The sequence below is a fragment of the Streptomyces sp. NBC_00028 genome, from assembly GCF_045041065.1.
In the GTDB taxonomy this organism is placed as follows: domain Bacteria; phylum Actinomycetota; class Actinomycetes; order Streptomycetales; family Streptomycetaceae; genus Streptomyces.
Window position 1 is genome coordinate 1,374,771 of the sequence record NZ_CP108293.1, and the last position, 920,452, is coordinate 2,295,222.

Consider the following 920,452-nt stretch of genomic DNA (forward strand, 5'->3'; position numbering starts at 1 on the left):
CGCACATGCTCCCGCCCGGTCGGCCGTTGTCGGCTGACCGGGCGGTGACGCCTCTTTTGCGGGCACCTTTCTTGTGGGTGCCTTGCTTGCGGGTTGCCCTTCTTGTGGGTTGCCCTTCTTGTGGGTTGCCCTTCTTGTGGGTTGCCCTTCTTGTGGGTGCCTCTCTCGCGATGCGTGGTGATACGCCGGGGCCGCGCCCTCAGTCGGTGGCGATGGCCCGCAGGACGTTCAGGCGGGCCGCCCGCCTCGCCGGCCGCCGGCCGGCCAGGGCGCCCGCGGCGAGGCCCACCAGGGCGACCACGGCGAGCCGGCCCGGTGGGACGGCGAAGGCGAACGCGCTGTCGCTCGCGCCGTCGGAGGCCTTGACCAGGACCCATCCCAGGAAGGCGCCCAGGGCCAGGCCGCCCACCGTGCCGAAGGCCGCCACCAGGACCGACTCCCAGCGGACCATCGCCCGGAGTTGGGCCCGGGTCTGGCCCACCGCCCTCAGCAGGCCCAGTTCGCGGGTGCGCTCGTGGATCGCGAGGGTGAGGGTGTTGGCGATGCCGAGGAGTGCGATCAGCACCGCCAGGGCCAGCAGGGCGTAGACGAGGGTGAGCATCATGTCGATGCCTCCCGCCGAGGACCGCGCGTACTCGTCACGGGTCTGGACGCTCGGGTCGCCGTACCGGGCGGCCACCTTCGCCACCGCCGCCTTGCCGTCGGAGGTGCTCACGCCCTCCTTGAAGGCGACCGCCACCAGCGTGTCGGTGTCCTGGGTGCGATGCGGTTGCCAGGCGGCGCGGGTGATGACGTAGTCGCCCGCCAGTTCGGACCGGCCGTAGACGGCGCGGACCGTGAAGGTCTTCGACGTGCCGTCCGTGAAGGTGAGACGTGTCGTGTCGCCGGTCGTGAGGCCCTGCTTCTCGGCCTCCCCCGCGGTGACGGCGAGGCCGTCGGTGCCCAGGTCGCTCAGGGTGCCCTTGATGCTGCCCAGGTCGAAGGTGCGTCGCAGGGCGAGGGGGTCGGTGACGGTCAACGCCCGCCCCTTGCCGTCGACCTCGGCGACTCCGCGGCCGAGGCCGACCGCCGTGTCCACCTCGGGCAGCCGGGCCACGGCTCCCGCGAGGCGGGGACTCAGGCCGCTGCCGCCCGCGCCGTAACCGGGGGTGCTGATGGCCACGTCACCGGCGAAGGAACGGGAGACGGTCTGGTCCATCGTCGCCTTGAGGGAGGCCGCGAAGACCGTGAAGAGGGAGACGACGGCCACGCCGATCATCAGCGCGCTCGCCGTGGCCGCCGTGCGCTTGGGGCTGCGCAGGGCGTTGCGGCGCGCCAGGCCGCCCGTGACTCCGCGCAGCCGGTCGAGGGGGCTCCCCAGGACACGGACGGCTGTCGTGGCGGCGGTCGGGCCCAGGACGACGAACGCGGCGAGGGCGAGGACGGCGCCGGTGACCGCGAGCCAGAGCGAGGGGGTGAGCAGGACGCCGCTGATCGTCGTTCCCAGGGCCACGGCGGCCAGGCCCAGGCCGGTGACCGCCCGGGTGCGGGAGGCGCCGGAGGTGTCGACGGCCGTTTCGCGCAGGGCCGCCATCGGGGCGGTGCGGCCCGCCCGTACAGCGGGCATGAGCGCGGAGCCGAGACAGACCACGACACCCACGGCGAGCGGCAGCAGCATCGACAGTCCGCTCACCACCAAGTCGCCCTCGGGGAAGGGGAATCCGATCGCCGGGAACAGGGCCTGAAGGCCCGCGGCGACGCCCACCCCGCCCGCCAGGCCCGCCAGAGACGCGGTGACCGCGACGGCCGAGGCCTCCACCAGGGTCGACGCGGTGAGCTGGCGGCGGGACGCGCCCAGGGCACGCAACAGGGCGTTCTCGCGGGTGCGTTGGGCGACGACGATCGCGAAGGTGTTGTGGATGGAGAACGTGGCGACCAGGAGGGCCACGCCGGAGAAGACGAGCAGGAAGAGGGTGAAGACGGTCAGGAACTGGCTGGAGATCATCTCGGTGTTCTCCTCGGCCGACTCCTGGCCGGTGATGGCCTCGACTCCCTTGGGAAGCACGGAGGTCAGCCGGTCGACGAGCTGCTGCTGACCGACCCCGGGAGCGGCCCGGACCTGGAGGGTCGACGCCTCGCCCGGGCGGGCCGTCAGGTACTTCTCGGCGTCCGCCTGGGTCATGCCGGTGAAGGTCACCTGAGCCATGCCGTCCTCGCCGCCGAAGGTCGCGAGGCCGACGACGGTCACCTTCACGGGGTCGGGCGTGCGCAGGACGGTCGTGTCGCCGATGTGCAGGCCGCCCCGCTTGGCCGTGCCCCGGTCGATGACGACCTCGCCGGACCCGGCCGGGGCACGGCCCTCGGCGAGTCGGTAGGCGTTGAGCTCGGGGTCGGCGATCCAGTTGCCGGCGAGGGTGGGCGGGCCCTTGCCGCCGATGGGGTCGCCGTCGGCGCCGACGAGCTGCCCGGCGCCCTGGATGTTGGGAACCGCCGCGGCCACGCCGGGGACCTTCTCGACGGCGTTCACCAGGTCCACGGGGACCGGCTGCCGGACGCCCTGGCTCTCACCGGGGGTGGTGATGGCGTCGGCGCTGCGGATCACGGCGTCCGTGCCGCTCGCGGCGCGCCCGAACATCGTGTCGAAGCCGGCGCGCAGGGTGTCCCCCATGACGAGGGTTCCCGCCAGGAAGGCGACGCCGAGGAAGACGGCCAGGAAGGTTCCGGCGAAGCGCCGCTTGTGCGCACGCAGGGACGACACGCTCAGGCGTACGGCGGCGTTCATGACGGCACCTCCGAGACCGGCGAGGCGGTCCCCGTGTCGAAGGCCTTCATCCGGTCCAGGACCCGTTCCGCGGTCGGTGCGGTCATCCGGTCCACCAGGCGCCCGTCCGCGAGGAACACGACCTCGTCCGCGTGGGCGGCGGCCACGGGGTCGTGGGTGACCATGACGACCGTACGGGCCGTGTGGCGCACCGTGCGGCCGAGGAGGCCGAGGACCTCGCCGCCGGAGCGGGAGTCGAGGTTGCCGGTGGGCTCGTCGGCGAACACGACGTCCGGCCGCCCGGCGAACGCCCTTGCCACGGCGACGCGTTGCTGCTGGCCGCCGGAGAGCTCGGAGGGACGGTGGTGGAGCCGGTCACGGAGGCCGACGACGTCGATCAGGGCCTCGATCCACTCCTGGTCGCCGGTGCCGCCGGCCAGGTCGAGGGGAAGCGTGATGTTCTCCCGGACGGTCAGCGTCGGCACCAGGTTGAACGCCTGGAAGACGAAGCCGACCCGGTCGCGGCGCAGAAGGGTGAGCCGGCGGTCGTCCAGGGAACCCAGTTCGGTGTCACCGATGTACGCGGCGCCCGCGCTGAGCGTGTCGAGACCGGCCGCGCAGTGCATGAGGGTGGACTTGCCGGAGCCGGACGGCCCCATGATCGCGGTGAAGCGGCCGGCCGGGAAGGCGATGCTCACACCGTCCAGGGCGCGGACGGCGGTGTCGCCACCGCCGTACACCTTGACCGCGTCCACGACGCGTGCGGCGGTGCGCACCTCGGTCGTGACATTCATGCCGCACCGCCCTTGCCCGTCCGGCGGCCGAACTGCTCGTCCAGGACGGAGAGCCGGCGCCAGTACTCGTCCTCGTCGATCTCGCCGGAGGCGAAGCGGTGGCCGAGCACGGTGAGGGGCGAGTGGTCGTCGACGGCGAACCGGCGCGGACCGCCGCGGCCGCGCCACACCGTGCGGCGCAGGACGGTGACGGCGCCGACCACGACGGCGGCCCAGATCAGCGGGAAGAGAAGGATCCACGGGCCGGGCCCGCCGTCCCAGTGCGCCAGGGTCTGCATCTCGGGTCATCTCCCTTGTGAGGTGTTCCGGTGATGTCTCGAGAGTGGCTTCGGCCGGGGGTCCGAGTCGTCGTACAGCCAGCGGCAGTGCGGGTACCTCCCCGGGAGTACGCGAGGCGCGCGGGACTGCTTCCCCCGTTCCCGGACGCCTCTGGCCTTCTGTAACTACTAGTATGTACAGTAGGCTCATGAGCACCCCGGAGCGACTGATCGAGTCCACCCGCGAGCTGCTGTGGGAGCGTGGTTACGTCGGGACGAGCCCCAAGGCCATCCTGGAGCGCTCGGGCGCCGGGCAGGGCAGCATGTACCACCACTTCAAGGGCAAGCCCGATCTCGCGCTGGCCGCGATCCGGCGGACCGCCGAGGAGATGCGGGCCACCGCGGAGGAAGCACTGGGCGGGCCGGGGACACCGTACGAGCGCATCGAGGCGTATCTGCTGCGCGAGCGCGATGTGCTGCGCGGCTGCCCGATCGGCCGGCTGACCATGGATCCGGACGTCGTCGCGAGCGACGAGCTGCGCGCGCCGGTCGACGAGACCCTCGACTGGCTTCGGGAACGGATCGCCGGGATCGTCGAAGAGGGCAGGGAACAGGGGCAGTTCGGGCCCTCGCTGGACGGCGAGGCCATCGCGGCGACGGTCGTCGCCACCGTCCAGGGCGGTTACGTCCTGGCTCGCGCGTCCGGGTCGCCGGCCGCGTTCGACGCGGGCGTCAGAGGGCTGCTCTCGCTCCTCGCACCTCGATAGCCGGGAGGCATTTCCGCATGCACGCGATGCAGTACGAACTCACCCTGCCCGCCGCCTATGACATGGACGTCATCCGGGCTCGGGTCGCCGCCAAGGGACATCTGCTCGACCACTGGGACGGTCTTGGCCTGAAGGCCTATCTGATGCGGGAGCGCGGCGTGGACGCGTCCCCGGTGAACCAGTACGCGCCGTTCTACCTCTGGCACACCGTCGAGGGCATGAACTCCTTCCTCTGGGGCGGCGGTTTCCAGGGGGTGAGCGACGACTTCGGGCGGCCGTCGGTGCGGCAGTGGGCCGGTCTGGCGTACGAGGAGGGCGGCGCCGTCGGCTCCCCCGCGCGGGTTGCCGTGCGGCGGCGTCAACCCGTGCCGGAAGGCGTCGAGTTGGCGGAGGTCACCGTGGCCGCGGCGGACGAGGCGAAGCGGCTGGCGGACGGGGACGGGGCGCTGCTCGCGGCGGCCGTCGTCGACACCTCCCGTTGGGAGCTCGTCCACTTCTCACTGTGGGCGCACGACACGCCGAAGGCCGAGGGCGAGGTGTTCCAGGTGCTGCATCTGTCGGCGCCGGGCCTGGGTCTGCTGCCCCGGGGGCGGCAGTGGTGAGTACGGTCCGTACGGTGCTCGGTGATGTGGACCCCGGGGCGCTCGGGGTGTGGGACGCGCACGACCACCTGTTCTTCGGCAGTCCTCAACTCCCCGGCCAGGAACTGCGGGACGTGGCCGCGGCCCGCGCGGAGCTGGTCGCCTTTCGCGCCCAGGGTGGTGGCGCCGTGGTGCAGTGGACGCCGTACGGTCTGGGGCGGCGGGCCGCCGATCTGCCGCCGCTGGCGCGGGAGACGGGGGTGGCCGTCGTCGCCGCGACCGGACTGCATCAGGCCGTCCACTACGACGACCGTGTCCTCGCGGAGCTGCGCGGTGTCCGCCTCGCGCAGGTCTTCGTCGCCGAACTGACCGACGGCATCGGCACGTCGGGGGTGCGGGCCGGGCTGATCAAGGTCGCGGGCGGTTTCCACGCCCTCGACGCGCACGCGCGCTGGACGATGACGGCGGCGGCCGAGGCGCACCACGCGACGGGCGCGCCGATCGCGGTGCACCTGGAGTTGGGCACCGGTGCGCTGGACGTACTGGAGCTGCTGTGCGGCGAGTTGGGCGTGCCGCCGCACGGTGTGATCCTCGGGCACCTCAACCGCTCCCCCGACTCCGTGGCCCATCTCCAGGCGGCGGCCTCGGGGTGCTACCTCGCCTTCGACGGGCCGTCCCGGGCCCATCACGCCACGGACTGGCGGATGCCGGACGCGGTACGGGCCCTGGCGGAGGCGGGTCACGCCGACCGGCTGCTGCTGGGCGGCGACACCACGACGGCCGCGGCCCGCTCGGTGAACGGCGGCCCGGGGATGCCGTATCTGCTGCGGCGGGTGGGGCCCCGGCTGGCGGCGGCCGTCGGTGCGGAGGTGGTGGAGCGCATGCTCACGGTGAATCCGGCCCGCGCCTTCGCCGTCGACCGGCGGTGAGCGATCATGACGGTCGAGGAAATGATCACGACCGTCGACGATCCGCGAGGAGACGACCATGGCGCTGGAGATGCGCGACCGCTGTGAGCGCTGCGAGACGGCTGAGCTGCCGACCGATGCCGCCGCCCGCATCTGCACCTACGAGTGCACCTTCTGCGTGGCGTGCAGCGAGGCCATGCACGGCATCTGCCCGAACTGCGGCGGCGAACTCGTCCCGAGGCCCCGCCGCGCCCGAACGGAGGCCTAGCCAGGGACGGCGATGTCCACCGAGGGCCTCAGCTTCGCCGCCGCGGCCAGGGCCTCGTGGGCGGGGTGGGTGTCGAAGGCCCTCAACAGGGCGGTGTCCGCCGGGTGTTCGGCGGCCGGGTAGGCGATCTGTTCGTACGCGGCCTGGAAGCGTGGGCCCCAGCGGCGGGCGCCGAGGCGGGCCGTGCGGGAGCAGTTGTCGACCATGTGGGCCACGTCGCGGGCGTGCATGTAGGGCAGCAGGGAGTCGACCGCCTCGATGACGGACTCGTTGACGATCTCGGACCAGGGGTGGCCGCGGTCGACGAACTCGTCGATCTGGGCCGTCATCGTGGCGACGAACACCCCGGCCGTGAACGGGTCGACGGGGAGGTCGCGAGCACCGCGGCGGGCGTGCGCCGCGTCGGCGGACCGCCACATCGGTGAGCCGCCGATCTCGCTCATCGGGCGGGTGCCGAGGCGTCGTTCGGCGAGGATGACGCTGCGCAGTTCGGTGCCGTCGGCGACCTCGTCGTAGATCTCCGCGACGATCTCGCGGGCGGGGCCGTACGTCGCCGTGTACGCGCGGTCGAAGACGTCCCGGGCGGGGCCGTCGAGGCCCTCGCGGACCGCCCTCAGGCCGGCCCGGGAGATGGTGCGGGCGATCGGACCCGTCATGTTCTCGCAGGAGCGTTCGTACGCCGTCACCGCGTCGTCCCCGGCCAGGCGGTAGCGCGTGTACAGGCTCTCGACGATGCCGTGGACGGCGCCGAGGAGGATGGCGCGCTCGCCGACGATGTCCGAGCGGTACTCGCTGTCGAGGGTGGTGCGGAAGGTGTACGGCGAGCCGAGCGCGACCGACCAGCCGAGCGCGAGGTCGGCGGCCCGGCCGTCCGGGTCGGCGTGGACGGCGTAACTGCTGTTGATCCCGGCGCCGTTGATCTCCGCGCCCTGCTGGTACAGCCGGCGCACGGAGTCGCCCATGCCCTTGGGGCAGACGGCGATCACCGGGTGCCCGGGCGGGAAGTCGCCGCCCCTCTCGCGGAGGTGGCCGAGGAGGAAGCCGTGCGAGAGGCCGATGGCGGCGCCCGGCTTCAGGGCGGCGAAGATCTCGGTGTGGTGGACGGCCAGGGCCGCGTCCGCGATCAGCAGGATCGCCAGGTCGCTGTCGGCGGCGACGGCGAGCCAGTCGCCGAGGGTGCCGTCCTCCTCGGTGAAGCCGTGGGCGCGGGCATCGGCGGCCGAGGCCGATCCTGGACGCAGTCCGACGGCCACCGTGATGTCGGTGCCGGCGAGGGAGTCGCGCAGGTTGAGGGCCTGGGCGCGGCCCTGCGGGCCCCAGCCGAGGACGCCGATGCGGCGCACCCCGGCGAACGCCCGCGGCAGCAGCGGGAAGAGGTGGCGGCCGCCGCGCAGGATGGTCTCCGTGCCGCCGGGCACGTCCATCGTCTCCAGGGGGAAGACACGGGAGGTGGGGGTGGGGGGGTACGTGGTCGAGGTCATGGGTGAGTTGTAGGCTCGCGGCGAGCGTTGCGGCAAGCGCAACTTGCGCAGCGCACTGTTGCGGTAGATGAAAGATGCAGGTGAGCGGGTGCGGGACGATCATCGGGAGCTGCGTCTTTTTCTGCACCTGGCGCAGTCGCTGAACTTCGGGCGGACCAGCCTCGACTGCCATGTCAGTCCGGCGACGCTGACGCGGACCGTGCAGCGGCTGGAGGCGGACCTGGGGCACCGGCTGTTCGACCGGGGGCCGCGCGGGGTGTCGCTGACGGCCGAGGGACATCGGTTCCGTGAATACGCCGTCCAGGCACTGGAGTTGTGGCGCTCCTACCGCGAGGAGCATCCCGATCCGGCCGAACTCACCGGCCGGCTCGCCGTGTTCGCCACGGTGACGGCCTGCCAGGCGCTGCTGCCCGACCTGCTGGCCCCGTTCCGCGCCGCGCACCCCCAGGTCCGCCTCGATCTGCGGACCGGCGACGCGGCGGCGGCGCTGGCCCGGCTGGACGAGGGCGAGGTGGACGTGGCGGTGGCGGGCATCCCGGCGCGGCTGCCGGAGGCGTTGGTGGGGCGGACCGTCGCGGTGACCGAGCTGGTCCCGGTCACGGCCCGGGACCGCCCCGACCCCGGCCTCGAAGGCCCTTTCGTCCTCCCCCAGCGTGGCCTCGTGCGGGACGCCGCCGACCGCTGGTTCCGCGCCCGCGGCACCACGCCCGAGGTGGTCTGTGAACCGGATGGCCACGAAGGGCTGTTGACGCTGGTCGCCCTCGGCTGCGGTACGGGGGTGGTGCCACGGCTGGTGCTGGAGCACAGTGCGGTGCGCGAGCGGCTGGCGGTGGTCCCGGCCGATCCGCCGCCCGAGCCGTTCCCGATCGGGTTGTGCGTCCGCCGGGCCGACCTGCGCAGGCCGCTGGTGGCGGCGCTGTGGAGTCTCACGGCTCCCTGAAGGTCACCGGCCCTCGGTGTCCAGCCGCCCGACGCGCTCCACGTTCTGCCGGTCCTCCGCGTCCTCGCTGGCCTCGGCGGCGAACCAGGCGTCCAGGATCTCCTTCATCAGGGGCTCGGAGGTCAGGCGCAGGCTGAGGGCGAGGACGTTGGCGTCGTTCCAGCGGCGGGCGCCGTCCGCGGTGTAGGCGTCGGTGCACAGGGCGGCCCGGATGCCGGGGACCTTGTTCGCGGCGATGGAGGCGCCCGTGCCGGTCCAGCAGCACACGACCGCCTGCTCGGCCGCCCCGGCGGCGACGTCCCGGGCCGCCGCCTCCGAGCAGACGGCCCACTGGGGGTCCGCGCCGGGTTCGAGGGCCCCGTGGGCGGTCACCTCGTGACCGCGGGTGCGCAGCTCGGCGACGAGGGCGCGGGCGACGGGTTCGTCCATGTCGGAGGAGACGGAGATCCGCATGCCCGCGAGCCTACGCTCCGGTCGACGGCCGGGGTCCCGCCTACCAGGGAATCGGGCCGTTGACGTCGAAGTAGCCGCCGGTCGGCCCGTCCGGGGTCGTCTGCGCCATGCGGACGATGATCTCGGCACCCTCCCCGACCGTCTGGGTGCCGGTGCCGCCGTTGAGGTCGGTGTTGGTGAAGCCGGGCTCGACGGCGTTGACGCGCATCGCCGGGAACGCCTTCGCGTACTGCACGGTGATCATGTTGACCGTGGTCTTGGACGACGGGTAGGCGACGGCCGGGTAGAAGTGCGCCGGGGAGTCCGGGTCGGACAGCCGGGTCAGGGAGCCCAGGCCGCTGCTGACGTTCACGACGACGGGCGCGGCGGACTTCTGGAGCAGGGGCAGGAAGGCGTGCAGGACGCGGACGACACCGAAGACGTTCGTCTCGAACACCGTCCGCATCTCGTCGGCGGTGGTGTCGGCGGCGCTGGGGATGCTGTTGCCCGCGCCCCGCACCTCGATGCCCGCGTTGTTGATCAGGACGTCGAGACCGCCCTCGGCCTCGACGGTCTTGGCGGCCGCGGCGACGGACGCGTCGTCGGTGACGTCGACGCGGACGAACCGGGCGCCCAGTTGCTCGGCGGCACGGCGTCCGCGCTCCTCGTCGCGGGCGCCGACGTAGACGGTGTGACCTGCTGCGACGAGTCGGCGGGCGGTCTCGAAGCCCAGTCCCTTGTTCGCTCCGGTGATCAGTGTGGTGGTCATGGCTCCACGGTCCCGCCGGGCCGGGCGGACAGCCAGACGACTCTTCTTCCTGGGACTGGCAGTACCAGGCACCCGCCCGGCCGACGCGGTTGACTGGAGGCATGACGACGACGGATCTGGGGCAGGCGCTGCGCCGCTGGCGGGACCGGGTGGCTCCGCAGACCGCGGGGCTGCCCGTCGGGGGTCAGCGGCGCGCGGCGGGGCTGCGGCGCGAGGAGCTGGCGCTGTTGGCCGGGATCTCGGTCGACTATGTGACCCGGCTCGAACAGGGCCGGGCGGCCAATCCGTCGGGGCAGGTCGTGGAGGCGTTGGCGCGGGCGCTCAGGCTGTCGGGGGACGAGCGGGCGTATCTCTTCCGGCTGGCGGGGCTGGTGCCGCCGGGGCCGGAGACGGTGCCGGGGTATCTCACGCCGAGCGTGCAGCGGCTGCTGGACCGGCTGGTGGACACGCCGGTCGGGGTGTCCGACGCGGCGATGACGCTGCTGGTCGCCAATCCGATGTACGCGGCGCTGATGGGTGATCCGTCGGGCCTGCACGGCTTCGAGCGCAACGGGGTGTGGCGCAACTTCCTCGGTGCGCCGACCCGGGTGCGGCACACGCCTGAGGAGCGGAGCGCGTTCGAGGCGGGCATGGTGGCGGAGCTGCGGGCCACGGTCGGCCGTTATCCCGCCGACCGGCAACTGCGGCGGCTGGTCGCGGAGTTGCGGGCGGGCAGTGAGCGGTTCGCCGAGCTGTGGGACGCGGGGGTCGTGGGCCGGCTGGAGAGTTCACGCAAGACGATCGAGCACCCCCACGTGGGGCTGCTGACGCTGGACTGCGATCTGCTCCGGGTGGAGGGCAACGACCTGCACATCCTGGTGTATTCGGCGGAGCCCGGTACCGCGGAGGCCGAGAAGCTGGCGCTGCTCGCTGTCCTCGGTACGCAGTCACTCGTGGGCTGAGGCGTATCCCTCGGCGTATACCGCCGGATCACGCCGAGGCCAGCGCTCTCAGCGGGTCGTCCAGTACCGGCTGCCAGGCCAACTCGGCCGCTCCGACCAGGCTGTTGTGGTCGAGCGTGCAGGCGAGGATCGGGACGCCGCCGCTCTGTCCCCACAGGCTGCGGTCGGCGACGACGGCGCGCAGCCGGTCGGGGTCGGCGGCGAGCAGGGTGCGGTGCAGGCCGCCGAGGATGATCCGGTCGGGGTTGAGGATGTTCACCAGCCCCGCGAGGCCCAGGCCGAGGCGGTCGACGAGGGTCTCGGCGGCGGTGCGGACGGCCGGGTCGTCGTAGTGGTCGCGGATCAGTTCGTTGGCCTGCTGGAGCAGCGACACCACCGGGCCGGGCTCGCGGCCGGCGGCCGTGAGGAGGGCCAGCGGGTCGGCCTCGACGTCGAGGCAGCCGCGGCTGCCGCAGTGGCAGGGGCGGCCCTCGGGGTTGACGGTGAGGTGGCCGACTTCGAGGGCGAGGCCCGAACTGCCCGTGTGCAGACGGCCGTCGAGGACGAGCGCGCCACCGACTCCCCGGTGTCCGGTGGCGACGCAGAGCAGGTCGCGGGCGCCGCGGCCGGCGCCGTGGCGGTGCTCGGCGAGGGCGGCGAGGTTGACGTCGTTGCCGGCGAACGCGGGCCCGGTGATGCCGGCCGCGCGCACGCACTCGGTGAAGATCCGCCGGACGGGCGCGCCCACGGGCCAGGCCAGGTGGAGCGGGTTGAGGGCGGTGCCGTCGGGTTCGGCGACGGCGGAGGGCACGGCGAGACCGGCGCCGACGCAGCTAAGACCGGTGGTACGCAGCAGTTCGGCGCCGGCCTCGACGACCGAGCCGATGATCTTCGCCGGGTCGGCGTCGACGGTCTCGCGGGCGGGCGCGGTGGCGGCGATCCGGCCGCCGAGACCGACCAGTGCCGCCCGGAATCCGTCGGCGTGCACCTGGGCGGCGAGGACGACGGGGCCGTCCTCGGCGACCGCGAGCCGGTGCGAGGGCCGGCCCTGGGAGCCCGCGGCGGCGCCGGGCCGGGCGTCGACCCTGATCAGCCCGAGCGCCTCCAGTTCGGCGGCGACCGCTCCTGCGGTGGCGCGCGTCACGCCGAGTTCGGCGGTGAGCACGGCCCGGGTCGGGGCGCGGCCGGTGTGCACGAGCTCCAGTGCGGGCCCGAGCGCACCGCGCCCCCGGTCCAACCGCGTCCTCGAGGTGGTCCCTTCCCCGGCCGGCCGGGGGTCCGCGTTGCCGCTCATGAGGGCGAGTCTCCCATGATCCGCAGTGCCGGTCTCCTACGGGCGCGGTGCCTGATGCCCGCGCGCACAGGCGCCCTACAGCCCACTGACTCTGAGCGTGATGTTCAGCCTCCCCGTCAGCCCCAACTCCGGAGGCGCCGTGCCCGGGTACACCTTGGGCACACCGTGGTACGCGAGCCGCGAGGGCCCGCCGAACACGAACAGGTCGCCGCTGCGCAGCTCCACGTCCGTGTAGGGCCGGGTCCGGGTGTCGGGGTTGCCGAAGCGGAAGAGACAGCTGTCACCGAGGCTGAACGACACGACCGGCGCGTCCGACTTCTCGTCGCTGTCGCGGTGCATGCCCATGCGGGCGTCACCGTCGTAGAAGTTGATCAGTGCGATGTCGTACGGCGGGGGTGTCACCCCGAGGGCCCCTCGCACCGCACTCGCGCCCAGCTCCCCGAGCCACGCCGGGAACGGCTTCACCGGGGAACCGTCGCCGTCCACGACCGTGCGGGCATAGCCGTACGGGTACCAGTGCAGGCCCAGACACACCTGCCGTGCGGTCATCGTGCCGCCCCCGGGTGTGCGCACCGTCCGCAGCCCGGCGGGCGGACGGGCCCAGTCCCGGCAGGCCTCCAGCAGCTCGCGCTGCCGCCCGGCGCCCAGCCAGTCCGGCATGTGCACCGCGCCCGGCGCCACCTCGGTGCGATCCCTGGGGAACAGCTCGGCCTCCATGGACACCATCCTGCCAAGCGGCCGTGAGCTGCGGTTCCGCTAGCCTGGACCCACCATGAACGACCGTATGACGACGCCCTGGGGCGAGCTCGCGCTGGCCCGTTTCCCCGAGGACCCGCGTGACCGGCTGCGTGCCTGGGACGCCTCGGACGAGTATCTGCTGCGGCACCTCCAGGAGGTCGACCTGTCCGGGACTGTCGTGGTGCTGGGCGACCGGTGGGGTGCGCTGGTCACGGCGCTGGCGGCGCACGGGCCGACGCAGATCACGGACTCGTATCTGAGCCAGGAGGCGACCCGGGCCAATCTCGCCCGCAACGGCGTCGGGACCGGCACGGTGCGGTTGCTGACGACGCAGGACCCGCCGCCGGGGCGGATCGACGTGCTGCTGGTCCGGGTACCGAAGAGCCTGGCTCTGCTGGAGGACCAGCTGCTGCGTCTGGCGCCCGGGGTGCACGAGAGGACGGTCGTCGTCGGCACCGGCATGGTGAAGGAGATCCACACCTCCACGCTCCGGCTCTTCGAGCGGATCATCGGGCCGACCCGCACCTCGCTCGCCGAGAAGAAGGCGCGGCTGATCTTCAGCACCCCGCAGGCGCCCGGCAAGGTCGCCGCCACCCCTTGGCCGTACCGGTACGCGCTGCCCGAGGACATCGGGCCGGTCTCGGGGCGGACCGTCGTCAACCACGCGGGGGTCTTCTGCGCCGACCGCCTCGACATCGGCACGCGGTTCTTCCTCGGGCATCTGCCGGACACGCGCGGGGCGGCGCGCGTGGTCGACCTGGGGTGCGGCAACGGGGTCGTGGGGACGGCGGTCGCGCTGGCCGATCCCGCCGCCGAGGTGCTGTTCGTCGACGAGTCGTTCCAGGCGGTGGCCTCGGCCGAGGCGACGTACAAGGCGAACGGTGTGCCGGGGCACGCCGAGTTCCGGGTCGGGGACGGGCTGACCGGGGTGCCGGAGGGGAGTGTGGACCTCGTCCTCAACAACCCGCCGTTCCACTCCCATCAGGCGACGACCGACGCGACCGCGCAGCGTATGTTCGCCGACGCCCGGCGCGCGTTGCGGCCGGGCGGGGAGCTGTGGGTGGTGGGGAACCGTCATCTGGGGTACCACGTGACGCTGCGGCGGTTGTTCGGCAACAGCCGGCTTGTCGCGAGCGACCCGAAGTTCGTGGTGCTGAAGGCCGTCAAGCGGTAGTCGCGGGCGGCCGGTGTCCACCGCTCACCACGCGGATGATCCGGGTCACCTCCCGCGCCATCGCGTCCCGGCCCACGGCCAGGTACTTGCGTGAGTCGACGGCTTCGGGGTGGGCGGTGAGGAACTCCCGTACGGCGCCGGTCAGGGCGACGTTGAGGGCGGTGCCGACATTGACCTTGGCGATGCCGCCGGTGACGGCCGCGGCGAGTTCGTCGTCGGGCACGCCGGACGAGCCGTGCAGGACGAGGGGTGTGTCGAGGGCGGCGGCCAGGCGTTCGAGGAGGTCGTGGTCGAGGGTGGCGGTGCGGGTGGTCATGGCGTGCGAGCTGCCGACGGCGACGGCCAGGGCGTCCACGCCGGAGTCCGCCACGAAGGCACGGGCCTCGGCGGGGTCGGTGCGGGCGCCGGGGTCGTGGGCGTCCAGCGGCGGCTCACCGTTCTTGCCGCCGACCTGCCCCAACTCGGCCTCGATCCACAGGCCTTGGGCGTGGGCCCAGTCGGCGGCGGCGCGGGTGGCGGCGAGGTTCTCGGCGTAGGGCAGGCGGGCGGCGTCGTACATCACGGAGCTGAACCCGGCGTCCGCGGTCTGTCGCAGCAGGGTGTCGCTCTGGACGTGGTCGAGGTGCAACGCGACGGGTACGGCGGCCCGTTCGGCGGCGGCGACGGTGGCACGGGCGAGGGGTTGCAGCCGTCCCAGCCGGAACTTGACGGCGTTCTCGCTGACTTGGAGGACGACGGGGGTGTCCGCCGACTCGGCGCCGGCGATCACCGCCTCGACATGTTCGAGGGTGACGACGTTGAAGGCGGCCACGGCGGAGCGTGCGGCGGTGGCGGCGGCGACCAGTTCGCCGGTGGTGACGAGAGGCACGACCGCTCCTATGACTCGGCGAGGATGACGGAGCGGGTGAGGTGGCGCGGCCGGTCCGGGTCGAGACCCCGGGCCGCCGCGACGGCCACGGCGAGGCGCTGGGCGCGGACGAGTTCGGCGAGCGGGTCGAGGCCGCCGTCGACCCAGAGTGCGCCGGTGCCGCGGACCTGTTCGGCCAGGCCCTCGGGGGCCTCGCCGAGCATCCAGGTCGCGGTGGAGTGGGTGGAGACGCTGATGGGGCCGTGCCGGTACTCCATCGCCGGGTACGCCTCGGTCCAGGACAGGGAGGCCTCGCGCATCTTCAGCCCGGCCTCGTGGGCGAGGCCCACGGTCCAGCCGCGGCCGAGGAAGGTGAACTGCGTGCAGGCGACGAGGCCTTCGGGCAGCGGTTCGGTGAGCGCGGTGCGGGCGTCGGTGACGACGGCGTCCGTGTGCAGTCCGAGGTGGGCGCGGAGCAGGGTCAGCGCGGTCGTCGCGAACCGGGTCTGCACGACGGACCGTTCGTCGGCGTAGTCGAGGACGACGACGTCGTCGGCGGCCTCCATGACGGGCGTGCGCGGATCGGCGGTGATCGCCGTGGTGGGTATGTGCCCCTTCAACCGCCCGAGCAGGTCCAGGACTTCGGTGGTGGTGCCGGACCGGGTGAGGGCGACGACGCGGTCGTACGAGCGTCCCCGCGGGAACTCCGACGCGGCGAAGGCGTCGGTCTCGCCCTGACCCGCCCCTTCGCGGAGCGCGGCCACGGACTGGCCCATGAAGTACGACGTGCCGCACCCCACGATCGCGACCCGCTCCCCCGCCACCGGCAGCGCCCCGCCGTGTCCGCCCGCCTCGGCCGCCGCGCGGGTCCAGCACTCGGGCTGGCTCGTCAGCTCGCTCTCGACATGAGTCATGCCGTGCGTCATGCGTCACCCCTCCCCATCAGTGATTGTTCGTGCAAGATATAGCGACGTTTCGAGCAGAATCAAGCATCTGGACGAGCGCGGGGTGCGCTAGGGTCGCCGGGTGATCGAGGATGGGAGGGTGCGGATGTCCCGCGACGCCCGCTGGAAGTCGCTGCTGGAACTGCTCGTCGAGCGCGGCCGGCTGGAGGTCGAGGAGGCCGCCGCCGAGCTGGAGGTCTCGGCGGCGACGATCCGGCGCGACTTCGACCAGCTGGCCGAGCAGCAGATGCTCGTGCGCACGCGGGGCGGCGCGGTCGTGCACGGGGTGTCCTACGAGCTGCCGCTGCGCTACAAGACCGCCCGGCGCGCCTCCGAGAAGCAGCGCATCGCCAAGGCCGTCGCGGATCTGCTCGCCCCCGGTGAGGCGGTGGGGCTGACCGGCGGCACGACCACCACGGAGGTGGCCCGCGCCCTGGCCGTGCGCAGTGATCTCGCGTCCGGCTCGCCCGCGCTGACGGTCGTCACCAACGCGCTCAACATCGCCAACGAGCTGGCCGTCCGCCCCCAGTTCAAGATCGTGGTGACCGGCGGGGTCGCGCGGGCGCAGTCGTACGAGCTCATCGGGCCGCTCGCCGACGGGGTGCTGAGCCAGATCACCCTCGATGTGGCGGTGCTCGGCGTGGTCGCCTTCGACGTCACGCACGGGGCCGCCGCGGCCGACGAGGCGGAGGCGGCGATCAACCGGCTGCTGTGCGAGCGGGCCGAGCGGGTGGTCGTGGCAGCCGACTCCAGCAAGCTGGGGCAGCGGGCGTTCGCCCGGATCTGCGCGGCGGAGGCGGTGGACACGCTGGTCACCGACGCGGCCGTGGGCGCGGACATGGTGCGGCGCTTCGAGGAGGCGGGGATCCGGGTGGTCGCGGTCTGACGCGGTTCCCGCACCCGGCCGCCCGGATCGACCTACGCTGGGGGCAGGGAGGCTGCGATGAGCGGAACACCGACGTCGGCGCCGTATCTGCCGATCGCCGAGCACGGGCTGATCGGGGATCTGCGCAGCGTGGCCCTGGTGGGCACGGATGGCACCATCGACTGGTACTGCTGCCCGTCCTTCGACGCGCCCAGCGTCTTCGCGGCGATCCTGGACGCGGAGCGGGGCGGCGCCTTCGAGCTCGCGGCGTCGGTGCCGGCCCGGACCAAGCAGTTCTACTTCCCCGACACCAACGTCCTGATCACCCGGTTCTTCACCGAGGACGGCGTCGGCGAGGTGCAGGACTTCATGCCGGTCGACGGGGAGGCTGCCGAGGTCGAGCGGCACCGGCTGATCCGGCGGGTGGTGTGCGTACGGGGCTCGATCCCGTTCCGGACCCGGGTCGCCCCGCGCTTCGACTACGGCCGTCGGCCGCATCGGCTGCGGATGGTCGGCGACGTCGCGCTCTTCGAGTCCGAGAAGCTGTCGCTGGGCCTGACCGCGACCGTGCCGCTGGAGACGGACGGCCTGGACGCGCGCGCCGACTTCAAGCTCGCCGAGGGCGAGTCGGCGGTGTTCGCCCTCGACCAGGTCGGCGGCGAGGTGTCGCCGCGCCGGTGCGCGCGGACCGAGGCGGAGGAGCAGTTCGCGACCACAGTGGCGTACTGGCGGCGCTGGCTGTCGCACTCCAAGTACCGGGGCCGCTGGCGGGAGATGGTGCACCGCTCGGCCCTCACCCTCAAGCTGCTCACCTACGCGCCCACCGGCGCCATCGTCGCCGCGCCGACCACGAGTCTGCCCGAGCAGCTCGGTGGCGAACGCAACTGGGACTACCGGTACGTGTGGGTGCGCGACGCCGCCTTCTGTGTCTACGCGCTGCTGCGCCTCGGCTTCACCGAGGAGGCCGAGGCGTTCATGAACTTCGTGACCAAGCACGTCAGTCCGGGCGACGGCAAACCGTCCGGGCCGCTCCAGATCATGTACGGCATCGACGGCCGCACCGACCTCCCCGAGTCCGAACTCCCGCATCTGGAAGGACATCAGGGCTCCGCGCCGGTCCGGGTCGGCAACGCCGCCTCCGATCAGCTGCAACTCGACATCTACGGCGCCCTGATCGACTCCATCTACCTCTACGACAAGTGGGCCAAGCCCGTCTCCAGCGCCCAGTGGGACGATGTGTGCGCCCTGGTGGAGTGGGTGTGCGCGCACTGGGACCAGCCCGACGAGGGCATCTGGGAGACCCGCGGCGGCCGGAAGAACTTCCTGTACTCGCGCCTGATATGCTGGGTGGCGATCGAGCGGGCGATCCGCATGGCCAACCGCCGTGGTCTGCCCGCCGATCTGCCCCGCTGGCGGGAGTGCCGGGACACCATCTACCGGCGGATCATGAGCCGGGGCTGGTCGGATACCCGCCAGGCGTTCGTGCAGCACGAGGACGGCGATGTGCTGGACGCGGCGGTGCTGATGATGCCGCTGTCGAAGTTCATCGCGCCGACCGACCCCAAGTGGCTCTCCACCCTGGACGCGTTGACGCAGGAGCTGGTCTCCGACTCGCTGGTCTACCGCTACGACCCGCTGGCCAGTCCGGACGGACTGCGTGGCGACGAGGGCACGTTCTCGATCTGCTCGTTCTGGTACGTCGAGGCCATGGTGCACGCGGGCCGGGTCGACGAGGCGCGGCTCGCCTTCGAGAAGATGCTGACGTACGCCAACCATCTCGGCCTGTACGCCGAGGAGATCAGCCACACCGGTGAGCAACAGGGCAACTTCCCGCAGGCGTTCACCCATCTCGCGCTGATCAGCGCGGCGTTCAACTTGGACCGGGCGCTGGGCTGAACAGCGACCTGGGGCGCAGGTCCGTCCAGTTGGTCTCGACGTAGGCCAGGCAGGCGTCCCTGGTGTTCTCCTCGAAGGCGACCGTCCAGCCGCCGGGGATCCCGGCGAAGGCGGGCCACAGCGAGTGCTGGCCCTCGTCGTTCACCAGGACCAGGAAACGGCCTTCGGCGTCGTCGAAGGGGTTGGTGCTCATGTCGAGTACCTCCTACGGACGTCAACATTAGGTTAGGCTCGCCTAATTGGATCGAGCCTAGCTTTTCGTCTTCCCTCCCACAAGGAGTCGTTCATGGCCGAGAACGGCTTGGGATTCAGGGAGTTCGGGCTGTCCGGCACCCCAGGCTCCGACGACTTCTGGGCTGCCGCGACGGGGCCCGTCTCGGTGGCCTCCGGAGACGGCGGCTGGGTGACCCTGTTCCTGTGGCGTGGGCCCGAGGCGAGCATCGGCTTCGAGAGCTGGTCCGAGGACGTGCCCCTGCGCCGGTGGGACGACACCGACTGCTGGTACGCCCGGGTGCGGATGCCCCGACGGCTGCGGGTCACCTACCAGTTCCTCGCCGACGGCCAGGCGTACGCCGACCCGTTCAACCCGGCCGGGGCGGGCGGCGACCGGTCCATCGCCGCCACGCCGGACGCCCCGCCGCAGCCGCACTGGCCCCTGGTCGGCGCCGACGACGTGCTGCCGCTCCCCCGCACCCGGCTCCGCTGGGCCTCCGAGCGGCTCGGCGGGCGGCGTACCGTGCGCGTTCATCCGGTGGGCGGCGGTGGGCCGTTGGTGCTGCTCCTGGACGGGGACGACTGGCTGTATCTGCATCCGGCCATGGCCGCCTTCGACGCGGCGGTCGCCGCCGGTGACGTACCGCCCGTCACCCTGGTCTTCCTTCCGGCGAAGGACCGGCGGACCGAGTACGCGTGCCGGCCCGAGGTCTGGCGGGCGGTGCGGGACGAACTGCTGCCGCTCGTCGCGGAGTCGGGCATGCCGGGCGACCCGGACCGGCTGGTGGTCGCCGGACAGAGCCTCGGCGGGCTGAGCGCGCTGTACGCGGCGCTGGAGTTCCCCGAGCTGGTGTCGCGTGTCGCCTGTCAGTCGGGGTCGTTCTGGTGGACGCCGGAGGCGATGGGGTCGGCGGATCCGTTCGGGGGTCCGGTGGGTGGCGCCCTCGCCGAGCGCCTGCGCGGGCTGCCCGACCTGTCCGGGCTGCGGGTCGCCTTCGACGTGGGGGAACACGAGACGCCGATGCTGCCGCACTGCGGGCGGGTCGAGGCGCTGGCGGAGCGGTGCGGTGCCGCCGTTCGGGTGTCGCGGTCGGCGTCGGAGCACGACCGGGCGGGGTGGCGGCACGCCCTGCTCAGGGATGTGGCGTGGGTGCTGCGCTGACGTGCCGGGAACACCTGCTCATCGGGCCACCGCCGCGCCGTAGCCCGCGTCCGTGGCCAGCAGGTTGCGGTGGGTGTCCGCGGCCGTGACGGCGCCGTCGGCGAGGACGAGGACGCGGTCGGCGGCGTCCAGCAGGGCGGGGCTGCTGGTGAGGATCACCGTGGTGCGGCCTCGGCGGAGCTTCGCGAGGTTGCGGGCGATGAGCTGTTCGGTGACCGCGTCGACGGCGGTCGTCGGGTCGTGCAGGACCAGGATGTCGGTGTCGGCGGCCAACGCGCGGGCCAGGGACAGGCGTTGGCGCTGGCCGCCGGAGAGGTTCGCGCCCCGGTCGCGGACGGCGTGGTCCAGGCCCTCGCGGTGGAGGGCGACCACGTCGGTGAGCAGGGACGCCTCGACGGCCTCGGGGACGGTACGGCTGGTGCCCGAGGGGTCGATGTTGGTGCGCAGGGTGCCGGCGAAGATCTCGCCGTCGTACGGGTTCACCAGCATGAGCTCACGGACCGCCTCCACCGACAGCTCCGCCAGCCCCTGTCCGCCGAGCCGGACCGCCCCCGCGTACGCGTCGGGCGGGACGCGCAGCGCGAGGACCGCGGCGAGGTCGGCCGCGGCGCGCGGCTCGTAGGCGGCGATCGCCACGAACTCACCGGCGGCGACCCGGAACTTGAGCTCGCACAGGCTGCCGTACCGGACGCCGTCGATCTCCACGTCCGCCCCGGCGGCCGGGCGTTCGAGGCCGGGGGTGGTGACCGGTGGGGCCGTCAGCACCAGCGCCAGGCGTTCGGCGGAGGCGCGCGCGATCATCACGTACTTGGGCATCTCGGAGAAGAGCTTGAGGGGTTCGATGATGAACTGGGCGAGCCCCACCGCCATGACGAGCTCACCGATGGTGATGCGGCCCTTGAACGCCAGCCACCCCGCCGTGAGGGTCACGGCGGCGGCGAGGAGCGCGTTGAGGGCGAGTGCGGCGCCCGCGTAGGCGCCGTTGACCTTGGCGACGGTGACCGCCTGGTGCCTGGCCTCGGTGCTGACCTGGCGGTACGAGCGGAACGCCGCGTGGTTGCCGCCGAAGCCGTGCAGCGGGCGCAGGCCGGTGATCAGGTCGGCGACCTTCGCGCCGGCCCGCGCGACCCGGGCCTGCTGCTCCTGGGTGCTGTCGCCGATGCGCTTCGAGAGCACGCTCAGGATCGACAGGATCGCGACGGTGCCCACGATCACCAGCAGGCCGAGCCGGAGGTCGGCCAGGCCCAGCGCGACGGCGGCGACCAGGACCGCGACCAGCGAGCTGATCAGCAGCGGCACCACCTCGATGATGTCGGCGGTCTGGTCGGCGTCCTCGGTGGCGATGGTGAGCACCTCGCCGGACTTGAGGTCGACGTCCCGGGCCACCGGCTGGAGTCCGCACGCCGCGACCCGGACCCGCCACCGGTGGGCCTCGCTCGTGTTGGCCTTCTGCAGAACGCGCATCCCGTACCGCCACGACAGCGACACGGTCGTGACGATCACCGCCAGCGCGGCGATCGACAGGGCGAGCGCGCCGGGACTGCGATGCCGCAGGGCGTGCTCGACGATCAGGCCCAGCGCGATCGGGAACGCCGTCTCACCGGCCTGGTAAAGGCCCATGAGAACGGTGCCCCGGGTCATGGCGCCGACGTTGCGACGCAGGGCGATGCGGAGGATGTCGGCCCCGGAGCGGGGCGCCTGGGTGTCAGGACTGGTCATCGAGGTGGCGGGCAATCGCTTCCGGGGTGCGCAGGGTGAACAGGTCTCGGATGGTGATCACCGGGCCGAACTCCCGGCGGAGCAGTCCGATCAGCCGTACCGCCAGCATGGAGTGTCCGCCCAGGGACACGAAGTCTCCCACCGCGCTCACCTCGTCGTCGTCCAGGTCCAGTGCCTCGGCGAAGTACTCGCACACCACGCTCTCGGTCTCGGTCTGCGGGCCCCGCTCCCCCGCCGTGGTCAGCGCGCCCAGTGGCTTGGCCTCCGGGAGCGCCTTGGTGTCGGCCTTCCCGTTGACGGTGAGCGGGATGCTGTCGACCTGGGCGTAATGGGTCGGGCGCAGGAAGTCCGGCAGTCCCGCGCCCACTTCGGCGGCCACCGCCGCCAACTCGGCACCCTCCAGCACCAGATAGGCGGCGAGCCGGTGCGCGCCGTCCACCTGCGGGTCGGCCTGGGCGACGGCGGCGACGAAGCGCACCGCCGGGTGGGCCGCGAAGACGGCCTCCACCTCGCCCAGTTCGACGCGATGGCCGCGGATCTTGACCTGCTGGTCGGTGCGGCCGAGGTACGTCAGGTTTCCGTCGGGTCGCCGGACGACCAGGTCGCCGGTGCGGTACATGCGCTCGCCGGGGGCGCCGAACGGGCAGGCCACGAAGCGGTGCGCGGTCTGGGCCGGTTGGCCGAGGTAGCCGCGGGCGATGCCGATGCCCGCCACGTACAGCTCGCCGGGGACGCCGTCGGGCAGGGGCCGCAGCCAGGGGTCGAGGACGTGGACGTCGGTGTTGTCGATGGCGACCCCCACCACCGGGTCCTGGCACTCGAAGGTGCCGACGCCGAGGGTGTTGATGGTGTACTCGGTGGGCCCGTACAGGTTGTAGCCGACCGTGCCCTCGGTGTCGGCGAGCCGCTGCCACAGCGTCGGGGTGACGGCCTCGCCGCCCAGCAGCACCAGCGGGGGACGCCGCTCCGGGTCGTCCAACAGGCCCTCGGCGATCAGCTGTTGGGCGTAGGTCGGGGTCACGTTGATGACGTCGATGGCGTGCTCCAGGCAGTAGGCGACGAGCCGGGGCGCGTCGCGGCGCAACTCCTCGTCGCAGATGTGCACTTCATGCCCGTCGGCGAGCCACAGCAACTCCTCCCACGACATGTCGAACGCGAACGACACGGTGTGAGCGATGCGGAAGACGCGGTGGCCGTGCTCGGCCAGCACCGGTTCGAAGATGCGGCGCTGATGGTTGATCAGCATGTTGGTGAGCCCGGCGTACTCGGTCACCACGCCCTTGGGCTTCCCGGTGGAACCGGAGGTGTAGATCGTGTACGCGGGGTGCCGCAGCCGGTCGGGGTCGTCGGGGGTGAACGTCACGAACGGCTCGGCCTCGGGCAGCGGCCGGTCCAGCTCGACGAGGTCACCGGTCAGCCGGGGCGCCACCGCGCTCACGGTGAGGATGACGTCCGGGCGGGCGTCCTCGACGATCGCCGCGATCCGTTCGTCCGGGTGGTCCAGCTCCAGCGGCACATAGGCGGCGCCGACGCGCAGTACGGCGAACAGGGCCACGATCGAGTCCAGGGAGCGCGGGATCGCGAGGCCCACGGTCGTCTCCGGGCCGATCCCGCGCCCGGCGAGCACCCCGGCCACCTCACGGCTGCGGTCCCGCAGCTCGGCGAAGGTCATCCGCGCGCCGTGGGCGACGAGCGCCACCCGCTCAGGTGCCCGGTCCGCCGCCCGGTCGAACCGGTCGACCACGGTGTCCGTGCCGACGTCCGTCCGCTCCCCGGGCACGGGAACCGGCCCCAGCCCCGGCAACGCCCCGACCGGTCCGGTCGAGCGGGCCACGTCCGCCAGCACCCGCAGATACTCGTCGAGCAGCCGCCGCGCACCCGCGCCGTCCTCGTCACGGTGCTCCAGCTTGACCGTGAGCCGGTCGCCGGGTGTGACCACCCAGGTGAACGGATAGTGCGTGGAGTCGTCGGCCCGTACCGAGGTGATCCCGTGCCGGGCGTTCATCTCGGCGAAGGCGTCCAGGTCCAGGAAGTTCTGCAGCACGAACAGGTTGTCGAACAGGGTGTCGTGGCCGCTGGCCCGCTGGATCTCGCCCAACCCGAGGTGCTCGTGCTCCATCGCCGCGACCCGGGCCGCCTGCACACCGGCGAGGTACTCCCGGACCGTGTCGTCGGGCCGCGCCCGCGTCCACATCGGCACGGTGTTGAGGAGCACGCCGACGACGTCCTCCAGCCCCTCCCCCTCTCGCCCGGAGACGGTCACCCCGAACACGGCGTCGGCACGCCCCGTGCGCGCCCCCAGCAGCAGCCCGAACGCCCCGGTCAGCACCGAGTTCAGCGTGACGCCGTGGGTCCTCGCCGCGTCCCGCAACGCCTCTGACAGCTCGGCGGAGACCGTGTGCACGAGGGTGCCCGGCAGGTCGTCCGACAGCGCCGGCGCCGCCCCGGCGAGCAGCGTGGGACCGGACAGGCCCGCCAGGTGCTCGGCCCAGAAGCGTTCGGACACAGCGGTGTCCTTGGCGTCGAGCGCCCGCGCATGCTCCTCAAAACCGGGCACGGCCGGGACCGGAGCCGCCAACTCGCCCGCGACGGCGGCCTCGTACGCGTCGAAGAGGTCGCGCAGCACGATCTCGCGGGACCAGCCGTCCCACAGCAGCAGGTGATAGCTGAGGAGCAGTCCGTCCCGTCCGTCGGGCAGCCGCACCACGGTCAGTCGGATCAGCGGTGGCTCTCCGGGGTCGAATCCCGTGTCGCGGTCACGGGCCCGCAGGCCGTCCACCTCGGCGTCCGTGGCCAGTTCGACCGTCCGCACCGGGACCCGCCGTCCGGCCTTGAGCACCTGGACCGGGTTGCCGTCGTCGTCGGTGGTGAACCCGGCGCCCACGCCCGGATGGCGAGCGATGACGTGTGCCATCGCCTCGGCCAGCGCGTCGGTGTCCAGCCGCCGGTCGAAGGTGAACCAGCTCTGGGCGACGTAGTGCCCGGCAGGACCCGCAAGTTGGGCCTGGAAGAACAGGCCGCGTTGCAGCGGGGTGACCGGGGCCGTGCGCTCGGCTGTCACCGAGGCGTCGGCGATGGCCTCCAGGGCGTCCAGCCAGTGACCGGCGATGTCGTCGGGGACGCCCTCGGCGAGGGTGAACTCCGTGCGCAGACTGCCGGTGGCCTCGTCCAGCCAGGCGTTGACCTCGACGGCGTAGGGACTGCCTTGGCCACCGCCCGTGATGTGCAGTGCCTGTGACTCGCCAGCGCGGCCGAGGTAGTTGAACAGGACCTGCGGGCGGGCGGTCAGCAGCGGGGCCGACTGCGGGTTGAGATAGCGGAGTTGACCGTAGGAGATGTGCGCCCGCTCCTCCGGCCGGCGTGCGGTCACCTCGTGGGCCGCCGCGACCGGGTCGGTGTGGGCGGTGAGCCGTACGGGGGCGATGGCCGTGAACCAGCCGACCGTACGGGTGTAGTCGTGGTGTTCCAGGACGGGGACCCGGCCGTGCCGCTCCAGGTCGATCGCGAGGTCGGTCGGGGTCGGCTGGACGCGGGTGAGCGCGGCGCGCAGGGCGCCGCACAGCAACTCGGTGAGACCGACACCGAGGGTTGTGGGCGCGGTACGGGTCACGCGGTCGCTCACCTCGGGGGCGAGGACGACGGTGGTCTCGCGGAGGCCGCCGACCTCGGGCAGCAACGCGGGCGCCTGGAGTGTGGTGAGCCAGTGCCCAAGGCCGTCGACCGCGTGGGCGGACCCCAGCGCCAGGGCCTCGGCATACTCGGCGAACGAGGTGGTGGAGGGCGCCAGGGGCTCCCCGCGCAGGGCGGTCGCCAGGTCGTCCAGCAGGATCAGCCAGGACACGGCGTCGACGGCGAGGTGGTGCGCGGTGACGACCAGGGTGCGGACCGGCTCCAGCCACGCGAACGCGATGACCTCCCCGGACGCGGGGTCGAGACGGCCTGCGTCCTCGTTCGCCACGGTGGCCGCGTCGGCGGCGGTCGTGTCATGGCGTACGACGGTGATCTCGCGGTCGGGTTCGGTGCCGAGCGTCCAGACGCCGTGCTCGGCGCGGAGCCGCAACCGGAGCGTCGGATGGGCGGCCACGACGGTGTTCGCGGCGCGCTCGATCTCGGCGTGTCCGATGCCGTCGGGGACGACCAGGGTGCGGGCCTGCGCGAACCGGGCCAGGGAGCCGCCCAGTTCGCGCTGGCGCAGGATGATCGGCGTCGGCGGGAGGGGGCCGTCCTCCTGGCGGACGGGTGCGGGCCGCTCCGGTGCGGTGCGGGTACCGAGATGCTCGGCGAGGGCGCGTGGCGTCCGGAGCAGGAACACGTCCCGGGGTGCGATGGGCAGGCCCAGTGCCCGGGCCCGGTTGATCACGGTGATGGCGACGATGCTGTCCCCGCCGGCCCTGAAGAAGTCGGTGTCACCGTCGACCTGGGAGTCGGGCAGGGTGGCGGCGAAGATGTCGACCAGGGCGGCGAGCGCGGAGTCGCTCACGGGTGGGGAGGTGTCCTGTGCGGACTCGGTCAGGGCCTTTCGGTCCAGCTTCCCGTTGACGGTCAGCGGCAGCGCCCCAACCGGCAGCACCCGGCCCGGCACCATGTGCGCGGGCAGCTTCGCCGACAGCAGGGCGGTGAGGTCGCCGGGGATCCGCCCCACGAGGTGCGCGACCAGGTGATCGCCGGTGGGGGCCACGGTGACGGCCACGTCGGTCACGCCGTCGAGCTCCCGGATCGCCGTCTCCACCTCGCCCAACTCGACTCGGAAGCCCTTGAGTTGGACCTGATCGTCGGCGCGGCCGACGAACTCCAGCTCGCCGTCGAGGCTGCGGAGGGCGAGATCGCCGGTGTGGTACATGCGGGAGCCGTCGCCCGCGAACGGGTCCGCCACGAACCGCCCCGCCGTGAGCCCGGGCCTGCCCAGATAGCCGAGCGACACCTGGTCACCGGCGACGTAGATGGCGCCGACACGCCCCGGCGGTACCGGTCGGAGGTGTTCGTCGAGGAGGTAGGTGGTGAGGCCGGGGATCGGGCCGCCGATGGGGCTGGCCTCGGCGCCGGTCCTGAAGTCGTCGTCGGTCAGCACCCGGTGGGTGACGTGGACCGTGGTCTCGGTGATGCCGTACATGTTGACCAGCTCGGGCGAGCCGGTGCCGTGCCGGTCGACCCAGGCGCGCAGTCGGCCGAGGTCGAGTGCCTCGCCCCCGAAGACGATCCGGCGCAGCGCGGGGAGCGGTGCGCCCGCCTGCCGGTCGGCCTCGATGAACTGGTAGAAGGCCGAGGGGGTTTGGTTGAGCACGGTGACCCCGCGCTCGCGGACCAGCCGGTGGAAGTCGACCGGTGAGCGGGTCAGGCCGTACTCCGGCACGAGCAGCTCACCGCCGTGCGCCAGCGCGCCCCACAACTCCCAGACGGCGAAGTCGAAGGAGTAGGAGTGGAACTGGACCCACACGTCGTCCGGGCCGAAGCCCATGTCCGGCCGGGTGTTCGCGAGGAGGGTCACCACACTGGAGTGCGGGACGACGACGCCCTTGGGCCGGCCCGTCGATCCGGACGTGTAGATCACGTAGGCCGGATCCCGCCAACCCGCCTCGGACTCGACGGCGGCTTGCGGCAGTTCGTCGCCCTGGACCAGCACCCGGGTTCCCACTCCCGCCCGTTCCACCAGCTGTGTGAACCGCTCCCGCTGCCCCTTCTCCACCAGGACGATCTGCGGGGCGGCGTCGGCGAGGATGTACTCCAGGCGCTCGTCGGGATACGCCAGGTCCAGCGGCACGTAGGCGCCGCCCGCGCTGACGACGGCGACCAGGGCCACGACCTGCTCCAGTGAACGCGGCACGGCGACGGCGACCCGTTTGCCGGGGCCGACCCCGGCGGCGGCCAACACCGCCGCCAACTCGCTTTTCCGGAGGGCTAGTTCGCCGTAGGTCAGGGAGCGGGTGCCACCGTCGAGGGTGCACTGGGTGACGGCGGTGGCGGCCGGGTCACGCCGGGCGGCGGCGTCGAAAAGGGCTCCGAGTGTGGTGGGGGTGACGGAGTGAGAGGCGCTCTTCGGGGCCAGGTCGGCGATCCGTGCGTCCGGTCGGGTCAGCAGACCCGTGAGGGTCGTCTCGAAGGTACGCAGGATCGTCTGGGCGCCCGCCTCTTCGAGGAGATCGCCGTCGTAGATCACGTTGAAACGAGGGCGGCCGTCGAGGGTGCGCTCCACGACCAGGGTCAGCGGGTAGTGCGGAGCGCCCTCGTTGACGATGTCGGTGACGACGAACTCGTCGGCGGGGCCGCGCAGGGCGTCGAGGTCGGTCGCCACGTCGAAGACGACCAAGGTGTCGAACAGGGGGCCCGCGCCCGCCTCGCGGCCGATCCTCGCGAGCGAGACGTGCTGGTGCGGGAGCACGGCGCTCTGGTGTTCACGGACCGAGGCGAGCAGCTCGCGCGAGGTGGTCGCGGAGGTCCAACGGGCGCGGACCGGGATGGTGTTGATGAACAGACCGACCATGTTCTCGATGCCGGGCACGTCCACGTCGCGCCCGGACACGGTGGAGCCGAACACCACGTCCGTGCCGTGCAGGATGCCGCCGAGGGTCACCGCCCAGGCGCTGTGCACGGCCACGCTGAGCGGGACGCCGGCCGACCGGGCGGCGGTGTCGATGTCCTCGGCCGGTGTACGGGAGGTGTCGGCGAAGCGCTCGGAAGGGGTGTGGCCCTCGGCGACGAGGGAGGGACCGGGCAGCCCGGCGAGCTGGACGCGCCACACCCGGTCGCTCTCCTCCTCGTCCCGCTCGGCGAGCGTGCGCACGTAGTCGGGGAAGCCGCCGAGCGGGTATGTGCTCCCCGGCGCGTGGTACTCGGCGAGCAGGGCGCGGAGCATCGGCGGTACGGACCAGCCGTCGGCGATGATGTGGTGCACGGTCTGCACCAGGACACTGCGCCCGGCCCCCTGCCGGATGAGCGTGTACCGCATGAGCGGACCGCCGGCCAGGTCGAACCCGGCGCGCCGGTCGCGCTCGGCGTGGGCGTGAATCTCGTCGTCGGTGATGCCGGGGCGGTCCAGCGTGGTGAACGGCGCCTCGACGCCGCCCTCCAGTACGGAGACCACACGGCCGTCGGCGAGGGACACGAACCGTGCGGCCAGGTTGGGGTAGAGGGTGAGCAGCCGGGTGGCCGCCGTCGCGAGCCGGTCGGGGTCCACCTCGCCGTCCAGAGTGAGGAGTTGCTGCTCGACGTAGGCGCCCTGCGAGTCGTCGTCGAAGACCGAGTGGAAGTACAGGCCTTCCTGGAGCGGGGTGAGCGGCAGGATGTCCCGCAGTGCGGGGCCGTCGACGGCGTCGACGTCGGCCTGGGTGAGCGGCACCAGGTCGAAGTCGCTGGGTGAGTGGCCGCCCTGGTCGAGTGCCGCGAGTCCGGCGAGGGCCGTACGGAAGTACGCGCCGATCGTCGTGACGTCCTCGTCGGTGAACATGCCGTCGGGCCAGGAGATCGTGGTGACGAGCTCGTACGCGCCGCCGGTCGGGGCGGGTTCGGCGATCGCGTTGAACTCCAGGGCGCGCGGGAGACGCATGGCGGGGTCGCGCCGTTCGCCCAACTGTCCCGTGGAGGCGGCGAGTTGCCAGTCGCCCGCTGCGCCCGCGTCGAAGCGGCCCAGGTAGTTGAAGAGCACCTGGGGTGCGGGGGCGTCGAACTCGGTGTGGGTCAGATAGCGCAGGGCGCCGTAGGAGACGCCGTTGTCCGGCACCCGGGCGAGGTCTTCCTTGACCGCCTTGAGGGCGGTGGCCAGGTAGCCGGGCGCGGTGAAGTCGGTAGTGCCCCCGGGGTCGACGAGCACCGGGAACAGAGTGGTGAACCAGCCGACCGTGCGGGCCAGTTCGGGCTCGAACCCGGCCGTCTCCGCCACGAAGTGGCCTTCCCGGCCGTGCCCTTCCAGCTCGATGTGCGCGAACGTCTGGTCCTGGCCCCGGTCGCGGCGCCAGCGGGCGAGGGTGACCGCGAGGGCGGTCAGGAGTACGTCGTTGACTCCGGCGTGGAACCTGGCGGGGATCTCGCCGAGCAGGGCGGCGGTGATCTCCGGGCCGACGGAGACGGTGTGCAGCCGCTCGTCGGCGACCGTGTCGGTCGGCGACAGGGCGCGCCCGCCCAGCAGCTGGTCGTCCCCCGGCAGTGGTCGCCAGTAGTAGGAGCTGTCGGCGTCGAAGGCCGCGCGCTCCAGCAGCTGGGTCCAGCGCCGGAACGACGTGCCCGTCGGGGGCAGTTCGATCGGGGTGCCGGAGGCGAGCTGCCGCCATGCCGTGGCCAGGTCCTCCATGAGGACGCGCCAGGAGACGCCGTCGACCACGGTGTGGTGGGCGGCGAGGACCAACTGCCGTGCGGAGCGGCGCCATACGGCCCGCAGCATGACGCCGTTGTCGGGGTCGAGTCCCGCCGCGGCGAGCGCGACGCACTCCTCCAACGGGCGGTCGCTCTCCAGCGGGTCCACGCCGGACTGGTCCGGCTCGGGGATGTCGAAGCTCCAGCGGTCGCCGCGCACCAGCCGGGCGCGCAGCATGGGGTGGTGCCGTACGACGGCGGTGAGGAGTTCGTCGAGGGTGTCGGGGGTGAGGTCGGCCGGGGTGTTGAGGACCACCGACTGCACGAAGCCGTCGATCGCGTCCGTGGTCTCCCCGAGCCACTGCACGACGGGCGAGCCCACCACGGTGCCGGTGGGGATGTCGCGGTGGTCGACGGTGGAGACGGTGTCGCGGCTGGCCACCGCCGCCAGCGCCCTCACCGTGCTGTGGGTGAAGATCTGCCGGGCCGTGACATGGAGGCCCTCGGCGCGCAGCGCGCTCAGCAGGGAGATCGCCAGGATGCTGTCGCCGCCGAGCTGGAAGAAGTCCTGGTCGGCGCCGATGTCGTCGAGGCGCAGCACGGCGGTGACGGCCCGGGCGACCAGGCGTTCCTCGTCGGTGGCGGGCGGGACGAGCGGGCCGGTCGCGGTCTCCGGTTCCGGCAGGGCGTTGCGGTCGAGCTTGCCGTTGGCCGTCAGCGGGAACTCCCGCAGCACGACGACATGGGCGGGCACCATGTACTCGACCATGTGGGCGGCGGCCCAGGCCCTGACGTCGTCGGCGCGCAGCCCCTCGCTGCCGGCGGCCGGGATGACGTAGCCCACGAGATAGGTGCCGCCCGCGGAGTTCTTCTTGGCGACGACACAGGTGTGCCGTACGCCCGGGTGTTCCGCGAGGCCGATCTCGACGTCCTCGATCTCCAGGCGCATGCCGCGGATCTTGATCTGGTTGTCGGCGCGGCCGAGGAAGTCCAGTGATCCGTCGGGGGCGTAGCGGGCGAGGTCGCCGGTGCGGTAGAGGCGGGAGCCGTCGGTGGCGAAGGGGTTGGCGACGAAGCGGGAGGCGGTGAGGCCGGGCGCGTTCACGTAGCCGCGGCCCAGAAGGAAGCCGCCGACGTAGAGTTCGCCGCCCACCCCGACGGGGACGGGGCGCAGTTCGTCGTCGAGGACGTACAGCCGGGTGGTGGGATTGGCCTTGCCGATGGAGGTCGACAGGCGTTCGGCGGCGCCGCGGTAGATGACGTGGGAGACGCCGATGGTCGTCTCGGCGGGTCCGTAGCCGTGGTACATGGGGATGTCGAGCTGGGTGCGGAACCGTTCGTACAGCTCCGGGGTGAGCACCTCGCCGCCGCACCAGACATGGCGCAGGCTGTCCAACTGCCCGGAGTCGCCGGCGATGTCGAGGAGGACGTCCAGCATGGACGAGACCAGGTAGGTGAAGGTGACGCGGTGTTCGGCGATGACGCTGAGCAGGTGGTGGGGGTCGCGTTCGCCGCCGGGGCGCAGGATCACCAGCCGGGCGCCGGACACCAGCGGCAGGAAGATCTCGTTGATGGAGATGTCGAACGAGAGCGGTGCCTTGAACAGCGAGGCGTCGTCGTGGCCGAAGCCCAGGATCTGGTGGACCTGCCACAACAGGCGTTCGCTGATGGCCTCGTGGCGGATCATCGCGCCCTTGGGGCGGCCGGTGGAACCCGAGGTGAAGATCACGTAGGCCAGCGCGGTGCCGGGGACGGCGATCCCGGGGCCCTCGGTGGGGTGGTCGCCGTAGCGCCAGTCACCGAGGTCCACGGGCACGGCTTCCGGTTCGCCGGGGGCGTGTTCGCCGGTGGCGTTGAGCTGGAGGACGACGCCGGCGTCCTCGATGACGACGGCCCGGCGCGCGGCGGGCCACTGCGGGTCGAGCGGCACGAACGCGCATCCGGCCTGGAGCACGCCGAGGAGTCCGATCACCATGTCGGCGCAGCGGCCGAGAGAGATGCCGACGATCTGCTCGGCGGTCAGGTCGCGTTCGATCAGGTGGTGGGCCAACTGGCTGGAGAGCTCGGCGGTTTGACGGTAGGTGAGGGTGCGGTGCTCGTCGATGACGGCGACGGCGTCCGGCCTGGCGCGGGCCTGTTCGTGGAACATCTCCACCAGGGTCGGCCGATCCCGGTCGGCGTCGGTCGCGTTCCAGTCGGCCAGTGCCGCGAGCCGGGCCGCCACGCTGGAGGGGCCCACGGTGCCGAGCGGGCGGTCCGGGAAGTCGACCAGGTCGTCCAGGGCAAGCCGGGCGTCGGCGGCCTCGACGCCGTCCGGGACGGCGATGTCCCAGCTGCCGTCGGAGCCCCGCCAACTCCCCTGCTCGCTCACGCCGTTGTCGACCCAGCCGATGACGTCGGCGAACAGGGTGCCGTCGGTGAGGTCGATGCCGTCCGGGCTGCGGCCGGTCGCCCAGTACGCCAGCGCGATGGCGCAGGCCTCGGCGAGGGTCCGGTCGGAGTGGTCGCCGGTGCGTCGGCGCAGCTCGGTCAGTCGGTCGAAGGACAGCGGTACGAAACGAGCGCGCGGTTCCATCATCGAAGACACAGCACCCTTCCACAGCATGAAAGTTAGGCCAGCCTAAGCTAAGTTCATCAACTGCTTTCTCGCCAGGCCTGCCACAGCCGTGCGTACCGGCCGTCCAGCGCCACGAGCTCCTCGTGGGTCCCCTGCTCGACCACGCGCCCCGCGTCCAGCACGGCGATCCGGTCGGCCGCCATCGCCTGGGTCAGCCGGTGGGCCACGAACAGCGTGGTCCGGCCCGCGCACGCGGCCAGCACGGCCCGCTCCAGCTCGGCGGCACCCTCACTGCCGGCCTCGGCGGTCGACTCGTCCAGCACCACCACCGGCGCGCGGCCCAACACCAGCCGCGCCAGGGCGATCTGCGTGACCTTGGTGACGTCCAGCCGCTCGCCGCCCTCGCCGACCGGCGTGCTCAGCCCCTCGGGCAGCGCCTCGACCCACCCCGCCGCGCCGACCGTGCGCAGCGCGTCGGTCAACTCCGCGTCGCTCGCCCGCGGCGCGGCCAGCCGCAGATCCTCGGCGAGCGGACCGGAGAACACATGGGTCTCCTGGGTCAGCAGGCTCACCAGGGCGCGCGCCCCGGCCTCGTCGAGGCCCGCCAGGTCGGTCGGTCCGATGCGCACCGTCCCGGCCTGCGGGGTGCCGATGCCCGCGACGAGCGCGGCCAGCGTGGTCTTGCCCGCGCCGGTGGCGCCCACCAGCGCGAGCGAACTCCTCGCCGGAATGGACAGGTTGACGTCCCTGAGGACCGGCTCGTCGGTGCCGGGATAGGCGAAGGTCACGCCCTCCACGCTCACCGCGTACGACGCGGAACCGGCCGGCGCCACGGCCTCGTCGCCGACCAGCCGTTCCTCCGCCTCCTCCCCCAGCACCCCGACCAGCCGGGTCAGGCTCGCGCCCGACTTCTGCGCCTCGTCGAAGGTGAACATGATCATGCCGAGCGGGACGAACAGCCGGTGGAACAGCAGCGGGGCCGCCGACACCTCGCCCAGGGTGGCCGCGTCGGCCTCCAACAGGGCGTATCCGACACCGAGGATGAGGGTGAGCCCGATGAACTCGGCGCGGTTCTCCCGGCCGACGAACCGGCCGAAGAAGCGGAACACCTCGATGCCCAGGTCGCGCACCCGCCTCGACTCATGGGTGACCTTCTCGCGGAAGGCCTCTTCGAGGCGGTACGCGCGGACCGTGTCGATCCCGTTCAGACCGCTGATCAGTGCCTGGGCACGGTCCGCCTGGGCCGCGCGCTGCTTGCGGTAGAGCGGGGCGGAGCGCGGGAGGTACCAGCGCAGGGCCAGGGCGTACGCGGGCAGGGCGCCGGCCCCCGCCAGCCCGAGCCGCCAGTCCAGGCCGAACATGCCGGCCGTGGCGATGACGACCAGCACGCCCGCCGAGAACACCGTGGGCACGGCCATCCGGATGCCCCGGGAGAGCACGGCGACGTCGTCGCCGACCCGGGAGAGCACATCGCCCCGGCCGACCTGTTCGATCCGTGCGCTCGGCATCCCGAGCACCGCGCGCACGGCGGACTCCCGCAGCTTCGCGAGCAGGTCCGCGCCCAGCCGTCCGATCAGATACGTCGAGGCCGCGGCGGCCACCGCGCCGAGCAGGGCGGCGGCCACCATCACCGAACCGATCCTGACCAGCACCGAGCGGGACTCCCCCGCCACGACCCCGTCGACCACCTGGCCGAGCAGCAGCACCGGAAGCACCTGGAGCGCCGCCCCCGCCACCGAGGCGATCACGGTGGCGGCCGTCAGCCAGGGCAGCTCGCGGCAGTGGGCCACGACCCAGCGGGCGGCCTCACGGCCGGTGGTGGTCCGCAGCGCCGCCGGTGCGGCGCGCGGGTCGTCGGTGGCGGGTGTACCGGTGCCGTGCGTCTCGGGGCCGTGCGCCTCGGTGGTGCTCACACCTACCCGGCCGCCGACTTGACGAGTTCGTCGATGGCGTACGGCATCGACAGCAGGGTGCCCTGCGAGATGGCCGCGCCGACCGCCGGGCCCTCGCTGTCCAGCAGATAGGACACGTTGCCCTTCTTCACGGCGTCGAGGTTGGCGAAGAGCTTGAACTTCTTCAGCGCCTCGGTGTCGGCCTTGTCGTTGATGACGAAGATGTGGTCGACGTCGACGAGGTCGACGCGTTCCGGGGAGAGCTTGGTGTAGAAGCTGCCGCCCGCGACCTTGTCGATCTCCGTCTGGTACGTGAAGCCGATGCCGGACACGAGGCGGCCACGGACGTCGGTGGAGGTGAAGGGCGCGACCGAGTCCTCGTACCAGGACAGCGCGACGGCCTTCTGGTCGGCGAACTCGGGGTGTTCCTTCTTGGCGGTGTCGAGTTGGCCCTGGATGTCCCGGACCAGTTTCTCGCCCTCCTCGGCCTTGCCGAGCGCCTTGGCGATGTGCAGGGCGTTGTCCTGCCAGGGCGCGCTGAAGGGTTCCTTCTCGGCCTTGGTACGGCCGACCGTCGGCGCGATCCTGGAGAGCTTGTCGTAGGCGGCCTGGTCGATCTCGGAGTAGACCGCGATGATCAGGTCCGGGCGCAGGGCCGCGATCTTCTCGTAGTTGGGGCCGGAGTCACCGTTCGCCATGATGACCTCGGGCTTGGTGTCGCCCCACTTGTCCTTGACCCAGGGCCACTGGGTGTTGATGTCGGGGCTCTGCCCCGGCGGGTTGGGGTACTGGTCGACCATGCCGACGGGCTTGATGCCGAAGGCCAGGACGGTCTGGTCGTCGGTGTAGCCGACGGAGACGACCCGCTGGGGGGACTTGGTGATCGTGGTGGTGCCGAAGGCGTGCTCCACCGTGACCGGGAAGGCGCCCGCGGCGGCGGTGGCCGAGGCGTTGTCGTCGGTCGGCTCGTCGGAGGAGTCGGAGCCGCATCCCGCGAGAAGGCCGACGGTCAGGCCCAGGGCGGACACCGTGGTCGCCAGCCGCCGCCAGGGCCTGGTGAGCGTCGTTCTACGGAGGAGCATCAGCCATCCCTTGCCTTCGCACGGTTCTAAGGGCAGGCAAACCTTACCCACAAAAATGAGGTTAGCCTAGCCTAACTGCCGCTCTTTCCCCGGTAGTTGGGCTGAACCTGGGTGCGGCCGATCGGCACGATGAGCGGACGGTCCCCCACCGGGTCGTCGATGACCATGGCGCGCAGTCCGAACGCCTCGTGCAGCAGCTCGGTGGTGATGACGTCCCGCGGGTGCCCCTGCGCCAGGATGGCGCCCTCCTTCATCACCACGAGGTTGTCGCTGTAGCGGGTGGCCAGGTTGAGGTCGTGCAGCACCATGACCACGGTGCAGCCCGCCTCGTGCAGATCGTCGACCAGGTCGAGGACGTCGATCGCGTGCGCCAGGTCGAGGTACGTGGTCGGTTCGTCCAGCAGCAGCAGATCGGTGCCCTGGGCCAGGGTCATCGAGATCCACACGCGCTGCCGCTGTCCGCCGGACAGGGTGTCGACGGGGCGGTCGGCGAGGTCGGAGACGCCGGTCATGGCCAACGCCCGTGCCACCACGGCGTCGTCGTCCGAGGACCACTGCCGCAGCCAGCTCTGGTGCGGATGCCGGCCCCTGGCGACCAGGTCGGCCACGGTGAGCCCCTCGGGCGCGACCGGCGTCTGCGGGAGCAGGCCGAGCTTCTTCGCCACGTCCCGGGTCCTGAGCCGGACGATGTCGTCGCCGTCCAGCAGGACCGTGCCCCGGGTCGGCTTCAGCAGCCTCGACAGCGTCCTCAACAGGGTTGACTTGCCACAGCCGTTGGGGCCGATGATCGTCGTGATCACCCCGGGTGGGACCGTCACGTCGAGCCCGTCGATGACGGTCCGGCCGCCGTATCCGACCGTGACGTCCTCGGCCGTCAGCCGTGCGACCTGCGCGACGGCGGACTTGACCCGGGTGATGTCCTGAGCGACCACGAGGCCCCCTACGTTTAGGCTTACCTAACTCTCGCATCATCTACCGGACGTTGGCCCGCACCAGCAGATAGACGAGGAAGGGCCCGCCGATCGCGGCGGTGACCACGCCGACCGGCAGGCCGACCGGCAGCGCGGTGCGGGCGACCAGGTCGGCGCCGATCAGCAGCAACGCCCCGACCAGCCCCGAGGCCGCGAGCGGCGGCGTCGGGCAGCGGGTCAGGCGCAGCGCCACCTGCGGCGCGACCAGCGCGACGAACGGGACCGGGCCGGCCGCGCTCACCGCCGCGCCGGCCAGCAGGACCGCGCACAGCAGCATGACCGCCCGCACGCGCGCGTACCGGACGCCCAGACCCGCGGCGACCTCGTCGCCGAAGTGCAGCGGCTTGAACTGGAAGGCCACGCACGACACGACGGCGAGCAGGGCGAGCGTGCACCACAGGGCCGTCCGCACCTCGTCCCAGCCACGGTCGTCCAGCGAGCCCACCAGCCATGCCTGGGCCCGCGCCACGTCCCTGATGTCGGCCGTGGCCAGCAGCCACGTGGTGATCGCCTCCATCACGGCGGTCACGGAGATACCGATGAGGATGAGCCGGAAGCCGTCGAGGCCGCGCCGCCACGCCAGGAAGTACACCAGCAGCCCGGTGCCGAGGCCGCCGCCGAGCGCCGCCGCCGACAGCCCGACGGAGTCCACGATCGCCGTGGCGGTGCCGCCCGACACCGTCACCAGGAACACGGCGACCGCGCCGGCGCCCGAGGTGATCCCGAGGACGTCCGGGCTGGCCAGCGGATTGCGCGCGATGGACTGCGTGATCGCCCCGGACACCCCGAGGGCGACCCCGACGACCAGTCCGGCCAGGGCCCGCGGCAGCCGCAGGTCCATGATGACGAACTCGTCGACCGGCTCGCCGTGGCCGAAGATCGTGGCGATCACCTGGGGCAGCCCGATGGGGAAGTCACCGATGCCGATGGAGAGACAGAACAGCAGGAAGGTCGCCGCGGCCAGCAGCAGGGTGACGGCCACGAGCCAGGGCCGCCACACGAACGACACCCGGCCCAGCCGTACGCCCGGCAGCACCGCCGCCTTCGGCTCCGCGCTCATCAGCTCCGCCCCGTTCACGCGTTCTTGAACTTTCCGAGCCACACCAGCGCCGCGAAGAACGGGGCGCCGAGGAGGGCGACGACGACCCCCGCGTCCAGTTCGCCCGGCCGGACCACAAGGCGTCCCACGATGTCGCACACCAGCAGCACGATCGCGCCCAGCAGTCCGGCGTACGGCACCAGCCACCGATAGTCGGGGCCGGTCAGGTACCGGGCCACATGGGCGACCATCAGCCCGAGGAAGGCGATGGGGCCGCAGGCCGCCGTCGCCGCGCCCGCGAGGAGGGTGATGGCGAGGATGCCGACGGTCCGGCTCAGCGCGATGTTCACGCCGAGCCCCCGGGCCACGTCGTCACCGAGGTTGAGGAGATTGATCGCGGGCAGCGTGCTGAGCGCCAGGACCAGGCCGACGGCGATGAACGCGGTCACCGGCCAGATGACACCGAAGCCGACTCCCGCCACGGACCCGGCGTTCCAGAACCGCAGCGCGTTCAGCGCGGCCTGGTCGGTCAGCGCGATCGCCGTGGTCATGGCGGCGAGGAAGACCGCGACGCCCTGTCCGGCCAGGGCGAGCGTCAGCGGGTTGCCGGCGCCCCGGCCGAGGCTGGAGAGGCCGAAGACGACGACACCGGCGACCGCCGCGCCCAGGAAGGCGAACCAGACGTACTGGAAGGGGTTGGTGAGCCCGAACAGGGTGATCACCGAGACCACCGCGAAGGACGCGCCCGCGTTCACCCCCAACAGGCCCGTGTCGGCGATCGGGTTGCGGGTGTGGCCCTGGATCAGCGCCCCGCCGACGCCCAGGGCGATGCCCGCCACCACGGCGAGCACCGTCCGGGGCACCCGGACCGTACGGACGATGAGCCGGATCTCGGTGAGCCGCTGGTCGGTCTCCGGCGCCGCGAACAGCCCGTGCCACACCTCGGCGGGACTCAACGCGCGCGCTCCGACGGCCAGCGACACCGCTGCGGTGACGACGAGGATCGCCATCAGAGCACCCAGACCCACAACTCGCCGCCTACGGGCCGGTGTTGAGGCTCTGGGCGCGGCGCGCTCGACTGCGGTCATGCCCATGTGGACGTACGTTATCCCTTTGATCGAACCGGTTGAGCGGCTGTGGTCAGCGGGCGGCGGGGCTGCCGATCCCGTCAACGATCGGACGGGCCTCGTCGGTGGCGTTCTTGAGGACGGAGTCGAGGATCTCGCCGACCCTGATGGCGGTGTTGGAGAGCAGGGACGAGGTGATGCCGTGCGTGTGCTCGGTGCCGCCCTGGAGGTAGATGCCGCAGCGGAGTTCGGGGCGGGTGGCGATGCGGTAGTCGCGTTCGACGCGCAGCCGGCCCTCGTCGTCGCGCAGGCAGAGGTCGGCGACCTCCCCAAGGAGGCCCTGCGGGTCGGCGGGGCTGTAGCCGGTGGCGAAGACCACGATGTCGGCGTCGAGCAGGGTCTCCTCGCCGGTGACGAGGGACTTGACCGTGGCGCGCACCCCGTCGGGCTTCTCCTCGACGCCGACGAGACGGGAGACGTTGAGGAAGCGCAGCCGCTCGGTGCCGAGGACCTTCTCCTGGTACATCTGCCGGTACAGGTCGTCGATCAGATCGATGTCCACCACGGAGTAGTTGGTGTTGCCGTGGTAGTCCATGAGCTGCCGTTTGACGTCGTCGGGGGCGGCGAAGTACTCGTCGACCGCGTCGGGGTCGAAGATCCGGTTGGCGAAGCTGCTGTCGTCGGCGGGGCTGTAGCCGTAGCGGGAGAAGACGGCGCAGACCTCGGCCCCGGGGAAGCGGCGGTGCAGATAGGCGACGTTCTCGGCGGCGCTCTGTCCGGCGCCGACGACGATGAACCGGGAGGGGGCGGCGCCGTCCAATTCCTCGACCTTGGCGAGGAGTTCGGCGTTGTGCCAGACGCGTTCTGTGCGCTCGACGCCCTCCGGCATGAGCGGGCGCAGGCCGGTGCCGATGACGAGGTTGCGGGCCCGGTGCAGGGCGAGCCCCTCGGCCGAGCGGACCGTCACCTCCAGATGGTCGACGACGCCGTCGCGCACGACCGGGGAGACGGCGACGACCTCGTGGCCGTACGAGATCATGTCGTCGACCTGGGCGGCGGCCCACTCGAAGTAGTCGTGGAACTCCACCCGCAGCGGGAAGAGGTTCTTGTGGTTGATGAAGTCGATCAGCCGCCCCTTGCTCTTCAGATAGCAGAGGAAGCTGTACTCGCTGGCCGGGTTCCGGAGCGTCACCAGGTCCTTGAGGAAGGACACCTGCATGGTCGCGTCGTCGATCAGCATCCCGCGGTGCCAGCCGAAGCTCGGCTGCTGCTCGAAGAAGTGAGCGCTGATCCCCTCCTGCCGGTCGACGCGTGCGTTGTGCTCGCTCAGTGCGATCGCCAGGGCCACGTTGGAGGGGCCGAAGCCAACTCCTATGAGGTCGTGGATCAGTGATGCGTCGTCAGGAAGAGCCTGTGCCATGTCACTCCCATCCCGCGGGTGGATGGGCACGCCTACGGAGGGACGGCCCAAAACTTAGGTAAGGCTAAGCTCATCCTGTGGAACTGTCGATAGGCAGTGCACCGTTGTGCGCTTAGGTAAGCCTTGCTTTACTGACGGCGGTCAGTCCCTGCTCCGAGGAGGAACCGCATGCGGGTCGTCATGTTCGGCTATCAGACCTGGGGGCACCGGACCCTCCGCGCCCTGCTGGACTCCGAGCACGACGTGGTCCTGGTGGTGACCCACCCCAAGAGCGAGCACGCCTACGAGAAGATCTGGAGCGACTCGGTCGCCGACCTCGCCGAGGAGCACGGCGTGCCGGTGGTCATCCGCAACCGCCCTGACGACGACGAGCTGTTCGCGCGCCTCAAGGAGGCCGACCCGGACATCATCGTGGCCAACAACTGGCGTACATGGATCCCCCCGCGCATCTTCGACCTGCCCCGGTACGGCACGCTGAACGTGCACGACTCGCTGCTGCCGAAGTACGCCGGCTTCTCCCCGCTGATCTGGGCCCTGATCAACGGCGAGTCCGAAGTCGGCGTCACCGCGCACCTGATGAACGACGAGCTCGACGCCGGCGACATCGTGCGCCAGGAAGCCGTGCCGGTCGGGCCGAGGGACACCGCCACCGACCTCTTCCACCGCACGGTCGACCTCATCGCCCCGGTCACCATCGGCGCGCTCGCCCTCATCGCCGCCGGACAGACGGAGTTCACCCGGCAGGACCGCTCGCAGGCCAGCTTCTTCCACAAGCGCTCGATCGAGGACAGCCGCATCGACTGGACCTGGCCCGCGGAAGACCTCGAACGACTGGTCCGCGCCCAGTCGGAGCCGTACCCGAGCGCGTTCACCTTCCACAAGGGCAGGCGACTGGAGATCCTCGCCTCGGTCGTCTCCGAGGGCCGGTACGGCGGGACACCCGGCCGGATCTTCTACCGCGAGGGCGAGGGTGTCGTCATCGTCGCCGGGGCCGACGCGCGCACGGGCCGCAACCACGGGCTGGCCATCACCCGCGTGCGCACCGAGGACGGCCGGGAGCTGCCCGCCGCCGAGTACTTCACCAGCATGGGTGGCTATCTCACCAACCAGCCCTGACTCAGGGGCACTTGAACCCAACGGCCCGTCACCGCGAGCGCAGTGACGGGCCGACTCGTGTCCGGTTCAGTGGCCGTGGCCACCGTCGGCCCCCGCGTGCCCCGCACCGGTCGTCACCGTGAACGCCGCCGTGCGGACCTGGCCTTCGTGCTTGAAGTCCAGGAACAGACGGTACGTTCCACCGCTGGGGGCGGTGGCCGTGAAGGAGACGTCCGGGCCGGACCCGGTCCCGGCGTTGGGGTGGACGTGGAGGTACGCGAGGTCACCGGAGCGCAGGGCCACCAAGTGGCCGTAGGCGCCGAGGTAGGGCTGGAGATCGGTGACGGGGCGGCCGGCGCGGGTGACCTTGAGCTTGAGCTCGGTCGCGGTGTTCGGGGTGAGGCCGCCGGTGAGCTCGACCTTGTAGCCGTCGACGATGGCGGTGCCGCTCGGGGCCGGAAGCTTCTGGGGCGCGTAGGCGCCCGAGGCGGCGAGGTCCGCGCCGAGGACGAGGTTCTCGGCCCCCTTCTTCGCCGGGGTGAAGTCGGCGAAGACGCGGTAGCCGCCCGCGCGGGGCAGGGAAACGGGGATGCTCCAGGTGCCGTCGGCGGCGCGGGTGGGGTGCAGATGCCGGTAGGTGACGAGGTCGCGTGAGGCGACGATGAGGTGGAGTTCCTTGTCGTGCTCGCGTTGGTACGCGGTGACGGCACGGCCCGCCGCGTCGCGTATCGCGAACCTCAGCTGGGCGCGCTGTCCGGCCGTGACGCTCGGGGTCCTCAGGTCGAGGGTGTAGCCGCCCTCGGAGATCTGGAGCCCGCCGGCCGGGCTCTCCTCGTGCCCTGCTTCCTCACCCCCTCCTTCGTGACTGCCATGGGAAGCGGGAGCACTCTCCGTGACGACCGGGTCGATGCCCTTGCCCACGCCGTACGCGGTTCCGAAGGTCGCGGCGAGCGCGGCGGCGAACGCGGAGATCTTGAGTCCTGCATGCATGGCCAGCTCCTCGGTGATCACGGCCGCCGAACGTCGGTCACGGCGCCCCAATGCAGTCGACGATACCCCCCGGGGGTATAAAGTCAACCGCTGGAGCCGCTTGTGTTTGATACCCCCCATAGGTATACCTTGGGCCATGGCGGAGATACCCCCGCCCCCTATCCACCCCACGAGGAGCAGCAGCGATGACCACCACCGCGACCGGAGCCCCCTCCGAAGCCGCCTCTTCCGAGGTCGAGCTCGCCATCGGCGGCATGACCTGCGCCTCCTGCGCCGCCCGCATCGAGAAGAAGCTCAACCGCATGGACGGGGTGACGGCCACGGTCAACTACGCCACCGAGAAGGCGAAGGTCAGCTACGCCGGTGACGTCTCCGTGGGGGACCTGATAGCGACCGTCGAGAAGACCGGGTACACCGCACAGGAACCGTCACCTCCCGAGGAACCCGGCGACGACGAGCCCGTGGACGACGAACTGCGCACGCTGCGGCAGAGGTTGACCACCGCGGCCCTGCTCGCCCTTCCCGTCGTCGCGATGGCCATGATCCCTGCGCTCCAGTTCGAGTACTGGCAGTGGCTGTCGCTGACACTGGCGGCGCCGGTCGTCACATACGCCGCATGGCCCTTCCACAGGGCGGCGTTCACCAACGCGCGGCACGGCGCCGCGACCATGGACACGTTGATCTCGGTGGGCACCCTCGCCGCGTTCACCTGGTCGGTGTGGGCGCTGTTCTTCGGGACCGCCGGCACCCCGGGCATGAAGCACCCCTTCGAGCTGACGATCGCCCGCGGGGACGGCGCCGGCAACATCTATCTGGAGGCCGCCGCCGGAGTCACCGCCTTCATCCTGGCCGGTCGGTACTTCGAGGCACGCTCCAAGCGCAAGGCGGGCGCCGCCCTGCGGGCGCTGCTGGAGCTGGGCGCCAAGGACGTGACCGTGATCGGCGGCGACGGGCGTGAACGGACCCTTGCCGTAAGCGAGTTGAAGGTGGGCGACCGGTTCCTGGTGCGGCCCGGCGAGAAGATCGCCACCGACGGGACGGTGGTCGAGGGCTCATCCGCCGTGGACGCCTCGATGCTGACCGGCGAGTCGGTGCCGGTGGAGGTCGCCCAGGGGGACGCTGTCACCGGTGCCACGGTCAACGCCGGTGGACGTCTCGTCATCCAGGCCACGCGGGTCGGCGCCGACACCCAACTCGCCCGTATGGCACGGCTGGTGGAGGACGCGCAGAACGGGAAGGCGGCGGCGCAGCGGCTCGCGGACCGGATCTCCGCGGTGTTCGTCCCGATCGTGATCGCCCTCGCGCTCGGCACCCTCGGTTTCTGGCTGGGCAACGGCGCCGGACTGACGGCCGCGTTCACCGCCGCGGTCGCCGTGCTGATCATCGCCTGCCCGTGCGCCCTCGGGCTGGCCACGCCGACCGCGCTGCTGGTCGGCACCGGGCGCGGCGCGCAGCTCGGCATCCTTATCAAGGGTCCTGAGGTCCTGGAGTCCACGCGCAAGGTCGACACGATCGTCCTCGACAAGACCGGCACGGTCACCACGGGCCGGATGACGCTGCTGGCCGTGCACACCGCCGAGGGCACGGACGCGACCGAAGTCCTGCAGCTGGCGGGCGCGTTGGAGCACGCCTCCGAGCACCCGATCGCCCGCGCCGTGGCCGACGGGGCACTGGAGAAGCTCGGTTCGCTGCCGACGCCCGAGGACTTCGCGAACGTTCCGGGACTGGGCGTGCAGGGGATCGTCGACGGGCACGCGGTGCTGGTGGGCCGGGAGCGGCTGCTGAGCGAGTGGGCGATGGAACTCCCCGAGCGGCTCGCGCGGTGGAAGTCCGAGGCCGAGGCGTCCGGTCGTACGGCGATCGCGGTCGCCTGGGACGGCGAGACGCGGGCTGTGCTGGAGGTCGCGGACGCCGTCAAGGAGACCAGCGCCGAGGCGATCACCCGGCTGCGGGCCCTGGGCCTGACACCGATCCTGCTGACCGGCGACAACGAGGCGGTGGCGCAGGCCGTCGCCCGCGAGGTCGGTATCGCGCCCGAGGACGTGATCGCCGAGGTGCTGCCGCAGGACAAGGTCGACGTGGTCAAGCGCCTTCAGGGCGAGGGGCGTTCGGTGGCCATGGTCGGCGACGGCGTCAACGACGCGGCCGCCCTCGCCCAGGCCGACCTGGGACTCGCGATGGGCACGGGCACGGACGCCGCGATCGAGGCCGGTGACCTGACCCTCGTCCGCGGCGACCTGCGGGCGGCGGCGGACGCCATCCGGCTGGCCCGGCGCACCCTCGGCACCATCCGGTCCAACCTGTTCTGGGCCTTCGCCTACAACGTGGCCGCCCTGCCGCTCGCCGCGGCCGGACTGCTCAACCCGATGCTCGCCGGGGCGGCCATGGCCTTCTCGTCGGTGTTCGTGGTGGGGAACTCGCTGCGGCTGCGGTCGTTCAAGGCGGCGGTCTGAGGGACCGGAGTACCGAGCAACGACACTGCGCCCGCCGGGGACGGGACCACCGAGCAACGACGCAGCGCCCGCCGGATGACACCGGCGGGCGCTGCGATCTCTGTTCTCAGCCCAGCTTCTCAGCCCGACTTCTCAGCCCGACTTCTCAGCCCAGCTTCTCAGCCCGACTTCTCAGCCCAGCTTCTTCAGCAGCTCGTCCGCCAGCGGTGCGGAGGACGCCGGGTTCTGGCCGGTGACGAGGTTGCGGTCGACGACGACCTTCGGGGCCCACGGCCGGCCCACCTGGACCTGTACGCCCGCCTCGGTGAGCCGGTCCTGGAGCAGCCACTTGGCCTTGTCGGCGAGGCCGCCCTGGATCTCCTCGTCGTTGGTGAACGCGGCCACCTGGTAGCCGGCGAAGGAGTTGGTGCCGTCGTCCTTCACCGCGGCGAGCAGCGCGGCCGGGCCGTGGCAGACCACGCCGAGGGGCTTGCCGGACTCCAGGGCGAGGGTCAGCAGCTCGCCGGAGGCGGTGTCGACGGCCAGGTCCTCCATGGGGCCGTGGCCGCCGGGGTAGAAGACGGCGGCGTAGTCGTCGAGGTCGACGTCCGCCAGCTTGACCGGCTGCTGAAGCTCGGTCATCGCGGCGAGCGCGGCGGCGGTGCGGTCGGCGCCCTCCTGGCCGCCGTTGTACTCGGGCGCGAGACTGCCCTTGTCGACGGTGGGGACGACCCCGCCGGGGGTGGCGACGACGATCTCGTGTCCCGCGGCCTTGAAGGCCTGGTACGGGGCGACGGCCTCCTCGGCCCAGAAGCCGGTGGGGTGCAGGGTGCCGTCGGCGAGGGTCCAGTGGTCGGCGCCGGTCATGACGAAGAGGATCTTTGACATGGTTCGAACGTAGGCCAGCGCACCCATAGAAATCCAATAGGCTCACATATATGAGAGATAGGGAATCCAATGACCACCCGGCCGGAGGCCCCCTGGACCTGAACCTGCTGCGCACGTTCCTGACCGTGTACCGCACCGGCTCCTTCACCGCCGCCGCCCGTCTCCTCGGCCTCTCCCAGCCCACGGTGACCACTCAGATCCGCGCCCTGGAGCGACAGCTGGACCGTGAGCTGTTCGAGCGCCTCGCCCGCGGGGTGGCGCCCGCGCCCTACGCCGACGAACTGGCCGCGCGGGTCGTCGAACCGCTGGACGCGCTCGCCTCGGTGGCCCAGCCGGAGGACACCCCGGCCGAGCCTGTGCACCTGGCCGGCCCCGCCGAGTTCCTGACCCGCTCCGTCCTGCCGGGCATCGCACCGCTCGTGGAGAAGGGCGTACGGCTGCGCGTCACGCCCGGGCTGACCGAGCCGCTCCTCGACGATCTGCGCGCCGGCCGACACGACCTGGTGATCGCCACCTTCCGGCCCCGCGGCCGGACCCTGGCCTCGGTGCCGCTCAACGACGAGGAGTTCGTGCTGGTCACCGGGGTCGTCTGGGCGCGGCGGATCGGCGGCCCGGGCCGGATCGCGACGGAGGGAGCCGCCGCGTTGCACGGTGTCCCCCTGGTCGCGTACGCCGAGGACCTGCCGATCGTGCGCCGCTACTGGCGGCATGTGTTCGGCAAGCGCCTGGCCTGCCAGCCCGCGGTGACGATGCCCGATCTGAACGGCGTCAGGGCGGCGGTCGTGGGCGGCACGGGGTTCTCGGTGCTGCCCCGCTATCTCTGCGCCGACGAGCTGGCGTCCGGTGCGCTGGTCCTGCTGCACGATCCGGAGGACCCGCCCATCAACACCGGCTTCCTGGTGCAGCGCCCCGGGGTGTCGGGCAACCCGCACGTGGCCGTCGTACGCGACCATCTGCTGCGGGCCGCCCGGACGCCGTAGTCAGGGGGCGCGCCCATCCGGGCCGCCTGCCGCCCGCCGCCTGCCGCCACGCCTGTCCGAGGAAAGCCGTTTGCAGGACGGCCGGTTGGAGATCCTCTATGTCGACGACCGCATCCTCAGGGTGCGCACACCGGAAGGCGGGCCGCGTGTTCCGTAGAAGTGCCGTCGCGTTGGCGGCGGTCGGCGCGCTCGCGCTGGCCGGTTGCGGCGCCGAGGGGTCCGGGGGTACCGCTACCGAGCCCACGGAGGTGACGGCCGACGCCACGACGGACACCCCGTCCCCCGTCACCAGCTCCGGTCAGCAGCTCGTGGCCATGAACATCAGCGGCGGTTTCGCCGGTGTCTCCCAGCAGGTGGTCCTGGGCGGCGACGGCACCGTGCACGCCCGCGACAACGGCAAGTCCGCCGTGCGCCGCGCGAGCGGGGCCGAGTTCGAGGAACTGCGAACGCTGCTCGGCGACCCGGCCCTGGACGAGGTCCCCGACCGCACGGTCAACACGGGCGCCGCCGATCTGTTCCGGTACGAACTCCGTTTCGACGGCCGCACGGTCACGACCGACCGCTCCACGCGGCACCCCGCCCTCGACCGGCTCATCGACGCCCTGAGCGAGTTCCTGCCGAAGGGGTGACGGCGTACTCCCCCCTCAGTACACCGGCTTACTCCCCCGGTCAGACGCCCTCGCGGCACCCGCCCGGGCACCGTGGACCCATGAAACTCAGCCGCCCGGCCCGCAAGGGCTCCCTCGTGGTCCATGTCGTCGCCTCGGCCGGCTGGCTCGGGCTCACCTTCGGCCTGCTCGCCCTCGGGATCACCGCGGCGACCACCGGCGACCCGGCGACCGTGGAGTCCTCGGTCCGGGCCATGAAGGTGTTCGCCGACTGGCTTCTCCTCCCGCTCGCGCTCCTCACGTTCGTCAGCGGCCTGCTGCTGTCGCTGGGTACGCCGTGGGGTCTCGCGCGGCATCGCTGGGTCGTCACGAAGTTCTGGCTGACCCTCGCCACGCTCACCGCCACGGCGTTCGTCCTGCGCCCCGCCGTGAACTCCGCGGTCGCCGCCGTGGCCGCCGGGCATCCGCTGCCGGACACCGGTGACGTCCTGTTCGGGCCGATCGTCTCGTCGAGCGCGTACGTCTTCATGACGGTGATCTCGGTGCTCAAGCCGTGGGGCCGGACGCGGCGCGGGCGCGCACAGCGGGCGGCCTCAACTCCGCGCGCACGAGGCGGCATTGACGCCCCGGCCCGAGCCGCGTCACGGTGATGACCCGTCAGAGAATCCCGGAGGGCGTCCATGACAGCACCGTCGGCACCCCACTCCGACTTCGAACTCGTCCAACGGGTACGGGGCATCCGCCCGCTGATCGCCGAGCACGCGCTGCGGACCGAGCAGGAGAGGCGGGTGACGGGCGAGGTCGTCGCGGCGCTCACCGAGGCCGGGGTCTACCGGATGAACGTCCCCCGGCGGTATGGCGGTTATCAGTCGCGGCTGCGTACCCAGGTCGACGCCCTGGCCGAGGTCGCCGGGGCGTGCGGCTCGGCCGGGTTCATGGCCCTGATCCAGGCGGGCTGCGCGTTCATCGCGGCGCTCTTCCCCGACGAGGCGCAGGACGAGATCTTCACCGGCCCCGACGTCCGGGTCGGCGGCACACTCATCCCGGGTCCCACCGCGGTCGCGGTGGACGGCGGCTATCTCGTCAACGGCACCTCGGGCTTCGCCACCGGCTGCCAGGACGCCGACTGGCATCTGCTCACGGTCAGGGTCGAGTCCGGCGAGTCCGGTGACGGGCCGCCCGAGGTGCTGTGGGCGGCCGTGCCGATGGCCGAGCTGGAGATCCTGGACGACTGGCACGTCTCCGGCCTCGCCGGCTCCGGCAGCAACAGCGTGGTCGCCCATGACGTCCTCGTCCCCGCGCACCGCGTCCTGCCCGTCGGCCCGCTGCTGGCCGGCGAGTTCCCGTCGAAGGCCAACGCCGACGACCCCTTCTACCGGATGCCGGTCCTGCTGATGTTCTGCGTCTGGACGGCCCCGCACGCGCTCGGTCTGGCCCGGGCGTCCCTGGCGGAGTTCACCGAGCGCATCCACCGGCGGGGCATCACGTACACGTTCCACGAGCGGCAGCACGAGGCGACCGTGACACATCTCCAGGCAGCGGAGGCGGCGCTGAAGATCTCCTGCGCCGAGCTGCTGACGGACGACATCGTGGCCCGCGTCGAGGCCGGGGAGCCGTTCACCCGGGAGGAGCGCGCGAGGATCCGGGCGCAGAGCGGGTACGTGGCGCGGCTGTGCAAGGAGGCGGTCGATCTGATCGCCTCCGCGTCCGGCGCGTCCTCGCTGCACCGGGAGGTGCCCGTGCAGCGGGCGGTACGCGATCTGCACGCCCTCAACCTGCACTCCTTCGTCAATCCGGCGACCAATCTGGAGCTGTACGGGCGGGTCCTGGCCGGGCTCGATCCAGGGACGCTCTTTCTCTAGTCGAAGGGTGATCCAGACCACGAGGGAAACGATGTCGTTTCTCTGATGGCGGGGCTATGCTGAGGCTCAAGCGAACGAAACCGTTTCGTTCAGGAGGGTCGCCCCCCATGACCTCTGTACTCATCGTCAGTACCCAGTCGCTCCAGCGGCTCGGCCTGCGCATGCTCCTGACGGACCAGCCCGACCTGACCGTCGCCGGCGAGGCGACCACCGGCGCCGAAGCCGTGCGGATGAGCGCCGTGCTCCGCCCCGACGTCGTGCTGCTGGACGGCCGTGTCCAGGACAGCGACGGCATCGATGTCATCCGCCGGATCACCCACCCACCGGCCTTCGCCGCCTCCCCCGGCCTCTCCGAAGCAGCGGCCCGCCCGCCGCGTGTCCTCGTCCTCACCCCCGACACCCACGAGCAGTACGCCTCCGCCGCGCTGCGGGCCGGAGCCGGCGGGTTCGTCCTCGAGAACGCCGCCCCCGAGGAACTGATCGCGGCGATCCGGGTCGTGGCCGTCGGGGACGCCGTCATCACCCCCAATCTCACCCGCGCCCTCATCGACACCGTCCGGCAGCAGCAGCCGGTCCGCCCCGCCGCGAGCGGGGTCGGCCTGGACACGCTCACCGAGCGCGAACGCGACGTCCTCACCGCCATCGCCTCCGGCTGGTCCAACGCCGAGATCGCGGCCCGTCTGAGCATCGCCCCGACGACCGTGAAGTCCCACGTCAGCCACATCCTCGCCAAGATCGGGGCACGCGCCCGTGTCCACGCGGTGGTCTTCGCCTACGAGACGGGACTGGTACGCCCCGCGGCCTGAGGTGACCACTCGCCCGGCGAGGCGCTGCGAAGCGCCCCGCCCTGGACGTTTGAGGTGCCCCGAAATGGTCAGGCGCGGGGGATGGCCCAGCCTTCCGCCACCGCGGTCCCGTCGACCCCACCCCAGCCCGGCCGCCCCGCCGGGGAACGTGACGCGTTCTTCGACAACGCCAAATACCTGGCGATCCTCCTGGTGGCGACCGGACACGCGTGGGAGCCGCTGCGGGACGGCAGCCGCACGGTCAGCGCGCTCTACATGTTCGTGTACGCCTTCCACATGCCGGCGTTCGTCGTCGTCGCCGGCTATTTCTCCCGGTCCTTCGACGCGAGCCCGCGGCGGCTGAGACGGCTGGTGACGGGGGTCGCCCTCCCGTACGTCGTCTTCGAGACGGCGTACACCCTCTGGACGAGGTGGACCGACGACGCCCCGGACCGACCGGTCAGCCTCCTGGACCCGCTGTATCTCACCTGGTTCCTGGCCGCGTTGTTCATCTGGCGGCTGACGACCCCGGTGTGGCGGTCGGTGCGGTGGCCGCTGCCGCTCGCCCTCGGAGTCGCCGTGGCCGCGAGCATGACACCGTCGATCGGCGAGGGCCTCGATCTCCAGCGCACACTCCAGTTCCTGCCGTACTTCGTCCTGGGCCTCTGTCTGAAACCGGAGCACTTCCGGCTGGTGCGCCGCCGTTCGGCGCGGGTGCTGGCGGTGCCGGTGTTCGCGGGCGCGCTCGGCGTCGCGTACTGGGCGGTGCCGCGGATGAGCGGGGCCTGGTTCTACCACCGGGACAGCGTCCAGGAACTCGGCGCGCCGGGCTGGGCGGGCCTGGTGATGACACCCGTGGTCTTCGGCTGCTCGACGCTGCTGGTCGCCTGTTTCCTCGCCTGGGTGCCCGGGCGCCGGACATGGTTCACCACCCTGGGCGCGGGCACGCTGTACGGCTATCTGCTGCACGGGTTCGTCGCGCAGGGCTCGGAGCCCTGGGGCTGGTACGACCCCGCCTGGGTCCATGAACCCCTCGGGATCGTCGTCGTCACGGCCGTGGCCGCGACGGTCGTGACCGTGCTGTGCACCCCGCCGGTGCGCCGACTGTTCCGGTGCGTCATGGAGCCGGACCTGACGTGGGCCTTCCACGACCGAGGTGCAGCCCGCCGAACTCCCGTGTCACACGCGTTTGCTACGCTCCCGGAGCCTCCCGCGGGGGAAGTCCGGTGAGAGTCCGGCGCTGACCCGCAACGGTGTGCGCGACGGCCCGACCTCCGTCGCGTGAGCCCGATCGCCTGTGGGTGGTGCGACCCGTTGACTGCTCGCCGTGGACTGCGAGAGGGGACCGCACGGCAGGGCTGTCGTACGGGCTGCCTCTGACCGAGTTCCGCAGGCGGCCCCAGGCGAAGGACCGCCCCGACCGTGCGCCGAAGTCCCACCCCCAGCCGCATACCCCTGCCACCGCTCGTCATCGGGCTCGTGCTGCTCCTCGCCGCTTCCCTCGTCGGCGGCGTGGGTCTGGGCGCGGCCGGAATCGCCTGGGCGGACGTCCTCCGGTTCCTGTGGGCCGGGCTGACCGGCGGCACCGTGCACGCCGACGACGCCGCCGCGTACACCATCGTCTGGGAGATCCGGCTGCCGCGGGTGGTGCTCGGCGCGGTCGTCGGCGCGGGGCTGGCGGCCGTCGGAGTGGCCGTCCAGGCCATGGTGCGCAACGCGCTCGCCGACCCGTTCGTGCTCGGCATCTCCTCGGGCGCGGCGGTGGGCGCCAACGCGGTCATCCTGCTGGGGGCGTTCGCGGGGCTCGGCGTGTGGGCGCTGTCGGTGTCGGCGTTCCTGTCCGCGCTGGCGGCCATGGTGCTGGTGTACGCGGTGGCCCGCTCGCCGCACGGGTTGACGCCGCTCAGGCTGGTCCTGACCGGTACGGCGCTGGCGTACGGCTTCGAGGCGGTGACGACCGTCATGGTGTTCGGGGCGGCGCGCGGCGAGGCGGCGCGGTCGGCTCTGATGTGGCTGCTGGGCAGTCTGGGCGGGGCCACCTGGACCCAGGTGCCGCTGGTCGCGGTGACCGTGGCGGCGGGGTGGGCGTGGCTGCGTCGGCGGGCGGAGGCGCTGAACGCGCTGGCGATGGGTGACGAGACCTCGGCGGCGCTCGGGGTCCGACCGGGCCTGCTGCGGCGGGAGTTGTTCCTTGTCACCGCCGCCGTGACCGGGACCGTGGTCGCGGTGAGCGGGGCCATCGGGTTCGTCGGGCTCATGGTGCCGCACGTCGTACGGATGCTGGTCGGCGCCGATCACCGACGGGTGCTGGCCGTGGCGCCGCTCGCCGGTGCCGTCCTGCTGGTGTGGGCCGACGTGCTGTCCCGGCTGCTGCTCGCCCCCGCCGAACTGCCGGTCGGGGTGATCACCGCGGTGGTAGGGGTGCCCGCGTTCCTGTTGTTGATGCGGCGCGGCGGCTACGCGTTCGGAGGTCGCTGACATGCGGCTCGACATCGAGGACATGAGCGTCGCCGGGATTCTCGACGGGGTCCGACTCGCCGTGGACAGCGGGTCGTTCGTCGGGCTCGTCGGCCCCAACGGCAGCGGCAAGTCGACGCTGTTGCGCTGTGTGTACCGTGCGCTGCGCCCGGCCGCGGGCGTGGTGCGGCTGGCCGGGGACGACGTGCACGCGATGCCGTCGAGGGCCGCCGCGCGGGTGCTGGCCGCGCTGCCCCAGGAGTCGGCGGCGGAGTTCGACTTCACGGTCGCCGAGGTGGTCGCCATGGGACGGCTGCCGCACCGGGACCGTACGGCGACTTCGGACGCCGAGATCTGCGGGCGGGCCATGGCACGGACCGGCGTCGGCCATCTCGCCGACCGGGGGTTCCTGTCGCTGTCCGGCGGTGAGAAGCAGCGGGTGCTGATCGCCCGCGCGCTCGCCCAGCAGCCGCTGGTGCTGGTCCTGGACGAGCCGACCAACCACCTCGACATCGCCCACCAGTTGGAGGTGCTGCGGCTGGTCCGGGACAGCGGGGTGACCGCGCTCGCCGCCCTGCACGACCTCAACCTGGCCGCCGCGCACTGCGATCTTCTGTACGTGATCGCGGACGGCCGGATCGTCGCCTCCGGCCCCCCGCACGACGTGCTCCAACCCGGCCTGCTCGCCGAGGTGTTCGGCGTCAGCGCCCATTCGGTCCGGCATCCCGAGACCGGTGCCACGCAGCTCCTCTTCGACCTTCTGCCCGCCGACTAAGGACCCCCATGCGCAAGTTGCTCGCCGCCGCCCTCTGCCTCGCCGCCACCGCCACCGGATGCGGCGCCTCGGTCGAGCCGGCGAAGGAGGCGAAGGACGCCAGGTCCACCGCCGTCACCCTCACCAACTGCGGCCACAAGGTGACCTACGACAAGGTCCCCGAGCGGGTGGTCACCAACGACGTCGGCATCACCGAGCTGATGTTCGCGCTCGGCCTGGAGGACCGCATGGCCGGGTTCGCCATGCCCGACGACAAGGGCGATCTGACCGACGTGCCCTGGAAGGACGGCTACGACAAGGTGAAGTGGCTCTCCAAGGACCAGCTCACCAAGGAGAACGTCCTCGACGCCCGCGGTGACTTCGTCTTCGCCGGCTGGAACTACGGTTTCCGCGAGGACGCCGGCTTCACCCCGGACGCCCTGAAGAAGCTCGGCATCCCCTCGTACGTCCTCACCGAGTCCTGCCGCAACGGCCGTAGCGAGACCGCGCGCGGCATCATGCCGCCCCTGGACGCCCTGTACACCGATCTCACCAACCTCGGAAAGCTGTTCGGCGTCGAGAAGCGGGCGGCGACACTGATCGCCGGCTTCAAGAAGGAGGTCGCGGAGGTCCACGCGAAGGCCCCCGCCAAGAGCCCCAAGGTCTTCCTCTACGACAGCGGCCAGGACCAGCCCTTCACCTCGGGCCGCTACGCCGCCCCCGACCAGATCATCAGCGAGGCCGGCGGCGTCAACGTCATGCACGACGTCCAGGACTCCTGGACGACCGTCGGCTGGGAGAGCGTCGTGGAGCGCGACCCCGACACCATCGTCATCTGCGACTACGGGGACGTGAGCGCGGAACAGAAGAAGAAGTTCCTCCTGTCGTACGCCCCGCTGCGCCATGTCTCCGCCGTCAAGCACCGGCGGATCTTCGTCCTCGACTACGTGGACCTGGTCGAGAGCCCGCGCAACCCGTCGGCGATCGCCAGGCTGGGGGCATACCTGCGGTGAACCCGCGTCTCAGGGGCGCCAGTACAGCGAGGGATCGGGATGGTCTATGAACCCCAGGTCGCGGTAGAGGGGTTCACCCTCGGCCGAGGCGTAGAGGTCCACGCGGGCCACCTCGTGCTCCCGGAACCAGTCGAGCAGCTCAGCCATGATCGCGCGGCTGTGCCCGCGCCGCCGGTGCGCGGGGTCGGTGACGACGCCGATGACCTGGCCGATCCGGCCGTTGAGCAGGTGCGGGCCGGGCAGCCGTTGTTCGACGGCACCGATCCCGCAGGCGGCGAGGCGCCCGTCGTCGCCGTCCACGACGAGGACGCGCACGGTGTCCGCGGTCAGCTGCTCCCGCAGGACGACGGCGAGGGTGTCCAGCCACCCCTCGTCTCCGGAAGGGGAGTTGAAGAACGAGTCGGCGAGCCCGTCGAACAACAGGGCCCGCAGGCGCAGCAGTTCGACGAGGTCGTAGTCCCCCGCCTGACGGACTGCGGAGCGGATGGCGGTGCGTTGTCCCATGCCGACGAGCCTGCTGTAATGACCTTATGCACCTCAACCCTTACGGCGAGGATGCCGTGAACCTCGCCGCCGACCTGGCCAACCGCCGCCCGACCGACGCCGGGGAGCTCGCGCAGCGCTGCCGGGCCGCAGGGGTCGCGGTGGAGGGGCCGGTCACGCCGGAGGACCTCGACCGCGTCGGGGCGACCCTCGACGCGTGGGAGAAGGTCGTCGACGCGTCCGACGAGTCCGAACGCGCCGCGCTGGTCAACGAGATGCTGGCCGCGGCGGCGGCCCACCCCCGCATGACGAACCACGTCGGCAGCGGCTGGCATCTGCACTACCGCGACGACGGCCGGGCGCTCGGCGCGGTCCTCTCGTCACTCATCTCGGTCGGCACGGCACTGCACCTGACGGGCCGTGGCATGCACCGCCTCAGCCGCTGCGCGGTCGCCGAGTGCGCGACGGTCTTCGCCGACACCTCCCGCACCGGCCGACAGCGCTACTGCTCCCAGCGCTGCGCCAACCGCGACGCGGTCCGCCGCCACCGCGCCCGGGGCGTGCCGCCCGCCCGCTGACGGACGGCACCCGCGCGATCAGCTCACTCGCCGACCGGCTTGCCGCGCTGCCAGGCCCAGGCGAGCCGGTCCGCGCCGGACTGGTTGGTGGTCTTCAGCCAGGGCTTGGCCGGGTCACCGGTCAGCTGCTGTATCGAGTAAATGTCGTCGGTGCGCAGGCCCGGCCAGTACACCGAGCCCATCTTCAGCTCGCGGAAGGTGTCGGTGACGGCCTGGATGAAGTTGACGTAGTTGTCGTCCGGGGTCTTCACGTTGTAGTTCAGGCCGGTCGTCATCGGAGCGCCGAACTCGTCCGCCACGGTCCGGTTGGCGCAGTCGCCGATGCGCACCTTGAGGTCGGCGACCCACTCGTCGTAGGTGGCGTACGACTTCCAGAAGCCGTAGTGGTGCAGGGAGAGGTACGTGCCCTTCAGACGCGGGTCGGCGCAGACGGACGTGACGTGGTCGTTGTAGCCGGCGCCGCTGACGAACACGCGGTTGCGCGGCACGGACTTGTAGGTGTCGAGCCACTTCGCGGCGATGTCGGCCCACTCGGTGTCGGTGTAGCCGTGGGGCTCGTTCATCGGCTCGAAGTAGACCCGGGAGTTGCCCTTGTAGGCCTTGACGACGGTGTTCCACATCGGCCAATAGGAGGTCTCGTCGTCGATGTAGCCGTCCTTGCGGTCGCCGGTGCCCTCCCAGTAGGACACGATCACCTTGAAGCCGTGGGCCGTCGCGGCGTCGATGACCCCGCGGTAGGACTTCCAGTAGGAGCCGTTGACCGTGTACGGGTTGATCGGCAGCCGGACCGTGTTGGCGCCGAGGTTGGCGCGGAACGCGGAGATGACGCGGCTCGCCTTGGCGTAGGTCTGGGCGTAGGTGTCGCTGGTCGACAGGCCGGACAGCTGGAGCAGGTCGTCGGCGAAGTTGTCGCGCGGGTCGGCCCAGTTGACCCCCTTGAACTGGGTGGTGTCGATGCTCGGCGCGGCGGAGGCGGGGCTGCCCGCGAGGCCGGCGCCGGTGACGGCGGCGATCGCGACCGCGGCGAGGGCGGCCCGCGTACGGGGCTTGAGGCGGGTGCTGACAGGGGTCTTGCGCATCGACGTACCCTTCCGGAGCGACAGGATGTTTACGTAAACATCACGGCGCCGGAATCGTGGCATCCGCCCCGACGACCGTCAAGGTTTCCCACACGTAACATCCCTTGCGACAGGGACGGGGTCCGGGACGGACGAGGGAGGCACCAGTGGTGGAGCGAGGCGGTTCCGGGGTGCCCGGCGGGCGCCGCAGACAGCGGGTGTCCATGGCCGATGTGGCCCAGCGCGCGGGGGTGTCGTCGCAGACCGTGTCGCGGGTCTCCAACGGCCATCCCGGGGTGATCGAGTCCACGCGGGAGCAGGTCCTCGCGGCGATGCGGGAGCTCGGCTACCGGCCCAACAGCGCGGCCCGTGCCCTGCGTTACGGCCAGTTCAACACCATCGGCGTGATCCTCTTCGACCTGGCATCCACCGGCAACAGCCGCACCGTGGAGGCGATCGCCACGCACGCCGCGGCCGAGGGGTACGCGATCACCCTGATCCCGATCGACGTGCCGACCCAGGACAACGTGCTGGGCGCCTTCACCCGCATGGGAGAGCTGGCGGTCGACGCCGTCATCGTCATCATGGAGGTCCATCTGCTGGACACCGGCACGGTCCAGCTCCCGCCCGGGGCACATGTCGTCGTCGTGGACTCCGACGCCGGCGACCGCTACAGCGTGGTCGACACCGACCAGGCCGACGGCGCCCGAAAGGCCGTACGGCATCTGCTCGACCTGGGCCACCGCACCGTGTGGCATCTGACCGGCCCCGAGGCCTCCTTCGCCGGGCAGCGCCGGACGCAGGCGTGGCGTGCGGTGCTGGAGGAGGCGGGGTGTCCGGTGCCGGAGCCGCTGCACGGGGACTGGACGGCGGAGTCCGGGTACGCGGCCGGGCTGGCCCTCGCCGAGCAGCCCGACTGCACGGCGGTGTTCGCGGCCAACGACCAGATGGCACTGGGCCTGTTGCGGGCCTTCCACGAGCGCGGGGTCGCGGTGCCCGGCGAGGTCAGTGTCGTCGGCTTCGACGACATCCCGGACGCCGCCTACTTCGTGCCGCCGCTGACCACCGTCCACCAGGACTTCACCGAGGTCGGCCGCCGCTGTGTACAGACGGCACTCCAGCAGATCCGTACCCCGGGCGAAGTCCGGCCGGGCAACGACCTGGTCCCGACCCGGCTGGCACTGCGGGCGAGCACGGCACCGCCACGAGCGGGGACCGGCGAACACGCCGCCCACCCACGCAACTGACCTCCCGGCCACCACAGACGGGCCGCCCGCGAAGGAGCGCGCGGGGAGGCAACCCAACCGCGCGCCGCTGAACCACTGCTCCCCGAAAGCCCGCCCCGCGCCACGAAGAGCGCCGCCCCCGGCCTGAGCCTCCGCGCCGCCGCCCTCAGCACCCCCGCCCGTGAGAACGACGGGCCGCCCGGAACCGACGGCCGCCCGGGCCACGCACGGGCCTCCCGCCCAGGGGCACCGCCCCGCACAGGACGCGACGAGCGCGCCACACGCTCGCGCATCCGGCCTGCCGGCCACCGCAGACGGGACGCACGCCGAAGAAAGCACCGGAAGAAACCACACCCACGCACCCGAACCACCGAGCCGCCACGGCCAGCAACCCCCCGCCCGTGAGAACGACGCGCCGCGCGGAACCGACGGCCACGCACGGGCCTCCCGCCCTGGGGCACCGCCCCGGGCAGGACGCCACGAGCGCGCTACCCGCTCACGCATCCGGCCTGCCGGCCACCGCAGACGGGACGCACGCCGAAGAAAGCACCGGAAGAGAACACACCCACGCACCCGAACCACCAAGCCACCACCGCCGGCAACCCCCGCCCAGGAGAACGACGCGCCGCGCGGAGCTGACGGCGGCTCTGGCCTCCCTGGGGTCTCTCGTCCGACAAAACGCCGTCACTCGTCCGTGGGGCGAAAGCGCAGTTCCGGTGGGTGGGACGGGGCGGCGCCCCGAGAATCCGGGCCATGGGAACTGGTCGGCGGGCGCGACGCATCGGGCTGCTCTATCTCCTGCTGTCGGTCGCCGGCACGGCCGGGGCAGTGTGGGTGACGGTCCGTTTCGAGTTGCGGATGGCCGAGACGGTCGCGGCGCTGCTGCCGTCCGTCGGCGGTACGTATCTCTCCTGGGCGACGTTCCGCGCCGAACGGCACGAGGCCGCGCGGGAGGACGGCCCGGCCTCCGTCGCGGACCGGCTGGCGGTCGCCGTGCGGCGCCAGTGGGAGGCCGAGGCGATGGTGCGGCGGCTCGACGACCCGTATCCGCTGCCGGTCTCCTGGCAGCCCGCCGACCCGCGCTATGGCGAACCCTGGGCGCTGCTGCGGGAGATGGCCGGGAACTGGCCCGCCGCCCGGCCGGAGGCGCGCTCTGGCTGGGCCGGTGGGCCCGAGGAACTGGCCGGGACGGGCGGGGAGATCGCCGAGGTGTTCCTCGCGCGGGTGCCGACGCGCCGGCTCGTGGTGCTGGGCGGTCCGGGCAGCGGCAAGACGATGCTGCTCGTACGGCTGCTGCTGGCGCTCCTCGCCGACCGCCCGGCGGGCGGCCCGGTCCCGGTGCTGTTCTCGCCGGCCTCCTGGAATCCCGCCGTACAGCCGCTGGAGTCCTGGATGGCCGAGCAGCTCGCGCGTGACTACAGCGGGCTCGGCGACCCGGAGGCGGGCCCGGCCGACCGGGTGGGGCGGGCGCGGCTGCTCCTTGAGCACCGGCTGATCCTGCCGATCCTCGACGGCTTCGACGAGATCCCCGAGCCGTTCCGCGCCCGGGCACTGCACGCCGTCAACTCCGCGCTGCGGCCCGGCCAACCGTTCGTCCTGTCCAGCAGGGCGGAGGAGTACGCGGCGACGCTGGCCCCGGCCGACGGGGTGCCGGTGCGGCTCAGCGGGGCCGCGACCGTGGAGCTCCGGCCGCTCGACGTGGCGGACGTCGCCGCCTATCTGCGCCGGGACGCCGGTGGTCTGGAGCCGGCGGACGCCCGCTGGGAGCCGGTGGTGGGGCTGCTCGGCACCGACGCGTCCGTGGCCCGGGCGCTGACCACGCCGCTGACGCTGTTCCTGGCCCGGACCGTCTACAACCCCCGCCCGGGAGAGGGCGCGGCCGGCCTCCCCGACCCCGCGGACCTGTGCGACCGGGACCGCTTCCCCGACCCGGCGGCCGTCCGCACCCACCTCTTCGACGCCTACGTCCCCGCCGCCTACCGGCCGCATCCGGACCACCCCTGCCGCTGGACCCCCGAACAGGCCGAGCACACCCTGCGCCACCTCGCGCGGCAGCTGCACGGCGGCACCGACCTCGCCTGGTGGCATCTGCGCCGCACCCTGCCCGTCCGGGTCGCCCAAGTGGCGACCGGGGCCACCCTCGGCGCCATGGCGTGGCTCACCGCCACCGGAGCGGGCCGGCTCACCGCCCTCCTCGGCGGCCTGGACTCCGGGTGGCTGACGGGCCCGCCCGCGGCGATGGTCGCGGGTCTGGCCGGAGGCATCGCGGGCGGCATCGGCTGCGGTCTGGTCGCCGGGGTCACCGGGGGCGTCGCCGAAGGGCTGACCCATCTGCTCGCGACCGGTCAACTCGCCTGGCCCGCGACCACAACGGCCTATGGCCTCGCGTACGGCTTCGCGGGCGGCGTCGTCGGCGCGCTGTCCAGCAGAGTGGCGGCACCACGGCCCGACACGGCGACGCAGCCCAGCAGAGTGACGGCACCACAGCCCGACACGGCAGCGCAGCCCAGCAGAGTGACGGCACCACAGCCCGACACGGCAGCGCGCGCCTGGAGTTGGCGCAAGTGCGCCCTTGGTCTCCTCTGCGGCACCGCGCTCTGGTTCTCGTACCGTCTCACCTACGGCTCACGGGCCGCGCTGGTCGGCGCCCTGCTCACGGGCGCGGTGTACGCGGTGGCCGGCGGCGCTGTCGGCGGCCGGGCCAGCAGTCTGTCCGCGCACCGGGAGGGTGCGGTGCCGACCGTCAGGACCCGCTGGGCCTGGAACTGGCGGGGCTTCGGGACGGGGCTGGCCAGCGGCTCCGCCATCGGCGTGACCCACTGGGCGGTGCTGCGCGTGTTGGCGCTGCTGACCGGCAGGTCCGCCTATCCGCTGAGCACGATGGTCGCGTTCTCGTGCGCGTTCGGTCTGGCGGTCGGTGTCGCCCGCGGCCTCACCGGCAAGCCGGCCGACCTCACCGCGCCGGTCGCACCCGACCTGCTCCTCGATCAGGACCGCAGGATCGTCGGACGGCTGTGGGCCGTCGTCGGTCTGGCGGTCGGTGCCGGGTTCCTGGGCTGCTACGGCGCCGATCTCGTCGTCCAGGGCGGCTTCTCGTACGGCCTGGGCCGCGGGACCGCGGACGGCCACGCGATCGCGATGAGCCCGCTGCACATCCTCGACCGGGGGCTGGCCTACGGCGTCACCGTCGGCCTCGCCGCCGCGCTCAGCCACAACGCCTGGTGGTACCACACCCTGACCCGCCACCACTTGGCCGTGCGCCGAGGGCTGCCCCGCGATCTGACGGCGTTCCTCACCGACGCCCACGAGCGGCACGGCGTGCTGCGCCAGGTGGGCGCCGTGCACCAGTTCCGCCACCTCGACCTGCAACGCCGTCTGGCCGAGACGGACGCCGGTCCCCAACTGCCCTGTCCACGGCCGCCGTCGAGGCGGGAGGCGGGGACGGACCTGAGCGTGTGAGGTGTGGGCCCGGCCTGGGAGACGGCCGGACCCACGGGGGTTCAGGCGGTGTGGAGGGTCAGGCCGTACCGGTTGAGGATCTCGTTGACGGGCTGGAACCAGGTCTCGCCCCCGCTGGAGCAGTTGCCCCAGCCGCCGGAGGTGACGCCCTGGGCCTGGTCGCCGCTGATGAACGAGCCCCCGGAGTCGCCCGGTTCGGCGCAGACGCTGGTCTTGGTCATCTGACGCACCGCGCCCTGGCTGTAGTTGACGGTCTCGTTCATGGCGAGGACCGTGCCGCAGTGCCAGTGCGTGGTCGAGCCCGAGCGACAGACGGACGAGCCGACGGGCGCCACGTTGGAGCCGCGCACGAGCTGGTCGGAGACGGTGCCCCAGCCGAGCACGACCGGCACCGTCCACCAACCGCTGCCCACGTTGACCCAGGCGTAGTCGTTCTCCGGGAACGACGAGCCCTGGAAGTTGCCGACGTAGCTGCGGTCCCAGCCGTAGACGGCGCCGGTGTGCTGGTCGCAGTGTCCGGCGGTGATGAACCCGCCGTACACCGAGAAGCCTATGGAGCAGCGGACGTTGCCGGTGTAGAAGGGGTCGCCCCCGACGGTTCCTGCGGCGAAGGTCCGCGGTGCGGTGGCGAGGTGCCGGACGGTGACGGGGCCGGCGCGGTGAGCCTGCGCCACGAAGCGCCGGACATCGTTGTCGGCCCGCTTGTTCGTGACGACATTGACGACGACGGTGCTCGCCTGCGGATCGACATGCCAACTGGCCACGCCCGCGGGGGCGGTGAGCCGGTCGAGGCGGTCCTGGGTGGCGGCGAGTTCGCGGGCCGTGTGGGCGACGGTGCGGACGTCGGCGCCGGTGGCGCGTACCGCTCGGACGGTGGCCCGGGTCGCGTCCGGGGTGAGGCCCACGGTCAGGGTCGCGGCGTCGGCGTCGTACCAGGTGCCGCCGAGTGAACTCCCGGCGGCCCGGCGGACCTTGGGCTCGATGGCCGTGGCCCGCCGCTCGGCGGCGAGCCGCTGCTCGGCCTGGGTCCTGGTGAGGTGCAGGTCGCTCTGCATCGCCGTGAGGAGACCGGCGGACGCGGGCGCCTTCGCCGTGCGGGCCTCGTCGGCGGTGGCGGGTGTGCCGCCCGCGGCGACACCGGCGCCGAGGGTGAGCAGAACGGCCAGGACGGCGTGCGTAAGTCTGGTGCGTCTCATGGGGGTTGCCCTTCGTCGTTCCAGTGGAGTGGGGATGGAACAGCGGGGAACAGCAGGATGCTGAGAGCGCTCTCAGGGGTGTGGCCGGGCAGAGCCTAGCGGCTGATCATGGTCAGGTCCATACCAATTCCGTCGCTCTCTCGAACAGCTCGCACCCCGGCTCAACCGGTCCGGCCCCGGCGCGTCGTCGGAGCGGCGCGACATAGGCTGATCCAAGATCCGCAGCGAAGCGGAACTCCCTTCGACAGGAGGCCCGATGGGTGTGGCGGAGGCGGTCAGGGTCCGGCCGGTGCCGGAGCTGCTCGCGGAGAACGCCTTACGGTACGGCGAGAAGCTCGCGTTCGCCGACGACCGGCGCGGGGTGAGCTGGGCCGAACTGGAGCGCAGGACCGCCCGGTTGGCGGCCGGACTCGGGGTCGAGCGCGGTACCAGAGTGGCCTTCTGCCTGGACAACGGCGTCGAGCTGGTCGAGGGTCTACTGGCCACCGTCCGCGCCGCGGCCGTCGGGGTGCCGCTGCCGCCGCGGGCCACCCACTCCGAGCTCGTGCACCTGCTGGCCGACTGCGATCCCGCCGTGGTCGTCACCGACCAGCGGCGCCTGCCGCGGATCGCGGGAATGGTCGCGGGGCGGCCGGTGCGGCTGGTGGTGATCGGGGAAGGACCCGTGCCGGAGGGCGCCGCGCACTTCGAGGATCTCCTCGCGGAAGACCGGACCGCGCCCCGCGACGACCTCGGACTGGACGAACTCGCCTGGCTGCTCTACACCTCCGGTACCTCAGGCACCCCCACGGCGGCCGTGTCGAGCCAGCGTTCCGCGCTCTGGTCGTCGTTCGCCTGCTATCTGCCACGTCTGGGGCTCTCCGCCGCGGACCGGGTGCTCTGGCCCCTGCCGCTGGCCCACACCTACGCCCACTCGCTGTGCGTCCTGGGCACCACCGCGGCCGGGGCGAGCGCGCGCATCACCTCGGGTCCCGGCCCCGTCCATCTCGCCCGGCTGATGGGCGAGTTCGAGCCGACCGTGCTCGGCGGGGTGCCGCTCACCTTCCGGCAGCTGCTCGACACCGGCCTCGGCGCGGTGCCCTCGCTGCGCGTGTGTGTCACCGCGGGCGCGCCGAGCGACCCGGAGCTGCGGGCGGAGGTGGAGCGGCGGTTCGGGGCGCCGCTGCTCGACGGCTACGGGTCCACCGAGACCTGCGGCAAGATCGCCATGGAGTCGGTCGACGGGCCGCGGGTGCCGGGGAGCAGCGGTACGCCGGTACCCGGCATGGACGTCCGGCTGGTCGATCCGGACAGCGGCCTGGACGTCGTCGGCGCCGAGGGCGAGATCTGGGTGCGCGGCCCCGGTGTCATGCTCGGCTACCACAACCGGCCCGACGCGGACGCCGACGCCGTGCGGGAGGGCTGGTACCGCACGGGTGACCTGGGACGGCTCGGCGCGGGCGGCTGTCTGACCGTCGCCGGGCGGCTCGACGACCGGATCGTGCGCGGCGGCGAGAACGTCGACCCGGCCGAGGTCGAGCGGGTGCTGCGCGCGCTGCCCGGGGTACGCGACGCGGCCGTGGTGGCGCGGGCGCATCCACTGCTGGGCGAGGTCCCGGTGGCGTTCGTCGTCCCTGCCGAGCAGTCGCTGGACCCCGCCGGGCTGCTGCGGGGGTGCGCCGCGGTCCTGTCGGCGCACAAGGTGCCCGAGGAGGTCCTGTTCACCCCGGCCGTACCGCGCACGGCGGCGGGCAAGCCACGGCGGGCGGTGCTGCGCGAGACGCTCGCCGAGCGGCCCCCGGCACCCGATCTGACGGTGCTGGCCGGTCTGACGGCTGGCGAACGTCGGTCGGCGCTCACGGAGTTGGTGTGCCGGGAGGCCGAGGCGATCCGGGGCACGGTGGCCGATCCCGCCACCGCCTTCGCCGATCTCGGGCTGACCTCGATGGACGCCATGACCCTGTGGCACCGGCTCAGCCTGCGCACCGGACTGCGGCTGCCGGCGACCCTGGTCTGGGACCACCCGAACCCGGCCGCGGTCGCCGCCTTCCTGGACATCCTGATGAGCGGCGACGCGCCGGCGCCGGTCCCGCCGCCGCGCGGTCCGCGGGCCGAGCCGATCGCGATCGTGGCCGTCGGCTGCCGCTACCCGGGCGGGGTGAGCTCCTCGGAGGACCTGTGGCGGCTGGTGTCCGACGGTGTCGACGCCACCGGTGACTTCCCCGCCGACCGCGGCTGGGACATCGACGCCCTGCACGATCCTGACCCCGACCGGCTCGGGACGACGTACACCCGCCGCGGCGGCTTCCTCGACGGGGCGGCCGACTTCGACCCGCTGTTCTTCGGGATCTCCCCGCGCGAGGCGCTGGCGATGGACCCGCAGCACCGGCTGCTCCTCGAGGTCGCGTGGGAGACGCTGGAGCGCGCGGGCATCCCCGCGCCCTCGGTGCGCTCCAGCGCCACCGGGGTGTTCGTGGGCCTGATGCACGCCGGGTACGGCACCGGGCTCTCGCCCCACGAGCTGGAGTCGCACATCGGCATCGGCTCGTCGGGCAGTGTGGCCTCGGGGCGGATCTCGTACGTCCTCGGGCTGCGCGGCCCGACGATGACCGTGGACACGGCGTGTTCGTCGTCGCTGGTCGCGATGGACCTGGCCGCGAAGGCGCTGCGGGCGGGCGAGTGCACACTCGCGCTGGCGGGCGGGGTGACGGTGCTGTCCAGCCCGCAGCCGTTCATCGCGTTCAGCAGGCAGCGCGGTCTTGCGGCGGACGGCCGATGCCGGTCGTTCGCGGCGGGCGCGGAGGGCACCGCGTGGGCCGAGGGCGTCGGCCTGGTGCTGCTGGAGAAGCTGTCGGACGCCCGGCGCAACGGCCATCCGGTGCTGGCGGTGGTGCGCGGTTCCGCGGTGAACTCCGACGGCGCGTCGAACGGCCTGACCGCCCCCAACGGCGAGGCACAGCGCGAACTCATCCGCCTGGCCCTGGCCGACGCGGGCCTGGGCCCGGCCGACGTCGATGTGGTCGAGGGCCACGGCACGGGCACCGCGCTGGGCGACCCGATCGAGGCGGGCGCCCTGCTGGCCACCTACGGCCAGGATCGCGACCCGGCCGACCCGGTGTGGCTGGGCTCGGTCAAGTCCAACCTCGGTCATCCGCAGGCAGCCGCCGGGGTGGCCGGCGTCATCAAGATGATCGAGGCGATGCGCCACGGCGAACTGCCCCGCTCTCTCTACGCGGAACAGCCGTCGCCGCACGTGGACTGGTCCGAGGGGGCGGTACGACTCCTCGACCGCCCCCGACCGTGGCCGCACCGCGACCGGCCGCGCCGTGCGGCGGTCTCATCGTTCGGCATCGGCGGCACCAACGCCCATCTGATCATCGAGCAACCCCCGGCGCGGGAGGAGGCCGGCGGCAGCCGTCTGTCCGGTGCCCCCTGGCTGGTCAGCGGCGGCGACGAGGCCGGACTGCGGGCGCACGCCGGGAAGTTGGCCCAGGCGCTGGCGGACATCACGGACAAGGACGCGCCGGACGTGGCGTACGCGCTCGCCACCACCAGGACGCCGCTCCCCCACCGCGCGGCCGTACAGGGCGCCGACGCCTCCGAACTCCTCGCCGGCCTGCGCCGGTTGGCCACCGGCGAGGAGACTCCCGACCTGCTCAGGGGCACCGTGCGCGCCACCCCGAAGCTGGCGCTGCTCTGCGCAGGACAGGGCACCCAGCGCACCGGAATGGGCCGTGACCTCGCCGCCGCCTTCCCGGTGTTCGACGTCGCCTTCACCGAAGTGTGCGAGCTGTTCGGCCCGTTGCTTGACCACCCTCTGCGCGAGGTGATCGACGACCCCGACGGCGACCTGCTCGACCGCACGGACTACGCGCAGCCCGCGTTGTTCGCCTTCGAGGTCGCCCTGCACCGGCTGCTCGCCGCGTGGGGTGTGCGCCCGGACTACCTGGTCGGCCACTCGATCGGCGAACTGGCCGCCGCCCACCTGGCGGGCGTGTTCTCCCTCGCCGACGCGGTACGGCTGGTGGCCGCACGGGGCCGGCTCATGGCCGCGCTGCCCCCGGGCGGCGTGATGATCGCCGTGCAGGCTCCGGAGGCGGAGGTCGCGCGCAGGCTCGCCGAGACGCCAGGCCAGGTATCGATCGCGGCCGTCAACGGACCCGTGTCGGTCGTGGTGTCCGGCGAGGAGGACGCCGTGACCGCGCTGGCCGCCTCGGTCGGCGGGCGGAGCACCCCGCTGCGGGTGAGCCACGCCTTCCACTCGCCGCTGCTCGACCCGATGCTCGCCGAGTTCCGCGCGGTCGCCGGGACCGTGACGTACCGGCGGCCGTCCGTGCCGGTGGTCTCCACGCTGACCGGCCGCCCCGAGCGGGACGCGCTCACCACCGCCGACCACTGGGTACGGCAGGTCCGGGAGACGGTCCGGTTCGCCGACGCGGTGAACCGGCTGGCGGAGGCGGGAGTGACGGCGTTCGTCGAGGCCGGTCCCGCCGCCGCGCTGAGTGTGGCGGCCGAGGGGTGTGTCGCGCCGGACGCGGGCGCGGTGTTCACTCCGTGCGCCGACGCGCGGGGAGCGCTCGCGGCGCTGGCCGCCCTGCATGTGCACGGCGTGCCGGTGGACTGGCGGTCGGTGTACTCCGGCAGCGGCGCCCGTCCGCGCGCGCTGCCGACGTACCCCTTCCAACGGCAGCGGTACTGGCTGCACGCGGCCCGGCATCCGGTCGCGGCCGGGCATCCGCTGCTCGGCGAGCCCCAGCCGGACGCCGACGGGCCCGGCGTACGGCACACCGGGGAGCTCTCCGTCGTACGGCAGTCCTGGCTCGCCGACCACACGATCGGCGGCCGGGTCCTGCTGCCCGCTGCGGCCTTCGCCGAGCTGGCCTGCCATGCGGCCGGGGCCTCCGGGCCGGTACGGCTCGTGGACCTCACCTTCCGTGAGCCGCTGGTGCTCCCGGAGTCGGAGCCGGTGCGCGTCCAGGTCGTCACCGGTGGCCCGGACGAGACGGGGAACCGGCCCGTCGCCGTCTGGGCGCGGGCCGCTGAGACCTGGACGCGGCACGCCACGGCGACCATCGCCCCGGTCGGCGCGGCCCCCGTCGTACCGCTCCGGGTATGGCCGCCCTCGGGTGCCGAGCGGCTCCCGGTCGACTACGACCGCCTCGCCGCCCACGGCCACGCCTACGGGCCCGCCTTCCGCGCGGTCACCGCGTTGTGGCGCCGGGGGGACTCCCTGTACGCCGAGCTGGCCCTGCCCCCGAGGGAGGCGGCGACCGCCGGTTCCTACCTCCTGCACCCGGCGCTGCTCGACGCGGCCCTGCACGCCGCGCTCCTGGCCGAGGGGCCGGGCGAGGCACGCGTCCCGCTCACCTGTGCCGGGCTCACGGTGTACGCGACGGGCGCCACGGCCGCACGCGCCCATCTCGAACGGCTCGGTCCGGACGAGTTCCGGGTGACGCTCACCGATCCGGCCGGGCAGCCCCTGGCCGCGGTCGAGTCGATGGTCACGCGGGTGCTGCCCGTCCAACGGCCAGCGGTGCGAGGCGAGTTGTACCGGACGGCATGGCGACCGGCGACGACCGGCGGGAACGCCGATCCGCGACACGAGCTGTTCGACGTGACCGGTCTCGCTGTGGGCACGGACATGCCCGACCGGGTACGGGGTCTGCTCGACGCCACGCTGGAGCGGGTGCGGGAGTGGGTCGCCGACGGCCGCCCGGGGAGGCTGCTCATCCTCACCGGCAACGCCACCGGCGACGATCCCGACCCGGCCGAGGCGGCGGTGGCCGGGCTCGTGCGCAGTGCGCAGTCCGAGCACCCGGGCCGACTGGTGCTGTTCGACCGGCGCGGGGGCACGACGTCGCCGGCGGAGCTGGAAGCGGCGCTGCGCACGGGCGAACCGCAGGTCGCCCTGCACGAGGGTGCCGTTCTCGTGCCCCGGCTGACGGCCGCGCCGTCTTCCGCCGAGGCCGAGGCTCCCGTCCTCGATCCGGACGGCACCGTGCTGATCACCGGCGGCACCGGAGCGCTCGGGGCGAGCCTGGCCCGGTACCTGGTCACCGAACGCGGGGTACGTCGGCTGGTGTTGGCCGGGCGCGGCGGGCGTACACCGGCGTGGGTGGGTGAACTCGACGCGACCGTACGGGTGGTGGCCTGCGACGTGAGCGACCGCGCTGCCGTCGACGCCCTCGTGGCGTCCTGCGGGCCGTCGCTGACCGCGGTGTTCCATCTCTCCGGCGTCGTGGACGACGGTGTGGTGGGCGGTCTGACGCCGGAGCGGCTGGCGGCCGTCGTGGCGCCGAAGGCGGACGGGGCCTGGCATCTGCACGAGGCCACGAAGGAGCTGGGGCTGTCCGCGTTCGTGCTCTACTCCTCGGCCGCCGGGGTGCTGGGCCGCCCTGGACAGGCCAACTACGCCGCGGCCAACGGGTTCCTGGACGCGCTGGCCCGCCACCGGAGCGCCCGGGGCCTGCCCGCACAGTCTCTCGCCTGGGGACCGTGGACCACGGCCGACGAGGACGGCATGGCCGCCCAGGTCGCACCACGCCAACTCGCCGACGGCGGAGTGCTGCCGGTCGGCGAGGAGGAGAGCGTCGGTCTTCTCGACCGGGCTTTGCGCACCACCGAGCCGGTGCTCGTGCCGATCGCGCTGGATCTGACGGCACTGCACGGTGCGACCGCTCCGCCGGTCCTCGCGGACCTGCTGCCGCGCCGTCCGGCCGCCTCCGCCACCACGGCTACGGCGCAGGTGCCCGGCGCGTGGCGTGAGCGGCTCGCGTCCGTACCGGCGGCCGAACGTCGCGATGTGCTGGGCGAGTTGATCCGCGCCGAACTGGCCTTGGTGCTGGGCTTCCCGGACGCGGCAACGTTCCCCGCCGAGCGAGCCTTCACCGAGCTCGGGTTCGACTCGCTGACGGCGGTGCAGTTCCGCAACCGGCTCAGCGCGTTCACCCGGGTGCGGTTGGCGCCGTCGATCGTGTTCGACCATCCGACGCTGCCCGCGCTGACCGCGCATGTGCACGAGGCGCTGGCCCAGGTACTGCCGGATGCCTCTGACGCGCCCGCGAGCCCCGAGGCAGAGCCGTCGTCCTACCGCTTCGGCCCCCTGTACCACCAAGTCCTCCGCGAACGCGGCCCCTTCGAGGCGATGGGCCTGCGTTTCCTCGCCTCCCACGCGCTCCCCGCGTTCTCCGTCGCCGACCGTGCCCGGCACGCCGTGGCTCCGGTACGGCTGGCCCAGGGGGCGGGAACACCCCTGGTGTACATCCCGGACTACCTCACGCCCTACCACCGCGTGCCGACCGGTCTGGCGAAGCAGTTCGACGGTGAGCGCGACCTGTTCCTGCTGGAGCACCCGGGGTTCGGCTCCCGGCGGGCGGTGCCCGAGGGGATGGACGCGATCGTGCGCACGCATGTCGACACCGTCCGGGCGTTGCCGGTGCACGGTCCGGTGGTCCTCGTCGGCTACTGCGCGGGCGGCGCGATCGCGCACGCCGTGGCCGCGGAACTCACCGAGGCCGGTGCGGCACCGGCCGGGTTGGTGCTGCTCGACGTGCACGCGGGTGTGCTGCGCCGGGACGACGAGCGGGCGCTGGCGCTGATGGCGGCCGGTGCCGAGCTGCCGGACGACGTCGTCGCCGAGTTCGACGACTCGCTGCTCATCGCGGGCGGCGGCTATGCGCGCGTGCTGGAGCACTGGGAGCCGGAGCCCTCCCCCGTCCCGGCCCTGCTGGTGCGGGGCCGGCCGACCGCGCAGATGCTCCGCACCGACCCCGACGGCGACTGGCGGCCCCGCTGGCCGCTTCCCCACGAGGCCGTCGACGTCCCCGGCGACCACTACACCCTCGTCCACCACGACGCCGACACCACGGCCGTGGCGATGCGCGCCTGGCTGACGGCATGAGCGACCGTAACGGCCGTCGCACAGCAACTGACGGCATGAGCGACCGAAACGGCCACCGCACCAGAGGAGTTGACGTATGACCCAGGAGTACGACCTGATCGTCGTCGGCGGCGGACCGGCCGGCTCGACGGCCGCGACCGTCGTGGCCCTGCGCGGGCACCGGGTCCTGCTGCTGGAGCGCGAGACCTTCCCGCGCTACCAGATCGGCGAGTCGCTGCTGCCCGCGACCGTGCACGGTCTGTGCCGGATCCTCGGCGTCGACGAGGAGGTCCAGCAGGCCGGCTTCACCCTCAAGCGCGGCGGCACCCTGCGCTGGGGCCGTGATCCGAAGCCGTGGCAGTTCTCCTTCGCCATGACACCGCGGGTACCCGAACCCACCGCGACCGCCTTCCAGGTGGAGCGCTCACGCTTCGACGAGATCCTGCTGCGGGGCGCCCGGCGGGCCGGTGCCGACGTGCGCGAGGGCAACGCGGTGCGGCGCGTCGTCGCCGACGACGAGCGGGTGCGGGGCGTCGAGTTCACCGACGCGGACGGCAACTCCCGTACGGCGTACGCCAAGTACGTCATCGACGCGTCCGGCAACACCAGCCGGATCCACTCCGGTGTCGGCGGGAACCGCGTCTACTCCGACTTCTTCCGCAACCTCGCCGTGTTCGGCTACTTCGCGGGCGGGGCCCGGCTTCCCGAGCCGAACAGCGGCAACATCTTCTGCGCCGCGTTCGACGCGGGCTGGCTCTGGTACATCCCGCTGCGCGACGACCTGACGAGCGTCGGCGCGGTGATCTCGCCCGAGCACACGGCGGCCGTGCAGCGGGACGCGCGGGGCGCCTGGCGGGACATGATCGAGGCGTGCCCGGAGGTGAGCCGGCTGGTGGCGGGCGTGCCGGTCGCGACCGAGGCGCCGTACGACCAGGTGCGGGTGCGCCGGGACTGGTCGTACTGGAAGCGGTCCCTCTGGAAGCCGGGCATGGCGTTGGTCGGCGACGCCGCGTGCTTCGTGGACCCGGTGCTGTCCTCCGGCGTCCATCTGGCCACGTACGGGGCCCTGTTGGCGGCCCGCTCGGTGAACGCGGCCCTGGACGGCAGTGTGCCGGAGGAGCAGGGGTTCGCCGCGTTCGAGGCCCGCTACCGGCGCGAGTACCGCGTGTTCTACGAGTTCCTCATCGCCTTCTACGACATGGAGCGCAACGAGGACTCGTATTTCTGGTCGGCGAAGAAGATCACCAACGTGGACCTGGGTGAGGCGGCGGCGTTCGCCGAGCTGGCGGGCGGCCTTGTCTCCCGTGACTCCGCGGTGGTCCGCGCGGACTGGCACACGGCCGCCGAGCAACTGGACGGGGCGGTGGGCCGGTTGGCCACCTCCGACGACCGCGTGAACCCTCTCCTGGCGGCCCCGGTCGTCGGCGAGACCTTCCGCACCGGCAACGACCTTCAGGAGCAGGCCCTTTACGGCGGTCCGCTCGACGACCGGGGCCCGGCCTCCCCCGACGGCCTCGCGGTCACCCCGGACGGCCTGTCCTGGGCGAAGGGCTGACAGCGACGGCCCGAGAGGCCGTTGACCTTGCCCGAAGGGGAACCCGCAGCATCGGCGTACCGATGTCTGCGGGAGGGGCGAGGGTGCGCCGGGTACTGATCGACGTACGGCCGTTGCGGCGGGCCGCGTTCCGACGGCTGTGGGCGTGCGGCCTGGTGACCACGCTGGGCGCCCAGCTGACCGCGCTGGCCGTGCCGATGCAGCTGTACGACCTCACCGGCTCCTCGGCGTACGTCGGACTGGCGGGCTTCGTGGGGTTCGCTCCGATGGCGCTCGCGGCGCTGTGGGGTGGCACGCTGGCGGACGTACGGGACCGGCGGCGGGTGCTCCTCGCGACCACGGCCGGGATCGGTCTGACGTCCCTGCTGCTGTGGGCGCAGGCGTGGGCGCGGCTGGAGTCGGCGGGGGTGCTGCTGGCGCTCGTCGGGGTGCAGCAGGCTCTGTTCGGCGCCAACGCGGCGGTGAGCGGGGCGGTCGTGCCCCGGCTGGTGCCGCGCGGGCTGCTGCCCGCCGCGAACGCGCTCCAGTCGCTGGTCTCCTGGTCGGCCGGGATCGCCGGACCACTGCTGGGCGGCGGGCTGCTGCCGGTGGTCGGGGCGCAGGCGCTGTATCTCGCCGACGCGGGGGCGCTCGGTGTCACGCTGTGGGCGGTGTGGCGGCTGCCTCCCCTGCCGCCGACCACCGAACGGGGCGCGGGCCCACGGCAGTTCGCGGCGGGCTTCCGACTGCTGGCCACCCGGCAGGTCCTGCTGGTGGTCTACCTCGCCGACTTCGCGGCGCTCTTCCTGGGCATGCCCGCCGCGCTGTTCCCGCAGTTGGCGAGGGAGACGTACCCGGGTGCGAACGTCGGCGTGCTGTACGCGGCGCTCTCGGCCGGGGGTGTGCTCGCGGCGCTGTTCTCCGGCGGCCTCACCCGCACGTCCCGCCACGGTGTCGCGGTCGCGGTGTCGGTGTGCGTGTGGGGGTGTGCGCTGGCCGCGTTCGGGCTGGTGAACTCGCTCCCGGTGGCGGCGGGTTGGCTCGTGCTGGCGGGCGGGGCGCTGCTGACGCTCGGGGTGTTCCGCAAGTCCGTCCTCCAGTCCGCGGTGCCGGACGCAATGCGAGGCCGGCTCCAGGGAGTCGACACCGTGATCGCGGCGGGAGGCCCTCGGCTCGGAGACCTCGCGCACGGTGTCGCCGGGGCGTCCTTCGGGGCGACCTGGGCCGTCACCGGCGGCGGGGTGCTGACGGTGACGGCCGCGCTGGCGCTGCTGCTGTGCTTCCCGGAGTTCCGGCGGCACCGGGCCAGCTGAGGGGGGTTATTCCGGAGGGGTCGGTGTGTCGTGGGTGCGGTACATCGCCTGGACGTCCAACTCCAGCTGGACGGTGGGGCCGACGACCGCGATGCCGCGGGCCAGCATCGAACGCCAGTTGAGGGTGTAGTCCTCGCGGTGCAGCTCCGCCTTCGCGAGGGCCGCGCAGCGCAGCTCCTCGCCGTAGCCGCCGTTGACCATGCCCAGGTAGGTCGTGTCCAGCGACACCGAGCGGCTCACGCCGTGCATGGTCAGGGTGCCCAGCAGCGACCACTTGCTGCCGCCCCGGTAGGCGAAGCGGGTGCTCCGGAAGTCGATGTAGGGGAAGTGCTCGACGTCGAGGAAGTCCGCCGACCGCAGGTGGGCGTCGCGGGTGTTGTTGCCGGTGGTGATGCTGGAGGCGTCGATGCGGACATGGACGCGGGAGTCGGCGATCTCCTGGGTGACCTGGATACCGCCCTCGAAGCGTTCGAACCGGCCGTGCACATGGGCCATGCCGACGTGTTTGGCGATGAAGCGGATCGCGGTGTGCGGCGGGTCGAAGAGCCAGGTGCCGGGGACCGGGAGTTCGGCCTGCCGGGCGGGCTGGAGCCAGACCCGCTCCGAGGACAGGCCCGCGTCGGCGACGATCTCGACGGTCTCGCGGTGCGGCTCCAGCCCCTCCGCCACGATCATCAGGCTGTAGCTCGCGGGCGGCAGCACGGCCAGGAAGAGACCGTAGGGGTCCGTGGTGCCGCGTGCCACGACCTGGTGGCCGCGGAGTTCGGTCACCGTCACATCGGCGCCGCCCAGCGGCTGGTTCACCGGGTCGAGGACCTCACGGACGACGGCACCGGCACCGGCCGGAACGGGAAGCGTGTGGCCCGCGGCGCCTCCGGGGGCATTCCTGAAGCGCCGCCGGAGCAGTCCGAGGGGCATGGGTCTCACCTTTCAGTGGGGGTTCTCAAGGGGGTTGGGGGTTCATGCGGGCCGGTGGCCGCCAGAGACGGAGCGGGTCGCGTACGGGTCAGGGCCGGACGCCGTGGTACGCGGCTCTGAGCAGGTCGAGCACGCCCTCCGCGGTGACCTTCCGCGGATTGGGGTACGCCTGCTCGGCCGCCGCCCGGGCGGCCACCGTCAAGTCGGCTCTCGCCAGGCCGAGTTCGGCCAGCGTGCGGGGTGCGCCGAGGCCGACGGCGAGCTCGCGCAGGGCGAGCGGGGCGTCGTCGGTGTCCAGGGCCCGGCCGAGGGAGGTCATCGCCGCGGGCGCCGCGGGGGCGTTGTGGGCGAGGACGTACGGCAGGAGCACGGTGTGGGTCTCGGCGTGCGGCAGGCCGAAGGTGCCGCCGAGGACATGGCAGAGCTTGTGGTGCAGGCCCATGGTGGTCGCGCCGAGCGCGGCACCGCAGAGCCAGGCGCCGTACAGGGCACGGCCGCGTGCCGCCAAGTCCACGGGAGACGCGGCGAGTTCGGGCAGGGCGTCCACCATCGCCCGTACGCCCTCCTCGGCGGTGAGGGCCACCAGCGGCGAGGCGTCCGGTGCGTACAGGGCCTCGGCCGCGTGCGCCACCGCGTTGACGCCGCTGGTCACGGTGAGGGCGACCGGCAGGGAGCGGGTGAGCTCGGGGTCGTAGACGACACTGCGCGGCAGGACCGACGGGTCGCGTCCGGTGCGTTTGACGCCGTCCTCGGTGAGGCCCCAGACGGGCGTCATCTCGGAGCCGGAGTAGGTGGACGGGACCGCTGTCAGGGGCAGTCCGGTGCTCAGCGCGATCACCTTGCCGAGGCCGATCGCGGAACCTCCCCCGACGGCGACACAGCCGTCGGCGTCCGCCGCGTGGACCACCTCGACGGCCCGGTCCGCGACCTCGGCCGGCACATGCATCCGCGCCTCGGCGTGCACTCCGACGCAGGCGTCTCCCAGCGCGTCCGCCACCGTGCGCGCCGTGGCGGCGCCCCGTGGCCCGCTCACCACCAACACCCGGCGCAGGCCCAGCCGTTCGACCTCGTCCGGGACGGCGGTGACGGAGGCACCGGCGCGCAGGACGACGCGCATGGGCCGGGCCTCGTGGGTGAACTCCCTCATGACGGCTGGAGTACGAGGTCGAAGCGCGCGTGCCGGAAGGGGTTCGGGACACCGAACTCCCGGGCCAGGGACGGGTCGTCGGTCTCCGTGAACTCCTGGACGAGGCTCTCCTTGACCGCGAACACCGCGTCGGAGTCCAGGTACTTGTCGCCCGCGACGAAGATGTGCGTGGTGACCGGGGTGTGTCCGTCGGCCGAGGCGATGAAGTGGATGTGGGCGGGGCGGTAGGGGTGCCTGCCGGTGGCGTGCAGGAGTTCGCCCACCGGGCCGTCCGTGGGGATCGGGTACGGGCTCGGCACACAGGTGCGGAACCAGAACCGGCCCTGCGTGTCGGTCGTGAACAGCCCCCGCCCGTTGCCCGGCGGCTGCACGTCCGGCTGCTGGACGTCGTAGAACCCCTCGGCGTTCGCCTGCCACACGTCGAGCACGGCGCCGGGCAGGGGTGTGCCGCCGGTGGCCAGCACGCGCCCGCTGACCACGCACGGCTCGCCGCCGTCGACCAGGTCGAGGTCGGCACCGAGGGCACGGACCGGCGACTGCGTCATGTGGAAGGGGCCGAGCACGGTCGACTCGGTCGCGGGTCCGCCGGAGTCGCCGCCGATCGTCTCGACGAGCATCGAGAGGCCGAGCACATCCGAGAGGAGGACGAACTCCTGCCGGGTGTCGGTGCAGTGCTGCCCGGTTGCCGTGAGGAAGGCGATCGCCCGCTCCCACTCCGCCGTCGTGAGCCCCGTCTCGCGGGCGAAGGCGTGGAGGTGGCGGGTGAGGGCGGTGAGCAGCTCGCGCAGACGGGGGTCGGTCGTGGTGCCGAGGCTGTCGACGACGGCTTCCGTGAGGTTCCCGGTGGTGTCAGGCATGTCCGAGAATCCTCCGTACCGCCTCGGTGAGCCTGCGCTCGGCGTCCGCCGCGGAGTCCGGCGCCGTCGCGTGCCGGAACGCGACATGACCGTCGGGGCGTACGAGGAGCGCGCCGGCGTCGGCCACCTCGCTCAGCCGCGCCCAGTCGCCGTACGGGTCCTCGTACTCCTGCCCCGGACCGATGACGACGGTGGCGATCTCCAGCTCCTGGGCGCCGGCCGCGCGCACCCACGCTGTGCCGCCGATCCCGGTGAGGAGGGTGAAGCGGCCCTGTCCGACGGTGTCGAGGGTGGAGAGCGTGCGGGTGCCGCGGGTGATCCAGGCGTGCGGAAGCTTGGCGCCGGGGCGGGAGGAGGGCTGGTGGTACAGCTCGGGGTCGCGGTCGAAGCCGGGGTCGTCGGTGCCGTCGGGGACGATGGCGGCGGAGGTGTAGCGCTGGTTGAGGTCGACGCCGTGGGCGTTGAACTCGTAGGCCTTGAAGGCGATGGCCTCCCGGAGCCTGGCACGCTGCTTCTCCGCGGCCTCCCCCGTGTCCTTGCGGGCGGCGATGTTGGCCCACAGCTGCTCGGGGGTCTGCGGGGAGAGGCCGTCGAGCGCCTCGAAGATCGGGGCGGTCTCGCCGATGGACTTGTTGGCGCGGGTGACGATCTGGCGGCCGATCGGGGCGCGTTCGGCGGTGTAGGTGTCGAGCAGTGACGGCGCGGCGGTGTCGTCGAGGACGAGCTTGAGCTTCCAGGCCAGGTTGTAGGAGTCCTGGACGGAGGTGTTGGAGCCGAGGCCGTTGGACGGCGGGTGCCGGTGGGTGGCGTCGCCGGCGCAGAAGACACGGCCGTTGGAGTAGGTCTCGGCGTACATCTCGTTGACGGTCCAGGCCGAGGACGACTTGACGGTCACCGGGATGTCGTCGTCGCCGACGAGTTGGCGGACGATCGACTCGGCGTACTCGGTGGTCAGGTCGGGGGCGCCGGCGCTGACGTCGTACCCCCACACGATCAGCCACTCGTTCCAGGGCCGGACGCAGCGCACCAGGCCCGCGCCGATGCCGCCGACGGTGGCGCCGGGGGCGAGCACCCAGTAGAGGGTGGAGGGGCGGTGGGCGGTGTACTTGCTCAGGTCCGCGTCGAAGACGATGTTGATGCTGCCGGCCACGCCCATCTGGCCGCCCATGGGCAGCCCGGCGTCCTCGGCGACCTGGCTGCGGCCGCCGTCGGCGCCGATGAGGTACTTGGCGCGGATGGTGTACGTGTCGCCGCGCAGCCGGTCCTCGACGGTGACCGTCACGCCGTCGTCGTCCTGGACGAAGGACTGGTAGACGGTGGAGAAGCGCAGCCGCGTGCCGCGTGCGACGGCCGCGTCCATGAGCACCGGTTCCATGAGGTGCTGGGGCAGGTCGCACATGCGGGTGGGGCTGGCGAGTTCGTGGGCGGCCTGCACGAGGGGGTCGTTGCCCCAGGAGCGGATCCGGCCCAGCTCGTCGCCGGCCAGGCTGGTACAGAACGTCGTGTTGCCCATCAGGTGCTGCGGGGTCGCCTTCGCGACGACCTCGTCCTCGACGCCGAGGTCGCGCAGCACTTCCATGGTGCGCTGGTTGGTGATGTGCGCGCGGGGCGTGTCGGCGAGGCTCGCGTACCTGGTGACGACGATGTTGGGTACGCCGTAGGTGCTGAGGGCGAGCGCGGCGGAGGCGCCCGCGGGGCCGCTGCCGACGATGAGTACGTCGGTCACGACATCGGGCTCGGCGGTGGGGACGCGGGACACGGGGACGCTCCAGGGAATGAGAACAGGCACCGGCTCTTCAAGATCATGAAGGGAGCGGCCGGAACACGGGTGTCTCAATACGAGACAGACGGGTGGTTGTTTCGCGTTCAACCGTTCCCCGTAGGGTGGGTGCCGCCATGACCACCGCAGAGCGCCCCACCGCCCTCACGTCACTGCGCCGCGCCCGCGAGCTGTTCCTGCGCGGCCGGCAACCGCCGGACGGGGTGCCGGACGACGTCCTCGCCGCGTGGAAGCGTGCCCGGTTCCTCGGCGTACGACACGACGTACCTCCCCCCGCCCCGGACGCGCCCGAGCCCGCGGCCACCGAGTCCGCCCTGCTCGCCGCGGCCCGCCCGGTGCTCGACCGGATCACCGAGTCGCTCGTCACGGCGGAGGCGTCCCTGGTGCTCACCGACGCCCGGCTGCGGGTGCTGTGGGCGACCGGGTTCGCGCCGGACCACCTCTGCCGGGACCTCTCCGAGGAACGGGTCGGCCACAACAGCGCGGCCCTCGCCCTGCACACGCGCCGACGGGCCGAGGTGCACGGGCCCGAGCACTACCTCGACCGATGGCAGGACGTCTCTGCGGTCAGCGTGCCGGTGCGGGCACCGGAGACCGGACAGCCGCTCGGCACGGTGACGGTGACCTCGGGGCTGTGCGCCGGATGCGTCACCGGGGCCGCCGGGTGCGGGCCGCATCCCGCCGCTCCGCTCGCCGAGGCCGTGGCGACCGCCGTCGAGACCGAGCTCCTCGCCCGCTCCCGGACCGCCGAACGCGTGCTGCTGGACGCGTACTTGCGTACGGCGGGCGAGCAGGGGCGCCCGGTCGTCGCCCTCGACGGCCGCAACCGGCTCGTGAGCGAGGCGGCCGGGCGCCTGCTGTCGCCGGAGGGGCTGGAGGAACTGGAGCGGAGGGTGGTCGCGCTGATGCGGGGGGCTGCGCAGCCGAGGGGTGGGGCGGGCGGGGGTGGCGGAGGCGAAGTCGGCAGAGGTGGAGGCGAGGTCGGCGGCAGGGGCAAGGTCGGCGGGGTCGGCCGAGGCGGAGGCGAGATCGACGGCGGGGGCAAGGCCGGCGGGGTCGGCGGAGGCGAGATCGGCGGCGGAGGCAAGGCCGGCGGGGTCGGCGGGGTCGGCGGAGGCGAGATCGGCGGCGGGGGCGCGAGCGCGGGCGGCGGAACCGTCACCGGCCTGCCGGCCCTCACCCTCCCAGACGGCACAGGCGGGACCGCGCGTCTCACCCCCGTCATCCACATGGGTTCCGTCGTCGGCGCGGTCGCGGTGCTGGAGTCGTCGGGGCATCCGGTCGCAGAGGCCACGCCGAGAAGGCGTGACGTGGGCCTGGCCGGGAGTTCGGTGCCGTGGCGGCACGCGGTCAGCCGAGCCCTGGAGCTGGCCGCTTCCGGCGAACCCCTGCTGCTGATCGGCGAGCGCGGGACCGGCAAGAGCGCGCTGGCCCGGGAACTCACCGACAGGCCGCTGCTCATGGACGCGGCGGAGACACAACTCGGCACCCATACCGACGCGTTGCGCACCGGACGCCCCCTCATCGTCCGGCACGTCGAACGGCTCGCCGCGCCCGACACGGCCGCCCTCAACTCACTCCTGGCCACGCGCCCGGACGTCCCGCTCCTCGTCACCTACACCCCCGGAGCCCCACCGGGGCCATGCCTCCAACGCCTCCTGGACACCCTCGCGGCCCGCTCGGTCACCCTGCCCGCGCTCCGCGAACGCCCCGAGGACATCCGGGAGTTGCTCACCGCCGTGACCCCGGGCCCCACACTTGGACGCCCTCCGCTGACCTGGGCCCTGGACGCGCTGCGCGCCCTGGAACGGCACCCCTGGCCCGGCAACGTCACCGAACTCGCCCACCTCGTACGCACGTTGGCGGACCATCGACGCACGACCGGCCCGGTCCGCCGGTCCGAACTGCCCGACCTCGTACGCGAGGGCCCCGCGCCCCGGCCACTCACGCCCATGGAACGCGCCGAGCGGTCCGCCATCCTGGACGCCCTCCGCCTCCACGGCGGCAACAAGGCCCGCGCGGCGGCGTCCCTGGGCATCGCCCGCGCGACGCTGTACCGAAAGCTGCGGGGGTACCGGGGTTGACCGCCCGGCCGCCCGCTGCATCAGTGCGCGCCTTGGGCAGGTGGGTTGCGGCTAGGGCGAGAGGGGCGCGGCTTCGGCGGGTGGGGCGCGGCTTCGGCGGGCGGGGTGTGGCTTCGGCGGGCGGGGTGTGGCTTCGGCGGGCGGGGTGTGGCTACGTCGGGTCGGTTGCGACTACGGCGGACGGACCGCGGCTACATCGGGCGGGTTGCACCCTTCGGCGGGCGGGGCCACGGCTACGTCGAGAGGGCTGCGGCTTCCGCAGGTGAGCCGCGACTACAGCGGGCGGGCCGCGGCTTCTGCGGGCGGCCACGGCTTCCGCCGGCGGGCCGCGGCTTCGCGGGCGGGCCGCGGCTTCGCGGGTGGACCGCGGCTTTCACGGGCGGGCCGCGGCTTTCACGGGTGGGCCGCGGCGATGATCCGTACGGTCGAGCGAGATGATCACCCGATCGTGAGTTCTCCGGAACCGGCACCGGCGACGCGGCGATGCTCGGAGGGACGGCGCATGACCGGCGCCGCCTGACGTGCTGCGGGTGGGGACGAGATGACACGAGAAGTGGGCCGCCACGAAGGCCTGAACGAGCAGGCGTTACTGCTGGCGGCCGGGTTGGCCGACCTCGCGGTGAGCACACTGGGGTCGGCCGTGGGCACGGTGCGGGGGCTGTTGCGCCGCTCGGACGCCACGGAGCTCGCGACGCAGGCCGAGCAGGACCTCGTCGCACGGGGCCGCCTCGCCCTGGACCGGTATGCGGCCGTGCCACCCGCACACCTGGAGATCCTCGCCCGGCACGCCCTGGCGCGCAGGAGCGCCGTCGATGGCTGACCGGTGGGAACCGGCCGCGTTCAAGGTCCGCGTGGACGAGGTGCTCGGCCGGTTCGTCGCCGAGGAGGCCGACCGTTTCGCCGCGATCGATCCCTTGCTCTCCCCCGTCGCGGAACAGCTGGAGGAGTCGGTCGCGCAGGGCAAACGGCTGCGCGCGGCCTTCTGTTACTGGGGCTGGCGCGCGGTCGGGCAGCCGGACAACGACGCGCTGGTACGGGCGGCGGCGTCGATGGAGTTGGTGCACGCCGCCGCGGTCGTCCACGACGACCTCATCGACGACAGTCCGCTGCGGCACGGACGCCCCACGGCGCAGGTCGCCCTGTGCGAGGCCGTACGGCACCGCCCGGGCGGCACGGCGGCGGCGAGGTCTCTGGCGATGCTGGTCGGCGATCTGCTGATGGCGCTGGCCGGGGAGCTGTTCGCCACCAGCGGTCTGCCGGCCGCGTATCTGGCCCGGGCCCGCCCGCTGTGGTCGGTGATGGCCCGCGAGCTGATCGCGGGCGAGTGTCTGGAGATCCTCCGGACCGGGACCGGCCCGGACACCGCCGTGTCGTTGAAGGTGATCCGCTACAAGACCGCCAAGTACACGGTCGAACAGCCCCTGTTGATCGGCGGCGCCCTGGCCGGGGCCGGCTCCCGGCTGCGCGAGGGCTACTCGTCGTACGGGCTGCCGCTGGGCGAGGCGTTCCAGCTCCGGGACGATCTGCTCGGTCTGTTCGGGGACCCGTCGCACACCGGCAAGGCCAACGCCGACGACGTGGCGGGCCATCGGCCCACAGCCCTGCTCGCGGAGACCTGGCGGCTGGCCGGGGCCGACGACCGCGAGCGGCTGAGCGCCCTGCTGGGCCGGCCCGCCCTCGACGAGGACGCCCTGGACACCGTCCGCGGGGTGATGCGCGCCCTGAGGACACCCGACCGCATCGAGGACATGATCGGCGCCCGGGTCGAGGAGGCGCTCGGCGCGCTGGACGAGCTGACACTGCCCGCGCCCGCGGCGAACGCCCTGACCGCGCTGGCGCGTTCGGCGACGGACCGCCCGTCCTGAACCGACCCCCGCCCCCCCACGCGCGACCCCGCAAAAGACGAGGAGCCCCGCCATGACGTCCCCCACCGAGGCATCACTGGACCTCCTGCGGCAGGCCGGTGACGAACTCGCCGACGCCACCGTCGCCACGCTCTTCGAGCGCGGCCAGGTGGGCACGTTCAACTCCCTGATGCGCTACGTCTCCACGGCCGGCGCGCCCCTGCCGGACGGACTGCCCGAGGTGGCACGGGAGTACCTGGAGGCCACCCGCGTCCCGCCGGCCTGGGTGGACTGGGCGGAGATGGAGAAGGCCCGGCTGTTCTTCATCGACAACAACGTGCACATCTCCACCGCGCTCTCCTTCGCCTCCATGCCCGCCTGTTACGTCGTCCCGCACGTGGCGAAGCTGCTGTCGGCCACCCACGGACTGAAGTACCCGGCCAAACGGATGGCGGAGACCGGCCAGTTCACCGTCCACCTGATGCAGCCCGACGCCTTCGAGGCGGGCAGCCGTTTCATCCCGGCCGCCCAGAAGGTACGTCTGCTGCACGCCTCCATCCGCCATCACCTCACACGCGAGAACCGCTGGGACACCGGTGCGTTGGGGGTGCCGATCTGTCAGGAGGACATGATCGGCGGGCAGATGTTCTTCTCGCTGCTCGTCCTGGACAGCCTGCACCGCCTCGGCATCCACATGTCGCAGGAGGGCGCGGAGGCGTATTACTACGCCTGGCGGGTCGTGGGAGCCATGCTGGGCGTCGACCAGGACGCGGTCCCCAAGACCCTCGACGAGGCCCGCCAGTTCCTCGACCTGTACATGATCCGGCACATGGGGCCGTCCACCGAGGGCGCCCACCTGACCCGCCAACTCATCGATCTGTACGAGGAGATCGTGCCCGGCACCTTCTTCGACCCGATCGTCTCCGCCCTGATCCGCCACCTGGTCGGCGACACCTGCGCCGACTGGCTCGACGTGCCGCGCACCCCGTGGGACACCGTCGTCAAGGCCGTACCCCACCTGCTCGGCGTACTGGAGACCATCGAGGACCGCTCCCCGCTCGGAGCCTGGGCCCTGGACCGCCTGGGCCACCTCACCACCGTCCTCGAACTGTCGTCCCTCACCCGCGGACGCGTCATGCACTACGCCATCCCCGAACACCTGAAGAAGGACTACGGCGTCTCCGACACGATCCGCCGGACCCGCCGATGGACGCCACCGGCGGCCACGGTCTCGTGACCCCTGGGGCACGGCGTCATCTGTGACACCGCTGTGACCGGAGGTGTGGGTTCCGCCACAGCCCTTGAGCGCGGCCCCTGGTGAGGTGGGCGGATGCCGATCCCCCACCGCACCGCTCCCGCCGTCCTCGCGGCCACTCTGCTGCTCGCCGCCTGTGGCACCCAGGACGCCTCACCGGGCGGCGGCGACGGCCGGGTTCGGGCCGAGGCACTGTGCCCGTCGGACGAGATGCGGTACGGCAGCCGACCGTCCCAGGCACCCACCGCCCGCCCCTCCGGCAGGCCGACCGAACTACCCCTGCCCTCCCTCGGCGCCACGGACGAGGACGGTGTCAAAATCACCGCGCTGTACGCCTGGGGCCCCGAGAGCGGCTGCGCGGGGGTCGAGTACAGCGCGGACTTCGAGCTGACCAACCAGCAGAAGGAAACCGCCACTTACACCCTCACCCTCGGGTTCCTCGCGGCGTCCGGCGGCGCGGTCGACAACGGGGAGCGGACCGTCGCGGCGGTCGCGCCGGGTCGTACCGTCAAGGGCACCGTCGTCATGGGGCAGTCAGTCGGGAACGCACCCGAGGTGACGGGCGTTCAGGTGACGAAGCTGCGCAGCGTCCCCGCGGCCGAGGCATCGTCCACCGGAGGCACCTGCCCGAAGTCGGGCACGCACCTCTACGCGGACCAGGGCGACGCGGCGATGGGGCTGCGCGTCGTCGGCCTGCACCTGGTCAACTGCGGCACCCGTCCCTACAAGCTCGACGGCTACCCCAAGCTCGAAATCCAGGACGAGGACCACGACACCGTGAGCGGCATACGCATCCTCCAGGGCACCGATCAGATCGGCACCGGCATCGAGGAGGACGAGAGCCCGCGACCGGTCGTCCTCCAACCCAGTGAGGCCGCGGTGGCCGGTCTGGCCTGGCGCAACACCACCCAGGCGGGGGACCCGGTGAACGCGCCGTACCTCCGCGTCTGGGCGAGGCCCGGAGCCGCCCCCATGATGGTCGTCCCGGAACTCGACCTCGGCACGACCGGAAAGCTAGGCGTAGGCCACTGGCGCAAGGACGAAACGTACCGCCCATCGGCCGCCTCGACCGCCCGCCCGTAACGCCCCCGACCACCACCGCGCTCACATTCCCGCAGGCCGCACACCCCACCCGGCCGAGCCGCCGCAACTCCGGGAGGACGCATGGCCCCGACGACGAGCCCGCGCCACCGGCGGACCGCCGAGGCGTGGGCGACAGGGAAGCGGCTCCGCCGACGGACTCCCGACCCAAAGCCGGCAAGCCCCGGCCCACCAACAGCCCACCCGCCCAAGCCACCGAGACACCGAAGCCGGGCGTACGGGCAGACCTCCAAGCCACGGGCGATGGCGAAGCCAGCCAGCCGGCAGACGTCCGAGCCACGGGCCATGGCGAAGCCAGCCCTACCGGCACACCTCCAAGCCACCGGCCATGACGAAGCCACCCCTACCGGCACACCTCCAAGCCACCGGCCATGACGAAGCCACCCCTACCGGCACACCTCCAAGCCCCGATGACGGCGAAGCCGACGCTCTCGGCGGACCCGACACACGGCGGCCCTCGAAGCCCGCTCAACCCAACCGGCTACCCCGCCCGGCACACCGCGACCGTCACACCTCGCCCTACCGACGGACCGCCGCGATCAGTCCACCAGGCCCCTCATCCCGCCGCGGCGGGCTGCTGATCGGACGACCATAGGCGGCGGCGCGCTCGCGCAGGGTGTGGCTGTCGGCCTCCCAGCCGTGCCCGGCCAGCCAGGCCACCGGGTCGTCCGGCATCTCCGAGACCCACAGAGACGCCGCTGATCCCGGCGCGGCGTCCGCACCGAAGCGTTCGAGCACCCCTCGCGAGCCCAGGGTCAACCCCATCCGACTGCCCACCGCCGACCGCGCGCTGATCCGGGCCAGCAGCAAGTCCACCGCGTCCTCGGGCAGGTAGATCAGCAGCCCTTCGGCGATCCACACGGTCGGCGCCGCCGGGTCGTGCCCCGCGGCGGCCAGCGCACCCGGCCAGTCCTCCCGCAGATCCACCGCGACCGGGATCCGCTCGCAACGCGCGACGGCCCGCTCCTGGCGCAGCACCGCCGCCTTGAAATCCAGCGGGACGGCGGTGTCGACCTCGAACAGCCTCGTGCCCTGCGGCCATTCCATCCGGAAGGCCCGGCTGTCCATACCGGCGCCGAGCAGTACGACCTGCCGGACCCCGGACGCCGCGGCCTGCCGCAAAAGGTCATCGAGAAACCTCGTCCTGATGACGATGGAGAACGACACGGCCAGCCGACGGCGTCGCGCGGCCTCATCACCGGGCGGCGGAGAGGAGGGCCACAGGCCACCCGCGGCGGCGAACGCCCGCGCCAGCGGGTCACGGAACAACGCGTCCTCCCGCTCGGACTCCAACGCCCGCACCCGGGCCACCCCCACCGCAGTGGCCCACACCCCCGACGGCCGCACCCACTCCCGCGCATCAGTCACCGAGCCAGCCTAGATGGCCGATACAAGAAGCGGCCCGCCGGGCGTTCCTGCCATCCAGCGCCACCAAGCCGCCCGCCCCCGTACAGTGCTCACCCCGCTCACCCGAACACCCTTGCCCACAACCGAGCGCACCCCTACCCTGATTTTGTGCCGCAAATAAACAAACCCCGTCAGCACACCGCCGTGCCCGACACCCGTACCGACCTCACCCGTCTCCGCGTCGCCCTCACCGTCTTCTTCGCCCTCGACGGCTTCCTCTTCGCCGGCTGGGTCGTCCGCATCCCCGCGATCAAGGAACAGACGAACGCCTCCGCCACCACCCTCGGCCTCGCCCTCCTCGGCGTCTCCGCCGGCGCCGTCGTCACCATGACGCTCACCGGCCGACTCTGCCGCCGCTACGGCAACCACCAGGTCACCGTCGCCTGCGCCATCCTGCTCTGCCTCAGCGTCACCCTCCCCCCACTCACCCACTCGGCACTCACCCTGGGCGCCGTACTGCTGATCTTCGGCAGCGCGTACGGCGGCATCAACGTCGCCTTCAACAGCGCCGCCGTCGATCTGGTGCGCACCCTGCGACGCCCGATCATGCCCAGCTTCCACGCCGCCTTCAGCCTCGGCGGCATGACCGGTGCCGGCCTCGGCGCGCTGCTGGCCGGAGCGCTGTCCGCCACGCAACACCTGGTCGGCCTCGCCCTGTTCGGACTGCTCGTCACCCTGCCGACCGGCCGCACCCTCCTGCGCATCCCCCCACCGATACCGCCGGACACCGCGACACGGACGACGGCTCGACCCGACCAACCCGGTCAACCCGAGCGGCCCGGTCAACCCGAGCGGCCCGGACCACCTGGGCGACCCGGACGACCCGGACGACCCGGACGACCCAGAGAGCGCACCCTCGCCCTCGTCATCACCTTCGGCCTCATCGCCCTGTGCACCGCCTACGGCGAGGGCGCACTCGCCGACTGGAGCGCACTGCACCTCGAACAGGACCTGCACACCACGCCGGGCGTGGCCGCCGCCGGGTACTCCTGCTTCGCGCTCGCCATGACGGTCGGCCGGCTGACCGGCACGCGCCTGCTCGAACGGCTCGGCCAGACCCGCACCCTGGTGGCCGGCGGGACGACCGCCGCCCTCGGCATGCTTCTCGGCGCCCTCGCTCCCGCCCTGTGGGTCGCCCTGCTCGGCTTCGCGATCACCGGGCTCGGACTCGCCAACCTCTTCCCTGTCGCCATCGAACGCGCCGGCACCCTCGCCGGACCCGACGGAGTCGCCATCGCCTCCACCCTCGGCTATGGCGGCATGCTCCTCGGCCCGCCCGCGATCGGGTTCATGGCCGACTGGTTCTCCCTGCCCGCCGCCCTCACCAGCGTGGCCGCGCTGGCCGCGACGGCGGCCGCCATCGCGTTCGTCACCCGGGGCGCGGCAGAGCGCTGACCCCACCGCCCCAGCCACGGCCCGCACTCCAACCGCCAACCGCCAACCCACAACCCGCAGCCCGCAGCCCTCAGCCCGCAGCCCGCAGCCCGCAACCCGCAGCCCGCCACGATCCGCACCAGCTTGCTTAAGTCAAGCAATACAATTATGGTTGAGTAACTCAAGCAACACGCTCTTCGTGGAGGCCCCGCCATGTCCGACGCCGACGCCCTTGCCCCTCCCGCCTCGGCGGGGACGTCCTCCCCGGCCAGGCCGAGTGCCGGTGCCGTGGTGGCGGTACTGGCCATGGCCGGAATCGTCGTCTCGCTCATGCAGACGCTGATCATCCCGATCGTGCCCGAGCTGCCGACCTTCCTGGACGCCCCCGCGTCCGACGCCGCCTGGGCCGTCACCGCGACGCTCCTGGCCGCGGCCGTCGCCACCCCCACGGTCGGCAAGCTCGGCGACATGTTCGGCAAGCGGCGGATGCTGCTGACCAGCATCGGACTGCTGATCGCCGGTTCCCTGGTCTGCGCGCTCTCCGACTCCCTCGTACCGATGATCATCGGCCGGGTGCTCCAGGGGCTGTCCGCCGCGGTGGTGCCGCTCGGCATCAGCATCCTGCGGGACACGGTTCCCGCCGAGAAGCTCGCCGGTTCCACGGCCGTGATGAGCGCCTCGCTCGGTGTCGGCGGCGCGATCGGTCTGCCGGCCGCCGCGTTCATCGCGGACAACTGGGACTGGCACGTACTGTTCTGGATCGCCGCCGGTCTCGGCGTCGCCTCCCTGCTCCTCGTCCTGTTCTTCGTCCCGGAGGCCGGCAGCCGCGCCGGCGGGCGCTTCGACCTCGTCGGCTCACTCGGCCTGTCGGCCGGTCTGGTCACCCTGCTCCTCGCGGTGTCCAAGGGCGGCGACTGGGGCTGGACCTCCGCGACGACCCTGGGTCTCGCCACCGCCTCCGTGATCGTCCTGCTGAGCTGGGGCTGGTGGGAGCTGAGGTCCAAGGAGTCGCTGGTCGACCTGCGCACCACGGCCAAGGCCCAGGTCCTGTTCACCAACCTCGCCTCGATCGCCCTCGGCTTCTCGATGTTCGCCACGTCCCTGGTCCTGCCGCAGCTGATGCAGCTGCCGAAGGAGACCGGCTACGGACTCGGCGAGTCCATGCTCACCGTCGGCCTGGTGCTGGCCCCGCAGGGCTTCGTGATGATGATCATGTCGGCTCTGTCCGCGAAGCTCACCGCGGCCAAGGGCCCGAAGGTCACGCTGATGGTCGGCACACTGATCGTCGCCTCCGGCTACGGCCTGAACATCCTGCTCATGAGCGAGCTCTGGCACATGGTCCTGGTGTCCTGTGTCATCGGCGCCGGCATCGGCTTCACCTACGGCGCCCTGCCCGCCCTGATCATGGGTGCCGTCGCCCCCTCCCAGAGCGGTGCGGCCAACAGCCTCAACACCCTGATGCGCTCGCTCGGCACGTCCTTCGCCAGCGCCCTCACCGGTGTGCTCCTCGCCCAGCTGACCACCGACTTCGGCGGCCACGCCCTTCCGTCGGAGGGCGGCTTCAAGCTCGTCATGGCCATCGGCGCCGGAGCGGCGGTCCTCGCCTTCTTCCTCGCCTCCTTCATCCCGAAGAAGCGGCCCGCGACGACCGAGGGCGCGGACAGCCCGACCCAGCCCGCGGAGATCGCCGCCGCGAAGGCCTGACACGATCGAGTGAGCCCCCGGAGCCCGCCGCTCCGCGGGCTCGCTCGTGCCCTACGACGTCCACGCCTACTACTGCCTCGGCGGCCCGCCCTCGTACGCAGCCCGCAGCAGCACCAGCACCCCGTCCTCCGTGACCTCCCTGGGGTTGGGATACGCCTGCCCCGCCGCCTGGGCGGCCGCGACCGGCAAGTCGGTCTCCTTCAGACCGAGTTCGGCGAGGGAGCGGGGTGCGCCCAGGTCCCCGGCCAGCCGCCACAGGGCGGTCGGGGCCTCGGCCGCCCCCAGGGCGCGGGCGACGGCCGCCGCCGCCTCGGGGGCCGCGGGGGCGTTGTACGCGAGGGCGTACGGCAGGACCACGGTGTGCGTCTCGGCGTGGGGCAGACCGAAGGTGCCGCCGAGGACATGGCACAGCTTGTGGTGCAGGCCCATCGTGGTGGCGCCCAGACAGGAACCGCAGAGCCAGGCGCCGCACAGGGCACGGCCGCGGGCGTCCAGGTCCCGGGGGTCCGCGGCCAGCCGGGGCAACGCGCCCGCCATGGCCCGTACGCCCTCCTGCGCGGTCAGCGCGATCAGGGGCGAGGTGTCGGGGGCGTACAGGGCCTCGACGGCGTGGGCGATCGCGTTGACGCCGCTGGTGACGGAGAGCGGGACGGGCAGGGAGAGGGTGAGCTCGGGGTCGTAGACGATGCTGCGGGGCAGGACGGACGGGTCGCGGCCCGTGCGTTTGGCGCCGTGTTCGGTCAGGCCCCACACCGGGGTCGCCTCCGAACCGGAGTAGGTGGAGGGCACGGCGATCAGCGGCAGTCCGGTGCGCAGCGCGATCGCCTTGCCGAGCCCGATCGCCGAGCCGCCGCCGACCGCCACACAGCCGTCCGCACCCGCCGCCCGGGCCACCTCCACGGCCCGGTCGGCGACTTCGACGGGGACGTGCATCCTGGCCCCGGTGTGCAGGCCCGCGCAGGCCGGGCCGAGAGAGTCGGCGACCGCCTGTGCGACCTCGGCGCCATGCGTGCCGGAGACCACCAACAGCCGCCGCAGGCCCAGCCGTTCGGCCTCCCCCGCGGTCGCCGTCGTCGCGGCGCCGGGACGGAAGACGACCCGCATGGGCGGCGTTTCGTGGGTGAAGGCCGTCAAGTCGTTCACGCGCGCTCCAGTACGAGGTCGATGTGCGCGTGCCGGAAGGGGTTCGGGACACCGAACTCCCGGGCCAGGGACGGGTCGTCGGTCGGGGTGAAGTCGCGGACGAGGCTCTGCTTGACGGCGAACACCGCGTCGGAGTCCAGGTACTTGTCGCCCGCGACGAAGATGTGCGTGGTGACCGGGGTGTGTCCGTCGGCCGAGGCGATGAAGTGGATGTGGGCGGGGCGGTAGGGGTGCCTGCCGGTGGCGCGCAGGAGGTCGCCCACCGGGCCGTCCGTGGGGATCGGGTACGAACTCGGCACGCAGGTGCGGAACCAGAACCGGCCCTGCGCGTCGGTCGTGAACAGCCCCCGCCCGTTGCCCGCCGGCTGGACGTCCGGCTGCTGGACGTCGTAGAAGCCGTTGCCGTCGGCCTGCCAGACGTCGAGAATCGCGCCGGGCAGCGGGGTGCCGTCCGCGGCCAGGACACGGCCGCTGACCAGGCAGGGCTCGCCCGCCCCGACGAGGTCGATGTTCGCGCCAAGCGGGCGGGCCGGGGACTTCGTCATGTGGAAGGGGCCGAGGACGGTCGACTCGGTGGCGTCGGGGGTGTGTCGGCCGTGCAGTGTCTCCAGCAGCATCGACAGGCCGAGCACGTCCGACAGGAGGATGAACTCCTGCCGGGTGTCCGTGCAGGACTGTCCCGTCGCCGTGAGGAAGCGGATCGCCGCCTCCCACTCCTGTTGCGTCAGCCGGGTCTCGCGGGCGAAGTCGTGCAGATGCCGGACGAGGGCGGTGAGCAGGTCGCGCAGCCGGGGGTCGGCGGTGGCGTGCAGGCTCTGGATCGCCTCGTCGGTGACGTCGGTGGTCATATGGGCTCCCTTCCCCGGCCGGCCCCGACCCTACGCTCCGTCACTTCCGGCTCCCGGCATCGCCGTCACTTGATGACGGCGTTCGCCACCACGACACCCACGCCCAGCAGCGCGTCCACCCCGCCGGTCAGCAGGGCGGTGGCCCACGACCGGTGCGCCGAGCGTGCGGTGACCAGCCCGAGGCCGAACAGCAGGGTGATGTTCAGGGCGAACGCCGGGTACTCCACCCCCTTCGCCGGCCACCAGCCCCACCCCGCGCCCGCCAGCACCGCGACGGTGGGCAGGACGGCCGCGATCAGGGGCCACTCGTTGACCAGCGTGCGCACGGCGTCGCCGCGCCGGTGCGGGGTGCGTTCGGCGATGTAGTGGGCGTAGCCGTGCGCGAGGGCGGAGGCGAGGGCGGTGACCACGAGCCACAGGGCGTCGTAGCGGCGGCTGTCCTGGGAGGTGTGGCCGTACTGGGTGAGCGCGGCGACCATCGAGCAGGCCAGGACCGCGCCGTAGACGCCGCCGAACAGGACGGCCTCGCGCGTGTCGTGCGCCTGCGGTGCTTCGGCGGCCGGAGCCGCGGCCTGTGCCATGTCTCCCACGATCACGCGCATCACGTCGGCCCGCCAGTCGCGACGAAGTGTCCTCCCACCTGGGCCGATACCCCACACCCTGTCCACGGCGGAGGGGCGCGCGCGGTGGCTAGGGTCACCCCATGAGTTCCCTGAGTTCCCTGAGTTCCATGAGCCACGGTTTCGTGGTCCACATCCCCGACGCCGAGCTCGAACCCGAGCCCCTCGACCCCGGGCAGATCGTGTCCGGGACGCCCGAGGTGACCGGGAAGGTGGTCTGGGAGTCGGCGGACGGCAGGCAGATCCGGGGCATCTGGCAGATCACGCCGGGCGTCGTCACCGACACCGAGGCGGACGAGCTGTTCGTGGTGGTCAGCGGATCGGCCACCGTCGCCGTGGAAGGCGGGCCGACGCTGGAGGTCGGGCCCGGCGACATGGCGGTGCTGCGCGAGGGCGACCGTACGACGTGGACCGTCCACGAGACGCTGCGCAAGGCGTACGCGATCAATCTCGGCTGAGGCGTACGCCGTCAATCCCGGCTGGGCATGTTGTACGGGGTCACGACCTGGATCGCGGACGGCAGCGTCGGCCCCGCCGGGGGCAGCGCGCCGTGCGCCCGCATGACGAGGTGGCAGGCCTCCCGCAGGTCCTGGCGCAGATCGTGGTGGAGGACCGCGGAGAGGCGGTGCTCGCTCAGCAGCCGGGTGTTGTCGTGGTCCAGGTCGTGGGCGACGAAGACCGCGCAGGCGCGCCCCAGGTCCTCGAAGGCGCGCAGGGTCGCGATGTTGCCGCCACCGATGGAGTAGACGGCGCGGATGTCCGGGTCGCGGACGAGGGCGGCGCGGACGAGGTCGTACTGGGTGGCGTCCAGGCCCTGCCCCTCGGCGATCTCGACCAGCGTGCGATCCGGGTGGTGGGCCCGCATGGCACTGCGGAAGCCCATCTCGCGCTCCTCCTCGTTGCGGAAGAACCCGCTGCTGAGGCTGGTGAGGACGTTGCCGGGCCGGTCCCCCAGCCACTGGCCCATCAGATACGCGGCGGTCGCCCCGGCCGCCCGGTTGTCGATGCCGACGTAGCCGAGGCGGGCGCTGGTGGGCAGGTCGGTGACCAGGGTGACGACCGGGATGCCGGCGGCGACCAGGCGTCCGACGGCCGCCGTGACCTCGGGGACGTCCGGTGCCTTGAGGATCACGCCCTGGGAGCCGCGCCGGGCTATCCGGTCCAGGGTGCGGACCTGCTCCTCCACCGGGCCGGTCTCCCGGAAGTGGAACCGGGAGCGTACGACCGCCGGATGCAGGGCGGGCAGTTCCGCCTCCAGCGCGGCCCGGACGGCGGTGCTGAACCGCTCGGGCGTCTGCATCACTATGTCGATCATGAAGGTCCGGCCGACGAGCCGGACCTGGGTGCGCTGCCGGTCGAGGTCGGCGATGGCCTGCTGGACCTCACGCGCGGTGCTCTCCCGGACGCCACCCCTGCCGTTCAGCACCCGGTCCACGGTGGCCTCGCTGAGCCCTGCCTGACGTGCGATTTCCCGGATCGGGAAGGGGTGACCCATGCGCGGGCTCCTTGAGGGGTTTTTGATGGCTCCGTGCCGGTTGTTCGACGGGTTTGTACTGACAAGAATGACAGCGCTGCGTCGCCCCTGTCACCGAAGCGCTGTCGCCCTGCCACCGAGAGGACGTCGATGTCCTTCACCGCCGTACACCGCCGTGCCTGGCTCTCCGAGCAGGACTGTGACCTCGCCGCCCTGCGCCCGCTCGTGGAGCGGACCACCGACCCCGCCGACTACCCGTACGCCGCGTCCGTGGAACGGAACGTCCTGCTCTACGACAGTGAGCGCGTCCGCGGCGCCAAGGACCGCCGGGACGTCCAGGAGGAGCTCGTGCGGGCCCTCACCGACGGGCCCGGAGTCGTGGTCTTCCGCGGCGCGTTCCCCGACACCGCGATCGTCGACCGGGCCAGCGCGGTCTTCGAGGCGCTGATCCGCGAGCAGGACGCGGCGGGCGCCACCGCCGGCGACCACTTCGCGACGCCCGGAGCCAACGAACGGGTGTGGAACGCGCTGGAGAAGGCCGCCCTCTACGACCCGACGGCGTTCGCCGACTACTACGCCAACCCCGTCCTCGCCCTGGTCGCGGAGGCCTGGCTGGGCCCCGGCTACCAGGTCACCTCCCAGGTCAACGTGGTCAACCCCGGCGGCCTGGCCCAGACCGCGCACCGCGACTACCACCTCGGTTTCCTCTCCGACGAGGTGGCCGCCGCCTACCCGTCCCATGTGCACCGCCTCTCCCCCGTGCTCACGCTCCAGGGCGCGGTCGCGCACTGCGACATGCCAGTGGAGTCCGGGCCGACGCTGTACCTGCCGTACTCACAGACCTTCGAGCCGGGTTATCTGGCCTGGCGGCGGCCGGAGTTCCAGGCGTACTTCAAGGAGCACCACGTCCAGCTGCCGCTGGCCAAGGGCGACGCCGCCTTCTTCAACCCGGCGCTGTTCCACGCGGCCGGCACCAACCGCACCACGGATGTGCGGCGGGTCGCCAATCTGCTCCAGGTGTCCTCGGCATTCGGGCGGGCCATGGAGACCGTGGACCGGGAGACGATGGCGAACGCGGTCTACCCCGTGCTGCTGCGCCGCGCCACCGAGGGCGCGAGCGAGGAGTGGCTGGCGAACGTCATCGCCGCCAGCGCCGAGGGCTACCCCTTCCCCACCAACCTCGACAGTGACCCCCCGGTGGACGGTCTGGCCCCGCCCTCGCAGGCGGATCTGGTCCGCCGTGCGCTCAGCGAGCGGTGGACGCCGCGCACGCTGCGGGACGAGCTGCGGGCGCGCGCCGAGCGGCGCGAGAGCTGAAAGGAACACATCCCCATGGCACTTCAGGGATCTCAGGGGCTCCAGGGCCTCCTCGACGGCAAGGTCGTCCTCGTCAACGGGGGCAGCCAGGGCGTGGGCGCGGCGATCGCCCGGGCCGCCGTCCGCGAGGGCGCGACCGTGGCCGTGTCCGGGCGCCGTCCGGAGCCGGGCGAGGCACTGGTGGCCGAGCTGACGGCGGCGGGCGGCAAGGCGATGTTCGTGCGCGCCGACCTCGCGGACGCCGAGCAGGCGAAGGGGTCGGTGGCCGAGGTGGTCGCCGCGTACGGCCGGATCGACTGCCTGGTGAACTCGGCGGGTCTCACTTCCCGGGGCACGCTGCTCGACACCACGCCCGAGCTGTTCGACCAGCACATCGCGATCAACCTGAAGGCGCCGTTCTTCGCGATGCAGGCCGCGATCGCCGACATGGTGGGCCGGGGCGCGCCCGGCACGGTCGTCAACATCATCACGTCGTCCGCGCACGGCGGGCAGCCGTTCCTCGCGCCGTACGTCGCCGCGAAGGCCGGGCTGATCGGCCTGACCCGCAACGCGGCGCACGCGCACCGCTGGGACCGGGTGCGGATCAACGGCCTGAACATCGGCTGGACGGCGACCGAGGGCGAGGACGCCACCCAGAAGACCTTCCACGGCGCCGCGGACGGCTGGCGTGAGCAGGCCGCCGCGAAGCTGCCGATGGGCAAGCTCGGCCAGCCGGACGAGATCGCCGACTTCGTGGTCCTGCTGCTGTCCGACCGGTCGGGTGTGGTCACCGGATCGGTGATCGACTGGGACCAGAACGTGCTCGGCGGACTCGACTAGCACCACCGTTGTGTCGTAAGAACCCTCAAGGAGCTGCAACCCCCATGCGCATCGGAATCCTCGGCCTCGGCCGCATCGGCGCCTTCCACGCCGAGACCCTCTCCGGACTCGACGCGGTCGAGTCGCTCGTGCTCACCGACCCGTTCGCGGACGCTGCCAAGGCCGCCGCGGAGAAGTTCGGCGGCGAGGTCGTGGACTCGCCCGAGGCCCTGCTGGCCGCGGGCGTGGACGGCATCGTCGTGGCCGCCGCGACCGACGCCCACCCGGCGCTCATCCTGGCCGGTGTCGAGGCCGGAATCCCGGTGTTCTGCGAGAAGCCGGTCGCCAAGCACATGAGCGAGGGCGTCGAGGTCCTCAAGGCGATCCAGGGCAGTGCCGTGCCGATCCAGATCGGCTACAACCGGCGATTCGACACCGGGTTCATGGCCGCGCGGGCCGCCGTGCAGTCCGGCGAGCTCGGCAAGCTGCACACCGTGCGCTCGACGACCCTGGACCCGGCGCCGCCGCCGGCCGCGTACGTCGCCGCGTCCGGGGGCATCTTCCGCGACTGCTCGGTGCACGACTTCGACATCATCCGCTGGGTGACCGGCCGCGAGGTCGTCGAGGTGTACGCCGTCGGCGGCAACCGGGGCGCCGACTACATCAAGGCGGCCGGCGACGCCGACACCACCGGCGCGATCCTCACCCTGGACGACGGCACGATCGCGGTGATCTCCAACTCCCGCCACAACAAGCGGGGTTACGACGTCCGCATGGAGCTGCACGGCTTCGAGGACTCCATCGCGGTCGGCCTGGAGGACAAGCTGCCGCTGCGCTCGGTCGAGCCCGGGGTGACCTTCCCGGCCGGGACCCCGCACGACTTCTTCATGGACCGCTTCACCGCGGCCTACCGCGCCGAACTCACCGCGTTCACCGAGGTCGTGGCGGGCAAGCGCCCCTCGCCGTGCACGGTGGAGGACGCCCTGGAAGCGGGCTGGATCGCCGAGGCGTGCACACTGTCCCTGCACGAGCACCGCCCCGTCACCATCCAGGAGGTACGGCAGGCATGAGCGAGCCGGGCCGGGAACCACTGCGCATCGGAGTACTGGGAGCCGCGCGGATCACCGCGGGCTCTCTGATCGGCCCGGCCCGTTCGACCGGCCACCGTGTCGTCGCGGTGGCCGCCCGCGACCGGTCCCGCGCCGAGGAGTTCGCGCGCGAACACGGCGTGGAGCGGGTCGTGGACTCCTACGCCGACCTGATCGCGGACCCCGAGGTCGAGGTGGTGTACAACCCCCTGGCGAACGGTCTGCACGGGCCGTGGAACCTCGCCGCCCTCGCGGCCGGCAAGCACGTGCTCTCCGAGAAGCCGTCGGCGAGCAACGCCGAGGAGGCCGCCGAGGTGCGGGAGGCGGCGGCGAAGTCCGGGACCGTCTTCATGGAGGCCTTCCACTACCTCTTCCACCCGGTCACCCGCCGCCTGCACGAGCTGCTGGAGAGCGGTGAACTCGGCGAGCTCCAGCGGGTGGAGACGATGGTCGCGATCGCCGCGCCGCCGGACACCGACGCGCGCTGGTCGCTGCCGCTGGCCGGCGGCGCGGTGATGGACCTGGGCTGCTACGGCCTGCACGCCGTGCGCATGCTGGCCCCGTTCGGCGGCGGCGCGCCGCGGCTCGTCTCCGCGCGCGGTGGCGAGCGGGCGGGGGCGCCGGGCGTGGACGAATGGCTGGACGGGGAGCTGGAGTTCCCGAGCGGAGCCACCGCTTCGGCGCGCTGTCACATGGCGTACGACGGCCTGGACATGAGCTGCCGGATCGTCGGCAGCCTGGGTGAGGCGACCGCGACGAACTTCGTGCTGCCGCACCTCGACGACCGGGTCGTGGTGCGCACGGCGGACAGCGAGCGCACGGAACGCCTCGGCACCAGGTCGTCGTACACCTACCAGTTGGACGCGTTCGCGGCCCGGGTCCGCGAGGGCACGCCGCTGCCGCTCGACGCGGACGACGCGGTGGCGACGATGGAACTGATCGACGCGGGCTACCGCGCGGCGGGCTTCCAGCCACGGCCGCGGTCGGTCGTCGGCCGGTAGGGGCCCGCTCGCCGCTGGCATGATCGGGGCATGACCGCGCGCATCGTCCCCGCTCATGTCACCGACATCCAGCAGGTCCTCGCGGACCACCCCCGCTACTGGGGCGACCGGGACCTCCGGTCGCTCCATCTCCTGGCCCTTGTGCAGGAGTTCGGGTCGACGTGCCTGGTCGCCCGCGCCGAGGACGGCATCCACGGCTATCTGGTCGGGTTCGTCACGCCCGACGGCACCGGCTACGTCCATCTGATCGCCACCCGCGACGACACCCGCGGCACCGGTCTCGGGCGGCGGCTGTACGACGCCTTCACCGAGGCCGCCCGGAAGCAGGGCGCGGTCCGCCTCAAGGCCGTCACCTCCGTGACCAACACGGGATCGGTCGCCTTCCACCGCGGCCTGGGCTTTGACGCGCGCGTCGAGGACGACTACAACGGGCCGGGCCAGGCGATGGTGGTGTTCACACGAGCGCTCCCGCAAGCACGGTGACGGCGTCCCCGGTGAGGTGGACACGGTCGCCGTGCACGGCCGTGCGGACGGTCCCGGTGCGCTCGGACACCTGGAGCCCGACCAGCCGGTCCCGGCCCAGGCGGTCCGCCCAGTAGGGCGCGAGGGCGGTGTGGGCGCTGCCGGTGACCGGGTCCTCGGGGAGACCACGGGCGGGCGCGAAGAAGCGCGAGACGAAGTCGTACGACGTCCCCGCGCCGTCCGCCGTCGCCGTGACGATGACGCCGCGCAGCCCCTCGCGTTCCGTCAGCGCGGCCAGCGCGGTGAGGTCCGGGGCCAGGGCCCGCACGGCGGCCTCGTCGGGCAGGACGGTCAGAAGGTCGCCGAGCCCCTGGGTGCGGTAGGTCGCGCGGGGTGCCACGGTCAGGGCGTCGGCCAGTCCGGTCGGGACCGGGACCTCCGTGCCGGGTGCGGCGGGGAAGTCCAGGGTGATGCCGCCCGTGTCGTCGAGGTGCGCGACGAGGGTGCCGTACAGACGGCTGCGGAAGCGGACGCCGCCCCGCACACCGTGTTCGGTGCGCAGGACGTGGGCGGTGGCCAGGGTGGCGTGGCCGCACAGCTTGGACTCCACCTTGGGCGTGAACCAGCGGATCGCCCAGTCCGCCTCGGTACCGGCGGGCAGCGGCAGGGCGAACGCCGTTTCGGAGTGCCGCAGTTCGGCCGCGAGCTGTTGCATCCAGCCCTCGTCCGGCCAGTCCCCGGCGGGCAGGAGGCACACGGCCGCCGGGTTGCCGGCGAAGCGGCGGTCGGTGAAGGCGTCGACGAGGTGAATACGGAGCATGGGCCGACCGTAGACACCCGGATTCCTTACGGCCCGGTCCACTTGGGAGGAACTGGATCAGGTGTACGGCTCCGGCCGATCCACCAGCTCCACCTCCACCCGCCCGCCGTCCGTCAGCGACCGCACCCCCGCCTCGCACACGGCGGCCGCCGCGTAACCGTCCCAGACGCTCGGCCCGGTGACCTCGTCCCGGCGGGTGGCGTCGGCCCAGGCCTGGAGTTCGCGGTCGTAGGCGTCGGCGAAGCGGTCGGTGAAGTCCTGGGCGATGGTCCCGCCCCAGCGCCCCGCCATGTTGGTGACCATGGCGTGGCCGTCGCCGATGCGGGCGGTGCCGCGTTCGCAGACCACCTCGGCCTGGACCTGGTAGCCGAAGCCGCAGTTGACGAAGATCTCCACGTCGACGACCGCGCCGCCGTCCGTCTCGAACACCACGAACTGCGGGTCCTGAAGGGCGTCCGGCGCGTTGGCCGAGGGCCTGGGCCGCAGCACGGTGACGGCGGTGATCTCCTGGCCGAGCAGCCAGCGGGTCACGTCCGTCTCGTGCGCCACCGAGTCGCTGATGAGCATCTCGCTGGTGAAGAAGGGCGGGCTGGCCGCGTTGCGATGCCGGTTGTGCAGCATCAGCGGGCGGCCCAACTGCCCTGTGTTCAGCAGGCCCTTGAGGCGCGCGTACTCGGGGTCGTAGCGCCGCATGAAGCCGACCTGGATCCGCCGTCGGCCCCGTTCGCGCTCGGCCTCCAGGACGCGCAGGGCCGAGGCCGCGTCGGGGGTGAGCGGCTTCTCGCACAGCACCGGGAGGTCGCGTTCGAGGGCGGCCAGCAGCGCGGCCTCGTGCGCGGGACCCGGTGAGGCGATCAGCAGGGCGTCGACGTCGTCCGCGTCCATCGCGGAGAGCGGGTCGGTGTACGCGGTGCAGCCGTCGACGCGGGCCGCGACGGCCTTGGCCCGCTCCGCGTCGACGTCCACGACGGCGCTCACCCGCGCCCCGCTGATGACCTCCGTCAGGCGCCGCACATGGTCGGTGCCCATCTTTCCCGTGCCGATGACCGCGACTCGTAGCGTGTCGCTCCGCGTCATGGACGTCGCCCCCTTCAGGCGCCGCAGGACCTCAGGAACTTGCGGGTGCGCACCGCGATCGGCAGTGGCGTGTCCGGCTCGCAGGGGTACATGTCCTGCTCGACGATCGCGAACAGTTCCACGCCCAGTTTCTGCGCCGCCACCAGCACCGGCTCCAACTCCGGTACTCCGGAGGGCGGTTCGCACATCACTCCGCGCTGTACGGCCGGGCCGAACGGCACCTCGTTCGCCACCACGTCGGCGAGGATCGCCGGGTCGACCTGCTTGAGGTGCAGATAGCCGATGCGTTCGCCGTACGTCTCGATCAGCTTGACGCTGTCGCCGCCGCAGTAGGCGTAATGCCCCGTGTCCAGGCAGAGGTTGACGAGTTCGGAGTCGGTCGAGTCGAGGAAGTGCTCGACGTGGTCCTCGGTGTCGAGGTGGGTGTCGGCGTGCGGGTGGACGACGAGGTCGAGGCCGTACGTCTCCTTGACCTCGTGTCCGAGCCGCTCCATGCCCTTGGTGAGGTGGGCCCACTGCTCGTGGGTCAGCTCCGGGGGTTCGAGCAGCTCGGCGGTCTTGTCGTCCCGCCAGAAGGAGGGGATGACGACCAGGTGCCGGGCCCCCATGGCCTGGGTGAGGGCGGCGACCTGGCTGACGTGCTCCCAGGTCGACTCCCACACCGAGGGGCCGCGGTGCAGGCCGGTGAAGACCGTGCCGGCCGACACCTTGAGGCCCCGCTTGGCCACCTCGTCGGTGAGCCGGGCCGGGTCGGTCGGCAGATAGCCGTACGGACCCAGCTCGATCCACGCGTAGCCCGCCTCGGCGACCTCGTCCAGGAAGCGTTCCCAGGGCACCTGTCGGGGGTCGTCCGGGAACCAGACGCCCCAGGAGTCCGGGGCGGAACCGACCCGGATGCGGTCCAGGGCGGTCACGGCGTGTCGTCCTTGGCCGTCACCACCGGCGCCCTGAGGTCGCCGGCCTCGGGGAGTTCCTCGACGTCCACGCCCCGCACCTGCGACAACTCGTGCTTGAGCGCGGCGAGTTCGGAGCCACCCGCCATGTGGTTGGTCAGCTCTTCGAGACTGACCTCGTCACGGGAGGCGTTGAGCTCCATCGTGCCCAGGCGCAGGACGCTGAAGTGGTCGCCCACCATGTAGGCGTGGTGGGGGTTGTGGGTGATGAAGATGACGCCGAGGCCGCGGTCGCGGGCGGCGGCGATGTACTTCAGCACCACGCCGGACTGCTTGACGCCGAGGGCGGCGGTCGGCTCGTCCAGGATCAGTACCCGGGCGCCGAAGTAGACGGCGCGGGCGATGGCCACACACTGGCGCTGGCCGCCCGAGAGCGTGCCGATGGGCTGTTCCATGTCGTCCAGGACGATGCCCATGTTGCGCAGCTCCTCGTCGGCGGTCTTCTTCATCGTCTCGATGTCGAGGCGCCGCAGCGGCCAGGGGCCCTTGGTCATCTCGGAGCCGAGGAAGAAGTTGCGCCACACGGGCATGAGCGGGACCACGGCGAGGTCCTGGTAGACGGTGGCGATGCCCTTGTCGAGGGCCTCGCGCGGCGTCGAGAAGCGCACCGCGGCGCCGTCGACGAGGAAGTCGCCCTCGGTGTGCTGGTGCAGACCCGAGATGATTTTGATCAGGGTCGACTTGCCGGCGCCGTTGTCGCCGAGCACACAGGTGACCTGGCTGGGATGGACCTTGAGGTCGACTCCGTGCAGGGCGCGGATGTTGCCGTACGACTTGCCGGCGTTGCGGAGTTCGACGATCGCGCCGTCGCTCCCCTCGGGCTCGGTGTCGGCGAGGACGGCCCCGTGGGTTCCGTTGGTTGTCATCACGTCACCTCCGGGTCGCCGTACGGCTGACCCACAGATTGATCAGGACGGCGCCGAGCAGCATCACGCCCAGGAAGGCCTTGAACCAGTCCGGGTTCCAGCCGGCGTACACGATGCCCTGCTGCACCATGCCGAACATGAACGCCCCGAAGACCGGGCCGATCGCGGAGCCGGCACCACCGGTCAGCAGACAGCCGCCGATGACGGCCGCGGAGATGTAGATGAGCTCCTGGCCGACGCCTTCGCCGGACTGCACGGTGTTGAAGGAGAACAGGTTGTGCATGCCGACGAACCAGGCGCCGAACCCGACCAGCATGAACAGCGAGATCTTGGTGAAGGTGACAGGGACACCGACGGCCCGCGCGCTCTCCTTGTTGCCGCCGACGGCGAAGATCCAGTTGCCGTACCTGGTGCGCAGCAGCACCCAGGTGGCCAGCGCGGCGAAGACGAGCCAGTACACGATCGTGATCTTGATCTGTACGCCGCCGACCTCGAAGGAGGAGGCGAAGACCTTCTTGGCTCCGGCGAAGCCGTCCATGTTGCTGATGTCGTCGGTGGCGACGTTGCCGGTGACGAGCTTGGTGACGGCGAGGTTCACGCCCTGGAGGATCAGGAAGCTGCCCAGGGTGATGAGGAAGCTCGGCAGGCCGGTCTTGACGACGAGCCAGCCGTTGAGGAACCCGATGGCGAGCGACACGGCCAGGGCCGCGACCACGCCCACCCACACGTTCATGGTGAGCTGGTAGGCCAGCATGCTCGCGGTGAGCGCGGAGGTGATGACCGCGACGCCGGACGAGAGGTCGAACTCGCCGCCGATCATCAGCAGCGCCACCGGCAGGGCCATGATCCCGATGGTCGACGACTGGTAGAGGATGTTGGCCATCGCGCTGCCCTCGCGCACCGGCGGGGCCGCGATCAGGAAGAACACGTAGACGGCGACGGCGCCGAGGAAGACGCCCACCTCGGGGCGGGCCAACAGCCGCAGCGCCAAAGGACGTTGGGCGGTCCGGCCGTCGGTCTCCTTCGGGCCGGGGGCCGGCGGTGTGGTCACCGCCGGCTCGGCGTGCTGGGTCATACGGATCACCGAGTGCCCTTCGCGGCGTACTGCGCGACCGCGTCGACGTTGGTCTTGTCGACGAAGGCGGGACCGGTCAGCACCGGCTGCTCGCCACCGCCCATGTAGTTGCCGTTGTTCTTGTAGAGCCACAGCGAGTCGACCGCCAGGTAGCCCTGGAGGTAGGGCTGCTGGTCGACGGCGAAGGCGATGGTGCCCTTGCTGATGGCGCCGGTCAGGTCCTTGTTGAGGTCGAACGTGGCGACCTTGGCCTTGCTGCCGGCGTCGGACACCGACTGCGCGGCCGTCAGCGCGAAGGGGGCGCCGAGGGCGACGACGTAATCGATGGACTTGTCCTGGCTGAGCTTGGCGGTGATCGTCGACTTCACGGACGGCATGTCGGTGCCGTTGACGTTCAGCGTCTGGAGCTTGCCGTCGAAGGTCTTCTCGACGCCGTCACAGCGCTGGGTCAGACCGATGTTGCCCTGCTCCTGGATGACACAGACGGCGTTCTTCGCGCCCTCGTCGTTGAGGCGCTTGCCGAGGGCCTCACCGGCGACCGTCTCGTCCTGGCCGAAGAACTCCAGCAGACCGAGCTTCTGCCATTCACTGACACCGGAGTTGAGGCCGACGACGGGTATGTTCGCGGCCTTCGCCTTGGCGACGACGTCCTTCATGGCGTCCGGCTTGGCGAGGGTGACGGCGATCCCGTCGACCTTCTGGTCGATGGCGTTCTGCACCAGGTTGGCCTGGGCGCCCGCGCTCGGGTCGTTCGAGTAGATGAGCTTGACGTTGTCCTTGGCGGCGGCGGCCTCGGCGCCCTTGCGGACGATGTCCCAGAAGGTGTCACCGGCCGACTGGTGGGTGACCAGCGCGACCGTCATACGCGGCGTGCTGGCCTTGCCGGCGGAGGCGCCGTCCGCGCTCTCCTCCGACTTCTTGCCCCCGGAGCTGCTGGAGCAGCCGGCGAGGGTCAGGGCAGCCGCCGCGGCGAGCGCCACAACTGGGGCGAACCGGCGGGACTGGGAGCGAGAAGAGCGGTCCATCTTTCCTGCACCTCACTGTGCTCACGGGGGAAAGGAAGAGAGATCTCGGTGATCCGAGGCCCGGGATCTTGGCATGTCCGGGTCGCGAGCCGCAAATACGGCGGTTGTGCGTACTGCGGTTGTACTGGGACGGAATCCAATCCCTGGTCCCGCCCGCTGTCAATACTTTGTTAAGACATCATTTCACGAACAGGTCCGAATGTAAGTACAAACCATTGACAGCATCACCTCCTGCGGCCTACACCTGAGAGTCGCAGGCCCCCACGGGGCCCGCACGTCCAGCGGAGTCCGAGGAGCGTCGCGCATGACCGAGTCAGCCCAGCCCTTCGACTTGATCACGATCGGTCGCATAGGTGTCGATCTTTATCCATTGCAGTCGGGCGTGCCGTTGAGCGATGTGCAGACCTTCGGGAAGTTCCTGGGCGGTTCTGCGGCGAACGTGGCCGTCGCGGCCGCCCGGCTCGGCCGTTCCACCGCCGTCATCACCCGCACCGGTGACGATCCGTTCGGCACCTATCTGCATCAGGCGCTCAGGGAGTTCGGCGTCGACGACCGCTGGGTGACCCCGGTCGCCGGCCACCCCACGCCCCTGACCTTCTGCGAGATCTTCCCGCCGGACGACTTCCCGCTCTACTTCTACCGTCGGCCCAAGGCCCCCGACCTGGTGATCCACACCGACGAGCTGGACTACTTCGCCGTCCGCTCGGCCCGGATCTTCTGGATCACCGGCACCGGCCTGAGCGAGGAGCCGAGCCGCTCCGCGACCCTCGCCGCCCTCAAGGCCCGCGCGAAGGCGGACACCACCGTGTTCGACCTCGACTGGCGGCCGGCCTTTTGGACGGACACAGCCTGGGCGGACCCCGAAGAGGCGCGGCCCTACTACGCGGAAGCCCTCCGCCATGTGACCGTCGCCGTCGGCAACCTCGACGAGTGCGAGATCGCCACCGGAGTCCGCGAACCCCGCGCCTGCGCCGAGGCGTTGCTGGCGGCCGGCGTCGAACTCGCCGTGGTCAAGCAGGGCCCCAAGGGGGTCCTCGCGCTGCACCGCGACGGCCGCTTCGCCGAGGTCCCGCCGGTGAGCGTCGAGGTCGTCAACGGCCTCGGCGCCGGCGACGCGTTCGGCGGCGCGCTCTGCCACGGCCTGCTGTCCGGCTGGGACCTGGACCGCACGGTGCGGTACGCCAACGCGGCCGGCGCCCTCGTCGCCTCCCGGCTCGCCTGCTCCGCCGCGATGCCGACCCGGTCGGAGATCGAGGGCCTGCTGAGCGGAGCACCGTCGTGAGCGCCACGGCCACCCCATGAACCGTCCCGACCCCCGCCTCACCCGTCTCCCCCTCCACACACCCCTGGAGAAGTCCTGATGAGCACCCCCACCCGCCGCCTGACCGTCGCGCAGGCCCTGGTGCGTTTCCTGTCCGTCCAGTACACCGAGCGGGACGGCGTACGGCATCGCCTGATCGCCGGTACGTGGGGCATCTTCGGGCACGGCAACGTGGCGGGCGTGGGCCAGGCCCTTCTGGAGGCGGGCGAGGACGCGATGCCGTTCCACCAGGGCCGCAACGAGCAGGCCATGGTGCACGCGGCCGTCGGCTACGCCCGCCAGCTCGACCGGCTCTCCGCACAGGCCGTGACGACGTCCATCGGTCCCGGCGCCACCAACCTGGTCACCGGCGCCGCCCTCGCCACCATCAACCGCCTCCCGGTCCTCCTGCTGCCCGGCGACTACTTCGCCTCGCACGCCCCCGACCCGCTGCTCCAGCAGTTGGAGCACCCCACCGAGGCCGACGTGTCGGTCAACGACACCCTGCGCCCGGTCTCCCGCTACTTCGACCGCGTCACCCGCCCCGAGGCCCTGATCCCGTCGGCCCTGAACGCCATGCGGGTCCTCGCCGACCCCGCCGAGACCGGTGCCGTCACCCTGGCACTCCCCCAGGACGTGCAGGCGGAGGCGTACGACTGGCCGGAGGAGTTCTTCGCCGAGCGGGTGTGGCACGTACGGCGTCCCGCGCCCGACCCGTACGAGCTGGCGGAGGCGGTGGCGGCGATCCGGGCCGCCGAGCGTCCGCTGATTGTCGCGGGCGGCGGGGTGCACCACAGCGGGGCCGAGGCGGCGCTCAAGGCGTTCGTGGACGCCACCGGCGTGCCGGTCGCCTCCACGCAGGCGGGCAAGGGCTCCCTGCGCCACGACCACCCGGCCGATCTGGGCGGCATCGGCCACACCGGCACGGCCGTCAGCGACGACCTCGCCCGTACCGCGGACCTCGTGATCGGCGTCGGCACCCGGTACACGGACTTCACCACCGCCTCCGGCACCCTCTTCCTGAACCCGGACGTCCGGTTCGTCAACCTCAACATCACCGCCTTCGACGCCCACAAGCTGGCGGCCCGGTCCCTGGTGTGCGACGCCCGCGCGGGGCTGTCTGCGTTGACGGAGGCGTTGGACGGTCATCGTGTGAACTCGGCTTACGAGGACGAGTACCGCGCGGGCAAGGACCGCTGGAGCGCGGTCGTTGACGCCGCTTTCACCGCCGCCGACGAGAACGCCGTACCGACCCAGACCCAGGTGCTCGGCGCGCTGGACGCGGTCGTCGGCGACGACGACGTGATCATCAACGCGGCCGGCTCGCTCCCCGGCGACCTGCACAAGTTGTGGCGCGCCCGCAGCCCCCGCCAGTACCACCTGGAGTACGGCTACTCCTGCATGGGCTACGAGATCCCGGCCGCGATCGGCGTCCAGCACGCCACCCCCGACACCCCCGTGTGGGCGCTGGTGGGCGACGGCACCTATCTGATGATGCCGACCGAGATCGTCACGGCCGTCCAGGAGGGCCTGCCGATCAACCTCCTCCTCATCCAGAACCACGGCTACGCCTCCATCGGCGGCCTGTCCGAGGCGGTCGGCGGCGAGCGCTTCGGCACCGCCTACCGCTACCGCGCCGCCGACGGCACGTTCTCCGGCGCCCCGCTCCCCGTCGACCTGGCCGCCAACGCGGGCAGCCTCGGCATGGACGTGCTGCGCGCCAAGACGGTCCGTGAACTGCGGGACGCCCTCGCCGCGGCCCGCGCCTCCGACCGCCCGACCTGCGTCTACGTCGAGACGGACACCGCGAAGCCGACCGCTCCCCCGGCCGAGGCGTGGTGGGACGTGCCGGTGGCCGAGACCGCGTCCCGCGAGGCCGCCGTACGGGCGAGGGCGGAGTACGACCGCGAGGTCGCCACCCGCCGCCCCCACCTGTGACGCCCCGCACCCGCACCACCCAGGGAGGTACCCCCATGGCGAAGACCGGCGGTCGTCCGCGCACCGCTGCCGCTGCCGCTCCCGCGCTCGACTCCCTGGACTTCGCCCTGGACCGGGGCAGTCCGGTGCCGCTCTACTACCAGCTCGCCCAGCAGCTGGAGGCGGCGATCGAGCACGGAGCCCTCGCCCCGGGCAACCTCCTGGGCAACGAGATCGACCTCTCCGTACGCCTCGGCCTGTCCCGTCCGACCGTCCGCCAGGCCATCCAGACCCTGGTCGACAAAGGTCTGCTGGTGCGGCGGCGCGGCGTGGGCACGCAGGTGGTGCACAGCCAGGTCAAGCGCGGGCTCGAACTGAGCAGTCTCTACGACGACCTGGAGGCGGCCGGACAGGGGCCGACCACGACGGTGCTGCGCAACGAGCACGTCCCGGCGACCGCCGACGTCGCCGCCGCCCTCGGTATCGCGGAGGGCGCCGACGTCGTCGTACTGGAACGGCTACGCGCCACGCACGGCCAGCCGGTCGCGTTCCTGTGCAACTACCTGCCCGCGACGCTCCTCGAACTCGACACCGCCAGGCTGGAGTCGACGGGCCTGTACCGGATGATGCGCTCGGCGGGCATCACCCTGCACAGCGCCCGCCAGACCATCGGCGCCCGCTCGGCCACGGCCGAGGAGGGGGCCCGCCTCGACGAGCGGGAGGGCGCCGCGCTGCTGACGATGCAGCGCACGGCGTACGACGACACGGGCCGCCCCGTGGAGTACGGCACGCACATCTACCGGGCGTCCCGCTACGCCTTCGACTTCCAGCTGCTCATGAGGAGCTAGTGAGCCGCGTCCAGGCGGGCCCGCTGGTCCTCCGTCAGTTCCAGGTCCACGGCGGCCAGGTTCTCCTCCAGCTGGGACAGGGTGGAGACGCCGGCCAGCGGGAGGATCGGCAGGGGGCCGCCGATCTGCCAGGCGAGGACCACCTGGTTGACGGTCGCGCCGGTCTCCCGCGCCACCTCCCGCAAGGCCGTGAGCCGGGCGGGGGTGCCCGGGTGGTCGAAGTCGGCCGGGAGGCGGTCCGGGTGGGTGTAGGCGCCCTTGAGGAGAGGTGAGTAGGCGACCAGGGTGAGGGCCGGCTCCTCGCGCAGATAGGAGAGGAGCTCGGGGCCCGCGTGGCCGAGGCTGCCATCGGGCCAGAAGTCGTCCGGCACGTCGAGGCGGGGCCGCAGATGGCTGTGGGCGTACTGGAGCACCTCATAGCCCGGCAGTCCCGCCGCGGCGGCGATCGCTCGGGCCCGCTCCACCCGCCACATGGCGTGGTTGCTGACGCCGAGCAGTCCGACCGTGCCCTCGGCGACGAGTTCGGCGAAGCCCTCGACGGTCTCCCGCAGGGATACGTCGTAGTCCTCGATGTGCGCGTAGAGCAGGTCCAGCTTCGCCACGCCCAGCCGTTCCCGGCTGCGCTCGGCGGACTCCCGGATCACCTTCGCCGAGAGGCCCTCCGCGTTGTCGACGTAACTGGTGCCCGGTGCCAGGGGGCGGGCGCCGAGCTTGGTCGCGATGAAGATCTCCTCGCCGATGCCGCGGCTGCGCCGCCAGCGGCCGAGGAGTTCCTCGCTCTGGCCGCCCTGGCCGCCGTCGACCCAGAAGGCGTAGTTGTCGGACGTGTCAATGAAGTTGCCGCCCGCCTCGACATAGCGGTCCAGGAGAGCGAAGGACGTCTCCTCGTCCGTACGCGAGCCGAACAGCATGGCGCCGAGGGCGAGGACGCTGACCTCGCGGCGGTTCTTCGGATCGGTGCCGATGGTGCGGTACTTCATGGGGCTCCCCTCCCGTTCGCACCCGTCTTGTCGGGTACGGACGGGAGTCTTCACGCTGGAGCGCACTTCAAGTCAAGCGGCCTCGTCACGAGGTGGCGAACGGGCCTTCCAGCGCGGCCCATTGGAGCAGCATGATCGTCTTGGCGTCGGCGATCTCGCCGGTGCGGATCATCTTCAGGGCCCTGCGGAAGGGCAGTTCGAGGATCTCGATGTCCTCGCCCTCCTCGTCGAGGCCACCGCCCTCGTGGGTGCGGGTGGCGGCGCCGTAGGAGGCGGCGTAGAAGCTGACGCGCTCGGTGACGGAACCCGGGCTCATATAGACGTCGAAGACGTGCCGGACCTCCCCGATGGTGTGCCCGGTCTCCTCGACCACCTCACGCCGGACCGCGATCTCCGGATGCTCGTCCTCGTCGTCGAGCAGCCCGCCCGGGGTCTCGACGAGCATGCCGTCCGGGTGGCCGTTGACGTACACGGGGAACCGGAACTGCCGTGTGAGCAGGACGGTTTCGCGTTCGGTGTCGTAGAGGAGCATGGTGGCGCCGTTGCCGCGGTCGTGCGTCTCGCGCTGCTGGGTGCTCCAACTGCCGTCGCCGCGCTGGAAGTCGAAGGTGGTGGCCCGCTCGACGTACCAGTGACTGGACAGCAGCTTCACGTCACGGACCTTGACCCGGGGGTTGCCGGTCAGATCGAGGCCGGTGCGGTCGAGTCCGGTGCGGCCCCGGCCGTCGGGGGTGTCGGCACCCGCGGTCATCGGGCACCGCCCGGAGGGGAAAGGAGGAGCGAGTTGGTCATGAACGCCTTCTATCATCCCCCGGTGCCGGAGCGGCGGCGGTGATCCGCCGTACGGCGGCGGACACCGTCTCCGCGAGGACCCGCCGCCCCTCCTCGGCCGTCGCCCCGGTCGGATCGCCGAGCACACCGGACGGCGAGACGGCACGGACTCCCCGGGCCACCAGGTCCGGCATCAGGGCGACGATCGGCCGGGTGTCACCGGGCGCGGCCTCGGTGAGCCGTACGGACCCGGGTGCCAGGTGCAGCATCAGCGAGGTCCGTACGACCGGCGTGCGCGTCGAGGTCTCCGTACGACCGGCGTGCGCGTCCCCGCCGGGCACCGCCCACGGCACCCGGTCGACGGCGTGGCCCTCTTCCCGGAGCTGCCCGACGGCGCCGCGCAGGGTGGCGATGTTGCCGCCGTGGCCGTTGACGAAGACGACCCGTCCCGCCCACAGGGCGAGGGAGCGCGTCAGTTCCAGCAGCACCGCGTGCAGGGCCTCGTGGCCGATCGAGACGGTGCCGGGGAAGCGCGCGTGCTCGCCGCCGGCGCCGTAGGGCAGGGCGGCCGCCACCAAGGGGCGACGGGGGAGGGCGTCGGCCGCTTCGCGGGCCACGGCGCACGCGATCACCATGTCGGGCTCCAGCGGCAGATGCGGCCCGTGCTGCTCGGTGGATCCGACGGGAACGAGGACCAGAGGGCCGTGCCGTACGTCCGGCCAGGCATGGCCTGCCAGGTCGGCGTGTTTCCGCGTCATGGTCAGGCTGCCGCCGGGTCCGCGCCCAGCGTCAGTTCGAACCCCGGCGGTATCACCAGGTCGTCGCGCGACAGTTCGTGCACGGAGGCGTGCCCGAGGCCCAGGACGGCCGGGTCGAGGCCGCCGCGCATGATGTCCAGGACGTTCGCGACGCCGGCCTGTCCGTTGGCGGCGAGGCCCACCGGCGCCCTCCCGCAGCACGTTCAGCTGCTCGGCGCCCCCTTGGGGTGGACGCCGCCGGGGAGCCCGCGGGCGCCGACTGTCGGGCCGTACAAGATCGTCCTCGCCGATTCCCGGGTGACCGGCTGGAGCACGCCGCGCTGGTGCCCGCCGAGCTGCTGCCGCGCCTCGCCGCGGCGCCGCCGAGCGGCTCACCGGCCACCAGACTCTCGACGCCTGCCCACCTGACGCTGCTGGAGCGCGGCCCTCGGCCGGCCTGGTGACGGCGACCTGGATAGAGGGGGTCAAAGTGTGGGACGCGAACATCGGAATGTGACCCGGTCGCGAGCACGCAGGGTCGCGTTGTGTTACGCTCACAGAGTTGCAGTTGTGGTACCCATGAACCTATGTGCGCCTGACGGGAATGTTTCTCCTTCAGGCGCATTAGTTGTTTTACCGGCATTTCCGGATGGGGCCTCTGCTTACAGATTGCCTACTGAAGGAGATAGTCATGGCACAGGGAACCGTGAAGTGGTTCAACTCGGAAAAGGGCTTCGGCTTCATCGAGCAGGACGGCGGCGGCCCGGACGTCTTCGCCCACTACTCGAACATCGCCACCCAGGGCTTCCGTGAGCTCCAGGAGGGCCAGCGGGTCTCCTTCGACGTCACGCAGGGCCAGAAGGGCCCGCAGGCGGAGAACATCGTCCCCGCCTGATCGCCGGACGCGTATTCCGCTCACCGGGGTCCGCACCGTCTTGGTGCGGACCCCGGTTTGTGCTGTTTCCAGGAAGGCAGACCCCCGCATGTCCCGCAGGCCCCAGAAGTCGAATCGGCGCGCCTCGTCCCCCTCATCCTCCGTGTCGCCCTCGCAAGAGTTCCGGCTGCCGGAAAGCACGACACCCGCACTTCCCGCCGTCGAGGACTTCGCCGACCTGGACATGCCCGCGGGGCTGTTGAAGACGCTCACCGCGCAGGGTGTGACCACCCCGTTCCCCATCCAGGGCGCCACCCTGCCGAACTCGATCGCGGGCCGTGACCTGCTGGGGCGCGGACGCACCGGCTCCGGCAAGACCCTCGCGTTCGGCCTCGCGCTCCTGGCCCGTACGGCCGGACAGCGCGCGCAGCCCAAGGCGCCCCTGGCCCTCGTGCTGGTACCCACCCGGGAACTGGCCCAGCAGGTGACCGACGCGCTCTCGCCCTACGCGACGGCGGTCAACCTCCGGCTGGCCACCGTCGTCGGCGGACTCTCCCTCACCAAGCAGGCCGCCACGCTCCGGCGCGGCGCCGAGGTGCTGGTGGCGACCCCGGGGCGGCTCAACGACCTCGTGGAGCGCGGGGACTGCGTCCTCGGCCAGGTCGCCATCACGGTGCTGGACGAGGCCGACCAGATGACCGACATGGGCTTCCTGCCGCAGATCACCAAGCTGATCCAGCAGGTCAGGCCCGACGGACAGCGGATGCTGTTCTCGGCCACGCTGGACCGCAACATCGACCGTCTGGTGCAGCGGTTCCTGACCGACCCGGTGGTGCACTCGGTGGACCCGTCCGCGGGCGCGGTGACCACCATGGAGCACCACGTGCTCCATGTCCTGGACGAGACCGACAAGAAGGCCGTCACCACACGTATCGCGGCCCGTGACGGGCGCGTCATCCTCTTCCTCGACACCAAGAGGTCCGCGGACCGGCTCGCCAAGCGGCTCCTGTCCGTCGGCGTGCGCGCGGCGGCCCTGCACGGCGGGCGCTCCCAACCGCAGCGCAACCGCACCCTTGAGCAGTTCAAGAACGGCGAGGTCACCGCCCTGGTGGCGACCAACGTCGCGGCCCGCGGCATACACGTCGACGACCTCGACCTCGTCGTGAACGTCGATCCGCCGACCGACCACAAGGACTACCTCCACCGGGGCGGCCGCACGGCTCGCGCCGGCGGTTCCGGCAGTGTGGTCACGCTGGTCCTGCCCGACCAGAAGCGGGACGTCACCCAGCTCATGTCAAACGCGGGCATCCGGCCCCGGACGGCCCGCGTCACGTCGAGCGACGCCGCGCTGACCACGATCACCGGCGCCCGCGAGCCCTCCGGCGTGGCCGTCACCATCGAGGTCCCGCAGCCCACCGCGCCGTCGGCGTCCCGCCCGGCCCGGAAGCCCGCCAACAAGTCCGGCGCGAAGCCCGCCGCCAAGTCCGGCACCAGGTCCGGCGCCAAGCCGCCGGAGGGGCGCTCCCACCGCCGTCGCCGGACCGCCGGCGAGGCCCCGGCACCGTCGGGCGGCACCGGTCGGACGGGGAGCGAGGGCGCCGGGCGCCGCTCCGCACCCGCGGCGAAGACCTCCGGCCAGCCGGCCCGTACGTCGGGCGGTCGCCGCAGGGCACCTCGCCGGGCCGCGGGAGCCTGAGGACGGGAGAGGTAGCCGGAGCCTCGCGAAGTGCGCGAGGCTCTGCAACCCTTGAAGCAGCGGGTCGAACTCCTCGGGGCATGAGTGTCCACGCTCTGGAGGACCCATGTTGAGCAAGGACAAGAAGAAGGTCCAGACCACTCGCGCCTGGACCGGTCTGCTGGTCGTGGTCGTCGGCGACGTCGGTGTGGCACTGGCCGCCACACTCGTCGCACTGCATGTCACCGATGACGCTCAGGCGGTCGCCATTCTCACCAGCGCGTTCACCGCGATAACGGCGATATCCACCGCCTATTTCGGCATTCGGGCGGCTGCGAACGCGGCCCAGAGCGCGGTGGACGCAGCCGGCGACAGCCAGAAGGACGCGGCTTCCGCAGGTGCGGACGCGCCACAAACGATCAAGGGCCCCGGCTCACCCAAGTGATCCAAGGCCCTGATCTGCGACTACGGAGAAGACTCCGGTCGGGACGACAGGATTTGAACCTGCGACCCCTTGACCCCCAGTCAAGTGCGCTACCAAGCTGCGCCACGTCCCGGTGATATGCGCGGCGAAACCGCGTGATCACGCGTTGAGTACTTTACCCCACGCCGGGGACCGCTTCGAAGAGGGCCCGGTGAGCGGGGCTCGGGGCGCGCGGGAGAATCGGCTTATGGGCAGCACATCCTCAGGACGGCCGACCGGGGCACGGGACCGCGACGACGAGGGGCGGGCGCGCAACGCCCGGCCCCGGGACGGACTCGGGCGGCCCCTGCCGTACGGCGCGGACGGGGTGGCTCGGCAGCCCGAGGGGGTGGTGCGGACGCCGGAGCAGTCCGTCGTGGAGGCGCAGGAGCTGTTGGACGCGGGCAAGCCCTTCCATGCGCACGAGGTGTTCGAGGACGCCTGGAAGGCGGGGCCGGAGGAGGAACGGGAGTTGTGGCGGGGGCTCGCCCAGCTCGCGGTGGGGCTCACGCACGCGGCGCGCGGCAACGTCACGGGCGGGGCACGACTGCTGCGGCGCGGCGCGGGCGCGGTGGAGGCGTGGGGGTCGCCGGTGGGGGCGGGGAGGTCGCCGGTGGGGGCGGGGCGGGCGCAGCCCTACGGCATGGATCTCGCCGGTCTCGCCGCATGGGCACGGGAGCTGGCCGAGGACGTCGAGCGGGACGAGGGGAGCGTGGACGCACAGGCCCGGGCACCCCGGTTGCGGGCGTGACGAGGCCCGGGCACCCCCGTTGCGGGCGTGACCCGGGACGCGGTGCCGTCACTGTCAGTGGCGTACGGCAGACTCGGGGCGTGCGAAAGATTCATGTCATCGGTATCGGCGCGGGCGACCCCGACCAACTGACCCTCCAGGCCGTCAGGGCGCTGCGCGGCACGGACGTGTTCTTCGTCCTCGACAAGGGCGAGGTGAAGAGCGACCTCACGGACCTGCGCCGGGACATGCTGCACACGCACATACCGGAGGGGACGTACCGCGTCGTCGAGGCGCGCGACCCCGACCGCGACCGGACCGCGGGCGGCACCGCCTACTCCCCCGCCGTCGGGGACTGGCGCAGCGCCCGCGCCGCCATCTACGAGCGACTGATCGCCGAGGAGCTGGGCGAGGACGAGAGCGGCGCGTTCCTGGTGTGGGGCGACCCGGCGCTGTACGACAGCACGCTCGGCATCCTGGAGGAGATCCTGGAGCGCGGCGCGGTGGCGTTCGAGTACGACGTCGTCCCGGGCATCAGCAGCGTCTCGGCGCTCGTGGCCCGGCACCGTACCGGGCTGAACCGGGTCGCGCGCCCGGTGCAGATCACCACGGGCCGACGGCTCGCCGAGGGCTTCCCGGACGGGGTGGACGACGTGGTGGTGATGCTGGACGCGCACCAGACCTTCCGGCAGTACGCGGGCGAGGACATCGACATCTACTGGGGCGCCTACATCGGCACGCCGGACGAGATCCTCGCCTCGGGGCCGATCGCCGAGGCCGGGCCGCGGATCGAGCGGCTGCGGGCCGAGGCACGGGAGCGCAAGGGCTGGATCATGGACACGTATCTGCTGCGCCGCAACCCCGGGCAGGCATAGGGGCTTTCGGGGGCACCCGAGCGGCCCAGTCCCGCATGCGCGACTGGGCCACCGGTGTGATCGTGACCTCGTGACGATCACCGAGGAAACCGCGCCACCCGCCGCAGAGCCGCCGGTACTGGACAAGCGTCAGCGGAACGTCGTCTTCGTGACGATCATGCTCGGGATGCTGCTGGCGGCCCTGGACCAGACGATCGTGGGCACCGCGCTGCCGACCATCGTGTCGGACCTCGGTGGTGCCGCGCACATGTCCTGGGTGGTCACCGCCTATCTGCTCGCGGAGACCGTGTCGACCGTCCTGGTGGGCAAGTTCGGTGACCTGTTCGGCCGCAAGGTGGTCTTCCAGGTCTCGGCGATCGTGTTCATCACCGGCTCGTTCCTGTGCGGTCTCGCGGGGAACATGACGATGCTGATCGCCTGGCGGGCCGTACAGGGGATCGGCGCGGGCGGACTCATGGTGACGGCGATGGCGCTGATCGCCGACGTCATCCCGCTGCGCGAGCGCGGCAAGTACCAGGGCGCCATCGGTGCCGTGTTCGGGGTGGCCACCGTCATCGGGCCGCTGCTGGGCGGGCTGTTCACCGACCATCTGACCTGGCGCTGGGCGTTCTACGTCAACGTCCCGATCGCGATCGTCGTCGTGATCGCCGCGGCCCGCACGATCCCCGTGGTGAAGTCGGCGTCCCGGCCGGTCATCGACTACCTGGGCATCGCACTGGTCGCGGTGGGCGCCAGCGCCCTGATCCTGGCGACGAGCTGGGGCGGCAACGAGTACGCGTGGGGCTCCGGTGTCATCATCGGCCTGTTCGTCGGCGGCGTCATCGCGCTCGGCCTGTTCTGCTGGGCCGAGATGCGGGCGAAGGAACCGATGCTGCCGATGCGGCTGTTCACCAACCCGGTGTTCACGGTCTGCTCGATCCTCAGCTTCATCGTCGGCTTCGCCATGCTCGGCGCGATGACGTATCTGCCGAGCTATCTCCAGTACGTGGACGGCGACTCGGCGACGGTCTCCGGCGTCCGCACCCTGCCCATGGTCATCGGTCTGCTCATCGCGTCCGTCGTCAGCGGCAACGTGGTCAGCAAGACCGGTCAGTACCGGCTCTTCCCGATCGCCGGCTCGCTGGTGATGGGGCTCGGGCTGTATCTGATGTCGCTGATGGGGCCGGGCACCGGGGCGTGGCTGGAGTCGCTGTACATGTTCGTGCTGGGCACCGGCATCGGGCTGTGCATGCAGGTGCTGACGATCGCCGTGCAGAACACCGTCGAGTACGCCGACCTCGGCACCGCGACCTCCGGGGTCACCTTCTTCCGCACGCTGGGCAGTTCGTTCGGCACCGCCGTCTTCGGCACGATCTACGCCAACTCCCTCGCCCCGAACCTCAAGGACGCCGTCGCGGAGGCCGCGCGGGCGGGCAGCGGTGTCGCCCCGTCGGCCATCGCCAAGGCTGCCACCAGTCCCGAGGGCGTGCACCAACTCCCCTCGGCCGCCGCCTCCCCGATCATCGACGCCTACGCCGACACCATCCAGACCGTCTTCCTGTGGACCGTGCCGGTCGCGGCCCTCGGCTTCGTCGTCGCCCTGTTCCTCAAGCAGGTGCAGCTGCGCGACAGTGCCCGGGCAGGTTCCACCGACATGGGCGAGGGCTTCGGGCAGCCGTCCGGGGCGAACTCGCAGCGGGTGCTAGAAGCGGCCGTCGGAAAGATCATCGGCGGTACGGACCTGAACACCGCCCGCCGGATCATGGCCGACTCCGACACCCGCCTCGACATCGCGGGCGCCTGGGCCGTGATGCAGGTCGAGCTGTTCACGCGGCTGGTGGGCCACGCCAGCCTCGGGCTGATCGCCGCACGCCGTCATATGCCGCCCGAGGTGCTGCTGCCGGTCTTCGACCGGATGGTCGACGAGGGCTATCTGAGCCGTGCCGGCTCCCTGTTCTCGCACACCGAGGCGGGTGCCCGCGAGGCCCGGGTCATCGGGCGGGCCTGGGCGACCTGGCTGGAGGAGCGGGTGCAGCAGGACATCGGGCGTCCGGCGGGCACGGACCTGCGGGCCGCGGTGGACACGATCTCCAAGCGGCTGCTGGTGGAGGACCTCAGCACCGGACTGCCGCAGAGGCAGCCGGAGTTGGCCGCCGGCCACTGAAAACCACGTGCTGGGCTGCCCAGCCGGTCGGCATACTCGCGGCATGTCTCCCGTCCGCTTCCATGATCCCGGCCTGACCTACTACGACTTCGCCGACGCGGCGCTGGTCCGCTGTCCGCGCTGCGACCGGGTCGCCCACTGCGAGCGGCACGCCCGCCTCGAGGCACGGCTGGTCTGCCGGTCCTGCGGACTGTGCCGGGCCGGCAATTGCTGCTGCCGGCCGCCGCTGTGGCTGCGGTCCGACACCAGGCACGGCGAGATCTGGGCGTACAACCTCGAACACCTCGACCTGATCCGCCGGTTCGTGGCGGCGGACCTGCGGGAGCGGGATCCCTGGTACGAGCACGGCCGCAAGATGACCTGCGTCGGCCGGCTGCCCGCCTGGATCAAGAGCGCCAAGAACCGCACCGACGTGCTGCGCGCGATCGACCGGATGCGGGCCTCGGTCATCGCGGGCTGAGGCCGAGCCGCTCCAGGACCGCGGGCACATCGGGCACGGCCGTCACGTCCGAGGGCAGCGCGGGACGCCGTACGACGACGACCGGGAGCGCGAGTCGGCGGGCGGCCGTGAGTTTGGCGGCCGTCGCCTCTCCCCCGCTGTCCTTGGTCACCACGACGTCGATGCAGTGGGTGGAGAGGAGGGCGGTCTCGTCGTCGACGGTGAACGGGCCGCGGGCCAGCAGGACTTCGGTGTGCGGGGGCATCGGCGGATCGGGCAACTCCACGGAGCGCACGACGAAGTGAAGTTCCGTCAGATGCGCGAAGGCCGCCAGGCCCAGACGTCCTGTGGTGAGGAACACCCGGGGGCCGAGCAGGGGGAGCAGGCCGGCGGCCTCGGACAGGGAGCCGACCGGGTACCAGCGGTCCTGGGGGCCCGGCCGCCAGCCCGGGCGGCGCAGCACCACCGCCGGAACGCCGGTGGTCGCGGCGGCCCGGGCCGCGTGGGCGGTGATCGTCTCGGCGAAGGGGTGCGTGGCGTCGACGAGGGCGTCCACGCGCTGTTCCCGCAGCCAGACGGCGAGCCCGTCCGCGCCGCCGAAGCCGCCGATGCGTATGTCCCCGGTGACCGCGCCCGGCCGGGTCACGCGGCCCGCGAGCGAGGTGGTGACGCGGACGCCGGGCAGCGCGGTGAGCGCGGCGGCGAGTTCCCTGGCCTCGGTGGTGCCGCCGAGGATGAGCACGTGGGGGGACATGGGGCAGAGCCTACGGTGGCCGCTGGGCGCACGGTCGCTATGGTCCGGGCATGACGTCTGTGCGTGCTGTGCTCATCGACATCGACGGTGTGCTCACCGTCTCCTGGGAGCCGCTGCCCGGCGCGGTCGAGGCCCTGCGGGAGATCCGCGCGGCCGGGCTGGGTGTCGCGCTGGTGACCAACACGACCTCGCGGACCCGGGCGTCGATCGCCGGGACGCTCGCGGGGGCCGGGTTCCCGGTGGACGCGGAGGACATCCTGACGGCGCCGGCGGTGACGGCCGCCTATCTCGCCGAGCACTTTCCGCGGGCGCGGTGTGCGCTGCTCAACAGCGGGGAGGTGAGGGAGGATCTGGCGGGCGTCAGCCTGGTCGACGACGATCCGGACGTCGTGATTCTGGGTGGTGCCGGAGAGGAGTTCGGGTACGCGGAGCTCAACCGGGCGTTCGGGCATCTCCAGCGCGGGGCGCGGCTGGTGGCGATGCACCGGAACCTGTACTGGCGTACCGAGGACGGGTTGCAGTTGGACGCGGGGGCATTCCTGGCCGGTCTGGAACGGGCGGCCCATACCGAGGCCGTGGTGACGGGGAAGCCGTCGCGGGCGTTCTTCGCCGCCGCGCTCGGCCGGCTGGGGGTGGGTGCGGACGACGCGGTGATGGTCGGTGACGACGTCGAGTCGGACGTGCTGGCGGCGCAGGCCGCCGGGGTCACCGGGGTGCTGGTGCGGACGGGCAAGTTCCTGCCGGAGACACTGCGGGACGCGAGCGGGGTGCCCGACCACGTGGTGGACTCGTTCGCCGAGCTGCCGGCGCTGTTGCGGGCATGGGCCGCTCAGGGGTAGGGGTCAGCGCAGGAGCAGTTGCAGGCCGCCGACGATCGTCGCGGCGATGACGAGTTGTTCGAAGAGACGCTGGTTGATCCTGTTCACAGCCCATTTGCCGAGGAACGCGCCGGGCACGACGAAGGCCACGAGTGCGGCGTCGAGGAGCAGCGAGTTCCCGTCGATCAGCCCGAGCCCCACGCTGAAGGGCACCTTGGACGTGTTGACGATGAGGAAGAAGAAGGCGGAGGTGCCCAGGAAGCCGAGCTTCCGGAAGCCCGCCGACAACAGGTACAGGGACATGACCGGGCCGCCCGCGTTGGCGACCATGGTGGTGAAGCCGCCGAGGACGCCGTAGGAGCGGGCCTTGACGCGGCCCGCCCGGGTGGTGACGCCGTCCGGGTCGTCGTCCGCGTCGGCGGTGCGGCGGCGCCAGATCGTCACGGCCGCCATCAGCAGCAGGATCGCGCCGATCGAGGTCCGGACGATCGCGTCGTCCGCCCACATCAGGAACAGTGTGCCGACCACCACGCCCGCCGCGACGGCCGGAAACAGCCGCCACAGGGTGGGCCAGTGGGCGTGCCGGCGGTAGGTGAGGACGGCGAGCACGTCCCCGGCGATCAGGATCGGCAGCAGCACGCCGGTGGAGGCGCGGGCCGGCAGGACCGCCGCGAAAACGGCGAGGCTGACCGTGTTGGCCCCGCTCACGGCGGTCTTGGAGAAGCCGACGAGCAGCGCCGCGAAGGCGAGTGCGGCGAACCCCCAGCCGGAGATGTCCCAGAGCGTCATCGTGTTCATGCGGAGACCGATGCTATGCGCACCTATCCGGCCACCGTAAGCGGCGTCTCGCTGGCTGGTCCTACCAGGCGGCCGTGCCGGCCCCGGACTGTGAGCGACCGGTTCGCAACGCGGTCGGCTAGGGCCTGTCCGGCGGATCAGGTCGCAGGAAAGCTGCGGCGCCTCATCGACGAAGGTGAGCGGGGGCTGGCGCGTCGGGGGCGGCGACGCGGAGCGTCGGCAACCGACGACAACGCCGCAGGCCGGCGTGCCAGACCCCGCGTCTGCGGCATGATCCGCCGGACAGGCCCTAGTGCCGTTCCACCAGCACCGCGCTTCCCTGCCCCACCCCCACGCACATCGTCGCCAGTCCGCGCTCCGCCCCCGTGCGGCGCATCCGGTGGAGCAGGGTCGTCAGTATGCGGGCGCCGGAGCAGCCCAGCGGATGGCCGAGGGCGATCGCGCCGCCGCTCGGGTTGACCAGCTCGGGGTCGATGCCCAGCCGGTCCACGCACGCCAGCGCCTGGGCGGCGAACGCCTCGTTGAACTCGGCCTCCTGGAGGTCGCCGACGCTCCAGTCGGCGCGGGCCAGCACCTTCTGCGTGGCGGGGACCGGCCCGATGCCCATGACATCGGGGTGGACGCCCGCTGAGGCTCCGGCGACGTAGCGGCCGAGGGACTCCAGGCCCAGGTCGTTCAGGGCCTCCTCGCTGACCAGCAGCAGACCTGCGGCGCCGTCGTTCATGGGCGAGGCGTTGCCCGCGGTGACGGTGCCGTCCTGCCGGAACACCGGCTTGAGACGGCCGAGTTTCTCGACGGAGGTGTCCTCGCGGATGCATTCGTCGGCGTCGACGACGACGCCGTCCGGGCGTTCCACGGGCAGGAGTTCGTCGTCGAAGTGGCCGTTCTTGCGGGCCTGGGCGGCGAGTTGGTGGCTGCGCAGCGCGAACGCGTCCTGCCGGTCGCGGGAGACGCCGTAGCGGGAGGCGACCTCCTCGGCGGTCTCGCCCATGGAGAGCAGGCCGTGGAGTTCCCGCATCGCCGGGTTGACCAGCCGCCAGCCGAGGCGGGTGTCGACGGTCTCGATGCGGTGCGGGAGGGCCTCGTCGGGGCGGGGCAGTACGAAGGGGGCGCGGCTCATCGACTCGGAGCCGCCGGCGAGCACGATGTCGGCCTCGCCGGCGGCGATGGCGCGGGCGGCGGTCGTGACGGCTTCGAGGCCGGAGGCGCAGAGCCGGTTCACCGTGGCGCCCGGCACGGAGTCGGGCAGTCCGGCGAGGAGCGCGGCCATGCGGGCGACGTTGCGGTTGTCCTCGCCTGCCTGGTTGGCGGCGCCCCAGTAGACGTCGTCGATGCGCGCCGGGTCGAGGGCGGGCACGTCGGCGACGAGGCCGCGGATGACGAGGGCGGCGAGATCGTCGGGGCGAACGGAGGACAGGGCTCCGCGCAGTTTGCCGAGGGGGGTGCGGCGGGCTGCCGCGAAGTGGACGGGGCGCACGGCGGGACTCCCAGAAGGTTCGGCACTCAACAATTAATTAGCACTGCTAGTTTTCGACTATAGACCGCCCGCCGACCGCCTGGGAAGATCTCCCGGGACCTTCACCGACGCAGCTGGAGGAGACATGGCCGAGGCCCGCGAGCACACCCTTCCGGGAATCGTCGTACGGGAGTGGCCGCACCCGGCGCCCCGCTGCCTCGCGCTGGTGGTGCACGGCTACGGAGAGCACATCGGCCGGTACGAGGAGCTCGCCGACGTCCTGGTGGCGGCCGGCGCGGCCGTCTTCGGACCCGATCACCGGGGCCACGGGAAGTCCGCCGGCGAGCGGGTGCTGGTCGAGGACTTCGAGGACGTGGTCACCGAGGTGCACGCGGTGGCCGACCTGGCCCGCACCACTCGTCCGGGTGTACCGCTGGTCCTGATCGGCCACTCCATGGGGGGCCTGATCGCGGCCCGCTTCGCCCAGCGGTACGGCACCGAGCTGACCGCGCTCGTCCTGTCGGGGCCGGTCATCGGCGACTGGTATCTGCCCCGGCGGCTGCTCGCCCTCGACGAGATCCCGGACACGCCCATCAGTACGGCCTCGCTCTCCCGGGACCCGGCGGTGGGGGCGGCGTACGCGGCGGATCCGCTGGTGTGGCACGGGCCGATGAAGCGGCCGACGGTGGAGTCGTTCGTACGGACCCTGGAGACCGTGGCCAAGGCGGGTGACGTGGGGCGGCTGCCGCTGCTGTGGCTGCACGGCGAGGACGACCGGCTGGTGCCGCTGTCCGGCAGCCGGGCCGGGGTGGAGCGGCTCAGCGGGGGCGTGCTGACCGAACGGATCTATCCGGGCGCCCGGCACGAGGTCTTCAACGAGACGAACCGGGCCGAGGTCTTCGCGGACCTGACACGCTTCCTGAACAGCGTGCTTCCCGGCTGATCCGCGCCCCGCACCACCCGCTCCCACCGGATCACCGCCACGTTTGCGCCGGTACACCCTGGGCACCCGCGCCGCAGGGAGCGGACGCGGTGTGCGGCCCGCGCGGGAGAGGACTCCGAGCTGTGCTTTTCCGCGAGCACCCGAGGCCCGCGCCGCGCGCTGCTCCGTACCGGCACGAACCACGCCAGAAGGAGAAGCACCGTATGACTGTGGTGAAGAGCACCCTGCCCGACGCGGCCCGCGAGGTGGCCGGAGAGGCGTTGCAGAGCACGCTCGTGGATCTGCTCGGGATCTCACTGGTCGGCAAGCAGGCGCACTGGAACATCGTGGGCCCGCGGTTCCGGTCCATCCACCTCCAGCTGGACGAGGTGGTCGCGACGGCCCGCACGTACTCCGACACGGTGGCGGAGCGCGCCGCGGCGCTCGGTCTGCCGCCCGACGGCCGGCCCGAGACGATCGCCGCCGCCTACGCGCTGCCCGGCACGAAGGAGGGCTGGCTGCGCGACGACGAGGTGGTCCGGCTGCTGGTCGAGACGCTGGAGTCGGCGATCGTCCGGCTGCGCGAGCGCATCGACGCCACCGACAAGGCCGACCCGGTCACCCAGGATCTGCTGATCGGCATCACCGCCGAACTCGAGAAGCAGCGCTGGATGTTCGAGGCCGAGAACTGGCCTCGGGACTGACCGCGTCGTACGCGAGCGAAGCCGTACGCAAGCCAAGTCGTACGCAAGCCAAGTCGTACGCAAGCGAAGGAGGCCCGCGATGACGGACGCCCTCGAACTCGACGCACTGTGGGAGGACTTCCACCGTGCCGTCAACATGACCTCGCAGGAACTGGCCGCCTGGCTGCGGGTCAGCGACGCCGACGAGGCCGCCGAGCCCCTGCCGGAGCACGCCGGCAGCCCCACCGGGCAGCATGTCCTCGCGATCCTGCAGAAACGGCGTACGGACCTCACCGACGACGACATCGAGGTGATGTACGAGGTGGTGGACGCCGTCGGCGCCCAGGCGGACGTGGAGAACGAACCCGAGGCCGAGGAGACCCGGCGGCGGCACCAGCTGATGACGCTGGGGCATGACCCGCTCCGGCCGTAGCCGCAACCCCCTTGCCCGTCAGCCCTGTTGACCGGAAACAAGTGGCCGAGGACCGACTCCGTCCCGCACAGATGATCGTGAAACACTGCTCGCAGTCCTGCCGAGCGAGCAGAGGAGTCACATGTGACCGGGACCGAGCCGGCCGCCCCCCGGATCGACACGACCAAGCCCCACCCGGCCCGGGTCTACGACTGGTATCTCGGCGGCAAGGACAACTACCCGGTCGACGAGGAACTCGGCCGCCGGATCGCCTCGTTGAACGGCGACGCCCCGCGGGCCGCGCGGGCCAACCGCTGGTTCATGCACCGGGCCACACGTGAGGTGGCGCGCTCGGCGGGGATCCGCCAGTTCCTCGACATCGGCACCGGGATCCCCACCGAGCCCAATCTGCACCAGCTCGCCCAGCGGGTCGCCCCGGACGCCCGGGTCGTCTACGTCGACAACGACCCGATCGTCCTCGCGCACGCCGGTGCCCTGCTGCGCGGCACGGACGAGGGGGTGACGGAGTATGTGCAGGCCGACGCGCGCGACCCGGAGCAGATCCTCCGACAGGCGGGCAAGATCCTCGACTTCGAGCGGCCCGTCGCCCTCTCGCTGATCGCCCTCATGCACTTCATCGCCGACGAGGACGGCGCCCATGACGTCGTCGGCACCCTGGTCGACGCGTTGGCCCCCGGCAGCTGTCTGGTGCTGTCCTGCATGACCGCCGACTTCGAGCCGGAGCAGGTGCACGAGGGCATCGCCGCGTACAAGGCGTCCGGCGTCACCCTCGTCGCCCGCGACCAGGCCGAAGTGGGCCGCTTCTTCACGGGACTCGACCTCCTGGAGCCCGGCATCGTCTCCGTGCGCGACTGGCGCCCCGAACTCGCGGAGGGCGAGTCCGACATCGGCCCCGGGCCGGTGTCCCTGTACGGCGGAGTCGCCCTCAAGCCGTAGGCCGTCGGGTGCTCGACCTCAAGCCGTAGGCCGTCAGGTGCTCGACCTCAAGCGGTAGACCGTCAGGTGCCCGACCGCTCGGCCGTGAGCCGGCTCAGCGCGGCCGACACCAGCGTCCGCACGCCGGGGGCGAGGACGGACAGGTCGGGGGCGAAGAGCGGGCTGTGGTTGTCCGGCACGTTCCCGAACCGCTCCTCGTCCGTCTCCCCCGGCGCCGCCTGCCACACGGCGTCCGGTGTCGCCGTCACGTACCAGTAGTCGTACGGCACCCCCGGGGGCGCGAGCAGGGAGAAGTCCTCGCTGCCCATCTCCGGGCCGAAGTCGAACACCGAGGCGGCGCCGAAGAGTTCGCGGTGCACGGCCGCGATCTCCTGGTCGAGGGCGGCGTCGTTGACGGTGTTCGGATAGCCGGGGACGACGGTGATCCCGGGCGGCACCGGACAGCCGGCCGCCAGGCACTCGCCCTCCACGATCCGCCGCACCGCGCCGAGAATCCGCTCGCGCACCCGGTCGTCCTGGCTGCGCACGTTCAGCGCGAGCCGTGCCTCGGCGGGGATGATGTTGCTCTTCGTCCCGGCGTGGAACTGCCCCACCGTCACCACCGCGGAGTCCTTCGCGGCGACCTCCCGCGCGACCACGGTCTGGAGGCGGGTGACGATGTGCGCGGCGGTCACGACGGGGTCGACCGTCGACTCGGGGCGTGAACCGTGGCCGCCGACGCCGGTCACGACGACCTCGACGCCGTCGGAGGCGGACATGATCAGGCCCGGGGTGTGCGAGTAGCAGCCGGTGCGCCCGGGGACGACATGCTGGCCCAGGACCACGTCCGGGAACGGGAAGCGCTCGTGCACTCCGTCCGCGGCCATCACGCCCGCTCCCCCGCCGGCCTCCTCCGCTGGCTGGCCGACGACCACGACCGTCCCGGACCAGGCCGCGCGCCCTGCGGCGAGCGCTTCGGCTGCGCCCATGAGCCAGGTGACGTGGCAGTCGTGCCCGCACGCGTGCATCACACCCTCGACGGTCGAGGCATACGGCAGCCCGGTGGCCTCCCGCACCGGCAGCGCGTCCATGTCGCCGCGCAGCCAGACCACCGGCCCGTCCCCGTTGGCCAGCACGCCGACCACACCGGTGCGGCCGACTCCCTCGGTCACCGCGTAGCCCGCCGCGCGCAGCCGTGCCGCGAGGCGGGCGGCGGTGCGGTGCTCCTGGAAGGACAGCTCCGGGTGGCGGTGCAGATCGCGGTAGAAGTCCTCCAGGTCGCCGGTCTTCAGCCCGGCGGTCAGCTCCTCGGTGAGCCGGGCGACGGCGGCGGGATCGGTCATGGCGCTCCCTCTCTCCTCGAAAGCCGGCACCTGGCCCCAGCGGCTTCTCCTCGGCAGCCGGGACCTGGCCGTGTCGGCCCCTGCCCGATCAGAGTGCCCCTCAGCCCAGCAGCCATCCCCCGTCCACGGCCAGCCCCACCGCGTTGACGGACCGGTTGCGCAGCAGGAAGTCCACGGCGTCCACCACGTCCGCCACCGCCGCGAGCCGCCCGGTCGGGGTGCGCGAACGCAGCCCCGCCAGCACCTCCGCCGGCTTGTCCCGCCAGTAGGGGCTGTCCCCGACCACCCCCGGATGGATCGCGTTGACACGCACGGGCGCCAACTCCACGGCGAGGGTGTGCACCAGGCCGGTCACCCCCGCGTTGACGGTCGCCACGGTCGTCGCACCCGGGTACGGCCGCTCCTTGGCCTGCCCGCCGAAGAGCACGATCGCGCTGTCCTCGTGCAGGCCGGTCCGCAGGGCGTGGACGGTCTCGGTATAGCCGACGAGCTTGAGCGTGACGAGGTGGACGGCGGCGTCGATGTCGTAGTCGGCCACCCGGTTGTCGTCGCGGGAGACGCCGGCCAGCACCAGATGGTCGACGCGCCCCACGCCGGCCAGCGCGGCGCCGATCCCGCGGGGGTGGGAGAGGTCCAGGGCGAGGCCGCGGGCGCCGATCTCCTCGGCGGCGGTGTCGGTGCGGTGGGCGTCGCGCCCTGTGATCAGCACCTCGTCGCCGCGTCCGGCGCGCATCCGGGCGAACTCCCGGCCGATGCCGGAGGTGCCGCCGACGACCACGACACGGTTCATCGCACGCCCTTCAGGTGGTCCCAGTCCCGGGTGAAGCGATAGGAGTGCCGGGACGGCGGCTGCGGCGCCTGGGTCTCCAGCCAACGCACCTGCCCGGCACCGGCGTTGGTGAAGCCGTGCACACAACCGGCGCCCGCCCAGGCGAGATCGCCCGGCCCGAGGTGGTACCGGGCGTCGTCGAAGGTCGCCTCCACCACCCCTTCGAGGATCAAGTACGTCTCCTCGAAGGGGTGGTCGTGCGTGCCCGCGACGCCGTCGACGGCGTACTGGACCATGAACATGGTCGAGGCGACCGCGCCCAGGTCGGCGTCGACCATCATCTTGACCGTGATCCCGCTGTAGACGAGCAGCGCGGTCCGCATGCTCGCCGACACCGCGAGCAGGTCCTGGGACTGTTTGCCGGGGTCCATCTGCGCGGGCTCGAAGTGGCCGAAGGAGCGGGTGCGCGGGTCGCGGACGTCGATGCGGACGGGGTCGCGGACGGGCAGGTCGGGCACGGGCCAGGTGTCGTACCCGTAGCGGGCGCGTGGCACCGGCGCGAGCATGTCCGCCCACCGCGCGCCGGTGTCACCGACGCCCCGCCAGGCGTGCGGGACGCCTGTCGGCAGCAGGCCGTAGTCGCCTTCTTCGAGGAGGTACGACCCCTCGGGCACGTCGAGGATCACGGCACCGTCGAGGAGGTGGAAGCTCTCCTCGTACGAGTGGACGTGGGCGCCGACCCTGCCGTCCGGCCGCAGCTCGCAGACACCGAAGCCGGTGTGCGTGCTCCCGTCCGCCTCACCGACCAACTCCCGGCGTCGGTGGCCGTGTTCGTCGTACTCCGGCGCCGGGACGTCGGCGGCACGCCGGACCAGGTGCGCGGTCATCGGGCCGCCTTCCCCGCGAGGTGCGCGGTCATCGCGCCGCCTTCGCCGCCAGGAGCCGGTCGCGGGACTCCTCGACGAGGCGCCGGGCGCGGGCCACGTCGGCCGTCAGCCTGCCGTCCCGCTTGCGGATCACGCCGTCGACGATGACGGTGTCCACGTTGGAGACGTCGGCGGACAGGGTGACGGCGGCAGCGGCGTCGTGCACGGGCGCGACGTTCAGGGCGGTGGCGTCGAGGGCGACGACATCGGCGCGCTTGCCCGGGGTCAGCGAGCCGGTGCGGTCCTCCAGGCCCGCCACATGGGCGCCGTTGAGCGTGGCGAACTCCAGCATCTGACGTGCCGTCAACATGGTCTCCGGCACAGGCATGTTGGCCTGCCAGCAGTCCGCGTTGAGCCGGGCGCGTTCGGCGGCGAAGGCCGCGCGGATCTGGGTGAACATGTCGCCGGGGACGGTGGTGACGACGTCGATGCTGAGCGAGGGGCGCAGTCCGTGCTCGATCGCTTTCATCACCGGCGGCCAGCCGTGCCCCATCTGTGTCTCGACCTGCGGTGCGATGGACACCGTACCGCCGCTGTCGGCGACCATCCGCCACTCCTCCTCGCTGAGGTAGCAGCAGTGGATGTAGGTGGTGTCCGGGCCGAGGAGTCCCAGGTCGTGGAGTTGCTTCACCATGCCGTAGCGGCCCGCGAGGCGGCCCATGGCGACGTGCACGGTGATGGGGATGTCCAGTTCGCGGGCAAGGGCCCACTCGGCGGTGACGACGTCGTTCACACAGAAACCGGGGCCTCGGGTGGCGAGGGCCAGGGTGAGCAGGCCGGTGTCGGAGGGGAAGTACTCGGTGCGGACACGGCGTACGTCGTCGCCCGGTATCGCGATCTTGCTCTCGAACCAGTAGTCGGCCAGCGAGGTGTTGGCGCTGCCGTACGCGTACTGCGCCCGGATGCCGGACTCGGTGAGGGCCTGGATCGCGGCGTCGGGGTGGGCGGGCGTGTTGTTGATGTGGGACCAGTCGACGAGCGTGGTGATACCGGCGTTGAGGCACTCCAGGGCGCCGGCGAGATTGGCCGCGTACACGTCCTGCGGGGTGTAGAGCGGGGCGAAGGTGTCGAGGATGTCCACGAAGTAGTCGTCGAGGGTGGCGTCGGGGGCGACCCCGCGGATGGACGCCTCCCAGGTGTGCCGGTGGGTGTCGACGAAGCCGGGGATCACGATGTGCCCGCGCATGTCGAGGACTTCGGCGTCCGCGCTGATCTCCGGCCCGACGGCAGCGATCCTTCCGTCCTCGATGAGGACGTCTCCCTGGGGCAGGTCCCCGATGTCGGGGTCCATGGAGATCACCTGACCTGCGCGCAGGAGTGTCCGAACGGTCATCGCCCTGCCTCCTTCGGGGTGTTCAGTACGCGGTGAGGTCGCGGACGGCCGCCACGACCTTGTCGACGGTGGGGACGACCCGCTCCTCCAGCGCGTCGGCGAACGGCAGCGGCACGCACTCCCCCGCCACCCGGCGCACGGGCGCGTCCAGCAGACCGAACCCCTCGTCGGCGACGACCGAGACGAGCGTGGCGCCCCAGCCGCCCTGGTACGGGTTCTCCTCGACGGTGACGAGCCGCGAGGTCCGGGCGAGCGAGGCGAGGACGGTGCTCATGTCCAGCGGCACCAGACAGCGCAGGTCGACGACCTCGGCCTCGACGCCCTCCTCGGCGAGCAGCGCGGCGGCCCGTAGGGCCAGCGGGACCATCGCCGCGAGGGCCACCAGGGTCACGTCGGCGCCCTCGCGCACGACGGATGCCCGGCCCAGCTCGACCACATGGTCCAGCGGCGGAGGCGAACCCTTCGCCGCCAACAGCCCCTTGTGCTCGAAGAACACCACCGGGTCGTCGCTGCGGATCGCCGCCGCCATCATGCCGATCACGTCGGCGGGTGTGGCGGGCGCGGCGATCTTCAGCCCCGGAACGGTCAGCGCCCAGTTCTCGGTGGCCTGCGAGTGCTGGGCGCCGAAACCGAGCCCGCCGCCGTTGGCGGTGCGCACGACGAGGGGCACGGTGACCTGACCGCCCGTCATGTAACGCACCTTGGGTATCTCGTTGGCGAGGTAGTCCCAACAACAGGCCAAGAAGTCGGAGAACATGATCTCCGCGACGGGCCGCATCCCGGTCATCGCGGCGCCCATCGCCGCGCCGACGATGGCCTGTTCGGAGATCGGCGTGTCCCACACCCGCTCCGGCCCGAACTCCTCGAACAGCCCGGCCGTCGTCTTGAACACCCCACCCGCCGCACCGATGTCCTCGCCCAGACAGACCACGGCCGGGTCCCTGCGCATCTCCCGCGCGATGCCCTCGGCGACGGCCGCCCGGTAGGTGATCACGTCCGCCATGCGGCACCTCCGTCCGCCCACACGTCGGTCAGCGCCTCGCGCGGATCCGGCGCGGGCGCGTTCCGCGCCGCGTCGACCGCCTGCCGTACGACCTCCTGTGCGCGCTCGTCGGCCGCGGTGAGTGTCTCCTCGGACACGCCCAGCTCGGTCAGCCGACCGCGCGCGAGGTCCAACGGGTCGTGCTTCAGCCAGCGTTCGACCTCCTCGGCCGGGCGGTAGGTCGCCGGGTCGGATCTGCTGTGCCCGAAGTGCCGGTAGGTGGCGGCCTCCAGCAGAGCGGGCCCGTCTCCTGCCCGGGCCCGTTCCGCGAGCCGGGCCACGCTCTCCCGCACGGTCACGACGTCGTTGCCGTCGACGCTCTCGCCCGGGATGCCGTACGCGGGCGCCCGGTCGGCCGCCGGGCGGGCCACCGCGGTGACGTCGGCGATCGGCGTGTATTCCATGTAGAGGTTGTTCTCGCAGACGAACAGCACCGGCAGCTTCCATACGGCGGCCAGGTTCAGCGCCTCGTGGAAGGCACCGATGTTGGTCGCACCGTCCCCGAAGAAGGCCACCGCGATCTGACCGGTGCCGCGCAGCCGGGCCGACCACGCGGCACCGGCCGCCATCGGGAGGTGGGCGCCGACGATGGCGTAGGAGCCGAGCATGCCGGTGGCCGCCTTGGTGAGGTGCATGGAGCCGCCCTTGGCTCCGCACAAACCCGTTGCCTTGCTCATGAGTTCGGCGAGGCACTCCTCCGGGGTGGCGCCGCGCGCCATGGCGTGGTGGTGGCCGCGGTAGGTGGCGAAGACGTAGTCGTCGGCGCGCAGGGCGGCGCTCGCGCCGACGGCGATCGCCTCATGGCCGGCGGCGAGGTGGGTGGTGCCCTTGACGAGGCCCTGGAGGAACAGGTCGTGGGCGGCCTTCTCGGTGCGGCGGATGAGGGCCATCCGCTCGTACATCGCCAGGAGTTCACCGGTGTCCATCGGAAGTCCCCGTGTTGAGGTGGGACTGCGACTCCCGGCGGGTGTTCAGCTCGCCGCCCACCGTCCAGTACTTGCGGCCCGCGACGAGGAGTTCCTCGGCCGGGAACTTGGTGATGACCTCACAGCCGTCCGCGGTGACGACCAGCTCCTCCTCGATGCGGGCCGCGGACCAGCCGTCGGCGGCGGGCCAGTAGGTCTCCAGGGCGAACACCATGCCCTCTTCGAGGACTTCGGGGTGGTCGAGGGAGACGAGCCGGCTGAAGACGGGCTTCTCCCAGATGGACAGGCCCACCCCGTGGCCGTACTGGAGGGCGAAGGCGGCCGTCTCGTCGGCGAAGCCGAACTCCTCCGCGCGGGGCCACACTTGGACGATGTCGGCGGTGGTGGCGCCGGGCCGGACGAGGGCGATGGCCTGGTCCATGTACTCCCGGCAGCGGACGTAGGCGTCGCGCTGGGCTCGGGAGGCGCTGCCGACAGCGAAGGTGCGGTAGTAGCAGGTGCGGTAGCCGAGGTGGCTGTGGAGGATGTCGAAGAAGGCGGGGTCGCCGGGGCGGATCAGGCGGTCGCTGTAGACGTGCGGGTGGGGTGAACAGCGTTCCCCGGAGATGGCGTTGACGCCTTCGACGTACTCGCTGCCGAGGTCGTACAGCACCTTGCTGACCAGTCCGACGCACTCGTTCTCGCGCACGCCGGGCCGCAGATAGCCGTACAGCTCCTCGTAGGCCGCGTCGACCATCGCGCAGGCCTGGGTGAGCAGGGAGATCTCGTCGCGGGTCTTGGTGCGGCGGGCCTCCAGGAAGACCTGCTGGCCGTCGACGACGTCGATGCCCTCGGCGCGCAGCGCGGCCAGGACCGGCATCTCGGCGACGTCGATGCCCAACGGCTCGCCCGCGAGGCCGTGTTCACGCAGTTCGGCGGCGATCTTCGCGGCCACGTCCTCGGCGATCCCCGCGTCGGGGTGGAAGGCGCCGCGCAGGGTGGAGATGCCGGCGCGGGCGCCGGTGGGCGGGCCTTCCTTGCCGTCGCCGTAGTCCAGCCAGGGGTTGTACAGCTGGTGGTGGCGGGCCGCGGAGCCGAAGTCCCAGATGACCGGGTCGCCGCCGCGCACCAGCAGGGCGAAGCGGATCAGCTTGTCCATCGCCCAGGTGCCGATGTGCGTGGCGGTCATGTAGCGGATGTTGGCGAAGTCGAAGCTGAGGACCGCGCCGAGCGAGGAGCGGTTCAGACTCTCGTGGAGCCGGGCCAGCCGCTGCCCGCGCAGCCGGTCGAGGTCGATGCGCTCTTCCCAGTCGACGGCGTTGGGTCCGAACGTGCGGATCGCCATGGCGACCACCCCCACTGCGGAGTGAACGACTGCACGCGGCGAGTGTCAAGTGTCACTGAACACGAACCACACCCCGACGGCTGGTTCCTCTCCATCGTTGCAGTAGCGGTGCGGGGTCGTCGACTCGAAGCAGACCGCACCGCCGGGACGCAGTGTGTACGTTTCGAAACCGAGGGTGAGGACCAGCTCGCCGGAGATCAGATAGCCGTACTCGGTGCCCGCGTGGCGCATCAGGCCGCCCGAGGTGGAGGAGGAGCCGCCCGGGCGGTAGGTGACCAGCAGGAAGTCCACCTCCGTGCCCGGGACATGGCCGAGCCGCTCCCACATGACGCCCGAGTCGAGTTCCAGCACCTCGCGTTCCCCGGGCGTGACCAACGGTCCGATGCGACGGGCGGGATCGGCGGCGAACGCGGCCAGAGCGTGCGTCACCGCGGCGGCATCGCCGGTCGCGGCGACAGACTCCCGCTGCTCGAAGAGCGACTCGACGGAGATGCCCAGGGCGGTCGTGATGGCGTACAGCGTGCTCACCGACGGCTGGCTCTTGCCGGTCTCGATCTGGGAGACCAGGCTCGCGGAGACACCGACCTCGCGGGCCAGGGCGCGCAGGCTCACACCGCGCTCCTGGCGCGCCTGCCGGATCCGCGCGCCGACGGGCGGCACGTCGGCAGGGGGCACGGGCGGCTCCTCTCACGGACGGTCATGTGCAGTGTCATTGAACAGCCGCCGCGGGCCCTCGCACCAGAGATCGGCCGAAGGAAGGAGAGCGGGCCGCGCCGGTCATGGCCATCCGGCCGAGGTGCGCGCGGGTGCCCGCGGGCGAGGGTGGAGCCACTCACCCAGTCGGTCCCTCAGCAGGAGATCACGATGCAGCGCAGCAAGTTCCTGGTCGGAGTCGTCGGCGGCGCGACCGCCACCCTCGCCCTCGGCGGTCTCGGCACCCATCTGATCTCCGGCACCGAGTCGACGAGCGATCTCGACCGGTACAGCACCGCCACCGTCGACGGCCACAAGGCGCTCAAGAGCACCATCGTCGCGGGGCGCACCCAGAGCAAGTACCACCCGCTGCCCTGGGTCGGCGACAAGATCCACGACGTCACCTGCCCCAGCGGTCTGAAGGCCGTCGCCGGGGCCTCCCTCACCTGCACCGGCAAGAAGGGTGACGGCTCGGCTGTGGACATCCCCGTCACGGTGGTCAAGGCCACCGCGTCCTCGGTCACCTGGAAGTTCGAGCGCTGACCGACATGACGAACACCGTTCTGGCCGGTCTCGGCCTCGTGAAGAAGTACGGCTCCACCGTCGCCCTCGACGGCGTGGACGTCTCGGTCGGCGCACGCGACTCGCTGGCGATCATGGGCCCGTCCGGGTCCGGCAAGTCGACCCTGCTGCACACCCTGGCCGGGATCGTGCGCCCCGACAGCGGCACGGTGCTGCTGCGCGGGGAGGGCATCGACAAGCTGAGCGAGGAGAGGCTCAGCGCCCTGCGCCGCAAGCGGTTCGGGTTCGTGTTCCAGTTCGGCCAGTTGCTGCCCGAGCTGCCCGCCGAGGAGAACGTGGCGCTGCCGCTGATGCTGGAGGGCGTCCCCCGCCGGCGCGCGGTGGAGCGGGCCCGGCGCTGGTTCGCGCCGCTCGGTCTGGACGGCCTCGAACACCGCCGCCCGGGCCAGCTGTCCGGCGGGCAGGCCCAACGCGTGGCGATCGCCCGGGCCCTCGCCGTCGAGCCGGACGTCGTCTTCGCCGACGAACCGACCGGCGCCCTCGACCGGACGACCAGCACCGACGTCGTCCGCCTGCTGACCTCGGTCACCCGCGAGCAGGGCGCCGCGCTCGTCATGGTCACCCATGACGCCGACGTGGCCGCCCACTGCGACCGGGTTCTCCAGGTCCGCGACGGCCGGATCAGTCACCACACCCAGTTCACGGTCGCCTGAGGAGCCCCGACGTGCGTTCCCCTGTCCTGCCCCTGACCTGGCACCTCACCCGGGCGTCCGGCCGCCGCGGCCTGCAGAGCCAGCTGCTCGCGGCCGGTGCCGCCGCCGTCGGCGCGTTCGTGATGCTGGTGATGATCGCCGCGACCGTCGGCGCCGACGTCCGAGCCGACCGCACCGCCTGGCGCACCCCTGAGCCCGCGCGGCACGGCACGGCCGTCCAGGCCCTCGCCACCACCTACGTCCGCGGCGAGCACCTCACCGTCGTCTCCCTCGCCCAACTGCCCGGCCGCGCCGCGACCCCGGCCCCGCCCGGTCTCGACACGTTCCCGAAGCAGGGGGAGGTGGACGTCTCCCCCGCCTTGGCGGAACTGCTGCGCAAACTCCCCGCCGGCCAACTGGCTGACCGTTTCCCGGCGGTGACGTCCTACGGCAGGCTCGGCGAGGCCGGTCTCGCCTCCCCCGACGAACTCGTCGCCGTGGTGGGCAGGGCGCCGTCCGACCCCGCGCTGTCCGCAACGGCGGCGACCGGCGCGAGCTACTTCGACCAGGACCAGGCGGCGCGGGCCGTCGTGTCCGGGTACTCCGGCACGCGGCAGAGCCTGTTCACGTACGGCGACCAGGGGGCGGCGCTGCTCGGTGTGGTGCTGCTGGCGATGCCGGTGGTCGTGCTCTCCTCCGCCGCCGGGCGGCTCGGGGCGGCCCGGCGCGAGCAGCGTCTCGCGGCGCTGCGGCTTGCGGGTGCCACCCCCCGGCAGATCCTCGGGATGACGGCGCTGGAGGCGTCGGCGGTGGGCGGGGCCGGTGCCCTGACCGGCGCCGTCGCCTACGTGGCGGCGCTGCCGGCGCTGGCCGAGGTGCCGTACGGCATCGGCACCTGGTATCCGGAACAGCTCTGGGTGGGCCTGCCCTGGCTGGCCGCGGTCGTCCTCGCGGTGACGGCGCTCATCACGGTCAGCGCGGTGTCGACGCTGCGCCAGGTGGTCAGCTCTCCGCTGGGCGTCGCCCAGCAGGCGAATCCGCGCCGGACCACAATGCTCCGGCTGGTGCTGTTCCTCGCGGCGCTCACCTACATCATGCGGACCACCGGCGGCGGCGATCTGAAGGCCCGCGACTACGTCGTGCTGCTGCTGATGTTCTACGGCACCTTCTGGCTGGTCGGGCCTTGGGTCGTCGACCGGCTGGGGCGGATCGCGGCCCGCTTCGCCCGGCGCCCGGCGACCCTGCTCGCCGCGCGCCGGCTCAGCGACGACCCACGCGGTGCCTGGCGCACGGTCAGCGGACTGGTGCTGGCGGGGTTCGCGGCCGGGTTCTTCTCGGTGAGCATGCTGGGCACGGACGGCTCGCAGTACCGCGACCAGGTCGCCGTGATCACCGCGAACGCCTCCGACGCCCGGCACGCGGCGGCCGAGGCCCGCACACTGCTGGACCGCGCACACGTCGAGGCCCGGATCAGCGTCGTACCGGCGGACGACTACGACAGTCTGCTGGGCGGCAGCCCGGGCATCGTCGCCCGGGTCGCGGGCGGACCGGCGCGGCTGGACACCGCTGTCACCGCCCTCTCGTCCGTCGGTTCGGGCCATCCGCCCTACACCCAGGAGTACGCGACCGCGGGCGACCGCAGCATCGTCGCGCGCATCGCCGACGTGAGCACCGCGACCCTGGCGCTGAGCTTCGTGCTGGCGACGGCCTCCGCGGGGCTCACGGCGGCGGCGAACGTCCTGGACCGGCGGCGCGTCTACGGTCTGCTGCGGCTGGCGGGCACCCCGCTGAGGGTCCTGGACCGGGCCCGGACGCGCGAGACGGTGCTGCCGCTGGTCGTGCTGGCCGGTGGCACCCTCGCCACCGGCGTGTACGGCTCGTACAAGTTCAACAAGGCGTTGGGAGCCTCGCTCGACGTCTCCGGCGTGCTCGAACTGGGCGTGTGCGTGCTGGTCGGAGCCCTGGCCATGTTCGCGGCGATCAGCGGCAGCCGTCCGCTGCTGCGGAAGGTCACCGCGGACCCGGCCCAGGCACCGGACTGAGGGGCGAGCGAGCCTTCCGGGACGACCGATGAGCGATGATCGGGCCATGACGAGCCCCACCCCGCCCGGAGCCGCGCCGATCCGGGTCCTCATCGCCGACGACCAGGACATGGTCCGCACCGGATTCCGTTTCTTCCTGGACGCGCAGCCCGACATCACGGTGGTCGCCGAGGCCGCGGACGGCGAGGAGGCGGTGGCGCTGGCCCGGGAGGTGCGGCCGGACGTGTGCCTGCTCGACATCCGGATGCCGAAGCTGGACGGCCTGGCGGCCACCCGGCTGCTGGCCGGGCCGGAGGTCGCGGACCCGATGCGGGTCGTCGTGGTCACCACCTTCGACCTCGACGAGTACGTCTACGGGGCGCTGCGCGGAGGTGCCTGCGGGTTCCTGCTCAAGGACTCCGGGCCCACCCTGCTCGCGGAGGCGGTCCGGGCCGCCGCGGCCGGCGATTCGCTGGTGTCCCCCTCGGTCACCGTCCGGCTGCTGAAGCACCTCACGGGGGCACCGAACGAGGTCGCCCCGGCCCGCCCCGCCCCGGTCACCGGGTCCCTGACGGAGCGCGAACTGGACGTGGTCCGGCTGGTCGCCCTCGGCCGCACCAACGCCGAGATCGCCGCGGAGCTGTATGTCTCCCTGTCGACGGTCAAGACGCACCTGTCCAGCGTCCAGTTGAAACTGGCGGCACGCAACCGGGTGGAGATCGCCGCGTGGGCCTGGCAGAACGGGCATGCGCAGCCGGACGCATGACGGACCGTCAGCTGCCGTGAGGTCCCCTCAAGTACCCGTCAGTCTCCGGAGCGGATGAGCCCGGTCAGGTAACGCCACAGCGAGGACCGCCGCTTGACGGAGTCGACCGGCTCCTCCGGTACGGCGGTGTCGGGTTCCGGCGTGACCGGCACGACCGGCTCGACCGGTCCGGTGAGCTCGTAGCGCACCGGGAGCGAGCGCAGCCCGCGCATGAACGGCGAGGAGCGCCACGGCAGTTGGTCGACGGGGAGGGCGAGTTCCAGGTGCCCGAACCGTTCGAAGAGCCGGCTCACACCCGCCGAGGCGATCGTCGAGGCCAGCTCCCGGGCCGGGCACTGGCGGGGTCCGGCACCCCATGACAGATGGGCCCGGCTGCTGATGGTGGACGAGCCCGGTGCCATCTGTCCGGCGAAGAGCGGGTCGGCGTGGGCGGCGGCGGAGGAGACCCACACCGGATCGCCGGCCCGGATCGTGTAGGCGCCGAGCGGGGTGTCCGCGGCGGCGAACCGCGGTACGAAGTTGACCAGCGGCGGCTTGCGCATGACGACCCGGTTCATGGTCTCCCGGACCATCCCGGCCGACAGCGTGGTGCGTACGCCGCCCTCGCTGTCTCCGCAGATCACCTCGACGACGGTGTTGGAGATGAGGATGCCGACGTGATCGGAGACCATGCCGAGCAGCATGAACAGCTCCCGGGCCAGCTCGTCGACCGTCAGGTCCGGGTGGGCGGCGACCAGGTGGGAGGGGAAGTCGTCGCCCGGCTTCTCGATCTTGGCGGCGGCGAGTTCGCTGAGCGTCACCAGCAGCCGGGCCAGGGCGGGTTCGGCGTCCGGTCCGGCGTCGAGGACCCGCCACATGTCCATCAGGGCGTCGTCGCCCTGGGAGCCGGGGAAGCCGAGGAGATGGCTGGCCGCCATCAGCGGCAACGGCCGGGAGAACTGCGCCGACAGATCGGCGAGGCCGGTTCGGCCGCCCTGCCCGAGCAGGCTGATCAGCTCGTCGGCGTACCCGGTGACGGCCGCCTTGAGCCGCTTGGCCAGTGGATTGCGCGGGTCCTGGAAGGGCCGTAGGGCGACGTCCCAGGCGGCGCGCAGGGAGCGGTAGCCGTCGCCGCCCTGGATGAGGACGTGGTTGACCTCCAGGGAGGGACCGAGCGGCCAGTCCGCCGGCACCCGGCCCTCCGTCCGGGCCCGCCAGTTCTCCAGCCCCTTGGGCCAGCCGGCGTCGTCCTGGAGCACCTGGAGCGACTCGCGATAGCCGAGGACGAGCCAGGCGGGCACGCCGAGCAGGTCGACCGGCGCGACCGGGCCGTGCCGCTCGCGCAGCCGCTCGTAGACGAGCGCGGGGCGGGTCTCGTAGTCCCGGGTCAGCAGCGGCTCAGGGGCGAGCTCTTCCAGCCTGGTGCCGTCCGGCACCGGCTCCGTCTCCTCGACCACGTGCATTCCCATGGTGCTGCCGCCCCCTTCGACACCCGCCCGTACCGAACCGCACGGGACCCTACCTGAGGAGTCAGGTGCAGCGCGCCCCCGGGGTACTCACCGGTAGCCTCCGGACTCGCCCTTCCCGTTCACCAACCGCTCCAGCCGGTCGAACCGTTCGTGCAGGGCGCGTACCGCCTCCTCCCCCAACTCATGGGCGCCATGGGCGAGATGGTGGCGCCGCCGCTGTTCCCGGCCCACGAACCAGGTGGCGAGCGCGGCCGTGACCATGCCGTACGTGGTGATGCCGACGACCATCACCACCGCGCCGATCGCCCGGCCCCAGGGGGTCACCGGGTAGAAGTCGCCGTACCCGACCGTGGTCGCGGTCTCGATCGACCACCACAGGGCTTTCGGGTACGACGTCAGATTGGCGCGGTGGGCGCCCTGTTCGGCCTCGACGACGGCCCACGACCCGGCGAGCATCACCACGACCAGGACCCCCGTCGCCGCGCCCGCCGCCTTCAGATGCAACGAGCGCCTCTCCCGGCCGAGCAGCGACTCGACCGCCCTGGCGAGGAATCCGGGCAGCATGACGACTCCTTGCGACGCGGGCGGGCCATGGGGTCAGTGTCGGCGCCGGGGCGGCGACCGGCATGCGGGGCGGGGCGTTCGAGTTGCCGTACGGCATCCAGCGATGTGGGCTGAACGGCATCCCCGACCCCACCGGAGAGTCCATGCCGGCCGTGCCCCGATCCGTACCGGAGACCTTCGCGTTCGCCTGCGGCGGCTGCGGCCACGCCTGGGAGGTCACGTTCCAGCTCATGTTCTTCACCGACCCGTTGGATGCCTCGGGCCTGACCACTCAGGAGTACGTCGACGAGGCGGGCCGGGCCGTCAGGTCGCCGCTCGCCGACGCGGTCTGCCCGCGGTGCGGCAGCCGGCGGGTCTCACTCGAACGGCCCGAGTGAGCTGGTGGGCGGCCCGCACCGGTGATCCGCTGAGGCCCTACCCACGCCCTCGGCCCTCAGGAGGCATCCGCCATGGTCTGTCGTCCCGCACGTTTTCTCGCCGCAGCCCTCACCGCGACCGCGCTGCTGACGACCGCGGCCTGCTCGGACGACGACGCGGACGCGGACACCTCGGCCATCGGGGCCACCCCGCTCGCCGCCAACTCCCCGAGCGCCGCGCCCCGGCTCACCGAGGCGAAGGCGCGTCAGGCGCTGATCACCGAGGGCGATCTGGAGGACGACTGGACGCGGGTGAAGGACGCGGCGACCTGGCGGGACAGCCTGCTGATCGGCAAGGTCGACGTCGCCGACTTCCTCACCGCGAAGGCGAACGCCGCCGACTGCCAGAAGCTGCTCGACGGGCTCTACAGCGACGAGTTGCTGGGCGAGCCGTCCGGGGCGTCCGCGCTGACCGGCTTCGAGGAGCAGGAGTCCCGGCTGCTGTACCAGGTCGCCTCCTATCGGCGGGCGAGCCTCGACGCCTCGCTGAGTTGGCTGAAGTCCCTGCCCGTCAAGTGCGACCAGTTCACCGCCACCGACTCGGCGGGCGACCGGCGCACGGTCCAGGTGACGGAGAGCTCCGTCCCGGACGAGGGCGACGCCCGGCAGGGACTGCACGTCACCGTCCAGGGCACGAGCTCGGGCACCCCCGCCACCCTCACCCTCGATGTCGCCGCCGTGCGCGTGGGCAGCGACGCGATCACCGTCACGGCCGGCGGTCTCGACGGCGACGAGGACGACTCCGTGGAGGACGCGGTGAAGAAGGGCACCCAGCGGCTGAAGGACGCGCTGGCCCAGAGCTGAACCCTGCTGACCCTCCCCTGTGCCGATTCCCGGGACATCGTGATCATCGGGCGGCACAATGGCCCCTGCGGTCGGCCGTACCGCGATCGCAGGGGCGAGGAGAGGACGGGACGACGTGAGTGACACCCCCACGAGCGGGTCGTCGAGGCTCAACACCGGCGTCGCGCACAACGCACGCGTGTGGAACTACTGGATCGGCGGCAAGGACAACTACGAGGTCGACCAGCAGGTCGGCGAGCATGTCGCCACGATGTTCCCGATCATCCGGGACATCGCCCGCGCCGACCGCGATTTCCTCGGCCGCGCGGTGCGTCATCTGGCCGCCGACCGCGGGGTACGTCAGTTCCTGGACATCGGCACCGGTCTGCCGACGGTCGACAACACCCACGAGATCGCCCAGCGCATCGCACCGGACGCGCGGATCGTCTACGTCGACAACGACCCCATCGTCCTCGCCCACGCCCGCACCCTGCTGACCAGCACCCACGACGGCGTCACCGACTACATCGACGCCGACGTCCACGACCCGGCCGCGATCCTCGAACGCGCGGGCCGGACCCTGGACTTCACCCGTCCCGTGGCCGTGATGATGCTGGGCATCCTCAACTTCGTCCTCGACTACGACAAGGCCCGGGACATCGTCCGCCAGGTGCTGGCGGACGTCCCGTCCGGCAGCTACCTCGTGCTGACGCACCCCACCTTCGACGACGAGCTCGGCGGCGCGGGCCAGATCCCGGCCATGGAGTTCTGGAACGAGAACGCCACCCCGCCGATCACCGCCCGCAGCGGCACGGACATCGCCGCGTTCTTCGAGGGCCTCGACCTCCTCGACCCGGGTCTGGTGTCGTGCTCGCGGTGGCGTCCCGACGCGAACTCGCCTGTCGTGGTGCCGCAGTTCGGCGCGGTGGCCGTGAAACCCTGACGCGGGACCCGTACCGGCCGACCTCGTCGTGGAGGACGTATGACCACCCTTGCCGACCCCGTGCCCGGGGGCCGTCCCGGTGATGTCGAGCGTGCCACCGCGCTGAGCGGCGAGCTGTCCGGGAGAGGTGTGCACGGGGTGGTGCTGTCGTACGTCGACACCGCCGGCGTCGGCCGGGTGAAGACGGTCCCCACGGCCAGGCTCGCCGCGGCGGCGGCCTGGGGTGTCGGCATGTCCCCGGTCTTCGACACGTTCCTCGCGAACGACTCCATCGTCACCACCGACGTCCTGGGCTCGCCCGACGGCGACCTTCGCCTCTACCCCGACCTCGACCACCTGGTGGTCCTCGCCGGGCAGCCCGGCTGGGCGTGGGCGCCGGTCGACCGGATCACGCAGGAGGGCGAGCGGCACCCCGGCTGCACGCGCACGCTGCTGCGCCGGATCGTCGCGGACGCGGAGCGGCGGCACGGCCTGACCTTCAAGGCGGCCGTCGAGGTCGAGTGGGCGGTGGGTCAAGGCCCGTCGGCCGAGGGCGACTTCGTGCCCGCGCTGTCGGGTCCGGCGTACGGGGCCGTCCGGCAGGTCGAGTTGAGCGCGTACACGGCCGATCTGCTGGCCGCGTTGGCGGCGCAGGGCGTGGACGTCGACCAGCTCCATCCCGAGTACGCGGCGGGGCAGTTCGAGGTCTCGGTGGGCGCCCTGGACCCGGTGGCGGCGGCCGACCGGAGCGTGCTGGTACGGCAGACGATCCGCGCGGTCGCCGGGCGGCACGGCCTGGTCGTCTCGTTCGCGCCGGCCGTCTTCGCCGAGGGCGTCGGCAACGGCGGCCATCTCCACCTCTCGGCCTGGCGCGAGGGCGCCAACCTGCATACGGGCGGGGAGGGTCGGTACGGCATGACGGCGGACGCGGAGGCGTTCGCGGCCGGCGTCCTGGCCCACCTCCCCGCGCTCACGGCGGTCACCGCCCCGAGCCCGGCGAGCTATCTGCGCCTCAAACCCTCCCAGTGGGCCGGGGTGTTCACCGCCTGGGGCCGCGAGACCCGCGAGGCCGCGGTCCGTGTCGTCACCGGCACCCTGGGCCTGCGCGACCAGGCCGCCAACCTGGAGGTCAAGCCGGTCGACCTGGCGGCGAACCCCTATCTGGCCCTGGGCGCCGTCATCGCGGCGGGCCTCGACGGCATCGCCTCGGCCGCCGTACTGCCCGAGGAGATCACCGGCGACCCGGCCGGGCTGGACGCGGAACAGGCGGCGGCCCAGGGTGTACGCCGACTGCCGACGTCCCTCTCCGAGGCGGTGGCCGAGTTCCGCGAGGACGAGTGTCTGCGCGGCGCGCTCGGGCCGGTCCTCGCCGACGCGGTGATCGCCGTACGGGAAGGCGAGAGCGCGTCCGTGGCCGATCTGGACGACGGCGGGATCGCGGCGGCGTACCGCTGGAAGTACTGAGATGGCCGCGGTCCACGAGGCGCTCGCGGAGCTGAGCCTGGTCGACCACCACTGCCACGGCGTGGTCACCGGCGACCTCGACCGGGACGGCTTCGAGGCCCTGCTCACCGAGGGCGGCCGATGGCCCGGCAGCGGCATCTCGCCCTTCGACACCCCGGTCGGCGTCTCGGTGCGCCGCCACTGCGCACCCCTGCTGGACCTGGACCGGCACGCTCCGCCGGAGGCGTACCTGGCCCGCCGGGCGGAGCTGGGCGCGCGGGAGGTGAACCGCCGCTTCCTCGCCGCGGCGGGCACCGGCACGTTCTGCCTGGACACCGGTTTCGGGCCGGCCGAGCTGGCCGCCGACGACGTCTACGAGGTCGTACGCCTGGAGAGCGTGGAGGAGGCACTGGTGGCGAACGGCGTCGAGCCCGACGACTACGCCGACGCCTTCCGCGCGGCCGCCCTCCAGGCCGTCGACCGCCCGGGGGTGGTGGCGGTGAAGTCCGTGGCCGCCTACCGCACGGGGTTCGACCTGGACCCGGCCCGTCCGTCGGCCGCCGAGGTGGAGCGGGCGGCACGGCAGCGGCTGCGGGAGGGCGGACGGCTGGCGGACCCGGTCCTCGTACGGCACCTGCTGTGGACCGCCGTCGACCTGGGCCTCCCCCTCCAGCTCCACACGGGCTTCGGCGACAACGACATCCGCCTGCACCAGGTCGACCCCACCCACCTCACGGACTGGCTGCACCTGACCGCCGGCACGATCCCGGTCCTGCTGCTGCACTGCTGGCCCTACCAGCGGCAGGCCGGCTATCTGGCCGCGGTCTTCGAGCAGGTGTACCTGGACGTCGGCCTCACCCTCCACCACGTGGGCCCGGCGCGCGCCCGGGCCGTACTGGAGGAGGCACTGGAGATCACACCGTTCCGCAAACTGCTGTACAGCTCCGACGCCTACGGTCTGGCCGAGTTCTACCGGCTCGGCGCGCTGGCGTTCCGCCGGGGACTGGGCGAGCTCCTCCAGGACCGGGTGGACACCGACGAGCTGAGTCCGTCCGACGCGGTGCGGCTCGCAGAGTGGGCGGGAGCACACAATGCGCATCGGGTCTACCGCCTTTCCGGCCCCTCCTGAAAGTATGATCAAGCAATGTCTGACATGACCGAAACCACGCCCGGCTGGCTGACGACCGACGACCTCGAGCAGGCGCGCGCCCGGATGCCGATCCTGTACGTCGAGGCCGTGCCCGTGCGCGTCGACGACAGCGGCGAAGTCACCAGCGTCGGCCTGCTGCTGCGCATCGGCCCCGACGGGACGGTCAGCCGGACGCTGGTCTCCGGACGCGTGCTGCACCACGAGCGCGTCCGCGACGCCCTCATGCGGAACCTGGAGAAGGACCTCGGCCCGGTGGCCCTGCCCCGCATCCCGACCGCCCCGCAGCCCTTCACGGTCGCCGAGTACTTCCCGACCCAGGGCATCACGCCCTACCACGACCCCCGTCAGCACGCGGTGTCACTGGCCTACGTCGTCCCGGTCACCGGCGACTGCCGACCCCGCCAGGACGCCCTCGACCTGGTCTGGTTCAGCCCGCAGGACGCGGTGTCGGAGGCGGTCCAGAGCGAGATGCCGGGCGGGCACGGGGTGCTGCTGAAGCAGGCGCTGGCGCATGTGGGGTGCGTGATCTGACCTCTGGCGGCGCCGGGCCTTGACGCCCCTGCCCATTGGGGGGAGAGTCGTATATATACGCCGTAAACATACGACGTTCTGTGCGGTAGTCGGGAGCGTCATGCCATGACGCGCAGCGGCCCCGGCCCCCCGTCCACGGTCATGGTGACGGGCGGAGCCGGATTCATCGGCTCTCATGCCTGCGTCGAGCTGCTCGACCACGGCTACGAGCTGATCGTGGTCGACGACTACTCCAACAGCACGCCCGAGGTCCTCACCCGCGTGGAACGGATCGCCGGCCGTTTCGTCGGCGCCGTCTACGAACTCGACGTCCGGGACCGCCGCGCCCTGTCGGCCGTCTTCGACCGGCACGCCGTCGACGCCGTGGTGCATTTCGCCGCGCTCAAGTCCGTCGGCGCCTCGACGCGGCGGCCCGCCGAGTACTACGACACGAACGTCGGCGGCACGACCGCGTTGCTGCGCACCATGCACGACCACGGGGTGCACCGGCTCGTGTTCTCCTCCTCCTGCTCGCTCTACGGCGACGCCGGGCACGGCTCCCTCGCCGAGTCCACCCCCGCCCGGCCCACCAACCCCTATGCCGCCTCGAAGTGGCTGTGTGAGCAGATCCTCGCCGACGTCTGTCGCCGGTGCCCCGAGTACACGGTGCTGAGCCTGCGCTACTTCAACCCGGCCGGCGCCCACCCCAGCGGGCTGCTCGGCGAGGACCCCCGCGGCGAGCCCGACAACCTGATGCCGTACGTCGCCCAGGTCGCCGCCGGCCGCCGGAAACTGCTCCGGGTCTTCGGCGGCGACTACCCCACGCGCGACGGCACCGCGGTCCGTGACTACCTCCACATCATGGACACCGTCGAGGCGCACCGGGTGGCGCTGGACCATCTGGCCGACGCGCCCGGCCTGCATGTGTTCAACCTCGGTGTCGGCAGGGGCAGTTCGGTGCTGGACGTCGTCGCGGCGTACGGGCACGCCGCCCGGCGTGAAGTGCCGTACGAGATCGTGGGTCGGCGTCCCGGTGACGTGGCCGAGCTGGTGGCCGACGCGTCCGCGGTGGGCCGGGCCTGGGGCTGGCGGCCCACCAGGGACCTGGCCGACATGTGCCGGGACTCCTGGCGGTTCCAGCAGCTCAACCCGCAGGGATACGCGGGATCCGCGCGGCATCCGAACGGGAAGCGGTGAGCGCGAACGCTGTCTCGACCAGGGCGATGTGGCTGAACGCCTGGGGAGTGTTGCCCAGTTGGCGCCCCGCGTCCGGGTCCCACTGCTCGGACAGCAGGCCCACGTCGTTGCGGACGGCGAGGACTCGCTCGAACTCCTCCCGGGCACGGGCCCGTTGTCCGATCGCCGCGAGGGCGTCGGCGTACCAGAGGGTGCAGGCGACGAAGGCCCCCTCGGCGCCGCGCGCGCCGTCGACCGCGTGGGCGCCGGGGCCGTCCGGTGCGTACCGCCGGACGAAGCCGCCGTGGGAGAGACCCCGCATCGCGCGGACCGTGGCGCGCACCCGTTCGTCTCCGGCGGGCAGGAAGCCCAGGCGCGGGATCAGCAGCGCCGAGGCGTCCAGGGCCGGGGAGCCGTAGGACTGGACGAAGGAACGCCGGCGTGGATCCCAGCCCTCCCGGCACACCTGCCGGTGCACCTCCTCGCGCAACGCCCGCCAGCCGTCCGCGTTGCCGTTCCGGCCGAGGAGCGCGCCCATCCTGAGAGCCCGGTCGGCGGCCACCCACACCATGACCTTGGAGTGCACGAACTGCCGTGCGGGGCCCCGCACTTGCCACAGCCCCTGGTCGGGTTCGCGCCAGTGGCGCTGGAGATGGGCCATGAGCGCCTCCACCAGGTCCCAGAGATGGGCGGGCAGGGGGATGCCCGCCCGCAGCGAGAGGTGGAGGGTGTCCAGGACCTCGCCGTACACGTCGAGTTGGAACTGGTTCACGGCCGCGTTGCCGAAGCGGACCGGGCGCGAGTCCTCGTAGCCGGGCAGCCAGGGCGCCTCGGTCTCGGGCAGCAGCCGCTGGCCGCCGACGCCGTACACGGTCTGGAGATCGGCCGGATCTCCGGCGATGGCCCGCACCAGCCAGTCCAGCCAGGCCGTCGCCTCCTCCCGGTAGCCGCTGCGCAGCAGACAGGACAGGGTGAGGGTGGAGTCGCGCAGCCAGCAGTAGCGGTGGTCCCAGTTGCGGTCGCCGCCGACGCGGCCGGGCAGCGAGGTGGTGGGGGCGGCGACGACACCGCCGGTAGGGGCGTAGGTGAGGGCCTTGAGGGTGATGAGGGACCGCAGCACCGCCTCACGGTACGGCCCCTCGTAGCGGCAACGGGCGGTCCAGCGGCGCCAGAAGTCGCAGGTCTCCTTCAGGACCGTCTCGGCGGGCACGAAGAGCGGCGCGGGCGGTTCCGGCAGGTGCGACGGCGACCAGGCGAGCGTGAACGCGAGCCGCGCTCCCGCCGGGACGGTGAACTCGTGGACCGTGCTGCCCTCACCCGGCACGGCACGGACCCGTCCGTCGGTGTGCAGCCAGACGGCGTCCGGGCCGGCGACCGCCACCGCGCACTGGTCGACGGCGCGGATCCAGGGCGTGACGCGGCCCTGGTGGAAGCGCAGCCGCAACTCGCTGCGCAGCCGTACGGTGCCCGACAGCCCCTCGACGATCCTTACGAGGCAAGGCAGTTGGGCCCGGGGCGGCATGAAGTCGGTCACCCGGACGGCTCCGGTCGGGGTCTCCCAGCGCGTGTCGAGGACCAGGGTGTCCTGCCGGTACGCCCGGTCCGTGCAGGTGCCGCCACCGACGGGGGCCACCCGCCACAGGCCGTTGTCCCGCGTTCCCAGCAGGGCGGCCAGACAGGCGGGTGAGTCGAAGCGGGGCAGACACAGCCAGTCGACGGAACCGTCCCTGCCGATCATGGCGGCGGTCTCCAGGTCGCTGAGGAGGGCGTAATCCTCGATGGGTGCGTTCATGGTCAGGCCTGCTCGCGCTCATGCGGCGGCCGGCGCACGTTGCCATGGCAGGGCGCGGGTGCGGCTCCGGCGATGCGGCGCCGACGAAAGCGGCAGCTCCACCGTCGGCGCCTTCTGCGGGTTCACCTTGTTCCGCATCATCCATCACCGCTGATCTGCATCGTATATATACGATGTATACGTACATCATCCTACCGGGAGGGTACGGGGTCAACCGGTGCGGACGAGGCGGACGTCCCGTCAGTCGGCCCGCCCCGTCTCCACCGCCCGCCACCGCGTCCGCAGCTCCTTCTGATCCAGGATCAGGGCGTACTGACCGTCGATCATCTCCGAACGGACTATCGGCGCCGTTGCGAACCGGGTACCGGAGGCGTCCAGACGACGCAGAGCGAAGACAAGATTCCGCAGGTCGGCGTTGGACATACGGTCATCCACGCTCACCGTCCGCGTGATCGCGTCGAGCATCCGCACCGTGCCGAGCGGATCGGTGAGGCCGGCCTTCCCGCGCATCTGCCGGACCAGGCTGACGAGGAACTGCTGCTGACGCTTGATCCGGTCCAGTTCTCCGCCAGGCAGACCGTGCCGCTGCCCCACGTACGCGAGCGCGTCGGCGCCATCCATCACGTAGGTGCCGGCTTTCCAGTGGCGGTCCCGAGCCGAGTCGTAGGAGTCCTCGCGCACCGTGACAGGCACGCCGCCGACGGCGTCCGTGAGGTCCCTGAACCCGTGCCAGTCGATGACTCCGAAGTGGTCGACACGAGTTCCGACGAGCCTTTCCACCGTGCGCATCATCAGTGGAGGACCACCCCAGGAGAACGCGGCATTGATCTTCGCCGAACCGTGGCCCTCGATGTGCACCCAGCTGTCCCTCGGGATGGACATCACATGGACGGAGCGCCTGTCACCGCTCAGATGCACGAGCATCAGCGTGTCGCTGCGCTGCGCGCCGTACTTCCACAGCGGTGCCGTCGCACCGCTCCCCGTCGTCGGACGCCCGGAGCGGTTGTCGACGCCGGCCAGCAGGAAGGTCGTACCGCCGTCATGCCCGGCCGGTCTGGGCGGGCGCGGGCCGGCGGGGAAGGCGTCGGGAATGCGGGCGACCTGGCCGCCGTAGTGCTGGGTGCCCCACCACACCGCTCCGGCGCCGAGGCCCGCCAGGCCGAGCAGCGCCACCAGGCCGACGACAAGCGCGGTACGCACGAGGTGGCGACGCCGGGCGGCCCTGCGCCTCGGCTCCCATCCCGGCCAGGAATGCTGTGCGGACATCGCAAGGGCACATCCCGCCCATACGTCGGAGCGATATGCATTTACGCTGTACACGTACAGCCTGCTCCGACAGGTGACAGGAGTCAACACCGGCACCACGCGACATGGGGCGACCCACGGGAGGCGAGGCATGGCCAAGCAGCGAGCGAAGGCAGGCAAAGAGGGCGAGGCCCGGAGCGAAGGCCCGGCACGCCGCGCCAGCGACCGCGGCCGTTACGGCCGGCTGAGCCGGGAGCGTGTCCTGGCCGCCGCGCTGGACCTGGTGGACCGGGAGGGTCTGACAGCGCTGAGCATGCGCCGCCTCGGCACCGAGCTCGGCGTCGAGGCGATGGCGCTCTACCGCTATGCCTCCAGCAAGGACGCCCTGCTGGACGGTCTCGTCGAGGCCGTGTACTCGGAGCTGGAGGAGCGTCTGGCCCAGGCCGACGCGATGACAGCCGAGGGGGACGCGTCCACGCCGCGGACCGAACTTCACCGGGTGGCTCGGGCGACGTACGAGGTCCTCCAGGCGCACGCCGAAGCGGTACCCCTGCTCACCACCCGCATGCTCGCTGTTCCCCTGGCCCAGCGGCCGTTGCCGGTCCTTCGGCACCACGAGCGCGTCCTCGGCCTGCTCCAGGAGTCGGGACTCGACACCGCTCGGTCCGCGGCCGCCCTGCGCGCCTTCACCGGCTGGGTGCTCGGTTACGTGTCGGTGGAACTGCAAGCCATGGTGGACAACCCGGAGGAGGCGGATCCCGGATTCCGTCTCGGCCTGCACCGCATGCCACCCCAGGAACTGCCCCGCCTCAGGGCAGCCGCCCACGCACTCGCCGAACAGGGCGGACCGCAGGGGCTCAGCGCCGGACTGGACGGGCTCCTGGATCTCTACACTCGAAGTTGACATCGTAAATTTACGAACGTAACGTGCCTGTGGGGGCCTATGCAGGGAGGAGGCCACGGGCCGTGGCACCTCGTGAGACAAGCAGACTCAGGAGCCGCCCCAGAAGCTCGGGGCGGACACATCCCCTCACCGTGGTCGGCCCCGGACCGTACGGCCTGGCCACCGCGGCTCACCTGAGAGCGCGTCACATGCCGCTGCGCATCTTCGGCGAGCCCATGGCGGGATGGCACTCTCACATGCCGAACGGCATGTTCCTCAAGTCCTCCCCCCTCTCGTCCTCCATCTCTGCTCCAGAGCCGGGATACGAGTTCGCCGACTTCCGCATCGCGCGAGGCGCTGAGCCGCCGTGCGAACTGGAGCCCATCCCCGTCTCCGAGTTCGTCCGGTACGGACTCTGGTTTCAGCAGCACTGGGCCGCCGACGTCGAACGCACCACGGTGCGGCACATCGACGCGGCGGCCGGCGGCGGTTTCCGCGTCACGCTGGAGTCCGGAGAGGAGTTCGACAGTCCGGCCGTGGTGGTCGCCGCGGGTGTTGTCCCGTACGCCCACGTTCCGGGCACGTTCACGGGCCTCCTCGCCGCCGGACGCGCCTCACACACCGCGGACCACACGGACTTCTCACAGTTCGCCGGGCAGCGGGTGACGGTCGTGGGGTCCGGGCAGTCCGCCCTGGAGTCCGCGGCCCTTCTGCATGAGGCGGGCGCACTGCCCACCGTCGTCACGCGCGCCCCGTCGATCGGCTTCGGCCCTCCGCCGAGAACCCGGACGCTGGCGCAGCGCTCCCTGCGCAAACGGCTGATGTATCCGAATTCGCTCCTCGGTACCGGCTGGCCGCTGGCGGCATGCAGCCACGGGGCCGCCGCCTACCGGCACCTCCCCGACCGGGCCCGCGCTCACTTCCTGCACACGGTGCTCGGCCCGTCCGGTGCCTGGTGGTTGCGCCACCGGATCGACGGACACTTTCCGGTGCTGTGCGGCCGCCGGGTCCGGTCGGCGTCGCTCGACGGAGCGCTCGGCGCACACCTGGAGCTCGTGCGCGCCGACGGTACGCCCGAGGCGATCCGCACCGACCACGTTCTCATCGGCACCGGCTATCGCGTGGACATCGGAAGGCTGACGATGCTGAGTCCGCGGCTGCGGCGCGATGTACTCACCGTCTCGGGTGCGCCCTTGCTCTCCGCCGACCTGGAGTCCTCGGTCCCCGGACTGTTCTTCACCGGCCTGACGGCGGCTCCGTCCTTCGGACCGCTGCTGAGGTTCGTCGTGGGTACCGGCTTCGCGGCCCGACGGGTCTGCGCGGCTCTGGAAAGGCGAAACGCCGCCGTCTTCGGATGACGGTTCGGATGACGGGGAGAGATCAGGAGATCGAGATGCGCCTGACAGTCCTCGGCACCGGATATCTGGGAGCGGTGCACGCAGCCTGTATGGCCGACATCGGGCACGAGGTTCTCGGGGCGGACGCCGACGCCGAGAAGGTGGCGGCTCTGGCCCACCGCGTGCCGCCGTTCTTCGAGCCCGGATTCCGTGACGTTCTCACCCGAGCGCTGGATTCTGGCCACCTGCGTTTCACTACCTCGCTCGCTGAGGCGGGACGCTTCGGCGACGTGCACTTCATCTGTGTGGGCACCCCTCAGCGCGCCGACTCGTGGGCGGCGGACGTGGGCAGTGTGGACGCCGTCGTCGATGTGCTGGCGCCCGTCGTGCGCCCCGGCAGCCTGATCGTCGGCAAGTCCACCGTGCCCGTCGGCACGACCGCCCGGCTCGCTGAACGACTGCGCGAGCTCGCCCCCGCGTCCGGCACGGACATCGCCTGGAACCCGGAGTTCCTGCGTGAGGGACACGCCGTACAGGACTCGCTGCGGCCCTCCCGGCTGGTGATCGGGGTACGCACCGACGAGGCCGAATCGACTCTGCGTCAGCTGTACGCCCCCCTCGCTGCCGCCGGCGTTCGTGTGATCAGAACCGATCCCGCCACGGCCGAGCTGGCCAAAGTCGCCGCGAACTCCTTCCTGGCCACGAAGATCTCGTTCATCAATGCGATGGCCGAGGTCTGCGACGCGGCCGGAGCCGACGTCCTGACCCTGGCGGACGTCCTCGGCAGCGACCCCCGCATCGGCCGCCGATCGCTCACTCCCGGGCTGGGTTTCGGCGGGAGCTGTCTGCCGAAGGACGTCCGTGCCCTCATCTCCCGCGCCGAGGAGCTCGGCGTGGCTCCGGCGGTGGCACTGCTGCGGGCGGTCGACGAGATCAACGCCCGGCAGCGTCGGCGCACCGTGCGGCTGGCGCGACACATGCTCGGAGGAACGTTCTCGGGACGAGGCGTCGCGGTGCTCGGCGCCGCGTTCAAGCCGAACAGCGATGATGTGCGGGACTCTCCGGCACTGGCCGTGGCGGCCGCGATGCAGTCCCGTGGAGCGCGGGTGCGTGTCCATGACTTCGAGGCCGTCGAGCCTGCCCGGCGCGTCCTGCCGAGCGTCGACTTCACCACCGACCTGGCCAAGGCGTGCGAGAGCGCGGAGCTCGTGCTGCATCTGACCGAGTGGCCGCAGTACGGCAGGATCGATCCGGCACGGCTGGCCACGCTGGTACGCAGGCCCTGCCTCATCGACGCGCGCAACTCTCTCGACCTCGCGCGGTGGCGATCGGCGGGCTGGACGGCCCGCGCACTCGGCCGTCCCTGAAGAGGGCAGGCCGTCCGTGACCACTGCGTACCCGAAGCCCAAGGCTCCGCGAAGGCAGTGCCGCGGACAGGCTTCAGCCACGCATCCGCTTCCGCAGCGGCTTGGTGAGGCGGCGTGCCACGGTGCCGCTGAAACGAACCGCCTCGGCTGCGGCCGGCATGGGGTCGTCCCCGCTCAGCCAAGCCCGCTCAAGGTCACGCCGGGGAAGCAGCGCCGTCGGAGGGCGCCGCTCGTGCCAGGCGCCGGCCACGGCCGAGAGCAGATCGACCTGACCGACGGCGAACATCCGGCCCTGCGCCTGTGCCGCGGCCGGGATCCGACGCCCGGTGAGGTCGAGGTGCAGGGCGCGCACCACATCCACTCCCAGCACTGTCTCGAAGAGCCGGAACTGGGCCCCGATGCGGGGGTTGAAGTCCACGAGCTTGAAGCGTCCGTCCCTCTGGTCCAGCAGCCAGTCGAGGTCGGCGATGCCACGGTAGCCAATGCGGCGGCACAAGTGCCCCGCCAGTTCGGCGAGTCGGGGGTTGGGAACGGCGCAGCCCCGTGAGGTCATCCCCGAGTAGGGCGGCCAGGATCTGAGCTTGCGTCCCGTGAAGACGACCTGCGTGCCGTCCGAGGCGCAATACAGGTGGGTGGCCCAAACCTCGGTGCTCTCCACCGGAATGTACTCCTGCACCAATACGGAGGGCGTTCGGCTCGCACCGCACAGGGCGAGCAGCTCTGCCTCACTGCGGATCATCGTGGTGTGACTCACCACCGGCGCACACAGCCGGGTGTAGGCCTCCAGGTTCTTCAGCACCAGCGGATAGCCCCAGGTGCGCCCCACCGCGACCAGTTCACCGAGGTCGCGTGGCGCGCAGGACCGGGGCGTGTCCACCCCCGCTTCCCCGCAGATGCGGTGCAGGCCCTCCTTGCTGGCGAGTCGCCGCGGCAGTTCAGGGGCGACCGAGGGCAGCGCGAACCATTCCGAGAGAAGGTCGGCGTGCTCCGCCAGCAGCACCGCCGCCTCGTCGTCGGCCGCCACGGCGACGGTACGGCGGCCGATCTCCCGACCCATGCGCAGCAGACGCTCCACCAGGTCCTGCGGGTCCTCCCGGCCGGTGGTCGGGCTGACGAAGCGGCCGGTGAGATAGCGGGAGACGGCGGCAGGAGTGAAGCGGTCCTCGACCATGGCGAACATGGGGACGCCGGCCCGGCCGAGGCTGCGCAGGACACCCAGCCCGCCGTGCTGCTGGGGAAACCTGCCCACCTTGACCAGCAGCGCGGGAACGTCGCGGTCAAGGCCGGGAATCGGAAGTGAGGTCACGGCACGCTTCGATCAGCTCGTCAGTAGGCACCGGTTCCACGGACCACCACCGCGGCGGTGCACAGGAGAATCCGCAGGTCCAGAACAGGTGACCAGTTCTCTACGTAGCTCAGGTCAAGGTGAAGGCTCTGCTCCCATGAGAGATCGGAGCGACCGCTCACCTGCCACAGTCCCGTCATTCCCGGTTTCACCAGCAGCCGGCGCTTCATCACCTCCGTGTAGGAACCGGGTTTGGCGGACAGCGGTCTGGGGCCGACGAGCGACATCTGACCGGCGGCGACGTTGAAGAGCTGCGGAAGCTCGTCCAAGGAGTACCGGCGCAGCACCAGACCGGCGCGAGTGATCCGTGGATCATCGACGATCTTGAAGAGCAGACCGTCGCGATGCTGGTTGAGCTCCGCGAGTCCGGCCTTGCGGTGCTCCGCGTCCCGCTGCATGGACCGGAATTTGATCATCGTGAAGGCCCGGCCGTCGAGTCCCAGCCGTCGCTGCCGGAAGAAGACGGGCCCGGGAGTGTCCAGGCGCACCACCACCGCGATGGCCGCCATGAGCGGAGCGAGCAGGACGAGCCCCAGGACGGCGAGCACCCGATCGGTCAACGCCTTGGGTATGCGCGCCGCGCGGGAGAGATTCGGGGTCCGTACCAGCAACAAGGGCATGCCGGCAGCCATGCGGAGCTCGATGCGACGGGCCGCGACATCGGCGAGCACCGGCGCCAGCAGCACCTCGACGCACTCCGTCCGCAACGCCCAGACCAGCTCGCGCAGCCCTTCGGCGCTCAGCTGGGCGCTGGGCAGGGCGACGACCGCGTCGGGCCGGCACCTGCGGGCCGCGTGAAGGACGTCGTTCATGCCGCCCAGCACTGGCACACCGAGCGAGGTGACTTCCTCCGCATGTGCCGGATCGGTCAGGCAGACCGCCAGGACCCGAAGAACGCAGTGCTTGTCGGTACGCAGCTTGGCGGTCAGCTCGGCCGCGGACCGAGCGGAGCCGACGAGCAGGACCGACCGGGGTCGCCGCCACTCGGCCCGGCGAGGACGGAGGTGCCCGCCTCGCTCCGGGCGAAACGCGAGCGACACCAACGCGGCGACCAGGGCCGCGCAGAGTGCGTCGCGTGCCGGCTGCTCCGACGCCAGGAACCATCCGAGCACCCCAACTCCCGCGGCCACGAAGCACGTTGCCCGAGCGGCCGTACGGAAGTCTGCCTCGACGGTACGACGGCGTCGGCGGGGGGCCGCCGCCGCGGTGTCCAGACGGACGGCCGGTGCACGACGCCGGGTCTCGGTGGAGGAGAGACGCGGTCGGGGAGCGACTGTAGGGGGCATAGCGGTCGAACCTCCCTGCACCCTCAGGGAAAACCGTATATTTACGGCATATGCGTACACCATATTGGCCGATGCGCTCACAGGTCAATGGGGCCCTTGACTCACCTCGCAGAACGGATGAATAGTGTACGTATATGACGTAAACGGACGCTGTAGGTCCAGACTCTTCGAGGAGGTCGTGGCGCCGTGACTACGACGATCCTGCATGTGGCCCAGTCGAGCGGCGGCGGTGTGGCACGGGTCGTGACGGACGTGGCGGCCGGGCAGCTTGCGCGAGGCCATCGAGTCGTCGTCGTCTGCCTCCCTGACAGCGCACTGAGCGCGGCGGCCCGGCGGCGCGGAGTCGAGGTGCTCGCCTGGCGGGCCGCTCGCACGCCCGACACCCGGCTCCCGCGTGAGGTGGCCGATCTGCGCCGTGTCATCGAGTCCGTCCGCCCGGACGTGGTGCACCTGCACAGCTCCAAGGCGGGACTGGCGGGCCGTCTCGCGCTGCGTGGCCGCTTGCCCACCGTGTTCCAGCCGCACGCATGGTCGTTCAACGCGGTCACCGGCGGCCTTCGCGTCGCCTCGGTCCGCTGGGAGAGAGCGGGAGCACGGTGGGCCCATCAGGTCGTGTGCGTCAGCGAGGGCGAGCGGGCCCAGGGCCTCGCGGCGAGCGTGGAGGCCTGCTTCACGGTCATCCCGAACGGCATCGACCTCGACCGCTTCCCTGTCGCCGGGGCCCCCCGGCGCGACGCGGCCAGAAGGCGGCTGGGTCTGGCCCCGTCCGTCCTGCTCACGGTCTGCGTGGGCCGGCTGTGCCGGCAGAAGGGCCAGGACATCCTGCTCGGTGCGTGGCGCGGAGTCGTCGACCGGTTGCCGGCGGCACAGCTCGTCCTGGTCGGTGACGGACCCGACCGCGAACCGCTCATGAACCGGGCACCCGCGGACGTCGTCTTCGCAGGCGCCGTGGACGATCCACGGGACTGGTACCGCGCCGCGGATGTCGTCGTCCTGCCCTCCCGCTGGGAAGGAATGGCGCTCGCCCCGTTGGAAGCCATGGCATGTGGCCGTCCGGTCGTGCTGACCGACGTACCGGGTGCACGTGAGTCGCTGCCGCCGGATGTCACGGCCCGAACACTCGTCCCGCGCGGTGACGGTCCGGCGCTCGCCGACGCCGTCACCGCGCTGCTGGCCGACCGGGAGGCCTGCGACGCCATCGGCCGGCAAGGGTACGTCCATGTGCGTCGGCACCACGACGTGCGCCGCGTGGTGGAGCGCACCGAAGCCGTCTATGACGCCGCCCTGCGTGCCCGAGCCGCCGGTACCGGGTCCTTCCCGGCCCGCCGCCCCGGCCTGCGCCCGGGCCGCACATCAGGGAGAGTCAGAACCGAGGAGGCGGCCACCGCATCGAAGTGGCCGCCGGCACGATGAGGATGCAGCGAAGCGTGGACGTGGTTCGGACAAGCGTGGCCCGCGGCGCTCCGGCCGTACTGGCGGCCCTGCACGAGGCCTCCGGCCTGCTCGCCGACCAGCCCATTTCAGCGCGTCCCGTGTGGTTGTCGTGCTGGATCCAGGCCTTCCAGGATCGCTTCCCTCTAGCCGTCACCCTCCATCGGGGAGGCACCGTCGTGGGCTTCGCCTGTCTGGCCCTGCGCCGCCACGGCGCGCTCACCGACGTGATGCTCGCGGGTGACGGACCCAGCGACTACGGGCGCCTCCCCGCGACCGACGCCGCGATCGGACGTCGGCTCGCCGAAGAGGTGGCCGCCGTCGTGCGGGCCGTGCACGGCCCGTGGCGGCTGCGGTTCGACCAGTTGCCGGTGGGCGATCCGGTCGCCCGGGAACTGGCCCGCCTCCTGCCCCGCAGCAGCATCGGGCCGGCGGTTCCTTCGCCGATCCTTCGGATTCACCCACCACGCACCCTTGAAGCCCACGCCCACCGGTCGCTCCGCAGGAACGTCGGCAGGATCCGCCGGAGAATCGAGGAAGCCGGCATCAGTCTGGAGACGGCGACGACCATGGATCCCCCGTCGATCCGGCGGCTCACACCAGAACTGGAGCAGGTGGCACGGAGGCGTGACCACGCGATCGGCAGACGCAGCCCGTTCGACAGCAGACAGTGGCGGACCTTCTACCACCTGGTCCTGCACACGCTGGCGGCGGCGGACGTCGTGGCGGCCACGACCGTCCGGCTGGGCGGGCAGCTGGCCGGCTACCAGATCGCCCTGCGCGACGAGGATGTCTGGCGTATCTGGGACGGCAGGATGAACGGCGAGTACGCCTGGTGCAGCCCCGGGTCCCTGGTGGATGTCTTCTTCCTGGAAGGCGCGCTCGCGGATCCGAAGGTGCACGAGGTCGACTGGCAACGCGGCATGCAGCTGCAGAAACTGCGGGCCAGTTCCGACATCCGTGAAGGCGAGGTGCTCACCGCCTACTCCGGGGCCGTGGTCGAGGCCGCACACCGGGTCACTCGGCCGATCCGCCGAGGCCTGAGCGCGGCGCTTCCCCCCTCGGTCAAGCGGGCCATCCGGGAAGGACTCGGCGCTGTCTCAGGACCGCGGAGCCCGTCCCAGCACTGAGTGCAGGGCGGGCCGCAGTCCCGGCACCTGTCCCGCGCCGCGCCGCAGCATCCGGTAGCCGCGCACTGTCTTGAGGCGAAACGTCGCGTCGGTGTCGGTGGAGTTGACGTCGACGCGGGGCACGGCGTACGGGCCGGCCGCCGTGTGCGTGCTGAAGGCCACCTCGAAGCCGGCCTCCGCCACGGCCCGCCGGGCCTTCTCGTCGTGTTCCCCGTAGGGGTACGCGAAGGCCCGCGGTCTCCTGCCGGTGAGAGCCGCCAACGCTCGCGCTGCTTCGGTGACGTTGTGCTGAAGGGTCCGTTCATCGGCCGCCACGAGCGTGCTGTGGTCCCAGCCGTGGCATTCGACGTCCAGCCCGGCGCGGACCATCTCTCGGATGTCCTCGGCCGACACGAGCGGCTCGTCCGGCATGGACAGCATCCAGCGCGACCTGTCGCCGATCAGACCGGTGAGCACGAAGACGGTGGCGGGCACGCCGAGTTCGTGCAGCAGCGGAAGTCCCTCGTCCACGATGGCCCGATAGCCGTCGTCAAACGTCAGCAGCACGCTGCGTGGCGGGGTGTCACCACTGAGATAGGCGTCGAGGGGCAGCGGCGTCCATCCGTGGTCGAGCAGGGTGGTCAGCTGACGGCGGAGCCGGTCCTGGGCAACGAACAGATGGAAGGGGTCGCTCCGCGCACCGCGGTCGCCGACGCCGTGGTACATCAGCACCAGCGGTCTGCGGCGGGGGATCATGAGCTCCTCCCGGATCTCCGGTCCATCTGCCGTACGACGAAACCGGCCCAACCGGCCGCCAGCAGTGCCGCGGCCACCACCATCAGGCGCAGCATGCCGCGCGGCGGGTGTCGCTCGGCGGCAGCCGGATCGGCCCGATCGGTGATCTCGCCCGAGACCAAACGGTCGTCCCGCACCGATCTGTCCACCACGCTCGCGATGGCGTTGCAGGCTCTGGCTGCCTGGTCCGCGTCGTCCAGAGACACGGTGATGTCCAGATTGGCCGTTCTGGGCTCCACAGTGACCGACAGGCCGGCACGCAGGTCCTCCGGCTTCACGTCGGCGGCCACGGCAGCCACGTGCACCGTGGCCGACGCCCTCGCCACCACCGCGTACTTGTTGGCGATCAGCTCGATGACATCCGCGCTCACGAGCGTGTCGGCACGAGGGGCGAAGGAGATCGTGCTGGTGGTGGCGTAGCTGGTGGGGAGTTTCTCGACCACGGCAAGGCCGGCACCGAGGACGACCAGGCCCGCGAGGAGCGGTGCGAGCCAGCGATTTCTGCGCCAGACTGCGAAGCGACGACGCCATGGGCGGTCCGGCCGGGCGGCGGCCGCGTCGTCCGGCGGGGGCGGGCTTGCTTCCTGCGGGCGCGGGCCGGCATCGGGGCGCGGTGCCCCGCCTGGCGTCACCGAAATGTTCTCGTGGACGCCCGCCGGTGGAGTGCGCTGTTTCATGCTTCCGCCTCACGTAGTCGTGTCCGACCGGTCGCTGGCGGGCGGCTGCGCGCAGATGCCGCCAGGAGCCCGATGAAGAACCACGCCATGATCCCGATGACGGGGTTGCGCAGCGGATAGTCGACCAGCCCGTGCCCGATGACGGCGGCCAGGCTCGCGGCGGCGGCCGCCGAGACTCCGCGGCTCGTCAGATCCGCCGGAGCCTCCGGCCTGCCGCGATTGGCCAGCGCGGCAGCCGCTCCGGTACCGATCGCCACGACCAGCGCGGCCCCGCCCAGCACTCCCTGCTCCGCGCCCACCGCGAGGAACAGATTGTGCGCGTGCTCCTCCTGCCGGGCGGCGGCGACATGGGCCGCGCCCTGGTAGGTCGCGGTCCGAAACGCACCCGGCCCACTGCCCAGTACCGGATTCTCGGACATCTGGACGATGGCCTCCGCCCTCGCCGACGGTCGCTCGTCGTAGGGGTTGCCGGGCCCTCCGAAGACGGACGTCAGCCGTTGCACCACAACCGGCTGACTGGTGAACGAAGGTGCGGTGGCGAACAGGCCGAGTGTGAGCATGACCACCGTGCCCAGGCACAGGAGGAGCGGGCGGGCTTCGCGGAGCAGCGCCGCCAGCAGCACAAGCCCCACCATGGTGCCGATCCACGCGCCGCGGGAGAGGCTCACCGCCAGGGCCACGAGAGACGGAACCGCCGCCGCCACGCACAGGCCCGTCATCCACGGCCGGCGCAGCCGGTGCGCCACGACGATCAGAGCCACACTCAGACAGACGGTCATGGCCGCACACAGTCCGAGTTCGTTGGGCTGTGCGAACACACCGACGGGCCGGTTGGTGACCAGGGCCGCGTCGCTGGTCTCGACCCGCAGATCGGGAAACGGCACGAGGGAGGTGCCGCAGAGCACGCCTCCGCCGACGCACAGGGCCACGGCAACGAGCAGCAGGTCCGAACGCCGGCCCGTCGCCATGACGATCGCCGAGGCCAGCAGCAGCCCTGTCACGTATCCGACGTCCTGTCGCAGGGACCGCCCGAGATCCACGCTGGAAAGGGTGGACAGCAACGCGGCGGCGACCAGGACCGCCATGGCGAGGAGCACCGGAGACCGGCCGATACGACGCCCTTGTCCGCCCAGTCTCGCCGTCAGCACGACGGCCACGGCGCCCAGCGCCAGAATCCGTGCCAGGGGCACGCCGAGCGGGCCGTCGGTGTTTCCGGCGACCAGGACGACCGCGACCGCGGCGAGAGCCAGCGCGGGACGGCTCAAGGCGCCGAAGGACAGCACCGCGACGGCGAGCCCGCTGAACAGGATCGCCACACCGGGCGGAACACTGGGCCCCGCGGCCCAGACGGCCGCGGCCGAGAGTGTCAGGGCCGCGGCTACGAGTCCGATCCGGGAGTCGAAAGCCCTGTCCCGCCGCATCACGTACTCCCCGGGGCCGCGACCGGCGTCCCGGTGCGGTCACGTCGCAGCCCACCGGCAAGGCCGTGCACGGCGCCCGCGGCCTTGGCGACATCTCGCACCGCGGCGGCCAGCGGAATCAAGGGCAACGCCGACCAGTCGTGTCCCCGCACGGCCCTCGCCACCGGCAGGGACAGATAGGCGAGAACAGCGCCGCCGGTCAGGGCGCGAGCACGGCGGTCACGTGCCGTCGCGACGAGTGCGACCGGGTAGGCGACCGCCCGTGACAGGTCACGGACGAGCAGGCGGGGTTCGGCCGAGCGACCGCTGCCCTGGCCGTAGCGGAAGTACATGACGGCGGTGCGGCGCAGGGTCGGCCGTGGCTCCCACGACACCTCCGCCGATGCGACCAGCGCCGCGCGGTGTCCGGCCGCGACAGCCCTCCGTCCGAAGATCAGGTCTTCCGCCGCTCGCAGGTCCTCCGGAAAACCACCGGCGGCCAGCCACGCCTCACGGGTGAAGGCCATGGATCGTCCCGAGGGCCGGTCGGCGGTGAACGCACGTCCGAAGAACCTTGAGTACACGCGGGTCCAGGGGCCCGGATGACGGGCTTCGTCAGGAAGCGGCGCTCCTACCAGCGTCATGGCCCGGGCCGGCGCGCCGTGGCTGTCCACGTGGTAGACGCCGGTCAGCACGCCGGCCGGCTGTGGCTCGGCCCACGCCGCGCGCAGTCGGCTCAGCCAGTCCGGAGCAGGGTCGCAGCCCGCGTCGGTACACGCGATGAAGGGGTTGCCTGCGGCACGCACCCCGGCGTTGCGCCCGGCCGACACGCCTCGGTGGCTCAGCGCGAGAAGGCGCACCCGGCTGTCGCGGCACGCCCAGGCGGTGACACGGTCAGTGGTGCCGTCGGTCGAGCCGTCGTCCACGACCACTATCTCGTCACCGGTGACGGTGAGTTGTGGAAGCAGCAGGCTCAACAACCGGTCGACAGCCTCCTTCTCGTTCCACAAGCTGGTCAGCACGGACACCGGCACGGTTCCGGTGAGCCCCGCGCCGGGCAACCGGGCGATTCCGCAGAGTGTCTGGGACAGCAGATCCGCGCAGGCCCGAGGCCCCGGATGAGTCGCTGCCCGAGACCGGCCCGCCTCGCCCATCGACGCCCGCAGGTCCGCGTCCGTCAGGCGGTGCAGAGCCTCTGCCACCGCCGCGGAGGACGAAGGCGGCACGGTGATGCCGGCCGGGGCCCCGGCCGTGCCCGCCACGCGGTCGGCGACCGGCCCGGGAGCCGTGGCGATCACGGGCACGCCGTGGAGCATCGCTTCCATGGCGACGGCGCCGAAGCTCTCCCGCCCGGGACCGCGCCCGAACGGCTTGGTCAGCACGGCCACCGCATCGGCGGCCGGCAGCAGCCGCCAAGCGCTGTCGATCCATCCCGTGAAGTCCACCCGGTGCGCCACTCCGAGGTCCGCTGCCAGCTCGGTGAGCCGCCTGCGCTCGTCCGGGGCGGCCGGGTCGTCGGGGCCGACGACGGCCAGTCGCCAACGCTCACCACCAGGCTGGGCGAGCGCGGCGATGGCGTCGTCCACGCCTTTGTATCCGACCAGCCGTGCCACGGTGAGCAGGAGCAGTTCACCGGCGTCGAGCCGCGCTCCGCTCCGTGCCAGTTCCCGGCGCGCCCGCTCGCGGGGCAAGGCTGCGCCGTCCGGCGCCGGGAAGGGCACCAGGGTGACCTCCGAGTGCCGCGACGCGGCCGCCATGGCGGACTCGGTCACCACACAGCCGTCGGTCAGGGCGGCCAGGAGCGTCATGAGCGGACCGTCGAAGGAGTGGTCGTGCTTGGCCCACAGGCTGCGCACCCCGGCAAGCCATGCTGCCGGGGCGGCCACGACCGCCGCCTTGACTCCGTTTGCGAGGAGTACGTCGGGGCGTTGCCGCCGCAGGCGGGGCAGAAGCCAGGCGGCGGCACCCAGAACCGCTGTGCCGGACCTGCCGGTGGGCCGCACGGTGCAGGGCATGCCTCGCCGGGTGAACTCCTCCCGCAGCGGTCCGTCCGCGAGGAGCACGGCGTCCACGGCCAGCCGATCGGTGGCGTCCAGCAGGGACAGCAGCCAGAGCTCGGCACCTCCGACCACACCGCTCGGCGACACCACGGTGACCTGCAGAGGATCGGTCACGACACCCTCCCTGGCGTGAGCATGCCGCGAAGAACGCGTACCTGTTCCGGATCGGTCCGGCGGGCGATGATCAACCAACCGGACAGATAGAGGGTCACCCCTGCCGGCAGCGCGGCCAGGAACGGCCAGGGAGCCAGCAGCACTCCCGCGGCGAGGGCGGAGGCCACCAGCGCGGGCAGGGCGGTCCGTAGCAGCCGGGGTCTGCCGATGAGGCCGCGCGCCAGGCGCAGCGATATCGCGGCCTCGACGGCGTAGCAGACGGAGGTGGTGAAGGCGGCTGCGATGCCGCCGTAGTACGGGATGAGCAGGATGTTCAGTACGACGGAGACGACCAGCGCCGCGATCGGACCGATGAGCAGCCGGAGATTCGGACCGGCCGCCATCATGCCGTAGGCGATCAGATATCCCATGCCGAAGAGCAGGGGGGCCGGGGCCAGCCAGCGCAGCATGTCCGTTCCCGCGTCGGCGAAGCGCTCACCGAAGAGCAGCGACAACACGTCGCGCCCTCGGCACAGCATCACCGTCATGTACGGGATGAAGACCGCCGCCAGCACGCCGAACCCCTGCTCCGTGTACCGCTGGACCCGGCGCGGCTCCGGGTCCGCGGCCATCAGGGGGAAAAGCGCCCGGGTCACCACCCAGCACACGAACACCGCGGACTCCAGCAGTCGATAGGAGGCCGCGTAGATCGCAACCTCCCGATGACCCGACAGAGCCTCCAGAAACACCATGTCCAGCCGGAACAGAGCCATCGCGATGATGCTGGTCAGCCCCAGCATCCAAGTCCCACGGTTCAGTTGGACCAGTGAGGCGACGGACACCGCGGTCCAGTCGGGGCGTACTCCCCGAGCCCGCACCAGCAGGGCGGCGGCCGGCGGCCCGACGGCGGTGCCCAGGCAGTACGCGACGGCCAGTCCGAGCAGTCCGGTGTCCGCCAGCAGCGCGGCCAAGGCGCCCGCGGCCGTCAGAAGCCGCTGCGTGAGATGAACCACCGCGATGATCGACTGATGCTGCATGGCCGCGGCGGCAGAGCGGAACGCCTCGGTGTACGTGTCCAGCATGACCGCGGCGATGATGAGCAGCCCGGCGGCCACGGACTCCGGGCCGGAGTGCCAGGACAGCCCCAGCAGCATGCACAGCGCACCGAACACAGCGGCCGCGAGCAGGGTCCGCATGGCGAGGAGCCCGGCCAGCAGTCCCGGCAGTCGTGCCGGTTCGGCACTCGCGCGCTGGACCACGATCGCGTCGTAACCCCACAGCGGTATCACGGCCGCCAGCGCGCCCACCGCCAGCGAGTACGCGAAGACGCCGAAGTCCTCGACCCCGAGAAAACGTGCGGCACCCACGACGACGAGCAGCGTGGACAGTTTGCCCACGATCTCGGTGACACCGAGCACGAGCATGGTTCGGGCGGTGCTGACGGCTGCTCCACCGTCAGTTGACGGCATGTCGGCCGGAGCCGAAGAGGCGCCCGGTTGCCCGGTGTCGCCGGACGCCGTGGGCCCGTCCGCGGGTGGCCCGGCAGGAGAGTCATCGGGGAGGGAGCCCGGAGGCGGCACGTGGTCCGCGTCCCTGGACCATGTGTCCGGTCGTCTGGGGGACGGCGTGGGCGGCCCGACCGCCCTGCGTCGGCGATCCGCGTGAGAACACACGGCGGCATGGCGGGTGCGCAGGGCGGTCGGGCCGCAGTGGGCACGCGGGGTGGGGCGGTCGGCCAGGCGCTCGGGGTGCGGGGACATCGTGGACAGCAGGAGCGCGCTGCCGTGGGCAGGTTGCGCTCGGGGTGCGCACGCCCTGTCGGGCGGACCGACGCGCCCGTCAGGGCGGTACGGCGGCCCTGCTCGGGACCGCCTTCGCGTGATCTGACGGTGCGAGGACTGCTCACAGGGCAGGTGCGGCCCCTGCCCGGGGAACGGGCAGCGGCGCAAACTCCTGACCAGACGGCACAACGTCGACACACCTCTGCCATCTCGTAGCACGAGTCACTACGGAATCAATGGTGGCCCGCCTGTCGTGGACGTGCGAATCGATCACCCGCGCGCACCGGGGCTCCCTACGGCCGGCCCTTTCCTCCTGCCCGAACGGCTCTGCTCCATGGACCAGTTGGCCTTGGCCGGAATCCGTCCCGCCCCGATCTCTCCTGGTGGCACGAGACCCGGCCGGCCACAGCTGCGTACAACCATTCGGGCACCAGCGAGGTCTCCTGTCCCGCAAGCCCATGTCCCCACAGTCCAACCCCCCGCCACCGTCGATTCACCGAGGACCCACATGCTCCAGGCCGCCCCCGGCACCCCCACCACTCGCCGCCGGATCAGCGCTGCACTCGGCGCCGTCGCACTGATGGCCCTGGGTGCCTCGCCCGCCCTCGCCGCCGATGCCGCCCCCACGCCCCACCTGGTGCTGGGCGAGATGGCGCCGAAGGTCGACGGCCTGAAGCCGGGTGGCACCTACGACGTCCCGGTCAGCTTCACCAACACCGGCACCGAGGCGCTCGACAAGGTCTACCTGCAGTACGGCGTCACCCGTGGGCTGAGCCACACGGAGCTGCCCTCGAACTGCTTCCGCTTCGACGTCGGTTCCTACGACGAACTCCCGGAGAAGTCCTACGCGATCTGCGAGTTCGACCAGACGGTCGAGCCCGGAGTCGTCTACGCCCCCGAGAAGACGCTGACGCTGAACGTGCTCGACTACGCGCTGCACGACGAACTCCGCGTGGTGGTGGACACCGACGGTTCGCTCCCCGCCGAGGGCAGCGGCCTCCGGGTGCCCGGCACCGGTCCCGCGGTGAAGCTCGTCGAGAAGCCCGACGCGACCCCGGCCGAGCCGGGCAGCGGCGAGCACGAGGGCTGGGACGACGCCGACGTCTCGGTGAACGCGGCGAACACCGCCGACCTCCAGCTGACCGCCGACAAGCTGAGCGGCAAGGTCGGCGACACGGTGTCACTGAAGGTGACGCTCACCAACGCCGGGCCCGGCTGGGTCCTCGGTGAGCTGGACAACTCCGTCACGAAGGTCCGCGTCACCATCCCGGCGGGCACCACCGTCACGAAGGCCGCGCCCTGCACCAAGGTCGGCGCCGGGGTCTACGACTGCGGTACCGCCCAGCGCTGGCTGAAGGAGAACGCCGTCGAGAACCGCACCTTCAAGCTGCGCGTCGACAAGGCGGTCACCGGCGCCAAGGCCTCGGCGAAGCTGACGGGGCAGGCCCGGCCGTACGACAAGAACCCGGAGAACGACAGCATCCAGATCCCGCTCGACGTCACGGGCGACTCGTCCGGCGACGGCGGCGCGTCGGCCGGCACGGGTGGTGGCGGCTCGACGTCCTCGACGGGCGGTGACTCCGGAAGCTCCACCTCCGGCGGCTCCGGCTCCGGCGGCGGCTCGACCACGTCCGGCGGTTCCTCGGCCTCCGGCACCTCCGGCTCCGCCACGACCGCCGACGGCGACCTGGCGAGCACCGGTTCCGGCGCGACGCTGCCCCTCGCGGGCGCGGCCGCCGCGGCGGTCGCCGTGGGCGCGGGCGCGGTTCTGGTCGTACGACGACGCAAGGCGGCGCAGCAGTAACGCCTCGGGGGCAGTAACGCCTCGGGGAGGGAGCCCGGACGCCGGGCTCCCTCTCACCGCCCTCCCGCCCGCACCGCCCCCACACTCGCGACCACCACCAACCCGATCGCCCCGCACTGCGGCAGCGACAAGCCCTGGCCCAGCACCAGCCAGCCCGCCGTCGCCGCGAGCGCGGGCGCGAGGCTCATCAGGACCGCGAAGGTCGCCGCGGAGAGCCGGCGCAGGGCGAGCAGTTCGAGGGTGTACGGCACTCCGGAGCTCAGCACCGCGATGGCCAGGCCGAGGCCCAGCACACCCGGCTCCAGCAGTGCCGCTCCCGACGCGGCAACCCCCAGCGGCAGGCTGACGAACGCGGCGACGCACATCGCGATCGCGAGACCGTCCAGGCGTGGAAAGCGGGCGCCCGCACGGGCGTTGAGCAGGATGTACGCCGCCCACATCGCCCCGGCGCCCAGCGCGAAGGCCACTCCGCCGACGTCGAGGCTTCCCAGGTCGCCGCCGCTCAGCAGACAGACCCCGGCGAGTGCGAGCCCGGCCCAGAGGAAGCTCGCCGCGCGCCGCGAGACCAGCACCGACAGCAGGAGCGGGCCGAGGACCTCCAGGGTGACGGCCGCGCCCAGCGTGATGCGGGCGATGGCCTGGTAGAAGAGCAGGTTCATGCCGCCGAGGGCCAGGCCGAAGCCGATGACGACAGCCCAGTCGGTACGGGAGTGGCCGCGCAGCCGAGGGCGGGTGACGGCGAGGAGCAGCAGCGCGGCGAAAGCGATGCGCAGACCGACCGTGCCGAGCGCCCCGGCGCGCGGGAACAGCAGCGCGGCGCAGGCCGAGCCGAACTGCACGGACACCGCGCCAAAGAGCACGAGGCCGACGCCGCCGAGGCTGCCGCGCCCCGCGGGGTGCCGTACGAGCGTGGGCGAGCTGGTCACCGTAGAGGTCATGGCGTTGACGCTAGGCAGCCGGCCGCTTCCCGTGAAATGCCGATTTCCCTGCGGTTATGCTCTGGAAGCATGACCGTGGAACTGCGCCACCTGCGGGCCTTCCTCGTCATCGCCGAGGAGGGCAACATCACCCGTGCCGCCGCCCTGCTCCATGTGAGCCAGCCCGCGTTGTCGCGCACGCTGCGCCGGCTGGAGGAGCATCTGGGCGCCCGTCTGGTCGACCGGTCCACCCATCATCTGGAGCTGACCACGGAGGGCCGGGTCTTCCGGGAGAAGGCCGCCGCCGCGCTGTCCGCCGTCGACACCGCCCTCGACCCGGGCGGGCTGCGGAGCTGGCCGCTCCGCCTCGGGCATCCCTGGGCGGCGCTCGGCGACCACACCGTCGCGCTGCTCCGCCGCTGGGACGAGACACACCCCGGTACCCGGCTCGAACTGCTCCGCGTCGACGACCGCACGGCGGGCCTCACCCAGGGCCGGGTCGACGCGGCGCTGCTAAGGGGCGAGGTCAGCTCGCCAGGGCTCCGCACCGAGCTGCTGACCTGGGAGGAACGGGTCGTCGTCCTCCCGGCCGACAGCCCGCTGGCGGACCTTCCCCGGGTCACCCTGGCCGACCTGGTCGACCGTCCGATCGCCGTCAACGTCGTGGCGGGGACGACCACGATGGACTTGTGGCCGCCGACCGCCCGCCCCTCCGCGACCATCGAGGTGACCAACACCGACGAGTGGCTCATGGCCATCGCGGCGGGCCGTGCCGTGGGCATCTCCACGACGGCCACCCCGAGCAGCCACGCCCACCCCTCGCTGGTCTACCGGCCCCTCACGGACGCCCCGCCCGTCCCGCTCGTCCTCGCCTGGCGCGAGGGAGTCGGGCACCCGGCCATCCCGGACCTGGTCGCGCTCGCCCATGAGGTGCTGACCGCCGGACGGCCCTGACCTCACAGGCCACCCCGCACCGCCGTATCGTTCGGGGCGTGGTTGAGAACGCACTGATGCGGCTGCCCGACATGCCGCTGCACGATCCGTTCGTCGTCGCCGACGAAGAGACCCGCACCTACTATCTCTACACCTCCAACGACCCGTCCGTGTCGGGCGTGGAGGGCACCGGCACGATGGTCTACCGCAGCCACGACCTGCGGGGCTGGACCCGCCCGGTGCCGGTCTTCCTCACCGCCGACCAGGACAACATCTGGGCCACGGAGGGTGGTTGGGCGCCAGAGGTGCACAAGTGGGCGGGCAGGTACTACCTGTTCACCACCCTGCACGACGAGAACCGTCCCCTCCCCGTACCGGCGCCCAACCAGTGGGGCACCCCCTTCCAGCTCCGCAACCATCTGCGCGGCACGGTCACCGCCGTGTCTGACTCCCTGCTGGGCCCGTTCACCGTCGTCGACCCCGAACGCCCCACCCCACCCTCGGAGTTGATGACCCTCGACGGAACGCTCCACGTCGACCGGGAGGGGCGGCCCTGGATGGTCTACGCGCACGAGTGGCTCCAGACCATCGACGGCACCATGGAGGCGATCCGGCTGGCCCCGGACCTGACGCGGACCGTCGGCGACCCGGTGTTCCTCTTCAAGGCGTCCGACGCGCCCTGGCTGGGCGAGCAGATCCCGGCCGGCGTCCCGGGCCAGCTCCCGCCGTACATCACCGACGGCCCCCAGCTGTACCCCACCCCGGACGGCTCGCTGCTCATGCTGTGGTCGACCTACGAGAAGAACGCCGTCGGCCCGGACGGCAACATCAGCGGCGGCTACGTCCAGACGTACGCCGTCTCCGAGTCCGGCGACCTCCGCGGCCCCTGGCGTCAGCAGCGGCCGCTGGTCCGCGACGACAGCGGGCACGGCATGCTGTTCCGCACCTTCGAGGGCCGGTTGACGATGATCCTGCACCGACCGTTCGAGAACGCCCGGGGCAAGCTGTACGAGATGCGGCTGGACGGCCATGAGCTGCGGGTGGTCCGCCAGTGCACCGAGCTCGACGGCGGCGGCTGACCGTCCACGGTGGGGATCTGCGTCCGGCCATGGCCGGACGCAGGCGAACTAGCCGGGCGGCGCCGTGCTGCCGCGCACCTCGAGGGTGGGCGTGGCGAGTTCGACCTCGCGCGGCCGGTCCGGGGTCTCGATCCGGTCCAGGAGCCGCTGGGCCGCCCGTCGGCCCACGTCACGGCTGGCGTTGTCCACGGTGGTCAGCCACAGGTGGCGCAGCCGCGACAGGTAGGTGTTGTCGTAGCCGACGAGCGACAGGTCCCGGGGTACCCGCAGCCCGCTCTCCTCGGCCGCGGACAGCGCGCCGACGCAGGTCATGTCGTTGGCGGCGAAGATCGCGGTGGGCCGCCGCGGGCGGCTGAGCAGGCGTACGGCGGCCCGGTAGCCGCCCTCCTCGGTCAGGTCACCCTGTTCCGTGACCGCCGTCCCGGCCAGCCCGTGCTCCCGCATCACCGCCTCGAAGCTGCGCCGGCGCAGCTCCCCCACGGCCCCCTGGGCGGCGATGTGCGCGATGTGCCGGTGGCCGAGCCCGATGAGGTGCTCGGTGGCCAGACGGGCGCCCTGTTCGTCGTCGTTGGCGACGACGTCCACGCCCGGCAGCTCCGGTTCCCGGGCGCCCGCGACGACGGTCGGAACCTGTCCGGCGGCGGCGCGCAGGGCCTCGGGGTCCTGGAGGGTGCCGACGGCGATCAGGCCGTCGACGCGCAGTTCGGTGAAGGTGCGGGTGAGGTCCTCGCCGAGCCGGCGGTTGAGGTGCCCGTCGGCGAGCAGCATGTGCAGGCCGCTGTCGTAGAGCCGGGAGTTGAGCCCGTCGAGGAGTTCCACGAACCAGGGGTTGCGCAGGTCGTTCAGGAGCACGCCGACCGTGCGGGTGCGGCGCTCGCTGAGGCTGCGGGCGGCGGCGTTGGGCCGGTAGCCGAGTTCCTCGACGGCGGCGAGGACGGCGGCGCGCTTCTCGGGCCGTACGCCCTCCGAGCCCCGCAGCACCAGCGACACCAGCGACTTGGACACACCGGCGCGCTCGGCGACGTCACGGATGGTCGGGGTCCTCATCCCATGGACCGTTCCATACATGTTCCTCGCCCTGCAAGACCTTGACACCTGCTGTTGTCCGTCTCATCGTAGGCCAGCAAGGCTTTGGAACGGTCCAAAAGCAGGTTCCGACGAAGGGCGGTCATCGTGGACAGGCTCGGCATCGCCGTGGTGGGTTTCGGCTGGATGGGGCGGGTGCACACCCAGGCGTACGCCCGGCTGCCGCACCACTTCCCGCAGTTGCCGCTGCGGCCGGAACTGGTGACGGTCGCCGACGAGGTGCCCGGCCGGGCCGAGCAGGCGGCGGACCAGTACGGCTTCGCGTCCGCGACCCGCGACTGGCGCGAGGTGGCCGCCGATCCGCGCGTGCGGGCCGTGAGCATCACCGCCCCGAACTTCCTGCACCGCGAGATCGGCGTCGCGATGGCCGAGGCGGGCAAGCACATCTGGATCGAGAAGCCGGTCGGGCTGACCGCCCAGGACGCGGGCGCGGTCGCCGACGCGGTCGCCCAGGCAGGTGTCCAGGCCACGGTCGGCTTCAACTACCGCAACGCCCCCGCCGTGCAGGCCGCCCGGGAACTGATCGCCGCCGGTGAGATCGGCACCGTCACGCACGTCCGCATCCGCCTCTTCAGCGACTACGCCGCCCATCCCGAGGGCGCCCTGACCTGGCGGTACGAGCTTCAGCGCGGCGGCAGCGGCGTCCTGGGCGACCTCGCCTCGCACGGCGTCGACCTCGCCCGCCACCTCCTCGGCGACATCGAGTCGCTGACCGCCGACACCGCGATCTTCGTCCCCGAGCGGGCCCGTCCCACCGGAGCCACCGCGGGCCACACCCGCGCGACGGGTGGTGAGCTGGGCCCGGTCGAGAACGACGACTACGTCAGCTGTCTCCTCCGCTTCTCCTCCGGCGCCCGGGGCGTCCTGGAGGCCTGCCGGGTCTCGGTCGGCGAGCAGAACAACTACGGCTTCGAGATCCACGGCACGACCGGCGCGGTCTTCTGGGACTATCGGCGCATGGGCGAGCTGGGCGTCAGCCGCGGCACGGCCTACCAGGACCAGCCCGTCAGCACGGTGTACGTCGGCCCGGGCGCCGGCGAGTTCGGCGCGTTCCAGCCGGGCTCGGCCAACACCATGGGCTACGACGACCTGAAGGTCATCGAGGCGTACGGGTTCCTGCGGTCGGTGGCCGAGGGGACGCCGTACGGCGCGACGCTCGACGACGCCGTGGCGAGCGCGGCGGCGCTGGACGCGATGAGCCGTTCCGCTGAGCGGCGGACGTGGGTGGATCTCGTCACCGATCCGGGCACGCGCTGACGGCACAGGAAAAGGCCCTCACAGGTTGTCGCCTGTGAAGGCCTCTCCACACCGTCGGGACGACAGGATTTGAACCTGCGACCCCTTGACCCCCAGTCAAGTGCGCTACCAAGCTGCGCCACGTCCCGGTGTCCGTCTGACCTGGGCTTTCCCCCGGCCGAACGTGCAGGGAAACAATACCGCACTCGGGTCAGTGGTCGCGCACCCGTTTATCGACGGCCCCGGCGTCGTCGGCCCGCACCAGGTTCCGTATCGGCGCCGTCGCGAGCAGGGCGCCGCAGACGACCAGGCTCATCACCCCGGCGACGAGCAGGACGTGGTCGGCGCCGAGGGCGGCGGCGGACGGGCCCGCGAGTGCCTGGCCGACCGGCATCAGCGCGAGGGAGCCCGCGACGTCGTAGGCGTGGATGCGGTTGAGGGCGTCGGGCGGGACCTGGGTCTGGATGCTGGTCGCCCACATCACGCTCCAGAAGGCCATGCCGGTCCCGGCGACGGCGGCCCCGGCCATCATGGCGGGCACGCCGAGGCCCGCGCCGACGGCCGCGGGGAAGGCCCCGAAGCCGACCAGGGCGATCGAACCTGCGCGCAGCATCCGACGGGGGCGCAGCCGCAGGGCGAGGAGGCCGCCGACGACGGTTCCGGCGCCGAGGGCGGAGTTCACCAGGCCGTAGGCGCGCGGTCCGTGGTCCTGGACGACCTCGGTGGCGACCAGCGGGACGGTCGGGCCCGAGACGGCGATCATGTAGAGGCCCCAGATGGCGATCACGCCCCACAGCCAGCTGCGCGCTCTGAACTCCCGCCAGCCGGTGACGAGATCGGCCCAGAAGGTGCTCGTCCGGTGCGGTGTCGGCCCGTCGTCCGGCGCGCGCGGCGGCAGCCGGAGGAGTATCAGACACAGGGCGCTGACCGCGTACATGGCGGCGTCCACGGCGAAGACGCCGCCCGCCGAGGCGAAGCCGACGAGCAACCCGGCGCACACGGGCCCGGCGAGCTGCGCGCCCGCCTCGGCGATGCGTATCGCCCCGTTGGCACCCTGGACGTCGGTGGCGAGCCGGGGGACGGTACTGGCGACGCCGGGCTGGAACAGGGCGCCCGCCAGGCCGTTGACGAAGCCGATGACGCAGATCTGCCAGAGCACCACGTGCCCGGAGAAGAAGAGCGCGGCGGCGAGCGTCTGGGTGGCGAGGCGCACCAGGTCCGCGCCGATCATCACCTTGCGGGTGTCGAAGCGGTCGGCGACGACACCGCCGAAGACCACGAACCCGGCGAAGGAGGCGGCGGAGGCGGCCATCGCGAGGCCGACCGCGGCCGCCCCGTATCCGTGCTGGAGCAGGCCGGTGGCGAGGGCGACGGGGAGGATGGTGTGGCCGAGGGCGGCGACGGCGCGGGCGACGAAGAACAGGGCGAAGTCGCGGGACCAGACGGCGGGCTCGGGCGCCTTGTTCGCCGGACGCTCGGCGACGTCGTCGGCGGGTGCGCGATGCGCGTCCCTCCGCCCCTTCGACGACACCTCGGTCATCCCTCACCCCGTCTCCCGAGCACCACCCCCGCCGGCAGCCACCTCCGCCACGCCTTCGGATCATGCCACGCGGCACTGACAGCGCCCGGGGAATTTCACTCGCCGACCGGACGCCCCAACTCCGGATAGTTGTCGAGGAGTCGGGGCGGGGCCGCCTGGCGCCAGGAGTCGGCCAGGATGTCCCGCAGTTCGTCCTCGTCCTCCAGGGCGGCGAGGCGGGCCCGCACCCAGGCGAACTGTGCCTCGTGGTCGGCGATCCAGAACTTCTCCGGCTCGGCGAGGACCAGTTCGTCCCGCTCCTCCTTGGGGCAGCGCACCGCGAGGGAGGTCTCCTCCTCCGGCAGGGTGGCGAACATCTTCCCCGCGACCCGGAACGTGGGCATGCTCCAGGCGATCTTCTCCGTGGTGTCCGGCAGGGACAGGGCGATACGGCGTACGTCTTCGGCATCCGGCATGGGACGCACCGTAGCGGCTGCCACTGACAATCACCTGGTGGGAGCGGTTGTCCCCGGGCGCTTGCCCTGACCGGCGGCTCCCAGGTGCTTGTAGTAGAGGGTTGTTCCCCTGAGCACCCCGCCCGGATCCGCCGCGTAGTCGGGGATCACGCCGGCCCTGGTCCAGCCCGCCGAGGCGTAGAGGCGCTCGGCCGGGCTGTCGGTCTCGGTGTCGAGGTGGAGCAGGGTGATACCGGCGTCGGCGGCGGCCTGTTCGGCGGTGGCCAGGAGGCCGCGTCCCAGACCTCGCCCGCGTGCGTCCCGGTGCACCATGAGCTTGACCAGTTCGGCGCGGTGGCGGCTGTTGGGCTTGTCGGGGAAGACGAGACTGACGGTGCCGAGCGTCCGGTCGTCGCCGCGGGCGATCCAGAGGGCGAGGTGTCCCGCCGCCACGCCGGCCGCCCGTTCCTTCCACCAGGCGAGGGCCGCCGCGCGGTCGAGGGGGGCGAGGAAGCCGATCGAGGCGCCGCCGTCGACGGTGTCGACCATCAGGTCGGCCAACTCCTCGACGTACAGCGGAACTTGGCCCGCATCCAGTCGGATGAACGTCACGGCAGCACCACCGCCAGCACATACCGCACCGGCTCGTCCCCCACGCACCGGAACCGGGTCGCCCCCCGCACCCGCAGCCGCAGACAGTCGCCGGCGGCGAGGTGGTGCTCCACGTCCTGGGCGGTCATGGCGAGGGCGCCTTCCAGCACCCAGATGTGCTGTTCGAGGCCGGGCACGGGCGGCCTGTCGTAGGCGATGTCGGCGCCCGGGGCGAGCCGCCCCTCGACGAGTTCGCCGCGCAGCCCGGTGTGCGGCGGTGACACGGAGCGGCGCAGGAAACCGGAGGCGCGGTCCTCCCACACGGGCTGCTCGGCGGCCCGGACCAGGAGCGGGGGCTCCGTCTCGACCTCACTCAGGAGCTGGGACATGGTCCGGCCATAGACCGCGCACAGACGGTTCAGCAGCGCGGCGGTGGGGCTGGTCTCCGCGCGCTCGGCCCGGGACAGGGTCGACTTGCTCACTCCGGTGCGGGCCGCCAACTCGCCCAGGGACCAGCCTCGTTCGGCCCGCAGTTCGGTCAGCCGGGTGCCCAGGCGGGCGTCGACGGGGTCCGGGCCGGCTTCTGCGGCCTCAGTGTGTTTCATATTCGGGACGGTATCCCAGATATGAGACGGTCAGGTTACGTCCCGCTCTCAGCCGCCTGAGCCAGCGCCTCCACCACCGGACGGATCAGCGGATGCCCCTCCGCTCCCCGGCGCACCGCCGCGAACACCCGGCGGGTGGGCGCGACGCCGTCGACCGGCCGGACGACCACGCCCGCGTGGTCCATGCCGATCAGCGCCGAGCGCGGGACGAGGGCCACTCCCGCCCCCGCCGAGGCCAGGGCCACGACCGCGCGGAAGTCGTCCGAGGAGTGTTCGAGGCTGGGCTGGAAACCGGCGTTCTCGCAGGCCAGGACCACGACCTCATGACAGGGGTTGCCCGGGTAGGGGCCGATCCAGGGGTCCTTGGCCAGCTCCGCCAGGGGCACCTCGCCGGCCTCGGCCAGCCGGTGGCTCACCGGGACGACCGCGTCGAAGGGCTCGGCGTACAGGGAGACGTGCGTGAGGCGGGGGTCGTCGGCCGGGGGCGCCCCGCGGTACTCGACGGCGACCGCGACATCGACCTGCCGGTCCAGGACCATCGGCAGACTGGCGTCGCCCTCGGCGTCCTGGACGCGGATCCGGATGCCGGGGGCGGTCACGGCGAGCCGCGCCACCGCGGGCGCCACGACCAGGGCGATGCCGGTGGCGAAGGAGGCGACGGTGACCGTGCCGGCCTCCCCCGAGCCGTACGCGGCCAGCTCGGCCTCCGCGCGCTCCAGCTGGGCGAGGACGGCGTTGGTGTGGCTCAGCAGGATCTCGCCGGCCGCGGTCAGCCGTACGCCCTTCGCACCGCGCTCGACCAGGCGGTGCCCGGTCTCCTGCTCCAGGGCCGTGAGCTGCTGGGACACCGCCGAGGGGGTGAGATACAGCGCGGCGGCAGCCGCCGTCACCGTACGGTGGTCGGCCACCGCCCGGAGGATGTGCAGCCGCCGCGCTTCGATCATGGGATCGATTGTCTCAAATGCCCCCGTGTGCTCCGGCTCAGCCCGCCGACTCCGGGGAGGCCGCCGCCTCCAGCTCGGCCCGGGCCGCGACGAAGGCGTCGACCGCGCGGTTCACATCCTCCGTGGAGTGCGCCGCCGACAGCTGGACGCGGATACGGGCGGCGCCCTGCGGCACCACCGGGTAGGAGAAGCCGATCACGTACACCCCGCGCTCCAGGAGCAGCTCCGCGAGGCGGCCCGCCTTCGCCGCATCGCCGATCATCACCGGGGCGATGGCGTGGTCGCCGGGGAGGATCTCGAAGCCCTCCTCGGTCATCCGGCGGCGGAACAGGGCCGTGTTCTCGTTCAGCCGGACCCGCAGGTCGTCCGCCGACTCCAGCAGGTCGAGGACCTTGAGGGAGGCCGCGGCGATCACCGGGGCGAGCGTGTTGGAGAACAGGTACGGGCGCGACCGCTGGCGCAGCAGGGCGACGATCTCCGCGCGGGCGGCCACATAACCGCCGGACGCGCCGCCGAGCGCCTTGCCGAGGGTGCCGGTGATGATGTCGACGCGGTCCATCACGCCGTGCAGTTCGGGGGTGCCGCGACCGCCGGGCCCGACGAAGCCGACGGCGTGTGAGTCGTCGACCATGACCATCGCGTCGTACCGGTCCGCGAGGTCGCAGATCTCGCGGAGCGGGGCCACGTAACCGTCCATCGAGAACACGCCGTCGGTGACGATCAGGCGGCGGCGCGCGTCGGACGCGTCCTTCAACTGCCGTTCCAGGTCGGCCATGTCGCGGTTGGCGTAGCGGAAGCGGCGGGCCTTGGACAGGCGGATGCCGTCGATGATGGACGCGTGGTTGAGGGCGTCGGAGATGACCGCGTCCTCGGCGCCGAGGAGGGTCTCGAAGACACCGCCGTTGGCGTCGAAGCAGGAGGAGTAGAGGATCGTGTCCTCCTGGCCGAGGAACGCCGAGAGGCGCGCCTCCAGCTCCTTGTGGACCTCCTGCGTACCGCAGATGAAGCGCACGGACGCCATGCCGTAGCCCCAGCGGTCGAGCGCCTCGTGGGCGGCGGCGACGACCTCGGGGTGGTCGGCGAGACCGAGGTAGTTGTTGGCGCAGAAGTTGAGGACCTCACCCGGACGGCCGCCCGCGGTGACGGCGACGGTCGCGGACTGCGGGGTGCCGATGACGCGCTCGGGCTTGTGCAGACCGGCGGCGCGGATCTCGTCGAGGGTGGCGCGCAGGTCGCTACGGACGGTGTCGAACATCTGGGGCTCCAATAGGGACGTGAGGGCGAGTGAGCCGAAGGGGCGCGCCGGAGGCGAACCGAGCCAAAAATTCAAACAGTCCAGTCGAGGATGACCTTGCCGCCGCGGCCACTCGCGGCGTCCGCGAACGCCGCCTCGTAGTCGCGGTAGCCGTAGCGGCCGGTGATCACGGGGGCGAGGTCGAGGCCGCCCTCCAGGAGGACCGACATCGCGTACCAGGTCTCGAACATCTCACGGCCGTAGATGCCCTTGATCGTGATCATCGAGGTGACGATCCGGGCCCAGTCGACCGGGAACTCCTGGGCCGGGAGGCCGAGCATGGCGATCCGGCCACCGTGGGTCATGTTGGCGATCATGTCGCGCATCGCGGTCGGGTTGCCGGACATCTCCAGGCCGATGTCGAAGCCCTCGCGCAGCCCGAGGGAGCGCTGTCCGTCGGCGATGGAGGACTCGGCGACGTTCAGGGCGAGGCTGACACCGATCTTGCGGGCGAGGTCGAGGCGCTCCTCGCTGACGTCGGTGATCACGACATTGCGCGCGCCCGCGTGCTTGGCGACGGCGGCGGCCATCAGACCGATCGGACCGGCGCCGGTGATCAGCACGTCCTCGCCGACCAGCGGGAACGACAGGGCCGTGTGCACGGCGTTGCCGAACGGGTCGAAGATCGCGGCCACGTCGAGGTCCACGGGCACGCGGTGCACCCACACGTTGGCGGCGGGCAGGGCGACGTACTCCGCGAAGGCACCGTCCCGTCCGACGCCGAGGCCGACCGTGGCCCGGCACAGATGGCGGCGGCCGGCGAGACAGTTGCGGCACTTGCCGCAGACGAGGTGCCCCTCGCCGCTGACCCGGTCGCCGACGGCGATGTCCGCCACGTCACGGCCGGTCTCCACGACCTCGCCGACGAACTCGTGGCCGAGCACCAGCGGCGTGCGGATCGACTGCTGCGCCCAGCCGTCCCAGGACCGGATGTGCAGATCGGTGCCGCAGATGCCGGTGCGCAGCACCTTGATCAGTACGTCGCCGGGTCCCACGGCGGGCTCGGGCACGTCCGCGAGCCACAGCCCGGGCTCCGCCTTCTCCTTGACCAGTGCCTTCACCGCTACGGCTCCTGTGGGTGCGTTCCCGTACGCGAGCACGCCGAAGAGGCCCGCAGCCGGGAAGAGGGAGGGAATCGCGTAGCAATCTGCCGTACGACGCCCCCTCAGGTCCATCGAGGTTTTCTTAAACGCCGCCGCAGATCTTCTTCACGCCGCCCCTCGGTGGGGAACACCCTCGCCCACCTGCCCGTTGGGATGGGCGAGGACGCCCGCGACCGATCTGGAGCCGCCGATGAACACCGCACGTGATCTCGCGATCGTCGCCCTGGAGGCGAGCCCGGACAGACCCGTGGAACAGGGCGAGCTGTCGCTGGCGCTCGCCGCGTCCGAGCTGCTCGACCTCTTGGCGGCGGGCACTCTCGGGGTGGACGGCGACCGGGTCGTGCCCGGTGAGCAGTCGGCGCCGGTCGACCGCCTGCTCACGGAGGCCGCCGCCACCGCCGTACGACAGGAGCCGTACGAGTCGGTGGAGGACTGGCTGTGGCGCCGGGGCCGCGGGCTGTCCTCGGCGTACGACTCCGCGCTGGAGCAGGAGGGGCTGACGAGCCGCCCGCGGGGGCTGCGGGCGGCGCGGCGGTCCGGACACGCCGAGCTGGTCGAGTCGCCGGAGCGGCGGCGCGCGGAGGAGCGCCGGGACTCGGGCGAGCCGGTGTTCGCCGCCCTGGCCGCCGCGGCCGGCATCCAGGACGAACCGGACGGAGACGCGGCGGACCTCACCGACGACACGATCACGACGGTGCTGGCGGCCGTCGGGGACGCGGTGATGGAGCTGGAGGCGGTCAGACAGCGGCGGGCGATCGAGAACGCGGCGTTCGACAACATCTGGCGGGGCGGGGTGTGAGGCGAGGCGTTGCGGGCGACGCGAAGTCGGCGTCGCCGCACGCGAGTTCCGTCACCGCACGCACGCATGGTTCATAGGAGCACACAAGTTCACAGAGGCAGGCCGTCCGCCTCCATCTGCTCCACGCGCGCGACCAGTTCCGCCGCCGCGGACTTGATGGTCTCCAGACCGGTCCGCCCCCAGGGCCGCGGCGCCACATCGACGACACACACCGTCCCGAGGACCATGCCGCCCCGGTCGACGAGCGGTGCGCCCAGATAGGAGCGGATGCCGAACTCGTCGACGACGGGATTGCCGGCGAACCTCGGATAGTCGCTCACGTCCTCCAGGACCAGCGCCTTGCGCCGGACCACCACGTGCGGGCAGAAGCCGTGGTCGCGCGCCAGCTGGCGGCCGAGCTGCGGCTTGGCCTCGTCCGCGTCGCTGAGCACCGGGCGGACGTCGGGGAGGTGCAGTCCGGCGAAGAACTGCCGGTTCTCGTCGATGAAGTTGACCATGGCGTACGGCGCCCCGGTCACCTCGGCGAGCCGGTCCGCGAACGCGTCGAGCGCGGGCTCCGGGCGTTCCCCCAACCCCAGCCCGTGCAGTCGGCGGGCCCGCGCGGGTGCCTCCTTGTCCTCGGGGGTGAGCAGCAGACGACCGGCGGGACGCACCGGGTCGTAGCTCATGGGCGGGTTCCGTCGCGGTGGGCGAAGGTCATATGCGGCTCCAGGGCTGGTCGGCACGGTGGACGGGGGTCACATGTGGGCGCCGTGGCTCGGCGCGGGCGCCGGGGCGTGGGCGATGAGGTGGCGGACGAGGGTCAGCAGGGTCTGCACGCCGGAGCTGGAGATCCGGGCGTCGCAGCGGACGACGGGGATCTCCGGAGCGAGGTCGATGGCGGCGCGGACCTCCTCGGGGTCGTAGCGGTAGGAGCCGTCGAACTCGTTGATCGCGACGATGAAGCCGAGGCCGCGCTGTTCGAAGAAGTCGACGGCGGCGAAGCAGTCCTCCAGTCTGCGGGTGTCGGCGAGGATGACCGCGCCGAGCGCACCCTCGGAGAGCTCGTCCCACATGAACCAGAACCGCTCCTGGCCGGGCGTGCCGAACAGGTACAGCACATGCTGCGGATCGAGGGTGATGCGGCCGAAGTCCATGGCGACGGTCGTCTCGACCTTGTTCTCGATGCCGTCGAGGTTGTCGGTCGCGGCGCTGACCGTGGTGAGCAGTTCCTCCGTACTGAGCGGGGCGATCTCGCTGACCGCGCCCACGAAGGTCGTCTTGCCTACTCCGAAGCCTCCCGCCACCAGGATCTTGAGTGCGGTGGGGAAGGGGTCAGAGCTGTCGTCGTAGTCCATCGAGCACTGCCTCCAGAAGAGCCCGGTCAGTCGGGTTGTGGTGGAACTCGGGGGGCTTGGTGGTGAGCGCCCCGCAGTCGACGAGGTCCGACAGCAGCACCTTGGTGACGGCGGCCGGCAGCTTCAGATGCGCGGCGGCCTCGGCGACCGAGACAGGCGCGCGGCACAGATCGAGTGCCTGCGTGTGCTCGGGGCCGAGGTAGCCGAGGGGGGTGGCTCCGGTGGCCATCACCTGCGACAGCAGGTCGAGCGCGACGGTGGGCCGGGTACGGCCGTTGCTGACCGTGAAGGGCCGCACCAGGCGTCCGGCCGCGTCGTCGAGCCAGGGCCCGTCGCCGGCCGCCGCCACGCTCAAGGCCTCATCACCGGGGACGCCGCGGAATCGACGGCGTGCTGCCGGGGTGCGGTCACCAGATAGGGGCGGACGCTCTTGACCAGCATCGCCATCTCGTAGCCGAGGACGGCCGCGTCGGCCTCGCGGCCGGCGAGCACGGCGAGACAGGTGCCCGAGCCTGCGGTGGTCACGAACAGCAGCGTCGCGTCGAGTTCGACGACCACCTGACGGACGTCCCCGCCGTCGCCGAAGCGGACGCCGGCGCTGCGGCCGAGCGAGTACAGGCCGGAGGCCAGGGCGGCCATGTGGTCGGCACTGTCGGTGTCGAGGCCGTGGACCGACTTCACGAGCCCGTCGCACGACAGGAGGACCGCGCTGGTGGTGTGCGGCACGCGCTGCACGAGGCCGCTCATCAGCCAGTCGAGATCGGATACATGGCCGGTCGGCGCTTCGCTCGCCATGGTGGATCGACTCCTTGAGGTACGAAGGTCTGCGGGAGCGCTGGGGGTGAGAGTGAGGGTGGGGGTGGGGGTGGTGGCAGGGGTGGTCATCCGGCTGATGCGCTCCCGTCGTGCCGGGTGGGGGTGTGATCGGGTCGGGCCGGGGACAGGCGGTCGTGGGACACGGGGGCGGGGTGTGCCTCGGCGGTCCGGGCCTCGTCCAGGGGGCCGAGGGGTTCCAGGGGGTCCAGGGGGTAAGTCGGGCTTGAGTGGCCGGAGTTCAGGTGACTCAGGTCCGTGTAGGTCTGGTCGGTGGCCCTGGCGGGGTCCGCGTGCAGGTGCGGCGTGTCCGTGACCGGCGCGGCCCTGTGGGCCGTGTCCATGTGGGCCGTGTCCATGTGTGAGGACCCCATGTGTGAGGCCCCCATGGCATAAGCGCCGAAGTCCCCGTCCCTGGTGGTCTCCGCCTCCATGTGCTGCTGTGCCTCGGCGAGGCCGATGCCGCGTTGGAAGGCGGCCATCAGTCCCGGGTCGTGCCCGGCGGGGTACTCGGCGTCCGGCCGCGGTGCCGCCGGGCCGTCGCGGAGTTGGGGTGCGATGTGCTCCTGGGCGCGACGCCGGGGCAGTTGGGGCTTGCCCATGGTGCCGCGGACCGTGCCGGTGCGCGGGGTGGGCGGCGCCGCGGCGCTCTCCTCGACGAGCCGCCGGTCGTCCGGCCGGATGCCCGGGACGGCCTCCGCCGGATTGGGCCGCTCCTGCTGACTGCCGCGCACGGGCAGCGGTACGGCGGGGGGTCCGGCGGGCAGCGGTACGGCGGGGGGCCCGGCTGGCATGACCCGCTGCGGCCCGGTGTCACCCAGGCCACCCGGTCCCCCGGCCCCCGGCGTGCCGGGTGCCGGTGCGGACGGCCGCGCCTGTGACGCCGTACCGCCGCCGACCGGCCGGGACGTCCCGACGTGCCCGGCACCACCACCCGGACCCGTGTTCGCGCCGACCGAACCGCCACCCGCTCCCCCGCCACCACCGGGCCCGGTGATTCCCATGCTGTCGGAGGTCCCGGGTACGACACTCCCGGGCGCACCCGGCTCCGCGCCCAACAGGCCTTGCGGTACGACGAGTACGGCCTGGACCCCGCCGTAGATGTTGGTCTGCAACCGTACGTTGATGCCGTGCCGTCGGGCGAGCTGTGAGACCACGAACAGCCCGATACGACCGTCCGCCAGCAGGCTCCCCACATTGACCTGGTCGGGGTCGGTGAGCAGGGCGTTCATCTTGTTCTGCTCGGCGACGGGCATACCGAGGCCGCGGTCCTCGACCTCGACGGCGAGCCCCGAGGTGACGAGGTTGGCGCGCAGCAGCACCTGGGTGTGCGGGGCGGAGAACACCGTGGCGTTCTCGACGAGTTCGGCGAGCAGATGGATGACGTCGGCGACGGCGTGCCCGCGCAGGGTGCCGTCGATGGGCGGGACGAGTTTGACGCGGGAGTACTGCTCGACCTCGGCGATGGCCGAGCGGAGCACCTCGGTCATGGGGACGGGGTGGCTCCACTGCCGACGTGAGACGGCGCCGCCGAGCACGGCGAGGTTCTCGGCGTGACGCCGGATGCGGGTGGCGAGGTGGTCGACGTGGAAGAGGCCCTTGAGGAGGTCGGGGTCCTCGATCTCGTTCTCCAGCTCGTCGAGGATGGAGATCTCCCGGTGCACCAGCGACTGCAACCGCCGGGCGAGATTGAGGAAGACCTCCAGCTTCTGCTCGCTGCCCGCCTGGCTGGAGAGTTGGGCGGCCTGGACCACGGCGGTGACGGCACCGTCGTGGGCGCGGGTGAGGTCGGCGGCGAGCAGCTCGAAATCGTCGGCGCCGTCAGGGGGTCCGTCGGGCGGGGTGCGCCGGGGAGGCCCGTCACCACGCCGCAACGCCTCGACGAGGGCCCGCAGTTCAACCTCACCCCGTGCGCTGCTGCGGCGCAGGGCACCGATGCGGTCGCTCACCGACCTGGCGGCGCGGTCGGCGGCGACGGCGGCGATGAGGATGCCGGCGAGGGCCACCGAGACCGCGCCCGCGAGGACGCCCCAGAGGGTGAGGCCGGGCCGGGCGCCGGTGGAGCGGACGGTGAAGAGGACGGCCGCCGAGGCGGCGAGGGCGACCGCGACGGGCGGCAGCACGGCGAGTCGCAGCAGCTGGGGCCGTATGTGGGTCTCGGGCAACGCGGCCACGGGCCGGGCGGCCGGCCTGCCGTGCCGGCCGCCGCCTTCACGGCGGTCCGCATGAGCTGCCGGTGCGCGGAGCTGAGACATCGGTGTCCTCGTACTGGTCCGGGTACTGGCCCGTCGGGCCTGGTCGCCGGGCGGACCGACCTGCCCACGGCCGGGCGGGCTCGACTGCCCGGCGCGATGCGGGCTCGACTGCCCACGGCCGGGCTGACTCGGCTGTGCGGGGCTGGGCTGCCGGCCGTCTCCGCCGGTGCCGGCCTGGCTCGACTGCCCACGGCCGGGCGGGCTGCCTCGGCCGGGGCCGACACGACTTCCTTGGCCGGGGCCGGCTGGGCTTACTGGGCCGGGGCCGACTGGGCTCCCTTGGCCACCGCCGGCCTGGCTCCCGGGCCCACGGCCGGGCTCCCAGCGCCCACCGCGCGCTCCCGCCGATTCCCGGGTGCGCTCGCCACGGTCGGCACGTACTCCCACGCGGTCGTCGGTCACCGGCTTCCCCCGTCTCCCGGTCGCGGTCGAGCTGGGGGGATCCCCATCGCGTCGACTCCCTCCTCCGGTCTGGTCCTCACGACACGGTGTCGGTCGAGAGCGCCGGGAATTCGGCCCTGCGTCGCCCGACGGACACTCACAGTAGTCGGCAACGCATCATGTGCGGTGGGCAGTTGACAAACTCGTACGGAGAGCGTCCCGCTCTGGTATGAGGCTTCGTACGACAGCCCGATAAGCCCGCAGGGTGTGTGCTCAATTCCCATTCAGATTCGATCGATGCTGCTCAGAGTCGATCCCAAGCCGGGTGTCCGAGTAGTCGCCCAGACCCGTCGAGCCGACGCGCGACCGCCGCCGCAGTGCCCGCGAACAACGCCCACACCCCCTCCTGCGCACGCCGGAATCACCCACAAGGCCTTTACTCTCCGTGACATTCAGAATCCGCATGAAATCTCTGCTCATGGATGTGCGCGGCGGGATTGCGGACGTCCGCTCCACCGCGCGACCGCGCCGGTACAGAATGTCGATCGAAGTCGCCCCGCCCAGACCCTTGTTGACCGGACACCGGAGGAGACGTGCTCCACTACGAGAAGGAGTTCGACCCAGCCGTCGGCGCTCGCGCCTCGGCGCAACACCGCACATCCGGTTACGCGGCGGACGATGAGGTGTACGTCTTCGACGACGAACGCCTGGTGCTGGCCGTCAATGTGGCGCTCAAGACCGGACGGCCCCTGCTGCTCTTCGGGCCGCCCGGCTCGGGGAAGTCGTCGCTGGCGCCGAACGTGGCGCGCGAACTGGGCTGGAACTACTACGCGCATGTCGTCACTGCGCGCACCGAGCCCGAAGACCTCCTGTGGCGGTTCGACGCGATGAAGCGCCTCAACGACGCTCAGGCGAAAGCACTGGGTGCGATGGAGATCTACTATCCCAAAGGGCCTCTGTGGCGGGCCTTCGAGGAGGGTTCGACCGGGCGCCGGTGCGTGGTACTCATCGACGAGATCGACAAAGCCGACCCAGACCTGCCCAACAGCCTTCTTGGGCCCCTCGGATCACTTTCCTTCCCCCTTCCGTGGGACGACAGTAGCCAGGTCTCCGTCACTGAGGAACACGCTCCCCTCATCGTCATCACCACCAATGACGAGAGAGAGCTGCCTCGGCCGTTCCTGCGCCGCTGCATCGTCATCGAGCTGAACCCGCCTAGCCGAGGGCACCTTCTACAGGTGGCGGAACAGCACCTGGGACAGCACTACGACGAGGAGCGCGCCGGACGCATCGCGGACCTCCTCCTGGAGATCCGCGGTTCGCGGGCTGACGACCCGGCGGGTCCGAGCACCGCGGAATACCTGGACGCACTCAAGGCCAGTCAGCAGCTGGGAGTTTCACCGGGTACGCGCGAGTGGAGCGTCCTGGAGGCAGTCACGCTGCTGAAGCGGCGCGACGGCGCGGGACGGGCCGTATGAGCGCACGCGGCAGTCTCTTTCTCGGAGATCTCGTGAAGGCGGTCTCCTTGTTACGCCCCCAGGACCCGGACACGGCCCTGGCCATGGCGCGGCTCCTTTGGCTCGGGCCCGGCGGTCCGGAGTCGCCCGCACCCACGCCTCGCAACGCCGACCCGACTCCCGTTCCCGACCGGGCGCCGACCCGGCCGACGGACGACGAACCGGTCCCCGCCGGCCCTTCCGCCATGCCCGACCGAAGGGGCGTCGACGCAAAAGATCTCCTGTCGACCAGTCCTGTCCCCCAGGCGCAGACCTCACTCTCCCGGACCGACGAACAACAGCCCCTGGCAACGAAGTTGACCGAGCGTCCTGTCGCCTTCTCCCTGACCCTCACCCGGCCTCCCTCGCCGGAGGCACCACCGGAGGACACCGGGGGTTCGCACGCTGATGCCGACGAACTGCCCGACCAGCCGGTCGAGTCGACACCGACCGACCCGCCGTGGACTCCCGAGTGGGCGCGCGGGGTCATGGTCGCCGCGGTGTCCGCACCCGTGGCGAGCCGACGCATCGATCAGCGGGCACTGCTCAGGAAGGCGTCCCGGCAACAGGTGCTACGCAGCGTGCCGTGGCAGCACCGCCCCAGCACCCGGCGCGGTGTCCAGTTCCTGCTCGATCACAGCCCCGGTATGGCCCCGTTCCAGTACGACCGACGGTGGCTGCACGGCCTGATGACCAGCGTCGCCGGCCGGGACCGCGCGGAGGTATTGCGTTTCACCGGCTCACCGCGGCGCGGGGTCGTGCACGCCGACTCCGTGGTGCGAGAGCCGTACCGAGCACCCGCCCCGGGCACCCCGGTGGTCCTCGTGTCCGACCTCGGCAAGCTCCGGCCGCCTCTCACGGGTGAGCGGACGGCACGGCTCCACGAGTGGCTGGACTTCATCGACCAGGTGCTGCGCTGCGGTTGCCCGGCGGTCTGCCTCACCCCTTATCCGCCGACGGCCTATCCGGCCGCGGTGCGCGACCGGATCGCCCTCATCCCGTTCGACCGGCGGATCTCACTCCGGTATGCCCGGGAGGCGACACGGAGGGTGCACCAGATGCTGGAGGAGCGAACGTGACGTCGGCCGCCCGGACCGTCGATGACCTCGCGCGGATCCGGCCCGAACTGGTCGCACTGGCTCGGTGCGTCTCGCTGACGATCAGCGTGGATCACGGCTTTCTGCGCCGGGCCCGGCTGCGCTTTCTGCCCCGGACGACGGCAGGGCTGGAAGCCGAGCTGTGGTTCTCCGCGCTGGTGGAAGCAGCCGACACCCGGTCCCTGCTGTTGCGTCCCGAGGTGGCGGAGCACCTCCGCACCGACCTCGCCCGTACCGCACCCGCACTGCTCCGGGACGTACGGGACTTCACCGCCGCCGAGCACGCGCGCGCCCCACTCGTCGTACGACTGTACGAAGAACTCCTCTGGTCCGGGTTGCACCCGGCCGACCACGCTGATCCGGAGGTGGCCCGCCACGCGGAGCGCGTTCTGCGCACCGTGTCGGGACACGACACGAGCGAAGACGTGGCCGACGACACGGGGCGTTGGGCGCTGCACTACGCCCACCGGCTGCCGAGGCATCTCTTCGACCGCGACGACGTCTGGCGGATCCGGGTCGCCTCATGCGAGCGGCTGGGACTGGATCCGCCCCCGGATTCGGCCGGCCTACGGGCGCAGCTGACGGCTCAGGCCCGGGGCAGTGTCCAACGCCCCATGGTCGTGGGTGTGGCGGCGCGGTCGGACGGCATCGTCCTGAGCCGTCCGCCTGCGGACGACGCACGGACGGTGCTGGCCCAGGGCACCCGTCACCGGGTCCGTATCGACGCGCTGAGTCCGTTGTCCCACGCGCCGGACCCGGTCAGGCTCGAACTCCTGGACGGCCAGAGCGTGCAGCTGTCTTTCACCGTGGTGCAGCGGCTGGGTCCGGAGGGCAACGTACGCATGACCCTCAGCCATCCGGGGGTGGCGTTGGACGTGGCGGTCTGCGACTTCACCGGGACGAGCACCGAGGCGGCGCACTGCGCGCTCTTGTTCGGCGACGGGACCATCGTCCTGCACGGCGGTGACGGCCGTGAGACGGGGCGCCTGTCGGTGGGCGCCGCAGGTGGGCTGGCCCTGTCCCCGGACGGGAGCGTGGTGTCGTACGTACGGGATGGAATCCGCCATCATCTGCCGCTGCGCTCCGATGGGGCGCCCTGGACGGATGTACCCGGACCGGAGCCGGACAGGACCGTGTTCCGGGTCGTGACCGACCACACGCTGGAGGTGCGGGCGACGAGCGACGGCCAGATCACGGCCACGACGTGGAACGACTCCAGGGAGACCTCTTCTTGGCGCCCGGGCCGGGCTCCCTGGCGGGTGAAGGCACTCGCCGTGACGCCCCCGGGTGCGGACCATCCGAGAGTCGCTGTGGTGGGAAGCGACACGACGCTCATCGAGTTCCCCCTTCGGGGAAGCCCGGGACCACCACCGGACTGGCGGCGCGACACGCTGCTCCGCTTCTGCGCCGATCGTGTGTTCGCCACCGCCGACGGGGGCTGGGTGGTCTCCGGGCGGGGCGGTCCGGTGGAGCTGAGCACCGAGGACGGGCGGGCCTACCGGGTTCTGCCGGACCTCGAACCGGCCGCCGAGGCACCCGACCTTCCAGCCTGGAGCCGCGGCTGTGTCCTGGTCGAGACGGATCCCCTCCTGGAGACACCGGCGAGCCTTCCGGACGTGGTGTGCCTGGCGGTCACGCTTCCGGAGGGATCGGACGGGCCCGCTCTCCGGATGTTCGCGGAACACCCGCGCGGAGTACGACTGATCGTGGGCGTGGATGTGTCCGGACCGGCAGAGCAGGTCCTCGACACCGTGGTCCGGTTGTTGGACCACGGTGTCGACGGCCTGCGGCTCCACGGTGCGGACGACGCCGACGCGACGCTGCTGGCGGACATCCGTCACCTCGTCGACGGATACGACGAGCGTCTGCTCTTGTGCGCCTCCGATCCACCGGGCCCGCGTCGCGAAGCCTTTCACGTCGTACCCGCGTCGGCCCTGGTCTCGGCGCTGGGCTTCGCCGTCCGCAGCCGGTCACTGCCCGCGGGCGTCTTCGAGGCGGCCCTGGACCAGCTCAGGAGCCAGATCGGCACCACCTTCGGCGGGCGGCCCAGGCCGTACGAGCGGGAACTCGGGCTGCCGCCCGCACTGTCCCCCGACGCACAGCTCCTGGCCGCCGCCATCGTCCTGTCGCTGCCGGGCTGCCCGGTTCTGCCTGCCGTCCCGCTGCTGACCAGCGCCCGTGGAGCTGCCCTGCACCGCCTGCTGACACTGCGCGACCATCATCTCGCCCTGTCCCGGGGCGACTGTGAGGTTCTCGACGTCGGCACTCCCCACGTCCTCGCTGTGGCCCGGCGTTACGGCGACGACGAGGTGCTGTGTCTGGTGAACGTCGCGGAGATGACACCGAAGACCGCCGTACTGCCCCCCGGCCTCCTCGGTGGCACGGTCGCCCTTCAGGACCCCGTCGACGGTTCCGTCGTCGCCGTGCCCGAACGGACCTCCCTGTCCCTGCATCTGGCCGTGAGATCCGTCCGGTGGTTGCGGATGCTTCCCCGATGAGAACGACCGCGCTCGCCCTCCAGGAGTCCGTCCATGGCACGCCCGAGAATCTTCGTCAGCCACAGTTCCGGTGCAGACCGATGCGCTTCGCTCGGCTGCGCGTGCGTCGCCCATCGTGAGGCCGTCGTCGCGCTGCTGAGCGATCTCGGCTGCGATCCCGTCGTCGACCAGGACGTCCTGCGGGTCAGCGACGAGTGGCACCGCAAGCTCACACGGGAGCTGTGGCGCTGCCAGGGCACCGTACTGCTGCTCTCCCCGCATGCGTTCGACTCCGAGTACGTGATGCACGAAGCGGCTCTCTCCGTGCTCCTCAGGGAGGCGACGGGGGAGAAGTTCCTGGTCCTGCCAGTACTGCTGCCGGGCGCGGGCCGGGGCGACCTGGTCGGCAGCAGGTTGGCGCAGCTGGAGCTCGAACGCCTGGACATGGCCGTATGGGCGTCGGAAGCCGGCCCCACGGAGGTGGCGGACCGGCTGCAGCTGCTTGTGGAGCAGTACGGGTCCCTGCCTCATCCCGAGATCACGGAGTACCTCGCGAGCCGCATCAAGGACGTCGCGGGCTGGAAGTTGTCGCAGATCGCCGAATTGCTGGGCGTGGCCGGTATTGCCTACGCGTCCGACCACATCAACTACGTGGTGTCCGCTGGGCTGTTGAGCGAGCGTCCGGTGGCGGAGTTCGCGGCGCCCTGCGCAATGCGCAAGGCGCTGCGCGAGCTGCTGCCCCAGCTGCCGAACCGGGAGCATCGTCAGGACGTCATCGACGTGGTGGTGCCGTTCGCCCGGGTGCCCGGGGCGGCAGCGGTGGAGTTGCACGAGCTGTGCGACACCGGCCCGGAGGACCGGGTCGCGGTGCTTACTGCGCTCGAAACCCGGACCGCCGAACTGTACGTGCGGCGGGCCAGCGAATCCCCCGACCCCTGGCAGATGCACACGCCCGTGCCGCGGCCGGGCATGGACTTCGTCGAGAGCGTGATCACCGGCATCCGCGAGTTTCTCGTCGAGCGGTTCATCGTCTTCGACGCCCTCGACGAGGACGAGGTGCGCCGCGCGCTGGCCAGGGAAGAGGAGGAGTCCGGGCCCGTGACGATCGTTCTCGGCGTACGGCCGGACGCCGAGCTGGTACGTCGACTGCTCGCGGCATTTCCGAGGCTCCTCTTCTTGTTCGCGCACGCGGACGCGGACGTCGATGACGGCGGGAGCCCGTCCCAGCACCGGTATCTCACCTCTCTGACGCCTGGTCAGGAACGCGACATGCTGAGCGCCTACCAGGGGCTGCGCCGCCAGTTCAGCCCGTAGCAGCGGCCTCGACCCGCGCCTGCACCTGCACCCCGGGCAGGTGACGTCGCAGCTCCTGGAGGTCCTCATCGCGCTCGGAGAGGGCCTCTCCCAGAGTCAGCCGCCGCAACCGACCGGCTTTCCTCAATGTCTTCAACGCCGCTACGGCATGGCCGGGACCGACCTCGACGAACATGACTCCCGTCCCCGCGGCCCCGACCCAGTCGGCCAGCGCGCCGCATCCGGACACAGCGAGGAAGCGCAGACTGTGACAGCCCTCGAGTTCGTCCAGGTACAACAGGCCGGGGTTGTCCACGATGACCAAGGCCCGCAGGGCGGGCAGGCGGCGCAGGCCGCTCAGGTCGGTGACGTCGCCGCGCAGCACCACCCGGTGCACATGGGGGCTGTCCCCGAGCCGGGCGAGTTCTTGTGCGGAGCGCACCTCGACCGACCCGGTCGGCGTGGTGGCCGATGGTGTCGCACTGGTCTGCCACGTCCTGACGATGTTCCGTTGTACGGCGGCGCGCTGCGGAACCCAGGGTGCTCCGGTGCGCTCGGGCAAGGGCGTGGCGATCCTGCGTTCCGTGACGACCGGCCTGCTGGGCTCCTGGGCGCGGGCCGCGGCGCGGGCCCGCTTCTCCTCGAACATCCGCAGGTCCGCCGTGTGGAGTACGTCCTTGACCGGTGTTCCGCAGGCCGCCCAGGCGGTACCGAAGGACGCGGTGACACGGATGACGCGGCCGTCGATCCGCAACGGGTTCTCGACGGCGAGCCGCAGACGTTCCAGCACCTCCTGGCACTCGTCCGGGGCGAGGTGGTGGGCCAGGATCACGAACTCGTCTCCTCCGTACCGCGCGACGGTGTCGCCTTCGCGCAGACCGGCCTCCAACCGTTTGCCGACCTCGACGAGAACGGTGTCGCCGACGGGGTGGCCGAAGCGTTCGTTGACCTCGTGCATCCCGTCGAGATCGCAGAAGAGGACAGCCAGCCCCCGGGTACGACCGCGTCCGGTCTCCCCGGGCGCCACGGTGTGGACGTGGCCCTCGGCCTTGTCCTCGGAAGGACGGTCACACAGTTGTTCCGCGAGCCGGGTCCGCAGCTCGGCGGAGTTCGGCAGACCGGTCAGCGCATCGTGGGAGGCCAGGTGAGCCAGGTGGAATTCACGGTCTCTGCGGTCCTGTACGTCCTCGACGTGGGTGAGCAGGAAGCGGGGGCCGCCGGCGGCGTCGGCGACGACGGAGTTGCGCAGCGAGACCCACACGTACGACCCGTCGCGGCGGCCGAGGCGCAGCTCCGCGCTTCCGCCCTCGGCGGACATCCGTAGCAGGGTCCCTATGTCCTCGGGGTGGACGAGGTCGGAGAAGGAGTAGCGGCGCATCGCGGAGGCGGGGCGGCCGAGCAGGCGGCACAGGGCGTCGTTGGTCCGCAGAATGCGGCCGTGCTGGTCGCCGCCCATCTCGGCGATGGCCATGCCGGAGGGGGCGTACTCGAAGGCCTGCCGGAAGCTCTCCTCGCTCGCGCGCAGCGCCTGCTGCTCCCTTTCGAGCCTGACCAGTGCGCGCTGCATGTCGGCGCGCAAGCGCGCGTTGCTGATCGCGATCGCGGCCTGGAACGCGTACATCTGGAGCGCTTCGCGACCCCATGCGCCGGGCCTGCGTCCATTGCGCGGCCGGTCCACCGACAGCACACCGATCAGCTCGCCGCACGCGCCGCCCTGCACGCTCGCCGCGAACATCGGCGCGAAGAGCCGGTCGGAGAGGTGCCACTGATCTTCGAAGCGGGGTGGTGGTCCATCGGGATAACCGGGCAGGTCGTCCCCGCCGAACTCCCGGCCTTGGGTGGAGGGGACGAAGCGCAGGTCCCCCCACGCCTCGCCCGCCTCCAGCCGCTGCTCCCAGGTGTCGCGGGACGCGACCCGTCCTACGCGTTCCGCCCCGCTGCCGTCCTGCTTGTTGACGGCCGAGACGATCAGATCACCGTCCGGTCGCACCACGTGCACACCGCTCGACTCGTACCCGAGAGCCTCCACCACTCCGTCGGCAATGCTCTGCAGAGTGTCCGCAAGGCTGCGAGCGCTGCCCGCATGGGCCGTCGTCCGGTGCATCTGCCGCAGCGAGGCCAGCCGGACGTACGGCTCGCTCTGTGTCTCCATCGGCCGCTCCGGCCGGTCTTCCGCAGCGGCCTCTGTCACCGCGAACTCCCCCGACTCCGTGCTCCCCCTGGGCGTTCAGAGTCCCATGGACCGCGCGGACAGTCAGCCCGCCGGGACCACCTCCGGCTCCCCGCTCCCCTCGCTCTTCCCCTCACCCTCCGAGCCGACCGCGTCCTCCTGAGCCCGCGCCGCCCCCTCGGACGTCGTCTTGATCGCGGCCTCCGTCACCAGGTCAGCCGCAGGCCACCCACCGGTCGGCGCTGCCGCAACCCCGCGCCACCACGGCTCTACCGGTACGCGATCGCCCGTCGGCTCGAACGGCTCGCCCGGGCGGGGCAGGGCGATGCGCGTGCCCTCCGTACGGGCCGCGGCGAGCGTCCCCTCGCCCGGCTCCGCCCACGCGTGCGTGGCCAGGTTGAAGGTGGCCCAGTGGATCGGCAGCATCGGACCGGCCGACGGGCCGCCCTGGAGGTCGAGGTGCGCGCGCATGCCCTCCTGCGGGGTCATGTGGATGTCCGGCCAGAAGTCGCTGTACGCGCCGATCTGGATCATCGTGGCGTCGAACGGGCCGTGGTCGGCGCCGATCTCCTTGAAGCCGTCGAAGTAGCCGGTGTCGCCGCTGTGGAAGACCCGGTGTTCGTCACCGGCCACGACCCAGGACGCCCAGAGGGTGTGCTGGGTGTTGCGCAGCCCGCGGCCGCAGAAGTGGCGGGCCGGGGTCGCGGTGAGGGTGAGGCCGCCGACCTTGGTCGCCTCGTGCCAGTCCAGTTCGAGCAGCCGGTCGGCGGAGACGCCCCAGTGTTCGAGATGGGCGCCGACACCGAGCGGCACGGCGAACAGGGTGTCCGTGTCGGCCAGCGCCTTGATCGTGGGCATGTCCAGGTGGTCGTAGTGGTCGTGGGAGATGACGACCACGTCGACCGGGCCGAGCGCGGCCAGCGGGAGGGGCACCGGGTGGAGGCGCTTGGGGCCCGCGAAGGGGACCGGGGAGCAGCGCTCGCCCCAGACCGGGTCGAAGAGCACCCGGTGTCCGTCGATCTCGGCCAGCACGCTGGAGTGGCCCATCCAGGTCAGCCGCAGCCCCGTGACGGGCGGCTTGGCGATGTCGGCGAGGGTGGTGGGGTGCACCGGAATGGTGCCCTTGGGAGAGCGGCGCGGGCGCTCGTCCCTGTCGAAGAAGACCTTCGCGAACTCCAGCGTCGACGCCGAGGGCCGGATCCGGGCCTCACCCCCGGGGTTCTGGAAGACCCCGTCCTTGAAGTGGGGTGATCTGCGGATGCGGGCGAGGCGCTCACCGCTCGGGTCCACGCCGAAGGCCTCGGGCTGCAGGCCGCTGAGCCCGGAGCTCAGGGAACCGAAAACGGACACGGTACCTCCTGGTGGAGTCGGTGAGGTCTTCCATTATGGTCGGCCTCTCCGACAATCCCCGGATCACCCTGGTCACGCCTGTGTGAACGGCACCTCGGAGGCGCCCTGACGACGGTGCGTGCACGGCACCTCGGACTCGCCCCACGTCACGACGTCCACATCGTCACCGACCGCCACCTTCCCCTCCCGCAGCACGGAGAACTTCGCCCCGAACACCGTGCCGGCGGCACCGCGCCGGTATCCGGCCAGCGTGCGGATGGGTTCGGGGCCGCCCTTGGCGCCGCGTTCCTGGTCGACCAGGGTGACGGCGCAGCGGACGGCGAGCTTGGCGTAGGCGAGTTCGGTGGCGCCGATCCGTATGCGGTGGGCGCGGTCCTCGGTGTGAGGTACGTCCCAGCCGTCGATCACGAGGTTGGGGCGGAAGCGGTTCATCGACAGGGGTTCCGCGCCACGTTCGGCGATCTTCTCGTTGAGCAGGTCGAGGCTGGACCGTGACAGCACGTGCAGCGCGCCGCTGTCGGCCCAGCCGGCGGTGCCCGGCGTCCTGCCGTCGGTCACCCGGTCGTGCTCCGGCGGCACCCGCACGAGCCTGCTCGGGGTCGCGAGCACGCCGGAGAGCCACCGCGCGACGGTGTCGCCCTGGTCGATGCCCCGGTACGGCGTCCCGAACAGCTCGACCGGTCGTCGTACGCCGAGGGTGTCGACGTCGACGGCCACCTCGCCGTGGTCCGGCGCCCGCAGGGTGAGCCGCTCCCCGGCGGCGTCGATGCGGGGCAGGATCAGCGCGAGCCGTGGATCGCGCCGTTGCGTGCGGAACCGCCCCCGCTCGTCGACGACCATGAACGAGCGGTCGTGAGCGAGTCCGGCGGGCGTCACGATCGCCTCGCTCGCCGTGATCCCGGCGCATCCCTTCACCGGGTAGTACGTCAACTCGACGACCTCGACCATGTCCGCCCCCTCCGACGATCAGTACGTTCCCAAAAGGAACCTATCGACGGCGACGGGCCCTCTGTCAATCGCGTTTCGCTCGAATTGACAGAGGTTGAGCATGTCAAGAAGATACTGACCCACCATTCAGTAATCCCCTCCATTCACTAGCACCCTTCAGTAGCCGCCCAGGAGCCCCCATGACCACCCCCTTGCTGTCGCTCACCTGGACCGACCATGTCACCGGCCGCCAGGGCTTCCTGGTCGTCGACCGGTTGGTGCGCGGCGTGTCCAGCGGCGGGCTGCGGATGCGCGAGGGCTGCACCCTGGACGAGGTCACCGGGCTGGCCCGCGGGATGACCATGAAGGAGGCGCTGCACTACGACCCCGAGGGCCGCTATGTCCCGCTGGGCGGCGCCAAGGGCGGCATCGACTGCGATCCCCGGGACCCGGCGGCGTACGCGCTGCTCGTGCGTTTCCTGCGCGCGATGCGACCGTACGTCGAGAGCGTCTGGACCACGGGCGAGGACCTCGGCCTGACCCAGGACCTGGTGGACCGGGCGGCGGCCGAGGCGGGGCTCGTGTCGTCGATCCAGGCTGTCTATCCGCTGCTGGACGACGAGGCGACGGCCCGCAAGCGGCTCGCGGACGCGTTCGCGGTCGAGGTGGACGGCATCGGGCTCGACGAGCTCGTCGGCGGCTGCGGAGTCGCCGAGTCGGTGCTCACCGCCCTGGACCGGGCGGGGGTGCCGTACGCCGGGACACGGGTCGCGGTGCAGGGGCTCGGGACCATGGGCGGGGCCACGGCGCGGTTCCTCGCGCGCGCGGGTCTCCGGATCGTCGCCGTCGCCGACGTCAAGGGCACGATCGCCCACCCCGAGGGGCTGGACGTCGAGGCGCTGCTCGCGGCGCGAGACGCCTACGGCACCGTCGACCGTGCCGCGCTCCGCCCCGGTGACCGTGAACTGCCGGGTGACGCCTGGCTGTCCGCCGACGCGGAGGTGCTGGTGCCGGCCGCGGTGTCGTACGCGATCGACGCCACGAACCAGGAGCGGATCACCGCCTGTTGGATCGTCGAGGCGGCCAACATGCCGGTGCTGCCAGCCGCGGAGGCGCTGCTGGCCGCACGGGCCGTCACGGTGCTGCCGGACGTGGTCGTGAACTCCGGTACCAACGCCTGGTGGTGGTGGACGCTCTTCGGTGACATCGGCGCCGACGCGGACGAGGCCTTCACCCACACCCGCCGCTCCATGCGTGCCCTCGTCGAGCAGATGCTGGCCCGCGCGGAGGCCGACGGGACGTCACCGCGGGCCGCCGCGCACGCGATCGTCGCGGACCGGCTGCCGGTGATCGCCGAGCGGTTCGGGTGGTACCGGTGACACCGGGCCGTGATGCGCCGGACGTCCGGACCGGCGGCCGCGTCCGGCCACTCACCGTCACGGATTAGGGTGAACGCGTGGCGAGAGTGCGGTTGAGCGTGGCCGAGCGGCGCGAGGAGTTGCTGCGGGCCGCCATCGGGCAGATCGAGGCGCGGGGCGTGGCGGCGGTCAGGATCGCCGACGTGGCCTCGGTGCTCGGGGTGAGCAACGCGCTGGTGCTGTACCACTTCTCGACCAAGGAGAAGCTGGTCGCCGCCGCGTTCGCGTACGCGGCCGAGGACGACCTGGCCCAGCTGAACAAGATCCTCGGCCGCCGGACGACGGCGCTACGACGGCTGCGGTCGGCCGTGCGCTGGTACGCGCCCACCGGTCAGGCCAAGGGCTGGCGGCTGTGGATCGAGGGCTGGGCGGCGGCGCTGCGCGAGCCCGCGCTCCAGGAGGTCACCCGTGACCTCGACAAGCGGTGGAAGGCGGCGCTCGCCGAGGTCCTCGCGGAGGGCGTGGCCGCGGGCGAGTTCCGCTGCCCGGACCCGTCCGCGACCGCCCTGCGCCTGACCGCCCTGCTCGACGGACTCGCCGTCCAGCTGACGTCGTACCCGGGCGGGGTGTCACGCGCGCGTGCTCAGGAGTGGGTGGAGGAGGCACTGGCCCGGGAACTCGGGCTGAGGACCGACACGTTGAGCGCCCAGGAGCGCTGAAAGGGCGGTCCGTCCGAGGGGACGGGCCCTCAGTCCAGCTCGTACACCGCCGTCACCATCGCCGTCGCCCTGATCTCCCCCGGCGCCAGCGGTACGCCGGCGAAGCCACCGGCGGGCGCGTCCGCGGAGATCGGCGGAGCCGGGGCCACGTAGCCGGTGCCGCCCTCGCTCAGGGAGACGAGGCGGCCGAGGTGGAGGCCGCTCAGGCGGGCGTACTGGGCGGCCTTGGTGTGGGCGTCGTCGTGCGCGGCCTCACGGGCGCGGGCCTCAAGCGGGCGCCGGTCGTCGAGGTCGAAGACGACGGAGTTGACGCGGCCCGCGTCGCCGGTGGCGTCGGTGATCGCCTGGAGGACGGCGCCCGTGGCGGCCGGTTCGCGGACCTTGATCGCGAAGGACTGGGCGGCCCGGTAGCCCTTCAGCGTGGAGGCGCCGTCGGTGTAGTCGTAGACGGGGCTGAGGGAGACGTTCTCGGTGCGGACGTCCTGGTCGGCGATGTCTTGGGCGCGTACCGCCTTCAACAGGGCGGCGGACGCCGTGTTCTGCCGCTTCAGCGCGGCCTGCGTCGTCTTGGCTACGGCCTCGACGCCGGCGCCGACCAGCGCGATGTCGGGCTCGCCGACCGCACTGCCCTCACCGGTCACGGTGACGGTGGCGGGAGCCGCGGCGCGAGGGGCCGCGGGGGCCAGCGCGCCGGTGCCGACGGCGGCGGCCGCCGGGGCCACGACGGTGGGCAGACCCAGGGCCAGCAGGGTCGCGGCGATCACCGCGACCGGCGTACGGGGAACGGGCATGCGGGTCCGGTCCTTCCGGGGTGGGCTGACAGTGCGGTCATCCCAGCACCACGTCATGGACCGGACCGCACACCACTCCCGCGCGGTCACCTCACTGGTGGATCCCGGTGCCCGGTCAGGCGACCTTGCCGATCCGCAGCTTGATGTCGTCCGGCGACAGCGCGCCCTTCGCCGTCACATGGTCGCCCGAGGACTCTCCGCGCAGCCGCCGCCCGATCCACGGCACGAGGTACTCCCGCGCCCAGTGGACGTCGTCGCGCCGCACGTCGAGCGGGCCGCGGGGCGGCAACGGCGGCCACGGCTGGTCGGGGTCGGCGGGAACGTCGAGGCCGAGCACCTGGCCCGCGCGCAGCGCCACGCGCGTGTGCCCCTCGGGAGAGAGGTGGAGCCGGTCGCCGTCCCAGGCCCGGCGGTCCTGGACGGTCTTCAGGGACCACAGGTCCAGTACGGGACAGCCGTACCGGTCGGCGACGGCCCGCACATGACCGTTGTACGTGGCGATCTTGCCGCGCAGATGCTTGAGCACGGGAACGCCACGGGTGTCGAAGCCGGTCGTCACCAGGACGGTGCCGGCGACGGAGGTGAGTCGCTCGATCGCCCGCTCGAAGCGCTCGGCGACCTCGTCGGGGTCGGTGCCGGGCCGGATGATGTCGTTGCCGCCCGCGCAGAAGGAGACCAGGTCGGGGGCGAGTTCCACGGCCTTCGGGAGCTGGTCCTCGACGATCTGGTCGAGGAGCTTCCCGCGCACGGCGAGGTTGGTGTACCTGAAGTCGCCCTCGGGCCGCCGGTCCGCGAGAAGCACCGCGAACCGGTCGGCCCAGCCGACGAACGCCCCGTCCGGGCCGGGATCGCCCACGCCCTCGGTGAAGCTGTCCCCCACCGCAACGTACGACCCGATCACTGCTCTGCTGTCACTCTTCGAATCGTCTGCCACATCGGGCCATGATTCCCCTTCGAATGTGACCTACGCGACCGTAAGGAAGGGTTGACGTGCGGTGAGATAAGCCACTCCTAAAGTGTTGGCCAAGCCCGGAATACACGTTGGATCAGGGATGTTGTGGGCTCAACCGCCACACCCGGAAGTCGCTGAAGCGGAAGTGGCTCCAGGTGGTGCGGAAGGCGAAGTGCCCGCTGGTGTACGGCTCCGGGTCGGTGTAGTCGAAGACGAGCTGCCCGTTGATCCACCACCGCTGGCTGGAGCCGTCGGAGACGATCCGGACCCGGTGCGGTGCGTTGGCGGTGAGCAGCGGCTGTGCGTAGTCGTAGATCAGCGGCCGTACGCCGGCCTCGCCGACGTACCGGCGCAGCCGCGTGGTGGTGTTGGTGTTGGCGCCGTAGCCGACGTAGTAGGTCCTGAGGTAGTCGTACTCGGCCAGGGCCCCGCCGCGCTGGGTGGCGAAGAGGTCGTCGGGGGATCGTACGTCGGTCGCGTTCCAGAAGTTGTTGAGGTCGGAGACCCGGTCGTTGACGCCGCCCTCGGACACGGGGGTCGCCGTGTACTCGATGACGTACGGGCCTTCGAGGCGCTTCTTGAACCAGATCGTCGCGCCGGCCGGGACGTCGGACTCCAGGACGCCGCGGGAGGCGGTGACGGTGCCGCCCTTCTCCAGCTCCACGGCCCACTGGCCGAGACCGTGCCGGAAGTCGTCGTGGGCGATGAGCCGGCGGTGGCGGGGCGTCGCGCTCGCGCTGGTGGCGGGGGCGAGGGCCGCGAGGGCGGCTCCTGCGGCAAGGGCTCCGAAAGCTCTACGCGTGGCGGTCACGGGAGACGGCTCCTTCGGGAAGGGTGAGGGCGGGCTTCGGCACCCGACGGGTCTCGGTGCCGAGGTAGTAGTCGGTGTAGGTGGACTGGAGATAGCCGCGCACGGTCCAGCCGAGGCGGTACTCGGGGTTCTGGGCGAGCGTGTAGATGCGGGTCCGCGTCGGCTCGGTGGTGGTGTAGAGGCGCAGCGCGGTGTGGTCGGCGGTCTCGGCGAGGATCTCCTCGCGCCAGTCGCCGAGGAGGTCGCCGTAGAACGGGGTCGCGTTGCGGGCGCCGGAGACCACTCCGGACGGGGCGAAGATCTTCGCGCTGGTCTCGGTCGCCGGGTCCCATTTCTCGACGTGGGTGTGGTCGAAATTCTCGGAGGCCTTGTCGCCGTCCCACCAGATACGGAAGTTGACGCTCGGCGTCGTCGTGGAGATCTTCCCGTCCTGGACGTTGCGCACGCCCGCGCCGGGCGCGGTGACGTCGGCGGTGGAGGTCCAGTACTCGTAGCCGGAGTGGTTCGGGTCGATGTCGCCGGTGCTGCCGCGGCCGACGTCGATGTCGGTGTCGTTGACCCAGTCGGCGGGGTGCTGTCCGGTGACGAGACGCTCGCCGGTGTCGGCGTCGTAGTAGTACCAGGGGAAGTTGGGGACGACACCCAACTCGGCCTGCTGGATGGCGAATCCCTCCAGGCCGGGCCGGTCCGGGTCGAGGTCGGCGATGTGGAAGCGGTCGCCGTGACCGGCACCGTCGACGACGTAGCGCAGGGTGCCGTCGCTGTTGACGACGTAGTTGCCGTCGGCGATCTCGTCCTTGCCGTCGAGGTCGACGTCGACGGTGCGGATCTGGTGGAAGCTGGTCGCGCCGCTGGCGGCCGGGACGACGTACTTCCACCGCGGGCTCAGATCCGTGCCGTTGAAGTCCCAGGTCTGGAAGAGGATACGGAAGGTGCCGCGCTTGGCTCCGACGCGGGTGACCAACTTGGTGACCAGGCTGGGGTGTTCGCCGTCCAGGTAGGCGATGCCGAAGTGGCCGCCGGAGGGGCCGTCGGCGACGAAGTCGTCCGGGACCGGCTGCCGGGTGCGCTCGACGCCGGTCGCGCCGTCGATGACGGAGACGAACTGGTTCGCGGGCGAGGCCGCGGTGACCTGGGAGCCGTCGGCGAAGGTGGTCCCGGCGGCCGTGTGCACCAGCACCTCGGCCTTGCCGTCGCCGTCCAGGTCGAACACGGTGACGTTGTCGTCGTTGCGGTAGCCGCCGATCGCCGTGGAACCGCTGATCGCGGCGGGCGCCGGGTCGTTGGCGCCGTTCCCACCGACCTGTGTGTACGAGCCCGGGCCCTGGTCGACGCGCCACAACCGATCGCCGGTCAGCGTGTACGCCTCCAGCAGGTCGGGCTTGTCCCGGGTCCCGGAGAGCCGGCTGACGACGAGCTCATAGCGTCCGTCGCCGTCGAGGTCGCCGGGCCAGGCGTGCTGCACGGTGTACCCGTCGGCCGTGGCGAGCGGGATCTCGGCGTAGCCGTCCGAGAAGTCGAGCGCCGCCGAACTCGGCTTCTGCTCATGCCCGTTGACGACGGCACGGACGGTGTACCGGCCGGTGCCCGGCGAGTCGTCCTGGTACGTCGTGGACTTGATGACCGGCGTACGGTTCAGCCGGCGCCCGTTCTTGTAGACGTTGAAGGCGATGGCGTTGCCGTACCGGGCGTACTCGGTGCCGAGCAGGCGCCAGCTGAGGAAGGTCCCCTCCCCGGAGGGTACGGCGACCAGTCCGCGGTCGAGGTTCTCCACGACCCGGCGCGGCGCTTGCTCGGCCTGGGCGGCGGGCGCGGAGAACATCCCGGCCAGCAGGGCCGCCGCGGCGAGAGCGACGGTTCTTCGGCGATGCACTAGTGCTCCTCTGCGAGAAGGTCGATGAGACGGTCGGCCACCTTGCGATGACCCTGGGAGCTGGGGTGGACGCCTCCGTTGAAGTCCCCGTCAGTCGGAGAGAGCCAGTCGGTCGTGTCGACGAACTCGATCCGGCGGTCCGCGAGTTCGGCGACTACGGCGGCGATGTCCTCGGCGTGTGTGCCGTTGAACGGCCGCAGCGCGAGGATGCGCGCATGCGGTGCCGCGGTCCGCAGCTCGGTGAGATAGGCGCGGTAGGCGGCACGGAACTCGTCCGGGCCCCACGCGGTGTCGTTGGTGCCCTGGTTCACCACGATCACATCGGCTCGGCGGTCCGAATCCGCCCTGGAACCGGCGTAGTTCCAGCCGTACGCGTCCGACGCCGCCGGCACTCCCCCGTTGCCGGTCTGGATCACGCCCTGACGCCCGAAGCCGACCTGGGTGAGGGAGGCGTGCAGGGCGTCGGCGACCAGGGTCGGGTAGGCGGCGGTGCCGTCGGCGCAGTCGGAGGTGTTCACCTCACAGAGGGCCATGACGCCCTGTGTGATGGAGTCGCCGTAGAAGGCGAACTGCCGATTGTGCCGGACGTGTTGGGGCAACAGGCGTCCCCGGATGCCGGTGAGCACGACACCCGTCTCCAGTGGCGGCGTCCAGCGGTTGACCCGCGAGAAGACGTCCTTCACGGACAACTCGACGGTGTGGGCGCCTCGTTCGGGGGCCTCGATCTCGATGTCGTCCCGGTCGACGGCGTACAGCCGCTTCGGGCCGCCGTCGACCGACACATAGATCTGCGCGGGGACGGTGGTCGACGAGACGTCGAACAACGCGTGCACGCTGCCGCCCGTGAAGCGGAAGCTCAGCCGGGAACCGGAGTTGACGGTGACCGCCGCCTCCGCGGTACGGCCCCAGTGGCCCTCGTAGGCGATTCGCCGGTCGTTCGGCCGTACGACGTTCTCGGAGGCGGCAACAGGCCGTACCGCACCCATGATCAACCCCGCGGTCACCGCCGCGATCAAGCTCGCACGTCTCATGACGGGATCCGGTCTCCGATGAGGGCCAGGTTCTGTATCGCGGCGAGCGCCCACTGGGCGGACGAGTTGGTGGAGATCCACGGGATCTCCTCGGTCGTCCGGAGCACGGCCGGCGTCTTGATCGTCACGGGATTCCAGTCGTTGGACGGGAAGTAGGTGTCGCTGCCGGTGAAGAACTCGTTCCACGCGCGGGTGGCGAGCGTCGGATCGTTCTTGCGCTGTGCCGCGTAGGCGGTGATCCGCGAGTGCGCGGCCGGCAGCGCCGACTTCCAGGTGGAGCCGGTGAGTTGCCTCTTCTGGGCGTCGGTGGCGTTGTAGTACTGCGTGTAGTTCAGCCAGGCGGCACGGAACTCGGGCTCCTCGTCGCCGAACAGCGACACGAGTTCGCTGTTGGTCTCGACGAGACCGAACACGGCGCTCAGGTGGGACACGCTCACGGCCGTGCTCGTGGTGATCGCGAACTTGCCGGTGTCCGCGTCGAGCAGACCGGTGCCGGTGAAGAACCCGTTGGGCTGCGCGGCGATGGTCCGCAGCGAGTTGACGAGTTTGGCCTTGGCCTTCTCGGCGTTCGGGCCCCGTCGCTCCCACTCGGTGAGCCAGGCCGCCGAGATGCCGCCCCAGTCCGTGCCGAAGCCGACCGACAGGGCGTGCCGGTCGCCGGGGGTGTAGCCGTCGGTGCGGACCTTGCGCTGCGGGTCGACCTCCAGGAACGTCCGCTCCACGTCGACGAGTTCGCTCAGCAGGTCACCGGTGCGCTCGTCGCCGGTGAGGAAGTAGAAGAAGCGGCGGTTGGCGGCCGTGGAGATACGGACCTGTTTGGCGCTGTCGGCCCAGTGCTGCACACCGTGCCGGGTGCCGAGTCCCGCCCACTTGCCGAGGTGGTAGACGTCGACCTCGCCGGTGTGCCGGGTCATGGACTCCGCGAACCGGAAGACCTCGGCGGAGCCGGTGCGCAGGAAGTGGTACCAGAGCCAGAGGTCCGTGCCGAGCTCGGAGTTGTCCCAGGCGTAGCCGCCGACGTCGTACCGCCAGACGTGCCGGTCGTTGTCGTAGGTGTGCTGGACGTCGCCGTAGTCCAGGAAGCCGTACCAGCGGTGCTGTTCACGCTGGTCGCGGTAGTAGGCGAACAGCTCGTCGAGGTGGTCCTCGACGGCGGCCCGCGCCTTGCCGGACCGGTCGACCGGCGCCCAGTCGCCGAACACCCCGGCAGCGTGCAGCCGTTGGGGTGTGGCGGTGAGGAGCGGCGGGGTCGCGGTGGCGGCGGCCTGTGCGGCGAGAACACCGGCGGAAGGGGTCTTCTCGACGGCCCAGAAGGCCAGTTCACTCGTCCGCGCGATGCCGTACGGCGTACCGAAGCCGGGCTCGTAGTCCTCGTAGGTGATCTCCAGCCCACCGTCGGACTGCTCGTCGTACGTGTCCTGGCCCAAGCCGTCGTGGTAGAAGCGCAGATCGAGCGGCTGCGCCTCCGGCGAGTACAGCCATACGGTGGCCTCGGCGGCGTCTCCCGCGGCTCCGCGTACGTCCAGCTGGGCCGGGTGGCGCTGCCAGAAGTCCCGTAGCCCGAAGGAGAGTCCGCCGCTCGCGCCGCCGACGTAGCCGAAGCCTCCGGCGCGGCGGCCGGCCGCGGCGTGGATCCAGCCGTAGCCGGCCTTGGTGCGCTTGCGGACGGTGTAGCCGTCGGCGTTGGGCTGGGTGAGGGTGTAGTCGCCCCAGGTCGGGATGTAGGCGAGGCGGCCGGCGACCCGGGTGTCCCAGGTCGAGGTGTCGGGCAGCCGCTCACCGGCGATCTGGGCCGCGCGGACGGCTGCCCCGGGGTCGCGCCGCAGTCCGGTGATGCCCTGGACGGCCTCGCTGAACAGGCCGCCGTCGGAATCGGCGAACCGCACATGGCGGTCGTAGGGCTGATCGCTCAGCGGCACGGTGAAGCGCACGCCGAGGCCGCGCAGGAAGTCGCCCTCGTCGGAACCGGGCGTCTGCTCGCCGTCCCAGACGAAGGTGTGGACGAGCCGGAAGGACTCGGCTCCCGCGAAGAAGGCGAATCGCAGGACGAACGGCAGCCAGTTCCGGCCGCCGTGCCGGTGCCGGCCCTCGACCCGGACGACGGCCCGGACCGGACCGTCCTGCTCCACCTCGACCTTCTCGACCCGGCCCAGGAAGCGGGAGACGTCCGCCCCGTCCCGTACGGACTCCTGCCGCAGGGCGACCAGTCTCCCGTCCCGGGCGATCTCGGCGGAGCCCCGCCGCACGCTCCGTACGACGGTGTCGGACCCCTTCGCGCCGAACACGGCCGTGATCACACCGGTGGACACCTCGACGCGGCCCGCGGAGCGGGTGACCGTGACCTTCTGCTCCGGTGCGGCGGGGGTGCCCGCCGCGAGCTTGTAGGCGGAGGCCTTCGGCGCGCCGGGCGCGAGGGCGTGGGCCGTCCACTTCACCGAGCCGTCGGGCCAGTAGCCGGTGACCCAGCTCTGGACGGGGACATCGGCACCGGCGGCGGTCGTCAGCCGGAACGGCTGCTCCGGCCGGTACGCCCCGCGCGCCCACGGCACGCCCCAGGTGGTACCGGCGTGGACGTCGGGGGCCGAGCCCTCCAGCCAGCACAGTTCGGTGTCGTCGGCGTCCGCCGCGGCGGCGGTGCGGGACAGGGCCCAGGAGAACTGGGCCGCGGCGGCCGCGGCTGCGGCGCCCTTGATGACGGTGCGTCGGTCGACGCCGGGCACGGGGACCTCCGGGTGCGGGTGTGTATGCGGACGCGAAGGCGCGTAGAAAGCGCTTGCATCCCTCGGAGATCACTGTGGTCCCACCCTCCCCTCCCTGTCGACGGTTTGGACAGCCGCGCCACAAGACCGCAATGAAGCGATCATGAAACGGCAAGACCCAACACCGAAGGCCGGACCCGGGGATCGGGGTCCGGCCTTCGGTGGCATCGGGGGAGGGAGCGTCAGTCGACGCGGCACCCTCGCAAAAGAGCGTCAGCCGACGGCGACACCCTTCGAGCGGAGGTACGCGACCGGGTCCACGTCCGAGCCGTAGTCCGGCGTGGTGCGGATCTCGAAGTGGAGGTGCGGTCCGGTGACGTTGCCGGTGGCGCCGGAGAGGCCGATCTGCTGGCCCTCGGTGACGGTCTGTCCGGACGAGACCGAGAGCGCGGACAGGTGGGCGTACTGCGCGTAGTAGCCGTCGGCCAGCTTGATGACGACCTGGTTGCCGTACGCGCCGCCCCAGCCGGCGGAGACGACGGTGCCCGCGGCCACGGCCTTCAGCGAGGTGCCGGTCGGGACGACGAAGTCGGTGCCCGTGTGGTAGCCGCTGGACCACATGCTGCCCGCCGTGTGGTAGGCGGTGCCGACGGTGGCGCCGGCCACGGGAAGCGTGTAGCCGCCGGCGGTGCTGGTCGACTCACTGCTCTGGGTGGCGGTCGTCGTGTCCGAGGAGGACGAGGACTTCTCGGTGCTCGTGGACTTCTCGGTGCTCGCCGACTTCTCCGCGCTCGCCGACTTGTCCGCGCTCGCCGCCGCCTTCTTGCCGAGCGTGAGCTTCAGGCCCGGGTGGATGAGCGAGGGGTCGGATCCGACGGCCTCGCGGTTGTCCGAGTACAGCTTCTTCCAGCCGCCGGTGACGTTCTGCTCGTCGGCGATCTTCGAGAGGTAGTCGCCCGCCCGCACCGAATAGGTGCGCACGGTCGCGGTGTTCGCGGCGCCCTTCTTCTGCGCGGCCTTCTCGGTGGCCGCCTTCTCGGCGACCGGAAGGGACTGGGCGGCCTTTTCCGAAACCGACTGCGAGACGGACTGCGGGGTGGCCGCGTGGGCGCCGGCGGCGCCCATCAAAGGCAGGGCGAGTGCGGCGCCACCGGTACCGGCGACGGCGATCGAGCGGGTGAGGCGCTGGGCCTTCGGGCGACGGTGCTTACCCTTGGCGGGCATGGCGAATTCCTCTCCGGCGCCTACGAGGTGAGCTGTCGGGTGCGGACTGGAGATGCCCGGGCGCACCGAGGTGCGCCTTAACCCCAAGCCTGTTCCGGAAGACCGGTCCAGGCAGTTGTACCTGTGGGTCCCCCGCTCCTGCCGTTCACGGGTGAGTTGTGCGGATTCCGGGCGGCGGCAGGATTGGGCGTCCGTCCGGATTGGTGGCGAACGTAAGCGAGGAAGACGCAAAGGGACAAGTAAGGGGTTCCAGGACGATTGCATTCCTCTTGATCCGCTGTGAATTTCCCGGTCACCCTCCGTGCATCAGCACCGCTTCCGGGAAGGGAAATCCCCAGCATTCGAAGGCGCATTACGTGAACATGACGGGCGACACAGGGTCACCGATATGACGCTCCTCACGTGCCGTTCGCACAGCTTCCCTTATTCCAGAGCGAGTTGGAATGAAGGCCGCTCAAGCCACCAATTCGGACAGAAAGCTCAGATGCGACGCAGTCGGAGAACTGCCGCATCCAGATCGCCCCGCAATCCCACTCGCAGCCCGTGATGCTGCAATACAGCCCCTCTGAGAATTTCGCCCGTTTCGAGGCATTCATACGACGCCGTCGGGTCGAGGCCCCGCAGACGCAGCACCGGGACGGGTTCGCCGTAGTGCTGCGCCTGGAGCCAGGCGAGGACGACGGTCTCGTCCCCGAGGACGTACTGCACGGCGCTCAGTCCGCCCTGTGGAGCCCGCAGCCGGTACTGGTCGCCGCGCTGCACGAGCGGCCGGATGCCCTTGTAGAGCTCCACCCACTCTCGGGCCTCGGCGAGCTCCTCCTCCGTCCACTGCGTGAGGTCGCCGCCGACACCGAGCACACCGGCCATGGCGCTGACGAAGCGGAAGCGCAGCGAGCTGACCCGGCCGTTGAGCATGGCGTTCGGGCTGTCGGTGACCCAGGCCGCCATCGCGCGCGCGGGGTGGAGCTGGCTGAAGCCGTGCTGGATCGCGAGCCGGTCGAGGGGGTCGGTGTTGTCGGAGGTCCACACCTGGTCCGTGCGGCTCATCACACCGAGGTCGATCCGGCCGCCGCCGCCCGAGCAGGACTCGAAGGCGACGCCGGGGTGCGCGGCCCGCAGCCGGTCCAACAGGGCGTAGAAGGCGTGCACATGGTCGACCCAGAGCCGCTGCGGGTAGGACTCACCGGGCCAGCCCGCGTCCGTGAAGCAGCGGTTGAAGTCCCACTTCACATAGTCGATCGGGGCGCTGGACAGCAGGGCGTCGAGCTGTCCCCAGAGGTACTCCTGGACGTCCTCGCGCGCGAGGTTGAGGACGAGCTGGTTGCGCAGTTCCGTCCGCTTTCGTCCCGGCTGGAACTGCGCCCAGTCCGGGTGTGCCCGGTACAGGTCGCTGTCCGGGTTGACCATCTCGGGCTCGACCCAGATGCCGAACTGCATCCCGAGGGCGTGCACGGAGTCGGCGAGGGGCTTCAGGCCGCCCGGGAAGCGGTCGCGGTTGACCGTCCAGTCGCCGAGTCCTGCGCGGTCGCTGGTGCGGGCGCCGAACCAGCCGTCGTCGACCACGAAGAGCTCGACGCCGATGGCCGCGGCCCGCCGCGCGAGGGCTTCCTGCTGCTCCTCGGAGATGTCGAACTCGGTGGCCTCCCAGGAGTTGAACAGCACCGGCCGGTCCTGCTCCGCGTCCGGGATGACGTAGGCCCGCTGGTAGGCGTGCCACGCGCGACTGGCGCCGCCGAAGCCGCCCTCGCTCCACAGACCGGCGAAGACGGGCGTGGTGAACGACTCGCCCGCCGTCAGCCGCAGCAGCCCCGAGTCGTCGTGTCCGGCACCGCCGGTGATCTGCACGCGCGCGTCGGGGAGCTGGGCCACCGCGATCCGCCAGGAGCCGGACCAGCCGAGGGCGCAGCCGTAGACCTCGCCGCGCTCCTCGGTGGCGTCGGAGTCGAGGGCGACCCAGGGCAGGTGCTGGTGACCGGTGTGGCCGCGGCGGCTGCCGATGACCTTCTCACCGTAGGTGAGGGGGGAGCGTACGAGCCGGGACTCGGCGGCCCAGCGGCCGTGCAGTTGGGAGAGCCGCCAGTCCTCGCGGTCGGGCAGGGTCCAGGTGGCGGAGTCCGCGCGGAGCAGCTCCAGGGCGTCCGGCCCCTGGTTCTCCAGGGTCGTCCAGCGCTCCACCACGTCGCCGCGCATCCGGTAGTGCAGCGTGACGACGAGCCCGCCGTCGCGGAACCGCAGCCGCAGCTCATCGGCGTCGGCGTCGGTCTCGTACGTCTCGAAGCTCCACTCGGTGCCGCGGCGTTCGTCGGTGCGCACCGACAGCGCGGGCCGGACGAAGCGGGGGCCGCCCTCGACCGGGTACTCCTCGCGCCCGTCGAGCGGGGACTCGAAGGGCCAGTAGTCGGGCAGCGGACGGACCGCGAGGGCCTCGGCGTCGGCCAGCGTGATCGCCGGCCCCCAGTGCAGATGCAGCAGCTCGTCGGCCTCGGTGAGGTGGACGGCGTAGCTGCTGGCGGGCCCGGTCAGGAGCCAGGTGCGGCCGTTGGGGGCGATCTCCAGCATGGAACCTCACAGATGCGAACAGGGTCGAACAGTGGCACTCAAGTACCAACATCATCAAGGCCCGGGGGCCCTCGATGCAACGCCTGTGGACAACTCATTGCCCCAGGAACCCATGTCGTATCGTCGAAGCGTGCCCGTCGGCGAGCCGCGGCGACGGGGCCGACTGCGAGGAGCCCCCGTGACGCAGCAGATCCCGTCGACCGAGCCCGAGCTGACCGGAGTCCGCAACTTCCGTGACGTGGGCGGCCTGCCGACCGAGGACGGCCGACGGGTGCGGTTCGGGGTGCTGTTCCGCAGCGGCCATCTGGCGCACGCGACCGACGAGGACGCGGCGTTCCTGGACTCCCTGGGGCTGCACACGATCTTCGACTTCCGCAACGCGTCGGACCAGAAGCTGGAGGGCCCCGACGTCGAGCTGGCGGGGGTGCGCAATGTCAACCTGCCGCTGAGCGACCCGGCCGACGGCTCGGAGTTCTGGAAGATGGTCCGGGACGGCGAGATCGAGCAGCTGCGCGAGATCCTCGGCGACAACAAGGCGGCGAACCGGATGATCGCCTCGTACCGGAAGATCGTGAAGGAGCGCACCGCCGAGCACGCGCGTGTGCTGCACTCCCTCGCCGAGGACAGTGTGCCCGCGCTGATGCACTGCGCGGCGGGCAAGGACCGCGCGGGCCTGTCGATAGCGGTGACGCTGCTGGCGCTGGGCGTGGAGCGGGAGGCGATCGTCGCCGACTACCTGGAGTCGAACGCCAAGCACCGTCGCTACAAGGTGCACCGCAGCAGCAGCTCGGCCGCCGCCTACTCCCCCGAGGTCATGGAGCTGCTCGCGCCGCTCTTCGACGCGCGCGCCGAGTATCTGGAGGCCGCCTTCGAGACCATCGAGGAGACCTGGGGCAGCGTCGACGCCTACCTGGAGCATGGCCTCGGCCTCACCCCGGAGATCCGCGAGCGGCTGCGCGAGCGCCTCCTCGACTGACCCTTCACTGCCCGGCGCCCACCTCGAAGAGCAGGTAGACGAAGGCCGCGAACACGTGCCCGACGGCGATGTAGATGATCAGCCGTACCCACAGGGCTCGCGGGAACTTCTCCTCCATGTCGGTCATGGCATCTCTCCAGGGGTGGGGCCCAGGCACAGGGTGGCCGTGGGGCTCTGCAACAGGGTGTGGACGAACAGCAGCTCGGTCCCGTCGGGGTCCTGGGCCGCGATGCGGTGCGGGGTGAGCGAGTCGAAGTGCGCGCTGTCGCCGGGGCCGAGGTGGTGCGTCGTGTCCCCGAGGCGGAGCCGGAGCCGGCCGCGCAGCACGTACAGCCACTCCTCGCCGGGATGCACGCGCACGATGTCGCCCTGTGAGCCGTACGGCACCTGCACACGCAGTGCCTGCATGCCGCGTCCGGCGGCACCGGCCTGCCAGTAGGTCCAGCCGCCCGCGGCGGTCGGTTCCATGTCGGCGGCGCGCACCACGGCGTCCCGCTCGGCGACCGTCTCACCGAGCAGTTCGGAGACCGTCGTACCGTAGATACGGGCGAGCGCGAGCAGCATCGGCAGCGAGGGCTGGCGCTGCCCGGTCTCCAGCCGGGACAGGTGGGCGGGCGACAGCCCGGCGGCCCGGGCCGCCGCCTCCAGGGTGAGGGAGGCGCGGCGCCGCAGCGCACGGAGCTGCGGCGCGACGACGGGCAGGACGTCGGCCGGCTCTGATTCCGGAGAGCTCATGCTCTCCATTCAGCCGGACGCTTGCCTCCGGGGCAAATTTCTTGCCTCAGAGGCAAACCGCGGCGGCTAGCGGTTGGCCACCGCCTGCTTGACCAGCGTCTTGCCGAAGTCCCACATCAGCCCGCCCCCGCTGTGGGCGTCATCCATGATCTCGGTGAACGCCTCGACGAACCGGTCCACGTCCCGCTCCCCCACGGTCAGCGGCGGGATCAGCTTGATCACCTCCAGGTGGTCGCCGGAGACCTGCGTCAGAATCCGGTGCCGCTGGAGCAGCGGTACGACGACCATCTGGGCGAACAGGCCCTTGCGCGCGGCCTGGAGCATCGTCCACCGGCTGCGCAGCCCGAGCGACCTGGGCCGCCCGAACTCGATGCCCACCATGAGTCCCCGGCCGCGGACGTCGGCGAGCAGCTCATACTTGTCGACGAGCGCGGCGAGCCGGGACCTGAGGTGGTCACCGGTCACCCGGGCGTTGGCGACGATCTGCTCGTTCTCCATCACGGACAGGACCGCCAGGCCCGCCGCCATGGCCTGCGCGTTGGACCCGAAGCTCGCCGAGTGGACCAGGACGCGGTCGATCGACGAGTAGACCTTCTTGAAGATCCAGTCCTTGCCGAGCGTGGCGCCCACGGGCACATAACCCCCGGACAGCGCCTTCGCCACGCACACCAGGTCGGGCTCGACGCCGTCCTCGTGCTGGTAGGCGTAGAAGTCGCCGGTGCGCCCGAGCCCGGTCTGCACCTCGTCCGCGATCAGCAGGGCCTTGTGCCGGTGCAGCAGCTCCTGGGCGGCGCGCAGATAGCCGGGCGGGCTCTCGTGGACGCCCTTGCCCTGGATCGGCTCGACGATCAGGGCGGCGACATCACCCTTCTTCAACTCCCTTGCCAGGGCGTCGAGATCACCGAGGGGGACGGCCGTGTCGGGCAGCAGCGGGGCGAAGCCGTCGCGGAAGCCGTCCTCGCCGTTGACCGACAGGGAGCCCGTGGTGAGGCCGTGGAAGGCGTGCTCGCAATAGAGAACGCGGGGCTTGCCGGTGGCGCGGCGGGCGAACTTCAGCGCGGTCTCCACCGCCTCGGTGCCGCTGTTGCCGAAGAACACCCGGTCCAGATGCGGGCTGTACGTGAGCAGCTTCTCCGCCAGCAGCCCGGGCAGCGGCTGGCAGTCGAAGCGGGTGAGGTCGGCGAGCTGGGCGTCGAGGACGTCGTGCAGCGCCTTGCGGACGACGGGGTGATGGCGGCCCAGGCCCATCACCCCGAACCCGGCGAGCATGTCCAGGTAGTCGTTGCCGTCGGCGTCCCAGAAGTGGGCGCCCTCGGCGCGCTCGTAGACCTTGTCGAAGCCGATGGTGTGCAGCATGCGCGGGAGCTGGTGGTTCAGGTACTTGGTGTGCAGCTCGTAGCGCTCGGCTCCGCGCTCGGCGAGGAGTCTGCCGAGGTCGAACTCGGTGGTCATTCGGGTTTCTCCTTGAGTGAGCCGTCGGGCTGCTCCATGTCGGCCAGAGCACCCTCGGCCTCCTTGACGGTGAGGCTCGCGCTGATCCGTCCGGCGACCTCGACCGGGGTGAGACCGATGTCGGCGAGCACCTCGCCCCGCTTGGCGTGTGCGAGGAACTGCTCCGGAATCCCGAACCGCCGTACCGGTACGTCGACTTCGGCGTCCCCGAGCGCGAGCGCGACCGCGGCACCGACCCCGCCCGCACGGCTGTTGTCCTCGACCACCGCGACCAGCCGGTGCGCGGCGGCGAGGACGGGCAGCGCGGGGTCGACGGGCTTGACCCAACGGGGGTCCACGACCGTGCAGTTGATGCCCCGCGCCGCCAGCAGCTCGGCCGCCTGGAGACACACGGGTGCCATGACACCGACCGCGACGAGCAGCACCTCGGGCGCCTCGGCACCGCGGTGCAGGACGTCCATGCCGCCGACATGGTCGACCGCCTCGATCGACGGCCCGACGGCCTCCTTCGGGAAGCGCACCAGCGTCGGCGCGTCGTCCACCGCGACGGCCTCCCTGAGCTGCGCCCGCAGCTGGTCGGCGTCCCGTGGCGCGGCGATCCGCAGTCCCGGCACGACCTGGAGGATCGACATGTCCCACATGCCGTTGTGGGAGGCGCCGTCGACACCCGTGACGCCGGCCCGGTCGAGCACGAAGGTCACCCCGCAGCGATGCAGGGCGACGTCCATCAGCAACTGGTCGAAGGCACGGTTCAGGAAGGTCGCGTACACGGCGACGACGGGATGCAGTCCGCCGGTCGCGAGCCCGGCCGCCGAGACGGCCGCGTGCTGCTCGGCGATGCCGACGTCCCACACCCGGTCCGGGAAGCGTTCGGCGAACTTGCCGAGCCCCACCGGGTGCAGCATGGCCGCCGTGATCGCCACGACGTCCTCCCGTTCCTCCCCGATCCTGGCGATCTCGTCGCCGAACACCGAGGTCCAGGAAGGCCCGTTGGAGGGTGCGAGGGGCTCGCAGGTGAGCGGGTCCATCACACCGACGGTGTGGAAGTGGTCCTCCTCGTGGGCGAGGGCGGGTTCGTAGCCGCGCCCCTTCTCCGTGAGGCAGTGGATGAGCACCGGCCCGTGGAAGCGCTTCGCCCGCCGCAGCGCCGACTCGACGGCCCCGATGTCGTGTCCGTCGATCGGGCCGACGTACTTCAGGCCCAGGTCCTCGAAGAGCCCCTGCGGCGCGAAGGCGTCCTTGAAGCCCTTCTTCGCGCCGTGGAGTGCCTCGTAGACGGTGGTGCCGATGACGGGGGTGCGCTGGAGGACGTTCTTTCCCCAGGCCAGCACCCGTTCGTAGCTGTCGGTCGTGCGCAGGGTGGCCAGGTGGTTGGCGAGGCCGCCGATGGTCGGCGCGTAGGACCGCTCGTTGTCGTTGACGACGATGATCAGCGGTCGGTCCTTGGCGGCCGCGATGTTGTTCAGCGCCTCCCAGGCCATACCGCCGGTGAGCGCGCCGTCGCCGATGACCGCGACGACGTGTCCCTTCTCGCCCTGCACCTGGCGGGCCTTGGCGAGTCCGTCGGCCCAGCCGAGCGCGGTGGAGGCGTGGCTGTTCTCGACGATGTCGTGCTCGGACTCCTCACGCGAGGGGTAGCCGGACAGACCGCCCTTGCCGCGCAGCTTGGAGAAATCCTGACGCCCTGTCAGGATCTTGTGCACATAGCTCTGATGGCCGGTGTCCCACACGATGCGGTCGACCGGCGACTCGAAGACCCGGTGGAGCGCGATGGAGAGTTCCACCACCCCCAGGTTGGGCCCGAGGTGGCCGCCGGTCCTGGCGACCGAGTGCACCAGGAACTCTCTGATCTCTTCGGACAGTTCACCGAGTTCCGCCTCGGACAGCGCCTTAAGGTCGCGTGGTCCCCGGATGTTCTCCAGAATCGTCACGCTCGGGCCCCCTTCGGTCCGTGCTGTTCAACTCACGGTGACGGCCGGCTCCCCCGACGCGACGCCGTCCTGCTCCATCTGTTCGGCGATCTTCATCGCCTCCTCGATGAGGGTCTCCACGATCTTCGACTCGGGGACGGTCTTGATGACCTCGCCCTTCACGAAGATCTGCCCCTTGCCGTTGCCGGAGGCGACCCCGAGGTCGGCCTCCCGCGCCTCGCCGGGACCGTTGACCACACAACCCATCACGGCTACCCGCAGGGGCACTTCCATGCCCTCCAGGCCCGCCGTGACCTCGTCGGCCAGCTTGTAGACGTCGACCTGGGCGCGCCCGCAGGACGGGCACGACACGATCTCCAGCCGGCGTTGCCGCAGCCCCAGGGACTCCAGGATCTGGATGCCGACCTTGACCTCCTCGGCGGGCGGCGCGGACAGCGACACCCGGATGGTGTCGCCGATCCCCCTGCTGAGCAGCGCCCCGAAGGCGACCGCCGACTTGATCGTCCCCTGGAAGGCGGGACCGGCCTCGGTGACGCCCAGGTGCAGCGGGTAGTCGCACTGCTCGGCGAGCAGTTGGTACGCCGCCACCATCACCACGGGGTCGTTGTGCTTCACCGAGATCTTGATGTCCCGGAACCCGTGCTCCTCGAAGAGCGACGCCTCCCACAGCGCCGACTCCACGAGCGCCTCCGGCGTCGCCCTGCCGTGCTTCTCCAGCAACCGCCGGTCCAGCGATCCGGCGTTGACCCCGATCCGGATCGGCGTGCCGTGATCGCGGGCGGCCCGCGCGATCTCCTTGACCTGGTCGTCGAACTTCTTGATGTTGCCGGGATTGACGCGTACGGCCGCACAGCCGGCCTCGATCGCCGCGAACACGTACTTGGGCTGGAAGTGGATGTCGGCGATCACCGGGATCTGCGACTTTCGGGCGATGGTGGCCAGCGCGTCCGCGTCATCCTGCGTGGGGCAGGCGACACGGACGATCTGGCAGCCGGACGCGGTGAGTTCGGCGATCTGCTGGAGCGTGGCGCCGATGTCGGACGTACGGGTCGTCGTCATCGACTGCACCGACACCGGGGCCCCGCCCCCGACCGCCACCGGCCCGACCTGGATCCGCCGCGACTGGCGTCGCTCGGCGATCGGCCGGACCGGCATCTCGGGGACGCCCAGGGAGACGGCGGTCATGACCTCACTCCCGGTTTCCGGAGACCGTCTCGCGCATCGCGCGCAGGGACTCCTTCAGCGAGCCCATGGTGGCGAGGACGGCGGTGGGCTCGTAGCCGCAGTGCGCCATGCAGTTGGCGCAGCGCGGGTCCTTGCCGCGCCCGTACTTGTCCCAGTCGGTGTCCTCGATGAGTTCGCGGTACGTGGGCACGTAGCCGTCGCTCATCAGGTAGCAGGGACGCTGCCAGCCGAACAGGGAGTAGTTCGGGATCGCCCAGGCGGTGCAGGGGAAGTCGACCTTGCCCTCCAGGAAGTCCAGGAAGAGCGGGGAATGGTTGAGCCGCCACTTGCGCCGGTTGCCGCCCGCGAAGGCCTTCTTGAACAGCTCGCGGGTCTGCTCCACGCCGAGGAAGTGCTCCTGGTCGGGTGCCTTCTCGTAGGCGTAGGCGGGCGAGATCATCATCTCGTCCACGTGCAGGTCGTCGTTGAGGAAGTTGAGCACCTCGATGATGGTCTGCGGGGTGTCGGTGTTGAAGAAGGTCGAGTTGGTGGTGACCCGGAAGCCGCGCCGCTTGGCCTCCTTGATCGCCTCCACCGCCTCGTCGAACACCCCCTCCTTCGCCACGGACTCGTCGTGCCGCTCGCGCAGCCCGTCGATGTGCACCGCGAAGGCGAAGTAGGGCGAGGGCTTGAACTTGTCCATCTTCTTGCGCAGCAGCATGGCGTTGGTGCAGAGGAAGACGTACTTCTTCTTCGCCACCAACTGCCGCACGATCTCGTCGATCTGAGGGTGCATCAGCGGCTCACCGCCGGCGATGGACACCATCGGCGCACCGGACTCGAGGACCGCCCCGACGGCCTGCGCCACCGGCATGCGCTGCTTGAGGACGCCCGCCGGATGCTGGATCTTGCCGCAGCCCTCGCACTTCAGGTTGCACGCGAAGAGGGGTTCCAGCTCCACGATGAGCGGGAACTTGTCCCGCTTGCGGAGCTTCTGTTCGGCCAAGTATGTAGCGACCTTGATGGACTGACGCAGCGGCATGGCCATCTGGCTCACCTCCTGGGGAGCAGCAAGGAACGGTGCCATTCATAGAAAGCGGGAAGGACGGAACGAAGGACGCGGAAAGCCGATATTCCACCGCGCACTGTGCCGATCCGGACGAGTTCATGTTCTGGAGCGTCCACGACCACCCGGACGGCCGCAACGGGGCGTGGGCCCGTGCGTACGGCGCTGTGGAGCGTGGCGGCGGACTCCATGTCGACGGCGATCGCGCCGGTCGCGAGCAGGTCGGACCGTTCATGGCCGCGTACGACGTGATCGGAGCCGGTGAGGGGTCCGGTGTGGACGGTGCGTCCGGGTACGGACCGCACCAGCTCCTTGACGAGTAGGTCGGTCCCCACGCACGGAACGGTTCCCGCCGGTCCCCGGGTTTCTTCGGCGACGACGAGGTCGCCCGGGTGCATGCCGGGCGCGAGCCCGGCGCAGAAGCCGGTGGCGAGCACGGCGGCCTCGGCGAACGCCGGGTCGGCCAGGGCCCGGGTGACGGCCCGCTCGGCCGCCTTGGGGCCCATGCCGGTCCGCAGCACGGTCACCGGCCCGTCGGCACCGCTCCGGTCGCCGCTGCGCAGGGCCAGCCGCTCGATGCCGAGCGCGCAGGCGATCAGCAGCGGGGCCGGGGCGGGCGGGGTGCTCATCTCATGCCTCCCCCGCCTGGGAGAACGGTTCTCCATGGACGTAGCGGCCGAGTGCCGTGAGCGGGAAGACCTGCCGGTAGAGGTGGTAGTTGATGGAGAAGTCCCACGGGAAGCCGGTACCGGTGAAGTAGGGCTCGTCCCAGGAGCCGTCGGCCCGCTGGGTGGCGGCGAGCCATTCGACGCCCCGCTCGACGGCCTTGGAGTCCTTCTCGCCGGCGGCCAGCAGGGCCATCAGCGCCCAGGCCGTCTGCGAGGCGGTGGAGGCCCCTCGGCCGCTCCACTCCCTGGCGTGCTGGTAGGAGCGCAGATCCTCGCCCCAGCCGCCGTCGTCGTTCTGGACGGTCTCCAGCCAGGTCACGGCCCGCCGGATCGCCGGGTGTGCGGCGGGGATGCCCGCGGCGACGAGGGCCGGCACCACGGACCCGGTGCCGTAGACGTAGTTGACGCCCCAGCGCCCGAACCACGAGCCGTTCGGCTCCTGTTCGGCGAGGAGCCATTCGATGCCGCGCCGGGTGCGCGGGTCGTGGGCGAGCCCCTCGACGGCGAGCATCTCCACCACATGGGCGGTGACGTCGGCGGACGGCGGGTCGATGACCTCGCCGAAGTCGCAGAACGGCAGCCGATTGGGGAAGGGGCTGGTGTTGTCGACGTCGAAGGCGCCCCATGCCCCGTTCTTGGACTGCATGCCGAGGTTCCAGCGCACCCCGCGTCCGATGGCCTTCTCCACCCGCTCCGGGTCGTGGTGCCGGACGCGGCGCAGGGCGAGGACGACCTCGGCGGTGTCGTCGATGTCGGGGTAGTTGTCGTTGTGGAACTCGAACGCCCACCCGCCCGGCGGCAGTTGGGGTCGCTTCACGGCCCAGTCGCCGGGCCGCACGATCTCCTCGCCCAGCATCCAGTCCGCCGCCTTGACGAGCGCCGGGTGGTCGGGGGCCAGCCCGGCGTCGGCGAGCGCGATGGTCGCCAGGCAGGTGTCCCACACCGGCGACTGACAGGCCTCGATCATCCGGGCCCCGTCCTCGCGCCAGATCGCGAAGCGGTCCAGGGACTCCAACCCGGCCCGCATGACCGGGTGTTCGAGGTCGTAGCCCATGAGGTGCAGGGCGATCACCGAGTACACGGCGGGCGGCTGGATGCCGCCCCAGCAGCCGTCGTTCTCCTGCCGCTCGATGATCCAGCGGGCGGCGGTGTTCATGGCCGCCCTGCGCAGTCTGCGGGGCACGACCTTGCGCACCTGGTGCAGCGCCTTGTCCAGACGTTGGAAGGCGCCGTCCCAACTGGCCGCCGGAGCCAGGGGCTTGACCGGGTTGGGGTGCGCCGGGTCGGTGTGCAGCTCGTCGAGAGCGAAGGGCGCGGGCCGTACCGGGCGCTTCGCGGAGACGATCGTCAGCGGGACGATGGTCTGCCGGGCCCAGCAGCCGAAGTCGTAGATGTTGAGCGGCACCCACGTGGGGAAGTAGATGAGCTCGGGCGGCAGTTCGGGCAGGTCCTCCCACTTCCACCAGCCGAACAGGGCGAGCCAGATCCGGGTGAAGACCCGGGCGGCGGCGATACCTCCCTGCTCGCGGATCCACGCGGACGCCTTCGCCATGTGCGGCGCGTCGGGCGCGTCCCCGGCCAGCCGCAGGGCGACGTACGCCTCGACGGTGGTGGAGAGTTCGCCGGGCCCGCCGTAGAAGGAGGCCCAGGTGCCGTCCTCGCGCTGCTCGCCGCGGATGAACAGACCGGCGGCCCGAGTGGTGGACTCGTCGCGGATGCCCAGGAACTGACGGAGCAGCAGATCCTCGGCGTCCATGGTGACGTTGGTCTCCAGGTCGCCCTTCCACCAGCCCTGGGCGTCCTGCCGCGCCAGCAGGTGATCGGTGGCGCGCTGCAGCGCGAACGCGGCGGCTTCGCGCACCCCGGCCGCCACGGGGGTGTTGATGTCGGTTTCGCTGGCCGCGGCAGCGCGGGGCGGCAGGGCCCCGGTGCTTCCGTCGGTCGTCGCTGTCATGGCTTCCCCTTCGTGCAGTGTGCAAATGGTGCTCTGCTGTGGGTCCGCCGTCGGCCGGTGCCCTGATGGTGCTTTCGGCACCGGCCGGCGACTACGCGAGGGCTATTCGACCGATAGTGATCATCTCTTTCGTACGACGACGAAGTCGGCGAGCGCCGTGAACTGCGCCCGTACCCGGTCGGGCATGTCGACGGCGTTCAGGGCCTCGATGGCGATGGTGTGCTGACGGCGTGCCTCCTGGGCCGTCCAGTCCCGGCCGCCGGCCTCCTCGATGAGGGCGGCGCGGGCCGCGAACTCCTCCTCGGAGAAGTTCTCGAAGTCGCTGCTCTTGGCGTCGGCGGCGAGGATCTCGCCGAGCCGCTCGGCGGCGGGACCGTGCGCCGCGAGGGCGGCCACGACCGGCAGGGACTTCTTGCGCTGGCGCAGGTCGCTCCAGGTCTGCTTGCCGGTGGAGACCGGGTCGCCCCAGATGCCGAGGAGGTCGTCCACGGCCTGGAAGGCGAGGCCCAGGTGGTAGCCGTACTTCTCCAGGGTGTCGGCGGTACGGTCGTCCGCGCCGCCGAGCACGGCGCCGATGGAGCTGGCGCAGGCCAGCAGGGCGCCGGTCTTGTTGCCCTCCATCTCCAGGCACTCCTCGACGCTGACGCGGTCGCGGTGCTCGTAGGAGATGTCCTGGGCCTGGCCGTCGATGAGGGCCCGGGTGGCGGTGGTCAGCCGGCGGGTGGCGCGGCCGGCCTCGACGGTGCCGAGCTCCAGCAGGACCTCGTTGGCGAGGGCGAACATGGCGTCGCCGACGAGGATGGCCTGGGCGGGGCCGTGCACCTTCCAGACGGTGTCGCGGTGCCGGCGCTGCTCGTCGCCGTCCATCAGGTCGTCGTGCAGGAGCGAGAAGTTGTGGACCAGCTCGACGGCCACGGCGCCGGGGATGCCGACCTCGGGGGCGGCGCCGGTGATCTCCGCGGAGAGCACCGCGAGCGCGGGGCGCACGGCCTTGCCGCCGTCGCCGGCCGTGGGCTTGCCGTCGGCGTCGATCCAGCCGAAGTGGTAGGCGGAAACGGTGTCCATGGGAGCGGCCAGGCGATCGATCGCCGCCCGCAGTACCGGTGTGGCCAAGGTCCGGCCGCGCTCCAGCAGCGCGGTCACGTCCACCGCCTCGGCAGCCTTCGAGGCCGGGGGAACAGTGGGCACAGTCTCTCCTCTTGTTGCGGTACCGGGGGTGCGGGGACCTGCCGCGCCATGCTGATCGAGCATCAGGCCGCCTCCTCGACGTCGAAGAGGTGGCTCGGGCGGGGCCGGCCCAGGGCGCTCAGCGCGGCGTCCGCCGCCTTCACACCGCTGCGGACCGCACTCTCCATGGTCGCGGGCCACCCCGTGGCGGTCCACGCTCCGGCCAGGTAGAGGCCGGGTGCTCTGGTACGGGCGCCGGGCCGCAGCCGTCCGACGCCGGGGGCGGGATCGAACGTCGCCGTGCGCTCCCTGGTGACGAAGAAGTCCCTCACTTCGGCACCACGGGTGCCGGGCAGCAGCCGCTCCAGCTCCGGGAGGTACCGCTCCCGGAGTACGGCGACGGGCTCGTCGATCTCGTCCTGCGCCGCCGACTGGGACAGCGCGAGGTACTGGCCCTCGCGCAGCCCGGAGGCGTCGGTGCGGTCGAAGACCCATTGGACCGGGGTGCCGAGAGCCGCGAAGAACGGTCGGTGAAGCACCTTGCGGTCGTAGACGACATGCACGTTGAGGATCGGCGCGGTGCCGATCCGCAGAAGATTTTCCGGTGCGTCCAGCGCACCCTCGGGCAGCAGGTCATGGGCCTCGCGCTGGGGTACGGCGAGGACGACCGAGTCCGCCCGCAGCGTCTCGCCGGGAACCTCGACGCGCCAAGCCCCGTTCTCGTCAGTGGAGATGGAGGTGACGCGTGTACGGACCTCGGTACGGACACCCGCGGAGTCGAGCGCCTTGCGGGCCAGCCGGTCGTGCAGTTCACCCAGCGGGACATGCGCCCATCCGATGTCGGCCGCGCCCGGGTCGGACAGCAGACCGGTCTTGAACACCATCGCGGCGAGCCCCAGTGAGGCGTCGCCCGCGACCGCGTTGAGGGTGGCGACCCCGACCAGGTCCCACAGGGCCTCGACGGCACGCGCCGACTGACCGTGCGCGGTCAGCCAGCTGCCGAAGTCCTGTGCGTCCAGGTCCGGATCGGCGAGGTCGAGGCCCTTGAGCGCGAGCGCGGCCCGCCCCACCCTGGCCCGGTCGGCGAGCGAGAGATGCGGGTACGTGGCGAGGCTGCGCCCCAGATGCAGGGGCACCGGCAGCGCGTCGCGCCGCAGCCTGCCGAGCCGTCGCCCCTCGGGCTTGTCGACGTCGAGTACGGGCACGTCGAGACGATCCTGCAGCGGCGCCAGCGCGGCCCCCTCGATCCGGTCGAGGAACCAGCGGTAGGCGGTGCAGCAGCGCAGATAGACGTGCTGTCCGTTGTCGACGGTCAGTTCGCCGCGCTGGAAGGAGAAGGCGAGCCCGCCGAGGCGGGGCCGGCCTTCGAGCAGGGTGACGCGGACACCCGCGTCGGCGAGGGCGAGCGCGGCGGTGATCCCGGCGAGCCCGCCGCCGATCACGACGGCGTCCCGCCCGGACTCATGGCCGTCGGTCATCGTGCACCCTCCCCTGCGCGGCCGCCGCGGTGCTTGAACGGTGCACGGTCGGCCGTTGCAGTCAGGGACGCCACGCCCTGCCGGAGGGTTGCCTGCCGCTTTTCCCCTGTGGCATCACCTTGGACCGTTTTGTCCATCAGGCGCGCCTCCTGACGGTCCTGCGCGTCACATGCCGTGCGTCCAGCCCGGACAGTCCCCGTACCGCGACGTACGCCTTCTCCCGCCCGGGCAGCGAGACCCGGCCGCGCAGCACGGCCTCCGGGTCGCGCTCGATGCGGTCCAGGAGGCGGCGGTAGATCCCGGCCATCGCGGCGACACAGGCGCCGCTGCGCCGGTCGAGCATGGGCAGCAGCCGGTAGCCCTCGGCGAAAAGGGCGCGGGCCCGTCGCACTTCGAAGTGCACGAGGCCCGCGAAGTCGGAGCCCTCCGGTGGTCTCGGCCCGTTGAACCCGGCCGAGCAGCCGAACTTCGCGAGATCGTCGGCGGGCAGATAGGTGCGTCCGCCCAGGGCGTCCTCACGGACGTCCCGGAGGATGTTGGTGAGCTGAAGCGCGAGCCCGAGCGTGTCGGCATACTCCGGCGCGCGCTCGACTCCGCGCGCCCCCGGTTCCGTACCGAACACCCCGAGCGAGAGGCGTCCGATGGCGCCCGCGACACAGCGGCAGTAGACCTTCAGGTCGTCCCAGGTCTCGTAGGTCTCGCCGCGGACGTCCATCAGGACGCCGTCGATCAGCTCGTCCAGGCCGCCCAGCGGGATCGGGAACGCGGTGGCGGCGTGGGCCAGGGCGACCGCGACCGGGTCGGTGTCGTCCTCGTCGACCACGCCGTCACGGACCCGGGCCAGCATCGCCCGGGTGTCCTCGAGCCTGGCGGCCTTGACGTCCGGCGGCAGGGTGCCGTCACCGATGTCGTCGACGCGGCGCGAGAAGGCGTACAACGCCGACATCGCGCGGCGCCTGGACATCGGCAGCAGCCTGATGCCGTACGCGAAGTTCCGCGCCTGCTGTCCGGTCACGGCCTCGCAGTAGCTGTAGGCGGCGAGTACCGGTGCGGACACGTGTGGTTCGGCCTCCACGGTCCGGATCACCCCTCTCCTCGCAGAGTCACGCCCACCTCACGCAGCAGCCGGAGCTTGCCGGGCTTGGGCGGGCCGGGAAGTACGTCGTATTCGGCGGCGGCGATCGCGCGGATCGCCGCCCTTCCCCCCGCCACGAACCCTGCGAGCAGCAGCTTCAACCTGCCGTGGACGCTACCCACCAGGGGGGCGCCTTCATTCAGGAGACAGCGGGCGCGTTCTGCTTCGTGGGCGACCAGTGCGCGCACCGATGCGCCCGCGGTCCTTGTGGCGAGATCCGCCTCCTGGACATGGAAACGTTTCATGTCCTCGGCCGGCAGGTAGATGCGGTCGCGGCCGAGGTCCTCGGTCACGTCCTGGAGGTGTTCGACGATCTGGAGCGCCGTGCAGATCGCGTCCGAGAGCCGGATCCGCTCCGGGGTCGAGGTGCCGGTGACGCCGAGGACCAGGCGGCCCACGGGGTTGGCCGACAGTTCGCAGTAGGCGAGCAGGTCATCGTAGGTCTCGTACCGCTTGACCAGCTGGTCCTGGCGGTTCGCGGCGATCAGGCCGAGGAAGGGCTCGGGGGGCAGCGCCCGGCGGCGGACCGTGGGCTGCAGGCGGCGCAGCAGCGGGTGGCGGGGTTCCCCGGTGAAGACCCGGTCGAGGTCGGCCTCGAAGGCGTCCAGCAGCTCCAGACGGTCCTCGGCCTTCGCGGCGGAGACACCGAGGAGGCGGGCGTCGGCGCCGCCGGGGGCGAGGTCGCCGTCACCGATGTCGTCGACGAGACGGGCGAAGCCGTAGACGGCCATGAGGTCGGCGCGCCAGGCCCGGGGCAGGAAGAAGGGGGCCACGGGGAAGTTCTCACCCGCGGCCTTGTCCAGCGTGCCGCGCTCCGGATCCGAGGCGCGTGCCGTGTCGGTGCCCGTCACCGCCGACTGCCCGGGCCGGGGACGGCACATGCGTTGAGCTGGGGAGTTTCCGTAGCCATAGCCGTCACATCTCCCGTTCTACACCGCCGACCCAATACACACTATTTCGGACACGCCGCCCGGCTTTCCGTGCGGCGGCCCTGACAGAGGGTGTCGGGCATTATCGCCCCACTTGCCGCTATTCGGGACCGGTACAGCTTACGTTGTACAGCGCGGTGTGGATCGTCGGGGTGTCCTGCGCATCACAACAACACACCGATTGACTTCAAGATTCCTGCGGGGTACCGAAGTTGACGTTTCCTTTGCAGACGCGGGGCCCCGCCGGAGCAGTTCCGGCGGGGCCCCGCGAAGCGTCATGGGCCGATACGCCGAGGCCCTGGTGGACTACTTGCCCGTGAACTTCTCGTACTCCTTGAGGACCTCGTCGGTCGGGCCGTCCATGCGCAGCTCGCCGCGCTCCAGCCACAGGACCCGGTCGCAGGTGTCACGGATCGACTTGTTGTTGTGGCTGACCAGGAACACCGTGCCGGCCTCCTTGCGCAGTTCCCTGATGCGCGCCTCCGAGCGCTTCTGGAACTTGCGGTCGCCGGTGGCCAGGGCCTCGTCGATCATCAGGACGTCGTGGTCCTTGGCGGCGGCGATGGAGAAGCGCAGCCGGGCCGCCATGCCGGAGGAGTAGGTGCGCATGGGCAGGGTGATGAAGTCGCCCTTCTCGTTGATGCCCGAGAAGTCGACGATCTCCTGGTAGCGCTCCTTGATCTGCTCCCGGGACATGCCCATGGCGAGCCCGCCCAGGATGACGTTCCGCTCGCCGGTGAGGTCGTTCATCAGGGCCGCGTTGACGCCGAGCAGCGAGGGCTGGCCGTCGGTGTAGACCTTGCCGCTCTCGGCGGGCAGCAGACCGGCGATGGCACGCAGCAGGGTGGACTTGCCGGAGCCGTTGGAACCGATCAGGCCGATGGCCTCGCCGCGGTAGGCGATGAAGGAGACCCCGCGCACGGCGTGCACCTTGCGCACACCGCGTTCCTCGCCGCGCTTGACGATGCGGCTGAGGGCGGCGGTGGCGCTGCCCTTGCCGGACTTGGCGCCGTTGACGCGGTAGACGATGTGGAGGTCGTCCGCGATGACGGTGGGACGGGGGTCCCGGGGGGCGGTCTTCTGCTCGGTCTCAGCCACGGCCGTACCTCTCTTCCGCCTTCCAGAAGTAGACGAATCCGAAGGCCCCGGCGAGTACCGCCCAGCCCAGCGCGAAGAGCCACACGTGCGGGGGCAGGTACTCGGAGCCGTAGCCGTCGATCAGCGCGAAGCGGATCAGGTCCATGTAGATGGCGGCGGGGTTCCACTGAAGGACCTCGGTGACCCAGCCCGGCAGGTCCTTGCCGGCGAGCATCGCGGGGATGCTGAACATGACACCGGACGCGTACATCCACGTACGCAGCACGAACGGCATCAGCTGGGCGAGGTCGGGGGTCTTGCTGCCCATGCGGGCGAAGGTCAGCGCGAGGCCGGTGTTGAACACGAAGTGCAGGGTCAGCGCGGGCAGGACCAGCAGCCAGGACAGACCCGGGTAGCTGCCGAACGCCACCATGATCAGGACCAGCACGATCATCGAGTACAGCAGCTGCTGGAGCTGCTGGAGCGCGAACGAGATCGGCAGGGACGCCCGCGGGAAGTGCAGCGCCCGCACCAGGCCCAGGTTTCCGGAGATCGCGCGCACGCCCGCGAGGACCGAGCTCTGGGTGAAGGTGAACACGAACACACCGGTCACCAGGAACGGCACGTAGATGTCGTGCGGGATGCCCTTCCGGGCGCCCAGCAGCAGACCGAAGATGAAGAAGTAGACCAGCGCGTTGAGCAGCGGCGTGGCCACCTGCCACAGCTGGCCGAGCTTGGCCTGGCTGTACTGGGCGGTCAGCTTCGCCCGCGAGAACGCGAGGATGAAGTGACGGCGGTCCCAGAGCTGGCGGACGTACTCGACGAGTGAGGGGCGGGCACCGCTCACGGCCAGCCCGTACTTGGCGGCGAGCTGTGCCGCCGTGAGGCCCTCGTCGGGCGACGGAGGCGCGGTCACCGCGACTCCGCCGTCATGCGTTGTCTCACTCACTGGTGGAAACTTTCGTCTTCGAGATGCATCGAGATGCGCAGCCTGTGCGGCTTGGGCATGAGCCAGGGCCGGGTGTCGGCCCGGCCGCTCCCTGGTTCGAGCTTGTCAGATCACCGGGGGCCGGCCCAGTCGGGTCAGCCGCCACACGGTACGCCACTTCATGGGCTTGCGTGGGCCGCACGTGGTGGTCCAACCTTCCCGGAATCCACCGAACCATGCCTTCAGCGCGGGCCGGGAGGGGCGGCGCAGCAGGGTGAGCAGCAGCCAGACCCCGAGGTAGACGGGGACCAGGAGCGCGGGCAGGTTGCGGCGGGCGAGCCAGACCCGGTTGCGGGCGACCATGCGGTGGTAGACCGCGTGCCGCGAGGGCGCGGTCGTCGGGTGGTACAGCACCATGTCGGACCGGTAGTCGATCATCCAGCCCGCGTCGAGGGCCCGCCAGGCCAGGTCGGTTTCCTCGTGCGCGTAGAAGAACTCGTCCGGCAGGCCGCCGACTTCGGCGAAGACCTTGGTGCGGACGGCGTTGGCGCCGCCGAGGAAGGTGGTCACGCGCGAGGAGCGCATGGGGTCGGCGGCGCGCAGCCGCGGGACGTGGCGGCGCTGGGTGACGCCGGTGTCCGGGTCGGCGATGCGGAAGCTGACGATGCCGAGCTTCGGGTCCTCGGCGAACGCCGTGCGGCACAGCTCGGCGGTGTCGTGGTTCGCCAGGAGGCCGTCGTCGTCGAGGAAGAGCAATATGTCGACGTCGCGACCGCTGGGGCCGAAGGCCTCGATACCGACGTTGCGACCGCCGGGGATGCCGAGGTTCTCGGGCAGCTCGATGGTGCGCACGCCCGCGGGGACGTCCGGCACGGGCGAGCCGTTGCCCACGACGACCACCTCGACGCGGTCGCCGTCCTGCTTGGCGACCGAGTCCAGCAGGGCCCGCAACTCCTCGGGCCGGTTGCCCATCGTGATGATGACGGCGCCGACCTTCATGGGGGCGCTCACTTGAGCCTGCTGGAGGCGAGGATGGACACCAGGTGCAGCAGCGTCTGGAGCAGCGCGATGCCGGCCAGTACGGCGACACCGAGCCGCGAGGCGAACAGGTCGCCGCGCGCGTTGTCGACGACGGCCAGCACCAGGATCAGCAGGGACGCCTCGATGCCGAGGATGAGGCGGTGGAACTTGAGCAGGGACGCGGCCTTGCGGGCCAGTGCCATGCCGGAGGAGCGCATCTCGGCCGCCGACTCCTGGACCGGCGGCTTGCCGGTCTGGTGCCGGGCGACACCGACGAGGTCGGTCTCCGCCTTGATCAGGATGGCGCCGAGCGCGGCGAGCGTGCCGAGGAACGCCCACAGCCAGTCGATACGGCCGCTGCCGAACAGGTCGGCCGCGCGCAGACCGAAGCCGACGAGGACGGCGGCGTCGGTCAGATAGGCGCCGACCCGGTCGAGGTAGACGCCGTTGAGTGAGTACTGCTTCTTCCAGCGGGCGATCTCACCGTCGACGCAGTCGAGGAGCAGATACATCTGCACGCAGACCACGCCGAGCACGGCCCCCGGGATCCCCGGCACGATCAGTGCCGGGGCCGCGAGGACGCCGAAGACGGTCATCAGGTACGTGAGCTGGTTGGGCGTGACCCTGGTGTTCACCAGGTAGCGGTCCACCCGCAGGGACACCTCGCGCATGTAGAGGCGCCCCATCCAGTGCTCACCGCTGCGCCGGTCCTTCACCCCTGCGGGGTGCACGACCGGACGGAGTTCAGCTACCGATGGTCTTGACATAGTCGACGTAGAGATCCTTGATCTGGTCGGTCTTGAGGTCGAGGTGTTCGAGGATCGTGTACCGGCCGGGCCGGGTCTCCGGAGCGAACTCCACGGCGCGGACGAACTCGTCCACCGAGAAGCCGATCTCCTCCGGCAGGACCGGCAGGCCGTGCCGGCGCAGTACCGAGGCCATGTACGCCGACTCCTCGTGCGCGCCTCGCAGGAACATCGCGAAGGTGGCGCCGAGGCCGCACTGCTCGCCATGGGCGGCGGCGCGCTTGGGGAAGAGCAGGTCGAAGGCGTGGTTGATCTCGTGGCAGGCGCCGGAGGACGGGCGGGAGTCGCCCGAGACCGACATCGCGATACCGCTGAGCACGAGCGCTTCGGCGAGCACCTGGAGGAAGTCGGTGTCCCCTATGCCGCCGGGGTGCCTGAGCACGGCCTCGCCTGCCTGGCGGGCGATCGAGGCGGCGAGGCCGTCGATCTTCTCGCCCTTGACGCGGTTGGCCAGCTCCCAGTCCGCGATCGCGGAGATGTTGGAGACGGCGTCGCCGATCCCGGCCCGCACGAAGCGGGACGGGGCCTCGTGGATGACGTCGAGGTCGATGACGACCGCGATCGGGTTCGGCACTCCGTAGGAGCCGCGGCCCGCGTCGTTGTCGAGGGTCGCGACCGGCGAGCACAGGCCGTCGTGGGCGAGGTTGGTCGGTACGGCGACCAGCGGCAGGCCGACGCGCGCCGCGGCGAACTTGGCGCAGTCGATGATCTTGCCGCCACCGAGGCCCACGACCGCGTCGTAGTGACCGGCCTTTATGGCGCTCGCCAGCTGTACCGCGTCGTCGAGGGTGCCGCCGCCGACCTCGTACCAGCTGGCGCCGGGCAGCGAGGGTTCGAGCCGCTTGCGCAGCTTGGCGCCGGAACCGCCACTGACGGCGACGGCGAGCCTGCCGGAGTGCGAGATGCGCTCGTCGGCGAGGACGCCGACCAGGTCGTCGAGGGCACCCGGGCGGATGTCGACGACGACCGGCGCGGGGATGAGCCGGGTCAGTAGAGGCACGCGATCTCCCGTCCGCGGGCGAGATCGTCGTGGTTGTCGATCTCGACCCACTTGACGTCACCGATCGGCGCGACGTCGATCCGGAAGCCGCGGTTCACGAGCTCCTGGTAGCCGTGCTCGTAGAACTGCTGCGGGTCCGTCTCCCAGACCGTCTTCAGCGCGTCGGCCAGTTCGGGGGCGGCGTCGCCCTCGATGAGCGTGACGCCGATGTACTCGCCGGTGGCCTCGGCGGGGTCCATCAGCTTGGTGATCTTCGTCATGCCCTTCCCGGGGTCGACGACGACCTTCATCTCCTCGTCCGCGAGGGACTTCACGGTGTCGAGGGCGAGGATGATGCGCTTGCCCTCGCCACGGGCGGCGAGCAGCGTCTTCTCGACGGAGACCGGGTGGACGGTGTCGCCGTTGGCGAGGATCACGCCGTCCTTGAGGGCGTCACGGCCGCACCACAGGGAGTACGCGTTGTTCCACTCCTCGGCCTTGTCGTTGTCGATGAGCGTGAGCTTGAGGCCGTACTTGGCCTCAAGGGCCTCCTTGCGCGCGTACACGGCCTCCTTGCGGTAGCCGACGATGATCGCGACCTCGGTCAGCCCGATCTCCGCGAAGTTGGCGAGAGTGAGGTCCAGAACCGTGGGTTCGCCCTCTATGCCCGCGGGGCCCACCGGCACCAGAGCCTTGGGAAGGCTGTCGGTGTAGGGGCGCAGACGCCGTCCGGCGCCGGCCGCCAGCACGAGGCCGATCATGCGGGTTCTCCTTCATCGTGTACGGCGGGCGCCCCGGAGGACACCCAGAAGCGGATGCTCTCGACGAGCACCACGAGGGCGACGGCCACGGCCAGAGCCGTGAGCGCGACCTTGAACTGCGAGGCGGTGAGCACCGCGGCCAGGACGGTGACGAGCAGCGTCCGCCCCTCGTGCCCCCCGATGGCGCGCACCAGCCAGGCCGGGGACGCGCCGGCGTTGCCGCGGATGCGGTACACCGTGTCGTAGTGATGGTAGGCGACCGCCGACACCAGCCCGAAAGCCGCAGGAAGGGCTCCGTTCACGTCCGCCTTGGCCGCCAGCACCAGGACGGTGCCGTACTCGGCGGCCCGGAAGAAGGGCGGGACGAGCCAGTCGAGGGCGCCCTTGAGGGGGCGGGCGACGGCGAGGGCGGAGGTGACGGCGTAGACGGCGGCGCCGATGATCGGCCACGCTCCGCCGAAGTCGGTGAACGCGGCGGAGGCGACGAGGGCGAGGCCACCGAGGAGGGCCACCGCCGGGGCCGTGAAGCCGGGGAGCTTGCGCGCGGGGTTCTTCAGGGCGCCGGCGAGGGCCTGGGCGAGCGGGCCCGAGTCCGCGAGGTCGGCCAGCGCCTCGGCCGCCCGGTCCGTGCGCCGCGCCCTACGCGTCAGCGACCGCAGTACGCGACCGGCCGTGGTGTACGTCGCCGCGAACGCGCAGCCGACGAGGAGCGCGTAGAAGGTGATCCGGGGGGTGGTCAGCGCCGTGAGGACCGCGATCATCGCCCAGCGCTCACCGATCGGGAGCACGATCATGCGCCGTACCCACACCGTCCAGCCGACGCTGTCGAGCTTGTCGGAGAGGGCTGCGGTGGGGCTGGTGTTGGCGGTGGCGTCGTGGTTGGCCTCGTTGAAGGAGAAGTCGACGACGTGCCGGCAGGTCTGCAGGACCATCGCCCCGAGCGCCAGCGCCCACACGTCGTCGCCGCCGCGGGCCGCGCCCAGCGCCAGTCCGGCGTAGTAGGCGTACTCCTTGGCCCGGTCGAAGGTGGCGTCCAGCCAGGCACCGAGCGTGGAGTACTGGAGCGAGTAGCGGGCGAGCTGGCCGTCGGTGCAGTCCAGGACGAAGGAGAAGATCAGCAGCAGACCGGCCGCGACGTACCCGGCCCGGGTGCCCGTCGCCGCGCAGCCCGCCGCGATGAGGGCGGTGACGAGCGAGGCGGTGGTGACCTGGTTCGGGGTCAGCCCCCGGCGGGCGCACCAGCGGGCGATGTAGCGGGAGTACGGGCTGATGCAGTACGTGGTGAAGAAGCCGTCGCGGGACTTCACCGCCGACTTCAGACGTACGGCTTCGTCGTCGACGGCGGCGACGGCCTGCCGTGCCTCGTTGCGGGCCTGCGGGTCGGCCGGGACCACGGCGACGAGGCTGCCGAGCTCGGGGTGGTGCACTCCGGCGTCGTCCGCGTCCAGCGCGGTGACGATCCGGTCGGCGAGGCTGTCCACGACGAGTGCCGTCCCGCCGCCCGCGCTGTTCTCCCGGGCCATCGCGCGGGTCAGGGCCTGGCGGCCGCCCGGCTGGGCCGTGACGGCGCCGGGGATCGCGGCGAGCGGGAAGCGCGGGTCGGTCAGACCGAGGCGCAGGGCGTGCAGATGGCCGACGAAACCGGCGTCGACGACGGCGACTCGCTGGTCACCGGGCACCTGGGCGAGGAGCGTCTCGGTCTCGGCGGCGTCGGAGGCGGTCCGGACGTCGAAGCCGAGGGACCGCAGATCGCCCTCGATCGACGATCCGGGGACCGGCTGACCGGTGAGGATGGCGGTCGACAACCGAACTCACTCCCTGGGTGCCGACGTCTGCACGCCGGCGGGTACACGGTGGGGGCGCCCCTTACCGGTGACGGCCGGGCGGCATGTCGGCAGAGGCTATCGGATGCCGGGAAGCCCGCGTTCACCGCCCGTTCACGGGCCGATCCACGGCGGCTCCCCCGGCCTTTGCCGCGATCATCATGGGTGATCACGGGCCCCGCCCACAAACCGCGTCCCGCAGGATCGGGCATCCGGGACATAGCGTCCGCCGCCATGGCCTCGGCATAGGGTGGGCGACCATGACATGGCTGATCACAGGCGGAGCGGGATACATAGGGGCCCATGTGGCGCGGGCCATGACGGAGGCCGGTGAGCGCGTCGTCGCGCTGGACGACCTGTCGGCCGGGGTTCCCGCGCGGCTGCCGGCGGACGTGCCGCTCGTGCGGGGGTCGTCGCTCGACGCCGGGCTGCTGAAGCGGGTGCTGGCCGAGCACGAGGTGACCGGCGTGCTGCACCTGGCCGCGCGCAAGCAGGTCGCCGAGTCGGTGGCGCAGCCGACGCGCTACTACCAGGAGAACGTCGGCGGTCTGGCGACGCTCCTCGACGCGGTCGCCGAGGCCGGGGTCGGCCGGTTCGTGTTCTCCTCGTCGGCGGCCGTCTACGGCAATCCCGACGCCGGGCTGATCACGGAGGACACCCCGTGCGCCCCGGTGAACCCCTACGGCGAGACGAAGCTCGCCGGGGAGTGGCTGGTCCGGGCGGCGGGACAGGCGCACGGGATCTCCACCGTGTGTCTGCGGTACTTCAACGTGGCGGGGGCCGCGGCGCCCGAGCTGGCGGACACGGGCGTCTTCAACATCGTGCCGATGGTCTTCGACCGGCTCACCCGTGACGAGGCCCCGCGGATCTTCGGTGACGACTACCCGACGCCGGACGGCACCTGCGTCCGCGACTACATCCATGTCGCCGACCTGGCCGAGGCACATCTCGCGGCCGCACGACGGGTCGTCGACCGGGCCGGCGACCTGACCGTCAACATCGGCCGCGGCGAGGGTGTCTCCGTACGGGCGCTGGTCACGGTCATCGGCGAGGTCACCGGCGACCGACGGGAGCCCGTGGTGGAGCCCCGGCGTCCCGGCGACGCCCCGGTCTCGGTCGCCTCGGCCGAGCTGGCCGCCCGCGAGCTCGGCTGGACCGCCCGGCGCGGGGTGCGGGAGATGATCGAGTCGGCGTGGGCCGGCTGGCGGCTGCACCACGGCCAGTGAACTGAGGGAGCCCTGACCTGCGGTTCGTTTACGCAGGTCAGGGCACATGACAACGGTGTTCAGTGCCGCGTTGCCGGATACCCCCCACCCGTAGTTCACTGTGAAGCCGGGCGGAGATCACAGGAGGCGGCTTCCATGGGGGCTGGGCACGATCACGGGCACGCGCACTCGCATGCGCCGGCCGGCGGTACGGCGACCGCGGCGTACCGCGGCAGGCTGCGGGTGGCGTTGTCGATCACGCTCACCGTCATGGTGGTCGAGATCGTCGGCGGCATCCTCGCGGACTCGCTCGCGTTGGTCGCGGACGCGGCGCACATGGCGACGGACGGGCTGGGCCTGGGCATGGCGCTGATGGCGATCCACTTCGCGAGCCTCCCGCCGAGCGGGACGCGCACCTTCGGATACGCCCGCGCCGAGATCCTCGCCGCACTCGCCAACTGTCTGCTGCTGTTCTGTGTCGGCGGCTACGTCCTGTACGAGGCCGTCCAGCGGTTCATCACGCCCGCCGGCACCGAGGGCGGGCTGACCATCGTGTTCGGTGCGATCGGCCTGGTCGCCAACATGATCTCGCTGTCCCTGCTGATGCGGGGCCAGAAGGACAGTCTGAACGTCCGCGGCGCGTTCCTGGAGGTCGCGGCGGACGCCCTCGGCTCACTCGCGGTGATCATCTCGGCGGTGGTGATCCTCACCACCGGCTGGCAGGCCGCCGACCCGATCGCCTCGCTCGTCATCGGCCTGATGATCGTGCCCCGCACCTGGAAGCTGCTGCGCGAGACCCTCGACGTACTCCTGGAGGCGGCCCCGAAGAACGTCGACATGAACGACGTACGGACGCACATCCTGGCCCTGGACGGCGTCGAGGACGTCCATGACCTGCACGCCTGGACCATCACCTCCGGGATGCCGGTGCTGTCCGCGCACGTGGTGGTGCGCTCCGACGTCCTGAACGCGATCGGTCACGAGAAGATGCTCCACGAGCTCCAGGGCTGCCTGGGCGACCACTTCGACGTGGAGCACTGCACCTTCCAGCTGGAGCCGGGCGGACACGCGGAGCACGAGGCCCGACTGTGCCACTGAGGGCCCGGTCCGGGAGTCCGGTGAGTCCGGCAGGGGACGGAATGCAGCGATCCGGTGCACGGTGGCGTCCTCGACCTCACAGCGCGCCCCGGACGGTTCCCCGTCCGCCGCGCCGGGCACGATCAACGGCCGGGAGTGTCGTGTCAGTACGGCACACTTGGGGCGCGTAAGACCGATGCGAAGGATGGGTATGCCGATCACACCTGCCACCGCGACGCACAGTTCGTCGAACGGCACCGCTGACCCGATTCTGCTGGAACTGGTCGACGAGGACGGCGTCACGATCGGCACCGCGGAGAAGCTCGCCGCCCATCAACCACCCGGGCAACTGCACCGCGCCTTCTCCGTGTTCCTCTTCGACGAGCAGGGCCGTCTGCTGCTCCAGCAGCGGGCGCTGGGCAAGTACCACTCCCCCGGTGTGTGGTCCAACACCTGCTGCGGCCACCCCTACCCGGGCGAGGCACCCTTCGCGGCGGCGGCCCGGCGGACGTACGAGGAGCTGGGCGCGTCCCCATCGCTCCTCGCGGAGGCGGGGACCGTGCGCTACAACCACCCGGACCCGGAGTCGGGCCTGGTGGAGCAGGAGTACAACCACCTCTTCGTCGGGATGCTCCAGGCGCCGCTGCGGCCGGACGCGGAGGAGGTCGGCGCGACGGCCTTCGTGACCCCGGCCGAACTCGTCGAGCGACACGCACGCGACACCTTCTCGTCCTGGTTCATGACGGTCCTGGACGCGGCCCGCCCCGCGGTCCGCGAACTGACCGGCCCCAGCGCCGGCTGGTAGCGAGACCTAAAGCACACGCACCGGAGCGAGCGGCAGGGCGGCCCAGATCACCTTGCCGCCGTTCGCCGTGTGCTCAACGTCGCAGACGCCGCCGGCCTCGCGCGTGACCTCCCGCACCAGCAGCAGTCCGCGGCCACCGGTCTGCCCGTGGTCGGCCTCCAGGGCGGTCGGCCGGTAGGGGTGGTTGTCCTCGACGGACACCCGCACCCACTCGGCGCCGACGGCGACCTCCACGGCGAGCATCGGCGACAGCAGGGCCGCGTGCCGCACCGCGTTGGTGACCAGCTCGGAGACGATCAGCAGGAGCCCCTGCACGAGGTCGTCCGAGACCGGCACCCCCTGCCGCAGCAGCAGGTCCCGTACGGCGTGCCGCGCCTGCGGGACCGAGGCGTCCACGGCGGGGGCGGTGAACCGCCAGACGCCCTCGTAAGGCAGCGGGTCCGGGTCCGCGCCGCCTGGTGGACGTGGGCCTGACCCACGCCCGCGGTTCTCCATCGTCCGGTCGCCACCCTCGCGCTCGATTGTCACCACACGTCGAGTGTTGGTAACGCACCGCTCCACTCCGGATGACTGAACAGAAGTCAGCGCATATCGAGCGTTTGTGATCGACGGTGCCGGACGCGGGCTCGTGCAGGACCGTTTCTGTCCGGGTCGTGCCGCGTTCGCGAACTATTCGGGTTGTACGGGTTCGGTGGCGCCCTCGTCCGTATCGCTCCCTCCGCCGCCCTCGGTGGCGAGCCGGTCGGAGACCATGCCGACGATGCGCCGGCCGCCGTAGCCGGTGGCGATCAGACCGAGGCCGTCGAAGAGCAGCGCGAGCGAGAAGAAGCAGCCGATGACGTACTTGCTGCTGCTCGGCCAGGAGGCGAGCACGAGGATGCCGAGGAGCAGACCGAAGGCGCCCTGCACCAGCGTCCAGCCGAACTGCGGCCCCCGCACCACCAGGCTGCCGGCCAGCCGGAACACCCCACCGGTGAGGAAGAGCAGCGCGGCGAACATGGTCAGCGCCGCGGCCGCCGCCTCGGGTCGGCTGATGACGACCACGCCGGCCGCGATGTTCAGGGCGGCGACGACCACGCCGAGCCAGAAGAAGTTGGTGCCGCGCGCCTGGATCGCGTGCAGCAGGCCCACGACGCCGCCGATGAGCAGCAGCCAGCCGAACAGGATCATCGAGGTGAGCGTGGCCACCCCGGTGTAGATCAGGCCCACGAGTCCCGCGAGGACCAGGATCACGCCGAGTGCGGCCAGCCAGCCGAAGTCCCGGCTCAGTTTCGCGGTCTCGTCCGTGCGTTTGCCGGCCCTGCCCTTGCCGTCCCTGGCCATCGGCACCTCCTCGCGCGGGAGCCCCTTCCCGATCGTACGGAAGGCGGGTGCGGTTAGCATCCGGCCATGGAGCCCCAGCTGCAGCACGGCGTGACCGACTCGGTCGCCACCGTCGTCATCCGCCACCCGGCCAAGCGCAACGCCATGACGGCCGCGATGTGGCGGTCGCTGCCGCCGCTGCTCGACACGCTGGCCGCCGATCCGGCCGTACGCGCGCTGGTGCTGACCGGCGAGGGCGGCACGTTCTGTGCCGGGGCCGACATCTCCACGCTGCGCGGGTCGCCGGAGGAGGCGCAGGGGCTGGCGGTCGCCGCCGAGGAGGCGCTCGCGGCTTTCCCGAAGCCGACGTTGGCCGCGATCCGCGGGCACTGCGTGGGCGGTGGCTCACAGCTCGCGGCGGCCTGCGATCTGCGGTTCGCGCAGGAGGGCTCGCTGTTCGGGGTGACACCGGCCAAGCTGGGGATCGTGTATCCGGCGTCCTCCACGCGGCGGTTGGTGGCGCTGGTGGGGCCGTCCGCCGCCAAGTACCTTTTGTTCTCCGGCGAGTTGATCGACGCGGAGCGGGCCCTGCGCACCGGCCTCGTGGACGAGGTGCTGCCGGAGGGCGAACTGGACAAGCGGGTCGCCGAGTTCACCCGGATCCTGGTGTCCCGCTCGCAGTTGACGCAAGCGGCGGCGAAGGAGTTCGCCGGCGGGCTGACGGACCGGGACGCCCACTGGACCGAGCAGGCGCGCGGCAGCGGCGACACCGCGGAGGGCGTCGCCGCGTTCCTGGAGCGCAGGCAGCCGCGCTTCACGTGGACTACGTCAGGATGAAGCGGCTCTTCGTGCGGAACTCTTCCACGAGGTGCGCGGGGGCCTTGTGCGGTGAGCCGGCGTCGTAGGGCGGCTGCGGGTCGTACTCGGTCAACAGCTGTACGGCCTGGGCGTGTTCGTCGCCGGCGAGCCTGCCGAGCAGGGTGAGCCCCATGTCGATGCCGGAGGAGACGCCGGCCGCGGTGACGTACTTGCCGTCGAAGACGACCCGCTCCCCGGTCGGCTCGGCGCCGAACTGCTTCAGGTAGTCCAGGGCCAGCCAGTGGGAGGTCGCCCGGCGGCCCGTCAGCAGTCCGGCGGCGGCCAGCAGCAGGGAGCCGGTGCACACGGACGTCGTCCAGGTGCTGGTGGCGTCGGCGGTGCGCAGCCAGTCGAGCAGCACCGGGTTCTCCATCTGCGGGGTCTGCCCCGGGCCTCCGGGCACGATCACGATGTCCGGGTGCGGCACCTCGGCGAAGGTCCTGTCGGCGGTGAGGGCGAGGTTCCCGGTGTCGGTGCGGTGCGGCCCGGTGCGCTCGGCGACGAAGACGGTCTCCGAGTCCGGCAGCCGGCCGAGGGTCTCGTAGGGGCCGACGGCGTCGAGGGCGGTGAAGCGGTCGAACAGGACGATGGCGATCTGCACGGTTTCTGCGGTCCCTTCAGTGGGCCGGTACCGGGTGGAACCGGCGGCGGTACTCGGCCGGTGACGCGCCGAGTGTTCTGACGAAGGCGCGGCGCATGGCCTCGGGGGTGCCGTAGCCGCTGGCGCGGGAGATCTCCTCGACGCCGTCGGTGGTGTCCTCCAGCAGGCGCCGGGCGTGTTCGAGGCGGACCCGGTCGACGTAGCGGCCGGGGGTCGTGCCGGTCTCGGCCTGGAAGGCGCGGGCGAAGTGGCGCGGGGAGAGCCGGGCGCGAGCGGCGAGGGACTCGACGCTGAGGTCGGCGCCCGGGTGCTCGCTGATCCACCGCTGGACCTCGCGCAGGGGCTCGCGCCGCGCCGTCTGCACGGCCAGCTGGGCGCTGAACTGGGCCTGGTTGCCGGGCCTGCGGAGGAAGACGACCAGATAGCGAGCGATCGTCAGCGCCACGTCCCGGTCCAGGTCCTCCTCGACCAGTGCGAGGGCGAGGTCGATGCCCGAGGTGACGCCGGCGGAGGTGGCGACGCTGCCGTCCCGGATGTAGATCGGGTCGGGTTCGACGTCGACGGCCGGGTGATCGCGGGCGAGCGTGTCGCTGTACGCCCAGTGGGTGGTGACACGGTGGCCGTCGAGGAGACCCGCCTCGGCGAGCAGGATCGCTCCCGTGCACACCGAGACCAGCCGCTCGGCACGCGGCCCGTTCACGCGCAGCCACTCGGTCAGGCGCGGGTCGGGACGTCGGGTCCCCTGTCCGCCCGGGACGAGCAGGGTGTGCGGGACGGGAGCGTCGGACAGGGCCAGATCCGGTACGAGGGTCAGACCGCTGGAGGTGCGCACGGGGGCGCCGTCCAGGGACGCGGTACGGATGCGGTAGGTGCCCGGCGTGTGGTGCTCGGCCCCGGCGAACACCTCCAGGGGGCCGGTGACATCGAGGCTCTGCACCTCGTCGAAGAGGACGACGAGGACGGTTCGCTGCGTCATGTCGTCGATTCTTCGCGGGCCGCGCAGTGGCCGCAACGACGAGTACCCCACCTTTCCTGCCATGGTCCGTCAGCCCATAGGCGACGTACCAAGCGGTTGGTAACCTGCCCGGCATGACTTCTGCCGCCCTTGAGCCGCGGTCCGGCCGCCGCTGTCACAACGTGCTCAACTCCCTGCACGCCACCTCCTACTTCGCCCCCGAGCTGGGCACCGAACTGGCCGGGATCGGGATCACACACCCCCGGGCCGTCAACTTCGCGGTGCGGGCCGCCGCGATGGGGCGGGTGGGCGCCGGAACGGTCACGGCGGCCTTCTACAACTACCGGCACGAGCTGGTGGCCCGGCATGTCCCCGCGGTGTGGGAGACCGCTTCTCCGGAGGCCGTCCTCGCGGCACGCGCGCGTGCCGTGGACGCGTCCCTGAGGCGGCTGCTGGGCGAGGACGCGGTCACCTCCCCGGAGATCGCGGAGGCCGCGGAGCTCGCACTGCGGGCCGCCGAGGCCTGTTCACGCAGCGCGCGTCCGCTGTACGCGGCGCACGCGGACCTGCCGGTGCCCGAGGAGCCGCACCTGGCGTACTTCCACGCCACGACCCTGCTGCGCGAGCACCGGGGCGACGGGCATCTCGCCGCGCTGCTGGCCGCGGGCCTCGACGGTCTGGAGGCCCTGGTGACGCACACCGCGACCGGGCGGGGCATGACCCCGAAGTGGATCTTCACCACGCGCGGCTGGACCCAGGACGACTGGGACGCGGCGACCCGCCGCCTCCGGGACCGCGAGCTGCTGGACCAGGCCGGAGAACTCACCGAGCGGGGTGCGGCGCTGCGCACGGAGATCGAGGACATGACGGACCGCCTGGACCGGGCGCCGTACGAACACCTGGGCGCGCGGGGCGTGGCCCGTCTGACGGAGCTCGGCACAGGGTTCGCGCGGGCGGCCATGGCGGCGGGAGCGTATCCGGCGGACCTGATCGGGAAGGGCTGAGGCCGGACACGGACGGTGGGGTGCATGGCGTGGCACGGGTGAGGTACTCGGGGCCCGTCCGGTCGTCGTGGCCGGACGAGGAAAGGAGATGCTCGTGTTCCGTGCCATCGCTGATGTCCTGCGCCAGATCGGCGGCGCCATCGCCACCGTCGTGACGCTGCCTTTCCGGGCCCTGGCCCGGCTCTTCGGCGGAGCCTCGGGTTCCACCCGGAGCCGCCGCGCCTGATGGCCGCGCCCTGATCCCCCGATGTCCGTGCCACCTGCCACAATTGCCGCGCAACCTCTGTGAGAAGGCGGTACGGGATCGTGACGACACGCACCCCCATCGGCGTTGGGTCCATCGAAGGAAGGATCGCCGAGGAGCTCGGCGTAAGGGAGCGGCAGGTCAAGGCCGCCGTGGAGCTGCTCGACGGCGGTTCGACGGTGCCCTTCATCGCCCGCTACCGCAAGGAAGCGACCGAGATGCTCGACGACGCGCAGCTGCGCACGCTCGAGGAGCGGCTGCGCTATCTGCGGGAGCTGGAGGAGCGGCGGACCGCGATCCTCGAGTCGGTGCGCGAGCAGGGCAAGCTCACCGAGGAGTTGGAGGCGCAGATCCGCGGCGCCGAGACCAAGGCGCGCCTTGAGGACATCTACCTGCCGTACAAGCCGAAGCGGCGCACCAAGGCGCAGATCGCGCGCGAGGCCGGGCTCGAGCCCCTCGCGGAGGGGTTGCTCGGCGACCCGACGGTGGACCCGCTCGCCGCTGCCGCCGCGTTCGTCGACGCCGACAAGGGCGTAGCCGATCCACAGGCCGCGCTGGACGGCGCCCGGGCGATCCTCACGGAGCGGTTCTCCGAGGACGCCGACCTGATCGGTGAACTGCGCGAGCGCATGTGGGTGCGCGGTCGGCTGGCCGCGAAGGTGAAGGACGGCAAGGAGGAGGCGGGCGCCAAGTTCGCCGACTACTTCGACTTCTCCGAGCCGTTCAAGAACCTCCCCTCGCACCGCATCCTGGCGATGCTGCGCGGCGAGAAGGAGGACGTCCTCGACCTCGTCCTGGAGCCCGAGGAGGCGACGGAGGGCCCTTCGTCGTACGAGGGGATCGTCGCCCACAGGTTCGGCATCACCGACCGTGGCCGCCCCGGCGACAAGTGGCTCAAGGACACCGTCCGTTGGGCCTGGCGCACCCGCATCCTCGTACACCTCGGCATCGACCTGCGGCTGCGGCTGCGCACGGCCGCCGAGGACGAGGCGGTCGACGTGTTCGCCAAGAACCTCCGCGACCTGCTGCTCGCCGCCCCGGCCGGCACGCGTTCGACGCTGGGCCTCGACCCCGGCTTCCGTACGGGTGTGAAGGTCGCCGTCGTCGACGCCACCGGCAAGGTCGTCGCCACGGACGTCATCTATCCGCACGTCCCGGCCAACAAGTGGGACGAGGCGCTCGCCAAGCTGGCCGTGCTCGCCGCCCGGCACTCGGTCGAGCTGATCGCGATCGGCAACGGCACGGCGTCCCGCGAGACCGACAAGCTCGCCGGTGAACTCATCACCAAGCACCCGGAGTTGAAGCTCACCAAGGTGATGGTGTCCGAGGCGGGCGCGTCGGTGTACTCGGCCTCCGCGTTCGCCTCGCAGGAGCTGCCCGACATGGACGTGTCGCTGCGCGGCGCGGTCTCGATCGCGCGCCGTCTCCAGGACCCGCTCGCCGAGCTGGTGAAGATCGACCCGAAGTCGATCGGTGTCGGCCAGTACCAGCACGACCTGTCCGAGGTGAAGCTGTCGCGTTCGCTGGACGCGGTGGTCGAGGACTGTGTGAACGGCGTCGGCGTGGACGTGAACACCGCGTCCGCCCCGCTCCTCGCGCGCGTCTCCGGCATCACCTCCGGGCTCGCCGAGAACATCGTGTCGCACCGCGACTCCAACGGGCCGTTCACCTCCCGTACGGAGCTGAAGAAGGTGGCCCGGCTCGGCCCCAAGGCCTACGAGCAGTGTGCGGGCTTCCTCCGCATCCGCGACGGTGTCGACCCGCTGGACGCGTCCAGCGTGCACCCCGAGGCCTACCCGGTCGTCCGGCGCATGGTGAAGACCTCCGGGCAGGAGGTCGCGTCCCTCATCGGCAACACGGGTGTGCTGCGCTCGCTGCGGCCGCAGGAGTTCGTGGACGAGACGTTCGGTCTGCCCACGGTCACGGACATCCTCAAGGAGCTGGAGAAGCCCGGGCGCGACCCGCGGCCCGCGTTCAAGACGGCCACCTTCAAGGAGGGCGTCGAGAAGATCTCCGACCTCGCTCCCGGGATGGTGCTGGAGGGCGTGGTGACGAACGTGGCGGCCTTCGGGGCGTTCATCGACGTCGGTGTCCACCAGGACGGGCTGGCGCATGTGTCCGCGCTGTCGAAGACGTTCGTGAAGGACCCGCGCGATGTGGTCAAGCCCGGTGACATCGTCAAGGTGAAGGTGCTGGACGTCGACATTCCGCGGAAGCGGATCTCGTTGACGCTGCGACTCGATGACGAGAAGGCTCCGCAGGGTCAGCAGGGTCAGCAGGGTGGCGGGGGTGAGCGTCGGCAGCGGGGTGGGCGGCCGCCTCAGCAGCGGCAGCAGGGTCGTGGTGGCGGTGGGTCGCGGCAGGCTGCGCCTCCGGCCAACAGTGCGATGGCCGATGCTCTGCGCAAGGCCGGGTTGTTGAATCCGAAGAACAAGGGGCGGTAGCGGTTGGTGGGGAACTGCGGGCCGGTTGTGGCTGGTCGCGCAGTTCCCCGCGCCCCTTACGGGGTTTCCGTCACCTTGCCCGCACTGACCTCCAAGCGGCGGGTCACCCTCACCGCATCCAGCATTCTGCGGTCATGGGTGACCAGGAGCAGCGTGCCCTCGTAGGCATCCAGAGCCTGTTCCAGCTGCTCGATGGCCGGTAGGTCCAGGTGGTTGGTCGGCTCGTCCAGGACCAGGAGGTTGACGCCTCTGCCCTGGAGCAGGGCCAGCGCCGCTCGGGTGCGCTCACCCGGGGACAGGGTCGCCGCCGAGCGCAGTACGTGGTCCGCCTTCAGGCCGAACTTGGCCAGCAGGGTGCGGACCTCGGCCGGCTCGGTGTCCGGGACGGCCGCCCCGAAGGCGTCCAGCAGCGACTCTTCGCCGTGGAACAGCTTGCGCGCCTGGTCGACCTCTCCGATCAGGACGCCGGAGCCGAGCGAGGCCTGGCCGGCGGTCAGCGGCACCCTGCCCAGCAGTGCGGCCAGCAGGGTCGACTTGCCGGCGCCGTTCGCGCCCGTCACCGCCACGCGGTCCGCCCAGTCGATCTGGAGGGAGACCGGGCCCAGGGTGAAGTCGCCGCGCCGTACCTCCGCGTCGCGCAGGGTCGCCACGACCGACCCCGAGCGGGGCGCCGAGGCGATCTCCATCCGCAGCTCCCACTCCTTGCGGGGCTCCTCGACCACGTCGAGCCGTTCGATCATGCGCTGGGTCTGGCGGGCCTTCGCGGCCTGCTTCTCGCTGGCCTCGCTGCGGAACTTGCGGCCGATCTTGTCGTTGTCGTTGTTCGCCTTGCGGCGGGCGTTCTTGACGCCCTTGTCCATCCAGCCCCGCTGCATCTGCGCCCGGTCCTGGAGGGCGGACTTCTTGTCGGCGTACTCCTCGTAGTCGTCGCGCGCGTGCCGCCGGGCCGTCTCGCGCTCCTCCAGGTAGGCCTCGTAGCCACCGCCGTAGAGGTTGATCTGGTTCTGGGCGAGGTCGAGTTCGAGGACCTTGGTGACGGTGCGGGTGAGGAACTCGCGGTCGTGGCTGACGACGACGGTGCCGGCCCGCAGACCGCTCACAAAGCGTTCCAGGCGCTCCAGGCCGTCGAGGTCGAGATCGTTGGTGGGCTCGTCGAGGAGGAAGACGTCGTAGCGGGACAGGAGCAGGGAGGCGAGTCCGGCGCGGGCCGCCTGGCCGCCGGACAGGGAGGTCATCGGCTGGTCGAGGTCGACGCTCAGGCCGAGGGAGTCGGCGATCTCCTCGGCGCGTTCGTCGAGGTCAGCGCCGCCGAGGTCGAGCCAGCGCTCCAGGCTGGTGGCGTAGGCGTCGTCCGCGCCGGGCGCGCCGTCGACGAGGGCCTGGGTCGCCTCGTCCATGACGCGCTGGGCCACGGCGACGCCGGTGCGGCGGGCCAGGAACTCCCGGATCGTCTCGCCGGGGCGGCGCTCCGGTTCCTGGGGGAGGTGGCCGACGGTGGCGGTCGGCGGGGAGAGCCTGAGCTCGCCTTCCTCCGGTGCGGTCAGCCCGGCGAGCAGCCTGAGCAGGGTGGACTTGCCGGCGCCGTTGGCGCCGACCAGCCCGATGACGTCACCGGGTGCGACGACGAGGTCGAGCCCGGTGAACAGGGAGCGGTCGCCGTGGCCGGCGGCGAGGTTCTTGGCGACGAGGGTGGCAGTCATCAGGGGACCGATTTTAGCGAGGCCGGCCGGTGGGTCCGCCGCGGCTTCTCAGCGCCTTCCCGTCAATGGGCCATCGCCTCCACCAGCACGCTCCCCGACGTCCGGGCGACCACGAAGGCCTCCCCCTTCACCGCCTTCGCGTCCAGGGCGATGCGATGCCGGCCCGCCTCCAGGACGCCGTCGAAGACCTCCTGGGCGTGGGTGCGGAAGAACCGGTCGAGGCGGTACGCGGTGAGCCGTACCCGGCAGGGCGAGGTGACCTCGACGCCCGCCTCGCCGTCGGCGGCGACCAGGCGGGTCAGCCGGCGCTGTTCCTCGGGGCTGCGGTCGAGGGCGTGTTCGATCTGGGCGACGAGGAGGGGGACGATCGGGGCGAGTCCGTTCACGTAGGTCACGTCCACGCCCGCGCGGTCGAAGGCGTGGCGCACGGAGGCACGCTCCGCCTCGCCGATCGCCCGTCCGAAGGCGACGGCTCCGTAGCCGCGCAGTTCGTCGGCGGGGACGCCGTCGGCGTCGTGGGCGATGTCGGCGCCGATGCCGATGGTGCGCAGGGCGGCGGCGAGCTTGGCGAGGAGCGCTACGCGGGCGCCGATCAGCAGGACGCGGCGGGGCCGGCTCGCGGTGCCGGGGGCGAGCAGGGAGTCGAGGGCCGCGCGGTAGTCGGCGCCGTGGAACCGGAAGGGGCCGATCCCGTGGTAGCCGTTGAGCTGGAGGTCGGCCCGCTCGTCGGTCTGCCAGGCGAAGTCCCGCCAGATGTAGTCGGCGCCCTGCCGCTCGATGACGGCGGTGACGGCTCCGCAGGCGAGGTCCTCGCACTCGGGGCAGCCGTAGATGACATAGCGCCCGCCCGGAAGCGGGGCGTCCGTCTCCAGGAGGAGACTGCGGACCTGGGCGGTGAAGATCGAGGGTGGTACGTCCGAGGCGAGTGGGGAGACGGCGTCGAGGTCGGAGAGCTGGAAGAGCAACGGTCGTCCGTCGACGATGAAGTCCACGAAGTCGCGGTGGACTTGGTAGTCACCGTTGACGAGGACTCCACCGGCACGCATCGCCGGTGCCAGGCCGAAGGTCGCGTACTCGGCAGACATGCTGCGAGTATTCCCGCAGCAAGCGCCCTCTGAGCACGGCATGGCACATTCCGCTAGGGCCTGTCCGGCGGATCAGGACGCAGGAAAGCCACGCCAGCCTAATGTCGCAGGTGAGCGGGGTCTGGTGCGTGCAGCTGCAAGGCGGAGGAGGGCGGCGACGCGGAGCGTCGGCAACCGACGACAACGCGGCAGATGTGCGCGCCAGACCCCGCGTCTGCGGCATGATCCGCCGGACAGGCCCTAAGTTTCGGTCGTGGACGGTGAGATGAGCGGCGAAATCGTGGTGGTCGGCGGTGGTGTGGTCGGGCTGACGACCGCCGTGGTGCTGGCCGAGCGTGGGCGTCGGGTGCGGGTGGTCACCCGGGACCCGGTCGAGCGGACCACCTCGGCGGTTGCCGGGGCGCTGTGGTGGCCGTACCGGATCAGGCCGGTCGCGTCGGCGCGCGCGTGGGCGCTGCGCTCGTTGGACGTGTACGAGGAGCTGGCGGCGGACCCGGACCGTACCGGCGTACGCATGGTCGAGGGAGTGCTGGGCGAGGAGGAGCTGGACGACGGGTTCGGCTGGCTGACCGCCCGGCTGCCGGGGCTACGGCCGGTCACCGCCGAGGAGTACGCCGGGACCGGACTGTGGGCGCGGCTGCCGCTGGTCGACATGGCGGCGCATCTGCCGTGGCTGCGGCGGCGGTTCGTGGCGGCGGGCGGGGTGGTCGAGACGCGTACGGTGCCCGATCTGGCGGAGGTCGAGGCGCCGGTGGTGGTCAACTGCACGGGGCTCGGGGCGGCCGAGCTGGTGCCGGACCCTTCGATGGTGCCGGTGCGGGGGCAGTTGGTCGTGGTGGAGAACCCGGGCATCCGGACGTGGGTGGTGTCGAAGGGCGCCGACGGGGAGATGGCGTACTTCTTCCCGCAGCCGGGGCGGCTCCTGCTGGGCGGTACGGCGGTCGAGGGCGAGTGGTCCACGGAGCCGGATCCCGACGTGGCGGAGGCGATCATACGGCGGTGTGCGGCGCTGCGGCCGGAGATCGCGGGGGCGCGGGTGCTGGATCATCGGGTGGGGCTGCGGCCCGCGCGGGACGCGGTCCGGCTGGAGCGTGAACTCCTGGCGGACGGGCGCGTGCTGGTGCACAACTACGGGCACGGCGGGGCAGGCGTGACCGTGGCGTGGGGGTGTGCGCAGGAGGCGGCGGAGTTGGCCACTCCCTGAAGCCCGCGCCGCGGGGCTCGGGGAACCGCACGACCCGTCCCCGCCGGCCCGCGGCGGAGCCTAACCGTGGTCGTGACCCAGTGGGTCGCCCTCCGTCTCCGTACCGGCCCCCGGGCCGACGCGGATCTCGAAGTCGCCGTCGTACCTCTTGTGGCCCTCGATGACCGCGAGTTCGACGGCCTCGGAGCCCATCTCGCCGCGCACGATGACCGGGTCGCGGCGCAGGTCGCGCATGAGGGCGACGCACATGCCGATCATCACGAGGACGAAGGGCGCGGCGGCCAGGATGGTGAGGTTCTGCAAGCCGGTGAGGGCGTCGCCCTGGCCGCTGCCCACGAGCAGCATGATGGCGGCGACCGCGCCGGTGACGACGCCCCAGAACACCACGACGAACCGGCCGGGTTCGAGGGCGCCCTTCTGGGAGAGCGTGCCCATCACGATGGAGGCGGCGTCGGCGCCCGAGACGAAGAAGATGCCGACCAGGATCATCACCAGCAGGCTGGTGGCGGTGGCGATGGGGAACTCCTGGAGCACGCCGAAGAGTTGGCCCTCGGGTGTGTCCTCGCCGGCGAGTGCGCCGCCCTCCTTCAGCTTCATCGCCGTACCGCCGAAGACGGCGAACCAGATCAGGCTGACCGTGCTGGGGACGAGGATGACACCGCCGACGAACTGGCGGATGGTGCGGCCGCGGCTGATGCGGGCGATGAACATGCCGACGAAGGGCGTCCAGGAGATCCACCAGGCCCAGTAAAAGACGGTCCAGCTGCCCAGCCAGTCGGCGACGCCCTTGCCGCCGCTCGCCTCGGTGCGGCCGGCGAGCTGGGGCAGGTCGCCGAGGTAGGCGAAGACCGAGGTGGGCAGCAGGTCGAGGACGATGATCGTGGGCCCGGCGATGAACACGAACACGGCGAGGATCAGCGCGAGCACCATGTTGGTGTTGGACAGCCACTGGATGCCCCGCTCGACGCCCGAGACGGCGGAGGCGACGAAGGCCAGCGTGAGGACGGCGATGATCGCGACGAGCAGGCCGGTGCTGACGTCGTCCATCCAGTCCAGCTCCTGGAAGCCGGAGCCGATCTGGAGAGCGCCGAGGCCGAGGGAGGCCGCCGAGCCGAAGATGGTGGCGATGATCGCGAGGATGTCGATGACCCGGCCCACGCCGCCCTCGGCGTGCCGCTCCCCGATCAGCGGGGTGAACACGGCGCTGATGGTCTGCCGACGGCGCTTGCGGAAGGTGCTGTAGGCGATGCCGAGTCCGACCACCGCGTAGATCGCCCAGGGATGCAGCGTCCAGTGGAAGAGGGTGGTCGCCATCGCCGTCTCCATGCGGTCACCGGAGTCGGCGGGGTTCGTGCCGGGTGGCGGGGTCGTGTAGTGGGCGAGGGGTTCGCTCACGCCGTAGAACATCAGACCGATGCCCATGCCCGCGCTGAACATCATCGCGACCCACGACACCGTGCGGAACTCGGGCTCCTCGCCCTCCGCGCCGAGGTGGATGCGGCCGTAGCGGCTGACCGCGAGCCACAACGCGAAGACCACGAAGCAGGAGGCGGCCAGCATGAAGGCCCAACCGCCGTTCTTGATCAGGCCGTTGAGCATCTTCGTGGAGACGTTCTCCAGCGAGTCCGTCGCCGTGGAACCCCAGATCACGAAGGCCACGGTGATGACGGCGGTGACCCCGAACACCACGCGGTCGGTGGTGTGGTCGCGGGGAAGGCCCGAAGAACCCTCCCCGCCACCCCTTTTCTTCATGTCTTCCGTCATTTGCGGCACCTTCTCCCGAAACCCATGGATACGGCCTACCACAGGTACCGCACATGACCCGGTTTTCAACAGTCGATGTCGGATTACTGCATTACTGGGGGACGCGCTGGACGGATCGCGGCGCCTGGACACCGTCGAGTTCCGTGGTCTCGGGTACGGCGGTGACGGCGCCGTCGGTGGCGTGCGCGAAGGCCCGGGCGCCCCCGACCAGCGGGACGCTCGCCTTCGTGCGGGACAGGTCCAGCGTGAGCGTCGGCATGGTGGACGGTGGGTCGATCAGGTCCCTGTCCGTGCCCGCGACGATCAGGGCGAGCCGGTGGCCGGCCGGGACGACATGGTCGGTGGCGGCCAGGTCGAGGGTGATCGTGTACGCCTTGCCCGGGGTGAGCGCAACGCCCTTGCCGGGGTCGGCGTAGGTGCCGAGGTCGGCCCAGCCGCGGCTGACGACCTCGTAGTCGACGTCGGCGGTCTTGGCCTGGGTCGCCTTGAAGCAGGCGCTGTCACCGGCGGTGCTGACACCCCAGCAGGTGCGGTCGGTGAGGGTGCTGATGCCCTCGCCGCTCGCCGCGTAGTCCCGGATGGTGTTCGGGCCGAGGTCCACGAGGACGGCGGAGAGATGGGCCGTCGAGGTGGTGGGCGTGGCGGTGACGGTGACCTTCGAGGAGCCGGAGACGCGCAGGTCCTCGGTGAGCGCGCCGGTGGTGAAGCCCGCCTTGTCGGGGGTGGAGGTGTCGATCTGCGCGGCCCAGTCGGTCTCGCTCAGCGCCGGGTTGTCGGTGAAGGTCTCGGTGCCCCGAGCACGGGAGACGCCGAGGGTACCGACGCCCGGCTGGGTGCCCTGGGCGGGGCGCAGGGTGGTGGTGCTGGTGCCGCGCGGGGGCCAGATCTTGGAGGTGACCCACTGGTCGGGGTGGCGTTCGATGTCGGCCATCGGCTCGCGGTCGATGCCGTTGTCGTAGCCGAGGAGTTCATGGTCGAACCAGCGGTGCAGGGTGTCGACCCATGCCGCCCGGCGGAAGTCGAAGGGGTCGACGTGGCCGGTCTGGGAGAGCCAGATCTTGCGCTCGACACCGTTCTTGGCGAGGGCGTCCCACCACTGGCCGAGGTGCTTCATCCGGACGTTGAGGTCCTGCTGACCGTGGATCGCGAAGACGCTGGCCTTCACCTTGGCGGCGTTCTTGACGTAGTCCCGCTCGGTCCAGAAGCCGGTCCAGTCACCGGTGCGCGGGGCGCCGTCGACGATCTTCTGCTGCACCGCGGCGCACTTGGCGCGGGCGTCGGGGCTGTCGACGTAGTCGGAGAGCCAGTCGGGGCCGGAGTCGTAGAGCGGGGCGCCCTGCTGGAAGTAGTAGTCGTACCAGGAGGAGATGGCGCTGATCGGGACGATCGTCCTCAGCCCCTCGACGCCGGTCGCGGCGACACCGTTGGCTATGGTGCCGTCCCAGCTCTTGCCGATCATGCCGGTTCTGCCGTTGGTCCAGCCGGCCTTGGCCTTGGTGGTGCCCGCACGGCTGGTGTACGCCTTGGCGCGGCCGTTCAACCAGTCGACGACGGCCTTGGCGGAGAGGATGTCCGAGCGGCCGCCGACGTCCACGCAGCCGTCGGAGCGGTTGGTGCCGGCGAGGTCGACGCCGACGAAGGCGTAGCCGCGGGGCACGAAGTAGTTGTCGTAGAAGAGCGGCATCTGGACGACGTCGCCCTGGGCGTCGTACGTCTTCTTCTGGCTCTCGTTGCCGCGCCCGCAGCAGGAGTAGTACGGGCTGGCGTCCATGATGACCGGAACCTTGCGGCCCTGCGCGGCGGGTTCACGGGGGCGGACGATGTCGACGGCCACGCGGTCGTTCTTGCCGTCGCCGTCCCCGTCGAGTCCGGTGTCCACCCAGACGGCCTCGCGGACGGCGTTCTCGTAGGAGTAGACGGGTTGGCTCTCACGCGGCGCGGCCTGTGCGGCGGCGGGGGTGAGGAACGTGGCCAGCAGGGCGGCGGTGGCCGCCGTCGCGAGCTGTCTCCAGATCGTGAAGCGCGTGCGTATCGGCATGCGCGGACGGTACAGCTGTCAACTCCCGTGCAAAAGAGGGCCGTTTGCCATACAGGGGGCGCAACGTCGGTCATGACGGCCGAATGGCGATCGTGTGACGGCTGCGGCCATGGACATGCCTGGGTCCACAGGGACTGAATAGGCTCCGAACAGACTTCGTGCCCCTACGACTTGGAGCTTTCGTGCACCGCAGAATCATCGCGCCGGGCGCACTCGCTGCCGCGTCCGTCCTGCTGGCGATCCCGGCATCGGCCGCGAGCCACTCCCCCGGCGCCCCGGGCATCGGCGACCCCTACTACCCGGACTACGGCAACGGCGGATACGACGTCTCCCACTACGACCTGCGGCTGAAGTACCAGCCGGCGACGGACGAGCTGGAGGGCACCGCGACCCTGCTGGCCCGCACCACACAGGACCTGTCCCGCTTCAACCTGGACTTCCTGCTGGACGTCTCCGAGGTGCGGGTCAACGGCGCGAAGGCGTCGTTCACCGCCTCCGGCGAGCACGAGCTGGAGATCACCCCGAAGTCGCCGCTGGCGAAGGGCGCTTCGGTGACCGTCGTCGTGCGGTACAGCGGAGTCCCGTCGTCCAAGCAGGCGTACGGCTTCACCAGTTGGCACCGCACCCCGGACGGCGGGGTCGGCGCCAACGAGCCCGAGTCGGCCTGGTGGTGGTTCCCGAGCAACGACCACCCGCTCGACAAGGCGACCTATGACGTGTCCGTCCTGGTGCCGGACGGCAGCCAGGCCATCTCCAACGGCACGCTCCAGTCGACGAGTTCACGCCTCGGCTGGACCCGCTACAACTGGCGGTCCGACAAGCCGCAGGCCACCTATCTCGCGACGCTGGCCGTCGGCAGGTTCGACATCACGACCGGGACCACCGAGGGCGGTGTCCCGGTCGTCAACGCCTACAGCAAGGACCTCGGCGCCAACGACGGCGCCGCGCGGGCCAGCATCGAGCGGACCGGTGAGGTCGCCGACTGGCTGAGCGAGTACTTCGGGCCGTATCCGTACAACGCGCTCGGCGGGTACGTCCCCAACACCACCACCGGGTACGCGCTGGAGACGCAGACCCGGCCGTACTACAGCCCGCGGCAGTTCGCGAACGGCTCCAACGTGTCCGTGGTCGTGCACGAGCTGGCCCACCAGTGGTACGGGGACCTCGTCTCCGTGTCCGGGTGGAAGGACATCTGGATCAACGAGGGCTTCGCACGGTACGCGCAGTGGCTGTGGTCCGAGCACGAGGACGAGGGCACCGCGCAGGAGCTCGCGGACTACGTGTACGCCTCGCACCCGGCCGACGACCCGTTCTGGACGGTGAAGCCCGGTGACCCCGGTCCGGAGAACCAGTTCGACATCGCCGTCTACGACCGGGGCGCGCTGGCCCTCCAGGCGCTGCGGAACGAGATCGGTGACGACGCGTTCTTCGCGGTCCTGAAGGGCTGGCCGCAGAAGCACGCGTACGGCAACGCGTCCGTCGCCGACTTCCGGACGTACGCGGAGGAGGTGTCCGGGCAGTCGCTGTCCGTGTTGTTCGACACCTGGCTGTTCCAGCCGACGAAGCCGGCCGCCCCGGCGGCGCGGACCGCCTCGATCGCGGGGGCCTCGGCCGCACCGGAGCAACCGAGGTCGTGGAAGAAGATCGCGGCGACGAACGACGTGCACGAGCACTAGAAGGGGTACTCGGCAGGTGGCGTGGGGCGCCTCGCCGGACGTGGGCGCTGCCGCGCTCCACGCCCTCTTGCGGTCTACGGTGGGCCCACGTCGCCGGACGCATGGGCCCGCCGGCGCCGCCTGACGAGGGAGTCGGAGTGCGGGACGTCGCGATCATCGAGGCACCGTCCGTGCTGGGGCTGCGGCCGACCGGCGTCGAGGAGCTGCCCCGGGCACTGCTCGACGCGGGTCTGGCCGACGGTCTGGGCGCGGTGCGGGTGGGCAGCGTCGAGCCGGGCCCGTACGACCCGGAACGGGACCCGGAGACCGGGGTGCTCAATCCGGCCGGGATCGCCGAGCACGCCCTGCGGCTGGCCGGCGCGGTGGGCGAGGTCCTCGACGCCGGGCGGTTCCCGCTGGTGCTGGGCGGCGACTGCAGCATCCTGCTCGGCAATCTGCTCGCCCTGCGCCGCCGGGGACGCCATGGGCTGCTGTTCCTCGACGGCCACACCGACTTCTATCGACCGGAGACGGAGCCGGCCGGCGAGGTGGCCTCGATGGAGCTGGCCCTGGCCACCGGTCGGGGACCCGCCGCCCTCGCCGATCTGGACGGGCTCGGGCCGCTGGTGCGGGACGAGGACGTCGTCGCCCTCGGGTTCCGGGACCAGGCGGAGGCGGCGGTGTTCGGGATGGAGCCGCTGCCGGAGAAACTGCACGCGCTGGACCTCGACCGGGTGCGGGAGCTGGGGGCGGGTGAGGCGGCACGGCATGCGGTGGAGGCCTTGACCGGTGAGGGCGGCGGGGCCGGGTACTGGGTGCATCTCGACGTCGACGTGCTGGACGACGCGGTCATGCCCGCCGTGGACTACCGGCTGGACGGCGGGCTGAGCTGGGAGGAACTGGAGACCGTCCTGCGCACGGCGCTGTCCGGCACCGGGGCGGTGGGACTGGACGTCACGATCTTCAACCCGCGCCTCGATCCGGACGGGAGCACGGCGGCGAGACTCACGGAGTGCCTGCTACGGGCGTTCGCGGCGCAGGGCTGAGCCGGGTTGCCGCTGTGCGTTCGCGGCGCAGGGCTTAGCCGACTGCCGGAGGACGTTCACGGCGCGGGGCTGAGCCGGTTGCCGTAGGACGTTCACGGTTACGCTTGCCCGGGTTGCCGCTGTGCGTTCGCGGCGCAGGGCCGAACCGGTTGCCGCAGGACGTTCACGGCGCGGGGCTGAACCGGGTTGCCGCAGGCGTTCGCGGCTGCGCTTGCCCGGGTTGCCGCTGTGCGTTCGCGGCGCAGGGCTTAGCCGACTGCCGGAGGGCGTTCGCGGCTCAGGGCTGAGCCGGTTGCCGCAGGCGTTCGCGGCGCGAGGAGTAGATCCGGGGGCACCCGGTCACATGGCGTCCGTCGCCCGCCTCGGCGCCTGCGGCCCCACCGGCTCGCCCAGCACCCGGCTCGCCAGCTCCGTCGCCAACTCGGGGAGGGAGTCCTGGAGTTGGGTTCGCGCGGTGGCCAGGTCGGCGTCGATGCGGGTGGTCGCCCGGGCCAGGAGTTCGTCCCGTTCGCGGAGGCCCTCGGCGCGGGCCGCGGCGATGAGCGCGGCGCCCTCCGCCTCGGCCCGCTGACGGGTGCGGGCCGCGTCATGGCGGGCGTCGGCCAGTTCGGCCTCCGCCTCGGCGCGCTTCTCCTCGGCGAGCGCCCGGAGCCGCTCGGCCCGCGCGGCGACTCCGTCCGTGGCCTGCTCGCGCGCCGCCAGGACCCGGTTCATCCGGCGCAGCAGCGGAACCAGACAGAGGAAGCAGACGGCGAACAGCACCACCCCGACCGCCAGGTCCTGGACCTGAGGGTTCAGCGGTCCGATCTCCACCGGAACGAGGTCCATACCGCCGCCTCCTCGCGTTGCCGTCCCGTCAGTCGCCGTGGTCGTAGACCGTGACGGCGATCCCCCGTCGTATCAGCCGCTCGGCGATCAGCGGTTCGACGCGGGACCACTTGCCCCCGGCCAGTCCGCACCCTATCCGGGGCATGTGGACCGAGGCGCCGAGTTCCACGGCCCTGTCGGCGAGCCGCCCCAGCGCCGTGTCGATCGCCTCGTACCGGACGGGGACGCCCTTGCTGCCCGTGCGGATGCCGCGCTGGCCGACCAGGTTGGCCACCCACACATACGGCTCGACCTGGATGAACTGGGCCGCGCCCAGCCCGAAGTCGTTCCCGGCCCTGCCGCGGTGCCAGGCGCGGTACGCCGCCTCCGGCTCCGGCCAGCGGTGCGAGAGGGCGAGCACGAAGCCCTTTCCCCATCCCCCGATGTCGTTGCAGACATGGGCGATCACCTTGACGCCCTTCACCGAGGGCACGGTGGCGTCACCCCGGACGTAAGTGATCTCCGACATGACGCCACCGTAGGCGCCGCCACTGACAACGGCCTCCGAATTACCCCGTGAACTCGGTCAGCTCCCGGTCCGCCGTCCGCGCCACCCGGCGCCGCACCGCGAACCAGCCGCTCACCAGCATCGCCGCGATCACCGGGATCAGCAGCAGGGTCTTGCGGCCGACCTCGGGGTCGTTCGCCATCATGCCGAGGCAGGCCAGCAGGAAGACGATCGTGGTGATCTCCGTGACTGGGCTGAACGGGAGGCGGAAGGTGGGGCGGGTGACCAGGCCGGCCCGCGCGCGGCGGACGAAGACCAGATGGCAGACCATGATGATCACCCAGGTGCTGATGATGCCGAGGGAGGCGACGTTCAGCACGATCTCGAAGGCCTGGCTGGGCATGAGGTAGTTGAGGCCGACGCCGAGCACGCACACCGCGCAGGTGAGCAGGATGCCGCCGTAGGGGACCTGGCTGCGGTTCATGCGGGCGGTGAACCTCGGGGCCGAGCCGGCCGTCGCCATGGAGCGCAGGATGCGGCCCGTGGAGTACAGGCCGGAGTTCAGGGACGACATCGCCGCCGTCAGGACCACCAGGTTCATCACGTCACCGGCGCCCTCGACGCCGATCCTCGACAGGACCGTGACGAAGGGGCTCTCGTCGGCCGAGTAGACCGAGCCGGGGAGGAGGAGGGCGAGAAGGACGACCGAGCCGACGTAGAACAGACCCACCCGCCACATGATCGAGTTCACCGCGCGCGGGACGACCTTCTCGGGCTCGGCGGTCTCGCCCGCGGCGACGCCGACCAGCTCCAGGGCGGCGTACGCGAAGATCACGCCCTGCATGACGAGGACCACGGGCATCAGGCCGTGCGGGAAGACGCCGCCGTTGTCGGTGATGACGCTCGGGCCGGGGGTCGTGCCGCCCACCTGGTGCTGGGTGGCCAGCAGGAAGATGCCGACGAGCATGAAGCCGACCAGGGTGGCGACCTTGATGATGGCGAACCAGAACTCCATCTCGCCGAAGATCTTCACCGAGATCAGGTTCACGGCGAGGACCACGGCCAGCGCGATGAGCGCCAGCGTCCACTGCGGGATGTCGGTGAACAGGCTCCAGTAGTGCGTGTAGAGCGCGATCGCGGTGATGTCGGCGATGCCGGTGGTCGACCAGTTCAGGAAGTACATCCAGCCGGCGACGTACGCGCCCTTCTCGCCGAGGAACTCGCGCGCGTACGACACGAAGGAACCGGAGGACGGCCGGTAGAGGACGAGCTCGCCGAGCGCACGGACCACGAAGAAGGCGAAGATGCCGCAGACCAGGTAGGCGATCGCGAGCGCCGGGCCGGCGTTGTGGAGGCGTCCTCCGGCGCCGAGGAAGAGGCCGGTGCCGATCGCGCCGCCGATGGCGATCATGTTGACGTGGCGGGCCTTGAGGTCCTTGCTGTAGCCGGCGTCACCCGCGTCCGCGGGCGTCCGGGCCACCTCGGTGGCTGTTGCCGTGTCCACGGCGTCCTTGCTCACAGCGTTACCACTCTCTGGTGCGGGGGCGCCCGGGCGGATCGCGCGCGGGTGTCCTGACGTACGTATGGCCTGTGCGCTCGGTGGAGGCACAGACCAAGGGGCCACCTTCCCCCGAACCTCGCGCCTCACGCGGTGGCGGACCTCACACCACGGGACATGTCACATGATCGGCAGGGGGTGCTCACGAGGTTTCACAGCACTGGTGAGACAGCGATACTGCTGCACATGACGACCGACACCGCCGACACCGAGAAGCCGACCCTCACCGTCGATGAGCTGGCCGCTCAGGCGGGCGTCACCGTGCGCACGGTCCGCTTCTACAGCACCAAGGGTCTGCTGCCGCCGCCGGTGATCGGTCCGCGCCGGGTGGGGCACTACGGCAGGGACCATCTGGCGCGCCTGGAACTCATCGAGGAGCTCCAGCACCAGGGGATGACGCTGGCCGCGATCGAGCGGTATCTGCGGCAGCTGCCGCCCGACCTGAGCGCCCACGATCTCGCGATCCACCGCGCGGTCGTCGCCTCCTGGGCGCCGGACACGACCGAGACGGCCGAGCGACGGGAGCTGGAGCGGCGGGCGGGGCGACCGCTGGCCGACGACGACGTCCAGCGGCTCGCGGCGATGGGCGTCGTACAGCCCGACGGGGAGGACTTCCGCTTCGACTCGGGGCTGCTGCGGCTCGGCGTGCGGCTGCTCGACGTGCCGCTGTCCCAGGAGTCGATCCTGGCCGCGCGGAACGTGCTCGTGGAGCACGCGCGCGTGGCGGCGCACGAGCTGGCGGAGCTGTTCCGCGGCGAGGTGTCCGAGCGGGACACCGAGGACGTGCGGTCGCTGTCGGCCCATATGCACCCGATCGTGGTGCAGGCCCTGCTGACGACGTTCCAGCGGTCGTTGCGGGAGGAGTTGAGCGGGTGGGTGGAGCGGTCAGAGGTAGGCGGAGCCTCCTGACACGTTGAGGGTCTGGCCGGTCAGGAAGCCGCTGCCCTCGTCGACCACGTACAGCAGGGTCGAGACCAGGTCGGACGGCTCCTGGGTGCGCCGGACGGCCTGCCGGTCGCGGACGAAGGCGAAGCCGCCGTCGGCGCCGACGGTCCGCTCGGCGGTGGCGGTGCGGACCATGGTGGGTGCGATGGCGTTGACGGTGATGGCGTACGGCGCGAGCGCGGCGGCGAGGGCGCGGGTGAAGCCGATCAGACCCATCTTCGAGGCGACGTAGGGGACCATCGTGGGCGGCGCGGTGAAGACCGCCGCGGAGGCGATGTTGACGACACGACCCCACCCGGCTGCCTTCAGATGCGGCAGTGCGGCCCGGGTGACGAGGTAGGGGCCCTCCAGGTTGACCCGCATCACGCGGCGCCACTCCTCGGGGGTCGTCTCCTCGAAGGGCTTGGCGGGGTACACGCCCGCGTTGTTGACGACCACGTGCAGCGTGCCGAACCGGTCGACGACGCGCTCCAGTCCGGCCCCGATCACCTCCTCGTCGGCGACGTCGCCGACCAGTTCCAGGTAGTCGGGGATCCTGTCGGCGGTCTCCGGCTGCGGCACGAGGTCCAGCCCGGCGACCCGGTAGCCGCACCCCGCGAGCGCCACGGCGAACTCCTGCCCGAGGCCCTGTGCCGCCCCGGTCACCAGGGCGGTGCGCGTCTCCATGGGGCGAGTGTGCGGATCCGCCCCGCGGTGGGCAAGGGTGCATTCCACTCGCTGGAACGCCCGTGTTGCCGCCGACGTCGGTTGGGCCGACGCTGCGGGCGACCCCCAGCGCCAGACGTACCGGGAGCGGTGCCCGATGACCGAGACCGAGCGTGCCGTGGACGACGCCGAGCGCGCCCGCGATCCTCGACAGCCGCGTCTGCCGCGGCCGTTGACGTCTGTGTCCCGTCGGCTGGTGCGGGACGAACTGGGTGTGCTGATCGTGCTGGGGCTGCTGGTGGCCGGGATCGGCATCCCCTACCCGGACTTCCTCGACACCGACAACCTCCTGTCCACCGCGCACAACTCCGTCTACATCTCGCTGATGGCGTGCGGGATGGTCTTCGCGCTCGCGATGCGCGAGGTGGACCTGTCAGTGGGCGGTACGTACGCGATGGTGCTGGTGGTGGGGGCGTTGCTGGTGCGGGACGGCTGGGCGCCCTGGTCGGCGGTGCCGGTCATGCTGCTCACCGGCGTCGCGTGCGGGGTGTTCAACGCGCTGGTGACGACGGTGCTCGCGCTGCCGTCGTTCATCGTGACGCTGGGCACGCTCATGCTCTTCCGCGGGGTCGGGCTCGCGCTGGCCGACGGCAGACAGATCACCGATCTGCCACTGAACGACTCGTTCTTCACCGTCGCGGGCGGTGATCCGGGCGGGGTGCCGTTCGCACTGTGGGTACTGCTCGTGGTGGTCGTCGTGCTGGCCGTGGTCCTCGCCCGCACCCGTTTCGGGGCCCGAGTGCGGGCGATCGGGTCCAACCCCGACGCCGCCGCGTTCAGCGGCATCCCGGTCGTCCGTACCCGCGTCCAGGCCCTCGCCCTGTCCGGGCTCACCACGGCGTGCGCCGCCGCCCTCGCCCTCGCGTTCTACGGAGCCGGCGACCCGACTCTCGGCCAGGGCTACGAGTTGCAGGCCATCGCCGCCTGCATCATCGGCGGCACCCCGCTGGCCGGTGGGCGGGGCTCGGTGATCGGCGCGGTGGCGGGCGCGATGATCCTCTCCGTCGTCGCCGCCGGGCTCGTGTTCTTCGAAGTACCCATCAACTGGACGTCGTTCGCGACCGGTGGGGTCATCCTCGTCGCCGTCGCGGCGGACAGCGCGCTGCGCCGGAGCGGGCGTCGCCGTCGATGAAGTCGTGCCGCCGTCAATGAGCCGTATCGCCTGGATCGAGCCGTGGTCACCTGGGAGGCCCTGATGCAACGTCAATTCCGTACGGTGACCGCCGCGTTCGGTGTTCTCGTCCTGCTCGGAGCCGCCGGATGCGGTGACGGCGACAGCGGCGGCGGCAAGGGCGGCAAGCTCGACATGGGCATCGCGGTGGCCAACATCTCGCTGAACTTCGCCCACGAGATGGTGCTGGGCGCCGAGAGCGCCGCCGACCACGCGAAGAACGTCGACTTCCAGGCGGTCGGCCCGCCCAACACGGACGGCCCGGCCGAGGTGCAGCTGTTCCAGAACCTGACCGCCACCGCCAAGGACGGCATCGTCCTGGAGAACCTCGACCCGCCGATCTTCACCCGCCCCGCCGCGCAGGCCGTCGACAAGGGCATCCCTGTCGTCGCCCTCGACACCTCCCCCACCGACGGCAGCAAGGTCGGGTTCTACGTCGGCAACGACAACTACGCGCTGGGTGAGTTGATGGCGAAGGAGGCGCTGAAGCGGCTCGGCGACGACCCCGAGGGCGAGGTCGCGATCGGTGTGCCCAATCCGGGGACACCGGTGCTGGACAGCCGGGCCAAGGGCATCAAGGACACGTTCGTCAAGGAGGCGCCGAACGTCAGGATCGTCGGCCCCTTCCAGACGTACAGCGACCCCGGCCAGAATTACAGCGCGTGGTCCGCGCAGGTCAACGCCCACCCGGACGCACTGGCGTTCCTCGGTGTCGGGGACGCCGACAGCTACAACCTCGCCAAGATCAAGAAACAGAAGAACGGCAAGTGGCTGACGGCCGGTTTCGACGTCGACCCGAAGACCCTGGAGGCGGTCAAGGACGGTTCGAACTTCGTCGCCATCGACCCGCAGCACTTCCTCAAGGGCTACCTTTCCACGGCGATCCTGATCGACTCGGTCCGCGACAACGACGGGAAGCTGCCCGACGGATGGTTCCTCTCGCCCGGCGGGGTCGTCGACTCCTCCGACATCGACGAGATCATCGCCCGGCAGAAGTCCCCGGAGGCGGCGTACGACTGGTACAAGCCGACGATCGACAAGCTGCTCGGCGACCAGGACGCCCAGCTGCGTCCCCTGAAGGACGCGCGCTGAGATGACGTCGTACGACGACATCCTCGTGGCCCAGGGGCTGTTCAAGTCCTACGGCGGGGTCCGCGCCCTGGACGGGGTGGACATGCGGCTGAGCGGCGGCGAGGTGCACGCGCTGGTCGGCGAGAACGGTGCGGGCAAGTCCACGCTGGTGCGCGTCCTTTCGGGCACGCTGGCCGCCGACGACGGGTCGGTGCGGCTGGCGAAGGACACCCGGATCGCCACCGTCTCCCAGGAGTTGAGCCTCTTCCCCGACCTCACCGTCCGCGAGAACCTCTTCCCGTACCGTCCACCGCGCCGCTTCGGTCTGCTCGACCGGGGCGCCATGGACCGGGCGGCCCAGCCGGTCCTCGCCGAACTCGGCCTGGACGTCGACCTCGGCACAGAGGTCGGCGAACTCCCGCTGGCGGACCAGCAGTTGACGGAGATCGCGCGGGCGCTGCTGCGCCGACCCCGGCTGCTGATCCTCGACGAACCGACCTCGGCGCTGCCCGCGGCGGCCGTCGACCGGCTCGAAGGGGTGCTGCGCACCCTGACCGGGCGGGGTATCGCCGTCCTGTACGTCACCCACTTCCTGGAGGAGGTCATGCGCCTGGCCCAGCGCGTGACGGTCCTGCGGGACGGGCGCGTCGCGCTGGCCGGGGCACACCGTGCGGATGTCGACGTGCCGGAGCTGGTCTCGGCGATGCTGGGCGGCCGCCCCGAGCAGCCGGTGCGCCCGACGCGGACCGTGGTCGACCTGCCGCCGCCCGTGGTGCTGTCCGGGGTGAGCGTGCCGGGAAGCCTGACGGACGTGACGTTCACTGTGCGGGCGGGTGAGGCGGTGGGGGTCGCGGGGCTCCAAGGGGCGGGGCATCTCACGGCGTTGGAGGTGGTGTGCGGGCGTACGGCGGTGTCGGCGGGGCGGGGTGACATCGGCGGGCGCGGGCTGCCGCGCTCGCTGCGGGGCGCTGTCCGGGCGGGGGTGGCGTTCGTGCCGAGCGACCGCAAGCGGTACGGGTTGATGGTGGACCGCGAGGTGTGGGAGAACGCGACGTCGGTGAGCTGGCTGGCGCTCGGGCGGGGCGGCGTCGCCCCGTCACGCGGGGAACTGGTCCGGCGTACCGTCGAGTTGACCGAGCGGCTGCGGCTGCGTGGCGGACCGCACGATGTGGTGGCGCGACTGTCCGGCGGCAACCAGCAGAAGGTCGTCTTCGCCAAGTGGCTGGCCACCGAGCCGAGGATCGTGGTCCTCGACGATCCGACCCGCGGTGTCGACGTCGGCGTACGCGCCGAAATGCACCGGATCGTCGGCGAGTTGGCGGCCGGGGGTGCGGCGGTACTGATCGCGTCGACGGACCTCGCGGAGTTGACGGAGGTGTGCGACCGGGTGCTGGTGTTCGTGCGGGGGCGGATCACCGAGGAGGTGCACGGAGCACGGCTGACGGAGCACGCGTTGGCGGTGGCGATGCAGCAGGGGGCTTCGGCGGCGGGGTGAGGTGGTGGCGCAGGTCGGGCTGAGAGCGGTGGCGGAGGGGTGAGGTGGTGGCGTAGGTCGGGCTGAGAGCGGTGGCGGGTGGGCGAGGAGATGGGGCGCGTCAGGCCAAGAGCCGTGGCGGCCAGGCGAAGAGACGGCGCACGTCAGGCCGAGCCGCGACCACCGGGCGAAGCAGTGGCGCGCGTCAGGCCGAGAGCCGTGGCCGGCGGGCGAAGCAGTGGCGCGCGTCAGGCCGAGAGCCGTGGCCGGCGGGCGAAGCAGTGGCGTGCGTCAGGCCGAGAGCCGTGGCCCCCGGGCAGGTGGTAGTGGGCGTCACGCCGACAGTGTGCGGGTCAGTGCTCTTGCCGCCGCGCAGACTCTCGCCCCGATCCGGTCCACGTCCAGCCGTCTCGTCCAGCCGGTCACCGAGATCGCGGCGATCGGGCGTGATCCCCGGCCCTGGGCGTAGATCGGGGCGGCGACCGCCGAGACGCCGATCTCGGCCTCCTCCAGGTTGACGCCGTAGCCGCGGGCCCGGGTCAGGGCCAGGTCACGGGCGAGCTGACCGGGCAGGACGAGGGTGCGGGGGGTGAGACGGAGCAGGGTGCGGTGCGGTGGCCGGGGGTCCTGGGCGAGGAACACCTTCCCCGTGGCCGTGCAGTGGGCGGGCAGCCGGCCTCCGGTGCGGGAGACGATCGGGGTGGCGCGGCGGCCGGTGACCTTCTCCAGGAAGAGGGTGTCGGTGCCGTCGGGGACGGCGAGGTGGACGTTCTCGTGGGTCGCCTGGTGCAGATCGCCGAGATAGGGCAGCGCGGCGTCGCGCAACTCGCGGACGGACGGCGCGGACTGCCCGAGCACGAAGAGGCCGAGGCCGACGCGGTAACTGCCGTCGCCGGTGCGTTCCACCAGGCCGAGCCGGACCAGCTCGCCGATCAGCCGGTGCGCGGTCGGTTTGGGCAGCCCGGTGCGCAGCGCGAGTTCGGCGAGGGTGAGCGCGGTGCCGGAGTCTCCGCAGGCGCGCAGCAGCAGGACACCCCGGGCGAGCACCGACTTGGGCAGCGGACCGTCCGTCATGGACCGATGGTGGTGCCCCGCGCGGTTGGGTGACAAGGTGCGGGTGGCGGTGAGTGGCGGATCATTCGCGCAGCGGTACGTCGACCAGGAGCGGCCCGCTCAACTTCCCCGCGTCCGCCACCAGTTCCCGCAGATGGTCCGCGCTCTCGGCCCGGACGGCGTCCACCCCGAAGAAGGCGGCTGCCTGGGTGAAGTCCAGGTCGCCCAGTTCCGTTCCGGGACAGACTCCCTTGCCGCCCATCGCCGTGTAGGTGTCCTGGAGGGTGCGGTAGACGCCGTTGCTCATCACCACGAACAGGACGGGGGTCTGCTGATGTGCGGCGCTCCACAGTCCCTGGAGCCCGAACAGGGTGCAGCCGTCGCCGAGTACGGCCACCACGGGGCGCCCTGGCTCGGCGAGCGCGCGGCCGACGGCGGCGCCGATGCCCCAGCCGAGTCCGCCGCCGACGGTGTGGGTGTAACTGCCCGGGCGTTCGAGTCGTAGGAGTCGCCGGAGCAACAGCCCCACAGTGATGGCCTCCTCGACGACGACGGCGTCGGGCGGCAGACCCCGGGCGACGGCGTGGGCGGCCGCCCAGGGGGCGAGGGGGGCCGGTGAACAGGCGGCGCGGGCCGCGGACTCGGCGCGGTCGCGGTCGGCGGTGTGCTGTTGGCCGGCCCGCAGGACGCGGGCCTTGGCGGTGTGGTCGGGTACGCGGTCGCGCAGTAGGTCGGCGAGGCGGTGCAGGGACGGGGCGAGGGCGCCGACCAGTCCGGTGTCGGCGGGGAAGTTGCGGCCGATCTCGTCCGGGTCGGAGTCGAGCTGGACGACGGTGAGGCCGGGCGGCAGGGCGGGCCCTGGGGTGTAGTGGTGGGGGGTGAAGGCGTGCGCCCCGGCGATCAGCACCACGTCGTGGGGTTCGAGCGCGGCACGGATGGCGTCGTGGCGGGGTGGCAGCATCCCGGCGTACAGAGGGTGCGTGGTCGGGAAGTCGAGCCAGTCGGCCATGGGCTGGTGGTGCACGGTCGCCCCGCAGGCCTCCGCCACCCGGACCAGTGCCCCGACGGCGCCCTCGCGGCCGACACCGTCCCCGGCGACGATCGCGGGGCGGGCGCCGTCGCCGAGCAGGACGGCCGCGCGCTCGATGCCCGGGGCCGGGCCGAGCGGTGGGGTCGGGGTGCGGGCGGGGACCTCGACCTCGGTGTCCTCCGCGAACACGTCCATGGGGATGGACAGGAACACCGGCCCCGCGGGCGGGCGCATGGCGAGGGCGAAGGCGCGGCGGAGCGCCAGCGGGAGGTCGCGGGCGTGCTGGACGTCGTAGGCCGCTTTCACCGCGGGGGTCGCGAGGGCGACGAGGTCGCCGGAGAGCATCGGGTCCTGCTGGAGGTGGCGGCGGTCCTGCTGGCCCGCGGTGACGACGAGCGGGGTGCGGGAGCGGCGGCTGTTGAGGAGGCCGATGAGGCCGTTGGCGAGGCCGGCGGCGACATGCAGGCTGACGAAGGCGGGCCTGCCGGTGGCACGGGCGTATCCGTCGGCCATGGCGACGACGGCGCCCTCGTGCACGCCGAGGACGTACTCGGGGGCGTCCTCGGTCTCCGACAGGGCGGCCAGGAACGGGAGTTCGGTGGTGCCGGGGTTTCCGAAGATCCGGTCCACGCCCTCGCCGCGGAGGATGTCCAGAAAGGCGAGGGCGGGACGGGTTGCCATGAGGGCTCCTCGGTGGGGACGGGGACCGGGTCGCGGGTCAGCGTCTTCGCCGGGGGGCCGGAGGGGCAAGCGGGTCGTGTCGCTCAGCGGTACGTCACCGGGCGTCGGTGAACGTCTCTCCCTTCTCCGCCTTCTCCACCAGCAGCGCCGGCGGAGTGAAGCGGTCGCCGTAGCGCTCGGCGAGTTCACGCGCGCGGGCCACGAAGCCGGGCAGGCCGACACCTGCCCCGGCGCCGCCGTCGTAGCCGTTGATGTACTGGAGGACTCCGCCGGTCCAGCCCGGGAAGCCGATGCCGAAGATGGAGCCGATGTTGGCGTCGGCGACGGACGTCAGGACGCCCTCCTCCAGGAGCTTCACCGTGTCGAGGGCCTCGGAGAAGAGCATGCGTTCCTGCATGTCCCTGAAGGGGATCTCCGCGCCCTCGCGGGTGAAGTGCTCGCGCAGGCCCGGCCACAGTCCGGCGCGTTTGCCGCTGTCGTCGTAGTCGTAGAAGCCCGCTCCGCCGCTGCGTCCCGGGCGGTCGAACTCGTCCACCATGCGGTCGATGACCGCCTCGGCGGGGTGCGTCGGCCAGGTGCCGCCCGCCTCCTCGACGGCCCGCTTGGACTCGTTGCGGATCTTGCGCGGGAGCGTGAGCGTCAGCTCGTCCATCAGGGACAGGACCTTCGCCGGGTAGCCCGCCTGTGCCGCCGCCTGTTCGACCGACGCGGGCTCGATGCCCTCGCCGACCATCGCGACGCCCTCATTGATGAAGTGGCCGATGACCCGGGAGGTGAAGAAGCCGCGCGAGTCGTTGACGACGATCGGCGTCTTGTTGATCTGCCGGACCAGGTCGAAGGCGCGCGCCAGCGCCTCCTCCCCCGTCCGCTCGCCCTTGATGATCTCGACGAGCGGCATCTTGTCGACGGGCGAGAAGAAGTGCAGCCCGATGAAGTCGCTCTGGCGCTCCACGCCTTCGGCGAGGGCCGTGATCGGGAGGGTCGAGGTGTTGGAGCACAGCAGCGCGTCGGGCTCGACGATGTGCTGGATCTCCTGGAAGACCTTGTGCTTGAGCTCGGGGTTCTCGAAGACGGCCTCGATCACCGCGTCACAGCCCGCCACGTCCTGCGGGTCGGCCGTGGGCGTGATGCGGGCCAGCAGCGCGTCGGCCTTCTCCTGGGTGGTACGGCCCCTGGAGACCGCCTTCGCGCAGAGCTTCTCGGAGTAGGCCTTGCCCTTGGCCGCGGCCTGCGCCGACACGTCCTTGAGGACGACGTCGATGCCCGCGCGGGCGCACGAGTAGGCGATACCCGCGCCCATCATCCCGGCGCCGAGCACGGCGACCTTGCTGACCTTGCGCGGGGCGATGCCCTTGGGGCGGTTGGCGCCGGAGTTGACGGCCTGGAGGTCGAAGAAGAACGCCTGGATCATGTTCTTCGAGGTCTGCCCGGCGGCCAGTTCGACGAAGTAGCGCGCCTCGATGACCTGGGCCGTCTCGAAGTCGACCTGGGCGCCCTCGACCGCGGCGGCGAGGATGTTGCGCGGCGCCGGGTAGGGCGCGCCGTTCGTCTGCTTGCGCAGGTTGGCCGGGAAGGCGGGCAGGTTGGCCGCGAACTTGGGGTTGGCGGGGGTGCCGCCGGGGATGCGGTAGCCGGGCTTGTCCCAGGGCTGCTGCGACTCGGGGTTGGCCTCGATGAACGCGCGTGCCTTGGCGAGCATCTCCTCCTGGGTGGCGGCCACCTCGTGGACCAGGCCGTTGTCCAGGGCGCGCTGCGGGCTGTACTGGGTGCCCTGGAGCAGCACCTTCAGCAGGGCGTCGGTGATGCCGAGGAGGCGGACCGTGCGGGCCACACCGCCGCCGCCCGGGAGCAGGCCGAGGGTGACCTCGGGGCAGCCGATCTTGGAGCCGGGCGCGTCGAGGGCGACGCGGTGGTGGCAGGCGAGGGCGATCTCGTAACCGCCGCCGAGGGCGGCGCCGTTCATCGCGGCGACGACCGGCTTGCCGAGGGTCTCGATGCGACGCAGGTTCCGCTTGATGGCCAGGCCGCCGTCGAAGAGCTCCTGCGCGGTCTCCGGGGTGACCCGGATGAGGTCGCGCAGGTCGCCACCGGCGAAGAAGGTCTTCTTGGCGGAGGTGAGGATGATGCCGCGGATGGAGTCCTTCTCGGCCTCCAGGCGGTCGGTGACGTACGCGAGGGAGTCGCGGAACGCCTGGTTCATGGTGTTCGCGGACTGGTCCGGGTCGTCGAGGACGAGCGTGACGACGCCGTCGCGGTCCTGCTCCCAGCGGATGGTCGTGGACTGAGTGCTCATGTGGAGGTGCTCCGTGTGATCCGTCGTGTCCGTCGGGAGGGGGGTCAGATGCGCTCGACGATGGTGGCGATGCCCATGCCACCGCCCACGCAGAGCGTGGCGAGGCCGTACCGCTTGTCCTGGCGCTCGAGTTCGTCGATCAGCGAGCCGAGGATCATGGCGCCGGTGGCGCCGAGGGGGTGGCCGAGCGCGATGGCGCCGCCGTTGACGTTGACCTTGTCCAGGGACAGGCCCATGTCCCGCACGAAGCGCAGGACGACCGCCGCGAAGGCCTCGTTGATCTCGACGAGGTCGATGTCGTCGATGGTCAGCCCGGCCTTGGCGAGGGCCTTGCGGGTGGCCGGGGCGGGGCCGGTGAGCATGATGGTGGGCTCGGAGCCGGAGACGGCCGCGGAGACGATCCGCGCGCGCGGGGTGAGGCCGTGACGCTCGCCGACCTCCTTGGAGCCGATGGCGACCAGGGAGGCGCCGTCGACGATGCCGGAGGAGTTGCCGGCGTGGTGGACGTGGTCGATCTTCTCGACCCAGTGGTACTTCTGGAGGGCCACCGCGTCGAAGCCGCCCAGTTCGCCGATGTCCGCGAAGGACGGCTTGAGCTTGGCCAGGGAGTCGGCGGTGGTGCCGGGACGCGGGAACTCGTCGTGGTCCAGGACGACGAGGCCGCTGCGGTCCGTGACGGGGACGACGGACCGCTCGAAGCGGCCCTCCTTCATGGCGGTGGCCGCGCGCTCCTGCGACAGGGCCGCGTACTCGTCGACGTCGCGCCGTGAGAAGCCCTCGATGGTGGCGATGAGGTCGGCGCCGATGCCCTGCGGCACGAAGTTCACGGCGAGGTTGGTCATCGGGTCGTTGAACCAGGCGCCGCCGTCGGAGGCCATCGGCACCCGGGACATCGACTCGACGCCGCCCGCGAGGACGAGGTCCTCCCAGCCGGAGCGGACCTTCATCGCCGCCAAGTTGACGGCCTCAAGACCCGAGGCACAGAAGCGGTTCTCCTGCACGCCCGCCACCGTGTCCGGCAGGCCGGCGGCGATGGCGGCGATGCGGGCGATGTCGGAGCCCTGGTCACCGACCGGGCCGACCACCCCGAGGACGATGTCGTCGATCGCGGCCGGGTCGAGGCCCGGGAAGCGGTCGCGGATCTCGTGGATGAGTCCGACGACCAGGTCGATGGGCTTGGTGCCGTGCAGGGCGCCGTTCGCCTTGCCGCGGCCGCGCGGGGTGCGGATCGCGTCGTACACGTACGCTTCGGTGCTCACAGGGTGGCCTTTCGGGGTGGTCGAGGGTGAGGGTCAGCCCAGCAGGGAACGGCCGATGATCTCCTTCATGATCTCGGTCGTACCGCCGTAGATGGTCTGGATGCGGCCGTCGGTGAAGGCCCGGGCGACGGGATATTCGCTCATGTAGCCGTAGCCCCCGTGCAGTTGCAGGCACCGGTCGGCGACCCGCTTCTGCAGTTCGGTCGCCCACCACTTGGCCATCGAGGCGTGGACGGCGTCGAGCTCGCCGTTCGAGTGGTCCTCGATGCAGCGGTCGAGGAACGTGCGGGTGACGGCGCACTCGGTGGCCATCTCGGCTATCTCGAACCGGATGTGCTGCTTGGAGGCGAGGGGCCGGCCGAAGGCCTCGCGCTCCTTGACGTACTCCGTGGTGATCTCCAGGAGGTGCTCGGCGGCGGCGATAGCGGCGACGGCGATGCTGAGGCGCTCCTGGGCGAGGTTCGTCATCAGGTGGAGGAAGGCGCCGTTGAGCTCGCCGAGGAGGTTCTCCTTGGGCACGCGCACATCGTGGAAGAACAGCTCGGCCGTGTCCTGCGCCTTCTGGCCGATCTTGTCGAGGTTGCGGCCGCGCTCGAAGCCTTCCGCGCCGCGCTCGACGACCAGCAGGGACAGGCCGTGGGCGCCGCCCTCCGGGGTGGTCCTCGCGACGACGATCACCAGGTCGGCGAGGATGCCGTTGGAGATGAAGGTCTTGGAGCCGTTGAGGATCCAGTGGTCGCCGCGGTCCTCCGCGTGCGTGCGGATGCCCTGGAGGTCGGAGCCCGCGCCGGGCTCGGTCATGGCGATGGCGGTGATCAGTGTGCCGTCGCAGAAGCCGGGCAGCCAGCGGCGGCGCTGCTCGTCGGTGGCCAGGCCGGTCAGATACGGGCCGATGATGTCGTTGTGCAGGCCGAGGGCGAGGCCGGGGGCGCCCGCGCGCGTGAACTCCTCGGCGAGGACCGCGGCGTAGCGGAAGTCGGCGGTGCCGCCTCCGCCGTACTCCTCGGGGACGGCGAGTCCGAGCAGGCCCTGCTTGCCGGCCGCGCGCCAGGCGTCGCGGGAGACGATGCCGTCCTTCTCCCACTGCGCGTAGTGCGGCAGCACCTCCCGGTCCAGGAAGGCGCGCACGGTGTCGCGGAACGCGTCGTGCTCGGGGGCGAAGATCTGCCGCTTCATTCTGTGTCGGGGCCTTTCGTGGATTTCTGGCCGTTCATGGGCTTCTGCCCCTTCATCGGATGCCGGCCCGTCATCGGTTCACGTCTTTCGAGAGTTCCGGCACGTCCCAGTCGTGGGCCACGTCCTCGGTGTCGGCGCCGGGCTGTGCCGGGCCGCTGCGGACGGTCGTCGGGGTCGCCGAGAAGCGGGGCGCCGGGGCGGGCTGGGTGAGGCCGCCGTGGTCGGTGAAGGTGCCGCGGGCGGCGAGGTGCGGGTGGTGCGGGGCCTCGGTCAGCGACAGGACGGGCGCCACGCAGGCGTCGGTGCCGTCGAAGGCGGCCGTCCATTCGTCCCGGGTACGGGACTTGAAGCGGGCGGCGACGGCCTCGCGCAGTTCGCCCCAGCGGGTCCAGTCCTTGCGGGCCTCGGCATGCTCGGGGATGCCGAGAACCCGTACGAACTCGTCGTAGAACTGCGGCTCCAGGGCGCCGACGGCCATGTACCGGCCGTCGGCGGTCTCGTAGGTGCCGTAGTACGGGCAGCCGCCGTCGAGGAGGTTGGCGCCGCGCCGGTCCTGCCAGCCGCCCGCCGCGACCATGCCGTGGATCATCGCGGAGAGGTGGGAGGTGCCGTCGACGATGGCGGCGTCGACGACCTGGCCGACGCCGGTCGCGCGCGCGTGGTGGAGGGCGGCGAGGACGCCGACGACGAGGTACAGGGAGCCGCCCGCGTAGTCGCCGAGGAGGTTGGCGGGGACGGCCGGGGGCTGTGCGGGGTCGCCGATCATGCCGAGGGTGCCCGTGAGGGCGATGTAGGCGATGTCGTGCCCGGCCCGCCGGGCGAGCGGCCCGTCCTGGCCCCACCCGGTCATCCGGCCGTAGACGAGCCCGGCGTTGCGGGCGTGGCAGGCCTCGGGGCCGACGCCCAGCCGCTCGGCGACGCCGGGTCGGTAGCCCTCGACGAGGATGTCGGCGCGGGCGGCGAGGTCCAGCACGCGGGCGGCGCCGTCGGGGGCCTTGAGGTCGACGACCACCGAGCGTTTGTTGCGGTTGGTGACGTCGTACGCGGGGTCGATCGCGAGTCCCGGTCCGCCGGGCCGGTCCACCCGGACGACGTCGGCGCCCAGGTCGGCGAGGAGCATGGCGGCGAACGGGCCCGGTCCGATGCCGGCGAGTTCGAGCACGCGCACGCCGGTCAGCGGGCCCTGCCCTGGCGTCGTTGCCGTGGTCATCCAGCCCCCATGTCGTCCTGCCCCGAAGGGCGTGACACAACTGATGTAACACCAGTGATGCTAAGAACCCGATCCATCGGGCACAAGACCCGAACGAGCAAGCGCTTAGCCAATTTACCGATGGGTCACTGTCCGTGCATTTCCCCGGTCACGCTAGCCTCGGCCACCGACAACGGCGCGTGATGCGGGACGAGGGGTGTCATGAGCAGGCTGAACAGGGCGGATCGTCCGTACGACATCGTGCTCTTCGGAGCGACGGGTTTCGTGGGGACGCTCACCGCCGAGTACCTCGCCCTGCACGCCCCCGAAGGGCTGCGCTGGGCGATCGCCGGCCGCAGCGAGGAGAAGCTCGAAGCGCTGCGGAAGCGGCTGCCGGGCGGCGCGGAGATCGGAGTGCTGCGGGCCGACGTGGCCGATCCGGCCTCGCTGCGGGCGCTCGCCGGGCACGCGCGCGTGGTGGCCACGACGGTGGGCCCCTACGTGACCTACGGCGAGGAGCTGGTCGCCGCCTGCGCCGAGACGGGCGCGGACTATCTCGACCTCACCGGTGAGCCGGAGTTCGTGGACCTGATGTACGTCCGCCATGACGCACGCGCGCGGGAGACCGGGGCGCGCCTTGTGCACGCGTGCGGTTTCGACTCGGTGCCGCACGACCTGGGCGCGTACTTCACGGTGCGGCAGCTGCCGGAGGGCGTGCCGTTGCGGGTGGACGGGTTCGTGACGGCGGACGCGACGTTCTCCGGCGGTACGTTCGCCTCGGCGCTGAACCAGTTCGCGCGCGGTCGGCAGATGCTGGCCGCCGCGCGGGACCGCAGGCGGCACGAGCCGCGGCTGGTGGGGCGGCGGGCCACGGCGCCCAACGGCGCGCCGCGGTTCGCCGGGGAGGTCGGCGCCTGGGCGCTGCCGCTGCCGACGATCGACGCGCAGGTCGTGGTCCGGTCGGCCAGGGCGCTGGAACGTTACGGCCCCGACTTCCGCTACCGCCACTACGCGGCCGTACGGCGGCTGCCGATCGCGCTCGGCGGGGTGGTGGGGGTCGGTGCGCTGTTCACGGCGGCCCAGGTGCCGCCCGCGCGGCGCTGGCTGTCGGACCGGCTCAAGCCCGGGGACGGGCCGAGCGCGGAGAAGCGGGCGAAGAGTTGGTTCTCGGTGCGGTTCGTGGGAGAGGGCGGTGGCCGGCAGGTCTTCACCGAGGTCGCGGGCGGGGACCCGGGCTACGACGAGACGGCGAAGATGTTCGCCGAGGCGGCGCTCTGCCTCGCCTTCGACGATCTTCCGGCGACGGCCGGGCAGGTCACCACGGCGGTGGCGATGGGCGACGCGCTGATCGAGCGGCTGCGGGCGGCGGGGATCGTGTTCCGGGTGGCGCGCAGCAGGTAGAGCCGTGGCGCGGAGCGGGTAGAGCCGTGGCGCGCAGCAGGTAGAGCCGTGGCGCGGAGCAGGTAGAGCCGGCGTCTCAGCCGAGGACGAGCGGCAGTTTCGCCGCCAGCTCGCCCAGTTCGGCCCGCTCGGCGTCCGTCGGGGGACGGCGGCCGGTGCCGACGAGCAGGGCGTCCGGGTCGGTGAACGAGGCGGGGAACGCGGCCCCGGCGATCTGCTCCAGCAGCGCGCGGGACCGCGCCAGCCCCTCGCTCGGCGGTCCCGGCGTGCCCGGGAGGTGGGCGATCAGATCGAGGTGGTGCAGCGTCCACTCCAGGACGTAGGCGTCGAGGTAGTCGCGCGCGGTGAGGACCATGTCCTGGGTGCTCACCAGGGCGGCGGGGTCGGCGAGTTCGGCCGCGCGGCCGGCGGCGGCACCGACGTCGTCGAGGTGGAACTTGAGCAGGCCCACCTCCTCGTAAGCGGCGGCGAGCCGGACGATGAGCGCGTCGAGCGGGTCGTCCCCGGTGGGCGCCTCGTCGGCGACGTGCCAGTAGGTGACGGCGTCGGCGGTGGGTTCCGAGTCGGCCGGCGTGACGAGGGTGATCAGGACGTCCTGGGCGTCGATGACCAGATGGCACACAAGGTCCCGCACCAGCCACCCGGCACAGCCGGACGGCTGCTCGAAGTCCTTGTCCGGCAGGTCCGCGACGGCCGTGCGCAACGCCGTCCAGGAGCGCGAGAAGAGATCCACCCTCGGCAAGCTAGCCGGGCGCCTGAAGCCCCGACAAGCGAATTGCCGGGCGCGCCCTACAGCGGCCAGGTGGCCACCGTGTAGATCATCCCGCAGATCCACGCGAGCCCCGCAAGCACGGCGAGGATGAGCCCGGCCATCACGGCCCGCTCGACGGGCCGGTTCGGGTCGGCGAGGGGCTTCGGGGAGCGGTGGCGGGGCATACGGTGCGTCGTCATGCGCCACAGCCTGCCGATCACGCGGCCGCGTCCACATCCGTACAGATACTCAGTTCCCGTACTCAGCAACCGAGTACGGCCTCCACGCGCGCGTGCGCCTCGGGGTCGCCGACGACGCTCAGCCGGGCGAGCGGCCCGATCTGCCAGCCCGCGTGATGGTCGAAGTACGGGGACGGTCCTGCCGCGTTGTGGGCGACCTTGGCGACGACCTCGGCAAGGCGGAACAGCGACTGCTCCTCGGGCGTGAGCCCCTCGCGCGGGGCGCAGGACCGGACCCGTTCGAAGACCTCGCGGCCCCGGTGCCACTGTTCGCGGTCGCCCGCCATCCGCACCACTGCCTCGATCTCCGGCGTCCGGCGCTCCGCCCGTGCCGCCGCCTCCAGCACGCGGCCCGCCCAGCTCACCGGGTCGGTCTGGCGCTCGTACACGGTGCGGCCCCAGCTTCGCTCCGGATCGGCCGCCGCCCGTTCGGCCTGCGGGTTCCTGACCTGCGTCGCCTCCTTCAACGCCCTTCGGCACAGGGCGTCCGCGCGGCGGGTCGTTTCCGGGAGGCGGTATTCGGGGGTCAGGGCCAGGGTGTGGGCGATGGCGTCGGGCAGGGTGACGCGGTGGCCGACGGAGACGAAGACCGGCTTGACGGAGTCGCGGGTGCGGACGGCACGGCCCACCTCCTCGGTGTCGGCCAGGAGCGGGGTGGTGCTGCCGCGTGGGGTGGCCGGGTCGTCGTAGGTGAACGTGAAGGGGTTCTTCGCGACGCCGATCGTGGGGAGGTCCATGAGGACGCCCAGGTGGCTGGCGAGGCCGAAGCGGCGGGGGTGGGCGAGGCCGTAGCCGTCGCAGACGATCAGGCCGGGTGGGCAGGGGAGGGCGGAAAGGGCGGCCAGGACCGTGGGGATCTCGCGGAAGGCGAGCAGGCCGGGGACGTACGGGAAGGAGACGCGGCCGACGGCCGTGGACTCCGCGACGACCTCCAGGGTCGCCGCGGCCAGGACGACCGCCGCGGCCACGACGACGTCCCGCTCGTCGTCGTAGGCCACGTCGACGCCGGTCACCCGGCCGGTTCCGGGCGGCGGGCCCGGCTCGTCCAGCACCACCCTCGTGCGCAACTCGTCCTGTACGGCGCGGGCTTCGTCCTCGGTCGCGGGCCAGCCCGCGGGAATGCGTACGGTCGTCATGATGACGACGAGCGTACGCACCCCGCCGCCGGCTCCGGTCAGCCCTTTCGGCCGAGCGCCTGCTTCAGCTGGCTCTTGTTCATGTCCGAACGCCCGCTGATGTTGCGGCGCTTGGCCTCCTCGTAGAGCTGGTCGTAGGTCTGGCCCTGGGAGCCCTTGCCGGACCGCTGTCCGCCCCGCTTGCCGGACGACATGTCCTGCGTGGAGGTGCGGCTCGCGGTCTTGGACTCGCCGGAGCGGGCGCGTTCCTTGTTGACCGTGCGCGCGGCGATTTCCTCGGCGCGCTTGGTGCTCTCGCCCCGGTCCTTCGCGCTCTCCTTGATGTGCTCGTACTGCCGCTCCCGCTTGGGACTGGAACCGCGTGGCATGTGCGCTCACTCCTTTCGCCCTCACAGTCCTTTCGCCTGCGGCTACCGGGTACCCACATCCGCGCTCAGCTCTCCAGCCGGGCCACCCGCCCCTTCTCGCCGGCCGCCCAGCAGCCCAGGTCGGGGGTGCAGTCCACGGTGTCGTACGAGCCCGTGTCGACCGTGCGCCAGGTGCGGCCGCCGTCGGTCGTCAGGTCGGTGCCGGTGGGGCCGACCGCGAGGGCGGCGGTGCGGCTGTGCGGGAGCCAGGCGACGCCGGAGCGGTAGGCGGGCGGGGAGGTGGCGGCGAGCTGCCAGGTGCGGCCACCGTCCCTCGTCACCGCGCCCGCCTGCGGGGACGCCTGGTCCGCGCGGTAGTCGCCGCCCACCGCGAGACCGTGGGTACGGTCGCGGAAGGCGAGCGCGAAGACGCCCTTCGCCGGGTCACCCGCGGGGATCGGGGTGTCGGTGGCCGTCCAGGTCAGGCCGCGGTCCGAGGAGTGGAGCACACGCGCGCGTGCCGCCCCGCCGGTGGCGAGCCAGACGTCCTTCGGACCGGAGCCGACCAGGCACTGGCCGCTCGCGGCGAACCCGGCCTCGCCGTCCAGCGCGGCCGGCATCCCCTCGCCCGGCAGCACCTTCCAGGAGCGTCCGCCGTCGCTCGTCGAGAGGATGCGGAACCTCCCGTCGACGGGGTCGCTCATCGCGAGGCCGTGGCGGGTGTCGAGGAAGGTGAGGCAGTCGTAGAAGGCCCGCGCGTCGGTGTTGCGGAAGGACTCGGTCCAGGTGATCCCGCCGTCCTCGGTGCGGTACACCCGGGACGCCTCGCCCTCGCCGATCGCGAGGACGACCGCGCGCCGCGCGTCGAAAGCCTCGATGTCCCGGAACTGGAGCTCCTCCGCGCCGGGCGGCGATACGTTCCGCCAGCTCGCGCCGCCGTCGGTGGTGCGCAGGACGGTGCCCTGGGTGCCGGACACCCAGGCGGTCGTACGGCTTACGGCGGACAGGCCCCGGAACCGTACGTCGGGGGTGCCGCTGTCCTTGAGCTCCCAGTGCGGTGCCCCGCGCTGCGGTTCGTGCGCCTGGGCGGGTACGGCCGTCAGCGCGGCCAGCGCCGCCGCGCACGCCACCCCCGCGGCCACCCTGATCCCGGTGCGCATCGTGCGGCCCGTACGTCTCGTCCGTCGCGTTCCTCGCGTGTTCCCCAAGCGCCTCATGGCGGGCGAAGCTAGCCCACGCGCGCGTGGGCGTCCAGATGGAGTCCTGGTCGCCCCAAGTGCCCGTCGCGGCACGGGAAGACGGCCGCGTCACTCCTGTGCATGAAAAGCGGTGACCGAGGTCACTCGATTCCGGTGTGCACGGATGGGCCGATTCCGACGTCTCTTCCAGTAGCCGGCCCCATCCACCCGGAAGTCAGTTCAGCCGCCAGTCCAGCCGCCAGTTCGGCCGTCACAAGGGAGCAAGGCGTTGTCCACCGTCATCGAGCAGCCCGTAGAGGCCCGCCTCGTCGCCGCCGCACCGCGGATGCCGAGCATTCCCGCCACGCTCCACTACGACCGGCGCGATCCGTTCGCCGTCCGCATGACCTTTCCCGCCCCGGCCACTCTGGAGGGCGTGGAGGTCTGCTGGACGTTCTCCCGCGAACTCCTCGCCGCCGGCATGAAGGACCCCGAGGGCCACGGCGACGTCCGCGTCCGGCCGTACGGCTACGACCGCACCGTCCTGGAGTTCCACGCCCCCGAGGGCACCGCCGTCGTGCATGTCCGCTCGGGCGAGCTGCGGCGTTTCCTGGAGGCGACGGCCGAGCTGGTGCCCGTCGGCCTTGAGCATCTCCAGCTCGACCTGGACCACCAGCTGGCCGAGCTGATGCGGGACGCCTGCTGAGCTAGGGCCTGTCCGGCGGATCATGCCGCAGACGCGGGGTCTGGCACGCCGGCCTGCGGCGTTGTCGTCGGTTACCGACGCTCCCCGCCCAGCAGGGCGTTGAGCTCGCCGTAGTCGTACCCGTCGGCCAGCGACGCGTAGGTGCCCGTGCCCAGCAGCTCCCGCGCGGCGCGGCGCACCAGGGCGTGCACGGCCATCGGGATGCCCGCGCCCGAGCTCACGCGCGCGACGCCGAGCGCCGCCAGTTCGGCGACCGGTGGGGCGCCGGGGCCGACCATGATGTTCAGGGGGCCGTCGACACCGTCGACGAGCTCCTTCACGGTTCCCGGGTCGACGGCCCCGGGGACGAAGATCCCGTCGGCGCCCGCGGCCCGGAAGGCGGCGGCCCGCTCCAGGGTGAGGTCCACTCCCCCGGCGCCCCGCAGGAACGTGTCGATGCGGGCGTTGACGAACAGCGGCACGTCCGCCGCGTCGGCGGCGGCGCGCGCGGCGGCGATCCGCTCGGTCTGTTCGCTGACGTCCCGCAGCGGTCCCGCGCCCTCCTCGTAGAGGGCGTCCTCGATGTTCACGCCGACCGCGCCCGCCGCGAGGACCGCGCGGATCGTGTCGGCGACGCCCTCCGGGTCGACGGCGAAGCCGCTCTCGACGTCCGCGCTGACCGGTACGTCCACGGCGGCGGCGATGTCCGCGACGACCCCGAGGGCCCGCTGCCGGTCCACCCGGTCGCCGTCCGCCGCGCCGAGGCCCCAGGCGAGCCCCGCGCTGGTGGTCGCGACGGCCGCGGCCCCGGCGTCCTCGACGATCCGGGCGCTCGCCGTGTCCCAGGCGTTCGGCAGGATCAGCGGACGTCCGGGGACGTGCAGGGCGTGGAAGGCGAGGGCTCGGTCGCGGAGTGAGGGCTGCTTCGTCATGCCGCTCACTCAAGCAGCGGGGGCAGGGGCGGGGCTGGCAGGAAACCGACATCAACGTGCGGCACCGAAGGGCTCACGCCCCGGTCGGCGCGGCCGCGCTCGTCAGCGCCGCCCGCAGCTCCTCCCCCACCTTCCGCATCGCCGGCCCCGCCGCTCCGCCGCGCTCGGCCAGCTCCGCCAGGCGGTCCTTGTGCAGGCCGCGCTCCTCGCGGGGCACCAGGGTGCGGAGTTCGGCCGCGGCGGCCAGGGTGACGAGCGCCGCGTCGCGGTCGGAGACCTCCGCCGTCGGCACCGGCCCTTCGAGGACCTGCCGGGCCCGCTCGCGCAGCGCGTCCACGGCGGCGACGCGCTCCAGGGCGTACTCGACGGTCGGGAAGAGCGCGAGGACCCGCCGCTTCTCCGCGCGGAGGTACCCCTCGGCGGCCAGCTGCTCCCGTACGGCGTCGAGCGTCACGCGCGCGTGCAGCGGCACCCAGCCGCGCCAGTGGTGTGGTCGGGACTCCCGGACGAGTTCCAGGAGCCCGTCGAGGACGGCGTCCCCGGTGTGGGAGTCCATGTCGGCCGGGGTGGCGATGCCGTCGTCGTCGACGAGAAGCTCGCGCTGGGCCAGCTCGGTGAGGGCTCCGGCCCGCACCAGGTGGTGGAGGTGCGGCTCGCCGGTGAGCTCGTTTCTGGTGGTGTCCCAGGCCAGCAGACAGAGCCGGGCGGGCAGGGACAGCGAACCGTCGGGCACGGGGCCTCCTCGAGATCGGGATCCAGGTTAATTCGGTTGACCGCCCGCAGGCCTGCTCCTACGGTGTAGAACGCTTCTGCTGCCGTCGATCGGAGAAGGACGTTGCTCCTCTGAGGTCTTGAGACACCGCGTCACACACCTCTGTGGTGTGTGCGCTGCGTGCGACCTCGGCGTGCGAGCCGTCCTTCGGTGCAGGGGCTTTTCTCTTGCCCCTCCGCCGCCCGCGGTGCCTCCCCTGTGGTCGCAGGTGTTCTCGATACGCGTGTGCCCCTGACCGCATCAAGCAACCGCGAGGCCCGCATGTCCTCTTCCCTCTCCGTCACCTCCCTCGCCTTCGCCTGGCCCGACGGCACCCCCGTCTTCGACGGCCTCGACCTCGCCTTCGGCCCCGGCCGTACCGGCCTCGTCGGCGTCAACGGGTCCGGGAAGTCCACCCTGTTGAAGCTGATCGCCGGTGAACTCACCCCGGCCGACGGCGCCGTCCGCGTCGCCGGCGAGGTCGGGTATCTGCCGCAGAACGTCACGCTCGACACCGCGCTGCGGATCGACGAGGTGCTCGGCATCGCCGCACAGCGGGCCGCCCTGCACGCCATCGAGGCGGGCGACGTGGCCGAGGAGCACTTCGAGACCGTCGGCGACGACTGGGACGTGGAGGAACGCGCCCTGGCCACGCTCGGCGAACTCGGCCTCGACCGCATCGGCCTGGACCGCACGGTCGGCGAGGTCTCGGGCGGCGAGTCGGTGCTGCTGCGGCTGGCCGCGCTGCTGCTGCGCCGCCCGGACGTGCTGCTCCTGGACGAGCCGACCAACAACCTCGACCTGTACGCGCGCAGGCGGCTGTACGCGGCCGTCGCGGCCTGGTCCGGCGTGACGGTCGTCGTCAGCCACGACCGTGAACTCCTCGACCTCGTCGACCAGATCGCCGATCTGCGCTCCGGAGAGGTCACCTGGTACGGCGGCAACTTCTCCGCCTACGAGGCGGCTCTCGCCACCGAACAGGAGGCGGCGGAACGGATGGTGCGGGTCGCGGAGGCCGACCTGAAGCGGCAGAAGCGCGAACTCGTCGACGCGCACTCGAAGTTGGCGCAGCGCACCCGGTACGCCAACAAGATGTACGACAACAAGCGCGAGCCCAGGGCGGTGATGAAACTGAAGAAACGCTCGGCGCAGGTCTCCGCGGGCAAGCACCGCATCATGCACGAGGAGAAGCTCGCCGAGGCCAAGGACCGCCTCGACGAGGCGGTGGACGCCGTACGGGACGACGACGAGATCCGTGTCGACCTGCCGTACACGGCCGTGCCGCCGGGCCGGGACGTGCTGACCCTGATGGATCTGGAACTGGCCTACGGCGCGCGCCTGCGGGGCGGCTTCGATCTGCGCGGTCCCGAGCGGGTCGCGCTGATCGGGCGCAACGGCGCGGGCAAGACGACGCTGCTGCGGACGATCGCCGGGGAGCTGGCGCCGGTGTCCGGCGAGACGCACGCGCACGTGCCGCTGCGGTTCCTGCCGCAACGGCTCGACGTGCTCGACGGTGAGCTGTCGGTCGCGGAGAACGTGGCCCGGTTCGCGCCGGACGCCACCAACAACCGGGTGCGGGCGCGGCTGGCCCGCTTCCTGTTCCGGGGCGCCCGGGCCGACCAGAAGGCGGCGACGCTGTCCGGCGGCGAGCGCTTCCGGGCGACGCTCGCGGCACTGATGCTGGCGGAGCCGGCCCCGCAGCTGCTGATGCTGGACGAGCCGACGAACAACCTCGACATGGCGAGCGTGCGGCAGCTGACGAGTGCGCTGGAGTCGTACGAGGGGGCGCTGATCGTGGCCGGCCACGACCTGCCGTTCCTGGAGTCGATCGGCATCACGCGCTGGCTGCTGCTGGACGGTGAGCTGCGGGAGACCTCGCCCGAGGCGCTCGCGGACCTCGCCTAGGCACAGGGGCGCCGTCGGTGATCTTCGGGACGACCGAGATCGCCGACGGCCCTGTCCTGGCCGTGGTTACCGCCGCGTATCTCAGGAGGGCCACAGCCCCGCAAGGGGGGTTTTGTGCGCGCGGGCCCGCCCTGCATGATGGCTGACCGGCGCCGCTTTTCCGGGGCGCCGCCACCTGCCGCCGTTACGGAGTTTCCTCGTGCCCAGCAAGAAGGCCCTCATCCGCCGCCCCAGCCCGCGCCTCGCCGAAGGCCTGGTGACGCACCTCGAGCGCGAGAAGGTCGACGTCGATCTCGCGGTCGAGCAGTGGGAGGCGTACGCCGAGGCCCTGCGCGCCCACGGCTGGGAGACGATCGAGGTGGAACCGGCCGACGACTGCCCGGACTCGGTGTTCGTCGAGGACACGGTGGTCATGTACAAGAACGTCGCCCTGATCACCCGGCCCGGCGCCGAGTCACGGCGCGAGGAGACCGCCGGGGTCGAGGAGGCCGTGGCCTCGCTGGGCTGCTCGGTGAACTGGATCTGGGAGCCGGGCACCCTGGACGGCGGTGACGTCCTCAAGGTCGGCGACACGATCTACGTCGGCCGCGGCGGCCGTACCAACGCGGCGGGCGTCCAGCAGCTGCGGGCGGCCTTCGAGCCGCTCGGGGCGCGGGTCGTCGCGGTGCCGGTGAGCAAGGTGCTGCATCTGAAGTCGGCGGTGACAGCGTTGCCGGACGGGACGGTCGTCGGGAACATCCCGAAGGTGGACCGTCCGTCCCTCTTCCCGCGCTTCTTGTCCGTGCCGGAGGAGGCGGGCGGTCACGTCGTGCTCCTCGGCGGTCACAAGCTGCTGATCTCGGCGAGCGCGCCGAAGACCGCCGACCTGCTGGCCGACCTCGGCCACGACCCGGTCGTGGTCGACATCAGCGAGTTCGAGAAGCTCGAAGGGTGTGTGACATGCCTCTCGGTCCGCGTCCGGGAGTTGTACGCCTGACGAGTGAACGGATCATCCGTTCAGCCCCGGGACCTGCGGGTCCTGGGGCTTTTGCGGAGGCCTCCGAAACCTGCGGGAACACGGCTGATCAGGGATCTTTACATCCCGCTTAACCTACGGCTACGTAACCTACGGGTTCGTAGCCTACGCTCTCGTAGGTTCCGGCAACCGCTCGCCGGGTACCCGGCTTTTCTCCGCTTTGTTACGCGTCCCCCTGGAGTTCCCGTGACGATCACTTCCCCTCACCTCGGCAGCCCCGCCGTCTGGACCGACGCCAAGCTGCTGTACGCGCTGGAGGAAGTGGTCGAGACCGAGCTCAACCGGCATCTGAAGGTCACCAAGGACTGGATGCCGCACGAGTACGTGCCGTGGAGCGACGGCCGCAACTTCCCGGGCTTCTTCGAGGACGGCGAGGCCTGGGACAAGGAGCAGTCCAAGGTCACCGAGATCGGCCGCATCGCGCTCGTCGTGAACCTCCTCACCGAGGACAACCTCCCCAGCTACCACCACGAGATCGCCTCGCTCTTCGGCCGCGACGGCGCCTGGGGCACCTGGGTGCACCGCTGGACCGCCGAGGAGGGCCGGCACGGCATCGTGATGCGCGACTACCTGCTCGCCTCGCGCGCGGTGGACCCGGACAAGCTGGAAGCGTTCCGCATGGCCCACATGAGCGAGGGCTTCGAGTCGGACAACCGCCACTCGATGCTGCACTCGGTCGCCTATGTCGCCTTCCAGGAGCTCGCGACCCGTATCTCGCACCGCAACACCGGCCACCAGTCCGGCGACCCGGTCTGCGACCGCATGCTGGCGCGCATCGCGACCGACGAGAACCTCCACATGGTCTTCTACCGCAACCTCCTGAAGGCCGCGTTCGACCTCGCCCCCGACCTGACCATGCAGGCCGTCCGGGACGTCGTCGTCAACTTCCGTATGCCCGGCCACGGCATGCCCGGCTTCGAGCGCTTCGCCGCGCAGATGGCCATCGGCGAGGTCTACAACCTGCGCATCCACCACGACGACGTCATCCAGCCCGTGCTGCGCTTCCTGAAGATCATGGAGATCGACGGTCTCGGCCCCGAGGGACAGCAGGCCCAGGAGGAACTCGGCCTGTTCATGGGCGGTCTGGACGCGGAGGCTTCGAAGTTCGACGCGAAGCTCGCGGCGCGCAAGGCGCGGATGGCGGCACGCGCGGCGGGCTGACCACAGCAGGGGCGGCCGTCGGCAAGGGCGGCCCTCGGCAGGGGCGGCCGTCGATTTTCCGGTGCGGTCCGCCCCTGACCGGCGGCATCATGCCGCCATGCGAGAGAACACCAGGGCGCAGAGGTCGGTCGGGTTCCTGCTCGGCCTCGTCGACGAGGAGACCGCCGTACGGGTCCGGGCGCGGACCGGCCTGCCGGAGCCCGAGACCCCCGCGCAGGCCCGGGGACGCGTCACGCGCGCGTGGACCTGGGCCCGCGGCCTTGAGGCCTCCGTGGCGCTGTGGATCATGGAGAATGACGACCCGCAGCTCAACGCCCTGGTGTGGCGGTACATCCCGACCGACTCCGGTCTGCGCCGCGCCATCGCGCGCGGGGTGCCCTTCGCGGCCGGTCGTGTCGATCCCCTGCCGGTCGATGTGACCCTGCCGGGGCAGGAACCCGAGATTCCCGAGAGCTACGTCCGGCATGGGCTCGTCGGCGCGCTGCGCGAGGTCACCACGGTGCACCAGGGACGCGCGGCGGCGTCCATGGTGCTGACGCGCGCCGACTGGGCGACGGTCGGCGCGGCGGACCGCGAACGTCCGCTGCCCGGCTACGCGCGCTGGGCGCTCAACGTACGCCCGGACTGCCCGCCGTCGGTACGGGCGGGCTTCGGCACCCACGCCAAGTTCACCCACCGCCTGCGCCAGGCGGGCGTGTTCGAGAGCGCCGCCGACTACGTGGCCTCCGAGGGCCCCGCCATACGGGTCCTTGAAGTCCTGTCGATGGGGCGGCTGTTGTTCCCGGCGCGGCTGAAGGAAGCCGAGGACGCCCTGCGCCCACTCGTCGACGAGCACTTGGGCGACCGTGAGGACGCGTGGGCGGTGCTGGTCCAGCTGGCGGAGACGTTCCACGGGAACACGCCGGAACTGATCGTCACGGCGGGTGCCGTCGCGTGACCGCAGGGGGGCGGGGCGGCTGGATTCGAACCAGCGTGTTTCCGGTTTTGGAGACCAGTGCGCCTGCCTCTGCGCTACGGCCCCGCCCTTGACGCCAGATCGTAATGCCTTGGCCCGATGTCAGTGGGCCCTGGTACCAATGAGCCACGGGGGCAGGTTCGGTTCGGGGGGCAGGACATGGCGTACGGGGAGCGGGGGCGGCGTCCCCCGGTGGTCGACCTCGCCGACCGCCGGGCGCTGGAGGCGTACCGCCCGGCGGATCCGGCGGTCGTGGCCCAGGCGCGCCGGCTCAAGGAGGCGGCGCTGCTGGACTTCGGGCTGACGGAGTCGGCGGTGGCGTCCTGGCTGTACGCCAAGTGCCACCACCAGATCCCGACGACGGCGATCGACACGGCGGCCGTGGTGGCGTCCGGCGACGGGACCTGCCTGCTGCTGTACAACCCGGACTTCTTCGCCGGACTCGGCCTGGACGGCGTGAAGTTCGTCCTGTTCCACGAGGCACGCCATCTGGTGCACCGCCATCTCCTCGCCGACCCGGAGCTGCGCGCCGACCCGGTCTTCGAGCTGGCCGCCGAGGTGTCCATCAACCACGTGGCACTGGTCCGGCTGCGCCGTGACGAACTCCCCCTGCTGGACGGCCGGCCGACGGGCATCGACCCGCGCGCGGTGTACGAGCAGTACCGCGCGGACCTGACCGAGCACGGCCTGGAGCCCGTCCCGTACGAGACGTTCACCGAGACGGACCTGCGGGTGTACGGCGAGCTGAAGCGGATGCACCGCCCACCGGTGCCGGAGCGGCGGCTGTGTGCGCATCTGGGGGGCGACCTTGTCCCGGCCGACCAGGAGACCGTCGACGCGGTGACGTCCTCGGCGCTGCTCAACTCCCTGCTGGCGGCCCGGCGCGGACACGCGGGCGCGGAGCGGGAGTTGCTGGACCTCATGGGCCGCACCGAGGACGGCAGCGCACGCGCGGCGCGGATCTGGGGGCAGTTGGGCGCGGGCGTGCTGCGGGGCGAGACCACGCGCACCCGCACGGTCCACTGGTGGCAGCGCTGGCTGGTCGACGTACTCGGTTCCAGACTGCGCGAGGGCGAGCGGCTGGTGTACCCGAAGAAACGGGGTGCGCTGCTCGCCGCGCTCGGCCAGGACCCGATGCTGGCGCGGCGCGGCCCGGTACGGGACAAGATGCTGGTCGTCGCGTACGACACGTCCGGCTCGATGCCGCAGCATGTGATCACGTGGCTCACCGAACTCGTGGGCCGCATCGACGGGGTGGAGGCGCACTGGCTGTCCTTCGACGCCGTGGTGATGCCCTTCGCGCCCGGCGAGCGGGTCTATGGCGGGGGCGGCACGAGCTTCCAGGCGGTCGCGGACTACGTGGAGGGGCGTACAGAGGTCAACGGCCGGCGTTTCGACGTCACGCCGGACGCCGTCGTGATGCTGACGGACGGATACGCGCCGCCGATCACCCCCGCCGAGCCGGAGAAATGGATCTGGCTGATCACCGAGGGCGGCAGCGAGTGGCCCGAGACGCACACACCGGCGATGGACTGCCATCGCGTCACCACAGGATCACGGTAAATGACCACGGACACCGAGAAGTTGACCGCCTCGCGGCTCGAGTCGTTCATCGACGCGATGATCGACATGGGGCAGACGGGCCAGATCTTCGGCGAGCACGGCATCGGCAAGACGGCGACGTTCTTCTCCCATCTCGCCCACGCCCACCCGGACACCACCCTGGTCTACGTCCCGGCGGCGAACCTGACGCCGGACGACCTGCTCGTCAACGCGCCGGTGCGCGACCCGCACACCGGTGAACTGGTGCTGCGCCAGCTGGTGATGAGCCAGTTGAAGCCGGGCACTCCGTTCGTGCTGCTGATCGACGACTCGCTCCAGGCGGGCGACACGATCCAGTCGCAGCTGATGCAGATCGCCTGCAACTGGACGCTGGGCGAGCACGACCTGCGCGCGCTGGGCTGCGTCGGCGTCTTCCTCACCGACAACGAGTCGCTGACGGAGACGTCGGTCCGGCGCGGCGACCTCGCGCTGCTGGACCGTATGGTCACGCTGCGGATCACGGCCAACGACACCTCGTGGCGTCGGCATCTGGCGGCCAAGTACCGTCCGTGGGACCTGCGTCCGGTGTTCTCGCTGTGGGCGTCCCTGTCCCCCGCCCTGCGCGAGCTGCTGTCCCCGCGCACGCTCGACCACGTCCTCGCCAACGCCAAGGAGGGCTTCCCGCTGCGCTGGGGCCTCCCCTTGGTCGACGGTGACCGGCTGCGCCTGGCCGAGCCGGGCCCGGACGGGAAGCCGGGGCAGAACCGTACGCACGAGATCCTCGACCGGATCGCCGAGGCGGTGGGCGTGGCCAACCCGTCGACGATTCCCGACCCGGTACGACAGGTGCTGCGCGCCGCCCTGCGCAACCGCTGGACGGTGCTGCTCCAGGGCCCGCCCGGGTGCGGCAAGACGGAGTTGGTGCGGGAGACGGTGCGGGCCGGCCTCGGCCGGGAGCCGCTGTACTTCTCGCTGCCGGTGACGAACGTCGAGGACCTGTGCGCGCCGGTGCCGTCGGCCGACGGCACCCTCGACCACCTCCTCGCCGCCCACTTCACCGGCCCCGAGCCCAAGGCCATCGTCTGGGACGAGTACAACCGGCCCAAGGACAAGGCCGCGTTCGCCAAGCTGATGGAGATCACCCAGGAGTGGTCGCTCGCGGGGCGGCGGATCGAGAACCTGCGGGCGCAGATCGCGGTGCAGAACCCGCCGTACCATCTGGGCCGCAAGCTGCTGGTGTCGCGGAACAACATCGCGCAGGCGACGCGTTTCACGGCCTCCCTGGAGGTCGATCCGCAGGACATCCCGGCCAACGAGTGGCTGCTGGCCCGTTACGGCGCGGACGCCGAGACGGTCCTGGAGTGGTGGAAGCACGACATCGACGACGACGGGCGTGCCTGGATCACCAAGCGCACCCTGGAGCGGCTCATCAAGCTGCACCGGCGCGGGCTGCCGCTGGAGATGGGCACGGTGTATCTCGGCGACGGCGAGTACGCGCCCGTGCCGCTCACCGCGCTCCTCGACCGGCTGAGGGGCCGTGAGGTCACCGGCCTGCGGGAACTCGCCCGCGACGCGGACGCCTGGGAGGCGAGGCTGCGCCGCGCGGCCGAGCGGTCCGAGGAGGGCGGCAACGACACGGACGTGGTCCACCAGATCCTCGCCAACGCGGAGCTGTCCCAGTTGAAGAAGCACCGCGCGGTGGTGGCCCGCCTGGTGGCGCTGCTGCCGGCCAAGCTGCGGGCGACGTATCTGGTGGGGGCGTCGGAGCGGCAGCAGCGGTACTGGACGGAGGTCTTCGTGGGGATGCGGAGACAGTAGGCGTCAGGCGTCGGGCGTCAGGCGTCAGGCGTCAGGTGGAGCAGTTCGGTGCACACTCCGGACGGCGGCCACATCGGCCGGGACCGCCGGCCGCGGCAGGTGGGCGCTGTGCGCCTCCAGGCGTCGTTTGACGCTGGCCGCGATGCCCTGGCCCAGGACGAAGCGGGTGGCCGTGACGGCGTGGGGCGCGGTGTCGAGGAGGCGGTGGGCCTCGCGGCTGCGCATGCCGGTGTGGGTGAGGACGAGGTGGGTCAGGCGGTGCTCGGTGGTCGCCAGGGTGTCGGCGATCGTGCCGGACGCTGCCAGGTCGATGTGGTTGTCCGCCGCCCCGAGGACCGCCGCCGCGCGCACCCGGCCGAGGTCCAGCAGGGCGACCCCGGCCGCCGTGGCCGCCGCCACCAGCCGGGCGGCGGCCTGTGGCCCGATGCCGTTGCTGGCCACCGCGAGCCGGGTGAGCCGCCCGTACGGCGCCCGCTCCAGCGCGTCGGCGAGACGGAGGGCGCCCGCGTCCCCCAACCGGGCCGCGGACACGTACAGTTCGTCGATCGCGCCGGCGGCGACCACCACTCCGAGCGCCTCCGCGCCCGCCTTGCCCAGCGAGTTCCCACCGACGAAGAGCCGCTCGATGCGGCGTCCGTTGTCCGCGGCGGCCAGCAGCGCGTCGGCGAGGACGGCGGCGCCGGCCGCGTCGAGACCGGTCTGGACAAGGTCGAGCGTGCGCAACGACCGTGCGGACTCGATGAGTTCGGCCGCGGCCCGGCCACCGCCGGAACCCAGAGGATTGCGTTTGAGCCACACTCCGGTGACGACCTGCGGCGAGGCCCGCAGCTGGTCGGCGATCCGGCAGGCGCCGCCCGCGGTGATCCCGTTGCAGCCGAGGTAGAGCGTCTCGACCTCGGCACTCGCCCCGGCCACCACCTCGGCCCCCGCGTCGCCGAGGCCGTCGGTTCCGAGCAGCAGATGCCGTACCGGTGTCGGGCCCTCCCCCAGCGCCTGAGCGACCAAGGACGCCCCGTCGGCGCCCAGTTCCTGCTTGCACAGATCGAGGCGCCCGTCGGGCAGTGCCGTACCGGTCGGGAAGTCGAGCCGTTCCCCGGCCGGCCGTCCTGCCCTCAACCAGTCGAGCAGCGGGCCCAGTTCGGCGACCGGGCGCGGCACGACGGACGGCACTCCGGCGAAGCCGCTCGTCTCCTGATTCACCACTCCGCCTCCTGGTAGTCCTTGAGGAACACCCCGGACACGGGCTCCCCCGCCTCGCCGCGCACGATCGGGTCGTACACCCGGGCCGCCCCGTCCACGATGTCCAGCGGCGTCCGGAACCCGGCCCGCGCCATCCGCGCCTTCTTCGGCGCCGGGTTCTCGTCCGTGATCCAGCCGGTGTCGACGGCGCACATGTGCACGCCCTGGTCGGCGAGTTCGGCGGCGCTGGTGCGGGTGAGCATGTTGAGGGCGGCCTTGGCCATGTTGGTGTGCGGATGCCCCGCCATCTTGTTGCGGACGGCGAAGCGGCCCTCGACGGCGGTCACGTTGACCACGTACCGGCGTGGCCGCGGGGACGCCAGCAGCAGCGGCAGCAGCCGGTCGCACAGCAGCGCCGGGGCGAGGGCGTTGACGAGCTGGGTCTCCAGGACCTCGGCCGGGTCGAGCGCGCCGAGCCGGGCCGACCAGGAGTTCTCCGGGGACGGGTCGGGCAGCAGCCCGGCCTCGTCGGCCTCGCGCAGGGCGACGGGCAGGGACGCGACGCCGCTCGCCAGCATCCGCATCGGCGTGAACCCGGGTGCCTGCCGGGCGCCCTCGGGCAGCGCGTCGTACTCAGCGCCCGCGAGCAGCGCGTACGACTCCGGCGGTCTGCGCACCGTCTGGGCGGCGTTGTTGACGAGGATGTCCAGCGGCTCGCCCTCCCGCCGCAACTCCTCGCACAGGCCGAGGACTTGGCGGGGATCACGCAGGTCGACGGCGAGCACGGTCAGCCGGTCCAGCCACTTCTCGCTGCCCGGCTCGGCCCGGAAGCGGCGCACGGTGTCGTGCGGGAACCGGGAGGTGACCAGCAGTTCGGCGCCGTCCCGCAGCATCATCAGGGCCAGCTGGAAGCCGATCTTCACCCGACCGCCGGTGAGCAGCGCGCGGCGACCGGAGAGGTCACAGCTCAGCGCGCGGCGGGCCGTGTTGTCGGCGGCGCACGACGGGCACAGCCGGTGGTAGAAGGAGTCGACCTCGCGGTAGGGGGTCTTGCAGACGTAGCAGGTGCGGGGCTTGCGAAAGACACCGGACGTGCCGGCCGCCGGGGTCAGCGGCGCGTCCTCGCGCCGTTCGGGGGCACCGGTCGCCGTCGCCGCCATGGTCCGCGCGTCGGCGGCGGACGCCTCGGCACCCCTCGCCTTGCGCCGACGCAGCCGTCCGTCGCGGGCGAAGGAGGCCGCGACCTGCTCGGCGGACAGCCGTACGGGGTCGTCGACGGGCAGCTCGCGCAGCTTGCCCACGACCTGGTGGAAGGCGGCCAGTTCCGCCTCACTGATCGCCTCGCCCATGTGCCGTCCCCGCCCCGTGCATCGCCGTACCGCGGTCCCGACCGGATTCGAACCGGCGTATCCGCCCTGACAAGGCGGCGAGTCTGCCTCTGCTCTACGGGACCCTCACACGTATCCGGACGACCGGATTCGAACCGGCGTGACCGCCATGCGAAGGCGGCGCGCCTGCCTCTGCGCTACGCCCGGACCGCGCCCTCGGATCCTAACCGCGCCCCGAACGGCCGGTCGCACGGATTTACGGGACGCCCCCACGGTGCAACGGTGCCCGCAGGGGGTGACACACCATGGCCCAGACCCATGAGTGGATGTTCTACGAGGTCATGTGGCGCGGCTGGGCGGGTCGGGACCGGGTCCCGTATCCCGTGCCCTGGTGGGCGCAGCAGGCCTTCCGCCGCTGGAGCGACGACTTCGACTCCGGCACGTACGACTCCAAGGAGGCGGCCTTCGCCTCCAACGCCCTGTACCGCTACTGGCACATGGTCGGCGTCAAGGACCATCGCCAGGAGTCCCTGATCGGCCAGGCGGGCGAGATCGAGCCCGTCTACGACAAGTACAGCCTCTGCTTCTTCCTCCACGATCCGGCGACGGGCGCCCTGCGGCTGCCCCAACTCCCGGACGCGGGAAGGGTGGAGCAGCGGATGGAGGCTCCGCATCTGCCGGTGGTCCTGACGACGTTCCGCACACCGGAGGGCGTCGAGTTCGTGCAGCGCACCTTCGCCACGCCCGTCGGCGTGAGCCAACGGGACCTGGTGGTCACGCGGGTGACCGTGGGCAGTCCCACCGGGCAGCCGCGCGAGGGGCTGCTGTGCGCGGCCGTTCTGCCCGCCGGTCCGAGCGGCTTCCAGCGGCACGACCGCGACGAGCGCCAGAGCACCGACCGGCGCCTGACGTTCCTGCGCCATCTGCCGGACGAGCAGCGGGTGGAGACCAACGCGGGCTGGGGCCCGGTCTTCGACACCGCGCCCGAACAGTACGGCGTCTACGGCAACACGGACTTCTCCTTCGACCCGGACACCTACCTCACCCACAGCCCGTTCCACGACCTGGTCGTCGGCGGCAAGCTGAACGGCGCCCTGGAGGCGCAGGACCAGGTGGCCGGGATGTGCAGCGCGGTGTTCGCGTGGCCGTTCCGGGTGACGGAGGACGAGGTCTTCGAGATCGACGTACGCCTGCCGGTCGACCTGTTCAGCGGCGCGGCGGACCTCGCCGGACTCCGCGCCACACCGGCCGCCGAACTGGAGGCCGCCAACCGGGACTTCTGGACGGCGAAGATCCTCGGGCAGGGGGTGCAGCCGGGCCTGCCGCGCCCGGTGGCCCATCTGACCGACCTGTTCCGCCAGTCCCGCACCCAGCTCCTCGTCCTGTCCGACCACGGCGAGATCCACCCGGGCCCCACGGTCTACGACTCCTTCTGGATCCGGGACTCCTCCGTCGAGGCGACAGCCTGTTCACTCGTCGGCGACTCGGCCCTGGTCGAACGGCAGTTGGGTACGCACTACCCGCTGAAGTTCAGTCTCGGAACGGGCCGGATCGGTCCGTGCGCCGAGTACGGCTTCTACGGCGGCCCGCACGAGAAGGACGACCACGAGTGGGACAGCAACGGCCAGGCCCTGTGGGCGATCGGCCGCTTCGACCGCACGAGTGGTCAACGGGCCGCCTTCGGCACGAAGTTGTACGTCCCCTACGTCCGGGACGCGGCCCGCTGGCTGCGCGACAACCGCGACCGGTACGGCCTGCTGCACAGCGGCTGGAGCGCCGAACACCTCGGCGAGCGCGACAAGCCGCACTACTGGGACGACTTCTGGGCACTGGCCGGGCTCTACGAGGCCGCACGCCTGGCCGAACGGATCGGAGCGCCGGAGGTGGGCGAACTCTGGTCCGCCTTCGACGACTTGAAGCGGGCCACAGGCGACTCGATCCGCTGGGTGCTGGGCGAGCAGCGGGCGCGCGGCGCCTGGGAGACGTACATCCCGACCGGTCCCGGCGACGTCGGACGGCTCGACTCGACGATGATCGGGGCGGCGGCGTACTTCCACCCGCTGCGTCTGCACATGGACAGCAAGCTGGGCGACGACATCGACCGGGCCGCCCGCTTCACCCTCGACACCATGTACGCGCACTTCGTCACCGGCGGCTTCCGGCACGAGGCCGCCTGGCAGGCGTACGGGCCCTATCTGACCCTGCAGTTGGCGCACGCCTGTCTGCTCGCCGGGGACCCGGCACGCGGGGACGCGCTGCTCGGCTGGACGGTCGCGGCGGGGTTCCCGAACGTCGCGGAGCGCGCGGTGGCGCTGGGGGCGTGGAACGAGCAGCACGCGTTCCCGATCGCGTCCGACTTCCGCGAAGTGCCGTACGGGCGCTGGTACATGGGGGACATGCCGCACGGCTGGGCGGCCGCCGAGTATCTGCTGCTGATCCGCGACATCCTCTTCTTCGAGGCCGACGAGGACCACGACCCGCACCTGTACATCGCTGCGGGGGTACGGCCGCACTGGGTGCCCGGGGGTGAACCGGTCGCCGTGGACGCCGCGCCCACGCTCTTCGGGGCGCCCTTCGGCTACCGGCTCTCGCACGACCCGGCGGAGCGGAGGGTGACCGTGGAGATCACACAGGCGCCCGAGGGGGTGCGGTTCGTCTATCCGTGCCGGTTCGGCGAGGTGCGGTCGGCGCGGGCCGACGGGCACGAGCTCGACTGGACGGGCCCGGACGTACGGGTGCCGGCGGGGACGGGGCGGTTCAGTGTGACGTACGCCTGATCTCCAGCCGTTCCTTCTCCGACAGGCCGCCCCACACGCCGAAGCGCTCGTCGTTGTCGAGGGCGAACTCCAGACAGGCGGAGCGGATCGGGCACAGACCGCAGATCCGCTTCGCCTCCCGCACGGAGCTGCCCGGTTCGGGGAAGAAGAAGTCCCCGCCGGTCTGTGCGCAGAGCGCCTCTTCCTGCCAGTCCAGGCCAGGTGGCGTGATCGTTTCGATGAGCATGTGCAGGATCGTGCCGGGCGGCGAAAAACGTTCGATCAACGCGGGATCAACGCCGCGCTCCCAGGCCTCCGGCCGCCCCGATACTGCTCCGCCGTGCGCCCTGACGCACGGCGGCGCGCGGCGTTGCGGGGCGATTGTCAGTGGGCGGTGCAAGACTCGGCAGTGCAGTGGACGTAACCCCCTCGGAGGAGGGCAAGGATGCTCACCACCCGTTATGTCACCGGCGCACCGAACTGGCTCGATCTCGGCACCCCCGACATCGAAGGCGCCTCCACCTTCTACAACGCCCTCTTCGGCTGGCGCTTCGAGCCCGGGCCGCCCGAGTCCGGCGGCTACGGCTTCTTCCAGCTGGACGGCAGGACCGTCGCCGGCGGCATGCAGAGCACCGCGGAGGACGGCCCGCCGTCCTGGACGGTGTACTTCCAGACCCCCGACGCGGACGCCACCGCGAAGGCCGCCGAGCAGGCGCACGGCAAGGTGCTGATGCAGCCCCTGGACGTGATGGACCAGGGCCGTATGGCGATCCTCGCGGACAAGGCCGGCGTGCCCTTCGGTATCTGGCAGCCCGGCCGCCTCAAGGGTCTCGACGTCACGCAGGAGCCGGGCTCCCTGTGCTGGATCGAGCTCTACACGGCGGACCAGCCGATGGCCGCGTGGTTCTACAACGCCGTCCTCGGCCTGGAGACCTACGGCGTCGACTTCCCGGGCGGCACCTATACGACGATCAATCCACGCGGCGAGTCCGAGAACGCCATGTTCGGCGGCATCGTCCCCTTCGCCGACGCACCCACGGAGGCGGAGGGCGGCCCCTACTGGCTGCCGTACTTCGAGGCCACGGACGTGGACGCGGTGGTCGCCGAGGCGGAGGAGCGGGGCGGCCTGGTCAGGATGCCGCCCACCGACATCCCGGGCGTGGGCCGCGTCGCCCGCCTCACCGACCCGTACGGGGCACGCTTCGCGGTGATCAGGAGTGCGTCTGCGGAGGGGTGACGGGGGGCAGGGCCACCTCTCCGGGCCGGCTATGCGGACGCCCTGCGCACCAGCGTCGTAGGCAGCACCACTCCGGAGGACGTGTCCCCGCCGCCCTTGAGCAGAAGGCGGGCCATCAGCCGGCCCATCTCCTCTATGTCCTGGCGGATCGTCGTGAGGGGTGGGTCGGTCTGTTCGGCGATGGGCAGCATGTCGTCGAAGCCGATGACGGCGACGTCGTCGGGGACGCGTCGGCCGTGCTCGCGCAGTACGCGCAGGGCGCCGGACGCGGTGAGGTCGTTGGCGGCGAACACCGCGTCGATGTCCGGGCAGCGGTCGAGCAGTTCGCGCATCGCCCGCTCCCCGCCGCCCGGCGTGAAGTCACCCTCCGCGACGAGCCGCGCGTCGACGTCCCCCATGACATCGCGGAAGCCCTCCAGCCGGTCCACCGCCGACGTCTGGTCGAGGGCGCCGGTGATGTGGGCGACACGGCTGCGGCCGAGGCCGACGAGATGCCGTACGGCGTCCCGGGCGCCGCCCCGGTTGTCGCTGTCGACGTACACCACGTCGTCCCCCGTGCCGTCGCTCCAGCCGGGCCGGCCGCCGAACACGGTCGGGATTCCGGCCCGTTGGATCAGACCGGGCAGCGGGTCGTCGAGGTGGAGGGAGAAGACGAGCGCCCCGTCGACATGTCCCCCGGCGAGATAGCGACCGACCCGGGCGTGATCGTCCCGCCCCTCGGTGAGCAGCAGCACGAGCTGGTTGTCGTGGGCCGTCAACTCCTTGCTGATGCCCCGGAGTTGCAGGGCGAAGAAGGGGTCGGAGAAGACCCGGGTCTCCGGTTCGGCGACGACGACGGCGATGGCGTCATGGCGTCGCGTGACCAGGCTGCGGGCAGCCTGGTTCGGAACGTACCCCAACTCCTCCACAGCCCGCCGCACCCGCTCGACGAGCGGCTCCCTGACCCCGTCACCGCCGTTCACCACCCGCGACACGGTGGCCCGCGAGACCCCGGCCCGCGCGGCCACGGCCTCCAGCGTGGGACGCGGCACTGTCTCGCTCACTTCGGGCCCTCCTCGTGGTTGCGGCCCAGGATAGCCCTGGTCGGGACGGGAGGTGAGAGCGCTCTCGGGAAGCGGAAACGGGGTTGCGGCGGGTCCGGGGCGGCAAGATCGTCGTTTGCGGCGAACGGGGAGGGGACGGGGTCATGGCCACTGATATCCGGGCACGCACCTCCGACTCCGTGCTCGACATCAGCTGACTCACGCCAGCAGATCCACCTCTCGCCCCACCCCACTCCGCCGAGCCTCCTCGTACGCCGCCCACGCGAGCGCCAGGTCCTGCCAGGGGAGTCCCACCGGGGCGTAGACGGTGCGGTCAGTGGCGTTGGCCCTGCCAGGGTGGTCGCCTCGCAGTACTTCCCCGAGGGTGGCGGTGGCCGTCAGGCCTGTCTCCGCCAGCGCTCCCATCGTGCCGGCGAGTGCGCGGTCGTCCACGATCACCGAGGCCGCTCCGAGCAGATCCGCGCCCAGCTCCCGTTTGCCCGGCTCGTCCGCGCCGAGGCTGGTGAGATGCTGGCCGGGCCGGGTGTCCGCGAGGTGCAGCAGCGGCTCGCGGGACCAGGTCGCCAGCAGGACGGTGTCGGTCGCCGCGGCCACCTCCGCCGCCGAGCCCACCACGCGTCCACCATGTCGTGCCGCGAACTCGGCGGCCCGTTCGTCGTCCGTGTCGTGGACCACCACGTCAATGGGGGACCCCAAAGACCGGAGCGCCTTCAGTCCCCGTACCGTCAACTCGGCCTGTGCGCCCGCCCCGACCACTCCGAGAGCGCCATCCGCACCGGCCAGCACATGTGTTCCCAGCGCCGCCGCCAGCCCCGTCCGCCACGCCGTCACCGTGGCCGAGTCGATCAGCGCCAGCAACTCGCCGTCCCGGCCGCTGTGGAGACAGATCACTCCGCGCAACGCGGGCCGCGCGCCTGGGAACTTGGCGTTCACCTTCATCGTGTACGCCTCGATGCCCGGCAGCAGCCCGGGGACGAGGGCCGTGGCCGTTCCCGGGAACGGCAGGTCCGTCCGCACCCGTTGCCCGGCGATCGTGCCACCGTCCGCCGCACGGAATCCCTCTCGCAGGGCGTCCAGACAGGACAGCGGGTGCAGTACGGCCTCAAGGTCACCGCGGGTGAGGAGAAGAGTCACCCCTCCATGATCCGCCAGTCAGCCGATCAGTGCTCATGCTCAGCCTCATGCCCATGCTCATGCGGCTCGTACCCGGGAATCGTTCCGTCCGTCTTCTTCACCAGGAACAACCCCACCATCCCCATGTCCGAGTGGCTCTGGACATGACAGTGGTACATCCACGCGCCCGCCCCGACCCCCTCCCCCGCGATCACCTGGAAGCCGAAGGAGTCCGCAGGGCCCACGATCTTGTTGTCGATGACCTGGCTCGGGTCGTCGGGGCCGGTGAGCATGCCGGTGCGGTTGTCAGCCCAGCGGTGACCGTGCATATGGAAGGTGTGGTAGTACTCGCCGTGCGTGATCATCACGAACTCGACCCGGTCGCCCACCGTGGCCTCGAAGTCGGGGCCGGAGTGGGCGGGCTTGTTGTTGATGAGCATGTCGTTGAAGACGATCGTGTGCGTCGCGTCCGGCAGGATGTCGCCCTTGCGGCGAACGATCACCGGGCCGTACAGGCCCTTGCGGATGCCGCCCGTGCCGTGCTCCGTGCCCACCACGTGGTCGTGGTAGTGCCAGTAGCCCGCACTGCCCGACCGCCAGGTGCCGTCCTTGCGGCGGCCGGGGGCGTGGGTGCGCCAGGTGTAGGTGCGGGTGCCGCCCGGTTCGACGTCGCTCTTGTTCAACTTGGTGCCGTCGCTGGAGATCTCGTAGTCCAGGCCGTGGACATGGAGGCTCGCCCGCACGTCCATCGTGTTCTCGAACTCGATGTGCAGCGTGTCGCCCTCGTTGAGCTCGATCAGCGGGCCCGGGATCGTCGCCTTGCCCTTCTCGAAGCCGTAGCCCATCTGTCCGTCGGCGAGCTTCTCGGCGTACAGCTTGATGTGCCGCACCTCGCCGCCCGCCGGAGCCGTCTTCGCCGGGGTGTCGGCGCTCGCGGCCTCCGGTGCGACGGACAACGATGTCGCGACGGTTCCGGCGCCCACGACGGCCGCGCCGCCCAGCAGCACTCGTCGATTGAACCCGCGCCTGTCCATGCGGAACATGCGGAACTCCCCACCCTGGGACGGAATTTGCGGAGACGCACCTGTGATGAACCTGTGAGACGGTACCGGCCGTTCCGCTGTTTATCCACACTCAGGACAAAGTTGGCCCCAACTCGGTCATAGGTATTGGCGAGTTGCGCAAAGACGTCTAGCTTCCTTGGCGCTGTCGCTGTGACCGAGGAGGTGCCCATGCACTTACGAGGGTTGAGCACGAGAAGACGGGTCGGTGTGGCGGGTGTGACCGCCGGGGTCGTCGTGGCGGGGCTGATGTCCGGCCCCGTCGCCACCGCGCGCCCGGCGCCGGAACCGACGCTGACAACGATGTCCATCAAGTCGCCGCCGGGCGGCGCGAATGTACGGGTGCTGGTCTTCTACGGTTCCGCCGCGTCCGGCGAGGAGTCGCCGGTCGTGAACGCCGGGATCGAGGCCATCGAGAAGATCGGCTTGTCCGGGCCGACCGACCAGCGGTTCAGGACCGTGGCCACGGACGATGCCTCGGTGTTCACCGATGAGGCGAAACTCGGTCGGTACAACGCCATCGTCTTCCTCACCGGCGGTGGCGACATCCTCGATCCCGAGCAGGAGGCGGGACTTGAGGCCTATATGGAGGCCGGCGGCGGGTTCGTCGGTGTCCATGACGCCGCACGCGCCGAGCCGTACTCGGACTGGTTCACCGGCCTCGTCGGCGCCCGGCCCGCCGCCTCCAGTCCAACCGCCGTGCAACGAGCCGTTGTTGAGGTGGGTGATCGGCAGCATCCGGCGACCAAGGATCTGCCCGTGCAGTGGAAACGGCCCGATCAGTGGTTCAACTGGGCCAAGAACCCGTCGGGTTCCGTGCACACCGTGGCCCGGGTGCGCGAGTCGACGTATCAGCCGGGCGACGGGAAGAACGGCTGGGACCATCCGGTCAGCTGGTGCCGTGACTACGACGGCGGGCGCTCCTTCTACACCGGCATGGGCGGCACGGTGTCGTCGTACGACGAGACCGACTTCCGTGCGCATCTGCGGGGCGCACTGATGTGGACCACCCGGATCGCGCAGGCCGACTGCAAGGCGACCATCACCGGCAACTACAAGGCCGAGCGCCTCACCCAGCCCAACCAGCCAGGTCAGAACGACCAGATAGGCGAACCGCACGGCCTGGTCACCGCCCCCGACGGGCGGGTGCTCTACATCGGGCGGGGCGGCGCCGACTCCTCCCAGCCCGTGGTCACCGACTGGAACAACCCCGACATCGGCAAGGGTCGGGGCGAGATCCATGTCTACGACCCGAAGACCAAGAAGGTGACTCTCGCGGGCGCCCTGACGGTCTTCGGCAACAAGGGCGGTGGCGACGAGCTGGTGAAGGTCGAGGAGGGGCTCCTCGGCATCGAGCTCGATCCGCGGTTCGAGGAGAACGGGTGGGTGTATCTGCACTACACCCCGCACGCGCAGATCAACCGCGAGACGCGGATGGCCGAGCGGCGGGTCTCCCGTTTCACCCTCGACCTCGCCACGAACAAGCTGGACCTGGGCAGCGAGAAGGTGCTGCTCAAGTGGCCGGTGCAGATCCACAGCTGCTGCCACGCGGGCGGCGGGATGACCTGGGACTCCAAGGGCAACCTGTACATCGCGACCGGTGACAACAACTCCAGCCGGTTCAGCGACGGTTACTCGGGCAACAACCCGGAGCCGAACTACAAGGGCGTCTCCTTCGCCGACGCGCGCCGCACCGCCGGCAACACCCACAACCTCAACGGCAAGATCCTGCGCATCCACCCGGAGGCGGACGGGACCTACACCCTCCCGGAGGGGAACCTCTTCACGGGCCGGGAGACCGACGAGGGCGGCGGCAAGACCCGCGGTGAGATCTATGTGATGGGGGTCAGGAACCCGGCCCGCATCTTCGTCGACCGGAAGACCGACATCCTCTACGCCGGCTGGGTCGGCCCGGACGCCTCGGCGCCCTCGACGACCTGGGGTCCGGCGAAGTACGACACGTTCGCCGTCATCACCAAGGCGAGCAACCGGGGTTGGCCGTACTGCATGGGCAACAAGCAGCCCTACCGCGACCGCAACCTCCCCGACCCGACGAAGCCGCTCGGCTGGTACGACTGCGACCACCCGAAGAACGAGTCCCCGAACAACGACGGCCTCGTCAACCTCCCGCCGGTCACCGGCAACAACATCTGGTACTCGCCCCAGGGCGGCGCCCCGGACTTCCCGCGCGACGCGAACGGCGTCCCGTCGTACAAGCAGGAGGAGTCCACGTATCTGCTGCCCTGGCTGAAGGGTGGCGGCCAGGCCGCGATGAACGGGCCGGTCTACCGCTACGACGCCCAGAGCGCGAGCGCGGTGAAGTGGCCCGCGTACTGGGACGGCAAGTGGTTCGTCGGCGACTTCTACGACGCCGACCAGCCGCGCAACGCCGTCATCACCGACCCGAAGAACCATGGTGAAGGTGGACTGCCCGTGCACTCCGAGTCGTTGAAGAAGATCATCCCGATCGGCAACGACGGCATCAAGAACCTCATGGACTGGAAGTTCGGTCCGGACGGCTCGCTGTACGTCCTCGACTACGGCCGGGGCTTCTTCACCTCGGATGCCAAGTCGGCGCTGTGGCGGGTCACTTACACGGGCGGCGGTCCGACACCGGCCGCTGATCAGCTGGCGAGGGGGGCGGCGCGGTGACACGGCAACGAAAAGTCCTCACCGCCCTGTTGGCCGCGGTGCTGATGTTGCTCGGCCTCCAGGCCGTACCGAGCACCGCCCAGCCCGAGGAAACGGCGGCCGCCCAGACCCTCACCTGGACCGCCGGCGACGACATCACCCGGTACACGTCGGCTCCGACGACCGCGGTGGCCGGGCAGGCGACGATCGTCTTCGAGAACAGCGCGGCCACCGGCAACACCACCGGCATGCCGCACACGTTGACCTTCGTGACCAGCGATCCCGAGTTCAACAGCGACGTCACACTCAACATCCTGGCCAACCCGAACGACGACATGGGCGGCCGGCACACCGCCGAGGTCACGCTCACCCCGGGCCGCTACTTCTACCACTGCACGATCCCGGGCCACGGCCAGATGCAGGGCATCCTCGTGGTGACCGAGGGCGGCGGCACCGACACCACACCGCCCGCAACGGCCGCGCAGGTCACGGGAACACAGAACGCGCAGGGTGAGTACGTCGGTTCGGCGAGCGTCGCGATCAGCGCCACGGACGAGGCCGGCGGATCCGGGGTCGACAGCGTCCAGTACGCGGTCGGCGACACGGGTGACTGGCTGCCGTACACCGCCCCGGTCGTCGTCGACCAGGTGGGCAGTCACACGATCCGCTACCGGGCGCTCGACAAGGCGGGGAACGTCGCCGCGGAGAAGAGCGTCACGTTCACGGTGGTACCACCGGCCTCGGACGACACCACCCCGCCGGACATCTCGGCGACGGTGACCGGTGAACAGGACGCCGACGGGGCGTACTTCGACATGGCGACCGTGACCGTGTCGGCCTCCGACACCGGTTCCGGGGTCAGCGGCATCGAGTACGCGGTCGACAGCGGGGCCTGGCAGCCGTACAGCGGCCCCGTGATGGTGCACCAGCTCGGCGCCCACACCGTCCGCTACCGGGCGACCGACAAGGCCGGCAATGTCGCCGCCGCGAAGAGCGTGCAGTTCACGGTCGTCGCGACACCCTCGCCGGACACCACACCGCCCGTGACGGGTGTGAGTGTCGAGGGCACGAAGAACTCGGCCGGGGCCTACGTCGGCAACGCCAGGGTCACCGTGAGCGCGACGGACGAGGGCGGTTCGGGGGTCGACCGGGTGGAGTACTCGATCGACGGCGGTCCGTATCTCGCATACACCACCCCCGTGGTCGTCGACCGCGCGGGCACCCACACCCTCGCCTACCGGGCCACCGACAAGGCGGGCAACACCGCCACGGCCCGTACCGTGACCTTCACCGTGGTGTCGAGCCAGGTGCCCGCACCCAACTGCCCCGAGTTCGACGAGCGGTTGACGGTGATCGTCGGTGAGGTCGACTCGGGTGTGCCCAACCGGCTGACCAACAACCGGTGCCGGATCAACGAGTTGATCGAGGACGAGAAGGAGTGGACGTCCCACGCGCTGTTCCTGAAGCACGTGAAGACGGTCCTGGACACGCTCCTCAAGGAAGGGGTCGTCGACCAGCGCGAGTACAACGCCATCCAGAAGGCGGCTCGGCAGTCCGGGATCGGCAAGCCCGGGCAGACCGAGGGATACCGGAAGATCCTCGACGGCACCGCCGAGTCGTTCGCCAAGTGGCAGCAGGTGGGCGGTGGTTCGTTCGGTCTCAACGCCGACGGGTCCATCACCTCCGGGACCACCAAGGGCGGGCTCGGCATGCTGTGGTTCCCCGAGCGCAAGTACGGCGACTTCTCGCTCCGCCTCCAGTGGCGCGACGACGCACCGGGCACCGGCAACGCCAACGCGGGTGTGTTCGTGCGCTTCCCGTGGGTCCACGACCACCCCGAGGAGTCCCGCCCGGAGTGGGTCGCCATCAAGTACGGGCACGAGGTGCAGGTCCTGGACCGGCCCGACGGCGACATGTACAAGACCGGCTCGATCTACGGCTTCGACCGCGTGGGCCTGGCCGGCGCGGGCGTGACGCAGAAGGGCACCTGGAACGACTACGAGATCCGGGTGGTCGACCAGCACTACTCGGTCTACCGCAACGGCGTGCTCATCAACGAGTTCGACAACACCGGCGGCCAGGACTTCGTCCCGCCCCGCTCGGACGACCCGGGCACGGACGGCAGACGGTTCGCCTCCGGCTACGTCGGACTCCAGGTGCACGGCACGACGGACGTCATCTCCTACCGGGACGTGCGGATCAAGGAGTTGTAGTCCCGTCCTTACGGGCCCTGCTCGGCTGTACCCGCTTGGGTTCCCCCGGCATCTTCGGATACTCGGGCGGGTACGGCAGATCGCCGAGCCCGTGGTCGTGCTCGTCGCGGCGGGCCAGTTCCAGCAGGGCCTCCAGCGAGAACGCGTGCTCGTCCATGTCCGCGTGCACATCGCCGAGTTCGGCGAAGCGCGCGGGCATGGTCGCGAGATCGAAGTCCTGCGGATGCGCCACGCCCACCTCGTCCCAGCGCAGGGGTGCGGAGACGGGAGCGTGCGGCCGGGGTCGTACCGAATAGGCAGAGGCGATCGTGCGGTCCCTGGCGGTCTGGTTGTAGTCGATGAAGATGCGCTCGCCGCGCTCCTCCTTCCACCACTTGATCGTCACATGGTCCGGCATCCGCCGTTCCATCTCCCGCCCGACCGCGATCGCGGCCCGCCGCACCTGGGTGAAGGTCCAGCGGGGCTCGATGGGCACGAAGACATGCAGTCCGCGTCCGCCCGACGTCTTGGGCCAGCCACGCAGTCCGCCGAACTCCTCCAGCACGGCCCGGAGTTCACCGGCGGCGCGGACGGCGTCGTCGTAGTCGGTGCCGGGCTGGGGGTCGAGGTCGATGCGGAGTTCGTCGGGGCGGTCGACGTCGTCGCGCCGTACCGGCCACGGGTGGAAGGTGAGCGTGCCGAACTGGGCGGCCCACAGGACCGCCGCCTCCTCGGTGGGGCACATCTCGTCCGCGCTGCGACCGCTCGGGAAGGTGATGTGGGCGGTCGGGATCCAGTCGGGCATGTTCTTCGGCGCCCGCTTCTGGAAGAAGCTCTCGCCCGTCACACCGTCGGGATAGCGCTCCAGAGTGGTCGGGCGGTTCCGCAGGGCGCGCAGGATTCCCGGTGCGACGGCGATGTAGTACCGGGCCAGGTCGAGCTTGGTGAAACCGCGCTCCGGGAAGAAGATCTTGTCCGGGCTGGACAGCCGTACGGTCCGGCCGGCCACCTCAAGCTCCACCGCGTCACCCATGCGAGCCACGGTAGGCCAGTGGGACAGACCGCGCATACCGGGCGAAATCCATCGACGGCCAGCAGAATCGGAACCATGGATCTGCCGGTCATGCCTCCCGTGAAGCCCATGCTCGCCAAGTCGGTCGCGAAGATCCCGCCGGGCATGCAGTACGAGGCGAAGTGGGACGGGTTCCGGGCGATCGTGTTCCGCGACCGGACCGAGGTCGAACTCGGCAGCCGTACCGGCAAGCCGCTGACCAGGTACTTTCCCGAGCTGGTGACCGCCCTCGCGGAGCGGCTGCCCGAGCGCTGTGTGCTGGACGGCGAGATCGTCATCGCCCGGGACGGGCGCCTCGACTTCGACGCGCTCACCGAGCGCATCCACCCGGCGGACTCCCGGGTGCGGACGCTCGCCGAGCGCACCCCGGCCTCGTTCGTCGCCTTCGACCTGCTGGCCCTGGCCGACGAGTCGGTCCTCGACGTCCCGCTGACCGACCGGCGGGCCCTGCTGGCCACGGCCCTGTCCGATGTCACCCCGCCGGTCCATCTCGCGCCCGCGACGACCGACATCGACGTCGCCCAGAACTGGTTCGAGCAGTACGAGGGGGCCGGCCTCGACGGCGTCATCGCCAAGCCACTCGGCCTGCACTACCTCCAGGACGAACGCGCCATGTTCAAGATCAAGCACGAGCGGACGGCGGACGTGGTCGTCGCGGGCTACCGCCTCCACAAGAGCGGCCCCGTCGTCGGGTCCCTGCTCCTGGGGCTGTACGACGACCGGGGCGCCCTCCAGCATGTGGGCGTGTCGGCCGCCTTCACCATGAAGCGGCGCGCGGAGCTGGTCGAGGAGCTGGAGCCGCTGCGCATGGACGATGTCACCGGGCATCCCTGGGCGGCCTGGTCGGACGAGGCCGCGCACGAGACGGCACGGCTGCCCGGGGCGCCCAGCCGCTGGTCGGGCAAGAAGGACCTGTCCTGGGTGCCGCTACGGCCGGAACGGGTGGTCGAGGTGGCGTACGACCACATGGAGAACGGGGCACGGTTCCGGCACACGGCCCGCTTCCGCCGCTGGCGCCCGGACCGGACGCCGGAGAGCTGCACGTACGGACAGCTGGAGGAGCCGGTGCGCTACGACCTGGCCGAGATCCTGGGCTCCCCCGGCTGACACATGGCGGCTAGGGCTTCATCAGAACCTTCACCGCGCCGTCCTGCTTGCGCTGGAACATCTCGTACGCGTGCGGCGCCTCGTCGAGCGGCACCCGGTGGGTGGCGAAGTCCTCGACGCCGAGCACGTCCTCGTCAGTCAGGTGCGGGAGGATGTCGTCGACCCAGCGGCGCACGTTGGCCTGGCCCATGCGGAGCTGGATCTGCTTGTCGAACAGGGTGAGCAGCGGCAGCGGGTCGGCCATGCCGCCGTAGACGCCGGAGAGGGAGATGGTGCCGCCGCGGCGGACCAGGTCGATGGCGGTATACAGGGCGGCGAGCCGGTCGACGCTGAAGCGTTCCGCGAACGGGGCGCTCAGTTTCCGCGGCAGCAGGGCCGTGGCGTTCTGGGCGAGGCGGGCGGCGGCGCTGCCGTGGGCCTCGGTGCCGACCGCGTCGATCACGGCGTCGGGGCCACGGCCGGCGGTACGGTCGCGGATCGCGGCGACGAGGTCCTTCTCGTCGTCGAAGTCCCTCAGGTCGAAGGTCTCCACGCCCCGCTGCCGTGCCCGCTGCAGTCGCTCGGTGACCAGGTCGACCCCGAACACCGTTCCGGCGCCCCGCAGTTGTGCCACCCGGCAGGCCATGTCACCGATGGGTCCGAGGCCGAGCACGGCGACGGTGCCGCCCTCCGGTACGTCCGCGTAGGCGACGGCCTGCCAGGCGGTGGGCAGGACGTCGGAGAGGTAGACGAAACGGTCGTCGGGCGGGCCCTCGGGCACCTTGATCGGGCCGAACTGGGCCTGCGGGACGCGCAGATACTCGGCCTGGGCGCCCGGTACGGCCCCGTACAGCCGGGTGTAGCCGAAGAGCGCGGCGCCCATGCCCTCGCCGGTGACCTGGGTGGTCTCGCACTGGGTGGGCAGGGAGTTCTCGCACATCCAGCAACTGCCGCAGGCGATCTGGAAGGGGACGACGACCCGGTCGCCCGCCTTGAGGTCGGGCACCCCGGCCCCGACCTCCTCGACGATGCCCATCGGCTCGTGACCGAGGATGTCGCCCGGTGTCATGAACGGGGTGAGCACCTCGTAGAGATGCAGATCGGAGCCGCACAGTCCGCTCGACGTGATGCGGATGACGGCGTCCGTGGGCTCCTGGATCCCCGGATCGGGCACGGTCTCCACCCGTACGTCCCGCTTGCCCTGCCAGGTGACTGCCTTCATCGCCGCACGCTCCCTTCCCCCCTGCTTCCCCCTTCGGAGGCGCCCCGGGTACCCGGACACACCGGGCCGAACCGCTCCGGACCGTCGCGCCGTGCCCCGCTCTGGGCCGCTCGGCGTAGCCAAGCGCTCCCCCAGAGGTATGCACCAGAGCCATTCACCCGACCGATCAAATCCGAGCGGGTATGGCCAGCAATGAACAAATAAGCGCACAATCAGGGAAACGAGACTTGGGTGGCGACGGTGGGCATGGGACGAAGGGCACGCACCGGGCGCGCCGGGACTACGGCGGCACTGCTGGCCGCCGCGCTGACGGTCGCCCTGGCGGCGGGCTGCACGGGCGCGCATCAAGGCTCCGGCCCGGCGAAGGACGACGGGCGGGGCCCCGTCCACACCCAGGGAGGCAGCCAGACCCCGGACGCGAGCCAGGAACCGTCGGAGAGCGGGCAGGCCGGCGCGTACGTGCTCGCGGTGAAGATCGACAACGCGCGGGCCGCCCGGCCGCACACGGGCACCGACGCCGCAGACATCATCTACGCCGAGCAGGTCGAGGGCGGTCTGAGCCGGCTGATGGCGATCTACGCGACCAGGCTCCCCAAGGTGATCGGGCCGGTGCGCAGCGCCCGGGAGTCCGACCTGGAGCTGCTGCGTCAGTTCGATCACCCGACGCTGGCCTTCTCCGGCGCCCAGGGCAAGCTGATGCCGCTGATCGACAAGGCGCCGCTGGACCCGCAGACACCGGAGAACACCCCCGGCGCCTACGTCCGCGGCACCGACAGGGCCGCCCCGCACAACCTCTACCTGCACCGGTCCCGGCTGCTGCCCGGCGCGCCCGGCGCGGACGCCCTGACCACCGGCTTCACTTTCGGCGCCGCCCCCGACGGCGGCCGCAAGGACACGTCGGAGACCGTGCGCTACCCGGCGGCCCGCTACTCCTTCACCTGGTCGTCGAGCCGCGACCGCTATCTGGTCTCCATGGACGGCACCCCGGCGGTGACGACCGACGGCAAGCGGCTCGCCCCGGCGACGGTCGTCGTGCAGTACGTGAAGATCCGCAAGTCCGACTTCCACGACTTCCTCGGCAACAACACGCCGTACACCGAGACCGTGGGCTCCGGGAAGGCGAAGGTGCTGCGCGGCGGGAAGGCGTACGACGTCCGCTGGGAACGCGAGAGCGCGACGGACGGTACGACGTTCACGACGAGCGGCGGGGGCCCGGTGAACTTCGCCGAGGGCCAGGTGTGGGTGCTGTTCGCGAAGGCGCCCTGACGGCTCGGCCGGCGCCGCGGCGCCCGGTCAGCGCTGGGCCGCGAGGGGTTCCGCCGGGTTGCGGAGCCCCTCGGCCGCGTCCGCGACCCGCTGGATCAGCTCGAAGAACACGGACTGCTCGTCGGCGGAGAGCGGGGCGAGGAAGACCTGGTTCATCCGGGCCGTGCGGACGGTCAGCTTGCGGTGGGTGCGCACTCCGTCGTCGGTGAGGCGCAGCAGGAAACGGCGGCCGTCCTGCGGGTCGCGCACCTTGTCGAGCAGTCCGCGGCGGCCGAGCCGGCTGATCACCTCGGCGATGGTCGACCGGTCGAGCCCCACCCGCTCCCCCACCGTGCGCTGATCCAGGCCCGGCTCGGCGACGAGCGCGTTGAGGACCGCGAACTGGGGCGAGGTGATCTCCTCCGAGACCATGGTGTTCCACAGCAGGTAGTGGGCCTGCTGGAGGCGGCGGGCCAGGTGCCCGGGGTGGGTGGTGAGGTCCACCGCGGCCATGTGCGCTCCCCACGATCGAATTGATTGGTGCACTGAACAATACTCGTCGCCCCCATGACTGTCTGTAGCTCGACCCACATCGCTGACCTCGCCTTTCTTCAGGGTCTTGACGTCGCACCCTTCCGGTGGCAGCGTGAAGGAAACTTCACCGAAATACTCAGTGCCCTGACTAATCGGCGGGATGGAGCTTCACGCATGGACAAGGTGGTCGCCACAGCCGCCGAGGCGGTGGCCGATGTGCCGGACGGCGCGACACTCGCCGTCGGCGGCTTCGGACTGAGCGGGGTGCCCAACGTGCTGATCCAGGCGCTGTACGCGCGCGGGACCAGCGGCCTCGGCGTCGTCTCCAACAACTGCGGCGCCATGGAGTCCGGCCTGGCCGTCCTGCTGTCGGCGGGCCGCATCGCACGCGTGACCGGTTCCTACATCGGGGCCAACAAGGAGTTCGCCCGGCAGTACCTGTCCGGCGAGCTGGAGGTCGAGATGATCCCGCAGGGCACGCTCGCCGAGCGACTGCGGGCCGGCGGCGCCGGCATCCCCGCCTTCTACACCCCCGCCGGTGTCGGCACCCAGGTCGCCGAGGGCGGACTGCCGTGGCGGTACGACGGTGAGGGCGGCGTCGCGCTCGCCTCGCCGCCGAAGGAGGTGCGCGCGTTCGACGGCACGGAGTACGTGCTGGAGCGGGGCATCCGCACCGACTTCGCGCTGGTACGGGCCGCGCGCGGCGACCGGCACGGGAACCTCGTCTTCAACAAGTCCTCCCGCAACTTCAACCCTCTTGCCGCGATGGCGGGACGGGTGACGATCGCGGAGGTCGAGGAGCTCGTCGAGCCCGGCGAGATCGAGCCGGACGCGGTGCACCTGCCGGGGATCTTCGTGCAGCGGGTGGTGGCGCTGACACCGGAACAGGCCGACGACAAGGGCATCGAGAAGCGGACGGTGAGCAACTGATGGCCTGGACACGCGAGCAGATGGCCGCGCGGGCGGCGCGCGAGCTTCAGGACGGGCAGTACGTCAACCTCGGCATCGGGCTGCCGACGCTGATCCCCAACTACCTGCCGTCCGGGGTCGAGGTGATCCTGGAGTCCGAGAACGGCATCCTGGGCACCGGCCCCTACCCCACCGAGGACCAGGTCGACCCCGACCTCATCAACGCCGGCAAGGAGACCGTCACGGTCCTGCCGGGCGCCTCCTTCTTCGACTCGGCGCTGTCCTTCTCGATGATCCGGGGCGGGCACATCGATGTCGCCGTGCTGGGCGCGATGCAGGTCTCCGCCGGCGGTGACCTCGCCAACTGGGCGATCCCCGGGAAGATGATCACCGGGATCGGCGGGGCGATGGACCTGGTCCACGGCGCCCGCACCGTCATCGTGGTCATGACCCACACCGCGAAGGACGGCTCGGCGAAGATCCTTCAGGAGTGCGCGCTGCCGCTCACCGGCAAGGCGTGCGTGAACCGCATCATCACCGACCTCGGCGTCCTCGACGTCACCGGCGACGGCCTCGTCCTGGTGGAGACCGCGCCCGAGGTGACCGTCGAGGAGATCGTCGCCAAGACCGCGGCGAAGGTCCGCGTCCCGGAGGAGATCCAGTCGTGAAGGACGTCTACATCGTCGACGCGGTCCGCACCCCGATCGGCCGCTACAGCGGCGGCCTGTCCGCGGTACGACCGGACGACCTGGCCGCGCACGCCATCCGTGAACTCGTCGCCCGCACCCCGGACCTGGACCCGTCCCGCATCGAGGACGTGTACTTCGGCAACGCCAACGGGGCGGGCGAGGAGAACCGCAACGTGGCCCGGATGGGCGCGCTGCTGGCGGGACTGCCGACGTCCGTCCCGGGCGTGACGGTCAACCGGCTCTGCGCGTCGGGCCTGGAGGCGGTGATCCAGGCGGCCCGTGCCATCGCGGTCGGGGACGCGTCCGTCGCCGTGGCCGGTGGCGTGGAGTCGATGACCCGTGCGCCGTACGTGCTGCCGAAGAACGACCGGGCCTTCCCCGCCGGGCACACAGAGCTGTACTCGACCACGCTGGGCTGGCGCATGGTCAACCCGCAGATGGATCCGCAGTGGACGATCCCGCTGGGCGAGTCGGCCGAACTCATCGCCGACAAGCACAAAATCACGCGTGAGCAGCAGGACGAGTTCGCGCTGGCCTCGCACCGGAAGGCGGCCTCGGCGCAGGAACAGGGGCTGTTCGACATCGAGTTGGCGCCCGTCTCGATCCCGCAGCGCAAGGGCGATCCGGTGGTGTTCGGTGCGGATGAGTGCGTGCGGGCCGACGCCTCCCTCGCGGCGATGGCCAAGCTCAGGCCCTCCTTCCGCAAGGACGGTGGCACGGTCACCGCGGGCAACGCCTCGCCGCTGAACGACGGAGCGGCGGCGCTGCTGCTGGTCGACGAGGAGGGGCTGCGGGCCACGGGGCGCGAGCCGCTCGCCCGGGTCTCCGCGACCGGCGTGAACGCCCTCGACCCGGACTACTTCGGACTGGCGCCCGTGGAGGCGGTGACGCGTGCGCTGGCCAAGGCGGGCAAGGGATTCGGCGATCTGTCCGTCCTGGAGCTGAACGAGGCGTTCGCCGCGCAGGTGCTCGGCTGTGTCGCCGAGTGGCCCGAGTTCGATCCGGCGATCCTCAATCCGCAGGGCGGTGCTATTGCTCTCGGGCATCCGCTCGGGGCTTCCGGGGCTCGGCTTGCCGGTACGGTGGCGCACCAACTTGCCCGACGGGGTAGCGGGGTTGGTGTCGCCACGTTGTGTATCGGTGTCGGGCAAGGGCTCGCACTCGTCTTGGAACGTTAGGTATCGATCGCGGCTGCGGCCCGGATGTGGCTGGTCGCGCCCACGCGGCGAAGCCGCAAATTGTCTCAGCCCCGCGCCCCTGAGGGCGCGACCCCGACCCCGATTTCAAGAAACCCCAGGACGTTCCCCATGACTCTCACCCAGCACGACATCGACCAGGAGATCGCGGCCGAGCACGCCGCCTACGAGAAGCGGGTCGCCGACGGCGCCCCCGTCGAGCACCAGCCGCGCCGCGACTACGCCCCGTACCGCTCCTCGGTCCTGCGCCACCCCAAGCAGCCGCCGGTCACCATCGACGTGTCCCAGGACCCGGAGCTGGTGGAGCTGCACTCCCCCGCCTTCGGGGAGCGGGACATCACCGAGATAGACAACGACCTCACCCGCCAGCACAACGGCGAGCCGATCGGCGAGCGCATCACCGTCTCCGGGCGGCTCCTCGACCGTGACGGCCGTCCGATCCGCGGCCAGCTCATCGAGATCTGGCAGGCCAACTCGGCGGGCCGCTACGCCCATCAGCGCGAGCAGCACGACGCGCCGCTCGACCCGAACTTCACCGGCGTCGGCCGCACGCTGACGGACTCCGAGGGGCAGTACCACTTCACGACCGTGCAGCCGGGCCCGTACCCGTGGCGTCAGCACGTCAACGCCTGGCGCCCCGCCCACATCCACTTCTCGCTCTTCGGCACGGCGTTCACCCAGCGGCTGGTGACGCAGATGTACTTCCCGAGCGACCCGCTGTTCCCGTACGACCCGATCATCCAGTCGGTGACGGACGACGCGGCCCGGCAGCGGCTGGTGGCGACCTACGACCACAACCTGTCGGTGCCGGAGTTCTCCATGGGCTACCACTGGGACATCGTGCTCGACGGACCGCACGCCACCTGGATCGAAGAGGGACGCTGACCTGCCATGACGAAGATCGACACCAGCCGTCCGGAGACGGTCCTCCCGACCCCCTCGCACACGGTCGGCCCCTTCTACGGCCACGCCCTGCCCTTCCCCGGCGGCGAGGACATCGCGCCGGTCGGCCACCCGGACACGATCGCCGTGCACGGCTACCTCTACGACGGTGAGGGCAACCCGCTGCCGGACGCGTTCGTGGAGTTGTGGGGTCCTGACCCCGACGGCAACATCCCGCAGGTCGACGGCTCGATGCGGCGCGACGGGGCCAGCGGTGGCTTCATGGGACGCACGGGTGTGGAGTTCACCGGGTGGGGCCGCAGCCAGACGGACGCGAGTGGGCACTGGTCCGCACGCACGCTGCGTCCGGGCGCGCGCGGACAGAGCGCGCCGTATCTCAGCGTGTGCGTGTTCGCGCGCGGGCTGCTCCTGCACCTCTACACGCGGATCTACTTCCCCGGTGACGAGGCCGCGCTCGCCGCGGACCCGCTGCTGAACCGGGTGGACCCCGCGCGACGCGGCACGCTGATCGCGGCCGACGGCGGCAACGGAACGTACCGTTTCGACATCCGCCTTCAGGGCGAAGGCGAGACGGTCTTCCTGGAGTTCCAGTGACATCTGCCTCGGAGTCGGACGCCGGCCTGCTCGCCCCCGGGTGGGCCGGCTCCCCCGCCGCGGCCGCGACGAGCGACGCCGCGTATCTGCGCGCGCTGCTCGACGCGGAGGCCGCGCTCACCCGTGCCCAGGCGGCCCTGGGCCTGGCCCCGGACGAGGCCGCCACGGCGGTCACCGCGGCCGCCCGGTCCGGGGACTTCGACGCCCGGGACCTCGCCCTGCGCGCGCGTGCGGGCGGCAACCCGGTGATCCCGCTGGTCGCCGATCTGACGAAGGCGGTCGGCGGGGAGTACGGCCCCTATGTCCACCGGGGCGCGACCAGCCAGGACATCCTGGACACGGCCACGATGCTGGTGGCCGTGCGCACCCTCGACCTGGTCCGCGCCGATCTCGCGCGAACGGAGGCGGCGCTGGCCGGGCTGGCCGCCGAGCACCGGGACACCGCGATGCCGGGTCGCACGCTGACCCAGCACGCGGTGCCGACGACGTTCGGGCTGAAGGCGGCCGGATGGCGGTCGCTGGTGCTGGACGCCCGGGACCGCGTGACGTCCGTACGCGACTCCCTGCCCGCCCAACTCGGCGGAGCCGCAGGCACGTTGGCCGCCTTCACCGCGTACGGCGCCACGGACCCGACCGCGCTGCCGGCGGCATACGCGCGCGAACTCGGCCTCAAGGCGCCGGACCTCCCCTGGCACACCCTGCGCACCCCGATCGCCGATCTCGCCGGCTGTCTGGCCTTCGCGGCCGGGGCGCTGGGAAAGATCGCCACGGATGTGCTGACCCTGGCCCGCACCGAGATCGCCGAGGTGGCGGAGGGCAGCGGCGGCGGTTCGTCGGCGATGCCGCACAAGGCGAATCCCGTACGGTCCACGCTGATCGCCGCTGCCGCCCGACGGGCGCCGCTGCTCGCCGCCACGCTGTACGGCTCCTTGGCCGCCGAGGACGAGCGGCCGGCCGGCGCCTGGCACGCCGAATGGGAGCCGCTGCGCGACCTGCTCCGGCTCGTCGGCGGAGCGGCTCACGATGCCGCCGAACTCACCGAGGGTCTGCGGGTGAACGCGGACGCCATGCGGCAACACCTGGACCTCACCCACGGGTTGATCGTCTCCGAGCGCCTGTCCGCCGACCTGGCCCCGGTCCTGGGGCGGTCCCGCGCCAAGGAACTGCTGACCGAGCTCGCGCGCCGCACCTACACCGAGAGCCGCTCCCTTCAGGAACTCCTTGCGGAGGAACCGGAGTTGAAGGAGGCCGTGGACCTCGACCCCACCCACTACACCGGCGCCGCCAAGGCCCTCACCGACCGTGCTCTGGAGCGACGTTGACCGCCACCCTCCTCAACCACCACACCGAGGGCCCCACTTCGGCAGCCCCGCTGCTGCTGGGCCCGTCGCTCGGCACGTCGTCCGCCCTCTGGGACCAGGTCGCGCCGGAACTGTCCATCACCCACCGGGTCGTCCGCTGGGACCTGCCCGGACACGGCGGCAGCCCGGCCGATCTGATCGGCCCCGCCGCCACCGTCGCCGACCTCGCCGACCTGGTGCTCACGCTCGCCGACTCGCTCGGCATCGAGCGCTTCGCCTACGCGGGGGTGTCGCTGGGCGGTGCCGTCGGCCTGCACCTGGCCGTCCACCACCCCGAGCGGATCTCGTCGCTGGCCGTGATCTGCTCCTCGGCCCACTTCAACGGGGCCAAGCCCTGGGAGGAGCGGGCGGCACGGGTGCGTGCCGAGGGCCTGGACTGGCTCGTGGAGAGCGCCGACGCCCGCTGGTTCACCCCGGGCTTCACCGTGCCCCGGCTGGTCCGCGACCAGGGGGACGCCGATCCCGAGGCGTACGCCGCCTGCTGCGACGCGCTCGCCGCCTTCGACCTGCGGGACCGGCTGGCGGAGATCACCGCGCCGACCCTGCTGGTCGCCGGCCGGGAGGACCGGGCGACCCCGCCCGCGCAGCTGCGGGAGATCGCCGACGCGGTGCCGGGCGCCGGACTCGTGGAGATCCCGGGCGCGGCGCACCTGGCTCCCGCCGAACGCCCCGAAGCCGTGCTGACGGCCCTGCGCGCACACTTCGACGGCGACGCCAGGCGGGGCATGGAGGTACGGCGCGAGGTCCTCGGCGACGCCCACGTGAACCGGGCACAGGCGCGGCAGACCACGTTCACCGCCCGCTACCAGGACTTCATCTCGCGCTACGCCTGGGGCGAGATCTGGACCGACCCGACGCTCAGCCGCCGCGAGCGCAGCATGATCACGCTGACGGCGCTGGTCGCGCACGGCCACTACGACGAGCTGGCCATGCATGTGCGGGCGGCCCGGCGCAACGGTCTGACACCGGAGGACATCGGCGCCGTCCTGCTCCAGACGGCCGTGTACTGCGGGGTTCCGGCGGCGAACTCGGCGTTCGCGGCGGCACAGCGGGTGCTGGCGGAGGACGGGGAAGCCTGACCCTGCCGGTCCTACCCTCAGCAGCACCTCCCACATGCCTCCACCGTGTGCCTACGGTGGAGGCATGTCGACTGTTCTGATCACCGGCGCCACCTCCGGTCTCGGCCGGTACGTCGCCTTCGAGCTGGTCCGCTCCGGGCACGTCGTCCTCGCCCACGGCCGCGATCCGGGCCGTACCGAGAGCCTGGTCGAGGAGCTGCGCACGGAGGGCGACGCCGAGGCGTTCGTCGCCGACCTCGCCTCCCTGGCGCAGGTGCGCGAGCTGGGCGCGCATGTCGCCGACGCCCATCCCGACCTGGACGTGCTGATCAACAACGCGGGCGTGGGCGCCGGTTCACCGGGCGCGGCCCGCGAACTCAGCGCAGACGGCCATGAACTGCGCCTGGCCGTCAACTACTTGGCGCCGGTGGCCCTGACCCGCGCTCTCCTGCCGGTGCTCCGCGCGAACGCCCCGGCCCGGATCGTCAACGTCGGCTCGGTGGGCCAGGACCCCGTCGACTTCGACGACATCGAGTTCCGCCGCGGCTACGACGGCTTCGCCGCCTACCGTCGCGCCAAGTTCGCCCTGGCGGCCCATACCTTCACCCTGGCCGAGGAGTTGGCAGACACGGGCATCGCGGTGAACGTCCTGCACCCGGCCACGTTCATGGACACGGCGATGGTCCGTGAGGGCGGGGTAGCACCCTGGAGCACGGTGGCGGAGGGCGCCCCGGGGGTACTGGCCCTGGCTACAGAGGATTTGGGGACGGGCGCGTACTTCGACGGCACGAACAGGGCAAGGGCACACGAGACAACGTACGACGGGGAGGTCCAGAGACGGCTGGCAGCGGTAACTGACCAACTCCTCACGCTGTAGTGCCGCCAGGGGCGCGGGGCTGTGTCAATTTGCGGCTCCGCCGCGTGGGCGCGATCAACCACACACAACCCGCAGCCGCCCCGCCACCAGGCACGACCGAGCTCTCAGCGAAGCCCCCTACCCGTCTCCAAAACCTCCCGCGCCTGCGCCACCAACCCATCCGCCCCACAAGACCGAGCCAGCGCCAACCCCCGCTGAATCTCCGCCACCGACCGCGCGGCGATCCCGTACTCCACCCGCGCGGCCGCGTGCTCGTACTGACAGGGCGACGCTTCCAGATACGTCACCGCCTGCGACAGCAACCGCACCGCCCGCTGCCCCGTCTCCAGCGCGGCAGCGCACCGCAGCGCCTCACCGATCGCGGTGTCCGTACCGAACCGCTCGGCCCGCCGCCGCGCGTCCGTGGCAAGCTGGGCGGCACGCGCCGGGTCCTGGGTGGACAGTGCGCGGGCGAGGTCGAGCGCCCAGGGGACCATGACCGGATTGTGGTGTCCGCGGGCCGTCGCCGCCTTCTCCGCCGCCTCCAGTTCGTTGATGCCGTCCTGGGTGCGGCCCACGGCCAGCAGCAGCCGGCCCCGCACCGAGCGCGGGTCGGGCAGCACGATGGTCGACGGGTAAGGCGGGGCGAAGCCATACTGCTCGGCGATCTCCCAGGCCTCGGCGACATGCCCGCGCGCGAGCAGCGTGTCGACGAGGTTGCAGGTGGCCGACCAGTACAGCGGCAGCCCGCGGGCGACCCGGTCGGCGATGCGCAGGGACTCGCGCAGCGCGTCCTCGGCCTCCCTGAGACGGCCGCGCCTGCGGTGGTTGAAACCGAGGAAGGCGTGGGCCAGGGCGAGGTGGCCGCCGCTCCAACCCGAGGACTCGTAGGTGCGCAGCGCGTCGGTGAACATGCTCTCGGCGCGGTCGAGCCGATCGGTGTACGTGTAGGAGCTGGCCAGCATCATGAGGATCTCCAGGCCCCACTCGGTGTCGGTCCAGCCGAGTCCGGGGGCCAGGCGGCCGTTGACGAGGGCGCGGTCGCTGAGTTCGACGACGACCTCGGCGTTCTCCCCGTGGGTCATGGCGTCGAAGCCGCGCAGGATGAGCAGGGCGCGCTCGGAGTTGTCCCGCCCGGTGCAGGTGGAGGCGAGTTCGGCGAGCCGTTCGGAGCGGCCCGGTGAGCTGGCCTCGCCCGCGTGGATGCCCTCCCACATGTACTGCACGGCCTGGAGCCGGAGTTGGGCGGGGCCGGGTGCGTGCCGGGCGGCCTCCGCCTCGACCGTGCGGACCGCGTCCTCCAGCTGGTCGTTGTGGATCAGGGCCTGGGAGAGACGGAAGACGGCGTCGACGCGCTCGGCTCCGTCGAGGCCGGGCATGGCGAGCGCGGACTGGAGATGGTCGACGGTGGTGGCGGGTGCGGTCAGGAGGATGGCGCAGCCCAGTTCGTAGAGCACGCGCGCGTGGGCCTCCTGCCGGGGCGGTTCCAGCAGCGCGCGTTCCAGACAGCGGCGGGCCGCGTCGGGGGCGCCGACGGCGAGGTGTTCGCGGGCGGCCTCGCGGAGCTGCTCGACGAGTTCCTCGTCGTCGTCCGGGTGGACCTGGAGCAGGTGCCGGGAGGCCATCGCCGCGCCGAGCCCGGAGTCGGTGACGACGCGGGCGGCGATGCCGTGCATCGCGGTGCACAGGGCGGGCGGGATGGAGTTGTAGACGGCGCTGGCGATGAGCGGGTGGACGAACTCCAGGTCGCCGTCGCCGGCCGGGGCCGTGGCGGGGTCGGGCCCGGTCAGGATGCGGGCGCTGCGCAGGAGTTCGGCGCAGCGGACGGCGTCCTCGTCGCTCATGGTGGCGAGTTTGGCGACGAGGCCGACGGAGATGCCGGTGCCGAGGATGGCGGCCGCCCAGGCGAACCGGGTGGCCTCGATGCCGAGTCCTTCGAGGCGGGCGACGAGGCCGCCGCCGCGGGCGGAGCGGTTGAGGGCGCGCAGCTCGGGTGCCTGGGCCTCGACCGGTTCGAGTTCGCTGTCCTGGACCTTGGCGAGGAGTTCGACCGTCTCGTACGGGTTGCCGCCGGTGACGGCCCAGACCTCGCGGCAGAACGGGGCGTCGGCGTGTCCGCCCAGGGTGGCGCGGGTGAGGCCGGCGGTCGCCTCCGGGGTCAGTGCGCTGAGGGTGGCGACCGGGGCGTCCGCGGCGGCGGCGATGGCGTCGAGATGGCGGGCGCTCTCGCCGCTCACCTCGCCGGGGCGGCGGGCCACCAGGACCAGGACGGACAGGTCGTCGAGGCGCTCGACGAACGCGGCGAGCCAGCGCAGGGTCTCCTGGTCGGCCCAGTGGGCGTCGTCGATGACGAGCACGAGCGGCCAGTCGCGGCGGGCGAGTCGGCGTACGGCGGCCACCAGGCCGTCGCACACGCCCTGTGGGTCGGCCTGGACCGCGCCGGGCTCGGTCAGTCCGAGTGCGGGGCCGGCGATGTCGTACCAGTCGCCGAGGTACTCGCGCGCCTCCTCCGGCATCAGGGACACCAGGGCGGGCTGGAGGAGCTGGCGCAGCACGTTGAAGGGGACGGACCTGAGGGTCTCGCCGCCGCGGGCCGACCAGACGACGCAGCCGCGCGCCTCCGCCCTGCGCCGGGTCTCGGCCAGCAGCGCGGTCTTGCCGAGTCCGGCCTCGCCGCGGAACACCAGCACGCTGCCCGACGACGAGCTGTCGGCGCGCAGCGTGTCGATCGCCTGCTCGACGGCGGCGACCTCCTCGTCGCGCTCCCACAGGAAGGCCGAGGCGGCCTGGGTGGGCCGTGCCTCCGTCATCCCGTTACCTCCCCAAGTCGCCCGAACGACGTACAGACCTCGAGCGTAGCCGTCCGATTGCCTATGTGGAGGGCGGTCCGGGCAGCTGTTGCCTCGACGGGTGACAGCGGGTGCGCGCGGGCGACGCGCCCGGCCCGTGACCTGCGTCGCCTACTTGTTGACTGTCAGTCAAAAACCGGAGGAGAAGCCCATTCTTCAAGATCGTAAAGAAGGCCGCACGACCGGCGAAGACACCGGTCGCTCCCGCCGCGCCCTCGTCGCCGGGTCGGTCGGCAACTTCCTGGAGTGGTACGAGTTCGGTGTCTACGGCTACTTCGCCACGATCATCGCGGCGCGCTTCTTCACCCCGGAGGGCGGCGGCGAGGTCGAGGCGCTGGTGAGGACGTACGCGTCGTTCGCGCTGGCGTTCTTCTTCCGGCCGGTCGGGGCGGCCCTGTTCGGGCGGCTCGGGGACCGGATCGGCCGACGGCCGGTGCTGATCCTGGTGATCGCGCTGATGACCGGCGCGACCGCCCTGATCGGCGCGCTGCCGACGTACGACCAGGTCGGCGCGCTCGCTCCCTGGCTGCTGACCTTCCTGAGGGTGATGCAAGGGCTGTCTGCGGGTGGGGAGTTCGGCGGGGCCGTGTCGGTGATGACGGAGTTCGCGGCGCCTGGCCGCCGGGGGCTGTACGGGTCCTGGCAGTCGTTCACGGTGGCACTCGGGCTGTTGGGCGGTGCGGGGGCGGCGGCGCTGCTCGCGACCGTGCTGACGGAGGCGCAACTGGGCGACTGGGGCTGGCGGTTGCCGTTCCTGCTGACGCTGCCGATGGGCTTGGGGGCGCTGTGGCTGCGGTTGCGACTGGACGAGACCCCGGTCTTCGAGGAGGAGCGGTCACCGGTACGGCCGCCTCCGCGTGAGCTCGCCGGGGCGATCGCGCTCGGCGCGGGGCGCGTCATGGGCTGGGCCGCGGCCGGTTACACCTTCCTCGTCGTGCTGCCCTCCTACCTCCAGAGCACCCTGCACACGAGCTTCCGGCAGGCGCTGCTCGCCACCGTGCTGGCCAATCTGGGTTTCGCGGTGACCATCGTCCCGGCGGGGCTGCTGAGCGACCGGGTGGGGCGGCGGCCGGTGATGCTGACGGGGGCGGTGCTGGTGGTGGTGCTCGCGGTGCCCCTGCTCAACCTCCTTCAGGATGACGGCACTTCGAACACCGTGAAGGGCGTCGCGGTGTGCGGCGCCGGTGCCGTGGTGGGTCTGATGGCGGGGCCGGGGCCGGCGATGCTGGCGGAGCTGTTCCCGACGAACGTGCGCTGCACCGGGCTGGGACTCGCCTACGCGCTGTCCAATGCGGTGTTCTCGGGGTGCGCGGGCCTCATCATCACCAAGACCGTGGAGCGGACCGGGAACGTGGACATCCCGGCGTACTACGCGGCGGCGACCTGCGCGGTGAGCGCGCTCGCGCTGGCGAAGGCACCTAGCCGGAAGGGGAGTTGAGCGTATGCGGGTCATCGGGCTGATGTCCGGCACGTCGTACGACGCCATCGACGCGGCGGCGGCCGATCTGAGGCTCGTCGACGACAGCCTCGTACTCGAACCGCTGGGGACGGTGAGCGAGCCGTACGACGACGACCTGCGCGAGGCGCTCGGGGCCGCCCTGCCGCCGGGGCGGACGTCGATGGCCGAGGTGTGCCGGCTCGACACCCTCATCGGGCGGGCCTTCGCCGCGGCGGCCGTCCGGGCCGGCCGTGAACTGTGCGACGGACGAGCCGAGTTGGTCGCCTCGCACGGGCAGACCGTGTACCACTGGGCCGAAGCGGGCCGGGTGCACGGCACGCTTCAGCTCGGCCAGCCCGCCTGGATCGCGGAGGCGACGGGACTGACCGTCGTCTCCGACTTCCGGCCGCGTGACATCACCGTCGGCGGGCAGGGCGCGCCGCTGGTCAGTCTGGTCGACCTCTTGTGGCTGAGCGGTCGGCCGGGCACACCGGTCGCGCTGAACCTCGGCGGCATCGCCAACCTCACCGCGTCCGACGGAACGGCCTTCGACACCGGGCCGGGGTGCGCGCTGATCGACGCGGCGGCCCGGGGGTTCAGCGGCGGACGCCTGGCGTACGACGCCGACGGGGCGTTGGCCGCGCGGGGCCGGGTGCACGGGGCGCTGCTCTCCCGGCTGCTCGCGGAGCCGTACTACGCACTGAAGCCGCCCAAGACGACCGGGAAGGAGCTGTTCCACCTCGGGCACCTCCAGGAGGCCCTGGCCGGGTTCGGGACGCTGCCCGCCGAGGACGTCGTCGCCACCCTGACGATGCTCACGGCCCGGACGGTCGCCGACGCCGTACGGACGCTCGACGCGACGGAGGTGATCGCCTCGGGCGGCGGGACCCGCAACCCGACGCTGATGCGGATGCTCGGCGCCCAGCTGCCCGGCCTCCCCCTGCGCGCCTCCGGCGAACTGGGGCTGCCGTCGGACGCGAAGGAGGCGTACGCCTTCGCCGTCCTCGGGTTCCTGACCGTGCACGGCCTGCCCGGCACGGTGCCGCGGAGCACGGGTGCCCGGCACGCGCGCGTGCTCGGTTCGGTGACTCCGGGACGGGACGGCCTGCGCCTGCCGCCGCCCGCGCGGGTGCGTCCTGTACGACTCGTCCTGAACTGACCGGAATTCCGTACCGGCCCTCTCATACGCCTTTCACCGACGCCTCATACGGTGGGGGCATGACGCAGGTGACTCCTCCCGGTTGGTATCCCGATCCCGGGCAGACAAGTGACGGTCCCGCCACCGAGCGCTGGTGGGACGGCAAGGCATGGACTGACCAGATCCGCCCCGCGGGGTCGGCCGCCGCATGGGGTCCTCCGGCGCAGACCGCCGACGCGGGGCCGTATCCGGCGTACCCCACGTATCCGGGCCAGCCACCGGCCGGCGGGCGACGGGGGCTGCGGACGGGCATAGCCGTCGCGGTCGCCGTCGCGGTCCTCGCCAGCATCGGCGTGGGCGTGTGGGCGCTGACCAGTGACGACGACGGGGGTGGCAACACGGCCAACTCCCAGCAGCAGCCGGGCGGCACCGGTGGCCCCGGCGGCGGCCAGGGCGGTCCGGGTGGCCAGGACGGCGGCCAGGGAGGTCCCGGCGGCAACGGCGGTTCGGGCGGATCCGGTGGTTCCGGAGGTGCCTCGCCCTCGCCGCAGGGGTCCGAGGCGCCGAAGATCGAGAGCGGTGCGGTGTCCGACTCGATCAGCGGGATCAGCCTCCCGATCCCGGACGGCTGGTACGGCCAGGAGATCCAGGTCGGCGCGTCGGTCACGTCCGACGACTCCTACCAGTGCCCAGGCGAGACGTCGAAGACGTGCACGAAGGGCGGCGCCTACTCCGCGCCGGCCGTCGCGTTCGGCCACCAGGACAAGTCGGCCGAGGCGGTCGCCAAGGCCGACATCAAGGCCAACGCCGAGGAGTCCTACGGCGGCAAGACCTACGGCGCGATCACCTCCCACGACGTGCTCGCCTCCAAGGCGGTGACCGTCGCCGGGCAGAAGGGCTATCTGGTCCGCTGGAAGGCGGTGACGAGCAAGGGCGCCGACGGCTACGTCGAGTCCCTGGCCTTCCCCTCCCCCTCCAACGCGCAGCAGATCGTCGTCGTGCGCTTCGGTGTCGACGTCGGCGAGAAGCAGTCGGTGATCGACGAGATCACCAAGGGGATCAAGTTGTCGACGGGCGGCGGCAGCGGCACGGACGTGTAGCACGCCCGCCGGACAGCAGTCGGCCGGGTGGGGCGCCTCTCCGCTCAAGAGGAACCCCACCCGGCCGGGGGGTGCGCGCCGCCCCCGTCCCCACGGTGCGGCGCGAGCAGGTCACCGTCCAGTCATCCCATGGACGGCGGCCTGGGTCTTCACGTCTCAGGTCTTCACGTCTCAGGTCTTCACGTCAGGCCCAGTGCGGGCAGCACCACGGCGTCGACGAAACGGACCAGATAGTCGGGGTCGGCGTACTCCCCGTCCACGACGGGCCGCGCGCGGATCACCCCGAACAGCTGGGCCGGGATGTACTCCAGCGCGGGCTGGTCGGCGGCGATCTCACCGCGCTCGACCCCCCGCTGGAGGATCTCCTTCAGTGCGGTGATCTCCGGGTGGACGAGCGCCTCACGCAGGGCCATCGCCAGTTCCTCGTCCTGGGTGACGGCGTGCCCGAGCGCCTGGAGCAGCTTGGTGTCCCGCATCGACCACCGGCCCGCGGCCCGCGCGACCTCGCGCAGGTCGTCCGCGAGCGTTCCGCTGTCGATGCCCTCGAACTTCGACACCCGGCGCGAGCGCAGCGCGGCCACCACGAACTGGGGCTTGGTCTTCCACTGCCGGTACAGCGTGGACTTGCTGCACCGGGTGCTGGCGGCCACCCCTTCCATGGTCACGGCCTCATAGCCGCACTCCCTGATCTGTTCGAGGACGGCGTCGAAGAACTCCTGCTCACGCTCGCGCGAGATCTTGGAGCGGCGCGAGGCGGCGACCGTGTCCGGTCCGTCCGCGGCCTGCGACGTCATCGGCTCTTCTCCTCGTTTCTAGTGCGGCTCAAGCTGCCGCGGCCAAGGTGTTGAGGGGCTGCGTTCCAGTGTGGCGTACGTCTATCGATACTCGAGTGTACCGGTACTGGACCGTATCGGTACACTGGCGTATCGGTACGCACCCGTATCGCTGAGTCTGGTGCGGAGCGCGATGAGTTCCCCGCGCTCCGGAAGTCACCAGTTCAGCCCGCACCACCGTCAGCGAAGGGGCCGGGGGATGAATGCCCGCACCGAGCCTGCAGAAGGAGAGACCGACGCGATAGCGCGGCCTCCGCTCGTCCGTGAGCTCCTGCTCGTCGCAGGGCTCTTCCTCGTCTACAAGTTCGGCCGCCAGCTGGCGACCGGGCACACCGGCGAGGCCTTCGGCAACGCGCACCGCGTGTGGGACCTGGAACGAGCCGTCCACCTGCCCGGCGAGGGCTCCGTGCAGAACCTGCTGCTGCACGGCGACACCCTCGTGCACCTCGCGAACACCTACTACGCGACGGTCCACTTCCCGGCCACCGCGGCCTTCCTGATCTGGCTCTATCTGCGCCGGCCCACGCACTACGTCTGGGCCCGCCGGATCCTCGCCGCCGTCACCGCCGCCGCCCTGGTGGTCCATCTCACGTTCCCGCTGGCCCCGCCGCGCATGCTGGCCGTGACGGGCCTGGTGGACACCGCGAAGGTCTACGGACCCTCGGTCTACGGCCCGCCGCAGACCGACCACCTCTCGAACCAGTTCGCGGCGATGCCCTCCCTGCACTTCGGCTGGGCCCTGATGGTGGCGATCGGCCTGATCGTGGCGACCAGGTCGCGCTGGCGCTGGCTGTGGCTGCTGCACCCGCTGCTGACCCTGACGGTGATCGTCGGCACCGCGAACCACTACTGGCTCGACGCGATCGTGGCCGCCGCCATGCTCGGCATCGCGCTCGCGGTCATCCGCCTCCCGCGCCGACCCGAGCGCACCGGGACCCCCGCGGGGCGCGCCCAGGAGAACCCGGCCCCCGCCGACACGAACGCCGAGAAGAACGTCCTGGTCGGAGCGGGCCGATGAGCGCCACCGTCCTCGCCGTCGTCCTCTCGCTCTTCTCCGCCGTCGCCTACGCGGCCGCGGCGGTCGCCCAGGAGCGGCTGGCCTCCCGCGACCCGGGCTCGGGCATGGCGCGGATGCTCGCCTCGGGCGCCTGGTGGGGGTCCGTGGTCCTGAACGCGTCCGCCGCGCTGCTGCACGTGGTGGCCCTCAAGTACGGCCCGCTCACCGTGGTCCAGCCGCTGGGCGCGCTCACCCTGGTCGCCGCCGTGCCGATGGGCGCGCGCGTGGCCGGGCGCCGGGTCAGCGCCACGGAGTGGCGGGGTACGGCGTACACCCTGATCGGTCTGGCCGCGATCCTGGTCACGGCCTCCGGGGCCGCCCCCGAGAACGTCCTCAGCACGCCCGAGGCGCTCGCGGTGGCCGGTGTGACGGCCGCGCTGATCGGTCTGCTGGCCCGCCGCGGCACCCGCCCCGGGCTGCGGCACGCGACCGGGTCGGGGTTCGCCTCCGGGGTCGCCTCGGCCCTCACCCAGACGGTGACGGTGGCGGCGACCGACCGCTCGGAGTCCCTGCTGAGCGTGCAGGTGATCGGCGTGGCCCTGCTGGTCGCGGCGTTCGCGGCGGGCGGTCTGCTGCTGTCCCAGGTGGCCTACCGGGGCGGTCTCGGCGCCCCGCTCGCGGTGGTGACCCTCGCGAACCCGCTGGCCGCCGCGGTGATCGGCCTGTCCCTGCTCGGCGAACGCCTCCAGGGCGGCGCCGCGGGTGTACTGCTGGCGCTGTCCGGAGCGGGCGTGGCGGCCTGGGGCGTGGTGCTGCTGAGCCGCGTGACGCCGCAGCCGGCGGTCGCGCCCAGCAAGGTCGTCGCGTCCGGCGGACCCGCCGCCGAGGACCCGGTGGCGGCCCATCCCGTGGCCGCCGTACTCGCCCTGGAGTCCGCGAAAGCGGCGGCCGAGCAGGGGCTGGTGCCCCGGCAGCCCAAGCAACCGGGGCACCTCACATCGCTGTGAGCCGAGCGGCCGCGAACCGGCCGGGGCACGAGGGGGCCGGGCGGGACGCCAGGGAAGCGGGCGGGACGCGAGAGAGCCGGGCGGGGATCCGCCCGGCTCTGCGCTACTCGGCGATGATCGCCGGGTCGCTCACCCCGGCCCGGCCGTTCTCGACGTGCCCGGCGAATCCGCGCAGGAACGCCGGGTCCGCGTCGGACGTGACGGTCAGGTCGTACCAGCGCCGGCTCGCCGTGAGGCCTATCGTGCGCCTGACGGTGGCGCCGGGCCGTACGGTCACCGAGGTCGTGGCACCGCCGTACCCGTTGACGATCTTCAGCCGTACGCTGCCGGTCCCCTGGTTGGTGAGGGTCAGCTCGACGTCGTCGCCGCAGTGCCGCGCGGTGACCTCGGGTCCGGCCGTCTTGTTGCCGCCCTTGAAGGCGCGCACGAACCCGTTCGGGCCGTGCACGGTCAGGTCGTACGAGCCGTTCGAGTACGCCGAGTTCCAGGCGTCGGCGACGGACTTGCCGGCCTCGGTGGTGTAGGTCCAGGGTCCGTCGGCGCGGTTGCCGGACGTGACCAGGAAGCCCGCGCCCGCCCGGGCGCCCGAGGCGAACGTCAGGGTGAACTTTCCGGTCGCCACGTCGACCGAGCCGTCCACGCGCGGGGCGTACTTCAGCGGGCGGGCGGGGCGCAGCCCGCGCTCCTGCTTCGGCAGCACCGGGTGGGCGGGCGGGGTGGGCACGTAGTCCGGGTGCCGCTCGCGGTCCGGCGGCTCGTAACCGGCGGTGTCCGGCAGGGTGACCGGCCTGACGTCCGTGCGGGAGAAGTCGAAGGCCGCGGTGAGGTCGCCGCAGACCGCCCGGCGCCAGGGCGAGATGTTCGGCTCGTGCACCCCGAAGCGGCGCTCCATGAACCGGATGATCGAGGTGTGGTCGAGGGTCTCGGAACAGACGTAACCGCCCTTGCTCCAGGGCGAGACGACGAGCATCGGCACCCGCTGGCCGAGCCCGTAAGGGCCGGCGACATGAGCACTGTCGCCCTTGAAGAGGTCCAGGGCCGGATCGACCGTGGACCTGCCCTGCGCGGCGGAGGCGGGCGGGAACGCCGGGACGACGTGGTCGAAGAAGCCGTCGTTCTCGTCGTACGTGATGAACAGCGCCGTCTTCGCCCACACCTCCGGCACCGAGGTCAGCGCGTCGAGCACCTGCGCGATGTACCAGGCGCCGTAATTGGCGGGCCAGTTGGGGTGTTCGGTGAAGGCCTCGGGGGCGACGACCCACGAGATCTTGGGCAGCTTCCCGCCCTTGACGTCGGCGCGCAGCTGGTCGAAGTAGCCCTCGCCCTTGGTGTAGTCGGTGCCGGTGCGGGCCTTGTCGTAGAGCGGGTCACCGGGCTGGGCGTTGCGGTACTGGTTGAAGTACAGCAGCGAGTTGTCGCCGTAGTTGCCCCGATAGGCGTCGGGGATCCAGCCCCATGAACCGGCCGCGTCGAGGCCGTCGCCGACGTCCTGGTAGATCTTCCAGGAGACGCCCGCCCGCTCCAGACGCTCGGGGTACGTCGTCCAGCCGTAGCCGACCTCGTCGTTGCCGAGGACGGGGCCGCCGCCCTGGCCGTCGTTACCGGTGTAACCCGTCCACATGTAGTAGCGGTTGGGGTCGGTCGAGCCGATGAACGAGCAGTGGTAGGCGTCGCAGACGGTGAAGGAGTCGGCGAGCGCGTAGTGGAACGGGATGTCCTCGCGCGTGAGGTAGGCCATGGTCGTGGAGCCCTTGGAGGGCACCCACTTGTCGTACTTGCCGTTGTCGAAGGCCGCGTGGCCGTCGTTCCAGCCGTGCGGGAGGTCCTGGACGAACGCCATGCCCAGGTCGTCGTGGTCCGGGTGGAACGGCAGGATCTCCTTGCCTGCGCTGTCCTTCTGGTGCCAGACCGACCGGCCGTCCGCCTGCTTGACGGGTCGCGGGTCCCCGAAGCCGCGGACACCGCGCAGCGTGCCGAAGTAGTGGTCGAAGGAGCGGTTCTCCTGCATCAGGACGACGATGTGCTCGACGTCCTCGATCGATCCCGTGCGGTGGTTCGCCGGGAGCGCGGCGGCGCGCTGAATGCTGTTGGACAGCGCGGTGAACGCCGTGGTGGCGCCCGCGACTTGGAGGAATCTGCGCCGATTGACTTCGGGCATGGGTGGGATCTACCTCTCATCCAGGGGTGCGGATGGCCGGAACGTGGCGGAAGGTGCGCGCAGCGAGTGTTCCAAGAGCACCAAACGTCAGGGAAGGGTCCGGTGACACCCATGTGAAAGTCGCCGGTACGCGAGGTGTTCGGGGCGGTCCGGGAGCCGCACGGGCGCATATAACACTCGTCATAACCCTGATGTAGGCTCTGGGCACTGGTTATAACAGTCGTTATAGGAGGTAGCCGTGACCGTGATCACCGTGAACGCCCCCAAGGGCCGTCTGACCGTGGAACAGCGCCGGGGGCTGGCCGAGACGCTGACGGACGCGGTGCTGGTGCCCGAGGTGGGCCGGTTCGCGCCGCCCGCGCGCGCCGGGTTCCAGGTGCACTTCGTGGAGCGCGAGCCGGACATGATGGCCATCGGCGGCAGACTGCTGGCGGACGCCGGCCCGGGGCTCGACGTCATGGTGATCGACGTGACGGTGATGGACGGGGACTGGCGCCGGGAGGTCCGGGCCGAGGTCATCGAGCGGGTGCTGGCGGCGCTGGCCGAGGCGTGCGGGCTGCCCGAGCCCTCGCCGGCCTGGTGGGTGACCTTCCGGGTGGTCGACGAGGGCAGCTGGGGGTCGAGCGGCGGGGTGCTGTCGATCCTGTCCCTGCTGGAGAGCGGGGTGTTCACGGAGGAGAAGGCGAAGGCGATCCGGGCGGCGATCGAGGCCTGGTCAGCCGACGACAGGCACACTGCCGGCGACCACCGCGCGCCCACCCGACGGCGACCACGGCGTCGACGAGCGGGGCCCGACCACTCGGCGGCGACCACGACGTCGGCGATCAGCGCCTGATCAGCTGGCGGCAGGCACGCTGCCGGCGATCAGCGCCTGATCAGCTGGAGGCAGGCACACTGCCGGCGACCACCGCGCGCCCACCCGGCGGCAGACACCGCGTCGGCGAGCCGCGCCCGATCACCCGGCGGCAGGCACGCTGTCGGCGATCGACGCCTCATCACCCCGCGGCGGCCACGGCGTCGGCGAACGCCGCCTGAGCACCCGGCGGCAGGCACGCTGCCGGCGACCACCGCGCGCCCACCCGGCGGCAGGCACGCTGTCGGCGATCGACGCCTCATCGCCCCACGACGGCCACGGCGCCGGCGAACGGCGCCTGATCACCTGGCGGCAGGCACGCTGCCGACGATCACCGCGCACCCACCCGGCGGCGACCACGGCGTCGGCGAACGGCGCCTGAGCACCCGGCGGCAGGCACGCTGCCAGCGATCGGCGCCTCATCACCCCACGACGGCCACGGCGCCGGCGAACGGCGCCTGATCAGCTGGCGGCAGGCACACTGCCGGCGACCACCGCGCGCCCACCCGGCGGCAGACACGGCGTCGGCGAGCCGCGCCCGATCACTCGGCGGCGGCCACGGCGTCGGCGATCACCGCCGTCAGCTGGCGCTCCACCAGATCCAGTGGCCGCATGCTTCGCTTCGCCCGGCACATCGCGATCGCTCCCTCGACGCCCGCCACGACGAGGGCCGCGACGCCCGCGGCCTGCTCGCGCTCCACGCCCCGGTCCCGCAACGCCTCCGCGAGCAGCCGCTCCCAGCCCTCGAACGCCTCGGCGGCGGCGAGGAGGGCGGGCGGCGTGTCGTCGATCGGCGGTTCCTCGACGGAGACGGCGAGCACCGGGCAGCCGGCCCGGTAGTCGCTCCGGACGACGATGTCGCGCCACAGGCCGAGGAAGGCGCGCAGTCCGGCCGCCGGGCCCGCGTCGAGTTCCTTGCGCAGGATGCGCTCGACCGCCGTACCGGCGTACCGCACCGCCTCGGTGGCCAGTTGCCGCTTGCCCTCGGGGAAGTAGTGGTAGGTCGAGCCGAGCGGCGCCTTGGCGTGTTTGGCCAGCTCGCGGATGCTCGTGGCGTTCAGACCGCGTCTGCTGATCATGTCGGCCGCGCCGGCCACGATGCGCTCGCGCGACGGCGTGCTGGATTCCGCCAAGGCCGTGCCCCTCTCTGGTTATAACGCTCGTCATAGTCTAGCGTGGGCGCCACTTATAACGACTGTCATAACCCTCAGTCGTCCGTTCCCTTGCCTTGAGCGAGCGAAGGAGACCCCGTCATGCCGATGATCCGGCTCACCGTCCCGTCCGGTGCCCTGACCGAGGAGGGTCGCGGGACCGTACAGCGTGACCTGGCCGGCGTCCTGCTGCGCTGGGAGGGAGCGCCCGACACGGCGTTCTTCCGGGCCCAGGCGTGGAGCTACCTGGTCGAGCTGCCCGCGGGGGCGCAGACCGCCGCCGAGGACGACGCGCCGCGCTTCCTGGTGGAGGTGACCGTGCCGCAGGGCGCGCTGTCCGAGCGCCGCAAGGCGGGGCTGGTCGAGGAGGCCACGAGGACGGTCCTCGGTGCGGCCGGGCTCACCCCGGACCACGCGCCGCGGGTGTGGGTGCTGGTCCACGAGCAGGCCGACGGCACCTGGGGCGCGGGCGGCTCGGTGGTCCGCTACGCCGACCTCGTGGCCCTCGCGAAGGGACAGGCCGGTGCGTGAACTCACCTACGTCGCCCGTAACACCGTCGAGTGGCGGGATGCGCCCGACCCGAAGGTGCGGTCCGGCCAGGAGGCGATCGTCGCGCCGGTCGCGGCGACCTCCTGCGATGTCGACACCGCCATCCTCGCCGGGCACGGCTTCCTGGATCCGCCGTTCGCCCTCGGGCACGAGTGCGTAGCCCGGGTGGTGGAGGTCGGGGACGCGGTGACCGGCGTGGCCCCCGGGGACCTGGTCGTCGTCCCGTGGTCGTTGAACTGCGGTGCGTGCGACCACTGCCGTGCCGGACTCACCGCGCACTGCACCGCCGTACCGCACATGGCGATGTACGGCGCCCCGATCGGCGGCACCTGGGGCGGGCTCTTCTCCGACCTCGTCCGCGTGCCCTGGGCGGACGCCATGCTGGTGCCGCTGCCCGGTGATCTGGACCCCATAGCGATGGCGTCGGCGAGCGACAACTGGTCGCTGTCCTGGCGGCTGGTCGCACCGCACCTCAAGGCGCGGCCCGGTGCCCGGGTCCTGGTCGTGGCGCGCGGCAGCATCGGGCTGTACGTGTGCGACATCGCCCGCGCGCTCGGCGCGTCGGAGGTGCTGTACGTCGATCCGGACCCCGAACACCGGGAACTCGCCCGGGGGTTCGGTGCCGCCACGGCCGAGACCCTTGAGCCCGTCCGGCACGGCTTCGACATCGCCGTGGAGGCCACGGGCCGCGTCGACCAGCTCGCGCTCACCGTGAAGTCCCTTGCCCCGGAGGGCGTCTGCGAGTCCGCGGGCAACCACTTCCGCCCCGGCGAGCTGCCGCTGCTCGACATGTACCTCACCGGCGTCACCCTGCGCATCGCCCGTGACAACGTCCGCGGCCACATCCCCGACGCCCTCGAACTCGCCCGCTCGGGCAAGGTCGACCCGGCGCGCGTCGTCTCGCACGTCATCGACTGGGAGCAACTGCCCGACGCCCTGCCGGAGAAGCACCTCAAGCCCGTCTTCGTCCGGGCGGACGGCTGACCGGGAAATTCGACGAACGTCTCTTCCCGGCGCCCCGCGCCTCACGTGAGCGCCCGCCTCATCGCGTCCGCGACGAGTTCGCCGATGAGGACGGCGGTGGCGGCCGGGCCCCGTACGGGGGCGTCAGGGAGGATCGAGGTGTCGGCGACCCTCAGACCCGCGATGCGGTGGACGCGGCCGTACTGGTCGACGGCGGGGCCCATGGAGACGGTTCCGCAGGTGTGCTGGGCGGTGCCCAGGTGGTCGGCGATCCAGGCGTCCAGGGCCCGGTCGTCGGTGAGGGTGCCGGGGGCCGGGCCGAGGAACACGCGGGATACTGGCGAGCAACCGGTCCAGCCGGCGCGGCCGATCCCGGCCCGGGACCACGAACGTGTGCCGGGAATACGGGAGTTCGGGCAGCGCGCCGATGACGGGGCTGGCCATTCCGGCATCGAGCAGCCGCTCCGCCGACAGCGCGCTCGCCGGGCCGGTCACGCGCAGTTCCCGGCCGCTCAGGAGGGGCCGGGCCCGCGCGGAGAGACGGAGCAGGCGGGTGGGAGACCCGCCGAGGAGCGCCCGGCCGCCGTCGACGACCTCGGTGTGCCGGTCGGGCGTGGCCGTGAAGCCGTGGGGCGGGGACATCGCCGAACCACCTCCGCGCGGGTCCAGCTCCGTGCGGACGTCGGTCACATCGGCCGCGGGACACCGGGAGCACGCCCCTCGAAGATCTGAGCATCCGTGCGAGGTGCCCCCTCGGACGGTGACCGCCTTGGCGCCCGGAAACGCCAGAGCAGCGGACCTCGTCTGAACAGGCCCTTCACAGCCCCCCTTCCGTGAGACGGAAGCCGTATTGCGCGCCTGTGACGCCCTTCCCGACGATGTCGGCAACGCAGACAGACGGGAGCCGCAACGATGCCGCACACGACCGCCTTCGCCCGGAACCAGTGGTACGTCGCCGCCTACAGCCATGAGGTGGGGCGCGAGGAGCTGCTGGGGCGCACGATCCTCGGTGAACCGCTCGTCTTCTACCGGACGGAGGAGGACGGGACGCCGGTCGCGCTCGCCGACCGGTGTGTGCACCGCCGGTACCCGCTGCACGAGAAGCCCAGCAGGCTCGACGGCGACCGGCTCGTGTGCGGGTACCACGGGTTCACGTACGACACGAGCGGCACCTGTGTGTACGTGCCGGGGCAGAAACGTGTTCCCCGTACGGCACGGGTCGCCTCCTACCCGATCGTCGAGCAGGACTCCCTGATCTGGGTGTGGATCGGGGACCCCGCGCTCGCCGACGCCGGCACCATCCCGAGGGCCCGGCACCTCGACTCCCCCGGCTGGGTCACCGTGCGCGGCATGGAGCCCATCGACGCCGACTACGGCCTCCTCGTCGACAACCTCCTCGACCTCTCCCACGAGACGTATCTGCACGGCGGCTACATCGGCACCCCCGAGGTCGCCGAGACACCGATCACCACCGAGGTGGACGAGGGCGCGGGGATCGTCCGGGTGAGCCGCCACATGGACGACGCCGAGTGCCCGCCGTTCTACGCCAGGTCGACCGGGATATCGGGGCGGATCACGCGCTGGCAGGACATCGAGTACCACGCGCCCTGTCTGTATCTGCTGCACAGCCGCGTCGCGCCGGTCGGTGTGGTGCCCGAGGCGGACGGCAGCGACCCGGGCGGTTTCCACACCGAGGTCACCTACGCCATCACACCGTCCGAGGACGGCAAGGTGTACGACTTCTGGGCCGTCTCGCGGGACTGGGCGACGGACGACACCGAGGTCACCGAGTTCCTGCGGAGCAACAACCACACGGTCGTCATGCAGGACGTCGACGCGCTCAACCTGCTGCAGCGGACGCTCGGTTCGGAGCGGACGGGGTACCAGGAACTCAGCATCAACATCGACACCGGCGGCCTCGCCGCCCGCCGTATCCTCGCCCGCCTGGTCGAGGAGGGCGACAAGCCCGTGGAGAAGGTCCTGTGAGCAACACCCCGACCGGCGAGATCTACCGCATCGACTGGCTGCCGGGCACCGACGTCCTGCACGGCACCTGTCACTGCGGCCGCGAGCACACCGCGCAGGACCCGATCGAGATGTGGGAGTGGATGCTCGCCCACCCGCAGGGACACGAGCCGCGAGGGAACAGTTCATGAGCGAGGTGTACGAGGCCGAACTCGTCGTCGAGCGAGCCGAGTTCGCCGCCGACGGGGTGCTCGCCCTCTCGCTGCGCCACCCGCTCGGCGAGTCGCTCCCGGCCTGGGAGCCCGGCGCCCACATCGACGTCGTGCTCGGTCCCGGACTGGAGCGCCAGTACTCCCTGTGCGGCGACCCCGCCGACCGCGCCGCCTGGCGGATAGCCGTGCTGCGCGAACCGGACGGGCGCGGCGGATCGGCCCATGTGCACGAGCAGCTGGGGCAGGGTGACAAGGTGCGGGTGCGCGGACCCCGCAACCATTTCGCTTTCAGGCCCGCCGCCCGCTATCGCTTCGTCGCGGGGGGCATCGGCATCACACCGATCCTGCCGATGCTGGCGGCGGCGGAGGCGGCGGGGGCGGAATGGACCCTGCTCTACGGCGGCCGGACGCGGCAGTCCATGGCGTTCACGGAGGAGTTGAGCCGCTACGGCGATCGCGTCACCGTCGCTCCCCAGGACGAGACCGGTCTGCTGGACCTGGCCTCGGTGCTCGACTCCGTTGCCGAGGGCACGTTGGTCTACTGCTGCGGTCCCGGGCCGTTGCTCGACGCGGTGGAGGCGCGCTGCCCGGCCGGGTGCCTGCACATGGAGCGGTTCACGCCCAAGGAGCAACAGGGCGGCGAGAACACGGAGTTCGAGGTGGAGCTCGCGCGGAGCGGCGCGACCGTGACCGTCGCGGCCGACGTCTCGGTGCTCGACGCCGTGCGCGCGGCCGGGGTGGAGGTGCTGTTCTCCTGCACCGAGGGCACCTGCGGGACCTGTGAGACCGACGTCCTGGACGGCACTCCGGACCACCGGGACTCGGTGCTCACGGACGAGGAGCAGGAGGCCGGGGAGACGATGATGATCTGTGTGTCCCGGTGCCGGGGGCGTCGACTGGTCCTCGACCTGTAGCCGCGGCCCCCGTGGCCATCCGCAGGTCCGCCTCGATCCCGGCGACCGTGTCCAGGAGATGCGGCAGCAGGTCGCGGCGGACGGAGGCCACAGTGTTGCGGCTGGCGTGCACCGGGATGTTCACGGCGGCCACCACCTCGCCGTCCCGGTCGCGCACCGGGGCGGCGACCGAGCGCAGCCCCTCCTCCAGCTCCTGGTCGACGACGGCGTACCCCTGGCCCCGCACCCGGTCGAGTTCGGCGCGCAGCAGCTCGGCGGAGACGATCGTGCGCGGGGTCAGCGCACGCAGGTCGGCACGAGTGAGCGCCAACTCCCGTTCGTCATCCGGGAGATGGCCGAGTAACACCCGGCCCACCGAGGTGACGTGGGCGGGGAAGCGGGTGCCGACCGTGATCGCCGCTGTCATGATGCGGCGTGCGGGGACCCTTGCGACGTACACGATCTCGTCGCCGTCGAGGACGCACAGGGACGACGACTCCCTGGTGCGCTCGACGAGTTGCTCCAGATGCGGTTCGGCGATCTGCGCCAGGGAGAAGCCGGCGAGATAGGAGTAGCCGAGTTCCAGGACGCGCGGGGTGAGCCGGAAGGTGCGGCCGTCGGCGTGGACGTATCCGAGGTCGGCCAGGGTGAGCAGGAAGCGGCGGGCCGCCGCGCGGGTCAGTTCCGAGGCCCGGGCGACCTCGCTGAGCGTCAGTTCCGGGTGGTCGGCGTCGAACGCGCGGATGACGGCGAGGCCGCGTTCGAGGGAGCGGACGAAGTGCGGGGCGCGGGTTGCTGCAGGCATGGCCGCCTCCAGACTGTCAACAATATTGTTAGCCAAGGGCATTGACCGCGGCGAGCAAAGACTCTACCTTTCGCGCTGTGCACCAACGTGCGCTCTGCGCACACCTGTCGGAACAACGAAGTCTGCACAGGAGGAGCCATGCGTCGTCTGCTCGCCGCCCTCGCGGCCGGAGCATTCCTGGTCACCGTGTCGGCCTGTGGCTCGTCCGGGGACTCGAACTCGTCGGACAAGGCGTCGTCCGGCGGCACCACCAAGGTCAAGGTCGGGGTCATCCCGATCGTCGATGTCGCCCCGCTCTATCTGGGCCAGAAGAAGGGCTTCTTCAAGAAACAGGGCCTGGAGCTGGAGATGACGCTCGCGCAGGGCGGCGCGGCCATCGTGCCCGCCGTCGCCAGCGGTCAGTACCAGTTCGGCTTCTCCAACTCGACCTCGCTGATGATCGCCCAGTCCAACAACGTGCCGGTCAAGGTCGTCACCAACGGCATCGCCTCAACGGGCGTGCAGGGCAAGGACTTCGGCGCACTGGTCGTCAAGGGCGACAGCTCGCTGAAGACGGCCGACCAGCTGGAGGGCAAGAAGGTCGCGATCAACACCCTGAAGAACATCAACGAGACCGCGGTGCGCGAGTCGGTGCGCAAGGCGGGCGGTGACCCGGACAAGGTCAAGTTCGTCGAGCTGGCCTTCGACCAGATGCCGGCGGCCCTCGACAGCGGGCAGATCGACGCCGCGATGGTGGTGGAACCGGCGCTGGCCACAGTGAAGAGCCAGGGCGGCCGGGAGATCGCCTCGCCACTGGTCGACGTCGCCCCGAACCTGACGGTGGCGATGTACTTCACCTCCACGTCGTACGAGACCCAACACCCTGACGTGGTCAAGAAGTTCAAGGCCGCCGCGGCCGAGTCGCTCGCCTACGCGGACGCCCACCCGGACGAGGCCCGCGAGATCGTCACCACATACACGAAGATCCCGGCGGCCGTACTGGCGAAGGTGACCCTGCCGGCCTGGCCCGCCGACCCCGACCGCGCCTCGCTCGACGCGCTGGAAAAGCTCGGCCAGACCGACGGCCTCTTCAAGACGGCCCCCGACCTGGACAAGCTGCTGCCGTGAAGGGGCAGACCGCCGTCAACGCGGCACTCGGCGCGGCCGGGCTCGTGGTCTTCCTCGCCCTGGGCGAGGCGGTACCGCGGCTCGGCCTCGTCAAGGAGGCCTACTTCCCGCCCGCCAGCCGTATCGCCGACGCCCTGGCCGACGAGTTCGCCGACGACACCTTCTGGACCGCGCTCGGCGACACCCTCACCGGCTGGGCGCTCGGTCTGCTCATCGCCTCCGGCGCCGGCATCGTGGCGGGCATCGTCATCTCCGTGGTCCCGTATCTGCGTGAGGCGACGGCGTCCACGATCGAGTTCCTGCGCCCGATCCCCTCGGTGGCGCTGATCCCGCTCGCCGTGCTGCTGTACGGCACCGAACTCGAGTCGGTGCTCATCCTCGTCGTGTACGCCTCGTTCTGGCAGGTGCTGGTCCAGGTGCTGTACGGCGTCCAGGACGTCGACCCGGTCGCCGAGGAGACGGCGCGGTCCTACGGTCTCGGCACCTGGGCCCGGGTCCGCCATGTGCTGTGGCCGACCGCGCTGCCGTACGTCATGACCGGCGTACGGCTGGCGGCGGCCGTGGCGCTGATCCTCGCCGTGACCGCCGAACTCGTCATCGGGGCACCGGGGTTGGGGCAGCGGATCGCGGTCGCGCAGAACTCCCAGGCGGTACCGGAGATGTACGCTCTCGTCGTGGTCACCGGCCTGCTGGGCCTGCTCATCAACGTGGGTGCCCGCGCGGTGGAGCGCCGGGCGCTGGCCTGGCACCAGTCGGTGCGCGGGGAGGTGGCGGTGTGAGACGCGTCCTGCTGAGAGTGCTCTTCGTGCTCGCGCTGCCCGTACTGCTGGTCGCCGGGTGGTGGGCGGCGTCGGACGGCAGCACGAACGTGTTCTGGCCGCCCCTGCGGACGATCCTGAGGACCTTCCCGGACGTCTGGACGGCCGACCGCCTCAAGGACGACGTCCTGCCCAGCCTGCTGCGCCTGACGGCCGGTTACGCGTGCGCGGCGGTGGTCGGCGTCGCGCTGGGTACGGTCATCGGCTCGTACCGTAAGGTCCGCGCGTTCTGCGAACCGGTCCTGGAGTTCCTGCGGGCGGTACCGCCCCCCGTACTGGTCCCGGTCATCATGCTGTTCGCGGGCATCGGCGACACCATGAAGATCGCCGTGATCGCGAGCGGCTGTGTGTGGCCGGTCCTCCTCAACACGGTGGAGGGCGTGCGCGCGGTGGACCCGGTGATGGCGGAGACGGCGAAGTCGTACGGCATCTCCGGCGTCGCCCGCCTCAAGGACGTGGTGCTGCGCTCGGCGAGCCCGCAGATCTTCGCGGGGCTCAGACAGGCCCTGTCGATCGGCATCATCCTGATGGTCATCAGCGAGATGTTCGCCGCCAGCAACGGCATCGGCTTCACGGTGGTGCAGTTCCAGCGGAGTTTCGCGATCCCCGACATGTGGACCGGCATCCTCGTCCTCGGCCTGCTCGGCTTCGTCCTCTCCGTCGTCTTCCAGGTGGTCGAGCGGCGGATGCTCGGCTGGTACCACGGTCTGCGGGCCTCGGCCCGGCGATCCCCGTGACCCTCACGAAAGGGCGGTCCATGCACGCACTGGTCGTATCCGGTCTGCGGAAGGTCTACGAGGGGTCGGGGCGCCGGGTGGAGGCGGTCCGCGATCTCACCTTCACCGTCGAGGCGGGCGAACTCGTCTGTCTCGTCGGCCCGTCGGGCTGCGGCAAGACGACCCTGCTGAAGTGCATGGCCGGTCTGCTCGCCCCGACGGCGGGTGAGGTGCGGCTGGCCGGGGAGAAGGTGAGCGGGCCGCCGCCCGGGATGGCGTTCGTCTTCCAGGAGTACGGGCGCAGTCTCTTCCCCTGGATGCGGGTCGGCGACAACGTCGAACTCCCGCTGAAACAGAAGGGCTTGAGCAAGGCACGTCGCCGGGAGCTGGTCTCCGACGCGCTGGACTCGGTCGGTCTCGCGGACGCCGCCGGGGCGTACCCCTGGCAGCTCTCGGGCGGCATGCAGCAGCGGGTGGCGATCGCCCGCGCCCTCGCGTACGAACCCCAAGTGCTCCTCATGGACGAGCCGTTCGCGGCCGTGGACGCCCAGACCCGGGCCGATCTGGAGGATCTCGTACGGGGGCTGTGGCGGGAGCGCGGGATCACGATCCTCTTCGTCACCCATGACATCGACGAGGCCGTGTATCTGGGCCAGCGGGTGATCGTGCTGTCGGCCTCCCCCACCGTGGTGCGGGAGCAGCTGAAGGTCGATCTGCCGGACGAGCGGGACCAGTTGCACACCCGGGTGGCCCCGCGCTTCGCCGAACTGCGCACCCATGTGTACGAACAGATCCAGTCGGCCAAGCGCGGGAGGACCGAGTCCCCTCCCCCCGGGAAGTCGCTCACCTGATCCTCAGACCCGGCTCCCGCCCGCCGTGTCCGCCGACAGCCGCTGGGCGACGTAGATCGGGAGCACCGACAGCAGCACCAGCACAGCCGCGACCACGTTGACCACCGGTGCCTGCTGCGGCCGGGTCATGTTGTCGAAGATCCAGATCGGCAGGGTCTCGACGCCCGGTCCCGCGGTGAACGTGGTCACCACGATCTCGTCGAAGGAGAGCGCGAAGGCGAGCAGTCCGCCCGCGAACAGTGCCGAGCGCACCAGCGGGAAGGTGATGTCCGCGAAGGCGCGGAAGGTGTTGGCGCCGAGGTCCATCGCCGCCTCCTCGTACGAGCCGGAGGTGCGCCGCAGCCGGGCGACGACGTTGTTGAAGACGACGACGATGCAGAAGGTGGCGTGGCCGACGACCACGGTGAACAGTCCGAGCCCGACCCCGAGTGGCTCAAGTACCGTGCTGAAGGCCGAGTTGAGCGCGATGCCCGTGACGATGCCGGGCAGCGCGATCGGCAGGACGACCACGAAGGAGATCGCGTTCCGGCCGAAGAACCGGTGCCGGGCGACCGCGAAGGCGATCAGCGTGCCCAGCGCCAGCGCGATGGCGGTCGCGCCGAGCCCCGCCTTCACGGACGTCCAAAGGGCGGCTCGCGCACCGGAGTTGTCCCAGGCCACCGACCACCAGTGCACGGTGAGCCCGGACGGCGGCCAGCTCGCGCTCCGGTCGGGGTTCAGGGAGTTGACGAGGACGAGCAGCAGTGGCACGTAGATCACCACGAAGCCGAACCCGGCGGCGACGCGCAGCGCGATCCGCGCGGAGCGGGACAGTTGCACGGAGGCTCCTCTACAGACTGCTCAGGGCGCCCGTGCGCCGCATCGCCAGCAGATACAGCACGATGACGACGACGGGCACCGTGCCGAGGGCGGCGGCCATGGGCAGGTTGAGTTCGATGTTGGAGTAGACGAGATTGCCGATCAGCTGGGTCTTGCCGCCGACGATCTGCACGGTGATGTAGTCACCCAGGCTGAGGGAGAACGTGAACACCGATCCGGCCGCGACCGACGGCAGCACCATCGGCAGCACGACCGACCGGAAGGTCCTCAGGCCCTTCGCCCCCAAGTCCGCCGAGGCGTCCAACAGGTTCGCCGGCAGCTGCTCCAGCGCGGTGTGGATCGGCAGGATCATGTACGGCAGCCAGAGATACGTCAGGGTCAGCACCGCCGCCGTCAGCCCGTACCCCGGCCCGCTCAGCCCGAACGGCCTCAGCATCCAGTCGGCGAGCCCGCCCTCGGAGAGGATGAGCCGCCAGGCGTACACCTTGACCAGGTAACTCGCCCACAGCGGAGTGAGGATGGCGACGACGAGCAGGGGCCGCCACCGGGGCCCGGCGACCCGGGCGGTGCAGAAGGCGAGCGGGAAGGCGATCAGCGCGCACAGGGCGGTGACGGCCAGGGCGACACCGATGCTCCGCAGGATCACCTGCCGGAACACCGGGACGGTGAACAGCTCATGGAAGTTGTCGGTCGACCAGACCTTCACGACCTCGGAGGTGAAGGAGTTCGTCGTCCAGAACGCGGAGACGAACAGGACGCTCAGCGAGCCGAGATAGAGCACGGCGAGCCACAGCAGCGGGGCGGTCAGCAGGAGGGTGAGCCTGAGGCGGGGGCGCCGGTGCAGCGCCCCCGCGGTCCGGGTGATCAGGGCCATGCGTCAGCCCTTGATCTCGGTCCAGGCCTGGACCCACTTCGCGTACGGCACGCACGTGACGTCGGTGCGGCCGTCCAGGCACTGCTCGATGGGCGTGTTCCAGAAGGCGATGTTCTTCCAGTAGCCCTCGTCGGCGGCGTGGTAGGTCGTGCAGAAGTTCTTGTCGCTGGTCAGGGCGCAGGCCTTTGAGTTGGCCGGTGCCTCGCCGAAGTACTCGGCGACCTGGGCGTTGACCTTCGGGGAGATGATCCAGTCGAGCCATTCGTAGGCGCAGTTGGGGTGCTTGGCCTTGGCGGAGACCATCCAGGTGTCGGACCAGCCGGTCGAACCCTCCTTCGGCACGAAGGCCTTGACCTTGGCACCTTCGTCGGCGGTGAGGTTGGCGATGACCTGCCAGGTGGTGCCGACGACGGAGTCTCCGCTCTTGAAGGCGGAGATCTCCTTGAGGTAGTCGCTCCAGTACTCGCCGATGTCGGCGTTCTGCCGCTTGAGCAGGTCCACGGCGGCGTCGAACTGCTTCTGGTCCAGGGCGTACGGGTCCTTGATGCCGAGGTCGGGCTTGGTGGCCTTCAGATACAGGGCCGCATCGGCGAGGTAGATGGGCGAGTCGTACGCCGTGACATGGCCCTTGTACTTCGAGGCGTCGTCGAAGACGGCGGCCCAGGACGTCGGCGCGGGCGTGACCTTCTCGGTGTTGTACATCAGCAGGTTGGCGCCGCGGCCGTGCGGGATGCCGTACATCTGCCCGTCGACGGAGTTCCAGGAGCCGCCCTTCAACCCGCTGTAGATGTCCTGGTAGTTGGGGACGAGGGCGGTGTTGACGGGGGCGGCGTCGCCGGAGGCGATGAGGCGCAGTGAGGCGTCTCCGGAGGCGGAGACGGCGTCGTACTCCCCCGTCTTCATCAGTTTGACCATCTCGTCGGAGCTGGCGGCGGTCTTGGAGTTGACCTGGCAGCCGGTCTGCTTCTCGAAGTCGCTGACCCAGTCGACCTTGGGGTCGTTGGAGCCGTCCTCGACGTAGCCGGCCCAGGCGATGAGATTGACCTGGCCCTCGGTCTTGCCGAGCTTCGAAGGCGCTTTCAGGTCAGGGGGGTTGAGGCCGGTGGCAGAGGAGCCGTTGCCGTCGTCGGAGGATCCGCAGGCGGTGGCGGCGAGGAGCAGTGCGGCGACGGCTGCCGCCGCCTTGAGGGTAGAGCGCACGACGTACTCCATACGTGAGGGGGACGAGCGGGGACGGTCAGTCGGGGACGGGCACGGCCACGGCGTGCCGTCGGTGCCACCGCAGGCGCACCCGGGTGCCGCGGTAGGCGGCGACGTCCTCGGAGGAGGTCTCCAGGTTCTGCTGGAGGGCGGTGAGGCGGCCGCCGGTGTCGAGGTCGACGAGGAAGCGGGTCGCGTCCCCCAGGTAGACGACCTCGGCGACGGTGCCGACGGCGGTGGAGTGCTCGGGCTCGTCGGCCTCGGCGGACTCCTTGAGGACGCGGATCTTCTCCGGCCGGATGCTGTAGGTGCCGGGGCTGCCGACGATCCGGTGGGCGGACTCGCCCTCCAGGAGGTTGGAGGTCCCGACGAAGGAGGCCACGAACGGGGTCGCGGGGCGTTCGTAGACCTCGGCGGGGGTGCCGACCTGTTCGATGCGGCCCTGGTGGAAGACGGCGATGCGGTCGCTCATCGTCAGGGCCTCCTCCTGGTCGTGGGTGACGAAGACGAAGGTGATGCCGACCTCGCGCTGGAGCGCCTTGAGTTCCACCTGCATCTGCTCGCGCAGCTTGAGGTCGAGGGCGCCGAGCGGTTCGTCGAGCAGCAGGACGCGGGGGCGGCCGACGAGGGCGCGGGCGAGGGCGACGCGCTGCCGCTGGCCGCCGGAGAGCTGGGAGGGGCGCCGCTTGCCGAACCCTTCCAGCCGCACCTCGGTCAGCGCTTTACGTGCCCGGACCAGCCGCTCCGCCTTCGGTACCTTGCGGACCTTGAGCGCGTAGGACACGTTCTGCTCGACGGTCATGTGCGGGAACAGCGCGTAGTCCTGGAAGACCGTGTGCACGTCCCGCTCGAAGGGGGCGAGCCCGGTCACCTCCTGCCCGGCCAGTTCGATCCGGCCGCCGCTCGGGGCCTCGAACCCGGCGATCATGCGCAGCACGGTGGTCTTGCCGGAGCCGGAGGGGCCGAGCATCGAGAAGAACTCGCCGTCCCTGATCTCCAGATCGACCCCGGCCACGGCGGTCGTCTCCCCGAAGGACTTCCGCAGGCCTTGCAGCCGGATCGCCATTCCCTCCATGGGCGGGAACCTTCCTGGTGCTCTCGTGCGTTGACCTATTGACCGGAAACATATGAAGTCATAGTTCAAAGCTCAAGGCCCCCTTAGGGTAAAGCTTGAGTCAATGAGCAAGGTGGTGGCCGTGAAGCAGACGCAAGTGAACGGCGGCGCCCGGAAAGCCGTCTTCGCCCCGGTCGACAGCCGGGCGCGGGTCGACGCCGTAGTGCGCCGGATCGGCGACGCCATCGAGCTCGGCCTGCTCGCCGACGGTGAGCAACTCCCGGGCGAGACCGAGCTGGCGGGCCAGCTGGGCGTCTCCACGGTGACCCTGCGGGAGGCGCTCATGGCACTGCGCCAGCAGGGCCTGGTCACCACCCGCCGGGGCCGCGGCGGCGGCTCCTTCGTCTCCCTGCCCGAGGTCCCCGGCGAGGAGCGCCTCAAGGTCCGCCTGCGCGGCTGGAGCACCGAGGAACTCCGCGACCTCGGCGACCACTGGGCGGCCCTGTCGGGCACGGCGGCCCGCCTCGCCGCCGACCGCACCGAACCGGACGACCTGGTCCAACTCCGCCGTACGGCCGAGGAGTTGACGCAGGCCGCCGACGCGGCGGCACGCAGCCGGGTGTACGGCCGCTTCCATGTCGAACTCGCGGCGGCGTCCCAGTCGGCCCGCCTCACCCGGGAACAGGTGGCCCTCCAGACCGAAGTGGGGGCGCTGCTCTGCCTTGTGCTCGGGGACGACGAATATCGTGAAGAGGTCTCCGAGCGACTCCGATTCGTCATCTCGGCGGTGCAGGATGGGGCCCACGAATTGGCCAGGGAACAGGCCGAGCGGTGCGTGCAGGAGTCGACGTCGCGGCTGATCGCCCGACGTCTGACGCTGTAGCCGCACCGCTCGCGAGGTCCCCGTCCGCTGGAGGGCAGCCATGAGCCTCGCCACGGCAACGCGCGACAGGGCACCGGAGGAATCGGTCGCGTCCCGCGTCCGCTCGACGCTGGAGGCCGTGTTCGACGCGGTCGCCGCGACCCGCGCCGACACCGCGGCCCTGCTGGCCCGGGTGGCCGCCACCGGCCGCCGTCCGGCCACCGTGGACCTCGCCGCCCTGCGCCCCGGCCTGCACGCTCGGCTCGCCCGCGTCGAGCTGGTGTCCGGCGTCGGCTTCGTGGCGGCGCCGGGCCTGCTGAGCGACGTACCGGCGTGGCTGGAGTGGTGGCAGACGGGCTCCGGCAACGACGTACGACCGCTGCTCCTCGACCTCGACCCCGAGCACTCGGCGTACGCCGACTACACGCACTGGGACTGGTTCGCGCTCCCCCGCGACACCGGGGAGCGGGCGGTGGCGGGCCCGTACGTGGACTATCTCTGCTCGGACGAGTACAGCCTCACCCTGTCCGCACCGGTGCTGGTCGAAGGCCGGTTCGCCGGGGTGGCCGCCGCGGACGTGTATCTACGGCACTTCGAGACGGCCGTCATGCCGATGCTCCGCCGACTGCCGGGCCCGGCACGACTGGTGAACGCCCGCGGCCGGGTGGCGGCCTCCACCGACCCGCGCCATCTGGTCGGCTCGCTCGGCAAGGGCCCGGACTTCGGGCGGGTCCTGGCGACGGGCCGGCCGGAACAGGCCGCCGGGGTGCGGCTGGTGCCGTGCGACGGGGTGCCGCTGGTGCTGGTGAGCACGGTTCAAGGGTGACCCCCGAGATGGCCCCGCGCTCACTCGGCTGCGGGAACCACCCTCAGATGCGCGGTGGACCGGCGCGTCCCACGCGCGCGTGCGGGGGCGCGGCGGGTCTCGCGCAGGACCAGCGTCAGCCGGGTGTAGCCGAGTTCCCGGAGGGTCTCGGGCGTCTCGTCGACGACCCGGCACTCGGTGGCGCCCCAGCGCGGGTCGGGGTGCAGCAGCGGCCGGACGGCCCCGTCGTGCGCGCAGGCACGTTCGCCGACGGCCCGGATCCAGTGCGGCAGGCCGTGCCGGTAGGCGGCGTCCATGATCGGGTCCTGGGCGATCTCGCGGCGGATCGCCTGCAGTCCGTGGTCGTGGCCGTCCCGCTCCACGGCGGCGGCGAAGTGGGCCAGCATCGGCAGACACCAGCTGGACTCGTGCTCCCCGAGCACGGATCCGGCGTCCGGGTGGAAGAGCACGAATCTCAGGAAGTTGTCGTCCGGCATCGCGGTCGGATGCGGACCGACTCCGCCGAAAAGTGACGCGAAAGCGGCGTTCGACAGGACGACGTCCCAGCGCCGGTCGAGCACGACCGAAGGGAAGGGAACCGCTTCCAGAAGGGTGGCGTAGTCCTGGAGATACGCCCGGGCCTCGGGACTCTCGGGGGCGGGCCGCGACTGCGGCCGCTGCCCTCCTGCCTGTTGTGCCATCGGGAGGTCACCCCTCTTGCCTATGCGGCCACGCGCGTGGCGCCCTGATCCTGCTGCCCTGACGCGAGCGGTGTCAACTATCGTGGCATTTCGTGCCTGTTGACGGCTGAAATTGGACACAGTTGTGGCGAGACCTGGATGTGCGTTCGAACAACGGCTACTCTCCCCGGAGTTCACGGCAACCGCTTGTGTTGAGCTGCGTGTGAGAAGCCTGTGAGAGACGTAGGAGATCTGTCGGTGGCGGATGGCTTCGCGAGTCCGGGTGCCCCGGTGACGGCTGCGCTGCCGGCCGTCGTCGCTCGCGTCGCCGCGCTCGCCGACCGGCTGGGCGTACCGCACGCCGAGGTCTTCCACACCGGCCGTCTGTCGGTGGCCTGCGGCGTCCCCGAGTCCGTGGTCAAGGCCCTGCTGAGCGGCCGTCCGGCGGGCGAACCGGACATCCAGGCGCGTTTCCTTCAGCGCCTGGACCTGCTGCGCCGCACCCGTCTGAAGCCCAACGGGCGCAAGTACACCCAGCAGGAGATCGCCGACGGCGCCGCCATGTCCCGCCAGCAGGCGGGCGCCCTCATCAACGGCGACCGGCGTCCCACCATGGAGCACTGCGACGCCATTCAGCGCTTCTTCCGCGTCCACGCCGGTTTCCTCACGGCCGAGGACCCCGAGGCCCTGGCCGGCGCCCTGCAACGCACCGAACAGGATCTCCTGCAGAAGCTGGCGGACCGCGAGAAGGAAGCGTCATCCACGGCGGGTGACCCACTGGAGCAGCTCCTCCAGGACCATGGCGTCCGCGGAATCGCCTGGCGGGCCGCGCAGCTGCCCACCGACCAGCACCGCGACAAGGTCGCCGAATGGCTGGACATGCTCCTGGAGAGCGTCAAACGGCCCGAGTCGTGAGCCGGGGGTTAACTGTGGGCATCGGTAGGGACATGCGCCGCCTGTGCGGCGAGCTGGTCGCGGAGCTGCCCTTCCCGGCGCCCGCCGCACATCCCACGGAGCTGTACACGGCGCTCTGCGACGCGATGAGCCGCCGTCGCGGCCGCCCGGTCCACTTCCGTACGGCCGCCTTCCCGGTCGGCACCGCGAGCGGGCTGTGGCTGGACATGGCCGACCAGGACCTGGTCGTGGTCGAGGAACGCACCGCCCCCGGCCACCAGTTGGTCATCCTGGGCCATGAGCTCTGGCACATGCAGGCCGGCCACAACACCCATCACGTCGAGGGCGCCGCCGTGGCGGCCCGGATGCTCAGCGACGGCGCGGACCTCAGGGCGGCCGTCCTCAAGGTCGCCGCGCGCAGCCGCTTCGACCAGGCCGACGAGAAGGAGGCCGAGCGCTTCGGCCTCCTCCTGGCCAGCAAGTGCCGCACCTGGCTGGACGGTTCCTCGGTACGGGGTCCGGTGCAGCGGGACCGGCTGGCGGGCCGTATCGAGGCATCGCTGGGCTATCTGGGCCCGCAGAGCTGAGCACACCTCACGTGGCGCTGCGTTCGCTCGCCTCCCGCAGCTCCCGCCCCACGGCCCGCTCGCGCAGACCTCCCGGCCGCCCTTCCCGCAGCAGTTGCCGCCAGTGCTCCCGGCTCCAGTCCGCCGGCGCGGTGCCCCTCGTGAACTCCTCCACCAACGCCACGAACCGACCCGGGTCGGCGTGGAACGGGAAATGCCCTGCGCCCTCGAAGATCTCCAACCGACTGCCCGGCATGGCCTCATGGGCCCCGAACGCGTGCCGCACCGGCACCACGCTGTCCCGGTCGCCCCACAGCAGCATGGTCGGCATGCCCTGGGTGAGATAGCACCGGTCCAGCATCGTCACGACCTGCCCGCGCCAGTCCACGACGGCCCGCAGCGTCCGGATGAACGCGTTCCTGGACGTCTCGTCGGGCAGCGCGTCGACGAGATGCAGCAGCTCGGGCGCGTCCTGCCCGAGATCCGTGTCGAGGGCCCTCATCAGCCGTACGGCGAGCCCCACTTGGAGCCGGGCCGTCGGCAGCCGCAGCGCGGACAGCATCAGATGGGCACCGGGCAGTGAGACCAGCCGCAGCACGGGATTGACCTCACGCCCCACACCCCCCGCGCTGACCAGGATCAGCCGCTCGGTCCGCTCCGGGAACTGATAGGCGAACTGCATCGCCACGCCCCCGCCGAGCGAGTGCCCCACCAGGGTCGCCGACTCGATGCCGAGGGTGGTCAGCAGGTCCCGCACGCCGTTGGCGTACGCGGCCACCGAGTAGTCGGCGCGGGGCTTGTCGGAGGCGCCGTGGCCGAGCAGGTCGGGGGCGATGACGGTGTGCGTGCGCGCGAGGTCGGGGATCAGTTCGGCCCAGGTGTCCGAGGAGTCCCCGATGCCGTGGATGAGCACGAGGGCCGGGCCCTCGCCGGCCATGCGGAAGGCGCGCCGGTATCCGTGCACCGTCCGGTACTGCAACTCGAGTTCGCCGTCACCCACCGGGCGCAGTCTCACGGTGCGCGCGGGGAGCCGATGCGGGACGTCGACCACGTACATGCCTCCCGTTTCCCCAGCCGCCCGCCCGGCCGGGGTCCGGCCGGGCGGGCGGCTGAAAGCCCTTCCACTCCAGCGTAGAACCCTGTTCCCACCGGCGATTTCGATCAGGTTTCACCTCGGCTAAGCGGGCGAACGGACGTGTAGCGGGACCGGATTGTCAGTGCCGGTTGGCAAGCTGGAGTCGGGCCCTCACTGGCGGGGCCGACCGACGAGCCGACTTGGGGAGAGCCGACCGATGCCCACCGCCGTACTCACCGACCGCGAGCGCACCGCAGTACAGGCCTACCTGCGGCTGCTGCACACCGTCAGGGCCGCGTTCGACGGCCCGCCGGACGGAAGGCGACCACCCGTCGTCCCGCCCTCCGTGCTCGCGGAGGCGGAGCAGGCGCTGGCCGACGCAGGCCTGGCGGGCAACGAGGAGGCCTTCTTCCGGCTGCTCCAGAACTGGTGCCCGCCGGGTCGGTAGCCAGCCGGTGGACGGGGCGGTGGGGAACCGCCCGACCCGCCCGACCGACACCGGCCGTGCCGCACGCGCACTCAGGTGTGCGGCACGACCACCGACGTGGCCACCAGCCCGTCCCGGACCGTCCAGCGCCCTTCGAGGACATCACGCCGCCGGCCGCCCACGACCGGCCCCGGCACGAGCAGTTCGACGCGCAACCGGCCGCGCGAGGCCGCGCCGGGGTCGACGAGGATCTCGATGTCGGCCTCGGCGAAGTCGAGCCAGGAGCCGGTGAGGGGGAACCACGCCTTGTACACGGACTCCTTGGCGCTGAACAGCAGCCGGTCCCAGTGGATGCCGGGGTGCGTCCCGGCGAGCAGGCGCAGTCTGTCCCGTTCCCCGGGCAGCGACACACTGGCGAGGACACCGTCCGGGAGCGGCCCGTGCGGTTCGGCGTCGATGCCGAGGGAGGCGAGGTCGGTGGAGCGGACGAGGGCGGCGGCGCAGTAGCCGTCGCAGTGGGTCATGCTGCCGGTGAGTCCTGCGGGCCACTGCGGAGCACCGCGCTCGCCGGGGAGCACCGGCTGCGGGGGCACACCGAGCTTCTCCATCGCCCGTCGGGCGCACGCCCGTACGAGGGTGAACTCGCGGCGGCGCTTGGCGACGGACCGCGCGACGAGCGCGGCCTCCTCGGGATACAGCCTGATGTTCTCGGGCTCGCCCGGGCCGTAGGTCTCCACGGCCACCACCGGGTCCGGCAGCAGGTCCTCGATCACCGCGCGCCGACCTCCTCGGGCGCGATCAGGCGCAGCCGCCCCGGCGGCTCCGCCCGCTTGCGCCACTCGCGCGGGTAGCCCACCGACACCTCCTCGAAGCGCACCCCTTCGTGCCAGGTGGTCCGGGGGATGTGCAGATGGCCGTAGACCATGGTCCGGACGCGGAAGCGGCGGTGCCAGTCGGCGGTCAGCGTGGTGCCGCACCACATGGCGAACTCGGGGTGCCACAGGACGTCCGTGGGGTGCCGGTCCAGCGGGTAGTGGTTGACCAGGACGGTGGGCAGGTCGTCCGGCAGTGCTTCGAGCCGGCGCTCGGTCTCGGCCACCCGCGCGCGGCACCAGGCCTCGCGGGTCGGATAGGGGTCGGGGTGCAGCAGGAACTCGTCGTTGCAGACGATGCCCGTGCCGTGCGCGTACTCCAGTCCCTGGTCCTTGGTCGTGCAGCCGGAGGGCAGGAAGGAGTAGTCGTAGAGGAGGAACAGCGGGGCGACGGCGACCGGGCCGCCGGGCCCCTCCCAGAGGGGGTAGGGGTCCTCGGGAGTGATGACGCCGATCTCGCGGCAGACCTCGACGAGGTGCTCGTAGCGGGCGACTCCGCGCAGGGTGACGGGGTCGCTGGGGTGGGTCCACAGTTCGTGGTTGCCGGGGGCCCAGATCACCTTGCGGAAGCGGCTCGCGAGGGTTTCCAGCGCCCAGCGGACCGCGCTGACGGTCTCCGCGACATCACCGGCGACCAGCAGCCAGTCGTCGTCCGAACCGGGGCGCATCCGCTCCACCAGGGCACGGTTCTCGGGGTAGCCGATGTGCAGATCACTGATGGCCAGCAGTTGTCCGGCGCCACCGGCCGTCGACGTCACCTTCGCCCCCTCCGCGCACCCGGACACGTCCACGACAGCATATTCAGGCGGAGCCGCGGAGAGTAGTTCAAGATCGAAAAATCCGTAACACGCACGTTGCACGCGAGGCCTCCGGCAGGCCGTATGATCGCCCCAACACCACCGCTGTGAACTTCCCTTCTTACAGGGCGGTTTGGTGTCCCCTCTACCACCCTGGCCGGGCACGGCCTGCTTCGCCGTGCCCGAAAACCCCGAAAGGCGGCCTGCATGATCTCTCGCGTACGCGTCTGGCTCAACCGCACGTACGCGGAGAACGTGTTCTTCATGGATCAGCTGCGGAAAAATCCCAGCGATCGCGCCGTCGAGATCCATGCCACGCACGGCGACGCGGACTCCCCCGTACTGGCCGCCGCCGACACGGCGGATCTGGAGCCGGAGGGCCTGTCCCCGGCCGGGTACGTGGAGTACGCGCTCGACCAGTGCCAGCGCCGCGGCATCGATGTCTTCGTGCCCCGGCTGCACCAGTCGGCGATCGTGGCGCACCGGGCGGACTTCGCGGCGGTCGGTACGGCGCTCCTTGCGCCGCCGCCGGAGGCCGTGGCCGTCTTCGAGGACAAGGTCATCGCCTACGAGGCCGTGCAGGCGGTCGGGGTGCCGGTGCCGCCCTGGTTCCGGGTGCGGTCGGCGGACGAACTCGTCGCGGCGGTCGAGGAGTTGGAGGCGGACGGTCACAAGGCGTGCTTCAAGCCGGCGTCCGGCGCGGGCGGGGTGGGCTTCCGCGTGATCACACGCGCCCCCTTCTCGCTCTCCCACCTCAACGGCTTCCCGAGCCCGTACGTCCCGCTGGACGTGGTCGTCGAGGCGCTGACGCAGGCCGAGGAGTCGGTGGACTGGCTGGTGATGCCACGTCTTGAGCAGCCGGAGGTGTCGGTGGACTGCCTCACGGGTCCCGACAACCGGCTGCGCCTGGCGGTGGGGCGGACGAAGAACGGGCGTCGGCGCGGGTTCACGCTGCACGAGCAGTGGCTGGAGCCGGCGCGGTTGATCGCCGAGGGGTTCGGGCTGCACTACCTGTCCAACATCCAGTTCCGGATGTTCGGCGACCGGCCCGTTCTGATGGATGTCAACACGCGTCCTGCTGGAGGGTTGCACCAGCTGTCGCTGTGCGGGGTGAACGCGCCGTGGGCTGCCGTGCAGTTGGCGCTGGGCGAGGACCCGGGGGTGATGGCTCCGCCGTTCCTGGGGCAGGACTACACGGTGGTGTCGGGGCCTCGGCCGTTGCGGGCGGTTTCGCTGCCGCAGCAGCGGGAGGTTTCGGAGCCGTTGCCCGCGATGCCGGCGCCGGCGATGGCTGAGCCGGTCGTGAGCGAGGCTGCGGCTTCTGCACTGCCGCTCTAGGTTCGTTGCCGGGTGCGGGTAGTTCGTGGCTTGTCGCGCAGTTCCCCGCGCCCCTAAGAAGGACCTCAGCCTCACCGGTATGGACCAATTCCGTCAATCTCCTTGACAGGCACATTGGTCCATACCAACTTTGTTGCGCACCCCCTGTACTCCCGAACACCCCCATTTCTTCAGGGAGATCGCGTGCGCAACCCACTCAGCAACACGACACGGCGTCCCAGACGTCGGCTTCTCGCGCTGTTCGCCACCGCCGGGCTCGCGCTCGGTGGAGCCGTTGCTCTGCCCGGTACCGCCCAGGCAGCGAACATTCTGACCAATCCCGGCTTCGAGTCGGGTGGCGTCTCCCCCTGGTCCTGTACCGGGAACCTCGGCTCGGTCGTCTCCTCCCCCGTGCACGGCGGCTCCAAGGCCCTCGCGGGGGCGGTGAGTTCGAGTGACAACGCCAAGTGCAGCCAGACCGTCGCCGTGAAGCCGAACACGGCGTACACGCTCAGCGGCTGGGTGCGCGGCAGCTACGTCTATCTCGGTGTGGACGGCGGCGCCTCCACCTGGACGACCTCCCCGTCGGCGTACGCCCAGCTCAGCGTCAACTTCACCACCGGTGCCTCGCAGACCAGCGCCACCATCTACACCCACGGCTGGTACGCGCAGGGCACCTACTACGCCGACGACATCAGCCTCGACGGGCCCGGTGGCAGTTCGGACACCCAGGCCCCGACGGCACCCGCGAGCCTGCGCTCCACCGGGAAGACCTCGTCGTCCGTGTCGCTCGCGTGGAACGCCTCGACCGACAACGTCGGCGTCACCGCGTACGACATCTACAGCGGCTCCAACCAGGTGCTGAGTGTCTCCGGTACGACGGCCACCGTCAGCGGGCTCTCGGCCAGTACCGCCTACACCTTCACCGTGAAGGCCCGGGACGCGGCCGGGAACTCCTCGGCGGCCTCCAACTCGGTGAGCGTCACGACCGACGCGGGCGGCGGGGGCGGCACCGGCTTCAAGCAGGCCGCGCCCTATCTGTACGAGGGCTGGGGCGACCCGCCGAGCGTGTCGACCGTGATGAGCTCGACCGGCATCAAGTGGTTCACGATGGCGTTCATGCTCGACGGCGGCGGCTGCAACCCCATGTGGGACAGCGCCCGGCCGCTGACCGGCGGCGTCGACCAGACCGTCATCAACCAGATCCGCTCGGCGGGCGGGGACATCGTGCCCTCGTTCGGCGGCTGGCAGGGCAGCAAGCTCGGCGCCAACTGCTCCTCCGCCAGTGCGCTCGCCGCAGCCCTCCAGAAGGTGATCGACGCCTACTCGCTCAAGGCGATCGACATGGACATCGAGAACACGGACGAGTTCGAGAACGAGGCCGTGCAGGCGCGGATCCTCACCGCGCTGAAGACGGTCAAGGCCAACAACCCCGGTCTGAAGACCATCGTCACCTTCGGCACCTCGACCACCGGACCCACCTACTACGGCAACCGGCTGATCGAGCAGGCCAAGTCCATCGGCGCCGACATCGACGTCTTCACCATCATGCCGTTCGACTTCGGCGGCGGCTCCGACATGTACGGCAACACCGTGAACGCGACGGAGGGGCTGAAGGCCAAGCTGAAGTCCACCTTCGGGTGGGACGACGCGACGGCCTACGCCCACATCGGCATCTCCGGCATGAACGGGCTCAGCGACCAGCAGGAACTGACGAGCCCCGCCATCTGGACCCAGATCCGCGACTGGGCGAACTCGCATCACATCGCCCGGCTCGCGTTCTGGTCGGTCAACCGTGACCGGCCGTGCGCGGGTGGCGGCGTGGTCAGCAACTGCTCCGGCATCAGCCAGAACAACTGGCAGTTCACCTCGATCACGGCCGGTTTCACCGGCTGACGCTCAACCGGAACGGTACCCCCACGCCCGCGCCAACTCGGCCAGGCGTGGGGGCAGTTCGGTCTCCGGGTCCGCCGGGCGCGCGGGCTGGACGCGGCCCGACTTGATAGTGCTGCTCCAGTCGCCGAGCTGGGGGCGGAAGGCACCGTGGTCCTGGTCGCCGTAGTCCAGCATGGTGTACTCCCACGGCACACCGAGGTAGTCGCACAGACCGCGGGTGGTCCGCTCCGGCTCGGCCGTCAGTTCCTCGTACGTGATCACGTGCACGTCGAGGTTCACCCGCGCCTCCTCCAACTTCTCGGCGTACTCCAGGACTTCCGCCCGGATGGCCTCATGGTCGGGATGGGTTCGGCGGTTGGTCAGCGAGGTGATTACGGCGCCCGGATGGCGCAGCAGGACGATGAACTTCGCCTGCGGCCAACATCGGTGCAGCCGGGGCCAGATGAGGGCGTTCGCCGGGGTCTTGTCGACGATGACGTCCTTGCCGCTGCGGGCGAGTTCGAGGTGCAGGACCCGGTCCCAGAGCACGTGTTCCAGTTCCCGCCGGTCCAGTTCGAGTGCCTTCATGGCCTCCGCGGTGAAGTCACGGCTCAACTCCACGTGCAGGGTGCGCAGATGCATCTCGTGCGGGGCGCGGATCCGGCTGTGGCTGTTCAGGAGCACCCGCAGGAGGGTCGAGCCCGAGCGTACGGACGACAGCACGAACACCGGCGCCTCCACGAGGCGCGGGGCGCACGGGGCGGTGTACCGGTCGGGGGTGGGCCCGGGCCGGGGTGCGGGTACGGCGTCCAGGTTCCGGCGCGGCGGGCTCACCGCCTCCTTCATCAGCCTCCCTCGACGCCTCAGTCCCTTGCCGATCGCGGACATGCGGGGGTCTCGCACGGTGCCACCTCTCTCTCACGCCACTGCGTTCCGCATCCCAGGGGCGGCGGGCGACACGAAGATGTCGGGCAGGGAAACGAGAGAGGTCACGGCGGGCCGAAAACCCACCGTGACCTGGTCACTTACCGCTCTCTTAATTCTTGATGGGAAACCCCCGAAGCCCTCCCTCAGAACCGGCTGGTCCTCAGACAGAACCGTCCAGTCCTCAGAACCGACCAGCGCCCCGGTACAGCTCAAGCTCCCCGTCCAGCTCCACCGCGAGCACCGTCGCGTGCGGGTCGAGGTCGGTCAGCGCGGGCGGGTCGATCCACAGCACCCCCACCGCGTCGTGCAGCCCGCCGACGACCCGATGGCCGAGCTCGGCCCCGGTCCCGAGGACGGTCACCTTGCGGACCCCCGTGACGAGACCACGGACGCCGATCTCGGCGCGCGGGATGTCGAAGAGGGTCAGATACAGCGTGCGCCGGTCGGCGGAGAGGGTGCTCGGCCCGTAGTGGTGCCCGGCCGGCAGCCCGCGCACCGTGCCGTACACGGCCTCGGCGTGCCGGCCGATCCACTCCCCCAGCCCTTCCAGGCGCTCCACCTGAGCCTGCGGGATGGTGCCGTCCTCCATGGGGCCGACGTCGAGCAGCAGGTTGCCGCCGCCCCCGATGGTCTCGGTGAAGTAGCGGATGAGCTGGGTGAGCGACTTGTGGTTGTGGTCGGCGTGCTGGTAACCCCACGAGTCGTTGATGGTGAGGCACAACTCCCAGGGTCCCGACGGGGGTTCGAGGGGGGCGCCCTGTTCCGGGGTGGCGTAGTCGCCCTCGCTGAGCATGCGCGCGTTGAACACGACGTCCGGCACGTACGACCGTATGAGCGCGGCCAGTTCCGGGATACGCCACTGTTCCTCGCTGCGGTCCCACTCGCCGTCGAACCACATCAGATCCGGGCGGTAGCGGGAGGCCAGTTCGCGGATCTGGCCGTCGCGGTAGGCGAGGAACCTCTCCCAGGCCGCCAGGTCCTCGTCCTCGGCCGCGCACTCGGAGTACCGGTTGTCCTCCTGCTCCGGCGGTCGGCCGGGCTTGCGGGTGCTGGCGTAGTCGGGATGGTTCCAGTCGGAGTGGGAGTAGTAGAAGCCGACCTTGAGGTCCTTCTCCCGCAGGGCCTCGGCGTAGGGGCCGAGGTAGTCCCTGCCGAGGTTCAGGTCGCCGAACTCCGTGTCCCACAGGGCCACTCCGTCGTGGTGACGGGTCGTCAGCACCGCGTACCTCGCGCCCGCGCGGGCGAACAGGTCGGCCCACTCACGCGGGTCGTACTTGGCGCCGGTGAAGCGGTCCAGCTGGGACATGTACCGGTCGTGCGGCACGATGTCGTCGTAGAACGACCAGGACTCCTGGACGCCGTCGACGGCGTAGATCCCCCAGTGGACGAAGATCCCCAACTTGGCGTCGGTGAACCACGGTTGCATCGCCACGGGTCATCCCCTCCGGAGTCGGAGCGTCAGGATCTGGAAGGGCCGCAGCGCGACGGAGACGGTGCCGTCCGCGACGTTCGCGGCCTCCAGGGGGCGCTCCAGCAGGTCGGTGACGTCGGCCCCCGTGAGCGGGAAGCCGGTCCGCAGCAGCCCCTGCGCACGGCCGCCCCGCGACTCGTACAGGCGCACCACGACGTCACCGGACCCGTCGTCGGCGAGCTTGACCGCCTCCACGGTGATGCCGTCGCCGTCGACCGAGACGACCGGCTCGGGCGCGCCCGCCGCGTCGGCCACACGGAGCGGCAGGTTGAGGGCGTAGCCCTCGGCGACCGCGTCCTCGATGCTCGCGCCGGGGAGCAGCGCGTAGGTGAAGCGGTGCTTGCCCTGGTCGGCCTCCGGGTCCGGGATGCGCGGGGCACGCACCAGGCTGAGGCTGACCTTGGTCGTCGTACCGCCGTCCTCGCGGACCGTGCGGGTGACGTCGTGGCCGTAGGTGGAGTCGTTGATGACGGCGACGCCGTAGCCGGGCTCACCCACGTGCACCCAGCGGTGGCCGGAGACCTCGAAGCGGGCCGCCTCCCAGCTGGTGTTGGTGTGGGTGGGGCGCTGGATGTGGCCGAACTGGATCTCGGCGGAGGAGTGCGCGGCGCGGACGTCCACCGGGAAGCCTGCCTTGAGGATCTTCTCGGCCTCGTGCCAGTCGATCTCGGTCTCGAAGTCGATGCGGGGGCTGCCGGCCCGCAGGGTGATGGTCTGGACGAGCTTCGAGCCCTTGCCGAAGTCGCGTGTGACCCGGACCGCGGCGAGCAGCGGGTCGTCCGAGACGACCTCGACCGACGAGGCCTCCAGCAGGTCCGTGTACCGGTTGCGGTAGTGCTTGTCGATGTCCCAGGCGTCCCAGTAGTTCGGGAGGTCGGTGTGCAGCCGCAGCAGGTTGCCCTGGTCCGCGAGGACTTCGCGCCGAGCGCGCAGGTCGTACACCGAGGCGAGCGTGCCGTCCTCGGCCACCTCCACCCGCACCAGGCCGTTGTCGAGGACGCGGCCCTCGACGGTCACGGGGTGCGAAGGCTCGGCGCCCACTGCCGGAGCGCTGCCGTTCGCGGGCACCGACACGTACGCCAGGTCGCCGGCCTCCGTGCGGATCACCTCGTTGCGGTCGTACGGGCTGGTGTTGAAGACCCGCTGACCGCCGCCGCCCAGTGCCGCGACCGCCTCCGCCGTCAGCGCCTCCAGCTCCTCGGCGACGCGCGCGTACTCGGCCTCCGCCTCGCGGTGCACCCAGGCGATCGAGGAGCCCGGCAGGATGTCGTGGAACTGGTGGAGCAGGACCGTCTTCCACAGGCGGTCGAGCTTGTCGTAGGGGTAGGCGTAGTCCGGCGCGTGCAGCGCGGCCGTCGTCGCCCACAACTCGGCCTCGCGCAGCTTGTGTTCGCTGCGGCGGTTGCCCTGCTTGGTGCGGGCCTGGGAGGTGTAGGTGGCGCGGTGGAGTTCGAGGTAGAGCTCGCCGTGCCAGACGGGGGCGTCCTCGTACTCGGCGCGGGCCTTGGCGAAGAACTCGTCGGGGTGCTCGACGACGACCTTGGGTGAGCCCTCCAGGTCGGCGAGCCTGCGGGCGCGTTCCATGATCTCGCGGGTGGGGCCGCCACCGCCGTCGCCCCAGCCGAAGGGGGCCAGCGAGCGCGTACCGGCGCCCTTCTCGGCGTAGTTGCGGACCGCGCGGTCCATCTCCTCGCCGGAGAAGCGGGCGTTGTAGGTGTCGACGGGCGGGAAGTGGGTGAAGATGCGGGTGCCGTCGATGCCCTCCCACCAGAAGGTGTGGTGGGGGAACTTGTTGGTCTGGTTCCAGGAGATCTTCTGGGTGAGGAACCAGTCGTTGCCGGCGAGCTTGGCGAGCTGCGGGTAGGCGGCGTTGTAGCCGAAGGAGTCCGGCAGCCAGACCCCCTTGGTCTCGACGCCGAAGTGCTCGATGAAGAACCGCTTGCCGTGGATGAGCTGGCGGGCGATGGCCTCGCCGCCGGGCAGGTTGCCGTCGGACTCGACCCACATGCCGCCGACCGGCGCCCACTGGCCCTTCTTCACGGACTCCTGGATGCGGGCCCAGACGTGCGGGTAGTTGTCGCGGACCCACTCGTACTGCTGGGCCTGGGAGCAGGCGAAGATGAAGTCGTCGTACTCGTCGGCCAGCGCCGTCACGTTGGAGAAGGTGCGGGACGTCTTGCGCTTGGTCTCGCGGATGGGCCACAGCCAGGCGGAGTCGATGTGGGCGTGGCCGACGCCGGAGACGACGTGGGCGCTGGCGTGGGCGGGCTTGGCGAGGACGGGGGCGAGGATCTCGCGCACGGCCGGCGCGCTGGCGGAGACGTCGTCCAGGTCGAGGGCGTCCATGGCCCGGTCCAGGGCGTGCATGATCTCGTGGCGGCGGGGCTCGTGGTCGCCGAGGTGGGTCATGACGCCGAGCAGCACCTGGATGTCCAGGTCGAGGTGGAAGACCTCCTCGTCGAGGACGGCGATGTCGGCGCGCTGGAAGGTGTAGAGCGGCTTGTCGCCCGCCGTCAGCACATCTCCGAGCAGGGTGGGCTCGGAGAAGTTGTTCGCCAGGATGTCGGGGTTGGAGGCGGCTTCGACCAGGTAGTCGATCTGCTCGCCGCCGGTGGCGGGGTTGGCGATCGGGACGTACTGGTTGAGCGGGTTGACCGCCTTCAGGGGCCGGCCGTCGGCCAGGTGGACCAGGGCCTCGGCCTGGTTGCCCGGCCAGTCGCCGACGAAGCCGAGGTCGATGACCGCCTCCACGCGCCGCCCGGCGAACGCGGCGGGCACCTCACCGCGCATCCGGAACCAGGTGGTGCCCCACGGCGGGCCCCACGGGGTGTTCATGGCGAACGGCTCGTAGCGGGCCGCGGCGGCCTCCTCGAAGGAGACCGGCTCCCCGGGCGCCTGCCACGCCTCGACCTCGAAGGGGACGGTGGCCGCGTAGATCGCGGGCTTGATGCGCTGGGTGTGGAGGCGCTCTACGCGCTCCTCGATCCGTCGGCGTTCGTCGTGCATGGAGAGCTCCAGGGAGGAGGAAGATCAGGGAAGACGGGGGAAAGCGCTTACCAGCAGGTGGTCACCTAAGGTACGCCAGTCCCGGATGGACCTCGCGGTACCCCTCGACCAGCCGCCGGGCGACGTTGACGGAGTCGACGAGCGGGTGCAGCGCGAAGGCCTTCACCGCGGTCGCACGGGAGCCGGACTCGGCCGCGGCGAGCACCTCGCGCTCGACCCCCTTGACCGCGCAGACCAGGCCGGTGGCGTGGTCCGGCAGCGGGGCGACGGTGACGGGGTGGGCGCCGTTGGCGTCCACGAGGCACGGGACCTCGATCACGGCATCGTTGTCGAGCACCGAGAGAGTGCTCTGGTTCCGGACGTTCAGGATCAGGGTGGTGCGCTCGTCGCGGGCGATGGCCCGCATCAGCGCCAGGGCGACCTTCTCGTAGCCGCCGGAGAGGTCGTCGACGTCGCGCTCGCCGGCGCCGGCGGTCTCCCGGTTCTCGGACATGTAGGTGGCCTCGCGCTCGGCGCGGGTGCGGTCCCAGACGTCCAGCGCCTTCGCACCGGGGGCGCCGACCTCGTCGTAGAAGCGGGCCTGCTGGTCGTGGAGGAAGGCGCCGCGGGTCTTCTCGGCCTGCTGGTAGGCGCGGACGGCCTCACGGTTGAAGTAGTAGTAGTGCAGGTATTCGTTCGGGATCGCGCCGAGCGACTGGAGCCAGTCGACGCCGAAGAGCTTGCCCTCCTCGAAGGAGCCGAGGAGCTCCGAGTCCGCGAGCAGGCGCGGGAGCTCGTCGCGGCCCGCGACGCGCAGGCCGCGGACCCAGCCGAGGTGGTTGAGGCCGACGTAGTCGATCCAGGCCTCGCGCGGGTTGGCGCCGAGCACGCGGGCGATACGGCGGCCGAGGCCGACCGGCGAGTCGCAGATGCCGATGACACGGTCGCCGAGGTGGCGGGACATGGCCTCCGTGACCAGACCGGCCGGGTTGGTGAAGTTGATGACCCAGGCGTCGGGGGCGAGGCGGGCGACGCGTTGGGCGATGTCCACGGCGACGGGAACGGTGCGCAGGCCGTAGGCGATACCGCCCGCGCCGACCGTCTCCTGGCCGAGGACGCCCTCCGCCAGGGCCACCCGCTCGTCGTCGGCGCGGCCCTCCAGACCGCCCACCCGGATCGCCGAGAAGATGAAGTCGGCGCCGCGCAGGGCCTCGTCGAGGTCGGTCGTGGCGGTCACCACGGGAGCGTCCTCGACCGCGGCGGCCTGCTCGGCGAGCACCCGGCTCACCGCGGTGAGCCGGCCGGCGTCCAGGTCGTGCAGGACGACCTCGGTCACCCGCCCCTCACCACGGTCGCCCAGCAGCGCCCCGTACACGAGCGGCACGCGGAATCCGCCGCCGCCCAGAATCGTCAGCTTCACGCTTGAGCCTTTCCTGCCAGTGCCACCGCGACGCCCGCCTCCTCCAGGGAGGCCCGCGTCGCCGGGTCCACCGGCGCGTTCGTCACCACCACGTCCAGGTCCTCGGGACCGCAGACCTTCGCCATCCCCGTACCCGGGAACTTCGCCGCGTCGGCGAGCAGCACCACCTTGTCGCTCGCCTTGATCATGGCGCGCTTGACCGGCACCTCGACGACCGTCGTGTCCATCACCTGCCCACCGGGGCGCACTCCACTGGTGCCGAGGAAGAGCCAGTCGGCGTGCAGCTGGCGCAGGTTGTCCTCGGTGAGGAAGCCGACCAGGGAGCGGTACTCGCGGCGGACCATGCCGCCGAGCAGGACCAGCTCGATCCCCTCGTCGTCGGCGAGCTCCTCGTAGACCACCAGGTTGCTGGTGATCACCGTGAGGCGGCGGCCGTGCAGCTGGCGGGCGAGGCGGTAGGCGGTGGTGCCGATGTCGAGGAGGACCGACTGGCCGTCCTTGACCATGGCCGCCGCGTGCGCCGCTATCGCGTCCTTCTCGGCCACCCGGACCTCGGCGACCTCCGCGAAGGGCTGGTCGCCCTCCTCGGCGCGGGCACCGCCGTGGACGCGGGTGAGCAGCCCGTCCTCCTCCAGTTTGACCAGGTCACGCCGGATGGTGGCGGGGCTCACACCGAGCTGCTCGGAGAGGTCGGTCACAGCCGCGGGGCCGCCCGAGCGCAGGGCCCGCAGGATGAGTTGATGTCGTCGTTCCGCCAGCATGCCGTGAACAGTACTCGTCATCTTCAATCATTTCCATGCTCAGTTCTGCTCGGGTATTGACCAATCGTGCGGAGCGGCGCACGATTCCGGTCATCGAAATTGACGAGTTTTGACGAGAGGTGCCGAGTGTGGATGACGACAGGCCCGACGTACTCCTGACCGGGCTGCTCTTCTACGACCTCGTCCTCACGGGGCTCGGAAAGCCGCCGACGCCGGGCGAGGAGATCTGGACCGGCGGCATGGGCTGCGGCCCCGGCGGCATCGCGAACCTCGCGGTGGCGGCCTCCCGGTTCGGTCTGCGCACCTCGCTGGCCACGGTCTTCGGCGACGACTTCTACGGCGAGTACTGCCGGGACGTGCTGTGCGACCAGGAGGACATCGACCTCTCGCTCTCCCGCACCGCGGACGGCTGGCCCACCCCCGTCACCGTCTCGCTGGCCCAGGGCCACGACCGCGCCCTGGTCACGCACGGCTCCGAGCCGCCGTTCTCGCAGGACGTGCTGATGGGCGACCCGCCCGAGGCGCGCACCGCCCTCGTGCACCTGGAGGCCGAGCCCCGCGAGTGGATCTCCAAGGCCGCCGCGAACGGCACCCACGTCTACGCCGACGTCGGCTGGGACCCCACCCAGCAGTGGTCCACCGACCTCCTGGACCAGCTGAAGCTGTGCCACGCCTTCCTCCCGAACGAGTCCGAGGCGATGGCCTACACCCGCACCGACAGCGCGCGGGCGGCCCTCGGCACGCTCTCCGAGCTGGTGCCGGTGGCCGTGGTCACGCGCGGTGGCGACGGGGCCGTGGCGGTGGACCAGACGACGGGCGAGTACGCCGACGTCCCCGCCCTCGACATCGATGTCCTGGACGCGACCGGCGCCGGTGACGTGTTCGGCGCGAGCTTCGTCGCCGCCTCGCTCGGCGGCTGGCCGCTGGAGGAACGGCTGCGGTTCGCCGTCCTCGCCGCCGGGCTCTCCGTCCAGCGGCCCGGTGGCGCGCTGGCGGCTCCCGGCTGGTACGGCGTCGACCGCTGGTGGCGCTCCCTGACCGACCCCGACCTGAAGTCGGCGTACGGCTTCCTGGCGGACCGGCTCCCGGACGATCCCGGGCCACCGGTCGCGTACGCCCCGATCACCCCGCCGGCACGGCAAACCTGATCCACCTCTCCCCCCACGCCCCTTCCCTGCGAAGTTCGAAAAAGATCCGAAAGGCGGTGGGAGCTGTGCGGCTCTCACGAAGAGGCCTGCTCCGCGCGGGCCTGGCCGGTACGGCCGCCACGGCGCTCGGCGGCCTGGCGTCCGGCTGTGCCGTTCCGACCGGCTCGACCGGCCGGAACATGGTCCTGTGGTACTGGAGCGGCGGTCTGAGCGACACCGTCGTGAAGAACGCCAAGGCCCGCTACGACAGCTCGGTGAGCCTGGACGCCATCCAGATCGGCGGCCAGTACCGCTCCAAGCTCATCACCACCATCACGGGCCGCGCCCATATCCCCGACATCGCGGGACTCAAGGGCGAGGACATGGCCGCCTACCTCCCCAACGCGGACCAGTTCATCGATCTGCGGACGCTGGGCGCGGACAAGTACAAGGACCAGTACCTGTCCTGGAAGTGGGACCAGGGCATCGCCGACGACGGCACGATGGTCGGCTTCCCGATCGACTGCGGACCGGTCGCGCACTACTACCAGTACGACGTGTTCCGGAAGGCCGGCCTGCCCTACGAGCCGGACGACGTGACGAACGAGCTGAACACCTGGGAGAAGTTCTTCGACGCGGGCGTGCAGCTGGGCAAGCGGGTCCCGCACGCCAAGCTCCTCACCGACGTCAACTCCGTCTTCGAGAACGTCGTCCAGCAGGGCGCGCAGCGGTACGTCGACAAGGACCGCCACTTCATCGGCGACCAGGACCATGTGCGCCGGGCGTGGGCGCTGGCCGTGGAGGCCAAGCAGCGCGGGATCGTCTCGGACCTGGTCAGCGGCACCCCGGACCAGCTGTCGGCCATCCAGGACGGCAAGCTGCCGAGCCAACTGAACGCCTCCTGGGCCTCGTTCGACATCAAGAACGGTGTGCCGAAGACCAAGGGCAGGTGGCGGGTGGCGCAGATGCCGGTGCGGCCCGCCAACAGCGGCGGCTCGTTCCTGTCGATCACCAAGGCGTGCCGGGAGCCCGAGCAGGCGTTCCAGATCATCAGCTGGATCCTCGACGCGAAGAACCAGGCCCAGGGTTACGTCGACGCGGGTCTCTTCCCCTCGACGCCCGCCTCCTACGACCTCGAGCAGATGCGGGAGCCGGACGAGTTCTTCGGCGGCCAGGTCACCACCGACGTCTTCGGACCGGCCGCGCAGAAGATCGTGGTCGCCTACAACAGCCCCTTCGACATCGCCCTCGGGCAGCCCCTCAAGGACGAGATCAAGAACGTCGGCGTCCTCGGCAAGAACCCGAAGGACGCCTGGAGTGACGCCATGAGCAAGTGCCGTCGCATCGCCAAGCACCTGGGGGTGAGCTACTGATGGCCGTCCTGGAGCAGACGCCGCCCGCGGTGGCGCGACCGTCAACGACCAAGCCCGTCAGCGGCTTTCGCAAGTACTGGCATCTCTACGCCGCCATCTCCCCCTTCTATCTGATCTTCCTGGCCTTCGGCCTCTTCCCGGTCGGCTTCTCCCTCTACCTGTCCTTCCACCGCTGGGACGGCCTCGGCTCGATGGAGTGGGCCGGGCTCTCGCAGTACCAGTACCTGCTGAGCGACAGCGACTTCTGGAACTCGATCGGCAACACGGTCATCATCTGGGCCCTGGCCACCTTCCCCATGATCTTCCTGGCGATGGTCACGGCCGTGATGCTCAACTCCGCGGTCCGCTTCAAGGGCCTCTACCGCGTCGCCTACTTCCTGCCGAACGTCACCTCGGTCGTCGCGATCGCGATCGTCTTCGGCTCGATCTTCTCGACCAACGCCGGCATGGTGAACGCCGTCCTGCACGCGGTCGGGATCGACCAGGTGGCCTGGCTGAACACGCCCTGGGGCATCAAGGTCACCATCGCCGCGCTGATGACCTGGCAGTGGACCGGCTACAACGCGATCATCTTCCTCGCGGGCCTCCAGACCATCCCCAGCGACCTCTACGAGGCCGCCCGCATGGACGGCGCCGGTCCGATCCAGACCTTCTTCCGGATCACGCTGCCGCTGCTGCGGCCGACCCTGCTCTTCGTCCTGGTCGTCTCGACGGTCACCGGTCTGCAGAGCTTCTCCGAACCGCAGGTGCTGCTCCAGACCTCCTCCAACGACTCCACGTTCGCGGGCGGTCCGGGCCACTCCGGTCAGACGATGGTCCTCTACTTCTTCCAACAGACCTTCGACAACAACGACTTCGGGTACGGCGCCGCCGTGGCGTGGGGCATCTTCCTCGTCGTCGTCCTCTTCTCGATCATCAACTGGCGCCTCGTGCAGCGCCGTGGCGACTAGGAAGGGCGCGCGCATCATGACTTCCATCAAGGGATCTCGCCGCAGAGGGATCGCGCTGCATCTCCCGCTGATCATCGGCACACTGATCTCGGCCTTCCCGTTCTACTGGGCCGTGATCATGTCGACGCACAGCTCGACGGAGATCTTCTCCTACCCACCTAAGCTGCTCCCGGGCACGCACTTCCTGGAGAACGTCCGCAATCTCTTCGACGCCATCGACTTCTTCGGGTCGATGTGGAACTCGCTGCTGGTCGCGGTGTCGGTGACCTTCCTGGTCCTGCTCTTCGACTCGCTGGCCGCCTTCGTCTTCGCCAAGTTCGAGTTCCCCGGCAAGAACGTGCTGTTCGGGCTGCTCATGGTCATCTTCATGGTGCCGGCGCAGCTGTCGGTCATCCCGCAGTTCGTGATCATGGCGAAGATCGGCTGGATCGGCTCGATGACCGCGCTGATCGTGCCGGCCGCGGCCAACGCGTTCGGCATCTTCTGGATGCGCCAGTACATGAAGTCCGCCATCCACGACGAACTCCTCGACGCCTCCAAGCTCGACGGCGCGAATTTCCTGCGCCAGTACTGGCATGTGGCGCTGCCGGTGGTCCGCCCCGGTCTCGCCTTCCTCGGCATCTTCACCTTCATGGGCCAGTGGAACGACTTCGCCTGGCCCCTGATCGCCCTCACCAACCCCGACAACGTGACACTGCAGGTCGCCCTGTCCCAGCTCAACGGCACCCACGGCACCACGGACTACGGCATCGTGATGACGGGCGCGCTGCTCGCCCTCATCCCGCTGCTGATCGTCTTCGCGGTCGGCGCCAAGCAGATCATCGGCGACCTCGCGAAGGGAGCCGTCCGCGGATGAACCACGATCCGCTCATCGCCCTGCGCCCCTGGGAGGCACCCGAGGTGACCTCCTGGGGGCGGCTCCCCATGAACGCCGTCGACCGGCGCTCCGGATCACTCCCCCAGGACGGCGACTGGCGCTTTCGGTTGCTGCCCGTTCCGGACGCGCCGGTCGGCGGTCCCTGGTCGTCGGCGCACGTCCCCGGCGTCTGGACGATGCAGGGCACGGACGACCTGCCGCAGTACCTGAACATCCGCATGCCGTTCGAAGAGTTCCCGCCTTTGTCGCCCACTGAGAACCCGACGGGCGTCTACGAGCGGGAAGTGGACGTCCCCGCCGACTGGGCCGGACGCCGGATCGTCCTCCAGGTCGGCGCCGCGGAGAGCGTGCTGCTCGTGCACGTGGACGGGCGGCCGATCGGCCTCTCCAAGGACTCCCGTCTGGCGGCCGAGTTCGACCTGACGGGCCTCGTCACGCCCGGCTCGTCCAGCACGCTGCGCCTCACGGTCGTCAAATGGTCGGACGCCTCGCACATCGAGGACCAGGACCAGTGGTGGCACGGCGGAATCACCCGCTCGGTGCTGCTGTACGCCACGGACCCGCTGCACCTCGCGGACGTGACCGTACGGGCCGCGTACAGCGGCGAACTGCGCGTCGACTGCCAGGTGCGGGACAGGGGCGGGGCGCTGCCCGAGGGCTGGTACGTCAGCGGGGACCTCGACGGTCTCCCGCTGACGCAGGACACGGAGTTCGACCGCCTCAACACCGAGGACGAGCGCGTCTCCGACTTCCTCGGTGAGGCCCGGATGCGAGCCACCGTCCCCGATGCGCGCACCTGGAACGCCGAGACGCCCGAGCTGTACGGCCTGACCGTCCGACTGCACCGCGCGGACGGCACGGTGGCCGACACGTCGTACCACCGGATCGGCTTCCGTGACGTCGAGATCGTCGGCCGGGACCTGCTGGTCAACGGTGAGCGGGTCTACATCCGGGGCGTCAACCGCCATGACTTCCATCCGCTGACCGGGCGGACGGTGTCGTACGACGACATGCGCGCGGACCTGGTCCTGCTGAAGCGCTTCGGTTTCAACGCGATCCGCACCGCCCACTATCCGAACGACCCCGCTCTGTACGACCTGGCCGACGAACTCGGCTTCTACGTCGTCGACGAGGCGGACATCGAGTCCCACGACCACGCCCACGAGATCGCCGACGACCCGCGCTATCTGAACGCCTTCGTGGACCGCGTCTCCCGGATGGTGCTGCGCGACAAGAACCACCCCTCGGTGATCATCTGGTCGCTCGGCAACGAGTCCGACTACGGGGCCAACCACGACGCGGCCGCCGGCTGGGTGCGGCGGCACGACCCGACGCGGCCGATCCAGTACGAGGGTGCCGCCAAACTGGGCTGGGCGGACCCGGGGGTGGCCTCCGACATTGCCTGTCCGATGTACGCGCCGCTGGAGGACTGCGTGGCGCACGCGCTGTCCGGCGAGCAGACCAAGCCGCTCATCCAGTGCGAGTACTCGCACGCCATGGGCAACAGCAACGGCACGCTGGCCGACCATTGGGCCGCCATCGAGTCCACCCCGGGTCTTCAGGGCGGGTTCATCTGGGAGTTCTGGGACCACGGAATCCTTCAGCGCGTGAGCGACGGAAGACCGGTCGGGCGTGGGGGCGCCGGGCTCTATGACAACGGTGTCGCCGCGCCCGGGTACCGCTGGGCGTACGGCGGCGACTTCGGCGAACGCCTCCATGACGGGGCGTTCATCGCGGACGGCGTGGTGTTCCCGGACCGCACGCCCAAGCCGGTGATGTACGAACACCGGGAGATCGCGGCGCCGGTCCGGATCGAGGCCCACCGGCACGAGGGCATCGTGCTGGGCAACCATCAGCACTTCCGGGGCCTGGACTGGCTGTCCGGCGAGTGGGAGCTGTCCCTGGCCGACGGCCGGGTGCTGACCGCGCCGGCCGACCTGCCCGACCTGCGACCCGGTGAGACCGCGGCCGTGCCGCTCCCCTTCGCGCTGCCGGTGGACGGTGGGGAGGCATGGCTGACGCTGCGGGTGACGACCGCGCGGGAGGAGGCGTGGGCGCCCGCGGGGACCGTGGTGTGTCTGCCGCAGGTGCGGTTGCGGGAGGCGGCCCGCGTGGTGTTGGCGAATCGTTCTTCCTCGGCGCCGGTCGAGGTCGACACCGAGGGTCTCCTCGTCCACCCCCTCCTCGCCGCCTCTCCCGCGCTCTCCCTGTGGCGGGCGCCCACCGACAACGACGAGCTGGGCGGCATGGCGCTGCGCTGGCGGGCCTGGGGCCTTGACGCCCTGGTCCGCAAGGTCGTCGAGGTGCGCCGGGACTCGGACCGGGTCACCGTGCTGGCCGAGTACGCCGCCGAGGTGGGTGTCGTACGGCATGTGCAGATGTTCACGCCCGTCGAGGGCGGGGTGCGGATCGAGGAGTCGGCCGAACTGCCGGACGCCCTCGCCGATGTGGCGCGGGTGGGCTCCGTCTTCGAGACCGTGCCGGGGATCGACCTGATGGAGTGGTACGGGCCCGGGCCCTGGGAGTCGTACCCCGACCGCCGTACCGCGCCCGTCGGCCACCACTCGGTGCCGGTGGACGAGTTGTTCACCCCCTATCTGCGGCCTCAGGAGAGCGGCGGCCGCAACGGCGTACGGCACTTCAGGCTGTCGGCGCCGGACGCCACCGGGCTCGCGGTCGCGCTCGACGAGCCTCGCCAGGTGTCGGTGACGCGCTACCGGGCCGCCGACCTGAGCGCGGTGGCCCACCACGACCAGCTGGTCCCGCGTGCCGGGTGCGTCGTGCACCTCGACGCGGCCCACCGGGGTCTCGGCACGGCGTCGTGCGGCCCCGACACCTTCCCGTCCTATCTCGTCGCACCGGGTGTCCACCGCTGGAGCTGGACCCTGAGCGTTCTCTGAACTCCCCTGGTTTTCACCCCCTTTACGGAGCACACGTGTGCACTTTGCCTGAACACGGGTCCGAGCATGCCCAGGCGGGCGCCGGACGGCGCAGCTTCCTACGGGCGACAGCCCTGTTGGGCGCCGCCGCCACGGCCGGGGTCGCGCTGCCGACCGCGGCCGAGGCCGCCTCCGCATCGCGTGGGCGGCCGGACACCGACAGCCGTCGCTTCACCCTCGCCGTCATGCCCGACACCCAGTACCTCTTCGACGGGCCGAGCATCGACAAGGCGCCGGTCGAGGCCTCCCTGCGCTATCTGCTGGAGCACGGGAAGGACGAGAACATCGTCTTCCTGTCCCACCTCGGGGATCTCACCCAGAACGGGTCCTCGGCCGAAGTCGCCGCGATCAGCGAGGCGTTCAAGCTCCTTGACCGGCGCGGGGTCGGCTACAGCGTCCTCGCCGGCAACCACGACGTGAAGTCCTCGACGACCGACCAGCGCGGGGCGACGCCCTATCTGGACGCGTTCGGCCCCGACCGGTTCAAGGGGAAGTCCACGTTCGGCGGGGCCTCCGCCGACGGCTACAACACCTTCCACCTCTTCCGGGCCGCGGGCCGGGAGTGGCTGGTCCTCGCGCTGGACTGGCGGCTGTCGGACCAGGGGTACGCGTGGGCGAAGGACGTCCTGGCCGCCCACCCGAGGACACCGGTCATCCTCACCACGCACGAGCTGGTCGTCGAGGACGACACGCTGTCCGCGTACGGGCAGCAGCTGTGGGACCGGCTGGTCGCGGACCACGACCAGATCTTCCTCACCCTCAACGGCCACTACTGGCCCGCCGCCCGCGCAACCCGCAAGAACGCGGCCGGACATGACGTCCATCTGCATCTGACGAACTACCAGAACCGCTATTTCGGCGGGGCCGCGATGATCCGGCTCTACCGCTTCGACCTGGACCGGAACGTGATCGACGTCGAGACGGTCTCGCCGTGGATCCTGGGCCGGGCCGGGAAGGGGCTCAACGAGCTGGAGCGGCAGGAGATCGAACTCAGCGGTGACGCCGACCGGTTCACGGTGGACATCGACTTCGCCGACCGCTTCTCCGGCTTCGCGCCGGTGCCCGCCCGTCCGGCCCGTCCGGTGTCGCGGATGCTGATACCGGGCACGCTGGCGTACTGGCGGTTCGACAGCGCGGTGACGGACAAGGTCCGTGACCTGTCCGGGCGCGGCAACGACCTCGGCCTCGTGTCCGTGGGCGGCGGCACGCTCGGCTGGTCGTCCGACCATCACCCCGACCAACCCGGTCACGGCAGCCTGGAGTTCCAGGGCTACAAGTCGCCGCTGAAGGGCGCGTATCTGCGCACGGTCGACGGCGCCCCGCTCAACTCGGCGACGTTCAAGGCCGGTTACACCATCGAGGCCTTCTACCGCCTCCCCGCCGACTGGGACCCCGACCACCACGCCTGGTCCGGCATCGTCAGCCGTACCGGCACGGGCGGCGCCGCCGGCAAGACCGCGGACGACCCCGACGAGCCGCTGGCCACGCTGTCCCTCTCCAACGACCGTGAGCCGCAGTGGGCGATGCGCCCGCTGAACCAGGAGGGCATCGCCACCAACTGGGGCCAGGAGACGCCGCTGGAGACCTGGTGGCACCTGGCGATCGTCAACGACGGCCGGCACACCACCCTGTACGTCGAGGGCTGCCCGGTCGTCCGCAACCCCAGGGCGACGTCGACCGGCATCGCCTCCGTCGGACTCCCGTGGCTGCTCGGCGGCTACGAGTACGGCGGGAAGATCGACCAGATCCTGCACGGACGCCTCGGCGACGTCCGCATCGTCGAACGGGCGCTGCCCGTCACGTCCTTCATGAACCACTGACCTGTCGAGGACCGTCATGACCGAACAGCAGCTGCCCTCCTGGGCCGACCCCTCCGTCTCCCCCGCCGACCTCGACCCGCAGGGCCTGTCGAGGCGCGGGCTCCTGCGCGGCGCCGGTCTGTTCGGCGCGGCCTTCGCCCTCGGCGGGGCGGCCTTGCCCGCCGAGGCCGCCCAACAGCGGCTCGGCGGCGACGACCCGCGGCTCGCCTACCTCGTCGGCGACCACCACATCCACTCCGTCTACAGCCACGACGCCAAGTACACGTTCTCCCAACAGGCCGGGGCCGCCGCCAGGTACGGCCTGGACTGGATGGTGTTCAACGAGCACTCCAACTTCGGCCACGCCGCGTACGGCGCGAAGCTGGAGCACGCCGAGATCGTCAAGGCCCGCGCCGAGAACCCGCGCCAGCTGATCTTCCAGGGCCTGGAGTGGTACATCCCGGCCGCCGAGCACTGCACGGTCTTCGCGGCCCCCGGCCCCCACGAGACCGATCTGCTCACTCAGTTCGAGCTCGCCTACGACGGCAAGCTCCTCGGCTACACCGAGGGCTCGGCCGGCGCGACCGACACCGCCCGCAACGAGGCGCACGCCGTCAAGGCGATCAAGTGGCTGGCGGAACAACGCCGTTCGGGCTACGTCGACGATGTCCTGGTCATCGCCAACCACCCTCTCCGCCTCGGCATCGACTCCCCGCACGAGATCCGGAACTGGCGGGACGCGGCCCCCGAGATCATGATCGGCATGGAGGGCGCACCGGGCGCCCAGGGCGCGGCCCTGCCCGGCTGGCGCGGGGCGACGTCGATCCGCGGCGAGTACGAGAACAAGCCGTCGGCGCAGTCCTGGGCGGGCTATCCGGCCGAGGCGTATGTGACGTACGGCGGCTTCGACTGGGCGACGGCGACCGTCGGCGGCCTGTGGGACTCGATGCTGGCCGAAGGCAGCCTGTATTCGATCACCACGAACTCCGACAACCACCGCACGGTCTTCGACACCTGGAAGAACGGCGACTGGCCGGCCGGCCAGAACTTCGACAACACCGGCAAGCTTCCCGACCCGGTGAACACCGACACCCCGCAGCCGGGCAGCGACTTCTGGCCGGGCGAGTTCAGCCGCACCCACGTCGGCGTCACCCGCTACGGCTACCGCGCGGTCATGGCGGGCCTGCGCGCGGGCCGCGTCTGGCTGGACCACGGGCATCTGCTCGACGGCCTCGACGTCCGCCTGAAGCGGGACTGCGACGCCGGCCGGGGCGTCACGCTCGGCGGCCGGCTGCGGGTCCGCAAGGGCGAGAAGATCAGCCTGTACGTGACGGTCACGACCGCGTCCCGACCCAACCCCCAGGGAATCCTGCCGGAGTTGGCGCACGTGGACGTGATCCGGGGCGCGGTGCGCGGACCGGTGACCGACCGCGACTCCTGGCGGGCCCCCGACACGAAGGTCGTGCGGACGACGGACGTGAGCGGCCGCAAGGGGACGTACACCCTGCGCATCCCGCTCATCGCCGGGGACGAGTCCTTCTACGTCCGGCTGCGCGGCAGCGACGGCAACCGCCATGGCGCGGGCTACCTCGGCGCGTCGATCGACCCCCACGGCCCGATCCCGCACACGCCAGGTGACGGTGACCCGTGGGCGGACACGTGGTTCTATTCGAACCCCGTCTTCGTCGACGTGGCGGGTGCCTGACGAAGTCCTCGTACCACCAGGTCACCAGCTGAATCGGAGGGAGGTACGGTGGCCGCGTGACCACGGAAGAGTCGCTGCGGCCCCAGTCCCTCATGCTCACGTTCCTGGGCGACCAGGTGCTCGGGCGTGACGTCTGCGTGTACTCGGGCAGCGTCATCGACGTGTTCGCCCGTGTAGGTGTCGGCGAGCAGGCGACGCGCTCCACCCTCACCCGCATGGTGAACCGCGGCCTGCTGCGCCGGCAGCGTGAGGGCCGCCGCATGTACTTCGGCCTGACCGAGCACTCGGCGGCGGTCCTGCGGGACGGCGAACGCCGCATCTGGCAGACCGGCGCCGTGAACCGCCACTGGGACGGCACCTGGACCCTCCTCGGCTTCTCCCTCCCCGAGTCCTGGCAACGCCAACGCCACGACCTGCGCTCCAAACTCACCTGGTCCGGCTTCGGCCCCCTGTTCAGCGGCCTGTGGATCGCCCCCGGCGAGGTCGACGTCGCCGAACTCGTCGCCGACCTGGGCCTGTCCGCCCACGTCAAGGTCTTCCGCGCGCACGCCGACGCGGGCATGGACATCGGCGCGATGATCGAGGAGACCTGGGAACTGGCCGAACTGGCGGAACGGTACGAGGCGTTCGTCAGCCGCTGGCAGCCCTGGCAGACGCGGGCACCGGAAGCCGACGAGGCCCTGGCCCAACGCCTCCTCCTCCAGGCGGAGTGGCTCCGGGTCATCCGGCGCGATCCCCGACTCCCGGTGAAGCATCTGCCGGACGACTGGCCGGCGGAGCAGGCGGAGAAGACGTTCCGGGCGGTGCACGAGCGACTGACGCCGCTGGCTCGGGAGGCGGCGGAGCGTCTGCTGGACCTGGTGGCGGTGCGCGACGCCGTGGACGACGAGGGCTGAGCCGGTCTCATACGAGCGGCGGCTCCAGGTCCCTAGGGATGAGGCGGCCGTCGCGCACGCTGACCGTGTAGGGATGCTCCCCGCCGAGCATCTGCTCGAAGTCGGCCAGTGCCTCCTCCTGCAGCTGAACGGCGTCAGGGACACGATCGAGCGCATGCAGGGCGATCGCGAGGTTGGCGCGGGCCACGACCGTGTCCGGATGCTGGGCCCCTACCGCGATCCGGAACCCGACGACGGCCGCCCGCGCCAGTTCCTCGGCCTGGGCGGGCTCCCCCAGCTGGGCCAGCACGGTGGCCAGATTGACCGCGCAGGCCAGGGTGTAGGGGTGGTGCTCGCCCAGCACGGTACGCAGGGTGGCGAGGGTGCTTTCCAGCAGAGGCCAGGCCTGGTCTGCCGCACCCGAACCTCCCTGGAAGATGCCGAGGTTGTTGACGGCGGTCAGCGTTGCCGGGTGGCGTTCGCCGAGTGCGGCGCGGTACTGCCCCGCGATGTCCTGCGCCAGGTCCAGGGCCCGCTCCTGAGCACCCGTGGCATAGAGATCGCAGGCGTGGTTCAGGGTGCAGTCCAGGACATCCGGGGTGGTTACGGGGGTCTTGCGTAGCTGGTGGTGCTCAAGGGTCCGTTCCGTGAGGATCCGGGCGTCGTCAGCCATGCCGGTCCGGCGCAGGGAGACCGCGAGGCTCTTGGCGGTGCGCAGGGTCTCCGGGTGGTCCTCGCCCAGTATCCGCTCGTAGTGCTCGTAGGTGCTGCTGAGCTCCGCCACCGACTCCTCGTAGCGGCCCGTCTCGCGGAGGTCGCGCCCCAGGTTGGCGAGCGTGGACAGCGTGTGCGGGTGCATGCTGCCGAGGACGACGCGGCGGCGTTCGTAGATCTCCGCGTCCAGGGCGTGGGCGTCGTCGTAGCGGCCGAGGAGCCGCAGACACAGGGCAAGGTTGTTGCGGGCACTGAGTGTGCGCCGGTGACTCTCGCCGAAGAGGTCCTCGAAACCCAGGTGGGCCTCGGTGGCCAGTTCCAGTGCCTCCTCGAAGCGACCGAGGCTCCCGAGGTCGGCCGCCAGCGCCGTGGCCGTCATCAGGATGTGCTGATGGCCCGGTCCCAGCAGGGTGCGCTGTCCGGACAAGGTCACGAAACCCAGCTCCGCCGCTTCGGCGTACCTGCCCAACGAGCGCAGCACATCGCCGGCCTGGCACTGCAGGCGCAGCAACTGGGTCTGCAACTCCTGGTCATGACCATCGGCCAGCCAGCTCCGCCATCGGGTGCGCAGGTCGTCGGCGAGCGAGAGGGCTTTGTTCAGATCGCCGCGACGCCACAGGTGGCGCACCTGGTCCATGAGCAGTTGCCGGACCTCCGGGTCACGGGAGTCCGCGGCGTTCGAGGCCTTGAGGTGCGGCAGGATCGACTCGAACTGGGGGCCGTTCTCCAGATCGTCGACAGGCTCGATGCCCGAGGGCCGGGCCGCGGCCAGGATGCGGTGGACGGTGTGCCGTGCCTCCTGCTGCTCCGCTTCGGTGAGCCCGAACCGGATCACCGCTTGCACGAGCCGGTGCACCTGGATCGACTGCTTGGCCGAGTCCACTCGCGCGAGGGCGAAGCGACCGATCTCCTTGATCGCCCGTCCGACGGACAGCCGGTCCTGGAGCGTGGGGTCCAGCACGCTCAGCACTCTGTCGTTCTGCAGCAACCTCAGGGAGATCGGCTCGGCGCCGAAGAAGGCGCACAGCTGGAGCAGGCGCACAGCAGCTGGTGAATGCTGTTTGAGACGTTCGATGGAGACGTTCCAGGTGGCGCCGACCGGCTCCGGATAGTTCGCGGGCCGGCCGACCGACATCACTTCCACGGCCTGCCGCTCCAGTTCGGCGAGGTAGGTGTCGACGGGGGTGCCGGTCTCGGCGAGCCAGGCACCCGCCTGATCGACGGCAAGGGGCAGGTCGCCGACTGCTTCGGCGACGCGTTCGGCGTCCTCGTGATCGAGGTCGGTGGCCCGGAGCAGAAGCCGTTCGACGCTCTCCTCGCGCAGGAACGGTTCGATCTCCAGCACCTCGGCGTACTGCTGCCAGGCTCTGTTGCGGGTGGTGACGAGCACGCATGGGGTGCCGCCCGGAAAGTGACGACTGACGTCCTGTGGCTCGTCGGCGTTGTCGAACACCAGGAGGCAGCGCAGGCCGGGTGTCTGCCGCAGGTGGTCGCGGGCTTCCCGGGCGGCCTCGGCGGTGTCGCCGCCGGACCTCAGGCCCAGTCGGCGGCCCAGCTCGGCGAGGGCGTCGACCACGTGTTCGTCCTGTTCGGCGGAGATCCACCAGACGACGTCGTAGTCGGCGGCGAACCGGTGTGCGTACTCCAAGGCGATCTGCGTCTTGCCGACACCTCCCAGTCCGCACAGGGCGTACGGCGCGCGAGCACCGTCGGCGGCGCGGTGGCGCAGGCCGTCACGCAGCTTCTCCAGCAGGGCGCCGCGACCCGTGAAGTGCGCATTGCGCGGCGGGTCGTTCCAGATTCGGGGCACTGTGTCGGGGAAGCGGCTGTCCAGGTCGGTGACGCCATCGGGCCGTGCCACGGGCTCGGCCGGCCGGCCCAGGGCTGTCAGCAGAGCGTTGCCCGCGCTCCGCTCGTCCCGGCCCACCAGGTCGGCCCAGGGCCACTTGCCGAACACCGCTGTCGGAGAGACCGGGCCCACGCGGACCGCGACGACCTGCCCGTGTTCGTTGCGGTCTGCGCCGGTGGCTGCTTCCCAGGCGCGACGGGCCCGTGCCGAGCGCTGGAAGGCCGGGGAGAACAGGAAGAGTGTGCGGTCGGCCGACCCTTCGGTGCCCTCGCCCGCGCCGCCGACGCACCGCATTGACACTCTGAACCCGGCCCTCAAGAGCAGGTCGGCGATCCAGTCGGCCCACATGCGGTCCTCGGAGACATGGACGAGCCTCAGCTGGGCCGGAAGGACGAGGCGGGCCCGGCTGAACTTCGTCCGGACGCCGTCGCGCACATCCCGCGGCATGCGGGGCAGTCGGGTGACGGCCCGGTCGGTGACGACGCCGGTGAGGCGCTCGTACGCCGCCAGGAGGGAAGCGGGGTTGTCCGGATCGTCACTGAAGGCGGCCAGGGTCTCCTCGTAGGCGTAGTAGGGGCGGTACGGAATCTCCACCGCTCCCCAGTAGGCGGCGAGGCCCTCCTCGTCCAGGCCCGTCGGCAGACTGTCGAAGCGTGCCCTGGCCAGGGCCCGTCCGGCGTCCGCCTTCTCCTTCTCGCCCTCGTCGATGCGCATGGGGACGGGCAGAATGCGGATACTTCGGCTCTGGAAACGGTCGTGGATGTCGTGGGCGACGGCGGCCGCGCCGTCGATGCTCTGGCCGCTGAGGGTGAAGCAGTCCACGAGGATGTCAGGGAGGTGCGCGGTGCAGATGTCGGCGATGTCCGAGAGGCCGGTGCGGCTGTCGATGAGGACGTAGTCGTAGTTCTGCCGCATGTCCTCACGCAGCGCGTCGAGGAACAGGCCGCCGCCGAGCCGGTCGTAGAAGTTGTCCCAGTCGAAAGTGGCGATCGTAGAGGCGTAGTCACGGTTCTGCCGGCCGGCGAGCACCAGGTCGAGGGTGCCGGGCACCGGGAACAGCCAGTTCAGGGAGACGGCATGGCGTTGGACGCGGGCGTATTCACGATGCCAGTCGCGTGCTCGCTCCTCCGTTTCGGCGCCGTCGGTGGTCGCGGCCCAGGCGTACTCCCTGAGCAGGTCGATGACGCCCGTCGTGGCGCGAACGGTGCCCGGGTCCAGGAAGGGATGGAAGAAGCGGTGCAGGCCGGGGGCCTCCAGGTCCCAGTCGACGGCCAGCACACGGTGCCCGTTGGCGGCCAGGATCCAGGCGACGTTCGCGAGGGCCATGGTGCGGCCGGTGCCACCCTTGTACGAGTAGAACGTCACGATGCGGCCCTGGCTAGGGCCCTGTCGGTCATCCCCGCTCATCGTGACCCTCCTTCTCGTCCCCCGGGTGGGGTGCCGGGGACCAGGCGTCGGAGCCGCCGAGGCGGAAACGCGGAGTGGCCTGACCGGGCGGCGGCAGCGGTCGGGCTCTCCTGAGGTACTGGCCCTCCGCCCAGCGGACGACGCGTGGGAGCACCTCGCGGAAGGACCCCTCGTCAGGCACCCCACGCACGGCGGCCCGGCACGCCTCGCGCCCCTGGCGCACCCGTCGGGGCAGGGTGGCACCCAGGTCGGCTGCGAGTTCGTGCTCGATCTCGTCACCGTCGGGATCGTCGTCGTTCCAGGGCACGACGAGGCCGACGGGAGGTGCGTCGCTGTCGTCGAACTCGCCGAGCCGGGTGCGGTGTTCGGGGTCGCGCAGCATCCAGCGGTCGAGGAGCAGCACCTCCGGGGCGTCGGCGGGCGGGGCCGTGTGGTCGAACTCGCTCACATCGGCGCGGAAGTCGAGGCCTGCGGCGATACCGGCGGCCACCTGGGCGACCGGCCGGTCGGACGCCGGGTGGTAGGGGTTCCAGTGCAGCGGTGTGGGGCCGTAGTACTGCGTGCTGCGCCCTTCGGGCAACCGGTCGAGTGTGCCGGCCGCCACGCTGATGCGCAGTCTGCGCCCGGCCGCGGGCCGTGCCGCGAAGGCGTCACGCGCGCTGCTGAGGCCGTCCGGGGTGCCGTGCTCCACGGCGACGCTCTCGCCGACCTCGACGATGCGCCGGGCCAGGTGCAGCACGGCCTTCTGGTAGTCGCGCCGGAACGCGTGGACCTTGGCCAGTCCGTACAGTCCGTACGTGCGGTAGCGGTCGCCGAGTTCGGGATGCGCGTACTGCACCTCCTTCACACAGTCGGGAAGTCCTCGGTCCGGCACCGGCGCCCACAGTGCCGGCACGATCGCGCTGGGTGTGCCCCGCCCTTCCGGGTCCCGATGGCATGCCCTGCGGTCATGGAACGCGGCCCATTCCCTCCCGCACCAGGGGCTGATGAAGTAGCGCGGCGAGTACAGCGGCACGAAGACCCGGCAGCCGCCGAGCGAGTCGGCGAGTTCGTCGCTCCAGATCTGGCCGGGTCCTATCGTGCGGTCCATGAACCCCGGGGCGCCAGGGTGCGCGGTCAGGTTGCGGATGTGCTCGCACAGATCACGGAAGAGGCGGTACACCCACAGGTCCGGGTCGGACGCGTCGGAGCCGGCCAGCGGAATGTGGGCGTAACTCAGGAAGAAGTAGGGCGCGTTGGCATCCTCCCCCGACGGCTGCGTCAGCTTCACGCGACCCCCCGATCACGTCCCCCGGCCCCTGCACCCCCTGGGGGTGAACACTCAGTGTAGGAACTCCGGGGCTCCCTGTGACGCTCACGGGAGGAATGCGCCGGTTATGCGTAGAACCGCGAAAGACTCTGCAACACCGCCGCCGGCTTCCCCCCGCCCTCGATCTCGATCACCCCGTCGACGGCGATCTGCACCCCGCCCGCCACCTCCTCGACGTCCGCCAGCTTGCCGACCAGCCGAATCCGCGAGCCCACCTTCACCGGGGAGGGGAAACGGACCTTGTTCAGGCCGTAGTTGACCTTCGTCGTGACGCCCTGGACGTCCAACAGCTCGGTGAACAGGGGGATGAAGAGGGAGAGGGTCAGATAGCCGTGGGCTATCGGGGCGCCGAAGGGGCCCTCCGCCGCGCGCTCGGGGTCGACGTGGATCCACTGGTGGTCGCCCGTGGCGTCGGCGAAGGTGTTGATGCGGGCCTGGGTGACCTCGATCCAGTCGCTGGTGCCCAGGTCGGCGCCGGCCAGCTTCTTGAGTTCGTCGAGGCCGTTGACGGTGATGCTCATGGGGTTCCTTAGCTGTTGCCGTAGCGGGTACGGACGCGGGACTTGAGGAGTTTTCCGGAGGCGGTGCGCGGCAACTCGGCCGCGAGCACCACCGACTTGGGGATCTTGTATTTGGCGAGGCGGCCGGAGAGGGAGGCCAGCACGTCGTCGGGGTCGAGCGAGGCACCCTCGCGGGGGACGACGACCGCGCGCGGGACCTCGCCCCACTTGTCGTCCGGCACGCCGATGACCGCGCACTCGACGATGTCGGGGTGGGTGAGGAGCAGGTCCTCGATCTCGGCGGGGTAGATGTTCTCGCCGCCCGAGATGATCATGTCCTTGAGGCGGTCGACGATGAAGACATAGCCGTCCTCGTCGACGCGGGCGGCGTCCCCGCTGCGGAACCAGCCGTCCGTGAAGGAGGCGGCCGTCTCCTCGGGCAACCCCCAGTAGCCGGGCATGACATGGGGGCCGCGGATGACGACCTCGCCGGTCTCTCCGACGTCGACCGGCGCCATGTCCGGTCGTACGACCCGTACATCGCTGAAGAAGTGCGGCACGCCCGCCGAACCGGCCTTGGTGACCGCGTGTTCGGCGTCCAGGAAGAGCGTGCCGGGGGAGGCTTCCGTCATGCCGTAGCCCTGGAGGAAGGTCAGGTCCCGCTCCTGATAGGCGGCGATCATCGCGGTGGGGACGGGTGAGCCGCCGCAGGTGAGGATGCGGAGGGAGGAGAGGTCCGCGTCCGGCCAGCGCGGGTGGCGGGCGATCTGTTCGAACATCGTCGGGACGCCGAACATGAAGGTGATCCGGTGGCGTTCGATCAGGTCGAAGGTGGTCGAAGGGTCGAAGGCCTCCACCAGGACGCAGGTGCCGCCCTTCAACAGGACCGGCAGCGTCAGCATGTTCAGGCCTGCCGTGTGGAACAACGGGGCCGAGACCAGGGCGCGTTCGTCGGCGATCAGGTCGGTGTCGACGAGGACGTTGAGCGCGTTCCAGGTCAGGTTGGCGTGGGTGAGCATCGCGCCCTTGGGGCGGCCGGTCGTACCGGAGGTGTACATGATGATGCAGGTGTCGTCGGCGGCGACCGGTTCGTCGATCGGGTCGTCCGTGGCCGCTCTCGTCAGTTCCGCCTCGTATCCGGCGCCCACCTCCACGTACGCCCGCACGTCCGTGTCGCCCGGCAGGCCCGCCACCAGGCCCGCGTACTGGGGGCCGTAGACGAGTGCCCTGGTGCCGGAGTCGCTGAGCTGGTAGGCGATCTCCGGTCCCGCGAGGCGGATGTTGAGGGGGACGAAGACCGCGCCGAGGGTGCCCGCCGCGAACAACGTCTCCAGGTAGGAGGGGTGGTTGGGGCCGAGGTAGGCGATCCGGTCGCCGCGCCGCACGCCCCGGGCGCGCAGTGCGTGGGCGAGGCGGGTGGTGCGCTCGTGCAGTTGCGCGTACGTCCATGCCGTGTCGCCGTGCACCAGTGCGGTGCGGTGCGGGGTCTTGCGGGCCCGGCGTGCGGGCCATGACCCCAGTCCCTCGTTGCGCATCTACAGCCCCTTATGGCTTGGTCAGCCCGAGCAGACGGGCGGCGTTCTCCTTGAGGATCCTCGGCCTGACCTCGTCCTTGATCGGCAGCTTCGCGAAGTCGGCGAGCCAGCGGTCGGGGGTGAGGACGGGGAAGTCGGAGCCGAAGAGGACCTTGTCCTTGAGCAGGGTGTTCGCGTACTGGACGAGTTGCGGCGGGAAGTACTTCGGGGACCAGCCGGAGAGGTCGATGTGGACGCCCGGCTTGTGCGTGGCGACGGCGAGGGCCTCGTCCTGCCAGGGGAAGGACGGGTGCGCCAGGATGATCTTCAGATGGGGGAAGTCGGCCGCCACGTCGTCCACGTGGAGGGGGTTGGAGTACTTCAGGCGGATACCGCCGCCACCCGGGACGCCGGCGCCGATGCCCGTCTGGCCCGTGTGGAAGAGGGCGATCGTGCCGGTCTCCTCGATGACCTCGTAGAGGTCGTACGCCACCGAGCGGTCGTTGGGGAAGAAGCCCTGGATGCTGGGGTGGAACTTGAAGCCCTTCACCCCGTACTCCTCGACCAGGCGGCGGGCCTGCTTGACGCCCGCCTTGCCGCGGAAGGGGTCGATGGAGGCGAAGGGGATGAGGACGTCGGAGTTCGCGGCCGCGGCCTCCGCCACCTCCTCGTTGGGGACGGGTGCGGTGCCGGTCGCCGATTCCGCGTCGACCGTGAAGATGACCGCGGCCGTCTTCCGCTCGCGGTAGTAGGCGGCCGTCTCCTCCAGGGTCGGCTTCCGCTTGCCCTCGACCTTGAAGTAGGCGGAGGAGGCGTCGTGCAGGTCGTCGTCGAGGGAGGAGTGGCCCTTCGACGACACCTCCGCGTGGGTGTGTACGTCGATGGCGACAAGAGACTCCAGGTCCATCACGCCTCCGGAAGCTTCGGGGCCGGAATGCCCACGGTCTGGAGCTCGGCGCCCACCGACGTCGGGAAGGCGTCGGCCAGGGTGTCGGGGGTCCAGCCGCCGTCGGCGTACGCCGTGCTGATCTCCTGCGGGTGTGACCAGAGTGCCACCTTGTCACCGCCGATGCCGATGGCCTGGCCCGTGATGCCGCGGGCGGCCTCGGAGGCGAGGAAGGGGACGAGGGCCGCGCAGTCCTCGGGGGTGCCGAAGCCCTCGCCCTTGCGGAGGAAGTCCGGGAGCGGCTCGCCGTCCCTCATGGCCTCGATGTACGGGGCGAAGGCAGGGATCGTCTCGGTCATCGCGGTCGCGGCGACGGGCACGATCGCGTTGACGGTGATGTTCGCGCGACCCAGCTCCATGGACCAGGTGCGGGCGAAGGCGGCGATGCCGGCCTTGGCGGCGGCGTAGTTGGTCTGGCCGAAGTTGCCGCGCTGGCCGGCCGGGGAGCCGACCAGGATCAGGGAGCCGCCCTCGCCCTGCTCGCGCATCCGGACGGCGGCGGCGCGGGCGCAGGTGAAGGTGCCCTTGAGATGGGTGGTGATCACCGCGTCGAAGTCGTCGTCGGTCATCTTCCACAGCACCTTGTCGCGCAGGATGCCGGCGTTGGTGACGAGGATGTCGAGCCGCCCGAACTCCTCGACCGCGCGGTTCACGAGCCGCTCGGCGGCCTCGGTGGTGCCGACCGGGACGACCTCGGCCACGGCCGTGCCGCCGGCCTCGGTGATGGACTTCACGGCCTGCTCGGCGACGGCCTCGTCGATGTCGTTGACGACCACGGAGGCGCCGTGGGCCGCGAGGGCGTGCGCATAGGCGAGGCCGAGGCCCCGGCCGCTGCCGGTGACGACGGCGACCTTGCCGGAGAGATCGATGCTGGGCACGGGAGGGGTCCTTTCAGCATGAGTACCGCTTCGAGATCGAAGCTAAGAGCAATAATTGTTGACGTCAATAGTTGTTGGCCACCGACGGGTACGTCATGCTGGAATCCGCATGCCGTACCGACCCGACCCTGGGAGCCCGCCATCACACGCCAGCACGCCACCCCGAAGCCCATCGACGCGGACGAGCCGTGGATGCGCGGGTTGCACGCGGACACCGGCTACCTGCTCTACCGTCTGGGGCTGCGCTCCGGTCAGCTCTTCAACACGTTCCTCCAGGAGTCCGGGCTGCGGCTGCGCCACTACGCGGTACTGCGCTATCTCGCCGGCTCCGAGGGCGCCCTCCAGCGGGAGCTGAGCACCCGGCTCGGCTACGACCCGAGCGCGATCGTCGGCCTGGTCGACGACCTGGAGAAGCTCGGCCTCACTGAACGCCGCCCCTCTCCCGACGACCGGCGCGGCAAGATCGTCCTCCTGACCGGGAAGGGCCTCGCCTTCCTCCGCGACACCGACGAGGCGGGGCTGCGGGTGACCAACGACCTGCTGGAGCCGCTCGACGCCGGGGAGCGCGACGCGCTGCACGCCCTGCTGCTGAGGATCGCCGACCAGCCGTGACCGGCCAGCCGAGGGCCCGTTCACGCGGCGCCGCCACCGCGCCCGACCGGCTGCTGTCCGTGCTCGGCGCGTTCGACCACGGGCATCCGGCGCTGAGCCTGACGGACATCAGCCGGCGGGCGGGGTTGAGTCTGACCACCGCGCACCGGCTGGTGGGCGCGCTCACCGAGTGGGGCGCGCTGGAGCGGGACGACTGCGGCGTCTATCACGTGGGGCTACGGCTGTGGGAGGTCGCGGCCCTCGCCCCGCGCGGTCTCGCCCTGCGGCAGATCGCGCTGCCGTACCTGGAGGACCTGTACGAAGCGACGCACGAGAACGTGCAGTTGGCGGTGCGGGACGGCACCGACGTCGTGTACATCGAGTGGCTGTCGGGGCGTTCGTCGGTCGGCGTGCACATCAGGGTCGGCGCCCGCTGGCCGCTGCACGCCACCGGCGTCGGGCTGGCGCTGCTGGCCCACGACACCCCGGACGCGCAGGAGCGCTACTGCGCGGGCCCCCTCGCCGACTTCACCCCGTACACGATCACGGAACCGGCCCGCCTGCGCCGGGTCCTGGCCGAGACCCGGCGCACGGGGGTCGCGGTGAGCGACCGTCAGGTCACCGACGACGCCCTGTCGGTGGCCGCCCCCGTACGCGGACGGGGCGGGGCGGTGCTGGCCGCGGTGTCGATCGTGGTGCCTCAGGTCGACGCACAGGTACCGGTGTTGATACCGGCGGTGCGGGTCGCGGCGCGCGGGATATCGCGGGCGCTGGGGTGGCGCCCGGAGAAGTGAGGGATCCCCGGGCGGGGTCGAGTCACCCGCGGCGGATATCCCTCGCATCGGCGAGGCACCGCCCCCGAGCCCCTCGCGATACTGGGACGGCCCCTGCCCCGAGGAGCCGTCGATGTCCGCTCAGTTCTGGTTCGCGCCGCTGGTCGCGCGGGTGCGTACGGCGCATCCGTACGTCGTCGACACCGCGCTCGCCGCGCTCGTGCTGTTCGCCGCCTCGCTCCAGTGGATCTTCCCCGACGAGGGAGGCGACCGGCTGACCTGGCAGGGCTGGCTGCTCGGCGCGGCGACCGCGGTGCCGCTGGTGTGGCGGCACCGCGCGCCGTTCGCGATGGCGTGCGCGGTGTCGGCGGCCACCCCCGCGCAGGCGCTGTACCACGCACCGCCGCCGGACCTGATGTACGGCGGGTTCGTGGTCCTCTACACCATGGCCGCCCGGGGCCTGCCGTGGCAGCGGCGCTTCATGCTGGTCGGCTGGGCGATCGGTGTCTCGCTCGTCATGCTGCACAAGGAGAGCCCGGAGCCCTTCGAGTACGCCTTCCAGCTGATGAGCGTGGCCTGCGCCTACGCGTTCGGGGTGCTCGCCCGCGTCCAGCGTGCCTACACCGCCGAACTGGAGGACCGGGCACGGCGGTTGGAACGGGAGCGGGCCGCGGACACGGCGCGGGCGACGGCCCAGGAGCGCGCCCGCATCGCCCGGGACATGCACGACATCCTGGCCCACGCGGTGAGCCTGATGGTGGTGCAGGCCGAGGCGGGACCGGTCGTCGTACGCAGCGATCCGGCGCGCGCGGAGGCCGCGTTCGAGGCGATCGCGGGAGCGGGGCGGGACGCGATGGCGCAGCTGCGGCGCATCCTCGGCGTCCTCAAGGAGGAGCAGCGCAACGGGACTTCACCGCAGCCCGGCATCAGGGCCCTGCCCGCCCTGGTCCGCCAGGTCGGCGAATCGACGGGCCTGCGGGTGGAGTTGAGCGCTACCGGCGAGCCCCTCCCTCTCCCGCCGGACACCGACGTCGCGGCCTACCGGGTGACGCAGGAGGCGCTCACCAACACGGTCAAGCACGCGTACGCTTCCTCCGCGACCGTCGAACTCGGCTGGACGGAGGATGCGTTGACGCTGACGGTGACCGACAACGGGTGCGGGCCCACGACGCCGGGCGGCGGGCACGGTCTGATCGGCATCCGGGAGCGGGCCGCGGCCTGCGGTGGTGACGCGCGGGCCGGGCGCGGTCCGGACGGCGGCTTCCAGGTCGTCGTACGGCTTCCGGCCGGTGACCGGCGGGCGGCGCCGGGGTGAGCATCCGGGTGGTCGTCGCCGACGACCAGGAACTCGTGCGCAGCGGCTTCAGCATGATCCTGGAGGCGCAGGCGGACATCGAGGTCGTCGCCGAGGCCGCGGACGGCGCGGAGGCGGTCGCCGCGGTGCGCCGACACACACCGGACGTGCTGCTCCTCGACATCCGTATGCCGGTGATGGACGGCCTGGAGGCGGCCCGCCGGGTGTGCGGACAGTCCGCGTGCAAGGTCGTCATGCTCACCACGTTCGACCTGGACGAGTACGTCTACGAGGCCCTGTACGCGGGCGCCAGCGGCTTCCTGCTCAAGGACGTGCGCCGGGACGACCTAGTGCACGCCGTGCGGGTCGTCGCCGCCGGGGACTCGCTGCTCGCGCCCGCCGTGACCCGTCGGCTGGTCGCGGACATCGTGCGCCGCCGCCGGGAGGAGGCCACGGCGGAGGTCACCCCGGACCGTCTGGGCGTCCTGACGGCCCGCGAGGTGGAGACGCTGCGGATGCTGGCGCGGGGGCTGTCCAACGCGGAGATCGCCACGACGCTGTTCGTGAGCGAGCACACCGTGAAGACCCATGTCAGCAATGTGCTGAACAAGTTGGGGCTGCGAGACCGGGTCCAGGCGGTGATCTGCGCCTATGAGACGGGTCTGGTGGTGCCGGGGTCGTCCGGCGAGAACGACGGACCGTGATCGGGAGCGGTTCGCCGCGCCCGGTCAGGCAGTCGCCTCCCCCGCGCGAGTGAGTCGCCGTCCCCTCTCCCCCGTACGACGGAGCCCCGGAAACCGCTCCCTCCGGCGATCCGGTACCGCCCCCCTCGCCGCGAGCCTGAGGGCATGTCAACCGACGCCTCGCCGGGAGGGACCGTGCTCTCCACACTCGCCCGGACGGCCACGCGCCGTCCGCTCACCGTCATCGCCCTGTGGGTGCTCTTCCTGCTGCTCGGCTTCGGGCTCGGCACAGGGGTTTTCGGACGTCTGTCGGACAACGTGCCCGAGGTGCCGGGCACCGAGTCGGAGGCGGCCGCGGAGTATCTCGACCGGGTCGACCCGTCCGGCGACTCGATCACCGCCGTCGTCGAGGGCACCGCCGTCACCGACCCCGCGCTGCGGGCCCAGGTCGAGCGGGCGGTCGCCGACGTACGCGAGATCGCCGGCGTGGCCGCCGTACCGGACCCGTACACGACGCCCGGTCTGGCCGCCGAGGACGGGCGGGCGCTCCTCATCCCCGTGGCCCTGAAGGGCGGTCTCGGCGACGACGCCGAGGAACGGGCCGTGAACGACGCGGCCGACCGGATCAAGGAGATCGACGCGCCCGAAGTCCATGTCAGCGGCGGCCCGTTGCTGGGGCTCCAGATCGGCGAAAAGGCACAGGAGGACGTGCGCAACGCGGAGTTGATCTCCCTGCCCGTCGTCCTCGCCCTGCTCCTCGTCGTCTTCGGCGGGCTGCGCTCGGCCGCGCTGCCCCTCGTCATCGCGGTGAGCGGCATCGCCGGCGCGTTCCTGGCGCTGTTCCTGTTCAGCTCGGTCACCGACATCTCCGTGTACGCGATCCAGGTGACCACGATGCTGGGGCTCGGACTGGCCGTGGACTACGCCCTGTTGATGCTGGTCCGCTTCCGTGAGGAACGCCGCAGGACCGAGGACGTGGTGGAGGCCGTACACCGTGCGGTCGCCGCGGCCGGACGGACCGTGCTGTTCTCCGGGCTCACGGTGGCGGTCAGTCTGACCGGGCTGCTGGTCTTCCCGAGCGTCTTCCTGCGCAGCATGGGCCTGGCCGTGGCCGCCGTGGTCGTCGTCGACATGCTCGCCGCGGTCACGCTCCTACCCGCGCTGCTCACTCGCTTCGGCAGGAAGATCCCGCCCGCGAAGGACCGGCCGCAGGACGAGGAGGGCCGTGCCTTCGCCCGCCTGGCCCGCTTCTCCGCACGCAACCGCATCGCCGTACTGGCCGTGATCGTCCCGGCCCTGCTGGTCCTCGCCCTGCCCGTCACCGGCATGCGGATCAACCTCGGCGACGCCCAGCAGTTGCCGTCGAGCACCGAGGCACGGCAGTTGTACGACACCGTCGGCGCCCACTTCCCGCCGGGCACCGGTGTGGCCACGGTCACCGTCGTCCTCAAGCCCGGCACCGACGCGGCGACCGCCGACCGGATCCGCGCCCTGTCACCGCGCGCCGAGTCCCGGGAGCTGCCGAACGGCACCACGGTCATGGAGCTGCCGCCCTCCGGGAGCGTGGACGGGGACGCGGCCACCGGCCTGGTGGAGCGGGTCCGTGACCTGCGCGGAACCGCGCCGGTCGAGGTCACAGGACCCGCCGCCCGGCTCGTCGACTTCCGGGCGATGCTCGCCGACCGGGCGCCCTGGTCCGCGCTGACCGTGCTGGCCGGCATCTTCGTCCTGCTCTTCGCCTTCACCGGCTCGGTCCTGATCCCGCTGCGCACCATCGCGACGACCCTGCTCAGCCTCGGTGCCGCGCTCGGCGCGGTGGTGTGGGTGTTCCAGGACGGTCACCTGGCCGGGCTCCTGGGCGCCGAGGGCCTCGGGTCGCTGAGCCTGACGGCACCGCCGCTGATCATCGCCATCGCCTTCGGTCTCGCGATGGACTACGAGCTGTTCATCCTGGCCCGGATGCGCGAGGCCCGGCGGGCCGGCGAGGACGACCGGGAGGCCGTCGTGACGGGTCTGCGCCGCTCGGGGCGGGTGGTGACCTGCGCCGCGCTGCTCCTCGCGGTCGTCTTCGGCGCCTTCATGACGGGCGGCTTCTCCCCCATCCTCCAGATCGGGCTCGGGCTCACCCTCGCGGTGCTGATCGACGCCACCGTCGTACGCATGCTGCTCGTCCCGGCGACGATGGCGCTGCTCGGGCGGCGCGCCTGGTGGGCGCCGAGGCCGCTGCGCCGGGTGCACGACCGGTTCGGGCTGAGCGAGGAGGCGCCGGCCGCGCCGCGGATCCCGACGAACGTCTGACAGCCATGAGCAGGGCCCGGCTTTCACGCCGGGCCCCGTTTCCCTTGGGGCGGCTACAGTTTTGTCATGGGTGGGGACACGGGGGAACGGCCCACGCGGCCGTGCGAATGGTGCGGTGTGCCGGTCGAGCAGCCGCGCGGGCGGTGGCGTCGGCGGAAGTTCTGCAGCAAGGCCCACCGGCGCAGGAACCGGGCGGTGGAGGCCGTGTTCGAGTTCCTGGACTTCTGGTAGCGGTCCGCCCGGCACGGTCCTCACCGGAATCTCAGCAAGCGGCACGGAGATTCAAAGGATCGCCACATCTGCGCGACGCAGGATGCCCACGCAAAGGCGGATATCTCAGGAAGGCCTGCCGTGGGCGTCTCGCACATATCGAACCGTTCCGACCAGCCGTCGCAGGGGTGGTCGCGGCGCGGAGTGCTCACCGTGCTCGGCGTCGTCCCCGCCGCGGTGCTCACCGGGTGCAGCGGGTCGGCCGACGCCACGGAGGAGACCAAGGCGACGGCGTCGGTGAAGTCCGCCGCGGCGAAGAAGCCGGTCGTCACCGTCAGCCCCGCCGACGGCACCAGGAAGGCCGCGTTCACCAGCCCCGTCGAGGTCACCGTGACCGACGGCACCCTCGCGTCCGTCGAGGTCGGCGGCAACGACGGCTCGACGCTCGACGGCACCTTCGACGCCGCGAGGACCACCTGGACGTCGAAGGAGAACCCGTACTCGGGGACGAAGTACACGGTGACCGCGCAGGCCGAGGGCGCCGACGCCGAGACCGCGACCTTCACCACCAGGTCGCCCGGCGAGACCTTCGTCGGCTACTTCACCCCCGAGGCCGGTTCGACGTCCGGCGTCGGCATGCCGGTCTCGATCAACTTCACGCACGCCGTCTCCGACCGGGCCGCCGTCGAGAAGGCCATCACGGTGACCGCCGAACCGGCCGTCGAGGTGGTCGGCCACTGGTTCAGCGACACCCGCCTCGACTTCCGGCCCGAGACGTACTGGGCGGCCGGCACCACCATCACCCTCGGTCTGCGCCTCAAGGACGTCGAGGGCTCGGACGGGGTCTACGGCGTCCAGTCCAAGGACGTCACCTTCCACATCGGCCGCGAGCAGATCAGCACCGTCGACCTGTCGGCCAAGGAGATGGTGGTCAAGCGGGACGGGGCGACGTACGCCACCTATCCCGTCTCCGGCGGCGACGCCGACCACACCACCTGGTCCGGGATCATGGTGATCAGCGAGCGGTTCAAGGAGACCCGGATGGAGTCCTCGACCGTCGGACTCGGCGACGAGTACGACATCTCCGACGTCCCGCACGCCCAGCGCCTGACCACCTCCGGCACCTTCATCCACGGCAACTACTGGGCGTCCACCTCGGTGTTCGGCAGCCAGAACACCAGCCACGGCTGTGTCGGTCTGCACGACGCCAAGGGTGCGAACGACAGCTCGGTGCCGGGCTACAGGTTCTACGACAGCTCGATGCTCGGCGATGTCGTCATCGTCAAGAACTCCGGTGAGGAGACGGTCGATCCGGCGAACGGGCTCAACGGGTGGAACCTGTCGTGGGCGGACTGGAGGGCCGGGAGCGCACTTTAGGGGAGCGTGCTTTACGGCGTATGCGCTGTTCATGAACTGAACTTGCCTGGAGCGAAAGGACTTTCCTTGTTTTAACTCTTGACGGCCTCTCTGCCGGAGAGCACATTGGGCCCACTTTGAGAGCGCTCTCAAAGGTTCTCAAGAGGTACCCGCGCACCCATCTCCGTACCCGAGAGGCACCCCCATGAGCGAATCCTCCGGCATACCCAGACGGCGACGGGCCCTCGTCGCCGTCCTCGCCACCCTCGGCCTGGCGGCGGCCGTGGCCTCGGCCGCGACCCTCCCCGCGAACGCCTCCGCGCCCACGCCTCCCTCAGGCTGGACGCAGGTGTTCCTGGACGACTTCAACGGCTCCGCCGGAACCGGCGTCAACACCTCCAACTGGCAGTACGCGACCGGCACTTCCTACCCCGGCGGCCCCGCCAACTGGGGCACCGGCGAGGTCGAGACGATGACGTCGAGCACCAGCAACGTCGCCCTCGACGGCAACGGCAATCTGCGCATCACCCCGATCCGCGACTCGGCAGGCAAGTGGACGTCGGGCCGCATCGAGACCAACCGCACCGACTTCCAGCCCCCGTCCGGCGGAAAGCTGCGGGTCGAGGCACGCATCCAGATGCCGAACATCACCGGCACGGCGGCCGAGGGCTACTGGCCCGCCTTCTGGATGCTGGGCGCGCCCTACCGCGGCAATTACCAGAACTGGCCGAGCGTCGGCGAGCTGGACATCATGGAGAACGTCCAGGGCATGAACCGCGTGTGGGCCACCATGCACTGCGGCACCAACCCGGGCGGCCCGTGCAACGAGACGACGGGCATCGGCAACAACGTCGCCTGTCCTGGCTCGACCTGCCAGTCGGCCTTCCACACCTACACCATGGAGTGGGACCGCTCGGTGAGCCCCGAGACGATCCGGTTCCTGGTCGACGGCACCCAGTTCCACTCGGTCAACGCGAGCCAGGTGGACGCGACGACCTGGGCCAACGCCACCAACCACGGCTTCTTCGTCATCCTCAACGTGGCGATGGGTGGCGCCTTCCCGGACGCGTTCGGCGGCGGCCTGGACAGCGGCACGCAGTCGGGTGTGCCGATGACCGTGGACTACGTCCAGGTGCTGTCGGCCAGTGGGAGCGGTACCACACCGCCGCCCTCGGGCAGCCGGGACGCCTACAGCGCCATCCAGGCCGAGTCCTACAACAGCCAGTCGGGCACGATCACCGAGACCACCACCGACACCGGCGGCGGCCAGAACATCGGCGCGTTGGCCAACGGTGACTGGGCGCTGTTCCAGAACGTCAACTTCGGCTCCACCGCGGCCACCCAGTTCGTCGCCCGGGTGGCGAGCGGCGCAGGCAGCGGGGTCAGCGGCCTGGTCGAAGTACGCCTCGACAGCCGCTCCAACGCCCCCATCGGCAGCTTCGCCCTCGCCAACACCGGGGGCTGGCAGTCCTGGCGGACGGTACCGGCGAACATCTCGTCGGTGACGGGTACGCACGACGTGTATCTGACGTTCACAAGCGGCCAGCCGGCGGACTTCGTGAACGTGAACTGGTTCAACTTCGGCCACTGAACCGCTCTTCGCTGAGGGGCTCCGCGGGCGCGGAGCCCCTCAGCGCAGTTCCGCCCGGAACGCCACCGGTGTCTGTCCCGCGTGGAGTTGGAAGAACTTCGAGAAGTTCGCCGCGTCCGCGAACCCCACCGCCGCCCCCACCCGCCCGATGGGCAGGTCCGTGTGGGCCAACAGGCGCTTCGCCTCCAGGACCACCCGCTTGTCGATGAACCCCTTCGGCGTCTCCCCGGTCGCGGCGCGCACCGCGCGGACGAGGGTGCGGCGGGAGTAGCCGAGGGCGTCGGCGTACTCGCTGACGCTGTGGTTCGTGGCGAAGCCCCGCTCCACCGCGTCCCGGAACAGGGTGAAGGTCGAGTCCGACTGCCCCCGCGCCGCCTCCTGCGAACTCGCCGCGAGATGGGCCAGACGGAGGAGGAACGCCGTGAGGGAGTGGCGCAGGACGGCCGTGTGCAGGCTCAGCGGGAGGGTCGCCGTGTCCTTGTACTCGCGGCGCAGATGCGCGAGGGACGCCCCCAGGCCCGCCAACTGCGCCGCGTCGGGGTGCAGGAGCGGCGGCAGGTCGTAGCGGTACAGGCCCGTCGCCTCGACCGTCGCCCGGGGCAGAAAGCCCGGTTGCATGGTCAGGACCGTTCCGCGGTACCCGCTGAACTTCGAGAAGCGGTGGACCTGGCCGGGGCGGATCCACAGCACGTCGCCGGCGTACGCCTCGTACTCGGCGAAGTCGATCATGTGGCGGACGGGGCCCTTGTCGAAGAGCATCACGACATGGAAGTCGATGCGGTGGACGCGGTGCAGCGGGGCGTCGGCGTGCCAGGTGCGGTGCGGGCCCATCGGACCGACCTGCATGCCGACGCCGCCCTCGCTCAGCTCGACCGGAAAGGGGAACGTTCTGATTCCGTCGCCGTCCCCGCCTTGGGGTGTTCTGTCCGCCATGTCCTTCTCACGCCGCCCGATCAAGCCGTCCCGTGTCCCACTTTCACCACAGGCTGACACACCTCGACCTTCCCTCGTAAAAGTCAGACTTTTAGAGTCGAACGCGTCTCACCAGGAACGATGCACGAATCCATGAACTCTTGAAGAGGACTGGTCACAGATGAGCACGCAGACACCGGGCGGCGCGGACGGCTTCGCATGGACCGAACTCGACCGGCGTGCCGTCGACACCGCACGTCTGCTGGCGGCCGACGCCGTGCAGAAGGTCGGGAACGGCCACCCGGGGACGGCCATGAGCCTCGCCCCGGCGGCGTACACGATCTTTCAGAAGCTGATGCGGCACGACCCCGCGGACCCCGAGTGGACCGGGCGGGACCGGTTCGTCCTGTCCCCCGGGCACACCTCCCTGACGCTCTACACGCAGCTCTTCCTCGCCGGGTACGAGCTGGAGCTCGAAGACCTGAAGGCGTTCCGGACCCAGGGGTCCAAGACGCCCGGTCACCCCGAGTACGGACACACCGCGGGCGTCGAGACCACCACCGGTCCGCTCGGACAGGGCGTCGCCAACGCCGTCGGCATGGCCATGGCCGCCCGCTACGAGCGCGGCCTCTTCGACCCCGAGGCGGCGCAGGGCGAGTCGCCCTTCGACCACACCATCTGGGCCATCGTCTCCGACGGCGACCTGGAGGAGGGCGTCTCCGCCGAGGCCTCCTCCCTCGCCGGGCACCAGAAGCTCGGCAACCTGGTCTTCCTCTACGACGACAACCACATCTCCATCGAGGGCGACACCGCGACCGCCTTCTCCGAGGACGTCCTCGGGCGCTACGAGGCCTACGGCTGGCACACCCAGCGCGTCGAACCCACCGGCGACGGCGACATCGACGTACCGACCCTGTACGCGGCGCTGAAGGCCGCGCGGGACGAGACCGAGCGGCCCTCGATCATCGCGATGCGCACGATCATCGCCTGGCCCGCGCCCAACGCCCAGAACACCGAGGCCTCGCACGGCTCGGCGCTCGGCGCGGACGAGATCGCGGCCACCAAGCGGGTGCTGGGCTTCGACCCGGAGCAGACCTTCGAGGTCGCCGACGAGGTGCTCGCGCACAGCCGCCGCGCCCTCGACCGTGGCGCCGAGGCACACGCCGCCTGGGACAAGCGCATCGCCGAGTGGCGTGCGGACCAGCCCGAGCGGGCCGCGCTGTTCGACCGGGTCGTCGCCGGTCAGCTCCCCGAGGGCTGGGAGGACGCGCTGCCCGTCTTCGAGGAGGGCAGGTCCGTCGCCACCCGCGCCGCCTCCGGCAAGGTGCTCCAGTCGCTGGGTGCCGTGCTGCCCGAGCTGTGGGGCGGCTCCGCCGACCTCGCCGGCTCGAACAACACCACCATCGACAAGACCTCCTCCTTCCTGCCGCAGGGCAACCCGCTCCCCGAAGCGGACCCCTACGGCCGTACGGTCCACTTCGGCATCCGCGAGTTCTCGATGGCGGCCGAGATGAACGGCATCGCCCTGCACGGCAACACCCGCATCTACGGCGGCACCTTCCTGGTGTTCTCCGACTACATGCGCAACGCCGTCCGCATGGCCGCGCTCATGCAGCTGCCCGTCACCTACGTCTGGACCCATGACTCCATCGGGCTCGGCGAGGACGGCCCCACCCACCAGCCGGTCGAGCACCTCGCGTCGCTGCGCGCCATCCCGGGCCTGAACGTCGTGCGGCCCGCCGACGCCAACGAGACCGCGATCGCCTGGGCCGAGATCCTCAAGCGGCACAGCACCAAGCCCGCCCCGCACGGCCTCGCCCTCACCCGGCAGGGCGTGCCGACGTACGCCCCCAACCCGGACGCGGCGAAGGGCGGTTACGTGCTTCAGGACACCGAGAAGGAGACCCCGGACGTCGTGCTCATCGCGACCGGCTCCGAGGTGCAGCTCGCCGTCGCCGCCCGGGAGCGGCTGGAGGCCGAGGGGATCGGCGCCCGGGTGGTGTCGATGCCGTCCGTGGAGTGGTTCGAGGAGCAGTCGCGCGAGTACCGGGACAGCGTCCTTCCGCCGTCCGTGCGAGCCCGCGTCGCAATCGAGGCCGGGATCGGTCTGACGTGGTACCGGTTCACAGGTGACGCAGGACGCATCGTCTCTCTCGAACACTTCGGCGCCTCCGCCGATGCCCAGACCCTTTTCGCCGAGTACGGCTTCACCGCCGAGAACGTCGCCGCAGCCGCCAGGGAATCCCTCGCCGCCGCGCGTGGTTGATCCGACCGCCAGAAAGAAGATGATCACTGTGACCGAAGCAACCGCGACCGCGGGAGCACTCAAGCGCCTGTCCGACGAGGGCGTCTCCATCTGGCTGGACGACCTGTCGCGCAAGCGGATCGAGTCGGGGAACCTCGCCGAACTCGTCGAGAACAAGAACGTCGTCGGCGTCACCACCAACCCCTCCATCTTCCAGGCCGCCATCGGCTCCGGTGAGGGGTACGAGGAGCAGCTCACCGACCTCGCCGTGCGCGGCGTGACGGTCGACGAGGCCGTACGGATGATGACGACCGCCGATGTGCGCGCCGCCGCCGATGTGCTGCGGGGCGTGTACGACGCGACCGGCGGCCGGGACGGCCGGGTCTCCATCGAGGTCGACCCGCGCCTCGCCCACGAGACGGCCGCCACCATCGCCGAGGCCAAGCAGCTGGCCTGGCTGGTGGACCGCCCCAACGTCATGATCAAGATCCCGGCGACCAAGGCCGGTCTCCCGGCGATCACCGAGGTCATCGGCCTCGGGATCAGCGTCAACGTCACGCTGATCTTCTCGCTGGAGCGTTACCGCGAGGTCATGGACGCCTACCTCGCCGGTCTGGAGAAGGCCGCCGCGAAGGGCCTCGACCTCGCCACGATCCACTCCGTGGCCTCCTTCTTCGTCTCCCGCGTCGACGCCGAGATCGACAAGCGCCTGACCGTCCTCGGCACGGACGCGGCTCTCGCCCTCAAGGGCAAGGCCGCCCTCGCCAACGCGCGCCTCGCCTACGAGGCGTACGAGGAGGTCTTCGGCGGCGAGCGCTGGACCGCCCTCTCCGGCGCCCGCGCCAACAAGCAGCGCCCGCTGTGGGCCTCGACCGGCGTGAAGGACCCGGCGTACAAGGACACCCTGTACGTGGACGAGCTGGTCGCGCCCGGCACGGTCAACACCATGCCGGAGGCGACCCTGAACGCCACGGCCGACCACGGCGAGATCACCGGCGACACCGTCACCGGCGGCTACGCCCAGGCGCGCGCCGACCTGGCCGCCGTGGAGGCTCTCGGGGTGTCCTACGACGAGGTCGTGCAGCAGCTGGAGGACGAGGGCGTCGCCAAGTTCGAGGTGGCCTGGAACGACCTGCTGGCCACCGTCACGAAGTCGCTGGACAGCAAGGGGGTGGACGCGGAATGACCGACACCACCGCAACCGAGGCGGTCGACTGGGACAACCCCCTGCGCGACCCCCGCGACCGACGGCTCCCCCGTATCGCCGGTCCCTCCGGGCTCGTCATCTTCGGGGTCACCGGTGATCTGTCCCGCAAGAAGCTGATGCCGGCCGTGTACGACCTGGCCAACCGCGGCATGCTGCCGCCGGGCTTCTCGCTCGTCGGGTTCGCCCGGCGGGACTGGGAGGACCAGGACTTCGCGCAGGTCGTGCACGACTCGGTGCGTGAGCACGCGCGGACGGAGTTCCGCGAGGAGGTCTGGCAGCAGCTCGCCGAGGGCATGCGGTTCATCCCGGGCGACTTCGACGACGACCAGGCGTTCAAGCAACTGGCCGAGGCCGTCCAGGAGTTGGACGCCTCGCGCGGCACCAGCGGCAACTACGCCTTCTATCTCTCCGTACCGCCGAAGTTCTTCCCCAAGGTCGTCCAGCAGCTCAAGAAGCACGGGCTGGCGGACGCTCCGGAGGGGTCCTGGCGGCGGGCGGTCATCGAGAAGCCGTTCGGCCACGACCTCGCCAGCGCGCGGGAGCTGAACGCGCTCGTGCACGACGTGTTCGACCCGGAGCAGGTCTTCCGCATCGACCACTACCTCGGCAAGGAGACCGTCCAGAACATCCTGGCGCTCCGCTTCGCCAACCAGATGTACGAGCCGATCTGGAACCGGTCGTACGTCGACCACGTACAGATCACCATGGCGGAGGACATCGGCATCGGCGGTCGCGCCGGGTACTACGACGGCATCGGTGCCGCCCGTGACGTCATCCAGAACCACCTCCTCCAGCTCATGGCGCTCACCGCCATGGAGGAGCCGATCGCCTTCGACGCGGACGCGCTGCTCACCGAGAAGCTGAAGGTGCTGAAGTCGGTGCGGCTGCCGAAGGAGCTGGGCAAGCACACCGTGCGCGGGCAGTACGCGACCGGATGGCAGGGCGGCGCCAAGGTCGCCGGCTATCTGGAGGAGGACGGCATCGACCCCAAGTCGAAGACCGACACCTACGCGGCCATCAAGCTGGAGATCGACAACCGCCGCTGGGCGGGCATCCCCTTCTATCTGCGCACCGGCAAGCGGCTCGGCCGCCGGGTCACCGAGATCGCGGTCGTCTTCAAGCGCGCCCCGCACTCCCCCTTCGACTCCACGGCCACCGAGGAGCTCGGGCAGAACGCCATCGTCATCCGCGTCCAGCCGGACGAGGGCATGACCGTGCGGTTCGGCTCCAAGGTTCCGGGCACCTCGATGGAGATCCGGGACGTGTCGATGGACTTCGCCTACGGCGAGTCGTTCACGGAGTCCTCGCCCGAGGCGTACGAGCGGCTCATCCTGGACGTCCTCCTCGGCGACGCCAACCTGTTCCCCCGCCACCAGGAAGTGGAAGAGTCCTGGAAGATCCTCGACCCGATCGAGGCGTACTGGGCACGGCACGGCAAGCCCGCGCAGTACGCGTCCGGCAGCTGGGGACCGAAGGAAGCCGACGAGATGCTCGCACGAGACGGACGGAGCTGGCGCAGGCCATGAAGATCGACCTGACCGACACCACGGCAAGCAAGATCAACAAGGCGCTGGTACAGGGGCGCCGCGCCATCGGCACCCCGGCCGTGGGCATGGTCCTGACGATGGTGATCGTCACGGACGAGGAGAACGCCTACGACTCGATCAAGGCGGCCGAGGAGGCCTCGCACGAGCACCCCTCGCGCACCCTGGTCGTCATCAAGCGGCACGCCCGCACCCCGCGCGACCGCCAGGCGTCCCGGCTGGACGCCGAGGTCCGGGTGGGCGCCGACGCCGGCACCGGCGAGACGGTGGTGCTGCGCACCTACGGCGAGGTGTCCGACCACGCAGACTCGGTCGTCCTGCCGCTGCTGCTGCCGGACGCGCCCGTCGTCGTGTGGTGGCCGGTGGACGCGCCGCAGAACCCGGCGAAGGACCCGCTGGGCGCGCTGGCCCAGCGCCGGATCACCGACCTGTACGCGGTGGAGAACCCCCTCGACGTCCTGGAGACCCGGGTCCGCTCCTACGCGCCCGGCGACACCGACCTCGCCTGGACCCGGCTCACCCCGTGGCGCTCCATGCTGGCCGCGGCCCTGGACCAGGCCCGCGCGAAGATCGTCTCGGGGGCGGTGGAGGCCGAGGCCGACAACCCGGCCGCCGAGCTGCTCGCGCGCTGGCTGGAGGCGCGGCTCAAGGTGAAGATCGACCGGATCGTCACGGCGGGTCCTGTCGTCACCGCCGTGCGCCTGGGCACCGCGGACGGCGAGGTCGTCATCGACCGCCCCGAGGGCCCGCTGGCCACGCTGTCCCTGCCGGGCCAGCCCCCGCGCACCCTCGCGCTGAAGGTCCGCACCACCTCCGAACTCATCGCCGAGGAGCTCAGGCGCCTCGACGCGGACGAGATGTACGCCGTCGCCCTGCGGGGCGAGGGCCGCGCCAAGGAGACCCCCGCCCATGTCTGACTCACCCCTGTTGACCCGTCGCCCCGAGTGGACGGCTCTGGAGGACCACCGCGCCGAAGGGCTCGCGCAACTGCGGGAGCTGTTCGCCGGCGACCCCGGGCGCGCCGAGCGGTACGTCGTGCGCGTGGGTGATCTGCGCATCGACTACTCCAAGCACCTGATCACCGACGAGACGCTGGCCCTGCTCCAGGAACTGGCCACCGCCACCGATGTGTTCGGCCTGCGGGACGCCATGTTCCGCGGCGAGAAGATCAACCTCACCGAGGGCCGAGCGGTCCTGCACACCGCGCTGCGGGCGGCGCGGGACGCGGTGGTCGAGGTCGACGGCGAGAACGTGGTCCCGCAGGTGCACGCCGTCCTCGACAAGATGAGCGCCTTCGCCGACCGGGTCCGCTCGGGCGAGTGGACCGGCCACACCGGCAAGCGCATCAGGAACGTCGTCAACATCGGCATCGGCGGCTCCGACCTCGGTCCGGCGATGGCGTACGAGGTGCTGCGGCCGTACACGGCACGGGAGCTGACGCTCCGGTTCGTGTCGAACGTCGACGGCGCCGACCTGCACGAGGCCACCCGTGACCTGGACCCGGCGGAGACGCTGTTCATCGTCGCGTCCAAGACCTTCACGACGATCGAGACGATCACCAACGCGACGTCGGCGCGGTCCTGGCTGCTTGACGGGCTCGGCGGTGACGACAAGGCGGTCGCCAAGCACTTCGTGGCGCTGTCGACGAACGCCGGGAAGGTCACCGAGTTCGGTATCGACCCGGACAACATGTTCGAGTTCTGGGACTGGGTCGGCGGCCGCTACTCCTTCGACTCGGCGATCGGCCTCTCGCTCATGATCGCCATCGGCCCGGACCGCTTCCGGGAGATGCTCGACGGCTTCCGCATCGTCGACGAGCACTTCCGCACCGCCCCTGCCGAGGCCAACGCCCCGCTGCTGCTCGGCCTGTTGGGCATCTGGTACGGCAATTTCCTCGGCGCCCAGTCGCACGCGGTGCTGCCCTACAGCCACTACCTGTCCAAGTTCACCGCCTACTTGCAGCAGCTGGACATGGAGTCCAACGGCAAGTCGGTGCAGCGTGACGGACGGCCCGTGGACTGGCAGACCGGGCCGGTGGTGTGGGGTACGCCCGGCACCAACGGGCAGCACGCGTACTACCAGTTGATCCACCAGGGCACGAAGGTGATCCCGGCGGACTTCATCGGCTTCGCGCGTCCCGTCGGCGAACTGAGCGACGAACTCAAGGCCCAGCACGACCTGTTGATGGCCAACTTCTTCGCTCAGACGCAGGCGTTGGCCTTCGGCAAGACGCCGGACGAGGTGCGGGGCGAGGGGGTGCCCGAGGAGCTGGTCGCCCACAAGACGTTCAAGGGCAACCACCCGACGACGACGATCCTCGCCCGTGAGCTGACGCCGTCCGTGCTCGGCCAGTTGATCGCGCTGTACGAGCACAAGGTGTTCGTGCAGGGCGCCGTCTGGAACATCGACTCCTTCGACCAGTGGGGCGTCGAACTGGGCAAGGTGCTCGCCAAGCGGGTCGAACCCGCGCTCACCGAGGGCGCCGACGTCCCCGGTCTCGATCCCTCCACGGCCGCGCTTGTGGCCGCGTACCGTGAACTGAAGGAAGTGCACTGATATGCAGCTCGGACTCATCGGCCTCGGCAAGATGGGTGGCAACATGCGCGAGCGGATCCGCCGCGCAGGGCACACCGTCATCGGCTACGACCGCAACCCCGAGATCTCGGACGTGGCGAGCCTCGCCGAGCTGGTCGAGAAGCTCGAAGGACCCCGCGTGGTCTGGGTGATGGTCCCGGCCGGCGCCCCGACCCAGTCGGTCGTGGACGAGCTGGGTGACCTTCTCTCCGCCGGCGACACGGTCGTGGACGGCGGCAACTCCCGCTGGACGGACGACGAGAAGCACGCCGAGGAGCTGGCGGCCAAGGGCATCGGCTTCGTCGACGCGGGCGTCTCGGGTGGCGTGTGGGGTCTGGAGAACGGCTACGCACTCATGGTCGGCGGCGACGCCGAGCACGTGGCGAAGGTGCAGCCGGTCTTCGACGCCCTCAAGCCCGAGGGCGACTTCGGCTTCGTCCACGCCGGCAAGGTCGGCGCCGGGCACTTCGCGAAGATGGTCCACAACGGCATCGAGTACGCGATGATGCAGGCCTACGCCGAGGGCTGGGAGCTCCTGGAGAAGGTCGACTCCGTCACCGACGTGCGTGAGGTCTTCCGCTCCTGGCAGGAGGGCACGGTCATCCGTTCCTGGCTGCTCGACCTCGCGGTCAACGCCCTGGACGACGACGAGCACCTGGACAAGCTGCGCGGCTACGCGGAGGACTCCGGCGAGGGCCGCTGGACCGTCGAGGCGGCCATCGACAACGCGGTGCCGCTGCCCGCGATCACCGCGTCCCTGTTCGCGCGGTTCGCGTCCCGTCAGGACGACTCCCCCCAGATGAAGATGATCGCGGCGCTGCGCAACCAGTTCGGCGGCCACGCGGTCGAGTCGAAGTAGGCGCACCGTGGGGGATCTTCTGCTGGTCCGCCACGGGGAGACGGAGTGGAGCGTGTCGGGCCAGCACACCAGCTGGACCGACCTGCCCCTCACCACCCACGGTGAGGAGCAGGCCAAGGCGCTCGCTCCGCTCCTGTCCTCACGGACCTTCTCGCTCGCGCTGACCAGCCCGCTGGGCCGCGCGATACGCACCGCCGAACTCGCGGGCGTCACCGGGGCGTTGCCCTACGACGACCTGCACGAATGGGACTACGGCGGCTACGAGGGTGTCACCACCGTCGACATCCACCGCACCCGCCCCGACTGGTACCTGTGGACGGACGGCGTGCCGCCCGGCCCCGACGGCCATCCGGGCGAGTCACCCGCCGAGGTCGGCGCCCGCGCCGACCGGGTGCTGGCCCGCGTGGACACGGCCCTCCCGCAGGGGGACGTGATCCTCGTGGCGCACGCCCACTTCCTGCGGGTCCTCACGGCCCGCCGACTGGGCCTGGAACCGGCGGACGGACGCCTCTTCCAACTGGCGACCGGCACGGTGAGCCGGCTGTCGACGGAACACGACCGTCCTGTGATCGCCGAGTGGAACACCCGCAGCTGAGAACACACCGGCGTCATGCGGAGTCGTGGCATTAGAGTCCCGCTTGATGGACCTCAATGATCTGGCTCCGGCCGAACTGCGGGTGTGGGAGGCGTTTCCGACCGGCGCTGCCGTGGACTTCCAGGGCAGCGCCGAACGGACCGTGCGGGCCGTGGTGTTGCGGGCGCTGATGCTGAACGGGCCCCTGCACGACGGAGAGATAGCCGCGTTGAAGGTGGCGGGCGCCAGGATCACCGGTGTGCTCGATGTCCAGCACGGGACGGTGGAGCGGGTCGTACGGCTGAGCAACTGCGCGTTCGACGAGGCACCGCGGCTCTACGGCAGCCAGTTCCGGCAGCTCAACCTCCGCGGCTCCGTGCTGCCGGGCCTGGCGGGCGGGACCATGCGGGTGGAGGGCGTGCTCAGGCTCACGGACTGCCGGTTCCAGGGGCCCGTCACCCTAGGCGGGGCCCAGATCGGCGGAGCGCTGTTCATGGACCGCGCCGAGTTCCGCGCCTCCGACGACTCCGACGAACCCGCCCTGCGGCTCAACCACTCCTCCATCGGCGAGGACCTCGTGGCCCCCGGTATCCAGGTCCACGGCCGCTTGGTGTGCAACGACGCCTCCGTCGACGCGTCGGTCAACCTCGTGGACGCACGGCTGGAGAACCCCGGTGGCACGGCCATCGACGCCCAGACCCTGTCCGTGGCGTCCGACGTGCACGCCAGGCGCCTCACCGCCCTCGGCCGGGTCGATCTGCGCGGCGCCCGTGTCGCCGGCCGACTCGATCTCGCGCACTCCCGGTTGTCGCACCCCGGCCGCACGGTGCTCCAGGCGAGCAGCGCGGTGATCGGCGAGTTGTGGCTCAACGAGGCCGAGCCCCTGGACGGCTCGGTGAACTTTCGGCAGGCCCGGACCGACCTCCTGCGCGTGGCACCGGAGACCCTGGCCGGCGACGTGCGGCTCAACGGCCTCAGCTACACGATGCTGTCACCTCACGTCCCCGCCGAGCGCTGGCTGCCGGTGTTGCGGCGGGACGTCGACGGCTATGTCCCGCAGGCCTACGAGCAGTTGACCGCGTTGTACCAACGCATCGGCGACGACCACGCCGCCCGGCTCGTCCAACTCGCCAAGCAGCGCCGCCTGCGCACCACCCGCGCCTGGTACGGCCGCCTCTGGGGCTACCTCCAGGACGTCACCGTCGGCTACGGCTTCCGCCCGCTGCGCGCGCTCGCCTGGCTGCTCTCGCTCCTCGCCGTCGGCTCGATCGTGTACGCCCTGCACGAGCCGCCGCCGCTCAAGTCGTCCGAACACCCCGATTTCAACCCGGTGTTCTTCACCCTGGACCTGCTGCTGCCGGTGATCAGCTTCGGCCAGGAAGGCGCCTTCGCCCCCAAGGGCGGGTACCAGGCGCTCTCCTACACCCTGGTCATCACGGGCTGGATCCTCGCCAGCACTGTGATCACCGGCATCACCCGTACGGTCAGCCGCCAGTGACGGTGTGCTGCGCGGCAAGGCGTACCGGTGCGTTCTGGGCGCCGTACCCGCGGTAGCCGCCGTCCCGCTGGACGAGTTCGAAGAAGACGCGTCCCACCGTGCGGGTGTAGCAGTGCCGGAACTCCCCGTGCGCGTCCCGGTCGTAGAGGATGCCGAGCTCTCGGTACGTCTCCAACTCGCCGTCCGCGAACTCGAACCGGGCGGCCAGGTCGTCGTAGTAGTTCGCCGGGATCGGCAGCACCCGGCCGCCCGCCTCCCGAAAGCGGCGGACCGCCGTCACCACGTCGTCCGTCGCCAGCGCGATGTGCTGGGCGTGCACGGTGTCGTCGGTCGGGGCCGCGCCCACGGACAGCGCGATCCGCACGCTGCCGTCGGCGTTGGTCACCGCGCGGCTGCGCATGAGGCCGTACGGGTCGGCGACGTCCACGCTCTCCTGGGCGTGCAGCCCGAGCACACTGCGGTGGAAGAGCGCCGCCTCGTCGAACTGGTGCCAGGGCTGGACGAGAGCGAGGTGGTCGATGCCTCGTACGCCACCCATGTCCTTGAAGTCCGCCACGTCCTCGAAGTCCGCCCGCCAGTTGGGCAGTTCGGGGCGGTCCGTCGCGCAGAAGAACAGCTCCGTGCCGTCCGGCGCCGCCACCGCGTCCAGCGGAGCGTCCTGCGCCGCCCGCCTGCGCGGCAGCACCGGTGCGAGGAGTACCTCCGCCCGCAGGGCCGCTCCCACCGGGTCCGGTGACTCCAGGCCGATCGCGGCGAGGCTCGTACCGTCCCGGCGCCCGGCCGGTCCCGTGTTCACCAGCACCCGCGCCTCGCCCTGCTGCCACAGGTCGACCGGCTTGCTGCGGTGCCGTGCCGTCCGGGCGAAGCCGAGCGCGCCGAGCATCGCGGCGACCGGTTCGGCGTCCGGTGTGACCAGTTCGGCGAAGGCGACACCGGTGGGGACGACCGGCACGGGCGGGGTGGTGACGCCGACCGTCTCCTGCAACAGCAGGAGCGAGCGGAGTGCGTCCACCGCCGTGGGGCCGGCGTCGGCCTGCCGGTAGACGTCGTTGAAGACCTCCAGGGACAGCGGGCCGTCGTACCCCGTGTGCAGGACGCTGCGGACCAGGTCCGCGACGTCGAAGCCGCCCTGGCCCGGGAAGCAGCGGTAGTGGCGGCTCCACTGGAGGACGTCCATCGCGAGCAGCGGGGCGTCGGCCAGCTGGAGGAAGAAGATCTTCTCGCCGGGGATGTCCTCGATGCCCTTGGGGTCGCTGCCGCGGGACAGGATGTGGAAGCTGTCCAGGCAGGTGCCGAGCGCGGGGTGGTCGGCCGCCTCGACGATGTTCCAGGCGTGGTCGTACGTGCTGACGTGCCGTCCCCAGGCGAGCGCCTCGTAGGCGACGCGGACGCCGAACTCCTCGGCCAGCGCGGCCAGTTCGCGCAGCTGCTCGGCGGCCAGGGCGTCGTCGTCCACGGCCAGCGGGTGGACGCTGGAGCAGACGAGGACCGTGTCGGCGCCGAGCCGGCCCATCAGCTCGAACTTGTGCCGGGCCCGGCGGAGGTTCGTGGCGAACACCTCGGCCGGTACCGCCTCCATGTCCCGCATCGGCTGGTAGAGGTCGACGGTGAGCCCCAGGTCCGCGCAGCGGGCCCGGACCTCCTCCGGCGTGAGCGGGCTGGCCAGGAGGTCGTTCTCGAAGATCTCCACCCCGTCGAAGCCGGCCCGGGAGGCGGCGGTGAGCTTCTCGGTGAGGGAACCGCTGAGGGAGACGGTGGCGATGGACGTACGCACGGCGGTACCTCTTCCTACTTCGGCGCGCTGACGGCACCCGCCAGTTCCCCGATGTCGGCGAGCATGCGCGCCGCGTCGGGTTCCCGGCCGGTGAAGAGACGGAAGGCGTCCACGGCCTGGAAGGCGGCCATGCCGCCGCCGTCCAGGGTGGCGCAGCCGAGGGCCCGGGCCGTGCGGAGCAGCTCCGTCTCCAGCGGGCGGTAGACCACCTCCGCGACCCAGAGTTCCGGGTGGAGGAGCCGGGCCGGGAAGGGCAGTCCTGGGTGGGCGGCCATGCCGGTGGGGGTGGCGTGGACGATGCCGTCGGCGTCCGCGAGGAGGTCCGGCAGCCGGTCGGGGGTGGCGTGGGCCGCCCTCCCCTCGCCGAAGTGGCGGTTCAGGGAGGCGGCGAGGTCCGCCGCCCGGTCGGCCAGCGCGTCGACGACGGTGACCCGCTCGGCGCCGAGGGTGAGGGTGGCGTGCGCGACGGCCGCGCCCGCGCCGCCCGCGCCGAGCTGGACGACCCGCTCCAGCGGTACGTCGGGCAGGCCGCGGGCGAAGGAGGCGGCGAAGCCGGTGACGTCGGTGTTGTGGCCGACGGCCCGGCCGTCCTCGAAGACGACGGTGTTGACCGCGCCGAGCGCCTCGGCCTGCGCGGACAGCGCGTCGAGGTGCTCGATGACCAGCTGCTTGCACGGGTGGGTGATGTTGAGCCCGTCGTAGCCCAGATCTCGGGCGGACCGCACCAGGTCGGCGACCGCCTGAGGCGGGACACCGAGGGTGTCGATGTCGATGAGCCGGTACACATAACGCAGGCCCTGACGGTCGGCCTCCCGCTCGTGCAGTGCCGGGCTGAGGGAGGGGCCGATGCCCGCGCCGATCAGTCCGACGAGATACGAGTCCTTGGCCACGCGGACCTCCTGAGCGGCTCACAATGTACGAACTAGTGAGTTAGTCATAACACCGGAGACCTCCGCTTGGGAAGCCCTCACCCGCCGCACGCGCGCAGCCGCCTTCTAGAATCTGCGACACGCGGCCCACAGCCCCGCCCTACGCCCGAAGGAACCCGATGACCAGCGTCGAAGAACCGGCACGACCCAACGGGCGCATCCGTGACGCCGTCCGCACCAAGGCCGAGATCCTCGACGTGGCCACGCGCGAGTTCGCCCGGGTCGGCTTCGCCGGCGCCCGCGTCGACGACATCGCGGCCCTCACCAGCACCACGAAGCGGATGATCTACTACTACTTCGGCGGCAAGGAGCAGCTCTTCACGGCCGTCCTGGAGCGGGCGTACGGCGTGATCCGCGAGGCCGAGCAGGGCCTCGACGTCGAGCATCTGGACCCGGTCGCCGCCATCCGGCGGCTGGCGGAGCTGACCTTCGACCACCATGAGGCGCACCCGGACTTCATCCGTCTGGTGAGTATCGAGAACATCCACGAGGCCGAGCACATCGCCGCCTCCGAGGAGCTCGGCAGGATCGGCTCGCCGGCCCTGGACGTGATCCGCCGGATCCTGAAGTCGGGCCAGGAGTCGGGGCTGTTCACGGCCGACGTGGACGCCGTCGACCTGCACGCGATGATCAGCTCGTTCTGCTTCTTCCGGGTCGCCAACCGGCACACCTTCGGCGCCCTCTTCGGCCGCGACCTGGTCGATCCGGCCCAGCGGGAGCACTACCGGAACATGCTCGGCGACATGGTGATCGCGTATCTGACGGCGGACCGCGCCGGCGACTGAGCCGTCGACCGGGTTCGGCCGACCCGGCCTCTTGACAGCGGGGAAACGCGCGCGCAACATCCCTACCCACCGGGACTAACTATCCAGTGGGTTAATTAGCCGGGGTTCACGAGACCCGGCCCTCTCCCTCCCCGCCGCTCACTCCGCTTACGTTGGAGTCCCCCAAAGGAGCCGCCGTGTCCGTCCCCTCCCCCGCCACCGCGCCACCCGGCCAGCCGAGGAAGGCCGCCACCGCCGCCTGGATCGGCAGCGCGCTGGAGTACTACGACTTCTTCATCTACGGGTCTGCCGCCGCGCTGATCTTCCCCAAGGTCTTCTTCGACGAGTCCGACCCGGCCACCGCGACCCTGCTGTCGCTGGCCACGTTCGGGGTCGCGTACGCCGCTCGCCCCGTCGGCGCGCTCTTCCTCGGCCACTTCGGCGACAAGCTCGGCCGTAAGAAGATCATGGTCTTCACGCTGATCCTGATGGGCCTGTCGACGTTCCTCATCGGCTGTCTGCCCACCCGCGCCCAGGTCGGCTCCCTCGCGCCGGTCCTGCTGGTGCTGTGCCGTGTCCTCCAGGGCATCTCGGCCGCCGGCGAGCAGGCCAGCGCCAACTCCATGACGCTGGAGCACGCGCCGCCGCACCGGCGCGGCTTCTTCACCAGCTTCACCCTCAGCGGCACCCAGGGCGGCCAGCTCCTGGCCACGCTGGCCTTCATACCGATCGCCGCGCTGCCCGAGGACAAGCTGCTGTCCTGGGGCTGGCGGATCCCGTTCTTCCTGAGCATCGGCGTCGCGATCGTCGGCTACGTCATCCGCCGCAAGCTGGAGGAGACCCCGGCCTTCGAGCAGCAGACGGCGACCGAGGGCGTCGTCAAGATGCCGCTGGCGTTCCTGCTGCGCCACCACTGGGCGGACGTCCTGCGGGTCGTCGCGGGTGCGCTCATCGCCTCGGTCTCGACGATCTTCACGGTCTGGGCGCTGGCGTACGCGACGAGCGACTCGGTCGGCATGAGCCGCTCCTCCATGCTGTGGGTGGGCGCGCTGGCGAACGTGGTCGCGCTGGCCGCGATCCCGCTGTGGGCCACCCTGTCGGACCGCGTCGGCCGCCGCCCCGTCTATCTGATCGGCGCGGTGGGCAGCGCGATCACGATGTTCCTCTACCTCTGGGCGATCTCCACGGGCAACTACCCGCTGATCCTGCTGCTCGGCATCATCGCCTTCGGTGTCGTCTACAGCGCCGCGAACGGGGTGTGGCCGTCCTTCTACGGCGAGATGTTCTCGACCCGCGTCCGGCTGTCCGGCATGGCCATCGGTACGCAGATCGGCTTCGCCGTGGCCGGTTTCGCGGTGACCTTCGCCGCGCAGATCGCCGGCCCCGACGGCGACGACTGGTCCTCGGTGGCCCTGTTCACCGCGGCCCTGTGCGTCCCGCCGGTCATCGCCGCCCTGTCGGCCCGCGAGACCCACAAGGTCCCGACGGAACGGCTCGGCGAGCGCACGCCCCGGCCGGCGGAGGAGCGGGCCACCGTGACGGCCTGATCCGCCCGCGGAACGCCGGGTCCCCGGACGCCACGAAGGCTCCGGGGACCCGGCCTTCGTGCGGGAACGCTCAGGTGTTGGACCAGGCTCGCTCGCACAGCACGAGGCGGTAGCCGTCCGGGTCCTCGATCGTGACGCCCCACTCGTTCCAGTAGGGGTTCGGTGAGGAGACCCGCTTGCCGCCGTGCTGTTCGAGCCGGGTGACCAGGTCCTCGGGGACGGGCCCGTCGACGTAGATGACCAGGAGGTCCTCCTCGGTGGGCCGTGGCTCGACCGGGCGGGCGGGTTCGTGGACGAGTTCCAGATGCCAGTCGGCGTCCGGCCAGCCGAGCATGAGCAGGTCGTGCTCGCCGGGTTCGGTGCCGCCCTCGGCACGCCAGACGACGGCGAGGCCGAGCCCGCCCGCCCAGAAGCGTTCGGCCGCGGCGAGATCACGGGACGGGCGGGCGACTCGGATGTGGCTGCGGCCGTTGACGGGCATCGTGACCTCTTTCTCCGCAGCGGTGGGACCATCGGCAGCCTAGGGTCGGGGGGTGCGCCGGGCCATCGGTCGTGCGTCCTGCGCCCCGAGGAGTAGGACCTCTTCGGCGCCGCCCCGTTGACAGGGGACGCCCGCGGCAAGACCATCGGCCGGTACGAGCCGTGCGGAACACCGCTGACCAGGCCCTCTCCGCACTTCGGTGGCGGGGCGGACGGCCCCCGTGCGTACCGGCCGATTTCAGGGGCGGCCGGTGCGCACGGTGCGGCGGTTGTCTATCGTGGCCCGATCACACGAGCGGGCGGCGAGAGGCGGGCGGGGGCGTGGCGGGGGCCGGGTGGATACGGGTGCCGGTCGGCGACGACGCGGCCCGCTGGGCGACCCGGGGGCGTGTCGAGCGGGTGCTCCTCGTCGTCCACAACGTCACCGCGGCGACCCGGCTCCTGGACGTACTGCCGCTGTTCCACGACGACTTGAGGGTGCAGCTGCTGGTGACGTGCCCGGGGTCGTCCGCGTTCGAGGCGGGCGTGACGGAGCTGCTCGCCGAGGTCGGTGTGCCCGTCGTGCCGTGGGAGCAGGCGATCAGCACCCCGGTCGCACTCGCGCTCTCTGCGAGCTTCGGCGGCCAACTCCGGTCGGTTTCCGGTGTATTGACCGTGCTGTCACACGGTGTCGGATACACTAAAAGGCTGGCGACACCCGACACCCGACACCCGACACCCGACACCCGACACCCGACACCCGACGGCAGGCGGCTTGGACGCGGGGTCGGAACCGGTCTTCGGGATGTCACGGGAGTGGCTCCTCGACGAGGACGGGAAACCGGTCGCCGACGCCCTCGTGCTCTCCCACCCCGAGCAGTACGACCGCCTGCGCCGCGTCTGTCCCGAGGCCGCGCCCACGGCCGTCGTCGCGGGCGACCCCTGCTGGGACCGCATACTGGCGGCCCGCCCCCACCGTGACCGCTTCCGCCGGGCTCTCGGCGTGCGCGACGGGCAGCGGCTGATCGTCCTGAGCTCCACCTGGAACCCCGAGTCGCTGTTCGGCGACGGGGGCGGCGGCGCCGACGTCCTGCCCGCGCTGCTGCCGCGCCTGACCTCGGAGTTCCCGGCCGACGAGTACCGTCTCGCCGCCGTGCTGCATCCCAACGTCTGGCACGGTCACGGCCCCGGGCAGATCCGTGCCTGGCTCGACCGCGCCGGCCGTGCCGGCCTGGCCCTGATCGACCCCCTGCACGGCTGGCGCCAGGCCCTCCTCGCCGCCGACGCGGTGATCGGCGACCACGGCTCGGTGACCTACTACGCCGCCGCCCTCGGCACCCCCGTCCTGCTGGGCGCGGCGCCACTCACCGGTCTCGACCCCGAGGCCCCGGTCCACGAGTTCGTCAGGACGGCACCCCGCCTGGACGTGACCCGGCCGCTGCGTCCGCAGGTCGACGCCCTGATCGCCGAACCCCCCTCAGAACGGCCCGAGTTCATCAGCTCGGTACCCGGCGAGGCGGCATCCCGCCTGCGGCGCCTCTTCTACGACCTGATCGGCGTCCCCGAACCCGACTGGCCGGCCCGCCTCGAACCGCTTCCCCTGCCGCCGTACGAACCGGCGTCCCCCGCCGTGCCCCTCCTCGCGCTGACCAGTCTCCTCGGCCCCGGCGAGGTCCAGGTCACCCGGTACGCGGGCCCGCACCCCGCGTCGTGGACCGACGCGGAGGCACATCTCGCCGTACCGGAGGACACCCGGGAGACCGACCAACTCCCGCTGGCCGACGTGGTGTTCCGGTACGCCGCCCCTGATGATCCGCGCTTCGGCTCTCCCGCCGCCTGGACGGCGGAGGTGCTCGACCGGTATCCGCACTGCGCGCTCGCGGCGTATGTCACCGGCCCAGGTTCCTGCGTGGTGCGGGCGCGCGCGGGAGGTGTGTTCCGGCTGGAGACCGGGGCAGACCCGGCGGCAGCGGCCTCCGCCCTGCACGCGTGGCTGGCCGCGGGCAGGCCGCCCGCGGAGCTGGTCGCGGTCCGCACGGGAACGAACGTCCGCCCGGTGGCGGTCACTCGGGCGTGACGCACCGCTCCCGCAGCACCCGCAGCCGGGCCACGTGGTACTCGGCGTGCTCCCGGGCGAGCGCCGCCAGAGCCTCGTCGACCAGTGGCAGCGCGGTGCCGGTGTCGCCGCCGTCGAGATGGGTCTCGGCGAGGTCGGTGAGGGTGCGGGCGGTGTTGTAGGCCTCGCCGGTGTCGCGGAAGAAGCGCAGGGCGAGACCGAGGCGCTCCGCCGCCTCCTCCCGGCGCCCGAGACCGCGCAGGGCGCGTCCGCGGTGGCGCTCCAACAGGGCGCGGGCGCGCGGGAGATCGGCGGCGCCCTCGTCTCCGGGGCCGATGCCGTCGAGAATGCCGTGGGCCTCGTCGAAGCGGTCGTACGCGTCCTGGAAACGCCACTGCCGCAGCCTCAGCAGGCCGAGGAACTCGATGGCCGAGGCGTGGCCGCGTACGTGTCCCGCGGCCCGCTCGGCGTGGGCGGCGGCCAGCGTCTCGGGCTCGGCCTCGTCCCAACGCCGCAACTCGGTGAGGGTGTGGGCGAGTTGGGCGTGCAGGGCGCCTGCGACACGGGTGCCGGGGACGTGCTCGTCGGCCGTACGGGCGCCGGTGCGCAGCGCGGGCAGCAACGTCTCGTGGTGGCCCGCCTTGAGTTGGAGGGGCCACAGCGCCTGGCAGAGCAGGACGACGGTGTCCGGGTCGCGGAACTCCTCCGCCGCGTGCACGGCCTGGACGAGGTTCGGGGCCTCGGCGACGAGGGCGGCGACGGCCGCGCCGCGGTCCGGGAAGGTGACGGGCGAGTCGGCGGAGGGGGCGCGCCAGCTCTCCGGCAGCGCTGCTTTGGCCGCGCCCACCGCCAGGTCGCGGTAGCCCTCGACCGTCCTGGCGACGGCGGCCGAGCAGCCCGCCACTCCGTCGACGACGGCGGCCGTGCGCTCGGCGTGGGCGCGGACGGCGGGCCGGTAGCGGTGACGGCCGCTGTCGGTGCGTTCGAGGAGGAGGGCGTCGGTGAGTTCGTCCAGGAGCCCGGCCGCCGCGGTCGGGTCGATGTCCGCGGCGCGCGCGGCCGCCGACGCGTCGAGGGCGGGCCAGTCGCGGAGACCGGCGAGGCGGTAGAGACGGGCCGCGGGGGGTGTCAGCAGCCGGTACGAGTCCTCGGCGGCGGTCTGGACGGGGTCCCTCTCCGCCCTGGCGCCGGTCTGCGCCTCGGCCAGTCGCGGTGCCGCCGCCCGGAGCGCGTACGGCGAGCCCGCGCACCGTTCCAGCACCGTCGGCAGGGTCGCGCGGGCCTGGGCGAGGGCCGGTTTGCCGACCAGGTCGGTGAGCAGCCGTACGGCGTCCCGTCGCTCCAGCGGGCCGACCGGGACGCGCAGGGCGTCCAGGCCGACGAGGGGCTGCCGGGTCACGACGATCGTGAAGACGTCCGGCGCCGAGGTCAGCAGGGGCTGCACCTGTGCGGCGGACCGGGCGTGGTCGAGCACGACGAGCAGCCGCCGGTCGGCGAGGCAGCGCCGGAAGAGATCGGCGCGGTCGGCGACGGCCGGGGGTGTCTCCGCGTCCGGCACGCCGAGCCCGCGCAGCAGGGTGCCGAGGACCGCTTCGGGGGCGAGGGCGCGCAGATCGGCGTAGAGCTGGCCGTCGGGGAAGCGGGCGGTCTGCCGCCAGCCCCAGTGCACGGCGAGGGCGCTGGTGCCGATGCCCTCGGGGCCGTGCAGCAGGGCCCGGCGGGGGCGTCCGGCGAAGGCGCGGGACGCCTCCTTGTCGAGGAGTTTCAGGGCTTGGCGGCGGTCGGTGAAGAAGTGCGGTGCGGTGGGCAGGGTGGGGCGACGGTCGCGCGAGCCGGTGCCGGGTGCGCGCACGCTGCGCGCGAACTGTGCCCAGGCCTGGGCGAGTTGCGGGTCGCCGTGCACCCGCTCGTGCACCAGCCGTGCCACGTCGTCGAGTTGACCGGGGGTCGTCGGGGCGGGCACCTCGCGTCCGGCGATACGGCGGACCAGGCCGCCGGCCGACTCCCAGGCCCACTTGCCCGCTTCGTTCGCCATACCCGACCCGACGGCTCCGAGCACCGCGCCGATGGCACCCAGCGAGATCGGATCCAGCATGCCGTGCACTCCCCCGTCGGTCGGCGTCCGCAGTGGATCAACCCTAGCGGCCGGAACGGGAGATGACTGGTCATCAGCTGGTTCGCCCTTGAACCTGACACCAGTGTCAAGGCGGACGCTCCCCGTATGACGACCACGACCACAGCTCCCGAAACCGCCCGAACCCTCCCCCTCCCCGCCCTCCTCGCGCTCGCCACCGCCGTCTTCGTCACCAGCCTCACCGAGACCCTCCCGGCCGGCCTGCTGCCCGCGATGAGCGGGGATCTCGGGGTCAGCGAGTCGGCGGCCGGTCAGGCGGTGACCGTGTACGCCGTCGGCACGGCGCTCACCGCGATCCCGCTGTCCGCGGCGACAGCCACCTGGCGGCGCAAGCGGCTGCTGCTCGCGGCGATGGCGGGCTTCGCCGTGGCCAACACGGTCACGGCCGTCTCGGGGCACTACGCCCTCACCATGGCGGCGCGGTTCGTCGCCGGTGTGGCCGCCGGGCTCGCCTGGGCGCTGCTCGCCGGTTACGCGCGGCGGCTCGTACCCGGCCCGCTCCAGGGCCGGGCGGTCGCCGTCGTGATGACCGGCGTGCCGGTGGCACTGTCGGTCGGGGTGCCCGCGGGCACGTATCTCGGCGGGGCGCTGGGCTGGCGGTGGGCGTTCGCGCTGATGACCGGCGTCGCCGTGCTGCTGCTGGGCTGGATCGCGCTGGGGGTGCCGGACCGGCCCGGCCAGGAGCGCGCCGGCCGGGTGCCCGTGGCGCGGGTGCTGTCGGTGCCCGGGGTGGTGCCGGTCCTGTTCGTCACGCTGGTCTTCGTGCTGGCGCACACGGTGCTCTACGCGTACATCGCCACGTTCCTCGACGAGTTCGGCCTCGGCGGCTCGACCGACCTGGTGCTGCTGGTGTTCGGCGGCGCCTCGCTGCTGAGCATCTGGATCGTGGGCGGGTTCATCGACCGGCGGCTGCGGGCCCTGACGGTCGCGAGCACGGTGCTGGTGGGCGCGGCGGCGGCGCTGCTGGCGGTGTTCGCCGACACCCCAGCCCCGGTGTACGTCGCCGCCGTGCTCTGGGGGCTCGGCTGGGGTGGTGCGCCCACCCTGTTGCAGACCGCGGTGGCCGACGCGGGCGGCGAACAGGCCGACGCCGCGCAGGCCATGCTCGTCACCCTGTGGAACGCGGCGATGGCGGGCGGCGGCGCGGTCGGCGGCCTCCTGCTCGGTCTGTTCGGCGCGACCGCGTTCCCGTGGAGTGTGCTGGCGCTGCTGGTGCCGGTGGTGGCCGTGGTGGTGGGGGCGCGCACGCACGGGTTTCCGGCCCCGCGGGCCGGAGCGTGACGGGTCGTAGACCCCGGACCTTCCGAACCTTCCGGACCTCCCGGATCTCTTAGACCTCCCGAACCTCCCGGACCTCCCGGACCAGAGCCCGCTACCCGCGGTTGGCGCCCTCGGGGATGCCGTACGCCCGCTCCACCCTCAGCCGCAGCACCAGCCGTCGGTCGCGAACCATCGCGGCGCGGTAGTCCGCCCAGTCGGGGTGTTCGCCCTGGACATCGCGGTAGAGGCGGATGAGCTCCTCCACGGTGTCGTCGTAGGGGTCCTTGGCCACGGGCGTGAGCTCGGCCGTGCCCTCGGCGACCGTGTAGGCCCGTCGGTCGGGGCTGGTGACGTGGTACGACGCCCGGGGATCGCGGCGCAGATTGCGGGTCTTGGCACGGTCGTCGGTGATCGAGACCCGGATGACACCCTCGTCCGGGTAGTAGGCGTGGCTGACGTTGGACAGCTGGGGCCGGCCGTCCCGCTTGAGGGTGACCAGCACCCCGCCGTGTCCGGTGCCGAGCAACTGGAGCAGCGCGTTCTGAGTCATGCACGGATCAACCCCATCACGGGCCGCCCTCATTCCGGGTAGACAGTGTCTACCTCCTCTTGGTAGACACTGTCTATGCATGAACCCGAGACCGGGCTGCGGGCCCGGCTGGTCGATGTCGGAGTGGAGCTGGTGGCCCGGGAGGGCGCGCAGGCCCTGACCCTGCGGGAGATCGCCCGCCGGGCAGGCGTCTCGCACGGGGCGCCGCGCAGGTATTTCCCGACCCACCTGGAGCTGCTGTCGGCCATCGCGCGCCGCGGCTTCGGTGAGCTCGCGGAGCGGGTGACGGCGGCGGTCGGTGACGGTACGGCGGGGCCGCGCGCCCAGCTGACCGAACTCGCCGGCACCTACCTGGCGTTCGCGCTGGAGAACCCCGGAATGTACGAGCTGATGTTCCGTCACGATCTGCTGGAGAGCGGCCATCTGGGCCTGCGGGACACCAGCCTGCCGCTCTTCGGGCGCCTGGTGGAACTGGTCGGCCGGGTCCGCCCCGACATGGACGCCCGGCTCGTCGCGGGCGCGTTGTGGGCGAACCTGCACGGCATCGCCCAGCTCTGGGGCTGGGGCAGCCTCCAACTGGCCACGGGATCCGCCGACTTCGCACCCCTGCTGCGGTCGGCCCTCGACGCGCACCTCGGTCAGGATGGCGCGTGAAACCGGGTCTCGCGCTCGCGAGCAGCGTGGTCGGCGCCGTGATCGTCGCCCTCGACGGCACCGTCCTCACCATCGCCCAGCCCACCCTGCAACGGGACTTGGGGGCGTCCTTCGCGCAGGTCCAGTGGACCAGCACCGGATATCTCATCGCCGTCGCAGGGCTGTTGGTGTTCGCCGGGCGACTCGGCGACCGGTACGGGCACCGGCGGCTCTACGCCATCGGCATGCTCGGGTTCGGGGCGGCTTCGGCGGGCATCGGGCTGGCGCCCGGGATCGGGTGGGTGGTCGGACTGCGGGTCGTGCAGGGGGTGTTCGGGGCGCTCCTGCAACCGGCCACGCTCAGCATGCTGCGGGCCGCGTATCCGCCGGACCGGCTGCGGACGCCGATCGCGGTGCGGACCGCCGCCATCGGAGTGTCGGCCGCGGTGGGGCCGCTGGTGGGCGGGGTGCTGGTGGCCGGGCCCGGCTGGCGGGCGGTGTTCTTCCTCAACGTCGCACCGGCGCTGGTGTTCGGGCTGCTCACACTGACCGGCCGGGAGCCGGTGCGGACGGCGGTACCGCTCCCGCCAGGCCGTCGCGAACCGGAACGAACGGCGGGACCGCTCCCGCCAGACCGTGGCGAACCGGAACGGACGGCGGGACCGCTCCCGCCAGACCGTGGCGAACCGGAACGGACGGCGGGACCGCTCCCGCCGGACCGTCGCGAACCGGAGCGGGCGGTGCCGGTGCGGCTGGACGTGCCGGGTGCCCTGCTGCTGGCGGTGACCCTGGGGTGCCTGGTCCATGCGCTGGTGTCCCTGCGGTGGCTCGGGCTGGCCGCCTCCGTGGTCGCCGGTGCGGCCTTTCTGCGCCATGAACGCCGTACCGCGAGCCCGCTGCTCCCGCGGGCCGTCGCGGGACCGGCGCTCGGTGTCCTGGTCGCCGCGTCGGCCGCGTTGTCGGGCACCTTGTTCGTGAGCACGTACACCCTCCAGTACACGCTCGGCCTGGACCCGCTCCAAAGTGCCCTGCGTTGCCTCCCGTTGGCGGTGCTGATGGTGGGCGCGGCTCCGTTGTGCGCGGTCCTGCTGCGCCGGGTGGGGGCCCGGCGTACATCGGTGACCGCGATGGCGGTCCTCGCGGCGGGGGTGCTGACGCTGGACAGAGCCACCGGCACCTTCGCGCTGTGCGCCGGATTCGCCCTGCTGGGCGCCGGGTTCGGCACCGTGATGGTGGCGGCCACCCATGTCGTCGTACGGCACAGTCCCGTCGAGTCGGCCGGGGTCGCTGGCGGGCTCCAGCAGACGGCGATGAACGTCGGGCCGGTGCTGGGGGTGGCCGTCGCGACCCTGCTGATGGGGCGGGGGGCGTTGGTGGTGCTCGCCGTCGTGGCGGTGGCCGGGGCGGTGGCGAGCGGGGTGCTGCCGGGGCAGCCGGAGTCCGCCACGTCCGCCGATCATGGCCGGGTACAGGGACGTTCGCGGGTTGCTGAGCGACGATGAGGTCTGAGGTCGCTGCGGCTGGGTATGCCGGATCGCACCTCGACGAGCGTATTCGGAGGAGAGCGATGGCACAGCTGCGGCAAGAGGTGGACCCGGGCGAGGTCGGGCTGGACGCGAAGGCGCTGGACCGCCTCGACCAGCACGTCGCCCACTACGTCGACGAGGGGCGGCTGCCCGGCTTCCTCGTGGCCGTCGCCCGCGGCGGCCGGGTCGCGCACCTCACCGCGCACGGCCGGCGCGACCTGGCGGCCGGGCTGCCCGTCACGTCCGACACCCTGTGGCGGATCTACTCCATGACCAAGCCCGTCACCTCGGTCGCCGCGCTGCTCCTGGTGGAGGAGGGGAAGCTGTCGCTGGACGACCCGGTGGCCCGGCATGTGCCCGCCTTCGCCGACATGCGGGTCCACGACGGAGGCTCCGGCGCCGACATCAGGACCCGCCCCGCCGCCGGGCCCGTACTGGTCCGGCATCTGATGACCCACACTGCCGGACTGACCTTCGCCTCGTACCGCTGCCATCCGGTCGACGCCCTCTACCGCGAGGCCGACCTGGAGTCGTCCGTGGTGCCGGGTTCGACGCTCGCCGAGACGGTCGACGTGTACGCGAGCCTGCCGCTCCAGTTCGAGCCGGGCACGCAGTGGAACTACTCGGTCGCCACCAATGTGCTGGGCCGGGTCATCGAGGTGGTGTCCGGGCAGCCGCTGGACACGTTCTTCGCGGAGCGGATCTTCGGGCCGCTCGGGATGCCCGACGCCGGATTCCGCGTGGACGACGAACAGGCGGGCAGACTGGCCGAGTTGTACGGGGACACCGAGGACGGCGGCATCGAGCCGATCGCCGGTCTGCCGCTGTTCGGGCGTCCCCGGTTCCTGTCCGGCAGCGGCGGCATGGTGGCCTCCGCGTACGACTACCACCGGTTCATGGAGCTGCTGCGGCGGCGCGGCGAACTCGACGGCGTCCGGCTGCTGTCCCCCGGCACGGTGGACCTGATGACCTCGAACCAGCTGCCGGGCGGCGCCGATCTGCGCGCCTTCGGCAGCCGTCCCGCCCATGACGAGCCCGGCAACGACGGGGTCGGCTTCGGTCTCGGTGTCTCCGTGGTGATCGACCCGGAGCGCACGAAGGCCCCGACGAGCCTCGGCATGTTCGGCTGGAGCGGGGTCGCGACGACGACGTTCTGGGTCGACCCGCGCCGTGATCTGACGGTGCAGTTCATGACGCAGGTCCGGCCCAAGGGCTCGCACACGCTCTACCCCGAGCTGAAGCGGCTGGTGCACGAGGCCGTGACGGACTGATCAGGAGTCCACTCGCAGGGTGAAGTCCATGCCTTCCAGGGCGAGTTCGCGCAGCCATTCCTCCGACCGCGCCGCCGTCTCGGCGGCGCGGTTCAGGCCGGGTGGCAGGGAGCCGTCCAGGATGTGGCGGACGCCGAGGGCGAGGGTGCGGGAGACGCAGCGGGCCATCGCGCTCTCCTCCGCGTCCCCCGTCAGATCGAGCAGATAGCTGCCCGACCACGCCTGCCCCGCGGGACCGGCCACGTCCAGCGACACGGCGAGGACGACCCGGTCCCGGTCGGCGTCCGTCGTGGGATAGGCGGCCGCCAACTCCTGCGCCAGGGCGGCGATCCGGGCGTCGTCCCCCGCCTTGAGCTCCTCGAACACGGCACCCCAGGCCTCCAGCCAGCCCTCCAGGCGCAGGGTGCCCCGCACGAAGGTCTGCGGTTTCCAGGCGGACGGCAGGCCGTACTGCTCGACGAAGGGCACGCTGTCCCGGTTCGGGTAGACCTCGAAGGTCTCCCCGTCGACGAGGTGCGGCCGGGTCGCCTCCCAGGGCCGCGCGGCCGTGGTCTCGGCGCCGTCCCGGATGTAACGGGCGGGCGAGCGCAGGGCGTTGAGGACACCGAGGGGCGCCCAGCTGAAGCGGTACCTGAAGTCGTTGGGCACCGCGGGGATGCCGCCGCAGTACGAGGTGAGGCGGTACGAGGCCGCTGTGCCGTCACCGATCGCCTCCCGGCCGCGGGCGACGAGACTGTGCGCGAAGAGGTGGTCGATGCCCGGGTCGAGGCCCGCCTCGGTGAGGACGACGAGCCCGGCCTCGGCAGCCGCGGGGACCTGATCGAGGACCGCGTCGGACACATAGCTGGAGCAGGCGAAGTGGGCACGCGAGGCGACGCAGACCGCGAGGATCCCGGCGTGTTCGGGCGCGGGCAGCATCGACACGACGACGTCCCCGGGCGCCAGGGCCGCCGTCAGCCTGTCCAGGGTGTAGGCGCGGGGCTCGGCGCGACCGGCGAGGCCCAGCCGGTCGAGGGCCTCGGCCGCGCGTTCCTCGGTGCGATGCCAGACGCGCACCCGGCCGGCGCTCTCGCACAGCTCCGCCAGTCCGCTGCCCGTGGACAGACCGGTGCCGATCCAGTGGACGGTGCCGCTCGCGGGAACCAGGTCAGTCATGCGGCAATTCCCCTTCTACGATTCCGTGTTCCCGGCACGCCTGATGGAACCGGTCCAGAGCGCGCCCCCAGCTGCCGCCGGTCGCGAAGTCGAGGAGCAGGGGCAGCAGTGAGGCGGAGAAGTCCTCGCTGGACTCCTTCGGCAGCAGTGACGGCAGGTTGTCGATGGCGATCAGGTCGAGCGGGGGCTCCTTGCGCAGCCGTCGTACCGGTTCGGTCCACTCGGTGGTGCGGTCGTAGACCGGCAGGACGTTGAGCGGCGAGCCGACGTCGCAGGTGACGTCGGAGAGGGTGCGCAGCCGGCGGGCGGGGTCGTCCAGGTCCTCCTCGCGGACGAAGGGCGGGATCGGGGTGGTGGCGAGGACGCAGTTCACCATCAGGTCGTGGGCGAGGAGGGCCGGGCGGTCCAGGTCCCGGGTCTCGTCCAGGTCCCAGGCGGTGGGCTCGACGCCGGCCGCTCGCAGGGCCACGCGGGCGCCGCGTCCGCTGCGGCCGAGGGCGCCGATCACCAGCGCGGTGAAGTCCGGGTCCCCGGCGGCGGGCCGGAGGGTCTCGTCCAGCTCCTTCTTGGAGGTGGGTGTCAGCGGCGTGGCGAGGCGGCCCCGGTGCTGGAGCACGGCGAGGGCGGCGCCCAGGTACCCGGCCCAGTACCCGAAGGCGGCGAGACGGCGCCCGCTGTCGTCCACCAGGTACTCCAGGTCGAGGAGTTCCCCTCCCCCGGCGCTGAACCGGCGCAGCAACTCGGCGGCGCCCGGCTGTCGCTTGTAGGCGTGGCCGAAGAAGATGTGCCGGTGCGCCAACCGGTTGGGCCCGTCCGGGAGTTCCTTCAGACCCAGGATCACGGCCTCCGCCGGCGCCGACTCCCACGACCCCGCGGGCGCGACCCGGGCGCCGGCCGCCTCGTACTCCTCGACCGGGAAGATCCGCTGCGGGGACTCCTCCACGGTCAGGGTCACCCCGCTCTCGACGAGCCGCTGGGCGTCGGACGGCACGATCGGGGTGCGTCGCTCGGTGGGACGGACCTCGTGGCGCAGCCACAGATGGAGCTCGGTCATACGCAGTTGGCCTCCGGGCGCGGGGCGTCGGCCGCGAACCGGCCGGCGTTCAACGGGCTGACGTCCACGAAGGGTACGCGGCCCAGGACCAGGTCACGGACCACCTCGCCGACGGCCGGGCCCTGGAGGAAACCATGGCCGGAGAAGCCGGTGGCGTACAGGAAGCGGGAGACCGAAGTGGCCTCGCCGATCAGCGCGTTGTGGTCCGGGGTGACCTCGTACAGACCCGCCCAGCCGCCGGTGCGGCGCAGGTCCAGGAGGGCGGGGGCGCGGTGTTCCATGGCGGCGGCCAGCCGCGGGATCCAGCGGTCATGGGTGTCGGTGGCGAAGCCGGGGCGTTCGTCGGGATCGGACATGCCGAGGAGGAGGCCGGGGCCCTCGCGGTGGAAGTAGAGCGTGGTGCTGAAGTCGATGGTCATGGGCAGCCCCGGGGGCAGGCCGGGGACCGGCTCGGTGACGGCGATCTGGCGGCGCAGCGGCTCCACGGGCAGCTCCACGCCGGCCATCCGGCCGACGGCCCGGGACCAGGGTCCGGCCGCGCAGATCACCGTGTCGGTGGCGATCCGGCCAAGCGTGGTGGACACGGCGGTGATCCGGTCGCCGTGGAGTTCGATGCCGGTGACCTCGGTGTGGCGCAGGACGCGGGCGCCGAGGGCGCGGGCGGCGGAGGCGTAGCCGTGGACCACGGCCTCAGGGGTGCAGTGGCCGTCGTCGGGCGAGTAGGCGGCGGCGAGGAGGCCCTCGGTGCGGACCAGCGGGGAGAGCTTACGGGCCTCCTTCGGGGTGAGCATGCGGCTGGGCACACCGAGCGCGTTCTGCAGCCGTACGCCCGCCTCGAAGGAGGCGACGTCCTCGGGGGTCGACAGCAGGAACAGATAGCCGACGCGGTGCAGCCCGATGTCGTACCCGATCTCCTCCCGGAACCGGCCGAACGCGGCCAGGCTGCGCGCCCCGAGCTGCACGTTGAGCTCGTCGGAGAACTGGGCCCGCACCCCGCCCGCCGCCTTCGAGGTGGAGCCGGAGGCCAGTTCGTCCCGTTCGACGAGTACGACGTCGCGGACACCGGCGGCGGCGAGGTGGTAGGCGATGCTCGTGCCCATCACTCCGCCGCCGATCACGACGGCTTGTGCCTGCATCCTCACGGGCGAGCCTCCCAGGGGTGACGGGATCGGTCGGTCCCCTCTTCCTGTCCGGACTCCGGTCCCCGTAATCAGGACAGGTGGGCCACCGCGTCCAGATGCGGAAGATGGTGGTCCAGGCGCTCCCGCTTGGTGCGCAGGTAGGTGATGTTGCTCTCGCACGGCTGGATCAGCAGCGGCACCGTCTCGGTGACCTCGATGCCGTGCCGTATCAGCGCCTCGCGCTTGTCGGGGTTGTTGGACATCAGGCGGACGCTGTTCACGCCGAGGTCGTGCAGCATGCCGGCGGCGACGCCGTAGTCGCGGGCGTCCACCGGCAGGCCGAGGGCGAGATTGGCCTCCACGGTGTCCAGGCCCTCCGCCTGCAGGGCCATGGCGCGCAGCTTGGCGAGCAGTCCGATGCCGCGGCCCTCGTGGCCCCTCAAGTAGACGACGATGCCGCTGCCTTCGGCGACGACGGCCCGCATGGCCGAGTCCAGCTGCTCGCCGCACTCGCAGTGCCGGGAGCCGAAGGCGTCACCGGTGAGGCACTCGGAGTGCAGCCGCACGAGGACGTCGTCGGTGCCGATCTCGCCGTGCACGAGAGCCACCTGTTCGTCGCCGCGGTCGTGGTCGAGATAGCCGACCGCCCGGAATTGCCCGTACACGGTGGGCAGCGGGGCATTCACTATGCGTTCCACGCCGGTGCGCTGCGGGGACTTCTTGCCGAGGACACCAATGTTGTCTGTCATGATTCTCGAGTTCCTAAGCAGAGACGAAAGGCCGTGAAAGAATGAGTGATTCGAGGGCGCGGTCGGCGGCATACGGTCCGTTGCCGGCGGACACCACGGAAGACGTACGGACGCGGGGCGCGAATGTCTCACGACAGGTGGCGGTGCTGCCCGTCGGGAGCTTCGAACAGCACGGCGCGTACCTGCCGTTGGCGACCGACACCCTCGTCGCCTGTGCCATCGCCCGGGAGATCGCCGCGGCGTACCCGGTGCACCTCCTTCCGCCGGTGACGATCTCCTGCTCGCACGAGCACGCGGCCTGGGCGGGGACCGTCAGCATCTCCTCGGTGACCCTTCACTCGGTGATACGGGACATAGCGGATTCGCTCCGCCGCTCGGGGGTGGAGGCCCTCGTCGTGGTCAACGGACACGGCGGAAACTACGTACTGGGCAACGTCGTTCAGGAATCCTCCTCCCGCGGCGAGCACATGGCGCTGTTCCCGGCCGCGGAGGACTGGGAGTCGGCGCGCGAGCGGGCGGGGGTGGTCACGTCGCTGCTCACCGACATGCACGCGGGGGAAATCGAGACCTCCATCCTTCTGCACGCTCATCCCGAATTCGTCCGACCCGGCTATGAGACCTCCGATTTCGTCGCGGACGACCGTCGTCATCTGCTCACCCTCGGTATGTCCGCCTATACCGATTCGGGTGTCATCGGGCGTCCCTCGCTGGGTTCGGCGGAAAAGGGCAGAACGCTGCTGGAGAGCCTGGCGGATTCGTTCGGGCCGTATTTCTCGCTGCTCACCTCCGACGACGGTTCCGTGGGCTCCGGTGACTCCGTGCGCGGGTAACGGGCGAGCAGGACGAACAGCCCCGGCAGGCTGGCCACGAGGCTGAGTACCCCGTACACCACGGCGACGGCCAGCCCGCTGCTGGCACCGAGGCCGGCCGCGCCGAACGCCCAGGCGGTGACGCCCTCGCGCGGCCCCCAGCCGCCCACGTTGAGCGGCAGGCCCATGGCGACCAGGGCCAGCACGGCGATCGGCAGCAGTGCGGCGACGGAGGCGGCCGACCCGGCGACTCGGGCGGCCAGCACGAACATCCCGACGTGCCCGGCGAGAACGACGAGGGACGACAGGGCGACCCCGGGTCCGTTCCGCCGCGAGAGCAGCCCTGCGCGGACCTCGTTCAGCGCCCGGCCGCACCGCGCCGGCGCCCGGTTCATCCGCAGGGCGAGGACGACGGCCAGCGCGCCCACCAGGGCGAACAGCAGCACCGGCGCGAGATCACGGGCCTGGTTCAGCACGGGCGACGGCATGGTCAGCAGCACACCGGCGCCGACCACGGCCAACGCGAGCTGCCCCGCGACCCGTTCGAGGACGACGGCCCGCACACAGCGCCCAAGGTCCTTGGTGCTCTGCCCGTGCCGCACCGCCCGGTGGACGTCGCCGAGGACACCGCCGGGGAGCGCCGCGTTGAGGAACAGGGCGCGGTAGTAGGCGGCGACGGCGGGTCCGAGCGGCAGCCGGATCTTCAGGCCCCGGGCCACCAACTGCCAGCGCCAGGCGCTGAACACCGTCGTGACGACACCGATCCCGAGCGCGGCGACCAGCGACCCGCCGTCGATCCGCCGCAGCCCGTCCAGGAACACGCCGGTACCGAGCCGCCACAGCAGCACGGCGAGGATCAGGACACCCACGGCACTGCCCACGTGGGTGCGTACGGCGGGGGACTTGAGGCGGGCGAGGACGGTACGCCAGCGGGGGGTGGCGGCTTCGGGGCGGGGGGCGGCGACGATCACGCCGATACGGGAGCCGGAGACGGCGACGTCCGGTGGGGGGACGGCCTTGACGGGCGGGACGAGGGCGAGCCCCGCGGTGTGGGGGGCGGTGGCGGTGGGAACGGCAGCGCTCGCCGGGGCGGCGGCGGTGGGAACGGCAGCGCTCGCCGGGGCGGTACCGGTGGGAACGGCAGCGCTCGCCGACCGGGGATCGGCCTCGGCAGAAACGTCCCTTCCCGGCGCCCCGACCGGCACGGCTGATGCTCGGGCCCCGGTCCCTCGGTTCTTCCGCTCGCCCGACGGCCTGCGCACCACATACGCCCGAACCGTCTCCACGCTCATGCCGCCCCGCCCGTCGGCCGGGACAGCGCCAGCAGGTCGGTGTGGTGGACGAGGACGGTCAACTCGCCCGCCTCACAGGCCTCCAGCCGGTCGCGGAGATAGCGGTCGGCCGACTCCTTCAGCTCCGGGCGCTGCTCCACGGCGGCGCCCACCCAGCCGCGCAGCCACTGCGCGGTGAGCGCGGCCTCGGCGGGGCCGAGCCTCCAGGGGCTGGGGTTCAGCCGTACCGTCGCGCCGCGTTCGGAGAAGGCCTCGCAGGCCGCGGTGACCGAGTCCGGGCCGAGGAGGCCGGAGCGTCGCTGGTGGGCGTTGAACGCCTCCATGATCTCCGTGTCCATCGGATGCGCCGGGCTGAGCTCGACGCGGCCGGCCACCGACAGGGTGAGCAGCGCCGGGCAGCCGGCCCCGGTGCAGGCCTCGGCGAGGGTGTCGATCTCCTCGCGCGTGAGGACGTCGAGGAGCGCGGAGGCGGTCACCAGGGAGGCGCCGGAGAGGGCGTCCGGGGTGAGCCGGGCGACGTCGCCGCGGCGGGTCTCGACGGTGACACGGCTGCCGTCGGCGGCGACGCGCGGGGAGGCGACGGCGGCGAAGTGCAGGAGGTAGGGGTCGCGGTCGTGCAGGATCCAGTGCTGCGGGCCGTCGAGGAGCGGGGCGAGCCAGCGGCCCATCGAGCCGGTGCCGCAGCCCAGGTCGTGGATGACCAGACCGGCCTTGCCGGGCAGGTTCGCCAGCCGGATCCGCAGCGGGTCGAGCAGATCGTGGGCCCGCGCGGAGGCGTCGGCCGGCTCGCGCAGCTCCAGCCACTCGGGGGCGTACCGGGGCTGCTCCCCGGGCCCGTCCTCACGCAGCCGCACGGTGGGGCGCTCTCCGGGACGGACGGCGGCGGGGCCCGCGCCGGGGATGACGGAGTCGGTGTCGGCGTCCGCGCCGGGGATCACGGAGTCCGCGGCCGGCTCCGTCATGAGCGACTCCTCGATGCTTGCGTCGGTCGGCGCTAGCGGGGACGCTTCCGCGCCGCCGCCCGTCGCGCCCCGCGGCCCCGGCTGGGCCGGGATCCTGCCGGCGCGTTCCGTGGTAGCCGTCTTCCTCATGCCGCCCTCCTGGGTTCGTTCGGCAGTCGGCCCAGTACTCCGGCCAGGCTGCGGGCCGTGGTCGCCCAGCCGTCCAGGGCGGCCCGTCGGCCCCGGGCAGCCGCCTTCAGCCGGCGTCGTACGTCCGCCTCGTTGAACCAGCCGCGCAGTTCCGCGGCGAGGGCGGCGGGGTCCTCCGGCGGGACGAGGATGCCGGGCACTCCCCCGTCGGGGGCGCGTCCGACCGCCTCGGGGAGGCCGCCGACGTCGGTCGCGAGGACCGGGATGCCGCGGGCGAGGGCCTCGGTGACCGCCATGCCGTAGGTCTCGGCGTAGGAGGTGAGGACCATCAGGTCGGCCGCGGCGTAGCTGGCGTCGAGCTGGGCGCCGGCCTGCGGTCCGGCCAGTTCCAGCCGGTGCTCCAGGCCGTACTTCGCGATCAGGGAGCGGAGTTGGCCGACGTACTCGGGGTCCTGGGCGAGGCCGCCGACGCAGACGCAGCTCCAGGGCAGGTCCCGTACCGTCGCCAGCGCCTCGATCAGCCGGTGCTGGCCCTTGCGGGGCGTGACCGCGGCGACACACAACAGGCGTGAGACGCCGTCGGTTCCGGAGGCGAGCGGGGCGATGTCGGCGCCGGGGGCGGCGACATGGACGCGTTCCGGGGCCAGGCCGTGGTGGGAGACGAGGCGGCGGACCGCCCAGTCGCTGGTGGCGATGACCGCGGGCACGGCCCGCAGGACCGCGCGCTCCTTGGCGTCCAACTCGGCGGCCACCAGGGGATCCAGGCCGGTCTCGTCGCCGAGCGGAAGGTGGACGAGGACGGCGAGCCGCAGGCGTTCCGCCTCCGGGACGACGATCTCGGGGACCCCGCAGGCGACGATCCCGTCCAGCAGGACGACCGTGCCGTCCGCGAACTCCCGCAGTGTGCGGGCGAGTTCGGCGCGGGCCGCGGCGCCGGGGCGGGGCCACTCGCCGTCCACGGCGTGCTTGTGGACCTGCCAGCCGAAGCCGGGCAGATCGAGACTCACCCGCCGGTCATAGGCGTTGCCGCCGCTGGGGGTCGCCGGGTCGTCGACACCGCCCGGCAGGACGAAGTGCACGGAGCGCAGGGACATGGGGATGATGTCGGCGTTCTTGAGGGCGGAGTGCTGGACGGGCACGTAACCGAGCGACGGTGTCGCGGTCTTCTCCAGGGTCACGTCGGTCACAGCGCACGCTCGTAACTCGCCCACGCGACATGCGACTCGTGGAGCGTGACGCCGATGGCGGCGATGCCCCGGGCCCCTTCGCCGAGCGCGCCCTTCTCGATGCGCTCGGCGAGCCGGTCGGCGATGACCTTGGCCAGGAACTCCGTCGAGGTGTTGATCCCGGCGAAGTCGGGCTCGTTGTCGAGGTTTCTGTAGTTCAGCTCGGCGACTACGGCGCCGAGCTCCTGGGTGGCGAGTCCGATGTCGACGACGATGTTGTCGTCGTCCAGCTGTTCCCGGCGGAAGGTGGCGTCCACGAGGAACGTCGCTCCGTGCAGGCGCTGCGCGGGTCCGAAGACCTCGCCGCGGAAGCTGTGGGCGATCATGATGTGATCGCGGACGGTGACACTGAACAACGGACGACCCTCCAGGTGCGGCGCGTCTGATCCCCTCGGCCTGATCGCCGCCGGGATGCCGTGTAGTACGGCTCTTCGCTTCCCCTTGTTCAGCTCCCTCTCACTCTTTTCTCAGGTCAGGCGCTCTTGTCGTAGCTGATGCGGTGACAAAGGGCCGGAATCTCCCCCGCCGCGAGTCTCGGCATCACGGCCGGCAACTCCTCGAACACGCTTTCCCCCGTGATGAGCGCGTCGAGTGACGGGTCGGCGAGCAGTTCGAGGGCGAGGGCGAGCCGGTCGGCGTAGGTGCGGCTGGCGCGGCGGGCCGGGGAGACGGTGCCGACCTGGCTGGAGCGGATGACGAGGCGACGGGAGTGGAAGGCCTCGCCGAGCGGGAGGCTGACCTGCCGGTCGCCGTACCAGCTCAGTTCGAGGACGGTGCCCTCGGCGGTGAGGAGTTCCAGCGCGCGGGTCAGGCCCTGTTCGGTGGCGCTGGCGTGCACGACGAGGTCACACTCGCCGAGCGCGTCCGACGGCAACGCGAAGTCGACGCCGAGCGCCTCGGCGGTCTTGGCCCGGGCCGGGTCGGCGTCGACCAACTGGACCCTGACGCCGGGGAAGCGGGCGAGCAGCGCGGCCACCGAGCAGCCGATCATCCCGCCGCCCACCACCGCGATCCGGTCCCCGACCAGCGGCGCCGCGTCCCACAGGGCGTTGACGGCGGTCTCCACGGTGCCGGCCAGGATGGCGCGTTCGGCGGGCACGGAGTCCGGTACGACGGTGACGGCGGCGGCCGGGACGACGTACCGCGTCTGGTGCGGATAGAGGCAGAAGACGGTGCGCCCCACCAGCTCGGCCGGGCCCTCCTCCACCTCCCCGACACTGAGATAGCCGTACTTCACGGGGGCGGGGAACTCGCCCTCCTGGAAGGGTGCGCGCATGGCCGCGTGCTGGCTGGCGGGGACTCCGCCGCGGAAGACGAGGGTCTCGGTGCCACGGCTGACGCCGGACCACAGGGCGCGCACCAGCACCTCGTCCTCGGCGGGGGCCGGAAGGGTGACCTCCCGTATCTCGCCGTCACCGGGGCTGTTGAGCCAGAACGCCCTTGCGGTGCGGTTCATCGGCATCCTCCTGAACGATCGGGAAGCAGTTCACGTACCGAGGTGTGCACAGGTCGCGCACAGTACGCGGCGTTGATCGACTCTGTCACACGGCCGGAGGATGTTCGGTGGCCCTGAACAACACGTACGACGCAAGGCTGGTCCAGCAGGAGACCGCTGTCGGAGCGGGTGTCCAGATCCTGTTGCTGGCTCTGCTCGGCACCGCGATCGGCATGGGTCCCGCGGGCTGGCTGACCGGCCTCGCCTTCGCCGTGGCCACCTGGGCGGTGCTCTCCCGGGCCCTGCACCGCACCCAGCCCCGCTCCTTCGGCCCCGCCAACCGGGTGACCCTCGGCCGCTCCATCCTGGTCGGCGGGGTCACCGCCCTGGTCGCCGACTCCTTCCAGAGCTCCCCACCGGTCACGCTGTTCGTCGGTCTCACCGCGGTGGCCCTGATCCTGGACGGCGTGGACGGCAAGGTGGCCCGCCGCACCGGCACGTCCACCCCGCTCGGCGCACGCTTCGACATGGAGGTCGACGCGTTCCTGATCCTGGTGCTGAGTGTGTACGTCGCGATGTCCCTGGGCCCGTGGGTCCTTCTCATCGGCGCCATGCGCTACGCCTTCGTGGCCGCCGCCCGCGTCTGGACCTGGCTCAACGCCCCGCTCCCGCCGAGCACCGCCCGCAAGACGGTCGCCGCGCTCCAGGGTGTGTTCCTGCTCCTCGCCGCGTCGGGTCTGCTGTCGTACGCCCTGGAGTTCGCGGTCGTCGCGACGGCGCTGGGGACGCTGGTGTGGTCGTTCGGACGGGATGTGCTGTGGCTGCTGCGGACCTCGCGGGTCGAGGCGGTCCTGATGGAGGACGTGCGCGAGCTGGTCGCGGGATGACCTACGTCCGGCGCGGCAGCAGCACGATCGCCGCCACCGGTACGGCGGCCAGCACCAGCCAGGGAACGGCCGCGGGCAGCCCGGTGTCGAGGAGGGTGCCCGTCGCCGAGCTGCCGATCAGGACGATGAGGCCCGACACGGAGGACAGCGCCCCGGTGTAGAGGCCGAGCCGGCCGTCCTCGGCGAGGTCGGGGACCCAGGCGCGGGCGACGGGGGCGACGAGCATCTGGCCCAGGGTGAGCAGGACGACGAAACCGGCCGCGGGCAGCAGCCCGGCCGTACCCGTCCGGTCGGCGGGGCGGGCCAGGGCCACCACGGCGAAGCCGGCGGAGATCAGCAGCAGCCCGGCCACCATCGAGCGACGCGGCTCCAGCCGGTCGCCCACCCAGCGGGTGACGGGCAGTTGGGCGGTCACCACCAGCAGCGACGACAGTGCGAACAGCCAGGCCAGGGGCGCCTGCGAACCGGCGGCGCGCTCCACCTCCGCCGGGAGGGCGAGGTAGAGCTGGTTGTAGGCGAGGAGATAGGCACCGTACGCGCAGCACAGCGCGAGGAAGCGCCGGTTGCGGAGCAACAGCCCCACCCCGCCCTGGAGTTGGACACGGTGACGGCCGGGAATGTGCTGGGGCAGCAGCCGGGCGTGCCCGGCGAGCACCAGGACGAAGACGCCGGCACCCGCCAGGCACACGGTCCGGAAGTCCACCGCCAGCAGCAGCGCGCCGAGCAACGGCCCCACGAACGCGCCCGCTTGGCCCGCCACCGTGAACAGCGCGAGGACACGGGTGCGCGAGATTCCGGTGGCTTCCTCGTGGACCACCGCCTGCCGGGCGACCTCGGACTCGACCGCGGGTGAGAACAGCGCGGCGGCGAACCCGATCAGCAGGACGGCACCGATGACCGCCCAGGTCCGCGTCGCGTACCCGAGCCAGGCGAACCCGGCGATCCGCAGCGCGCAGCCGGCCAGGACGACGGGCCGGATGCCGTACCGGTCGGCCAGCGCCCCGCCCACCACGAACAGCCCCTGCTGGCTGAAGGTCCGCAGTCCCAGCACGAACCCGACCAGCCAGCCCGCCATCCCCACCGCCTGCCCGAGGTGCTCGGAGAGGAAGGGCAGCACGGCGAAGAAGCCGATGTTGAAGGCGAGTTGGGTGAGGATCAGCAGGCGGAGAAGAGGGGAGAGGCGGTCGGTGCGGTCCGGCGCCCTGTGGACACCGATCGACAGGCCGCTCATCGGACTCCTGCCAGTTCCTTCGATTCCCTTGTACGCGGCTGCTGTTCAGGTACCGCCGCCGACTGGCGCGGCTTGCGTCGGGGCATCCGCACGCCGCCCGCCGCGGTCACCGCCAGCGCGCCCAGCAGGGCGAGGGCCGCGGCCGGGGCGAGGACGGCCCAGGGGGCGCGCTCGGCATAGGGCTGGTTCTCGGCGAGCAGCAGGCCCCACTCCGGGGTGGGCGGCTGGGCGCCCAGGCCGAGGAAGGCGAGCGAGGCGAGGGCGAGGGCGACGCCGGGCAGCCGCAGCAGGGCGTGGCGGGTGACGGGCGGCAGCACGGCGGGCAGGAGTTCGTGCCGCAGCAGATACCAACGCCCGGCGCCCAGGCCGCGGGTGGCGGTGATGTGGAGGGCGGCGCGTTCCTGGCGCAGGAGTGCGGAGGTGTGGGCGGCCAGGGGTGCCCAGGCGACGCCGCCGACGGCGAGGGCGGGGGTGGCGGATCCGCCGCCGACGACGGCGGTGACGAGGAGGGCGACGAGGACCGGGGGCAGCGCGACGATCGTGTCCACGAGGGGCCCCGAGACGCGGGGCAGCAGGCCCAGCAGGACGCCGGTCAGCAGCGCGGCGGCGCTGATCGCGAGGGCGAGCAGCAGGGTGTCGAGGGCGCCGTGGCCGACGCGGGCGAGCAGGTCCCGGCCGAGTCCGTCGGTGCCGAACGGGTGCTGGAGGGACGGAGGTTGGAGGCGCTCGCCGGTGTCGAGGGCGAGCGGGTCGCGGGGCAGTCCGAGGGCGATGACGAGCGCGAGGAGCCCGCCGTACGCGAAGGGCTGAAGGGTGCGGGCCGGGGGTTTCGGGCCGTGCAGGGACGGCAGGGCGCCGTCGCGCAGGGCGGGGCCGATGAGAAGGCGGCCGGCGAGGGCGGCGAGGCCCGCCGCGGCGGCCGCGAGCAGGACGAGGGCGAGGGTGCCGGCCTGGAGGACGGGGAGGTCCTGGGCGAGGGCCGCCTGGAGGGTGGTGCGGCCGAGGCCGGGGATGTCGAAGATCTGCTCCACGGCGACCGCGCCGCCGGTCAGGCCGACCGCGAACAGGCCGGTGTTGGGCAGGAGTCCGGGCAGACAGCGGCGGACGGCCTGGCGGGCGACGGAGCGGCCCGGCACTCCACGTGCGGCGGCGGCCAGTGCCCAGGGTTCGGCGAAGGCGCCGGGCAGCAGGTCGTCGAGGAGCCGGCCGAGCACCGCGCCCGCGGGCAGGCCGAGGGCGAGGGCGGGGAGGATCGTCCAGCGGGGCCCGTACCAGCCGAGGGCGGGCAGCCAGCCGAGTTGGACGCCTACGACGGTCGCGAGCACGGACGCGGTGAGGAACTCGGGCAGCGCGGCGAGGACCGCGGAGCCGCTGCCACCGGCGCGGCGTCCGCCGAGCCGCCGGTGCGCGCCCAGCCACAGCGTGCGCGCACAGATCAGCGCGACGGTGACGGCGGCGACCAGGAGGGCCACCGCCATCAGCAGCAGGGAGGCGCCCAGTGCCTGGAGCACTGCCGGCGTGACCGCGTCGCCGGAGATCCACGACCGTCCCGCGTCCCCACGCCACAGCCCGCCCAGCCACTCTCCGAGGAGACGGAACGGGCCCGCGTCCAGGCCGAGTTCCTCGCGGATGGCGGCGAGTACCGCGGGGTCGGGATCGCGTTCGGCCGAGCGTGCCTTGAGCACGGTCAGGGCCGGGTCGGTGCGGGTCAGCCAGGGCAGCAGGCCGATCGCGCACACCAGGGCGGCGGCGATCCCGGCCCGCCACAGCAGCACGGCCGCTCTGTTCCGCATGCGTCAGCGCCGGGTGCCGATGCCGACGAGCGTGCGCTCGTAGGGGTCGAGGAGCGCGCCGCGCACACCGGTGCCGACGCCGGTGATGATCCGCTGGTGGACCAGGGGGACGACGGCGTCGGTGCCCAGGATCCGCGCCTCGGCGGCCATGGCCGCGTCCTGCCGTGCGTCGGTGTCGGCGAGGCCCTCGGCCCTGGCGACGGCCTTGTCCACGCTCTGGTCGCAGAGTTGGGCGATGTTGTAGCCGCCGTCGCAGGTGTAGTCACTGGCGAGCACGGAGACGGGGTCGCCGGTGTCGACGAGGGTGTTGCGGGCGAGGACGAACGCGTCGAACTTCCCGTCCAGCGCGTCGGTTTCGAGCCGTGCGTACTCGCGCACCTCCAGGTCGACGCGGAATCCCGCCTTTTCCAGCTGCTGCTTCAACACCTGGGCGACCTCGGGGAGTTCGGGCCGGTTGTCGTAGGTGGCGAGGGTGATCGCGGTCCCTTCGGCGTCGGCGGCCTGCGCACGTCCGCCCGGTGCGGTCCGCTTGCCCTCGGCCCAGCTGACGGCGGGTCCGTAGATGCCGGTGCCGGCGTCCGCGTATCCCTCGTACACGTCCTTGGCGAACACGGCGGTGTCGACGGCCTGACGGGCGGCGGCCCGGCGGCCGGCGTTCTTGAAGGGCCCCGACCCGGTGTTGAGCAGCAGGCTGGTGGTGCGGGTCGTGGCGGTCGCCTTGCGCAGGCCCTTGTCGAGGGTGGCGGCCTGGGCGACGGGTATCGCCTCGGCGAGGTCGACCTGGCCGGTGCGCAGGGCGTTGGCGCGGGCGGTGCCGTCGGAGACGAACTTGACGTCGATCCCGGCGGCCTGGGCCCGGCCGCCCCAGTAGTCGGCGAAGCGGTCGAGGGTGGCGGCGGTGGCGCCCATGACCTTGGTGAGTTCGAAGGGCCCGGTGGCGTGGCCGACCGGGTCGACGCCGTCCTCCTCGGCGTAGGCCTTCGCGGAGAGGACGGCGAGGCTCGGGCTGGACAGGCGCAGCGGCAGGACGGGGTCGGGGTCCTTCGTGGTGACCCGGACGCCGGTGCTCCCCTCGGCCTTCGCGGTGAGGGTCACGCCGGCGAGGGCGGCCGGGGCCGGCTTGGCCTCGGTGGCGTGGGTGAGGGAGGCGACGACGGCGGCCGGGGTGACCTCGGTGCCGTCCTGGAAGTCGGCCTCGCGCAGGGTGAAGAGCCAGGTGCGGTCGTTCTCGCGCCGCCATGACGAGGCGAGCGCGGGGGCCGCGGCGCCGTTGGCGTCGAGGGCGGTCAGGCCCTCGGTGACGCCGAGGCGGCTGAGGATCGTGGCGTCGGCGCCGTACGGCGAGAGGTTCTCGGCGGGCGGGAAGGCGAGGGCGACCCGCAGCCGGGAGCCGTCGGCCGTGTCGTCGGCCGAGCCGTCGGCGCCCTCGGAGGCGAAGCAGCCGCTCAGGACCGGGGTGAGGAGGAACGCGCAGAGCAGTCGGAGGCGGCGCATCGGCCGGTCACCGTCCCATCGGAAGTTCGAAGTGCAGGACGCCGTTGCCGCCGTCCGGGTCGTCGCGCTCGTCGTGCACGAGCTTGCCGAGCGACCGCCAGAACGCCTCGGCGCCGGGAACGGACGGATCGGTGTGCAGATATACGGCGCGGTAGGCGCCGTCGGCCGCGGCGAACGCCAGCAGTTCGGCGACCAGCCGTCGGGCGAGGCCGCGTCGGCGGTGCTCGGGGCGGACGTAGATCCGGCGCACCTGGGCGGTCTCCCCGGAGGGGTAACGCTCGGCGACATGGCGGGGGTTCGGCGGGTGGGCGGGGCCACGCGCGTCGAGGGCTCCGGTGGCGACGACCTCGCCGTCCGGGTCGGTCGCGACGAGGAGGGTGTGCCGCGAGGGGGCCAGATAGGCGGCGGCCGGGTCGATGATGTCGCCGTGCCACCGGGGCACGTACCCGGTGCCGAAGTCGCGGTAGACGGTGTCGAGCATCACGGCCCGCACACCGTCCAGGTCGTCCGGGCCCGCGGCCCTGATGCTGTAGTCATGCACTTGCGCATCATATGCATTAGCGGAAACGCTTGATCACGGGGCGATATGACAGTGGTCGGGAGCACCCTCACAACCTACCGACATGACATCCATTTTCAAAAACGCGGGTGTCGGACTCCCCCGGTTATCTGGGCCCGGATGGAACCGTCACTGATCTCGCTGTCCGCGGCCAGCAGCATCGCCTTGCTGAGGATCAGCGAGAGACGGTCGTCCTCGAACGGCAGAAATATCTTGGCGGCGGGGGTCCTGCCGCGGGACGGGACGATGCACAGGTAGGAGTCGTCGGGGTCCATCAGGATGTTGGCCGAGCCGAGGTGGATGCGGTACGTGCGCAGATCGCCCCGGACGACGAGGAAGCGATCGAGCAGGGTGCAGCGGTCGGCGATCTTGAGGCGGGGCAGGATGCGGGAGAGGGCGTCACGGCGGGCCTCGGCGGTCTCGGTGAGGTCGGCGAAACCGGCGCGCTCCCAGTAGGCGCGGGCCGGGCCCTGTTCGCTCCAGTCGGGGTCGGCGGCGATGGAGGTGACGCCGACGAAGAGGTCGACGTCGCGCATGGCCTCGCTGAAGACCAGCGGGGGCACCTCGGCCAGCGGGGCCTCCCGCCAACGGCCGCCCACCCGTTGGTCGAAGCGGACCCGGTCCGTCGAGGCGACCGGGTCGTCGTCCGCCCAGTCCACGAAGGCATGCGAGAAGCGGGCCCGCCAACCGTCCGCCACCAGCGTCCGCGTCGCCTCGTCCCCGTCGCCGCCGTCCCACGGACCGAGCAGACGGCTCGTCCAGCCCCGCGCCCGGAACAGCCCGCGCATCCTGCGGTAGTGCACGAGGTGCGCGGCGAAGCGGTGGGAGTGCAGCCGAGTCTCCTCCTCGGCCGGGGTGAGCCGGTAGATCTCCCGGAACGCCTGCTTGAACGGCTGGCCCAGTTGCGCGTCCACCAGCCGGTCCCGCCACACCCGTACGGTCTCGGCGTCGGCGCGGATCGGATGCCACAGGCGGACGGAGGCGTCGTCAGGGGCGTCGGGAAGGTCCTCCGTCGCCGGAAGGACGGTCCGCCACACGCCGGGGACCGTTTCGATCTCCCAGATCAGTCTCCCCACGACGGGCCGGGCGAGCGGGTGTTCGGCCAGCTCCGTCCGCCACCGGTCGAAGCGGTGGACGGTGTCGACCGGCAGACCGCCCTCCAGGGCCCGTGCCAGCGTGGCCAGTTGGAGGTTCACGCGCTTGACCAGGTCCCGCAGCTCCTTCACCAGATCTCCGTGCTCACGGCGGACCGGCGCCGGGACACCGCGCAGCGGACGGCCGTCCTTCTCCCAGGTCAGCTCGGCGGTCCCGGTGACCATGACGACGGCCGTGCAGCCGTCGCCCACCGGTCTGCGCAGGACTCCCTCGTCGTCGAAGCCCAGTCTCGGCAGGCGCAGGGCCACCTCCGTGCGCTGGGCCAGCGCCGCCTCCACCTTCTTCAGCAGCTTGTCGAGCTGCTTGGGCACGCCCGCGTGCCGGGTGACCGAGCGGGCGGTGCGGATCGCGGTGACCGCCTCCGGGGTGGGGAACTCCTTGGCCGCGCGGACCAGTTCGTACAGGAGAGCCTGCGACGGCACCGTCCTTGCGGGCGTCGGCGCGACCGCGACGCCGGGCAGCAGTCGCCCGTACACGTCCGGCAGCCAGTCCTCGTCCCGCAGCAGTGCCACCCGCGCGGCCTGGCCGAGCACGGCGACCTCCCGGGCCGTGAACGCCTTGTCGGAGCGGTACGGAATCTCGCCGGACCCGATCCCGTCGGCCCGGTCGGCCGCCGCTTCCAGCGCGCGCCGGGCGAAGTCGACGTAGGCCGGAAGGTCTGCCAGCCTCCGCCACACCTCCGGGGTGGACTCCGGCTCGACGTACGTGTTGACCAGGTCGAGCTCGGTCATCACGAACCGCTCGGCCGGGCCGAACCCGGTCAGCACCTCGATCTCCGCCTGGGCGACGGGCCCCTCCCCGAGCCGCTCCGCGACCGCGCGCTGTGTCTCGTCGTCGCCGAGTCCGGCCACCAGGAACAGCGAGTACGGGTGCGCGACGCTCTTCCTCTCCAAGAGGCTCTCGGCCAGGGCGCGGGCGGGCCCCGACAGGTCGGGCCAGGGGTCCGTGCAGCGCGCCAGCGCCGCCACGCCCGGCAGGAGATCGACCCCGAGGCCGCTGTTCCGGCTCCGCTCGACGAGCGCCTCGAACAGCCGGCGGCAGGCGTCGGCGGTGGCGCGCGGTCGCCGTTCGTCGGCCGCGCGGCGGATCGCCAGGGCCGCCCGCGAGGTCGCGGGCGTGGCCTCGATGTGGTCCACCCGGTGGGCCGCCGGGAGCAGCTCACCGAGCTGTTCGTCGGTGAGCTGCGCCAGGTCGGCGGACCGGACGTCCAGTTCGAAGGCCGCGTCGGTCAACGCCCGCGCCAAGTCGTCGTAGAGCATGCCCCGGATCATGGCAGGCACCACTGACAACGGCCCCAGCTCGGCGGGAGCCCGTTCTCGGGCTCCCGTTCGGTGATGTCGCTCCCTAGGCCGCGTTCCGCTCCCTCCCCCGGTGCGCCCGGATGATCTCCGCGTACCGGTGCCCGGAGCCCTTGATCGTGCGGGTCTGGGTGCGGTAGTCGACATGGACGAGCCCGAAGCGCTTGTCGTAGCCGTAGGCCCACTCGAAGTTGTCGAGCAGGGACCAGGCGAAGTACCCGGCCAGGGGTGCGCCCTTGCGGGCCGCCGAGGCGCAGGCGGCGAGGTGCCGGGTCAGGTAGTCCTGCCGCTCGGGGTCGTCGACGGTGCCGTCGGGGCGTACGACGTCCGGGTAGGCGGAGCCGTTCTCGGTGACGTACAGCCGCTGGGCGCCGTACTCCTCGGTGAGGCGCAGGAGCAGGGTCTCGATGCCGCTCGCGTCGATCTCCCAGTCCATGCCGGTGCGCGGGACGCCGTCACGGCGGACGGAACGGACGTACGGGGCAGGGCCGTTGGGGTCGTCGGCGACGGTCTGCGGGAAGTAGTAGTTCAGGCCGAGCCAGTCGAGCGGGGCGGCGATGGTCTCCAAGTCCCCAGGTTTCAAGGGGAGTTCGACGCCGTACACCTCCTGCATGTCCGCCGGGAAGCCGCGGCCGTGGATCGGGTCCAGCCACCAGCGGTTGGTGTGGCCGTCCATGCGGCGGGCGGCCCGCAGGTCCTGCGGGCGGTCGGTGGCGGGGTGCACGGTGGAGAGGTTGTTGACGATGCCGATCTGGGCTCCGGGGGCTGCCGCGCGGATGGCCTGTACGGCGAGGCCGTGGCCGAGGAGCAGATGGCAGGAGGCCCGGACCGCCGCCGTCAGGTCCGTCCAGCCGGGGGCCATGGTCCCTTCCAGGTGGCCGATCCACGCCGAGCACAGGGGCTCGTTGAGGGTGGTCCAGTGGTGCACCCGGTCACCCAGCCGCTCGGCCACGACCGAGGCGTACGCGGCGAAGTGCTCGGCGGTGTCGCGTGCGGGCCAGCCGCCGCGGTCCTGGAGCGCCTGGGGCAGGTCCCAGTGGTAGAGGGTGACGGAGGGGGTGATGCCGACCGCCAGCAGACCGTCGATCAACTCGTCGTAGAAGGCGAGGCCCTTGGGGTTGACCGGGCCGTCACCGCCGGGCACGATCCGCGGCCAGGCGACGGACAACCGGTAGGCGTCGACCCCGAGCCGGCGCATCAGGCCGATGTCCTCGCGCCAGCGGTGGTAATGATCGCAGGCGATGTCGCCGGTGTCGCCGTTCGCCACCTTGCCGGGGGTGTGCGAGAAGGTGTCCCAGATCGACGGCGAACGGCCGTCCTCCGTCACGGCTCCCTCGATCTGGTAGGCGGCTGTGGCCGTGCCCCACAGGAAGTCGTCCGGGAGTGCGGCGAGATCGATGGTCACGAAAGTCCTTTCAGGAGTGGTCACTTGACGGCGCCCGCCGTCAGACCGGCGACGAGATAGCGCTGGAGGAGCAGGAAGCCGGCCACCACCGGGACGCTCACGACCAGCGAGGCCGCCATGATCTGGTTCCAGTACACGTCGTAGAGCGTGGAGTAGCCCTGGAGGCCGACGGCGAGGGTGCGGGTGGTGTCGTTGGTCATCACCGACGCGAACAGCACCTCGCCCCAGGCCGTCATGAACGCGTAGACGGTGACGGCGACGATCCCGGGGATCGCGGCGGGCACGACGACCCTGAAGAGCGCACCGAGCGGCCCGCAGCCGTCCACCAGCGCCGCCTCGTCCAGGTCGCGCGGCACCGAGTCGAAGTACCCGATCAGCATCCAGATCGAGAACGGCAGCGAGAAGGTGAGGTACGTCAGGATCAGCCCGCCACGCGAGCCGAACAGGGCGATGCCGGTGGCGTTGCCGATGTTGACGTAGATCAGGAACAGCGGGAGCAGGAAGAGGATGCCGGGGAACATCTGCGTCGACAGGACGGTGACCGTGAAGACACGCTTGCCGCGGAAGTCGTAGCGGCTCACGGCGTAGGCCGAGAAGACGGCGATCACCACCGAGCAGACGGCTGCCGCGCTCGCCACGATCAGGGAGTTCACGAAGTACCGGGCGAGCGGGACCGTCGACCAGATGTCGATGTACGGCTGGAAGGTCACCTCACTCGGAATCCAGCGGAACTTGCCGGTGACGTCCGCCAGCGGCTTCAGCGAGCTGGAGATCATCACGTACACCGGCAGCAGGACGAAGCCCGCCAGCAGCGTGAGGAAGACACGCCGGGTCCACAGGAAGGACTTCGGTGGGGCCATCGGAGAACCGGGACTAGGCACGCGACGTCCTCCGTCCGCGCGAGGTGACGGCGAGGTACACGCCCGTCACGAGGAGCAGGAACAGCAGCAGGAGCACGGACATGGCGGAGCCGGTGCCGAAGTTCCAGGTGACGAAGGAGGCCTGGTAGATGTGGACGGAGATGAGGTCCGCGGCCTCCGGCGCCGACTTGCCGAACAGGACGTACGGCGTGTTGAAGTCGTTGAACGTCCACAGGAACAGCACCAGGATCAGCACCTGGTTGACGGCGCTCAGCGACGGCAGGGTGATGCGGCGGATCTGCTGCCACATCCCGGCGCCGTCGAGGGCCGCCGCCTCGTACAACTCCCGTGGGATGTTCTGGAGTCCGGCCATGACGATGAGGAAGGCGAACGGCCAGCCCTTCCACACGGACACGACGAGCAGGGCGATGAAGCTGTTGTCGCCGATGAGCCAGAAGGACGGCTTGTCGGTGATGCCGAGCTGGTCGTGCAGGACGTGGTTCACCAGGCCGTTGTCGTGCTGGAACATGAACACCCAGGTGATGACGGCCGCGTAGACCGGCAGGGCGTACGGCACCAGGAACAGGGCGCGCAGCAGACCCCGGCCGCGGAAGGTGTCCTGCATGCAGATCGCGGCGGTCGTGCCGATGAGCCAGCACAGGCCGACCGACAGCAGGGTGAAGGCGATCGTGACGAGGAAGGAGTGCAGCAGGGCCTCGCCGACGGGGGCGTCGAAGTCCACCGACACCCGGAAGTTGTCGAGGCCGGCCCAGGGGGCGGCGCCCCAGTCGCGGATGTAGAACTGGGTGAGTTGCTTGAAGCTCATCACGATGCCGATGACCATCGGCACGAGATGGACGAGGAGTTCGAGGATCAGGGCGGGCAGAAGGAGCAGATAGGGCAGTCCGACGCGGCGGATCCGGCCGGGAGCGCGGCGGCGCGGTCCACGCGCCGCCGTCTCGCCCGACTCCCCCTTGCTCACCGGGAGTTCGACAGTGCTGGTCATCCGGGTCACGCCGCCGGCATCTGCGCCTGGGCCTTCTCCAGGGCCGCCTTCACCGACTCGGTGGTCACCGCGCGACCGGCAGCAGCGTCGGCGAACAGGCCCTTGATGGCCGTACCGACCGCCGTCTCGAACTGGGACTCGTCGGCGACCTGCGGGGCCGCGACCGCGCTGGTCGCGAGGGTGTCCTTGAGGACACCGTTGGCGGCGGTGTTGAACGCCGCGTCGGACTGGGCGCCCTTCACCGGCGGGATGGAGCTGTAGGCGGTGTTGAGGATCTTCTGTTCGGCGTCGCTCGTCATGAACTTCACGAACTTCTTGGCGCCGTCGAGGTTGTCGGAGTTCTTGAAGACGGCCAGGTTGATGCCCATCACCATCGAGTTGACGCCGGTACCGGTGCCGGGGGTGCCGGACTGCACGGGCACCGGGGCGATACCGAAGGAGTCCTCGCTCATGCCCTGGGACTTGAGGTTCGCGGACGCCGACTGCCACAGCAGCATCGCGGTCCTGCCCTTGGCGAAGTCGCTCACCGACTGGTTCTGCGCGTACTCGGCGTTGCCCGGGGCGATGACCTTGTCCTTGGCCATCAGGTCGACGAACTCCTTGACGCCGGCGACCGCCCCGTCGTTGGTGAAGTCGGGCTTGCCGTCGGCGGTGAAGAAGTCGCCGCCGTGCTGCTTGGCGAAGACGACCGCGTGGTGGATGTTCTCCGAGGGGTTCGCGCCCTCCACGCCGAGCGCCCACTTGCCGCCCTTGGACAGCTTCTTGCCGTCCTCGACGAACTCGGCCCAGGTGGCGGGTGGTTGGGTTATGCCCGCGTCGGCGAACATCTTCTTGTTGTAGTAGAGCGCGTACGCCATCGAGTACAGCGGCACCGCGGCCGGGTCCTTGCCCTCGGCGCCGGTGGAGCCGAGGGCGGAGTCGACGAAGCGGTCCTTGCCGCCGATCGCCTCGAAGTTCTTCGCGTCCCACGGCAGCAGCGCGCCGGTGGCCTGGAGGGAGGCGCTCCAGGTGTTGCCGATGTTGAGGACGTCGGGGCCCTGGCCCGAGGTCGTCGCCGTGAGGATGCGGTTGAGCAGGTCCGACCAGGGCACCACCTCCACCTTCACCTCGATGCCGGTCTGCTTCTTGAACTTGTCGAGTTCCGGCTGGAGGACCTTCTTGTCGATCTCGACGCTCGCCCCTTGGTTGGAGGCCCAGTAGGTGAGCGTCTTGGGCGAGTCGTTGGACCCGCCCTCGGTCGACGAACCGCCTCCGCAGGCCGATGCGGCCAGGGCGAGAGACATGGTGACGGCGCCTACGGCCGCGGCTCGGATGCTGCGCATGGCTCCTGGTGTCCCTTCAGGGAATGCACTCACGGCTTAATTTAGGACGTGAGTTAAACGGGCCGCGTTCGGCGCGTCAAGGGTTTGAACAGCACTTGTTGAACTCGGCGGCACCTCTTGACGTCCGCGTTTGAACACTGAAGCATCCCTCGGCGAGAGAGCGCTCCCAACCCCTGCGTCGTTCACTTCCTGAACAAGGACTTCCTGAACAAGGAGCCGCCCATGAGTCCGTCCCCGCTCAGCCGGAGAACCGTCCTCGGCGCCGCGGTCCCCACCGCCCTCGCCCTGTCCGCGTCCCCGTCCTGGGGCCGCCCGAAGGCCCTCCCCGGAGGCGGCGACCTGGGCCCGAACGTCCTGGTCCTCGACCCGGGCACCCCTGACATCCAGGCGAGACTGGACGCGGTGTTCGCCCGGCAGGAGTCGGCCCAGTTCGGCACCGGCCGCTACGCACTGCTCTTCAAGCCCGGCACCTACCACGGGCTCAACGCCCAACTCGGCTTCTACACCTCGATCGCGGGCCTCGGCCTCTCCCCCGACGACACGACGATCAACGGGGACGTGACGGTCGACGCGGGCTGGTTCGGGGGCAACGCCACGCAGAACTTCTGGCGTTCGGCGGAGAACCTCGCGCTGGTCCCGGCGAACGGCACCAACCGCTGGGCGGTCGCCCAGGCCGCCCCGTTCCGCCGGATGCATGTCCGCGGCGGCCTCAACCTCTCCCCCACCGGCTACGGTTGGGCCAGCGGCGGCTACATCGCCGACAGCCGTATCGACGGCCAGGTCGGCCCGTACTCCCAGCAGCAGTGGTACACCCGGGACAGTTCGATCGGCAGTTGGCTCAACGGCGTCTGGAACATGGTGTTCTCGGGCGTCGACGGCGCCCCCGCACAGAGCTTCCCGAACCCGCCGTACACCACCCTCGACACCACACCCGTCTCCCGTGAGAAGCCGTTCCTGTACCTCAGCGGCAGCGAGTACCGGGTCTTCCTGCCGTCCCTGCGCACCAACGCCCGCGGGGTGACCTGGGGCAACGGCACGCCGCGCGGCACCTCACTGCCCCTGTCGCGGTTCTACGTCGCCAAGCCGGGCGTCTCGGCGGCGACGCTGAACCAGGCGCTCGCCCAGGGACTGCACCTGCTGCTGACGCCGGGCATCTACCACGTCGACCGGCCGATCCAGGTGAACCGTGCCAACACCGTGGTCCTGGGCCTGGGTTACGCCACCCTCGTGCCGGACAACGGCGTCACCGCGCTGAAGGTCGCCGATGTCGACGGTGTGCGGCTGGCCGGCTTCCTGATCGACGCCGGGCCGGTCAACTCCCCCTCCCTGCTGGAGGTGGGCCCGAGCGGCGCGTGGCGGGACCACGCCGCCAACCCCACCACCGTGCAGGACGTGTTCATCCGCATCGGCGGCGCGGGCCCCGGCAAGGCCACGACCTCCATGGTCATCAACAACCGGCACACCATCGTCGACCACACCTGGGTCTGGCGCGCCGACCACGGCGAGGGCGTCGGCTGGGAGACCAACCGCGCGGACCACGGCGTGGTCGTCCACGGCTCCGACGTCCTCGCCACCGGCCTGTTCGTGGAACACTTCAACAAGTACGACGTCCAGTGGTTCGGTGAGCGCGGGCGCACGATCTTCTTCCAGAACGAGAAGGCGTACGACGCCCCGAACCAGGCCGCGATCCAGAACGGCACCGTCAAGGGGTACGCGGCCTACCGGGTCGGCGACGCGGTGACCGCCCACGAGGGCTGGGGTCTTGGCAGTTACTGCTACTACAACGTCGACCCCACGATCGTGCAGCACCACGGCTTCGCCGCCCCGAACCGGCCGGGAGTGCGCTTCCACGACCTGCTCGTCGTCTCGCTCGGGGGCCAGGGCCAGTACGAGCACGTCATCAACGAGACGGGGGCGGCGACGTCGGGCACCTCGACCGTGCCCTCCACCGTGGTGTCGTATCCCTGACCAGTCTTGACGTGCCGTCAGGTGCGGGCGGCCACCACGGCCTCCCGCACCGCCGGGGCGATCTCCTGCGCCCAGCGGCCGAGCGTGACGTCGGCCGGGGTGCCGTCGTCCACGCGAAAGTGGACGAACCCGTGGGCGCCGAACTCCAGCACGGCGCCGGTGAGTTCCTCGACCCACTGCGCCACCGAGCCGCCCCGCCACACCCCGTCGGTGTCGCGCGGGGCGGCGACGGGGGCGGGGGTGATGACGCCGGGGAGGTTGTAGACCGTGACGATGTCGGCGGGATCGCGGCCCGCCGCGAGGGCGGCCCCGTCGATGACCGGCCGGGAGTCGCGGTAGCGCGGACTCAGCCAGTCGGCGGCGTGGCCGGGGATCCAGCCGTCGGCCACCCTGCCGGTGGCGGCGAGCGACTTCGGCCCCACCGAGCCGGTCCACACCGGCGGCACCGCGACCGCGGCCGGTTCGAGGCCGTGCACCTGGTAGAACTCCCCCTCGAACGTGACCGGTTCACCACCACCGCCGAGCAGCCGGATCAGCGTGACCGCCTCCTCGAAGGCCCGTACCGCGGCGCCCGGCCCGAGCCGCTCGACCCCCAGCCGGGCGATGTCGTCCCACAGCCCGCCCGCGCCCATGCCCAGCACCAGCCGGCCGCCGGTCAGCGCGGACAGCGAGGTGACCGTGCGCGCCAGCATCGGCGCGGGGCGACTGGGCAGGTTGCTGACACTGACCAGCGCCGAAACCCGCTCGGTCCGGCCGAGGACCACCCCGACCTGGGCGTACGCGTCGAGCCTGGCCGCGTAGTAGGGGTGGTCGGAGACGGTGACCAGGTCGAGGCCCTCCCGGTCCGCCTCGACGGCGAGCCGCAAGGACTCCTCGATGTCGCTCACAGCGGTGCTGATACCGGTACCGAACAGCGGCTTGTGCAATGACATGGCAGATCCCGCCCTCTCCCCGTCGACTGTGCGCCCCGTACCGGAGCGCCCGTTCAGTTCGCACCACGAACGTTATTTGTTCGTGGTACGAACCGACAACGGGACTTGTGTCCTAAGACCCAGGACCGGAGTCCTAGGTCCAGGGCACCTGGTACCGGGCCGTGGTACTACGGCGCGGTCGTCACCGCAGGCGCCGGGGCGTACCCCGTCGGCCGGGCCGTGAACGTGCCGCGACCCTGGGTCCGGCTGCGCAACCGGGTCGCGTAGCCGAAGAGTTCGGCGAGCGGCACGGTGGCCGTGACGACCACCGAGCCCCCGCGCGCCGCCGAACCCGTGACCCGGCCGCGCCGGGCCGCGAGGTCGCCGAGCACTCCGCCGACCGCGGCGTCCGGCACGGTGACCGTGACCTCGGCCACCGGTTCGAGGAGCACCATCGCGCAGGCGCGCAGGGCGTCCCGGAGCCCGAACCGGCCCGCCGTACGGAAGGCCGTGTCGGAGGAGTCCTTCACATGGGTCGCCCCGTCGGTGAGGGTGACGCGCAGCCCGGTCACGGGGTGACCGGCGAGTGGTCCCTCCGCCAGGGCGTCCCGGCAGCCGGCCTCGACCGCCCGGACGTACTCCTGCGGCACCCGTCCGCCGACGACGGCCGAGCGGAACTCGAACCCGGCGTCGCCGTCCCACGGCTCCACGTCGAGGACGACATGCGCGAACTGCCCCGCTCCACCTTCCTGTTTGACGTGCCGGAAGACGAACCCGGACACTCCGCGCCCGACGGTCTCCCGGTGCGCCACCCGCGGCCGCCCGGCGTTGACGTCCAGCCCCTGATCACGCCGTACCTTCTCCAGCGCGACCTCGAGATGCAGTTCGCCCATGCCGGACAGCACGGTCTGCCCGGTCTCCGGGTCGGTCCGCACGACGAGCGACGGGTCCTCCTCGGCCAGCCGGGCGAGCGCCTGGCTCAGCCGGTCGGTGTCGGTGGACCGTACGGCCTCGACCGCCACCGAGACGACCGGTTCGGCGACGCTCGGCGGTTCGAGGACGAGCGGCGCGTCCGGCGCGCACAGGGTCGACCCGGCGCGGGCCGCCTTCAGCCCGACGACCGCCACGATGTCCCCGGCGACCGCCCGCTCCAGCTGCGCGTGCCGGTCGGCCTGGACCCGCAGGATGCGTCCGATGCGCTCGGTACGCCGTACGCCCGAGTCCCACACCACGTCTCCCTTCTCGATGGTTCCGGAGTAGACCCGCAGGTAGGTGAGCCGCCCGGTCGGGGTGGCGTTCACCTTGAACACCAGCCCCGCGAACGGCGCCGCCGGGTCGGCGGGCCGCTCCTGCCCGTCGCCCTCGCCGGTGCCGCGCACGGCGGGTACGTCCAGCGGGGACGGCAGATACGCCACGAGCGCGTCGAGCAGCGGTTCGACACCGCGGTTGCGGTAGGCCGAGCCGCACAGCACGACGACCCCGTCGCCGGAGTGCGTGACGTCGCGCAGCGCGTCGCCGAGCGTCCGGTTGTCGAGCGCCGAGCGGGCACAGAACTCCTCCAGCGCCCCCGGATGCAGCTCGGCCACGGCCTCCTCCAGCAGCCGACGCCGCCGCGCGGCTTCCTCGACCAGCGCCTCCGGGATCTCCGCTACGACCATGTCGGCGCCGTCGGCCCAGGTCAGCGCCCGCATCCGAACCAGGTCGACGACCCCGCGGAACCCGTCCTCCGCCCCGATGGGCAGCTGCACGACCAGCGGCGCCGGGTGCAGCCGCTCCCGGAGGGAGGCGACGGCGGTGTCGAGGTCGGCGCCCGCGCGGTCCATCTTGTTGACGAACGCGATCCGCGGGACGCCGTACCGGTCGGCCTGCCGCCAGACGGACTCGCTCTGCGGTTCCACGCCCGCGACGGCGTCGAACACGGCGACCGCGCCGTCCAGCACCCGCAGTGAGCGCTCCACCTCGTCGGCGAAGTCGACATGGCCCGGGGTGTCGATCAGGTTGATGCGATGACCGTCCCAGGCGCAGCTGATCGCCGCCGCGAAGATCGTGATGCCGCGGTCGCGCTCCTGCGGGTCGAAGTCGGTGACGGTCGTGCCGTCGTGGACCTCACCGCGCCGGTGCGTGGTGCCGGTGGCGAACAGGATCCGCTCGGTGACAGTGGTCTTGCCCGCGTCGACATGGGCGAGGATGCCCAGGTTGCGGACGGTGGTGAGAGGGTTGATGCGAGTACGCACGGCCCGAGGCCTTTCGAGGTGTTCCGGGAAAAGGGCAGCGCGATTCCCGTACGAGACACTCGACTTGACGTTGCGTCAGGAGTTCGTGACGGGCATCCGGTACCGGCCGCGCAGCAGGCACCGGGCGGCCGGAGACACGAGGATCACCTCGTAGCGGGCACGGGAAGCGACGGCAGCGGTGCGCTCACACACGGCCGGGCTCCCCTCACTCGTCATGGATCTCGTCGTACGGCACACCGGGCCCGGTCAGGGGCGGCGTGCGGTTCGTGGTGAGTGTAGGGAGCGGGCGGGGCGGTCGGCACGCGAATATTGGACGGCCCGCAAGGCAACGTAAAACAGCTTGTGCGGGCCGAGGCGAACCTCGACCCACACAAGCTGCGGTTACTCTCTGTGTCCGAGGGGGGACTTGAACCCCCACGCCCGATAAAGGGCACTAGCACCTCAAGCTAGCGCGTCTGCCATTCCGCCACCCGGACCAGGTGTCTGCCGCCTGGACGGGGGTGTTCCCCGCGGCGACATGGACAACAATACCAAGCTTTCGGAGCGCCTTTCACCTGCATATCCGCAGGCCGGGCGGTGGCCACGACGGGGTGGCGCGAGAGGCGCGGTGAGTGACCGGGCGGTCACTCGTTGGGCGGCTGCTTCGCCCGCTCGTGGTACATCTTCCGCGTGTGCTCGGTGTGGGCCCGCATCGCCTCGGTCGCACGCTGTTCGTCGCGGTCCGCGATGGCCGCGATCAGTTCGCGGTGCTCGATCCAGGACTGCCGGCCGCGCTGCCGCGCCACCGGCGTGTAGTACCAGCGCACCCGCCGGTCGACCTGGGCGGCCAGCTCCGCGAGGACCGCGTTGCCGGCCAGCTCCATGATCTTCGCGTGCAGCCGGGCGTTCATCGCGACGGCGGCGTCCACGTCGTCGTCGGCGACGGCACGCTCGCCCTCCGCGCACATCTCCTCCAGGACGGCGATGGCGGCGGTTCCGGCGTTGGCCGCGGCGAGCCGGGCGGCCTCGGCCTCCAGCAGTGTGCGCACGGTGAGGAGCTGATCGGCCTCCTCCTCCGTGGGCTCGTGCACGAACGCACCCTGCGCGGGCCGCAGATCCACCCACCCCTCGGTACTGAGCCGCTGCAACGCCTCCCGCACCGGCTGCCGCGAGACCCCCAGATGCCCGGCGAGCTCACTCTCCACCAGATGTTGCCCGGGTTGGAGAGCACGCGTGGTGATGAGTTCGAGAAGCGCCTCGTACACACGGTCACGCAACGGGCCGGGGCGTTCGAGCTTGGGCACCGCACCCTGCGGCAGGCCAGTCGTCGACAACATCACGGCCCCTCCTCGTCAGCATCGTCGCTGTGTGCAGGAGCCAATTATGAATTGGCTTTCGCCTACAGTCTACGGCGCACAAAGGGCCGGGCGGAGGGGAGTTGGGGCGCGGGAACCGGACAGCGGGGTGGCCGAAGTCTTGCTGCCCTTCATTCCATCCTGTAGACAATATTTCGTCGACATAGTTCGACGGTTCCGCGGTACACCCTCGACCGAACGGAGCTCCCACCCCATGAAAGTCGCAGTCCTCGGTGCCGGAGCCATCGGCGCCTACGTCGGCGCCGCCCTGCACCGCGCAGGAGCCGACGTCCACCTCATCGCCCGTGGACCGCACCTCGCGGCCATGAGGCAAAACGGCGTCCACGTCCTCTCCCCACGCGGCGACTTCACCGCCCACACCCACGCCACCGACAACCCCGCCGACATCGGCCCCGCCGACTACGTCTTCCTCGGCCTCAAAGCCACCTCCTACGCGGCGTGCGGGCCGCTCATCGAACCCCTCCTCCACGAGAACACGGCCGTGATCGCCGCCCAGAACGGCATCCCCTGGTGGTACTTCCACGCCCACGGCGGCCCCCACAACGGCCGACAACTCGAAAGCGTCGACCCCGGCGGCACAGTCAGCGCCGTCCTCGCACCCGAACGCGCCATCGGATGCGTCGTCTACGCCGCCACCGAACTCGAAGCCCCCGGCGTGGTCCGGCATTTGGAAGGCACCCGCTTCTCCATCGGCGAACCCGACCGCAGCCTCTCCGCCAGATGCCTCACCTTCAGCGAAGCCATGCAAGCCGGCGGGTTGAAATGCCCCGTCGAACCCGACCTGCGCAACGACATCTGGCTCAAACTCCTCGGCAACATCTCCTTCAACCCCATCAGCGCCCTCGCCCGCGCCACCATGCGCCAAATGTGCCACCACACCGGCACCCGCACCGTCATCGAAGCAATGATGACCGAAACCCTCACCGTCGCCCACGCACTCGACTCCCACCCCGACATCACCATCGAACGCCGCCTCGCCGGCGCCGAAAAAGTCGGCGACCACCGCACCTCCACCCTCCAGGACCTCGAAGCCGGCAAACCCCTCGAACTCGACGTCCTCCTCACCGCCGTCATCGAACTCGCCACCCTCACCCACACCCCCGTCCCCACCCTCACCACCATCCACGCCCTCAGCGACCTCCTCGCCCACCAGTCGGGCACCCCCATGAACGTGCTCGCGGGAGCGGACCGCACAGCCCTCAGGGCAGCGGCCACCCAGGGCTGACCGGCCCCCCGCGACACGGCGGCGGGACCCTGAGCGGCGGGGAGCGCCCCCTGCGCCGCAAGGGTCCCGCCTCAGTCGTGTGCGGACTCTCGGTCGGGTGTGGGTTGATGGCGTATGAACCTGGATTCTGTATACGATCGGCCGTATACTTTGTGCACCCAACTGCCCCTGCACGGAGGCGACATGGAAGAGCTGAACCCCGAGGTGGTCCTGGGAATGGCCGCCCAGGCGCCCGACGGCATCGTGATCATCGACGGCGAAGGACTCATCCGCTACTGGAACCAGGGCGCGGAGCGCATCTTCGGTTTCCCGGCGGCCGACGTGGACGGCCGGAGTCTGGACGTCATCATCCCCGAGAAGCACCGGAAGCGGCACTGGGACGGATTCCAGGAGGCCATGGACCGCGGGACCAGCAAGTACGGGGAATCCGACCTGCTGAACGTCCCGGCGCTCGCGGCGGACGGGCGCCGGATCTCGATCGAGTTCAGCGTCGTCATGCTGCCGGCCGCCGACGGTGACATGTACTGCGGAGCCGTCATCCGGGACGTGACCGCGCGGCGTGAGCGGGAGCGGGAGCTGATGCGGCGGCGGGCCGAGGCGAGCGTCTGAATCGCCCGACACGCAACTGAGTGGGGGCCGTTGCCCGCAAGGCAACGGCCCCCACTCAGTTGTCCGTACCTACACGATGACGCCGCTCTCCTTCAGACGGCCGATGGTCTCCTCGTCGTAGCCGAGTTCGACCAGGACCTCGGAGCTGTGCTCGCCCAGCAGCGGGGCGCCGGTGATGTCGGGCTTGAAGGAGGAGAACTTCACCGGGCTGCCCACGGTGAGATAGGTGCCGCGTTCCTTCTGCTCGACCTCGACGACCGTGCCGCTCCTGCGCAGGTCCTCGTCGTAGGCGATCTCCTTCATGCTCATCACGGGGGCGCAGGGCACCTCCCATTCGCGCAGGATGTTGACCGCCTCGTACTTGGTCTTGTCCGCGAGCCACTTCTCGATCTCACCGAAGATCTCGAAGATGTGCGACTGGCGGGCGCGCGCGGTGGCGTACTCGGGGTCCTCGGCCCACTCGGGGTGGCCGATCACCTCGGCGGTGCGCTTCCAGTTCTGCTCCTGGACGGTGAAGTAGATGTACGCGTTCGGGTCGGTCTCCCAGCCCTTGCACTTGAGCACCCAGCCGGGCTGGCCGCCGCCGCCCGCGTTGCCGCCGCGCGGGACGACGTCGGTGAACTCGCCGTTGGGGTACTGCGGGTACTCCTCCAGGTGGCCGACCCGCTCCAGGCGCTGCTGGTCGCGCAGCTTGACGCGGCAGAGGTTGAGGACGGCGTCCTGCATGGAGACGGAGACCTTCTGGCCCTTGCCGGTCTTGTTGCGGTCGATGATGGCGGTGAGGATGCCGATCGCCAGGTGCATACCGGTGTTGGTGTCGCCGAGGGCGGCGCCGGAGATGGTCGGCGGGCCGTCCCAGAAGCCGGTGGTGGAGGCGGCGCCGCCGGCGCACTGGGCGACGTTCTCGTAGACCTTGAGGTCGTTCCAGGACGACTGGTCGTTGAAGCCCTTCACCGAGCCGAAGATCAGGCGCGGGTTGAGTTCCTGGATGCGCTCCCAGGTGAAGCCCATACGGTCGAGGGCGCCCGGCGCGAAGTTCTCCACCAGGACGTCGGCGTCCTTGATGAGCTTCTCCAGGACCTCCTTGCCCTCGGCGGTCTTGGTGTTGATGGCGAGGGAGCGCTTGTTGCTGTTGAGCATGGTGAAGTAGAGGGCGTCGAGGTCCTCGATGTCCCTGAGCTGACGGCGTGTCACATCGCCGCCGTTGGGGCGCTCGACCTTGAGGACGTCGGCGCCGAACCAGGCGAGCATCTGTGTGCAGGCGGGACCGGCCTGGACCCCGGTGAAGTCGATCACCTTGATTCCGGCGAGCGGCTTTTCACTCATGTCTGCTTCCTTTTCGTGAAGTTACGCGGTGTAGGCGGTGGTCCAGGCGGTCACTTCTTGGCCGGCGTGATGTTGCCGACGGTGATGCCCTTGGGGTTGAGGTGCGAGATGTGGCCGCTCTCGGTGCCTGCCGAGGGGTCGATGACGCAGTCGATGAGCGCCGGGCCGCCGGAGGCGAGGGCCTCGGTGAGGGCGGCGGTGACCTCGGCGGGCGTGGTGGCGCGGTAGCCCTTGCCGCCGAACGCCTCGATGAGCAGGTCGTGGCGGGCCGCCGACATGAGGGTGGTGGGCGAGGGGGCGTCGTCGTACGGGTTGGTGTCGTCGCCGCGGTAGACGCCGCCGTTGTTCATGATCACGGTGACGACCGGGAGCCGGTAGCGGCAGATCGTCTCGATCTCGATGCCGCTGAACCCGAAGGCGCTGTCGCCCTCGACGGCGACGACCGGCTGTCCGCTCTCGACGGCGGCGGCGATGGCGTACCCCATGCCGATGCCCATGACGCCCCAGGTGCCGCTGTCGAGGCGATGGCGCGGTACGTGCATGTCGATGACGTTGCGCGCGATGTCCAGGGCGTTGGCGCCCTCGTTGACGAGGTACGTCTCCGGACGGGCGTGGATGACGTCGCGTACGGCCTTCAGGGCGCCCATGAACTGCATGGGATGCGGGTCGGCGGCCAGGCGCTGGGCCATCTTGGCGACGTTCTGCGCGGAGCGTGCCCCCAGTTCGTCGCGCCAGGCCGAAGGGGCCTGGATCTGGCCGGGCTTGGTGCGTTCGGCGAGGGCGTCGAGCACCGACTCGATGTCGCCGACGAGCGGGGCGGCGATGGGCTGGTTGCTGTCCATCTCCTTGGGGTCGATGTCGATCTGGACGAACTTGGCGTCCGGGTTCCAGCCCGCCTGGCCGTGGCCGAGGAGCCAGTTGAGGCGGGCGCCGATCAGCATCACGACGTCGGCCTTCTTCAGCGCCAGCGAGCGGGCGGTGGCGGCCGACTGGGGGTGATCGTCGGGCAGCAGGCCCTTCGCCATCGACATCGGTACGTACGGGATGCCCGTCGACTCGACGAACTCCCGTACCTTGTCGTCCGCTTGGGCGTAGGCCGCGCCCTTGCCGAGGACCACGAGCGGGCGCTCGGCGGAGGCCAGCAGCTCGATCGCGCGGTCCACCGCCTCCGGCGCCGGGAGCTGGCGGGGCGCCGGGTCGACGAGACGGCTCAGGGTGCGGTCGCCCTCCTCCTTCGGCAGGATGGCGCCGAGCACCGCGGCGGGGATGTCGAGATAGACACCGCCGGGCCGCCCGGAGATCGCGGTGCGCAGGGCGCGGGCGATGCCGCGGCCGATGTCCTCGACGCGGCTGACGCGGTAGGCGGCCTTGACGAACGGCTGGGCGGCGGCGAGCTGGTCCATCTCCTCGTAGTCGCCCTGCTTGAGGTCGACGAGGTGGCGCTCGCTGGAGCCGGAGATCTGCACCATCGGGAAGCAGTTGGTGGTCGCGTTCGCGAGGGCGACCAGACCGTTGAGGAAACCCGGTGCCGACACCGTCAGGGCCACGCCCGGCTTCTTGGTGAGGTAGCCGGCGGCGGCCGCCGCGTGTCCGGCGTTGCTCTCGTGCCGGAAGCCGATGTAGCGGATGCCCTGGGCCTGGGCGAGACGGGCGAGGTCGGTGATCGGGATGCCGACGACCCCGTAGATGGTGTCGACGTCGTTCATCTTGAGCGCGTCGACGACCAGGTGGTACCCGTCGGTGAGCTCGGTCGGCACGTCGGCTGCTGCCGCGGTCTCCTGTGTCGAGGGGGCGGTCATGGTCCGGGGTCCTCCTTGGGCAGGTCCTGCCGGTGCGGCTACTCCTCTCACCATCCGCAGCGCGTTCGTCCCCGTCCAAGACCCATCGGCGACCAGCCGATAAGCAACTTCTATCGAGAGCCGCCGAAGGGCCTCGCAACTCCCTTGATAGAGGTCCGTTATCGACCGTTCGGCAGTGCGTATTGGACGCCCGGCGAGGGCCGCCGCAGGCTCGCAGAGGACTGTTCCGTCGGACCTGGCGCTAGGGGGTGGGGTCATGGCCGCTGTGGTCGCGGCATCCGTGCGCGGCGCGGGCCGGTACCGGCCTCCGGCACTCACCGGGCTCGTCGATCTCCTCGACCGGCAGGTCCAGGAACGTCCCTTCGCCCGGGCCCTCGTCGTCGGTGGCGGGCGGGTGCATCTGTCCTACCGTGCGCTCGCCGGGCTGGCCGACGACCTGGCCGCCCGGCTCTGTGGGGCGGGGCTGGGGCGGGGCGACGCGGTCGGGGTGCTCTCCGCCAACACCGCCGAGTTCGTGGTGGCGTTGCTCGGTGCGGCACGGGCCGGGCTGGTGGTCGCGCCGCTCGACCCGGCGCTTCCGGCGTCCCAACTCTCCGCGCGGATGGAGGCATTGGGGGCGCGAGCGGTCCTTGCGGGGCCGCCGGTGACCGAGGTCCGGCTGCCCGTTCCTGTCTGGCCGCTGCACGTGGCTGTCTCGCGAGCCGGTTCGGCGTCGGTCGCGCTGGCCCCCGGGCACGCGCCGCATGTGCGGGGCGCCTCGGCCGAGTTGTCGGGTGATGACGCCCTCGTTCTCTTCACCGCCGGGACCACCGCCCTCGCGAAGATGGTTCCGCTCACCCATGCGAACGTGACGGCATCCGTCCAGAACATCTGCGCCACCTACGAGTTGGGTCCCGGCGACGCGACGGTCGCGGTGATGCCGTTCTTCCACGGGCACGGGCTGTTCGCGGCGCTGCTGTCGTCGCTGGCGAGTGGCGGCTGTGTGCTGTTGCCCGAGAGCGGGCGGTTCTCGGCGGGGACGTTCTGGGACGACATGCGGGCCGTGGCCGCCACGTGGTTCACCGCGGTCCCGGCCATTCACGAGATCCTGCTGGACCGGTCCGAGCAGGAGTACCCGGGGCCGCAGGCGCCGCCGCTGAAGTTCGTCCGCAGTTGCAGCGCGCCGCTCAACACGGCGACGCAGCGGGCGTTGGAGCGGACGTTCGGCGCGCCCCTGCTCTCCGCGTACGGGATGACGGAGTCCTCCCACCAGGCCACCAGCGAACCCCTCCCCGGGCGGGGAGAGTTGCGGCAGGGGTCCGTCGGCCGGCCGACCGGGGTCGAGGTGCGGGTCGTCGACCGCGACGGACGCGCCTGTCCCGCGGGTGTGGAGGGTGAGGTGTGGGTGCACGGCCCCACCGTCGCCCGTGGCTATCTCGCCGACCCGGACGAGTCGTCGTACAGCTTCGTCGGCGGGTGGCTGCGTACGGGGGACCTCGGCACGCTGGACGAGGACGGGTACCTGTCGCTGACCGGGCGGATCAAGAACCTCATCAACCGGGGCGGGGAGAAGATCGCGCCCGAGCATGTCGAGGACATCCTCGCCGGGTGCCCGGGGGTGGCGGAGGCGGCCGTGTTCGCCGTACCGGACGGGACGTACGGGCAGCTGGTGGGTGCGGCCGTGGTGGTGCGGGACGGTGACGTCGGGGTCGCGGAGATCCTGCGGTACTGCCGGGACCGGCTCGCCGCGTTCGAGGTGCCCGACCGGGTCGAGGTGGTCGCCGCGCTGCCGTACACCGCCAAGGGAGGGCTGGACCGGAAGGCCGTACAGGCGCGGTATGCGCCGTGAGGGTCAGGGGACCGCGCGTACCAGGGGCTCGGTGGTCGGGAGGGGGCGGGCGAAGACGTCGTCCAGGGCCAGGCCGGTCGCCGCGTTGACGAAGGCGCGGGCGGCTACCGAGCCGGGGGTGCCCGCGTGGATCGCCACCGAGACCTGGGCGCCGGCCGCCGGGTCCACGAGGGGCAGGGCCCGGGTCCGGCCGACGACCGGCATCGCCCGCAGCCAGGTGTGCGGCACGATGCTCGCCCAGCCGCCACCGCCCACGTGTGCGTAGAGGGAGGCGATCGAGTCCGTCTCGATCTGCGGGGTCACCACGAACCCCTTCTCGGCGAAGACGGTGTCGACGATCTGCCGGATCCGCATGTCGGGCGTCAGCATCGCGAGCGGCAGCTGGGCCGCGTCCGCCCACGAGACGGTGGCGGACTGGGCGACGGGCTGGTCGTCGGAGACCAGCAGCATGTACCGCTCCTGGTAGAGGGGGACGACCTGGAGACCCTCCTGGTCGCCGGGGTCGAAGTGGGCGATGGCCACGTCGAGTTCGAAGTCCCGTAGCTGGCGGTGGAGTTCCTTCGTCGACAGCCGCGAGCGGACCTGCACCTTGGCCAGCGGGTGGGCCGCGCAGAACGCGGCGACGGGCAGCGCCAGGGTGGTGGACGCCGTGGGGTCGGTGCCGAGCCGCAGCGTGCCGGTGATGCCGGACTGTACGGCGGCGACCTCGGCCTTGAAGGCGTCCTGCTCGGCGAGGATCCGCTTGGCCCATACGACGAGACGCTCGCCCTCCGGGGTGAGGCCCTGGTAGGTATGGCCCCGGTTGATCAGCGTGACGTTCAGCTCCCGCTCCAGCTTGGCGATCGCCGCAGAGAGCGCCGGCTGCGACACGAAGCAGGACTCGGCCGCCCGGGCGAAGTGCCGTTCCCTCGCCACCGCCACGAAGTACTCAAGCTGCCGGAACAGCATGAACGACTCCTCTCTCGCCGGGCTAACCCGGGGGCTGTAGACGGTCGACGCAGATACTGTATGCAGTATCCGTTCGACGTGTACAGGCCCCGGGCACGCCGGGGACGAGGCCGCGGGCACGTGCTCAGCGCAGCAGCTTCACCGCGGCGACCACCAAGGGGTCAAGACCCTCCGCACCGGCGTCGGCGTACGCGTGCAGCCGGGCGCGCATCCGCGGGTCCCAGAACCGGCCGATGTGGCCCGCGATCTCCTCGGCGGCCCGTTCCGGTGGCAGGTGCCTCAGGTTCCTGGCGATGTCGTTGGCCATTCGCTGCTCGGACGGCACGGTCGCGGTCATCTCAGGCCCCCGCCGTCGCGAGGCCCACCTGGACGGCGGTCACCTTGTACTCCGGGCAGTTGGTGGCCCAGTCGGAGTTCTCGGTGGTCACGACGTTCGCGCCGGTCACCGGATGGTGGAAGGTCGTGTAGACGACCCCGGTCGGCATCCGGTCGGAGATCTCCGCGCGCAGAGTGGTCCGGCCGACCCGGCTGGCCAGGGTCACCATGTCACCGTTCTTGATGCCGCGGTCCTCCGCGTCATGCGGATGCAGTTCCAGGATGTCCTCGGGGTGCCAGGCGACGTTGCCGGTACGGCGGGTCTGCGCGCCGACGTTGTACTGGCTGAGGATGCGGCCGGTCGTCAGGACCAACGGGAAGCGGCGGGTGCTGCGTTCGTTGGTCGGCACGTACGAGGTGACCACGAACTTGCCCTTGCCGCGCACGAATTCGTCCACGTGCATGATGGGCGTGCCCTCGGGGGACTCCTCGTTGCACGGCCACTGGACGCTGCCCAGCTTGTCGAGCAGTTCGAAGGAGACGCCGGTGAACGTCGGGGTGACGGCGGCGATCTCGTCCATGATCTGGCCCGGGTGGTCGTACGCCATCGGATAGCCCATGGCGGTGGCGATCTCGCTCACGATCTGCCACTCGTGCTTGCCGGTCTTGGGCTTCATCACCGCGCGCACGCGGTTGATGCGGCGCTCGGCGTTGGTGAAGGTACCGTCCTTCTCCAGGAACGAGGCGCCGGGCAGGAAGACGTGCGCGAACTTGGCCGTCTCGTTGAGGAACAGGTCCTGGACGACGACGAGTTCCATCGCCTCCAGGGCGGCGGTGACATGCTTCAGGTTGGGGTCGGACTGCGCGATGTCCTCGCCGTGCACGAACAGGCCCCGGAAGGTGCCGTCGATGGCCGCGTCGAACATGTTGGGGATGCGAAGTCCCGGCTCGGCAAGGAGGGTTCCGCCCCAGAGGTTCTCGAAGACGGTGCGCACCGCGTCGTCCGAGACATGGCGGTAGCCGGGGAGCTCGTGCGGGAAGGAGCCCATGTCGCAGGAGCCCTGGACGTTGTTCTGGCCGCGCAGCGGGTTCACGCCGACGCCGTCGCGGCCGATGTTGCCGCAGGCCATCGCGAGGTTGGCCATTCCCATGACCATGGTCGAGCCCTGGCTGTGCTCGGTGACACCGAGGCCGTAGTAGATGGCGCCGTTCGGCGCGGTGGCGTACAGCCGGGCGGCGGCGCGGAGTTCGGCGGCCGGTACGCCGGTGATCTCCTCGACCGCCTCGGGACTGTTCTCGGGGCGGGCGACGAACTCGGCCCAGTCGTCGAAGCCTTCGCAGCGGGCGGCCACGAAGTCCAGGTCCACCAGCCCCTCGGCGACGACGACATGGGCCATGGCGTTGACCACCGCGACATTGGTGCTGGGCCGCAGCTGGAGGTGGTGCTCGGCCTCGATGTGCGGGGAGCGGACCAGGTCGATGCGGCGGGGGTCGACCACGATGAGCTTGGCGCCCTCGCGCAGCCGGCGCTTCATGCGGGAGGCGAACACCGGGTGACCGTCGGTCGGGTTGGCGCCGATGACCATGATGACGTCGGCCTGCGCGACCGAGCGGAAGTCCTGGGTGCCCGCCGACTCGCCGAAGGTCTGCTTGAGGCCGTATCCCGTCGGGGAGTGGCAGACGCGGGCGCAGGTGTCGACGTTGTTGTTGCCGAAGGCGGCGCGGACCATCTTCTGGACGACGTACACCTCTTCGTTGGTGCAGCGGGAGGAGGTGATGGCGCCGACCGCGCCCGAGCCGTGCCGGTCCTGGATCTCGCGCATCCGGCGGGCGACCGTGCCGATCGCCTCGTCCCACTCGACCTCGCGCCACGGGTCGGTGATGCGGTCACGCACCATCGGCTTGAGCTTGCGGTCGGGGTGGGTGGCGTAGCCGAAGGCGAAGCGGCCCTTCACACAGGAGTGGCCCTCGTTGGCGCCGCCGTCCTTGTACGGGACCATGCGCACGAGTTCGTCGCCGCGCAGCTCGGCCTTGAAGGAGCAGCCGACACCGCAGTAGGCGCAGGTGGTCACAACGGACCTGGTGGGCATGCCGAGTTCGACGACCGAGCGCTCCTGGAGCGTGGACGTCGGGCAGGCCTGCACGCAGGCGCCGCAGGAGACGCACTCGGAGTCCATGAAGGACTCCCCCGCACCCGGCGAGACCTTGGAGTCGAAGCCGCGTCCCTCGATGGTGAGCGCGAACGTGCCCTGGACCTCACCGCAGGCGCGGACACAGCGGGAGCAGGCGATGCACTTGGCCGGGTCGAAGTCGAAGTAGGGGTTGGAGGTGTCCTTCTCGGCGTCGAGGTGGTTGGCGCCCTCGTAGCCGTAGCGGACCTGCCTGAGGCCCACCACGCCCGCCATGTCCTGGAGTTCGCAGTCGCCGTTGGCGGGGCAGGTGAGGCAGTCGAGCGGGTGGTCGGAGATGTAGAGCTCCATGACGCCCTGGCGGAGCTTCTCCACCTTCGGCGTCTGGGTGCTCACCTTCATGCCGTCGGAGCAGGGGGTGGTGCAGGAGGCCGGGGTGCCGCGGCGGCCGTCGATCTCGACCACGCACAGACGGCAGGAGCCAAAGGCGTCCAGGCTGTCGGTGGCGCACAACTTGGGTATGTCGACGCCCGCTTCGGCCGCGGCGCGCATCACCGAGGTGCCCTCGGGGACGTTCACCGGCAGGCCGTCGATCTCCACCGACACCGTTGCCGGGCCGGGCTGTCGGGGTGTTCCGTAGTCTGGTTCCTTGAGAAGGCTCATGCCGTGCCCTCCGTCCTCACGCCAGTCGTGTTCACGGGTTGGATCTCCAGGAGTCGACGGCCGCCGAGGAAGTCGTCGGGGAAGTGGGCGAGGGCACTGCGCACGGGCATCGGGGTCAGCCCGCCCATGGCGCACAGGGAGCCGTCGGTCATCAGGTCGCAGAGGTCCTCGAGGAGGGCGAGGTTCTCGTCGCGGTGCGTACCGGCGACGATCTTGTCGATCACCTCGACGCCGCGTACCGCGCCGACCCGGCAGGGGGTGCACTTGCCGCAGGACTCCTCCGCGCAGAACTCCATCGCGAAGCGGGCCTGCGCCGCCATGTCCACGGTGTCGTCGAAGACGACCACGCCCCCGTGCCCGAGCATCGCACCGGCCTCGGCGAACGCCTCGTAGTCCATGGGCAGTTCGAACTGCGACTCCGGCAGATAGGCGCCGAGCGGCCCGCCGACCTGGACGGTGCGAACGGGGCGTCCGGTGCGGGTGCCGCCGCCGTAGTCCTCGATCAGCTCGCGCAGCGTGATGCCGAACGCGGTCTCCACGATGCCGCCGCGCGCGATGTTGCCGCCGAGCTGGAAGACCTGGGTGCCGCGGGAGCGGGCGACGCCGAGGTCCTGGTAGGCCTGGGGGCCGTCGGCGAGGACTATGGGGACCGTGGTGAGGGTCAGGACGTTGTTCACCACGGTCGGTCTGCCGAACAGGCCCTCGATCGCCGGGATCGGCGGCTTCGCCCGGACCATGCCGCGCTTGCCCTCCAGGCTCTCCAGCATGGAGGTCTCCTCGCCGCAGATGTACGCGCCGGCGCCGACGCGTACGTGCAGGTCGAAGTCGAGCGCCGAACCGAGGATGCCCCGGCCCAACCAGCCCTGTTCGCGGGCGCGTTCGATGGCCTCGCGCATCGTGGCGATGGCGTCCGGGTACTCGGAGCGGATGTAGAGGTAGCCCTCGCTCGCGCCGACGGCGTGGGCGGCGATGGTCATGCCCTCGATGAGCAGGAACGGGTCGCCCTCCATGACCATCCGGTCGGCGAAGGTCCCGCTGTCGCCCTCGTCGGCGTTGCAGCAGACGAACTTCAGCTCGTCGGCGCAGTCCAGGACCGTCTTCCACTTGATGCCGGCCGGGAACCCGGCGCCACCGCGACCGCGCAGGCCCGACGCGGTGACAGCGGCGACGACGTCGGCGGGGGCCATGTCGAGGGCGGCGCGGAGTCCCTTGAGGCCGCCGTGTTCGACGTAGTCGGTCGGGGAGAGCGGGTCGGTGATGCCGACCCGGGCGAAGGTGACCCTCGTCTGCCGCGCCAGCCACGGGAGTTCGTCGACGAGGCCGAGCCGCAGTGGGTGGTCCGCGCCGTCGAGCAGGCCGGCGGCGAGGAGACCGTCGACGTCCTCGGGGGCCACGGGGCCGTAGCCGACGCGACCTCGCGGGGTGACCACCTCGATCACCGGCTCCAGCCAGAGCATGCCGCGCGATCCGTTGCGTACGACGTCGATCGCGAAGTCGCCGCGTACGGCGGCGCGTTGAAGGGCGGCGGCGACTTCGTCCGCGCCGACGGAGCGGGCCGCCGAGTCGCGGGGGACGTAGACCACGGCCGCGGAGTGGGAAGCGTCGCTCATCGTCACACCGTCCCGTTGAGGATCGAGCCCAGGCGGGCCGGGCCCACCCGTCCGTACAGTCGTCCGTTCGCCTCCACGGACGGTCCCAGTGCGCAGTTGCCCAGACAGAAGACCTGCTCGACGGTGACCGAGCCGTCCGCCGTGGTCTCGCCGAGGGTCAGTCCGGCCTCTCGCGCATAGCTCACCAGACCGTCGGCGCCCAGTGCCTGGCAGGCCTCGGCGCGGCAGATGCGGACCGTGGTGCGGCCGGCGGGCTCACGGCGGAAGTCGTGGTAGAAGGTCACCACTCCGTGGACGTCCGCCCGGGAGAGGTTGAGTTCGTCGGCCAGGACCGGGACCGCTTCCTGTGGCACATGTCCCAACTCGGCCTGTAGGGCGTGCAGTACGGGCAGCAGCGCGCCGCGTTGACCCCGGTGGTCGGCCACCACCCTCCGGACCACGCTCTCGACCGTCACATCACTCCCGCTGGTCGTCATGATCGCTTCGCCTTCCGTGACACGGGTCCCCGGCGAGGGCTGCAGGAGACTGAGACAATACCTCATACAGGCTTCTGTATACAGACGACAGTTGGAGGAAACTGCGGCTCGCGGCAGGCGACCGATCGATGGTCTACAGGCCACGCCATGTTGCATACCAAAACCTGTATCCTGCACCTGCCGTCGCCAACTCCGGCGGCCGCTCCTTTCGACGGTAGAACAGGACGACCATGCGCGAGGCACTCACGGCTGCGGCGACCCGGCGCGTCACCCGCCCGGCACCACTGCGCCAGGCCGTGTACGAGGCCCTGACCGAGCTGATCGTCAACGGCTCCCTCAAGCCCGGCCAGCACCTGGTCGAGGCCGAGCTCGCCGAGCATCTCGGGGTCAGCCGCCAGCCGGTGCGCGAGGCCCTCCAGCGGCTCCAGACCGACGGCTGGGTCGACCTGCGGCCCGCCCAGGGTGCCTTCGTGCACTCCCCCACCGAGGAGGAGGCGGCCCAACTCCTTGGCGTCCGCGCGGTCCTGGAGACCTACTCGGCGCAACTCGCCGCCCGGAACGCCAAGCCCGAGGACGTCGAGCGCCTCTGGGAGCTCCACCAGGAGGGCGTCGACGCGCTCGCCGAGGGTGACGTCGAGCGGCTGGTCGCCGCCAACACGGCCCTGCACTCCTTCATCACCTCCATGGCCGCCAACGACGTGCTCGCCGAAATGCTCGGTCAGGTGGGCCAGAAGGTGCGCTGGTACTACACCCCCATCGCCAAGCCCCGCGGCAAGGAGGCCTGGAACGAGCACAGCCAGCTCATCAAGGCCGTCGCCAAGGGGGACGCGGACCGGGCGGGCGAGGTGATGCGCAAGCACGCCGAGCGCACGGCCGACTTCTACCGCAAGCAGTTCGCCGCCAAGGCGGACCGGGGCTGACACAACTCGCCGCCTTTCTGAGCGAGTTCAGGACGAGGCCAAGGAGGCGGCCCGGGGAGCCGTGACGCCGACGCCCCGCGAAGCCTCACCTCCCGTACTCCACGCGGCCCGTAGCTCGCGCAGCCACGGCAGGGCCGTACCCCGCACGATGTCGAGCCCGGAGCCGTCCGCGCCGAGCATCGCGTCGGCGGGGACGAGGACCGGGTCGGCGCACACCGTGGACGTCCCACTGCCGTACGGCCCCGCACCTTGGGGCCTGGCCGGCACGAACAGGTCAGGGGCGTGCGCCGGAACACCCCACAGCGTGAGACCGTCAGACGTGGCGAGCGGACGCGAGGACCACACATAGCTGTCGGCCTCCCCGGCCGCCACCACCCGGTGCTTACGGCCCCGCAGCGCGACGACGTCACCGGACCGGACGGCACTGGAGTGCGGCGCGAGCAGGTCGCCCTCCCCCTGCGCCTCCCCCTGTGCCGCCCCCTGCGCCTCCGTCTCCGCGAGGGCGAGGCTGCTCAGATGGCGGCCGGCCGCGATCTCCGTACGCACCCACGAGCCGCCGTACGCCTCGATCACGGCGACCGCCGCGTAGTGGGACCCGAGCACAGCCGCCACAGCCGGGCAGACGCGCGCGGTACGGGCCACCACCTCGGCGGCCTCCGGCAGCCCCTGTCCCCCGCCGCCGTACGACGTGGAGACGGTGAGCCCCAGCAGCCGGGCCCGCCCGAGAGCCGTCACCGCGGCACGGGGGAACCGGCCCCGCACGGCGGCCAGTTCGGCGGCCGGGGCGACAACGCTGGTCAGGACTTCTGAGAGAGCGGTGCGGTACGACACGGGGCGACCCCCTCGGGGTGGCTGTTGGACCACTGTTGGACTACTGTCGATCGATGATTGCATACAGTATTCTGCATCCGTATCCCGGCACCAGAGGTCGGGACGGGAAATTCCTTGTCACTTCCACGAGGGAGAGAGGGCCCATGCCCGACACACCCGCCGTGACAGCCCGCGGCCCCATCGCGCGACCCGCACCGCTCCGCCAGGCCGTCTACGACGCCCTCACCGAGCTGATCATCAACGGCTCCCTCAAGCCCGGCCAGCACCTCGTCGAGGCCGAGCTCGCCGAGGAACTCGGCGTCAGCCGCCAGCCGATCCGCGAGGCGCTGCAACGACTCCACACCGCCGGCTGGGTGGACCTGCGCCCCTCACAGGGGGCCTTCGTGCACTCCCCCACGACCGAGGAGTGCGCCCAACTCCTCAGTGTCCGAGCCCTGTTGGAGACCCGCTCGGCGCGGGACGCCGCCCGGCACGCCACCGCGCGCGACGTCACCCGGCTGTGGGAGCTCCAGCAGGCCGGCCTCACCGCCCTCGCGGCCGGGGACGCCCGCGCGATCGTGGAGGCCAACGCCGACCTCCACGGACACATCACGCTCCTGTCCCGCAACGCGGTCCTCGCCGAGCTCATCCCGCAGGTCGATCGCCGCGTCCGCTGGTACTACATGCCGATCGCCAAGCCCCGCGGCCAGGACGCCTGGAACGAGCACGCCCTGATCATCCAGGCCATCGCCGACGGCGACCCCGACCTGGCCGAGGAACTGATGCGCCGGCACACCCGGAACACGACGGACTTCTACTGCGAGCAGATCGCCGCGGTGACGGGGTCAGCGCGGCGGGTCGACCTCATGTAGCCGACCCGTCTTCACGTCGAAGACGAAGCCGCGCACGTCGTCGGTGTGCAGCAGGAACGGGTTGGTGCGCACCCGCTGCATGGACTGCCGTACGTCCTGGTCGACGTCCCGGAAGGACTCCACGGCCCAGGCCGGGCGCTGGCCGACCTCCATCTCCAGCTCGGTGCGGAAGTCCTCGGTGATCGCCTCCAGACCGCAGCCGGTGTGGTGGATCAGGACGACGCTACGGGTGCCCAGCTTGCGCTGACTGATGGCCAGGGACCGGATCACGTCGTCGGTCACCACCCCGCCCGCGTTGCGGATGGTGTGGCAGTCGCCGAGCTCCAGACCCAGCGCTGCGTGCAGATCGAGACGGGCGTCCATGCACGCCACGACCGCCACACCCAGTACCGGCCGGGCGTCCATACCCGGGTCGGCGAACCCGGTCGCATAGTCCCGGTTGGACTTCACGAGCTGGTCGGTGACCGACATCAGATCACCCCCTGCGTCTTGAGCAGCGGCAACTCGCCCAGGGTCAGGCCGAGTTCACCGATGTAGATCTCCTCGTTGTGTTGGCCGAGGAGGGGTGAGGGGGTGATGTGGGTGGGTGAGTCGGAGAGTTTGAGGGGGTTGCCCACGGTGGTGTAGGCGCCGCGTTCGGGATGCTCGACGGTCACGATCATGTCGTTCGCGGCGAGTGAGGCGTCCTCGATGATCTCCCTGGTCGACAGGATCGGCCCGCAGGGAATGTTGTGCGCGTTCAACAGCTCCAGCACCTGCCACTTGGGCAGGGTGATCGTCCACTCCTCGATCAGCTGGAACATCTTCGCCAGCTTCGGCAACCGCGCCTGAGGGGTCGCCCATTCGGGATCCCCGGCCAGCTCAGGACGGCCGATCAACTCACTGAGCGGCTGCCAGCCGACCGGCTGGACGATGACGTACACATAGTCGTTGGGCCCGCCCGGAGCACACCGCACCGCCCAGCCCGGCTGACCACCTCCCGAGGCGTTCCCGGAACGCGGGACCTCGTCCCCGAAATCATCGTTCGGGTACTCGGGCAGCGGGCCGTGCGCGAGGCGCTGCTGGTCACGCAGCTTGACCCGGCACAGGTTCAACACCGCATGCTGCATCGCCACGTTCACCCGCTGGCCCCGCCCGGTGTGCTCCCGCTGCAACAGCGCCGCGAGAATCCCGGCGACCGCGTGGACACCGGTACCGGAGTCACCGATCTGCGCACCCGTCGCCATCGGCGGCCCGTCCGCGACCCCGGTCGTCGCCATCGACCCGCCCATCGCCTGCGCCACCACCTCATACGCCTTGAAACCGGTGTACGGGCCCTCCCCGAAACCCTTGATCGAGGCATACACGATCCGTGAGTTGATCTCCCTGATCCGCTCCCACGTGAACCCCATCCGGTCCACCGCCCCCGGCCCGAAGTTCTCCACCAGTACGTCGGAGCGCCGGATCAGCTCGGTCAGGATCTCCTTGCCCCGCTCCGTCTTCGTGTTGAGCGTGATGCTGCGCTTGTTGCAGTTCAGCATCGTGAAGTACAGCGAATCCACATCTGGGACGTCCCGCAACTGCCCACGCGTGACGTCCCCGCCGGGTGCCTCCACCTTCACCACGTCCGCCCCCAGCCACGCCAGCAACTGCGTCGCCGACGGACCCGACTGCACATGCGTCATGTCCAGGACGCGGACACCCTCAAGAGCCATCGTCATCTCGCCACCCCATCCCTATTCGTTGTGCATATTGCATACCGGCAGAGAGTCGTGTTCGTCGCTGCCCGGGCGGCGCCCTCGCGGGGCGCCGCCCGGGGTGTGCCTCACGGCATCAGCTGGTACTCCGGGAAGTTCCCGGGGAGGCGTTCGTCCGCGGGGCCCTGGGTCACCGCGCGCACCAGCAGCTCACCGCCGACGAACGCGCCGCGCCAGGACGCGCCGAAGCCGCCGAACAGTTCGTCGCGGTCGCCGCGGGACCGCGGCTTGCCGTGGCCGACCTTGAAGGCGCGGATCTGGGGTGCGAGCCGGTCGAAGGTCGACTGGTCGTCCGTGGACAGGGTGGCGACCAGGGCGCCGTTGGAGGCGTTCATGGCGGCCAGCAGCTCGGCCTCCGTGTCGACGAGGACGATGGTGTCGACCGGCCCGAACGGTTCCGCGTGGTGCAGCGGGGAGGACGGGGGCGGGTTGAGCAGGGTGACGGGCTGGACGTAGGCCGAGGTGTCCTGGCCGGGCAGGAAGCGGGCCTCATCGGGCGCGCCGCGGTGCAGCGGGACGGCGCCCCGGTTGATGGCCTCGGCGATCTGGTCGTGCAGTTCCTTGGCCTTGGCCGCGTTGATGACCGGGCCGAAGTCCAGGGCCGGGTAGGGATCGTCGGCCCGGGCCACGGCCAGCGGGTGCCCGACGCTCAGCGAGCGCACGGCCGGGAGGTACGCCGCGAGGAACTCGTCGAACAGCTCGCGCTGGACGACGAAGCGCGGGTACGCGGTGCAGCGCTGCTTGCCGTAGTCGAAGAGCTTGGGGATGACGGTCGTGAGCGTGTCCCAGTCCGAGTAGTTCCAGATGCCCCAGGTGTTGAGTCCTTCCTGTTCGAGGATGTGCCGCTTGCCGAGGTCGGCGACGGCCGTGGCCACGGCGGCGCCGGTGTCGCGGCCGCCGACGAAGGAGACGCAGCCGATCTCGGGCGCCTTCACCAGCGCCTCCGACAGCTCGCCGCCGCTGCCGCTGACGAGGGTGACGGGGATCCCCTCGCGGGCGGCGAGGGCGCAGGCCAGGGTGAGACAGGCGACGCCGCCGTCGGTCGGGGTCTTGGCGATGACCGCGTTGCCCGCCAGTGCCTGGACCAGCAATGCGTGAACGAGCACGCTCATCGGGTAGTTCCAGCTCGCGATGTTGGACACCGGGCCGTCCAGCGGGGCCCGGCCCTCGACCATCGGCTCGATGCCGTCGACGTACCAGCGCACCCCGTCGATGGCCCGGTCGACGTCGGCCTGGGCGAGCCGCCAGGGCTTGCCGATCTCCCAGACGAGGAGGAGGGCGAGGAGCTCGCGGTGCTGGGTGAGGGCGTCGAGGGTGGCCGCGACACGGGCCCGGCGCTCGGCGAGCGGGATGTGCCGCCAGGCCCGGTGCTGGTCGAGGGAGGCGCGGACGGCCTGGTGGGCGGCGTCCCGGTCGAGGCGGGGCGGCCCTGCGATGGGGCTGCCGTCGACGGGGCTGGTGGCGGGCAGCGCCCGGCCGTCCGCCTGCCAGGCGGAGTTCCAGAGGTTGAGGACGCGGTCGTCACGGAACGCCTCGGGGGCGACGGCGAGGCAGCGCTGCCAGGCGTCGTCCCAGGTCGTACCGGACTTCACCACGAGGGGGGTGGAGTTGAGGGTGGATGTCATGCGATGTCTCCGCTCTCGGTGCACAGTCGGGGGCGGGGGGCGAGATGTACGAGGATTGAGTGTCAGTGGCTCGTCGCGAGCCGGGTGAGCACCAGACGGGCCGTCTCGGTCGGGGTGTCTCCGACCTGGACGCCGACCGCCTCCAGGGCCGCCTTCTTCGCCTGCGCCGTGCCGGAAGAGCCGGACACGATGGCGCCCGCGTGGCCCATGGTCTTGCCCTCGGGCGCGGTGAAACCGGCGATGTAGCCGACGACCGGCTTGGTGACGTGGTCGCGGATGTAGGCCGCGGCGCGCTCCTCGGCGTCTCCGCCGATCTCCCCGATGAGCACCACGAGTTCGGTGTCGGGGTCGTCCTGGAAGGCGGCCAGGCAGTCGATGTGGGTGGTGCCGACGACGGGGTCGCCGCCGATGCCGACACAGGTGGAGAAGCCGATGTCGCGCAGCTCGTACATGAGTTGGTAGGTGAGCGTGCCCGACCTGGACACCAGGCCGACGCGTCCTGACCTGGTGATGTCCGCGGGGATGATGCCCGCGTTGGACTGGCCCGGGGTGATCAGGCCGGGACAGTTGGGACCGATGATCCGGGTGCCCTTCTCCTTCGCGTACGAGGTGAAGGCGACGGAGTCGTGGACGGGGATGCCCTCGGTGATGACGACGGCCAGCCCGATGCCGGCGTCGGCGGCCTCGACGACGGCCGATTTCGCGAAGGCGGGCGGTACGAAGACGACGGTGACGTCGGCGCCGGTCGCCCGGATGCCCTCGGCGACCGACCCGAAGACAGGGACGGCCCGTTCGTCGAAGTCGACGCTCTGCCCGGCCTTGCGCGGGTTGACGCCGCCGACGATGTCCGTGCCGGCCGCGAGCATGCGCCGGGTGTGTTTCATGCCCTCGCCGCCCGTCATGCCCTGGACGAGGACCTTGGACTCCTTGGTGAGAAAGACGGCCATGCGCCGCTCCTTCAGCTGGTGTTGGCGAGTTGGGCGGCGCGGCGGGCGGCACCGTCCATGGTGGTGGCCTGCTGGACCAGGGGGTGGGCACGGCCGTCGAGGATGGCGCGGCCCCGGACGGCGTTGTTGCCGTCGAGCCGCACCACGAGTGGCTTGGTCAACTCGACTGCTTCCAGGGCCTGCACGATGCCGTCGGCGACCGCGTCGCAGGCCGTGATCCCGCCGAAGACGTTGACGAACACCGACTTCACGGCGGGGTCGGAGAGGATGACGGACAGCCCGTCGGCCATGATCCGGGCCGAGGCGCCGCCGCCGATGTCGAGGAAGTTGGCGGGGCGGGCGCCGCAGCCGGCGACCACGTCGAGCGTCGACATGACCAGCCCGGCCCCGTTGCCGATGACGCCGACCTCGCCGTCCAGCTTGACGTAGTTGAGGCCCTTCGCGGCGGCCGCCGCCTCCAGTGGATCATCGTGCGCGACGCTCTCGTCGCCCCAACGGGCCTGCCGGAAGCGAGCGTTGTCGTCCAGCGTCACCTTGCCGTCGAGGGCGAGGATCTGCCCCTGCCGGGTCCGCACGAGCGGGTTGACCTCGACGAGGACCGCGTCCTCGCGGACCAGCACCTGCCACAGCCGTACGAGGACGTCGACGGTCTGCGCCGGCAGACCGGCGGTGTCGGCGATCTCCCCCGCCTTCGCGGAGGTGACGCCCTCGAACGGGTCGATGTGGATGCGCGCGACCGCCTCGGGCCGACGTGCGGCGACCTCCTCGATGTCCATGCCGCCCTCGGCGGAGGCGATGGCGAGAAACCGGCCCGCCGCGCGGTCGAGGACGTACGAGACGTAGAACTCGTCCTCGATGTCCACGGGTTGGGCCAGCATGACCTCGCCGACCGTGTGCCCCTTGATGTCCATGCCGAGGATCTGACGTGCCGTGAGTTCCGCTGCGGGCGGGTCGGCGGCGAGCCGCACACCGCCCGCTTTACCCCGACCCCCCGTCTTCACCTGCGCCTTGACGACTGCGCGGCCACCGAGCCTGCGGGCGATCTCGCGTGCTTCCGCCGGCGAGTCGGTGACCTCCGCGCGCGGCACCGGGATGCCGTGTTCCTGGAAGAGCCTCCGGGCCTGGTGCTCGTAAAGGTCCATGATTCGGCTCCCGTCTTAAAAGTGGTGCACGACCCCTGGACATCACCCATCGGATGCGGGATAACAATCTTCATACAGTATTCGTCGACTGTATGCAATGTGCCAAGCGAGGTGACCGTGACAGCGATGGCTCTTGAGGGTGTCCGCGTCCTGGACATGACGCATGTGCAGTCGGGTCCGTCGGCGACGCAGTTGCTGGCGTGGCTGGGGGCGGACGTGGTGAAGGTCGAGGCACCCGGCGGCGACATCACCCGTCGCCAACTCCGCGACCTCCCGGATGTCGACTCCTTGTACTTCACCATGCTCAACTGCAACAAGCGCAGCCTCACGCTCAACACCAAAACCGAACGCGGCAAGGAGATCCTGACCGAGCTGATCCGGCGCTCCGACGTACTGGTGGAGAACTTCGGGCCGGGGGCGGTGGACCGGATGGGGTTCACGTGGGAGCGGATCAGGGAGATCAACTCACGGATCGTGTATGCCTCGATCAAGGGTTTCGGGGAGGGCCCGTACACCGGTTTCAAGGCGTATGAGGTGGTGGCGCAGGCGATGGGCGGGTCGATGGCGACGACCGGGGTCGCGGACGGGCCGCCGATGGCGACGGGTGCGCAGATCGGTGACTCCGGTACCGGTGTCCACGCGGTCGCCGGGATTCTCGCGGCGCTGTTGCAGCGGGAGCACACCGGGCGGGGCCAGCGGGTGAACGTGGCGATGCAGCATGCGGTGTTGAACCTGTGCCGGGTCAAGCTGCGTGACCAGCAGCGCCTCGCGCATGGTCCGCTGCCCGAGTACCCGAACGATGATTTCGGGGACGAGGTCCCGCGTTCGGGCAATGCCTCGGGCGGTGGTCAGCCGGGCTGGGCGGTGCGGTGTGCTCCGGGCGGGCCCAACGACTACGTGTACGTCATCGTCCAGCCGGTCGGCTGGCAGCCGCTCAGTGAGTTGATCGGCCGTCCCGAGCTGGCCGGGGATCCCGAATGGGCCACCCCTCAGGCGCGGTTGCCGAAGCTGGCGAAGATGTTCCAGCTGATCGAGGAGTGGACGATCACCCTGCCCAAGTGGCAGGTGCTGGAGCTGTTGAACGCGCACAACATTCCCTGCGGGCCGATCCTGTCGACCAGGGAGATCATCGAGGACGCCTCACTCGCCGCGAACGACATGATCGTGACCGTCGAGCATCCCGAACGCGGCGCCTACACCACCGTGGGCAACCCCCTCAAACTCTCCGACTCACCCACCCACATCACCCCCTCACCCCTCCTCGGCCAACACAACGAGGAGATCTACATCGGTGAACTCGGGCTGGGTGACGAGGAACTGCGGCTCCTGAAGACAAGCGGGGTGATCTGACGTGACGTGAGTGAGCGAGGGGCCGACCGACGGTGCGCGTCGGCGAGGCCCCGGGACCGTGTGCGCACGAAAGGCATTTGGACAGGGGGCGCTGGCCAGATCTTTCGACGCAAGGAGTGCTTGACCAAGATGACAACCATCGACTACTCGACGTCCGTCCCGTATCGGGAGGTGACGGACCGCAATGGCCGCGTGTATCGCATCGGAGAGTCCGATGTCGACATCATGGGCCGCCGGCGCAGGTGGATGGTCCTTCTGCCGTGGGTGGGCATGATGGGCATCAGCTCCGCCGAGTACGCGTTCACGTCGGCGGAGGACACCCTCCACGACGCTCATCTGTGGAGCAGCGGGCACATCTTCTGGCTGATGGGCGTCTGGGTGTTCTTCCAGGCGGCCGTGGCCTTCCCCGCCGGGCAGTTGCGCGAGAGCGGCAAACTGCCCGCCCGTACGGCGATGATGCTCGGCGCCGTGGGCACGATGCTCGGCTATCTGTCGCTGGCGTTCGCGCCGAACGTGCTCGTGGCCTACTTCGGCTTCGGCATGTGCAGCGGTATCGGCGCCGGTCTCGTCTACGCGACCTGCGTCAACATGGTCGGCAAGTGGTATCCGGAGCGCAAGGGCGGCAAGACCGGCTTCGTCAACGGCGGTTTCGCCTACGGCTCGGTGCCCTTCGTGTTCCTGTTCACCTCGTACATGGACCTGAGCAACTACCAGACCGTGCTCGCCTGTGTGGGTATCGGACTGTGCCTGGTCGTGGCGTCGGCCGGCTGGTTCTTCAAGGACCCGCCGAAGAACTGGTGGCCCGCGCACGTCGACCCGCTGAAGGTCACCGACGACCCGAAGATCCGCCGGGCGCTGGAGAAGAACCCGCCGTCGCCCAAGCAGTACACCCCCAAGGAGGCCTCTCGTCAGCCCGTTCTGTGGATGATGTGGTTCTGCCTGCTGTGCACGGCCGGCATCAATATCTTCGGCATCGCCTTCCAGGTGCCGTTCGGCAAGGACATGGGCTTCGCGGGTGGGATCGTGGCCACCGCGATGTCCCTGAAGGCCATCGTCAACGGCACCGGCCGTGGCGTCATCGGCTGGATATCCGACCGCTACGGACGCCGCAACACACTGATCATCGTGTGTCTGGTGCTGGGCAGCGCGCAGTTCGGCGTGCTGGTCTCGGGCCAGATGGGCAGCATGCCGTTCTTCCTCTTCTGCTCCATGGTCTCCGGCTTCGGCGGCGGCGCGATCTTCCCGCTGTTCGCGGCCATGACGGCGGACTACTTCGGTGAGAACAACAACGCCTCCAACTACGGCATGGTCTACAGCTCGAAGCTCATCTCCGGTCTGGTGGGCTCCGGAATGGGCGCGATCGTCGTCGACGCATGGGACTACGAGGGCGCGTTCGTGCTGGCCGGCTCCATCGGTCTGTGCTCCGCCGTGCTCGCCGTGTTCCTGAAGGCGCCCGGCACACCGAGGACCAGCCGCGGTATCGCCCCCAACCCCCAGCCGCTCGGCGAGGAAATGGCCTGACACGGAGGAATTGCCCAGCAATGACGGCGGATCCCATCGCAACGAACAGCTCGACCGACTCCCCCGACGCCGCACACCGTCCCTACCGAGAAGTGACCGACGCGCACGGCCGGGTCTTCCGCGTCGGCGAGACCGACCGGGACATCCTCGGTCACTCCCGCAAGCTCATGGTGTATCTGCCGTGGATCGCCATGATGGCCATCAGCGTCTTCGAGTACGCGTACGGCTCGGCGGAGGACACCCTGTCCCACGCCCATGGCTGGACGCAGAGCAACACCTTCTGGATCCTCAGCGTCTGGGTCTTCTTCCAGGCCGGTATCGCCTTTCCGGCGGGCTGGCTGAGGGAGAAGGGCCTGCTGACGGCTCGTCAGGCCATGTACATCGGCTCGGGTCTGTGCCTCATAGGGTTCCTCGCCCTGTCGCATCTGAGCAACGTCTGGCTGGCGATCCTGGGCTTCGGCGTCGTCGGGGGCATCGGCGCCGGGCTCGTCTACGCGACCTGCATCAACATGGTCGGCAAGTGGTTCCCCGAACGCCGGGGAGCGAAGACGGGGTTCGTCAACGGCGGCTTCGCGTACGGGTCACTGCCGTTCATCTTCATCTTCAACTACGGCTTCGACACCGCGAACTACCACCGGGTCCTGGACCTGATCGGCTGCTACATCATGATCGTGGTCTTCGGGTCCGCGTTCTTCTTCAAGGATCCGCCGAAGAACTGGTGGCCCGCGGACATCGATCCGCTGACGTACGCGGGCACCGGGAAGAACGCGACGAGCCTCGCCAAGAACCCTCCGGCGGCGAAGCAGTACACGCCCAAGGAGGCCATCAGGACCGGCATGCTCCCCCTGATGTGGGTGTCCATCGTGATGACCGCGGGGGTGTCGATCTTCGGGATCTCCTTCCAGGTCGACTACGCGAAGGAGGTGGGCTTCGGCCCGCTGGTGGCGGCCTCCTCGATGGGTGTCATGGCGGTCATCAACGGCATCGGCCGCGGTGTGGTGGGCTGGCTGTCCGACAAGTGGGGTCGTAAGCCGACCCTGGTGTTCGTGATCGTCGTCCTGGGCCTGGCCCAGTTCGGCGTGATCTGGGCGGGTGATGTCAGGAGCGAGTCCCTGTTCCTGTTCTTCGCCTTCCTCTCCGGCTTCGGCGGCGGCGCCTTCTATCCGCTCTTCGCGGCGCTCACACCGGACTACTTCGGGGAGAACTACAACGCCACCAACTACGGCCTGGTGTACAGCGGCAAGCTGATCAGCGGTCTGTTCGGCGGCGGTCTCGGCTCCATGGTGGTCGCCGCCTGGGGTTACGACGGGGCGTACGCCCTCGCCGGCGCCGTCTCCATGCTGGCGGCGGTGCTCGCCCTGCTGCTGCGGCAGCCGGGCCGGACTGCGGCCGCGGTGCCGGAGGCCGTGGCGTAGCGGCACGCGCATGAGGAGGCCCTCCCCGGATCGGACGTCGGGGAGGGCCTCCTCATGCGGTGCTCAGCACTTCTCGCGCAGGGAGTGCAGATAGGCGCTGGACCGGCGGGCGAACGTGAACGACTCGGTGGGTTGGTCGTGTTCGGCCTGCCAGTGGTGGGCCAGGCGTTCACCGCGCAGCCGGGTCACGGCGGAGATGAAACGCTGGTAGTCGATGTCGCCGTCGCCTACATCGGTCATGCGGTAGCCGTAGGTGTCGGCCGGGTCGCTGACGCCGTCCTTGACATGGAACAGCGGGTAGCGGTGGGGCTGCCTGAGGACGTAGTCCAGCGGCTCAAAGGGGGCCGGGCTGCCGTCGGGGCGCCGGGAGAAGCGGAACTGACCCGAGTAGGCCCAGAAGATGTCCATCTCCAGGAACACCAGGTCGGGGTCGGTCTCGGCGAGCAGGACGTCGTAGAGGCGGACCTTGGGGTTGTCGGTGGCGAAGGAGAACTCCTCGGAGTGGTTGTGCTGGTAGAACTTCATGCCGCGCGCCTTGGCCGCCGCGCCGTAGGTGTTGAAGTCCTCCGCCGCTCGCTTCCAGGCGTCGACGGTCGAGCCGTAGCGGAACGGGCCGGAGGCGGTGCCGATGTGCTTGAGACCGAGTGCCTGGGCGTCGTCGAGGACCTTGGTGAGGTTGTCGGCGAAGGTGTAGGCGCCGGGGTCGTCGGCGTAGTAGCCGACGTGGCTGCCTATCGGGGTCAGGCCGTGGTCCCTGGCCAGTCGTTTGAGCTGGGCGAGGGTGATGGGGCCGGCCGAGCCCTGGGTGTAGCCGGCGAACTCGACCTCGTCGTAGCCGTACTTCTCGAGTTCGGCGAAGACCGGGGCGAAGCCGAGGGTGGAGACCTTGTCGCGCAGGCTGTAGAGCTGGATGCCGAGGCGGCCGGGCGGCAGGACGGGCCGACCGCGCCCGGCCGCGGTGACGGCGGTCGCGGTGGCGGCGGTCGCGGTGGCGGCGGTCGCCGGGGTGGCGGCGGCGCCCAGCAGAGCGGCGGCGGTGGCGCCCGCGGCCACGCCGAGCATGCCTCGTCTGCTGAGGCGGTCGGTGAGTTCGGGGTCGGGCTGGGAGAAGCGGCTCATGCGGGGACTCCTCGGGATCGGAGGGGGTTGTCAGTGGTGAGTGCTTCACTTGTGGACAGGTCGGCCCTGCCGTCGTCGCTGCTGCTGCTCACGGGAGTTCCTTCAGGCCCAGGTCGGTCAGCAGGTCTCTGGCGAGGGTGAGTTCGGCCGCGATGCCGTCGACCAGCTGGGTTCTGGTGCGGGGGCGCAGCTCGGACGGAAGCGCCTGCCAGGTGTAGGTCTCGACCTCCAGATGGCGGGTGAGCGGGTGCGGGCCGCCGACCAGCCGGGTCAGGGCCGCCTTGAGGACGGGGAGTGTGGAGGTGAGGGGGGCGGCGGGAGCCGCGTGCAGGGGGACGTGGAAGTGGGCGCGCCAGGGAGCCCCGTCGGGCAGGGACTCGCCGGCGAGTGCCTCGCCGAGGTCGTCGGTGCCGCGCAGGCCTGCGGCGGTGGCGGTCCGGGTCTGGTGCAGGAAGCGGGGTTCGTCGAATGCGGCGAGGGCGGCGCGGACCTCGGGCAGGTGGGGGTGCTCGGCGTGCAGGGCGGCGGACAGCTGCGACTTGACGACGGTGACACCTGCCGTGGTGAGGGCGTCGATGGCGGTGTACGGGTCTTCGAAGGAGGTGGCGAGGTGGCAGGTGTCGACACAGATGCCGATGCGGGGGTGGGCGAGCGCGGTGAGCGGGGCGAGGGCGTCTCGCGTGGTCTCGACGATGCAGCCGGGTTCCGGTTCGAGGCCCACGCGGACAGAGCGGCCGGTCAACTCCTGTAACGCGTCGAGGCGTTCGGCGAGGGTGCGCAGGGCGTTCTCGGCGCGGTCGGCGTCGTGTGCGGTGCGCCAGGCCAGTGGCAGGGTGGAGACGCTGCCCTCGGTGACGTCGTCGGGGAGGAGTCCGGTGAGGACGCGGGCGAGGGCGGTGGTGTGCTCCAGGCGTTCGGGATCGGCCCAGTCCGGCTTGTAGACGCGGTGCTTGACCTCTGCGGCGCCGAACCCTTCATAGGGAAAGCCGTTGAGGGTGACGACTTCCAGGCCGCGCCGGTCGAGCTCGGCGCGCAGCGTTCGCAGGGCGCCCGGGTCGGAGTCGAGGGTGCGGGCGGCGTCGGCGGCCAGCCACAGACCGATGCCGAGGCGGTCGCGGCCGAGGCGACGGCGGACGGGTTCGCAATGGTCGCGGAGCTGGGTGAGGACGCCGTCGAGGGTCTCGGCGGGGTGGACGTTGGTGCAGTAGGCGAGGTGGACGATGGAGCCGTCGGGATGGCGGAAGCGCATGCCCTACTCGCCTCCGCGCAGGAAGGGCTCCCGGCCGAGGAAGGCGGCGTACATCGCCTCGTGGTCGTCGGTGGTGCGGGACGTCATGTGGATGTGGGGGTCGACGATGCGCATCAGGACTCCTCGCCGTCGGTTCCGCGTGGGCCGGGGGCAGTGGCCGGCGCGGGTGGGGTGGCCGTGGGGTCGGTCAGGGTCAGGACGCGGTGCAGGTCTTCGGGGACGGGGCGGCCCGCGGCGGTGCGTTCGGCGGCGTGGTCGCCGAGCATGCGGGCGAGTTCCGCGTCGGCGTGGGCGCGGTGGCCCAGTCCGGCGACCGCGTCGACCGGCACGCCGGTGAAGAGGCACTTCAGTACGGCGTGCCGCCACTGGTGGGGGTCGAGGTGCCGGGCGGCGTAGGGGCCGACGGCGGCGGCGACGAGCCGGGTGTCGTTGGTGCGCAGTGCGTCCTCGACGAGCGGCAGCGCGTCCGGGCCCGGCACGAGGTGGGGCAGGGCGTACAGGACGGCGCGGCGTTCGGCTGCGGTGCCCTGCTGGTAGACGCGGGTGAGGGCGAGCGTGTCGGCGCGGGCCGCGCACAGGATCAGGACGCGGGCGGCGTCGGCGTGCTCGGCACCGCAGCGCCGCCCCGCCTCGGCCAGGCGCAGCTCCCACACGGAGATGGGGCCATGGGTGCCGGGGTGGGCGGCGGCCTCGTCGAGAGCCTGGTCGAGCCAGGCGCGGGCGGCGCCGGCAAGGCGGGAGTCGAGGTGGCGGCGGAGGGCTGCGGGACGGACATGGGCGGGGGCACAGGGGGGTGGGGTGGGGGGTTGCGGGGTGCTTGCGGAACGGGGGGTGAGGTTCCTGGTGTCTGCCTCCGGGGTGGTGTGGAGGTGGGTCACGGAGTGCTCCCTTCTGGGGTGGCGGAGGGATCGCCGGGAGGTGGGGCGGGCTGTCGGTGGCGGAGAAAAGACGGCAGGCGGGGGTCCGGCGTCCCCCGCCCGCCGTCGCTCAGTGGCCCTGCGAGGTATGCGCGGGCAGTTCCCTGATCCGGAAGCCGGCCGTCTTGGAGAAGACCAGCACCCGCTTGCCGTCGTCGCGCTGTCCGGAGACGCGGCCCAGGAGCACCGCTGCTCCCGATCAGTTGCCGAACGCCGCGTCGAACGAGGTCGACGGGGGCTCGAAGTCGTACGCCTTGAGGCTGCGCAGTGCCTCGGGGGCGCCCTGGAGCCGGTCCATGCCGGCGTCCTCCCACTCGACCGAGATCGGGCCGTCGTAGCCGATGGAGCGCAGCATCCGGAAGACGTCCTCCCAGGGGACGTCCCCGTGTCCGGCGGAGACGAAGTCCCAACCGCGCCTCGGGTCGCCCCACGGCAGGTGGGAGCCGAGGCGGCCGTTGCGGCCGTCGAGGCGCTTGCGGGCTTCCTTGCAGTCGACGTGGTAGATCCGGTCGCGGAAGTCGTAGAGGAAGCCGACCGGGTCCAGGTCCTGCCACACGAAGTGGGAGGGGTCGAAGTTCAGCCCGAAGGCCGGCCGGTGGTCAACGGCTGCCAGCGCGCGCTGGGTTGTCCAGTAGTCGTAGGCGATCTCGCTGGGATGGACCTCGTGCGCGAACCGCACACCCTCCGCGTCGAACACGTCCAGGATCGGATTCCAGCGGGTGGCGAAGTCCTCGTAGCCACGCTCGATCATCGCCGCCGGCGCGGGCGGGAACATCGCGACCAGGTGCCAGATCGACGATCCGGTGAAGCCGATGACGGTGTCCACGCCGAAGGCCGCGGCAGCACGCGCGGTGTCCTTGATACGGTCGGCGGCCCTCCGGCGTACGCCTTCGGGGTCACCGTCGGCCCAGATCGCGTCCGGCAGGATCGCCTGGTGGCGTTCGTCGATGATGGCGTCGCAGACGGCCTGGCCGACGAGGTGGTTGGAGATGGCCCAGCACTTGAGGCCGTACTTGTCGAGCAACGCGTTTCGGGAGTCCAGGTAGGACGGGTCCGCCAGGGCCTTGTCGACCTCGAAGTGATCGCCCCAGCAGGCGAGTTCGAGGCCGTCGTAGCCGAAGTCGCGGGCGAGGCGGCAGACCTCCTCCAGGGGGAGGTCCGCCCACTGGCCGGTGAAGAGCGTGAACTGTCGTGGCATCTCGGAGACCCTCCTCAGACGGCGACGGGCGTGTAGACGGAGTTCTTCTCGGCGCTCTCCTCCACCGCGGCGAGCACCCGCTGCACCTGGAGACCATCGGCGAAGGACGGGTCGGGGCGGCGACCCTCGGCGACGGCGCGGACGAGGTCGCGGGCCTGGTGGACGAAGGTGTGCTCGTAGCCGAGGCCGTGGCCGGGCGGCCACCAGGCGTCCAGGTAGGGGTGGTCGGGTTCGGTCACGAGGATGCGGCGGAAGCCGGCGTGGGTGCCGGGCTCGGTGCCGTCGTGGTACGAGAGTTCGTTGAGGCGTTCCAGATCGAAGGCCAACGAGCCGTGCTCGCCGTTGAGTTCGATGCGCAGGGCGTTCTTGCGGCCGGTGGCGTAGCGGGTCGCCTCGAAGGAGGCGAGGGCGCCGGAGGTGAAGCGGCCGGTGAACAGGGCGGCGTCGTCGACCGTGACCGGGCCGGTGCCGCCGGCCGGGACGGCCGACAGGCCCTTCACCGCACCGGCCGGCAGGGGCCGTTCGCGGATGAAGGTCTCCGTCATGGCGGACACCCCGGCCAGTCGCTCCCCCGCCAGGTACTGGGCGAGGTCGATGATGTGGGCGCCCAGGTCGCCGAGCGCGCCCGAACCCGCCAGCTCCTTGCGCAGTCGCCAGGTGAGCGGGAACTCCGGGTCCACGAGCCAGTCCTGGAGGTACGTCACCCGCACATGTCGCAGGGTGCCGAGCCGGCCCTCGGCGACCATGTTCCGGGCGAGGGCGGTGGCGGGCACCCGGCGGTAGTTGAAGCCGACCATCGCCAACTGGCCTCGGCCGTGCGCCTCCTCGGCGGCCTGCGCCATCGCCGAGGCTTCCTCGACCGTGTTGGCGAGGGGCTTCTCGCACAGCACGTGCTTGCCCGCGGCCAGCGCGGCGACGGCGATCTCGGCATGGCTGTCGCCGGGCGTGCAGATGTCGACGAGGTCGACGTCGTCCCGGGCGATCAGCGCACGCCAGTCGGTCTCGGCCGCCGCCCAGCCGTGCCGGTCGGCCGCCGCCCGCACGGCGTCCGGGTCGCGCCCGCAGATCGCGGCCAGCACCGGCCGCCTGGGCAGGTCGAAGACGCGCCCCACGGTGCGCCAGCCCTGGGAGTGGGCGGCGCCCATGAAGGCGTAGCCGACCATGCCCACCCGGAGCGGCGGCTTCTCGCCCCCTTCTGACTGCTGCGGCTGTGCCATGCGCAATGTCCTCCTCGTCGTCGTGGCGCGGTGGGGGGTGCGGCCTGCCCGACGTGCCGGCGCGGCGCGTCGGGCGGACGGCTCACTTGAAGCCGGTGGACATGTACTGGTCGACGTTGGTCTTGTCGACGACGGCCGAGTAGAGGGTGATCGAGGCCGGGATCTCGAACTCGGCGAGGCCGCCGACGCCCTTGCTCTGGCCGAGGGCACGGGCGAGGTCGATGGCGGAGGCGGCCATCGTCGGCGGGTACAGGACGGTCGCCTTGAGGACGCCGTCGTCCTGCTTGATGGCCTGGAACGCGGACAGGGCACCGGCGCCGCCCACCATCAGGAAGTCGTCGCGCCCGGCCTGCTCGATGGCCCTGAGCGCGCCCACGCCCTGGTCGTCGTCGTGGTTCCACAGCGCGTCGAACTTCGACTGGGCCTGGAGGAGTTGGGCCATCTTCGCCTGCCCGGACTCCACGGTGAACTCGGCGGCCTGCCGGGCCACCTTCTTGACGTTGGGGTAGTTCTTCAGGGCGTCGTCGAAGCCCTTGGTGCGCTGCTGGGTCAGCTCCAGGTTGTCGAGACCGGCCAGCTCGATGACGCGGGCGTCGGACTTCCCCTTGAGCTTCTCGCCGATGTAGTGGCCAGCGTTGAGGCCCATGCCGTAGTTGTCGCCGCCGATCCAACAGCGATACGCCTGCGGGGAGTTGAAGATCCGGTCGAGGTTGATGACCGGTATCCCGGCGCGCATCGCCTTGAGGCCGACCTGGGTGAGGGCCTTGCCGTCGGCCGGGAGGATCACCAGGACGTCGACCTTCTTGTTGATGAGGGTCTCGATCTGGCCGATCTGCTGGGCGGTGTCGTTGGAGCCCTCGGTGATCTCCAGGGTCACGTCCGAGTACTTCTTCGCCCGGCTCTTGGCGTTGTCGTTGATGGCGTTGAGCCAGCCGTGGTCGGCCTGCGGGCCCGCGAAGCCGATGGTGACGGCCTTGCCGGGCTTGTCGTCGGCGGCGGGCTGGTCGTTGGCTGCCGGTTCGTCGTCGGAGTCGTTACTCGTGCAACCGACGAGGAGGGCACCGGCTCCCATGGCGGCGGTACCGAAGAGCAGCCCTCTGCGACTGGTGAGCTCTGGCATGGCGGTGAACCCTTTCCTCAGGTCGTGCTTGCGGTACGGCGCTGGACCAGCACGGCGGCGACGATGATCGCGCCCTTGGCGATCTGCTGGACGTCGCTCTGCAGGTTGTTCAGGGCGAAGATGTTGGTGATCGTGGTGAAGATCAGCACGCCGAGGACGGACCCGGTGATGGTGCCCCGGCCGCCGCTGAGCAGCGTGCCGCCGATGATCGCGGCGGCGATCGCGTCGAGCTCGTAGAGGTTGCCGTTGGTGTTCTGGCCGGAGCCGGACAGGATGATCAGCAGGAAGGCGGCGATGCCGCAGCACAGCCCGGACAGCAGGTAGAGGTAGAGGCGTTGGCGGCGGACGTCGATGCCGGCGAGCCGGGCGGCCTCCGCGTTGCCGCCGACTGCGACCGTGCGGCGGCCGAAGGTGGTGCGGTTGAGGACCAGCCAGCCGATGACGGTGACGACGGCGAAGACCATGACGAGCGGCGGGACGCCGAGGACGTACGCGTCGCGCAGACCGAGGTCGAGGACGCTGTCGACGGTGACGATCTGCGTCTTGCCGTCGGTGATCTGCAGGGCGAGACCGCGCGCCGAGGCGAGCATGGCGAGGGTGGCGATGAACGGGACCATCCCGCCGTACGCGATGAGCAGTCCGTTGACCAGGCCGCAGCCGAGGCCCACGAGGACCGCGGTGAGGAGGATGCCGCCGAAGCCGTACTCCTGGGTGGCGACGGTGGTCGCCCACACGGAGGCGAGGGCGACGATCGCGCCGACGGACAGGTCGATACCGCCCGACATGATCACGAAGGTCATGCCGACCGTGACGACGCCGATCACGGAGGCCTGGGTGAGGACGAGTTGGAGATTGCGGGTGTCGAGGAATTCGTCCGGTTTGGTGATTCCGCCGACCAGGATCAGCGCGGCGAGGACACCGAGCAGCGAGAGCGTGCGGACGTCGGCGTGGGCGAACAGTCCGCGCCACGCGAAGGGTTGACCGGTCGACGGCACCTTGTCGGTGTTGTCCCGCGGCGGGGAGGCATGCTGCGTCATGACGCCGGACTTCCTTCCATGACGAGGTCGAGTACGCGGTGTTCGTCGAGTTCGCGGGCGGGAGCGGTGTGCACGACACGCCCTTCGCGGAGCACCAGGACGCGGTCGGCGAGGCCGAGGACCTCGGGGACCTCGCTGGACACGAGAAGTACGGCCAGGCCCTCGTCGGCGAGCCGGCGGATCACCGCGTACAGCTCGGCGCGGGCACCGACGTCGACACCGCGGGTTGGCTCGTCGAGGAGCAGTACCCGGCAGCCGCGCAGAAGCCAGCGGGCGAGGACGGCCTTCTGCTGGTTGCCGCCGGACAGGGTGCGGACCGGCGCGGAGGGGTTGTCGGGGCGCAGCGACAGTTCGCGCGTGGCCGCCCGGGCAGCGCCCCGCTCCGCGCTCCGGTCGAGCCAACCTGCGCGGGAGAAGCGGGACATGGAGGAGACGGAGACATTGCGGGTGACGGACTCCAGCATGAGCAGCGCCTGCGCCTTGCGTTCCTCGGGGGCGAGCCCCAGTCCGGCCCGGACGGCGGCGCGCACGCTCCCGGTCCGCAAAGGCCGCCCGTCGACGCTCACTTGGCCGGCCGACGGCTTCCGCGCGCCGTAGATCGCCTCCAGGATCTCGGAGCGCCCCGAGCCGACCAGTCCGGCGAGCCCGACGATCTCCCCGGGGTGCACGGTGAGGTCGAGGGGCTCGAACTCGCCGTCCCGCGCGAGCCCCCGTACCTCAAGGACCGGCGTGCCCTCGGGAGCCGAGACGGGCCGGTCCGGGAACACGTACTCGACGTTGCGCCCGGTCATCATCGCGACGACATCACGCGTCGGCGTGGTCTTGGCGGGCAGCCCACCGGCCACGGCCCGGCCGTCCTTCAGCACGGTCACCCGGTCGCCGATGCGCCGGATCTCCTCCAGCCGGTGGGAGATGTACACGACGGCGACGCCGTCGGCGGTCAGGTCGCCGACGATGCGGAAGAGGTTGTCGACCTCGTCCGGATCAAGAGCGGCGGAGGGCTCGTCCATCACGATGAGCCGTACGTCGTGGGAGAGGGCCCGCGCCATCGAGACGATCTGCTGCTGGGCCGCCGACAACTCGCCGACCAGGCGCGCCGGATCGATCTCGGCGTGCCCGAGTCGCTTGAGCAGCTGGGCCGTTGAAGCCCGCGCGCTTCGCCGTCGTACGACAAAGCCCGCGGTCGTCGGCTCGTGGCCGAGGTGGACGTTCTCGGCCACGGACAGGTGCTCCACCAGGTCGAGTTCCTGGTAGATGGTGGCGATGCCGAGGCGCATGGCGGCGATGGGCGAGCGCAGGGTGACCGGTTCACCGCGCCAGGTGATGATCCCGCCGTCGGGCTGGTGGGCGCCCGCGAGGACCTTGATGAGGGTGGACTTGCCCGCCCCGTTCTGGCCGAGCAGGCAGTGCACCTCACCGGCCTGGACCTCCAGGTCGACGCCGTCGAGGGCCCGGACGCCGGGGAACGACTTGGTGATTTTGGACATGCTGAGCAGCGGTGGTTCTGGTGCCATGAGGTCCCCTTGGCGGGCGTGCGGGCCGGTTTCAGGGCAGGGCGAAGCAGGGGGTGCGGTACCGGAGCTGTACGGAGGTCGGGTCTACGCGGGTGAGAACAGGTGGTCGCTGATCAGTCGGGCCGCGCCGATGACTCCGGCGGTGGGGCCCAACTCCCCCAGAACAATGGGCAGGTTGCCGGTCGCGAGAGGCAGCGACTGGCGGTAGACCTGGGTGCGGATCGCGGCGAGCAGGGTGTGGCCGAGGCCGGTCACGCCACCGCCGATCACCACCAGGCCGGGGTTGAAGAAGCTGACCAGGCCGGCGATGACCTGGCCGGTGTGATTGCCGCCCTCGCGGATCAGGTCGAGGGCGGTGGCGTCACCGGCGGCGGCCGCTGCGGCGACATCGACGGCGGTGAGACCGCCGTTGGCCGCCAGTCGGCTCGCCAGTTCGTCCGACAGCCCCTGCTGGGCCGCCTCGACGGCGTCCCGGGCGAGGGCCGCCCCACTGAAGTGGGCTTCCAGACAGCCCCGGTTGCCGCAGGCGCACGGACGCCCGTCGGGTACGGCCTGGATGTGCCCGATGTCGCCCGCGCTACCGGTGACCCCGCGGTGGACGCTGCCACCGACGACGATGCCGCAGCCGATACCGGTACCGATCTTGACGCAGAGGAAGTCGCCCACGGAACGGGCGACGCCCGCGTGCTGCTCCCCCATCGCCATCAGGTTCACGTCATTGTCGACCATCACCGGACAGCCGAGTTCCTGACTGAGCGCCTCCCGCACCGGGAACCCGTCCCAGCCCGGCATGATCGGCGGCGCCACCGGAACGCCCTCGGGGAAACGCACCGGCCCCGGAACACCGATACCGGCACCGTCGAAACCCTCCGCAAGCCCCGTCGCCCGCAACTTCGCGGCCATCGCCAGCACCTGCTCGAAGACCGCGACCGGCCCCTCACGGACGTCCATCGGCTGGTTCAGATGGCCGAGGATCTCCAGTTCGGCGTTGGTGACGGCGACGTCGACCGAGGTCGCGCCGATGTCCACGCCGAGGAAGCGGAGCCCCGGGTTGAGCCGGATGTTGTGGGAGCGGCGGCCACCGCGCGAGGCGGCGAGTCCGTCGGCCACGACCAGGCCCGTCTCAAGGAGCCGGTCCACCTCCACGGCCAGCTTGGACCGTGACAGATCGACCTGATCGCCCAGCTGGGCACGGGAGTTGGGACCCCCGTCGCGCAACAGCTTGAGCAGCCGGGCCTGATGCGCGTTCGCGGGACGTGCCGTCATACGTCTCACATGCCCCTCCCCGCCTGGACCGGCCACCGACAACTGTCGGGCTTTCGAGGGGAACGTAGCAGTGACCGCCGAACCTGGGAAGAAGCTGTGCACGAGTTACCGGCGACTTTTCCCACTCGCAGGACAAAGACTCGAGTCATGTCGCGCTCCCCATACGATCTGATCAACGTCGACACAGGGGGACCACATGAATTCCGCAGTGGAAGAACCAGTGGACGAACCAGTGGAAGAGCCGGTGGAGGAACCAGACCGGGAGCCGGTCCAGGAACCCGAACGTGAACCGGACCGCAGGGTCACCACGCTGGAGCTCTTCTTCGACCTCGTCTTCGTCTTCACCCTCACCCAGCTCACCGTGCTGCTCGCGGGCGATCTCTCCTTCGCCACGGCCGGCCGCGTCGCGCTCATCTTCCTCGTGCTGTTCTGGATGTACGGGGCGTACGCGTACCTCACCAACCAGGTTCCGCCGGACCGGCCGTCACGGCGGCTGGGGCTGATGCTCGGCATGGGCGGGTTCATGGTCTGCGCCCTCGCGGTCCCGCGGGTCTTCGACGACACCGGTGTGGTCTTCGGGCTCGGGTTCCTGCTCGTGGTCGTCGTGCACACCGCGCTCTACACCCGCAGCCACGGCCGGGACTCCATCTGGTACGGCGTCCCGAACGCGCTGGCCGGTGTCTCCGTGACGGTCGCGGGCCTGCTGGACGGCCTGGCCGCGGACGGGCTGTGGGTCCTCGCCCTGGCCCTGCAGTTCGTCACGCCGTACGTGGCCGAGCGGGGCCCGGGCCGGTCCGACGGCCGCACTCCCGAGGCACTGCGCGCCCAGCTCGGCAGCCTCAACCCGGCGCACTTCGTGGAGCGGCACGGGCTGCTGCTCATCGTCGCGTTCGGCGAGTCCGTCATCGCGATCGGCATCGGCATCGGCGATCTGCCGCTCACGGCGGACCTGTTCGGCGGCGCGTTCCTGGCCCTCGCGCTGGCGACGGCCCTGTGGTGGACGTACTTCGTCCGGGACGAGGAGCTGGCCGAGGAGGTCTTCCGCGCGACGCCCGCCGCGGCCCGGTTCCGGCTGGCGATGAACGCGTACTACTACGCCTTCCTGCCGATGCTGCTGGGCATCGCCTTCCTCGCCGCGGGGGTGAAGAAGACCCTGGGCCACCTCACCGAACACCTCCACACCGGCCCGGCGTTGGCCCTCGCGGGCGGGGTCGCGCTCTTCCTCACCGGAGACGTCGCCTTCCGCGCGGCCCTGCGCCTGCACCCCGTCCGCTTCCGCGCGACAGCCGCACCGGTGGCCCTGGCGGCCGCCCTCCTGGGCATTCACACCTCGGCCGCCACCGAACTCATCGCCCTGGTAGCGGTGTTGGTGACGATGCTGGCCGTGGAAGCACGCTGGTGCGGACGAGGCACAGAGGCCAGGGACTTGGCGCGCGCATGAGGCGACGACGACCGGGGTGAGGCGTAGACCCACGCCGACGCAAGGGCTTGGCGCGGGTCTGACGGAGGACCCGCGCCAAGAACCAAGACACGGCACACACCCGAGACGAGCACCCGCGCCGCCCCTGAGTGAGCTGAGCACCCCCGCCCAAGCCCACCAATCCGAAAGCCCCTGGCAGCACCCAGGACCTGGTGCGCGAGAGACGCGACGAACCGCCCCGCCGCTCATGACTCGCCGCGCACGCCACGCAAAGACCCGCGCCACCCCAAGGGCTGGGCGCGCATGAGGTGATAACCCGCGCCCAGGCCCGCCCCTCGCCACGAGACGCAGAGTCCCGCCCCATCGCCCAAGACCGCCCCACCACTCAGGACTTGGTCCGCGCGTGGTACGAACGCCTCGTGTGCTCCGTGTGTTCGCGCATGAGGCGGGTTGCCAGCGTCTCGTCGTGGGCCTCGATCGCCGCGATCAAGTCGCGGTGCTCGATCCAGGACTGGCGTCCCCGCTGTCGGGCCACCGGCGTGTAGTACCAGCGGACCCTTCGGTCGACCTGGGCGGCCAGCTCCGCGAGGACCGCGTTGCCGGCCAGCCTCATGACCGTGGCGTGGAAACGGGCGTTGAGGACGACGGCGGCGTCCACGTCGTCCGCGGCGACAGCCGCCAGGCCCTCCTCCAGGATCTCCCGCAGGGCCGCGAGTCCGGCGCCGTCCGCGTGCACCGCGGCGAGCCGGGCGGCCTCGGCCTCCAGCAGTGTGCGCACGGTGAGGAGCTGATCGGCCTCCTCCTCCGTGGGCTCGTGCACGAACGCACCCTGCGCGGGCCGCAGATCCACCCACCCCTCAGTGCTCAACCGCTGCAACGCCTCGCGAACCGGCTGCCGCGAGACACCCAGATGCCCGGCGAGCTCACTCTCCACCAGATGCTGACCGGGCTGGAGAGCACGCGTGGTGATGAGTTCGAGAAGCGCCTCGTACACACGGTCACGCAACGGGCCGGGGCGTTCGAGCTTGGGCACCGCACCCTGCGGCAGGCCAGTCGTCGACACCATGGTCCGTCCCCCTCCGGTCAGCGCGGGCGGTCGCAGCCGAAAGCCAGTATGAATTGGCTTTCGTCTACAGTCTACGGCGCGCACCCCCATCACGGGCCCCTTACGGGCACCGCACGACCTGCCCCGCGTACGACAGGTTCCCACCGAACCCGAACAACAGCACCGGGTCCCCGGAGGACAGCGCCCCCTGCTCCACCAGCTTGGAGAAGGCGAGCGGAATACTGGCCGCCGACGTGTTGCCGGACTCGGCGACATCACGGGCCACGACCGCGTTGACGGCGCCGATCTTCTGGGCGAGAGGCTCGATGATCCGCAGGTTGGCCTGGTGCAGCACGACCCCGGCGAGATCCTCGGGCACGAGCCCCGCCTTCTCACAGGCCTTGCGGGCGATGGGCGGCAGCTGGGTGGTCGCCCACCGGTACACGCTCTGCCCCTCCTGGGCGAACCGCGCGGGCTGCCCCTCGATCCGCACCGCGTGCCCCATCTCAGGCACCGATCCCCACAGCACCGGCCCGATACCGGCCTCCTCGCCGGGTGCGCAGGCCTCGACGACCGCGGCCCCCGCCCCGTCCCCGACCAGCACACAGGTGGTGCGGTCGGTCCAGTCGGTGACCTCGGACATCTTGTCGGCGCCGATGACGAGCGCCCGGGCCGAGGCCCCGGCCCGCACGGCGTGGTCGGCGGTGGCGAGCGCGTGCGTGAAACCCGCGCACACCACGTTGACGTCCATCGCGGCCGGCGAGGGAATGCCGAGCCGGGCGGCGACCCGGGCGGCCATGTTCGGGGAGCGGTCGACGGCGGTCGACGTGGCCACCAGCACCAGGTCGATGTCGCCGGGGACGAGACCGGCCGCGGCCAGCGCCTTGGCGGCGGCGTGCGCGGCCAGCTCGTCGACGGGCTCGTCGGGCCCGGCGATGTGCCGCGTACGGATGCCCACCCGGCTCCTGATCCACTCGTCACTGGTGTCCACCATGCCCGCCAGGTCCTCGTTGGTGAGTACCTTGGCGGGCTGGTAGTGGCCGACGGCGGCGATACGCGAGCCGTTCATGTGGAGGGTCCCCCTCGTAGCCTTGGGTAGCGGGATCCACCAGTCTGATCAGTGACTCACGGGTACGACGTCAGGTAAGGCGACAGGAAACAGGCGCCGGGGTTGTCGGCTTCTGTCAGGCCCTCGGACGCCCGACCACCTGACGGTCGGACGCCCGGACACCTACCGAACAGTCACCCGGTGAACAGCTGAGTCGCCTTCTGTACGAGCTCGTACACCCCGTAGGCGAGCGGGACCCCCACCCACAGCCAGGCGAAGGCGATCAGCGGCCGCCGGTCAGGCGGACTCTGCGGACTGCTGTCGTTCTGCGACATCGGCGGCCTCCCTCGGCGCGGGGATGTGGTGACGGGAGTGGACGGGCCGGACCAGTTCGTTGGCGACGAACCCGATCGCCAGCAGCCCGATCATGATGAAGAGGGACAGGGTGTAGAGGGAGGAACCGCTCTTGCCGGCCTCCTCCTGCCGGTCGGCGATCCAGTTGACGATCAGCGGGCCGAGGACACCGGCCGTGGACCATGCGGTGAGCAGCCGCCCGTGGATGGCGCCGACCTGGTAGGTCCCGAACAGGTCCTTCAGATAGGCGGGGATCGTCGCGAAGCCGCCGCCGTAGAAGGAGAGGATCACCAGCGCGCACAGGATGAACAACGGCTTGGACGAGTCACCGACCAGCGCGATGAGCAGGTACATCACGGCGCCCACACCAAGATAGAGGCGGTAGATGTTCTTGCGGCCGATCAGGTCCGAGGTGGACGACCAGCCGATCCGGCCCGCCATGTTGGCCGCCGACAGCAGCGCGACGAAACCGGCCGCCGCGGACACTGACACCGTTGTCGAGGTGTTCTTGAAGAAGTCCGTGATCATCGGGGCGGCCTTCTCCAGGATGCCGATGCCCGCGGTCACGTTCATGCAGAGCACGACCCACAGACACCAGAACTGTGGAGTGCGCACCGCGCTGCGCGCGGAGACCTGCGGCCCCGAGGTGATGCTCGGCGCCCCCTCCACCGGCCTCTCGGTACGCGGCACCCGCACGAGCAGCACGCCGAGCGTCATGAAGACGGCGTACGACAGCCCGTGCACCAGGAACGCCAGCGCGATCCCGGAGCTGTCGGAGCCGAACGACTCCAGCATCTGCGCCGACCACGGCGAGGCGATCAGCGCACCGCCGCCGAAGCCCATGATGGCGATGCCGGTGGCCATGCCGGGCCGATCCGGGAACCATTTGATCAGGGTCGAGACCGGCGAGATGTAGCCGATGCCGAGACCTATGCCGCCGACGAAGCCGTAGCCGAGGACGATCAGCCAGTACTGCTCGGTGGCCGCGCCCAGCGCGGAGAGCAGGAAGCCGGACGAGAAGCAGATGAGGGCGACGGTCATGGCCCAGCGCGGCCCGTTGCGCTCCACGAGCGTGCCGCCGAACGCGGCGGACAGGCCGAGCATGACGATGCCGAGCTGGAAGGGCAACGCGCTCTGGGTGCCGCTCAGACCGAGCGCGGACTCCAGGGGCGGCTTGAACACGGACCAGGCGTAGGCCTGGCCGATGGAGAGGTGGACCGAGAGGGCGGCGGGGGGAACGAGCCAGCGGCTCCAGCCGGCCGATGCGACAGGGGGACTCATGATCCCGGACAGTAGGGAGCTGCGCGGGAGTTGAGAAGGCGGCACGTCGACCGTATGCGATGAGCGGTACGCGGGGCGCGCCGAACGGTCGGACCACCCGGTTTCCCGACCTCCACGGAACCGCACAGGTGCGTCCCGACCCTTGCCGCCCTCGCCTCACATACTGTAGACAATATGTCGTCGACATAGTTCGACGGTTCCGCGGTACACCCTCGACCGAACGGAGCTCCCACCCCATGAAAGTCGCAGTCCTCGGCGCCGGAGCCATCGGCGCCTACGTCGGCGCCGCCCTGCACCGCGCAGGAGCCGACGTCCACCTCATCGCCCGTGGACCGCACCTCGCGGCCATGAGGCAAAGCGGCGTCCACGTCCTCTCCCCCCGCGGCGACTTCACCGCCCACACCCACGCCACCGACAACCCCGCCGACATCGGCCCCGCCGACTACGTCTTCCTCGGCCTCAAAGCCACCTCGTACGCGGCGTGCGGGCCGCTCATCGAACCCCTCCTCCACGAGAACACGGCCGTGATCGCCGCCCAGAACGGCATCCCCTGGTGGTACTTCCACGCCCACGGCGGCCCCCACAACGGCCGGCAACTCGAAAGCGTCGACCCCGGCGGCGCGGTCAGCGCCGTCCTCGCACCCGAACGCGCCATCGGATGCGTCGTCTACGCCGCCACCGAACTCGAAGCCCCCGGCGTGGTCCGGCATTTGGAAGGCACCCGCTTCTCCATCGGCGAACCCGACCGCAGCCTCTCCGCCAGATGCCTCACCTTCAGCGAAGCCATGCAAGCCGGCGGGTTGAAATGCCCCGTCGAACCCGACCTGCGCAACGACATCTGGCTCAAACTCCTCGGCAACATCTCCTTCAACCCCATCAGCGCCCTCGCCCGCGCCACCATGCGCCAAATGTGCCACCACACCGGCACCCGCACCGTCATCACCTCCATGATGGAAGAAACCCTGGCCGTCGCCCACGCACTCGGCTCCCACCCCGACATCACCATCGAACGCCGCCTCGCCGGCGCCGAAAAGGTCGGCGACCACCGCACCTCCACCCTCCAGGACCTCGAAGCCGGCAAACCCCTCGAACTCGACGTCCTCCTCACCGCCGTCATCGAACTCGCCACCCTCACCCACACCCCCGTCCCCACCCTCACCACCATCCACGCCCTCAGCGACCTCCTCGCCCACCAGACCGCCGCATGAACCGCGGCGCCCGAGGAGGCAACCCCAGGCTCACGCACCCGCTCGTGCGGGACGGGCGCGACGAGCCTTTGCGCAGGGCGAGTTGGGACGAGGCACTGGACCGGGCCGCAGAGGGACTCCGGCGCGGTCGCGGGGCGTTCGGGATGCTCGCCTGTGCCCGTGCGACCAACGAGACGAACTATCTGGCGCAGAAGTTCGCCCGGGTCGTGATGGGCACCAACAACGTCGACTCCGTCGACCGCAGGAGCCACGCGGCGAGCGTCACGGGCCTGGCGGCGGTGTTCGGTTCGGGTGGCGGTACGTCGTCGTACGGCGAGATCGAGCACACCGATGTCGTGGTGATGTGGGGCTCCAACGCCCGGGTCGCGCACCCGGTGTTCTTCCAGCATGTACTGAAGGGCGTTCACCGCGGCGCGCGGCTGTACGCGGTCGACCCACGGCGGACGTCCACGGCGGAGTGGGCGGAGGGCTGGCTCGGGCTCAACGTCGGTACCGACATCGCGCTGGCGCATGCGATCGGGCGGGAGATCATCCAGGCGGGGCTGGTCAACGAGGCGTTCGTCGAGCGGGCGACGAGTGGTTTCGAGGAGTACCGGGCGCTGGTCGAACCGTGGACGCTGTCGCTCGCGCAGAAGGTGACCGGCGTACCGGCCCCGGCCATAGGGGAGTTGGCGCACGCGTACGCCAGGGCGGAGCGTGCCCAGATCTGCTGGACCCTGGGCGTCACCGCTCACCACAACGGCCCGGACATCGTGCGGGCGTTGATCGACCTCGCGTTGCTGACCGGCCACGTGGGCCGCGAGGGCTCGGGACTTCAGCCGCTGTGCGGGCGGAACAACGTCCAGGGCGCCGTCGACATGGGTGCCGTGCCGCACCGGCTGCCCGGCTTCCAGGACGTCCTCGATCCCGATGCCCGGCTGCGGTTCGAGTCCGCGTGGGACACCTCTCTGCCGCCGCACTACGGGCTGAACCTGGCCGAGATGTTCGAGGAGATGGAGACGGGCGGCGTGCGGGCCCTCTACTGCCTCGGCGAGGACCCTGCGCCCGTCGAGGCGCGGCGCCTCAAGGCCCTGGACTTCCTCGTCGTACAGGACATGTTCCGCACGAGCACGGCCGAGTTGGCGGACGTCGTCCTGCCCGCGACGGCCGGCTGGGCGGAGTCCGAGGGGACGACCACCAACAGCGAGCGGCGGGTTCAGCGGGTCCGCAGGGCGGTGGACCCGCCCTGCGAGGCCCGTGCCGACATCGACATCCTCTGCGCCCTGGCCCGGCGTCTCGGGCTTGCGTGGGAGTACGCGGGCGCCGAGGCCGTCTGGAACGAGTTGCGGTCGGTGTCGCCGGACCACTACGGGATGACGTACCGACGACTGGAGGCGGAGAAGGGACTTCAGTGGCCGTGTCCGAACACGGGCGGCGTCGAACCCCCTTATCTGCACGGCCGGTTGTGGGCGGACGACCCGGCGCTGCGGGGCCGACGCGCACCCTTCGGGCTGGTGCGGCAGGTCCCGCCGGTCGACCTCACCGACGAGCGGTTCCCGATCCGGCTGACCACGGGCCGACGGCTCGACTCCTACAACCCGGTTGGCCAGGCCACGAGTTCCCTGCGCAAGGGCGAGGCGGTGGAGCTGTGCCCGGAGGACGCGGAACGCTACGGAGTCGTGGTCGGTGAGAAGGTGCGGATCACCTCGCGGCACGGCTCGGTCGTCGTGTCCGTGTGGATCGACACCGCCCTGCGCCCGGGGCTGGCCTTCACGACCCTGCGCCTTCCGGACCACGGCGACGAGACCAACCAGCCGTCCTCAACCACCCGTTGCCCGATCGCGGGGACGGCCGAGTACAGGGCGACGGCGATCCGGATCGACAAGCTCCCGCTCGTCACCTACGTGGGGTGACGGGACATGGACCTGCGCTTCGGGGACAGCGAGCCGACGGACGACGAACGCGCGGCCGTCGATGAGTTGTTGGGCCCTCCCGCGTCCTCGTGGGAGGGCGCGGAGCGGACCGCGGAGGACCTCAGGTACTCCCGGGGCGGACGTGCGGCCCGTGATCGCCGCGACCTGTTGCTGCCGGGCCTGCACGCGCTCAACGACCGGATCGGCTGGATCAGCAGGGGCGCCCTCGCCCATCTGTGCCGAAGGCTCACCGTGCCGCCCGCCGAGGCCTACGGAGTCGCCACCTCGTACGCCCTGTTCTCGGTGTCCCCCCGGCCCACGACCGTGCTCCACGTCTGTACGGACCTGACCTGCACGGCCGCCGGAGCAGCCGCCCTGTGCGCCGGACTCGCGTCCCGCCTGGACTGCGACGACCGGGTCACGGTCCGCCACTCCCCCTGCCTCGGCCTGTGCGAGCGCGCTCCGGCGGCCCTCACGATCAAGGCGGGCGATCCGGTGCGTACGGCGGTGTCGGCGCCGGCGACGGTCGAGGCCGCCGTCCTCGCCGCGACCGCCCCCGACTCGGCACCGGAGGAACCACCGGCCCGGGCGGCGGTACCACAAGCGGGCGATCCCCCGCCGACGCCGAGGAAGGAGCAGACCGGCGTGCCCGCCCCGCCACCACCACCGCTGCTCACGCGGGTCGGCGTCGTCGACCCGGCCTCACTCGACGACTATCGCGCCCACGGCGGCTACAGAGCGCTGCGCCGGGCCCTCACGCTCGGCCCCACCGCCACCCTCCGCGAGATCGTCGACTCGGGCCTGGTCGGGCAGGGCGACGCCGCCTTCCCCAGCGGCCCTGGTCCGCGGGCCACCCCCGTCGGTGTCGCCTGGCAGGCCGTGGCGTCCCGGCCCGGCCACCCGCACCACCTCGTGTGCAACGCGAGCGCGTCCGGGCCGGGCGCCTTCACGGACCGCGTGCTCATGGAGGGCGACCCGTACGCGCTGGTGGAGGCGATGACGATCGCGGCGTACGCCGTCGGCGCGCCCCACGGCTACCTCTACCTGCGCGGCGAGCACCCGCGGGCCGCGCGGCGGATGCGCCGGGCCGTCGAGCGGGCACGCGCGCGTGGGCTGCTCGGCGACGACATCCTCGGCCGGGGCCACTCCTTCGACATCGAGATCCGGCGCGGCGCGGGCGCCTACGTCTGCGGCGAGGAGACCGCCGTACTCCGCTCCATCGAGGGGTACCGCCCGGAGCCGCGTCCGACGCCGCCCTTCCCGACGGAGAAGGGCCTGTTCGGCGCGCCGACGGTCGTCGCGGACGTCGAGACGCTGCTCCACGTACTGCCGATCCTCGCGGGCGGACCGGCCGCGTACCGGTCGGGGCTCGTTTCCGTGTCCGGCGGTGTGGAGCGGCCCGGGGTCTACGAGCTGCCGTCCGGGACGACACTCGGCGAGCTGCTCACCCGGGCCGGTGTGCGCCCGGGCCTGCGCGCGGTCCTGCTCGGCGGAGCCGCGGGCCGCTTCGTACGCCCCGACGAGGTGGACGTGCCCGTCCGGTCCGGCGTCGTCATCGCCTTCGACGGCACCGTGCCGCTGTCCCGGCTGCTGCTGCGCGTCGCGGAGTTCTTCCGGGACGAGTCCTGCGGGAGTTGCGTGCCGTGCCGGATCGGGACCGTGCGCCAGGCGGAGGCGCTGCGCCGGATCGTGGACCGCGCGGGCCCGGCCGCGGCCGACGACGTCACGCTCCTCGCGGAGGTCGGCCGGGCGATGCGGGACGCCTCGCTGTGCGGGCTCGGGCGGAACGCGTGGAACGCCGTGGAGTCGGGCGTGGAGCGGCTGGGGGTGTACGGATGACCGTGACGGCTCTCGGCGTCCCCCGTCGGCTGCTCGACCTCACCCTCGACGGGGAACCGGTGCGTGCCCCCGAGGGCACGACGCTCCTGGACGTGTGCCGGGCGGCCGGCAAGGGCGTCCCGGCCCTCTGCCACCTCGACACCCGCGCCCCCGCCTCCGCCTGCCGCCTCTGTGTCGTCGAGGTCGAGGGCTCCCGTGCCCTCGTGGCGGCCTGCTCCCGAGAGGCCGAACCCGGCATGACCGTACGGACCGACACCGAGCGCACCCGCCACAGCCGCCGGACCGTCCTCGAACTCCTCGCCTCCTCGGTCGACCTGTCGACCACGCCCGGCATCGCGGAGTGGATCGAGGAGTACGGGGCCCGACCGGACCGGTTCGGCGCGGACGCGACCCGCGTCACGGAGGAGCCGGTCGTCGACAACGGCCTGCTGGTGCGCGACCACGGCAAGTGCCTGCGCTGCGGCCAGTGTGTGCGGGCGTGTGGCGACCAGGGGCGGAACACGTTCGCGATCTCCGTCCTCGGCCGTGGCTTCGGCTCGCGCGTCGGGGTCGAGTACGACGCTCCGCTCACCGACTCGGCCTGTGTGTTCTGCGGTGACTGCGTCGACGTGTGCCCGACGGGGGCGCTGTCGGTCAGGTCGGAGTTCGACCTGCGCAGGGCGGGCGCCTGGGACGAACCGGCGCAGACCGTCACGGCCACGGTGTGCGGGCACTGCGGGGTGGGCTGCGAGCTGGCCCTGCACGTGCAGGACAATGAGATCGTGAAGGTCACCTCCCCGCCCGACAGCCCGGTGGCCCACGGCAATCTCTGCATCAAGGGCCGCTTCGGCCACCAGTACATACAGAACCGGGACTGAGCAGCCATGGGACGAGTCACGGAACGACGCAAGGTGATCCGCATCCGCGACGGGGCGGTCTCCACCCGGCCCGACACGCTGGTCGCCGAGGAGCCACTGGAGATCCGGCTGAACGGCAAGCCGCTCGCCATCACCATGCGTACCCCCGGCGACGACTTCGCGCTGGCCGCGGGCTTCCTCGTCAGCGAGGGGGTGCTGGCAGAGCAGGGCGATCTCCAGAACATCGTGTACTGCGCGGGCGCCACGGTGGACGGTTCCAACACGTACAACGTGGTCGACGTGCGCACCGCGCCGGGCGTGCGGATCCCCGACATCACCCTCGAACGGAACGTCTACACGACCTCGTCCTGCGGCCTGTGCGGCAAGGCGAGCCTGGATGCGGTGCGGACCACGGCCCGCTGGCCCATCTCCGACACTCCCCCGGTCCGGGTCGAGCCCGAGCTGCTCGCGAGCCTCCCCGACCGGCTGCGCGCGGCGCAGCGGGTCTTCGACCGGACCGGGGGCCTGCACGCCGCCGCGCTGTTCACCGAGGACGGGGAACTGGTGGACATACGGGAGGACGTGGGGCGGCACAACGCGGTCGACAAACTGGTGGGGCGGGCTCTGCAGAGCGGCGGGCTGCCGCTGTCGCGGACGATTCTGCTGGTGTCGGGGCGGGCGTCGTTCGAGCTGGCGCAGAAGGCCGTGATGGCGGGCATCCCGGTGCTGGCGGCGGTCTCGGCGCCGTCCTCGCTGGCCGTGGACCTGGCCTCGGAGACGGGCCTGACCTTGGTCGGGTTCCTGCGGGGCGCGTCCATGAACGTGTACGCGGGTGAGGAACGCATCGCCTTCCGGGCCGCGCCGGCCGAGGGGAACGGGGCGGTCAGGACGCCGTGAAGTGCACCTCCGCCGCCCGCACGACCGTGCCGAGCCGCGGGAAGTCCAGCCGCACCGACGCGTCGTGCTCCGGCGCCGTGAGCGCCGCCATCGCGTCCTCGACGAAGACCAGGTCGTAGCCCAGGTCGCCGGCGGCGCGGGCCGTGGACTCGACGCCCAGGTTGGTGGCGATGCCGCCGAACACGAGGGTGGTGACGCCGCGTTCGCGCAGGCGCTCGTCCAGGCCGGTGCCCTGGAAGCCCCCGATGGTGCGCTTCACGACCTCGATGTCGCCGGCCGCGGCGAGGCCCGCCACCAGCCCGCTGCCGGGCGGCTGTTCGGGAACTCCGGGCCGCTCGACGCGGACGAGGACGACATGGGCGCCGGCCGCGCGGAACGCGCCCGCCAACTCCTGTGCGGTCGTGAGGACTTCGGCGCCCTTGCGGGGCTCCAGGGGCAGCGCGACGATCCGGTCCATCAGATCGACGAGGACGAGGGCGCTGCGCGCGGGGTCGAGCGCGAGGGGTGCGGTCATGACGGAACGTTATCCGCCGTCAGCCCTCCGTACCGGAAATCCGGATCAACAGGTCCGTGAAACGGTCGCGTTCGGCCGGCGACAGCGGGGCCAGCAGCTCGTCGTTGGCCTTCCGGGCGGCCTTCTCGCAGCGTTTCAGCAGCCGCGCGCCGGCCTCGGTGAGCGAGACCGCGTTCTTGCGGCGGTCGCGCGGATCGAGGTCGCGTACGACGAGTCCTTCGACCTGTAGGTCGTTGAGGACACCCACCAGGTCCTTGGGGTCCAGTCCGACGCCGCGCCCGATGTCGGCCTGGGCCACGGGCTGGAGATCTCGGACGGCGGAGAGCACCACGTGGTGCCACATCTTGATGCCCTCGGCCGCCAGCGCGTCGGCCACCAGGCCCCGCCCCCGGGCGGCGGCCCGGCCGAGCAGCCAGCTGGGGAGGGAGCGGATCTCGGCGAGGGGGGCTTCGGGCATGAGCGGAGCCTAGCAAGGAATCCGTAGGGACTCCCCATGAAAATTCGTTGGACTCCCCCACGACCTCGCTCATATCATGGGGACTCCCAACGATTTCTGGAGGTGCGATGCGCCGCATCCGGTACGAGTCCACCGGTGGCCCCCTGTTCCTGGAGAAGGCCGAGGTCCCCGAGCCCGGGCCCGCCGAACTCCTGGTCCGCTGCGAGGCGATCGGCGTCACGCTCCCCGTGGTCCGCAAGGTCACCGAGGCCGCCGAACCGATCCCCCTGGGCGGCGAGATCGCGGGCGAGGTCGTGGCCGTCGGCAGCGGCGTGACGCGCTTCCGTGTCGGCGACCGGGTGACCGGGCTCTGCTTCGGGCACGGTTACGCCGACTTCGCGCTGCTGCACGAGGCCATGGCCTCACCGGTGCCGGACGCCGCCTCCGCCGTCGACGCGGTCGCACTGGTCCGCAGCGGCCTCGTGGCGTACGGCGCCCTGGAGGCCGCCCGCCCCGTGCCGGGCGAGGCCACCCTCGTGACCGCCGCGGCGAGCGGAGTCGGCCACCTGGCGGTGCAGTTGGCCCGCGTCCGGGGTGCCGGGCGGGTCGTGGCGGCCGTGTCGAACGCGGCGAAGGCCGACTTCGTACGGTCCCTGGGCGCCGACGAGGTCGTCCTGTACGCCGACGAGAGCTGGGGCGAGCCCGTCGACCTCGTCCTCGACGCCGTCGGCGGCGATCTGCTCACCCCGGCCCTCGCCGCGCTCGCCCCCGGCGGCCGGCTCGTGGCGTACAGCTCGGGCGGCGGCACCATCCAGGCGTACGACCTGCTGGTCGGCGGCAAGTCCGTGATCGGCTTCCAGATGGCGCGGATCGCCCGCGGGGAACCCGAGTCGTACGAGCGGTGGCGGCGGGAGCTGTGGCGGATGTTCGGGCAAGGGACGCTGAAGCCCGCCGTGCACGCGGAGTTCGCGCTCACCGACGCCACCGCGGCGCACGCGGCGATCGAGACGCGGAGCAACCTCGGAAAGGTCGTACTCCGGCCCTGACGACCCGAGTCGGGCGGACCCATGCCGCCGCCGCACGGTCCTCCCGGTCCTCCCCGTCCTGCCCCGCCGTCTCCGAGGCCCCATGGACCAGGTGAGCGACAGCCACTAACGTCCCGGGCGTGCCCGACGACGTACGAGCACGACAGCGCACGGGAACGGGGCTCGGTCTGGTGCTGGCCCTGGTTCTCGGGGCCGTGCTGCTCACGGCGCTGCCCAAGGACGAGGACCGGCGCGACGCGGCCGGGTGCGGCCCGCGTTCCGTCGGATCGTGGTCGGCGGACAAGGGGCTCACCGCCGAGTTCGCCCGGTACGGCGACGACGCGACCCGGGCGGACGACTGGACCGGCGGCGACGGCACGCATTCGGTGCGGCTGCCGGACGGGCGGGTGCTGTGGCTGTTCTCCGACACCTACCTCGGGCAGGTGTACGCGCCGCCCAACCCGGTCGGCGAGTCGTACGCCTGGCGGGACACGGCGGCGCCGCTCGTGCGGAACTCGGCGGTGGTGATGCGGGGCGGGCAACTGGAGAGCACGCTGCCTGCGCCGCTGTTCCCCGATCCCGGGCCGAATCAGTGGCGGTGGCCGGTGGCGGCCCGGGTGGAGCCCCGGTCGCCGGGGGCGTCGGAGCAGGTCCTGCGGGTGGTGCTGTGGGTGCGGACGGCGGCCGCCGCGCCCTGGATCTACGGGACGCCCACGGCCACCGAGGTGGCCACGCTGTCCCTGCCCGGCCTACGGGTGGAGTCGATCGTCAAGGTGCTGGACCAGCAACTGGTCCCCGATCCGTCCCGGCGGGTGCTGTTCGGTACGACGCTCGTCGAACGGGACGGGTGGACGTACGTCTTCGGCGGCGACGACGGCCAGGCGGTCTCCCGGCCGGTGTCGGCGGCGTACGCGGCACGGGTGCCGGACGGCAGGCTCGGGGAGCCGGGGGCCTGGCAGTACTGGGACGGCTCCGACTGGCGGGCCGGGGCGAGGCCGGCCGCGGTCCTCGGGGACGCGGGCAGGCGCACCGGCGTGGGCAGCGCGTTCTCGGTGGCGCGGGTGGACGGTACGTATGTGCTGTTCACGATGGCGGCGGGGACGGCGGGGTTGACGACTGTCACCTCGTACTGGGCGTGCTCCCCGAGCGGACCCTGGCACGGCCCCACGAAGGACTTCACCCCCGCGCTGCCGGAGGGACAGGTGGCGGCCTACAACCCGCAGGTGCACCCCGCGCTGGGCGGCGGCGGACGGCTGGTGCTCAGTTACGACGTGAACTGGCTGGAGCCGTCCGCCGCGGCGGCGCAGCTCAACCGGAACGTGTCCCTGTACCGACCGCGATTCGTGACGCTGCGGCTGAAGCCGGGGACGTGACGCCGGGCTCGGGGTCGTGGGAGCGGCGCTTGGCGATGACCGCGCAGACCATCAGCTGCATCTGGTGGAAGAGCATCAGCGGCAGTACGGCGAGGGAGGCGTGCGCGCCGAACAGGACGCTGGCCATGGGCAGTCCGGAGGCGAGGGACTTCTTGGAGCCGGCGAACTGGATGGCGATACGGTCCTCGCGGCCGAAGCGGAGCGCCTTGGACCCGTACCAGGTCAGCGCGAGCATCATGGCGAGCAGCACGGCCTCCACGGCCAGCAGCCCGGCCAGCCGGAGCGCGCTGACCTGGTGCCAGATGCCCTGGACCATGCCCTCGCTGAACGCCGTGTAGACGACCAGCAGGATCGAGCCGCGGTCGACGAGGCCGAGGACCTTCTTGTGCCGGGTGACGAAGCTGCCGATCCAGCGGCGCAGCAACTGCCCCGCGACGAACGGCACCAGCAGCTGGAGCACGATCTGCACCAGCGAGTCGGCGGAGAAGCCGCCCGCGCTGCTGCCGAGCAGGGCGGCGGCGAGCAGCGGGGTGATGACGATGCCGACGAGGGAGGAGAAGGAGCCGGCGCAGATCGCGGCGGGCACGTTGCCGCGGGCCATGGAGGTGAAGGCGATCGAGGACTGGATCGTCGAGGGGACCAGGGTGAGGAAGAGCAGCCCCTGGTAGAGGGGCTGGGTGAGCAGCACCGGGACGAGTCCGCGGGCGGCCATGCCGAGCAGCGGGAAGACCACGAACGTACAGGCGAGGACGGTGACGTGGAGCCGCCAGTGCTTGAGGCCGTCCAGGGCCTCGCGGGTGGACAGGCGGGCGCCGTACAGGAAGAAGAGGAAGGCGATGGCGGCCGTGGAGGCGCCGGAGGCCACGTCCGCACCCGTGCCGCGCGCCGGGAGGAGGGCGGCGAGGCCCACCGTCCCGAGGAGCAGCAGGATGTACGGGTCGATCGGCATCCAACTCGGCCAGCGCAGGCGTTTCACGGTGCTCCACATACTCGTCGTGCTCTCGGCGGTACCGGGGCCTGAAGTCCCCCCTCCATCGTCCTCCTCGCTCCCTCGATCGGGAATCCGGTATACCGCTCTGACTGTCATCACGTTCCGCGATAACGTGGCCCCATGTACGACCCGTCCCAGTTGCGTACGTTCCTGGCGGTGGCGCAGACCCTGAGCTTCACTCAGGCCGCCCGGCGGCTCGGGCTGCGGCAGTCGACCGTCAGCCAGCACGTACGGCGTCTTGAGGAAGCGGCCGGGCGTCAGTTGTTCACCCGGGACACCCACTCGGTGGAGCTGACGGAGGACGGCGAGGCGATGCTCGGCTTCGCACGCCGCATCCTGGACGTGCACGAGCAGGCGTCGGCGTTCTTCACGGGTACCCGGTTGCGCGGCCGGCTGCGCTTCGGGGCGTCGGAGGATTTCGTGCTGACCAGGCTGCCGGAGATCCTGGAGCGCTTCCGCTACGACCATCCCGAGGTCGACCTGGAGCTGACGGTGGAGCTCTCGGGCACGCTGCACGAGCAGTTGGCGGCCGGGAAGCTGGACCTGGTCCTGGCCAAGCGACGGCCGGAGGACCCGCGCGGCGAACTGGTGTGGCACGACCGCCTGGTGTGGATCGGCGCGGAACGGCTCCGCCTCGACCCGGACCGCCCGGTCCCCCTGATCGTCTATCCCCCGCCCGGCATCACCCGGGCGCTCGCCCTGGAGGCGCTGGAGCGGCAGGGCCGCGAGTGGCGGATCGTGTGCACGAGCGGCAGCCTCAACGGCCTGATCGCGGCGGCCCGTGCCGGGCTGGGCGTGATGGCCCACTCCCGCGGCCTCATCCCTCCCGGCCTGGTCCGCGTCCCCGACCGCTCGGGCCTGCCCGAACTCGGCCGCGTCGACTTCGTCCTGGTCCACGGCCACCGCCGCACGACGTCCCCGGGCGCGGCGGACGCCCTGGCGGCGGCGATCCTGACGAGCGGCGACCGCCTGCACCGGAGCTAGGGCCTGTCCGGCGGATCATGCCGCAGACGCGGGGTCTGGCACGCCGGCCTGCGGCGTTGTCGTCGGTTGCCGACTCCCCCACTCTCGGCTTCGCTCGAGCGGGAGGGGCCCCCATCGCGTCGCCGCCCTCCTCCGCCTTGCAGTCCACCGCACCAGACCCCGCTCACCTGCGTCGATGAGGCGCCGCAGCTTTCCTGCGACTTGATCCGCCGGACAGGCCCTAGGGCCGGACGTACGTCAGCTGCTTGACGCGGCGCAGGAACGGTGTCGCCTCCACGTGCTGGACTCCCTCCAGTCGGCCGAGGGGGCCACTGAGGTAGGCGTAGAAGGCCGCCGTGTCCCGGACGACGGCGGTGACCATGAGGTTGGAGGGTCCGGCCGTGGCGCTGGCGAAGGCGACCTCGTCGTGGGCGGCCAGGGCCTGGCCGACGGAGTGCAGGGCGCCGGGGGCGGTGGTGATCCACAGGGCGGCGGCACGGGGGAAGCCGAGGGCCTCGGAGAAGTACTCGATGTCGATGTAGACGGCCCCGGAGGCGAGCAGCGCGGCCAGACGGCGTTTGACCGCCGACTCGGAGCGGCCGGTGGCCCGCTGGAGTTCGGGGTAACCGGCCCGTCCGTCGCGTTCGAGGACGGCGAGGAGGGGTTCGTCGTCCGGGTCGACGGCGACCGGCCCCGGTCCGGGCTCGGGGTGCGCGCGCAGGGCGGCGATCTGGTCGTCCGTGAGCACGCCGAACTTCTGGGACCAGCCGGTGGGTCCGCCGTAGAAGCGGTGGATCAGCTGGTGGGCGCGGATGTCCACGACGCCCGGGGTGCGGGGCAGTTTGCCGAGCAGGAGCTCGTCGTGGTCGCCGGCGCTGCGGGGCCGGGTCATGCAGACGATCTCGGTGCCGCCGGAGGCGAGGCCGATCCAGCCGGTGTCGGGCCGTTTGGCGAGGGCGTCCGAGATGGCCGGGGCGCTGTCGGGCGCGCAGCGAAAGCGCATCATCCACTGGTCCTGGCCGAGCCGGAAGCCGTCCCGGACCGCCACGACCCGCAGTCCCGCCTCGGCGCTCAGCCGGCGGAAGCGACGGGCGACCGTCTGGTCGGAGGCCCCGAGCACCGTCCCGAGCCGGCTGAAGGAGGCCCGGCCGTTGACCTCCAGCGCCGAGAGGAGCTGAATGTCCAGCCGGTCGAGCGTGAGGGATTCCATCTCCAGCATGCCCACTCCTGTCGGATTCCGGCGATTCAATGCCTCTTACCGCCGCGATCGGCCGCGTCGAGCCCATCGTACGGAGTCCTGCGCATCCCACGGACAAGGAGTTGAGGACATGCGTACTTGGGGGCCGCTGACCGCGGCGTGTCTGGCCACCTTCATGCTGCTGCTGGACGTGACCATCGCGATCGTCGCGCTGCCGGACATGGCGGTGGCGCTGAACGCGTCGCTGAGCGATCTGCAATGGGTGATGGACGCCTACGCGCTGGCGCTGGCCGCGCTGCTGCTGGGGGTGGGCGCCGCCGCGGACGTGCTCGGGCGACGGCGGGTGCATGTGGCGGGGGTCGTGGTGTTCGCCGGGTCCTCGCTGCTGTGCGGCCTGGCGTCCGGCCCGGCGATGCTGGTCGCGGCGCGGGCCCTGCAGGGCGCCGGCGCGGCGGCGACGCTCGCCACGGCGCTGCCGCTGCTGGCGTCGGTCTACCGGGGCCGGCAGATGTCGGTGGCGCTCGGGGTGTGGGGCGCGACCGGCGGCGCGGCGGCCGCGGTGGGTCCGGTGCTGGGCGGGCTGCTGACGGACGGGCCCGGCTGGCGGTGGATCTTCTACGTCAACCTGCCGGTGAGCGTGGTCGCGGTGTGGCTGACGCTACGGGCGGTGCCGGAGTCGCGGGGGCGGGCCGGACGCCGGATCGACTGGGCGGGGACCGTGCTGTTCGCGGCCTTCGCGGGCGGGGTGACGTACGGGGCGGTGCGGGCCGGGTCGCACGGCTGGGGTGCGACGGGCACACTCGTCGCCTTCGCGGGCGCGGCCCTGGCGCTGGTCTGCTTCCTGGTCGTGGAGGGGCGGGTCGCCGATCCGCTGATCGATCCGCGGCTGTTCCTGAAGCCCGCGTTCTCCGGGGTGATGGCGGGCGCGTTCACCTTCAACGCGGCGGCGTTCGGGGTCATGGCGTACACCTCGATCTGGTTGCAGACCGTGCTGGGGATGTCGCCGGTGCGCGGCGGCCTCGTCTTCCTGTGGCTGTCGCTGGCCGCGTTCGTGGTGGCGGCGGCCGGGGGACGGCTGCTGCACGGGGTGCCGGCCCGGTTCACCGTAGGGGGCGGGCTGCTGCTGATCGGCGCCGGACAGTTCTGCATGGCGTTCCTGAACGCCGGTTCGACGTCGACGGCGCTCGTCGCGGGGCTGGTGCTGGTGGGCGTGGGTACGGGTCTGGTGGCGCCCTCGGTCGCGGGGGCCGCGCTGGCCACGGTGGAACGGGAGCGCTCGGGCATGGCCAGCGGCGCGGTCAACGCCTTCCGGCAGTTCGGGTACGCGCTCGGCCTCGCCTTCTTCGGCACGGTGCTCACCTCCCGGATGGCGGACTCGCTGCCGCGCGACGCCGCTCACACGCTGGCGGGCGGCGGGGCGGGGGCGCTGCGGGGCACCTTCCCCGAGCACGCGCTGCGGGCCGCGTTCGCCTCGGGGCTCAACACGGCGGCGGTGGCGGCCGGCCTGCTGGCGGTGACCGGCGGTGCGCTGGTCCTCGCGCTGCTCAGGACGCCGGGGGCGGCGCGGGAGGGTGTGACGGATCCGGGCGCGACGACGCTGACAGAGGAGACGGCGACGCAGCGGAACTGATCATTCCGACAGCTCGCGCACGGGTTGCTCGGGTCGTACAGATTCGGTGGAGATTAGGCGTCCGAAACTTACTCAACCGTCAGTTTTCTGTCCGACCCTTCCCCATGTGAGGGCATTTTCCGGCGCTGACCAGCCGCTACCCGTACACCGCCGGAAACCGCACCCCCTCCCGCCCCGTCGATAGGTGGGGTAGCTTTCACGGCGCTGTGCGGAGCGTCGGACCAATGTCAGAGGGAGCGGGGAGCGGGGTTTGCGCGAGTTCACCAACCCTCCGTTGGCGTTGGCACCCCCGGTGGGCGGATTGGCCGACGTGGTGTTCGACCATGCCCAGGAGGACCCGCTGTGCGTGGCGCTGGGCCGCAAGGACGAGTCGGGACAGTGGCGGGACGTGACCTCGGCCGAGTTCCGCGACGAGGTGCTCGCCCTCGCCAAAGGACTGCTCGCCCGCGGCATCCGCTTCGGTGACCGGGTCGCGATCGTCTCCCGCACCCGCTACGAGTGGACCCTCTTCGACTTCGCCCTGTGGACGATCGGCGCCCAGGTGGTGCCGGTCTACCCCACCTCGTCGGCGGAGCAGTGTTTCTGGATGCTCTACGACGCCGAGTGCACGGCCGCGATCGTGGAGCACGAGGACCACGCGATGACCATCGCCACCGTCATCGACCGACTGCCGCGACTGCGTGAGCTGTGGCAGCTGGACGCGGGCTGTGTGCAGGAGCTGTACGACGCCGGCGCGCACCTCGACGACGACGTGGTGCACCGGCACCGGCAGGCGGTCACCCCCGACTCGGTCGCCACCATCATCTACACCTCCGGCACCACCGGCCGCCCCAAGGGCTGTGTCATCTCGCACGGCAACTTCATGTACGAGGCGGACACCGTCATCCGGCGCTGGGAGCCGGTCTTCCACTCCAAGAAGGGCGACGAGGCGGCGACCCTGCTGTTCCTGCCGCTCGCGCATGTCTTCGGGCGGATGGTGCAGGTCGCCGCGATCCGCGGCAAGGTCCGCTTCGGCCACCAGCCGCAGATGAACGCCGCCGCCCTGATGCCCGACCTCGCCGCGTTCAAGCCGACGTTCTTCCTTGGGGTGCCGTACATCTTCGAGAAGGTGTTCAACGCCTCGCGCCGCAAGGCCGAGAAGGAGGGCAAGGCGGGCGCCTTCGAGAAGGCCGTCGACATCGCGGTGAAGTACGCGGACGCCATGGAGGCGAAGGCCTGGGGCATCGGGCCCGGCCCTTCGGCGGGTCTACGCGTGCAGCACCAGCTCTTCGACAAGCTCGTCTACTCCAAGATGAGAGCCGCGATGGGCGGCCGCATCAAGCAGGCGATGACGGGCGGTTCGGCCATGGACCGCCGGCTCGGCCTGTTCTTCGCCGGCGCGGGCGTGCACATCTACGAGGGCTACGGCCTCACCGAGTCGACGGCCGCCGCCACCGCCAACCCGCCCGAGCGCACCCGCTACGGCACGGTCGGACAGCCCATCCCGGGCATGACCGTGCACATCGCGGACGACGGCGAGATCTGGCTGCACGGTGACAACGTCTTCCAGGGTTACCTCAACAACCAGAAGGCCACCGACGCGACCCTGCACGACGGCTGGCTCGCCACCGGAGACCTCGGCTCCCTCGACGAGGACGGCTACCTCACCATCACCGGCCGCAAGAAGGAGATCCTGGTGACCTCCGGCGGCAAGAGCGTCTCCCCCGGCCAGTTGGAGGAGCGCGTCCGGGACCATCCACTGGTCTCCCAGTGCATCGTCGTCGGCAACGACCGCCCCTATGTCGCCGCCCTGGTCACCCTCGACCAGGAAGCCGTCGAGCACTGGCTGGCGATGCGCGGCAAACCGCAGCTGACGGCGGCCGAACTGGTCCGGGACGCCGACCTGGAGACGGAGGTGCGACGCGCCGTGGTCGCCGCCAACACCCTGGTCTCCCAGGCCGAGTCGATCCGCACGTTCCGCATCCTGGCGCAGCCGTTCACCGAGGAGCACGGGCTGCTCACGCCGTCGCTGAAGCTGAAGCGCAAGGCGATCGAGAACGCGTACGCGGGCGAGGTCGAGGCGTTGTACAGGGCCTGAGGCGCTTTCCGGCGGATTCTGTCCTATTCCGCCGTCAGGAATGCATCCCCGCTCGTGATCGTTGACGATGGGAGTACCACCTGACGACAACCGTAAGGATCAAGAGCTCGTGAGCAGCAAGGTCCCCCCGATCATCCTGAACAACGGCGTCGAGATGCCCCAGCTGGGCTTCGGCGTCTGGCAGGTGCCGGACGACGAGGCGCAGCAGGCGGTCGCGACCGCCCTGGAGGCCGGGTACCGCAGCATCGACACAGCGGCGATCTACGGCAACGAAGAGGGCACCGGCAAGGCCATCACCTCCTCCGGCATCCCCCGCGAGGACGTTTTCGTCACCACCAAGCTGTGGAACAGCGACCAGGGGTACGACTCCACCCTGCGCGCGTTCGACGCCTCCCTGGAGAAGCTCGGCCTGGACTACGTGGACCTGTACCTGATCCACTGGCCGCTGCCGGCCCGGGACCAGTACGTCGACTCGTACAAGGCGTTCGAGAAGCTGCTCGCCGACGGCCGCGCCCGGGCGATCGGCGTCTCCAACTTCTACCCGGAGCACCTCGAGCGGCTCATCGCCGAGACCTCGGTCATCCCGGCGGTCAACCAGATCGAGCTGCACCCGCATCTCCAGCAGCACGCCAACCGTGAGTTCCACGCGGAGCAGGGCATCGCCACCGAGGCGTGGTCCCCGCTGGGCCAGGGCAAGGGCCTGCTGGAGGTTCCGGCGATCGTCGCCATCGCCCAGAAGCACGGCCGCACCCCGGCCCAGGTGGTGCTGCGCTGGCACCTCCAGCTCGGCAACGTGGTGATCCCCAAGTCCGTGACCCCGTCCCGGATCAAGGAGAACATCGAGGTCTTCGACTTCAGCCTGGACACCGAGGACCTGGCCGCGATCAGCGCCCTCAACGAGGACCGTCGTATCGGCCCGGACCCGGCGACGTTCGACATCGGCTGACGGCACGGCACAGCGGCGGGCCCGGACGGAGCACCGTCCGGGCCTTCGTCAGGTCCGGGTACGGCTGGTCACCGTGGCGTACGCGCTGACCAGGATCAACGCGCACCCACCCCACTGCGCGACGGTCGGCCGCTCCCCCAGCACCGCCGCGCCCAGGATCAGTGCGCCGACCGGCGTGAGCAGCAGCAGGACGGCGCCGATGTGGCTCGGCAGATGCGGGGAGTTGAGCGCGACGAGCAGCCAGCCGATCATGCCGCTGCTGACCGCTGCCACGGCCAGCCAGCCCAGCGCGGTGGCGGACGGGGTGAGGTCGAGGGCGCCCCAGGCCCAGCCGCCGAGGGCGGAGAAGACGGTGGCGGACACCACGACGACGGTGTACGTCGTCACCACGTGCCCCTCGAAGCCGCCGCGGCGGAGCAGGAACAGAAAGCCCGAGTAGCTCAGGGCGGCGAGCACGGCGTGGAGGGTGCCCGCCGCCGGGTCGCTGCCGTCGGCGCCCTGCTCGAACAGCCCGCCGGTGAGCACCACGCCGGCGCACAGCACCGGCAGCCACAGCAGAAAGCGGCGTGGCACCTGCTCCCGGTCCACCGCCCACGCCAGCAGCGGCACCAGCACGACCTGCACATTGACCAGCACGGTCGACAGCCCGGCGCCCACCTCGGTGATGGCCCGCGACCACAGCAGCATGTCCCCCGCGAACAGCGCCCCGCCCGCGACGCCGTACAGCAGCTGACGCCGGGGCGGCGGACCCTCATGGCGGTATTCCGGCAGGGACAGCAGCACCAGCACCGGGACGCAGAGCAGACAGCGGTACAGGGAGGCCGTACCGGCGTCCGCGCCGGACAGCTCGATGCAGATCGGCGACAGCGACAGCACCACCGCACCGACCGTCTGCCCGGCGCGCGGACCGCCGGGCAGGCGGGCCGTGAGCGGCTGCCGACGCTGAGTGGTGCCGGTGTCGGTGTCGGTGTCGGTGCCGGTGCCGGTGCCGGTGCCGGTGCGTGCCATGGTGCGGGATCCCTCCGAGGGACACGGGACCGCCCGTCTACCCCTCCACCGGCGACGCATGCATCGGCCACCAACCCGCGCTCAGCTCAGTTGGGCTGCCCGATCGGCCGTACGACGACCGTGTTGACGTCGACTCCCTCGGGCTGCCGGATGGCCCATACGACGGAGTCGGCGAGCTGGTCGGCGGTGAGGAGATGACCGGGCGGGAGGCTGCCGTAACTGTCCCAGAACGGGGTCTCCACCCGGCCGGGCGCGACCAGGGTGACGCCGATGCCCCACTCGGTGACCTGGCGGCGGGTGTTCTCGGCGAGCCCGGTCACCGCCCACTTCGTCGCCCCGTAGATGTTGCCCGGGGTGGGCACGAACCCGGCGACGCTGCCGACCAGGACGATCCGCCCCCGGGTCTCCTTGAGGGCGTCGACGGAGGCACGGATCAGCAGCGCCGGTCCGAGGACGTTGGTCAGCACCATCTCGGTCCAGCCGGCCGGGTCCCCGTCGGCGACCGAATCATGAGTGGCCGTACCGGCGTTGGAGACCACGGTGTCCAGCCGGCCGAACTCCTTGAGGGTGCGGTCGACCGCCGACCGCACGCTCTCGTAGTCGGCAGCGTCGCCGGCAAGCGTCAACAGGCCCTCGGGGTTGCCGAGTTCCTCGGCGAAGCCACGGAGCCGCTCCTCGCCCCGGCCGGTGACGGTCACCCGGTGCCCGGCGTCGAGGAGTTGGCGTGCGACGGCGGCGCCGATGCCGCTGCCGCCGCCGGTGATGAGCGCGACCGGAGAATCGGTCATGACTACCCCCTGTTTTCGGTGAACGCCGCGCAGTAGATCACTTGGAGCGTTCTCGAAGTCAAGGGCGGAGCGGACAGAACGGCGTCAGACCGGGCGGACCGCCGTGTGGACCGTGCGGGCCGTGAGGACGAACAGGTCGGGGCGGTGATGGAGGCTCGCCTTGTCCTCGGGGTCGACGAGCCGGTCCAGGGTGGCACGGTCGTCGGGGTCGAGGCGTACGCCGAGGACGTCCCGCATCCGGGTGAAGGCGGTGACGGCACACCGGCGGGCCCGGTCGGTGGTCGGGGCGGGCAGGTCCAGCAGGAAACTGCGGGTGCCGGTGGGCTTCAGCCCCACGGACGTCATCAGCGCCGCCCAGTCCTCGATCTCGTCGACCGCGCCGGGCAGCGCGGCCCGCATCTCGGTGAACCACTCCTCGTGCACCGCGTCGAGCCGGGCCTGGAGCCCCGGGCGGCCGATGCCGATGTCGCGGGGCAGATATCGGGTGGGCAGGCTGCCCTCCAGCAGGGCCAGGGTGCCGCCGGGCGCGAGCCGCGCGGCGAACGCGGCCAGGGCAGCCTTCTGATCACCGAGGTGGTGCAGGCTCCAGCTGGCCCACAGCAGATCGGCCGGGTAGTCCAACTCGTCCAGTACGTCGGGCAGTTCACCGACGAGGGTGCCGAACCGGTCGGCGACCCCGAGCCGCCCGGCGCGCTCGCGGGCCCGCTCCAGAAGCGGCTCGGAGCTGTCGACGGCGACGACCCGGGCGCCGGGAAAGGTATCGGCGAGCAGACAGGAGACGACCCCCGGCCCGCTGCCCGCGTCGACGACCAGCCCCGGCTCGGTCTGCCGTTTCGCGAGCCACGCCATGGCCCGCTCGTACAGGGGTGTGTACAGCTCGGCCTGGTCCTCCAGCATCGGGGCCATCTCGGACCAGTCGATGTCGGCGTGGTCGTGGTGGGCGTGCCCGTGCTCATGCTGATGGTGGTCGTGCGCCATGGTGGTCACCCTCTCGTCCGTGTGCGGCCAGCGTGCGCCGACGCACCGGGGAGAGGCCAGAGCCGTTGCCGGGACGGCAAAAAACGGGGTGCGCTCCATACGTGATCGCGGTCAGGATGACCCGATGGACGACGAGACGGTGGAGCGGTTCCTCCAGGACGGGTTCGTGAAGATCGAGGGCGCCTTCGCGCCCCGCGTCGCCGAGCACTGCGCGCGCCTGCTGTGGCGGGAGACGGGGTACGCCGCCGAGGACCCGGCGACCTGGAAGGACCCGGTGGTGTGGGTCGCCGACATGGCCCAGGGCCCGTTCGCGGCGGCGGTCAACTCGCCGGTGCTGCATGAGGCGTTCGACGCCCTGGTCGGCAAGGACCGCTGGCAGTCCCGCTATTCGCTGGGCAGCTTCCCGCTCCGCTTCCCGCACGAGGAGGAACCGGACGACGCGGGCTGGCACATCGAAGGCAGCTACGTCCCGGAGGGCGCCCAGCTGCCCCACACCAACCTGCGCTCACGCGACCGCGCCCTGCTGATGCTGTTCCTGTTCTCGGAGATCACCGAGGCCGACGCCCCGACGCGGATCCGGGTCGGCTCCCATCTCGACGTGCCGCGGGTCCTGGCACCGTACGGCGAACAGGGCGCCGACTTCCTCACCCTCGGCCCCCAGGTCACCGAGGCCTCCGCCCACCGCCCCCTGGCCCACGCCACCGGCACACCGGGCGACGTCTACCTCTGCCACCCCTTCCTGGTCCACGCGGCCCAGCCACACCACGGCGCTCGCCCCCGCTTCATGGCACAACCACCGTTGATGTCGGCGGTCCCCCACGAGCTGGAGCGGGTGGACGCCGACTACTCCCCGGTGGAACAAGCGATCCGCCGAGGCCTGTCAGCACAGAACTGACAAACCCCGGCGGCGTCACCGCCCTGAAGGGGCGCGGGGAACTGCGCGATCAACCACACTCAGCCCGCAGCCACCAGCCCACCATTACGACAACGGCGGGTAGGCGTTCTGCATCAGCTGCTGGAACTGCGCGGAGAACCAGTGCCCGGACAGCGGCGCATTGGCCAACGCCCCGGACATGCTGTTCCCGTTCCGCGGGTTGCCCGTGTACGTCGGGTCGCACATCCGGTCGAAGCCCTTGCCCTCGTCGTTCGGGATGGCCGAGCTCGCACCGTCGGACTCCCCCGGCGGCTTGATCCACACGTAGGCGTCGATCCCGGCCGCAGGGCTGGCCTGCGGTCGCTCGCCGAGACCCGCTCCGGACTGGTTGCACCAGTTGCCGACGTGGATACGACGGTCATAGCGACCACCGTCGACATAGGTGTCCACACTGGTCGTCGCACCCGGCCCCGTGGGCCGCGCCGTACCGCCCCAGCCGTTTCGGGAGGTGTCGATCAGCATGCCGATGTTCGAGTTGAAGCCGGCCGAGACCAGCTGGTTCCGGAACGCCTGGGCGTACGACAGCTCGTCCGTGTACCGGTTCCAGTCCACCCACTTGGACTCGCGGACGGACTTGCCGGCGACGGTGTCGTTGATGGTGAAGTTGTTCTCCTTCAAGGCACTGTAGTTGGCCGTGTTGGTGATGAAGCCGTGCACGTCGTTGACGGTGGCGCCTTCGGTGGTGGCCGCCTCCTTCATGATGGCCGCGCTGGGGGCGAAGTTGTCGTCCCAGCCGAGCCAGCCGTGGTGACCGGCGTCGACGTAGTTGTAGACGTTGGGCACGTCACCGAGCTTGTTGAGGGCGTAGCCGACGCCCTTCTGGTAGTTGCCGTTGGCCTTCATCACGTCGCACTGCGGGGTGGCCGTCGGACGGCTGCCGGTGTTGGTGACGAGGTTGGGCAGCGAGTCGATCTCGACGGTGGTGACGATGCGCAGCGAGGCGTACTTGGGGTCGGCGAAGATCGCGGCGATCGGGTCGATGTACTGCGTCTTGTACTTGTCGATCTCCGTCGGGCCGAGCTCGCCGTTGGAGGCGAGGGCGGAGCAGTCCCGGCCCGGCAGGTTGTAGATCACGAACTGGGCGACGAGTTCACCGGAGCCCTTCTGCCGCAGCGCCTCGTCGAGGTGGTCGCGCAGGCTCATGCCGCCGTTCACGCCGTTGATCGCGGCGATCCGGTCCAGCCACACACCGGTCGGCTGGTTGGAGATCCGGCTGCCGCCGGTCTCCGCGGCGGCCTTCGCGGACCACTCCGGGTTCACGTACACCTTGGCGCCGCTGTACGGGTTGTCGACCTTGGTGCCGGTCCCGGGGTCGGTCGGGTCGGTGGGGTCCGTGGGGCCGGTGCCGCCGTCGACGTTGCAGGTCACGCCGTCGAGGGTGAACGTGGTCGGAATCGCGTTGGTGCCGCTGTAGGTGCCCTGGAAGCCGAAGCTGGTCGAAGCGCCGGTGGCGAGCGTGCCGTTGTAGCTCTCGTTGGCGGCGGTGACGGCCGTCCCGCTCTGGGTGACCTTGGCGTTCCAGCCGTTGGTCACCTTCTGGTTCCCGGCGTACGACCACTTGACCGCCCAACTGCTCTTGGCGGCACTGTTGTTGGTGATCGTCACATTGGCGGTGAAGCCGGTGCCCCAGTCGTTCTGCACCTTGTAGTCGACGGTGCAGGGGATGGCGGAGATGCCGACGTCTCCGGGGACCACGGCGAGGGCCGTCCCGGAGGCCCCGGCGACCAGCGCCAGGGCAGCGAGGAGCGCGGTTCTCGTACGACTCATGAGTGCGGGTTTCCTTCTCGGTTGCGGGTGTTAACCGTTCAGGGCGCGCAGGTGATCGCGCAGCCCGATGCCGTACGACGTGGGGGTTCCGTCGTAGTTGGAGATCAGGGAGGGGCCGGAGGAGCAGTCCCAGGTGTTCCAGGTCCAGCCCAGATAGGACAGACCGCGGTCGTCGAACCACTTCATGACCTGGTCGACGAAGGAGTGGCCGCAGGTGTTCTCGCCGATCTCCCCGGCGACCAGCGGCACCTGGGCCGCCACCGGGGCGAGCGTGGAGTTCCAGCAGCTCTCGTTGGAGCAGGTGTTGAAGTTGTACACGTGCCAGGCGGCGGCGAGATTGCCCGCCGGGTCGGTCGGCTTGTAAGTGAGCCACTGGCTGAGGTCGTTCGAGTACGCGATCCCGCCGGCCAGGATCAGGTTCTTCGCGCCCGTGCCGCGCACGGCGTCGACGAGGTCCTGCATGCCGGCGACCTCGTAGCCGATGCCGGAGCAGGTGCCGCCGTCCCGCCAGCACTGCCACGCCTGGGTGGTCGTGGCGGTGGCGCGGTCCGGGTAGGGCTCGTTGAACAGGTCGAAGGCGACGGCCGGGTCGTCCTTGAACGTGTTGGCCACCGACTTCCAGAAGGCCGGGGTGTACTGCATGTCGGGCATCGGCTTCTGGCAGCTGGCGTGCACGTCGGAGCAGCCGGCCGAGTTCCCGGTGTACTGCCCGTAGGTCCAGTGCAGTTCGACCAGCGGGGTCATGCCGTGCGCCTTCACCTTCGCCACCAGGTCCTTGACGGCGTTGATGTAGTTGGCGCCCGAGTAGGCCGCGTCGATGTTGGACAGGCCGAGCCAGCACTCCTCGTTCAGCGGAATGCGGACCGTGTTGGCCTTCCAGTCGGCGATCGCCTTGACCGAGGCGTCGTCGACCGGTCCGTCCCAGATGCCGCGGCCCTGGACGCACATGAACTCGCCGCCGGAACGGTTGACGCCGAGCAGACGACGGGTGGTGCCGTCGGCGTCCACGAGCTTGTTCCCGGAGACCTTCAGGGCCGGTGGTGTGTCGGGGTCACCGGGGTCCGTCGGGTCGGTCGGCGTGGGGGTCGGCGTGGGCGAGGGGTCCGCGCCGGCATTGCAGGTGGTGCCGTTGAGCTTGAACGCCGTCGGTACGGGGTTGCTCCCCGACCGGGTGCCGATGAAGCCGGCGCTGACGCTCGCTCCGGTGGCCAGTGAGCCGTTGTAGCTCTCGTTGGCCGCCGTGACCGTCGTACCGGACTGGGACCACTTGGCGTTCCAGCCCTGAGTGACTTTCTGGCCGCCCGCGAAGTCGAACCCGAGGCTCCAACTGCTCACGGCTGCCGTGTTGTTCGTGATCGTCACGGCACCCTGGAAGCCGGTGTCCCACTGACTGGTGACGGAGTACTCGACCGTGCACGCGGGGGTGGCTCCCGACGCCGTGACCACCGGCGCGACCGCGGTGCCCAGCAGGGCGATCGCGGCTGCGCCGGCAAGTAAAAGACCTGAACGAGGTCCTGAACGCGGGGGGTGTCGCATGAGCGACTCCTTACAGATCTGGCGCGTCGTGACGGACGCGTCGACTGATGGAATCGCTCCCACTGGTGCCACCGAAGCTAGCGGCAAGTGACGTCAAAGAACAGAGGCGTCACTTGACTTTTCCTCAACCACATTCATCGAATCTTTTCGACTCTTCAAGCACCTTGACCCCTCACACCCTCGTCCTCACTATGGGAGCGCTCCCACTGGTTCAAGCCTTGACTTCTCCGAGCCGCAAGGAGGAACCAGCACATGCTCCCCAGAAGGAGACGCCGGGCCGTCCGGCGCTTGTGGACCGCCGTCGTGGCGGCCATGGCCCTTCCGCTCGCCATGCTCAGTACGGCTTCAACTCCCGCGTCCGCGGCGGCACTTGCCTGCAGTGTCGACTACAAGACCAATGACTGGGGCTCCGGCTTCACCACGGACGTGACGATCACCAACCGTGGCACGGACGCCATCAACGGTTGGACGCTGACGTACGCCTACACCGGTAACCAGAAGCTCTCCAACGGCTGGAACGGGACCTGGACCCAGTCCGGTCAGAACATCTCGGTGAAGGACGCCGGGTACAACGGGACCATCGCGGCCGGCGCCGCGGTCTCCACCGGCGCGCAGTTCAGCTACAGCGGCAGCAACGCCGCGCCCACGTCGTTCGCGATCAACGGCACCACGTGCACCGGCGCCCACCAGCCGCCGATCACCGTGCTGACCAGCCCGACCGCGGGCGCCGTCTACACCCAGGGCGACGCCGTCCCGCTCGCGGCGACCGCCGCGGCCGCGGACAACGCGACCATCAGCAAGGTGGAGTTCTACGACAACACCACGCTGCTGGGCACCGACACGACGTCTCCCTACTCTCTTTCCGCTTCAAGTTTGACCGTGGGCAGTCATTCGCTCCTCGCGAAGGCGTACGACAGCCTGGGGGCGTCAGCGGAGTCGACCCCGGTCGGCATCACGGTCGCCTCGGGTCCCGCCGTGGTGGCCTCGACGACTCAACTCGCCGTCCAGCAGGGCAAGACGGCCACCTACGACCTGAAGCTGTCGACCCAGCCGTCCGCCAACGTGACCGTCACGACGGCACGGGCGAGCGGCAACTCGGGCCTGTCCGTGACCGGCGGGGCTTCCCTGACCTTCACCCCGTCGAACTGGAGCACGGCCCAGAAGGTGACCATCACCGCCGACTCCTCCGGCACCGGTGCGGCGACCTTCGAGTCGAGCGCCACGGGCCATGCGAAGGCGGCGGTGACGGTCACCCAGATCGCCGCGTCGAAACAGTACGACGCCCGCTTCCTGGATCTGTACGGGAAGATCACCAACCCGGCGAACGGCTACTTCTCACCCGAGGGGATCCCCTACCACTCAGTGGAGACCCTGATCGTCGAGGCCCCTGACCACGGCCACGAGACGACGTCAGAGGCCTACAGTTACCTGCTCTGGCTGCAGGCCATGTACGGCAAGGTGACGGGCGACTGGACCAAGTTCAACGGCGCTTGGGACATCATGGAGAAGTACATGATCCCGACCCACGCCGACCAGCCGACCAACTCCTTCTACAACGCCTCCAAGCCGGCCACGTACGCCCCCGAGCTGGACACGCCCAACGAGTATCCGGCGAAGCTCGACTCGTCGGTCTCGGTCGGCGCGGACCCGATCGCGGGCGAGCTGAAGTCGGCGTACGGCACGGACGACGTCTACGGAATGCACTGGTTGCAGGACGTCGACAACGTCTACGGCTACGGCAACTCGCCGGGCAAGTGCGAGGCGGGGCCGACCGACACCGGTCCTTCGTACATCAACACCTTCCAGCGCGGCGCGCAGGAGTCGGTGTGGGAGACGGTGCCGCAGCCGACCTGCGACCAGTTCAAGTACGGCGGCACCAACGGCTACCTGGACCTGTTCACGGGTGACGCCTCCTACGCCAAGCAGTGGAAGTTCACCAACGCCCCGGACGCCGACGCGCGGGCCGTGCAGGCCGCGTACTGGGCGGACGTCTGGGCGAAGCAGCAGGGCAAGGGCAGTGACGTCTCCGCGACCGTGGGCAAGGCCGCGAAGATGGGCGACTATCTGCGCTACGCCATGTACGACAAGTACTTCAAGAAGATCGGCAACTGTGTCGGTCCGTCAACCTGCGCGGCCGGCACCGGCAAGAACTCCTCGGCGTACCTGCTGTCCTGGTACTACGCGTGGGGCGGCGCCACCGACACCTCGGCGGGCTGGGCCTGGCGCATCGGCTCCAGCCATGTGCACGGCGGCTACCAGAACCCCCTGGCGGCCTACGCGCTCAGCTCCTACGCCGACCTGAAGCCCAAGTCCTCGACCGGCGCGGCGGACTGGGGCACCTCGCTCACCCGGCAGCTGGAGTTCTACCGCTGGCTGCAGTCGAACGAGGGCGCCATCGCGGGCGGTGCGACCAACAGCTGGGCGGGCCGTTACGCGACTCCGCCGGCCGGTACGTCGACCTTCTACGGCATGTACTACGACCAGCAGCCCGTGTACCACGACCCGCCGTCCAACCAGTGGTTCGGCTTCCAGGCGTGGTCGATGGAGCGGGTGGCGGAGTACTACCAGCAGACGGGGAACGCGCAGGCCAAGGCGGTCCTCGACAAGTGGGTCGACTGGGCGCTGTCCAAGACCACGATCAACCCGGACGGCACCTACCAGATCCCCTCCACCCTCCAGTGGTCGGGCCAGCCCGACACCTGGAACGCGTCAAGTCCCGGCTCCAACAGCGGACTTCACGTCACCGTCGCCGACTACACCAACGACGTCGGCGTGGCCGCCGCGTACGCCAAGACCCTGACGTACTACGCGGACCGCTCGGGTGACACCGAGGCCGCGACGACGGCGAAGGCGCTCCTGGACGGCATGTGGGGCAACTACCAGGACAGCCTGGGCATCGCGGTGCCGGAGAACCGGGCGGACTACAACCGGTTCGACGACACGGTCTACGTCCCGTCCGGCTGGACCGGCAAGATGCCGAACGGCGACGCGATCAACTCCTCGTCCACCTTCGAGTCCATCAGGTCCTTCTACAAGAACGACCCGGCCTGGTCGAAGATCTCGGCGTACCTCGCGGGTGGCGCGGTGCCGTCGTTCACGTACCACCGTTTCTGGGCCCAGGCGGACATCGCCCTGGCCATGGGTTCGTACGCGGAGCTGCTCGAATAGCCCCCGCCAGGCGCTCCGCCTGAGGAGCCCCGCGTATCTGGTCCCGTCACCTGACGACGGGGCCGACCGGCCGGGTGGCCCCCTCCCGCACTGGGGGCCGCCCGGCACCTCTCGGACCGAGTAGAAAGCGCTTACTCCACCTGCGAGGCACCCGCAAGGCGCCTGTCGGGCGCCCGTAAAACGCCCATCCGCACGTCCCCTCCCTCCCCCACATCCCGGAAAGGACACCCCGTGCGAAGAACCCGCATCCTCACGGCCGTCCTCGCTCTCGCGGCCGGTCTCCTCGCGGGCACCCCGCCCGCGCTCGCGGCCGACAGCCCCGCGAAGGTGACGCTCGCCGCCGACACGTACACCTGGAAGAACGCCCGGATCGACGGCGGCGGCTTCGTCCCCGGCATCGTCTTCAACCGCTCCGAGAAGAACCTCGCCTACGCCCGCACCGACATCGGCGGCGCCTACCGCTGGCAGGAGTCGAGCAAGACCTGGACGCCGCTGCTGGACTCGGTCGGCTGGAACGACTGGGGGCACACCGGCGTCGTCAGCCTGGCCTCCGACTCCGTCAACCCCGACAAGGTGTACGCGGCCGTCGGGACGTACACCAACAGCTGGGACCCGGGGAACGGTGCCGTGCTGCGCTCCGCGGACCGGGGTGCCAGCTGGCAGAAGGCGGACCTGCCGTTCAAGCTGGGCGGCAACATGCCGGGCCGCGGCATGGGCGAGCGGCTCGCCGTCGACCCCAACAAGAACAGCGTGCTGTATCTGGGCGCGCCGAGCGGCAAGGGCCTGTGGCGGTCCACGGACTCCGGCGCGAGCTGGTCGCAGGTGACCAACTTCCCCAACGTCGGCAACTATGTGCAGGACGCCAGCGACACCTCCGGCTACGCCAACGACAACCAGGGCATCGTCTGGGTCACCTTCGACGAGAAGACGGGCACCTCGGGCAGTGCGACGCAGTCGATCTACGTCGGGGTCGCCGACCTGCAGAACTCGGTGTACCGCTCGACGGACGGCGGCGCCACCTGGTCGCGCCTCGCCGGTCAGCCGACGGGATACCTGGCCCACAAGGGCGTGCTGGACGCGACGAACGGCTATCTCTATCTCGCCTACAGCGACAAGGGCGGCCCGTACGACGGCGGCAAGGGCCAGCTGTGGCGGTACGCGACGGCGACGGGCACCTGGACGAACATCAGCCCGGTCGCGGAGGCGGACACCTATTACGGCTTCAGCGGTGTGACGGTCGACCGTCAGCATCCGGGAACGCTGATGGCGACGGCGTACAGCTCGTGGTGGCCCGACACCCAGATCTTCCGTTCCACGGACAGCGGCGCGACCTGGACGAGGGCATGGGACTACACCTCGTACCCCAACCGCTCGAACCGCTACACCATGGACGTCTCCTCGTCCCCCTGGCTGACCTGGGGCGCGAACCCGTCACCGCCCGAACAGAGCCCGAAACTGGGGTGGATGACGGAGTCGCTGGAGATCGACCCGTTCAACTCCAACCGGATGATGTACGGGACGGGTGCGACGATCTACGGCACGGAGAACCTCACCAACTGGGACTCCGGGAGCCAGTTCACCATCAAGCCGATGGTGCAGGGCCTGGAGGAGACGGCGGTCAACGACATCGCCGCTCCCCCGTCGGGCGGAGCGCTGCTGTTCAGCGCGCTGGGTGACGTCGGCGGCTTCCGGCACACGGACCTGACCAAGGTCCCGTCGATGATGTACACCCAGCCGAACTTCACCACCACGACCAGCCTGGACTTCGCGGAGACGAACCCGAACACGGTCGTCCGGGTCGGCGACCTCGACTCGGGCCCGCACATCGCCTTCTCGACGGACAACGGCGCCAACTGGTTCGGCGGGACCGATCCCTCGGGCGTCAGCGGGGGCGGTACGGTCGCGGCGGCGTCCGACGGCAGCCGCTTCGTGTGGAGCCCCACGGGCACCGGCGTCCAGTACACGACGGGCTTCGGTTCCTCCTGGTCGGCGTCGTCGGGCATCCCGGCGGGCGCGATCGTCGAAGCCGACCGAGTGGATCCGAAAACTTTCTACGGCTTCAAGTCGGGCAAGTTCTATGTGAGTTCGGACGGCGGTGCGACCTTCACGGCGTCCTCCGCGACGGGCCTCCCGGCCGGCGACAGCGTCCGCTTCAAGGCGCTGCCCGGCACGAAGGGTGACGTCTGGCTGGCGGGCGGCGCCAGTGACGGCGCGTACGGCCTGTGGCACTCGACGAACGGCGGTACGAGCTTCACCAAGCTCTCCAACGTCGACCAGGCCGACACGATCGGCTTCGGAAAGGCGGCCACAGGGGCCACCTACCAAACCCTCTACACCAGCGCGAAGATCGGCGGCGTACGCGGCATCTTCCGCTCCACGGACCAGGGTTCGACCTGGACCCGCATCAACGACGACGCCCACCAGTGGGGTTGGACGGGCGCCGCCATCACCGGCGACCCACGTGTCTACGGCCGGGTCTATGTCTCGACGAACGGCCGGGGCGTGATCTACGGCGACACCTCCGACACGAGCGGCGGCGGCGACGGCGGTGGCGGCACCGACCCGACCCCCACCCCGACCGGCGCCTGCGCGGTGACGTACAAGATCACCAACCAGTGGTCGGGGGGCTTCCAGGCGGACGTCCAGCTCAGCAACACGGGCACCAGCGCCTGGTCCGGCTGGTCCCTCGCCTGGACCTTCCCGAACGGCCAGACCGTCAGCCAGCTCTGGAACGCCGACTACACCCAGTCGGGTTCCTCGGTGACCGCGAAGAACGTCACCTGGAACGCCAACGTGGCGGCGGGCTCCTCCGTGAGTTTCGGCTTCACGGGCAGCTGGTCGGGGACGAACGGGAAACCGACCGCGTTCAAGGTGGGTGATCAGAGCTGCACGGTGAGCTGAGAGCCCTTTGACGACGAGGCCCCGCCCGGGAGGTGCTCCGGGCGGGGCCTCGACGCGTTGTCCCTCAGGGGGTGTAGACGGTCGGGCGCGGTGCCGTCGCCATGCCGTTGCCGATGAAGAAGCTCGGGTGCGGGGGCTGGTTGTAAGCCGTGTTCTGCCAGGCCAGGCCCGTGCGGTACATCGTGTCGTGGAGGAGCGTGGTGATCTTTGTCGTGGTCTCGTACGGCGTCGAGTAGATCCTGAGCGCCGTGTTGTCCGTCGTCGGCCAGACGACCTCCTCGCGCCAGTCGCCGAGGATGTCGCCGGACAGGGACGGGGTCGCCTTGGTGCTGTTGTTGGAGTGGACCGAGGCGCCGGTCAGGAGGCGGGTGTCGGAGGAGGTGCCGTACTTGTCGATGTGGGTGCCGTCGAGGAGTTCACGGGTGGTGTCGCCGTCCCACCAGGAGAGGAAGTTGACGGAGGAGGGCTCACGGCCCTTCGTCGCGCCCGCTTCGTCGCGGATGGAGGAGTCGGAGGCCGACCAGACCTCGGCGCCGTCGTTGCCCGCCCAGATGTCGCCCGCCACACCGCGGCCGTTGTCGCAGCACGCGGCCAGGCTCCAGTTGACCGTGCCGTTCGCCGGGTTGATATAAAGCTCCGCCGGCTGGGAGGACGACTCCGAGACCTTGAAGTACTCCAGACCCGCGTGAGAGGGGTCGAGGTCGCCCAAGTGCTGGGCGTCGCCGTGACCCGTCTTCGTGGTCCACAAGCCGTTGCCGTTGTCGTCCACCGCCATCGCGCCGTAGACGATCTCGTCCTTGCCGTCGTTGTCGACGTCCCCGACGGACAGACTGTGCGAGCCCTGACCGTCGTACCCCTTGCCGGAGTTGGTGGAGGAGTTGGTGTCGAAGGTCCAGCGGCGGGTGAAGGCGCCGCCTCGCCAGTCCCAGGCCGCGATGACCGTACGGGTGTAGTAGCCGCGGGCCATGATCAGGGAGGGGCGGGCGCCGTCCAGGTAGGCCGTGCCCGCGAGGAAGCGGTCCACCCGGTTGCCGTAGGAGTCGCCCCACGACGACACCGTGCCGCGCGCCGGGACGTAGTCCACCGTCCCCATCGCCTTGCCGGTCTGGCCGTTGAACATGGTCAGGTACTCGGGCCCGGACAGGACATAGCCGCTGGAGTTGCGGTAGTCGGCGGAGGAGCTGCCGATGACCGTGCCTGTGCCGTCGACCGTGCCGTCCGCCGTCTTCATGGCGACCTCGGCCTTGCCGTCGCCGTCGTAGTCGTACGCCTGGAACTGCGTGTAGTGCGCGCCGGAGCGGATGTTGCGGCCCAGGTCGACGCGCCACAGCCGGGTGCCGTCGAGCTTGATCCCGTCGACGATCGTGTTGCCGGTGTAGCCGGACTGGGAGTTGTCCTTGGCGTTCGTCGGCTGCCACTTCAGCACGAAGTCCAGCGCGCCGTCGCCGTCGAGGTCGGCCACGGAGGCGTCGTTGGCCTCGTAGGTGTAGGCGACGCCGTCGGGGGTGGTGCCCCCGGCCGGTGGGCTGATCGGGACGTCCTTGTAGCCGGTGCGGAACTGGATCGCGTGCACCGAGTCGGCCTGTTCCACGCCGCCGACGATCGCGCGGACCGTGTAGTCGGCCTGGGAGGGGGCGCCGGAGTGGAAGTAGTTCGTGGAGCCGGTGATCGGGGTCGAGTTGACCTTCGTACCGGCCCGGTAGACGTTGAAGGAGACGTCGGTGGGGTCGGTGCCGAGCCAGCGCCAGCTGACCAGGTTGCCGGCGTCGGTGTGGACGCTGACGACACCCCGGTCCAGCTTCTCCACCTGCCGGGCGGTCGCGGCCTCCGCCGTACCGGGGGTGGCCAGTTGGGTGAGCCCGGCGGCGACGAGCGCGACGGTGGCGCCCAGCGCGGAGAGAACGGCCCTTCGTCTGCGGTGCTGGTGGGGGTGGGGGTGCGCATGCGGGTGCGGGTGCTGCACGAGACGTACCTCCTGGGAGGACGGACGGGTTCCACTACCCGGTCGTCGCCGCCCACCGGAAGGTTGCCGCTCATCCGGCGTATCGCGCCGCCAACTCCCTTACCGTTTCCGTGAGTCGCTCCCGCAGCTCGAACGGCTCCAGCACCTCGACATCCGCCCCCATGGAGAGAAACTCCGCCAGCGCGCGGTCGACGGACTCGATCGGCACCCGGGCCAGGGTCCAGCCGTCGGGCTGTTCCGGGCCGTACACCTTCGCCCTCGGGTGCGTCACCCCCGGCGCCAGCCGCACCACCGCCTCCTCCCGGTACAGACGTTCATGGAAGTCGCGCTGGTACGCCGTCCAGTACACGGCCAGGTCGAAGCCGTCCGGGCGGACGAACTCCTCGTCGGACGTGACGAGTTCGAGGATCTGGTCGACGCGGAAGGTGCGCGGCCCCGGACCCGCGACCACATACCAGCGGCCCGCCTTCAGCACCAGCCCGTACGGCTCAAGGCGCCGCTCCACCTCCGTCGGCCGGGCCCAGCGGCGGTACCGCACCCGCAGCACCCGGCCGTTCCAGACCGCGTCCGCCACCGCCGGCAGATACGGCGTGGCGTCGGCCTCCGCGTACCAGCCGGGCGCGTCGAGATGGAACCGGCCGCTGATCCGGTCGGCGTGGACGCGCAGCTCCGCCGGCAGCGCGGCCCGCACCTTCAGCTGGGCGGCCGCCAGTACGGACCCCAGCCCCAGCTCGGCGGCCGGACCGGGGGCGCCCGCGAGGAAGAGGGCCTCCGCCTCGTCGGCGGTCAGGCCGGTCAGCCGGGTGCGGTAGCCGTCGAGGAGTCGGTAGCCACCGGCGTGGCCCGCGTCGCCGTACAGAGGGACACCGGCCGCGCCCAGCGCCTCCACGTCCCGGTACACGGTGCGCACCGAGACCTCCAGCTCCTCGGCGAGCTGGGCGGCGGTCATCCTCCCTCGGGTCTGGAGCAGCAGCAGGATCGAGACGAGTCGGCTGGACTTCACTGACACAGGATGTCAGTGAAGGGGCCTTAGCGTCCCACCATGAGTTTCACCGAGAAACTGCTGACCGTGCCGCCGCCGATAGAGATCGCGGGTCGGCACATCAAGCGCTACCACGTCACGACCGACCCGGCCGGTATCGCGCCCGACGTCGAGAAGGCGGCGTACGAGATCCTTCCGGAGCTGCTGCCGGAGCCGGACGGCACTCCGCCCGCGACCTTCGTCGTGCTGCACCGGGGCGAGGACACCGGCGCCTATCTCAACGCCTACAGCTGGGTCTGGGACAACGTGCTCCACTTCCGCGGCGCGGCGGCCGGCCAACCGGCGCTGTGGTGCCCGGACATCGACCGACCCACTTCATCAAGCCCGAACTGCCCTGGATCGGCTGCGTCTGGGAGCTGCCGCCGATCCTGCACGAACGGGACGCCTGGGTGCGACACCTGCTCGCCCCCGAAGTCCCCGATCTCGACGCCTACTTGGCCGACTCCCTGCCCGAAGGAACCACAGGAGACCGTTCATGAGCAGCCCGCACGACTTCGACTTCTTCCACGGCGACTGGCAGGTGCTCAACCGCCGCCGCACCGACTTCCTCGATCCGGACAGCAGTTGGGAGGAGTTCACCGGCACCAGCCGCTGCTGGCCGCTGTTCGACGGCGCCGCGAACCTCGACGAGATCGACATGCCGCATCTGACGGCGAAGGGCGCGACGCTGCGGCTCTTCGACCGGGAGAGCGAGCAGTGGTCGCTCAACTGGGCGTCCAGCCGCACCGGAACCCTGTTCCCGCCCGTGTTCGGTGGATTCACCGACGGGCGTGGGAAGTTCTACGGCGACGACACCCACGACGGCAAGGACGTGCGGGTGCGCTTCGTGTGGTCCGACGTCTCCGCGACCGGCGCCCGCTGGGAGCAGGCGTTCTCGCTCGACGGCGGGGACACCTGGCTGACCAACTGGGTCATGGAGTTCAGCCGGGCTTCCTGAACGCGCGCAACGCGAAGACGGGGTCGGCGCGGGGCCGGTCCTGGTCCGGCAGGGCCTCCATGCGCGCGGCGAGCCGCTCGGTGCGCGAGTCGCCGGGCGGCAGCATGGTGAACCAGCCGCGCCGCAGGTCGGCGGCGGTGCCCCGAGGGCTGCGGCCCTGACCGAGGCCGGTGAAACGGGCCCGCCCGGCGGCGACCAAACCCTGCGCGGCGGCGTACGACTCCACCCGGCGGGCGGCGTCCGGGGCGGGTCGGCGCGGGCGCGGGGCGAGGACCCCGTCGACGTCGCTGCCGACGTCGTGGGCGGCGGCCTTGTCGACGGTGGTGACGTAGACGCCGCCGGGCCGCAGCACCCGGGCGCACTCGGCGACGATGCTGCGGGCGTCCTCGGGGTCATGGATGAGATGCAGCAGCCACACGCTGGTCACCGCATCGAACACCCCGTCGGGGAACGGCAGTCGGCGGCTGTCGCCGAGCACGATCGCGCCGGGCAGCCGCGCCGCCGCCATCCGGGCCATGCCGTACGTCAGGTCGGCGCCCGTCACCCGCAGCGCGGGCCGGGCCGTCGCGTACCGCCGGGTGACGATGCCGGTGCCGCAGGCCACGTCGAGAAGGCGGCGGGCGTCCGGCGGGACCAGGCCGAGCACCGCGTCCGCGGCCGCGGCGGCCCGGGGTTCGCCGCCGCGGGTGACGTCGTAGGCGTCGGCTTCCTTCTCGTAGTCCAGCACGCCGTCACTGGGCTCCGTGGCCGGGGGCGAGCGCCGCCACCCGCTGGGCGAGCTCGACGTCCTTCTCGGTCACGGCGCCGCCGGCACTGTGGGTGTGCACGCTCAGGGCGACCGTGTTGTAGCCGAGGGTGAGGTCGGAGTGGTGGTCGAGCTCGTCCTGGACCTGGGCGATGTGGACGACCATCGCGGTCGCCGCGAAGTGCGAGGACAGCTGGTAGGAGCGGGTGAGACGGTCACCGTCGAGCGACCAGCCCGGCAGTTCCGCGAGCCGGTCCTCGATCTCCTTCTGCGACAGCGGTTGCACGGCCATGACGCCGCTCCTTCCTGGACTGCGGGCGAGCCGGGGATGCCGGGGTGCTGGGGGTGTTCTCTCAGCGTGCCACAGGGAGACCGTGGAAGCCCTGGTCAGCAGGGCCGAGGGAGCGGGCCGGCCCGGATTTCTCTTCGCGGGCGCCCACCGGCTTCGTCTACGGTCGTCGTATGACCACCACCACTGCCACCGACGGGGGCGTCGGCCCGCTGCTGCGGGCCTGGCGGGAGCAGCGCCGGGTCAGCCAGCTGGAGCTGGCGCTGCGGGCCGACTCCTCCGCGCGGCACATCAGCTTCATCGAGACGGGGCGCTCCCGGCCGAGCGAGGAGATGGTGCTGCGGCTGGCCGAGCATCTGGACGTCCCGGTGCGGGAGCGCAACGCGCTGCTGCTGGCGGCCGGTTACGCCCCGTACTACCCGGAGACGCCGCTGGACGCCCCGGCGCTCGACGCCCTGCGGGACGGGATCGAGCGGCTGATCCAGGGCTATGAGCCGTACCCGGCGCTGGTGTTGGACGCCATGTACAACGTGGTCGCCGCCAACCGCGGCATCCTGACGCTGCTCGACGGCATCCCGGAGCGGCTGCTCGAACCGCCGCTCAACGCGATGCGGTTGACCCTGCACCCGGAGGGCATGGCTCCCCGTATCCGCAACCTGCGCGCGTGGCGCGGGCATCTGCTGGAGCAGATGGAACGGCAGATCGCCCTGCGCCGCTCGGAGCGGCTGCGGGCGCTGTACGAGGAGGTGGCGGCGTATCCGCTCGCCCACGAGGACGAGGACGGCGGCGAGGAGCTGGAGGCGGCGGCGTACTTCGCGCTCCCCATGCGGATCGAGCACGAGGGCCGGGTGCTGTCCTTCATCTCGTCCATCTCCACCTTCAACACCCCCATGGACGTGACCGTCGCCGAGCTGGCCATCGAGACGTTCGTCCCGGCCGACCCGGCGACGGCCAAGTACCTTCAGGGACTCATGTCCTGACGTGCCTTCAGGGCGATGTACTGGAGCGCCGCGAACCCGGCGACCGTGAGGGCCTGGAGGACGGTCCACACGGCTCCCGCGGTGCTCGGCGACAGCCACAGCGCAAGTGCGACACAACTCAGCACCGCCCAGGCGAGGTTGGCCTCGACGACGGCCCGGACCGGCAGTGCGGCCGGGCGGGGTCGGGCGGCGAGCCACCCGACACCGGCCGCGTACACCACGAGGAACGCGCCGAGTTCGAGCAGCAGTGTCGAACCGACGCCGAGGAGCCGCCCGAGCGGCCCGGACGCGGCGAGATAGGCGAGGCCGTTGCCGCCGGTCACCACCGCGTCGAGCGCGAGGAAGCGGCGCAGCGCGGTGTGCGGGTCGGTGGTGCGGGCGAGGGCGGACAGCTGGGCTGCGGACATGACGAATCAGCCTCCGTCGAGGTCGAGTTGGAGCACGGAAGAGAGTGGGGCCGGGTTCCGGAGCGGAGTGCGCCGCCCCGGAACCCGGTGACTCCACGATCCCGCGCCGGCCCGGTCCGGTCGATTACGCGCGGGGTAATGGCACGGTCGGCTTCCCCAACGCCCCGCGTGGCGAGCGCCTCACCACGGATCACGTGAGAGTGACGGCGGAACATGACACACTGCCCCGGATACTTCGGCGCGTAGGGGAGGCGTGGCGTGAGTGAGCGGCGGCCTGCGCCCACGGTGGGTCAGGTGGTGCTCGGCAAGCGGCTTCAGGAGCTGCGGGAGGCGGCCGGGCTCAAACGCGAGGAGGCCGCGAAGGTCCTGCGCGTGGCTCCGGCGACCGTACGGCGCATGGAAATGGCCGAGGTCGCGCTGAAGATCCCGTACGTGCAGATGCTGCTGTCGACGTACGGCGTCTGCGAGGAGGAGGCGGACGCGTTCGTCGCGCTGGCCGAGGAGGCGAACCAGCCGGGCTGGTGGCAGCGGTTCCACGACGTGCTGCCTGACTGGTTCAGCCTGTACGTGAGCCTGGAGGGCGCGGCCCGCATCATCCGCTCCTACGAGCCGCACTTCGTGCCGGGGCTGCTCCAGACCGAGGCGTACGCGCGCGCCGTCATGGAGGCCGGCACGATCGCGCAGGCCGGCCCGGAGACCGTCGAGCGCCATGTGTCCCTGCGGATGGCCCGCCAGCAGCTGCTGGAGCGCCCGGACCCGCCCCACCTGTGGGTGATCATGGACGAGACGGTGCTGGCCCGGCCGGTCGGCCAGGGCGGCGAGGTCATGCGGGAGCAGCTGGACAAGCTGCTGGAGTTCGCCGAGCGCGACCGGATCACGTTGCAGATCGCCGAGTTCGCCGCGGGCCCGCACCCGGGGACGTACGCCCCCTTCTCCCTCTTCCGGTTCGCCGAGCCCGAACTGCCGGACATGGCGTTCACCGAGTATCTGACCGGCGCCCTGTACCTGGACTCCCGCAAGGAGGTCTCCCTGCATCTGGAGGTCCTGGACCACATGACGGCGCGCGCCGCGTCGGCCGAGCGCACCAAGAAGATCCTGCGGGAGCGCCGCGCGACCTACTGAACCTGCTGAGGACCGAGGAGAAGCACCGATGACCGGACCGGAAGCCGCGCCCACCATCCTCGACACCACCCGGCCGCATCCGGCCCGCGTGTACGACTGGTGGCTGGGCGGCAAGGACAACTACCCGGTGGACGAGGAGCTGGCCCGCAGGATCCTCGCCACGGACGGCGCGGTGGTGCGCGGGGCGCGCGCCAACCGGCGGTTCATGCACCGGGCGGTACGGACGGTGGCCGCGGCGGGCATCCGGCAGTTCCTCGACATCGGCACGGGTATCCCCACCGAGCCCAACCTCCACCAGGTCGCCCAGGAGGTCGCCCCGGACGCGCGGGTCGTGTACGTCGACAACGACCCGATCGTCCTGCGGCACGCCCAGGCCCTGCTGCACAGCACCGCCGAGGGCGCCACGAACTATGTGCACGCGGACGTCCGCGACCCCGACACCATCCTGCGCCTGGCCGCGGAGACCCTGGACTTCTCCCGGCCTATCGCCCTGTCGCTGGTGGCGCTCACCCACTACCTGAGCGAGGAGCCGGACCAGGACGACGTGTACGGCCTGCTGGAACGGTACGTCGCCGAGCTCGCCCCCGGCAGCCATGTGATCCTCTCCCAGGTCACCGCCGATCTGAGCCCGGAGGCCATCGGGAAGGCCGCCGAGCACTTCCGGGCGAGCGGTACGCCGTTCCACCCGCGCTCGCTGCCCCGGTTCTCGCGCTTCTTCGCCGGTCTGGAGCTGCTGGGCCCCGGGGTGATCCCGGTGACCGGCTGGCGGCCGGAGCCCGTCGACGTCGAGGCCCAGTCGGAGGGCATCGTGCCGGTGTACGCGGGGGTCGCCCGCAAGCCCTGACCCGTACGCCTACCCGTACGGGTGCCATGAACAGGTGCGTTCCCGCCCTCGCCCCTAGCTTCGAAAGCACGGGCAAGCAAGGGAGCGCATGTGACCGACACCCAGACCCCGCCCACCGAGCCGGGCGCGGCGCTGCTGAAGGCCGGGCGCTTCTTCCGGCCCGGCACTCCCGCGCCCGACCTGCACAGCATCGAGCTGACCGGGGGCCGCGAGGCGGACGCCTTCTACCGGGACCGGTGGAGCCACGACAAGGTCGTGAACTCCACGCACGGCGTGAACTGCACGGGCTCCTGCCGGTGGAAGGTGTACGTCAAGGACGGCATCATCACCTGGGAGACCCAGCAGACCGACTACCCGAGCGTCGGCCCGGACCGCCCCGAGTACGAGCCGCGCGGCTGCCCCCGGGGCGCCGCGTTCTCCTGGTACACGTACTCCCCCACCCGGGTGCGCTACCCGTACGTCCGCGGTGTCCTGCTCGACCTGTACCGAGAGGCGCGCGCGAGGACCGGCGACCCGGTCGTGGCCTGGGCGGACATCCAGAACGACCCCGAGCGCCGCCGCCGCTACCAGCAGGCCCGCGGCAAGGGCGGCCTGGTCCGGGCGACCTGGGACGAGGCCGTGGAGATCGTCGCCGCGGCCCACGTCCACACGATCAAGACGTACGGTCCCGACCGCATCGCCGGCTTCTCCCCCATCCCGGCGATGTCGATGGTGTCGCACGCGGCGGGCGCCCGCTTCCACTCGCTGATCGGCGCCCCGATGCTGTCGTTCTACGACTGGTACGCCGACCTGCCCGTGGCCTCCCCGCAGGTCTTCGGCGACCAGACCGACGTCCCGGAGTCGGGCGACTGGTGGGACGCCGCGTATCTGATGATGTGGGGCTCGAACGTCCCGGTGACCCGCACTCCGGACGCGCACTGGATGGCGGAGGCCCGCTACCGGGGCCAGAAGGTGGTCGTGGTCGCCCCGGACTACGCGGACAACGCCAAGTTCGCCGACGAGTGGCTGCACCCCCATCCCGGCACGGACGGGGCGCTGGCCCTGGCGATGGGGCACGTGATCCTCAAGGAGTTCTTCGTCGACCGGGAGACGCCGTTCTTCACGGACTACGTCAGGAAGTTCACCGATCTGCCGTTCCTGGTCACGCTCACCGAGAAGGACGGCGCCCACGTCCCCTCGAAGTTCCTGCGCGCCACCGACCTCGGCCAGGAGGGCGAGGGCGCGGAGTGGAAGACGGTCGTACTGGACGCGGCGAGCGGGCGCGCGGTCGTCCCCAACGGCTCCCTGGGCTTCCGCTGGACCGATTCCGGCAAGGGCCGCTGGAACCTCGAACTCGGCCCGATCGAGCCGACGTTGACCCTGCACGGGCAGAACATCGCGAGCGGCGTCGAGGTCCTGCTCCCCCGCTTCGACACCGAGGGCGGCGAACACGGCCAGGGCCGCGGCGACGTCGTACACCGGGGTGTCCCGGCGACCCGGCTCGGCGGCCCGGACGGGCCGCTGGTGACGACCGTGTACGACCTGCTGCTCGCCCAGTACGGCATCAGGCGTCCTGATCTGCCGGGGAGTTGGCCCGCCTCCTACGAGGACGCCGAGGCGCCCGGCACGCCGGCCTGGCAGGAGGTGCACACCTCCGTCCCGGCCGCCAAGTGCGTCAAGATCGCCCGGGAGTTCGCGCGGACCGCCGAGCGCTCCAAGGGCCGCTGCATGATCCTGATGGGCGCCGGCACCAACCACTGGTTCCACTCCGAGACCATCTACCGCGCCTTCCTGGCCCTGCTCCAGCTCACCGGCTGCCAGGGCCGCAACGGCGGTGGCTGGGCGCACTACGTCGGCCAGGAGAAGTGCCGCCCGGTCACCGGCTGGGCCACGCTGGCCGCCGCGTCGGACTGGTCGAGGCCACCGCGGCAGATGATCGGCACCGCGTACTGGTTCCTCAACACCGACCAGTGGCGCTACGACCACTTCACCGCCGATGTGCTGTCCTCACCGCTCGGCGAGGGCCGCTTCAAGGGCATGACGGGCGCCGACTGCCTCGCCCTGTCGGCGCGTTCGGGCTGGATGCCGTCGTATCCGACCTTCGACCGCAACCCCCTGGAGCTGGGCGAGACCTTCGGCGACCCGGTGGCCAAGGCGGTGGCCGAACTCCGCGCGGGCACCCTGAACTTCGCCTGCGAGGACCCGGACGCCCCCGGGAACTGGCCGCGCGTGCTGACGCTGTGGCGGGCCAACCTGCTCGGTTCGTCGGCGAAGGGCGCCGAGTACTTCACTCGCCATCTGCTGGGCACGCAGTCGTCGTTGAGCGCCCAGGAGGCGGAGTCGCACGAGCGCCCCCGGGACGTGAAGTGGCGGGAGGAGGCTCCCGAGGGCAAGCTCGACCTGCTGCTGTCCCTGGACTTCCGGCAGACCTCGTCGACCCTGCTGTCGGACGTGGTCCTGCCCGCGGCGACCTGGTACGAGAAGCACGACCTGTCGTCCACCGACATGCATCCCTACGTGCACTCCTTCACCCCGGCCGTGGACCCGCCGTGGCAGGCCCGCACCGACTTCGACACCTTCAAGGCGCTGGCCGACCGGCTCAGTGAGATGGCCGTCGTCCACCTGGGCACCCGCAAGGACCTGGTGGCGTCGCCGCTCCAGCACGACACCCCGGGCGAGACCGCCCAGCCCGGCGGGGTGGTCCTGGACTGGAAGCGCGGCGAGTGCGATCCGGTCCCCGGAAAGACGATGCCGAACCTCACGGTCGTCGAGCGGGACTACACGGCGATCGGCGCCAAGTTCCGGGCCCTCGGCCCGCTGGTCGAGAAGCTCGGCATGCCGTGCAAGGGCATCGCGCTCCAACCGGACGAAGAGGTGCGGCACCTGGCCGAGTTGAACGGCACCGGCTACGAGGGCCGTCCCTCGATCGACACCGCCGTGAAGGCCGCGAACACCATCCTCGCCCTGTCCGGCACCACCAACGGCCGCCTCGCCACCCAGGGTTTCCACACCCTGGAGGCGCGCACCGGGCAGGAGATGGCCCACCTGGCCGCCGAGCACGAGGGCAAGCGGATCACGTACGCCGACACCCAGGCGGCACCCGTCCCCGTCATCACCTCGCCGGAGTGGTCGGGCAGCGAGTCCGGTGGCCGCAGATACACGGCCTTCACGCTCAACACCGAGCATCTGAAGCCCTGGCACACCCTCACCGGCCGCCAGCACTTCTTCCTGGACCACGACTGGATCCATGAACTCGGCGAGGCGCTCCCGGTGTACCGACCGCCCCTCGACATGAACAAGCTGTTCGGCGAACCGCAGCTCGGCCCCGACGGACAACGGGAGGTGACGGTCCGTTACCTCACCCCGCACAACAAGTGGTCCATCCACTCGGAGTACCAGGACAACCTGTTCATGCTGGCTCTCTCCCGCGGCGGCCAGTCCATCTGGATGGCCCCGCAGGACGCGGACGCCATCGGCGTCAAGGACGACGACTGGATCGAGGCGGTCAACCGCAACGGCGTGGTCGTCGCCCGCGCCGTCGTCTCGCACCGGATGCCGGCCGGCACGGTCTATATGCACCACGCGCAGGAGCGCACGGTCAACGTGCCGACGACGGAGGCCACCGGCAAGCGCGGCGGCATCCACAACTCGCTGACCCGGCTCATCCTCAAGCCGTCTCATCTCATCGGCGGCTACGCCCAGTTGAGCTGGGCGTTCAACTACCTGGGCCCGACGGGCAACCAGCGCGACGAGGTGACGGTCATCCGCCGCCGCTCGCAGGAGGTGGAGTACTGAGATGCGAGTGATGGCTCAGATCACGATGGTCATGAACCTCGACAAGTGCATCGGCTGCCACACCTGTTCCGTCACCTGCAAGCAGGCGTGGACCAACCGGCAGGGCATGGAGTACGTCTGGTTCAACAACGTGGAGACCCGCCCCGGACAGGGTTATCCACGTCGCTACGAGGACCAGGAGAAGTGGCAGGGCGGCTGGGAGCTGAACAAACGGGGCGCGCTGAAGCTCAAGGCGGGCGGCCGTTTCCAGAAGCTCCTCGGCATTTTCTCCAACCCCAAGCTCCCGGAGATCAAGGACTACTACGAGCCCTGGACCTACGACTACAAGAACCTCACCGACGCCCCGCTCGGCGACGACTACCCGGTGGCCCGGCCGGTGTCGCAGATCGACGGCAAGCCGATGAAGATCAAGTGGTCCTCGAACTGGGACGACAACCTCGCCGGCGCCCCCGCCTACGGCGACCTCGACCCGATGGTCGAGCGGACCCGGCAACAGGCCGCCGACAAGGTGAGGTTCGAGTTCGAGCAGACCTTCATGTTCTATCTGCCGCGCATCTGCGAGCACTGCCTCAACCCGTCCTGCGTCGCCTCGTGTCCGTCGGGCGCGATGTACAAGCGGGCCGAGGACGGCATCGTCCTGGTCGACCAGGACCACTGCCGGGGCTGGCGCATGTGCGTGACCGGATGCCCGTACAAGAAGGTCTACTTCAACCACCGCACCGGCAAGGCCGAGAAGTGCACCATGTGCTACCCGCGCGTCGAGGTGGGCCTGCCGACGGTGTGCTCGGAGACCTGCGTGGGCCGTCTCCGCTATCTCGGGGTGATCCTCTACGACGCCGACAAGGTGACGGAGGCGGCGTCCACGCCCGACGAGAAGGGCCTGTACGAGGCGCAGTTGGGCGTCTTCCTCGACCCGGACGATCCCACCGTGCAGCGGGCGGCCGAGGAGGCGGGGATCTCGTACGACTGGATGGAGGCGGCCCGCCGCTCCCCCGTCCGGGCCCTGATCAGCAAGTACAAGGTGGCGCTCCCGCTGCATCCCGAGTACCGCACGATGCCGATGGTCTGGTACATCCCGCCGCTCTCCCCGGTCGTGGACGCGCTCACCGAGACCGGGCACGACGGTGAGGACGCCCAGAACCTCTTCGGCGCGATCGACACGCTCCGCATCCCGCTGGAGTACCTCGCGGAGGTCTTCACCGCGGGCGACACCGCGCCCGTGCGGGCCTCCCTGGAGAAGCTCGCCGCGATGCGCGCCCATATGCGGGCGATCAACCTGGGCGAGGACCCCGATCCGGCCGTCACCGAGGCGGTCGGGATGAAGCCCGAGGAGATCGAGGAGATGTACCGGCTGCTGGCGATCGCCAAGTACGAGGACCGGTACGTGATCCCGACCGCCGCCGTCGGTGACGCCCGGCGCCTTGAGGAGTCGGCGCTGCCGGAGGGGTGCAGTCTCGAGTACGAGGGCGGTCCGGGCATGGGCGGCGACGGGCCGTTCGGCCAGGACTCCGGGCAGCGCAAGCTGCTGCCGGTGGTGTCCGTGGAGAACTTCCACGGGCTGCGCCGCCGCCAGACGTCCGACGACCCCGCCGACGCCGAGGAGGTCTGATGCCGTCGTACGCCGTGCTGTACCAGGCAGCAGCGCTCTGTCTGACCTACCCCGACGACGACTTCCGCGCCCGGCTGCCGCTGCTGCGTGAAGCGGCCCCGCAGCTGAGGGAGTTCACCGACCACGCGGCGGTGACCCCGGCGCAGGAGCTGGCCGCGCACTACGTCCAGGTCTTCGACTTCAAGAACCGGCACAGCCTGTACCTGAGCTGGTGGCAGGACGGGGACACCCGGCGGCGCGGGATGTCGCTGGTCCGCTTCAAGGACGTCTACCGGGCCGCCGGTCTGGAGTTCACCGGCGAGGAGCTGCCCGACTTCCTGCCCGCGGTCCTCGAGTTCGCGGCCCGCACCGGCGACACCGACCTGCTCACCGAACACCGGGACGGCCTGGAGCAGTTGCGCTCCCGGCTCACCGCGTTCGGGACCCCGTACGCGTCCGTCCTGGACGCCGTATGCGCCACACTGCCCAACCACACCGGGGTGCGCTGATGACCACACTCCTCTGGGGCGTGCTGCCGTACGTCGCCCTCGCCCTGCTCGTCGCCGGACTCGTCTGGCGCTACCGCTACGACAAGTTCGGCTGGACGACCCGCAGTTCGCAGGTCTACGAGTCGAAGCTGCTGAACATCGCCTCGCCCGCCTTCCACTACGGCATCCTCTTCGTCCTGGCCGGGCACCTCGTCGGGCTGTTCATCCCGATGTCGTGGACGGACAAGGTGGGGATCAGCGAGCACACGTACCATCTGTTCTCGCTCTACGGCGGCACCGCGGCCGGGGTCCTCACCGTCGCCGGGATCGTGCTGCTCGTCTACCGCCGCAGGACGCGCGCCCCCGTCTTCCGCGCGACCACCGCCAACGACAAGCTCATGTACCTGGTGCTGCTCGGCGCCATCGCGATGGGCATGATCGCCAAGCTGACCCACGCCTCCGGCGACGGCTACAACTACCGTCAGTCCATCGCCCCTTGGACGCGCAGCCTGTTCACCCTCCAGCCGGACATCGACCGGATGCACGGTGTGCCGGTGCTGTACCAGGTCCATGCGGTGATCGGGATGGCGCTGATCGCGTTCGTGCCGTACAGCAGGCTGGTGCATATGTTCAGCGCCCCGGTGCAGTACCTGTTCCGGCCCTATGTCGTCTACCGGGCACGCGACCCCAGGAGGCTGGGGCCGCGTCCGGAACGGCGGGGCTGGGAGCGCGCCGGCTCGTAGGGCTCAGGCTGCCCCGCCCTTCTGTTCCCGGTCCTCGTCGACGATCTCCGCGTCCACCACGCCCTCCTCCTCGGGGGGCGTGGTGGTCTGCTGTTCGGTGCCGTGGGGCTCCGACTGCTGGGCCTGCGCGTACATCGCCTGGCCCACCCGCTGGCTGACGGTGGCCAGGTTCTCGACGCCGTTGCGCAGGGCCGTGGTGTCGGCGTTCTGCTCCAGGAGCGTCTTGAGTTCAGCGATCGCCGACTCCACGTCCGCCTTGGTCTCGGCGGGGACGCGTTCGTCGTTCTCGCGGAGGAACTTCTCGGTCTGGTAGACGAGTTGCTCGGCCTGGTTGCGGGTCTCGGCGGCCTCCCGGCGTTTGCGGTCCTCCTCCGCGTACTGTTCGGCGTCCCGCATCATGCGGTCGATGTCGTCCTTGGGCAGCGCCGAGCCGCCGGTGACGGTCATCTTCTGCTCACGGCCGGTCGCGAGGTCCTTCGCGGAGACGTGCATGATCCCGTTGGCGTCGATGTCGAAGGCGACCTCGATCTGCGGGACACCGCGCGGTGCGGGCGGCAGGCCGGTGAGGTCGAAGACGCCGAGCTTCTTGTTGTAGGCGGCGATCTCGCGTTCGCCCTGGTAGACCTGGATGCCGACCGAGGGCTGGTTGTCGGTGGCGGTGGTGAAGATCTCCGAACGCCGGGTCGGGATCGTGGTGTTGCGCTCGATGAGCTTCGTCATGATGCCGCCCTTGGTCTCGATGCCCAGGGACAGCGGGGTCACGTCGAGGAGCAGGACGTCCTTCACGTCGCCGCGGACGACGCCCGCCTGGAGCGCGGCGCCGAGGGCGACGACCTCGTCCGGGTTGACGCCCTTGTGCGGGTCCTTGCCGGTGAGTTCCTTGACGAGGTCGGTGACGGCGGGCATCCGGGTCGAGCCGCCCACGAGGATGACGTGGTCGACCGCGGCGAGCTTGATCCCGGCGTCCTTGACGGCCTGGTGGAAGGGGGTCTTGCAGCGGTCGAGCAGGTCGGCGGTGAGCTCCTGGAACTGAGCGCGCGTCAGCTTCTCGTCGAGGTGCAGCGGGCCTTCGGCGGAGGCGGTGATGTACGGGAGGTTGATCGTGGTCTCGGAGGAGCTGGACAGCTCGATCTTGGCCTTCTCGGCGCCCTCGCGCAGCCGTTGCAGGGCCATCTTGTCCTTGCCGAGGTCGATGCCGTACTGCCCCTGGAACTTCTTCACCAGGTGCTCGACCACCCGCTGGTCCCAGTCGTCGCCGCCGAGATGCGTGTCGCCGTTGGTCGCCTTGACCTCGATGACACCGTCACCGATCTCCAGGAGCGACACGTCGAAGGTGCCGCCGCCGAGGTCGAAGACGAGGACGGTCTGCTCCTCGCCCCGGTCCAGGCCGTAGGCGAGGGCGGCGGCGGTCGGCTCGTTGATGATCCGCAGCACCTTCAGGCCCGCGATCTCGCCGGCCTCCTTGGTGGCCTGCCGCTGGGCGTCGTCGAAGTACGCCGGGACGGTGATCACCGCGTCGGTGACGTCCTCGCCCAGATAGGACTCGGCGTCCCGCTTCAGCTTCTGCAGCACCCGCGCCGACAGCTCCTGCGCCCGGTAGCGGGTGCCGTCGACCGACCCCTGCTCCGGGAACCGCCAGCCGCCGTCACCCATGTACCGCTTCACGGACCGGGCCGTCCGCTCCACGTTCGTCACCGCCTGCCGCTTGGCGACCTCTCCGACCAGCACCTCCCCGTTCTTGGCGAAGGCCACCACCGACGGTGTGGTCCTGGCCCCCTCCGCATTGGCGACGACCGTGGGGTCGCCGCCCTCCAGGACGGCCACCACGGAGTTCGTGGTCCCCAGATCGATCCCGACCGCGCGTCCCATCGCTGTCCCCTTCCGCCAGGGCACTTCCCGGACTCCAGCACAAAACTTGAGTGAGCCCTTGTCAATGCCGCGTACCCCGAAATACGGGTACCCCGAAAAGGACGGTGCCGCGCCCCTCACGGGGACGCGGCATCCGGGAACGTACGGGAAGGATCAGGCGAGCTTCGCCGAGAGGGTGATCGGTACGGCCTTGAGGGCCTGGCTGACGGGGCAGCCCACCTTGGCCTCCTCGGCGGCGGCGACGAACGCCTCCTCGTCGATGCCCGGCACGGTGCCCTCGACGGTGAGGTGGATGCCGGTGATGCCCTCTCCCGGCTGGAAGGTGACGTCGGCGGAGGTGGTGAGCTTGGTGGCCGGGGTGCCGGCGCCGGCCAGGGCGTGCGAGAACGCCATGGAGAAGCAGCTGGAGTGGGCGGCCGCGATCAGCTCTTCGGGGCTGGTCTTGCCGTTCGCCTCCTGGGCGCGGGAAGCCCACGTCACCGGCTGCTGGGCGATGGCGCCGGAGGAGTCGAAGGAGACGACTCCGTTGCCCTCGAGCAGGTTGCCTTCCCAGACGGTGTGTGCGGAGCGCGTGGTAGCCACGGGTTCTTCCTTTCAGACATGGGCCCATGTAGGGGTTCCGTGTCCCATCCGATCACACTTGGGCGCACCGCACGCTCAAGACAGCTGTCAGGCCGCCCGCCGTTCGTCCTGACGTTCCGGCAGCGGCACCTGAGGGCCGTCGGATTCACGCAGCCAGCGGCGCAGCACATGGTGGACCTGTTCGGCGCCGACGAGTTCCTGGTCGTCGTCGACCGGTGCGGACAGAGCGGCCGGCGACAGCAGGAACGGCCGCCCCTGCGCCCCGCCGAGCCCGCCGTGCGAGCCGATCTGCTCCTCGAAGGCGAGGACTTCGCCGTCGCCCGGGTCGTACGAGGAGTTGACCATGATGTCGGCGGTGTGCGCGAAGCCGTGCGTACGGCGTACGGCGTCGGCGGCGCCCGGCCCGAAAGCGGCCAACGGGCCCGGGTTCTCGTCCAGTTCGTTGACCGGGATCTCCGTACCGAACGGCCCGAGCACCACCCCGCCGTGCTCCTCGCTGCGTACGAGGAGGAAGCCGATGCCGGGATGGTTGGCGAGCGTGGTCAGCAGGGCGGGATGGCGGGCGTCGATCTCCTCCTTGCTCATCCGGTGCGGCACGTCCGGGAACGAGATCAGGCCGAGGTTGCCGGAGGCCAGCACGAGCGGCTCGGAGCTGCGGCGCGAGGGCCGGTGCTGCTCGCGGCTCTCCTCGACGGGGCGGCGCAGGGCGGCGCGGACGGCCGCGCGGGCCTCGGCGCCGCTGTGGGTGCGCCGCGCCTTGCGCGGTACGGGCAGTCCGCAGCCGGCCCGCACCAGGTCGCCGAGGGTGAGGCCGTAGCGGGTCTGGAAGGTCTCGCCGGGGCTCTGGCCGTGGTCGGACAGGACGACGATCCGGTACGGGCGCGGGGCGTGTTCGGCGACGTTCTCGATCAGCGCCAGGGACCGGTCGAGGCGTTCGAGGACCTTCTCGGCGTCCCGGCTCATCGGCCCGGAGTGGTGGGCGACCTCGTCGTAGGCGACGAGGTCGGCGTAGACGGCGGTGCGTCCGGCGAGCATGTCGCCCATCACCGCGGCGACCACGACGTCCCGTTCCACGACGGTGGCGAAGGCCCGGATGAAGGGGTAGAGGCCCCCGCGACTCACCCGCGGCCGCACCCGGCGGACCCGGCCCCGGGTCGACTGGCCGATCTCCCGGCCCACCTCCGCGACGAAGGACAGCGCGGTGCGTACGGCGTTGGCGGGGTCGGAGAAGTACGCGAAGTAGCCCGCGCGGGACCGGGTCTCCCGGCTGCGCCTGCGGGTGGCGATGGACAGCACGAGCGCCTGTTCGTCGGCGCCCCCGCTGAAGAGGTTGCCGCGACTGGCGCCGTCGGCGCCGAGCAGCCCGCCGTCCCCGGTGCGTTCGACCGCCCGGCGCTGGAGTTCGGCGGCGCTGGTGGGGCGGTTGCAGACCATCACCTCCCGGTTGTCCTTCTCGTACCAGCGGAACGCCGGCACGTCCTCGTTGCTGCCGTGCAGGATGCCGAGCTGGCTGGCGCCGGTCTGGCTGGACCAGTCGGTGCGCCACGGGGTGAGCCGGTGGGTGCCGCTGTCCAGCCAGCGGGCGAGGGTGGGCATGACGCCGGTGGCGACGGCGACCCGCAGGACGTCGTGGCCGACGCCGTCCAGCTGGAGGAAGACCATGCCCGGCGCGGAGGGGGCGAGCGGGCCGCCTCTGCGACGGCGGTCGGCGAGCCGGTAGAGCCGGCGCCGGTAGGCGTCGTCGTCCCGCACGGCGAGGGCCGCGCCGGTCGCGGAGGCGACGGCCGACATCACGGCGGCGACCACGACCGCGGTCTCCCACGCGGCGGCGCCCCGCTCGGTCGGGTTCAGCCGCAGCGCCAGCAGGAGCAGGAAGCCGTTGAGCACGAAGACCAGCAGCCCGAGCACCAGGGCGGGCACCAGCAGCAGGAGCCGTACGAGCAGCGGCCAGACCAGGGCCGACAGGACACCGAAGGCACCGGCGCCGAGGGCCGCGGTGACGGCGATGTCGGTGGCGCTGTCGCCGTCCGCGGACCTGAGCTGGAAGTCCGGCAGGATGCCCGCGAGGACGAGCATGGTGATCGTGGAGACCGCCCACACCGCGACACTCCGCCCCGCCTGACTGGCGATCCGCCGCCAACGCCCGCCTCGCACGCCCCGCACACCTCACGTCCCCGGCCCGCCCTCGGCGCGGGCCTGGCCCCACCCTGTCACAACGGACGGAAGTTCCCCCGGCGAAGCCTGGTGGCCGCTACCGGCCGTCGTACCCGGCCGTCGGCATCGACAGGCGGCGGTGGATGCTGGCCTTCATCTGGGCGTCGTACGACGGTTCCGCCGATCCCACCGTCTCCACCCGCACCCCGCGCCGGGCGCACTCGGTGAGGAAGTCCTCCACGGAGGACAGGGCGCTCTCCAGGACCCGGCGGCTGGGCGCGACGAAGAGGTCGAGGCCGGGACGGACGCCGTCCCACAGCACACAGTGGTCGGGACGCAGGCCGCGCACGAGGAGTTCCCGGCTGACGATGTAGCCCTGCTCGGCGGCCCAGCGGGCGCACATCGCGTGCTGACTGCGGGCGTCCACCAGGAAGGGATCGGCCTCCAGCTCCTCCAGCGGCGTCAGACTCGCGATCGCCGTGACGCGAACCGGTCCCATGGCGTCCCCCTCACCTCCGGGTTTCGCCGCCGACCCTACTCCTGCCCGTAGGCTTCGGGGAGTCGCGCGAAGGAGGCAAAGAGGTGCCGGTGGAGATCACCTGGTGGGGTCACGCGACCTGCACGGTCGAGGACTCGGACGTCCGTGTGCTCACCGACCCGCTGTTCGCCCGCCGCCTCGCCCATCTGCGTCGCCGTCGGGGCGCGGTGCCACCGCCCGGCGCCTGGCGTGCGGACGTGGCGCTCGTCTCCCATCTGCACGCCGATCATCTGCACATTCCGTCGTTGGAGCGACTGTCCCCGGGCACGCGCCTGCTCGTGCCCCGGGGCGCACCCCGTGCGGTGCCCGGGCTCCGCCGGCTCGCCCATCTCCAGGTCAGCGAGGTGGTGCCGGGCGACGAGACGGTGATCGGGGACCTGGTCGTACGGACGGTGCCGGCCCGACACGACGGACGGCGGCTGCCCGTGGGACCCCGCCGTTCCCCCGCGCTCGGCTATGTCGTCGAGGGCGAGGCCCGTACCTACTTCGCCGGGGACACCGGCCTGTTCGACGACATGGCGAAGGAGGTCGGGCCGGTCGACGTGGCCCTGCTGCCGGTCGGCGGCTGGGGGCCGTACCTCGGTGAGGGACATCTGGACGCGGGGCGTGCCGCCGAGGCGCTGGCCCGGCTGGACCCGGTCAGCGCGGTGCCGGTGCACTACGGCACGTACTGGCCGATCGGGATGGACGCCGTGCGCCCCCATGAATTCCATGCCCCCGGTGCGGAGTTCGTGCGACTCGCGGCGGAGCGTGCGCCGGGCGTGTCGGTGCATCGGCTCGCGCACGGGGAGAGCGTGCGCCCGGGGGTGGCCCGGTGACGGAGGCGTGGCTGGCGGCGGCCGCCAGAACCGTGCCGCCCGAGTCGACACAGCAGGCGCTCGGATATCCGTCGCTGTTCCTGCTGGTGCTGATCGGGGCACTGGTGCCGGTGGTGCCCACGGGGGCGCTGGTCAGTTCGGCCGCTGTGGTGGCGTTCCATCAGACGGCGCCGTTCTCCATGGCGTTGGTGTTCGTGACCGCCTCGCTGGCCGCGTTCCTCGGGGACATCGCGCTGTACTGGCTGGGGCGGCGCGGGATGCGGTCGAAGAACGGGTCGCGCTGGCTGGAGGCGATCCGGTCCCGGGCGCCCGAGGACCGGCTGACGCAGGCGCAGGAGAAGCTGGCCGAGCACGGGGTGGCGGTGCTGGTGCTGTCCCGGATGGTGCCGGCGGGCCGGATCCCGGTGATGCTGGCCTGTCTGATGGCCAAGTGGCCACTGCGGCGGTTCGCGCGCGGGAACCTTCCGGCCTGCCTGGCGTGGGCGGTGACGTACCAGCTGATCGGGATCCTCGGTGGCTCCCTGTTCAGCGAGCCCTGGGAGGGCGTGGTGGCGGCGATCGTGTTGACGGTGGCGGTCAGCGCGGCGCCGAGCCTGTGGCGCCGGGTGCGCAGGACCGCCAAGGCCTAACTCCGGTGCGCTCCGGCCGTGATGAGCAGTTCGGCGGTGGCGGGGTGCGGGCCGTTGTCCGCCCACCGCAAGGGGGACCAGCCGGTTCCGTGGTCCTCACGGAGGTTCGGGTCGGCGCCGTGCGCCAGCAGTTCCCGCACGGCCTCGGTGTGGCCCCAGCAGGCGGCTGCGCAGAGCGGCGTGCCCTGCGAGCCGTCGCCCTCGCTCTCCGTGTCGGGGCGCGCTCCGGCCCGCAGGAGCACGCGCGCGACCTCGGCCTCCCCCTGCACCGACGCCAGGTAGAGCGGTGTGGCGCCGTCGTCGTACGGTCGCTCCGGGTCCGCTCCCCGTTTCAGCAGCGCCCGCACGCGGACGGCGTCGCCCGCCAGGGTCGCCGCGAAGAGCTGGTGGGTGAGCTTCTTGCGTCGCCGTCGGTTCATGGGGGGCGACGCTAGCGATCACGAGGGCGGAGCGGCCACCGAATTGCGGCTCGTCGGGGTGCGGCCCAGGACCCTGGACCCGCCCACCGGCAGGTCCCACAGGTCCGCTCGTTCGAGTCCCGCCTTCTCCCAGGCGGCCCGCACCCGGGTGAGCGGCTCCAGTACCGGCTCCGCGGACAGGACGAACGTGCCCCAGTGCATGGGGGCCATCCGTCGCGCCCCCAGATCCTGGGCCGCCCGGACCGCCTCCTCCGGATCGCAGTGGACGTCGCTGAGCCACCAGCGGGGGTCGTAGGCGCCGATGGGCAGGAGGGTCAGGTCGATGCCGGGGTAGCGCCGGCCGATGCGGGAGAACCAGTGGCCGTAACCGGTGTCTCCGGCGAAGTGGACCCGCCCGCCGTCCGCGGCGGTGAGGATCCAGCCGCCCCACAGGCTGCGACAGGTGTCGGTGAGGGTGCGCTTGGACCAGTGGTGGGCGGGGACGAAGTCGAAGCGGACGCCGTTCAGTTCGGCCGCCTCCCACCAGTCGAGCTCGGTGACCTGGGTGAACCGGCGGCGCCTGAACCAGGCGGCGAGGCCCGCGGGGACGAACACCGGGGTGTCGCGCGGGAGTCGGCGCAGGGTGGGGGCGTCCAGATGGTCGTAGTGGTTGTGGCTGATGACGACGGCGTCGACGCGCGGCAGCGCGCTCCAGGCGATGCCAACCGGTGTGATCCGGGCCGGGGTGCCGAGGATGCGACGGGACCAGACGGGGTCGGTGAGGACGGTCAGGCCGCCGATCCGCACCACCCAACTGGCGTGGCCCGCCCAGGAGACGGCGATGGTGCGGGCGTCGACGCGGGGCAGCGGCCCCGGCTCGAAAGGCAGCCGGGGGATGTCGGCGAGACCCTCGCGCCCGGGCCGCACGGAGCCTTCGCGGGCGAAGCGGGCCATGGCCTTGAGGCCGGGCAGGGGGGCGGTGAGCCGGTCGTGGAAGGTGCGCGGCCAGACCCGGCGCTCACCCAGGGGGCGGGGTTCGGCGAGCGGCGGGAAGGGCGGGGCGAACGGTGCCGCGAGGGGTGACGCGGTGGCCGGATCGTCGGTCTCCCGGGTGCTCGTGCTCGAACCGGGCCTGCGCGGACCGGCTGTGCTCGAACCGGCCGTACTCGTGGACTGCTGCGTCATCGAGGAGGCTCCCATCGCTGAGCGTCGTCGCGGAGATCGTCGAAAACCGACTGCAAAGTGATCAACGCACGGTGCACGTGTGGCAGTTCCAACGGTGTGGTCGAACTGAGGCATTCCTCGAGTTCCTCGTCCGTCCCGGCGAGCAGCGCGCCGGTCGACAGCCGGACCCTGAGGGCGCCCAGGTCGTCGCCGAAGCGGTGGCCGCCGGGGGCCGGCATGCCGAGCCGGGCGGCGAGGAACTCCTCCAGGTCCTGTGCGTCGCCGACGCCGTGCGCGCCGAGGGCGGTGCGCAGCGGGCCGAGGTCGGCGTAGAGGTGGCGGCCGGCCTGCGGGGGCCGGGCCAGGGCGCCGGCCGAGACGACGGCGGTGTGCGCGGCGGCGGCCACGCGCGCGTGCAGGCGTACGGCGGCGGCGAGACGGTCGGTCACCGGCTCGGGTTCGGCGAGCGCGTAGCAGGCCGCGGCGGCGACGGGGGCGGCCACGCGGGCGCCCAGCGCGGTCAGCACGTCGAGGACACGCGCGCGCAGGCCGTCGCCGACGTCCCCTTCGGGGAAGCGGGCGATCGCGGCGGGCCAGCCCGGTGGGAGCAGGGCGCCGGCCAGGTCGGTGACGACGGTGACGCGGTCGGGCAGCATCTCGGCCGGACTCAGCCACATGGTGTCGTGCGGGGCGTGCACGGTGTCGCGCCAGGTCTCGTCGCTGACCAGGTGCAGGCCCTCGCCCGCGGCGGCCTCCACGGCCTCGTGCAGCATCTCGGGCGGCGCCACGGTGGCGGTCGGGTCGTCGGCCACGGACAGCACGAGAAGCCGCGGGTCACCGCCCTCGTCCCGCACCCGGCGCACGGTCTCCAGCAGGGCGTACGGGTCCGGGACCCCGCCGCCCTCCGCCGGTGTCGCCACGTGGAACACGGGTCGTCCCAACAGGCGCGCGTACGGCGCCCACCAGGCCGCGCACGGCCGCGGCACCAGGACGTCGCCGCCGACGGCCGCGGTGAGCGCGAGCAGCAGGGAGGGGGCGCCGGGGGCGGCCACGACGCGCTCGGGCCCGGCGGACAGTCCACGCCGGGCCCAGTAGCCGCGCGCGGCGTCCGCGAGGGCCGCGCCGCCGCCGACGGGTTCGCTGCCACCCCTGGCCGCCGCCGCGGCGAGCACGTCCGACAGCTCGGGCAGTACCGGCAGCCCGTCGTCCGGCAGCGGCGGCCCGTAGCGGACCGGCCCGTATCCTTCGGGGTCCGTGCGCCGCATCCGTACCTCCGGGTGAGCTGCTGTGTCGCGGGGCCGTCGGGTGTCCGGTCCTTCGGCCGGCTACGGCGGGGGCGTGCGCCCCACGCTCTGCGTACCCAGGGTGGCGGGTGCCGATAGGGGGCCGCTCGCGTTGCGCCGGTCACACGGCGGCGGGCCGGGCCGCGTCAGCCTTGCGCGCGGGGCGATCGGCGCCGCACCCGGTACACGGCGCCGCCGAGCGCGCCCGCGATGAGCACACCGCCCGCGACCAGCGCCGGTACGGAGTCGGTGAAGGCCCCGCCGGTCCCGGCGTGCACGCCTCGCTGGACCGGCGCGCTGGTGCTGGGGCACGGTTCGACGCGGGGCTCGACGCGGGGTTCGGTGCAGCTCTGCCGGCCATCGCCACCGCTGCTGCTGCCGCTGCCGCCGGTCACGTCGAACGTCGCGCTCCACGGCTTGCCCTGCGCCCCGGCCGCCCCCGGACACGTCCCGTCCACGGTCCATGCCGAGTCGTCCTCGTAGTCCCCCGCGGACGCGACCCGCGCGGTCCCCCGATAGGCGGGCCCCGCCGCGGCGCCGTCGTTGCCGGGCACCCGCTGCAACAGCACGGTCCCCTCGTCGAAGGCCTGCGAGGTGGCCTCGATGGTGGCGGCCGCGTCGGCGCCGCCCGGATCACAGGAGACGGACACGGTGACACTGCCACCAGGTTCCGCGCTGCCTGGACTGACCTCGGCCGCGGGGTCCGCGAAGGCGACCGGCACGACACCGCCGAAGGCGGCGCCCGCCAGAACGACGACGGACAGGGCACGGGCGGTGCGGCGCATGAACGGAGCTCCTTAGACCGCGGACAGGTCACTAGACCCATCACAGCCCGCACCCGCGAAGGACGCGCGCGCCGAGGCCCCATTCGCAGGACAGTTTGACGCCGAGCGGGTGAAACGCCCTCAGGGGCGAACCCGCGCCCCCCACCCTCAGGCGGCGTCCCTCAGCACCTGCTCCCGCACCTTCCCGCAACACCGGCTGATCAGCCGCGACACATGCATCTGCGAGATCCCGAGCTGCTCGGCGATCCGACTCTGCGTCATGTCCCCGAAGAACCGCATGTACAAGATCGCCCGCTCCCGCTCGGGCAGCGCGGCGAGCCGGGGTGCGACCGACTCCCGGTCGACCACCGTGTCCAGCGCCGGGTCCGGGGACCCCAGCGCGTCGCTCAGGGAGTACCCGTCCTCGCTGCCGGGCAGCTCCGCGTCCAGCGACAGCGCGGTGAAGCTCTCCAGTGCCTCCAGGCCGACCAGCACGTCCTCCTCGCTCATCCGGGCGTGCTCGGCGATCTCCGCGACGGTGGGGCGGCGGCCGGGGATGGTCTGGGAGAGGTCCTGGCTCGCGAACCGCACCCGGTTGCGCAGGTCCTGCACCCGGCGCGGCACGTGCAGCGTCCACATGTGGTCGCGGAAGTGCCGCTTGATCTCGCCGGTGATGGTGGGCACGGCGTAGCTCTCGAAGGCGTTGCCGAGCTCGGGGTCGTAGCGGTCGACGGCCTTGACCAGGCCGAGGGCCGCCACCTGGCGCAGGTCGTCGAGGCTCTCGCCGCGGCTGCGGAACCGTCCCGCGAGCCGGTCGGCCATGGGCAGCCAGGCCTCGATGATCTCTCCGCGCAGGGTGTCGCGCTCGGGCCCCTCGGGCAGCTCGGCCAGTCGGCGGAAGGCGGCCGCGGTGTCGGGGGCGTCGTCGTGCGGGTGGTGCTTCGCGCTCGTACGCGTGGACATGATGCGTCGCAACTCCCTTGGTGGTGCGCTGGGTTGCACGGTCACCGTGGGAGGCCGGCCCGGACAGGCACAGCCGTGGCGGCGCGAGGGCCGCTCCCACGGACGTGCCTCCTGTCCGAAGCACTGACAGTGCGCCTGCCCCCGGCCCCCGCCCGCAAACCCGAGCACAGGTTTTCCCGGGGCCCACGGGGTGACTCGGAAGGCGCTGCCTGTGCATTTCCGACGTCCGGGAGGTTTCTCCATGAGCACCAAGGTCTCCGATCACATCCTGCAGCGCCTGCGTGAATGGGGTGTGGAGCAGGTGTTCGGCTATCCCGGCGACGGCATCAACGGTCTGCTCGCCGCGTGGGGCCGGGCCGAGAACCAGCCGCGGTTCGTGCAGTCGCGGCACGAGGAGATGTCGGCGTTCGAGGCGGTCGGTTACGCCAAGTTCAGCGGCCGCGTCGGTGTGTGCGCGGCGACGTCCGGGCCCGGCGCGATCCATCTCCTCAACGGTCTGTACGACGCCAAGCTGGACCATGTGCCGGTGCTGGCGATCGTCGGCCAGACGCACCGCACCGCGATGGGCGGCTCGTACCAGCAGGAGGTCGACCTGCACACCCTGTTCAAGGACGTCGCCTCGGACTTCGTGGAGACGGTGACGGTCCCCGAGCAGTTGCCGAACGTCCTTGACCGGGCGCTGCGCACCGCGTACGCCCGCCGCGCCCCCACGGCGATCATCGTGCCGGGAGATGTGCAGGAGCTCGACTACTCGCCGCCCACGCACGAGTTCAAGATGGTGCCGTCGAGCCTGGACCTCAGTTCGTGGACGTCGGTGCCGTCCGAGGAGTCCCTGAACCGGGCCGCCGAGATCCTCAACTCCGGTGACAAGGTGGCCCTTCTGGTGGGTCAGGGCGCGGCGGGGGCGCGCGCGGAGGTGGAGCGGATCGCCGAGCTGCTCGGCGCGGGCGTCGCCAAGGCGCTCCTCGGCAAGGACGCGCTGAGCGACGAACTCCCGTATGTCACCGGCTCGATCGGTCTGCTGGGGACGCGCCCGTCGTACGAGCTGATGCGGGACTGCGACACCCTGCTGACCATCGGATCGTCTTTCCCCTACACGCAGTTCATGCCGGAGTTCGGCAAGGCGCGCGGGGTCCAGATCGACATCGACCCGCACATGGTCGGGATGCGCTATCCGTACGAGGTGAATCTCGTCGGCGACGCGAAGGCGACGCTGGAGCGGCTGATCCCGATGATCGACGGGAACCGTGGACGTGAGTGGCACGACACGGTGTGCGACAACGTGCGGCGCTGGCGCGAGGTGATGGGGCGGCGGGCGGAGCAGTCGGCCGACCCGATCAACCCGGAGTACGTGGCCGCCGCCCTGGACCCGCTGCTGCCCGCGAACGCGATCGTGTCCTCCGACTCGGGCTCGGCGGCCAACTGGTACGCCCGCCATCTGACGATGCGGCCCGGCATGCGCGGATCGCTGTCCGGCACGCTGGCGACGATGGGCTGCGGAGTGCCGTACGCGATCGGTGCGAAGTTCGCGCATCCGGACCGGCCGGCGATCGCGCTGGTCGGGGACGGGGCGATGCAGATGAACGGGATGGCGGAGCTGATCACGGCGGCGAAGTACAAGGATCTGTGGGAGGACCCGCGGCTGGTGGTCGCGGTGTGGAACAACCACGACCTCAACCAGGTGACATGGGAGATGCGGGCCATGGAGGGCGCCCCGTCCTTCCTGCCCTCGCAGGAGCTCCCGGACGTCCAGTACGCCGCGTTCGCCCGTTCGCTCGGTCTGACCGGCATCCGGGTGGAGAAGCCCGAGGACGTCGAGGCGGGCTGGCGCGCCGGTCTTGAGGCGGACGGGCCCGCGGTCATCGAGTTCCTCACCGACCCGGCCGTACCGCCGATTCCGCCGCACGCCACCTGGGACCAGATGGAGGCCACGGCCGCGTCGATCCTCAAGGGCGACGCGGACCGCGGCTCGATGATCAAGCAGGGACTGAAGGCGAAGGTCCAGGAGTTCCTGCCGGGGCGGGACAGGAAGTGAGCGCCCGCCGGGTTCTCCGGGCTACTTGAACAGCGCCTGGATGTCCGGCTTCTTGTCGCCGAAGAGGCCGTCCTGTTCGCCGAGGGAGGCCAGCTTCTCCAGGGAGGCCGTGTCGACCTCGGCGGGCCAGGCGGGCAGGGTGAGCGTGTCCAGCAGATCCGTGCCGATCTTGGTGTAGGCCGTGAGGATCTGCCGTGCCTCGTCCGGGTGTTGGGAGGCGTAGGTCAGCGACTCGGTCATCGCCTCGGTGAACTTCTTCACCAACTCGGGGTTGCGCTGGGCGATCTGGGTGGAGGTGAAGTACGTCGCCACGGTCAGTTCGGGGTCGGTCTCGGCGAACGGGGACGCCACGATCCGCGCGCCCTGCTGTTCGGCGAGGGATTTCGCCGGGTCGCCCATCCAGGCGGCGTCGACGCGTCCGCCGTCGAGGGCGGCGGGCATCTGGTCGAAGGGGATCTCGACGAACTTGACCTTGTCGGGGTCGCCGCCCGCCTTGCGCACGGACTCCCTGACTGTCGTACTCCCGATGTTCTGAAGGGTGTTGACCGCCACGGTGTGTCCGGCCAGGTCCTTCGCCGACTTGACGGGGCTGTCCTTCTTGACGAGGACACCCGTGACGTCGGCGCCCACCTTGCCGTTGGAGGCGGCGCCGTTGACCACGGACTTGATGGGGACGCCCTTGGTCTGGGCGATCATCAGCGACGTGGTGTTGCTGAACCCGAACTGGAACTGTCCGCTCACCACACCGGGGATGATCGCGGCGCCGCCCTGGGCGGTCACCATCTTCAGCTCGATGCCGCGGTCGGCGAAGAACCCCTTCTTCTGCCCGAGATACAGGGGCGCCACGTCGATGATCGGGATGATGCCCACCGTCACCTGCGTCGCCTTGCCCCCGCTCGCCGCCGGGGCCCCGCCGCTGCCCGAGTCGGAGGAACCGCAGCCGGCGGCGCCGACGACGACCATCGCCGCGGTGACAAGTCCGAGTGTGCGCCGCCGTTGCATGGGTCCCCCTGGAGACTCGGACGGTCGAACCACCAATGGTGCGCAGATTCTTGACGCCCGCAATCTACAGGCACACCTTGACCGTGTCAGTCCCCTGGACCGATGTGAACCGGCGGAGTTCAGCTCTTCCGTGGCTCGGTGAGCGGTACCAGCTCCGTCACCTCGTTCCGCTTCTCGGGCAGCAGCAGCTCCTCATAGCGGCCCAGTGCCAGCACCACGCCGAGCATGAGGAGCGGGATGAGCACAGCGAGCATCGCCATGGCGGTTCCCTCCCCGGGATCGCGTGGGGGGCGTGCGCCGGGTCTCCCCACATCCGGACGGCAAACCCCCGTGTCGGTGGCTCGTGCTCGGGTACGCGGTGCCGTGCCCACCCCGAGGATCTGGAGAGAGAGCCATGCAGCGAGGCAGCGACCGGCTGAGCCGCCACCGCGACGACGAGATGAAACACGAGCTCCAGGGACTGCTCCGGTCCGGACACCCGACCCGCGCCGAGGAGTGGCACGACCCCGAGCCGACCGCCGACGACGATCCCCGGCTCGCGGGCGGCCCGGTGACGCCGGGCGGCTCCGGGGCGTCCCTGGGCACGGTCCGGCACGAGCTGGCCCGGCATCTGACCCGCAGCGCGTTCCCCGCGCCCCCGCGCCATCTGGCCGGCACCCTGCGCCGCGCCTACGCGCCGGACACCCTGGTCGAGGCGGTGGAACAGCTCCCGCCCGAGCGGCGCTACGGAACCGTCCAGGAACTGGCCGAGGCGCTGGTGGGAGAGCGGGAGTAGCCATGGCCGAGCTGGTACGTGAGGTCATGACGCCGGGCGTGGTCGCGGTGCGCCCCGACGCCTCGCTCGTGGAGGCGGCGCAGCTGATGCGGGCGCAGGACATCGGCGACGTGGTGGTGGCCGACGGCCAGGAGGTCGTCGGGATGCTCACCGACCGTGACATCACCGTGCGGGCGGTCGCCGAGGGCGCCGATCCGCTGACCACGAGCGCCGGCTCCGTGTGCAGTGCGCATCCGGTGCTGGTGGCCCCGGACGACCCGGTCGCGGCCGCCGCGGCGCTGATGCGGGCGCATGCGGTGCGCCGGCTGCCGGTCGTCGAGGACGGGCTGCCGGTCGGCATGGTGAGCCTGGGCGATCTGGCCGAGGCACAGGACCCCGATTCGGTGCTGGCCGGCATCAGCCGCGCCGAGCCCGACAGCAGTCCGGGCAGCTACGGCCGGGGCGGCGTATGAGCCGCGACCAGGCCGCCCGGATCAGCGCCTCCGGCACCACCGTGGACGTCGGCGAGGCCACCACCCGCTATCTGCTGTACGGCCTGCTGCCCAGCTGGTTCGTGCCGGGTCTCGCCGACTGGGTCATGCACCGCCGCACCCGCATCGAGGACACCGCCGGCATCAAGGAGTCGGTGATCCACTCGCTGATGATGGCCGAGATCGGCATCCCGATCGCGGCCACCCTGCGCTACCGGGTCAACCCGGCGCTGCTCGCGGTCCAGTTGGGCGGCGCCGCGGTGCACGAGGCGACGGCGCTGTGGGACGTCCGGACGGCCGTGCACAGCGGACGCGAGGTCAAGCCGATCGAACAGCACATCCACAGCTTCCTGGAGTCGCTGCCGTTCGGTGCGCTGGCCTCCCTGATGTGTCTGCACTCCGACCAGGTGAGGTCCCTGCTGCGCGGCGGGCGGGGTGATCCGGACGCCTGGCGGCTGGTGCCGCGCCGGCCGCAACTGTCCCGCGGCTACCTCGCGGGCATCACGGCCGCGATCGGCGCCTGTGTGCTGTTGCCGTACGCCGAGGAGCTGCTGCGCTGCGGGCGCGCGGCGAAGACAAGCAAGAAGGAGGTCGAGACATCATGCGCATCGCATTCCTGACCGCCCCCGAGGGCGTCGAGCAGATCGAGCTCACCGACCCGTGGAAGGCCGCCGTGGACGCGGGACACGAACCCGTGCTGGTGTCGACCGAGCCTGGAAAGATCCAGGCGTTCGACCACCTCGACAAGGCGGACACCTTCCCCGTGCAGGAGGTCGTGGGCGAGACGTCCGCCGACTCCTTCGACGGCCTGGTGCTGCCGGGCGGGGTCGCCAACCCGGACTTCCTGCGGACCGACGAGAAGGCGGTCGCCTTCGTACGGGCCTTCTTCGACCAGGGCCGGCCGGTCGCGGCGATCTGCCACGCTCCGTGGACCCTGGTCGAGGCGGACGTGGTCCGCGGCCGGGTGCTGACCTCCTGGCCGAGTCTGCGCACCGACATCCAGAACGCGGGCGGCAGTTGGGTCGACGAGCAGGTCAAGGTCTGCGACCACGGCCCGAACAAGCTGGTCACCAGCCGTAAGCCGGACGACCTGAAGGCGTTCTGCGAGACCTTCCTGGACGTCTTCACGAGGGAGGCGGGCCGATGACGGACCGCAAGCAGCAGCAGCGCGACAGCTTCCGGGCGGACGACCCGAGCGCCGGACCGCTCACCACCGACCAGGGCGTGGCGGTCGACCACACCGACGACTCGCTCGCCGCCGGGGAGCGCGGCCCGACGCTGATGGAGGACTTCCACTTCCGGGAGAAGCTGACCCGCTTCGACCACGAGCGGATCCCGGAGCGGGTGGTGCACGCGCGGGGCGCGGGCGCGTACGGGTACTTCGAACCGTACGAGTCCTGTGCGGAGTTCACCCGCGCGGCCTTCCTCCAGGACCCGGCCGTGCGCACCCCCGTCTTCGTGCGGTTCTCGACCGTGCAGGGCCCGAAGGGCTCCGCGGACACCGTGCGGGACGTGCGCGGCTTCGCCACCAAGTTCTATACGTCCGAGGGCAATTACGACCTGGTCGGCAACAACTTCCCGGTCTTCTTCATCCAGGACGGCATCAAGTTCCCCGACTTCGTGCACGCGGTGAAGCCCGAGCCGCACAACGACATCCCCACGGGCGCGTCCGCGCACGACACCCTGTGGGACTTCGTCTCCCTCCAGCCGGAGACGCTGCACGCGATCATGTGGCTGATGTCGGACCGGGCGATCCCGCGCAGCTACCGCATGATGCAGGGGTTCGGTGTGCACACCTTCCGGTTCGTGAACGCGGAGGGGCGCGGCACGTTCGTGAAGTTCCACTGGACGCCGAAGCTCGGCGCGCACTCGCTGGTGTGGGACGAGGCGCAGGAGTGCCAGGGCCGCAACCCGGACTTCAACCGGGGTGACCTGTGGGACGCGATCGAGGCGGGCGAGTACCCGGAGTGGGAGCTGGGCGTCCAACTGGTGTCGGAGGACGACGAGTTCGCCTTCGACTTCGATCTGCTGGACGCCACGAAGCTGATTCCCGAGGAGCAGGTGCCGGTGCGGCCGATCGGCCGGATGGTGCTGGACCGCAATCCGGAGAATTTCTTCGCCGAGACCGAGCAGGTGGCCTTCCACACGGCGAACGTGGTCCCGGGTATCGACTTCACCAACGATCCGCTGCTCCAGGCGCGCAACTTCTCCTATCTGGACACCCAGTTGATCCGGCTGGGGGGTCCCAACTTCGCACAGCTGCCGGTGAACCGGCCGGTGGCCCCCGTGCGGACGAACCAGCGGGACGGGTACGGGCAGAGCAGGATCCACAGCGGGACGAACTACTTCCCGAACTCCCTCGGCGGCGGCTGCCCGGCGCACGCGGGCGTCGACGGTCACGCGTACACGCACTACGCGGAGCGCGTCGACGGTGCCAAGATCCGCCGCCGCAGCCCGAGTTTCCAGGACCACTACAGCCAGCCCGCGCTGTTCTGGCACAGCATGGCGCCCTGGGAGCGGCAGCACATCGTGGACGCCTTCCGCTTCGAGCTCGGCAAGGTCGACGCGATGAGCGTACGGGTCCGTACGGTCGAGCAACTGGCCCATGTCGACAGCGAGTTGGCGGCGGCGGTGGCCCAGGGCATCGGAGTGCCGGAGCCGGCCCCCGCCGAGGCGGGCCCGCACAAGGCGCTCTCGCCCGCCCTGAGTCTGGAGTCGCTGCGCGGCGACGGCTCGATCCGCACCCGGCAGATCGCGATCCTCGTGGCCGACGGCGTGGACGGCGAACAGGTGACGTCCGTGAAGGAGGCGCTGACCGCCGAGGGGGCGATCGTCGAGGCACTGGCCCCACAGGACGGCAAGGTCACCGGTGCCGACGGGGAGAGCTGCGAGGTCGACCGCGCGCTGCCGACCGTCGCCTCCGTGCTCTACGACGCGGTGCTGCTGCCCGGCGGTCCGGTGGGCACCCCGCCGACCGTCTCGGACCCGGACGCGATGCGCTTCGTACGGGACGCCTACCGGCACGGCAAGCCGGTGGGCGCGCTCGGCTCGGGCGTCGGGGTGGTGACGGCCCTGGAGCCGGAGGGCGTACAGCTGTCGACCGAGTTCCACCAGGTGGTCGCCGACCACGGTGTCGTCACGGACACCTCCCCCGGCCCGGCGAGCGAGGAGTTCGTGCGGGCCTTCGTCACCGCCGTCGCCGCCCACCGCCACTGGGACCGGCCACCGGCCCGCCACTAGAAGCCGTGCGGGCTCGTGGCCGTGGGCACATCAGACGCGGGGCTTCTCCGGGGCCCGTGTCACCGCTCCCGGGCGCCCGCCCGGGTGCGGCCCGCGGCGACCGGGCGCTGGGGGTTGCGGCGCAGGTACTCGCCCTCCAGCTCGGCCATCCTGCCGTTGTGGGCGCGCAGCGCGTCGCTGGAGCCGTACAGCAGGGTGTCGTGGCGCGTGCGGTGAATGGTCTCCAGCTCCTTCATGAGCTGCTGGTCGTCCAGGCGGCTGGGGTCGACTCCGGTCATGGCGGTGTCCCACTCTTCGTGTTCGTTCATGGGGTTCGGGTACCCGCTCGGTGAGCACTACTGAGCACTGCTTCCGAGCGGAATCCGGGAGAGAACCATGGATCTCGCCTATCTGCACCCACTCTACGAACATCCGGGCCCCTGGGCCTCCGTATACGTCGACACGTCCCGGCACGCGGAGGACACCGCCCACGCGCTGCATCTGACGGCCGCCGCGATGGCCCGCGAGCTGGCCGGGCAGGGCGCGGACGACGCCACCTGCCGGGCGGTGGAGAGCGCGATCGAGGATCTGCGCCACTCCCCCGACCGGTACGGCAGGGCCCTCTTCGCCCGGGCGGGCGCAGTGGTCCTGGATCCCGTACTGGCCCACACCCCACCGGGCGGCAGCCTGGCCCACTGGGCGCCGCTGCCGCGTACGACACCGCTGCTCGACCTGGCCGGGGAGAACCCGGTGTGTGTCGTCGCCTACGTCAATCGCAGGGGCGCCGACTTCGAGCTGCGCAGCGCGCTGGAGCGGCGGCCGGCCGGCGCCGTGGCGGGCCGGCAGTGGCCGGTGCACCGCACGAGCAGCGCCGACTGGTCGGAGCGGCACTTCCAGCTGAAGGTGGAGAACACCTGGGAGCACAACGCCGCGGAGATCGCCGACGCGCTCACCGTCTGCCAGGAAGAGACCGGCGCCGACCTGCTGGTCCTCGTCGGTGATCCGCGCGAGCGGCGTGAGGTGCACGAGCGGCTGCCGCAGCGGATCAAGGACCTCGTGGCGCAGACCGAGCACGGCAGCGGCAGCCGGCTCCTGGACGACGACGTCGAGCAGGTCAGGACCGATCATGTGCGGCGGCGCACCGACGCGGTGCTGGAGCGCTTCCTCGGGGCCCGCACCCCGGACGAGGAGGGCCGCGTCCGGGCCGTGGAGAGCCTTCCCGAGCTGGTGGAGGCGGCCCGTGAGCACCGGATGGCGGAGCTCCTGGTCCGCCCGGACGGCCCCGATCTGCACCGCGACGTCTGGGTCGGCGAGGACGCCGACCAGCTGGCCGTGCGCCGTACCGAGCTGAAGATCCTCGGCGAGCAGAACTCGTGGGCGGCCCGCGCGGACGACGCCCTGATCCGGGCGGCGGCCACGACCGACGCCACGGCGCGCGCACTCACCGAGCCGGGCGACGGGGTGCTGCCCGGCGGCCTGGGCGCGCTGCTGCGCTGGAAGTGACGGCGCCGGGCCGGCGGGTCAGCGCACCCGCTCCACCCGCCGCTCGTCCCACACCGGCTCCGGCGTCTCGCGGACCCGGCCGTCGCTGCCGAAGACCAGGTAGCGGTCGAAGGAGCGGGCGAACCAGCGGTCGTGGGTGACCGCGAGAACCGTGCCGTCGAAGGCCTCCAGGCCCTCCTGGAGGGCCTCGGCGGACTCCAGGTCGAGGTTGTCCGTGGGCTCGTCAAGGAGCAGGGCCGTGACGCCCTGGAGCTCCAGCAGGAGGATCTGGAAGCGGGCCTGCTGGCCGCCGGAGAGGCGGTCGAACGTCTGCTCGGCCTGTTGGGTGAGCTCGTAGCGGCGCAGCCTCGACATCGCCGCGCCCCGGTCCTGGGAGTGCTCGGCCCACAGGATGTCGAGGAGCGCGCGGCCCATCAGCTCGGGGTGCGCGTGCGTCTGGGCGAAGTGCCCGGGCACGACCCGCGCCCCGAGCTTCCACGCGCCCGTGTGGGCCACGGTCTCGCCGGCCAGCAGCCGCAGGAAGTGCGACTTGCCGGAGCCGTTGGAGCCGAGGACGGCGACCCGCTCGCCGTAGAAGACCTCCAGGTCGAAGGGTTTCATCAGCCCGGTCAGTTCGAGTCCCGCGCAGGTGACGGCCCGTACGCCGGTACGGCCGCCCTTGATCCGCATCTTGATGTCCTGCTCGCGCGGCGGCTCGGGCGGCGGCCCGGCCTCCTCGAACTTGCGCAGCCTGGTCTGGGCGGCCTGGTAGCGGGAGGACAACTCATGGCTGATGGAGGCCGCCTGACGGAGGTTCAGCACCAGCTTCTTCAGCTGGGCGTGCTTCTCGTCCCAGCGACGGCGCAACTCCTCGAAGCGGGCGAAGCGTTCGCGCCGGGCTTCGTGGTAGGTGGCGAACCCGCCGCCGTGCACCCAGGCGTCGGCGCCCGCGGGCGACGGCTCGACCGACACGATCTTCTCGGCCGCGCGGGACAGCAGCTCCCGGTCGTGGGAGACGAACAGGACCGTCTTGCGGGTCTCCTTCAGCCGCTCCTCCAGCCAGCGCTTGCCGGGCACGTCGAGGTAGTTGTCCGGCTCGTCGAGCAGGAGCACCTCGTCGGCGCCGCGGAACAGCGCCTCCAGGACGAGCCGCTTCTGCTCGCCGCCGGAGAGCGTGCGCACCTCCCGGAACTGCGCCTTGTCGTACGGCACCCCGAGCGCGGCCGTGGTGCACATGTCCCACAGCGTCTCGGCCTCGTACCCGTGCGCCTCGGCCCAGTCGGAGAGGGCCTGCGCGTACTGCATCTGCGCGGCCTCGTCGTCGACGGTCATGATCGCGTGCTCGGCCCGGTCGACGGCCTTCGCGACTTCCCGGATCCGCGGCGAGGACACCGACACGAGCAGGTCCCGTACGGTCGTCTCGTCGCGTACGGAGCCCACGAACTGGCGCATCACGCCGAGGCCGCCGGTGACGGTGACGGTCCCGCCGTGCGGCTTCAGCTCGCCGGAGATCAGGCGGAGCAGGGTGGTCTTGCCGGCGCCGTTGGGTCCGACGAGGGCCATGGCGGCCCCTTCGCCCACCCGGAAGGACACGTCGCCGAGCAACGCCCTCCCGTCAGGGAGGTAGTACTCGAGGTGCGCGGCTTCCAGATGTCCCATGAGGCCGCATTGTGCGGGTCGGGGCGCGCGCCGGGCAAACCGTTATCCGGCCTCGCCGCGGATCGTCGTCCGGCTACTCGACCTCGTCGAGGGGCCTGCCCGCGGGTCCGCCCTCGTCGGCCGGGCCGGTGCCGCCCACGACGGCGCCCGCCCAGGTCAGGGCCTTCCAGCCGTCGGAGGGAGAGCCCTCCAGGATGACCACGCCGGTGTTGTCGAGGGGGCGGGCGGCGGCGAAGGCGACGTCCACGTTGTCGGCGCGGGCCGAGGTCCACATGCGGATCGCGGCGCCGTGGCTGACCAGGGCGACGGTCGCGGCGCCGCTGCCGGCGGCCTCGGCGATCACCGCGTCGTACCGGGCGAGGGCCTCGGCGCCGCTCTCGCCGCCCGGCATGCGCCGCGCGAGGTCTCCGGCCGACCAGGCGAAGATCGTCTCCATGTAGGTGTGCCCGGCCCGCGAGTGGCCGTCCAGCATTTCCAGGTCCCCGGCGGCGATCTCCCGGATGCCGTCGCGGACGAGGACGTCGAGGCCGCGGGCGGCGGCCAGCGGGGCGGCGGTGAGCTGGGTGCGGACGAGCGTGGAGGCGTAGAGGGCCTCGATGTCCTCGTCGGCGAGCGCCTCGGGCAGGGCCGCCGCCTGCCGTTCACCGAGGGAGGTCAGTCCGGGCCCGGGGATCGCCGTGTCGAGCAGGAAGTCGACGTTGGACGGGGTCTGGCCGTGGCGGACGAGGAGCAGTCGCATGCGGTGAGCCTCCGGTGTGGTGACCGCCCCGGACAAGAAACGGCCACTTCAGGGTACCCGCCACGGCATGACGCCTGACGTGGACCTCACCGCCCCGAAGCCCGGTCGGCACCCCGTGCGCGACACGCTGCTGGCCCTCGACTGCCGGCTCTTCGAGTTCGCCGCCGAGCGGAACTGGCCGCTGGCCGAACCGGTGCTGCCGCGGCTGAGCCGGAGCGCGAACCACGGTGTGCTGTGGTTCGCGACGGCCGCCGCGATGGCGGCGAGCCGCACCCCTCGGGCCCGCCGGGCCGCCGCCCGCGGTCTCGCCTCGCTGACCCTGGCCTCGCTGACCGTCAACACCCTGGGCAAGCGGTCGGTACGGCGTCCGCGGCCCGTCCTCGACCCGGTGCCGCTGGTACGGCAGCTGAAGCGGCAGCCCATCACCACGTCGTTCCCGTCCGGGCACTCCGCCTCGGCCGCCGCGTTCGCCACCGGCGTCGCCCTGGAGTCGCCGGCCTGGGGCGCGGCGGTGGGGCCGATCGCCTGGTCGGCGGCGCTGTCCCGGGTCTACACCGGTGCGCACTTCCCGAGCGATGTGCTGGCCGGCGCCCTGCTGGGGGCGGGTGCCGCGTTCGCCGTACGGGGCATGGTGCCGACCCGCGCCCAGATCGGCACACCGCCCCGGCCGCGCGCCGAGGTGCCGGCGCTGCCCGAGGGCGAGGGCCTGGTGGTCGTGGCGAACAGCGCCGCGGGCACCTCGGAGCGGGTGCGCGCCCTTCAGAACGCGCTGCCGCGGGCCGAGCTGGTCGAGTGCCGACCGGAGGACATGCGGGCCGAGCTGGAGAAGGCGGCCACCCACGCGCGCGTGCTCGGCGTGTGCGGCGGCGACGGCACGGTGAACGCCGCCGCCGAGGTGGCCCTGCGCCACGATGTGCCCCTGGCGGTGCTGCCCGGCGGCACCCTGAACCACTTCGCCTACGACCTGGGCGTGGAGGACGTCCGGGCGGTGAGCCGGGCTGTCCGGCAGGGCGAGGCGGTCCGGGTGGACGTGGGCCGATTCGACTGCGGCGGGAAGCGGGGCATCTTCCTCAACACGTGCAGTCTGGGCGTGTATCCGGAGCTGGTGCGGGTGCGGGACCGCTGGTCGCGCCGGATCGGCGGCTGGCCGGCCGGGGTGCTCGCGGCGCTGCGGGTGCTGCGCACCGACGGACATCCGCTGGAGGCCGAGTTCCGCGGCCGGACCCGCCCGCTGTGGCTGCTGTTCGTCGGCAACGGCACCTATCACCGGGTGGGCCTGGCCCCGGGCCGCCGGCTCGACCTCGCGGACGGCCGGCTCGACGTCCGGGTCGTGCACGGCGGCCGACGTCCCGCGACCCGGCTGCTGGCCGCCGCCCTCGCCGGACCGCTGACCCGCTCCCCCGCCCACGCGGCCGTCCAGGTGGGCCGACTGCGCCTGGCGGGCGTGGCCCCGGGCACGCTCCTCGCCTACGACGGCGAGGTCACCGAGGTGGCGGGCGAGGTGACGCTGGAGAAGCTGCCCGAGGCGCTCACGGTGTACCGCCCCCTGCCCGGGTCCTGATCACCCGTCAGTCCACATAGTAAAACGTGGGTCTCATCATTCGACATGCGCGCGTACGGTGACGCATACCGAGGAAGCCTCGGAAGCAGGCCGGAACAGGGGAGTTCAGCCATGTCGAAACCGCAGGAGACCGCCGTCTACACGCACGGGCACCACGAGTCGGTGCTGCGCTCGCACACCTGGCGCACCGCCGCCAACTCCGCGGCGTATCTGCTCGGTTCGCTGAAGCCCCACATGAAGGTCCTGGACATCGGCTGCGGACCCGGCACCATCACCGCCGACCTGGCGGAACTGGTCCCCGACGGCCACGTCACCGGCGCCGACCACGCCTCCGGGATCCTGGACCAGGCCCGCGCCACGGCCGCCGGACGCGGTCTGACCAACGTGGACTTCGCGGTCGCCGACGTACACGCCCTGGACTGGCCGGACGACACGTTCTGCGTGGTCCACGCCCACCAGGTGCTGCAACACGTCGGCGACCCGGTGCAGGCGCTGCGCGAGATGAAGCGGGTCACCAAGCCGGGCGGGTTCATCGCGGTCCGCGACTCGGACTACGCCGCCATGACCTGGTACCCGGCGTCCCCGGGCATGGACGACTGGCAGGACCTGTACCAGCGGGTGGCCCGCGCCAACGGCGGTGAGCCGGACGCCGGGCGCCGGCTGAAGTCATGGGCGCTGCGGGCCGGCCTGACGGACATCACGTCGACCTCGGGCACCTGGACCTACGCCACCGCCGAGGAGCGGGCGTGGTGGAGCGGCCTGTGGGCCGACCGCACCGTGGCGTCCGCGTACGCGGACCGGGCCGTCGCGGGCGGCCACGCGACGCCGGAGCAGCTGCGGGCGATCGCCGACGCCTGGCGGGAATGGGGCCGGCAGGAGGACGGCTGGTTCAGCGTGCTGCACGGGGAAATTCTGTGCCGAAAAGGCGCCTGAATCTCCCTTTCCGGGAAACCCGGAATGAAGGAGGTTCACATTATGGTTGCCATCCTTCTGGTACTGCTTCTGGTACTGATTCTGTTCGGTGCCGGATTCGCGGTGAAGATTCTCTGGTGGATTGCGCTCGCGGTACTGGTTCTCTGGCTGCTGGGATTCCTGATGCGGGGCACAACCGCAGGCGGAGGCCGGGGTCGCTGGTACAGGTGGTGAGCTAGTCCCGGGGCAGCAACGGTCCCAGCGGCCCGAGGTCCAGATTCAGGTCCTCGGGCCGCAGTCCGTAGCGCTCACGCAGCTCGGTCATGCGCTCGTCCAGCAGCATCAGGGTGAGCCCGATGCGTTCCTCCTGCTCCTCGGTCAGTCCGCCGTCGTCGAAGCGGCGCAGCGCCTGGCGTTCCATGAGCTGGCGCAGCAGCTCGACGACGGTCAGTACGAGTTTGACGAGGTCACGTTCGACGGTGTCCGGTTCGAGGTCGAGCCGGTTGCGGGCACTGGTCACGTCGACTCACTCTCCCCACGGAGCGGGAACGTTCTCGTTCACGGAACTGATCAGGGCGTTGAGGTCGATGCGGACGAGGTCGACGTCCGCGATGCGCAGGGTGATGTCGCCCGTGATGACGACCCCGCCGGCCAGCAGCCGGTCGAGGAGGTCCACCAGGGCGACCTCTCGGCGTTCGACGACGGTCAAGGTTTCTCCCCCGCAAAGGAATAGGCGGCCCATGGGCCGGTGAGTTCCACGCGGAAATCAGTTGTCTCGTCCTTCGTCCGGTCGACGAGTTCCACGAATTCCTCGGACCTGGACCGCGGCACCAGATAGGCGGCATTCAGTACGTTGCGACCCGCGGCGCCGGAGAGTGTCGCGTTCTGCGGGGGATGCAGCCGGGAATCCTCGGCGACGGCGGACAGGGTTTCGTGCAGCCGGTTCGCGAATTCCTCGGCCCGCTGCCACTGCTCCTCGTGCGCGCGCACCCCGGCCCGGCGCTGCCGCAGATAGTCCCGGCCCGTCGCCGCCTTGGCGGCCGGCGCCCCGGTGTCCGCGGGCGGGGCGTCGACGTACAGCTTGACCCCCCATTCCACGCGTCCCTCCAGCCGGTCGAGGGTGCGCCGGAAGTCGGCCTCCCTGGCCTGGAGCATGGTGCGGACGCCGCTGTCGTCGCGGAAGACGGTGGCGAGCCGGAGCGGCAGCGGCGTGGTGACCACCGTGAGAGCGTCGATCACACCCTGGTGGGCCCGGGCCGTCGCGGTCAGCCAGTCCAGGTCCTCCAGACGGGAGCGGAGCGGCTCCTCCGCGAAGTCCCGCTCCGGCACATGGCTGACGACGGCGACGAGGCCGTGGTGGGCGAGCAGTCTGGGCGGGTCACCGGCCACGCCCGTCAACTGGGCCTGCAACGGAGTGCCGAAGGGGCGGCAGACGGCGTACACATACCGCAGTCCGGTCATCAGGCCTCCTTCTCCTCGGCCCGCCCGGGCTCGAGTTGCGCGATCCGCTCGCGCAACTCGGCGTTCTCCCGGGCGAGTTCCTTGCGGCGTGCGCCGGAGGACAACGCGGGGTCGTCCTCCCACCAGTCGATGCCCATCTCCTTCGCCTTGTCGACGGAGGCGACGATGAGCCGCAGCTTGATGGTCAGGAGTTCGATGTCGAGCAGGTTGATCCGGATGTCGCCGGCGATGACGATGCCCTTGTCGAGCACCCGCTCCAGGATGTCGGCGAGGTTCGCGCCGCCGTCACGGCCATAGGGCTCGGGCAGTCGGCCGGCGGTCGTCATCGACGGCTCCCGCCCTCGGCGTACTCGTACTCCTCGTCCTCCGCGGGTTCGGCCTCATCCTCGGCCTCGTCCTCGTAGCCGTCCTCCGGCTCCTCCTCTTCCTCTTCCCCGTCCTCTTCCTCCTCGTACTCGTCCTCGGGCTCCTCCCTGCCGTCCTCCTCGGCCTCGGGGCCCTCCTCCTCAGCTTCCTCTTCCTCGCCCTCGTACGCCTCCTCGGGCTCCTGGTCCTCCTCTTCCTCGGCCACCGCGTCCTCGTGGCTGCGGACGACCTCTCCGTCGCGGATCTCACCGCGCCAGCCGTCCTCGGCCTCGCCCTTGAGGGTGACGAAGCGGACATAGTTCTTGAGGTCGAGGCGGGCCCGGCGGCCCTGGGCTCGCCAGATGTTGCCGGTCTTCTCGAACAGACCCGTCGGGTAGTACTCGATGACCAGCAGCACACGGGTCAGGCTCTCGGCCAGCTCGTGGAAGGAGACGACGCCCTTCGTGGTGCCCTTGGCGCCCTCCGACGTCCAGGCGATGCGGTCGTCGGGGATCTGCTCGGTGGTGTGCGCCTTCCAGCTGCGGTTGGACCAGAAGACCTTCAGCTGCCAGTCGGAGGTCGTGTCGTCGGCGCGGTTCGCGCTCTTCACGCCCTTGGCGAAGGTGGAGAAGTCCTGGAACTGCGTCCACTGGTCGTAGGCCGTGCGCAGGGGGACGCCAACGTCGACGTACTCCATGATCACGGTGGGCTTCTTGCCGGAGCCGCCCTTGCGGCCGCCCTTGCCGCCCCCCAGGTTCTTCAGTGCGCCCATGACGTTCTCCTTGGCGCGGGAGGCGCCCACCTCCAGGGCGGAGCGCAGCGGGCCCTTGCCCTCGGCGAGCTTGCGACCGCCGTCCAGGGCGAGCTTGGTGAAGCCGGGGCTGTTGCCCTCGGCGATGTCGTTCAGTTTCACGGTCGTCTCGCCCAGCTTGCGCCCGGCGCCGATCAACAGGCGCTGGGCCTGGGCGGCGAGGTACTCCTGCACCTCGGCCTTGAGCCGGTCGACGGCCTCACTCTGGGCGACCCCGCCGAGCGGGCTCCCCTTGGTGGCGCCGCGCGCGGCGGAGCCCGCGGATCCGACGGTGTCGGTCATCGGTCACCGCCTCCCTTCGACACGCGCGAGCGGGCACCGCGGGCGGCACCGCCCGCACCGGCGGTCTTCTTGGCCGCCGTCTTCCTCGCGGATGTCTTCTTCGCCGCGGTCTTCTTCGCCGCGGTCTTCTTGGCGGGAGCCTTCTGGGCGCTCTTCTTCGCAGGCGCCGTCTTGGCCGCCGTCTTCTTCGCGGCCGTCTTCTTGGCCGGCGCCTTCTTCCGGGGCGGCCCGGACTCCTCACGCTCGGCCTCGGGCTCGTCGCCGTTCCCGTCGTCGTCCCTGGCCTCGTCGTCGCCGTTCTCGTCGTCCCTGGCCTCGTCGTTCTCCCTGTCCTCGTCGTCGTACTCGTCGGACTCCTCGTCGCTGTCGAAGCCCAGGTCCGAGGTGTCCGGCACGACACCCGCCAGCTGGTCGCGCACCTCGGCGGTGCGGCCGTGCAGACGGCCCGCGAGGGCGTCGATCTGGCGCTCGACCATCGCACCGGAGGCCGCCTTGCCGACGCCGCGCAGGTCCTGCCGCAGCTGGTCGCCGATCTCCTTGAACTGCGGGTTGTTCCGCAGCTGCCCGGAGACCAGGTCGGCGAGTGCCCGCGGGCTCAGCTGCATGCGCTTGCCCGCGACCAGGGTGCCGACGGCGACGGCCATCTTCAGCTTCTTGGTACGCCCCAGGACGTATCCGGCCCCTACCGCGAGGCCCAGTCCCACTCGGTTCATCAACTCGTCCAGTCGTCGGTTCCCGCGCCTGGGTTCAGGCCCGTCTCCAGCCGGTCGAGGAGCTCGTCCTCCTGCCGGTCGAACTCCTCCTCGTCGATCTCGCCCGCCTCCAACCGCTCTTCCAGCCGGGCGAGTTCGGCCCGGACGGTGGCCGGGTCGTAGTAGATGCGCTCCGCCTCGCTCAGCACCTGTCTGACGACCCAGGCGCTGCCGCGCACGGGCGCGAACGGCAGCAGGAGCACCTCTCCGATGAGGCCCACGTCCTCACCTCACTCCCCGGAACTCTCGGCACCGGCCGTACTGCCGGCGGGCTCGGCGGGGCCGGGCTCGACGAAGCTGTACGGCGGCAGCGGACCGTTGACGCGCAGTTCGAGGTGGGGATGGCTCTTGCGGACCTGCTCGACCGAGGCGAGGAACGCCTCGGCCGCGTCGCGCTCCACCAGGAACGACACATTGGCGATCCAGCCGCTGGAGTCGGGCCCGGCGCTGACCGCCGCGGCACTCGTCTCCAGGCCCTGCTGCACCTCGGCCGCGTCCTCGGCCTCGCGGGCCTTGACGGCGGCGACCACCATCTCGCCGAGCCGCAGCTTCTCCTCGTAACTGCCGCCGCCCGCCTGCCGGTTGGCCTCGGTCAGGGACCGCAGTTCGGGGTTCTCCGCCATCACGCGGTGCAGCACGGCCTCCTCGTCATGGGTGGCCTTGACGTTGTACTCGACCTTGCCGTCCAACGCCCGCAGGCGTTCCCGGTAGTGCTCGGCCCGCTCGGCGAGCACGCTGGTGACGGTCTCGTCGTCGGGCGCCACGCTGCCGAACCGCATGGGCAGCACACAGCCGCCCGCGCCGGCCTCGGCGAGCACGTTCTGGTGGGCCAGCAGGTCCTTGCGCTTGGGCCGCAGCCCCTCGGGCGCGTCGCTGACGACGGCCGCCAGGCCGCCCTCCTTCAGGATGCGCACGGGCAGCTGCGGGTCGCCGACGCCGCCCATGTCCTCGGGCAGCGAGGACCGGGAGCCGTCGATGATGCCGTACACATACGTACTCACTCCTGCTCCTCCTTCCTGCGGGAGGCCGTCGACTTACGGGCGCGCGGCCGCTGCTGCGGCTCGCTCTCGCCCTCCTCGCGCGCCTGCTTGAAGGCGTCGGAGATCGTCTGGGCGGCGCCGGACAGTGCGCCCTTGGACTTGCCGCGGGCGCCGGACTCGGTCATCTCGCCGACGAGGTCGGGAAGGCCGGGGTTCTTGCGCGGCCCGGCTTCGAGGTCGAGGCGGTTGCACGCCTCGGCGAAGCGAAGGTAGGTGTCAACGCTGGCCACCACGACCCGGACGTCGATCTTGAGGATCTCGATACCGACCAGGGAGACCCGCACGAACGCGTCGATGACGAGACCCCTGTCGAGGACTAGTTCCAGAACGTCGTAGAGGCCACTGGAGCCACCTCCGCCGCCGCTCTGCTGTGCCGGGACAACGGTCATGCCGACCGCGCCTCCTTCTCTGCCGTTTCGGATGGATGACCGGGACGGCGGCCTAGCGGCCGCCCGGCCTGTGTGCGTCGGAGCGCCCGCGTTCGTAGCGGCGGACGCGCCGGTAGCCCGTGAGCTGCCCTTCCGGGTCGAGGTCGACCTGGTAGCTCGCCATCAGGCTCATCGTGTCGGGCACGCGGGCGAGTTCGAGGACCTCGATCTCCAGCGACCAGCCGTCCTCCGTCTGCTCGAAGGACGACACCGTCTCGGCGGCCATGCCGGTCAGCTCCGCGAGCTGGGTGCGCGCCTCGCGCAGCACCTGCATGGGGCTCGGCCGGTCATCCGCCGTGTCGCTTTCCGCCCGCTTGGGGGTTTGTTGTGAGTTCTGCGTGTCTGATGTGTTTTTTGTGTTCGACATGGCCACCTCCCGGTCCGGGTGGCCTCATGTCCACGGACCAAACCTTTGAGGTGCGCCGATGTGACCAAGGTGCGCGGATGTCGAGGAGATCGCCCCCCCGGCGTCCGTCAGCCACGCATCGCGTTCAGCCTGCGCCGGGCCGGTCCGAGCGCGCGGCCCCGGCCCATCACACCGGCCCAGGGATTGGTGCGGGCCTGGTCCACGGCGTCCTCGATGGTCCAGCGGCGGGCGTCGAGGCCCGGGTCGTCCAGCTGGCTCCAGGACATCGGGGTGGCCACGGGGGCGCCGGGCCTGGCGCGGACCGTGTAGGGGGCGACCGCGGTCTGGGCGTAGGCGTTGCGCTGGATGTCGAGATAGAGGCGGTCGCCGCGGTCCTTCTTGCGGGCGGCGGTGGTGAACCGGTCGGGGTGCCCGGCGACGAGAAGGTCGGCGACGTCCCTCGCGAACGCGCGCACCTCGTCGAAGTCGTCGTGGCCGTTGACCGGGACGACGACGTGCAGTCCGCGCGAGCCGGTGGTCATCAGCGCGGACGGCAGCCTCAGCTCGTCGAGCAGTTCCCCCAGCAGCTCCGCCGCCGAGCGCACCGTGGCGAAGTCGTCGCCTTCGTCGGAGGGGTCGAGGTCGAAGACCATCCGGTCGGGCCGCTCCAGGCGTCCGACCCGGGACAGCCAGCGGTGCAGGGTCAGACAGGCCTGGTCGGCGAGATGGAGGAGGGTGGCGGAGTCGTCGCACACGGTGTGGCAGACCGTGCCGCCCTCCTTGGGCACCTCGACGCGGGTGATCCAGTCCGGATAGCTCTCCGGGGTGTTCTTCTGCATGAACCGGGGGCCGTCGACACCGTCCGGGTGCCGTTCCAGCATCAGGGGGCGGCCGCGCAGGTGCGGCAGCATGAAGGGGGCGACGGCCCGGTAGTAGTCGGCGAGGTCGCCCTTGGTGTACTCCTTCGTCTCCCCGCTCCCCGGGAAGAGCACCTTGCCGGGCCGGTGCACCTCGACCGTGCGGCGTCCGGCCCGCACCCTGCGCACATCGTCCGTCACCGCACGATCGCCTCCTCCACCAGCAGTTTTCCGGCCGCCGCGATACCGGCGGCGTCGATACCGACGAGGTGGAGCTGCTCCTCGGGGGAGGCCGAGCCGGGCATGGTCCGCACACCGAGGCGTACGAGCCGCGGCACGGGCCGCCCGTCCACGAACGCGTCCAGGACGGCGTCACCGAGGCCGCCCTCCTCGTGGTGGTCCTCGACCGTCACCAGACAGCCGGTCTCCTCGGCGGCTCGGCGCAGGGTGAGCCGGTCGACGGGCTTGACGGAGTACAGGTCGATCACCCGGATCCGGATGCCGTCCTCGGCCAGGGTGTCGGCCGCGGCCAGCGCCTCGTGCACGGTCACGCCCGCGGCGACGACGGTGAGCCGGTCCTGGTCCGAGGAGCGCAGCACCTTGCTGCCGCCCACCGGGAACTCCTCGTCGGGGCCGTAGATCACCGGGCTCTTGCCGCGCGAGGTGCGCAGATAGCGGATGCCGTCGAGGCCGGCCATGGCCGCGACGAGGTGCGCGGTCTGGTGCGCGTCGCACGGGTACAGCACGGTCGAACCGTGCACGGCCCGCATCATCGCCAGGTCCTCCAACCCCATCTGCGAGGGCCCGTCCTGCCCGATGGCGACGCCCGCGTGCGAGCCGACGAGGTTGACGCCGGCGCCGCTGATGGACGCCATGCGGACGAAATCGTGAGCCCGGGTGAGGAAGGCGGCGAAGGTGGCGGCGTACGGCACGAAGCCCCGCGCGGCCAGTCCCACCGCCGCGGCGACCATCTGCTGCTCGGCGATGTAGCACTCGAAGTAGCGGTCGGGATGTTCCTTGGCGAAGAGCTCGGCGCGCGTGGAGTCACCGACCTCGCCGTCCAGCGCGACGACGTCGCCGCGAGCGGTGCCGAGGGCGGCGAGGGCGTGCCCGTAGGCGTCGCGTGTGGCGATCTCGTCCCCGAGGTCCCAGGTGGGCAGGTCGAGGTGTCCGGCGCGTACGGCGTGCAGCATGCGGGCGGTGGGCGGCTCCTGCACGCGGAACCGCAGGTCGCGGGGGCCGCCGAGTTCGGCGATCGCCTCGTCGGCGTCGGGCAGCGGCTTGCCGTGCAGGCCCTCACGGTCCTGGACGGCCTCGACGCCCTTGCCCTTGAGGGTGCGGGCGAGGATCGCGGTGGGCTGTCCGGTGGTGGACACGGCCTCGCCGTACGCCCGGTCGACGGCGTCCACGTCGTGCCCGTCCACCTCCACCGTGTGCCAGCCGAAGGCCTGGAAGCGGCGGGCGTAGGCGTCCAGGTCGTGGCCGTGCCGGGTGGGGCCGCGCTGGCCGAGCCGGTTGACGTCGATGATCGCGGTGAGGTTGTCGAGGTGTTCGTAGGCGGCGTGCTCGGCGGCCTCCCACACCGAGCCCTCGGCGAGCTCGCTGTCGCCGCACAGCACCCACACCCGGTATCCGGTGCGCTCCAGCCGCTTGCCGGCCAGCGCGATGCCGACGCCGACCGGCAGCCCCTGCCCCAGCGACCCGGTGGCGGTCTCCACCCACGGCAGCCGCCGCGGCGTGGGGTGCCCTTCCAGCCGGCTGCCCGACTCGCGGAAGGTGAGCAGCTCGTCGTCGTCGATGGCGCCGACGGCCTTGTAGGCGGCGTACAGCAGCGGCGAGGCGTGTCCCTTGGAGAGGACGAAACGGTCGTTGCCGGGGTGGGCGGGGCGGTCGAAGTCGTAGCGGAGGTGATGGGCGAGGAGTACGGCCATCAGATCGGCGGCGGACATCGACGACGTCGGATGCCCCGACCCCGCGGCATCGGCCGCCCGCACACTGTCGACGCGCAACTGCTGACCCAGCTCGGTGAGTTCGGCGGACTTCATGAGTCTCCTTCCGCGGGGGTGTCGGGACGACGACCAGGCATGTCGGCACGCTTCACCGGCCCGGGGGCTTCGGTGTGCCCGTCATCGGGTTGCTTCTTGGCCGGCTCGCCACCTGGCTGATTCTTGGCGGGTTCACCACCCGGCTGATTCTTGGCGGCCTGCCCCCCAGACCGCTTCCTGGCGGGCTCACCCCCGGCCTGGTGCCCGGCCGCCTCACCCGCGGGCTGGCTCTTGGCCGGCTCGCCGCCGGGTTGGTTCCGAGCAGGTTCGCCGCCGCGGCGGCTCTTCGCCGGCTCGTCGCCGGGCTGCCTCCCGGTGGGCTCGCCGCCCGGCTGCCTCATTGCCGGTTCACCCCCGGACTGATCCCTGGCCGACTCACCCCCGGGCTGCCTCGTGGCCGACCCACCACCGGGCTGGCTCTTCGCGGGCTCACCCGCGGGTAGGTTCTTGGCCGGCTCGCCGCCGGGCTGGTTCCCGGTGGGTTCACCGTCTGGCCGGGGCTTCGTCGGGTCGGTGTCGGGGGCGCCTGGTGTCGGGTGGGTGTCCGGCCTGGCCTTTGTCGGCTTCGCTGCTGTGTGCACTGTCTCGCTCCTCTTCTCCGGTCCCCCCGGCACCCGTGCCAGCTCCGGTGACGCCGACTCCAGCGGGACGGACCAGGAGCGGACGAGGCTCAACTGGACGGCCTGGCGCGGGAGTACGGCGTCCAGCAGCCAGTCGGCGGCGACCCGGACGCGGTTGCCGGGCATCGCCGCGAGGTGGTATCCGCGGGTGACGAGTCCCGCGAGCGGCCCGGGCAGGGGCACGCCCAGCGGGTTGGCCGCGGCCTTCGCGCCGCCGAGGTCGACGACGAAGCCAAGGTCGTGGTGGCGGTAGGGGCGCCGCTCGCCGATGCCGAGCGAGGCGGCGACGTTACGGGCCGCGACCTGCCCGTGCCGCCAGGCGTGCTGCGCGGTCATCGGCGTGAAGGAACCTGGTTTGTCCAGGTCGGGTACGGCGGCCGCGTCCCCGCACGCGAACACCTCGGGCCGACCCGGCACTTGGAGGTACGGGTCCACGATCAGCCGCCCCCGCTCCAGGGGTTGACCGACGCCCTCGACCAGCGGATCGGGCCGTACGCCGACGCACCACACCAGCGTGCGGGTGTCGATGAACTCCCCGTCGGTCAGCAGCACTCCCTCGTGCGTGGCCTCCTTCACGGAGGTGCCCATCCGGACGTCGACGCCTCGCTCGCGCAGCACCCGGTCGGCGGTGCGGGAGAGCCGTTCGTCCATCTCGGGCAGGACGCGCGGCGCGATGTCCAGGAGCATCCAGCGCGGCCGTACGCCGTCGCGCAGCGGCTGCCTGCGGGCCTGGGCGTCGGTGTACATCTGCCCGTGCGCGGCGACCTCCGTACCGGTGTAGCCGGCGCCGACCACCACGAAGGTGCGGCGGGCTGAGCGGCTCTTCGGATCGCCGGCCGCGGTGGCGAGCTCCATCTGCCGCGTGACGTGGTCCCGTAGATACAGCGCCTCGGGCAGCCCGCGGAATCCGTGCGCGTGCTCGGCCACGCCAGGGATCGGCAGCAGTTTGTTGACGCTGCCGACGGAGATCACCAGCCGGTCGTAGGGCAGGGTGCCGCTGACGCCCTCGGGGTCCGTGTACCGCACGGCGCGTTCGTCGAGGTCGATGCCGTCGGCCTCGCCGAGCACCAGCCGCACCCGGGGCAGGGTGCCCGACAGGGAGACGGTGACCCGGCGTGGCTCCAGGAGTCCGGCGGCGACCTGGGGCAGCAGGGGCAGATACAGGAAGTAGTCGGTCGGGTTGAGCAAGGTGATGTCGGCTCGGTGCCGGGTGAGCCGGGACAGCGTGCGGGCCGTCCGGTACCCGGCGAAACCGGCGCCGACGATCACGATGCGGGGTCGACTCACAGCGCGCCTCCGGGGCTGTCGCGTACCTCGGGAGCCTTCCGCGTCCCCCTGGCCGGGGTGACCAAACGTCGGCCGGTTTCCGTCGTCGCCATCGGGTACCCGGAGCGTGCCGTCGTACAGCTCTCGTTGGAGGTCCCCCATGCCCGAGTACGGCTATTTCCTGTCCTGCGAGGAGTTCGGCCCCGCGGAGCTCGTCGAGCAGGCGCGTATGGCGGAACAGGCCGGATTCCGCGCCCTGTGGATCTCCGACCACTACCACCCGTGGAACGACGCGCAGGGCCAGAGCCCGTTCGTCTGGTCGGTGCTCGGAGCACTCTCGGAGGCGGTGTCGCTGCCGGTGGAGACGGCCGTGACCTGCCCGACGGTCCGCACGCATCCGGCGGTGATCGCCCAGGCCGCGGCGACCACGGCGGTGATGACCGAGGGCCGTTTCCGGCTCGGCGTGGGCAGCGGCGAGGCCCTCAACGAGCACATCCTGGGCCATGTCTGGCCGCCGGCGAGCGTGCGCCTGGAGATGCTGGAGGAGTCGATCCAGATCATGCGCCGGCTGTTCACCGGCGAGGAGGTCAGCCACCACGGCACCCACTACACGGTGGAGAATGCCCGTCTCTACACGGTCCCCGACCAGCCCGTGCCCATCGACATCTCGGGCTTCGGCCCGGCGGCGACCGCGCTGGCGGCCCGGGTGGGCGACGGCTACATCACGATGATGCCGGAGGAGTCGATGGTGGAGCAGTTCCGCAAGGGCGGCGGGGGCGCGAAGCTCGTGAGCGGCGGGACGAAGGTCTGCTACGGCACGGACCGCGACGAGGCGGTACGCACCGTGCACCGGTTGTGGGCCAACCAGTTCCTGCCCGGCGAGCTGGCCCAGGTGCTGCCCTCGCCGAGCCACTTCGAGCAGGCGCAGACCCTGGTCACCGAGGACATGGTGCGCGACAAGGCGGTGTGCGGCGACGACGTCGACGAGCACGTGGCGGCCCTGTCGGCTTTCGCCGACGCGGGCTTCGACCGGGTCTACGTCAACCAGATCGGCCCCGACCAGCGCGGCTTCTTCGACTTCTACCGTACGAAGGTGCTGCCGCAGCTCGCGCAGGACTGACCGTGAAGCTGCATCGTCCGGCGGTGTCCGTCTACACGGTGCCGACCGACGCGCCCGAGGCCGACGGCACGCTGACCTGGGACTCCACCACCATCGTGGTCACGGAGGTGACGGCGGGCGACGCGACCGGCACGGGCTGGACCTACGGTCCGCCGGCGGTCGGCGACTTCCTGCGCGAGCACCTCGCCCCGCTGGTCGAGGGCCGCGGCGCGCTGGACATCCCGGCGACCCACGAGGCGATGTGCCGCTCGGTCCGCAACGCGGGCCGCCCGGGCATCGCCGCGTGCGCGATCTCGGCCCTCGACATCGCCCTGTGGGACCTCAAGGCCCGCCTCCTGGAACTCCCTCTCGCCCGCCTCCTGGGCGTCGTCCGCGAACGGGTCCCGGTGTACGGCAGCGGCGGCTTCACGACGTACGACGACACGCACATGGCGGCCCAGCTGGGCGGCTGGGTGCATGGGCAGCAGATTCCGCGCGTGAAGATCAAGATCGGTGAGGGCTGGGGCCGTTCGGTCCCCAGGGACCTCGCCCGCGTCCGCGCCGCCCGTCAAGTGATCGGCCCTCGCGCCGAGTTGTACGTCGACGCGAACGGCGCGTACACCTGTAAGCAGGCGGTCCGCGTGGGCGGTGCGCTCGCCGAGTCGGGCGTGGTCTGGTTCGAGGAGCCGGTGTCCTCGGACGATCTGACGGGCCTCAGACTGGTCCGCGACGCGCTCACGTGCGATGTGACGGCGGGCGAGTACGGATACGACCTGCCCTACTTCGCCCGCATGATCTCCGCGGGCGCGGTGGACTGCCTCCAGATCGACGCGACCCGTTGCGGCGGCCTCACCGAGTTCCTCCGGGCGGCGTCCCTCGCCCAGGCCCACGGTCTGGAGGTCTCCACCCACTGCGCCCCGCACGCCCACGCGGCGGCCGCCGCGTCCCTGCCCAACCTGCGTCACATGGAGTGGTTCCACGACCACGTCCGCATCGAGGACATGCTCTTCGACGGCGCCCTGGACCCGACGGGCGGCACGATCCGCCCCACGACGGGCATCGGCCACGGCCTGACCCTACGGGGCGAGGACGCGCGGGAGTTCAGGGTGGCGTGAGAGCGGGGAGTTCAGCGTGGCGTGACGGCGTGGGCACTAACCTCGGCGCCGCATCGACCGGGCGGCCACAACCCCCGCGCCGACCAAGAGCGCGGCTCCCGCCCGCCCCCGGTTGCGGGAGAGCCATTCCTGTGAACTCCCCGACTGCGACTCGTCGTCGAACCGCCCGTGCGCCCCGAAGTCCCTGCCGTGGGGTCCGTCGGCCGGGCTCCACAGATTGCCCGTGCCACCCTCGGCCGAGCCGTCCTGCTGTGCCTCGAAGGCGTTGCGTGCCAGGTAGCGGTCCAGCAGGCCCGGGGCCACCGCGTTGGCCAGCAGCGTCGCCACCGTCGATCCCCCGACCCAGTACTCCCGCCGCCGCCCGTGGGACGCGGCGTGCACGATCGCCCGTGCCGCCACCTCCGGCTGGTACACCGGCGCGACGGGCCTGGCCCGTCCCGGCATCCGGCTCAACACCCAGTCGAACTGGGGGGTGTTGACGGCGGGGAGCTGCACCATCGTCGTACGGACGCCGCTGCCGGCGTGCAACAGCTCGCAGCGCAGCGACTCGTTGAAGCCCTGGATGGCGTGCTTCGCGCCGCAGTAGGCGGACTGCAACGGGATCCCGCGGTAGGCGAGGGCCGAGCCGACCTGCACCACGGTCCCCCGGTCGCGCGCCAGCATGTGCCGCAGCGCCGCCCGGGTGCCGAACACATAGCCCAGATACGTCACTTCGGTCACCCGACGGAACTCGTCCGCGGTGACCTCGGTGAACGGGGCGAAGACCCCGGCGAAGGCGTTGTTGACCCAGACGTCGATGCCGCCGAAGGTGTCGGCGACCTTCTGCGCCGCGTCGTCGACGGCCTTGGCGTCGGACATGTCGACGGGGACGACGAGCGCCTCACCGCCGGCCCGCTGCACCTCGTCCGCCGCCGCGGCGAGACCTTCGCGCCCCCGGGCCAGCAGGGCGACCCGGTCGCCCCGGGCGGCGAAGGCCAGGGCCGTGGCCCGCCCCACGCCGCCGCTGGCGCCGGTCACCACCACGACCCTGCCGGGCCGGGAGAGCGCGCTCCAAGGCCGTACCACCCCGCATCACGCCCGGTGATGCGGCTGCTCGGGGTCGATGTCGTCGGGGCGCGGTGCCGCGCCGGGTGCCCCGGTCGCCGGCGTACCCGCGCCGGGTGCGCCGGTCGCCCCGCCGACGCCACCGGGCGCGACGGGCGGCATCGGCGGATACGGCATGCCGAGCCCGCTCGGCGGCGCGCCGGGGGCCGTACCGCCCACGACCCGGTCACGGCCCGCGGCGAGTTCGGCCTCGCGCTCCGAGGTGGGCCGGGCCGCCGACGGCCGGGCCATGCCTCGCAGCACGAACGCGACGACACCGAGGACGGCCGCGGTGATCAGCGCGGCGGCCCAGTCGGGCAGGCCGAGGGCGAGGGCCAGGCCCAGCGTGAGGGCGAGGGCAGCGCCCGCGTACAGGGCGACGGCGCCGGACGCGGCGTACAGCATGGCCGTGCGGCGCTGCTTGCGAGTCTGTTCGCGCAGTTCGTCGCGCACGGTCTCGCGCGCCACCTGCGCCAACTCGTCGACGAGATGCTTGTCCAGGTGCTCAAGGTGATCCAAGCGGTCCATGGCCGCCGGGTACCCGCACACCCGTACGCATAACGCGCCCCCACCGACGTCGGCTCCCACGGCCGGGGCGAGGAGATCACGTGAAACGATCTCCTCGCCGACGCCGCCCCAACTAGGCTCGTCCGCATGGACATTCTGGGAGCCACGCTGCGTGTCTGCGTCGACGACCTGGAGACCGCGGTCCCCTTCTACGAACGCCTGGCGGGCGGCACCGCCCTGCGCTTCGAACGCGGCGGCGTCCAGGTCGCCGCCGTCGGCTGCTTCCTCCTGATGAGCGGCCCCGCGGCGGAACTGGAGATCCTCCGCAAGGTCGCGGCCACCATCGCCGTCAAGGACGTCGACGAAGCCCATCAGGTACTGACCGAGCTGGGCGCGCGGGTGATCGCGGGCCCGGTGGGGACGCCTGCGGGCCGCAATCTGATCGCGGTGCATCCGGACGGGGCGGTGTACGAGTACGTGGACCGGCGGGTGTAGGACCCGTTCGGGTCAGCGCATGCGGAAGTCGTAGCGTGCCGGGAGCGGCTCGTCGCTGATGCGTTCCCACAGACGCCCCACCGTCTCCGCGCCCTCCCGCAGGTCCGCGACCTCGAACCCCTCGTCGTAGACGGCGCGCGCCTCGTCCCGTCGTCCCTCCGCGAGCAGCAGCCCGGCCTCGATCAGCCGGAACCGCCCGCGGGCCCGGGTCGCGGGGTGCAGTCGCTCCCACACCGCCCGCGCCTCACCCGTGCGCCGTACGGCGAGCAGCGTCTCGATCGCCTCGCGCCCCAGCGCGGCCGTGGCGGCGGTCCACCGCTCCCCCGCGTCCCGCCGCTCCCGGCACAGGTCGTCGAAGGCCTCGGCGTAGCGGTCGGCGGCCCGCTCATGGTTGTCGATCTCCCGGTCGGCGACCGCGAGACAGCGCAGCAACGGCCACACGGACGGGGCGAGTGCGAGGGCCCGCTCCCAGCTGCGCACCGCCTGCGCCCGGTCCCCGGCGTGCCACTGGGCGATGCCGAGGTGGTACTCGGTGTGCGGGGTGGCGGGCGCGGTCTCCAGCATGTCCCGCCAGTGCGGGGCGACCAGCGTCTCGCCGGGCGGCCGCACCCGCCGCGGCTCCGGCAGCGCGCCGACCCGCAGCAGCCGCAGCCATGGCTCCTGTTCCTCACCGAGGGTGGCTGCGTCGAAGGGTGTGCCGGGCAACTTCCAGTCGGCGCGCAGCACTTCGAGCGCGCCCCAGCCGGAGCCGGTGGCGAGGATCTCGCCGGGTTCGGTGTCGGCGCACGGCTTCCAGCGGGCGTACGCGGCCTCGACGTCGGCACGCGGCAGCACGGCCTCCAGCCGCGCCTCCACCTCGTCGGCCGCGGGCGGGGAACTCAGCGGCCCGTACGCCTCCAGCCAGGCCACCTCACCCTCCCCCTCCAACCGCACATGCTCCAACTGCGTACGGGCGAGACCGGCTTGGATCTCGCAGTAGCCGCCGGTGCCGGGCTCGGTCAGCCACTCCTGCCAGCGCCGTCCGCCCCGCCCAGCGCCCCAGATGAACAGCTTGCGCCCGCGCAGCACGTCGGTGGACGTCTGCACCAGCCCGGTCCCGTCGTCGTCGAGGGCGGCGATCCAGCGGCGGCGCGGCGCGGGTACTTCGTAGAAGTAGTCGGCGGGGTACGGGTGTTGCCGTACCTCCTCGTAGGACGGGACCGGCATCCGGCGCAGCATCCGGTCGTATCCGAACTGCCACGCCTCCTCCGCGGGGGCGAGCACCCGGCGCTCCTCCGGCACCGCGATGTTGGACCACCAGTACGTCGGCACGGGCCGCTCGTGCGGATTGCGGACGCGGACGCCGACGTACAGGAAGTCGGAGTCCTCCGGCAGCCAGAGGTCGACCTGGAAGGGCAGGTCGCGCAACCGTTCCCACTCCCACAGCCGCAGCATCTCGCCGCCGTCGGGGGCGGTGACGCGGGCGGCGTGCAGGGGTGCGCAGGCGAGGGTGGTGTGGCCGGTGGCACCGATGTTCCACTCGATGCCGCCGGAGAACCAGGCGCCGTTGAGGGCGAAGTCGGCGGGCTGGAACACCGGGTTGCGGTACAGGAGTTCACGGCCGGTCGGCTTGTGGAGGAGGGAGGCGATCCGGCCGCCGAGGCCGGGCAGCACGGTGGCCCGCAGCCGGTCGTTCTCGATGACGAGGGTGTCGATCGCGCGCGGCTCGCGCACCCGCTCGTAACCGTCCCGGACGTGCACGGGCAGCAGGCTGCGCAGCGGCTCGTAGCCGATCTGCCGGGCCATCTCCCGGGGCAGTCCGTCCCGGTCCTCGATCCGATGGAGTTCGTCGAGGGGCCTGAGCGGGGGCAGTGGGTTGTCCGGCCCCAACTCCGCGGCGGGCAGCGTCAGTACGTCACGTCGGATCGTCGTCACGATCACCATGGAAGCCGCTCGCCCGGGAGCTGAACAGGGGCGCTACGGGTCAGGATTGGGCAAAGCGCCGTGACTTCGCCGCGCCGTCACTTCACTGCGCCGTCACTTCGCCTTGCGGATCATCTCGGTGGTGATCGCCCAGCGCTCGTGGTCCCGCCAGGCCCCGTCGATGTAGAGCATGTGCGGCGAGTAGCCCTCCAGGCGGAAGCCGCAGGAGCGGGCGAGGGCGATCGAGGCGGCGTTGCCGGGCTGCACGTTGATCTCCAGCCGGTGCAGCCGCATCCCGCCGAAGGCGTACCGCACGACGAGCCCGAGCCCCTCCCGCATCAGCCCGCGTCCGGCGGCGTGGGCGAAGGCCCCGTATCCGAGCGCCCCGCTGAGGAAGGCGCCCTCGACGATGTTGTTGATGTTGATGTATCCGGCGATGGCCCCGCTGTCCTTCTCACACACCAGGAACCCGACCTTGGTCGGGTCCTCGATCAGCCGCTGCGCGAAGGCCGCGAACCCGCTCGCGCTGTCCGGCGGGAACAGCCACGGCTGATGCAGCTCCTTGCTCTCCCGGGCCCGGGCCGTGAACTCAGGTCCGTCCTCATAGCTGATGTGGCGTATGCCCACGCGGGGGCCCTCGACAAGGAATCGGGATGGGGTGTGCGGCATCCGGTCACCCTACGACGGGCTAGCTTCTGCGCTTCATGAAGTACGCCCCGCACAGCGCCCCGATGAGGCCCGTGGCCAGCAGCGCCGTCCACAGCGGCATGGTCACCTCGGGGATCAGCAGTCTGATCTTGGTCTGGCCGGTGTTCTCGAAGATGAAGATCAGGGCGAGGACGGCGAGCAGCAGGACGACGATCCTCGCGGGCGTCACCGCACTGCTCCTGCCGCCGGCGCCACTGCCGCTCTCGGATGTCTTCGGGCTCATGCGACCAGGGTGAGCCCGAAGCTCCCCGCCCGCGATCCGGGCGCCACCCCTCGGGTGACTCAGCCGCCCACCACCGGCAGCTCCAGCACCCCCGTCTCCCCCCGCCCGCTCACCACGGTCACCGGCTTGATCCCCCGGTTGCCGAAGTACGCGTCGTCGCTCGCCGCGACCACGAACCGCAGCCGGTGCCCCTGCTCGTACCGGTGGACGATCCCCGGCAGGGTCACGGTGAAGCTCCGGGTCACGTCGGGCACCCGGACCGGTGCGACCAGCCGGTGGACCAGGGTCTGGGTGCCGTCGGGCGCGACGTCGTACAGCTTGGCGAACAGAACGAGCTTGTCGGCGGCGTTCCCGGAGTGCTGGGTCCGCTCGGCCTGGGGCGAGACGACCTTGAGCGTGGCCTTGGGCGCGCCCACGACGTCGGTGGGCCGGGTGAGCGGTTCGCTGGTCCAGCCGAGGTAGGTGCCCTGGGTGTCGTAGGGCGCCGGGTCGGGCAGTCCTACGATCCCGGCCAGCGAGCTCTCGGAGTGGCTGGTCGGGACGAGCCAGTTGGTGTACGTCCGGCTGCCGCGCGTCACCTTGCGGCGGTTGTCGACGAGCTTGCCGTCGCCGGACAGGTAGAGCTTCTGGCTGAGCACGGGGAGGCTGCCGGCGGTGGCGTAGGTCCCGTTCGGGTCGGTGATCCAGTCGCGGTAGTAGGCGAACGCCGGGCCCGTGTCGGTGGTCTTCTGCTTGCGCAGATAGCGGTCGAACCAGGCGAGGACGCGCTTGCCGACGTAACTGGACTCCAAGTTGCCCTGGCCGAGGTTGAGTTCACCGGCGGCCAGGCCCCCGCTGTGCCCCCAGGACTGCCAGATCATCTTGGTGGTCGTGCCCTGCGCCTTGAGTTTCCGGTACGTCGCTGTCGCCTCGTTGAGGTTGAAGAGGCTGTCGGCCTGTCCCTGGACGAGGAGCGTGGGCGCCTTCACCCGGTCGAGGTAGGTGACCGGGGAGACGCTGCGGGCGTAGGCGAGCAGGTCGGCGGTCCCGGCGGCGGGGTAGCTGCCGGAGTTGAGGGTGCGGACGGTGTCGCAGGCGTCGGTGACGAAGTGCAGACAGCCGAGGGAGTTGATGCGGGACGGGTCGAGGTTCACGGTGGTCAGAGGCTGGCTCTCGCCGATGAGGTAGAAGCCGTTGGTCCACTGCCACTTGAAGGCGCCGGGCACCTGGCGTGCGGCGTTGTTCGGGTCCAGGGCGTACGCCAGGTCGTTCCAGGTGATCATCGGCACGAGCGCGTCCACGCGGTGGTCGACGGCGGCCGTGGCCAGCTGCACGGCGCCGCCGTAGGAGCCTCCGATCATGCCGACGCGCGGGTCGCCCTTTCCGTCGAGGGTGACGAAGTCGGCCTTGGTGCCGTCGTCGGCGGCCCGTGTCCCGGCGAGGAAGTCGATGAGCCGGGAGGCGGCCCGGCCGTCGATGGCCGGGTCGTCCAGGGAGATCAGACAGCCGGAGTTGCCGAAGCCGAGGCCCGAGTAGATGAGCGAGACATAGCCGCGCTCCGCGAAGGCCTTGCCGATGGCGTCCGTGGAACCGTCGGACTTGCTGCCGCCGAAGCCGTTGGTGGCGAGCACGGCGGGCGCCCGGTCGACACCGTTGGGCCGGTACAGATCGGCGTCGATCGTGCACGTACGACCGCCCGCCTGGACGGTGAACTTCAGGGCGGTGACGGTGTACTGGCCGGTGGCGGGGGCCGGTGTGGCGAAGGTGGCGCCGAGCAGGAGAGCGAGCGGAACGCTGTAGCCGAGCACACGACGGGACACGAGACCTCCACGCTGAGGACAACCCGACCTACCAACCGGTACGTACCGGCCGGTAGTCATGGTGTGACACGTGTCAGACCCGGTCAATCACCGGGACGGGGGTTTCTTGACGGAGATTCAGCGGAGGGCGGGCTCCCTGAGGGTCAACGTGGCGCTGTCGGCGTCGAGTTCGGCCGCCACTCCGAACGGGATCGTCAACGCCCCGTCACCGTGACCGAATCCGAACTCCTCCACGACCGGCACCCCGAGCCCGCCGAGCCGGTCGACGAGCAACGCCCGCACCCCCGCATACGGATCGCAGTCCTGCCAGGACCCGAGCAGCACCCCCCGCACCCCGTCCAGCCAGCCCGCGCGCAGGAGTTGGGTGAGATAGCGGTCGAGCCGGTACGTCTCCTCCCCCACGTCCTCCAGACAGAGCAGTCCGCCGCGCGCGGAGGGCCGGGCGTACGGGGTGCCCAGGTCGGCGGCGAGCAGGCAGAGGCAGCCGCCCAGCGTGACGCCCCTGGCCCGTCCGGAGACCAGCGGTGTGCCGCCGCTGGCGATCGTGCGGACCGTCTCCGGGGTGAACAGGGTGGCCTTCAGATGGTCCTGTGCCCGGGTGCTCTTGATGAAGTCGATCCCGGCCGCCATCGGCCCGTACAGCGTGGCGAGGCCGAGCCGGGCGGCGAACGCCTCGTGCAGCACGGTGATGTCGCTGAAGCCGACGAACACCTTGGGCCCGGCCGCCCGCATGGCGTCCCAGTCGAGCAGGTCGATCATCCGCTGGACGCCGTAGCCTCCGCGGGCGCACAGCACCGCGTCCACGGCCGGGTCGCACCAGGCGGCCTGGAGGTCGGCGGCGCGGTCCGCGTCGGTGCCCGCGAGGTAGGTGAACTCGCCGTGCCGGTCCAGCACATGGGGTGCCACCACCGGGTCGAGGTCCCAGCCGCGCAGCACGTCGAGGCCGGCCTGGAGCCGCTCCTCGGGCACGGGGCCGCTGGGCGCGACGACGGCGACCCGGGCGCCGGGGGCGAGTCGGGACGGCCGGACGAGTTCTCTCACTTGCTGAGCTCCAGGGTCGGGATGCCGGGCGGGTTGAGCACGAAGACCTGGGCGTACAGGGAGAGTTCGGCCTCCAGGCTCCTGATCATGGTGTCCGCCCGCCGGAACCCGTGTCCCTCCCCCTCGAAGGCCAGGTAGGCGTGCGGCACCCGGCGCCCCTCCATCCGGGCGAGGAACCGCTCGCACTGGGCGGGCGGGCAGATCACGTCGTCCAGGCCCTGGAGCAGCAGGAAGGGCGCGGTGATCCGGTCGGCGTGCTCGGTGGGCGAGCGCTCCGCGTAGCGCGCGGGCACCTCGGCGAGCGGGCCGACGAGCGTCTCCAGGTACTGCGACTCGAAGTCATGGGTCTCCCCCTCGCCCCAGCCGGCCAGGTCGAGGATGGGGTAGACGATGGTGCCGCAGGCGTAGACGTCGGTCGCGGTGAGCGAGGCCGCCGCGGTCCAGCCGCCGGCGCTGCCGCCGCGGATCGCGAGGCGGTCCCGGTCGGCGGTGCCCTCGTCGGCGAGGGCGAGCGCGACGGCCGCGCAGTCCTCGACGTCGACGACGCCCCACTGCTCGCGCAGCCGGTTGCGGTACTCGCGGCCGTGCCCGGTCGAGCCGCCGTAGTTGACCTCGGCGACACCGATGCCGCGGGAGGTGAAGTAGGCGATGGACAGGTCGAGGACGAGGGGCGCCCTGCTGGTCGGACCGCCGTGCGCCCACACCACGTACGGCGGCAGTTGGTCGCCGGGGGCGACACAACCGGGGTGGTGGGGTGGGTAGATGTGGGCGTGGATCTCGCGTCCGGCGGGTCCGGTGAAGGTGCGGATCTGCGGCTCGGGGTAGTACGCGGGGTCCACCGAGTCGTCGTGGCGGGCTCCGATCACCCTCGCCCGGCCGGTGCGGGTGTCGAGCTCCACCACCTCGTGGTCGCTGCGCGGACTGGCCCCGACGGCGACCACCCGCTCGCCGAGGACGGCCAGGGTGGGCGCGAACTCGGTCCAGGGGCCCGCCGCGTCGACGACCTCGGCGCTCTCCGGGTCCAGTATCCCGAGGGCGGTGGCGCCCCGGCCGTGCACGACGGCGATCAGACCGCTCTCAAGCGGGGCGAACCAGCGCTGCCCCAGCTTCCACAGCGGCCCGCCGAACTCCTCCTCCCGCGGGCACAGCGGCTGGCCGTCGCGGTAGAGGTTCCACCAGCCGGTGCGGTCGCTCGCGTACAGCAGGGCACCGTCGTGGGCCCAGTCGACCTGGGCGATGGACTCCTCGGGTCCGCCGGCGACCGTGCGGGCGGCTTGCAGGGTGCCGTCCTCCCGCACCTGGGCGAGGACCAGCTCCGTACCGTCCCAGGGCATCCGCGGATGGTCCCAGCCGAGCCAGGCCACGTGCCGCCCGTCGGGTGAGATCCGCGGTCCGGTGACGAACCGGTGCCGGGCCTCGGTCAGTTCCCGTACGGCGTCCCGGTCCTGGGCGGCCGAACCGTCCAGCGGCACGGCGGCGAGGACCCGGCGGACGTCGGTGGGCCCGTCGCCGGTGAACTCCTCCAGGACACACCACACTTCGCCCCGGTCAAGAAGCAACACCGGGTCCGCCCAACGCAGTCCACCGCCCACCGGCGAGACGGGGGTGAGCGGACGCGGGTCGCCGCCGGGCTCGTACCGGTACAGGCGCTGGTCGGCGAAGTTCACGAAGACGACGAGCGGTCGGCCGTCCTGAACCACACCGGCCCAGGGCTGACCGCCGTACTCGATGACCCGGCTGCGGACGTTCCACGGCGCCGGGAGCACCGACTCCTCGCTGCCGTCGGCGTGGCGTCGCACCAGCGTGCGCCGGCCGCCCTCGGTGGGCCGTGGCTCCGTCCACCACGCCTCGTCGCCGACGAGGCCCACCCACTCGGGGTGCCCGTCGTGCGCGGCGGCGAGGGCCGCGTCGATGGGCGAGGGCCACGAACCGAAGGGCAAGGTCTGCACGTCGTCCCCCATGTGCCTAGGCGGTGCGCAGGAACCGGTCGAGGACGCGGACGCCGAAGTGCAGCGCCTCGACCGGGACCCGCTCGTCCACACCGTGGAAGAGAGCCTGGTAGTCGAAGCCCTCGGGGAGCTTCAGCGGCGCGAAGCCGTAGCCGGTGACACCGAGGCGCGAGAACTGCTTGGCGTCCGTGCCGCCGGACATGCAGTACGGCACCACATGCCCCTCCGGCGCGAACTCCTCGACGGCCGCCCGCATACGCGCGTACGTCGGTGAGTCCAGCGGCGCCTGGAGCGCGACCTCGCGGTGCTGGAACTCCCACTCGACGTCCGGTCCGGTCAGCAGGTCGAGGGTCGTGCGGAACTCTTCCTCGCCGCCCGGCAGATACCGTCCGTCGACATACGCCACGGCCTCCCCGGGAATCACGTTGAGCTTGTAACCGGCGTCCAGCATGGTCGGGTTGGCGCTGTTGCGTACGGTCGCCTCGACCAGCCCCGCGGCCGGTCCCAGCTTCTCCAGCAGGGCGTCCACGTCGGTCAGATCCGGCTCGATGCCGTACAGGACGGCGAGTTCGGTGAGGGCGGCCCGCACGGTGTCGGTGATCCGCAGCGGCCACTCGTGCTCGCCGATGCGGGTGACGGCGGCGGCGAGGCGGGTGACCGCGTTCTCCCGGTTCACCTTGGAGCCGTGTCCGGCCCGGCCGCGCGCGGTGAGCTTCAGCCAGCCCGTGCCCCGCTCACCGGCCGCGATGGGGTAGAGCTGCCGTCCGGCGCCGTCGTGGAAGGTGAACGCCCCGGACTCGCTGACACCCTCGGTGCAGCCCTCGAAGAGCCCCGGATGCCGGTCGGCGAGGAACCCGGAGCCGTCCTCGGCGCTGGCCTCCTCGTCGGCGGTGAACGCGACCACGACGTCCCGCCGGGGCCGTACGCCCTCCCGGGCCCAGGACCGGACCACGGCGAGGATCATCGCGTCCATGTTCTTCATGTCGACCGCGCCCCGGCCCCACACGACCCCGTCGCGGATCTCCCCGGAGAAGGGGTGCACGCTCCAGTCCCGGGCCTCGGCCGGCACCACGTCCAGATGACCGTGGACGAGCAGCGCGTCCGCCGACGGATCGGTGCCCTTAATGCGGGCGACGACGTTCGTACGGCCCCGGGTGCGCTCCAGCAGCACCGGTTCCAGGCCCGCCCCGGCGAGCCGCTCCGCCGCGTACTCGGCGGCCGGGCGTTCCTGGCAGTCGCCGCCGCCCCGGTTGGTGGTGTCGATACGGATCAGATCGGACGTGAACGTCACGACCTCGTCCAGCGCCTGCCCGTCAGCCATACTGCTCCTCCACCGCGGCCGAGACGATCGTGGTGACCGCCTTGAAGGCACGAATTCCCTCGTACATGGTGGCGCTGGTGTACGCCACCTTCCGCTCACCGATCCGCTCCACGCCCGGCACGACGGTCGCCGCCTGGGCCAGATGCTCGGCGTCGAACTCCAGCGCGATCGTGAACGGCCCCGCGTCGACCGGCTCATGACGCACCGCCAGGGCCGCCGCCTCCTTCGCCGCCGCGCGGATGTCGGCGGCGGTCCTGGCCGGCGTACGGCACACGGCGGCGTACCGCGACACATGGTCCTTGACCGCGACCTTGAGCGCCTCGGGCGCGTATCCGAGCGCGTCCTCGCAGGCCACGTCGTCACCGGTGACGAGGATCACGGGTACCCCGTACTCGGCGACCACGCGCGCGTTGAGCAGCCCTTCGCTGGCCCGTTCGTCGTTCACCCACACACCGGTGATGGAGTTGGCGAGATAGGTGTGGGCGAGGACGCCCTCCATGCCGGCGCCCGCGTGGTAGCCGAGGAAGGCGATGCCGTCCACGTCGCCGTGCTGCACGCCCTCCACCATGGACAGCGACTTGTGCCGTCCGGTGAGCATCTCGGCACGGTCGTCGAGGTGCTCCAGGAGCAGGTTGCGCATGGTCCAGTGCGCCTCGTTGATCAGCACTTCGTCGGCACCGCCGTCGAAGAAGCCCAGCACGGCGGCGTTCACGTCCGAGGTGAACATCGCCCGGCACCGCTCCCACTGCGGTGTCCCCGGCAGCACGTCGGCCGGCCAGGTCACACCGGTGGCGCCCTCCATGTCGGCGCTGATGAGGATCTTCATGGTGCTTCACGTTACGCGCTGTCGGCGCTCCGGTTCAGGTCCATGCTCAGCTGATCTCTGTGGCGGCACACTGGCCGGGGTCGGAGAATCGATCCAGGAACCGCAGTTGAACCGATGCACGACGGAAGAGGGACGACCGATGGTCGAGCAGGACGAACGATTCGATGTTGTCGTACTCGGCGCCGGACCCGGCGGCTATGTCGCCGCCGTCCGGGCCGCCCAGCTGGGCAAGCGGGTCGCGGTCGTCGAGGAGAAGTACTGGGGCGGCGTCTGTCTGAACGTGGGCTGCATCCCCACCAAGGCCCTGCTGCGCAACGCCGAGCTGGCGCACCTGTTCACCCACGAGGCGAAGACCTTCGGCATCAAGGTCGACGGGGAGGTCTCCTTCGACTACGGCGAGGCCTTCCGCCGCAGCCGCAAGGTCGCCGACGGGCGGGTCAAGGGCGTCCACTACCTGATGAAGAAGAACAAGATCACCGAGCTGGACGGCCGCGGCACCTTCCTCGACCCGCACACCCTCCAGGTCACCGGCTACGAGGGCGACACCCGGACCATCGGCTTCGAGCACTGCATCATCGCCACCGGCGCCACCCCCAAGCTGCTGCCCGGCACCAAGCGCAGCGCGCGCGTGGTGACCTTCGAGGAGCAGATCCTCGCCGACGACCTCCCGCAGTCGATCGTCATCGCGGGTGCCGGCGCCATCGGCATCGAGTTCGCCTACGTCCTGCACAACTACGGCGTGAAGGTCACGATCGTCGAGTTCCTCGACCGCATGGCTCCCCTGGAGGACGCCGAGGTCTCCGCCGAGCTCGCCCGCCAGTACCGCAAGCTGGGCATCGACGTCCTCACCTCCACCCGCGTCGACGCCATCGACGAGTCCGGCCCCCAGGTCCGCGTCACCGTCACCGGCAAGGACGGCGCGCAGCAGGTCCTTGAGGCCGACAAGGTGCTCCAGGCCATCGGCTTCGCCCCGAACATCTCCGGCTACGGCCTGGAGAACACCGGCGTCGCCCTCACCGAGCGCGGCGCGATCAACGTCGACGGGCGCTGCCGCACCTCCGTGCCGCACCTGTACGCCATCGGTGACGTCACCGCCAAGCTGATGCTCGCGCACACCGCGGAGGCCATGGGCATCATCGCCGCGGAGACCCTCGCCGACGCGGAGACCATGGAACTGAACTACGCCATGATCCCGCGCGCCACCTTCTGCCAGCCCCAGATCGCCAGCTTCGGCTACACCGAGGCGCAGGCCCGCGAGCTGGGCTACGACGTCAAGGTCGCCAAGTTCCCGTTCACCGCGAACGGCAAGTCCCACGGCCTCGGTGACACCACCGGCTTCGTCAAGCTCATCAGCGACGCCAAGTACGGCGAACTGATCGGCGGCCACTTGATCGGCCCCGACGTCACCGAACTCCTCCCCGAACTCACCCTGGCCCAGCAGTGGGACCTCACCGTCCACGAGGTCGCCCGCAACGTCCACGCCCACCCGACCCTGAGCGAGGCGGTCAAGGAGGCGATCCACGGCCTGGCCGGCCACATGATCAACATGTAACGGCCCGCCCCCCATCGGACCCCGGGCCCGGTCCTCCCCCGGCCGCGCCCCACCGCCCCCGGCGCACGCCGCGAGGCCCGGGGCCCACGCCCCACCGGCTCCGCCGAACACAACAACACCCCCAGGCCCGGTCACCCCCACCGCACCACACCGACCCCGCCGAACACCACTACACCCCGAGCAGTGCCACCGGCCACCCACCCCGGCCCCGGGCGGACGTCTGCACCTCCCCCGTCCCGGCCCGCGGGCGGTTCATCCCCGGGCCGGGGCGGGGCTTTCGTCAGGGTGTTCGGCCCACTACCTGCCACTTCGACGGCAGCTCGATCCGGGCTCCGTCGGGTGTGTACTCCGTTGTGGTGAGCGGGAGTTCGCCATTGGCCAGGACCGTGAGGCCGGCCGCCCGCAGATACTCCGGGACCGCCGCGTCCGAGACCTCGCCGGGGGCGATGCCGTGTCGGAAGATCGGGGCGAGTTTGGGCGGCGGTCCCGTGGGGCTCTGGGCCAGGCCCAGCAGGACCGGCTTGGCGGACTCGGAGAGTTCGACGAGGAAGGCCCGGCCGCGCTCGCCGAGAAGCGCGGCGAGGCCGTCGACGAACGGCTGCCGGTCGTCGGGCTCGCACTGGTGCAGTACGCCCCGCACATAGACGTTGGCGTCACCGAGTTCCGCGTGCAGCGACTCCGCCTCCCCCTTCTCGGCGGCGTCGAGCACCCGGTAGCCGGCCTGTCCCGCGGGGTCTGCGTGCCGGGCGTGCTCCACGGCGGCCTCGGACAGGTCGACGCCGAGGACGTGCGGGAAGCGGTCGGCGAGAAAGCGGGTCTGGGTGCCGTTGCCACAGCCCAGGTCGACCAGGGGCAGCCCGGGGTCGGTCAACTGGGGCTCGAACAGGGCGAGATGGAGGCCGACCGTGAGCGCGGGCTCCGCGTCCCAGAACACCGCCCCCGGTTCCTCGGGTGCCTCCCGCCAGAAGCCCTCCCAGGCCTCCCGGTACCGACTCGTCACGCTCATGCCCAACTCCCCAGGATGCGAAGGCGACCCGCCGCGCCTGACGGGCCAGTACGGTCTATCGCGCCCTGGTCACGGCTACAAGCGCCGAGCGCATTCCTTCACTCCTCGTACGAGCCGTGCACGCCCCCGGGCGCCCCGCGCGCCCCGGAGGGCCGTCACCGTCGCGGCAACGTCAGTTCGAACCAGACGGTCTTGCCCGCGTTGGTCCGGCTCGTGCCCCACTCCCGCGCCAGGGTGCTGACGATCCGCAGCCCTCGCCCGAACTCGTCACCGGGACCGGCGTTGAGCAGCGTCGGCAGCTCGTGGTCGTCGTCCTCCACCTCGCACAACAGCGTCTCGCCCCGCACGAGACGCAGCAGGAGAGGGCGGCTGTGCGAATGCCGTACGGCGTTGGTGACGAGCTCGCTCACCATGAGTGCGGTGGTGTCGGCCAGCCGCCCCAGCCCCCACTCGTGCAGTTGTTCCCGCACGGTGGCCCGCGCCCGGCCGACCTCGATCGGATCGAGGGCGAGCCGCCACTCGGCGACGTCCTCCGGCTCGATGCCGTTGAGGCGGGCCATCAGAAGCGCGACGTCGTCCTTGCGGCCGCCTCGGGTGTTGAGGGCGCGGATGATGGTGTCGCAGGCGTCGTCCATGGACGCGGCGGGGTGGGCGGCGGACTCGCACAGCGTGGCCAGTCCCACGCCGATGTCCTCGCCGCGCACCTCGACCAGTCCGTCGGTGCACATCACCAGCCGGTCGCCGGGCCGCACCGGCACCCGTACCGCCTCGAAAGGCACCCCGCCGACGCCGATGGGTGCGCCCGTGGGCAGGTCGAGGAGCTCACTGCGGCCGTCCTCGGCGTGCACGATCACCGGTGGGATGTGGCCCGCGTTGGCGATCTGCACCTCGCCGGCGATCGGGTCGTACACGGCGTACAGACAGGTCGCCAGGTAGGTGTCGCCGAGCCGCTGGGCGAGGTCGTCGAGGTTGCGCAGCAGTTGGGCGGGCGGCAGGTCCATGGCGGCCATGGTCTGCACAGCCGTACGCAACTGGCCCATCATCGCGGCCGAGTTGAGGCCGTGCCCCATGACGTCGCCGACGACGAGGGCGGTACGGGCACCCGGCAGCTTCACCGAGTCGAACCAGTCACCGCCGACGCGTCCGAGCAGGGTGCCGGGCAGATAGCGGGTGGCGATGTCGCAGCCCGCCATGCGCGGCGGGATGTGCGGCAGCATGCTGTCCTGGAGGGTCTCGGCGACGGACTCCTGGTACGTGTACATGCGCGCGTTGTCCAGCACGAGGCCTGCGCGGGCGGCGAGTTCGGCGCCGGTGACCCGGTCCATGTCGTTGAACTCGACGCGCTCCGGGTGCCGCAGCAGGATCATGAAGCCGAGGACCACATTGCGGGCCTTGAGGGGTACGACCAGCATCGACCGGCCGGTGATCAGCGGCCTGATGTCGCGCTTCTCGAACTGCGAGGCGATCATGTGCCCCATCTGCTCGCTGATGCGCGGCACGAGGACGGGCTGACCGCTGGTCATGCACTGGAAGAACGGGGTGTGCGCGGGGAACGGCATGGCCTCGCCGACCGGAACGACGTCGTCCCAGCGGCCGGGTTCGTCGGTGTGCTCCAGGGCGACCCGGTGCCACATGGTGGTGGTGTCCGGGACACCCTCGGGGAACCCCTCTCCGGCGACGACCTGTTCGCGCAGATAGGTGCCGGCGACATCCGTGAAGCGGGGCACGACGGCGCGGCTGACCTCGACGATGGTGCGCGACAGGTCGAGAGAGGTGCCGATGCGTCCGCTGACCTCGTTGAGGAACTCCAGGCGCTCGCGCACGGCGGCGTACTCGAGGTCCTCGCCGTCGTCCGCCGCGATGTCCCGCGGGAGCGGCAGCCCGTCGGCCGCGGCACAGGCGGCCCGCTCCCGGCGCGCCTTGCGCTCGGCGCGCCGCGGGACACCCCAGTCGGGGGTGACGGGCACCCGGTCGTTCTGGCTGAACTCCAGGACGGGATAGCCCAGTTCCAGAATCTGGGCGACGATCCGGGCGCCTTCCTCGACGCTCATGCTGGGCAGGATCTCGGGGAGCCTGCGGGCCAGTTCCTCGGCGCCGGGGAAGTCGGTGTGCAGCGCGAAGGCCGGGGCGATGCGTTCCACGGCCACCAGGTCGTCGGGGTCGTCGGACTTCAGGGCGTCCGCGTCGGCGGCCAGCACCAGCAGCCGCTCGTCGCCGGGGCCGATGAGGGGGTAGGCCCACCACAGCACGTCGGCCCTGCCCTGCTCGGCGACCGTGAGCCGGGCGCGGCCCGCGGCCGGGTAGAAGAGCCTGCCGTCGAGGGAGGACTCCAGGTCGGGTCCGAGCCCGTCGTGGTCGGTGTAGGCCCCGTAGGGCACGGTGTCTTCCTCGTCGGGCAGGGCTCCGGAAACCGGCAGCAGGTCGACCGCGGGGCGGCCGAGGGCCTCTTCCTTCGCGGCGCCGAACAGCCGTCGGGCGCCGCGGCTCCAGTGGGACACGAGGCCGCCGCGGTCCACCACGACCACGGCCAGCGGGATGCGACCGGCCGCGGCGGTCTCCACCGCTCCGGTCCCAGCTCCGCGGCTGGGAGGTGTGTCCCTCGCACTGCCACGGTCCATGGCCCAGGCCCTCTCTCCCACGGCTCCGCAAAGATCTGTGCCGACCGTTCCACCGTACGGCTGCGCCAGGTGGTGATGTGCGGCAATACGGGAATTGACCCCGCCGCACCGAACACCGCGCGCCCCCTCGCGCTCCCCTCCCGGGGCGGAAACCGCCGGTTGGGGGCCCTGTGGGGTTACTGACGGGTTGCCCACGCCGGCGTCCGGCTTTTTTCCGTGGCCTCCGTCCGGCTCTTCGCGTGGCCTCTGCTCAGTCCTCGTGCCCCAGTTGCAGATCCCGTTCCGTGCGGCCGCCGCCCGCCATCTGGAGGACGGTGGCGACCGGGGGGTAGCCCGCGGCGATGACCGTGTACTCGCCGGAGGACAGGTCGACGAACCGGAACGTTCCGTCCGGTCCTGTGGTGAGGGTGTCCACGACGTTGCCCGCGGCGTCCAGGAGCGTCACGCGCGCGTCCTCGACGGGACGGCCGCCGCTCGCCCGTACCGTCCCGCGCAGCACGGCCCCGCCGGCGAGCTCGATGTCCTGGCGGGTCTCCCGGGCGGCCTGGACGGTGACGGGGAGCGCGGCCGGGCGGAAGGCGGGGGCGCTGGCGGCGAGGGTGTACTCACCGGCGACGAGTTCGCTCATCACGTACCCGCCCTCGCGCCCGCTGCGCGTGCTGGCGACGACCTCTCCGTGCACATTGGTGAGGGTGACGGTGGCGTCCCGCACGGTCGTGCCGTCCGCGGTCACCACGCTCCCGGCGAGGCGCCCGGCGCCGCCGAGGACCACGTCGAGTTCGACGGGCCGCTCACCGACGGTCACGGAGACGGCCTGCGGCTGGTGTCCGCCCGCCGCGGCGATCAGGACGTACGCCCCCGAACCCGGTGTCGACAGCGCGTACCGCCCGTCCTCGCCGCTCGCCCCCCGGCCGATCTGCTGACCGGCGACGTCGATCAGCGTGAGCGCCGCGCGCGGGACGACGGTTCCGTCGGGGTGCTGCACCGTGCCGCACACGGGGATTCCGGCGGCGTACGACGAACGGGCCTGCGGGATCGGCGTGTTCAGGGGGGCGGGCTCGGTTTCGGCGGTGTGGTGGGACACCAGTGGTTTCTCCTTGAGGAAGAAGGCGATGAGCAGTCCGACGACGAGGACCGGCACGAGGTAGAGGAAGATCCGCGGCATGGCGTCGGCGTACGCGCGGATGTACGCCTCGCGCAGCTGGGGCGGCAGCGCGTGGACGAGCTGCGGTGTGATGGACTCGGCGTCGGGCAGCCCCGCTGCCGGGGGCAGCCGCTTCGCGAGGGAGTCGGAGAGCCGGTCGGCGAAGAGCGTGCCGAAGATCGCCGCGCCGACCGAACCGCCGATCTGCCGGAAGTAGTTGTTGGCGCTGGTCGCCGTGCCGAGGTCGGCGGGGCGCACGGAGTTCTGCACGGCGAGGACGAGCACCGGCATCACCATGCCGATGCCGGCGCCGAGGACGGCCATCCAGACGCTGTAGTGCAGCCGGGGCGTGTCGACCTCAAGCCGGGACAGCAGCCACATGCCGAGGACGGAGAGCGCGCCGCCGAGGACCGGCCAGAGCTTGTACCGGCCGGTGTGGCTGATGAGTTGGCCGGCGATGACGGAGGCGCCGACGATGCCGCCCATCATGGGCAGCATCAGCAGCCCCGACTCGGTGGCGCTCGCCCCGTCGACCATCTGCAGGAAGGTCGGCAGATAGCTCGCGGCCCCGAAGAGGGCGACGCCGATCACCAGGCCGACCAGCGCGGTGACGTTGAAGACGGAGTCCCTGAACAACCGCAGCGGGATGAGGGGTTCGGGCGCGAAGTGCTCGGCGACGAGGAAGAGGACGGTGGCTGCCACCGCGCCCGCGGCGAGTCCCAGGATGACGCGGGAGTCCCAGGCGTACTCGGTGCCGCCCCAACTGGTCAGCAGCACCAGGCAGGTGGACGCCGCGGCGAGGAGCAGCGCGCCGAGGATGTCGAGCCGGGCCCTCGTCCGCCGCTTGGGCAGTTTGAGGACGACGGTGACGACGGCGAGGGTGACGAGCCCGAAGGGGATGTTGATGTAGAAGCACCACCGCCAGGAGAGGTGGTCGGTGAAGTAACCGCCCAACAGGGGCCCCGCGACGGAGGCGAGGCCGAACGCGGCGCCGATGAGGCCCATGAACCTGCCGCGCTCGCGGGGCGGCACGATGTCGGCGATGATCGCCTGCACACCGATCATGAGGCCGCCCGCGCCGACGCCCTGCACCGCGCGGAAGGCGATCAACTGGTCCATCGTCTGGGCTCGTCCGGCGAGGGCGGAGCCGATGACGAAGACGACGATCGCGAACTGGAAGACGCCCTTGCGGCCGAGGAGGTCGCCGAGCTTTCCGTAGATCGGCAGGCCCACCGTGGAGGTGAGCAGATAGGCGGTGATGGCCCAGGACATCTTGTCGAGGCCGTGCAGCTCGCCGACGATTCTGGGGAGCGCGGTGGCGACGATCATCTGCTCCAGCGCGGCGAGGAGCAGCGCGAGCATCAGCCCGACGAAGACCAACCGCACCCGGCGCGGGCCGAGTTCGGCGGCCGAGGCGGGATCGGGGACGGCGAGCCGCGGGGATTCCGGGACCGGTTCGTCCCGGAGGTCCTCCTGCACCAGAGTGGTCCCGCCCACGTGTCCGCTCCCCTCGCCGCGCCCACACAATTGCTGCCTAAAGCGACAACTACGAGCAAGCACGACGAGTTACGGCAGACCGGCGCCCTGTCGGGAGATCCACTCGATCCGGTGAGCGGGTCAACGCCCTCCGGACACGGGGGACTTACCTACGCGGGACTCAAGTACTCGGGGGGACCTACTTCTCGACCTCGGTGGCGAGGTTGGCGAGCACCAGGTCGTAGATCCGGCCGAGGCCCTTGGGCGCGAAGGTCTTCTCGAAGAAGCCGCCGATGCCGCCGGCGCCGTTCCAGACGGTGGTCACGACGACGCGGGACTTGCCCTCGCCGGCCGGGGTGACCCGCCAGGTGGTGACCATGGAGGAGTTGCGGTCCTTCTCGACGAGCTCACCGTCGGTCGGCTCACTGACCTCCAGAAGGCAGTCGCGCACGCGCTTGCTGGTGGCCTGGAGCTTCCAGTGGACGAGGGTGCCCTCGCCGTCGCCGCCCTCGCGCACCTCGTACTCGCTGAAGTGCTCGGGCAGCAGCTTCTGCCGCGTGCCGCTGTAGTCGGCGAGGGCGTCGAACACCTTCTCCGCGTCCGCCGCGACGACCCGCTCGGTAGTGGCCTCGACCTGCGCCATTGGAATCCTCCAGAACCTGGATTTCGGGGGTGGGGCCAAGCCAACCACCCCGGTCCCCGGCCGCCCAAATCGGGGTGGCACGATCAAGGGAACATGTGTTCTATTGTGGGGGCAGGCGCTACCGAGGAGGCCTCATGCGCTGGGAGAACCTCACAGAGTCCGAAGAGCACGGCAGGGCCGACGCCGCCCTGTTCGGAGCGGACGCGGTGACGAGCCGGACGATCGACACGCCCGAGTTCGCCGGCGTCACCTTCCACGAGATCAGGGCTCGATCGATCATCAACCGGGTGCCCGCGGTCTCCCGGATGTCCTTCCAGTGGACCGTCAACCCCTACCGGGGCTGCACGCACGCGTGCGTCTACTGCTTCGCCCGCAAGACCCACAGCTATCTCGACCTCGACACCGGCCTCGGCTTCGACTCGCAGATCGTGGTCAAGGTGAACGCCCCGGAACTGCTGCGCCACCAGCTCGGCTCGCGCCGCTGGCAGGGCGACCACATCGCCATGGGCACCAACGTCGACTGCTACCAGCGCGCGGAGGGCCGCTACCGCCTGATGCCGGGCATCATCGGCGCCCTCACCGAGCACGCGAACCCGTTCTCGATCCTGACCAAGGGCACGCTGATCCTGCGCGATCTCGACCTCCTCAAGCGGGCGCACGCGGTGACGGACGTCGGTATCTCGGTCTCGGTCGGCTTCACGGACCCGGACCTGTGGCGCACGGTGGAACCGGGCACCCCTGCCCCCGAACGCCGCCTGGACGTCGTACGCACCCTCTCCGAGCACGGCATCGGCTGCGGCGTCCTGATGGCGCCCGTCATCCCGTTCCTCAGCGACGAACCGGCCCAGCTCCGCGCCACCGTGCGCGCGATAGCGGCGGCCGGGGCGACCTCCGTGACCCCGCTGGTGCTGCATCTGCGCCCCGGCGCCCGGGAGTGGTTCATGTCCTGGCTCGACCAGCACCACCCGTACCTGGTCCGCCGTTACGAGCGCCTGTACGCCGACGGCTCCTACGCGCCGAAGTGGTACCAGCGCCGGATCACCCGCCAAGTGCACGAACTGGCCCGGGAGTACGGCATCGGCCCCGCGGACACGGGTATGCCCCGCCGGATCACGCCGGTCCCCGAGCCGGACGTCCAGGAGCCGACCCAGCTGACGCTGATCTGACCCGTGGGGCCGGGCAGAATGGGCCCGTGAACGATGCCCTGCGTGCGGTGGTGTTCGACTTCTCGGGAACCCTGTTCGGGCGGCTGCCGGGCCACGACTGGCTCTTCTCCCCGCACGCCGCACCGACCCCGGAGCTGCGCGCCCGCGTCGTCCACGCCCTGCGCCACCCGGCCGAGTTCGTGGACCGTATGACACCGGCACAACTCCGCGACTGGACGGACCGCGACCTCTCTCCCGAGGCCAACCACCGCGCCTACGGCACCCTGTTCCGGCTGGCGGGCCTCGGCGACGCCGACTTCGCGTCGATCTACGACCGCCTGGGATCAGCGGCCAACTGGCACGCCTACGAGGACACGCTTCCCGCGCTGGAACGGCTGGCCCGCGCGGGCGTGCGCGTCGGGGTGCTCAGCAACATCTCCTGGGACATCCGCGAGGCGTTCGCCCGGCACGGCTCGGACCGGTACGTCGCGCAGTACGTCCTCTCGTACGAGGAGGGCCGCGCCAAGCCCGACCTGGAGCTCTTCCGCGTGGCCGCCCACCGACTGGGCGTAGCCCCCGAGAAGTGCCTGATGGTGGGCGACGACCCGGTGTGCGACGGGGCGGCTCCGCGGGTCGGCATGGCGTTCGCGGAGGTGGCCACAGGGCCGGTGGGGACGCGGGGGCCGGTGTTGCTGGAGGCGTTGGAGCGGTACGGGTGGTGAGGGTCAGCTGGAGCGGAGGCGGGCTTCGGTGATGAGGGGGGCGATGTCGGTGGCGACAGGGCCGCATTGGGGGCGGGTGAGGGCGTCGGAGATGTCCCAGGAGTAGAGCTCCCCGGTCCCCGTCCTGGTGAGGACGAGCCGCGAACCGTCCATCCAGAGCACCTGCCGCACCGCCGCGTCCTGGTGGTCCAGCACTGTCACACGGCCTCCCGCTGTCACGTCCCACAGCTGCGCGGTTGCGTCCTGGGAGCCCGAAAGGAGCAGCGTCCCGTCGGGCGACCAGGCGAGGGAGTACACCTCCTGACGGTGGCCCGCCAGAGAAAGCCGGGCAACGAGCCCCTCCTCGCCGCGATCGAGCACGAGGACTGTGCCGTCCGTGCAGCCCACGGCGAGGGCCGCGCCCTCAGGGTGCCAGGCAAGGGCGGTGAAGACCTTGTCGCCGCGGTACTCGGCCACCGTGGCGTCAAGGGTGTTGACGGTGACGAGGTTGTCCTGCCCGGCGACAGCAAACTCCGTGCACCGTGGATGCCAGTCGACCGCGCTCAGGAAGCTCGCGTGCCGTGTCCATCCCGGCGGAGTCGGACGGAGGGTGCCCTCGCGGTCGTAGAGGCGTGGCAGCCAGGTCCGGTCACGCGAGACCACCGCCAGCCACTCCCCGTCCACGGACCAGCGGGCGTCAGCCACGGTGTCATGCGCGTCGGTGAGTACGGCGATGAGGTGCAGTCGCACCAAGGTGCTCGGAAGCGGGTCCATCCGTGTCTTCCAGAGCGACACCTTCCCTCCGCCGCTGCCGACCGTGGCACAAAGAGCGCCGTCCGAGGACCAGTGCACGGCGTCCGGTTCGCCCATGGCACCCACCTTCAACACGCGGGTCCCCCACCGGGCGTCGTCCTTCTCATAGCCGAGTACTGTGCCGGCCACGTCCTTCTCGACATCGTCGACGAGCATGAGCAGGCGGCGGCTCTCCTGCGACCAGGTCACGTGCTGCACGGGCTCAAAGGTGTCGTTGGCTTGCACCCGCTCAGGAGTGGTCCGCCAGATCCGTACGGTCCCGTCGTCTGAGGCGCTGGCGAGTCGATCTCCTCGGTGCGCCCAGGCCACGTCGCACACGCCTTGCGCGTGACCCACGTTCATGTCGAGTTCCTGGGCGTCGTGAGCGTGCCAAACCCGCACGGTGGCGTCTGCGCCGGCACTCGCCAGGCGGTTGCCGGAGGGCGACCAGGCCACCCGTCTGACCTGATCCGTATGACCGCCGAGCGTGTGTTCGGTGCGCCAGTAGCGTGGTCCCACCAAGTGCACGCGCACCTGATTGTCCTGGCCACCCGAGGCCAGCCAAACGAGATGTGTGGGGCTGAAGCGCACGGCCCTCATTGGCTTGCCCCGCGCCCCGTCCTGTTCCACTCCCCCGTCTACCCAGTGAACGTCGATCACCCCGTCCTCACGAGCCGTAGCCACCCGCCCATCCGCAGCGATGTCCGCATCCCACAACCGAACCGCACGCCCCTCCCCGTCCACGCTCACGCACGTCCTGACCGGCTCCCGCCCCCTCCCCCGCGTCTCCCACACCCGCGCCGTCCCGTCCGCGCACGCGACCAGCACGTACCGCCCGTCGGGCGAGAACCGCACCGACCACGGCCGGTCGTCGAGCGGTACCACCCGCACCTCGTCGCCCGCCGGCCACGACCACAACCGCAGCGTCTCGTCCGTCGCAACGGACGCGATCAGCTCACCGTCCGGCGACCAGTCCACCGACCGCACCCACCCCGGCCCGTCCCCGCGCGCCTCCCGGGCGTGCCGGAACGTCGCCCGGACGAGACCGGTCTCGGCGTCGAGCACCCGCACGCACCCGTCCTTGGAAGCCGTCACGAGCAACGTGTCGTCCGGCGACCAGGCCACGCCCCACAGGCCCGCCTCCTGCGCGCGGTAGCAGCGCAGTTGAGGGTGGGCGGCCATCGCGCGCCGCAGCAGATGCCGCCAGCCGTCGAGGTCGGGCGCGTAGAGCAGCAGTCCCAGCAGCAGGTCACCCTGCGCCGAGCCATCCCCCGCCAACAAGCGCAAGACAGCCCGGGGATCGCTCTCGACCAGCAGCTCACCCCGTCTGACCTCGTCGTCCGCCGTGCGCTGAAGAGACTGCGCAACGAGGTCGAGGGCAGCGCCCGACAAGTGGAGGTCGGTCAAAGTCCCGTACAGCTCCGGCCACGCGGCCGTGAACGCCTCCTCCGTGCGGCCGGACAGCACCGACACCAACCGCATCAGCCGCGAGGCCGGTATCAGCTGGTCCGGCTGACGCCCGTACCGGGCCCAGTCGACGGCCGTCTCCTCGATCTCCCGGCGGGCGCGCAGCGCGTCATGGTCGCGTTCCAGGTTCTCGCGCAGGCGGGGCCAGTGCACGAAGAGGCTCTCGTGGGCGACCTCGAAGGCGTCCTCGGTGAAGCGTTCCCAGCCGGCGGCGCCGGACCGCGCGCTCTCCACCGGATGCCGGACCGTCGTCAGCACCCGGCACTCCACGAACGGCCGCAGCAGCCGCAGTTCACGCTCCGGAAGATCGCGCAGGGCCACGGGACGCCGGGTGTACTTGCCCGACTCGTCGACCGACACCAGGCGCCCCAGCGCCTTGAGCACCGCCCGCTCGGCGTCCCGTACGGTGCTGCGCTCACTGTCGGTGAGGAAGTCCCGGGCGAGCCGGAACGCCTCCTCGGCCTGGTCCGTGAGGACCTTCTGCACGCGTCCCGAGGCCTCGTACTCGCCGCGGGTGATCTCCCGGGGCGGGCGTTTCCCGTCCGGGTTGACCTTCTGCCAGAGCTGCTGGAGCGCGAAGGCGAGCAGCGGCAGGGCCTCTCCGGCGGCGTCCTCCTGGATGAGGCCGAGGGCCTGGTCGTCGAGCCGCCAGCCCAGTGTGTCCAGGGGCGCGTTGACGATCCGGGGCAGTTCGCTGCGGGCGAGCGGCTTCACGAGATGGTGGTCGCGCAGCAGCGGCTCGAACGCCTCGAACCGCATCAGCGCGTCCAGGAAGTCGGCCCGCACGGTGTACACCAGCCAGGTGTTTCGGCGTACCGCCTCGGCCAGGGCGGCGACGAGCAGCGCCGCGTCCGTGTCGGCCTCGGGCAGCAGCAGTTCCTCGGCCTGGTCGACGATCACGAGGAGGCGCGCGTCCGGGACGTGTGCGGCGACGCCGTCGAGGGTCTCGGCGAGGCCCTCGGGGCGTTCCCGTAACCGCTGGAGCACCGAGGGCCCGGTGTCGGTGTCGAGCCCGAGGTCCCGGCGTACCTCGGCGATGGCGTGCGCGAGGGCGGCGAGGCCCCCGCGCGCGGGGGTCACCGGGCCGAGGACGATCCAGAAGGGGGTGTCCCCGTCGGAGGTGGGCGGGCGCCCGCGCAGGGCCGGCACCAGGCCCGCGCGGACCAGTGAGGACTTGCCCGCGCCGGAGGGCCCGATGACGGCCAGGGCGCCGTTGCGGCGACGGCCCAGCAGCGGTCGGCTGAGCGCGTCGATGTCCTCGTCGCGGCCGAAGAAGACCCGGGCGTGTTCCTCCTGAAAGGGGTTCAGTCCGGGGAAGATCGCGGTCAGGGCGGCTGTGCGGGAGACTCCGCCCTCGTCGAGCCGCTTCAGGATCGCGCGTTCGGCGTCCGCCATGGACCGAGGGTCGTCCGGCTCGACCTTGAGTGCCTGGAGGGTGTCGATGAGGGCCCGGCCCGCGGCCCCGTCGACCCGGCACTCCACGACGGGCGCCATGGGTTTGCGCTCGCGGAAGACGGAGACCTCCCAGACGCACCACTCGGCGGCGGAACCCTCCGTGGTGACCACCACGAGCGCCTCCGCGGCCAGCAGGTTCCGTCGCAGTTCGTCGCGCCAGGGGTAGGAGGCGGTGATGCCGTGGCCGGGCAGCGCGTAGGCGAAGCAGTCCTCGTACCCGGCCGTGCGCAGGGCCTCGACGAGGCGATGGGCCGTGTCGGCGCCGTCGTCGGCGTGATAGCTGATGAAGACCCTGCCCATGACGCTCCCCCACGGCACACTCGGACTGGCGCATCATGCCCGGTGACGACCCGTCGGCAACCTCTTTCCCATGAACTGCGCAGGAGGCGATGTGAAGCAGGACCACTTCGACGACCCCGACGCCCCGGCGGCCAACCGGCTGTGGCCGGTCGTCGGCGCCGTGGTGCGCGACGAGCCGGGCGATCTGCTGCTGATCGAACGGTCGGACGACGGGTACTGGGCGTTGCCGGGCGGGCTGGTCGACGTCGGTGAGTCGTTCACCCAGGCCGTGGTGCGGGAGGTACACGAGGAGACCGGCCTGGACATCGCCGTCACGGGGCTGGTCGGGCTGTACTCCGACCCCGGGCATGTCACCTCGTACGACGACGGAACGGTGAGCCAGGAGTGCTCGCTCGTCTTCCACGGAGCGGTCACGGGTGGCCGGTTGCGCACCAGTGAGGAGTCGCGCACCGTCCGTTTCGTCCCGCTGCGCGAGCTCGGCGCGCTGCGTATGCACCCGTCCACGCGGATGAGAATCACCCATGCTCTCGAACGGCGGGACGGTCCGTATCTCGGCTGAGGCCGCTCAGCCATTTCGGAGCCGAAGCAGTGAATTAAGCGATGAATCCGTTCCTCCGAGCGTCCTTTCCGGAACGATGCGGCGTGGACCGTGACACCCGCGGTCCGCCAACCTCCGTCCTGGGAGGACTCCATGAGAAAACGCGCAGCCGTGCTGTGCGGCGCCGCCGTCGTGCTGACCGGGAGCTTCACCGCCCTGCCGGCCGACGCGAGCGCACCGCGCACCGCGGACACCGCTCCGGCCGCGAAGCTCACCTGGAAGAGCTGCGGCACCACGAACTACCCGACGCTCCAGTGCGCGTCCCTCAAGGTCCCACTCGACCACGACGATCCGCACGGCCGGCAGATCACGCTCGCGCTGTCCCGTGTGAAGCACACCGCGAAGAAGTCCCAGGGCCCGCTGCTGGTCAACCCCGGCGGCCCCGGCGGCAGCGGCCTGACGCTGGCCGGCTTCGTCGCCGGCTCACTGCCCAAGGCGGTCGCGGCGCAGTACGACGTCATCGGCTTCGACCCGCGCGGGGTGGGCAAGAGCAAGCCGGCGCTCGACTGCAAGCCGGGCCACTTCAACCCCGTACGCCCCGACTCCCTGCCGAGCACGCCCGCGATCGAGCGGGCCAACCTCCAGCGGGCCAAGTCCTTCGCGGCCGCCTGCGGCAAGAAGTACGCCGATCTGCTGCCGTACATCAACACGGTCCAGGCCGTGCGGGACATGGACTCGATCCGTGCCGCCCTGGGCGCGAAGAAGATCAATTACTTCGGTTACTCCTACGGCACCTATCTGGGCGCGGTCTACGCCAAGCTCTTCCCGGAGCGCGTACGGCGTCTGGTCCTGGACTCGATCGTCGACCCGACCGGTGTCTGGTACGACGACAACCTCGGCCAGGACCACGCCTTCAACGACCGTCACCGCGCGTTCATGGCATGGGTCGCCAAGTACGACGCGACCTACAAGCTCGGCACCGATCCGGAGAAGATCGAGGCCAAGTGGTACAAGGCGCGGGCCCGGTTGGCGAAGAAGCCCGCCGGCGGGAAGGTCGGCGCCTCGGAGTTCGAGGACACCTTCATCCCGGGCGGGTACTACAACGGCTACTGGCCCTACCTGGCGGAGGCGTTCGCCGCGTACGTGAACGACAAGAACGCCGACCCGCTGGTCGAGGCGTACGAGAACTTCGCCGCCGTGGACGCCTCGGGCGACAACGGCTACAGCGTCTACACCTCGGTGCAGTGCCGTGACGCCGACTGGCCGCGCGACTGGAGCCAGTGGCGTGACGACAACTGGGCGGTGTACAAGAAGGCGCCGTTCATGACCTGGAACAACGCCTGGTACAACGCGCCGTGCGCGTTCTGGCCGACCGGGTCGCTGGAGCCGGTGGACATCGCAGGCGGGGACCTGCCGCCGGTGCTGCTCTTCCAGGCGACGAACGACGCGGCCACCCCCTACGAGGGCGGCGTGATGGTCCACCGTCTGCTGCACGGCTCCAGCCTGGTGGTCGAGCAGGGCGGCGGGAACCACGGCATCACGCTCAGCGGGAACGCCTGCCTGGACAAGCATCTGGCGGCGTATCTGACCGACGGCACGGTGCCGCGCAGCGGTGGCGAGGTCGACGCGGTGTGCGACGCGCTGCCCGACCCGAAGCCGCTCGGCTCGACGTCGTCGGCGTCGCGCGGCTCGACACTGCACGGCATGCTCGGCTTCCGCGGCTGAGCGGCTCGGATCGAGGCCCGTCGGGGGCGTTGTCAGACCCGTGGTCCACCATGGACGCATGAGTGAGCTGACCAGGATTCCCGCCCCCGACGGGCTCGCGCCCGCCGCGCAGTACTCCCATGTGGTCATGGGCACCGGCACGTTCGTGGCGGTCTCCGGCCAGCTCGCCCTGGACGAGGACGGAAAGATCGTCGGCGAGGGCGACGCCGCCACGCAGGCCCGACAGGTCTTCGAGAACCTGAGCCGCTGTCTGGCCGCCGCGGGCGCGACCTTCGACGACATCGTCAAACTCACCTACTTCGTCACGGACGTGGCGCACCTGCCCGCGATCCGCGCGGCTCGCGCCGCGCACATACCCGACGACCGGTTGCCGGCCGCGTCGGCGGTCCAGGTCGCGGCGCTGGTGCGGCCCGAGTTCCTGATGGAGATCGAGGCGTTCGCGGTGCTCGCCCCGTGATCGAGGTCCGGGAGATGACGCTCGACGACTGCGAGCGCGTCGCCGAGATCCGTATCCGCGGCTGGCAGACCGCATATCGGGGGCTGATGCCGCAGCCGTATCTGGACGGGCTCAGCGTGGCCGAGGACGCCGAGCGCCGTCGCGAGCGCTTCCGGCAGTCCGACGGCAGCGTGATGAACCTCGTCGCGGAACAGGACGGCGAGCTTCTGGGGTGGGCCGCGTACGGGCCGTACCGGGACGGTGAAGTACGCACGGCTGACGCGGAGTTGTACGCGATCTACGTCGACGCCGGGTGCTTCGGGGGCGGCATCGGGCACGCGCTGCTCCAGGAGTCGGTACGCCGTTGCACAGGCGCCGGGTACCCGTGCATGTACCTCTGGGTCCTCGACGGCAACACCCGCGCCCGTGCGTTTTATGAGCGGGCGGGGTTCCACCCCGACGGCGCCGAGGAGCCGTTCGAGGTGGACGGCGTGCCCGTGCCCGAGGTGCGGTACGTCAAGGACCTCATCGCCGGCTAGGGAATCCGCGCCAGCGCGTGGACCGCGGCCTCCGCGAGCGCCGGATGCGCGAGGGCCTCGTTCAGGACGGGGCGGGCCCGGGTGTCGCCCAGGGTGCCGAGGCCCTCGACGCAGGCGAGTGCCACGCGCCGGTAGGGGTCGTGCGGGCGCAGTCGTCGCTCCAGGGTGGTGATGAGGGCCGGCACGGACTCGGGGGCGCGCAGTGCGGCGAGGAGTCTGACGGGGTGCAGGGCGTAGGCGACCCGCAGTTCGTTGGTCGCCAGGGCCGCCGCCGCGCGCGCGGTGCGGGGGTCGCCGAGGCGGGCCAGGGCATGGGCGGCGGAGGCGCAGCGCTGCGGGTCGCGGTGGTTGAGCAGCAGGACGAGCGACTCGAAGGCACGGGAGTCCCCGGCGAGCCCCAGGCGGAACGCGGCCAGCTCCCGCGCCCACAGCGGCTGTCCGGGCTCGGTCAGCAGTCCGGCGAGCTCATCGAGGTCCTGCGTCTCCACCAACCGCTCGTAGACCGCCGACGCCCCGGACTCCTGCCGTAAGCGCTCCGTGAGTGATCGCAACTCTTCGTCCATGAAGGGCAGCCTAGGCGGGGTGCCGGGCGTGAGGGACGTACATCACAAAGACCGGGGGCTGGCGCGCTCGTTACCGGCGGGTTAAGCTCAATCGAGCGAGTAACCACTCGCGGAACTCCTTGCGGTGGCCTGGTGACGCAGCCGCCGTGAGAGCAGTCGGTTCGGTACCTCAGGTACCAGTGCTTCAGTACGACGTGGCTTGGGACAGAGCCGGTCGGCTTCACCGTTCTCGGGGCGTGTGCACGCCCACGACGACGGCATCGCACCACCGGGCGTGTGCGCTCGCAGCCCGGCAACACCCGCATCTCGCATGTTCCACGCACCCGGTGCGCCCTTCGGCGTACCGGGTCGCGCTCCCAGTCGTCACCCTCATTCCTGGAGTCCCGCGATGGCCGCTCCCCTGTCCGACACCTCTCTGTCCCCGATCCAGACCGTCGCCGTCGTCGGCCTCGGCACCATGGGCACCGGCATCGCCGAGGTCCTCGCCAAGGCCGGCCGTACGGTCATCGGCATCGACATCAGCGAGGCCGCGACCGCCCAGGCCGTCGCCGCCCTGGAGACCTCCACCGGCCGCGCCGTGACCCGCGGCCGGCTGACCGAGGAGCAGCGGGCGGACGTCCTCGCCCGGGTCCGCACCTCCACCGACCTGCGCACCGCGGCCGACGCGGACCTGGTCATCGAGGTGGTCCCGGAGTCGTACGAGATCAAGCACCAGATCTTCCGCGAACTCGACGGCATCGTGCGGCCCGAGACGATCCTGGCGACCGGCACCAACGCCCTGTCCGTCACCCGGCTCGCGGCCGACTCGGCCCGCCCGGAGCGCGTGCTCGGCCTGCACTTCTTCAACCCGGCGCCCGCGATGAAGCTGGTCGAGGTGGTCTCCTCGGTGCTGACCGCGCCGAGCGCCGTCACCGCGGTCACCGACCTCGCGCTCGACCTCGGCAAGGAGCCGGTCGCGGTCGGCGACCGGCCCGGATTCGTCGCCGACGGGCTGCTGTTCGGCTATCTCAACCAGGCCGCCGCGATGTACGAGGCGAAGTACGCCTCCCGCGAGGACATCGACGCCGCGATGCGGCTCGGCTGCGGACTGCCGATGGGTCCGCTCGCCCTGCTGGACCTGATCGGCATCGACACCGCGCGCACCGTCCTGGACGCCATGTACTCCGAGTCCCACGACCGGCTGCACGCGCCCGCCCCGATCCTCAAGCAGCTCAGCGAGGCGGGCCTGACGGGCCGCAAGTCGGGTCGCGGCTTCTACTCCTACGAGGCCCCGGGCAGCGCCACGGTCGTGCCGGACGCCCTCACTCCGGCCGAAGGCGGCTCCCGGGTCCAGGGCCGTACGGTCCGCTCCGTCGGGGTCGCCGGTTCGGGCACGATGGCGTCCGGTATCGCCGAGGTCTTCGCCAAGGCCGGGTACCAGGTCGTCCTCGCCGCCCGTAGCGAGGAGAAGGCGCAGGCCGCCAAGGCCCGTATCGGCAAGTCCCTTTCGCGCTCGGTCGACAAGGGCCGGATGACCGCCGAGGCCGCCGCGCAGACCCTGGACCTGATCACCCCGGCGGGCTCCTACGACGCCTTCGCCGACGTCGACCTGGCCCTGGAGGCCGTCGCCGAGGACCTGGAGGTCAAGCAGCAGCTGTTCCAGACGCTGGACAAGGTCTGCAAGCCGGGCGCGGTCCTGGCCACCACCACCTCCTCGCTCCCGGTCGTCGCCTGCGCCCGCGCCACCTCGCGTCCGCAGGACGTGATCGGCATGCACTTCTTCAACCCGGCGCCCGCCATGAAGCTGGTCGAGGTCGTGCGGACGGTGCTGACCGCCGAGGACGTCCACGCGACGGTCCGCGAGGTCTGCGCCAAGATCCGCAAGCACGCGGTGGACTGCGGCGACCGGGCCGGCTTCATCGTGAACGCCCTGCTCTTCCCGTACCTCAACAACGCCATCAAGATGGTCGAGGAGCACTACGCCTCCCTCGACGACATCGACGCCGCGATGAAGCTCGGCGGCGGCTACCCGATGGGCCCCTTCGAGCTGCTGGACGTCGTCGGACTCGATGTCTCGCTGGCCATCGAGAAGGTCCTGCACCGCGAGTTCCGGGACCCGGGCCTGGCCCCGGCCCCGCTCCTGGAGCACCTGGTGGCCGCGGGCTGCCTCGGCCGCAAGACCGGCCGCGGCTTCCGCGAATATGCCCGCCACTGAGTCGTCCGGCGACTGGTTCAGAGCGAACGAGGACTGGGGCGGGCTGCTCGACCCCAACGGAATCCCTGGAAACCCCCCGCCCACGGCGGGCGGGGGGTCCCTGGGGCATGAGCGCCAACCTGGGCACATGCAGTACGTTCGGGTCATGTCCCAGCCCGCCAGGTCCTCACGTACACCAGCTACGCCCGACGCGCCGGAAAGTGCCGCAGGCAGTCGCGCGGCCGCCCAGCGGCTCAAGATGCGCCGAGAACTGGCGGCCGCGGCGATGGAGCTGTTCTCCACCAAGGGGTACGAGGCGACCACCGTCGACGAGATCGCGGCCGCGGCCGGAGTCGCGCGCCGTACGTTCTTCCGCCACTTCCGCTCCAAGGAAGAGGCGATCTTCCCCGATCACGACGACACCCTGATCCGCGCCGAGGCCGTGCTCAACGCGGCTCCCCCGCACGAGCACCCGCTCGACACGGTGTGCAACGGCATCAAGGAAGTCATGCGGATGTACGCGGCCCGGCCGGAGATCTCGGTCGCCCGCTACAAGCTCACGCGCGAGGTGCCCACCCTGCGCGAGGCGGAGATCGCGTCCGTGGCCCGCTACGAGCGCCTGTTCACCCGCTATCTGCTGGGCCACTTCGACGAGCACGCGCACGACGACGACGCCAACGACGACCCGCTGCTCGCGGAGGTCGCAGCGTCGGCCGTGGTCACCGCCCACAACCATGTGCTGCGGCGCTGGCTCCGGGCCGGCGGCCAGGGCGACGTGGAGGCCCAGCTGGACCACGCTTTCGCGATCGTGGGGAAGACGTTCGGGACGGGCATCGGCGCCGGGCGCACGGGCACGACCCAGCCGTCCGCCGCGACGGTGTCCACGCACGGCGAGGTCCTGGTGACGGTCGCCCGCACCGACGCCCCCCTCGACCAGGTGATGCGGACCATCGAAGAGGCGCTCAAGGACCGCTGACCGCGCTTCACACGCGCGAAAGCCGCACGAGAACCGTGTGATGACGGCCACCCTTCGGGGTGGCCGTTTTGGCATGTCAGAGGCCCTTTTCCAGCGGATTTCAAGCCGCGTTCGATCGATCATCGCTCATTTGTTACGTAAAGATTTCACCTGAGAGCGGTTGCTGGCACTCAGTGCCTTGCCAGGTGACACGCGGTGTCATACGTTGAAGGAGTCCGGGCGGCCGGCGTGCAGAGACCATGCGTACGCCGGCTGTCCCAGCAAGTCATCGACCTGCCCGCCCGGACGCCTGCGTCACAGGCAACCTCCGCGCCACAAAGCGCTGCCGCACACCAAGACCGCCGAACCGACGGCAACCGACGTAACCCTCAGCGTCCCTCCCTCAGGACGCGTATCGCCGGAGGCAACACCGTGACCACGAAGGACATCCTGGACGCGATCCAGTCGCCGGACTCGACGCCGGCCGACTTCGCCGCCCTGCCGCTCCCCGAGTCGTACCGCGCGATCACCGTGCACAAGGACGAGACGGAGATGTTCGCGGGCCTGGAGACCCGCGACAAGGACCCGCGCAAGTCGATCCACCTCGACGACGTTCCCGTGCCCGAGCTCGGCCCGGGCGAGGCCCTGGTCGCCGTCATGGCGTCGAGCGTCAACTACAACTCGGTGTGGACCTCGATCTTCGAGCCCCTGTCGACGTTCGGCTTCCTGGAGCGCTACGGCAGGCTCAGCGAGCTCACCAAGCGCCACGACCTGCCGTACCACATCATCGGCTCCGACCTCGCGGGCGTCGTCCTGCGCACCGGCCCCGGCGTCAACGCCTGGAAGCCCGGTGACGAGGTCGTCGCGCACTGTCTGTCCGTCGAGATGGAGTCGTCCGACGGCCACAACGACACGATGCTCGACCCCGAGCAGCGCATCTGGGGCTTCGAGACCAACTTCGGCGGCCTCGCCGAGATCGCGCTCGTGAAGTCCAACCAGCTGATGCCCAAGCCGGGTCATCTGTCCTGGGAGGAGGCGGCGGCCCCGGGCCTCGTCAACTCCACCGCCTACCGCCAGCTGGTCTCCCGCAACGGCGCCGGCATGAAGCAGGGCGACAACGTCCTGATCTGGGGCGCGAGCGGCGGACTCGGCTCGTACGCCACCCAGTTCGCGCTGGCCGGCGGCGCCAACCCGATCTGTGTCGTCTCCAGCGACCAGAAGGCGGACATCTGCCGCTCGATGGGCGCCGACGCGATCATCGACCGCAACGCCGAGGGCTACAAGTTCTGGAAGGACGAGCAGACCCAGGACCCGAAGGAGTGGAAGCGCTTCGGCAAGCGCATCCGCGAGCTCACCGGCGGCGAGGACATCGACATCGTCTTCGAGCACCCCGGCCGCGAGACCTTCGGCGCCTCGGTGTTCGTCACCCGCAAGGGCGGCACCATCACCACCTGCGCCTCGACCTCGGGCTACATGCACGAGTACGACAACCGCTACCTGTGGATGTCGCTGAAGCGGATCATCGGCTCGCACTTCGCCAACTACCGCGAGGCCTGGGAGGCCAACCGGCTCATCGCGAAGGGCAAGATCCACCCGACGCTGTCGAAGACCTACTCCCTGGAGGAGACCGGTCAGGCCGCGTACGACGTGCACCGCAACCTCCACCAGGGCAAGGTCGGCGTGCTCTGCCTGGCCCCCGAGGAAGGCCTCGGCGTGCGCGACGAGGAGATGCGCGCCCAGCACATCGACGCCATCAACCGCTTCCGCAACATCTGAGACACCCGGGGTCATAGATGACTGAGCGTCAGCCCGCCGCAGGCACGCGGGAGAAGGACCGGCCGTGGCTCATGCGCACGTACGCCGGCCACTCCACGGCCGAGGCGTCCAACGAGCTGTACCGGCGCAACCTCGCCAAGGGCCAGACCGGCCTGTCGGTCGCGTTCGACCTGCCGACGCAGACCGGCTACGACTCCGACCACATCCTCGCCCGCGGCGAGGTCGGCCGGGTCGGTGTGCCGGTGGCGCACCTCGGTGACATGCGCCGGCTGTTCCAGGACATCCCCCTGGAGCAGATGAACACCTCGATGACGATCAACGCCACCGCCATGTGGCTGCTGGCGCTCTACCAGGTCGTCGCCGAGGAGCAGGGCGCCGACATCACCCAGCTCCAGGGCACGACCCAGAACGACATCGTCAAGGAGTACCTGTCCCGGGGGACGCACGTCTTCCCCCCGGGGCCCTCGCTCCGGCTGACGACGGACATGATCTGCTACACGGTCAACAACATCCCCAAGTGGAACCCGATCAACATCTGCAGCTACCACCTGCAGGAGGCGGGGGCCACGCCGGTCCAGGAGATCGCGTACGCGATGTCGACCGCGATCGCCGTCCTGGACGCGGTGTTCGCGTCGGGGCAGATCCCCGAGGACCGCAAGGGTGATGTCGTCGCCCGTATCTCCTTCTTCGTGAACGCGGGCGTCCGCTTCATCGAGGAGATGTGCAAGATGCGCGCCTTCGGCCGCATCTGGGACAAGATCACCCGCGAGCGGTACGGCATCGAGAACGCCAAGCAGCGCCGCTTCCGGTACGGCGTCCAGGTCAACTCCCTGGGGCTGACCGAGGCGCAGCCGGAGAACAACGTCCAGCGGATCGTGCTCGAGATGCTGGCCGTGACCCTCTCGAAGGACGCACGCGCGCGTGCCGTCCAACTCCCCGCCTGGAACGAGGCCCTGGGCCTCCCGCGGCCGTGGGACCAGCAGTGGTCGCTGCGCATCCAGCAGGTGCTGGCGCACGAGAGCGACCTGCTGGAGTACGAGGACATCTTCGAGGGCTCGCACGTCATCGAGGCGAAGGTCGCAAAGCTCGTCGAGGCGTCCCTCGCCGAGATCGACCGGATCCAGGAGATGGGCGGCGCGATGGCCGCCGTCGAGTCCGGTTACCTCAAGTCGCAGCTGGTCTCCTCGCACGCCGAGCGCCGGGCCCGGATCGAGTCCGGCCAGGAGAAGATCATCGGCGTCAACATCTTCGAGACGACCGAGCCCAACCCGCTGACGGCCGACCTGGACACCGCGATCCAGACGGTCGACCCGGCGGTCGAGGCCCGGGTCATCGCCGGCCTCCAGCACTGGCGGGACACCCGCTACCAGCCGCCCTTCAACCACCCGCGTCCGTGCAAGGCGCTGGAGAAGCTGAAGGAGGCCGCGAAGGGCACCGGCAACCTCATGGAGGCCACCCTGGAGTGCGCCCGCGCCGGGGTCACGACCGGCGAGTGGGCCGGGGCCCTGCGTGAGGTGTTCGGCGAGTTCCGCGCCCCGACGGGCGTGTCCTCCGCGCCGGTGGCCGTGCCCGCCGAGGAGGGCTCGCCGATGGCGGACGTCCGCCGCAAGGTGGACCTGACGGCGAAGGACCTGGGCGTCGGCAAGCTCCGGTTCCTGGTCGGCAAGCCGGGCCTGGACGGGCACTCCAACGGTGCCGAGCAGATCGCCGTGCGGGCCCGTGACGCCGGGTTCGAGGTGGTCTACCAGGGCATCCGGCTCACCCCGGAGCAGATCGTGGACGCGGCGCTCGCGGAGGACGTGCACGCGGTCGGCCTGTCCATCCTGTCCGGCTCGCACGCACAGCTCGTGCCGGACGTCCTTGAGCGGCTCCATGTGGCCGGTGCCACAGATATCCCGGTGATCGCCGGTGGCATCATCCCGAATGGAGACGCCGAGCAGCTCAGGGCCGCCGGAGTGGCCGCCGTCTTCACCCCGAAGGACTTCGACATCACCGGAATCATCGGCCGCATCGTCGACGAGATCCGGAAAGCGAACAAGCTCGACCCCCTGGAGGTCCCCGCATGACCGTCAACCGTCTGCGTCCCCGCCGCTCGTGTCTCGCGGTGCCGGGAAGCAACCCCCGCTTCCTGGAGAAGGCGCAGGGCCTCCCGGCGGACCAGGTCTTCCTGGACCTGGAGGACGCGTGCGCCCCGCTCGCCAAGCCCGAGGCGCGGCACACGATCGTCAAGTTCCTCAACGAGGGCGACTGGACCGGCAAGACGCGGGTCGTGCGGGTCAACGACTGGACGACCGAGTGGACGTACCGCGATGTCGTGACCGTCGTCGAGGGGGCCGGCCAGAACCTCGACTGCATCATGCTGCCGAAGGTGCAGACGGCCGAGCAGATCGTCGCGCTCGACCTGCTGCTGACGCAGATCGAGAAGACGATGGGCTTCGAGGTCGGCAAGATCGGCATCGAGGCGCAGATCGAGAACGCGCAGGGCCTGAACAACGTCAACGAGATCGCGACGGCCTCCCAGCGCGTCGAGACGATCATCTTCGGCCCGGCCGACTTCATGGCGTCGATCAACATGAAGTCGCTGGTCGTCGGCGAGCAGCCGCCCGGCTACCCGGCGGACGCCTACCACTACATCCTGATGAAGATCCTCATGGCCGCCCGCGCCAACAACCTCCAGGCGATCGACGGCCCCTACCTGCAGATCCGCAACATCGACGGCTACCGCGAGGTCGCGGGGCGCGCCGCCGCCCTCGGCTTCGACGGCAAGTGGGTGCTGCACCCGGGGCAGGTCGAGGCGTCGAACGAGATCTTCTCGCCCTCCCAGGAGGACTTCGACCACGCCGAGCTGATCCTGGACGCGTACGACTACTACACGTCCGAGGCGGGCGGCAAGAAGGGCTCGGCGATGCTCGGCGACGAGATGATCGACGAGGCCAGCCGCAAGATGGCGCTGGTCATCTCCGGCAAGGGGCGTGCGGCGGGCATGCAGCGCACGTCGAAGTTCGAGATCCCGGAGGCCTGAGCGCGATGCAGTTCGGACGCACCTACGAGGAGTTCGAGGTCGGGGCGACGTACAAGCACTGGCCGGGGAAGACGGTCACGGAGTACGACGACCACCTGTTCTGTCTCCTCACCATGAACCACCACCCGCTCCACATGGACACCAACTATGCGGAGAAGACGACGGACTTCGGCAAGAACGTCGTCGTCGGGAACTACATCTACTCCCTGCTGCTCGGCATGTCCGTCCCGGACATCTCCGGCAAGGCGATCGCCAACCTGGAGATCGAGTCGCTGAAGCACGTGGCGCCGACCTTCCACGGCGACACGATCTACGGCCAGACGACCGTGCTGGACAAGTGGCCGTCGAAGTCGAAGAACGACCGCGGGATCGTCTACGTCGAGACCAAGGGCTACAAGCAGGACGGCACGCTGGTCTGCGTGTTCCGCCGCAAGGTCATGGTGCCGACCGAGACGTACATCAAGGAGCGCGGCGGCGAGCAGCCCGGCCGCCCGGAACTTCAGGAGGGCTGAGCCCGATGGCACGCCTCGCCCAGACCGCCGGTCTGACGGACATCCAGCAGGAAATCCTCTCCACCGTCCGCGACTTCGTGGACAAGGAGATCATCCCGGTCGCCACCGAGCTGGAGCACCGCGACGAGTACCCGCAAGCGATCGTCGACGGGCTCAAGGAGTTGGGCCTGTTCGGGCTCATGATCCCGGAGGAGTACGGCGGTCTGGGCGAGTCGCTCCTGACGTACGCGCTGTGCGTCGAGGAGATCGCCCGTGGGTGGATGTCGGTGTCCGGCATCATCAACACCCACTTCATCGTGGCCTACATGCTCAAGCAGCACGGCACGCAGGAGCAGAAGGACCACTTCCTGCCGCGCATGGCGGCCGGTGACATCCGTGGCGCGTTCTCGATGTCGGAGCCGGCGCTGGGTTCCGATGTGTCGGCCATCACGTCCAAGGCGGTCAGGGACGGCGACGAGTACGTCCTGAACGGTCAGAAGATGTGGCTGACGAACGGCGGAACGTCAAGTCTGGTCGCCGTTCTCGTCCGAAGTGATGAAGGACACCCCGAGGGCACCGCGCCCCACAAGTCGATGACGACCTTCCTCGTCGAGAAGGAGCCCGGCTTCGGAGAGGTCCGCCCCGGCCTCACCATCCCCGGGAAGATCGACAAGATGGGGTACAAGGGCGTCGACACCACCGAGCTGATCATGGATGGCCTGCGGATTCCGGCCAACCGCGTGCTCGGCGGCGAGACCGGCCGAGGTTTTTACCAAATGATGGACGGCGTCGAGGTCGGCCGCGTCAATGTGGCGGCGCGTGGCTGCGGTGTCGCTCAGCGTGCGTTCGAGCTGGGCGTCTCGTATGCCCAGCAGCGTCACACTTTCGGCAAGGCGATCGCCCAGCACCAGGCGATCCAGTTCAAGCTGGCCGAGATGGCTACCAAGGTCGAGGCCGCGCATGCGATGATGGTCAACGCGGCACGCAAAAAGGACTCCGGGGAGCGAAACGACCTCGAAGCAGGGATGGCGAAGTACCTCGCCTCCGAATACTGCAAGGAGGTCGTCGAGGACGCCTTCCGGATCCACGGCGGCTACGGCTTCTCCAAGGAGTACGAGATCGAGCGCCTCTACCGAGAGGCACCGATGCTGCTCATCGGTGAAGGTACCGCCGAGATCCAGAAAATGATCATCGGTCGCAGGCTGCTCGAAGAGTATCGATTCCAGGGCTAGATGTCCGGATACGGGGTGTTTTCTTGGAGAAGAAGGTCACACCCCGTCAACACTCTTCGGCCGCCGACTCCGCTTCCTGGCTTGCCCAGTTGTGGTCACCGACCGGTACGATCCCCGGAAAGCCGCCGTCCCCCGTCACAGCGCGGCATCATCCGCTACGAAGGTCATCCATGCCCCACAGCCAAACCTCTGCACCTCGCGACAGCCTCGCCGGCGTACGCCTCGCACGCGGAGCATCGCCGTGGCTTCTCCCGACCGTCGCCACCGCAGCCCTCAGCCTGGTGCGCGCGCGCAGGTCCGGCGCCGCCAAGGCCGTCGCCGTGCCCGCCACCGCGCTCGCGGCGGGCATGCTGTGGTTCTTCCGCGACCCCGAGCGCGAGATCGCCACGGGCCGGGTCATCTCGCCCGCCGACGGCGTGGTGCAGAGCATCATGCCGTGGAAGGACGGCCGCACCCGCGTCGCGATCTTCATGAGCCCGCTCAACGTCCACGTCAACCGCGCGCCCCTCTCGGGCACGGTGACGTCGGTCGAGCACATCCCGGGTGGGTTCGTTCCGGCGTTCAACAAGGAGAGCGAGAACAACGAGCGCGTAGTCTGGCATTTCGACACCGAACTCGGTGACATCGAGATGATCCAGATCGCCGGCGCGGTGGCCCGTCGCATCGTCCCCTACATCCCGCAGGGCACGAAGGTCGAGCAGGGTGAGCGCATCGGTCTGATCCGCTTCGGTTCGCGCGTCGACATCTACCTGCCCGAGGGCGTGGATGTCGCGGTCGAGGTCGGTCAGAAGACCGTGGCTGGGGTGACTCGCATTGACCGTGATTGATCCTGAGACACAGGCGGGCTGGGTGCCCGAGGCCGACGAGGTGGACGACGAGGAGGAGATGCCTCTTTCTCTCCGCCTCTCAATAGCGGACACCCTCACCCTCGGCAACGCCACGTGCGGCTTCATGGCGGTGTACTTCACCACCACCGGCATCCTGATCCCGCACCTCACCGGCAGCCAGGAATCCGGCATGGCCCGCCACAGCGCGGCCACGGCGGTCATCCTGATGCTCTGCGCGGCGGTCTTCGACCTGTTCGACGGCCTGGTGGCGCGCAAGCTGCGCTCCTCCCCCATGGGCGCGGAGCTGGACAACCTCTCGGACCTGATCAGCTTCGGTCTGGCACCGGCGTACTTCGTCCTCGTCTACGGCATGGTCGCGGACGACGCGCATCAGCGGGTGGCCGCGGTCGGGGCGATCGTGGTGCTCCTGGCCGTGGTGCTGAGACTCGCGCGGTTCTCGTGCGTGACACCGCCGAACGGAATGTTCCAGGGCATGCCCTCACCGTTCGGCGCGCTGACGGTGGTCTCGATCGTCCTCCTGGAGCTGCCCTTCGTGGCGACGCTCCTGGCGATCCTGGGCACCGCCTGGCTGATGGTGAGCCGGGTCGAGTACCCGAAGCCGCGAGGTCGCCTCGCGGTCGCGATGCTCGCCTGGATCGTCGCGGCGATGGGTCTGCTGGCCGGCTGGGCGTTCGACGCCCCGAGCGGTCAGCTGCTCCTCCAGACGGGCTGTGCGCTCCAGCTGGTCATGGGCGCGGTCATCCCGCTGTTCGCCACGGCCCGCCGGGTGAACAACTTCCGCGACAACCGTCGCGAGGCACGCGCGGCACAGCTGCCGTAACGGCTTCATGAGAGAGGGCCCGAACCGATTCCGGTTCGGGCCCTCTCCGTTTTTTTCTCAGGGGCTGTACGTCTCCGCCGCCTCGGACGCCGCCGCCTCCCGTACGACCTTCATGCCGCCCGTGACCGTCTTGTCCGGCTGGAGGATCACGCTCTCCCGGGAGGACGGGGACTTGGGGTCGGTGAAGTCCTGGGCGGGGCCGAAGCCGAGGTCGAAGTCGTTGATCGTCAGCAGGGCCCGGTCGACGCCCTCGCGGGTGAGGTCCTTGTTCTTGCAGGCCTTCTTCAGGGCCTCGCCGAAGGCGGACGCGGCGGTCCACCCGGCGACGATGCCGTTGTCGAGGGCGTCCTTGGGGTACGCAGCCCGGTAGTCGGCGACGAGCTTCTTCGCCTCCGGGGTGTCCGCGCCGATGGGGAGCGAGGGCGAGGCCACGTAGTAGTTCTTCATCAGGGCCGGACCCGCCTGGGTGGCGAGGAGCTGGGGGGCGAAGGCCGAGTTGTTGCCGATGACCGGCACGTCGAAGCCGCTCGCCGCCGCGACACCGACGAGCGAGGCCGCCTGGCGGGGACCGGCGCTCAGGACGATCGCCTTGACGCCGGCCTGCTTGAGGGCGGCGACCTGGGCGGTCATGTCGTTGTCGGTCGGTTTGATCTTCTGCTCGACGACGGCCAGCCCTGCCTCCTTCGCCATGTACCGGGAACCGACCAGCGCGCTCTCACCGTAGTCGCCCTCGAAGTAGACGTGGCCGATCTTGTCGCCCTTCTTGATCCCCTTCTCCTGGAGCAGGAAGTCGACGGCGTTGATGGTCTCGATGTCGTACGTCGAGCCGATGACACGGATGTACGGGCTGCCGAGCAGCGCCGCCGACCACGCCTGCGGCAGCACCAGGCCCTTGTCCTGGCCGTCGACGCGCTGCTTGACCGCGGCGACGAACGGGGAGCCGATGAACTGCGCGAAGCCCAGCACCTTCGGCTCCAGCTCGGTGTAGCCGGAGACGGCCTTCTGCGGGTCGTAGCCGTGGTCGCGGATGGTGAGGGCCACCTGGTAACCGCAGACACCTCCGGCGGCGTTCAGCTGCTTCACATACAGCTGCTGGGCCTGGGTGACGCTCTTGCCGAGGGTGGCGTAGACGCCGGTCATGTCGGTGAGGACGCCGAGGTTGATGGTCTTGCCGGAGATGCCCTCCCCGGTCTTGATCCCACCGGCGGACTGCTTGTCCGCGTCGTCGTCCTTCGCCTTGGAGCTACAGCCCGCGAGCACCAGCAGTGCGGCGAGCGCACCGGCGGTGACTCTGGCCGCGTGGGTCCTGTTCATCGTTCCTCCCCGGAATCGGTTGAGCCGCGACGCCGGGCGGCCACGCTGACCAGGCCGCCGGGCAGGAACAGCACCACCAGCACGACGGCGGCGCCGTAGAGATACCGGGCGGCCTCGCCCGGTGCGATCCCGCCCGTGCCCGGGGCGGAGACCAGGGGCAGCGCGTCGCTGTAGCGGGTCAGCAGCTGCGGGAGCAGGGTGACGAACACGGCCCCGGCGATCGCGCCGGAGACCGAGCCGAGCCCGCCGACGACGATCATGGCGAGGTATTCGAGGGACAGGGTGATGCCGAAGTAGTCCGGCACGGTCCGCTGGAAGACCAGGGCGAGGACAACGCCCGCCAGGCCCGCGTACATCGACGACAGCACGAAGACGGCGGCCCGGTGGCGGGCCACCGGCACCCCGATCACCCCGGCCGCGATGCGATGGTCGCGCAGGGCGTTCATGGCCCGGCCCGGACGGCCGCGCAGGACACCCCGGGCGAACAGCGCGCCGGCCAGCAGGGCGAGCAGACCGGCGTACCAGAGCTTCTCCACGGACCCGAACGGCACGTCGGCGACAAGGAGTTCACGGTCGTCGAAGGTGAGGCCGAAGAGGTTCAGGGGCGGCACGTCACGGCCGTTGGCGCCGCCGGTGAGGTCGTGGGCGTTGAACATCACGTGCTGGCCGATGAAGACGAGGGCGAGGGTGGCGATGCCGAGGTAGGCGCCGCTGAGGCGGCCGGAGATGGGGCTGAAGAGCCCGCCCGCGATTCCGGCGACGCCCACCGCGAGCACGGCCGCGAGCCAGGTCGGCAGGCCGAGGCCGGTCAGCCCGTCGTCGCCGTCGGCGGCGAAGACGCAGTAGCCGTAGGCGCCGACGGCGAGGAAGAAGGCGTGGCCCATGGAGAGCTGGCCGGTGGCGCCGGTGAGGAGGTTGATGCCGATCGCGCCGATGGCGGCGGCCATGGCGAAGAGGCCGGCCTGGAGCCAGAAGCGGTCGAGGTAGAAGGGCAGGGCGAGGAGGAGGACGGTCGCGGCGGTCCACAGGTACGTCCGCGCGCCGAGGAACCGGAGCGGTCTCACCAGGGCTTCAGACACGGGCGAGCTCCTTCGTGCCGAACAGCCCGGCGGGCCGGACGAGCAGGATCGCGACCATGACCAGGTAGGGGGCGAGGTCACCCAACCCCCGTCCCAGGAAGGTCAGATCGCTCTGGTAGCCGGTCGCCAGCGACTCCGTGACGCCGACGAGCAGCCCGCCCACCAGGGCGCCGGTCGTGGAGTCGAGGCCGCCGAGGATGGCCGCCGGGAACGCCTTCAGCGCGGCCAGCGAGGTGGCCCGTTCCAGGCCCGGCGTCGGGAAGACGGTCAGGAACAGCGCCGCTACGGCGGCCAGGCCCCCGGCCACGGCCCAGGCGCCCAGCGACACCCTGCCCAGCCGTACGCCCATCAGCGCGGCCGTCTCAGCGCTCTCCGCCGCCGCCCGCATCGCCACGCCCCAGGACGTGTACCGGAAGACCAGCAGGAACGCGGTGATGAGGAGCGCCGCGGCCACGAACGCGGCGATCCGGGTGTGGGCGAGGGAGATCGGCCCGACCTTGAGCACCGCGTCGCCCCACGGGTCGCCGAGCGCCAGGACGTCCGTGCCCATACGTCGGGTCAGTTCGGTGGTCAGCAGGATGTCGACGCCGATGGTGACGATGGCGAGGACGCTGTGGTCGGAGCCCCGGTAGCGGCGCATGACCAGGAACTCCACGGCCGCCCCGACACACGCCGCGCCCGCGATCCCGACCAGCAGCGCGGGCCAGAAGCCCAGGTCGTCATGGAGGGTCGCGGTGAGATAGCCGCCCGCCAACAGCAGGGACGCGTGGGCGAAGTTGACGACCTCGGTGGCGCGGAAGATGACCACGAAGCCGAGGGCGATCAGCGCGTACACCGACCCCAACGAAACGCCGTTCAGCAGGATTTCAGCGAAGGTGCTCATGATCCGGCCCCCAGGTAGGCCTGTACGACGGCCGGGTCGTTCTGTACGTCGGCGGGGGCGCCGTCGGCGATCCGGCGCCCGAAGTCCAGTACGGTCACCGCGTCCGCGAGCCGCATCACCACCCCCATGTCGTGTTCCACCAGGACGATCGAGATGCCGAGGCCGTCGCGGACGCCCGCGATCACGGCGGCCGTTCGGCGGCGTTCGTCGGCGGTCATCCCGGCGACGGGTTCGTCGAGGAGCAGCAGGCGCGGCTCCATGCACAGCGCGCGGGCGAGTTCGGCGAGCTTCTGCCGCCCGTAGGGCAGGGAGCCCGCCGGGCGGGTCAGACAGTCGGCGATGCCGACGAACTCGGCTATCTCGCGGACGCGTTCACGGTGGGCGCGTTCCTCGCGGGCGGCCGAGGGCAGGTGAAGTCCGGCCGCCACGAAGCCGGTTCGGGTGAGCCGGTGGCGGCCGAGGAGCAGGGCGTCCTCGACCGTGGCGCGGGGTGGCAGGGCGAGGTTCTGGAAGATGCGGGCGATCCCGAGGGCGGCGATGCGGTGCGGAGGCATGCCGGTGAGTTCGTGGTCGCCGAAGCGGACGCTGCCGGAGGTGGCGCGGTAGACGCCGGACAGGACGTTGAAGCAGGTGGATTTTCCTGCCCCGTTGGGGCCGATGAGGGCGTGGACGGTGCCGGGGCGGACGGTGAAGGAGACGTCGTCGAGGGCGGTGAGGCCCGCGAAGCGTACGGTCAGGCCGCGTACGTCGAGGGTGTCCATCGGCTCACCCCTTCCACCGGGTCAGCGTGCGCCGTACGACCTGGTCGGCGTCGGCTGCCGCGTCCTCGTCCACGACGCCCAGATAGCGGCGCCGGACCTCGTCGGAGGCGGCCAGTTCCGCGGCCGGGCCCTCCAGGGTGACCTCGCCGACTTCGAGGACGTACGCGTGCGTGGCGAGGCGCAGGGCGAGGGCGGCGTTCTGTTCCACGAGGAGGACCGCGGTGCCCTGGGCGTTGATCTCCCGGACGGTGTCGGCGATCCGCTCGGCCATGAGCGGGGCGAGGCCCAGGGAGGGTTCGTCCAGGAGGAGGACCTTCGGGGCGGCCATCAGGGCGCGGGCGACGGCGAGCATCTGCTGTTCGCCGCCGGAGAGCAACCCGGCCCGCTGGTGGGCGCGTTGGGCCAGGACGGGGAAGAGTTCGCGGACGCGGGCCAGGGAGCCGGCGCGGCCCGCCCGGGCACCGCCGAGGGCGCCCGCGCGCAGGTTGTCGGCGACCGTCATACGGGCGAACACCCGGCGCCCTTCGGGTACTTGGCAGACGCCGGCGGCGACCACCCGGTCCGGCGGGAGCCGGTCCAGCCGTCGGCCGCCCAGGCTCACCTCGCCCTCGGTGACCGCGCCGCCCTGGAACGAAAGGGTGCGGCTGATGGCGCGGAGCAGCGTCGACTTGCCCGCGCCGTTGGAGCCGAGGACCGTCACGACGGTGCCCTCGGGCACCTCCAGGGACACCCGGCGCAGGGCGCGCACGGGGCCGTATCCGACCGACAGGTCCCGCACCACGAGTCCGGATCCGACCATGGACTTCCCTTCTGCCCTCACTCTGTGTGGCGCTCACCCCAGCACCGGTGCGAGCGCGCGTCCACGGCCCGCGGCAATGTCGCTGCGGGTGCCCAGCGGGCCGGTGCCGCCGTTGTGCGCGCGCACAACGCTGCGTGTCAGGGGCCTGTGCGGGGCCGGGTCGCGATGGCATCCTCCGGACATGGGGAGCCGACGGCCGCGGACCGGTCATGACTGGAAGCTGCTCGCGGAGTCCTGCACGGCTCTGCTGGAACGGGTGCCGGAGCTTGTCGACGAGCACCTCAGGCAACTCTTCGACCACTCGCCCGTCTACGCGCAGGTGCTGCCGTACGACCAGCAGTGGCGGGAGGCCGAGGAAGCGATACGGATCGGGATCGAGACGATCTCCGCGCCCCGGGACTCGCCCCGCCGTGACCTGGAGTGCGCCGAGGACGCCGGACGGCGGCGGGCTCGGCAGGGGCTGCCCCTGGACCTGCTGGTCCACGCCTACCGCAACGCCGGCTATCTGGTGTGGGACGCGCTCGTGGAGGGCGCGGCCGGGCGGGAGCCGGAGCGGCTGGCGGCGCTCATGCGGTCCACGACGATGGTGTGGTCGGCGGTGGACGCGCAGGCTGAGGCGGCCTCGGAGGCGTACCGGGCGACGGAGGCGGAGCTGCGGCGGCGGACGGACGAGCAGTTGCAGGCGCTGCTCGACGCGCTGCTGGAGGGCCAGGCGACCCCGGGGCTGGCCGCCCGTGCCGCGGCCGGGCTCGATCTGCCCGAGCACGGTCCCTACGCGGTGGTGGTGCTGCGGGCCGAGCGGCGGGAGCCGGCCGAGCGGCCGGTCCAGGGGGCCGGGTTCCGGTTCATCTGGCGGATGCGGGCCGACGGCGAGGTGGGGGTGGTGGCCCTCTGCCCCGGTCAGGGCCTGGACGGGGTGGCGCGGGTGCTGGAGGGGCGGTGCTCGGGGCCCGGCGGGATCAGCCCGGTGGTGCCCGGCCTCGCCGAGCTGGGGCGGGCCCGGCGGCTGGCCGAGCTGGCGCTGCGAACCTGTCCGCCGGACGGCACCGCCGTCGTACGCCTCGACCAGCGCATGCCGACGGCGCTCGTGGTGAGTCAGCCGGAGCTGGCCGACCGGCTGGTGGCGGACGTGTTCGGCGGCCTCCTTGAGCTGGAGCCCGCCGACCGGGCCGTGCTCCTTGAGACCCTGGATGTGTGGCTGGCCTGCGAGGGTTCTGCGGGCCGGGCCGCCGGACGGCTGTACTGCCACCGCAACACGGTGTTCAACCGGCTGCGGCGCCTGGAACAGCTGACGTCACGGTCGCTGGCCCGGCCGCGGGACCTGATCGAGATGACGCTGGCGCTGGACGCGTACCGGTTGTCCGGGGCCCGCCGCTGAGTTCCTCAGGTGAGAAAGTCGCGCGCGATCTGCTCCGCCACCCGCTCCAGGATCGGTCCGGCGTCGGCGATGCACTTCGCCACGTCCGGCTCGACCTCGGTGAGCGGGTACGCGCGTCGGATGCCGGCCCTGCCGAGCGCCTCCGGGGGCAGGGCGAGGCGCCCGCACACCGCGACGACCTCCTTGCCGGCGGCGCGGGCCGCGGCGGCGACGCCCGCGGGGGCCTTGCCGTGCAGGGTCTGCTCGTCGAGGGAGCCCTCGCCGGTGATGACCAGGGCGGCCCGCTCCAGCGCGGGGGCGAAGCCGAGGACGTCGAGCATGACCTCGATGCCGGCACGGAACCGGGCACCGATGAGGAGCGCGCCGTAGCCGATGCCTCCGGCCGCGCCCGCGCCGGGCGAGGCGGCGTATTCGGCGGCCTTGGCGCCGACCGTGTCCTCCAGCACGCGCGCGTAGTGCGCGAGGGCGGCGTCCAGGGTCTCCACGTCGTCCGGGGAGGCGCCCTTCTGCGGGCCGTAGACCGCGGGCGCGCCCTTCGGGCCGGTCAGCGGGTTGTCGACGTCGCTGGCAAGGACCAGCTCCACGTCGGCGAAGCGGGGGTCGAGGCCGGACAGGTCGGCCGAGGCCAGCTCGGCGAGACCGCCGCCGCCCGGGGCGACCGGCTCGCCGTCCTTGTCGAGGAACCGGGCGCCGAGCGCGGTGAGCATGCCGGCGCCGCCGTCGGTGGTGGCGCTGCCGCCGACGCCGAAGACGATGGTGCGGGCGCCCGCGTCGAGCGCGGCCCGCAGCAGCTCGCCGGAGCCGTAGGTGGACGAGGTGAGGGGGGCGAAGACGCCCTTGGGCAGCCGCTGGAGCCCGCTGGCCTCGGCCATCTCCACGACGGCGGTGTCGCCGCGCAGCGCGAAGGCGGCGGTCACCTCCTGGCCGAGGGGTCCGGCGACCTTGATCTCGTGCCGTTCGAAACCGGCCGCGACCGCCGCGTCCACCGTGCCGTCGCCGCCGTCGGCCACGGGCAGCGCGGCCACGTCGACGCCCGGCGCGACCCGGCGCAGCCCGGCCGTCACCCGCTCGGCGACCTGCACGGCCGTCAGCGATCCCTTGAACTTGTCCGCGGCGATGAGCACCCCGTGGGCACCGTTGCCTGCAGCGAAAGCCACCTTGCATTCCCCTTGCTCTCCGGGCCTCACGCATGTCAGGCCAGTCGCGCCGCTGCGACCATAACCGGAGCTGCCCCTCTCCGTCATGCCCCGCCCGGACCTTGAGAAGCCGCTGCGCCCCCACTGTGCGGGCCCCCGTATTCGGGTAAACCGGTCCTATGACCCCTGTGGGCAGTGAGCCAGAGCTCGCCGACCGCGTCCTCGGGGGCTGGCTGGGCCGGATCGCGGGCAACATGCTCGGCAAGCCGGTCGAGCAGGGCGACCTGTGGACGCGGGACCGGATCGACCGTTATCTGCGGCAGGCCGCCGCCCTGCCGCTGACCGACTATCTGCCGGAGCCGCCGAGCGAGAGCGACGGTTTCGCGCTGCGCCCGGAGTGGCGGAGCTGCGTGCGCGGCCGGATCCACGGCAGCTGCCGTGACGACGACGTGGACTACGCCATCCTCGGCCTCGACCTTCTGGAGACCCACGGTTTCGCCTTCAGCACCGAGCAGGTCGGTGATCTGTGGCTGCTGAGGCTGCCGTACCTCCAGACGTTCACCGCCGAGCGGGCCGCCTACCGCAATCTCGCCAACGGGCTGAAGCCGCCCCTGACGGCGACCTACGACAACCCGTACCAGGACTGGATCGGGGCGCTGATCCGCGCCGACATCTACGGCTGGACCTGCCCGGGCGCCCCGCGCCGGGCGGCCTCGCTGGCCCGCCGGGACGCGGTGCTCTCACACACCGGGAACGGGGTGTACGGGGCGATGTGGGCGGCGGCGCTGGTGTCGGCGGCGTTCACCGCGGCGACCGTGCGCCACGCCCTGGACCAGGCGCTCGGCGTCGTCCCGGCGGGCAGTCGGCTGGCCAGGACCGTGCGCCGGGTGATGTCCCTCCATGACACCCGGATGACCTGGGAGGACACGCTGACGACGGTGGGCGAGGAGACCGCCGGGCTCGGCTGGATCCACACCGTCCCGAACGCCGCGGTGCTCACCGCCGGGCTGCTGTACGGCGACGGCGACTTCACCCGGACCGTCACGCTGACGGTCCGGGGCGGTCTGGACACCGACTCCAACGGGGCAACGGCCGGCTCGGTGGCCGGGGTGCTGACCGGTGCGCGGGCGATCCCGGCGCAGTGGAAGGACCCGCTGGAGGACACGGTGCGCAGTGCGGTGTTCGGCTTCGACGGGGTGCGGATCAGCGAACTGGCGGAGCGGACGGTGCGCTTGATCGGGAGTGACTGATCGGCGCGGGGGCGTCTTACCCTTCTGGCATGACCAGCGCTCAGGACTTCGCCACATATCTCGCCGGCCTCCCCCGCATCCTCGCCGGTGCCGCCGCTCTCTTCCGTGACGGGGAGGGGCGGTTGCTGCTCGTCGAGCCCAACTACCGTGAGGGCTGGGCGCTTCCGGGCGGCACCATCGAGTCGGACGACGGCGAGACGCCCCGTCAGGGCGCACGCCGCGAGACGCTTGAGGAGATCGGGCTCGACCGTGAGCTCGGCCGGCTGCTCGCGGTGGACTGGGTGTACCGGCCGGGCATGCCGCCGCTGGTGGCGTACCTCTACGACGGTGGCGTCCTCGGCGAGGACGAGCTGAAGGCGATCCGGCTCCAGGAGGAGGAGCTGCTGTCGTGGCGGCTCGTGCCGCGCGAGGAGTTGGACGACTATCTGCTGGGCACCCTGGGCGGCCGGGTGCGGGCCGCGCTGGATGTGCTCGCGGAAGGAGTAGGGACGGCGGAGCTGGAGAACGGCCGACGGGTTTCCTGACGCCTGTTGATTCGGGTGTCGATTACCGTCGATTCCCCTGCGGAAATATGCTCTTGAAGCTACGCCCTTGCGCGTATGGACCCCCTGTATCCGCGCCAATAGCGTGCGAGTCCTCGCCTTATCCGCAGGTACCGGTGGCACGGGTATTCCTTGCCGCCGGATTCAATTACAGGGGGAGTCATGCGGGTAATCGTTCAGATGCGTCCGGAACCCGATCTCGTCCAGGCGATCGTGGATCCGTCCGTCAGCACTCCGCCGGCCTCGGATGTCGCCGGCTCACTGCCCGGCCTCGCGCTCGACCCGGACTTCGTGCCGGTGCCGGTGCCGCAGCCCAAGCCGGCGTACTCCGACGGCGATCCGCTGTCGCTGGACCAGCCGCTCACCTTCTCGCTGGCTCCCGAGGACGCGAGCGTCCTGGTGCGCGGCGAGATCCAGGACCGCGACGGCGCCGCGCGGCTGGCGATGCTGGGCGCCAAGCGCCCCGACATCGTCGGGATCTCCGCCGACCCGGCCGTCGAGACGATGCCCACCTGCGGCAACACGCCCCCGGTCGGCGACTGGCACGACGTGCAGCGGTTCGTCACGGACGCGCTGAAGAGCGAGGGGCTGGACGGGACGGGCGTCCCGCTGGCCATCGTCGACACCGGCATCAACGTCGCGCACCTCGGTACGGTCCTCGGCTCGCCCGTGACGGTCGACGCGGCGCGCAGTTGGAAGCCGCCGGGCGTGGCCGGCAACTTCGGTCAGTTCCCGGTGAACCACGGCACGATGTGCGCGTTCGACTCGCTGATCGTGGCCCGCAAGGTGTCGCTCCTCGACATTCCGGTGCTGCTCTCGCAGCGGCAGGGCGCCACCGTGATGGAGGGCCTGCTCTCCGACGCGATCTCCGCGTACGCGCACCTGTGGGGGCTGCTGGAGCAGATGCCGCGCGAGCGGCGCCGGATGGTCATCAGCAACAGCTGGGGGTCGTTCAAGCCGACGTGGGACTTCCCGCCGGGGCACCCGGGCAACTACTCCGACAACCGCGCCCACCCGTTCAACCTCATCGTCGCCGCCCTGGAGGTCTCCGGCGCCGACATCCTGTTCGCCGCGGGCAACTGCGGTGTGGAGTGCCCCGACGGGCGCTGCGGCTTCCCGAGCCGGCCCATCAACGGGGCGAACTCGCATCCCAGCGTGCTGTCCGTGGCCGGGGTGGACACGCATGACGCGCGGGTGGGCTACTCGTCCCAGGGGCCGGGACGGCTCGCCGTGCGCAAGCCGGACATCGCCACGTACACGCACTTCAGCGGATCGAAGGCGTTCGGCCAGAACAGCCCCGACTCGGGGACGTCGGCCGCCTGTCCGGTCGCGGCGGGCGTCGTCGCCGCGATCCGCAGCAAGGTGTCAGTGAAGGAGCTGTCGCCGTCCCGGATGCGTACGCTGATCCGCCGGTCCGCGCACGACGTGGGCGGTCACGGCTACGACTTCGACTACGGGTACGGCATCATCAACACCCCGGCGATCGTCGACGCGGTCCGCCGCCTCGGCAAGACCACCGCCCGTCTGTAGGAGACCCATGGCTCCCGAGAGCCCCACCGTCCTCATCACCGTGACCCTGCCGCCGGGGTCGACGCTGGACGACGCCCGTCACCGTCTCGGCCTCACGGAGAACGAGGCCGACACGGCGTACGGCCTGGTCCCCGTGGACCCGGCGAACGGCACCTACGCGTTGCTGGTGACCGCGGAGGCCGGTGCGCGGCTCCAGGGAGCCCCGGAGGCGAGGGGGTCGTACCAGGGCCCCTTCGCCAACCCGAAGATCGAACCGTTCGGTCCGGTGCAGCCGAAGGACGACGAGACGGACGAGGGCGACGGCCGATAACCGTTGGCTCCGCCCGACTCCGTCGATCTACCCTCGGCCGCATGAACAAGCCCCTCGTGGCCCTTCTCAGCGGCGCAGGTATTTCCACCGACTCCGGGATTCCGGACTATCGCGGCCCCAACGGTCTGTGGCGTCGGGATCCCGAGGCGGAAAAGCTCGTGACGTACGACTACTACATGAACGACCCGGAAATCCGGCGGCGTTCATGGCTCCTGCGGAAAGAAAATCAGGCGCTCGCGGCACAGCCCAACGCGGCGCATTTCGCGGTGGCCGAGCTGGAGAAGTCCGGGGTGCCCGTGCGGGTGATCACACAGAATGTGGACGGGCTGCACCAGCTCGCCGGAATACCGGCCCGCAAGGTCCTCGAACTGCACGGCGCCGCACGGCAGGTGGTGTGCACGCGGTGCCATGCGCGCGGGCCCATGGAGGACGCCCTCGCGCGGATCGACGCCGGGGAGGACGACCCGGCGTGTCTCGCGTGCGGTGGGATCCTCAAGTCCGCGACGGTGATGTTCGGCGAGCGCCTCGACCCGGTGGTGCTCGGTGAGGCCGCCGCGATCACCAAGGCCTGCCAGATATTCATCGCCGTCGGCAGCAGCCTCCAGGTCCAGCCCGCCGCCGACCTCGCCGGCGTCGCCGCCGACCACGGCGCCCGCCTGATCATCGTCAACGCCGAGCCGACCCCGTACGACGACCGCGCCGACGAGATCATCCGAGAACCGATAGGGACCGCCCTGCCGGAACTGCTGCGCGGACTGAGGGAGTAGTCACCCGTCAGAACAGCGCCGCCCCCTGTTCGAAGTCCAGCAGGCGCTGCTTGCGTTCCAGGCCGCCGCCGTAGCCGGTCAGGCTGCCGTTGGAGCCTACGACGCGGTGGCAGGGGACGATGATGCTGACCGGGTTCTTGCCGTTGGCGAGGCCGACCGCGCGGGAGGCGCCGGGGTTGCCGAGGGCTGCGGCGAGGTCGCCGTAGGAGCGGGTCTCGCCGTACGGGATGCGGAGGAGCTGTTCCCAGACGCTGCGCTGGAACGGGGTTCCGTGCAGGTGGAGTTCGAGGGTGAACTCCTTCAGCTCCGAGGCGAAATAGGCCTCCAGCTGGTCCACGGCCTCGCCGAAGGGGCGGTCGTCGCGGGCTCCGAACGTCTCCTGCGCGGGGCGGTGGCGCTGGTCGGTCATGTAGAGGTTGCTCAGGGTGCCGTCCGTCGCGACCAGGGTCAGCGGGCCGTACGGGCTGTCGATCACGGTGTGCTGCTTCAGAGCGGGAACAGAGGTCACGGAACGTCCTTATACCGGAAGGAAGTTGATCGGGTGGCTGTCGGTCGCCCACAGGTACTGGACCGCGTACGCCCGCCACGGCCGCCAGGCCGCCGCCCGCGCGGTCAGCGCCGCCGGCGTCGAGGGCAGTCCCAGTTCCTGGGCGGCCTTGCGGATGCCGAGGTCGGTGGGGACGAAGGCGTCGGGGTCGCCGAGGGCGCGCATCGCGATGACGTCGGCCGTCCAGGGGCCGAAGCCGGGCAGGGCGAGGAGGCGGGCACGGGTCTCCGTCCAGTCGCTCTCCACGCCCAGGTTCAGCGCGCCGTCGGCCAGTTGGCCGACGAGGGTGGTGAAGGTCGTGCGCCGGGTGCGGGGCATCGCGAGTGACTCGGGGTCCAGGGCGGCCAGTTGCTCCGGGGACGGGAAGAGGTGGGTGAGGCCGCCCTCGGGGTCGTCCACCGGGTCGCCGTGGACCGTCACCAGGCGGGCCGCGTGGGTGCGGGCGGCGGCGGTCGAGACCTGCTGGCCCAGGACCGCCCGGACCGCGAACTCCGCCTCGTCCACCGTCCGCGGCACCCGCCGCCCGGGTGCCTTCGCGACCAGCGGCGCCAGCACCGGGTCCGTGCGCAACTGGTCGTCGATCGCCACCGGATCGGCGTCCAGGTCGAGCATCCGGCGGCAACGGCTGATGGCGACCGTCAGATCGCGCAGGTCGCTGAGGGTGAGGCGGCAGGCGATGTGGTCGGGGTTCGGGGTGAGCGCCACGATGCCGTGGCCGTACGGCAGTCGCAGCGTGCGGCGGTAGGCACCGTCCCGCCACTCCTCCACCCCGGGCACGGCGGTCGCCGCGAGGTGGCCGAAGAGGTTCTCGGGGTTGAGGGGGGCGCGGAACGGCAGCCGGAGCGTGAGAACCCCGGGGGTCACCGCGCCCGCGTTCCCGCGCGGCACCCGCGCCCGCAGCTCGCTCGGTGAGAGCGCGAAGACCTCACGCACGGTGTCGTTGAAGGTGCGGATGGAGGAGAAACCGGCGGCGAACGCGATGTCCGCCATCGGCAGGGCCGTCGTCTCGATCAACAGCCGTGCCGTCTGGGCGCGTTGGGCGCGGGCCAGCGCGAGCGGGCCCGCGCCCAGCTCGGCGAGGAGCTGGCGTTCGACCTGCCGGGTGCTGTAGCCGAGCCGCACGGCCAGTCCCGGGACGCCCTCGCGGTCCACGACCCCGTCGGCGATCAGCCGCATCGCCCGGGCGACCAGGTCGGCGCGCTGGTTCCACTCGGGGGACCCGGGGCTGGTGTCCGGGCGGCACCGCTTGCAGGCCCGGAACCCGGCCTGCTGGCAACCGGCCGCGCTCGGGTAGAACGTCATGTTCGCGGGCTTGGGCGGCACGGCCGGGCAGCTGGGCCGGCAGTAGATCCGGGTCGTCAGGACCGCCGTGAAGAACCACCCGTCGAACCGGGCGTCCTTGGACTGGACGGCGCGCACGCAGCGCTCGGTGTCGGTGTGCATCCCCTTCTGCATAGGTCCAGCATGGTGCAGCGCAGGAGGGTCGGCTGGCGGGAATCCGACATCAACGTCGCACTGGCTGGACCTGGCCGGATCGCCAGGCCGACTCCCGCAGCAGCCGCAGCCCGTTCAGGCCGACGAGGACGGTGGAGCCCTCGTGGCCCGCGACGCCGAGCGGCAGGGGCAGGTGTCCCACCAGGTCCCACACCACCAGGACGGTGATGAAGGTTCCCGCGATGACGAGATTCTGCACGACCAGGCGGCGGGCGGCCCGGGACAGCCGTACGACCGCCGGTACGGCGCTCAGCTCGTCGCGCACCACGACCGCGTCGGCGGTCTCCAGCGCCAGGTCGGAGCCCACGCGACCCATCGCGACCCCGGAGTGGGCGGCGGCGAGCGCGGGCGCGTCGTTGACGCCGTCGCCGATGAACAGCACCTTGCGACCGGCGTCCTGCATCTCCCGTACGGCGTTCACCTTGCCCTCGGGGAGCAGTCCGGCACGGACGTCGGTGAGCCCGGCGGCCTCGGCGACGCGGGCGGCGGCGCGGGCGTTGTCGCCGGTCAGGAGGGTGGGAGGGGTACCGGTCAGAGCGGTGAGGGCGGCGGTGGTGGCGGGGGCGGCGGGGCGCAGGCGGTCGGTGAGGGCGAGGGTGCCGACGGGGACGCCGTCACGGGTGACCCGGACGACGGTGGCGTCGCTGTCGGCGGTCTCCGCCCGGCCCACGCTCACCGACCGGCCCTCGACGGTGGCGGTGACGCCCTGCCCCGGGACGGCGGTGAAGTCCTCGGCGCGTGCGATCCGCAGGTCCCGTGTGCGCGCCGCCGCCACGATCGCCCGGGCCAGCGGATGCTCACTGGGCAGCTCGGCCGCCGCGGCCAACCCGAGCAGCGCGTCCTCGTCGAGCCCGGAGTCCGGTGTCGGACGTACCGCCGTCACCTCCGGCGCCCCCTCCGTCAGCGTCCCGGTCTTGTCGAACGCGGCCGTGTCGATCTCCCCCAACCGCTCCATCGCGACCGCCGACTTGACCAGCACTCCGTGCCGGCCGGCGTTGGCGATGGCGGACAGCAGGGGCGGCATCGTCGCGAGGACGACCGCGCACGGCGAGGCGACGATCATGAAGGTCATCGCGCGGAGCAGGGCACCGGTGAGGTCGGCGCCGAAGGCGAGCGGCACGGCGAAGACGGCGAGTGTGGCGGCCACGATCGCGACGGCGTAGCGCTGCTCGATCCGCTCGATGAACAGCTGCGTCGGCGCCTTGGTGCGGGACGCCTCCTCGACCAGGGTCACGATGCGGGCGATGACGGAGTCGGCGGGGTCGCGCGTGACGCGGACGCGCAGCGCGCCGGTGCCGTTGAGGGTGCCGGCGAAGACCTCGTCGCCGGGGCGCTTGACCACGGGGAGGGGTTCACCGGTGATGGTCGCCTGGTCGGCCTCGCTGACCCCGTCCAGCACCCGCCCGTCGGCGCCGATCCGCTCCCCCGGGCGGACCAACAGCACATCGCCGACGGCGAGTTCGGCGGCCGGGACGACGGTCTCCGCGCCCGCGTCGTCCAGTCGGGTCGCGGTCGTGGGCGCGAGGTCGAGCAGGCCGCGCACGGAGTCCGCGGTGCGGGCGGTGGCCAGGGCCTCCAGGGCGCCTGAGGTGGCGAAGATGACGATCAGCAGCGCCCCGTCGAGGACCTGGCCGATGGCGGCGGCACCGACGGCCGCGACGATCATCAGCAGGTCGACGTCGAGCGTCTTCTCGCGCAGCGCCCGCAGTCCTTCGAGTGCGGGCTCCCAGCCGCCGGTGACATAGGCGACGGCGTACAGCGGCCCGTACGCCCAGGCGGGGGCGCCGGACAGGTCCAGGGCGAGGGCCACCAGGAACGCGGCCGTCGCGGCGAGCGCCCAGCGGGCCTCGGGGAGGGCGAGGACGCGGGTGCGGCGATGGGGCGCGGTGCGGGTGGGGGCAGGGGTGCGGGTGGGGGCAAGAGTCGCTGACACCCAGCCACCATACAGGAACACATGAAGACTCATTCATCTGTTCATGTGCGGTGGGTAAGATACCCCGCATGGGTCATGGAGCCGTCACCAGCACCGCCGAGGAGCGCGTACGCCTCGACGCGGGCAATGTCGCGAAGGTCGCCACCACGCTCCAGGCCCTGTCGACGCCCTCCCGGCTGCTGATCCTGGCGCGTCTGCGCGAAGGGCCGCTGCCCGCGACGGAGTTGGCCGCCGAGGTGGGGATGGAGCAGTCGGCGTGCTCGCACCAGCTGAGGCTGCTGCGCAACCTCGGTCTGGTGGTCGGCGAGCGACGCGGCCGCTCGGTCGTCTACACGCTGCACGACCACCATGTCGCCGAACTCCTCGACCAGGCCGTCTATCACGTGGAGCACCTGCGCCTTGGCCTCAGTGACACCGCCGACTGAGACGGCTCCCGCGCGCCGCATGTGGCCGCTCTACGCGGCCGGGTTCACCACCGCGTTCGGCGCGCACGGCATCGCCGCGAACCTGGGCGCCGACACCGACGACGCCGTCACCTCCCTGCTCGTCCTGGGCGGGCTGCTGGCCCTGTACGACGGTGCCGAGGTCCTGCTGAAGCCGGTGTTCGGCACGATCGCCGACCGGATCGGGGCGCGGCCGGTGCTGCTGGGCGGCCTGGTGGCGTTCGCCGTGGCGTCCGCGCTGTACGCCCGCGCCGACAGCCCGGGATGGCTGTGGGCCGCGCGACTCGGCCAGGGCGCGGCGGCCTCCGCCTTCTCCCCCGCCGCGTCGGCGCTGGTGGCCCGGTTGAATCCGGCGGCCAAGCACGGGCGGGCGTTCGGGAGTTACGGCTTCTACAAGTCCGTCGGCTACACGCTGGGTCCGCTGCTCGGCGGGGTGCTGGTGTGGGCGGGCGGGCTGCGGCTGCTGTTCACGGTGCTGGCGCTGCTGGGCGTGGCGGTGGCGGTGTGGGCGCTGGTCGCCGTCCCCGTCGTACCGCCGCTGCCCCGGGCCCGGCAGACGGTGGTGGACCTGGCGCGGCGGCTGGCCGATCCGGCGTTCCTGGTGCCGACGGCCGCGCTGGCCGGAGCGACCGCCGCGCTGTCGGTGGGCGTCGGGTTCCTGCCGGTGTCGGGGTCGGTGGCCGGGCTGGGGACGGTGGCGACCGGGGCGGCGGTGTCGGTGCTGGCCGCGTGTGCGGCGGTCGTCCAGCCGCGGGCGGGGCGGGCGTTGGACTCCGGGCGGATCACCGCTCGGGGCGGGCTGACCGTCGGGCTGCTGCTCGCGGCGGCGGGGCTGGCCTGCGCGATGCTGCCGGGACTCACGGGCATTCTGCTCGCCGCCGCGCTGGTCGGCGCGGGCACCGGACTCATCACCCCGCTGGGCTTCGCCGCGCTGGCCTCGTCGACCCCGCCGGAGCGGCTGGGGCAGACCATGGGCGCGGCCGAGCTCGGGCGTGAACTGGGCGACGCGGGCGGTCCGTTGCTCGTCGCGGGGGTGGCCGTGGCGGCGACGCTGACGTACGGGTACGCGGTGCTCGCGGTGCTGCTGGCCGCTCTGGGGCTGGCGCTGGGGGTACGGCGGCGGGCGGCGGCTCAGCGGACCGGGACGTCCTGAAATCCCGCTCCCGGCACCCCGCGTGCCCTAAGGCCGTGTCCGCAAAGTCCCGCCTGCCGGGCGGCGTCAGGTGCGCCCTCCGGGCGGACGACGGGACTTTACGGACACGGCCTGGCCGCCAGCAGCGCGATGTCGTCGTGCACGGACCCCGTCGCCGCGTGCGCCAGGATGCCGTCGAGGATCTCGTCGAGGCCGCCGCCGGGCGGCAGACGCAGGTCGGTCAGGCGGCTGAGGGACGTGTCGATGTCCTCGTCGCGGCGTTCCACCAGGCCGTCGGTGTAGAGGAGCAGGGTGCCGCCGGGCTGGCCGGGGCGGGTGACGGTCTCGTAGGCGCCCAGGCCGGTGCCGAGGGGCGGGCCGGCCGGGAGCGGGACCAGTTCTACATGGCCCTCGGCGCTGATCCGCAGCGGGGGCAGGTGGCCGGCGTTGGCGTAGCTGATGGTGTCGGTCGCCGGGTCGCCGAGGGCGAGCAGACAGGTGGCGACGCGGTCGAAGCCGGACGCCGCGATCATGCGGTCGGCGGCGTGGAGCATCTCGTGCAGCGGCAGGCCCGAGGAGGAGGCGAGGGCCCTGAGCATGGACCGGTAGTGGCTCATCGCGACGGCGGCCTCCACGCCGTGGCCCATCACATCGCCGATGACGAGCAGGTTCCGGCCCTGCGGGAGGGCCAGCGAGTCGTACCAGTCGCCGCCGACCACCGCGCTGTCGTCGGCGGGCAGATAGCGGGAGGCGGTCTCCAGGTCAGGGTGCGGGAGGGTCGGTTCGCTGAGCAGGGCCCGCTGGAGTTCCAGCGCCATGGTGTGCTCGCGGGCGTAGTGCCGGGCGCGCTCGAGGGCGCGGGAGGCGCGGCCGGCGAGTTCCTGGGCGACCACGCCGTCCTCCATGGTGAAGGCCGGCGAGGAGCCCGCCCGGACCATGGCGAGGACGCCCACGCTCCGGGAGTCGGTGGTCAGGGGCACGACCAGCCCGGAGTGGATGCCGGCGGCCCGGTACTCCGCCAGCCGGTCGGCGTACGGCCCGCGCAGCCCCGGCGGCCGTCTGCCGGGCACGCTCGTCAGCAGCGGACGGCCGCGTTCCAGGACGCGGCGCACGGGGGACGTGGGGCCGTGCTCGTTGACCTCGTCGAGGATGGGCGGACGGCCGAGCCGCTCGGCCAGCTCCGGGCTTCTGCTGACGGCGGCGCGCCGCAGCCGTACGACGCCGTGCGGCACGGGGTCGGCCGGGTCGTCCTCGACCACCAGGTCGACGGAGGCGCCGTCCGCGAGGTCGCGCACCACGAAGTCGACGAGTTCCCGGCAGGTCGTCTCCAGGTCGAGTGTGGTGCCGATGCGCAGGGCGGCCGTGTGCAGCATGGCCATCCGGCCGTGGGCCCGCTCCAGCTCGGTGACGTAGCGGCGCGGCTCGGTGACCTCCACCCCGACGGCCACCAGGCCGACGACCTCGCCCCGCTCGTCATGGCGCCGGTGGAAGGTGCACTGCCACTCCCGGGGCTCGCTGTGCTCGCCGGTGCCCATGGTGCCGGCGACGACGACGTCACGGGGGCGGCCGTCGCGCAGCACGGCCCACGGCACCTCGACGGGCCGCTCCACGCCGGGCATGACCTCGGTGAGGGTGCGGCCCAGGTGCTCGCTCACCGGGACGCCGTTGATCCGGGCCATATGGGGGTTGACGTATACATAGCGCAGCCGGGTGTCGAGGACGGCGACGGCCGCCGACCCGCCCTCCACGATGTCCCGCAGCATCCGGTACTCCCGCCCCAGCTCCGGGTCCGCGCCCGCCAGCAGCGCCTCGACGTCCGCGGACAGCAGGGTCCGCGGGAGCGGGGGGTCCGTCCCCAAGGGCACCTCCCGTTCTCCGGGACAGGGGGTTCCATGATCGGGCCGGTCCGCACGGAGCGCATGTCGCGGGGTGCCTGCGGCGAGGTACTCGACGGGGACGCGGTGCCCGGGTCCGGCTGAACCCGCACCCTGACGGGCGAACGGGTCGCCGTACCCGGATGGGCCTGTGTGCGGGGCGAAAGGGCCTGGTCAGGGTCGCCGCACGGCGAGCGTGCGGCGCGGCGGGGGCCGCTTGATCGGTTTGCGGGGCATCTGACCCGTTCTCACGGTGGGCGCAAGGACTGTACTTCAAGCGCTTCGAAAGGATCTTCATGCGCGCCCTTGTCTCCCGCGGCCTTCTCGTGCCGCCCCTCGTCTGCGCCGCGCTCGTCTTCGGCCAGGCCGGCACCGCTGCCGCCGTAGGCGACGTGGGCCGGGATGTGCCGGGCCTCAGCATCGCCGAGTCCGCCGCGCGGGCCGACGCCGCCACGGAACCACTGCTGGACTCGCTGGAATCGCTGACGGCGGAGGGCACGAGGCTCGACCCGGCCGCGGCCACCTCGTACGCGGAGGAGCTCCGCACCTGGAGCACCACCGTCCAGGAGCGGCTGCGGGCCCTGGACGCCCCCGCGGACCGAGCGGTGCCGACCCGGGCCGCGGACCCCGTGGACGACCTCGTCGCCCAGGTCCAGTCCGCGGTCAACGGCCTGCTCAGCTCGCTGACCTCGCTGGACCTCGGCGGAGTGCTGGGCGCGGTGACGGGGCTCCTGTCGCCGGTCCTCGACCTCATCACGGGCCTGCTCGGCGGAGCGGTTCCGGCGGTGCCCGCACCTCCGCTGACGTGATCAGCCGCTGACCGTCCGGTCTGGGCGGGCCGCGTCGCCGTAGGCCGGCGATGGACCCCCGCGGATATGGGCGACGAGCGAAGGTAAGTGGATCGACTTGCCATCCGGGTGGCGGTGGATTGCGTTTCCGGAGGTGAGTCCATCAACTCACCTTCGCTCTCGGCAAGGCACAGACACATGAATCGTCTTGCGGGCAAGCGCGCCCTCATCACCGGCGGCACGAGCGGGATCGGTCTGGAGACCGCGCGGCGATTCGTCGCCGAAGGGGCTCAGGTGCTGGTCACGGGGGTCACCCCGGCCAGCATCGAGAAGGCGCGGCAGATTCTCGGGGACGAGGTGCCGGTGTGCGCAGGCCGACGCACGCGATCTCGATGCGCAGCGCGGCCTGGCGGAGCGGGTGCGTGAGCACTTCGGCGGGCTGGACGTGGCGTTCCTGAACGCCGGTGTCTCGGACTGGCGGCCCTTCGAGGACCACACGGAGGACAGCTACGACCGGCTCCTCGACATCAATGTCAAGAGCGTCTTCTTCCTCACCCAGGCCCTGGTGCCCCTGCTCACCTCGCACGGCATCCGGTTCAACGCGATCAGCCCCGGCCCGGTGGACACCCCGCTGCACCACAAGCTGGGAATCGAGGATCCCGAGCAGCAGGCGGCGGTTCTGGAGGCGATCAGCTCCGGCATCCCGCTGGGACGCCTGGGCAAGCCCGAGGAGATCACGGAGGCCGTCGTGTACCTGGCTTCCGATGCCTCCGCGTTCACGGTGGGCCAGGACCTTATCCCGGACGGCGGTACCCGTCCAGGCCGCGCTCTGCGCAGCCGTCACCTCCGAGCAGTGGCAGTTGGATGTGCAGTACGTCGAACCGCCCCCGCCCGGCGATCCACGCCACGGTCTGACCCACATCGGCCGCGACCGCGGGCGAGCAGCGCGGTCCCCGCCGCGAGACCGCCGCCGCCGCTGACTCCGGCGATCAGGAGCCGCTCGGGGTCGATAGCGAGTTCGGCCGCGTTCCTCGCCATCCACACCAGCCCCGCGTAACAGTCCTCGACCGGCGCGGGATCGGGGTGATCCGGCGCCAACCGGTACTCGACCGACACGACGACCGCACGCCCCTCGATCACATGCGGGAGGAGATGACCCACGTGGTCCCGGGCCACGGCTACGAAGCCCAGATCAGCGAGCGCCTGCGCCACGGGGCCACTCTGCGTGCCCGCCGGAAAGCCACTGACCGGCCGGCCGGCGCCCACGAAGACCTGCAAAGGTCGGCGCACACCGAACAGCGGCTCCCTCAGCCCACCTGCACGGCGAACGCGTCATAAGCCCGTTCGTCGAAGAGTACGAACCGAACCTCCGCCACCGCCGTTTCCGTGGCCAGGACCGTCTCCACCGCGATCCGGGCGGCATCCTCCATCGGCCACCCGTAGATCCCGGCGGAGACGGCGGGAAACGCCACCGTTCGGGCGCCCAGCTCGTCGGCGACCCGCAGTGACTCCCGATAGCAGGAGGCCAGCAGGTCGGAGCGGTCCTCGCTGCGGCTGAACACCGGACCCACCGTGTGGATCACCCATCGGGCGTCCAGCTCACCGGCCGTGGTGGCGACCGCCTGCCCGGTCGGCAGTCCCTTGCCGTACCGCGCGGCACGCAGCGCCCGGCACTCCTCCAGGATCGCCGGGCCGCCGCGCCGGTGGATGGCGCCGTCCACTCCTCCCCCGCCGAGGAGGGAGGAGTTCGCCGCGTTGACGATCGCGTCGACGCTCTCGCGCGTGATGTCGCCCTGGACGAGCGTGATCGTGGTCATGGGCCCACTCTGCCAGCCCTCCCGGCGTCCCGCGGGGCCTCACCAGGTCACGGGCAGCGCTCCCAGCCCATGGATGGCGGACCGCGACACGGGCAGTTCCTCCGCCGGCGCCGCGAGTTTCAGCCCGGGCAGCCGGTCGAAGAGGACCGGCAGCCCGATCTGGAGTTCCGCGCGGGCGAGGGACTAACCGACGCACTGGTGCAGACCGTGCCCGAAGGCCAGCTGCCCGCTCGTGTCCCGGCCCACGTCGAACGCGTCCGGGTCCTCGTACACCGACGGGTCCCGGTTGGCCGCCTGCAACGCCACGACCACCCCCTCCCCCGACCTGATCCGTACGCCGCCCAGCTCGACGTCCTCGGTCGCGATCCGCCGCATCCCCTGGTGGGCGACCGTCAGATAACGCAGCAGCTCCTCCACCGCGGACGGCCACAGCCCGGCGTCGGCCCGCAGCGCGGCGAGCTGTTCGGGGTGGCGCAGCAGGGTGACGACGGCCAGCGGGAACACGTTGGCGGTGGTCTCGTGCCCCGCGATCAACAGCAGGGCCGCGACCCCGACCGCCTCCTCGGGGCTGATCTCGCCGGTCGCCACCCGCTCGGTCGCGAGACGGGAGACGAGGTCGTCGGCGGGCTCCCGGGTACGGGCGGCCAGGAGTTCACCGAGGTAGCCGTACAGGGCCTGGCGTGCGGCCGTCATCAGGTCCCGGCGGCCGGAGGCGAAGTCGGTGAGGACGCGCACCTGTTTGGTGGAGGAAGGCATGGTCGTCGTACGGCACTCCGAGCAGGGCGCAGATCACCCGCGTCGGCTGCGGCAGCGCATAGGCGGCCACCAGGTCGGCCTCGGTGGCGCCGTCGGCGGTCATCGTGTCGAGGAGGTCGGCGCAGACAGCGGCGATGGCGGGGCGCAGTCGCTCGATCCGGCGGAAGGTGAAGTCGGGGATCAGGGTGCGCCGCAGCCGGGTGTGGTCGGGTGGGTCCATCACGAAGAACTGTCCGGGACCGCGCGGCGGCGCGAACGGGCTGAGGCCGGGGAAGCCCTTGCGGGTGGCGTCGGCGCTGAAGCGGGGGTCGGCCAGCACCGCCCGGGCGTCCTCGTACCGGGATGCCGACCAGGGCGGCCGGTACGGCGGCGCGGCGGAGCTTGTCCCCGGCCGGGGCGGGGTCGGCGCCCGGCACCAGGGCGCCGGACAGGACGTTCAGGGTGCGGGCCCCCGCCATGGCCGCCGCGCCCGCCGGGGTCGACTTGAGCTTGAGGTCGTACGCCCAGATCAGCCCCGCCAGCGGAAGCGCTCCCAGCAGACTGCGTCGTCCGCCCGCGACGGCGGCGAGGCCGAGCCCGGCGACGGTGAGGCCACCGGCGACGGCGAGCGCGGTGCGGCGGGGGACGTGGCCCGAGGGGATGGGGCGCTGGGGGCGTTCCACGGCGTCGACGGTGGCGTCGGCGTAGTCGTTGAGGGCCATGCCGGCCCAGTAGAGGCAGACGGAGGAGCCGATGGCCGCGAGGGTACGGGGGGTTGACGGCCGTCCTGCGCAGACTGCTCCTGCGATCACGTCACCGGGGACGCTCAGCGCGGCCGGTGCCCGGACGAGTCGGGCGAGGTCGGCGAGGCGCACCGCAGACCGGGATCCAAAGCGGAGGACCACTGTCCGATCTTTCATAAGCGCACAGTACTCGCCATGTTTGAACTTTCAGCGAGTCTGATCCTGAGTAAGAGAAGTGACAAAGGAGACAACGGATTTGGTCAGCCGGAAGCAACGGAACGGTATGCCTCTGCGTCCGTCGCAGCGGGCTCACGCCTGCTGCTGTCGCAGCCGCCGCCAGACCGCCTTCGCCGCGTTGTGGCCGGACATGCCGTGCACCCCGGGGCCCGGCGGAGTGGCCGAGGAGCAGATGAAGACGGCCGGATGCGGAGTGCCGTACGGGGACAGGGAGAGCTTGGGGCGCAGCAGGATCTGGAGGCCGGTGACCGCGCCGGAACCGATGTCGCCGCCGACGTAGTTGGCGTTGCGGGCGGCGAGTTCGGGCGGGCCTGCGGTGGCGCGGGCCAGCACCCGGTCGCGGAACCCCGGGGCGAAACGCTCCAGTTGGCGTTCGAGGGCGTCGGTGAGGTCGCCGTCCCAGCCGCTGGGGACGTGCCCATAGGCCCAGAACACCTGCTTGCCCTCGGGCGCCCGGGTCGGGTCGACCACACTCGGCTGCACGGTGATCATGAACGGCTTGTCGGGGGCCCGGCCCTCGCGGGACGCGGCGCGCAGGGCGGTGCCGATCTCCGCACTGCTCGCGCCGATCTGCACGGTCCCGGCGACGCGGGCCTCCGGCGCGGTCCAGGGCACCGGGCCGTCGAGCGCGTAGTCGACCTTGAAGACGCCCGGGCCGTACCGGTAGCCGTCGTAGTAGCGGCCGAGGCCGGCGATCCGGGCCAGCGCGGTGGGCGAGGTGTCGAAGACGTACGCGCGCGCGGGCGGCAGGTCGTCGAGGCGCTTGACCTCGTAGTCCGTGTGGACGGCGCCGCCGAGGTCCTTGAGGTACGCGGCGAGCGCGTCGGAGATCGACTGGGAGCCGCCACGCGCGACGGGCCAGCCCCTGGCGTGCGCGGCGAGCGCGAAGACCAGGCCGATGGCGCCGGTGGCGAAGCCGGAGAGCGGCGCCATGACATGGGCGACGAGACCGGAGAACAGGGCCTTGGCCCGCTCGTCACGGAAGCGGCGCATCAGCCAGGTCGACGGCGGCAGCCCGACGAGCCCGAACCGGGCGAGCGTCACCGGGTCGCGGGGCAGGGCGGTCAGGGGCAGCGACATGAAGTCACGGGCCAGGGTGTCCCACTTGGGCAGGAACGGCTCGACCAGCCTGCGGTACGCCCCCGCGTCGCGGGCCCCGAACGAGGCGGCCGTCTCGGCGACCGACCGGGACAGCACGGCGGCGGTGCCGTCGGTGAAAGGATGGGCCATGGGCAGCTCGGGCTGGAGCCACTCCAGTCCGTACCGCTCCAGGGGCAGGGCGCGGAACGCCGGGGAGTTGATCCCCAGGGGGTGCGCCGCGCTGCACGGGTCGTGCCGGAAACCGGGAAGGGTGAGCTCCTCGGTGCGGGCTCCTCCGCCGACGGTGTCCCGCGCCTCGAAAACGGCCACGGAGAAGCCGCGGCGGGCCAGCTCCACGGCAGCCGTCAGTCCGTTCGGCCCCGCACCCACCACGACCGCATCGAGCATCGACGGCACCTTCGGACTCCTTCGTCAGCCGATGGCCACTGGATCAGGATATGACGGGGCACCGACAGCGCCGGGCCGCGGGGGGAGTTCGACGGCCGAGGGTGCCCGACGGTCCCCACCGGTCGGCGTGCGGGCGTCGGCCGCCGGTCCCTGGCCGATGACCCATGACCATGGGCTGCCGCTCAGCAACCGGCCAGGGGCTTCCGCTCAGCAACCGAACCGGGGGCCGCCGCTCGATATCAGACCCTGGGCCGCTGGTGCCCCGCTGGACTTCAGACGGTGCCTGCCAGCACCGCCGCTATGCGCCGCGCGGTCGCGGTGTCCCGGGCGGCGGTGAACGGCAGGGCGTTGCCCCCGGTGATGCGGAACGGCTCGCCGGAGCGGGTGAGGTGGGCACCGCCCGCCTCCTCCACGAGGAGCAGCCCCGCGGCGTGGTCCCAGGCGGCCTCCCAGGAGAAGGCGGTCGCGTCCAACTGCCCGCGGGCGATGGCCAGATACTCCAGTCCGGCCGAGCCGCAGGGACGCGGTGCGAGTCCGTCCGTCCACAGTCCGCGCAGGGCGCGCTTCTGCTCGTCCGTCGTGTAGTCCGGGTGGGAGGTGGCCACTTCGAGGTCACGGCCGGGCTCGGGCGGCCCGGCGTGCAGCCGCTCCCCGTCGAGGAACGCGCCCTGCCCCCGTACCGCCGTGGCCAGTTGGTCGAGCGCCGGGGCGTATGTCCACGAGGCGCGCACGACACCGCCCTGCGCCAGCGCGATCAGCGTGGAGAAGCCGGGGTCGCCGTGCACGAACTGCCGCGTCCCGTCGACCGGGTCCACGATCCACACCGGGGCGTCGCCCTGTATCGCCTCGTACGACGCCGGGTTGGCGTGCACCGCCTCCTCGCCGACCACGACCGAACCGGGCAGAAGCGCGCCCAGCACCTCGGTCAGATACTGCTCGGCGAGCCGGTCGGCGTCGGTCACCAGGTCATGCGGTCCGCTCTTCTCGTCGACCTCATGGGCGGCGAGCCGGCGGAAGCGGGGCATGATCTCGGCCGCGGCGGCCTTGCGGACCGCCTCCTCCACGTCGGAGGAGTGCCGGGCGAGAAACTCGTCGATGGTTTCCGTCTCTTCGATCATGGCTCCATGAGAGCACGCGCCACTGACAATCCCTACCCGGCGGGTGGATGCCGGGTGGAATCGGGATGAACTCGCGGAGGGTGCGGGCACGGGTTTCGGCCCGGGAGCTCGGCTGGAGTGCCGGCTGCTGGGGCGCCGGCTCGGCCCGGGAGCTCGGCTGGGGTGCCGGCTCGGCCCGGGAGCTCATCGGCCCACGGCGTACCCCTGCATCCCGCGCGGATTGGCGGCCGCCGACAGCACCCCGGTCTCTGGGTCCCGGGCGACCGCGCACAGCCGCCCCTCGGACCAGGCGTCACCGACGGTCACGTCATGTCCACGCCGCCGCAGCTCCGCCACCACGCCCGCGTCCATGCGCGCCTCGACCGTGACACTCCCCGGCCGCATGCCGCGCGGGTAGAAGGAGCCCGGAAAGCTGTCGTTGTGCCAGTTGGGAGCGTCGATCGCCCCCTGGAGATCAAGCCCGCCCCGCACCGCCGACCGCAGCGCGACGGCAAGGAAGAAGTGCAGCTGCCACTGGTCCTGCTGATCCCCGCCGGGCGTACCGAACGCCATCACAGGAACCCCGTCACGCAGCGCGACGGAGGGAGTGAGCGTGGTACGGGGCCGTCGCCCCGGCGTGAGCGAGTTCGGCAGCCCCTCCTCCAGCCAGGTCATCTGAAGCCGGGTCCCGAGCGGGAAGCCGAGCTCGGGTACGACGGGGTTGGACTGGAGCCAGCCTCCACTGGGCGTGGCGGCGACCATGTTCCCCCACCGGTCGACGACGTCGAGGTGACAGGTGTCGCCCCGCGTGGACCCATCGGCCCCGACACCGGGCTCACCCGGCACGGGCGAGGTGGGCGGCTTCGCGACGGTCGGCTCGCCGACGCCCATGGGACTGAACCCCGGCTCATCCGACACCACGACATGCGCCTGCGCACACAGCCGAGGAGCCCGCCCTCCAGGGCTCCCGGGCCGCAACTCGTACGACGCCTCCTCCCCTACCAGCCCCCGCCGCCCGGCGTTGTACCCGTCCGCCAGCAACTCCCCGAGCGGCACCTCATCGGCATCCCCGTACCAGGCCTCCCGATCGGCCATGGCGAGCTTGCACCCCTCGATGAGCAGATGCACGTACTCGGCGGACCCGTACGCGGGAAGCTCCGTCGGCAACAGGGCGAGCTGCTGCAACAGCACCGGCCCCTGACTCCAGGGCCCGGCCTTGCACAGGGTCCACCCGTTCCAGTCGTACGTCGCCGGCGCCTCGTAGGTGGCGGACCACTGGGCGAGATCATCGGCGGTGAGCGTCCCGGCATGCCGCTCACCACTGGTGTCCATGGTGGGCCGCGCGGCCTGCCGCACGAGGGCTTCGCCGATGAACCCGCTACGCCACACCTCCCGCGCGGCCTCGATCTGCGCGCCCCGGTCCCCGGCACCGTCGACTTCCCCGAGGAGCCGCTTCCAGGTGGCGGCGAGGGCAGGATTCCGGAACAGCTCACCGACCCTCGGAGCCTTCCCACCCGGCAGATACACCTCCGCCGACGAGGTCCACTCCGTCTCGAACAACTCCCGCACGGTCTCGACGGTCGCCCCGACGTTCTCGACGGGCGCGTGCCCGTCTTCGGCGTACCCGATGGCGTACTTGAGGACATCGGCGAGCGACTTGGTCCCATAGTCCCGAAGCAGCAGCATCCAAGCATCAAAGGCACCGGGCACGGCTGCGGCGAGGGGCCCGGTACCGGGTACGAGGTCGAGCCCGAGCGCCTTGTAGTGCGCGACGGTGGCCCCGGCGGGAGCAACTCCCTGCCCGCACAGCACACGCACGTCCCCACCGGCAGGCGCCACCAGAATGGGCACCTCACCTGCGGGCCCGTTGAGGTGCGGCTCGACGACATGCAACACGAACGCCCCCGCCACGGCGGCGTCGTAGGCGTTCCCGCCGTCTTCCAACACCGCCATCGCCGACTGTGACGCCAGCCAGTGCGTGGAGGAGACCATGCCGAAGGTGCCCTGGAGGGTGGGGCGGGTGGTGAACACGGGGGTCCTCACGACGAGTTACAGGGAAGCGAGGTTGCGGTGCGATCGTACGTCGCCACTACGGCAGCGCCGACGGCAGCAACAGCTCGATGAACCTCGGTGCCAAGACGGCGCTCGCCCTGACTCGTATCCCGCGATGCGAGACGTGACCACGATCCGGCAGCCCTCGGCCTCGCCGAGAACGGCTTTGACAGTCTCGACATCGACGTCCAGGCCGTATCTGCGGCTCACGTTGGCGGCGATGTACTCGACCAGCGTCGGTGCCGGCTCGAGGAGAGTCCCTCCTTGCACCGGCTGCGGGACGAACGCGTCGGTCAGCGGGATCTCTGTCAGCCGGCGGTCCTGCTTCGCCCCGGCGATGACCGCCAGCCTGACCCAGCGGTGGGCGTCGAAGACTTGTGCTTCCTGGTCGAGCAGGAAGACGAGCCTCGGCCTGCCCGACGCGACGGCCTGCCGGTACTCGAGCTCGGTGATCGACTCGGTCCGCCCCTCGGGAACGAAGCCGTACCGCCAGGCGACGACGCAGATGTACAGGTCACAAGCGGCCACGTCGGCAAGGCACTGGTCCAAGGGACGTTCGTCCGACGCCCTCGCTTTCGAACCGGCCGCCCGACGCTCACTGTCCCCGTGCCGTCACCAGCCCCGACTCATAGGCGAACACTACAAGTTGGGCCCGATCCCGCGCCCCCAACTTCGTCATCGCCCGGCTCACATGCGTCTTCGCCGTGAACGGGCTGATCACCATGTGCGCGGCGATCTCCTCGTTGCTGAGTCCGCGCGCGGCGAGGGCCGTGACCTCGAGTTCGCGGCGGGTGAGGCATTCCAGGCCGGGGGCGGTGGCGCGGTCGGGTGGGCGGGAGACGAACTCGCCGATGAGGGTGCGGGTGATGGACGGGGACAGCAGGGCTTCCCCCTTAGCCACCACCTCGATCGCCTGCAACAGCTCCGCCGGTTCCGTGTCCTTGAGGAGGAAGCCGCTCGCACCCGCCCGCAGCGCCTCGAAGACGTACTCGTCCACGCCGTAGTTGGTGAGGATCACGACCCGGACGGTCGCGAGCGACGGGTCCGCCGCGATGCGACGCGTCGCCTCGATGCCCGTCATCACCGGCATCTGTACGTCGATCAGCGCGATGTCCGGCACCTGCGCGCGGACCAGCTCCACGCCCCGCTCCCCGTCCGCCGCCTCCCCCACCACCTCGATGCCGTCCTCGGCGTCGAGGAGCGCCCGGAACCCGGCCCGCATCAGGGCCTGGTCGTCGACGAGGGCCACCCTGATCACGCGCTCACCGCCGACGGCCGACCGGCACACGGCGAGAAGCCACGCACCCCGATCACGCGGCCACCTCCACCGGCAGCTCGGCCCGCACGCGGAAGCCGCCCTCCGCGCGCGGGGCGGCGAGCAACGTGCCGCCCAGTGCCGTCACGCGTTCACTCATGCCGCGCAGACCGATGCCGGGCGTGACCGGGCGGCTCGGGTCGGCGTTGCCGTCGTCCTCCACCGTCACCGTCACGCATCCCTCGCCGTACGCCAGCCGCACCCCCACCTTCGCCGGCCCCGCGTGCCGTGCCGCGTTCGTCAGGGCCTCCTGGACGATGCGGTACACGGCCCGGTCGACCGTCGCCGCCAGCGGCTGTTCCTCGCCCGCCACCGTCAGCTCCACCGCGAGGCCCGCCGCCCGCGCCCGCTCCACCAGCAGCGCCGGCGTACCCGTGGGCTCGTCGGTGCGCAGTACGTCCAGCGTGGCCCGGAGTTCGCGCATCGCCTCGCCGCTCGCCTCCTGGATGGCCAGGAGGGCGTCCGGCACCTCCTCGCCCCGCTTGCGGGCCAGGTGCACCGCCACGCCCGCCTGGAGCTTGACGATCGAGATGCTGTGGGTCAGGGAGTCGTGCAACTCCCTCGCTATGCGCAGCCGTTCCTCGCCCGCCCGGCGCAGCGCGACCTCCTCCCGGGTGCGTTCCGCCTCCAGGGCGCGCTGTTCCGTCTGGCGCAGGTACGCCTGCCAGTTGCGGTCGGCGAGACCCGTCACCACCGCGCACAGGAACCAGCCCATGAGCAGCGCGGCCTGCTCGACGATCTGCCGGGTCGTCGGGCCGGTCGCGAGATACGCCACCAGGAACAGCCCGCCCGCCACGGCCGCCCACGCGCGGTGCCCCACGCGGGCCGCCACGTGGCTCGCGGCGATCACGGGGAGGGCGGCGGGCGGTCCCGGTTGGGCATGCAGGACGTACGCGGCACCGCTCGCCGTCGCCACGGCCAGCACCGCCCTGGGCGCCGTGCGGTACAGCGCCAGCACGGCCGACGCGACGCCGATCAGGGCGTAGTCGGCGATGGTCGTGTCCGTGTCGAAGGCCGCCGTGCCCACGACGAGCACGCCGACGAAAACCGCGAGGACGACGTCAACGAGCCGCTCACGCGCGGTCACTCGCACCCCCGTCCCCGCCTCCGCGGCCGCCCCCGCCTCGTCCGCCGTACCGGCAGCCGTCCCGCCCTGGATCCCGCTCATGTCCGCACACTAGACCGCCGTACCGACCCCCGCGTCAGCCCTGTGGACAACTCCGCGGCTACTCCCGGCGTAGTACTCCCCCGCCCCCTCCCGCCCCGGCGGCGCAGGCACAACTCCCTTCCGCCGTACGACGACCGGGACCGCTCGACCGGCGCACCCTGACACCCATGTCCACTTCCTTCCGCTACACCGAGCCCCTGCCGCCCAAGGCGGCCACCGGACGCACCGCCGAGGTCTACCGACAGCTGTCCCACGACTTCGGCATCGACGAGCCGGCCACCTTCGTGGTGCTCTCCGCCGTACCGGAACTCCTCGCCGCCACCTGGGCGTTGATGCGCGAGTCCCTGATCGCCGGCCCCGGCGTCCGGACCGGCAAGGAGCTCGCCGCGCTCGGGGTGTCGCTCGCCAACAAGTGCCCGTTCTGCGTGGACGCGCACACCGTGCTGCTGCACGCCACCGGCGACCACGCCGTGGCCGAGCGCATCGCCCAAGGACACGAGCCGCACGACGAGGAGCACGCGCGTGTGCTGGCCTGGGGCCGGCGTACCCGGGTGCCGGGCGCGGCACTCGGCGACGGGCCGCTCCCCTTCCCGCGCGTGGACGCCCCGGGCTATCTCGGCACCGCGCTCGCCTTCCACTTCATCAACCGCGTCGTGTCGGCCCTGCTCACCGAGAAGATGCTGCCGTGCAACCTCCAGCGGTTCCGCGCGGTGCGCAGCGTCGCGGGCCGTACCCTCGCGCGGACCGTGCGCCGGGCCGCCGCGCCCGGGGAGAGCCTCGCGCTGCTGGACCGCCCGGACGCCGGTGAGGCCCCCGCGTGGGCGGGCGGCACGGCCGTCGGTGACGCGTACGCGGCGCTGCTCAGGGCGGCCATGGTCGGCGCCGACCTCCTCGACGTCGACGACCAGGACCTCGTGGAGGAGGTGCTCCAGGACTGGGACGGGGACCACCTTCCGCTCGGCCTCCCCGGCATCCCCGGCCGGGACGAGCAGCCAGGGGTCAGGCTCGTGCTGCTGGCCGCGCTCGCGCCGTACCGCATCACGGACGAGGACGTGACGGCGTGGCGCGGCCCGCAGCGCACCGACGGCGATCTGGTGCGGCTCGTCTCCTACGGCGCGTTCCTCGCGGTCGACCGGATCGAATCGGCCTTCACTCACCGCGCCGTACGGAGCTGACGAGGGGACATAACAGGGCACTCGGCGCGTCAACCACGGGCCTCCGTCACCGCACATGCACGGAGCGAGTTGGCACTACCGCCCCACAGGGACTCGTGTGACACTGGCGTCCCGTCCACAGTGCGGACACCCTCCGCACCGACACCCCCGCGCCGTCCCCCGTCCGCTGTGCGGACCCTCTCCGCACCCATCCCCCACGAGAAGTGCGCCTGTGCGTTCCCTTCCTCTGCCGCTCGCCCTGACCGCGCGCCTGTCCCCGGTCGTCGTGCTCGCCGCCGCGGGCTGGACGCTGTCGTCCGGCCCCGCTCCGACCGGCGACCACGAGGCCGCGTCGAAGGGCGGTGGCGGCACCAAGTCCGCGTCGGCGCCCTCGACCGCGGCGGCCTCGAAGACGTACACCTCCTCCCCCGCGCCCTGCGGCAGCGTCACCGTGAAGAACATCAAGTCGCTGGTTCCGGGCGCCAAGACGGCCGGCAAGGAGATTCCGTCCACGGACACGAAACTCCGCCGCACCTGCTCCTGGAACGCGCTCAAGGGCTACGACTACCGCTGGCTCGACGTGTCCTTCGAGATCACGGACTCGGACGAATCGGCGCAGAAGACGTACAAGCAGCGCATCGAGGAGAAGAGCGGCGGAGGGGATGTTCCGGGCCTCGGGGACCAGGGCTACTCCGTCGTGAACCTCACCACGGAGGACAAGCAGCAGACGCGCGAGGGCGTGGTGATCGTCCAGGCGTCCAACGCCCTGGTGGTCATCACGTACAACGGCAGCGACTTCGAGTCGAAGAAGGCGCCCGACACGGACCTCATCAACAAGGGCGCCATCAAGGCCGCCAAGGACGCGGTGGCAGCACTGGAGGGCGGCCGGTGACACCGGCCGCCCTCCAGCCGCATGACCGTCACACGCTCTCCTGCTCCCTCCCCAACGGCAGCATCAGCGCGACGTACAGCGCCAGCGACGCTCCCAGGCCCACCGCCCAGCCGTAGTCCGCGAGGGGCTTGAGGAACGGGATCAGTCCGTCCGTCGGGAAGGGCCCCGTCTTGGACCCGTCGGCGCCGACGCCCGAGTACGAGCCGCCGACCGCGAGCAACCCGCCGACGACGAAGGCGAGGATCGCCCGCCAGTTCCAGCCGTTGGAGTACCAGTAGCGCCCACCGGGCGTGTACAGGTCCGCCAAGTGCAGGACCGTACGGCGCACGATCCAGTAGTCGGCGATGAGAATGCCCGCGACCGTGCCGAGCAGGCCGCCGACCACGCCGAGCCAGGTGAAGATGTAGAACTCGGGCGTCGAGATCAGCTTCCACGGGAAGATCAGGATGCCGACGACCCCCGTGATCAGCGCGCCCGTACGGAAGTTGATGAGTTTCGGGGCGAGGTTGGCGAGGTCGTACGCCGGTGAGACGACGTTCGCCGCGATGTTCACCGAGATGGTGGCGACCAGCACGATGATCAGCGCGAAGAGCAGCCCGAAGGCGTTGTCCGCCTTGGCGGCGAGGGTGACCGGGTCCCAGATCGCCTCGCCGTAGACGACCTCGGAGCCGGAGGTGACCAGCACCGCGAGGACCGCGAAGAGCGTCATGGTCGTGGGCAGCCCGAGAGCCTGTCCCCAGGTCTGCGCCTTCTGGCTGGCGCCGAAGCGGGTGAAGTCGGGGATGTTCAGCGACAGGGTCGCCCAGAAACCGATCATGCCCATCAGCGACGGGAAGAAGACCGGCCAGAAGTCGGGGCCCCAGCCGAGCTTGGAGGGCTGGTCGAGCAGCGCGCCGAAACCGTCCGCCTTGACCGCGATCCACACCAGCAGCACGATCGCGCCGACGATGACGAAGGGCGCGGCCCAGTTCTCGAAGTGCCGCAGGAAGTCCATGCCGCGGTAGATGATCGCGATCTGCAGCGCCCAGAAGAGCAGGAAGCACAGCCACAGCGGCCACGGGTTCCCGGCGATCTTCCCCGCGTTCTCCCAGTGCCCGCCGGTGAGTTTGGAGCCCAGCGCGAAGATTCCGCTGCCGCCGATCCAGGTCTGGATGCCGAACCAGCCACAGGCCACGGCCGCCCGGATCAGCGCCGGGATGTTGGCGCCGCGCAGCCCGAAGGAGGCGCGGGCCAGCACCGGGAAGGGGATGCCGTACTTGGGTCCGGCGTGCCCGGTGGCCAGCATCGGCAGCAGCACGATGATGTTGGCCAGGGCGATGGTGAAGACGGCCTGCTTCCAGTCCATCCCGAGCGCGACCAGGCCGGAGGCCAGGGTCCAGCTGGGGATGCAGTGGGCCATGGAGATCCACAGGGCGGCGAAGTTGTACGTCGTCCACTTGCGTTCGGAGACCGGCACGGGACGCAGGTCGTCGTTGGCGAAGGGACTGTCGGCGGGAAAGGCCTCGGGGCTGAGTTCGATACGGCCGCCGGTGTCGGCGGACTTCGATATCGGCGACCCCGGGGGGACTGTGTCGGTCATGGGCAGGCCAATCGTTGAGCGGGACGGGAGAGGCCGTGCGGGGGCCTTGGGCCCCCTTCCCAGGACGGTGGGAAGGGGGTGTCAAGGTGTGGGGGGGGCGGAGCGGTGAGGGTTCAGGCGTTGACGGCGGGAATGACCTTCGTGCCGTAGGCGTCGATGGTCGACTCCTGCGCGTCGTGCATGTCGTAGACGGCGAACTGGTCGACACCCAGCTCGCGAAGGGCGTTCAGCTTCTCGATGTGCCTCTCGACCGGGCCGATGAGGCAGAACCGGTCCACGATCTCGTCGGGCACGAAGGCGGTGTCGGGATTGTCGGCACGCCCGTGGTGCGAATAGTCGTACCCCTGACGGGCCTTGATGTAATCGGTGAGCTCCTCCGGCACTTGAGCGGAGTGCTCGCCGTACTTCGAGACGAGGTCGGCCACATGGTTGCCGACCATCCCGCCGAACCAGCGGCACTGCTCGCGCGCGTGGGCGAGCGCCTCGGGCGAGTCGTCCTCGGTGACATAGGCGGGGGCGGCGACGCAGATCTTCACCTCGGCGGGGTCACGGCCGGCCGCGACCGCAGCGTCCTTCACCGCCTTGACCATGTACTCGGTCAGATACAGATCGGCGAGCTGGAGGATGAACCCGTCGGCCTCCTCCCCCGTCATCTTCAGCGCCTTCGGGCCGTACGCCGCCATCCATACGGGGAGTTCGGCGTCCTCCTTGATCCACGGGAACCTGATGACCGTGCCGCCGAGGTCGGCCTCCTGGCCGGAGCCGAGGGCGCGGATGACCTTCATCGCCTCGCTGATGCGGGCCAGGGTGTTCGGGGTGCGGCCCGCGACGCGCATCGCGGAGTCGCCGCGGCCGATGCCGCAGACGGTGCGGTTGCCGAACATGTCGTTGAGGGTGGCGAAGGTGGAGGCGGTGACCTCCCAGGTGCGGGTGCCCGGGTTGGTGACCATGGGTCCGACCGTCAACTTCGTGGTGTTGGCAAGGATCTGACTGTAGATCACGAACGGTTCCTGCCACAGCACGGCGGAGTCGAAGGTCCAGCCGTAGGTGAAGCCGTTGCGCTCGGCGCGCTTCATCAGGCTGATGACCTTCGAGGCCGGCGGGTCGGTCTGCAGGACGAGTCCGAAGTCCATGGGCGCCACTCCTAGTTGAGGTACTGACAGGTGGAACGGGGGGTGTAGACGCCGTGGCCCGCGCGCCCGGTGTACTCCCGCTCGGTGATGACGAGTTCGCCGCGCGAGAGCACCGTCCCGACCCGGCCGGTGAGGCGCTTGCCCTCGTACGCCGAGTAGTCGACGTTCATGTGGTGCGTCTCGGCGGAGACGATCTGCTCCGCGTGCGGGTCGTAGATGACGACGTCCGCGTCGGCGCCGGGGGCGATGGTGCCCTTCTTCGGGTACATGCCGAACATCCGGGCCGGGGTGGCGCAGGCGATCTCGATCCAGCGGCGGCGCGTGATGTGCCCGTCGACGACGGCCTGGTGGAGCAGGTCCATGCGGTTCTCGACACCGGGGAGACCGTTGGGGATCTTCGAGAAGTCGCCGCGGCCCAGCTCCTTCTGGCCGACGAAGCAGAAGGGGCAGTGGTCGGTGGAGACGACCTGGAGGTCGTTGGTCCTGAGGCCCTGCCAGAGCTTGGCCTGGTGTTCCTTGGGGCGCAGGGGGGTCGAGCACACGTACTTCGAGCCCTCGAAGTCCGGCTCGGCGAGGTTGTCGGTCGACAGGAACAGATACTGCGGGCAGGTCTCGCCGAAGACGTTGAGCCCCTCGTCGCGGGCGCGCGCCAGCTCGGCCACCGCCTCCATCGCCGAGACGTGCACGACGTACAGGGGTGCGCCGGCGACCTGGGCGAGCTTGATGGCGCGGTGGGTGGCCTCCGCCTCCAGCAGGGCCTTGCGCACCTCGCCGTGGTAGCGGGGGTCGGTCTCGCCGCGGGCCAGCGCCTGCTCCACGAGCACGTCGATCGCGATGCCGTTCTCTGCGTGCATCATGATCAGGCCGCCGTTCTCGGCGGAGCGCTGCATGGCGCGCAGGATCTGGCCGTCGTCGGAGTAGAAGACGCCCGGGTAGGCCATGAACTGCTTGAAACTCGTCACCCCCTCCTCGACCAGCAGGTCCATCTCCTTGAGCGTCTCCTGGTTCACATCGGAGACGATCATGTGGAAGGCGTAGTCGATCGCGCAGTTGCCCTCCGCCTTGGCGTGCCAGGCGTCGAGGCCCTCGCGCAGGGAGTGGCCGACGCTCTGCACGGCGAAGTCGACGATCGTGGTCGTACCGCCCCAGGCGGCGGCGCGGGTGCCGGTCTCGAAGGTGTCGGAGGCGAAGGTGCCGCCGAACGGCAGCTCCATGTGGGTGTGGGCGTCGACGCCACCCGGGATGACGTACTTCCCGGTGGCGTCGAGGGTCCGGTCGCCGGTGAACGCTTCGGCGGCGGACGTGCCCGAGGCGGCGAGGGCGGCGATGCGGCCGTCCTCGATCAGCACGTCGGCGTGGATCTCGTCGGACGCGGTGATGACGAGGCCACCGCGGATGACGGTACGGCTGCTCATGGTCCCTCTCCTGCCAGGGTGGTGGGGTCGGTCAGGGTGGGTTCGGTCAGGTGGGTTCGGTCAGGTGGATTCGGTCAGGGCGCGGTCAGCGGCGGGTAGGCGTCCGGACGGCGGTCGCGGTAGAACTGCCAGCGGTCGCGGACCTCGCGCAGCTTGGCCAGGTCCAGGTCGCGGACGACGAGTTCGGTCTCCTTGTCGGAGGCGACCTCGCCGACGAACTGGGCCTCCGGGTCGACGAAGTAGGTCGTCCCGTAGAAGTCGTTGTCGCCCAGCTCCTCGACGCCCACCCGGTTGATCGCGCCGACGAAGTACTCGTTGGCGACGGCCGCGGCCGGCTGCTCCAACTGCCAGAGGTAGGCGGAGAGTCCGCGCGAGGTGGCCGACGGGTTGAAGACGATCTCGGCACCCGCGAGGCCCAACGCCCGCCAGCCCTCCGGGAAGTGGCGGTCGTAGCAGATGTAGACGCCGATCTTCCCGACCTTCGTGTCGAAGATCGGCCATCCCAGGTTGCCGGGACGGAAGTAGAACTTCTCCCAGAATCCGGGGACTTGGGGAATGTGGTGCTTGCGGTACTTGCCGAGGTACGAACCGTCGGCGTCGATCACCGCGGCCGTGTTGTAGAGGACGCCGGGCTGCTCCTCCTCGTACATCGGCAGGATCAGGACGATGCCCAGCTCCTTGGCCAGCGCCTGGAACCGCTTGACGATCGGTCCGTCGGGGATCTGCTCGGCGTACTCGTAGAACGCCTTGTCCTGGACCTGGCAGAAGTAGGGCCCGTAGAACAGTTCCTGGAAGCACAGGACCTGAGCACCCTGCGCGGCCGCGTCGCGGGCCGCCTGCTCGTGTACCTGGATCATCGATTCCTTGTCGCCCGTCCACGCGGTCTGGAAGAGGGCGGCACGGATCACTCTGCTCATCGGGACCTCCGGTCACTCGGCGTGCGAGAAGACTAGGAAGTCCGAAAACCGGCTTTGAGTTGCAGCGTGTCACGTCTGCGGGCGTGCGGCGTGTCACGGTGTCACCCCTGCGCGATCCCATGTTTCACCGCCGTTTTCCCAGGTCATGGCATGTTTCAGCTCTGTTGCGCGTCATGCGCGAGGAGCGCGATGTGCACCGAGGCGGCCTGTTCGAAGTCATCGAGGTCGACGCCGAGCCGGGTCTGTATCGCTTCGAGGCGCCGGTACAGCGCTGGGCGCGAGACATGGTGGAGCTGGGCCGTGCGGGACTTGTTGCGGCCGGTGGCGAGATAGGTCCGCAGGACGGCGAGCAACCCCTCCCCCGGTCCCGAGTCGCACAGCAGCCCGTCCAACTCCCGCTCGGCGAAGGACTGCACATGCGGGTCGTCGCGCAACAGCCTTATCAGGCCGCGCAGATGAACGTCCTTGAGGCGTACGACGACCGGAAGGTCGAGCGCCCCGGAGGCGACGGCGTCGGCGACGTGCTGGGCCTCGCGCATCCCGGCGGGGACGTCGTCCCAGGCAGTACGGGGGTCGGCGGCCGCCACGACGGTCTGCGTCAGCCGGGCCGCGAAGTTCGCCGTCAGGACCGCGGCGTCCTGGTCCCGGGCCAGGCTCAGCAGCACGGCGGTGACCCCGTCGGCGAGTTCGGCGACGAGCCCGGGCAGCCCCAACAAGCGCAGCACCCGGTCGAGTTCGGCCGGATCACCGTCCCGCACGACCAGGGGCACGAACGTCCGCCGGTTGACGGGCAGTCCGGCGGCCCGCGCCCGCGGCAGCAGCTGCCGTGCCGGTACGACCCCGCTGACGAGGTCGGTGAGCAGGCTCTGCGCGGACTGCTCCTCCCAGGTGTGGGCGGAGGTGCCGCCGAGCATGCGGTGCAGGACGAGGGCCTCGGCGGCCCGTTCGGCCAGCAGCCGTCCGCTCGCGGTGTCCCCGCGGTAGCCGCAGAGCAGGATCTGCCCCCAGCGTTCGCCGCGCCCGCCCAGTTCGGCGCGGATCCAGCCGTCGCCCTCGGTGCCGCCCGCCTGCCGGGCGATGCGCTCCCAGTCGCGCAGCACGTCGTCCACGGCCGGCCGCTCCCCCGCGGTGGCGAGGACGCGATGGGCGAGATTGGTGACGACGACCGGGCAGGCGCTGTGCTGGGCGATGTCGTCGAGGAGCCGTTGCAGCGGGGCGCCCGCGGTGATGAGGCCGGTGAGGGAGGTGCGGACGGCCTCGGAGAGGCTCACGGCCGCGAACTTCCGCCGGACCAGCCGGGACTGCACCTCCTCGGTCAACTCGGCGAAGGGGAAGGGCCGGTGGAGGACGACCATGGGCAGCCCGCACCGCTCGGCGGCCCGGCGCATCACGTCCGGCGGGGCCGGAAAGGCACGGCCGAGTCCGAGGACCACGGCGGCGGCCTCGGCGCGGTGCAGGGACTGGATGTACTCGGCCTGCGCGCCCTCGTCCCCGGCCAGCAGCACCCCGGTGGTGAGGACCATCTCGCCGCCGGTGAGCATGACGCCGACATCGGCGGCCTCGGCGACATGCACCCAGCGCACGGCCCGGTCGAGCTGGGCCGCGCCGGCCACCACCTCGGGCTCCCCGGCGAGGACCCGTTCCAGGGTGAGGACCTGGCGGACGGACAGGGCCGGTTCCAGGTGGTCCAAGGCGGTGGTCATGGCGTACTTCCCTTGCTGCGTGCTGCTACTGAAGGCTCCGCAGAGCGTGCTCGAGGATCGCGGCGCCCTCCTCGGCCTCCGCGACGGTGAGGGACAGCGGTGGGGCGACCCTCAGGGCGCTGGTGTTGTGGCCGCCGCCCTTGCCGATGAGCAGCCCGCCCGCGCGGCACGCCTCCAGCACGGCGCCCGCCGCGTCCGGGTCGGCCTGGTCGGTGCCGGGTTTCACCAGCTCGACGCCGAGCATCAGTCCGCGCCCACGGACCTCGCGTACGCCGGGCACCTGGGCGGCGACGGCCCGGAGCCGTTCGACGAGGAGTCCGCCGACCCGCCGCGCGTTGCCCTGAAGGTCGTGTTCCAGCAGGTACGACAAGTTGGCGAGGCCGGCCGCCATGGTGATCTGGGTGCCGCCGAACGTCGAGATGCTGTTGGCGTCCAGGCAGTTCATGATCTCGGCGCGGGCGACGACTCCGCCGATGGACATGCCGTTGCCGATGCCCTTGGCGAAGGTGAGGAGGTCGGGCGGGCCGTGCTGCCCGTGGGCCTGCCAGCCCCAGAAGTTGTCGCCGGTGCGGCCCCAGCCGGTCTGCACCTCGTCGGCGATCCACAGGATGCCGCGCTCGCCGAGCACCTCGCGGAAGGCGGCGTAGAGCCCGTCCGGCGGGGAGGTGAAGCCGCCGACGCCCTGGATCGGCTCGGCGATTAGGGCGGCCGGCGGGCGGGTGTGGCCGAGGAGATCCTTGAGGTCCTCGACGCAGGCCGCGATGAAGTCGTCGTCGCTCAAGGACGCGTAGGGGCCGCGGGTGCGGACGCCGCCATGGACGTACAGCGTCTGGAGCGGGGAGAGCGAGGTCGGGGACCAGCCGCGGTTGCCGGTGATGCCGACGGCGCTGAAGGAGCGGCCGTGGTAGCTGTTGCGCATCGCGAGGATCGTGTTGCTGCGGCGGTACGTCGTCGCGAGCAGCAGCGCGGTGTCGTTGGCCTCGGTACCGGAGGTGGTGAAGAAGACGCGGGCGTCCGGGATGCCGGACAACTGGGCGATACGCTCGGCGAGTTCGACCATGGGCCGGTTGAGGTACAGGGTGGACGAGTGGATGATCCGCCCGGCCTGTTCGCTCACCGCCTTGGTGACCTCCGGCAGCGCGTGCGCGGTCATCGTGGTGAGGATGCCGCCGAAGAAGTCGAGGTACTTGTTGCCCTCGGCGTCCCACACGTACCGGCCCTCGCCGTGCGTGATCTCCAGCGGGTTCTCGTAGTAGAGGGCGAGCCAGTCGGGGAGGACGGAACGATGGCGTGCGAACAGGTTGCTCACGGCTGCACCAGCCCCTCGTAGGCGTCGGGCCTGCGGTCCCGGTAGAAGGCCCACTGCTGCCGTACCTCTTCGATGAGGTCGAAGTCGAGGTCGCGGACGACGAGTTCCTCGGTCTTGTCGCTGGCCGTGTCCCCGACGAACTGGCCGCGCGGGTCGACGAAGTACGACGTGCCGTAGAAGTCGTTGTCGCCGTACTCCTCGACGCCGACGCGGTTGATCGCGGCGACGAAGTACTCGTTGGCGACGGCGGCGGCCGGCTGCTCAAGGCGCCAGAGGTAGCTGGAGAGGCCCCGGTGGGTGGCGGAGGGGTTGTAGACGAGCTGGGCGCCGTTGAGGCCGAGTTGGCGCCAGCCCTCCGGGAAGTGGCGGTCGTAGCAGATGTATACGCCGACCTTTCCCACGGCTGTGTCGAAGACCGGCCAGCCCACGTTGCCCGGCTTGAAGTAGTACTTCTCCCAGAAGCCCTTCACCTGCGGGATGTGGTGCTTGCGGTACTTGCCGAGGAAGGTGCCGTCGGCGTCGATCACGGCGGCGGTGTTGTAGTAGAAGCCGGACTGCTCGACCTCGAAGACCGGCACGACGATCACCATGCCGGTCTCGCGGGCGAGCTCCTGCATCCGCCGCACGGTCGGTCCGTCGGGCACCGGCTCGGCCCACCGGTAGTGCTCCGGTTCCTGGACCTGGCAGAAATAGGGGGCGTTGAACACTTCCTGGAAGCCGATGATCCTCGCACCCTGGCGGGCCGCCTCGCGGGCGTGCTCCTCGTGCTTCGCCACCATGGACTCGGTGTCGCCGGTCCAGGTGGCCTGGACCAGTGCGGCACGAACGACGTTGGCCATGAGCTGCTCCTTCGACGGGACCTCAGAGCCTCTACGCCCGTAGATGAAGGCCGTAGAGGGTCGAAAGTAAGCCTCTCCAGCAGCCTTGCCAAGACCATCGTCGTTAACCCGCTGAGTCGATCACGTTTCACACTCACGTGGGTGAGCGGACGCGGGTCGGGCGGGGGCTCTCAGGTGGTGAAACCGGCGACGCGGAGTGCGTGCACGAGGTCCCAGTGGCGTTCCTCCGAGACGCCCTGAGCCGCCTCCAGCAGCAGCGGTACGAGGGTCTGCGGCCCCGGAGCGGCGCTGCGGGCGGCCTCTTCCGGGGTGCGGACACGGACGTACGCGTCGAGCAGCGCGCGCACCTCGCGGCGGCGCCCTTCGTGGACGAGCCCGAGCACGGCCTGGCCGACCTCCTCGGCGGGCCGTACGACGCCCTGCCGCAGCACCTGCTCCCCGTCCGTGCCGCGCCCCGCGGCCACGAGCGCGTCCGCCGCGGCGACGAGACGCTCCGCGGGCAGCGAGGCGGCCTCCCACAGCAGGGTCGCCCAGTCGGCGCCGAGCCCGGCGCGCTGGAGCTCGGCGGCGAGCAGCGGGAACCGGGCGGCGGGCCAGTACGCGGCGTCGACCAGCAGGGCGTGCGCTTCCCCGCTGCGGCCCTCGCTCCGCAGCCGTACGAGCTGCTCGACGGCCTGCGCCACCTCCCGCCGGGCCCCGCCGTCCAGCGGCTCGGCCTGCGCCCGCGCCGCCTCCAGCGGTTCGGCGGAGGCCCCGGCGAACCGGGCTCCTCGCGGGGTACGGCGTCCGGTGGCGGCCGGGGTGGGCAGCGTCGGCGTTGCGGCGGGCGGTACGGCGAGGGGCGCGACGTCCTCCTCGACGATGCCGGCGAAGCGGGCGCTGCCTCGGCGCCGTTTGCGCTGCTTGGGGGTGGGGGCGGCGGCGCTTGCGGGGCCGTTGCCGTGGCCGCCGGGCTGGGGCTCTTCGGGCCTGCCGGGGCCTCGAACGTCACCGGGGCCGGCCGGGTAATCCTGGGGAGCGGACAGGGCGGCGGCGCCGGCCTGGGGCGGGTCGGCCGGCCGGTCATGGGGCTGTCGGCGCTGCCGGTCGGCGACACCCTGGGGCCCGGTCGCAGCGTCGACACCACCGGTGCCGGACCGCGCCTCCCACTCCTGCGCGGCACCCCACCCCGCCGCGCTCTCGCCTCCGACAGGAAAGACCCCACCCGCCGCCGTCTGCCCGCCCCGCCGGATCGCCTGGGCCTGGCCGCCGGCCGAACGGCGGTCCAAGTCGGCCATGCGGGCGCGGAGTTCGGCGCAGCGGGCGGTCGCGCGTTCATGGTCGTCGCGGGCCCAGGCGAGGTCGAGGCGGATCGCGTCGGCGGCGTCCTGGGTCGTGGCGCCGGCGAGCAAGTGGCCCAGTTCCGCCTGGCGTTCGGCGGCGTAGCGCTGCTCGCGGAGCATGACGTCGAGACGATCGCCGAGGGCGTCACGGGCGCCGGGCCGGGCGTCGTAGGCGGCGAGGGCCTCGGCGTGCAGGACGCGGGCCCGTTCGGCCTCGGGGGCGGCGACGGCGGGACCGTACTCGGTGGCGAGGTCCTGGAGGAGCGCCTCCACCACGTCCCAGGGCGGCACTTCACGCCCTTCGAGGCAGGCCTGCATGCCCTCGGGGTCGCGCTGCCAGAACACCGCGCACCAGCCGCCACTGTGATCCAGGCGAGCCAGCAGGCCGTCCAGGTGGTACACGAACTCCCTTATCTGACCCGGGAGTTGATCCACTGCCATCGCTCAACTCCCGCCAGACCGGAGCACTCCGGTCCGTAAGACAACACGAGCCGTGTTACGAATGCGCTACGGGGAGTTTTCGGACTGGCCGCAGAGTGCGCCGCACCTGGCGGAACGCGCCGTGCGACAAGGTCACACGGGCGCCAGGGCGCACCTCTCCACGATCTCGTCCATCGACAGCCCGAGCGCCCGCGCCAGTGCCGCCACGGTGAAGAACGCCGGTGTGGGGGCCCGGCCGGTCTCGATCTTCCGGAGGGTCTCGGCCGACAGGCCGGCGCTCGCCGCGACGTCGGCCATGCTGCGGCCGCCGCGCGCCTCGCGCAGCAGCCGGCCGAGCCGTTCGCCGCGTTCGCGCTCTTCGGGGGTCAGTGGGGTGCGTACCATGCCCCCATTCTAATACCGGTATAGTAATTGGCATGGTGGAGCTGAAGACAGACACATCGATCGACGCCATGTACGAGGCGGGGCAGGTCGTCGGGCGGGCTCTCACGGCCGTGCGCAAGGCCGCCGACGTGGGCGTTTCCCTGCTGGAGCTGGACGAGGTGGCCCATGAGGTGCTCCGGGAGGCGGGCGCGACCTCGCCGTTCCTCGGCTACCGGCCCTCCTTCGCGCCGACCCCGTTCCCGGCCGTCCTGTGCGCCTCCGTGAACGACGCGATCGTGCACGGCGTCCCGACCCGCTACCGGCTGCGCGACGGCGACCTCGTCTCGATGGACTTCGGCGCCGAACTCGGCGGCTGGGTCGGCGACTCGGCGCTCAGCTTCACGGTCGGCACCCCGCGCGAGGCGGACCTGCGCCTGATCGAGGCGGCGGAGCGGGCCCTGGACGCAGGGATCGCGGCGGCCGTCGTCGGCAACCGCATCGGCGACATCGCGCACGCGATCGGCACGGTGTGCCGGTCGGCCGGTTACGGCATCCCGGACGGCTTCGGCGGGCACGGCATCGGCCGCCGTATGCACGAGGACCCGGGCGTGCCGAACGAGGGCCGCCCCGGCCGCGGCATGAAACTGCGGCACGGCATGGTCCTGGCGATCGAGCCCATGGTGATCGGCGGCGGCACCGACGGCTACCACGCCGACCTCGACGGCTGGACCCTGCGCACGAACGACGGTTCGCGCGCGGCACACGCCGAGCACACGGTGGCGATCACGGACGCGGGCCCGCGCGTCCTCACCGCACGCGCCGACTGACGCCGGTATGCGCATCGCCGCGGGCACCCCCGCCGACGCCGACCGGATCGCCGCCCTGCACACGGCGAGCTGGCGCAGCGCCTACGCCCCGCTCCTGCCCGCCGCGTATCTCAATGGTTCGCTGGCCGAGGAGCAGCGGGAGAAGTGGCGGGCGCGGACGGCCGCCCTCACCGCGGACCAGCTGCTGCTGACCGCCGAGGAGGACGGCGAGCTGTGCGGGTTCGTCTACCTCCGGACCACCGCCGACGGCCGCGTGCACGTCGACAACCTGCATGTCCGCCCGGACCGCGTGGGCACCGGCCTCGGCCGCCGCCTCCTGCGCGCCGGCCTCACCTGGGCGGCCGGCACGCGCCCGGGCCGGGACGTCGTCCTGGAGGTGCTGCGGGGCAACGATCGTGCGATCGTGTTCTACGAGCGTGAAGGCGGCCTGCGCACGGCCGAGCGCCCGCTGCGGCTGGCGCCCGACCTCGTGGTGGGCGAGGTCGAGTACATCTGGCCCGCCGCGCTGGTGGGTCGCCTGGCGAAGGAGTGGTCACAGGTGTAGCGGGCCGCGGCCCGGGTTACCCGACTCCGGCACGTCGATCAGCGAGGGCGTCCCGGGCCCCGCAGGGACGCCGGATGGGAACGGCCATGACCAGCGGCTTCAGCGGACCGGAAGGCTACGACCCCTTCGGTGAGTTCCTCGCCCGTTTCTTCGGCGGGCCCCGCCCCGGCCCCCGGCAGATCAACATCGGCCAGCTTCTGAGCCAGCCCGCCCGGGAGTTGGTCCGGGGCGCCGCCCAGTACGCCGCCGAGCACGGCAGCCGGGATCTGGACACCCAGCATCTGCTGCGGGCGGCGCTCTCCGCCGAGCCGACCCGGAGTCTGCTCAGCCGGGCCGGCGCGGACCCCGACGAACTGGCGACGGAGATCGACGAGCGGTCGGGCCCGGTGCTGCACCCGCCCGGCGAGGCCCCGCCGCCGACCTCGCTCTCCCTGACCCCGGCCGCCAAGCGCGCCCTGCTGGACGCGCACGACCTGGCCCGCTCGCGCGGCGCCGGTCACATCGGCCCCGAGCATGTCCTGAGTGCGCTCGCCGCCAACCCCGACTCGGCGGCGGGCCACATCCTCAACTCGGCCCACTTCGCGCCGACCGGCCTGCCGCCCGAGGCCGCGCCCGACGCCGGGACGGCCCGCACCGACGCGCAGCGCGACACCGGCACCCCGACCCTCGACAAGTACAGCCGCGATCTCACGGACCTGGCCCGCCGGGGCGGTATCGACCCGGTCATCGGGCGGGACGAGGAGATCGAGCAGACCATCGAGGTGCTCTCCCGGCGCGGCAAGAACAACCCGGTCCTCATCGGTGACGCGGGGGTCGGCAAGACCGCCATCGTGGAGGGACTCGCCCAGCGGATCGCCGACGGGGACGTGCCGGACGTGCTCACCGGACGGCGGGTCGTCGCCCTCGACCTGACCGGCGTGGTCGCGGGCACCCGCTACCGGGGCGACTTCGAGGAACGGCTCACCGCCATCGTCTCCGAAATCCGGTCCCACTCCGACCAGTTGATCGTGTTCATCGACGAACTGCACACCGTGGTCGGCGCGGGCGGGGGCGGCGAGGCCGCCTCCATGGACGCCGGCAACATCCTCAAGCCCGCCCTCGCGCGCGGCGAGTTGCACATTGTCGGCGCGACCACGCTGGAGGAGTTCCGCCGCATCGAGAAGGACGCGGCACTGGCCCGCCGCTTCCAGCCCATCCTCGTCCCCGAACCCTCCGTCGCGGACGCCCTGGAGATCCTGCGCGGGCTGCGCGACCGCTACGAGGCGCACCACCAGGTCCGCTACACCGACGAGGCGCTGACCGCGGCCGTCGAGCTGTCCGACCGCTATCTCACCGACCGCCGACTGCCCGACAAGGCGATCGACCTGATCGACCAGGCGGGCGCCCGCGTACGCCTCCGCGCCCGCACCAAGGGCACGGACGTACGCGCCCTGGAGCGCGAGGTGGAGCAGCTCGTCCGGGAGAAGGACCAGGCCGTCGCCGACGAGCAGTACGAGCAGGCCATGCAACTGCGCGACCGGATCACCGAGTTGAAGCAGCGGATCGCCGAGGCGTCCGGTGGCGGGGAGGCCGACGAGGGCCAGCATCTGGAGGTGACGGCGGAGGCGATCGCCGAGGTGGTCTCCCGGCAGACGGGCATCCCGGTCGCCAGTCTCACCCAGGAGGAGAAGGACAAGCTGCTCGGCCTGGAGGAGCACCTGCACGAGCGGGTCGTGGGCCAACAGGAGGCGGTACGGGTCGTCGCCGACGCGGTACTGCGCTCCCGTGCGGGACTCGCCAGCCCCGACCGCCCGATCGGCAGCTTCCTGTTCCTCGGCCCGACCGGCGTCGGCAAGACCGAACTGGCCCGCGCCCTCGCGGAAGCCCTGTTCGGCAGCGAGGAGCGCATGGTCCGGCTCGACATGAGCGAGTACCAGGAACGCCACACCGTCAGCCGTCTGGTCGGCGCCCCGCCCGGATACGTGGGCCACGAGGAGGCGGGCCAGCTGACCGAGGTGGTCCGCAGGCACCCATACTCCCTGCTCCTGCTGGACGAGGTGGAGAAGGCCCACCCGGACGTCTTCAACATCCTGCTCCAGGTCCTCGACGACGGCCGCCTCACCGACTCCCAGGGCCGCACGGTCGACTTCACCAACACGGTCGTGGTGATGACCAGCAACCTCGGCTCGGAGGCGATCACCCGCCGCGGCGCCGGCATCGGCTTCGGCGCGGGCGGCGCGGAGGCCGACGAGGAGGCACGCCGCGAACAGATCCTGCGCCCGCTGCGCGAGCACTTCCGCCCCGAGTTCCTCAACCGCATCGACGAGATCGTCGTCTTCCGCCAGCTCACGGAGGAGCAACTCCGCCAGATCACCAACCTCCTCCTGGACCGCACCCGCCGCATGCTGCACGCCCAGGGCATCACGGTCACCTTCACCGAGCCGGCGGTCGACTGGCTCTCCCGCCGCGGCTACCAGCCGGAGTACGGCGCGCGTCCGCTGCGCCGCACGATCCAGCGAGAGGTCGACAACCAGCTGTCGAGGCTGCTGCTGGACGGCAGGGTGAAGGAGGGTGGCAGGGTCAAGGTGGACGTGGAGGGCGAGCAGCTCGCGTTCCGTACGGAGGGCGAGCTGCCCACCCCGGAGCTATGACGCCGGATGCACCACCATCGCCGAGCCGCCGCCGCGTCGTACCTTCTCGGCGGCGGCGAGCCACCTGCCGTCCGGCAGCCGCTGTACACCGGTAGCCGCCCCGATCTCGGCGTTCAACCGGAAGCCGTGCCCGAGCGCCTCCAACTGTGTCCTCAGGTCGCTGTTGTAGAGGGCCGGTTCGAGTTCGGTGGTCGTCTGGTTCCGCTGACTCGCCCGGGGCGCCGCGATGGCGTCGACCAGCGGCATCCGCTGGTCCAGGAACTGCGTCAGCGTCTGCAACACGGTGGTGATGATCGTCGCACCACCCGGTGAACCCAGCGCCACCACGGGCTTGTTGTGCTTGTCGAGCACGATCGTCGGCGAAATCGACGACCGCGGCCGCTTCCCCGGCCCCGGCAGGTTCGGGTCGTGCACAGCCGGGTTGGCGGGAGCGAAGGAGAAGTCGGTCAGCTCGTTGTTGAGGATGAACCCACGCCCGGGAACGGTGATCCCGCTGCCGCCGGTCTGCTCGATGGTGAGGGTGTAGGAGACGACGTTCCCCCACTTGTCCGCCACCGTCAGATGCGTGGTGTTCTCGCCTTCGTACGTCGTCGGCGCCGCCGTCCCCGAGGAGCCGGGGTTACGCGGATCCCCGGGCGCCACCGGGCTCGTGAGCACCGCGTCGTCCTTGGTGAGCGCGGCCCGCTCATCGGCGTACCGCTGCGAGAGCAGCCCCTTCGTGGGTACGTCCTCGAAGGCGGGGTCGCCGACCCAGCGCCCGCGGTCCGCGAACGCGATCCTGCTGGCCTCGATGTAGCGGTGCAGGTACTGCACCTCGCTCGCCTTGGAGAGGTCGGTGTTCTCCAGGATGTTGAGGGCCTCACCGACCGTGGTGCCGCCGGAGGAGGAGGGCGCGATGGAGTAGACGCCGAGCCCGCGGTAGGAGGTCCTGGTCGGCTTCTGGAGCTTGGCCTCGTACGCGGCGAGGTCCTTCTCCGACAGGTCGCCAGGGCGGGCGTTCCAGCCCGAAGCGGGGTCCACGGGCGGGTCGTTCACGGTGTCGAGGATGTCGTCGCCGAGGTCGCCGTGGTAGATCGCGCCGACACCCTTTTTGCCCAACTCGGCGTAGGTGCGGGCGAGATCGGGGTTCTTGAAGGTGGCGCCGACGACCGGGAGGGCGCCGTTCGGCAGGAACAGCTTCGCCGTGTCAGGGAAGTAGCGGAAGCGGGTCTCGTTGAGGGCGGTCTGCGCGCGGAAGGTGTCGTCGACGGTGAAGCCGTCGCGGGCAATCTTCTCGGCGGGCTTCAACACGCTGCCGAGCGATCTGCTGCCCCACTCGTCGAGCGCCGTCGCCCAGGTGGCGGGGGTACCGGGAGTGCCGACGCTCAGGCCGCTGGTCACCGCGTCGGCGAAGGCGAGGGGCTGGCCGTTCTCCACGAAGAGATCGGAGCCGGCGGTGAGCGGGGCGGTCTCGCGGCCGTCGATGGTGTGCACCGTACGGGACTTGGCGTCGTAGTAGACGAAGTAGCCGCCCCCGCCGATGCCGGAGGAGTAGGGCTCGGTGACGCCGAGCGCGGCGGCCGTGGCGACGGCGGCGTCGACGGCGTTGCCGCCCTTTCTCAGCACCTCGATGCCGGCCGCGGAGGCGTCCGCGTCGACGCTGGCGACGGCGCCGCCGTAGCCGACGGCGACGGGCACCTTCGGTGGTGTGGTCGCGGCCGTCGGCGGTGCCGCGGCCCCTACTGACACCACGGCGGCCGAGACCGCCAGGACCGACAGTTTCCGCGCGACAGGGCGACGCATGCGCACCTCCAGGCCAGGACCGTCCGCGCAGCGTAACCACAACACCGGGGGCTCGACAGCCCCATTCAGGGCAGCTGTCATGAGATCGCCACACATCGAACACGGGTACGTACCAGCCATCCGGGCCCGCTAGCATGCGCGCCCATGAATGACGACGTGCGCAACATCGTCCTGGGCGTACTGGCCGCCGGCATCAGTGCCGCGCTCGGCTGGCTGGCCCGCACCTATCTGTGGAAGCGGAAACTCCGGCGCAAGCAGGCCTTCTTCGGGCTGCCCGACAACTCGGAGTCGCTGCTCGTCGTCAACCGGGACGCGGCCAGCCCCGACCTCGCGGTGCACCGCTACGACGTCTTCGCGCTCCTCGAACTCTCCGCGCTCATCAAGGACTGCGGCGCGCACGCCGATGTGATCACCCAGGACGCGGCGCGGCAGGGCTTCGGGGAACGGACGGAGTTCTGCGTGGGCGGGCCCGGTTCCAACCGCCGTATGGCGGCCCATATGCACGCCATGTTGCCCGGGGTGCGGGTGAACCTCGATCCGGAGCCGGGGCCGGACCGGCTGGCCTTCCAGATCGGCAGCGAGCGCTACCGGATGGAGAAGGGGCAGAGCGAACACGTGCTGCTGGCCCGGCTCACGGCCGGACAGCCGGGCCAGAGCCGGCCGGTGTTCCTGTTCTGCGGCCAGACCGCCATCACCAACCAGGCCGCCACCCGCTATCTGGCCCGCAACCACGAACGCCTGGCCCGCAAGCACGGCAACAACTCGTTCGTGCTGCTGCTGAAGGTGGTCAACTCACAGGCGTACGGCCCCGATGTCGCCGAACTGGTCGCGGACGTGACCCGGGCGGCCCAGACCCCGCTGCCCACCCCTGCGGCTCCCCGTAACTCGCACCGCGCCTCCTGAATTCATTCACATGACAACAATCGTTACTGGCACGTAACTTACCGACGGGTTACCTCGGGTAAACGGCCGAGGTTACCGTCTGGTCACTTTGCACTGACACGAGTGAGGAGTGACCCGTGGGACACCATCGCAAGGCCCTGCGCACGACCGCCGTGGGCGCCGTCTCCGCGACTCTGATCGCCGGTAGCGCCCTCGGGTTCGCCCCGGCCGCCCAGGCCTCGACCGGCGGCGTGCGGTTCGTCGACATCACCGGTGACGGCGGCACCGTCCTCAAGGCGAACGTCATCACGCCGGCCGGCGCGGACGGTTCGCGGCGCTATCCGCTGATCGTGTTCCCCACGAGCTGGGGCCTGCCCCAGGTCGAGTATCTGGCGCAGGCGCAGAAGCTCGCGAACTCCGGCTACATCGTGGTCAGTTACAACGTACGCGGCTTCTGGCAGTCGGGCGGACGGATAGAAGTCGCGGGCCCGCCCGACATAGCCGACGCCTCCAAGGTCATCGACTGGGCGCTCGCCAACACCCCCGCCGACGCGGCGCACATCGGCATGGGCGGCGTCTCCTACGGCGCCGGCATCAGCCTGCTCGCCGCCGCCCACGACCAGCGGGTCAAGGCGGTCGCCGCGCTCAGCGGCTGGGCCGATCTGATCGACTCGATCTACTCGGGCCGTACGCAACACGTCCAGGCGGCCGGGCTGCTGGACGGCGCGAGTGTTGTCACGGGCCGGCAGAGCGCCGAACTCCGGGAGATCTTCGACAACTTCTACGCCTCCAACCTGTCCAAGGAACAGGACATGCTCAACTGGGGGAAGAAACGTTCGGCCGCCACATATGTGGATCAGCTGAACAAGAACGGCGCGGCGGTCATGATGGCCAACGCCTGGGGCGACTCGATCTTCCCGCCCAACCAGTACGCGGACTTCTACGAGAAGCTGACCGGCCCCAAGAGACTGGAGTTCCGCCCCGGCGACCACGCGACCGCCGAGCTGACGGGCCTGTTCGGGCTGCCCAACGACGTGTGGACGGACACCGAGCGCTGGTTCGACCGCTACCTCAAGGGTTCGGCGAACGGCATCGACAAGGAGCAGCCGGTCCAGCTCAAGTCCCGTTCCACCGGCGGCTACGAGGGCTACCCGGACTGGAAGTCGGTCGGCGCGACGACGAGGAGGCTCGCCCTGTCCGGCACGACCACGATCCACACGAACGTCGACTCCGGGGCCGACGGCGGAGTCGTCTTCCTCTCCAGCATCCTCGACCAGGTCACCCAACTCCCCCCGGTCGCCTCGATCCCCCTGCTTCCGAGGCGCTGGGCGGCCGTGTGGCAGTCGGAGAAGTACACGACGGCCCAACAGGTGCGCGGCACTGCCGAGTTGCACACGACGGTCACCCCGACGAAGGAGAGCGGCACCCTCGTCGCCTACCTCTACGACGTGGGGCCGCTCGGCCTCGGCAAGCTGGTCTCCCACGCGCCGTACACCTTTCACGGACGCACGCCCGGCACGTCGTTCGGCCTCGACCTGGAGCTGTACTCCACGGCCTACGACGTCCCGGCGGGGCACCGTCTGGCGCTGGTCGTCGACACGGTCGACCCGCTCTACATCGAGCACAACCCGTCCGGCGCGCAGCTGACCTTCTCCTCACCGGCGACCGACCCGTCGTACGTGTCGATCCCGCTGCGCGAGCAGTGATCTCCGGCCTACGCGCCGGGCGGGTATGGCTTTTGTGAGCTGCCACCCCCTACGACCTCGGGACCGTGGGGGGACCGGGGGGAACGCCACCCGGCAGCAGCGAGATCGCCGTCATCGGCGATGAACGGCACAGCGTAGTCGAGGTGCGAGGCGCTGCGCTCCCTGGTCAGTGCTTGAGGATCTTGGAGAGGAAGTCCTTGGCGCGGTCGGTCTCGGGGTGGGTGAAGAAGGCGTCGGGGGCACGGTCCTCGATGATGCGGCCGTCGGACATGAAGACGACGCGGTTGGCGGAGGCGCGGGCGAAGCCCATCTCATGAGTGACGACGACCATGGTCATGCCGTCGTGGGCGAGTTGCCGCATGACCTCGAGGACCTCGTTGATCATCTCCGGGTCGAGGGCCGAGGTCGGCTCGTCGAAGAGCAGGGCCTTGGGTTCCATGGCGAGGGCGCGGGCGATGGCCACGCGCTGCTGCTGGCCGCCGGAGAGCTGCGCCGGGTATTTGTCGGCCTGGTCAGCGAGGCCGACCCGGTCCAGGAGTTGCCGCGAGCGCTGGTCGGCCTCGTCCTTCTTCCGTCTGCGGACCTTTACCTGGGCCAGCGAGATGTTCTGAAGAACCGTCTTGTGGGCGAAGAGGTTGAAGGACTGGAAGACCATGCCGACCTCGGCACGGAGCCTGGCGAGGCCCTTGCCCTCCTCCGGCAGCGGCTGCCCCTCCAGCTGGATCTCGCCGGACTGGATGGTCTCCAGCCGGTTGATGGTCCTGCACAGTGTCGACTTCCCCGACCCCGACGGGCCGATGACCACGACCACCTCCCCCTTGCCGACGGTGAGGTTGATGTCCTGCAGGACATGCAGCTCCCCGTAGTACTTGTTGACGTCACGCAGCTCGATCAACGGATCGACGGCCATGCCCAGCCCTACCCACTCTCAGCTGTGTCGCGATTGCCGCAAACTATCCAGGCAAGCCCGGAGAGAGCGCACGACACGCACTTTTCGGGCATTAGCCGTATTTACGCCCCGTTTATGTGCGCGCCGACCGCTCTACGCCTCCGCCACCTCGGCGTACAGCTGGGAGAGTTCGGGCACTCCGCTCGCCGCCCACTCATGACCGTCGGCCACGACGTCGAACTCCCGGCCGGAGGCCAGCCGGATCACGGGCTGGTCGTCGGCGCGGATCCCCCACACGGCGCCCGGCACGGTCCGCACGATCACCGTCCCGAGATAGAGCCCGGCGTCGTTGCCGAGCCACTCCAGCACCTCGGCGTCGTCCCGCCAGCGCGGCACCAGCTGGTCGAGGGCCTCCAACGAGTCGGCGGTGTCGTCGAGTTGGACTCCGGACCGGGCCGCTTGGCGGCGCAGCAGCTCGCACTCGGCGAGGAGTTCCGCGATGCCCTCGGCGTCGTGCGCCCCGGGTTCCTTGCGCCGGCTGCCCAGAAAAGGGATCTTCATATGCCCAGCGTGTCATTCGCACCCGCGTGCGCACCACAGGCGCGCGGGCAGTCGATTCCGGGCGACTTCACGCCGAGTTCACGCATGGCGCGTTGACGGGTCAATCCGGACCTCCTTACCTTCACCGTGCGTCACACGTCTCGTCCTGACCGGTCGTGAACGGGGGAACCAGGTGCGCCGAGGTGTTCGCTTGTCCGGGCTTGTGCTCGCCCTGTTGACGGCGCTGACGCCGGCCGCTCCCGTGCGGGCCGCGCCGGTGCGCAGAGCCACGGAACCCCTGCCGCTGGAGCGGCTCTTCGACAACACGGCCGTCAGTGACGACGCGCGCCCGGGCGAGGCGGACTTCGACGGCTCCGGCGCCTCCCTGTCTGCGCGGGATCTGACGGCGGCGGGCTGGACGCCGGGTCGCACACTGACCGTGCAGGGGGCGCGGTTGACGTGGCCCCGCCGCAAGCCGGGCGAGCCGGACAACGTACGAGCCGCCGGACAGTCGGCGCGGGTGACCGGCCGCGGGGACGCGCTGGCCTTCCTGACGGCGGCCACGTCGGGATCCGATGTCACGGGCGCGGGGAAGGTGTCGTACACGGACGGCACGACCTCCTCGTACCGTCTGACCGCGCCCGACTGGCGGACCGGCCCGCTCGCCACCAAGGCCGTGGCGCTGCCGCACCTGAACACGCCGGGGGGTCAACTCGCCGAGAGGGTACGGCTGTACGTGGTGACCGTGCCGCTCGTGCGCGGTCGCCGGGTCGCTTCGGTGCGGCTGCCCAACTCGCCGGGCCTGCATGTGTTCGCGGTGTCCGTGCGGGCCACCGCACCTGGCTGGACGGGCAGTTGGGCCGCCGCGACGGCCGGGTATCCGGAGGTGGGGCCGTGGAGCGACCGGACGCTGCGGCTCGTCGTGCACACCTCGGTGGGCGGGCCCCGGGTGCGGCTGCGGTTCGACAACACCTTCGCGGCGGCGCCGGTGCGGATCGGGAGCGTCACCGTGGCGCTCCAGGCGGCGGGCGCGACGGCGCGCGACATGCCGGTGGCGGTGGCCTTCCGGGGCGCGGCGGGGGTCAAGGTGGCCGCCGGGGCGCAGGTGTTCAGCGATCCGCTCGACTTCGACGTGCCGGCGGACAGCAGTCTGCTGGTGAGCTTCCATCTGCCGGGCACGGTGACGGCGGCACCGGTGCACCGGCTCGCGCGGCAGCGGTCGTACGTCAGCGAGGCGGGCGACCACGCGGCGGACGGCTCGGGGACGGCGTACACCGGCGTCCTGACCAGCTGGCCGCTGCTGACCGGGGTGGACGTGGGCGGCGGGCCCGGGGCGGTGGTGCTGCTCGGGGACTCGATCACCGACGGGGAGAAGTCCACGGCCGACGCCGACCGGCGCTGGCCGGACGTCCTCGCCGACCGGCTGCTCGCCCAGGACGAGGTCCCGCACTACGGCGTGCTCAACCAGGGCATCTCCGCGAACCGCGTGGTCACCGACCGCTACCCCGGCGACGGTGTCTCCACCGACACCGGCGGAGTGAGCGCCCTGCACCGCTTCGACCGGGACGTCCTCGCCCAGACGTCGGCGCGCACGGCGGTCGTCTTCCAGGGCGTCAACGACGTGCGCTGGGGCGCCACGGCCGACGAGGTGATCGCCGGGCTGCGCGAGCTCGCCGACCAGGGGCATGCGCGGAGGCTGCGGATGCTGGCGGCGACGATCCTGCCCTGCGAGGGCGAGGCGCGCTGCACGGCCGCCGTCGACGCCGAGCGGGTCCGGGTCAACGCCTGGATCCGGGACGCCGGCGCGTTCGACGGCGTCCTCGACTTCGACGGGGTCGTACGCGACCCGGCCCACCCGGCGCGGATGCTGCCCGCGTACGACAGCGGGGATCACCTGCACCCGGGGGACGCGGGGCTGGCCGCCCTCGCGGGGGCGGTGGACCTGCAGCTGCTGTGACCTACGGGACGTCCAGGTCCACGACCACCGGTGCGTGGTCCGAGGCGCCCTTGCCCTTGCGCTCCTCGCGGTCCACGTAGGCGTCGGTGACGGCCTTCGCGAACGGCTCGTTGCCGTACACCAGGTCGATGCGCATGCCGCGGTTCTTGGGGAAGCAGAGCTGGCGGTAGTCCCAGTACGTGAAGGGGTGGTCGTACTTCAGGGGTCGCGGGACGACGTCCGACAGGCCGGCCTCGCGGAGGGCGGCGAGGGCCGCGCGCTCGGCCGGGGTGACATGGGTGAGGCCCTCGAAGGCGGCCACGTCGTAGACGTCGTCGTCCGTCGGTGCCACGTTGTAGTCACCCAGGATCGCGAACGGCCTGCTGCCCGCCGCGTCACCGGCGACGGCCGCCTTGAGGGCCTCGAACCACTGGAGCTTGTAGGCGTAGTGCGGGTGGTCCACCTCGCGGCCGTTGGGCACATACACCGACCAGACGCGGACGCCGCCGCAGGTCGCGGAGATCGCTCGGGGCTCGGGGGCGCCGTCGTAGCCGGGATCGCCGGGCAGGCCCTTGACGACGTCCTCCAGGCCTACTCGGGAGATCACCGCCACGCCGTTCCACCTGCCGGTCGCGTGGACCGCTGCCTCGTAGCCCGCCTCGCGCAGCTGGTCGAACGGGAACTGCTCCTCGGCCAGCTTGGCCTCCTGAAGGCAGAGCACGTCCGTGCCGCTGCTCTCCAGCCAGGCCAGGAGCCTCGGCAGGCGGGCGGTGATCGAGTTCACGTTCCAGGTCGCGATGCGCATGCCTGACAACCTACCGGGCCCCACTGACACTCACACCGACGTGCTCTCCCCCGGCGCCAGACGCAGGTGCTCCGCCCCGCCGAGCGCGCCGATCTGGTTGTCGTAGATCGGGCGGGCGAGGTCGGTGAGCAGGGCGTCATGGATGTCGTACGCCCGTTGCGGCTTGACCTCGCGGACGTAGTCGATCACCTCGGAGATCTTGCTCCAGGGCGCCATGACCGGCAGCATCAGCGTCTCCACCGCGTGGTCGGGGACGGTCAGGGCGTCGCCCGGGTGGAAGACCCGGCCGCCGTCGATCAGGTAGCCGACGTTGGTGATGCGCGGGATGTCCGGGTGGATCACGGCGTGCAGCTCGCCGTGGACCTGGACGTCGAAGCCCGCGGCGGTGAACGTGTCGCCGTGGCCGACGGTGTGCACACGGCCCGGGAAGGCGGCGGAGATCTTCTCCGCGACGGAGTTCAGGGTCCAGATCTCGGTCGCGGGGTCGGCCTCCATGGCCGCGCGCAGCCGCTCCTCGCTGAAGTGGTCGGGGTGCTCGTGCGTGACGAGGATCGCCTCCGCGCCGAGCGCGGCGTCCTCCTCACTGAACATGCCCGGGTCGAGGACGAGCGTGCGCCCGGCCTTCTCCAGACGGACGCAGGCGTGCGACTTCTTCGTGAGCTTCATGGTCATGGCACCATCCTGCCCCCTGGAAAGGGCCCCTGGGCGGACTCAGCCTGGTGGTCCCGCTGCCCGGCTGAGGTGCTCACTCCTCGGGGGTGGTCTCCTCGCGGATGACCTGCTGGGCCACCTTGAAGGCGCTGTTGGCCGCCGGTACGCCGCAGTAGACGGCCGCCTGGAGCAGCACCTCCTTGATCTCGGCCGGGGTGAGACCGTTGCGCAGCGCGGCCCGGACATGGAAGGCGAGCTCCTCCAGGTGGCCGCCCGCGACCAGCGCGGTGAGCGTGACACAGCTGCGGGAGCGGCGGTCGAGGCCGGGGCGGTCCCAGATCTCGCCCCAGGCGTAGCGGGTGACGAACTCCTGGAAGTCGCCGGAGAAGTCGTCGGCCTGCGCCAGCGCCCGGTCCACGTGCGCATCGCCGAGGACCTCTCGGCGCACCTTGAGCCCGGCGTCGTACGGGTCGGGCCGGCCGCCCATGACCAGGGGTGCCGGAGCGGCCGGGGCGATCTCGGCGATCGGCACGACCTGCGGCGGCGGCCCCGCGGCGGCCAGGACCGGCTTGACGGGGGCCGCGGGGATCGCCGTCTGGCCCGTCGTCGAGTCGTAGGCGGGCTGCCAGGCGGTGGAGAAGTGCCGGACCAGGAGGTCGGTGACGGCGGCGGGCTGTTCCACCGGTACGAGGTGCGAGGCGCCCGGTACGACGGCCAGGCGCGCGTCCGGGATCCCGGCGACCAGCGTGCGGGCCTCCGCGGGGCCGGTGACCTGGTCGTCGGAGCCGACGAGGACGAGGGTCGGCGCCCCGACGCGGCCGAGTTCGGGCCGTACGTCGAAGGCGGCGAGAGCCTCGCAGGCCGCGATGTAGCAACCGGGGTCGGTGGTGCGGACCATCTGCACGGCCCAGTCGGTGATCGCGGGCTGCGCGGCGGCGAACCCGCCGGTGAACCAGCGGTCGGGGGACGACCGGGCGATGGGGTCGAGCCCGTTGGTCCGCACGATCACGCCCCGCTGCCGGAACTCGTCCGGCGTCCCGAACCGGGGCGAGGTCGCGATCAGCGCGAGGGACGCGATCCGCTCCGGGTGGCGCAGCGCCAGCTCCATGCCGATCGCACCGCCGAGCGCACAGCCCGCGTAGCCGAAGCGCTGCACACCGAGGCCGTCGAGGGTGGCGAGCAGCCGGGCGGTGATGTCGCCGACGGAACCCGCGGGGTAGGCGGGTGCGCCGCCGTGGCCCGGCAGGTCGAACCGGAAGATGCGCCACTGCTTGGCCAGCTCGGGCACCTGCCGGTCCCACATGTGCCATGTGGTACCCAAAGAGGGACCCAAGATCAGGACAGGTGCCTCTTCTGGCCCGTCAAAGCGGTATTGCAGGGTGTTCGGTGATGTCTCGCTCACCCTTCTGAGCCTCTCATCTGTCACGAGATGTCACATCGCCGGGGTGGACCGAGGGGGCCTTGCCCTGCTCCGGCACTGCCGGACCTACCGACGAAAACCCAGGTATAGGTTCTCCGGCATGTACTCCTGGCCGTTCGGCAGCGAACCTCCGGGCGCGTGCGCTCCGTCGGTCGCTACGAGCAACGCTTTCCTCTTTGATCACGGCCTCACAGGCGGTTCGGGTTGCAGCATCGAGTGTGGTGGCACGGACGAGGCTCGGCGTGACTCACCCGGAAGTTTTTCGAAGCCCGCCCCACAACAGCTTGAACACCACACACGGTGAACGCTTGGTAGAAGCCTTGACCGTAGCCGGATACTCCCCGTTACAGCCGCCGGTCAGCAAGCGGACTCCGAACCCGCCTATCGCCAATCCCGCAGGCCATAAGGCTCGGAGGTCGCTCTGTCAGTGGTGCGCGCGGCTCACTCTTGCCCCTCCGCCACACCCCCGTGCAGGCCGTCCCAAGTGGTGGCGGCTCCGCGAAGATCTTCTACATCCGGCTTGACGTACCATCGTTTGGTCGTCTTTACGTTCGTATGTCCGGCCCATCGCGCGAGGATGTGGTCCGGGACGCCGTTGTTGGCCAGGAAGGTGAAGCACGACGAGCGTGCGTCGTAGAGCCTGACGCGACGGAGCCCCAGAAGCTCCATAAGCCGGTACGCGCGTCGGCGAAGCTGCTTGATCGTGAAGGCGTCGCCCGCCTCGTGCACCAGCACGTAGCCCGACACCGTGTACGCCTCCCCCAGAGCGAGCCTCTCCTCGGCTTGGAGAGCCCGGAATGCCCTGAGGGCTCCCAGCACCAGCGCTGGCAGCGGCAGATCCCGCTCACCTGCAAGAGACTTGGTGTCCTTCTCCACCACGTACCGGTTGCCCATCATCGTGCGCGTGTTGGCGATGACGATCGTGGCGTTCTCCAAGTCAACGTCTTCCCACCGGAGGCCACAGACTTCAGCTGGCCGAAGCCCCATCAGCGACAGAAGAAGCGCAGCATAGAGACGCTCACCCCTAATTCCATGTATGAATTTCTGAACCTCCTGGACGTTCCAGGGCGGCACCTCCTCTTTGGTTCTCCGCTCTTCCTTGCGCGCTCTCCGTGGAATGGTCACGTACGCAGCGACATTGACGTACACCAACCGCCGCGTAACGGCTCTCCCCAGCGCTTCCTTCAACCGAGCGAGGCTCATATCCACACTCGTGACACTGAGCGGCGTTCCGGCCCTCTTACCACGCATGCGGCCATGCGCCAGCGCCCAGTCCCTCCACTCTTCTACATGCTCTTCAGTAAGGTCCTGGAGACGGATATTGCCGAGCCTCCCACGAACTCGGTCCAGGGTGATCCTGTAGTTATAGATGGTGGTTTCTTCGAGGTCTTCCGCTTTCATGGACAGCCATCGGTCGAGCCACTCATTCACGGTGATCTTGTTGGGTGGCACAAGCGACCCATCATGCCGCCGATTAGTTATGTTCGCATACTCAGCCTTGGCTTCCTTCAACGAGTCGAAGGTCCGTCTCAACTGCTTGCGCTTACCAGTTTCGGGGTCGACCCCTACGTCCACAACAAATTGGTATCGAACCTTCCCCTTCGAGTTCAGCGGAAGCCTCTTGATAGGATCCGGCAAAAAAATCACTCTCCTCGCGCAGGGGGTACGTCTTTGAAACGCCGCCACGACCGACCTAGTTTGCGTGACTCGCGCCGATATCCCTATGGCTCCACCGCCAAGCACAGCCAAGAGCGAATAGCCTCAATAGTCCGCGCGATCCTCGGTTTCGGTAACCGGGGATCGTGGCCTATATTCCGCCCGGAATCCGATAGCTACGAGGCCAGTCGGCAGAACCCGCCCGGAGTGCTCGTCATCTTCGAGCACGGCCGCGGGCCCGTCCTGCGTGAGTCGGCTGAGGCTGCCGGTCACTACGCGCCCCGGAGGCACCAACGGCTTGGGCGGTGCCGCGCGTGCCAGTACTTGGGTGGGCCGCGATGCAAATGCCATCAGGTCTTAGCGACGCCGGCGCTGCACTAGGTCCTCACCAAAAGGACCGGCGGCGCAGGCGCAGAGGAACAGTGCTGCGGAGAGGGCGGCGTAGACGGCTTTCGTCTGGGCGACCCAGCGTTCATGGCGCCGAGCGCCAGGAGGATCGGAGCAGTGACGCGGACCGATCGCAGTGCGGCTTTCGACAGTTGGGCCTCCTTAACTACGGACCAGGGCGCGAGACAGGAGACGGAAGACAGTGCGCACGCTGGCACCCGCCCTGCTGGGAGCGTCTCTGACCTGGTGGTTTCCAGGCAGGTTGTACGTTGACATAGTCTCCGAGGGTGGTTCCAGTCCCCCGGGGCTCTTTCTAGTCTGCCGTGGGCGAATCTGACCTCGGGCCTGTGGTGAGGCGGGTCGGTGACGGTGGCTCCGCCAAATCGGGCGTTCAACCCGCTTCAGCGGGACGCATCGCGGGTTGCCGCCTCCACGGAGATCGCCACTGGCCTGGAACCGGAACGCGGACGCTTGATCCCCTGCACCAGGTCGCGGGGCACGACCTCAGCCGCCGGAGGCTTATGGGCCTGGACGACCAGATGGGTAAGGTCACGACACCCGAGCCGGAGAGGTAGCTTCATGCCCAACGACGTTGTGATTGCGCAGACAACCAGCGACGACGAGGAGCTGGCAAGGAGGCTGGCCCGGGGGGCGGTCGAGAACAAACTGGCAGCCGGCGTTCACGTCGACTCTCCGGTCACCGCCTACTACTGGTGGGAGGGCGAGATCAACGCAGCGCAGGAGTGGCGAATCTCGTACATGACCACGACAGACCGTCTCCCGGCTTTGGAAGCCTGGCTGCACGAGAATCACCCATACGACATCCCCCAGTGGGTCACGCTACCCGTTACCGGCGGGTCGGAGCCGTATCTTTCCTGGGTTGTTGAGGAAACAGCATCAAGCTGAGAGACGACGGACCAGTTGTACGCACGACCCTTAGACCCGGAGCGCTCCCCCTTTCGCAACGAGATGTAGCTACGCCGCGAACTGCGCTAAATGAAGGGCTAGTTCTCGTTCTCCAGGCGGGAGCGAACCCGCGATGGCACTCGCACGCTCTCTGCCCATCGTGTTGGGTTTGGCTTCAGCTGCTGCGGCGAATTGCCGTGATACGTAGACGCCTTGGTCAACATCGCCGCCCCGCAGGAGCGCCGAAGCAAGATCTCCGAGAACCACGACGCCACCATCCGAAAGCTCCGTTCCGAGGCGGTCGATTGCGAGATCCGCCGTGGAAGCGAGTTCGGGGCGCCCCAGTTGGCCGTATACGGAGAGTGCCAGCGAGTCCATGCGGAACGGCGTAACGAACCGAACCCATGGTTGCTCGCTGGTGGGGTCCGCGAAATCGTAGACGAATCGTGCTCGTTCCAGCGCACGGAGTGCCCCTCGATCATCGCCAGCGGCTGCGGCTTCCTCCGCATGCCTGCCGAGGACCCAGGCGGCGGCAGTGGCGTTGCCGTGGCCTCGCACGTCCCTGGCCGCTTGGGAAAGGAGCTCCATTTTCGCCTTCGGCGTCGCAGCGCCATAGCTGGTGTAGGTCAGAGCGAGGGCTCGAAGTGGAGGGTGTCCAGCGGTGGCCGCGCACTGAGATGTGACCTTGTAGTAGGCGCCGGCCCTGCCGTGTTCCCCCAAGTCCCAAGCCACCCAACCAGCCAGGGCGGCGGTCTCTCCGGCGGCAATGGTGAGAGCACGTTCGTGCGCCCCGGCATGAGGCAGGGCCGCGGTGATCGCATCAAGGTGCGATTCGACCGCCCTCTGCAGCCTCCGCGCACTGACGCTGAGCTCCTGAACGTGTAGATCTGCGGCACGGTCAACGAGCGCGCCGGCGGAGGCAGAATCGATCTTGCCTCCCTTTCCGAGGACCAATGCGAGGCGCCCCCAGGGCTCGGCAGCCGTGCTCACGCCTATGGCAGCGCCCCCCAGTAGCGTGCGACGCCTCACAGGGTCCTGCTCCTCCGCGGCCTCGGCCTGCATCCCTCTCTTCCGAGCGCGGGCAGCCCTAGCCTCCCGCTGGAGCTCCTCGAACGGGACGCCACAGGCCACCGCGATGTGGCTGATCGTGTGACTGGTGGGAATCGTCTCGAATTTCTCATAGCGGCTGATCTCTCGGCGAGTAACGGTGTCCCTACCGGACACAGCGTTGATCGCGTCTGCCTGCTCCTCTTGCGACCGGCCCGCTTCCTTCCGGAGCCGGAGGAGCAGATCGGCGAACGGATCCGACATGAGTGTGACCTCTGATGGTGGGTGGGGCCCAAGCATGGCCTCATTTCCCCCTCGGGTTTCCCCCCTTGACAGGAATTTCCCCCTCTGATTTCCCCTGGTAGACGTTGCGGGCACACGATGCGATGGATGCATGACCCCGCACTTCAGGACAGCACGGGACCCACTAGGCAGCAGGGCGAACGAGAGTGCCACTACACCGCGCCCTACGAGCAAGCCGAATGTGCGCCCCAGCTGTCCGCAGGTGGATGTGGCGCGCCCAGTTCGATGCAGATCCAAGGTGAAACTAGACAGCAGAGATGCAGCGGAAGCCTGTGTCGTTGTCCTTCATCCCGGCATCGGCAGCGTTCCTCAGCGAGGGCGCAGAGCGTTCGAAGGGGCTGGTGAAGGCGGAGCCCTTCAACTCATGGCGCCCTGGCTCCGCCACCGTGGAGCACCATTCCCATACGTTGCCGCAAAGGTCGAATACCCCGAAAGGGCTGACGCCGGACTGGTAGCGGGAGACCTGTGTAGTTGCGCCGATTCCCGCTTCTGCCGTGTTGGCCTTGGCGGCCGTGGGTTCGTTACCCCATGGGTATATGCGTCCTCGTGGGCCTCGCGCGGCCTTCTCCCACTGTCGGGCGCTGGGCAGATCTTTGCCTGCCCAGCGTGCGTATGCGGCGGCATCGTGCCATGTCACCCATACGACTGGGTGGTTGGCCAGGGCGGTTGGACATTGACCTGCGGGCCAATGCTGCGGTGGGCGGTGGCCTGTGGCAAGCACGAATCGTTGGTAGTCCTCGTTCGTCGTGGGGTACACGTCGATGAGGTAGGGCTCCAGCCAGATCGATCGGTTGTCGGGGCCGGCCAAGTAGATGCCGGCCTCGACGAGAGTCATCACCTTTCCGTCCACGGGATGCCTGCGAGTGCGCGGGTCCCTGCGCAGCAGCTCTTCAGCGCGGGCATCGTCCTCGGTGGCGGCCCGTTCGGTGAGAAGCGTGGCGAAGCGCTGCTGGACGTCGGGGGTGGCCTGGGCGAGGAGCGTGTCGAGCGCGGCCTGGTTGTCGAGTTCGAGGTCGATGGTTTCGCCCCGTTGTCTCCACCGTGGGATCTGGCGGGGATTGACGCCGACCAGTTCGGCGAACTCACGCCCCGTCTTTCGCATGGCAAGGCGCAGCAGATCAGCCTCACGACCGGTCCACTTGGTCACGCCCGTCATGGCACCGCCTTACAGATTCTCGCCGGGGATCGACATGTAAGTCTGCTGAAGTTGACGCAGGACGGGGTGGTCGACGGGGAACTCTTTGTCGTCGATGGCGGCCAAGGGACGCACTCCAACACTGGTGTTGGTGGCGAAGGCTGCCGCCATTCGCTTGGCCTGGTCCAGGGTGATGGTGGCGGTCCGGTGCTCCGCGTGCTGCTGCAGCAGCGCCATGGTGACTCCGGGCAAGACAGGAGCCTGGGGCCATACCACCGTGCCGTCCTGGTCGACGAATGCCGCGTTCCAGGTTCCGCCCTCACTTACGAAGCCGTCGCGGCCGACGAACAGCGCATCGTCGAAACCGGCGCGCTGTGCTGTGCCGCGGGCGTGCAACGCGCCAAAGAGCCCGACGTGCTTCACCTGCGGCAGGTCCCTCTCGTACGGCACGCTCATAACTCGCAGCGGCTCCGGGGGCAGCGAACCCGCGCCTCGCACCGACACCAGGATGTGCGGGTCGCCGGCGCCCGCCGGGTTCTGCATGTCGACCTTCGGGTCGTAGATCGTGACGCGTACGACGCAGGGGCCCTGCTGCCCCTCGAGTTCCTGGTGTACGTACTCGCGGACGCGGTTGGTGTCGAGGTCGGCTCCCCACACGATGTTGCTGTCCCGTACGAGGCGTTCCAGGTGGAGTGCCAGGCCACGGATGCTGCCGTCTTCGGCAACGCGCATGGACGTGAAGTGGCCGGTGTTCACGAGGGCCAAGGGGAGCAAGTCGTCGGCACTGACGGGGTTTCCGTTGAGAGTGACCATGCTGCTCAGCATGTCAGGGCGACCGGTGTCGATGGGACCCCGAGCAGGGTTACTGACGGGTCAACGTCATCTGAAAGTCATTCCCACGCCCTTGCCGCCCAGTGTTCGCTAGTCACTGAACGACCACGTCGAGTGACAGGCGAGGCGGCCGGTACCGCACGACCTGGAAGCGTCGTCCGCCGCACGTTCCCCCACACCGCCCTCCGGGAGGCCCACCGATGAGCCCTGCCGCAGCCGTCTCGCCGGCTGATGCGAAGCCAGGGTCGTTGACCTTGCGCTCCTTTGAGGCGGACATCGACCCGGACCCGGTCCACGTCGCTGACACACGGCACAGAACCGCGACGGCCATGCAGCAGTGGGACGTGTCCGCAACGTTGGCGGAGGACGTTGTGGTCGTCGTTTCCGAACTGGTCACGAACGCGATCGAGCACGGTCACGGGACAGTGCGACTGCGCGTCATTCACGACGACGGTGAACTGCGCATCGAAGTCACCGACGACAATCCCACCCCCGCTCAGCTCGGCAGCGCCAGCGGGCTCGACGAGAGCGGCCGTGGCCTGCTTTTGGTCGCCGTTCTTGCCCGGGACTGGGGAGTGGGCGATGGCGGTCGAACCACCTGGGCAACGTTCCGCGCCGCACGGGAGAAGCCGTGATGGAATCCGCCGAGACCCTGAAACGCAACTACGTGGCCGCTGCAGCCGACACCGTCGCACTGGTCCTCGCTGATGACTCGCCCCTGCCCGACACCGCCGCGGACATCGACGACCTCGCTCTCCGGCTACGTGGCCATATCAGTCAGCTGGGAGCCGGCCTTCTTTCCGACGAACCAGCGTTGGCGCGGGCCCGGGCACTGAGCTCGACTCCTGTGCCGGACGGGTACATGCCCAGCCGAGTTCACCTGGTCCGGATGGCCGAGGCGACGCAGGAGCTCGCCGATGCGGTCGCACGGCATGCCGCTGCGGGTCCAAGCGGGATGCGGCCGGAGACGAGGCCACTGCGGCTGCCCAGCCGAGATACCGCCCGTGTGCTCGTGTTCACGGTCGCCATGATCGTCCTCATTCTCGCGGCGTCCCTCCCGAGAACCTGACCGATCACATATCGGTCACGCAGGCAAGCCATGTTCAGCCGCCACGGCGGCCACTGTCCTACCGGAACCCGGGCCCATGGAGTCCCCCACGATGAGACACCTCCCCCGTGTCGAGCAGCACGGATTGTTCGGCGACCTGAAAGCCGACACCTGCGTTCGCGACGATGGCTCGATCGACTTGCTGTGTCTGACCCGCCTCACCAACACTCCTCGGCACACGCGATCACGTCCCTGCTCGGGTCTCGAACATGGGCTGCGACGCCGACCGGGGTGCGCGATGACCGACTACGCGGCTACCGCCCAGGCAGAGCGCCACCGTTCCAGGGCCGACGGGGACGCGGCTGCGCGGCCGGTGTATGAGATGCGCTCCTTACACACAGACGCCGAACGGATGGAGGCCGTCGCGCTGGTCGAGGACCGTCTTGGCTGGCTCGCACGGCATAGTCTGCCGGTGCCGGCCCGGACAGACATTCCGGAACTCTTCTGCAACGACACGCAGGCGGTGGGTCTGTTCGAGGACGGCGTCCTGCTGGCCTGCATGATCCTCGCTCTGGACGTCGGTACCGGGCGAGGGAACAGCGTCGGCACGGGCCCCGGGCTGCTCCTGCAGCACGTGTACACCCTGCCCGAGCACCCGGACGACATGGCCAGGCTGATCACCCTGTGGTCGTCCGATTGCGCCGCACGCCTCGGCCGGCCGCACGTCGGCGTGGAGACCTACACATCGTCTGAACCGGACACCGGTCCGACCTGCCGACTCCTCAATCGTCTGCAGGACATGGGCTGGACCGTGACTGGGACGGCCGTACGCCTCGGCGAGCAGGTTATTCGTCTCGCGCTGCGTGCAGAGGCTCGCCCTGCGCTCCGGGCTCTCATCGGTTGCGCAGTCCCGCCTCCGGCGCCGGCGTCGACGGACAGCAACGAGGATGTCTCATGACGGGCGGGCATCCGCTGTTGCCCGGCCTTGCCGACGAACTGCTGGCGCGTGCGCAGCAAGAGGCGGAGCGTTGGGCACGGCACGTGCGCGACGAACTCGACGCGATGTACCTGGGCAAGGGGCGCCACGCCGATCACGTCAACGCCAAGATGCTCGCTCGGGTTCTGGCCGACCACGGCTGGCCAGGTCATCGACTCGTCGGGCCTGCCGCGTCCCGCGCCGCCTGGCAGCTCGCCCTGCACGCTGACGACGAACCGGATTTCCAGCGAACGGCCGCCCGCCTGCTGCACCGTGCTGCCAAGACCGGTGACGCGTGCCTGCAGCAGTGGGCCCATCTTCATGACCGCGCGCTGGTCAACAGCGGGGAGTCGCAGGAGTTCGGCACCCAGTACCGCCTTGGCCCCGATGGCCTGGAGCCGTACCCGATCCGGGAGGCGGCTCTCCTCGAATCCCGCCGCACCTGCATCGGACTCCTATCAGGTGCCATGGCCCTCGCTGCTCTTCAGCAGCGGCTCTCCTCACCCTCTTACCCAAGGGCGCAGGACGACACGATCCGCCTGAGAGCCCTGGCGGGTGCCGCGTGACGCGCCTTCGGAATCGCCGAAGGGCGCTCCCCAGGCGTCCGTCCTGCCCGTGCCTGCACGCCCTCGCCGAAGTACCGCGCCCCTTCGGAGCGACCCTACGCAAGGAGCCTTGAGTGACCAGCTTGATCCCCTCAGTCCCCATGCCTTCGGGCACGTCCACGATCGGCAAGACCTTCACCTTCGAAGCCGGCCACCGTCTGCCCGGGCTTCCGCCCGAGCACAAGTGCAACCGTCAGCACGGGCACAGCTACCAGGTCGAGGTCGCGTTGACCGCCGATGCCCTGGAAGCCCCGGGATTCGTCACGGACTTCGGAGCTCTCGCCCCCTTCAAGGAGTTCCTCGACACCGAACTCGATCACCGCAACCTGCACGAGGCCCTGCCCTTCGAGCCGACCTCGGAGCTCCTGGCTCAGTTCCTCGCGGGCTGGTTCATCCAGACCCTTGAACCGCACATCCCCGGGCGCCTGGTGTCGGTCACCGTCCGGGAAACCGGGCGCAGTTGGGCCCGATTCACCATGGAGGAACAGTGACTGCGCGGGCACTACCTCATCTCGCCGCTACCGAAGCCGACTTCGAGCTGATCATCGCGGAGTGCTTCGGTACGGAGACACCGACGTTCCAGGGCGAGGGCCCCAGCTGCGGACATCCGGCCCTGTTCATCCGCCTGTCCCGTTGCAACCTGGCCTGCGCCCGGTGCGACACGAAGTACACCTGGGACTGGAGCCGGTACGACCCACGCAAAGAATCGGAGAAGTGGTCGGTCGCGGACCTAGCGGTCTGGGCCGCGTCATCGCCCGTCGAACTGGTGGTGATCACCGGGGGCGAGCCGCTGATTCAGCAGAAGAAGGTAGTCGCGCTCGTCCAATGCCTGCTGGCCGCGGGCAAGCGCGTCGAGATAGAGACGAACGGCACCCTGAAGCCCGACTCGGCGCTGCTGGTCGACGGCGTCCGCCTCAATGTCTCGCCCAAGGTTGCCAGTTTCGGGGTGGACGAAGCCAAGAGCCTGGTGCCCGACGTGTTGGACGTGTTCGCCAGATCCGGGCAGGCGGTCTTCAAGTTCGTTGCCTCATCGCTGGCCGATCTCGACCGGATCGCCGAGCTCGTCCACGCGCACGACCTCGCCCCGGTCTGGATCATGCCGGAGGGCAGCACCGCGGAGGCGCTCATCTCACGCACCCGTGAACTCGCGGATGCGGTCGCGGCCCGGCATTGGCACTTCACCACCCGACTTCACGTGCTGGCCTTCGCTGACGCGCGAGGCCGCTGATCCCCGTTGCTCACTTGCCATTTGTCCCGTCTGGAAGCGAGAAGACGCTCATGGCGCATGCTGTCGTCAGCCCCACCACCGGCCCGGACGAGGTCTCTTCGGAACCCGTCGTGTCCCTCTCACCCATCGATACGGGCCGGGTTGCCTCTTTGATTGGCCAGCTCCTGGTCGAACTGGGTGAGGACCCCAATCGTGAGGGCCTGCTCGGAACGCCGGAGCGGGTGGCCTCCTGGTGGAGCGACTTGTTGTCCCCGCGCGGGTCGGCTGCCATGACGTGCTTCGCCGAATCCCATCTGAGCAACCAGCTGGTGGTGGTGAGTGGCATGAGCGTGTGGAGCGTGTGTGAGCACCACCTGCTGCCCATGAACCTGGCCGTCACGGCCGGATACGTGCCGGACGGTGAGGTGGTGGGGCTGTCGAAGTTCGGGCGGATCGCTGGGGCCCATGCCGGGCGGCTCCAGGTCCAGGAACGCTTCACCCGCCAGGTCGCCGCGGAACTCACCAGCGTGATCGGGTCCGAGGACGTCGCCGTCGTCGTGCGCGGCACCCACTTGTGCATGAGTATGCGCGGGGTACGGATGGAGGAGGCGCGCACCACCACGGTGGAAGCCGGCGGACGCTTCAGCAGCGACCCGGTTTTGTCGCAGCAGTTCCTCACCATCGCCTCCGCGCAGTGGGGAGAACGGTAATGGTCCCCGGCATCGACTTCTCCGTCATCGCCCCACCTGCCTATCTGGAACACTTCGTGGCCCAGGAGCCTGCCCGCGTCCACCATGTGGCCGCCCAGCACGTCCTGTCCGATGCCGGCTACCGGGCCTTCTTCGCGCGCGAGGCTGAGCGCGGAGCGGAGATCATCGTCGACAACGGCGTCTTCGACCTCGGACACGCCCTGCCCGCCGACCAGTTGGTCGCCGCCGGGCGGGCGGTCGGGGCGAGGGAAATCATCCTGCCGGACGTCATGGGTGATGGCCCGGCGACGGTGAAGGCGAGTGAGCAGGCCGCCAGGGTGATCCAGGAAATGGCCGGCGATGTCTTCCGGCTGTGTGCGGTGCTGCACGCCGCGGACGACGGGGAGTGGCTTTGCACCTATGACGCCCTCCTCGCAAGCGACTGGGCCGGGGCCCTCGCTCTGCCGGCCTCGCGCCGTCCCGATCCCGCCCGGCAGCTGTGCCGCACACGCTGGGCGGCCACCGCCTACCTGGCAGAGAGCGGCCTGGTCGACGAGCGACGCGTCTACCGACTGCTCGGGCTGGGCCGCACCGGCCACCTCGAACTCATCGAGCAACGCAAGCACCCATGGATCGCCTCCGTGGACGGAGCAGCTCCCGTCATCCTCGGCGCCATGGGGATCGCCCTGTCGCCCGACGGCCCCTACGAGAAACCCTCCACCCCCCGCATCGAGCAGCTCGGCCCGATCCCCGAGGACCGCTTCCAGCTGATCCGGGACAACATCGCCGTCGTCCGCACGGCGGCAGGCAGCAACACCGTGATCGCCCAGGAGCGCCGATGACCTCTCTGCTCGCCGAACCAGCCCCCGGATTGCTACACGCGGCTCCGGTCCCGGCCGACGGCCACACCATGGGCCCAGACAGCCTCCTGCGCTACCTGACGATCAAGGTGCATCACCTCATCCAGGAGCGGGACTGGGACAGCATCCGCGTCATCGGCGGCTACGACCGCGCGGCTGTGATCTCCCGCCACGAGAAGACCGGCAAGCTCTTCAACATCGAGCGGCCCACCGCTCAGGTCCACGGCAACGACCTGGTCATCAAGGCGTTCCCGGGCGCCGACTATGTCCAGCACTACGCGCTGATCATCGCTACCTATCTGGCCATGACCGACCGTCCCGCCGGGCAGGTCACCTACCAGCCGCCCGGGCCGGACGAATGCCGCACTGTGCTCGACGGGCTCGACCTCAGCCTCAACCTCGACGGCGACCTCGTGATCGTGGGCTGGAGCCTCCAGTACCTGGCCCCCGAAGCCGGGGTGTGGACGCGCGGGCCCGGCTACGCCTGGCAGCGCACCGAGATCGCAGGGCATCGTGTGGTGTACCTGGGATTCCTCCACAGCATCTGGGGCGATGTGGCGGGACAGGTCGTCGATCGCCTGGCAGCGCTGGGAGCCCGCGACGTCGTCTACGTCGGCAAGGTCGGGGCCCTGAGTCCGGGCATCGAGCCGAACACGTGGCTGGCCACCGGCAACACGAGTCTGGTGGGCGGCGCACTGGTGTCCTGGGACGACTTCTTCGGTGACTTCGCCACTGCCCAGGAAGGTGTGCACTGCGGACTGCATGCCACCTCACCGTCGATCCTGCTGGAGAACCGGGATTGGCTGGCCAAGCACGCCGCGTACGACTTCGTCGACCCGGAGATCGGTCCCATGGGGGCGGCTGCCCGGCAGGCGGGGATCAGATTCGGCTACCTGCACGTCATCTCCAACAACCTGGCCCGGCGCTACCCCGCCGACCTGTCCAATGAGCGGCATGTGGACGTCCTGCGCCGCCGCGCCGTCCTGATCGACCGCATCCGCGCCATCATCACCGGCCGTCTGACCGGCCGCCCGCCCCACACCCTCCAGGGAATCCGATGACTACCCCAGCACTCCCCACAGACCGAGGCCGCACGATCACGGTCACCGGCATCGACGGCGCGGGAAAGTCCACCCTCGCCAACCGCCTGCACCAGGCCCTCAATGAGGCTGGCCACACCACGATCCTCGTCGGCAAGCGCTCGACCGACGTCCCGATGGACGCAGGACTGTCGGCCTACGTCGACCGTCTCAACGACCTGGTCTACCGGCGCGACGCACGCGTGGCCCGGGCATGTGGCGACCACTACTGGCTGCTGGCCCTGGCCTCCTGGTACACGCTGCAGCACCAGCTCGTCATCCAGCCCGCGCTCGCCGCGGGCACCCACGTGCTCCTCGACAACGCCCACCACAAGATCCTCGCCCGCTATGCGGTCAACCCCGGTGTCTCCACCCGCCTCGCCGAGCAGGTCTTCGCCCACCTCCCCGAACCCGACCTGGTCATCTTCTTGCAGATCAGCGCCGCCGAGGCCCTCGCCCGTAAGGGTTCCTTCACTTCCCTGGAGACAGGTCACTCCGGCGCCGCGGACGAGGACTTCATCCACTACCAGGACGCCGTCCTGGCCCAGTTGCGCACCTACGAGCAGGCAGGCGGATGGCTGTCGCTGGATGTCACGGACATGGACCGCGACCACGTCTTCAAGACCGCCGCCACAGCGCTCGCCGAACGCCTGCACCTTCACCTCTGACCCACCGCCCATCTGCGAGGAACGCACCATGTCCCAGGCCCCGCCCACCAGCGGAACCTACGTGTGCCACGGCGTCACGTGGGCGACGGGAGACCCACGCCTCCTGCTCGCCCCGCTGCCGGACGGGCCACTGCTCTACGCCGAGATCATGAATCAGCGCATTGGCTACCGAGCCACCGGCGGCGATCGGTGGTGCACCGGCTGGTACCGCTTCACCGACACCCACCACGTCGAAGCCACCGCCTGCCCCAACGGGGCCCATGCCGGGCAGAGCGGCCAGTGTGTCCGCTGCGCCGGCCGGGACGACTTCCATTACGCCCACCGGTACCACCAGGGCGGCCCCGCTCCCGAAGCCCTCGCCGCCTACATGGCGCAGCCGCACTGGCTCTACCTGGCGACCTTCGCCGACGGAACGACCAAGGTCGGCACCGCCGCCGAACCACGCAAGCATTCCCGCCTCGCCGAGCAGGGCGCCCTGGTGGCCACCTTCCTCACCTCAAGCCCCGACGGGCGTACGGTGCGCTTCCTGGAGGACGCCCTCACCCGTCACTTGGGCCTGACACAGGCGGTCCGGGCCGCAGCCAAGCTGAACTCGCTGGCCGCCATGAGCGACCTCGCGCCCGCTCAACTCGCCCACAAGAGCCACCTCGACTCCGCCGTCGCGGCCTTGGACGCGATGAACGTGACCGCGACACCGGAGCCCTGGACGCCTCCCGGGCAAGGAGATCTGCTGCGCGGTGCTGAGCGGGTGCTCTACCCGCACGACGTGCGCGAGGGCGAACACGGACTCACCCCCGTCGCCTGTATCGGCTCACAGGTCCTGGCCGCCCTCGACGGCGACGAACTGCGCTACCTGCTCGACCTCGGTGCCCTGAAGGGGCGACGCCTCACCTTCGGGGCGTATACCTCACCGTCCACTGCCGTTCAGTCCGCGCTCTTTTGATCTGCCCGACCAGCCCGGCCCACTGCGGCCGGGCCCTGCATCCGGAAAGCGAGGCGCCGCCACCGTGGCACCCCAGGACGCCGTACTCGGCTGGGACGACGACACCACGGCCGAGGTATACGCCGCCTTCACTCGCGCCTTTCCCATGTACGGCGCGACCAGCCGCGATCTCGCCCACCGGGCCGCGCTGTCCGACGCCGACCTGGTGATCGACCTGTGCGGTGGCGCCGGGGCGACCGCGCACGCGATCCTCGAACGGGTCCCGCGCGACGCGGCGGTCCTCTCCCTGGACAGCTCTACGGCGATGCAACGCGTCGGACGCCGCACCCTGATCGACATCCGCCTGTCGTGGATCACGACCTCCGCGGAGAACCTGGCCGCCCACGTCCCGACCGCCAGCGCGGATGCGGTGGTGTGCAACTCGGCGATCTGGAAGACCGACACCACCGCAGTGTTCGCGGCGGTGAGGCACATCCTGCGCCCGGGCGGCCGGTTCGTGTTCAACGTCGGTGGAGGATTCGCAGGAGTCCGCCACCCCGACGAGCAGAGCACGCGAACCGGGCCGTCACTTAACACGCTCATCCACGAGATCGCCGCCCGGGACTACGGCTATACCCCGCCGCCCGCTGGCACCAGCTCACCGAAGCTTCCGGCTGAGACGATCGCCCACCGCCTGGCCGAAGCTGGCCTGACCGTGCTCGCCATGGACGTCACCGCCCAGCACAGCACCATGGCGGAGAAGAAGGCTTGGCTGTCCATTCCCGTCTTCGCTCGCCCTGCCGACGGCTTCACCCACGCCCAGCGCATGCAGATCCTGGACGCCGCGTACGCCCTGACCACCCCCGAGACTCCGACCATCACGAGCTGGCTCGTCGTGGTCGCCCAGCGGCCGGGCGGATCCCCATGACCGCCCGGCCCGGCACCGCCGCGGCAGACCACTGTGATCACACCAGCGTCGGTGTACTCGTCTCCTCGTCGGCCGGGCTGCTGGTATTCGACCGTGCGACACCTCCCATCGGAATCGCTCCCGTCGCCGGACACATCGACCAGCACGGCAGCCCTGAACAGGCAGCGCAGGTTGAGGCCGCCGAAGAAGTCGGCCTCACCGTGTCCCACCTGCATCTGGTGCTCGAAACCCGGCGGTCCAACCAGTGCCGCCGCCGCCCAACCGGGCCGGTCGGCCATCACTGGTGGATTTTCAAGGCTCAGGCATCCGGTCCCCTCCGCCCCTCACACCGAGAGGTACGCGCCCCCCGATGGATACACCCCACCCTGCTCCAGCACCACGCGCTGCGGACCGCCGCCTACGCGCAAGGACACCTCAGCGGGCAAGCGTTCGAGAGGGAACCCGGACTCGCCCCGGTGTGGGTCCGCTTCTTCCACGACCTGCACCTGGTCACGCTGCACGACGACGTCCTCGACCAGATCGACAGCGTCATCTGAGCGGCAGTGGTCAGCGGGGTTCACCGAGCCCCGACCGGACGCTCGGCCGCCAGTCGGCGCACGTGCGACAGGATGCGCACGCGATCCTCCGGGAAGACGCTCTGCCACTTCTCATCGAGGCTGAACCATGCAGCCGGCTGGCCCTTCTCGCCTCCCAGCGGCGCCTGGCGGTCGACGATCGCGGCGTACGACAGGCCAAGTGTGGGGGACCAGTCAGGCCGGTACGACCGGACCGCCACGGCGGCAGGCTCGGGCAGCAGCTGGGCCAACAGGCCGGTCTCCTCGTGCAGTTCGCGGGCCGCGGCCTCGCGCGGTGTCTCAGTCGGCTCCACCTTGCCGCCGGGCGGGACCCATCCGCGCACCCGGTGCTTGACCAGCAAGACGTGAGCGAGGTGGGGGTCGGTCACCCAGACCTCAGCCGCCATGGGCTCCATGGGACGCCCGCGAGCCCGCTCCAGCCAGGCACGGGCGTCATCGAACTCCACCGCAGCCAGAGAAGCATCGGCAACCGCTGCTTCCACGATCTTCGTCTCAGTTTCACCACGACTCACCCGGCTCACCCTATGCCGATGCCCCGCACCCGCCTCGGCAACAGACCACAGCGCCACACGACCGTGTCCAGTACTGGGCATGGTCAGCATCGCAGCCCGTGGGCAACCGAGAACGGTCAAGGCGGCCGGGCTGCGCGCGGCTCAATCGACCCGAGGAGTGACACCCATGCGCACCAGCGAGACCACACCGCGCCACGCCTGGGTGGTCCTTGGCGGAATCCACCTGCTCAACCAGACGGCACCCTGCACCGCGAACGACCCAATCGTGCTTGTGCGCGTAGCACCCAAGGAAGTCTGCGTACCGAGCACCACTGTGGTCATCCGCTGGAACACGCTCGGCGAGTGCCGCGTCGAAGCCCTGAGCGCAGACGGCACCTGGCGCGGGACCAGCCGGATCGAAGGGAAGGCCCTGTTTCCCGACGCCATTGCCGGAACCCATCTGCGCCAGCTAGTCGGAACAGACACCGCCCCCGGGCTCGTCCCGCTGTGCTACCTCGCCGAACATCCGGGCGGCGGCTACCACGCGTACGCCCAGATCCGTTTCCACCCCGAGGACGCCTGTTTCGTTCGCACCACTCGCGAGCCGGTCGGACACGGGCCGGTCCAGATGCTGCGCTGGCTGGAGCCAGTGCTGTCCGCCCGTGCCGAGCTGAGCATGGCGCTCAACAACCACCTTCGGTACTTCCGCACCCACTGCGCGGGCACCGAACTGGAGTACAAATACACCCTCGATCCGGCACCAGACATCTGGGCCGCGTCCATGCAACTACTCAAAGCACTGCGCGACGGCGAGCTGGACGACTGCCGACCGGAGTACCGGGAGGAGTTCCAGGTCCACCACACCGAGAACCACCTGTTCGAGGTGACCGGGCCGGAAAGCGAAGTCGGCTACGCCTCCTTCATCCCCACGGTCTCCGCCGGACACGTGCTCAAGCGCAAGTGGTTCACCGTGGACTCCTTCGCCCGCCGCGAGGAATTGACGTCCGGCCTCGACGTCGCCCCTGACCGCTTCGAGGAGTACCTGCATTCGAACCTCGGGCTTCAGGTACGCGCCATGCCACCCTTCCAACGCGTCCGATACGACGTGCAGTGCGAGTCAATGGGTACCGGCCACATCTACGGCATCTTCCTCGACCGCTGCTCTCTCCTGGCGGCTCCCAACATCACGCTCTCCCAATGCGAGCTGGAGTACCGCAGGTCACGCAGTGTGCTGGACGACGAAGCGGACGTAGTTCGGGAGATGGACCGCATCAACGCCTGGCTAGGGACTTACCTCGCGGCCCGCGGCTGGGCTCAGCAACACACCTTCTACTCAAAACTGAGCTTCCTGCGCGACGTCGTCACTCAATACCCGCAACTTTCCTGAGCGTCCCTCATCGCCAATTAACCAGTACAGGCGGAGAGGATAAGGCACCTGACAATCTGCGCACCAGGCAACAGCAATCAGCAAGGGAGACGGATCGCACCCCAGAAATGGGGAGTTGTGAGGTGACCTTCCTTTCCATTGACATTACGACCTCGAATTTTGATTGATAGTCAGGAGACAATTCCCATGGAAACGCTGACGCGTCCAACACTGCTGTATGCCGTGCTGGAAAAGCGCCAGTGGCTACGGTTCGAGGTGTTTCAGCTACAGCTGAAAGATGCCGGCACTCGGGCGGCGGCTCATTACCGGATGCCACGCCTGGCCAGGGTGGACACCACGAAGACCACCTTCAAACGATGGCTGATCGGAGAACAGGCGCCTCGCGGGGACACGGCCACGGTGCTCGAATTCTGGCTCGGCCACAGTGTGCAGGAACTGCTGGGCCCGGCCCCGATGCGGAAGGTGGTCCTCGCCCGGGTACCTCACGATGCGTCGCTGGCCGCCGTGCACCGCTTCGACGTCCGCTTCGACAGTTCGCACCTGTCCGTCAATGGACCGCTGCCAGGTGCCGGAGGAGTCTGGCACCTCGACGGCCTGCGCATATTGGACGGGACATCCGTCGCGGTCCAGATGTATGAGGCAGAGCCACGGGGTGACACCGTGGTGGTCGGGCCCGAGGACCGTGAACACCTCCGCTACTTCACCCGCTCTCGTCGCAGGGCGCTCCTCATCGCCGCGCTGGGTGCACGAGGGGAGGACGACTTGTATGTCATGGATGCCGCCCACGCTCGACGCCAGCTATTGATGCCGGTCGACAGGCTGCCGATCCCCAGCGCATACCGGCTCGACGAGCTCGTCTACGCCTTGCTGTGGGCGGCGCTGAACGTCGACGACAGCCTCCTGGCGGACGACCAAGCACTCCACGTCGCGCAACAGCGCCTGGAAGCCCACCTCGACCAGCCGCGGTCTGCAGCCGCCCGTGCCGCCTATCCCGACCTCACGGAGGTCGGAGCGGCTTGGCTCGGATCGTATGCCTGCGCGTCGTACCTAAGACGTCACCTCGGCTCCGTCGACAACGCGCCGGTGTTGTGGTCGAGGGTCCAGTACGGCGGGCAGGCCGCAGGCTGGTTGCTGTTCACCGAGCGGCACCAGGTTCTGCAGCTGATGCAGGAGCGCTCGATCGGCGCCGTCGACGCGGCGGGCTGTGTCTTCGCTATCCCCGAGTCCGCCGTCAAGGACAGTGAGCCGTACGAGCGGCTGTTGCTGCTGCTCGCGATGGCCCTGATGGAGTCCTACGGCCTGACGGTGCACATACACAGCGACCGAGCACACTCCGACACTGCGGAGTTCATCGTCGCGCAGCGGCTCGTTGTTGTCGCCGACTGGCTGACCCCCAAAGCCGTCTGGCATCTCGACAGCACGAACAGCAGGAGCGAGATCGACTCTCTGGCTCACGCTGTCGATCACGCGCGGTCCCGCAGCTTCACTTCCGCCGGCACCTCGCACGAGAGGTTGCGACAGGCAGCCGACTACCTTGAGTGCGAGTGGGATTGGCTGGTCAAGCGGTGCCGGGAAGTGAGTGACTACGGTATCGGCGGCCTGCTGCAATTGCGGAGCCACCTGATCCAGACCAGTGGTATTGAGCGCGCCCTCTCCTACCTCGGAGAATCGCCCACCTCTCCGTAGGACCGGAGAAATCCCAAGGACCGCGTGTGCGGAGCGTACCGCGGGAACAGCGGGGTCAAAGACGGCTGATCGGGTCGGCGTCGTTTCCGGGCCGGGAGCAGTCCGGCCGTCTCGGATTTGGTGTCGTTTCGCTGGCGTCTGGAAGGGCGCCGGCTCCCCATGATGCCCAAAGCCGGGGACGGACAAGCCAACTGACCTGCGTGCAGCGGGAAACGACCTCCGAACGATTCAAGTTGCACTGGCAACGACCAGATCCATCCACCAGGCTGGGTGGTGCTCCTGATGCTGCTGACAACAGATTTCCGGTCGAGGCCAGAGGTGTTGGCGTGGCCAGTTCTCGGAAGTCGGGGCGGCTGCTGTGCCGCACCTCTGAGGAGGAGCCAGCCTTGCATGTGCCCCGCCGGGCACGGCGGGGCAGCTCTTCCGAACGGTTCCCCTGTCAGCAGTGGCACGGCGATCGGCTCCGTACAGCTGACGGTGTCGTATCGCGTCACCGAACAGAGCGGTGCGGATGGTTGGTCCGGAATGCGGTGCCAACACCGGAGCCCGCCTACTCGTCTTTCCGAGGACATCGATGTCTGAATTCTCTCCCCCCGCCCCGGCGGGAGCCGGCCGCCAAGGTGCTCGGCACGCCGCCCGGGACAAGACGGCGAACAAAAGCGGCCTGCGGGGCCGCCTCGTACGAGCCGTGATGGTCCCGGCGGCATCCGAGCTTGTGCTTCTGACCACCGCAGCGGTCTTCGGGTCGGTCGCGAGGCTCTCTGCCGAAGGCACAGCCTTGCTGGTGACCGGTGCGGTAGCCGCCGGGGTCGGCATCCTCGTGATCGCGTACCGGCACGTTTCCGCGATCGTCCGGCAGGTGGAGCAGGACGACCTGCTGGTCGGGGAATGGCTTGCCTTCCTGCGTGAACGCCTGGCGGCGAGCAGGCTGGCTCTGCAGAGGTATGCGGAGGCTGTGCGGCAGGGCGACCGTTCAGCCCGGCCGGCGAGGCCTGGCGCTGTGGAGGGAACGCACACCTTCGCGGATCTTGTCCGGTCCATCACCGCGTTTCACGACGTCGCGGCAACTGCTGTTGCTCAGGCGGTGCAACAGCAGCATCTGGCGGTGTTCGTGAACTTCGCCCGCCGGCTCCAGTCCTACTGCGAGTCGGCCCTCAGTCGGCTTGAGGTGGTTCTGCGGGACGAGGAGGAGCCAGACCGGCTCACTGAGCTCTACGGCATCGATCACCAGATCACTCAAATCATCCGGTCGGCGGAGAGCATGCTGGTGCTGGGCGGCGACAGGTCGCACCGAATCACTCAGCCAGTTTCCGTCAGGGCCGTTTTGCGCTACGGGATCCAGGAGATCCAGCACTTCGACCGTGTCGAGGTCACCGAGGCACCCACTGCGCTTCTGCATGGCTTCGCTATCGAGGATGTCACCCATCTGCTGGCCGAGTTGCTGGAGAACGCCACCCGGTTCTCCGACAAGGAGGTCAACGTCCGCGCGGAGTTCGTTCCGGATGGACTACTCATCGAGGTGGATGACCGCGGCCTGCCGATGGAGCTTGCCGAACGACTGCGACTGAACAAGCTGCTGCGCGACCCGGACCAGTTCGACATAGCCGAGCATCTGATCCAGGACGGCCGTAGCGGGCTGTTCGTCGTTGCCCGGCTGGCCCAGCGCCACGGCATCACCATTGAACTGCTCCGCAACAGGTACGGCAGTACCCAGGCAGCGGTGGTGATCCCGCATACGCTGCTCGCGCCCCAGGAGGCGGCCGTACCCCTGCAGACGGAGGTCGCCGTTCGTCCTCGGGGCGCGGCCGGTGCTTCCGGAGCGGCCCCGGTGCCGGGGCATGTCCTGCATGCGGGAGGGGTGCAGAGGCCGGCCGGCGCCGTTCCTCCCGTCCTTCGCGCTGTTCCCGACCACCCTCAGCCGGCGGACGTGAACGGCAGTCTCCCTGCGGTGCGCGCCGCAGAGGGTCTGGAGCTTCCTGGCCGTCAGGCGGCCGTCACTGCGTCGTCCGCCGACGCCGTGGTCGCGACCCCGGGCAGGAAGCCGTTGCCCAGGAGAACTGGCAACCATGTGGTTCCCCAGCTCCAGCAGGGCCAGGAGCTCCGGCCGCTGCATGCCACGCCCAATCCGCACCTCGCGGCCGGTTTCGCCGACGGCTTCCATGCCCCGGCTGCCGATGCGTCCTCCGACCGCGCCGCCCGGCTGCCTGCTACCTCTTCCCCTTCTGCCCCCACTGATGAGGAGATGTCCCGATGACCAGTACCACCATGACCGAAATCCTTGACGGACTGCTGAGCGCGTTCGTCGAGCGCGTTGCTCATGCGCAGGCCGCGCTCGTCTGCTCCGCCGACGGGCTCCGAATGTACGCGGTCGGGATTGACGGCGAGGGCGATGCCGACCGGGCCAGCGCGGTGGCCACCGGTATGTTCTCGCTGGCCGGCGGTGCCGACCGCGCGCTGCTCGGCGGCGGCGGCTCCACCCGGCAGGTCATCGCCGAGACCGACGGCGGCCTCATCTTCATCACCCGTCCCGCACCGGGCACGCTGCTGACCGTGCTGACCTCCCATGACGCGGAGCTGGGCCTGATCGGGTACGAGATGCAGATGCTCGGTCAACGCCTCGGCCCGGCCCTTGAGGCCGCGCCGCGCATCGTCACAGCCGGATGATGACGGCCCCCCACCAGCGGCCCTTCATCGACGCCGGCATCGCCGCCCTGCGCCCCTACGCAATCACACAGGGCCGCACCGAGCCGACGCACGACCTAGACCTCGTCAGCCAGGTGAGGGCTCGCAGCCCGGTTCGCCATCCGCCGCAAGGACTGGTGGAGGAAGCCGTGTTCCTCCTCTGCCACCCCGTGCCGTGCTCGGTGGTGGAGCTGTCCGCGCGGCTCAGGCAGCCCGTCCACGTCGTGAAGATCGTGGTATCCGACCTTCTCGACCAGGGCGTCCTGGTGCCGGCCATGCCCAACGAGACCGCAGATGGCGGCGATCCCATCGTATTGAGGAGGGTCCTTGAGGGACTCAGAGGAGTCTGACGCGCCCGCGGCGCTGTTGAAGATCCTCATCGCGGGAGGGTTCGGAGTCGGCAAGACCACCCTCGTCGGCGCGGTCAGCCAGATCGAGCCGCTGACGACCGAGGAGATGCTCACCCGAGCCAGCATCCCCCACGACAGTGTCCAGGGAGTGGAGTCCAAGACCTCCACGACCGTGGCCCTGGACTTCGGCATGATCACACTCGCCCGCCAGCACATGGCGCTGCTGCTCTTCGGTACGCCCGGCCAGGAGCGCTTCTGGTTCATGTGGCCCGACCTCGCCAAAGGAGCTATCGGAGCCGTCGTACTCGTCGATACCCGACGCTTCGAGGAGTGCTACCCGGCTGTTGAGTACTTCCTCGACATCGGCCTGCCCATCGTGGTCGCCGTCAACCATTTCGACGGCGCAGACCGCTACGAGCCCGCAGAGGTCCACGCGGCACTAGAGCTGCCGCCGGGCACCCCGGTGGTGCTCTGCGACGCGCGCGACCGCCTCCAGGTACGGCAGACCCTGATCACCCTGGTCGAACACGCGCTCATCCTCGCGACCCGCAACACAACCCCCAGCCCAACGCCCTCCACCTCCTGGAGCACTCGTGTTTGATGCCACCTCCGGCACGCACCAGCTGGCCCACCTACGGGCACAGACCCCGGCCCGCCTCGCCCGGGTCCACGAGCTCGGACTGTTCAGCGAACCAGATGCGGAATTCGACCGGTTCGCCTCCGCCCTCGCCCGTGAATCGGGCACCGAAGAGGCCATGGCCATGGTCAACTTCCTCGGGGATCGTCAGTACTTCGCCGGCCTGTGGGTACCCCCGAGCGCCCGCATCGACGGCGCCGTCACCATGTCCCGGGTGATGTCCCTGGAACACGGCTGGTGCCCCGAGGTCGTCGATCGCGGCAAGGCCCTGCCGCTGTACGACGTCTGCCTTTCTCCCCGGTTTCGCACCAACGAGGTTGCCAACGAGTTCGGCATCCGGACCTACATGGGAGCCCCGCTCTTCGACCCCCAGGACCCCACCCTCCCGATCGGCACCGTCTGCGTCATCGGCAAGCGCCCCAGGCCCAAGGACGACGGCGCTGAGATGCTCGCCTTCATCAAGAGCCGGGCCGAGCAGGCCCAGTTCCTCCTCAACCGGCGCGTCCACGAGCTGCTGTGACCTAACCGACCTCCTGCGGCACTGCAGCCCGGGTGGGAGCGGCAAAGAGCTGCGACCACTCGGGCTGCCCGGTGCCCAGCGCAAGCCTCGCCAGCCGTAGCCGCTGTACGTCCGACGTGCCGGCCGGGGCGAACATGGCGTGCGCGTCCCGGAAACACCGCTCGATCGGACGGTCGGTGAACAGGCCGCTCGCGGCGTGCACTTCCATGCCCAGTTTCGCCGAGGCCGTTCCCAGCTCGTAGTTGACGAGCTTGGCGTTCATCAGATGTCCGTCACACCGCGCCCCGCGGTCGAGCATGTCTGCCGCCGTGTACAGCACGGTCTGGGCGGTCATCATGTTCGACACCATCTGGCCCAACCGCTGCTGGACGGAGCTCAGTTCACTCAGCGGCTTGCCGTAGCGCTCGCGCGCGGCGGCGAAGGCGAGGGTGGTCTCCACGGTGGCCCGGTGAACGCCCAGGGAGACCGCCCCCAGGTTGGCACGCCCGTTCAGGACGCTCGCGGAGTCGGCGACGTCCCGTCCGTCGCCGTCGGCGCCGAGCAGGTTCTCCTCCGGCACCCAGACGTCCCCGAAGACGACCGTGCCGAAGGAGAACCCCCTCAGCGCCATCGCCGGCACCGGCGGGCGCAGCGGCGACACACCTTCCCGATCGCTCTCGACCAGGAACGCGGACAGGCTGCCCGGCCCTGAATCGGCGGTACGGGCCACCACACAGTGCAGGTTGGCAATGTGGCTGTTGCCCACGTGCGTCTTCGCCGCGTTCAGGACCCATCCGCCCCGGTGCCGGCGGGCGCGGCCCTGCATGCCGCCGAGCTGGCTGCCCGAGACCTCCTCGGTGACGTCGATGGTGGGCATGACGTCCCCGGCCGCGATCGGCGGAAGCCAGCGGCGCCTCTGGTCTTCGCTGCCGAAGTTGTCGATCATTGCGACGGGGAGCTGCGACGCCTGGGCTGCGGCGCCCATCGCCCCGCAGACCCGTGCCAGCTCCTCGATGAGTAGCACCTTCGCCACATGGCCGGCGCCCATCCCGCCGTACGCGGGATCGATCGTGATGCCGATCCATCCCCGCCGGGCGATCTCCCAGGCAAGGTCGTGTTCCACAGCGCCCGTCGCCTCCATGTGCGCGACACGCGGTGCCACCTCGGTCTCGGCGAACTCCCGGACCTCGGCCTTCAGCTGCTCGTGGCGCCCAGTGATGTCTCCGCCGAACACCAACGTCCTCCCTCACATACGACCTTGCCCCACGCCGGTGCGCACCATGACCTACGCACCGTCGCAGAGCCGACAGGCCGACTACGGCCTCCCCTGCGGCGCTCCCGCGCCCGGAGGATCAGCCCCCGAACGAGCCATGCGCCGTCCCTGTGATGCCGCAGGTAGTCGCACCTCTTCACCGTGACGATTTATCGCCTTCGTTGCACCACCACTGCTGAATCGTTCAAGTGTCGTTTCTCGCAACCAGGCGACTCCATCGCGTCAACAGCCCGGCGAAAAGGGCGATTTGCCGGGCCGTCTCGGACAACGTGTTCCTCGAACGACTACTGAACGATCCGCTGCGGCATGGCGACGATCAGCACAGTTGGCCAATGCTGTGTCCCACGCCCCGGGGAACCGGTCCAGCGCATCGGCCCCGGTCTGTGTGCTGGGCAAGAGAGCGACTGGCTGCTGTCCGCCGTGGTGAGCGTCGAGGTCGTCGACATGACGGGCGAGAGCGGTCACCACAGGGTGGTCGTGACGCATGACCCGACACGGTCGTCGATCTCTACCGTGCCTGTTCCGCTCTGACCACCTGATCCGCCACCCCCGCCGGAACCATCCGGCTCTGGTACCGCCAGTTCCGTCGGTGACCCCCGTCGCGGGCGGAGCTGGCCTCACCGGCCTACCTCGACAGCAGAAATCATGTCCCTAGCCTGCGAAAAGCCCAGCACCCCGTCCGCCGATCCGGCCCAGACCCTTTCTGGGGCGCCGCCCGCCGGTACGCCGGTCCTCCTCGAAGACAAGGACCTGACCATCCTGCGGTTGATCGCGGCAGGGCGGCGCCGCGTCGACATCGCCGGCGACACCAGCAGCAGTACGACCACGGTCGACACGCGCAGGCGGCGGCTGGGCCAGGTACTCGGGGCGGACACGAGCGAACACCTCGCTGCCCTCGGCACCGTGTACGGGCTGGTCACCCGCGAGGACCTGCCCAGCGCGCCGAGGACACGGCCTCACGTGCACGAGGACGACCAGAAGGTTCTCGACCTGATTGTGGCCGGATTGGGCAGATCGCGTATCGCGGCCCGCCTTCAGTGCGACCTCGCCCCCCTGATCACGGCCACCGCGCGGCTCACCTGGGCATTCCGCGCGGGCCACCGGTGCCAACTCGCCGCTCATGCCGTCCTGCTGGAGGCGGTGACCGCCCACGCCGTCTCGCCACGCTTCCCCGCTGTCCTGCTGCCGGACTTGCCTCCATTCCACATGACCGTCACAGGCGCCGGCGTCAGGGTGCACTCCACGCCTCCGCAGCCGGCGGCGGCATCCGCATTCCCGAGCCCCACCCGTAGTACTACGGCTGTCCGGTCACCTGAACCTGCCGAGACAGCCCAGGGCAGCGAAACGGCTGCCGGATCGCGTGGAGACGGCGCGCAGATCCCGCCGGAGCTGGTCACCTGGGTCCGCAATCACGCGGGACGGCACCAGGCATGGGCACTGCCCAACGACCCTTCCGGTGCCCGCTCGTGGCGGATGTCCTCCCCGGAAGGGATGGTCGAGCTGCGGATCCCGCGGACCCACGGCGACCTCCAGCGCGAGGTGTCCGCGCACCGGCACGCCATCAGCAGGCTGGGTGTCGGACTTGCGCCCCGGCTGGTCGGGTTCGACCCCAGGCTGCGCGCACTGCTGACCCGAGAGCCACGCGGCGAACGCGTGGACGACACCCCAGGCAAGGGCCTTCACCTGGCAGAATCCGTGCACGAGCAGGCCGGGCAACTGCTGCGCATCCTGCACGAGAGCATGCTCGGGGCTCTTGACCGGCAGGCCCAGGCCGCCGAGAACACCTTGCGGTACGTCGACTATGTCGACCGTGTGCTGGACTGGATCGAATCTCCGGTGCTGACCGGACGGCGAGCGCACATCCGGCGCCGCCTGCTCTTCCTGCGCCAGGCCCTGCCCCAGTTACCGGGGGCCTTCTGCCACGGCTCCTTCGGAGTCGGCGCCTGGCGGTGGCAGCGGCCCACCCAATCGCTGGCCCTGACAGGGTTCTCTCGCTCCCAGTTGATGGCCGCGGTCACCGATTTCGCCCGGCCCTCCCTGCTGTGGGCCGACCGGCCCGCTCTGCAGGACGCCTTCACCCACGGGTACGGCTGGCCCCTGGAGGAACCGGAGCGGCTTGTGCTCGGCGACTTCGCTCTCATGGCCGCCCTTGAGGACCTGTGGCACGCGATCCGCCTGGACGACTTCGAGACGCGCCGGCACCTCGCCGATGCCGTGTGCGCGGCCATGGACCGACTGCCCGGCCCCCCCCCGTTACCTTTTTCATGGCTCCGCAATGGGGCCTCCGGCCTTCGGGTCCGGCATGACTTCCCCCCCCTTGTTGTTCATGATCCGGGGGGTGGTGTCACCGGCTCCGGAGGCATCGACGGACCGCTGATGAGGGGCTTGAGCACCGGCTTCACCCGAGCCGGAAGAGCTCTCCGTAACGTGGATGTGGCAGCTCGGTGCCCTGGCAAGGCCGGACGAAAGCGTGACGGAGGGGCCTGCACGTGATCGACACCGGCGACATCGACGTCTTCCTCGGCCTGGACGTCGGCAAGGGCGAACACCACGCCACCGCCGTCACCCCGGCCGGGAAGAAGGCGTTCGACAAGCAGCTGCCCAACACCGAGCCCAAGCTCCGTGAACTGTTCGCGAAGCTGACAGCCAAGCACGGAACGGTGCTGGTCGTGGTCGATCAGCCAGCGTCGATCGGTGCCCTGCCGCTGGCGGTCGCCCGCGACATGGGCTGTCGGGTCGGCTACCTGCCGGGGCTGACGATGCGGCGGATCGCCGACCTCTATCCGGGTGAGGCGAAGACGGATGCTAAGGACGCCTTCATCATCGCCGACGCCGCCCGCGCGATGCCGCACACGCTTCGGGCGATCGACGGCGAGGACGAGACGATCGCCGAGCTGGAGATGATCGTGGGCTTCGACGACGACCTGGCTGGCGAGGCCACCCGGGTCGCGAACCGGCTGCACGGCCTGCTGACCCAAATTCATCCCTCGCTGGAACGGGTCCTGGGGCCGCGGTTGCAGCATCCGGCCGTCCTCACGCTGCTGGAACGGTTCGGCTCTCCGCCCCAGATACGCAAGGCGGGCCGACGGCGGCTTGTCACGCTGCTGCGGCCGAAGGCACCCAGGATGGCCGAGCGGCTGGTCGAGGAGATCTTCGAAGCCCTCGACGAGCAGACCGTCACCGTTCCGGGAACCGACGCGACCGCACTGATCGTCCCGAGCCTGGCCAGCTCGCTGACGGCCGTGCTTGACCAGCGCAAGCTGCTGGCCGGGCGGATCGAGGAACTCCTGGAGGCTCACCCTCTTTCCAAGGCCCTGACATCCATGCCGGGCATCGGCGTCAGGACCGGAGCCCGGATCCTGATCGAGGTTGGCGACGGCAGCACCTTCCCGACCGCCGGCCACCTCGCCGCCTACGCGGGTCTCGCCCCCGCGACCCGGAGCTCGGGCTCATCGATCCGCGGCGAACAGCCGTCCCGGAGAGGGAACAAGCAGCTCAAACGGGCTTTCTTTCTCTCCGCGTTCGCTGCCTTGGGTGACCCGACATCGCGGGCCTACTACGACAAGAAGATCGCCCAGGGCAAGCACCACACGCAGGCTCTGCTCTGCCTTGCCAGACGCAGGGCCGACGTCCTGTTCGCGATGCTCCGCGACGGAACCTTCTATGAACCGCAGCCGTCGGCCTCAGTCACATGACCTGCGCGTCTGCGAAGAGAACGACTCGATCAGCCTCAACATCGAAGCCGAGCACCGGGTGGCCGTAGTCGCCTTCCGGGTCCATCAGCACCGGCTTACCCAGCCGCCGTCCAATCTCCCGAAGGAAGCCGCACAACACATCAAGTCGGTCCTGCCCCTGCAATTCCCGCAGGTCGACGTCGAAGTCGATTTCGTCGGCGGCATGGAAACTGAAGATCGCCAACACATCGGCCGTTGGCCAGACCCGCAGGTCCGGGCACTCGGCATCTGCCGGGCGGGACAGCACGGCCTCCGCCCGGGGCACCGGAAGCACCGTCTCACCCTCGGAGTACTGGCAGTTCCAGCCCTTCTCCGCGACAAGATCGAGGACCGACTGCCAGTCCTCCACCGAGGCATCTGGAACACGCACGTCCGGCAACGACCCCATCAAGTCCAGGTCGAAGAAGCACTTCACGTCATCCCACAGCAGGTCGGTCACCCCGCCATGCTGCACGGCTCGCCGACCCGTCGCACCCCCGTTTCCCTTGACCAAAGACATAGGGGCACCCCCCCCGTAGCCCCACCCGAGTTGGCCGCCCGAACTGCTTCCGTTTGAGAGAAAGCGTTGCTGACCTGCCAGGGCCCCCTCTGTGGCCTCACCAACAAGACGCCGTTGACGCCTTAGCCGTGGCGTGCGGCACCGGGAAGACACGAACGGCGGCGGCACCGGCGGCGTCCTTGCCGACCGCTCGGGCGTCAACCGGGTTCTGATCGTCGTGCCCTTCCTGGAACTGATCGCACGGACGCTCCGGGAGTGGCGGGAGGTCCTGGGCGACGCCGGACGGAATGCCCGAACGGGACTTGTGGGAGAGCCCGGTACCCGGAGACGGGTGCGCCGGGAAGGCGGTCCGGGGAAACCCACCAGCGGCAACGCTGGCAGAGCGCCCCGGGCCGCCCTTACAACGCCCGCGGCGACGGTGGGCTGCGAACCGCATCCTTGCCGCGTGCAAGCCGCACATCGACTACAACCTGGTCATCGGCTGGGCCTGCACCAGCCAGTACATGCACGTCTCCGGACAGCCGCTCCAGGCCAAGGACAATGACCTGTACGAACTCGCACAGTCGGCCCGTGCCCAGGAGGCAGACCTGCGCACGGTCGCTCAGCTGCTTGAGTCGCGGCGCAGCGAGTGACGCTGTCCCGGGCCGTCACTGAGTCCGGCTGACGCGGGCCAAGTCACGAGCCCAGACCGTCCACAGGTGGAACAGGAGGGGTGGGCAGTACCTCGTGACTTTCACTTGCCAGGTTCTGCCGCGTGTCGGTCCGGCCGAGCCCGCACGGCTCGTGTCGACTGGCTCCTTGCCGCCGAGGCTGACTGCCTCGACTCGCTTCGTGTTCCGGAACGTCGCCGTGGAGATTGGTTTCTGTCCGAGGGCAGCGCCGGCGCCTGGTCACTCACGCCCTACTGTTTCCATTGCCCCAACGATCCGATAGGCGGCTGACACAGCGAGGAGGCTGTTGGACACGCTGAGGCCATATTGAGGTGCCAGAGGATGCTGCGCCTCCCGCAGGGGGGTAGGTCCCACCCCCTTCACACGGCACCCCTGTTCAATCTGCGCGTCCGGAGGACGAGTTCGAGTTCGAAGCGCCGGTCGGGGTCGTCGACCTCCTCGCCCCACAGTTGGCGTATCTGCCGGAGCCGATAGCGCACGGTCTGCGGGTGGACGCCCAGTCGGGCGGCGACCTCGGGCGCGCCGCCGCGGGTCTGCAGCCAGGCGAGGAGTGTTTCCTCCAGACGATGGCTGCGCGCGGGATGGCAGGCAAGGAGCGGCGCGAGGCAGCGGCGTGCCAAGTGCTCGACCAGTTCCTCCGCGGGCAGGAGGATCAGGGCTTCGCCGTGCTCGGCGCAGTTGAGCACTTCTCCGGCGGGGAGCCGCTTGTCGGCGATGAGACGCACCGCTTTGTGGGCCCAGCGAAGCGATTTTGCGGCTTCGGCCAGAGGTACGGGAGGTCCGATCGCGCCGGACCAGCCGACGAGGGCTCGCTTCAGGAGTTCGGACCGTCCGGCAGCTTCAGGCTCGGGGATCATCATCAGTGGGCGGTTCCGATCCATGGTGAGCAGTACGTCGTTCCCGACGGCGGGGGCGACCGCGGCGGGGGCGGGCCTGATCAGTTCCGCGACGGCGACTCGGTCGGGCAGCCTCCAGCCGATGAGGGCGGCGCGTTCGGCCAGCGCGTCGCCGACCCCTTGGGGGCACTGGGAGAACAATCGCTGCAGGGTCCGGGGGCCGTTCTCGCTCACTGCGACAGCCTTCCTCAACCATCGGATCCGATGTTGAGGAAATCATCAGCACTGGCGGCATCGTCGTCAATATGCGGCTCCAATGCATTTATGTGATGTGCATCCCTATTCGTCCGAGGGGTTTCCCGGACCTGGTTCACCCGAGGTGGGAAGCAGCTGCGGTATGCCGTCGACGATCGGATAGCGGCGCCTGAGCCGGGGGTTGTACAGCGCGTCCCCGGAGTCGAGCAATAGGAGTGGTCCCTTGTCGATCGGACAGGCGAGGATCATGAGCAGCGGGTCGTCGGACTTCATCGTCGGACTCCTCGGGAAGGGTCGGTGTGCGGAGCGCGGTGCGGATGGCTGGCTGAGGTTTGTGGCGGGGAAAGACAAGCAGGACCAGTACGGCGAGTGCCGTGCCGCCCAGCCGCAGTCCCAGGCGCAGCGGGTCCTGGGGCAGTGGCTCACCAAAGGCCCACGTTCCCGTCACTATGGCGAAGACACAGGTCACGACCGTGGAGACGGGCACGATGATGGAGGCCCGGTGGCGTTGCAGGGCGGTCTGCGACAGCACCAGCCCGGCAGCAGCGGTGAACAGGAGCAGCAGCGGGTAGGGCGAGACGAGCAGAGCCTGTGCGGACGCCGTGGCCTCGCGGGGCCTCAGCAGTCCCGAGGCTCCTTTCATCGCCAGCGAACTGACCCCGTAGACGAGGCCCACGGCTGCGCCGTATGCCACACCGGTGGTGGGTAGCCGGTGACGGCGCCGTGACCGGCGTTCCGCAGCGGTGTACAGGCAGACGGCCACCGCCAGCGTCGGCAGGGACACGCCGAGGAGGGCGGCCGGGTGCGCGGTTCGGCCGAGCTGGCCGGGGGTGCCATGCAGCGAAACGACGACCATGAGCAGGGCCGCGCAGATCAGTGCGGCGCCGACCCGCTCACGACCGCTGGGACGCTCGCCGAGCAGCGCGGACGACAGCAGGAGCAGCAGCACCAGTCCGGCGGTGAGCAGGCCCTGGGCCGCCGTGATCGGAAGGGCCCGGTAGGTGACCAGCTGTGCGATGAAGCCGAAGCCGAGCAATGCACAGCCGGTGAGCCACCGCCGACTGCCGAGCAGTTGGCGCAGCATGCGCAGCGGCTCGCTCCCCCGCACCTGCGGCAGCCGGCCAAGTGCCTGCTTCTCCAGGGCGAAGCCGGCGGCGTACAGGACGTTGGCCAGAAACGCGGCCGCCGCTCCCCACACCATCACGGCGTCCGCCGGGCATGCAGGAGAAGGATGGAGGCCAGCGACGGGATCCGGCACAGCGCTCGATCCAGTGGCCGCAGCGGCCACGGGACACCGTGGAAGGGGGCTCCGGCCACCGCGACCACCTCGAATCCGGACGCGGCGGCGAGACCGCGCAGGGCACGCGCCGTGCTGAGCCGGAGGTGACCGACCACCTCGTGTCCGGGCCGGCCGTGGATGGCGCGCAGGCTGACTTCGGAGAACACCGGCTGTACGCCGGCAAGGAGAAGGGCACGGTTGTACCAGGCGGCCAGGTTGGGGGTGGAGAGCATCAGGTGTCCGCCGGGGCGCAGGACCCGGCGGAGTTCGTCGAGCGCGCTGTCGGGGTCGACGAAGTGTTCGATGACCTCGCTGAAGAGCACGGCATCGACGCTGCCCGTCGCGACGGGCAGCCCGCTGCCGGAGAGTTCTCCTCGTACGGCGGCCGAGAGGCGGGGTGCGGCGCGGCGCAGTGCGTCCTGTGACCAGTCGACGCCGATGACGTGGTGTCCGGGCAGTTCGCGCGCCGCGGTGGCGGCGGCGGTGCCGTCGCCGCAGCCGACGTCCAGGACGGTCGCAGGTACCCGGCCTGGGATTGCCGGCCCCAGGGCGCGGGCCAGGATCCGGGCCTGGCGCAGGCTGCGCTCGGTGCCCGAGGCGACGGGGACGGCGGGGTTCTCGTAGAAGTCCCGCAGTTCGGCGGGGCTCGTGGTGGCGGTCATGCGCCGCTCCGGTGGGGTACGGGGTCCCGCCACGAAGTGGCGGCGAGGGAGCGGGCGAAGAGGTCGCTCAGGCTGGCCCCCGCGTGATCGTCGAAAAGGGCCCGCGACCAGCGCAGTGCCACGTGCAGGCGGTCGCCGGTGCCGGTGACGGTGAGGCTCACTCCGGTCGGCCGGCGCGCCGGTGCGGAGAAATAGACGGCGCGGGCCGTTCCCGCATCCGCGAAGTCGAGGCGATACGGCACCCGGCCCAGGTTGCTGACCAGCATGGTCGAAGCCCGTTTCGCCCCCGCCTCGCGCACCGTACGGGCCGCCGCGCGCCGCGCGCCGACGGGGAGCACGGGCAGCGTGAGCAGCGCAGCTCCGCGGCCGAGTGGTGGACCGGCCGGTGCGGCCTTGAGCGCCCGGGTACGCAGCGCCGTCTGTCGCAGCAGCCGGGTGACCGCGTCCGGATCGGGCTCATCGGCGGCCAGCAGCTGCGTGTCGGCCGGTTCCTGCGGGGAGACGGGCACCCTCAGCATCCGGGTGCCGTTGCCCATCGGCATCAGCGGGCCGTGCGGACGGTCGTCGACGGGCATGTTCAGCCAGACCGGCTGCCCGACGCCGTCGTGCAGCCGGTTCCAGCGGGTCACCATGACGGACGCGGCCACCAATAGCTGGTCATTGATGCTGTGGGCAGCGGTGCCGTCGGGAGCGCGGGGCGAGCGCGCCGGCACCGGGAGTTCGGCGAGTGCCAGCCCGTCGGCCACCCGCCCCGGCCCTCGGTCGCGGCCCGTTGCGACCGCCGCGAGCCTGGCGGGCCGCCCGCGCGGGGCGCGGGGCGCAGCCTCGGACCTGTACCGGCCGCCGGTGGGGCGGGGGCGTGCGAGGGGTTCGTCACGCACCCCGCCGTACACCTCGGCCGTGGTGGCCAGAAGCCGGAGGCCGCTGGGTGCATCCAAAGCGGTGTGGTGCAGAGTCAGGACCAGCACGCACCCCTCAGCATCCAGGCCCGGATCGACGACCTCCAGCCGCAGCGGAGGGGACGCTGACAGCGGCGGGCAGTGGGTGAGGGCCCGGTTCCGGGCGAGCATGAGGGCGTCCGCGCCTGCCGACGGGAAGTGGACGGGGTCCGTGTCCGGCGCGCGGGTCACGTCCCACTCGTAGCGCCGCTGGTACCAGCGCCGGGGCGCTTCGCGCATGAGCACACGGGGATGGCGGCGCAGCGCCTCGGCGAACGCGTGCCGCAGCCGGGCGGGATCCGGGCGACCCGGCAGATGCACCTCGATGTGCACGGTCTCCGGTTCCGACTCCCTGAGCCAATGCCGGGACACCTCGTCCACGGGGCCGAACGGGACGCGCCAGGCGGGTGCGGGCCCCCTACGGTGCCCGGAGCGCGGCGGGCCGGACCAGACCGGGGCGGTCATGCCGGGCCCTCCTCTTGCCTGGGCCGGTCGTCGGAGCCCGCGCCGTCCTGCGCGTGACCGACCGGCTGCTCCCCTGGCGGAAGCGCCATGCCGGTGTCGCGGTGTGCGGCCTGTGGCCGCTGTACCGGGGCGGCCGCACCGGAACGCCTGCCGCGGCCGAGCCCGTCCGCGGTGACTAGGGCCGCTGACAGCGCGGTCAGCGCGAGGGCCTGCCCGACCGTGCCGAAGGCGCCTCCGCCTAGAGAGACGGGCTGGCCGGCGCCCATCGCGGCGACGACGCCCGCGGCGCCCATGGCGGTCACGGCGATCGGGGTCAGCAGTCGCGACCGCCATCGTGCCACGGCGGCCAACGCGACGACGACCAGCGCCATCGGCCCCGCGGCGGCCGCCACGACACCCGCGAGCACCACCGTTCCGAGCACCTGTCCCGGCGGCGGAGGCAGTGTCGCGACCGGTGCGGCGACGACTGCGCCGTGAGCCGGAGCAGCACGCCGCCGCCTGACGAAGGCCAGCGCGATGACCGCCGCCACGCCCACGGCGCCGACGATGAGCCCGGCGTGGTACAGCCGGGCCGGGGCGTACTCAAGGTGGACCGTGCCGCCTTGTCCGGCGGGGATGAGCCACGCCTGCTGCCATCCGTCGATGCGCACCGGCTTCAGCTCCCGGCCGTCGAGGGTGGCCTTCCAGCCGGCGTTGACGTTCTCGTACGTCTGCAGGTACGACGCTTGACCCGCGCCGACGAAGACAGTGCGGCCGTCAGCGTCCCAGTCGCGGACCTCGGCGCTGCGGGAGCGGTCGGTTGGAGTGGCCGAGCCGTGGCGCAGGGTCACGTCTGTCACCGCGAGCGCCCCGCTGTTGTGCGCGTCCACGTCGTGCGTGCCCGTGCCGAGGGTGAGCGCCGTGTCCGCGCAGAGTCGTACCGTCAGCGGCCGACGCTTGGTCAGATCGCTGACCTGGCCGGACACCTTCGTGGCGTATCGCTTGCCGTCGATGACCAGCGAGGGCCCCTGTCCACAGGTGAGGGAGAACCGTTCGGCGGAGCCGGGCTGCGGGGTGCGGTAGTCGGCCAGGGCCGGCACGTAGATCTCGCTGAGGCCCACGGGCAGTTGGAGTCGGCCGTCGGCGACCGGGTTGTAGACGGTCGTCTTCGCGGTCTTGCTGAAGGTGACGTCCAGCCGGTCCGTGGTGATCGGGTCGAACCGGGCGATCCCGTTGTCGTCGACGAGCGCCGTCGTGGAGCCGTACGGCGTGCTGATCCGGACCTCGGTGGGCCGTGCGGACAGTCCGCCCGCTGCCGCGAACACGATCTGGTCGATCACTTTCCGGCCCTGCCAGCGCAGCTGGACGACGGGCCGGTCTCCCGCGATCCAGGCGGTGGTGAGGTCTCCGTCCGCGAGGTTGCGGGGGCTCAGGTCCGCGCTCAGTCGGCTCGTGGAGGCCGCGGTGACGGTGATCCGTTTGCGCTGGGCGGGGGCGATGCGGTCGAGAAGCCGGTCGAGTTCTGCGCCGGGTACGGCCTGTGCGCGCACGGAGACGTCGTACGAGCCGCTGTTCGGCGTCTGGAACTGCCGGTGCAGTCCGGACTCGGCCGGGTACAGGCCCCCGGGCGCAGTGTCGCGGTGCAGTGAGTAGACGCGGGAGGCTGATTGCGTGCGGTCGGCGTCGGCGGGCAGCGTGAGCACCCGGGTGACCCGCACTCCGGGCACCGTCACCTCGGCGAACCCGGCTCCGGAGAGCCCGGACCGGTTCTGCCGGGCCGCAAGGATCGTGATCTTCAGCCACTTCGCGGTCCCGGCCGGAGCGGCGACGCTCTGTCGCCTGCTGTTGGGCCGCAGTTCACTGTCGGCCCGGCCGCGGTCGGTCTCCACCCGCACCTGGGTGGGTATGGCCCGCATGCCGTCGTCGGCCAGCGGGGTCAGGAAGATCGAGGACGGGACACGGGTCGGGGCGTCGAAGGCGATGCGCAGCCACTGGCCCACGGGGGTGGCGGCACTGCCCTCCGTCCATGCGGTCGCGGAGTCGCCGTCGAAGGCGTTGACCGGGTCGTACTGCGGGAGTTGGAAGAGCCAGTTGCCGCTGCTGGAGGCGGTCACCGAGCGGGCGCCGCGCAGCACGGCCGTCGTCTGGTGTCCGATGCCCTGCATCGGCAGGATCTGCTTGGGCTCCTGGCCCGGGTCCTGTGCGCTGTCGACCGGGTTCCGCTCGTCGGCGGTATAGGTGTACGAGGTGTTCGCGCCGACGAGTCCGAAGCGGGTGTCCGCGCGCCGCAGCCCGTCCGCCACGACCTGCTCGGCCGGTGTACCGAGGCCGGGATGGGCGTCCGAGGTGAGCACAGCGGGTCGGTTCTTCAACGTCCGGTCGGCGGCGGACAGTTGGAGGAGCGTCTCGGGCCCCCCGCTGACGGCGACCGTGTCGGAGACCCGTTTGAGGGCGACCCGGCCGGGCCGCGCCGTATCGGCCGGTTCGTAGATCTCCACGGCCCGCTGCCGGGGGAAGATGCCCTGGACCTGGAGGGGGGTGTCCTCCTGGATGCGGCCGGCCGTCAACAGCGGCCCGAACTGGGCGACTTTGCGGTAGCCGGACGATTCCAGGGTGCGCTCGACGAAGGGTGGCGGAACGTAGCCGATCTGGTCGGGGTCCAGGTCGTTGCGGACGACGACGGCGTAGAGGCCGGCGCGCGTGAGGAAGTCACGCAACCCTGGCACCTGGCCCCCGGTCTGGAGCGCCTGCTGCACCGCATCCATCGTGCGGCGGGCACCCGCGGTGCCGAACGGCACGAAGTCCCGTTGTGCCCAAGGGGACTTGGCGAGCACGTCCAGGGGTTCGTCGATGGGCGAGCCCCAGGTGTAGGTGCCGTGCGCGGTCGCCGGCACGACGAGGGCGCGGTCCTCGGGGGTGTGCCGCTGCAGCCAGTCGGCCGCCTCGCTCCAGTGGGCGGGCAGCCGGCTGAAGGCGCCGGGCTGCAGGTTGGACCCGTTGAGGTAGGGCAGAGCCAGTCCGGGCAGGACCACCAGCACCGCCAGAGCGGGGGCGAGCCGGCGGGGCCGCGGGACACGAAGGGCGATCCGCCGGGTCGCCACCGCCGTCAGGTGCGCGAGACCCAGCGCGAGAGCGAGGGCGAGTCCGGGCTGGAACTTGTAGATGTTGCGGAACGGACTGAGCGGGCCGTCCAGCCACGCCTGGACCGTGTCATGGAAGGGGCCGCCGAGCGAGCCGCCGTACCCGGGCAGGGCGACCAGGGCCGCGAGCAGCGCGGTCAGCACCAGCCAGCGGCGTTCGGGCAGGTCGCGCCGGGCCAGTCCGCCAAGGCCCAGGGCCGCCGCGAGCGCCGAGCACAGTACGGCGAGGCCCGCCGTGGCCATGGTCCAGCCAGCGGGCAGCCAGGCCTGGCCGAAGTGCAGATACGCGACCCAGTTCCCGGCGCCCCGCAGGAACTCGGTGGCCGCCATGGTCGCCGTCGTGGTGTCCGCCTGCTCGACGTACGGCAGGAAGTTCTCGCCGTAGACGCGCAGCAGGAGCAACGGGACCACCCACCACAGCGTGGCCAGCGTGACGCATCCGCTCCACCAGGCGATCAGGGACCACTTGCGGCGCCGTTGCTCGTTCCCGGGCCGGCTGACCAGGTACAGGGCGACGGGCATCAGCGCGGCCAGCGTGGAGACGGCGTTGACCCCGCCCATGAAGGGCACGAGCAAGGCCGAACGGGCAGCTGTCGTACGGGGGTTGGTGGTGGGTTTGGTCAGCGGCAGCAGCACCCACGGGAGCATCGCGCCGGGCAGCGCGGCGGCCGAGGTGGAGCCCACGACGATGGTGAAGGTCGGCCACAGGGCGAAGGCGACCGCGCCGAGGAAGCGGGTTGGCCGGGTGCCGATGCCCAGGCGTTCGGCCAGCCGCAGCGCGCCCCAGAAAGCGGTGGTGACGATGACCGACATCCAGAAGCGCTCTGCCAGCCACACCGGCACGTGCAGGAGGTGCATCAGGGCGTAGTAGGGCAGAGAGGGGAAGGCGTACCCGACGTACTGGTCGCTGATGCCGCCGAACCCGGCGCGGGCGTGCCACAGATGGCCGAGGTCGCCCAGGAAGCGCAGGGGATCCAGAGCCACGCCGAGCTTCGTCTCGAAGGTCATCTTGCCCGGCGAGGGGGCCAGAAAGGTGAGGAAAACGACCGCCCAGAAGGCCAGGAGCGTGCGCCGGCGGCGCGGACCGCCGGGCCGGGAGGCGTCGTCGCGGGGTGCGGGCCCGGAGCCGGAGCGGGGAGGGCCGGGCTGAGCGGGGGCCAGGGACAGCAGATCGGTCATGAGCACCGCCGGAGGACGAGAAGGAGGTTCCAGGTGACGAACTCGCGCAGCCATGGGACGCGGGTGACGGCGGAGGCGAGGAAGGGCCAGTAGCGGGAGCGCGCCGACACGACGCTCACGTCGTCCCGGGCCCGCACCTGGCGCAGGGTGGGGCCGATGTGGACGGCGAAGAGGTTCTCGCCGAGCGTGTGCTTGGCCGTGCGTCCGGTCTGACGGCAGTAGCGCTCGCGAGCGCGGCGTGCGCCAAGGTAGTGCCAGGGGGCGGTCTCGTGCCCGCCCCACGGGGAGTACCAGTTGGTGAAGGACACGTAGATCAGTCCGCCCGGCCGGGTGACCCGGATCAACTCGCTGAGGAAGGTCTGCGGATCGGCCACGTGTTCCAGGACGTTGGAGGAGAAGCAGACGTCCGCGACGCCGTCGGCGAGCGGCAGCAGATAGCCGTCGGCGCGCACGGCGTGCCGGGGTACGTGCCCCTGGGCCGCCAGTTCGGCAAGGTCGGGTTCGAAGAGGTAGGCATGGGCGCCGCGGCGGCGGAACTCCTCGGTGAAGTGACCGCTGCCGCCGCCGACGTCCACCACCACCCGCCCGGCCAGCGGCCCGTACCTCTCCAGCTGGTCGGCGGAGTCCCGCGCGAGCAGCGCGTAGCAGTGCGCGGGATCGGCCTGCTCACGCCGGAATGCACGGAAGAGGGCGAGAGAGCGGCGCAGCGAGGGGTCCTTGAGGGCTGTCACGGTCGGCGTCATACGCGGACCTCGCTGTGTCGGGCGTAAGCCTCGGCGGCCACGGCACGGAACTGGTCGACCGTGTGCCGCCAGGTGAAACCGGCAGCGCGGTCGGCGGCGGCCCCTCCCATGCGGCCCCGTTTCCCGTCGCTGAGCGCGAGGGTGCACCAAGCGGAGACGAAGGCGCTCTCGCCGCGGGCCAGAACGCCGGTCACCCCGTCCTGGACGGAGTCGCGCAGCCCCGGTATGTCGAAGCCGACAGCGGGGGTGCCCCGGATCGCGGCCTCCGTGACCACCAGCCCCCACCCCTCGACCGCCGACGGATGCAGCAACAGCCAGGCCCGGCACAGCAGTTGATGCTTCTCCTGCTCCGACACCCGGCCGACGAAGACCACGCCGGGACCGGCCTGCGCCTGGAGCCGCTGCCGCTCCGGACCGTCGCCGACGATCACCAGCCGGCCGCCGGTGACCGGGCGGACCCGTTCCCACAGCCGCAGCAGCAGATCGACGCGCTTGTACTCGACGAGCCGGCCCATCGCGAGGAAGAGCGGCTCGGTGGCTTTGGGGACCAGTGGGCCGGGTTCCTCAACTCCGTTGTGCACCACCCGGATGCGGTCCTCGGGGACTCCTATCCGGGTGAGCGCGGAGGCGGTCGATTCGGAGACGGCCATCACGAGGTTCCCGCGGTGGGCGCGGGCCAGCGCCCAGTGTTCGAGCCGGCGTCCGAGGGCGGCGGCCGGGGCCGGGTAGCGCATGTCCCACAGGTCGGTGTGGACGTGGTTGACCAGGCAGAGTGTGGGGCCGCGGTGCCACAGCGGGGCGAGGTAGGGCATGCCGTTGCAGACCTCGACGAGCAGGTCCGTTTCGCCGATCCGGCGGGTGAACGTCCGCCGGGCGCGAAGGAAGTGGCCGGCGTCGCCGCCTGCCGACACGACGCGGTAGGAGCGGTCCTGGGCGGCCGGTCCCCCGCATACCAGCGACACCCCGTGACCTGCCGCAGCGAGCCCCTCGGCGATGCGGTCAACGAGGAGTTCACTGCCGCCGGCCGCGCTGTTGGCGAGGTCACGGCGCGCGAGGAAGACGATGCGCCGGGGGGCGCGAGCGGTGCGTGGGGGTGACAGCGCGGCGAGGCCGGCCGTCTCGGTGATATGGGGAGCGGCTGCCAGGACAGGGGCGTGCTGGGACATGGGGGCTCCGACTCATGACAGGACGCACGGGCGCGGGGTACGGAGGGGGACGCCCGCCGTGTCCGGCGGGAAAAGCACGCGAGGGGGTGGGCGTGAAGGTTCGCGCGATCGGGGCGCGGTCTCTTGGTTCCGCACGTTCGGGCGCGGTGTGTTCGTTCCGCACGTTCGGGCGCGCGGCGTATACGTTTCGCGCGATCGGGGTCGCGCGGGGGACGGAGCAGCGCGATCGGGGCGGGCCGACCCGGGGTGCCATCGCGATCGGGGTGCGCGTGGCAACGCAAGTTTTGAGCACTCTGTGAATCAGGGACTACTCACGTCGGTGACAAATTCGGCGTCTTGAGTTCCCTGGCCCGGATCGTTACGCGCAGGTGACAAAGTTCCCTCGGGCGTTACGACGGTGGGTGAGCGCCTCCCTCGTACCAGCAACATCACCAGCCCCAGGAGGGCGAGCGGTCCGCCCACCGCCAGCGCCCCGACCGGCAGGGTCTCCTGGACGAGCTGGAGTCTGCGGCTGTCGTCGGCTGCCTGGTCCACCACCACGCGGCGGGTCGCGTCGGTCATCGCGATGCGGTCGCTCTGCAGCAGGGTGACCTCGTCCCGGCCGCCGCCGGGCCGGCGCAGCGTCACCTTCGGTGCGACGCTCGCGTCGATGATCTCCCCGCTGCGCCGGTCCACGACCAGGGCGATCCGGGAGTTGGCATACCACTGCTCGGCCAGCACCTGCCCCTGTTGCGGCAGGCCGACCAGCAGCCCGGGGACCTGGCGGGTACCGGTGCGGGTGGGCTGGACCGAGCCGGTGAACCGGTAGCCCTCGTGACCGAGCACCTTCACGGTGCCCGCGTAATTCAGCGGGACCGAGCCGCCGAGGGTGCTGTCCCACCAGCGGTAGGTCTCTTTGCGGACGTCGAAGGGGAACTTCAGGAACGCGTCCGTGTCGAAGGCTGGTGTCTCCCCGCAGCAGTGCACGGGCATGTTGGTGCTCCGGTCGCCGACCCAGCGTTCCACGGTCCAGTCCAGGGATCTGCGCGGGTCTTGCAGGGGCAGGGTTTTCGGTGTGTCGATGGTCGTGGAGATGTCCCACACCGCGGCGTTGTGTGCCGCACCGGCGTGCACATCGCCCAGAATCCGGCGGGTGAGGGTGATCGTACGGCCGTGCACGGTCGTCACGCTGTCGGCGTCGAAGTAGCTCCCCCGTCCTGTCATCACCGACGTCACGTCGATGTTGGTCGGGGTGAGTTTCACGCGCGGGCCGACATACCAGGTCAGCAGCGGCACGAAGGCGAGGAGGAAGACGCCGACGCCCAACAGGGCAAGGGCGAACGGGGACGGGATACGGCGGAGCATGGCGACTCCCGGTGACAGGTGAGGACGGACGAGACGGCGGCCCGTGGTGACGGGAGAAGGCCGGGTCCGGAGGAGAGGGACGGTCACGCGACGACCGGCGCGGCGCAGGGTGCGCGGGGCGAACCGGAAAAGTGGTGCGTCTGAGCCAGGGAACGTAAACGCAGTCTTGACGAGTGTCAACGCTCTTCCCATACTCATCGGTAACCGGTCGGGGCCGGTGCTCATCGATGCGTCACCCGTTGCACAAAGGAAGCCGAGGCCCCATGACCCTGCTTATGAAATCCCTGCTGACCTGCGGCTTCGCAGTCGCCCTCGCCGTCGGCCTGTCCCTGGCCATCGTGCGGACACAAACTGCGGATTCACAGCAGCCCAACGTGCCCCTCGTCTCGTTCCAGGACGGAACGGCCGCGCCGTGACGATCACTCCTGCGCGCCGAAGCGACCTCACTCGACGGCGATAAGGCTCGCTCAACACTGGGCAGGGCTCGGTCAAAACCCCGTCAACGGAGCTGTGCCACCGCACAGGGGCCGACGCATGACTCTCCCCAGTCGGCCCCGCCACCGCTCCTGTCGTCACCGGCGTGTCGTCGAGCATCGGCGCCGGCATCACCCGCGAGCTGGCCTGTGGCGGTCACGGTGGCATCTTGGTTGAGCGCCTCGAGAATCGGCTGTGCGAGTGCGACGCCGAACTCGCTGGCAGCGGCCGGGAGAGGCCGTCGGCCGCGACGTGGCCACTCGGCATGAAGGCTGCGCAGGCCCCCGCGGTGGACAGCAGTCCGGTAACGCCTCCAGTTAGCGGGTCCGCCAGCAGGTAGGGCCGGTTTTCCCTGCAGATCGTCCGGGGCGATGGCGCGGGCGCCCACCACCGCCTCGGCGCGCCGGGGAAGAGCACCCGGCAGTGGCGGCGCTCCGTGGCGCTCCTACGCCGCGACGCCCAGGTGCCGGCGTCACGAGGACGGCGGTGAAGACGTGGCGGCCATGGCCCGCAGCGCGGCGACCGGTTTGCGGAGTCCGTAGGCGACCGCCGTCGATGTCCCGTCCTCGTGGCTCCAGGTCAGCAGCGCGCGTCCGTCGGTGATACTGCCCTGCACCGTGGTGGAGATGCCGAGGAGCGGCAGACGTCCGACCACCTTGACGGTGAGACCGGCGACCTCGGTCCAGAAGTAGTCGTCCTGCGGCGGTCCCGACGCAGGGAGACCGAGGACCGAGGCCGCCGCGGCCCTGCCCTGGGCGACGGCATTGGACCAGAAGGGCGCGCGCCGGTCGGGCCGGGTGCCGTCGCCACGCAGGTAGGTGACGTCACCGGCGGCGAACACGCCGGGCACAGCGGTGGCACAGGCATGGTCGATGCCGACACCGAGGGGGTCGGCAAGGCCCGTCCCCGCCAGCCAACCGACGCAGGGGACCTCTCCGGCACAGGTGACTACCAGGTCCGCGGTGAGTTCGGTGCCGTCGGGGAGCGCCACCCCGCCGACGGGGTCGCCGGTCAGGGTGGCCAAACCGGTGGCCTGGATGAAGCGGATCCCGTACGCCGCAGCGCGTGCGGTGATCGCGGCGGACAGGTGACCGCCGAGGATGCGTTCCAGGGGCTGGTCGACGTCCACGACGGTGACCGGGATGCCGCGGGCGGCGCAGGCGCTGGCCACCTCCATACCGAGGAAGCCAGCGCCGATCACGATCGCCGAGCGGGCGTTCGCCAGGCGGGCGCGGAGCAGGCGCGCGTCGTCCAGTGTGCGCAGGACGAGTTCGCCTTGCTGCCGGGGGGCGGCAAGCCGGCGGGCGTCCGCGCCGGTGGCGACGATCAGCGCGTCGTAGCCGGTCTTTCGGCCGTCGGCGGTTGTGACGGTGCGGCGCTGGGTGTCGGCGGTGACGGCGGGCGAGCGGATGATCTCGGCGTCGAGTCCGTCGAGGGCTAGACCGAGGGTGTGGTCGGCTCCCGGGTCGTTCAGTACGGCTTTGGACAGGGGCGGGCGGGAGTAGGCGCCGTGTTCTTCTGCGCCGATGATCGTCAGGGGGCCGGTGTGCCCGAGGGTGCGCAGGTGGCGGGCGGCGGTGATGCCGGCGAGTGACTCGCCGACGATGAGCACTGAGCGCTGTGCGGTCACGGCAGGACCCGCAGGGCGGCGACCGGGCAGGCGTTGACGGCCGCGCGGGCGTCGAGCTGATGCTCGTCGGGGACTTCCCTGCCCTCGAAGTGGTAGGTGAGTTCGGCGTCCTCGTCCAGGCTGAAGGTGTCGGGAGCCTGGTCGGCGCACAGGCCGTGGCCTTCGCAGCGTGGGTAGTCGACGGAGATCTTCATGGTGCTGTCCTCAGCAGTCCTCAAAAGGGCGGGCGGTGCAGTTCAGGTGGGGAAGATTTCGAGTGGCAGGCTCTCGAGGCGGTGGATGACGTTGTTCAGGGCCCACTTGGGTGTGCCGGTGACCTCGATGTGGTCGACGGCTTCGACCAGGGCGCGGAGTATCGCGGAGGTCTCCATGCGGGCCAGGCCCTGGCCGGCGCAGCCGTGGGTGCCCTGCCCGAAACCGAGCTGGCGGGCGGCGTCACGGTGGATGTCAAAGGTGTCCGGGTCGTCCCACTCCAGCGGGTCGCGGTTGGCGGAGCCGTAGAGGACCAGAACCCGGGAGCCCTTGGGGAGGGAGACGCCGGCCAGCTCCGTGTCGTGGGCGGTGGTGCGGGAGAACGCGCGAATCGGGGATTCGTAGCGGACGACCTCGTTGACCGCTTTCGAGACGAGGTCTGGGTCCGCCTTCAGCAGGCGCCATTGCTGGGGGTGAGTGGCGAACAGGTAGAGAGCGCTGGATATGGCGCTGATGGTGGTGTCCAGGGACGGCGCCAGGTAGTCGATCATCATGGTGGCGCACTCGGCCGGCATGATCCGGCCCTCCTCCGACGCACGCAGCAGGTCATGGCCCATGCTGCCGTCCAGCACAGACCGGTCACGGACCACGCTGCGGGCGTAGCGCAGCATGCCGAGGGACGAAGGAAGTGTGCGGACCGCCTGGCGGTTGAACGGGCCCAGGGCGTCGAAGGTGGCGCCGGCCCATCGCAGCAGGTGCTCACGGCCCTGCCGGGGCCAGCCGACCAAGTCGGGGACGACCGACATCGGCAGCGCCGTGGCGACCTCGACGGCGTCGACCGTCCGCCGGGCTACGGCTGCCGCGACCACGGCGGCCGCCTGCTGCTCGACCGTGTCCTTCATCGCGCGCAGCGCCCTGGGGGTCAGGCGGTGCGCGAGGAGAGAGCGGCGGCGGGCGTGTTCCTCGCCGTCACTGCACAGTGTGGTGCCCTGTCCCGCGCGGTTGGCGACGGGATTGAGGGCGACGCCTCCCGAGGAGACAAAGGTCTCGTCGTCCAGCAGCACCTGCTTGCATTCGGCGTAGCGCGGCACGGCGTAGACCTTGTGCTTGCTGAGCCGGACCACAGGGCCGAGGTCACGCAGTGCGGCATAGTGCGGATAGGTGTCGCGGATGGCCGACGCCGCATACAGGTCGGGGTGATAGACGGGAATCCCCGTACGCGTGGGCATGAAAAGACCCTCCTCAAGAAGCCGTGATAGCTCTGGGGCATGACGGTCCGCGTGCGCCGCGCTGGACACTGGGCGTCTGGCGAGAGCGCGACGTCGGTGTGTTCCCGTGCCTCATCTCACTGTGCAAACACTCGCCGCCATGAGGGAATCATCAACTTTGCCAACTTCATCGTCAATAGCAGATGATGAATCCATCAGAGATGGGACGACTATCGGTTCGGTTGTTAGACTCGCGCCATGTCGACCACAGCACCGCCGGGCAACCGCTTCGAGCGCCGCCGCAGCCAGACTCGCCAGGCCCTGATCCGTGCCGCCCGGCAGATCCTTGCCGAGACCGGGGACACCAGTGCCAGCATTCAGGTGATCGCCGACCGCGCGGACGTCGGCTTCGGTTCCTTCTACAACCACTTCGAGTCCAAGACCGATCTGTTCGAGGCTGCGGTGGTCGACGCCCTGGAGGAGTTCGGGCAGGCCTTCGACGAGCAGCTGACCGGGATTGACGACCCGGCAGAACTGGTCGCGGCCGGCTTCCGGCTCAGCGCCAGAATGGCGGGGTCCCACCCGGAACTCATGCAGATCCTGCGCCGCCGAGGCCTTGGCTACCTGCACTCCGACAACGGCCTCGCCGTGCGGGCACTGCGCGACCTGCAGGTCGGCATCGCCTCCGGCCGCTTCACTGCCGTCGAGCCGGTGGTCGCCCTGTCCGCGCTGGGCGGCACGCTGCTGTCCCTGGTGGAGCTGCGGTTCGCCCGCCCCGACGTGGACGGCGACCAAGCCGCGACCGACCTCGCCGAGATGGTCCTACGCATGCTGGGCGTCCCGCCGGACGACGCCCACGAGGTCGCTCGCCGGCCGCTGCCCGAACTGGGCTGAGCCGCCGGTACCAGGCAAAGGACGCACCTCTCATGGCCAAGGCGGCGACCACGGGAAACGTGCGAACGTCCTGGAGTCGCGGCAGCGCATCCACCCCACGTCACCGCGGGCCAGCGCAGCTGCGAGGGCATGCCTATCACGGCGGTCTGCGCCCGGAGCGGACTGCCCGGTGAGACGACGGGCACATCCTGGAGCGGCGGGTCGGCGCGATGCCTGCGAGCGTGGCGAGCCCCTCGTCGAAACACCGGGCTCCCTGCGCCTGGTCGTCATGCCGTCGTTGGCGTGGCGGTCGGCCGAACCAAGGGCAGGACGGTGCTGCTCCAGGTCTGCGACATCGCCAGGCAGTGGATCGCCAAATTGATCGTGCACCTGTTCCCTCTGCCCGGTTCACAGACAGTCCGCGTACTCACCGCCTATGCCGTGGCCGGTGCAGGCGGCCTGGTCGTAGAGCGAGGCGCGGGTGGCGACGCCGTCTACCTGGCCGCGCTGTTCGACGTGCACAAGCGGCTGGTCCCCGACGGTGGCGCGCGATGGGCTGCAAGGAGCAGCGAACAGCACTGACCGGCCGGAGTCGGCTGGGGCTGTCGTGGTGCTCTGCCGACCCAGCGTGTGCGTCTGGGCGACGGCCCAGGACTAGCCGAACCTCCGGCCGATCGTGAGTGCCCAGTGCAGCCGTGGGGCGCGAAGCTGCCGCCTTTCCGTCGGCGGCCCTCGAAGCGTTCGAGGTGGAGTGAATCGCTCCGCCCGACGAGATCTCGGCCAGGGTCGGCCGACTTCGCGCCGAGTCTTCTAGCCGACCGTCAGCACGGGGCGGGGGCCGGTCTTGGCCCTCCACGCCTCGGCACACCGCGACAGCGGGTACGCCGTTGCGTCGACCCTCACCTTTCCGTCCGCGATCACCTGAAGATACGCCTGTCCCTGGATGAGGTAGCGGCGCATGTCGAAGGAGCCGATGCCGCTGCCTGTGACCCGGAAGGGCCGGCTGCGAAGGAGGGCTGCGGGCACAGTCGCCTGCGCGCCGGCAATGGAACCGATCTCCACGTAGTTTGTGGGCTGCTCACCGGGCAAATCGGCCAGCGCCTGGAAGGCTGACTCGGCGGGGGTACCCCATAGGTAGTCCAGGACCATGTTCGGGGCAGCGCCGTCCAGGTGGTCGGCAATGGCCCGTGAGTCGGCATCTCTTTCCCCCGTCAGTTCGACGGTTACGGCGCCGAATCCGGCGACCCTGGCAAGGTCAGCCGCACCCCGCCCCACTCCAATGATCCTGCGGGCACCCAAGGCCAGCGCGTTCTGGACCGCCAGCCCGCCCGCCGCACCTGTCGGCCCGAGGACCATCACCGTGTCGGGCACCCCGTATTCGTCCGCGTGGGCCGTGAGCGGCATCCAGGAGGACATGCCCGGGTTCATGCCGGCCGCGACAGCCAGCGGGTCGGCTCCCTTGGGCAGCGGAGCGGCCATCGGCACAGCCATCCGCTCGGCAAATGTGCCCCACGGCAATTGCGTCTCACCGGCGTATACCAGCGTGCCGTCAGCAGCGCGGCCGACGGCGTCGACACCGGGGATCATCGGGTACTGGCCCGTACTGCTGTAGTGGACGCCATCCGCTTTGGAGCGGACGACGGGATGGATCGCGGACGCGACCAGTTCGACCACCTGCAGGCCAGCACCCGCTTCGGGTTCAGGGAAGTCCTGGTACTCGGGAACGGCCCCTGCACTCGTCACCACCGCTGCCTTCATCACTGCCTCCCGGCACGCATCCCGCAGTCACGGAATCCAATTTCGGTTACCATGCAACCATAACGCGCGGCATCGCAAATCAACCTATACCTGGCCAAATCTCTCCTCGCAGCGTCTGACGCGCCACCCGGCCCGACCCCTTCTCGGTGCTCACATTCCAAGGCCGCATTCGCGCGGGGGATGCCGAGTCCCCAGCGCGGACGGCGCACCAACGTGGGCCAGCGATGTGCCTCCGACCGGGTGTCAATGGACTGCCTGCTGCCGGCCGTCATCGTGAAGTCCACGCGATGTGAAGGAACGTGACCGCTCTGCGACGTTGCCGTCTGTGCGCAGCGCCTTGGGCAGGAATGGACTTGTATCAGAGACGGACGGCCCCCACGGGCAGATCTCCTTCCGCATTCAGGGGCAGTTCGACAGAGGTGAGCATGTCTCGGTAGCGCTCCGCCAGTTGCGACGGGTGTTTTCGGCTGTACGCCACGAGCTCTCGGTAGAACCCGGGGCCGATTCTCCGCGCGTGCTTGGCCCATCGCAGGGGCACCGCGTTCTCAGGCGCCACGGTCATGCCGATGCCCTCGACCGCGAACAGGAGAGCCGCCGACACCTGGCCTGTACGGGCCACGGTACGCGGTGTGAACTTGAGGTGTCCTGTGACCCGGTCCACGACTTCGCTCATGCCTTGTTCGGCTTCGTAGAGCACCCAGTCGGCATCGGCCAGCTCATCCCGTTCGGCAATCACGCCAGCGCCGTGTCCGACGGGGCCGATCACGACCATCTCCTCGTAGCCGAGTGACACCACGGGTCCCTCCCACGAGGGCGGCCGGGGCCCGACGGCGATGTCTCCCTCGCCGCTGCGCACGGCGTCCTCCAGGGCACGTCGGTGGGAGAAGTCGTGCAGCCGCAGCACCGTGGAGGGGAACAACGTGTGCCAACGTGCGGCGGACGACGGCAGGACGCCGGAGGCCACGGATCTCACGGTCAGGACGTGCACATCGCCGTTACGCCCCTCGACCACCTGCCGAACGGAGTCGTGGGCTTCTTGAATCGCCTGGACGGCGCACCGGGCCTGCGGCAGGAGGATCCGCCCGGCCGGGGTCAACGTGACACCATGGCGACCCCGTTCGAGCAGCTCAGCCCCAAGTTCCTTCTCAAGAGCGCGGATCTGCTGGGACAGCGAGGGCTGGGCGACATACAGCCGGACAGCGGCACCGCTGAAGGAACCGGCCTCGCAGATGGCAATGAAATACTCCAGCTGACGCAGCTGCATACGATCAAGCTACTCCTGCCTCACCGACACCGGCTCAGCTCTTCGAAGTGGATGAGGCAGTCCGAACGCATCAGGTGGTGAGGACGACCCTGCTGTCCTTGCGCGCCAAGCGCGCCAGCAGGTAGTCGACCTCTGCGCGGGCGGTGGCGGACAGGCCAGCTCCAGGCCGGCGCTGCGTATCGGATGTCAGCAGGCCCCGGCGCATCATCACGTATTTGCGCACGGCCAGACCGACGCCCGGCTGCTGCTCGTAGCGCATCAGGGGCAGGTGGGCGTCGAAGAGATCATGGGCGGCGTCACGGTCGTCGTCCGCCGCGTGACGGACGATGTCCACGAGAAGCTCGGGAACGCAGTAACCGGTCATCGCGCCGTCGGCACCGCGCTCGGTCTCGAAGTCGAGGAAGAGGCCACCGTTTCCGCACAGGATCGACAGGCGGGGCATGTCACCGGCAGCTTCCATCCGCCTCAGGCTGCTGATCTTCTCCAAGCCGGGCCAGTCCTCGTGCTTGAGCATAACGCACCCAGGCAGAGTGTTGGCGATCCGGGCGATGACGGACGGAGACATCTCCACGGAGAACGACAGCGGGTAGTCCTGGATCACGAAGGGCACGTGCTCGCCTATGGCCGCGGCGGCCCCCTCGTAGTAGGACACGATCCGGTCGTCCGTCCGCAGCGTGTTGGGCGGAGCGATCATGACGCCGGATGCCCCCGCCGACATGACCTCGGTGGCCAGCGCTTCCATGGCGGCATAGCCAGGCGCCGACACCCCTACGACGACCGGCAGGTCGGTCTGCCTGAGCACGTGCCTGACGACGCGCACTCCCTCTTCGTGGGAGAGCTTGGGAGCCTCGCCCAGCTGACCGAGAAGAGTCAGGCCCGAGACACCCACGGATGTGTAGAACTCCGTGAGTCGGCTGAGGGAGTCGAAATCGATGGCTCCATCGCCGTCGAACGGGGTCGGGGCGATGGCGAATACGCCCTGTGTCATGCGATGCAGCAGCGGCATACCGTAACTTTCTAATCAGCTGTCGGCTTTAAATGGAGGCGATAAGTCCGCCGTCTACCCTGACGACAGAGCCGGTGATGTAGGCGGCGTGCGCACTCGCCAGGAAGGCGACCGTGGCCGCGTACTCGCGGGGCTCGCCATATCGACCCACAGGGATCGACGCGACACTCTCCGCGGCGGCCTGCTCAACGGTCTTTCCCTCGCGGTCGGCTCTTGACCGATCCAGAAACTGAATTCGTTCCGTGCGGATCCGGCCGGGAACAATCACATTGCAGGTAATCCCGTCGGCCGCGACTTCCCGGGCCAGGGTCTTGGACCACCCAAGGAGGCTGGCGCGAAGGGTGTTCGAAAGTCCCAGGTTGGGAATGGGGGAAACCACACCCGAGCTGGTGCTGGTGATGATTCGGCCCCAGCCTCGGCTTCTCATCGAGGGCGCCACCCTGTCGGTGATCGCCATCACGGACAGCACCATCGACTGGAAGTGACTCAGCCAAACATCGTGCCCCTGACCCAGTACCGGCGAGGGCGGAGGTCCGCCGGTGTTGTTGACGAGAATGTCGACCGGGCCGAGGGAATCCTCAATCAGTGCGACGTTCTCGTCAATCACACTCATATCGCCGAGATCCCACTGCACTTCCAGCGCGTTTCCGCCTGAGCTCTTCACCGCCTCCGCGCGCTTTCTTGCCGCTTCCAGATTGATGTCGGCCACGGCAATGCCGGCACCTTCTGCCGCGAGTGCCTGCACGATCGCGCCGCCGATCCCTCCGCCTCCGCCCAGCACAAGTGCAGTTTTTCCGGCGATTCCTAGGTCCACGGTCCATCTCCTCACAGTGCTCCGTCAGAAAAATGGCGAGAGCGTTTTTCAGAAGACTGTGGCACACCACACGAGCCCTGACCAATAGGAATTTGGCCCGCATCGTATAGGAAACCCCTATGCCGTCATCGATAGGACTGGCGGCCCGAGTGTGGCAAGGATAGTTACGGGGCGTTCACGTCCCGATCACCGAAGCTGATGCGCGGCGCCCCGGCCCGCGGTTGGAGACTTGATATGTCCTTGCCCGAGACCATGCAGGCGGCAGTGCTGGGCGAGCCCGGCGTCATCCGAACGACCACCTTGCCCTTGCCTCACGTGGGTCCGGAAGACGTTCTGGTCCACGTCCGCAGAGCGTCCTTGTGCGGCACCGACCTCAAGGTCCGAAGCCGGCACTTCTTTCCTGACGGCGGGCCGGCTCCCGATGTCTTCGTTCCGGGGCATGAGTACGCGGGAGTCGTCGTCGCCGTCGGGGACACCGTCGATGAGTTCCGCGTCGGCGACCGGGTCGTCACCGAAGCGCACCGCGGCTGCATGCGCTGCGCCAACTGCCTGGCAGGCAGCTACACCGACTGCCTCAACTACGGTCACCGGGACAAGGGCCACCGCACTCAGGGGATGACCGTGAACGGCGGGTTCGCCGAGTACGCCGTCAACCACCTCTCCACCCTTCACCGCCTTCCGGACTCGGTCGACTTCGACGCCGCTGTCGTCCTGACGACGGTGGGCACGGTCATGCACGCCTTCGACATACTCGACTCCCTGCTGGTCGGCGCGAGCGTCGCGGTGATCGGGCCGGGCCCGATCGGACTGCTCGCCACCCAGGTCGCCCGCGAACTCGGCGCACGGACGGTGGCCCTGGTCGGCACACGTGACGCCCGCCTGGAGATCGGCAAGTCCTTCGGTGCGGATCTCGTGCTCAACTCCCGGCACGAAGACGCCGTTGCCGCGGTTCGCGACGCGACGCAGGGCACCGGCGCCGACATCGTCCTGGAGTGCTCGGGCGCTCCCAGCGCGGTCGACGACGCCCTGCGCATGGCCAAGCGGGCCGGCAAAGTCGTGCTCGTAGGCTTCTTCGAAGAGCCGGTACGCGCAGATCTCAACCACGCCGTGATGAACGGCATCTCAATCGACACGGTCCGCGGCGAGGGCGCCGGCTCAGTGGCCCGGGCGGTTTCCCTCGCGGCCCGCGGACGTCTGCGTACCGCTGAACTGATCACTCACCACTTCCCCCTGCGGGAGGTCAGCGAAGCTTTCGACACGTACGCCGAGCGCCGGGGCAACGCCATCAAAGTCATGCTGGACGTGTCCGAGGACGGAAGAACACACCAGTGACGAGCAACGGACGCAACGACCCGATGCCGCCTGCCCCAGCGCCCGGACGCGAGAGTGCCGCAGCGGCCATGACGCACGCTGCCGCCACCTGGCTGGGCACCTTGAGCCAAGAACAGCGGTACTTCGCACTCTTCGACTCGCCCCTGGACCCGGAAGCAGAAGCGGAGCGGCTGCGCTGGTTCTACACGCCAACCAATCACGGCGGACTGGCGGTCCGGGAACAGAGCGCCTACCAGCAGAGCCTTGCCATGCAACTGGTGGCGACCGGGCTGTCCGAGGCCGGGTATGCCACGGTCGCCACGGTGATGGGACTGGAGAACGTCCTGGACCAGGTGGAAGGGTGGCGGATCACCTGGGGGCGAGAGCGCGGGCGCGACCCCGGCCTGTATTGGCTCAGGATCTTCGGCCAGCCCGGCGACCCGGTCTGGGCCTGGCGCTTCGGCGGCCACCACATCTCCCTGAACAACCTCATCGTGGCGGACCGACTCGTCTCGACGACACCGTGCTTCATCGGCGCCGACCCCGCGAAGACCGCACTGCTGGGCGGATCCCTCAACACTCTGGGAGGGATTGAGGACCAGGCGCGGCAGCTGGCACAAACCCTCAAAGCACCGCAATGGGACCAGGCACTGCTCCACCCGTCAGCCGTGTCCGACATCGTCTCCGGCAACCGGCCGCGAATCCGCCACGGCGACACCATGATGCACATGCAGGACCTGTGGCGGGGAAGTTTCGCGGACCCGGCCCTCACTCGTCTCGTCGACGACATCGACCGCCGGGCCGAGGCGGGCAGCGGCTACACCGAGGACGACCACGCGCGCGTGGCGATCACCGTCCCTCCCAAGGGCATCAGCGGACGCAACCTGGACGAAGAGCAGCGCCGCGGGCTGCGGCGGCTGCTCTCCCTGTACACAGGCCGGGCCCCGCAGGACCTCGCCGAGGAATACAGCGGCCACTACGCCTGCGACCGTGTCCTGGACGAGGTCCACTTCAGCTGGGCCGGCAGCCTGGAGGCCGGCGAACCGCACTACTACCGGCTGCACGGGCCCGACGTCCTCATCGAGTACGACAACACCCAACGGCACGCCAACCACGCCCACTCGGTGTGGCGCGACCCGGCCTGCGACTTCGGCCTGGACGTCCTTGCGGAACACCGGGCACGGTCGGCCCACTGACGGGCCATCCGGTCAGGCCTCCTCGGGCGTGGCGTGCCGCACCATGCCCTTGCGGTCGTAGGAGCGGGTCCCGAAGAAGCCGACCAGGACACCGAGAACGACCGCTGTGAGACAGGCGATCACAGCCCGGCCCAGGCCTGTGTCCCAGGTGGCTCCGAAGTAGAGAACCGAGCGGGTGCCGAGGTAGATCTGGTGCATCGGTTCGAATGAGGCAAGGAACCTAAGGAAGGAAGGACTGGCCTCAAGCGGCGTCGTGCCTCCTGAGCTGGGAACCGACAGCACGATGAACAGGAAAAGGTTGACCACCATGCCCAGGCCGCCCAGCAGCGCGAGTATCGACTGCACGACTACGGCAACGGCGGTGATGGCCAGCACGCTGAGCATCCACAGTGTCCATGGGTGCTCCAGGGGCATGCTGGCCCAGTGGGCCACTCCCACATAGACCGTGGCGACCACCACCGCGGTGCCGGTCATGAGGGCCCACTTCATCGCGAGGGTGGCCAGTCGGCTGCGTCCTGAATTGCCCTCGAGCCGGTAGAGCGGCCCCATCTCGGTTGGGATGAAGCCGAGGGAGGCGTCGACGAGGTTGCTGGCGATCAGGGAGCCGGTGAAGCCAGCCATCACGAGAAGGAGTGCGTAGTACATCGCCGACATTCCGTTGCCCGTCCCGTCGGGGACGTTCTGGAAGGGCGTGATCTGGGTGTTCATGGGGTCGGAGAGGACCAGGCGCGCGGTCTGCGACAGGCTTCGGCCCTGAGTGGCGCCGGCGGTCTCGGCTGATGTCACGGTCGTGACGAGCTCCTTGCCCACTTCCTGGTTGGCCCGTGCCAATGCCTGGTTGGCGAACGAGGTGACGATGGACGCACTGGAAGTGCTGGCGAGCTGGTTGGTGTAGACGGTGACGACGGGTCGCTCGACGGATCCGTTGGACGTCACGGCCGTGGAGAGTGTGGCCAGTTTCCGGCTGAGGTCGCGGGGCAGGACGATCGCACCGTAGGTCTTCGCCTTCCCCATCTCGCTCTTCGCGTCGGCGAGGCTGAGTGTGTGCAGGTCGAACTTGCCGCCGGTGGTGTTCTTGCGCAGATTGTCGACGATCTGTTCGCCGACGTTGACGTGCTGCCCCGTCGCGGTGGTGGCCCCGGTGTCGGCGTTGACGATGGCGATCGGGAAGTCGTCGATGTCGTCGGGCGAACTGACCATCCCTCCCAGGTACATGGCGGCCAAGACCGCCATGACAACGCTGACGAGTATCGAGGGCATGAGCCACATACGTGGGCCGAGTCTGCTTTTCGTGGAGTCCTTGCCGTCCGCCATCGTGGCGCGCCTTCCTTCTCGAAGTTTTACGGATACAGAGTAGCCGTAATTAGGTCCGTCGCGTGCCCCGTCATCACGTTGCACTCTGCCGGTGCCGGAAACGGATACGATAAGACCGAAACTTCTGTTCCGACCCATGCCCGTATGGCAACCCGTATGAAAGGGTGACCGCTTCATGACTCCGGATGTTCAGCCTGCCCCGGGGAGCCCCGCCTGGTGGGCCGGCCGGACACCCGCGCCCGCGTACCGGCGAGGGCGGCCGCCGATGGATGCCGGACGAATCATCGACACGGCGCTGAAGCTCATCGACGAGGTCGGGATCCAGGCGCTGACCTTGCGCATGCTCGCCGATGCCCTCAGCTCGGGAACGGCGACGCTCTACCGGCACTTCGACAGCAAGGACGAGCTCCTTGCTCTTGTGGCAGACCGAATCCTGGGTGACGTCCGCGTCTCCCCCGAGGAGTTGGACGGTCTGTCCTGGCGGGAAGCCGTGACCGTGTCAGCGGAGGCGTTCTACGGCACGCTGTGCCGGCACCCCAATGCGATTTCGCTCCTGGCGGCCCAGGTTCCCGTCGGCCCCAACAGCCTCCGCACAAGGGAACGGCTCATCACCCTGTTCCTGAACCACGGCTTCTCGGTCGCCTCGGCCGCCCGCGCCTTCACGGCCATCGGCCACTACGTGATCGGCTTCGCCATCCAGCAGCACGGCCCCGGGGCGCCGGGCCCCGAGGACCACCTCAGCCTGAGGGACTACTACAACTCCCTTGACACGGACGACTATCCGTCCACGATCGCCGCATCCGAGGAACTGACCTCCGTACCGCCGCACGAGGAGTTCCGGTTCGGTCTGGACCTGCTCCTCGACGGGCTGGAACGGATCAGGCTCAGCTCTCCGCCGCAGCCTGCGAAGGCCAGGGCCGGCAAATGATGCGGTCCGGCGGCGCCATCGCGTCGCCGGACCGTTTTTATCGCCAGCCGATCCAGTCGGCCACGGCGCGGCCCATGACCAGTTCCAGATCGCGGCCCCGCAACCAGGGCAGTTCCTCGGTGAACATCGTCACCGCCTCGCGCCACGAACAGTGCAGACGCGTGACGTCGGTGCCCCAGAACATCCGCTCGGCGCCATACGCGTCGAAGACCTGCCGCAGCACACCATGCGTGCTCTCGAACGGATAGGCATCCGTCGCCATGCTCGGTACAGCCGTCGCCTTCATCCCGATGTTGGGGTGACGCGCGAGGGCGAGGAGGGCATCGAGATGCGCAGCCGCGTCGGGCAGTTTCTCCCAGGGCGCGACCGCGAGGTGGTCGACCAGCAGGCGCATTTGGGGGTACCGGGCGGCGATGTCGCTGAGGGCGGGCAGCTGCGGGGGCAGCACCATGATGCCAACGGGAAGGCTGCGCCGGTTGGCGGCCTCCCAGAGCCAGTCGAGCCGGCCCGAGGCGAGGCGATCGGCCGTCTCCGGTTCCGCCAGAATGAAGCGCAGCCCAAGCATGCCGGGTTTGTCCAGCCATGTGTCGACGAGGGACTCGTCCGCGGTGTCGTCGAGGGGGAACCAGCCGAGCGTCGCGAACCGCTCGGGATGCTGCTTGGCCGCCTCGACGGAGTAGTCGTTCGAGTCGGCGTCCCAGACCGCCGGACAGTTGATGGCGCGGTCCACACCGGCCTCGTCCATGTCACGCAGGGCGGTGTCGATGGTGTACGGCGCGCGCCAGTGGTGAGGCGGCGCGTTGTCGCCGGTCCAGAGATGGACCTGTGCGTCGATGATCTGCACGGGGGTTGCCTCTCAGTTCGTGATTTCGGGGGCCGTAAGGCCGCACAGGCGCGCCCTCATCCAGTCGGCGATGTACGTGTCGCGGTCGTGTTTATGGTTGTAGACGCAGTGGTTGCCGTCGGAGAAGACGACCATCTCTTTGTCGTCCGTGGGCGCGCCCTGCAGAACCAGCTGCGCCAGGTCCATCGAGACGAGGGGATCGGCGCCCCCTTGCAGGACCAGCAGCGGATAACCGGCGTTGGGCCCGTCGGCGAGCGGATCGACAGCGCCCCAGGCGGCCATTGCCGCGTCCGGGTCCTCCGCTCCGCAGACGGCCACCATCTTCGAGAAGAAGGTCCCCATGGTCGGAGGCACGAGGCAGGGGGCGTGGATGCCGCCGTTGTCGACGCAGGCCCGGATGCGGGTGTCCTGGGACGCGACGGCCATGGCGATGCTGCCGCCCATGCTGTTGCCGATGAACCCGATCGGGCGGCCCGGCGAGCGCTCGTCGAGATAGTCGACAGCGCGCTTGTAGGCGTCCCGCCACTGGGCGGTGAGGTAGTGATCGTGCGCGAGCCTCGTTTCCCCCTGGCCCGGGCCGTCGAGCAGCAGTGCGTCGATGCCGCGCGCCGCGAGCGCCTCACCCATGCTGTCGAAATCCATCGCCCAGCCCTCGACGCCGCCGATGATGATGGCCGAGCCGACCGGGGTGCCGACCGCGGGGACCAGCCACCCCACCAGCGGACCATGTTCCGTCTGGATCATGAGGCGCTCACGGTCACCACAGGCGTCGGCGGCCTGCCCGTAGAAGTCCGCGGCCCGCGCGAAGATCGCCCGGCGCTCCGCGGTGTCTGACAGCATCATCATCTGGCTCATCCGCAGCAGGGCGGACGCACGGCGCAGGTAGGCGATGCGCGTGGGCTTCCCGGCGGTTTCCACGGCGTTCTCGACGCGACGCAGGCACACCTCCGCCAGTTCCGTGGCGGCCGAACGCCAGTCCTGCCCCTCGACCACGCGAGCGCGCAGCTCGACCGCGTCGGCGTAGTCGACGCCGTAGCCGGTCATGCGTTCCAACGAGAACTGGCGCAGCCCGGCCTGCGATTCGACGCTGAGCTTCGACGTGACCTCCTCCGTCTCCGCGCGGCTGCCGACGAACGTCAGGGTCATGACGGGGGCCGTGCGGCCCTCGGTGACCTCCTGTGGTGCTGACATTCCTGAAGCTCCTCCTGTTCGGCCCGGCGTGATGTGGTGCGCCGGGGCGGCTGTCCGGCGAGCTGCGGCGACGCGGGAGGTGTGCCTCGTCGTCGGTGTGCAGCTGTGAACATGGGCTGATACCGGCGCCGTCTGGAAGAGTGCGTAGCGCCAGGCAGCGGCCCGTCCCGGGCCACCAGCCAATGATTTCGAGTACAGGGTATCCATAATTCTGGCTTGATACAACGGCCACGGCTGGGCTGATGACCGGCTCATTGATTGTGCGAGCTGCGCTGGGTGACACTCAGGGATGCAGGTCAGGGCACCAGAACGACACGGTCGGTCAGGCCGGCAGTAGCGGCCCAGACCTGTTCGACCTCCGCGAGCGGGACCGCGCGTGCCCTGACGTCGAATGCGCCGCGTGCGACGGCAGTTGCCAGCTTGGGCAGTTCCTTGACGAAGTCGCGGCCGGGAACCGAACCGATGCCACTGCCCACGATCTTGAGCCGGGTCGAGCGCAGTGCCGCGGAAGGGATCGGTGCCGTCGGACCGGCGACCGAGCCGATCTCGATCCAGGTGAGCGGGGCACTGCGGTCGGTGCGGGCGGTGAGCATGTCCTCCATGGCCCGGGCCGTGGGCTCGCCCCACACATAATCGATGACGACGTCGACGTCGGCCGCCCGCGAGAGTTCGTCGAAGGTGCAGGTCTCGTCGGCGCCGAGAGCCCGCAGCTCAGCAAGACGAGCCGTGTCCCGTCCGGCCGCGATCACGTGGGCGGCACCGAAGCGCTTTGCGACCTGGATCGCCATCCGGCCGGCGTTCCCGGTCGCTCCCAGGACGAGGACACGTTTCCGGCGCCCGAAGTGGACGCGGCGGCGCAGAGCGACCCATGAAGACATCACAGGGTTCACCGCCGCCGCCACCTGGACCGGATCGATTCCCTCCGGCAGGACGACGCTGCGACGAAGGTCGATCACGGTGCGCTCTGCCATCGTCCCCAGGACCGTGTCGTCGAGGATCGTGTACCGGATGCGTCCCTTGGGGTCACGTACGACGCCGTCGATTCCGGGGACCAGCGGCAGCTCACCGGCGCTGGAGTAGTGCGAGCCCGCCGCCTGGGAGCGAACACGCGGGTGAAGGCCGGCCGCGAGAACCTCGACGACGACCTCTTCGGAGGCCTGGGCGACGGGCTCCGGGTGCTCGCTGTAGTGCGGTGGAGCATCGAACGATGTGACGACTGCTGCATACATGACAACCTCCAATGTTGGGAGCCTCGGCGTCGCCCGTGAGAGACCGACGGCAGGCCCCGCGTGAGACCAAGGGCAGCACGGCACGGGTTACGCCGACGCCGCGGTCAAGGACCCAGCGCCAGGGAGCTCGGCTGGTCGCTTCAGCGCGGCGCACCGCGCGGTGACCGCTCGAGACCTGTCTGCCCCCTGGGATGAGTGGCCCACCGGGCGGCCACCGCCGTGAGCACGAAGGTCGCTACCCAGCTGTACTTCGCGGCGGTCAGGCTGACGAAGGCGACCGGGATCGACAGCAGGAACGCAACCGTCGGGAAGGCGATGATCAGCTGGAAACGCCGCATCGCGTCGGGCGCCGCATTCGCCCGCAGCAGGCCGCGGGCGCGGCAGTGACGCACGATGTTGATCAGGACCAGCCCGGTTCCTCCGACCACGACGGCGAAGAGGACGGCACTCAGCTGGTAGTCACCATCCTCGATGAGCACCTTCGTCGCGAAGGGGATCACAACGGTGCCCAACAGCCAGACGAAGTTCAGCCACACGAGCCGAGGGCTCAAGCCGTCGACGCGGCTGAACAGCCACTTGTGAGCCACCCACAGCTCGCTGATGACCGCGAAGCTCAGCAGGAACATCGCATAGTCCGGGAAGTGCTTCCGGAACGCGCTCCACACCTCGGTGTCGCTTGACCCGTGGGGCACTGGAAGATCCAGGGCCAGCAGAGTCAGGGCGATCGCAACAACGGCGTCACTGAAGAAGACCAGCCTCTCGTTGTCGGCCGCAGCACTGCTGTCGTTGTTCTCAGTAGCGTCGCTCATGTCGGCTTCCTGGTGTCCTCGCGTTCCGGCCCGCGCGCCGGGCCCAGGCCCCCTGAGGGCATTGAAGGGCCCGACGCGATAGCTGAGCTGGTGGGGTCGGTTTCTCACCGTATGGGCCTTGCAGTTCCCGGGCCCGAGCGGCAAGCGTCACCTGGGGGTGAACGCCTTGGCGACGGAGGCGAAAGAGGCCGTCCAGTCGGCCGTGACGATGCCGCCGATGTACCCGTCCGGCCGGACCAGGACCAGCGCATCGCCGTCCACCCCGTAGATGCGGCTCAGTTGGCCGGTGCTGTCGGTGAGGAAGCCGCTGTCGATCCCGCGCCCGTCGCGGACGGCGTAGCGCTGCAATTCGGCACCTTCGGTGGGCCACGTCAGCTTGGGCAGCGCCTCGGCGGCGTTGGGGCCGAAGGCCAGCAGGGTGAAGTGCGGCCCCTGGAAGATGTCGAAGAGGCGGCTGGTGCCGGGCGCGGTGCACGGCGCGTCCGGTGCACGGTCCCCCACGTGCAGAGTCTTGGTGGCTGGAGCATCGGCGGGGGCGAGCGGACCGCCGGTATACGTGAGGCCCAGCTGGCGCTCTTCGTCGTCGCGCTTCAGGCCGGAGACGCTGTGCTTGCTCAGGCTCTCGTAGAGCTCGCTGGACTTGCCGAGGACGCCCGCTGCGATCGGGAGCCGTTCCGCCTCATAGCTGTCCAGAAGGCTGTCCGGGGCGCCGGCGATCACCTGGCCGAGCTTCCAGCCCAGGTTGTAGGCGTCCTGCAAACCGGTGTTGAGGCCCTGCGCGCCCATCGGGGTGTGCACGTGCGCGGCGTCACCCGCCAGGAAGACGCGGCCCTGGCGGTAGTGCTCGACGAGGCGGACGTTGGGCCGGAACACCGAGACCCAGGTGATGTCACGGAGCTTGAGACCCACGAGTGAGTGGAACTGATCGGCCAGAGCGGCGTGGTCGAGGTTCGGCGTGTCGCCCGGCTTCAGCCGGATCATCACCTGGAACTGGTCGGAGTGCGGCAGCGGGCATGCCGCCGCGGACGCGCGGGGCCACATGTGCCACCGGTCGCGCGACAGTCCGTCGATCGTGCAGTCGATGATGAGGGTCTTGTCGGAGTCGTCGGTCTCTCCGACGAATCCGAGACCGGTGGCCTCACGGACGGCGCTCGCGCCGCCGTCGGCGCCGACGAGGTACTTGCTGCGGACCCGCTCGCCGGTGGACAGGGTCGAGGTGACGCCGTCGGCATCCTGTTCGAAGCCTTCCAGGGCGACCCCGTACTCGATGCTCATGCCGAGACGTTCGAGCAGACGGTGCAGGATCGCGTCGGTACGGTGCTGCGGCAGGAGCAGGATGTTCGGGTAGGGGATGTCCGGGGTCGGCTTGCTGCGCTGCTGCATCTTCCAGGGCGCGGTGACAGGCCCGAGGTGGAGTCCCGCCAACGGGTAGGGGCCTCCCTCCGCGTGCGCCTCATGCAGCACGCCGAAGTCCTCGAGGACTTCCTGGGTGCGGGGCTGGATCCCCTTGGCGCGGGAGCCCTCGAAGGCGTGCGGCGCCTTGTTGACGACACGGACACTCAGGCCGCGGCGCAGCAGGTCGGCCGCCAGTGTGGAGCCGGTCGGACCGGCTCCGGCGACGAGTACGTCAATGTCGCTCTGTCGAGCGTGCCGGGGGTGCTGTTCGGTCATGGTGATCAACCTCATTCGATGGTGCGGAGGAACGGCCGGGGGCCGTAATGCGCTGTGGGGGTTCTCGAACTGGACCACGCGTCCGCATGCGGCGGCAGGTGGCTATGGACCGGATGGAGCAGCGGCCGGACCGTCGGGCTGTCAGCCACTGGAGTGCGGCAGTCGCGATGGGCGCCGCCTGACGTCACAGATGGCTGCTAGACCCCAGGTGGCAAGCCACCCGTTTCGTTTATGGCTACACCGTAGCCGTTTATTGGAGGGAGAGCAAGCCGGGCGCAGCCAAGCGGACGCGAGAACCCCATTTCCGCAGGCGGCCCGCTTCCCCACCACGCGCCACTGGCGTGCCGCCGACCTCGAGGGCACCGCGGGGCACTGCACCTGCTCTTCGGGTCCCGACGGAGCTGCTGGATGGCGAAGCTGATGACGTAGTGCCCAGTGGCCGTGAAGGCGCGGGCAGTCAAGGGCGCCGAGAAACCGGACCCCAGGAGCAGTCCACCCACCGGCTTCGTCGCACGGAGACTGTTCGGGCCTGCGGGTATCCGGGTTGCCAGCAAGGCGGATCGCACGATGGTGTCGATGCAGCGTCGCGTACCGGGCGATCGCGGCGCACAAGGACCAGAATTCGTCCTTGCCGCGGCACCGACTCCCCTGCACCTGGGACACGTGGTCGCCTCGACCGGCCACGTCGCCAGGAGAGCTGCGGATATAGGAAATACCTATGGCTGCCGTTCAAAATGCGACTTCGACCCACGCCCACGGAGGCGACATCATCCGTTGGTGAAAATGCCCACCAATTGCGTGCAGATATGGTCACCCAACATTTCGCGTCGACGCGGTCTTCTTCGCTGCGTGCCGTGCCACCCAGTTGATCGAGGGCTGGCCTGGTCGTCAACTCATGAGAGGGCGGTGCGGTACCCGCCAATCCGGACATCACAGCAAGTTGGGAGGAGATCGACAGACGCATGCCGCCTGCCCAAGGGGGACGCTTCCGGACGTCCTCCTTGGCTCGGTGAACTGCATACGAGCGATCGGAGGACAGAGGCGATACCCGCGGTTTCGGACGGAAGGTATTCCTCTCGCGCATTCAGCCATCAATGATGAGGAGCACAAAGTGAAGCGGTTCCAACCGTTGCGCGGCAGGAGATTGCGGGCCTTCGTTCCCATTTTTTGCTGCATGATCATATTCTTCGATGGTTACGACGTGTCGGTTTTCGGCGCCACCATCCCGGAGTTGTTGAAGTATCGGCAGTGGGATCTCAACGCGGCCGAGGTCGGGGTGATCGCGAGCCTTGGCCTGGTGGGTCTGCTGATCGGGGCTTTGCTGTGCGGTTTCGCGACGGACCTGCTGGGCCGCAAGCGCATGCTGATCCTCTGCACCAGCTGGTTCTCCGCGTGCATGCTCGTCTGCGCCGCCGCGCCGACGAGCGAGCTGTTCGGGCTCTTTCGCCTTCTCGGCGGCATCGGTCTCGGCGGCGTGATACCCGTCTGCATCGCGCTGGCTGTCGAGTTTGCCCCGCCGTCGCGGCGCTACTTGTTCAACGCGATCGGGAACGCCGGCTTCGCGATGGGCACGATCGCGTCGGCGCTGCTGACCATCGCCATCACACCGGATTTCGGGTTCCGGCCGATGTACGCGATCGCCGCTCTGCCGCTTGTGCTCGTCCCGGTCGCGGCGGTCGTGTTGCCCGAGTCGGTGGACTTCCTGGTGGCCCAGGGCCGGATCCATGAGGCGCAGGAGGTCGCGCGCCGGTGTGACCTGCCGGTTCCCTCCCTGGAGGCGGAGCCGCCTAGCCCTGGATCATCCCAGACAGTCGGATGGAAGAACCTGCGCGCTCTGGCACGCCGGCCGTTGCTCGTGAATCTCCTGCTGTTCGGCGCGGTGGGCATTGTCGGGCAGGTGTTCGTCTACGGCCTCAACACCTGGTTGCCGCAGATCATGGTGACGGCCGGATACGGGGTTGCGTCTTCCCTTGGCTTCCTCGCGACGATGTCCGTAGGCGCGATCATCGGCAGTGTGGCGATGTCGTTGCTTGCGGATCGGATAGGTCCGCGCCATGTCCTGGTCACCGGCTTCGGCATCGGGGTCATCGCTCTGGCCGTTCTGAGCGTCGGACCGCCGACCATAGCTGTCTACGCAGCGGTGGCTCTTGCAGGCGTCGGCGGAAGCGGAACCGCCGCGATCGTCAATGCGTTCGTGGGCACCTGGTTCCCGCCCACGGTCCGTGCCTCGGCGGTGGGTACCTATTTTGCGGTGTCGCGCGTTGGAAGCGTCCTCGGCCCGCTGATCGTCGGGGGGATCATCGCCGCGGGCTTGCCGGTTCGGTGGACGTTCTACAGCTTGATGGCTCCCACGGTACTCGGCGTTCTTCTGGTCCTGGTGCTCCCGGGCAAACGCGCTGACGGGGGCCTTCTGGACTCGGCCGATGGATCTCAGGCACAGCCCGCAGCAGTGATGGAATAGCGTCTCCGGGCAGGCTGCCACGCGCGGACAAGGCCACGAGCGGGGCGCCGAGTTGGAAGCAGCGCTCATGGGTGGCGCGTACGAGGCACTCGTGAGCGGGTGTGCGGCCTGTCATACGAACGGCTGGGGCAGAGCACCGAGGAGCAACCTCCGCATCATCACCACGCTGCTCCAGGGTGATGACATGAATGTACGTGGCCATGAGCGGACAGCTCTCAGCGAGGACAGGTAGATGACGCCCGGGCTCACCAGGTGGCGGTCCTGCTCTGCCGTCGTGGAGGCTGCGCATGCGGCGCCATCCGCGGGGGCCTCTGGGTCCTGCTCTTTCGGCGGCTGTTCAGGTTCCGGCAGCCGCCCGCGGGCGAGCGGGCCAGAGGTCCGCCGGCGGGCATGCTCCGGGGCGGTGCCCAGGGCAGACTACGGGGCAACAAGAGCGTCTTCCGGACGTTGACTGCGCCATCACGAGCCTTCCGGCAGGCGGTCTCTGACGACAGTGTGCTGCCTGCCAAGGTCGATTGCGCCGTCGTCGGTGCCCACGGTGACTTCGACGACGTCACCGTGCTTGAGGTACTTCGGGTTCTTGGCCTGGCCCGTGAAGAAGAGCTGCCACTTGATGCGCTCGGGCAGCAGGGAGGCAAGGAGGTGGACGAGCTTGGGCGGAGCGCTGAGAGCCGTGCCGACGGGCGTGCCGGTGAGGATGAGGTCGCCGGGGTCGAGCCGCTGGAATCGGGACAGGCTCCGAAGCGCCTCCACGGGCTGGTAGATCATGTCGGCGGCGGTCATGTTCTGCCTCAGCTCGCCGTTGACCCACAACCTGAGTCGCAGGTCGGTGAACCGCTTGAGCTCCTCGGCGTCGAGCAGTACGAGGGCGGGGCCGACGGGTGTGAAGGTCGGGTAGGACTTGGCCTCGTAGAACTGCGTCTGGGGTAGTTGGACGTCGCGGGCCGAGAGGTCGTTGGTCACTACCAGGGCGGCGATGTAGTCGGAGAGATTGTCATCGGTGATCTTCGTGCCGACCGGCATCTCGCGGCCGATCACGAGGCCGATCTCGGCCTCGTAGTCGAGCAGGCGCACATGCTCTGGCCGGATCAGGTCGTCGAGAGGGCCGCTGATGGAACCTGATGCCTTGCGGAAGAACGTCAACGGCACGGATTCCGGTGTGCCGTTGGTGTCCTTGACGTGGGAGGCGAAGTTCGTCATCTGGGCGACGACTCGGCCGGACCTGGTGACCGGCGAGACCAGGGCCAGATCGGCGACGTCGACGCTGCCGGAGCTTGTGGCCGCCGCCGCGATCGCCTCACGGTCGGCGAGGAGTTCGGCGGTGGTCGTGGCGTCGGTTGCGATGCGGGCGGCGCCGGTGGGCGTGAGGGCCCACCAGGCGTCGGCGGTGCGCACGACGGAGGTGCTCATGTGGTCCCTACTCTCAGCAGACCGCGGGCGGCGTGGAGATCGAACTCGTTGTCGTCCTCGCGGAGGGTGGAGACGAGGCTGCGCAGTTCGCGGAGGGATTCGCGGCCGGGCTTGACGCCGAGGAAGTCCTTGGAGGGAGGCGGCCCCCACTGGTGGAGGCGCGACTTACGCATGGGCCCCCAGCCAGGTTCGAGTGTGCAGTCGAACAGGTCACCGTCGCTGAAGTGCTCGACAAGGAACCCGTCGGGGTCGCGCCAGTAGTCGAAGATCTGGCTGCCGTCTATGTGCCGGCCGATGCCCCAGGACCGCTGGTAGCCGCGTTCGAGCAGGTACTGCCCGCCGGCGGCCAGCGAGTCGAGGTCGGCGACCTGGTACGCCGTGTGAACGTACCGGTTGGACGGGCCGAGGTTCATGGCCACGGTGTGATGGTCGGCGGGGGTGCTGCCTCGGTCGCAGCGCATGAAGGCCATGACCGGCCCTCGTTCCCGCTGGCCGTCGAAGTACTGGAAGTCACTGACGATCAGGCCTAGGTGGTGCAGGTACCAGTCGAGTGCCGCGCGGAACCTCGTCGACTGCAGGACGACGTGCCCGATGCGCTGCACCTTCACGGGCTCCCGCGGTGGTCGTTGGCCAGCGTTCAGCCGCACGGTGTCATGTCCGAAGTTGAACGTCAGCGGCTTCTGTTCGGGCAGTGCGGGCAGTTGGTGCGTCCCCGACACAACCCGCACTTCGAACCCGCTCGGATCCGTCAGGTCGACGGTGATGCCCCCCAGGCTCTCCGGCAGCTTGGCGACCTTGCGCCCGGTTGCCTCCGCGAGCCGTAGGACGTCTGTGTCATCGGCGGCCCGGAAGGCCGATCCGACGAACCGTGACCGAGGGCCGCGGCGGATCACCACACAGGGCGAACCCGGGTCTGTGCCGCGCAGCTGCAGTTCGTCCGGTGTGCGCGCTGAGGCGGTGAACCCGAAGGCTTGGGCGAACACCTCGGCCCGCTTGAGGTCGGGCTTCTCGAACTCGACCCATGCCACGTCGTGGACTTTGATGATCGGATCACTCGCGCGTCCTGGGTGTTCGTCGCGCAGTGCTCCCTGCTCGCTATGCAGATCCCTGTGTGGATCCTGCTGGCCACCCATGGGGACTCCCTTCCAAAAGTTCTGATGAAAACGTCACATGCGATGCTATCGTCAGTCAAGAGGCTGGATGATGTTTTCATCAGCTGTGACGAGGAGCTCATATCGAAGGCGGAGGGAGAGGGGCGCGAAAAATGACCCAGTACTCGGAGGGTGCGCTGAACCGTGTGGAACGACGGAAGGCACGCATCCGCGCCGACCTCGTCCAGGCCGCCCAGGCCTTCATCGCCGCGGGCAGGACGAACGTCTCGGTCCTGGAAATCACCCAGGCCGCCGACGTCGGGACAGGGTCGTTCTACAACCACTTCAAGAGTAAGGAAGAGCTTTACCAGGTCGCGGTCGAGAGCGCGCTTGACATGTACGGGAGCCTGTTGGACGGGCTGACGACGGAGCTGGCCGACCCGGCACACATATTCGCGCAGAACTTCCGTATGACCGGCCGTCTGCACCGGCGTTACCCCGAGCTGAGCAAGGTCCTTCTCAGGAGCGGGCTGGACATCGTCGGCTCGGTCAAGGGTGTGGCAACACGTGCGCGTCGCGACGTCGACGCCGCGGTCCGCGCAGGCCGGTTCGGCGCTCGCGACATCGCGCCGGTCCTGGTCATCGTGGCCGGCTCAATGCTGCGCCTCGGCGAGTTCCTGCACGCACACCCAGAACGCGACGACGCCAATACGACCGACCAGGTCGCCGAGGAACTTCTGCGCATGTTCGGCCTGTCCGCCGATGAGGCCCGCGAAATCTGCCTCCGCCCCTTGCCGGATATGCCCACCGTACTGACGGGCCGTCAACGCACCCGCGAAAGCACGCCCTGAATCCATGTCCCGTCGGAAGGTGTTATCCGCGGCACTCCGCCGCGCTCCGGCTGGCTCGGGTGCCGTCGCAGATGTCACCGGAGACGGCGTTGAGTGGGCCCTGACAACCGGCGGCGCGAGCTCGTACCGGCTCGCCCCCTCCTCTCCCCCACCGCTGGAGTTGACCTGATCGTCAGCCATCGCGCTGAGGTGCGCTCGGGCGGGATCGCCTCAGGCTCACGATGAAAGTCGTGGTCCAAGGCTGATGGCGATGTCGCGTACCGCTTCGATGGCTTGCCGATCGTCGAGCGTGACGTGCGAGAGGACTGGGTCGCGTCGGAATCGCTCGTGCTGGGCATCAAAGTACCGGGCCCAAGCTTGTTCCACGGCTTGGTGCTCACCGGCTCGCAGTGCCCGTAGGACGTCGTGACGGTGCTCCACGAGTTCGGCCGCGTACTCGCGTTGCCAGGCGTCATCTTTGTCGGCGTAGGCCATGTTCTGGATCTGGAGCAGGATCCTGATCAGGACACTCTCCATGGCTGTGAGCAGGGCGTTGCCTGCGGCTGCTGAGAAGGTGATCTGGAAGTCGAGGAGGCCGTCGGCGATTGCATAGGGATCGGTGGCTTCGGTCGCCTGGCGAAGCGCGGCTTCCATCGCCTCGATGTCGGCGGCGGTGATGGCCTCGCATGCTCGTCGGACCGAGTGCATGCCCAGGGCGCGTCGCACGTCGAAGACGTCGAGGATGTGCGCCTGCTGCATCTGCAGAAGCGTTTGGAGGCTGTGCGAGACGAAGTCTTGCCGGCTGGCGTTGACGTACACGCCACTGCCGTGGCGGCTCTCGATGAGTCCGATGGCCTCAAGACCGCGTACGGCCTCTCGCACGGTTGGCTGACTGACACCGAAGTGGGCGGCCAGCTCGCGCTCCGTGGGCAGCCGGGCACCGGGCGACAGCACGCCTGAGGCGATGTCGGCGCGCAGCGTCTGCATGATGCTTTCCGCGGCCTTCACGCGGTGTCCGCGTTGCGGTCGGCTGGGCACGGCGGTCGTCGCTGCTGCCGTATGCGGCGTCTTCGCGTTTGCGGCTGCCTGTCCCGGCTGCTGATGGGCGGACGTGTCGTTGCCCTGCACTGCGTGTCTCCCGTCGTTCGTCCGACCTCGAGCAGACGATAGTCAATGTCTGTCTCGCGGCTTTGCGCGTCGCGGCGGTCGGGCCGGGTCCAGGGCCCTGTCGGAGGAGTCGGCGGCGGACCCGGCCGATCAAACCTACTGCGCGTGTGCCGCCTTGAGGTAGGACATGTCGATCATCTTGCTGTAGGCGAACTGCGGGGCGGACGGGTCGAAGCCGGGAAGATCGAAGTCTTTGTGGTAGCTCGTCAGTGCCGCCTTCCAGGCAGCCTTGGTGATCTCCCCTCCCGCGGCGGGTGTCGGGACAGCCTTGAGGATGATGGGCAGCGTCCGCGTCATGGTGTCGCGGGAAACGCCCGTGAAGTAGGGCAGTCTGGAGAGGGACGTGGCCAGGTCGTCCGGTGTGCTGGACGAGATCGTCTTGAGTGCTTCGTTGATGGCGGCCAGGAACCGCTCGACGGCCTGCGACTTGGACTTCAGCGTCGGCTTGAGGCCGGTGACGGTGAGGGCGGGAAAGGGCGCGGGGACGAGCTTGTTGGCTTCGGCGTCGGTCATGGTCGCCGGGTTCTGGAGGTAGTGACCGCCTTTGGCGACGACTGCCGCGCCGTCGGCGGCTGCGAAGGTCCCCGCATCTGCCTGGCCTGAGGTGATGCTGGTGACGGTCAGCGCGTTCGTGGCCAGGGCGGAGACCTTGCAGCGGATGTCGTATGCGCGCATGTACTGCTTGGCGGCTGCGTATGTCGCCGTGCCCTTCGCCGTGGTCACCAGGGTGCAGTTCGAGCCCATGCCCTGCAGCTGCTTGATCGAGGTGACCTTCGGCCCGCCGACGAAGGCTCCGCCTCGCGCCGAGTAGTCATAGAGGTTGGCGATGATGCTCACCGGCTTGCCGGTGGCTGCGACGGCCACGCTCTGGCCGGACGCACTGATGAGGAGATCGACTTGTCCGCTGGTGAGAAGGGCGGGGGCGACGGCGAGGGCGTTCGCGTTGACGACGTCGACCTTGACGTGGTGCTTGGCGAACAGGCCGTCCGACTCGGCGACCCAGTAGGGCAGGTAGTTCAGGGCGTTGGAGCCCACCGCGATCTTGAGGGTGGGGTTCGCGTCGGTGTCCGTGGCGCTGCTGGAGTCGCTGTTGCCGGTACCGCACGCGGCCAGGCCGGTGGTCATGGCGACGAGGGCGGCCGCGGCGGCGAGGCCCTGGCCCAGACGAGTGGGTCGTATACGGGTCATGACGTTCCTTTGAGGGTTTTGGAGGGATACAGCGGCTTCGAGGGAGGTCACTCCTCCCAGCGCAGGACGAGGCGCTGCAGCAGAACGGCACCGCCGTACAGGGCGAGCCCCATGGCGCTGAGGAGAATGACGATCGCGAAGGTCAGAGACGTCTGCAGGTAGGTCGTCGCGGACTGCAGGAGGACGCCCATTCCGCGGACTCCGGCCAGGAGCTCGGTGGTGACCGAGACGATCAGGCCGAAGGAGATGGCATTGGGCACGGCGGCGAACGTCCACATGAGCACTCTCGGCAGCCGGATCGAGCGCATGAGCTGCCAGGAGCTGGCCCCGAGGAGTTGGGCGTTTTCCAGCACTGCCGGGCGAATGCTGCGGCCGCCTTCGAAGGCGTTGAAGAAGGCGACGAAGAACACGACGGTGATGACGTTGACGACGGAGGCCGTTGCCGTCGGGCCGAAGATCACGACGGAGATCGGGATCAGGGCGATGCGCGGTACGGAGTTCGCCAGCACGATGAAGGGGCGGAAGATGTCGGCGAGGCGGTGGCTGTTGCTGAACAGCAGGCCGGCCAGTGCGCCGAGGATCAGCCCGACAAGTGTCCCCTCGACCGTCGAGACCAGGGTTGTGCGGAAGTACGGCCAGAGGCTGCCGCTCCCGGCATCGCCGGCGAGCAGGCTCTTGAGGCTGGCCCATACCTGGGTGGGTGAACTGATGTAGTAGGGGTCAAGGAAACGGACATGGTCTGCGACCAAGTCGACCTTCGGCACGTACTCCCACAGCGCCAGGCTGACCAGGACGATGACGGCTTGGATGACGGTGCGTTCTGCCCGGGGCAGCAGTCGTCGCTCTACTGTCATCGCGTCTCACCGCCCGCCGGGGCCTCCGCGCCCATGCCCTGCCACAGGCGGGCGTAGAGCGTGTGGAACTCGGGGTCGGAGCGCACTGCGCTGACGTTCCGGTCGGGGCCGAACGGTATGTCGAACTCGGCGGCCACGCGCGAGGGAGGCGACGTGAGCATGACGACCCGGTCTGAGAGCGAGATCGCCTCGCCGAGGTCGTGGGTGACCAGGACGACGCTGGCGCCTGATGTGCGCACGAGGCGGTGCAGGTCACGGTGGACACCCACGCGGGTGGGTTCGTCGAGGGCGGAGAAGGGCTCGTCGAGCAGGAGGAGTTCCGGCTCGGCGGCCAGGGCTGTCAGGACTGCGACGCGCCGTCGCATGCCTCCGGACAGGTGCGCCGGGTAAGCGTCGGCCTTGGCATCCAGCCCCACCATCGCAAGCAATGAGGTGGCCAGGTCCTGGGCTTGTCTGCTGCGCCGCCTGCCGGTGAACCGCTGGTGCAGAAGCACGTTGTCGCGCACACGCAGCCACGGCAGGAGGGTGTCCTCCTGGAAGACCATGCTGATGGCGTGCCGGTCGGGCCGGCGGAAGTGCGTGGTGATGGAACCGTCGACCGGCTTGCTGAAGCCGGCGACGAGACGCAGCAGGCTTGACTTGCCGCAGCCGGAGGGGCCGACGATCGAGACGAACTCTCCCGGTGCAACGGTCAGGTTCAGCCCTTTGATCACGGTCGTGCCTGGCTTGTAGGCGAACGACACGTCGGCGAGGTCCAGCAAGGGGGCGTCGCCTGTCTCACCCGGGTCGGGCGCGGCGAAGGGGCGGTCGGCGCCGTCACGCGTGGAGCGTGGGGGGCGGGTCTTTTTTGCGAGCACGTCGAGTCTCCCTCTCGTCGGAGGGCCGATGAAGGCCGCTCCGATCGACGAGTAGTTACCAAGTCACTTGGTGACTTAGCCGTGGAGTGTGGAGCCCGGCTCGATTGGGTGTCAATGGTTCGGTCGCATACAAAACCGGCCCACAGCCCACGCGGTCCGGCGCCGCAGACGAGCTCATCCGCCTTGACTGCGCCTCGCAGACGCACGACTATGGGGAAAATTCACCAAGTCACCAGGTCAATGTGAGGGATGTATGCCCAGACCTGTTGGTCACCTGCCGTTCACAAGGCACACACGCACGGTCGCCGGTCCGGCCTTTTGCGAGAAGGAAAAAATGCGGGTGAGGGGATGAGCAGCGACATCGACGTGATCGTCGTGGGCGCGGGGACGTCCGGCTGCATCATCGCCCGGCGCTTCCTGAACGCTGGAGCACGTGTGCTGTTGATCGAGGCCGGACAGGACGTCGACCCGCAGCACTTGCCCGCGGACATGAGCGACATCTATCCACGCTCGTACTACAACCCCGCCTACGCCTGGCCCGGGCTCGTCGCCCACCAGCAGGTCGTCTCCGACGCCCCATCGCCCTTCATCCAGGCGCGGGTCCTCGGCGGCGGATCGTCCCTCATGGGCATGGTCGCGCTCAGAGGGCTGTCCGCCGACTACGACGAGTGGGCTCAGCGGCTGCCAGACTGGTCCTCCGACCAGGTCAACCGTACGTTCACGCAGCTCGAGGACGACGACGCCCGCAGCGGGACGGGGCCACCCGGCCCTGTTTCGATCCGACGACTTGACCGGTCCTCATGGCCGCCCTTCATCGCGGCGGTCGGCGATGCTGCCGCACGAGCGGGATTCACCCACATACCCGATCTCAACGCGGACGACGGTGACGGCTTCGGGCCGCTGCCGCTGAGCCGGACGTCGACGAGGCGAGTGTCCTCGGCCACGGCGTTCCTGCCGGCCACCGCGCGCGCCAACGACCGCCTACGCATCGTGCCCGACTCCGAGGTCAGACGCCTGCTCTTCTCTGGATCACGTTGCGTGGGCGTCGCTGCGGTGACCGCCGGCCGAGCGGTCACCTACAGCGCCGACCACGTCGTGCTCTGCGCGGGCGCGGTCTTCACGCCGCTGCTGCTGCAGCGATCAGGCATCGGGGATCCCGACCTGCTGCGCGGCCTGGGAATCGACGTCGTGGCCCCCTTGCGCGCGGTGGGCGAGAATCTGCAGAACCATCCGGTCGCCGGCGTCGCCGCGCACCTGCCGCGATCAGCGCGCCAACCCGCCTCGATTCGGCAGGGTTTCATCGCCGCGCTGCGTGTCAGCTCGGGCATCGATGCCGGTGTCGGCGACCTTCTGGTGATTCCCTTGAACAAGTCGTCGTGGCACGGACTCGGTGTCGCCACGGCCGGTATGGGTGTGACCCTGATGGCGCCCAGGTCGCGCGGGTCGGTCCGCCTTGTGGCCGGGCAAGGCGGCTACCGGCCGTCCGTCTCCTTCAATTTCCTGTCCGACCCGGTGGACCGCCAGCGGATGCAGCACGGATTCGATCTCGCCATCGATCTCCTTCGTGATCCAGAAGTACGCAAGAACCGGCACGAGGTGTTCCCGGCGAGCTACACCAAGACCGTCCGCACACTGAACGCGCCGGGACTCCGCAATGCCGTGCTGACCAGAGCGATCGCGGCGCTCCTCAGCGGCCCCGGCATCGGCCGACGCGCCATGCTGCGCATCGGGATGTCGACCGGCTCGCTCTCGGAGCAGCGCCTCGCACAGCAGCAGTGGCGGCAAGACACCCTGCTCGGTGGGACCTTCGGCACCTATCACGTCGCCGGCACCTGCGCCATGGGCCCGCCCGACGACGACACATCAGTGGTCGATCACCGCGGTGACGTGATCGGAATCAACGGACTTACCGTCGCCGACGCCTCGATCATGCCGACCATCCCCCGCGCCAACACCAACCTCCCCGTCCAGATGGTCGCCATGCGTATCGCCGACCTCCAGCTGCACGAGGCCCAGCGCTTCCCGGAGCAGCCTGGCGCCGCCCCCCATCCGCGCTGAACCCCCGGCCAGAGCACCGCCTGACGCTGCCGCGCGCCGCCCGCCTCTTCGACGCCAAGCCCTTGCGCCGCAAGCCACCCACCGCATCACCCCCTCGTGCAAGCCGACTGCCTCCACGGCCGCACCGCACCCGTACAGCAGGAGATGAACAACACCGATGACCGTTGAATCCAGTACCCCGAAGTCATGGCCGCTTGTGGGAACCGCATCCGTCGCAGACGTGCTCGAGAAGCACGGCATCGACGGAGTCATGCTCGCCGGAGCCGCCGGCTTCGGCTCCTTCGTCGGCCCTGCCGTGACCGTCGGCATCACCGTCGCCGAGCAAGACCAGGACCACCAGGGCGAACCGGCGGACCCGACGCAGCTGTGGCGCATGCTGGACACGGCTCCGTCCGGCAGTGTGCTGGTGATCGGCACCTACGCCCAGCCACTCACCGTGATCGGAGGAGTCACCGCCGCCACCGCCATCGGACGCGGCCTGTCGGGCATCGTGACCGACGGCGGTATCCGTGACACCGACGAGATACGCGACTACGGCCTGCCTGTCCGGCATACGTTCAGCGACCCACGACCGCTGCGCAACCGCGATCGGCTGCGTATCAAAGAGGGGCCGGTGCGCTTCGGCGACGTGGAGGTCGCCCCCGGAGACATCGTCGTCGGTGACGGAGACGGCGTCGTCTGTGTGCCTCGGCACCTCGCCGACCAGGTCTTCGCGGACGCCGTCACGATCGAGGGCCAGGAACGCCTGTGGGCCACGACGAGCCGTGTACTGGGCTCGATCGCGCACGGATACGACACCGTCTCAAAGGTCCACGGCGCGCCGCACTGACATTGGAGGGCGGTGACTGCACTCACGCGCAAAGGCGCGGGCTTCCTGCATCAGTGGCTAAGCCGCCGCGCAGAGGACCAGCCCGGCCCTGTTGAGGACGTTCGTCGCGCCGACGTGCTCCGCGAACCCGCACGCCGTGCATTCAAACTTCGCTTGGGTGACGCGGTTCCCCTTCGCGACATGCCCGCACTCGGGGCACGTGCGGGAGGTGTTGCGCGCGTCCACCGGGACCACGAGGCGACCGGCACTCTCAGCCTTGTTCGCCAGGATCAGGAGGAACTGCGCCCAACCCGCGTCGAGGATGCTGCGGTTGAGGCCGACCTTCACGGCAGCACCGTTCGGCAGGAAACTGCCGGGCTGCTCGGGATCGGCCTTGGGTGTGGGGCTCTTGGTCATGCCGCCGTATTGAGCCGCTCGTGCGCGATCACGTCGTGGCCGGTGATGAGCGTGCGGGCGGTCTTGTGGTGGGAGTCGGTGCGCTGTCACCGGATCTTGCCGTGCAGCTTGGCGATCTTTCGGGCCGCTGCGCGGTGGCGCTTGGTGCGTTGCCGGGTCCGCTTCGGGAACGTGGCGAGGTTCCGTTGCGCCGCGGCCAGCCCCTCAGCCAGTCCGGCTGTTGGACCGCCAGTCCGCATCGCTGTCGCGATCTGCCACTCGCCGGTGGTGGCGCTGAGTCCAGCGCGTGCGGCGGCGCCAGCCCCGTTGGGCAAACGGCATCTGTCCGGTCGGCGATGGCCTGGATACCGATGCCGGTCGCCGACCCTTGCGAGGATCTGTCGGCCGCAGCGAGCGTGGGCCTTGGATTTCGTCTCGCCCCGTTGTTCGAGGCGTCTTGCGGCCGTTGCTGATGTGGACATGCGGTGAGCCCGATGACCTTCGTGACCAGGCTCGCATTTCTGACTCTTTCGTCAGCTAGCCCGGCATTAGCTATTGACGACGCGCTCCGCAGTGTTGATGATTTCATCACTCATGCTGTTGTTCGGAGGCTTCGTGTCCCAAACTCATGCCGCCCAGGCCGGCATCAGGACCGCCCACCAGGACCTGCACAGTGAGCAGGGTGCCTTGCGCGGCGAGCACCCCGGGCGAGCCCGGAACCCGGTGATCAAGGTGGCTGACCTCGCCTGGGTGGAGTTCGAGAAGCCTGATCTGGACCGCGCCGAGGTCTTCGCGCGTGACTTCGGATTCTCTGTGGCCGCCCGGGGGCCGGATGCCCTCTGGTTGCGCGGCGTCTTCGCAGGTTCTGCCTGCGTGGTGATCCGCCGAGGGCGTACCTCGCGTTTCATCGGTCAGGCGTTCCGCGCGGCCGAGCGGGCGGATCTCGACCGGCTGGCCCGTGCGACAGGGACTGTGGTGCGGGACGCGGACGTTCCCGGCGGCGGCAAGGTGGTGAATCTGTTCGATCCCTCCGGCTTCCCGGTGCGCGTGGTGCACTGTGCCGAAGAGCTGCCGGAACTGCCTGGGCAGCAGCCGCTTCTCCTCAACTTCGGGACAGAACACCGTCGCAGGAACGTCACTCAGCGCCCGCCGCGGGAGCCGTCGCGGATCCAGCGGCTGGGGCATCTGGTACTGGAGACCAGGTCGTTCACCCGGAGCTTGAACTGGTATCTCGACCTGCTCGGGATGATCGTCAGCGACTTCCATTTCCTGGACGGGCAACGCGAACGGGGCCCGGTCATGGCGTTCTTGCGCTGTGACCAGGGAAACGTGGCCGTTGACCATCACACGCTGGCGATGCACCTGGGCCCGGGAACGCACTACGTCCACTCCGCCTACCAGGTCACCGACCTCGACGCGATCGCCGCGGGCGGAGAGTATCTGGCCGAGCGCGGCTATCAGCGCAGCTGGGGGATCGGCCGGCACATCCAGGGCAGCCAGCTCTTCGACTACTGGCGTGACCCCGACCGGCTGATGGTGGAGCACTTCGCGGACGGCGACCTGTTCTCCTGCGACCTGGAGCCGGGATGGGCCCCGCTGTCGGCGAGCGGGCTGGCTCAGTGGGGGCCGCCCGTCACCCGCGAGTTCCTCGGTACGAATCCGTCACCCGCCAAGATCCGCGAGTTGCTGCGCGCCGTGCGCGACGACAACGAACTCGACCCCGCCCGACTGCTGGGGCTGCTGAAAGCGATGAACTCATGAGCACCAATGTCCTGCGTACCGCCGACGGCTGGTGGGTGGTGCGTGACGAGCGCGCCGTCCGTATCGAGACCCAAGGCGTCACGACCGCCGAGCTCCTCGCCGACCGCGAAGCCGTAAGGGAGGCCGAAAGGGAGGCCTGCGTCCCCGGCAAGACGGGCACTCCGGTCGCGGATCTGGCCCCGCTGTCTCCAGTCACCACCCCGTGCCGCGTGGTGGCGCAGATGGTCAACTACCGCAGTCATGCCCGTGATTCGGGCTTCACGGGTGAGATCCCGCCCACCTTCTTCCGCAAGGCCTCCGGTTCCGTCAGCGGCCCGTACGACAGCGTCGTACGGCCCGAGCACGTGAACTTCCTCGACTACGAGGTCGAGCTCGGCCTGGTCATGGGCGCACCCCTGCCGGTCGGCACGGTGGTCGCCGAGTCCGACCTGCCCTCGTACGTCGCCGGACTGGTCCTCACCAACGATGTCAGCGCCCGCGACGTACAGCTGACCAAGGGCCAGTTCTACGAGAGCAAGTCGTATTCCACCTTCACCCCGACGGGGCCGTACCTGGCCCTGCTGGAGCCACAGGACTTCCCTCACCTTCTCGACCTGCGGCTGAGGCTGTCGGTCAACGGCAGCCCGCGCCAGGACCGCACCCTGGCCGACATGATCGTCCGGCCGGCGCAGGCGCTGACGCTGCTGGCCCGCTTCCAGCACCTCGACGAGGGCGATCTGCTGCTCACCGGCACCCCGGGCGGTACGGCACTGAAGGCACCGCCGAAACCGGTGGAGAAGATCGGCGCGCTGCTGCCGCCAGCCCTGAAATGGAAGGCGTTCTTCAAAAGCCAGTCCCGCAACCCGCACTACCTGCATGAGGGCGACGTCGTCACCGCCACCATCGCCACCCCGGACCGGCGTATCGACCTCGGTGAACAGCGCACCACCATCGCGGAAACACGGTGACCGCGGTCGCCCGGGTCCCGGTGGTGATCGTCGGTGCGGGACCGGTGGGAGTGACCGCAGCCCTCCTGCTCGCCCGCCGCGGAGTGCCCAGCGTCGTTCTCGAACGTCACCAGGATGTCTACCCGCTGCCGCGCGCCGTCGCCATGGACGACGAAGTCCGACGGATCCTGCAAGCCGCCGACGTCCACGAGGAGTTCACCGCCCTCGCCCGCCCGGCCAACGGCCTGCGGCTGCTCGACGCACGGCACAGGGTGATCGGCGAGTTCCGGCGCTCCGGACACGGGCACCACGGCTTCCCTCAGACCAGTATGTTCGACCAGCCGGAGCTGGAGCGGCTGCTGCGTAAGGCGCTGGCCCGGCGGCCCGAGTGCGAGCTGCGGGGCGGGGTCGAGGTCGTCGCCATCGACCAGAACGGCGCCGGACCGATCCGGGTGACCTTCCGCAGTGACGGGAGTGAGAGCCCTGAGTACCTGGAGGCGGACGCCGTCCTCGGTTGTGACGGTGCCGCAAGCCTCACCCGCGAGGTCATCGGCGCCGGATGGGAGGACCTGCGTTTCGAGGAACGCTGGAGCGTCATCGACATCCGCACACACCTTCCCGTCCGCTGCTGGGAGGGTGTCGAGCAGGTCTGCGACCCGTCCCGGGCCGCGACGTTCATGCGCATCGGCGAGGACCGCTACCGCTGGGAGTTCCGCCTGCGGGACGGAGAAGACCTCGATGGCGGACGGGTACGGGAACTCATCGCCCCGTGGATCAAGGAGCCGTACGACGGCGACGTCGAGGTGATCCGGCAGGCCCAGTACACCTTCCGGGCTCGGGTCGCCGACCGCTGGCACCGCGGGCGCGTCTTCCTGCTCGGCGACGCAGCCCACCTCACCCCGCCCTTCATCGGCCAGGGGCTGTGCGCGGGCATGCGCGACGCGTACAACCTGGCGTGGAAACTCAGCCTCGTCCTCCAACAGAACGCCGACGAGCGCCTGTTGGACACCTACGAGGCGGAACGCAAGCCCCACGCCCGCCGCATGATCCGCCTCGCCGTCGCGATGGGCTGGGCCATGACCGGCGGCCAAGGCCGTGGAGCAGCACTGCGCCGGAACCTCGTGAGCACAGCCTGCCGAATCCCTGTCGTGCGCGAGGCAGCCGGGCGCGACCTCAGCCCGGCCCTGGTCCACAGCGCCCTCATACGGCGCCGCGGCAGGCTGGGCGAGCGGGGGCTGGCAGGTACTTCCTGTCCACAGCCCTGGGTGGAGATAGACGCCGGGCGGGTCCGCCTCGACGCCCTGCTCGGCGACTCCTTCGCCATCCTCACTGCCGTCCCCGCTGCGCCTTGGCTGCAAGCTCTCGCAGAGGGGCTCGGAGCACAGATCGTCGGGACGGACGACCTCGGCGACGACGGTGCCCTCGCCGCCTGGCTGCGCCGCGGCCAGGCGGACACCGCCCTGCTGCGCCCCGACCGCGTCGTCCTGGACGTCGTCCCGGCGGGTGCCGACGACTTCACAGACACCGCCACCTGGGCGCCCCTGCTCTGCACCACCCGCGAGCCCGCCGAACCGTCCCTGTCCACCCCCTGCCGAGGAGCAGCGCCCGATGACCACGCCGTACGCAGAACCCTTCTGGACGCCGGACCCGGAGTCCGCAGCGAGTAGCAGGATCACGGCCTTCGGGCGCTGGGCCGCCGAGCACTGGGGCGTCGAAGCCGACCTCACCGACTACGCGTCCTTGCACCGCTGGTCGGTCACTGACCTGGAGGGCTTCTGGGGCGCGGTCTGGGAGTACTTCGGTATCGAGGCGGACACTCCCTACGAGCGGGTCCTGGCCGAGGAGACCATGCCCAGCGCCCGCTGGTTCAACGGCGCCACGCTCAACTATGCCCACCACGCCCTGCGCCACCTCAGCGACGACCAGCCTGCGATCATCGCGCTGGACGAGACCGGCGCCGGCCACACGGTGTCCGGGATGCAACTGCGTGCCCAAGTCGCTTCCGTCGCCGCCACCCTGCGAGACCTGGGTGTCGGTCAGGGTGACCGAGTCGTCGGCTATCTCCCCAACACCCCGCACGCCATCGTCGCCTTCCTCGCCGCCGCCAGCCTCGGCGCACTCTGGTCGGTGTGTGGCCAGGACTACGCTCCGCAGGCCGCCGCCGACCGCTTCGCCCAGCTGGAGCCCACGGTCCTCATCGCCGCCGACGGCTACCTCTTCAACAGCAGCACCCACGACCGCCGCGACGCCACCCTCCAACTCGCCCGGGCGCTGCCGACGCTGAAGGCGACGCTGCTGGTGGATCACGTGAGCCTGCCGTGGCCCTCTCAGGTGTACCCCTCCTTGGTGATTCCGTGGGAGGACGCCTCCACCCGCACCGAGCAACTCACCTGCACACCGGTGCCGTTCGACCACCCGCTGTGGGTCGTGTTCTCCTCCGGCACCACGGGCCTGCCCAAAGGCATCGTCCACGGCCACGGCGGCGTCCTGCTGGAGCATCTGAAGACCCTGGGCCTGCATTCCGACCTCGGCCCCGGTGACCGCCTCCTGTGGTACACCACCACCCACTGGATGATGTGGAACCTGGTCGCCTCGACGCTGCTGACCGGCGCCACGACGTTCACGTACGACGGCAGCCCGGCGCCCCTGGCCCAGCCCGACATGTTGTGGGAGCTGGCGGCGCGCCACCGGGTGACCGTCTTCGGCACGAGCCCCCAGTATCTGTTGGGCATGGCCAAGTTCGGCATCGACCCGTCCGTGCATGACCTGTCGTCGATCCGCGTCGTCGGCTGCACCGGCTCCGCGCTGCCCGCCTCTGCCTACCCCTGGGTCCGCGACCACGTGGGCCAGCGGGTGCTGCTGGCCTCGGTCAGCGGCGGGACGGACGTCGTGTCCGGCTTCGCGGGCAGCGCTCCCAACACGCTGGTCTGGGCAGGCGAGCTGTCCGCACCGCACCTGGGCGTGGCGCTGGCCGCGTACGACGCTGAGGGCTTCCCGGTGGTGGACCGGGTCGGCGAGCTGGTCGTCACCCGTCCCATGCCGTCTATGCCGTTGTTCTTCTGGAACGACCCTGACGGCACCCGCTACCGCGACGCCTACTTCTCCTATTACTCCGGGGTATGGCGGCACGGCGACTGGATCACAGTCACCGGACATGGCTCGGTGATCGTCCACGGCCGTTCCGACTCCACCCTCAACCGCAACGGCGTACGGCTCGGCAGCGCCGACATCCACGACGCCGTCGAACGCCTCCCCGAGATCAGCGAGGCCCTCGTCATCGGCGCGGAGGAACCCGACGGCGGCTACTGGATGCCCCTGTTCGTCGTCCCTGCGGCCGGGGTGAGCCTGGACGACACCCTGCGCCAGGCGATCCGCGACGCCATCCGCACCGGCGCCTCACCCCGGCACGTCCCCGACGACATCCTCGAAGTGCCGGGCATCCCGCACACCCGCACCGGCAAGAAGCTCGAAGTCCCCGTCAAACGCCTCCTCCAAGGTGCCCCCGCCGACCAGGTCGTCAGCCCCGCAGCCGTCGACAGCCCCGACCTCCTGGCGCATTTCGCCCGTCTGGGCGCCGAACGCGAGGAGGCGAGAAACGGCGCATGACACCACCCACCGCCGCTGTGCCCTCTCTGCCGCCGCTGGCGGGGGCCGTCGACGTGCATGCTCACTACATCACCCCACGCCTGCGGTCCGCGATGGAAGCGGCGGGCCATGGGCAGCCTGACGGGATGCCCTCGATTCCCGACTGGAGTCCCGAGGCGGCGCTGGCCGCGATGGACCGCACGGGTATCGCCGCGGCACTCTTGTCGGTGTCCTCGCCGGGAGTTCACTACGGCGACGACGACGCTGCCCGGGATCTGGCCCGTGCCGTAAACGACGAGGGCGCGTCCCTCGTCCAGGCTCACCCCGAGCGTTTGGGGCTGCTGGCCTCGCTTCCGCTTCCGGACCTGCCCGGGGCGCTCGCCGAGACGCGGCACGCACTGGACGATCTGGGCGCGGACGGCATCACCCTGCACACCTCCTACGCCGGCCGGCATCTGGGCGACCCGTACTACGAGGCTCTGATGGCCGAACTCGACCGGCGCTGCGCGATCGTCCTGCTGCACCCGACCTCGCCACCGTGCTGGGAAGCGACCAGCCTGGGCCGCCCTCGTCCCATGCTGGAATTCCCGCTCGAGACCACGCGTGCGGTGACGCACCTCATCCTGGGCGGAGTCCTCGAGCGGTATCCCGCCATCCGTTTCATCGTCCCGCACGCGGGAGGCGCGCTGCCCGCCCTTGTTGACCGGGTCGCCGCCTTCGCCTTCGCAAGCGGCAGCCCGCCTGTCGATGTCTTCGGGGCCCTACGCAAGTTGTACTACGACCTCGCCGGCTTCACCCTGCCGCGGCTGCTCCCTGCCCTGCTCACCTTGACCGACACCGACCACCTCCTCTACGGCAGCGACTATCCGTACACGCCGGACTGGGCCGTCCAAGCGCTGGCCGAGGCCTTGGCCGACAGCGACTGCCTGCCCGGCAAGGGGCTGCAGCCGCTGCGACACGGTGCCGCCGCGGCCCTCTTTCCCCGGCTGGCTTCGACGACAAGCGCACCGGACTGAGACCGACCCCACCGGCCGCTGCATCGCGCCGGCGGGACCAGGCGCTCGGCCGGCCTCGAGCGGACGGCAGGGACCCGGTTGTGCCCCTGCCCTGGCGCCCTTGGCCAGTGAGGATTGCCCGGCAAGAGGAACCGCGTCACAGCTCACCCCACAGCGCTCCTGCGGACATCGACTGCCCCATGTCCCCCGATGTGGCTACACTGCAACCAAAACACAAAAGGGATACAATGTAGCCATTATAGAACTTCGAGTCTCCAGCGACGCTGCGCCCTGCGGTGAGGGCGTGAACCCGGCGCTTCTTCGTCCGCACACGAACGCCCGAGAGGCAGACGATGCCCGTTCTGATCGCGATGGCGATCTACATAATCCGGCTCGTGCGCGCTCCCATGGACGTGCGCCTCAAGAAGCGCCACGCCGGGCCGCTTTCGGTGACTGCTGGAGCCGTAGTCCTCTACCTTGCCTGGGACTGGCTCCGCCCGGACGGCACCAGCACCGTGTACTTCGTCGGCGAGTTCGCCGGCGTCGCCGCCGTGTATCTGATGACCTGGACCCTGGTGTTGGCCACCCGACTGACGTGGCTGGAGCAGTGGTTCGGCGGTCTGGACCGCATGTACTTCTGGCACAAGCGGTACGCCATGTGGTCCATGCTCCTGCTGCTCCTCCCCCACCTCCTCCTTCACTTCTTCTCCGGCTTCGACGGCAGTGCGAAGCACTACGCCGGCACCCCACAGGCCGGCCAACTCGTAGGGCCGGGCCACCTTCTCGGCGCCGTCTCCGCGATCGGTCTGCTCGTGCTCGTCGTCATCTCACTCGGGCGGGTCGGCCGCATCCTGCGACTGCCGTACGAACGCTGGCTGTTCCTGCACCGACTCACAGGCCTGCTGCTCCTGTCCGCTCTCGTGCACGGCTGGTTCCTCGACCTCGTCATCAACGGGTCCACGGCCCTTCTGGCTATCTACGTCACCATGACCACGGTCGGGATGACCGCCTACGCCTATGACGAACTGGTGCTGCGGCGCAGGGAGCCCCAGGCCGACTACAGCATCCACCGCGTGTCGCGGCCCGCACCCGACATTGTCGACCTCACCCTGGCCCCCATTGGCTCAGACAGGCTGCCCCTGGCCGGTGGCCAGTTCGTCTACCTGCGCGTCGGCGGCCGACGCGCCTGGCGTGAACACCCTTTCAGCGTGGCCGGAGTCCAGCCCGACGGCTCGGTCCGTCTCACCATCCGTGCGCTCGGCCGCGGCACCCAAAAGCTCTACACAGACGTACGCGAAGGACTGCCCGCCACTCTCAACGGCCCGTACGGCATGTTCGACCACACCCTCGGCGGATCCCGCCAGATCTGGATCGCCGGCGGCATCGGCATTGCCCCGTTCCTCGGCTGGCTCACCCACCCGAGCGACACGCTCCCCCGCGCCGACCTCTTCTACTGCGCCCCAACCGCCGACGCCGCACCGTTTCTCCCGGAACTCACCGCGGCCGCCGAACGCCTCCCCACACTCCAGCTCCACCCGACGTTCAGCCGCAGCCAGGGCCACCTCACCGCCGATAAGATCCGGACAACGGTCGGCCCGCTCACCGCGGACACCCACGTCTTCCTCTGCGGCCCCGCGTCCATGCTCGAAGACCTCAGCCGTGGCCTCCACCGCCTGGGCGTCCCCCGGGATCATGTCCACGCGGAGCACTTCGCCCTCCGCTGACGAGCGCACCCGCCCGAGGCCTCTCCGGTACCAGCAGCAGCGTCAGCCGGATTACTTCATCGCCATCTGCGAAGCCGGCTCCTTCGGCCCGCTGTCCGGCTGTGGGCCCCGCCACTTTCTCCGCACCATCAGATCGGCGCTCTCGAAAGGAGCTCGGGGCGGATCTGTTCGAACGCGGTCGCCATGGCATCACCTTGGCCTGGGACACCGTCTCCAACGTGGACGGCTCCCTGGTGCCCGCCCGTGACCACAGCATCCCCGCCTCCAGCAAGAACTACCGCGACTCGACCAACCTGCAGACCGTCATCGACGGCCGCCTGCTCGTGGCGATCGGCCTCCCCCTGCCCGGCAGCCGCAACGACTGCCGGGCGTTCACGGAGTCCGGCCTTGACCTGGCATGCTGCGAAGTCCCGACCATCGCACAGGACGGCTACCAGGGCACCGGGCGCTCATCCCCCACGCTCCGCAGACGACGCGGCCAGACACATCTCAGCGCGCAGCACGAGGCGGACAACGCCGTCCAGCGCCGGGCCCGAGCCCGGTCGAAGGCACCCTGTCCCGGCTGAAGAACTGAAAGATCCTGCGCGGCTCCCGCCTGAAGGGAAACGGCGCTCACCAGGCATGCCCGGTATCGCTTGGGCACAATCTGGCTGTCCCCAGATAGCTCACGGGACCTCTAGGTTTATGGGCAATTCCCGGGCTGCAAGCGCCCTTTCAGTCCGTCAATAGCGTCATCTGGTCCTTGATCCAGTCCGCGATCATGGGCCGGGCGCGATGCGGGAGGTTCGCGACGATATGGTTGCCGCCTGGGTACAGGACGAACGACGCGTCCGGTGTCTCCTTAGCCTGTCGCTCCGTCTGCTGCCACGGCACGAGCCGGTCCTGATCACCGGCGACATACAGGCAGACGGCTTGGATCTTTTCGCACACCCCGGTGAGGTCGAGTTGCCGCACAACCTCGAAGGCGTCCTCTGCCGTCGCTGAGTGGGTCCGCGCGATGAACGCCTGTTTGGTGATGGGTGACACCTCATCCCACTTCTGCCAAGAAGCGTAAGGACCGCTGATGCCGGCCATCACCCGCACCCGGTTCTCGTGAGCGGCGACGAGCGGTGCGTAGAAGCCGCCCAGGCTGAAGCCGCACACGGCGACGCCGTCCACCATCTTCGCGCCACCGTCAACCGAGCGCCCCACCTCGTTCAGGACGGCGGTTACCGCTCGGTGGTAGTCACCGCGCAGGGGAAGCTTCAGACCTGTCTCTCCCTGGCCCAGCCCGTCGACGGAGAGAGTCGCCAGGCCTCGTTGCAGGAACGACTCCTCGAGATGGAAAAACTCCTCCTTCGTGGAGTCAAGTCCGGGCAGGAGTACCACCAGCCGCGGTTCCTCCACACCGTCGGGCCTACGCAGCACAGCTGCCACTACCTCGCCGTCGAGGCCTGCCTCGATGCGCTCCGCCGTCGGGTCGAGGAAGGAGAGGGCGCGCTGCATCTCATCGACCGATCGCAGCGTTGCCTCGGCCACGAGATCGAGGTCGAGGGTCCAGACGAATTTGGCGAAGTGCCGGGTCACCGCGGCTCGCCGCCAGGCGTGCCCGGCGGTCAGACTGTGTCCGGTTGCCTCGGCCTCCTCCGCGATCTCCGCGTGCTCGTCCGCCGACCGGACCCACTCAGGCAACCACTGCTCCCACGTGGTGATGCGTGCCATGGTCGCGGCGAAGCCCGCGTAATCCACGCCGTTTTGAATGATTCGCGGGGCCCAGGCCGTTGCGGCCATCTCGACGAGCGGGTCACGCTGCATTGTCATTGAGACTCCTTGATAGTCGGGTTGGGGTCGGTCACCGCACTCTGTTCTCCGAGCGCCGTACCGAAGTACATGTGGGCGATGTGCGGGTCGGAGAGGATCGAAGGGGCATCACGCTCGGTGATCACCTTGCCGCTCTCCATCACGATGCCGTCGGTGGCCATCTTCATTCCGAAACGCACGTTCTGCTCCACGATCAAAATCGTCTTGCCGCTCTCGCGCAGCAACGTCACCGAGTCATAGACGGTTTGCAGCGCCTTGGGGTCGAGGCCGAGTGAGGGCTCGTCGAGCAACAGCAGCATCGGGTCCAACATCAGCGACCGGGCGAACTCGACCATGCGGCGCTGACCACCCGACAAGTTGCCGGCGTTGTCGTGGGCACGGGCGGCGACGATCGGGAAAAGTGCCGCTACCTGGTCGTACCGCTCCCTGACGAGCGCCTTGTCCCGGCGAATGATGTAGGCGCCTAGCAGGACGTTCTCGCGCACCGACATGCCAGGGAACAGGGCATCGGCCTGGGGCACCTGCGAGACGCCGCGCTTCAAGATCTCGGCGGCCGAGCAGCGGTCGATGCGCTTCCCAGCGAGGTGTACCTCCCCGAGACGCGGGGTCAGCAAGCCGCTGACGGTCTTCAACACGGTCGACTTGCCCGCGCCGTTCGGCCCGACGATGCACGCGACCGAGCCAGCGGCCACGGTGATGTCCACGCCCTGCAGCACGTCACCTCCGCCGTAGCCCGCGACGACGCCCCGGATCCGCAACATCGGCTGATCGGTCATGTCTATGCCCTGTCCTCGATCGCAAAGTCGGCGCCCAGATAGGCATCGACAACAGCGGGATCGTTCTGGATCGCGTCAGGTGTGCCCGATGCGAGGGTCGTACCCCGAGCGAGGACATGGATCGGGTCGCACAGACTGAGCACGAACGGCATGTTGTGCTCGACGATCAGGAAGGTCTTGCCGTACGAGTTGAGCTCGCGGATCATCTCGCCCATCCGGTCGATGAGTACCGGGTTGATTCCACCCGCCGGCTCGTCGAGCAGGATCAGCTTCGGATCGAGCATCAGGATCTGGGCGAGCTCGACAAGCTTCTGCTGCCCGTAGGACAGCGCGCGTGCCTTCTGGTTGCGGAACGCACGCATCCCTACGAATTCGAGGAGTTCGTCCGCGGCCTTCGCCTCGGCGCCGCTGACAGCGATCCGGCCGAGCTGCCGGACGGAGAACTCGCGCTGCACCGCGACGACGTTCTCGAGCACCGTCATCTCGCGGAACAGGCGGGTGATCTGGAAAGTGCGGCCCAGTCCGCGGTGCGCGCGCTCCCAGGACGGCAGGCCGTCGATGCGGTGGCCGTCGAGCCGGATTTCGCCGGACTCGGCGGTGACCGTGTCGTCGATCAGGTTGAAGAGGGTGGTCTTGCCCGAACCGTTCGGGCCGATCAGGCCAGTGATCGAGCCGGCTGGCACAATGAATGACGCTCCGTCGACCGCCGTCACCCCGCCGAAGTGCCGTTTGAGCTCCTTGACTTCAAGCATTGCCCGGTCTGGTGTCGCGCCCCGTTCGATCACCTGAGCACGGCCGGTGAGGGACCCGAGACTGCCACCCGCGCTGATCCGGGCTCCGACGAGTCCCGCCTTGCCCCTGCTGCGGCGTCTGTTCAGCAGCGACTCGATCGCCGGCAGGATGCCCTGGGGCAGGAAGATCACCACCAGCACCAGGAGTCCGCCGAACAGCAGCAGACGGGTGTTGCCACCGCCCCAGTCGTTGTTGGCCATCTCGTTGAGCCACTCGATGAGGAACGCGCCCAGCACCGGGCCCCACAGCGTCGCCTTGCCTCCGACCAGCATCGAGAGCACCAGCTGCACACTGATCAGGATGCTGAACATCCCACGTGGGTCGATGAATGTCAGGTAGTAGCCGTAGACGCCGCCCGCCATTCCGACGAAGAGTGCGCTCGCCATGAACGCGATGACCTTTTCGGTGGGCAGGTTGATGCCTATGGTCGCGGCCTTGGTCTCGTCCTCGCGGATCGCGATCAACCCCATACCGAGCTTGGTCCGACGGATCCACCAGGTCATCGCGAGCTGCAGGGCCAGGATGCCCACGAGCGCGTAGTAGAAGGGCCAGTTGACGATGTCGTGGTCCCAGGTGGGCATCGGAAGCGTGAGGCCCGCGGTGCCCTTGGTGAGCGAGACCCAATTGACTGCGATCACCTGGATCAGGAACAGAAAGGCCACCGTGATGACCACGAATGCCGGACCCCGCGAGCGCAGTGAGACCGCGCCGAGGATGAGTGCGAACGTCGCGGCCACCAGACCCGAGACCGGCACCCACAGCCACGGGCTCGCCTCGGTGAATGTGCTCGCCAGGACGCCGACGGTGTATCCGCCGAGGCCAACAAAGGCGCCCTGGCCGAGGGAGATGTAACCGGCAAAGCCGGAAATGATGTTGAGCCCGCTGGTCCCGACGGCGAATACCAGCGAGAGTATGATCATGTTCTGGTAGTAGATATCGTCGCTGACCATGGGGTAGACGACCAGCAGCACGCCTGCGGCAAGCGCGATCCCACGGCCGAGCCAGATCGGTTCGAGCCGACTCCGGCTGGTGCCGGGCGCAGTGGCCGACAACGTCGTGTCATTCGTCGTGGGGATACTCATGCGGTGGCCACCGCATCCTCGCGAAGCCGCGTGCCGAGCAGGCCCTGAGGCCTGATCACCAGCACGGCGAACACGATCGCGTAGGGCACGGCTGTCGACCATGCCGGAGACCAGTACGCCGACGCCATGGTCTCGGCCACGCCGAACAGCAGTCCGCCGAGTACAGCACCGTTGATGCTCCCCATCCCTCCGAAGACGACGATGGCCAGCAACCTGGCGATCCACTGGTAGTGGGAACCCGGGATGAAGGGGTACAGCACCCCGGTGATCGAACCGGCGGCGCCGGCGGCCGCGATTCCGATGCCGAACACGAGGGCCGCGACGGACGCCACCCTGACACCGACCAGCTCGGCCGATGAGGGGTTGGTGGCTGCCGCCCGGATGGCCCGACCCAGCCAGGTCCTGGTCAGCACGGCCCACAACAGGACCAGCACGATGACCGCGATCAGTCCGCCGTACACCTGGGCCTTCGGAAAGAAGATCCGGCCCATGGCGAAGGACTCGTCGGCGTACGACGGCCTGATGGCGGATGAGTTGTTGCCCCAGATCTGCCCCATCACCCCTTCGAGCACCAAGGCGATACCGAAGGACAAGAGGACCGTCGAGGCCACCGGTGCGCTGCGCACCGGTGAGATGACCAACCTGTAGGTGAGCCAGCCGAGCGCGAACATCATCGGGGTCGCGAGCACGATCCCCAGGAGGGGGTCGACGCCGAAGGCGTCCCACAGCCAGTAGGTGAGAAAAGCGGACAGGACCAGGAAGGCACCGTGGGCGATGTTGACCACCCGCATGACTCCAAAGATGAGCGACAGTCCGCTGGCGGCAAGGGCGTACACCCCGCCCAGCAACAGACCGAGCACGATTGTCTGCAGCAGCTGGGTCATTCGCCGGCCCCGCTGGGCTGCCAGCCCTGGATCATCTTGCTGGTGGCCGCCTTTTGAGGGAGCACGTACTGCACGCTGTCCCCCTGCCACTGACCGACGAGGAATTCACCGATCGGCGAGCCGTCGTCGTTCCACTCCAGGTCACCCAGGACCGTCGTGACGGACTTCTTTCTCAGCCAGTCGGCCAGGGCGCTCTGGTCATCGACGCTGCCCACGCCCTCGGCCGCAGCCTGGAGCACCTGCCCGGCGGCATAGGCGTCCGCGGCGTCCTCCGGCGGTTCTTCGCCGTCGTACATTTCCTTGTACTTGGCGACAAACTCTTCGTTGCCCGGTGTCTTGGCGCTCGGCGCGTGACTGATGCCGAACATGATGCCCTCGGTGTTCTTCGCACCGATCGCGTCCGCGTACTGCTGACCGAGCGAGGGTGCGGTGGTCTGGTAGAGCCATTTCGGCGTGAGGTCGGCCTTGAGCATCGCCCGGACCATTCCCACCCCGTCCTCGAATCCCGCACCGTGGACCACCACGTCGGGGTCCGCCGCCTTCATCGCCGTGACGATCGAGTCGAAGTTCTTCGTGTCGGTCGCGTAGGTCTCTTCGTAGACAGTCTTGATCCCGGCGGCCTCGAGGATCTTCTTCACCCCAGCCACCGCGGGAGAGGCGAACGGGTCGTCGAGCGTTGGGTAGGCCGCGGTCTTCGGCCGCTTGTCCTCCGGCAGGCCAGCGAGATATTCCGCGAACAGCTGGCCCTGTTTGTCGGCGGTGGCCTGCTGGGCGTAGAAGAGGTACTTGAAGCCCCGCTCGAACAACTCCGGCGCGCCGCCGGCCGGCTCCACGAACAGCATCTGGTTCTTCTCCGCCACAGCCGAGGCCGCCGCGTTCAACTGTGAGGAGAAGGTTCCGAGGAGGAGGTCGACCTTGTCCTGACTGATCAACGCGTTGTAGTCGGCGGTGACGGTGTTCTGATTGCTGCCGTCGTCCTTGATGACAAGCTCGACGTCACGGCCCAGGATCCCGCCGTCCTCGTTGACCATCTTCTGCCAGACCTTGTAACCCTGCTGCGCGGCCTGTCCGGGCTGGGACGCTTCACCGGTAAGGGGCAGGGAGATGCCGACCTTTACGGGCCCTTCCGCGTCTCCCCCCTCGGCATCGCTTCCTCCGCACGCTGTGAGCCCGAGCGCCAGCACGCCGGACAGGGCCAGGGCGGTCCAACCCTGCGGGAGTGAAACACGGAGCATTCGAGTCCTCCTCGGTCAGGCATTTCCGCAAACGATTGCAGTTTCTGAGGCGCGTCATGCCCTGTCAAGCATTCGCGCCAGATTCGCGGCTGTCTGCCTTCTCGCCGGGTACGCACTGGTCCGACCATTCGTGTAACCCTACGGATGGCTTCTGCAATCGAATGCGTTTCTGGGCAAGCTTTCCCCTGGTACGGTCGCCGACGTACGCACCGTTACTGCCCTCGGATCGACGAACCGGCATTGGCCTGCGCAGGCCTCGGTCCGGAGCTGGCAAGCCGGTACGGCGCCCCAACGCGCGAGGGTTGACGGGCAGGCGTCCGGCGAAATGGCTGGTGCACCACGAGCGGAGGCGCTCCTGCATCACCCGGCAGGCTGGTCCAGTCACCTGCCTCGCGGCTCGTGGTGGACCGGGTTGTCGCGCGGTGTCAGACGAGGATCCGTACCGGGTGCTCCAGCAGCTCCTTGAGGGCGGCCAGCCAACGGGCGGCAGTCACTCCGTCGACCGGGCGGTGGTCGACAGACAGGGTCACGGTCATCAGCTTGCCTGGCACAACCGCTCCCTCCTGAACAACCGGCTCCTCGCGCACCGCACCGACCGCGAGGATCGCGGCGTGGGGCGGGTTGATGATGGCGGCGAACTCCTCGACGCCGTACATCCCGAGGTTGGTGACACTGATCGTCCCGCCCTCGAGCTCGTCCTGTCTGAACGTCCCGTCCCGCCCCCGGGAGGTGAGATCGCGCACCCGGGCGGCGACGGCGGCAACCGTGAGCGAGGTGACGTCGCGGACGACGGGTGTGACCAACCCGCGGCCGGTCGCCACGGCGACCGCGACGTCTACGGTCGGAGAGGTGCGCACTGCGTCGGGTGTCCAGATGACGTTCATCTCCGGCACCGCGACGTGTGCGGCCGCGACCGCCTTGACCACCAGGTCGTTGAGTGAGACCCGGGTCGTGCCCTCGTTGATCTGTGCGCGTAGCGCGACCAGTCGGTCGGCGCGGGCGGTGGCTCGAACGTAGAAATGCGGTGCGGTCTGTTTACTCTCGACAAGGCGGGTGGCGATCGCCCGACGAATCCTGGTATGCGGGATCTCAACACCCCACACTGGTGCAAGTGGTCTCGCGGTAGGCGCCCCGGTGTCCACCGTGGCCGCCGCAGGAGACACCTGTGTGCTCTTCGCAGCGATGGCTGCGTCGACGTCGCGGCGCAGGATCCGGCCGCAGGGTCCGGTGCCGGTGATCGCCTCGACCGGGATCGCGGCCTGCTTGGCCAGCTTCCGCGCCAGGGGGCTCGCGAAGATCCGGTCGTGCGTGCTCGGTGCGGCGTCGAGTGGCGGAACGGGCGCCGGCCCGGGGCCTGTCGGCACCCCGCGCCGAAGGGGCGCCCCGTGCGCGGCAGGTTCGACGACACCGAGGTCGATGAGCAGAGCGTCGATGTCCGCGGTCACCTCTCCTGGTACGCCCAGGACAGCGATCGGCGAGCCGACCTCGACCCGGGAGCCGGCGGCAACCAGCATCTTGAGGACGACGCCGGCGGCCTCGGCCTCGACATCGACCAATGCCTTGTCCGTCTCGACCGTGGCAATGGTCTCCCTCGCGGCGAAGTCGGCGTTCTCGGCGACGATCCACTCCGCGAGCACGGCCTCGGTCGCGTTGGCGGCGACCTCCGGCATGCGCAGTACGTGAGGCATGTCAATACCTCGCGATCCGGGCGAGCTCGGCGATGACCTCGTCCTTCTGTGCGATGGCGGCGCGTTCGAGCACCTTGCTGATGCTCGGCGAGGACTCCGCGCCGGTGACCCTGCGGACCGGCGCGTCGAGCAGGTCGAAGAACCGCCGGGTGATCTCGTCGGCGAGCCATCCGCCGTACGATGTGCCGATCGCGCCCTGCTCGGCGATCAGAACCTGGTTCGTCTTAGTCAGGCTGGCCTCGATGGTGTCCCAGTCGATGCTCGCCCGGTCGAGCCAGCGCAGGTCGATCACCTCGCCGTCCACTTGTCCGAACTCCTCGACTGCCTCGAGCACGTACGGCACCATGCCGAGGTAGGTCAGCACGGTGACGTCGCTGCCCGGCCGCCGCACCGCCGCCTTGCCCACGGGCAGGCAGTAGTCGAGGTCGTCGACCGGTCCGGGACCGCTGGAGCCGTAGAGGTCGACGTGCTCGAGGACGACGACGGGGTCCTGGCAGCGCAGCGCGGTGTTCATCAAGCCGACATAGTCGTAGGGCGTCGACGGGGCGACGATCCGCCAGCCTGGACTGGTGGCGAAGACGCCGGCCGGGTCCATCGAGTGCTGCGACCCGTAGCCGGTGCGCATGGCGACCTTGCTGCGGAGCACCAGCGGAACGCTGCTCTCGCCGCCGTACATGTGCCGGGCCTTGCCGATCTGGTTGAAGAGCTGGTCGGCCGCGACCCACATGAAGTCGGCGTACATGAACTCCACGACCGGGACGAACCGGCCGTCGAGTGCGATGCCGCCAGCCATCCCGGCGAAGGCGTTCTCGCTGATCGGGGTGCCGAGGATCCGGCCCGGGAACCGGTCGGGCAGGCCGCGGGTGGCGCCGTTGGTCCCGCCGTTGAGCCGGTGCACGTCCTCGCCCATCACGAACACCCGGCTGTCGGTCTCCATCCGGCGGGCCATCACGGCGGCGACCGCGTCGATGAACTTTGTCTCTTGGACAGGTACGGCGTGACCCGCGGCCGCGACCACCGGGGCTGTGTCAAACTCACTCAGGTCACCGCGGACGCCGACGTCGACCCACTCGGGGTCGGGCCACTCGGTCGGCTTGATCCGGCGCTGGCCTGGTTTGCCGCCGGGCAGCGGCTCGAACAGCACCTGGCCTACCTCGTCCATCACCGCTTTGGCGCGGACGATGGCCTCGGTGGTTTCGGCGGCGGTCATGATGCAGCGCCGTTCGAGGTGGCTGGCGGTCTGCTTGAGCGGGTCGCGGTCGCGCCAGGAGCGCTCCTCGCCCTTGTCGCGGTAGCCGAACGCGCTGCCGGCGAAACCGCCGTTCTGGTGGAAGAAGCGATAGGTGTCGACCTCGACCACGGTCGGACCGCGGCCGCTGCGCATGTACGCGACCGCCTCGCTCATGGCGAGGTGGACAGCGAGCGGGTCCATGCCGTCGGCCTTCCAGCTCGCGATGTTGAAGCCCATCCCACGCGCGGAAAGCCGCGGCTCGGCCGTGGCCTCGTGCACCGAGGTCGACACGGCGTACTGGTTGTTCTCGATGAAGAAGCACACCGGCAGCGACCATGCGCCGGCGAGGTTCATCGACTCGAGCGTGGACCCGATGTTGACGGCACCATCACCGAAGTAGGTCACCGACACGGCAGGGGTGCCGGCCTGGCGGTGGGACCACGCGAAGCCGGCCGCCTGCGGAACGCCGCCGCCGACGATGGCGTTGGTGCCCATCGCGCCGGCCTCCTTCCACCGCAGATGCATCGACCCGCCTCGGCCGTGGCTCCAGCCTCGGTCCAGGCCGCAGATCTCGGCGAGGGTGCGCAGCAGGACGTCGCGCGCTTGGTCGGACGGCGCGCTGAGCGGGTCCATCCCCGTGGGCTCGACGTGGTGGAGCGCCTTGGCGAGGAACTGGTGGTGGCCCCGGTGTGAGCCGTTCACCGAGTCCTCGCTGGTGAGCGCGAGCACCGACCCGACGGCGCCACCCTCCTGGCCGATGCTGGAATGCGCGGGGCCGTGGATCAGGCCTGCGGCGGCGAGGTCGAGGACGTACTGCTCGAAGGTGCGGATCCACACCAGCTGGGCGTAGATCGTGCGCAGCAGCGCGGGGTCGGCGACGTCCCAGTCGGCCTCGGTCGTGACGATCTCAACCCAGGGCGAGGCGGGCTTGAGTGAGCGGTGCTCGGGCATGGCCTTCTCCTTCGTCCGGCAGCACCTTGACATAGGATTGGATCCAAATCCAGGCTTGTTGGGAATGATGGTCCATGCAAAGCTGCGACAGTTGGGATAGTTGGATCCGATCCATGTCGAGGTGACCATGCCATTGCCCGGGCTGCGCAAGCTGGACCACGTCGGGTTTACCGTGCCCGACCTCGACGAGGCACATCGCTTCCTCGTCGAAGTGATCGGCTGCGAGTACCTCTACTCCCTCGGCCCGTTCGAACGGCCGGACGACGACTGGATGCTCACGCACCTCGGCGTCCACCCCCGAGCGGTGATGGTCGAGAACCGCTGGTTCCGCTGCGGTGACCAAGCCGTCTTCGAGGTCTTTCATTACACGTCCCCCGACCAGCGGGACGCGATCCCTCGCAACAGCGACGTCGGGGGCCACCACGTAGCGTTCTACGTCGACGACCTGGACGCCGCGATCCAGCACCTCGAAGACTCTGGCATCCAGGTGCTGGCCGGGCCGACCGCGAGCAAGGGCCCGGCGGCGGGCAACCGGTGGATCTACTTCCTCAGTCCCTGGGGCATGCAGTTCGAGCTGGTCTCCTACCCCGGCGGCAAGGCCTGGGACCGGGACAATGCAGACTATGACTGACGTGAGCAGCGCCCGCGTGGCGTCGCACCTCCGCGACGCGATCCTCGGGGGACAACTGAAGCCCGGCGACCGGATCCGTCAGGAGGATGTCGCGGCGAAGCTGGACACCAGCCGGGTCCCGGTGCGCGAAGCACTGCGGATGCTCGAGGCAGAGGGGCTCACCGAGCACGAGCCGCACAAGGGCGCGCGCGTGCCCCGCCTGACCCAGCACGAGGTCGAGATGATCTACCGGATGCGCGAGCGGCTTGAGCCCCTCGCCCTGGCCGAAAGCCTCGCCCAACTCGATGAGTCGGATCATGAGCGGCTCGAGGAGGTGCAACGCCGCATCGAAGGGAACAACGACGTCCAGCGATTCCTCGACCTTGACCGCGAATTTCACATGCTCACCTACCGAGGCTGCGCGATCGACCCGCTCAACTCCATGGTCACCCGACTCTGGAACTCCACCCAGCACTATCGGCGCGCTTACATCGCCCGCGGCGGCCGGAACGTGATGTGGGTCGTGAACGCCGAGCACCGGCTGATTCTCGACGCCGTCGTACGGCGGGACGAGACCGACGCCGAGCGGTACCTCGAGGGCCATATCCGGCGTACTCGCATCGAGCTCGGTCGCCACCCGGAGGTCTTCTCCTGAGCGGCCTTCGGCTGAACTCCGCGACCGAGAGATCACGCCGCTCACCGCACTGCTCGCCGAGCTGGATCTTGTCGGCTCGCGCCGATCCGCGGCTGGCCATTCTTCTGTACGGAGGGACGTTGCAAGGCTGAACCGGGTCGCCGTCACCAAGTGACGGCGATGTACTTCGGCTCCAGGTAGTCGAGCATGCCCTCGTGACCGCCCTCGCGTCCGACGCCGGACTGTTTGGTGCCGCCGAAGGGGGCGGCAGGGTCGGAGACGATGCCGCGGTTGAGGCCGACCATGCCGGAGTCGAGTTGTTCACTGATCCGCATGCCGCGGCCGAGGTCGGAGGTGTATACGTACGACACCAAACCGTACTCCGTGTCGTTGGCCATCCGGATGGCGTCGGCCTCGTCGGTAAAGGTCACCACCGGGGCGACGGGGCCGAAGATCTCCTCCGAGAGGATGTCGGCGTCGGGGGGAACGTCGAGCAGCACCGTCGGCTCGAAGTAGAAGCCGTCTCGGTCGGGGCGGAGTCCGCCCACGACGACTCGCGCACCTGCGGCGACCGCCCCCCGCACGAGCTCGTCGACCTTGGCGGCCGATTCGTCGTTCACCAACGGGCCGACCTCGGTGTCGTCGGAAGTGCCGGGGCCGACACGCAGGGCCGCCATCCGGTCGGCGAGCCGGCGGCTGAAGTCTTCGGCAATGCTGGTGTGCACATAGAAGCGGTTGGCAGCGGTGCAGGCCTCACCGGCATTGCGCATCTTCGCCATCATCGCGCCCTCGACGGCGTCGTCGATGTCTGCGTCCTCGAGCACGAGGAAGGGCGCGTTGCCGCCGAGTTCCATCGAGCAGTTGATGACCTGGTCGGCTGCCTCGCGCAGCAGCGCCCGCCCGACCTCGGTCGAGCCGGTGAAGGACAGCTTGCGGACCCGCGGGTCGTGCAGCATCGCGGATACGACGGCGCCCGAGCGACGGGCGGGCAACACGTTGACGACACCTGCGGGGACACCGGCGCCCTCGAGGATCTTGGCCATCAGCAAGGCGGTGAGCGGGGTGTCGCTCGCTGGCTTGAGGATCACCGTGCAGCCCGCAGCCAAGGCGGGACCGATCTTGCGGGTGGCCATCGCGGCCGGAAAGTTCCAGGGCGTGACCAGCACGCAGATGCCGACTGGCTGCTGGAGCACCACGATCTTGTTGGCGCCCGAGGGCGCGGTCATCATGGCACCCGAGGCGCGGACCGCCTCCTCGGCGTACCAGCGGAAGAACTCAGCGGCGTACGCCGTCTCGGCGCGGGCGTCGGCGAGGGCCTTGCCGTTCTCGAGCGAGATCAGGTGGGCGATCTCCTCAGCGCGTTCCGTCATCAGCTCGAACGCGCGGTGCAGGAGCTCCGAGCGACTCCGCGGCGGAGTCGCGGCCCAGCCGGCAGCCGCAGAGTGGGCGGCGTCGACCGCCGCGATCGCGTCCTGGACCGTGCCGTCGGCGACCGTGGCCAGCACTGTGCCGGTAGCCGGAGCAAGGACGTCAAAGCGTGCCCCGTCGGCGGCGGGCACAACCTTGCCGCCAAGGCAGAGGCCGAAGGGCAGGTCGGCGATCTGGTCGAGCGAGAAGTCACCCATGACGAAAGCCTTTCGCGGGATCAGTAGGGGTTGGTGACGACGAGGCTCTGGGCCGGGAAGAGAGTCAACACCTTCGGGCCGTCAGCGGTGATGACGATCTCCTCCTCGATCCGCGCGGCGGAGACACCGTCGGAGGCCGGGCAAAAGGTCTCCAGCGCGAACACCATGCCGACCTGGAGCTCGGCGGGCTCCTTCATCGAGTTGAGCCGCGAGATAATCGGGCGTTCGTGCAAGCCGAGGCCGAGGCCATGGGCGAACTGAAGGCCGAACGCCTCCATTTCACTGCCGAAGCCGAACTCCTCGGCCTTGGGCAACAGCGCGGCGATCTGGTCGGTGCCGACCCCAGCCCTGATGCCGTCAATGCCACGGTCCATCCATTCCCGTGCCTGCGCGTAGGCGTCGCGCTGACTGGCGGTCGCGCTGCCCACCGCGAACGTGCGGTAATAACAGGTCCGGTAACCGTTGAACGAGTGGATGATGTCGAAGAACGCCTGGTCGCCCGGGCGGATCATCCGGTCGGTGAAGTTGTGAGGGTGAGGGTTGCACCGCTCCCCCGAGATCGCGTTAATCGCCTCGACCTGGTCGGAACCCATCTCGTAGAGCCGCTTGTTTGCGAGCGCCACGATCTCGTTCTCCCGGATGCCGGGCTTGAGCGCCTCGCTGATGTCCTGGTAGACGCCGTCCACCATCGCAGCCGCCTGATTGAGCAGCAAGATCTCGTCCCGGGACTTGATGCACCGGGCGTCCAGCATCAACTGCTGGGCATCGACGACTGCCAGACCCTGGCGCTGCATCTCGAAGAGGAACGGCGGTTCGACTATGTCCATGCCGATCGGCATGTCCGCGACGCCGGCCTCGACCAGCATCGACTTGATTTCGGCGACCGCGGTTGCCATCAGACCGACCGACGGGGCGACCGCGCCCCGGAAGCCGAGGAAGCCAGCTCGGTAGTTCTCTTGCGGCATCCATTTCGAGTACAGCTTGTGGTGTTTGACCGCCGACCCGAAGTCCCACAGAACGGGGTCCTTGCCCCGCGCGAGCAGGGCATACCGGATCATCTTGTCGCCCAGCGCGCCGCCGATCCAGGTCTGCGTGGTGTAGCGGATGTTGTAGAAGTCGAAGAGCAGGAACGCCCCGCACTCGCTGTTCTCCAGCGCCGCCTGTGCCCGGCCGAGACGGTAGCGCCGCAACCGGTCGAAGTCGACCCGCTCCTCGTAGTCGACCCCCGTATGACCGGGTGCCGGGAGCCGACCGCTGGTCACTCGCTGAGCCCGTCATCGACCTGCACGTTCTCGGGATCGAGCGTGAGGCCGGAGTTGCGCGCCTGGAGCGGGAGCAGGACCGCGAAGTCCTCATCGGCCCGATCGCTGCTGACGCTCGCCTGGACAGCGGCGGCGGTCGCAGCGGCGACCGGCATCGGCACGTCGAGGGCGTGGGCGGCATCAAAGCCGAGGTCGAAGTCCTTGCGGAGCAAGATAGGCGTGAACGTCGGTGTGAAGTCGAGGTTTACGAACGCCGGCGACTTGTAGCGCGTAAAGACCGAGCCCATCACCGAGTCATTGAGGAAGGCAAGGAACGCGGCCCGGGGCATACCCCCCTTCTCCGCGAGCACAGTGATCTCGGAGAGGCACTGTGTCACGACGCCGAGCATCAGGTTGTGGCAGATCTTTGCCAACCGGGCTACGTCACCTTCGCCGACGTACGTCGCGCCCTTGCCGAGGCGGGCGAGCAGGTGGGCGACCCGGTGGTAGGTCTTTTCGGGGCCGGAGACCACGAGGCTGAGTCCGCCGGCCGTAACCACCTTGGCGTTGCCGCTGACCGGCGAGGCAAGGAAGGCGACCGATCGCTCGGTGCACGCCGCGCGCATTGCGGCCGATGACTCGGTCGAGACTGTGGAGCAGTCGATGACGATCCGCGGCAGGTGGTCGGGGTCAGCGAGCAGGCCGCCCTCACCGAGGAGTACCTGTTCGAGGTCGGCCGGTGTCGAAACCATGGTGAACACGACGTCGTGGCCGCGCAGGTCCGCAATGGTGTCGGCGACCGCGCAGCCCACCTCGCTGAGCGGCTCGGCCTTGGCGCGGGTGCGATTCCAGACCGTCACGTCCTCGTCGGCCCGCGCCAGGCGGCTCGCCATCGCGGCGCCCATTCGGCCGGTGCCGATCCAGCCAACGCGCAGGGATTCGGGCTCGGAAGCCGTGCTGTCTGTGTCCATGGTCAGACCTGCCTTCGTGATGGGAGGTGGGAATGTGTACGCAAGGCTGCCGGGTCAGCCCGTCGGTGGTGGGAGGCCGCTGCCACGGCGCGTCGTTCGCGCAGCCGGACGTGCCTGCCTGGTCGAGCTTCGGATGCTCGACCAGGCAGGCAACAGCGCAAGCGTGGGCGCATCGCGCCCCGCCCCGCGCTCGGCGTCGGCGGCCACCACCGCCAGGACACTGCGAAGCTGACCAGTCGGTCCATCCTCACCCCGTGGCCATGAGTTGTCGTTCCGAGTGACAGACGACTCTGCAATCGAGTGCAGCCTTTCGGATCCACGGCAGAGTGTCAAGCAGTGGGTACAAATCACGCGTTTTACTGCAATCGAATGCAAACGCACTCTCCGTTATCGTGCCCCTGCAACTCACGTCGGTGGTTTCCCACCCCGTCCGCGCTCCTCAGCCCATCGCCCGCTCAGTCAGCCGACCGGGTCTGGCGGCCACCAACGGGCCGGCGAGGCGCCGGTTCATGCGAACTACCACGGATGTCTGGCCGGGCTGCCAGTAGTGGTCACCGGCGCGGGTGGTTTTGCGCGGAGAGGCGCCCAGGGCCCTCTCGGCTCCGAGAAGGTGGGCACAGCCACGGAACCCTGCTCCGGTCGATGGAGGCGAATCCGCAATCTTCATCCGCCGCGACGCCACAGCGACGAACCCCCTGTGTGCGCCTGGGCGCGATATCTACAGCTGACCAGCTCAGGATCCGGCTCAGCTCGACGGGACGTACACCCCGTCGAGCCTCTTGAAACACAGGCCCTCCAGGCCCGCTGGCGGATAGTCGCTTGACTTGCTCCTCGGGCTGAAGCCCGAGGATTGTGGCCTTCTCGATCGTTGGCGAGGACAACCACGTCCACCTGCTGGTGAACTTCCCGCCCAAGGTCGCCGTGACCGCGCTGGTCAACTCCCTCAAGGGTGTCTCCTCGCGCCGTCTGCGCCAGGAGTTCCCCGACCTGGTACGGCACTACTGGCGGGCTGACAAGCTGTGGTCCGGGTCCTACTTCGCCGGCACCGTCGGCGGCGCACCGCTGAGTGTGGTCAGGCAGTACATCGAACAGCAGAACCGGCCGGTATGAGCACTGCCCGGCTCCGCCGGGAGACCGCCTTCGTGATGCTCCACACCGCAGGTGAAGAACTGCGGTGTCCGGCTCCGCCGGACCTGATTTTGCGACGCTCCGCGTCGCCACCATCAGATTCGCATCACCACCGGCCTGAAAGCCGATGCACTGCGAATGAATTCCGGTAGCCAGTGGCGCGCCCCTGCACAGCGAAGACGACTCCGCTGCGATCAGCCACTGACCGCCCGGACGCAAAGGGTCGCCTTCAAAACACCGGACCAACGAGCCCAATTTTGAGGCAGCACGTCGCGGCGGCGGCGCGCCAAACCTGCACCGCGCTATTTGCTTGGCCGCTCCCGCAGACACTCCGGGGCTGAGACGCCCGTACAGGTCACATAACCCCGGGGGGCGCATCCGCTGGGCATGTGAACCCGGCTAGAATTAGCATCGTGCAGACTCCGACGCTCCGAGATGTGGCCGATGCGGCGGGTGTGCATCCGGCCACGGTGTCACGCGCGCTGAACCCTTCAACCCGCAACTTGGTCAACGCCAACACCGCACGTCGCGTCATGAAGGCAGCGGAGTCACTGGGTTACCGGCCGAACCCGATCGCCCGCAGCCTGAAGACCTCAAAGTCCGGAACCGTCGGCTTGGTCATCCCCGACCTCACCAACCCGCTCTTCCCGCCGATCGTGCGCGGCATCGAGGACGTGCTCGAGCCAGCCGGGTACAGCAGCCTGATCGTCAACACCGACAACGACCCTGGCCGCGAGCGCGCCCAGATCGAGTCTCTACGCTCGCGCCAGGTCGAGGGGTTCATTATCGCCACAGCACTCGTCCATCACCAGTACCTCGAACAGATGCGCCGCGAGGACGTGCTGATGGTGATGGTCAACCGCCGCCCGGACGGGATCGACGTACCCTGCGTCACCCCGGACGACGCCGCTGGCGTTGAGCTGGCCGTTCGGCACCTCGCCAGCCTCGGCCACCGCCGCATCGCCCACCTCGCCGGTCCCGCGAACACATCGACCGGCGTGATACGGGCCCGGTCTTTCCGCAGCTCGATGCGCGACCTTGGACTCGACGACGACCCCGCGCTGGTCACGACCTGTCACCACTGGAGCGAGGAGTCCGGCGCCGAGGCGCTGCGCTCAATGCTCGCCACCGGCGCGGACTTCACGGCCGTCGTCGCGGGCAACGACCTGATCGCGCTCGGCTGCTACGACGTCTTCGCGGAACTCGGCATCGACTGTCCACGCGACATCAGCGTGGTCGGCTTCAACGACATGCCCTTCATCGACAAGCTCCGCCCACCCCTGAGCACGGTCGCGATCCAGCACCAGCAGATCGGCGCCGAGGCCGCACGATTGCTACTCGACGGCATCGCCGAGCCGGACCGTCCGACGCGTTCGGTGCTGCTACCGGTATCGCTCGTCGTCCGGGGCTCGACCGCTCCCCCGCATGTAGGGTCCTGAAGCAGGGGGGCCTGCACTCACGAGAACAGAGCACCTACTGCGATCGCGGTAGTGGCTAATGCCACGTTCAGGCGACGAGCCAGGGCGGTTCAGGTGCCTACGCTGCATCCATGATGAGCAATGGCCGATGGGGCCGGGTGATGTACCACGCCCGACAACCGGGGCGTGCCCGACTACGCGAGTCTGGTCTCGTCGGCTGCGTAATCGTCGTGTCCGTGTTGTCGGCGTTCCTTGATCCTGTGGTGGGGAACCTTCGGCAGCCGGGTGTCCTCAGTGTCGCCTTCGCGATCGCGTACGGTGTGGTCCTGCTGTTCCGGCGGCGCGTGCCGATGATGACAGCCGTCGTCCTGTCGGCGCTGGGATGCGCTTATCAGGCGTGCGGGGGCACGCCTACCCCGGCCCTGCCCGCCCTGATGGTCAGCCTGTATGGGCTGGCCCTGCGCACGGGACGGCGATCGGCGTTGGTTGCCGCAGCTCTCGTTGCCACCAGCACTGTTGCGGCAGCGATGCTCTTGCAGTCAGGGCCGGTACTGGGACCGCAACGGATGGGCGTGGTGGCCTGGATCGGGCTGGCCACCGCGGTCGGCGACGCGGTCCGTAACCGTCGCGCGTATGTCCGGGCGCTGGAGGAGCGGGCCGAGCGCGCCGAACGGACTCGAGAGGAGGAGGCGGCCCGTCGGGTGGCGGCCGAGCGGATGCGCATCGCACGCGAGTTGCATGACGTGGTCGCCCACGAACTGACCCTGATCAATGCGCAGGCCGGGATCGGCGTCCACGTGGGACGGAACGATCCCGTCCAGATGGCCGACCTGCTCACCGCTATCCGGGACGGGTCGAAGGGCGCACTCGGCGAGCTGCGCGCCATCGTGGGGTTGCTGGCGCAGCCGGAGGAGGCCGCAGCACCGCTGGAGCCGACGCCTGGGCTGGGCAGGCTCGACGATCTGGTGTTGTCGTTCGAGAGGGCAGGTCTGACGGTGGAGGTTGTCCGGCAGGGCGAGGGGTGTTTCATCCCCTCGGCGGTGGACGTGACGGGCTACCGGATCATCCAGGAGGCACTGACCAACGTGCGCAAGCACGCCGGGGTGGACACGGCACGGGTCGGTCTCCACTACCGCCATGACTCGCTGTCCATCACGGTCGACAACGAAAGCCTCGACGGGGGGCGCCCGCCGAGCGGGGGCGGGACGGGGCGCGGCCTGATCGGGGTCCGCGAGCGGGTGGCAGCCGTGGGTGGCACTGTCGACATCGGGATACGACCGCAGGGCGGGTTCTGTGTGGCGGCTCGTCTGCCGCTGGGCCGGACCGGCGCTGCGCAGCCCAGGAGGAAGGCGAACGATCGCCCATGACTCTTCGCGTCCTGCTGGCCGACGATCAGGTACTGCTGCGCGGCATGTTGCGGCGGCTCCTCGACAACACCCCCGGTATGCAGGTGGTGGGGGAGGCCGCCGACGGCGCTGAAGCCGTCGCCCTGGCTCGCGCGCACATCCCCGACGTGGTCCTGATGGACATCCGGATGCCAGGCGCGGACGGCATCGAAGCGACTCGGACGATCACCGCGGACCCGGACCTCACCGGCGTGAAGGTGCTGATCCTCACGACGTTCGAAATCGACGAGTACGTCGCCGAGGCGATCGGCTCCGGAGCCCGGGGCTTCATCGGCAAGGGTGCAGACCCTGAGGAGCTCCTGGCCGCCATCGAGACGGTCGGAGCGGGCCGGCCCCTGCTGTCGGCGGCGGCCACTGCCGCTCTGATGGCCCGCTTCCGGGTGGGTTCGACCCGGACCTGGGACAAGGAAACGCGGCTGCTGGAGGAACTGACCCCGCGAGAGAAGGAGGTGCTGGCGCTGCTGGCGACCGGCCTGACCAACGACAACATCTCCGAGCGGCTGAGGCTCAGTCGGCACACGGTCAAGACGCATCTCAACCGCACCATGGCCAAGCTCGGCGTCAGCGAACGCGCCCAGTTGGTGACCATCGCCTACGAAAGCGGTCTGGTGCGGCCCGGCGAGTCACCGTGAGCCCCCGCGAACGCGGTACTCGATATGCCGGGTAACGCGCGCGCGGTACAGGGAAAGCACCGCGGCCGGGCGACGACGGATGACGGGCGAGGCGGGCAGGGTGGGCGCACGCCGTCCCGGGACCCCATGGCCCGGGACGGCCTCTTCTTCTTCCGTCCCACCGCAGAAGTGAGACCCTCCGCATGTCCTGGCTTTCCAGGCTGAGCCTCGCCAATCGCAAGCTGGCCACCCTCATCACGCTGATCGTTATCGCTCTGGCCACGTACGCCGTGCCGTCCCTGAAACAGCAGTTGTTGCCCGACCTGTCCTTTCCCGCGATTACTGTGACCGCCACCTACCAGGGCGCGTCCCCCGACGTCGTTGAGGACCAGGTCGCCAAGCCCATCGAGGACGCGGTGAAGAGCGTCGACTCGGTGCAGTCGATGACCTCCACGTCGCGGACGGGCTCGGTGACGGTGCAGCTGCAGTTCGACTTCGGCGTCGACACCGACACGAAGGCGAACGAGGTGCAACAGGCCCTCGACAAGGGAACCGCGAACCTCCCAGACGGCGTCGACCCCCAGGTCGTCACCGGCGGCACCGGTGACCAGCCCACCATCACCCTGGCCGCGACCTCCGACGCTGACCAGCAGCAGCTCGCCGACGCCCTGGCGGACAAGGTCGAACCCGAGCTGAAGTCCATCGATGGCGTGAATCAGGTCACTGTGTCCGGAACGGCGGACCAGGTCGTCACCATCACCCCCGACTCTGACAAGCTCGAGAACGCGGGCCTGACCGTTCAGTCGATCAAAAGCGCACTGACCTCGAACGGCGGCACCAGCGCCGGCGGCTCCGTCGATTCCGACGGCAAGAGCCTGAGCATCGAAGTCGGTGACTCCATCACCTCAGTGCGGCAGGTCGAAAGCCTGTGGCTGAGCGCGTCGACCGGATCGGGTTCGAGTACCACGAGCGGCACAGGGTCCCCCTCGGGCGCGGGTATCGCAGGAAGCACAGGCGTCGCGGGTGGCACCAGCACGACGTCCGCCAGCTCCGGCTCGCAGGACCCGGTCCAGCTCAAGGACGTCGCCTCGGTAAAGGTTCAGGACGCCGAGGCAACGACGCTGACGCGGACCAACGGCGAGGCCAGCCTGGGTATTTCCGTCACCATGGACCACGACGGCAGCTCGGTCTCCATCTCCGACGACGTCCGCGCCAAAATCCCGGGCCTGGAGAAGTCGCTTGGCCACAACGCGAAACTCACGGTCATCTCCGACAACGGCCCGCAGGTCAGCAAGTCGGTGAACGGCCTCGTCGAGGAGGGCGCCCTGGGACTGCTCATGGCGATCCTCATCATCGTCCTGTTCCTTCGATCGATCCGTTCCACTCTGGTGACAGCGGTCTCCATCCCCCTGTCCCTGCTGATCGCCCTCATCGCCCTGTGGTATGAGGACTACTCGCTGAACGTCCTCACGCTGGGCGCGCTGACCATGGCCGTCGGCCGGGTCGTTGACGACTCGATCGTCGTCCTGGAAAACATCAAACGGCACCTCGGCTATGGCGAGGCAAAGCGCGCCGCCGTGCTCACCGGAGTCCGCGAGGTGTCGGCCGCTGTCACGTCCTCCACACTCACCACGGTCGCGGTATTCCTGCCGATCGGCCTGGTGAGCGGCATCGTCGGTGAACTGTTCTCCCCCTTCTCCGTCACCGTCACCGTCGCGATGGCCGCCTCGCTGTTGGTGTCTCTGACCATCGTGCCCGTCCTGGCGTACTGGTTCCTGAAGCCGCCAAAGGATGCGGTGGGCAAAGACCAGGAGCAGTTCCGCGCACTCGTCGAAGAGGAGGAGCGCAACGGTCGCCTGCAGCGCATGTACGTGCCTGTCATCGAGTGGGCCACCCGTCGCCGCAAGACCGTTCTCGCCCTCGCCGCCGTGCTGCTCGTGGTGACCTTCAGCATGGTGTCCGGGCTGAAGACCAGCTTCCTCGGGGACTCCGGACAGGACTCCCTCAGCGTCACCCAGACCATGCCGGCCGGTACCAGCCTGAACGGGACCAATCAGGCAGCGAAGAAGGTGGAGGAGGTGCTGTCCGGTGCGGACGGCGTCGACTCATACCAAGTCACGATCGGTTCGTCGGGCGGCTTCTTCTCCACCGGCTCGGTCTCGGACAGCGCCACCTACAGCATCGCCCTGACGGACAGCGCCGACTCCTCCGAGGTGGAGGACACGTTGCGCGAGAAGTTCGACAAGCTCAACGGCGTGGGCGACCTGACGTTCAGCTCCAACACCGGCTTCGGCACGAGCAGCGACGTCGAGGTCTTGCTCAAGGGCGACGACGCAGTGGCGCTGAGCACCGCCACCGACAGCGTTGTGAAGGAGCTGAAGAAGGTCGATGAGGTCGCCGCGGTCACGAGCGACCTTTCCCAGGAGGCACCTCAGATCACCGTCCGGGCCAAGGGTGAGGCGGCGGCCGAGCATGGGCTGACCGAAACGAGCATCGCGTCGTCGGTCGCCGAGGCCGTGCAGGGCTCCACGGTCACCCAGATCACCGTTGACGGCACCCAGCGCGATGTGGTCGTCAAGACGACCTCCGACGCCCCGAACTCCGTCAGCGAACTGCGCGCGCTGAAGATCTCGACTTCTTCGGGCGACGTCCGTCTCGACAGCGTCGCAAACGTGACGCAGACCGAAGAACCTGTCGAGCGGTCACGAGTAGATGGCACCGAGTCCGTAACCGTCTCGGCGACCCCGGTAGGCGACAACACCGGAGCCGCGAGCACAGCGGTGGAGGACGCAGTGAAGAAGGCGGACCTGCCCTCAGGCGTCTCCTACGAGATGGGCGGCGTCACCTCAAGCCAGAACGACGCCTTCAGCCAGCTTGCCCTGGCGATCGTGGCGGCCATCGCCATCGTGTTCCTGGTGCTGGTCGCGGTGTTCCGCAGCATCCGCCAGACCCTGATCCTTCTCGTGTCGATCCCCTTCGCCGCCACCGGCGCAATAGCCCTGCTGCGCATCACCGACACCCCGCTGGGCGTCGCGGCCCTGATCGGCCTGCTCATGCTCATCGGCATCGTGGTAACCAACGCCATCGTGCTGATGGACCTGATCAACCAGTACCGGGCGCGGGGCATGAGCGTTCCGGAGGCGGTCCGCGAGGGCGGCAGCCGCAGGCTGCGGCCTATTTTGATGACGGCACTCGCCACCATCTTCGCGCTGACTCCCATGGCCCTTGGCATCACCGGCTCGGGCGGCTTTATCTCCCAGCCCCTCGCCGTCGTCGTCATCGGCGGGCTCTTCAGCTCCACCGGGCTGACGCTCATCCTGATCCCGACCCTCTACACGATGGTCGAGACCCGGCGGGAGCGCCGCGCCGATCGGCGAGCCGAGCGCAAGCACGCGGCGACGCCCGCGGCCGAAGAGACCGTGCTCCAGCCGCAGGCGTGACGCAGGCACTGGTACAGGTTCGGGGCATTTGACGTTGCGGTCGGCCGCATGTCATCGGGAGGCATGCGGCCGAAGCGTCGGTCGTCCGAGAAGGCGGGGTCCGCCGTCCAGCGAGGGTTCGGCATCCGAAACGCTGGATATCACGCACTCGCGGCAGTGATGACAAACATTGCCTCACGGCGGATTCGAGACACAGGTCCAGAGTGCCGTCGCCGTCGAGCCGGATGCCGAGGGCGCTGGGCACGTTCCGCGACGCCGCACACGACTGCTAGGACGGCGGACTTCACACCCCCTCCGGGCTCCGTTTCCTCGATGGAGCCAAGGCTATGAGTCAGCCTCTCCTCCAGGCCAGCTGCTCGAACATGCCACCCGCTGCGCACGCTCTGGCGCCCCTGGCTTGCTTCGGGCACATCGCCCTGAACTCCGAGCAGATCCCCGTAGCAACAGGATCCGGCCACAGGCATCTGACTCTCTGTCAGCTCTCACTTTCCTCTCCCGGGTCTCCCAGCCGGATGGGTGAGAGTCGTGACCTGCCCGCGACCAAGGCAACGGAGCCATCCCGTGTCCCTTCTCGTCTGAGGAAGCCATGTCTCCCCTCCCCCACAACACGGCCCAAACTCACACCCCCGGCAGGACCGTCGCTTTCCAGCACCCACGCGGGACCGCGCGCGCCGAGTCTGGGACGGCGACCGTTGAAATCGTCGTGCCCGTCTACAACGAGGAACGCGCCCTGCCCGGCTGCCTGCGCACCCTGCACGCCCGGCTGACCGAAGAGTTCCCCTTCCCCTGGCGCATTACTGTCGCCGACAACGCCAGCACGGACGCCACCCTCAGCGTCGCCCGCCGTATGGCGGAAGAATTGCCAGGCGTCGATGTTGTGCACCTGGGCCGCAAGGGCCGGGGTCTCGCCTTGCGCATCGTGTGGGGGTGCAGCGACGCGGACGTCGTGGCCTACATGGATGTGGATCTGTCCACCGGCCTCGACGGGCTGCTGCCGCTCGTCGCTCCGCTCGCCACTGGGCACTCGGATCTCGCCATCGGCAGCAGGCTGGCACCGGGTGCGCGTACTGTGCGTGGGCCGCGCCGCGAGTTCATCTCCCGCTGCTACAACGGGATCATCCGGCTCTCCCACGGCGTGCGTTTCACCGACGCCCAGTGCGGCTTCAAGGCCGCCCGCACGGAGGTGCTTCGGCCTCTGCTGGCCGTGACCAAGGACGACGCCTGGTTCTTCGACACTGAACTGCTGCTGCTCGCTGAGCACAACGGGCTGCGTGTGCACGAGGTGCCGGTCGACTGGGTGGAGGACGTCGACACCAGGGTCGACGTGGTGAACACGGCCACCGATGACCTCAAAGGGCTGTGGCGGATGGCGCGGCTCAAGGCTTCCGGTGCTGCCCGCGTCGAACTGCCCCACCGCCCCGCCCCGGCCGCCGAGCACCCTGATGCCGTCCTGGCGCCGACCACGGGGCGGGGTGTGCTGTCGTGGGAGGTGGGCTGCTTCATCGCAATCGGTGTCGCCTCCACCGTCGGGCAGGCGCTGCTGTACTGGCTGTTGCGCGGCTGGTGGCAGCCGGCGGCCGCCAATCTGGTGTCGCTGCTGCTACTGACGGTCCTGAACACCGAGGCGAACCGCCGCCTCACTTTCCGGCATGCACAGACTCGGCCGGCACGTGCCCACCTGGGGGCAGGGGCGCTGTTCGTGCTCGGCTACCTGGTCACCTCCGGCGCGGTGCTGTGGTTCAAGCACGCCGATCCCGGCGCCTCGGCGGCTGAGGAGACCGCTGTCCTGGCCGCCGCCTCCGTCGTGGTCACCGCCGTTCGCTTCGCCGTGCTCCGGCTGGCGGTCTTCCGCAATGGGGCCGGCACCGGACGCAAGCGCCCCTCCCACCCCACCTCTGACGAGAGTTGATCTCCCTCCATGAACGAGTCCTCCCGGACCCTGTCCATCGCTCCGTCGTACCGCGGTCCTACCGATCCCTCTATGCGCTCCCGGCCTGTGTGGGGGGCGCCGGTCGCGCTCGGCGTGATCATGCTGGTGGCGACCGCGTTGTATGGCTGGTCGCTCGGTTCGTTGGGCTGGGGCAACGGCTTTTACTCCGCGGCCGTGAAATCGATGGGGAAGAGCTGGACCTACTTCCTGTTCGGTTCCTACGACCCGGCCGGAGTTGTCACCGTCGACAAGCCGCCCGCCGCGCTGTGGCCCCAGGTCGTCAGCAGCAAGATCTTCGGGCTGCACGGCTGGGCAGTGGTCCTTCCTCAGGTGATCGAGGGTGTGGCCGCAGTATTCGTACTGCACCGGACCGTGCGCCGCTGGGCCGGCGAGCTGGCCGCACTGCTCTCGGCCCTGGTGCTCACCCTCACCCCCATCACCGTGGCCATCAACCGGGACAACAACCCCGATACGCTCCTCGTCCTGCTGCTGGTGTCGGCCGCCTACGCACTCACCCGCGCCTTGCAGGCCGAAAGCCGGACGGGGACCTGGTGGCTGTGCGCGAGCGGGTTCCTGATCGGCTGCGGGTTTCTCACCAAGATGCTCGCCGCCTGGCTGGTCGTGCCCGCGTTCGCCGTTGCCTGGCTCGCGGGCGCAAGCGGCGCCTGGATCGCACGGGTGGGGCGGTTGCTGGCTGCGGGAGCCGTCTTGATGGCGTCCTCACTGTGGTGGGTCGCGATGGTGGCGCTGTGGCCGGGTGACCGGCCGTACATCGGCGGCAGTGAGGACGGGTCCGCCTGGGACCTGGTCGTCGGCTACAACGGTCTCGGCCGGGTCTTCGGCTCCAGCGATGGCTCGTCGCAATCCGGCAGCGGGGTGGGGCAGTTCGGTGGCGCGGCGGGTCTCGGTCGCATGTTCAACAGCCAGGTCGGCGGGCAGATCAGCTGGCTGTTGCCGGCCTGCGCGGTGGCCCTGACCCTCGCGGTGGTGTGCGCGGTGCTTAACCGCCGCGGGCAGCTGGGGCCGTCCGTCGTACTGCCCGCCTCGGGGTGGCTGTTGTGGGGGGCCTGGCTGATCGTGTGCGTGGGCGTGTTCTCAGCGCAGAAGGGCATCTTCCACCCGTACTACACCACCCAGCTGGCCCCGGCGATCGCTGCCCTGTGCGGGGGGATGCTGTCCGCCCTGATCCGTGTCCATCGAGCCGGCGCTGCGTGGGCTCCGTGGGTCGGTGCGGGGGCCGTGGCGGTGACGGTTGTCTGGGCGGTGGTGGTCATCCGTCGTACGCCGGACTGGAACGGGTGGCTGATCTGGCCCGTGCTGCTGGTCGGCTGTGCGGCGATCGCTCTGCTGTTGTTCCGGCGAGGCGGAAAGCTGCTCCTGGCCGGTGTGGCTGCCGCTGTGGTGTCGATGCTGGTGGCTCCAGGGGCGTGGGCGGCCAGCACTCCTGCCTCGGACACGTCGAATGCCATGGCGGGCGGCAACCCGACGGCGGGTCCCAGCGGTTCTCAGTCGGCGTTCGGCTTTTCCGGTATGCCAGGGCAGGTCTCCGGCGGGGCTCAGGGATCGTCGGACATGCCGTCCGGGATGCCTTCGGGTATGGAGGGCTTCCCCGGCGGTGGCGCTGGCGCGGGGCAGCAGGGCGAGCAGCCGGCGGGTGGGATGCCCGGGATGCCGTCCGGGATGCCCGGTGGTGACCAGGGCGGTCTTCCCAGTGGTATGCCAAGTGGTGTCCCCAGCGCGATGCCCGAAGCGTCCGGTGGTTCCGGCTCAGGTTCGACCGCCGGCGGCCAGGAGATGCCCTCCTTCCCTGGCGGATCCGGAGGAATGTCCGGCGGATTCGGCGGTGCCGGCGACTCGTCACTCACTTCCGACCAGCGCAAGATGCTCAACTATGCCGTGAAGCACTCGCCCAAGGCGCGGATCAAGCTCGCTGTCTCGGGCGGCGCCAACGCCGCCAACGCGTTCATCCTGAACAGTGACGAGACGGTGATCGGCATGGGCGGCTTCGTCGGTTCCGACGACGCGCCCTCGGTGGGCCAGCTGAAGAAGTGGACCACGGACGGAGAGTTGAGGTACGTCCTTGGAATGGATGACTCCAGCGGTGGAGCGATGATGATGCCGGCCCTGTCGCAGGGGCCTGCCGCGGAGCGCTCGGACTGGATTTCCAAGAACTGCACCAAGGTGCCCGCCTCGGCTTACGGAGGCACCGAGACGTCGCAGGAGAGCACGGGCGGTGCGGCGCCCTTCGGCTCCTCCGTGCTGTACGACTGCGCCGCCCGGTGAACGGCAACGGAACGGACCGCACAGCACGATGACAGAGCAGCCCGCGGACAGGGCCCGGTACCGGCTCCTCGTGGTCGAGGACGAACCCAGCATCCGCACCCTGTTGGAGTCCACCCTCCGTCTCACTGGATACGAGGTGAGCGGAGCGGTGGACGGTCAGTCGGCCCTCGTCGAGATCGAGCGGCGGGAGCCTCACCTGGTGCTGCTCGACGTGATGCTCCCCGACCTGGACGGCTTCGAGGTCACGCAACGACTGCGGGCCGCCGGGAACACAGTGCCCGTTCTGTTCCTGACCGCCCGGATCGACATCGCCGACCGGATCAGGGGATTGAGCTCGGGCGGCGACGACTACGTGACGAAGCCCTTCCACATCGAGGAGGTTCTCTTGCGCATCGAGGCCATCCTGCGTCGCATGTACGCCCAGGAGACGGAACTGCTCCTTGCGGAGAGCGTGTTGCGCTACGCCGACCTCGAACTCGATGAGGGAGCGCATGAGGTGCACCGCGCCGGGCGCTACGTTCCGCTGTCGCCGACCGAGTTCAAGCTGCTGGCCTATCTGATGGCCAATCCGGGCCGGGTAGTGAGCAGGGCCCAGATCCTCGATCACGTGTGGAGCTATGACTTCTCCGGGAACGCCCACATCGTCGAGACGTACGTCAGATATCTGCGCAAGAAGATCGACTGCTACGATCCGCCGCTGATCCATACCGTGCGCGGCGTGGGGTACTGTCTGCGGCTGCCGCGCGATGCGGACGCGGCAGCGGACCAGTGAAACGGCTGCTTGTCCGCCCGCCCAGTTCGCTGCGCCGACGCCTGATCCTCGGCGTCACCGCGCTGGCGACGGTCGCCGTCCTGGTCTCCCAGGCCTTCGGCTTCGTGGTACTGCGCTCGTGGCTGCTGGACCGCGTCGACCAGCAGCTCGCCGCCTTTCACCCCCCTTCCCCCGCCTACCTCGACGCGCGCAAAGGAGCCGTTTCCGAGGGACGGCCCGGCGTCCTGCCGTCGGACTTCCGGGTCTTCTTCTACGACTCCTCCGGCCGCCGGATGCACGTGTCGCTCGGCGCCGACGACTCACCAGGACCCCGGATCGCAGATTCAGTGGCGCGGCTCGGTCTGCGGGACGGTCACCCGCAGACGGTGAATGCCGTCAGCGGCGACAGCCGGTGGAGGGTGCTGCGAAGTTCGGGCCCGGACAACATGCACGTCGTCGTGGCTCTGCCGCTGGACACAGTCGACGGCGCCACCTCCAAGATCCTTTGGGTCAACGTCGTGCTGCTTGCCGTCGCCATCGCCGCCCTTGTCGCATTGGGCCGCTGGGTCGTGCGGCTCGGGCTGCTCCCGCTGACCCGAATGGAGAGCACGGCCGAACAGATCAGCGCGGGGCAGCTCGATCTGCGCCTCCCCGACACGAACCGGCAGACCGAGATCGGACGGCTCGGCCAAGTGCTGAACTCCATGCTGGAGAGACTGCGGCAGGCCCTCGATGAGCGGGAGGCATCCGAAGCACGCATGCGACGCTTCGTCGCCGACGCCGGCCACGAACTGCGCACCCCGCTCACGACCATCCAGGGCTACGCACAGCTCATACTGCGCCGCGACCGGCTGCCGGCCCACGAACAGGACGAAGCCCATCGGCTCATCGCGCAGAACGCGGAGCGCATGGGCATCCTTGTCAACGACCTTCAACTCCTCGCCCAACTGGGCCGAGAACCGTCGTACGAGAGGGAACCGGTGAACCTGCGCTCCCTGGCAGCGGACGCCGTGCGCACTGCCGCGGTGCACGGGGCGAGCCATCCGATCGACCTGGGCCCCCTTTCGGGCCCTGGGGACAGCGGCGAACTGGACATGGTGGAAGCCACCGGCGATCCCAACCGGCTGAGACAAATCATCGAAAACCTGCTTTCCAACGCACGCGTCCACACCCCACCCGGTACGACCGTCCACGTCAGGGTGGGCGAGAGCCAGGTGAGCGACGACACCTGCGGAGCGGACGGCCCGGGTCGTACCAGCGCGTCACCGCCCCTGCCGTACGGCATGCCGGTCAGCGTCGTCGAAGTGGCCGACGACGGGCCCGGACTCCCCACCCCGGATGCCACACACGTCTTCGAGCGCTTCTACCGCGCCGACCCGTCCCGGTCCCGCGCCCACGGCGGCAGCGGCCTGGGCCTTTCCATCGCCGCCGCGATCGCCGAGGGCCATGGTGGCCGCCTCGAACTCGACACCGCCCCGGGCAAGGGGTGCACGTTCCGTCTCGTCCTTCCCGCGGCCTGCGGATGAACCGGCCAGCGACACATTCTGCCGACAACGGCTGTCTTGGCGCCGGCCCGTGATCGCCCAGCCGGCGGATGTCTCGCTACGCAGGCTCACTTCGCGGTGCATTCGGTCTGGGTGGCCGTCCGAACGAGCTCAGAAGAGCTATGCGCGCCTGTCCACAAGCCCATTCATCACAAGGTCGACGATCCGCTGGGTGTACTGGTCGTCGACCGGTCGGCGGGTGAGCAGCACTTGGAAGTGGACCGGTGCGAGGAGCACCTCGAGCACCAGCCGTGTGTCAGGGGCCGTCGCCAATTCGCCGCGGGCGACGGCGCGGTCGATCATGATGCCGGCGGAGTCCAGCCTCGTGTTCCAGAATTCACCGCGCATCCCAGCAAGGTCAGGGCTGTCTTCCGTGGCCGCCATGGCGCGAATGAGCCTCTCGCCGAGCGGCGAGTTCACCATGCGCACCATGGAGGCCGCGTACGCGATCAGGTCAGCGCGCAGGGATCCGGTGTCGGGGACGGGGAGCATCTGCTCGCTGTGGGCCAGCATCGCAGCCACGATCAGCCCTTCGCGCGTCTTCCATCGGCGGTAGATCGACGTCTCGTGCACATCGGCGCGTGCCGCCACCTCGGCGATGCTCAGTCTCTCGGCGCCGTGCTCGGCCAGCATGGCCAGAGTCGTGTCCAGTACGGCCTTCCGTACGCGTGCGGACCGACCTCCCGTGCGGCGCTGGATTGAACGCTGTTCAGTCACCCGGGAAGCATAAGTCAGGTTTCTTGCTTTAAAGGATCCACGCCGACTACGCTACTAAAGCAATAATCTTGCGTTAACGCTGTGGGAAGTAGGCTCCGTATGTCCTACCACTGGAAGGTCGCCCCCGAGGACCTGTTCGTCGAGCGGTACCGGCAGATGGTGAACAGCGGCCTGCCGGCCGCGGATGTCGACACGGTCCGATCGGCCATCACCGAGATGTGGCCCGACCAGCCGGGCGGATGGGTCTACGAGTGGTCGCGCCTGGCCGCCGGATACGCCGAGCACCGCCGACATCAACTCGCGGCGTTGGCCTTTGGGTGGGCGAAGTTTCCCACTGTGGCCGACGTCGCCAAGCGCACGGCGCTGGAACGGCAGCTCGAGCAGTACCTGCTTGCCGTTCCCGGCTTCAAGGTCGGCTTTGAGCGCCGCGTGATCCAGATACCCCACGAGGAGGGAGTCACCGCCGTACCCGTGCACCTTCTCACCCCGCCCGGCTGGTCCGCAGATACCCCCGTCCTGCTGGCCAGTGGCGGAGTGGACACCTGGAAAATGGACTTCCACGGCCTCTTCGAGGCCGTCGTCCTGCGCACTGGCATGGGCGTGCTGGCCTTCGACCTCCCTGGCACCGGCGAGAGCGCCGGCCCCATGGACTCGGAGGAGGGCGCCGAGACCGTGCGCGCACTGGCCCTCGAAGCGCGGACTCTGGGCAACGGGCGTGTCCTGCATCTGGGCATATCCATGGGTGGGCACTTCTCGGCCTGCTCGGGTCTGGCCGGAGACGTCGACGCGGCGATCGTCCTCGGCGGCCCCGTCGAGGCGGCGTTCGCCCCAGGCCGGACCTTTGCACACGGCATGGACGGCATTGTCGGCAACGCCTTGGGCTTCGATCACGAGCCGACCCACGCCGAACTGGCCCACCGCTGGCCGTCGTTCCGCCTGCGTCCGTTACTCGACCTCGACGCCAACGTCCCGATGCTCGTGATCAATGGCGCCGATGACGTCCACGTTCCCCAGCACGACACCCTCGTGTTCATGGGACGCAGGGACACGGAAGTCCACCTGCTCCCCGACACCGGACACTGTGCCGTGAGCAAGATGCCTGAGGTGTTGCAGCTGATGTTCGAATGGATCGACCGCCAACAGCTGCAGACCGCCCACAGCTGATACGCGACACCTTCGGCCCCGCTGCAAGCGTCGAGGAATCCCGCGTTTCGGCGGAGTACAGCGCCATCACTGGCACGATGGCCAGCGCACGCTGGCGAACATGCCCCAGCCGCGGGGCATCCCCTGGCCGCGTCCGCTGCCCGAGGACGCGCAACCCACCACGGTGATCCTGTCCCGGGACTCGGCGGGCCGCTGATTCGTCTTGATGCTCGCCGAGGACAGCATTGCTGCGGCCCCCGCCATGGACGCGGGGATCAGCTGCCTGGTAACCCTGCCCGCCGGGGAAGAAGTTCGCCACCCCCATGCATGAGCGGCGTGACCGCGCCCGCCTGGCCAGTGCGCAGCGGGTGCTGTCACGCAAGGCGAAGGGCTCGGCGAACCGCGACAAAACCCCGCGCCGGGTAGCCAAAGCCCATTCGCGGCTCTCCGGCCGGCGCCGAGACTCTCTGCAAGCTGTCGATGGCCTTCACGCGTTCTTCTGGACTCCGGCAGCGATCACGGGGAGCGATCACGTTAGGTGACAGGTGCCTTCGCTTGTCGCCTGTGACAGAGGTGTGAGCGTTAACCGGAACGGTCCTATGCTGCCGGTGGCGACGGCGACTTCGGTCCCACGGTGCCGGAATAGCTCAGATCCTGTGCCGTGAGCGAGTCGGGAACCAGCCTCAACCACGTCGTTCCCCTGTCCCCGGGGTCGTCGTGCAAGTAGTGCACGAAGCGTTCGTCCCAGCAGGACTCGTCCGAGCCGAGGTAGCGGATGAGCTTGCGCCGGCCTCGGGGTACGTCGAAGGGCACGAGCTCGGCCTCACCACGAGCGATCACCTGTTGGACAAGGCCCGTTTCGATATCGCAGACGTCGACAACGAGGGCGACCCTGGGGTTTGTCCTGACGTGATCGAAGAGCCTGGCCCACGGCCCCGTCAGGACCCAAAAGGCTCCGTCCTCCCATAGAAACCACACGGGGCGCACCGACGGGCCATGGGTCGCGATGCGCGCCGTGAGCGGCTGGCCGAGGAAGGAGTCCACATCGAACGCAGGAGAGTTCACCCGTCCATTTTCTTCTCGCTGGAGTCCAATGGAATCCCGACTTTGGACCTAAGACTTCTGATCCAGCATGGTGCCGCTCGACCATCGACAAACGAGGCATGCGGAGGTCACGAGAGCAGGATCATCTTCCGGAGAAGGTCGAACTCTGCTCGCCCGTAAAGCTGTCGTTTGTTCTTCTTGATGCGGTTCACGGCGCCTCCGTGCCACCGAAGGGTTAGTCCGGCGGTGACAGCGTCGAGGTCGCCGGTGAGGCCGCGGGCAAAGCTGGCCAGGCCTGGCAGATCCGCCATGATCGCCTCATCGATCCAAGCGGCAGGAGGACGCCGGCCTGTTGGGTGAGCATGTCGCTGAAGTCGCGGATCAGTTGAAAGTCAGGGGCGATCGGTGATCTGTGATTCAAGCCCCTCGTGAACTGCCCGCAGTCCGAAGACAAGACTTGTGCGAGACGTCACGGTGAGGCAGGCACCGACCACGAATGCCAGGATGGTTTCCCTTGCGTGCTCGGCATCCGGGTCGGTGAACCCTGCCGCCGCGCAGAGCTGAAGCAGGTGGTTGTCATACAGCGTCCGCTTGGGCCCGTACGGGGCATGGGTAGGCATGGCGGGCGCGAGCCATGAGTGCCGCTGGAACATCGCGTGCATCTCCTGAGCCATGGTGATGGATGACTCAGGCCACTCGGCTCCTTCAAGATCAATTGGCCGCAGCTCCCCCCAGATCGCGTCGCAGGCCAGCAGCAGGAGGTCATGCTTGTTCCTGATGTGCCAATAGATCGCTGCAGCGGTGGAGTCTAGAAGTTCACCGAGGCGCCGCATGGTCAGGCCGTCGATGCCCTCATTGTCGAGAAGACCGATGGCGGCACGGACGATCTGCTCCTGGTCCAGGGCCTGACGCTTGGAGCCGCTCGCGCCACCCTGGCCGGCATCCTTTCGTTCACCGTTCACGTTGCCCCCGGCGCAGCGTCATCAGCGCGCTCAGGCCCAACAGGGCCACCGCCACGCAGAAGCCGATCCCGGCTGCCCGGAGCCCCACGGCCTCGGCGGCCATTCCGACGCCCACCACGGGCACGGAGATGGCGACGTAAAGCACGATGAAGTAGGTCGAGGCCACCTCTGCCCGTTGTCCAGCGGGTGCCTCTGCGTTGATCGCGGCCAGCCCCGCGCGGAAGGTCACCCCTTGCCCCAGCCCGGCTGTTACGGCTGCGCCGAGCAGGAGGAACAGCGATCCGCCGGCGAGTCCCGCAATCAGCAGCGCCATGCCCGCGATCAGCAGACCACACCCGGCGGCCAGTGCCGCTTGGCCCAGTGGCCGTACAAGTGCGATCTGGCCGATGGCCGAGGCGGCGAACACTGTGCAGACCACGGCACCGGACAGTGCGGGCTCGGACAGGTGGAGCAGGTGCCCGAGAAACGACGGTGCGACTGCCGTGAACAATCCGAGCACAGCGAAGCTCGCGAATCCGGTGATCGACGCCTGCCGGAAGGTAGCCCGCATCTGTTCGGGCACTCGCGGGCGGGTGACGGTCAGTCGCGGCCGCCCGGCCTTGACCTGTTCCGGCATCAGCCACACGCCGGCCGTGACCACGGCGAGCATGCCGAGGTGCACCTCATACGGCAGCCGCAAGGGGGCTGGGGCAAGTTCGGCGAGCAGTCCGGAGAGCAGCGGTCCCGCGCCGAGCCCGCCCATGTTCGCCACTGTGGCCACCAGGCTGGCGCGTTCACCCGCGTTCTCGTCGGCAAGGTCGACCAGCGCGGCGGTCGCGGCGCCGGTGAAGATGCCCGCAGACAGGCCCGACAGTACGCGTCCAGTGATCAGCAGTGGCAGGTTGTCCGCACCCAGAAACACCGCAGAGCTGAGTGCAGCGCCGGCAAGTCCGGGCAGCAGCGTACGGCGCCGTCCGATGACATCCGAGACGCGTCCGAACAGGACCAGCGCGGTCAGGACCCCCACCGCATACGCGGCGAAGATCACCGTGCTCATGAGGGTCGAGAAGCCGAGGCGGTGCTGGTAGAGCACGTACAGCGGGGTCGGCAGGGTGGTGCCGAGCATGGTCACGGCGAAGGCCAGAGCCACAAGCCAGAACGCCGTCCCCCGAGGCAGGGCGGGCCGGCGCGAAAGCGCGCCGCCATGTGGCTGCCCGTTCTGCGCGGCCAGCTGGGTATCGGCTTTCACACTGCGCCCATCGCGTGGAGGAGTCGCTCACCCGCCGCAAGGAGCCGCTCCTTGACCGTGTCCAGGTCGCAGTCGAGCAGGGCGTGGTCGCGTTTGCGCCAGCGTCCGGCGATCATGACCGCTTCGATGTTCGCGATGTCGGCGTGCAGGGCCGCGGCGATCGGGTTATGCGCGGGCCAGAGATTGACGGCACGGGTGTCGATGGCGACCAGGTCGGCCTGCATGCCCGGTGCGATACGGCCGACTTGGTCGGCCAGGCCGAGCGCCTTCGCTCCTTCGACGGTGGCCCACGCGAGGGCCTGCTTGGCGGTGACAGTTGGCGTGTTGGCGTGGCTGCCGGTGCGCTGCCGGTGGGCGTGATCGAGGCTGCGCTGGTGGGCGAGAGCCAAGCGGGCGGCGGTGAGGATGTGGCCGGGTACGACGCTGTCGACATCGGTGCCGAGCGAGGGGGCCGCGCCATGGCGCAGCAGGGTGCCGGTGACGGGGGTGCCGTGTCCCTGGCCCAGTTCGTTCTCCGGTGTGCAGGTGAAGGTGACGCCGACCCTGACGAGCTTCTTGACCCAGGCGTCGGGCAGGTCGGAGCCGTGCACCACGTTTGTGGAGGGGCCGAACAGTCCGGCGTTGCGTACGGCCTCCCAACCCCGTGCGAGGGCTCCGCCACTCTGATGGAAGGAGGCGACGAGACCGCGTTCGTGCGCGGCGCGGAAGTCCGCCACCGCGGTGTGCGGGGAGGAGTACTGCGGTCCCTGGACGGCCATGCCGAGCGTGAGCAGGTCATGGTCGCGGACGGGGCCGTTGAGCAGGCGGTCGATCTCGGCGAGCGGATGGGGGAGGTCCGGGTCCCGGTAGGGCGTGCCGTGCAGGAAGACGGCACGGATGCCGGCCTGCATCAGCCCGTCGACGGCGGCGTCGGCATGCTCGGGTGTCAGGCTGTTGTGGCACCAGTCCCCGAGGGTGGTGGTGCCGCAGTTGATCTGGTTCAGCGCGCCGGCAAGATTGCTGACGTACATGTCGTCGGGTTCGTAGTGTTGGACGGCATTCCCGTGCAGGTGGGTGAGGTACTCCAAGAGAGTCCAGTCGGCGCCCACTGACCGCAGCGCGGTCTGCCAGGTGTGCAGGTGGGTGTTGACCAGGCCGGGGAGGATCACGCGTCCGGTGAAGTCGACGGTTTCGGCGTCCGGCGCGTCCAGGTTCTCGCCGGTGACGGCGATGCGGTCACCGTCGACGAGGATATCGATGCGCTCGGCGTCGGGGCGCCCCGGCGCCATGGTGATCACCCGCGCGCCGCGCAGCAGGATGCGGTTCATTCGTCGCCTCCCGTCCCGGGAGCTGACACGGTGGGGATCGTCGGCGTCATCGCCTGGGTGGCGGTGCGGGTACTCGTGAGGAAGTCCGTGGTCGCGATGTGACCGATGTAGCCGTCGGGGCGCACCAGCAGCAGGGCGTCCTCGGTGAGCCCGTGGACCGGCCTGAGTGTTCCTGCGGGATCGGTGAGGACGTGGTCGGCGTGTTCGGCGGAGGTGCCGACGGCGATCCGTTTCAACTGTGCGCCGTCCGTGGGCCATTCGAGCCGGTCGAGGGCCTGGGCGGCAGGACCACCGTGGGCGAGGGCGGTGAAGTGCGGACCGCGCAGGAGGTCGAACAGCCTGATTTCCGTGCCGTCGCTGTCGGTCAGTATGGCGTCGGGCATCCGGTCGCCGACGCGCAGCGTCTTGGTGCGGTGGCCGTCGGCGGGCGCGAGGGGGCCGCCGAAGTAGGTGAGCGCCAGCTGCTGTTCGTCTTTGCCGCGCTTGAGGCTCGAGGGATCGAGTTTGGTCATGCGGTCGTAGTTTTTTGTGGACAGTCCGAGCACTTCGGCCGCGATCGGCATCCGTTCAGTCTCGTAGGTGTCCAGGAGTGCGAGGTCGGCGCCGGCCAGGACCTGGGCGAGCTTCCAGCCGAGGTTGTAGGCGTCCTGGATGCCGGTGTTCAGTCCCTGAGCGCCGGCTGGAGTGTGCACATGGGCGGCATCGCCGGCGATGAGGACGCGCCCGTGGCGGTAGCTCTCGGCGAGGCGGATGTTGGGCCGGAACACTGATGTCCACTGGATGTCGCTCAGTGTGATGTGCCGGTTGCCGGTAATGGAGCGGATCCGCTCGTTGAGCGCCGCCTCGTCGAGGACGGGCTCCTCGTCGGCCGCCAGTCGGATCATCCACTGGAAGACGTCGCTGTGCGGCAGCGGGCAGGCCCCGGCGAACTTGCCGCCGAGCCGGGGCCACATGTGCCACCGGTCGCGGGACAGACCTGTGGTGACGGCGTCCACGATGATCATTCGGTCCTGTTCGTCCGTCGCTCCGGTGAACTCGATGCCGAGCTGCTTGCGGACGGTGCTGGAGCCGCCGTCGGCGCCGACGAGATAACGGGCACGGATCTCCTCGATCCCGTCGGGGCCCGCCACCTGGGCGGTGACGAGGTCACCGTCCTGGGCCAGTTCGACGAGTTCCGACGTGAACTCGGCATGATGGCCGAGCTGTTCGAGGCGATCGTGCAGCGCGCGGTCGGTGTCGTGTTGAGGTATCAGCCACGTGTTGGGGTAGGGAATGTCTGCGCTCGCCTGCCTGTTGCGCATCATCCGCCACGGAACCGCCAGGGGGCCGACATGGATCCCGAGCAGGGGGTAGGTGCTGCCGCGCGCGAGGACGGAGTCGAGCGCGCCGAGGTCCTCCAACACCTCCAGGGTGCGCGGCTGGATCCCCTTGGCCCGTGAACCGTCGAAGACATGATCTGCCTTGTTGACGATGCGGATGTCCAGGCCGCGACGGACGAGGTCGATCGCCAGCGTGGTCCCGGTCGGCCCGGCGCCGACGATCAAGACGTCGAGGGGGTCGAGGTGGTTCATGACTCTTGCCTTTCCGCGATGCCTGCCACAGCAGACGAGAGGGCGCTTTCGGCGATGTCGCTTGATCGTCCGCGGGGGGCCGTGTGGCCGCTGTCGATGAGGCGCCACTTCTGCTGTGGCAGGCGTCGCGCGGTATCGAGCACGTCGATGGGTGTGCTCTTGTCCTCGGCATCCCAGAGCGGCGGTGCCGGGAAGCCCGGTTCGCCCACGCGCCCGGACCACTCGGTGCGGGCGGCGCGCGCACCTGCGCCACCCCGCGGCGGCAGGTCGGGGCGGATGCCGTCACAGGACGCCACCAGCACGGCCGCCGCGAAGTGGTGCAGGGACGAGGCACTGCCGGGCAGCAGCCCGGACGCGGCCCCGTCTCCGGCGCTCTTGCAGCGCGCCCGCGGATCGTCGACGACCGCGGACTTCGAGGTGGATTGGCGTTCAGACCGGATAATCATATCGGTTACAGTGTTTCCGTTATTTCGCTCCTGTCAAGCGGACGCACTGTCCACGTGGCACAGATACGAGGAGGTGGGGCATCGGTGCGGCGCTCTCCCGGCCGTCCCCCGATCCCGCTCGAGCGGATCGTCTCCGCCGCAGTTCAGGTCGTCGACGAGGAGGGTGCCGATGCCCTGTCGATGCGCACACTCGCCCAACGCCTGGGCTCCGGCACGGCCACGCTCTACCGGCACTTCGGCAACCGGGCAGCTCTGGTGGCCCACGTCGTGGACCGTATGTTCGGCGGCATCGAGATCGGGAACGACGAACTCGCCGCCATGGGCTGGCGGGACGCGTGCCGCACGACGATGCAAGCCACGTTCGACGCTGTGAGCCGACACGAGAGGGTGGCCCCCCTGCTCGCCGAGGGGGTCCCCGTCGGCCCGAACGCGATGGCCATGCGGGAACGCTGCATCGCCGTCCTGCTCGCCGACGGTTTCCCGCCACAGGTCGCGGCGCACGCCTACGCCACCCTGTCCCGCTACGTGCTCGGCTTCGCGATACAGCTCCGCGGGCACCAGGGCACGGACCAGCCCGGCAACGACGGTCACGCGGCCGCTGCCTTCCGGGCCGCGGATCCCTCGGTCCATCCCGCCACCGCGGCGGTGGCCGCCTGGATGCCGGTGCCACTGGAGGAGGAGTTCCGCTTCGGCCTGGAACTCCTCCTCGACGGGCTCAGCGGACTGCGCGACGGCGCCTGACCGTCGGCAAGATGTGTCGTGGTGGCCGGGGCCGGCGCCGTGGACGCCATGGGTGAGCTCTTCGGCCACCACCCCGGCGGCTGAATGCCATCGGAGCCCGCCCCCGCCGCCGGAGCGGCGAGCACCTCCATGTCATCCGATCTCGCGCTTGAGGATCTTGCCGGTTGCCGTCAGCGGGAGCGCGTCGGCGAACTCGATGATGCGCGGGTACTTGTAGGCGGCGAGGCGTTCCTTTCCCCAGGCGATGAGTTCGCCTTCGGTGGCGGTGGCGCCGGCCTTGGTAATGACCACGGCCTTGATCTCCTCGCCGTGCGACTCGTGGGGAACGCCGATCACGGCGATCATGGAAACGGCCGGGTGCTCCATGAAGAGCTCCTCGATCTCGCGCGGGTAGACGTTGAAACCGCCGCGGATGATCATGTCCTTGGCCCGGTCGACGATGTAGTAGAAGCCGTCGGCATCTCTTCGGGCCAGGTCGCCGGTGCGGAACCAGCCGTCGCGCAGGACTTCGGCCGTTGCGTCGGGCCGCTTGTAATAGCCCTTCATCACGTTGTGGCCCCTGATCGCGATCTCGCCGATCGCGTCGGCGTCGTCTTTCACGTCGGACCAGTCGTCGTTGACGAGTTTCATCTCCACACCCGGTACAGGCACCCCGATCGATCCGACGCGCGGCGCCTGGCCGAACACCGAGAACGCCGCCACCGGAGAGGTCTCCGACAGCCCGTAGCCCTCGAGGATGGTCACTCCGAACCGCTTCTGGAACTCCCGGTGCACCTCGGCGGGGAGCGCGGCCCCGCCGGCGACGGCGACCCGGAGGTTGCGGGCCAGGGCGGTGACGTCGACCGACTCGTCCAGTGCGCCGAGCAGCGCCCAGTACATGGTGGGGACGCCGCCGAAGAGCGTCACCCGCTCCTGGGCCATGAGGCGCAGTGCCGCGCCGGGCTCGAAGCGGGGCAGCATCACGATGGTGCCGCCGAAGGCCAGGGCGGCATTCTGGAACACCGTCTGCCCGAAGGAGTGGAACAGCGGCAGTGCACACAGATACGTGTCCGGACGATCCGACGACGTGTCGAACAACATCTCGTCGATGAGCGCGTTGTCCCGCATGTTCCGGTGCCGCAGCTCCGCGCCCTTGGGCACGCCGGTCGTTCCGGACGTGTACAGGATGACAGCTGTGTCGTCTTCGTCTGTGAGTACCGTGTCGAACGCGGATGGCTGTCTGGCCCAGGGCAGTTCCAGTTGGGGGTCGACGATGTACAGGTCGGCCTCCGTGCCCTCCACTGCGACGCGCGCCGTATCGCCGATGGGCAGCTCGCCGGTTCCTTCGAAGGCCACGTATGCTCGGGCATCGCAATCCCGCAGGTGGTAGGCCACTTCACGCGCCTTCAGCAGGATGTTCAAGGGCACGACCGTCGCGCCCGCCTTGAGAATGCCGTTGTAGGCGATCGTGAAGTACGGCAGGTTCGGCATCGACAGCGCGACCTTGTCACCCGGGCGGATACCCCGTGACACCAGCAGGTTCGCCACCTGGCAGGCTGCTTCGTCAACCTGCGCGTAGGACAGCCGGCTGTCGCCGAAAACGATCGCGGTGCGTTCCGGGTGCCGTACGGCGGTGCCCTCCAGGAGCTCGGCAAGGTTGTATTCGCTCACGACACGACCCCGATCCACTGGTACGACATACACACACTCCTTTGCCGCGGGTTGCCCTCGCGTCCGTGGACACCGGGACCGTGCGCCAGGGGCGGACGGACGTCGACGCGGCGGCCGGTTCCGGCTTCCCGGAGCTTCCCGGACCCGGTCTGCCCCGGGCCGATGACTCCTCCACGCCTTGACTTGCGTGCCTCACACCGGCACCCGGCGACCAAGAGCCACTTGACACGAGACCATTTACGGCAACATCGTATCCATTACACGGGTCGGGCATCAACCCTCCGACCCCAGGCTTCGCCCGCAGCAGATGACCTGTTCGTCCAGCACGGGGGGGGGAGCCGGGCGTGCGCCCGCGGTCGTGACGTAGCGAAAGCCAGAGAGAGGCCCCTGATGGAGGACGTGTATGAGTTGGCGGCGATCGCCGCGTTCTGCGCGTTGCACTGGTTCGCATGGAAGCGGTTGTTCCGTGACACGACACGGGGGCCGGGCCGCGTTCGCCGGGCGGGCGCGGTTGTCCTGGTCCTGGGCCCGCTGCTGGGGACTGCGGCCTTCGCTGCAGAGCGTGGAGGCGCCCCGTTCTGGCTCCAGCAGATCCTGGCCTGGCCTGGTTACCTGTGGCTCGCACTGTCGCTCTACGTCATCCTGGCGCTGCTGGCAGCAGAGTTGGTGCGGCCCGTACTGAGCCGGGCCGCGAAGGGTCCAAGGGGCCTCGCCCAGGAGGAAGCAGCCGTCAGACGCCCGCCTGCACCCGCACGGTCGGAGCCTGGTTCCGGGGCGAGCCGCCCCGGGCTCAGGAACGGTTCGGGCCCCGAGCGCGAGACTCGGAGCGACATGCTGAGCGGCGCCCCGGGCCACAATTCACCGTCCGACTTCTCACGTCGGCTCTTCGTCTCCCGGACGATCGCTGGTGCCGCAGCAGCCACCGCCGTCGGCACCGTGGGCTTGGGCGCCTACGGCGTGTTGCGCGGGCCCGGGGTCAAGCGGGTCACCGTCCCGCTGGCCAAACTGCCCAGAGCCGCGCACGGCTTCCGGATCGCCGTCGTCAGTGACATCCACCTCGGTCCGATACTGGGCCGCGGCTTTGCCCGGAAAGTCGTGGACACCATCAACTCCACCCAGCCCGACGTCATCGCCGTGGTCGGCGATCTGATCGACGGCAGCGTGGAGGACCTGGGCCCGTCCGTGGCGCCGCTGGCGCAGCTCAGGGCGCGGCACGGCACGTTCTTCGTCACTGGGAACCACGAGTACTACTCGGGCGCCAAGCCGTGGGTCCGGCACATACGCGATCTTGGGCTGCACCCGTTGGAGAACGACCGCACGGAGCTTCCCTATTTCGACCTCGCCGGCGTGAACGACGTCTCGGGCAACGAGGAGGGCGACGGACCCGATTTCGCGAGGGCACTCGGCGACCGCGACCGCACGCGCACCTCGGTCCTGCTCGCACATCAGCCGATCGTCATCCATGATGCCGTCCGGTACAGCGTCGACCTACAGCTCTCCGGCCACACTCACGGCGGCCAGATGTGGCCCGGCAACCTCCTCGCGGGCCTCAGCAATCCCACGGTCTCCGGGCTCGAACAATACGAAAACACGCACCTTTACGTCACGAGGGGCGCCGGAGCCTGGGGCCCGCCGGTCCGCGTGGGCGCACCCTCCGACATCACGGTCGTGGAACTCGCCTCTGGGAGCGCCTGAGCAGTGTCCGCGAGCCAGATCCTGCATAGAGCCTGTTACGGCAGTCCAGCACGGGAGTCCTGTTGTTCTCCCCCAGGGATTCCCCGGGTCCAGCCCCTGTGGCGTTCCGGGTCCGGCCGGGCTGGCGACCGCGGCAGCCCTCGTGAGTTCGAAATTCCCGTGACCGCCTCCCTCAGGCCCGCCAACGTACGTGTTTCGCCGGTGGGCCCGGCATGGCTTGCGGCGATCGGCGGCCATCTGGTGCGGACCAGGCGGAAGCAACTTCTCCCCTACATGGGGATTCACCCGCCATTTCCGGGCTGAACCATCAGTACTGACCTTTCCCTCCAGAGCACGACCATGCCAGACCCGTTCCCCAAGATCTTTGGGAACCCGAAAACAGACGTGGAGACCCCTTCGTGGCGACTTTCCTTTACAGACTGGGCCATCTGGCCTTCCGGCGGCGCTGGACTGTCGCCCTGATATGGCTGGCCACGATGGCCGGAGTCGTGCTTGCTGCCTCCCAGGCCAAGGGAACCTCAGACGAGAGGTTCTCGATGCCGGGCATCGAGGCCCAGCAGGCGTACGACCTAGCGCAGGAGCGCTTTCCTGGGACCACCGTCGACAGTGCGAGCGCCCAGGTCGTCTTCGTCGCTCCGGCCGGTCAAAAGGTGACCGCATCCGCCAACAGGGCGGCCGTCGAGAAGGCTGTGGCGGCGCTGGCTGACGGCCCCCAGGTTGACCGGGTAGACGACCCCTTCCAGTCGGAGGCAGTCAGTAAGGACGGCTCGACGGCGTACGCGACCGTGACGTACAAGGTCAAGGTCGTCGATGTCACCGACGCCAGCAAGGAGGATCTGCAGCAGGCCGTCGACCAGGCCCGGGAGGCGGGCCTGACCGTCGAGGCCGGCGGCGAGGCGCTGGACAGCGGCAGTGGGCCCGGCGGAACGTCCGAGCTGATCGGCATCTCGATCGCCGCCCTCGTACTGCTCATCGCTTTCGGCTCCATGGCCGCGGCCGGACTGCCCCTGCTGACCGCGCTCATCGGCGTCGTGGTGAGTCTGGCCTCGGTCACCGCGGTGGCCGACCTCTTCGGACTGTCCGACACAGCCAGCACTTTGGCCACGATGCTGGGCCTCGCGGTCGGTATCGACTACGCCCTGTTCATTGTCTCCCGCTACCGCGAGGAGCGTTCGAGGGGCCGTGTTCCGCAGGAGGCGGCCGGGATGGCGGTCGGCACCGCCGGGTCCGCGGTCGTCTTCGCCGGGCTCACCGTCGTCATCGCGCTGGTGGGGCTGTCGGTGGTGGGTATCCCGATGCTCACCAAGATGGGGCTGGCTGCCGCCGGAGCGGTCGCCGTCGCGGTACTGGTCGCTCTGACGCTGGTCCCCGCCTTGTTCGGCTTCTGGCCGAACGCCGCCCTTTCAAGGGCCGGCCGCAGCAGCGCACGCGACGGCGGCCGGATCGAGGCGGGCACCGAGAACAACGGGGGCACCCGCTGGTCAAGGTTCGTGCTCCGCCGCCCCGTCCCCGTTCTGATGCTCGGCGTGGCCTGCCTCGGAGCGATCGCGGTGCCGATGGCGAATCTGCAGCTGGGCATGCCCGGGGACGAGGCGAAGTCCACCTCCACCTCAGAACGCCGGGCCTACGACGCCCTGGCTGAGGCCTTCGGGCCGGGCTTCAACGGACCGCTGACCATCGTCGTGGACGCCAAGGACGCCTCCGACCCCAAGGACGCGGCGCAGAAGATCTCAAAGGAGATCGCTGCCACCAAGGGAATCGTGAACGTCTCCCCTGCCCAGTTCAACGACGCCGGCGACACCGCGGTCTTCGAGGCCGTGCCCTCGACCGCGCCGACGGCCGAGAAGACCAAGGATCTGGTGAAGACCATCCGGGCCGACCGCACCGGAATCGAGTCCGAGGCCGGGGCGAGCTTCCAAGTCACCGGCACCACTGCGGTAAACATCGACATCGCCGACGCTGTCCAGGCCGCCCTGCTCCCCTATCTCGCGGTCGTGATCGGTCTGGCCTTTCTCCTGTTGCTGGTGGTCTTCCGCTCTGTGCTCGTCCCCATCAAGGCGGCTCTCGGCTTCCTGCTGTCGGTGCTGGCAGCCCTCGGCTCCGTCGTCCTGGTCTTCCAGGACGGCTACGGCGCCGACCTGCTGGGCGTCGAGCAGACCGGCCCGATCATGAGCCTGATGCCAATCTTCCTGGTGGGCATCGTCTTCGGACTCGCCATGGACTACGAGGTCTTCCTCGTCTCGAGGATGCGCGAGGCCTACGTCCACGGCGAGGGGCCCGCCCAGTCGGTCACCACCGGCTTCCGCCACAGCGCCCGGGTCGTCGTCGCCGCCGCACTGATCATGATCGCGGTCTTCGCCAGCTTCGTCGCGGAGACCGACTCCATGATCAAGATGATCGGGTTCGGCCTGGCGGTCGCCGTCCTCTTCGACGCGTTCGTGGTCAGGATGACGATCGTGCCCGCCCTCCTCGCCCTGCTGGGTGACCGGGCCTGGTGGCTGCCGGCCTGGCTGGACCGGCTCTTGCCCCAGGTCGACATCGAAGGCGAGGCACTCGCCCAGCGGCCTGCCGACTACAGCCACACGGACTCGAACGGCCATGCCACAGACAGTCCCGCCGGGGCCCAGGCCTGATCCACCCGGCCCTTCCCGAGTCGCCCGTGGCCCATCCCACGGGCGACTCGCCAGCCGACAGCAATGCCGTGCCCCACCCGCAGGAGAGCCAATGATCACCAGTCTGACGCGCGGCACAGAGCGCCGTCGCCGTGTCATCGACATGCTGACGGCCCTCACTTTGTGGGTGGGCGTCGTACTCGGCCATTCGCTCACCACCCGCGACGGTGCGCCGCCGCCCGCCGCGTGGGTCGCCCCCTCCCTCGCCGCCCTCTCCTGTCTGGCTCTGCCGGCGAGCCGTCGGCACCCGCGTGCCGCTCTCGTCGTGACCGCGGTCGCCACCGTGGTCACCCTCTTGCTCGGGTACGACCTGAGCCCGCTGCTCCTGGGGCCCGTCATGGCCGGCCTGTACCGGCTGGCTGCGCAAGCCGACGCCAGGACCACCCACGCCTACGGCTTCACGACCGTGGCAGCGCTGATCTGCGCGTCCGTGATCACCGACCCGAATGATCTCCAGGTGGCCGGTCCCCTGCTGTGGCTACTGCTGCCCCTCGCCTGGGGACACACCGCCCGGCTCCAAGCCGCCTATCTGGAGGCCGTGCAGGCCCGTGCCGAGCATGCCGAGCGCACCCGCGAAGAGGAAGCCCGCCACCGTGTCGTCGAGGAGCGCATGCGTATAGCCCGTGATCTCCATGACGTCGTCGCCCACCACATGATCCTGGCCAACCTGCAGGCCGGCGCAGCCGCACGCTTCTCCCACACCAGGCCAGAGCAGTCGCGGGAGGTCCTCGCCGAGCTGAACGGCACCATCACCTCGGCCCTGCGCGAGCTCAGGGCCACGGTCGGAGTCCTGCGCCAAGACGACGAACCCCACTCCGCACCGATGGACCCGGCTCCCGGACTCGACCGGCTGCCTGAGCTGATCGCCGGATGTGAGTCCGCTGGAATCAAGGTCACCGTCACCGCTGAAGGGCAGCCCCGGCCGCTCTCCCCGGGCGTGGACCTGACCGCGTTCCGGATTGTGCAGGAAGCGCTCACCAACGTCACCAAGCACGCAGTGTCAAAGGCCGCGCACATCCGGCTCGAATACACGCACGCCCGCCTGCTCATCACGGTCACAAACGAGGAAGCCGCCACTGGCCCGGCCTCCGCCGGGTTCGGCTCGGGCCGTGGCTTCGGCCTCATGGGCATGCGAGAGCGGGCCAATTCCGTGGGCGGAGAACTGCGAGCCGGCCCCCGAGCCGCGGGAGGCTTCGAAGTCACCACCGCACTGCCACTCCACCTTGCCGCTGCGGAGAAGGTTGGAACCCCATGACGATCGGCCTCCTGCCTACCGACAATAGGACCTGCTGCGAACCACTTTCCGGACCCTGACTGACTCCTGCGAGGCCCGTGGAAGCCATCGGGCGAGCCCTCCAACGGCAGTGAAGCCGTGGAACTCGCCCGCGCCCACCATCAGACGTCGCCCTCACGGGTATCCCGATGCTTGTCGCAGAAGGCCTCATCACCACAGTTGCGATCGGACGACGATCCAGGGCCGGGCTGGCTAGCCACCACACACGTCCGCATCATCCCCACCTCCGGAACCGAAAGATCACGTCGCCGGATTCGTGGGCGCCGACGCCAGAGATCCTCAACGGGGTGGCGGGCAGACCGCCGAGGCGGGAGCTCGACTCAGGCAAGTCCGGCACACACGGCAGCCGCCCTGATCGGCGCAAGAGCCGACGACGGGAGGCAACCGGGCGATTCAGCGTGACGCGGACAATGGCCCCAGCATGGGATCGGAGCCCACACCAGCAAAACGGATACACTGATACCGTAAATCGGACTATCCTGACGCCTGCATGTCAGGACGGCGACTGACAGGGGGACTCGTTTCATGGCTTCCGAGACACCGCCTGTTCCGGGCAGTCCTGCTTGGTGGGCGACGCGGACGCCTGCTCCCGCATACCGTCGCGGACGACCCCCGTTGGACATCGACCGCATCGTCGACACGGCCCTGCAGCTCATCGACGAAGTCGGTGTGCAGGCACTGACCCTGCGGATGCTCGCGGAAGCCCTGGACTCAGGCACGGCCACCCTTTACCGCCATCTCAGAGGCAAGGACGAACTCCTCGTCCTCGTGGCCGACCGAATCCTGGCCGATGTGCATGTCCCCTCCGAGCAGGTGGATGACCTGTCTTGGCGGGAAGCCGCGACCGTTGTCGCACACTCGTTTTACGAATCCCTGCGTCGGCACCCCCATGCGCTGCCCTTGCTCGCAACCCAGGTGCACGTCGGCCCCAACGGCCTGCGCGTCAAAGAACGGCTCATCCGACTGCTCCTGAGCCACGGATTCACCGCCAGCCTCGCCGCCCGCACCTACACCGTATTGGGGCACTACGTGATCGGCCTGGCCATCCAACAGCACGGCCCAGGAGCCTCACGCCCTGAAGATCAGGCACACCTGCGGGATTTCTACCGCTCCCTGGACCCCGCCGACTTCCCCGCCACGTCGGCCGCGGCCGAGGATCTGACGTCCGTAGCCCTGCACGAGGAGTTCCGGTTCGGCCTGGAACTGCTCCTCCACGGCCTCGAGCAGGCCCGTCGCACCCCGTCCGAGGTCTCCGCAGCAAAGTCGAGGCGGCACTGACCCATGGTGGTCGTCGTGGATGCTCTGGCGTCTGTCGCCATCGCCATCGAGCAGTTACCGGCGCACGGCGACCCGGCGGACGGTCTGGGGGCGCGTCGCCGGGGCTGCCGGGCGGACGTGATCGCACATGATCAAACTCGCTGTTCGACGGGGCCCCGTCGCGCAATTCGCCGGACAGCCTGCGGGTCTCGGAGAAGAGCAGGTGTCTAGCCCGGTGGGCGAGGCGGCTGCTGCGCCCCGGCAGGGGTCTGTCCGGGCGACAAGCTTGCAACAAAGCCTGGCCATAAGTGACTTACCGCACCAGCAAAGACTTGCGGCCCCAGGGGCACCAGGAGCCCGGCTGGCGAGCAGTCGGGCTTGCCGCGGCGTTCAAACTCTCCGAGTCGTCGGATGGCTGCTGTGGCACCGGGCTTGCGTGCCTGAACTCGTCGGCGCCATCCGGCCGATGTTCGCTCCGAGACCGGCGACCTCGCCGAACACCCCGCCAGGCACACGACTCACAGCCTTCTCACAACTTCATCCCACGCCTGGACAATTTCCTCTCGACGGATTGCGATTGCCGCAACGAAACGACGCCCCTTCCCGCCGCACCGCGGCAATCCGAAAGGAGCGCAACCGTGAGACGTAGACCCCGTTGGCAGGATGTTGCGCGACGCTGGCGCACCCTGTTCTTAGCCGTGTGCCTGAGCGCGCTGCCGCTCGTCGTGTCCGGCCCCAGCACGGCTGGCGCGTATGCCGCCTCCCCGGTGCACGTGTACGTCGCCGGGGACTCGACCGCGTCCACCTACACCACTGGCCAGGCCCCCAGGACCGGCTGGGGACAGGCCCTCCCGGCCTTCTTCAACTCCAACGCAGTGGTCGTGAACGTTGCCAAGTCAGGCGCCAGCTCCAAGAGCTTCATCGACCTCGGCCGGCTCGACCACATCCTCGGCCTCATCACCAAAGGCGACTACCTGCTCATCTCGTTTGGGCACAACGACGAGAAGTCCGAAGACCCCAGCCGGTACACGATCCCGGCGACGACGTACAAGTCTTACCTGTCGCAGTACATCGACAAGGCGCGGGACAAGGGTGCAAATCCGGTCCTCATCACGCCGGTCGAGCGGCGCCACTTCAACAGCAGCGGCGTCATCGCGCCCAGCCACGGTGAGTACCCGGCCGCGATGACCGAACTCGCCACGGCCAAAGGCGTGCCACTGATCGACCTGACCACCTCCAGCACGCGGCTGTGGAACGCCCAGGGCGTCGAGGGCACCAAGAGCTACTTCATGCACCTGGCGGCTGGGGTGTATCCCAACTACCCGGACGGCATCGAGGACAACACCCACTTCCAGGCGTACGGCGCGATCCAGGTCGCCCGCCTGATCGCCCGCTCCCTCAGCAGCCAAGCCGTCATCCCTGCGGCCGACTTCCAGAAACTCGACGACAAAATCCCCACCAGCGCGATCGTCTGGCCCACCACCGCACCCTACTGAACACCCGTCACCCATCCCGGTGATCCGTCCGCCGCGCCCCAACGCGGCCAAGGGAAAGCAGCCGCACATGCCCCTTCTCACCAGACACCGATTCACACGTGCCCGCGCCACCATGGCCGCCTTAGCCACCGTGGCCACGGCTGTCACCATCGGCACCGATAGCGCCTCCGCCGCCACCGCGATCACGGTCGCCGCTGACGGATCGGGCAACTACACCACCATCCAGGCAGCCGTCGCAGCCGCCTCCACCGGAACCGTCATCACCATCAAGGCCGGCACCTACCAAGGGCAGGTCTCCATCCCGTCGAGCAAGTCCGGCATCACCCTCCAGGGCGCCACGGGCACCTCGACCGACATCGTGATCACCGGCAGCGCCCCCGCCTCCACCGCCGGAACGGCCGGCAGCGCCACCGTGCTGAACATGGCCGCGAACACCACGATCAAGGGCCTCACGATCGCCAACACCTACGCGGCCCACGACAGTCAGGCCCTGGCCCTGTACGCGGGCGGCGACCGGCAGGTCTACCGCAACGTCCGGATGCTCGGCTACCAGGACACCTTCCTGTCCTGGGGCGGCACCGGCAGCTCCCAGGTCCGCCAGTACGTCTACAAGAGCTACATCGAAGGTGCCGTCGACTTCATCTACGGCAACGGCGCACTCGTGATCGACAGCTCAACCGTCCGCTCGCTCGACCGCGCCAGCACCAACAACGGCTACATCACCGCCGCCGCCACCAACACCAGCAACCCGTACGGCATCCTCATCACCCGCTCGACCCTGCTGAGCACCGCCGCCTCGCAGACGGTGGCACTGGGCCGCTGCTGGCATGCCGGCGGCGCGGCGGACGCGACAGGCCAGGTGCTGGTCCGAGACTCCACGCTCGGCGGCCACATCCGGCAGACCGGTGCCTGGCAGGACATGGGCGGCTTCTCCTGGAAGACCTGCCGCTTCTCGGAGTACAACAACACCGGCTCCGGTGCCACCCAGGGAACCAGCGACCGGCCGCAGATGAGCGCCTCAACGGCCTCGGGCTACACCGCCCAGAAGTACCTGGCCGGCAATGACGGCTGGAACCCCGTGCAGTAGGAAGGACCGGCTGCGCCGAGGCGAACACGCGCGAGACGCTTCCAGCACACCGGCGGATTCGGCCTCAACAGCGCCTTGCAGGGCGGTCCGGCAGCACGAGCGCGGGGCTGCCAATCCGATGAGTTGGTAGGCAAATTCAGCAACCGTCGGCGGTGAGGCGTCGAAGCAGAGATACCGGGGGCGGGGCCAGCAGTCGTTTCGCTGGCCCCGCCCCCGCCCGCACTCTTGCCAGCGCACCACCGCAGCACGCCAAGGATCATGTCGGGGCGCTGGGGCCAGTTCCGCCGAGGGGATGGCCGGCGCGGGAGGTCAGGGCGGTCATGAGCAACACACCCCGATGTTGACGCCAATCAATTTAGAGTTGATACTCATCAACGTCGAGTGAGATTGATGATCATCAACATCTTTCCGCACGGTGCCGACGAAGCCACCTGCAGAGGAGGTCAACGGTGAAGCGCGAAGAACACGTGGTCGGCGATACATTCGTCTACCGGTTCGCTCAGCCGGACACCCATCGCTCCGAAGCCGATCACGTACTGCTGGTCCAGCACGGAATCGGCGGTCACGGAGGGATCTACGACACCTTCGGCGCCCACTATGCAGACCTCGGAGCCGAGGTGTGGTGCATGGACGCCCCGGGGCACGGCCGCTCCGTCACCACCCGGCCCGCCGGCCGGTTCACGCTCGAGGAATGGGTGGCGGCGGCCATCGATGTCGGCGAGTACATCGCGACGACGACGGATCTGCCCGTCTTCGTCATGGGCTCGTCGCTGGGCGCGGCGGCCGCCTACTGTGCCTACGCCAAATCGGACACGTTCACCGGCGCCGTGTTGATGGGTTTCGCGATCCCCTCGTCACCGCTGATCCCGGCCGACAACCCGTTCCGCACTGCAGCCTACGAGCAGATGGTTGCCCAGTTCGGCGAGGCCCTGCAGTTCGACATCGGCCGCTTCTACAACTTCGACACCGACTACGGCTACGCCGGCGCCGAACGCCAGAAGCGTGCAGACCCTCTCAACACGTGGTCGTACGGCTTCGCGGCGCTCGGCTCGCTGATGCGTTACGAGCCGGATGTCTCGCTGGCCTCCAACACTAAGCCCATCCTGTTCGCCGTGGGCGAGAAGGATCCGGTCTTCACCCCTGAGGTCGCCTGTCTGGTCGTCGACGCCACTTCCGGACCGGTGGAGCTGTACGTGCACCCGCAGGGCGTCCATCAGCTGATGCTCTTCCACACCGTCGACTATGCCCGCGTCGTCAGCGACTGGTGCCGCAAGCAGATGCTCACCCGGCCCGTTTCCGTCATCTGACTGGCGTGGATCAGCGCGAAGGCTGTGCCCCCCTGCTCGGCGTTGACGAGGCCGAACTCGCTCGCTGCGGCGAACCGGCCGGCTACGAGCCGCCCGCCGAGCCGTCGCATGTGTCGCCGAGACTGGCTCGCCACCGCGCACCCCTCCCGCCGCGCATAGAGCCACCCTCGCCGCTCTGACGGCAGACCCCGCCCGGCTGGGCCCACCAGTCACCCACCCCAGCCAGATCTTCGCGGTGGGCCTCAACTACCTCGACCACAGCGCCAAGACCGGCCTCACCGTGCCCGAATCACCGCTGGTCTTCACCAAGTTCCCCTCCTCCCTGGCAGGCCCCGCCGCCGACATCCCCTGCCAGCCTCCACCGCACGCTCACCAACACCTGCGACTGACCTCCCGCACCGGCACCCGCACAGCGCCTCCGTCGACCACGACTCGAGGCATCACCCCAAGAGGCCGACATGTTCACCAGCGCCGCGATCCTGGCAACACTCCTCGCTGTCGGGTCCACCGCCGCCGCCATCCCCAAATCCTTCGCCAGCCCCAAGAACGCCGCCGCCGCAGGCCGCCCCGGCCACACGAACCGCTTGCCGGAGGGAGACCCGCCGTATGGCAGGGGAGTTCACCGACGCCGCTCGTTCCCGTGGCGGCACAGAGTCATGGTCTTTGCGGTCGTCGCCTCAGGAGCGGCACTCGTCATTCCGTCGTCGAGTGCCGTTTCCGCCGATACCGGCGAGGGCGTGGCGAAGCGGGCGAACTGCGGCCCTGGATCGCTGCCAGAAACCGGAGTGCAGGGTCAGGTGCCGCTGAAGGACCGGGAGAGCGGGCGCAGCAAGCAGGGCTACCGCTGCAACTTGGAGAGACTCGGCGGATATCAGGGCGAGGGGGCCACGTACGTCAACCCGTCCTACAAGAACTGCGCCTACATGGGGACGTCGCTGGGCGGTGTGCTCGGGAAGAAGTCGCAGGGCACACAGGTGGTGGACGTTTCCGACCCGGCGAACCCGAAGCTCACGGCGAACCTGACCAGTCCGGCGATGCTGACTGGCACCTGGGAGACGCTGAAAGTGAACGAGAAGCGTGGGCTGCTGGCTGCCGTGTCGGCCGGCGCGGGAGTGGGTGGGCTGTTCTTCGACGTATACGACATCTCGCAGGACTGCGCGCATCCGCGGTTGCTGAACTCTTTTGCAAACAGCAGTTTCACGTTGCCTACAAACGTTCTCGGTCACGAGGGCGGATGGGCCCCCGATGGCAGGACGTACTACGCCAGCGGCCTGGTCGCGGGATCGCTGACTGCCATCGATGTGACGGACCCGACCAGGCCGCGGATCGTCTTCACCGGCGCAGCGGGGATTCCAGCAAACCACGGGTTCTCCCTTAGCACCGACGGCAATCGCATGTACATCGCGCGCGTGGCCCCTGCTGGCGTCGATGTGATCGACACCAGCCAGATCCAGAGCAGAAGACTGCTGCCGATGATCAGGCAGCTCGGCCATGTCTCCTGGAGCGACGGGCTGATCACCCAACACACCATTTCGATCACCCATCAGGGGAAGCCCTATCTGGTGGCAGTGGACGAGTTCGGTGCCGGTGGCGTCAAGTTCATCGACCTGAGCGACGAGCGGCAGCCAAAGGTGACTGACAGACTGAGGCTGGAGATTCAGACGCCGCAGCATGTGGACGAGCGCCGCGCTGACACCACCGGGAATGGACTGTTCGGCTACGAAGCGCACTACTGCTCGGTCAACCGTCCGGACGAGCCGACGATGATGGCGTGCAGCGAGTTCCAGTCTGGCGTGCGCGTGTTCGACATCCGCGACTTCTCCACGCCACAGGAAGTGGCCTACTACAACCCGCCGGCACAGCCCGACAAGCGCGATGAACTCAAAGGTTCTGAGCACGCTTCGGGTCTCTTCACCGGCGCGCTCAGTGGCCTGGTGCTGTCCGATATCACCAACTACGACATCGGCTACGCATCCCTCGAACCTGCGAATTTGTCTACTGACTGGTGCACCTCGCCGCCGCGGTTCGTAGGCGAGGACCAGCTATGGGTCACATGTCAGGACACCGGTTTCAACGTACTGCGTTTCACCAACGGTGTGCACAATGACTGAGAGGGAAGCCTTCGCAGGCTCATCCCTACAACGCCGGGTCTTCTCCCCGGGAACGCTGCTCGTCTTCCTCGCGGTCGCACTCCTCCTCGTAGCCGGATACGTGGCTGTCGCGTTGCCTGGGGACCGCGGGTCAGCCTCCGGCCGTCCGTCCGATGTGGATATTGGATTTGCCCAGGACATGGTGATGCATCACCAGCAGGCAGTGACGATGGCTCAGATCGTGCGTGGCAGGGTCGGTCCGCAGATCGCCGCTCTTGCCTACGGCATGGAGTCCGATCAGCTACAGGAGATCGGCCAGTTGGACGGATTCCTCGATCTGTGGGGAAAACCGAGACTGCCCAGCGGAAAGTCGATGACGTGGATGTCCGGCAGACCGAATGTGAGCAGCCACAGTGCGCACGACGGCCACCTCATGGTCGAGCAGCCGACGGAAACGCACCAGTCTGACATGCCAGGGATGGCGACCCAGACCGAACTGAACCAGATGCAGGAAATATCCGGCAGAAAACTCGAAGTGCGGTTCCTGCAGCTCATGCTGCGACATCACCAAGGCGGGGCACCGATGGCAGCCTATGCCGCACGGTACGCTGCGGTTCCTGCCGTACGCGCCGTCGGCCAACGAATCGCGTTCGCCCAGACCCTCGAAATCGAGCGTATGACCGTGTTCCTGCAGCAACGCGACGCACAACCCCTGCCGTCGCCGGTCTAACAAGATTGCGTCGGGGGTCTTGGAGTTTCGCGGTGCGGCAGCATGGTCGACAGACAAGCTCGGGTGGTTCCGTTGACGGACGCAGCTGTCAAGGTGCCAGTTGTCCCTCGGCGCCCGTTCCGGTGAGCGGGGCCTACCTCTGACCGCGCGGGTGGCTTGGTCGAGTATCCCGGGCGGGTAGACGGCGATATGAATGCTGACCGGCTGATGGGCTGGGATGCGACGAGGACACCGGCTGGTATCCGCTTGACGAGCGTCTGGGTCTCTCCCCTGCTCAACTGGGGCCTGCTTGCCGCAACCCCTGTCGGGCTGGCAGGCCGCCGAGCGGTCAACTACCCGCATCGGCTCCAGGTACACGATGGCCATGGAGCTGGACGATCCGGACTTCCATCACAGGGTGCTGGCCAGCGTCCGCCGCGGTCTCGCCGACGGCGACCGTGGTGAGCGGCTCCTCGACCTCGCGCTGGCCCGCTTCAAGAGGATCGGACGGCCTCGTGCGCGAGCGCACCAGACAGCGTCCTCCGCCGAGGCCGGGGCCGGGTGATGGATGCCGCTTGCGCCGACAGGCCCGGTTCTCGGCGGCATGCGCTAGGGCGGACTTTCGTGCAGGGCCTCGATCCGGCCCCCGTCGCCTGACGTGTGCGCATCCGCTCTAGCTCGGTCGGCCGAGCCGCCTCACTCGCTCGCGGTCTGATCGAGCCGCTCCACCTCGGTGTGCTCACGCGCGGAGCCCCGCCCGAATGAACGGGCCACTTGTCTCTCGTAAGTAAAGCCCTGCGCGCGAACCGGCCGTCGGCCTGCCCCAATCCTGAAAAGGACCGCCTCGCAAGCATAGAGTCCCCGTCACGCGGATGAGGACTCATCAAAGATCGAGGTTAGTGGCGTGAAATCAAAATTTCCTTTCCCGTCAGAGTTTTGTATTGCATGTGGCGGAAATCTCGCCCGGAATTTTTGGGCGAGGTAATACTTCCGACCCATCCCAGGATGAACGCCGCAGGCACAGAAACCATGCCTGGGGCTTGAAAGGGATACCAATCGAAGCTGGCCTTCGGCCAGAGCGCCCACTCGGCCCCTGAGACGGCGGGCGAGAAGACCGTGAGGATGACGCAGAGCAGTAGTCCGCCGTAGACGGACCACACTAGTCCTCTGCGGTTGAACCGATTCCAGAAGAACGAATAGATCAACACGGGGAAGACGCATGAAGCCGCCACGCTAATTGCGAAAGACACCAGAAACGCGGTCTGGTACTGGCGCAGAGCAACGGCGAGCGACAGGGCCACGGTGCCCACGATGACGGTCGCCACTCGTAGTGCTCTTACCTCTCCAGTTTCGGTGCGGCGGCGTTTCCCGCTGGCGAAGACGTCGTGGGCGAAGGAGACAGCAGCAGCAAAAGTCATACTCGTCACGGTGGTGAGCACGGTGAGGAAGATGACGCACGCCATGAGGGTGATGAGCACGACGTGTCCTGTCGAACTGTCGGGGAGTAGGGCTGCGGCCAGCTGAATCGGGGACGACTGCCCGGTGGCATCGACTACCCCTATGCCGGCGGCGCCGACTACGGCCGCTGCTGCGAAGCCGGTGGCGATCAGAAGGAAGACGAAGACGCCGACCAGTCCGGTGGCGATACTCATGGAGCGCCGCGCAGTCTGCCCGGTCTGCGATGCGCCGATCCTCAGGATGAGGTGGGGCATCACGGAGGTACCGAGGATGACGATTATGTGAGTGCCGAATGTGTTGAGCGCCCCCAGGCTCACGGTGTACGGCCACAACCCCGGCCTCAGATAGTCGTCCGGCGCTGCGCTCTTCTCTACTGCGGCCGACAGCAGAGAGCCGGGATCCCACTCGAATTGCTTGAGGGCCAGCAGTGCGATCACAGCAAGCGCCACCAGGATGATCGGCACCTTGGCGACATGCATCAAACTGTTGCCCCTCAGACCCGCCACCGCGGCGAAGCAGGCGACGAGGCAGCCAATCAGCACTGTGCACAGCACCTGGGCCCCGTCGGTCGGCATGCCGATCAGGAGGGCCGTGCTAACGCCGGCGGCGCGCAGTTGGATCATGAGCATGGGAATCGTGATGGCAAGGGTCACTGCGCTCGCGGCCTTACGGGGCCCAGGGCCTGACGCCCGCAAGGAGAACAGGTCACCGAGGGTGTAGCAACCGCTGTTTCGTATCTTCTGCCCGAGGAGCAGTATGACGCCGAGCATGATCAGACCGTCGAGGGCGAAGGTGAACCCGTCGTAGCCGAACAGGGCGACGCTCGCGGAGACCGTCAACAGAGTGACGACCGAGATCTGTTCGCCGGCCATGGCGAAGCCGTTGAGGACCGAGGAGAGGGAGCGGTCGGCGACGTAGAGCCTTTCCGGGTTGGACTCCTCTGCTGTGGCGAGCGCGAAGAGCCACAGCAGAGAGACTCCGATGAAGACCAAGAAGGCAACGATCACGGGGCGTCTTGTGCCTGCACCGATGGGGTCGAGTACGCCCGAACTCAGGATGTCCATGGTCACTGATGTCACCGCCGAAATCCGTGGAAGGTGGCAGCACCCGGCACCTCGCCAGGGAGCGCGTCGGACGTCAGAGCCTGTTCGATGAGATCGGACGAACGTGTACTTCGCACGTCGTAGATCCAGGCCGTAGCGATGAATAGTGCGCACTGCGCGACGCCCCAGGCCATGCCCAAGGTGAACTTCCCGTACATCGCCACCGCAGGAACGTCGGTGAAGCAGGACAGCACGATGCCGACAGTGAAGGGAACGGCGTTGACGACGAGGAAGGCGCGCTGCGCACGGTGCGTGACTTCGCGGAGGCTGTCCAGGAGTTGCACCTGCGCCGCATCGCGCGCGGGGCTCTGTGTCATGGGGCAACCAGGGGGCGTGCAGGGGGATATGGGTGCACTGAATCTCCAGGGAGTGAGGGTGGATAGCGGCGCAGCACAGAGCGTTCAACGCCGGGGCAGGGATTTGGCCCCGACGGAACAGCGATGAGGAGGGGCGAACGGTGTGGGCGGCCCAGTCGAAACACAGCACGCAGCACGGGATGCGCTGCTCGCAAGTCGCCACTCGATGCACAGGGTGCTGTGCGGGGGCTGGCGAACGACCCCGGACGCAGGGCCTGGCACAGACCGCCAAGCCCCCGACAGTAAGGTGAAAGCGTGCGCGCACTCACAGACCCGCAGTTGCTGTGGTGCGCCGCGCTGCGATCAGAGAATCGCGAGTCCGTAAGGACCTGTCAACAGCCTGTGACGTGTGTGGTACGTCACTAGGTAACTCGGGTGGTGCGACTTAACCCCGGGCTTCCTCAAGGTGGCCTGGGAGGACTGTGAGGGCCGGTTCCCGTGCTCGGGAAACGAGCCTGACCGGCGCTTCGAGGAGCACGCCGCAGCGGCCCTCGACGCCGGTACGGCGGCCACGAGATTGAGTCCATTCTTCGGGAGCAGGTGCGTGCCCCAGGAAGTAGCCGGAGATCTGGTGTCCGAAGCGCCCGAACCGGGTGCGCGGACGGCCAGGTTCGCGGCACCGAAGGCGTCCAGACCGGGAACCAACGCGAGCGCGTCGTCGCCCTGGGGAGGTCGATGACCTCGCCGCGGCCGGTCAGCCAGATCAGGGACACCGCGTTGCCGGTCGTACGTTCGTAGGACCGGCCATACGGTCCGCAGGCATTCTTGCCAATGATCCCCCCGATCGTTCACAGGTGGCGGTTGACAGATCGGGGCCTAAGCGGAGTCCGTAGGGGAGGGCCGCGTGCGGGAGAGTGCTCAGATCTGCTCCAGGTTCGACCACTGCCGTCGTGGTGCCGGGGTCTGACCAACAGGACGCGATTCATGAAGCAGAAGAAGTCGATCACGAGGCGCCCGGGCCCGCGGCGTTGCCCGCGCAGGCGGTGCCTCCTCCTCCGACCGTGACGGGGACCCAGCGGGTGCGGGCGGCGCCGACAGCTGCGATCACGTCTTGCGTCGCCTCGGGCGCGAGCACGGCGCGGGAGAGCGATCCGGTAGTTCGAGGCGTCGGTCGAGTGGAGCACCCAGTTCTTCTATGCGGTCAGTGAGCCAGACGAACGTCACGCATTCCGCCGTTGCCGCGAGTGGTTGTGGACGGTCGGCCAGGCACCCCAACCTGTCTGGCATCTCCCACCTCTGCGTGCCGGCCTTGAACCGCCAGACCACAGAAATTGGACTCCTGCCGCATCTACTCGGGACACGGCCCTACTCGCCAACCGGCAGGCATGGTGCGATGAACTCCCGCTTCGACCTATTCAGTTGCCCTCGCGTCACGGAAGATGGTCTGCCGGTCCGGGCCGCACTGCGAGCGTGAATCGACAAGCTGTTCACGACCCGATGCGCGTACTAGCAGGGCAGCAAGTGTCCGACTGAGTGTTCCAGGCGCCCCCGGTGTAGTGGGACGCAGTCGGGCGGGAACTCCTGGACGATGTCGGCGTCGAGTGCGCGCAGTCCGGCAAGGAAGCGGGGCAGATGCTCCATGGCGCCGGTGGGCAGGTCGTGGAGGACCACGAGGCTCCAGTCCCGGGTCTTGACGTCCGCCAGGCAGCGTTCGGTCCAGCCGTCGGGGTCGTCCCAGTCGTGCGGGACGCTGTTCCACAGCACGGTGGTGAAGGCGTTTTGTTGGAGGTAGGCCACGGCCGCTGGGCTGAGGAGTCTGCGGTCCAGGACGCCGCCTCCGCCGTAGGGGCGGAACAGCCGGTCGGGGTGGGCGAGTTCGCCGATCAGGCGTTGGGCCTCGCCGATCTCCCGGCCTGGGACTCGGGGGTCGTCTGTGTCTCCGAACTGCATGGAGTGGGTCAGCGTGTGGTTGCCGATCCAGTGGCCCTCTGCTGCCGCGCGCTCGGCGACGGCACGGTTTTCGGGCTGCGCCAGGTTCTCGCCGACCACGAAGAATGTGCTGTGTATCCGTTGCTGGGCAAGGACGTCCAGGACGTGCGCGGTAACGGGGGCGGTGGGGCCGTTGTCGAAGCTCAGGGTGACTTTCATGTGGGATCTCCGGGCCGGGTGCGGTGCTGCAGTCCGGCCAGGATCAGGTCCGCGACGACGGTGGCGTGCTCCTCGATGGCCTGGGGGTCAAGAGGATCACCGGGGCCGATGCGGCGAGCCAGGCCGATGAGGCTGAAGGGGGCGCTGGCGCCGTGCGCGATGAGGAAGTGCAGGGTGCGCCTCGGCACTGGGGCGATGACGCCCTCGTCCATGAGCCTGAGCAGCGGGGCGCTGAGGGCAGCGATCGTCGGCGCGATGTGGTGGTCGTAGAGGTGGTCGAGGCGGGGGGTGTCGGCGACGCCTTCGATGGTGAGCAGCCGCAGAATCTCGGGGCGGCGGGCGTGAATGTGGATGAAGCGCCGGATAACGCGGCGGAACTGTTCCAGGGGCCCACCTGTGGTGTCGTCGAGTTCCGGTAGAAGCTCGGCCTCGATGTTGCTGAATGCGTGGTCGACGGCGGCGTACCAGAGCTGTTCCTTCGAGCCGAACCGCTGGTGGACGAGATTGTGGCTGACGCCGAGTTGGCGGTTCAGCGCTGCGACGGACGCCCCGTCGTAGCCCTTGTCAGCGAACATCCGCAGCGCTGCGTCCAGGATCTGGTTGAGGGTCGCGGGGGCTTGTTCTGCCGGGGGGCGTCCGGCTCGGGGGGTCGGGGTTCTCATGGGCGCATCCTATCCCGATGTTGACATGCATCAACTTAAGGTTGACACTCATCAATATCGAGGTGAAGTTGATGCTCGTCAACATCGATGCGACCGGCAACGGGGCCGGAGCAGAGGAGGTCACGGTGAAGCGCGAAGAACACGTGGTGGGCGAGACGTTCGCCTATCGGTTCGCTCATCCCGAAGCCGAAGCCGATCACGTACTGCTGGTCCAGCATGGAACGGGGGGCCATGGAGGGATCTACGACACCTTCGGTGCCCACTACGCGGGGCTCGGAGCCGAGGTGTGGTGCATGGATGCCCCAAGCCACGGCCGCTCTCGCACCACCCGGCCCGCCGGGCGCTTCACCCTGGAGGAGTGGGTGACGGCAGCCGTCGAGGTCGGCGACCACATCGCTGCCGAGACCGGACTGCCGGTGTTCATCAAGGGCTCGTCCTTGGGTGCGGCGGCGGCCTACTGCGCCTACGCAGCCTCCGACACCTTCGCCGGGGCCGTACTCATGGGGTACGCGATTCCCTCGTCGCCGTTCGTTCCCGCTGACAATCCCTTCCGCAGCGCGGCGTTCGATCAGCTAATCGCCCGGTTCGGCGACGCGCTGCAGTTCGACATCGCCCGCTTCACGAACTTCGACACCGACTACGGCTACAGCGGCGCGGAGCGGCAGAAGCGCTCGGACCCCCTGAACACCTGGTCGTACGACCTTGCGTCGTTCGGCTCGATCATGCGCTACGACCCGGTCGTTCCGCTGGCGGCCAACACCAAGCCGATCCTGTTCACCGTGGGTGAGAAGGACCCGGTCTTCCCGCCCGAGGTCGCCCGCATGGTCGTCGACGCCACCTCCGGTCCGGTGGAGCTGTATGTCCAGCCCGACGGCGTCCACCAACTGATGCTCTTCCACACCGTCGACTACGCCGCTGTCGTCAGCGACTGGTGCCGCAAGCAGCTGCCCACCCGGCCCGTTTCCGCCCCGTGATCGCAAAGGAGAAATCATGACCGTCCACCCGCGCGGGGTGAACCACCTCGCCATAGCCACCCGTGACATCAAGGCTCAGATCGAGTTCTTCACCGATGTCCTGGGCTGCCAGCTCAAGGCGCTGTACTGGATGCACGGCACCGAGGGGGCCTGGCACGGCTTCCTCGAGCTGAACCCCGATTCCTACGTGGCCTTCGTCCACCACCCCGACAACCCCGAGAAGCCCGACTTCGGCGTCACCCACGCCGGCACACCCACCTCGCCGGTCACGGCGGGGGCCATGCAGCACGTCGCCCTCCACGTGGAAGGCATGGACGAACTGCTCACCCTGCGTGACCGGATCCGGAGCCGGGGCATCATGGTGATCGGCCCGGTCGACCACGGGTTCTGCCAGTCGATCTATTTCGGCGGCCCCGAGGGACTCGTCCTTGAACTCACCGCAGGTGAAGCCATCGACGACCGGGCCTGGATCGATCCGGAGGTTGTCGGCCTGGTCGGCATCGACGACGCCGAACTCGCCCGCTACCGCGATCCGGCCGACTACCAGCGCCCTGCCGAAGCAGTCCCGCAACCCGCCCTGGACCGTGCCAAGCCGCACCTGAACTTCACCGACGACATCTACCAGATGCTCGCCACGGCCTCCGACGACGACATCCGGGCGTTGCTCAGCGACAGCGAGCCGCCGGTCAAGGTAAACGACTGACCCGGCATCCACCCACAGTGGGGCCCGCGACCGCGCCGGTCGCGTGCCCCTCCCGAAGGACCCCACCTCATGAAACTCGCCAACCTCGACGGCCGAGCCACCATCCTCACCCCACACGGCTCCATCGACGTGGAGTCCGCATCGGGCGGCCGCTTCCCGTCCCACCCGGATGCCGCCGTCGCGTGCGTCGCTGAGATCCGGGACTGGCTCGCCACCACTCAACCTCCGGCCGACCCGAAGACCACCCTGGCCGCACTGACCGCAGACCCCGCCCGGCTGGGCCCACCAGTCACCCACCCCAGCCAGATCTTCGCGGTAGGCCTCAACTACCTCGACCACAGCGCCGAGACAGGCCTCACCGTGCCCGAATCACCGCTGGTCTTCACCAAGTTCCCTTCCTCCCTGGCAGGCCCCGGTGCCGACATCCCCCTGCCGGCCCCCACCTGCGACTGGGAAATCGAACTCGTCGTCGTCATCGGCGAAGGCGGGCGCGACATCCCCGAGTCCAAGGCCCTCGACCACATCGCCGGATTCTGCGTCGGCCAGGACATCTCCGAACGCGCCGCACAAATGAAGGGAGCCACGCCGCAGTTCAGCCTCGCAAAAAGCCATCGCGCGTTCACCCCGATCGGCCCCTGGCTCACCACACCCGACGAACTCGACGACCCCTACGACCTCGCCCTCACCTGCACCCTCGACAGCGACACCGTCCAGACCGGACACACCCGCGACATGATCTTCGACATCCCTGCCCTGATCAGTCACCTGTCCAGCGTGTGCGAACTACGCCCGGCCGACCTCATCCTCACCGGCACACCGGCAGGAGTCGGCTACTCCCGCACCCCGCCCCGCTACCTGACCCCCGGCAGCGTGCTGCGCTCCACGATCAGCGGCCTCGGCACGCTCACCAACACCTGCGTCTGACCACCCGCACCCGCACCCGCACCCGCACCCGCACAACGTCGACCACGACGCCAGACAACACCCCAAGAGGCCGACATGTTCATCACCACCGCGATCCTGGCAGTACTGCTCGCCGTCGGGTTCGCCGCCGCCGCCATCCCCAAGATCCTCGCCAACGCGGAAGCCGCCGCCAACGCGGAGCACGTCGGCTTCTCCGTAGGAGCGTTCCGCATCATCGGCCTGCTCGAATTCGCGGGTGCGGTCGGCGTCCTCATCGGACTCCTGTGGGCGCCCCTCGGTGTGGCCGCCGCTACAGGCCTGATCCTCGTCTCCATCGGCGGCCTGGTCTCGCATCTGCGCGTCAAGGACGGGCCCAAGGCGTTCGCACCGGTAGTCCTGTTCGGCGTGCTGGCCGCAGCCGTCCTTGTGCTCCGCCTGGCCACGGCCTGAGGCGGAGCACAAGGCTCCGGCCCTCGCCTGATCCAAGGAGTGGTGTCCCGCGCAAGCCGTCGGCCAGCTGTCGGCGGGCCGCCGGAGAAGCGCCTTGCCGCTGTAGCGAATGCCACTCAAAAGCATGCGCCGTGACGTGGCATGACGGGATGAACAACCCTAGGAAAGGGGCATCGCATGCGAGCCCTGCTCGTCGATCACTCAACTCCGTCGGGACTGCGTCTTGGTGAAGCCAAGGACCCGGAACCCGCACCCCACCAGGCTCTGGTTCGCGTGAGCGCCACCTCTCTCAACTTCGCAGAGGTCAGCCACGCTCTTTCCCAGGCGCCCGATAACACCGTGCTGGGCTGGGACGCGGCCGGTGTCGTCGAGAGGCCAGCCGCTGACGGCTCCGGACCCGCAGCCGGAACCACAGTGGTCACCCTCGGCATGCTCGGTGGCTGGGCCGAGCTGAGAGCGGTGGACACCAGCGCGCTCGGGGTCGTGCCCGGCCATGCCGAGCCTGGCGCGCTCAGCACGGTGCCAGTCGCGGGCATCACCGCGCTGCGCGCGCTGCGCCGGTTCGGCTCTCTCCTCGGTAAGCGCGTGATGATCACCGGCGCGACGGGCGGCGTGGGACGGTATGCCGTCCAGCTAGCCCGCCTCGGTGGAGCTCACGTGATCGCGTCGACCAGCGATCCAAGCGCCCAGGACGGCCAACTGCGCGCCTTGGGCGCCGATGAGGTCATTGCCCGGCCACAGGACGTCGAGACCTTCGTGGACGCCGTCGTGGACTGCGTCGGAGGACCTCAACGAGTCGACGCGTTCTCCAAGTTGGCCTCGCGTGGCATGCTGGTCGCGGTCGGCCAGGTTGCGCCGGAGCCCGAGCAGTTCCCCCCTGGTGCCTTCCTGGTCGGCGACGGGCGGTACGACCGTTCCATTGTCACCTTCCAACTCCAGGACGGCGCCCTTCCCGGCCCTGACCTGACCTGGCTCGCGCAGCGCGTCGCCGCAGGGGATCTGAATCCGTCGATCGCCTGGCGCGGTGACTGGGAGCGAGCGGACGAAGCGGTCGCCGCTCTCCTGGGACGCAGTTTCCGCGGCAAAGCAGTCCTGGACATCACGACGGAGCGGCACTCCCGGTAACCGGGCGAATACCTCATTGCGCAACTCAGACACAGCGTTACACCCACAGGTCCCGGCTCGTGATGCGAGCGGGGACGCAAAACGGAAGTGGTCAATCTCCGCGTCCACCTCGCGCTGGTTCAGAGGCAGGACGGCATGCGCGGAGCCCCGCCCCCGGTCCCGCCGAAAGCCGGCCGCGACTCGGCCGTCCGTTTGCCCGGCGGCCTTGGTCAAGAAAGCACTGCGCCACCACGGGAACGGGATGCCGGGCGCCAACAGAAGGATCGCTATGAAGCTCAGGAAGGTGGACCCGCAATTGCGCCGCCGGGTTGCGCTCATTCCCCCGCTGCCGCTCAAGGGGGGCCTGGGGCGCCGCACGGCTCGCGCCCTGATCCTTTGGCGCGGGCCGGGCAAGCCGGTCGAGGGCGTCATTCGTAAGGTGCTCGGCGACCAGGGGCTGCATGTGTACACCCCCGAGGATGGTGGTTCGGGGGCGGCGTTGGTCTGGCTTCACGGCGGCGGGTTGATCGTCGGCGACGCCGTGCAGGACAACGCCTTCTGCGCGCGGACGGCGCGCGAGCTCAGTATCGTCGTCGTCTCCGTGAACTACCACCTGGCCCCTGAGCACCCCTTCCCCGCGGCCCTCGATGACGCTTTGGCGGCTTGGCAGTGGCTGCAGCGGTCGGCCAAATCTCTGGGGGTCGACCCCGGCCGCATCGCTGTCGGCGGGGCAAGCGCGGGTGGCGGCCTGGCCGCCTGCCTGGCGCAGCGGCTGCACGACTCTCGCGGCATCCGGCCCGCCGCGCAGTGGTTGTTCTGCCCCATGCTCGACGACCGCACCGCCGCACGCCGCGACCTCGACCAACTGCGACACCGAGTGTGGAACAACGCACTGAACAGGACCGGATGGCGGGCCTACCTCGGCGGCGAACCCGGCGGCCCACAGACTCCCGCATACGCGGTGGCGGCCCGTCGCACCGACCTGCGTGATCTGCCGCCCGCCTGGATCGGGGTAGGCGACATCGACCTGTTCGCTGACGAGGACCTCGACTACGCCCGCCGTCTGCAGGACGCCGGGGTCCCCTGCACCCTCGACCTCGTCCCCGGCGCCCCGCACGGCTTCGAGACCTGGGCCGCCCACACACCAGCTGCCCGTGACTACCTTGGGCGCGCCCGCGCCTGGCTCAACGCGTCGCTGCGCGAGCCAACCTCGCACATCCCGGGCGGGCCGTAGACATCCCAGGCAAGCGCCGTTGCTCGTTCGACGAGAGCAATGGCCCCACATCCAGGGCGCCAGCGCATCCAGACCACCGCGCGCTGCGGCTGCGGCTCGTTCCCGCGGGAACTGGCCTGTCTGGGCAGCGTGAGCCACACGTGCGGGCCAAGGCCCGGCGATCCAGACCGCCCGAGAACCAGGGCACTGGCCCCTCCGCTGCCACCCCCACCACGTCTCTGCACCCGCACACCATCCCGGTTAGACGTACATTCCTCTTATGGGGGCAAATGTGGGCGCCTTTCTATCTGATCTTGCCCGGGAGCTCAGGCCCCGTACAGACGAGCTGACGCACGCGATGCTCCAGCTTGTGCTGCGGGACCTTCCCGAGCAGTGGAGGCGCGAGGACATCTCCGTCGGCGTGTACGCGGCCATCTCCGCGAACGTCACGGCCGTACTCGACATCAACGAGCAGGGCCTGGAGGTGGCCGCGGCCGGCGCCTGGTCCGACGACGTCGAGGTCGCTCGTCTGCTCGCGCGCCACGGCGTGCCGATCGACGTCCTCCTGCGTAGCTACCGGCTGGCCCACTCGGCGCTGCACCGCATGATGTGCGAAGAGGCGGCCCGGCTGGCCGCCGGAAGGGACACGGATGCAGAACTGATCAGCGAGACCCTGCTGGCACTGGGCGCTCAGAGTTTCCAGTTCGCCGACAACGCCGCGGAACATGCAGTGGTGGCGTACCAGGAGGAGCGCGACCGCCGCTTGCAGCGTCGGCTGATCGTGGTCAATGAGGCGAGCCGCCGCATCGGGACCACACTCGACATCGCCCACACCGCACAGGAACTGGCCGAGGTCGGAATCGACCACCTCGCCGACCTTGTCACCGTCGACCTGCTCGACTCAGCCCTCCCGGGCCAAGCCACCCAGCCGGCCATCGGCCGTTTGGCGCTGCGCCGGGTCGCCCAGCGCTCAGTCCTGGATGGCTGCCCGGACTCGCCGTTCGACACTGGGCAGGCTCTCACCTACCCAGAGGCGTCAGAGCCCGTCCACGCCCTGGTCACCGGGCAACCACTCCGCTACCGCATCACGGCTTCCCAGATCCCCGAGTGGATGGCGGAGTCCGCTGCCCGCCGACGCTCCCTGCAGGCGTTCGGCATCCACTCGATGCTGCTGGTGCCGCTATGGGCTCGCGACAAGGCCCTGGGCGTGGCCCAGTTCTTCCGGCACCGTAGCGCCGACCCCTTCGACGAGGAGGATCTGCTCCTCGCCCAGGAAATCGCCTCCAGAGCCGCGGTCTACATCGACAACGCCCGGCGCTACACCCGCGAGCGTGATACCGCCCTCACCCTCCAGCGCAGCCTGCTGCCCGGAGGCGTGCCCGAACAGGCTGCTGTCGAGACAGCCTCCCGCTACCTGCCAGCAGGCGCGGGCGTCGGCGGCGACTGGTACGACGTGATCCCCCTCTCCGGAGCGCGCGTCGCACTCGTCGTGGGCGACGTGGTCGGCCGCGGCCTCCACGCTGCCGCCACCATGGGCCGCCTGCGTACGGCTGTGCGGACCCTCGCTGACTTCGACCTGACGCCCGACGATCTACTGACCCACCTGGATGACGTGGTCATCCGCCTCCAGCGCGAGGAGGCACGCGACGCAGACGAGATGAGCGCCACCTGCCTGTACGCGGTCTACGACCCGATCTCCCGCGTGTGCTCACTGGCCAGCGCCGGACACGTACTGCCGACCGTGGCCTCCCCAGCAACAGCGAGCGACGGTTCAGCCCGCTACGCGGTTGACTCCCCCGAACTGCCGATCGGCCCGCCCCTGGGACTGGGCGGCCTGCCCTTTGAAACAGCCCAGTTCGAAGTGGGTGAAGGCAGTCTCCTGGTGCTGTACACGGACGGTCTCGTCGAAAGCCGCACCCGCGACGTGACAGGCGGGCAGGCATTGCTGGGAGATGTCCTCAGCCGGGTACCGCCGTCACTGGAGGAGACCTGCGACGGACTGCTGTCCGCGCTGCTGCCCCCTTACCCGTGCGATGACGTCGCCCTGCTGGTGGCACGCACCCGGGCGCTGGATGCCGATCACGTCGCCACATGGGATCTCCCCTCCGATCCGGCGGTGGTGTCCGCCGCTCGCGCCCACGCATCCGACCGGCTGGCCGCGTGGGGTCTGCAGGAGCTGGACTTCCCCACGGAGCTCATCGTCAGCGAACTGGTGACCAACGCGATCCGCTACGGCAAGGGCCCTGTCCGGCTGCGGATGATCCTCCAGTCGACACTGATGTGCGAGGTGTCCGACGGCAGTAGCACAGCCCCGCACCTGCGCCATGCCCGTGTCTACGACGAGGGCGGCCGCGGCCTGCTGCTCGTCGCCCAGCTCGCCGAACGGTGGGGCACGCGGCACGGACGCCAGGGCAAGGTGATCTGGGCCGAACAAGCCCTCCCCGTACGTTGAGGTCGAAACAGCGCCCGCCCACCGAGCTAAGTGCCTGACGCTGTCGGGGATCTTGGAGTCCGGCTTCAACGAACGCAACCTGCTCTCGAAGGAGCACTTCGTCGACGGCGGCTACCTGTCCGTCGACGGTGTCGGTCTGGGCGGTCCCATCCGGCCCAGGAGCACCCGCCAGTCCCGCAAAGGCGCCGTCTTCCACCGCGAAGACTTTGCCATCGACGGGGACACCAAGGAAGTCACCTGCCAGGGCAAAGTCAGCCGACGGTGGTCGACACCGCCGTCCTTCGCTCCCTACGTCAATGCCGAGTTCGCCCAGGACGACTGCCGGCAGTATCCAGTCAAGGCCTTTTGTACCGTCCAGCACGTCCTGACCGCTATCGCGGTCAACCTCGTGGCTAGGGCGGAGTTCTTGGCCCCACCTTGAGGCGACTCGCGCCGGCCCCACCCAAAACGGACACACCCCGGGGCGACTCCGACTGGCTCCGACACTCACCAGGAAGAAGGCTCTGAAGTGGGGCCACGGCAAGCCGCCCTCGAACGCTTGAGTGGAGCCACGCCGGCCCGCCCTGAGGTGGGGCCAAGAACTCCGCCCTAGCCAACCTCGAACGCATCGGCATACACCTGCCGCCAGCAACCGCCCGGCAACCGAGGAACCCGACGGCCCTCCAGGGCTTTCTCGACTGGCAGCACATTCCCCGGACCCGGCCCTGGCGGGTCGCCACCCGTCCCTCAGGCTGACGTGATCCATTCACGCCTACGACGCACACCTTCCCCACCCTCCGGCAAGGCGCGTCGGACACTCCACTCCACGGCTATGCCGGAGGCGCACCAGGGATCTGGGTGGGGCCGTGACGGTCGAGCGTCTCCTCCAGCGCGGCGCGGATGTCGGCAGGAATCTCGCCCTGGCGGCCCCAGATCAAGATCAGTTCCGCGACGTTGCGGAGCTTGATGTTGGTGTGCTGGGAAACCTCCTTAAGGACGTCCCATCCCTGGTCAGGCGAGATCCGCCCCATCGTGAGGGGCCACGAAGTTTCCGGACAGGGATCCAATAGGGTTGTCCCGAACAGGAAACGAGGAAGAAGTGGCGCCACCCAGCAAGTACTCGCCGGAGTTCCGCGAGGAAGCCGTCCAGATCGCGTTGAGGTCGAGCAAGACGATCTCCGAAGTCGCCCGGGAGCTTGAGCTGAACCCGGAGACGCTGCGCGGCTGGGTCAAAAAGCACCAGAAGCAGCAGGAACCGGCCCCCGATGCGGAACTGACGGTGAACGAGCGGGCGCGCCTGAAGGAACTCGAACGACGTAACCGCGAGTTGGAGATGGAAGTCACCTTCCTGAAAAAAGCCGCAGCGTACTTCGCGAAGGATCCCGGGTAGCAAGCAAGTACGAGTTCATCGACGAGATGCGGCTCGACACCGGGAAGTACGCATACAGCGTCGAGTTCATGTGCGCCCGACTCGGCGTCTCCAGATCCGGCTACTACGACTGGAGATCCCGCCCGGAATCCGCGACAGCTCAGCGGCGCGAAGAACTCAAATTGCTCATCGAGAAAGCCTTCGACATGTCCGACAGCACCTACGGGCACCGGCGCATCCAGGCCCAGCTGCACCGCTGGGGCGTCGCCGCGGGCGTGCAGCTCGTCCGCCGCCTCATGCGCGAATTGGGCCTGGTGCCGTGCCTGCCGCGGCCGAAGAGGTTGAACCTCACTCAGGCTGCGGCCGGCCAGGTGCCGGACCTCGTCGGCCGCGACTTCACTGCGGAAGCGCCAGGCAAAAAGCTCGTCGGCGACATTACTTACATCGCGACTGGGGAAGGCTGGCTGTACCTCGCAACGGTCATCGACTGCTGCACGAAGGAAGTCATCGGTTATGCGATGGACGACCACTATCAAACCCCACTGATATCCAGGGCAATCCGCAGCGCGGCACGGAACAGGCAGCTCTCGGCCGGTGCGATATTTCACTCCGACCGCGGAAGTAACTACATGTCAGCCGAGTTCGGGAAGACGCTCGAACAGTTTGGACTCCGCAGGTCTTCCGGTCGCACCGGGATCTGTTTCGACAACGCCATGGCCGAATCATTCTTCGGGGTCCTGAAGAACGAGCGTGTATCGAGGGTGACTTACCTGACCCGCGAGGCCGCCCGGCAGGACATCACTCGCTATATCGAATTCTGGTACAATCGCAAACGCCTCCACTCGGCGGTGGGTTACCGCCCTCCGCGCGAAGTCCACGCCGAGTACGAGAAGTTGCGAATCGCTGCGTAAAATAAACGGCCAGAAGCCTGTCCGGGAAACGCGAGGCCCCTCATCGCGACCATCATCCCGATCGCCTGATCGACCACCGCATGCGAGTCAACGGCCTCTTTCAGCTGCTGGACCTCCTGCTCCAGTTCCTGGACACGGTCAACGTCGTCATCACGTCCATCTTCCGCTCTGCCCGCAGCCATACGGCCATCCTGCCCAGCCACAGCGATCTACGCCACCACGACCAGAAGACGTTCCACCGTGGCCAAACCCTCCATCCCCAAAAGGGCGCTCGACCAAGCTCCCCGACAGCGTCAGGTAGTAAGCCCGTCGCGCAGCGTGCGCTGAGGGACGACCATGTGCGTCCTGGTCGCAAGCAGGGCCAGACGCAGGGTGGCAGGCAGGCCGTGCGCAAAACACACGCGTTCTCGGGCCTCCACCAGCCAGCGGATCGTGGACCGCTTCTTTCGGGAGCAGCAGCCGCAGCCCCTCACCGGCTGGTGCACGGCGATGGCCTCCCAGGCGAGCCAGAGCATGTGCCCTTGTCGCCCGTCGCGCGTGCCGTCCGTACCGCTTTCGAAGAGGGGCATCATCCAGCCTCCGCGGGCGGGCGGTCGGTGTCGGCCTCCCGTGCGGAGCGGGTGTCAGGACTGGTGGCGGGGTCGGACCAAATGTCGGGCGGGATGACGTCGACGGAACGGCCGTCCGGATCCAGGATGTGGCCCAGCAGTTTCTCGTGGCGCAGGGTGATGACTCGCTCGGCGATGTGCAGGCCGGGGTGGGCGGCGGCAAGCTGGCTCTCGAAGCGCAGGACGTCGGTGACGGAATGCAGGCTGACCTGGAGGACGAGGTTGTGGGCGCCGCTAATGGCGGCGCAGTTGCGGGTCTCAGGGAGCTGAACGAGGGCCTGTCCGATGCCGGGCAGGTCTCCCGGCGGCACGGTGGCCCAGAAGGTGGCGGCGACGGGCCAGCCGCCCAGGGGGCGCGCGAAGTCGCAGCGGAAGCGGAGCAGGCCGAGCCGGGTGAGCTGGTCAAGGCGGCGTTTGACGGTGGCGGAGCTGACGGCGAGACCGGTGGCCAGCCGTTGGGGAAAGGCCCGGCCGTCGCGGCTCAGTGATGCCAGGAGCGCGCGGTCCAACGGGGTGATCGCACTCGCGCCGCCGCCGTTGGCCGGGGCGGCCGGTGGGGCGGTGAGCTGGGCGCGTTGGGCGGGAGCCAGGGCGGTGATCCGCCAGCGGCCGCCCTCGGTGAACATGTGGGTGACGATCCTGGCCCGCACGGCCCGTAGACCGGCGACGGTGGGGAGTACGTCGAGCGTGTAGCGGGACATGGCGGCAAGGTCCCGGGTGGCCACAGTGGCCAGCAGGTCGTAGGCGCCTGCTGATCGTTCGATGGTGATCATGTGTGGATGGGCGCTGAGCGCGCGGACGACTGGGGCAGCTTCGCCCGGGGCGCAGTCGATCTCGGTGAAGGCGACGCACACCTGGTCGAACAGCCGGGGCCCCGGCGAGAAGGTGACCCATGCTTCGCCGCGCCCAGTCAGGCGGCTCCAGCGCCTGGCCACGGTGACCGGATCCGCGCCAAGGGCGCGGCCGAGCTCGGTCCATGAGCCGCGGGGCCTGAGCTGGAGGGCGTTGATGAGCGCCAGCTCGTTCTCGCCCAGCAGCTTGACGTCATCCTGCATATGAGGCCGCCCTGTGCGGGATTCCTGCGTTTCAACGGTCGCCGCTTGCGAGTATTGCACTCTGGCTCGGTGGACGCCGCATCTCCCCGGCGTACGGTGACCGGAAAGGGACAGGTCATGGGACAGCCGTTCGGCTCCTATCAGAACGAGATCTACTTCGCCGGGCTGAGCGGCGTCGTACCGCGCTTCCCGATGACTTTCGCGGAGCTCGAGTCAAGGGCGCAGTCCACCCTGCCGTCCTCGGTGTGGTCCTACGTCGCGGGCGGAGCAGGCGACGAACTCACCCAGCGGGCCAATGCGGCCGCCTTCGAGGGCTGGGGGCTGGTCCCCCGGATGTTTGTCGGAGCCGCCGAGCGCGATCTGTCCGTCGAGCTGTTCGGCCTCACCCTGCCGTCGCCCGTGTTCATGGCACCGGTCGGCGTCATCGGCCTGTGCTCCCAGGACGGCCATGGCGACCTGGCCACCGCGCGAGCTGCCGCCCGGACCGGTGTGCCGATGATGGCCTCCACACTCTCCGTCGACCCGATGGAGCAGGTCGCCGCCGAATTCGGTGACACCCCGGGGTTCTTCCAGCTCTACACCCCCACCGACCGCGAACTCGCCGCAAGCCTCGTCCACCGCGCCGAAAAGGCCGGTTACGAAGGCATCGTGGTCACCCTGGACACCTGGATCACCGGCTGGCGCCCCCGCGACCTAGCCGCCGCCAACTTCCCCCAACTGCGGGGCCACTGCCTGGCCAACTACACCAGTGATCCCGTCTTCCGGTCCCGGCTGGCACACACCCCCGAGGAGAACCCGCAAGCGGCCGTCCTCCTCTGGACCCAGCTCTTCGGCAACCCCCTCACCTGGGACGACCTGCCCTGGCTGCGCTCGCTGACCGACCTCCCTCTGATCGTCAAGGGCATCTGCCACCCCGAAGACGTCCGTCGCGCCAAAGACGGCGGCGTGGACGGCATCTACTGCTCCAACCACGGAGGCCGCCAAGCCAACGGCGGCCTCCCCGCCCTCGACGCCCTCCCCGCCATCGTGGACGCTGCCGACGGGCTCCCGGTCCTCTTCGACTCGGGAATCCGCAGCGGAGCCGACATCGTCAAGGCGCTAGCCCTGGGCGCCTCCGCCGTGGGCATCGGCCGCCCATACGCCTACGGCCTCGCCCTCGGCGGCCCCGACGGCATCGTCCACGTCCTGCGCACCCTCCTCGCCGAAGCGGACCTCATCATGGCCGTCGACGGCTACCCCACCCTCGCCGACCTCACCCCCGAAACCCTCCGCCGCGTCGCGGGGTGCCCATAGTTCTCACGGAAAAGTGCAACGCTACGCGGCGCGGCAGCCTCTGATCTGGGCTGACCTCGGGAAAACGGCGTCTTTGGTGACCATGGGCGGCTCGGCAGCTTCCGGCTCAGCGTCGAGCCGCAGGTCGCGCTCCCGACAGCACTAACGCAAGCGGCTGATGGCGCCGGGGTACGAGCTCACGCACAGGAGGCAGTGCAGGCGCCCAGCTGCCGTGCGCGGGGGCCGAAGTCCCGGCCGGGCCGAAGACCTGCCCTCGCCGCGCGAACAGTTGGCAGGCTCACGACGTGCGACGCTCTTGTTGGCGGCGCTTCATCTGGCTGCACCGCACCGCACACCAGGAAACATTTGCAGTGCGCGCAAAGTATGCACATTGAGAAAATATGCATAGAGTGCAATGATGGGGCCATGGTTGGTAAGAGAGAAGGCCTGCGCGAGCGCAGGCGCCGTGAAACGCGGCAGGAGATCCGGGCCGCTGCGCTACGGCTCGCGGAGGAACACGGCTTCGACAAGATCACCGTAGAGATGATCACCACTGAGGCTGACGTCTCTCACCGGACGTTCTTCAACTACTTCCCGAACAAGGAGGCGGCTGTCGTCCAGGCACCGCCAGGGTTGCTGGATGAGGATGTCGAGGCCTTCACCGCCGTCGGCGCCGCGCACCCCCGCGAGATTCTGGCAGACCTGACCGGGCTGCTCCTGCAGAACATGGCCGGGCAGCCCCCGCAGCGGGACGAGTTCTCGGCCACCTTCGCGCTGGCCCGCGAGCACCCGACCGTGCTGGCCGCGATGCTGACGAGCTTCGGGACGTTCGAGCAGTCCCTGGTCGACATCGTGGCGGCACGTACGGGGGAACGAGCCGAGGATGAGGCACCACGTCTGATCGCCGCCCTGGCGGTGACCGCCGTCAAGACCGCTATCGAGAGCTGGGTGGCCGACAGCCCCAAGGACGAGGACGACAGCCCTCTGCCCTACGTGGAGCGTGTGATGGCCCTGCTCCGCACCCTCCTCGGTCCCTGACCCCGCCATGACCCCTCACTGGTTCACCGCGCAGCCGCCCCATGACGTCGCCTCGCGCTGGAGTATCCGATGACCGACGCCTCCCCCACTGCGCTGGGCGAGCAGCCTGCCTCCTCCGGCCTGCCCCCGCGATTCGGGCTGCTGTTCGCCAGTCTGATGACGACCATGCTGCTCGCCTCCCTCGACCAGACGATCGTGTCCACGGCGCTCCCGACCGTCGTCGGTGAGCTGCACGGCCTGGACCACATGGCGTGGGTCACCACCGCCTACATCATGACCGCCACGATCGCGATGCCTCTCTACGGCCGTTTCGGGGACTTGATCGGCCGCAAGGCCCTCCTGCTGAGCGGGATCGGTATCTTCATCGCCGGATCTGTACTCGCCGGAGCCGCGAACAGCATGACCGTACTGATCATCGGGCGGGCCGTGCAGGGGCTGGGGGGCGGCGGCCTGATGATCACCTCCCAGGCGATCGTCGCCGACGTCGTTCCACCGCGGGAGCGTGCGCGGTTCATGGCCCCGATCGGTGCGGTGTTCGGTCTCTCGGCGGTGGCTGGGCCGCTGCTCGGCGGCTGGTTCACCGACACCGTGTCCTGGCGGTGGTGCTTTTGGCTCAACCTGCCGGTGGGGGCCGCCGCCTTCGCGGTCAGTGCCTTCGCGCTGCGCACGCCGCGCAGGTCCGTCAAGATCGCCATCGACTACGTCGGCATTACCTTGATGGCAGTCGCCGTGGCCGCGACGGTGCTGGTGGCGAACTGGGGCGGCAACGCGTACGGCTGGACGGACCCGGTGGTCCTCGCTCTGGCCGTCGCCGCCGCCGTCGCCTGGACCCTGTTCTTCTTCTCGCAGAGCCGTGCGGCGGAGCCAGTGGTTCCTCTGCGGCTGTTCCGCAGCCGGATCTTCAACATCGCCACGCTGATAGGCCTGATCGTGGTCGGCATCGGGATGTTCGTGGTCCTCGCCTATCTGCCCACCTACCTCCAGATGGTGTACGGCGTCTCCGCGACCGAGTCCGGGCTGCTGCTCGTCCCCATGGTCGTCGGCCTCACGGCCACCGCTATCCCCTCCGGAGCCCTGATCACTCGGACCGGCCGCTACAAGATCTATCCGATCATCGGTTCGCTGCTGGTGGTCATTGCGGCCGTGCTCCTGTCCGTGATGGACGCCGACACTCCTGTGGCGGCGGTCTCCGGATACACCTTCCTGCTCGGCGCCGGCGTCGGCCTTCTCATGCAGAACCTGGTCCTGGCCGTGCAGAACGACTTCCCCGCGAGTGACGTCGGCACCGCCACCTCCGCCAACAACTTCTTCCGCGAGATCGGCGCCACAGTCGGCACGGCGGTTGTCGGAGCGGCCTTCTCGCAGCGACTTTCCGACCAGCTTTCCGCCCGGCTGACGAACGGCTCGGTCAGCGGCCTGGGCGATGCCAACTCGCTGACCCCTTCGCTGGTCCACTCGCTGCCGCAACGGGTCCAGGATTCCGTGATCGACGCGTACCAGCACGCGTTGACTCCAATCTTCGGGTACATTGCAGCCTTTTTGACGATCGGCCTCCTGCTGGCCCTCTTCCTCCCGGAAAAGGAACTCGCCCTGGCCAACGAAGACCACGGCATCGGCCTGTCAGCCGTCCCGGAACAGCCAAAGGACGGCGACAAGACGGTCAATCCCACCTGACCGCCTCTCCGCAGGTTCATTGCCGACCGCGACCAGGCCGACGCCGGCCACCGGTATAAGGCTTCCTGAATCCCCGCATCGCGCCGTGGTCCTCCCCGCCCCCGGCGTCCGGTCCCGTCCCTTCTCCAGTCCCCGCCCGTAGCCCCACAGCCGTGCCCGACGTGAACACCCACGTCGTCGGGCCGATCGCCCCTGCCCTGAACAACCCCTACGACCGACCCGGAGCATGTCCCGTGGCCACCATCCTTTACAAACTCGGCCGATTCGCCTTCCGACGACGCCACTTCATCGCCCTGTTCTGGGCGGCGCTGCTGGCGGCCGTCTGCGTCGCGGCTGTCAACGCACCCGCCGCCGGCTCATCGTCCTTCTCGATCCCCGGCGTCGAGGCCCAGAAGGCCTACGACCTACTGGAGCAGCGCTCACCCGGCTCGAGTGCGGACGGAGGCAGCGCCAACATCGTCTTCAAGGCTCCCGCAGGCGAGAAGATGACGGACAGCGACAACAAGGCGCTCGTCGAAGAGACCGTCAAGGAACTCGGCGGCGGCGCAGAGGTCGCGTCCGTCACCGACCCCTTCACGCAGCAGAACGCGGTGAGCAAGGACGGGACGATCGTCTACGCGCAGGTGAAGTACACCGCCCCGGCCAAGGAGCTGAAGGACTCCACCAAGGACTTCCTGGAGAAGACGGTGGAGGAGTCCCGGCACACCGGGGTGAGCGTCGAGATCGGAGGTGACGCCCTCGACACGGCGCCCGAGTCGGGTATCGGCGAGATCCTCGGTGTCGCCGTCGCCGCGGTCGTCCTCGTCGTCACGCTGGGCTCGCTCATCGCGGCCGGGCTGCCCCTGCTGACTGCACTCATCGGAGTGGGTATCGGCGTCGCGGGCATCACGACCCTCGCCAACGCGCTCGACCTGGGCGACACCACCTCCATCCTGGCCATGATGCTCGGCCTCGCCGTCGGCATCGACTACGCCCTCTTCCTTCTCTCCCGCTACCGGACGGAACTGGCCGAGGGCCGCGAACGCGAGGACGCGGTCGGCCGGGCCACGGGTACGGCAGGCTCGGCAGTGGTCTTCGCCGGACTGACTGTCGTGATCGCGCTCGCCGGCCTCTCGGTCGTCGACGTTCCGCTCCTGACCAAGATGGGCGTCGCGGCAGCATGCACGGTCGCGATCGCGGTATTGATCGCCCTGACGATGATCCCGGCGCTGATCGGCTACGCGGGCCGGAAGATCCAGCCGGCCGGCACGAAAAGCAAGCGGTCCAGCGTGAGGAAGGCGCAGACGCAGGCCGACGGCAAGCCCACCATAGGTACCCGCTGGGCCACCTTCGTCGTTGGCCATCCCGTCGCCGTGCTGATGCTGGGCGTGACCGCACTGGGCACGGTCGCCCTCCCCGCGACCCAGCTGGAACTCGGGCTGGGCGACGACGGCACGAAGCCCGCGTCCACCACGCAGCGCCAAGCCTACGACCTCCTCTCGGAAGGCTTCGGTCCTGGCTTCAACGGCCCGTTGATGGTCGTCGTCGACACGAAGGACAGCGGTGACCCGAAGGCGGCCGCCACCACGGTGACCGACGAGATCAAGAACCTCAAGGACGTCAAGACGGTCAGCCCGGCGGTGTTCAACAAGGCCGGCGACACGGCGACGGTCATCGTCATTCCCGCATCCAAGCCGTCCTCAACACAGACCGAGGACCTGGTCCAGGCCATCCGTGACAAGGCCGACGGCATCAAGGCCGAGACGGACGCGCGGGTACTGGTCACCGGCACGACGGCGCTGAACATCGACTTCTCGCAGAAGCTGACCGACGCGATGATCCCCTACCTGGCGCTGGTGGTCGGCCTCGCCTTCCTCCTGCTGATGGTGGTCTTCCGCTCGATCCTGGTCCCGCTGAAGGCAGCCCTCGGGTTCCTCCTGTCCGTGCTGGCGGCGCTGGGCGCCATGGTTGCGGTCTTCCAGTGGGGCTGGCTGGCAGATCTGATCGGCGTCGAGCAGACCAGCCCGATCATGTCGATGGTGCCGATCTTCATGATCGGTGTGGTCTTCGGCCTGGCGATGGACTACGAGGTGTTCCTCGTGACCCGGATGCGCGAGGCCTACGTCCACGGAGAGAATCCCGAGCAGGCCGTGGTGACCGGCTTCCGGCACAGCGGACGTGTCGTCACCGCCGCCGCGATCATCATGATCTCCGTCTTTGCCGGTTTCATCAGCTCCAGCACGTCCATGATCAAGATGATCGGTTTCGGTCTGGCGATCGCGGTCCTCTTCGATGCGTTCGTCGTCCGCATGGCCATCGTGCCGGCCGTCTTGGCCCTGCTGGGCAAGTACGCCTGGTGGCTGCCGAAGTGGCTGGACCGCGCTCTGCCCCGCGTGGACGTGGAGGGCGAGGGGCTGCGTAAGCAGGCCGACGAAGAGGCCTACAACGAGGACGCGCAGGTTCCGCTGATCGAGTCCCAGTTGCAGCGGTAGTCAGGCGCCCGCAGGGGCCAGGCCCCTGCGGGCGAGGCCCGTTGCACTGGGCGTGCGGACTTCACTGTGAGCCGCCATCGGCCGGCAGCGGCACCGCCCTCTGCGTGGAACTCGACGTTCAAGACTTCCAGGGTGATCGACTTCCGCCTCTCGCCTGACAGCAGAGGGTGACGTTCAGGTCCGCCGTCCGGAGCCTCCCGGGCGGCGGACGCTGTCTGCCCGATGCCCTCGCGATGAAGGAGCGGCGCCGGGTGGGTTCGTGCGGGACGGACGTCTGCAGGGACCAATGTTTCGTCCACGCCGGTGTGTTCGCCCGGCGCAGGGTGCTGACGCGTCGCCGAGCGCGATGCCTTGGTCGGCTGCGCCGTCGCGGCCGCGGGCCCATGGGGAGAGCCTGAGCGGTTCAGCGTGTGCCGCCTCCGCGTCGCCTTCGGTGGTCGTTGATCGCTGCTTTTGGTGCAGCACCCAAGTGCCACGCGGCGCGCTGGCGTTCCGCGCCTCGACGCGTACCGGTAGAGCACAGTCGTTGTCGCGGCTGGAGACATCCGATACATGGGCAAAGGCCGCTTCGTCCGGGGATCGTTGCCCGGATGAAGCGGCCTTTGTTCAGGACGGCTGTGGAAGCGTCGGCTTGTCGCCGGACCGGCGTCTACGGTTCCTTGCGGCTCAGCAGTATGTCGACGCCGTCATGGCTGCCGTTCAGCGTTACCGGTGTGGCAACCGGCGGATTGCCGCTGGTGATCAGGGTGTACTGCTGGATGGACAGGCCGGTGAAGGAGTAGCTCCCGTCAGCGCTGGTGGTGCGTGTCGCGACGACGTCTCCGGCGGCATCGATCAGGGTGACCCGGGCGTTGTCCGGAGTTCGGCCGTCCTGGGAGTGAACCCTCCCCCGCAGAGTCGCCGCGACGAAGAGCCGAACTTCGCCGGGGGTGTCCTCGGCGCGGACGCTTGCCGGCACGGTGGCCGGGAGGTGGCCGGGCGCGCTGGCGCTGAGTGTGTAGTGGCCGGGCAGCAGGTCGCTGATCCGGTAACTGCCGTCGTTTCCGCTGGTGGTGGAGGCCGTCACCTCTCCACGCCGGTCGGTAGCCTGCACTGGGACGTCGGACAAGGCCTCGCCGTCCCCGCCGCACACGGTACCGGCCAGGCCGCCCGTGCTCCGGAGGATCACGAGGTCGTGGGAGACGGGCGTCTCGTTCAGCACCAGAGTGACGGCCCGTGGTTGATGATCGGGCGCCGAGCCGACGAGAACCAGTGTGCCGCGCTCGGCGGTGTCCACCGCGTACGAGCCGTCCTCCCGGGAGGTGGTGCGCGCCAGCTGACGGCCAGCCGTGTCCAGCACGGTAATCGCGGTGTGGGGTGCTGGATTGCCGACTCCGTCGCACACCCGTCCGTGGATGGCCGACGCATCGTCCCCGCCCGTGCCGACGGCACCGGTGGCCAACGGCGTGGCCCGGGGGCCCTCCACGGGCGCGGTCGAGCTCTTCTTGCTGCGGAACATCACTACTGTGATGATCAAGGCGACGGCGAAGAAGCCCGCGGCCCACCAGTAGGTGACCGCGTAGCTGTGCAGCGCCGCCTTTTCCTGGACCAACGGGTCGGTTAGGTGGTCCTTCGTGTAGTCGGTGACGGCGCTGGCGGCCAGTGTGTTGAGCAGGGCGGTGCCGATCGCACCGCCCACCTGCTGAGTGGTGTTGACGGCTGCTGACGCCACACCCTGGTCGTCCGCCCGCACACCGAGGGTGGCCCGGCTCATCGATGTGGTCATGAGCAGGCCGATACCTCCGCCCACCAGAAGAATGGGCGGCAACACGTGGCCCGCGTAGCCACTGTGCAGATCGAGGCGGGTCAGCCAGACCAAACCGCCGGTGGCCAGCACTGCGCCGCAGGGCACGACCACCTTGGGGCCAAGCTTCGGAACCAGCCAGTTGGTTGCCAGCTGTGACCCCACCATCAGTGCACCTACCAAGGGGAGGAAGGCCACGCCGCTCTTCACCGGGGAGTAGCCCAGCGTGGACTGTAGGTAGTAGGTGAGGAAGAGGAGGACGCCGAACATGCCGGCCGACGAGATAAGCAGGGCCGACAGTGAGGCGGCGCGATCGCGGTCGACCAGGATGCGCACGGGCAGCACAGGGTGCTTCGCCCGGGTCTGCCAGAGGAAGAACGCCAGCAGCAGGACGCTGCCTGCGGCGAGGAACCCCCAGGTCATCCAGTTGTCCCAGTCGTGGGTTTCCGCGTTGGCGAAGCCGTAGACGATGCCGAACAGGCCGCTGGAGACCAGAACCACTCCGGGGATGTCCAGCTGAGGCCGCTGGGCCGGAATCGAGCGGGGGATGAAGAGGACCGCACCGATGAGCGCGGGGACCGCGATGGCGTCGTTGACGTACATCGTCCAGCGCCAGTTCAGGTACTCGGTGAGCAGGCCGCCGAGGACCAGGCCCAGGGCGCCGCCGGAAGACGAGATGGCGCCGAAGATGCCGAACGCCCTGGCGCGTTCCTTGGTGTCGGTGAATGTCGTGGTGAGCAGGGAGAGCGCCGCCGGTGCGAGCAGAGCGGCGAACAGGCCCTGCACGGCGCGGGCAACGACCAGCATGGTGAAGCCGTTGGCCGCGCCGCCGACGGCCGAGGCGGCGGCGAAGCCGGCGATGCCGATGATGAAGGTCGTCTTGCGGCCGAAGAGGTCGGCGAGCCGACCGCCCAGGAGCAGCAGACTGCCGAAGGCCAGAGAGTAGGCGGTGACGATCCACTGCCGCCCGGTGTTGTCGAACCCCAGGGAGTTTTGGGCGGACGGCAGCGCGATGCTCACGATCGAGGCGTCGAGCATCACCATGAGCTGGGCGAGGCCGATCACGACTAGTGCCCACCATCGGTGCTTCGGTTGCGCGGGGGTCTGGCCGGTCGGTCCGGTCCGGATTGTGTCGGCCACGGTGGATGACAAGGTGGGAACCTCCCCTTCATGGGTTGGATGGCTCGGTAGTGGGTCCGCACCGGCAGGAAGGCGAGGTTCAATCGGCGCGTCGGAACACGTGACGTCGGCGTCAAGGCGGCCGATACCTGCTGGAGCGGGGGCCCGTCCGGGCGATCAGACGCGGCCCTCTGAGGCGATGGCGGCCTCGGCCGGTGTCATCTCGCCGCGGTGCGGGGCACGTTCCGGCCTTGGCCACCGGGTTCTCCGGCAGATCAGCGCGCTGCGGGCCGCCGTCTTCGGGTGACGGATTCTCGTCGGCACGCGAACCCGCGTGCGAGCAGCGACGGTGCGCGCGGCACGACGCCCCTTTGCGGCTGGTCGGCAGCAGCGGCGCAGAACGTCCGCTGTGGAGGTGCCTGTGGGCCACGCACCGCGCGGCAGTACAGCACGACAGCAACAGGGGCACCGTCGAAGGCCCGCTATGGCGTTTCGCTGTGTGACAGGCGTCGAGTGGGCGCGCTGGATGCGGGCCGTATGGAAGGCGATCCGTCCCGGACAGGGCATGATGCCCTCACGGCGTGGAAATGGGTTGGGCCAGGGCACGCAGTGCGGTGACGGATTTGCGCATGCCGTATGCGATGACGGTCGAACGGCCGTCGGGGTGTTTCCAGGTGAGCAGGGCGCGCCCGTTCTCCACGCTGCCCTGCACGGTGGTGGGTTCGCCGGTGGGCGGCAGAGGGCCGACGACTTTGAGGGCGAGTCCGGCGACTTCGGTCCAGAAGTAGTCGTCGTACGGCGCCCCGGCGGGCGGAAGGCCGAGGGCGGAAGCGGCGGCGACCTTGCCCTGGGCGATCGCATTGGACCAGAACGGCGCGCGCCGTTCCGGTCCGCTGTCGTCGGCGCGGAAGTAGGTGACGTCGCCAGCGGCGAACACACCGGGCACCGCGGTGGCGCAGGTGTGGTCGATGCCGACGCCCATCGGGTCGTCCAGGCCTGTATCCGCCAGCCAGTGAGTGCAGGGTGTCTCTCCCGCACAGGTCACCACGAGGTCTGCGGTGATGGTGGTGCCGTCGGGCAGGGTCACGCCGTGCATGGGATTGCCGGCCGGTGTGACGAAGCCGGGTGTCTGCTTGCAGCGGATGCCGTATGCCTCGGCGTGTGCGGTGATGGCGGCGGAGACGTAGCCGCCGAGGATGCGCTCCAGTGGCCGGTCGACGTCCAGGACGGTGACGGGGATGCCGCGGGCGGCGCACGCGCTGGCCACCTCCATGCCCAGGAATCCCGCGCCGACCACGATCGCGGAGGTCGCGGTTTCCAGGCGGCGGCGCAGCACGCGGGCGTCGTCGAGTGTGCGCAGGACGAGTTCGCCGCGTCGACCGGGTGCAGCGATGCGGCGGGCCTCGGCGCCGGTGGCGATGATGAGTGCGTCGTAGCGGAACTCGCGTCCGTCGGCGGTGGTGACGCTGCGGCGGACGGTGTCGGCCGCGGTGGCGGCCGAGCGGACAATGTCGATGTCGAGTCCGTCGAGGCCCAGAGCCAGGACATCGTCGGCACTGGGTTCCTTCAGGACGGCTTTGGACAGCGGTGGGCGGGAGTAGGCGCCGTGTGGTTCGGCGCCGATGATCGTGAGCGGGCCGGTGTGACCCAGGGCCCGCAGTTCGCGTGCGGCGGTGGTGCCGGCGAGCGACTCACCGACGATGAGCACCGAACGCGCTGTCATGACGGCACCCGCAGCGCGGCGACGGGACACGCGTTGACGGCTGCCCGGGCCGCGGGCTGGTGTTCGTCGGGCACGTCGGCACCGTCGAAGTGGTAGGTCAGTTCGGCGTCCTCGTCCAGGCTGAACAGGAGGGGGGCCTGGTCCGCGCACATGCCGTGGCCCTCGCAGCGGGCGTAGTCGACGGAGATCTTCATGTTGCTGTCCTTCAGCAGGGGTTCTGGCCGGAGGAACCGGCCCTCGTCTGGGCTGGGATGAGCGCGATCGGGAGGCGCTCGTAGCGGTGGATGAGGTTGTTCAGACTCCATTGGGAAGTGCCCGTCGGCTCGATGGGTGTCGAAGGCTTCGGGGTCGGAGCACACCAGCACATCGCGGTGGGTGCATCAATCGGCGTTCACCACTGCGGAACGGCGCTTGAGTGAACGAGCGCGCATTGCCAGGAGCACCCCCAGCGCTGCGCCGGCACCGACCGCACCGAGAACTTCGGGCGAGGTCCAACCCCAGGCGCTTCCCTTGACGAGCCCGAACGTCACCAGCAGTGGGGCGGTGGCGTCGAGCAGGCGGCTGGGCACGGCCAGGTCTTTGAGGTTGACAGACCGCGCAGGGGTGTTGGGCAGGGCCCTGAGCAACAGCAGGGCTGCGGCGGTGAGGACGATGAGGCATCCCACGCTGCCTCGCCAGCCGATCGCCTCGAGTACTGGCCCCGCCACCGCGTTCGTGGCAACCACGAAGAGGCCGATGGTTGCGAGAACGCTGGCCAGCACGAGTGGGAACTTCCTGCGGGGAAAGCAGGCACGTGTGGCGAACAGCGCGAGGGGGCCGACCGCCGTGTACAGGCCGGCGATTGCGTGCCCGATCACCGCTACCGTGAAAGTCGGCGCCAGCACGGTGATCGTGTTGCCGAGGATCCCGAAACCGCAGACGACGCCGAGAACCCTCTTAGTGCCATGAAGGTGACTGGCCCTCATGGCAAGGGGGAGGCCCAGCACGCCCGTGAGAGCAAAGACCGTGATGTACAGGCCGCCCTGGGAGGTGGGCAGATCCCGCGTGAGGTAAGCCTCCAGCTTTCCGCCCAGTACGGCGCTGATCACCAAGACCGCGCCAGCCCAGTTCAGAACGATCGGAACCACAAGACGTCCCGATAGTCCGCTGGGTAGCGCCGGCAGGACGGGAGGCGGCTCGGCTGCCGGACCGGTGGGGACAGCGTGGCGGGATGAGTCAGAGTCGGCGGTCATGGCGCACTCCAAAAGAGGGTGACGTGGCGGTCTCGGCGTCGATGCGGGGCGTCTGCGACGCCCGAGGCGACGAGGATCTCGGCCGGGACGTCTCCGGGTACGCCGCCGCGGTCCGCATCGTCGGCCCTTTCGCGCAGTCCGTCGTCGGGCCCTGCTCGGTCGGCGAGTATCGCGAACACGGGCGCCCGGGTAGTCGAGGTGCGGCTTCTTGGGCCAGCTGGCCAGCGTCTCGGTGATCTGTGGGAGACGCTCGATGACATCGTGGATGTCATCGCCAGGGAGGGCTGTTGGTCTTCCTGCCCCGGGGACGGACTGCAACAGCCGCCTGGTCGGCTACTGGAACTGCCCGCCCCCGCTGGCCGACTGAGCGCCATCGGCGTGAGCTGCCTCTGCCCGCTCGTACGTGGGCCGGTTGTCCACATCCTGCGCTGGCGCCGCCCTCACACCGCTCGACGGTTTCGCTGCCGGTCACGTGGTTGGTGGTCATCGGCCCGTCTTTGGTGATCAGGAATCACACCGCGTGTTGAGCGGTCCTCCTGGTCAGGCAGCGGTGCAGGTGTTCGTGAGGCTGCCGAGTCCTTCGATGGTGGAACGGAGCACACCTCCGGGGGCCATGTATCGGGGCGGCTTGCAGGAGTTGCCGACGCCGGAGGGAGTGCCGGTGAAGATCAGGTCTGCCGGTCGCAGCTCGCACACGCTGGACAGGTAGCTGATCAGGGTCGGTATGTCGAAGATCAGGTCGCTGGTGCGTCCCTTCTGGATGGTGTCTCCGTCGTAGGTGGAGGACAGTGCGAGGTCGGTGGGGTTGTCGAGTTCGTCGAGGGTGGTCAGCCAGGGGCCGATGGGGCTGAAGGCCTGGTAGCTCTTGGCAAGGCCGAACTGCGGGGGGCGGCCGGCCAGTTGCATGGTGCGTTCGGAGATGTCCTGGCCGACGCAGAATCCGGCGACATGCTCGAAGGCCTGGTCGGAGGGGATGTTGCGGCCGCCTTCGCCGATGACGACGACGAGTTCGAGTTCCCAGTCGACGGTCTCGGTGGGCAGCGGGATGTCCGCGACGGGCCCTGCCAGGCTGGAGGGCCACTTGGTGAACGCCAGCGGAGCGTCGGGGATGGGCGCTCCCGTCTCGGCGCTGTGGTCGCGGTAGTTCAGGCCGATGGCGAAGATCTGGCGGGGGTCGGTGACGGGAGGACCGAGCCGGCTGGCGTCTGCTTCCAGCATGGCCAGTGTGGTCGTCGAATCCGCCTTGGGGTGGGTGGCGGCGAGCCACTGGCTGATCTCGGCGATCCGGGTGACCGAGGCGTCGACCGAGGTCGAGAAGCGGCCGTCGGAGGCGGTGTTCAGGTCAATGACGCCTTCGGGCGTGACGACGACGGCGCGGCCGTCAAGGTTGGCGAGTTTCATGGTGAGGTCCTTTCGGAGGGAAGAGCGTCTGCAACGCACGAGCGACGCAGGCCGGATGGGGGGTGGATTCGGCGTGGTTCAGCTCGTCGGGTCTGGAGCACGGCTGCCTTGGGTGACGATGGCGTGCCGGGTGGGACGTTTGGGATCTGTCCGGGGACCAGGCGGGCTGCTGGCGTGCCTCATCGGCGCGGGTGCGCGGGATTTGGTGCGTCCGGTGACGGATGCAGTCCGGCAGAGCGAGGGAGCCGTTGACGTGCTGGGGGGTGGCGGCCTGGCGACGTCGGGAGGGGCGGGGCCAGGGCCAGCGGTGCTTAGACCCGCCGGACAGTGGCTGGCGGGCTCTAGTTCCGTGCCGTCGGCCAGGCACCGGTGGATGCAGTGTCGTGCAGTTCCATCCGCAGACGTTGGGTGAGTTCGCGGACCAGGGCATCGGCTCCGTCGAGTGAGCCGGCGGTGCCGAAGACGTGGAAGTCGGGGCGGAGCAGGATCACGTCACGGTCCCATTCGTCGAACCAGGCTGCGTACCCGCCTTCCAGGTCGGTCACCGGTGCGTGGGGCCCGACGTGGACGGCGATGCCCCCGAGTCGTTCCCATGCCTCACGGACCGGCGCCGACAGTGATGCCAGCGGGTCCCCGTTCCGGCTGAGCAGCACGTGTGCGCCCATTCCGCACACGTCGTCGAAGAAGCCCTCCTGGTCGCCGACCCGCACGAGCCCCTGACGGCCCAGTCGTCCCGAGTACGCATCCCCGGCCGCGAGCGAATCGGTGCCCATCCGCCAGTCCATCGCCGGCGGTCCGTCGCCGGGGTTCTCCCGGATCGCCCTGTCCCGCTCTGCGCACGCCTCAGGGTCGACCATGCAGAGAATGTTGCCGATCATGACGGCAGTGGAGATCATCTGTTCCACGTGCGGGATACGTTCGCCGGCGTAGTCGTCCAGGGTGTCCAGCGGGACGATCCCTCTGAGCACCAGGTCCAGGCGCCAGGCGAGGGTTGCCACGTCGCGGATCCCGGAGTTCATGCCCTGTCCCAGGAACGGCGGCATCAGGTGTGCGGCATCACCGGCCAGCAGCACTCGCCCCTGGCGCCATCGTTGGGCCCAGCAGGCTCGGAAGCTGTATGCCGCGTAGCGGACCAGTTCCGCGTCCGCCGGAGTGACACCGCGCTCAGCGAGCATCCGCCACACGGTGTCGTCGGTGGCCATGTCCTGCTTTTGTTCTCCGGGCAGCAGCATGAACTCGTAACGACGCCGCCCCGGCCCGGCCGGCACCGATGTCACAGGGCGCGGCGGGCCAAGGATCTGCCCGAAATAGGGGAACCACTCCCGTTCCACCGTGGGTTTGAGGTCCACCACCAGCCAGTCGGAGGAGAACTCCAGGTCGCCGTCCAGGGCAATGCCCGCCAGGCCCCGAACGGTGCTCGAGGCGCCGTCACACCCGACGACGAACCCGGCGGTGCATGCCAGTTCGGCCGCCCCGGCCCGGGCGCCTCCGTTCTCGTCGGAGGGCGCGAACCACACGCGGACGCCGTCGTCGTGCTGCTGCAGGTCGGTGACCACATGGCCCCTCAGCAGGCGGATCCTCGGCTCCGCTTCGACCTGCGCCTCCAACACCGCCTCGAGATCGGGCTGGTTGAACGTCCCCCCATGCGGTCCCTCGGCCCTGGCAGGTGCAGGCATAGTCTCGGAGAAGAGGATCTCCCCATCGGGGGCGACGTAGTTGAGGCTGGTCCCCTCCGGTTCCCACAGCACGTGTGGCTCCAGTGGCTCGGTGACCCCGGTCAGGTTCAGCACCCGCCGCGCCTCATTGCTGAGGCCCACGGCCCGGGGCAGGGGGTAGAGGGCCGGCCACCGCTCCACCACGAGAACTCGGTGCTGGTTACGAGCCAGGAGCAGGCTGAGTGTCAGTCCCACCGGTCCGGCTCCTACGACCAGCACATCCCACGGCTCGGCCAGGGAATCACCCGGCGGCTCGGGGTGGTCATTGTTCTGCTCCATCGCAGCTCCAAATGCTCAGTAGACTATGGATGACGGCGCGTCGCTGATCTCGGGACTCTTGGGCACGTCAGCAGAAATAGCGGAGCGGTCAGGGCTCGATATCCTCGTCACATTCCTGCTGAATTGCGGCCCACTGTTCCCGGATCACGCTCTGCAGGTGGCGTGCTTTGGGCCAGCCGCTGTATATGGCAAGGTGCAGCGCGAGTTCTTCCAGTTCAGCCACGGTGAGATCGCCACTGCTCAGGGTGGCCCGGACGTGATCATTGATTGCCTCGGGTGCACCTGCTGCTGTCACGCAGGCCAGCGTCACCAGCCGCCGATCACGCTGGCTCAGCCCCGGCCGCACCCAGACGGCGCCGTACACGAAATTCTGCGTCGCCTCATCCAGCGGCGTGGGAATGAAGTCACTCCCCGACTGTTTCACCATCATGATTTCACGGAAAGCCGCTTCGGCAGCGGAACCGGACATTGGATCCTCTTTCACTGCTCGGCCGTTGAAGGTCGCGCCGGGCACGCGACACCGAGTTGCTGCAAATATCACGGCCACCGGCCTCCGCGGGGCCCCGCTTTAGGCCGGACGTCAGGGACACAGAGAACGCCACACTGGCGGCCCGGCTCTGGCTCTTCCTCCGGCCCGGCGGAGCACCGCGCTCGATGTCGTCAGCGAAGGCCCCGGCGTCCCCCGTCGCCGCCCCTGTCACCGCGGCTTGGACGATCGGCGCCGACGGCGCGAGGCCTGATCTTCAGCATGCAGGCACTCCGGTGGGGGAGAATGCGCGAACGCTACGTGCGCCGTCTCGCGACCCTGGTGTGTGTGGAGTTCGGCCTTGTGCCGCCGTTGCCGATCCCGCTAGTGCGGCGCCGGTGGTGTGAGGCGGGCGCCAGGTGGTTCATGGGCGCTTAGTCAGTTCGGACTCCGGCTCGCCGGCCTCGAAGCGGGTGACGAAGTCATCGGGGTCGAATTCCACTCCGATGGGGTTCTTCTGGAACTCGTCGGATAGCAGGTACGCCTGCGTGGACTCCGCGTCGGGGAAGTTGTCGATCTGCAGCTCGACGCGGTTTCCGTCGGGGTCCGCGTAGTACATCGACACGGTCATGCCGTGGTTGATCACCCAGACCGGCTCGATTCCCTTCCCCTTGAGCCGCTTGTAGTTGTCGACCAGGTCCCCCAGCTTTTCGTAGGTGAAGGCGAAATGCTCCAGCCCGGTGTGTTCCATTCCGGGGGTCACCGACGATCCGACGCCGAGGAACGCGACCCGGTGATGCTCGTCGTCGTAGGTCATGAAGCCGAGCATTTCGTTCGTGAAGACAGGGCGGCCGTCCAGAACTTCCGCGTACCAGTTGATCATCTCTTCCAGGCGCCCGGTCTTGAGTACGACATGCGCGAGTTTGGCGGGAGCGACCATTTCTTTCCTCCTTGATTGTGCGGCACGGGTGAGCATCGGTGAAAACGGGCCAGCCGAGCCTTTTGCGGCCGGTCAGCCGTGGTCCAGTCGTCGCCGCAGGAAACGCTTGTTGCACGACTAGGGGATCTCGAGGCAGGCCGGGAACAGTTCGTCGCGCGGCGCGGGAATGCGATGTCGCGCGACGGTGCAGCGTCCGGCTTCCGGATGTGCGCCGTGGAAAGCAGGGGCCGGGTTCTATCGATACATGCCGCTGGGCCGTCGACTGACGGCGCAGAGCGCCTGTCGATCTGCCCCGTACCTCTCCAAGTGACAGGCGGAGCCCCATCCCTCTAAACAATAATCTATAGATTCCATTTTCGGAAGGGCTGGGGAAGAATGTGGCCATGCCTTCCTCCCAGACCTGGCCGACGGACCCGCCACAGACACGCGCTGAATGGGTTGACGCGCGGCTGCGCGCGGCCATCCTCACCGGACAACTCGCGGCCGGGACCAGACTCCACGCGGAACGACTGGCTTCCCAGTGGGGCGTGTCGGCAACGCCTCTCAGAGAGGCGTTCCAGCGCCTGGCCGGCGACGGGCTGGTCGAGATCGCACCCCAGCGGGGTGCGCGGGTGGCGGGCCTCGACCGCGCCAAGGCCGCCGAGTACTACGAACTGCGCCTCCTGCTCGAGCCCCGCGCTCTGGAGTCCTCGCTCCGCGAAGCCGATGCGGCCTTCCTGGACGAGGTCCGTCGCGCCATCACTGAGTTGGAGGCGGTGGAGACGTCCGACTCCGTCGAGACCGGCTTCATCGCACATCGCAGTTTCCATCAGACACTGCTGTCCCGCTGCCGCAACAGGGAAATGCTGCGCATGTGCAGTGTCCTGCAGGACCAGACCCAGCGGTTCGCCGCCAATTCCATGGTCGTAAGGCACCTCATCCAGCACCGCGCGCTCGCCGACGCAGTCCTTGGGGGGGATAACGACGAGGCCGTCCGTCTGCTTACCGTCCACCTGCAGACCAGCATCGGCGGCCCCCACCCCCAAGATGACGCCCTCCCTAGCAGCGCCGGCGCCGAGCCCCCGGAGTCCTGAGCCCGCCGGAGGCATCCAGCCGCAAGGCCACCACCGGCGTCCACATGCGTCTCTCCACCCGCGTCCCGGCGAGCTGGCACCTTTCCTGACAGCGCAGATCCGGAAGACGGGCAACCCAGACGGTACGGCAGTGCCATGCGGGCGAGACCGGCCGCGCGTGCCGGGGGACGACAAGGACCCTTTCGACTGAAACTCGCGGTGTGGGCACCCCGGCCTCGCGCCTTCCCAGCTCGCCACCACTGCTGTGTGCGGCCTGAGAGCCGCCCCGGCCTGCCGGGCAGCACCGACGTAATGAACTTGTCGCTGCCCGCCCGCGCCCCGGCCTTCAAGTGCCGCTGCCGCGCGCACACCGAGGCGCCTCTGGGGTCCGGGCCGCCGATCCAATGGCCAAATGCTCAACCACGCATGCGCTGCCCTCGCCACCGCTACAGCGCGGTGACCTGCGCATGCGCGATGTCGACCACCGATTGCACAGCAGCCGCCACTAAGCGTGACCAGCCCGGCAGTTGACGTTCGTTGCGGTGAGTGCAAGCCTTGCTGTCGCTGCAACATGCAAGTGAGTATAAGCAGGCTCGCCATGAACTCACCCTCCCTACCGCCGGATTGGCGTGAGCACAGGAGCAGCGAGCCAGGGAGAGGACAACCATGAACTCGATCCCCAGCTACCAGCCCGACATCTTCGACGACGACGCTCAGCTCGACCCGTACGGCCACTACCAGGCCCTGCGTGATCTCGGTCCGGTCGTCTGGCTGGAGCCCTACAAGATGTACGCACTGCCGCGCTACGCCGAGGTGCGCGCCGCATTGGGCGATCCGGAAACGTTCTGCTCCGGCCGGGGCGTCGCGATGGACGACCTCCCCGAGGGCCTGCCGGTGTCGACCCTCATGAGCGACGGCGCGTTGCACGAGCACCTGCGCAGCGTGCTCACGGGGGAACTGACACCCCGGGCGTTGCGGCCGCGGAAAGCCGGCATCCAGGACGTCGCCGACGAGGTGGTCGAGCAGCTGGTGCGTCGCCGCTCGTTCGACGGCGTCGCCGACCTCGCCCGAGCCCTTCCCCTCGCCGTCGTCCCCGACCTGGTGGGGTGGCCGCAGAGCGGTCGTGAGCACCTGCTGGAGTGGGCGGCAGGCGCGTTCAACCTCCTGGGCCCGTTCAACGAGCGGTCGATGGCCAGCCTGCCCGCCGTCGGAGCGATGACGGAGTTCGCGATACAGACCGCGGACTCTGGCGACCTGCTGCCCGGAAGCGTCGGAGCCGGGATGCTCGCCGCCGCGGCCCGCGGCGAGATAGAGCCCGGACACGTCCCGAGCCTGCTGGTCGACTACATCGCCCCGTCACTGGATACCACCATCAGCGCCATCGGCAGCGCACTGTGGCTGCTGGGGACCCACCCGGACCAGTGGGCCGCGCTCCGCGCCGACCGCACGCTGATCCCCAAGGCGGTGAACGAAGCCATCCGATTCGAGACACCGATCCGCAGCTTCACCCGGGTCACCACCACCGCCACCGAGGTCGGCGGGTTCGAGATCCCGGCGGACGCGCGGGTCATGATGATGTACGCCTGCGCCAACCGGGATGAGCGCCATTACGAGCGGCCCGACGAGTTCGACATCACCCGCGAGGCCTCCGACCACCTGGGGTTCGGCTACGGCGTCCACGGATGCGCCGGGCAGGGGCTCGCCCGCCTGGAAGCGCAGGCCGTCCTGTCCGCGCTCGCCGACCAGGTCGAGAGCTTCGAGATCGGGGAACCCGTCCGCGGGATCAACAACATCATCCGGGCCCTGGCCGCCCTGCCTATGACCGTCACACCGGCCCGCGCCACGGCTGACGCCTGACCGCTGATTCTCCCGAGCCAAGGACCGGCATGCGAGGCGGGCATGCGGTCATGGCTTCCGCGGGGCGAGAGCCACGACCCCTGCCGCGGCATGATCCCGGGGGAACGAACCGCAGGGAGCCGGTGTCCACCGAGTCGGATGGACTGTTGACGGCGAACGCCCCCATGGTCCCCGGAACACCCTGCAGAAGCTGGCGCACACAGAAATCGGTGTGGCCTCCGTGCCGGAGGGCGGCGGATACATCGACGGCATGCCACATGACGACCTGCTGGCCCCGGCCAGGAGAACACGCCTGAGAACAGGAAGACCGCTCGCGCACTACACCGTTCGCCGCCCATGTCTGTCGTCCGCCGCATCGACGCCGTACTCACCCTGGTCACGACCGCAGCCAGCGAACGACCTCGACCGTGAGCTCCGGCCCAAGAGCGCCTACGGCAATCCCGACAAGGATCACGCCAACACCTGTGAAGGCCAACCCGGAACTGACCGGCCGCCTCGAGAACTTCGAGTCCAGCTCAGACCAGCAGCCAGTCTCGAACCGCTGCTCCAGGTGACGGGCCAGCGAGACAAGCAGGCAACTGCCAGGAAGGGACAGCCCAGAGTCACAACCACGGCCCGTCGACTCCTGGCTGAAGTGAGCCGCACCCGCGGCTCCCACCCGGCCGATCCGCACCCAGCACAAGGAGAAACCCACACATGGCACAGGAAGTACGCGGCGTCATCGCGCCGGGCAAGGACGAGCCCGTACGGATCGAGACGATCGTGGTCCCCGACCCCGGGCCGGGCGAGGCGGTGGTCAAGGTGCAGGCCTGCGGTGTGTGCCACACCGACCTGCACTACAAGCAAGGAGGGATCAGCGCCGACTTCCCCTTCCTGCTCGGGCACGAGGCCGCCGGCGTGGTGGAAGCGGTCGGCGACGGCGTGACCGACATCCAGCCCGGCGACTTCGTCATCCTCAACTGGCGTGCAGTGTGCGGGAGTTGCCGGGCCTGTCTGCGCGGCCGCCCCTGGTACTGCTTCAACACCCACAACGCCAAGCAGAAGATGACCCTCACCGACGGCACCAAGCTCTCCCCCGCCCTCGGCATCGGCGCTTTCACGGAGAAGACCCTGGTTGCGGCCGGACAGTGCACAAAGGTCGACTCGGCCGTCGCCCCGCAGATCGCCGGACTGCTCGGCTGCGGCGTGATGGCCGGAATCGGTGCGGCGATCAACACCGGCAACGTCAGTCGCGGCGACACCGTCGCGGTGATCGGCTGCGGCGGAGTCGGCGACGCCGCGATCGCCGGTGCCCGGCTGGCCGGCGCAGCGAAGATCATCGCCGTCGACATCGACGACCGGAAACTGCAGACGGCCCGGAAGATGGGCGCCACCCACACGATCAACTCCCGTGAGACCGAACTCGTCGGCGCGATCAAGGACCTGACCGGCGGCTTCGGCACCGACGTCGTCATCGAGGCGGTCGGCCGCCCAGAGACGTACCGGCAAGCGTTCTACGCCCGCGACCTCGCCGGCACGGTCGTCCTGGTCGGCGTGCCCACGCCGGACATGCAGCTCGAAATTCCGCTCCTGGACGTCTTCGGACGCGGAGGCGCACTCAAGTCGTCCTGGTACGGCGACTGCCTGCCGTCCCGGGATTTTCCGATGCTGATCGACCTGCACCTCCAGGGCCGACTGGACCTGGCCTCCTTCGTCACCGAGACGATCACCCTGGACGAGGTAGAGAAGGCGTTCGCCAGAATGCACGACGGCGACGTCCTGCGCTCGGTGGTGGTGCTGTGATGCCGGCCGTACGCATCGACCACCTGGTCACCTCAGGCACCTTCTCCCTCGACGGCGGCACCTGGGACGTCGACAACAACGTCTGGATCATCGGCGACGACACCGAAGCGATCGTCATCGACGCCGCCCACGACGCCCAGGCCATCGCCCGGGCGCTGGGCCACCGGGCGCTACGGGCCATCGTGTGCACCCACGCCCACGACGACCACGTCGGCGCAGCCCCCGAACTCGCCGACCTGACCGGCGCACCGATCATGCTCCATCCCGACGACGACGCGCTCTGGAAGCAGACCCACCCCGACCGCACCCCCGACGACTCGCTCACTCACGGGCAGCAACTCACCGTGGCGGACACGGAGTTGACTGTCCTGCACACCCCCGGCCACACCCCCGGCGCAGTCTGCCTGCACCTACCCGCACTCGGGGCCGTGTTCACAGGAGACACCCTCTTCCAGGGCGGCCCCGGCGCCACCGGCCGCTCGTTCTCCGACTTCCCCACCATCATCGGCTCCATCCGCGACCAACTGCTCACCCTCCCCCCGGAAACAGTCGTCCACACCGGACACGGCGCCTCGACCACGATCGACGCAGAAGCCCCACACCTCCAGGAGTGGATCGACCGAGGCCACTGACGCACCGCCCGCGCGCCCCGGCCCACTCGACACGAACAGAACCCGGCTTCCTGACCACATCCGGCACCCGCCCAGCGCCGCCTCCAAGGCCCTGCACACATGCAAGACCGTGTTAACAGGCTGGTCCTCTTCCGGCACCAGTTAACTCCCACGGGCGCGGCCCACACCGCCGAGGAGCGTCAACGTGCACGACAGCGTCATTCCATGTCATCCCGCCTTGCGCCTGGATGTCCGGTCGAGGACCGCCTCACAGGGTTGGTCACGATGACTGGCCGCACACCTGATGCGCTCGCCCACGACTCTACGCCCGATGTGGGTGCCGTGATGGTCGACCGACGGAACGGCCGGGTGGGCGTGGTCATGGGGCACGTGGGGCCATACGTGCAGCTTCGGCCACCGCACGGCGGCCGGGAGTGGGACGTACCGCCCGACGACACACGTGCGCCAACCCCGGCGGAAACGTTGGGCACCAAGGGGTCCGTTGCCCACAGGAAGTCAGGGAGGTGACCCATAGCCTGGTCGAGCACAAACTCGTGGGTCGAACGACGCCAAGGACCTGATGAACCGCTCCGGGTCTGATGGAGGCTCCGGCCTGTCCCGGAGCGGTTCAATCGGCTGAGCCTCGTCTGGCTGGACCTCGCCGTGGGCGGCTTCGTCGAAGGCGCGGTGATCCTGGCCGAGCTGGAAGCGGCCTATGAGGGTCCGGATAACGAGAAGGTGTGGGACCGAGCCGCACAGCACTGTTGGTCCCTCACCCAGCGGGTGTGACCACGACTTTCGACGGACGAGGGCGACCTCGCATCTCCGGCGCGAGGTTCGCTGACGGTCCCGATCAAAGCCGTGGTCGCAAGAACGAGCCCTCGGAAGAACGAAACGCGACTACTGATCGCCGAGGTCTTCGCTGTAGGCGGTCTCCAGCTGGGCTGCGAACGCTTCGGTCAGCTGCTGTGTCTGCGACCGGTCGATGACCACGTGCTTGCACAACCTTGCTGAAAGCAGGCCTTGGGAAGCCCCGTGCCCCAACAGGCCGAGGTCCTCGGTGACATCGACTACACTCATGCCCAACTGGCAGGGGCCCGAGCCGTGTTGAACCGAAGCTGGGACGGCGGGTTCAGCGCGCAGTCTCTTCCTGGCCGAGCGAGCCCGCTACCCGGCTCGTGGAGATCCTACCCCCGCTCGCCCTTTCCCAAATCGCCGTATCGTTCCTGCTGCTGGAGATGCCGTCCCCTACATAGGTGTGCTTCGCGTGGCTCGCGAAGGCCTGCGCATCTACTGAGCTTGAACTCATGATGTCGTCCGGGTGAGAGGTAGGCCGGTTCCGGCGAGGCATCCGTTGATGAGGTGGGGACGGTACTGGATCTTTCGCATGCCGTGGCGGATGGTCTGGATGAGGTGCTCGGGGGTGGTGAAGGCGGTGTTGGACAGCCAGCCGCGCCGCAGCAGTGACCAGATGCCCTCGACCGGGTTGAGGTCGGGTGCGTAGGAGGGCAGCTGGTAGACGGTCAGCCAGTCCTGCCGGGCGATGAACTGCCGCATGCCGTAGGCGAGATGGACGTTGAGGTTGTCCCAGACCAGCACAATTGGCCCACCGAGCTGCTGATGTGCGGCGATGAGCAGGTCGCGGTAGTCGGTCCAGGCGAAGCTCTTGCGGCCGTCGCGCCGGCCGTCGTCGCGGCGCGGTCGGTAGATGAGCCGGGAGCGTTCACCAGGCTTGTAGCAGGTCAGGGCGGCGATGGAGATACGGCGGCGGGAGCGGCCGCGAACCCGGACGATGGGCGTCTGCCCGCGCCGGGCCCAGGTGCGTGCGGTCGGCGGCGTCATCGAGAAGCCGGACTCGTCCTCGAAGACGATCCAGGCGTCGAGCGCCGCCGCGGTCCTTCCACCTGCGGCCAGGTCTCCTTCACCCAGCCGCAGATCGCCTCCTCGTCACGTTCGACGGCTCTCCTGGCCGGGATCTGGCAGGAGAAGCCGTGCCGGATCAGCAGTTTCCGCACTCCTTGCAGGGTGTAGCCCTTGTGGAACCTGCGGCCGATCACGGTCTTGACCCTCGACAGCGTCCACCGCTGATCCGGCCAGCCGTGCGCGACCGGGCCCTTGGCCAACTCCGCCTCCAGCTGCACGAACTGGGCCTCGCTCAACCTGGGTGGTGACGCCGACCCGGTCGAGCGCAGAGCCCGCGGACCGCCCTTGTCCCAGGACCTGCGCCACCGCTGGACGGACCGGACGCTGACCCGTAACTCCTTCGCGATTGTCGAGCTCGGCTCACCCTGGGCGAACCGCTCGGCCGCCCTCAACCTGATGCCCTCGCGGAACTGCCGGCGCTCGTCCGACAGACCGCCGCCCTGCGCGTACCTCATACCAACGGCGTATCGCGAGGATCAAGCTCTGTCACCGGCTACGACAACCCGAGTTCAAGCTCAGTAATTCACAAAGAAGCCTGAGGGCTCGATAGTTGGAAAGTCGCCCCTTCACTGCAACTGGGCGACGTCTAAGGGATTTGTCCCTCCCGCGCTTGCAGACCCTTTTAGGGAGCATGCGGCGATCTGACGGCTCGCCAGCATTTGACGGACGAGGAAGCAAAGCTTCGCCCCCCGATCCCTCAACTCGCGGCCGGGAATCCCCCCAAGCTGCTCGATCCGCCTTCTGCCGGCATGATGGCCAGCAGCCGGCAGGACGGTAGCTCCATCGGGGTAAAGGCGAGTAGGTGCATGGCGAACTCCGTGCCGCCCTGCCGGGGAAGATAGAGGCGGCGCGGCCGGTTCGATGCCGGATGGGTCAGGCTCGGCAGATTCGGCGAGTCCCATAGTTTGCGGGCAACAGCATCGCCTCGGACAGTGTCGATGACCTCTCGGAGGCGCTCGTCATGGCGGTACTGCTCGGCGTGCACGCGGAGCTGGGCGATCATGGGCAGCGCCCATTCATCCTGCCAGTCGATGAGCTGGGTGCGAGCCTCGGGCCAAGTGAGCGCCCATTCCATGACGTTTAGGCCGTACATCATCCACGGAAAGATCTCCAGAGTCTTGGAGTTGCAGGCGAGAATGTCCCAGCGGAGGTCGGTAACCCAGAGGCCCCAGGTCGGGCTCTGCTCGACAAGGTTGCGGATTGTCTCCGGCAGCAAGTCAGCAAGGGGGCTGACCGGGGCTCCGGCCGGGGTCCGCCCCTGGGTGACGCGGTAGACGACGTGCCATTCGTCGGGTGTCAGGTCCAGGATCCGCCTGATCGCCTGCAGCAGGCCCTCTGAGTAATTTGCCGACCGGCCGGACTCCAGGGTGTTGTACCAGCGGCGACTGACGCCGGCCAGTTGCGCCACCTCGGCCTGGGTGATTCCGGGGGTCCTCCTGTCCCCGAACGTGGCCGTGAAGCCTGGGATGTCCGATGCGTTACGGCGCGCCCGAGCTTGCCGCAGTATGCGGGATACGATCGAAGCCTGCGTCTCATCACTATTCATAACGTTCACATAACGGCCGAGGGTGGGATTTAGATCACATTGACAGTCGACCCTCGACAACTCACCCATCTTCCCATTCCTTCAATCGCTAGAGGTTTCAGGGGAGTTGACGAACGTCAGCGCATGCAGCATTCCTATGCCGTACGCCTGCCGCAGAGAAATGAGAACTGCCAGTTCTCATCGGCAGCATAAGCGACTGCTTTGAGTTCCTGTGCCACGCCGGTTGCCGTTCTAGGGTCAGCGACAACATCACCGAAAGCACATTCCCCACCGGTGCGGATTCGGTGCACTCGCGTAAAGGATCTTCATGTCGCGCTCTGTTTTGATCATCGGCGGAAACCGTGGAATCGGGCACTCCACCGTCCGGGCCTTTCTCGAACGGGGCGACAAGGTCGCCTTCACTCACCGGAGCAGCGGAGCCGATCCCGACCTCGCCTACCTCGGCGCCCTGCCCGTGCTCTGCGACATCACCGACCCCGAACAAGTCGAGAGCGCCTTCAAGGAGGTCGAGGCCGACCAGGGCCCGGTCGAGGTGCTCGTGGCCAACGCCGGCATCACCCGGGACAAGCTGCTGCTGCGCATGTCGGAGGAGGACTTCACCACGGTCCTGGAAACCAACCTCATCGCCTCCTACCGGCTGGCCAAGCGGGCCACCTGGAGCATGGTGAAGGCCAAGCAAGGTGGCCGGATCATCCTCGTGTCCTCCGCCGTCGCTCTCAAGGGTGAAGCCGGGCAGACCAACTACGCGGCGTCAAAGGCGGGCCTGATCGGCTTCGGCCGCTCTCTGGCCCGGGAGGTCGGCTCACGCGGGATCACCGTCAACATCGTGACCCCCGGCCTGACCGACACCGCCATGGCCGCAGCCCTGCCTGAGACACGCGTCAACGAGATCATCGGGGACGTTCCGCTGGGCCGCATCGGAAGGCCGGAGGAGATCGCCGCGACCATCGCCTTCCTGGCCAGCGAGGAAGCCTCCTACATCACCGGCGCCGTCGTACCGGTCGACGGCGGCATCTCCATGGGCCACTGACATTCCCCAGTTACCCGTCAGCGACCGATGGCGCCGTGCACAACGCGGCAGAGAGCAGGGCTACATGATGCGGGGGTTGCTGTTCGGTGGCCGGGCCCGAGGCCCCGCCACACAAGAAGGGGCGAGCAGCCGGGCGATGAGCAGACGCGCGATCCGCCAGGAGTGCCGGCACCTGCTGGCTCAGATGCCGATACCCCAGCCCTTCACCCTTGAGGGACTGATCGCCGGGATCGAGGCGGAACGGGAGCGGCGGATCAAGCTGGTCGCGATCCCCGATCACCTGCTGGCCAACACGGACGTGTGCGGGCTGTGGCTGCGGCTGGACGACGTGGCGGTCGACCTGATCCTGCATGTGGCGGGCACAACGTCCTTCCACCGTCAGCAGATCATCCTGCACGAACTGGCGCACCTGTGGTGCGACGACGTGACCGAGGCCGACGCCGGCGAACTGGCACGACTTCTGCCCGATTTCCCGCCCGAACTCCTGCACCGGCTGTTGGCGAAGGGCCATGTGATGGCCCGCCACCGCTACGACTCACGGCCGGAGATACGCGCCGAAATGCTGGCCGACCTGCTGCACCACACGGCCTACACCGCCGACTACATCGAGGACTCCACGCTCCGGCACCTCGACGAGGACCTGTCCCACCTGCGCTTCATTCCCCGCACCCGCACTCCCCGGAAGAGCCGTGTCCCTCTCTGATGCGTTCGTCTCTCTGATCATCGCCCTGCTACTGCTCCAGGCGGTCGTGCGCCTGCCGACCGCCCTGCGAGGCCGGCGGCGCGAGCGCTCACTGTGGGGCGCTTTCGCCGCCTTCGCCGCCGCCTGGTGGCTGCGCACCGACACCGGCCGAGCGGTGATCGACCCGCTAAGCATCACCGACCTGCCCACTCTCCTCAAGCACGTGCTGGCGATCGCCGGGATCTGCGTCCTGCTGACCTACATCACGGACATCTACCACGAGGAGGACGCAGGCGCCCGCCACATCAAGATCACCTCCGCTGTGCACCGTGTCGCCGTCCGCGCTTCGCTGGCCACGGTCCTCTGCCTCGTCGCCGTGTTCTTCCTCGTCCTGGATCGGTCGAAGACCGCAGCCGACAGTCCGTACTTCATGGGCCGGCACGCCGGCGAGCCCGGGCTCGCCCTGTACCTGGGGCTGTTCAACACCTACATCGCCTCGGCCGCCGCCGTGTGCGGCTACCAGTGGGGCCGGGCCGCCCGGATCGCCCGCCGTTGGAGCCTGCGCACCGGACTGGCGATGATGGCCGCTGGCATGACCGTGATCGTCGTGTACTCCGTCGTACGCACCGTCTACCTGGCCGCGACCACACTCCGCCCGGCCGCCGCGGCGGCCGGCAGCGCACAGGAACACATCACCGACACCCTGCTGTACGCGGGATTCGCGCTGTGGCTGCTCGGCTCCCTCACGCCCGCCACCCGCACCCTCACCACCCAGGCCCGCGCGATCAGGGCGGTGATCGGCCTGCACCGGCTGTGGCGCGACTTGGTTCTGACCATCGATGGCAGCGCACTGCACGCACCCAGCATGCTCTTGGGCGGCCACCGCACCTTCTCCCTGCTCAACACAGTGCGGGACCTCGTCTCACATGACACCACCCCGCAGATCCGGCTCGGCCGATTCGTCACAGAGATCCGCGACGTCACCCACGAACTGCGCCGCAGGGCACCGGCCGACCTCTTCGAACGCGCCCGCCGACTCGCAAAGGCCGAGGGACATATCGGCCTGGATGCCGACGCCGTCGCCGAGGCGTACTGGCTCAAGGCCGCCATGACCCTCGCGGGGGCCCCGGGCCGGGCACCAGCTGCCTTCCACACAGCCGGCGACGACTTCGCCTCCGAAGTGCCCTGGCTCTTGCGGGTCGCCCGCGCGTACCGCCACGCCAGCCCGCACACCGGCGCAATCATGGACGCACTGGCTCCCGCACCCCTCCCCCACCTCGCGAAGTGATGGATATGAACGCTCTGACCGCATCGGCCGCCGCCCTGTTCTTCAACGCCGAAGGCGAGGTCCTCATCGTCAACCCGACCTACAAGGACTACTGGAACCTGCCCGGCGGTGCCGTGGACCTCGACCAGGAGGAGAGCCCGTACGAGGCGGCCGTGCGGGAGATCCAGGAGGAACTGGGCATCACCCCGCCGATCGGCGACCTGCTGGTGCACGCCTGGGTCACCGTTCCTGGCGGAGGCGCCCAGGTCCTGTACATCTACGACGGCGGCATCCTCAGCCCCGGGGACCAGGACGGGATCACCTTGCAGGACTCGGAGCTGAGTGAGTACCGCTTCTGCCGACCGGACAATATGGAGGACGGCCTGATCCCCCCGCACCTGACCGAGGTCTGGCTGACCGCCCTGACCGCGCAGGCCGAGCAGCGTCCGGCCATGCGCACGATCCGCCTCTAACGCCGGACTGTCTCGCCTCGTGGCCGCCCCGCGCCGGGATCGTCACAGGCGGGTCGTCACGAACGGGGCGCGGCCCTTCCGCCGCCCTGGGTCTCGGCCCGGGCCTCGTCGACCACGTCAAAGACGAACTGGAGCAGTTCGGCTGACAGCCCCTGCTGTTCGCCACCGCGCGCCGCCAGCGCGACGATCTGGTGCTTGAGCAGCAGGGTCTCAGCGATGACCCTCTGTACGTCGGCGTCCTGCGACCAGATCAGCGGGCTCGCGTTCAGTGCCTTCGCCAACGCGTCCAGCACGTCGTCCTCCGCACTGCGGAGGACACCGGTCCGCAGATCTCGCACCAAGTCGGCGCTGAGAGCGTCAGTGCCCGTACGCCCGTTGCCGAGATCGGCGAGCTCGGCGTCGGAGAGCGGGGCCGGAAGCTGCTCCACGAGGTATGTGATCTTCTCGGCCAGCGTCTTCGGCAGCCCTTCGCCGTCCCTAGACGCAGGCTGTTCCGCCTCGCCGGGCTCCGGCACGTCATTGCCGAAGGAACGCTCCTGCGCGCGCAGCAGCGCCTCGACGCTCACCCCGTACTTTGCCGCGAGTGCCTCGACGTACCGCTCTTCCAGGCGATGCTTCGCGGTCTCCGCAGCGGCAACCGGTCCGGCGGTCTTCGTCCCGGTCAGTTCCCTGGTGGCCGCCTGCGTGTATCCGGCATCGGCGCGCAGATCGGCAAGGTCAGGACGCCCGTCACGGGGAAACAGCTCGTCGACGTCGCGGTCGACCGCCTGGGCCAGGCCAGGCAGCTTCTCCGGGTCGGGAATCGAGCGCCCCTTCTCCCAGGCACTCACCCGCGCACCGCTGACACCCACAAGCACCCCCACCTCGGCTTGCTTTCGACCGCAGTTCCTGCGGGCAAGCAGCAGCGCCTGGGGGTCGAACCGGCGAACCGGCATCCAGCACGTCCTTCCTGGTCCAATACGGCGCTCGTCAGCAGGCCAGCCACTTGATCAATGAGCCAAACAACGATATTTTCGTTTCATCGATCGGGGCAGCTAGTCAGCTTACCCCGATTGAAGCCATCATGCCCAGCAGAGACGAAACACCTCTGCAGCACGCCCAAGCCCTGGAGCCACCGCGTGTCCTCCGTCAGTCATCCCTTGCGCCGTTCACACCCACCCATCAGGCGCAGATGACGCTGCCCTTCGGCGCGACCTGTAGAGAGTCCTTTAGCAAGGTCTGGATGTTGCCGCAGGTCATGCATATGTTCGTCGTCCCCCGCCGGGCACCCCGCCCGCTGGCAGACGACGCAAGGAGCCACATGCGGAACGCACCATCCAGCTGGGTGCGATAACCCCGAGCACAGCGACGGCGCCCAGGGAACGGTAACTCCCGGACGCCGAACGCCAGATGACACTCCTGCCCCGGCAAGGGCGGAGATTCACCCACTTCACCGCACCGGCCCTTTCCACGGGGCACACCGGCGCGGGTTTCACCACGGAGGAGAGTCCCACATGCCGCCTGCCCTGCGCAAAAGGCCGGTCTCCCCGGCCAGCGCGGCAGCCACGTACGCCCATCTGACACGCCGCTCGTCAACGGGCCTGTCGGCGACCACCGTTGCACCGCAGCCCTGGGCTCGCATGCGCCCCAAGATGATGGTGTCCCGATGAGCGGGCAGGCACGGAAGTGGGTGTGGGAGAGCAGCGCCAGCCGTGGCACGGCCCGCCTGGTCCTGCTGTCGATCGCCGACCGGATCCCCGACGCGCAGTGCGTCGCCTACGCCTCCATCACCGAGCTGATGGAGCGGGCGAACGCCAGCCGCAACGCCGTGCGCACCTCGCTGGCCCTGCTCGCGGACGCCGGCGAGCTGGAGATCCTCGACGACTACGAGGGCCCGCAGCACAGCACGGTCTACCGCATGCCGCGCCCCGCTGCCTGGCTCGCGAAGGTCGCGGCTGCGCAGAAGGCCGACCCGGAGCTGCGGGTCGAGGACATCGAGCCCCTGACCGACGCCGACCCCGCCCCCGCTCTGAAGGACCTGGACGAGGAGCGGCTGCGCAGGCACCGCATTTGGCGCACGACAGGGTCAGAATCGGGCCCCCGCCGTCAGAATCTGGCCGGGTCAAAATCTGCGCCCCCTCGTCAGAATCTGACCCCTCCCTGGGGCGGAATCCGACCCCCCTCCGGGTCAGAATCTGACCCCCAGAACTGTAGTGAACCGAAGGTGAACCGTAGGTACAGCAGCAGTAGTGCTGCCGAGGTCACCTCCGCCACCGACTGGCAGGTCGATGACGCCAGCTTGGCCTGGGCCCAGCAGCAGGGACACCTCGATCGCCTCGGCGAGCAGGGCCTGCAGGCCGCCGACGCGAAGTGGCGCCACTACCGCTCCGCCGGCAGCCCTCGCCCCGCCGCGGCCTGGGCTGCCGACTGGAAGTCCTGGATCGCCCGCGAGCACACCCCCACACCCCAGCGCCCGAACCTCTACGCCCTGCCCGGCGGCAGCCCTGCCCCACAGGCCGGCATGACCCGCGCCGAGGCGCACATGGCCGCCCTGCTCGCCGCCGTTGACGAACCGACGGGAACGGAGTAACTACCTTGGACCGCCGCGAAGTTGCTGCCGTACTCACCTACGTCGGCCGCCTGGACCCGCGCACCATCCGCACCGACGCGGGCGAAGCCCGCGACCAGCTCGCCATGTGGCACGAGCTGCTCGGCGACGTGCCCATGACCACTGGTCAGGGCTGGGATGTGCGCGAGACCGTCCGCAAGCGCGTCGTCAGCTCGCCGTACCCGATCCTGCCGGCGGATGTGGCCCGTGAGTGGCACGCGCACCGCCGCGAGCGTCTGGCCCGGCACACCGACCCCACCCCGATGGCCGACCCGGACAACCCGCAAGCGTGGCGAGCGGAGCTGCTTGCGGCGCGCGACGCCGTAGCAGCTGGGCACGCCGCACCCTCGGCGCACCGCGGGATCAGTGCCGGGCGCCACCGGCCGGGCCTGAAGGACCAGCTGGCCGCGGTCGGCTCGTACATTCCGGCCTCCGTGCGCGCCGAGCTGGCTCCGTACCGCCCGGCCCGCGCCGCCCGCGAGGCCGCCATCGCCGCCGGTGGCCCCGACGCCCTGGCCGTGCCATGCGAGTGGTGTCACGCCGACAAGGGCGAGCCCTGCCGCCGCCGGCGCATCTCCCTCGACGGCGTCGCCAGGGGCAACGCACCGCGCGCCACCGCCCACCCCGGCCGCATCGACCGCGCCCTGTCGGCGCAGGCCCAGGCGCCCGCCGCCTGACCGCAGCCCGCTTCTCCACAGAAACGTTCCGCCTTGCGTACGGCCCGCCGCCGTACCCCGAGCCCGCCTCGCAGCGCCCCGCCGCACCCCAGCCACCACCGGTGCCGAGCGTCCCGCGCCCGCCGAGGCGACTTCCGGAGACTGCCTTGCGCCACATCACCACCAACAACACCCCGACCCCGACCATCCGGGGCATCGCCGACCACAGCTGGCAGGCCCGCGGCCTGTGCCACGCCATGTCGGTCAAGGACATCGATGAGCTGTTCTTCCATGCCGCCCGCGACCGCGCCGCCATCGACGAGGCCAAGTCGATCTGCGGCCGGTGCCCGGTGAAGAAGGCGTGCTTCGACTACGCCCTCGACAACGAGATCCGTCACGGCATGTGGGGCGGGCTCACCCAGGACGAGCGCCGCCCCTGGCACGCCCGGGTCAACAAGCGCCTGGACTACGCCCGGGTGAAGGCCGCCTTCGAGGGGCGCGACATCCATCTCAGCGACGCCGAACGTGAGGCCGTCACCCGCCACGCCTACGTGCGCGGCTGGAGCCCCGAGCGCCTCGCCCACACCCTGCGCCTCGACCTCGACTGGGCGCGCGACCTGATGCGCAACGCCGCTCACGCCGTCGCCGACCGCGACCGCTACTGGGACCAGGGCGACGACACCGAGTCGGTCGACGACGAGACCGCCGAGGACGACGACGTCGCCTCGTCGGTACAGGTGCCCCATCAGGTACAGACCGACTACCTGATCGCCGCCCTCCGAAAGGCAGCATGACTAACCCCATCGCCCTGTCCCTGCCCTCCGGCATCGAGCCCGTCTACCTGGTCGCGGCCATCGGGCTGCTCGCCCTCGCGCTGGCCGGCTGGTCGATCCGGCGTAACCGGAACCGGGCGAACGGCAAGCGCGTCGGCACTCCCGCGGTCTGGGTCTCGGCCCTGGCTGCCCTCAACTGCACCGTCTACTCAGGCGACACCAGCTGGCGGTTCGCCGCCGACTACCTCGACATGGCCGGCGCCGTCGAGCGGGCCATGATGTTCAGCGCAGGCGAGGCGGCGCTGTTCGCGACCGCGCTGATGGCCCGGCAGAACCTGAAGACCCAGGGAGCGCCCGGCCTGCCCGGCGCCTTGGTCTGGGTGATCACCGGGGTGCAGGTCATCCCGGCGTATGCCGAGTCCGGCACGGTGGGCGGCACCGTGCGGGCCTTCGTCGGCCCCGTCATGGCAGCCGTGCTCTGGCACCTGGCCATGGGCATTGAGCTGCGGCTGCACAAACCGGACGCCACCTCGCAGGGGCTCCTGGCCACGCTCGGACGGGAAACACGCGAGCGTCTCCTCTCCCGCCTGGGCATCGCCACCCGCAACCGCGATGCCGCGCAGATCACCAAGGACCGCGCGACGCGGCGGGCAGTGGCGCTGGCTTCCCAGCTCGCCGCGATGTCGCAAGCGGATCGCGAGAAGGACACCAGGATCACGCGTCGGCTCCAGTCTGCTCTCGCCCGAGCCGGGGTCGGCACCGATCCTCAGCAGCGTCAGGCTCTCCTGGTGCAGCTTGCCGCCCGTCGGCACGCGGCAGCACTTGCCACCGTCCACCTGCCGTCGCCCTGGGTGCAGGACGTGCCCAGCCAGGACGCCGCACACGAGGAGCGGTCCCCTCTCGTCCCGCCCCCGGTGCCTCTGCCAGCGGCCGAAGAACAAGGCGGTCGGCGGCTGAGCACGGTCCCCAACGACGGTCCCGAAGACCACGGGGACGGGGACCGTACGGAATCGGGGACGGGGTCGAATGGGGACCGTCCACACGCCGTCTCCGACAGCAATGGGGACGGCGAACACCCCGAGATCGAATCGGGGACGGAAGCCGGAGAGGATCGGGACACCGTACTCGTCAGGGCCGAAGAGTCTCACGCAGACGGGGACGGTGATACCGCGGAGGCCCACGAAGGTGCCGCTCAGGACGGTACGGGACCGTCGCCGGCTTCCGTCCCTGAAGGGGACGAGGGTCGGGAGCACCCGAACACGGAACCGGGGACTGCGGGCGAAGGGGACCGTCCCCACACTGACGCCGGAGTGGGGACCGAAACCGACGGCGACCGTCCCCACACCGACCCCGAAACGGGGACCGAAACCGACGGCGACCGTCCCCACACCGACCCCGAAACGGGGACCGAAACCGACGGCGACCGTCCCCACACCGACCCCGAAACGGGGACCGAAACCGACGGCGACCGTCCCCACACCGACCCCGAGCGTCGGAGGACAAGGGCACAGCGAAGTCGGCCAGGTAGCGGGAAGCCCCAGCGCCCCCAGCGGAAGAAGCTGAGCACGGCGCAGATCGTCAAGATCGTCCGTCCGCACGTCGCTGCCAAGTTGGAACGGGACGGAAACGCCTCCATCAATCGGCCTCAGCTGCGCGAGATCTATCGCGACCTAGGGCTTCCGGGCGGCCGTAACGAGAGCTTGACGCCTGTCCTGGAGCGGCTACGCGCCGAGGTAAGGAGAACGACCCGATGAAGACCTGCCGCAGGTTCGCCAATATCAAGGCCGAGTTCGAGCGGGACGTCAGCTTCCTGCGCGGCCATGCCGAGCGGCACCAGGGATCCGCGCCGGCCAAGACCAGCGCGAAGAACGCCATCTCTGTGAAGCGGAACATGGCGCGGGCCCTCAACACGCACCTTGACCGCTGCCGCGAATGCGGCTGACACCTGCAAAGCAGCAGGTCAGCCGCCTGAATCCGCATTCCGCATGGTGGCCCGGCATCGGTCGGGCCACCGCTCCCGCCACGAAGGGATCGCCCATTCCTGCCCGCCACCCACGTACGCACGTCCCGTCGGTCGCCGAGGCCGGCGCCTGGGCGGACGTGCTCGTGCACCACCAGCTGTTGCACGCCGCCGTACTGGCTCCGACCGGCCAGTGGCTCGTTCAGCACCGCCCCGAATCGCCCGTCCAGGTCCTCGCCGGCCCGAACGCGATGGTCGACCTGGCCGCCAAGATCCAGCACCACACCCGCACCACGAGGAACGACACTCAATGACGAACCCCTCTCCCGCGCCCGCTGAGCCGGAACCCAACTCGACCTCAGCGGCAGCAAGTTGGTGCGAGAGTAATACTCCCGTTGGGAGTATTACTCTCGCGTCCTCCGCCCCGGGGGTGACGGAGGCGGTCCAGCACCGGGGGGCACTGGACCGGGGGGATGCGACCGAGGGCGGCTCGCATCCCGAGAAGGAGACGACTCACCCGTGTCACAACCCGCACTGCGCCCAGCACACGAGTGCACTACCGAGCCAGCCACCCGCGCGTAATCGCAAGCCGAAGACCAAAGCCAGCAAGCGCAAGCACCTGATCGCCAGCCGATTCAACGACGTTGAGAAGCAGTCCGTGCTCGACGCGGCGGCAACGTGTGCCATGACACCGTCCGGCTTCCTCGCCCATGCCGCACTCAGCGCCGCTCGCGATCTCACACGTACAGAAGCCGAGGTCGCCGGCGAACGCGAAATGAAGCGCCAGCTGTTCGCCCTGGGCCCCGCTCTGAACCGGATCGGCAACAACCTCAACCAGGTTGCGGCAGCGCTGAACAGAGACGAGCGGGCACCGCAGGCCCGAGCGGTCCTTGAGGGAGTCGACCAGGTTCGCCTGGAGGTGCACGCGTTCATCCAGCACTACCTGGACAGCGAGCGTCCGGCAGCGTGATCCCCTCGGTCAACCCCATGGGCGACAGCACGTATGGCCTGCTGGATTATCTGTACGGCCCCGGCAAGGCCGAGGAGCACATCGACCCCCACCTCGTCGCCGCGTGGGACAGCCTGGCCCCTGATCCCGGCCGCAGCCCCGACCTCAAATCGACACTGCGCGACCTGCAGATCCTGCTCGACCAGCCCGTCATGGCCTTGCCCAAAAGTGAGAGGCCCGCCGAGCATGTATGGCACCTGTCCGTACGCGCCGCCCCCGAAGACCCGATCCTCACCGACGAGCAGTGGGCAGCCATCGCCGGCCGCATGGTCTCCGCCACCGGCATCGCCCCCGACGGCGACGACGCCGCCTGTCGCTGGGCGGCCGTCCGCCATGCCGACGACCACATCCACATCATCGCCACCGTCGTCCGCCACGACGGCCGCCAGGCCCGGATCCGCCGCGATGGCGCCCGCGCCCAGGCGGAAGCCCGGCAGATCGAAATCGACTACGGCCTACGGCGGGTGAACACCGGCGACGGAACTGCCGCCAAAGGCCCGAGCAGCGCCGAACGCCATAAGGCGAACCGCCAGGGCAAGGAACGCACGCCACGCGAAGAACTACGCGAGACGGTGCGCCGCGCCGCCGCCGGCGTCACCAGCGAGAAGGAGTTCTTCGACCGTCTAACCGCCGCCGGCCTCCTGGTCCAGCAGCGCGTCGCGCCCTCCGGTGACCTGCTCGGCTACAAGGTCGCTCTGTCCGACGACCGCAACGAGGACCAGGAGCCGATCTACTATTCGGGCTCCACCCTCGCGCCAGATCTCTCCCTGCCCCGCATCCGCGAACGATGGGCAGGCAACACTTCCGAGCCCGACCAGGACACCACCACGGACCGCTCCTCCGGGTCGGATCGCATCAGGCCCGCGGACGCGCGCCGCCAAGCGACGACGGCGTCCTGGCAGGCCGTGCTCATCATCGATCAGGGTGAGGACGGGCAGATTGCCGGCCTGATCGCCGCGGGCGGCGAGGTCCTCGACGCCCTCGCCAAGACGTCGGCCGCGCACACCCGGCGTGAACTTCGCGACGCCGCCTTCGCGTTCGAGCGATCCACCCGCTCCCATATCCGGGCCGAGCGCATACACGCCCGCGGCCTGCGGAAGGCCGCCCGTGACCTGGTCCACGGTGGGCCGGCACTCGGGCGGGTGGAAGACGGTGCAACGACCGCCATGCTGATCGACATGGTGTTCTTCCTGGTCACCGCCGCCGCCCAGTGGCACGCGATGAAGGGGCACGCCCAGCAGGCCGCTGCTGCCCGCCAGGCGGCCGAGCACCTGCGCGCCGCCTACCAGGCCGCAGCACCGATGTATCTGGGCGTCATGCGCGACCGTGGCCGCCGCATGTCCCTGCCCCTGCAACGCAAGCAGACGGCCTACCTGCGCCAGGCGGTGCCGGAGCTGGCCGAGCAGGTCTTCGCCGAGCCGGGCTGGTACGCGCTGGCCTCCACCCTCGCCGACGTCGAGCGCGCCGGGCACGACCCGGCCGCGCTGCTGGCCGAGGCCGCCGAGCGACGGGAGCTGGGTACCGCGGAGTCGATCAGCGACGTCCTCGTGTGGCGGCTGCGACGCATGGCCGCCCTGCCCGCCGACGCGTCCACGCTGCCCGAGCACACCACCACCGCGCCCACCCCAACCCGGCCTGCCACAAGGCGTCCGACGAAGAGGAAGGAGCGCCCCGCCAACTCCCGCTGAATTCAACAATCTTAGAGTTGCAGCAGGTCAGGGACTTGCTGCACTCTCCTCATGCAGGTGAGACGACAGAGACGGAGACGGCATGTTCCGAGGTAACCATGCGGACCGAGAGTTCCGTGAAGCCCAGCGTGCGGGCCAGGCGCTGATGGCCATGCACACCGAGTGGCCCGAGGCTCCCGTCCCGGCCGCTGCGCCGACCCCGGCCGTGCCGACCGACGCCACGGTGGTGCCCGACTTTCTGCCGCCGGAATTCCGGGCACCGAGCCGCCAGGACGTGTCGGGGTTCATGATGCGCTGGGACCTGCCGCTCGTGATCGACGGCGAAGTCCACGCCTGCCACTGCGGCGCGTACCGGAATTGGATCGTCTTCAACATGCGCGACGACTCGGTGTGGCTGCGCTGCGAGGCCGGCCACGAGGCCCACGAGACCCGGCTGGACAGCGCCTGGTACAACCGCAACTCCGGTCCGGTCGACCACTTCCACCCCACCCTCGAAGACGGCCTGCGCCACCTCGGCCACTGAAGTACGCGAAACCCCTTCCCCCACCCCTGCGTTCGTCGGCACCCGGAGGGCCGACCCGGTCAGACCATCCGTCTCGCATCACCAAGGGGTTTCAGGTATGCGCCGCTCTACCACGACCGCCCTCGGTCTCAGTGCTGTCTGCGCCGTCCTCGTCCTGACCGGCTGCGCCGGCTATGCCGAGTCCGCCGGCGCCTCCTCCCGCGCACACCGGGGCGGCAGCACGCCCACGGCGCTCGTGGCGCTGTCGTCGACTCAGCTGAACCAGCGGCTGCTGAACGAGAGCGATCTGGGCAAGGGCTATACCCGCACGCCCAAGGCCCCTCGCCGCAATGACGACGTGACCGTGATCGGCTGCCCGGCGCTGGAGAAGCTCGGCGGCGACACGGCCACGGGCTCCGGTCTCGACTTCGCCCGCAAGGCGGAGGTGTCCTTCACCTACAGCGGCAGCAGCAGCTCCGAGGTGAGCGAGGAGCTGTACAGCGACAGCCCGGCGAAGCTCTCCAGGGGCATCTCGAAGGTCTTCGACGCGATGCTCGCCTGCCCCTCGTACCAGGTCGCCTCGGGGAGCACGGTCGTCGACATGGGCACCGAGAAGTCGGCCGCGCCTGACCTCGGCGACGAGCAGTGGAGCCAACTGCTCACCTTCTCCGCCGGCGGGCAGCGCAACATCGTCAAGCAGACGGCGATCCGCACCGGCAACGTCCTGGTCATCGTCTCCGGCTCACCGGGCCTCGTCGACACCCACGTGGACAAGGCGCTCACCAAGGCGCGCACCGACCGCTGAGCCGCTCCTCCACCGGCCCCGGTGTCCGGGCCTGTCCACCCGGCAGGCCCGGACACCGGGGTCTCGTCGTATCGGGCGCTCAGCCGTTGAGACGGAGTTCGCCTGGCTCATAACGGAGTTGGAAGGTCTGGGCATGCTCCCCGTCCATCCAGTACAGGGTCATGGTCGACAGCATGCTGCGCTTGATGTACCGGGTGCGTGAAGGCATTCCTTCGTCCTGCGCGACGATCCACTTCTCCACCCGCTCCGGCAGGCCGAACCTCAACGCATAGGCATCGGTGTGCTCCGCGGAGCGCAGTTCCCACACAGGGTGGGACGCTGCCTGGTTGATGCGGCGCAGGCGCACCGCATGCGTGGGGTGCGCTCTCGCGTAGTTCACGAAGCCGTACAGGTCATCCGACGCCAGGCCCAGGACGAACGGCGCTGCCGGAAAGGCCAGAACAAGGCCCAACTGCGAACGGCTGTACAGGGCCTGAGCAAGGCCGTCGAGCGGCCCGCGAATGGCATCGGGCAGTTCCACGTCGCCCGGGTCCATTTCCAGCAGCGGGCCACGAAGATACGTGCGTATCTCGCGCACCTTCGGCCGCTCGGCCGCCGGGGTCGTTTCGAGCACGGCGTGAATCGTGTCTGCGGTGTTCTTGACGAGATTCCGCAGCACGGCGAAGTCCGGTGCGGAGAGGTCGATCAGGGATATCTGGTGGGCCAGCGCGTAGTCCTGGGCCTCCGGGCTGAAGCCGGACGTGGAGAAGATCGCATAGCTGTAGCGGTATCGCGTCCGTGGCCGGCCGGTGCCCACAGCGGTAAGTGTGGTCGTCTCGCCCTCGTTTACGTCGTGGATCACACCGTGCCCGTTGCGGACGGTGGGCAGACCGACGGGGGCTGTGGTCAGGTATTTCGCCTCAACGAACAGACGGACTGGCAGGGAGAGCGGTGGCACGTACCGGAACTGCCCGAGCGCGTCGACCTGGTGCCAGGCGCCGCGTCCGCGGACCAGCAGACCGTTCTTGTCCTCCTTCAGGACCTTCCACGGCTCTTTGTCCTGGTCGTCGTCGGCCGTGAGGACTTCGAAGCCGCTGGAGCGCAACAGCCAGGCCAGCACCTGCTCCAGGAGGTAGCCGCGCAAGGGTCCTTTGCCGATCACTTTGACAGCCACGCAGGCGATCCTACGTACAGCCTTGATCTTGCTTGCAGGGTGCTGTTCGGAGCACTGATGCCGGTACGCCAGAGGCCCGGTGGGTTCCGCTCTCGTGATTAGAGCGGAACCCACCGGGCCTGGTTAAAGGGGCATCGCCCCATCGATTACTCACCTCGGTCAGCAGCTACTCGCGGCCGTCAGCCGCGGCGGACGACGGTGAGGCGGTCCTCCGCGCCCACGGGCAGCGTGCGCCGTGGTACCGGGCCGGGTGCGGCGAGCGAGGAGGCGAAGGCCGCGACCAGTTCGTGCGGGGCGCTCGCGCTGAAGGTCGCGCACCACAGGTACGGCGCCCCGAGCACAGGCTCCGCCCACGCCTGCCATCCCAACAGGTCATCACGGGGGTCGGCGTCGTGGATGAGCGGCGGCAGCATCTCTAGCGAGACGTTCGTGGAGAAGCCGGGATCGGTGGCGGTCGTACGAGGGCAGTCCATGTCGCGCAGCCAGCCCCGGGCGCTGAGCGCGGTAAGCACCGCCTCGGCGTGCTCGAGCCCGGTATCGGGGGTCTCGCTGGCGTCGAGCGCGAGCAGGAAGTCGGTGAGCGCCTCGTGCGGTACACCGGCGGTGAAGTAGGCGTTCCACTCGGTCAGGGCCGAGGCAGGGTGCGGGCGGGCCGACATCTGCCAGGCCACCGGGAGGCCGCCCAGCTCGAACGGATAGGCGGCGAGGATCCACTCGGCGCCGCGTAGGCCGTCGGGGCTCACATAGAGCAGCGTGTTGCGAGAGGTCGGCCACATGCGCCAGCCGAGGTCGGTCAGGGTCTCACCGATCCGTTCGGCGAGGACGCCGTCATCGCCGGCCAGGTGGCGCGGGGTGACCCAGTACATCGGGTCCGGCGACTCAGGGCGGGTGGGATCGATGGGGTGGTGCGGGTGCAGGGGCGCCTCCGTCAGTCCGGGGTGAGTCAGTGGCCGTCGTTCGGCGGGGTTGTGCCGCGTCGCCGGCGCGCGGGTGCCTCGACCGGGGCCTGCCAAGTCAGCGCGACGGCCACGGCGGGAGGCAGGGGGCCGAACTGCTCGGCCTCCGGCGATTCGGCGATGTAGACCATCGGTCGGCCGTGCCCGTCCACCAACGTCTCCACGCCGCCGAGACGGTGGGCCATGGGGAAGAACGGGTTGATGGCGAGGCGCACGGGCGTGTCACGGTCGCAGGCGGACAGTGCGTCGATGATGTCGCCGACGGTCATCTCGGGCGAGTGCGAGTCCAAGGCATTCTCCTAGCGGTAGCGGACGAATCCGCGCAAGCAGGGGCAGGGTACGCGACGCGTATATAGGGAGGGACGTGTCCGTCACAGGGGGCGGGAGGTGGACAGGATCCGAGCCACGGCATCGGCGACGATCTCTGCCGGCGTGTCCGTACCGAAGGCGATGCGGTAGCCGAGGACGTTCGCGGTGCCGGTGACGGCGATGACCCAGCCCTCGCCCGTTACCCCGTCCTCGTCGGCGCCGCCAGGCCGGCCGTGCGGGAAGTAGCCGAGGTAGAAGCGGCCGTCGCGGGAGCTGATGTGTACGTCGGCGCGGTCGTCGACGATGTGGGTGAAATCGGCCTGCGAGAACTGGTCGATCACGTCCATCGGCTGGCCAGCACCGAGCTTCCAGGAGCGGAGCCGCAGGGCCGCAACCGTGGCGGCAAATCCGGGTTGCGCCGAATCAATTGCCACAGTGTCACCTCTCTGACCTGGGGTTTTCCGGAAGGTCGTTTAGGTTGACATGGTGTTGCCGCGTCCACCAGTCCTTTGGGCGATCTTCCCTGTCTGCCGCCAGCGAACTGTCCTTTGACAGCGAACCCAGTCGTTTGCCACCGAACCGAGCCCGATCGAAGTCGGGGCGGGAAGCCGGGTGCGTCCCTCGTCAGCACCGCACGCGATCCGTCGCGTCAGAAGAGCACAACTAGGCTTTCGCCAGGTCGGTCTTGGCCTTCACGCCGGGGCGGGGTCCACACCCTCTCGCCAGAGTCGCCCATGATGGTGGTCAACTCGCTGATCGCGGCAGCGGAGTTGGACCCGCTGGCGAGAGCGGGAGCTTGATGCCGCGAACGAAGCACTCCTCGGCGGAGATCACTTCCCGCTCTTTCGCACCGCCCCGGCGGACGAGGATGTCCACCACTGACCGGAAGCCTACGTATGTGTTCACGACCGAGCGGTCCTGCATGTACAGCGAGTCGTAGTCGCGAACCCATCGCAGAACAAAGGTTCTACTGAGCGTTGCCGATGGTGGCGCTGAAGGTCTGGCCGGTCAGAAGGTTGACGGCCCGGCGCTGGAGACAGCGCGCGATGGCCTGGGACTGCGGGCGCAGGAGCTTCGACCAGTTGTCGAAGTCGTTCTGCTCGTCGGTGAGCTTGACGGCCGAGTACTCGTTGCCGCCGGAGGTCACGGCGATGGTCCGCTCCGCGTTCTCGTCGAAGACGATCGGGTTCGAGTGGTCGTTGCGCCACGCGTAGTCGTGGAACGGCAGGATGCCTTCGACTTTCATGGAGATGGTGTTGTTCTCGGCACCCTTGAACTGGTCGACGCCCTGCTACTGAAACAGGTTCGAGATGGGCAGCTCCTGTTCGATCAGCCCCACAGCAGTGTTCACGAGCTTCCTGGGCTTTATGACCTGACGCTGTGCGGTGGGCAACTGTGCTACCCCTACGAGGGGTTGGCGCCGGGCTGGCGGGTTGGATCCTGTTACCGGCTGAGCTAGCCGAGGTTTGTAAGGCTGTCGTAGCGTGATCGCCTCAAGTAACGAGAAATGCCTGACGGGGTGCCTTAGACCGCCTCGTCTCCCACCTGTCACCACCAAGCACTCGCTCCGCACATGTCGTCCGGAACTGGCTCAACTCAAAGAACAGGGCCGAGCCGAGGAAACGCCACCCGATTGAGACTCCTGCCTCTTGGCACAACCTGAGGCAGCACCAGAACCCGCAGTGTACAGCGACGGCGCATGACACGGAGATTGAGAATCTACACCTCCTGCCGCGAAACGGCCCTTCCATTTATGACGCGGAAATGAGGCTGGCGTTTTGTGCCAGCGCCGCCAGATCACAAGCACCGTGCTCGAAAACTCTGATGAGTCGGGCTGGTCGCAATCTGTCCCACCCGCGCACCCACGGCACCGAACTCGTGGGCGAGGTCACGCAGTACAAGAACTTCTACGGGTACTACTAAGACAGGGGGTACACGATGTCGCCCGAACCTGGCACCTTGGGAACAAGGCCGTAGGCCCGCGCGAAGGAGTCAAAATATTTCTCAGCCGAGGCGGTGGAAGGAGCTGGCCACTCGTCTTCCTGCTGTCCTCCGACGGTACCGAACAGCGCGATGGATCGAGCTGTTGTCTTCGCGTCATGCCGCGGGTAGTACCGGACCCCGTCGAATCCAGCCTCTTCCCAGAGATGCGCCCATGCCTGCGGAGCCGAGTACGGGGTCAGGGTGGACAGTTCCCTCCCCAAGGCTCCAAGAATCGAGCAAGTGCGACGGGTTAGGTCGACAACACGGGCACGGAGCGGCCTTCGGCGGTCGCCCACTCCAGCGGCATCACCTCGCCCAGCGGCTGCCGGGTCAGGTCCATGCCGCCGACGTGGATGCCCATGTGCCGCGGCAGCGTGTGGAGTTGGGCGGCCAGGGCGCGGACCTCGCCCGGCAGGTCGATGTCGGGGCCGGGCGGGGTGTGGTGGATGTGCCGGGTCAACTCCCGGATCTGGGCGGCCGGGTAGCCCAGGACCCGTGCCGCGTCGTGCACCGAGAGCCGGGGCTGGTAGGTGATCACGTTGGCGACCTGGGCGGCGTGGTCGCGTCCGTAGCGCTGGTAGACGTACTGGATGACCTCCTCGCGGCGGCCGGCCTCGAAATCGATGTCGATGTCCGGCGGCCCGGCCTTCTCCACGCTGAGGAACCGTTCGAACAGCAGGCCGTTCTTGAGGGCGTCGACTGCGGTGATGCCGAGGATGTAGCAGACGACGCTGCTGGCCGCGGAGCCGCGGCCCTGGCACCAGATGCCGCGGCCGATCGCGTACTGCACGATGTCGTGGACGATCAGGAAGTAGCCTGCCATGTCCAGCTCGGCGATCACGGCGAGTTCGTGGTCGAGCTGTTTCCACGCCGCGCGCGCCTCCGGGTCGGCGGCATCGCGTTCCCCGTACCGGGCGGTGCAGGCCCGCTCGGCGAGGTAGCGCAGCCATGTGTCCCCGGTGAACCCGGACGGGGTGGGAAAGCCGGCAGGTGGGGCCGCAGCTCGCCGAGGTCGATCACGCAGGCTCGGCCCAGTTCGAGGGTGGTCTCCAGGACGTCCGGCCAGCGGTTCATCCGCTGGCGCATCTCGTCGTACGAGCGCAGGTGCGCAGTCGGGGCCGGCATCAGGTGGCCAGCCGCCTGGTCGAGGGTCTCGCGGCGGCGCAGCGCGGTGAGCGCCTGGGAGAGGCGGGCCTGGCGGGGTGCGGCGTAGTGGACGGCGCCGGTGGCCACGACAGGCAGGCCGAGTCGGCGAGCGGCGACGACGGTGACGTCGTTGGCAACCGAGTCGCCGGGAAGATGGTGGTCGACGAGTTCGGCGTACACCCCGTCGGCGCCAAACACCTCGGTCAGGCGGTCCAGGCGGCGGGTAACGGTCGCGACGTCCCTCCGGTCGGTGCCGGGGGCGGGGTAGCCGGGCAGGACCGCCCAGTGGCCGCTGCCCGCAGCTTCGCGCAGCAGATTCAGGTCGTAGACGGGGGCGGTCTTGGCTCCAGCCAGCTGGGCAGCGCTGATCGTCGCCGACAGCAGCCGGAAGCCCTCCACATTGCGGGCGAGGACCAACGGGGTGCCCAACTCTGGATCGGCGAGGGTGAGTTCGGCTCCGTACACGGTGCCGATCCCGGCCGGGGCGGCGGCCTCGGCCAGGCGCCGAGCCGCGTACTGGCCGTCCCGGTCGGTGACCGCAAGCACCGTGATCCCCAACTGAGAAGCCTCGGCGACCAGTTCGTCTGGCTGGGCTGCGCCTTGTAGGAAGGAGAAGGCAGTGTGGACGTGGAGTTCGGCCCAGCCAAGCACCTCCTCCCCCACGGGCTCGGCGCCGGTGCGACGGGCAGTGGTGGGCAGGTGCAGGACGCGGGCGTCGCGCTCACCCATAGTGCGCCTCGGCCCACCAGAGGCCGTGCTCGATCACCAGCAGCCAGGCGTGCCCGTCGGCGGTCGCGATCTGCAGGCGCGCGATCCGCCGGGCGTGAGCGCGGTCCCACCACTGTTCGATCGCTGGCCACGGTCCGCTCCAGCCGTCCACTGCGGCCTATCCGTGCCCCTCGACCGCGAGACGGGCCGGTGCGGCGGACAGGGCGAGGCGTCCGGAGACGTTCACCTGCTGGCCGCCGGTATCGATGAGCCGGGCGGGCAGCCAACGCGGGAACACGGTGGCGGGGTGTGGGGCTGGCAGCCGTCCGGGCCACGGGCCGGCGGGCGGCCGGGGTCCGGTGCCCACGTCGCCGACCGGAACGTGGCGGACCTGGTCGGCCAGGCCCCGGCCGCCGACCAGCTCGGCGCGCACCACAGCGTGGTGGCCGAGCATCGCCTGGACCCGGGCCGCCGCCCGCTCCACCTCCTGCGGGGTGTCCCGCTCGCCGAACAGGACGCTCTGCCGTCCGGGCGCCGCCGTCAGCTCCTCGGGGCGCAGGCTGAGGCGGACGATGCCCCCTTCGGCACCGACGTCGAGCTGTCCCGCGTCGGTCCATGCCTCCAGGAGGCCGCGCACGCGCTCGGCCACCGCGAGCGCGGACAGCCGGCCTTCGTGACGGTAGGTCCGCGACAGGCTGCGGCCGTCGGCCAGTTCCACCACGGTCTCCAGCCTGGCGCCCACGACGCCCGCTGCCGCCAGGCGCTGGTGGAGCTGCTCGGCGGACGCCTTCGCGGCGAACACGACCGTTCGAGCAGGTGCGCGGCCGGCTCGAAGGCGTACGTCACCGTGTGCTCATCCGATGCCGCCCGTACGGCGAGGGGGCGCTCCGCATGTCCGCGGGCGATGCGGTGGGCGGCAATGCCCTAGGCACCGAACCGGGCCAGCACCTTGTTCTCGGGCAGCGCCGCGAACGCGCCGACCGTGCGGATCCCCAGCCGCTCCAGCAGCTCCACGAGCCGGGGCGCCCCCAGCACGCCCACCGGGAAGGGGGCAAGCCACGCCGCGTCCGCGCCCGAAGGGACGAGCTGTCCGGCGCGGGCGGCGAGCGCCGCCGTGAAGACCGAATCCGCGATGCCTCCGCGGGCCGGAAGGCCCACGTCGGCCAGGGTGGCGATCAGGCGGTCGACCAGCTGCGGCTCGCCGCCCCAATAACGGGACGGGCCGCGGGCGGGCGCGGCCAGCAAGCCAGGCCGGATCACCTCCAAGCGCGGCATGACGGTGCCCTCGACGTGTCGCACGACGGGCTCGAAGAGCCGGAACTCGGCGGTGAGATCCCGCTCGACCACGCGCAACTCGGCGCAGCGGGCCTGTGCCGCCCGCACGCGCATCCGCCTGCGTACACCCGCCGTACGCGCGGACTCCGAGCAGGCCACCACTTCGTTGCGGTGGACGACGGCGACCGGCTCCGCCCTCTGGGCGCCGACCGCTACAACCGGGTAGTCCGGGACCCAGCCGGCGATGATCCTGCTGCCCACGCCAGTTCAGCCCGCCACGCGCAGCGCCGGCCAGCCCTCGCTCCCCACGGCCGTCAGCGCCTTCGACGTGCCCGTCGCAGCCGTGTCGGTGCGGACGAGAGCGACCCTGCCGTCGGGGCCAGGCAGCAACATCTGCGCGTACCGCGGCACCGCGGAGGCTCCGCGCCCTACGGCCATGACCTGAACCCGCCGACCGCCCAGCAGCCCGTGCCCCTCGCCGATCCCGTCCCAGACCGAGGAGACGACGTTCATACGGACCGCGGCACCCTCCCAGGACTCAGCAGCCAGCAGCACCGACCCGCTGCGTCGGAGCACCGCGGCAAGACGACGTGCCACCTGGCCGGGCACTGGACCGAGCCGCCCCACCAGAACCACCGGTACTACCTCGGCCAACGTGGCCACCACCTGTACCCACTGCCGCCCGGGCTCGTCGACCCACAGCCCGCTCGCCAAATCCAGGCCGGCGGACTGGGCAGCGAGGACCCCCAGATGGGGTAGGCCCACCGCCGCCCAACCGATCGCGCCTACCGACGCTTCGGCGGCGAGCGCCAGCAACAGGGGCAAGTCTCCCCCGATGCTGACCGCAGTTCCGGGACGGACACGTCCCTCCGGCAGCAGGAAACCGAGAGGCGACCCGTTCACCACCTCAGCAACATCCTCGCCCGCGTGCCCGCTCGTTACCGGTCTTGCACTCATTACCTCGATATTCGAGCATTAGTTCGAATGATTCAAGTCGGCTGACCCGCAACGGTGTGAGGCTCAGCGCTAGTTGGCCACCCGCAGCGATACATTGGCCACTCGGTCCGGCAGCGGAAGAACCACGTTCCAGTGGGAGCATGTCCACCCTCGGAAGGGTGCCGCACATGGCACTGGACACCCAAAAGTCACAAGATAATCACGGTTATCCTGTGGCCATGACGGTGACTACCCGGACGGGCGCGCGAACCCTGATCAGGCGGGGCGCCGCTGTCCTGCGTCCGGGTCCGGGACATGGAAAGGGCACCGGTGGAGCAGCCTGCTCCACCCGGCGCCCCGGAAGGCTGGTGCGTCAGTTCAGGAAGACGCAGACCACCCCGACCACGGTGAGCACGCCGCTGAACGTGGAGCCCGCCAGCCGCCAGCGCAGCCAGCGCGGCGTGGGGGCGGTCGCACTCCCGGCGGTCAGGCAGAAGACCAGGGCGGCGAACATCGCCGCGGCGACGATCACGGCGACCGTCCAGCCGATCCGGCTGCCGCTCGGCGCGCCGTTCGTGAGGTCGAGCAGCAGGCCGTACACCGCGCCGATGTCGACCACGGCGACCACGGCCGCCCCGCCGGTCCAGGACCAGAGCGGGATCGAGCTCAGCGCATCAGCCACTGCGAGGCGGTACGTGGTGAGCGTGGTCCCTGCAGCGAAGAGCAGGCCGAATACGGCGAACAGGACCCAGGCATCGGTCGTCACGCCTCCCCCTCATTGAGGATCACCTGCCGGGGCCGCGACTCGACTCCCGGAACGCCGGTGTCCCTGAATAATAGGGACGCGGGAGAAAATTCGACAAACACGGAGGTCAGGGTGGCAGGAAGGCCCGAGAGGCCGGTCCCGGAAGATGTTCCGCTCCCTGTGCAGCAGTTGGCCCTGCGGCTACGGGACGTGCGCAATGCCGCAGGCCTGACCTACTCCCAACTCAGTGCCAGAACCCGGTACAGCATGTCGGGACTTAGCCTCGTCTTCGCTGGCAAGAGGTTCCCTACCTGGGAGATGGTCGCGGCCATTGCCCGCGCCACCGACACCGACGTGCAGGAGCTGCGCCTTCTCTGGGAGGCAGCCCGAGAGTCCGCCGGGGCCGCCAGAACGGCAGGGACGGTCGCCCGGAACATTGATGCTGTTGAACCCGCGGCCCTGCGTGCGCCGCCCGTTGGCGCGAACCGGGTGATGGAGTCCGCAGCCCGGGAGATGCAGCAGCGCACTGTTGTCCACGACCTGTATCAGCTGGCGGGGCGACCGAGTGTGCGGGAGCTGGCAGACGTCACGGGGCTGTCCCGGTCCGCCGTGCACCGGGCAGTGTCGGGTCAGTCCGTGGCCGGCGCGCGGAGAGTGGCCGACGGCCTAGTCGCCCGCCTGGCCCCTGACGTGCGAGAGGAATGGGCGGCCAAGATCACCAACGTGTTCGAGGGGGCACCCCCAGGTACCGAGGACACAGCACCGTTCCAGGCCCTCCACGCCAGTGACCGCGAGATGGTCGCCGAGGCCTTCTCCGAGTTCGAACGCAGCCTCCAGCGGATGCGCAACCTGCTCGCCCACGGTGCCGTGCAGGCCCCAACGGAAATCAGAGCCCAGGTGTTCGTTCTGGCAGCCACCATTGAGGAAACTCGAATGGGCTGGCGCCCCCAATCCTTCGTAGGGGGCGCGGAACAGTCCGGCGGTGAGGCCCGGGCGAGCAGCTCGGCCCCGGACCGGAAGGACGATGCATGACCTCGGCCGACCAGGCAAGTGCTGGTGCGGGCGAGCGCCGTTACGCGCCGCCGGGACGCACGTCGCCTCAGCTGGATTTCCCGCCTATCCGCAACGGCATCGACTACCTCGTCAGCGTCGTCGAGCGCCTAGACGAGAACACCTCAGTGGTCGACGACCGCGACCTGAAGTACGCCGTCCTGCACCTGCAGGCCGCGGCAGAGGTCCTGCTCAAGGCCCGCCTGCAGCTTGAGCACTGGAGCCTGGTCTTCAAGGATCCCGGCACGGCGACCAGGAAGGCCTTTGACAGCGCGGACTTCGAAAGCTGCGGCACCGTTGCAGCGGTCGACCGCCTGCGCGACATCGCCGGCCTCGCCTTCGACAAAAAGGAGACCGACGCGCTGAAGGAACTGGCAAAGGACCGCAACGCGCTGCAGCACTACGGCCTTACCCACAGCGCCCGCGCGGTCGAAGCCCGTGCCGGCCGGGTGCTCGACTTCCTCATGCGTTTCCTTGAGGACGACCTCCTGCCCCTGCTCAGCAGCCGTGAGCAGGGGAGGGCCGCCCGGGACATGGTCACGGTGAGCGAAGGAGTGCGGAACATCAGCTCCTACGTCAAGCGGCGCCTGGACCGACTCCGGGGCGAGCTACGAGGGCACGAAAGCCTGACCGTGCAATGTCCGGACTGCGAACAGATGACTCTGGTCCTCGTTCCAGGCGGGGGCACGTGTCACTTCTGCGGCGCTTCCTGGTCCTCCGATGCGTCCCTTGCCAGCGATTTCCTGGACGTTCTCAACGCGGAGGGCCTTGTGCAGTGCCCGCAGTGCGACGAGTACGACGTCGTGGAAGGCCTGGTCTTCGCGGACGATCCGATCGCGTCCGACACGGTGTTCTGTCTCAGTTGCACCGCCCGCTACACGAGTGCGGAGCTGACCTCGTGTGCGGGATGCTTGCGCTGGTGGCCCATCGAGGCGGATGACGGCGGCCCAATCGCCCCGCTGTGCCCGGGCTGTCGGGCACAGGCCGAACCGGAGGACGGCGTATGACCACGGCGCTGGATCGCTCGCCGCGGGCGGCCCGCTCTTCTATGCGACGTGACCCCCGCGAGCAATGGCCGGAGCACGCCCGGCGGCTGTACGACTTCCTCGTCGGCATCTGCGGCGCCGAGGACCCGCTGCCCACCCCGGCTGCCGGGTGGGTCGTCCATCAGCGCAGCACGAACACACAGCGCGCGTACGCCCGGGGCAGTCCGGACAGGTAGGCCGCGCGATTCGCCTCGGCAAGGTGTGCAAGACAGGCGGAGTACGGCTCAACCAGACGACCGTGGCACCCCTCGTCTTGAGGGTCTGACCGGTGTGCGCACTGAGGCCAGGAGCGCGCCACAAAAGGTGATAGGGAAGGTGCCACATGACGCAGGACGGGCCATTGCAACAAGCGGTTGCAGGTTGAGGAAGGTATGCAGAAGCCGTCGGCCAGCCAGCCCACGGCCAAGATGGACGCGGTGGGCCACCCGCTCGCAGCGCCGAGCCAGTTGGGGATAATCCGCTTGCGCCGAGTCATGCCGAAGCCCGATCCTGCTCTGTTCGCCACGTTCACGGTAGAAGGGCCGAACCAGTGACGATGACCGGCAGCGAGAGCCTCGCCGAACTCCAGGCGGTGGACCGCCGCGTGCTGCATTTCACGCCTTTCGGCCTCGGCGGAGCCATGCGCCCCGAAGACGCAGCGGATTACCAACAGCGTCTGATCTCCAACCTCGTGCTGGACGATGACGTGGCGGAAGCAACCCGGCAGAAGTTCCAGCAACTACGTACCTGTTACTGCCAGGGCCTGTTGTGCTACGAGCTGTTCACACTGGTCGCGGACGTCGCCAAACTGACCCTCGAACAGGCGCTACGGGACCGGTTTACCGCCCACCACAGCGGCACGATCACCGTCCGGGACCGCTCTCAGGTCGAGCACGAGATCGCCTACACCACCTACGCGGACTTCTTCGAGCAGTACAAGAAGGCCGGCGGAACCAAGATCCGTATGGGCAGCTCGCGCACCTGGACCGGGTTTAACGCGACACTCGACGGCCTGCTGCTGTGGGCACGACGCGAGAACCTTCTGCGCGGCCAGCGCAACCGCGGCATCGAACGGGCCAAAAGGGCCCTGCGGAACCTGACCGCCCACGGCACATCCCACCTCCTCAGCCCCGTCGACGCCTACCGCGACCTGTCCGACCTCGCGGAGATCATCAACCATCTGTGGGGGCACTCCACCGCGGGAGGCCGCCTCTACCCGGCGCCGATCACTCGCGACGTGGTCGCCATCAGCTGGAACAGCACCACTGTGCACGCCGCGCACGCCGCGTACCTCGTCCACCAACAGCCAGGAGAGGATGACTTCACCTATGTGCTGGCACGAGCGGTCTTCTGGCCCGGCGAGCGCGAAGATCCCCACCTGATGGAGTACGACGCCCTCCACGCCACCACCCGCTACCCCGCGCAGTACCTGTGGGGTCCCGGCAGCCGCGCGGAGGCGATCGCCTGGTTCGAGAAGGAAGCGCCCGAGTCAGACTGCTGCGACACTCTCGACCAGGTCTTCGTGATCCGTGTCCACGACGGTCGGATCCACCTGCCGATGTACCCAGGCGTTGCCGCAGCGCTCCACACACCGGAGCGGCAAGGGGACTGGTACGCGGTCCGTGCCGACGGGCCCCACGAGGTGCTCGCCCACGTGCGCGCCCTGTCCTCCGCAGCAGGCAGACATGCCCGTTCCAACGAGTGCGGGGAATGCTCCGTAGAGACCATCGCCCGCGGAGACCTCGCCGCCGTCCTCCGGGCCGCGCAGACCGCCGGCTGCGACATCACCCCTGTGGCTGTGCCAGACATTCGCACCTCCTTCGCTGACGTTATGGCCCCCAGGGCGGTCGCCGCCTCAACATAACGGCCACTCCGGCCGTCCGTCGTGAACGTCCTGGCCCGGACGTCGTCACTTCACCGTTCCGCATCCGCTGACCGAGCCCTGACAGGCGTCCACAGGCCGGTGCATCGGTGTGGACTACGTCGTACGGTGCTGAGAAATGATCACGAGCACAGGGATGCACGATGCAGTGCGGGGTAGTGGTGGAGGAACTGGCGTCCGATGTGATGGGAGAACAGCCCGCGGACGCACGGCGTGAGGTCCTGGAGCTCGTCGAACGGGTGCGCTCGGCACCAGCGCGTGGCCGGACGTACGGGACCCCGGCAGTGTCGAGGAGATCCGTGAGGCGTTCGGGGCACGCTCCTGGATCCAGTACATGCCGTACGACGGGGCCATCGAGGTACGAGAGATCGGTTGGGCGGGATAGGGCAACGTGAGGGCCCGCAAGTCGGTGTGACTCCCGGGCCCTGGCATCTGTATTGATGCAGTTGTGTCAGTCTTCGCCGGGCGGTGTGTTCTCGTCGCTGCGGCGGGCACGGGCGGTCAGGAGTATTCCGATGCCGCTGGCGACGAGGAGTCCTGCCCCGCCGACGAGCCACGGGCTGGCCTCGGCACCGGTGTGGGCGAGGGAGCCGACTGGGGTCTTCGACGTGGTATCGCCGGACGCATCGGCTGTCGGCGAGGAGCTGGTGTCCGACGTCGGGGAGTCCGCCGTGCCGCCGCCCACGTTGTCGCCTTGCGTGGTCGCCGTGCTGGTCGGCTGGTCCGTCGCCTTCTCCGTCGGAGCGGGGCTTGAGTCGGTCGCGGTCTTGGCGTTGGTGACGGTCACGATGACCGGAGCGTCCGGAGCGGCGGTGAACGTCTTCGAGGACTTGTAGAGGGTGTAGCCGGAAGGCGCCTTCATCTGCTTGACCCAGAAGTCTGTGCCGGTACGGGAGTTGATAGGAAGTTTGCCGGTGGCGGTACCGTCGGAGCCGGTGGTCAGCGTGAGAAGGGTCTTGTCGCCGCTGCCGATGTTGACCGTGGACCCAGCCAGCAGTCTGCCGGTCTTGTCGTCCTTGGCCTTCAAGAGCACCGAGGCGTCCTTGAACGGGTCGACGAGCGTGAGCGGCGTGTCCGTACCCGGGGTGACGATGACGTCCTGGTCGTCGACCGTGTCGTGCAGGTTACTGCCGCTGGAGATCTCCTTGAGGCGGTAGACACCCGGTGCCAGGTCCTGGAAGGCGAGCTTGCCCTGGGCGTCGGTCTTGCCGCTGGCGGCTTCCTTGCCCGCGGAGTCGAAGAGCGCGAAGGACGCGCCGGCGAGCACATCGCCGCCGGGGTCCTTCTTCAGGATGGCCACGCCACCGGTCTCCGACTCGCCCGCGTTGCGCGGAGCCGGGGACGTGGATTCGGGCGGGGTGGGATCGGTGCTCTGGGCCGAGGCAGTCGGCGCCCAGGACAAGGAACCGGTCACCGTGGCGGCGACGGCGACAGCGACCGGGAGGGTGCGAGCGAAACGGATGCGCAAGAAAGGACTCTCCAAGGGATACAGCGGAAACAGGCAAGGCGGGCAAACAGATCGTTGGTCAGCGGGCGCGGCCCGGCGCCTGGCGCCGGGGTGAAGGGGACAGGCCGCTGGCCGAACGCGAGGGTGCGGTGATCGCGTAGCGGCGGGAGGCGGCCCGGACGAGTTGCTGTTGCTGCTCGACGGGCAGTTGCGCGATACCCGCCAGGCCCTGGGCGATGACCAGGCCGAAGGGTGATCCGGCATCCAGGCCGGCGGCCTGGACGATCTGCGCGGCGGCCTCGGCCTCGACGAGGACGCCATAGGTGCTGGGGACGCCGAGAATGTGCTCGGCGTGGTCGCGGGCGCCGTCGAGGATGTCGGTGAGCGAGAGGTCGTTGAGGCAGTCCTCGACGATGTCGAGGAGGGTCAACGTCGCGTTGTGCAGCCGCTCGCGGAAGTCGGGATCGGTGATCCAAAAGCCGTTCGGGCCCGGCGGCGGAGGCGGGCTGGCGGCCGCGGTGGTTGGCGGAGGGGGCCATCGGTGCGAGGGGAACCAGTGTGGCTGGGGCATCCAGAACTCCGGGGCAAGGTGGGCGGTTCAGCGGGTGCGGGACCAAGCCCCGGTGGTGGGTGCGGGCTGGGCGACAGGTCGGGCTGCCGGTCGGGACGCGGGAGGCGGCGGGAACCAGAAGTGGGCGTACTGCTCGATCGCGGTACGTAGCCTCGTGCCGTCCGCGCCGTGCCACGGAGGCTGGCTGCTGTGGGCGTGCCAGTCACGGATGACGGCGTATCCGTCTCGGCCGGGCACGAGGTCGCGACCGTTGTCGCGGCGGGCGAAGGTGCCGTGGTCGGCGAAGCGGAGGATCGCGGTGTCGAGGACGCCCTGCTCGGGGTGGACGACGCGCAGGCGAAGTCCGTCGTACTCGCTGTGGCGGATGGTGGGGGCGAAGTCGATCCGTAGCCGCAGCGGCGAGTTCGGCTGCGGGGATGCGTAAAGGGCATCGCCGACGATGGCGTACTGATGGAGAGGCAGTTCAAGGACGTCGTCGAAGAACTGCTGGGCGTGCAGGGCCAAAGAGCCTCTCTCGGACGAAGGGGATCTGGGCGGTCAGCGACGGGGGCCGGAGCGTCGGGCGGGCAGGACTGCCGACGGGGTCGTCGTGGTGCTCCAGCGCGGGATGCTGCGCGTGGTCAGTGCTGGCGCCCGGCGGGGGGTGGTGCGCCGGACGTCGAGTGGCGTGGGCACCGGTGGCGGCACAGGCGTGACGGGTGTGAGCTGGGCGTGTTCACGCAGGTCGCGCATCAGGGCGTCTTTCCAGCGTGGCAGTGGCGCGGGGTCCGCCACGCTCTGAGTGATGGCCTTCACCAGCGGGATCGGCGTGCTCGTGGAGGCGGTGGCGTACCAGCGGGCGTAACCGCTCTTCGGCCCGCCCCACAGGTGCCATCGGGCCTCAAGGGTGGTGAGTTCCTTCTCCGGGTCGAGGCGGCCGGTGGTGTATTCGCAGGTGGCCATCCCATCCGGGGACTGCAGTTCCATCACGCCCCAGCGCGGGTGCTGGAACTGCCAGCCGTTCTTGATGAGCGGGACGACGGCGTCGAACGCTCCGAGTTCGGGGTCCTTGAGGTCGGGCCCAGCGAGGTAGGTGTCAGGGCCGGCGGTGTATGCCTGGGCGAGGGCGGTGGTGAAGGCGGTAGCGAACTCCGTAGGTGCCATGTCGTTGAAGCACACGCCCCATGCGGGTGGGCCGAAGCGGTCGCGTTAGGCGTTGATCCGCCACAGTCCGTCGTCCTCCCCCTCGGGCAGATAGCCGAGTCGCACGCGGTGGTCGGGCGCGGTGACGTAGACGTTGCCGAGGTCGTCGTGACGGAGGTCGAAGCCGAGCGCGAGGAGCGGCTCCAGAGCGGGGTCTCCGGTCCAGATGCTGCCGGCGAGGTAGCGGGGAGAGACGTAGACGTCGCCGTCGATTTCTTTGGTGTCGGGCACGAAAGTCCAGGGGGTGGGGGCTGATAGTGGGCAGAGCGGTGCTCGGTCAGGAACCGGTGCTGCCCGCCAGGACAGGCAGCAACTGCTGTTCCAGGTCTGCGGGTTGGCCGGTGTAGTGCAGGGTGCGCAGGCCCAGCTCGGCGGCGGCCCGGCAGTTGTCCTCGCGGTCGTCGACGAACAGCACACGCCCGGGGTCGTCGACGCCGGTGGCGGCCAGGGCGTGTACGTACGCGGCCGGATCTGGCTTGCACAGGCCCAGGCGGGCGGAGTACAAGGCGTCTTCCATCAGTGCGCGCCGCCAGCCGGTGGCATCCAGGACGTTGCTGAGGTGGGCCGGGGCGTTGGAGAGCAAAACCATCGTCAGCCGCGATGTGCGGGCGCGGTACAGGATGTCGAGGACGCGCGGGTCGGTGCGGGTCCACATGGCAGTGTCGGCATCACGCAGGGTGCGCAGCCAGCGCGGGCCGGGGTGGTGTCCGAGCACCTTGGCCCAGTAGGCGAGATCGCTCAGTTGTCCTGCGTCGTAGGCGTTGCGGTGAGCCCAGAAGGCTCGCTGGAACGAGGGGAGATGCCGGTTGGGCCACTCGGCAAAGTCGGCGAGACGGGTCCACATAGCGGTGGTGGGCTGCAAGCCGAGAACCCCGTTGTAGTCGAGGATCAGGGCTTCTACGCCGGTCCGGGAGTCGTAGGTGCGGGTCAAGGGGTGGTTCTCTCCAGGGCTTTGGGGGCGAGGGTGGCGACGGTTACGGCGAGGAGGGCAGGCAGCAGCAGCGCGTGCGGCAGGGTGGTGACGGTGGCGAGGGCGCCGATGACGGCGGGTCCGGCGAGCAGGCCGACGTAGCCGGTGACCGCGACGGTGGCGACCGCGCGGGGTCCGCCAGGGCCTGCGGCGGTGATCAGGCTGGGGATGGTGACGGACAGGCCCAGGCCGAAGGCCGCCCAGCCGAACAGGGCGAAGGCGATGGTGGAGCCGGCCAGTCCGGTGGTGAGGCCGAGCGCGGCCAAGGCGGCGCCGGCGCGTACGACGGCTGACGCGCCGAAGCGGGCGGTGAGTCGGTCACCGACGAGTCGGCCTGTGGCCATGGCGGCGCTGTAAGAGCCGTATGCCGCGGCGCTGGTCGCGGCTGTCGCGCCGAGGTCGTGCAGGTGGACGGCAGCCCAGTCGGCAGCAGCGCCTTCGCCCAGCAATGTTGCCGCTGCCAGGACACCCAGGAGCCACACCCGGGGCCGTGACTCGACCCCGCGTTCGCCCGAGCCCTGTGCAGCAGGACGGTGAACGGGCTTGAGTCCAGAGCTGGCGAGTGTCCCGGTCAGAGCCATCGTCGCTCCTGTCGCCGCCGCAGCGCAGACGGCGACCCCCGTGAACAGAACGGTGTGTGAGATGTGGGCGGTGGCCGCGGCCAGCGCGGCACCGAGGAGGGCTCCGAGGCTGTAACTCGCGTGCAGCCCGGCCATGATGGTGCGGCCGTAGGCGTCCTGGCAGCGGACCGCCGCGGCATTGGCCGCGACGTCGAGGACGCCGTGTGCGACGCCGAAGACAAACGCCGCCGCCAACAGGCTCTCCAGGCTGGAGCAGACCCCAAGAATGGCAAGACAGGCGGCAAGGGCAAAGGCGCCGCCGGTCAGCAGTGCGGGCAGGCGGGCCGGACGGGCGAGGCGCCCACCCGTCTGGAGTCCGGCGACCATGCCGAGGGCCGCGGCCAACAGGACCAGGGCAAGCCCGCCGGTACTCACGTCGGCGGCGGACTGGACGGCGGGCATGCGGGCACCAAACACGGCCATCACCACACCCAGTCCGGCGAAGTACCCGATCAGCAGGCGGCGGCTGCGCACCAGCTCGGTCGCTGCGGTTTTCCTCACGCGGCGTGCTCCCCGGAGGCCGGAGCCGTCTGCGTGGCAGGCGTCACCTGGACGTCGAGGTTGCGGTACGCCTCCTGGGCGCGGTGCTGGGCTGCCGTGGCGGTCGGCCCGGTGGCGATGACGAAGCCGATGCGGGCGGTGAACAGATTGCCGCCGTCCTGGGGAAGCAGGAGCTGGTCTCCGGGCTGTCGCTGGAAACGCACGCGCTCCACTCCCCCGGTGGGCTTCACGACACTGCGGGCGGTCAGGGTGCCGGAATAGGCGGGGTAGATGAAGCGGATCGCCGCAGCCTGGCAGCGGGTTGGCGTCAGGTCGGGGGTACGTCCGCATGCGATGTCGGCGGCGGCCCGGGCGAGATCGACACCGGTGGCCAGGTGGACGAGGTGACCGATCATGTCGCCTGCGATGCGCGCATTGACCTCGATCAGGCGTGGGCGGCCGTCGACGATGCGGATCTCGACGTGGCTGACGCCGTCGGTGATGCCGACGGCGTCGAGGGCCGCGACGGCGACTGGCGCCACGGTGGCGAGCAGCGGGTCGTTCGCGTCGACCACGTGCGCCAGCTCCTCGAAGAAGGGCGGCATCCCGACGGTCTTGCGAGTGACGGCGACCACAGTGGTCTGCCCCTGATGGGTGACACACTCGACGCTCACCTCAGGGCCGTCGAGGTATTCCTCGACCAGGACCTGAGTGCTTTCCACACCGTGGTTGGCGGTGCGCGCGGCGAAGGCGTACGCGGCCGGAAGGTCGTCGACGGAATGGACGCGGATGACGCCCATGCTCGCAGCGTGCGCGGCGGGCTTGAGGACGACGGGATAGCCGATCAGCGCGGCGGCGTCGGCCGCCTCCCGCTCAGTGCGCACGCTCACGGATACGGCGGAGGGCACCCCGTGGCGGGCGAACAGGCTACGACTCGTGTGCTTGTTGCGGCAGCCCTGGAGGGCTTCAGGAGCCGTGGTGGGCAGGCCGAGCTGGCGGGCGAGCCGGGCGACAGGGACGAGGTACCACTCGGTCCACGTCAGCACGCCGGCCAGCTCGTACCGCTCGGCGAGCGCTCGTCCAGCCGCGGCCAGTGCCACCTGGTCGGTGGGGTCGGCGACGCTGTAGTCGAGGAGGAACTCCTTCTCCCAGCTCGGCTCGGCGCCGGAAATCAGGACGACGTCGTAATGGGCGCGGACGTTCTCAAGGCAGTAGCCGCGATACGCGGGCGCCTCCATGTCGGCGGCTGCAACAACCAGGACGACGGGGCGAGAGGACAACAAAACTCCGGGAACCGAAGCAGCGATGGCAGGCCTCCGCGTTCGCTACGTGCTGGCCGCCAAACTCGTCAACGAACTGGTCGAAGCAGCCGACGACAAACAGCTGACGAAGACCATCGCCCGCTACGGACGGGTCGACCTACTCTGCATCGACGAACTCGGCTACATGGAACTCGACCGACGCGGAGCCGAGTTGCTGTTCCAGGTCCTGACCGAACGCGAGGAAAAGAACAGCGTCGCCATCGCGTCCAACGAGTCCTTCAGCGGCTGGACGAAGACGTTCACCGACCCCCGACTCTGCGCGGCCATAGTCGATCGGCTCACCTTCGGAGGCAACATAATCGAGACCGGGACCGACTCCTACCGCCTTGCCCTCACCCGCGCTCAAGCAGAACGTGCGAACAACTGATAACAAACCGCCTGCCCTAGCGGACCGGGCCGCACTCATCGATGCACACGCTTGGATCTGACAGAAAGACATCCCGGTCAACCGGCCCATAGGCGATGTTGAACGTGTCGAGCCAGTACGACCAGCCGCGGATTCCCAGCGCACTGGTGAACCGGTAGTTCAATTGCCATCGGACCCACTGCCCCGGGCCCAGCCGAACTGCTGGGGGCCTGCGCGGCCGAGGAGGCAACCCGAACAGTGGTTCCACCCGAGCCATCACCCGGAGCCGATCGCCTTCATCGCGCAGGCTGACACCGATCTCGCCCATATCCTTGCGGCCCACACACGGCTCGAACCCATCAGCCTCGGACATCTGGATGAAGTGGGCGAACCCGGAAGGCACGTGAGGCAACTGAAAGCCCACCGGTGCTGCGTTCCTATGGGCAGCGGCCTGCCCGCCCCGAGACTGCTTCGTCCAGGACGTCCTGATCCACTGCACCGTGATCTCCACTGCACCAGCCCTCGCTCCGCCGAGAGCATACGGTCAACAATCCGTGGACGTCATCTGGGTTCCACGCAGCTACGTGCAGCCAGAACAGGTGGGGCCAAAACTCGCTCCCAGAACCTGGCGCTGAGATCGCCAAGTGGGGCCAAAAGAGACTCCCAAGTGGGGCCACTTCACGTTCCTGCGGCCAGCCATGGCGAACGCGGCGGCGTCTGTGCTGCGCGGCAGGTAGATGCCGCGCAGCGGAGTAGGGACCGGCCGGCGGGCATGCCGCGGTCCGACACGGGACTTCACGCAGCGCACCCTGCTTCCGCCATCTGCTGCGCGGAGCGGGCGTCGGCGTGGTGCAGGATGCGGGGGTTCGCCTGCAGAAAATCGGCCAGGGCCTCGTGCGGCGCCGACGGCTCCAGCGGCGCGCCGGACGAGTGCGGGCTGCGGCTCGACAGCTGGAGGGTGTGCTGGACGCGGGTGACGAAGGCGGTGCTGGCGTCGGGGAAATGACGGGCGCGTGCCCAGCGCGCCGCGGTGTCGTACACCTCAGCTAGGGCCTCACCGCTCTGGGTGAGCCGGTAACGGTCGGGGGCCTGCTCGTCGGCGTGGACGAGGCCGAGGTCGCGTGCGACGTCGATGGCGTGGCGCAGTTGCCCGGGGGTGAGGTCACCGAAGGCGCCCTGAAGGCTGCCTCTCCGGTGACTGATGGGGCCGTTGTCGTCGATCTCGGTGACCAGGCGTATCAGGGCCGGCAGGGTCAAGGTCCTGATCGCACGTCGTTCGTGCAGGAGGGTGTCGGGCAGGGAGCGGGTCATCGGCGCGGGCCTCCTGCCGGGGAGATCGGGCGGGCGGGTATCTGGTGGGAGAAGAGGTCGCCGGACTTCCACGCCGGGGTCTCCGGGGGCGTGGTGGTCAGCGCGGGACGAACCGCTGGCGCGGCCGGAACCGCCGGGGCGGGAAGCCGGGTCGGAGTGGTCGCCCACGGGCCGGAACGGTTCTGCGACGGGGCGCCCGGCCCCTGCGTCCGACGGGCATCGGCCTCTGGAGCCGGCGCGGTGGCCCAGCCGGAGATCGCCTGGAAGACGGGGGTGAGTGCCCGTCCGCTCGCGGTGAGTTGGTAGCCGCCGGTTCCGCTGGCGGTGACGAGTCCGTCGGCAACGAGGCGTTCCAGGGGCTTGTAGACGGCGGTCAGCCCGTAGCCGGGCATGGCCTCACTCGCCAGCGTCTTGGCGGTCGCGGTACCCCGGGCCTGCAGGGAGAACAGGATCGGGGTGGCGTGCCGCGGCACGAGCAACGCGACAGCGTCGTCGATGTTCTGGGCCGGAGCGAGACGCTCGGCTTCCAACTCGCCAGTGTGCTTGTTGGCGACCAGGTCATTCTCCAGATACGTCTCGCCCCAGGACGCGATCACCGACAGGACAGGCAGCAACGCGGCACCGCGGCTGGTGAGGCCGTAGGTGACGTGGCGCGGGGCGTACTCCGTGCGCTCGATGACGCCGGCGTTGGTGAGGTGACGAAGTCGGGGGTGGAGCTGCCCGTCCGCAAGCCACGGAAGCCTCGGCTTGAACTCGGCATAGCGCAGCGGGTGGGAGGAGATGGTCATCAGCACCCACACGCTCCAGCGCGGGGCGAGCAGGTCCAGGGTCTTGGTGACGCCCAAGAGATCGTTCGGTGTGGCGGGCGGAGCGGTGGTGGCCAAGAAGGTGGCTCCTCAAGCGGTGCGGGTGGGTCAGCGGGTGCGGGAGGTGGTCGCCGTCGGGGCGGCGGGTACCGGCGGAGCCGGCGAGTGGGTGTCTGGGGCGGACACGCGGCGCAGGCCGCTAAGGACGGCGCTGGTGCTCTTGGCGTAGGCGTCGCGTGTGGCGACGGATTCGGCGATGCGCCGAGCGCAGTCGAGGATGTGACCGGCGGCGAATCGACCGATCTCGCGGTCGGGGGCGGTGAGTTCACGAAGCCGCTGAAGCTGGAAGGCGATATTGCGTTCGGCGAGGGCCAGTTCGCCGTGGCTGCCGGTCAGGGCGGCGAGCAGGGTGGCCTCGGGAGCCGCGGCGGCGATGGCTTCGAGTTCGGCGATCGGCTGTCCGTACAGCGCCTCGATGCGCTGGGCGGCGAGCTGGGAAACGGCAAGGGGCGGGGTGCGGGGTTGAGGCAATGGGTGGACTTTCAGGGGCGTCGCATCCGCGCCGCCCCGGCGCGAGCTACCGGGGCGGGCGGACTGGTGGCGGCGATCTTGGGACTCAATCCGGCGCGTGCCGATGTGACTTGGTTCGGCGCCGGCATGGTGCGCAGCAGCTCGTCGAGTGCGGCGGTGTAGCCGTCCCGGCCGGCCAGAGCCGCATCCATCCACTCCGCGTCCCACCGCAGCTTCTCGGCGGACAGATCGTCCATGTCGCCGTCGGCGGCCGTCTCGGCGTGGATGCGGTCTCGGACGCGGGCCACCTGCTCCTCGGCGAGAGCGAGGAAGCTGCGAAGTTCCAGTGCCCGTTGGAGTGCGGCGTTGGCCTCGCCGCGGGCGGCCTGCGCGTACAGTTCGGCCACCTCGGCGCCAAAGCCTTCCTGCAGGGCCGCGTCTCGGCTGCTGGGCTTGTCGATGACACTCACCGTGTGGCCCCGCGTGCTGTGGTGTTCGGTGTGCTGGGCAGCATGGGCGGTGACGTGGGCAGGGCCGGAGCAGGACGGGCGGCCGGGGACGCGCCGCGCCAGACCGCGGGTCCGTGCTTGCGGGGTGCGTTGGGGTCGAGGAGGTACTTCACGACCATGGCGCGGCCGTCGCGGGAGGCGACCGCGGCGTTGACCTGGTGGGCCAACTCCATCACTGGGTCGTCGAGTACGTCCGGCGACTGTGTGCCCAGCGCCTTGACGAGGGCGTCCTCGGCGGTGTCGAGGGCCTGCTGCGCTTCGGCGAGCAGGCCGTACCAGTGCACGACGGCGGTGGCCTCGGGGTTGGCGTGTGGTGCCGCCTCGACGGCCCGGCGCAGATCGGAAAGCGGCATCTGGAATCGGTCCTCGATGCGCTCGGTGATGACGCCCATCACGTCTTCGCTGGCGTCGAGCACGAAAGTGCTCCCTTCGTTGTGGAAATTCCGGTGCGGGAAAGGGGAATGGGGCGCCGTTCGCCTAGTCAGGCACATTTAGACCTCGCGTAGACGTACGTTCCGGACACCCCAGTCCGTTACGCCTACGGCCTTATCGGAGATGTAGTGGCATCGAGAACAGCAATGGACGTGGCGAATCGGGTTGTGGGCATGCGGAATTGACCTCTATGGAATGGAGAGAGAATGCGGAAGCCGCCCCGCGCGGATGCCGTACGGGATGAGAACAAGAGTCCAGAGAATCCCCGGTTTCGGTAACCGGGGATTTCCTGCTATGTTCCGCGCCGCCTCGCGCACACCTGATGCCACTTCGCATGGGCAGAGAATCGAATTCCCCCGGGATTAACGGGACTTCAGCGGCTGGGCCCGTGCGGCGGGGCGGGGCGGGGCAGCAGGCTGGGGAAGGCAGTGACAGGTCGGGTCGCCGACGAGGCTGTCGGCAACGGGGGCTTCTCGCCGTTCCAGTGCGCCTCCCACCACTGGGTGGCGGCCTCGAAGGTCTGGAAGCCGCCCTCGCGCAGGGTGTGTGTCCATGTGGTGGTGTCGGCCACTTCGAGGAGCACGCGGTAGGGCAGTGCCGCCTTCTCATCCATGGCGCGGAGCATCACCGTGGTCTGCACCGGGTTACTGGCGTCGTCGGTGTAACTGGTGCCGTAGGCGAAGTGGTCGCCGTCGCTGCGTAGCCGCTTCTCCAGGGCGCGGGTGGTTTCGTCTGCTGGGGCGGTGCCCATGCCGTCGGGCAGGAGGATCTCCTCCTCGGGGCAGCCGCGGGCGATCAGCCAGGACTGGGCCATGGACGGCAGCGGCAGTTCCTTGTGCGTGAAGCGGTAAGTGCGCGTGGTCGGGTCGCGTTTGAGGTGCAGGGCGACCAGCTGCGGTGCGCCGGGGATGCCCCAAGTGACGGCGCGGTTGTGCATCGCGTAGAAGCTGTGCACGGCGTCGTCGCTGTGGTGGTCGGCAAGGACGGTCATCGAGTCCTGCTGGCTGCCGATGTGCCCCCAGAACTGATCGTCAATATGGTCGTTGACGGCTTCGTATCCGTCGAGGCGGAAGTCGGGTTCGTAGTTGGGCATCGGAACTTTCGGTCGTGGCCCCGGCGGCGCCGTGCGCGCACCGCGGTTCAGCGGCGGGTACGGGAGACGGCGGGGAGGGCCGGCGGCAGGGGCGCGGGCGTGGTCCCGGGCGGGCCCGCGCGGCGGGGTGCGGTCAGTGCGGCGCGGCCGGCATCGGTGAGGGTGACGGGCTGACCGGCGTGCACCGGGTGCGCGGTGTCGCGCTCCACCAGGCTCATCGCCTCCAGGCGCTGCAGCTGGGCGTAGGAGATGCGGGTGCGCGTGGGAGTCGCCACCGCGAGGCGATGCGTGACGAGGTGTTCATGCAGTTTGGCGCCCTGGGCGATGGCAAGCAGAGCCGCGACGTCCTTCGTCGCGATCTGCAGTGGCGTCTGCCGAGGAGCGGCGGCCTCGATCGGTGCCAGCGCTGCGGCTGCTACGGATTGCTTCGCGTCGCGGACGGCGGCGGCCGTGGCCAGCTGATCGAGGGTGCGCTCGATCCGGGCGAACAGCGTCTGGTCCACGGGAAGTTGGCTGGAGGCGAGGCGGGCGAGACGGACACGGTGGAAGGTGACGTCCCGCTCGGCCGCCAGCAGCTCGCCATGCGCGTCGGCCAGGGCCGCGTGTGGTGCGTCGAGGAGTCCGCCGTCGTGGTGCCGGTGCAGCTCCTCGACGCCGTAGCCCACGGCGGCCTCGATCCGCTGATCGAGAGCGGTGGGCATCGACTCGCCGGATGGGAGTGAGGTCATGGCGGAGCGGTTCCTGGGTCCGGGGCGAGCGCGTCCAGGGCGAGCCGGACCTCGACGTACGGGCCGTCGCGGGTGTGCGATGCCGGGCCGAGCCGGTCGAGCAACCGGAGCATGGGCGCATTCGACGCCTGGGTGAACGCGGAGAGGGTGCGGGCTCCTCGCGCACGGGCGAGGCGGGCGGCTTGGCGGGCCAGGGCCGTGCCGATGCCCTGACGCTGACAGTGGTCGACGACCTGCAGTCCCAGGTCGAAGACCCCCGGCTCCCGGCTGACGGGCCCGACGCAGACCAGGGCCACAGGCCGTTCGTCGGCGCCGAGCCCGATCCAGCACTGCGCGTGGGCAAGCAGCTGGGACAGGTCGCGGGGCGTCAGGCGGGTACGGCCCCAGCGGCGCAGCAGGTTTTGCTCGGAGCACTGCGCGTGGAAGGCGGCGACCAGGTCCCAGTCCTCCTCCGTCACCCGCCGGCTGCGCGCGAGGGCGGGGTGCCTCAGCAGGAGCACATTGGGCGGACGGCCAGCAGGTCGGCCCGCCGGTAGGCCCGGTAGCGGCTGCCGTCAGCCGCTCGCGGCTTGCAGGGCTGTACTCCGTAGCCGCGCAGGAGCAGCCCCAGCCGCAGCGGAGTGAGGTCGGCGTAGCTCCAGCGTTCCTCGGCCTGGCCAGGCAGATCGCGCAGGCGCTCGACCAGCTCTGCGGTGCTCACGTACTCCGGGCCGCCCTCGTCTTCGAAGACGGTGAGGCAGGCGCGCACGATCGTCTGCGGGCTGCTGGGGCAGGACAGGAACTCCTCGCACGTGTCCTCGTGGACTTCGTCGCAGTCGTCGAGGTCGTCGGGCTCATCGGAGTCGTCGAACCCTTCGAAGTTGTCGAAGTCCGGGTCGAAGCCGGGTTCCTCGTCGTCCAGCGGTTCGTACTCGGCCGGGGGCGCAGCTTCGAACGCGGCGGCGCAGCAGCGGGAGGTGGCCAGGAGCGCGCTCAGCTCTGCGCCGACGGACATCCGTTCGACCAGCAGGTCGGTCAGGGTAGTGAGCTGCTCGGAGGGGCTGACGCCGGGAAGCTCGATGCTGGCGAACTCGGCGAGCTGCCGGTCGAGGTCCTGGATCTCGACGAATACGTCGAGGATGGCGCGGTGGTGCGGGTTCTCGGTGACCTGGGTCGGCGCGAGTACGGCGGCGGCGACGTGGTCGATCAGGGTGAGGAACTGCCTCAACGAACGGGGCCCTTCAGGGTCGGGGGCGGTGCGGGATGGGGAAGGCCGGGCATCGTGTAAGGCGGTGGTCCGGGCTTGGGGACGGGCGGGCGGGTGCCCAGTTGCGGCGAGCGGGTGCGGGCCGCATGGGTGCGCTCGCCCAGGGGGCTACGGCGGATGCCGAGGCGGGCGCGGGCGGTGTCGTACACGTCGTGCGCTTCGCGCGGGCGTACGGCCACGACGTGGATCTCGGTGGTGTGCGTGGAGTTCGCGGGCGCCGGCCGCTGGGCGTAGACGATGCGCCAGGCATTGCGATGATCGACGTAGACCTTGCGGCAGCCGGCAAGGTCGCGGGTGAGTTTGGCGCCGAACAGACGGGCATTGACGACGTCCTGGAGCTGGGCCAGTGCCAGGTCGCGGATGTCGCCGGGGGCTTGCAGGAGGTCGGTCAGGGCGCGAGGGTCGAAGGACAGGCCGAACGCAGGCCGGTCCTCGTGGCCGGTCATCCCTCGGCCTGGCCCAGCTCGCCGGTTTCTTCGTACTCCTCGGTGGCGGAGGTGTTCCGGTTCGAGGCCCGGGGGCCGGGCAGCAGGCGGTGCGCGGGCCGGTCCGGATCGGTCATGCACGCGGACAGCGGACCACCGGCCGCACGGACGGTGGCCATGGCGTGGGTGAGGAAGTCCCGGTGCCACACGAACGGGCCGCTCAATCCGGCCTCGGGATCCTTGTGCTGCTGGTAGGCCAGCCACAGGGCGTGAAGCCAGGCGACGACGTCGGAGTGCTCCTGCCACTGCTCGCACCACGGGGCGGCCGTGGTGACCTCTGCCCCGTAGACCCGGAGGAGGAAGTCGTCGACCCAGTCACTGAGCGCGTCGAGTTCGTCCTCGTACTCCTCGTCCTCAAGCTCAAGGATCGGACGCGGCTCGGGCGGCGCGGGGGCGGGCGGCAGGCCCGCGAACCCCGGCAGTCCGTAGGCGGCAAACGGCGAGTCCGGTGGCGGTGGTGCCGCCGAGAGGTCATCGATCTGACGCTCGTGCCGCGCGGATCGATCCAGCAGCATGGCGACGTTCGCCTCGACCCTCGCCAAACCAGCCTCCGGCAGCCGCACCGGCTCCAGCTCTCCCTCCTCCGAGGCCAGAGTAGAGTCGAATATCTGGACCGGATCCTTCTCCGCGTCCTCCGAGGGGTTTATGGATTCAGGCACGAAAAAGGGTCCTCCTTGGGCCGCAGCCATAGGGCGTTGATTGCGGCTCCAACCATCCAGAGAATCCCCGGTTTCGGTAACCGGGGATTGGCTGCTATCACGCTGCGCACGACGCGGCGGGACCACGCGCGAAGGGCGCCGCTTGCCGCGCCGCGCGCGAGTTTCAGCCTCAGGCAGTCAGCGTCAAGTCATCCTGGGAAAGGGTCTGTTGCAGGGTCTCGGTGAGGCGTTCGGCAGCGATCTCGGCGTAGGGCTTCGTCTTCTCAACGCCGATGAAATCGCGTCCCTCCAGCAGCGCGGCGACCCCGGTCGAGCCGGATCCGCAAGTGAAGTCGAGCACCGTGCCGCCCTGCGGAGCGATCTGCACCAGCTCCCGCATGACGGAGACCGGCTTCTGGGTAATGTGCTGGCGCGCCTTGCCACTGGGCTGCGAAGCGCTGTAGAGGCCCGGCAGGTAGACCGGGTTACGGGCGGCATCGATCGGACCGTTGGACGCCCAGACGATGAATTCGCAGTTCTGCGTGAAGCGCCCCTTTTGCGGCCTGGCCTGCGGCTTGTGCCAGGCGAGCACGCCCCGCCACAGCCAGCCGGCGGCCTGGATGGCGTCCGTGGTGATCGGCAGCTGCCGCCAGTCGGTGAACAGCAGCGCGGTTCCGCCGACCTTGGTCAGCCGGTGCGCCTCGGTCATGATCTGGGTGAGCCAGAAGCCGTAACTGCGCTGATCCATGTTCTCGCCGGTGAAGTCCGGCAGCTCGCGCGCGGCCTCGGCGGAGGTGTACTTCTGCTTCGCGGACCGGCTTGTGCGCTCCTTCGCCGTACGACCGCCGCTGTTGTACGGCGGGTCGGTGATGACGGAGTCGACGCAGTTGTCCGGCAACCCAGCGAGGACACCGAGCGCGTCGCCCTGATGCAGGGAGAAAGGCAAAGAGATACCCCAATTCGGGTCGTGTGAGATGAGGGCGAGACGCTCCAGCTCGCCTGGATAACCTCACAGGACCGAATACGGGCGGACGGCTCCGCGGTCTACGACGTGAGGGGGCGAGGGGAGGAGCCAAAACTGTAGGGCACGATCCCCGGTTGAGCGCTATCGTCGCCGAAAACCCCGAAGTAGAGCCTTGATCACGAACGATTTCGGCAACCGGGGATCCGCCCTTACTGTTTTGGAACTGCCCGGCGGACACCGCCGATGGCACATCCCCGCCCCTGCCTTCACAGAGGTACCCCATGCCCTGGCACAACTGACCTGACGCCCCGTGCCGACGCGAGCGGCAACTCGCAACGCACCCTGGGCCACCTGAATGACCCACCACCCGGCCGTCGCGCCCTTTCCTCAACGACGCACGCGCCGCCGGGACTTCACCAAGGACCTCGCTGTGACATCGCTCTACCCTCCCCTGCCCGCGATCCGTCCGCCGGCCCGTGACCGCCGTCCGGGAGGCGGACCGGATTGAAGGGCATAGCCGCCTGCATCGGCGTCGTCGTCCTCTCTCCGCTCCTGCTCGCGGGCACCGCCATGATGATGGCGTCCTCCAGCGAAGCCTCCACCACCACGTCCTTCAGCGGATGTCTGACCGGCATCGACACCGCCGAAGTGACCAAGGAAGTCACCAAGCTCCTCGACGGTGCGTCCGGCAAGGACGTCCACATCCAGGGCCTGGACCTGCCGGCCGAGCAGATCCCCAACGCGCAGACCATCGTGGCCACCGGCATCAGCCTTGACGTGCCCAAGAAGGGGCAGATCATCGCGGTTGCCACCGCCATGCAGGAATCACGGCTGCGCAACCTCAACTCCGGGGACCGGGACAGCCTCGGCTTGTTCCAACAGCGCCCCAGCCAGGGGTGGGGAACCGCGCAGCACATCCGCGACCCGGTCTACGCGAGCGAGCAGTTCTACAAGCACCTGCTAAAGGTCGGCGGCTGGCAGCAGCTAACCGTCACCCAGGCTGCACAGGCGGTCCAGCACTCGGCATACCCCAACGCCTACGCGCAGTGGGAGGACCTGGCGACCGCCCTGCAGACAGCGATCGCCGCCACGTTCCCCGACGCCGACCAGGACACCCGCGAGACGGACACCGCCTCCAACACCACGGCCTGCGCGGCAACGGAGGACGGCTCGGGGTACGGCACCATCCCGGAAGGATCGGTACCGAGGGGCTACTCGATCCCGAAGGACGCCGATCCCACGGTACGCAAGGCAATCGCCTGGGCGATGGCGCAGCTCGGCACGATGTACCAATGGGGCGGTACCTGCACCGCGCCGCACGGCCCCGACCCGATGGGCCGCTGCGACTGCTCCTCGCTGACCCAGCAGGCATACGCACACGCCGGCATCCCGCTCACCCGCACCACCTACACGCAGATCAACGAGGGCAAGGCCGTCTCCACCAAGGCACTTGAGCCCGGTGACCTGATCTTCTCCCGCGGCAGCGCCGCCCGCCCCGAACACGTCGGCATGTACATCGGCTCCGGACTCGCGATCGAGGCACCAAGGACTGGAAAGCCCGTTCGCATCACGTCTCTTGCGGACTGGGACGTCCTCGCCGCCCGCCGGGTCATCTGACCCCCGGCCGGAGTTCGGCAACCCCGGCCCACCACTCCTGGCCGGAATACCCCCCGGGGCCTCGTCCGCCCTCCTCGCGGACAGCCCCCGCAGGACACACCGTCCTGCTCCTCCCCTTCCCTGACAGTACGGAGCATCTCCTTGACAACCCGCCACCGCGCCCAGCGCGCCCTCGCGGCAACCTCTCTGGGCCTGGCCATCGTTGCCGGCGGCCTGGCCACCGCCTCCACGGCACAGGCGTACGACACCGGTACCACCAAGATCTCGTGCAGCGCGGTCAAGGTCCGCAAGTCACCCTCGACAACGGCCACCGCAGTCGGCGTCGCCTACCGCAACGACAAGATCACCTACGACCAGTGGGTCTACCGGAAGGCCACCAAGACGTGGTGGACCCGGGGCACCGTGACCCGTAAGTCCGACGGAAGGAAGCTGCGGGGCTACGTGATCTACAAGTGCGCCAATCCGTACGGCACCAACGGAGCGCCCACCCCGTCGATCCCGAAGTAGCCCACCCCCGGCAGCCCGTTCGGAGTCTGAGCCACAGCGCCATCGGCAGCAGCATGGCCCGATCCGTGGCCTCGCCTCAACCTCGGCACGACGCCTGCCGTGTCCGATCCGCCCTCTCGGACGCCGACCGGGCCAGCTGTCTTCCGCCCCGCTCGTCGGCCCTCCGTCTCATGGCAATCGTCTCGTCCCTTCTCACCTTCTGTGATTCCCGCGCGCCGGGCTTCGGCGTGCCCAAGGAGCCTTGTTGCACCTGCTCTCAACCGTGCAGTACCTGGCCTACGACCCCGGCATCACGCCCTCCGGCGGCGGGCTGCCCGGCCTCGCCGTGCTGAAGAACGTCGTCAACTCGATCAACCTGTTCGCGATCGTCGCCGTCGTCGGCGCGCTCGCCGTCTCCCTGGGCGTGTGGGCCTGGGGCCACCACACCGGCGGCCATCAGGCCGAAGCCAACGGCAAGAAGGGCGCTGTCGTCTCGGCCGGCGCCGCCCTCGGCCTCGGCGCCGCCAACGGGATCGTGGCGTTCTTTTCCGCCTTGGGGTCGCAAGTCCACTGATGCCGAAACGAATCCCCTCCCTGTCCGGCTACGGCCTCGCTTGGTCGACCCGCCAGCGCACCCTGGTCATCGCGGCCGGCCTCGCCGTCCTGCTGGCCCTCGCCGCCGTCGTCGCCCTGCTCACCGGCCGCACCACAGCCAACGAAAGCCAGACCGCCGAACCGTCTGCAGGATCAAACAGCAGCACCTCTTCTTCCGCCAGCGCGCCAGCATCGGCAGGGGCTGTCCGAGTCGCGAATCCCCCGCAGCTGGCAGACCCGGTCGCCTTCGCCAAGGCTGCCGCCTCGATGCTGTGGTCGTACGACACCCGCACCACCAGCCGTGATCAGCAGATCGCCGGAATGCGGGCGTGGCTGACGACAGAGACGCAGTACGCCGGCTGGTCCTCGATCAGCGCGCAGGTGCCGGATCCGGTGCTGTGGTCGCGGATGGCTGACCAGAACCAGTACGCCACGGCCACCATCACCGAGGGCCACTACCCCTCGGCGTTCAAGGAAGCACTGGCGGACGATCCGTCGGCGATCACGGAGGCGTACATCTACGCCGTCACCGTCACCGGCAAGCAGCAGATCGTCTGGAAGAAGGGCGGGGCAGGAGCCGAGGACCGCTCCCTCACCCTCGCCGTGCAGTGCCGCCCCAACGCGAACTGCTCGCTGGTCGCCATCGCCCCGAGCGTCGCGCCCTGACACCCCCTGAGCCCACCTGAGAAAGGAGGGGTGACTCCCCTTTGGGCTTTTGCGACCTCCCCCTCACCGGCACCTTGTGTGCCGTCGGCGACGCCGTCGATTTCGCCTCCGACCCCGGTACGGCCATCGGTAACTGGATGGCCAAGAGCGCGGGCGAACTCGCCGCAGCCGCCGCCGACCTGGCCGCAGAGGCGGTCGACACCACCACCAAGGTCGACCTCAACGCGACGTGGTTCCGTGAGAACTACGAGATGATCCTGCCAATCGGCCTGATATGCCTCGTCGCCACGTTCTGCGCCCAGCTCCTGCGCGCCGCGATCCGCCGCGACGGCCAGGCCCTGACCCAGGCATTCACCGGCACCGCCACCGGTGTCCTGTTCGCCTTCACCGCGATCGCCTTCACCACCGTCGCCATCGAGGTGGTCGACGCGCTCTCTGCCGGGCTGTTCAAGGCCGCCAACACGGACATCGCCACCGCGGTACGCCGCATCGTCAAGGTCTCCCAGATCCCGGGCCTGGAAGCACTGGGTTGGCTGGTCGCCGTCTTCGTCGGCGTCGGCGCCGCGATCGGCGCCATCCTCTACTGGTGCGTGATGGTGGCCCGCAAGGTCGGCATCCTCGTCATGGTCACGTTGGCCGTTTTCGCCGGAGCCGGCGGCGGATGGGAGGTCGCCCGGCGCTGGCGCAGGGGCTGGATCGAGGCCACCGCCACCCTCGTCGTCTCCAAGTTGCTCATGACCGTGATCTTCGTCCTGGGGATCGCCGCGATGGGCAAGACCGAGGCCAAGGACGGCATCGCCGCCCTCGCCGACGTCATGGCCGGCATCGTCATCATGGCCTTGGTGCTGCTGTGCCCGTACGCGACATTCAAGTTCGTGCACTGGGCCGCCTCCGAAGGCTCCGACGCAGAAACGTTGCACCGCTCCGGCGGAGCCGGCGCGCAGATGGCCCGCCAGCACGCCGAGCGCGCCGGACGCAAGGCCGCCGCTGCGGTCGCCTCCACCGGAACCGGTGGTGGCGCGGCCGGAGCGAGCGCCGCTCCCCAGGGCCCAGAATCCGTTCCGGGCGGCTTCCCCGGCGACATCGCCGCCAACCCCACTCCGGGCACCGGCACGGAAGGCGGCAGCTCAAACGCTCCGTCGTCCGGGAACGAGGGGATCAAGAACGGTCTGGACAAGGCCGTCCAGCCCCGGCCGACCAGCCCCCGTGACGACACCACTGATCAGATCGGCGGCGCACCCGGACAGGGCGGCAGTCCTGGATCTCCGTCCGGCGGCAGCGGCTTCATGTCGCAGCCCGGCACCGCAGCCTCGGCACCGCCACCTCAAGGCGCCCCGCCCGCGCCGGGCCCGGCCACAACCGCCAACGGAACGGGAACGCAACCGCCACCGCCCACCGGTCTGTGACCTTGCCCAACTCCAGGGCGGCGCGCGCCGTTGACTTCGTCGCCGTGCGCCGCCCCGGCCACCACCCCGCGCACCACCGGAACGGCCCTTGTCTGATCTCATCGTCACACCGCTCACCGTCAAATTCCCCCACCGCTCCCGGCGCGGCATCCTGCTCGGCCTCTCCCTGCCCCAACTCGTCCTCGTGTCCAGTTCGCTGGCACTGCTCCTGGTCACGGTGATCTCCACGGGGCTGCTCGGCACCTTCGCCCTCACCCCGCTGTGGGCCGCCGTCGCCGCCCTGGTCGTCATTCGACGGCACGGCCGCTCGCTGATCGACTGGGCGCCGATCGTGCTGCGCTTCGCCCAGCGGCGGCGCACCGGCCAGAGCCTGTGGCTGGCCCGGCCCGTCACCCGGCCCCGCCAGGACGGCATCCTGCACCTGCCCGGCACCACCGCCTCGCTGCGCGTCGTCACGCCCGGCGATTCCACCAACGGTGCCGCTGCCGTCCACGACCCGCACGGCCAGACCCTGACCGCTGTCGCCCGCGTCTCCAGCAGAGCCTTCGCACTCCTCGACCCGGCCACTCAGAACCACAACGTCAGCAGCTGGGGGCGGGCCCTGGCCGGCATCGCCCGTACCGGACACGTGGCTACGGTGCAGGTCCTGGAGCGCACCGTCCCCGACAGCGGCGACACCCTCGCACGGCACTGGACCCAGCAGGGCCACCCCGAGACACCGGTGGCCGGGCAGGTCTACAGCGAACTGGTCGCTTCCGCCGGACCCGCCGCCGCCCCGCACGAGGCGTATCTGGCGATCTCCCTCGATCTGAAGGCGGCCAAGCGCCTCATCTCCCAGGCTGGCGGCGGCCTTCCCGGCTCGTTCACGGTGATGGAGCAGACCACCAGCTCGATCGCCCAGGCCGCCCGCAGCGCCGGACTGATGGTGACCGGCTGGCTCTCCGCGCGCGAGATCGCCGCCGTCATCCGCACCGCCTACGCCCCCAAGGCGCTCTCCGCACTGCAGCAGTGGTCGGAGTCCGGGCGAGCCGAGGCAGACCCGGCCGCTGCCGGGCCCGTGGTCCAGGTCGAGGAATACGACCGGCTCGCCACCGACACCGCCCGGCACGCCACCTACTGGGTCGAGGACTGGCCGCGCACCGAAACCTCGGCAGGGTTCTTGCACGGACTCATGTTCACCGCCGGGGTCCGCCGCACCCTCTCCCTTATATACGTGCCGCAAGGGCTCGAGTCCGCCATGCGCGACGTGCAGCGCAAGAAGGCCGCGATCATCGCCGATGCCACAGAGCGGTCGCGACGCGGACAGGTCGACTCCGAAGCCGACTCCGTGGAGTACGCGGACGCCAAGACCCGCGAACGCCAGCTGATCGCCGGGCACGCCGACGTCGCCCTGACCGGACTGCTCACCGTGAGCGCCGAGACCGACGCCCACCTCGACGCCGCCTGCGCCCAGATCGAAACCGCCGCCGTCACCGCCCAAGTCGACCTGCGGCGCCTGAACTTCCAGCAGCCCGAGGCGTTCACGCTCGGCGCCCTCCCCCTCGCCCGCACGGCCCTGTAACGCCCGCACCGGCCATCCGCCGACGTCCTGCCGCCGCGGCGGGAAGGAACCTTTCCCCTTTGACCTCTGCCATCCCCGTCGGAGACGCGTACCCGTACCTGCGGGCCGCCGGTGCCGGCATCCGCCACCACGCGCGCACCCTCGCCACTCACCCACAGCACCCGGCCTCTCCCACCGACCGCGCACACCTCGACGTGCTACACGCCCATCTCACCGCCCTGCATCAGCTGCTCGACCAGCTCGCCGAAACCACCAGGCCCCCGCATCCCGCCGCCGGCCGACAGCTCGCCACGGCCCACACCCGGCTGTGGCAAGCTACCGCCGCCGTCCACGACGCCTTCCACCTCCTTCCTGTGGCGGACGAGACCTGCTCCGAATGCCACCCCGAGCGCCTCCCCGAGGGACCGCCCGTCCTGACCATCTGCCAACGCCACCTCGCCGTCGGCCACGCCGTACGCCGCAAGACCACACCGGCCGACCTCAACACCCCGGCACCCGGCCGCACCACTACCTGCGCCCAGTGACCCCCACCGCCGAAAGGCCCCGCATGCGCAACCTCAAGCGCTCCACCTCCACCGCCGTCATCGTCGCCACGCTCATCGAACTGGGCTGGTCCGGTGACGGCCCGGGCTGCCGCAAGCTGCTCCTGTTCAGCGCCTCACCACACGTCTGACCTGCGCAGTGTGCCCTGAACTCCGACACGTGAAAGCCATCCGCCATGAGCCACAGGTCCGCGCGTCGCGCCCGCCGCGCCAGCGCCAGCCCGCTGTTCACCCCGCACGGCACCGACCGCGCCTCGCGCAAGGCCGCCCGCCGACAGCTCGCCGAGGCCGCCGCCAAGGCACGCACCGAAGCCGCCACCCACACCGGCGGCTCCGGCGCAGCCGAGCACGAGATGCCGGCGCCGCTCTTCCCACCGGCCGGACGCCCCGGCCCCGCGTCCTCCCGCAGCAACAAGATCAAGCTGCCTGCCCACCGCATGACCACCGCCACCGCCTCCGGGGCATACCCGTTCCTCGCCGAAGGCGGCCTCGGCGCCGAGGGCATCTACATCGGCCGCGACGTCCACGCGGAGGCGTCCTTTTGCTTCGACCCGTTCGCGCTGTACGGCAAGATCGAGGGCTTCACCAACCCCAACATCTTGTTGGCCGGGGTGATCGGGCAGGGCAAGTCGGCGCTCGCCAAGAGCTTCGCACTGCGGTCGATCGCATTCGGCTACCGGGTCTACGTCCCGTGTGACCCGAAGGGCGAATGGACGCCCGTGGCACAGGCTCTCGGCGGCACGTCCATCGCCCTCGGACCCGGGCTGCCCGGCAAACTCAACCCGCTGGACGCCGCGCCGCGCCCCAACAGCGTCTCCGAGACCGACTGGGCAGGCGAGATCCGCAAGCGCCGCCTGCTGCTCCTCGGCTCCCTGGCCCGCACCGTCCTCGGGCGGGACCTCCTGCCGATGGAGCACACCGGCCTCGACGTCGCCCTGGACGCCATCGTCGCCCGCGCCGCCGCGAACGGACGCACCCCGCTCCTCGGCGACATCGCCGCCACCCTCAACGACCCCGACGAACTCGACCGGGTCGGCGGCGTCATGTCCGGCCGTCTCGGCGACGCGTCCCGCGACCTGGCCCATGCCATGCGCCGCCTGGTGCACGGCGATTTGGCCGGCATGTTCGACGCGCCCAGCACCGTGGCCTTCGACCCCAACTCGCCCATGCTGACCATCGACCTGTCGCGCCTTGGCGGATCTGGCGACGACACCGCCCTCGTCCTCGCCATGACCTGCGCCTCCGCGTGGATGGAATCCGCCCTGTCCGATCCGAACGGCGGCCGGCGCTGGATCGTCTACGACGAGGCATGGCGCCTGATGCGCCACCCCGGTCTGCTCGCGAGAATGCAGTCCCAGTGGAAGCTGAGCCGCGGCCTGGGCATCGCCAACCTGATGGTCATACACCGGCTCAGCGATCTACTCACCGCGGGCGACGCCGGATCTCGCGGCCGGGCGCTCGCCGAGGGCCTACTCGCCGACTGCTCGACCCGCATCATCTACCGCCAGGAGACCGACCAACTCCACGCTGCCGCAGCCCTGCTGGGACTCACATCCGTGGAAGCCGACGCGATCTCCCACCTCAACCGTGGTCGAGGGCTCTGGAAGGTCGCGGGACGCAGCTTCATCGTGCAGCACCTCCTTCACCCCCACGAGCTGGCGCTCTTCGACACCGACGCCCGCATGCACTGACCCCAAGATTTCCGACCGCACCGGCTGCCACCTGCGATTCTTCAGCCCTCACCACCGGGAACCCATCCCGCACCGACTTGAACACCTTCGCCACCCACCTGGCCCTGCGCCTGCCGGGTATCTGGAAAAGCGAGTACCACCACCACTCCGCCTACGAGGACCAGTTCCCCATCGCCGAACAGCTCTGGGACCACGGTCATGTCGCCTGGGTGGCCAGCGAGTTCGTCCTCACCCACGACGCCGTCCTGCACGGACCCGACGACCGGCGCCTCTACGTCACCGACCGTCCACTGCACCCGCACCAGTTCGTCGTCGCCCCGCTCGAACCGGACGACACCCGCCTCAAGCCCCACCACTTCGTCGGCGTCGCCGAGCCGAACGGCATCGCCGTCCCGGACGATCCCGTACGCGCCTCCACCCGGATCGCCCGCCGGCTCCTTCCCCGCTACGAACGCGCGCTGCAGGCCGTACGCAGAAACGCCGCCGAGCAGCCCGAGCCCCCGCACCGGGCCGCTCCGCCGCAGGTTGCCCAGGTGGTGACGCTGACCTGGTACGACGACGGAGCCCTCGGGGCGCCGTATACGAGCGTCCCGGAGCAGGCGCGAATGACGCTGTACGTGCACGGATTCCAATACCACCCGCACCAGGCGGCCTTCCTGCTGCCCGCTGTGTACGGCGAGGACGGTCGCGCTCTGCGGATTCAGGCGGTCGCCCACCGACTCGCCGAGCAGGGCATCGGGGTGAACCTGCGCCACGCCGCACAGACCACAACCGCCGCGCAGCCGCCCTCGCTGCCCACGGCCGCCCGAGGCCATCACCGCTGACCGCGCCCTCGCGCGGATGACTGTCTGTGGCGGCGCCGGGGAGGTGCACCGTGCGCTACCTCGGCACTCCCTCAGGGCCTGACATACGGGCCGCGATGAGCGCGGGACGCCTCGGTTGTATGACCACCCCGGCACAAGGCAGTCGCATCCTCGAAGGCGCCCTATATGCCTGCGACAACTCCAAGTTCGACAGCGACGGCAAGGGCCGCTACTGGCCCGGAACCGAGGCGTGGTTCGCCTGGCTGACGCGAACCATCGACAGGTACGGGCCGGATCGCTGCCTGTGGGCGCTCGCCCCGGACCAGCCGTTCGACGCCGCTGGCACCCTCACCGAGTCGCTGCCGTGGCTGGCCCGCATCCGAGAGCTGGGCGTCCCCGCAGCCTTCGCAGCACAGGACGGCTGCGATCAACCCGGGCTGCTGCCCTGGGACAGCTTCGACGTCCTCTTCCTGGCCGGATCCACCGAATGGAAACTCGGCCCGGTCGCCGAACGGCTGGCCCGCGAGGCGAAGGCCCGCGGCAAGGGCGTGCACATGGGCCGCGTCAACTCCAGGTCCCGTCTGCAGATCGCCGAGTGGTTCGGCTGCGACAGCGCCGACGGCACCTACCTCGCCTACGGGCCCGACAAGAACCTCCCCAAGCTCCTCAAATGGCTCGACAAACTCGACGGCACCCCCTCCCTCCTCGGCGGCATGCACCCCTCCAGCGCCCACTACGCCGTATCGAGCACCGCACCCGCGCACGAAGCCCCCGCCACTGCACACCACCGCGTCGAGCGTCTGCCGCGAGAGCACAGATATCTCCGCCCGCAGGGACACCTGTTCCTGCCGTACCGACGGCTGGACGTCCGGGCCCGTGAACCCGCTGACCGCGCCGTACCCCGCCGCGCACCTCCAGGAGCCCCATCTGCCCTTCTCCTACGACCAGGTCGGTCAGCTGCACTCGCTGGCCGAGCGCATCCACAACGCGGCCGACGAGTTGCCGCTCACCGACTCGGTGCACTCCGGCGTCGACAACCTCGATGACCTCGACGACCGCGTCCGCGACGTCGCTGGACTGATCACCCACCTCACCACCGCGGCAGCCTTCGCCGCGCGCACAGTACGACGCGGACGCGACCCTGAGACCGACGTCACCCGCCGCACGGTCGCCCAACTCACGCTCACGGTCGGCGCCCTGGGGCCTGCCCTGGCCGACCTCGGCGACGCCGTCGCCCACGCCGGCGCCCTCCACCAGCTCGCCGCCTCGCCCCGCTCGACGCAGCGCACTACGGCGATCGAGTCCACTCGAGCCCTGCTGCACGCGCGGATCGACAGCGCTCGCGGTCGGCTGAACAAGGCCGGCGGCCGGCTCCATCAGCAGGCCGATCGGCTCGTGTCGCTGACACCGACCCGCAGCCACAGCACGACCAGCGCCGTCCCTGCCACCCCGTACAGCCCTGCTCCCTCCCGCAGCCGCTGATCCTCTCCCGACCAAGACCCTGGAGCACGCCCATCCACACCGCCCGCCGCACTCTGCCCCTGCTCGTCTCTGCCGCGCTGCTCACCGGGGCCGCCACCGCCTGCATCAGCGACAATGCCCCGTCCACGAAGAAGGACGCCACCACACCTGCCGCGCCGAAGCCGGCGCCCGCGCTCAGTCACGCGCAAGCCCGCGCCGTCATCACCCACTACTCGAAGACCAACAACGAGGCCAACGCACAGCGCGACCGGACTCTGCTCAACACCATCGAAGACGGCCCGCTGTACGCGATGTCCGTCTCCGACTACACCGAGACCGAGGGCCTGCCCAAGGCCGACCGCAAGCCGTACAAACCCTGGTCGTACGACATCTCCAGCGCCAAGTTGTACATCCCGCGCTTCGCCGCCGACCAGAGCCGCTTCTTCGCCGCCGCCCTATCTGGCGTGAAGGGCAAGGACCCGAGCCGCATCGCCGTCTTCGCCGAGCAGCCCAAGAACAAGCGGTGGGAGATGGTCTCCGTCGTCGACCTCGACAGCACGACGCTCCCGGACATCGCCCTCGACAGCCACGGCTATGCCACCGCGGTCGTCGCCACCGGCAACAAGCAGCTCGCGGCCGACTCGGACGTGCTGCGGACCGCGGTGATCGACAACTTCGCGACCGGCGGGACGAACACCGGCACCAAGGTCTTCGCCCCGACTACATCCAGCAACCAGCAGATCAAGGTCCACGACAAAACAACCCGCAAGTTCGGGAAGTTGGGCACCACCGTCTTCGCCGGGGGCACCAACCGTTTCAAGGACGGCTACGCGCTGAAGACCAGCGACGGCGGCGCGCTGCTGCTGTTCGCCCACACCCACACGCAGACCGACGCCGTCGCGCACTCCGGGCTGCAGATCAACCCCGACAAGGACGACAACGCCTGGCTCCACGGCATCCCCCGCACGTTGGTGACGTACACGTTCGTCTGCGCCGACGCCGCCACGGTGCCCGCGAAGGCCGCTCGATCCCGCCTGATCGGCTACACGTGCGCCCGCACTGACGCCTCCGGCCCGCCCATCGTCTCCGCGCCGACGGACCGCGCGTAGCCGACCGGAGGAGCCCCTCGACCTTGCCACACCCCGACTTCGAGCTGTACGACAACGTCGGACGCACCACCGAGCAAATCACGGCCCATCAGGACGCCCGGCCGACAGCCGACGACCTGCATCGCTGGGCCGCCTACGACGCGCGGGAGTTCAGCACCTCGCTCCCCGACGATGAAGCTGGTCAGAGCATCATCGACTGGACCCGCCAGCTGTACCGGGTAAGCACAGCAGCCGAGTTGAACACCGTTGCGCAGGCCGTCCTCGGCGACGGACGCAGTGGGGTCGGCGAGCTGCACACGTTCCTGGAGACCGCGGCCGAATGGTGCGAGCACAACCATGAACCAGGCATCGCAGTGCGCTACCGCCAGCACGCCGAGGAGCTGTCCGAACTCGCTGATCAACTCGCCTATTTGAGCGAGGACCACATGGCCAGCACCTACCGGCGCACGAACCGGTCAGCGTCCGCGCAACCCCCGCGGACCGTACCGGCGGCTCCGGGCACACCGCCTGCGCCCGCGCGCCGATACATCCGCTGACCCCAGCCACGACAGGAAACCCCTGTGTCCACTCGTTCTGACATCGTCCGCCCCACCGCCGCCGGAAGCGGCATGTACGCCCGCCACCTCGGTGCCAGCACGCCAGAACATCTGTAGCGAGAGGTCCGGCTGCGACTACTCGGGTCGCGGGCTTCCTGCCACGGGCTCGCAGGGCTCGCGTGTCTGCGCGAGCCCTGGCGGACACCCCACTTCTGTTTCCGTATCCGCGCCTGCGGCGTCGGGCTCGTAGTCGGTCCCGCTACCACTCGACGTATTCGCGCAGGGCGGCCAGGAACACCTCCGCGTTCCCGCCCGGAGCTCCGAAGCTGCTGCGGATCTGCATAGCCTGCTGCGTCTCGAACACTCGCCGCTCGTCGGGAAGGCAGTCCAGCACCGTGCGGTGAGGGCTACGGCGCGGAGCGCGCGGGAGCCGGCCCAGTACCGGCATCCCATGGCGGGCCAGTTCGGCATCGACCGCGGCGTCAAAAGCGTCGGGCCCGCGCGCGTCGTGTGCGCACCACAGGACGAGGCCGGTCAGGGGCACCTCGGCGAAAGGGACCCTTGCCAGGTGGCGGTTCAGCCAAGCCACCGCAGATTCATTGGGCATGAGCGGGATGGTGGTACGTCGTAGTTCACCGGCCCGGATGCTGGTGCTTTTCGTCGTCCTGTCGAAGCCTCCGTCCGTGACGATGACGTGGTCGTCCGCCAGCGGAGAGAGTCCCGCCAAAGGCAGGTCCACCCACTGGCGCTTCATCACGATGATGTGGTCGAACTCCGCTCGGGCCCGGGCAATCTCAGACTCGAGATCGCCGTGGACGAAGTCGGCGTACCCCGTGAACATGGCTCCGGGCCCGCCGGTCAGTCGCACCCGTTCCCACGCTGCGGCGTCACCGCGCCGGTGGCGGCTGCTGTCCACGCGCAGGACCAGGGTGCGCAGCTCTTGTTGGGCCCAGGCAGCGGCGAGTTGCTTGGCGGCGTCCAGCCGATCATCCCCCCAAGGGTCGACGAGCTGGAGCACGTGCCCGCCGGGCGTCTGCCCGGTGCCGCCCACTGAAGGCTGCGCTTCGCTCAGGAATGTTGCCAGGACGTGTGCACGGGCGCGGCCCAGCCGTTGGGCGGGGTGGGGATTGTCGGCATGGATAGTGCGGACGGTGAACTGCCCCAGGGCGAATGTCTGGACGCACTGCTGCGGGTCACAGTGGTGGCCGTCCGTGTCGGCGGCCAGCCCTGGTCCAGCTACCACCTCGGCCAGCGCAGTGGCGACAGTGTCGTCGTGCACGGGGCGTTGGTGCGGCACGCCGTGTTGCACCGTCCAGTTCAAACCGGAGTTGTGGGGCTGGCTGGTGAACGTCACCGTGCTGCCGGGGACCAGCGATGGCCACAGATGCAGGCGGCGCAGCAGCGCGCTGGCGAGGTGTGGGCGCACGGTGTGCGGGTCCACGGGCTTGGCCCTCTTACTAGTCGTCCGCGTGCTTCGGCCCAAGGGCCGCGGCATCGGACCGTGCGGGGTGTCCTTGATCCACAGCGGCTCATAACGTTGCTCTTCGACAGCCGTACGGTGGACGTCCAGGAGGGCGGCGAGATCGCAGTTCTGGGGGCCGAGGATCAGTGCGCGGCCTGTAGCGGTCCTGCCCAGGGCCAGCTCGATGCCCTGCCGGCCTGCATAGGCACGCAGGTCGAGTACGCCGTGCCGGGATCGGCGCCGGTCTTTATAGGGGAGCAGGGTCAGCAGCGAGGAGAAGGGCTCTGGCGATTCCAGGCGCAGCACAACATGGTCGGCACTGGGGATGACTTCGCTGACGCCGAGGGGGTTGAGGCCCTGCCCCTGGCCAAGGACGTGCAGCAGGTACGACTCCAGTCGCGCTTGATCGGTGTCCTTGGCGGCGGGCACCGGCTCGGACCAGTCCCGAAGGCTGGCCAGGCGGAGACGAGCTTCTCTAAGGCTCTCTCCGGTGTGCTGACGGCGGACGTCGACGATGTACTCATCGATGCGCATCACGCTCTCCTTTGTTCCTGCCCCGACCCGGCAGAAGATGCGTGAAGTTCACATGAACGGTTCGTGGGGACTGTGCGCGAGACGAGCAAGGCACGGGGTGGTGGTGTTGTCCGTCGGCGTCAGGGTCGGCTTGCGGCGCCCGGACCTGGCTGCCACCTGCCAGGTGGCAACAGCGAACCGCGCCCGTCGCTTGCTTTGCAACTCTCAGAGCATTCCGCAGCGGAATCTCCCTCGAAAGAGTGCTGCACCGCGGGGACCTCAATACGGTCCTGTCGGCGCTGGAACGCATCCGAGAGGAACACCGACCCTGAAGGCGATCAAGGACTCCGGCCGGCACAGCGACGCAGTGCTGCTCGGTGACTCCCGCCTGATCGGTGGTATGGAACGGGACTTCGCCGACCACGCCTGGTTGGAGTCCCGGCACGTCCTCGAACACGCGCCGCTCCTGCTCAGCCGATGCCGTCCCGCCGTCACCGCATGGCCCGATGACGACGCGGCACTGACCCGACTGCGCGAGGCACTCGTCCACAGCCAGGATGCCTGGGACGAGTGGAACGACCTGCTCCACGATCATTCTCGGGGCACTGCCGGCCCACGAATGGAGCCAGGTTCGCGGAAAGCTCGGCCTCGCCGTCCTGCCAGCCATCGAGACCTGGCTCGCCAACAGCGAAGCATTCGCACGCCGGGTGCGCGCCGCCGTGCCGGGCGGCCCGGAAGCTCCGTCCACACCCCGCCTGCGGCTGCTCACCGCCCGTTCTGCGCCGCCGCCCATGTCCCGTACTGCCAGGGCGCACCACTGACCGCTCCCAGAAAGGATTCGCCTCTGTCTGACCACTTCCGCTTCGGCGCCCACCCCGACCACGGATTCGTGGCCGCTGCCACCGCGGGCATCCCCGCACACCTCGCCAACTGGTTCCTCGTGCGCGAGCAGTTCGAGCCCGTGCCCGACACTCCGGGCCTGTACCGGCTTACCAGCCCCGACCAGGACGGGGTCCGCCGCACCCGCCAGGCCGTTCACGATCTTCGACGCCACGGCTATGAAGTCCACGCCGACTACGGCCTCGACCCCGGCCGCAGCGCCTCTCCGCCCCAGCCAGCCGAGTGCAACGGACTGGTGGAGCGCCGCAACCGCATCGCGCAGGCAGCCGCCACCCGCTCCCCGGAGCAGCACGGTGCCCCGACCACCGCCCTCCCTGAGTTCCTGCCCCAGCCGGGCGCCGTACCGGTGGGCTGCCAGACCCAGGCAGCCGGGACGGGGCGAAGCTGGTGAGCGATGAGCCGATCCGCATCACCCGCGGCCAGGGCGGCGAAGTCGAGGTCGAGGGCCCGGTCGACGGCTTCGCCGCCAGCGTTCTCAAGCGGGCCGGGTTCGACACCTACCCCCAGTTGCGCGGCGTCTGGATCCGGCTGCCGTTCGACCTAGGCCGCACGTGGGAGAACGAACACGCCGCCTGGGCGGCCGAGATGCTCACCGCCGCCCGCTACAGCGTCGACCTCGACCCCGACCTGCACCCCACCCCGCCCGCCGCGTCCGCACCCTCAGCACTGCGCCGAACGAAGGCCATGACAGCCCAGCCTCCTCCATCCACTGCTCCAAGACGGTCCAGGCGCTGAACTCCCAGCGTCGTGGCTCGCGCTTCCGCGCAGAAGCCACGGTGGTCACATGTCCCCACCAGCGCCTGGTGCGGTCATTTGCAGCAGGTCAGGGACGGAAACCTCGCGCCCTGGGCGGAATTGAATGACCGCCACCCGAATGGGTGACCGCAGCTTCACGGCCGGTCCGGTATCCACGAGCCGGGCCAGCTACCCCTGCCCCCGGCCGGACCTGCGGACATCCGCAGGACGCCCCCTCACCACAGCGTGCTCCGGCCGCGGCAAGCGACGCAGCCCCACCCGGGAAAGTTCCGGAACTAAAAATTACCCGTCACGCATTTGGGTGACCAAGGCAAGAAAAGCTCAGCCCACCCCTCGGCATTTAACGCCCCGCAAAGTGAAATTCTGGAGCACCCACACACAAATCACACCGCACATTTCGGTGACGCGTCGTGAAATGCCGAACCGAATTTCGCCTCCACCAAAATCACTTCGGTGGTAGAGTCTTAAGCGTCATCCACAATGACGGCGGGGTCTGCCCGGCCTCCAACCAGTACAGACCCCGCCAGGGTTGACGTGGATGCCACGTAGGGGTCCGCCGCACGCGGACTCCTACGTGGACACCCTGGTTACAACAGCCAGGACTTGAACACTTGCGCGAAGCGCACAGCGATCAGCCCGAGTTGCGCCCAGAGAAGCACAACCCTCAAGCGTCGAATCCGGCGCACGCGGCGTCGGAGCCCCGACCTCTCGGCTGGCTCTTCGTTGTCCAGGGTCACGTCTATCACCCCCTTCCGATTCAGGCCCGGAAAAGGGCTTTTCCAGGGATCAACTTACCATCCCGAGGGGTGACGGACTCGCCGCCAGACACGCGTGCCCTAACCGCACCGCTGGCGATTGAGTAAATTAGTGAATGGGCCGCCCGCCGCCCCCAACGGCGAAATGGATACCAGCTTTAGACCGGATCCGCAGGTCACCCAGGGCTTCCCCGTGAGCCTTAAGAGACAATCAGCGATCCGGGCACCTCCGCATTCGTCCCCGCACCCCGTCCACGACGTGGCGCAGGTCACAGTCCGTGCGTTCTCATGCCGTTCATCCGGGGAGATCTGGCCGCCGCCCCTATCCCACCTGTGCCGGGCCTTGCGTCGTCCGACAGAGCCCGCGCACCGTCCCTGTTTCCCTCAACTACCTGGAGTTTTATGACCGTTGTTGGCCCACCCGGCTATCGGAACGTGCGGAGAGGCGAGTCAGGTAGCTGCGGGGCGGTGAGGGCCCGCCCTGGAGCATGTCGGCAGTCATTGCCCATCGTTCGTGGTCCAGCCACGCACCGTTGATGTGCTGGAAGCTCCGGGCCCGCCTCGCCTTCGCCCAACACCCCACCGCCTTCCCGCCACCATCGACAGGAGATCCGCCTTGCCCGAAGCACCTGCAGAGCCATTCATAGCGATCCGGCACGCCATCACCGGCGAGATCACCACCACCGGCTACAACGCCGCCGCCCGGCGGATCCTGCTCCAGTCCGGCTTCGAAGAGACGCCAGGCTGCTCCTGCCAGGCGACGGAACCCGGTACGGAGCGGACGCACGGGCCTGCTCGGCAGCCAGCGAGCTGCTCGTCGTCGGCCATCCCGTGCCCCTGGACCGAGCCCTCGGCCGGCCGGTGAGCGCCGACGGTACGCCCCGGTTGGCCCGGGCGCCGATGTCGGCACAGTCCGTGATCCGCTCCCAGAGCGGCCGGCCTCTCCGGTGCAGCGCCAACCCCGCCCGCACCCGCACCTGTTGAAGGACCCTCATTGACCACACCCGGAACGCCTGCCAGTCCAGCGCGCACCAAGGGCGGCGAACTACGGGCCAAGGTGGCCCGACTGCTGGCCGACCGGCCGGCGGACACGCTCACCATCGGGGACATGGCCAGGCAGCTGGGCCACTCCCACGGCGCCGTCCGCAACGCCGCCCTCACCCTGGTGCGACGCGGCGAGGCCGACCAAGACGGAAGGGGACAACCGGAGTTCCGCGCGAACGCGAAAACCGCCGCAGCCGCGCAGACCGCTGTGATCAGCCCACCGGGCACCCACTCTCCCCGCGCCCAGGCGGCCACGGCCCGCATGACCATTCCCGCAGCCACCACGCCCCGGCAGGCCGGCCCGATCCGCCGCGCGGGGGGCCAGGTCTACCACCCCCGGGAGCTGGCCGATCTGCCCGACGTCGAGGCGTTGAACCGGCTGCGCGACGCCGACGTGCCGGTGCTGCTCTACGGCCCTCCGGGCACCGGCAAGACGAGTCTGGTCGAGGCGGCGTTCGAGGACCTGCTCACCGTCGCCGGTGACGGCGACACCACGGTCGGCGACTTGATCGGCGAGTACACACAGGACGACGCGGGAGCCTACGTCTTCCAGTACGGTCCGCTGGTCACCGCGATGACCGAGGGCCGCGCCCTGCTGATCGACGATGCCACCTTGATCTCACCGAAGGTCCTGGCGGCGCTGTATCCCGCAATGGACGGGCGCCGGCAGATCCAGGTCAAGGCCCACAAGGGCGAGACCATCAAGGCCGAGCCGGGCTTCTACGTGGTGGCGGGCCACAATCCCGGCGTCCACGGGGCGGTGTTGACGGAAGCGCTCGCGAGCCGGTTCAGCGTGCAGATCCAGATCGGCACGGACTATGACCTCGCCCTGGCGCTGAGGATCGATGCCCGGGTGGTCCGGGTCGCCCGACACCTCTCCCGCCAAGTCGAACTCGGCGAGCTGGGCTGGGCCCCCCAACTGCGGGAACTGCTCAGCTACCAGAGGACCGAGGCCGTCCTCGGCACCAAAGCCGCGCTCGCGAACCTGGTCGGCATCGCCCCACTGGAGGATCGCGACGCCGTCGCCGCTGCCGTCATCAAGGCTGTCGGCGTCAAGGAGGTCCGCCCCCTCACCCTCGGCAAGCAGCTTTCCGCCTCGGCCGTCCGGCAGCCCCCGGGCAGCACCGGCTCCGCGCACCGGGGCCGCTCGCGATGAGCGCCCACCACCACGTCCAGTCCCCCGCCTCCGCACCGGACGACGACGCCGACCTCGCGCGATGGGACGACGACGGCGCCCCGCCCGCGCAACCCCGTTCCTCCCCGCACTTGTGGCTGCGCGTGGGAGCCGAACTCGGCGATCGGCTGGTCGCCCTCTCCGGCCGCCCAGACCTCCTCGTCACCTGCCGCCCCGGCACGCGCAGCGGCGCACCGGCCGCGTTCTTCCCCACTCTGGGCGAGGTCGAGTTCGACGCCGGCCTGTTCGCCCCGCTGAAGCCCCACGAGATCCATCCGCGGATCGTGGGCGACGAGGAGCGGTATCCCGCCGCCTGGGGAGTGTTCGTCCACGAGGCCGCGCACGCGGCCCACTCCGTCTGGACGGCGCCTGCCGAAGCGGACCCCCGTGTCGTCGAGGCCGCGCTCCTGCTGGAGGAGAGCCGCGTCGAAGGCGCACACCTGAACCGGCGGCCCACGGACCGCACGTACCTGCGCACCAGTGCCCGAACCCTGGTCATGCCCGACATCGCCCACCCCACCCTTAAGGGCATCGAGCACGCCGCCGCCGTGGCGGCCCTGGTCCTCGGCCGCCGTGACGTCGGCATCCTGGACGCTGGCGAGACCCGGGCCGTCGCCGATGTGTGCGAAAAGATGCTGGGCGCAAACCTGCTGGCCACACTCACCCGCATCTGGACGGCAGCCCACCAGTGCGCCGACCACGACGCCACGACCATGCTCGCGCACGCGAAGGAATGGTGCGTCGCTCTGGACACCGCGGCCCCCGCCCTGCCCGTGCCGGAGAACCTCACCGATCTGCTGTCCGGCGCCGTGGCGGTCGTCATGGACAGCACGGCAGCCACCGACGCCGCCGACCTCGCGGCACAGGCCGCAGCCACCAACGCCATGGCCGCGCAGTCCAAGGCACAGGCTCAGGACCGCGCCCACCGCGCCGGCCAGCGACGCAAAGCCGCCGCCACCGCCAAGTCGGTCTTCAACGCCCGTGGCACCACCGTCACCCCCGACGGCACACCGGCCCCCTACGGCAACCCGGTCACCGGCACCCTCAGGCCCACCTCCGCCGAGCAGAGTGCCGCCGCGCGCCTGAGCCGCGCCCTGCGTGCCGCCGCCTACCGCGAGCGGACCGAGGAGCGGACCACCAGCCCCACCCCGCCCGGCCGCCTCAACATGCGCGCGGCCCTCGCCCGCGACGCTCAGCGCGCGGCCGGTTCGGTCCCCACCGCGGAACCGTTCACCCACACCCGCCGCCGGAACACCCCCACCCCACCGCTGCGTGTGGGGATCGCCGTCGACGTCTCCGGCTCCATGCGGGCCGCCTGCGGGCCCGTCGCCTCCGCCGCCTGGATCGTGGCACGCGCAGCAGCCCTGACCGACCCCGACTCCCTTACCGCCACCATCGCCTTTGACCGGCACCTGACCGCTCTGACTCGACCCACCCACCGAGCGCCAGAGCGCGTGACGACGTTCGATGCCAACGGCGGCCACCACAACCTCGGCGACGCCATCGACGCACTCGACCACGGCCTCGAACTCAGCCGCCCCGGCGCCGGCCGCCTCCTCGTGATCGTCACCGACGCCCACTACGGCAGCGACGAAACCGCTCAAGCCGTCACCCGCGTCAAGCGGCTCACGACCGCCGGCTGCGCCGTACTCCAACTCACCCTCACCGCCAAGTCCCAGCACTTGCCGGGGACCACCTTGCTGCACCTGCCCCGGCCCTCCAGCGCTCCCGCCGCCATCGCCACGGCGGCCACAGACGCCCTCCGCAGGACACGCTGACAGCACAGAAGACAGAAAGCAGGAACAACCACGTGGCAGTCCGCACCACCTGGAAGATTGCCCACAGCTGTGGACACCAAGTGACGCACAACCTGTCCAACCGTCCCGCCGACCGGCGAGCCGGATTCGCCCGCTGGCTCGAAGGACGCGACTGCACCGACTGCTGGAAGACCGCGCGCGATTCCGACACGGAATCCAAGGAAGCCTGGCTCGCGGCCAAGCGCGCCGAGGAGCAGCAGGCCGCCCGCGAGTGGGCCGAGCAGTTCGACATGCCGCCGCTCGAAGGGCCCGAGCGGGCCCTGGACTGGGGCGAGCGCTCACGTCACCAGCTCGTCACTGCCGCGTACAGCGCGCTGGTGAGCGAGGGCACCTGGGACGAGGCCGACTGGGCCGTCCTCGAAGACAAGATCCGCACCATCGCCCGCGCCGGCTGGTGGATCGACCAGAGGGACGCTGAGGGCTCTGACCTTCCTGAGCTTCTCGACGCCGCCGCCTCGGACGACATCGGGACGGAGAACCCGTTCCGGTAGGACGCCAGGCTGTATACCCGACGATCCCCGGTTACCGAAACCGGGAATCGTCCGGATCCTTGTTCCTCCCACCGCCTCCCCGCGTACCTCGTGGAAGGAACCCTGCTGTGCCCGCTTCCCGCCATCCGCATGCCCCCGGTGACATCGTCACCCCTGACCGGGACATCACCCACGCCCACTTCCGGCCCGGCGACCAGGTCGTCATCCTCAAGGGCATCTCCGGCGGCGAACTGTGGGGCGACGCCTACAAGGTTGTCACACCCTCGTGGCACACCCCGACCGACGAGGACGGCTGGCGCCTGTACGACCCGGCCGGCGGCGAGCGCACGTACATCACCGCGCACCCGCGCTACCTGGTCCACTTCTCCAGCCGGTGCCCGGACTGCCTCATCTATCAGCAGGCGCTGCGTACTTACCTGATCCCGCGCCTTGCCGATGCGGACGACGTCGACTGCGGCTGGTACTCCGTCACCCACCTCAACCAGGTGGTGCACATCGCCGACGCCCGGGTCGGCCAGTGACCCACACAGTCGGCTCGGAGCCCGCCGCGGCCCAACCGCGGCCGGCTTGCCCGCTGGCCCATCCGAAAGAACAGCTTCTTGGCCCCTGCCGATCGTTTCCTGACCCTGGGGCGCGACGTGCACTCCGGAGAAGTCCTCGCCCGCGGCGGCGATCCCGAAACCCACAGCATCCTCCAGCGCAGCGGCTTCGTCCCCGTCGTCCGCCTCCACGAGACCTATCACCGCCTGCCCGTCGGCCTCGACGAAGCCGAGGAGAAACGTCTCGCCACCCGCGCCGTCGCCCGGCTGCGCGCCGTCAAGTACGGCGTCGACACCGACGACGCCTTCGACACCGAGACACGAGAGCCCCACTACCTTCCGCTCGGCTCCTCAGTCGCACACCTCGCCGAGCGGATCCGCGCCGCCACCACCAGCGACGAGGTCGCCGACGCCCTGACCGAACTCACGGCCGCCCACGACGGCGTAGTCATCGCCCTCGTCGAGGTGCTCGCGGCCACCGCCGCCTTCTATCAAGACCTCGGTCAACCGCCGGACCCGCACACCGCGAAGCGGCTGCAGTACCTCGCCGAGCACCGGCTCGCCGTGCTGTGGTCCGACCTCGCGCACATGCGCAACGACCTCGCCGACCGGCACCAGGACCATCCCCAGCGCCGCGCGTGCACAGCCGAGGTCGGACCGGACGAACGCGAAGCCTCCGCCACCTGCGCCTGCCCGCCGCCTCCGCCGCGCCTGACCACCAGCCCCGTCGCCGCAGCCGCCGCACCCGCACCGGCGCCCCAGCGGCGCTGATCCACACCCGTCCCCTCCGAGGAGCCCATGCACGACCCCACCCCCGACACCAGCCTCGGCTCGTTCGCCACGGTCCTCGCCGGCGAACTGCCAGGCGCCTGGACCAGCACGTACCACCCGGACCATGGCGGCCTCAACGTCCACCACGTCCTCACCAACACGGTCTGGGACATGAACGAGGTCGCAGAAGCACTGGCCAAGCACCCCGTGGACCACTGCGCCGTGCTGCAGCACCACGACGGAACACGCCTGTTCGTCACAGACCAGCCCGGCCACGCCGAGGGATATCTCATCGCCGCACTGGCCCCCGACGACGTACCGGCTGAAGCATTCCGTGGCGTACGCGAGCCCGACGGAATCGCCGTCGACGCCGACCCGTTCATCGCGGCCGAGAACATCACCGTCGACCTCCTTCCCCGCTACTACGTCGCGGCCCACCAGGTCTTCAAGAACGCCGAGCACCTCACGCGGGAATCGTCCGCTCCAGAACTCCTAGTCATGACCTGGTCGGACGGTGCACTCGTGGTCGACAAGCCCGACCGCGCCGACATCACCCGGGTACTGACTGACAACGGCTTCGTTCTCGACACGGCGCAAGACGCCTTTGTCCTGCCGGGCGACGACACCGCCCGCCAAGCTGCCTCCGTACGAGCCACCGGCGGACGGCTGTCCGCGCTGGGCATCGACACCGTGCTGCGTCATCCGCAGACGCGCCCCGCCCTGGACACCACCCCCGTCGCGCCGCCCGCCACCTCGTCCGCGCCGTCTGCGCGACGGCGATAGCCCCGGGACCCGCACGGGAGTTGCCGCACGTGGAAAACCGTGCCGACAACGCAGGCACCGACGTCACGTTCTACCGCAACCCCCTCACCGACACCGTGCACGCCGACACCCCAACCGGAGCACCCGAGCAGCTGCTCGCTCTCCTCGACAGCCTCGGCTTCGAGCGCCGGGCCCTACCCGCCGCCGAGCCCGTCTGCGTCTGGCATGAAGCACCCGCCCACCTCGACGAGGACGCGAAGAAGCAGCTCGCCACCTCTGCGGTGCCGTGGCTGCACAAAGCCGGATATGTGGTCCACAACGGCGATGACGTCTGGGACGCTGCCACCTACACCGACGCCGCAACAGCCATGCACGGCCACGGCGCCCCAGCCCCGCCAACCGCTGTCGCCGCCGTGCCCGCAACCGGTCGTCCGGCAGGGGCACGCCGCCGGTGAAGCTCGCCGATGACTACGACGTCGACGTCACCTTCTACCACCGCGACGGAACGATCTACGGCGGCACCCGCGCCGGCGCCCCGAACACCTCCTGCCGCTGCTCGATGACCTCGGCCTCGACCGGCACCGGGTCGCGTGCGACGTCTGGCATCAGATCCCGGACGAGATGGACAAGATCGCCATGCAGACTATGGCCAGCCGGGTCGTGCCCCTGCTGGCCCGAGCCGGATACAGGGTCGACATCGACGCGGGCCTCTTCGGCGGCACCGCCTACCGCGCCGCACTCGCCGAAGAAGCAGAGCACCAACCACCACCGTCACCCACGCCACCCGCCGCGCAAGCACGCCGTACGCGCGTGACCGCCCATCCCTCGCCGGCCCCGGCCCACCGGGGTCGGCCCCATACTCCCCAGGAGCCCGCCGTCACTCAGGCACCCGACCGCACGCCCCCGCCCATCACTGCCAGCCACAAACCTCGCCTGGTCACCGCCCTGTTCCGCCGCTACCTGCGCGCCGTCACCGTCGGCAGCCGGGAACACACCAACCCGCTGGCCGGCGGGCGCCCCGAGGCGGCCCTCGACGAAGCCCGCCGCCGCGACGCATTCCTTCTCGTCGACAGCTACCGCATTCGCCACCACGACTAGCACCTCGAACCGGCCTGTTCAGGAGGCTTATGACCGACTCGAACCCCCCTTCCGTTCAGCTCGCTGACGCCATCGCCGTACAGCTCGGACAGCTCCGCCGCCACCTCGCGCTGGCCCCGCCGCACGAGGCCGCCCAGGTCCTCGCCCACGTCCTGGACTACGACACCGGGCTCCTCGGCGAGGTCACCGACCTCGTCGCCGCCGACTCGCGTTTCGCGAAGGACCACTCCGAGCGCGGACTCCTGCCGCCCGACGTCGCGCTCGCGCTGGGCCGCGCCGCCAACGAACTCGACAGCGTGGGCGTCGACCTCAACGAGCACACCGGCACCATCGAGCGGATCACCGCACCCACGCCTCCGTCCAACAGACCGGCCGCAGTGCCGGTCCCCTCGGCGATGGTCATCCGGCGGCACCGATGAAGAACAAGCAGCGGTCCGGCTGGGGCCCCGCCGGTCAACAGGCCCAGCAGCACTACCTCGTCGAGCCCCGCCACCTCGCCGGCGGCGGAGACCTGCGCTTCGTCACCGAATACCTGCGCGCCTCGGGTTGGAAGGACAAGTCCAAGACTGGCGGCCCCGTCGTGTTCGACAGTCCCGACAAGTCCGTGCGCATCGGGTACGACCCATACACCCAGCCCGGCGGTTGGACGATCAGCGGGAAGCCTACGAGGAAGGAGGAGGCGTGGCATGCCACGCTTGGACGGCAGGTCCCCGTCGAGATCGTGGCCGGCGTGACCGACGCGCTGACTCGGCCGCGTTCCGCCCACGCCCCCACCGTGTGGGCGCCACTTAAGGCGCAGGGCTGGGAAACCGAGCGCGGACAACACTTCACCGCCCGCAGTCCAGACGGTGACGTCGTCGTCCGCTTCCACCAGTCCGCCTCCGGACAAGCGCACTGGTGGGCCGGCGCCCGCAACGAACACGGCACGGTATGGCAGGCGACGTTCACGCCGAGCACGCCGATGCACCTGGTGCAGGCGTTCAGCACCGCGCTCGCCGACCCGCAGCCGGTGATGCGGCCCCTCGGCCACGTCCCGCCCTCTCAGCGAATCCGCACCACCTCGGTGTCGGTACTGCCCTCTCAGCTCAGCGCATGGCAGCAGGCCCGGATCACCGCAGCCCGCGCCGCCACCTGGGCCAGCAACGCTTTCGCCAGCAGCAGGGCGCGTCCTCAAGGTGCCGGGACCCGCCCGTACGCCAAGGCCGGGCGGATGCGGTGAGCCACGAGCGCTTCTACTCCCGGCTCAACGGGCCCACCCTGCACTGTGTCAACACCGTGCAGCGTCTGCGGCGCCTCGAAGCCGCTCAGCGCACCGCCTCGCCCGCGCCGCCACCACCCGTACCAGGTCGCCACAACAAACATCGCTGGCCCCGGCGCTTGTCAGCCCCGTCCGTACAGCCAAGCCGGAGCACGCGTCCGCCGCTGACCGTCTCATGCCAGCCCGCCGCCCAATCGAAAGCGCATCACCTTGACGCAGTCCCAAGACCTCACGCCCAGTGGCGTTGAGGCCCTCACTGCCGAACTCCTCCGCCTCAGCCGGCAGATCGACAGATCCGAACGCCCCGAGCATCTCGCCAACATCCTCACTGCGATCGTCGACCGAAGTCACGGTGCACTCCACCTCATCGCCCAGATGTTCGACGTGATCGCAACCACCTGTGCCGACTTCGCCGTTCAAGACTCCTACGCCAACGATCTGCAGGACCTCTGCTGCGACGCGTACAGCGCGCTGACCGACCTCAGAGATCGCTTCAGCGGACTCGACGAACAGTTCCGCACCTTCTCCCCGGACGTCAGACGCATACCCAGGGGACAGCGCCCAGTTCGGCCATGGTGAGCGCGGTCCCGTCACTTCCATCCAAGGAGAAAATTGCCCACCCCCTCCGCCCCCAGCCCCGACGACGTCGCGCAGGCGACCGCCATACTGGCCCACGTCCAGAACTACCTGCACGCCGATCCGTCCGTAACCAACGTGCTGCCGCTGCTCGCCGTCCTCCTCGACGAGGACACCGGCGTGCCCATCCTGCTCGGCGACATCCTTCGTAATGCCGCACGCCTCGTCGCCCAGGAGGCGAAGGACGACAGCGACGAGATCCGTCTGATGGTCACCGGGCTCCGGGAAGCCGCCCAGGAGGCCACCGACTGGCACGTTCTGCACTGGGACGTGCAGCGTCTGAACGGCCACGCGTTCGACCCTGCCAGTCCGCCGGCGCCGTGACGCGCCCGTACATTGTCAGCAAGGCCAACGAACCCTGGTCAACGATCTGGTTCGACACCACGCCTCGCCACCTCGCCGGTCCCGGTGACCCGCGACACGTCACCCAGGCATTGCGGGCCGGCGGGTGGAAGAACTTCGGCGACGCCGACCTTCCCCACGTCGTTCTGGCCAGTCCCGACTACCAGCACACGCTCGTCCTGGAGCCGACCCCGGACACAAGCAGCGCCTGGTGGCGGATCTCGTCGCAGCGCTGGTACGCGTCATTCGGCGGCAACACCCCCGCCGAGATCCTCGCCGGATTCACGGACGCGCTCCTGCGGACTGCGCCCGAGGCCGAACCGGACCTCTGGCCGACACTGCAAGCAGCGGGCTGGACGTACGAGCGCGACGAACGAGGCAACGAGCATGCCCGCCATCCGGACGGCATCACCACCATGGAACGGTCGGCGACGTTGACCAGCGACTACTTCAGATGGAAGGCCGAGGTCGCCCAGCCCACCGGCCTCGGCGGTCACCACGTGCTGTGGCACGCGTACTTCGACGACCGCACCCCGCGCCACCTGCTCTCCGGATTCGCCACCGCCCTCGTCGACCCCGCGCCCGTCGCGCGTGGCCACTATGACGTCCCGCACTCCCATCTCGTCGCACAGGTGGAACGCGGCGCCCAGGGCGAGCAACTCGCCGCCGCCCACGAAGCCCGGCTGAGGGCCAGCCGGGCCGCCGCCCGCAAGGCCCGCCGCAGCACCGCTCCCACCGCCCAGCCGTCGACAGGCCCCGCAGCCGAGGCGGCCACGCCCGCGGCCCGCAGCCGCTGACCGTGCGGAGCGGCTCCGGCCGCTCCGCACCCCGCCCTCACAACTGCCCGCCCAAAGGCCCTCTTTGACCATTTCACTCGAACCGGCCAGCCCCGCCCACCGGCTCTATCTGAGTCAGCTCGCCCTCTACCTGCGGCACAGCCGGCAGATCCTCGCCGCGTGGGACCTCTACTCCGACCGGCACTCCGACCCCGAGACGTTCCAGCCCCACGACGAGGACGCCTACGGCCGTCGCCAGCAGAAGCGAGACGCCGACACCCTGTCCGCGTTCGGCCGGGTGTACACCCACGCGGACGAACTCGTGCACGTCGCCGAACGACAGCTCGCCGAGCTGTCGCCCTCCGACCGGACCCGGCGCTACGCCTGGCAGGTCCGAGAACTGCGCGATGCCACACAGCGCCTCTACGCGGTCCACGACGACTGGCGCGCGGCACGCGCCGCCCTGCCCGAGAGCGCACGACCCGGTACGAAGGCGTACGAGGAACCGCTCGCCGAGAGCTACGCGGAAGCCTGGTCCTACCTCGACCAGTGGGCCATTCACGGCCAGGCCCTCTTCGCCGTCAACGCACTCGCACAGCCGCAGTCGACCGCATCCGCGCCGACCGTGCCCGCGACGGCCCCCGTGCACAAGGCCACCGCCACGCTGTCCAGGGTCCGGCCGTGACGGGCGTGAGCGAGACCGTCGAGCAGGCGTTCATCACCCCGCGCTACCTCGCGGGCATCGGAGATCCCGGCTGGATCACCCAGCCGCTGCACCGGGTCGCCGGCTGGAGCTACGGGCATGACCCGCTGATACCTCGCGTCCTGCTCACCAGCCCGGACCAGCTCACACAACTGCGTCTGGCCCCCGGCGATCCGGATGATCCGGACTGGTGGACCATCCGGCAGGCGCGGACCACGGATCAGCCCGCCTGGGCGGCCACCTTCCAAAGCCGCACCCCCGTCGAAATCATCGCCGCCTTCACCGACGCGCTGACCGACCCGTCCGGGCCGCCCACGGCTCCGCCCGGCCCCTTCGCGGCGTTGCAGGACGCGGCATGGGAAACGCCCCGGCACTCCGGCGGGCTCGCGGCACCCGACGGCATCGCCCGCGTCGAGCGGGTCGGAACTCCCGGCAACGACCTGTGGGTGATCGAGACCACTTCGTTCGTCGTGGAGCCAACGATCTGGCGAGCCGTGTTCACCGGCACCACGCCAACACACCTGATCGCCGCCGTATCGCAGGCGCTGGCCGACCCTACGCCCATCAGGCGCGACGCTCGCCGCATCCCGGGCTGGGCCCGCGACCGCATGACCGTGGACACCCGCCACGTCCCCGCGACGGACGTCGCCTTCGCTCTGGAGCGACGCATCAGTGCCCTCGCCGAGCGGCACCGCCGCGTGAGCGGCGTTGCTCCCGCGCCGCCCGGACCGGCGCGAGGCCGCACGCGCTGACCGGTCCTTCGCGCGTCCGGCCCCCTTTTCTCCCTCGTACCCGGAACAGCCCTTGCCCCAGCCCAACTCCACGTCCACCGACGGCTACGACATAGCTTTCAAGGTCCTCCTCGGCGCCATCGCCGTCGCCGTGCCCCTGTCCAACCTCGCATGGCTCGGCGGCAATCTCACCGCCTGGACCACCGACTCCGCCCCGGCCCCCTATCAGCCGGTTCAGGCCCTCCTGCACCCCGACCAGCTGTGGCCCGGCCTGAGCGAAACGTCCCTTCTGATCAGCACACGCATCCTGCCCGGCGCCGTACTCGTCGCGCTCGGCATCACCGCCACGGTGCTCTACAAGAGCTACCAAGGCGGCGGCAGCGGACGTAAGAAGCGCGTCGCCGGCATGGCCAAGCAACGGGACATCGAGCCGCTGATGGCGAAGGCCATCACTGACAAGGCGCGCTCGCTGCGCCCAAGTCTCAAAGGCGCCAAGCACATCGCCGCAGCCGACACCGGCATCCTCCTCGGCAATCTCCAGGGCACGAAGCACGAGGTCCGCATGGGATACGAGGACGTCGCCGTCGCGATCATGGCACCCCGATCCGGCAAGACAACCAGCCTGGCGATCCCCTCGATCCTCAACGCGCCGGGCCCGGTCCTGCTCACCTCCAACAAGGCCGCGGGCGACGCCTACACCGCAACCCTTGATGCGCGCGCCGCCGTCGGCCGAACCTGGTCGATGGACCCGCAGCAGATCGCCCACGCCGAACGGGCTATGTGGTGGAACCCCTTGGCCGACGCCAAGTCCCTCGACGGCGCAGGAAGGTTGGCCGGGCACTTCCTCGCCGCGAGCGTGGACGCTTCCCAGCAGGGCGACTTCTGGTCGAAGGCCGGCAGCAACATCCTGAGCCAACTGTTCCTGGCCGCCGCGCTCGACGAGCGGCCGATCACCGACGTGATGGCCTGGCTCGCTTTCCCCGCCGACCGCACGCCGCTCGACATCCTGCGCGACCACAAGTTCACCGCGGTCGCCGCCCAGCTCAAGGGCACCGTGGAAGGCCCACCCGAAACACGGGACGGCATCTACGAGACGGCCCGCCAGTACGCCGCCGCCCTGCTCAACTCGGAGATCGCCTCCTGGGTGACTCCCCAGAAGGACGTGCCCGAGTTCCAGCCGTCCGCGTTCGTCACGTCGAAGGACACCCTCTACCTGCTGTCAAAGGACGGCGGAGGCGGCGCCTCGGCACTGATCGCCGCATGCGCCGACTCCGTCATGCGGGCCGCCACCGCCCAGGCCGAACGGGCCGGCGGGCGCCTGGACCCGCCGATGCTCGCGATCCTCGACGAGGCCGCCAACGTCTGCAAGATCAGCGACTTGCCCGACCTGTACTCCCACCTGGGCTCGCGCGGCATCATCCCGATCACCATCCTGCAGAGCTACCGGCAGGGCCAGAAAGTCTGGGGCGACGCGGGCATGGACGCCATGTGGTCCGCCTCCACCATCAAGGTCATCGGCTCGGGTATCGACGACCCCGACTTCGCCGACAAACTCTCCCGCCTGATCGGCGACCACGACGTCGAGACGACCTCCACCTCGACCTCGGAGTCAGGCAAGTCCACCTCCGTGTCCATGCGCCAGGAACGCATCCTGGCCGCCGACGCCATCCGCGCGCTGCCCAAGGGCACCGCGCTCGCGTTCGCCACCGGCATGCGCGCGGCCATGCTCGATCTTCGCCCCTGGTACCTCGAGCCCGGGGCCGCCGCACTCTCCGCCGCCTCCGCCCGCGCCTCCAAAGGCATCACCGCCCGCGCCATCGCCAAGGCCGCCCCGAAGCAGTCCGACTTCGGCCCCGCAGCGTAGAACCGTCGGCTCCTGGCCTCTCCCTCTGCACACCGCCCGCCTGCCCACCTGGACCCCCCTATGCCACTGATCCATGACGTCCCCGACGACTGGGAGCCCGGCCATCGCTGCTGCCTCGCATGCGGCAACAGTGACCCCGACGTCACCCTGCGAGCCATCAGCCGCGCGACCAACCAGCAGGCACTCGCCTGCACCAGGCATATCGCCGACGTTGCCGCCGTCCTCGAATCCTTCGCACCGGCCTCGCACAGCCCGACGGAACAGGTATCGATGCCCGGCGCCACTCTGGCACCCTCCTCCGCCCCCGCGCCTTCTCAACGGTCTCGCGCATGACCGAATCCCCCGCCGAGGCCCTGCTGTTCGAGGTGGCGCCACCACCGACGCCCGTTGAGCGGCTGCTCCAACTGGCCGACCAGTACACCCAGCACAACGACGCGCTTGACCTCCTCCTGCATGACGCAGGCGCACCGCTTCCGGATGTCTACGCCAACTCGGCGCACCGTCTGACCTCCGCCACCGGGGCCGCCATCAAGGCCATTCAAGGCGAACGTCTTTATGAGAGTGAGGAGTTGGCCGAGGTGGTCATGCGGCTGAGGCAGCTCGCCGTTCTCGCCGACGCCTCGGTCGACCTGGACACCCGCTCCGCCCGGGAACTGACCGCGCTGGCTCCGCGAGCCGCCGTCACCAGCGCCGTGACGCTGGCCTCCGAGACCAGGCGGCGGCGCGGCGGCAGTGCACCAGCACCCGACGGTCAGCTCGGTGCCGCGCACCGCACCGCCCTGGTCGAGATCGCCTGCGGACACGTAACGGCCAGCAGCTCGCTGGGCCGCGAGTTCACCCGCTCCCGCGAGCCCAAGGTGCTGATGAGCACCCTGCGCGGCCTGGAGTCGAAGGGGCTGGCTGAGAGGACGACGGGCATGGCACGCGCCGCCTACGTCGGCGGCCCGCCCCTGGACCGCGTACGTCTCACCTCGGCCGGCATCACCGCCCTCGCCTCGGTCATCGACGCGCCTCCCGCCGGGCCGCGCACTGCCCCCGGAACCACGCCCCGTCCCCTGCCCGCCGCCGGGCAGGCCACCACGCGAAGCCGATGAACCACAGGAGCCATCCATCCCCACGCCCCCACTCGACCTGAACGAGCAGGTCCGCCAACTGAGGCGGTTGGCCTACGCCTTCGAAGCCCTCAAAGCCCGCGTACACAGCGTCTCCTACACACCCGGCACGAACGCGCTGCGCCACCTCAGCCCCCTGCTCCTCCAGACGCAGGACCTCACGGCCGCCGCCCTGGTGCGCCTGAGCGCACTCGACAACAGCACGTACACCAGCGTCGCCGGCAGCCGGGCCGGCCTGGAGCTGATGGCCTCGGTCGTGTCCTCGTCATCACTCGCCGGCACCGACCTGGCCCACATGGTGTTCGCCAACCCGTACGAGGGCGCCCCGTTCGCCGGTTACCCGGCCGACGACGAGGCCGTGCGCACCGTCCGGCACGCCGAGGCCATCCCGCAGATGAATGGCCCCCTTGACGATGCCGTCCACCAGCTCGACCTGTGCGCCATCGGCTGCCACTACCTCGCCCACGGCATCACCGAGGACCTGACCACCGCGCGCAAGAACAAGCCGACGGCCGTACAGCAGACGACGGGCCCCGCGCTCACTGCGGCCCAGTACGACGCCCTCACTGCCCTGAGCGGCGGAGGCCATCTGTACGAGAGCGCTACGCGCGGACTGGGCGTGCCCCGCGTCGCCACCACCGACGGCACCCGCGTCTCCATCGCCACCTATCGGGCCCTGGAAAAGCGCGGACTCGTCACCCACGACACCAGCACCTCCCTGCGGGCGGGAGGGCAGAAGATCTCCGTCACCGAGCAGGGGCAGCAGGCCCTGGCCCAGCCGCGCCCGGCCGCTCGGCTTACGACCCAAGTGGCCGCCAGACCCAAGACCGTGGTCGCACGGGCAGCCCACCGGTGACCGCGTACGCGCCCAACGACCGGGTCCTGGTCTCCCCGCGGTATATGGCCGGCGCCGGTGACCGGCTCGCCGACGCGATCGGCCCGTTGATCCACCTCTTTGGCTGGCCGCTGCAGCATGACGCCGCCACCGGACACGTCAAGATCGACAGCCTTGGGAAAACCCCACTACACCGAACGGAAGGTCACGCTCCTGTCTCGATTCTCAATAACTTGCCATTTCACGGCAACCCCCAGTGGCGAAACATCCGTGACAACTCCCCTGGCGAATGGGTAGATGTGGTGGAATTCGATGCCGCCATCCGCAAGGAGAACGCCCGCGCCAACGCCACCGGCAACCGCCTGCTGGGCGAGGCATCCCTGCACCGCTCGCGTATCCCCCTGAGCGAAGCCCCGATCGACTACGTCACCGCCGCCGAATGGGCCGCGCTACAGCAGGAACTCGGCACCGAAGAAGCCACGCAGCAACTGGAAGAGGGCGTAACCGACGGGCGCTCGCCCTGGACCTGCCGAGGCGAAATCGCGGCCACGCAGGACCAGTTCGGGCTGGCCACGTGATCGTGCTCGACCTGTTCGCCGGCCCCGGCGGCTGGAGCCACGCACTGGCTGTGCTCGGCGTTAGGGACATCGGCCTGGAATGGGACGAGTGGGCCTGCAAGACCCGTGCCGCGCAAGGGCAGTTGACGATCCGGACCGACGTGGCGATGTACCCGGTCTGGCCGTTCCTCGGCAAGACCACCGGCCTCATCGCCAGCCCGCCCTGCCAGGCATGGTCGATGGCCGGCAAACGCCTCGGCCTCCTCGACCAGCCGCTCGTCCACCAGGCCGTCGCCGACCTCGCCACCGGCCGCGACACTCGCGAACAGCTGCTGACCTCCTGCCGCGACACGCGCTCCCTGCTCGCCGCCGAGCCCATGCGCTACCTGCACGCCCTGAACCAGCACGGCCAACCCGAATGGGTCGCAATGGAGGAAGTGCCCGACGTCCTGTCGCTGTGGCGCCAGTACGCCGCAATCCTGCGCAGCTGGGGGTACTCAGTATGGACCGGGATCCTGAACGCGGCGGACTACGGAGTGCCGCAGACACGGCGCCGAGCGATCCTCCTCGCCTCCCGCACCCTCACCGCCGAGCCGCCGCCACCCACCCACGCCAAGGCCGCCGAGCCCGAGTCGCTGTTCGGACCGGGCCGCGCCAAATGGGTGTCCATGGCCGAGGCCCTCGGCTGGGGCGCCACCGACCGGCCCGTGCCGACCGTGTGCGCCGGCGG

The 920,452-nt window shown here is 70.5% G+C and carries 805 protein-coding genes, 6 tRNA genes, 16 pseudogenes and 2 riboswitches (2 of these 829 only partly in view); of the genes and pseudogenes, 396 read left to right on the forward strand and 431 right to left on the reverse strand.

Annotated elements, in window-relative coordinates; all coding sequences use genetic code 11:
* A protein-coding gene (locus OG885_RS06055; RefSeq protein WP_405727168.1) for an ATP-binding protein crosses the window boundary here: on the forward strand, positions 1–37 show its end. 506 nt of this gene lie to the left of the window's left edge; 37 of the gene's 543 nt are visible here — the last part of the coding sequence; the start codon falls outside the window, past its left edge; it ends in the stop codon at positions 35–37.
* 162 nt (positions 38–199) lie between these two features.
* Here the strand turns inward: OG885_RS06055 and OG885_RS06060 are convergent, their stop codons facing one another.
* From OG885_RS06060 to OG885_RS06070, 3 genes are read right to left on the reverse strand one after another with little or no spacing between them, the layout of a single operon-like run.
* Positions 200–2,761: an ABC transporter permease gene (locus OG885_RS06060; protein ID WP_405727171.1), complete on the reverse strand. Its 2,562-nt coding sequence runs from the start codon at positions 2,759–2,761 to the stop codon at positions 200–202.
* Positions 2,758–3,534: an ABC transporter ATP-binding protein gene (locus tag OG885_RS06065; RefSeq protein ID WP_405727174.1), complete on the reverse strand. Its 777-nt coding sequence runs from the start codon at positions 3,532–3,534 to the stop codon at positions 2,758–2,760. The genes OG885_RS06060 and OG885_RS06065 overlap by 4 nt, the downstream gene beginning before the upstream one ends.
* The gene (locus OG885_RS06070) at positions 3,531–3,812 is read right to left on the reverse strand and encodes an SHOCT domain-containing protein (RefSeq protein WP_387779452.1); all 282 of its coding nucleotides are present in this window, start codon (positions 3,810–3,812) and stop codon (positions 3,531–3,533) included. The genes OG885_RS06065 and OG885_RS06070 overlap by 4 nt, the downstream gene beginning before the upstream one ends.
* A gap of 173 nt (positions 3,813–3,985) precedes the next feature.
* On the opposite strand from OG885_RS06070, the gene OG885_RS06075 reads away from it, so the two are divergent.
* Genes OG885_RS06075 through OG885_RS06090 form a run of 4 tightly spaced genes read left to right on the forward strand, consistent with a single transcriptional unit; the run spans position 3,986 to position 6,315 of the window.
* Positions 3,986–4,558, forward strand: coding sequence for a TetR/AcrR family transcriptional regulator (locus tag OG885_RS06075; protein WP_405727178.1), 573 nt, complete (start codon positions 3,986–3,988; stop codon positions 4,556–4,558).
* Between the two features lie 17 nt (positions 4,559–4,575).
* Positions 4,576–5,160, forward strand: coding sequence for a DUF4865 family protein (locus tag OG885_RS06080; protein WP_405727181.1), 585 nt, complete (start codon positions 4,576–4,578; stop codon positions 5,158–5,160).
* Positions 5,157–6,068, forward strand: coding sequence for a phosphotriesterase (locus OG885_RS06085; RefSeq protein WP_405727184.1), 912 nt, complete (start codon positions 5,157–5,159; stop codon positions 6,066–6,068). The genes OG885_RS06080 and OG885_RS06085 overlap by 4 nt, the downstream gene beginning before the upstream one ends.
* A gap of 58 nt (positions 6,069–6,126) precedes the next feature.
* Positions 6,127–6,315, forward strand: coding sequence for a DUF1272 domain-containing protein (locus tag OG885_RS06090; RefSeq protein WP_405727187.1), 189 nt, complete (start codon positions 6,127–6,129; stop codon positions 6,313–6,315).
* On the opposite strand, the gene OG885_RS06095 is transcribed toward OG885_RS06090, so the two are convergent.
* Entirely contained in the window at positions 6,312–7,796 is a 1,485-nt protein-coding gene (locus tag OG885_RS06095) for a ketol-acid reductoisomerase (protein ID WP_405727190.1), read from the reverse strand. The genes OG885_RS06090 and OG885_RS06095 overlap by 4 nt on opposite strands.
* Positions 7,797–7,884: 88 nt before the next feature.
* Between OG885_RS06095 and ilvY the strand changes: the two genes are divergently transcribed.
* Positions 7,885–8,736, forward strand: coding sequence for an HTH-type transcriptional activator IlvY (gene ilvY, locus OG885_RS06100; RefSeq protein ID WP_405742597.1), 852 nt, complete (start codon positions 7,885–7,887; stop codon positions 8,734–8,736).
* Between the two features lie 3 nt (positions 8,737–8,739).
* On the opposite strand, the gene OG885_RS06105 is transcribed toward ilvY, so the two are convergent.
* Together OG885_RS06105 and OG885_RS06110 are read right to left on the reverse strand one after the other, a co-directional pair.
* The gene (locus OG885_RS06105; RefSeq protein WP_405727193.1) at positions 8,740–9,189 is read right to left on the reverse strand and encodes an RpiB/LacA/LacB family sugar-phosphate isomerase; all 450 of its coding nucleotides are present in this window, start codon (positions 9,187–9,189) and stop codon (positions 8,740–8,742) included.
* Between the two features lie 40 nt (positions 9,190–9,229).
* Positions 9,230–9,937 carry an SDR family oxidoreductase gene (locus tag OG885_RS06110; protein WP_405727196.1) on the reverse strand — a complete coding sequence of 236 codons (708 nt, stop codon included), beginning with the start codon at positions 9,935–9,937 and terminating at the stop codon, positions 9,230–9,232.
* A gap of 101 nt (positions 9,938–10,038) precedes the next feature.
* On the opposite strand from OG885_RS06110, the gene OG885_RS06115 reads away from it, so the two are divergent.
* Positions 10,039–10,878 (forward strand): helix-turn-helix transcriptional regulator, encoded by an 840-nt coding sequence (locus tag OG885_RS06115; protein ID WP_405727199.1) that lies wholly within the window; start codon positions 10,039–10,041, stop codon positions 10,876–10,878.
* A gap of 28 nt (positions 10,879–10,906) precedes the next feature.
* Here the strand turns inward: OG885_RS06115 and OG885_RS06120 are convergent, their stop codons facing one another.
* Positions 10,907–12,151 (reverse strand): ROK family protein, encoded by a 1,245-nt coding sequence (locus OG885_RS06120; RefSeq protein WP_405727202.1) that lies wholly within the window; start codon positions 12,149–12,151, stop codon positions 10,907–10,909.
* Positions 12,152–12,226: 75 nt separating this feature from the next.
* A complete protein-coding gene (locus tag OG885_RS06125; RefSeq protein ID WP_405727205.1) occupies positions 12,227–12,868 on the reverse strand; it encodes an alpha-ketoglutarate-dependent dioxygenase AlkB family protein in 642 nt (213 codons plus the stop codon).
* Between the two features lie 55 nt (positions 12,869–12,923).
* Here OG885_RS06125 and OG885_RS06130 point away from each other — a divergent pair, with 55 nt between their 5' ends.
* Positions 12,924–14,063 (forward strand): methyltransferase, encoded by a 1,140-nt coding sequence (locus OG885_RS06130; protein ID WP_405727208.1) that lies wholly within the window; start codon positions 12,924–12,926, stop codon positions 14,061–14,063.
* Here OG885_RS06130 and OG885_RS06135 read toward each other — a convergent pair.
* Positions 14,053–14,931, reverse strand: a complete 879-nt coding sequence (locus tag OG885_RS06135; protein ID WP_405727211.1) for a ketose-bisphosphate aldolase — start codon at positions 14,929–14,931, stop codon at positions 14,053–14,055. The two genes, OG885_RS06130 and OG885_RS06135, sit on opposite strands and share 11 nt — an antisense overlap.
* 8 nt (positions 14,932–14,939) lie before the next feature.
* Positions 14,940–15,824, reverse strand: coding sequence for an SIS domain-containing protein (locus OG885_RS06140; protein WP_405742599.1), 885 nt, complete (start codon positions 15,822–15,824; stop codon positions 14,940–14,942).
* A 136-nt stretch (positions 15,825–15,960) separates the two neighbouring features.
* Here OG885_RS06140 and OG885_RS06145 point away from each other — a divergent pair, with 136 nt between their 5' ends.
* Complete coding sequence (locus OG885_RS06145; RefSeq protein ID WP_405727214.1) at positions 15,961–16,740, forward strand: DeoR/GlpR family DNA-binding transcription regulator; 780 nt, start codon at positions 15,961–15,963, stop codon at positions 16,738–16,740.
* A gap of 57 nt (positions 16,741–16,797) precedes the next feature.
* The gene (locus tag OG885_RS06150) at positions 16,798–18,615 is read left to right on the forward strand and encodes a glycoside hydrolase family 15 protein (protein WP_405727217.1); all 1,818 of its coding nucleotides are present in this window, start codon (positions 16,798–16,800) and stop codon (positions 18,613–18,615) included.
* Here OG885_RS06150 and OG885_RS06155 read toward each other — a convergent pair.
* On the reverse strand, positions 18,590–18,808 hold the full coding sequence (locus tag OG885_RS06155; RefSeq protein WP_405727220.1) for an MbtH family protein: 219 nt from the start codon (positions 18,806–18,808) through the stop codon (positions 18,590–18,592). The genes OG885_RS06150 and OG885_RS06155 overlap by 26 nt on opposite strands.
* A gap of 93 nt (positions 18,809–18,901) precedes the next feature.
* Between OG885_RS06155 and OG885_RS06160 the strand changes: the two genes are divergently transcribed.
* The gene (locus OG885_RS06160; RefSeq protein ID WP_405727223.1) at positions 18,902–19,990 is read left to right on the forward strand and encodes an alpha/beta hydrolase-fold protein; all 1,089 of its coding nucleotides are present in this window, start codon (positions 18,902–18,904) and stop codon (positions 19,988–19,990) included.
* Between the two features lie 18 nt (positions 19,991–20,008).
* Here the strand turns inward: OG885_RS06160 and OG885_RS06165 are convergent, their stop codons facing one another.
* The 8 genes from OG885_RS06165 to OG885_RS06200 form a co-directional block, all read right to left on the reverse strand.
* The gene (locus OG885_RS06165; protein ID WP_405727226.1) at positions 20,009–21,709 is read right to left on the reverse strand and encodes an ABC transporter transmembrane domain-containing protein; all 1,701 of its coding nucleotides are present in this window, start codon (positions 21,707–21,709) and stop codon (positions 20,009–20,011) included.
* Positions 21,696–32,570, reverse strand: coding sequence for an amino acid adenylation domain-containing protein (locus tag OG885_RS06170; protein WP_405727229.1), 10,875 nt, complete (start codon positions 32,568–32,570; stop codon positions 21,696–21,698). Before OG885_RS06170 ends, OG885_RS06165 begins: the two co-directional genes overlap by 14 nt.
* A 56-nt stretch (positions 32,571–32,626) precedes the next feature.
* The gene (locus tag OG885_RS06175; RefSeq protein ID WP_405742601.1) at positions 32,627–34,378 is read right to left on the reverse strand and encodes an ABC transporter ATP-binding protein; all 1,752 of its coding nucleotides are present in this window, start codon (positions 34,376–34,378) and stop codon (positions 32,627–32,629) included.
* 86 nt (positions 34,379–34,464) lie between these two features.
* Entirely contained in the window at positions 34,465–35,523 is a 1,059-nt protein-coding gene (locus OG885_RS06180; RefSeq protein ID WP_405727232.1) for an iron-siderophore ABC transporter substrate-binding protein, read from the reverse strand.
* A 71-nt stretch (positions 35,524–35,594) separates the two neighbouring features.
* Complete coding sequence (locus OG885_RS06185) at positions 35,595–36,455, reverse strand: ABC transporter ATP-binding protein (RefSeq protein WP_405727235.1); 861 nt, start codon at positions 36,453–36,455, stop codon at positions 35,595–35,597.
* Between the two features lie 40 nt (positions 36,456–36,495).
* Positions 36,496–37,554: a FecCD family ABC transporter permease gene (locus OG885_RS06190; RefSeq protein WP_405727238.1), complete on the reverse strand. Its 1,059-nt coding sequence runs from the start codon at positions 37,552–37,554 to the stop codon at positions 36,496–36,498.
* A gap of 14 nt (positions 37,555–37,568) precedes the next feature.
* Positions 37,569–38,627 carry a FecCD family ABC transporter permease gene (locus OG885_RS06195; RefSeq protein WP_405727241.1) on the reverse strand — a complete coding sequence of 353 codons (1,059 nt, stop codon included), beginning with the start codon at positions 38,625–38,627 and terminating at the stop codon, positions 37,569–37,571.
* A gap of 46 nt (positions 38,628–38,673) precedes the next feature.
* Positions 38,674–40,020 (reverse strand): lysine N(6)-hydroxylase/L-ornithine N(5)-oxygenase family protein, encoded by a 1,347-nt coding sequence (locus tag OG885_RS06200; RefSeq protein ID WP_405727244.1) that lies wholly within the window; start codon positions 40,018–40,020, stop codon positions 38,674–38,676.
* Positions 40,021–40,188: 168 nt separating this feature from the next.
* On the opposite strand from OG885_RS06200, the gene OG885_RS06205 reads away from it, so the two are divergent.
* A complete protein-coding gene (locus OG885_RS06205) occupies positions 40,189–41,136 on the forward strand; it encodes a methionyl-tRNA formyltransferase (RefSeq protein ID WP_405727247.1) in 948 nt (315 codons plus the stop codon).
* Positions 41,137–41,202: 66 nt separating this feature from the next.
* Here the strand turns inward: OG885_RS06205 and OG885_RS06210 are convergent, their stop codons facing one another.
* Positions 41,203–42,105, reverse strand: a complete 903-nt coding sequence (locus OG885_RS06210; protein ID WP_405727250.1) for a hypothetical protein — start codon at positions 42,103–42,105, stop codon at positions 41,203–41,205.
* Positions 42,106–42,290: 185 nt separating this feature from the next.
* On the opposite strand from OG885_RS06210, the gene OG885_RS06215 reads away from it, so the two are divergent.
* Positions 42,291–44,558 carry a heavy metal translocating P-type ATPase gene (locus OG885_RS06215; protein ID WP_405727253.1) on the forward strand — a complete coding sequence of 756 codons (2,268 nt, stop codon included), beginning with the start codon at positions 42,291–42,293 and terminating at the stop codon, positions 44,556–44,558.
* 171 nt (positions 44,559–44,729) lie between these two features.
* Here the strand turns inward: OG885_RS06215 and OG885_RS06220 are convergent, their stop codons facing one another.
* The gene (locus OG885_RS06220; protein ID WP_405727256.1) at positions 44,730–45,425 is read right to left on the reverse strand and encodes a type 1 glutamine amidotransferase domain-containing protein; all 696 of its coding nucleotides are present in this window, start codon (positions 45,423–45,425) and stop codon (positions 44,730–44,732) included.
* Positions 45,426–45,475: 50 nt separating this feature from the next.
* On the opposite strand from OG885_RS06220, the gene OG885_RS06225 reads away from it, so the two are divergent.
* The 9 genes from OG885_RS06225 to OG885_RS06265 all read left to right on the forward strand — a co-directional run bounded on the left by OG885_RS06225 (position 45,476) and on the right by OG885_RS06265 (position 53,884).
* Complete coding sequence (locus OG885_RS06225) at positions 45,476–46,405, forward strand: LysR family transcriptional regulator (protein ID WP_405727259.1); 930 nt, start codon at positions 45,476–45,478, stop codon at positions 46,403–46,405.
* 146 nt (positions 46,406–46,551) lie between these two features.
* Positions 46,552–47,034: a hypothetical protein gene (locus tag OG885_RS06230; protein ID WP_405727262.1), complete on the forward strand. Its 483-nt coding sequence runs from the start codon at positions 46,552–46,554 to the stop codon at positions 47,032–47,034.
* Positions 47,035–47,114: 80 nt separating this feature from the next.
* On the forward strand, positions 47,115–47,663 hold the full coding sequence (locus OG885_RS06235) for a DUF2269 family protein (protein ID WP_405727265.1): 549 nt from the start codon (positions 47,115–47,117) through the stop codon (positions 47,661–47,663).
* Between the two features lie 30 nt (positions 47,664–47,693).
* Complete coding sequence (locus OG885_RS06240) at positions 47,694–48,875, forward strand: acyl-CoA dehydrogenase family protein (protein WP_405727268.1); 1,182 nt, start codon at positions 47,694–47,696, stop codon at positions 48,873–48,875.
* Positions 48,876–48,982: 107 nt separating this feature from the next.
* Positions 48,983–49,681: a LuxR C-terminal-related transcriptional regulator gene (locus OG885_RS06245; RefSeq protein ID WP_405727271.1), complete on the forward strand. Its 699-nt coding sequence runs from the start codon at positions 48,983–48,985 to the stop codon at positions 49,679–49,681.
* A gap of 81 nt (positions 49,682–49,762) precedes the next feature.
* Positions 49,763–50,890, forward strand: a complete 1,128-nt coding sequence (locus OG885_RS06250) for an acyltransferase family protein (RefSeq protein WP_405727274.1) — start codon at positions 49,763–49,765, stop codon at positions 50,888–50,890.
* Positions 50,877–50,956: riboswitch (cobalamin riboswitch) on the forward strand. Its footprint overlaps the gene before it by 14 nt.
* 126 nt (positions 50,957–51,082) lie before the next feature.
* Entirely contained in the window at positions 51,083–52,138 is a 1,056-nt protein-coding gene (locus OG885_RS06255) for a FecCD family ABC transporter permease (protein ID WP_405727277.1), read from the forward strand.
* A 1-nt stretch (position 52,139) separates the two neighbouring features.
* Positions 52,140–52,892, forward strand: coding sequence for an ABC transporter ATP-binding protein (locus OG885_RS06260; protein ID WP_405727280.1), 753 nt, complete (start codon positions 52,140–52,142; stop codon positions 52,890–52,892).
* A gap of 8 nt (positions 52,893–52,900) precedes the next feature.
* Positions 52,901–53,884, forward strand: coding sequence for an ABC transporter substrate-binding protein (locus OG885_RS06265; protein WP_405727283.1), 984 nt, complete (start codon positions 52,901–52,903; stop codon positions 53,882–53,884).
* 9 nt (positions 53,885–53,893) lie between these two features.
* On the opposite strand, the gene OG885_RS06270 is transcribed toward OG885_RS06265, so the two are convergent.
* Positions 53,894–54,388, reverse strand: coding sequence for a GNAT family N-acetyltransferase (locus OG885_RS06270; protein WP_405727286.1), 495 nt, complete (start codon positions 54,386–54,388; stop codon positions 53,894–53,896).
* A gap of 26 nt (positions 54,389–54,414) precedes the next feature.
* Between OG885_RS06270 and OG885_RS06275 the strand changes: the two genes are divergently transcribed.
* Positions 54,415–54,945, forward strand: coding sequence for a CGNR zinc finger domain-containing protein (locus OG885_RS06275; RefSeq protein WP_405727289.1), 531 nt, complete (start codon positions 54,415–54,417; stop codon positions 54,943–54,945).
* A gap of 23 nt (positions 54,946–54,968) precedes the next feature.
* Here the strand turns inward: OG885_RS06275 and OG885_RS06280 are convergent, their stop codons facing one another.
* Positions 54,969–56,024: a glycoside hydrolase family 5 protein gene (locus tag OG885_RS06280; protein WP_405727292.1), complete on the reverse strand. Its 1,056-nt coding sequence runs from the start codon at positions 56,022–56,024 to the stop codon at positions 54,969–54,971.
* Between the two features lie 146 nt (positions 56,025–56,170).
* Here OG885_RS06280 and OG885_RS06285 point away from each other — a divergent pair, with 146 nt between their 5' ends.
* Together OG885_RS06285 and OG885_RS06290 are read left to right on the forward strand one after the other, a co-directional pair.
* Positions 56,171–57,250 (forward strand): LacI family DNA-binding transcriptional regulator, encoded by a 1,080-nt coding sequence (locus OG885_RS06285; RefSeq protein ID WP_405727295.1) that lies wholly within the window; start codon positions 56,171–56,173, stop codon positions 57,248–57,250.
* A 732-nt stretch (positions 57,251–57,982) separates the two neighbouring features.
* Positions 57,983–60,688, forward strand: coding sequence for an NACHT domain-containing protein (locus tag OG885_RS06290; RefSeq protein WP_405727298.1), 2,706 nt, complete (start codon positions 57,983–57,985; stop codon positions 60,686–60,688).
* Positions 60,689–60,729: 41 nt separating this feature from the next.
* On the opposite strand, the gene OG885_RS06295 is transcribed toward OG885_RS06290, so the two are convergent.
* On the reverse strand, positions 60,730–61,884 hold the full coding sequence (locus OG885_RS06295; protein WP_405727301.1) for a S1 family peptidase: 1,155 nt from the start codon (positions 61,882–61,884) through the stop codon (positions 60,730–60,732).
* A 256-nt stretch (positions 61,885–62,140) separates the two neighbouring features.
* On the opposite strand from OG885_RS06295, the gene OG885_RS06300 reads away from it, so the two are divergent.
* The 3 genes from OG885_RS06300 (at position 62,141) to OG885_RS06310 (ending at position 72,589) form a co-directional block, all read left to right on the forward strand.
* Positions 62,141–69,763, forward strand: coding sequence for an SDR family NAD(P)-dependent oxidoreductase (locus OG885_RS06300; protein WP_405727304.1), 7,623 nt, complete (start codon positions 62,141–62,143; stop codon positions 69,761–69,763).
* A 76-nt stretch (positions 69,764–69,839) separates the two neighbouring features.
* Entirely contained in the window at positions 69,840–71,297 is a 1,458-nt protein-coding gene (locus OG885_RS06305) for a tryptophan 7-halogenase (protein ID WP_405727307.1), read from the forward strand.
* Positions 71,298–71,380: 83 nt separating this feature from the next.
* The gene (locus OG885_RS06310) at positions 71,381–72,589 is read left to right on the forward strand and encodes an MFS transporter (RefSeq protein ID WP_405727310.1); all 1,209 of its coding nucleotides are present in this window, start codon (positions 71,381–71,383) and stop codon (positions 72,587–72,589) included.
* Between the two features lie 6 nt (positions 72,590–72,595).
* On the opposite strand, the gene OG885_RS06315 is transcribed toward OG885_RS06310, so the two are convergent.
* The 4 genes from OG885_RS06315 to OG885_RS06330 all read right to left on the reverse strand — a co-directional run bounded on the left by OG885_RS06315 (position 72,596) and on the right by OG885_RS06330 (position 77,270).
* Positions 72,596–73,507: a YceI family protein gene (locus OG885_RS06315; RefSeq protein WP_405727313.1), complete on the reverse strand. Its 912-nt coding sequence runs from the start codon at positions 73,505–73,507 to the stop codon at positions 72,596–72,598.
* Between the two features lie 88 nt (positions 73,508–73,595).
* Entirely contained in the window at positions 73,596–74,654 is a 1,059-nt protein-coding gene (locus OG885_RS06320) for a maleylacetate reductase (RefSeq protein ID WP_405727316.1), read from the reverse strand.
* Positions 74,651–75,511: an intradiol ring-cleavage dioxygenase gene (locus OG885_RS06325; RefSeq protein ID WP_405727319.1), complete on the reverse strand. Its 861-nt coding sequence runs from the start codon at positions 75,509–75,511 to the stop codon at positions 74,651–74,653. Before OG885_RS06325 ends, OG885_RS06320 begins: the two co-directional genes overlap by 4 nt.
* Entirely contained in the window at positions 75,504–77,270 is a 1,767-nt protein-coding gene (locus tag OG885_RS06330) for an FAD-dependent oxidoreductase (RefSeq protein ID WP_405727322.1), read from the reverse strand. The genes OG885_RS06325 and OG885_RS06330 overlap by 8 nt, the downstream gene beginning before the upstream one ends.
* Positions 77,271–77,407: 137 nt before the next feature.
* On the opposite strand from OG885_RS06330, the gene OG885_RS06335 reads away from it, so the two are divergent.
* The 5 genes from OG885_RS06335 (at position 77,408) to OG885_RS06355 (ending at position 83,557) form a co-directional block, all read left to right on the forward strand.
* Positions 77,408–79,375: a helix-turn-helix domain-containing protein gene (locus OG885_RS06335; protein ID WP_405727325.1), complete on the forward strand. Its 1,968-nt coding sequence runs from the start codon at positions 77,408–77,410 to the stop codon at positions 79,373–79,375.
* A gap of 541 nt (positions 79,376–79,916) precedes the next feature.
* Positions 79,917–80,195: a polyprenyl synthetase gene (locus tag OG885_RS06340; RefSeq protein WP_405727328.1), complete on the forward strand. Its 279-nt coding sequence runs from the start codon at positions 79,917–79,919 to the stop codon at positions 80,193–80,195.
* Positions 80,188–81,240 carry a polyprenyl synthetase family protein gene (locus OG885_RS06345; RefSeq protein ID WP_405727331.1) on the forward strand — a complete coding sequence of 351 codons (1,053 nt, stop codon included), beginning with the start codon at positions 80,188–80,190 and terminating at the stop codon, positions 81,238–81,240. The genes OG885_RS06340 and OG885_RS06345 overlap by 8 nt, the downstream gene beginning before the upstream one ends.
* Positions 81,241–81,292: 52 nt before the next feature.
* Entirely contained in the window at positions 81,293–82,456 is a 1,164-nt protein-coding gene (locus OG885_RS06350; RefSeq protein ID WP_405727334.1) for an oxygenase MpaB family protein, read from the forward strand.
* Positions 82,457–82,549: 93 nt separating this feature from the next.
* Positions 82,550–83,557: a DUF4232 domain-containing protein gene (locus tag OG885_RS06355; RefSeq protein ID WP_405727337.1), complete on the forward strand. Its 1,008-nt coding sequence runs from the start codon at positions 82,550–82,552 to the stop codon at positions 83,555–83,557.
* Positions 83,558–84,094: 537 nt separating this feature from the next.
* Here the strand turns inward: OG885_RS06355 and OG885_RS06360 are convergent.
* Positions 84,095–84,907: a class I SAM-dependent methyltransferase gene (locus OG885_RS06360; protein WP_405742603.1), complete on the reverse strand. Its 813-nt coding sequence runs from the start codon at positions 84,905–84,907 to the stop codon at positions 84,095–84,097.
* Positions 84,908–85,126: 219 nt separating this feature from the next.
* Here OG885_RS06360 and OG885_RS06365 point away from each other — a divergent pair, with 219 nt between their 5' ends.
* Positions 85,127–86,377 carry an MFS transporter gene (locus OG885_RS06365; RefSeq protein ID WP_405727340.1) on the forward strand — a complete coding sequence of 417 codons (1,251 nt, stop codon included), beginning with the start codon at positions 85,127–85,129 and terminating at the stop codon, positions 86,375–86,377.
* 192 nt (positions 86,378–86,569) lie between these two features.
* Positions 86,570–88,060, forward strand: a complete 1,491-nt coding sequence (locus OG885_RS06370) for an MFS transporter (RefSeq protein ID WP_405727343.1) — start codon at positions 86,570–86,572, stop codon at positions 88,058–88,060.
* A gap of 69 nt (positions 88,061–88,129) precedes the next feature.
* On the opposite strand, the gene OG885_RS06375 is transcribed toward OG885_RS06370, so the two are convergent.
* From OG885_RS06375 to OG885_RS06385, 3 genes are all read right to left on the reverse strand, one after another.
* The gene (locus tag OG885_RS06375; protein WP_405742605.1) at positions 88,130–89,164 is read right to left on the reverse strand and encodes a maleylacetate reductase; all 1,035 of its coding nucleotides are present in this window, start codon (positions 89,162–89,164) and stop codon (positions 88,130–88,132) included.
* A 35-nt stretch (positions 89,165–89,199) separates the two neighbouring features.
* A complete protein-coding gene (locus tag OG885_RS06380) occupies positions 89,200–90,051 on the reverse strand; it encodes an intradiol ring-cleavage dioxygenase (protein WP_405727346.1) in 852 nt (283 codons plus the stop codon).
* 65 nt (positions 90,052–90,116) lie between these two features.
* Complete coding sequence (locus OG885_RS06385) at positions 90,117–90,632, reverse strand: hypothetical protein (RefSeq protein ID WP_405727349.1); 516 nt, start codon at positions 90,630–90,632, stop codon at positions 90,117–90,119.
* A 149-nt stretch (positions 90,633–90,781) separates the two neighbouring features.
* On the opposite strand from OG885_RS06385, the gene OG885_RS06390 reads away from it, so the two are divergent.
* The gene (locus tag OG885_RS06390) at positions 90,782–91,129 is read left to right on the forward strand and encodes a cupin domain-containing protein (RefSeq protein ID WP_405742606.1); all 348 of its coding nucleotides are present in this window, start codon (positions 90,782–90,784) and stop codon (positions 91,127–91,129) included.
* A gap of 11 nt (positions 91,130–91,140) precedes the next feature.
* Here OG885_RS06390 and OG885_RS06395 read toward each other — a convergent pair whose 3' ends face one another.
* A complete protein-coding gene (locus OG885_RS06395) occupies positions 91,141–92,166 on the reverse strand; it encodes a LacI family DNA-binding transcriptional regulator (protein WP_405727352.1) in 1,026 nt (341 codons plus the stop codon).
* 129 nt (positions 92,167–92,295) lie between these two features.
* Between OG885_RS06395 and OG885_RS06400 the strand changes: the two genes are divergently transcribed.
* Genes OG885_RS06400 through OG885_RS06420 form a run of 5 tightly spaced genes read left to right on the forward strand, consistent with a single transcriptional unit; the run spans position 92,296 to position 96,832 of the window.
* The gene (locus tag OG885_RS06400; RefSeq protein WP_405727355.1) at positions 92,296–93,462 is read left to right on the forward strand and encodes a phytanoyl-CoA dioxygenase family protein; all 1,167 of its coding nucleotides are present in this window, start codon (positions 92,296–92,298) and stop codon (positions 93,460–93,462) included.
* A gap of 15 nt (positions 93,463–93,477) precedes the next feature.
* A complete protein-coding gene (locus OG885_RS06405) occupies positions 93,478–94,281 on the forward strand; it encodes an SDR family oxidoreductase (protein WP_405727358.1) in 804 nt (267 codons plus the stop codon).
* 44 nt (positions 94,282–94,325) lie between these two features.
* Positions 94,326–95,330, forward strand: a complete 1,005-nt coding sequence (locus OG885_RS06410; RefSeq protein WP_405727361.1) for a Gfo/Idh/MocA family oxidoreductase — start codon at positions 94,326–94,328, stop codon at positions 95,328–95,330.
* Complete coding sequence (locus tag OG885_RS06415; protein ID WP_405727364.1) at positions 95,327–96,349, forward strand: Gfo/Idh/MocA family protein; 1,023 nt, start codon at positions 95,327–95,329, stop codon at positions 96,347–96,349. Before OG885_RS06410 ends, OG885_RS06415 begins: the two co-directional genes overlap by 4 nt.
* Before the next feature lie 30 nt (positions 96,350–96,379).
* On the forward strand, positions 96,380–96,832 hold the full coding sequence (locus OG885_RS06420) for a GNAT family N-acetyltransferase (RefSeq protein ID WP_405727367.1): 453 nt from the start codon (positions 96,380–96,382) through the stop codon (positions 96,830–96,832).
* On the opposite strand, the gene OG885_RS06425 is transcribed toward OG885_RS06420, so the two are convergent.
* The 6 genes from OG885_RS06425 to OG885_RS06450 are packed head-to-tail and all read right to left on the reverse strand — an operon-like array spanning position 96,804 to position 102,627.
* Positions 96,804–97,631 carry a PhzF family phenazine biosynthesis protein gene (locus tag OG885_RS06425; RefSeq protein WP_405727370.1) on the reverse strand — a complete coding sequence of 276 codons (828 nt, stop codon included), beginning with the start codon at positions 97,629–97,631 and terminating at the stop codon, positions 96,804–96,806. The genes OG885_RS06420 and OG885_RS06425 overlap by 29 nt on opposite strands.
* 57 nt (positions 97,632–97,688) lie before the next feature.
* Positions 97,689–98,708 carry a Gfo/Idh/MocA family protein gene (locus OG885_RS06430; RefSeq protein WP_405727373.1) on the reverse strand — a complete coding sequence of 340 codons (1,020 nt, stop codon included), beginning with the start codon at positions 98,706–98,708 and terminating at the stop codon, positions 97,689–97,691.
* Between the two features lie 14 nt (positions 98,709–98,722).
* Positions 98,723–99,622, reverse strand: coding sequence for a sugar phosphate isomerase/epimerase family protein (locus OG885_RS06435; protein ID WP_405727376.1), 900 nt, complete (start codon positions 99,620–99,622; stop codon positions 98,723–98,725).
* On the reverse strand, positions 99,619–100,527 hold the full coding sequence (locus OG885_RS06440; protein WP_405727379.1) for an ATP-binding cassette domain-containing protein: 909 nt from the start codon (positions 100,525–100,527) through the stop codon (positions 99,619–99,621). Before OG885_RS06440 ends, OG885_RS06435 begins: the two co-directional genes overlap by 4 nt.
* 4 nt (positions 100,528–100,531) lie before the next feature.
* Positions 100,532–101,608, reverse strand: coding sequence for an ABC transporter permease (locus OG885_RS06445; protein ID WP_399955575.1), 1,077 nt, complete (start codon positions 101,606–101,608; stop codon positions 100,532–100,534).
* Positions 101,608–102,627, reverse strand: coding sequence for a sugar ABC transporter substrate-binding protein (locus tag OG885_RS06450; protein ID WP_405727382.1), 1,020 nt, complete (start codon positions 102,625–102,627; stop codon positions 101,608–101,610). Before OG885_RS06450 ends, OG885_RS06445 begins: the two co-directional genes overlap by 1 nt.
* Before the next feature lie 304 nt (positions 102,628–102,931).
* On the opposite strand from OG885_RS06450, the gene iolC reads away from it, so the two are divergent.
* From iolC to OG885_RS06465, 3 genes are all read left to right on the forward strand, one after another.
* Complete coding sequence (gene iolC / locus OG885_RS06455) at positions 102,932–103,909, forward strand: 5-dehydro-2-deoxygluconokinase (protein ID WP_405727385.1); 978 nt, start codon at positions 102,932–102,934, stop codon at positions 103,907–103,909.
* Positions 103,910–103,987: 78 nt separating this feature from the next.
* Positions 103,988–105,865 carry a 3D-(3,5/4)-trihydroxycyclohexane-1,2-dione acylhydrolase (decyclizing) gene (iolD, locus tag OG885_RS06460; protein WP_405727388.1) on the forward strand — a complete coding sequence of 626 codons (1,878 nt, stop codon included), beginning with the start codon at positions 103,988–103,990 and terminating at the stop codon, positions 105,863–105,865.
* A gap of 35 nt (positions 105,866–105,900) precedes the next feature.
* A complete protein-coding gene (locus tag OG885_RS06465) occupies positions 105,901–106,692 on the forward strand; it encodes a GntR family transcriptional regulator (protein WP_405727391.1) in 792 nt (263 codons plus the stop codon).
* On the opposite strand, the gene OG885_RS06470 is transcribed toward OG885_RS06465, so the two are convergent.
* From OG885_RS06470 to OG885_RS06485, 4 genes are all read right to left on the reverse strand, one after another.
* Positions 106,689–107,672 carry an aldo/keto reductase gene (locus tag OG885_RS06470; protein ID WP_405727394.1) on the reverse strand — a complete coding sequence of 328 codons (984 nt, stop codon included), beginning with the start codon at positions 107,670–107,672 and terminating at the stop codon, positions 106,689–106,691. The two genes, OG885_RS06465 and OG885_RS06470, sit on opposite strands and share 4 nt — an antisense overlap.
* Positions 107,673–107,757: 85 nt before the next feature.
* Positions 107,758–108,423, reverse strand: coding sequence for an NUDIX domain-containing protein (locus OG885_RS06475; protein WP_405727397.1), 666 nt, complete (start codon positions 108,421–108,423; stop codon positions 107,758–107,760).
* 37 nt (positions 108,424–108,460) lie between these two features.
* Positions 108,461–109,201, reverse strand: coding sequence for a mycofactocin biosynthesis peptidyl-dipeptidase MftE (gene mftE, locus OG885_RS06480; protein WP_405727400.1), 741 nt, complete (start codon positions 109,199–109,201; stop codon positions 108,461–108,463).
* 2 nt (positions 109,202–109,203) lie between these two features.
* Positions 109,204–109,383 carry a hypothetical protein gene (locus OG885_RS06485; protein ID WP_405727403.1) on the reverse strand — a complete coding sequence of 60 codons (180 nt, stop codon included), beginning with the start codon at positions 109,381–109,383 and terminating at the stop codon, positions 109,204–109,206.
* Between the two features lie 488 nt (positions 109,384–109,871).
* On the opposite strand from OG885_RS06485, the gene OG885_RS06490 reads away from it, so the two are divergent.
* The 3 genes from OG885_RS06490 (at position 109,872) to OG885_RS06500 (ending at position 112,174) form a co-directional block, all read left to right on the forward strand.
* Positions 109,872–110,075, forward strand: a complete 204-nt coding sequence (locus tag OG885_RS06490) for a cold-shock protein (protein WP_007502648.1) — start codon at positions 109,872–109,874, stop codon at positions 110,073–110,075.
* Between the two features lie 88 nt (positions 110,076–110,163).
* Positions 110,164–111,750 (forward strand): DEAD/DEAH box helicase, encoded by a 1,587-nt coding sequence (locus OG885_RS06495; RefSeq protein ID WP_405727407.1) that lies wholly within the window; start codon positions 110,164–110,166, stop codon positions 111,748–111,750.
* 106 nt (positions 111,751–111,856) lie between these two features.
* Complete coding sequence (locus OG885_RS06500; protein WP_405727410.1) at positions 111,857–112,174, forward strand: hypothetical protein; 318 nt, start codon at positions 111,857–111,859, stop codon at positions 112,172–112,174.
* Between the two features lie 38 nt (positions 112,175–112,212).
* Here the strand turns inward: OG885_RS06500 and OG885_RS06505 are convergent.
* A tRNA-Pro gene (locus OG885_RS06505) sits at positions 112,213–112,286 on the reverse strand.
* A 114-nt stretch (positions 112,287–112,400) separates the two neighbouring features.
* Here OG885_RS06505 and OG885_RS06510 point away from each other — a divergent pair.
* The 4 genes from OG885_RS06510 (at position 112,401) to OG885_RS06525 (ending at position 116,400) form a co-directional block, all read left to right on the forward strand.
* The gene (locus OG885_RS06510; RefSeq protein ID WP_405727413.1) at positions 112,401–112,943 is read left to right on the forward strand and encodes a DUF309 domain-containing protein; all 543 of its coding nucleotides are present in this window, start codon (positions 112,401–112,403) and stop codon (positions 112,941–112,943) included.
* A gap of 80 nt (positions 112,944–113,023) precedes the next feature.
* Complete coding sequence (gene cobF, locus OG885_RS06515; RefSeq protein WP_405727416.1) at positions 113,024–113,797, forward strand: precorrin-6A synthase (deacetylating); 774 nt, start codon at positions 113,024–113,026, stop codon at positions 113,795–113,797.
* 70 nt (positions 113,798–113,867) lie between these two features.
* Positions 113,868–115,940, forward strand: coding sequence for an MDR family MFS transporter (locus OG885_RS06520; protein WP_405727419.1), 2,073 nt, complete (start codon positions 113,868–113,870; stop codon positions 115,938–115,940).
* Between the two features lie 43 nt (positions 115,941–115,983).
* On the forward strand, positions 115,984–116,400 hold the full coding sequence (locus tag OG885_RS06525; protein WP_405727422.1) for a hypothetical protein: 417 nt from the start codon (positions 115,984–115,986) through the stop codon (positions 116,398–116,400).
* Here the strand turns inward: OG885_RS06525 and OG885_RS06530 are convergent.
* Positions 116,387–117,133: a cobalt-precorrin-6A reductase gene (locus OG885_RS06530; RefSeq protein ID WP_405727425.1), complete on the reverse strand. Its 747-nt coding sequence runs from the start codon at positions 117,131–117,133 to the stop codon at positions 116,387–116,389. The genes OG885_RS06525 and OG885_RS06530 overlap by 14 nt on opposite strands.
* A 50-nt stretch (positions 117,134–117,183) precedes the next feature.
* Between OG885_RS06530 and OG885_RS06535 the strand changes: the two genes are divergently transcribed.
* Positions 117,184–117,972, forward strand: coding sequence for a TIGR01458 family HAD-type hydrolase (locus OG885_RS06535; protein WP_405727428.1), 789 nt, complete (start codon positions 117,184–117,186; stop codon positions 117,970–117,972).
* A 3-nt stretch (positions 117,973–117,975) separates the two neighbouring features.
* Here the strand turns inward: OG885_RS06535 and OG885_RS06540 are convergent, their stop codons facing one another.
* Entirely contained in the window at positions 117,976–118,749 is a 774-nt protein-coding gene (locus tag OG885_RS06540; RefSeq protein ID WP_405727431.1) for a sulfite exporter TauE/SafE family protein, read from the reverse strand.
* Between the two features lie 289 nt (positions 118,750–119,038).
* Positions 119,039–120,226, reverse strand: coding sequence for a thiolase family protein (locus tag OG885_RS06545; protein ID WP_405727434.1), 1,188 nt, complete (start codon positions 120,224–120,226; stop codon positions 119,039–119,041).
* Positions 120,227–120,350: 124 nt separating this feature from the next.
* On the opposite strand from OG885_RS06545, the gene OG885_RS06550 reads away from it, so the two are divergent.
* The 4 genes from OG885_RS06550 (at position 120,351) to OG885_RS06565 (ending at position 123,179) form a co-directional block, all read left to right on the forward strand.
* The gene (locus tag OG885_RS06550) at positions 120,351–121,148 is read left to right on the forward strand and encodes an alpha/beta hydrolase (protein ID WP_405727437.1); all 798 of its coding nucleotides are present in this window, start codon (positions 120,351–120,353) and stop codon (positions 121,146–121,148) included.
* Between the two features lie 203 nt (positions 121,149–121,351).
* On the forward strand, positions 121,352–121,831 hold the full coding sequence (locus OG885_RS06555; RefSeq protein WP_399954093.1) for a Dps family protein: 480 nt from the start codon (positions 121,352–121,354) through the stop codon (positions 121,829–121,831).
* A gap of 79 nt (positions 121,832–121,910) precedes the next feature.
* Positions 121,911–122,243 (forward strand): DUF3140 domain-containing protein, encoded by a 333-nt coding sequence (locus tag OG885_RS06560; protein WP_405727441.1) that lies wholly within the window; start codon positions 121,911–121,913, stop codon positions 122,241–122,243.
* Positions 122,244–122,366: 123 nt separating this feature from the next.
* Positions 122,367–123,179, forward strand: coding sequence for an SAM-dependent methyltransferase (locus tag OG885_RS06565; RefSeq protein ID WP_405727444.1), 813 nt, complete (start codon positions 122,367–122,369; stop codon positions 123,177–123,179).
* A 62-nt stretch (positions 123,180–123,241) separates the two neighbouring features.
* On the opposite strand, the gene OG885_RS06570 is transcribed toward OG885_RS06565, so the two are convergent.
* From OG885_RS06570 to OG885_RS06605, 8 genes are all read right to left on the reverse strand, one after another.
* A complete protein-coding gene (locus tag OG885_RS06570; RefSeq protein WP_405727447.1) occupies positions 123,242–124,501 on the reverse strand; it encodes an amidohydrolase in 1,260 nt (419 codons plus the stop codon).
* A gap of 100 nt (positions 124,502–124,601) precedes the next feature.
* A complete protein-coding gene (locus tag OG885_RS06575) occupies positions 124,602–125,291 on the reverse strand; it encodes an SDR family oxidoreductase (RefSeq protein ID WP_405727450.1) in 690 nt (229 codons plus the stop codon).
* Complete coding sequence (locus tag OG885_RS06580; protein ID WP_405727453.1) at positions 125,288–126,157, reverse strand: cupin domain-containing protein; 870 nt, start codon at positions 126,155–126,157, stop codon at positions 125,288–125,290. The genes OG885_RS06575 and OG885_RS06580 overlap by 4 nt, the downstream gene beginning before the upstream one ends.
* A gap of 28 nt (positions 126,158–126,185) precedes the next feature.
* Entirely contained in the window at positions 126,186–127,529 is a 1,344-nt protein-coding gene (locus tag OG885_RS06585) for an amidohydrolase family protein (RefSeq protein ID WP_405727456.1), read from the reverse strand.
* Positions 127,530–127,551: 22 nt separating this feature from the next.
* Positions 127,552–128,532: an alpha-ketoacid dehydrogenase subunit beta gene (locus OG885_RS06590; RefSeq protein WP_405727459.1), complete on the reverse strand. Its 981-nt coding sequence runs from the start codon at positions 128,530–128,532 to the stop codon at positions 127,552–127,554.
* Positions 128,520–129,497 (reverse strand): thiamine pyrophosphate-dependent dehydrogenase E1 component subunit alpha, encoded by a 978-nt coding sequence (locus tag OG885_RS06595; RefSeq protein ID WP_405727462.1) that lies wholly within the window; start codon positions 129,495–129,497, stop codon positions 128,520–128,522. Before OG885_RS06595 ends, OG885_RS06590 begins: the two co-directional genes overlap by 13 nt.
* Positions 129,484–130,821 carry a M24 family metallopeptidase gene (locus OG885_RS06600; protein ID WP_405727465.1) on the reverse strand — a complete coding sequence of 446 codons (1,338 nt, stop codon included), beginning with the start codon at positions 130,819–130,821 and terminating at the stop codon, positions 129,484–129,486. The genes OG885_RS06595 and OG885_RS06600 overlap by 14 nt, the downstream gene beginning before the upstream one ends.
* A 45-nt stretch (positions 130,822–130,866) precedes the next feature.
* Complete coding sequence (locus OG885_RS06605; RefSeq protein ID WP_405727469.1) at positions 130,867–131,496, reverse strand: helix-turn-helix domain-containing protein; 630 nt, start codon at positions 131,494–131,496, stop codon at positions 130,867–130,869.
* A gap of 189 nt (positions 131,497–131,685) precedes the next feature.
* On the opposite strand from OG885_RS06605, the gene OG885_RS06610 reads away from it, so the two are divergent.
* From OG885_RS06610 to OG885_RS06625, 4 genes are read left to right on the forward strand one after another with little or no spacing between them, the layout of a single operon-like run.
* Complete coding sequence (locus OG885_RS06610) at positions 131,686–132,057, forward strand: DUF4333 domain-containing protein (protein WP_405727472.1); 372 nt, start codon at positions 131,686–131,688, stop codon at positions 132,055–132,057.
* A gap of 5 nt (positions 132,058–132,062) precedes the next feature.
* Positions 132,063–132,749, forward strand: coding sequence for an ABC transporter ATP-binding protein (locus OG885_RS06615; protein ID WP_405727475.1), 687 nt, complete (start codon positions 132,063–132,065; stop codon positions 132,747–132,749).
* An 11-nt stretch (positions 132,750–132,760) separates the two neighbouring features.
* Entirely contained in the window at positions 132,761–134,770 is a 2,010-nt protein-coding gene (locus OG885_RS06620) for an FtsX-like permease family protein (protein ID WP_405727478.1), read from the forward strand.
* Positions 134,771–134,816: 46 nt separating this feature from the next.
* On the forward strand, positions 134,817–135,515 hold the full coding sequence (locus OG885_RS06625; protein WP_405727481.1) for a response regulator: 699 nt from the start codon (positions 134,817–134,819) through the stop codon (positions 135,513–135,515).
* Positions 135,516–135,553: 38 nt separating this feature from the next.
* Here OG885_RS06625 and OG885_RS06630 read toward each other — a convergent pair whose 3' ends face one another.
* A complete protein-coding gene (locus OG885_RS06630; RefSeq protein WP_405727484.1) occupies positions 135,554–136,963 on the reverse strand; it encodes a cytochrome in 1,410 nt (469 codons plus the stop codon).
* An 87-nt stretch (positions 136,964–137,050) separates the two neighbouring features.
* The gene (locus OG885_RS06635) at positions 137,051–137,527 is read right to left on the reverse strand and encodes a potassium channel family protein (protein WP_405727487.1); all 477 of its coding nucleotides are present in this window, start codon (positions 137,525–137,527) and stop codon (positions 137,051–137,053) included.
* A gap of 62 nt (positions 137,528–137,589) precedes the next feature.
* Between OG885_RS06635 and OG885_RS06640 the strand changes: the two genes are divergently transcribed.
* The 7 genes from OG885_RS06640 to galE (OG885_RS06670) all read left to right on the forward strand — a co-directional run bounded on the left by OG885_RS06640 (position 137,590) and on the right by galE (OG885_RS06670) (position 143,948).
* Complete coding sequence (locus OG885_RS06640; RefSeq protein WP_405727490.1) at positions 137,590–137,904, forward strand: hypothetical protein; 315 nt, start codon at positions 137,590–137,592, stop codon at positions 137,902–137,904.
* A 72-nt stretch (positions 137,905–137,976) separates the two neighbouring features.
* Entirely contained in the window at positions 137,977–138,747 is a 771-nt protein-coding gene (locus tag OG885_RS06645) for a hypothetical protein (protein WP_405727493.1), read from the forward strand.
* A gap of 58 nt (positions 138,748–138,805) precedes the next feature.
* Complete coding sequence (locus tag OG885_RS06650; protein ID WP_405727496.1) at positions 138,806–139,669, forward strand: SAM-dependent methyltransferase; 864 nt, start codon at positions 138,806–138,808, stop codon at positions 139,667–139,669.
* Between the two features lie 39 nt (positions 139,670–139,708).
* Positions 139,709–141,112 carry a glutamine synthetase gene (locus tag OG885_RS06655; RefSeq protein ID WP_405727499.1) on the forward strand — a complete coding sequence of 468 codons (1,404 nt, stop codon included), beginning with the start codon at positions 139,709–139,711 and terminating at the stop codon, positions 141,110–141,112.
* Position 141,113: 1 nt separating this feature from the next.
* Complete coding sequence (locus OG885_RS06660) at positions 141,114–142,220, forward strand: amidohydrolase family protein (protein ID WP_405727502.1); 1,107 nt, start codon at positions 141,114–141,116, stop codon at positions 142,218–142,220.
* Positions 142,221–142,244: 24 nt separating this feature from the next.
* Complete coding sequence (locus OG885_RS06665; protein ID WP_329343947.1) at positions 142,245–142,772, forward strand: NUDIX hydrolase family protein; 528 nt, start codon at positions 142,245–142,247, stop codon at positions 142,770–142,772.
* Positions 142,773–142,877: 105 nt separating this feature from the next.
* Positions 142,878–143,948 (forward strand): UDP-glucose 4-epimerase GalE, encoded by a 1,071-nt coding sequence (gene galE, locus OG885_RS06670; RefSeq protein ID WP_405727505.1) that lies wholly within the window; start codon positions 142,878–142,880, stop codon positions 143,946–143,948.
* Here galE (OG885_RS06670) and OG885_RS06675 read toward each other — a convergent pair.
* Complete coding sequence (locus tag OG885_RS06675; RefSeq protein ID WP_405727508.1) at positions 143,896–145,719, reverse strand: glycoside hydrolase family 15 protein; 1,824 nt, start codon at positions 145,717–145,719, stop codon at positions 143,896–143,898. The genes galE (OG885_RS06670) and OG885_RS06675 overlap by 53 nt on opposite strands.
* A 240-nt stretch (positions 145,720–145,959) precedes the next feature.
* Positions 145,960–146,985: an LCP family protein gene (locus OG885_RS06680; protein WP_405727511.1), complete on the reverse strand. Its 1,026-nt coding sequence runs from the start codon at positions 146,983–146,985 to the stop codon at positions 145,960–145,962.
* Positions 146,986–147,115: 130 nt separating this feature from the next.
* Between OG885_RS06680 and OG885_RS06685 the strand changes: the two genes are divergently transcribed.
* The 3 genes from OG885_RS06685 (at position 147,116) to OG885_RS06695 (ending at position 150,551) form a co-directional block, all read left to right on the forward strand.
* Positions 147,116–147,868, forward strand: a complete 753-nt coding sequence (locus tag OG885_RS06685; RefSeq protein ID WP_405727514.1) for a TetR/AcrR family transcriptional regulator — start codon at positions 147,116–147,118, stop codon at positions 147,866–147,868.
* 62 nt (positions 147,869–147,930) lie between these two features.
* Positions 147,931–149,205 carry an NAD(P)-binding domain-containing protein gene (locus OG885_RS06690; protein WP_405727517.1) on the forward strand — a complete coding sequence of 425 codons (1,275 nt, stop codon included), beginning with the start codon at positions 147,931–147,933 and terminating at the stop codon, positions 149,203–149,205.
* A gap of 35 nt (positions 149,206–149,240) precedes the next feature.
* Positions 149,241–150,551: a UDP-glucose dehydrogenase family protein gene (locus OG885_RS06695; RefSeq protein WP_405727520.1), complete on the forward strand. Its 1,311-nt coding sequence runs from the start codon at positions 149,241–149,243 to the stop codon at positions 150,549–150,551.
* A gap of 73 nt (positions 150,552–150,624) precedes the next feature.
* Here OG885_RS06695 and OG885_RS06700 read toward each other — a convergent pair whose 3' ends face one another.
* A complete protein-coding gene (locus tag OG885_RS06700; RefSeq protein WP_405727523.1) occupies positions 150,625–151,857 on the reverse strand; it encodes an ATP-grasp domain-containing protein in 1,233 nt (410 codons plus the stop codon).
* A gap of 20 nt (positions 151,858–151,877) precedes the next feature.
* Positions 151,878–153,245, reverse strand: a complete 1,368-nt coding sequence (locus OG885_RS06705; protein ID WP_405742609.1) for a sugar transferase — start codon at positions 153,243–153,245, stop codon at positions 151,878–151,880.
* A 123-nt stretch (positions 153,246–153,368) separates the two neighbouring features.
* Between OG885_RS06705 and OG885_RS06710 the strand changes: the two genes are divergently transcribed.
* Both OG885_RS06710 and OG885_RS06715 read left to right on the forward strand, forming a co-directional pair.
* Positions 153,369–154,595: a glycosyltransferase gene (locus OG885_RS06710; RefSeq protein ID WP_405727526.1), complete on the forward strand. Its 1,227-nt coding sequence runs from the start codon at positions 153,369–153,371 to the stop codon at positions 154,593–154,595.
* 14 nt (positions 154,596–154,609) lie between these two features.
* Positions 154,610–155,743, forward strand: coding sequence for a GNAT family N-acetyltransferase (locus OG885_RS06715; RefSeq protein WP_405727529.1), 1,134 nt, complete (start codon positions 154,610–154,612; stop codon positions 155,741–155,743).
* On the opposite strand, the gene OG885_RS06720 is transcribed toward OG885_RS06715, so the two are convergent.
* Genes OG885_RS06720 through OG885_RS06740 form a run of 5 tightly spaced genes read right to left on the reverse strand, consistent with a single transcriptional unit; the run spans position 155,714 to position 162,171 of the window.
* Positions 155,714–156,478, reverse strand: coding sequence for a polysaccharide deacetylase family protein (locus OG885_RS06720; RefSeq protein ID WP_405727532.1), 765 nt, complete (start codon positions 156,476–156,478; stop codon positions 155,714–155,716). The two genes, OG885_RS06715 and OG885_RS06720, sit on opposite strands and share 30 nt — an antisense overlap.
* Positions 156,475–157,194, reverse strand: a complete 720-nt coding sequence (locus OG885_RS06725) for a hypothetical protein (RefSeq protein WP_405727535.1) — start codon at positions 157,192–157,194, stop codon at positions 156,475–156,477. Before OG885_RS06725 ends, OG885_RS06720 begins: the two co-directional genes overlap by 4 nt.
* Positions 157,191–158,615 carry an O-antigen ligase family protein gene (locus OG885_RS06730; protein ID WP_405727538.1) on the reverse strand — a complete coding sequence of 475 codons (1,425 nt, stop codon included), beginning with the start codon at positions 158,613–158,615 and terminating at the stop codon, positions 157,191–157,193. Before OG885_RS06730 ends, OG885_RS06725 begins: the two co-directional genes overlap by 4 nt.
* On the reverse strand, positions 158,615–160,768 hold the full coding sequence (locus OG885_RS06735) for a glycosyltransferase (protein WP_405727541.1): 2,154 nt from the start codon (positions 160,766–160,768) through the stop codon (positions 158,615–158,617). The genes OG885_RS06730 and OG885_RS06735 overlap by 1 nt, the downstream gene beginning before the upstream one ends.
* The gene (locus OG885_RS06740; RefSeq protein ID WP_405727544.1) at positions 160,765–162,171 is read right to left on the reverse strand and encodes an oligosaccharide flippase family protein; all 1,407 of its coding nucleotides are present in this window, start codon (positions 162,169–162,171) and stop codon (positions 160,765–160,767) included. The genes OG885_RS06735 and OG885_RS06740 overlap by 4 nt, the downstream gene beginning before the upstream one ends.
* 865 nt (positions 162,172–163,036) lie before the next feature.
* On the opposite strand from OG885_RS06740, the gene OG885_RS06745 reads away from it, so the two are divergent.
* Entirely contained in the window at positions 163,037–164,332 is a 1,296-nt protein-coding gene (locus OG885_RS06745; protein WP_405727547.1) for a hypothetical protein, read from the forward strand.
* 53 nt (positions 164,333–164,385) lie between these two features.
* Here the strand turns inward: OG885_RS06745 and OG885_RS06750 are convergent, their stop codons facing one another.
* Positions 164,386–165,270, reverse strand: coding sequence for an EamA family transporter (locus OG885_RS06750; RefSeq protein ID WP_405727550.1), 885 nt, complete (start codon positions 165,268–165,270; stop codon positions 164,386–164,388).
* A 69-nt stretch (positions 165,271–165,339) separates the two neighbouring features.
* Here OG885_RS06750 and OG885_RS06755 point away from each other — a divergent pair, with 69 nt between their 5' ends.
* A complete protein-coding gene (locus OG885_RS06755; protein ID WP_405727553.1) occupies positions 165,340–166,203 on the forward strand; it encodes a LysR family transcriptional regulator in 864 nt (287 codons plus the stop codon).
* Between the two features lie 56 nt (positions 166,204–166,259).
* Positions 166,260–167,261 (forward strand): glycoside hydrolase family 43 protein, encoded by a 1,002-nt coding sequence (locus OG885_RS06760; RefSeq protein ID WP_405742611.1) that lies wholly within the window; start codon positions 166,260–166,262, stop codon positions 167,259–167,261.
* Positions 167,262–167,309: 48 nt separating this feature from the next.
* On the opposite strand, the gene OG885_RS06765 is transcribed toward OG885_RS06760, so the two are convergent.
* Positions 167,310–168,308, reverse strand: coding sequence for a LacI family DNA-binding transcriptional regulator (locus OG885_RS06765; protein WP_405727556.1), 999 nt, complete (start codon positions 168,306–168,308; stop codon positions 167,310–167,312).
* Between the two features lie 123 nt (positions 168,309–168,431).
* Here OG885_RS06765 and OG885_RS06770 point away from each other — a divergent pair, with 123 nt between their 5' ends.
* Positions 168,432–169,604 (forward strand): Gfo/Idh/MocA family protein, encoded by a 1,173-nt coding sequence (locus OG885_RS06770; RefSeq protein ID WP_405742613.1) that lies wholly within the window; start codon positions 168,432–168,434, stop codon positions 169,602–169,604.
* A gap of 54 nt (positions 169,605–169,658) precedes the next feature.
* Here OG885_RS06770 and OG885_RS06775 read toward each other — a convergent pair.
* From OG885_RS06775 to tdh, 8 genes are all read right to left on the reverse strand, one after another.
* Positions 169,659–169,732: transfer RNA gene (locus OG885_RS06775), tRNA-Pro, on the reverse strand.
* A 62-nt stretch (positions 169,733–169,794) separates the two neighbouring features.
* Positions 169,795–171,123 carry an MFS transporter gene (locus tag OG885_RS06780; RefSeq protein WP_405727559.1) on the reverse strand — a complete coding sequence of 443 codons (1,329 nt, stop codon included), beginning with the start codon at positions 171,121–171,123 and terminating at the stop codon, positions 169,795–169,797.
* Positions 171,124–171,218: 95 nt separating this feature from the next.
* Positions 171,219–171,578 carry an MmcQ/YjbR family DNA-binding protein gene (locus OG885_RS06785; RefSeq protein ID WP_405727562.1) on the reverse strand — a complete coding sequence of 120 codons (360 nt, stop codon included), beginning with the start codon at positions 171,576–171,578 and terminating at the stop codon, positions 171,219–171,221.
* A 30-nt stretch (positions 171,579–171,608) separates the two neighbouring features.
* Positions 171,609–172,169: a GNAT family N-acetyltransferase gene (locus tag OG885_RS06790; protein WP_405727565.1), complete on the reverse strand. Its 561-nt coding sequence runs from the start codon at positions 172,167–172,169 to the stop codon at positions 171,609–171,611.
* Entirely contained in the window at positions 172,166–172,753 is a 588-nt protein-coding gene (locus OG885_RS06795) for a helix-turn-helix domain-containing protein (RefSeq protein WP_405727568.1), read from the reverse strand. The genes OG885_RS06790 and OG885_RS06795 overlap by 4 nt, the downstream gene beginning before the upstream one ends.
* A 35-nt stretch (positions 172,754–172,788) precedes the next feature.
* Positions 172,789–173,697, reverse strand: a complete 909-nt coding sequence (locus OG885_RS06800) for a LysR family transcriptional regulator (RefSeq protein WP_405727571.1) — start codon at positions 173,695–173,697, stop codon at positions 172,789–172,791.
* 37 nt (positions 173,698–173,734) lie between these two features.
* Entirely contained in the window at positions 173,735–174,952 is a 1,218-nt protein-coding gene (locus tag OG885_RS06805) for a glycine C-acetyltransferase (RefSeq protein WP_405727574.1), read from the reverse strand.
* A 71-nt stretch (positions 174,953–175,023) separates the two neighbouring features.
* Positions 175,024–176,052: an L-threonine 3-dehydrogenase gene (tdh, locus tag OG885_RS06810; protein ID WP_405727577.1), complete on the reverse strand. Its 1,029-nt coding sequence runs from the start codon at positions 176,050–176,052 to the stop codon at positions 175,024–175,026.
* Positions 176,053–176,284: 232 nt separating this feature from the next.
* On the opposite strand from tdh, the gene OG885_RS06815 reads away from it, so the two are divergent.
* A complete protein-coding gene (locus tag OG885_RS06815) occupies positions 176,285–176,893 on the forward strand; it encodes a GPP34 family phosphoprotein (protein WP_405727580.1) in 609 nt (202 codons plus the stop codon).
* A gap of 89 nt (positions 176,894–176,982) precedes the next feature.
* Here the strand turns inward: OG885_RS06815 and OG885_RS06820 are convergent, their stop codons facing one another.
* From OG885_RS06820 to OG885_RS06840, 5 genes are all read right to left on the reverse strand, one after another.
* The gene (locus OG885_RS06820; protein WP_405727583.1) at positions 176,983–177,561 is read right to left on the reverse strand and encodes a GAF domain-containing protein; all 579 of its coding nucleotides are present in this window, start codon (positions 177,559–177,561) and stop codon (positions 176,983–176,985) included.
* 69 nt (positions 177,562–177,630) lie between these two features.
* Positions 177,631–178,230: a GTP-binding protein gene (locus OG885_RS06825; protein WP_399953943.1), complete on the reverse strand. Its 600-nt coding sequence runs from the start codon at positions 178,228–178,230 to the stop codon at positions 177,631–177,633.
* On the reverse strand, positions 178,208–178,579 hold the full coding sequence (locus OG885_RS06830; protein ID WP_329332456.1) for a DUF742 domain-containing protein: 372 nt from the start codon (positions 178,577–178,579) through the stop codon (positions 178,208–178,210). Before OG885_RS06830 ends, OG885_RS06825 begins: the two co-directional genes overlap by 23 nt.
* A 2-nt stretch (positions 178,580–178,581) precedes the next feature.
* Complete coding sequence (locus tag OG885_RS06835) at positions 178,582–179,025, reverse strand: roadblock/LC7 domain-containing protein (protein WP_405727587.1); 444 nt, start codon at positions 179,023–179,025, stop codon at positions 178,582–178,584.
* 86 nt (positions 179,026–179,111) lie between these two features.
* A complete protein-coding gene (locus tag OG885_RS06840) occupies positions 179,112–181,298 on the reverse strand; it encodes an ATP-binding protein (protein ID WP_405727590.1) in 2,187 nt (728 codons plus the stop codon).
* Between the two features lie 974 nt (positions 181,299–182,272).
* Here OG885_RS06840 and OG885_RS06845 point away from each other — a divergent pair.
* The 4 genes from OG885_RS06845 (at position 182,273) to OG885_RS06860 (ending at position 188,063) form a co-directional block, all read left to right on the forward strand.
* The gene (locus OG885_RS06845; protein WP_405727593.1) at positions 182,273–183,157 is read left to right on the forward strand and encodes an AAA family ATPase; all 885 of its coding nucleotides are present in this window, start codon (positions 182,273–182,275) and stop codon (positions 183,155–183,157) included.
* A 335-nt stretch (positions 183,158–183,492) separates the two neighbouring features.
* The gene (locus OG885_RS06850; RefSeq protein WP_405727597.1) at positions 183,493–184,254 is read left to right on the forward strand and encodes a hypothetical protein; all 762 of its coding nucleotides are present in this window, start codon (positions 183,493–183,495) and stop codon (positions 184,252–184,254) included.
* On the forward strand, positions 184,251–186,770 hold the full coding sequence (locus tag OG885_RS06855) for a hypothetical protein (RefSeq protein WP_405727600.1): 2,520 nt from the start codon (positions 184,251–184,253) through the stop codon (positions 186,768–186,770). Before OG885_RS06850 ends, OG885_RS06855 begins: the two co-directional genes overlap by 4 nt.
* 33 nt (positions 186,771–186,803) lie before the next feature.
* A complete protein-coding gene (locus OG885_RS06860; RefSeq protein ID WP_405727603.1) occupies positions 186,804–188,063 on the forward strand; it encodes a toll/interleukin-1 receptor domain-containing protein in 1,260 nt (419 codons plus the stop codon).
* Between the two features lie 604 nt (positions 188,064–188,667).
* On the opposite strand, the pseudogene OG885_RS06865 reads toward OG885_RS06860, so the two are convergent.
* The 3 genes and pseudogenes from OG885_RS06865 to OG885_RS06875 all read right to left on the reverse strand — a co-directional run.
* Positions 188,668–190,194: pseudogene (locus tag OG885_RS06865) on the reverse strand (diguanylate cyclase domain-containing protein); the annotation flags it as partial.
* Positions 190,195–190,296: 102 nt separating this feature from the next.
* Entirely contained in the window at positions 190,297–191,562 is a 1,266-nt protein-coding gene (locus OG885_RS06870) for an MBL fold metallo-hydrolase (RefSeq protein WP_405727606.1), read from the reverse strand.
* A gap of 72 nt (positions 191,563–191,634) precedes the next feature.
* On the reverse strand, positions 191,635–192,510 hold the full coding sequence (locus tag OG885_RS06875) for an MOSC domain-containing protein (protein ID WP_405727609.1): 876 nt from the start codon (positions 192,508–192,510) through the stop codon (positions 191,635–191,637).
* A 179-nt stretch (positions 192,511–192,689) separates the two neighbouring features.
* Between OG885_RS06875 and OG885_RS06880 the strand changes: the two genes are divergently transcribed.
* Complete coding sequence (locus tag OG885_RS06880) at positions 192,690–193,868, forward strand: Glu/Leu/Phe/Val dehydrogenase dimerization domain-containing protein (RefSeq protein ID WP_405727612.1); 1,179 nt, start codon at positions 192,690–192,692, stop codon at positions 193,866–193,868.
* Positions 193,869–193,945: 77 nt separating this feature from the next.
* Positions 193,946–194,566: a TetR family transcriptional regulator C-terminal domain-containing protein gene (locus OG885_RS06885; protein ID WP_405727615.1), complete on the forward strand. Its 621-nt coding sequence runs from the start codon at positions 193,946–193,948 to the stop codon at positions 194,564–194,566.
* A gap of 29 nt (positions 194,567–194,595) precedes the next feature.
* On the opposite strand, the gene OG885_RS06890 is transcribed toward OG885_RS06885, so the two are convergent.
* From OG885_RS06890 to OG885_RS06925, 8 genes are all read right to left on the reverse strand, one after another.
* Positions 194,596–195,357 carry an SIMPL domain-containing protein gene (locus tag OG885_RS06890; protein WP_405727618.1) on the reverse strand — a complete coding sequence of 254 codons (762 nt, stop codon included), beginning with the start codon at positions 195,355–195,357 and terminating at the stop codon, positions 194,596–194,598.
* 115 nt (positions 195,358–195,472) lie between these two features.
* Positions 195,473–196,258, reverse strand: coding sequence for an SGNH/GDSL hydrolase family protein (locus OG885_RS06895; protein WP_405742615.1), 786 nt, complete (start codon positions 196,256–196,258; stop codon positions 195,473–195,475).
* Between the two features lie 145 nt (positions 196,259–196,403).
* Complete coding sequence (locus OG885_RS06900) at positions 196,404–197,120, reverse strand: DUF6250 domain-containing protein (RefSeq protein WP_405727621.1); 717 nt, start codon at positions 197,118–197,120, stop codon at positions 196,404–196,406.
* Complete coding sequence (locus OG885_RS06905; RefSeq protein ID WP_405727624.1) at positions 197,104–198,993, reverse strand: hypothetical protein; 1,890 nt, start codon at positions 198,991–198,993, stop codon at positions 197,104–197,106. Before OG885_RS06905 ends, OG885_RS06900 begins: the two co-directional genes overlap by 17 nt.
* The gene (locus OG885_RS06910; RefSeq protein WP_405727627.1) at positions 198,993–200,024 is read right to left on the reverse strand and encodes a GDSL-type esterase/lipase family protein; all 1,032 of its coding nucleotides are present in this window, start codon (positions 200,022–200,024) and stop codon (positions 198,993–198,995) included. The genes OG885_RS06905 and OG885_RS06910 overlap by 1 nt, the downstream gene beginning before the upstream one ends.
* Positions 200,021–202,744 carry a Tat pathway signal sequence domain protein gene (locus OG885_RS06915; protein ID WP_405727630.1) on the reverse strand — a complete coding sequence of 908 codons (2,724 nt, stop codon included), beginning with the start codon at positions 202,742–202,744 and terminating at the stop codon, positions 200,021–200,023. The genes OG885_RS06910 and OG885_RS06915 overlap by 4 nt, the downstream gene beginning before the upstream one ends.
* Positions 202,745–202,996: 252 nt before the next feature.
* On the reverse strand, positions 202,997–203,947 hold the full coding sequence (locus OG885_RS06920; protein ID WP_405727633.1) for a peptidoglycan DD-metalloendopeptidase family protein: 951 nt from the start codon (positions 203,945–203,947) through the stop codon (positions 202,997–202,999).
* A 4-nt stretch (positions 203,948–203,951) separates the two neighbouring features.
* Positions 203,952–204,131, reverse strand: a riboswitch (cyclic di-AMP (ydaO/yuaA leader).
* 296 nt (positions 204,132–204,427) lie between these two features.
* Positions 204,428–206,506 carry an alpha-galactosidase gene (locus OG885_RS06925; RefSeq protein ID WP_405727636.1) on the reverse strand — a complete coding sequence of 693 codons (2,079 nt, stop codon included), beginning with the start codon at positions 206,504–206,506 and terminating at the stop codon, positions 204,428–204,430.
* A 178-nt stretch (positions 206,507–206,684) separates the two neighbouring features.
* On the opposite strand from OG885_RS06925, the gene OG885_RS06930 reads away from it, so the two are divergent.
* Positions 206,685–207,482 (forward strand): tyrosine-protein phosphatase, encoded by a 798-nt coding sequence (locus OG885_RS06930; RefSeq protein WP_405727639.1) that lies wholly within the window; start codon positions 206,685–206,687, stop codon positions 207,480–207,482.
* Between the two features lie 4 nt (positions 207,483–207,486).
* Here the strand turns inward: OG885_RS06930 and OG885_RS06935 are convergent, their stop codons facing one another.
* From OG885_RS06935 to OG885_RS07030, 20 genes are all read right to left on the reverse strand, one after another.
* The gene (locus OG885_RS06935; protein ID WP_097271119.1) at positions 207,487–207,609 is read right to left on the reverse strand and encodes a DUF6126 family protein; all 123 of its coding nucleotides are present in this window, start codon (positions 207,607–207,609) and stop codon (positions 207,487–207,489) included.
* Entirely contained in the window at positions 207,606–208,217 is a 612-nt protein-coding gene (locus OG885_RS06940) for a helix-turn-helix domain-containing protein (protein WP_399953894.1), read from the reverse strand. Before OG885_RS06940 ends, OG885_RS06935 begins: the two co-directional genes overlap by 4 nt.
* 66 nt (positions 208,218–208,283) lie before the next feature.
* The gene (locus OG885_RS06945) at positions 208,284–209,669 is read right to left on the reverse strand and encodes an aspartate aminotransferase family protein (protein WP_405727644.1); all 1,386 of its coding nucleotides are present in this window, start codon (positions 209,667–209,669) and stop codon (positions 208,284–208,286) included.
* Positions 209,666–211,600 (reverse strand): 1-deoxy-D-xylulose-5-phosphate synthase, encoded by a 1,935-nt coding sequence (gene dxs / locus OG885_RS06950; protein WP_405727647.1) that lies wholly within the window; start codon positions 211,598–211,600, stop codon positions 209,666–209,668. Before dxs ends, OG885_RS06945 begins: the two co-directional genes overlap by 4 nt.
* Before the next feature lie 27 nt (positions 211,601–211,627).
* Positions 211,628–212,785 carry a flavodoxin-dependent (E)-4-hydroxy-3-methylbut-2-enyl-diphosphate synthase gene (ispG, locus tag OG885_RS06955; RefSeq protein WP_405727650.1) on the reverse strand — a complete coding sequence of 386 codons (1,158 nt, stop codon included), beginning with the start codon at positions 212,783–212,785 and terminating at the stop codon, positions 211,628–211,630.
* 4 nt (positions 212,786–212,789) lie between these two features.
* Positions 212,790–213,812, reverse strand: a complete 1,023-nt coding sequence (gene hpnH / locus OG885_RS06960; RefSeq protein ID WP_405727653.1) for an adenosyl-hopene transferase HpnH — start codon at positions 213,810–213,812, stop codon at positions 212,790–212,792.
* A 5-nt stretch (positions 213,813–213,817) separates the two neighbouring features.
* Positions 213,818–214,459 (reverse strand): 1-hydroxy-2-methyl-2-butenyl 4-diphosphate reductase, encoded by a 642-nt coding sequence (locus OG885_RS06965; RefSeq protein WP_405727656.1) that lies wholly within the window; start codon positions 214,457–214,459, stop codon positions 213,818–213,820.
* Position 214,460: 1 nt separating this feature from the next.
* A complete protein-coding gene (gene shc, locus OG885_RS06970) occupies positions 214,461–216,452 on the reverse strand; it encodes a squalene--hopene cyclase (protein ID WP_405727659.1) in 1,992 nt (663 codons plus the stop codon).
* 120 nt (positions 216,453–216,572) lie between these two features.
* Entirely contained in the window at positions 216,573–217,640 is a 1,068-nt protein-coding gene (locus tag OG885_RS06975) for a polyprenyl synthetase family protein (protein WP_405727662.1), read from the reverse strand.
* Positions 217,641–217,702: 62 nt separating this feature from the next.
* Complete coding sequence (hpnE, locus tag OG885_RS06980) at positions 217,703–219,097, reverse strand: hydroxysqualene dehydroxylase HpnE (RefSeq protein WP_405727665.1); 1,395 nt, start codon at positions 219,095–219,097, stop codon at positions 217,703–217,705.
* Positions 219,094–219,234 carry a DUF6380 family protein gene (locus tag OG885_RS06985; protein ID WP_405727668.1) on the reverse strand — a complete coding sequence of 47 codons (141 nt, stop codon included), beginning with the start codon at positions 219,232–219,234 and terminating at the stop codon, positions 219,094–219,096. The genes hpnE and OG885_RS06985 overlap by 4 nt, the downstream gene beginning before the upstream one ends.
* The gene (gene hpnD / locus OG885_RS06990; protein ID WP_405727671.1) at positions 219,234–220,184 is read right to left on the reverse strand and encodes a presqualene diphosphate synthase HpnD; all 951 of its coding nucleotides are present in this window, start codon (positions 220,182–220,184) and stop codon (positions 219,234–219,236) included. Before hpnD ends, OG885_RS06985 begins: the two co-directional genes overlap by 1 nt.
* Positions 220,181–221,083, reverse strand: a complete 903-nt coding sequence (gene hpnC / locus OG885_RS06995) for a squalene synthase HpnC (protein WP_405727674.1) — start codon at positions 221,081–221,083, stop codon at positions 220,181–220,183. The genes hpnD and hpnC overlap by 4 nt, the downstream gene beginning before the upstream one ends.
* A 384-nt stretch (positions 221,084–221,467) precedes the next feature.
* On the reverse strand, positions 221,468–222,259 hold the full coding sequence (locus tag OG885_RS07000; RefSeq protein WP_405727677.1) for an ABC transporter ATP-binding protein: 792 nt from the start codon (positions 222,257–222,259) through the stop codon (positions 221,468–221,470).
* The gene (locus OG885_RS07005) at positions 222,252–223,187 is read right to left on the reverse strand and encodes an ABC transporter permease (protein ID WP_399953866.1); all 936 of its coding nucleotides are present in this window, start codon (positions 223,185–223,187) and stop codon (positions 222,252–222,254) included. The genes OG885_RS07000 and OG885_RS07005 overlap by 8 nt, the downstream gene beginning before the upstream one ends.
* Before the next feature lie 105 nt (positions 223,188–223,292).
* Positions 223,293–224,165 carry a glycosyltransferase family 2 protein gene (locus OG885_RS07010; protein WP_405742617.1) on the reverse strand — a complete coding sequence of 291 codons (873 nt, stop codon included), beginning with the start codon at positions 224,163–224,165 and terminating at the stop codon, positions 223,293–223,295.
* Between the two features lie 8 nt (positions 224,166–224,173).
* On the reverse strand, positions 224,174–224,953 hold the full coding sequence (locus OG885_RS07015; RefSeq protein WP_405727681.1) for a CDP-alcohol phosphatidyltransferase family protein: 780 nt from the start codon (positions 224,951–224,953) through the stop codon (positions 224,174–224,176).
* A complete protein-coding gene (locus OG885_RS07020; protein WP_399953862.1) occupies positions 224,931–225,992 on the reverse strand; it encodes an iron-containing alcohol dehydrogenase family protein in 1,062 nt (353 codons plus the stop codon). The genes OG885_RS07015 and OG885_RS07020 overlap by 23 nt, the downstream gene beginning before the upstream one ends.
* Complete coding sequence (locus OG885_RS07025; RefSeq protein ID WP_405727685.1) at positions 225,980–226,732, reverse strand: sugar phosphate nucleotidyltransferase; 753 nt, start codon at positions 226,730–226,732, stop codon at positions 225,980–225,982. The genes OG885_RS07020 and OG885_RS07025 overlap by 13 nt, the downstream gene beginning before the upstream one ends.
* On the reverse strand, positions 226,729–228,537 hold the full coding sequence (locus OG885_RS07030) for a DUF5941 domain-containing protein (protein WP_405727688.1): 1,809 nt from the start codon (positions 228,535–228,537) through the stop codon (positions 226,729–226,731). The genes OG885_RS07025 and OG885_RS07030 overlap by 4 nt, the downstream gene beginning before the upstream one ends.
* Positions 228,538–228,815: 278 nt before the next feature.
* On the opposite strand from OG885_RS07030, the gene galE (OG885_RS07035) reads away from it, so the two are divergent.
* From galE (OG885_RS07035) to idi, 3 genes are all read left to right on the forward strand, one after another.
* On the forward strand, positions 228,816–229,781 hold the full coding sequence (gene galE / locus OG885_RS07035; protein ID WP_405727691.1) for a UDP-glucose 4-epimerase GalE: 966 nt from the start codon (positions 228,816–228,818) through the stop codon (positions 229,779–229,781).
* Between the two features lie 135 nt (positions 229,782–229,916).
* Positions 229,917–230,858: a cation diffusion facilitator family transporter gene (locus OG885_RS07040; RefSeq protein WP_405727694.1), complete on the forward strand. Its 942-nt coding sequence runs from the start codon at positions 229,917–229,919 to the stop codon at positions 230,856–230,858.
* A 190-nt stretch (positions 230,859–231,048) separates the two neighbouring features.
* Positions 231,049–231,642, forward strand: a complete 594-nt coding sequence (gene idi / locus OG885_RS07045) for an isopentenyl-diphosphate Delta-isomerase (RefSeq protein WP_405727697.1) — start codon at positions 231,049–231,051, stop codon at positions 231,640–231,642.
* Between the two features lie 6 nt (positions 231,643–231,648).
* Here idi and OG885_RS07050 read toward each other — a convergent pair whose 3' ends face one another.
* Entirely contained in the window at positions 231,649–232,137 is a 489-nt protein-coding gene (locus tag OG885_RS07050; protein ID WP_405742619.1) for an ATP-binding protein, read from the reverse strand.
* Positions 232,138–232,311: 174 nt separating this feature from the next.
* A complete protein-coding gene (locus OG885_RS07055) occupies positions 232,312–232,965 on the reverse strand; it encodes an HdeD family acid-resistance protein (protein ID WP_405742621.1) in 654 nt (217 codons plus the stop codon).
* Positions 232,966–233,031: 66 nt separating this feature from the next.
* Here OG885_RS07055 and OG885_RS07060 point away from each other — a divergent pair, with 66 nt between their 5' ends.
* Positions 233,032–233,781, forward strand: coding sequence for an enoyl-CoA hydratase/isomerase family protein (locus tag OG885_RS07060; protein WP_405727700.1), 750 nt, complete (start codon positions 233,032–233,034; stop codon positions 233,779–233,781).
* Here OG885_RS07060 and OG885_RS07065 read toward each other — a convergent pair.
* Both OG885_RS07065 and OG885_RS07070 read right to left on the reverse strand, forming a co-directional pair.
* A complete protein-coding gene (locus tag OG885_RS07065) occupies positions 233,768–234,403 on the reverse strand; it encodes a DJ-1/PfpI family protein (RefSeq protein ID WP_405727703.1) in 636 nt (211 codons plus the stop codon). The two genes, OG885_RS07060 and OG885_RS07065, sit on opposite strands and share 14 nt — an antisense overlap.
* A 16-nt stretch (positions 234,404–234,419) precedes the next feature.
* Positions 234,420–235,379, reverse strand: coding sequence for a GlxA family transcriptional regulator (locus tag OG885_RS07070; RefSeq protein WP_405727706.1), 960 nt, complete (start codon positions 235,377–235,379; stop codon positions 234,420–234,422).
* A gap of 113 nt (positions 235,380–235,492) precedes the next feature.
* Here OG885_RS07070 and OG885_RS07075 point away from each other — a divergent pair, with 113 nt between their 5' ends.
* The 3 genes from OG885_RS07075 (at position 235,493) to OG885_RS07085 (ending at position 239,050) form a co-directional block, all read left to right on the forward strand.
* Positions 235,493–236,362, forward strand: a complete 870-nt coding sequence (locus tag OG885_RS07075) for an SCO6745 family protein (protein ID WP_405727709.1) — start codon at positions 235,493–235,495, stop codon at positions 236,360–236,362.
* 94 nt (positions 236,363–236,456) lie between these two features.
* Positions 236,457–236,588: an LPFR motif small protein gene (locus OG885_RS07080; protein ID WP_252100555.1), complete on the forward strand. Its 132-nt coding sequence runs from the start codon at positions 236,457–236,459 to the stop codon at positions 236,586–236,588.
* A gap of 80 nt (positions 236,589–236,668) precedes the next feature.
* Complete coding sequence (locus OG885_RS07085; RefSeq protein ID WP_405727712.1) at positions 236,669–239,050, forward strand: Tex family protein; 2,382 nt, start codon at positions 236,669–236,671, stop codon at positions 239,048–239,050.
* A gap of 56 nt (positions 239,051–239,106) precedes the next feature.
* Here OG885_RS07085 and OG885_RS07090 read toward each other — a convergent pair whose 3' ends face one another.
* Both OG885_RS07090 and OG885_RS07095 read right to left on the reverse strand, forming a co-directional pair.
* A complete protein-coding gene (locus OG885_RS07090) occupies positions 239,107–240,750 on the reverse strand; it encodes an ABC-F family ATP-binding cassette domain-containing protein (protein WP_405727715.1) in 1,644 nt (547 codons plus the stop codon).
* A gap of 62 nt (positions 240,751–240,812) precedes the next feature.
* Complete coding sequence (locus OG885_RS07095; protein WP_405727718.1) at positions 240,813–241,835, reverse strand: oxidoreductase; 1,023 nt, start codon at positions 241,833–241,835, stop codon at positions 240,813–240,815.
* A gap of 265 nt (positions 241,836–242,100) precedes the next feature.
* Here OG885_RS07095 and OG885_RS07100 point away from each other — a divergent pair, with 265 nt between their 5' ends.
* Positions 242,101–243,039 carry an FAD-dependent oxidoreductase gene (locus OG885_RS07100; RefSeq protein WP_405727721.1) on the forward strand — a complete coding sequence of 313 codons (939 nt, stop codon included), beginning with the start codon at positions 242,101–242,103 and terminating at the stop codon, positions 243,037–243,039.
* A 60-nt stretch (positions 243,040–243,099) separates the two neighbouring features.
* Here the strand turns inward: OG885_RS07100 and OG885_RS07105 are convergent, their stop codons facing one another.
* Both OG885_RS07105 and OG885_RS07110 read right to left on the reverse strand, forming a co-directional pair.
* On the reverse strand, positions 243,100–244,803 hold the full coding sequence (locus tag OG885_RS07105) for a BCCT family transporter (protein WP_399964607.1): 1,704 nt from the start codon (positions 244,801–244,803) through the stop codon (positions 243,100–243,102).
* Positions 244,804–244,894: 91 nt separating this feature from the next.
* Positions 244,895–246,841 carry a Xaa-Pro dipeptidyl-peptidase gene (locus OG885_RS07110; protein WP_405727724.1) on the reverse strand — a complete coding sequence of 649 codons (1,947 nt, stop codon included), beginning with the start codon at positions 246,839–246,841 and terminating at the stop codon, positions 244,895–244,897.
* Between the two features lie 182 nt (positions 246,842–247,023).
* On the opposite strand from OG885_RS07110, the gene OG885_RS07115 reads away from it, so the two are divergent.
* A complete protein-coding gene (locus OG885_RS07115) occupies positions 247,024–248,517 on the forward strand; it encodes a M1 family metallopeptidase (protein WP_405727727.1) in 1,494 nt (497 codons plus the stop codon).
* 137 nt (positions 248,518–248,654) lie between these two features.
* The gene (locus tag OG885_RS07120) at positions 248,655–249,542 is read left to right on the forward strand and encodes an arginase family protein (RefSeq protein WP_405727730.1); all 888 of its coding nucleotides are present in this window, start codon (positions 248,655–248,657) and stop codon (positions 249,540–249,542) included.
* Positions 249,543–249,881: 339 nt separating this feature from the next.
* Here the strand turns inward: OG885_RS07120 and OG885_RS07125 are convergent, their stop codons facing one another.
* The 3 genes from OG885_RS07125 to OG885_RS07135 are packed head-to-tail and all read right to left on the reverse strand — an operon-like array spanning position 249,882 to position 252,376.
* Positions 249,882–250,370 carry a hypothetical protein gene (locus OG885_RS07125; RefSeq protein WP_405727733.1) on the reverse strand — a complete coding sequence of 163 codons (489 nt, stop codon included), beginning with the start codon at positions 250,368–250,370 and terminating at the stop codon, positions 249,882–249,884.
* A gap of 28 nt (positions 250,371–250,398) precedes the next feature.
* Positions 250,399–250,878, reverse strand: a complete 480-nt coding sequence (locus OG885_RS07130) for a macro domain-containing protein (RefSeq protein WP_405727736.1) — start codon at positions 250,876–250,878, stop codon at positions 250,399–250,401.
* Between the two features lie 40 nt (positions 250,879–250,918).
* Positions 250,919–252,376 (reverse strand): amino acid permease, encoded by a 1,458-nt coding sequence (locus OG885_RS07135; RefSeq protein WP_405727739.1) that lies wholly within the window; start codon positions 252,374–252,376, stop codon positions 250,919–250,921.
* Positions 252,377–252,601: 225 nt separating this feature from the next.
* Here OG885_RS07135 and OG885_RS07140 point away from each other — a divergent pair, with 225 nt between their 5' ends.
* Positions 252,602–253,324 (forward strand): MerR family transcriptional regulator, encoded by a 723-nt coding sequence (locus tag OG885_RS07140; protein ID WP_405727742.1) that lies wholly within the window; start codon positions 252,602–252,604, stop codon positions 253,322–253,324.
* Here the strand turns inward: OG885_RS07140 and OG885_RS07145 are convergent.
* Entirely contained in the window at positions 253,301–254,026 is a 726-nt protein-coding gene (locus tag OG885_RS07145; RefSeq protein ID WP_405727745.1) for an SDR family NAD(P)-dependent oxidoreductase, read from the reverse strand. The genes OG885_RS07140 and OG885_RS07145 overlap by 24 nt on opposite strands.
* A gap of 136 nt (positions 254,027–254,162) precedes the next feature.
* On the opposite strand from OG885_RS07145, the gene OG885_RS07150 reads away from it, so the two are divergent.
* The 3 genes from OG885_RS07150 to OG885_RS07160 all read left to right on the forward strand — a co-directional run bounded on the left by OG885_RS07150 (position 254,163) and on the right by OG885_RS07160 (position 257,802).
* Positions 254,163–255,197 carry an ABC transporter permease gene (locus OG885_RS07150; protein WP_405727748.1) on the forward strand — a complete coding sequence of 345 codons (1,035 nt, stop codon included), beginning with the start codon at positions 254,163–254,165 and terminating at the stop codon, positions 255,195–255,197.
* A gap of 63 nt (positions 255,198–255,260) precedes the next feature.
* Positions 255,261–256,328 (forward strand): sugar ABC transporter substrate-binding protein, encoded by a 1,068-nt coding sequence (locus OG885_RS07155; protein ID WP_405727751.1) that lies wholly within the window; start codon positions 255,261–255,263, stop codon positions 256,326–256,328.
* Between the two features lies 1 nt (position 256,329).
* Positions 256,330–257,802 (forward strand): sugar ABC transporter ATP-binding protein, encoded by a 1,473-nt coding sequence (locus OG885_RS07160; protein ID WP_405727754.1) that lies wholly within the window; start codon positions 256,330–256,332, stop codon positions 257,800–257,802.
* A gap of 312 nt (positions 257,803–258,114) precedes the next feature.
* Here OG885_RS07160 and OG885_RS07165 read toward each other — a convergent pair whose 3' ends face one another.
* The 6 genes from OG885_RS07165 to OG885_RS07190 all read right to left on the reverse strand — a co-directional run bounded on the left by OG885_RS07165 (position 258,115) and on the right by OG885_RS07190 (position 266,483).
* A complete protein-coding gene (locus OG885_RS07165) occupies positions 258,115–258,855 on the reverse strand; it encodes an IclR family transcriptional regulator (protein ID WP_405727757.1) in 741 nt (246 codons plus the stop codon).
* Positions 258,856–258,916: 61 nt separating this feature from the next.
* Positions 258,917–260,545 (reverse strand): thiamine pyrophosphate-binding protein, encoded by a 1,629-nt coding sequence (locus OG885_RS07170; protein WP_405727760.1) that lies wholly within the window; start codon positions 260,543–260,545, stop codon positions 258,917–258,919.
* Between the two features lie 94 nt (positions 260,546–260,639).
* Positions 260,640–262,838 (reverse strand): 3-hydroxyacyl-CoA dehydrogenase NAD-binding domain-containing protein, encoded by a 2,199-nt coding sequence (locus OG885_RS07175; RefSeq protein WP_405727763.1) that lies wholly within the window; start codon positions 262,836–262,838, stop codon positions 260,640–260,642.
* Positions 262,839–262,882: 44 nt separating this feature from the next.
* Positions 262,883–264,097, reverse strand: a complete 1,215-nt coding sequence (locus OG885_RS07180; RefSeq protein ID WP_405727766.1) for an acetyl-CoA C-acetyltransferase — start codon at positions 264,095–264,097, stop codon at positions 262,883–262,885.
* A 33-nt stretch (positions 264,098–264,130) separates the two neighbouring features.
* Positions 264,131–265,273, reverse strand: coding sequence for an acyl-CoA dehydrogenase family protein (locus OG885_RS07185; protein ID WP_405727769.1), 1,143 nt, complete (start codon positions 265,271–265,273; stop codon positions 264,131–264,133).
* Positions 265,274–265,343: 70 nt separating this feature from the next.
* Positions 265,344–266,483 (reverse strand): CaiB/BaiF CoA transferase family protein, encoded by a 1,140-nt coding sequence (locus OG885_RS07190; RefSeq protein ID WP_405727772.1) that lies wholly within the window; start codon positions 266,481–266,483, stop codon positions 265,344–265,346.
* Between the two features lie 201 nt (positions 266,484–266,684).
* Between OG885_RS07190 and OG885_RS07195 the strand changes: the two genes are divergently transcribed.
* Complete coding sequence (locus OG885_RS07195) at positions 266,685–267,863, forward strand: saccharopine dehydrogenase family protein (RefSeq protein ID WP_405727775.1); 1,179 nt, start codon at positions 266,685–266,687, stop codon at positions 267,861–267,863.
* A gap of 76 nt (positions 267,864–267,939) precedes the next feature.
* On the opposite strand, the gene OG885_RS07200 is transcribed toward OG885_RS07195, so the two are convergent.
* The 5 genes and pseudogenes from OG885_RS07200 to OG885_RS07220 all read right to left on the reverse strand — a co-directional run bounded on the left by OG885_RS07200 (position 267,940) and on the right by OG885_RS07220 (position 271,496).
* The gene (locus tag OG885_RS07200; protein ID WP_405727778.1) at positions 267,940–268,596 is read right to left on the reverse strand and encodes a maleylpyruvate isomerase N-terminal domain-containing protein; all 657 of its coding nucleotides are present in this window, start codon (positions 268,594–268,596) and stop codon (positions 267,940–267,942) included.
* A gap of 56 nt (positions 268,597–268,652) precedes the next feature.
* Positions 268,653–268,799 (reverse strand): morphogenic membrane protein MmpA, encoded by a 147-nt coding sequence (mmpA, locus tag OG885_RS07205; protein ID WP_399964626.1) that lies wholly within the window; start codon positions 268,797–268,799, stop codon positions 268,653–268,655.
* Positions 268,800–269,305: 506 nt separating this feature from the next.
* A pseudogene (locus OG885_RS07210) lies at positions 269,306–269,989 on the reverse strand (endonuclease V); the annotation flags it as partial.
* 38 nt (positions 269,990–270,027) lie between these two features.
* Positions 270,028–270,357, reverse strand: coding sequence for a plasmid stabilization protein (locus tag OG885_RS07215; RefSeq protein WP_405727781.1), 330 nt, complete (start codon positions 270,355–270,357; stop codon positions 270,028–270,030).
* A gap of 65 nt (positions 270,358–270,422) precedes the next feature.
* Positions 270,423–271,496, reverse strand: coding sequence for a WD40/YVTN/BNR-like repeat-containing protein (locus tag OG885_RS07220; RefSeq protein WP_405727784.1), 1,074 nt, complete (start codon positions 271,494–271,496; stop codon positions 270,423–270,425).
* Between the two features lie 307 nt (positions 271,497–271,803).
* Here OG885_RS07220 and OG885_RS07225 point away from each other — a divergent pair, with 307 nt between their 5' ends.
* Complete coding sequence (locus OG885_RS07225; protein WP_405727787.1) at positions 271,804–272,220, forward strand: SsgA family sporulation/cell division regulator; 417 nt, start codon at positions 271,804–271,806, stop codon at positions 272,218–272,220.
* 71 nt (positions 272,221–272,291) lie between these two features.
* On the opposite strand, the gene OG885_RS07230 is transcribed toward OG885_RS07225, so the two are convergent.
* Together OG885_RS07230 and OG885_RS07235 are read right to left on the reverse strand one after the other, a co-directional pair.
* Positions 272,292–273,131, reverse strand: coding sequence for an isocitrate lyase/phosphoenolpyruvate mutase family protein (locus tag OG885_RS07230; RefSeq protein WP_405727790.1), 840 nt, complete (start codon positions 273,129–273,131; stop codon positions 272,292–272,294).
* 73 nt (positions 273,132–273,204) lie between these two features.
* On the reverse strand, positions 273,205–273,864 hold the full coding sequence (locus OG885_RS07235; protein ID WP_405727793.1) for a GPP34 family phosphoprotein: 660 nt from the start codon (positions 273,862–273,864) through the stop codon (positions 273,205–273,207).
* A 300-nt stretch (positions 273,865–274,164) separates the two neighbouring features.
* Between OG885_RS07235 and OG885_RS07240 the strand changes: the two genes are divergently transcribed.
* The 4 genes from OG885_RS07240 (at position 274,165) to OG885_RS07255 (ending at position 278,900) form a co-directional block, all read left to right on the forward strand.
* The gene (locus OG885_RS07240) at positions 274,165–275,787 is read left to right on the forward strand and encodes an ABC-F family ATP-binding cassette domain-containing protein (RefSeq protein ID WP_405727796.1); all 1,623 of its coding nucleotides are present in this window, start codon (positions 274,165–274,167) and stop codon (positions 275,785–275,787) included.
* Positions 275,788–275,986: 199 nt separating this feature from the next.
* Positions 275,987–276,763 carry a dimethylargininase gene (gene ddaH / locus OG885_RS07245; RefSeq protein ID WP_405727799.1) on the forward strand — a complete coding sequence of 259 codons (777 nt, stop codon included), beginning with the start codon at positions 275,987–275,989 and terminating at the stop codon, positions 276,761–276,763.
* A gap of 225 nt (positions 276,764–276,988) precedes the next feature.
* Positions 276,989–277,963, forward strand: coding sequence for an acyl-ACP desaturase (locus tag OG885_RS07250; protein ID WP_405727802.1), 975 nt, complete (start codon positions 276,989–276,991; stop codon positions 277,961–277,963).
* A 97-nt stretch (positions 277,964–278,060) separates the two neighbouring features.
* Complete coding sequence (locus OG885_RS07255) at positions 278,061–278,900, forward strand: hypothetical protein (RefSeq protein ID WP_405727805.1); 840 nt, start codon at positions 278,061–278,063, stop codon at positions 278,898–278,900.
* A gap of 9 nt (positions 278,901–278,909) precedes the next feature.
* Here OG885_RS07255 and OG885_RS07260 read toward each other — a convergent pair.
* Positions 278,910–278,986: transfer RNA gene (locus OG885_RS07260), tRNA-Trp, on the reverse strand.
* Between the two features lie 91 nt (positions 278,987–279,077).
* Between OG885_RS07260 and OG885_RS07265 the strand changes: the two genes are divergently transcribed.
* Both OG885_RS07265 and OG885_RS07270 read left to right on the forward strand, forming a co-directional pair.
* Positions 279,078–280,481, forward strand: a complete 1,404-nt coding sequence (locus OG885_RS07265) for a DUF2201 family putative metallopeptidase (protein WP_405727808.1) — start codon at positions 279,078–279,080, stop codon at positions 280,479–280,481.
* Positions 280,482–282,278, forward strand: a complete 1,797-nt coding sequence (locus OG885_RS07270; protein ID WP_405727811.1) for an AAA family ATPase — start codon at positions 280,482–280,484, stop codon at positions 282,276–282,278. It begins immediately after the preceding gene.
* 24 nt (positions 282,279–282,302) lie between these two features.
* Here the strand turns inward: OG885_RS07270 and OG885_RS07275 are convergent, their stop codons facing one another.
* From OG885_RS07275 to OG885_RS07290, 4 genes are all read right to left on the reverse strand, one after another.
* Positions 282,303–283,478, reverse strand: a complete 1,176-nt coding sequence (locus OG885_RS07275) for a ribonuclease inhibitor (RefSeq protein WP_405727814.1) — start codon at positions 283,476–283,478, stop codon at positions 282,303–282,305.
* Positions 283,475–284,806, reverse strand: coding sequence for an SDR family NAD(P)-dependent oxidoreductase (locus tag OG885_RS07280; protein WP_405727817.1), 1,332 nt, complete (start codon positions 284,804–284,806; stop codon positions 283,475–283,477). Before OG885_RS07280 ends, OG885_RS07275 begins: the two co-directional genes overlap by 4 nt.
* Before the next feature lie 32 nt (positions 284,807–284,838).
* A tRNA-Asp gene (locus OG885_RS07285) sits at positions 284,839–284,910 on the reverse strand.
* Positions 284,911–284,920: 10 nt separating this feature from the next.
* Positions 284,921–284,992: transfer RNA gene (locus tag OG885_RS07290), tRNA-Ala, on the reverse strand.
* Positions 284,993–285,090: 98 nt separating this feature from the next.
* Here OG885_RS07290 and OG885_RS07295 point away from each other — a divergent pair.
* Positions 285,091–287,562 carry a hypothetical protein gene (locus tag OG885_RS07295; protein ID WP_405727820.1) on the forward strand — a complete coding sequence of 824 codons (2,472 nt, stop codon included), beginning with the start codon at positions 285,091–285,093 and terminating at the stop codon, positions 287,560–287,562.
* Here the strand turns inward: OG885_RS07295 and OG885_RS07300 are convergent.
* The gene (locus OG885_RS07300) at positions 287,543–287,788 is read right to left on the reverse strand and encodes a WhiB family transcriptional regulator (protein ID WP_399964539.1); all 246 of its coding nucleotides are present in this window, start codon (positions 287,786–287,788) and stop codon (positions 287,543–287,545) included. The two genes, OG885_RS07295 and OG885_RS07300, sit on opposite strands and share 20 nt — an antisense overlap.
* 198 nt (positions 287,789–287,986) lie before the next feature.
* Here OG885_RS07300 and OG885_RS07305 point away from each other — a divergent pair, with 198 nt between their 5' ends.
* The gene (locus OG885_RS07305; RefSeq protein ID WP_405727823.1) at positions 287,987–288,778 is read left to right on the forward strand and encodes a VOC family protein; all 792 of its coding nucleotides are present in this window, start codon (positions 287,987–287,989) and stop codon (positions 288,776–288,778) included.
* Positions 288,779–288,807: 29 nt separating this feature from the next.
* Here OG885_RS07305 and OG885_RS07310 read toward each other — a convergent pair whose 3' ends face one another.
* From OG885_RS07310 to OG885_RS07320, 3 genes are all read right to left on the reverse strand, one after another.
* A complete protein-coding gene (locus OG885_RS07310; RefSeq protein WP_405727826.1) occupies positions 288,808–289,821 on the reverse strand; it encodes a LacI family DNA-binding transcriptional regulator in 1,014 nt (337 codons plus the stop codon).
* Between the two features lie 198 nt (positions 289,822–290,019).
* Positions 290,020–290,955, reverse strand: a complete 936-nt coding sequence (locus OG885_RS07315) for an ornithine cyclodeaminase family protein (RefSeq protein ID WP_405727829.1) — start codon at positions 290,953–290,955, stop codon at positions 290,020–290,022.
* Positions 290,956–290,981: 26 nt separating this feature from the next.
* Positions 290,982–291,968 carry a multicopper oxidase domain-containing protein gene (locus OG885_RS07320; RefSeq protein WP_405742624.1) on the reverse strand — a complete coding sequence of 329 codons (987 nt, stop codon included), beginning with the start codon at positions 291,966–291,968 and terminating at the stop codon, positions 290,982–290,984.
* Between the two features lie 198 nt (positions 291,969–292,166).
* Between OG885_RS07320 and OG885_RS07325 the strand changes: the two genes are divergently transcribed.
* Together OG885_RS07325 and OG885_RS07330 are read left to right on the forward strand one after the other, a co-directional pair.
* Positions 292,167–294,647, forward strand: a complete 2,481-nt coding sequence (locus OG885_RS07325; RefSeq protein ID WP_405727832.1) for a ThuA domain-containing protein — start codon at positions 292,167–292,169, stop codon at positions 294,645–294,647.
* Between the two features lie 44 nt (positions 294,648–294,691).
* The gene (locus OG885_RS07330) at positions 294,692–296,839 is read left to right on the forward strand and encodes an OmpL47-type beta-barrel domain-containing protein (protein ID WP_405742625.1); all 2,148 of its coding nucleotides are present in this window, start codon (positions 294,692–294,694) and stop codon (positions 296,837–296,839) included.
* On the opposite strand, the gene ligD (OG885_RS07335) is transcribed toward OG885_RS07330, so the two are convergent.
* Positions 296,826–297,851 carry a non-homologous end-joining DNA ligase gene (gene ligD, locus OG885_RS07335; RefSeq protein WP_405727835.1) on the reverse strand — a complete coding sequence of 342 codons (1,026 nt, stop codon included), beginning with the start codon at positions 297,849–297,851 and terminating at the stop codon, positions 296,826–296,828. The two genes, OG885_RS07330 and ligD (OG885_RS07335), sit on opposite strands and share 14 nt — an antisense overlap.
* A 75-nt stretch (positions 297,852–297,926) precedes the next feature.
* Here ligD (OG885_RS07335) and OG885_RS07340 point away from each other — a divergent pair, with 75 nt between their 5' ends.
* Positions 297,927–298,997: an ATP-dependent DNA ligase gene (locus OG885_RS07340; RefSeq protein WP_405727838.1), complete on the forward strand. Its 1,071-nt coding sequence runs from the start codon at positions 297,927–297,929 to the stop codon at positions 298,995–298,997.
* A 10-nt stretch (positions 298,998–299,007) separates the two neighbouring features.
* Here the strand turns inward: OG885_RS07340 and OG885_RS07345 are convergent, their stop codons facing one another.
* Positions 299,008–300,198, reverse strand: a complete 1,191-nt coding sequence (locus OG885_RS07345) for a zinc-dependent alcohol dehydrogenase (RefSeq protein WP_405727841.1) — start codon at positions 300,196–300,198, stop codon at positions 299,008–299,010.
* Between the two features lie 246 nt (positions 300,199–300,444).
* Here OG885_RS07345 and OG885_RS07350 point away from each other — a divergent pair, with 246 nt between their 5' ends.
* Positions 300,445–301,464, forward strand: coding sequence for a DUF3048 domain-containing protein (locus OG885_RS07350; RefSeq protein WP_405727844.1), 1,020 nt, complete (start codon positions 300,445–300,447; stop codon positions 301,462–301,464).
* Between the two features lie 27 nt (positions 301,465–301,491).
* Here the strand turns inward: OG885_RS07350 and OG885_RS07355 are convergent, their stop codons facing one another.
* The gene (locus tag OG885_RS07355; RefSeq protein ID WP_405727847.1) at positions 301,492–301,956 is read right to left on the reverse strand and encodes a MarR family winged helix-turn-helix transcriptional regulator; all 465 of its coding nucleotides are present in this window, start codon (positions 301,954–301,956) and stop codon (positions 301,492–301,494) included.
* 195 nt (positions 301,957–302,151) lie between these two features.
* On the opposite strand from OG885_RS07355, the gene OG885_RS07360 reads away from it, so the two are divergent.
* The 8 genes from OG885_RS07360 (at position 302,152) to OG885_RS07395 (ending at position 309,564) form a co-directional block, all read left to right on the forward strand.
* Entirely contained in the window at positions 302,152–302,907 is a 756-nt protein-coding gene (locus OG885_RS07360) for a CoA transferase subunit A (RefSeq protein WP_405727850.1), read from the forward strand.
* Positions 302,907–303,554, forward strand: a complete 648-nt coding sequence (locus OG885_RS07365; protein WP_405727853.1) for a CoA transferase subunit B — start codon at positions 302,907–302,909, stop codon at positions 303,552–303,554. The genes OG885_RS07360 and OG885_RS07365 overlap by 1 nt, the downstream gene beginning before the upstream one ends.
* The gene (locus tag OG885_RS07370; protein ID WP_405727856.1) at positions 303,551–304,753 is read left to right on the forward strand and encodes a thiolase family protein; all 1,203 of its coding nucleotides are present in this window, start codon (positions 303,551–303,553) and stop codon (positions 304,751–304,753) included. Before OG885_RS07365 ends, OG885_RS07370 begins: the two co-directional genes overlap by 4 nt.
* 129 nt (positions 304,754–304,882) lie before the next feature.
* Complete coding sequence (pcaH, locus tag OG885_RS07375; RefSeq protein ID WP_405727859.1) at positions 304,883–305,656, forward strand: protocatechuate 3,4-dioxygenase subunit beta; 774 nt, start codon at positions 304,883–304,885, stop codon at positions 305,654–305,656.
* Between the two features lie 6 nt (positions 305,657–305,662).
* The gene (gene pcaG / locus OG885_RS07380) at positions 305,663–306,268 is read left to right on the forward strand and encodes a protocatechuate 3,4-dioxygenase subunit alpha (protein ID WP_405727862.1); all 606 of its coding nucleotides are present in this window, start codon (positions 305,663–305,665) and stop codon (positions 306,266–306,268) included.
* On the forward strand, positions 306,265–307,590 hold the full coding sequence (gene pcaB / locus OG885_RS07385) for a 3-carboxy-cis,cis-muconate cycloisomerase (RefSeq protein ID WP_405727865.1): 1,326 nt from the start codon (positions 306,265–306,267) through the stop codon (positions 307,588–307,590). The genes pcaG and pcaB overlap by 4 nt, the downstream gene beginning before the upstream one ends.
* On the forward strand, positions 307,587–308,708 hold the full coding sequence (gene pcaD / locus OG885_RS07390; RefSeq protein ID WP_405727868.1) for a 3-oxoadipate enol-lactonase: 1,122 nt from the start codon (positions 307,587–307,589) through the stop codon (positions 308,706–308,708). The genes pcaB and pcaD overlap by 4 nt, the downstream gene beginning before the upstream one ends.
* Before the next feature lie 64 nt (positions 308,709–308,772).
* Positions 308,773–309,564, forward strand: a complete 792-nt coding sequence (locus OG885_RS07395) for an SDR family NAD(P)-dependent oxidoreductase (protein WP_405727875.1) — start codon at positions 308,773–308,775, stop codon at positions 309,562–309,564.
* 104 nt (positions 309,565–309,668) lie between these two features.
* Here the strand turns inward: OG885_RS07395 and OG885_RS07400 are convergent, their stop codons facing one another.
* On the reverse strand, positions 309,669–312,353 hold the full coding sequence (locus tag OG885_RS07400; protein ID WP_405727878.1) for an ATP-binding protein: 2,685 nt from the start codon (positions 312,351–312,353) through the stop codon (positions 309,669–309,671).
* Positions 312,354–312,543: 190 nt separating this feature from the next.
* Between OG885_RS07400 and OG885_RS07405 the strand changes: the two genes are divergently transcribed.
* From OG885_RS07405 to OG885_RS07415, 3 genes are read left to right on the forward strand one after another with little or no spacing between them, the layout of a single operon-like run.
* Positions 312,544–313,830, forward strand: coding sequence for an MFS transporter (locus tag OG885_RS07405; protein WP_405742627.1), 1,287 nt, complete (start codon positions 312,544–312,546; stop codon positions 313,828–313,830).
* 4 nt (positions 313,831–313,834) lie between these two features.
* Complete coding sequence (locus tag OG885_RS07410; RefSeq protein WP_405727881.1) at positions 313,835–314,989, forward strand: anhydro-N-acetylmuramic acid kinase; 1,155 nt, start codon at positions 313,835–313,837, stop codon at positions 314,987–314,989.
* Between the two features lie 59 nt (positions 314,990–315,048).
* Positions 315,049–316,068: a DUF2510 domain-containing protein gene (locus OG885_RS07415; RefSeq protein ID WP_405727884.1), complete on the forward strand. Its 1,020-nt coding sequence runs from the start codon at positions 315,049–315,051 to the stop codon at positions 316,066–316,068.
* Positions 316,069–316,247: 179 nt separating this feature from the next.
* On the opposite strand, the gene OG885_RS07420 is transcribed toward OG885_RS07415, so the two are convergent.
* The gene (locus OG885_RS07420) at positions 316,248–316,862 is read right to left on the reverse strand and encodes a TetR/AcrR family transcriptional regulator (protein WP_405727887.1); all 615 of its coding nucleotides are present in this window, start codon (positions 316,860–316,862) and stop codon (positions 316,248–316,250) included.
* 238 nt (positions 316,863–317,100) lie between these two features.
* On the opposite strand from OG885_RS07420, the gene OG885_RS07425 reads away from it, so the two are divergent.
* Positions 317,101–317,919, forward strand: coding sequence for a phosphatase PAP2 family protein (locus tag OG885_RS07425; RefSeq protein ID WP_405727890.1), 819 nt, complete (start codon positions 317,101–317,103; stop codon positions 317,917–317,919).
* The gene (locus OG885_RS07430) at positions 317,916–318,905 is read left to right on the forward strand and encodes a hypothetical protein (protein WP_405727893.1); all 990 of its coding nucleotides are present in this window, start codon (positions 317,916–317,918) and stop codon (positions 318,903–318,905) included. Before OG885_RS07425 ends, OG885_RS07430 begins: the two co-directional genes overlap by 4 nt.
* Before the next feature lie 103 nt (positions 318,906–319,008).
* Here the strand turns inward: OG885_RS07430 and OG885_RS07435 are convergent, their stop codons facing one another.
* Positions 319,009–321,063, reverse strand: a complete 2,055-nt coding sequence (locus OG885_RS07435) for a phosphocholine-specific phospholipase C (protein WP_405727896.1) — start codon at positions 321,061–321,063, stop codon at positions 319,009–319,011.
* 238 nt (positions 321,064–321,301) lie between these two features.
* Between OG885_RS07435 and OG885_RS07440 the strand changes: the two genes are divergently transcribed.
* Positions 321,302–321,898, forward strand: coding sequence for a 4-oxalocrotonate tautomerase family protein (locus OG885_RS07440; RefSeq protein WP_405727899.1), 597 nt, complete (start codon positions 321,302–321,304; stop codon positions 321,896–321,898).
* Between the two features lie 560 nt (positions 321,899–322,458).
* On the opposite strand, the gene OG885_RS07445 is transcribed toward OG885_RS07440, so the two are convergent.
* On the reverse strand, positions 322,459–323,049 hold the full coding sequence (locus OG885_RS07445; RefSeq protein WP_405727902.1) for a TetR/AcrR family transcriptional regulator: 591 nt from the start codon (positions 323,047–323,049) through the stop codon (positions 322,459–322,461).
* Between the two features lie 120 nt (positions 323,050–323,169).
* On the opposite strand from OG885_RS07445, the gene OG885_RS07450 reads away from it, so the two are divergent.
* Positions 323,170–323,598, forward strand: coding sequence for a 4-oxalocrotonate tautomerase family protein (locus tag OG885_RS07450; protein WP_405727905.1), 429 nt, complete (start codon positions 323,170–323,172; stop codon positions 323,596–323,598).
* Positions 323,591–324,601: a zinc-binding dehydrogenase gene (locus OG885_RS07455; protein ID WP_405727908.1), complete on the forward strand. Its 1,011-nt coding sequence runs from the start codon at positions 323,591–323,593 to the stop codon at positions 324,599–324,601. The genes OG885_RS07450 and OG885_RS07455 overlap by 8 nt, the downstream gene beginning before the upstream one ends.
* A gap of 41 nt (positions 324,602–324,642) precedes the next feature.
* Here the strand turns inward: OG885_RS07455 and OG885_RS07460 are convergent, their stop codons facing one another.
* Positions 324,643–324,909 carry a GMC oxidoreductase gene (locus OG885_RS07460; protein WP_405727911.1) on the reverse strand — a complete coding sequence of 89 codons (267 nt, stop codon included), beginning with the start codon at positions 324,907–324,909 and terminating at the stop codon, positions 324,643–324,645.
* 583 nt (positions 324,910–325,492) lie between these two features.
* On the opposite strand from OG885_RS07460, the gene OG885_RS07465 reads away from it, so the two are divergent.
* From OG885_RS07465 to OG885_RS07475, 3 genes are read left to right on the forward strand one after another with little or no spacing between them, the layout of a single operon-like run.
* Positions 325,493–326,566: a Rieske 2Fe-2S domain-containing protein gene (locus tag OG885_RS07465; RefSeq protein WP_405727914.1), complete on the forward strand. Its 1,074-nt coding sequence runs from the start codon at positions 325,493–325,495 to the stop codon at positions 326,564–326,566.
* The gene (locus tag OG885_RS07470) at positions 326,563–326,736 is read left to right on the forward strand and encodes a hypothetical protein (protein ID WP_405727917.1); all 174 of its coding nucleotides are present in this window, start codon (positions 326,563–326,565) and stop codon (positions 326,734–326,736) included. The genes OG885_RS07465 and OG885_RS07470 overlap by 4 nt, the downstream gene beginning before the upstream one ends.
* Entirely contained in the window at positions 326,733–327,671 is a 939-nt protein-coding gene (locus OG885_RS07475; protein WP_405727920.1) for a PDR/VanB family oxidoreductase, read from the forward strand. Before OG885_RS07470 ends, OG885_RS07475 begins: the two co-directional genes overlap by 4 nt.
* Here OG885_RS07475 and OG885_RS07480 read toward each other — a convergent pair.
* Positions 327,586–328,455 carry an IclR family transcriptional regulator C-terminal domain-containing protein gene (locus OG885_RS07480; protein ID WP_405727923.1) on the reverse strand — a complete coding sequence of 290 codons (870 nt, stop codon included), beginning with the start codon at positions 328,453–328,455 and terminating at the stop codon, positions 327,586–327,588. The genes OG885_RS07475 and OG885_RS07480 overlap by 86 nt on opposite strands.
* Before the next feature lie 138 nt (positions 328,456–328,593).
* Between OG885_RS07480 and OG885_RS07485 the strand changes: the two genes are divergently transcribed.
* The 4 genes from OG885_RS07485 to OG885_RS07500 are packed head-to-tail and all read left to right on the forward strand — an operon-like array spanning position 328,594 to position 331,947.
* A complete protein-coding gene (locus OG885_RS07485) occupies positions 328,594–329,562 on the forward strand; it encodes an ABC transporter substrate-binding protein (protein ID WP_405727926.1) in 969 nt (322 codons plus the stop codon).
* Positions 329,559–330,341 carry an ABC transporter permease gene (locus OG885_RS07490; RefSeq protein WP_405727929.1) on the forward strand — a complete coding sequence of 261 codons (783 nt, stop codon included), beginning with the start codon at positions 329,559–329,561 and terminating at the stop codon, positions 330,339–330,341. Before OG885_RS07485 ends, OG885_RS07490 begins: the two co-directional genes overlap by 4 nt.
* On the forward strand, positions 330,338–331,117 hold the full coding sequence (locus OG885_RS07495) for an ABC transporter permease (protein WP_405727932.1): 780 nt from the start codon (positions 330,338–330,340) through the stop codon (positions 331,115–331,117). Before OG885_RS07490 ends, OG885_RS07495 begins: the two co-directional genes overlap by 4 nt.
* A 20-nt stretch (positions 331,118–331,137) precedes the next feature.
* Entirely contained in the window at positions 331,138–331,947 is an 810-nt protein-coding gene (locus OG885_RS07500) for an ABC transporter ATP-binding protein (protein ID WP_405727935.1), read from the forward strand.
* A 3-nt stretch (positions 331,948–331,950) separates the two neighbouring features.
* Here OG885_RS07500 and OG885_RS07505 read toward each other — a convergent pair whose 3' ends face one another.
* Genes OG885_RS07505 through OG885_RS07520 form a run of 4 tightly spaced genes read right to left on the reverse strand, consistent with a single transcriptional unit; the run spans position 331,951 to position 335,915 of the window.
* A complete protein-coding gene (locus tag OG885_RS07505) occupies positions 331,951–332,766 on the reverse strand; it encodes an ABC transporter permease (RefSeq protein ID WP_399964458.1) in 816 nt (271 codons plus the stop codon).
* A gap of 10 nt (positions 332,767–332,776) precedes the next feature.
* Positions 332,777–333,640, reverse strand: coding sequence for an ABC transporter permease (locus OG885_RS07510; RefSeq protein ID WP_405727939.1), 864 nt, complete (start codon positions 333,638–333,640; stop codon positions 332,777–332,779).
* Between the two features lie 3 nt (positions 333,641–333,643).
* Positions 333,644–334,852, reverse strand: coding sequence for an ABC transporter substrate-binding protein (locus OG885_RS07515; protein ID WP_405727942.1), 1,209 nt, complete (start codon positions 334,850–334,852; stop codon positions 333,644–333,646).
* 25 nt (positions 334,853–334,877) lie between these two features.
* A complete protein-coding gene (locus OG885_RS07520) occupies positions 334,878–335,915 on the reverse strand; it encodes an ABC transporter ATP-binding protein (RefSeq protein WP_405727945.1) in 1,038 nt (345 codons plus the stop codon).
* 103 nt (positions 335,916–336,018) lie between these two features.
* Here OG885_RS07520 and OG885_RS07525 point away from each other — a divergent pair, with 103 nt between their 5' ends.
* Together OG885_RS07525 and OG885_RS07530 are read left to right on the forward strand one after the other, a co-directional pair.
* Positions 336,019–336,777: a FadR/GntR family transcriptional regulator gene (locus OG885_RS07525; protein ID WP_405727948.1), complete on the forward strand. Its 759-nt coding sequence runs from the start codon at positions 336,019–336,021 to the stop codon at positions 336,775–336,777.
* A 40-nt stretch (positions 336,778–336,817) separates the two neighbouring features.
* Positions 336,818–337,582, forward strand: coding sequence for a cache domain-containing protein (locus OG885_RS07530; RefSeq protein WP_405727951.1), 765 nt, complete (start codon positions 336,818–336,820; stop codon positions 337,580–337,582).
* Positions 337,583–337,602: 20 nt separating this feature from the next.
* On the opposite strand, the gene OG885_RS07535 is transcribed toward OG885_RS07530, so the two are convergent.
* Positions 337,603–338,262 carry a hypothetical protein gene (locus OG885_RS07535; RefSeq protein WP_405727954.1) on the reverse strand — a complete coding sequence of 220 codons (660 nt, stop codon included), beginning with the start codon at positions 338,260–338,262 and terminating at the stop codon, positions 337,603–337,605.
* Between the two features lie 237 nt (positions 338,263–338,499).
* Here OG885_RS07535 and OG885_RS07540 point away from each other — a divergent pair, with 237 nt between their 5' ends.
* Both OG885_RS07540 and OG885_RS07545 read left to right on the forward strand, forming a co-directional pair.
* Positions 338,500–339,156: a helix-turn-helix domain-containing protein gene (locus OG885_RS07540; RefSeq protein WP_399964443.1), complete on the forward strand. Its 657-nt coding sequence runs from the start codon at positions 338,500–338,502 to the stop codon at positions 339,154–339,156.
* A 32-nt stretch (positions 339,157–339,188) separates the two neighbouring features.
* The gene (locus OG885_RS07545) at positions 339,189–339,722 is read left to right on the forward strand and encodes a toxin-antitoxin system, toxin component (protein WP_405742629.1); all 534 of its coding nucleotides are present in this window, start codon (positions 339,189–339,191) and stop codon (positions 339,720–339,722) included.
* A gap of 7 nt (positions 339,723–339,729) precedes the next feature.
* On the opposite strand, the gene OG885_RS07550 is transcribed toward OG885_RS07545, so the two are convergent.
* The gene (locus OG885_RS07550; RefSeq protein WP_405742631.1) at positions 339,730–340,752 is read right to left on the reverse strand and encodes an alpha/beta fold hydrolase; all 1,023 of its coding nucleotides are present in this window, start codon (positions 340,750–340,752) and stop codon (positions 339,730–339,732) included.
* A 241-nt stretch (positions 340,753–340,993) separates the two neighbouring features.
* On the opposite strand from OG885_RS07550, the gene OG885_RS07555 reads away from it, so the two are divergent.
* Entirely contained in the window at positions 340,994–341,224 is a 231-nt protein-coding gene (locus OG885_RS07555; protein ID WP_399964441.1) for a hypothetical protein, read from the forward strand.
* A 71-nt stretch (positions 341,225–341,295) separates the two neighbouring features.
* On the opposite strand, the gene OG885_RS07560 is transcribed toward OG885_RS07555, so the two are convergent.
* Both OG885_RS07560 and OG885_RS07565 read right to left on the reverse strand, forming a co-directional pair.
* A complete protein-coding gene (locus OG885_RS07560; protein ID WP_405727958.1) occupies positions 341,296–341,976 on the reverse strand; it encodes a 4'-phosphopantetheinyl transferase in 681 nt (226 codons plus the stop codon).
* Positions 341,973–342,833, reverse strand: coding sequence for a metallophosphoesterase family protein (locus OG885_RS07565; RefSeq protein ID WP_405742633.1), 861 nt, complete (start codon positions 342,831–342,833; stop codon positions 341,973–341,975). Before OG885_RS07565 ends, OG885_RS07560 begins: the two co-directional genes overlap by 4 nt.
* Before the next feature lie 246 nt (positions 342,834–343,079).
* On the opposite strand from OG885_RS07565, the gene OG885_RS07570 reads away from it, so the two are divergent.
* The gene (locus tag OG885_RS07570) at positions 343,080–344,210 is read left to right on the forward strand and encodes an ATP-grasp domain-containing protein (RefSeq protein WP_405727961.1); all 1,131 of its coding nucleotides are present in this window, start codon (positions 343,080–343,082) and stop codon (positions 344,208–344,210) included.
* A 183-nt stretch (positions 344,211–344,393) separates the two neighbouring features.
* Complete coding sequence (locus tag OG885_RS07575) at positions 344,394–346,085, forward strand: carbohydrate binding domain-containing protein (protein WP_405727964.1); 1,692 nt, start codon at positions 344,394–344,396, stop codon at positions 346,083–346,085.
* A 3-nt stretch (positions 346,086–346,088) separates the two neighbouring features.
* Here OG885_RS07575 and OG885_RS07580 read toward each other — a convergent pair whose 3' ends face one another.
* The 5 genes from OG885_RS07580 to OG885_RS07600 all read right to left on the reverse strand — a co-directional run bounded on the left by OG885_RS07580 (position 346,089) and on the right by OG885_RS07600 (position 353,628).
* A complete protein-coding gene (locus OG885_RS07580) occupies positions 346,089–346,967 on the reverse strand; it encodes a sulfotransferase family protein (protein ID WP_405727967.1) in 879 nt (292 codons plus the stop codon).
* A gap of 205 nt (positions 346,968–347,172) precedes the next feature.
* On the reverse strand, positions 347,173–348,423 hold the full coding sequence (locus OG885_RS07585; RefSeq protein ID WP_405727970.1) for an alpha-L-fucosidase: 1,251 nt from the start codon (positions 348,421–348,423) through the stop codon (positions 347,173–347,175).
* A gap of 3 nt (positions 348,424–348,426) precedes the next feature.
* Entirely contained in the window at positions 348,427–351,468 is a 3,042-nt protein-coding gene (locus OG885_RS07590; protein WP_405727973.1) for an alpha-mannosidase, read from the reverse strand.
* A 61-nt stretch (positions 351,469–351,529) separates the two neighbouring features.
* The gene (locus tag OG885_RS07595) at positions 351,530–352,867 is read right to left on the reverse strand and encodes a 6-phospho-beta-glucosidase (protein ID WP_405727976.1); all 1,338 of its coding nucleotides are present in this window, start codon (positions 352,865–352,867) and stop codon (positions 351,530–351,532) included.
* A complete protein-coding gene (locus OG885_RS07600; RefSeq protein WP_405742635.1) occupies positions 352,864–353,628 on the reverse strand; it encodes a DeoR/GlpR family DNA-binding transcription regulator in 765 nt (254 codons plus the stop codon). The genes OG885_RS07595 and OG885_RS07600 overlap by 4 nt, the downstream gene beginning before the upstream one ends.
* A 128-nt stretch (positions 353,629–353,756) precedes the next feature.
* Here OG885_RS07600 and OG885_RS07605 point away from each other — a divergent pair, with 128 nt between their 5' ends.
* The 8 genes from OG885_RS07605 (at position 353,757) to OG885_RS07640 (ending at position 365,294) form a co-directional block, all read left to right on the forward strand.
* Positions 353,757–354,776, forward strand: coding sequence for a carbohydrate kinase family protein (locus OG885_RS07605; protein WP_405727979.1), 1,020 nt, complete (start codon positions 353,757–353,759; stop codon positions 354,774–354,776).
* A 65-nt stretch (positions 354,777–354,841) separates the two neighbouring features.
* Positions 354,842–356,128: an extracellular solute-binding protein gene (locus OG885_RS07610; protein WP_405727982.1), complete on the forward strand. Its 1,287-nt coding sequence runs from the start codon at positions 354,842–354,844 to the stop codon at positions 356,126–356,128.
* On the forward strand, positions 356,128–357,078 hold the full coding sequence (locus OG885_RS07615) for a carbohydrate ABC transporter permease (protein ID WP_405727985.1): 951 nt from the start codon (positions 356,128–356,130) through the stop codon (positions 357,076–357,078). The genes OG885_RS07610 and OG885_RS07615 overlap by 1 nt, the downstream gene beginning before the upstream one ends.
* Before the next feature lie 16 nt (positions 357,079–357,094).
* Complete coding sequence (locus OG885_RS07620; RefSeq protein ID WP_405727988.1) at positions 357,095–357,934, forward strand: carbohydrate ABC transporter permease; 840 nt, start codon at positions 357,095–357,097, stop codon at positions 357,932–357,934.
* Positions 357,931–360,855: a glycoside hydrolase family 2 TIM barrel-domain containing protein gene (locus tag OG885_RS07625; RefSeq protein ID WP_405727991.1), complete on the forward strand. Its 2,925-nt coding sequence runs from the start codon at positions 357,931–357,933 to the stop codon at positions 360,853–360,855. The genes OG885_RS07620 and OG885_RS07625 overlap by 4 nt, the downstream gene beginning before the upstream one ends.
* A 35-nt stretch (positions 360,856–360,890) precedes the next feature.
* Positions 360,891–362,714, forward strand: coding sequence for a LamG-like jellyroll fold domain-containing protein (locus OG885_RS07630; RefSeq protein WP_405727994.1), 1,824 nt, complete (start codon positions 360,891–360,893; stop codon positions 362,712–362,714).
* A gap of 16 nt (positions 362,715–362,730) precedes the next feature.
* The gene (locus OG885_RS07635; RefSeq protein ID WP_405727997.1) at positions 362,731–364,398 is read left to right on the forward strand and encodes a histidinol-phosphatase; all 1,668 of its coding nucleotides are present in this window, start codon (positions 362,731–362,733) and stop codon (positions 364,396–364,398) included.
* 56 nt (positions 364,399–364,454) lie between these two features.
* Positions 364,455–365,294, forward strand: a complete 840-nt coding sequence (locus OG885_RS07640; protein ID WP_405728000.1) for a PaaX family transcriptional regulator C-terminal domain-containing protein — start codon at positions 364,455–364,457, stop codon at positions 365,292–365,294.
* Between the two features lie 7 nt (positions 365,295–365,301).
* On the opposite strand, the gene fxsT is transcribed toward OG885_RS07640, so the two are convergent.
* From fxsT to OG885_RS07670, 6 genes are all read right to left on the reverse strand, one after another.
* Positions 365,302–369,243, reverse strand: a complete 3,942-nt coding sequence (gene fxsT, locus OG885_RS07645) for an FxSxx-COOH system tetratricopeptide repeat protein (protein ID WP_405728003.1) — start codon at positions 369,241–369,243, stop codon at positions 365,302–365,304.
* Positions 369,230–370,513 (reverse strand): TIR-like protein FxsC, encoded by a 1,284-nt coding sequence (locus OG885_RS07650; protein WP_405728006.1) that lies wholly within the window; start codon positions 370,511–370,513, stop codon positions 369,230–369,232. Before OG885_RS07650 ends, fxsT begins: the two co-directional genes overlap by 14 nt.
* A gap of 104 nt (positions 370,514–370,617) precedes the next feature.
* Positions 370,618–371,073, reverse strand: a complete 456-nt coding sequence (locus tag OG885_RS07655) for a MaoC family dehydratase (RefSeq protein WP_405728009.1) — start codon at positions 371,071–371,073, stop codon at positions 370,618–370,620.
* Positions 371,074–371,081: 8 nt separating this feature from the next.
* The gene (locus tag OG885_RS07660; RefSeq protein ID WP_405728012.1) at positions 371,082–372,587 is read right to left on the reverse strand and encodes an acyl-CoA synthetase; all 1,506 of its coding nucleotides are present in this window, start codon (positions 372,585–372,587) and stop codon (positions 371,082–371,084) included.
* Positions 372,588–372,597: 10 nt separating this feature from the next.
* The gene (locus tag OG885_RS07665; RefSeq protein ID WP_405728015.1) at positions 372,598–373,473 is read right to left on the reverse strand and encodes an amidohydrolase family protein; all 876 of its coding nucleotides are present in this window, start codon (positions 373,471–373,473) and stop codon (positions 372,598–372,600) included.
* Positions 373,473–374,390, reverse strand: coding sequence for an SDR family NAD(P)-dependent oxidoreductase (locus OG885_RS07670; RefSeq protein ID WP_405728018.1), 918 nt, complete (start codon positions 374,388–374,390; stop codon positions 373,473–373,475). Before OG885_RS07670 ends, OG885_RS07665 begins: the two co-directional genes overlap by 1 nt.
* Before the next feature lie 192 nt (positions 374,391–374,582).
* Here OG885_RS07670 and OG885_RS07675 point away from each other — a divergent pair, with 192 nt between their 5' ends.
* The 8 genes from OG885_RS07675 (at position 374,583) to OG885_RS07710 (ending at position 383,186) form a co-directional block, all read left to right on the forward strand.
* A complete protein-coding gene (locus OG885_RS07675; protein WP_405728021.1) occupies positions 374,583–375,002 on the forward strand; it encodes a MarR family winged helix-turn-helix transcriptional regulator in 420 nt (139 codons plus the stop codon).
* Positions 374,999–375,775 carry an IclR family transcriptional regulator gene (locus tag OG885_RS07680; RefSeq protein ID WP_405728024.1) on the forward strand — a complete coding sequence of 259 codons (777 nt, stop codon included), beginning with the start codon at positions 374,999–375,001 and terminating at the stop codon, positions 375,773–375,775. Before OG885_RS07675 ends, OG885_RS07680 begins: the two co-directional genes overlap by 4 nt.
* A 112-nt stretch (positions 375,776–375,887) precedes the next feature.
* A complete protein-coding gene (locus OG885_RS07685) occupies positions 375,888–377,069 on the forward strand; it encodes a sensor histidine kinase (RefSeq protein WP_405728027.1) in 1,182 nt (393 codons plus the stop codon).
* Positions 377,066–377,752 (forward strand): response regulator, encoded by a 687-nt coding sequence (locus OG885_RS07690; RefSeq protein ID WP_405728030.1) that lies wholly within the window; start codon positions 377,066–377,068, stop codon positions 377,750–377,752. Before OG885_RS07685 ends, OG885_RS07690 begins: the two co-directional genes overlap by 4 nt.
* A 174-nt stretch (positions 377,753–377,926) precedes the next feature.
* Positions 377,927–380,029: an MMPL family transporter gene (locus OG885_RS07695; protein ID WP_405742637.1), complete on the forward strand. Its 2,103-nt coding sequence runs from the start codon at positions 377,927–377,929 to the stop codon at positions 380,027–380,029.
* Between the two features lie 66 nt (positions 380,030–380,095).
* Complete coding sequence (locus OG885_RS07700) at positions 380,096–380,260, forward strand: hypothetical protein (protein WP_405728033.1); 165 nt, start codon at positions 380,096–380,098, stop codon at positions 380,258–380,260.
* Positions 380,261–380,380: 120 nt separating this feature from the next.
* Complete coding sequence (locus tag OG885_RS07705; RefSeq protein WP_405728036.1) at positions 380,381–381,616, forward strand: Ig-like domain-containing protein; 1,236 nt, start codon at positions 380,381–380,383, stop codon at positions 381,614–381,616.
* A 184-nt stretch (positions 381,617–381,800) separates the two neighbouring features.
* A complete protein-coding gene (locus OG885_RS07710; RefSeq protein WP_405728039.1) occupies positions 381,801–383,186 on the forward strand; it encodes a glycoside hydrolase family 16 protein in 1,386 nt (461 codons plus the stop codon).
* A 39-nt stretch (positions 383,187–383,225) separates the two neighbouring features.
* Here the strand turns inward: OG885_RS07710 and OG885_RS07715 are convergent, their stop codons facing one another.
* On the reverse strand, positions 383,226–384,119 hold the full coding sequence (locus tag OG885_RS07715; RefSeq protein WP_405728042.1) for a helix-turn-helix domain-containing protein: 894 nt from the start codon (positions 384,117–384,119) through the stop codon (positions 383,226–383,228).
* A gap of 160 nt (positions 384,120–384,279) precedes the next feature.
* Here OG885_RS07715 and tkt point away from each other — a divergent pair, with 160 nt between their 5' ends.
* Genes tkt through OG885_RS07755 form a run of 8 tightly spaced genes read left to right on the forward strand, consistent with a single transcriptional unit; the run spans position 384,280 to position 394,599 of the window.
* A complete protein-coding gene (gene tkt, locus OG885_RS07720; protein ID WP_405728045.1) occupies positions 384,280–386,364 on the forward strand; it encodes a transketolase in 2,085 nt (694 codons plus the stop codon).
* A gap of 19 nt (positions 386,365–386,383) precedes the next feature.
* Entirely contained in the window at positions 386,384–387,529 is a 1,146-nt protein-coding gene (tal, locus tag OG885_RS07725; RefSeq protein ID WP_405728048.1) for a transaldolase, read from the forward strand.
* Positions 387,526–389,076, forward strand: coding sequence for a glucose-6-phosphate dehydrogenase (zwf, locus tag OG885_RS07730; RefSeq protein WP_405728051.1), 1,551 nt, complete (start codon positions 387,526–387,528; stop codon positions 389,074–389,076). Before tal ends, zwf begins: the two co-directional genes overlap by 4 nt.
* The gene (gene opcA / locus OG885_RS07735) at positions 389,073–390,011 is read left to right on the forward strand and encodes a glucose-6-phosphate dehydrogenase assembly protein OpcA (protein ID WP_329332622.1); all 939 of its coding nucleotides are present in this window, start codon (positions 389,073–389,075) and stop codon (positions 390,009–390,011) included. Before zwf ends, opcA begins: the two co-directional genes overlap by 4 nt.
* Positions 390,004–391,650, forward strand: a complete 1,647-nt coding sequence (gene pgi, locus OG885_RS07740) for a glucose-6-phosphate isomerase (RefSeq protein ID WP_405728055.1) — start codon at positions 390,004–390,006, stop codon at positions 391,648–391,650. Before opcA ends, pgi begins: the two co-directional genes overlap by 8 nt.
* Before the next feature lies 1 nt (position 391,651).
* Complete coding sequence (gene gnd, locus OG885_RS07745) at positions 391,652–392,527, forward strand: phosphogluconate dehydrogenase (NAD(+)-dependent, decarboxylating) (RefSeq protein WP_405728058.1); 876 nt, start codon at positions 391,652–391,654, stop codon at positions 392,525–392,527.
* Between the two features lie 7 nt (positions 392,528–392,534).
* A complete protein-coding gene (locus OG885_RS07750; RefSeq protein ID WP_405728061.1) occupies positions 392,535–393,122 on the forward strand; it encodes a histidine phosphatase family protein in 588 nt (195 codons plus the stop codon).
* Positions 393,123–393,168: 46 nt separating this feature from the next.
* Entirely contained in the window at positions 393,169–394,599 is a 1,431-nt protein-coding gene (locus tag OG885_RS07755; protein WP_405728064.1) for a membrane-associated oxidoreductase, read from the forward strand.
* On the opposite strand, the gene OG885_RS07760 is transcribed toward OG885_RS07755, so the two are convergent.
* Positions 394,586–396,373 (reverse strand): bifunctional sugar phosphate isomerase/epimerase/4-hydroxyphenylpyruvate dioxygenase family protein, encoded by a 1,788-nt coding sequence (locus tag OG885_RS07760; RefSeq protein ID WP_405728067.1) that lies wholly within the window; start codon positions 396,371–396,373, stop codon positions 394,586–394,588. The two genes, OG885_RS07755 and OG885_RS07760, sit on opposite strands and share 14 nt — an antisense overlap.
* 14 nt (positions 396,374–396,387) lie before the next feature.
* Entirely contained in the window at positions 396,388–397,263 is an 876-nt protein-coding gene (locus tag OG885_RS07765) for a shikimate dehydrogenase (protein WP_405728070.1), read from the reverse strand.
* Positions 397,264–397,421: 158 nt separating this feature from the next.
* On the opposite strand from OG885_RS07765, the gene OG885_RS07770 reads away from it, so the two are divergent.
* Positions 397,422–398,087 (forward strand): TetR family transcriptional regulator, encoded by a 666-nt coding sequence (locus OG885_RS07770; protein ID WP_405728073.1) that lies wholly within the window; start codon positions 397,422–397,424, stop codon positions 398,085–398,087.
* 176 nt (positions 398,088–398,263) lie between these two features.
* Positions 398,264–399,613 carry an MFS transporter gene (locus OG885_RS07775; protein WP_405728076.1) on the forward strand — a complete coding sequence of 450 codons (1,350 nt, stop codon included), beginning with the start codon at positions 398,264–398,266 and terminating at the stop codon, positions 399,611–399,613.
* 70 nt (positions 399,614–399,683) lie between these two features.
* Here OG885_RS07775 and OG885_RS07780 read toward each other — a convergent pair whose 3' ends face one another.
* Both OG885_RS07780 and OG885_RS07785 read right to left on the reverse strand, forming a co-directional pair.
* Positions 399,684–400,094 carry a VOC family protein gene (locus OG885_RS07780; RefSeq protein ID WP_405728079.1) on the reverse strand — a complete coding sequence of 137 codons (411 nt, stop codon included), beginning with the start codon at positions 400,092–400,094 and terminating at the stop codon, positions 399,684–399,686.
* A 286-nt stretch (positions 400,095–400,380) separates the two neighbouring features.
* Complete coding sequence (locus tag OG885_RS07785) at positions 400,381–400,680, reverse strand: hypothetical protein (RefSeq protein ID WP_405728082.1); 300 nt, start codon at positions 400,678–400,680, stop codon at positions 400,381–400,383.
* A 197-nt stretch (positions 400,681–400,877) separates the two neighbouring features.
* On the opposite strand from OG885_RS07785, the gene OG885_RS07790 reads away from it, so the two are divergent.
* Positions 400,878–402,149 (forward strand): hypothetical protein, encoded by a 1,272-nt coding sequence (locus OG885_RS07790; RefSeq protein WP_405728085.1) that lies wholly within the window; start codon positions 400,878–400,880, stop codon positions 402,147–402,149.
* Here OG885_RS07790 and OG885_RS07795 read toward each other — a convergent pair.
* The gene (locus OG885_RS07795) at positions 402,136–404,223 is read right to left on the reverse strand and encodes a tetratricopeptide repeat protein (RefSeq protein WP_405728088.1); all 2,088 of its coding nucleotides are present in this window, start codon (positions 404,221–404,223) and stop codon (positions 402,136–402,138) included. The genes OG885_RS07790 and OG885_RS07795 overlap by 14 nt on opposite strands.
* Positions 404,224–404,349: 126 nt before the next feature.
* On the opposite strand from OG885_RS07795, the gene OG885_RS07800 reads away from it, so the two are divergent.
* Complete coding sequence (locus tag OG885_RS07800; protein ID WP_405728091.1) at positions 404,350–405,543, forward strand: MFS transporter; 1,194 nt, start codon at positions 404,350–404,352, stop codon at positions 405,541–405,543.
* Between the two features lie 91 nt (positions 405,544–405,634).
* On the opposite strand, the gene OG885_RS07805 is transcribed toward OG885_RS07800, so the two are convergent.
* On the reverse strand, positions 405,635–406,072 hold the full coding sequence (locus OG885_RS07805; protein WP_405728094.1) for a PPOX class F420-dependent oxidoreductase: 438 nt from the start codon (positions 406,070–406,072) through the stop codon (positions 405,635–405,637).
* 75 nt (positions 406,073–406,147) lie between these two features.
* On the opposite strand from OG885_RS07805, the gene OG885_RS07810 reads away from it, so the two are divergent.
* The 3 genes from OG885_RS07810 to OG885_RS07820 all read left to right on the forward strand — a co-directional run bounded on the left by OG885_RS07810 (position 406,148) and on the right by OG885_RS07820 (position 409,502).
* Positions 406,148–406,726 carry a TetR/AcrR family transcriptional regulator gene (locus OG885_RS07810; protein ID WP_405728097.1) on the forward strand — a complete coding sequence of 193 codons (579 nt, stop codon included), beginning with the start codon at positions 406,148–406,150 and terminating at the stop codon, positions 406,724–406,726.
* Positions 406,723–408,207, forward strand: a complete 1,485-nt coding sequence (locus OG885_RS07815; RefSeq protein WP_405728100.1) for an MFS transporter — start codon at positions 406,723–406,725, stop codon at positions 408,205–408,207. Before OG885_RS07810 ends, OG885_RS07815 begins: the two co-directional genes overlap by 4 nt.
* Before the next feature lie 65 nt (positions 408,208–408,272).
* Positions 408,273–409,502, forward strand: coding sequence for a serine hydrolase domain-containing protein (locus OG885_RS07820; protein ID WP_405728103.1), 1,230 nt, complete (start codon positions 408,273–408,275; stop codon positions 409,500–409,502).
* On the opposite strand, the gene OG885_RS07825 is transcribed toward OG885_RS07820, so the two are convergent.
* The 4 genes from OG885_RS07825 to ribA form a co-directional block, all read right to left on the reverse strand.
* The gene (locus OG885_RS07825) at positions 409,503–410,657 is read right to left on the reverse strand and encodes a saccharopine dehydrogenase family protein (RefSeq protein WP_405728106.1); all 1,155 of its coding nucleotides are present in this window, start codon (positions 410,655–410,657) and stop codon (positions 409,503–409,505) included.
* Positions 410,650–411,711, reverse strand: a complete 1,062-nt coding sequence (locus OG885_RS07830; RefSeq protein WP_405728109.1) for a saccharopine dehydrogenase — start codon at positions 411,709–411,711, stop codon at positions 410,650–410,652. The genes OG885_RS07825 and OG885_RS07830 overlap by 8 nt, the downstream gene beginning before the upstream one ends.
* Positions 411,708–412,847, reverse strand: coding sequence for an NAD(P)/FAD-dependent oxidoreductase (locus OG885_RS07835; protein WP_405742639.1), 1,140 nt, complete (start codon positions 412,845–412,847; stop codon positions 411,708–411,710). The genes OG885_RS07830 and OG885_RS07835 overlap by 4 nt, the downstream gene beginning before the upstream one ends.
* Positions 412,848–412,921: 74 nt before the next feature.
* Positions 412,922–413,581 carry a GTP cyclohydrolase II gene (gene ribA / locus OG885_RS07840; protein ID WP_399964338.1) on the reverse strand — a complete coding sequence of 220 codons (660 nt, stop codon included), beginning with the start codon at positions 413,579–413,581 and terminating at the stop codon, positions 412,922–412,924.
* 41 nt (positions 413,582–413,622) lie between these two features.
* On the opposite strand from ribA, the gene OG885_RS07845 reads away from it, so the two are divergent.
* The gene (locus tag OG885_RS07845) at positions 413,623–414,411 is read left to right on the forward strand and encodes a creatininase family protein (RefSeq protein ID WP_405728113.1); all 789 of its coding nucleotides are present in this window, start codon (positions 413,623–413,625) and stop codon (positions 414,409–414,411) included.
* A gap of 80 nt (positions 414,412–414,491) precedes the next feature.
* On the opposite strand, the pseudogene OG885_RS07850 reads toward OG885_RS07845, so the two are convergent.
* The 5 genes and pseudogenes from OG885_RS07850 to OG885_RS07870 form a co-directional block, all read right to left on the reverse strand.
* Positions 414,492–415,682 (reverse strand): annotated as a pseudogene (locus OG885_RS07850) (YbhN family protein); the annotation flags it as partial.
* Entirely contained in the window at positions 415,679–416,773 is a 1,095-nt protein-coding gene (locus OG885_RS07855; protein ID WP_405728116.1) for a class I SAM-dependent methyltransferase, read from the reverse strand. The gene OG885_RS07855 and the pseudogene OG885_RS07850, both read right to left, overlap by 4 nt.
* Positions 416,770–417,960, reverse strand: a complete 1,191-nt coding sequence (locus OG885_RS07860) for a glycosyltransferase family 4 protein (RefSeq protein ID WP_405728119.1) — start codon at positions 417,958–417,960, stop codon at positions 416,770–416,772. Before OG885_RS07860 ends, OG885_RS07855 begins: the two co-directional genes overlap by 4 nt.
* Positions 417,957–418,355 carry a 6-carboxytetrahydropterin synthase gene (locus tag OG885_RS07865; protein ID WP_079309409.1) on the reverse strand — a complete coding sequence of 133 codons (399 nt, stop codon included), beginning with the start codon at positions 418,353–418,355 and terminating at the stop codon, positions 417,957–417,959. The genes OG885_RS07860 and OG885_RS07865 overlap by 4 nt, the downstream gene beginning before the upstream one ends.
* Before the next feature lie 116 nt (positions 418,356–418,471).
* Positions 418,472–419,455: a dehydrogenase gene (locus OG885_RS07870; protein ID WP_405728123.1), complete on the reverse strand. Its 984-nt coding sequence runs from the start codon at positions 419,453–419,455 to the stop codon at positions 418,472–418,474.
* A 107-nt stretch (positions 419,456–419,562) separates the two neighbouring features.
* On the opposite strand from OG885_RS07870, the gene OG885_RS07875 reads away from it, so the two are divergent.
* Positions 419,563–420,321, forward strand: a complete 759-nt coding sequence (locus OG885_RS07875) for a CDP-alcohol phosphatidyltransferase family protein (protein ID WP_405728126.1) — start codon at positions 419,563–419,565, stop codon at positions 420,319–420,321.
* Position 420,322: 1 nt separating this feature from the next.
* Here OG885_RS07875 and OG885_RS07880 read toward each other — a convergent pair whose 3' ends face one another.
* The 9 genes from OG885_RS07880 to OG885_RS07920 form a co-directional block, all read right to left on the reverse strand.
* Complete coding sequence (locus tag OG885_RS07880) at positions 420,323–421,552, reverse strand: MDR family MFS transporter (protein ID WP_405728129.1); 1,230 nt, start codon at positions 421,550–421,552, stop codon at positions 420,323–420,325.
* Entirely contained in the window at positions 421,549–423,345 is a 1,797-nt protein-coding gene (locus OG885_RS07885; RefSeq protein WP_405728132.1) for an ABC transporter permease subunit, read from the reverse strand. Before OG885_RS07885 ends, OG885_RS07880 begins: the two co-directional genes overlap by 4 nt.
* Before the next feature lie 3 nt (positions 423,346–423,348).
* Complete coding sequence (locus OG885_RS07890; protein WP_405728135.1) at positions 423,349–424,839, reverse strand: ABC transporter substrate-binding protein; 1,491 nt, start codon at positions 424,837–424,839, stop codon at positions 423,349–423,351.
* 7 nt (positions 424,840–424,846) lie between these two features.
* The gene (locus OG885_RS07895) at positions 424,847–425,380 is read right to left on the reverse strand and encodes a GNAT family N-acetyltransferase (RefSeq protein WP_405728138.1); all 534 of its coding nucleotides are present in this window, start codon (positions 425,378–425,380) and stop codon (positions 424,847–424,849) included.
* Positions 425,381–425,475: 95 nt separating this feature from the next.
* Entirely contained in the window at positions 425,476–427,812 is a 2,337-nt protein-coding gene (locus tag OG885_RS07900) for a DUF4132 domain-containing protein (RefSeq protein WP_405728141.1), read from the reverse strand.
* An 85-nt stretch (positions 427,813–427,897) separates the two neighbouring features.
* A complete protein-coding gene (locus tag OG885_RS07905; protein ID WP_405728144.1) occupies positions 427,898–429,256 on the reverse strand; it encodes a GH1 family beta-glucosidase in 1,359 nt (452 codons plus the stop codon).
* A 20-nt stretch (positions 429,257–429,276) separates the two neighbouring features.
* Positions 429,277–430,116 (reverse strand): carbohydrate ABC transporter permease, encoded by an 840-nt coding sequence (locus OG885_RS07910; protein ID WP_399964313.1) that lies wholly within the window; start codon positions 430,114–430,116, stop codon positions 429,277–429,279.
* A 13-nt stretch (positions 430,117–430,129) separates the two neighbouring features.
* Positions 430,130–431,122: a carbohydrate ABC transporter permease gene (locus tag OG885_RS07915; protein ID WP_405728148.1), complete on the reverse strand. Its 993-nt coding sequence runs from the start codon at positions 431,120–431,122 to the stop codon at positions 430,130–430,132.
* 5 nt (positions 431,123–431,127) lie between these two features.
* The gene (locus OG885_RS07920) at positions 431,128–432,444 is read right to left on the reverse strand and encodes an ABC transporter substrate-binding protein (RefSeq protein ID WP_405728151.1); all 1,317 of its coding nucleotides are present in this window, start codon (positions 432,442–432,444) and stop codon (positions 431,128–431,130) included.
* Positions 432,445–432,666: 222 nt separating this feature from the next.
* Between OG885_RS07920 and OG885_RS07925 the strand changes: the two genes are divergently transcribed.
* The gene (locus OG885_RS07925; RefSeq protein ID WP_405728154.1) at positions 432,667–434,412 is read left to right on the forward strand and encodes a coagulation factor 5/8 type domain-containing protein; all 1,746 of its coding nucleotides are present in this window, start codon (positions 432,667–432,669) and stop codon (positions 434,410–434,412) included.
* 17 nt (positions 434,413–434,429) lie between these two features.
* On the opposite strand, the gene OG885_RS07930 is transcribed toward OG885_RS07925, so the two are convergent.
* The 4 genes from OG885_RS07930 to OG885_RS07945 form a co-directional block, all read right to left on the reverse strand.
* Positions 434,430–435,344, reverse strand: coding sequence for an LLM class flavin-dependent oxidoreductase (locus OG885_RS07930; protein ID WP_405728156.1), 915 nt, complete (start codon positions 435,342–435,344; stop codon positions 434,430–434,432).
* Between the two features lie 167 nt (positions 435,345–435,511).
* Positions 435,512–437,557 carry an elongation factor G gene (fusA, locus tag OG885_RS07935; protein WP_405728159.1) on the reverse strand — a complete coding sequence of 682 codons (2,046 nt, stop codon included), beginning with the start codon at positions 437,555–437,557 and terminating at the stop codon, positions 435,512–435,514.
* Between the two features lie 391 nt (positions 437,558–437,948).
* Positions 437,949–438,033 (reverse strand) — tRNA-Leu (locus OG885_RS07940).
* A gap of 147 nt (positions 438,034–438,180) precedes the next feature.
* Positions 438,181–438,873, reverse strand: coding sequence for a GntR family transcriptional regulator (locus OG885_RS07945; RefSeq protein ID WP_405728161.1), 693 nt, complete (start codon positions 438,871–438,873; stop codon positions 438,181–438,183).
* Positions 438,874–439,105: 232 nt separating this feature from the next.
* Here OG885_RS07945 and OG885_RS07950 point away from each other — a divergent pair, with 232 nt between their 5' ends.
* Positions 439,106–440,137 (forward strand): 2-dehydropantoate 2-reductase, encoded by a 1,032-nt coding sequence (locus tag OG885_RS07950; RefSeq protein ID WP_405728164.1) that lies wholly within the window; start codon positions 439,106–439,108, stop codon positions 440,135–440,137.
* A gap of 183 nt (positions 440,138–440,320) precedes the next feature.
* Positions 440,321–440,746, forward strand: a complete 426-nt coding sequence (locus OG885_RS07955) for a PAS domain S-box protein (protein WP_405728167.1) — start codon at positions 440,321–440,323, stop codon at positions 440,744–440,746.
* Positions 440,747–440,815: 69 nt separating this feature from the next.
* Here the strand turns inward: OG885_RS07955 and frc (OG885_RS07960) are convergent, their stop codons facing one another.
* Together frc (OG885_RS07960) and oxc are read right to left on the reverse strand one after the other, a co-directional pair.
* Complete coding sequence (gene frc / locus OG885_RS07960) at positions 440,816–442,072, reverse strand: formyl-CoA transferase (protein WP_405728170.1); 1,257 nt, start codon at positions 442,070–442,072, stop codon at positions 440,816–440,818.
* A gap of 50 nt (positions 442,073–442,122) precedes the next feature.
* The gene (oxc, locus tag OG885_RS07965) at positions 442,123–443,871 is read right to left on the reverse strand and encodes an oxalyl-CoA decarboxylase (RefSeq protein WP_405728173.1); all 1,749 of its coding nucleotides are present in this window, start codon (positions 443,869–443,871) and stop codon (positions 442,123–442,125) included.
* Positions 443,872–444,127: 256 nt separating this feature from the next.
* On the opposite strand from oxc, the gene OG885_RS07970 reads away from it, so the two are divergent.
* The gene (locus OG885_RS07970; protein WP_405728176.1) at positions 444,128–445,699 is read left to right on the forward strand and encodes a FadD7 family fatty acid--CoA ligase; all 1,572 of its coding nucleotides are present in this window, start codon (positions 444,128–444,130) and stop codon (positions 445,697–445,699) included.
* Between the two features lie 3 nt (positions 445,700–445,702).
* On the opposite strand, the gene OG885_RS07975 is transcribed toward OG885_RS07970, so the two are convergent.
* The 5 genes from OG885_RS07975 to OG885_RS07995 form a co-directional block, all read right to left on the reverse strand.
* Positions 445,703–446,647 (reverse strand): LysR family transcriptional regulator, encoded by a 945-nt coding sequence (locus tag OG885_RS07975; protein ID WP_405728179.1) that lies wholly within the window; start codon positions 446,645–446,647, stop codon positions 445,703–445,705.
* Positions 446,648–446,771: 124 nt separating this feature from the next.
* Positions 446,772–446,984: a formate dehydrogenase subunit delta gene (locus OG885_RS07980; RefSeq protein ID WP_399966933.1), complete on the reverse strand. Its 213-nt coding sequence runs from the start codon at positions 446,982–446,984 to the stop codon at positions 446,772–446,774.
* A gap of 1 nt (position 446,985) precedes the next feature.
* Positions 446,986–449,754, reverse strand: a complete 2,769-nt coding sequence (gene fdhF / locus OG885_RS07985; RefSeq protein ID WP_405728184.1) for a formate dehydrogenase subunit alpha — start codon at positions 449,752–449,754, stop codon at positions 446,986–446,988.
* The gene (locus OG885_RS07990; protein WP_405728187.1) at positions 449,751–451,364 is read right to left on the reverse strand and encodes a formate dehydrogenase beta subunit; all 1,614 of its coding nucleotides are present in this window, start codon (positions 451,362–451,364) and stop codon (positions 449,751–449,753) included. Before OG885_RS07990 ends, fdhF begins: the two co-directional genes overlap by 4 nt.
* Positions 451,365–451,366: 2 nt before the next feature.
* Positions 451,367–451,840 (reverse strand): NAD(P)H-dependent oxidoreductase subunit E, encoded by a 474-nt coding sequence (locus OG885_RS07995; RefSeq protein WP_405728190.1) that lies wholly within the window; start codon positions 451,838–451,840, stop codon positions 451,367–451,369.
* 230 nt (positions 451,841–452,070) lie between these two features.
* Here OG885_RS07995 and OG885_RS08000 point away from each other — a divergent pair, with 230 nt between their 5' ends.
* On the forward strand, positions 452,071–452,760 hold the full coding sequence (locus tag OG885_RS08000; RefSeq protein ID WP_405728193.1) for a GntR family transcriptional regulator: 690 nt from the start codon (positions 452,071–452,073) through the stop codon (positions 452,758–452,760).
* Positions 452,761–452,787: 27 nt separating this feature from the next.
* Here OG885_RS08000 and OG885_RS08005 read toward each other — a convergent pair whose 3' ends face one another.
* Positions 452,788–453,591: an acyl-CoA dehydrogenase family protein gene (locus OG885_RS08005; protein WP_405728196.1), complete on the reverse strand. Its 804-nt coding sequence runs from the start codon at positions 453,589–453,591 to the stop codon at positions 452,788–452,790.
* Positions 453,592–453,734: 143 nt separating this feature from the next.
* On the opposite strand from OG885_RS08005, the gene OG885_RS08010 reads away from it, so the two are divergent.
* On the forward strand, positions 453,735–454,442 hold the full coding sequence (locus OG885_RS08010; protein ID WP_405728199.1) for a GntR family transcriptional regulator: 708 nt from the start codon (positions 453,735–453,737) through the stop codon (positions 454,440–454,442).
* On the opposite strand, the gene OG885_RS08015 is transcribed toward OG885_RS08010, so the two are convergent.
* From OG885_RS08015 to sucC, 5 genes are all read right to left on the reverse strand, one after another.
* Complete coding sequence (locus OG885_RS08015) at positions 454,416–454,913, reverse strand: beta-class carbonic anhydrase (protein WP_405728202.1); 498 nt, start codon at positions 454,911–454,913, stop codon at positions 454,416–454,418. The genes OG885_RS08010 and OG885_RS08015 overlap by 27 nt on opposite strands.
* A complete protein-coding gene (frc, locus tag OG885_RS08020; protein ID WP_405728205.1) occupies positions 454,913–456,142 on the reverse strand; it encodes a formyl-CoA transferase in 1,230 nt (409 codons plus the stop codon). The genes OG885_RS08015 and frc (OG885_RS08020) overlap by 1 nt, the downstream gene beginning before the upstream one ends.
* A 104-nt stretch (positions 456,143–456,246) precedes the next feature.
* Positions 456,247–457,803 carry an aldehyde dehydrogenase family protein gene (locus OG885_RS08025; protein ID WP_405728208.1) on the reverse strand — a complete coding sequence of 519 codons (1,557 nt, stop codon included), beginning with the start codon at positions 457,801–457,803 and terminating at the stop codon, positions 456,247–456,249.
* 62 nt (positions 457,804–457,865) lie between these two features.
* Positions 457,866–458,750 (reverse strand): succinate--CoA ligase subunit alpha, encoded by an 885-nt coding sequence (sucD, locus tag OG885_RS08030; RefSeq protein WP_405728211.1) that lies wholly within the window; start codon positions 458,748–458,750, stop codon positions 457,866–457,868.
* A gap of 11 nt (positions 458,751–458,761) precedes the next feature.
* Positions 458,762–459,892, reverse strand: a complete 1,131-nt coding sequence (gene sucC / locus OG885_RS08035; protein WP_405728213.1) for an ADP-forming succinate--CoA ligase subunit beta — start codon at positions 459,890–459,892, stop codon at positions 458,762–458,764.
* A gap of 117 nt (positions 459,893–460,009) precedes the next feature.
* On the opposite strand from sucC, the gene frc (OG885_RS08040) reads away from it, so the two are divergent.
* The 3 genes from frc (OG885_RS08040) to OG885_RS08050 all read left to right on the forward strand — a co-directional run bounded on the left by frc (OG885_RS08040) (position 460,010) and on the right by OG885_RS08050 (position 464,178).
* Complete coding sequence (gene frc, locus OG885_RS08040; RefSeq protein WP_405742641.1) at positions 460,010–461,242, forward strand: formyl-CoA transferase; 1,233 nt, start codon at positions 460,010–460,012, stop codon at positions 461,240–461,242.
* Between the two features lie 129 nt (positions 461,243–461,371).
* Positions 461,372–462,763 (forward strand): OFA family MFS transporter, encoded by a 1,392-nt coding sequence (locus tag OG885_RS08045; protein ID WP_405742643.1) that lies wholly within the window; start codon positions 461,372–461,374, stop codon positions 462,761–462,763.
* A gap of 20 nt (positions 462,764–462,783) precedes the next feature.
* Positions 462,784–464,178: an OFA family MFS transporter gene (locus OG885_RS08050; protein WP_405728216.1), complete on the forward strand. Its 1,395-nt coding sequence runs from the start codon at positions 462,784–462,786 to the stop codon at positions 464,176–464,178.
* Between the two features lie 63 nt (positions 464,179–464,241).
* Here the strand turns inward: OG885_RS08050 and OG885_RS08055 are convergent, their stop codons facing one another.
* From OG885_RS08055 to OG885_RS08095, 9 genes are all read right to left on the reverse strand, one after another.
* Entirely contained in the window at positions 464,242–465,297 is a 1,056-nt protein-coding gene (locus OG885_RS08055) for a sugar phosphate isomerase/epimerase family protein (RefSeq protein ID WP_405728220.1), read from the reverse strand.
* An 88-nt stretch (positions 465,298–465,385) separates the two neighbouring features.
* The gene (gene eboE, locus OG885_RS08060; protein ID WP_405728223.1) at positions 465,386–466,546 is read right to left on the reverse strand and encodes a metabolite traffic protein EboE; all 1,161 of its coding nucleotides are present in this window, start codon (positions 466,544–466,546) and stop codon (positions 465,386–465,388) included.
* Between the two features lie 113 nt (positions 466,547–466,659).
* A complete protein-coding gene (locus tag OG885_RS08065; RefSeq protein WP_405728226.1) occupies positions 466,660–467,424 on the reverse strand; it encodes an EboA domain-containing protein in 765 nt (254 codons plus the stop codon).
* 238 nt (positions 467,425–467,662) lie between these two features.
* Positions 467,663–468,661, reverse strand: a complete 999-nt coding sequence (locus OG885_RS08070) for a sugar phosphate isomerase/epimerase family protein (protein ID WP_405728229.1) — start codon at positions 468,659–468,661, stop codon at positions 467,663–467,665.
* Between the two features lie 14 nt (positions 468,662–468,675).
* Positions 468,676–469,878: a Gfo/Idh/MocA family protein gene (locus OG885_RS08075; RefSeq protein WP_405728232.1), complete on the reverse strand. Its 1,203-nt coding sequence runs from the start codon at positions 469,876–469,878 to the stop codon at positions 468,676–468,678.
* 82 nt (positions 469,879–469,960) lie between these two features.
* Positions 469,961–470,998 carry a substrate-binding domain-containing protein gene (locus OG885_RS08080; protein WP_405728235.1) on the reverse strand — a complete coding sequence of 346 codons (1,038 nt, stop codon included), beginning with the start codon at positions 470,996–470,998 and terminating at the stop codon, positions 469,961–469,963.
* Between the two features lie 17 nt (positions 470,999–471,015).
* Positions 471,016–472,035: an ABC transporter permease gene (locus OG885_RS08085; RefSeq protein WP_405728238.1), complete on the reverse strand. Its 1,020-nt coding sequence runs from the start codon at positions 472,033–472,035 to the stop codon at positions 471,016–471,018.
* Positions 472,032–473,549, reverse strand: coding sequence for a sugar ABC transporter ATP-binding protein (locus OG885_RS08090; RefSeq protein ID WP_405728241.1), 1,518 nt, complete (start codon positions 473,547–473,549; stop codon positions 472,032–472,034). The genes OG885_RS08085 and OG885_RS08090 overlap by 4 nt, the downstream gene beginning before the upstream one ends.
* An 84-nt stretch (positions 473,550–473,633) precedes the next feature.
* Entirely contained in the window at positions 473,634–474,815 is a 1,182-nt protein-coding gene (locus OG885_RS08095) for an ROK family protein (protein ID WP_405728244.1), read from the reverse strand.
* A gap of 220 nt (positions 474,816–475,035) precedes the next feature.
* Here OG885_RS08095 and OG885_RS08100 point away from each other — a divergent pair, with 220 nt between their 5' ends.
* Positions 475,036–476,256 carry a low temperature requirement protein A gene (locus OG885_RS08100; protein WP_405728247.1) on the forward strand — a complete coding sequence of 407 codons (1,221 nt, stop codon included), beginning with the start codon at positions 475,036–475,038 and terminating at the stop codon, positions 476,254–476,256.
* Between the two features lie 364 nt (positions 476,257–476,620).
* On the opposite strand, the gene OG885_RS08105 is transcribed toward OG885_RS08100, so the two are convergent.
* The 4 genes from OG885_RS08105 to OG885_RS08120 form a co-directional block, all read right to left on the reverse strand.
* Positions 476,621–477,298 (reverse strand): GntR family transcriptional regulator, encoded by a 678-nt coding sequence (locus OG885_RS08105; RefSeq protein ID WP_405742645.1) that lies wholly within the window; start codon positions 477,296–477,298, stop codon positions 476,621–476,623.
* Positions 477,299–477,401: 103 nt separating this feature from the next.
* Complete coding sequence (locus OG885_RS08110; protein WP_405728250.1) at positions 477,402–478,349, reverse strand: beta-ketoacyl-ACP synthase III; 948 nt, start codon at positions 478,347–478,349, stop codon at positions 477,402–477,404.
* Positions 478,350–478,522: 173 nt separating this feature from the next.
* Entirely contained in the window at positions 478,523–478,663 is a 141-nt protein-coding gene (locus tag OG885_RS08115; RefSeq protein WP_256780014.1) for a hypothetical protein, read from the reverse strand.
* Positions 478,626–479,963 carry an OFA family MFS transporter gene (locus OG885_RS08120; RefSeq protein ID WP_405728254.1) on the reverse strand — a complete coding sequence of 446 codons (1,338 nt, stop codon included), beginning with the start codon at positions 479,961–479,963 and terminating at the stop codon, positions 478,626–478,628. The genes OG885_RS08115 and OG885_RS08120 overlap by 38 nt, the downstream gene beginning before the upstream one ends.
* A 236-nt stretch (positions 479,964–480,199) precedes the next feature.
* Here OG885_RS08120 and OG885_RS08125 point away from each other — a divergent pair, with 236 nt between their 5' ends.
* The 5 genes from OG885_RS08125 to fdhD are packed head-to-tail and all read left to right on the forward strand — an operon-like array spanning position 480,200 to position 486,635.
* Positions 480,200–481,171, forward strand: a complete 972-nt coding sequence (locus OG885_RS08125; protein ID WP_405728257.1) for a 2-dehydropantoate 2-reductase — start codon at positions 480,200–480,202, stop codon at positions 481,169–481,171.
* Positions 481,168–483,063, forward strand: coding sequence for a molybdopterin oxidoreductase family protein (locus OG885_RS08130; protein ID WP_405728260.1), 1,896 nt, complete (start codon positions 481,168–481,170; stop codon positions 483,061–483,063). Before OG885_RS08125 ends, OG885_RS08130 begins: the two co-directional genes overlap by 4 nt.
* A 6-nt stretch (positions 483,064–483,069) precedes the next feature.
* Positions 483,070–484,902 carry an NADH-ubiquinone oxidoreductase-F iron-sulfur binding region domain-containing protein gene (locus tag OG885_RS08135; RefSeq protein WP_405728263.1) on the forward strand — a complete coding sequence of 611 codons (1,833 nt, stop codon included), beginning with the start codon at positions 483,070–483,072 and terminating at the stop codon, positions 484,900–484,902.
* Entirely contained in the window at positions 484,899–485,759 is an 861-nt protein-coding gene (locus OG885_RS08140; protein ID WP_405728266.1) for a 2Fe-2S iron-sulfur cluster-binding protein, read from the forward strand. The genes OG885_RS08135 and OG885_RS08140 overlap by 4 nt, the downstream gene beginning before the upstream one ends.
* 6 nt (positions 485,760–485,765) lie before the next feature.
* Entirely contained in the window at positions 485,766–486,635 is an 870-nt protein-coding gene (fdhD, locus tag OG885_RS08145; RefSeq protein WP_405728269.1) for a formate dehydrogenase accessory sulfurtransferase FdhD, read from the forward strand.
* Here the strand turns inward: fdhD and OG885_RS08150 are convergent.
* Positions 486,622–487,149 (reverse strand): isochorismatase family protein, encoded by a 528-nt coding sequence (locus OG885_RS08150; RefSeq protein ID WP_405728272.1) that lies wholly within the window; start codon positions 487,147–487,149, stop codon positions 486,622–486,624. The genes fdhD and OG885_RS08150 overlap by 14 nt on opposite strands.
* Positions 487,150–487,168: 19 nt before the next feature.
* A complete protein-coding gene (locus OG885_RS08155) occupies positions 487,169–487,606 on the reverse strand; it encodes a MarR family winged helix-turn-helix transcriptional regulator (RefSeq protein WP_405728275.1) in 438 nt (145 codons plus the stop codon).
* A 107-nt stretch (positions 487,607–487,713) separates the two neighbouring features.
* On the opposite strand from OG885_RS08155, the gene OG885_RS08160 reads away from it, so the two are divergent.
* Together OG885_RS08160 and OG885_RS08165 are read left to right on the forward strand one after the other, a co-directional pair.
* Positions 487,714–488,631 carry a zinc-binding alcohol dehydrogenase family protein gene (locus tag OG885_RS08160; protein ID WP_405728278.1) on the forward strand — a complete coding sequence of 306 codons (918 nt, stop codon included), beginning with the start codon at positions 487,714–487,716 and terminating at the stop codon, positions 488,629–488,631.
* A 119-nt stretch (positions 488,632–488,750) separates the two neighbouring features.
* Positions 488,751–489,983, forward strand: coding sequence for a DUF4185 domain-containing protein (locus OG885_RS08165; RefSeq protein ID WP_405728281.1), 1,233 nt, complete (start codon positions 488,751–488,753; stop codon positions 489,981–489,983).
* Here OG885_RS08165 and OG885_RS08170 read toward each other — a convergent pair.
* The gene (locus OG885_RS08170) at positions 489,919–490,932 is read right to left on the reverse strand and encodes a bile acid:sodium symporter family protein (protein ID WP_405742647.1); all 1,014 of its coding nucleotides are present in this window, start codon (positions 490,930–490,932) and stop codon (positions 489,919–489,921) included. The two genes, OG885_RS08165 and OG885_RS08170, sit on opposite strands and share 65 nt — an antisense overlap.
* Positions 490,933–491,094: 162 nt before the next feature.
* Between OG885_RS08170 and OG885_RS08175 the strand changes: the two genes are divergently transcribed.
* Positions 491,095–491,958: a LysR substrate-binding domain-containing protein gene (locus tag OG885_RS08175; RefSeq protein WP_405728284.1), complete on the forward strand. Its 864-nt coding sequence runs from the start codon at positions 491,095–491,097 to the stop codon at positions 491,956–491,958.
* Positions 491,959–492,178: 220 nt separating this feature from the next.
* Here OG885_RS08175 and OG885_RS08180 read toward each other — a convergent pair whose 3' ends face one another.
* On the reverse strand, positions 492,179–493,156 hold the full coding sequence (locus OG885_RS08180) for an Lrp/AsnC family transcriptional regulator (protein ID WP_405728287.1): 978 nt from the start codon (positions 493,154–493,156) through the stop codon (positions 492,179–492,181).
* A 109-nt stretch (positions 493,157–493,265) separates the two neighbouring features.
* On the opposite strand from OG885_RS08180, the gene OG885_RS08185 reads away from it, so the two are divergent.
* The 3 genes from OG885_RS08185 (at position 493,266) to OG885_RS08195 (ending at position 497,788) form a co-directional block, all read left to right on the forward strand.
* A complete protein-coding gene (locus OG885_RS08185) occupies positions 493,266–494,765 on the forward strand; it encodes an MFS transporter (protein ID WP_405728290.1) in 1,500 nt (499 codons plus the stop codon).
* A 250-nt stretch (positions 494,766–495,015) separates the two neighbouring features.
* Entirely contained in the window at positions 495,016–496,842 is a 1,827-nt protein-coding gene (locus tag OG885_RS08190) for an AMP-dependent synthetase/ligase (protein WP_405728293.1), read from the forward strand.
* A gap of 109 nt (positions 496,843–496,951) precedes the next feature.
* Positions 496,952–497,788 carry an aldo/keto reductase gene (locus OG885_RS08195; protein ID WP_405728296.1) on the forward strand — a complete coding sequence of 279 codons (837 nt, stop codon included), beginning with the start codon at positions 496,952–496,954 and terminating at the stop codon, positions 497,786–497,788.
* 48 nt (positions 497,789–497,836) lie between these two features.
* Here the strand turns inward: OG885_RS08195 and OG885_RS08200 are convergent, their stop codons facing one another.
* The 3 genes from OG885_RS08200 to OG885_RS08210 all read right to left on the reverse strand — a co-directional run bounded on the left by OG885_RS08200 (position 497,837) and on the right by OG885_RS08210 (position 500,562).
* Entirely contained in the window at positions 497,837–498,796 is a 960-nt protein-coding gene (locus OG885_RS08200; RefSeq protein ID WP_405728298.1) for a DMT family transporter, read from the reverse strand.
* Between the two features lie 86 nt (positions 498,797–498,882).
* Positions 498,883–499,584 (reverse strand): SDR family oxidoreductase, encoded by a 702-nt coding sequence (locus OG885_RS08205; protein WP_405728301.1) that lies wholly within the window; start codon positions 499,582–499,584, stop codon positions 498,883–498,885.
* Positions 499,585–499,668: 84 nt separating this feature from the next.
* Positions 499,669–500,562: a class I SAM-dependent methyltransferase gene (locus tag OG885_RS08210; RefSeq protein WP_405728304.1), complete on the reverse strand. Its 894-nt coding sequence runs from the start codon at positions 500,560–500,562 to the stop codon at positions 499,669–499,671.
* 124 nt (positions 500,563–500,686) lie between these two features.
* On the opposite strand from OG885_RS08210, the gene OG885_RS08215 reads away from it, so the two are divergent.
* On the forward strand, positions 500,687–501,457 hold the full coding sequence (locus OG885_RS08215) for a phytanoyl-CoA dioxygenase family protein (RefSeq protein ID WP_405728307.1): 771 nt from the start codon (positions 500,687–500,689) through the stop codon (positions 501,455–501,457).
* Between the two features lie 84 nt (positions 501,458–501,541).
* On the opposite strand, the gene OG885_RS08220 is transcribed toward OG885_RS08215, so the two are convergent.
* Together OG885_RS08220 and OG885_RS08225 are read right to left on the reverse strand one after the other, a co-directional pair.
* The gene (locus tag OG885_RS08220; RefSeq protein WP_405728310.1) at positions 501,542–503,263 is read right to left on the reverse strand and encodes a glycoside hydrolase family 6 protein; all 1,722 of its coding nucleotides are present in this window, start codon (positions 503,261–503,263) and stop codon (positions 501,542–501,544) included.
* A gap of 30 nt (positions 503,264–503,293) precedes the next feature.
* Complete coding sequence (locus tag OG885_RS08225) at positions 503,294–504,799, reverse strand: cellulase family glycosylhydrolase (RefSeq protein ID WP_405728313.1); 1,506 nt, start codon at positions 504,797–504,799, stop codon at positions 503,294–503,296.
* A gap of 252 nt (positions 504,800–505,051) precedes the next feature.
* Here OG885_RS08225 and OG885_RS08230 point away from each other — a divergent pair, with 252 nt between their 5' ends.
* On the forward strand, positions 505,052–507,967 hold the full coding sequence (locus OG885_RS08230) for a glycoside hydrolase family 48 protein (RefSeq protein WP_405728316.1): 2,916 nt from the start codon (positions 505,052–505,054) through the stop codon (positions 507,965–507,967).
* 231 nt (positions 507,968–508,198) lie between these two features.
* Positions 508,199–510,868, forward strand: a complete 2,670-nt coding sequence (locus tag OG885_RS08235; protein ID WP_405728319.1) for a cellulose binding domain-containing protein — start codon at positions 508,199–508,201, stop codon at positions 510,866–510,868.
* A 64-nt stretch (positions 510,869–510,932) separates the two neighbouring features.
* On the opposite strand, the gene OG885_RS08240 is transcribed toward OG885_RS08235, so the two are convergent.
* Positions 510,933–512,831: a rhamnogalacturonan lyase gene (locus OG885_RS08240; RefSeq protein ID WP_405728322.1), complete on the reverse strand. Its 1,899-nt coding sequence runs from the start codon at positions 512,829–512,831 to the stop codon at positions 510,933–510,935.
* 70 nt (positions 512,832–512,901) lie between these two features.
* Positions 512,902–513,834, reverse strand: a complete 933-nt coding sequence (locus tag OG885_RS08245; RefSeq protein ID WP_405728325.1) for a helix-turn-helix transcriptional regulator — start codon at positions 513,832–513,834, stop codon at positions 512,902–512,904.
* 39 nt (positions 513,835–513,873) lie between these two features.
* Between OG885_RS08245 and OG885_RS08250 the strand changes: the two are divergent.
* Together OG885_RS08250 and OG885_RS08255 are read left to right on the forward strand one after the other, a co-directional pair.
* Positions 513,874–514,352, forward strand: a pseudogene (locus tag OG885_RS08250) (hypothetical protein).
* Positions 514,349–514,810: a hypothetical protein gene (locus OG885_RS08255; RefSeq protein WP_405728328.1), complete on the forward strand. Its 462-nt coding sequence runs from the start codon at positions 514,349–514,351 to the stop codon at positions 514,808–514,810. The pseudogene OG885_RS08250 and the gene OG885_RS08255 overlap by 4 nt, the downstream one beginning before the upstream one ends.
* Here OG885_RS08255 and OG885_RS08260 read toward each other — a convergent pair.
* Positions 514,794–515,537 carry a methyltransferase domain-containing protein gene (locus OG885_RS08260; RefSeq protein WP_405728331.1) on the reverse strand — a complete coding sequence of 248 codons (744 nt, stop codon included), beginning with the start codon at positions 515,535–515,537 and terminating at the stop codon, positions 514,794–514,796. The genes OG885_RS08255 and OG885_RS08260 overlap by 17 nt on opposite strands.
* Positions 515,538–515,541: 4 nt before the next feature.
* Positions 515,542–515,847 carry a 4a-hydroxytetrahydrobiopterin dehydratase gene (locus OG885_RS08265; RefSeq protein ID WP_405728334.1) on the reverse strand — a complete coding sequence of 102 codons (306 nt, stop codon included), beginning with the start codon at positions 515,845–515,847 and terminating at the stop codon, positions 515,542–515,544.
* Between the two features lie 170 nt (positions 515,848–516,017).
* Between OG885_RS08265 and OG885_RS08270 the strand changes: the two genes are divergently transcribed.
* A complete protein-coding gene (locus tag OG885_RS08270; protein ID WP_405728337.1) occupies positions 516,018–516,824 on the forward strand; it encodes a helix-turn-helix domain-containing protein in 807 nt (268 codons plus the stop codon).
* Here the strand turns inward: OG885_RS08270 and OG885_RS08275 are convergent.
* Positions 516,806–517,231, reverse strand: a complete 426-nt coding sequence (locus tag OG885_RS08275) for a hypothetical protein (protein WP_405728340.1) — start codon at positions 517,229–517,231, stop codon at positions 516,806–516,808. The genes OG885_RS08270 and OG885_RS08275 overlap by 19 nt on opposite strands.
* Before the next feature lie 258 nt (positions 517,232–517,489).
* Between OG885_RS08275 and OG885_RS08280 the strand changes: the two genes are divergently transcribed.
* The 6 genes from OG885_RS08280 to narI all read left to right on the forward strand — a co-directional run bounded on the left by OG885_RS08280 (position 517,490) and on the right by narI (position 525,790).
* Positions 517,490–518,353, forward strand: a complete 864-nt coding sequence (locus tag OG885_RS08280; protein WP_405728343.1) for a helix-turn-helix domain-containing protein — start codon at positions 517,490–517,492, stop codon at positions 518,351–518,353.
* A gap of 28 nt (positions 518,354–518,381) precedes the next feature.
* A complete protein-coding gene (locus tag OG885_RS08285; RefSeq protein ID WP_405728346.1) occupies positions 518,382–519,197 on the forward strand; it encodes an SAM-dependent methyltransferase in 816 nt (271 codons plus the stop codon).
* Positions 519,198–519,287: 90 nt separating this feature from the next.
* On the forward strand, positions 519,288–522,971 hold the full coding sequence (locus OG885_RS08290; protein WP_405728349.1) for a nitrate reductase subunit alpha: 3,684 nt from the start codon (positions 519,288–519,290) through the stop codon (positions 522,969–522,971).
* A 1-nt stretch (position 522,972) separates the two neighbouring features.
* Positions 522,973–524,580: a nitrate reductase subunit beta gene (gene narH, locus OG885_RS08295; RefSeq protein WP_405728352.1), complete on the forward strand. Its 1,608-nt coding sequence runs from the start codon at positions 522,973–522,975 to the stop codon at positions 524,578–524,580.
* Positions 524,580–525,068, forward strand: coding sequence for a nitrate reductase molybdenum cofactor assembly chaperone (narJ, locus tag OG885_RS08300; RefSeq protein WP_399951795.1), 489 nt, complete (start codon positions 524,580–524,582; stop codon positions 525,066–525,068). The genes narH and narJ overlap by 1 nt, the downstream gene beginning before the upstream one ends.
* On the forward strand, positions 525,068–525,790 hold the full coding sequence (gene narI / locus OG885_RS08305; RefSeq protein ID WP_405728356.1) for a respiratory nitrate reductase subunit gamma: 723 nt from the start codon (positions 525,068–525,070) through the stop codon (positions 525,788–525,790). The genes narJ and narI overlap by 1 nt, the downstream gene beginning before the upstream one ends.
* Positions 525,791–525,793: 3 nt before the next feature.
* Here narI and dnaK read toward each other — a convergent pair whose 3' ends face one another.
* From dnaK to OG885_RS08325, 4 genes are all read right to left on the reverse strand, one after another.
* Positions 525,794–527,659 (reverse strand): molecular chaperone DnaK, encoded by a 1,866-nt coding sequence (gene dnaK, locus OG885_RS08310; RefSeq protein WP_405728359.1) that lies wholly within the window; start codon positions 527,657–527,659, stop codon positions 525,794–525,796.
* 153 nt (positions 527,660–527,812) lie between these two features.
* Entirely contained in the window at positions 527,813–528,241 is a 429-nt protein-coding gene (locus OG885_RS08315; protein ID WP_399951786.1) for an OsmC family peroxiredoxin, read from the reverse strand.
* A gap of 87 nt (positions 528,242–528,328) precedes the next feature.
* Positions 528,329–530,404, reverse strand: a complete 2,076-nt coding sequence (locus OG885_RS08320; protein ID WP_405728363.1) for a phage holin family protein — start codon at positions 530,402–530,404, stop codon at positions 528,329–528,331.
* A gap of 88 nt (positions 530,405–530,492) precedes the next feature.
* Positions 530,493–530,894 carry a hypothetical protein gene (locus OG885_RS08325; RefSeq protein WP_405728366.1) on the reverse strand — a complete coding sequence of 134 codons (402 nt, stop codon included), beginning with the start codon at positions 530,892–530,894 and terminating at the stop codon, positions 530,493–530,495.
* Positions 530,895–530,977: 83 nt separating this feature from the next.
* Here OG885_RS08325 and OG885_RS08330 point away from each other — a divergent pair, with 83 nt between their 5' ends.
* Both OG885_RS08330 and OG885_RS08335 read left to right on the forward strand, forming a co-directional pair.
* Complete coding sequence (locus OG885_RS08330) at positions 530,978–531,751, forward strand: MBL fold metallo-hydrolase (RefSeq protein WP_405728369.1); 774 nt, start codon at positions 530,978–530,980, stop codon at positions 531,749–531,751.
* The gene (locus tag OG885_RS08335; protein ID WP_405728372.1) at positions 531,748–532,380 is read left to right on the forward strand and encodes a DedA family protein; all 633 of its coding nucleotides are present in this window, start codon (positions 531,748–531,750) and stop codon (positions 532,378–532,380) included. The genes OG885_RS08330 and OG885_RS08335 overlap by 4 nt, the downstream gene beginning before the upstream one ends.
* Here OG885_RS08335 and OG885_RS08340 read toward each other — a convergent pair.
* The 5 genes from OG885_RS08340 to OG885_RS08360 form a co-directional block, all read right to left on the reverse strand.
* Entirely contained in the window at positions 532,377–532,799 is a 423-nt protein-coding gene (locus OG885_RS08340; protein ID WP_405728375.1) for an ankyrin repeat domain-containing protein, read from the reverse strand. The two genes, OG885_RS08335 and OG885_RS08340, sit on opposite strands and share 4 nt — an antisense overlap.
* A gap of 18 nt (positions 532,800–532,817) precedes the next feature.
* Entirely contained in the window at positions 532,818–533,963 is a 1,146-nt protein-coding gene (locus OG885_RS08345) for an MBL fold metallo-hydrolase (protein WP_405728378.1), read from the reverse strand.
* Positions 533,960–535,207 (reverse strand): aminotransferase class I/II-fold pyridoxal phosphate-dependent enzyme, encoded by a 1,248-nt coding sequence (locus OG885_RS08350; protein ID WP_405728381.1) that lies wholly within the window; start codon positions 535,205–535,207, stop codon positions 533,960–533,962. Before OG885_RS08350 ends, OG885_RS08345 begins: the two co-directional genes overlap by 4 nt.
* Positions 535,208–535,371: 164 nt before the next feature.
* Positions 535,372–536,010, reverse strand: coding sequence for a hypothetical protein (locus tag OG885_RS08355; RefSeq protein ID WP_405728384.1), 639 nt, complete (start codon positions 536,008–536,010; stop codon positions 535,372–535,374).
* Between the two features lie 147 nt (positions 536,011–536,157).
* On the reverse strand, positions 536,158–536,952 hold the full coding sequence (locus OG885_RS08360) for an RNA polymerase sigma factor SigF (RefSeq protein WP_405728387.1): 795 nt from the start codon (positions 536,950–536,952) through the stop codon (positions 536,158–536,160).
* A gap of 241 nt (positions 536,953–537,193) precedes the next feature.
* Between OG885_RS08360 and OG885_RS08365 the strand changes: the two genes are divergently transcribed.
* Positions 537,194–538,987 (forward strand): thiamine pyrophosphate-requiring protein, encoded by a 1,794-nt coding sequence (locus OG885_RS08365; protein WP_405728390.1) that lies wholly within the window; start codon positions 537,194–537,196, stop codon positions 538,985–538,987.
* A 21-nt stretch (positions 538,988–539,008) separates the two neighbouring features.
* Here OG885_RS08365 and OG885_RS08370 read toward each other — a convergent pair whose 3' ends face one another.
* Positions 539,009–539,989, reverse strand: a complete 981-nt coding sequence (locus tag OG885_RS08370; protein ID WP_405728393.1) for an ABC transporter substrate-binding protein — start codon at positions 539,987–539,989, stop codon at positions 539,009–539,011.
* A gap of 119 nt (positions 539,990–540,108) precedes the next feature.
* Positions 540,109–540,249 (reverse strand): hypothetical protein, encoded by a 141-nt coding sequence (locus tag OG885_RS08375; RefSeq protein WP_405728396.1) that lies wholly within the window; start codon positions 540,247–540,249, stop codon positions 540,109–540,111.
* Between the two features lie 134 nt (positions 540,250–540,383).
* On the opposite strand from OG885_RS08375, the gene OG885_RS08380 reads away from it, so the two are divergent.
* From OG885_RS08380 to OG885_RS08400, 5 genes are read left to right on the forward strand one after another with little or no spacing between them, the layout of a single operon-like run.
* Positions 540,384–540,764, forward strand: a complete 381-nt coding sequence (locus OG885_RS08380) for a DUF2795 domain-containing protein (RefSeq protein WP_399951753.1) — start codon at positions 540,384–540,386, stop codon at positions 540,762–540,764.
* A 2-nt stretch (positions 540,765–540,766) separates the two neighbouring features.
* A complete protein-coding gene (locus OG885_RS08385; RefSeq protein ID WP_405728399.1) occupies positions 540,767–541,216 on the forward strand; it encodes a CBS domain-containing protein in 450 nt (149 codons plus the stop codon).
* Complete coding sequence (locus OG885_RS08390; RefSeq protein ID WP_405728402.1) at positions 541,213–541,854, forward strand: diguanylate cyclase; 642 nt, start codon at positions 541,213–541,215, stop codon at positions 541,852–541,854. The genes OG885_RS08385 and OG885_RS08390 overlap by 4 nt, the downstream gene beginning before the upstream one ends.
* Positions 541,836–542,381 (forward strand): type 1 glutamine amidotransferase domain-containing protein, encoded by a 546-nt coding sequence (locus OG885_RS08395; RefSeq protein ID WP_405728405.1) that lies wholly within the window; start codon positions 541,836–541,838, stop codon positions 542,379–542,381. The genes OG885_RS08390 and OG885_RS08395 overlap by 19 nt, the downstream gene beginning before the upstream one ends.
* The gene (locus OG885_RS08400) at positions 542,378–544,474 is read left to right on the forward strand and encodes a catalase (protein WP_405728408.1); all 2,097 of its coding nucleotides are present in this window, start codon (positions 542,378–542,380) and stop codon (positions 544,472–544,474) included. The genes OG885_RS08395 and OG885_RS08400 overlap by 4 nt, the downstream gene beginning before the upstream one ends.
* Before the next feature lie 59 nt (positions 544,475–544,533).
* Here the strand turns inward: OG885_RS08400 and OG885_RS08405 are convergent, their stop codons facing one another.
* Positions 544,534–544,782 (reverse strand): DUF6158 family protein, encoded by a 249-nt coding sequence (locus OG885_RS08405; protein ID WP_405728411.1) that lies wholly within the window; start codon positions 544,780–544,782, stop codon positions 544,534–544,536.
* 67 nt (positions 544,783–544,849) lie between these two features.
* Between OG885_RS08405 and OG885_RS08410 the strand changes: the two genes are divergently transcribed.
* Entirely contained in the window at positions 544,850–545,956 is a 1,107-nt protein-coding gene (locus OG885_RS08410; RefSeq protein WP_405728414.1) for a Vms1/Ankzf1 family peptidyl-tRNA hydrolase, read from the forward strand.
* 18 nt (positions 545,957–545,974) lie between these two features.
* Here OG885_RS08410 and OG885_RS08415 read toward each other — a convergent pair whose 3' ends face one another.
* Entirely contained in the window at positions 545,975–547,594 is a 1,620-nt protein-coding gene (locus OG885_RS08415; protein WP_405728417.1) for an ABC-F family ATP-binding cassette domain-containing protein, read from the reverse strand.
* 73 nt (positions 547,595–547,667) lie between these two features.
* Positions 547,668–548,333, reverse strand: coding sequence for a histidine phosphatase family protein (locus OG885_RS08420; RefSeq protein WP_405728420.1), 666 nt, complete (start codon positions 548,331–548,333; stop codon positions 547,668–547,670).
* 67 nt (positions 548,334–548,400) lie between these two features.
* Between OG885_RS08420 and OG885_RS08425 the strand changes: the two genes are divergently transcribed.
* The 3 genes from OG885_RS08425 to OG885_RS08435 all read left to right on the forward strand — a co-directional run bounded on the left by OG885_RS08425 (position 548,401) and on the right by OG885_RS08435 (position 551,040).
* Entirely contained in the window at positions 548,401–549,894 is a 1,494-nt protein-coding gene (locus tag OG885_RS08425; protein WP_405728423.1) for a bifunctional phosphatase PAP2/diacylglycerol kinase family protein, read from the forward strand.
* Between the two features lie 111 nt (positions 549,895–550,005).
* Positions 550,006–550,827 (forward strand): class I SAM-dependent methyltransferase, encoded by an 822-nt coding sequence (locus OG885_RS08430; RefSeq protein ID WP_405728426.1) that lies wholly within the window; start codon positions 550,006–550,008, stop codon positions 550,825–550,827.
* Between the two features lie 42 nt (positions 550,828–550,869).
* The gene (locus OG885_RS08435) at positions 550,870–551,040 is read left to right on the forward strand and encodes a hydrophobic protein (RefSeq protein ID WP_329332836.1); all 171 of its coding nucleotides are present in this window, start codon (positions 550,870–550,872) and stop codon (positions 551,038–551,040) included.
* Position 551,041: 1 nt separating this feature from the next.
* On the opposite strand, the gene OG885_RS08440 is transcribed toward OG885_RS08435, so the two are convergent.
* The 13 genes from OG885_RS08440 to OG885_RS08500 all read right to left on the reverse strand — a co-directional run bounded on the left by OG885_RS08440 (position 551,042) and on the right by OG885_RS08500 (position 561,062).
* On the reverse strand, positions 551,042–551,326 hold the full coding sequence (locus OG885_RS08440; RefSeq protein ID WP_405728430.1) for a gas vesicle protein K: 285 nt from the start codon (positions 551,324–551,326) through the stop codon (positions 551,042–551,044).
* A 6-nt stretch (positions 551,327–551,332) separates the two neighbouring features.
* Complete coding sequence (locus OG885_RS08445) at positions 551,333–551,515, reverse strand: gas vesicle protein (protein ID WP_399951720.1); 183 nt, start codon at positions 551,513–551,515, stop codon at positions 551,333–551,335.
* Positions 551,512–552,267 (reverse strand): GvpL/GvpF family gas vesicle protein, encoded by a 756-nt coding sequence (locus OG885_RS08450; RefSeq protein WP_405728433.1) that lies wholly within the window; start codon positions 552,265–552,267, stop codon positions 551,512–551,514. The genes OG885_RS08445 and OG885_RS08450 overlap by 4 nt, the downstream gene beginning before the upstream one ends.
* Entirely contained in the window at positions 552,267–552,593 is a 327-nt protein-coding gene (locus tag OG885_RS08455) for a gas vesicle protein (protein ID WP_405728436.1), read from the reverse strand. Before OG885_RS08455 ends, OG885_RS08450 begins: the two co-directional genes overlap by 1 nt.
* A complete protein-coding gene (locus tag OG885_RS08460; protein ID WP_405728441.1) occupies positions 552,590–553,705 on the reverse strand; it encodes an SRPBCC family protein in 1,116 nt (371 codons plus the stop codon). The genes OG885_RS08455 and OG885_RS08460 overlap by 4 nt, the downstream gene beginning before the upstream one ends.
* Complete coding sequence (locus OG885_RS08465) at positions 553,702–554,418, reverse strand: DNA primase (protein ID WP_405728444.1); 717 nt, start codon at positions 554,416–554,418, stop codon at positions 553,702–553,704. The genes OG885_RS08460 and OG885_RS08465 overlap by 4 nt, the downstream gene beginning before the upstream one ends.
* Positions 554,418–554,678, reverse strand: coding sequence for a gas vesicle protein GvpG (locus OG885_RS08470; RefSeq protein WP_399951706.1), 261 nt, complete (start codon positions 554,676–554,678; stop codon positions 554,418–554,420). Before OG885_RS08470 ends, OG885_RS08465 begins: the two co-directional genes overlap by 1 nt.
* Positions 554,679–554,687: 9 nt before the next feature.
* On the reverse strand, positions 554,688–555,458 hold the full coding sequence (locus OG885_RS08475; protein ID WP_405728448.1) for a GvpL/GvpF family gas vesicle protein: 771 nt from the start codon (positions 555,456–555,458) through the stop codon (positions 554,688–554,690).
* Entirely contained in the window at positions 555,455–555,886 is a 432-nt protein-coding gene (locus OG885_RS08480) for a gas vesicle structural protein GvpA (protein ID WP_329332850.1), read from the reverse strand. Before OG885_RS08480 ends, OG885_RS08475 begins: the two co-directional genes overlap by 4 nt.
* 52 nt (positions 555,887–555,938) lie before the next feature.
* Entirely contained in the window at positions 555,939–556,292 is a 354-nt protein-coding gene (locus OG885_RS08485) for a gas vesicle protein (RefSeq protein ID WP_405728451.1), read from the reverse strand.
* A 107-nt stretch (positions 556,293–556,399) separates the two neighbouring features.
* Complete coding sequence (gene ligD, locus OG885_RS08490; protein ID WP_405728454.1) at positions 556,400–557,329, reverse strand: non-homologous end-joining DNA ligase; 930 nt, start codon at positions 557,327–557,329, stop codon at positions 556,400–556,402.
* Complete coding sequence (locus OG885_RS08495) at positions 557,326–559,173, reverse strand: transketolase (RefSeq protein ID WP_405728457.1); 1,848 nt, start codon at positions 559,171–559,173, stop codon at positions 557,326–557,328. Before OG885_RS08495 ends, ligD (OG885_RS08490) begins: the two co-directional genes overlap by 4 nt.
* On the reverse strand, positions 559,170–561,062 hold the full coding sequence (locus OG885_RS08500) for an FAD-dependent oxidoreductase (protein WP_405742649.1): 1,893 nt from the start codon (positions 561,060–561,062) through the stop codon (positions 559,170–559,172). The genes OG885_RS08495 and OG885_RS08500 overlap by 4 nt, the downstream gene beginning before the upstream one ends.
* 157 nt (positions 561,063–561,219) lie before the next feature.
* Here OG885_RS08500 and OG885_RS08505 point away from each other — a divergent pair, with 157 nt between their 5' ends.
* Positions 561,220–562,179: an LLM class F420-dependent oxidoreductase gene (locus OG885_RS08505; protein ID WP_405728460.1), complete on the forward strand. Its 960-nt coding sequence runs from the start codon at positions 561,220–561,222 to the stop codon at positions 562,177–562,179.
* Positions 562,180–562,181: 2 nt separating this feature from the next.
* A complete protein-coding gene (locus OG885_RS08510) occupies positions 562,182–563,273 on the forward strand; it encodes an enolase C-terminal domain-like protein (RefSeq protein ID WP_405728463.1) in 1,092 nt (363 codons plus the stop codon).
* Positions 563,274–563,309: 36 nt separating this feature from the next.
* Here the strand turns inward: OG885_RS08510 and OG885_RS08515 are convergent, their stop codons facing one another.
* Positions 563,310–564,338: an SDR family oxidoreductase gene (locus OG885_RS08515; RefSeq protein ID WP_405728466.1), complete on the reverse strand. Its 1,029-nt coding sequence runs from the start codon at positions 564,336–564,338 to the stop codon at positions 563,310–563,312.
* 6 nt (positions 564,339–564,344) lie between these two features.
* Positions 564,345–564,884, reverse strand: coding sequence for a phage holin family protein (locus tag OG885_RS08520; RefSeq protein ID WP_405728469.1), 540 nt, complete (start codon positions 564,882–564,884; stop codon positions 564,345–564,347).
* Between the two features lie 126 nt (positions 564,885–565,010).
* Between OG885_RS08520 and OG885_RS08525 the strand changes: the two genes are divergently transcribed.
* Entirely contained in the window at positions 565,011–565,358 is a 348-nt protein-coding gene (locus OG885_RS08525) for a VOC family protein (RefSeq protein WP_399951679.1), read from the forward strand.
* Positions 565,359–565,370: 12 nt separating this feature from the next.
* Here OG885_RS08525 and OG885_RS08530 read toward each other — a convergent pair whose 3' ends face one another.
* The 8 genes from OG885_RS08530 to OG885_RS08565 form a co-directional block, all read right to left on the reverse strand.
* Positions 565,371–567,281 carry a DUF5107 domain-containing protein gene (locus tag OG885_RS08530; RefSeq protein ID WP_405728473.1) on the reverse strand — a complete coding sequence of 637 codons (1,911 nt, stop codon included), beginning with the start codon at positions 567,279–567,281 and terminating at the stop codon, positions 565,371–565,373.
* 93 nt (positions 567,282–567,374) lie between these two features.
* A complete protein-coding gene (locus OG885_RS08535; RefSeq protein WP_405728476.1) occupies positions 567,375–567,929 on the reverse strand; it encodes a GNAT family N-acetyltransferase in 555 nt (184 codons plus the stop codon).
* 19 nt (positions 567,930–567,948) lie between these two features.
* Positions 567,949–568,191 carry a LapA family protein gene (locus tag OG885_RS08540; RefSeq protein WP_399951670.1) on the reverse strand — a complete coding sequence of 81 codons (243 nt, stop codon included), beginning with the start codon at positions 568,189–568,191 and terminating at the stop codon, positions 567,949–567,951.
* 59 nt (positions 568,192–568,250) lie between these two features.
* The gene (locus OG885_RS08545; protein ID WP_405728480.1) at positions 568,251–570,050 is read right to left on the reverse strand and encodes a CocE/NonD family hydrolase; all 1,800 of its coding nucleotides are present in this window, start codon (positions 570,048–570,050) and stop codon (positions 568,251–568,253) included.
* Between the two features lie 57 nt (positions 570,051–570,107).
* Complete coding sequence (locus OG885_RS08550) at positions 570,108–571,031, reverse strand: LD-carboxypeptidase (protein WP_405728483.1); 924 nt, start codon at positions 571,029–571,031, stop codon at positions 570,108–570,110.
* Positions 571,028–572,992, reverse strand: a complete 1,965-nt coding sequence (locus OG885_RS08555; RefSeq protein WP_405728486.1) for a prolyl oligopeptidase family serine peptidase — start codon at positions 572,990–572,992, stop codon at positions 571,028–571,030. The genes OG885_RS08550 and OG885_RS08555 overlap by 4 nt, the downstream gene beginning before the upstream one ends.
* A gap of 4 nt (positions 572,993–572,996) precedes the next feature.
* Entirely contained in the window at positions 572,997–574,301 is a 1,305-nt protein-coding gene (locus OG885_RS08560) for a M20/M25/M40 family metallo-hydrolase (protein WP_405728489.1), read from the reverse strand.
* Positions 574,294–575,127 (reverse strand): M55 family metallopeptidase, encoded by an 834-nt coding sequence (locus OG885_RS08565; protein WP_405728492.1) that lies wholly within the window; start codon positions 575,125–575,127, stop codon positions 574,294–574,296. Before OG885_RS08565 ends, OG885_RS08560 begins: the two co-directional genes overlap by 8 nt.
* Before the next feature lie 139 nt (positions 575,128–575,266).
* Here OG885_RS08565 and lpdA point away from each other — a divergent pair, with 139 nt between their 5' ends.
* Positions 575,267–576,679 (forward strand): dihydrolipoyl dehydrogenase, encoded by a 1,413-nt coding sequence (gene lpdA, locus OG885_RS08570; RefSeq protein ID WP_405728495.1) that lies wholly within the window; start codon positions 575,267–575,269, stop codon positions 576,677–576,679.
* A 280-nt stretch (positions 576,680–576,959) separates the two neighbouring features.
* On the opposite strand, the gene OG885_RS08575 is transcribed toward lpdA, so the two are convergent.
* The 4 genes from OG885_RS08575 to OG885_RS08590 form a co-directional block, all read right to left on the reverse strand.
* On the reverse strand, positions 576,960–577,685 hold the full coding sequence (locus OG885_RS08575; RefSeq protein WP_405728498.1) for a class I SAM-dependent methyltransferase: 726 nt from the start codon (positions 577,683–577,685) through the stop codon (positions 576,960–576,962).
* 155 nt (positions 577,686–577,840) lie between these two features.
* Complete coding sequence (locus OG885_RS08580) at positions 577,841–580,303, reverse strand: SpoIIE family protein phosphatase (protein ID WP_405728501.1); 2,463 nt, start codon at positions 580,301–580,303, stop codon at positions 577,841–577,843.
* Between the two features lie 250 nt (positions 580,304–580,553).
* Positions 580,554–582,944, reverse strand: coding sequence for an MFS transporter (locus OG885_RS08585; RefSeq protein WP_405728504.1), 2,391 nt, complete (start codon positions 582,942–582,944; stop codon positions 580,554–580,556).
* A 178-nt stretch (positions 582,945–583,122) separates the two neighbouring features.
* Positions 583,123–583,566, reverse strand: a complete 444-nt coding sequence (locus tag OG885_RS08590) for an SRPBCC family protein (RefSeq protein WP_329332887.1) — start codon at positions 583,564–583,566, stop codon at positions 583,123–583,125.
* A gap of 134 nt (positions 583,567–583,700) precedes the next feature.
* Here OG885_RS08590 and OG885_RS08595 point away from each other — a divergent pair, with 134 nt between their 5' ends.
* Positions 583,701–584,732, forward strand: a complete 1,032-nt coding sequence (locus OG885_RS08595; RefSeq protein WP_405728507.1) for an Rv2578c family radical SAM protein — start codon at positions 583,701–583,703, stop codon at positions 584,730–584,732.
* A 26-nt stretch (positions 584,733–584,758) separates the two neighbouring features.
* A complete protein-coding gene (locus OG885_RS08600) occupies positions 584,759–585,433 on the forward strand; it encodes an HAD family hydrolase (RefSeq protein ID WP_405728510.1) in 675 nt (224 codons plus the stop codon).
* A gap of 3 nt (positions 585,434–585,436) precedes the next feature.
* Here OG885_RS08600 and OG885_RS08605 read toward each other — a convergent pair whose 3' ends face one another.
* On the reverse strand, positions 585,437–589,426 hold the full coding sequence (locus tag OG885_RS08605; protein WP_405728513.1) for an AAA family ATPase: 3,990 nt from the start codon (positions 589,424–589,426) through the stop codon (positions 585,437–585,439).
* Between the two features lie 70 nt (positions 589,427–589,496).
* Here OG885_RS08605 and OG885_RS08610 point away from each other — a divergent pair, with 70 nt between their 5' ends.
* The 4 genes from OG885_RS08610 to OG885_RS08625 all read left to right on the forward strand — a co-directional run bounded on the left by OG885_RS08610 (position 589,497) and on the right by OG885_RS08625 (position 592,664).
* On the forward strand, positions 589,497–589,985 hold the full coding sequence (locus tag OG885_RS08610; RefSeq protein WP_405728516.1) for an NUDIX hydrolase: 489 nt from the start codon (positions 589,497–589,499) through the stop codon (positions 589,983–589,985).
* Positions 589,986–590,117: 132 nt separating this feature from the next.
* A complete protein-coding gene (locus OG885_RS08615) occupies positions 590,118–591,689 on the forward strand; it encodes an alpha/beta hydrolase (RefSeq protein ID WP_405728519.1) in 1,572 nt (523 codons plus the stop codon).
* Positions 591,690–591,747: 58 nt separating this feature from the next.
* Positions 591,748–592,146 (forward strand): RidA family protein, encoded by a 399-nt coding sequence (locus OG885_RS08620; RefSeq protein WP_405728522.1) that lies wholly within the window; start codon positions 591,748–591,750, stop codon positions 592,144–592,146.
* Positions 592,147–592,160: 14 nt separating this feature from the next.
* Positions 592,161–592,664 carry a GNAT family N-acetyltransferase gene (locus OG885_RS08625; protein WP_405742651.1) on the forward strand — a complete coding sequence of 168 codons (504 nt, stop codon included), beginning with the start codon at positions 592,161–592,163 and terminating at the stop codon, positions 592,662–592,664.
* Here OG885_RS08625 and OG885_RS08630 read toward each other — a convergent pair.
* A complete protein-coding gene (locus tag OG885_RS08630) occupies positions 592,661–593,227 on the reverse strand; it encodes an adenylosuccinate lyase (protein WP_405728525.1) in 567 nt (188 codons plus the stop codon). The two genes, OG885_RS08625 and OG885_RS08630, sit on opposite strands and share 4 nt — an antisense overlap.
* 388 nt (positions 593,228–593,615) lie before the next feature.
* Between OG885_RS08630 and OG885_RS08635 the strand changes: the two genes are divergently transcribed.
* The 9 genes from OG885_RS08635 (at position 593,616) to pssA (ending at position 604,544) form a co-directional block, all read left to right on the forward strand.
* Positions 593,616–595,421 (forward strand): 3-hydroxyacyl-CoA dehydrogenase family protein, encoded by a 1,806-nt coding sequence (locus OG885_RS08635; protein WP_405728528.1) that lies wholly within the window; start codon positions 593,616–593,618, stop codon positions 595,419–595,421.
* A gap of 145 nt (positions 595,422–595,566) precedes the next feature.
* A complete protein-coding gene (locus tag OG885_RS08640) occupies positions 595,567–596,376 on the forward strand; it encodes a TetR family transcriptional regulator (protein ID WP_405728531.1) in 810 nt (269 codons plus the stop codon).
* 411 nt (positions 596,377–596,787) lie between these two features.
* Positions 596,788–598,131 (forward strand): crotonyl-CoA carboxylase/reductase, encoded by a 1,344-nt coding sequence (ccrA, locus tag OG885_RS08645; protein ID WP_405728534.1) that lies wholly within the window; start codon positions 596,788–596,790, stop codon positions 598,129–598,131.
* A 17-nt stretch (positions 598,132–598,148) separates the two neighbouring features.
* Complete coding sequence (locus OG885_RS08650; RefSeq protein ID WP_405728537.1) at positions 598,149–600,197, forward strand: protein meaA; 2,049 nt, start codon at positions 598,149–598,151, stop codon at positions 600,195–600,197.
* Positions 600,194–601,153: an HpcH/HpaI aldolase/citrate lyase family protein gene (locus tag OG885_RS08655; RefSeq protein ID WP_399951609.1), complete on the forward strand. Its 960-nt coding sequence runs from the start codon at positions 600,194–600,196 to the stop codon at positions 601,151–601,153. The genes OG885_RS08650 and OG885_RS08655 overlap by 4 nt, the downstream gene beginning before the upstream one ends.
* Before the next feature lie 5 nt (positions 601,154–601,158).
* On the forward strand, positions 601,159–601,665 hold the full coding sequence (locus OG885_RS08660; RefSeq protein WP_059195327.1) for a MaoC family dehydratase: 507 nt from the start codon (positions 601,159–601,161) through the stop codon (positions 601,663–601,665).
* A gap of 5 nt (positions 601,666–601,670) precedes the next feature.
* Entirely contained in the window at positions 601,671–602,876 is a 1,206-nt protein-coding gene (locus OG885_RS08665) for an acyl-CoA dehydrogenase family protein (RefSeq protein ID WP_405728542.1), read from the forward strand.
* Between the two features lie 170 nt (positions 602,877–603,046).
* Positions 603,047–603,703, forward strand: coding sequence for a phosphatidylserine decarboxylase (locus tag OG885_RS08670; RefSeq protein WP_399951974.1), 657 nt, complete (start codon positions 603,047–603,049; stop codon positions 603,701–603,703).
* A 22-nt stretch (positions 603,704–603,725) separates the two neighbouring features.
* Positions 603,726–604,544, forward strand: coding sequence for a CDP-diacylglycerol--serine O-phosphatidyltransferase (gene pssA, locus OG885_RS08675; RefSeq protein ID WP_329332913.1), 819 nt, complete (start codon positions 603,726–603,728; stop codon positions 604,542–604,544).
* A 57-nt stretch (positions 604,545–604,601) separates the two neighbouring features.
* On the opposite strand, the gene OG885_RS08680 is transcribed toward pssA, so the two are convergent.
* Genes OG885_RS08680 through OG885_RS08700 form a run of 5 tightly spaced genes read right to left on the reverse strand, consistent with a single transcriptional unit; the run spans position 604,602 to position 609,380 of the window.
* Entirely contained in the window at positions 604,602–605,858 is a 1,257-nt protein-coding gene (locus tag OG885_RS08680) for an ABC transporter substrate-binding protein (protein ID WP_405728545.1), read from the reverse strand.
* Entirely contained in the window at positions 605,855–606,937 is a 1,083-nt protein-coding gene (locus OG885_RS08685) for a branched-chain amino acid ABC transporter permease (protein WP_405728548.1), read from the reverse strand. Before OG885_RS08685 ends, OG885_RS08680 begins: the two co-directional genes overlap by 4 nt.
* Positions 606,930–607,820: a branched-chain amino acid ABC transporter permease gene (locus OG885_RS08690; RefSeq protein WP_405728551.1), complete on the reverse strand. Its 891-nt coding sequence runs from the start codon at positions 607,818–607,820 to the stop codon at positions 606,930–606,932. The genes OG885_RS08685 and OG885_RS08690 overlap by 8 nt, the downstream gene beginning before the upstream one ends.
* Positions 607,817–608,581 (reverse strand): ABC transporter ATP-binding protein, encoded by a 765-nt coding sequence (locus OG885_RS08695; protein ID WP_405728554.1) that lies wholly within the window; start codon positions 608,579–608,581, stop codon positions 607,817–607,819. The genes OG885_RS08690 and OG885_RS08695 overlap by 4 nt, the downstream gene beginning before the upstream one ends.
* A 4-nt stretch (positions 608,582–608,585) precedes the next feature.
* Positions 608,586–609,380: an ABC transporter ATP-binding protein gene (locus tag OG885_RS08700; protein ID WP_405728557.1), complete on the reverse strand. Its 795-nt coding sequence runs from the start codon at positions 609,378–609,380 to the stop codon at positions 608,586–608,588.
* 181 nt (positions 609,381–609,561) lie between these two features.
* Between OG885_RS08700 and OG885_RS08705 the strand changes: the two genes are divergently transcribed.
* Positions 609,562–610,758: a PucR family transcriptional regulator gene (locus tag OG885_RS08705; protein WP_405728560.1), complete on the forward strand. Its 1,197-nt coding sequence runs from the start codon at positions 609,562–609,564 to the stop codon at positions 610,756–610,758.
* Between the two features lie 5 nt (positions 610,759–610,763).
* Here the strand turns inward: OG885_RS08705 and OG885_RS08710 are convergent, their stop codons facing one another.
* Positions 610,764–611,882 (reverse strand): glycerate kinase, encoded by a 1,119-nt coding sequence (locus OG885_RS08710; protein ID WP_405742653.1) that lies wholly within the window; start codon positions 611,880–611,882, stop codon positions 610,764–610,766.
* 191 nt (positions 611,883–612,073) lie between these two features.
* On the opposite strand from OG885_RS08710, the gene OG885_RS08715 reads away from it, so the two are divergent.
* The 5 genes from OG885_RS08715 to OG885_RS08735 all read left to right on the forward strand — a co-directional run bounded on the left by OG885_RS08715 (position 612,074) and on the right by OG885_RS08735 (position 616,293).
* Positions 612,074–613,144, forward strand: coding sequence for an ADP-ribosylglycohydrolase family protein (locus tag OG885_RS08715; RefSeq protein WP_405728563.1), 1,071 nt, complete (start codon positions 612,074–612,076; stop codon positions 613,142–613,144).
* 29 nt (positions 613,145–613,173) lie between these two features.
* Positions 613,174–613,668 (forward strand): NUDIX domain-containing protein, encoded by a 495-nt coding sequence (locus tag OG885_RS08720; protein ID WP_405728566.1) that lies wholly within the window; start codon positions 613,174–613,176, stop codon positions 613,666–613,668.
* A 180-nt stretch (positions 613,669–613,848) separates the two neighbouring features.
* Complete coding sequence (locus tag OG885_RS08725; RefSeq protein ID WP_405728569.1) at positions 613,849–615,216, forward strand: S8 family peptidase; 1,368 nt, start codon at positions 613,849–613,851, stop codon at positions 615,214–615,216.
* 7 nt (positions 615,217–615,223) lie between these two features.
* Positions 615,224–615,526, forward strand: a complete 303-nt coding sequence (locus tag OG885_RS08730) for a hypothetical protein (RefSeq protein WP_405728572.1) — start codon at positions 615,224–615,226, stop codon at positions 615,524–615,526.
* A 41-nt stretch (positions 615,527–615,567) separates the two neighbouring features.
* Positions 615,568–616,293 (forward strand): SIR2 family NAD-dependent protein deacylase, encoded by a 726-nt coding sequence (locus OG885_RS08735; RefSeq protein WP_405728575.1) that lies wholly within the window; start codon positions 615,568–615,570, stop codon positions 616,291–616,293.
* 7 nt (positions 616,294–616,300) lie between these two features.
* Here OG885_RS08735 and OG885_RS08740 read toward each other — a convergent pair whose 3' ends face one another.
* The 3 genes from OG885_RS08740 to OG885_RS08750 are packed head-to-tail and all read right to left on the reverse strand — an operon-like array spanning position 616,301 to position 620,300.
* Entirely contained in the window at positions 616,301–616,783 is a 483-nt protein-coding gene (locus tag OG885_RS08740) for a methylated-DNA--[protein]-cysteine S-methyltransferase (RefSeq protein WP_405742655.1), read from the reverse strand.
* A gap of 27 nt (positions 616,784–616,810) precedes the next feature.
* Complete coding sequence (locus tag OG885_RS08745; RefSeq protein ID WP_405728578.1) at positions 616,811–618,295, reverse strand: AlkA N-terminal domain-containing protein; 1,485 nt, start codon at positions 618,293–618,295, stop codon at positions 616,811–616,813.
* 49 nt (positions 618,296–618,344) lie between these two features.
* Positions 618,345–620,300 (reverse strand): heavy metal translocating P-type ATPase, encoded by a 1,956-nt coding sequence (locus OG885_RS08750; protein WP_405728581.1) that lies wholly within the window; start codon positions 620,298–620,300, stop codon positions 618,345–618,347.
* Positions 620,301–620,335: 35 nt separating this feature from the next.
* On the opposite strand from OG885_RS08750, the gene OG885_RS08755 reads away from it, so the two are divergent.
* Both OG885_RS08755 and OG885_RS08760 read left to right on the forward strand, forming a co-directional pair.
* Complete coding sequence (locus OG885_RS08755; protein ID WP_079308492.1) at positions 620,336–620,692, forward strand: metalloregulator ArsR/SmtB family transcription factor; 357 nt, start codon at positions 620,336–620,338, stop codon at positions 620,690–620,692.
* 19 nt (positions 620,693–620,711) lie between these two features.
* Complete coding sequence (locus tag OG885_RS08760; RefSeq protein WP_405742657.1) at positions 620,712–621,863, forward strand: MFS transporter; 1,152 nt, start codon at positions 620,712–620,714, stop codon at positions 621,861–621,863.
* Positions 621,864–621,961: 98 nt separating this feature from the next.
* On the opposite strand, the gene OG885_RS08765 is transcribed toward OG885_RS08760, so the two are convergent.
* Entirely contained in the window at positions 621,962–623,701 is a 1,740-nt protein-coding gene (locus OG885_RS08765; protein WP_405728585.1) for a SpoIIE family protein phosphatase, read from the reverse strand.
* A gap of 311 nt (positions 623,702–624,012) precedes the next feature.
* Here OG885_RS08765 and OG885_RS08770 point away from each other — a divergent pair, with 311 nt between their 5' ends.
* The gene (locus tag OG885_RS08770; protein ID WP_405728588.1) at positions 624,013–624,525 is read left to right on the forward strand and encodes a hypothetical protein; all 513 of its coding nucleotides are present in this window, start codon (positions 624,013–624,015) and stop codon (positions 624,523–624,525) included.
* 177 nt (positions 624,526–624,702) lie between these two features.
* Positions 624,703–625,258 (forward strand): annotated as a pseudogene (locus tag OG885_RS08775) (SDR family oxidoreductase); the annotation flags it as partial.
* A gap of 173 nt (positions 625,259–625,431) precedes the next feature.
* On the opposite strand, the pseudogene OG885_RS08780 reads toward OG885_RS08775, so the two are convergent.
* The 11 genes and pseudogenes from OG885_RS08780 to OG885_RS08830 all read right to left on the reverse strand — a co-directional run.
* Positions 625,432–625,716 (reverse strand): annotated as a pseudogene (locus OG885_RS08780) (alpha/beta hydrolase); the annotation flags it as partial.
* Between the two features lie 95 nt (positions 625,717–625,811).
* The gene (locus tag OG885_RS08785) at positions 625,812–626,321 is read right to left on the reverse strand and encodes an O-acetyl-ADP-ribose deacetylase (RefSeq protein ID WP_405728591.1); all 510 of its coding nucleotides are present in this window, start codon (positions 626,319–626,321) and stop codon (positions 625,812–625,814) included.
* A gap of 183 nt (positions 626,322–626,504) precedes the next feature.
* Entirely contained in the window at positions 626,505–627,077 is a 573-nt protein-coding gene (locus tag OG885_RS08790; RefSeq protein WP_405728594.1) for a cytochrome P450, read from the reverse strand.
* Positions 626,974–627,396 (reverse strand): hypothetical protein, encoded by a 423-nt coding sequence (locus tag OG885_RS08795; RefSeq protein ID WP_405743195.1) that lies wholly within the window; start codon positions 627,394–627,396, stop codon positions 626,974–626,976. Before OG885_RS08795 ends, OG885_RS08790 begins: the two co-directional genes overlap by 104 nt.
* 154 nt (positions 627,397–627,550) lie before the next feature.
* A pseudogene (locus tag OG885_RS08800) lies at positions 627,551–627,976 on the reverse strand (UbiA family prenyltransferase); the annotation flags it as partial.
* Positions 627,977–628,108: 132 nt separating this feature from the next.
* Positions 628,109–629,524 (reverse strand): phytoene desaturase family protein, encoded by a 1,416-nt coding sequence (locus tag OG885_RS08805; RefSeq protein ID WP_405728597.1) that lies wholly within the window; start codon positions 629,522–629,524, stop codon positions 628,109–628,111.
* A 272-nt stretch (positions 629,525–629,796) separates the two neighbouring features.
* Positions 629,797–630,642, reverse strand: a complete 846-nt coding sequence (locus tag OG885_RS08810; protein ID WP_405728600.1) for an inositol monophosphatase family protein — start codon at positions 630,640–630,642, stop codon at positions 629,797–629,799.
* A 183-nt stretch (positions 630,643–630,825) separates the two neighbouring features.
* Positions 630,826–632,652 carry a gamma-glutamyltransferase family protein gene (locus OG885_RS08815; protein ID WP_405728603.1) on the reverse strand — a complete coding sequence of 609 codons (1,827 nt, stop codon included), beginning with the start codon at positions 632,650–632,652 and terminating at the stop codon, positions 630,826–630,828.
* A gap of 18 nt (positions 632,653–632,670) precedes the next feature.
* Positions 632,671–633,234, reverse strand: a pseudogene (locus OG885_RS08820) (DUF4062 domain-containing protein); the annotation flags it as partial.
* A 34-nt stretch (positions 633,235–633,268) separates the two neighbouring features.
* Positions 633,269–633,931 carry a response regulator gene (locus tag OG885_RS08825; RefSeq protein ID WP_399951546.1) on the reverse strand — a complete coding sequence of 221 codons (663 nt, stop codon included), beginning with the start codon at positions 633,929–633,931 and terminating at the stop codon, positions 633,269–633,271.
* Between the two features lie 52 nt (positions 633,932–633,983).
* Positions 633,984–635,156: a sensor histidine kinase gene (locus OG885_RS08830; protein ID WP_405728607.1), complete on the reverse strand. Its 1,173-nt coding sequence runs from the start codon at positions 635,154–635,156 to the stop codon at positions 633,984–633,986.
* A gap of 167 nt (positions 635,157–635,323) precedes the next feature.
* Between OG885_RS08830 and OG885_RS08835 the strand changes: the two genes are divergently transcribed.
* A complete protein-coding gene (locus tag OG885_RS08835; RefSeq protein WP_405728610.1) occupies positions 635,324–636,331 on the forward strand; it encodes a carboxymuconolactone decarboxylase family protein in 1,008 nt (335 codons plus the stop codon).
* 211 nt (positions 636,332–636,542) lie between these two features.
* Positions 636,543–637,202 (forward strand): hypothetical protein, encoded by a 660-nt coding sequence (locus tag OG885_RS08840; RefSeq protein ID WP_405728613.1) that lies wholly within the window; start codon positions 636,543–636,545, stop codon positions 637,200–637,202.
* A gap of 28 nt (positions 637,203–637,230) precedes the next feature.
* Here OG885_RS08840 and OG885_RS08845 read toward each other — a convergent pair whose 3' ends face one another.
* From OG885_RS08845 to OG885_RS08885, 9 genes are all read right to left on the reverse strand, one after another.
* Positions 637,231–638,781, reverse strand: a complete 1,551-nt coding sequence (locus OG885_RS08845) for an NCS1 family nucleobase:cation symporter-1 (RefSeq protein ID WP_405728616.1) — start codon at positions 638,779–638,781, stop codon at positions 637,231–637,233.
* Between the two features lie 113 nt (positions 638,782–638,894).
* On the reverse strand, positions 638,895–639,914 hold the full coding sequence (locus OG885_RS08850; RefSeq protein ID WP_405728619.1) for a TIGR03842 family LLM class F420-dependent oxidoreductase: 1,020 nt from the start codon (positions 639,912–639,914) through the stop codon (positions 638,895–638,897).
* Positions 639,915–639,925: 11 nt separating this feature from the next.
* Positions 639,926–641,329 (reverse strand): dihydropyrimidinase, encoded by a 1,404-nt coding sequence (hydA, locus tag OG885_RS08855; RefSeq protein ID WP_405728622.1) that lies wholly within the window; start codon positions 641,327–641,329, stop codon positions 639,926–639,928.
* Positions 641,330–641,403: 74 nt separating this feature from the next.
* Complete coding sequence (locus OG885_RS08860; protein ID WP_059195362.1) at positions 641,404–642,246, reverse strand: nitrilase-related carbon-nitrogen hydrolase; 843 nt, start codon at positions 642,244–642,246, stop codon at positions 641,404–641,406.
* Positions 642,247–642,401: 155 nt separating this feature from the next.
* Positions 642,402–643,949: a PucR family transcriptional regulator gene (locus OG885_RS08865; RefSeq protein WP_405728627.1), complete on the reverse strand. Its 1,548-nt coding sequence runs from the start codon at positions 643,947–643,949 to the stop codon at positions 642,402–642,404.
* A gap of 25 nt (positions 643,950–643,974) precedes the next feature.
* Complete coding sequence (locus tag OG885_RS08870) at positions 643,975–645,258, reverse strand: aspartate aminotransferase family protein (RefSeq protein WP_405728630.1); 1,284 nt, start codon at positions 645,256–645,258, stop codon at positions 643,975–643,977.
* Positions 645,255–646,097: a nitrilase-related carbon-nitrogen hydrolase gene (locus OG885_RS08875; RefSeq protein WP_405728633.1), complete on the reverse strand. Its 843-nt coding sequence runs from the start codon at positions 646,095–646,097 to the stop codon at positions 645,255–645,257. The genes OG885_RS08870 and OG885_RS08875 overlap by 4 nt, the downstream gene beginning before the upstream one ends.
* 170 nt (positions 646,098–646,267) lie before the next feature.
* Positions 646,268–647,860: a hypothetical protein gene (locus OG885_RS08880; RefSeq protein WP_405728636.1), complete on the reverse strand. Its 1,593-nt coding sequence runs from the start codon at positions 647,858–647,860 to the stop codon at positions 646,268–646,270.
* Between the two features lie 132 nt (positions 647,861–647,992).
* Entirely contained in the window at positions 647,993–648,244 is a 252-nt protein-coding gene (locus OG885_RS08885; protein WP_399951511.1) for a helix-turn-helix domain-containing protein, read from the reverse strand.
* Positions 648,245–648,276: 32 nt separating this feature from the next.
* On the opposite strand from OG885_RS08885, the gene map reads away from it, so the two are divergent.
* The 3 genes from map (at position 648,277) to OG885_RS08900 (ending at position 652,224) form a co-directional block, all read left to right on the forward strand.
* Positions 648,277–649,050 (forward strand): type I methionyl aminopeptidase, encoded by a 774-nt coding sequence (gene map, locus OG885_RS08890; RefSeq protein WP_405728640.1) that lies wholly within the window; start codon positions 648,277–648,279, stop codon positions 649,048–649,050.
* Between the two features lie 7 nt (positions 649,051–649,057).
* Positions 649,058–649,594, forward strand: coding sequence for a GNAT family N-acetyltransferase (locus OG885_RS08895; protein ID WP_405728643.1), 537 nt, complete (start codon positions 649,058–649,060; stop codon positions 649,592–649,594).
* An 86-nt stretch (positions 649,595–649,680) separates the two neighbouring features.
* On the forward strand, positions 649,681–652,224 hold the full coding sequence (locus tag OG885_RS08900; protein ID WP_405728646.1) for an ATP-dependent Clp protease ATP-binding subunit: 2,544 nt from the start codon (positions 649,681–649,683) through the stop codon (positions 652,222–652,224).
* Here OG885_RS08900 and ggt read toward each other — a convergent pair.
* A complete protein-coding gene (gene ggt, locus OG885_RS08905; protein WP_405728649.1) occupies positions 652,219–654,006 on the reverse strand; it encodes a gamma-glutamyltransferase in 1,788 nt (595 codons plus the stop codon). The genes OG885_RS08900 and ggt overlap by 6 nt on opposite strands.
* Before the next feature lie 144 nt (positions 654,007–654,150).
* On the opposite strand from ggt, the gene OG885_RS08910 reads away from it, so the two are divergent.
* The gene (locus OG885_RS08910) at positions 654,151–654,909 is read left to right on the forward strand and encodes a hypothetical protein (protein ID WP_405728652.1); all 759 of its coding nucleotides are present in this window, start codon (positions 654,151–654,153) and stop codon (positions 654,907–654,909) included.
* Between the two features lie 116 nt (positions 654,910–655,025).
* Positions 655,026–656,594, forward strand: a complete 1,569-nt coding sequence (locus OG885_RS08915) for a CocE/NonD family hydrolase (protein WP_405728655.1) — start codon at positions 655,026–655,028, stop codon at positions 656,592–656,594.
* Positions 656,595–656,760: 166 nt separating this feature from the next.
* On the opposite strand, the gene OG885_RS08920 is transcribed toward OG885_RS08915, so the two are convergent.
* Together OG885_RS08920 and OG885_RS08925 are read right to left on the reverse strand one after the other, a co-directional pair.
* Positions 656,761–657,504, reverse strand: a complete 744-nt coding sequence (locus OG885_RS08920; protein WP_405728658.1) for an amino acid ABC transporter ATP-binding protein — start codon at positions 657,502–657,504, stop codon at positions 656,761–656,763.
* Positions 657,505–657,636: 132 nt separating this feature from the next.
* Positions 657,637–658,044, reverse strand: coding sequence for a DUF6278 family protein (locus tag OG885_RS08925; protein ID WP_405728661.1), 408 nt, complete (start codon positions 658,042–658,044; stop codon positions 657,637–657,639).
* Between the two features lie 190 nt (positions 658,045–658,234).
* Between OG885_RS08925 and OG885_RS08930 the strand changes: the two genes are divergently transcribed.
* Positions 658,235–659,980 carry an SGNH/GDSL hydrolase family protein gene (locus OG885_RS08930; RefSeq protein ID WP_405728664.1) on the forward strand — a complete coding sequence of 582 codons (1,746 nt, stop codon included), beginning with the start codon at positions 658,235–658,237 and terminating at the stop codon, positions 659,978–659,980.
* Position 659,981: 1 nt separating this feature from the next.
* Here the strand turns inward: OG885_RS08930 and OG885_RS08935 are convergent, their stop codons facing one another.
* The 4 genes from OG885_RS08935 to OG885_RS08950 all read right to left on the reverse strand — a co-directional run bounded on the left by OG885_RS08935 (position 659,982) and on the right by OG885_RS08950 (position 664,521).
* On the reverse strand, positions 659,982–660,764 hold the full coding sequence (locus tag OG885_RS08935) for an exodeoxyribonuclease III (protein WP_329332992.1): 783 nt from the start codon (positions 660,762–660,764) through the stop codon (positions 659,982–659,984).
* 30 nt (positions 660,765–660,794) lie between these two features.
* A complete protein-coding gene (locus OG885_RS08940) occupies positions 660,795–661,430 on the reverse strand; it encodes an MBL fold metallo-hydrolase (protein ID WP_405742659.1) in 636 nt (211 codons plus the stop codon).
* 79 nt (positions 661,431–661,509) lie between these two features.
* A complete protein-coding gene (gene pcaC, locus OG885_RS08945) occupies positions 661,510–662,817 on the reverse strand; it encodes a 4-carboxymuconolactone decarboxylase (RefSeq protein WP_405728668.1) in 1,308 nt (435 codons plus the stop codon).
* 459 nt (positions 662,818–663,276) lie between these two features.
* Positions 663,277–664,521, reverse strand: a complete 1,245-nt coding sequence (locus tag OG885_RS08950; protein WP_405728671.1) for a tyrosine-type recombinase/integrase — start codon at positions 664,519–664,521, stop codon at positions 663,277–663,279.
* A gap of 936 nt (positions 664,522–665,457) precedes the next feature.
* On the opposite strand from OG885_RS08950, the gene cutA reads away from it, so the two are divergent.
* Positions 665,458–665,784, forward strand: coding sequence for a divalent-cation tolerance protein CutA (gene cutA, locus OG885_RS08955; RefSeq protein ID WP_405728674.1), 327 nt, complete (start codon positions 665,458–665,460; stop codon positions 665,782–665,784).
* Positions 665,785–665,853: 69 nt separating this feature from the next.
* Here the strand turns inward: cutA and OG885_RS08960 are convergent, their stop codons facing one another.
* From OG885_RS08960 to OG885_RS08970, 3 genes are all read right to left on the reverse strand, one after another.
* On the reverse strand, positions 665,854–667,095 hold the full coding sequence (locus tag OG885_RS08960) for a helix-turn-helix transcriptional regulator (protein ID WP_405728677.1): 1,242 nt from the start codon (positions 667,093–667,095) through the stop codon (positions 665,854–665,856).
* Positions 667,096–667,378: 283 nt separating this feature from the next.
* On the reverse strand, positions 667,379–668,290 hold the full coding sequence (locus OG885_RS08965) for a formylglycine-generating enzyme family protein (RefSeq protein ID WP_405728680.1): 912 nt from the start codon (positions 668,288–668,290) through the stop codon (positions 667,379–667,381).
* A 9-nt stretch (positions 668,291–668,299) separates the two neighbouring features.
* Positions 668,300–669,082 (reverse strand): aminotransferase class IV family protein, encoded by a 783-nt coding sequence (locus OG885_RS08970; RefSeq protein ID WP_405728683.1) that lies wholly within the window; start codon positions 669,080–669,082, stop codon positions 668,300–668,302.
* A gap of 218 nt (positions 669,083–669,300) precedes the next feature.
* On the opposite strand from OG885_RS08970, the gene OG885_RS08975 reads away from it, so the two are divergent.
* From OG885_RS08975 to OG885_RS09035, 13 genes are all read left to right on the forward strand, one after another.
* A complete protein-coding gene (locus tag OG885_RS08975; RefSeq protein WP_405728686.1) occupies positions 669,301–669,735 on the forward strand; it encodes an ATP-binding protein in 435 nt (144 codons plus the stop codon).
* A complete protein-coding gene (locus tag OG885_RS08980) occupies positions 669,735–670,169 on the forward strand; it encodes a DUF6415 family natural product biosynthesis protein (protein WP_405728689.1) in 435 nt (144 codons plus the stop codon). Before OG885_RS08975 ends, OG885_RS08980 begins: the two co-directional genes overlap by 1 nt.
* 277 nt (positions 670,170–670,446) lie before the next feature.
* Positions 670,447–671,106 carry a hypothetical protein gene (locus tag OG885_RS08985; protein ID WP_405728692.1) on the forward strand — a complete coding sequence of 220 codons (660 nt, stop codon included), beginning with the start codon at positions 670,447–670,449 and terminating at the stop codon, positions 671,104–671,106.
* Positions 671,103–671,690, forward strand: a complete 588-nt coding sequence (locus OG885_RS08990) for a DUF6624 domain-containing protein (protein ID WP_405728695.1) — start codon at positions 671,103–671,105, stop codon at positions 671,688–671,690. Before OG885_RS08985 ends, OG885_RS08990 begins: the two co-directional genes overlap by 4 nt.
* A gap of 113 nt (positions 671,691–671,803) precedes the next feature.
* Positions 671,804–672,220 (forward strand): 6-pyruvoyl trahydropterin synthase family protein, encoded by a 417-nt coding sequence (locus tag OG885_RS08995; protein WP_405728698.1) that lies wholly within the window; start codon positions 671,804–671,806, stop codon positions 672,218–672,220.
* A complete protein-coding gene (locus tag OG885_RS09000) occupies positions 672,217–672,957 on the forward strand; it encodes a 7-carboxy-7-deazaguanine synthase QueE (protein WP_405728701.1) in 741 nt (246 codons plus the stop codon). The genes OG885_RS08995 and OG885_RS09000 overlap by 4 nt, the downstream gene beginning before the upstream one ends.
* A 50-nt stretch (positions 672,958–673,007) precedes the next feature.
* Positions 673,008–673,646 carry a GTP cyclohydrolase I gene (gene folE, locus OG885_RS09005; protein WP_405728704.1) on the forward strand — a complete coding sequence of 213 codons (639 nt, stop codon included), beginning with the start codon at positions 673,008–673,010 and terminating at the stop codon, positions 673,644–673,646.
* Positions 673,646–674,467 carry a hypothetical protein gene (locus tag OG885_RS09010; protein WP_405728707.1) on the forward strand — a complete coding sequence of 274 codons (822 nt, stop codon included), beginning with the start codon at positions 673,646–673,648 and terminating at the stop codon, positions 674,465–674,467. Before folE ends, OG885_RS09010 begins: the two co-directional genes overlap by 1 nt.
* A complete protein-coding gene (locus tag OG885_RS09015; protein ID WP_405728710.1) occupies positions 674,464–675,546 on the forward strand; it encodes a hypothetical protein in 1,083 nt (360 codons plus the stop codon). Before OG885_RS09010 ends, OG885_RS09015 begins: the two co-directional genes overlap by 4 nt.
* Positions 675,543–676,232 (forward strand): dTMP kinase, encoded by a 690-nt coding sequence (locus OG885_RS09020; RefSeq protein WP_405728713.1) that lies wholly within the window; start codon positions 675,543–675,545, stop codon positions 676,230–676,232. Before OG885_RS09015 ends, OG885_RS09020 begins: the two co-directional genes overlap by 4 nt.
* Positions 676,233–676,260: 28 nt before the next feature.
* Complete coding sequence (locus tag OG885_RS09025; RefSeq protein WP_405728716.1) at positions 676,261–677,175, forward strand: DUF2797 domain-containing protein; 915 nt, start codon at positions 676,261–676,263, stop codon at positions 677,173–677,175.
* 64 nt (positions 677,176–677,239) lie between these two features.
* Positions 677,240–678,082, forward strand: coding sequence for a class I SAM-dependent methyltransferase (locus tag OG885_RS09030; protein WP_405728719.1), 843 nt, complete (start codon positions 677,240–677,242; stop codon positions 678,080–678,082).
* Positions 678,079–678,618 carry an NUDIX hydrolase gene (locus OG885_RS09035; RefSeq protein ID WP_405728722.1) on the forward strand — a complete coding sequence of 180 codons (540 nt, stop codon included), beginning with the start codon at positions 678,079–678,081 and terminating at the stop codon, positions 678,616–678,618. The genes OG885_RS09030 and OG885_RS09035 overlap by 4 nt, the downstream gene beginning before the upstream one ends.
* Positions 678,619–678,638: 20 nt before the next feature.
* Here OG885_RS09035 and OG885_RS09040 read toward each other — a convergent pair whose 3' ends face one another.
* Positions 678,639–679,103 carry an NUDIX domain-containing protein gene (locus OG885_RS09040; protein ID WP_405728725.1) on the reverse strand — a complete coding sequence of 155 codons (465 nt, stop codon included), beginning with the start codon at positions 679,101–679,103 and terminating at the stop codon, positions 678,639–678,641.
* Positions 679,104–679,335: 232 nt separating this feature from the next.
* On the opposite strand from OG885_RS09040, the gene OG885_RS09045 reads away from it, so the two are divergent.
* The 7 genes from OG885_RS09045 (at position 679,336) to OG885_RS09075 (ending at position 686,410) form a co-directional block, all read left to right on the forward strand.
* Positions 679,336–680,535, forward strand: coding sequence for a hypothetical protein (locus OG885_RS09045; protein WP_405728728.1), 1,200 nt, complete (start codon positions 679,336–679,338; stop codon positions 680,533–680,535).
* A 186-nt stretch (positions 680,536–680,721) separates the two neighbouring features.
* Positions 680,722–682,221: a hypothetical protein gene (locus OG885_RS09050; protein WP_405728731.1), complete on the forward strand. Its 1,500-nt coding sequence runs from the start codon at positions 680,722–680,724 to the stop codon at positions 682,219–682,221.
* Between the two features lie 574 nt (positions 682,222–682,795).
* Positions 682,796–684,475 (forward strand): ATP-binding protein, encoded by a 1,680-nt coding sequence (locus OG885_RS09055; protein ID WP_405728734.1) that lies wholly within the window; start codon positions 682,796–682,798, stop codon positions 684,473–684,475.
* Positions 684,472–684,885: a roadblock/LC7 domain-containing protein gene (locus OG885_RS09060; RefSeq protein WP_405728737.1), complete on the forward strand. Its 414-nt coding sequence runs from the start codon at positions 684,472–684,474 to the stop codon at positions 684,883–684,885. The genes OG885_RS09055 and OG885_RS09060 overlap by 4 nt, the downstream gene beginning before the upstream one ends.
* A complete protein-coding gene (locus tag OG885_RS09065) occupies positions 684,882–685,253 on the forward strand; it encodes a DUF742 domain-containing protein (protein WP_405728740.1) in 372 nt (123 codons plus the stop codon). Before OG885_RS09060 ends, OG885_RS09065 begins: the two co-directional genes overlap by 4 nt.
* The gene (locus OG885_RS09070; RefSeq protein WP_405728743.1) at positions 685,231–685,854 is read left to right on the forward strand and encodes a GTP-binding protein; all 624 of its coding nucleotides are present in this window, start codon (positions 685,231–685,233) and stop codon (positions 685,852–685,854) included. The genes OG885_RS09065 and OG885_RS09070 overlap by 23 nt, the downstream gene beginning before the upstream one ends.
* Positions 685,847–686,410, forward strand: a complete 564-nt coding sequence (locus tag OG885_RS09075; RefSeq protein ID WP_405728746.1) for a GAF domain-containing protein — start codon at positions 685,847–685,849, stop codon at positions 686,408–686,410. The genes OG885_RS09070 and OG885_RS09075 overlap by 8 nt, the downstream gene beginning before the upstream one ends.
* A gap of 1 nt (position 686,411) precedes the next feature.
* Here OG885_RS09075 and OG885_RS09080 read toward each other — a convergent pair whose 3' ends face one another.
* A complete protein-coding gene (locus tag OG885_RS09080; RefSeq protein WP_405728749.1) occupies positions 686,412–687,623 on the reverse strand; it encodes an acyl-CoA dehydrogenase family protein in 1,212 nt (403 codons plus the stop codon).
* 684 nt (positions 687,624–688,307) lie between these two features.
* Between OG885_RS09080 and OG885_RS09085 the strand changes: the two genes are divergently transcribed.
* A complete protein-coding gene (locus tag OG885_RS09085; RefSeq protein WP_405728752.1) occupies positions 688,308–690,155 on the forward strand; it encodes a hypothetical protein in 1,848 nt (615 codons plus the stop codon).
* Positions 690,152–691,357, forward strand: coding sequence for an IS110 family transposase (locus OG885_RS09090; RefSeq protein WP_405728755.1), 1,206 nt, complete (start codon positions 690,152–690,154; stop codon positions 691,355–691,357). Before OG885_RS09085 ends, OG885_RS09090 begins: the two co-directional genes overlap by 4 nt.
* On the opposite strand, the gene OG885_RS09095 is transcribed toward OG885_RS09090, so the two are convergent.
* Positions 691,350–691,835, reverse strand: coding sequence for a hypothetical protein (locus OG885_RS09095; RefSeq protein ID WP_405728758.1), 486 nt, complete (start codon positions 691,833–691,835; stop codon positions 691,350–691,352). The genes OG885_RS09090 and OG885_RS09095 overlap by 8 nt on opposite strands.
* A gap of 563 nt (positions 691,836–692,398) precedes the next feature.
* Between OG885_RS09095 and OG885_RS09100 the strand changes: the two genes are divergently transcribed.
* Complete coding sequence (locus tag OG885_RS09100; RefSeq protein WP_405728761.1) at positions 692,399–692,527, forward strand: hypothetical protein; 129 nt, start codon at positions 692,399–692,401, stop codon at positions 692,525–692,527.
* Between the two features lie 398 nt (positions 692,528–692,925).
* Here OG885_RS09100 and OG885_RS09105 read toward each other — a convergent pair.
* The 9 genes and pseudogenes from OG885_RS09105 to OG885_RS09145 form a co-directional block, all read right to left on the reverse strand.
* Positions 692,926–693,579, reverse strand: a pseudogene (locus OG885_RS09105) (PucR family transcriptional regulator); the annotation flags it as partial.
* Between the two features lie 162 nt (positions 693,580–693,741).
* Positions 693,742–693,930: a Trm112 family protein gene (locus OG885_RS09110; RefSeq protein ID WP_405728764.1), complete on the reverse strand. Its 189-nt coding sequence runs from the start codon at positions 693,928–693,930 to the stop codon at positions 693,742–693,744.
* Positions 693,931–694,069: 139 nt separating this feature from the next.
* Positions 694,070–694,858 (reverse strand): annotated as a pseudogene (locus OG885_RS09115) (DMT family transporter); the annotation flags it as partial.
* Entirely contained in the window at positions 694,858–695,598 is a 741-nt protein-coding gene (locus tag OG885_RS09120; RefSeq protein ID WP_405728767.1) for a class I SAM-dependent methyltransferase, read from the reverse strand. The pseudogene OG885_RS09115 and the gene OG885_RS09120, both read right to left, overlap by 1 nt.
* The gene (locus OG885_RS09125) at positions 695,595–697,001 is read right to left on the reverse strand and encodes a condensation protein (protein ID WP_405728770.1); all 1,407 of its coding nucleotides are present in this window, start codon (positions 696,999–697,001) and stop codon (positions 695,595–695,597) included. Before OG885_RS09125 ends, OG885_RS09120 begins: the two co-directional genes overlap by 4 nt.
* Positions 696,998–701,299 carry an alpha-(1->3)-arabinofuranosyltransferase family protein gene (locus OG885_RS09130; protein WP_405728773.1) on the reverse strand — a complete coding sequence of 1,434 codons (4,302 nt, stop codon included), beginning with the start codon at positions 701,297–701,299 and terminating at the stop codon, positions 696,998–697,000. The genes OG885_RS09125 and OG885_RS09130 overlap by 4 nt, the downstream gene beginning before the upstream one ends.
* The gene (locus OG885_RS09135) at positions 701,296–702,042 is read right to left on the reverse strand and encodes a class I SAM-dependent methyltransferase (protein WP_405728776.1); all 747 of its coding nucleotides are present in this window, start codon (positions 702,040–702,042) and stop codon (positions 701,296–701,298) included. Before OG885_RS09135 ends, OG885_RS09130 begins: the two co-directional genes overlap by 4 nt.
* Positions 702,039–703,208: a glycosyltransferase family 4 protein gene (locus tag OG885_RS09140; protein WP_405728779.1), complete on the reverse strand. Its 1,170-nt coding sequence runs from the start codon at positions 703,206–703,208 to the stop codon at positions 702,039–702,041. Before OG885_RS09140 ends, OG885_RS09135 begins: the two co-directional genes overlap by 4 nt.
* Before the next feature lie 300 nt (positions 703,209–703,508).
* A complete protein-coding gene (locus OG885_RS09145) occupies positions 703,509–704,552 on the reverse strand; it encodes a DUF3068 domain-containing protein (RefSeq protein WP_405728782.1) in 1,044 nt (347 codons plus the stop codon).
* Positions 704,553–704,815: 263 nt separating this feature from the next.
* Between OG885_RS09145 and OG885_RS09150 the strand changes: the two genes are divergently transcribed.
* Positions 704,816–704,968: a hypothetical protein gene (locus tag OG885_RS09150; RefSeq protein ID WP_405728785.1), complete on the forward strand. Its 153-nt coding sequence runs from the start codon at positions 704,816–704,818 to the stop codon at positions 704,966–704,968.
* 530 nt (positions 704,969–705,498) lie between these two features.
* On the opposite strand, the gene OG885_RS09155 is transcribed toward OG885_RS09150, so the two are convergent.
* Genes OG885_RS09155 through OG885_RS09165 form a run of 3 tightly spaced genes read right to left on the reverse strand, consistent with a single transcriptional unit; the run spans position 705,499 to position 708,077 of the window.
* Positions 705,499–706,656 carry an NAD(P)/FAD-dependent oxidoreductase gene (locus OG885_RS09155; protein ID WP_405728788.1) on the reverse strand — a complete coding sequence of 386 codons (1,158 nt, stop codon included), beginning with the start codon at positions 706,654–706,656 and terminating at the stop codon, positions 705,499–705,501.
* Complete coding sequence (locus OG885_RS09160; RefSeq protein ID WP_405728791.1) at positions 706,653–706,850, reverse strand: ferredoxin; 198 nt, start codon at positions 706,848–706,850, stop codon at positions 706,653–706,655. Before OG885_RS09160 ends, OG885_RS09155 begins: the two co-directional genes overlap by 4 nt.
* A 42-nt stretch (positions 706,851–706,892) precedes the next feature.
* Positions 706,893–708,077: a cytochrome P450 gene (locus OG885_RS09165; RefSeq protein WP_405728794.1), complete on the reverse strand. Its 1,185-nt coding sequence runs from the start codon at positions 708,075–708,077 to the stop codon at positions 706,893–706,895.
* Positions 708,078–708,314: 237 nt separating this feature from the next.
* Between OG885_RS09165 and OG885_RS09170 the strand changes: the two genes are divergently transcribed.
* Together OG885_RS09170 and OG885_RS09175 are read left to right on the forward strand one after the other, a co-directional pair.
* On the forward strand, positions 708,315–708,950 hold the full coding sequence (locus tag OG885_RS09170; protein WP_405728797.1) for a TetR/AcrR family transcriptional regulator: 636 nt from the start codon (positions 708,315–708,317) through the stop codon (positions 708,948–708,950).
* 282 nt (positions 708,951–709,232) lie between these two features.
* Positions 709,233–709,511: a hypothetical protein gene (locus tag OG885_RS09175; RefSeq protein WP_405728800.1), complete on the forward strand. Its 279-nt coding sequence runs from the start codon at positions 709,233–709,235 to the stop codon at positions 709,509–709,511.
* A gap of 228 nt (positions 709,512–709,739) precedes the next feature.
* On the opposite strand, the gene OG885_RS09180 is transcribed toward OG885_RS09175, so the two are convergent.
* The 4 genes from OG885_RS09180 to OG885_RS09195 all read right to left on the reverse strand — a co-directional run bounded on the left by OG885_RS09180 (position 709,740) and on the right by OG885_RS09195 (position 713,771).
* Positions 709,740–710,687, reverse strand: a complete 948-nt coding sequence (locus OG885_RS09180) for a zinc-binding alcohol dehydrogenase family protein (RefSeq protein WP_405728803.1) — start codon at positions 710,685–710,687, stop codon at positions 709,740–709,742.
* Positions 710,688–711,045: 358 nt separating this feature from the next.
* Positions 711,046–711,951, reverse strand: a complete 906-nt coding sequence (locus tag OG885_RS09185) for a LysR family transcriptional regulator (protein ID WP_405728806.1) — start codon at positions 711,949–711,951, stop codon at positions 711,046–711,048.
* A 70-nt stretch (positions 711,952–712,021) separates the two neighbouring features.
* Complete coding sequence (locus tag OG885_RS09190; protein ID WP_405728809.1) at positions 712,022–712,957, reverse strand: dihydrodipicolinate synthase family protein; 936 nt, start codon at positions 712,955–712,957, stop codon at positions 712,022–712,024.
* A gap of 28 nt (positions 712,958–712,985) precedes the next feature.
* The gene (locus OG885_RS09195) at positions 712,986–713,771 is read right to left on the reverse strand and encodes an SDR family oxidoreductase (protein ID WP_405728812.1); all 786 of its coding nucleotides are present in this window, start codon (positions 713,769–713,771) and stop codon (positions 712,986–712,988) included.
* A gap of 315 nt (positions 713,772–714,086) precedes the next feature.
* On the opposite strand from OG885_RS09195, the gene OG885_RS09200 reads away from it, so the two are divergent.
* Together OG885_RS09200 and OG885_RS09205 are read left to right on the forward strand one after the other, a co-directional pair.
* The gene (locus OG885_RS09200; RefSeq protein WP_405728815.1) at positions 714,087–715,103 is read left to right on the forward strand and encodes a zinc-binding dehydrogenase; all 1,017 of its coding nucleotides are present in this window, start codon (positions 714,087–714,089) and stop codon (positions 715,101–715,103) included.
* 23 nt (positions 715,104–715,126) lie between these two features.
* Positions 715,127–716,278, forward strand: a complete 1,152-nt coding sequence (locus OG885_RS09205; protein WP_405742661.1) for a DUF3500 domain-containing protein — start codon at positions 715,127–715,129, stop codon at positions 716,276–716,278.
* A gap of 12 nt (positions 716,279–716,290) precedes the next feature.
* Here OG885_RS09205 and OG885_RS09210 read toward each other — a convergent pair whose 3' ends face one another.
* The gene (locus OG885_RS09210) at positions 716,291–717,592 is read right to left on the reverse strand and encodes a YhgE/Pip domain-containing protein (protein WP_405728818.1); all 1,302 of its coding nucleotides are present in this window, start codon (positions 717,590–717,592) and stop codon (positions 716,291–716,293) included.
* A gap of 265 nt (positions 717,593–717,857) precedes the next feature.
* Between OG885_RS09210 and OG885_RS09215 the strand changes: the two genes are divergently transcribed.
* Positions 717,858–718,520, forward strand: a complete 663-nt coding sequence (locus OG885_RS09215) for a TetR/AcrR family transcriptional regulator C-terminal domain-containing protein (RefSeq protein ID WP_405728821.1) — start codon at positions 717,858–717,860, stop codon at positions 718,518–718,520.
* 37 nt (positions 718,521–718,557) lie between these two features.
* Here the strand turns inward: OG885_RS09215 and OG885_RS09220 are convergent, their stop codons facing one another.
* From OG885_RS09220 to OG885_RS09240, 5 genes are all read right to left on the reverse strand, one after another.
* Positions 718,558–719,364 carry an amidohydrolase family protein gene (locus OG885_RS09220; protein WP_405728824.1) on the reverse strand — a complete coding sequence of 269 codons (807 nt, stop codon included), beginning with the start codon at positions 719,362–719,364 and terminating at the stop codon, positions 718,558–718,560.
* A gap of 12 nt (positions 719,365–719,376) precedes the next feature.
* Positions 719,377–720,555 carry an alpha/beta hydrolase gene (locus tag OG885_RS09225; RefSeq protein ID WP_405728827.1) on the reverse strand — a complete coding sequence of 393 codons (1,179 nt, stop codon included), beginning with the start codon at positions 720,553–720,555 and terminating at the stop codon, positions 719,377–719,379.
* A gap of 296 nt (positions 720,556–720,851) precedes the next feature.
* Positions 720,852–721,784 (reverse strand): zinc-binding dehydrogenase, encoded by a 933-nt coding sequence (locus tag OG885_RS09230; protein WP_405728830.1) that lies wholly within the window; start codon positions 721,782–721,784, stop codon positions 720,852–720,854.
* A 140-nt stretch (positions 721,785–721,924) separates the two neighbouring features.
* Positions 721,925–722,593, reverse strand: a complete 669-nt coding sequence (locus OG885_RS09235) for a TMEM175 family protein (protein WP_405728833.1) — start codon at positions 722,591–722,593, stop codon at positions 721,925–721,927.
* Between the two features lie 147 nt (positions 722,594–722,740).
* A complete protein-coding gene (locus tag OG885_RS09240; protein ID WP_405728836.1) occupies positions 722,741–724,264 on the reverse strand; it encodes an FAD-dependent monooxygenase in 1,524 nt (507 codons plus the stop codon).
* Between the two features lie 1,174 nt (positions 724,265–725,438).
* On the opposite strand from OG885_RS09240, the gene OG885_RS09245 reads away from it, so the two are divergent.
* Positions 725,439–726,725: an MFS transporter gene (locus tag OG885_RS09245; RefSeq protein ID WP_405728839.1), complete on the forward strand. Its 1,287-nt coding sequence runs from the start codon at positions 725,439–725,441 to the stop codon at positions 726,723–726,725.
* A gap of 459 nt (positions 726,726–727,184) precedes the next feature.
* On the opposite strand, the gene OG885_RS09250 is transcribed toward OG885_RS09245, so the two are convergent.
* Positions 727,185–728,135 carry a fumarylacetoacetate hydrolase family protein gene (locus tag OG885_RS09250; protein ID WP_405728842.1) on the reverse strand — a complete coding sequence of 317 codons (951 nt, stop codon included), beginning with the start codon at positions 728,133–728,135 and terminating at the stop codon, positions 727,185–727,187.
* A complete protein-coding gene (locus OG885_RS09255; protein ID WP_405728845.1) occupies positions 728,132–729,268 on the reverse strand; it encodes a VOC family protein in 1,137 nt (378 codons plus the stop codon). The genes OG885_RS09250 and OG885_RS09255 overlap by 4 nt, the downstream gene beginning before the upstream one ends.
* Before the next feature lie 131 nt (positions 729,269–729,399).
* On the opposite strand from OG885_RS09255, the gene OG885_RS09260 reads away from it, so the two are divergent.
* Complete coding sequence (locus OG885_RS09260) at positions 729,400–730,077, forward strand: TetR/AcrR family transcriptional regulator (protein ID WP_405728848.1); 678 nt, start codon at positions 729,400–729,402, stop codon at positions 730,075–730,077.
* A 216-nt stretch (positions 730,078–730,293) separates the two neighbouring features.
* Here the strand turns inward: OG885_RS09260 and OG885_RS09265 are convergent, their stop codons facing one another.
* The 4 genes from OG885_RS09265 to OG885_RS09280 all read right to left on the reverse strand — a co-directional run bounded on the left by OG885_RS09265 (position 730,294) and on the right by OG885_RS09280 (position 734,026).
* Positions 730,294–731,184: a FadR/GntR family transcriptional regulator gene (locus tag OG885_RS09265; RefSeq protein WP_405728851.1), complete on the reverse strand. Its 891-nt coding sequence runs from the start codon at positions 731,182–731,184 to the stop codon at positions 730,294–730,296.
* Positions 731,185–731,319: 135 nt separating this feature from the next.
* A complete protein-coding gene (locus OG885_RS09270) occupies positions 731,320–732,411 on the reverse strand; it encodes an ABC transporter substrate-binding protein (protein ID WP_405728854.1) in 1,092 nt (363 codons plus the stop codon).
* A 47-nt stretch (positions 732,412–732,458) separates the two neighbouring features.
* Positions 732,459–733,265: an ABC transporter permease gene (locus tag OG885_RS09275; RefSeq protein WP_405728857.1), complete on the reverse strand. Its 807-nt coding sequence runs from the start codon at positions 733,263–733,265 to the stop codon at positions 732,459–732,461.
* Positions 733,262–734,026, reverse strand: a complete 765-nt coding sequence (locus tag OG885_RS09280; RefSeq protein ID WP_405728860.1) for an ABC transporter ATP-binding protein — start codon at positions 734,024–734,026, stop codon at positions 733,262–733,264. The genes OG885_RS09275 and OG885_RS09280 overlap by 4 nt, the downstream gene beginning before the upstream one ends.
* Positions 734,027–734,470: 444 nt before the next feature.
* Between OG885_RS09280 and OG885_RS09285 the strand changes: the two genes are divergently transcribed.
* Positions 734,471–736,180, forward strand: coding sequence for a GMC family oxidoreductase (locus OG885_RS09285; RefSeq protein WP_405728863.1), 1,710 nt, complete (start codon positions 734,471–734,473; stop codon positions 736,178–736,180).
* A 157-nt stretch (positions 736,181–736,337) separates the two neighbouring features.
* Positions 736,338–737,009 carry an RraA family protein gene (locus OG885_RS09290; protein WP_405728866.1) on the forward strand — a complete coding sequence of 224 codons (672 nt, stop codon included), beginning with the start codon at positions 736,338–736,340 and terminating at the stop codon, positions 737,007–737,009.
* A 57-nt stretch (positions 737,010–737,066) separates the two neighbouring features.
* On the opposite strand, the pseudogene OG885_RS09295 reads toward OG885_RS09290, so the two are convergent.
* Positions 737,067–737,614: pseudogene (locus tag OG885_RS09295) on the reverse strand (RNA-guided endonuclease InsQ/TnpB family protein); the annotation flags it as partial.
* Positions 737,615–737,978: 364 nt separating this feature from the next.
* Here OG885_RS09295 and OG885_RS09300 point away from each other — a divergent pair.
* The 7 genes and pseudogenes from OG885_RS09300 to OG885_RS09330 form a co-directional block, all read left to right on the forward strand.
* On the forward strand, positions 737,979–739,145 hold the full coding sequence (locus tag OG885_RS09300; RefSeq protein WP_405728869.1) for a VOC family protein: 1,167 nt from the start codon (positions 737,979–737,981) through the stop codon (positions 739,143–739,145).
* The gene (locus OG885_RS09305; RefSeq protein WP_405728872.1) at positions 739,142–740,092 is read left to right on the forward strand and encodes a fumarylacetoacetate hydrolase family protein; all 951 of its coding nucleotides are present in this window, start codon (positions 739,142–739,144) and stop codon (positions 740,090–740,092) included. Before OG885_RS09300 ends, OG885_RS09305 begins: the two co-directional genes overlap by 4 nt.
* A complete protein-coding gene (locus OG885_RS09310; RefSeq protein WP_405728875.1) occupies positions 740,089–741,738 on the forward strand; it encodes a bifunctional 3-(3-hydroxy-phenyl)propionate/3-hydroxycinnamic acid hydroxylase in 1,650 nt (549 codons plus the stop codon). The genes OG885_RS09305 and OG885_RS09310 overlap by 4 nt, the downstream gene beginning before the upstream one ends.
* The gene (locus tag OG885_RS09315; protein ID WP_405728878.1) at positions 741,680–743,677 is read left to right on the forward strand and encodes an acetoacetate--CoA ligase; all 1,998 of its coding nucleotides are present in this window, start codon (positions 741,680–741,682) and stop codon (positions 743,675–743,677) included. Before OG885_RS09310 ends, OG885_RS09315 begins: the two co-directional genes overlap by 59 nt.
* Entirely contained in the window at positions 743,674–744,672 is a 999-nt protein-coding gene (locus OG885_RS09320; RefSeq protein WP_405728881.1) for an amidohydrolase family protein, read from the forward strand. Before OG885_RS09315 ends, OG885_RS09320 begins: the two co-directional genes overlap by 4 nt.
* Positions 744,673–745,004: 332 nt before the next feature.
* A complete protein-coding gene (locus OG885_RS09325) occupies positions 745,005–746,375 on the forward strand; it encodes a ferric reductase-like transmembrane domain-containing protein (RefSeq protein ID WP_405728884.1) in 1,371 nt (456 codons plus the stop codon).
* Between the two features lie 203 nt (positions 746,376–746,578).
* Positions 746,579–747,039, forward strand: a pseudogene (locus OG885_RS09330) (IS5/IS1182 family transposase); the annotation flags it as partial.
* Between the two features lie 50 nt (positions 747,040–747,089).
* Here OG885_RS09330 and OG885_RS09335 read toward each other — a convergent pair.
* The 7 genes from OG885_RS09335 to OG885_RS09365 form a co-directional block, all read right to left on the reverse strand.
* A complete protein-coding gene (locus OG885_RS09335; protein WP_405728887.1) occupies positions 747,090–748,175 on the reverse strand; it encodes an alpha/beta hydrolase family protein in 1,086 nt (361 codons plus the stop codon).
* Entirely contained in the window at positions 748,172–748,951 is a 780-nt protein-coding gene (locus tag OG885_RS09340; RefSeq protein ID WP_405728890.1) for an ABC transporter ATP-binding protein, read from the reverse strand. The genes OG885_RS09335 and OG885_RS09340 overlap by 4 nt, the downstream gene beginning before the upstream one ends.
* A 2-nt stretch (positions 748,952–748,953) precedes the next feature.
* Positions 748,954–750,825 (reverse strand): ABC transporter permease subunit, encoded by a 1,872-nt coding sequence (locus OG885_RS09345; protein ID WP_405728893.1) that lies wholly within the window; start codon positions 750,823–750,825, stop codon positions 748,954–748,956.
* On the reverse strand, positions 750,822–751,709 hold the full coding sequence (locus OG885_RS09350; protein ID WP_405728896.1) for a branched-chain amino acid ABC transporter permease: 888 nt from the start codon (positions 751,707–751,709) through the stop codon (positions 750,822–750,824). The genes OG885_RS09345 and OG885_RS09350 overlap by 4 nt, the downstream gene beginning before the upstream one ends.
* Complete coding sequence (locus OG885_RS09355) at positions 751,706–752,893, reverse strand: amino acid ABC transporter substrate-binding protein (protein WP_405728899.1); 1,188 nt, start codon at positions 752,891–752,893, stop codon at positions 751,706–751,708. Before OG885_RS09355 ends, OG885_RS09350 begins: the two co-directional genes overlap by 4 nt.
* 476 nt (positions 752,894–753,369) lie before the next feature.
* A complete protein-coding gene (locus OG885_RS09360; protein ID WP_405728902.1) occupies positions 753,370–754,632 on the reverse strand; it encodes a dihydrolipoamide acetyltransferase family protein in 1,263 nt (420 codons plus the stop codon).
* A gap of 1 nt (position 754,633) precedes the next feature.
* Positions 754,634–756,814 carry a thiamine pyrophosphate-dependent enzyme gene (locus tag OG885_RS09365; protein ID WP_405728903.1) on the reverse strand — a complete coding sequence of 727 codons (2,181 nt, stop codon included), beginning with the start codon at positions 756,812–756,814 and terminating at the stop codon, positions 754,634–754,636.
* A gap of 100 nt (positions 756,815–756,914) precedes the next feature.
* Here OG885_RS09365 and OG885_RS09370 point away from each other — a divergent pair, with 100 nt between their 5' ends.
* Both OG885_RS09370 and OG885_RS09375 read left to right on the forward strand, forming a co-directional pair.
* Positions 756,915–757,445, forward strand: coding sequence for a VOC family protein (locus OG885_RS09370; RefSeq protein ID WP_405728905.1), 531 nt, complete (start codon positions 756,915–756,917; stop codon positions 757,443–757,445).
* A complete protein-coding gene (locus OG885_RS09375) occupies positions 757,438–758,079 on the forward strand; it encodes a GntR family transcriptional regulator (RefSeq protein ID WP_405728908.1) in 642 nt (213 codons plus the stop codon). Before OG885_RS09370 ends, OG885_RS09375 begins: the two co-directional genes overlap by 8 nt.
* Positions 758,080–758,222: 143 nt before the next feature.
* Here OG885_RS09375 and OG885_RS09380 read toward each other — a convergent pair whose 3' ends face one another.
* Genes OG885_RS09380 through OG885_RS09390 form a run of 3 tightly spaced genes read right to left on the reverse strand, consistent with a single transcriptional unit; the run spans position 758,223 to position 761,895 of the window.
* Positions 758,223–759,683 (reverse strand): NAD-dependent succinate-semialdehyde dehydrogenase, encoded by a 1,461-nt coding sequence (locus tag OG885_RS09380; RefSeq protein ID WP_405728911.1) that lies wholly within the window; start codon positions 759,681–759,683, stop codon positions 758,223–758,225.
* 20 nt (positions 759,684–759,703) lie between these two features.
* Positions 759,704–760,945 carry a M24 family metallopeptidase gene (locus tag OG885_RS09385; RefSeq protein ID WP_405728914.1) on the reverse strand — a complete coding sequence of 414 codons (1,242 nt, stop codon included), beginning with the start codon at positions 760,943–760,945 and terminating at the stop codon, positions 759,704–759,706.
* Positions 760,942–761,895 (reverse strand): NAD(P)-dependent oxidoreductase, encoded by a 954-nt coding sequence (locus tag OG885_RS09390; RefSeq protein ID WP_405728917.1) that lies wholly within the window; start codon positions 761,893–761,895, stop codon positions 760,942–760,944. Before OG885_RS09390 ends, OG885_RS09385 begins: the two co-directional genes overlap by 4 nt.
* 870 nt (positions 761,896–762,765) lie before the next feature.
* On the opposite strand from OG885_RS09390, the pseudogene tnpA reads away from it, so the two are divergent.
* The 9 genes and pseudogenes from tnpA to OG885_RS09435 form a co-directional block, all read left to right on the forward strand.
* Positions 762,766–763,005 (forward strand): annotated as a pseudogene (gene tnpA, locus OG885_RS09395) (IS200/IS605 family transposase); the annotation flags it as partial.
* A 431-nt stretch (positions 763,006–763,436) separates the two neighbouring features.
* Positions 763,437–764,462, forward strand: coding sequence for a LacI family DNA-binding transcriptional regulator (locus OG885_RS09400; RefSeq protein WP_405728920.1), 1,026 nt, complete (start codon positions 763,437–763,439; stop codon positions 764,460–764,462).
* A 110-nt stretch (positions 764,463–764,572) separates the two neighbouring features.
* Positions 764,573–765,808, forward strand: coding sequence for a sensor histidine kinase (locus OG885_RS09405; RefSeq protein ID WP_405728923.1), 1,236 nt, complete (start codon positions 764,573–764,575; stop codon positions 765,806–765,808).
* A complete protein-coding gene (locus tag OG885_RS09410; protein WP_405728926.1) occupies positions 765,805–766,479 on the forward strand; it encodes a response regulator in 675 nt (224 codons plus the stop codon). Before OG885_RS09405 ends, OG885_RS09410 begins: the two co-directional genes overlap by 4 nt.
* 182 nt (positions 766,480–766,661) lie before the next feature.
* On the forward strand, positions 766,662–769,898 hold the full coding sequence (locus OG885_RS09415; RefSeq protein WP_405728929.1) for an efflux RND transporter permease subunit: 3,237 nt from the start codon (positions 766,662–766,664) through the stop codon (positions 769,896–769,898).
* A 703-nt stretch (positions 769,899–770,601) separates the two neighbouring features.
* Positions 770,602–771,807, forward strand: a complete 1,206-nt coding sequence (locus OG885_RS09420; protein ID WP_405728932.1) for a glycosyltransferase — start codon at positions 770,602–770,604, stop codon at positions 771,805–771,807.
* 72 nt (positions 771,808–771,879) lie between these two features.
* On the forward strand, positions 771,880–774,111 hold the full coding sequence (locus tag OG885_RS09425; RefSeq protein WP_405728935.1) for a glycosyltransferase family 39 protein: 2,232 nt from the start codon (positions 771,880–771,882) through the stop codon (positions 774,109–774,111).
* A gap of 28 nt (positions 774,112–774,139) precedes the next feature.
* A complete protein-coding gene (locus OG885_RS09430; protein WP_405728938.1) occupies positions 774,140–774,883 on the forward strand; it encodes a response regulator transcription factor in 744 nt (247 codons plus the stop codon).
* Positions 774,880–776,388 (forward strand): sensor histidine kinase, encoded by a 1,509-nt coding sequence (locus OG885_RS09435; protein ID WP_405728941.1) that lies wholly within the window; start codon positions 774,880–774,882, stop codon positions 776,386–776,388. The genes OG885_RS09430 and OG885_RS09435 overlap by 4 nt, the downstream gene beginning before the upstream one ends.
* A 138-nt stretch (positions 776,389–776,526) precedes the next feature.
* Here the strand turns inward: OG885_RS09435 and OG885_RS09440 are convergent, their stop codons facing one another.
* Complete coding sequence (locus tag OG885_RS09440; RefSeq protein ID WP_405728944.1) at positions 776,527–777,123, reverse strand: TetR/AcrR family transcriptional regulator; 597 nt, start codon at positions 777,121–777,123, stop codon at positions 776,527–776,529.
* Between the two features lie 99 nt (positions 777,124–777,222).
* On the opposite strand from OG885_RS09440, the gene OG885_RS09445 reads away from it, so the two are divergent.
* Together OG885_RS09445 and OG885_RS09450 are read left to right on the forward strand one after the other, a co-directional pair.
* Positions 777,223–778,287: an alpha/beta hydrolase family protein gene (locus OG885_RS09445; protein WP_405728947.1), complete on the forward strand. Its 1,065-nt coding sequence runs from the start codon at positions 777,223–777,225 to the stop codon at positions 778,285–778,287.
* Positions 778,288–778,313: 26 nt separating this feature from the next.
* Positions 778,314–778,736 (forward strand): annotated as a pseudogene (locus tag OG885_RS09450) (transposase); the annotation flags it as partial.
* Between the two features lie 127 nt (positions 778,737–778,863).
* Here OG885_RS09450 and OG885_RS09455 read toward each other — a convergent pair.
* The 7 genes from OG885_RS09455 to OG885_RS09485 all read right to left on the reverse strand — a co-directional run bounded on the left by OG885_RS09455 (position 778,864) and on the right by OG885_RS09485 (position 784,824).
* Positions 778,864–779,331, reverse strand: coding sequence for a pyridoxamine 5'-phosphate oxidase family protein (locus OG885_RS09455; RefSeq protein WP_405728950.1), 468 nt, complete (start codon positions 779,329–779,331; stop codon positions 778,864–778,866).
* 107 nt (positions 779,332–779,438) lie between these two features.
* Positions 779,439–779,621, reverse strand: a complete 183-nt coding sequence (locus OG885_RS09460) for a hypothetical protein (protein ID WP_405728953.1) — start codon at positions 779,619–779,621, stop codon at positions 779,439–779,441.
* Between the two features lie 81 nt (positions 779,622–779,702).
* Complete coding sequence (locus tag OG885_RS09465) at positions 779,703–780,272, reverse strand: TetR/AcrR family transcriptional regulator (protein ID WP_405728956.1); 570 nt, start codon at positions 780,270–780,272, stop codon at positions 779,703–779,705.
* On the reverse strand, positions 780,262–781,500 hold the full coding sequence (locus tag OG885_RS09470) for an MFS transporter (protein WP_405728959.1): 1,239 nt from the start codon (positions 781,498–781,500) through the stop codon (positions 780,262–780,264). The genes OG885_RS09465 and OG885_RS09470 overlap by 11 nt, the downstream gene beginning before the upstream one ends.
* Positions 781,497–782,807, reverse strand: a complete 1,311-nt coding sequence (locus OG885_RS09475; protein WP_405728962.1) for an amidohydrolase family protein — start codon at positions 782,805–782,807, stop codon at positions 781,497–781,499. Before OG885_RS09475 ends, OG885_RS09470 begins: the two co-directional genes overlap by 4 nt.
* Positions 782,804–784,378, reverse strand: coding sequence for an FAD-dependent oxidoreductase (locus OG885_RS09480; RefSeq protein ID WP_405728965.1), 1,575 nt, complete (start codon positions 784,376–784,378; stop codon positions 782,804–782,806). The genes OG885_RS09475 and OG885_RS09480 overlap by 4 nt, the downstream gene beginning before the upstream one ends.
* On the reverse strand, positions 784,375–784,824 hold the full coding sequence (locus OG885_RS09485) for a hypothetical protein (RefSeq protein WP_405728968.1): 450 nt from the start codon (positions 784,822–784,824) through the stop codon (positions 784,375–784,377). Before OG885_RS09485 ends, OG885_RS09480 begins: the two co-directional genes overlap by 4 nt.
* An 84-nt stretch (positions 784,825–784,908) precedes the next feature.
* Here OG885_RS09485 and OG885_RS09490 point away from each other — a divergent pair, with 84 nt between their 5' ends.
* Entirely contained in the window at positions 784,909–785,565 is a 657-nt protein-coding gene (locus tag OG885_RS09490; protein WP_405728971.1) for a TetR/AcrR family transcriptional regulator, read from the forward strand.
* A 132-nt stretch (positions 785,566–785,697) separates the two neighbouring features.
* Here the strand turns inward: OG885_RS09490 and OG885_RS09495 are convergent, their stop codons facing one another.
* Positions 785,698–787,248, reverse strand: coding sequence for a long-chain-fatty-acid--CoA ligase (locus OG885_RS09495; protein ID WP_405728974.1), 1,551 nt, complete (start codon positions 787,246–787,248; stop codon positions 785,698–785,700).
* A 357-nt stretch (positions 787,249–787,605) separates the two neighbouring features.
* Here OG885_RS09495 and OG885_RS09500 point away from each other — a divergent pair, with 357 nt between their 5' ends.
* The 10 genes from OG885_RS09500 (at position 787,606) to OG885_RS09545 (ending at position 801,387) form a co-directional block, all read left to right on the forward strand.
* Positions 787,606–788,910, forward strand: a complete 1,305-nt coding sequence (locus OG885_RS09500) for a metallophosphoesterase (RefSeq protein ID WP_405728977.1) — start codon at positions 787,606–787,608, stop codon at positions 788,908–788,910.
* Positions 788,911–789,308: 398 nt separating this feature from the next.
* Positions 789,309–791,543, forward strand: coding sequence for an MMPL family transporter (locus tag OG885_RS09505; protein WP_405728980.1), 2,235 nt, complete (start codon positions 789,309–789,311; stop codon positions 791,541–791,543).
* Positions 791,544–791,634: 91 nt separating this feature from the next.
* On the forward strand, positions 791,635–792,837 hold the full coding sequence (locus OG885_RS09510) for a sensor histidine kinase (RefSeq protein ID WP_405728983.1): 1,203 nt from the start codon (positions 791,635–791,637) through the stop codon (positions 792,835–792,837).
* A 654-nt stretch (positions 792,838–793,491) separates the two neighbouring features.
* Entirely contained in the window at positions 793,492–794,154 is a 663-nt protein-coding gene (locus OG885_RS09515) for a TetR/AcrR family transcriptional regulator (protein WP_405728986.1), read from the forward strand.
* A gap of 617 nt (positions 794,155–794,771) precedes the next feature.
* Complete coding sequence (locus OG885_RS09520; RefSeq protein WP_405728989.1) at positions 794,772–795,629, forward strand: rhamnogalacturonan acetylesterase; 858 nt, start codon at positions 794,772–794,774, stop codon at positions 795,627–795,629.
* 130 nt (positions 795,630–795,759) lie between these two features.
* A complete protein-coding gene (locus OG885_RS09525; protein ID WP_405728992.1) occupies positions 795,760–796,716 on the forward strand; it encodes a pectinesterase family protein in 957 nt (318 codons plus the stop codon).
* 449 nt (positions 796,717–797,165) lie between these two features.
* Positions 797,166–798,023, forward strand: a complete 858-nt coding sequence (locus OG885_RS09530; RefSeq protein ID WP_405728995.1) for an alpha/beta hydrolase — start codon at positions 797,166–797,168, stop codon at positions 798,021–798,023.
* 458 nt (positions 798,024–798,481) lie between these two features.
* Positions 798,482–800,134, forward strand: coding sequence for an LVIVD repeat-containing protein (locus OG885_RS09535; RefSeq protein ID WP_405728998.1), 1,653 nt, complete (start codon positions 798,482–798,484; stop codon positions 800,132–800,134).
* The gene (locus OG885_RS09540) at positions 800,127–800,843 is read left to right on the forward strand and encodes a DUF305 domain-containing protein (protein ID WP_405729001.1); all 717 of its coding nucleotides are present in this window, start codon (positions 800,127–800,129) and stop codon (positions 800,841–800,843) included. The genes OG885_RS09535 and OG885_RS09540 overlap by 8 nt, the downstream gene beginning before the upstream one ends.
* Positions 800,844–801,132: 289 nt before the next feature.
* Positions 801,133–801,387 (forward strand): hypothetical protein, encoded by a 255-nt coding sequence (locus OG885_RS09545; protein ID WP_405729004.1) that lies wholly within the window; start codon positions 801,133–801,135, stop codon positions 801,385–801,387.
* Positions 801,388–801,718: 331 nt separating this feature from the next.
* Here OG885_RS09545 and OG885_RS09550 read toward each other — a convergent pair whose 3' ends face one another.
* From OG885_RS09550 to OG885_RS09565, 4 genes are all read right to left on the reverse strand, one after another.
* Positions 801,719–803,344 carry a sodium:solute symporter family transporter gene (locus OG885_RS09550; protein WP_405742663.1) on the reverse strand — a complete coding sequence of 542 codons (1,626 nt, stop codon included), beginning with the start codon at positions 803,342–803,344 and terminating at the stop codon, positions 801,719–801,721.
* Positions 803,345–803,355: 11 nt separating this feature from the next.
* Entirely contained in the window at positions 803,356–803,700 is a 345-nt protein-coding gene (locus OG885_RS09555; protein WP_405729007.1) for a hypothetical protein, read from the reverse strand.
* Positions 803,701–805,185: 1,485 nt separating this feature from the next.
* Positions 805,186–805,827 (reverse strand): polysaccharide deacetylase family protein, encoded by a 642-nt coding sequence (locus tag OG885_RS09560; protein WP_405729010.1) that lies wholly within the window; start codon positions 805,825–805,827, stop codon positions 805,186–805,188.
* Positions 805,824–806,489 (reverse strand): TetR/AcrR family transcriptional regulator, encoded by a 666-nt coding sequence (locus OG885_RS09565; protein ID WP_405729013.1) that lies wholly within the window; start codon positions 806,487–806,489, stop codon positions 805,824–805,826. Before OG885_RS09565 ends, OG885_RS09560 begins: the two co-directional genes overlap by 4 nt.
* Before the next feature lie 17 nt (positions 806,490–806,506).
* Between OG885_RS09565 and OG885_RS09570 the strand changes: the two genes are divergently transcribed.
* The 8 genes from OG885_RS09570 to OG885_RS09605 all read left to right on the forward strand — a co-directional run bounded on the left by OG885_RS09570 (position 806,507) and on the right by OG885_RS09605 (position 814,709).
* Positions 806,507–807,463 (forward strand): alpha/beta hydrolase, encoded by a 957-nt coding sequence (locus OG885_RS09570; RefSeq protein ID WP_405729016.1) that lies wholly within the window; start codon positions 806,507–806,509, stop codon positions 807,461–807,463.
* Between the two features lie 16 nt (positions 807,464–807,479).
* Positions 807,480–808,166, forward strand: a complete 687-nt coding sequence (locus OG885_RS09575; RefSeq protein WP_405729019.1) for a VOC family protein — start codon at positions 807,480–807,482, stop codon at positions 808,164–808,166.
* 69 nt (positions 808,167–808,235) lie between these two features.
* Entirely contained in the window at positions 808,236–809,090 is an 855-nt protein-coding gene (locus OG885_RS09580; RefSeq protein WP_405729022.1) for a fumarylacetoacetate hydrolase family protein, read from the forward strand.
* A 75-nt stretch (positions 809,091–809,165) separates the two neighbouring features.
* Positions 809,166–809,519 carry a DoxX family protein gene (locus OG885_RS09585; protein WP_405729025.1) on the forward strand — a complete coding sequence of 118 codons (354 nt, stop codon included), beginning with the start codon at positions 809,166–809,168 and terminating at the stop codon, positions 809,517–809,519.
* A gap of 177 nt (positions 809,520–809,696) precedes the next feature.
* Positions 809,697–810,644, forward strand: a complete 948-nt coding sequence (locus tag OG885_RS09590; RefSeq protein WP_405729028.1) for a zinc-binding dehydrogenase — start codon at positions 809,697–809,699, stop codon at positions 810,642–810,644.
* A 268-nt stretch (positions 810,645–810,912) separates the two neighbouring features.
* Positions 810,913–811,857, forward strand: coding sequence for an alpha/beta hydrolase (locus OG885_RS09595; protein ID WP_405729031.1), 945 nt, complete (start codon positions 810,913–810,915; stop codon positions 811,855–811,857).
* A gap of 259 nt (positions 811,858–812,116) precedes the next feature.
* Positions 812,117–814,288 (forward strand): SpoIIE family protein phosphatase, encoded by a 2,172-nt coding sequence (locus OG885_RS09600; protein ID WP_405729034.1) that lies wholly within the window; start codon positions 812,117–812,119, stop codon positions 814,286–814,288.
* Positions 814,289–814,340: 52 nt separating this feature from the next.
* On the forward strand, positions 814,341–814,709 hold the full coding sequence (locus OG885_RS09605; protein WP_405729037.1) for a hypothetical protein: 369 nt from the start codon (positions 814,341–814,343) through the stop codon (positions 814,707–814,709).
* A 388-nt stretch (positions 814,710–815,097) separates the two neighbouring features.
* Here the strand turns inward: OG885_RS09605 and OG885_RS09610 are convergent.
* A pseudogene (locus tag OG885_RS09610) lies at positions 815,098–815,304 on the reverse strand (ANTAR domain-containing protein); the annotation flags it as partial.
* 62 nt (positions 815,305–815,366) lie between these two features.
* On the opposite strand from OG885_RS09610, the gene OG885_RS09615 reads away from it, so the two are divergent.
* Positions 815,367–816,547, forward strand: a protein-coding gene (locus OG885_RS09615) for an IS3 family transposase (RefSeq protein WP_405729040.1) whose coding sequence is annotated in 2 segments (ribosomal slippage) — positions 815,367–815,631 and positions 815,631–816,547 — 1,182 coding nt in all. Because the reading frame shifts where the segments join, the coding sequence is not laid out codon by codon here.
* A gap of 293 nt (positions 816,548–816,840) precedes the next feature.
* Here OG885_RS09615 and OG885_RS09620 read toward each other — a convergent pair.
* A complete protein-coding gene (locus OG885_RS09620) occupies positions 816,841–817,119 on the reverse strand; it encodes a hypothetical protein (RefSeq protein ID WP_405729043.1) in 279 nt (92 codons plus the stop codon).
* Complete coding sequence (locus tag OG885_RS09625; protein ID WP_405729046.1) at positions 817,116–818,210, reverse strand: Lrp/AsnC family transcriptional regulator; 1,095 nt, start codon at positions 818,208–818,210, stop codon at positions 817,116–817,118. The genes OG885_RS09620 and OG885_RS09625 overlap by 4 nt, the downstream gene beginning before the upstream one ends.
* A 117-nt stretch (positions 818,211–818,327) precedes the next feature.
* On the opposite strand from OG885_RS09625, the gene OG885_RS09630 reads away from it, so the two are divergent.
* From OG885_RS09630 to OG885_RS09645, 4 genes are all read left to right on the forward strand, one after another.
* Complete coding sequence (locus tag OG885_RS09630; RefSeq protein ID WP_405729049.1) at positions 818,328–819,503, forward strand: alpha-hydroxy-acid oxidizing protein; 1,176 nt, start codon at positions 818,328–818,330, stop codon at positions 819,501–819,503.
* Positions 819,504–819,908: 405 nt separating this feature from the next.
* Entirely contained in the window at positions 819,909–820,520 is a 612-nt protein-coding gene (locus OG885_RS09635; RefSeq protein ID WP_405729052.1) for a TetR family transcriptional regulator, read from the forward strand.
* A 69-nt stretch (positions 820,521–820,589) separates the two neighbouring features.
* Entirely contained in the window at positions 820,590–822,194 is a 1,605-nt protein-coding gene (locus OG885_RS09640) for an MDR family MFS transporter (RefSeq protein ID WP_405729055.1), read from the forward strand.
* Between the two features lie 233 nt (positions 822,195–822,427).
* Positions 822,428–824,665 carry an MMPL family transporter gene (locus OG885_RS09645; protein ID WP_405729058.1) on the forward strand — a complete coding sequence of 746 codons (2,238 nt, stop codon included), beginning with the start codon at positions 822,428–822,430 and terminating at the stop codon, positions 824,663–824,665.
* Between the two features lie 649 nt (positions 824,666–825,314).
* Here OG885_RS09645 and OG885_RS09650 read toward each other — a convergent pair.
* From OG885_RS09650 to OG885_RS09685, 8 genes are all read right to left on the reverse strand, one after another.
* On the reverse strand, positions 825,315–827,588 hold the full coding sequence (locus OG885_RS09650) for an MFS transporter (RefSeq protein ID WP_405729061.1): 2,274 nt from the start codon (positions 827,586–827,588) through the stop codon (positions 825,315–825,317).
* 553 nt (positions 827,589–828,141) lie between these two features.
* Complete coding sequence (locus OG885_RS09655) at positions 828,142–829,290, reverse strand: NAD(P)/FAD-dependent oxidoreductase (protein WP_405729064.1); 1,149 nt, start codon at positions 829,288–829,290, stop codon at positions 828,142–828,144.
* Complete coding sequence (locus OG885_RS09660; RefSeq protein WP_405729067.1) at positions 829,287–829,484, reverse strand: ferredoxin; 198 nt, start codon at positions 829,482–829,484, stop codon at positions 829,287–829,289. The genes OG885_RS09655 and OG885_RS09660 overlap by 4 nt, the downstream gene beginning before the upstream one ends.
* Before the next feature lie 186 nt (positions 829,485–829,670).
* A complete protein-coding gene (locus OG885_RS09665; RefSeq protein ID WP_405729070.1) occupies positions 829,671–830,522 on the reverse strand; it encodes a hypothetical protein in 852 nt (283 codons plus the stop codon).
* Positions 830,523–831,062: 540 nt separating this feature from the next.
* The gene (locus OG885_RS09670; RefSeq protein WP_405729073.1) at positions 831,063–831,923 is read right to left on the reverse strand and encodes a fumarylacetoacetate hydrolase family protein; all 861 of its coding nucleotides are present in this window, start codon (positions 831,921–831,923) and stop codon (positions 831,063–831,065) included.
* A 341-nt stretch (positions 831,924–832,264) separates the two neighbouring features.
* The gene (locus OG885_RS09675) at positions 832,265–833,917 is read right to left on the reverse strand and encodes a bifunctional 3-(3-hydroxy-phenyl)propionate/3-hydroxycinnamic acid hydroxylase (RefSeq protein WP_405729076.1); all 1,653 of its coding nucleotides are present in this window, start codon (positions 833,915–833,917) and stop codon (positions 832,265–832,267) included.
* 88 nt (positions 833,918–834,005) lie between these two features.
* Positions 834,006–834,386, reverse strand: a complete 381-nt coding sequence (locus OG885_RS09680) for a carboxymuconolactone decarboxylase family protein (protein ID WP_405729079.1) — start codon at positions 834,384–834,386, stop codon at positions 834,006–834,008.
* A gap of 421 nt (positions 834,387–834,807) precedes the next feature.
* Positions 834,808–835,323 carry a VOC family protein gene (locus OG885_RS09685; protein ID WP_405729082.1) on the reverse strand — a complete coding sequence of 172 codons (516 nt, stop codon included), beginning with the start codon at positions 835,321–835,323 and terminating at the stop codon, positions 834,808–834,810.
* A 383-nt stretch (positions 835,324–835,706) separates the two neighbouring features.
* Between OG885_RS09685 and OG885_RS09690 the strand changes: the two genes are divergently transcribed.
* The 5 genes from OG885_RS09690 to OG885_RS09710 all read left to right on the forward strand — a co-directional run bounded on the left by OG885_RS09690 (position 835,707) and on the right by OG885_RS09710 (position 841,153).
* Positions 835,707–836,396: a GntR family transcriptional regulator gene (locus tag OG885_RS09690; RefSeq protein ID WP_405729085.1), complete on the forward strand. Its 690-nt coding sequence runs from the start codon at positions 835,707–835,709 to the stop codon at positions 836,394–836,396.
* 645 nt (positions 836,397–837,041) lie between these two features.
* Positions 837,042–838,232, forward strand: coding sequence for a cytochrome P450 (locus tag OG885_RS09695; protein WP_405729088.1), 1,191 nt, complete (start codon positions 837,042–837,044; stop codon positions 838,230–838,232).
* A 696-nt stretch (positions 838,233–838,928) separates the two neighbouring features.
* Positions 838,929–840,014 (forward strand): S-(hydroxymethyl)mycothiol dehydrogenase, encoded by a 1,086-nt coding sequence (locus OG885_RS09700; RefSeq protein WP_405729091.1) that lies wholly within the window; start codon positions 838,929–838,931, stop codon positions 840,012–840,014.
* Positions 840,014–840,646 (forward strand): MBL fold metallo-hydrolase, encoded by a 633-nt coding sequence (locus OG885_RS09705; RefSeq protein WP_405729094.1) that lies wholly within the window; start codon positions 840,014–840,016, stop codon positions 840,644–840,646. Before OG885_RS09700 ends, OG885_RS09705 begins: the two co-directional genes overlap by 1 nt.
* Positions 840,647–840,910: 264 nt before the next feature.
* Positions 840,911–841,153, forward strand: a complete 243-nt coding sequence (locus tag OG885_RS09710) for a hypothetical protein (RefSeq protein WP_405729097.1) — start codon at positions 840,911–840,913, stop codon at positions 841,151–841,153.
* A 372-nt stretch (positions 841,154–841,525) separates the two neighbouring features.
* Here the strand turns inward: OG885_RS09710 and OG885_RS09715 are convergent, their stop codons facing one another.
* From OG885_RS09715 to OG885_RS09730, 4 genes are all read right to left on the reverse strand, one after another.
* Positions 841,526–841,705, reverse strand: a complete 180-nt coding sequence (locus OG885_RS09715) for a hypothetical protein (RefSeq protein WP_405729100.1) — start codon at positions 841,703–841,705, stop codon at positions 841,526–841,528.
* A 225-nt stretch (positions 841,706–841,930) separates the two neighbouring features.
* Entirely contained in the window at positions 841,931–842,467 is a 537-nt protein-coding gene (locus OG885_RS09720) for a transposase (protein ID WP_405729103.1), read from the reverse strand.
* Positions 842,464–843,003, reverse strand: a complete 540-nt coding sequence (locus tag OG885_RS09725; RefSeq protein WP_405729106.1) for a winged helix-turn-helix domain-containing protein — start codon at positions 843,001–843,003, stop codon at positions 842,464–842,466. The genes OG885_RS09720 and OG885_RS09725 overlap by 4 nt, the downstream gene beginning before the upstream one ends.
* A 242-nt stretch (positions 843,004–843,245) precedes the next feature.
* Positions 843,246–844,094: a helix-turn-helix domain-containing protein gene (locus OG885_RS09730; protein WP_405742665.1), complete on the reverse strand. Its 849-nt coding sequence runs from the start codon at positions 844,092–844,094 to the stop codon at positions 843,246–843,248.
* A gap of 307 nt (positions 844,095–844,401) precedes the next feature.
* Here OG885_RS09730 and fabG point away from each other — a divergent pair, with 307 nt between their 5' ends.
* The 4 genes from fabG (at position 844,402) to OG885_RS09750 (ending at position 847,546) form a co-directional block, all read left to right on the forward strand.
* Entirely contained in the window at positions 844,402–845,124 is a 723-nt protein-coding gene (gene fabG / locus OG885_RS09735) for a 3-oxoacyl-ACP reductase FabG (protein ID WP_405729109.1), read from the forward strand.
* Between the two features lie 136 nt (positions 845,125–845,260).
* Positions 845,261–845,827 (forward strand): hypothetical protein, encoded by a 567-nt coding sequence (locus OG885_RS09740; RefSeq protein ID WP_405729112.1) that lies wholly within the window; start codon positions 845,261–845,263, stop codon positions 845,825–845,827.
* A complete protein-coding gene (locus tag OG885_RS09745) occupies positions 845,814–847,094 on the forward strand; it encodes an MAB_1171c family putative transporter (RefSeq protein WP_405729115.1) in 1,281 nt (426 codons plus the stop codon). Before OG885_RS09740 ends, OG885_RS09745 begins: the two co-directional genes overlap by 14 nt.
* Positions 847,095–847,099: 5 nt before the next feature.
* Positions 847,100–847,546, forward strand: a complete 447-nt coding sequence (locus OG885_RS09750; protein WP_405729118.1) for an NUDIX domain-containing protein — start codon at positions 847,100–847,102, stop codon at positions 847,544–847,546.
* A 56-nt stretch (positions 847,547–847,602) separates the two neighbouring features.
* Here the strand turns inward: OG885_RS09750 and OG885_RS09755 are convergent, their stop codons facing one another.
* Positions 847,603–848,481, reverse strand: a complete 879-nt coding sequence (locus OG885_RS09755; RefSeq protein ID WP_405729121.1) for a helix-turn-helix transcriptional regulator — start codon at positions 848,479–848,481, stop codon at positions 847,603–847,605.
* Positions 848,482–849,191: 710 nt separating this feature from the next.
* Here OG885_RS09755 and OG885_RS09760 point away from each other — a divergent pair.
* The 10 genes from OG885_RS09760 (at position 849,192) to OG885_RS09805 (ending at position 857,526) form a co-directional block, all read left to right on the forward strand.
* Entirely contained in the window at positions 849,192–850,115 is a 924-nt protein-coding gene (locus tag OG885_RS09760) for a helix-turn-helix domain-containing protein (RefSeq protein WP_405729124.1), read from the forward strand.
* A gap of 5 nt (positions 850,116–850,120) precedes the next feature.
* Positions 850,121–850,810, forward strand: a complete 690-nt coding sequence (locus OG885_RS09765) for a hypothetical protein (RefSeq protein WP_405729127.1) — start codon at positions 850,121–850,123, stop codon at positions 850,808–850,810.
* A 146-nt stretch (positions 850,811–850,956) separates the two neighbouring features.
* Positions 850,957–851,583, forward strand: coding sequence for a WhiB family transcriptional regulator (locus OG885_RS09770; protein ID WP_405729130.1), 627 nt, complete (start codon positions 850,957–850,959; stop codon positions 851,581–851,583).
* The gene (locus OG885_RS09775) at positions 851,580–853,316 is read left to right on the forward strand and encodes a hypothetical protein (protein ID WP_405729133.1); all 1,737 of its coding nucleotides are present in this window, start codon (positions 851,580–851,582) and stop codon (positions 853,314–853,316) included. The genes OG885_RS09770 and OG885_RS09775 overlap by 4 nt, the downstream gene beginning before the upstream one ends.
* Positions 853,313–853,504, forward strand: coding sequence for a hypothetical protein (locus OG885_RS09780; protein WP_405729136.1), 192 nt, complete (start codon positions 853,313–853,315; stop codon positions 853,502–853,504). Before OG885_RS09775 ends, OG885_RS09780 begins: the two co-directional genes overlap by 4 nt.
* Positions 853,495–853,836 (forward strand): hypothetical protein, encoded by a 342-nt coding sequence (locus OG885_RS09785; RefSeq protein WP_405729139.1) that lies wholly within the window; start codon positions 853,495–853,497, stop codon positions 853,834–853,836. The genes OG885_RS09780 and OG885_RS09785 overlap by 10 nt, the downstream gene beginning before the upstream one ends.
* Before the next feature lie 116 nt (positions 853,837–853,952).
* Entirely contained in the window at positions 853,953–854,492 is a 540-nt protein-coding gene (locus tag OG885_RS09790; protein ID WP_405729142.1) for a plasmid mobilization relaxosome protein MobC, read from the forward strand.
* 17 nt (positions 854,493–854,509) lie between these two features.
* Entirely contained in the window at positions 854,510–856,219 is a 1,710-nt protein-coding gene (locus OG885_RS09795; protein WP_405729145.1) for a relaxase/mobilization nuclease domain-containing protein, read from the forward strand.
* 82 nt (positions 856,220–856,301) lie between these two features.
* A complete protein-coding gene (locus tag OG885_RS09800; RefSeq protein WP_405729148.1) occupies positions 856,302–856,742 on the forward strand; it encodes a hypothetical protein in 441 nt (146 codons plus the stop codon).
* 97 nt (positions 856,743–856,839) lie between these two features.
* Positions 856,840–857,526, forward strand: coding sequence for a hypothetical protein (locus OG885_RS09805; protein ID WP_405729151.1), 687 nt, complete (start codon positions 856,840–856,842; stop codon positions 857,524–857,526).
* 79 nt (positions 857,527–857,605) lie between these two features.
* On the opposite strand, the gene OG885_RS09810 is transcribed toward OG885_RS09805, so the two are convergent.
* From OG885_RS09810 to OG885_RS09865, 12 genes are all read right to left on the reverse strand, one after another.
* On the reverse strand, positions 857,606–858,679 hold the full coding sequence (locus OG885_RS09810; protein ID WP_405729154.1) for a hypothetical protein: 1,074 nt from the start codon (positions 858,677–858,679) through the stop codon (positions 857,606–857,608).
* 179 nt (positions 858,680–858,858) lie between these two features.
* Positions 858,859–859,545, reverse strand: coding sequence for a DUF317 domain-containing protein (locus OG885_RS09815; protein ID WP_405729157.1), 687 nt, complete (start codon positions 859,543–859,545; stop codon positions 858,859–858,861).
* A gap of 77 nt (positions 859,546–859,622) precedes the next feature.
* On the reverse strand, positions 859,623–859,904 hold the full coding sequence (locus tag OG885_RS09820; RefSeq protein ID WP_405742667.1) for a hypothetical protein: 282 nt from the start codon (positions 859,902–859,904) through the stop codon (positions 859,623–859,625).
* A 102-nt stretch (positions 859,905–860,006) separates the two neighbouring features.
* A complete protein-coding gene (locus OG885_RS09825; RefSeq protein WP_405729160.1) occupies positions 860,007–860,378 on the reverse strand; it encodes a DUF317 domain-containing protein in 372 nt (123 codons plus the stop codon).
* Positions 860,379–860,911: 533 nt separating this feature from the next.
* Positions 860,912–861,190: a hypothetical protein gene (locus OG885_RS09830; protein WP_405729163.1), complete on the reverse strand. Its 279-nt coding sequence runs from the start codon at positions 861,188–861,190 to the stop codon at positions 860,912–860,914.
* Between the two features lie 987 nt (positions 861,191–862,177).
* On the reverse strand, positions 862,178–862,873 hold the full coding sequence (locus tag OG885_RS09835) for a hypothetical protein (protein ID WP_405742668.1): 696 nt from the start codon (positions 862,871–862,873) through the stop codon (positions 862,178–862,180).
* The gene (locus OG885_RS09840; RefSeq protein WP_405729166.1) at positions 862,765–863,802 is read right to left on the reverse strand and encodes a PHP domain-containing protein; all 1,038 of its coding nucleotides are present in this window, start codon (positions 863,800–863,802) and stop codon (positions 862,765–862,767) included. The genes OG885_RS09835 and OG885_RS09840 overlap by 109 nt, the downstream gene beginning before the upstream one ends.
* Positions 863,795–863,953 (reverse strand): hypothetical protein, encoded by a 159-nt coding sequence (locus tag OG885_RS09845; RefSeq protein ID WP_405729169.1) that lies wholly within the window; start codon positions 863,951–863,953, stop codon positions 863,795–863,797. Before OG885_RS09845 ends, OG885_RS09840 begins: the two co-directional genes overlap by 8 nt.
* Positions 863,954–863,959: 6 nt before the next feature.
* Positions 863,960–864,583 carry a hypothetical protein gene (locus OG885_RS09850; RefSeq protein ID WP_405729172.1) on the reverse strand — a complete coding sequence of 208 codons (624 nt, stop codon included), beginning with the start codon at positions 864,581–864,583 and terminating at the stop codon, positions 863,960–863,962.
* Positions 864,584–864,705: 122 nt separating this feature from the next.
* Positions 864,706–865,317 (reverse strand): hypothetical protein, encoded by a 612-nt coding sequence (locus OG885_RS09855; RefSeq protein WP_405729175.1) that lies wholly within the window; start codon positions 865,315–865,317, stop codon positions 864,706–864,708.
* Between the two features lie 6 nt (positions 865,318–865,323).
* On the reverse strand, positions 865,324–865,881 hold the full coding sequence (locus OG885_RS09860) for a hypothetical protein (protein ID WP_405729178.1): 558 nt from the start codon (positions 865,879–865,881) through the stop codon (positions 865,324–865,326).
* Between the two features lie 484 nt (positions 865,882–866,365).
* Positions 866,366–866,758: a hypothetical protein gene (locus OG885_RS09865; RefSeq protein ID WP_405729181.1), complete on the reverse strand. Its 393-nt coding sequence runs from the start codon at positions 866,756–866,758 to the stop codon at positions 866,366–866,368.
* Between the two features lie 159 nt (positions 866,759–866,917).
* On the opposite strand from OG885_RS09865, the gene OG885_RS09870 reads away from it, so the two are divergent.
* The 4 genes from OG885_RS09870 to OG885_RS09885 all read left to right on the forward strand — a co-directional run bounded on the left by OG885_RS09870 (position 866,918) and on the right by OG885_RS09885 (position 870,676).
* Complete coding sequence (locus OG885_RS09870; protein ID WP_405729184.1) at positions 866,918–867,769, forward strand: helix-turn-helix domain-containing protein; 852 nt, start codon at positions 866,918–866,920, stop codon at positions 867,767–867,769.
* A complete protein-coding gene (locus OG885_RS09875; RefSeq protein WP_405729187.1) occupies positions 867,766–868,794 on the forward strand; it encodes a hypothetical protein in 1,029 nt (342 codons plus the stop codon). The genes OG885_RS09870 and OG885_RS09875 overlap by 4 nt, the downstream gene beginning before the upstream one ends.
* On the forward strand, positions 868,791–869,009 hold the full coding sequence (locus tag OG885_RS09880) for a hypothetical protein (RefSeq protein ID WP_405729190.1): 219 nt from the start codon (positions 868,791–868,793) through the stop codon (positions 869,007–869,009). The genes OG885_RS09875 and OG885_RS09880 overlap by 4 nt, the downstream gene beginning before the upstream one ends.
* Before the next feature lie 359 nt (positions 869,010–869,368).
* Positions 869,369–870,676 (forward strand): hypothetical protein, encoded by a 1,308-nt coding sequence (locus OG885_RS09885; RefSeq protein WP_405729193.1) that lies wholly within the window; start codon positions 869,369–869,371, stop codon positions 870,674–870,676.
* Between the two features lie 469 nt (positions 870,677–871,145).
* Here OG885_RS09885 and OG885_RS09890 read toward each other — a convergent pair whose 3' ends face one another.
* Genes OG885_RS09890 through OG885_RS09925 form a run of 8 tightly spaced genes read right to left on the reverse strand, consistent with a single transcriptional unit; the run spans position 871,146 to position 877,202 of the window.
* The gene (locus tag OG885_RS09890; protein ID WP_405729196.1) at positions 871,146–872,162 is read right to left on the reverse strand and encodes a collagen binding domain-containing protein; all 1,017 of its coding nucleotides are present in this window, start codon (positions 872,160–872,162) and stop codon (positions 871,146–871,148) included.
* Between the two features lie 58 nt (positions 872,163–872,220).
* Positions 872,221–872,712, reverse strand: coding sequence for a hypothetical protein (locus OG885_RS09895; protein WP_405729199.1), 492 nt, complete (start codon positions 872,710–872,712; stop codon positions 872,221–872,223).
* Between the two features lie 27 nt (positions 872,713–872,739).
* Complete coding sequence (locus OG885_RS09900; protein ID WP_405729201.1) at positions 872,740–873,216, reverse strand: hypothetical protein; 477 nt, start codon at positions 873,214–873,216, stop codon at positions 872,740–872,742.
* Positions 873,217–873,249: 33 nt separating this feature from the next.
* Positions 873,250–873,855, reverse strand: a complete 606-nt coding sequence (locus OG885_RS09905) for a DUF317 domain-containing protein (RefSeq protein ID WP_405729204.1) — start codon at positions 873,853–873,855, stop codon at positions 873,250–873,252.
* A 45-nt stretch (positions 873,856–873,900) separates the two neighbouring features.
* A complete protein-coding gene (locus OG885_RS09910) occupies positions 873,901–874,125 on the reverse strand; it encodes a hypothetical protein (protein ID WP_405729207.1) in 225 nt (74 codons plus the stop codon).
* A gap of 46 nt (positions 874,126–874,171) precedes the next feature.
* Entirely contained in the window at positions 874,172–874,825 is a 654-nt protein-coding gene (locus OG885_RS09915; RefSeq protein WP_405729210.1) for an HAD family hydrolase, read from the reverse strand.
* Complete coding sequence (locus tag OG885_RS09920; protein WP_405729213.1) at positions 874,822–875,985, reverse strand: MFS transporter; 1,164 nt, start codon at positions 875,983–875,985, stop codon at positions 874,822–874,824. The genes OG885_RS09915 and OG885_RS09920 overlap by 4 nt, the downstream gene beginning before the upstream one ends.
* The gene (locus tag OG885_RS09925) at positions 875,982–877,202 is read right to left on the reverse strand and encodes an ATP-grasp domain-containing protein (protein ID WP_405729216.1); all 1,221 of its coding nucleotides are present in this window, start codon (positions 877,200–877,202) and stop codon (positions 875,982–875,984) included. Before OG885_RS09925 ends, OG885_RS09920 begins: the two co-directional genes overlap by 4 nt.
* 52 nt (positions 877,203–877,254) lie before the next feature.
* Here OG885_RS09925 and OG885_RS09930 point away from each other — a divergent pair.
* Positions 877,255–877,653 (forward strand): annotated as a pseudogene (locus OG885_RS09930) (ATP-binding protein); the annotation flags it as partial.
* 16 nt (positions 877,654–877,669) lie between these two features.
* Here OG885_RS09930 and OG885_RS09935 read toward each other — a convergent pair.
* The 13 genes from OG885_RS09935 to OG885_RS09995 form a co-directional block, all read right to left on the reverse strand.
* Positions 877,670–878,143, reverse strand: coding sequence for a hypothetical protein (locus tag OG885_RS09935; RefSeq protein WP_405729219.1), 474 nt, complete (start codon positions 878,141–878,143; stop codon positions 877,670–877,672).
* A 284-nt stretch (positions 878,144–878,427) separates the two neighbouring features.
* On the reverse strand, positions 878,428–878,943 hold the full coding sequence (locus OG885_RS09940) for a hypothetical protein (RefSeq protein WP_405729222.1): 516 nt from the start codon (positions 878,941–878,943) through the stop codon (positions 878,428–878,430).
* On the reverse strand, positions 878,940–879,827 hold the full coding sequence (locus OG885_RS09945) for a winged helix-turn-helix transcriptional regulator (protein ID WP_405729225.1): 888 nt from the start codon (positions 879,825–879,827) through the stop codon (positions 878,940–878,942). The genes OG885_RS09940 and OG885_RS09945 overlap by 4 nt, the downstream gene beginning before the upstream one ends.
* Before the next feature lie 30 nt (positions 879,828–879,857).
* Entirely contained in the window at positions 879,858–880,280 is a 423-nt protein-coding gene (locus OG885_RS09950) for a hypothetical protein (protein ID WP_405729228.1), read from the reverse strand.
* An 11-nt stretch (positions 880,281–880,291) separates the two neighbouring features.
* Positions 880,292–880,729: a hypothetical protein gene (locus OG885_RS09955; protein WP_405729231.1), complete on the reverse strand. Its 438-nt coding sequence runs from the start codon at positions 880,727–880,729 to the stop codon at positions 880,292–880,294.
* Entirely contained in the window at positions 880,726–881,184 is a 459-nt protein-coding gene (locus OG885_RS09960) for a hypothetical protein (protein ID WP_405729234.1), read from the reverse strand. The genes OG885_RS09955 and OG885_RS09960 overlap by 4 nt, the downstream gene beginning before the upstream one ends.
* Before the next feature lie 389 nt (positions 881,185–881,573).
* The gene (locus OG885_RS09965; RefSeq protein ID WP_405729237.1) at positions 881,574–882,293 is read right to left on the reverse strand and encodes a hypothetical protein; all 720 of its coding nucleotides are present in this window, start codon (positions 882,291–882,293) and stop codon (positions 881,574–881,576) included.
* Between the two features lie 47 nt (positions 882,294–882,340).
* The gene (locus OG885_RS09970) at positions 882,341–883,021 is read right to left on the reverse strand and encodes a hypothetical protein (protein ID WP_405729240.1); all 681 of its coding nucleotides are present in this window, start codon (positions 883,019–883,021) and stop codon (positions 882,341–882,343) included.
* Positions 883,018–883,479, reverse strand: coding sequence for a GNAT family N-acetyltransferase (locus OG885_RS09975; protein ID WP_405729243.1), 462 nt, complete (start codon positions 883,477–883,479; stop codon positions 883,018–883,020). Before OG885_RS09975 ends, OG885_RS09970 begins: the two co-directional genes overlap by 4 nt.
* Positions 883,480–883,508: 29 nt before the next feature.
* Positions 883,509–884,228 carry a DUF3631 domain-containing protein gene (locus OG885_RS09980; RefSeq protein WP_405729246.1) on the reverse strand — a complete coding sequence of 240 codons (720 nt, stop codon included), beginning with the start codon at positions 884,226–884,228 and terminating at the stop codon, positions 883,509–883,511.
* Positions 884,225–884,713 (reverse strand): hypothetical protein, encoded by a 489-nt coding sequence (locus tag OG885_RS09985; RefSeq protein WP_405729249.1) that lies wholly within the window; start codon positions 884,711–884,713, stop codon positions 884,225–884,227. Before OG885_RS09985 ends, OG885_RS09980 begins: the two co-directional genes overlap by 4 nt.
* Positions 884,710–885,411 carry a DUF4913 domain-containing protein gene (locus tag OG885_RS09990; protein WP_405729252.1) on the reverse strand — a complete coding sequence of 234 codons (702 nt, stop codon included), beginning with the start codon at positions 885,409–885,411 and terminating at the stop codon, positions 884,710–884,712. Before OG885_RS09990 ends, OG885_RS09985 begins: the two co-directional genes overlap by 4 nt.
* Before the next feature lie 169 nt (positions 885,412–885,580).
* Positions 885,581–886,336 carry a DNA-methyltransferase gene (locus tag OG885_RS09995; RefSeq protein WP_405729255.1) on the reverse strand — a complete coding sequence of 252 codons (756 nt, stop codon included), beginning with the start codon at positions 886,334–886,336 and terminating at the stop codon, positions 885,581–885,583.
* Between the two features lie 522 nt (positions 886,337–886,858).
* Between OG885_RS09995 and OG885_RS10000 the strand changes: the two genes are divergently transcribed.
* The 14 genes from OG885_RS10000 to OG885_RS10065 all read left to right on the forward strand — a co-directional run bounded on the left by OG885_RS10000 (position 886,859) and on the right by OG885_RS10065 (position 898,826).
* Positions 886,859–887,971, forward strand: coding sequence for a C40 family peptidase (locus tag OG885_RS10000; RefSeq protein WP_405729258.1), 1,113 nt, complete (start codon positions 886,859–886,861; stop codon positions 887,969–887,971).
* A 141-nt stretch (positions 887,972–888,112) separates the two neighbouring features.
* A complete protein-coding gene (locus tag OG885_RS10005; protein WP_405729261.1) occupies positions 888,113–888,478 on the forward strand; it encodes a hypothetical protein in 366 nt (121 codons plus the stop codon).
* A 244-nt stretch (positions 888,479–888,722) separates the two neighbouring features.
* Entirely contained in the window at positions 888,723–889,031 is a 309-nt protein-coding gene (locus OG885_RS10010; RefSeq protein ID WP_171143247.1) for a DUF6112 family protein, read from the forward strand.
* Entirely contained in the window at positions 889,031–889,717 is a 687-nt protein-coding gene (locus OG885_RS10015) for a hypothetical protein (protein ID WP_405729264.1), read from the forward strand. Before OG885_RS10010 ends, OG885_RS10015 begins: the two co-directional genes overlap by 1 nt.
* A 41-nt stretch (positions 889,718–889,758) precedes the next feature.
* Positions 889,759–891,123, forward strand: a complete 1,365-nt coding sequence (locus OG885_RS10020) for an ATP-binding protein (RefSeq protein ID WP_405729267.1) — start codon at positions 889,759–889,761, stop codon at positions 891,121–891,123.
* Between the two features lie 88 nt (positions 891,124–891,211).
* Positions 891,212–892,684 carry an SCO6880 family protein gene (locus OG885_RS10025; RefSeq protein ID WP_405729270.1) on the forward strand — a complete coding sequence of 491 codons (1,473 nt, stop codon included), beginning with the start codon at positions 891,212–891,214 and terminating at the stop codon, positions 892,682–892,684.
* A 59-nt stretch (positions 892,685–892,743) separates the two neighbouring features.
* Positions 892,744–893,208 (forward strand): DUF6238 family protein, encoded by a 465-nt coding sequence (locus OG885_RS10030; protein WP_405729273.1) that lies wholly within the window; start codon positions 892,744–892,746, stop codon positions 893,206–893,208.
* A gap of 23 nt (positions 893,209–893,231) precedes the next feature.
* Positions 893,232–893,357: a hypothetical protein gene (locus OG885_RS10035; RefSeq protein ID WP_405729276.1), complete on the forward strand. Its 126-nt coding sequence runs from the start codon at positions 893,232–893,234 to the stop codon at positions 893,355–893,357.
* 45 nt (positions 893,358–893,402) lie between these two features.
* Entirely contained in the window at positions 893,403–894,917 is a 1,515-nt protein-coding gene (locus tag OG885_RS10040; protein ID WP_405729279.1) for an ATP-binding protein, read from the forward strand.
* A 77-nt stretch (positions 894,918–894,994) separates the two neighbouring features.
* Positions 894,995–895,741 (forward strand): hypothetical protein, encoded by a 747-nt coding sequence (locus tag OG885_RS10045; protein ID WP_405729282.1) that lies wholly within the window; start codon positions 894,995–894,997, stop codon positions 895,739–895,741.
* A gap of 119 nt (positions 895,742–895,860) precedes the next feature.
* The gene (locus tag OG885_RS10050; RefSeq protein WP_405729285.1) at positions 895,861–896,766 is read left to right on the forward strand and encodes a hypothetical protein; all 906 of its coding nucleotides are present in this window, start codon (positions 895,861–895,863) and stop codon (positions 896,764–896,766) included.
* Positions 896,720–897,202, forward strand: coding sequence for a hypothetical protein (locus tag OG885_RS10055; RefSeq protein ID WP_405729288.1), 483 nt, complete (start codon positions 896,720–896,722; stop codon positions 897,200–897,202). Before OG885_RS10050 ends, OG885_RS10055 begins: the two co-directional genes overlap by 47 nt.
* A 290-nt stretch (positions 897,203–897,492) precedes the next feature.
* Positions 897,493–898,290, forward strand: coding sequence for a hypothetical protein (locus OG885_RS10060; RefSeq protein ID WP_405729291.1), 798 nt, complete (start codon positions 897,493–897,495; stop codon positions 898,288–898,290).
* 23 nt (positions 898,291–898,313) lie between these two features.
* On the forward strand, positions 898,314–898,826 hold the full coding sequence (locus tag OG885_RS10065) for a hypothetical protein (RefSeq protein WP_405729294.1): 513 nt from the start codon (positions 898,314–898,316) through the stop codon (positions 898,824–898,826).
* Positions 898,827–899,085: 259 nt separating this feature from the next.
* Here OG885_RS10065 and OG885_RS10070 read toward each other — a convergent pair whose 3' ends face one another.
* Positions 899,086–900,822, reverse strand: a complete 1,737-nt coding sequence (locus OG885_RS10070) for a hypothetical protein (protein WP_405729297.1) — start codon at positions 900,820–900,822, stop codon at positions 899,086–899,088.
* 868 nt (positions 900,823–901,690) lie between these two features.
* On the opposite strand from OG885_RS10070, the gene OG885_RS10075 reads away from it, so the two are divergent.
* The 23 genes from OG885_RS10075 to OG885_RS10185 all read left to right on the forward strand — a co-directional run.
* The gene (locus tag OG885_RS10075) at positions 901,691–902,092 is read left to right on the forward strand and encodes a hypothetical protein (RefSeq protein WP_405729300.1); all 402 of its coding nucleotides are present in this window, start codon (positions 901,691–901,693) and stop codon (positions 902,090–902,092) included.
* Positions 902,089–902,436 (forward strand): hypothetical protein, encoded by a 348-nt coding sequence (locus OG885_RS10080; RefSeq protein ID WP_405729303.1) that lies wholly within the window; start codon positions 902,089–902,091, stop codon positions 902,434–902,436. The genes OG885_RS10075 and OG885_RS10080 overlap by 4 nt, the downstream gene beginning before the upstream one ends.
* Before the next feature lie 1,419 nt (positions 902,437–903,855).
* Positions 903,856–904,077, forward strand: a complete 222-nt coding sequence (locus OG885_RS10085; RefSeq protein WP_405742670.1) for a hypothetical protein — start codon at positions 903,856–903,858, stop codon at positions 904,075–904,077.
* A 192-nt stretch (positions 904,078–904,269) separates the two neighbouring features.
* A complete protein-coding gene (locus OG885_RS10090) occupies positions 904,270–905,412 on the forward strand; it encodes an AAA family ATPase (RefSeq protein WP_405742672.1) in 1,143 nt (380 codons plus the stop codon).
* Positions 905,409–907,208 (forward strand): hypothetical protein, encoded by a 1,800-nt coding sequence (locus OG885_RS10095; RefSeq protein WP_405729306.1) that lies wholly within the window; start codon positions 905,409–905,411, stop codon positions 907,206–907,208. The genes OG885_RS10090 and OG885_RS10095 overlap by 4 nt, the downstream gene beginning before the upstream one ends.
* A gap of 80 nt (positions 907,209–907,288) precedes the next feature.
* Positions 907,289–907,738 carry a hypothetical protein gene (locus OG885_RS10100; RefSeq protein ID WP_405729309.1) on the forward strand — a complete coding sequence of 150 codons (450 nt, stop codon included), beginning with the start codon at positions 907,289–907,291 and terminating at the stop codon, positions 907,736–907,738.
* A gap of 107 nt (positions 907,739–907,845) precedes the next feature.
* Positions 907,846–908,259, forward strand: a complete 414-nt coding sequence (locus OG885_RS10105) for a hypothetical protein (RefSeq protein ID WP_405729312.1) — start codon at positions 907,846–907,848, stop codon at positions 908,257–908,259.
* Positions 908,260–908,337: 78 nt separating this feature from the next.
* Positions 908,338–909,048, forward strand: a complete 711-nt coding sequence (locus OG885_RS10110) for a hypothetical protein (protein ID WP_405729315.1) — start codon at positions 908,338–908,340, stop codon at positions 909,046–909,048.
* Positions 909,049–909,075: 27 nt separating this feature from the next.
* Positions 909,076–909,831: a hypothetical protein gene (locus OG885_RS10115; RefSeq protein ID WP_405729318.1), complete on the forward strand. Its 756-nt coding sequence runs from the start codon at positions 909,076–909,078 to the stop codon at positions 909,829–909,831.
* 29 nt (positions 909,832–909,860) lie between these two features.
* Positions 909,861–910,265, forward strand: coding sequence for a hypothetical protein (locus OG885_RS10120; protein ID WP_405729321.1), 405 nt, complete (start codon positions 909,861–909,863; stop codon positions 910,263–910,265).
* Between the two features lie 181 nt (positions 910,266–910,446).
* Positions 910,447–910,908 carry a hypothetical protein gene (locus OG885_RS10125; RefSeq protein ID WP_405729323.1) on the forward strand — a complete coding sequence of 154 codons (462 nt, stop codon included), beginning with the start codon at positions 910,447–910,449 and terminating at the stop codon, positions 910,906–910,908.
* A gap of 29 nt (positions 910,909–910,937) precedes the next feature.
* Entirely contained in the window at positions 910,938–911,327 is a 390-nt protein-coding gene (locus OG885_RS10130; protein WP_405729326.1) for a hypothetical protein, read from the forward strand.
* On the forward strand, positions 911,324–912,127 hold the full coding sequence (locus OG885_RS10135; protein WP_405729329.1) for a DUF317 domain-containing protein: 804 nt from the start codon (positions 911,324–911,326) through the stop codon (positions 912,125–912,127). The genes OG885_RS10130 and OG885_RS10135 overlap by 4 nt, the downstream gene beginning before the upstream one ends.
* A 249-nt stretch (positions 912,128–912,376) precedes the next feature.
* Entirely contained in the window at positions 912,377–912,745 is a 369-nt protein-coding gene (locus OG885_RS10140) for a hypothetical protein (protein WP_405729332.1), read from the forward strand.
* Between the two features lie 33 nt (positions 912,746–912,778).
* On the forward strand, positions 912,779–913,126 hold the full coding sequence (locus OG885_RS10145; RefSeq protein ID WP_405729335.1) for a hypothetical protein: 348 nt from the start codon (positions 912,779–912,781) through the stop codon (positions 913,124–913,126).
* Entirely contained in the window at positions 913,123–913,941 is an 819-nt protein-coding gene (locus OG885_RS10150) for a DUF317 domain-containing protein (RefSeq protein ID WP_405729338.1), read from the forward strand. The genes OG885_RS10145 and OG885_RS10150 overlap by 4 nt, the downstream gene beginning before the upstream one ends.
* Positions 913,942–914,005: 64 nt before the next feature.
* Entirely contained in the window at positions 914,006–914,605 is a 600-nt protein-coding gene (locus tag OG885_RS10155; protein WP_405729341.1) for a hypothetical protein, read from the forward strand.
* Complete coding sequence (locus tag OG885_RS10160) at positions 914,602–915,375, forward strand: DUF317 domain-containing protein (protein WP_405729344.1); 774 nt, start codon at positions 914,602–914,604, stop codon at positions 915,373–915,375. Before OG885_RS10155 ends, OG885_RS10160 begins: the two co-directional genes overlap by 4 nt.
* Positions 915,376–915,427: 52 nt before the next feature.
* Entirely contained in the window at positions 915,428–917,218 is a 1,791-nt protein-coding gene (locus OG885_RS10165) for a TraM recognition domain-containing protein (RefSeq protein WP_405729347.1), read from the forward strand.
* 329 nt (positions 917,219–917,547) lie between these two features.
* A complete protein-coding gene (locus OG885_RS10170; protein ID WP_405729350.1) occupies positions 917,548–918,312 on the forward strand; it encodes a hypothetical protein in 765 nt (254 codons plus the stop codon).
* Positions 918,313–918,379: 67 nt separating this feature from the next.
* Positions 918,380–919,186, forward strand: a complete 807-nt coding sequence (locus OG885_RS10175; RefSeq protein ID WP_405729353.1) for a hypothetical protein — start codon at positions 918,380–918,382, stop codon at positions 919,184–919,186.
* Complete coding sequence (locus tag OG885_RS10180) at positions 919,183–919,743, forward strand: hypothetical protein (protein ID WP_405729356.1); 561 nt, start codon at positions 919,183–919,185, stop codon at positions 919,741–919,743. Before OG885_RS10175 ends, OG885_RS10180 begins: the two co-directional genes overlap by 4 nt.
* Positions 919,740–920,452, forward strand: the 5' portion of a protein-coding gene (locus OG885_RS10185; RefSeq protein WP_405729359.1) for a DNA cytosine methyltransferase. 556 nt of this gene lie beyond the right edge of the window; only the first 713 of its 1,269 coding nucleotides appear in the window; the start codon lies at positions 919,740–919,742; its stop codon lies off the right edge, out of view. Before OG885_RS10180 ends, OG885_RS10185 begins: the two co-directional genes overlap by 4 nt.

What these genes read in the sequence shown, in the direction of transcription:
- OG885_RS09880 (WP_405729190.1), top strand. Translation starts at nt 868,791, where the DNA reads ATGACCACGGCGCTGGATCGCTCGCCGCGGGCGGCCCGCTCTTCTATG.
- dnaK (WP_405728359.1), bottom strand. Translation starts at nt 527,659, where the DNA reads ATGGGACGCGCGGTCGGGATCGATCTGGGGACCACGAACTCCGTGGTG.
- OG885_RS08720 (WP_405728566.1), top strand. Translation starts at nt 613,174, where the DNA reads ATGACCAGCGCTCAGGACTTCGCCACATATCTCGCCGGCCTCCCCCGC.
- OG885_RS06755 (WP_405727553.1), top strand. Translation starts at nt 165,340, where the DNA reads ATGACCGTGGAACTGCGCCACCTGCGGGCCTTCCTCGTCATCGCCGAG.
- OG885_RS06215 (WP_405727253.1), top strand. Translation starts at nt 42,291, where the DNA reads ATGACCACCACCGCGACCGGAGCCCCCTCCGAAGCCGCCTCTTCCGAG.
- OG885_RS09020 (WP_405728713.1), top strand. Translation starts at nt 675,543, where the DNA reads ATGACTACCCCAGCACTCCCCACAGACCGAGGCCGCACGATCACGGTC.
- OG885_RS06070 (WP_387779452.1), bottom strand. Translation starts at nt 3,812, where the DNA reads ATGCAGACCCTGGCGCACTGGGACGGCGGGCCCGGCCCGTGGATCCTT.
- OG885_RS08285 (WP_405728346.1), top strand. Translation starts at nt 518,382, where the DNA reads ATGACCGGACCGGAAGCCGCGCCCACCATCCTCGACACCACCCGGCCG.
- OG885_RS06575 (WP_405727450.1), bottom strand. Translation starts at nt 125,291, where the DNA reads ATGAACCGTGTCGTGGTCGTCGGCGGCACCTCCGGCATCGGCCGGGAG.
- hydA (WP_405728622.1), bottom strand. Translation starts at nt 641,329, where the DNA reads ATGAGCAGCCGTACCGTCATCCGCGGTGGCCTCGTCATCACCGCGTCC.
- OG885_RS06355 (WP_405727337.1), top strand. Translation starts at nt 82,550, where the DNA reads ATGCCGATCCCCCACCGCACCGCTCCCGCCGTCCTCGCGGCCACTCTG.
- OG885_RS10015 (WP_405729264.1), top strand. Translation starts at nt 889,031, where the DNA reads ATGCCGAAACGAATCCCCTCCCTGTCCGGCTACGGCCTCGCTTGGTCG.
- OG885_RS08665 (WP_405728542.1), top strand. Translation starts at nt 601,671, where the DNA reads ATGGCACGCCTCGCCCAGACCGCCGGTCTGACGGACATCCAGCAGGAA.
- OG885_RS06120 (WP_405727202.1), bottom strand. Translation starts at nt 12,151, where the DNA reads ATGAGCGGCAACGCGGACCCCCGGCCGGCCGGGGAAGGGACCACCTCG.
- OG885_RS08615 (WP_405728519.1), top strand. Translation starts at nt 590,118, where the DNA reads ATGAGAAAACGCGCAGCCGTGCTGTGCGGCGCCGCCGTCGTGCTGACC.
- OG885_RS08850 (WP_405728619.1), bottom strand. Translation starts at nt 639,914, where the DNA reads ATGGACTTCGGACTCGTCCTGCAGACCGACCCGCCGGCCTCGAAGGTC.
- OG885_RS09690 (WP_405729085.1), top strand. Translation starts at nt 835,707, where the DNA reads ATGCCTTCCTCCCAGACCTGGCCGACGGACCCGCCACAGACACGCGCT.
- OG885_RS08785 (WP_405728591.1), bottom strand. Translation starts at nt 626,321, where the DNA reads ATGACCACGATCACGCTCGTCCAGGGCGACATCACGCGCGAGAGCGTC.
- OG885_RS06145 (WP_405727214.1), top strand. Translation starts at nt 15,961, where the DNA reads ATGTCCCGCGACGCCCGCTGGAAGTCGCTGCTGGAACTGCTCGTCGAG.
- OG885_RS07675 (WP_405728021.1), top strand. Translation starts at nt 374,583, where the DNA reads ATGCGCGGGTTGCACGCGGACACCGGCTACCTGCTCTACCGTCTGGGG.
- OG885_RS07305 (WP_405727823.1), top strand. Translation starts at nt 287,987, where the DNA reads ATGCTCACCACCCGTTATGTCACCGGCGCACCGAACTGGCTCGATCTC.
- OG885_RS10035 (WP_405729276.1), top strand. Translation starts at nt 893,232, where the DNA reads ATGCGCAACCTCAAGCGCTCCACCTCCACCGCCGTCATCGTCGCCACG.
- OG885_RS08980 (WP_405728689.1), top strand. Translation starts at nt 669,735, where the DNA reads ATGGAATCCGCCGAGACCCTGAAACGCAACTACGTGGCCGCTGCAGCC.
- OG885_RS06240 (WP_405727268.1), top strand. Translation starts at nt 47,694, where the DNA reads ATGACAGCACCGTCGGCACCCCACTCCGACTTCGAACTCGTCCAACGG.
- OG885_RS06580 (WP_405727453.1), bottom strand. Translation starts at nt 126,157, where the DNA reads ATGACCGCGCACCTGGTCCGGCGTGCCGCCGACGTCCCGGCGCCGGAG.
- OG885_RS08625 (WP_405742651.1), top strand. Translation starts at nt 592,161, where the DNA reads ATGACGCTCGACGACTGCGAGCGCGTCGCCGAGATCCGTATCCGCGGC.
- OG885_RS08045 (WP_405742643.1), top strand. Translation starts at nt 461,372, where the DNA reads ATGACAACCATCGACTACTCGACGTCCGTCCCGTATCGGGAGGTGACG.
- OG885_RS09315 (WP_405728878.1), top strand. Translation starts at nt 741,680, where the DNA reads ATGACCACGCCGTACGCAGAACCCTTCTGGACGCCGGACCCGGAGTCC.
- OG885_RS07830 (WP_405728109.1), bottom strand. Translation starts at nt 411,711, where the DNA reads ATGACCGAGCTCCATCTGTGGCTGCGCCACGAGGTCCGTCCCACCGAG.
- OG885_RS08140 (WP_405728266.1), top strand. Translation starts at nt 484,899, where the DNA reads ATGACCGTGACGGCTCTCGGCGTCCCCCGTCGGCTGCTCGACCTCACC.
- OG885_RS09255 (WP_405728845.1), bottom strand. Translation starts at nt 729,268, where the DNA reads ATGGGTGGCCAGCAGGATCCACACAGGGATCTGCATAGCGAGCAGGGA.
- OG885_RS06425 (WP_405727370.1), bottom strand. Translation starts at nt 97,631, where the DNA reads ATGCTCCGTATTCACCTCGTCGACGCCTTCACCGACCGCCGCTTCGCC.
- OG885_RS06275 (WP_405727289.1), top strand. Translation starts at nt 54,415, where the DNA reads ATGCACCTCAACCCTTACGGCGAGGATGCCGTGAACCTCGCCGCCGAC.
- OG885_RS08660 (WP_059195327.1), top strand. Translation starts at nt 601,159, where the DNA reads ATGCAGTTCGGACGCACCTACGAGGAGTTCGAGGTCGGGGCGACGTAC.
- OG885_RS08400 (WP_405728408.1), top strand. Translation starts at nt 542,378, where the DNA reads ATGACGGACCGCAAGCAGCAGCAGCGCGACAGCTTCCGGGCGGACGAC.
- OG885_RS08655 (WP_399951609.1), top strand. Translation starts at nt 600,194, where the DNA reads ATGACCGTCAACCGTCTGCGTCCCCGCCGCTCGTGTCTCGCGGTGCCG.
- OG885_RS06635 (WP_405727487.1), bottom strand. Translation starts at nt 137,527, where the DNA reads ATGCTGCCCGGATTCCTCGCCAGGGCGGTCGAGTCGCTGCTCGGCCGG.
- OG885_RS08075 (WP_405728232.1), bottom strand. Translation starts at nt 469,878, where the DNA reads ATGGCACAGCCGCAGCAGTCAGAAGGGGGCGAGAAGCCGCCGCTCCGG.
- OG885_RS07270 (WP_405727811.1), top strand. Translation starts at nt 280,482, where the DNA reads ATGACCACGGACACCGAGAAGTTGACCGCCTCGCGGCTCGAGTCGTTC.
- OG885_RS07920 (WP_405728151.1), bottom strand. Translation starts at nt 432,444, where the DNA reads ATGCGCAGCATCCGAGCCGCGGCCGTAGGCGCCGTCACCATGTCTCTC.
- OG885_RS06250 (WP_405727274.1), top strand. Translation starts at nt 49,763, where the DNA reads ATGGCCCAGCCTTCCGCCACCGCGGTCCCGTCGACCCCACCCCAGCCC.
- OG885_RS09715 (WP_405729100.1), bottom strand. Translation starts at nt 841,705, where the DNA reads ATGAGTGTAGTCGATGTCACCGAGGACCTCGGCCTGTTGGGGCACGGG.
- OG885_RS06550 (WP_405727437.1), top strand. Translation starts at nt 120,351, where the DNA reads ATGGCCGAGGCCCGCGAGCACACCCTTCCGGGAATCGTCGTACGGGAG.
- OG885_RS08225 (WP_405728313.1), bottom strand. Translation starts at nt 504,799, where the DNA reads ATGCGACACCCCCCGCGTTCAGGACCTCGTTCAGGTCTTTTACTTGCC.
- OG885_RS08770 (WP_405728588.1), top strand. Translation starts at nt 624,013, where the DNA reads ATGCGCGCCCTTGTCTCCCGCGGCCTTCTCGTGCCGCCCCTCGTCTGC.
- OG885_RS06415 (WP_405727364.1), top strand. Translation starts at nt 95,327, where the DNA reads ATGAGCGAGCCGGGCCGGGAACCACTGCGCATCGGAGTACTGGGAGCC.
- OG885_RS07810 (WP_405728097.1), top strand. Translation starts at nt 406,148, where the DNA reads ATGCATGAACCCGAGACCGGGCTGCGGGCCCGGCTGGTCGATGTCGGA.
- OG885_RS06380 (WP_405727346.1), bottom strand. Translation starts at nt 90,051, where the DNA reads ATGACCACCGACGTCACCGACGAGGCGATCCAGAGCCTGCACGCCACC.
- OG885_RS07330 (WP_405742625.1), top strand. Translation starts at nt 294,692, where the DNA reads ATGTTGCTCGGCCTCCAGGCCGTACCGAGCACCGCCCAGCCCGAGGAA.
- OG885_RS08565 (WP_405728492.1), bottom strand. Translation starts at nt 575,127, where the DNA reads ATGAAGATCCTCATCAGCGCCGACATGGAGGGCGCCACCGGTGTGACC.
- OG885_RS06500 (WP_405727410.1), top strand. Translation starts at nt 111,857, where the DNA reads ATGTTGAGCAAGGACAAGAAGAAGGTCCAGACCACTCGCGCCTGGACC.
- OG885_RS09795 (WP_405729145.1), top strand. Translation starts at nt 854,510, where the DNA reads ATGGGCGACAGCACGTATGGCCTGCTGGATTATCTGTACGGCCCCGGC.
- OG885_RS09800 (WP_405729148.1), top strand. Translation starts at nt 856,302, where the DNA reads ATGTTCCGAGGTAACCATGCGGACCGAGAGTTCCGTGAAGCCCAGCGT.
- OG885_RS07215 (WP_405727781.1), bottom strand. Translation starts at nt 270,357, where the DNA reads ATGCCACGCGGTTCCAGTCCCAAGCGGGAGCGGCAGTACGAGCACATC.
- OG885_RS06130 (WP_405727208.1), top strand. Translation starts at nt 12,924, where the DNA reads ATGAACGACCGTATGACGACGCCCTGGGGCGAGCTCGCGCTGGCCCGT.
- OG885_RS06920 (WP_405727633.1), bottom strand. Translation starts at nt 203,947, where the DNA reads ATGCCCGCCAAGGGTAAGCACCGTCGCCCGAAGGCCCAGCGCCTCACC.
- OG885_RS06115 (WP_405727199.1), top strand. Translation starts at nt 10,039, where the DNA reads ATGACGACGACGGATCTGGGGCAGGCGCTGCGCCGCTGGCGGGACCGG.
- OG885_RS08745 (WP_405728578.1), bottom strand. Translation starts at nt 618,295, where the DNA reads ATGCAGAAGGGGATGCACACCGACACCGAGCGCTGCGTGCGCGCCGTC.
- narI (WP_405728356.1), top strand. Translation starts at nt 525,068, where the DNA reads ATGACCACACTCCTCTGGGGCGTGCTGCCGTACGTCGCCCTCGCCCTG.
- OG885_RS09125 (WP_405728770.1), bottom strand. Translation starts at nt 697,001, where the DNA reads ATGACCGCCCCGGTCTGGTCCGGCCCGCCGCGCTCCGGGCACCGTAGG.
- OG885_RS07945 (WP_405728161.1), bottom strand. Translation starts at nt 438,873, where the DNA reads ATGTTGTCGACGACTGGCCTGCCGCAGGGTGCGGTGCCCAAGCTCGAA.
- OG885_RS09630 (WP_405729049.1), top strand. Translation starts at nt 818,328, where the DNA reads ATGGGACAGCCGTTCGGCTCCTATCAGAACGAGATCTACTTCGCCGGG.
- OG885_RS09260 (WP_405728848.1), top strand. Translation starts at nt 729,400, where the DNA reads ATGACCCAGTACTCGGAGGGTGCGCTGAACCGTGTGGAACGACGGAAG.
- OG885_RS08610 (WP_405728516.1), top strand. Translation starts at nt 589,497, where the DNA reads ATGAACTGCGCAGGAGGCGATGTGAAGCAGGACCACTTCGACGACCCC.
- OG885_RS07300 (WP_399964539.1), bottom strand. Translation starts at nt 287,788, where the DNA reads ATGCTCATCGAAACGATCACGCCACCTGGCCTGGACTGGCAGGAAGAG.
- OG885_RS07700 (WP_405728033.1), top strand. Translation starts at nt 380,096, where the DNA reads ATGGGTGGGGACACGGGGGAACGGCCCACGCGGCCGTGCGAATGGTGC.
- OG885_RS07125 (WP_405727733.1), bottom strand. Translation starts at nt 250,370, where the DNA reads ATGGACCTCGTTCCGGTGGAGATCGGACCGCTGAACCCTCAGGTCCAG.
- OG885_RS09425 (WP_405728935.1), top strand. Translation starts at nt 771,880, where the DNA reads ATGCGCTCCCGGCCTGTGTGGGGGGCGCCGGTCGCGCTCGGCGTGATC.
- OG885_RS07365 (WP_405727853.1), top strand. Translation starts at nt 302,907, where the DNA reads ATGGCCTGGACACGCGAGCAGATGGCCGCGCGGGCGGCGCGCGAGCTT.
- OG885_RS07090 (WP_405727715.1), bottom strand. Translation starts at nt 240,750, where the DNA reads ATGACTGCCACCCTCGTCGCCAAGAACCTCGCCGCCGGCCACGGCGAC.
- OG885_RS06780 (WP_405727559.1), bottom strand. Translation starts at nt 171,123, where the DNA reads ATGACCGAGGTGTCGTCGAAGGGGCGGAGGGACGCGCATCGCGCACCC.
- ispG (WP_405727650.1), bottom strand. Translation starts at nt 212,785, where the DNA reads ATGACCGCCGTCTCCCTGGGCGTCCCCGAGATGCCGGTCCGGCCGATC.
- OG885_RS08205 (WP_405728301.1), bottom strand. Translation starts at nt 499,584, where the DNA reads ATGACCGATTCTCCGGTCGCGCTCATCACCGGCGGCGGCAGCGGCATC.
- OG885_RS10095 (WP_405729306.1), top strand. Translation starts at nt 905,409, where the DNA reads ATGAGCGCCCACCACCACGTCCAGTCCCCCGCCTCCGCACCGGACGAC.
- OG885_RS09775 (WP_405729133.1), top strand. Translation starts at nt 851,580, where the DNA reads ATGACTAACCCCATCGCCCTGTCCCTGCCCTCCGGCATCGAGCCCGTC.
- OG885_RS09805 (WP_405729151.1), top strand. Translation starts at nt 856,840, where the DNA reads ATGCGCCGCTCTACCACGACCGCCCTCGGTCTCAGTGCTGTCTGCGCC.
- OG885_RS06390 (WP_405742606.1), top strand. Translation starts at nt 90,782, where the DNA reads ATGAGCCACGGTTTCGTGGTCCACATCCCCGACGCCGAGCTCGAACCC.
- OG885_RS07980 (WP_399966933.1), bottom strand. Translation starts at nt 446,984, where the DNA reads ATGACCGCGACCGTGCCGTCCGAGCAGCGAATGGCCAACGACATCGCC.
- OG885_RS08375 (WP_405728396.1), bottom strand. Translation starts at nt 540,249, where the DNA reads ATGGCGATGCTCGCTGTGCTCATCCCGCTCCTCATGCTCGGCGTGGTG.
- OG885_RS09675 (WP_405729076.1), bottom strand. Translation starts at nt 833,917, where the DNA reads ATGGAGCAGAACAATGACCACCCCGAGCCGCCGGGTGATTCCCTGGCC.
- OG885_RS08095 (WP_405728244.1), bottom strand. Translation starts at nt 474,815, where the DNA reads ATGACGGCACGTCCCGCGAACGCGCATCAGGCCCGGCTGCTCAAGCTG.
- OG885_RS06805 (WP_405727574.1), bottom strand. Translation starts at nt 174,952, where the DNA reads ATGTTCGACACCGTCCGTAGCGACCTGCGCGCCACCCTCGACGAGATC.
- OG885_RS06370 (WP_405727343.1), top strand. Translation starts at nt 86,570, where the DNA reads ATGTCCGACGCCGACGCCCTTGCCCCTCCCGCCTCGGCGGGGACGTCC.
- OG885_RS07190 (WP_405727772.1), bottom strand. Translation starts at nt 266,483, where the DNA reads ATGACCACGGCAACGACGCCAGGGCAGGGCCCGCTGACCGGCGTGCGC.
- OG885_RS08925 (WP_405728661.1), bottom strand. Translation starts at nt 658,044, where the DNA reads ATGAAGATCCCTTTTCTGGGCAGCCGGCGCAAGGAACCCGGGGCGCAC.
- frc (WP_405728205.1), bottom strand. Translation starts at nt 456,142, where the DNA reads ATGACGATGGCTCTTGAGGGTGTCCGCGTCCTGGACATGACGCATGTG.
- OG885_RS06245 (WP_405727271.1), top strand. Translation starts at nt 48,983, where the DNA reads ATGACCTCTGTACTCATCGTCAGTACCCAGTCGCTCCAGCGGCTCGGC.
- OG885_RS06260 (WP_405727280.1), top strand. Translation starts at nt 52,140, where the DNA reads ATGCGGCTCGACATCGAGGACATGAGCGTCGCCGGGATTCTCGACGGG.
- OG885_RS06495 (WP_405727407.1), top strand. Translation starts at nt 110,164, where the DNA reads ATGTCCCGCAGGCCCCAGAAGTCGAATCGGCGCGCCTCGTCCCCCTCA.
- OG885_RS07755 (WP_405728064.1), top strand. Translation starts at nt 393,169, where the DNA reads ATGGACCTCAATGATCTGGCTCCGGCCGAACTGCGGGTGTGGGAGGCG.
- OG885_RS09755 (WP_405729121.1), bottom strand. Translation starts at nt 848,481, where the DNA reads ATGCCGGTTCGCCGGTTCGACCCCCAGGCGCTGCTGCTTGCCCGCAGG.
- OG885_RS06375 (WP_405742605.1), bottom strand. Translation starts at nt 89,164, where the DNA reads ATGCGGGTCGTCTTCCGTCCCGGCGCCGCGACGACGGCGACCGCGGGG.
- OG885_RS09300 (WP_405728869.1), top strand. Translation starts at nt 737,979, where the DNA reads ATGCTGTTGTTCGGAGGCTTCGTGTCCCAAACTCATGCCGCCCAGGCC.
- OG885_RS07420 (WP_405727887.1), bottom strand. Translation starts at nt 316,862, where the DNA reads ATGACGTCGCAGGCCGCGGACGGACCGGACACGGTCGCCGCCTCGCGC.
- OG885_RS09130 (WP_405728773.1), bottom strand. Translation starts at nt 701,299, where the DNA reads ATGACCGATCTGCTGTCCCTGGCCCCCGCTCAGCCCGGCCCTCCCCGC.
- OG885_RS06630 (WP_405727484.1), bottom strand. Translation starts at nt 136,963, where the DNA reads ATGGGAATGCACGTGGTCGAGGAGACGGAGCCGGTGCCGGACGGCACC.
- OG885_RS08605 (WP_405728513.1), bottom strand. Translation starts at nt 589,426, where the DNA reads ATGGGCAGGGTCTTCATCAGCTATCACGCCGACGACGGCGCCGACACG.
- OG885_RS06740 (WP_405727544.1), bottom strand. Translation starts at nt 162,171, where the DNA reads ATGCTCGTGCTCGGTGTCACCGAGATCGTGGGCAAACTGTCCACGCTG.
- OG885_RS07060 (WP_405727700.1), top strand. Translation starts at nt 233,032, where the DNA reads ATGGAGCCCCAGCTGCAGCACGGCGTGACCGACTCGGTCGCCACCGTC.
- OG885_RS06615 (WP_405727475.1), top strand. Translation starts at nt 132,063, where the DNA reads ATGACGAACACCGTTCTGGCCGGTCTCGGCCTCGTGAAGAAGTACGGC.
- fdhF (WP_405728184.1), bottom strand. Translation starts at nt 449,754, where the DNA reads ATGAGCCTTCTCAAGGAACCAGACTACGGAACACCCCGACAGCCCGGC.
- OG885_RS06265 (WP_405727283.1), top strand. Translation starts at nt 52,901, where the DNA reads ATGCGCAAGTTGCTCGCCGCCGCCCTCTGCCTCGCCGCCACCGCCACC.
- OG885_RS06825 (WP_399953943.1), bottom strand. Translation starts at nt 178,230, where the DNA reads ATGGACTACGACGACAGCTCTGACCCCTTCCCCACCGCACTCAAGATC.
- OG885_RS09590 (WP_405729028.1), top strand. Translation starts at nt 809,697, where the DNA reads ATGCGAGCCCTGCTCGTCGATCACTCAACTCCGTCGGGACTGCGTCTT.
- OG885_RS07100 (WP_405727721.1), top strand. Translation starts at nt 242,101, where the DNA reads ATGAGCGGCGAAATCGTGGTGGTCGGCGGTGGTGTGGTCGGGCTGACG.
- OG885_RS09665 (WP_405729070.1), bottom strand. Translation starts at nt 830,522, where the DNA reads ATGACCGCCGACTCTGACTCATCCCGCCACGCTGTCCCCACCGGTCCG.
- ribA (WP_399964338.1), bottom strand. Translation starts at nt 413,581, where the DNA reads ATGACAGACAACATTGGTGTCCTCGGCAAGAAGTCCCCGCAGCGCACC.
- OG885_RS06760 (WP_405742611.1), top strand. Translation starts at nt 166,260, where the DNA reads ATGCGGCTGCCCGACATGCCGCTGCACGATCCGTTCGTCGTCGCCGAC.
- OG885_RS08200 (WP_405728298.1), bottom strand. Translation starts at nt 498,796, where the DNA reads ATGGCACGCACCGGCACCGGCACCGGCACCGGCACCGACACCGACACC.
- OG885_RS06165 (WP_405727226.1), bottom strand. Translation starts at nt 21,709, where the DNA reads ATGACCAGTCCTGACACCCAGGCGCCCCGCTCCGGGGCCGACATCCTC.
- OG885_RS08680 (WP_405728545.1), bottom strand. Translation starts at nt 605,858, where the DNA reads ATGAACAGGACCCACGCGGCCAGAGTCACCGCCGGTGCGCTCGCCGCA.
- OG885_RS07635 (WP_405727997.1), top strand. Translation starts at nt 362,731, where the DNA reads ATGACCGAACAGCAGCTGCCCTCCTGGGCCGACCCCTCCGTCTCCCCC.
- OG885_RS07410 (WP_405727881.1), top strand. Translation starts at nt 313,835, where the DNA reads ATGCGGGTCATCGGGCTGATGTCCGGCACGTCGTACGACGCCATCGAC.
- OG885_RS06535 (WP_405727428.1), top strand. Translation starts at nt 117,184, where the DNA reads ATGACGTCTGTGCGTGCTGTGCTCATCGACATCGACGGTGTGCTCACC.
- OG885_RS06835 (WP_405727587.1), bottom strand. Translation starts at nt 179,025, where the DNA reads ATGGCGAGCGAAGCGCCGACCGGCCATGTATCCGATCTCGACTGGCTG.
- OG885_RS07255 (WP_405727805.1), top strand. Translation starts at nt 278,061, where the DNA reads ATGCGAGAGAACACCAGGGCGCAGAGGTCGGTCGGGTTCCTGCTCGGC.
- OG885_RS08345 (WP_405728378.1), bottom strand. Translation starts at nt 533,963, where the DNA reads ATGACGCAGCAGTCCACGAGTACGGCCGGTTCGAGCACAGCCGGTCCG.
- OG885_RS06080 (WP_405727181.1), top strand. Translation starts at nt 4,576, where the DNA reads ATGCACGCGATGCAGTACGAACTCACCCTGCCCGCCGCCTATGACATG.
- OG885_RS06720 (WP_405727532.1), bottom strand. Translation starts at nt 156,478, where the DNA reads ATGATCCCCCGCCGCAGACCGCTGGTGCTGATGTACCACGGCGTCGGC.
- OG885_RS08170 (WP_405742647.1), bottom strand. Translation starts at nt 490,932, where the DNA reads ATGCCGATCGACCCGTACATCCTGCTGCTCCTCGGGACGGTGGGCCTC.
- OG885_RS06140 (WP_405742599.1), bottom strand. Translation starts at nt 15,824, where the DNA reads ATGACTCATGTCGAGAGCGAGCTGACGAGCCAGCCCGAGTGCTGGACC.
- OG885_RS09940 (WP_405729222.1), bottom strand. Translation starts at nt 878,943, where the DNA reads ATGACCCGCTCCCTGCCCGACACCCTCCTGCACGAACGACGTGCGATC.
- OG885_RS08230 (WP_405728316.1), top strand. Translation starts at nt 505,052, where the DNA reads ATGCTCCCCAGAAGGAGACGCCGGGCCGTCCGGCGCTTGTGGACCGCC.
- OG885_RS06280 (WP_405727292.1), bottom strand. Translation starts at nt 56,024, where the DNA reads ATGCGCAAGACCCCTGTCAGCACCCGCCTCAAGCCCCGTACGCGGGCC.
- OG885_RS09700 (WP_405729091.1), top strand. Translation starts at nt 838,929, where the DNA reads ATGGCACAGGAAGTACGCGGCGTCATCGCGCCGGGCAAGGACGAGCCC.
- OG885_RS08690 (WP_405728551.1), bottom strand. Translation starts at nt 607,820, where the DNA reads ATGAGCACCTTCGCTGAAATCCTGCTGAACGGCGTTTCGTTGGGGTCG.
- OG885_RS06320 (WP_405727316.1), bottom strand. Translation starts at nt 74,654, where the DNA reads ATGAGGGAGTTCACCCACGAGGCCCGGCCCATGCGCGTCGTCCTGCGC.
- OG885_RS08535 (WP_405728476.1), bottom strand. Translation starts at nt 567,929, where the DNA reads ATGCCGCACACCCCATCCCGATTCCTTGTCGAGGGCCCCCGCGTGGGC.
- OG885_RS06220 (WP_405727256.1), bottom strand. Translation starts at nt 45,425, where the DNA reads ATGTCAAAGATCCTCTTCGTCATGACCGGCGCCGACCACTGGACCCTC.
- OG885_RS09725 (WP_405729106.1), bottom strand. Translation starts at nt 843,003, where the DNA reads ATGAGGTACGCGCAGGGCGGCGGTCTGTCGGACGAGCGCCGGCAGTTC.
- OG885_RS06235 (WP_405727265.1), top strand. Translation starts at nt 47,115, where the DNA reads ATGAAACTCAGCCGCCCGGCCCGCAAGGGCTCCCTCGTGGTCCATGTC.
- iolD (WP_405727388.1), top strand. Translation starts at nt 103,988, where the DNA reads ATGAGCACCCCCACCCGCCGCCTGACCGTCGCGCAGGCCCTGGTGCGT.
- OG885_RS09600 (WP_405729034.1), top strand. Translation starts at nt 812,117, where the DNA reads ATGGGGGCAAATGTGGGCGCCTTTCTATCTGATCTTGCCCGGGAGCTC.
- OG885_RS08210 (WP_405728304.1), bottom strand. Translation starts at nt 500,562, where the DNA reads ATGGCGCACGACCACCATCAGCATGAGCACGGGCACGCCCACCACGAC.
- OG885_RS08560 (WP_405728489.1), bottom strand. Translation starts at nt 574,301, where the DNA reads ATGGCTGACGGGCAGGCGCTGGACGAGGTCGTGACGTTCACGTCCGAT.
- OG885_RS08630 (WP_405728525.1), bottom strand. Translation starts at nt 593,227, where the DNA reads ATGGACGAAGAGTTGCGATCACTCACGGAGCGCTTACGGCAGGAGTCC.
- OG885_RS09830 (WP_405729163.1), bottom strand. Translation starts at nt 861,190, where the DNA reads ATGAAAGTCGAAGGCATCCTGCCGTTCCACGACTACGCGTGGCGCAAC.
- OG885_RS07780 (WP_405728079.1), bottom strand. Translation starts at nt 400,094, where the DNA reads ATGCCCGTCAACGGCCGCAGCCACATCCGAGTCGCCCGCCCGTCCCGT.
- pcaG (WP_405727862.1), top strand. Translation starts at nt 305,663, where the DNA reads ATGACGAAGATCGACACCAGCCGTCCGGAGACGGTCCTCCCGACCCCC.
- OG885_RS06270 (WP_405727286.1), bottom strand. Translation starts at nt 54,388, where the DNA reads ATGGGACAACGCACCGCCATCCGCTCCGCAGTCCGTCAGGCGGGGGAC.
- OG885_RS08050 (WP_405728216.1), top strand. Translation starts at nt 462,784, where the DNA reads ATGACGGCGGATCCCATCGCAACGAACAGCTCGACCGACTCCCCCGAC.
- OG885_RS09840 (WP_405729166.1), bottom strand. Translation starts at nt 863,802, where the DNA reads ATGGGTGAGCGCGACGCCCGCGTCCTGCACCTGCCCACCACTGCCCGT.
- OG885_RS09390 (WP_405728917.1), bottom strand. Translation starts at nt 761,895, where the DNA reads ATGGACACAGACAGCACGGCTTCCGAGCCCGAATCCCTGCGCGTTGGC.
- OG885_RS06450 (WP_405727382.1), bottom strand. Translation starts at nt 102,627, where the DNA reads ATGGACCGCTCTTCTCGCTCCCAGTCCCGCCGGTTCGCCCCAGTTGTG.
- OG885_RS09110 (WP_405728764.1), bottom strand. Translation starts at nt 693,930, where the DNA reads ATGAAGTCCGACGACCCGCTGCTCATGATCCTCGCCTGTCCGATCGAC.
- OG885_RS09365 (WP_405728903.1), bottom strand. Translation starts at nt 756,814, where the DNA reads ATGCCCGAGCACCGCTCACTCAAGCCCGCCTCGCCCTGGGTTGAGATC.
- OG885_RS09780 (WP_405729136.1), top strand. Translation starts at nt 853,313, where the DNA reads ATGAAGACCTGCCGCAGGTTCGCCAATATCAAGGCCGAGTTCGAGCGG.
- OG885_RS09875 (WP_405729187.1), top strand. Translation starts at nt 867,766, where the DNA reads ATGACCTCGGCCGACCAGGCAAGTGCTGGTGCGGGCGAGCGCCGTTAC.
- OG885_RS09895 (WP_405729199.1), bottom strand. Translation starts at nt 872,712, where the DNA reads ATGCCCCAGCCACACTGGTTCCCCTCGCACCGATGGCCCCCTCCGCCA.
- OG885_RS09340 (WP_405728890.1), bottom strand. Translation starts at nt 748,951, where the DNA reads ATGACCGATCAGCCGATGTTGCGGATCCGGGGCGTCGTCGCGGGCTAC.
- OG885_RS08555 (WP_405728486.1), bottom strand. Translation starts at nt 572,992, where the DNA reads ATGGGGGACGACGTGCAGACCTTGCCCTTCGGTTCGTGGCCCTCGCCC.
- OG885_RS06820 (WP_405727583.1), bottom strand. Translation starts at nt 177,561, where the DNA reads ATGAGCTACGACCCGGTGCGTCCCGCCGGTCGTCTGCTGCTCACCCCC.
- OG885_RS06405 (WP_405727358.1), top strand. Translation starts at nt 93,478, where the DNA reads ATGGCACTTCAGGGATCTCAGGGGCTCCAGGGCCTCCTCGACGGCAAG.
- OG885_RS09475 (WP_405728962.1), bottom strand. Translation starts at nt 782,807, where the DNA reads ATGAACCGCATCCTGCTGCGCGGCGCGCGGGTGATCACCATGGCGCCG.
- OG885_RS09575 (WP_405729019.1), top strand. Translation starts at nt 807,480, where the DNA reads ATGACCGTCCACCCGCGCGGGGTGAACCACCTCGCCATAGCCACCCGT.
- OG885_RS09180 (WP_405728803.1), bottom strand. Translation starts at nt 710,687, where the DNA reads ATGAAGGCAGCGGTGGTGACGAGTGCAGGGGCCGTTCCCGAGTACCAG.
- OG885_RS06510 (WP_405727413.1), top strand. Translation starts at nt 112,401, where the DNA reads ATGGGCAGCACATCCTCAGGACGGCCGACCGGGGCACGGGACCGCGAC.
- OG885_RS07520 (WP_405727945.1), bottom strand. Translation starts at nt 335,915, where the DNA reads ATGGAGGGAATGGCGATCCGGCTGCAAGGCCTGCGGAAGTCCTTCGGG.
- OG885_RS08175 (WP_405728284.1), top strand. Translation starts at nt 491,095, where the DNA reads ATGTACGACCCGTCCCAGTTGCGTACGTTCCTGGCGGTGGCGCAGACC.
- OG885_RS09380 (WP_405728911.1), bottom strand. Translation starts at nt 759,683, where the DNA reads ATGGGTGACTTCTCGCTCGACCAGATCGCCGACCTGCCCTTCGGCCTC.
- OG885_RS08255 (WP_405728328.1), top strand. Translation starts at nt 514,349, where the DNA reads ATGAGCAGCCCGCACGACTTCGACTTCTTCCACGGCGACTGGCAGGTG.
- OG885_RS09925 (WP_405729216.1), bottom strand. Translation starts at nt 877,202, where the DNA reads ATGGAGGCGCCCGCGTATCGCGGCTACTGCCTTGAGAACGTCCGCGCC.
- tal (WP_405728048.1), top strand. Translation starts at nt 386,384, where the DNA reads ATGATCACTGTGACCGAAGCAACCGCGACCGCGGGAGCACTCAAGCGC.
- map (WP_405728640.1), top strand. Translation starts at nt 648,277, where the DNA reads ATGGTGGAGCTGAAGACAGACACATCGATCGACGCCATGTACGAGGCG.
- OG885_RS08185 (WP_405728290.1), top strand. Translation starts at nt 493,266, where the DNA reads ATGCGTACTTGGGGGCCGCTGACCGCGGCGTGTCTGGCCACCTTCATG.
- OG885_RS07510 (WP_405727939.1), bottom strand. Translation starts at nt 333,640, where the DNA reads ATGGCCCTGATCACCCGGACCGCGGGGGCGCTGCACCGGCGCCCCCGC.
- OG885_RS06490 (WP_007502648.1), top strand. Translation starts at nt 109,872, where the DNA reads ATGGCACAGGGAACCGTGAAGTGGTTCAACTCGGAAAAGGGCTTCGGC.
- OG885_RS09160 (WP_405728791.1), bottom strand. Translation starts at nt 706,850, where the DNA reads ATGAAGATCTCCGTCGACTACCCACGCTGCGAAGGCCACGGCCTGTGC.
- OG885_RS06925 (WP_405727636.1), bottom strand. Translation starts at nt 206,506, where the DNA reads ATGCTGGAGATCGCCCCCAACGGCCGCACCTGGCTCCTGACCGGGCCC.
- OG885_RS09905 (WP_405729204.1), bottom strand. Translation starts at nt 873,855, where the DNA reads ATGGCACCTACGGAGTTCGCTACCGCCTTCACCACCGCCCTCGCCCAG.
- OG885_RS07685 (WP_405728027.1), top strand. Translation starts at nt 375,888, where the DNA reads ATGTCCGCTCAGTTCTGGTTCGCGCCGCTGGTCGCGCGGGTGCGTACG.
- OG885_RS10050 (WP_405729285.1), top strand. Translation starts at nt 895,861, where the DNA reads ATGACCACCCCGGCACAAGGCAGTCGCATCCTCGAAGGCGCCCTATAT.
- OG885_RS07545 (WP_405742629.1), top strand. Translation starts at nt 339,189, where the DNA reads ATGCGCCGCCTGTGCGGCGAGCTGGTCGCGGAGCTGCCCTTCCCGGCG.
- OG885_RS09565 (WP_405729013.1), bottom strand. Translation starts at nt 806,489, where the DNA reads ATGAGAACCCCGACCCCCCGAGCCGGACGCCCCCCGGCAGAACAAGCC.
- OG885_RS09550 (WP_405742663.1), bottom strand. Translation starts at nt 803,344, where the DNA reads ATGGACATCCTGAGTTCGGGCGTACTCGACCCCATCGGTGCAGGCACA.
- OG885_RS06325 (WP_405727319.1), bottom strand. Translation starts at nt 75,511, where the DNA reads ATGCCTGACACCACCGGGAACCTCACGGAAGCCGTCGTCGACAGCCTC.
- OG885_RS07360 (WP_405727850.1), top strand. Translation starts at nt 302,152, where the DNA reads ATGGACAAGGTGGTCGCCACAGCCGCCGAGGCGGTGGCCGATGTGCCG.
- OG885_RS07570 (WP_405727961.1), top strand. Translation starts at nt 343,080, where the DNA reads ATGATCTCTCGCGTACGCGTCTGGCTCAACCGCACGTACGCGGAGAAC.
- OG885_RS08875 (WP_405728633.1), bottom strand. Translation starts at nt 646,097, where the DNA reads ATGGCCAACGTCGTTCGTGCCGCACTGGTCCAGGCCACCTGGACCGGC.
- OG885_RS09045 (WP_405728728.1), top strand. Translation starts at nt 679,336, where the DNA reads ATGCGCACCAGCGAGACCACACCGCGCCACGCCTGGGTGGTCCTTGGC.
- OG885_RS09285 (WP_405728863.1), top strand. Translation starts at nt 734,471, where the DNA reads ATGAGCAGCGACATCGACGTGATCGTCGTGGGCGCGGGGACGTCCGGC.
- OG885_RS06590 (WP_405727459.1), bottom strand. Translation starts at nt 128,532, where the DNA reads ATGGCGGACGTGATCACCTACCGGGCGGCCGTCGCCGAGGGCATCGCG.
- OG885_RS08580 (WP_405728501.1), bottom strand. Translation starts at nt 580,303, where the DNA reads ATGGACCGTGGCAGTGCGAGGGACACACCTCCCAGCCGCGGAGCTGGG.
- OG885_RS09230 (WP_405728830.1), bottom strand. Translation starts at nt 721,784, where the DNA reads ATGTATGCAGCAGTCGTCACATCGTTCGATGCTCCACCGCACTACAGC.
- folE (WP_405728704.1), top strand. Translation starts at nt 673,008, where the DNA reads ATGGCGCATGCTGTCGTCAGCCCCACCACCGGCCCGGACGAGGTCTCT.
- OG885_RS07355 (WP_405727847.1), bottom strand. Translation starts at nt 301,956, where the DNA reads ATGGCCGCGGTGGACCTCACCACCCACCCCGGGCACCTGGCCCGCCGC.
- OG885_RS07930 (WP_405728156.1), bottom strand. Translation starts at nt 435,344, where the DNA reads ATGTCATTGCACAAGCCGCTGTTCGGTACCGGTATCAGCACCGCTGTG.
- OG885_RS07665 (WP_405728015.1), bottom strand. Translation starts at nt 373,473, where the DNA reads ATGGACCTGGAGTCTCTTGTCGCCATCGACGTACACACCCACGCGGAG.
- OG885_RS06210 (WP_405727250.1), bottom strand. Translation starts at nt 42,105, where the DNA reads ATGCATGCAGGACTCAAGATCTCCGCGTTCGCCGCCGCGCTCGCCGCG.
- OG885_RS08125 (WP_405728257.1), top strand. Translation starts at nt 480,200, where the DNA reads ATGAAAGTCGCAGTCCTCGGCGCCGGAGCCATCGGCGCCTACGTCGGC.
- OG885_RS08155 (WP_405728275.1), bottom strand. Translation starts at nt 487,606, where the DNA reads ATGCCCGAAGCCCCCCTCGCCGAGATCCGCTCCCTCCCCAGCTGGCTG.
- OG885_RS07430 (WP_405727893.1), top strand. Translation starts at nt 317,916, where the DNA reads ATGAGCGCCACCGTCCTCGCCGTCGTCCTCTCGCTCTTCTCCGCCGTC.
- OG885_RS07975 (WP_405728179.1), bottom strand. Translation starts at nt 446,647, where the DNA reads ATGCTGTTCCGGCAGCTTGAGTACTTCGTGGCGGTGGCGAGGGAACGG.
- OG885_RS09375 (WP_405728908.1), top strand. Translation starts at nt 757,438, where the DNA reads ATGACTGACGTGAGCAGCGCCCGCGTGGCGTCGCACCTCCGCGACGCG.
- OG885_RS09635 (WP_405729052.1), top strand. Translation starts at nt 819,909, where the DNA reads ATGGTTGGTAAGAGAGAAGGCCTGCGCGAGCGCAGGCGCCGTGAAACG.
- OG885_RS08390 (WP_405728402.1), top strand. Translation starts at nt 541,213, where the DNA reads ATGAGCCGCGACCAGGCCGCCCGGATCAGCGCCTCCGGCACCACCGTG.
- OG885_RS07805 (WP_405728094.1), bottom strand. Translation starts at nt 406,072, where the DNA reads ATGACTCAGAACGCGCTGCTCCAGTTGCTCGGCACCGGACACGGCGGG.
- eboE (WP_405728223.1), bottom strand. Translation starts at nt 466,546, where the DNA reads ATGCGCTTCCGCCATCCCGACGGCTCCATCGTCCACCTCGCCTACTGC.
- OG885_RS06665 (WP_329343947.1), top strand. Translation starts at nt 142,245, where the DNA reads ATGACCGAAACCACGCCCGGCTGGCTGACGACCGACGACCTCGAGCAG.
- OG885_RS09785 (WP_405729139.1), top strand. Translation starts at nt 853,495, where the DNA reads ATGCGGCTGACACCTGCAAAGCAGCAGGTCAGCCGCCTGAATCCGCAT.
- OG885_RS09485 (WP_405728968.1), bottom strand. Translation starts at nt 784,824, where the DNA reads ATGATTATCCGGTCTGAACGCCAATCCACCTCGAAGTCCGCGGTCGTC.
- OG885_RS06065 (WP_405727174.1), bottom strand. Translation starts at nt 3,534, where the DNA reads ATGAATGTCACGACCGAGGTGCGCACCGCCGCACGCGTCGTGGACGCG.
- OG885_RS07555 (WP_399964441.1), top strand. Translation starts at nt 340,994, where the DNA reads ATGCCCACCGCCGTACTCACCGACCGCGAGCGCACCGCAGTACAGGCC.
- OG885_RS08505 (WP_405728460.1), top strand. Translation starts at nt 561,220, where the DNA reads ATGCCCGAGTACGGCTATTTCCTGTCCTGCGAGGAGTTCGGCCCCGCG.
- OG885_RS07345 (WP_405727841.1), bottom strand. Translation starts at nt 300,198, where the DNA reads ATGAAGGCAGTCACCTGGCAGGGCAAGCGGGACGTACGGGTGGAGACC.
- OG885_RS07835 (WP_405742639.1), bottom strand. Translation starts at nt 412,847, where the DNA reads ATGCAGGCACAAGCCGTCGTGATCGGCGGCGGAGTGATGGGCACGAGC.
- OG885_RS07140 (WP_405727742.1), top strand. Translation starts at nt 252,602, where the DNA reads ATGACGACCGACACCGCCGACACCGAGAAGCCGACCCTCACCGTCGAT.
- OG885_RS09660 (WP_405729067.1), bottom strand. Translation starts at nt 829,484, where the DNA reads ATGAAGATCTCCGTCGACTACGCCCGCTGCGAGGGCCACGGCATGTGC.
- OG885_RS08865 (WP_405728627.1), bottom strand. Translation starts at nt 643,949, where the DNA reads ATGACCACCGCCTTGGACCACCTGGAACCGGCCCTGTCCGTCCGCCAG.
- OG885_RS06675 (WP_405727508.1), bottom strand. Translation starts at nt 145,719, where the DNA reads ATGAACGCACCCATCGAGGATTACGCCCTCCTCAGCGACCTGGAGACC.
- OG885_RS08705 (WP_405728560.1), top strand. Translation starts at nt 609,562, where the DNA reads ATGGGGAGCCGACGGCCGCGGACCGGTCATGACTGGAAGCTGCTCGCG.
- OG885_RS06705 (WP_405742609.1), bottom strand. Translation starts at nt 153,245, where the DNA reads ATGGTGTACGCATATGCCGTAAATATACGGTTTTCCCTGAGGGTGCAG.
- OG885_RS06525 (WP_405727422.1), top strand. Translation starts at nt 115,984, where the DNA reads ATGTCTCCCGTCCGCTTCCATGATCCCGGCCTGACCTACTACGACTTC.
- iolC (WP_405727385.1), top strand. Translation starts at nt 102,932, where the DNA reads ATGACCGAGTCAGCCCAGCCCTTCGACTTGATCACGATCGGTCGCATA.
- OG885_RS08325 (WP_405728366.1), bottom strand. Translation starts at nt 530,894, where the DNA reads ATGGGACCGGTTCGCGTCACGGCGATCGCGAGTCTGACGCCGCTGGAG.
- OG885_RS06560 (WP_405727441.1), top strand. Translation starts at nt 121,911, where the DNA reads ATGACGGACGCCCTCGAACTCGACGCACTGTGGGAGGACTTCCACCGT.
- OG885_RS08360 (WP_405728387.1), bottom strand. Translation starts at nt 536,952, where the DNA reads ATGTCCACGCGTACGAGCGCGAAGCACCACCCGCACGACGACGCCCCC.
- OG885_RS09585 (WP_405729025.1), top strand. Translation starts at nt 809,166, where the DNA reads ATGTTCATCACCACCGCGATCCTGGCAGTACTGCTCGCCGTCGGGTTC.
- OG885_RS08620 (WP_405728522.1), top strand. Translation starts at nt 591,748, where the DNA reads ATGAGTGAGCTGACCAGGATTCCCGCCCCCGACGGGCTCGCGCCCGCC.
- OG885_RS06680 (WP_405727511.1), bottom strand. Translation starts at nt 146,985, where the DNA reads ATGTCCGCACAGCATTCCTGGCCGGGATGGGAGCCGAGGCGCAGGGCC.
- OG885_RS06750 (WP_405727550.1), bottom strand. Translation starts at nt 165,270, where the DNA reads ATGACCTCTACGGTGACCAGCTCGCCCACGCTCGTACGGCACCCCGCG.
- OG885_RS06060 (WP_405727171.1), bottom strand. Translation starts at nt 2,761, where the DNA reads ATGAACGCCGCCGTACGCCTGAGCGTGTCGTCCCTGCGTGCGCACAAG.
- OG885_RS09760 (WP_405729124.1), top strand. Translation starts at nt 849,192, where the DNA reads ATGAGCGGGCAGGCACGGAAGTGGGTGTGGGAGAGCAGCGCCAGCCGT.
- OG885_RS07295 (WP_405727820.1), top strand. Translation starts at nt 285,091, where the DNA reads ATGGCCCAGACCCATGAGTGGATGTTCTACGAGGTCATGTGGCGCGGC.
- mmpA (WP_399964626.1), bottom strand. Translation starts at nt 268,799, where the DNA reads ATGCCCCGCCACCGCTCCCCGAAGCCCCTCGCCGACCCGAACCGGCCC.
- OG885_RS08085 (WP_405728238.1), bottom strand. Translation starts at nt 472,035, where the DNA reads ATGACGCAGCATGCCTCCCCGCCGCGGGACAACACCGACAAGGTGCCG.
- OG885_RS08960 (WP_405728677.1), bottom strand. Translation starts at nt 667,095, where the DNA reads ATGTCGGATCCGTTCGCCGATCTGCTCCTCCGGCTCCGGAAGGAAGCG.
- OG885_RS08355 (WP_405728384.1), bottom strand. Translation starts at nt 536,010, where the DNA reads ATGCGCCGCACCGCCCGTGCCCTGTCCGTCGTCGTTCTGGCGGGCGCC.
- OG885_RS09060 (WP_405728737.1), top strand. Translation starts at nt 684,472, where the DNA reads ATGACCAGTACCACCATGACCGAAATCCTTGACGGACTGCTGAGCGCG.
- OG885_RS08595 (WP_405728507.1), top strand. Translation starts at nt 583,701, where the DNA reads ATGCGCTGGGAGAACCTCACAGAGTCCGAAGAGCACGGCAGGGCCGAC.
- OG885_RS09595 (WP_405729031.1), top strand. Translation starts at nt 810,913, where the DNA reads ATGAAGCTCAGGAAGGTGGACCCGCAATTGCGCCGCCGGGTTGCGCTC.
- OG885_RS07820 (WP_405728103.1), top strand. Translation starts at nt 408,273, where the DNA reads ATGGCACAGCTGCGGCAAGAGGTGGACCCGGGCGAGGTCGGGCTGGAC.
- OG885_RS07340 (WP_405727838.1), top strand. Translation starts at nt 297,927, where the DNA reads ATGGATCTGCCGGTCATGCCTCCCGTGAAGCCCATGCTCGCCAAGTCG.
- OG885_RS09415 (WP_405728929.1), top strand. Translation starts at nt 766,662, where the DNA reads ATGTCCTGGCTTTCCAGGCTGAGCCTCGCCAATCGCAAGCTGGCCACC.
- OG885_RS06110 (WP_405727196.1), bottom strand. Translation starts at nt 9,937, where the DNA reads ATGACCACCACACTGATCACCGGAGCGAACAAGGGACTGGGCTTCGAG.
- OG885_RS07995 (WP_405728190.1), bottom strand. Translation starts at nt 451,840, where the DNA reads ATGACGACCAGCGGGAGTGATGTGACGGTCGAGAGCGTGGTCCGGAGG.
- OG885_RS09680 (WP_405729079.1), bottom strand. Translation starts at nt 834,386, where the DNA reads ATGTCCGGTTCCGCTGCCGAAGCGGCTTTCCGTGAAATCATGATGGTG.
- OG885_RS06555 (WP_399954093.1), top strand. Translation starts at nt 121,352, where the DNA reads ATGACTGTGGTGAAGAGCACCCTGCCCGACGCGGCCCGCGAGGTGGCC.
- OG885_RS07465 (WP_405727914.1), top strand. Translation starts at nt 325,493, where the DNA reads ATGCCGCACACGACCGCCTTCGCCCGGAACCAGTGGTACGTCGCCGCC.
- OG885_RS08575 (WP_405728498.1), bottom strand. Translation starts at nt 577,685, where the DNA reads ATGAGCGTGACGAGTCGGTACCGGGAGGCCTGGGAGGGCTTCTGGCGG.
- OG885_RS06540 (WP_405727431.1), bottom strand. Translation starts at nt 118,749, where the DNA reads ATGAACACGATGACGCTCTGGGACATCTCCGGCTGGGGGTTCGCCGCA.
- OG885_RS08150 (WP_405728272.1), bottom strand. Translation starts at nt 487,149, where the DNA reads ATGACCGCACCCCTCGCGCTCGACCCCGCGCGCAGCGCCCTCGTCCTC.
- OG885_RS08590 (WP_329332887.1), bottom strand. Translation starts at nt 583,566, where the DNA reads ATGGCGCAGGTCGAGGCCACTACCGAGCGGGTCGTCGCGGCGGACGCG.
- OG885_RS08340 (WP_405728375.1), bottom strand. Translation starts at nt 532,799, where the DNA reads ATGAACCGACGGCGACGCAAGAAGCTCACCCACCAGCTCTTCGCGGCG.
- OG885_RS09405 (WP_405728923.1), top strand. Translation starts at nt 764,573, where the DNA reads ATGATGAGCAATGGCCGATGGGGCCGGGTGATGTACCACGCCCGACAA.
- OG885_RS06335 (WP_405727325.1), top strand. Translation starts at nt 77,408, where the DNA reads ATGACCACCGCAGAGCGCCCCACCGCCCTCACGTCACTGCGCCGCGCC.
- OG885_RS08275 (WP_405728340.1), bottom strand. Translation starts at nt 517,231, where the DNA reads ATGTCCGCAGCCCAGCTGTCCGCCCTCGCCCGCACCACCGACCCGCAC.
- OG885_RS06315 (WP_405727313.1), bottom strand. Translation starts at nt 73,507, where the DNA reads ATGCCCCTCGGACTGCTCCGGCGGCGCTTCAGGAATGCCCCCGGAGGC.
- OG885_RS07485 (WP_405727926.1), top strand. Translation starts at nt 328,594, where the DNA reads ATGCGTCGTCTGCTCGCCGCCCTCGCGGCCGGAGCATTCCTGGTCACC.
- OG885_RS08910 (WP_405728652.1), top strand. Translation starts at nt 654,151, where the DNA reads ATGAATGACGACGTGCGCAACATCGTCCTGGGCGTACTGGCCGCCGGC.
- OG885_RS10060 (WP_405729291.1), top strand. Translation starts at nt 897,493, where the DNA reads ATGTCCGTCTCCGACTACACCGAGACCGAGGGCCTGCCCAAGGCCGAC.
- OG885_RS07620 (WP_405727988.1), top strand. Translation starts at nt 357,095, where the DNA reads ATGACTTCCATCAAGGGATCTCGCCGCAGAGGGATCGCGCTGCATCTC.
- OG885_RS08650 (WP_405728537.1), top strand. Translation starts at nt 598,149, where the DNA reads ATGACTGAGCGTCAGCCCGCCGCAGGCACGCGGGAGAAGGACCGGCCG.
- OG885_RS09350 (WP_405728896.1), bottom strand. Translation starts at nt 751,709, where the DNA reads ATGACCCAGCTGCTGCAGACAATCGTGCTCGGTCTGTTGCTGGGCGGG.
- OG885_RS09410 (WP_405728926.1), top strand. Translation starts at nt 765,805, where the DNA reads ATGACTCTTCGCGTCCTGCTGGCCGACGATCAGGTACTGCTGCGCGGC.
- cutA (WP_405728674.1), top strand. Translation starts at nt 665,458, where the DNA reads ATGCCCAACGACGTTGTGATTGCGCAGACAACCAGCGACGACGAGGAG.
- OG885_RS08410 (WP_405728414.1), top strand. Translation starts at nt 544,850, where the DNA reads ATGGATCTCGCCTATCTGCACCCACTCTACGAACATCCGGGCCCCTGG.
- OG885_RS08025 (WP_405728208.1), bottom strand. Translation starts at nt 457,803, where the DNA reads ATGACATCCACCCTCAACTCCACCCCCCTCGTGGTGAAGTCCGGTACG.
- OG885_RS07070 (WP_405727706.1), bottom strand. Translation starts at nt 235,379, where the DNA reads ATGACGCAGCGAACCGTCCTCGTCGTCCTCTTCGACGAGGTGCAGAGC.
- OG885_RS07155 (WP_405727751.1), top strand. Translation starts at nt 255,261, where the DNA reads ATGCAACGTCAATTCCGTACGGTGACCGCCGCGTTCGGTGTTCTCGTC.
- OG885_RS06530 (WP_405727425.1), bottom strand. Translation starts at nt 117,133, where the DNA reads ATGTCCCCCCACGTGCTCATCCTCGGCGGCACCACCGAGGCCAGGGAA.
- OG885_RS06410 (WP_405727361.1), top strand. Translation starts at nt 94,326, where the DNA reads ATGCGCATCGGAATCCTCGGCCTCGGCCGCATCGGCGCCTTCCACGCC.
- OG885_RS06645 (WP_405727493.1), top strand. Translation starts at nt 137,977, where the DNA reads ATGGTCTGTCGTCCCGCACGTTTTCTCGCCGCAGCCCTCACCGCGACC.
- OG885_RS09640 (WP_405729055.1), top strand. Translation starts at nt 820,590, where the DNA reads ATGACCGACGCCTCCCCCACTGCGCTGGGCGAGCAGCCTGCCTCCTCC.
- OG885_RS06400 (WP_405727355.1), top strand. Translation starts at nt 92,296, where the DNA reads ATGTCCTTCACCGCCGTACACCGCCGTGCCTGGCTCTCCGAGCAGGAC.
- OG885_RS08055 (WP_405728220.1), bottom strand. Translation starts at nt 465,297, where the DNA reads ATGAGCCGCTTCTCCCAGCCCGACCCCGAACTCACCGACCGCCTCAGC.
- OG885_RS07185 (WP_405727769.1), bottom strand. Translation starts at nt 265,273, where the DNA reads ATGAAGCGGCAGATCTTCGCCCCCGAGCACGACGCGTTCCGCGACACC.
- OG885_RS07480 (WP_405727923.1), bottom strand. Translation starts at nt 328,455, where the DNA reads ATGCCTGCAGCAACCCGCGCCCCGCACTTCGTCCGCTCCCTCGAACGC.
- OG885_RS08715 (WP_405728563.1), top strand. Translation starts at nt 612,074, where the DNA reads ATGACCCCTGTGGGCAGTGAGCCAGAGCTCGCCGACCGCGTCCTCGGG.
- fdhD (WP_405728269.1), top strand. Translation starts at nt 485,766, where the DNA reads ATGGGACGAGTCACGGAACGACGCAAGGTGATCCGCATCCGCGACGGG.
- OG885_RS08530 (WP_405728473.1), bottom strand. Translation starts at nt 567,281, where the DNA reads ATGGTGATCGTGACGACGATCCGACGTGACGTACTGACGCTGCCCGCC.
- OG885_RS08730 (WP_405728572.1), top strand. Translation starts at nt 615,224, where the DNA reads ATGGCTCCCGAGAGCCCCACCGTCCTCATCACCGTGACCCTGCCGCCG.
- OG885_RS08880 (WP_405728636.1), bottom strand. Translation starts at nt 647,860, where the DNA reads ATGGCAGTGGATCAACTCCCGGGTCAGATAAGGGAGTTCGTGTACCAC.
- OG885_RS09235 (WP_405728833.1), bottom strand. Translation starts at nt 722,593, where the DNA reads ATGAGCGACGCTACTGAGAACAACGACAGCAGTGCTGCGGCCGACAAC.
- OG885_RS09275 (WP_405728857.1), bottom strand. Translation starts at nt 733,265, where the DNA reads ATGACAGTAGAGCGACGACTGCTGCCCCGGGCAGAACGCACCGTCATC.
- OG885_RS07525 (WP_405727948.1), top strand. Translation starts at nt 336,019, where the DNA reads ATGAGCAAGGTGGTGGCCGTGAAGCAGACGCAAGTGAACGGCGGCGCC.
- OG885_RS06150 (WP_405727217.1), top strand. Translation starts at nt 16,798, where the DNA reads ATGAGCGGAACACCGACGTCGGCGCCGTATCTGCCGATCGCCGAGCAC.
- OG885_RS09245 (WP_405728839.1), top strand. Translation starts at nt 725,439, where the DNA reads ATGATCATATTCTTCGATGGTTACGACGTGTCGGTTTTCGGCGCCACC.
- OG885_RS08010 (WP_405728199.1), top strand. Translation starts at nt 453,735, where the DNA reads ATGCCCGACACACCCGCCGTGACAGCCCGCGGCCCCATCGCGCGACCC.
- OG885_RS09210 (WP_405728818.1), bottom strand. Translation starts at nt 717,592, where the DNA reads ATGGCGGACGGCAAGGACTCCACGAAAAGCAGACTCGGCCCACGTATG.
- OG885_RS07130 (WP_405727736.1), bottom strand. Translation starts at nt 250,878, where the DNA reads ATGTCGGAGATCACTTACGTCCGGGGTGACGCCACCGTGCCCTCGGTG.
- OG885_RS07880 (WP_405728129.1), bottom strand. Translation starts at nt 421,552, where the DNA reads ATGAGCGGCCTGTCGATCGGTGTCCACAGGGCGCCGGACCGCACCGAC.
- OG885_RS07990 (WP_405728187.1), bottom strand. Translation starts at nt 451,364, where the DNA reads ATGAGCGACGCTTCCCACTCCGCGGCCGTGGTCTACGTCCCCCGCGAC.
- OG885_RS08180 (WP_405728287.1), bottom strand. Translation starts at nt 493,156, where the DNA reads ATGCTGGAGATGGAATCCCTCACGCTCGACCGGCTGGACATTCAGCTC.
- OG885_RS07040 (WP_405727694.1), top strand. Translation starts at nt 229,917, where the DNA reads ATGGGGGCTGGGCACGATCACGGGCACGCGCACTCGCATGCGCCGGCC.
- OG885_RS09480 (WP_405728965.1), bottom strand. Translation starts at nt 784,378, where the DNA reads ATGAACCACCTCGACCCCCTCGACGTCTTGATCGTCGGCGCCGGGCCG.
- OG885_RS09100 (WP_405728761.1), top strand. Translation starts at nt 692,399, where the DNA reads ATGCACGTCTCCGGACAGCCGCTCCAGGCCAAGGACAATGACCTGTAC.
- OG885_RS06305 (WP_405727307.1), top strand. Translation starts at nt 69,840, where the DNA reads ATGACCCAGGAGTACGACCTGATCGTCGTCGGCGGCGGACCGGCCGGC.
- OG885_RS06695 (WP_405727520.1), top strand. Translation starts at nt 149,241, where the DNA reads ATGCGCCTGACAGTCCTCGGCACCGGATATCTGGGAGCGGTGCACGCA.
- OG885_RS08790 (WP_405728594.1), bottom strand. Translation starts at nt 627,077, where the DNA reads ATGCCTTCCTCCACCAAACAGGTGCGCGTCCTCACCGACTTCGCCTCC.
- OG885_RS07795 (WP_405728088.1), bottom strand. Translation starts at nt 404,223, where the DNA reads ATGCTGGATCCGATCTCGCTGGGTGCCATCGGCGCGGTGCTCGGAGCC.
- OG885_RS06940 (WP_399953894.1), bottom strand. Translation starts at nt 208,217, where the DNA reads ATGAGCTCTCCGGAATCAGAGCCGGCCGACGTCCTGCCCGTCGTCGCG.
- OG885_RS07845 (WP_405728113.1), top strand. Translation starts at nt 413,623, where the DNA reads ATGAGTGATTCGAGGGCGCGGTCGGCGGCATACGGTCCGTTGCCGGCG.
- OG885_RS06395 (WP_405727352.1), bottom strand. Translation starts at nt 92,166, where the DNA reads ATGGGTCACCCCTTCCCGATCCGGGAAATCGCACGTCAGGCAGGGCTC.
- OG885_RS06095 (WP_405727190.1), bottom strand. Translation starts at nt 7,796, where the DNA reads ATGACCTCGACCACGTACCCCCCCACCCCCACCTCCCGTGTCTTCCCC.
- OG885_RS09085 (WP_405728752.1), top strand. Translation starts at nt 688,308, where the DNA reads ATGTCCCTAGCCTGCGAAAAGCCCAGCACCCCGTCCGCCGATCCGGCC.
- OG885_RS07600 (WP_405742635.1), bottom strand. Translation starts at nt 353,628, where the DNA reads ATGCTGGCGGAACGACGACATCAACTCATCCTGCGGGCCCTGCGCTCG.
- OG885_RS07915 (WP_405728148.1), bottom strand. Translation starts at nt 431,122, where the DNA reads ATGACCAGCACTGTCGAACTCCCGGTGAGCAAGGGGGAGTCGGGCGAG.
- OG885_RS08895 (WP_405728643.1), top strand. Translation starts at nt 649,058, where the DNA reads ATGCGCATCGCCGCGGGCACCCCCGCCGACGCCGACCGGATCGCCGCC.
- OG885_RS08640 (WP_405728531.1), top strand. Translation starts at nt 595,567, where the DNA reads ATGTCCCAGCCCGCCAGGTCCTCACGTACACCAGCTACGCCCGACGCG.
- OG885_RS09065 (WP_405728740.1), top strand. Translation starts at nt 684,882, where the DNA reads ATGATGACGGCCCCCCACCAGCGGCCCTTCATCGACGCCGGCATCGCC.
- OG885_RS10125 (WP_405729323.1), top strand. Translation starts at nt 910,447, where the DNA reads ATGCAGACTATGGCCAGCCGGGTCGTGCCCCTGCTGGCCCGAGCCGGA.
- OG885_RS06205 (WP_405727247.1), top strand. Translation starts at nt 40,189, where the DNA reads ATGCGGGTCGTCATGTTCGGCTATCAGACCTGGGGGCACCGGACCCTC.
- OG885_RS09290 (WP_405728866.1), top strand. Translation starts at nt 736,338, where the DNA reads ATGACCGTTGAATCCAGTACCCCGAAGTCATGGCCGCTTGTGGGAACC.
- OG885_RS06340 (WP_405727328.1), top strand. Translation starts at nt 79,917, where the DNA reads ATGACACGAGAAGTGGGCCGCCACGAAGGCCTGAACGAGCAGGCGTTA.
- OG885_RS08860 (WP_059195362.1), bottom strand. Translation starts at nt 642,246, where the DNA reads ATGAGCAGAGTGATCCGTGCCGCCCTCTTCCAGACCGCGTGGACGGGC.
- fabG (WP_405729109.1), top strand. Translation starts at nt 844,402, where the DNA reads ATGTCGCGCTCTGTTTTGATCATCGGCGGAAACCGTGGAATCGGGCAC.
- OG885_RS07195 (WP_405727775.1), top strand. Translation starts at nt 266,685, where the DNA reads ATGAGCAGGCTGAACAGGGCGGATCGTCCGTACGACATCGTGCTCTTC.
- OG885_RS06300 (WP_405727304.1), top strand. Translation starts at nt 62,141, where the DNA reads ATGGGTGTGGCGGAGGCGGTCAGGGTCCGGCCGGTGCCGGAGCTGCTC.
- OG885_RS06470 (WP_405727394.1), bottom strand. Translation starts at nt 107,672, where the DNA reads ATGAAGTACCGCACCATCGGCACCGATCCGAAGAACCGCCGCGAGGTC.
- OG885_RS07910 (WP_399964313.1), bottom strand. Translation starts at nt 430,116, where the DNA reads ATGGCCCCACCGAAGTCCTTCCTGTGGACCCGGCGTGTCTTCCTCACG.
- fxsT (WP_405728003.1), bottom strand. Translation starts at nt 369,243, where the DNA reads ATGAGCGGGGATGACCGACAGGGCCCTAGCCAGGGCCGCATCGTGACG.
- OG885_RS10070 (WP_405729297.1), bottom strand. Translation starts at nt 900,822, where the DNA reads ATGCGCATCGATGAGTACATCGTCGACGTCCGCCGTCAGCACACCGGA.
- OG885_RS07150 (WP_405727748.1), top strand. Translation starts at nt 254,163, where the DNA reads ATGACCGAGACCGAGCGTGCCGTGGACGACGCCGAGCGCGCCCGCGAT.
- gnd (WP_405728058.1), top strand. Translation starts at nt 391,652, where the DNA reads ATGCAGCTCGGACTCATCGGCCTCGGCAAGATGGGTGGCAACATGCGC.
- OG885_RS06420 (WP_405727367.1), top strand. Translation starts at nt 96,380, where the DNA reads ATGACCGCGCGCATCGTCCCCGCTCATGTCACCGACATCCAGCAGGTC.
- OG885_RS09320 (WP_405728881.1), top strand. Translation starts at nt 743,674, where the DNA reads ATGACACCACCCACCGCCGCTGTGCCCTCTCTGCCGCCGCTGGCGGGG.
- OG885_RS08080 (WP_405728235.1), bottom strand. Translation starts at nt 470,998, where the DNA reads ATGCCAGAGCTCACCAGTCGCAGAGGGCTGCTCTTCGGTACCGCCGCC.
- OG885_RS08970 (WP_405728683.1), bottom strand. Translation starts at nt 669,082, where the DNA reads ATGGTCACTCTCAACGGAAACCCCGTCAGTGCCGACGACTTGCTCCCC.
- OG885_RS07885 (WP_405728132.1), bottom strand. Translation starts at nt 423,345, where the DNA reads ATGCGGAACAGAGCGGCCGTGCTGCTGTGGCGGGCCGGGATCGCCGCC.
- OG885_RS08455 (WP_405728436.1), bottom strand. Translation starts at nt 552,593, where the DNA reads ATGACGACCGCCGGCCGACTGCCCGAGCCCTATGGCCGTGACGGCGGC.
- OG885_RS09270 (WP_405728854.1), bottom strand. Translation starts at nt 732,411, where the DNA reads ATGACCCGTATACGACCCACTCGTCTGGGCCAGGGCCTCGCCGCCGCG.
- OG885_RS07110 (WP_405727724.1), bottom strand. Translation starts at nt 246,841, where the DNA reads ATGCCGATACGCACGCGCTTCACGATCTGGAGACAGCTCGCGACGGCG.
- OG885_RS07970 (WP_405728176.1), top strand. Translation starts at nt 444,128, where the DNA reads ATGGCCGCTGTGGTCGCGGCATCCGTGCGCGGCGCGGGCCGGTACCGG.
- OG885_RS06650 (WP_405727496.1), top strand. Translation starts at nt 138,806, where the DNA reads ATGGCCCCTGCGGTCGGCCGTACCGCGATCGCAGGGGCGAGGAGAGGA.
- opcA (WP_329332622.1), top strand. Translation starts at nt 389,073, where the DNA reads ATGAAGATCGACCTGACCGACACCACGGCAAGCAAGATCAACAAGGCG.
- OG885_RS08135 (WP_405728263.1), top strand. Translation starts at nt 483,070, where the DNA reads ATGGACCTGCGCTTCGGGGACAGCGAGCCGACGGACGACGAACGCGCG.
- OG885_RS07165 (WP_405727757.1), bottom strand. Translation starts at nt 258,855, where the DNA reads ATGACGGACGGTCCGCTGCCCAAGTCGGTGCTCGCCCGGGGTGTCCTG.
- OG885_RS07660 (WP_405728012.1), bottom strand. Translation starts at nt 372,587, where the DNA reads ATGCGCAACGAGGGACTGGGGTCATGGCCCGCACGCCGGGCCCGCAAG.
- OG885_RS09560 (WP_405729010.1), bottom strand. Translation starts at nt 805,827, where the DNA reads ATGAAAGTCACCCTGAGCTTCGACAACGGCCCCACCGCCCCCGTTACC.
- OG885_RS07015 (WP_405727681.1), bottom strand. Translation starts at nt 224,953, where the DNA reads ATGTCAAGACCATCGGTAGCTGAACTCCGTCCGGTCGTGCACCCCGCA.
- OG885_RS07240 (WP_405727796.1), top strand. Translation starts at nt 274,165, where the DNA reads ATGTCCTCTTCCCTCTCCGTCACCTCCCTCGCCTTCGCCTGGCCCGAC.
- OG885_RS10135 (WP_405729329.1), top strand. Translation starts at nt 911,324, where the DNA reads ATGAAGAACAAGCAGCGGTCCGGCTGGGGCCCCGCCGGTCAACAGGCC.
- OG885_RS10040 (WP_405729279.1), top strand. Translation starts at nt 893,403, where the DNA reads ATGAGCCACAGGTCCGCGCGTCGCGCCCGCCGCGCCAGCGCCAGCCCG.
- OG885_RS07770 (WP_405728073.1), top strand. Translation starts at nt 397,422, where the DNA reads ATGACCAGCGTCGAAGAACCGGCACGACCCAACGGGCGCATCCGTGAC.
- OG885_RS09150 (WP_405728785.1), top strand. Translation starts at nt 704,816, where the DNA reads ATGACCCTGCTTATGAAATCCCTGCTGACCTGCGGCTTCGCAGTCGCC.
- OG885_RS09750 (WP_405729118.1), top strand. Translation starts at nt 847,100, where the DNA reads ATGAACGCTCTGACCGCATCGGCCGCCGCCCTGTTCTTCAACGCCGAA.
- OG885_RS09250 (WP_405728842.1), bottom strand. Translation starts at nt 728,135, where the DNA reads ATGAGCACCTCCGTCGTGCGCACCGCCGACGCCTGGTGGGCCCTCACG.
- OG885_RS06600 (WP_405727465.1), bottom strand. Translation starts at nt 130,821, where the DNA reads ATGGCGATCCGCACGTTCGGACCCAACGCCGTCGACTGGGAAGAGCGC.
- OG885_RS07075 (WP_405727709.1), top strand. Translation starts at nt 235,493, where the DNA reads ATGACTTCTGCCGCCCTTGAGCCGCGGTCCGGCCGCCGCTGTCACAAC.
- OG885_RS08130 (WP_405728260.1), top strand. Translation starts at nt 481,168, where the DNA reads ATGAACCGCGGCGCCCGAGGAGGCAACCCCAGGCTCACGCACCCGCTC.
- OG885_RS09705 (WP_405729094.1), top strand. Translation starts at nt 840,014, where the DNA reads ATGCCGGCCGTACGCATCGACCACCTGGTCACCTCAGGCACCTTCTCC.
- OG885_RS08835 (WP_405728610.1), top strand. Translation starts at nt 635,324, where the DNA reads ATGTCCACTTCCTTCCGCTACACCGAGCCCCTGCCGCCCAAGGCGGCC.
- OG885_RS06880 (WP_405727612.1), top strand. Translation starts at nt 192,690, where the DNA reads ATGACCACCCCCTTGCTGTCGCTCACCTGGACCGACCATGTCACCGGC.
- OG885_RS07955 (WP_405728167.1), top strand. Translation starts at nt 440,321, where the DNA reads ATGGAAGAGCTGAACCCCGAGGTGGTCCTGGGAATGGCCGCCCAGGCG.
- OG885_RS08480 (WP_329332850.1), bottom strand. Translation starts at nt 555,886, where the DNA reads ATGACCGTTGTCCCGGCACAGCAGAGCGGCGGCGGAGGTGGCTCCAGT.
- OG885_RS06295 (WP_405727301.1), bottom strand. Translation starts at nt 61,884, where the DNA reads ATGAGACGCACCAGACTTACGCACGCCGTCCTGGCCGTTCTGCTCACC.
- galE (WP_405727691.1), top strand. Translation starts at nt 228,816, where the DNA reads ATGACATGGCTGATCACAGGCGGAGCGGGATACATAGGGGCCCATGTG.
- OG885_RS09720 (WP_405729103.1), bottom strand. Translation starts at nt 842,467, where the DNA reads ATGACGCCGCCGACCGCACGCACCTGGGCCCGGCGCGGGCAGACGCCC.
- OG885_RS08520 (WP_405728469.1), bottom strand. Translation starts at nt 564,884, where the DNA reads ATGGACCGCTTGGATCACCTTGAGCACCTGGACAAGCATCTCGTCGAC.
- OG885_RS06160 (WP_405727223.1), top strand. Translation starts at nt 18,902, where the DNA reads ATGGCCGAGAACGGCTTGGGATTCAGGGAGTTCGGGCTGTCCGGCACC.
- OG885_RS06225 (WP_405727259.1), top strand. Translation starts at nt 45,476, where the DNA reads ATGAGAGATAGGGAATCCAATGACCACCCGGCCGGAGGCCCCCTGGAC.
- OG885_RS08805 (WP_405728597.1), bottom strand. Translation starts at nt 629,524, where the DNA reads ATGCTCGATGCGGTCGTGGTGGGTGCGGGGCCGAACGGACTGACGGCT.
- OG885_RS06440 (WP_405727379.1), bottom strand. Translation starts at nt 100,527, where the DNA reads ATGACAACCAACGGAACCCACGGGGCCGTCCTCGCCGACACCGAGCCC.
- OG885_RS07655 (WP_405728009.1), bottom strand. Translation starts at nt 371,073, where the DNA reads ATGAGCATCACCGTCAACGGCCTCGACGAACTCAAGAAGCTGGCCGGC.
- OG885_RS07095 (WP_405727718.1), bottom strand. Translation starts at nt 241,835, where the DNA reads ATGTCTGCCGAGTACGCGACCTTCGGCCTGGCACCGGCGATGCGTGCC.
- OG885_RS09035 (WP_405728722.1), top strand. Translation starts at nt 678,079, where the DNA reads ATGACCGCCCGGCCCGGCACCGCCGCGGCAGACCACTGTGATCACACC.
- OG885_RS09460 (WP_405728953.1), bottom strand. Translation starts at nt 779,621, where the DNA reads ATGGCGGATCTGCCAGGCCTGGCCAGCTTTGCCCGCGGCCTCACCGGC.
- OG885_RS07175 (WP_405727763.1), bottom strand. Translation starts at nt 262,838, where the DNA reads ATGAGCACTCAGTCCACGACCATCCGCTGGGAGCAGGACCGCGACGGC.
- OG885_RS07870 (WP_405728123.1), bottom strand. Translation starts at nt 419,455, where the DNA reads ATGAACCGCACCGCAAGGGCGTTCTGGCTCAACAGCCCCGGTGACGGC.
- OG885_RS06385 (WP_405727349.1), bottom strand. Translation starts at nt 90,632, where the DNA reads ATGGCACAGGCCGCGGCTCCGGCCGCCGAAGCACCGCAGGCGCACGAC.
- OG885_RS07415 (WP_405727884.1), top strand. Translation starts at nt 315,049, where the DNA reads ATGACGCAGGTGACTCCTCCCGGTTGGTATCCCGATCCCGGGCAGACA.
- OG885_RS09325 (WP_405728884.1), top strand. Translation starts at nt 745,005, where the DNA reads ATGCCCGTTCTGATCGCGATGGCGATCTACATAATCCGGCTCGTGCGC.
- OG885_RS09655 (WP_405729064.1), bottom strand. Translation starts at nt 829,290, where the DNA reads ATGACAGCGCGTTCGGTGCTCATCGTCGGTGAGTCGCTCGCCGGCACC.
- OG885_RS06585 (WP_405727456.1), bottom strand. Translation starts at nt 127,529, where the DNA reads ATGACCGTTCGGACACTCCTGCGCGCAGGTCAGGTGATCTCCATGGAC.
- OG885_RS09205 (WP_405742661.1), top strand. Translation starts at nt 715,127, where the DNA reads ATGCCGCCTGCCCCAGCGCCCGGACGCGAGAGTGCCGCAGCGGCCATG.
- OG885_RS09215 (WP_405728821.1), top strand. Translation starts at nt 717,858, where the DNA reads ATGGATGCCGGACGAATCATCGACACGGCGCTGAAGCTCATCGACGAG.
- OG885_RS09820 (WP_405742667.1), bottom strand. Translation starts at nt 859,904, where the DNA reads ATGACCGTCGGCGACATCATCGACGCACTGTCCGCCTGCGACCGTGAC.
- ggt (WP_405728649.1), bottom strand. Translation starts at nt 654,006, where the DNA reads ATGCGTCGCCCTGTCGCGCGGAAACTGTCGGTCCTGGCGGTCTCGGCC.
- OG885_RS08990 (WP_405728695.1), top strand. Translation starts at nt 671,103, where the DNA reads ATGACGGGCGGGCATCCGCTGTTGCCCGGCCTTGCCGACGAACTGCTG.
- OG885_RS06725 (WP_405727535.1), bottom strand. Translation starts at nt 157,194, where the DNA reads ATGAAACAGCGCACTCCACCGGCGGGCGTCCACGAGAACATTTCGGTG.
- OG885_RS07050 (WP_405742619.1), bottom strand. Translation starts at nt 232,137, where the DNA reads ATGGAGAACCGCGGGCGTGGGTCAGGCCCACGTCCACCAGGCGGCGCG.
- OG885_RS07160 (WP_405727754.1), top strand. Translation starts at nt 256,330, where the DNA reads ATGACGTCGTACGACGACATCCTCGTGGCCCAGGGGCTGTTCAAGTCC.
- OG885_RS08760 (WP_405742657.1), top strand. Translation starts at nt 620,712, where the DNA reads ATGTGGCCGCTCTACGCGGCCGGGTTCACCACCGCGTTCGGCGCGCAC.
- OG885_RS09050 (WP_405728731.1), top strand. Translation starts at nt 680,722, where the DNA reads ATGGAAACGCTGACGCGTCCAACACTGCTGTATGCCGTGCTGGAAAAG.
- OG885_RS08670 (WP_399951974.1), top strand. Translation starts at nt 603,047, where the DNA reads ATGCCCCACAGCCAAACCTCTGCACCTCGCGACAGCCTCGCCGGCGTA.
- OG885_RS08115 (WP_256780014.1), bottom strand. Translation starts at nt 478,663, where the DNA reads ATGTCGCAGAACGACAGCAGTCCGCAGAGTCCGCCTGACCGGCGGCCG.
- OG885_RS06075 (WP_405727178.1), top strand. Translation starts at nt 3,986, where the DNA reads ATGTACAGTAGGCTCATGAGCACCCCGGAGCGACTGATCGAGTCCACC.
- OG885_RS06745 (WP_405727547.1), top strand. Translation starts at nt 163,037, where the DNA reads ATGCTCCAGGCCGCCCCCGGCACCCCCACCACTCGCCGCCGGATCAGC.
- OG885_RS09185 (WP_405728806.1), bottom strand. Translation starts at nt 711,951, where the DNA reads ATGCAGCTGCGTCAGCTGGAGTATTTCATTGCCATCTGCGAGGCCGGT.
- OG885_RS08435 (WP_329332836.1), top strand. Translation starts at nt 550,870, where the DNA reads ATGGTTGCCATCCTTCTGGTACTGCTTCTGGTACTGATTCTGTTCGGT.
- OG885_RS09190 (WP_405728809.1), bottom strand. Translation starts at nt 712,957, where the DNA reads ATGCCGCTGCTGCATCGCATGACACAGGGCGTATTCGCCATCGCCCCG.
- OG885_RS08385 (WP_405728399.1), top strand. Translation starts at nt 540,767, where the DNA reads ATGGCCGAGCTGGTACGTGAGGTCATGACGCCGGGCGTGGTCGCGGTG.
- OG885_RS09140 (WP_405728779.1), bottom strand. Translation starts at nt 703,208, where the DNA reads ATGTCCCAGCACGCCCCTGTCCTGGCAGCCGCTCCCCATATCACCGAG.
- OG885_RS06475 (WP_405727397.1), bottom strand. Translation starts at nt 108,423, where the DNA reads ATGACCGCGGGTGCCGACACCCCCGACGGCCGGGGCCGCACCGGACTC.
- OG885_RS09500 (WP_405728977.1), top strand. Translation starts at nt 787,606, where the DNA reads ATGGAGGACGTGTATGAGTTGGCGGCGATCGCCGCGTTCTGCGCGTTG.
- OG885_RS07055 (WP_405742621.1), bottom strand. Translation starts at nt 232,965, where the DNA reads ATGGCCAGGGACGGCAAGGGCAGGGCCGGCAAACGCACGGACGAGACC.
- OG885_RS08430 (WP_405728426.1), top strand. Translation starts at nt 550,006, where the DNA reads ATGTCGAAACCGCAGGAGACCGCCGTCTACACGCACGGGCACCACGAG.
- mftE (WP_405727400.1), bottom strand. Translation starts at nt 109,201, where the DNA reads ATGACGCGGAAACACGCCGACCTGGCAGGCCATGCCTGGCCGGACGTA.
- OG885_RS08070 (WP_405728229.1), bottom strand. Translation starts at nt 468,661, where the DNA reads ATGCCACGACAGTTCACGCTCTTCACCGGCCAGTGGGCGGACCTCCCC.
- OG885_RS06860 (WP_405727603.1), top strand. Translation starts at nt 186,804, where the DNA reads ATGGCACGCCCGAGAATCTTCGTCAGCCACAGTTCCGGTGCAGACCGA.
- OG885_RS08695 (WP_405728554.1), bottom strand. Translation starts at nt 608,581, where the DNA reads ATGGACACCCTCGACGTACGCGGCCTGACCGTACGCTTCGCGGGCCTC.
- OG885_RS07890 (WP_405728135.1), bottom strand. Translation starts at nt 424,839, where the DNA reads ATGCGCCGCCTCCGACTGCTCTGCGCGTTCCTCCTCACCCCGGTCCTG.
- OG885_RS08975 (WP_405728686.1), top strand. Translation starts at nt 669,301, where the DNA reads ATGAGCCCTGCCGCAGCCGTCTCGCCGGCTGATGCGAAGCCAGGGTCG.
- OG885_RS09335 (WP_405728887.1), bottom strand. Translation starts at nt 748,175, where the DNA reads ATGACAATGCAGCGTGACCCGCTCGTCGAGATGGCCGCAACGGCCTGG.
- OG885_RS08755 (WP_079308492.1), top strand. Translation starts at nt 620,336, where the DNA reads ATGGGTCATGGAGCCGTCACCAGCACCGCCGAGGAGCGCGTACGCCTC.
- OG885_RS06190 (WP_405727238.1), bottom strand. Translation starts at nt 37,554, where the DNA reads ATGAGCGCGGAGCCGAAGGCGGCGGTGCTGCCGGGCGTACGGCTGGGC.
- OG885_RS06945 (WP_405727644.1), bottom strand. Translation starts at nt 209,669, where the DNA reads ATGACCACCGAGTTCGACCTCGGCAGACTCCTCGCCGAGCGCGGAGCC.
- OG885_RS08750 (WP_405728581.1), bottom strand. Translation starts at nt 620,300, where the DNA reads ATGAGTCTTCATGTGTTCCTGTATGGTGGCTGGGTGTCAGCGACTCTT.
- OG885_RS07220 (WP_405727784.1), bottom strand. Translation starts at nt 271,496, where the DNA reads ATGCGCACCGGGATCAGGGTGGCCGCGGGGGTGGCGTGCGCGGCGGCG.
- OG885_RS08725 (WP_405728569.1), top strand. Translation starts at nt 613,849, where the DNA reads ATGCGGGTAATCGTTCAGATGCGTCCGGAACCCGATCTCGTCCAGGCG.
- OG885_RS06890 (WP_405727618.1), bottom strand. Translation starts at nt 195,357, where the DNA reads ATGCCCGTTCCCCGTACGCCGGTCGCGGTGATCGCCGCGACCCTGCTG.
- OG885_RS10130 (WP_405729326.1), top strand. Translation starts at nt 910,938, where the DNA reads ATGACCGACTCGAACCCCCCTTCCGTTCAGCTCGCTGACGCCATCGCC.
- OG885_RS09240 (WP_405728836.1), bottom strand. Translation starts at nt 724,264, where the DNA reads ATGACCGAACAGCACCCCCGGCACGCTCGACAGAGCGACATTGACGTA.
- OG885_RS07710 (WP_405728039.1), top strand. Translation starts at nt 381,801, where the DNA reads ATGAGCGAATCCTCCGGCATACCCAGACGGCGACGGGCCCTCGTCGCC.
- OG885_RS09170 (WP_405728797.1), top strand. Translation starts at nt 708,315, where the DNA reads ATGTCGACCACAGCACCGCCGGGCAACCGCTTCGAGCGCCGCCGCAGC.
- OG885_RS09670 (WP_405729073.1), bottom strand. Translation starts at nt 831,923, where the DNA reads ATGAAACTCGCCAACCTTGACGGCCGCGCCGTCGTCGTCACGCCCGAA.
- OG885_RS09430 (WP_405728938.1), top strand. Translation starts at nt 774,140, where the DNA reads ATGACAGAGCAGCCCGCGGACAGGGCCCGGTACCGGCTCCTCGTGGTC.
- OG885_RS07800 (WP_405728091.1), top strand. Translation starts at nt 404,350, where the DNA reads ATGACGACCACGACCACAGCTCCCGAAACCGCCCGAACCCTCCCCCTC.
- OG885_RS09695 (WP_405729088.1), top strand. Translation starts at nt 837,042, where the DNA reads ATGAACTCGATCCCCAGCTACCAGCCCGACATCTTCGACGACGACGCT.
- OG885_RS09055 (WP_405728734.1), top strand. Translation starts at nt 682,796, where the DNA reads ATGTCTGAATTCTCTCCCCCCGCCCCGGCGGGAGCCGGCCGCCAAGGT.
- OG885_RS07325 (WP_405727832.1), top strand. Translation starts at nt 292,167, where the DNA reads ATGCACTTACGAGGGTTGAGCACGAGAAGACGGGTCGGTGTGGCGGGT.
- OG885_RS08885 (WP_399951511.1), bottom strand. Translation starts at nt 648,244, where the DNA reads ATGGTACGCACCCCACTGACCCCCGAAGAGCGCGAACGCGGCGAACGG.
- OG885_RS06195 (WP_405727241.1), bottom strand. Translation starts at nt 38,627, where the DNA reads ATGGGCATGACCGCAGTCGAGCGCGCCGCGCCCAGAGCCTCAACACCG.
- OG885_RS08540 (WP_399951670.1), bottom strand. Translation starts at nt 568,191, where the DNA reads ATGAGCCCGAAGACATCCGAGAGCGGCAGTGGCGCCGGCGGCAGGAGC.
- OG885_RS08365 (WP_405728390.1), top strand. Translation starts at nt 537,194, where the DNA reads ATGAGCACCAAGGTCTCCGATCACATCCTGCAGCGCCTGCGTGAATGG.
- zwf (WP_405728051.1), top strand. Translation starts at nt 387,526, where the DNA reads ATGACCGACACCACCGCAACCGAGGCGGTCGACTGGGACAACCCCCTG.
- OG885_RS09625 (WP_405729046.1), bottom strand. Translation starts at nt 818,210, where the DNA reads ATGCAGGATGACGTCAAGCTGCTGGGCGAGAACGAGCTGGCGCTCATC.
- OG885_RS08900 (WP_405728646.1), top strand. Translation starts at nt 649,681, where the DNA reads ATGACCAGCGGCTTCAGCGGACCGGAAGGCTACGACCCCTTCGGTGAG.
- OG885_RS07400 (WP_405727878.1), bottom strand. Translation starts at nt 312,353, where the DNA reads ATGACGGAGGCACGGCCCACCCAGGCCGCCTCGGCCTTCCTGTGGGAG.
- OG885_RS09165 (WP_405728794.1), bottom strand. Translation starts at nt 708,077, where the DNA reads ATGCCCACGCGTACGGGGATTCCCGTCTATCACCCCGACCTGTATGCG.
- OG885_RS06640 (WP_405727490.1), top strand. Translation starts at nt 137,590, where the DNA reads ATGCGGGGCGGGGCGTTCGAGTTGCCGTACGGCATCCAGCGATGTGGG.
- OG885_RS06765 (WP_405727556.1), bottom strand. Translation starts at nt 168,308, where the DNA reads ATGAGGACCCCGACCATCCGTGACGTCGCCGAGCGCGCCGGTGTGTCC.
- OG885_RS09360 (WP_405728902.1), bottom strand. Translation starts at nt 754,632, where the DNA reads ATGCCTCACGTACTGCGCATGCCGGAGGTCGCCGCCAACGCGACCGAG.
- OG885_RS08810 (WP_405728600.1), bottom strand. Translation starts at nt 630,642, where the DNA reads ATGATCGAAGAGACGGAAACCATCGACGAGTTTCTCGCCCGGCACTCC.
- idi (WP_405727697.1), top strand. Translation starts at nt 231,049, where the DNA reads ATGCCGATCACACCTGCCACCGCGACGCACAGTTCGTCGAACGGCACC.
- OG885_RS07280 (WP_405727817.1), bottom strand. Translation starts at nt 284,806, where the DNA reads ATGGGCGAGGCGATCAGTGAGGCGGAACTGGCCGCCTTCCACCAGGTC.
- OG885_RS09015 (WP_405728710.1), top strand. Translation starts at nt 674,464, where the DNA reads ATGACCTCTCTGCTCGCCGAACCAGCCCCCGGATTGCTACACGCGGCT.
- narJ (WP_399951795.1), top strand. Translation starts at nt 524,580, where the DNA reads ATGCCGTCGTACGCCGTGCTGTACCAGGCAGCAGCGCTCTGTCTGACC.
- OG885_RS09225 (WP_405728827.1), bottom strand. Translation starts at nt 720,555, where the DNA reads ATGTCAGCACCACAGGAGGTCACCGAGGGCCGCACGGCCCCCGTCATG.
- OG885_RS06180 (WP_405727232.1), bottom strand. Translation starts at nt 35,523, where the DNA reads ATGCTCCTCCGTAGAACGACGCTCACCAGGCCCTGGCGGCGGCTGGCG.
- OG885_RS08485 (WP_405728451.1), bottom strand. Translation starts at nt 556,292, where the DNA reads ATGTCGAACACAAAAAACACATCAGACACGCAGAACTCACAACAAACC.
- OG885_RS08735 (WP_405728575.1), top strand. Translation starts at nt 615,568, where the DNA reads ATGAACAAGCCCCTCGTGGCCCTTCTCAGCGGCGCAGGTATTTCCACC.
- OG885_RS07435 (WP_405727896.1), bottom strand. Translation starts at nt 321,063, where the DNA reads ATGCCCGAAGTCAATCGGCGCAGATTCCTCCAAGTCGCGGGCGCCACC.
- OG885_RS08845 (WP_405728616.1), bottom strand. Translation starts at nt 638,781, where the DNA reads ATGACCGACACAGTCCCCCCGGGGTCGCCGATATCGAAGTCCGCCGAC.
- OG885_RS08420 (WP_405728420.1), bottom strand. Translation starts at nt 548,333, where the DNA reads ATGCGACTGCTCCTCGTCCGCCACGGCCAGACCCCGTCCAACGTCGAC.
- OG885_RS06610 (WP_405727472.1), top strand. Translation starts at nt 131,686, where the DNA reads ATGCAGCGCAGCAAGTTCCTGGTCGGAGTCGTCGGCGGCGCGACCGCC.
- OG885_RS06875 (WP_405727609.1), bottom strand. Translation starts at nt 192,510, where the DNA reads ATGGTCGAGGTCGTCGAGTTGACGTACTACCCGGTGAAGGGATGCGCC.
- OG885_RS06685 (WP_405727514.1), top strand. Translation starts at nt 147,116, where the DNA reads ATGGCCAAGCAGCGAGCGAAGGCAGGCAAAGAGGGCGAGGCCCGGAGC.
- OG885_RS06660 (WP_405727502.1), top strand. Translation starts at nt 141,114, where the DNA reads ATGGCCGCGGTCCACGAGGCGCTCGCGGAGCTGAGCCTGGTCGACCAC.
- OG885_RS06290 (WP_405727298.1), top strand. Translation starts at nt 57,983, where the DNA reads ATGGGAACTGGTCGGCGGGCGCGACGCATCGGGCTGCTCTATCTCCTG.
- OG885_RS06795 (WP_405727568.1), bottom strand. Translation starts at nt 172,753, where the DNA reads ATGAAACACACTGAGGCCGCAGAAGCCGGCCCGGACCCCGTCGACGCC.
- OG885_RS07615 (WP_405727985.1), top strand. Translation starts at nt 356,128, where the DNA reads ATGGCCGTCCTGGAGCAGACGCCGCCCGCGGTGGCGCGACCGTCAACG.
- OG885_RS07900 (WP_405728141.1), bottom strand. Translation starts at nt 427,812, where the DNA reads ATGCTCTACGACGACTTGGCGCGGGCGTTGACCGACGCGGCCTTCGAA.
- OG885_RS06910 (WP_405727627.1), bottom strand. Translation starts at nt 200,024, where the DNA reads ATGAGACGTGCGAGCTTGATCGCGGCGGTGACCGCGGGGTTGATCATG.
- OG885_RS06655 (WP_405727499.1), top strand. Translation starts at nt 139,709, where the DNA reads ATGACCACCCTTGCCGACCCCGTGCCCGGGGGCCGTCCCGGTGATGTC.
- OG885_RS09510 (WP_405728983.1), top strand. Translation starts at nt 791,635, where the DNA reads ATGATCACCAGTCTGACGCGCGGCACAGAGCGCCGTCGCCGTGTCATC.
- OG885_RS07535 (WP_405727954.1), bottom strand. Translation starts at nt 338,262, where the DNA reads ATGGCACAACAGGCAGGAGGGCAGCGGCCGCAGTCGCGGCCCGCCCCC.
- OG885_RS08965 (WP_405728680.1), bottom strand. Translation starts at nt 668,290, where the DNA reads ATGACGGGCGTGACCAAGTGGACCGGTCGTGAGGCTGATCTGCTGCGC.
- OG885_RS07515 (WP_405727942.1), bottom strand. Translation starts at nt 334,852, where the DNA reads ATGGAGTACGTCGTGCGCTCTACCCTCAAGGCGGCGGCAGCCGTCGCC.
- OG885_RS06570 (WP_405727447.1), bottom strand. Translation starts at nt 124,501, where the DNA reads ATGACCGATCCCGCCGCCGTCGCCCGGCTCACCGAGGAGCTGACCGCC.
- OG885_RS09730 (WP_405742665.1), bottom strand. Translation starts at nt 844,094, where the DNA reads ATGAATAGTGATGAGACGCAGGCTTCGATCGTATCCCGCATACTGCGG.
- frc (WP_405728170.1), bottom strand. Translation starts at nt 442,072, where the DNA reads ATGAGTGAAAAGCCGCTCGCCGGAATCAAGGTGATCGACTTCACCGGG.
- sucD (WP_405728211.1), bottom strand. Translation starts at nt 458,750, where the DNA reads ATGGCCGTCTTTCTCACCAAGGAGTCCAAGGTCCTCGTCCAGGGCATG.
- OG885_RS08940 (WP_405742659.1), bottom strand. Translation starts at nt 661,430, where the DNA reads ATGAAGCTCACGAAGAAGTCGCACGCCTGCGTCCGTCTGGAGAAGGCC.
- OG885_RS07825 (WP_405728106.1), bottom strand. Translation starts at nt 410,657, where the DNA reads ATGACTGACCTGGTTCCCGCGAGCGGCACCGTCCACTGGATCGGCACC.
- OG885_RS08120 (WP_405728254.1), bottom strand. Translation starts at nt 479,963, where the DNA reads ATGAGTCCCCCTGTCGCATCGGCCGGCTGGAGCCGCTGGCTCGTTCCC.
- OG885_RS06350 (WP_405727334.1), top strand. Translation starts at nt 81,293, where the DNA reads ATGACGTCCCCCACCGAGGCATCACTGGACCTCCTGCGGCAGGCCGGT.
- OG885_RS09620 (WP_405729043.1), bottom strand. Translation starts at nt 817,119, where the DNA reads ATGATGCCCCTCTTCGAAAGCGGTACGGACGGCACGCGCGACGGGCGA.
- OG885_RS06465 (WP_405727391.1), top strand. Translation starts at nt 105,901, where the DNA reads ATGGCGAAGACCGGCGGTCGTCCGCGCACCGCTGCCGCTGCCGCTCCC.
- narH (WP_405728352.1), top strand. Translation starts at nt 522,973, where the DNA reads ATGCGAGTGATGGCTCAGATCACGATGGTCATGAACCTCGACAAGTGC.
- OG885_RS07790 (WP_405728085.1), top strand. Translation starts at nt 400,878, where the DNA reads ATGTCACGGGAGTGGCTCCTCGACGAGGACGGGAAACCGGTCGCCGAC.
- hpnE (WP_405727665.1), bottom strand. Translation starts at nt 219,097, where the DNA reads ATGACCGACGGCCATGAGTCCGGGCGGGACGCCGTCGTGATCGGCGGC.
- OG885_RS08450 (WP_405728433.1), bottom strand. Translation starts at nt 552,267, where the DNA reads ATGACCGGACTGCGGTATGTGTACGCCGTCTGCCGCCCCTTCGGCACT.
- OG885_RS06595 (WP_405727462.1), bottom strand. Translation starts at nt 129,497, where the DNA reads ATGGACACCGGTGAACTCCTGGCGATGTACGAGCGGATGGCCCTCATC.
- OG885_RS08985 (WP_405728692.1), top strand. Translation starts at nt 670,447, where the DNA reads ATGACCGACTACGCGGCTACCGCCCAGGCAGAGCGCCACCGTTCCAGG.
- OG885_RS08545 (WP_405728480.1), bottom strand. Translation starts at nt 570,050, where the DNA reads ATGACTACCGGCCGGTACGTACCGGTTGGTAGGTCGGGTTGTCCTCAG.
- OG885_RS06155 (WP_405727220.1), bottom strand. Translation starts at nt 18,808, where the DNA reads ATGAGCACCAACCCCTTCGACGACGCCGAAGGCCGTTTCCTGGTCCTG.
- OG885_RS08700 (WP_405728557.1), bottom strand. Translation starts at nt 609,380, where the DNA reads ATGGTCGGATCCGGACTCGTGGTGCGGGACCTGTCGGTCGGATACGGC.
- OG885_RS07320 (WP_405742624.1), bottom strand. Translation starts at nt 291,968, where the DNA reads ATGGACAGGCGCGGGTTCAATCGACGAGTGCTGCTGGGCGGCGCGGCC.
- OG885_RS06965 (WP_405727656.1), bottom strand. Translation starts at nt 214,459, where the DNA reads ATGAGCACCCCGCCCGCCCCGGCCCCGCTGCTGATCGCCTGCGCGCTC.
- OG885_RS07105 (WP_399964607.1), bottom strand. Translation starts at nt 244,803, where the DNA reads ATGACGGAAGACATGAAGAAAAGGGGTGGCGGGGAGGGTTCTTCGGGC.
- OG885_RS08460 (WP_405728441.1), bottom strand. Translation starts at nt 553,705, where the DNA reads ATGACCGACACCGTCGGATCCGCGGGCTCCGCCGCGCGCGGCGCCACC.
- OG885_RS07450 (WP_405727905.1), top strand. Translation starts at nt 323,170, where the DNA reads ATGCCGATGATCCGGCTCACCGTCCCGTCCGGTGCCCTGACCGAGGAG.
- OG885_RS08830 (WP_405728607.1), bottom strand. Translation starts at nt 635,156, where the DNA reads ATGAGCGGGATCCAGGGCGGGACGGCTGCCGGTACGGCGGACGAGGCG.
- OG885_RS06785 (WP_405727562.1), bottom strand. Translation starts at nt 171,578, where the DNA reads ATGCCGGATGCCGAAGACGTACGCCGTATCGCCCTGTCCCTGCCGGAC.
- OG885_RS07715 (WP_405728042.1), bottom strand. Translation starts at nt 384,119, where the DNA reads ATGGCGGACAGAACACCCCAAGGCGGGGACGGCGACGGAATCAGAACG.
- OG885_RS08265 (WP_405728334.1), bottom strand. Translation starts at nt 515,847, where the DNA reads ATGGCCGTGCAACCGCTGTCGCAGAAGGAGATCGAGGACCGGCTCGCG.
- OG885_RS08415 (WP_405728417.1), bottom strand. Translation starts at nt 547,594, where the DNA reads ATGGGACATCTGGAAGCCGCGCACCTCGAGTACTACCTCCCTGACGGG.
- OG885_RS07230 (WP_405727790.1), bottom strand. Translation starts at nt 273,131, where the DNA reads ATGACGAAGCAGCCCTCACTCCGCGACCGAGCCCTCGCCTTCCACGCC.
- OG885_RS08000 (WP_405728193.1), top strand. Translation starts at nt 452,071, where the DNA reads ATGCGCGAGGCACTCACGGCTGCGGCGACCCGGCGCGTCACCCGCCCG.
- OG885_RS06125 (WP_405727205.1), bottom strand. Translation starts at nt 12,868, where the DNA reads ATGGAGGCCGAGCTGTTCCCCAGGGATCGCACCGAGGTGGCGCCGGGC.
- OG885_RS07425 (WP_405727890.1), top strand. Translation starts at nt 317,101, where the DNA reads ATGAATGCCCGCACCGAGCCTGCAGAAGGAGAGACCGACGCGATAGCG.
- OG885_RS07530 (WP_405727951.1), top strand. Translation starts at nt 336,818, where the DNA reads ATGAGCCTCGCCACGGCAACGCGCGACAGGGCACCGGAGGAATCGGTC.
- OG885_RS06800 (WP_405727571.1), bottom strand. Translation starts at nt 173,697, where the DNA reads ATGATCGAAGCGCGGCGGCTGCACATCCTCCGGGCGGTGGCCGACCAC.
- OG885_RS09305 (WP_405728872.1), top strand. Translation starts at nt 739,142, where the DNA reads ATGAGCACCAATGTCCTGCGTACCGCCGACGGCTGGTGGGTGGTGCGT.
- ligD (WP_405727835.1), bottom strand. Translation starts at nt 297,851, where the DNA reads ATGGGTGACGCGGTGGAGCTTGAGGTGGCCGGCCGGACCGTACGGCTG.
- oxc (WP_405728173.1), bottom strand. Translation starts at nt 443,871, where the DNA reads ATGACCGCCCCCTCGACACAGGAGACCGCGGCAGCAGCCGACGTGCCG.
- OG885_RS09120 (WP_405728767.1), bottom strand. Translation starts at nt 695,598, where the DNA reads ATGACCGCCACCACGAGCCCCGCCGAACTGCGGGACTTCTACGAGAAC.
- OG885_RS06730 (WP_405727538.1), bottom strand. Translation starts at nt 158,615, where the DNA reads ATGCGGCGGGACAGGGCTTTCGACTCCCGGATCGGACTCGTAGCCGCG.
- OG885_RS09970 (WP_405729240.1), bottom strand. Translation starts at nt 883,021, where the DNA reads ATGACCTCACTCCCATCCGGCGAGTCGATGCCCACCGCTCTCGATCAG.
- OG885_RS09445 (WP_405728947.1), top strand. Translation starts at nt 777,223, where the DNA reads ATGTCCTACCACTGGAAGGTCGCCCCCGAGGACCTGTTCGTCGAGCGG.
- OG885_RS08015 (WP_405728202.1), bottom strand. Translation starts at nt 454,913, where the DNA reads ATGTCGGTCACCGACCAGCTCGTGAAGTCCAACCGGGACTATGCGACC.
- pcaH (WP_405727859.1), top strand. Translation starts at nt 304,883, where the DNA reads ATGACTCTCACCCAGCACGACATCGACCAGGAGATCGCGGCCGAGCAC.
- OG885_RS06200 (WP_405727244.1), bottom strand. Translation starts at nt 40,020, where the DNA reads ATGGCACAGGCTCTTCCTGACGACGCATCACTGATCCACGACCTCATA.
- OG885_RS07625 (WP_405727991.1), top strand. Translation starts at nt 357,931, where the DNA reads ATGAACCACGATCCGCTCATCGCCCTGCGCCCCTGGGAGGCACCCGAG.
- OG885_RS07590 (WP_405727973.1), bottom strand. Translation starts at nt 351,468, where the DNA reads ATGCACGACGAACGCCGACGGATCGAGGAGCGCGTAGAGCGCCTCCAC.
- OG885_RS10115 (WP_405729318.1), top strand. Translation starts at nt 909,076, where the DNA reads ATGCACGACCCCACCCCCGACACCAGCCTCGGCTCGTTCGCCACGGTC.
- OG885_RS09345 (WP_405728893.1), bottom strand. Translation starts at nt 750,825, where the DNA reads ATGAGTATCCCCACGACGAATGACACGACGTTGTCGGCCACTGCGCCC.
- OG885_RS06090 (WP_405727187.1), top strand. Translation starts at nt 6,127, where the DNA reads ATGGCGCTGGAGATGCGCGACCGCTGTGAGCGCTGCGAGACGGCTGAG.
- OG885_RS08090 (WP_405728241.1), bottom strand. Translation starts at nt 473,549, where the DNA reads ATGGCACCAGAACCACCGCTGCTCAGCATGTCCAAAATCACCAAGTCG.
- galE (WP_405727505.1), top strand. Translation starts at nt 142,878, where the DNA reads ATGACGCGCAGCGGCCCCGGCCCCCCGTCCACGGTCATGGTGACGGGC.
- OG885_RS06935 (WP_097271119.1), bottom strand. Translation starts at nt 207,609, where the DNA reads ATGACCGACATGGAGGAGAAGTTCCCGCGAGCCCTGTGGGTACGGCTG.
- OG885_RS06345 (WP_405727331.1), top strand. Translation starts at nt 80,188, where the DNA reads ATGGCTGACCGGTGGGAACCGGCCGCGTTCAAGGTCCGCGTGGACGAG.
- OG885_RS09685 (WP_405729082.1), bottom strand. Translation starts at nt 835,323, where the DNA reads ATGGTCGCTCCCGCCAAACTCGCGCATGTCGTACTCAAGACCGGGCGC.
- OG885_RS06815 (WP_405727580.1), top strand. Translation starts at nt 176,285, where the DNA reads ATGAACACCGCACGTGATCTCGCGATCGTCGCCCTGGAGGCGAGCCCG.
- OG885_RS06430 (WP_405727373.1), bottom strand. Translation starts at nt 98,708, where the DNA reads ATGACGCGGAGCGACACGCTACGAGTCGCGGTCATCGGCACGGGAAAG.
- OG885_RS09145 (WP_405728782.1), bottom strand. Translation starts at nt 704,552, where the DNA reads ATGCTCCGCCGTATCCCGTCCCCGTTCGCCCTTGCCCTGTTGGGCGTC.
- OG885_RS08270 (WP_405728337.1), top strand. Translation starts at nt 516,018, where the DNA reads ATGACCACCACCACTGCCACCGACGGGGGCGTCGGCCCGCTGCTGCGG.
- OG885_RS08920 (WP_405728658.1), bottom strand. Translation starts at nt 657,504, where the DNA reads ATGGCCGTCGATCCGTTGATCGAGCTGCGTGACGTCAACAAGTACTAC.
- OG885_RS09555 (WP_405729007.1), bottom strand. Translation starts at nt 803,700, where the DNA reads ATGACACAGAGCCCCGCGCGCGATGCGGCGCAGGTGCAACTCCTGGAC.
- OG885_RS07500 (WP_405727935.1), top strand. Translation starts at nt 331,138, where the DNA reads ATGCACGCACTGGTCGTATCCGGTCTGCGGAAGGTCTACGAGGGGTCG.
- OG885_RS09580 (WP_405729022.1), top strand. Translation starts at nt 808,236, where the DNA reads ATGAAACTCGCCAACCTCGACGGCCGAGCCACCATCCTCACCCCACAC.
- OG885_RS06625 (WP_405727481.1), top strand. Translation starts at nt 134,817, where the DNA reads ATGACGAGCCCCACCCCGCCCGGAGCCGCGCCGATCCGGGTCCTCATC.
- OG885_RS08110 (WP_405728250.1), bottom strand. Translation starts at nt 478,349, where the DNA reads ATGAACGGCTCGCGTATCGCCGCCGTCGGCCACTACCAGCCCGCCAAG.
- OG885_RS08160 (WP_405728278.1), top strand. Translation starts at nt 487,714, where the DNA reads ATGCGCCGCATCCGGTACGAGTCCACCGGTGGCCCCCTGTTCCTGGAG.
- OG885_RS09540 (WP_405729001.1), top strand. Translation starts at nt 800,127, where the DNA reads ATGACTGAGAGGGAAGCCTTCGCAGGCTCATCCCTACAACGCCGGGTC.
- OG885_RS09985 (WP_405729249.1), bottom strand. Translation starts at nt 884,713, where the DNA reads ATGACCGGCCACGAGGACCGGCCTGCGTTCGGCCTGTCCTTCGACCCT.
- OG885_RS07475 (WP_405727920.1), top strand. Translation starts at nt 326,733, where the DNA reads ATGAGCGAGGTGTACGAGGCCGAACTCGTCGTCGAGCGAGCCGAGTTC.
- OG885_RS09740 (WP_405729112.1), top strand. Translation starts at nt 845,261, where the DNA reads ATGAGCAGACGCGCGATCCGCCAGGAGTGCCGGCACCTGCTGGCTCAG.
- OG885_RS09570 (WP_405729016.1), top strand. Translation starts at nt 806,507, where the DNA reads ATGTTGACATGCATCAACTTAAGGTTGACACTCATCAATATCGAGGTG.
- OG885_RS07855 (WP_405728116.1), bottom strand. Translation starts at nt 416,773, where the DNA reads ATGAGGAAGACGGCTACCACGGAACGCGCCGGCAGGATCCCGGCCCAG.
- shc (WP_405727659.1), bottom strand. Translation starts at nt 216,452, where the DNA reads ATGACAGCGACGACCGACGGAAGCACCGGGGCCCTGCCGCCCCGCGCT.
- OG885_RS07010 (WP_405742617.1), bottom strand. Translation starts at nt 224,165, where the DNA reads ATGAAGGTCGGCGCCGTCATCATCACGATGGGCAACCGGCCCGAGGAG.
- OG885_RS08350 (WP_405728381.1), bottom strand. Translation starts at nt 535,207, where the DNA reads ATGCGGCGCACGGACCCCGAAGGATACGGGCCGGTCCGCTACGGGCCG.
- OG885_RS08220 (WP_405728310.1), bottom strand. Translation starts at nt 503,263, where the DNA reads ATGAGTCGTACGAGAACCGCGCTCCTCGCTGCCCTGGCGCTGGTCGCC.
- OG885_RS08525 (WP_399951679.1), top strand. Translation starts at nt 565,011, where the DNA reads ATGGACATTCTGGGAGCCACGCTGCGTGTCTGCGTCGACGACCTGGAG.
- OG885_RS08465 (WP_405728444.1), bottom strand. Translation starts at nt 554,418, where the DNA reads ATGAACCGAGTGGGACTGGGCCTCGCGGTAGGGGCCGGATACGTCCTG.
- hpnH (WP_405727653.1), bottom strand. Translation starts at nt 213,812, where the DNA reads ATGGCCATGCCGCTGCGTCAGTCCATCAAGGTCGCTACATACTTGGCC.
- OG885_RS09815 (WP_405729157.1), bottom strand. Translation starts at nt 859,545, where the DNA reads ATGTACTGGGTCACCCCGCGCCACCTGGCCGGCGATGACGGCGTCCTC.
- OG885_RS10170 (WP_405729350.1), top strand. Translation starts at nt 917,548, where the DNA reads ATGACCGAATCCCCCGCCGAGGCCCTGCTGTTCGAGGTGGCGCCACCA.
- OG885_RS08380 (WP_399951753.1), top strand. Translation starts at nt 540,384, where the DNA reads ATGCAGCGAGGCAGCGACCGGCTGAGCCGCCACCGCGACGACGAGATG.
- OG885_RS08495 (WP_405728457.1), bottom strand. Translation starts at nt 559,173, where the DNA reads ATGAAGTCCGCCGAACTCACCGAGCTGGGTCAGCAGTTGCGCGTCGAC.
- OG885_RS08635 (WP_405728528.1), top strand. Translation starts at nt 593,616, where the DNA reads ATGGCCGCTCCCCTGTCCGACACCTCTCTGTCCCCGATCCAGACCGTC.
- OG885_RS08215 (WP_405728307.1), top strand. Translation starts at nt 500,687, where the DNA reads ATGGACGACGAGACGGTGGAGCGGTTCCTCCAGGACGGGTTCGTGAAG.
- sucC (WP_405728213.1), bottom strand. Translation starts at nt 459,892, where the DNA reads ATGGACCTTTACGAGCACCAGGCCCGGAGGCTCTTCCAGGAACACGGC.
- OG885_RS06170 (WP_405727229.1), bottom strand. Translation starts at nt 32,570, where the DNA reads ATGATGGAACCGCGCGCTCGTTTCGTACCGCTGTCCTTCGACCGACTG.
- OG885_RS07025 (WP_405727685.1), bottom strand. Translation starts at nt 226,732, where the DNA reads ATGATCGGCCTCGTGCTGGCGGCCGGCGCCGGACGGCGTCTGCGCCCC.
- OG885_RS08405 (WP_405728411.1), bottom strand. Translation starts at nt 544,782, where the DNA reads ATGAACGAACACGAAGAGTGGGACACCGCCATGACCGGAGTCGACCCC.
- OG885_RS07350 (WP_405727844.1), top strand. Translation starts at nt 300,445, where the DNA reads ATGGGACGAAGGGCACGCACCGGGCGCGCCGGGACTACGGCGGCACTG.
- OG885_RS07950 (WP_405728164.1), top strand. Translation starts at nt 439,106, where the DNA reads ATGAAAGTCGCAGTCCTCGGTGCCGGAGCCATCGGCGCCTACGTCGGC.
- OG885_RS07170 (WP_405727760.1), bottom strand. Translation starts at nt 260,545, where the DNA reads ATGGCAACCCGTCCCGCCCTCGCCTTTCTGGACATCCTCCGCGGCGAG.
- OG885_RS07925 (WP_405728154.1), top strand. Translation starts at nt 432,667, where the DNA reads ATGAGTCCGTCCCCGCTCAGCCGGAGAACCGTCCTCGGCGCCGCGGTC.
- OG885_RS09535 (WP_405728998.1), top strand. Translation starts at nt 798,482, where the DNA reads ATGTTCACCAGCGCCGCGATCCTGGCAACACTCCTCGCTGTCGGGTCC.
- OG885_RS09885 (WP_405729193.1), top strand. Translation starts at nt 869,369, where the DNA reads ATGACCGGCAGCGAGAGCCTCGCCGAACTCCAGGCGGTGGACCGCCGC.
- OG885_RS09025 (WP_405728716.1), top strand. Translation starts at nt 676,261, where the DNA reads ATGTCCCAGGCCCCGCCCACCAGCGGAACCTACGTGTGCCACGGCGTC.
- OG885_RS08370 (WP_405728393.1), bottom strand. Translation starts at nt 539,989, where the DNA reads ATGCAACGGCGGCGCACACTCGGACTTGTCACCGCGGCGATGGTCGTC.
- lpdA (WP_405728495.1), top strand. Translation starts at nt 575,267, where the DNA reads ATGGTCGAGCAGGACGAACGATTCGATGTTGTCGTACTCGGCGCCGGA.
- pgi (WP_405728055.1), top strand. Translation starts at nt 390,004, where the DNA reads ATGTCTGACTCACCCCTGTTGACCCGTCGCCCCGAGTGGACGGCTCTG.
- OG885_RS07395 (WP_405727875.1), top strand. Translation starts at nt 308,773, where the DNA reads ATGTCGACTGTTCTGATCACCGGCGCCACCTCCGGTCTCGGCCGGTAC.
- OG885_RS08935 (WP_329332992.1), bottom strand. Translation starts at nt 660,764, where the DNA reads ATGCGCATCGCGACCTGGAACGTGAACTCGATCACCGCCCGCCTGCCG.
- OG885_RS06840 (WP_405727590.1), bottom strand. Translation starts at nt 181,298, where the DNA reads ATGTCTCAGCTCCGCGCACCGGCAGCTCATGCGGACCGCCGTGAAGGC.
- OG885_RS07145 (WP_405727745.1), bottom strand. Translation starts at nt 254,026, where the DNA reads ATGGAGACGCGCACCGCCCTGGTGACCGGGGCGGCACAGGGCCTCGGG.
- OG885_RS07265 (WP_405727808.1), top strand. Translation starts at nt 279,078, where the DNA reads ATGGCGTACGGGGAGCGGGGGCGGCGTCCCCCGGTGGTCGACCTCGCC.
- OG885_RS09135 (WP_405728776.1), bottom strand. Translation starts at nt 702,042, where the DNA reads ATGACGCCGACCGTGACAGCCCTCAAGGACCCCTCGCTGCGCCGCTCT.
- OG885_RS08395 (WP_405728405.1), top strand. Translation starts at nt 541,836, where the DNA reads ATGCGCATCGCATTCCTGACCGCCCCCGAGGGCGTCGAGCAGATCGAG.
- OG885_RS08425 (WP_405728423.1), top strand. Translation starts at nt 548,401, where the DNA reads ATGACGCCTGACGTGGACCTCACCGCCCCGAAGCCCGGTCGGCACCCC.
- OG885_RS06105 (WP_405727193.1), bottom strand. Translation starts at nt 9,189, where the DNA reads ATGCGGATCTCCGTCTCCTCCGACATGGACGAACCCGTCGCCCGCGCC.
- OG885_RS09965 (WP_405729237.1), bottom strand. Translation starts at nt 882,293, where the DNA reads ATGCCCAACTACGAACCCGACTTCCGCCTCGACGGATACGAAGCCGTC.
- OG885_RS09710 (WP_405729097.1), top strand. Translation starts at nt 840,911, where the DNA reads ATGACTGGCCGCACACCTGATGCGCTCGCCCACGACTCTACGCCCGAT.
- OG885_RS09010 (WP_405728707.1), top strand. Translation starts at nt 673,646, where the DNA reads ATGGTCCCCGGCATCGACTTCTCCGTCATCGCCCCACCTGCCTATCTG.
- OG885_RS06985 (WP_405727668.1), bottom strand. Translation starts at nt 219,234, where the DNA reads ATGGACAAAACGGTCCAAGGTGATGCCACAGGGGAAAAGCGGCAGGCA.
- tkt (WP_405728045.1), top strand. Translation starts at nt 384,280, where the DNA reads ATGAGCACGCAGACACCGGGCGGCGCGGACGGCTTCGCATGGACCGAA.